The organism is Sphingomonas sp. PP-CE-1A-559 (genome assembly GCF_004340965.1).
Classification (GTDB): Bacteria; Pseudomonadota; Alphaproteobacteria; order Sphingomonadales; family Sphingomonadaceae; genus Sphingomonas.
On sequence record NZ_SLYA01000001.1, the window covers coordinates 400490 to 1192131 of the forward strand.

The 791642-nt window shown below is 65.2% G+C and carries 741 protein-coding genes, 16 tRNA genes, 1 other RNA gene, 8 pseudogenes and 1 riboswitch; of the genes and pseudogenes, 408 read left to right on the forward strand and 358 right to left on the reverse strand.

Annotated elements, in window-relative coordinates:
* Window positions 1-196 precede the first annotated feature (196 nt).
* The 7 genes from coaD to C8J42_RS01715 form a co-directional block, all read right to left on the reverse strand.
* On the reverse strand, window positions 197-703 hold the full coding sequence (gene coaD / locus C8J42_RS01685; RefSeq protein ID WP_056060588.1) for a pantetheine-phosphate adenylyltransferase: 507 nt from the start codon (window positions 701-703) through the stop codon (window positions 197-199).
* Window positions 704-725: 22 nt separating this feature from the next.
* Window positions 726-1616: a farnesyl diphosphate synthase gene (locus C8J42_RS01690; protein ID WP_133018698.1), complete on the reverse strand. Its 891-nt coding sequence runs from the start codon at window positions 1614-1616 to the stop codon at window positions 726-728.
* A 13-nt stretch (window positions 1617-1629) separates the two neighbouring features.
* Window positions 1630-1869, reverse strand: coding sequence for an exodeoxyribonuclease VII small subunit (locus C8J42_RS01695; protein WP_056060585.1), 240 nt, complete (start codon window positions 1867-1869; stop codon window positions 1630-1632).
* A 73-nt stretch (window positions 1870-1942) separates the two neighbouring features.
* The gene (locus C8J42_RS01700; RefSeq protein ID WP_133018699.1) at window positions 1943-2140 is read right to left on the reverse strand and encodes a hypothetical protein; all 198 of its coding nucleotides are present in this window, start codon (window positions 2138-2140) and stop codon (window positions 1943-1945) included.
* Between the two features lie 61 nt (window positions 2141-2201).
* The gene (locus C8J42_RS01705) at window positions 2202-3887 is read right to left on the reverse strand and encodes a diguanylate cyclase (RefSeq protein WP_243644003.1); all 1686 of its coding nucleotides are present in this window, start codon (window positions 3885-3887) and stop codon (window positions 2202-2204) included.
* A 285-nt stretch (window positions 3888-4172) separates the two neighbouring features.
* Complete coding sequence (gene clpA / locus C8J42_RS01710) at window positions 4173-6491, reverse strand: ATP-dependent Clp protease ATP-binding subunit ClpA (RefSeq protein ID WP_133018700.1); 2319 nt, start codon at window positions 6489-6491, stop codon at window positions 4173-4175.
* Between the two features lie 143 nt (window positions 6492-6634).
* A complete protein-coding gene (locus C8J42_RS01715) occupies window positions 6635-6829 on the reverse strand; it encodes a DUF1192 domain-containing protein (protein WP_056060574.1) in 195 nt (64 codons plus the stop codon).
* Window positions 6830-6901: 72 nt separating this feature from the next.
* On the opposite strand from C8J42_RS01715, the gene C8J42_RS01720 reads away from it, so the two are divergent.
* From C8J42_RS01720 to C8J42_RS01750, 7 genes are all read left to right on the forward strand, one after another.
* The gene (locus tag C8J42_RS01720) at window positions 6902-7933 is read left to right on the forward strand and encodes an NAD(P)H-quinone oxidoreductase (protein ID WP_243644004.1); all 1032 of its coding nucleotides are present in this window, start codon (window positions 6902-6904) and stop codon (window positions 7931-7933) included.
* A gap of 292 nt (window positions 7934-8225) precedes the next feature.
* Entirely contained in the window at window positions 8226-9110 is an 885-nt protein-coding gene (locus C8J42_RS01725) for a UDP-2,3-diacylglucosamine diphosphatase (RefSeq protein WP_133018701.1), read from the forward strand.
* Between the two features lie 159 nt (window positions 9111-9269).
* Entirely contained in the window at window positions 9270-10292 is a 1023-nt protein-coding gene (locus C8J42_RS01730) for a glycosyltransferase family 1 protein (RefSeq protein ID WP_133018702.1), read from the forward strand.
* A gap of 99 nt (window positions 10293-10391) precedes the next feature.
* Entirely contained in the window at window positions 10392-11069 is a 678-nt protein-coding gene (locus C8J42_RS01735) for a DUF1013 domain-containing protein (protein WP_056484483.1), read from the forward strand.
* Between the two features lie 475 nt (window positions 11070-11544).
* Complete coding sequence (locus C8J42_RS01740) at window positions 11545-12609, forward strand: MBL fold metallo-hydrolase (RefSeq protein ID WP_133018703.1); 1065 nt, start codon at window positions 11545-11547, stop codon at window positions 12607-12609.
* 34 nt (window positions 12610-12643) lie between these two features.
* Window positions 12644-13513, forward strand: coding sequence for a dienelactone hydrolase family protein (locus tag C8J42_RS01745; RefSeq protein WP_133018704.1), 870 nt, complete (start codon window positions 12644-12646; stop codon window positions 13511-13513).
* Between the two features lie 163 nt (window positions 13514-13676).
* Window positions 13677-14291 (forward strand): glutathione S-transferase family protein, encoded by a 615-nt coding sequence (locus C8J42_RS01750; RefSeq protein ID WP_133018705.1) that lies wholly within the window; start codon window positions 13677-13679, stop codon window positions 14289-14291.
* A gap of 646 nt (window positions 14292-14937) precedes the next feature.
* Here C8J42_RS01750 and C8J42_RS01760 read toward each other — a convergent pair.
* The 3 genes from C8J42_RS01760 to C8J42_RS01770 all read right to left on the reverse strand — a co-directional run bounded on the left by C8J42_RS01760 (window position 14938) and on the right by C8J42_RS01770 (window position 17922).
* Window positions 14938-15456, reverse strand: coding sequence for a thioredoxin family protein (locus tag C8J42_RS01760; protein ID WP_056050243.1), 519 nt, complete (start codon window positions 15454-15456; stop codon window positions 14938-14940).
* A gap of 5 nt (window positions 15457-15461) precedes the next feature.
* Complete coding sequence (locus C8J42_RS01765; protein WP_133018707.1) at window positions 15462-17171, reverse strand: DEAD/DEAH box helicase; 1710 nt, start codon at window positions 17169-17171, stop codon at window positions 15462-15464.
* Between the two features lie 271 nt (window positions 17172-17442).
* Window positions 17443-17922, reverse strand: a complete 480-nt coding sequence (locus C8J42_RS01770; protein ID WP_133018708.1) for a hypothetical protein — start codon at window positions 17920-17922, stop codon at window positions 17443-17445.
* A 76-nt stretch (window positions 17923-17998) separates the two neighbouring features.
* Between C8J42_RS01770 and C8J42_RS01775 the strand changes: the two genes are divergently transcribed.
* From C8J42_RS01775 to zwf (C8J42_RS01790), 4 genes are all read left to right on the forward strand, one after another.
* Window positions 17999-19471 (forward strand): FAD-binding oxidoreductase, encoded by a 1473-nt coding sequence (locus C8J42_RS01775; RefSeq protein WP_243644007.1) that lies wholly within the window; start codon window positions 17999-18001, stop codon window positions 19469-19471.
* A 62-nt stretch (window positions 19472-19533) separates the two neighbouring features.
* Window positions 19534-20319, forward strand: a complete 786-nt coding sequence (locus tag C8J42_RS01780) for a SapC family protein (RefSeq protein ID WP_133018709.1) — start codon at window positions 19534-19536, stop codon at window positions 20317-20319.
* A gap of 238 nt (window positions 20320-20557) precedes the next feature.
* Entirely contained in the window at window positions 20558-22111 is a 1554-nt protein-coding gene (locus C8J42_RS01785) for a sodium:proton antiporter (RefSeq protein ID WP_207897044.1), read from the forward strand.
* Window positions 22112-22194: 83 nt separating this feature from the next.
* Window positions 22195-23691, forward strand: a complete 1497-nt coding sequence (gene zwf / locus C8J42_RS01790) for a glucose-6-phosphate dehydrogenase (protein ID WP_243644009.1) — start codon at window positions 22195-22197, stop codon at window positions 23689-23691.
* A 151-nt stretch (window positions 23692-23842) separates the two neighbouring features.
* Here the strand turns inward: zwf (C8J42_RS01790) and C8J42_RS01795 are convergent, their stop codons facing one another.
* The 3 genes from C8J42_RS01795 to C8J42_RS01805 form a co-directional block, all read right to left on the reverse strand.
* A complete protein-coding gene (locus tag C8J42_RS01795; RefSeq protein ID WP_056047554.1) occupies window positions 23843-24130 on the reverse strand; it encodes a hypothetical protein in 288 nt (95 codons plus the stop codon).
* A gap of 52 nt (window positions 24131-24182) precedes the next feature.
* Window positions 24183-24413 (reverse strand): hypothetical protein, encoded by a 231-nt coding sequence (locus C8J42_RS01800; protein WP_056047557.1) that lies wholly within the window; start codon window positions 24411-24413, stop codon window positions 24183-24185.
* Window positions 24414-24501: 88 nt separating this feature from the next.
* Window positions 24502-26883 (reverse strand): hypothetical protein, encoded by a 2382-nt coding sequence (locus C8J42_RS01805; protein WP_243644011.1) that lies wholly within the window; start codon window positions 26881-26883, stop codon window positions 24502-24504.
* A 132-nt stretch (window positions 26884-27015) separates the two neighbouring features.
* Here C8J42_RS01805 and C8J42_RS01810 point away from each other — a divergent pair, with 132 nt between their 5' ends.
* Both C8J42_RS01810 and C8J42_RS01815 read left to right on the forward strand, forming a co-directional pair.
* Window positions 27016-28287: an amidohydrolase family protein gene (locus tag C8J42_RS01810; RefSeq protein ID WP_133018713.1), complete on the forward strand. Its 1272-nt coding sequence runs from the start codon at window positions 27016-27018 to the stop codon at window positions 28285-28287.
* Between the two features lie 286 nt (window positions 28288-28573).
* Window positions 28574-29989 carry a hypothetical protein gene (locus tag C8J42_RS01815; protein ID WP_133018714.1) on the forward strand — a complete coding sequence of 472 codons (1416 nt, stop codon included), beginning with the start codon at window positions 28574-28576 and terminating at the stop codon, window positions 29987-29989.
* Between the two features lie 461 nt (window positions 29990-30450).
* On the opposite strand, the gene rplL is transcribed toward C8J42_RS01815, so the two are convergent.
* The 7 genes from rplL to C8J42_RS01850 all read right to left on the reverse strand — a co-directional run bounded on the left by rplL (window position 30451) and on the right by C8J42_RS01850 (window position 35184).
* On the reverse strand, window positions 30451-30825 hold the full coding sequence (gene rplL, locus C8J42_RS01820; RefSeq protein WP_056047577.1) for a 50S ribosomal protein L7/L12: 375 nt from the start codon (window positions 30823-30825) through the stop codon (window positions 30451-30453).
* 64 nt (window positions 30826-30889) lie between these two features.
* A complete protein-coding gene (rplJ, locus tag C8J42_RS01825) occupies window positions 30890-31405 on the reverse strand; it encodes a 50S ribosomal protein L10 (RefSeq protein ID WP_055879768.1) in 516 nt (171 codons plus the stop codon).
* 277 nt (window positions 31406-31682) lie between these two features.
* Window positions 31683-31820 (reverse strand): hypothetical protein, encoded by a 138-nt coding sequence (locus C8J42_RS20295; RefSeq protein WP_207897045.1) that lies wholly within the window; start codon window positions 31818-31820, stop codon window positions 31683-31685.
* Window positions 31821-32368: 548 nt separating this feature from the next.
* Complete coding sequence (gene rplA / locus C8J42_RS01835) at window positions 32369-33061, reverse strand: 50S ribosomal protein L1 (protein ID WP_056047582.1); 693 nt, start codon at window positions 33059-33061, stop codon at window positions 32369-32371.
* Window positions 33062-33065: 4 nt separating this feature from the next.
* The gene (rplK, locus tag C8J42_RS01840) at window positions 33066-33497 is read right to left on the reverse strand and encodes a 50S ribosomal protein L11 (protein ID WP_056047586.1); all 432 of its coding nucleotides are present in this window, start codon (window positions 33495-33497) and stop codon (window positions 33066-33068) included.
* 171 nt (window positions 33498-33668) lie between these two features.
* Complete coding sequence (locus C8J42_RS01845; RefSeq protein ID WP_133018716.1) at window positions 33669-33953, reverse strand: hypothetical protein; 285 nt, start codon at window positions 33951-33953, stop codon at window positions 33669-33671.
* A complete protein-coding gene (locus tag C8J42_RS01850; RefSeq protein WP_133018717.1) occupies window positions 33943-35184 on the reverse strand; it encodes an EAL domain-containing protein in 1242 nt (413 codons plus the stop codon). Before C8J42_RS01850 ends, C8J42_RS01845 begins: the two co-directional genes overlap by 11 nt.
* A gap of 574 nt (window positions 35185-35758) precedes the next feature.
* Between C8J42_RS01850 and C8J42_RS01855 the strand changes: the two genes are divergently transcribed.
* From C8J42_RS01855 to C8J42_RS01865, 3 genes are read left to right on the forward strand one after another with little or no spacing between them, the layout of a single operon-like run.
* Window positions 35759-36538, forward strand: coding sequence for a hypothetical protein (locus C8J42_RS01855; protein WP_243644014.1), 780 nt, complete (start codon window positions 35759-35761; stop codon window positions 36536-36538).
* 1 nt (window position 36539) lies between these two features.
* The gene (locus C8J42_RS01860) at window positions 36540-37697 is read left to right on the forward strand and encodes a M48 family metallopeptidase (protein ID WP_133018718.1); all 1158 of its coding nucleotides are present in this window, start codon (window positions 36540-36542) and stop codon (window positions 37695-37697) included.
* Between the two features lie 11 nt (window positions 37698-37708).
* Window positions 37709-38302 carry a hypothetical protein gene (locus C8J42_RS01865; RefSeq protein ID WP_133018719.1) on the forward strand — a complete coding sequence of 198 codons (594 nt, stop codon included), beginning with the start codon at window positions 37709-37711 and terminating at the stop codon, window positions 38300-38302.
* A gap of 305 nt (window positions 38303-38607) precedes the next feature.
* Here the strand turns inward: C8J42_RS01865 and nusG are convergent, their stop codons facing one another.
* From nusG to C8J42_RS01880, 3 genes are all read right to left on the reverse strand, one after another.
* The gene (gene nusG, locus C8J42_RS01870; RefSeq protein WP_055872668.1) at window positions 38608-39144 is read right to left on the reverse strand and encodes a transcription termination/antitermination protein NusG; all 537 of its coding nucleotides are present in this window, start codon (window positions 39142-39144) and stop codon (window positions 38608-38610) included.
* Between the two features lie 13 nt (window positions 39145-39157).
* Window positions 39158-39355, reverse strand: coding sequence for a preprotein translocase subunit SecE (gene secE / locus C8J42_RS01875; protein WP_056486886.1), 198 nt, complete (start codon window positions 39353-39355; stop codon window positions 39158-39160).
* A 539-nt stretch (window positions 39356-39894) separates the two neighbouring features.
* Window positions 39895-39971, reverse strand: a tRNA-Trp gene (locus C8J42_RS01880).
* A 156-nt stretch (window positions 39972-40127) separates the two neighbouring features.
* On the opposite strand from C8J42_RS01880, the gene C8J42_RS01885 reads away from it, so the two are divergent.
* The 6 genes from C8J42_RS01885 (at window position 40128) to C8J42_RS01910 (ending at window position 46701) form a co-directional block, all read left to right on the forward strand.
* Window positions 40128-41141 (forward strand): alpha/beta hydrolase, encoded by a 1014-nt coding sequence (locus tag C8J42_RS01885; RefSeq protein ID WP_133018720.1) that lies wholly within the window; start codon window positions 40128-40130, stop codon window positions 41139-41141.
* A gap of 413 nt (window positions 41142-41554) precedes the next feature.
* The gene (gene rpsL / locus C8J42_RS01890) at window positions 41555-41926 is read left to right on the forward strand and encodes a 30S ribosomal protein S12 (RefSeq protein WP_010164594.1); all 372 of its coding nucleotides are present in this window, start codon (window positions 41555-41557) and stop codon (window positions 41924-41926) included.
* Window positions 41927-41975: 49 nt separating this feature from the next.
* On the forward strand, window positions 41976-42446 hold the full coding sequence (gene rpsG, locus C8J42_RS01895) for a 30S ribosomal protein S7 (RefSeq protein ID WP_031393769.1): 471 nt from the start codon (window positions 41976-41978) through the stop codon (window positions 42444-42446).
* A 147-nt stretch (window positions 42447-42593) separates the two neighbouring features.
* Window positions 42594-44690 (forward strand): elongation factor G, encoded by a 2097-nt coding sequence (gene fusA, locus C8J42_RS01900; protein ID WP_133018721.1) that lies wholly within the window; start codon window positions 42594-42596, stop codon window positions 44688-44690.
* A 213-nt stretch (window positions 44691-44903) separates the two neighbouring features.
* Complete coding sequence (gene tuf, locus C8J42_RS01905) at window positions 44904-46097, forward strand: elongation factor Tu (RefSeq protein WP_031393767.1); 1194 nt, start codon at window positions 44904-44906, stop codon at window positions 46095-46097.
* A gap of 199 nt (window positions 46098-46296) precedes the next feature.
* On the forward strand, window positions 46297-46701 hold the full coding sequence (locus C8J42_RS01910) for a diacylglycerol kinase family protein (protein ID WP_243644016.1): 405 nt from the start codon (window positions 46297-46299) through the stop codon (window positions 46699-46701).
* A gap of 120 nt (window positions 46702-46821) precedes the next feature.
* On the opposite strand, the gene C8J42_RS01915 is transcribed toward C8J42_RS01910, so the two are convergent.
* Window positions 46822-47178 carry an endonuclease domain-containing protein gene (locus C8J42_RS01915; protein ID WP_133018722.1) on the reverse strand — a complete coding sequence of 119 codons (357 nt, stop codon included), beginning with the start codon at window positions 47176-47178 and terminating at the stop codon, window positions 46822-46824.
* Between the two features lie 300 nt (window positions 47179-47478).
* Here C8J42_RS01915 and rpsJ point away from each other — a divergent pair, with 300 nt between their 5' ends.
* The 26 genes from rpsJ (at window position 47479) to C8J42_RS02045 (ending at window position 64025) form a co-directional block, all read left to right on the forward strand.
* Complete coding sequence (rpsJ, locus tag C8J42_RS01920; RefSeq protein WP_007406109.1) at window positions 47479-47787, forward strand: 30S ribosomal protein S10; 309 nt, start codon at window positions 47479-47481, stop codon at window positions 47785-47787.
* A 288-nt stretch (window positions 47788-48075) separates the two neighbouring features.
* Window positions 48076-48822 (forward strand): 50S ribosomal protein L3, encoded by a 747-nt coding sequence (gene rplC / locus C8J42_RS01925; protein WP_056060507.1) that lies wholly within the window; start codon window positions 48076-48078, stop codon window positions 48820-48822.
* Between the two features lie 2 nt (window positions 48823-48824).
* On the forward strand, window positions 48825-49451 hold the full coding sequence (gene rplD, locus C8J42_RS01930) for a 50S ribosomal protein L4 (RefSeq protein WP_056047616.1): 627 nt from the start codon (window positions 48825-48827) through the stop codon (window positions 49449-49451).
* Complete coding sequence (locus C8J42_RS01935; RefSeq protein WP_056047618.1) at window positions 49444-49758, forward strand: 50S ribosomal protein L23; 315 nt, start codon at window positions 49444-49446, stop codon at window positions 49756-49758. The genes rplD and C8J42_RS01935 overlap by 8 nt, the downstream gene beginning before the upstream one ends.
* 4 nt (window positions 49759-49762) lie before the next feature.
* A complete protein-coding gene (rplB, locus tag C8J42_RS01940; RefSeq protein WP_055872649.1) occupies window positions 49763-50602 on the forward strand; it encodes a 50S ribosomal protein L2 in 840 nt (279 codons plus the stop codon).
* Between the two features lies 1 nt (window position 50603).
* Complete coding sequence (gene rpsS, locus C8J42_RS01945) at window positions 50604-50879, forward strand: 30S ribosomal protein S19 (RefSeq protein ID WP_031393761.1); 276 nt, start codon at window positions 50604-50606, stop codon at window positions 50877-50879.
* Window positions 50879-51256, forward strand: coding sequence for a 50S ribosomal protein L22 (gene rplV, locus C8J42_RS01950; RefSeq protein ID WP_056047621.1), 378 nt, complete (start codon window positions 50879-50881; stop codon window positions 51254-51256). Before rpsS ends, rplV begins: the two co-directional genes overlap by 1 nt.
* Entirely contained in the window at window positions 51256-51963 is a 708-nt protein-coding gene (gene rpsC, locus C8J42_RS01955; protein WP_055872646.1) for a 30S ribosomal protein S3, read from the forward strand. Before rplV ends, rpsC begins: the two co-directional genes overlap by 1 nt.
* Before the next feature lie 15 nt (window positions 51964-51978).
* On the forward strand, window positions 51979-52413 hold the full coding sequence (rplP, locus tag C8J42_RS01960) for a 50S ribosomal protein L16 (RefSeq protein WP_031393758.1): 435 nt from the start codon (window positions 51979-51981) through the stop codon (window positions 52411-52413).
* Window positions 52414-52417: 4 nt separating this feature from the next.
* On the forward strand, window positions 52418-52624 hold the full coding sequence (rpmC, locus tag C8J42_RS01965; RefSeq protein ID WP_055872644.1) for a 50S ribosomal protein L29: 207 nt from the start codon (window positions 52418-52420) through the stop codon (window positions 52622-52624).
* A 10-nt stretch (window positions 52625-52634) separates the two neighbouring features.
* A complete protein-coding gene (gene rpsQ / locus C8J42_RS01970; RefSeq protein WP_031393756.1) occupies window positions 52635-52907 on the forward strand; it encodes a 30S ribosomal protein S17 in 273 nt (90 codons plus the stop codon).
* A 163-nt stretch (window positions 52908-53070) separates the two neighbouring features.
* Window positions 53071-53439, forward strand: a complete 369-nt coding sequence (rplN, locus tag C8J42_RS01975; protein ID WP_031393755.1) for a 50S ribosomal protein L14 — start codon at window positions 53071-53073, stop codon at window positions 53437-53439.
* A complete protein-coding gene (gene rplX / locus C8J42_RS01980; RefSeq protein WP_056047623.1) occupies window positions 53439-53756 on the forward strand; it encodes a 50S ribosomal protein L24 in 318 nt (105 codons plus the stop codon). Before rplN ends, rplX begins: the two co-directional genes overlap by 1 nt.
* Window positions 53757-53808: 52 nt before the next feature.
* Window positions 53809-54372: a 50S ribosomal protein L5 gene (rplE, locus tag C8J42_RS01985; protein ID WP_082441396.1), complete on the forward strand. Its 564-nt coding sequence runs from the start codon at window positions 53809-53811 to the stop codon at window positions 54370-54372.
* Window positions 54373-54500: 128 nt separating this feature from the next.
* Window positions 54501-54806 (forward strand): 30S ribosomal protein S14, encoded by a 306-nt coding sequence (rpsN, locus tag C8J42_RS01990; RefSeq protein ID WP_056015537.1) that lies wholly within the window; start codon window positions 54501-54503, stop codon window positions 54804-54806.
* Window positions 54807-54816: 10 nt separating this feature from the next.
* Window positions 54817-55212 carry a 30S ribosomal protein S8 gene (gene rpsH / locus C8J42_RS01995; RefSeq protein ID WP_031393751.1) on the forward strand — a complete coding sequence of 132 codons (396 nt, stop codon included), beginning with the start codon at window positions 54817-54819 and terminating at the stop codon, window positions 55210-55212.
* Window positions 55212-55745 (forward strand): 50S ribosomal protein L6, encoded by a 534-nt coding sequence (gene rplF, locus C8J42_RS02000; protein WP_056047628.1) that lies wholly within the window; start codon window positions 55212-55214, stop codon window positions 55743-55745. The genes rpsH and rplF overlap by 1 nt, the downstream gene beginning before the upstream one ends.
* Window positions 55745-56101, forward strand: coding sequence for a 50S ribosomal protein L18 (gene rplR, locus C8J42_RS02005; RefSeq protein WP_133018723.1), 357 nt, complete (start codon window positions 55745-55747; stop codon window positions 56099-56101). The genes rplF and rplR overlap by 1 nt, the downstream gene beginning before the upstream one ends.
* A 3-nt stretch (window positions 56102-56104) precedes the next feature.
* Window positions 56105-56905, forward strand: a complete 801-nt coding sequence (rpsE, locus tag C8J42_RS02010) for a 30S ribosomal protein S5 (RefSeq protein ID WP_121903509.1) — start codon at window positions 56105-56107, stop codon at window positions 56903-56905.
* Window positions 56906-56911: 6 nt separating this feature from the next.
* The gene (gene rpmD, locus C8J42_RS02015; RefSeq protein WP_055872633.1) at window positions 56912-57088 is read left to right on the forward strand and encodes a 50S ribosomal protein L30; all 177 of its coding nucleotides are present in this window, start codon (window positions 56912-56914) and stop codon (window positions 57086-57088) included.
* Window positions 57089-57204: 116 nt separating this feature from the next.
* Entirely contained in the window at window positions 57205-57747 is a 543-nt protein-coding gene (rplO, locus tag C8J42_RS02020) for a 50S ribosomal protein L15 (RefSeq protein WP_056047631.1), read from the forward strand.
* A gap of 301 nt (window positions 57748-58048) precedes the next feature.
* Window positions 58049-59413 (forward strand): preprotein translocase subunit SecY, encoded by a 1365-nt coding sequence (secY, locus tag C8J42_RS02025; RefSeq protein ID WP_055872627.1) that lies wholly within the window; start codon window positions 58049-58051, stop codon window positions 59411-59413.
* 52 nt (window positions 59414-59465) lie between these two features.
* Complete coding sequence (locus C8J42_RS02030; protein WP_133018724.1) at window positions 59466-60116, forward strand: adenylate kinase; 651 nt, start codon at window positions 59466-59468, stop codon at window positions 60114-60116.
* A 441-nt stretch (window positions 60117-60557) separates the two neighbouring features.
* Window positions 60558-61250: a response regulator transcription factor gene (locus C8J42_RS02035; protein WP_056050249.1), complete on the forward strand. Its 693-nt coding sequence runs from the start codon at window positions 60558-60560 to the stop codon at window positions 61248-61250.
* Window positions 61247-62593, forward strand: coding sequence for a HAMP domain-containing sensor histidine kinase (locus tag C8J42_RS02040; RefSeq protein ID WP_056486867.1), 1347 nt, complete (start codon window positions 61247-61249; stop codon window positions 62591-62593). The genes C8J42_RS02035 and C8J42_RS02040 overlap by 4 nt, the downstream gene beginning before the upstream one ends.
* A gap of 172 nt (window positions 62594-62765) precedes the next feature.
* Complete coding sequence (locus C8J42_RS02045; protein WP_133018725.1) at window positions 62766-64025, forward strand: MFS transporter; 1260 nt, start codon at window positions 62766-62768, stop codon at window positions 64023-64025.
* Between the two features lie 33 nt (window positions 64026-64058).
* Here C8J42_RS02045 and rsmD read toward each other — a convergent pair whose 3' ends face one another.
* Both rsmD and C8J42_RS02055 read right to left on the reverse strand, forming a co-directional pair.
* Window positions 64059-64601, reverse strand: coding sequence for a 16S rRNA (guanine(966)-N(2))-methyltransferase RsmD (gene rsmD, locus C8J42_RS02050; RefSeq protein ID WP_133018726.1), 543 nt, complete (start codon window positions 64599-64601; stop codon window positions 64059-64061).
* Window positions 64601-66181, reverse strand: coding sequence for a pseudouridine synthase (locus C8J42_RS02055; RefSeq protein ID WP_133018727.1), 1581 nt, complete (start codon window positions 66179-66181; stop codon window positions 64601-64603). The genes rsmD and C8J42_RS02055 overlap by 1 nt, the downstream gene beginning before the upstream one ends.
* A 120-nt stretch (window positions 66182-66301) precedes the next feature.
* Here C8J42_RS02055 and C8J42_RS02060 point away from each other — a divergent pair, with 120 nt between their 5' ends.
* Window positions 66302-66733: a response regulator gene (locus tag C8J42_RS02060; RefSeq protein ID WP_056060487.1), complete on the forward strand. Its 432-nt coding sequence runs from the start codon at window positions 66302-66304 to the stop codon at window positions 66731-66733.
* A gap of 87 nt (window positions 66734-66820) precedes the next feature.
* Window positions 66821-68152: an MFS transporter gene (locus tag C8J42_RS02065; RefSeq protein ID WP_133018728.1), complete on the forward strand. Its 1332-nt coding sequence runs from the start codon at window positions 66821-66823 to the stop codon at window positions 68150-68152.
* On the opposite strand, the gene C8J42_RS02070 is transcribed toward C8J42_RS02065, so the two are convergent.
* The 10 genes from C8J42_RS02070 to C8J42_RS02115 form a co-directional block, all read right to left on the reverse strand.
* Window positions 68149-68625, reverse strand: coding sequence for a DUF6628 family protein (locus tag C8J42_RS02070; protein WP_056060481.1), 477 nt, complete (start codon window positions 68623-68625; stop codon window positions 68149-68151). The two genes, C8J42_RS02065 and C8J42_RS02070, sit on opposite strands and share 4 nt — an antisense overlap.
* Before the next feature lie 68 nt (window positions 68626-68693).
* The gene (locus C8J42_RS02075; RefSeq protein ID WP_133018729.1) at window positions 68694-70013 is read right to left on the reverse strand and encodes a folylpolyglutamate synthase/dihydrofolate synthase family protein; all 1320 of its coding nucleotides are present in this window, start codon (window positions 70011-70013) and stop codon (window positions 68694-68696) included.
* A 121-nt stretch (window positions 70014-70134) separates the two neighbouring features.
* Window positions 70135-70986 (reverse strand): acetyl-CoA carboxylase, carboxyltransferase subunit beta, encoded by an 852-nt coding sequence (gene accD / locus C8J42_RS02080; RefSeq protein ID WP_056060473.1) that lies wholly within the window; start codon window positions 70984-70986, stop codon window positions 70135-70137.
* A complete protein-coding gene (gene trpA / locus C8J42_RS02085) occupies window positions 70983-71795 on the reverse strand; it encodes a tryptophan synthase subunit alpha (RefSeq protein ID WP_207897046.1) in 813 nt (270 codons plus the stop codon). The genes accD and trpA overlap by 4 nt, the downstream gene beginning before the upstream one ends.
* Before the next feature lie 124 nt (window positions 71796-71919).
* Window positions 71920-73161 carry a tryptophan synthase subunit beta gene (gene trpB / locus C8J42_RS02090; RefSeq protein ID WP_056486842.1) on the reverse strand — a complete coding sequence of 414 codons (1242 nt, stop codon included), beginning with the start codon at window positions 73159-73161 and terminating at the stop codon, window positions 71920-71922.
* A gap of 161 nt (window positions 73162-73322) precedes the next feature.
* Window positions 73323-73958: a phosphoribosylanthranilate isomerase gene (locus tag C8J42_RS02095; RefSeq protein ID WP_133018731.1), complete on the reverse strand. Its 636-nt coding sequence runs from the start codon at window positions 73956-73958 to the stop codon at window positions 73323-73325.
* A gap of 64 nt (window positions 73959-74022) precedes the next feature.
* Window positions 74023-74697, reverse strand: a complete 675-nt coding sequence (pyrF, locus tag C8J42_RS02100) for an orotidine-5'-phosphate decarboxylase (protein ID WP_133018732.1) — start codon at window positions 74695-74697, stop codon at window positions 74023-74025.
* Window positions 74694-75041 (reverse strand): lipopolysaccharide assembly protein LapA domain-containing protein, encoded by a 348-nt coding sequence (locus C8J42_RS02105; protein ID WP_133018733.1) that lies wholly within the window; start codon window positions 75039-75041, stop codon window positions 74694-74696. Before C8J42_RS02105 ends, pyrF begins: the two co-directional genes overlap by 4 nt.
* Before the next feature lie 84 nt (window positions 75042-75125).
* Window positions 75126-77414, reverse strand: a complete 2289-nt coding sequence (locus tag C8J42_RS02110) for a patatin-like protein (protein WP_133018734.1) — start codon at window positions 77412-77414, stop codon at window positions 75126-75128.
* 35 nt (window positions 77415-77449) lie between these two features.
* Window positions 77450-78175 carry an endonuclease/exonuclease/phosphatase family protein gene (locus C8J42_RS02115; RefSeq protein ID WP_133018735.1) on the reverse strand — a complete coding sequence of 242 codons (726 nt, stop codon included), beginning with the start codon at window positions 78173-78175 and terminating at the stop codon, window positions 77450-77452.
* A 151-nt stretch (window positions 78176-78326) separates the two neighbouring features.
* On the opposite strand from C8J42_RS02115, the gene C8J42_RS02120 reads away from it, so the two are divergent.
* Entirely contained in the window at window positions 78327-79781 is a 1455-nt protein-coding gene (locus C8J42_RS02120; protein ID WP_133018736.1) for a L,D-transpeptidase family protein, read from the forward strand.
* Window positions 79782-80041: 260 nt separating this feature from the next.
* Here the strand turns inward: C8J42_RS02120 and C8J42_RS02125 are convergent, their stop codons facing one another.
* From C8J42_RS02125 to C8J42_RS02145, 5 genes are all read right to left on the reverse strand, one after another.
* The gene (locus tag C8J42_RS02125) at window positions 80042-80467 is read right to left on the reverse strand and encodes a DUF4112 domain-containing protein (protein ID WP_133018737.1); all 426 of its coding nucleotides are present in this window, start codon (window positions 80465-80467) and stop codon (window positions 80042-80044) included.
* A gap of 5 nt (window positions 80468-80472) precedes the next feature.
* The gene (locus C8J42_RS02130) at window positions 80473-81957 is read right to left on the reverse strand and encodes an ABC transporter substrate-binding protein (protein WP_133018738.1); all 1485 of its coding nucleotides are present in this window, start codon (window positions 81955-81957) and stop codon (window positions 80473-80475) included.
* A 171-nt stretch (window positions 81958-82128) separates the two neighbouring features.
* On the reverse strand, window positions 82129-82500 hold the full coding sequence (locus tag C8J42_RS02135; protein WP_133018739.1) for a hypothetical protein: 372 nt from the start codon (window positions 82498-82500) through the stop codon (window positions 82129-82131).
* A gap of 13 nt (window positions 82501-82513) precedes the next feature.
* The gene (locus C8J42_RS02140) at window positions 82514-82804 is read right to left on the reverse strand and encodes an I78 family peptidase inhibitor (protein WP_133018740.1); all 291 of its coding nucleotides are present in this window, start codon (window positions 82802-82804) and stop codon (window positions 82514-82516) included.
* A 168-nt stretch (window positions 82805-82972) separates the two neighbouring features.
* Complete coding sequence (locus C8J42_RS02145; RefSeq protein ID WP_133019191.1) at window positions 82973-84409, reverse strand: NAD-dependent succinate-semialdehyde dehydrogenase; 1437 nt, start codon at window positions 84407-84409, stop codon at window positions 82973-82975.
* 349 nt (window positions 84410-84758) lie between these two features.
* Here C8J42_RS02145 and C8J42_RS02150 point away from each other — a divergent pair, with 349 nt between their 5' ends.
* Window positions 84759-86858: a phospholipase C, phosphocholine-specific gene (locus C8J42_RS02150; RefSeq protein ID WP_133018741.1), complete on the forward strand. Its 2100-nt coding sequence runs from the start codon at window positions 84759-84761 to the stop codon at window positions 86856-86858.
* Window positions 86859-86906: 48 nt separating this feature from the next.
* Here the strand turns inward: C8J42_RS02150 and C8J42_RS02155 are convergent, their stop codons facing one another.
* The 4 genes from C8J42_RS02155 to C8J42_RS02170 all read right to left on the reverse strand — a co-directional run bounded on the left by C8J42_RS02155 (window position 86907) and on the right by C8J42_RS02170 (window position 89531).
* The gene (locus C8J42_RS02155; protein WP_133018742.1) at window positions 86907-87158 is read right to left on the reverse strand and encodes a hypothetical protein; all 252 of its coding nucleotides are present in this window, start codon (window positions 87156-87158) and stop codon (window positions 86907-86909) included.
* Window positions 87159-87232: 74 nt separating this feature from the next.
* On the reverse strand, window positions 87233-87736 hold the full coding sequence (locus C8J42_RS02160) for a ferritin-like domain-containing protein (RefSeq protein ID WP_060525249.1): 504 nt from the start codon (window positions 87734-87736) through the stop codon (window positions 87233-87235).
* A gap of 83 nt (window positions 87737-87819) precedes the next feature.
* Entirely contained in the window at window positions 87820-88278 is a 459-nt protein-coding gene (locus C8J42_RS20300) for a hypothetical protein (protein ID WP_207897047.1), read from the reverse strand.
* An 80-nt stretch (window positions 88279-88358) separates the two neighbouring features.
* Window positions 88359-89531 carry a zinc-dependent alcohol dehydrogenase gene (locus C8J42_RS02170; protein ID WP_056060429.1) on the reverse strand — a complete coding sequence of 391 codons (1173 nt, stop codon included), beginning with the start codon at window positions 89529-89531 and terminating at the stop codon, window positions 88359-88361.
* A 531-nt stretch (window positions 89532-90062) separates the two neighbouring features.
* Here C8J42_RS02170 and C8J42_RS02175 point away from each other — a divergent pair.
* Genes C8J42_RS02175 through C8J42_RS02185 form a run of 3 tightly spaced genes read left to right on the forward strand, consistent with a single transcriptional unit; the run spans window position 90063 to window position 92796 of the window.
* Entirely contained in the window at window positions 90063-90728 is a 666-nt protein-coding gene (locus C8J42_RS02175; protein ID WP_165895403.1) for an HAD family hydrolase, read from the forward strand.
* A 5-nt stretch (window positions 90729-90733) separates the two neighbouring features.
* Window positions 90734-91747, forward strand: a complete 1014-nt coding sequence (locus C8J42_RS02180) for an SDR family oxidoreductase (RefSeq protein ID WP_207897048.1) — start codon at window positions 90734-90736, stop codon at window positions 91745-91747.
* A complete protein-coding gene (locus C8J42_RS02185) occupies window positions 91744-92796 on the forward strand; it encodes a patatin-like phospholipase family protein (RefSeq protein ID WP_133018744.1) in 1053 nt (350 codons plus the stop codon). Before C8J42_RS02180 ends, C8J42_RS02185 begins: the two co-directional genes overlap by 4 nt.
* Window positions 92797-92829: 33 nt before the next feature.
* On the opposite strand, the gene C8J42_RS02190 is transcribed toward C8J42_RS02185, so the two are convergent.
* The 3 genes from C8J42_RS02190 to rpsA all read right to left on the reverse strand — a co-directional run bounded on the left by C8J42_RS02190 (window position 92830) and on the right by rpsA (window position 95186).
* Window positions 92830-92913: transfer RNA gene (locus tag C8J42_RS02190), tRNA-Leu, on the reverse strand.
* Between the two features lie 100 nt (window positions 92914-93013).
* Window positions 93014-93292: an integration host factor subunit beta gene (locus C8J42_RS02195; RefSeq protein ID WP_056060417.1), complete on the reverse strand. Its 279-nt coding sequence runs from the start codon at window positions 93290-93292 to the stop codon at window positions 93014-93016.
* Window positions 93293-93467: 175 nt separating this feature from the next.
* Window positions 93468-95186, reverse strand: coding sequence for a 30S ribosomal protein S1 (gene rpsA, locus C8J42_RS02200; RefSeq protein WP_056060414.1), 1719 nt, complete (start codon window positions 95184-95186; stop codon window positions 93468-93470).
* Between the two features lie 276 nt (window positions 95187-95462).
* Between rpsA and C8J42_RS02205 the strand changes: the two genes are divergently transcribed.
* The gene (locus tag C8J42_RS02205) at window positions 95463-95720 is read left to right on the forward strand and encodes a SemiSWEET family transporter (protein ID WP_133018745.1); all 258 of its coding nucleotides are present in this window, start codon (window positions 95463-95465) and stop codon (window positions 95718-95720) included.
* Window positions 95721-96033: 313 nt separating this feature from the next.
* On the opposite strand, the gene cmk is transcribed toward C8J42_RS02205, so the two are convergent.
* Window positions 96034-96672 (reverse strand): (d)CMP kinase, encoded by a 639-nt coding sequence (gene cmk, locus C8J42_RS02210; protein ID WP_056051420.1) that lies wholly within the window; start codon window positions 96670-96672, stop codon window positions 96034-96036.
* A 1-nt stretch (window position 96673) separates the two neighbouring features.
* Window positions 96674-98008: a 3-phosphoshikimate 1-carboxyvinyltransferase gene (aroA, locus tag C8J42_RS02215; protein ID WP_133018746.1), complete on the reverse strand. Its 1335-nt coding sequence runs from the start codon at window positions 98006-98008 to the stop codon at window positions 96674-96676.
* Between the two features lie 99 nt (window positions 98009-98107).
* On the opposite strand from aroA, the gene C8J42_RS02220 reads away from it, so the two are divergent.
* Both C8J42_RS02220 and C8J42_RS02225 read left to right on the forward strand, forming a co-directional pair.
* The gene (locus C8J42_RS02220; protein ID WP_031395784.1) at window positions 98108-98434 is read left to right on the forward strand and encodes a TIGR02300 family protein; all 327 of its coding nucleotides are present in this window, start codon (window positions 98108-98110) and stop codon (window positions 98432-98434) included.
* An 82-nt stretch (window positions 98435-98516) separates the two neighbouring features.
* A tRNA-Ala gene (locus C8J42_RS02225) sits at window positions 98517-98592 on the forward strand.
* Window positions 98593-98636: 44 nt separating this feature from the next.
* Here the strand turns inward: C8J42_RS02225 and C8J42_RS02230 are convergent.
* On the reverse strand, window positions 98637-99530 hold the full coding sequence (locus C8J42_RS02230; RefSeq protein ID WP_133018747.1) for a LysR family transcriptional regulator: 894 nt from the start codon (window positions 99528-99530) through the stop codon (window positions 98637-98639).
* Between the two features lie 123 nt (window positions 99531-99653).
* Here C8J42_RS02230 and C8J42_RS02235 point away from each other — a divergent pair, with 123 nt between their 5' ends.
* The 5 genes from C8J42_RS02235 to C8J42_RS02260 all read left to right on the forward strand — a co-directional run bounded on the left by C8J42_RS02235 (window position 99654) and on the right by C8J42_RS02260 (window position 105483).
* A complete protein-coding gene (locus tag C8J42_RS02235; RefSeq protein ID WP_107961668.1) occupies window positions 99654-100820 on the forward strand; it encodes an isovaleryl-CoA dehydrogenase in 1167 nt (388 codons plus the stop codon).
* Window positions 100821-100935: 115 nt separating this feature from the next.
* On the forward strand, window positions 100936-102537 hold the full coding sequence (locus C8J42_RS02245) for a carboxyl transferase domain-containing protein (RefSeq protein ID WP_133018749.1): 1602 nt from the start codon (window positions 100936-100938) through the stop codon (window positions 102535-102537).
* Window positions 102538-102541: 4 nt separating this feature from the next.
* Window positions 102542-103024 carry a nuclear transport factor 2 family protein gene (locus tag C8J42_RS02250; RefSeq protein ID WP_133018750.1) on the forward strand — a complete coding sequence of 161 codons (483 nt, stop codon included), beginning with the start codon at window positions 102542-102544 and terminating at the stop codon, window positions 103022-103024.
* A 159-nt stretch (window positions 103025-103183) separates the two neighbouring features.
* On the forward strand, window positions 103184-105022 hold the full coding sequence (locus C8J42_RS02255) for an acetyl/propionyl/methylcrotonyl-CoA carboxylase subunit alpha (RefSeq protein ID WP_133018751.1): 1839 nt from the start codon (window positions 103184-103186) through the stop codon (window positions 105020-105022).
* Window positions 105022-105483: a MaoC family dehydratase gene (locus C8J42_RS02260; protein ID WP_133018752.1), complete on the forward strand. Its 462-nt coding sequence runs from the start codon at window positions 105022-105024 to the stop codon at window positions 105481-105483. Before C8J42_RS02255 ends, C8J42_RS02260 begins: the two co-directional genes overlap by 1 nt.
* Here the strand turns inward: C8J42_RS02260 and C8J42_RS02265 are convergent.
* Window positions 105477-107267: an IlvD/Edd family dehydratase gene (locus tag C8J42_RS02265; protein ID WP_133018753.1), complete on the reverse strand. Its 1791-nt coding sequence runs from the start codon at window positions 107265-107267 to the stop codon at window positions 105477-105479. The genes C8J42_RS02260 and C8J42_RS02265 overlap by 7 nt on opposite strands.
* A gap of 24 nt (window positions 107268-107291) precedes the next feature.
* On the reverse strand, window positions 107292-108437 hold the full coding sequence (locus C8J42_RS02270; RefSeq protein ID WP_133018754.1) for an aldose epimerase family protein: 1146 nt from the start codon (window positions 108435-108437) through the stop codon (window positions 107292-107294).
* 142 nt (window positions 108438-108579) lie between these two features.
* Between C8J42_RS02270 and C8J42_RS02275 the strand changes: the two genes are divergently transcribed.
* Both C8J42_RS02275 and araD1 read left to right on the forward strand, forming a co-directional pair.
* Window positions 108580-109896 carry a sugar MFS transporter gene (locus C8J42_RS02275; RefSeq protein ID WP_133019193.1) on the forward strand — a complete coding sequence of 439 codons (1317 nt, stop codon included), beginning with the start codon at window positions 108580-108582 and terminating at the stop codon, window positions 109894-109896.
* Window positions 109897-110057: 161 nt separating this feature from the next.
* Complete coding sequence (gene araD1, locus C8J42_RS02280; protein WP_133018755.1) at window positions 110058-111053, forward strand: AraD1 family protein; 996 nt, start codon at window positions 110058-110060, stop codon at window positions 111051-111053.
* A gap of 2 nt (window positions 111054-111055) precedes the next feature.
* On the opposite strand, the gene C8J42_RS02285 is transcribed toward araD1, so the two are convergent.
* Window positions 111056-112456: a HAMP domain-containing sensor histidine kinase gene (locus tag C8J42_RS02285; protein ID WP_133018756.1), complete on the reverse strand. Its 1401-nt coding sequence runs from the start codon at window positions 112454-112456 to the stop codon at window positions 111056-111058.
* 166 nt (window positions 112457-112622) lie between these two features.
* Window positions 112623-113291: a response regulator transcription factor gene (locus C8J42_RS02290; RefSeq protein ID WP_133018757.1), complete on the reverse strand. Its 669-nt coding sequence runs from the start codon at window positions 113289-113291 to the stop codon at window positions 112623-112625.
* 111 nt (window positions 113292-113402) lie between these two features.
* On the opposite strand from C8J42_RS02290, the gene C8J42_RS20305 reads away from it, so the two are divergent.
* The gene (locus tag C8J42_RS20305) at window positions 113403-114077 is read left to right on the forward strand and encodes a hypothetical protein (RefSeq protein WP_207897049.1); all 675 of its coding nucleotides are present in this window, start codon (window positions 113403-113405) and stop codon (window positions 114075-114077) included.
* 58 nt (window positions 114078-114135) lie between these two features.
* Here the strand turns inward: C8J42_RS20305 and C8J42_RS02300 are convergent, their stop codons facing one another.
* From C8J42_RS02300 to C8J42_RS02320, 5 genes are all read right to left on the reverse strand, one after another.
* The gene (locus C8J42_RS02300; RefSeq protein WP_056060340.1) at window positions 114136-114357 is read right to left on the reverse strand and encodes a hypothetical protein; all 222 of its coding nucleotides are present in this window, start codon (window positions 114355-114357) and stop codon (window positions 114136-114138) included.
* The gene (locus C8J42_RS02305) at window positions 114354-115487 is read right to left on the reverse strand and encodes a PepSY-associated TM helix domain-containing protein (protein WP_056060338.1); all 1134 of its coding nucleotides are present in this window, start codon (window positions 115485-115487) and stop codon (window positions 114354-114356) included. The genes C8J42_RS02300 and C8J42_RS02305 overlap by 4 nt, the downstream gene beginning before the upstream one ends.
* Window positions 115488-115731: 244 nt before the next feature.
* Window positions 115732-116625 carry an SDR family oxidoreductase gene (locus tag C8J42_RS02310; RefSeq protein WP_133018758.1) on the reverse strand — a complete coding sequence of 298 codons (894 nt, stop codon included), beginning with the start codon at window positions 116623-116625 and terminating at the stop codon, window positions 115732-115734.
* A 59-nt stretch (window positions 116626-116684) separates the two neighbouring features.
* A complete protein-coding gene (locus tag C8J42_RS02315) occupies window positions 116685-118304 on the reverse strand; it encodes an OFA family MFS transporter (RefSeq protein WP_133018759.1) in 1620 nt (539 codons plus the stop codon).
* A 44-nt stretch (window positions 118305-118348) separates the two neighbouring features.
* The gene (locus C8J42_RS02320) at window positions 118349-119023 is read right to left on the reverse strand and encodes a fumarylacetoacetate hydrolase family protein (RefSeq protein WP_133018760.1); all 675 of its coding nucleotides are present in this window, start codon (window positions 119021-119023) and stop codon (window positions 118349-118351) included.
* Between the two features lie 124 nt (window positions 119024-119147).
* Here C8J42_RS02320 and C8J42_RS02325 point away from each other — a divergent pair, with 124 nt between their 5' ends.
* The gene (locus C8J42_RS02325; RefSeq protein WP_132833297.1) at window positions 119148-120242 is read left to right on the forward strand and encodes a catalase family protein; all 1095 of its coding nucleotides are present in this window, start codon (window positions 119148-119150) and stop codon (window positions 120240-120242) included.
* The gene (locus tag C8J42_RS02330; RefSeq protein WP_235524603.1) at window positions 120235-121014 is read left to right on the forward strand and encodes a metallophosphoesterase; all 780 of its coding nucleotides are present in this window, start codon (window positions 120235-120237) and stop codon (window positions 121012-121014) included. Before C8J42_RS02325 ends, C8J42_RS02330 begins: the two co-directional genes overlap by 8 nt.
* A 144-nt stretch (window positions 121015-121158) precedes the next feature.
* On the opposite strand, the gene C8J42_RS02335 is transcribed toward C8J42_RS02330, so the two are convergent.
* From C8J42_RS02335 to rpoB, 6 genes are all read right to left on the reverse strand, one after another.
* A complete protein-coding gene (locus C8J42_RS02335) occupies window positions 121159-121947 on the reverse strand; it encodes a hypothetical protein (protein ID WP_133018762.1) in 789 nt (262 codons plus the stop codon).
* Window positions 121948-122039: 92 nt separating this feature from the next.
* Window positions 122040-122342, reverse strand: a complete 303-nt coding sequence (locus C8J42_RS02340; RefSeq protein WP_133018763.1) for a hypothetical protein — start codon at window positions 122340-122342, stop codon at window positions 122040-122042.
* Between the two features lie 82 nt (window positions 122343-122424).
* Complete coding sequence (locus tag C8J42_RS02345) at window positions 122425-123318, reverse strand: glycosyltransferase (RefSeq protein ID WP_165895404.1); 894 nt, start codon at window positions 123316-123318, stop codon at window positions 122425-122427.
* 560 nt (window positions 123319-123878) lie between these two features.
* Complete coding sequence (gene rpoC / locus C8J42_RS02350; RefSeq protein WP_056060318.1) at window positions 123879-128165, reverse strand: DNA-directed RNA polymerase subunit beta'; 4287 nt, start codon at window positions 128163-128165, stop codon at window positions 123879-123881.
* A gap of 45 nt (window positions 128166-128210) precedes the next feature.
* A tRNA-OTHER gene (locus C8J42_RS19980) sits at window positions 128211-128281 on the reverse strand.
* 7 nt (window positions 128282-128288) lie between these two features.
* Complete coding sequence (gene rpoB, locus C8J42_RS02355; RefSeq protein ID WP_056051380.1) at window positions 128289-132443, reverse strand: DNA-directed RNA polymerase subunit beta; 4155 nt, start codon at window positions 132441-132443, stop codon at window positions 128289-128291.
* A gap of 363 nt (window positions 132444-132806) precedes the next feature.
* Between rpoB and C8J42_RS02360 the strand changes: the two genes are divergently transcribed.
* The gene (locus C8J42_RS02360) at window positions 132807-133289 is read left to right on the forward strand and encodes a hemerythrin domain-containing protein (RefSeq protein WP_056486723.1); all 483 of its coding nucleotides are present in this window, start codon (window positions 132807-132809) and stop codon (window positions 133287-133289) included.
* Window positions 133290-133494: 205 nt separating this feature from the next.
* Here C8J42_RS02360 and C8J42_RS02365 read toward each other — a convergent pair whose 3' ends face one another.
* Entirely contained in the window at window positions 133495-134241 is a 747-nt protein-coding gene (locus tag C8J42_RS02365; RefSeq protein WP_243644018.1) for a M15 family metallopeptidase, read from the reverse strand.
* 48 nt (window positions 134242-134289) lie between these two features.
* Here C8J42_RS02365 and C8J42_RS02370 point away from each other — a divergent pair, with 48 nt between their 5' ends.
* From C8J42_RS02370 to C8J42_RS02385, 4 genes are all read left to right on the forward strand, one after another.
* On the forward strand, window positions 134290-135006 hold the full coding sequence (locus tag C8J42_RS02370; protein WP_133018766.1) for an RNA pseudouridine synthase: 717 nt from the start codon (window positions 134290-134292) through the stop codon (window positions 135004-135006).
* A gap of 21 nt (window positions 135007-135027) precedes the next feature.
* Complete coding sequence (arfB, locus tag C8J42_RS02375; RefSeq protein WP_093399511.1) at window positions 135028-135453, forward strand: alternative ribosome rescue aminoacyl-tRNA hydrolase ArfB; 426 nt, start codon at window positions 135028-135030, stop codon at window positions 135451-135453.
* Window positions 135454-135723: 270 nt separating this feature from the next.
* Window positions 135724-136218, forward strand: coding sequence for a GAF domain-containing protein (locus C8J42_RS02380; protein ID WP_133018767.1), 495 nt, complete (start codon window positions 135724-135726; stop codon window positions 136216-136218).
* 125 nt (window positions 136219-136343) lie between these two features.
* Window positions 136344-137411 (forward strand): RcnB family protein, encoded by a 1068-nt coding sequence (locus C8J42_RS02385; RefSeq protein WP_133018768.1) that lies wholly within the window; start codon window positions 136344-136346, stop codon window positions 137409-137411.
* Window position 137412: 1 nt separating this feature from the next.
* On the opposite strand, the gene C8J42_RS02390 is transcribed toward C8J42_RS02385, so the two are convergent.
* The 5 genes from C8J42_RS02390 to C8J42_RS02410 all read right to left on the reverse strand — a co-directional run bounded on the left by C8J42_RS02390 (window position 137413) and on the right by C8J42_RS02410 (window position 142655).
* The gene (locus C8J42_RS02390) at window positions 137413-138837 is read right to left on the reverse strand and encodes a hypothetical protein (protein ID WP_133018769.1); all 1425 of its coding nucleotides are present in this window, start codon (window positions 138835-138837) and stop codon (window positions 137413-137415) included.
* Between the two features lie 428 nt (window positions 138838-139265).
* A complete protein-coding gene (lpdA, locus tag C8J42_RS02395) occupies window positions 139266-140660 on the reverse strand; it encodes a dihydrolipoyl dehydrogenase (RefSeq protein ID WP_133018770.1) in 1395 nt (464 codons plus the stop codon).
* A 15-nt stretch (window positions 140661-140675) separates the two neighbouring features.
* Window positions 140676-141017 carry an acyl-CoA thioesterase gene (locus C8J42_RS02400; RefSeq protein WP_107952653.1) on the reverse strand — a complete coding sequence of 114 codons (342 nt, stop codon included), beginning with the start codon at window positions 141015-141017 and terminating at the stop codon, window positions 140676-140678.
* A gap of 44 nt (window positions 141018-141061) precedes the next feature.
* On the reverse strand, window positions 141062-141292 hold the full coding sequence (locus C8J42_RS02405; protein WP_243644020.1) for a hypothetical protein: 231 nt from the start codon (window positions 141290-141292) through the stop codon (window positions 141062-141064).
* Between the two features lie 10 nt (window positions 141293-141302).
* A complete protein-coding gene (locus tag C8J42_RS02410; RefSeq protein ID WP_133018771.1) occupies window positions 141303-142655 on the reverse strand; it encodes a pyruvate dehydrogenase complex dihydrolipoamide acetyltransferase in 1353 nt (450 codons plus the stop codon).
* A gap of 135 nt (window positions 142656-142790) precedes the next feature.
* On the opposite strand from C8J42_RS02410, the gene C8J42_RS02415 reads away from it, so the two are divergent.
* Window positions 142791-143246: a universal stress protein gene (locus C8J42_RS02415; RefSeq protein ID WP_133018772.1), complete on the forward strand. Its 456-nt coding sequence runs from the start codon at window positions 142791-142793 to the stop codon at window positions 143244-143246.
* A 12-nt stretch (window positions 143247-143258) separates the two neighbouring features.
* Here C8J42_RS02415 and C8J42_RS02420 read toward each other — a convergent pair whose 3' ends face one another.
* Window positions 143259-143930: a PAS domain-containing protein gene (locus tag C8J42_RS02420; protein ID WP_133018773.1), complete on the reverse strand. Its 672-nt coding sequence runs from the start codon at window positions 143928-143930 to the stop codon at window positions 143259-143261.
* Between the two features lie 168 nt (window positions 143931-144098).
* Between C8J42_RS02420 and C8J42_RS02425 the strand changes: the two genes are divergently transcribed.
* Entirely contained in the window at window positions 144099-145388 is a 1290-nt protein-coding gene (locus C8J42_RS02425) for a M28 family metallopeptidase (protein ID WP_133018774.1), read from the forward strand.
* A gap of 15 nt (window positions 145389-145403) precedes the next feature.
* Here the strand turns inward: C8J42_RS02425 and C8J42_RS02430 are convergent, their stop codons facing one another.
* Window positions 145404-147776 (reverse strand): GGDEF and EAL domain-containing protein, encoded by a 2373-nt coding sequence (locus tag C8J42_RS02430; protein ID WP_133018775.1) that lies wholly within the window; start codon window positions 147774-147776, stop codon window positions 145404-145406.
* A 158-nt stretch (window positions 147777-147934) separates the two neighbouring features.
* Window positions 147935-149698: a fatty acyl-AMP ligase gene (locus C8J42_RS02435; RefSeq protein ID WP_133018776.1), complete on the reverse strand. Its 1764-nt coding sequence runs from the start codon at window positions 149696-149698 to the stop codon at window positions 147935-147937.
* A gap of 98 nt (window positions 149699-149796) precedes the next feature.
* On the opposite strand from C8J42_RS02435, the gene C8J42_RS02440 reads away from it, so the two are divergent.
* The 5 genes and pseudogenes from C8J42_RS02440 to C8J42_RS20415 form a co-directional block, all read left to right on the forward strand.
* Window positions 149797-150480: a RecX family transcriptional regulator gene (locus C8J42_RS02440; RefSeq protein ID WP_347812398.1), complete on the forward strand. Its 684-nt coding sequence runs from the start codon at window positions 149797-149799 to the stop codon at window positions 150478-150480.
* Window positions 150481-150573: 93 nt separating this feature from the next.
* Window positions 150574-151149 carry a cold shock domain-containing protein gene (locus tag C8J42_RS02445; RefSeq protein WP_133018777.1) on the forward strand — a complete coding sequence of 192 codons (576 nt, stop codon included), beginning with the start codon at window positions 150574-150576 and terminating at the stop codon, window positions 151147-151149.
* 68 nt (window positions 151150-151217) lie between these two features.
* A complete protein-coding gene (locus C8J42_RS02450; protein WP_243644110.1) occupies window positions 151218-151646 on the forward strand; it encodes a DUF192 domain-containing protein in 429 nt (142 codons plus the stop codon).
* A 362-nt stretch (window positions 151647-152008) separates the two neighbouring features.
* Window positions 152009-152401: an NADH:ubiquinone oxidoreductase subunit NDUFA12 gene (locus C8J42_RS02455; protein ID WP_133018778.1), complete on the forward strand. Its 393-nt coding sequence runs from the start codon at window positions 152009-152011 to the stop codon at window positions 152399-152401.
* A gap of 197 nt (window positions 152402-152598) precedes the next feature.
* Window positions 152599-152925: pseudogene (locus C8J42_RS20415) on the forward strand (DUF2155 domain-containing protein); the annotation flags it as partial.
* Here C8J42_RS20415 and aat read toward each other — a convergent pair.
* From aat to C8J42_RS02480, 4 genes are all read right to left on the reverse strand, one after another.
* Window positions 152868-153599, reverse strand: a complete 732-nt coding sequence (gene aat / locus C8J42_RS02465; RefSeq protein WP_133018779.1) for a leucyl/phenylalanyl-tRNA--protein transferase — start codon at window positions 153597-153599, stop codon at window positions 152868-152870. The pseudogene C8J42_RS20415 and the gene aat sit on opposite strands and share 58 nt — an antisense overlap.
* Complete coding sequence (locus C8J42_RS02470; RefSeq protein ID WP_133018780.1) at window positions 153596-154306, reverse strand: ParA family protein; 711 nt, start codon at window positions 154304-154306, stop codon at window positions 153596-153598. The genes aat and C8J42_RS02470 overlap by 4 nt, the downstream gene beginning before the upstream one ends.
* Window positions 154307-154413: 107 nt before the next feature.
* Complete coding sequence (locus C8J42_RS02475) at window positions 154414-154797, reverse strand: hypothetical protein (RefSeq protein WP_056486670.1); 384 nt, start codon at window positions 154795-154797, stop codon at window positions 154414-154416.
* Window positions 154798-154907: 110 nt separating this feature from the next.
* On the reverse strand, window positions 154908-155078 hold the full coding sequence (locus C8J42_RS02480) for a hypothetical protein (RefSeq protein WP_165895405.1): 171 nt from the start codon (window positions 155076-155078) through the stop codon (window positions 154908-154910).
* Window positions 155079-155246: 168 nt separating this feature from the next.
* On the opposite strand from C8J42_RS02480, the gene C8J42_RS02485 reads away from it, so the two are divergent.
* The 20 genes from C8J42_RS02485 to C8J42_RS02580 all read left to right on the forward strand — a co-directional run bounded on the left by C8J42_RS02485 (window position 155247) and on the right by C8J42_RS02580 (window position 179658).
* Window positions 155247-156215, forward strand: a complete 969-nt coding sequence (locus tag C8J42_RS02485) for a cysteine synthase A (RefSeq protein ID WP_133018782.1) — start codon at window positions 155247-155249, stop codon at window positions 156213-156215.
* Between the two features lie 59 nt (window positions 156216-156274).
* Window positions 156275-156544 (forward strand): hypothetical protein, encoded by a 270-nt coding sequence (locus C8J42_RS02490; RefSeq protein WP_243644023.1) that lies wholly within the window; start codon window positions 156275-156277, stop codon window positions 156542-156544.
* 493 nt (window positions 156545-157037) lie between these two features.
* The gene (locus tag C8J42_RS02495; RefSeq protein WP_243644025.1) at window positions 157038-157565 is read left to right on the forward strand and encodes a division/cell wall cluster transcriptional repressor MraZ; all 528 of its coding nucleotides are present in this window, start codon (window positions 157038-157040) and stop codon (window positions 157563-157565) included.
* Complete coding sequence (rsmH, locus tag C8J42_RS02500; protein ID WP_133018784.1) at window positions 157562-158512, forward strand: 16S rRNA (cytosine(1402)-N(4))-methyltransferase RsmH; 951 nt, start codon at window positions 157562-157564, stop codon at window positions 158510-158512. The genes C8J42_RS02495 and rsmH overlap by 4 nt, the downstream gene beginning before the upstream one ends.
* Window positions 158509-159198, forward strand: coding sequence for a hypothetical protein (locus C8J42_RS02505; protein WP_133018785.1), 690 nt, complete (start codon window positions 158509-158511; stop codon window positions 159196-159198). The genes rsmH and C8J42_RS02505 overlap by 4 nt, the downstream gene beginning before the upstream one ends.
* Complete coding sequence (locus C8J42_RS02510) at window positions 159195-160913, forward strand: penicillin-binding protein 2 (protein WP_056486659.1); 1719 nt, start codon at window positions 159195-159197, stop codon at window positions 160911-160913. The genes C8J42_RS02505 and C8J42_RS02510 overlap by 4 nt, the downstream gene beginning before the upstream one ends.
* A gap of 10 nt (window positions 160914-160923) precedes the next feature.
* A complete protein-coding gene (locus C8J42_RS02515; protein WP_133018786.1) occupies window positions 160924-162339 on the forward strand; it encodes a UDP-N-acetylmuramoyl-L-alanyl-D-glutamate--2,6-diaminopimelate ligase in 1416 nt (471 codons plus the stop codon).
* A 127-nt stretch (window positions 162340-162466) separates the two neighbouring features.
* Window positions 162467-163858: a UDP-N-acetylmuramoyl-tripeptide--D-alanyl-D-alanine ligase gene (gene murF, locus C8J42_RS02520; protein ID WP_133018787.1), complete on the forward strand. Its 1392-nt coding sequence runs from the start codon at window positions 162467-162469 to the stop codon at window positions 163856-163858.
* A complete protein-coding gene (mraY, locus tag C8J42_RS02525; protein WP_056051331.1) occupies window positions 163859-164929 on the forward strand; it encodes a phospho-N-acetylmuramoyl-pentapeptide-transferase in 1071 nt (356 codons plus the stop codon). It begins immediately after the preceding gene.
* Window positions 164926-166326, forward strand: a complete 1401-nt coding sequence (murD, locus tag C8J42_RS02530; RefSeq protein ID WP_133018788.1) for a UDP-N-acetylmuramoyl-L-alanine--D-glutamate ligase — start codon at window positions 164926-164928, stop codon at window positions 166324-166326. Before mraY ends, murD begins: the two co-directional genes overlap by 4 nt.
* A gap of 59 nt (window positions 166327-166385) precedes the next feature.
* Window positions 166386-167567 carry a putative peptidoglycan glycosyltransferase FtsW gene (locus C8J42_RS02535; RefSeq protein WP_060526809.1) on the forward strand — a complete coding sequence of 394 codons (1182 nt, stop codon included), beginning with the start codon at window positions 166386-166388 and terminating at the stop codon, window positions 167565-167567.
* The gene (murG, locus tag C8J42_RS02540; protein ID WP_056486645.1) at window positions 167564-168706 is read left to right on the forward strand and encodes an undecaprenyldiphospho-muramoylpentapeptide beta-N-acetylglucosaminyltransferase; all 1143 of its coding nucleotides are present in this window, start codon (window positions 167564-167566) and stop codon (window positions 168704-168706) included. Before C8J42_RS02535 ends, murG begins: the two co-directional genes overlap by 4 nt.
* Window positions 168703-170121, forward strand: a complete 1419-nt coding sequence (gene murC / locus C8J42_RS02545; protein ID WP_133018789.1) for a UDP-N-acetylmuramate--L-alanine ligase — start codon at window positions 168703-168705, stop codon at window positions 170119-170121. The genes murG and murC overlap by 4 nt, the downstream gene beginning before the upstream one ends.
* A gap of 83 nt (window positions 170122-170204) precedes the next feature.
* Window positions 170205-171209: a UDP-N-acetylmuramate dehydrogenase gene (murB, locus tag C8J42_RS02550; RefSeq protein WP_133018790.1), complete on the forward strand. Its 1005-nt coding sequence runs from the start codon at window positions 170205-170207 to the stop codon at window positions 171207-171209.
* A complete protein-coding gene (locus tag C8J42_RS02555) occupies window positions 171206-172144 on the forward strand; it encodes a D-alanine--D-alanine ligase (RefSeq protein WP_133018791.1) in 939 nt (312 codons plus the stop codon). Before murB ends, C8J42_RS02555 begins: the two co-directional genes overlap by 4 nt.
* Window positions 172141-173115 (forward strand): cell division protein FtsQ/DivIB, encoded by a 975-nt coding sequence (locus C8J42_RS02560; protein WP_133018792.1) that lies wholly within the window; start codon window positions 172141-172143, stop codon window positions 173113-173115. Before C8J42_RS02555 ends, C8J42_RS02560 begins: the two co-directional genes overlap by 4 nt.
* Window position 173116: 1 nt before the next feature.
* Window positions 173117-174379 (forward strand): cell division protein FtsA, encoded by a 1263-nt coding sequence (ftsA, locus tag C8J42_RS02565; protein WP_056051322.1) that lies wholly within the window; start codon window positions 173117-173119, stop codon window positions 174377-174379.
* Window positions 174380-174492: 113 nt separating this feature from the next.
* Window positions 174493-176070, forward strand: coding sequence for a cell division protein FtsZ (gene ftsZ, locus C8J42_RS02570; protein WP_121884438.1), 1578 nt, complete (start codon window positions 174493-174495; stop codon window positions 176068-176070).
* Window positions 176071-176326: 256 nt separating this feature from the next.
* Window positions 176327-178495 carry an SPOR domain-containing protein gene (locus C8J42_RS02575; RefSeq protein ID WP_133018793.1) on the forward strand — a complete coding sequence of 723 codons (2169 nt, stop codon included), beginning with the start codon at window positions 176327-176329 and terminating at the stop codon, window positions 178493-178495.
* Entirely contained in the window at window positions 178492-179658 is a 1167-nt protein-coding gene (locus tag C8J42_RS02580) for a deoxyguanosinetriphosphate triphosphohydrolase (protein ID WP_133018794.1), read from the forward strand. Before C8J42_RS02575 ends, C8J42_RS02580 begins: the two co-directional genes overlap by 4 nt.
* 200 nt (window positions 179659-179858) lie before the next feature.
* On the opposite strand, the gene C8J42_RS02585 is transcribed toward C8J42_RS02580, so the two are convergent.
* Window positions 179859-180152: a hypothetical protein gene (locus C8J42_RS02585; RefSeq protein ID WP_133018795.1), complete on the reverse strand. Its 294-nt coding sequence runs from the start codon at window positions 180150-180152 to the stop codon at window positions 179859-179861.
* A gap of 216 nt (window positions 180153-180368) precedes the next feature.
* Here C8J42_RS02585 and C8J42_RS02590 point away from each other — a divergent pair, with 216 nt between their 5' ends.
* The 4 genes from C8J42_RS02590 to C8J42_RS02605 all read left to right on the forward strand — a co-directional run bounded on the left by C8J42_RS02590 (window position 180369) and on the right by C8J42_RS02605 (window position 185761).
* Window positions 180369-181910, forward strand: a complete 1542-nt coding sequence (locus tag C8J42_RS02590; protein WP_133018796.1) for a DUF1800 domain-containing protein — start codon at window positions 180369-180371, stop codon at window positions 181908-181910.
* 2 nt (window positions 181911-181912) lie between these two features.
* A complete protein-coding gene (locus C8J42_RS02595) occupies window positions 181913-183067 on the forward strand; it encodes a DUF1501 domain-containing protein (RefSeq protein WP_133018797.1) in 1155 nt (384 codons plus the stop codon).
* Window positions 183068-183317: 250 nt separating this feature from the next.
* Window positions 183318-185042, forward strand: a complete 1725-nt coding sequence (gene argS / locus C8J42_RS02600; protein ID WP_133018798.1) for an arginine--tRNA ligase — start codon at window positions 183318-183320, stop codon at window positions 185040-185042.
* Window positions 185042-185761: an SPOR domain-containing protein gene (locus C8J42_RS02605; RefSeq protein ID WP_133018799.1), complete on the forward strand. Its 720-nt coding sequence runs from the start codon at window positions 185042-185044 to the stop codon at window positions 185759-185761. The genes argS and C8J42_RS02605 overlap by 1 nt, the downstream gene beginning before the upstream one ends.
* A gap of 617 nt (window positions 185762-186378) precedes the next feature.
* Here the strand turns inward: C8J42_RS02605 and C8J42_RS02610 are convergent.
* Together C8J42_RS02610 and glpD are read right to left on the reverse strand one after the other, a co-directional pair.
* The gene (locus tag C8J42_RS02610; protein WP_133018800.1) at window positions 186379-186648 is read right to left on the reverse strand and encodes a hypothetical protein; all 270 of its coding nucleotides are present in this window, start codon (window positions 186646-186648) and stop codon (window positions 186379-186381) included.
* 69 nt (window positions 186649-186717) lie between these two features.
* Entirely contained in the window at window positions 186718-188190 is a 1473-nt protein-coding gene (glpD, locus tag C8J42_RS02615) for a glycerol-3-phosphate dehydrogenase (RefSeq protein ID WP_133018801.1), read from the reverse strand.
* Window positions 188191-188242: 52 nt separating this feature from the next.
* On the opposite strand from glpD, the gene C8J42_RS02620 reads away from it, so the two are divergent.
* From C8J42_RS02620 to C8J42_RS02630, 3 genes are read left to right on the forward strand one after another with little or no spacing between them, the layout of a single operon-like run.
* Entirely contained in the window at window positions 188243-190555 is a 2313-nt protein-coding gene (locus C8J42_RS02620; protein WP_133018802.1) for an RNB domain-containing ribonuclease, read from the forward strand.
* A gap of 50 nt (window positions 190556-190605) precedes the next feature.
* Window positions 190606-190902 (forward strand): hypothetical protein, encoded by a 297-nt coding sequence (locus C8J42_RS02625; RefSeq protein ID WP_056486607.1) that lies wholly within the window; start codon window positions 190606-190608, stop codon window positions 190900-190902.
* The gene (locus tag C8J42_RS02630) at window positions 190892-191233 is read left to right on the forward strand and encodes a hypothetical protein (RefSeq protein WP_133018803.1); all 342 of its coding nucleotides are present in this window, start codon (window positions 190892-190894) and stop codon (window positions 191231-191233) included. The genes C8J42_RS02625 and C8J42_RS02630 overlap by 11 nt, the downstream gene beginning before the upstream one ends.
* Here the strand turns inward: C8J42_RS02630 and C8J42_RS02635 are convergent, their stop codons facing one another.
* A complete protein-coding gene (locus C8J42_RS02635) occupies window positions 191234-192391 on the reverse strand; it encodes a saccharopine dehydrogenase NADP-binding domain-containing protein (protein ID WP_133018804.1) in 1158 nt (385 codons plus the stop codon).
* Between the two features lie 108 nt (window positions 192392-192499).
* Here C8J42_RS02635 and C8J42_RS02640 point away from each other — a divergent pair, with 108 nt between their 5' ends.
* Window positions 192500-192826 (forward strand): TfoX/Sxy family protein, encoded by a 327-nt coding sequence (locus C8J42_RS02640; protein ID WP_133018805.1) that lies wholly within the window; start codon window positions 192500-192502, stop codon window positions 192824-192826.
* Window positions 192827-192828: 2 nt separating this feature from the next.
* On the opposite strand, the gene C8J42_RS02645 is transcribed toward C8J42_RS02640, so the two are convergent.
* Window positions 192829-194604 (reverse strand): ABC transporter transmembrane domain-containing protein, encoded by a 1776-nt coding sequence (locus C8J42_RS02645; RefSeq protein ID WP_133018806.1) that lies wholly within the window; start codon window positions 194602-194604, stop codon window positions 192829-192831.
* A 162-nt stretch (window positions 194605-194766) separates the two neighbouring features.
* On the opposite strand from C8J42_RS02645, the gene phaZ reads away from it, so the two are divergent.
* The gene (phaZ, locus tag C8J42_RS02650) at window positions 194767-195999 is read left to right on the forward strand and encodes a polyhydroxyalkanoate depolymerase (RefSeq protein WP_133018807.1); all 1233 of its coding nucleotides are present in this window, start codon (window positions 194767-194769) and stop codon (window positions 195997-195999) included.
* A 39-nt stretch (window positions 196000-196038) separates the two neighbouring features.
* On the opposite strand, the gene C8J42_RS02655 is transcribed toward phaZ, so the two are convergent.
* Window positions 196039-196521, reverse strand: a complete 483-nt coding sequence (locus tag C8J42_RS02655; RefSeq protein ID WP_133018808.1) for a pyridoxamine 5'-phosphate oxidase family protein — start codon at window positions 196519-196521, stop codon at window positions 196039-196041.
* Window positions 196522-196751: 230 nt separating this feature from the next.
* Between C8J42_RS02655 and C8J42_RS02660 the strand changes: the two genes are divergently transcribed.
* Complete coding sequence (locus C8J42_RS02660; RefSeq protein WP_133018809.1) at window positions 196752-197792, forward strand: cupin-like domain-containing protein; 1041 nt, start codon at window positions 196752-196754, stop codon at window positions 197790-197792.
* 194 nt (window positions 197793-197986) lie between these two features.
* Here the strand turns inward: C8J42_RS02660 and C8J42_RS02665 are convergent, their stop codons facing one another.
* The 4 genes from C8J42_RS02665 to C8J42_RS02680 are packed head-to-tail and all read right to left on the reverse strand — an operon-like array spanning window position 197987 to window position 203884.
* Window positions 197987-199474, reverse strand: coding sequence for a tryptophan halogenase family protein (locus tag C8J42_RS02665; RefSeq protein ID WP_133018810.1), 1488 nt, complete (start codon window positions 199472-199474; stop codon window positions 197987-197989).
* The gene (locus C8J42_RS02670; protein ID WP_056060162.1) at window positions 199471-200988 is read right to left on the reverse strand and encodes a tryptophan halogenase family protein; all 1518 of its coding nucleotides are present in this window, start codon (window positions 200986-200988) and stop codon (window positions 199471-199473) included. The genes C8J42_RS02665 and C8J42_RS02670 overlap by 4 nt, the downstream gene beginning before the upstream one ends.
* The gene (locus C8J42_RS02675) at window positions 200985-202385 is read right to left on the reverse strand and encodes a tryptophan 7-halogenase (RefSeq protein WP_133018811.1); all 1401 of its coding nucleotides are present in this window, start codon (window positions 202383-202385) and stop codon (window positions 200985-200987) included. Before C8J42_RS02675 ends, C8J42_RS02670 begins: the two co-directional genes overlap by 4 nt.
* Window positions 202382-203884: a tryptophan halogenase family protein gene (locus C8J42_RS02680; RefSeq protein ID WP_133018812.1), complete on the reverse strand. Its 1503-nt coding sequence runs from the start codon at window positions 203882-203884 to the stop codon at window positions 202382-202384. Before C8J42_RS02680 ends, C8J42_RS02675 begins: the two co-directional genes overlap by 4 nt.
* A gap of 165 nt (window positions 203885-204049) precedes the next feature.
* On the opposite strand from C8J42_RS02680, the gene C8J42_RS02685 reads away from it, so the two are divergent.
* Together C8J42_RS02685 and yghU are read left to right on the forward strand one after the other, a co-directional pair.
* Window positions 204050-207418, forward strand: coding sequence for a TonB-dependent receptor (locus C8J42_RS02685; RefSeq protein WP_165895406.1), 3369 nt, complete (start codon window positions 204050-204052; stop codon window positions 207416-207418).
* Between the two features lie 230 nt (window positions 207419-207648).
* Entirely contained in the window at window positions 207649-208542 is an 894-nt protein-coding gene (gene yghU / locus C8J42_RS02690) for a glutathione-dependent disulfide-bond oxidoreductase (protein WP_133018814.1), read from the forward strand.
* 382 nt (window positions 208543-208924) lie between these two features.
* Here the strand turns inward: yghU and C8J42_RS02695 are convergent.
* Window positions 208925-208999 (reverse strand) — tRNA-Glu (locus C8J42_RS02695).
* 84 nt (window positions 209000-209083) lie between these two features.
* Window positions 209084-210457, reverse strand: coding sequence for a 3-deoxy-7-phosphoheptulonate synthase class II (locus tag C8J42_RS02700; protein ID WP_056486578.1), 1374 nt, complete (start codon window positions 210455-210457; stop codon window positions 209084-209086).
* Window positions 210458-210660: 203 nt separating this feature from the next.
* On the opposite strand from C8J42_RS02700, the gene C8J42_RS02705 reads away from it, so the two are divergent.
* Entirely contained in the window at window positions 210661-210825 is a 165-nt protein-coding gene (locus C8J42_RS02705; protein WP_162236723.1) for a hypothetical protein, read from the forward strand.
* Here the strand turns inward: C8J42_RS02705 and C8J42_RS02710 are convergent.
* Together C8J42_RS02710 and cysS are read right to left on the reverse strand one after the other, a co-directional pair.
* Window positions 210819-211757, reverse strand: a complete 939-nt coding sequence (locus C8J42_RS02710; protein ID WP_133018816.1) for a D-2-hydroxyacid dehydrogenase — start codon at window positions 211755-211757, stop codon at window positions 210819-210821. The two genes, C8J42_RS02705 and C8J42_RS02710, sit on opposite strands and share 7 nt — an antisense overlap.
* A 243-nt stretch (window positions 211758-212000) precedes the next feature.
* Window positions 212001-213434 carry a cysteine--tRNA ligase gene (gene cysS, locus C8J42_RS02715; protein ID WP_133018817.1) on the reverse strand — a complete coding sequence of 478 codons (1434 nt, stop codon included), beginning with the start codon at window positions 213432-213434 and terminating at the stop codon, window positions 212001-212003.
* Between the two features lie 177 nt (window positions 213435-213611).
* On the opposite strand from cysS, the gene rpsU reads away from it, so the two are divergent.
* Both rpsU and C8J42_RS02725 read left to right on the forward strand, forming a co-directional pair.
* A complete protein-coding gene (gene rpsU / locus C8J42_RS02720; protein WP_055878578.1) occupies window positions 213612-213818 on the forward strand; it encodes a 30S ribosomal protein S21 in 207 nt (68 codons plus the stop codon).
* 126 nt (window positions 213819-213944) lie between these two features.
* Entirely contained in the window at window positions 213945-214541 is a 597-nt protein-coding gene (locus tag C8J42_RS02725; protein WP_133018818.1) for an FKBP-type peptidyl-prolyl cis-trans isomerase, read from the forward strand.
* A gap of 605 nt (window positions 214542-215146) precedes the next feature.
* On the opposite strand, the gene C8J42_RS02730 is transcribed toward C8J42_RS02725, so the two are convergent.
* A complete protein-coding gene (locus tag C8J42_RS02730; protein WP_176501462.1) occupies window positions 215147-215380 on the reverse strand; it encodes a hypothetical protein in 234 nt (77 codons plus the stop codon).
* 199 nt (window positions 215381-215579) lie between these two features.
* The gene (locus tag C8J42_RS02735) at window positions 215580-216374 is read right to left on the reverse strand and encodes a metallophosphoesterase family protein (RefSeq protein WP_133018819.1); all 795 of its coding nucleotides are present in this window, start codon (window positions 216372-216374) and stop codon (window positions 215580-215582) included.
* A gap of 205 nt (window positions 216375-216579) precedes the next feature.
* Between C8J42_RS02735 and C8J42_RS02740 the strand changes: the two genes are divergently transcribed.
* Entirely contained in the window at window positions 216580-217599 is a 1020-nt protein-coding gene (locus C8J42_RS02740; RefSeq protein ID WP_243644027.1) for a M48 family metallopeptidase, read from the forward strand.
* Here the strand turns inward: C8J42_RS02740 and wecC are convergent.
* Both wecC and wecB read right to left on the reverse strand, forming a co-directional pair.
* Complete coding sequence (gene wecC, locus C8J42_RS02745; protein WP_133018820.1) at window positions 217556-218875, reverse strand: UDP-N-acetyl-D-mannosamine dehydrogenase; 1320 nt, start codon at window positions 218873-218875, stop codon at window positions 217556-217558. The two genes, C8J42_RS02740 and wecC, sit on opposite strands and share 44 nt — an antisense overlap.
* Window positions 218859-219983, reverse strand: coding sequence for a UDP-N-acetylglucosamine 2-epimerase (non-hydrolyzing) (wecB, locus tag C8J42_RS02750; RefSeq protein ID WP_133018821.1), 1125 nt, complete (start codon window positions 219981-219983; stop codon window positions 218859-218861). The genes wecC and wecB overlap by 17 nt, the downstream gene beginning before the upstream one ends.
* Window positions 219984-220092: 109 nt before the next feature.
* Between wecB and galU the strand changes: the two genes are divergently transcribed.
* Window positions 220093-220965, forward strand: coding sequence for a UTP--glucose-1-phosphate uridylyltransferase GalU (gene galU / locus C8J42_RS02755; RefSeq protein ID WP_133018822.1), 873 nt, complete (start codon window positions 220093-220095; stop codon window positions 220963-220965).
* A gap of 24 nt (window positions 220966-220989) precedes the next feature.
* Here galU and C8J42_RS02760 read toward each other — a convergent pair whose 3' ends face one another.
* From C8J42_RS02760 to C8J42_RS02795, 8 genes are all read right to left on the reverse strand, one after another.
* Window positions 220990-222282, reverse strand: coding sequence for an exopolysaccharide biosynthesis polyprenyl glycosylphosphotransferase (locus C8J42_RS02760; protein WP_207897050.1), 1293 nt, complete (start codon window positions 222280-222282; stop codon window positions 220990-220992).
* A gap of 257 nt (window positions 222283-222539) precedes the next feature.
* Window positions 222540-223313 (reverse strand): molybdopterin-synthase adenylyltransferase MoeB, encoded by a 774-nt coding sequence (gene moeB, locus C8J42_RS02765; protein WP_133018823.1) that lies wholly within the window; start codon window positions 223311-223313, stop codon window positions 222540-222542.
* Complete coding sequence (locus C8J42_RS02770; protein ID WP_133018824.1) at window positions 223310-223735, reverse strand: hypothetical protein; 426 nt, start codon at window positions 223733-223735, stop codon at window positions 223310-223312. The genes moeB and C8J42_RS02770 overlap by 4 nt, the downstream gene beginning before the upstream one ends.
* Window positions 223732-224169, reverse strand: a complete 438-nt coding sequence (gene dut / locus C8J42_RS02775; protein ID WP_133018825.1) for a dUTP diphosphatase — start codon at window positions 224167-224169, stop codon at window positions 223732-223734. Before dut ends, C8J42_RS02770 begins: the two co-directional genes overlap by 4 nt.
* Entirely contained in the window at window positions 224166-225353 is a 1188-nt protein-coding gene (gene coaBC / locus C8J42_RS02780) for a bifunctional phosphopantothenoylcysteine decarboxylase/phosphopantothenate--cysteine ligase CoaBC (RefSeq protein WP_133018826.1), read from the reverse strand. Before coaBC ends, dut begins: the two co-directional genes overlap by 4 nt.
* Before the next feature lie 10 nt (window positions 225354-225363).
* Complete coding sequence (locus tag C8J42_RS02785; RefSeq protein ID WP_133018827.1) at window positions 225364-226506, reverse strand: hypothetical protein; 1143 nt, start codon at window positions 226504-226506, stop codon at window positions 225364-225366.
* A 4-nt stretch (window positions 226507-226510) separates the two neighbouring features.
* Window positions 226511-228043 carry a 2-polyprenylphenol 6-hydroxylase gene (ubiB, locus tag C8J42_RS02790; RefSeq protein WP_133018828.1) on the reverse strand — a complete coding sequence of 511 codons (1533 nt, stop codon included), beginning with the start codon at window positions 228041-228043 and terminating at the stop codon, window positions 226511-226513.
* Between the two features lie 7 nt (window positions 228044-228050).
* Window positions 228051-228815, reverse strand: coding sequence for a class I SAM-dependent methyltransferase (locus C8J42_RS02795; protein ID WP_056051226.1), 765 nt, complete (start codon window positions 228813-228815; stop codon window positions 228051-228053).
* 56 nt (window positions 228816-228871) lie between these two features.
* Between C8J42_RS02795 and mutM the strand changes: the two genes are divergently transcribed.
* From mutM to dnaA, 3 genes are all read left to right on the forward strand, one after another.
* Window positions 228872-229687 (forward strand): bifunctional DNA-formamidopyrimidine glycosylase/DNA-(apurinic or apyrimidinic site) lyase, encoded by an 816-nt coding sequence (gene mutM, locus C8J42_RS02800; protein WP_133018829.1) that lies wholly within the window; start codon window positions 228872-228874, stop codon window positions 229685-229687.
* A gap of 94 nt (window positions 229688-229781) precedes the next feature.
* Window positions 229782-230045, forward strand: a complete 264-nt coding sequence (gene rpsT / locus C8J42_RS02805; RefSeq protein ID WP_031394736.1) for a 30S ribosomal protein S20 — start codon at window positions 229782-229784, stop codon at window positions 230043-230045.
* Between the two features lie 427 nt (window positions 230046-230472).
* The gene (gene dnaA / locus C8J42_RS02810; protein WP_133018830.1) at window positions 230473-231987 is read left to right on the forward strand and encodes a chromosomal replication initiator protein DnaA; all 1515 of its coding nucleotides are present in this window, start codon (window positions 230473-230475) and stop codon (window positions 231985-231987) included.
* 206 nt (window positions 231988-232193) lie between these two features.
* On the opposite strand, the gene trpS is transcribed toward dnaA, so the two are convergent.
* From trpS to secB, 3 genes are read right to left on the reverse strand one after another with little or no spacing between them, the layout of a single operon-like run.
* Entirely contained in the window at window positions 232194-233201 is a 1008-nt protein-coding gene (gene trpS / locus C8J42_RS02815; RefSeq protein WP_133018831.1) for a tryptophan--tRNA ligase, read from the reverse strand.
* 9 nt (window positions 233202-233210) lie between these two features.
* Window positions 233211-234776: a murein biosynthesis integral membrane protein MurJ gene (murJ, locus tag C8J42_RS02820; protein WP_133018832.1), complete on the reverse strand. Its 1566-nt coding sequence runs from the start codon at window positions 234774-234776 to the stop codon at window positions 233211-233213.
* Window positions 234777-234802: 26 nt separating this feature from the next.
* Entirely contained in the window at window positions 234803-235315 is a 513-nt protein-coding gene (gene secB, locus C8J42_RS02825) for a protein-export chaperone SecB (protein ID WP_056062172.1), read from the reverse strand.
* A gap of 168 nt (window positions 235316-235483) precedes the next feature.
* Between secB and C8J42_RS02830 the strand changes: the two genes are divergently transcribed.
* From C8J42_RS02830 to C8J42_RS02840, 3 genes are read left to right on the forward strand one after another with little or no spacing between them, the layout of a single operon-like run.
* Window positions 235484-236128, forward strand: a complete 645-nt coding sequence (locus C8J42_RS02830; RefSeq protein ID WP_133018833.1) for a Tim44/TimA family putative adaptor protein — start codon at window positions 235484-235486, stop codon at window positions 236126-236128.
* 11 nt (window positions 236129-236139) lie between these two features.
* Window positions 236140-237489 (forward strand): murein transglycosylase A, encoded by a 1350-nt coding sequence (locus C8J42_RS02835; protein WP_243644029.1) that lies wholly within the window; start codon window positions 236140-236142, stop codon window positions 237487-237489.
* Window positions 237464-238090: a Smr/MutS family protein gene (locus C8J42_RS02840; protein WP_133018834.1), complete on the forward strand. Its 627-nt coding sequence runs from the start codon at window positions 237464-237466 to the stop codon at window positions 238088-238090. Before C8J42_RS02835 ends, C8J42_RS02840 begins: the two co-directional genes overlap by 26 nt.
* Window positions 238091-238308: 218 nt before the next feature.
* Here the strand turns inward: C8J42_RS02840 and dapE are convergent, their stop codons facing one another.
* From dapE to C8J42_RS02890, 10 genes are all read right to left on the reverse strand, one after another.
* A complete protein-coding gene (gene dapE, locus C8J42_RS02845) occupies window positions 238309-239424 on the reverse strand; it encodes a succinyl-diaminopimelate desuccinylase (protein WP_133018835.1) in 1116 nt (371 codons plus the stop codon).
* Complete coding sequence (locus C8J42_RS02850) at window positions 239421-240092, reverse strand: glutathione S-transferase (RefSeq protein ID WP_120299208.1); 672 nt, start codon at window positions 240090-240092, stop codon at window positions 239421-239423. Before C8J42_RS02850 ends, dapE begins: the two co-directional genes overlap by 4 nt.
* 10 nt (window positions 240093-240102) lie before the next feature.
* Window positions 240103-241008 carry a phosphatase PAP2 family protein gene (locus C8J42_RS02855; RefSeq protein ID WP_235524650.1) on the reverse strand — a complete coding sequence of 302 codons (906 nt, stop codon included), beginning with the start codon at window positions 241006-241008 and terminating at the stop codon, window positions 240103-240105.
* Window positions 241009-241271: 263 nt separating this feature from the next.
* Entirely contained in the window at window positions 241272-242723 is a 1452-nt protein-coding gene (locus C8J42_RS02860; protein ID WP_243644031.1) for a S41 family peptidase, read from the reverse strand.
* 181 nt (window positions 242724-242904) lie between these two features.
* Window positions 242905-243522: a ribosome biogenesis GTP-binding protein YihA/YsxC gene (yihA, locus tag C8J42_RS02865; RefSeq protein WP_056052878.1), complete on the reverse strand. Its 618-nt coding sequence runs from the start codon at window positions 243520-243522 to the stop codon at window positions 242905-242907.
* Between the two features lie 59 nt (window positions 243523-243581).
* Window positions 243582-245291 carry a membrane protein insertase YidC gene (gene yidC, locus C8J42_RS02870; protein ID WP_133018836.1) on the reverse strand — a complete coding sequence of 570 codons (1710 nt, stop codon included), beginning with the start codon at window positions 245289-245291 and terminating at the stop codon, window positions 243582-243584.
* The gene (gene yidD, locus C8J42_RS02875) at window positions 245288-245533 is read right to left on the reverse strand and encodes a membrane protein insertion efficiency factor YidD (RefSeq protein WP_133018837.1); all 246 of its coding nucleotides are present in this window, start codon (window positions 245531-245533) and stop codon (window positions 245288-245290) included. Before yidD ends, yidC begins: the two co-directional genes overlap by 4 nt.
* A 178-nt stretch (window positions 245534-245711) precedes the next feature.
* On the reverse strand, window positions 245712-246104 hold the full coding sequence (rnpA, locus tag C8J42_RS02880; RefSeq protein WP_133019201.1) for a ribonuclease P protein component: 393 nt from the start codon (window positions 246102-246104) through the stop codon (window positions 245712-245714).
* 2 nt (window positions 246105-246106) lie between these two features.
* On the reverse strand, window positions 246107-246241 hold the full coding sequence (rpmH, locus tag C8J42_RS02885; RefSeq protein ID WP_031393806.1) for a 50S ribosomal protein L34: 135 nt from the start codon (window positions 246239-246241) through the stop codon (window positions 246107-246109).
* An 87-nt stretch (window positions 246242-246328) separates the two neighbouring features.
* Window positions 246329-246631, reverse strand: coding sequence for a hypothetical protein (locus tag C8J42_RS02890; RefSeq protein ID WP_243644035.1), 303 nt, complete (start codon window positions 246629-246631; stop codon window positions 246329-246331).
* A gap of 145 nt (window positions 246632-246776) precedes the next feature.
* On the opposite strand from C8J42_RS02890, the pseudogene C8J42_RS02895 reads away from it, so the two are divergent.
* Window positions 246777-247649: pseudogene (locus C8J42_RS02895) on the forward strand (ATP-binding protein); the annotation flags it as partial.
* Window positions 247650-247774: 125 nt separating this feature from the next.
* Window positions 247775-248917 carry a TniQ family protein gene (locus C8J42_RS02900; protein WP_133018840.1) on the forward strand — a complete coding sequence of 381 codons (1143 nt, stop codon included), beginning with the start codon at window positions 247775-247777 and terminating at the stop codon, window positions 248915-248917.
* 640 nt (window positions 248918-249557) lie between these two features.
* On the opposite strand, the pseudogene C8J42_RS02905 reads toward C8J42_RS02900, so the two are convergent.
* Window positions 249558-250435 (reverse strand): annotated as a pseudogene (locus tag C8J42_RS02905) (LysR substrate-binding domain-containing protein).
* Window positions 250436-250545: 110 nt separating this feature from the next.
* On the opposite strand from C8J42_RS02905, the gene C8J42_RS02910 reads away from it, so the two are divergent.
* From C8J42_RS02910 to C8J42_RS20600, 4 genes are read left to right on the forward strand one after another with little or no spacing between them, the layout of a single operon-like run.
* Entirely contained in the window at window positions 250546-251637 is a 1092-nt protein-coding gene (locus tag C8J42_RS02910; RefSeq protein WP_181321202.1) for a putative sulfate exporter family transporter, read from the forward strand.
* A 59-nt stretch (window positions 251638-251696) separates the two neighbouring features.
* Window positions 251697-252767, forward strand: coding sequence for a sulfite oxidase (locus tag C8J42_RS02915; RefSeq protein WP_031440360.1), 1071 nt, complete (start codon window positions 251697-251699; stop codon window positions 252765-252767).
* The gene (locus C8J42_RS02920; protein WP_107963382.1) at window positions 252764-253276 is read left to right on the forward strand and encodes an MgtC/SapB family protein; all 513 of its coding nucleotides are present in this window, start codon (window positions 252764-252766) and stop codon (window positions 253274-253276) included. The genes C8J42_RS02915 and C8J42_RS02920 overlap by 4 nt, the downstream gene beginning before the upstream one ends.
* Before the next feature lie 52 nt (window positions 253277-253328).
* Window positions 253329-253454, forward strand: coding sequence for a hypothetical protein (locus C8J42_RS20600; RefSeq protein WP_258191424.1), 126 nt, complete (start codon window positions 253329-253331; stop codon window positions 253452-253454).
* 125 nt (window positions 253455-253579) lie between these two features.
* Here C8J42_RS20600 and C8J42_RS02925 read toward each other — a convergent pair whose 3' ends face one another.
* The 3 genes and pseudogenes from C8J42_RS02925 to C8J42_RS02935 form a co-directional block, all read right to left on the reverse strand.
* Window positions 253580-253852: a CrcB family protein gene (locus C8J42_RS02925; RefSeq protein ID WP_201780755.1), complete on the reverse strand. Its 273-nt coding sequence runs from the start codon at window positions 253850-253852 to the stop codon at window positions 253580-253582.
* A 3-nt stretch (window positions 253853-253855) separates the two neighbouring features.
* Window positions 253856-254218 (reverse strand): DUF190 domain-containing protein, encoded by a 363-nt coding sequence (locus tag C8J42_RS02930; RefSeq protein WP_082471096.1) that lies wholly within the window; start codon window positions 254216-254218, stop codon window positions 253856-253858.
* A pseudogene (locus C8J42_RS02935) lies at window positions 254215-254655 on the reverse strand (chloride channel protein); the annotation flags it as partial. The gene C8J42_RS02930 and the pseudogene C8J42_RS02935, both read right to left, overlap by 4 nt.
* Before the next feature lie 161 nt (window positions 254656-254816).
* Window positions 254817-254894, forward strand: a riboswitch (Fluoride riboswitch).
* Between the two features lie 23 nt (window positions 254895-254917).
* Here C8J42_RS02935 and C8J42_RS02940 point away from each other — a divergent pair.
* The 3 genes from C8J42_RS02940 (at window position 254918) to C8J42_RS19990 (ending at window position 256799) form a co-directional block, all read left to right on the forward strand.
* On the forward strand, window positions 254918-256318 hold the full coding sequence (locus tag C8J42_RS02940) for a voltage-gated chloride channel family protein (protein WP_056056360.1): 1401 nt from the start codon (window positions 254918-254920) through the stop codon (window positions 256316-256318).
* 100 nt (window positions 256319-256418) lie between these two features.
* Window positions 256419-256577 (forward strand): hypothetical protein, encoded by a 159-nt coding sequence (locus tag C8J42_RS19985; protein ID WP_165895407.1) that lies wholly within the window; start codon window positions 256419-256421, stop codon window positions 256575-256577.
* A gap of 69 nt (window positions 256578-256646) precedes the next feature.
* Window positions 256647-256799 carry a hypothetical protein gene (locus C8J42_RS19990; protein WP_156364448.1) on the forward strand — a complete coding sequence of 51 codons (153 nt, stop codon included), beginning with the start codon at window positions 256647-256649 and terminating at the stop codon, window positions 256797-256799.
* Between the two features lie 100 nt (window positions 256800-256899).
* Here the strand turns inward: C8J42_RS19990 and arsH (C8J42_RS02945) are convergent, their stop codons facing one another.
* The 11 genes from arsH (C8J42_RS02945) to C8J42_RS02995 form a co-directional block, all read right to left on the reverse strand.
* The gene (gene arsH, locus C8J42_RS02945) at window positions 256900-257655 is read right to left on the reverse strand and encodes an arsenical resistance protein ArsH (protein WP_056056376.1); all 756 of its coding nucleotides are present in this window, start codon (window positions 257653-257655) and stop codon (window positions 256900-256902) included.
* Entirely contained in the window at window positions 257655-257978 is a 324-nt protein-coding gene (locus tag C8J42_RS02950; RefSeq protein ID WP_056056378.1) for a YnfA family protein, read from the reverse strand. The genes arsH (C8J42_RS02945) and C8J42_RS02950 overlap by 1 nt, the downstream gene beginning before the upstream one ends.
* A complete protein-coding gene (locus tag C8J42_RS02955; protein ID WP_056056380.1) occupies window positions 257975-259261 on the reverse strand; it encodes an arsenic transporter in 1287 nt (428 codons plus the stop codon). The genes C8J42_RS02950 and C8J42_RS02955 overlap by 4 nt, the downstream gene beginning before the upstream one ends.
* Entirely contained in the window at window positions 259261-259689 is a 429-nt protein-coding gene (arsC, locus tag C8J42_RS02960; RefSeq protein WP_056056381.1) for an arsenate reductase (glutaredoxin), read from the reverse strand. The genes C8J42_RS02955 and arsC (C8J42_RS02960) overlap by 1 nt, the downstream gene beginning before the upstream one ends.
* Before the next feature lie 10 nt (window positions 259690-259699).
* Window positions 259700-260032 (reverse strand): metalloregulator ArsR/SmtB family transcription factor, encoded by a 333-nt coding sequence (locus C8J42_RS02965; RefSeq protein ID WP_056056382.1) that lies wholly within the window; start codon window positions 260030-260032, stop codon window positions 259700-259702.
* A gap of 331 nt (window positions 260033-260363) precedes the next feature.
* Entirely contained in the window at window positions 260364-260840 is a 477-nt protein-coding gene (locus tag C8J42_RS02970; protein ID WP_031439129.1) for a hypothetical protein, read from the reverse strand.
* A 13-nt stretch (window positions 260841-260853) separates the two neighbouring features.
* Window positions 260854-262098 (reverse strand): molybdopterin-dependent oxidoreductase, encoded by a 1245-nt coding sequence (locus tag C8J42_RS02975; protein ID WP_197983136.1) that lies wholly within the window; start codon window positions 262096-262098, stop codon window positions 260854-260856.
* 106 nt (window positions 262099-262204) lie between these two features.
* A complete protein-coding gene (locus C8J42_RS02980; protein WP_056056383.1) occupies window positions 262205-263356 on the reverse strand; it encodes a TDT family transporter in 1152 nt (383 codons plus the stop codon).
* Window positions 263353-264225 carry a LysR family transcriptional regulator gene (locus C8J42_RS02985; RefSeq protein WP_056056384.1) on the reverse strand — a complete coding sequence of 291 codons (873 nt, stop codon included), beginning with the start codon at window positions 264223-264225 and terminating at the stop codon, window positions 263353-263355. Before C8J42_RS02985 ends, C8J42_RS02980 begins: the two co-directional genes overlap by 4 nt.
* Before the next feature lie 88 nt (window positions 264226-264313).
* Window positions 264314-265297: a malate dehydrogenase gene (locus C8J42_RS02990; protein WP_037535050.1), complete on the reverse strand. Its 984-nt coding sequence runs from the start codon at window positions 265295-265297 to the stop codon at window positions 264314-264316.
* A 46-nt stretch (window positions 265298-265343) separates the two neighbouring features.
* On the reverse strand, window positions 265344-266513 hold the full coding sequence (locus tag C8J42_RS02995; RefSeq protein ID WP_056056388.1) for a hypothetical protein: 1170 nt from the start codon (window positions 266511-266513) through the stop codon (window positions 265344-265346).
* Window positions 266514-266578: 65 nt separating this feature from the next.
* Here C8J42_RS02995 and C8J42_RS03000 point away from each other — a divergent pair, with 65 nt between their 5' ends.
* The 3 genes from C8J42_RS03000 to C8J42_RS03010 all read left to right on the forward strand — a co-directional run bounded on the left by C8J42_RS03000 (window position 266579) and on the right by C8J42_RS03010 (window position 269090).
* Window positions 266579-267154, forward strand: a complete 576-nt coding sequence (locus C8J42_RS03000) for a DUF305 domain-containing protein (RefSeq protein ID WP_236698803.1) — start codon at window positions 266579-266581, stop codon at window positions 267152-267154.
* Window positions 267151-268569 (forward strand): YncE family protein, encoded by a 1419-nt coding sequence (locus tag C8J42_RS03005; RefSeq protein ID WP_056056390.1) that lies wholly within the window; start codon window positions 267151-267153, stop codon window positions 268567-268569. Before C8J42_RS03000 ends, C8J42_RS03005 begins: the two co-directional genes overlap by 4 nt.
* A 350-nt stretch (window positions 268570-268919) precedes the next feature.
* Window positions 268920-269090 (forward strand): hypothetical protein, encoded by a 171-nt coding sequence (locus tag C8J42_RS03010; protein WP_165911509.1) that lies wholly within the window; start codon window positions 268920-268922, stop codon window positions 269088-269090.
* Between the two features lie 28 nt (window positions 269091-269118).
* On the opposite strand, the gene C8J42_RS03015 is transcribed toward C8J42_RS03010, so the two are convergent.
* The 4 genes from C8J42_RS03015 to C8J42_RS03030 are packed head-to-tail and all read right to left on the reverse strand — an operon-like array spanning window position 269119 to window position 273456.
* The gene (locus C8J42_RS03015) at window positions 269119-270897 is read right to left on the reverse strand and encodes a chloride channel protein (protein ID WP_082445489.1); all 1779 of its coding nucleotides are present in this window, start codon (window positions 270895-270897) and stop codon (window positions 269119-269121) included.
* Window position 270898: 1 nt separating this feature from the next.
* Complete coding sequence (locus tag C8J42_RS03020) at window positions 270899-271180, reverse strand: hypothetical protein (protein WP_132833781.1); 282 nt, start codon at window positions 271178-271180, stop codon at window positions 270899-270901.
* Window positions 271181-271205: 25 nt separating this feature from the next.
* Window positions 271206-272981: an SLC13 family permease gene (locus tag C8J42_RS03025; protein ID WP_056019265.1), complete on the reverse strand. Its 1776-nt coding sequence runs from the start codon at window positions 272979-272981 to the stop codon at window positions 271206-271208.
* A gap of 37 nt (window positions 272982-273018) precedes the next feature.
* Complete coding sequence (locus tag C8J42_RS03030) at window positions 273019-273456, reverse strand: DUF202 domain-containing protein (protein WP_056019268.1); 438 nt, start codon at window positions 273454-273456, stop codon at window positions 273019-273021.
* Window positions 273457-274755: 1299 nt separating this feature from the next.
* Here C8J42_RS03030 and C8J42_RS03035 point away from each other — a divergent pair.
* Window positions 274756-275325: a recombinase family protein gene (locus C8J42_RS03035; RefSeq protein WP_055879840.1), complete on the forward strand. Its 570-nt coding sequence runs from the start codon at window positions 274756-274758 to the stop codon at window positions 275323-275325.
* A gap of 783 nt (window positions 275326-276108) precedes the next feature.
* Here C8J42_RS03035 and C8J42_RS03040 read toward each other — a convergent pair.
* Window positions 276109-278292: a hypothetical protein gene (locus C8J42_RS03040; RefSeq protein WP_055879844.1), complete on the reverse strand. Its 2184-nt coding sequence runs from the start codon at window positions 278290-278292 to the stop codon at window positions 276109-276111.
* Entirely contained in the window at window positions 278289-279449 is a 1161-nt protein-coding gene (locus C8J42_RS03045) for an ATP-binding protein (RefSeq protein ID WP_055879849.1), read from the reverse strand. Before C8J42_RS03045 ends, C8J42_RS03040 begins: the two co-directional genes overlap by 4 nt.
* A 218-nt stretch (window positions 279450-279667) precedes the next feature.
* On the opposite strand from C8J42_RS03045, the gene C8J42_RS03050 reads away from it, so the two are divergent.
* Together C8J42_RS03050 and C8J42_RS03055 are read left to right on the forward strand one after the other, a co-directional pair.
* Window positions 279668-283849 carry a hypothetical protein gene (locus C8J42_RS03050; protein WP_055879852.1) on the forward strand — a complete coding sequence of 1394 codons (4182 nt, stop codon included), beginning with the start codon at window positions 279668-279670 and terminating at the stop codon, window positions 283847-283849.
* A 27-nt stretch (window positions 283850-283876) separates the two neighbouring features.
* Window positions 283877-284251 carry a hypothetical protein gene (locus C8J42_RS03055; RefSeq protein ID WP_055879855.1) on the forward strand — a complete coding sequence of 125 codons (375 nt, stop codon included), beginning with the start codon at window positions 283877-283879 and terminating at the stop codon, window positions 284249-284251.
* A 33-nt stretch (window positions 284252-284284) separates the two neighbouring features.
* Here the strand turns inward: C8J42_RS03055 and C8J42_RS03060 are convergent, their stop codons facing one another.
* Window positions 284285-285094: a transglutaminase-like domain-containing protein gene (locus C8J42_RS03060; protein ID WP_055879859.1), complete on the reverse strand. Its 810-nt coding sequence runs from the start codon at window positions 285092-285094 to the stop codon at window positions 284285-284287.
* 357 nt (window positions 285095-285451) lie between these two features.
* On the opposite strand from C8J42_RS03060, the gene C8J42_RS03070 reads away from it, so the two are divergent.
* Complete coding sequence (locus C8J42_RS03070) at window positions 285452-285943, forward strand: nucleoside deaminase (protein ID WP_055879861.1); 492 nt, start codon at window positions 285452-285454, stop codon at window positions 285941-285943.
* Window positions 285944-287342: 1399 nt separating this feature from the next.
* On the opposite strand, the gene C8J42_RS03080 is transcribed toward C8J42_RS03070, so the two are convergent.
* Complete coding sequence (locus tag C8J42_RS03080; protein ID WP_082463426.1) at window positions 287343-288254, reverse strand: TniB family NTP-binding protein; 912 nt, start codon at window positions 288252-288254, stop codon at window positions 287343-287345.
* Window positions 288251-290011, reverse strand: coding sequence for a Mu transposase C-terminal domain-containing protein (locus C8J42_RS03085; RefSeq protein ID WP_082463427.1), 1761 nt, complete (start codon window positions 290009-290011; stop codon window positions 288251-288253). The genes C8J42_RS03080 and C8J42_RS03085 overlap by 4 nt, the downstream gene beginning before the upstream one ends.
* A 126-nt stretch (window positions 290012-290137) precedes the next feature.
* On the opposite strand from C8J42_RS03085, the pseudogene C8J42_RS03090 reads away from it, so the two are divergent.
* From C8J42_RS03090 to C8J42_RS20320, 7 genes and pseudogenes are all read left to right on the forward strand, one after another.
* Window positions 290138-290809, forward strand: a pseudogene (locus C8J42_RS03090) (ATP-binding protein); the annotation flags it as partial.
* A 57-nt stretch (window positions 290810-290866) separates the two neighbouring features.
* Window positions 290867-290951: transfer RNA gene (locus tag C8J42_RS03095), tRNA-Leu, on the forward strand.
* A gap of 160 nt (window positions 290952-291111) precedes the next feature.
* Window positions 291112-292377 carry an integrase arm-type DNA-binding domain-containing protein gene (locus tag C8J42_RS03100; RefSeq protein WP_055879864.1) on the forward strand — a complete coding sequence of 422 codons (1266 nt, stop codon included), beginning with the start codon at window positions 291112-291114 and terminating at the stop codon, window positions 292375-292377.
* Window positions 292378-292396: 19 nt separating this feature from the next.
* Window positions 292397-293110 (forward strand): hypothetical protein, encoded by a 714-nt coding sequence (locus tag C8J42_RS03105; protein ID WP_055879866.1) that lies wholly within the window; start codon window positions 292397-292399, stop codon window positions 293108-293110.
* 1157 nt (window positions 293111-294267) lie between these two features.
* Complete coding sequence (locus C8J42_RS20310) at window positions 294268-294789, forward strand: helix-turn-helix transcriptional regulator (protein ID WP_207897051.1); 522 nt, start codon at window positions 294268-294270, stop codon at window positions 294787-294789.
* A complete protein-coding gene (locus C8J42_RS20315) occupies window positions 294789-298556 on the forward strand; it encodes a hypothetical protein (RefSeq protein WP_207897052.1) in 3768 nt (1255 codons plus the stop codon). The genes C8J42_RS20310 and C8J42_RS20315 overlap by 1 nt, the downstream gene beginning before the upstream one ends.
* Window positions 298553-299725: a hypothetical protein gene (locus tag C8J42_RS20320; protein ID WP_207897053.1), complete on the forward strand. Its 1173-nt coding sequence runs from the start codon at window positions 298553-298555 to the stop codon at window positions 299723-299725. The genes C8J42_RS20315 and C8J42_RS20320 overlap by 4 nt, the downstream gene beginning before the upstream one ends.
* A gap of 429 nt (window positions 299726-300154) precedes the next feature.
* Here the strand turns inward: C8J42_RS20320 and C8J42_RS03120 are convergent, their stop codons facing one another.
* Together C8J42_RS03120 and C8J42_RS03125 are read right to left on the reverse strand one after the other, a co-directional pair.
* The gene (locus C8J42_RS03120) at window positions 300155-301738 is read right to left on the reverse strand and encodes an MFS transporter (protein ID WP_207897054.1); all 1584 of its coding nucleotides are present in this window, start codon (window positions 301736-301738) and stop codon (window positions 300155-300157) included.
* 137 nt (window positions 301739-301875) lie between these two features.
* Window positions 301876-302286, reverse strand: coding sequence for a MarR family winged helix-turn-helix transcriptional regulator (locus tag C8J42_RS03125; RefSeq protein ID WP_133018843.1), 411 nt, complete (start codon window positions 302284-302286; stop codon window positions 301876-301878).
* Between the two features lie 79 nt (window positions 302287-302365).
* Here C8J42_RS03125 and C8J42_RS03130 point away from each other — a divergent pair, with 79 nt between their 5' ends.
* Window positions 302366-304120, forward strand: coding sequence for a chloride channel protein (locus C8J42_RS03130; RefSeq protein WP_243644039.1), 1755 nt, complete (start codon window positions 302366-302368; stop codon window positions 304118-304120).
* Here the strand turns inward: C8J42_RS03130 and cobA (C8J42_RS03135) are convergent.
* The 7 genes from cobA (C8J42_RS03135) to C8J42_RS03165 form a co-directional block, all read right to left on the reverse strand.
* Complete coding sequence (gene cobA, locus C8J42_RS03135) at window positions 304065-304907, reverse strand: uroporphyrinogen-III C-methyltransferase (RefSeq protein WP_133018844.1); 843 nt, start codon at window positions 304905-304907, stop codon at window positions 304065-304067. The two genes, C8J42_RS03130 and cobA (C8J42_RS03135), sit on opposite strands and share 56 nt — an antisense overlap.
* Entirely contained in the window at window positions 304897-307539 is a 2643-nt protein-coding gene (locus C8J42_RS03140; protein ID WP_243644041.1) for a nitrate reductase, read from the reverse strand. Before C8J42_RS03140 ends, cobA (C8J42_RS03135) begins: the two co-directional genes overlap by 11 nt.
* 101 nt (window positions 307540-307640) lie before the next feature.
* Window positions 307641-307979 (reverse strand): nitrite reductase small subunit NirD, encoded by a 339-nt coding sequence (gene nirD, locus C8J42_RS03145; RefSeq protein ID WP_175518279.1) that lies wholly within the window; start codon window positions 307977-307979, stop codon window positions 307641-307643.
* The gene (gene nirB, locus C8J42_RS03150) at window positions 307976-310462 is read right to left on the reverse strand and encodes a nitrite reductase large subunit NirB (RefSeq protein WP_207897055.1); all 2487 of its coding nucleotides are present in this window, start codon (window positions 310460-310462) and stop codon (window positions 307976-307978) included. Before nirB ends, nirD begins: the two co-directional genes overlap by 4 nt.
* Before the next feature lie 38 nt (window positions 310463-310500).
* Window positions 310501-311883, reverse strand: coding sequence for an MFS transporter (locus C8J42_RS03155; RefSeq protein ID WP_133018846.1), 1383 nt, complete (start codon window positions 311881-311883; stop codon window positions 310501-310503).
* A gap of 379 nt (window positions 311884-312262) precedes the next feature.
* Window positions 312263-313477: a CmpA/NrtA family ABC transporter substrate-binding protein gene (locus C8J42_RS03160; protein WP_133018847.1), complete on the reverse strand. Its 1215-nt coding sequence runs from the start codon at window positions 313475-313477 to the stop codon at window positions 312263-312265.
* Window positions 313477-314055 (reverse strand): ANTAR domain-containing protein, encoded by a 579-nt coding sequence (locus C8J42_RS03165; protein WP_055876699.1) that lies wholly within the window; start codon window positions 314053-314055, stop codon window positions 313477-313479. The genes C8J42_RS03160 and C8J42_RS03165 overlap by 1 nt, the downstream gene beginning before the upstream one ends.
* An 810-nt stretch (window positions 314056-314865) precedes the next feature.
* Between C8J42_RS03165 and C8J42_RS03170 the strand changes: the two genes are divergently transcribed.
* The 5 genes from C8J42_RS03170 to arsH (C8J42_RS03190) are packed head-to-tail and all read left to right on the forward strand — an operon-like array spanning window position 314866 to window position 318002.
* On the forward strand, window positions 314866-315198 hold the full coding sequence (locus C8J42_RS03170; protein ID WP_082463432.1) for a metalloregulator ArsR/SmtB family transcription factor: 333 nt from the start codon (window positions 314866-314868) through the stop codon (window positions 315196-315198).
* Window positions 315199-315209: 11 nt separating this feature from the next.
* Complete coding sequence (arsC, locus tag C8J42_RS03175) at window positions 315210-315638, forward strand: arsenate reductase (glutaredoxin) (protein WP_235525809.1); 429 nt, start codon at window positions 315210-315212, stop codon at window positions 315636-315638.
* Complete coding sequence (locus C8J42_RS03180; protein ID WP_055879895.1) at window positions 315638-316924, forward strand: arsenic transporter; 1287 nt, start codon at window positions 315638-315640, stop codon at window positions 316922-316924. The genes arsC (C8J42_RS03175) and C8J42_RS03180 overlap by 1 nt, the downstream gene beginning before the upstream one ends.
* Entirely contained in the window at window positions 316921-317244 is a 324-nt protein-coding gene (locus tag C8J42_RS03185; RefSeq protein WP_055879898.1) for a YnfA family protein, read from the forward strand. Before C8J42_RS03180 ends, C8J42_RS03185 begins: the two co-directional genes overlap by 4 nt.
* Window positions 317244-318002: an arsenical resistance protein ArsH gene (gene arsH, locus C8J42_RS03190; protein ID WP_055879901.1), complete on the forward strand. Its 759-nt coding sequence runs from the start codon at window positions 317244-317246 to the stop codon at window positions 318000-318002. Before C8J42_RS03185 ends, arsH (C8J42_RS03190) begins: the two co-directional genes overlap by 1 nt.
* 56 nt (window positions 318003-318058) lie before the next feature.
* Here arsH (C8J42_RS03190) and C8J42_RS03195 read toward each other — a convergent pair whose 3' ends face one another.
* The gene (locus C8J42_RS03195; protein ID WP_055879905.1) at window positions 318059-318274 is read right to left on the reverse strand and encodes a hypothetical protein; all 216 of its coding nucleotides are present in this window, start codon (window positions 318272-318274) and stop codon (window positions 318059-318061) included.
* A 179-nt stretch (window positions 318275-318453) separates the two neighbouring features.
* Between C8J42_RS03195 and C8J42_RS03200 the strand changes: the two genes are divergently transcribed.
* On the forward strand, window positions 318454-318642 hold the full coding sequence (locus tag C8J42_RS03200; protein ID WP_041394287.1) for a hypothetical protein: 189 nt from the start codon (window positions 318454-318456) through the stop codon (window positions 318640-318642).
* A gap of 243 nt (window positions 318643-318885) precedes the next feature.
* Here the strand turns inward: C8J42_RS03200 and C8J42_RS03205 are convergent, their stop codons facing one another.
* The 6 genes from C8J42_RS03205 to C8J42_RS03225 all read right to left on the reverse strand — a co-directional run bounded on the left by C8J42_RS03205 (window position 318886) and on the right by C8J42_RS03225 (window position 326231).
* On the reverse strand, window positions 318886-319572 hold the full coding sequence (locus C8J42_RS03205; protein ID WP_055879907.1) for a hypothetical protein: 687 nt from the start codon (window positions 319570-319572) through the stop codon (window positions 318886-318888).
* 3 nt (window positions 319573-319575) lie between these two features.
* Window positions 319576-322809 carry a CusA/CzcA family heavy metal efflux RND transporter gene (locus C8J42_RS03210; protein WP_107952240.1) on the reverse strand — a complete coding sequence of 1078 codons (3234 nt, stop codon included), beginning with the start codon at window positions 322807-322809 and terminating at the stop codon, window positions 319576-319578.
* Between the two features lie 3 nt (window positions 322810-322812).
* The gene (locus C8J42_RS03215) at window positions 322813-323982 is read right to left on the reverse strand and encodes an efflux RND transporter periplasmic adaptor subunit (protein ID WP_055879912.1); all 1170 of its coding nucleotides are present in this window, start codon (window positions 323980-323982) and stop codon (window positions 322813-322815) included.
* Complete coding sequence (locus C8J42_RS03220) at window positions 323979-325244, reverse strand: TolC family protein (RefSeq protein ID WP_055879915.1); 1266 nt, start codon at window positions 325242-325244, stop codon at window positions 323979-323981. Before C8J42_RS03220 ends, C8J42_RS03215 begins: the two co-directional genes overlap by 4 nt.
* A 65-nt stretch (window positions 325245-325309) precedes the next feature.
* Window positions 325310-325645: a hypothetical protein gene (locus C8J42_RS20325; RefSeq protein WP_146173277.1), complete on the reverse strand. Its 336-nt coding sequence runs from the start codon at window positions 325643-325645 to the stop codon at window positions 325310-325312.
* Window positions 325646-325664: 19 nt separating this feature from the next.
* On the reverse strand, window positions 325665-326231 hold the full coding sequence (locus C8J42_RS03225) for a cation transporter (RefSeq protein ID WP_243644042.1): 567 nt from the start codon (window positions 326229-326231) through the stop codon (window positions 325665-325667).
* Here C8J42_RS03225 and C8J42_RS20605 point away from each other — a divergent pair.
* The 8 genes from C8J42_RS20605 (at window position 326230) to C8J42_RS03265 (ending at window position 331456) form a co-directional block, all read left to right on the forward strand.
* On the forward strand, window positions 326230-326355 hold the full coding sequence (locus tag C8J42_RS20605) for a hypothetical protein (RefSeq protein WP_279388701.1): 126 nt from the start codon (window positions 326230-326232) through the stop codon (window positions 326353-326355). The genes C8J42_RS03225 and C8J42_RS20605 overlap by 2 nt on opposite strands.
* Window positions 326356-326396: 41 nt before the next feature.
* Window positions 326397-326801, forward strand: coding sequence for a helix-turn-helix domain-containing protein (locus C8J42_RS03230; protein ID WP_243644045.1), 405 nt, complete (start codon window positions 326397-326399; stop codon window positions 326799-326801).
* Window positions 326802-327982: 1181 nt separating this feature from the next.
* Complete coding sequence (locus tag C8J42_RS03235) at window positions 327983-328336, forward strand: hypothetical protein (RefSeq protein WP_133018849.1); 354 nt, start codon at window positions 327983-327985, stop codon at window positions 328334-328336.
* A 50-nt stretch (window positions 328337-328386) separates the two neighbouring features.
* On the forward strand, window positions 328387-328599 hold the full coding sequence (locus C8J42_RS03240) for a hypothetical protein (protein ID WP_133018850.1): 213 nt from the start codon (window positions 328387-328389) through the stop codon (window positions 328597-328599).
* Window positions 328600-328683: 84 nt separating this feature from the next.
* Window positions 328684-329484 carry a hypothetical protein gene (locus tag C8J42_RS03245; protein WP_055879931.1) on the forward strand — a complete coding sequence of 267 codons (801 nt, stop codon included), beginning with the start codon at window positions 328684-328686 and terminating at the stop codon, window positions 329482-329484.
* The gene (locus C8J42_RS03250) at window positions 329481-329666 is read left to right on the forward strand and encodes a hypothetical protein (RefSeq protein WP_055879933.1); all 186 of its coding nucleotides are present in this window, start codon (window positions 329481-329483) and stop codon (window positions 329664-329666) included. The genes C8J42_RS03245 and C8J42_RS03250 overlap by 4 nt, the downstream gene beginning before the upstream one ends.
* A 685-nt stretch (window positions 329667-330351) precedes the next feature.
* Window positions 330352-330594: an AlpA family transcriptional regulator gene (locus tag C8J42_RS03260; protein ID WP_107952245.1), complete on the forward strand. Its 243-nt coding sequence runs from the start codon at window positions 330352-330354 to the stop codon at window positions 330592-330594.
* Window positions 330595-330784: 190 nt separating this feature from the next.
* Entirely contained in the window at window positions 330785-331456 is a 672-nt protein-coding gene (locus tag C8J42_RS03265) for a cell wall hydrolase (RefSeq protein WP_133018851.1), read from the forward strand.
* Between the two features lie 9 nt (window positions 331457-331465).
* On the opposite strand, the gene C8J42_RS03270 is transcribed toward C8J42_RS03265, so the two are convergent.
* Both C8J42_RS03270 and gntA read right to left on the reverse strand, forming a co-directional pair.
* Entirely contained in the window at window positions 331466-332053 is a 588-nt protein-coding gene (locus C8J42_RS03270; protein ID WP_056051138.1) for an urea carboxylase-associated family protein, read from the reverse strand.
* Window positions 332046-332732 carry a guanitoxin biosynthesis heme-dependent pre-guanitoxin N-hydroxylase GntA gene (gene gntA, locus C8J42_RS03275; protein WP_056051135.1) on the reverse strand — a complete coding sequence of 229 codons (687 nt, stop codon included), beginning with the start codon at window positions 332730-332732 and terminating at the stop codon, window positions 332046-332048. Before gntA ends, C8J42_RS03270 begins: the two co-directional genes overlap by 8 nt.
* A gap of 131 nt (window positions 332733-332863) precedes the next feature.
* Between gntA and C8J42_RS03280 the strand changes: the two genes are divergently transcribed.
* From C8J42_RS03280 to C8J42_RS03295, 4 genes are all read left to right on the forward strand, one after another.
* On the forward strand, window positions 332864-333580 hold the full coding sequence (locus tag C8J42_RS03280) for a Crp/Fnr family transcriptional regulator (RefSeq protein ID WP_056487031.1): 717 nt from the start codon (window positions 332864-332866) through the stop codon (window positions 333578-333580).
* Between the two features lie 53 nt (window positions 333581-333633).
* Window positions 333634-333816: a hypothetical protein gene (locus tag C8J42_RS03285; RefSeq protein ID WP_310793798.1), complete on the forward strand. Its 183-nt coding sequence runs from the start codon at window positions 333634-333636 to the stop codon at window positions 333814-333816.
* Window positions 333817-333919: 103 nt separating this feature from the next.
* Entirely contained in the window at window positions 333920-336052 is a 2133-nt protein-coding gene (locus C8J42_RS03290) for a M3 family metallopeptidase (protein WP_133018852.1), read from the forward strand.
* Complete coding sequence (locus C8J42_RS03295) at window positions 336052-337341, forward strand: MFS transporter (RefSeq protein ID WP_133018853.1); 1290 nt, start codon at window positions 336052-336054, stop codon at window positions 337339-337341. The genes C8J42_RS03290 and C8J42_RS03295 overlap by 1 nt, the downstream gene beginning before the upstream one ends.
* A gap of 120 nt (window positions 337342-337461) precedes the next feature.
* Here the strand turns inward: C8J42_RS03295 and C8J42_RS03300 are convergent, their stop codons facing one another.
* The 5 genes from C8J42_RS03300 to C8J42_RS03320 form a co-directional block, all read right to left on the reverse strand.
* A complete protein-coding gene (locus C8J42_RS03300) occupies window positions 337462-338808 on the reverse strand; it encodes a HAMP domain-containing sensor histidine kinase (protein WP_133018854.1) in 1347 nt (448 codons plus the stop codon).
* Between the two features lie 10 nt (window positions 338809-338818).
* Window positions 338819-339538: a response regulator gene (locus tag C8J42_RS03305; protein ID WP_133019204.1), complete on the reverse strand. Its 720-nt coding sequence runs from the start codon at window positions 339536-339538 to the stop codon at window positions 338819-338821.
* A 68-nt stretch (window positions 339539-339606) separates the two neighbouring features.
* A complete protein-coding gene (locus tag C8J42_RS03310; protein WP_165895410.1) occupies window positions 339607-340113 on the reverse strand; it encodes an EF-hand domain-containing protein in 507 nt (168 codons plus the stop codon).
* A 113-nt stretch (window positions 340114-340226) separates the two neighbouring features.
* The gene (locus C8J42_RS03315; protein ID WP_133019205.1) at window positions 340227-341003 is read right to left on the reverse strand and encodes a thioesterase family protein; all 777 of its coding nucleotides are present in this window, start codon (window positions 341001-341003) and stop codon (window positions 340227-340229) included.
* A 90-nt stretch (window positions 341004-341093) separates the two neighbouring features.
* Window positions 341094-342677, reverse strand: coding sequence for a class I adenylate-forming enzyme family protein (locus C8J42_RS03320; RefSeq protein ID WP_133018856.1), 1584 nt, complete (start codon window positions 342675-342677; stop codon window positions 341094-341096).
* A 74-nt stretch (window positions 342678-342751) separates the two neighbouring features.
* Between C8J42_RS03320 and C8J42_RS03325 the strand changes: the two genes are divergently transcribed.
* From C8J42_RS03325 to C8J42_RS03335, 3 genes are all read left to right on the forward strand, one after another.
* Window positions 342752-343366, forward strand: a complete 615-nt coding sequence (locus C8J42_RS03325) for a glutathione S-transferase family protein (RefSeq protein WP_133018857.1) — start codon at window positions 342752-342754, stop codon at window positions 343364-343366.
* A gap of 93 nt (window positions 343367-343459) precedes the next feature.
* Window positions 343460-344191 (forward strand): hypothetical protein, encoded by a 732-nt coding sequence (locus C8J42_RS20000; RefSeq protein ID WP_165895411.1) that lies wholly within the window; start codon window positions 343460-343462, stop codon window positions 344189-344191.
* 661 nt (window positions 344192-344852) lie between these two features.
* Complete coding sequence (locus C8J42_RS03335; RefSeq protein ID WP_133018858.1) at window positions 344853-346154, forward strand: MFS transporter; 1302 nt, start codon at window positions 344853-344855, stop codon at window positions 346152-346154.
* 111 nt (window positions 346155-346265) lie between these two features.
* Here the strand turns inward: C8J42_RS03335 and C8J42_RS03340 are convergent, their stop codons facing one another.
* Both C8J42_RS03340 and C8J42_RS03345 read right to left on the reverse strand, forming a co-directional pair.
* The gene (locus tag C8J42_RS03340; RefSeq protein ID WP_056062242.1) at window positions 346266-346658 is read right to left on the reverse strand and encodes a hypothetical protein; all 393 of its coding nucleotides are present in this window, start codon (window positions 346656-346658) and stop codon (window positions 346266-346268) included.
* An 87-nt stretch (window positions 346659-346745) separates the two neighbouring features.
* Complete coding sequence (locus C8J42_RS03345) at window positions 346746-347990, reverse strand: TetR/AcrR family transcriptional regulator (protein ID WP_133018859.1); 1245 nt, start codon at window positions 347988-347990, stop codon at window positions 346746-346748.
* 156 nt (window positions 347991-348146) lie between these two features.
* Here C8J42_RS03345 and C8J42_RS03350 point away from each other — a divergent pair, with 156 nt between their 5' ends.
* The 6 genes from C8J42_RS03350 (at window position 348147) to C8J42_RS03375 (ending at window position 354194) form a co-directional block, all read left to right on the forward strand.
* Window positions 348147-349430 carry an acyl-CoA dehydrogenase family protein gene (locus C8J42_RS03350; protein WP_056062247.1) on the forward strand — a complete coding sequence of 428 codons (1284 nt, stop codon included), beginning with the start codon at window positions 348147-348149 and terminating at the stop codon, window positions 349428-349430.
* Between the two features lie 190 nt (window positions 349431-349620).
* Entirely contained in the window at window positions 349621-350703 is a 1083-nt protein-coding gene (locus tag C8J42_RS03355) for a Zn-dependent alcohol dehydrogenase (protein ID WP_133018860.1), read from the forward strand.
* A 17-nt stretch (window positions 350704-350720) separates the two neighbouring features.
* A complete protein-coding gene (locus C8J42_RS03360) occupies window positions 350721-351764 on the forward strand; it encodes a phosphotransferase family protein (RefSeq protein WP_133019206.1) in 1044 nt (347 codons plus the stop codon).
* Window positions 351765-351883: 119 nt separating this feature from the next.
* A complete protein-coding gene (locus tag C8J42_RS03365) occupies window positions 351884-352648 on the forward strand; it encodes an SDR family oxidoreductase (protein WP_133018861.1) in 765 nt (254 codons plus the stop codon).
* Between the two features lie 15 nt (window positions 352649-352663).
* Entirely contained in the window at window positions 352664-353461 is a 798-nt protein-coding gene (locus C8J42_RS03370) for an SDR family oxidoreductase (protein WP_133018862.1), read from the forward strand.
* Between the two features lie 118 nt (window positions 353462-353579).
* The gene (locus tag C8J42_RS03375; protein WP_107952266.1) at window positions 353580-354194 is read left to right on the forward strand and encodes a superoxide dismutase; all 615 of its coding nucleotides are present in this window, start codon (window positions 353580-353582) and stop codon (window positions 354192-354194) included.
* Window positions 354195-354315: 121 nt separating this feature from the next.
* Here C8J42_RS03375 and C8J42_RS03380 read toward each other — a convergent pair whose 3' ends face one another.
* The 4 genes from C8J42_RS03380 to C8J42_RS03395 all read right to left on the reverse strand — a co-directional run bounded on the left by C8J42_RS03380 (window position 354316) and on the right by C8J42_RS03395 (window position 359245).
* Window positions 354316-354933 carry a septation protein A gene (locus tag C8J42_RS03380; protein WP_279388702.1) on the reverse strand — a complete coding sequence of 206 codons (618 nt, stop codon included), beginning with the start codon at window positions 354931-354933 and terminating at the stop codon, window positions 354316-354318.
* Between the two features lie 180 nt (window positions 354934-355113).
* The gene (gene ftsY, locus C8J42_RS03385; protein ID WP_056051078.1) at window positions 355114-356049 is read right to left on the reverse strand and encodes a signal recognition particle-docking protein FtsY; all 936 of its coding nucleotides are present in this window, start codon (window positions 356047-356049) and stop codon (window positions 355114-355116) included.
* Window positions 356046-357293 carry a tRNA (N(6)-L-threonylcarbamoyladenosine(37)-C(2))-methylthiotransferase MtaB gene (gene mtaB / locus C8J42_RS03390; protein WP_133018863.1) on the reverse strand — a complete coding sequence of 416 codons (1248 nt, stop codon included), beginning with the start codon at window positions 357291-357293 and terminating at the stop codon, window positions 356046-356048. Before mtaB ends, ftsY begins: the two co-directional genes overlap by 4 nt.
* 326 nt (window positions 357294-357619) lie before the next feature.
* Complete coding sequence (locus tag C8J42_RS03395) at window positions 357620-359245, reverse strand: EAL domain-containing protein (RefSeq protein WP_133018864.1); 1626 nt, start codon at window positions 359243-359245, stop codon at window positions 357620-357622.
* A gap of 389 nt (window positions 359246-359634) precedes the next feature.
* Between C8J42_RS03395 and ffh the strand changes: the two genes are divergently transcribed.
* The 4 genes from ffh (at window position 359635) to rimM (ending at window position 362533) form a co-directional block, all read left to right on the forward strand.
* Window positions 359635-361176, forward strand: coding sequence for a signal recognition particle protein (gene ffh / locus C8J42_RS03400; protein WP_133018865.1), 1542 nt, complete (start codon window positions 359635-359637; stop codon window positions 361174-361176).
* Window positions 361177-361244: 68 nt separating this feature from the next.
* Window positions 361245-361673, forward strand: coding sequence for a 30S ribosomal protein S16 (gene rpsP, locus C8J42_RS03405; RefSeq protein ID WP_056062272.1), 429 nt, complete (start codon window positions 361245-361247; stop codon window positions 361671-361673).
* Window positions 361674-361914: 241 nt separating this feature from the next.
* Window positions 361915-362055, forward strand: a complete 141-nt coding sequence (locus tag C8J42_RS20005) for a hypothetical protein (RefSeq protein WP_165895412.1) — start codon at window positions 361915-361917, stop codon at window positions 362053-362055.
* Entirely contained in the window at window positions 362033-362533 is a 501-nt protein-coding gene (gene rimM, locus C8J42_RS03410) for a ribosome maturation factor RimM (RefSeq protein ID WP_121904105.1), read from the forward strand. The genes C8J42_RS20005 and rimM overlap by 23 nt, the downstream gene beginning before the upstream one ends.
* A 96-nt stretch (window positions 362534-362629) precedes the next feature.
* Here the strand turns inward: rimM and C8J42_RS03415 are convergent, their stop codons facing one another.
* On the reverse strand, window positions 362630-363535 hold the full coding sequence (locus tag C8J42_RS03415; RefSeq protein WP_133018866.1) for an NAD(P)/FAD-dependent oxidoreductase: 906 nt from the start codon (window positions 363533-363535) through the stop codon (window positions 362630-362632).
* A gap of 108 nt (window positions 363536-363643) precedes the next feature.
* Here C8J42_RS03415 and trmD point away from each other — a divergent pair, with 108 nt between their 5' ends.
* Both trmD and rplS read left to right on the forward strand, forming a co-directional pair.
* Window positions 363644-364375: a tRNA (guanosine(37)-N1)-methyltransferase TrmD gene (trmD, locus tag C8J42_RS03420; protein WP_133018867.1), complete on the forward strand. Its 732-nt coding sequence runs from the start codon at window positions 363644-363646 to the stop codon at window positions 364373-364375.
* Window positions 364372-364764: a 50S ribosomal protein L19 gene (rplS, locus tag C8J42_RS03425; protein WP_031395442.1), complete on the forward strand. Its 393-nt coding sequence runs from the start codon at window positions 364372-364374 to the stop codon at window positions 364762-364764. Before trmD ends, rplS begins: the two co-directional genes overlap by 4 nt.
* Before the next feature lie 993 nt (window positions 364765-365757).
* Here rplS and C8J42_RS03430 read toward each other — a convergent pair.
* The gene (locus C8J42_RS03430) at window positions 365758-366297 is read right to left on the reverse strand and encodes a pseudouridine synthase (RefSeq protein ID WP_133018868.1); all 540 of its coding nucleotides are present in this window, start codon (window positions 366295-366297) and stop codon (window positions 365758-365760) included.
* Between the two features lie 393 nt (window positions 366298-366690).
* On the opposite strand from C8J42_RS03430, the gene C8J42_RS03435 reads away from it, so the two are divergent.
* Window positions 366691-367524, forward strand: a complete 834-nt coding sequence (locus C8J42_RS03435) for a hypothetical protein (protein ID WP_133018869.1) — start codon at window positions 366691-366693, stop codon at window positions 367522-367524.
* Window positions 367525-367689: 165 nt separating this feature from the next.
* Here C8J42_RS03435 and rpoD read toward each other — a convergent pair whose 3' ends face one another.
* The 4 genes from rpoD to C8J42_RS03455 form a co-directional block, all read right to left on the reverse strand.
* Window positions 367690-369717, reverse strand: a complete 2028-nt coding sequence (gene rpoD, locus C8J42_RS03440; RefSeq protein WP_056051057.1) for an RNA polymerase sigma factor RpoD — start codon at window positions 369715-369717, stop codon at window positions 367690-367692.
* The gene (gene dnaG / locus C8J42_RS03445) at window positions 369717-371579 is read right to left on the reverse strand and encodes a DNA primase (RefSeq protein WP_133018870.1); all 1863 of its coding nucleotides are present in this window, start codon (window positions 371577-371579) and stop codon (window positions 369717-369719) included. Before dnaG ends, rpoD begins: the two co-directional genes overlap by 1 nt.
* Complete coding sequence (locus tag C8J42_RS03450) at window positions 371570-372055, reverse strand: endonuclease domain-containing protein (protein WP_133018871.1); 486 nt, start codon at window positions 372053-372055, stop codon at window positions 371570-371572. Before C8J42_RS03450 ends, dnaG begins: the two co-directional genes overlap by 10 nt.
* 65 nt (window positions 372056-372120) lie before the next feature.
* Window positions 372121-372573: a GatB/YqeY domain-containing protein gene (locus tag C8J42_RS03455; RefSeq protein ID WP_107952276.1), complete on the reverse strand. Its 453-nt coding sequence runs from the start codon at window positions 372571-372573 to the stop codon at window positions 372121-372123.
* A 141-nt stretch (window positions 372574-372714) separates the two neighbouring features.
* Here C8J42_RS03455 and carA point away from each other — a divergent pair, with 141 nt between their 5' ends.
* The 5 genes from carA (at window position 372715) to C8J42_RS03480 (ending at window position 378879) form a co-directional block, all read left to right on the forward strand.
* Window positions 372715-374025, forward strand: a complete 1311-nt coding sequence (gene carA / locus C8J42_RS03460) for a glutamine-hydrolyzing carbamoyl-phosphate synthase small subunit (RefSeq protein WP_133018872.1) — start codon at window positions 372715-372717, stop codon at window positions 374023-374025.
* On the forward strand, window positions 374022-374339 hold the full coding sequence (locus C8J42_RS03465; protein WP_133018873.1) for a hypothetical protein: 318 nt from the start codon (window positions 374022-374024) through the stop codon (window positions 374337-374339). Before carA ends, C8J42_RS03465 begins: the two co-directional genes overlap by 4 nt.
* Complete coding sequence (carB, locus tag C8J42_RS03470; protein ID WP_133018874.1) at window positions 374339-377671, forward strand: carbamoyl-phosphate synthase large subunit; 3333 nt, start codon at window positions 374339-374341, stop codon at window positions 377669-377671. The genes C8J42_RS03465 and carB overlap by 1 nt, the downstream gene beginning before the upstream one ends.
* 75 nt (window positions 377672-377746) lie before the next feature.
* Window positions 377747-378223 carry a transcription elongation factor GreA gene (gene greA / locus C8J42_RS03475; RefSeq protein ID WP_056052861.1) on the forward strand — a complete coding sequence of 159 codons (477 nt, stop codon included), beginning with the start codon at window positions 377747-377749 and terminating at the stop codon, window positions 378221-378223.
* Between the two features lie 5 nt (window positions 378224-378228).
* A complete protein-coding gene (locus C8J42_RS03480) occupies window positions 378229-378879 on the forward strand; it encodes a rhomboid family intramembrane serine protease (RefSeq protein ID WP_133018875.1) in 651 nt (216 codons plus the stop codon).
* Window positions 378880-379362: 483 nt separating this feature from the next.
* Here C8J42_RS03480 and C8J42_RS03485 read toward each other — a convergent pair whose 3' ends face one another.
* The 5 genes from C8J42_RS03485 to C8J42_RS03505 all read right to left on the reverse strand — a co-directional run bounded on the left by C8J42_RS03485 (window position 379363) and on the right by C8J42_RS03505 (window position 381337).
* On the reverse strand, window positions 379363-379590 hold the full coding sequence (locus C8J42_RS03485) for a DUF4170 domain-containing protein (protein WP_056051043.1): 228 nt from the start codon (window positions 379588-379590) through the stop codon (window positions 379363-379365).
* A gap of 64 nt (window positions 379591-379654) precedes the next feature.
* Window positions 379655-380134, reverse strand: a complete 480-nt coding sequence (locus C8J42_RS03490) for a hypothetical protein (RefSeq protein ID WP_133018876.1) — start codon at window positions 380132-380134, stop codon at window positions 379655-379657.
* Window positions 380135-380221: 87 nt separating this feature from the next.
* Window positions 380222-380494, reverse strand: a complete 273-nt coding sequence (locus C8J42_RS03495) for a hypothetical protein (RefSeq protein ID WP_056486297.1) — start codon at window positions 380492-380494, stop codon at window positions 380222-380224.
* A complete protein-coding gene (locus tag C8J42_RS03500; RefSeq protein WP_243644047.1) occupies window positions 380491-380844 on the reverse strand; it encodes a phage holin family protein in 354 nt (117 codons plus the stop codon). Before C8J42_RS03500 ends, C8J42_RS03495 begins: the two co-directional genes overlap by 4 nt.
* A 4-nt stretch (window positions 380845-380848) precedes the next feature.
* A complete protein-coding gene (locus C8J42_RS03505) occupies window positions 380849-381337 on the reverse strand; it encodes a hypothetical protein (protein ID WP_056062308.1) in 489 nt (162 codons plus the stop codon).
* A gap of 142 nt (window positions 381338-381479) precedes the next feature.
* Between C8J42_RS03505 and eno the strand changes: the two genes are divergently transcribed.
* Entirely contained in the window at window positions 381480-382760 is a 1281-nt protein-coding gene (gene eno / locus C8J42_RS03510) for a phosphopyruvate hydratase (RefSeq protein WP_133018877.1), read from the forward strand.
* Window positions 382761-382916: 156 nt separating this feature from the next.
* Entirely contained in the window at window positions 382917-383243 is a 327-nt protein-coding gene (locus C8J42_RS03515) for a septum formation initiator family protein (protein ID WP_055878455.1), read from the forward strand.
* Between the two features lie 139 nt (window positions 383244-383382).
* Here C8J42_RS03515 and C8J42_RS03520 read toward each other — a convergent pair whose 3' ends face one another.
* Complete coding sequence (locus C8J42_RS03520; RefSeq protein ID WP_107952284.1) at window positions 383383-384207, reverse strand: alpha/beta hydrolase; 825 nt, start codon at window positions 384205-384207, stop codon at window positions 383383-383385.
* A 125-nt stretch (window positions 384208-384332) separates the two neighbouring features.
* Between C8J42_RS03520 and C8J42_RS03525 the strand changes: the two genes are divergently transcribed.
* The gene (locus C8J42_RS03525; protein WP_133018878.1) at window positions 384333-386072 is read left to right on the forward strand and encodes a DUF885 domain-containing protein; all 1740 of its coding nucleotides are present in this window, start codon (window positions 384333-384335) and stop codon (window positions 386070-386072) included.
* Window positions 386073-386429: 357 nt separating this feature from the next.
* On the opposite strand, the gene C8J42_RS03530 is transcribed toward C8J42_RS03525, so the two are convergent.
* A complete protein-coding gene (locus tag C8J42_RS03530) occupies window positions 386430-387824 on the reverse strand; it encodes an MFS transporter (RefSeq protein ID WP_133018879.1) in 1395 nt (464 codons plus the stop codon).
* Between the two features lie 149 nt (window positions 387825-387973).
* On the opposite strand from C8J42_RS03530, the gene C8J42_RS03535 reads away from it, so the two are divergent.
* Window positions 387974-390085: a prolyl oligopeptidase family serine peptidase gene (locus tag C8J42_RS03535; protein ID WP_165895413.1), complete on the forward strand. Its 2112-nt coding sequence runs from the start codon at window positions 387974-387976 to the stop codon at window positions 390083-390085.
* A gap of 139 nt (window positions 390086-390224) precedes the next feature.
* Here the strand turns inward: C8J42_RS03535 and C8J42_RS03540 are convergent, their stop codons facing one another.
* The 9 genes from C8J42_RS03540 to C8J42_RS03580 form a co-directional block, all read right to left on the reverse strand.
* Window positions 390225-390773, reverse strand: a complete 549-nt coding sequence (locus tag C8J42_RS03540) for a glycine zipper 2TM domain-containing protein (protein WP_133018881.1) — start codon at window positions 390771-390773, stop codon at window positions 390225-390227.
* 77 nt (window positions 390774-390850) lie between these two features.
* Entirely contained in the window at window positions 390851-391147 is a 297-nt protein-coding gene (locus C8J42_RS03545) for a hypothetical protein (protein ID WP_133018882.1), read from the reverse strand.
* 129 nt (window positions 391148-391276) lie between these two features.
* On the reverse strand, window positions 391277-391570 hold the full coding sequence (locus C8J42_RS03550) for a DUF1330 domain-containing protein (protein ID WP_133018883.1): 294 nt from the start codon (window positions 391568-391570) through the stop codon (window positions 391277-391279).
* Between the two features lie 51 nt (window positions 391571-391621).
* A complete protein-coding gene (locus tag C8J42_RS03555; RefSeq protein ID WP_133018884.1) occupies window positions 391622-393544 on the reverse strand; it encodes an alpha-L-fucosidase in 1923 nt (640 codons plus the stop codon).
* Window positions 393545-393562: 18 nt separating this feature from the next.
* The gene (locus tag C8J42_RS03560) at window positions 393563-395860 is read right to left on the reverse strand and encodes a GH92 family glycosyl hydrolase (RefSeq protein ID WP_133018885.1); all 2298 of its coding nucleotides are present in this window, start codon (window positions 395858-395860) and stop codon (window positions 393563-393565) included.
* Window positions 395857-397287, reverse strand: a complete 1431-nt coding sequence (locus C8J42_RS03565; protein WP_133019208.1) for a glycoside hydrolase family 125 protein — start codon at window positions 397285-397287, stop codon at window positions 395857-395859. Before C8J42_RS03565 ends, C8J42_RS03560 begins: the two co-directional genes overlap by 4 nt.
* An 11-nt stretch (window positions 397288-397298) precedes the next feature.
* The gene (locus C8J42_RS03570) at window positions 397299-399833 is read right to left on the reverse strand and encodes a glycoside hydrolase family 3 C-terminal domain-containing protein (protein WP_133018886.1); all 2535 of its coding nucleotides are present in this window, start codon (window positions 399831-399833) and stop codon (window positions 397299-397301) included.
* On the reverse strand, window positions 399830-402415 hold the full coding sequence (locus C8J42_RS03575) for a glycoside hydrolase family 2 protein (protein ID WP_133018887.1): 2586 nt from the start codon (window positions 402413-402415) through the stop codon (window positions 399830-399832). The genes C8J42_RS03570 and C8J42_RS03575 overlap by 4 nt, the downstream gene beginning before the upstream one ends.
* Window positions 402415-404736 (reverse strand): family 20 glycosylhydrolase, encoded by a 2322-nt coding sequence (locus C8J42_RS03580; protein WP_133018888.1) that lies wholly within the window; start codon window positions 404734-404736, stop codon window positions 402415-402417. The genes C8J42_RS03575 and C8J42_RS03580 overlap by 1 nt, the downstream gene beginning before the upstream one ends.
* A 251-nt stretch (window positions 404737-404987) precedes the next feature.
* On the opposite strand from C8J42_RS03580, the gene C8J42_RS03585 reads away from it, so the two are divergent.
* Entirely contained in the window at window positions 404988-405725 is a 738-nt protein-coding gene (locus C8J42_RS03585; protein WP_056062350.1) for a GntR family transcriptional regulator, read from the forward strand.
* 21 nt (window positions 405726-405746) lie between these two features.
* A complete protein-coding gene (gene galA, locus C8J42_RS03590; RefSeq protein WP_133018889.1) occupies window positions 405747-408659 on the forward strand; it encodes a beta-galactosidase GalA in 2913 nt (970 codons plus the stop codon).
* 146 nt (window positions 408660-408805) lie between these two features.
* Here galA and nagE read toward each other — a convergent pair whose 3' ends face one another.
* The 6 genes from nagE to C8J42_RS03620 form a co-directional block, all read right to left on the reverse strand.
* Window positions 408806-410509: an N-acetylglucosamine-specific PTS transporter subunit IIBC gene (gene nagE / locus C8J42_RS03595; RefSeq protein WP_133018890.1), complete on the reverse strand. Its 1704-nt coding sequence runs from the start codon at window positions 410507-410509 to the stop codon at window positions 408806-408808.
* Window positions 410506-412998, reverse strand: coding sequence for a phosphoenolpyruvate--protein phosphotransferase (ptsP, locus tag C8J42_RS03600; RefSeq protein WP_165895414.1), 2493 nt, complete (start codon window positions 412996-412998; stop codon window positions 410506-410508). Before ptsP ends, nagE begins: the two co-directional genes overlap by 4 nt.
* Before the next feature lie 74 nt (window positions 412999-413072).
* The gene (nagA, locus tag C8J42_RS03605; RefSeq protein WP_133018891.1) at window positions 413073-414215 is read right to left on the reverse strand and encodes an N-acetylglucosamine-6-phosphate deacetylase; all 1143 of its coding nucleotides are present in this window, start codon (window positions 414213-414215) and stop codon (window positions 413073-413075) included.
* Window positions 414212-415288, reverse strand: a complete 1077-nt coding sequence (locus C8J42_RS03610) for an SIS domain-containing protein (RefSeq protein ID WP_133018892.1) — start codon at window positions 415286-415288, stop codon at window positions 414212-414214. Before C8J42_RS03610 ends, nagA begins: the two co-directional genes overlap by 4 nt.
* A gap of 81 nt (window positions 415289-415369) precedes the next feature.
* Window positions 415370-416170, reverse strand: a complete 801-nt coding sequence (locus C8J42_RS03615) for a copper homeostasis protein CutC (RefSeq protein ID WP_243644049.1) — start codon at window positions 416168-416170, stop codon at window positions 415370-415372.
* A complete protein-coding gene (locus C8J42_RS03620; RefSeq protein ID WP_207897056.1) occupies window positions 416167-417141 on the reverse strand; it encodes a N(4)-(beta-N-acetylglucosaminyl)-L-asparaginase in 975 nt (324 codons plus the stop codon). Before C8J42_RS03620 ends, C8J42_RS03615 begins: the two co-directional genes overlap by 4 nt.
* Window positions 417142-417387: 246 nt before the next feature.
* Between C8J42_RS03620 and C8J42_RS03625 the strand changes: the two genes are divergently transcribed.
* Entirely contained in the window at window positions 417388-420459 is a 3072-nt protein-coding gene (locus C8J42_RS03625) for a TonB-dependent receptor (RefSeq protein ID WP_133018895.1), read from the forward strand.
* A 172-nt stretch (window positions 420460-420631) separates the two neighbouring features.
* Here the strand turns inward: C8J42_RS03625 and C8J42_RS03630 are convergent.
* The 4 genes from C8J42_RS03630 to C8J42_RS03645 form a co-directional block, all read right to left on the reverse strand.
* Window positions 420632-420707 (reverse strand) — tRNA-Thr (locus C8J42_RS03630).
* Between the two features lie 41 nt (window positions 420708-420748).
* Window positions 420749-421624 carry a hypothetical protein gene (locus C8J42_RS03635; protein WP_207897057.1) on the reverse strand — a complete coding sequence of 292 codons (876 nt, stop codon included), beginning with the start codon at window positions 421622-421624 and terminating at the stop codon, window positions 420749-420751.
* A complete protein-coding gene (locus C8J42_RS03640; RefSeq protein WP_133018896.1) occupies window positions 421608-421949 on the reverse strand; it encodes an MmcQ/YjbR family DNA-binding protein in 342 nt (113 codons plus the stop codon). The genes C8J42_RS03635 and C8J42_RS03640 overlap by 17 nt, the downstream gene beginning before the upstream one ends.
* Window positions 421946-423265, reverse strand: a complete 1320-nt coding sequence (locus C8J42_RS03645) for a replication-associated recombination protein A (protein WP_133018897.1) — start codon at window positions 423263-423265, stop codon at window positions 421946-421948. Before C8J42_RS03645 ends, C8J42_RS03640 begins: the two co-directional genes overlap by 4 nt.
* A gap of 304 nt (window positions 423266-423569) precedes the next feature.
* Here C8J42_RS03645 and C8J42_RS03650 point away from each other — a divergent pair, with 304 nt between their 5' ends.
* The gene (locus C8J42_RS03650; protein ID WP_133018898.1) at window positions 423570-424157 is read left to right on the forward strand and encodes a PadR family transcriptional regulator; all 588 of its coding nucleotides are present in this window, start codon (window positions 423570-423572) and stop codon (window positions 424155-424157) included.
* Window positions 424154-424447: a DUF2218 domain-containing protein gene (locus C8J42_RS03655; RefSeq protein ID WP_133018899.1), complete on the forward strand. Its 294-nt coding sequence runs from the start codon at window positions 424154-424156 to the stop codon at window positions 424445-424447. Before C8J42_RS03650 ends, C8J42_RS03655 begins: the two co-directional genes overlap by 4 nt.
* A gap of 138 nt (window positions 424448-424585) precedes the next feature.
* Here the strand turns inward: C8J42_RS03655 and C8J42_RS03660 are convergent, their stop codons facing one another.
* Window positions 424586-425737, reverse strand: a complete 1152-nt coding sequence (locus C8J42_RS03660; protein ID WP_133019211.1) for a glycosyltransferase family 1 protein — start codon at window positions 425735-425737, stop codon at window positions 424586-424588.
* 102 nt (window positions 425738-425839) lie between these two features.
* On the opposite strand from C8J42_RS03660, the gene radA reads away from it, so the two are divergent.
* The 7 genes from radA (at window position 425840) to C8J42_RS03695 (ending at window position 431657) form a co-directional block, all read left to right on the forward strand.
* On the forward strand, window positions 425840-427210 hold the full coding sequence (radA, locus tag C8J42_RS03665; protein WP_093399340.1) for a DNA repair protein RadA: 1371 nt from the start codon (window positions 425840-425842) through the stop codon (window positions 427208-427210).
* Between the two features lie 374 nt (window positions 427211-427584).
* A complete protein-coding gene (locus tag C8J42_RS03670; protein WP_200924160.1) occupies window positions 427585-427905 on the forward strand; it encodes a hypothetical protein in 321 nt (106 codons plus the stop codon).
* Window positions 427906-427953: 48 nt separating this feature from the next.
* On the forward strand, window positions 427954-428514 hold the full coding sequence (locus C8J42_RS03675) for a YkgJ family cysteine cluster protein (protein WP_133019212.1): 561 nt from the start codon (window positions 427954-427956) through the stop codon (window positions 428512-428514).
* A gap of 59 nt (window positions 428515-428573) precedes the next feature.
* Window positions 428574-429140: a CvpA family protein gene (locus C8J42_RS03680; protein ID WP_133018901.1), complete on the forward strand. Its 567-nt coding sequence runs from the start codon at window positions 428574-428576 to the stop codon at window positions 429138-429140.
* Window positions 429137-429568, forward strand: a complete 432-nt coding sequence (locus tag C8J42_RS03685; RefSeq protein WP_056486213.1) for an iron-sulfur cluster assembly scaffold protein — start codon at window positions 429137-429139, stop codon at window positions 429566-429568. The genes C8J42_RS03680 and C8J42_RS03685 overlap by 4 nt, the downstream gene beginning before the upstream one ends.
* Entirely contained in the window at window positions 429568-431331 is a 1764-nt protein-coding gene (locus C8J42_RS03690) for a cation:proton antiporter (RefSeq protein ID WP_133018902.1), read from the forward strand. Before C8J42_RS03685 ends, C8J42_RS03690 begins: the two co-directional genes overlap by 1 nt.
* A complete protein-coding gene (locus C8J42_RS03695; RefSeq protein WP_133018903.1) occupies window positions 431328-431657 on the forward strand; it encodes a DUF423 domain-containing protein in 330 nt (109 codons plus the stop codon). Before C8J42_RS03690 ends, C8J42_RS03695 begins: the two co-directional genes overlap by 4 nt.
* An 84-nt stretch (window positions 431658-431741) precedes the next feature.
* On the opposite strand, the gene C8J42_RS03700 is transcribed toward C8J42_RS03695, so the two are convergent.
* The 3 genes from C8J42_RS03700 to C8J42_RS03710 are packed head-to-tail and all read right to left on the reverse strand — an operon-like array spanning window position 431742 to window position 433542.
* Complete coding sequence (locus tag C8J42_RS03700) at window positions 431742-431882, reverse strand: DUF2256 domain-containing protein (protein WP_082444318.1); 141 nt, start codon at window positions 431880-431882, stop codon at window positions 431742-431744.
* Window positions 431882-432982 carry a 3-dehydroquinate synthase gene (gene aroB, locus C8J42_RS03705; protein ID WP_133018904.1) on the reverse strand — a complete coding sequence of 367 codons (1101 nt, stop codon included), beginning with the start codon at window positions 432980-432982 and terminating at the stop codon, window positions 431882-431884. The genes C8J42_RS03700 and aroB overlap by 1 nt, the downstream gene beginning before the upstream one ends.
* Window positions 432979-433542: a shikimate kinase gene (locus C8J42_RS03710; protein WP_133018905.1), complete on the reverse strand. Its 564-nt coding sequence runs from the start codon at window positions 433540-433542 to the stop codon at window positions 432979-432981. Before C8J42_RS03710 ends, aroB begins: the two co-directional genes overlap by 4 nt.
* Before the next feature lie 101 nt (window positions 433543-433643).
* On the opposite strand from C8J42_RS03710, the gene C8J42_RS20610 reads away from it, so the two are divergent.
* From C8J42_RS20610 to C8J42_RS03725, 4 genes are read left to right on the forward strand one after another with little or no spacing between them, the layout of a single operon-like run.
* Window positions 433644-433778, forward strand: a complete 135-nt coding sequence (locus tag C8J42_RS20610) for a hypothetical protein (protein WP_258191373.1) — start codon at window positions 433644-433646, stop codon at window positions 433776-433778.
* A gap of 34 nt (window positions 433779-433812) precedes the next feature.
* A complete protein-coding gene (locus C8J42_RS03715; RefSeq protein WP_279388703.1) occupies window positions 433813-435597 on the forward strand; it encodes a hypothetical protein in 1785 nt (594 codons plus the stop codon).
* Complete coding sequence (locus C8J42_RS03720) at window positions 435594-436493, forward strand: tyrosine-type recombinase/integrase (RefSeq protein WP_279388704.1); 900 nt, start codon at window positions 435594-435596, stop codon at window positions 436491-436493. Before C8J42_RS03715 ends, C8J42_RS03720 begins: the two co-directional genes overlap by 4 nt.
* A 31-nt stretch (window positions 436494-436524) precedes the next feature.
* Complete coding sequence (locus C8J42_RS03725; protein WP_056062425.1) at window positions 436525-437472, forward strand: acetyl-CoA carboxylase carboxyltransferase subunit alpha; 948 nt, start codon at window positions 436525-436527, stop codon at window positions 437470-437472.
* A 100-nt stretch (window positions 437473-437572) separates the two neighbouring features.
* Here C8J42_RS03725 and C8J42_RS03730 read toward each other — a convergent pair whose 3' ends face one another.
* Both C8J42_RS03730 and C8J42_RS03735 read right to left on the reverse strand, forming a co-directional pair.
* On the reverse strand, window positions 437573-437746 hold the full coding sequence (locus C8J42_RS03730) for a Flp family type IVb pilin (RefSeq protein WP_056063336.1): 174 nt from the start codon (window positions 437744-437746) through the stop codon (window positions 437573-437575).
* Between the two features lie 126 nt (window positions 437747-437872).
* Window positions 437873-438076 carry a Flp family type IVb pilin gene (locus tag C8J42_RS03735; protein ID WP_056062427.1) on the reverse strand — a complete coding sequence of 68 codons (204 nt, stop codon included), beginning with the start codon at window positions 438074-438076 and terminating at the stop codon, window positions 437873-437875.
* Between the two features lie 31 nt (window positions 438077-438107).
* Between C8J42_RS03735 and C8J42_RS03740 the strand changes: the two genes are divergently transcribed.
* Entirely contained in the window at window positions 438108-438548 is a 441-nt protein-coding gene (locus C8J42_RS03740) for a (deoxy)nucleoside triphosphate pyrophosphohydrolase (protein ID WP_243644051.1), read from the forward strand.
* A 373-nt stretch (window positions 438549-438921) separates the two neighbouring features.
* On the opposite strand, the gene C8J42_RS03745 is transcribed toward C8J42_RS03740, so the two are convergent.
* A complete protein-coding gene (locus tag C8J42_RS03745) occupies window positions 438922-439245 on the reverse strand; it encodes a hypothetical protein (protein WP_133019215.1) in 324 nt (107 codons plus the stop codon).
* Window positions 439246-439505: 260 nt separating this feature from the next.
* Between C8J42_RS03745 and C8J42_RS03750 the strand changes: the two genes are divergently transcribed.
* The 4 genes from C8J42_RS03750 (at window position 439506) to C8J42_RS03765 (ending at window position 440904) form a co-directional block, all read left to right on the forward strand.
* Window positions 439506-439910, forward strand: a complete 405-nt coding sequence (locus C8J42_RS03750) for a BLUF domain-containing protein (protein ID WP_133018907.1) — start codon at window positions 439506-439508, stop codon at window positions 439908-439910.
* A 139-nt stretch (window positions 439911-440049) separates the two neighbouring features.
* Entirely contained in the window at window positions 440050-440241 is a 192-nt protein-coding gene (locus C8J42_RS03755; protein WP_133018908.1) for a hypothetical protein, read from the forward strand.
* The gene (locus C8J42_RS03760) at window positions 440238-440468 is read left to right on the forward strand and encodes a hypothetical protein (protein WP_133018909.1); all 231 of its coding nucleotides are present in this window, start codon (window positions 440238-440240) and stop codon (window positions 440466-440468) included. The genes C8J42_RS03755 and C8J42_RS03760 overlap by 4 nt, the downstream gene beginning before the upstream one ends.
* A gap of 199 nt (window positions 440469-440667) precedes the next feature.
* Window positions 440668-440904 carry a hypothetical protein gene (locus C8J42_RS03765; RefSeq protein WP_133018910.1) on the forward strand — a complete coding sequence of 79 codons (237 nt, stop codon included), beginning with the start codon at window positions 440668-440670 and terminating at the stop codon, window positions 440902-440904.
* A 206-nt stretch (window positions 440905-441110) separates the two neighbouring features.
* Here the strand turns inward: C8J42_RS03765 and C8J42_RS03770 are convergent, their stop codons facing one another.
* Together C8J42_RS03770 and C8J42_RS03775 are read right to left on the reverse strand one after the other, a co-directional pair.
* The gene (locus C8J42_RS03770) at window positions 441111-441629 is read right to left on the reverse strand and encodes a general stress protein (RefSeq protein ID WP_133018911.1); all 519 of its coding nucleotides are present in this window, start codon (window positions 441627-441629) and stop codon (window positions 441111-441113) included.
* Between the two features lie 618 nt (window positions 441630-442247).
* Window positions 442248-442321, reverse strand: a tRNA-Cys gene (locus tag C8J42_RS03775).
* 232 nt (window positions 442322-442553) lie between these two features.
* Between C8J42_RS03775 and C8J42_RS03780 the strand changes: the two genes are divergently transcribed.
* The 6 genes from C8J42_RS03780 (at window position 442554) to C8J42_RS03805 (ending at window position 451549) form a co-directional block, all read left to right on the forward strand.
* The gene (locus C8J42_RS03780) at window positions 442554-443576 is read left to right on the forward strand and encodes an AraC family transcriptional regulator (RefSeq protein ID WP_133018912.1); all 1023 of its coding nucleotides are present in this window, start codon (window positions 442554-442556) and stop codon (window positions 443574-443576) included.
* A gap of 329 nt (window positions 443577-443905) precedes the next feature.
* Window positions 443906-444559, forward strand: a complete 654-nt coding sequence (locus C8J42_RS03785) for a protein-L-isoaspartate O-methyltransferase (RefSeq protein WP_133019216.1) — start codon at window positions 443906-443908, stop codon at window positions 444557-444559.
* A gap of 10 nt (window positions 444560-444569) precedes the next feature.
* Window positions 444570-446099, forward strand: a complete 1530-nt coding sequence (locus C8J42_RS03790; protein WP_133018913.1) for a TolC family outer membrane protein — start codon at window positions 444570-444572, stop codon at window positions 446097-446099.
* Between the two features lie 35 nt (window positions 446100-446134).
* The gene (locus tag C8J42_RS03795; protein ID WP_207897058.1) at window positions 446135-446698 is read left to right on the forward strand and encodes a DUF2497 domain-containing protein; all 564 of its coding nucleotides are present in this window, start codon (window positions 446135-446137) and stop codon (window positions 446696-446698) included.
* Between the two features lie 66 nt (window positions 446699-446764).
* Window positions 446765-449572: a valine--tRNA ligase gene (locus tag C8J42_RS03800; RefSeq protein WP_133018914.1), complete on the forward strand. Its 2808-nt coding sequence runs from the start codon at window positions 446765-446767 to the stop codon at window positions 449570-449572.
* 591 nt (window positions 449573-450163) lie between these two features.
* A complete protein-coding gene (locus C8J42_RS03805) occupies window positions 450164-451549 on the forward strand; it encodes an MATE family efflux transporter (protein WP_133019218.1) in 1386 nt (461 codons plus the stop codon).
* 147 nt (window positions 451550-451696) lie between these two features.
* On the opposite strand, the gene C8J42_RS03810 is transcribed toward C8J42_RS03805, so the two are convergent.
* From C8J42_RS03810 to C8J42_RS03825, 4 genes are all read right to left on the reverse strand, one after another.
* Entirely contained in the window at window positions 451697-452461 is a 765-nt protein-coding gene (locus C8J42_RS03810) for an NYN domain-containing protein (RefSeq protein ID WP_107962915.1), read from the reverse strand.
* A gap of 10 nt (window positions 452462-452471) precedes the next feature.
* Window positions 452472-452852 (reverse strand): DoxX family protein, encoded by a 381-nt coding sequence (locus tag C8J42_RS03815; protein WP_133018915.1) that lies wholly within the window; start codon window positions 452850-452852, stop codon window positions 452472-452474.
* A 231-nt stretch (window positions 452853-453083) separates the two neighbouring features.
* Complete coding sequence (gene greB / locus C8J42_RS03820; protein ID WP_133019219.1) at window positions 453084-453560, reverse strand: transcription elongation factor GreB; 477 nt, start codon at window positions 453558-453560, stop codon at window positions 453084-453086.
* 222 nt (window positions 453561-453782) lie between these two features.
* Window positions 453783-455780, reverse strand: coding sequence for a lytic transglycosylase domain-containing protein (locus tag C8J42_RS03825; RefSeq protein WP_133018916.1), 1998 nt, complete (start codon window positions 455778-455780; stop codon window positions 453783-453785).
* A gap of 90 nt (window positions 455781-455870) precedes the next feature.
* Here C8J42_RS03825 and dapA point away from each other — a divergent pair, with 90 nt between their 5' ends.
* The 11 genes from dapA to C8J42_RS03880 all read left to right on the forward strand — a co-directional run bounded on the left by dapA (window position 455871) and on the right by C8J42_RS03880 (window position 470851).
* The gene (gene dapA / locus C8J42_RS03830; RefSeq protein WP_133018917.1) at window positions 455871-456755 is read left to right on the forward strand and encodes a 4-hydroxy-tetrahydrodipicolinate synthase; all 885 of its coding nucleotides are present in this window, start codon (window positions 455871-455873) and stop codon (window positions 456753-456755) included.
* A 383-nt stretch (window positions 456756-457138) separates the two neighbouring features.
* Window positions 457139-457621 carry an SsrA-binding protein SmpB gene (gene smpB / locus C8J42_RS03835; protein ID WP_055879372.1) on the forward strand — a complete coding sequence of 161 codons (483 nt, stop codon included), beginning with the start codon at window positions 457139-457141 and terminating at the stop codon, window positions 457619-457621.
* Between the two features lie 78 nt (window positions 457622-457699).
* Window positions 457700-458194 (forward strand): DUF2062 domain-containing protein, encoded by a 495-nt coding sequence (locus C8J42_RS03840; RefSeq protein ID WP_056052830.1) that lies wholly within the window; start codon window positions 457700-457702, stop codon window positions 458192-458194.
* 83 nt (window positions 458195-458277) lie between these two features.
* Window positions 458278-460356, forward strand: coding sequence for a M13-type metalloendopeptidase (locus C8J42_RS03845; protein WP_133018918.1), 2079 nt, complete (start codon window positions 458278-458280; stop codon window positions 460354-460356).
* 120 nt (window positions 460357-460476) lie between these two features.
* Window positions 460477-462522: a M13 family metallopeptidase gene (locus C8J42_RS03850; RefSeq protein ID WP_120299128.1), complete on the forward strand. Its 2046-nt coding sequence runs from the start codon at window positions 460477-460479 to the stop codon at window positions 462520-462522.
* 414 nt (window positions 462523-462936) lie between these two features.
* The gene (locus tag C8J42_RS03855) at window positions 462937-465312 is read left to right on the forward strand and encodes a response regulator (RefSeq protein ID WP_133018919.1); all 2376 of its coding nucleotides are present in this window, start codon (window positions 462937-462939) and stop codon (window positions 465310-465312) included.
* Between the two features lie 49 nt (window positions 465313-465361).
* Window positions 465362-465712, forward strand: coding sequence for a response regulator (locus C8J42_RS03860; RefSeq protein WP_056062573.1), 351 nt, complete (start codon window positions 465362-465364; stop codon window positions 465710-465712).
* A 337-nt stretch (window positions 465713-466049) separates the two neighbouring features.
* On the forward strand, window positions 466050-467771 hold the full coding sequence (gene ilvD / locus C8J42_RS03865) for a dihydroxy-acid dehydratase (RefSeq protein WP_133018920.1): 1722 nt from the start codon (window positions 466050-466052) through the stop codon (window positions 467769-467771).
* Complete coding sequence (locus C8J42_RS03870) at window positions 467752-468159, forward strand: hypothetical protein (RefSeq protein ID WP_133018921.1); 408 nt, start codon at window positions 467752-467754, stop codon at window positions 468157-468159. Before ilvD ends, C8J42_RS03870 begins: the two co-directional genes overlap by 20 nt.
* Window positions 468156-469646, forward strand: coding sequence for an NAD(P)H-hydrate dehydratase (locus C8J42_RS03875; protein ID WP_133018922.1), 1491 nt, complete (start codon window positions 468156-468158; stop codon window positions 469644-469646). The genes C8J42_RS03870 and C8J42_RS03875 overlap by 4 nt, the downstream gene beginning before the upstream one ends.
* The gene (locus tag C8J42_RS03880; protein WP_133018923.1) at window positions 469643-470851 is read left to right on the forward strand and encodes a class I SAM-dependent RNA methyltransferase; all 1209 of its coding nucleotides are present in this window, start codon (window positions 469643-469645) and stop codon (window positions 470849-470851) included. The genes C8J42_RS03875 and C8J42_RS03880 overlap by 4 nt, the downstream gene beginning before the upstream one ends.
* Before the next feature lie 69 nt (window positions 470852-470920).
* Here C8J42_RS03880 and truA read toward each other — a convergent pair whose 3' ends face one another.
* Together truA and fmt are read right to left on the reverse strand one after the other, a co-directional pair.
* Entirely contained in the window at window positions 470921-471661 is a 741-nt protein-coding gene (truA, locus tag C8J42_RS03885; protein ID WP_133018924.1) for a tRNA pseudouridine(38-40) synthase TruA, read from the reverse strand.
* Window positions 471658-472584 (reverse strand): methionyl-tRNA formyltransferase, encoded by a 927-nt coding sequence (fmt, locus tag C8J42_RS03890; protein WP_133018925.1) that lies wholly within the window; start codon window positions 472582-472584, stop codon window positions 471658-471660. Before fmt ends, truA begins: the two co-directional genes overlap by 4 nt.
* Window positions 472585-472637: 53 nt before the next feature.
* Here fmt and recR point away from each other — a divergent pair, with 53 nt between their 5' ends.
* From recR to rmuC, 3 genes are all read left to right on the forward strand, one after another.
* Window positions 472638-473234, forward strand: coding sequence for a recombination mediator RecR (gene recR, locus C8J42_RS03895; protein WP_056052820.1), 597 nt, complete (start codon window positions 472638-472640; stop codon window positions 473232-473234).
* 48 nt (window positions 473235-473282) lie between these two features.
* On the forward strand, window positions 473283-473807 hold the full coding sequence (gene def, locus C8J42_RS03900; RefSeq protein WP_056062589.1) for a peptide deformylase: 525 nt from the start codon (window positions 473283-473285) through the stop codon (window positions 473805-473807).
* 456 nt (window positions 473808-474263) lie between these two features.
* Window positions 474264-475703 (forward strand): DNA recombination protein RmuC, encoded by a 1440-nt coding sequence (gene rmuC, locus C8J42_RS03905; protein ID WP_133018926.1) that lies wholly within the window; start codon window positions 474264-474266, stop codon window positions 475701-475703.
* Between the two features lie 400 nt (window positions 475704-476103).
* On the opposite strand, the gene rplI is transcribed toward rmuC, so the two are convergent.
* The 4 genes from rplI to C8J42_RS03925 all read right to left on the reverse strand — a co-directional run bounded on the left by rplI (window position 476104) and on the right by C8J42_RS03925 (window position 477893).
* Window positions 476104-476700, reverse strand: coding sequence for a 50S ribosomal protein L9 (gene rplI / locus C8J42_RS03910; protein WP_056050886.1), 597 nt, complete (start codon window positions 476698-476700; stop codon window positions 476104-476106).
* An 11-nt stretch (window positions 476701-476711) separates the two neighbouring features.
* Window positions 476712-476936 carry a 30S ribosomal protein S18 gene (gene rpsR, locus C8J42_RS03915; RefSeq protein ID WP_031393978.1) on the reverse strand — a complete coding sequence of 75 codons (225 nt, stop codon included), beginning with the start codon at window positions 476934-476936 and terminating at the stop codon, window positions 476712-476714.
* A 2-nt stretch (window positions 476937-476938) separates the two neighbouring features.
* On the reverse strand, window positions 476939-477373 hold the full coding sequence (gene rpsF / locus C8J42_RS03920) for a 30S ribosomal protein S6 (protein WP_056050884.1): 435 nt from the start codon (window positions 477371-477373) through the stop codon (window positions 476939-476941).
* Between the two features lie 160 nt (window positions 477374-477533).
* The gene (locus C8J42_RS03925; RefSeq protein ID WP_133018927.1) at window positions 477534-477893 is read right to left on the reverse strand and encodes an RcnB family protein; all 360 of its coding nucleotides are present in this window, start codon (window positions 477891-477893) and stop codon (window positions 477534-477536) included.
* Window positions 477894-478092: 199 nt separating this feature from the next.
* Here C8J42_RS03925 and fabD point away from each other — a divergent pair, with 199 nt between their 5' ends.
* From fabD to mltG, 6 genes are all read left to right on the forward strand, one after another.
* Window positions 478093-479052 (forward strand): ACP S-malonyltransferase, encoded by a 960-nt coding sequence (gene fabD, locus C8J42_RS03930; protein WP_133018928.1) that lies wholly within the window; start codon window positions 478093-478095, stop codon window positions 479050-479052.
* 33 nt (window positions 479053-479085) lie between these two features.
* On the forward strand, window positions 479086-479514 hold the full coding sequence (locus C8J42_RS03935; protein WP_133018929.1) for a GxxExxY protein: 429 nt from the start codon (window positions 479086-479088) through the stop codon (window positions 479512-479514).
* A gap of 3 nt (window positions 479515-479517) precedes the next feature.
* A complete protein-coding gene (gene fabG, locus C8J42_RS03940; RefSeq protein ID WP_133018930.1) occupies window positions 479518-480255 on the forward strand; it encodes a 3-oxoacyl-[acyl-carrier-protein] reductase in 738 nt (245 codons plus the stop codon).
* Between the two features lie 77 nt (window positions 480256-480332).
* Window positions 480333-480569, forward strand: a complete 237-nt coding sequence (locus tag C8J42_RS03945; RefSeq protein WP_031393971.1) for an acyl carrier protein — start codon at window positions 480333-480335, stop codon at window positions 480567-480569.
* Between the two features lie 121 nt (window positions 480570-480690).
* Complete coding sequence (gene fabF / locus C8J42_RS03950; protein WP_133018931.1) at window positions 480691-481953, forward strand: beta-ketoacyl-ACP synthase II; 1263 nt, start codon at window positions 480691-480693, stop codon at window positions 481951-481953.
* Window positions 481954-482025: 72 nt separating this feature from the next.
* Window positions 482026-482994: an endolytic transglycosylase MltG gene (mltG, locus tag C8J42_RS03955; RefSeq protein WP_133018932.1), complete on the forward strand. Its 969-nt coding sequence runs from the start codon at window positions 482026-482028 to the stop codon at window positions 482992-482994.
* Between the two features lie 183 nt (window positions 482995-483177).
* Here the strand turns inward: mltG and eda are convergent, their stop codons facing one another.
* The 8 genes from eda to C8J42_RS03995 all read right to left on the reverse strand — a co-directional run bounded on the left by eda (window position 483178) and on the right by C8J42_RS03995 (window position 490683).
* Window positions 483178-483798 carry a bifunctional 4-hydroxy-2-oxoglutarate aldolase/2-dehydro-3-deoxy-phosphogluconate aldolase gene (gene eda, locus C8J42_RS03960; RefSeq protein WP_133018933.1) on the reverse strand — a complete coding sequence of 207 codons (621 nt, stop codon included), beginning with the start codon at window positions 483796-483798 and terminating at the stop codon, window positions 483178-483180.
* Entirely contained in the window at window positions 483795-484763 is a 969-nt protein-coding gene (gene glk, locus C8J42_RS03965; protein WP_133018934.1) for a glucokinase, read from the reverse strand. Before glk ends, eda begins: the two co-directional genes overlap by 4 nt.
* Before the next feature lie 115 nt (window positions 484764-484878).
* Window positions 484879-486693 (reverse strand): phosphogluconate dehydratase, encoded by a 1815-nt coding sequence (gene edd, locus C8J42_RS03970; RefSeq protein ID WP_133018935.1) that lies wholly within the window; start codon window positions 486691-486693, stop codon window positions 484879-484881.
* Between the two features lie 2 nt (window positions 486694-486695).
* Window positions 486696-487400 (reverse strand): 6-phosphogluconolactonase, encoded by a 705-nt coding sequence (pgl, locus tag C8J42_RS03975; protein ID WP_056062623.1) that lies wholly within the window; start codon window positions 487398-487400, stop codon window positions 486696-486698.
* Between the two features lie 166 nt (window positions 487401-487566).
* A complete protein-coding gene (gene zwf / locus C8J42_RS03980; RefSeq protein WP_133018936.1) occupies window positions 487567-489030 on the reverse strand; it encodes a glucose-6-phosphate dehydrogenase in 1464 nt (487 codons plus the stop codon).
* 45 nt (window positions 489031-489075) lie between these two features.
* The gene (gene argC / locus C8J42_RS03985) at window positions 489076-489999 is read right to left on the reverse strand and encodes an N-acetyl-gamma-glutamyl-phosphate reductase (protein ID WP_133018937.1); all 924 of its coding nucleotides are present in this window, start codon (window positions 489997-489999) and stop codon (window positions 489076-489078) included.
* Window positions 489996-490199: a hypothetical protein gene (locus C8J42_RS03990; RefSeq protein WP_243644054.1), complete on the reverse strand. Its 204-nt coding sequence runs from the start codon at window positions 490197-490199 to the stop codon at window positions 489996-489998. The genes argC and C8J42_RS03990 overlap by 4 nt, the downstream gene beginning before the upstream one ends.
* Window positions 490200-490341: 142 nt before the next feature.
* Window positions 490342-490683 (reverse strand): MarR family transcriptional regulator, encoded by a 342-nt coding sequence (locus tag C8J42_RS03995; RefSeq protein ID WP_133019221.1) that lies wholly within the window; start codon window positions 490681-490683, stop codon window positions 490342-490344.
* Between the two features lie 246 nt (window positions 490684-490929).
* Between C8J42_RS03995 and secG the strand changes: the two genes are divergently transcribed.
* The 10 genes from secG to C8J42_RS04045 all read left to right on the forward strand — a co-directional run bounded on the left by secG (window position 490930) and on the right by C8J42_RS04045 (window position 501614).
* Window positions 490930-491325 carry a preprotein translocase subunit SecG gene (gene secG, locus C8J42_RS04000; RefSeq protein WP_133018938.1) on the forward strand — a complete coding sequence of 132 codons (396 nt, stop codon included), beginning with the start codon at window positions 490930-490932 and terminating at the stop codon, window positions 491323-491325.
* Between the two features lie 85 nt (window positions 491326-491410).
* Window positions 491411-493045: a CTP synthase gene (locus C8J42_RS04005; protein ID WP_060526950.1), complete on the forward strand. Its 1635-nt coding sequence runs from the start codon at window positions 491411-491413 to the stop codon at window positions 493043-493045.
* A gap of 123 nt (window positions 493046-493168) precedes the next feature.
* A complete protein-coding gene (locus C8J42_RS04010) occupies window positions 493169-495610 on the forward strand; it encodes a TonB-dependent receptor (protein ID WP_133018939.1) in 2442 nt (813 codons plus the stop codon).
* 199 nt (window positions 495611-495809) lie between these two features.
* Window positions 495810-496244 carry a hypothetical protein gene (locus C8J42_RS04015; RefSeq protein WP_243644056.1) on the forward strand — a complete coding sequence of 145 codons (435 nt, stop codon included), beginning with the start codon at window positions 495810-495812 and terminating at the stop codon, window positions 496242-496244.
* 48 nt (window positions 496245-496292) lie between these two features.
* A complete protein-coding gene (gene panB / locus C8J42_RS04020) occupies window positions 496293-497153 on the forward strand; it encodes a 3-methyl-2-oxobutanoate hydroxymethyltransferase (protein ID WP_133018940.1) in 861 nt (286 codons plus the stop codon).
* A 72-nt stretch (window positions 497154-497225) separates the two neighbouring features.
* Entirely contained in the window at window positions 497226-497966 is a 741-nt protein-coding gene (locus tag C8J42_RS04025) for a tetratricopeptide repeat protein (RefSeq protein ID WP_133018941.1), read from the forward strand.
* Entirely contained in the window at window positions 497963-499285 is a 1323-nt protein-coding gene (locus tag C8J42_RS04030) for a PQQ-binding-like beta-propeller repeat protein (RefSeq protein ID WP_133018942.1), read from the forward strand. The genes C8J42_RS04025 and C8J42_RS04030 overlap by 4 nt, the downstream gene beginning before the upstream one ends.
* A 194-nt stretch (window positions 499286-499479) precedes the next feature.
* A complete protein-coding gene (gene der / locus C8J42_RS04035) occupies window positions 499480-500865 on the forward strand; it encodes a ribosome biogenesis GTPase Der (protein ID WP_056062647.1) in 1386 nt (461 codons plus the stop codon).
* Between the two features lie 2 nt (window positions 500866-500867).
* Entirely contained in the window at window positions 500868-501089 is a 222-nt protein-coding gene (locus tag C8J42_RS04040; protein ID WP_120299105.1) for a sulfurtransferase TusA family protein, read from the forward strand.
* Window positions 501090-501173: 84 nt separating this feature from the next.
* Window positions 501174-501614 carry an Hpt domain-containing protein gene (locus C8J42_RS04045; protein ID WP_120299104.1) on the forward strand — a complete coding sequence of 147 codons (441 nt, stop codon included), beginning with the start codon at window positions 501174-501176 and terminating at the stop codon, window positions 501612-501614.
* A 70-nt stretch (window positions 501615-501684) separates the two neighbouring features.
* On the opposite strand, the gene bfr is transcribed toward C8J42_RS04045, so the two are convergent.
* The 5 genes from bfr to purL form a co-directional block, all read right to left on the reverse strand.
* Entirely contained in the window at window positions 501685-502200 is a 516-nt protein-coding gene (bfr, locus tag C8J42_RS04050) for a bacterioferritin (RefSeq protein ID WP_133018943.1), read from the reverse strand.
* A gap of 103 nt (window positions 502201-502303) precedes the next feature.
* Entirely contained in the window at window positions 502304-502474 is a 171-nt protein-coding gene (locus tag C8J42_RS20430; protein ID WP_082441433.1) for a (2Fe-2S)-binding protein, read from the reverse strand.
* A gap of 81 nt (window positions 502475-502555) precedes the next feature.
* Complete coding sequence (locus C8J42_RS04060; RefSeq protein WP_133018944.1) at window positions 502556-503806, reverse strand: DUF418 domain-containing protein; 1251 nt, start codon at window positions 503804-503806, stop codon at window positions 502556-502558.
* Between the two features lie 154 nt (window positions 503807-503960).
* On the reverse strand, window positions 503961-504122 hold the full coding sequence (locus C8J42_RS20010) for a hypothetical protein (protein ID WP_165895415.1): 162 nt from the start codon (window positions 504120-504122) through the stop codon (window positions 503961-503963).
* A gap of 757 nt (window positions 504123-504879) precedes the next feature.
* On the reverse strand, window positions 504880-507108 hold the full coding sequence (gene purL, locus C8J42_RS04065) for a phosphoribosylformylglycinamidine synthase subunit PurL (RefSeq protein ID WP_133018945.1): 2229 nt from the start codon (window positions 507106-507108) through the stop codon (window positions 504880-504882).
* Between the two features lie 200 nt (window positions 507109-507308).
* Between purL and C8J42_RS04070 the strand changes: the two genes are divergently transcribed.
* The gene (locus C8J42_RS04070) at window positions 507309-507707 is read left to right on the forward strand and encodes a DUF1842 domain-containing protein (RefSeq protein WP_133018946.1); all 399 of its coding nucleotides are present in this window, start codon (window positions 507309-507311) and stop codon (window positions 507705-507707) included.
* Window positions 507708-507709: 2 nt separating this feature from the next.
* Here the strand turns inward: C8J42_RS04070 and map are convergent, their stop codons facing one another.
* Window positions 507710-508537, reverse strand: a complete 828-nt coding sequence (gene map / locus C8J42_RS04075) for a type I methionyl aminopeptidase (protein ID WP_133018947.1) — start codon at window positions 508535-508537, stop codon at window positions 507710-507712.
* Between the two features lie 51 nt (window positions 508538-508588).
* Between map and C8J42_RS04080 the strand changes: the two genes are divergently transcribed.
* Window positions 508589-509347, forward strand: coding sequence for a molybdopterin-binding protein (locus tag C8J42_RS04080; RefSeq protein ID WP_133018948.1), 759 nt, complete (start codon window positions 508589-508591; stop codon window positions 509345-509347).
* A 21-nt stretch (window positions 509348-509368) separates the two neighbouring features.
* On the opposite strand, the gene C8J42_RS04085 is transcribed toward C8J42_RS04080, so the two are convergent.
* Entirely contained in the window at window positions 509369-509815 is a 447-nt protein-coding gene (locus C8J42_RS04085) for an HIRAN domain-containing protein (RefSeq protein WP_243644058.1), read from the reverse strand.
* Between the two features lie 74 nt (window positions 509816-509889).
* Window positions 509890-509965 (reverse strand) — tRNA-Ala (locus tag C8J42_RS04090).
* A 236-nt stretch (window positions 509966-510201) separates the two neighbouring features.
* Here C8J42_RS04090 and C8J42_RS04095 point away from each other — a divergent pair.
* Both C8J42_RS04095 and C8J42_RS04100 read left to right on the forward strand, forming a co-directional pair.
* The gene (locus C8J42_RS04095) at window positions 510202-511524 is read left to right on the forward strand and encodes a DUF2171 domain-containing protein (RefSeq protein WP_133018950.1); all 1323 of its coding nucleotides are present in this window, start codon (window positions 510202-510204) and stop codon (window positions 511522-511524) included.
* Window positions 511525-511665: 141 nt separating this feature from the next.
* The gene (locus tag C8J42_RS04100; protein ID WP_133018951.1) at window positions 511666-512655 is read left to right on the forward strand and encodes an NADP-dependent oxidoreductase; all 990 of its coding nucleotides are present in this window, start codon (window positions 511666-511668) and stop codon (window positions 512653-512655) included.
* 277 nt (window positions 512656-512932) lie between these two features.
* On the opposite strand, the gene C8J42_RS04105 is transcribed toward C8J42_RS04100, so the two are convergent.
* The 6 genes from C8J42_RS04105 to C8J42_RS04130 are packed head-to-tail and all read right to left on the reverse strand — an operon-like array spanning window position 512933 to window position 518069.
* Window positions 512933-513901, reverse strand: coding sequence for a magnesium and cobalt transport protein CorA (locus C8J42_RS04105; RefSeq protein WP_121885960.1), 969 nt, complete (start codon window positions 513899-513901; stop codon window positions 512933-512935).
* Between the two features lie 39 nt (window positions 513902-513940).
* Window positions 513941-514735, reverse strand: coding sequence for a MetQ/NlpA family ABC transporter substrate-binding protein (locus tag C8J42_RS04110; RefSeq protein WP_133018952.1), 795 nt, complete (start codon window positions 514733-514735; stop codon window positions 513941-513943).
* Between the two features lie 22 nt (window positions 514736-514757).
* Window positions 514758-515420, reverse strand: a complete 663-nt coding sequence (locus C8J42_RS04115; RefSeq protein ID WP_133018953.1) for a methionine ABC transporter permease — start codon at window positions 515418-515420, stop codon at window positions 514758-514760.
* Entirely contained in the window at window positions 515417-516151 is a 735-nt protein-coding gene (locus tag C8J42_RS04120) for an ATP-binding cassette domain-containing protein (RefSeq protein WP_133018954.1), read from the reverse strand. Before C8J42_RS04120 ends, C8J42_RS04115 begins: the two co-directional genes overlap by 4 nt.
* Window positions 516148-517164: an LLM class flavin-dependent oxidoreductase gene (locus C8J42_RS04125; protein ID WP_133018955.1), complete on the reverse strand. Its 1017-nt coding sequence runs from the start codon at window positions 517162-517164 to the stop codon at window positions 516148-516150. Before C8J42_RS04125 ends, C8J42_RS04120 begins: the two co-directional genes overlap by 4 nt.
* Window positions 517164-518069, reverse strand: coding sequence for an alpha-L-glutamate ligase (locus C8J42_RS04130; protein ID WP_133018956.1), 906 nt, complete (start codon window positions 518067-518069; stop codon window positions 517164-517166). The genes C8J42_RS04125 and C8J42_RS04130 overlap by 1 nt, the downstream gene beginning before the upstream one ends.
* A gap of 114 nt (window positions 518070-518183) precedes the next feature.
* On the opposite strand from C8J42_RS04130, the gene C8J42_RS04135 reads away from it, so the two are divergent.
* The gene (locus tag C8J42_RS04135) at window positions 518184-518804 is read left to right on the forward strand and encodes a peptidylprolyl isomerase (protein WP_133018957.1); all 621 of its coding nucleotides are present in this window, start codon (window positions 518184-518186) and stop codon (window positions 518802-518804) included.
* 250 nt (window positions 518805-519054) lie between these two features.
* Here the strand turns inward: C8J42_RS04135 and C8J42_RS04140 are convergent, their stop codons facing one another.
* Complete coding sequence (locus tag C8J42_RS04140) at window positions 519055-519939, reverse strand: diacylglycerol kinase family protein (protein WP_133018958.1); 885 nt, start codon at window positions 519937-519939, stop codon at window positions 519055-519057.
* Window positions 519940-520031: 92 nt separating this feature from the next.
* Between C8J42_RS04140 and hemB the strand changes: the two genes are divergently transcribed.
* The 3 genes from hemB to C8J42_RS04155 are packed head-to-tail and all read left to right on the forward strand — an operon-like array spanning window position 520032 to window position 523793.
* The gene (gene hemB, locus C8J42_RS04145; protein WP_133018959.1) at window positions 520032-521024 is read left to right on the forward strand and encodes a porphobilinogen synthase; all 993 of its coding nucleotides are present in this window, start codon (window positions 520032-520034) and stop codon (window positions 521022-521024) included.
* A complete protein-coding gene (locus C8J42_RS04150; RefSeq protein WP_133018960.1) occupies window positions 521021-521560 on the forward strand; it encodes a GNAT family N-acetyltransferase in 540 nt (179 codons plus the stop codon). Before hemB ends, C8J42_RS04150 begins: the two co-directional genes overlap by 4 nt.
* Complete coding sequence (locus C8J42_RS04155) at window positions 521553-523793, forward strand: fused MFS/spermidine synthase (RefSeq protein WP_243644060.1); 2241 nt, start codon at window positions 521553-521555, stop codon at window positions 523791-523793. Before C8J42_RS04150 ends, C8J42_RS04155 begins: the two co-directional genes overlap by 8 nt.
* Before the next feature lie 139 nt (window positions 523794-523932).
* On the opposite strand, the gene C8J42_RS04160 is transcribed toward C8J42_RS04155, so the two are convergent.
* A complete protein-coding gene (locus C8J42_RS04160) occupies window positions 523933-524442 on the reverse strand; it encodes a hypothetical protein (protein WP_133018961.1) in 510 nt (169 codons plus the stop codon).
* Between the two features lie 94 nt (window positions 524443-524536).
* Between C8J42_RS04160 and C8J42_RS04165 the strand changes: the two genes are divergently transcribed.
* Window positions 524537-524613, forward strand: a tRNA-Arg gene (locus C8J42_RS04165).
* A 50-nt stretch (window positions 524614-524663) separates the two neighbouring features.
* A tRNA-Arg gene (locus tag C8J42_RS04170) sits at window positions 524664-524740 on the forward strand.
* A gap of 9 nt (window positions 524741-524749) precedes the next feature.
* Here the strand turns inward: C8J42_RS04170 and C8J42_RS04175 are convergent.
* Window positions 524750-525679: an alpha/beta hydrolase gene (locus C8J42_RS04175; RefSeq protein ID WP_165895416.1), complete on the reverse strand. Its 930-nt coding sequence runs from the start codon at window positions 525677-525679 to the stop codon at window positions 524750-524752.
* 118 nt (window positions 525680-525797) lie between these two features.
* Here C8J42_RS04175 and C8J42_RS04180 point away from each other — a divergent pair, with 118 nt between their 5' ends.
* Window positions 525798-526745: an alpha/beta hydrolase gene (locus tag C8J42_RS04180; RefSeq protein ID WP_207897059.1), complete on the forward strand. Its 948-nt coding sequence runs from the start codon at window positions 525798-525800 to the stop codon at window positions 526743-526745.
* A gap of 251 nt (window positions 526746-526996) precedes the next feature.
* Here C8J42_RS04180 and C8J42_RS04185 read toward each other — a convergent pair whose 3' ends face one another.
* From C8J42_RS04185 to yaaA, 5 genes are all read right to left on the reverse strand, one after another.
* Window positions 526997-527347, reverse strand: coding sequence for a DUF952 domain-containing protein (locus tag C8J42_RS04185; protein ID WP_133018964.1), 351 nt, complete (start codon window positions 527345-527347; stop codon window positions 526997-526999).
* A complete protein-coding gene (gyrA, locus tag C8J42_RS04190) occupies window positions 527344-530109 on the reverse strand; it encodes a DNA gyrase subunit A (RefSeq protein ID WP_056062720.1) in 2766 nt (921 codons plus the stop codon). The genes C8J42_RS04185 and gyrA overlap by 4 nt, the downstream gene beginning before the upstream one ends.
* 121 nt (window positions 530110-530230) lie before the next feature.
* Window positions 530231-530512: a hypothetical protein gene (locus C8J42_RS04195; RefSeq protein ID WP_133018965.1), complete on the reverse strand. Its 282-nt coding sequence runs from the start codon at window positions 530510-530512 to the stop codon at window positions 530231-530233.
* Window positions 530513-530743: 231 nt separating this feature from the next.
* Complete coding sequence (locus C8J42_RS04200) at window positions 530744-531430, reverse strand: SDR family NAD(P)-dependent oxidoreductase (protein WP_133018966.1); 687 nt, start codon at window positions 531428-531430, stop codon at window positions 530744-530746.
* A complete protein-coding gene (gene yaaA / locus C8J42_RS04205; RefSeq protein ID WP_133018967.1) occupies window positions 531427-532176 on the reverse strand; it encodes a peroxide stress protein YaaA in 750 nt (249 codons plus the stop codon). Before yaaA ends, C8J42_RS04200 begins: the two co-directional genes overlap by 4 nt.
* Window positions 532177-532339: 163 nt before the next feature.
* Between yaaA and C8J42_RS04210 the strand changes: the two genes are divergently transcribed.
* Window positions 532340-533632 (forward strand): hypothetical protein, encoded by a 1293-nt coding sequence (locus C8J42_RS04210; RefSeq protein WP_133018968.1) that lies wholly within the window; start codon window positions 532340-532342, stop codon window positions 533630-533632.
* A 221-nt stretch (window positions 533633-533853) separates the two neighbouring features.
* On the opposite strand, the gene C8J42_RS04215 is transcribed toward C8J42_RS04210, so the two are convergent.
* Window positions 533854-534321 carry an Lrp/AsnC family transcriptional regulator gene (locus C8J42_RS04215; protein ID WP_055880606.1) on the reverse strand — a complete coding sequence of 156 codons (468 nt, stop codon included), beginning with the start codon at window positions 534319-534321 and terminating at the stop codon, window positions 533854-533856.
* Window positions 534322-534488: 167 nt separating this feature from the next.
* Between C8J42_RS04215 and C8J42_RS04220 the strand changes: the two genes are divergently transcribed.
* Both C8J42_RS04220 and C8J42_RS04225 read left to right on the forward strand, forming a co-directional pair.
* The gene (locus C8J42_RS04220) at window positions 534489-536393 is read left to right on the forward strand and encodes a HAMP domain-containing sensor histidine kinase (protein WP_243644062.1); all 1905 of its coding nucleotides are present in this window, start codon (window positions 534489-534491) and stop codon (window positions 536391-536393) included.
* On the forward strand, window positions 536390-537373 hold the full coding sequence (locus tag C8J42_RS04225) for a polysaccharide deacetylase family protein (protein ID WP_133018969.1): 984 nt from the start codon (window positions 536390-536392) through the stop codon (window positions 537371-537373). Before C8J42_RS04220 ends, C8J42_RS04225 begins: the two co-directional genes overlap by 4 nt.
* A 412-nt stretch (window positions 537374-537785) precedes the next feature.
* Here C8J42_RS04225 and rpsI read toward each other — a convergent pair whose 3' ends face one another.
* The 3 genes from rpsI to C8J42_RS04240 all read right to left on the reverse strand — a co-directional run bounded on the left by rpsI (window position 537786) and on the right by C8J42_RS04240 (window position 539999).
* Window positions 537786-538343 carry a 30S ribosomal protein S9 gene (rpsI, locus tag C8J42_RS04230; RefSeq protein WP_082441435.1) on the reverse strand — a complete coding sequence of 186 codons (558 nt, stop codon included), beginning with the start codon at window positions 538341-538343 and terminating at the stop codon, window positions 537786-537788.
* Window positions 538343-538822: a 50S ribosomal protein L13 gene (rplM, locus tag C8J42_RS04235; protein WP_082441436.1), complete on the reverse strand. Its 480-nt coding sequence runs from the start codon at window positions 538820-538822 to the stop codon at window positions 538343-538345. Before rplM ends, rpsI begins: the two co-directional genes overlap by 1 nt.
* A gap of 124 nt (window positions 538823-538946) precedes the next feature.
* Window positions 538947-539999, reverse strand: coding sequence for a COX15/CtaA family protein (locus C8J42_RS04240; protein WP_133018970.1), 1053 nt, complete (start codon window positions 539997-539999; stop codon window positions 538947-538949).
* Window positions 540000-540291: 292 nt separating this feature from the next.
* Between C8J42_RS04240 and C8J42_RS04245 the strand changes: the two genes are divergently transcribed.
* The gene (locus C8J42_RS04245; protein WP_133018971.1) at window positions 540292-540675 is read left to right on the forward strand and encodes a MerC domain-containing protein; all 384 of its coding nucleotides are present in this window, start codon (window positions 540292-540294) and stop codon (window positions 540673-540675) included.
* Window positions 540676-540716: 41 nt separating this feature from the next.
* Complete coding sequence (locus tag C8J42_RS04250) at window positions 540717-541184, forward strand: transcriptional repressor (protein ID WP_107961831.1); 468 nt, start codon at window positions 540717-540719, stop codon at window positions 541182-541184.
* A gap of 162 nt (window positions 541185-541346) precedes the next feature.
* On the opposite strand, the gene C8J42_RS04255 is transcribed toward C8J42_RS04250, so the two are convergent.
* Complete coding sequence (locus tag C8J42_RS04255; protein ID WP_133018972.1) at window positions 541347-541877, reverse strand: GNAT family N-acetyltransferase; 531 nt, start codon at window positions 541875-541877, stop codon at window positions 541347-541349.
* Window positions 541878-541969: 92 nt separating this feature from the next.
* On the opposite strand from C8J42_RS04255, the gene dxs reads away from it, so the two are divergent.
* Both dxs and C8J42_RS20015 read left to right on the forward strand, forming a co-directional pair.
* Window positions 541970-543892, forward strand: coding sequence for a 1-deoxy-D-xylulose-5-phosphate synthase (dxs, locus tag C8J42_RS04260; RefSeq protein ID WP_133018973.1), 1923 nt, complete (start codon window positions 541970-541972; stop codon window positions 543890-543892).
* Window positions 543889-544056 carry a hypothetical protein gene (locus tag C8J42_RS20015; protein WP_165895417.1) on the forward strand — a complete coding sequence of 56 codons (168 nt, stop codon included), beginning with the start codon at window positions 543889-543891 and terminating at the stop codon, window positions 544054-544056. The genes dxs and C8J42_RS20015 overlap by 4 nt, the downstream gene beginning before the upstream one ends.
* Window positions 544057-544202: 146 nt before the next feature.
* Here the strand turns inward: C8J42_RS20015 and C8J42_RS04265 are convergent, their stop codons facing one another.
* Window positions 544203-544874 carry an alpha/beta hydrolase gene (locus C8J42_RS04265; RefSeq protein WP_056047792.1) on the reverse strand — a complete coding sequence of 224 codons (672 nt, stop codon included), beginning with the start codon at window positions 544872-544874 and terminating at the stop codon, window positions 544203-544205.
* Between the two features lie 185 nt (window positions 544875-545059).
* On the opposite strand from C8J42_RS04265, the gene C8J42_RS04270 reads away from it, so the two are divergent.
* From C8J42_RS04270 to proC, 5 genes are all read left to right on the forward strand, one after another.
* Window positions 545060-545860: a TlyA family RNA methyltransferase gene (locus C8J42_RS04270; RefSeq protein WP_133018974.1), complete on the forward strand. Its 801-nt coding sequence runs from the start codon at window positions 545060-545062 to the stop codon at window positions 545858-545860.
* Window positions 545861-546047: 187 nt separating this feature from the next.
* Window positions 546048-546599: a TspO/MBR family protein gene (locus tag C8J42_RS04275; RefSeq protein WP_243644064.1), complete on the forward strand. Its 552-nt coding sequence runs from the start codon at window positions 546048-546050 to the stop codon at window positions 546597-546599.
* Window positions 546600-546650: 51 nt separating this feature from the next.
* Window positions 546651-546938: an accessory factor UbiK family protein gene (locus C8J42_RS04280; RefSeq protein WP_133018975.1), complete on the forward strand. Its 288-nt coding sequence runs from the start codon at window positions 546651-546653 to the stop codon at window positions 546936-546938.
* A gap of 100 nt (window positions 546939-547038) precedes the next feature.
* Entirely contained in the window at window positions 547039-547542 is a 504-nt protein-coding gene (locus C8J42_RS04285; RefSeq protein WP_120299664.1) for a YbjN domain-containing protein, read from the forward strand.
* Window positions 547539-548342, forward strand: a complete 804-nt coding sequence (proC, locus tag C8J42_RS04290; protein WP_133018976.1) for a pyrroline-5-carboxylate reductase — start codon at window positions 547539-547541, stop codon at window positions 548340-548342. The genes C8J42_RS04285 and proC overlap by 4 nt, the downstream gene beginning before the upstream one ends.
* Window positions 548343-548369: 27 nt before the next feature.
* Here the strand turns inward: proC and C8J42_RS04295 are convergent, their stop codons facing one another.
* Entirely contained in the window at window positions 548370-549533 is a 1164-nt protein-coding gene (locus tag C8J42_RS04295; protein ID WP_243644066.1) for an endo-1,4-beta-xylanase, read from the reverse strand.
* 169 nt (window positions 549534-549702) lie between these two features.
* On the opposite strand from C8J42_RS04295, the gene C8J42_RS04300 reads away from it, so the two are divergent.
* Window positions 549703-551037, forward strand: a complete 1335-nt coding sequence (locus tag C8J42_RS04300; protein ID WP_133018977.1) for a chloride channel protein — start codon at window positions 549703-549705, stop codon at window positions 551035-551037.
* Here C8J42_RS04300 and C8J42_RS04305 read toward each other — a convergent pair.
* From C8J42_RS04305 to C8J42_RS04320, 4 genes are all read right to left on the reverse strand, one after another.
* Window positions 551034-552566, reverse strand: a complete 1533-nt coding sequence (locus tag C8J42_RS04305; RefSeq protein WP_133018978.1) for a L,D-transpeptidase family protein — start codon at window positions 552564-552566, stop codon at window positions 551034-551036. The genes C8J42_RS04300 and C8J42_RS04305 overlap by 4 nt on opposite strands.
* Window positions 552567-552686: 120 nt before the next feature.
* Window positions 552687-553667, reverse strand: coding sequence for an MBL fold metallo-hydrolase (locus tag C8J42_RS04310; protein ID WP_133018979.1), 981 nt, complete (start codon window positions 553665-553667; stop codon window positions 552687-552689).
* A 38-nt stretch (window positions 553668-553705) separates the two neighbouring features.
* Window positions 553706-555616: a S9 family peptidase gene (locus C8J42_RS04315; RefSeq protein ID WP_133018980.1), complete on the reverse strand. Its 1911-nt coding sequence runs from the start codon at window positions 555614-555616 to the stop codon at window positions 553706-553708.
* A gap of 207 nt (window positions 555617-555823) precedes the next feature.
* Window positions 555824-556255 (reverse strand): hypothetical protein, encoded by a 432-nt coding sequence (locus tag C8J42_RS04320; RefSeq protein WP_133018981.1) that lies wholly within the window; start codon window positions 556253-556255, stop codon window positions 555824-555826.
* Between the two features lie 329 nt (window positions 556256-556584).
* Between C8J42_RS04320 and C8J42_RS04325 the strand changes: the two genes are divergently transcribed.
* Window positions 556585-559683 (forward strand): TonB-dependent receptor, encoded by a 3099-nt coding sequence (locus C8J42_RS04325; RefSeq protein WP_133018982.1) that lies wholly within the window; start codon window positions 556585-556587, stop codon window positions 559681-559683.
* Between the two features lie 142 nt (window positions 559684-559825).
* Here the strand turns inward: C8J42_RS04325 and C8J42_RS04330 are convergent, their stop codons facing one another.
* Window positions 559826-560887, reverse strand: coding sequence for a hypothetical protein (locus tag C8J42_RS04330; RefSeq protein WP_243644068.1), 1062 nt, complete (start codon window positions 560885-560887; stop codon window positions 559826-559828).
* Window positions 560888-561020: 133 nt separating this feature from the next.
* On the opposite strand from C8J42_RS04330, the gene C8J42_RS04335 reads away from it, so the two are divergent.
* A complete protein-coding gene (locus tag C8J42_RS04335; protein ID WP_056062779.1) occupies window positions 561021-561284 on the forward strand; it encodes a hypothetical protein in 264 nt (87 codons plus the stop codon).
* A 19-nt stretch (window positions 561285-561303) separates the two neighbouring features.
* Window positions 561304-562593: an aspartyl/asparaginyl beta-hydroxylase domain-containing protein gene (locus C8J42_RS04340; RefSeq protein WP_133018983.1), complete on the forward strand. Its 1290-nt coding sequence runs from the start codon at window positions 561304-561306 to the stop codon at window positions 562591-562593.
* Between the two features lie 34 nt (window positions 562594-562627).
* Here the strand turns inward: C8J42_RS04340 and C8J42_RS04345 are convergent, their stop codons facing one another.
* From C8J42_RS04345 to C8J42_RS04355, 3 genes are all read right to left on the reverse strand, one after another.
* Window positions 562628-563761 carry an aspartyl/asparaginyl beta-hydroxylase domain-containing protein gene (locus tag C8J42_RS04345; protein ID WP_133018984.1) on the reverse strand — a complete coding sequence of 378 codons (1134 nt, stop codon included), beginning with the start codon at window positions 563759-563761 and terminating at the stop codon, window positions 562628-562630.
* A 310-nt stretch (window positions 563762-564071) separates the two neighbouring features.
* Window positions 564072-564146 (reverse strand) — tRNA-Gln (locus C8J42_RS04350).
* 52 nt (window positions 564147-564198) lie between these two features.
* The gene (locus tag C8J42_RS04355) at window positions 564199-565308 is read right to left on the reverse strand and encodes a branched-chain amino acid aminotransferase (protein ID WP_133018985.1); all 1110 of its coding nucleotides are present in this window, start codon (window positions 565306-565308) and stop codon (window positions 564199-564201) included.
* A gap of 59 nt (window positions 565309-565367) precedes the next feature.
* Here C8J42_RS04355 and C8J42_RS04360 point away from each other — a divergent pair, with 59 nt between their 5' ends.
* Together C8J42_RS04360 and C8J42_RS04365 are read left to right on the forward strand one after the other, a co-directional pair.
* Window positions 565368-565856, forward strand: coding sequence for a helix-turn-helix domain-containing protein (locus tag C8J42_RS04360; protein WP_120299039.1), 489 nt, complete (start codon window positions 565368-565370; stop codon window positions 565854-565856).
* A 130-nt stretch (window positions 565857-565986) separates the two neighbouring features.
* Window positions 565987-566060, forward strand: a tRNA-Gly gene (locus tag C8J42_RS04365).
* A gap of 45 nt (window positions 566061-566105) precedes the next feature.
* On the opposite strand, the gene C8J42_RS04370 is transcribed toward C8J42_RS04365, so the two are convergent.
* The 3 genes from C8J42_RS04370 to C8J42_RS04380 form a co-directional block, all read right to left on the reverse strand.
* Window positions 566106-567095 (reverse strand): sensor domain-containing diguanylate cyclase, encoded by a 990-nt coding sequence (locus C8J42_RS04370; protein ID WP_133018987.1) that lies wholly within the window; start codon window positions 567093-567095, stop codon window positions 566106-566108.
* On the reverse strand, window positions 567088-567327 hold the full coding sequence (locus C8J42_RS04375) for a hypothetical protein (protein WP_133018988.1): 240 nt from the start codon (window positions 567325-567327) through the stop codon (window positions 567088-567090). The genes C8J42_RS04370 and C8J42_RS04375 overlap by 8 nt, the downstream gene beginning before the upstream one ends.
* 178 nt (window positions 567328-567505) lie before the next feature.
* Window positions 567506-568321 carry an IclR family transcriptional regulator gene (locus C8J42_RS04380; RefSeq protein WP_133018990.1) on the reverse strand — a complete coding sequence of 272 codons (816 nt, stop codon included), beginning with the start codon at window positions 568319-568321 and terminating at the stop codon, window positions 567506-567508.
* A gap of 164 nt (window positions 568322-568485) precedes the next feature.
* On the opposite strand from C8J42_RS04380, the gene lldD reads away from it, so the two are divergent.
* The gene (gene lldD / locus C8J42_RS04385) at window positions 568486-569619 is read left to right on the forward strand and encodes an FMN-dependent L-lactate dehydrogenase LldD (protein WP_133018991.1); all 1134 of its coding nucleotides are present in this window, start codon (window positions 568486-568488) and stop codon (window positions 569617-569619) included.
* A gap of 102 nt (window positions 569620-569721) precedes the next feature.
* On the opposite strand, the gene fucP is transcribed toward lldD, so the two are convergent.
* The 5 genes from fucP to C8J42_RS04410 are packed head-to-tail and all read right to left on the reverse strand — an operon-like array spanning window position 569722 to window position 574647.
* Window positions 569722-570999, reverse strand: a complete 1278-nt coding sequence (gene fucP, locus C8J42_RS04390; protein WP_133018992.1) for an L-fucose:H+ symporter permease — start codon at window positions 570997-570999, stop codon at window positions 569722-569724.
* 28 nt (window positions 571000-571027) lie between these two features.
* Window positions 571028-571780, reverse strand: coding sequence for an SDR family oxidoreductase (locus tag C8J42_RS04395; RefSeq protein ID WP_133018994.1), 753 nt, complete (start codon window positions 571778-571780; stop codon window positions 571028-571030).
* On the reverse strand, window positions 571777-573054 hold the full coding sequence (locus C8J42_RS04400; RefSeq protein WP_133018995.1) for an L-fuconate dehydratase: 1278 nt from the start codon (window positions 573052-573054) through the stop codon (window positions 571777-571779). The genes C8J42_RS04395 and C8J42_RS04400 overlap by 4 nt, the downstream gene beginning before the upstream one ends.
* The gene (locus C8J42_RS04405; RefSeq protein ID WP_133018996.1) at window positions 573051-573896 is read right to left on the reverse strand and encodes a fumarylacetoacetate hydrolase family protein; all 846 of its coding nucleotides are present in this window, start codon (window positions 573894-573896) and stop codon (window positions 573051-573053) included. The genes C8J42_RS04400 and C8J42_RS04405 overlap by 4 nt, the downstream gene beginning before the upstream one ends.
* A gap of 10 nt (window positions 573897-573906) precedes the next feature.
* A complete protein-coding gene (locus C8J42_RS04410; RefSeq protein WP_133018998.1) occupies window positions 573907-574647 on the reverse strand; it encodes an SDR family oxidoreductase in 741 nt (246 codons plus the stop codon).
* A gap of 112 nt (window positions 574648-574759) precedes the next feature.
* Between C8J42_RS04410 and C8J42_RS04415 the strand changes: the two genes are divergently transcribed.
* Window positions 574760-575101 (forward strand): L-rhamnose mutarotase, encoded by a 342-nt coding sequence (locus C8J42_RS04415; RefSeq protein WP_133018999.1) that lies wholly within the window; start codon window positions 574760-574762, stop codon window positions 575099-575101.
* A 21-nt stretch (window positions 575102-575122) separates the two neighbouring features.
* On the opposite strand, the gene C8J42_RS04420 is transcribed toward C8J42_RS04415, so the two are convergent.
* On the reverse strand, window positions 575123-577405 hold the full coding sequence (locus C8J42_RS04420; protein WP_133019228.1) for a UvrD-helicase domain-containing protein: 2283 nt from the start codon (window positions 577403-577405) through the stop codon (window positions 575123-575125).
* A 109-nt stretch (window positions 577406-577514) separates the two neighbouring features.
* Between C8J42_RS04420 and C8J42_RS04425 the strand changes: the two genes are divergently transcribed.
* The 4 genes from C8J42_RS04425 (at window position 577515) to C8J42_RS04440 (ending at window position 581485) form a co-directional block, all read left to right on the forward strand.
* Window positions 577515-577910: a GFA family protein gene (locus C8J42_RS04425; protein ID WP_133019000.1), complete on the forward strand. Its 396-nt coding sequence runs from the start codon at window positions 577515-577517 to the stop codon at window positions 577908-577910.
* Window positions 577911-578111: 201 nt separating this feature from the next.
* Window positions 578112-578441 (forward strand): UrcA family protein, encoded by a 330-nt coding sequence (locus C8J42_RS04430; protein ID WP_165895418.1) that lies wholly within the window; start codon window positions 578112-578114, stop codon window positions 578439-578441.
* Between the two features lie 251 nt (window positions 578442-578692).
* Window positions 578693-580360: an inorganic phosphate transporter gene (locus tag C8J42_RS04435; RefSeq protein WP_133019002.1), complete on the forward strand. Its 1668-nt coding sequence runs from the start codon at window positions 578693-578695 to the stop codon at window positions 580358-580360.
* Between the two features lie 177 nt (window positions 580361-580537).
* Window positions 580538-581485: a glycosyltransferase family 2 protein gene (locus C8J42_RS04440; protein WP_133019003.1), complete on the forward strand. Its 948-nt coding sequence runs from the start codon at window positions 580538-580540 to the stop codon at window positions 581483-581485.
* Here C8J42_RS04440 and C8J42_RS04445 read toward each other — a convergent pair.
* The gene (locus C8J42_RS04445) at window positions 581401-582645 is read right to left on the reverse strand and encodes a glycosyltransferase family 4 protein (protein WP_133019004.1); all 1245 of its coding nucleotides are present in this window, start codon (window positions 582643-582645) and stop codon (window positions 581401-581403) included. The genes C8J42_RS04440 and C8J42_RS04445 overlap by 85 nt on opposite strands.
* A gap of 141 nt (window positions 582646-582786) precedes the next feature.
* Between C8J42_RS04445 and C8J42_RS04450 the strand changes: the two genes are divergently transcribed.
* Window positions 582787-584880: an HAD-IIB family hydrolase gene (locus C8J42_RS04450; protein ID WP_133019005.1), complete on the forward strand. Its 2094-nt coding sequence runs from the start codon at window positions 582787-582789 to the stop codon at window positions 584878-584880.
* Window positions 584877-585743: a galactosyltransferase-related protein gene (locus C8J42_RS04455; RefSeq protein ID WP_133019006.1), complete on the forward strand. Its 867-nt coding sequence runs from the start codon at window positions 584877-584879 to the stop codon at window positions 585741-585743. The genes C8J42_RS04450 and C8J42_RS04455 overlap by 4 nt, the downstream gene beginning before the upstream one ends.
* Before the next feature lie 195 nt (window positions 585744-585938).
* Here the strand turns inward: C8J42_RS04455 and C8J42_RS04460 are convergent, their stop codons facing one another.
* Window positions 585939-587039 (reverse strand): glycosyltransferase, encoded by a 1101-nt coding sequence (locus C8J42_RS04460; RefSeq protein ID WP_133019007.1) that lies wholly within the window; start codon window positions 587037-587039, stop codon window positions 585939-585941.
* Window positions 587036-587896, reverse strand: coding sequence for a hypothetical protein (locus C8J42_RS04465; protein WP_165895419.1), 861 nt, complete (start codon window positions 587894-587896; stop codon window positions 587036-587038). Before C8J42_RS04465 ends, C8J42_RS04460 begins: the two co-directional genes overlap by 4 nt.
* Window positions 587897-587993: 97 nt before the next feature.
* Between C8J42_RS04465 and C8J42_RS04470 the strand changes: the two genes are divergently transcribed.
* Entirely contained in the window at window positions 587994-588821 is an 828-nt protein-coding gene (locus C8J42_RS04470) for a response regulator (RefSeq protein WP_133019009.1), read from the forward strand.
* Between the two features lie 102 nt (window positions 588822-588923).
* Window positions 588924-589766 (forward strand): amidohydrolase family protein, encoded by an 843-nt coding sequence (locus C8J42_RS04475; protein ID WP_133019010.1) that lies wholly within the window; start codon window positions 588924-588926, stop codon window positions 589764-589766.
* Here the strand turns inward: C8J42_RS04475 and C8J42_RS04480 are convergent.
* From C8J42_RS04480 to C8J42_RS04530, 10 genes are all read right to left on the reverse strand, one after another.
* Window positions 589763-591199, reverse strand: coding sequence for a mannitol dehydrogenase family protein (locus tag C8J42_RS04480; protein WP_243644070.1), 1437 nt, complete (start codon window positions 591197-591199; stop codon window positions 589763-589765). The two genes, C8J42_RS04475 and C8J42_RS04480, sit on opposite strands and share 4 nt — an antisense overlap.
* The gene (locus tag C8J42_RS04485) at window positions 591196-592674 is read right to left on the reverse strand and encodes an altronate dehydratase family protein (protein WP_133019011.1); all 1479 of its coding nucleotides are present in this window, start codon (window positions 592672-592674) and stop codon (window positions 591196-591198) included. Before C8J42_RS04485 ends, C8J42_RS04480 begins: the two co-directional genes overlap by 4 nt.
* Before the next feature lie 236 nt (window positions 592675-592910).
* Window positions 592911-593162, reverse strand: a complete 252-nt coding sequence (locus tag C8J42_RS04490; protein ID WP_133019012.1) for a hypothetical protein — start codon at window positions 593160-593162, stop codon at window positions 592911-592913.
* A 433-nt stretch (window positions 593163-593595) separates the two neighbouring features.
* Window positions 593596-593808, reverse strand: a complete 213-nt coding sequence (locus tag C8J42_RS04495; RefSeq protein WP_133019013.1) for an AlpA family transcriptional regulator — start codon at window positions 593806-593808, stop codon at window positions 593596-593598.
* A gap of 277 nt (window positions 593809-594085) precedes the next feature.
* On the reverse strand, window positions 594086-594340 hold the full coding sequence (locus tag C8J42_RS04505; protein WP_133019015.1) for a hypothetical protein: 255 nt from the start codon (window positions 594338-594340) through the stop codon (window positions 594086-594088).
* Window positions 594297-594518, reverse strand: coding sequence for a hypothetical protein (locus C8J42_RS04510; protein WP_133019016.1), 222 nt, complete (start codon window positions 594516-594518; stop codon window positions 594297-594299). Before C8J42_RS04510 ends, C8J42_RS04505 begins: the two co-directional genes overlap by 44 nt.
* Complete coding sequence (locus C8J42_RS04515; protein ID WP_133019017.1) at window positions 594515-594928, reverse strand: XRE family transcriptional regulator; 414 nt, start codon at window positions 594926-594928, stop codon at window positions 594515-594517. The genes C8J42_RS04510 and C8J42_RS04515 overlap by 4 nt, the downstream gene beginning before the upstream one ends.
* A complete protein-coding gene (locus C8J42_RS04520) occupies window positions 594925-595110 on the reverse strand; it encodes a hypothetical protein (protein WP_133019018.1) in 186 nt (61 codons plus the stop codon). Before C8J42_RS04520 ends, C8J42_RS04515 begins: the two co-directional genes overlap by 4 nt.
* A gap of 91 nt (window positions 595111-595201) precedes the next feature.
* On the reverse strand, window positions 595202-595693 hold the full coding sequence (locus tag C8J42_RS04525) for a hypothetical protein (protein WP_133019019.1): 492 nt from the start codon (window positions 595691-595693) through the stop codon (window positions 595202-595204).
* Between the two features lie 247 nt (window positions 595694-595940).
* Entirely contained in the window at window positions 595941-596231 is a 291-nt protein-coding gene (locus C8J42_RS04530) for a hypothetical protein (RefSeq protein WP_133019020.1), read from the reverse strand.
* A gap of 66 nt (window positions 596232-596297) precedes the next feature.
* On the opposite strand from C8J42_RS04530, the gene C8J42_RS04535 reads away from it, so the two are divergent.
* From C8J42_RS04535 to C8J42_RS04545, 3 genes are all read left to right on the forward strand, one after another.
* The gene (locus tag C8J42_RS04535; protein ID WP_133019021.1) at window positions 596298-596882 is read left to right on the forward strand and encodes a helix-turn-helix transcriptional regulator; all 585 of its coding nucleotides are present in this window, start codon (window positions 596298-596300) and stop codon (window positions 596880-596882) included.
* Between the two features lie 330 nt (window positions 596883-597212).
* Entirely contained in the window at window positions 597213-597962 is a 750-nt protein-coding gene (locus C8J42_RS04540; RefSeq protein WP_133019022.1) for a hypothetical protein, read from the forward strand.
* The gene (locus C8J42_RS04545) at window positions 597959-598882 is read left to right on the forward strand and encodes a hypothetical protein (RefSeq protein WP_133019023.1); all 924 of its coding nucleotides are present in this window, start codon (window positions 597959-597961) and stop codon (window positions 598880-598882) included. Before C8J42_RS04540 ends, C8J42_RS04545 begins: the two co-directional genes overlap by 4 nt.
* A gap of 416 nt (window positions 598883-599298) precedes the next feature.
* Here C8J42_RS04545 and C8J42_RS04550 read toward each other — a convergent pair whose 3' ends face one another.
* Window positions 599299-600276 (reverse strand): hypothetical protein, encoded by a 978-nt coding sequence (locus tag C8J42_RS04550; RefSeq protein ID WP_133019024.1) that lies wholly within the window; start codon window positions 600274-600276, stop codon window positions 599299-599301.
* Between the two features lie 255 nt (window positions 600277-600531).
* Here C8J42_RS04550 and C8J42_RS04555 point away from each other — a divergent pair, with 255 nt between their 5' ends.
* The 32 genes from C8J42_RS04555 (at window position 600532) to C8J42_RS04700 (ending at window position 632028) form a co-directional block, all read left to right on the forward strand.
* Entirely contained in the window at window positions 600532-601188 is a 657-nt protein-coding gene (locus tag C8J42_RS04555) for a hypothetical protein (protein ID WP_165895420.1), read from the forward strand.
* Between the two features lie 1359 nt (window positions 601189-602547).
* Entirely contained in the window at window positions 602548-603006 is a 459-nt protein-coding gene (locus C8J42_RS04560; RefSeq protein ID WP_133019026.1) for a hypothetical protein, read from the forward strand.
* An 849-nt stretch (window positions 603007-603855) separates the two neighbouring features.
* Window positions 603856-604920, forward strand: coding sequence for a hypothetical protein (locus C8J42_RS04565; protein ID WP_133019027.1), 1065 nt, complete (start codon window positions 603856-603858; stop codon window positions 604918-604920).
* Between the two features lie 387 nt (window positions 604921-605307).
* On the forward strand, window positions 605308-605583 hold the full coding sequence (locus C8J42_RS04570; protein WP_165895422.1) for a hypothetical protein: 276 nt from the start codon (window positions 605308-605310) through the stop codon (window positions 605581-605583).
* On the forward strand, window positions 605564-606184 hold the full coding sequence (locus C8J42_RS04575; RefSeq protein WP_133019029.1) for a hypothetical protein: 621 nt from the start codon (window positions 605564-605566) through the stop codon (window positions 606182-606184). The genes C8J42_RS04570 and C8J42_RS04575 overlap by 20 nt, the downstream gene beginning before the upstream one ends.
* Before the next feature lie 140 nt (window positions 606185-606324).
* Window positions 606325-606591 (forward strand): hypothetical protein, encoded by a 267-nt coding sequence (locus tag C8J42_RS04580; protein WP_133019030.1) that lies wholly within the window; start codon window positions 606325-606327, stop codon window positions 606589-606591.
* A complete protein-coding gene (locus tag C8J42_RS20020) occupies window positions 606591-606758 on the forward strand; it encodes a hypothetical protein (protein WP_165895423.1) in 168 nt (55 codons plus the stop codon). The genes C8J42_RS04580 and C8J42_RS20020 overlap by 1 nt, the downstream gene beginning before the upstream one ends.
* Entirely contained in the window at window positions 606755-607393 is a 639-nt protein-coding gene (locus tag C8J42_RS04585; protein WP_133019031.1) for a DUF3164 family protein, read from the forward strand. Before C8J42_RS20020 ends, C8J42_RS04585 begins: the two co-directional genes overlap by 4 nt.
* Before the next feature lie 5 nt (window positions 607394-607398).
* A complete protein-coding gene (locus C8J42_RS04590) occupies window positions 607399-607758 on the forward strand; it encodes an HNH endonuclease (protein ID WP_243644072.1) in 360 nt (119 codons plus the stop codon).
* A 559-nt stretch (window positions 607759-608317) separates the two neighbouring features.
* A complete protein-coding gene (locus tag C8J42_RS04595) occupies window positions 608318-608725 on the forward strand; it encodes a hypothetical protein (RefSeq protein WP_243644074.1) in 408 nt (135 codons plus the stop codon).
* A complete protein-coding gene (locus tag C8J42_RS04600; RefSeq protein ID WP_243644076.1) occupies window positions 608722-610428 on the forward strand; it encodes a terminase large subunit in 1707 nt (568 codons plus the stop codon). Before C8J42_RS04595 ends, C8J42_RS04600 begins: the two co-directional genes overlap by 4 nt.
* 2 nt (window positions 610429-610430) lie before the next feature.
* The gene (locus C8J42_RS04605) at window positions 610431-611744 is read left to right on the forward strand and encodes a phage portal protein (RefSeq protein ID WP_133019033.1); all 1314 of its coding nucleotides are present in this window, start codon (window positions 610431-610433) and stop codon (window positions 611742-611744) included.
* Window positions 611741-612667, forward strand: a complete 927-nt coding sequence (locus C8J42_RS04610; RefSeq protein ID WP_133019034.1) for a S49 family peptidase — start codon at window positions 611741-611743, stop codon at window positions 612665-612667. Before C8J42_RS04605 ends, C8J42_RS04610 begins: the two co-directional genes overlap by 4 nt.
* 19 nt (window positions 612668-612686) lie before the next feature.
* Window positions 612687-614000: a phage major capsid protein gene (locus tag C8J42_RS04615; protein ID WP_133019035.1), complete on the forward strand. Its 1314-nt coding sequence runs from the start codon at window positions 612687-612689 to the stop codon at window positions 613998-614000.
* 104 nt (window positions 614001-614104) lie between these two features.
* Window positions 614105-614239, forward strand: a complete 135-nt coding sequence (locus C8J42_RS20615; RefSeq protein ID WP_279388715.1) for a hypothetical protein — start codon at window positions 614105-614107, stop codon at window positions 614237-614239.
* A 1-nt stretch (window position 614240) separates the two neighbouring features.
* Window positions 614241-614555, forward strand: a complete 315-nt coding sequence (locus tag C8J42_RS04620) for a head-tail connector protein (RefSeq protein WP_165895424.1) — start codon at window positions 614241-614243, stop codon at window positions 614553-614555.
* Complete coding sequence (locus tag C8J42_RS04625) at window positions 614552-614899, forward strand: head-tail adaptor protein (protein WP_133019037.1); 348 nt, start codon at window positions 614552-614554, stop codon at window positions 614897-614899. Before C8J42_RS04620 ends, C8J42_RS04625 begins: the two co-directional genes overlap by 4 nt.
* Window positions 614899-615429, forward strand: a complete 531-nt coding sequence (locus C8J42_RS04630) for an HK97 gp10 family phage protein (protein WP_133019038.1) — start codon at window positions 614899-614901, stop codon at window positions 615427-615429. The genes C8J42_RS04625 and C8J42_RS04630 overlap by 1 nt, the downstream gene beginning before the upstream one ends.
* Window positions 615426-615827 carry a hypothetical protein gene (locus C8J42_RS04635; protein WP_133019039.1) on the forward strand — a complete coding sequence of 134 codons (402 nt, stop codon included), beginning with the start codon at window positions 615426-615428 and terminating at the stop codon, window positions 615825-615827. Before C8J42_RS04630 ends, C8J42_RS04635 begins: the two co-directional genes overlap by 4 nt.
* Window positions 615828-615838: 11 nt before the next feature.
* Complete coding sequence (locus C8J42_RS04640; protein ID WP_133019040.1) at window positions 615839-616051, forward strand: hypothetical protein; 213 nt, start codon at window positions 615839-615841, stop codon at window positions 616049-616051.
* A 68-nt stretch (window positions 616052-616119) separates the two neighbouring features.
* On the forward strand, window positions 616120-616569 hold the full coding sequence (locus C8J42_RS04645) for a hypothetical protein (protein WP_107955249.1): 450 nt from the start codon (window positions 616120-616122) through the stop codon (window positions 616567-616569).
* 108 nt (window positions 616570-616677) lie between these two features.
* A complete protein-coding gene (locus C8J42_RS04650; protein ID WP_133019041.1) occupies window positions 616678-617118 on the forward strand; it encodes a hypothetical protein in 441 nt (146 codons plus the stop codon).
* Between the two features lie 137 nt (window positions 617119-617255).
* Window positions 617256-617549 carry a hypothetical protein gene (locus C8J42_RS04655; RefSeq protein WP_133019042.1) on the forward strand — a complete coding sequence of 98 codons (294 nt, stop codon included), beginning with the start codon at window positions 617256-617258 and terminating at the stop codon, window positions 617547-617549.
* A gap of 18 nt (window positions 617550-617567) precedes the next feature.
* Window positions 617568-622556: a phage tail length tape measure family protein gene (locus C8J42_RS04660; RefSeq protein WP_133019043.1), complete on the forward strand. Its 4989-nt coding sequence runs from the start codon at window positions 617568-617570 to the stop codon at window positions 622554-622556.
* Window positions 622553-625768 (forward strand): hypothetical protein, encoded by a 3216-nt coding sequence (locus C8J42_RS04665; protein ID WP_133019044.1) that lies wholly within the window; start codon window positions 622553-622555, stop codon window positions 625766-625768. Before C8J42_RS04660 ends, C8J42_RS04665 begins: the two co-directional genes overlap by 4 nt.
* Before the next feature lie 5 nt (window positions 625769-625773).
* On the forward strand, window positions 625774-628977 hold the full coding sequence (locus tag C8J42_RS04670) for a hypothetical protein (RefSeq protein WP_133019045.1): 3204 nt from the start codon (window positions 625774-625776) through the stop codon (window positions 628975-628977).
* An 11-nt stretch (window positions 628978-628988) separates the two neighbouring features.
* Entirely contained in the window at window positions 628989-629306 is a 318-nt protein-coding gene (locus tag C8J42_RS04675; RefSeq protein ID WP_133019046.1) for a hypothetical protein, read from the forward strand.
* On the forward strand, window positions 629299-629598 hold the full coding sequence (locus C8J42_RS04680) for a hypothetical protein (protein ID WP_133019047.1): 300 nt from the start codon (window positions 629299-629301) through the stop codon (window positions 629596-629598). The genes C8J42_RS04675 and C8J42_RS04680 overlap by 8 nt, the downstream gene beginning before the upstream one ends.
* Before the next feature lie 71 nt (window positions 629599-629669).
* Window positions 629670-630083 (forward strand): hypothetical protein, encoded by a 414-nt coding sequence (locus C8J42_RS04685; RefSeq protein WP_133019048.1) that lies wholly within the window; start codon window positions 629670-629672, stop codon window positions 630081-630083.
* A gap of 39 nt (window positions 630084-630122) precedes the next feature.
* Window positions 630123-630371: a hypothetical protein gene (locus C8J42_RS04690; protein WP_133019049.1), complete on the forward strand. Its 249-nt coding sequence runs from the start codon at window positions 630123-630125 to the stop codon at window positions 630369-630371.
* Window positions 630361-630906, forward strand: coding sequence for a lysozyme (locus tag C8J42_RS04695; protein ID WP_133019050.1), 546 nt, complete (start codon window positions 630361-630363; stop codon window positions 630904-630906). The genes C8J42_RS04690 and C8J42_RS04695 overlap by 11 nt, the downstream gene beginning before the upstream one ends.
* Before the next feature lie 309 nt (window positions 630907-631215).
* Window positions 631216-632028: a DNA adenine methylase gene (locus C8J42_RS04700; RefSeq protein ID WP_243644078.1), complete on the forward strand. Its 813-nt coding sequence runs from the start codon at window positions 631216-631218 to the stop codon at window positions 632026-632028.
* A gap of 288 nt (window positions 632029-632316) precedes the next feature.
* Here the strand turns inward: C8J42_RS04700 and C8J42_RS04705 are convergent, their stop codons facing one another.
* A complete protein-coding gene (locus tag C8J42_RS04705) occupies window positions 632317-632562 on the reverse strand; it encodes a hypothetical protein (RefSeq protein WP_133019051.1) in 246 nt (81 codons plus the stop codon).
* Window positions 632563-632584: 22 nt separating this feature from the next.
* Here C8J42_RS04705 and C8J42_RS04710 point away from each other — a divergent pair, with 22 nt between their 5' ends.
* Window positions 632585-633814, forward strand: coding sequence for an integrase arm-type DNA-binding domain-containing protein (locus tag C8J42_RS04710; protein ID WP_133019052.1), 1230 nt, complete (start codon window positions 632585-632587; stop codon window positions 633812-633814).
* Between the two features lie 226 nt (window positions 633815-634040).
* Here the strand turns inward: C8J42_RS04710 and C8J42_RS04715 are convergent, their stop codons facing one another.
* The 5 genes from C8J42_RS04715 to moaA all read right to left on the reverse strand — a co-directional run bounded on the left by C8J42_RS04715 (window position 634041) and on the right by moaA (window position 638291).
* Window positions 634041-634904, reverse strand: a complete 864-nt coding sequence (locus tag C8J42_RS04715; protein ID WP_133019053.1) for a helix-turn-helix domain-containing protein — start codon at window positions 634902-634904, stop codon at window positions 634041-634043.
* A gap of 10 nt (window positions 634905-634914) precedes the next feature.
* Window positions 634915-636180, reverse strand: a complete 1266-nt coding sequence (locus C8J42_RS04720; RefSeq protein ID WP_133019054.1) for an integrase arm-type DNA-binding domain-containing protein — start codon at window positions 636178-636180, stop codon at window positions 634915-634917.
* Window positions 636181-636338: 158 nt separating this feature from the next.
* Window positions 636339-636413: transfer RNA gene (locus C8J42_RS04725), tRNA-Asn, on the reverse strand.
* Between the two features lie 88 nt (window positions 636414-636501).
* Window positions 636502-637281 (reverse strand): NAD kinase, encoded by a 780-nt coding sequence (locus tag C8J42_RS04730; protein ID WP_056490697.1) that lies wholly within the window; start codon window positions 637279-637281, stop codon window positions 636502-636504.
* Window positions 637278-638291 carry a GTP 3',8-cyclase MoaA gene (gene moaA, locus C8J42_RS04735; protein WP_133019055.1) on the reverse strand — a complete coding sequence of 338 codons (1014 nt, stop codon included), beginning with the start codon at window positions 638289-638291 and terminating at the stop codon, window positions 637278-637280. Before moaA ends, C8J42_RS04730 begins: the two co-directional genes overlap by 4 nt.
* 124 nt (window positions 638292-638415) lie before the next feature.
* Here moaA and C8J42_RS04740 point away from each other — a divergent pair, with 124 nt between their 5' ends.
* The 6 genes from C8J42_RS04740 to C8J42_RS04765 all read left to right on the forward strand — a co-directional run bounded on the left by C8J42_RS04740 (window position 638416) and on the right by C8J42_RS04765 (window position 646823).
* Window positions 638416-640089 (forward strand): EAL domain-containing response regulator, encoded by a 1674-nt coding sequence (locus C8J42_RS04740; protein WP_243644080.1) that lies wholly within the window; start codon window positions 638416-638418, stop codon window positions 640087-640089.
* A gap of 11 nt (window positions 640090-640100) precedes the next feature.
* A complete protein-coding gene (locus C8J42_RS04745; RefSeq protein ID WP_243644117.1) occupies window positions 640101-640511 on the forward strand; it encodes an SgcJ/EcaC family oxidoreductase in 411 nt (136 codons plus the stop codon).
* Between the two features lie 29 nt (window positions 640512-640540).
* Complete coding sequence (locus tag C8J42_RS04750; protein ID WP_133019057.1) at window positions 640541-641527, forward strand: DUF2891 domain-containing protein; 987 nt, start codon at window positions 640541-640543, stop codon at window positions 641525-641527.
* A gap of 72 nt (window positions 641528-641599) precedes the next feature.
* Entirely contained in the window at window positions 641600-643717 is a 2118-nt protein-coding gene (locus C8J42_RS04755; RefSeq protein WP_133019233.1) for a prolyl oligopeptidase family serine peptidase, read from the forward strand.
* 16 nt (window positions 643718-643733) lie between these two features.
* Window positions 643734-645512, forward strand: coding sequence for a DUF885 domain-containing protein (locus C8J42_RS04760; RefSeq protein ID WP_133019058.1), 1779 nt, complete (start codon window positions 643734-643736; stop codon window positions 645510-645512).
* A 267-nt stretch (window positions 645513-645779) separates the two neighbouring features.
* Window positions 645780-646823: a rod shape-determining protein gene (locus C8J42_RS04765; RefSeq protein WP_133019059.1), complete on the forward strand. Its 1044-nt coding sequence runs from the start codon at window positions 645780-645782 to the stop codon at window positions 646821-646823.
* A 116-nt stretch (window positions 646824-646939) separates the two neighbouring features.
* Here C8J42_RS04765 and C8J42_RS04770 read toward each other — a convergent pair.
* The 3 genes from C8J42_RS04770 to C8J42_RS04780 form a co-directional block, all read right to left on the reverse strand.
* Window positions 646940-647015, reverse strand: a tRNA-Ile gene (locus C8J42_RS04770).
* Between the two features lie 136 nt (window positions 647016-647151).
* Window positions 647152-647418, reverse strand: coding sequence for a hypothetical protein (locus tag C8J42_RS04775; protein ID WP_031393308.1), 267 nt, complete (start codon window positions 647416-647418; stop codon window positions 647152-647154).
* Window positions 647419-647572: 154 nt separating this feature from the next.
* Window positions 647573-648976 carry a M20/M25/M40 family metallo-hydrolase gene (locus C8J42_RS04780; RefSeq protein ID WP_133019060.1) on the reverse strand — a complete coding sequence of 468 codons (1404 nt, stop codon included), beginning with the start codon at window positions 648974-648976 and terminating at the stop codon, window positions 647573-647575.
* A 123-nt stretch (window positions 648977-649099) separates the two neighbouring features.
* Between C8J42_RS04780 and ettA the strand changes: the two genes are divergently transcribed.
* Genes ettA through C8J42_RS04795 form a run of 3 tightly spaced genes read left to right on the forward strand, consistent with a single transcriptional unit; the run spans window position 649100 to window position 652528 of the window.
* Complete coding sequence (gene ettA / locus C8J42_RS04785; protein WP_056062887.1) at window positions 649100-650779, forward strand: energy-dependent translational throttle protein EttA; 1680 nt, start codon at window positions 649100-649102, stop codon at window positions 650777-650779.
* Between the two features lie 4 nt (window positions 650780-650783).
* Entirely contained in the window at window positions 650784-651326 is a 543-nt protein-coding gene (locus C8J42_RS04790) for a hypothetical protein (RefSeq protein ID WP_133019061.1), read from the forward strand.
* 2 nt (window positions 651327-651328) lie between these two features.
* Window positions 651329-652528 (forward strand): histidine kinase dimerization/phosphoacceptor domain -containing protein, encoded by a 1200-nt coding sequence (locus C8J42_RS04795; protein ID WP_133019062.1) that lies wholly within the window; start codon window positions 651329-651331, stop codon window positions 652526-652528.
* 164 nt (window positions 652529-652692) lie between these two features.
* Here C8J42_RS04795 and C8J42_RS04800 read toward each other — a convergent pair whose 3' ends face one another.
* From C8J42_RS04800 to C8J42_RS20435, 6 genes are read right to left on the reverse strand one after another with little or no spacing between them, the layout of a single operon-like run.
* Window positions 652693-653424 carry an NTP transferase domain-containing protein gene (locus C8J42_RS04800; protein ID WP_133019063.1) on the reverse strand — a complete coding sequence of 244 codons (732 nt, stop codon included), beginning with the start codon at window positions 653422-653424 and terminating at the stop codon, window positions 652693-652695.
* A gap of 1 nt (window position 653425) precedes the next feature.
* The gene (locus C8J42_RS04805) at window positions 653426-654517 is read right to left on the reverse strand and encodes an inositol-3-phosphate synthase (protein WP_056050788.1); all 1092 of its coding nucleotides are present in this window, start codon (window positions 654515-654517) and stop codon (window positions 653426-653428) included.
* A gap of 15 nt (window positions 654518-654532) precedes the next feature.
* Window positions 654533-655393, reverse strand: coding sequence for a CDP-alcohol phosphatidyltransferase family protein (locus C8J42_RS04810; RefSeq protein WP_133019064.1), 861 nt, complete (start codon window positions 655391-655393; stop codon window positions 654533-654535).
* A 54-nt stretch (window positions 655394-655447) separates the two neighbouring features.
* Entirely contained in the window at window positions 655448-657493 is a 2046-nt protein-coding gene (locus tag C8J42_RS04815) for an NAD(+) synthase (RefSeq protein ID WP_133019065.1), read from the reverse strand.
* 49 nt (window positions 657494-657542) lie between these two features.
* Window positions 657543-657788, reverse strand: a complete 246-nt coding sequence (locus tag C8J42_RS20330) for a DUF1203 domain-containing protein (protein ID WP_347812399.1) — start codon at window positions 657786-657788, stop codon at window positions 657543-657545.
* Window positions 657688-658008: a DUF1203 domain-containing protein gene (locus tag C8J42_RS20435; protein WP_243644082.1), complete on the reverse strand. Its 321-nt coding sequence runs from the start codon at window positions 658006-658008 to the stop codon at window positions 657688-657690. The genes C8J42_RS20330 and C8J42_RS20435 overlap by 101 nt, the downstream gene beginning before the upstream one ends.
* Before the next feature lie 118 nt (window positions 658009-658126).
* Between C8J42_RS20435 and C8J42_RS04825 the strand changes: the two genes are divergently transcribed.
* Both C8J42_RS04825 and C8J42_RS04830 read left to right on the forward strand, forming a co-directional pair.
* Window positions 658127-658483 (forward strand): ArsC family reductase, encoded by a 357-nt coding sequence (locus C8J42_RS04825; RefSeq protein ID WP_133019066.1) that lies wholly within the window; start codon window positions 658127-658129, stop codon window positions 658481-658483.
* A gap of 11 nt (window positions 658484-658494) precedes the next feature.
* Window positions 658495-658776 (forward strand): DUF427 domain-containing protein, encoded by a 282-nt coding sequence (locus C8J42_RS04830; RefSeq protein WP_133019067.1) that lies wholly within the window; start codon window positions 658495-658497, stop codon window positions 658774-658776.
* Between the two features lie 158 nt (window positions 658777-658934).
* Here the strand turns inward: C8J42_RS04830 and C8J42_RS04835 are convergent, their stop codons facing one another.
* Window positions 658935-659849, reverse strand: a complete 915-nt coding sequence (locus C8J42_RS04835) for a neutral zinc metallopeptidase (protein ID WP_133019068.1) — start codon at window positions 659847-659849, stop codon at window positions 658935-658937.
* A gap of 100 nt (window positions 659850-659949) precedes the next feature.
* On the opposite strand from C8J42_RS04835, the gene C8J42_RS04840 reads away from it, so the two are divergent.
* Together C8J42_RS04840 and C8J42_RS04845 are read left to right on the forward strand one after the other, a co-directional pair.
* Window positions 659950-660735: a 3-hydroxybutyrate dehydrogenase gene (locus C8J42_RS04840; protein ID WP_133019069.1), complete on the forward strand. Its 786-nt coding sequence runs from the start codon at window positions 659950-659952 to the stop codon at window positions 660733-660735.
* An 88-nt stretch (window positions 660736-660823) separates the two neighbouring features.
* Window positions 660824-661489, forward strand: a complete 666-nt coding sequence (locus C8J42_RS04845; protein WP_243644084.1) for a DUF4893 domain-containing protein — start codon at window positions 660824-660826, stop codon at window positions 661487-661489.
* Here the strand turns inward: C8J42_RS04845 and C8J42_RS04850 are convergent.
* From C8J42_RS04850 to C8J42_RS20025, 3 genes are all read right to left on the reverse strand, one after another.
* A complete protein-coding gene (locus C8J42_RS04850; protein ID WP_133019070.1) occupies window positions 661486-662154 on the reverse strand; it encodes a hypothetical protein in 669 nt (222 codons plus the stop codon). The two genes, C8J42_RS04845 and C8J42_RS04850, sit on opposite strands and share 4 nt — an antisense overlap.
* Window positions 662155-662210: 56 nt before the next feature.
* Window positions 662211-663197 carry a cation diffusion facilitator family transporter gene (locus C8J42_RS04855; protein ID WP_133019071.1) on the reverse strand — a complete coding sequence of 329 codons (987 nt, stop codon included), beginning with the start codon at window positions 663195-663197 and terminating at the stop codon, window positions 662211-662213.
* Between the two features lie 256 nt (window positions 663198-663453).
* The gene (locus C8J42_RS20025; RefSeq protein WP_164913371.1) at window positions 663454-663618 is read right to left on the reverse strand and encodes a hypothetical protein; all 165 of its coding nucleotides are present in this window, start codon (window positions 663616-663618) and stop codon (window positions 663454-663456) included.
* Between the two features lie 191 nt (window positions 663619-663809).
* Between C8J42_RS20025 and C8J42_RS04860 the strand changes: the two genes are divergently transcribed.
* Window positions 663810-665192, forward strand: coding sequence for a short-chain fatty acyl-CoA regulator family protein (locus C8J42_RS04860; protein WP_107963643.1), 1383 nt, complete (start codon window positions 663810-663812; stop codon window positions 665190-665192).
* 148 nt (window positions 665193-665340) lie between these two features.
* On the opposite strand, the gene C8J42_RS04865 is transcribed toward C8J42_RS04860, so the two are convergent.
* The 3 genes from C8J42_RS04865 to C8J42_RS04875 all read right to left on the reverse strand — a co-directional run bounded on the left by C8J42_RS04865 (window position 665341) and on the right by C8J42_RS04875 (window position 666972).
* Window positions 665341-666288: an aldo/keto reductase gene (locus C8J42_RS04865; protein WP_133019072.1), complete on the reverse strand. Its 948-nt coding sequence runs from the start codon at window positions 666286-666288 to the stop codon at window positions 665341-665343.
* Window positions 666285-666536, reverse strand: a complete 252-nt coding sequence (locus C8J42_RS04870; protein ID WP_243644087.1) for a hypothetical protein — start codon at window positions 666534-666536, stop codon at window positions 666285-666287. Before C8J42_RS04870 ends, C8J42_RS04865 begins: the two co-directional genes overlap by 4 nt.
* Before the next feature lie 64 nt (window positions 666537-666600).
* Window positions 666601-666972, reverse strand: a complete 372-nt coding sequence (locus C8J42_RS04875) for a hypothetical protein (RefSeq protein ID WP_133019073.1) — start codon at window positions 666970-666972, stop codon at window positions 666601-666603.
* 193 nt (window positions 666973-667165) lie between these two features.
* Between C8J42_RS04875 and C8J42_RS04880 the strand changes: the two genes are divergently transcribed.
* The 4 genes from C8J42_RS04880 to metH all read left to right on the forward strand — a co-directional run bounded on the left by C8J42_RS04880 (window position 667166) and on the right by metH (window position 673058).
* Complete coding sequence (locus C8J42_RS04880) at window positions 667166-668119, forward strand: metalloregulator ArsR/SmtB family transcription factor (protein WP_133019074.1); 954 nt, start codon at window positions 667166-667168, stop codon at window positions 668117-668119.
* On the forward strand, window positions 668116-669060 hold the full coding sequence (metF, locus tag C8J42_RS04885) for a methylenetetrahydrofolate reductase (RefSeq protein WP_133019075.1): 945 nt from the start codon (window positions 668116-668118) through the stop codon (window positions 669058-669060). Before C8J42_RS04880 ends, metF begins: the two co-directional genes overlap by 4 nt.
* 115 nt (window positions 669061-669175) lie before the next feature.
* Window positions 669176-670234: a homocysteine S-methyltransferase family protein gene (locus C8J42_RS04890; RefSeq protein ID WP_133019076.1), complete on the forward strand. Its 1059-nt coding sequence runs from the start codon at window positions 669176-669178 to the stop codon at window positions 670232-670234.
* A gap of 37 nt (window positions 670235-670271) precedes the next feature.
* Window positions 670272-673058, forward strand: coding sequence for a methionine synthase (metH, locus tag C8J42_RS04895; RefSeq protein ID WP_279388716.1), 2787 nt, complete (start codon window positions 670272-670274; stop codon window positions 673056-673058).
* A gap of 33 nt (window positions 673059-673091) precedes the next feature.
* On the opposite strand, the gene C8J42_RS04900 is transcribed toward metH, so the two are convergent.
* Window positions 673092-674552: an aldehyde dehydrogenase family protein gene (locus tag C8J42_RS04900; protein ID WP_133019078.1), complete on the reverse strand. Its 1461-nt coding sequence runs from the start codon at window positions 674550-674552 to the stop codon at window positions 673092-673094.
* 106 nt (window positions 674553-674658) lie between these two features.
* On the opposite strand from C8J42_RS04900, the gene C8J42_RS04905 reads away from it, so the two are divergent.
* The 3 genes from C8J42_RS04905 (at window position 674659) to C8J42_RS04915 (ending at window position 677969) form a co-directional block, all read left to right on the forward strand.
* Complete coding sequence (locus C8J42_RS04905) at window positions 674659-675633, forward strand: quinone oxidoreductase (RefSeq protein ID WP_133019079.1); 975 nt, start codon at window positions 674659-674661, stop codon at window positions 675631-675633.
* 318 nt (window positions 675634-675951) lie between these two features.
* Entirely contained in the window at window positions 675952-676632 is a 681-nt protein-coding gene (locus tag C8J42_RS04910; RefSeq protein ID WP_207897061.1) for a response regulator transcription factor, read from the forward strand.
* Entirely contained in the window at window positions 676629-677969 is a 1341-nt protein-coding gene (locus C8J42_RS04915; RefSeq protein ID WP_133019080.1) for an ATP-binding protein, read from the forward strand. The genes C8J42_RS04910 and C8J42_RS04915 overlap by 4 nt, the downstream gene beginning before the upstream one ends.
* A gap of 63 nt (window positions 677970-678032) precedes the next feature.
* On the opposite strand, the gene C8J42_RS04920 is transcribed toward C8J42_RS04915, so the two are convergent.
* Complete coding sequence (locus tag C8J42_RS04920) at window positions 678033-680552, reverse strand: TonB-dependent receptor (protein ID WP_133019081.1); 2520 nt, start codon at window positions 680550-680552, stop codon at window positions 678033-678035.
* A 264-nt stretch (window positions 680553-680816) separates the two neighbouring features.
* On the opposite strand from C8J42_RS04920, the gene C8J42_RS04925 reads away from it, so the two are divergent.
* The gene (locus C8J42_RS04925; RefSeq protein ID WP_165895427.1) at window positions 680817-683879 is read left to right on the forward strand and encodes a TonB-dependent receptor; all 3063 of its coding nucleotides are present in this window, start codon (window positions 680817-680819) and stop codon (window positions 683877-683879) included.
* Window positions 683879-684913, forward strand: coding sequence for a phytase (locus C8J42_RS04930; RefSeq protein WP_133019083.1), 1035 nt, complete (start codon window positions 683879-683881; stop codon window positions 684911-684913). The genes C8J42_RS04925 and C8J42_RS04930 overlap by 1 nt, the downstream gene beginning before the upstream one ends.
* A gap of 3 nt (window positions 684914-684916) precedes the next feature.
* Here the strand turns inward: C8J42_RS04930 and C8J42_RS04935 are convergent, their stop codons facing one another.
* From C8J42_RS04935 to aroQ, 7 genes are all read right to left on the reverse strand, one after another.
* On the reverse strand, window positions 684917-686254 hold the full coding sequence (locus C8J42_RS04935) for an AarF/ABC1/UbiB kinase family protein (RefSeq protein ID WP_133019084.1): 1338 nt from the start codon (window positions 686252-686254) through the stop codon (window positions 684917-684919).
* 366 nt (window positions 686255-686620) lie between these two features.
* Window positions 686621-688033: a type I glutamate--ammonia ligase gene (gene glnA / locus C8J42_RS04940; protein WP_056490605.1), complete on the reverse strand. Its 1413-nt coding sequence runs from the start codon at window positions 688031-688033 to the stop codon at window positions 686621-686623.
* A 143-nt stretch (window positions 688034-688176) separates the two neighbouring features.
* A complete protein-coding gene (locus C8J42_RS04945; RefSeq protein WP_055875939.1) occupies window positions 688177-688515 on the reverse strand; it encodes a P-II family nitrogen regulator in 339 nt (112 codons plus the stop codon).
* A 184-nt stretch (window positions 688516-688699) separates the two neighbouring features.
* On the reverse strand, window positions 688700-689035 hold the full coding sequence (locus tag C8J42_RS04950) for an arsenate reductase family protein (protein WP_133019085.1): 336 nt from the start codon (window positions 689033-689035) through the stop codon (window positions 688700-688702).
* A 131-nt stretch (window positions 689036-689166) separates the two neighbouring features.
* Window positions 689167-690519 (reverse strand): acetyl-CoA carboxylase biotin carboxylase subunit, encoded by a 1353-nt coding sequence (accC, locus tag C8J42_RS04955; RefSeq protein ID WP_056050740.1) that lies wholly within the window; start codon window positions 690517-690519, stop codon window positions 689167-689169.
* Window positions 690519-691004 carry an acetyl-CoA carboxylase biotin carboxyl carrier protein gene (accB, locus tag C8J42_RS04960; RefSeq protein ID WP_056490595.1) on the reverse strand — a complete coding sequence of 162 codons (486 nt, stop codon included), beginning with the start codon at window positions 691002-691004 and terminating at the stop codon, window positions 690519-690521. The genes accC and accB overlap by 1 nt, the downstream gene beginning before the upstream one ends.
* 14 nt (window positions 691005-691018) lie before the next feature.
* Window positions 691019-691453, reverse strand: a complete 435-nt coding sequence (gene aroQ, locus C8J42_RS04965; RefSeq protein ID WP_093399197.1) for a type II 3-dehydroquinate dehydratase — start codon at window positions 691451-691453, stop codon at window positions 691019-691021.
* 120 nt (window positions 691454-691573) lie between these two features.
* On the opposite strand from aroQ, the gene thiS reads away from it, so the two are divergent.
* The 3 genes from thiS to C8J42_RS04980 all read left to right on the forward strand — a co-directional run bounded on the left by thiS (window position 691574) and on the right by C8J42_RS04980 (window position 693818).
* The gene (thiS, locus tag C8J42_RS04970; RefSeq protein WP_133019086.1) at window positions 691574-692581 is read left to right on the forward strand and encodes a sulfur carrier protein ThiS; all 1008 of its coding nucleotides are present in this window, start codon (window positions 691574-691576) and stop codon (window positions 692579-692581) included.
* A 111-nt stretch (window positions 692582-692692) separates the two neighbouring features.
* On the forward strand, window positions 692693-692875 hold the full coding sequence (locus tag C8J42_RS04975) for a CsbD family protein (RefSeq protein ID WP_056050734.1): 183 nt from the start codon (window positions 692693-692695) through the stop codon (window positions 692873-692875).
* A 280-nt stretch (window positions 692876-693155) separates the two neighbouring features.
* Complete coding sequence (locus tag C8J42_RS04980) at window positions 693156-693818, forward strand: HAD-IA family hydrolase (RefSeq protein ID WP_133019087.1); 663 nt, start codon at window positions 693156-693158, stop codon at window positions 693816-693818.
* 18 nt (window positions 693819-693836) lie between these two features.
* On the opposite strand, the gene C8J42_RS04985 is transcribed toward C8J42_RS04980, so the two are convergent.
* The 5 genes from C8J42_RS04985 to C8J42_RS05005 form a co-directional block, all read right to left on the reverse strand.
* The gene (locus C8J42_RS04985) at window positions 693837-694022 is read right to left on the reverse strand and encodes a hypothetical protein (protein ID WP_107955187.1); all 186 of its coding nucleotides are present in this window, start codon (window positions 694020-694022) and stop codon (window positions 693837-693839) included.
* A gap of 70 nt (window positions 694023-694092) precedes the next feature.
* Window positions 694093-695097, reverse strand: coding sequence for an alpha/beta hydrolase (locus tag C8J42_RS04990; RefSeq protein ID WP_133019088.1), 1005 nt, complete (start codon window positions 695095-695097; stop codon window positions 694093-694095).
* Between the two features lie 74 nt (window positions 695098-695171).
* Window positions 695172-695597, reverse strand: a complete 426-nt coding sequence (locus C8J42_RS04995; RefSeq protein ID WP_133019089.1) for an MAPEG family protein — start codon at window positions 695595-695597, stop codon at window positions 695172-695174.
* 206 nt (window positions 695598-695803) lie between these two features.
* Window positions 695804-696859, reverse strand: coding sequence for a deoxyhypusine synthase (locus C8J42_RS05000; protein ID WP_133019090.1), 1056 nt, complete (start codon window positions 696857-696859; stop codon window positions 695804-695806).
* A gap of 148 nt (window positions 696860-697007) precedes the next feature.
* Entirely contained in the window at window positions 697008-698243 is a 1236-nt protein-coding gene (locus C8J42_RS05005; RefSeq protein WP_133019091.1) for a type III PLP-dependent enzyme, read from the reverse strand.
* Between the two features lie 137 nt (window positions 698244-698380).
* Between C8J42_RS05005 and C8J42_RS05010 the strand changes: the two genes are divergently transcribed.
* On the forward strand, window positions 698381-699343 hold the full coding sequence (locus C8J42_RS05010; protein WP_133019092.1) for a threonine/serine dehydratase: 963 nt from the start codon (window positions 698381-698383) through the stop codon (window positions 699341-699343).
* Window positions 699340-699519, forward strand: coding sequence for a hypothetical protein (locus tag C8J42_RS05015; protein ID WP_133019093.1), 180 nt, complete (start codon window positions 699340-699342; stop codon window positions 699517-699519). The genes C8J42_RS05010 and C8J42_RS05015 overlap by 4 nt, the downstream gene beginning before the upstream one ends.
* Before the next feature lie 146 nt (window positions 699520-699665).
* Here the strand turns inward: C8J42_RS05015 and C8J42_RS05020 are convergent.
* Window positions 699666-700553, reverse strand: a pseudogene (locus C8J42_RS05020) (alpha/beta hydrolase); the annotation flags it as partial.
* Here C8J42_RS05020 and C8J42_RS05025 point away from each other — a divergent pair.
* From C8J42_RS05025 to C8J42_RS05065, 9 genes are all read left to right on the forward strand, one after another.
* Window positions 700437-701447: an aminotransferase class V-fold PLP-dependent enzyme gene (locus tag C8J42_RS05025; RefSeq protein WP_279388718.1), complete on the forward strand. Its 1011-nt coding sequence runs from the start codon at window positions 700437-700439 to the stop codon at window positions 701445-701447. The pseudogene C8J42_RS05020 and the gene C8J42_RS05025 sit on opposite strands and share 117 nt — an antisense overlap.
* Window positions 701444-702529 (forward strand): cysteine desulfurase family protein, encoded by a 1086-nt coding sequence (locus C8J42_RS05030; RefSeq protein ID WP_133019094.1) that lies wholly within the window; start codon window positions 701444-701446, stop codon window positions 702527-702529. The genes C8J42_RS05025 and C8J42_RS05030 overlap by 4 nt, the downstream gene beginning before the upstream one ends.
* Entirely contained in the window at window positions 702526-702831 is a 306-nt protein-coding gene (locus tag C8J42_RS05035; protein WP_133019095.1) for a 2Fe-2S iron-sulfur cluster-binding protein, read from the forward strand. The genes C8J42_RS05030 and C8J42_RS05035 overlap by 4 nt, the downstream gene beginning before the upstream one ends.
* Before the next feature lie 112 nt (window positions 702832-702943).
* Window positions 702944-703285: a hypothetical protein gene (locus tag C8J42_RS05040; protein ID WP_207897062.1), complete on the forward strand. Its 342-nt coding sequence runs from the start codon at window positions 702944-702946 to the stop codon at window positions 703283-703285.
* An 81-nt stretch (window positions 703286-703366) separates the two neighbouring features.
* A complete protein-coding gene (locus tag C8J42_RS05045) occupies window positions 703367-703606 on the forward strand; it encodes a hypothetical protein (protein WP_107955172.1) in 240 nt (79 codons plus the stop codon).
* A gap of 68 nt (window positions 703607-703674) precedes the next feature.
* Window positions 703675-703770, forward strand: an RNA gene (ffs, locus tag C8J42_RS05050) — signal recognition particle sRNA small type.
* A 340-nt stretch (window positions 703771-704110) separates the two neighbouring features.
* Window positions 704111-705802: a DNA polymerase III subunit gamma/tau gene (locus C8J42_RS05055; protein WP_133019096.1), complete on the forward strand. Its 1692-nt coding sequence runs from the start codon at window positions 704111-704113 to the stop codon at window positions 705800-705802.
* Window positions 705799-706122: a YbaB/EbfC family nucleoid-associated protein gene (locus tag C8J42_RS05060; protein ID WP_133019097.1), complete on the forward strand. Its 324-nt coding sequence runs from the start codon at window positions 705799-705801 to the stop codon at window positions 706120-706122. The genes C8J42_RS05055 and C8J42_RS05060 overlap by 4 nt, the downstream gene beginning before the upstream one ends.
* Window positions 706123-706202: 80 nt before the next feature.
* Window positions 706203-706445: a hypothetical protein gene (locus tag C8J42_RS05065; protein ID WP_056063016.1), complete on the forward strand. Its 243-nt coding sequence runs from the start codon at window positions 706203-706205 to the stop codon at window positions 706443-706445.
* Window positions 706446-706576: 131 nt separating this feature from the next.
* Here C8J42_RS05065 and mtgA read toward each other — a convergent pair whose 3' ends face one another.
* The 4 genes from mtgA to C8J42_RS05085 are packed head-to-tail and all read right to left on the reverse strand — an operon-like array spanning window position 706577 to window position 710441.
* A complete protein-coding gene (gene mtgA, locus C8J42_RS05070; protein ID WP_056063018.1) occupies window positions 706577-707251 on the reverse strand; it encodes a monofunctional biosynthetic peptidoglycan transglycosylase in 675 nt (224 codons plus the stop codon).
* Between the two features lie 9 nt (window positions 707252-707260).
* Window positions 707261-708532 carry an NAD(P)/FAD-dependent oxidoreductase gene (locus tag C8J42_RS05075; protein ID WP_133019098.1) on the reverse strand — a complete coding sequence of 424 codons (1272 nt, stop codon included), beginning with the start codon at window positions 708530-708532 and terminating at the stop codon, window positions 707261-707263.
* A 1-nt stretch (window position 708533) separates the two neighbouring features.
* On the reverse strand, window positions 708534-709436 hold the full coding sequence (gene rpoH / locus C8J42_RS05080) for an RNA polymerase sigma factor RpoH (protein WP_056048373.1): 903 nt from the start codon (window positions 709434-709436) through the stop codon (window positions 708534-708536).
* Between the two features lie 57 nt (window positions 709437-709493).
* Window positions 709494-710441, reverse strand: coding sequence for an RluA family pseudouridine synthase (locus C8J42_RS05085; RefSeq protein WP_133019099.1), 948 nt, complete (start codon window positions 710439-710441; stop codon window positions 709494-709496).
* A gap of 17 nt (window positions 710442-710458) precedes the next feature.
* On the opposite strand from C8J42_RS05085, the gene C8J42_RS05090 reads away from it, so the two are divergent.
* The 8 genes from C8J42_RS05090 to C8J42_RS05125 all read left to right on the forward strand — a co-directional run bounded on the left by C8J42_RS05090 (window position 710459) and on the right by C8J42_RS05125 (window position 717656).
* A complete protein-coding gene (locus C8J42_RS05090; protein ID WP_120299648.1) occupies window positions 710459-710872 on the forward strand; it encodes a M67 family metallopeptidase in 414 nt (137 codons plus the stop codon).
* 111 nt (window positions 710873-710983) lie between these two features.
* Window positions 710984-711628, forward strand: a complete 645-nt coding sequence (locus C8J42_RS05095) for a histidine phosphotransferase family protein (protein WP_133019100.1) — start codon at window positions 710984-710986, stop codon at window positions 711626-711628.
* Between the two features lie 119 nt (window positions 711629-711747).
* Window positions 711748-714036, forward strand: coding sequence for a chemotaxis protein CheW (locus C8J42_RS05100; RefSeq protein ID WP_133019101.1), 2289 nt, complete (start codon window positions 711748-711750; stop codon window positions 714034-714036).
* The gene (locus C8J42_RS05105; protein WP_133019102.1) at window positions 714033-714461 is read left to right on the forward strand and encodes a chemotaxis protein CheW; all 429 of its coding nucleotides are present in this window, start codon (window positions 714033-714035) and stop codon (window positions 714459-714461) included. Before C8J42_RS05100 ends, C8J42_RS05105 begins: the two co-directional genes overlap by 4 nt.
* Window positions 714462-714536: 75 nt before the next feature.
* A complete protein-coding gene (locus tag C8J42_RS05110) occupies window positions 714537-714902 on the forward strand; it encodes a response regulator (protein ID WP_055878033.1) in 366 nt (121 codons plus the stop codon).
* Between the two features lie 13 nt (window positions 714903-714915).
* On the forward strand, window positions 714916-716034 hold the full coding sequence (locus tag C8J42_RS05115; RefSeq protein ID WP_243644089.1) for a chemotaxis protein CheB: 1119 nt from the start codon (window positions 714916-714918) through the stop codon (window positions 716032-716034).
* Window positions 716031-716867 (forward strand): protein-glutamate O-methyltransferase CheR, encoded by an 837-nt coding sequence (locus C8J42_RS05120; RefSeq protein ID WP_133019103.1) that lies wholly within the window; start codon window positions 716031-716033, stop codon window positions 716865-716867. The genes C8J42_RS05115 and C8J42_RS05120 overlap by 4 nt, the downstream gene beginning before the upstream one ends.
* Window positions 716868-716951: 84 nt before the next feature.
* Window positions 716952-717656 (forward strand): HPP family protein, encoded by a 705-nt coding sequence (locus C8J42_RS05125; protein WP_133019104.1) that lies wholly within the window; start codon window positions 716952-716954, stop codon window positions 717654-717656.
* On the opposite strand, the gene C8J42_RS05130 is transcribed toward C8J42_RS05125, so the two are convergent.
* The 3 genes from C8J42_RS05130 to C8J42_RS05140 are packed head-to-tail and all read right to left on the reverse strand — an operon-like array spanning window position 717653 to window position 719266.
* Window positions 717653-718102 (reverse strand): cytidine deaminase, encoded by a 450-nt coding sequence (locus C8J42_RS05130; protein WP_133019105.1) that lies wholly within the window; start codon window positions 718100-718102, stop codon window positions 717653-717655. The genes C8J42_RS05125 and C8J42_RS05130 overlap by 4 nt on opposite strands.
* Complete coding sequence (locus C8J42_RS05135) at window positions 718099-718776, reverse strand: GH25 family lysozyme (RefSeq protein ID WP_133019106.1); 678 nt, start codon at window positions 718774-718776, stop codon at window positions 718099-718101. Before C8J42_RS05135 ends, C8J42_RS05130 begins: the two co-directional genes overlap by 4 nt.
* Before the next feature lie 7 nt (window positions 718777-718783).
* Window positions 718784-719266 (reverse strand): UPF0262 family protein, encoded by a 483-nt coding sequence (locus C8J42_RS05140; RefSeq protein ID WP_133019107.1) that lies wholly within the window; start codon window positions 719264-719266, stop codon window positions 718784-718786.
* Between the two features lie 98 nt (window positions 719267-719364).
* Between C8J42_RS05140 and C8J42_RS05145 the strand changes: the two genes are divergently transcribed.
* Entirely contained in the window at window positions 719365-720855 is a 1491-nt protein-coding gene (locus tag C8J42_RS05145) for a replicative DNA helicase (RefSeq protein ID WP_056063049.1), read from the forward strand.
* Window positions 720856-721018: 163 nt separating this feature from the next.
* Here the strand turns inward: C8J42_RS05145 and C8J42_RS05150 are convergent, their stop codons facing one another.
* The 7 genes from C8J42_RS05150 to C8J42_RS05180 form a co-directional block, all read right to left on the reverse strand.
* The gene (locus C8J42_RS05150) at window positions 721019-721771 is read right to left on the reverse strand and encodes a phosphoadenylyl-sulfate reductase (protein ID WP_133019108.1); all 753 of its coding nucleotides are present in this window, start codon (window positions 721769-721771) and stop codon (window positions 721019-721021) included.
* Complete coding sequence (locus C8J42_RS05155; protein WP_056050673.1) at window positions 721764-722204, reverse strand: DUF934 domain-containing protein; 441 nt, start codon at window positions 722202-722204, stop codon at window positions 721764-721766. Before C8J42_RS05155 ends, C8J42_RS05150 begins: the two co-directional genes overlap by 8 nt.
* Window positions 722197-723828, reverse strand: a complete 1632-nt coding sequence (locus C8J42_RS05160; protein WP_133019109.1) for a nitrite/sulfite reductase — start codon at window positions 723826-723828, stop codon at window positions 722197-722199. The genes C8J42_RS05155 and C8J42_RS05160 overlap by 8 nt, the downstream gene beginning before the upstream one ends.
* 1 nt (window position 723829) lies before the next feature.
* Complete coding sequence (locus C8J42_RS05165; protein ID WP_133019110.1) at window positions 723830-724126, reverse strand: DUF2849 domain-containing protein; 297 nt, start codon at window positions 724124-724126, stop codon at window positions 723830-723832.
* Window positions 724123-724914, reverse strand: coding sequence for a uroporphyrinogen-III C-methyltransferase (gene cobA / locus C8J42_RS05170; protein WP_133019111.1), 792 nt, complete (start codon window positions 724912-724914; stop codon window positions 724123-724125). The genes C8J42_RS05165 and cobA (C8J42_RS05170) overlap by 4 nt, the downstream gene beginning before the upstream one ends.
* 240 nt (window positions 724915-725154) lie before the next feature.
* Entirely contained in the window at window positions 725155-726567 is a 1413-nt protein-coding gene (astD, locus tag C8J42_RS05175; RefSeq protein WP_133019112.1) for a succinylglutamate-semialdehyde dehydrogenase, read from the reverse strand.
* A 165-nt stretch (window positions 726568-726732) separates the two neighbouring features.
* Complete coding sequence (locus C8J42_RS05180; RefSeq protein WP_133019113.1) at window positions 726733-728094, reverse strand: protein adenylyltransferase SelO; 1362 nt, start codon at window positions 728092-728094, stop codon at window positions 726733-726735.
* Between the two features lie 37 nt (window positions 728095-728131).
* Between C8J42_RS05180 and C8J42_RS05185 the strand changes: the two genes are divergently transcribed.
* The 3 genes from C8J42_RS05185 to C8J42_RS05195 all read left to right on the forward strand — a co-directional run bounded on the left by C8J42_RS05185 (window position 728132) and on the right by C8J42_RS05195 (window position 731057).
* A complete protein-coding gene (locus C8J42_RS05185) occupies window positions 728132-729013 on the forward strand; it encodes an alpha/beta hydrolase (RefSeq protein WP_133019114.1) in 882 nt (293 codons plus the stop codon).
* Window positions 729014-729072: 59 nt separating this feature from the next.
* Window positions 729073-729831 (forward strand): SDR family oxidoreductase, encoded by a 759-nt coding sequence (locus C8J42_RS05190; RefSeq protein ID WP_133019115.1) that lies wholly within the window; start codon window positions 729073-729075, stop codon window positions 729829-729831.
* A gap of 116 nt (window positions 729832-729947) precedes the next feature.
* The gene (locus C8J42_RS05195; RefSeq protein WP_133019116.1) at window positions 729948-731057 is read left to right on the forward strand and encodes a glycosidase; all 1110 of its coding nucleotides are present in this window, start codon (window positions 729948-729950) and stop codon (window positions 731055-731057) included.
* Window positions 731058-731110: 53 nt separating this feature from the next.
* Here C8J42_RS05195 and C8J42_RS05200 read toward each other — a convergent pair whose 3' ends face one another.
* Entirely contained in the window at window positions 731111-731467 is a 357-nt protein-coding gene (locus tag C8J42_RS05200) for a hypothetical protein (RefSeq protein ID WP_133019117.1), read from the reverse strand.
* A gap of 96 nt (window positions 731468-731563) precedes the next feature.
* On the reverse strand, window positions 731564-731701 hold the full coding sequence (locus C8J42_RS20030; RefSeq protein WP_165895428.1) for a hypothetical protein: 138 nt from the start codon (window positions 731699-731701) through the stop codon (window positions 731564-731566).
* On the opposite strand from C8J42_RS20030, the gene C8J42_RS05205 reads away from it, so the two are divergent.
* The 4 genes from C8J42_RS05205 (at window position 731700) to C8J42_RS05220 (ending at window position 735676) form a co-directional block, all read left to right on the forward strand.
* Window positions 731700-732836 (forward strand): glycosyltransferase, encoded by a 1137-nt coding sequence (locus C8J42_RS05205; RefSeq protein WP_133019118.1) that lies wholly within the window; start codon window positions 731700-731702, stop codon window positions 732834-732836. The genes C8J42_RS20030 and C8J42_RS05205 overlap by 2 nt on opposite strands.
* 69 nt (window positions 732837-732905) lie before the next feature.
* Window positions 732906-734309, forward strand: a complete 1404-nt coding sequence (locus tag C8J42_RS05210; RefSeq protein WP_133019119.1) for a nitronate monooxygenase — start codon at window positions 732906-732908, stop codon at window positions 734307-734309.
* Window positions 734310-734625: 316 nt separating this feature from the next.
* Entirely contained in the window at window positions 734626-735264 is a 639-nt protein-coding gene (locus C8J42_RS05215) for a LysE family translocator (protein ID WP_133019120.1), read from the forward strand.
* A 166-nt stretch (window positions 735265-735430) separates the two neighbouring features.
* A complete protein-coding gene (locus C8J42_RS05220; protein ID WP_133019121.1) occupies window positions 735431-735676 on the forward strand; it encodes a hypothetical protein in 246 nt (81 codons plus the stop codon).
* A 144-nt stretch (window positions 735677-735820) separates the two neighbouring features.
* Here C8J42_RS05220 and C8J42_RS05225 read toward each other — a convergent pair whose 3' ends face one another.
* The gene (locus C8J42_RS05225; RefSeq protein WP_093399163.1) at window positions 735821-736012 is read right to left on the reverse strand and encodes a hypothetical protein; all 192 of its coding nucleotides are present in this window, start codon (window positions 736010-736012) and stop codon (window positions 735821-735823) included.
* A gap of 92 nt (window positions 736013-736104) precedes the next feature.
* Entirely contained in the window at window positions 736105-737103 is a 999-nt protein-coding gene (locus C8J42_RS05230; protein WP_133019122.1) for a D-glycerate dehydrogenase, read from the reverse strand.
* A 115-nt stretch (window positions 737104-737218) separates the two neighbouring features.
* Between C8J42_RS05230 and C8J42_RS05235 the strand changes: the two genes are divergently transcribed.
* Window positions 737219-737719 carry an SH3 domain-containing protein gene (locus C8J42_RS05235; RefSeq protein ID WP_133019123.1) on the forward strand — a complete coding sequence of 167 codons (501 nt, stop codon included), beginning with the start codon at window positions 737219-737221 and terminating at the stop codon, window positions 737717-737719.
* 94 nt (window positions 737720-737813) lie between these two features.
* On the opposite strand, the gene C8J42_RS05240 is transcribed toward C8J42_RS05235, so the two are convergent.
* Complete coding sequence (locus C8J42_RS05240; RefSeq protein WP_133019124.1) at window positions 737814-739019, reverse strand: acetyl-CoA C-acyltransferase; 1206 nt, start codon at window positions 739017-739019, stop codon at window positions 737814-737816.
* 76 nt (window positions 739020-739095) lie between these two features.
* On the opposite strand from C8J42_RS05240, the gene C8J42_RS05245 reads away from it, so the two are divergent.
* The 9 genes from C8J42_RS05245 (at window position 739096) to C8J42_RS05285 (ending at window position 753346) form a co-directional block, all read left to right on the forward strand.
* Window positions 739096-739347 (forward strand): hypothetical protein, encoded by a 252-nt coding sequence (locus C8J42_RS05245; RefSeq protein WP_165895429.1) that lies wholly within the window; start codon window positions 739096-739098, stop codon window positions 739345-739347.
* On the forward strand, window positions 739340-740095 hold the full coding sequence (locus tag C8J42_RS05250) for an A24 family peptidase (protein ID WP_133019125.1): 756 nt from the start codon (window positions 739340-739342) through the stop codon (window positions 740093-740095). The genes C8J42_RS05245 and C8J42_RS05250 overlap by 8 nt, the downstream gene beginning before the upstream one ends.
* Window positions 740092-740526, forward strand: coding sequence for a hypothetical protein (locus C8J42_RS05255; RefSeq protein WP_133019126.1), 435 nt, complete (start codon window positions 740092-740094; stop codon window positions 740524-740526). The genes C8J42_RS05250 and C8J42_RS05255 overlap by 4 nt, the downstream gene beginning before the upstream one ends.
* A gap of 94 nt (window positions 740527-740620) precedes the next feature.
* A complete protein-coding gene (locus C8J42_RS05260) occupies window positions 740621-742819 on the forward strand; it encodes a BamA/TamA family outer membrane protein (protein ID WP_243644091.1) in 2199 nt (732 codons plus the stop codon).
* Window positions 742819-747060, forward strand: coding sequence for a translocation/assembly module TamB domain-containing protein (locus C8J42_RS05265; protein ID WP_133019127.1), 4242 nt, complete (start codon window positions 742819-742821; stop codon window positions 747058-747060). The genes C8J42_RS05260 and C8J42_RS05265 overlap by 1 nt, the downstream gene beginning before the upstream one ends.
* 69 nt (window positions 747061-747129) lie before the next feature.
* Window positions 747130-748611, forward strand: a complete 1482-nt coding sequence (locus tag C8J42_RS05270) for an NAD(P)/FAD-dependent oxidoreductase (protein ID WP_133019128.1) — start codon at window positions 747130-747132, stop codon at window positions 748609-748611.
* A 505-nt stretch (window positions 748612-749116) separates the two neighbouring features.
* Window positions 749117-750409 (forward strand): EAL domain-containing protein, encoded by a 1293-nt coding sequence (locus tag C8J42_RS05275; RefSeq protein ID WP_268795424.1) that lies wholly within the window; start codon window positions 749117-749119, stop codon window positions 750407-750409.
* 5 nt (window positions 750410-750414) lie between these two features.
* A complete protein-coding gene (locus tag C8J42_RS05280) occupies window positions 750415-752889 on the forward strand; it encodes an ATP-binding protein (RefSeq protein ID WP_243644094.1) in 2475 nt (824 codons plus the stop codon).
* Window positions 752890-752953: 64 nt separating this feature from the next.
* The gene (locus C8J42_RS05285) at window positions 752954-753346 is read left to right on the forward strand and encodes a response regulator (RefSeq protein WP_133019130.1); all 393 of its coding nucleotides are present in this window, start codon (window positions 752954-752956) and stop codon (window positions 753344-753346) included.
* Here the strand turns inward: C8J42_RS05285 and C8J42_RS05290 are convergent.
* The gene (locus C8J42_RS05290; RefSeq protein ID WP_133019241.1) at window positions 753343-754203 is read right to left on the reverse strand and encodes a class I SAM-dependent methyltransferase; all 861 of its coding nucleotides are present in this window, start codon (window positions 754201-754203) and stop codon (window positions 753343-753345) included. The genes C8J42_RS05285 and C8J42_RS05290 overlap by 4 nt on opposite strands.
* A gap of 69 nt (window positions 754204-754272) precedes the next feature.
* Here C8J42_RS05290 and C8J42_RS05295 point away from each other — a divergent pair, with 69 nt between their 5' ends.
* Genes C8J42_RS05295 through C8J42_RS05310 form a run of 4 tightly spaced genes read left to right on the forward strand, consistent with a single transcriptional unit; the run spans window position 754273 to window position 756536 of the window.
* A complete protein-coding gene (locus C8J42_RS05295; protein WP_133019131.1) occupies window positions 754273-754995 on the forward strand; it encodes a ComF family protein in 723 nt (240 codons plus the stop codon).
* 31 nt (window positions 754996-755026) lie between these two features.
* Window positions 755027-755281: a glutaredoxin 3 gene (grxC, locus tag C8J42_RS05300; protein WP_056063132.1), complete on the forward strand. Its 255-nt coding sequence runs from the start codon at window positions 755027-755029 to the stop codon at window positions 755279-755281.
* Window positions 755281-756108, forward strand: coding sequence for a carbon-nitrogen hydrolase family protein (locus C8J42_RS05305; RefSeq protein ID WP_133019132.1), 828 nt, complete (start codon window positions 755281-755283; stop codon window positions 756106-756108). Before grxC ends, C8J42_RS05305 begins: the two co-directional genes overlap by 1 nt.
* Window positions 756105-756536 (forward strand): DUF1178 family protein, encoded by a 432-nt coding sequence (locus C8J42_RS05310; RefSeq protein ID WP_133019133.1) that lies wholly within the window; start codon window positions 756105-756107, stop codon window positions 756534-756536. The genes C8J42_RS05305 and C8J42_RS05310 overlap by 4 nt, the downstream gene beginning before the upstream one ends.
* A gap of 31 nt (window positions 756537-756567) precedes the next feature.
* Here the strand turns inward: C8J42_RS05310 and C8J42_RS05315 are convergent.
* Window positions 756568-756657: transfer RNA gene (locus C8J42_RS05315), tRNA-Ser, on the reverse strand.
* 142 nt (window positions 756658-756799) lie between these two features.
* Here C8J42_RS05315 and C8J42_RS05320 point away from each other — a divergent pair.
* Complete coding sequence (locus tag C8J42_RS05320; protein WP_133019134.1) at window positions 756800-757066, forward strand: hypothetical protein; 267 nt, start codon at window positions 756800-756802, stop codon at window positions 757064-757066.
* An 8-nt stretch (window positions 757067-757074) separates the two neighbouring features.
* Here the strand turns inward: C8J42_RS05320 and C8J42_RS20035 are convergent, their stop codons facing one another.
* Window positions 757075-757227, reverse strand: a complete 153-nt coding sequence (locus C8J42_RS20035; RefSeq protein WP_165895430.1) for a hypothetical protein — start codon at window positions 757225-757227, stop codon at window positions 757075-757077.
* A gap of 83 nt (window positions 757228-757310) precedes the next feature.
* Here C8J42_RS20035 and C8J42_RS05325 point away from each other — a divergent pair, with 83 nt between their 5' ends.
* Genes C8J42_RS05325 through C8J42_RS05335 form a run of 3 tightly spaced genes read left to right on the forward strand, consistent with a single transcriptional unit; the run spans window position 757311 to window position 759839 of the window.
* Window positions 757311-758516, forward strand: coding sequence for an acyl-CoA dehydrogenase family protein (locus C8J42_RS05325; RefSeq protein WP_133019135.1), 1206 nt, complete (start codon window positions 757311-757313; stop codon window positions 758514-758516).
* Window positions 758507-759259, forward strand: coding sequence for a PIG-L family deacetylase (locus C8J42_RS05330; protein WP_133019136.1), 753 nt, complete (start codon window positions 758507-758509; stop codon window positions 759257-759259). Before C8J42_RS05325 ends, C8J42_RS05330 begins: the two co-directional genes overlap by 10 nt.
* The gene (locus C8J42_RS05335) at window positions 759249-759839 is read left to right on the forward strand and encodes an SAM-dependent methyltransferase (RefSeq protein ID WP_133019137.1); all 591 of its coding nucleotides are present in this window, start codon (window positions 759249-759251) and stop codon (window positions 759837-759839) included. The genes C8J42_RS05330 and C8J42_RS05335 overlap by 11 nt, the downstream gene beginning before the upstream one ends.
* A 510-nt stretch (window positions 759840-760349) precedes the next feature.
* Here the strand turns inward: C8J42_RS05335 and C8J42_RS20445 are convergent.
* A pseudogene (locus C8J42_RS20445) lies at window positions 760350-760715 on the reverse strand (glycosyltransferase); the annotation flags it as partial.
* A gap of 47 nt (window positions 760716-760762) precedes the next feature.
* A complete protein-coding gene (locus C8J42_RS05345) occupies window positions 760763-762907 on the reverse strand; it encodes a catalase (protein ID WP_133019139.1) in 2145 nt (714 codons plus the stop codon).
* Between the two features lie 161 nt (window positions 762908-763068).
* Here C8J42_RS05345 and C8J42_RS05350 point away from each other — a divergent pair, with 161 nt between their 5' ends.
* From C8J42_RS05350 to C8J42_RS05360, 3 genes are read left to right on the forward strand one after another with little or no spacing between them, the layout of a single operon-like run.
* Window positions 763069-763860: a glucose 1-dehydrogenase gene (locus C8J42_RS05350; protein WP_056063232.1), complete on the forward strand. Its 792-nt coding sequence runs from the start codon at window positions 763069-763071 to the stop codon at window positions 763858-763860.
* Entirely contained in the window at window positions 763853-765679 is a 1827-nt protein-coding gene (locus C8J42_RS05355) for a glycoside hydrolase family 15 protein (protein ID WP_133019140.1), read from the forward strand. Before C8J42_RS05350 ends, C8J42_RS05355 begins: the two co-directional genes overlap by 8 nt.
* A gap of 55 nt (window positions 765680-765734) precedes the next feature.
* Window positions 765735-766538 carry an SDR family oxidoreductase gene (locus C8J42_RS05360; RefSeq protein WP_133019141.1) on the forward strand — a complete coding sequence of 268 codons (804 nt, stop codon included), beginning with the start codon at window positions 765735-765737 and terminating at the stop codon, window positions 766536-766538.
* Window positions 766539-766683: 145 nt separating this feature from the next.
* On the opposite strand, the gene C8J42_RS05365 is transcribed toward C8J42_RS05360, so the two are convergent.
* Complete coding sequence (locus C8J42_RS05365) at window positions 766684-767787, reverse strand: NADH:flavin oxidoreductase/NADH oxidase (RefSeq protein WP_133019142.1); 1104 nt, start codon at window positions 767785-767787, stop codon at window positions 766684-766686.
* 186 nt (window positions 767788-767973) lie between these two features.
* On the opposite strand from C8J42_RS05365, the gene glgX reads away from it, so the two are divergent.
* Genes glgX through C8J42_RS05390 form a run of 5 tightly spaced genes read left to right on the forward strand, consistent with a single transcriptional unit; the run spans window position 767974 to window position 776445 of the window.
* Entirely contained in the window at window positions 767974-770076 is a 2103-nt protein-coding gene (gene glgX / locus C8J42_RS05370) for a glycogen debranching protein GlgX (RefSeq protein WP_133019143.1), read from the forward strand.
* Window positions 770073-771779, forward strand: a complete 1707-nt coding sequence (treZ, locus tag C8J42_RS05375) for a malto-oligosyltrehalose trehalohydrolase (protein ID WP_133019144.1) — start codon at window positions 770073-770075, stop codon at window positions 771777-771779. Before glgX ends, treZ begins: the two co-directional genes overlap by 4 nt.
* On the forward strand, window positions 771776-773749 hold the full coding sequence (malQ, locus tag C8J42_RS05380; RefSeq protein WP_133019145.1) for a 4-alpha-glucanotransferase: 1974 nt from the start codon (window positions 771776-771778) through the stop codon (window positions 773747-773749). Before treZ ends, malQ begins: the two co-directional genes overlap by 4 nt.
* Window positions 773746-776196: a malto-oligosyltrehalose synthase gene (gene treY / locus C8J42_RS05385; protein WP_133019146.1), complete on the forward strand. Its 2451-nt coding sequence runs from the start codon at window positions 773746-773748 to the stop codon at window positions 776194-776196. The genes malQ and treY overlap by 4 nt, the downstream gene beginning before the upstream one ends.
* A 42-nt stretch (window positions 776197-776238) precedes the next feature.
* On the forward strand, window positions 776239-776445 hold the full coding sequence (locus C8J42_RS05390) for a TOBE domain-containing protein (protein WP_056063255.1): 207 nt from the start codon (window positions 776239-776241) through the stop codon (window positions 776443-776445).
* Window positions 776446-776492: 47 nt separating this feature from the next.
* Here the strand turns inward: C8J42_RS05390 and C8J42_RS05395 are convergent, their stop codons facing one another.
* The 4 genes and pseudogenes from C8J42_RS05395 to C8J42_RS05405 all read right to left on the reverse strand — a co-directional run bounded on the left by C8J42_RS05395 (window position 776493) and on the right by C8J42_RS05405 (window position 782688).
* Window positions 776493-778655, reverse strand: a complete 2163-nt coding sequence (locus C8J42_RS05395) for a TonB-dependent receptor (protein WP_133019147.1) — start codon at window positions 778653-778655, stop codon at window positions 776493-776495.
* A gap of 269 nt (window positions 778656-778924) precedes the next feature.
* On the reverse strand, window positions 778925-781519 hold the full coding sequence (locus C8J42_RS05400) for a PAS domain-containing protein (protein ID WP_259457505.1): 2595 nt from the start codon (window positions 781517-781519) through the stop codon (window positions 778925-778927).
* A 75-nt stretch (window positions 781520-781594) separates the two neighbouring features.
* Window positions 781595-781819: pseudogene (locus C8J42_RS20620) on the reverse strand (PAS domain-containing protein); the annotation flags it as partial.
* An 86-nt stretch (window positions 781820-781905) separates the two neighbouring features.
* The gene (locus C8J42_RS05405; protein ID WP_056063261.1) at window positions 781906-782688 is read right to left on the reverse strand and encodes an N-formylglutamate amidohydrolase; all 783 of its coding nucleotides are present in this window, start codon (window positions 782686-782688) and stop codon (window positions 781906-781908) included.
* Window positions 782689-782704: 16 nt separating this feature from the next.
* Here C8J42_RS05405 and C8J42_RS05410 point away from each other — a divergent pair, with 16 nt between their 5' ends.
* From C8J42_RS05410 to C8J42_RS05420, 3 genes are all read left to right on the forward strand, one after another.
* Entirely contained in the window at window positions 782705-783622 is a 918-nt protein-coding gene (locus tag C8J42_RS05410) for a transglutaminase family protein (RefSeq protein ID WP_056063264.1), read from the forward strand.
* A gap of 14 nt (window positions 783623-783636) precedes the next feature.
* Window positions 783637-784497 (forward strand): transglutaminase family protein, encoded by an 861-nt coding sequence (locus tag C8J42_RS05415; protein ID WP_133019148.1) that lies wholly within the window; start codon window positions 783637-783639, stop codon window positions 784495-784497.
* Between the two features lie 67 nt (window positions 784498-784564).
* Complete coding sequence (locus C8J42_RS05420; RefSeq protein ID WP_056063484.1) at window positions 784565-784900, forward strand: hypothetical protein; 336 nt, start codon at window positions 784565-784567, stop codon at window positions 784898-784900.
* A 43-nt stretch (window positions 784901-784943) separates the two neighbouring features.
* Here the strand turns inward: C8J42_RS05420 and C8J42_RS05425 are convergent, their stop codons facing one another.
* Window positions 784944-785672: a Crp/Fnr family transcriptional regulator gene (locus tag C8J42_RS05425; RefSeq protein WP_162236896.1), complete on the reverse strand. Its 729-nt coding sequence runs from the start codon at window positions 785670-785672 to the stop codon at window positions 784944-784946.
* Between the two features lie 118 nt (window positions 785673-785790).
* Window positions 785791-786504, reverse strand: coding sequence for an arylesterase (locus tag C8J42_RS05430; RefSeq protein ID WP_133019149.1), 714 nt, complete (start codon window positions 786502-786504; stop codon window positions 785791-785793).
* A 25-nt stretch (window positions 786505-786529) separates the two neighbouring features.
* Here C8J42_RS05430 and C8J42_RS05435 point away from each other — a divergent pair, with 25 nt between their 5' ends.
* From C8J42_RS05435 to C8J42_RS05450, 4 genes are read left to right on the forward strand one after another with little or no spacing between them, the layout of a single operon-like run.
* Entirely contained in the window at window positions 786530-787228 is a 699-nt protein-coding gene (locus tag C8J42_RS05435) for an ATP-binding cassette domain-containing protein (RefSeq protein WP_243644096.1), read from the forward strand.
* Window positions 787225-789723: an FtsX-like permease family protein gene (locus tag C8J42_RS05440; RefSeq protein WP_133019150.1), complete on the forward strand. Its 2499-nt coding sequence runs from the start codon at window positions 787225-787227 to the stop codon at window positions 789721-789723. Before C8J42_RS05435 ends, C8J42_RS05440 begins: the two co-directional genes overlap by 4 nt.
* 8 nt (window positions 789724-789731) lie before the next feature.
* A complete protein-coding gene (locus tag C8J42_RS05445; RefSeq protein WP_165895431.1) occupies window positions 789732-790976 on the forward strand; it encodes a YihY/virulence factor BrkB family protein in 1245 nt (414 codons plus the stop codon).
* A complete protein-coding gene (locus tag C8J42_RS05450) occupies window positions 790976-791365 on the forward strand; it encodes a reverse transcriptase-like protein (RefSeq protein ID WP_133019152.1) in 390 nt (129 codons plus the stop codon). Before C8J42_RS05445 ends, C8J42_RS05450 begins: the two co-directional genes overlap by 1 nt.
* Window positions 791366-791642 lie beyond the last annotated feature (277 nt).

Below are 791642 nucleotides of genomic sequence, written 5' to 3' on the forward strand. Positions count from 1 at the left end.
AGAGGCCCGGCGCAACCAGGCTGCCGCCACTTAGAGCAAATCCCCGCTTGCGCCAATCTGAACGTGAGGGGGATCGCTGCTCCCCTCCCTGGAAGGGAGGGGCCGGGGGTGGGTAGGCCCGCTTGAGCCTCAAACGTTCGACCAAGCGGAACCTGACCCACCCCAACCCCTCCCTTCCAGGGAGGGGCGAAGAAGGTCAGCTCCCCTTGCGGCCGATCTTCTCGACGCGAGCGACCACTTCTTCGCGCACCGATTCCGGCACGAACTTGGCGATATTCCCGCCGTACAGTGCGATCTCCTTCACCAGTCGGCTCGCGATCGGCTGCAACGCGACGTCGGCCATCAGGAACACCGTCTCGACGCGCGGATTGATCTGCTGGTTCATCCCCGCCATCTGATATTCGTACTCGAAATCGGCGACGGCGCGCAGGCCGCGGACGATCACCTTCGCCCCCTGCCGCTCGGCAAAGTCCATCAGCAGCGAATCGAACGCGACCACTTCGATATCGCCATCGACGTCCGCGACCTCGCGGCGCACCGTCGCCATTCGTTCCTCGATCGTGAACATCGGCGACTTCGACGGATTGGTCGTGACGCCGATCACCAGCCGGTCGACCAGCTTCGCGCCGCGCCGGATGATGTCCATATGACCCAACGTGACCGGATCGAAGGTCCCGGGGTAAACGCCAATCCGTGCGGTCATGTTGAACTCCCCGGTGATAGACTTAGCGGTCGCGTTCGAGCACGAAACGGGCGATATCTCGCAACAGGTCGGCTTCCTTGCCGTAGCTATGGAGATGCGCGACCGCCTGATCGACGAGCATCCGCGCCTGTTCGCGCGCACGCTCGGGTCCGAGCAGCGACAGGAACGTCTCCTTGCCGGCGACCTCGTCCTTGCGCAGCGACTTGCCGACGACCGCCTCGTCGCCCTCGGCATCGAGCAGGTCGTCGGCGATCTGGAACGCCAGCCCAAGGTCGTGCGCGTAGCCACGCAGGCCCACGCGACCTTCCGGTGGCAGCCGTCCGAGGATCGCGCCAGCCTCGACCGACGCCGAGATCAGCGCGCCCGTCTTCATCTGCTGCAACCTGGTCACGGTGTTGAGGTCGAAGCGCGTGTTCTCCGCCTCGATGTCCATCTTCTGGCCGCCGGCCATGCCGTTCGGCCCGGAAGCCCGCGCGAGATCCATGACCAGTTCGATCCGCACGAACGGATCGGCATGCGTCGCCGGATCGGCCAGGATCTCGAACGCCATCGCGTGCAGGCAATCGCCCGCCAGGATCGCGGTCGCCTCGTCGAACAGCTTGTGCACGGTCGGCTTGCCGCGGCGCATGTCGTCGTCGTCCATCGACGGCAGATCGTCGTGGATCAGCGAATAGACGTGGATCGCCTCGATCGCCGTCGCCGCCCGTGCCGAACATCCGCGTGCCACGTCGAACAGATTGGCGGTCGCGAACACGAGCAAGGGACGCAGTCGCTTACCGCCGCCGATCGCGGCATGCCGCATCGCGCGGTACAGGTCGCCGCGCGGATCGTCCGGAATGGTCAGCAGCTGGTCGAATTGCCGGTCGATCTCCGCGGAGACTTCGGCAAGCGCGGCATCAAGCGTGACGGGCATCCCGCTCACCGCGTCAGCCCGCCGCGAACGGGCGGACGCCGGCAGGCTTGCCGTCGCCGTCGAGCCGGATCGCCTCGATCCGTGCCTGCGCCGCATCGAGCCGGTCGGCACAACGCTGACGCAGCTTATTGCCGCGCTCGTACAGCTCGATCGCCTGCTGAAGCGGCGTGTCGCCACTTTCCAGCTTCCCGACGATAAGCTCGAGTTCCTTCAGTGCATCCTCGAACGCGAGGTCTTCGATCGGCGTGTCCATGTCCGTCGCTATGGCGCAGGCACGCGACGAGGGTCAAGGACGCGCGAGAGGGCGCCGGATATGCGGCACGCGCTTACCGCAGGCGGTTGACGGTCCAGGTGTACAAGACCGAGACACCGACCAGTCCGAAATCGACGACGGCCTGCATCCGGTGTGGCGAGGGGTCGCTCTTGTCGTGCGTGATCAGCCGGAAGTCTGCGGTCGGATGGCGCACGGCGAGCGTCACGAGCGCAAGCCCCGCCACCGCCAACACAAGTTTCCGGTTCCGCATCGTCGATCTCCCAGACGTGCGATCATGGCTCACGCGTTGCCGTTTCGCAAGCGAACCGGCTTCAAGCGGCAATCGGCAGTATGCCTGCGTCGCGCGACCGATCGCGCCCGGCGCCCTTGGCCGCGAACAGCGCGCGATCGGCGCTGCGATACAGCGCCTTCCAGTCGGATTCGCGCTGCAACGGCCCCGTACAGCAGCCGATGCTGGCGGTTATTGCCATGTCGAACGGCATGCGCTGGCTGCGTAATCGCTCGAGGATCGTGTCGGGCAGGACCGGCGTCGTCGCATCGATGAGAATGGCGAACTCCTCACCGCCGATCCTCGCGACCAGAGCGTCGGGCGGCACCGCGTTGCGCAACACTCGCGCCACGACCCGCAGGACTTCGTCGCCGCCATCATGGCCGATCGTCTCGTTAACGTGCTTGAAGTGATCGACATCCGCGATCAGCAGCATCTGATCGCCCGACCGTCCGATCGCGCGATCCAGGAATGCACGGCGATTGAGCAACCCTGTCAGCGGCTCGGTATCCGCCAGCAACCGCGCCGCGATCTCCTGTTCGCGCGCGTCGTCGCGTTCGACGCTGAGCAGGCGAATCCGGTACGCGATCGCCAGGCTGGACAGCAGCGCCTCCAGCATCATGGAGATCATCGTCGAATTATCGATCCAGAAACTCCACGACATCAGCCCCAGCGCACCGGCGATCCGCAGGCTGGCAAAGACGATGGGCGCACCCCAGGCGAGCGTGAACATCCAGAGGTAGCTGCTGCGGACCCGCCAGGCTCGGTACAGCACAGGCGGCACCAACGCGATCAGCGGAATGTAACTGAGCGTCAGCAACCGATCGAGCCAGTAGATCTGCCACGGCGCCAGGATCGCGAACGCAATTCCGGACGTGGCGAGCGTCGCGAGCGCCACGTTGCTGGCGGGGCGCGGCCAACCATCGAACACCGCACGCTCGAAAAAAGCGCGTGCGAAGACCAGGACCATGCCCGCACAGATCGCCAGCAAACATACGTTGAGTTTCAAGCGGACGTTGTTGTCGAGCGACGGCACAAGCTGGCCCAGCGCGGCTGACGACGAAAAGGCGTACCCGAGCAAGCACAGTACCAGAAGGCAGTAGACCGGCTGGAACGACTGTCGAAGCGCACCCCACAACGCCAGATTGTAGACGATCAACGCGATCGCCATCCCGCCGAAGCTTGCATACAGCGCCGACAGGATGATCTCGCTCTCTGCGGCTTCTGCGGCCGTTGCGAGTGTCGGCCCGAGTACGACGCCCCGCAAATTCGCCGAACCCTCGACGTGCCAAAGCAGGCGGACGGGGGGCGCAACGTGCGGCGGCAGCGTCAGAGATAGGGTTGCGCCGATCATGAGATGGCGGCCGGACGTGCGACTGGTGAACCCGGTACGGCGGATTGCGCCGTCTGCATAAAGAACGAAGAGCGTGACGCGATCCTGCCAGACGCTCGCGGTCAGGGCACGCAGATCAGGGATGTGCGTCAGGTTCGTCGGCAAAACCTGCGACAGAACCCAGAAATCGCCGGACCCATAGGCCGACTGGGGCGTGGTGCAGTCGAACCGTGAAGGCGTTCGAAACAAGGCAGGGACGGAAATTGCTGGAGTAGCCCGCATAATACAGACATCGAGCAGTTGCCCGGTCCGGGCCTCGGCCGGTGCAGCACCGAGCATCGCCAACGCCGTCGCAACGATGCCGATGAGCCAAGTGATACGAAACCCGAACGTCATGCAGACACCGTCTAAGCCGCCTTCGCCAATTAATGGTAAAGAGGCGCCCGTACGATGGCGTAATCAATCGGATTTCGACCATACTGGATCGATTTATGCCGATTTGGCTCGCAATTCGAACCGCGCTATTGGCTTCGTGACGTCGCTTCGTCCTCACCGCCGATCCAGTCCTAGCGACAGAACAGGGCGCGAACCGAAAGAGGATTGGTAGAACTGAGAGTGCTGTTCATCCAGCCACCTCAAATCAAACCTGGTCCAGCTCTCGCTGAACCAGGTTGATAATCGTTAGCTGGCGTCGACCGTCTCGGTCTTGCCCTTCTTCTTGGGCTTCTTGGGCGCGGCAGGCTCGATCGCGAACGACAGCGCGCCGTCCTTCATCTTCACCGTCACCTCGCCGCCATGGACCAGCTTGCCGAACAGCAGTTCCTCGGCGAGCGGCTGCTTGATCTTCTCCTGGATCAGGCGACCCATCGGCCGTGCACCGTACAGCTTGTCGTAGCCCTTGGTCGTGAGCCACGCCTTCGACTCGTCGTCGAGGACGATGTGCACGCCGCGATCCGCCAGCTGGAGCTCGAGCTGGAGGATGAACTTGTCCACTACCCGCGCCACCACTTCGGTCGGCAGGTACCCGAACGGCACCACCGCATCGAGACGATTGCGGAATTCCGGCGTGAACATCTTCGTCACGGCCACCTCGTCCTCGCCCTCACGCGACAGGTTGCCGAAGCCGACCGTCTCGCGTGCCATGTCGCTGGCACCCGCATTGGTCGTCATGATCAGGATGACGTTGCGGAAATCGACCGACTTGCCATGCTGGTCGGTTAGCCGCCCGTTATCCATCACCTGCAACAAGATGTTGAACAGGTCCGGATGCGCCTTCTCGATCTCGTCAAGCAACAGGACGCAGTGCGGGTTCTGATCGATCGCATCGGTCAGCAGACCACCCTGGTCGAACCCGACATAGCCCGGAGGCGCACCGATCAGACGGCTGACCGAATGCCGCTCCATATATTCGGACATGTCGAACCGCTGGAGCGGAATGCCGAGGATCGTCGACAGCTGCTTGGCGACTTCGGTCTTGCCGACACCGGTAGGCCCGGTGAACAGATAATTGCCGATCGGCTTCTCCGGCTCGCGCAGACCCGCCCGCGCCAGCTTGATCGCCGACGACAGCTTCTCGATCGCCGCATTCTGCCCGAACACTACGCGCTTCAGATCCGTCTCAAGCGTGGCCAATGCCAGCTTGTCATCGGTCGAGACCGACTTCGGCGGGATCCGTGCCATCGTCGCGATGACCTGTTCGATCTCCTTGGGGGTGATCGTCTTCTTCCGCTTGTTCGGCGGCACCAGCATCTGCATCGCGCCGACCTCGTCGATCACGTCGATCGCCTTGTCCGGCAGCTTGCGGTCGTTGATGTACCGCGCCGACAGCTCGACCGCCGACTTGATCGCATCGGGGGTGTACTTGACGTTGTGGTGATCCTCGAACGCCGAGCGCAGGCCCGCGAGGATCTTGATGGTGTCCTCGATCGTCGGCTCGTTGACATCGATCTTCTGGAAGCGCCGCAGCAACGCGCGATCCTTCTCGAAGTGATTGCGGAACTCCTTGTACGTCGTCGAGCCGATGCACCGGATCGTACCGCCCGACAAAGCCGGCTTGAGCAGGTTCGACGCATCCATAGCGCCGCCACTCGTCGCACCCGCACCGATCACGGTGTGGATCTCGTCGATGAACAGCACCGCGTCAGGCAGCTTCTCGAGTTCGTTGACGACCGCCTTCAGTCGCTCCTCGAAGTCGCCACGATACCGCGTACCGGCCAGCAATGCGCCCATATCGAGAGAATAGATCACCGCTGGCAACAGCACGTCGGGCACGTCGCCCTCGACGATCTTCCGCGCCAGGCCTTCCGCGATCGCGGTCTTGCCAACGCCGGGATCACCGACATAGAGCGGGTTGTTCTTCGACCGGCGGCACAGGATCTGGATCGTGCGATCCACTTCCGGCCCGCGCCCGATCAGGGGATCGACCTTGCCGTTCTTGGCCTTCTCGTTGAGGTCGACCGTGAATTGCTTGAGCGCGCTTTCCGTCTTGCCCTTCTCCTGTCCCTTGGCCGGCTTCTCGTCGTCCGCACCCTTTGGCGTGGATGCTTCGGTCGCATGCTGTCCGCCCTTGCCGACACCGTGGCTGATGAAGCTGACCGCATCGAGGCGGCTCATGTCCTGCTGTTGCAAGAAATAGACGGCATAGCTCTCGCGCTCGCTGAACAAGGCGACGAGCACGTTGGCGCCGGTCACTTCGTCGCGGCCCGAGGACTGGACGTGCAGGATCGCGCGCTGGACGACGCGCTGGAACCCGCTGGTGGGGGAGGGATCGGTCGCCGCATCGACCTTCAGCGCATCGAGTTCGCTGTCGAGGTAGTGCGAGACGGTGTTCTTCAGATCGCCGATCTCGACGTTGCACGCGGTCATGACCTTCGACGCATGTTCGTCGTCGATCAGCGCGAGCAGCAGATGCTCCAGCGTCGCATATTCGTGGCGCCGGGACGATGCCGCCTCGAGCGCCTTGTGCAGCGTGGTCTCGAGGGCGGGTGCAAATGATGGCATTTACAATACTCCTGTCGGGCCGCGAGAACGCGAGCCCTTTGCCACTATGTCGGAACTGATATCGGTCGCATCAAGCACTTGAACCCGGCCCCGTCCGTTCCTGCGCTGCCTAAATGCGACGCTTGTGGAGGCGGGCAGCGCGATCACCGCCTGAAGAGGTCGTCGGCGCTGGCGCGGTGACTGACCGCGCGGTCCTTCTTCAGCTGGCAGCGCGCGATCTCGCCCTGCAGCACGGTGATCCGCGCATCGAGCTCGGCGACCGACAACGGATCGAGGTCCTGTCGCACGAGCGCGTCGAGCAGATCGTCGGGACGGGAGGGGGTGTCGTCCGGTTCCATAGTTTCTGTAACGTTGACCCGCACCCGAGTGATGTCAATAAGGCGCGGAAATCTAAAGGGACGTGACGAGCAATGACCGCGATACCCGAAAACCAATCCAGTAACTTACGTGTACCCGAGGTGATGAAGGCGATCGATCCGGAACAGCCCGGCGGTCCCGAAGTGCTGGTCCTCGTCGACCGTCCCGTGCCCAAGCCGGGGCAGGGCGAGGTGCTGGTCAAGGTGGCAGCCGCCGGGGTCAACCGACCGGAGGTGATGCAGCGCCAGGGCAAGTATCCGCCGCCGCCGGGTGCCCCCTCGATTCTCGGCATGGAAATCTCCGGCACGATCGTCGCAGTCGGCGAAGGCGTCGGCGACGAACAGATCGGCCAGCTCGTCTGCGCGCTGATCTCGGGCGGCGCGTATGCGGAATATGCGGTCGCGCCGTTCGGCCAGTGCCTCCCCGTCCCCGAGGCGCTGACGATGGTCGAGGCGGCGGCGATGCCCGAGACGCTCTTCACCGTCTGGACCAACCTGTTCGAGCGCGCCTACGCGATGGAGGGCGATACGGTCCTTGTCCACGGCGGCACTTCGGGCATTGGCACGATGGCGATCGGGCTGTGCAACGTCTTCGGCATCGACATCATCGTGACGGCCGGCTCGAAGGCCAAGTGCGAAGCTGCGCTGAGCCTCGGCGCGACGCACGCGATCGACTACAAGTCCGAGGATTTCGTCGAGCGCGTGAAGGAGATCACCGGCGGCAAGGGCGTCGCGGCGGTGCTCGACATGGTCGGTGGCGACTACGTCCCGCGCAACCTGCAATGCCTCGCGGAAGACGGCCGGCATGTGTCGATCGCGGTCATGGGTGGCGCGACGGCGACCGTCCCCCTGTTCGAGATCATGCGCCGCCGCCTGACGCTGACCGGCTCGACGCTCCGCCCGCGCGACACGGCGTTCAAGTCGCTGGTGGCGGACGAATTGTCGCGGACGGTTTGGCCACATGTCGAGGCCGGGAAGCTGAAGCCCGTGATCGACCGCACCTTCGCGTTTGCGGACGCACCGGCGGCACACACGCGGATGGAAGCGGGCGACCACGTCGGGAAGATCGTGCTGACGATGGAGTGAGGGGTACGCCACTAATGCCGCCACCCCGGCGAAGGCCGGGGCCCAAGTGGGAAGGTCGTTGTGATGAAGCACACCGGGTCCTTACTCAGCATCCCCATTTGGGCCCCGGCCTTCGCCGGGGTGGAATTGTATCTCGTTCTCCCGCGAAGGCGGGAGCCCAGTCTGGATTCCCGCCTTCGCGGGAAAACAATCTATCCTCGCCCATGACTTGGAACAGTCACCGGACTGCGACCACCCTGTAACAATACTCGCCTAATACTCGCGACAAGGATAGTTTTGCGGGGGCAGGCTCATGAACGCCATCACGACGTTTTCGCCATCTAGCTTCGTTGGCGCCGACATCACCGATATCGCCGACTTCATCCACTCCCGGCCCGCCGTACCCGAGCCGGTCGTCGAGCGGCGCCAGTATCGCACGATCTGGATCTCCGACGTCCATCTCGGCACCCGCGGCTGCAATGCCGGGATGCTCAACGACTTCCTCGATCACGTCGACAGCGAGACGATGTACCTGGTCGGCGACATGATCGACGGCTGGCGGCTCAAGAAGAAATTTTACTGGCCCGCCGCGCACAACGACGTGATCTGGCGCCTGCTCAAGCGCGCCAAGCGCGGCACCCGCGTCGTCTACATCCCCGGCAACCACGACGAAGTGTTCCGGCAATATTCCGGCCTCGACCTGGGGGGCATCTCGATCCGCCACAACGCGATCCACGAGACGGCTGACGGTCGCCGCCTGCTGGTCCTCCACGGCGACGAGTTCGATGCGATCACGCTCGCACACCGATGGGTCGCGCATATCGGCGACGCCGCCTACACGATGCTGATGGGCCTCAACCGCTGGGTCAACGGCGCCCGCCGCCGCATGGGCATGCCTTATTGGTCGCTGTCGAAGCACGCCAAGGCCAAGGTCAAGAACGCGGTCGCCTTCATCTCGCACTTCGAGGAAGTCGTCGCGCACGCCGCCGGCGTCCGCGGTGTCGAAGGCGTGGTCTGCGGCCACATCCACACCGCCGAAATGCGCGAGATCGCGGGCATCGCTTACTACAACGACGGCGACTGGGTCGAAGGCTGCACGGCCTTGGTCGAGCATTTCGATGGCCGCATGGAGCTCCTCCACTGGGGCGACGAAATCGCCGCCCGCGAACGCGACAAGGTCATAGCCCTGGCCGCCTGACTTAACCCCCTCCCCGTCGGGGAGAGGGCAAGCCGCGTCAGCGGCGCGGGTGAGGGCAAGTCCGCAACGCCAGTTGAAGCGTGCCCTCACCCTCCCACCCGGCTGCGCCGGCCGGGCCCCTCCCTCTCCCGACGGGAGAGGGTAAGAAAGGATAAGCGGATGCGTATCGCAATCGTCACGGACGCCTGGAGCCCGCAAGTCAACGGCGTTGTCCGCACTCTCCAGTCGGTGCAGCGCGAACTCGAATCGATCGGCCACGAGGTCCTGGTAGTCTCTCCCGAACGTTTCGCCTCGATGCCATGCCCGACCTACCCCGAGATCCGCCTCGCCTTCGCGCGCTCGGGCGCCGTCGGCCGCATGCTCGCCGCGTTCGGCGCCGACGCGATCCACCTCGCCACCGAAGGACCGGTGTGCCTCGCCGCCCGCAACTGGTGTCTCGCCCGCGCGCTCCCGTTCACCAGCGCGTATCACACGCAGTTCCCCGACTATATCGCCGCCCGCACCGGCGCGAACCCGGACTGGATCTGGCGCTACATCCGCTGGTTCCACCGCCCCGCCCAGTCGATCCTGGTCTCCACGCCCTCGGTCGCGGCAACGCTCGCAGCCCAAGGCCTGCATCAGGTCCGCGAATGGGGCCGGGGCGTCGACTTCGCGCAGTTCGGATTAGACGGCGCCCGCGATCCCGAGATGGCGGCGCTGCCCGGCCCAATCCTCCTCTATGTCGGGCGCGTCGCGGTGGAGAAGAACATCGAGGCGTTCCTGTCCTCCGCGCATCCAGGCACCAAGGTCGTCGTCGGCGACGGCCCCGCCCGCGCCACGCTCGCCCGCCGCTTCCCCGACGCCGTCTTCCTCGGCCAGCGCTCCGGCCTCGACCTCGCTGCCGCGTACCGCACCGCCGACGTCCTCGTCTTCCCGAGCCGCACCGACACATTCGGCCTCGTCATGATCGAAGCGCTCGCGTGCGGCACCCCAGTCGCGGCGTACCCTGTAACTGGCCCGATAGACGTCCTCGACGACCGCGTCGGCGCAATGCACGAAGACCTCGACACCGCGATCGCCACCGCGCTGACCCGCGACAGCGTCACCTGCGCCGCCTATGCCGCGCGCTACAGCTGGCCCGCCAGCGCGCGCCAGTTCCTTCACGCGCTCGTCCCCCTCGAAGGAAAGCTCATGGCCGCCTGAGCTTGTTCGCTTGCCTGTTGCCCCCGCGCGCACTAAGTCTCTCTCATGTCAGGCCGCTCCGAAAGGGGCGGCCCTTTCTATTTTTACGGAGTTTCCGCCGTGGCCCAGCCGCTCATGCCCCACGCGACCGCCGCCTGGATGGTCGACAATACCGCGCTCAGCTTCGAGCAGATCGCGGACTTCTGCGGCCTGCACATCCTCGAGATCCAGGCGATCGCCGACGACACGACCTCGACCAAGCTCACCGGTCGCGATCCGGTCCGCGCGCACGAAGTGACGCAGGAAGAGATCGACAAGGGTGCTGCCGATCCCGATTACCAGCTCAAGATGATCAAGGGCCCCGAGCAGGTCCGCCGCACCAAGGGGCCGCGCTACACGCCGGTCTCGAAGCGCCAGGACAAGCCCGACGGCATCTCGTGGATCATCCGCAACCACCCCGAGATCACGGACGGCGCGATCTCGCTGCTGATCGGCACCACCCGCACGACGATCGCCGCGATCCGCGATCGCAGCCACTGGAACATCGCCAACATCACGCCCAAGGACCCGGTCACGCTCGGCCTGACCTCGCAGCGCGAACTCGACGCCGCGGTGGCGAAGGCGGCAAAGGCAGCCGGCATGGAAGCCCCGACCGACACGCGCCTCGAAGGCGACCGCGAAGTGCTCCTCCAGCAGCTCCGCGCCGAGCGCACCCAGGCGGCTGCGGACGCACAGTTCGTGGCAGACGGCGGCGTGTTGCCCGTCAAGCCGCTCTTCGACGACCCCTTCAAGCGTTGACCGCACTTCCCCTCCCGCAAGCGGGAGGGGGGCAGGGGGGCGGCCCCGCGTTCTCCGCATACGATACGGCTAGCGAGATTAGCCGACGCACAAGGCGGCGGCAGTGATGTCGAACAGTCCGCGCCTCCATGTTCTCCCGTGAAGGCGGGAGCCCAGTCTGGGTCCCCGCCTTCGCGGGGAAACAAGCTTCCTTCGTCTAAACTGAAACGTGCCGATCCAGTCCGGGTAATGGGGCGCACGCGAATTCTCGCGAGCCCAACTAATTTCCTGTCAAGCGGGGCGGCTGGCCCTCGCCCGACGGAAGGGGGAGGCAAGCGCAAACCCTTCGTCCGTCATCCTGACGAAAGTCAGGATCCAGGGTAAGTCGGGCCGACGTTCTTGGCTCTGGATCCTGACTTTCGTCAGGATGACGGAGTGAAGTTCGTCACATTCGCCAACACTATCCCCCCGAACACTCCGTTGCTAACTGCAACGGATGGTAACCGCACCCGACACAGATTTCGTGCCCGCCAGCCACAAGGGCCTGACCTACCCCTTCGGCGGCGCGGAGCCCGCATCGGGCGAAACGATGCAGGTCGCCCCCGGCATAGACTGGGTCCGCCTCCACATCCCTGGCCCCTTACGCCACGTAAACTGCTGGCTCCTCACCGACACCGACGGCGAAGCGCTGGTCGACACCGGCATGAACACCGCGGCCGCACGCGACGCCTGGAAAGCCATCTTCAAAGGCCCCAAAGCCAACACCCGCATCACTAAAATAATCGGCACCCACTTCCACCCGGACCATGTCGGTCTCGCCGGCTGGATGTGCGACTACCACGCCGCCCCCCTGATCATGACCCGCGCCGAGTGGCTCACCGCGCGCATGCTCGCCGCCGACGCGCGCGACTCGGTCCCGCACGAAATGCTCGCCTTCTGGCGCAGCGCAGGCTGGGACCCAGAACAGATCGACCACGCTACCGCCAAGGGCTGGGCCGGCTTCCGCAAAATCATCACGCCGCTCCCGCTCAGCTACACCCGCATCGAAGACGGCGACACGCTCACCATCGGTACGCGCGACTGGCGGATCGTTACCGGCTCCGGCCACTCCCCCGAACACGCGTGCCTGTACGACGAAGCCGGCGGCATCCTCATCGCCGGCGACCAGGTCCTCCCCCGCATCAGCCCCAACGTCTCGCTAGGTGTGACCGAACCGAACGCCGATCCCTTGGGCGAATGGTTCGCCTCGATCGCCAAGCTCAAGACGCTGCCCGCCGACCTGCTCGTCCTCCCCGGCCACGGCGACCCGTTCACCGGCCTCCACACCCGCCTCGACGCCATGGACCGCGAACACCGCGAACGACTCGACGAACTCGCCGTCTTCCTCGCCGAGCCCCGCCGAGCGGTCGATTGCTTCGGCCGCCTGTTCCGCCGCGCGATCGGGCCCGACGTGCTCGGCATGGCGACCGGCGAAGCGCTCGCGCATCTCCGCCGCCTCGAAGTCGAAGGCCGGGCGACCCTCGACACGCACGATGGCGTATGGTGGTGGCGCGTGGCCTGAGTTAGCATGCGGCCGAATTCAAGAGGATAGGCCCATGTGCGACGAGCATACCGCAGACGATAACGAAGCCTATCTGGCCGGCGTCTCGCGCCGCCAGTTCGGCATGATGACCGGCGCGATGGGGCTGACGATGCTGCTGCCAGCGCCCGCGAACGCCGCCGTCATCAAGGGCCGCGACGTGTCGATCGCAACGCCCGACGGCAAGGCCGACGCCTATTTCGTCGCGCCCGCCACCGGCAAGCATCCCGGCGTGCTGATCTGGCCCGACATCATGGGCCTCCGCCCCGCTTTCCGCCAGATGGCCGACCGCCTCGCGCAATCGGGCTATGCGGTGCTCGTCGTCAACCAGTTCTACCGCTCGACCAAGGCGCCGTTCCTGAAGCCCGGCGAGTCCTACGACCAACCCGAAGTCAAGAGCCGCATCGCCCCATTCCGGGAAGCCCTCACGTCCGAAGGGACGGTTCGCGACGCGAAAGCCTTCACCGCCTTCCTCGACGCGCAACCTCAGGTCGACCGCAAGCGTGGGCTGGCCACCACCGGCTATTGCATGGGCGGCCCGATGGTCATGCGCACCGCTGCTGCCGTGGCGAACCGCATCCGCGCAGGCGCGACCTTCCACGGCGGCGGCTTCGTCACCGACAAGCCCGACAGCCCGCACCTCCTGATCCCGCAGATGAAAGCGCAATACCTCATCGCGATCGCCGCCAACGACGATGCCCGCGCGCCGACGGAGAATGATACGCTCCGCACCGCGTTTGCCACCGCGAAACTCCCAGCCGAGATCGAGGTCTACGCAGGCACCATGCACGGCTGGTGCCCGCCCGACTCGAAGGTGTACAATCCGGTCCAGGCGGACAAGGCTTGGGCACGGATGTTGGCGTTGTTCGACAAGGCGTTGGTATAAGGGCGCGGGGGCTTAATTGTAGGCCCCGCCTTCCCCTTGTACTCCCGCGAAGGCGGGAGCCCAGTCTGGATCCCCGCCTTCGCGGGGAAACATTCTGCACGCCCTTGACCGTACCCGTGCTCCATGAGACCATCGTTCACGATCCGTTCTCAAGGAGAGTCGCATGGCCCTGACCTTATACACCAACCCGATGTCGCGCGGTCGCATCGCGCGTTGGATGCTCGAAGAGGTCGGTGCCGAGTACGAGACGGTCGTGCTCGGCTATGACACGACGATGAAGGCCGACGCGTATCGCGCGATCAACCCGATGGCCAAGGTCCCCGCGCTGGTCCACAACGGCAAGACCATCACTGAATGCGCTGCGATCTGCGCCTATCTCGCCGAAGCATTCCCCGAAGCCGGCCTCGCGCCACGCGATGACGAACGCGCCGACTATTATCGCTGGCTGTTGTACGCAGCCGGCCCCGTCGAAGCGGCCGTCGGTAATCGCGCACTCGGTGTAGTGCCGGACGCCGCGCAACAGCGGATGATCGGCTATGGCAGCCTCGACCGCGTCATCGACGTGCTCGAACAGGCGGTTGCCGCGCACTCGTACATCGCCGGCGACCGTGTCACTGCCGCCGACGTCTATGTCGGATCGCAAGTGATCTGGGGGATGCAGTTCGGCTGGCTGCCCAAGCGCCCGACCTTCACCGACTATGCCGCCCGTTTGATTGAGCGTCCGGCGTACAAGCGGGCTGGAGATCTGGACGACGCCCTGATCGCTGCTGCAGCCTAGGGTCGGCCGACGGTGCGCAACCAGCCACTCAACCCGTCATCCTGACGAAAGTCAGGATCCAGAGCCACAGGCGCTAACTTTTGGTATCCTGGGTCCTGACTTTCGCCAGGATGACGTTGGTATTGGCCCGCACGGGGCGTGTTGCAATTGGATTTCTGGGAGAACCGATTGCGTATTGCGTATTGCGTATTGCGTATTGCGTATTGCGTATTGCGTATTGCGTATTGCGTATTGCGTATTGCGAGTTCGAAGGTTGCAAACTCGTTCCACCACCCGGGATTGGCCCGGCCATGATCCGACAGGCTCCGTACCTGCGGACCAACAGCATCGCTACCGCCCCGTTGTTCTCCCGCGAAGGCGGGAGCCCAGACTGGGTCCCCGCCTTCGCGGGGAAACACGCTTGCGACCCGGACCGCGTGACCGCCGCCGTGGCCAGAAGGCTACCGGCCAGCTAATACCGTCTATCGACCCCGGTTCTGGCAGGCAGGAACCACTCCCCCACGACGTGGCACCGATCGTCGATCGTCGATCGAAACCCAATCGAGCCGGCCTCGGCGAGGCAACGCCCACCACGACCCAGATCAGCCAAGGATCTCGGCGTCAGTCGCCAGGCGTCAATCAGCGCACGCCGACTCTCAAATTCCGATCAGGCCGCCCACTTCGCCAGCCAGTCGGCCAAGGCCTGCGGACCCATCGACCGGGCATCCGCCAGTTCGGTCTCATGCCCGGCGTTCAGCAACTTGTTGCTGCGCGGATCGACGATCAGAACCGCTGGCACGCCCTTCAGGCGGCCCTTGATCCCGTAACCCGCTGCAATCTGGCCGTTCTTGTCGAAGCGGCCGACGTCAACCGTCACCACCACGAACTTGCTGTCCACGAACCGCTTCATCTCCGGCAGGTCGATCGTCCCCGCGAGCAGACGGCAGTCGAGGCACCAGTTGCCGCCGAGATCGATCAGCAACCGCTTATGCGTCTTCAACGCCCGCGCACGGGCGGCTGCAACCTGCGCATTGGCGTTCGCCGATTCATTATACGGCAGCGGCAAGGGCTGCGGCAGCTTGTCGAAGCTCGTCGTGTTGACGTGCGGCGCCACGACTTTCGCGCGTGGAGCGGCGGGGGCGGCCACGGCAGTTGCGAGCAAGGCAAGCGCGGCGAGACGGCGCATCGACATCATTCATATCCTCCGATCACGGCATTCAGGAAGCTCGGGAATGGTCCGTTCCAGCCATCCACCGGCGTTTCGGCGATCGGTTGGCGGCGACCACCGGTTGGATCCGCAGGGATGCGCTCCGTCCGTGGCGGCTCGACCTTCGCGGCTTCCGAACGAACAGCTTGCGTGCGAACTGGTTCCGACCTCGCAGGCTCCGACCGCGCAGGCTCCGACCGAACGGGCTCCGACCGAACGGGCGCCGCGCGAACCGGTTCGACATACGCCGGTTCGACATACGCCGGTTCGACCCGTGCCGGCTCCGCAACGCGCGGCTTTACCGCAGGCACGGGCTCGTCGATCGGCGTCCGCTCCCAGCGCGGACGCTTGGCCACCGCAACCGGCTCGGCCGCAGCCAGCACCTCGGCGACGATCGCCGGGGCCACCGTATCCGCCCGTGGAACCCGCCGCGTACGTGGCCGATCCGACTCCTCGGCAGCCGCCGCCGCAACCGGCACTGGCGTAAACGTCTCGGACCGCGCGCCGCGACGCGGCCGTGCGCGCCGCGTTGTGCCATCGTCTTCGGCCGCAGCAGTAACTGCCGCCGTCTTCGGCTCGGCAACCTTCAGCCGCTCGATCGTCTGCCCGGTAAGCTTCTCGATGTTGACGATGTTCTCGGCATCGTCCGGCGCGACGAACGTGTACGCCGTTCCCGTTGCCCCGGCGCGACCCGTCCGACCGATCCGGTGAACATAGTCGTCCGGATGCCACGGCGCGTCATAGTTGAACACCGTCGACACGCCCTTGATGTCGAGCCCGCGCGCCGCGACGTCCGACGCGACCAGGATAGTCACCGCGCCCGTCTTGAAGAGCTCGAGCTCGGCCAGCCGCTGCGGCTGTTCCATATCGCCGTGGATCTCGCCCGACTTGTAGCCCGCCTGCTTCAGCACCTTGTTCAGGTCGCGCACCGTCGTCTTGCGGTTGCAGAAGATGATCGCGTTGGTCACCTCTTCCTGCGCGAGGATGCGGCGCAGCGTGTCGCGCTTGGCGGTCTGGCTTGGCACCGGCACCAGATACTGCTTGATGTTGAGGTTGGTCGACGCCGGGCGCGATACCTCGATCGTCTTGGGATTGGTCAGGAACTTGTCCGCTAGCTTCTTGATCGGCGGCGGCATCGTCGCCGAGAACAGCAGCGTCTGGCGCTGCTTCGGCAGCTTGGTGCAGATTTCCTCGATGTCCGGAATGAAGCCCATGTCGAGCATCCGATCCGCCTCGTCGATCACCAGCATTGAACAGCCGTTGAGCATGATCTTGCCGCGCCCGAACAGGTCCATGAGCCGGCCCGGCGTCGCGATCAGCACGTCGACGCCCTTTTCCAGCGCGGCGAGCTGGTCACCCATCGACACGCCACCGATCAGCAGCGCCATCGAGAGGTTCGAATTGACGCCGTATTTCTCGAAATTCTCCGCCACCTGCGCGGCGAGTTCGCGCGTCGGTTCGAGGATCAGCGAGCGCGGCATCCGCGCGCGGCTTCGGCCATGCGCCAGGATGTCGATCATCGGCAGCACGAACGACGCGGTCTTGCCGGTGCCCGTCTGGGCGATGCCGATGATGTCGCGCATCATAAGCACGGACGGGATCGCACCGGCCTGGATCGGGGTCGGCTCGGTATAGCCGGAGTCGGTGACTGCCTTGAGCAGTTCGTCGGAGAGGCCGAGATCGGCAAAACTCATGCAAATGTCCGGTAAATGGAGGGTGAAATGCACTGCCCTCAAGCGTTCCGGCGCTCGCCGATTTGGCGACAAATGTCAAGGAAACGCGGTGAATGGAGGGCGGGGAGGGGGCTGCGAGCGGGTATTTCCGCAAAAACTCCCGTCATCCTGACGAAAGTCAGGATCCAGAGCCGAGCAGCATACCGTCAGTTACTCTGGATCCTGACTTTCGTCAGGATGACGGAGCGAGGTGAGACTGCGTTCGCCACGCGAGTGACTGGTCGGCCCCCCGCTACTTCTTCGCCCGCAAGCTCTTGAACCCCTCGATCTCGCAGCGTGCACCGGATCGCATGCGGATCGCATCGCGGTCCTTGCAGATCATCCCGTCCGCGCCCGGCCTCAGATAGAATCCCGAATAATAATCGAGCGGCTTGCAGTCGCCGTCCAGCCGGGCGCGCAGCCGCGTCGTGTCGTCCATCACCAGGTCGACCGCGCCATCCTTGTTGAGCATGGCGCCAGCGATCTCGTCGACAGCGATGCATTTGGGGCCCTTATGCTCCTTCCAATAGGTCGGCGGCGCGTAGGTACGAACGGGGGGCCGGCTCATCCGGGGGACGCGGATGATGATGCGTTCGTGGATCGAGACCTGCGCGATCTGCATGCCATCAAGCTCGAATCCCGAAGACTGCCCGGACGACGGTACGTCGCGCAATGCCACAGCAAAGGGACCCGCGAGCGCGAGCAGGGTGGCGGGTATCGCGGGGTGAATCATGGTGTCTGGATCATGCTGACGTAATCGTTAGCGCCTATCGTTGAACGCGCGATGAATTTTGTCTAGCGCCGCGTACATGGCCGAAATTCAGTCAGCAATCCTGACGCCTTCGCAGGCGGCAATGCTCGAATCGCTCTCCTCGCATCTCGACGCGAAGGCGATCGTCACCGACCCCGCCGATATCGATCCCTGGCTGCACGATTGGCGCGGCCGCTTCCACGGCGCCGCGCCCGCAATGCTCGCGCCGACCTCGACCGCCGAGGTCGCGCTGATCGTCGCGGCGGCCGCCAAGCACCGCGTGCCGCTGGTCGCGCAAGGCGGCAACACCTCAATGGTCGGCGGCGCGACCGCCCCCGCCGACGGCAGTGCGCTGATTCTGTCGCTGCGTCGCCTGAACCGCATCCGCAGCCTTGATGCCGACGCCGGGCTCGCCATCGCTGAGGCCGGCGTAATCCTCGCCGACCTAGACGGCGCTGCGCAAGGGGAGGGCTGGCGCTTCCCGCTGACGCTCGGCGCGCGTGGCACGGCGACGATCGGCGGCCTCGTCTCGACCAACGCCGGTGGCACGCAGGTCCTCAAGTTCGGTACGATGCGCGGCCTCGTCGCAGGCGTCGAGGCGGTGCTCGCCGATGGCAGCATCTACGACGGCCTGTCCGCACTCAAGAAGGACAACCGCGGTTACGATCTCGACCAGCTTTTCATCGGCGCGGAAGGCACGTTGGCGATCGTCACCGCCGCCACCCTTCGCCTCGCCCCCGCAATCGCAGCGCGTGGCACGGCCTGGGTTGGTATCGGCTCGCCTCAGGCCGCGCTGAAACTCCTGCGGACGATGCAGGCGAAGACCGACGCGATCGAAAGCTTCGAGATTCTCCCCGCCGAGTCGCTCGACGCCGCCATCGCGCACCTCCCGAACGCCCGCGCACCGCTCGCCGGCCGCCACCCCTGGCACCTCCTGATCGAGGCGACCTCGGCCACCACCGAAGGCGAATCCCCAACCGCGCTGCTCGAACGCCTGCTCGGCAAAGCCCTCGAAGACGGCGCGATCGAAGACGCGACGATCGCCACCAGCGAAGCCCAGTCGCAGGCGTTCTGGCTGCTCCGCGACTCGCTCTCCGCCGCCGAACGCGCGCTCGGCCCCGCAACGCAGCACGACATCTCGATCCCCGTCGAGACGATGCCGCGCTTCATGATCGAGGCGGCGGGGGCGTGCGACGCGCGCTTCCCCGGCACGCATGCGAGCGGCTTCGGCCATCTCGGCGACGGCAACGTCCATTTCCACGTCCGCGCCGCCCCCGGCACCGACCCCGCGCACTGGTATGCCGAGGACGCGCCGGTGGTGACCCGTTTCGTCGGCGATCTCGTGACCGCGGCCGGGGGCTCGATCTCGGCGGAGCACGGCATCGGCCAGATGAAGCGCGACGAACTCGAACGACTCTCGTCGCCCGCACGCATGATGGCGCTCAGGGCGATCAAATCCGCGCTCGATCCGCTCGGCATCCTCAACCCCGGTAAGCTCGTCACACTTGCACGCCCGCCCGGCGCACCATAGAGCCTCGCCCCAATCGGTGGCATGAGCCACCGGCATTTCGACCGACCGATCCGGAGAGTAACATGGCCAGCACCGCCCAGCTTCCGCTTTTCTATAATGGCCTCGAGCCGCTTTCGAGCGACACGCACGCGAACTACAAGGTCCGCCCGCAGGACAGCGCGCCGTTCCTGGTCGGCCAGCACGCGATCCCGATCACCGTCGACGAGTTTCCGCTGGTCCAGCGCCACATGCCGATCGTCTTCTCGGTCGGCGACGACGCGATCCCGCTCGCGCTGATGGGCCTGAACGAGGGCGTCAACGTGTTCGTCGGCGAAGACGGCAAGCTGACCGAGAACACGTTCTACGTACCCGCCTATGTCCGCCGTTACCCATACATGCTCGCGCGCCTGCACCCGGAAGCACAGGAACTGTCGCTCTGCTTCGACCCGACTTCGCAGGCGATCGGTGATTTCGAGGACGGCGATGCGCTGTTCGAGAACGGCCAGCCGACCGAGCTGACCAAGAACATCCTCGGCTTCAACGAGTCGTTCGAACAGGCTGGCGCCCGCACGCAGAACTTCATGAACGAGCTGCGCGAACTCGAACTGCTGATGGACGGCGAAGTCACGATCCAGCCCGATGGCGCCGAGCAGCCGTTCGTCTATCGCGGCTTCCAGATGATCAACGAAGAGAAGCTGATCGACCTGCGCGGCGACGCGCTGCGCAAGATGAGCAAGTCGGGCATGCTCCCGCTGCTGTACGCACACCTGTTCTCGCTGTCGTTGATGCGCGACATCTTCGCGCGCCAGGCGCAGCTCGGCATGACCCCGCAGCAGCAGATGCCGGCACCGGCGCAGTTCAACGTCTGATAGCGAAGCCGGGAGGTCGCGAAAATTATTTGGGGTGCGGTGCAGCAGGGGTTGAACCAAAACGGCGCTCACCCATTTAGATCCTGTACGGCATCGTGTCCCCCCCTTTCGCGGCGCCGTACGGGACGCTTCTAGCGTCCCTCCTCCCTGAACCTAGGCCACTCCGTGCGACATGCACGGGGTGGTTTTTTTTGGCCTCCGCGATGCGCCGGGCCCGTCCGCTCCTCCCACCCGTTGCGTGCCCGTGGAATTATTCGAAAGCCTCGACGTCATCCTGCTCGCCGCGCTGGTCCTGCTGGTCCTCGCGCGCAAGTTGAACGTGCCGTATCCCACCTTGCTGGCGGTGGCCGGGATCGCCTTTGCCGCATTGCCGTTCGCCCCGAAGATCACGGTCGAGCCGCATCTGGCGCTGGCCTTGTTCATCGCACCCGCGCTGCTCCACGCTGCGTATCACACGAGCCCGCGCGCCTTGCGGCGACACTGGTTTCCACTGCTGAGCCTCGCCGTGTTCGCGGTACTCGTCACCGCCGCGGCGGTTGCACTGGTCGGCGTGACGCTAGGTGGTTTACCGCTCGCCGCCGCGTTCGCCTTGGGTGCGATCGTCGCACCGCCCGATGCAGCTGCATCGGAAGCGGTGCTCGGTAAAGTCGGCATCCCGCGCCGCGGCCTGTTGCTCCTCCAGGGCGAGAGCCTTCTCAACGACGCCACGGCGCTGTTGTTGTTCGGGCTCGCGGTGGCCTTCGCGACGCATTCCGACACGCCGGTGACGCCGCTCGCGCTCGCCGCGGCGGTGCCCGGCGGGATCGTCCTTGGCGTTATCGCCTCGTGGCTGTATCTCCGCGTGACGCCGCTGTTTGCGCGGACGCTCGGCGCGAGCCTCGCCGATTTCGCGGTGACGTTCGGGATATGGCTGCTCGCCGAGCGGCTGCATATCTCGCCGGTGCTCGCGGTCGTCACGTTCGGGATGATCGTGTCGCAGCGCCGCCCGATCGGCCAGCCCGCGCGCGATCGGTTGCAGGGCGCGGCGGTATGGTCGGCGGCGGTCCTCGTCCTCAACATCATCGCGTTCGCGCTGATGGGGCTGCAATCGCGCGACGTGCTGGTCGGCCTGCCCGCCGCCGAGCGCTGGCCCGCGATCGGGTTCGCCGCCGCGGTGCTGGCAACCGTGCTCGTCACGCGCATCGCGTGGGTGTTCTTCGTACGGTTCGTTGAGGGCGTGATCGCCAACCGATATGCGCCGTCCTGGTTGCCCAAGCCACCGCCGTGGAATGCGTCGATCATCCTGTCCTGGTCGGGTATGCGTGGCCTCCTGACACTGGCGACCGCATTCGCGTTGCCGCGGTCGGTGCCGGGTCGAGACCTGATCGTGCTGGCGGCGTTCGGCGTCGTGATCGGCACGCTGGTGCTACAAGGGCTCACGCTCGGCCCGCTGATCCGGCGTCTAGAACTGGGCGCGGATACCGGCCTCGCCGACGAGATCGCCCCCGCGCGCAAGCGACTGATCGATGCCGGCCTCGCAGTACTGCCGGCGCGCGAAGGCAAGGCGGCGGACGCGCTGCGCTTTCGCTACGGCGCGGCAGGCAAGGTCACCGCTGAGGCCGAAGATCCGCAGGCAACCTCGGAATTTGACGAACTCCACCTCGAGATGATCGCCTGCCAGCGCGTCGTGCTGCACGAGATGCGCGACAAGGGCGAAGTGGCTGAGGACGTCTATCGCCGCTTGCAGGAGGAACTCGACTGGGCCGAGGTCGACGCGCGCGCGTTCGGGGACAACATCCTCACGGCGACCTGAGGGCGCGCGCGGAACATCGGCATGCGCTACGCTGTTTGAGAGAACCACCGCAGAAAGGGTCGATGCATGTCCGAGGCGAATTCGTGAGCAAGTCCGTGAAGCCCGCCCCGCCGAAGACGCTCGTGATCTTCGGCGCCTTTGGTGACCTGACCCGCCGCTTGCTGATGCCGGCACTGATCAACATGACCCGGCTCGGGCTGGTCGGTAATGATTTCCATGTGCTCGGCGTCGGCATCGACGAAGGAAACGACCAGTCGTTGCGCGAGGCGCTTGGCAGCTTCGATGCGAAGGGCGAGGGCGATGGCGAGAAGGGCGACGCCTGGGCGCGGCTCAAGGACCGGGTTGGCTATCTCCAGGGCGATTTCACCAAGGACGACGTCTTCGAGCAACTCAAGGCCCGGGTGAACGGCAACGTCGCGTTTTACTTCGCGGTGCCCGCCAAGTTCTTCGGCACGATCGTCGACAAGCTCGCCGACCACGGCCTGATGGCAGAGACGCCGCATGGCTTCCGCCGGATCGCGATCGAAAAGCCGTTCGGCCACGACCTCGCCTCCGCCCGCGATCTCAACGCACGCATCCTCGCCCGCGTGTCCGAGGCACAAATCTACCGGATCGATCATTTCCTCGGCAAGGAAACCGTCCAGAACATCATGACCGCGCGGTTCGCGAACATGATGATCGAGCGCGTCTGGAACTCGGACTGCATCGCACACGTCCAGATCACCGCCGCCGAGACGGTCGACGTCGGCACGCGCGGCAAATTCTACGACGGCACCGGCGCGCTGCGCGACATGGTCCCCAACCACCTGTTCCAGCTGCTCGCGATGGTCGCGATGGAGCCGCCCGCGAGCTTCGATGCCGAGGCGATCCGCAACGAAAAGGGCAAGGTCCTCAAGGCCGTCCGCGTCTATTCGCCCGGCAAGGCGAAGCGCAACGGCGTCCGCGGCCAGTATACCGCTGGCAAGGTGAAGGGGGTGGATGTCCCCGCCTACACCGCCTCGCCCGACGTCGCGCCGGACAGCCGGACCGAAACCTATGTCGCGCTGAAGCTGATGGTCGACACGTGGCGCTGGGCAGGCGTGCCGTTCTACCTACGCACCGGCAAGGCGATGACGTGTCGCGATACCGAGATCGCGATCACCTTCAAGCCGGTCCCGTTCGCGTCGTTCCCCGGTGCCGCCGCCGACATGCTGCCGCCCAACCGCCTGATCATCCAGATCCAGCCCGACGAGGGGCTGAGCATGGACATCAACATCAAGCGACCCGGCCTCGAAGTCGCAACCGCGCCGATCGCGCTCGATTTCCGGTATGCCGATGAATTCGATATCGGTCACCTGACCGGGTACGAGTCGCTGATCTACGACCTGTTCGTCGGCGACCAGACGCTGTTCCAGCGGGCGGACGCGATCGAGGCGGGCTGGGCCGCGGTGCAGCCGTTCCTCGACCTCTGGGCGCATGACGCCGCCATGCCGGAACCGTACGAGGCGGGCACGCTCGGACCTGCCGCGGCGGATGCACTGCTCGCACACGACGACCACACCTGGCACGAACTCGCCCCCGCGGGCCAGACCGTCCCGTAACACCTAACCGCTAGTTAGGCGCCACCCCGGCGAAGGCCGGGGCCCAATTGGGGAACGTCGCTAACGAGGGGCTGCGCTCCGTTATGCCGACTTTGCCAATTGGGCCCCGGCCTTCGCCGGGGTGGTATTTTTATTCATATGCGATTCGTGCTCAAACCCGCTCGGTCAGCTCGATCTCGCCCTCGACTTCCATCTCGTCCTCGTCGCCCATTTCGTCCATGTCGGGCATCGTGAAGTCGGCCTTCCAGTCATAGACCTTCTCGACCCCGCCCTGCACCCAGACGCGCACCGCGCCAGACGTGATCTCGCCGCCCATTGCGCCGACGAAATCCGCGACCAGCGAATCCGCCGCATCCTCGTGATCGGTCGCGCCGGGGATCGTCGCGGCGGTCATTTCTTCATCGAGTTCGATGATCTGCGCCCAATATTGCTTCGCCATGTGATGCTCCTGCGTAGATGAAAGGCCGTCAGCCGGGGTATATGAGACGCCGTCAGCCGGCGGTGATGATAGGGTGATCCTCGCGCAGCCGGTCCGCCAGCCGCTCGACCGCGTCGACCTCGCTCGCGCTGCCCGACGGGGTCACCGCCCAGTTGCAATGCGCGTGCGTCGCGAGGCTGTAGACCTTCACGTCGCCGACGATCAGCCGCCACCGCCGCCGGTCGCCGCTATTGTACCGGACGAGGTTGGTGACGAACAGGCTCTGGAGATCCGATGCGGTCATCCGCGCCCCATAGCGACAATCGCCCGCCCGCCGCCACCGCAAACGGGCCAGCGATGGTGACTACTGATCGCGTACCAAGCGGGAAACGCTAAGAACCGACCGCGATCGACGCCGTCACGCCCGGATCGTCCCGCAGCCGCAGGAACAGCGTTCCGCCGACCGGCTTCGGCACCGCGAGCGAAGCCCCGGTGAACCCGTTCGGCACGCGAACCGCGTCGGCAAACCCAGCATTCGCCGCGATCGACTCGATCAGGAACAGGTCGCTCCCGGTCAGCGTACAGGTCTCCTTGCACGCGACCCCCGCCAATGCCGGCGTCCGCACCAGCGTCGTGAGCGGCACCCAATCCCCCGCAACGCCGCCTTGCACCAGTCGCCATTTGAGCGGCCCATGCGCGGAAACTCCGAGCGCCTTGCCTGGCTCCACCGACACTACTGCGATCCGGTCGTCCTGCACCGTCAGCCCGCGCCCCGACGTGACACTGGTCGTCATCGCGCCATCCGCCGTCGCGATCTCGACACTGTCGCCGGCAGAAAATCGTGTTCCCTCCGCACGCAGCGAGAAGGTCAGGCGGGCATCCTGCGCGATAGCCGTATCACCGGCCAGCACGACCGGCAGGCCAGGGGAGGGGGGCGCCACCACGCTCTTGGCGATCAGCGTAGCCTTGGGCCGCGCCGCGGCGACGGTGAACTTCACCGACCGCTTCCGTCCATCGGTCAGCGTCACGAGCGCCGTCTTCGTCTGGCCAGCAGCGAACGTCGGCACCGTACCCGCCGCCAGCGCCAGTCGATCCGCCTTGTCCGCCCGCACAACGTCGCCCGGCTTGAACGCGACCCCGTCGATCGTCATCGACGCCACCAGATCGAGCCGCGTCCCACTCAACGTCCCAGACGCATCGCCGGCATACAGCGTCAGACCATCGATCCGCCCTGCCTCGGCGAGTGCGGTCAACGCGATCTTGTCCGGCGCCTCGACCCCGTATTGCTTCACAAGGAGCGACAATTTCCCCGGCGCAGCCTTAGCCAACGGCAAGGTCAACCCGATACGCTCGCCGGTCGACGTCCACGCGAGCGGCACGTCGCCCGCAGCACTGACCAATGTCACCGACTCCACGCAACTCGGCGTCGGCCCCGCCAGCGAGACCGGATTGTCGCGCCCGACCACGAGACTCTCGGGGTCGGTATCGACCATCTGCCACCCACCGGCGCGCGGCACCTGCAACCGAAACCGTGGCCCGTCGAACGGCGTGAAGCCCCAGCGGCCGTGCAACGTCGCATCGGTCACGCTGCTCAACCCCGCGGTCTGCATTCCGACCTGGTCGAGCACATATCCGCCGCGCTCCGCATCCGCCTGCACCGGTAGTTCGACCACGCCCCCCTGCGGCGTCGTCACCCGCAAGCTCATGTCATGCGCGAACTTGGTCGCATAGATCAGCGGCGCGCCCTCGACCGGCAACACCAGATCGGGCTTGGCCGCACACGCAAGCCGGTCGGCCTCCGCCCGCCGCATCGTCGGCGTCTGCGGTGCGCCCGTCTCGATCACCGGCATCGCCACGACCATCACCGACTTGGGGCTGGCGAACGACGGCGCCGCGTTCAGCAACAGCGCCAGCCGATCGTCGTGCGCCCGCGCCAGTGCCGGAATATACCGGAACTGCGTCGTCTGGAACGCGCCGAAGATCTTCGCCAGATCGCGGACCACGCCGATATACGGGCTGTAATAGCCAAGCCCGCCCTCCGGCGTCGCGCTCAGTTGTAGCGCCAGATCGGTCGGCGCCCCCACCAAGGTATCCGCCAGCGTCGAACTCTGACCATCCGCCAGCACCAGCGAATCACGGCTCTGCGTCAGGCAGGAGGCTTGCAGGTCCGCCGCGAGATCGAGGCATTCCGCCTTCAGCTTGATCGCCAGGCTCCGCGACAACAATGGCGAGACCGCCTCGATCCGCTCCGGCCGCGTCCGCTCCAGCGCATGGATCCCATCGAGGAACGCATCGAGCCGCGCGCGATCCAGCGACGCCTGGTCGAGATCCTGCACCGCGCGCACGAACGCCCCCGGCTGCTTGCGTACCGCCGACACGACGGCATCGAACCCGCCGCTTTCGGGCACCAGGAACACCACCAGTTGCCGCGCGCCCTCCGGTACCGCCAACGCCAGCGCGTTCTTCTTCGCCTTCCACGTCTCGGCCTTGAAGAACCACGATTTCGGCGGCGGCTCGGTCGCGCCGCGCAGGAACGCCGCGACCAGCAGATAGCGCGCGCCGTCGTCCTTCTTGCCGACGGCAAGGTCCGCCGCGATCGACACGCGGTCGCCGGTCGCGAGCCTCGGCACCTGCGCGATCGGCAACGTCGTCGTCCCATGCGTCACGCCGACGCGCAGGCTGGGCCCGGTCAGGTCGAACGGTGCCGGATCGGCGCGCGCAGCCAAGGGCACCAGCGCAGCAGCCAGCGCGCAGAACGGAAGAAATCGAAGCATCATCACGGGCGATCTCGTCGTCGGAAGCATCACAGATGGCCTGTACCGGTGTCGATAATAGGGCAAGATGCGGCACTTGCCCGATCGGCCGCGGTACCGCACACAGCGCGTAACACGGGGAAGGGGACCTACATGATCGCGCGCATTCTCATCGCGACGCTACTCGCGACGACCACCGCCAATGCCGATGCGAAGACCGTCGTCGTTACCGCAGCGCACATGATCGACGTCCTTGCCGGCAAGCGCGTCGACAACCCGCAGGTGACGATCGTCGACGGCCGTATCACCGCGGTCGGGCGCAAAGGCGATGCCGTGCCCGCCGGTGCCGAACGCGTCGATCTGGGCGAGCGGACGCTGCTCCCCGGCCTGATCGACATGCACGTCCACCTGACCAGCGATCCGACGCTCAGCGGTTACCGCCAGCTCGAATTCACCGACAATTTCTGGACCGTCGTCGGCGTCGCCAATGCGCGCAAGACGCTCGACGCAGGCTTCACCACCGTGCGCAACGTCGGCTCGGCCAATTATGACGACGTCGCGCTGAAACAGGGGATCGAGCGCGACTATGTTCCCGGCCCACGCATCGTCCCCGCCACCTACGCGCTCGGCGCGACCGGCGGGCACTGCGACGCGACCGAGTTCCCGCCCTCGGTCCAGGTGCCGCACCCGCAGATCGCCAACACGCCCGACGAGTTTCGCGGTGCCGTGCGGACGATCCGCAAATACGGCGCCGAGGTGGTGAAGGTCTGCATGACCGGCGGCGTCCTCTCGAAGACCGACGCCGTCGGCGCGCAACAGATCAGCCTCGCCGAGATCAAGGCGATCGTCGAGGAAGCGCATATGCTCGGCATGAAGGTCGCGGTCCATGCGCACGGCGCGGAGGGCATCAACGACGCACTGCGCGCGGGCGTCGACACGATCGAACACGCCAGCCTCGCCGACGCCGAATCGTTCCGGTTGGCCAAGGCGAGCGGGGCGTGGTTCGACATGGATATCTACGACGACGACTATATCCTCGCCGAAGGTGCAAAGAATGGCGTCTTCCCCGAAAGCCTGGAGAAGGAGCGTCAGGTCGGTCTGAAGCAGCGCCAGACTTTCCGCGCCGCGCATGCCGCTGGGGTCAAGATGCTGTTCGGCACCGACGGCGGGGTCTACCCCAACGGCAACAACGCGCTCCAGTTCGCCAAGATGGTCGAATGGGGCATGACGCCGATGGAGGCGATCCAGGCCGCCACCTCCAGTGCCGCGATCGCGTTGGCCAGAACGACGGACGTCGGCGCGATCCAGCCGGGCAGGTTCGGCGATCTCGTCGCGATCGACGGCGATCCGCTCGCCGATGTCCGCCAGTTGGAACACCCCGTCTTCGTGATGAAGGGCGGCGCAGTGGTCGTATTGCCGAAGTAAAAGAGGCCTCCTAATCCTCCCCCGCAAGGGGGAGGTGGCTGGCACTTGCCAGACGGAGGGGGAGGTAAGGGACGCGCCCTGCTCCGTGTCCTGTCCCCTCCGACACCCGCGGCGACACCGACCGCTGGCAAGGTAGGGTGCAGTCAACCGACGCCCGGCCGCTCACACGCCACCAACGTTTCACCGCTACCCAGAAGCAGCTCGTCGCATCACGGGTTGCCGTCGGGTCACGTTCAGCCTCCCCCGACCACAACGCCGCGACGACCGCGCGCAGGGGATTTCGACGATGACGACCGACCGCGGGGCGCTGGCCGCCCTGCTCGCCACCATGACCGTCCTGGCCACAGCGACCCCGGCGGCCGCGCAAACCGAGTCGGCCGCACCCGTGCGCGGCCTGGAGCGCCTCCAAACCCCCGGCACGCAGGCGAACCCCGACGCCACCGCGATTCCAGTGCCCGCCGCGCCGACGATCGTCCTGCCGAACACCACGCCCGCTCCACGTCGCACCCCGCGATCGAGTGCTGTGGCAAAGCCAGCCACGGATCGTGCGACTACGAAACGCGAAGGGGTGGATCGCCCGACGACCGAAGCGTCGGCGCGCGAACGAGTAACCACCCGGACGACGCCGGAACAAACGACCCGACCGCGCGCCCCGGACGACGAGTCGACGCGTCCGCCGACATCGGCCGAACCGGCGCCCGTCGCCACGCCCACGTCCGACCCCGCTCTCCAATCGTCGCCATTGCAGACCCCGACCACCGAGGTGGCGCCGCAATCCTCCGCACCGCAACCCACCGCGTCGGTGCCAGCAACGACGCCGGCCTCAACCCCGGAATCCACCCTCTCGACGCCGGAAAAGGGCAGCGCGATGCCGTTGTGGCTTTCGCTGACGGCGATTGTCGTGGTTCTCGGCGCGCTGTGGGCGCTCCGCCGCAAGCCGCGCAGCCACCGGTACGACAGCGTCGAACCCAAAGCCTATGTCGAGCCGACTCCGCCGCCCGTTGCCGCGAAGCCGGTCGTTGCCCAGCCTATTGCTCCCCAGCCAGTCGCCCCCAGGCCGGTCGTCTCCGAACCGGCCGAAACCCCGGCGGCCGTCACCCCTGCCACAGCATCTGCGGTCGCACCCGTGGCTGCCGTGCCAATGGCCGCGCCCAAATTTCTCGAGCCCAAGGGCAAGGTGCCGCCCACGCCGCCAGTCGCCGCGCGTGCCCGACTGACCTGCGAACTGCGTCCGTTGCGCGCGGGTCTCAACCTGCTGAGCGCGACCGTCGAGTGCGAGCTTGTCGTGACCAACACGGGCACCGCATCGGCCGAAGCGATCCGTACCGGCGTCGCGTTGCTCACCGCGCACGCCGATCAGGATCAGGACCTTGCGCAGTTCAACGCGGCGCCCGTCATGCGGCCCGTCGCCCCGCCGTTCACGCTGGCGCCGGGCGAAACGCGGACGATCCGTACCGTGACGGCGATCGCGCGCGAGGTGATCCGCACGATGACCGCGGCCAACCGCCCGATGTTCGTGCCCGTCGTCGCGACCAACATCCTGTACGTGACGGCTGGCGACGAGGCGCAGGCGGCGCGCGCGTGGGTGGTTGGCATCGAGCGCGTGGACTCCGCCAAGCTGGCGCCGTTCTGGCTCGATGCGCCTGCACGGATGTACACGACGGTTGCCGCGCGGCCGCATGCGGTAACGTTCGATCGGTAGGTGAGGGGCTCGCGCGGCGTGCTGACCTTCGACACCCGGTCATGTCCTTGCTTCGAGCGGTAACACCGGGCGTACACGTAAAACTTGTTTCCCCGCGAAGGCGGGGACCCAGACTGGGCTCCCGCCTTCGCGGGAGAGCAATGCCGCGGTTGCGGCGGAGGCTGGACAGTGCAGCTATGCCGCAAAAGGCTGACTGCTTTGGTCCGACGCCCATCACTACGCGCGCGACTGGTTGCGGAACCTTGGATGCGCATCGGAACCGGCGTGAAGCGAGCCCTGCTGGAATGAGCAACGCGATATTCCCGCACAACAAAAAAGGGCGACCCCATCGCTGGGGCCGCCCTTTTTTAGCTGCGGCCAGCAGGGGCAAAGCCCCTGCTTCGTCGGCCGGCATGAATGCCGCCGGCCGGCCTTGCGGAGAGACGATTTAGCCTGCGCTAAATCGTCTCTCCAGCTGCGGCTTACTTGACCTCGACGGTCGCGCCAGCTGCTTCGAGCTGAGCCTTGATCTTGGCTGCCTCGTCCTTCGACACGCCTTCCTTGACGGCCTTGGGAGCCGACTCGACCAGCGTCTTGGCTTCGGTCAGGCCGAGCGCGGTGATCGCACGGACTTCCTTGATGACGTTGATCTTCTTGCCACCGTCGCCGGTCAGGATGACGTCGAATTCGGTCTGCTCTTCTGCTGCAGGAGCAGCGGCGCCGCCGCCTGCTGCCGGTGCTGCGACCGCTGCTGCGGCCGAAACGCCCCACTTCTCTTCGAGCAGCTTCGAAAGCTCAGCTGCTTCGAGAACGGTCAGTTCGCTCAGGCTCTCAACGAGCGCGTTCAGGTCTGCCATGATAAATCTCCATCTCGGGGCTCGTGCCCCATCAGTTCAAAAAGGTAACGAAAGGCCTGCAAGATCAGGCGGCTTCCTTCTCCGCGTAGGCGGAAAGCACGCGCGCGAGCTGCGCTGCCGGAGCCTGCGTGATCGTTGCCAGCTTCGTGGCGGGTGCCACGATGAGGCCAACGATCTTGGCACGCAGTTCATCCAGCGAGGGCAGCGTTGCGAGCGCCTTCACACCGTCGACGTCGAGGGTCGTCGCGCCCATCGCCCCACCCACGATTTCGAACTTGTCGTTCGTCTTCGCGAATTCCACGACCACCTTGGCGGCCGCGACGGGATCGATGGAGCTGGCCAGACCGACCGGACCCGTGAGCATGTCGCCCAGCGAGCTGTAGTCGGTGCCGTCCATTGCGATCTTGGCAAGCTTGTTCTTCGAGACCTTGTAGGTCGCGCCGGCGTCGCGCATCTTGTTCCGCAGCACAGTGGACTGTGCGACGGTCAGGCCGAGGTTGCGCGTGACAACGACGACGCCGACCTCGGAAAAGGTACGGTTCAGCTCGGCTACGGCCGCGGTCTTTTGATCACGATCCATGCCATTCTCCACGTTTTATCGGGCTGTCCGCCGAAACGAACGACCCGGTTACTACCGGAGGCGCAGACAAGCCCGCGCTTCCGGGTGTCTCGTCGATGGGGCATGGGAGAGGGCAGGCGCACGAGGCGCTCCGCAAAATCTCATTCCCCGTCTAGGTGGGAGATTAAGCACCGGCAAACCCGCTGCACCCACTGTCTCGGACGGAGTTCGACGAGCAAGCCCGCCGAACGAAGCCGCGCCTTAGCGGAATTGGCGGGGGAGTCAATTGCCGAGAGGGTCAGGCGTCGAGGTATAGCCCGGTATCCGCGCCATCGAGCCGGCGCATGCGGGCCGCCGCCAGGATGTCGGGCGGCATCAGGCGGGCGTTGATGCCGATCCGGTCGATCGCGGGGTCGACCTTGGTCCAATGCGTCACGCATCCGCATTCGCTGCAGCGATGGAAGCGTAATGTCTTGGCACCCCAACTATAGATGTCGATCGGAACGGATGCTGCGACGCGTACTTCGCTGGCCCGGTAATAAGCCCACAGGACTCCATAACGCCGACAGATCGAGCAGTTGCAGTCGGCTACCCATTCAGGCGGTAGGTCGGCGGACAGCGTTACCGCGCCACAGTGGCAGGAAGCTTCGATCATGAATTGATCTGTGGCTCAGAATTGCGGGGCATTCACGCGTTTTTGCAAATCCCGTCATCCTGACGAAAGTCAGGATCCAGAGCCATTAGGAGTAACGTCTGTAACCCTGGATCCTGACTTTCGTCAGGATGACGGAAGCGGGGGGTAGGGGCGGCGATCTTCATCGAACGGCCGATATGGCGCGCGCGCAAAAAGGGCCGGGATCGCTCCCAGCCCTTCTTAACTTTTAGCGGCGAGACGGGAGTAAATCCCGTCCTCGTCGGTCGCGGTTGCCCGCGCCGGCCGGGCGCTCGCCGTCTCGTGGCCAGCTTTCGCTAGCCACGTGCGGCTTACGCGCCAGCAACCTCGGTCGTGTCGACCTTGATGCCTGCACCCATGGTCGACGAGATCGCGACCTTCTGGACGTACTTGCCCTTGGCGCCGGTCGGCTTGGCCTTGACCACTGCGTCGACCAGTGCGTCGAAGTTCGCGCGCAGGTCTTCCGCCGGGAACGACGCCTTGCCGATGCCCGAGTGGATGATGCCGGCCTTCTCGACGCGGTATTCGATCTGGCCGCCCTTGGCTGCCTGGACGGCGGCCGCGACGTTCATCGTCACCGTGCCGAGCTTCGGGTTCGGCATCAGGCCCTTCGGACCCAGCACCTTACCGAGGCGACCGACGATGCCCATCATGTCCGGGGTCGCGATGCAGCGATCGAAATCGATCGTGCCACCCTGGATGATTTCCATCAGGTCTTCGGCGCCGACGACGTCTGCGCCTGCTGCGAGGGCCTCTTCAGCCTTCGCGCCGCGGGCGAACACGCCGACGCGGACGGTCTTGCCGGTGCCCTTGGGCAGCGTGACGACGCCGCGGACCATCTGGTCTGCGTGACGCGGATCGACGCCCAGGTTCAGCGCGACTTCGATCGTCTCGTCGAACTTCGACGTGGCGCCCGACCGTGCGAGACCGATGGCCTCGTCGATGCCGTGCAGCTTGACGAGGTCGACCGTGACGGCCTTCTGCTTCTTGCTCAGCTTAGCCATGATCTCAGCCCTCCACCACTTCGAGGCCCATTGCGCGGGCGCTGCCTTCGATGATCTTCGTCGCAGCGTCGATATCGTTGGCGTTGAGGTCCTTCATCTTCGTCGTGGCGATCTCGCTCAGCTGGCTGCGCTTGATCGTGCCGGCGACGACCTTGCCCGGCTCCTTCGAACCCGACTTGAGACCAGCGGCCTCCTTGATCAGGTACGATGCTGGCGGGGTCTTGGTCTCGAACGAGAACGAGCGATCCGCATAGACCGTGATGACGGTCGGGATCGGCATGCCCTTCTTCAGTTCGCTCGTGCCGGCGTTGAACGCCTTGCAGAACTCCATGATGTTCACGCCGCGCTGACCCAGCGCAGGCCCGATCGGCGGCGCGGGCTTTGCCTCGCCTGCAGGCACCTGCAGCTTGATGTATCCGGTAATCTTTTTAGCCATGTCACTCTCTTTATGTGAGCCTAGCGGTGATGGCGGCCGTCTCGCAACAGCCTCCCGCAAATTCCATCAATGAAGGTGGAAGCCGGCGCGCATAGCCGAAAACGCGGGGCGCGGCAACCGGCGTTCGCGTCGTCGCGCGGAGGCCGAGGAGGCTGCGCGATCGACCGCGGTTTATTCGAAGACGTCGACTGGCCAGGCGATCTGCTTGGCTGCGGCGTAACAGGCCGACCGCGTGGCGTATCCATCGGAATAGCTGATCAGCCCGCCAGCCTCGTGAAACAACAACCAGGCCCAGGCACCTGCGAGCACGAGGGGTGGCGAAAGGTCGAGCCCCTCGACCTCACGGAGTTCGAGCCGCATCGAGGGCCGCTCACCTTCGACCGGGTTCGTGGGGACGGACTCAGCCTCGTCGAGTGTCCGGCCTATAAAGCGGCCGAACCTGTTGTCAGGCACCATGATGGGGTACGATCGATTCAATCGGCACGGGTTTTCCCCAGTAAAAGCCTTGCCCACAATCGGCACCGAGCGATTTCGCCAGGACGAGGTCGTCGGCGGTCTCGATGCCCTCGATGACCGTTCCGATCGACCGGCTTCGGCAATAATCGATGATTTCCTTCAGCAGCGACGGCGGGAACTCGCCCTTGCGGCACTTCTGGAAGATCTTCCGGTCGATCTTGACCTCGGACACCGGCAGGTCGGAAATGCGATCAAAGTTGGTCGCGCCCTTGCCGAAATCGTCGAGCGAGATGGGTATGCCCATCGTGCCAAGCTCGCGCATGTTTTCCAGCAGGCGACCGTCGAGTCCTGAATAACTGATCTCGGTGAGTTCGATCCCGAGCATGCCGGGGGCGACATGATGGCGTCGCAGCAGGATCGGCATCGCGGCGAGGAAATCCGGATGCGCGAGCACTGCGGCGCTGCAGTTCACCGCGATAGGCACAGGCCTGCCCTCGGCCTCCAGCGCCGCGAGCAGGCGGGCCGCCGCTTCTATCGCAAGCGACGTCGCCGCGACCTCCAGCGAGAGGATCGTCGACGGTGCGAAGATATGCTCCGGGTTGAGCGACGGTCGATTGCGCAACCGCGTGAGTGTTTCGTAGCCGGCGATGCCGTCGTCGTGCAGGTTGCGTTTCTCATGGAATTCATGCGTGAGATTGGGCAGCAACCGGCCTTGCTGGATCAGCCACGAGAGGAAATGACGGTCGCCGGTGTCGCCGTCATGCGGTTGCCGGACGATATGGGCCAGGCGGTCGACGATGTCCTGCGCGGAATAGGGCGTGTCGAGCCAGTCGACATGACCGATGCCGGACTGTTCTGCGAGGGCGATAGCGTCGGGGAAATGCACGCTTGGCCGTAACAGCGTCAGCGTCCCGGAAAACTGTTCTTTATCCAATAAGGCGATGAACGCGTGACGATTGCCGATCGAGGCATCCGGGTTCATCACGATCAGATCCGGTTGAAACGCCAGCCCGGCACGTTCTTCGCTGGCCATGCCGATCCACGCGGTTTTGTGGCCCATCTCTTCGAGTTCACGATGAACGCCATTGTGCGCCGCATTTTCAAGATCGAGAAACAAGACGCGATGACCGGCCCCGGGTAAATCCGGGGAAAGACGACTCCCCGCACTGGCCGAGCGTAAGTGATCGCCACGCAAGGACGATGTTTTCAGGGCCGTGTTCGTCAAGGGCATCAGTCATTTCCTGTAGGCGGATCGCTGAATACGGTTGCATGCGAGTCAAGCTGGTCATGGGGTACATAGAGTTTGCCGAATACGCCGGTCATCATATACGAAAGCGTACTGGCAACTATGCAACGTCTTATACGTGGACTGTCCTACAAGTGTTAGCGCTATATGATTGATGATGGTTAATCGAGCCTTAATGCGAATCATGCGGTTTGGGTCGACAACGAGGACGTAAGACAACTCAATGATAATGAACAAATCTATGACAGTTGGAGTGACCCGCCCGGCATATTACGATTGAAATATATTTTCGTTGTCGACTGATATTGCGGCGCAAGTAAAACGATCGAAGCAACGCGGGTCATGTTCGGGGCATCGCTTTCTATCCAGCGATCATATCGGCCAAGACCTTATCGAATGGCCGGGATGGGTGTGACGTGCAGATCATGCGTATGGATGAGCGCGACGGAGCGGGGACTTGAAAGCACTCATTTTGAACCGAATAATTCTCGGCCGATTGACGCTTCCAACTCTAGTATCACCGGGAATCGGATGGGGGCATCCGATAACAGGGGTGGATATGATCACTTTGTGCCGTGCGACGCTGGTCGCGCTGATGCTGGCGGTTTCGGCGATCGCGCCTGCGTATGCGCAGGAGAAGACGGGACTAAAACCTGGTTTTGTCCTTGCGCCCGGCACCGCGCGGATCGTCCTCATGCGGCCGTCGATCCGGGTCGGCGCGCAGTCGACGGGCGGGATGTACGAGCCGAACGCCGACTGGACGGATCAGGCGAAGGAGAACATCGCCACCGCGCTTGCGAAGGCGCAGACCGGGCTCGGCAACAGTGTCGTCGGGTATGTCGATCCGGTCGGTGCGGGTTCGGCCAAGGTCGCGGAGTATCAGGAATTGTTCGGCGCGGTTGCGTCGTCGGTGATCGAGTATCAGTTCTTCAAGGGCAACCGCTTGCCGACCAAGAAGCGCAAGGACCAGTTCGAATGGGGGCTTGGCCCCGACGTCCGCACGCTGCCTGGGCTCGATAAAGCGGACTATGCGCTGTTCATCACCACCGAGGATCATTTCGGCTCGACCGGGCGAAAGATGCTGCAAGTCTTTGCGGCGATGGCACGCGTTCCGATCACTGCGGGCGTCCACAAGGGCTTTGCCGGACTCGTCGATCTTCGCACCGGAGAACTGGTCTGGCTGAACGCCGACATGCAGATGGGCGGCGATGTCCGCGACGCGGAGGGCGCCGGCAAGCGCGTGAGGCAGTTGCTCGAGGGCTTCCCCGGGAAGCCGGTCGAGGCTCCGGCGACGGTGGCTGCCGTTGCAGCCGCTCCCGCCATCGCCTCGGCGCACTGACATGCGGATTCCGATGGTGGGGCTTTTGCTCGCGACCGCGATCGGTACGTCCGCGCTCGCCGCCGACAAACGCCCGCCGCTACCGACTTACACCCAGGCCTATACCCCAACGACGGTCGACGAGCGCGGGATATGGATGGAGGCGGACGAACGCGAGCGGGTGCAGCGCGACTCCCGGTCGCTGGTCAAGGATCCGGCGCTCAATGCCTATGTCCGCGGCGTGCTGTGCCGGACCGTCGGCGAGGACCGGTGCCGATCTGTCCGGCTCTATATCGACGAGGTGCCGGCGTTCAACGCATACATGACACCAAACGGCGCGATGGTAGTGTGGACCGGACTGTTGCTTCGTGTCCGGAGCGAAGCCGAGTTGGGGGCGATCCTTGGCCACGAGTTCGGCCATTTCGAGCTCCGGCATTCGCTCAAGGACTTCAAGAGCCACCGCACCGGCACCGACGTCATGGCGTGGGCGTCGATTCTCATCCGCAACAGTGCGAACATCCAATACTCCGTGGTGGGCCAGATGTACGCCTTCAGCCGCGACCAGGAACGCGAGGCCGACATGACCGGCTTCCAGTATCTCGCGCGCTCGCAATATCCGTCTTCGGCCGCCGCGGACGTCTGGGAGCACGTCATGGGCGAGGCCGATGCGACCGCGATCGGTCGCAGGGGCAGCGCGCAACACAAATACGTCGCCGGCGTTTTCGCCACCCATCCGACCGACCTCGCACGCGCCACCTATCTCCGCGCCGCGTCGATCGAAGCGCATGGCGTCAAGCCTCCTGTCGTCGACACGCATCAGGCGGCGATGGCGAAATGGCTGCCGGTCTTCCTCAACGACCAGATCAAGCTCAACGATTTCGGCGGTAGCGAGTATCTGCTTGCCAATCTGGCGGACGGTACCGGCTGGACGACGCCGCTGCTGTGCGCCCGCGGCGACCTGTACCGCGAGCGCGGCAATCCGCGCGATCTCGTCAGTGCCGCGCAATTCTACCAGGAGGCGATCGGCAAGGGTGACGCGCCGCCCGAAGCGTATCGCGGCCTGGGCCTGGCGTTGCTCCGCAGCCAGCAAGTCGCCGAAGGCCAGGCCGCGCTCGCGACGTATCTCCGCCTCAAGCCGGCCGCGACCGACGCCGCGCTCATCGCCACGCTGATCTCGTAAGGAGGACGACCATGTCCAGGAAACTCGCCCTGCTTGCCGCAGTCGCAATTCTCGCGTGCGCAGCCCCCGTCGCGGCCGGCAACAAGCTCATCCCCGCCGGCCAGCGCATCGCCGTCGCCAAGTCGGCGATGACGGTGCAGTCGGGCACGGAATGGAACAAGCTGTCCGAGCGCCCCGGTCGCAACGCCGAAACCTGGACGCAGGACGGCGACGAACTGAACGATCTCAGCTTCTATGGCGGCATCGAGTCCGGCAGGCCGCTGTTTCGCGAAGTCGACAAGAAGAACAGGCCGTTGCCGAAGGTCTCGGCGACGATGCTGATCACCGACATCCCGGTGCTGCTCGAAAACAGCTACCGCATCGCGCGCGACGCATCGTCGATGGCGATCGACACGATCGCGCCTATCGAGTTCGCCGGGAGCAAGGGCGTGCGCTTCACCTACACCTTCGCGAAACAGAACGAGACGTTGCAGCGGCGTGGCGAAGCACGCGGCGCGGTGATTGGGGGAAAGCTGTATCTGGTGACGTACGAGGCGCCGAGCTTGTATTACTACGACCGTAGCGCGGCGGCGGCTCGGATGGTGGCGGATAGCGTTCGGTTTTGAGGCGCTTGGATTTGGCTGGGCATCGCCTTGCCGAAGTGCGCTCCTCGGAGCGGGGCGGTCGCCTTACTCCGTCATCCTGACGAAAGTCAGAACCCAGAGCCAAGCAGCGCAGCGTTCCTTAACTCTGGATCCTGACTTTCGTCAGGATGCGGAGCGGGATGTGAGGAGTGGTTTGCGTTCTCAAAGGCGCGACGCGGGAGTAAATCCCGCGTCGTCGGCCGGGCCGGTGGCCCGCCGGCCGGTCGAGACCGTCTCGTGATTAGCCGTTAGCTAATCACGTGCGGCCGTAAGCGCCGCTCTGCGGCTTACTTACTACGCTCGACCTGCTCGAATTCCAACTCGACCGGCGTCGCACGCCCGAAGATCGACACCGAAACCTTGACGCGGCTGCGGTCGAAGTCGAGTTCTTCCACAAGCCCGTTGAAGGTCGCGAACGGGCCGTCGAGGACCTTGACCTGGTCGCCGATCTCGTAGTCGACCTTGACCTTCTGCTTGGGCGCAGCGGCGGCTTCTTCCTTGCTGTTCAGCATCCGCGTGGCTTCCGCCTCGCTGATCGCCTGCGGCTTGCCCATGCTGCCGAGGAAGCCGGTGACCTTCGGCGTGTTCTTCACGAGGTGATACACGTCGTCGTTCATGTTCAGCTTGGCGAGCACGTAGCCCGGCATGAACTTGCGTTCGACCGCGATCTTCTTGCCGCGACGGGCCTCGGTGGTGGTTTCGGTCGGGACTTCGATCTGCTCGACGAGCTGTTCGAGACCCATCCGGGTCGCCTCGGCCATGATCGAGTCGCGGACCTTGCCCTCGAAGCCCGAATAGGCGTGAATGATGTACCAGCGCGCCATGACGGAACCTTGCTTACTGAGCGAGTTTGAGGAGCAGGGAAACGATCGCTTGCAGGATCGAGTCGACGCCGAAGAAGAAGACCGCGAGGATCGTCGTCATGATCACCACCATCACGCCGGTCATGACCGTCTCGCGACGCGTCGGCCACGTGACCTTCGCGGTCTCGTTGCGGACCTGCTGGATGAATTCGAGGGGGGACGTCTTCGCCACGATGTTCTTCGAACCCGCTGATTGAGAAACTGAGATGCGAGACATAGACCCACTAGCCGCTCCCTGTGAAGGGCCGCGGCGACAGGTCCGTTCTCGCTGTCGGAAGCGCGGCAGATAGCTTCCACTCGTCGTGAAAGCAAGTGCGCGGCAGGAGAGGGGTGGGCGTCGTATCGAAAGCGACACAGCGGTGGCCGGGAGAAGTGGCGGGGGAGAGCGCTTGGGTCGCTCTTATCCCCCGCACGATCGTCTTGCCGGTGCCGGTTTGACCGGCGGCTCCGCTCCCACGGTTTCTATTTATCGTTCGGCTTGACGACGGCACCCGAGGTGTACGCCGAACGCAGGCGAAAAAAAAGGCCGGTACGAGACCGGCCATAAAAGTTTTTAGGAGAGGATGCCTGAAAGGCCTGATCGTTGTGCATCGCAGCACATCATAGATCAATTGCGAAAATTGCATTATGGAATGCAGTTTCTGCAATCGCGATGGGCACGCGAAAGCGGCGGGGCAACCGCCGCGATTTTTGCAGGGAATTTGAAGGGGGTGGCAGGAGTGCTCGGATTCGAACCGAGGGCCTTCGGTTTTGGAGACCGACGCTCTAACCAACTGAGCTACACTCCTACACGGACGCGCCCCTTACCCAGCGTTTTCGCGAAGGGCAAGCGTCTCGCGTGCAATTCGTTCGGGAACCATGATCGCGACGATCACGCGTTGGACGATCCGTTATTTGCTCGTTAACCGTAAAGCCGTCTCGTTGGATGTGGGAAGCGTATTACTATGAAGGCGGGATTGATGATGCTGGCGCTGCCGGTCGCGCTGTTGCTCATGGGGGCGGGGCCAGTTCCGCAGGTGTCGGACCTCGGGCCACAGCTCGAACGCTTCACCTATCCGTGGCCGGTCCAGACGATGGAAGTCGATATCGTCGGCAGTCCTGCGCAGATGGCGTTCATGGATATCGCACCACGGCGTCCCAATGGTCGCACGGTCGTGCTGCTCCACGGCAAGAACTTCTGCGGCGCGACCTGGGGCAGTACGGCACGCGCGCTGAGCGAGGTCGGCTACCGGGTGATCGTTCCCGACCAGATCGGCTTCTGCAAGTCGTCCAAGCCCCGCGCGGCACAGTATAGCTTCGAGATGCTGGCGACGTTCACCAAGCGGCTGCTCGAGTCGCGTGGCATCACGCGGGCGACGATCGTCGGGCATTCGATGGGCGGCATGCTCGCGATGCGCTACGCCATTCTCTACCCGGCGTCGGTCGAGAAGCTGGTGCTCGTCAATCCGCTCGGCCTGAAGGATCGCGGCGAGGAGGGCGTGCCCTATACCGACGTCGACACGCTCTGGGCGAACGAGAAGAAGACGAGCTACGCGTCGATCAAGGCGTATCAGCTCGAGAACTATTACCACGGTGTATGGAAGCCGTCCTATGATCGCTGGGTCTGGATGCAGGCGGGCATGTACCAGGGGGCAGGGCGCGACACCGTGGCGCTCGCGCAGGCCAAGACCAGCGAGATGATCAAGACGCAGTCGGTCGCACACGAGCTGTACCGGATCACGCCGTCGACCACCCTAATCGTCGGGACGTTGGACAAGACCGCGTTTGGCCGCGCGCAGGCGCCGGCGAATCTGCGGAAGTTTCTCGAGCCGGTGCCGATGGTTGCGCCGCGGGCGGTGAAGCAGATGCCGAATGCGAACCTGGTGATGCTTGAAGGGCTGGGTCACTCGCCGCAGGTCGAAGACCCTGCGCGATTCGAGAAGACTTTGCTCGCGGTGCTTGGAACACGATCGCGGTAGGAAGAGGGGCGATCCTCCCCCGCCAGGGGGAGGTGGCTGGCTCTTGCCAGACGGAGGGGGAGGAAGGGGTAACGATCGTTACGTGTTCCTCCCCCTCCGTCACCTGCGGTGCCACCTCCCCCTGGCGGGGGAGGATGAGAGAGGTGTCGTCGGCGGACTCGCGTCAGCCATTGTCTCCGCCCACGAAACCAATCACCTACCGCACCCAAACCGATTCCGCCCCGTTGACCCCACCCCCGTCCTGACCTATAGGCGCGGCCTGTTCTTCGGGAGTGTTTCCCGCCGGGCATGCTTGAACATTGCTGGATGCATTCCAGGACCTGAGGGGCGCTCCCGCGTTCCTATGGTCCTTTTTGTATTCTCAGGCGCCTCATGGCTCCAGCAAAGTAACCACTTGAAAGGTGAAGGCTTCAATGCCGACGATCAACCAGCTGGTCCGCAAGGGCCGCGATCCGCAGAAGGCCAAGTCGAAGGTCCCTGCGATGGAAGCAAATCCGCAGAAGCGTGGCGTTTGCACGCGCGTCTACACGACGACCCCGAAGAAGCCGAACTCGGCTCTGCGCAAGGTGGCCAAGGTTCGCCTGACCAACCAGCGCGAAGTCATCAGCTACATCCCGGGCGAGGGCCACAATCTTCAGGAGCATTCGGTTGTCCTGATCCGTGGCGGTCGTGTCCGCGATCTTCCCGGTGTTCGCTACCACGTCCTGCGCGGCGTGCTCGATACACAGGGTGTGAAGGACCGGCGTCAGTCGCGTTCCAAGTACGGCGCCAAGCGTCCGAAGTAAGCCGGTCAGGTATCTGATCATCAAGGCTGAAGTTTAGAAGGAATACAAAATGGCACGTCGTCGTCGTCCCGAAAAGCGGGTCATCCTGCCTGATCCCAAGTTCGGGGATGAGGTTCTGTCGAAGTTCATGAACAGCGTCATGCTGGACGGCAAGAAGTCCGTCGCAGAGCTGATCGTGTACGGTGCATTCGAAACCGTCGAGAGCCGCGCCAAGCGCGATCCGATCGGCGTTTTCCACGATGCGCTGAACAACGTGAAGCCGGGCATCGAAGTCCGTTCGCGCCGCGTCGGTGGTGCAACGTACCAGGTGCCGGTCGAGGTTCGTCCCGAGCGCGCACAGGCGCTGGCTATTCGCTGGCTGATCGGTGCGGCGCGTTCGCGCAGCGAGAACACGATGGCCGCACGGCTGTCGGGTGAGCTGATGGATGCCGCCAACAACCGTGGCAACGCGGTCAAGAAGCGTGAAGATACGCACCGGATGGCGGAAGCCAACCGTGCATTCTCGCACTACCGCTGGTAACAGCGGGCTTCCTGCCGCTGGTAACAGCGGGCTTTGAGGCCTAGCATTGCTATCCGTGTGACGGGCGGTCTTTCGCCTGTCACGCAAACACCTATATATTGGGGAGCCGGCACGTTCGGCTCCCCATATCCTTAAGGAAGCACGATCATGGCCCGCAGCCATCCGCTCGACCGTTACCGCAACATCGGCATCATGGCGCACATCGACGCCGGTAAGACGACGACGACCGAGCGCATCCTCTATTACACCGGCAAGTCCTACAAGATCGGCGAAGTGCACGAAGGCACCGCGACGATGGATTGGATGGAGCAGGAGCAGGAGCGCGGGATCACGATCACGTCGGCTGCGACCACCTGCAAGTGGCGCGCCGAAGAAGGTAAGGGCGAAGAGCACCTTATCAACATCATCGATACCCCGGGCCACGTCGACTTCACGATCGAAGTCGAGCGTTCGCTCCGCGTGCTCGATGGCGCGGTTGCCTGCTTCGACGGCGTTGCCGGCGTCGAGCCGCAGTCCGAGACGGTGTGGCGTCAGGCCGACAAGTACGGCGTGCCGCGCATGTGCTTCGTCAACAAGCTCGATCGCACCGGCGCTGATTTCTACTTCTGCGTCAACTCGATCATCGATCGTCTCGGCGCGCGTCCGGCGGTGCTGTATCTCCCGATCGGCATGGAAGGCGGCTTCAAGGGCCTCGTCGATCTCGTCGAGAACCGCGCGATCATCTGGCTCGAAGAGAGCCTGGGCGCGAAGTTCGAATATGCCGAGATCCCTGAGGATCTGGTCGAGAAGGCCGCGAAGTATCGCAGCGAGCTGATCGAGATGGCCGTCGAGCAGGACGACGCCCTCATGGAGGCGTATCTCGAGGGTAACGAGCCGAGCGTCGCCGACCTCAAGAAGCTGATCCGCAAGGGTACGCTGAGCATGGCGTTCGTCCCCGTCGTTTGCGGTTCGGCGTTCAAGAACAAGGGCGTTCAGCCCCTGCTCGACGCCGTCGTCGATTATCTGCCTTCGCCGCTCGACGTTCCCGCGATCCAGGGTCTGAAGCTCGACGGCGTGACGCCGGACGAGCGTCCTTCGTCGGACGAGGTTCCGTTCTCGGCGCTGGCGTTCAAGATCATGAACGATCCGTTCGTCGGCACGCTGACCTTTGCTCGCATCTACTCGGGCAAGCTGGAGACCGCATCGCAGGTCACCAACTCGGTCAAGGACAAGAAGGAAAAGGTCGGTCGCATGCTGCTGATGCATGCGAACAGCCGTGAGGACATCCAGGAGGCTTTCGCTGGCGACATCGTCGCTCTCGCGGGTCTCAAGGATACCACGACCGGTGACACGCTCTGCGCGATGAACGCACCGATCATTCTCGAGCGGATGGAATTCCCCGAGCCCGTGATCGAGCTGTCGGTGGAGCCGAAGACCAAGGCCGACCAGGAGAAGATGGGCGTCGCCCTCAATCGTCTCGCACGTGAAGATCCTTCGTTCCGCGTTTCTTCCGACCCTGAGTCGGGCCAGACCATCATCAAGGGCATGGGCGAGCTCCATCTCGAGATCCTGGTCGATCGCATGAAGCGTGAGTTCAAGGTCGAGGCGAACGTCGGCGCTCCTCAGGTCGCATACCGCGAGTATCTGAAGAAGCCGGTCGACGTCGACTACACGCACAAGAAGCAGTCGGGTGGTACCGGCCAGTTCGGTCGCGTGAAGGTCAAGGTCACGCCGGGCGAGCGCGGTTCGGGCATCACGTTCAAGGACGAGATCAAGGGCGGCAACATTCCGAAGGAATATCTGCCGGCGATCGAGAAGGGCTTCCGCGAGACCGCTGCTTCGGGTTCGCTGGTCGGCTTCCCGATCATCGATTTCGAGATCGTGCTGTATGACGGCGCGTATCACGACGTCGACTCGTCGGCACTGGCGTTCGAAATCTGTGCACGTGGCGCAATGCGCGAAGTCGCACAGAAGTCGGGCATCACGCTGCTCGAGCCGGTCATGAAGGTCGAAGTCGTTACCCCGGAGGATTACCTGGGCGACGTCATCGGCGACATGAACAGCCGTCGTGGCCAGATCCAGGGCACCGACAGCCGCGGCAACGCGCAGACGGTCGAGGCGATGGTCCCGCTGGCCAACATGTTCGGCTACGTGAACTCGCTCCGTTCGTTCACGCAGGGCCGCGCGCAGTACTCGATGCAGTTCTCGCACTATGACGAAGTGCCGCAGAACGTTGCTGACGAGGTGAAGGCTAAGCTGGCGTAAGCCCGAGGCGCACCGAGCCGGGTTTTCCTGGCTCGGAGACGCCGAAAGGCCGGCCGGCTTCGGTCAGCGACCGAAGTTCGACGACGCGGAATTTACTTCCGCGTCGGCCTCTCCCCAAGCAGGGGCTGGCGCAACGCTTTAACAGCCGCTATTGGGCCGCGTTCGCGCGGTTCCCGGGGTGGCACCGGAATACGAATCAGAAGGTAGGAAACAATGGCCAAGGCAAAATTTGAGCGGAACAAGCCGCATCTCAACATCGGCACCATCGGTCACGTCGATCATGGCAAGACGTCGCTCACCGCTGCGATCACGAAGGTTCTGGCAGAGACGACCGGCGGTACCGCTGTCGACTTCGCCAACATCGACAAGGCTCCCGAGGAGCGCGAGCGCGGCATCACGATCTCGACCGCACACGTCGAGTACGAGACGGCCAACCGTCACTACGCGCACGTCGATTGCCCGGGCCACGCCGATTATGTGAAGAACATGATCACCGGCGCAGCCCAGATGGACGGCGCGATCCTCGTCGTTTCGGCGACCGATGGCCCGATGCCACAGACCCGTGAGCACATCCTGCTCGCACGCCAGGTCGGCGTGCCCGCAATGGTTGTGTTCATGAACAAGGTCGATCTGGTCGACGACGAGGAAATCCTCGAGCTGGTCGAGATGGAAATCCGCGAGCTGCTCAGCTCGTACGACTTCCCGGGCGACGACATCCCCGTCATCAAGGGTTCGGCTACCTGCGCACTGTCGGGTTCGAACCAGAAGCTGGGTGCCGACGCCGTCACCGAGCTGATGCAGGCTGTCGACGACTACATTCCGCAGCCCGAGCGTCCGCTCGACAAGCCGTTCATGATGCCGATCGAGGACGTGTTCTCGATCTCGGGTCGTGGTACGGTCGTCACCGGTCGCGTCGAGACCGGCATCGTCAAGGTTGGCGAGGAAGTCGAGATCGTCGGCATCCACCCGACCGTCCGCAAGACCACGGTCACGGGCGTCGAGATGTTCCGCAAGCTGCTCGACCAGGGCCAGGCTGGCGATAACGTCGGCGCACTGATCCGCGGCGTTGCACGTGACGAAGTCGAGCGTGGCCAGGTGCTCTGCAAGCCAGGCACGATCAAGCCGCACACCGACTTCAACTCGGAAGTGTACGTGCTGTCGAAGGAAGAGGGTGGCCGTCACACGCCGTTCTTCGCCAACTACCGCCCGCAGTTCTACTTCCGTACGACGGACGTGACCGGCACCGTCGAGCTGCCTGAGGGCACCGAGATGGTCATGCCAGGTGACAACGTGTCGCTCGGCATCAAGCTGATCGCACCAATCGCCATGGACGTGGGCCAGCGCTTCACGATCCGCGAAGGCGGCCGTACCGTCGGTGCAGGCGTCGTGAGCCAGATCGACAAGTAAGCATCCTCTCCTTCGGGAGGTGATCGAAGAGCCCGGCTTCTCGCGAGAGAGGCCGGGCTTTTTCGTGTTTGTTTGGCGCGCACAAAAGGCGTGGCGGCAAGATCGATTAACGTAGTCCGTTATCGCGCATTTTTGGACATTCGGGCACCCGCCTTTGATCCCGATTGTTATCGGTCGAAGTCAGTGCGACATCGTGTCCATGCCAGATAGTCACAACCTGCCGTCCGCAAAACCGCGCTTCAGTATACGTGCTCGTTTGAAAAGCTTCGTGTATGCAGGCCGCGGAATGCGTTGGTTGGCGCAAGATGAGCATAATGCTTGGCTCCATCTGGCGGCGTCGGCGACGGTCATTGTCGCCGGGTTTGCGCTAGATATATCGCTGGATGATTGGCGGTGGCTTGTGTCAGCGATCGCGTTCGTCTGGGTAACCGAAGCAATGAACACCGCTGTCGAGGAGCTTTGCGATCGGCTCAGCCCACAATTTGACGAAGCCATTGGGCGGGTGAAGGATTTAGCCGCAGGCGCGGTGCTCGCCGCCTCGCTGGCCGCAGCCGTGATCGGCCTGCTAACGCTTGGCCCGCCATTCTTGAGGTCAATCGGTTAGCGTCAGCAAGCAGCCAGATCATAAGAGCGTTGTCCGCCAACCTCTCCATTCTCCCCCGCTAGGGGGAGGTGGCGCCGTAGGCGTCGGAGGGGGAGGGGGCGATTAGCTCTCGATGGTGGTTCAGCGTTGGAGTGTGATGGACGTGATCTGGCGGACGACGTCGTCGAGGTTCGCCAGCATTTCTCGGGCTGGGTAGCGGAGGACTTGGATGTTCTGGCTGACTAGCCACGCGTCTCGCGCTACGTCTCGTTCGGGGCGGTTGCCGTGGTTGTGGGCTTCGCCGTCGACTTCGATCGCGAGTCGGGCTGGGGCGCAGTAGAAGTCCAGGACGTAGGGGCCTGCTGCGTATTGCTTTCGGAAGCGGAGGCCTTCTTCATTGCCTCGGAGCGCCAGCCAGAGAGCGATCTCTGGCGGAGTCATCTGTTTCCGCAGGCGCTTGGCGTTGTTGCGGCCTTGCAGGGACTCTTCGAGCCGCATCGCTTTCCTCCCCCTCCGTCACGCTTCGCGTGCCACCTCCCCCTGGCGGGGGAGGATCGAGTAGCGTGGCGATCTTAGCTGCGGAGCGTCAACATCTTCAATCCTCCCCCGCAAGGGGGAGGTGGCGCCGAAGGTGACGGAGGGGGAGGGCGGGGCGCGCTTCGATGTCGCCCGCTTCCCGGAAAATCCGCTCCCACCAGTTGCGTTTTCGGCGACTCTCCAGTAATGGCCCGCCTTCGGTTTAAACATCAACCAGCAAGAGCCCGGAAACGGGCCCGCTCTTTCGCATCGGTAGGGACTATGGACAGCAATATCCGCATTCGTCTGAAGGCGTTCGATCACCGTGTGCTCGATCAGGCCACTGGCGACATCGCCGACACCGCACGCCGCACCGGCGCGCTCATCCGCGGTCCGATTCCCCTTCCGACGCGCATCGAAAAGTTCACCGTGAACCGTGGCCCGCACATCGACAAGAAGTCGCGCGAGCAGTTCGAGGTGCGTACGTACAAGCGTATGCTGGATATCGTCCAGCCGACGCCGCAGACGGTCGATGCGCTGATGAAGCTGGACCTCGCCGCTGGCGTTGACGTCGAGATCAAGCTCGCCTAAGGGCTGGCGCGGCGCGGTCGACCGGTAACGGTCCCGCGCCGTTCGACATTGGGATACCGCCGTCGGTGAAAACCGACGGGGCAGCGTCCCCCGTCACGCTTCCGCACTTGCAGGAGCACCAGCCCGGGACGGGGGCACGTTTCGTATTTACCGGGTTGAACCGACTCCATTCAGGGCATTTGCCGGGGATGGGGTCAGGTGGACGCATCATGGAGTTCGCTCCGGACATGGTCCGCAAGCCCCCGAGGAATAGTCCGACGGGGCCTCTGTCTAGGAAGGGACAAGATCATGCGTACTGGCGTGATCGCGAAGAAGATGGGGATGACCCGCCTGTTCCAGGAAGATGGTCGGCACGTGCCGGTCACCGTTCTGGCACTCGAAGGCAATCAGGTCGTTTCCGTTCGCGAAATGGATCGTGACGGCTACACTGCCGTCCAGCTTGGTGCAGGTGTCGCCAAGTCGAAGAATGTCGCAAAGCCGCAGCGCGGCCATTTCGGCAAGGCCGAAGTGGAGCCCAAGGCTGTCGTCCATGAGTTCCGCGTGAACGCAGACGGCTTGCTCGACGTCGGCGCCGAGATCTCGGCCGACCACTACGTCGCAGGCCAGATCGTCGATATCCAGGGCAAGACCCAGGGTAAGGGCTTCCAGGGCGGCATGAAGCGTTGGGGCTTCGGCGGTCTGCGGGCAACCCACGGCGTGTCGGTCTCGCACCGTTCGCTCGGTTCGACCGGTCAGCGCCAGGATCCGGGCAAGGTCTTCAAGAACAAGAAGATGGCCGGCCACATGGGCGACAAGTATCGCACCCAGCAGAACCTCGAGATCGTATCGACGGACGTCGAGCGTGGTCTCCTGTTCGTCAAGGGTTCGGTTCCTGGCTCCAAGGGCGGCTGGCTCTTCGTCAAGGACTCGGTGAAGGTCGCGCGCCACGCCGACGCACCGTTCCCCGCCGGTCTCAAGACCGCAAACAGCAACACCGCAGCAGACACGCCGGCCGAAACGACCGACGCACCTGCAGCCGACGGCCAGGAGGGCTGAGCGTGAAGATCAAGGTTTCATCTTTCGCCGGCACTGACGCAGCGGACATCGAGCTCAACGACGAGGTCTTCGGCCTCGATCCGCGTGCCGACATCCTGCACCGCGTCGTCACCTGGCAGCTCGAGAAGCGTCGCGAGACGGCTCGTGGCACCCGTGAGCGCGCAGACGTCGCACGCACCGGCAAGAAGTTCGGTCGCCAGAAGGGCGGCGGTACGGCTCGTCACGGCGATCGTCGCGCACCTGTGTTCATCGGTGGTGGTAAGGCTCACGGCGCACGCGTCCGTGACTTCAACCCGTCGCTGAACAAGAAGGTTCGCTCGCTCGGCCTGCGGATGGCTCTCAGCAGCCACGCCAAGGCGGGTTCGCTGGTCATCATGGACAGCCTGGCTGTCGAGGGTGGCAAGACCAAGACGCTGCAGGGCGATCTCGCAAAGCTCGGCTTCGGCAAGCGTGCGCTCGTCATCGACGGCGACATGGTCGACACCAGCTTCGCATTCGCTGCGGGCAACCTGTACGAAGTGAACGTGATGCCGGCTGCCGGCGCGAACGTTTACGACATCCTGAAGCATGACACGCTGGTGCTGACGCGCGCCGCTGTCGAAAAGCTGGAGGCGCGCTTCCATGGCTAAGAAGCAGAAGGCGGGCATCGATAATCGTCATTACGACGTTATCCTGGCACCGCACATCACCGAGAAGACGACGACCCTGTCGGAGTTCAACGCGGTTGTGTTCAAGGTATCGAACGATGCCACGAAGCCCGAGATCAAGGCGGCCGTAGAGGCGCTGTTCGACGTGAACGTCGTCGGCGTGAACACGCTCGTCCAGAAGGGCAAGACCAAGAAGTGGAAGGGCACGAACTACTCGCGCTCCGACATGAAAAAGGCAATCGTGACGTTGAAGGACGGTCAGTCCATCGACGTGACGACGGGGATCTGAGGCCATGGCACTCAAGCATTATAATCCGACATCGCCGGCACGCCGCGGTCTCATCCTGGTCGACAAGTCGTCGCTCTGGAAGGGTCGCCCCGTCAAGGCGCTGACCGAAGGTAAGCACAAGACCGGCGGTCGTAACAACAAGGGCCATGTGACATCGCGCGGCATCGCCGGCGGTCACAAGCAGAAGTACCGCTACATCGACTTCAAGCGTCGCAAGTGGGACGTCGAGGGCACCGTCGAGCGGATCGAGTATGATCCCAACCGCACCGCGTTCATCGCCCTGGTCAAGTACCCGGACGAGGAACTCGCCTACATCCTGGCGCCACAGCGTCTGGCCGTCGGCGACAAGGTCCTCGCGGCCAAGAAGACCGACGTGAAGCCAGGCAATGCCATGGAACTCGGTCAGATGCCGGTCGGCACCATCGTCCACAACGTGGAGATGAAGCCGATGAAGGGTGGCCAGATCGCCCGTTCGGCCGGCACGTACGTGCAGGTCGTCGGTCGCGACAAGGGCATGGTGATGGTCCGCCTGAACTCGGGCGAGCAGCGCTACATCCGCAGCGATTGCATGGCGACGGTTGGCGCGGTCTCGAACCCCGACAACCAGAACCAGAACCTGGGCAAGGCAGGCCGTTCGCGCTGGATGGGTATCCGTCCTCTGACGCGCGGCGTCGCCAAGAACCCGGTCGACCATCCGCACGGCGGTGGTGAAGGCCGTACCTCGGGTGGCCGTCATCCGGTTACGCCTTGGGGCAAGCCGACGAAGGGTGCGCGCACGCGTCATAACAAGTCGACCGACAAGATGATCATCCGGTCGCGTCATTCGACGAAGAGGAAGGGCTAACATGGCTCGTTCAGTCTGGAAGGGCCCCTTCGTGGACCTTCATCTGCTCAAGAAGGCAGAAACCGCCCAGGACACCAACGCGCGTTCGCCGATCAAGACCTGGTCGCGTCGCTCGACGATCCTGCCGTCGTTCGTGGGTCTCACGTTCAACGTCTATAACGGCCGCAAGTTCGTGCCCGTCTCGGTCAACGAAGACATGGTCGGCATGAAGCTCGGTGAGTTCGCGCCCACGCGCTACTTCCCCGGCCACTCCGCCGACAAGAAGGGCAAGCGCTGATGTCTAAGCAAGTCAGCCCGCGCAAGGTCGCGGACAACGAGGCGCTTTCGGTCGGTACGCAGATCCGTGGTTCCGCGCAGAAGCTCGGCCTCGTGGCTGCGCTGATCCGTGGCAAGAAGGTCGGCGATGCCATGAACATCCTCGCCTTCTCGACCAAGGGCATGGCGATCGAAGCGCGCAAGGTGCTGGCCTCGGCCATCGCCAACGCCGAGAACAACCATAACCTCGACGTCGACGCCCTCGTCGTCGCCGAGGCTTCGGTCGGCAAGTCGATCACGATGAAGCGCTTCGCTACCCGCGGCCGCGGCAAGTCGACCCGCATTCTCAAGCCATTCAGCCGTCTGCGCATCGTCGTGCGCGAGCAGGAAGAAGCATAATGGGTCAGAAGAGCAACCCCATCGGTCTGCGTCTGCAGATCAACCGTACCTGGGATAGCCGCTGGTACGCCGAAGGCGCCGACTATGGTCGGCTCCTGCTCGAGGATCTCAAGATCCGTGCATTCATCATGAAGACGCTGCCGCAGGCCGCGATCTCCAAGGTGGTCATCGAGCGTCCGGCAAAGCTGGCCCGCATCTCCATCTTCGCTGCACGCCCCGGCGTGATCATCGGCAAGAAGGGTGCGGACATCGAGAAGCTGCGTTCGACGATCGGCAAGATGACGTCGTCGACCGTGTCGCTGAACATCGTCGAGATCCGCAAGCCGGAAGTCGATGCGCGTCTCGTCGCGCAGGGCATCGCCGATCAGCTCGAGCGTCGTATCGCCTTCCGTCGCGCCATGAAGCGTGCGGTCCAGTCGGCGATGCGTCTCGGTGCCGAGGGCATCCGGGTGAACTGCGGTGGCCGTCTTGGCGGCGCCGAGATCGCACGGTCGGAGAGCTATCGTGAGGGTCGGGTTCCGTTGCACACGCTGCGCGCGAACATCGATTATGCCGAGGCTACGGCGCACACGTCCTACGGCGTTTGCGGCGTGAAGGTCTGGGTCTTCAAGGGCGAGATTCTCGGCAACGATCCGACGTCGTACGACCGCATCATGATGGAGGCTCAGACCTCCGGCGTGCGGCCGCAGCGCGACGATCGTCGCTAAGGGGCAGGAACAGACATGCTGCAACCAAAAAAGACCAAGTTCCGGAAGGCCTTCAAGGGCAAGATTTCGGGCGACGCCAAGAGTGGCTTCTCGCTCAATTTCGGCTCCTACGGCCTCAAGGCGATGGAACCCGACCGGATCACCGCACGCCAGATCGAGGCGGCTCGCCGCGCGATCACGCGTCACATGAAGCGCCAGGGGCGTTTGTGGATCCGCATTTTCCCGGATCTTCCGGTCTCGGGAAAGCCAGCCGAAGTCCGCATGGGTAAAGGCAAGGGCGCGCCGGAATACTGGGCCGCTCGCGTCAAGCCGGGTCGGATCCTGTTCGAGCTCGATGGCGTCGACGGCAAGATCGCCGCCGAGGCGTTCGAGCGGGCGGCCATGAAGCTGCCGATCAAGGTAAAGGTCGTTGCCCGCCTGGGCGACACCTCGCATCTGGGAGGCGAGTAAGATCATGGCTCGTATCGACGACATGAAGACCAAGAGCGACGACCAGCTGTCGGAGTCGCTCGGCGAACTGAAGCGCGAGCAGTTCAACCTGCGCTTCCAGGCCGCCACGAACCAGCTCGAAAAGCCGAGCCGCGTTCGTGAGGTCCGCCGCGACATCGCTCGCATCAAGACCCTGCAGGCTCAGCGCACCAGCGCTGAAGCCGCGAAGTAAGGAACGTATCATGCCGAAGCGCGTGCTGACCGGTCTGGTCGTGTCCGACAAGGGCGACAAGACGGTGGTCGTGAACGTCGAGCGTAAGGTGAAGCACCCGCTCTACGGGAAGATCATCCGTCGCTCGAAGAAGTATCATGCTCATGACGAGAGCAACGAGTTCAAGCAGGGCGAGACCGTGCGGATCGAAGAGACCGCACCCATCTCCAAGCTGAAGACCTGGAAGGTGATCGAGCGGGTCAACACCCACGCGACGCCAGAGCGGGCTTCGGCCGAGGGCTGAAGCAAACACGAGGGCAGGGGGGCAACTCCCTGCGCTCTTGTTTTCGTAAACGGGAACGGCTAAGCGGCCGCTCCTCCCCGCTGCGGTTCGTCCGTGGCGGGGTGATTTTTTAGGCGGGGTTCGGTCGGTATCGACCCCAGAGACAGAGAAGGGATACGGATCCATGATCCAGATGCAGTCCAATCTCGACGTCGCTGACAACAGCGGCGCGAAGCGGGTGCAGTGCATCAAGGTGCTTGGGGGTTCCAAGCGTCGTGTTGCAGGCGTTGGCGACATCATCGTCGTCAGCATCAAGGAAGCGCAGCCACGTGGCCGTGTGAAGAAGGGCGATGTTCACCGCGCGGTGATCGTGCGTACCGCCAAGGATATCCGCCGTGCAGACGGTACGGTCATCCGCTTCGACGGCAACGCCGCGGTGCTGGTTAACAAGAACGAGGAGCCGATCGGCACCCGTATCTTCGGCCCAGTCGTTCGCGAGCTGCGCGGCAAGAAGCACATGAAGATCATCAGCCTTGCGCCGGAGGTGCTGTAATGGCGTCGCAGCGTATCAAGAAGGGTGACAAGGTCATCGTCCTGTCCGGCAAGGACAAGGGCAAGACGGGTGAAGTCACCGTCTCCATGCCGAAGACCGACAAGGTCGTCGTATCGGGCGTCAACATCGCCGTGCGCCACACCAAGCCGACTCAGGGTGACCCGCAGGGTGGCCTGATCCGCAAGGAAGCACCGATGCATGTTTCGAAGGTCGCGCACGTGACCGCCGACGGCAAGCCGACCCGCGTCCGCTTCGAGGAGCAGGACGGCAAGAAGGTCCGCGTTGCCGTCAAGACCGGGGAGAAGATCAATGGTTGATCAGAACACTGGCGCTGAGAACACCGGCACCGAGGCCGTCTACGTCGCGCGCATGCGCAAGCTGTACGACGAGACGATCATCAAGGCGATGACCGAGAAGTTCGGTTACAAGAACGTCATGGAGATCCCCCGGCTCGACAAGATCGTGCTGAACATGGGCGTCGGCGAAGCCACGCAGGACAAGAAGAAGGTCGACCAGGCTGCTTCCGAAATGGAGCTGATCGCCGGCCAGAAGCCTGTCGTGACGAAGGCCAAGAAGTCGATCGCGCAGTTCAAGCTGCGTGAAGGCATGCCGATCGGCGTGAAGGTTACCCTTCGCCGCGAGCGCATGTACGAGTTCCTCGACCGCTTCATCACGATCGCTCTTCCCCGCGTCCGCGATTTCCGTGGGCTTAACCCGAAGAGCTTCGATGGCCGTGGCAACTATGCCTGCGGTATCAAGGAGCAGATCGTGTTCCCAGAAATCAGCTATGACCGGGTCGACAAGGTCCGCGGCATGGATGTGATCGTGACGACGACCGCAAAGACCGACGACGAGGCTCGCGAGCTTCTCCGTCTGTTCGGTTTCCCGTTCCCGATCGAAGACGACGCTGCCGACGAGAAGAAGGCAGCTTAATCTAAGTCCCCCTCCCGCTTGCGGGAGGGGTCAGGGGAGGGGCCTCGCGCCTAACAGGCGTTGGTCCTTCCCTCCCCCAACCCCTCCCGCAAGCGGGAAGGGGGCTAGCAAAGAAAGAACTTAAGTCGATGGCGAAACTGAGTTCAGTCAACAAGAACGAGCGCCGCAAGCGCATGGTCAAGCAGTATGCCCCGAAGTACGCGGCACTGAAGGCAATCGCAGCGGACAAGACGCTCGACGACGGTGAGCGTCTGATCGCTCGCCTCAAGATGGCGGCACTGCCGCGCAATGCGAACCCGACCCGCATCCGTAACCGGTGCGAGCTGACCGGTCGCCCGCGCGCCTATTACCGCAAGTTCCGGCTCTGCCGTATTCAGCTGCGCGATCTGGCTAACAAGGGCCTCATCCCCGGCGTCACGAAGTCGAGCTGGTAAGGACTAAATCATGGCAGTGACCGATCCCCTGGGTGATTTGCTCACCCGTATCCGTAATGGCCAGCGCGCGAAGAAGGACTCCGTCCTCACGCCGGCGTCGAAGCTGCGCGTCCGCGTGCTCGACGTTCTGCAGCGCGAAGGCTATATCCGTGGCTATAGCGAAGAGCAGATGGGCCCCGCGGCCGGCCTTCGCATCGAGCTGAAGTATTTCGAGGGCCAGCCTGCGATCAAGCATGTCGCACGCGTCTCGAAGCCCGGCCGTCGCGTCTATTCCGGCTCGCAGGAACTCCCGCGCGTCCGTAACGGCCTCGGCATCACCATCGTCTCGACGCCCCGGGGCGTGCTGTCGGATTCCGAAGCACGCGAGCAGAACGTCGGCGGCGAAGTCCTCGCGGAGGTGTTCTGATGAGCCGCATTGGTAAGAAGCCGGTCACCGTACCGGCAGGCATCACGCCGACCATCGAGAACAAGCAGCTGACCATGAAGGGCCCCAAGGGTACCCTCAAGATGCCGCTTCGCGACGAGATCAGCTACACGATCGAAGACGGCGGCATTTCGGTGCAGCCGGCCAACGACACCAAGCGCGCTCGCGCGTTCTGGGGCATGCAGCGGACCATGGTGCAGAACCTGGTCACCGGCGTGTCGGAAGGCTTCACCAAGAAGCTGCTGATCACCGGCGTCGGCTATCGTGCCGCAGCGCAGGGTCGCAACCTCAAGCTGCAGCTTGGCTACAGCCACGACGTCAACATCGACGTGCCGGAGGGGATCGAAGTCAAGACCCCCGACAACACGACGATCGAGATCTCGGGTTCGGACAAGCAGATGGTCGGTCAGCTGGCCGCGGAAATTCGTCAGTGGCGCAAGCCTGAGCCTTACAAGGGCAAGGGTATCAAGTACGACGGCGAGTTCATCTTCCGCAAGGAAGGGAAGAAGAAGTAATGACCAAGGGACTTTCTCTTTTCGCCAAGCGGCGTCGCCGCAACCGTACCGCGCTCCGCGCACGTGCAGGTACCCGTCCGCGGTTGTCGGTGCATCGCTCGGGCAAGCACATCTATGCCCAGGTGATCGACGATGCCGCCGGCACGACGGTCGCATCGGCCTCGACGGTGGAGAAGGACGTGCGCGGCACGTCCGGCGCCAACATCGACGCGGCGACTTCGGTCGGCAAGCGCGTCGCCGAGGCTGCCAAGGCAGCGGGCGTGACCCAGGTCGTGTTCGATCGCGGCGGCTTCCTCTACCACGGTCGCGTGAAGGCTCTTGCCGATGCCGCGCGCGAAGCCGGATTGGAGTTCTAAGACATGGCTGACGAAAACAACACGCCGGCAGTAATCGCTCCCGAGACGACCGCACAGGACGTCACGGCCCAGAATGTCCCGCAGAGCACTGGCTACCAGGGCAACAACGGTGGCGGTCGCGGTCGCGGCGGTCCCGGTGGCGGCGGCGGCGGCGGCGGTGGTCGTGGTGGCCCCGGCGGCAACCGCAGCGGTGGCCCAGGCGGCAACCGCGGTGGTCGCGACGGCGGTCGCGGTCGCGACAATCGTGGCGGTCGTCCCGGTGCGGACGATGGCGGCGAAGAGCTGATCGAGAAGCTGGTGCACATCAACCGCGTCTCGAAGACGGTCAAGGGCGGTAAGCGCTTCGGCTTCGCGGCTCTCGTCGTCGTCGGCGACGGCAAGGGTCGTGCAGGCTTCGGTCATGGCAAGGCACGCGAAGTGCCGGAAGCCATCTCGAAGGCGACGGCTGCTGCCAAGAAGAAGATGGTTCGCGTTCCGTTGAAGGACGGTCGCACGCTGCATCATGACGGCAACGGTCACTTCGGTGCCGGCAAGGTCACGCTGCGGTCTGCGCCTCAGGGTACGGGCATCATCGCCGGTGGCCCGATGCGCGCAGTCTTCGAATCGCTGGGCGTTGCGGACGTTGTGACCAAGTCGGTCGGCACGTCGAACCCCTACAACATGATCCGCGCCACGTTCGAGGCCCTTGGCGAGCAGACCTCGCCCAAGGCCGTCGCACAGCGTCGCGGCAAGAAGATCGCCGACCTGCTCGGCCATGGTGGGTCTAAGACCGCCGAGGCCGATGCAGCTGCGATCACGGAGTAAGCGATCATGGCAACCATCAAGATCACGCAGACCGGTTCGCCGATCCGCCGCGAGAAGGACCAGCGCGCAACGCTGATCGGTCTCGGTCTCAACAAGATGCACAAGACCCGCGAGCTGGAAGACAGCCCAGAGGTCCGCGGCATGATCCGCAAGGTGCAGCACATGGTGTCGGTCGAAGGCTGAGTCTTCACGCTACCTAGTGACAAATACGGGGAAGGGGGCTAACGGCCCCCTTTCTTATTCCAGTTTTCAACCCGGTTTTTAACCAGCGCGTAACAAGCGAAAGCGAGTGCATTACCATGAAGCTCAACGAACTCCGCGATAACGAAGGTGCCCGTAAGTCCAAGATGCGCGTCGGACGCGGCATCGGCTCGGGCAAGGGCAAGACCGCAGGCCGCGGCCAGAAGGGCCAGAAGAGCCGCGAGGGCGTGTCCATCGCCGGCTTCGAAGGCGGCCAGATGCCACTGCACATGCGTCTGCCTAAGCGCGGCTTCAACAACATCTTCCGCAAGGACTTCGCAGAGGTCAACCTCGGCGCGATCCAGCTCGCGGTCGATGCCGGCAAGATCGAGGCGAACGCCACGCTCGACCACGACGCGCTGAAGGCCGCTGGCCTGGCACGTGGCGGCAAGGACGGCGTCCGCCTCCTCGCCAAGGGCGAGCTGACCACGGTCCTCTCGTTCACCGTCGACGGCGCGTCGAAGGGCGCGATCGAAGCGGTCGAGAAGATCGGCGGCAAGGTCGAGGTGATCCACTTCGTCCCCGCAGCCGAGAAGGCTGCCGCCAAGAAGGGCGTGAAGTACAAGGAGCGTGCGGCGCACAAGGCGTCGTTCAAGGCTTAAGCCGAACAAAGGGGGCGGGTGCGAAAGCGCCGGCCCCCTTTTTATTTGCCTGACTTGGCGTCTGCCGTCGCCTACTTCCGATCTGTTCCCGTTCAGGGACTTCCCTTCCTCCGTTCGCCCTGAGCGAAGTCGAAGGGTACGTCACTTGGGGCAATGTCCTTCGACTTCGCTCAGGACGAACGGGGCATGGGGCGACCGGAAGTAGCCTTAGCCATTAGACAAGCGCGCTCGTGCGCCTATATGAGCGGCGGGGGCGGTCACAACGCATCCCGCCTTCTTTGTTTCCAGGACGATCACACGCATGGCATCCGCAGCCGACCAGATGGCGCAAAGCATCAGCCTTTCGAAATTCGCGAAGGCGACCGACCTCAAGAAGCGGTTGTGGTTCACGATCGGTGCGCTGATCATTTTCCGCCTGCTCAGCTATGTCCCGCTGCCGGGTGTCGACCCGACCGCGCTCGGCCTGCTCTCGCAGCAGACCCAGGGTGGCGTGCTCGACTTTTTCAACACCTTCTCGGGTGGCTCGCTCAGCCGCATGTCGCTGATCGCGCTCGGCGTGATGCCCTACATCACCGCCTCGATCGTGGTGCAGCTCGCGACCTCGCTGTCGCCAACGCTCGCCGCCATCAAGAAGGACGGCGAATCGGGTCGCAAGCGGCTCAACCAATACACGCGCTACGGCACCGTCGGCCTGACCGCGGTGCAGGGCTATTTCATCGCCGTCGGCCTTGAGACGCTCGGCGCCGCTCAGGGCATCCAGGCGGTCATCGAGCCCGGCATGATGTTCCGCGTCGCCGCGGTGATCTCGCTGATCGGCGGTACGATGTTCCTGATGTGGCTCGGCGAGCAGATCACCAGCCGCGGCATCGGCAACGGCGTCTCGCTGATCATCATGGCCGGCATCGTCGCCCATCTCCCTGTCACGCTGGTCAACCTGCTCGAAGGTGGTCGCTCGGGCTCGCTCGACCCGATCAAGCTGATCGGCATCGTCGTCGCGGTGGTCGTGCTGATCCTCTTCATCTGCTTCATGGAGCGCGCGCAGCGCCGCATCCTGATCCAGTATCCCAAGCGTCAGACGCAGCGCGGCATGCAGGCCGATCGCAGCCATCTGCCGCTCAAGATCAACACTGCCGGCGTCATCCCGCCGATCTTCGCCTCGTCGCTGCTGCTGATGCCGCTGACGATCTCGCAGTTCGCCGGCCAGCGCGTTGCCGGTGAGTCGAAGTGGGGTGACTTCATCATCACGCTCAACCAGTATCTGCAGCACGGCAGCCCTGTGTACATGCTGCTGTACGGCGCCGGCATCATCTTCTTCTCGTTCTTCTACACCGCGGTCGTCTTCAACCCCGAGGAAACCGCCGACAATCTGAAGCGCAATGGCGGGTTCATTCCCGGCATCCGCCCGGGCAAGAATACCGAGAATTACTTCGATTACGTGCTGACGCGCATCACTGTGATCGGTGCGGCGTATCTGACGATCATCTGCCTTTTGCCGGAATATCTGGTGACCGCGTTGCAGATCCCGTTCTACCTTGGTGGCACCAGCTTGCTGATCGTCGTCAACGTGACGATGGACACGGTGACACAGATCCAGTCGCACCTGTTGGCGCACCAGTATGGCGACCTGATCAAGAAGGCGAAGCTCAAGGGCAATCGACTTCGTTAAGTTGCGGGGCTAACCCGGTTTAATTCCTGCACGAACGAGGGGAGTGCGTTTCGTGAATATCATCCTTCTTGGACCGCCCGGCGCGGGCAAGGGCACGCAAGCCGCCACGCTCGTCAGCGAGCGCGGCATGGTGCAGCTTTCGACCGGCGACATGCTGCGCGCAGCGGTCGCCGCCGGAACGCCGGTTGGCCTCCAGGCGAAGTCCGTGATGGAATCCGGTGGTCTCGTCTCGGACGAGATCGTGTCGGGCATCATCGGTGAGCGCCTCGACCAGCCGGACACGGCGAACGGCGTCATCTTCGACGGCTATCCGCGAACTGCGGCGCAGGCGGAAGCGCTGGACGGTCTGCTGGCCGATCGTGGTCGCACGCTCGACTACGTCATCGAACTCGGCGTCGACGAGGCCGCGTTGATCGACCGCGTCGTCGGCCGCTACACCTGCGCCAAGTGCGGCACGGGCTATCACGATCGCTACAAGAAGCCGGTCGTGGCAGGCGTCTGCGACGTCTGTGGCTCGACGGAGTTCAAGCGCCGTCCCGATGACAACGCGGAAACGGTTCACAACCGCATGGCCGAATACCGCGCGAAGACGGCACCGATCCTGCCGATCTACGACGCACGAGGCCTGGTCCACCGCGTCGACGGCATGGCCGACATTGCGCACGTGGGCTCGGCGATCGCTGCGATTCTAGGCCAGAAGTAAAGGTACCCCCCGGGGGGACATGACACCGGGTGTGGCGGATCGCGCATGGATTAGTCGCACCCCCCCCCCGTCATCCCGGCGAACGCCGGGACCCACGGATACGGCGGACCATGCGATGGCGTGTGACCACCACCCAATCCGCAACCATGGGTCCCGGCGTTCGCCGGGATGACGGGGGGGCATAGTGTCCGCGTCTTGAAGTGCTTTATCGAACAACCATCAACATGACGAAATTGTCACCCCTCGGTCATCGCCCTGACCCCCGCCCGATCCTAGAACGAACACGTGGCCAGCAACGGTCGCATGAGTTTCCAGAGATCGGTGCCCGTCACTCCCGGGGGTACCGTGGGGGCCGGCGGGAAGGGTTCTTTCCGCCGGCCTTTCCGTTTATAAGGGCAGGAGATGGTGACCGAAATCGGTGGCAGGGAAGGTGATACCGCGTTGAGCCGCAAGATCCTGATCGTCGAGGACGACGCCTCGACATCCGCCTATCTTGCCAAGGGCCTGGCTGAGGCCGGCCATGCAATCGAAGCCTGCGCAGACGGCCGCGACGGCCTGTTCCTGGCAAGCGAGGGCATCTTCGATCTCATCATCGCGGATCGCATGCTGCCGGGTCTCGACGGGCTGTCGATGGTCAGCGCGATTCGCGCCGCGGGTATCGCCACGCCGGTCCTGATCCTGTCGGCACTCGCCGCCGTCGACGACCGCGTCGATGGGCTAAAGGCCGGCGCCGACGACTATCTGTGCAAGCCCTTCTCGTTCGCCGAACTGTCCGCACGGATCGAGGCCATGCTGCGCCGCTCCGACCGTGCCGCGACGGAGCCGCAGAAGACCAAGCTCTCCGTCGGTGACCTTGAAATCGACCTGCTTGCCCGCGCCGTCTCCCGCGCCGGTCGTTCGATCCCGCTCGGCGCCCGCGAGTTCAACCTGCTCGAGTTCCTCGCCCGGCATGCCGGACAGGTCGTGACGCGTACGATGATGCTCGAGAAGATCTGGAACTATCACTTCGACCCGGGCTCGAACGTGGTCGACGTCCATATCGGTCGTCTCCGCCGCAAGCTTGAGGAAGGCTTCCCGACGCCGATCCTCCACACGGTCCGCGGCGCAGGCTATCGGCTCGCCGTAGAAGGGTGATTCGCCTTTCGGTAACAGCCCGAATTGCGCTGCTCTCAATCGCGCTGGCGCTGATCTCCAATCTCGCGCTGGTCGGCTTCGTCTGGAAGACCACCAGCGCGGACGCGATCGACGCAATCCGGCGCGAGACCACCGAACAATCCGAAGCCCTGCGCGCGGTCTGGCGTAACGGTGGCCTCCCCGCGATCCGCCAAGCGATCGACAGTGCAGTCGTCCCTGGCGACGTTTCGCTCGTGCTTGCGGTGGTCGACCCGAAGGGCAGGGCAGTCGTTGGCATCGCGCCCGAACGGCTCGCGGTCCCGCTTCGCATCACGCAGTTCCGGATCGCGCGACTCGGCGCCGACGAACTCTGGTCGGCGCGCGAGACCGGGTACGCGCTCCACCCGCTCGGCAGCTACTGGCTCCTGACCGGCCGCAATCTCGACCTGATCGCCGCGGAGGAACGCGCGATCGAACGCGCACTCGCGGTTGCCGTGTTCCTGTCGCTGGCGCTCGGTGTGGTCGGAGGGTTAGTCCTCACGCGCTACGTCAGCCGCCGGCTCGACGGCATCGCCAAGGCGATCGAGGCGGCCGGCGAGGGCGATCTGTCGCGCCGGGTCGACATGATCGCGGGCGGCGGCGATGCGTTCGACCGCCTTGCCGCACGGCTCAACGTCATGCTGGGCAAGCTCGAAGGCGTGATGGCCGAACTGCGGATCGTCACCGACAGCCTCGCACACGACCTCCGCTCGCCGCTTGCGCGCTTGCGCACCAAGACCGAGCAGGCGGTCCTGATCGCCGATCCCGACGCTCGGGAAGCGGCGCTGGGCGGTCTCCTGGTCGAAACCGACCTGGTGATGCGGATGCTGACGATGGTGATCGAGATCAGCCGCTCCGGCTCGGTCTCGCGCGATCGCTTCATCGAGGTCTCGCCTGCGAACCTACTGGAGGAGATCGGCGAACTCTACGCGCCGGTGGCGGAGGACGCCGGGCTCGTCTTCACGATCGCGATCGACGACCGCCCGCCGCCGATGAAACTCCACCGCGAGTTGATAAGCCAAGCGATCACCAACCTGATTGACAACGCGCTCCGCCACGGCGCCGGGGGAGGCGAAGTGACGCTGCGGATCGTCCACCGCACCGACGGCGTCGCGATCCAGGTCGAGGACCGCGGCCCCGGCATCGCCGCCTCCGACCGTGCACAGGCGTTGAAGCGCTTCGGCCGCCTCGACAGTGCGCGGTCCACCCCCGGTGCGGGCCTCGGCATGGCGCTGATCGAGGCGGTGGCGCGGCTCCACGATGGCCACTTCGAACTCGCCGACAACGCCCCCGGCCTTGTCGCGCGGATCGTCCTCCCAGTCTGATCCTCCCCCGCAAGGGGGAGGTGGCTGGCGCTTGCCAGACGGAGGGGGAGGAAAGGCTAACCTCGGTTGCGTGTCCTCCCCCTCCGTCGCTACGGGCCACCTCCCCCTGGCGGGGGAGGATTAGCAGTGGCAATCGGTTGACCCCGAGGACGACCGCGGCGAGACCGTGTCCATGACGACGCTAGCCTCCCACCGCCGCATCCTCGCCGCCAGCCTGGTCGGCACCGCGGTCGAGTTCTACGATTTCTACATCTACGCGACCGCCGCGGCGCTGGTGTTCGGGCCGCTGTTCTTTTCGGGCCAGTCCGCGTCTGCGCAGTTGCTCCTAAGCTATGCGACGTTCGGCCTGGCCTTCGTTGCACGCCCGGTCGGCGCGATCGTGTTCGGGCATTTCGGCGACCGGATCGGGCGCAAGTCCACCCTCGTCGCATCGCTGTTGTTGATGGGCGGATCGACCGTCGGCATCGCGTTCCTCCCCACTTATGCGCAGGTCGGCTGGATCGCTCCGGCGCTGCTGTGCCTCATGCGTCTCGGGCAGGGGCTCGGGCTTGGCGGCGAATGGGGCGGGGCGGCGTTGCTGGCGGTCGAGAACGCGCCGCCGCACCGCAAGAACACCTGGGGCATGTTTCCGCCGCTTGGTGCCCCGGTCGGCTTCCTCGCCGCCAACGGACTGTTCCTGGTCATTGGGCTCGTGCTCGACGAAGCGCAGTTCATCGCCTGGGGCTGGCGCATCCCGTTCCTGCTCAGCGCGATCCTGGTCGGGCTTGGCCTTTGGGTGCGGCTCAAGCTGACCGAGACGCCCGCCTTCCTGGAAGCGGAGGCTACCGAGGCGCTTCCTAAGGTGCCGATCGCGACGCTTCTCACACAGCATCTTCGTGCGACGCTGGCGGGCACGTTCGGCGTCATCGCGTGCTTCGCGCTGTTCTACCTCGCGACCGCCTTCGCACTTGGCTACGGCACGAAGACGCTCGGCTATTCGCGCGAGGCATTCCTTTCGGTCGAACTGGTCGCGATCTGGTTCTTGGCAGGCGGCGTGATCGTCGCGAGCGTGCTGGCGGACCGGCATTCAGCAGCACGGATGCTCGCAATCGGGTTTGCCGGCTGCATCGGCGTCGGCGCACTGATGGGGCCGATGCTGGGCTCGGGATCGCTGTTCACGGTGTGGCTGTGGTTGTCGGGCGCGCTGTTCGTGATGGGGTTCGCGTACGGGCCGCTGGGCGGTTGGCTGCCGAGCCTGTTTCCGGCGGGGGTGCGCTACACCGGCGTGTCGATGACGTTCAACCTTGGCGGCGTGCTCGGTGGTGCGCTGGCGCCGATCGTCGCGGAGGCACTGGCGCCGCATGGGTTGTGGCTGGTCGGCGGGTATCTGATGGCGGCCGGGGTGCTGAGCCTTGGCGGGCTGCTGATCCTCGGCCGCACGACCGACAGGTAGAATGCTCTCCCGCCTCGGCGGGAGAGCACGCTATTATGCGGGCACTGGCCGCAGGAGCGTCAGCCGCGCCTTGCCGTGCACGCGCGTGGCATCGACCTCGAAGCCGGCGAGTTCGACGACCTCGGCCTTTGCCGTCTCCAGGCTGATCCACGTCGCCGGCCCGACCCAACCCAGTCGCGACAGCTTGTCGAGCGCGACCAGTCCGGCGCCGGTGTTGTAGGGCGGATCCATCAGGATCACGTCGAGCGGCGCCGGAGCGGGCCCGAGCGCCATCACCGACGTTGCGCGGACATCACCGCGGATCTCCAGCTTGGCAAGGTTGGCCTTCAGCGCGTCGACCGCCAGCTTGTCCGATTCGACGAACATGCACGTCGCGGCACCCCGCGAGAGCGCCTCGATGCCGAGCGCGCCCGAGCCTGCGAACAGATCGGCAACCGCCAACCCCTCGAAGCTTCCGACGCGACTGGTCAGCATCGAGAACAACGTCTCGCGCATCCGGTCGGCGGTGGGACGGGTGGTGTCACCCTTCGGTGCGGCGATCTGACGGCCGCGGTACAGTCCTGCGATGATCCGCATCAGCGCTTCCCTCCACGTGGTGCACGGGGCGGATGACCGCGCCCTCCCGACGGACCCTTGCCCGGTGCCGCAGGACGACTGCCTCGTTCAGGCCGCGCCGGACCCTCCGATCGCACGGGCCGCGGCTCGGCACCCGGACGTCCGCTGGCACTCCGCGCCGCGCGCTTGTCGAGCGAACTGCGCCCCCGCGAATCGTCCGCCTGCGGACGGAAGCCCCGCGGTTGCTCCTGACGCTGCACCGTAGCGCCCGCGCCGACGCGCGATGGCGCAGCGCGCTCCCGCGGTGGCTTGGCGGCGCGGAAATGCTTGATCTTGGGGCTCGTGCTCAACTCCTCGCCGCGATCCGCACGCTCCTGCCGCACATACGGCTTGGACGTCTCGCCACTCGTCGGCCGGGCGTGATGCGTTCCCGTCGGCCGAGCGGCGTTCCGCACATCAGGCCGCGCCCAGGGATCGTTGACGTCGCCGCGCTGCATCGCCGCGGTCGGACGGATCCGCTCCGGACGTGCCGGTCGCGAAGGCCGGTCGGTCGGTATCGCGCCGCTCGAAAAGCCCGAGCTTGCAGGCGCCGCATACGGACTGCGAACCGGCGCACGCACGCCAGCAGCCGGCCGCGCGCCCGAAACTGGACGCGCACCCGGCGCTGGCCGTGCCGTCGGAGCAGGCCGCGGCGCATTGCTACCCCGTTGGCTAGACCGCGCGCCGATCCCGGCACCCGCACCGGCACTCGCGCTGATCCCGATGTTCGCACGCGCGCCCGGACCCTCGGGGCGCCCCTTCGCGAGTTCCTTCTGGAACGCAACGACGTCGTGTTGGAGCACCTCGCCGATCTGCCCCGGCGGCAGGTCGCCGAGTACGAACGGGCCATAACGCGTCCGGATCAAACGGGAGACCTGCAACCCGAGATGCTCCAGCACGCGGCGGACTTCGCGGTTCTTGCCCTCGGTCAGGATCATCTCGATCCACACGTTGGCACCCGTCCGACGCTCGATGTTCGCGTTGATCGATCCATAGCGGACGCCTTCGATCTCGATCCCCTCGATCAGTTCCTCGAGCTGCGGCTGCGTGATGTTGCCGTAGGCGCGCGCACGATAGGCACGCTCGACACCCGTCGCGGGCAGTTCGAGTTGGCGCTTGAGGCCGCCATCGGTGGTCATCAGCAACAGCCCCTCGGTGTTGAGATCGAGGCGGCCGACCGGCACCAGCCGCGGCAGTTCGCGCGGCAGGCGGTCGTAGATCGTCGTGCGCCCGGCCGGATCGCGCTCGGTGACGAGCAGCCCGGTCGGCTTGTGATACAGGAACAGCCGAGCCGAACTCGGAGCCTCGACCGGGTCGCCATCGACCGTCACGCCGTTGAGGTTGCGCAGGATCGTCGCTGGCGTGTCGAGAATGCTGCCGTTGAGCGCGACGCGGCCCTCGGCGATCATCCGCTCGATATCGCGGCGCGAGGCGATCCCGGCGCGGGCGAGCAGCTTTGCGATACGGTCGCCCTTGATCGGTGCCGCCGGCGTTTCGGGGGAGGCTGCGGGCGCGTCGATCGACGGGCTGGCAGTCGGGTTATCGTCTTTTGAAGTCGTCATGGCGCGGCTGATACTATGGATCGGCGCTCAGCGCGAAAATATTTGCGACCGTTCGTGCGGCGGTGCGTTAGAACTCGCGAGCGTAACGACCTTTCGTTCGCGTCCGGGGGCCTGTCGGCAATGTTGTTCGGGAAGAAGAAGCGGCAGATCGTCCGGCTTTTGGTGGTCGAAGACGAACCGCTGGTCGCGTTCGATACCGAATATTTCCTGACCGACGCTAAGTTCACGATTGTCGCAACGATCGACCGGGTCGCTGAGGCCTTGCCGATTCTGGCTAGCGACACGGTGATCGACCTGGTGCTCGTCGACGTGAACCTGGCGGACGGTTCAGGCATCGACGTAGCGCGCGCGGCACAGGCCCGCGGCGTGCCGGTGATGTTCGTGACGGGGAGCTGCCCAGTGGAGGCGACCACGCTCGCCGCCGGCTGTATGGCCAAGCCGTACATGCCGCGCGACCTGATCGCCGCGATCGAGGCGATCGAGGCGATGCTCGGTGGCGGCAAGCCGACGCGCGTGCCGTCTGGCTTCACGTTGTTTCCGCGGACGGCGTGACGTTTCCCCACGTTCCATCGCCTGACGGGTAGCGCGTTCGCGATTTCCCGTTAGGGTTCGCGCGAGCGAGTGGGGAGCGTAAGTGCGATGAACGGAACCGTAGGCAAGCGCTGGAGCGACGGCTTCCGGCCGTATGCGGAGAAGGCGCCGCTGGGAGCATTGGCGCTCGGCATATCCTCAGGCTTTCCGTATGCGATGATCGGCGCGACGCTGACGACGCGGCTGGCAGCCAGCGGTATCGACAAGAAGACGGTGACGGCGTTCAGTCTCGCATTCCTCGTCTACAACCTGAAGTTCCTGTGGGCGTGGGTGGTCGATGGCGTCCGGCTTCCGATCATCGGGAGACTGGGCCAACGCGTTTCGTGGCTGATCGTGACCGCCGCGCTTGTCGTCGCGGCGGTGATCAATCTTGCCTTGGTCGATCCTGCCGCGAGCATTGCAGCGACAGCGACCGCAGCGATCCTCGTCGGCGCGGCTGGCGCAACTTTCGACGTCGTGATCGACGCATTCCGGATCGAGACGCTCGAACCGCGCCAGTTGGGCGTCGGGTCGGGAATGAGCCAATATGGCTGGCGGATCGGCTCGGCGGGTTCGGGTGCGTTGGCGCTGGTGGTCGCCGAACGCGCCGGCTGGAACGCGGCCTATCTGGCGTGCGTTGTCTTTGCATTGCCCGCGGTCCTGGCCGGCCTGGCGCTGGGCGAGCCCGAACGCCGCCGTCCGCCGATCGAACGTCGCGGTCTCGCGGAAGGCTTTCGCGCAATCTGGGGGCCGTTCATCCAGTTCTTTTCGCGCGAAGGGGCGTTCATCGTCCTCGCCTTCATCCTGATCTTCAAAGTCGGCGACACGCTCGCCAATCTGACGCTGCGGTTGCTGTTCGACGACCTCGGCTTCACCGGCGACGAGATCGCGTTCTACGATGTCGGGATCGGCTTCATCGCCTATCTGGTGGGCATCTTCATCGGTGGCATCCTGTACGCGCGGATGGGGATGAAGCGATCGGTTCTGCTGTCGCTGGTGCTGATGGGCGTCTCGAACCTGTCGTTCGCGGCGCTGGCGGCGGCCGGGCACTCGAACCTCGGCATGGCGGCGGCGATCGGCTTCGAGAATGCCTCCAGCGGCTTTGGCGGTGTCGTCGTGATCGCGTATTTCTCCGCGCTGTGCGATCTGCGCTTCACCGCGGCGCAGTTCGCGCTGATCTCGGCAGCAGCAAGCATCGTCGGACGGATCGTCACCGGCACCACCGCCGGCGCGCTGATCGAGGCGTTCGGCTATGTCGATTTCTATCTACTGACGACCGCCCTCGCGCTGCCGGGCATCGTCCTGTTCTGGTGGATGAGCCGGTCGGGGATGATCGACCGTTCGATCGGCAGCGCGGGCGTCGAGGGTGAAGGCGACGCGCGCGCCGGCGATCCGGTCTAAAGCGTGATCGGGCGACCCTCGTCGGCGAAGGCTGCTGCGACCGCGGCGGCGCTGGCGAGGACGCCGTCGATGCGACGGACGCCGAGCAGGTCGGCCATCAGATAGCGCGCGGTCTCGGGCGCGGTCTCGACGCGCGCGAGGACCGACAGCATCGCCGACTCCGCCGGCGTCATCCGTGCGCAGCAGCAGGGAGCGATCGCGATCGTACCGGCCGACGTGCCGGCAAGGTCCGCCATCAGCGCCCTGAGCAGCACCAGCGGGCGACGGAAGCCTTGCCCGAACGCAGTGAACATCGTGTGCGACGCACGGGCGTCGGCAAGGCCGTGCGCGCCCATGCGCCGCATCGCGAACAAGGCGATTCGCGCGTTTTCACAAGGCGGTAACGCATGGGGCAGCAGCGAGGTCGCGCTGGCGATGGTCTGTGTCGAGGCGGCCGTCGAGTTGGTCGTCGAATTGGGGCGGGTATCGGTCATTCACGCGACTCCGTGGTGGTGCCCACAACGTCGCCTGTTGGTTATTGATAGTCAATAGCAATAAGAACTCAGTCCGGCGGTTGGTCGTTTGCGGCGAGCACTTCACCGGCAAGGTAGAGCGAACCGGCGATCAGCACGAGTTGCGGCTGGTCGGTTTGTGCGGCGATCGAGGCGAGCGCTTCACTGGGTTTGGCGGCTGTTCCGGCGGTCTTTCCGAACGATCGGGCGAGCGTCGCAAGTGCCTCGGGCGCGTGATGGGCGTGGCCGGGGACGGGGATGGCGATGACGTGGCCGACCGATGGCGACAGGATGCGAATCACGGCGTCCGCATCCTTATTCGCGAGCATGCCGAGGATCAGTGTCACCGGCCGTCCCTTCGCAATCGTCCGTAGCGCGCGCGCGACCGGTTGCGCGGCGTTGGGATTATGGGCGCCGTCGAGCCACAATTCGCTGCCCTCGGGCAATCGCGCGAGCAGCGGGCCATCCGACAATCGCTGCATCCGCGCGGGCCAGTGCGCCCAGTCGGCGGCGGCGCGCATCGCGGCTTCGGGAATGTGGAGCACGCCCTGGTGACGGAGCATGGCGATCGCGAGCGCGAGGTTGCGTGACTGGTGCGCACCGACGAGGCGCGGGCGGTTGGTGACGACCGAAAAGCCGGTGTCCTCGTAGCGGACGGTCGATCGCGCGGTTTCGCTGCTCCAGGCAGTGCCGCGGGCGAACACCGGTGCGCCGGCGGCATCGGCGACCGCGGCGATCTTTGCACGGAGGGCCTTGGGATAGTCCATCGTAACGAGCGGCACGCCAGGCTTGGCGATGCCAGCCTTCTCGCCGGCGATCTCCGAAAGCGTGTCGCCGAGGAACGACTGGTGGTCGATGCCGAGCGCGGCGATGCCGGTAACGACCGGGTTGGGAATGACGTTGGTCGCATCGAGCCTGCCGCCGAGGCCGACTTCGACGATCGTCGCGGCGGCGGGCGTGCGGGCGAAGGCGAGGAATGCGGCGGCGGTGGTGACTTCGAAGAAGCTCGCCTGGAGATCGGCGGCTTGGTCGAGCACTTCCGACAGCAAGGCGGCGAGCAGGTCGTCTTCGATCAGCGATCCGGCGAGGCGGATGCGTTCGTTGAAGCGGACGAGGTGCGGCGAGGAATAGACGTGGACGCTGTGCCCGGCAGCCTCGATCGCGGCGCGCAGGAACGCGCAGGTCGAGCCCTTGCCGTTGGTGCCGGCGACGTGGAACACCGGGGGGAGGTTGAGGTGGGGGTCGCCGAGGCGGTTCAGGAGCGCGGTGATGCGCTCCAGTCCGAGAATATCCGCACCGGGTGACAGCGCGGTCAGCCGGTCGAGCTGCGCCTGAACTGCGGGCGAGGAAGAAACGGCGTGGTCGGGCATTCTTCTGGGCTCCCTCTCCCCTCCGGGGAGAGGGCTGGGGTGAGGGGCAATTCCGGGCGCAGCGTTGCTTGGCCGCCCCTCACCCCGACCCTCTCCCCGAAGGGGAGAGGGAGTAGGTTCGTTACGCGGCCTCGCGCGCGCTGAGATACCCGATCACCGTACCGAGCTGCTCGCGCAGGTCCTTGCGGTGGACGACCATGTCGATCAGCCCATGCTCAAGATAATATTCCGACGTCTGGAAATCCTCGGGCAGCTTCTCGCGGATGGTGCTCTCGATCACGCGGCGACCGGTAAACGCCAGCGTCGCCTTCGGCTCCGCAATCTGGACGTCGCCGAGCATAGCATAGGCCGCCATCACGCCGCCCGACGTTGGGTCGGTGAGCACGACGATATATGGCAGTCCGGCATCATGCAGCATCTGGATCGCAACCGTGCTGCGCGGCATCTGCATCAGGCTGAGGATGCCCTCCTGCATCCGCGCGCCGCCGCTCGCGGTGAAGATCACGTAGGGCACGCGGTCCTCGATCGCCGCCTCGACGCCGCGCACGAACGCCTCGCCGACCGCCAGGCCCATCGAGCCGCCCATGAAGCCGAAATCCTGCACGCCGACGACGACACGGTGGCCGTCGATAGCGCCGCGTGCGTTGATCAGCGCGTCCTGCTCGCTGTTGTCGGTCCGTGCCGCCTTGAGGCGATCGGTGTAGCGCTTCTGGTCGCGGAACTTGAGCGGATCCTCGGGGACCTTCGGCGCCGGCAGTTCCGAACAGCTACCCTCGTCGAAGAGCTGCGCAAAGCGGATCTTCGGCCCGATGCGGTCGTGGTGGTCGCATTTCGGGCAGACGTAGAGGTTGTCCTCGAGCTCCTTGGTGAAGACCATCTGCCCGCAGCCCTTGCACTTGTGCCAGAGATTCTCGGGCGTCTCGCGCTTCGCGACGAAGGGCAGGACGTTGCGGACGCTGTTGAGCCAGCTCATGCGGTTACTTTCCTTGCGCTCGCGACGGCATCGGCGAGAGACTTGATATAGGCGCGGACCGGCTCGGCCGCAGCGGCACCGTGCTGCGCGACCAGTTCGACGATCGCCGAACCGACGACGACGCCGTCCGCGACGCGCGCGACGTTCGCCGCCTGCTCGGGCGTGCGGATCCCAAAGCCGACCGCGATCGGGATGTCGGTCTGTGCCTTCAGGCGGGCGACGGCATCCTCGATCGAGGATTGCTGCGCCTGCTGGAGCCCGGTGATGCCGGCGACCGAGACGTAATACAGAAACCCGCTCGCACCATCGAGCACGGTCGGCAGGCGGGCGGCGTCGGTGGTGGGCGTGGCGAGGCGGATCAGGTCGATCCCCGCGGCGCGCAACTGCGGGCCGAGCGTATCGTCCTCTTCGGGCGGCACGTCGACGCAGATCACGCCGTCGACGCCAGCGTTGGCAGCCGCCTCGGCGAACCAGTCCGCGCCGCGCCGGAGCATCGGGTTGCCGTAACCCATCAGTACCAGCGGCACGTCCGGATGCCGCGCGCGGAACGCGGTGGCGGTGGCGAGGATGTCCGCAGTGCGGGTCCCCTGCGCGAGGCTGCGGATGTTCGCGGCCTGGATCGCGGGGCCGTCGGCCATGGGATCGGTGAACGGCATGCCGAGTTCGATCGCATCCGCGCCGCCCGCGACGAGCGCGTCGAGGATCGGGCCGGTCGCCTCGGTGGTCGGATCGCCCGCAGTAACGAACGCGACGAGCGCGGCGCGGCCGGCGGCGGCGGTGCGCGCGAAGGTGGCGGCGAGGCGGCTCACAGCTCCCCTCCCGCTTGCGGGAGGGGTTGGGGGAGGGGCTGACATAGCCGCACATCCAAAGTCGGGGGAGCGAACAGGCCCTCCCCCGACCCCTCCCGCAGGCGGGAGGGGAGCAGAAGTGCGATCATATCGCCACCCCGAGCGCTTCGGCCACCGTGAAGATATCCTTGTCGCCGCGGCCGCAGAGGTTGGCGAGGATGATCTGGTCCTGCCGCATCTCGCGCGCCTTCTTCGTCACAGTCGCAATCGCGTGGCTTGGTTCGAGTGCGGGGATGATGCCCTCGGTCCGGCACAGCAACTGGAACGCGTCGAGCGCTTCGGTGTCGGTCGCGCTGTCATACTGGACGCGGCCGATATCGCGCAGCCAGGCATGCTCCGGCCCGATGCCGGGATAATCGAGACCCGCCGAGATCGAATGCGCCTCGGTGATCTGGCCGTCCTCGTCCTGCAACAGGTACGTCTTGTTGCCGTGGAGCACGCCCGGGAAACCGCCCGCAAGGCTCGCCGCGTGCTGCTTGTCGAGCCCGTGGCCTGCTGCCTCGACGCCGAGCATCTGCACGTCGGCATCGTCGAGGAACGGATGGAACAGCCCGATCGCGTTCGAGCCGCCACCGATCGCCGCGACCAGCATGTCGGGGAGGCGACCGACCCGCTCCAGCATCTGCGCGCGTGCCTCGGTGCCGATCACGCTCTGGAAATCGCGGACCATCTCCGGATACGGATGCGGGCCAGCGGCGGTGCCGATGATGTAGAAGGTGTCGTGGACGTTCGCGACCCAGTCGCGCATGCCCTCGTTCATCGCATCCTTCAGCGTGTGCGCGCCGCTCGTCACGGGGCGGACTTCGGCGCCGAGCAGCTTCATGCGGAACACGTTGGGCGCCTGCCGCTCGACGTCCTTCGCGCCCATGTAGATCACGCACGGCAGGCCAAAGCGCGCGCAGACCGTGGCGGTGGCGACGCCGTGCTGGCCCGCGCCGGTCTCGGCGATGATCCGCGTCTTGCCCATCCGCATCGCGAGCAGGATCTGGCCGATGCAGTTGTTGATCTTGTGCGCGCCGGTGTGGTTGAGTTCGTCGCGCTTGAACCAGACTTGCGCGCCCATGCCTTCCGGAGCGGACTCGCGCAGCGCTTCGGTCAGCCGTTCGGCGTAATAAAGCGGGCTCGGGCGGCCGACATAATGTTCGAGTAAATCGTCGAACTGCGCCTTGAACGCAGGGTCGGCCTTGGCGGCGCGATAGGCCTCGTCGAGTTCGAGGACGAGCGGCATCAGCGTCTCGGCGACATAGCGGCCGCCGAAGTCGCCGAAATGGCCGCGCTCGTCGGGCTGGGCGCGGTAGGAGTTGGGGGCGAGGGTTGGAGCGTTCATGACTGGGCGTTTAGCACTTCGTAAATCGCTGTCACCCCTTCCGTTCTATCGGGCACCACCCCGGCGGAGGCGGGGGCCCAATTGGAAAGGTCGCGGTAACGGAGCACGGCGCTTGCCAAATGGCCGTTCCCACTTGGACCGCGGCCTTCGCCGGGGTGGTGCTAGCGCGCGTCGACCGCCCTCAAGAACGCCGCTATCTTGGCCTCGTCCTTGGTGCCGGGTTCGTTTTCCACGCCCGACGACACGTCGACCAGTTCCGCACAAGTCCGCTGGATCGCCTCTGCCACATTGGCCGGATCGAGCCCGCCCGAGAGTGCCCAGGGCAGTGGATGCCTGAAGCCGTCGAGCAGATCCCAGTCGAACCGCAGGCCCATCCCGCCGGGCAGCGCGGCCGAGTCCGGCGTCTTCGCGTCGTAGAGGATGCGGTCGGCGACTCCGACGAACCCGTGCGCCGCGTCGAGATCGCCGCGCGTGCGAACCGCGACCGCGACCCAGATCTCGATCCCGAACTTCGCGCGGATCGCGGCGACGCGTGGCGGAGACACCTTGTGGAGTTGCAGCACGTCGAGCGCGGCCGAGCCGACCGCCTGTTCGAGCATGTCGTCCTCAGGATCGACGAACACGCCGACCTTCGCCACATGCCGCGGTACGCGGGCGGCAAGCTCGGCGGCTTTCGCGAACGTCACGTGGCGCGGCGAAGCGGGGAAGAACACGAATCCCACATGGCTCGCCCCGTGCTTGATCGCGGTGTCGAGCGTGGCGGGAGTGGACAGGCCGCAGATCTTGGCGGTGGTCATTCGGGTTCCTTGGGGGAGCAACACGTCCCGTCATCCTGATGAAAATCAGGGTGACGGAGCAGGCTTATAGCGTCGCGCCGATCGCGCGGGCCGCGATGTCTGGGTCTTCGGCCTGCGTGATTGGGCGACCGACCACCAGGATCGAGGCGCCGGCGTCCATTGCCTGGCGCGGCGTGACGACGCGCTTCTGGTCGCCGATCTGGCCGTCGGGAAGGCGTACGCCCGGCACCACGAAGAACCCCTTTGGCCAGATCGCCTTCGCCACGGCAACTTCCGCGCCCGAACACACGATCCCGTCGACCCCCGCCTCGCAGGCGAGTTCGGTGAGCCGCGAAACCTGGTCGTGCGCGTTGCCGATGACGCCGGTCGCGGCGAGATCGGTCGCGTCGAGGCTGGTCAGCATCGTCACCGCAATCACCTTTGTGCCGAGCGGGGCCGCGGCCTTCGCGTCCTCCAGCATCGCCCGCCCGCCACTAGCATGCACGGTCAGGATCGCCGGCTTCAGGGCGCCCAATGCCTGCACCGCCTTGGCAACCGTGTTCGGAATGTCGTGAAGCTTCAGGTCGAGGAAGATCGGCAGGCCGAGCTCCGCCATCGCATGCACGCCGGACTGACCGTGCGCGCAGAAGAATTCGAGCCCCAGCTTGATCCCGCCGACATGGTGCCGAACGCGCGTCGCCATCGCCTTCGCGCGAGCGAGGTCGGGCGTGTCGAGTGCGACGTAGATACGGTTGCTCACAGGAGCGACCCCGGCGGCGTAGCGGTCGGCGCGCCAATCGGTGCGATCGTTGCCGACGGCTCGGCGGGTACGAACGCCACCGGCTCCGGCCGCGGCGTGCGCAGGTCCAGCAGCTCGCGCTCGCACGTCGACAGCCGCTGGCGCAGCCGCCATCGGATCGCATGATTGTAGAGCATCGTCGGCACGAACCCGATCAGGAACGTCACGAACAGCAGCAGCGGCAGGTTCACGTCCGCGATCAGCCCGCCCCAGAGCTGGATCTGGACGGCGTTCCAGTTGCTGATGGTGAAGACCGCGGCGATGAACGCCAGCAGGCACCAGAACAGGATTTTCAGGAACTGCATGCGGCGACCCTTTATCATACCCCCATCGCGCCGAAACGCGGTTGGAAACGCAGAGCTACCGCCACATCCGCCTTTTGGCCAGCTTTAGCCGATTTCCATCCGCAGCTGCGCGATCAGCGGCAGGATCGCGGTGAGCCGTGGTTCCTCCTCGTCGAGGATCGCGAGGAACGCAGCGCGCTTGATCGCCGCGACGCGACCCGGCTTCATCCGGACCGTCGACGGCAGCGTCGAGACGGTGATGTCGATCATCCGCTCCGACCCGTGCAGCCGCCCCCACAGATAGTCGTTCTCACGGTAGGCGCGGCTGAAGAACGCGCCGAACGTGCCGAACTGGATCCCCTTCAACGTCGCCTCCGCACCCCCGGAGCGGATCGAGGTGGCATCGTCGGGTGCGATCCGGTCGACCTTGATCGGATCGAACTCGTCGAGGCCCTCGCCCTGCAACAGCGGCAGCGTCGCGGTGTCGAAATACGGAAAGCCGAGATACGCCAGCAACAGCGTCCGCCGCGTCGGCTTGGCGAGCGCGGCGAACGCCTCCGCCAACCGCTGATCGGTCTCCGCGTCGAGGCGCTCTAGGTCGAACGTCCGACCGAGCGTCTCCAGCACTGCGGTCGCATCGCCGCGCATCGCCCGCACCGCATCGTGCAACCCGGCATGCATTTCGGCGCGCAACCGATCGAGATACGGCGACAGCGATTCGTAGATCGCATCACGCATCGGCCCCAGCTCGGGCTCGTCGGCGGCGGTCTCCACCTCCGACAAACGCCGCGCCATCAACCGCAGCCGACGGATACGGAAGCCGATGTCGAAGGTCCGCAGGAACGCAATCGACGCCGCACTGGCCCCGCCCGCATGCCCCGACCCAAGTAAGTCCGCACCCGAGGCGGCGACATGCGCGACGATCGCCGCCCGGATCTGCGCCAGTCGCCGCGGCCGGTGGTGCTCCCCGGCGTCGAACAACAGCAACGCCAGCGTCTCGATCACCGCGCTGCGCTTCAGATGGCCGTACGCGACGAAGCCATAGCCCGAGCTCGCCGCCGCCGCCTTTTGCGCACGCCGCCGCCACGCGATCAGCCGCGGCGCGGTCGGCCGGTCGAGAAACAGCGTGTGGCCGAACAGCGATTCGACGTCGGCCTCCACCTCCGGACGGATCGCGGTGAGGATACCGCGCATCCGGTCGATCCTTGCCGAGCGTTCGGCGATCGCTTCCAGATTGTCGCGGATCGGCTGCTGTCGCGGAATATCGCTGATCGCGCCGATGATCGTCTGGAAGAAGCCGGGCGTCCCGCCACCGCGATTGAGCCGCAGCTTAATGTCGGGCGAGGGGTCGATATAGATGAAGCGCCGGTCGATCTGACGCCGCGCCGGCCGCTCCTTGAGCGCATCGAGCGCAGGCCGGAATGGCGCATTGGCGAGCACCGAGCCGTCGATCAGCACCGCACTCTCCGCGGCGTTGGCGGCCGTATGCCGTGGCAGCACGCGCGCGAGGAACGCAGGACGCTCCGGCCAGACGATCGCGCGATCCTTCAGCACGCCGTCCAATTCGGCCACGGTAAACGGCGGGAACGCACCCGGAAAGCTCGACGTCGCGCGCGCCGCGAACGCCAGTTCCGCCGGTGGCGCGAGCGTATCGCACGCGCCGCCATTGTCGGTGAAGTCGACCACCAGGCGATGCTCGGTCTCGACCACTTCCGCCGGTGAATTGAGCTGCAACCGCTCCGGATGCCCCGAAAAGTCGGTGACCGTCACGAACAGGTCGAGCGGCTGACCCGGCGGCAACAGGCGGGCCCCGCGCTCGCTTGCCGCCATCGCGTCGAACGCATCGAGCAGCAGGTTGGTGAAGGTCTTCCCCCCGAACGGCGGCTCGAACCAGCGCGAGCGGATGAAATGCGACAGCTTGGTCCGCACCTCCTCCCGCGTGGGATCGTCGAGCGCGTCGACCTTGTCGGTGCTGCGCCCCGCCGCCATCCACGCGAGTGGCATCGCCCACGCCTTGGAGAACCGCGATTTCGGCGCTGCCTCGGTATCGATCAGCGCCTCGACATCCGCCGACGTCATCCACAGGTCGGTGAGCGGGTCGAGGCTCTGCCCGGTGGCGATCGCCTGCGCGAGGAAGATGCCGTTGATCCCGCCCGCGCTGGCGCCCGCGATGATATCGGCGAGGACGCGGACGCGGATCGCGCCATGCGCCTCAATCTCCTGGAGCAGCGCGTGATACACACCTTCGCTGCCGCCCTTCGGCGTGTCGCCGTCGTGGAACGCGCGGCTGGCGCAAACGAGGCGCCAGATCTCCTTGGTGATGCCGTGCATGTAGACCGCAAGGCTGATCCCGCCATAGCAGACGAGCGCCAGTCGCAGTTCCTTCTCGCGCATTCTACATCCTCATGCCGACGGTATCGCTCGGGGTTTTATCCGGTGGCCCCGGTTCGGTTCGTCGGTGTCCTTGGCTCCAGAATAGCCCAGATCGGCAAGTGATCCGAGGCTTTCCGTGCCGCCGGGCTGGCATGGACGCCACACTCGACCACGTTCAAGTCCGACGACACCATGATCCGGTCGAGCCGAGCGACCGCGCGCCGCGAATGGAAGCTCGCCCCGGTCTCCGCAAATGCATAATCGCGGCCGAAATCGCGCAGGCAGCCGGCGCCAGCGCTCCATTCGTTGAGATCGCCCATCATCACCGTCGGATGCGCCTGCGCGCAGGTATCGACATGGTTCATGATCGCGGCGGCCTGCTTGCGCCGCCACAGGCCGGACAAATCGAGATGCATGCCGAGCACGCGCAACATGCCGCCCGCGAACTGGACGTCGGCCATCACCGCCCCGCGCGGCTCGAGCGAGGGGAGGTGGAGCGGCTCGCTGTCGACCACCCGCGCCGACTTGCGCACCAGGATGACATTGCCGTGCCAGCCCATGCTGAGCGCGCGCAAGCCGAAGTCGACCGGCTTCCAGTCGCTATGCTCCTCCAACAGGTGATGCGGCAGCACGCAGGCCTTCGCCCCGAAGCGTCGGTCTGCCTCCTGGAGCGCGATCACGTCCGCATTGATCTCGCGCAGCACCTCGACCACGCGTTCGGGGTTGCGCCGACGGTCGAGCCCGATGCCCTTGTGGATATTGTAGCTGGCGACCTTGATCATGCGTGGGCCCTATAACGCGACGGGCGCGATCCGGGTTGCAGAATGAAAACGCGCGCAGTCGATTGCCTGGAAGAATTGCGTTGCCGGTGCGCAGTCGTGGAGCGGAGACCCGCGTCCGAGCGTTGTGCGTCCAGATTGTGGGGGAATGCTGATGCGTCTTGGTTTGATCGGTGCATCGCTGATGGCGATGACGTGTGCGCTCTCGGCGTGCGAGGTGAAGACGACGACCGCCTCGAATACGCAGCAGCCCGCGGCGGCGGCGGCTCCGGCGGCTGAGTCGACCGGGTGGACCACCACCACCGCCGGGCAGTTGCGCAAGGCGATCGCGGCGCGCGGCGCCCACGGTCTCGACCGGATGAGCTTCGATGCGAGCGCGCAGCCCGGTGCCGGCGACGACGCGTTGACCAAGGCTGCGTTGGCATATGGCAAGGCGCTGTCGCAGGGCGCGACCGATCCGACCAAGTTGTTCGACGTCTATACCGTGCCGCGCCCGCAGGTCGATCTCGGCCGTGGCCTTGCCGCGGCGCTTCAGGCCGGCGACGTCGGCAAGTGGCTCGCCGGGCTGGCGCCGCAGGACGAGAATTACGCGCGCCTATCGAAGGCCTATCTCGCGACGCCGAAATGGGAGCAGACTCCGGCGTCCGCGATTCCAGACACCGGCAAGCCGATCAAGCCGGGCGAAGCCGATCCGCGCGTCCCTGCGATCGCGCACCAGTTGGTCGTGTTCGATTATCTCGACAAGGCGGCGGCGCAGGGCGATCGCCTGACCCCCGCGATGATTCTCGCGATCAAGAAGATGCAGGCGGATTACGGCATCAAGCCGGACGGCATGATCGGCAGCGCAGCGCTCGGCATTCTCAACCTATCCGACGCGGACCGCGCACGCGCGATCGCGGTCAACATGGAGCGGCTACGCTGGCTCGATCGCAATGCGCCGACCACGCGGATCGACGTCAATCTCGCCGCGGCCCGGCTGAGCTATTGGCGAGACGGCAAGCTGGTCGACAGCCGCAAGGTCGTGGTCGGCGAGCCCGACAAGGAAACGCCACAGCTCGGATCCCCGATCTTCCGCCTTGTCGCCAATCCGACCTGGACGGTGCCGCGCTCGGTCGAGAAGAAGGAGATGGCGGGTAAGGGCGCCGGATATCTGCGCGCCAATAACCTGGCGTGGAAGAATGGCTGGCTGGTTCAGCAATCGGGGCCGAAGAACTCGCTGGGCCTCGTCAAGTTCGACATGTCCAACGATCACGCGATCTATCTGCACGACACACCCGCGAAACAGCTGTTCGCCGAGATCCAGCGCCAGCGCAGTCATGGCTGCGTCCGCGTCGAGGATGCGCTTGGGTTCGCCGAGCTGCTCGCAAAGGACGAGGGCGTGACCGATCAGTGGCACGCCGCCCGCGCGACCGGCAAGGAGACGTTCGTCAAGTTGCCGAAGGAAATACCGGTGCGGCTGTTGTACCAGACCGTGCTGTTCGACGACGCCGGCGAGCCCGTCATCCGCGCCGATCCCTATGGCTGGAACGACCGCGTCGCGGTCGCGCTGGGGCTTGGAACTAGTGCGAGCTACAAGCCGGCGGCACGGGACGCGGATGTCGGGCCGTAACGGGCTGATCTAGGCCTATCGACATTCAGTTTGGTGGGGGCGCAGCATTGCCAAAATTGCCCTGTCACCCCGGACTGGTTCCGGGGTTCACCGTTCCGCAAGCCAAATTCTATCGATTTTGCGGCGCCGTGGATGCCAGAACCAGTCCGGCATGACGGAGAAAAGAGTGGATTTGGCGGGCCAAACTCACTGCCGATCGGTCCAGCCAATATTCTGTTCGGCTATCCCCGCGCAGGCGGGAATGACGGTTGGATGGTGACTTACCCCTGAAGCGTCGTCGTCGACGGATAATGCTTGTCGAGATGGCGCTTGATGATCCGCAAATTGCGCGTGTTCGAGCGGAAGAAAAAGTCGGGGATCGCGCCGACGAACGGGATCATCCCGAATGCCCAGTCCAGCCCGACATTGCCGAACATCCGCGCCATCTGGATCTTCGACATGCCGATGTTGCGCGCTTCCCATGCCATCCACGCGCCGACCGCCGCTGCTATCGTGCTGCCGGCGAACGGGATGAGGTCCAGTACGACGTCCATACCGACCTTGCGGTTGGTGCCGGGGATGACGAACAACCCCTCCATCACGCGCTCCATCGCCTCGACGCGGCGGCGCACCGACAGCGCGTCCTTGCCGAGCGGCAGCGTCTGGAAGATTTCGCCGGGGGCGATGCGGGTGGTGCGCGGGTTCATGAACCCTAGTTGGTATCGGCGCGCAACCGGTTCAACGGGTGCCACGCGCGGGTGTTCGCCTGCCACTGGCTGAGGCGAGTAGAGACCAGCGACCAGCGCAAGGGCCGCGCCAGCGGGATGAACGCCACGTCCTCGTTCATCGCAGCATCGGCGGCGGCGATCCTGGCGCCGCGTTCGGCCAGCGTCGGCGCCTCGCGTGCCGCCTCCAGCGCCGTCCGCGCCGCATCCCCGCATGCGACGCAGGCCGCCGCCAGATACCAGCGCGCGCTGTCATAGGGCGCGACCGCATCGACCAGCTTCAGCTCGGCGGCGTCGTCGATCCCGACTCGCCGGGGGACGATACCGATCGCCATCAGCGACGCCGCGACCTGCGCATACAGCAACGTCGCCCCCGGCCCGGTGGGCAGCGCGATCCGCAATTCGATCGGTCCCGGACTCTGCTGCTTCCAGCTCGCGACCCGCTGGCGCGCGGCGGCGCGACGTTCGTCCTGCGTCAACAGCGTCCATGCCGGCACCTGCGGCAGCGAGGCGGAGTCGAGGATATCGGGCAGGATGCGATCCGCCGGGTCCCAGTTCGGCGCGACCGCCCCGGTCACGGCCGACCGATCGATCGCCTGCGACACGGCGGCGCGGTTGACGGCATCGGCCAGGAACCCGTCGCGCCGGACGATCGCCAGGCCGAACAGTCCGACCGCCGGATCGACGCGGATGTTCGCCGGCGCGATACTGGTCACCGCCAGTAACGGCCAGTCGACGAAGCTGCCGCCGCTCACCAGATCGGAGTCGCGATTGGCGAACCGCGCGATCGCCCGCGCCGCACGCTCGCCGATCAGCCGGACATCCTCCTGTGGCTTCGCCTCGCGCTGGTCGTCGGGATCGGCCTGGCCGGGATCGAACGCCGGGCGCAGCAACGATGCACGACCGCGATGTGCCACGCGGAACGGTCCCGTCCCACCCGTCGGACGCAGCCGCAGCAACGCGAGTTCGGGTTGCGCGAACAGCTTCAGCAGGTCGGGTCTTGGCCGTGAGAGCCGCACCTCGATCACCTGCGGCGTCATCACGACGATCTCGTCGATCGCGGTGAGGAACGGCGCGAGCGGATTGCGTGCGCCCACCGCCGCCCGTGCGGTATCGGGGCCGCCGATCTGTCGCCTTAGCATCGCCACCACCTGTTCGGCGGTGACGGGCGTACCGTCGCCCCAGTCGCCCTCGCGCAGGCGGAAGATGTAGCTCATCCCGCCGTCGATCACGATCCAGCGCTCGGCGATTCCGGGCTCGATCTGCCCCGCGGCATCGAACCGCACCAGCCCCTGCGCGGTCGAGTCCATCAGCAGGCGGGCAGGGGTATCGAGCGCGACGCGGCTCGCATCGGCGACATGCGGGACCCCGCCGATCGCACTGACGACCACCGCGCCGGTATCTGGCCGCCGATCGCACGCGGCCAGCACCGCGCACCCGGCGAATAGCGCGACGCTCGCCGCAAGCCGCATGCGTCGTCTGCGTTCAGCGCCCGGTCGCAAACCGGGTCGACCGCCTGAATTCGATCGCAGCACAAGAATCTGGTGGATCGTCGACGTCAGCATCGTCGACGGTGTAGGCCCGGACGTCCCGCGGGGCAACGCAGAGGGCACCGCGTACCACCCGATAAACGCCTCGCAACGTTACCGGCCGCCTCGAAATTCGAAGGTGAAGCGATAGGCGCTGTCCTTTGCGGGACGAGCATCCACTCGCCGCACCGGGCTGGCCGTAACCAAGGTCAGCGCGCCGTCCGCGACGTTGACGGGCATGCCGAGCGTCAGATCGATCTGCCTGGACCAGCCGCCGCCCATGACGGTCGCGCGCACCACGAGCCGCCCCGCCCAGACGCACTGCACATCGACGGGGCAGCGACTATCTTCGATGACCCGGTCCGCGCGCACTTTCGGTCCGTTGACGAACGCGGTCTGGCCAAGCGCTATCGGACCTTCGACCGGGAGATGCGCCGTACAACCCGTGATGAACGTCCCGGCCAATGCGCAGATAGCCGCCCGCATCAAGACTGCGCGCTCAACCACAGGACGCGGAGACCACCCGGCCGTCCGCGACGATGACGGTCACGCGCTCCTGCCGGTAATCGCGCGTCATCGGATCGCCGGGTGCGAGCCGACGGACCATGGCGCTCCCCGTCCGTCGAAGAATATCCGTGTCGTCAGGCGCGGTCTGCCCGGCGAGCGCCGCGGCGGCATCGGGGCGGCATAGTCCCGTCCTCGCCCGGTCGTTCGTGCCGGTCGAGGCGCAGGCTCCGAGGCACGCAAGCCCAAGCATCGACACCAGCATGCTTCCCTTGATCGTCGTCATCGTCACCTCCCCGTCACCGTAAGCCGCGCCCTGACTAGCGCGCCGAACATGAACGGTAGACGGTGCCGACAACGGATAGCCTTGATCGTACGGACGGGCAGCGTGCCCCGATATCCAGTGCGACGGCGTGCAAGGCCGACCGTCTGCGGAAGGCCTTGCACTGCCCGGTCAGCTGATATGCACGGCCTTCGTGACGAGATGCGCGGCAATGCCCTCGGGGCCGTCCTCGGAACCATGCCCGCTCTCCTTCACGCCGCCGAACGGGCTGTCGGGATAACTGAGCCGGACATTGTTGATCGCGATCATCCCCGCCTCGATCGCGTCGCCGAGCATGTTCTGGCGACGGCCATTCTCGGTGAAGCAATACGCCGCCAGCCCGAACGGCAGGCGGTTGGCTTCGGTCACCGCGTCCTCGTCCGTCGCGAACCGGCTCAGCAGGGCGACCGGGCCGAACGGCTCCTCGTTCATCGCGCGCGCCGACAGCGGCACGTCGGCCAGCACGGTCGGCTGGAAAAAGAACCCGCCCTGGCCGCCATAGTCGCCACCCGCGAGCAGCTTGGCGCCGTGCCCCGTCGCGTCGCCGACCAGCTCGGCGATCGCATCGGGACGGCGGGCGTTGGCCATCGGGCCCATCTGGCTCGCCGCATCCATGCCGTCGCCGATCTTCAGCGCGCGCGTCCGCTCGGCAAAACCGGCGGCAAACCGGTCATAGATGCCGTCCTGCACGTGGAAGCGCGTCGGCGCGACGCAGACCTGGCCGGCGTTGCGAAACTTGTGCGCGACCAGCGTATCGAGCGTCTTCTCCAGGTCGCAATCGTCGAACACCAGCACCGGGCCGTGCCCGCCCAGTTCCATCGTTGTCCGCATCATCGTATCGGCGGCCAGCTTCATCAGCGCCTTGCCGACCGGCACCGACCCCGTGAAGCTCAGTTTTCGCGTGATCGGCGAGGCGAGCAGATGGCGCGACACCATGTCCGGCACGCCGAACACGCACTGCGCGACGTCACCGGGCAACCCCGCGTCCTGGAAGCAGCGCATGACCTCGACCGCGCTACCCGCAGTTTCCTCGGATGGCTTGATGATGATCGAGCAGCCGGCCGCAACCGCCGGCGCGATCTTCCGCACGACGTTCATGATCGGGAAGTTCCACGCGCAGAACGCCGCCACCGGGCCGACCGGCTGGTGCAGGACCAGGCTGCGCGTACCCGATGGGCGGGGCAGGACGCGGCCATAGACGCGCAGGCCCTCGGCGGCGTGGAAATCGAGCAACGCGGCGGCAAACGCGACCTCGCCCTTCGCCTCGGCCTGGATCTTGCCCTGCTCGAGCGTTGCGATACGCGCGATGTGATCGCCGCGCTCGCGCAGCAGTTGCGCGGTCCGGACCAGGATCGCGGCGCGCTTTTCCGGCGGGGTCGCACGCCATGCGATAAAGCCGCGCTGCGTCGCCTCCAGCGCACGATCGAGGTCCGCAGCGTTGGCGAGCGGCAACGCCGCCTGTCCGGCACCGGTCGCCGGGTTCAGCACGTCGCGCGTGTCGCGACCGTCGCCGCTCAGCCATTCGCCGGCGATGTAGAGCCCGAGCTTGGTGTCATAGGCGGTGGTCATAATCGTCTCCGTTGTTGGCGTCGCGTTCGGCTGAACCGTCATGTCGTCGTCGATCGTCGCCGCGGTAAGACCCAAGGCGTAATCGAGGGATCGTACGTGGCAATCGCCGGATCGATCGAGCGAAATGCCGGGATCGCCCGGCACGGCGACCGCAGCATATGGCAGCGGGTCCACAGGCTCAACCGGAGCGATGCGATCGTCGCGCCTATCATCGGTGCGGAGGCCCGGCCCCGCGCGACGCCTCGTGTCACGTACATGACACGCATCGGGAATACGGAGCAGGCGCACAGTATCTTGTGCGATCCCACGCGTTTGCGGATCGTGCGCGTTCATCATTCGGATCGTAGCCATGACAGAAGTTTCTCGTCGCACACTGCTCGCCGCCGGCCTGTCCGGTGCGACGCTGTCCGCGTTTCCCGCGGCGATTGCGCGCGCGGCGGCGATCGCACCCGACGTGAAGACGGGCTCGATCATGGATGTCGAGCACGTCGTCATCCTGATGCAGGAAAATCGCGGCTTCGATCATTATTTCGGGTCGCTGCGCGGCGTCCGCGGGTTTGCGGACCGGTTGCCGATCCCCGTCCCGTCCGAGGCCGACGCGACGAAACCGGCGCCGGTCTGGTACCAGAGCGATCGAACCGCCCCCGGCGGCGCGCGGACGGTCCTGCCGTTCCACCTCGCGACGCGCAGGAATTTCGACCTGATGCGGATGGAGGGCACGCCGCATAGCTGGCCCGATGCGCAGCGCGGATGGGACGAGGGGCGGATGGCGCACTGGCCCGAAGCCAAGAGCCAGCGCGCGATGGGGCATTATCGTCGCGAGGACATCCCGTTCCAGTTCGCGCTCGCAGAGGCGTTCACGGTATGCGACGCCTATCATTGCTCGGTCCAGACCGGCACGAACACCAACCGCCTGTTCCTGTGGAGCGGCACCAACGATCCCGGCGGCACGCTGGGCGGTCCGGCGATCGGCAATTCGCACGACAGTTTTCCCGCGGACGGCGGCGCTGCCGATCCGTATCGCTGGACGACGGTGGTCGAGCGGTTGCAGGCGAAGCGTGTCGACTGGCGCATCTACCAGGACATGGCCGACAATTTCACCGACAACCCGCTGGTCGGCTTCGCCGCGTTCCGGGACGCGCACCGGGGTGATGGGGATCCTGCCTTACGAGAGCGCGCGCTGACGACCCGCGGGCTCGACGTCTTGCGCGCGGACGTGCTCGGCGGGCGGCTGCCACAAGTGTCGTACGTCATCGCCACCGCGAAAGGCTCCGAGCATCCCGGCCCTTCGAGCCCCGCGCAAGGCGCCGCCTATACCGCCGACGTACTCGACGCGCTGACCGCGGACCCCAAGGTCTGGGCGCGAACCGTGCTGCTCGTGATGTTCGACGAGAATGACGGCTTCTTCGATCACGTCCCGCCGCCGGCGCCACCCTCGCACGCCGCCGACGGCACGCTGCTCGGCGGATCGACGGTCGATCTCGATGGCAGCTATCACCGCCACCCAAGCAAAAGCGATGCGGCGCTCGATCTGCCCGCCTATCGCGGCCGGGCGTATGGGCTGGGCCCGCGCGTGCCGATGTACGTCGTCTCGCCGTGGAGCCGGGGCGGGTGGGTCAACTCGCAGGTATTCGATCACACTTCGGTAATCCGCTTCCTCGAACGCCGGTTCGACTTCCACGAGCCCAACATCGCGCCGTGGCGCCGCGCGGTCTGCGGCGACCTGACGTCCGCGTTCGACTTCACCGCGGCCGACCCTGCGCCGTTCGCCGCGATGCCCGATCCACGGCCCGATGCCGTCCGGGCCGCGGCGATCCCCAAGCAGATAAGCCCCCAGGCACCAGCCGGGTCGCTGCACCCATGGCAGGAACCCGGCATCCGCCGCGCTCGTCCGCTGCCCTATGCCTTGGCCGTCAGCGAGAGGATCGCCGATCGCGCGCTCCATCTACGCTTCGGAACGGAAGGGACACAGGCGGCGGTGTTCCACGTCTACGACCGCACCGCCCTGGCCCAAGCGCCGCGCCGCTTCACCGTCGAGCCCGGACACGCGTTGGACGGGCGGTGGCCGTTCGACGACGCGAGCCTTTACGATCTGTGGGTGCTCGGCCCGAACGGCTTCCACCGCCATTTCGCCGGCAGCGGAAACGATCCGGCACACCTGTACCGGATGCAGTGGATCACTACCGCGGACGATCTTGTTCTGCGACTGCTTGGCAGCCAGCGCAATCATGGTCTGGTGGCGAGCGTTGCGGCGATCGGCATGCCGCCCAAGGTGATACCATTGGCCGAAACACGCTATCGCTGGCCTCTCCGCGACAATTTCGGCTGGTACGACGTCACGGTATCCACCGCGACGGCTCCCCGATTTCGGCGTCGCGTGTCCGGCCGCGTCGATGCGCCAGGCCGGATCACGTGTAGCGATCCATTTTCGCCTGGCGCCAACGCGTAGACCTGGTCGGTCCACCGAGGCCGATACGACCGCACAACCGCAAACGCGTCATCCGGCGGGAGACTTCCGATCGGCGTCTTCCTCGCGCAGGAACTGAAGAAGCTCCTCAATCTCGTCCGATCCATAGCGCAGTGCCATGTCGTCCACCTCGATCTCGACCATAGCGCGATCCTCCGGCGACCAGCCGGCCAGGATGTCGGCACAGTCGGCCAAAGACCCGCGCGCAACGCTCCTCCGCTCCCCACCCGATGTGTCGGTGCGGTAGATCGTGGCTGGCTCACTCAGCGGATAGGTCGTCATGGATCTCGTCTCTTCCGTCCGGCACTGTATGGGATGCGGATGCCCGCCGACTGCATGCCGGCGGGCATTCGACGTCATTCGTCTTCTGCGTCGATATTGACGGTCGTCTCGGCAAGCTTCGTCATATATTCGTCGCCGCCATAGATGTCCTTGGTGGCCGCACTCAGCTTCTTGTGATCGTCCTTGAGACCCAGCGCCTTGGCGTACGCCGTCGCCGTGCCGAACCCGGCGATCCCGTAATGCGTCATCCGTTGGTACTGCGCGATGATCATCACATCGAGCAGCGGACCCTTCTCTGGCCCTTCCTCGAGGACATGCTTGGTGGCTTCGGCGACGAGGCCTTCCATGCCCTTGCAATGCTCCTTCGAGACTTTCTCGTCGTTCGACGCGATCAGGTCCTTGAGCAGGTCGGTATGCGTCTCGATATCCGCCTGCGACTTGGTCAGCATATCCTTCAGCGATGCGTCGCTCGCCTTCGACGTGATCTTCTTCAGGACCTTCTTCATCTGGTCGTTCGCGGACCAGAGGTCCTTCAGCTCGTCGGTGTAGATTTCCTGGAGATCTTCGGGTGCGGACATGGGATCATCCTTATGGGCTCACCGGCGGAATGCGCGGCGACTGGTTTTGAAACTTGGGAAATGCGGATCGAAGCGCGGCGACCTCAACCGGCGCCGGGCTGCTTCTGCTCGTCCTCATAGTCGGCATCGGTACCGATCTTGCCGTTGGCCTCGGCCTCGGCGATGCCCGATGTCTCGACCACTTCGATCGTCCTACCTTCGGCAGCGATCGCATGGGGTTCGCGGTCGGCATCCGGGTCGGCGGCGATCGTCGTACGGTCACCGCCGTCCGAGCCTGCGACACCGTTTCCGGCAGTGCCGCCGTCTTCGCCGGCCTGGCCGCTGCCGTGATAGGCGATGTCGGTCTGGCCGCCATGCGCCATGAAACCGGTGTTGGTCTCGGTCTTGCCGGCATGCGGGTTGGGATAGGACCCGCCGCCACTTTCGCCGCCCTCGCTGCGGCCGTGAACATCATCGTTGCCGCGGTGCGAGTCCGACACGCCGTCCGGTGCGCCCTTGCTGGCGGGATTGCCGGAAACGGGGGCATGAACCTTGTCACTCATCGGTACGTCCTTCTGAATGTAGCGGGTCAAAACAAATCGACCCGATCCGCTCGTCAGGAGCGGACCGGGCCGGGGAGGGGTTACGGCCGCAGCACGACCTTGATGACGCCGTCCTGCTTGTCGCGGAACTTCTGGTACATTTCAGGCGCATCCTCGAGGCTGGCCGGGTGCGTCACGACGAAGCTCGGATCGATGTCGCCCGCCTCGATCCGAGCGAGCAGCGGCTTGGTATAGGCCTGGACGTGGGTCTGGCCGGTCTTGATTGTCAGCCCCTTGTTCATCATCGCGCCGATCGGGATCTTGTCGCCCATCCCGACATAGACGCCGGGGATCGACACCGTGCCGCCCATCCGGCAGCTCATGATCGCCTCGCGCAGCACATGGACGCGGTCGGTGGCGAGGAACGTCGCCGCCTTTACCTTGTCGATCACCGCATCCATCGCGCCATGACCCGAAGCCTCGGCACCGACCGCGTCGATGCAGCTGTCGGGACCGCGGCCCTTGGTGCGGAACTGCAGCTCGTCATAGACGCTGTCGACCTCGGCGAAGTTGATCGTCTCCGCGCCGCCGGCCTCGGCCATCGCCAGACGCTCGGGCACCTCGTCGATTGCGATCACGCGGCCCGCGCCCAGCATCAGCGCCGATCGGATCGCGAACTGGCCGACCGGACCGCAACCCCAGATCGCCACGGTATCGCCCGGCTCGATCTGCGCATTCTCCGCGGCCATGTAGCCGGTCGGGAAGATGTCGGAGAGGAACAGCGCCTGCTCGTCGGTAACGCTGTCGGGAACCTTGATCGGACCGATATCGGCCATCGGCACGCGCAGATACTCGGCTTGGCCACCGCAATAACCACCCAGCATGTGGCTGAACCCGAACAGGCCGGCGGGCGAATGGCCCATCGCCTTGATCGCCATCTCCGCATTCGGATTGGTCCGCTCGCAAGCCGAGAACAGTCCCTTGCGGCAGAAGAAGCAATCGCCGCAGCTGATCGTGAACGGCACGACGACGCGGTCGCCGATCTTCAGGTTGGTGACTTCGGAACCGAGCGCGACGACGACGCCCATGTTCTCATGACCGAGGATGTCGCCCGCCTGCATCGTCGGCTGGTATCCGTCGAGCAGATGAAGATCGGACCCGCAGATCGCGCAGGCCGACACCTTGATGATCGCATCGCGCGGATGCTTGATCTCGGGATCTGCAACAGTATCGACCCGAACATCGCCTTTTCCATGCCAAACAAGTGCGCGCATCAGAAGATCTCCGTCATAGAATTGCAGACTAGTGCTCACGCACGACACAACATCGCATCAGATATGACTCGGCGATGGCGCAAACGCCGCCTGACCATCATCAACACTATGCACTGTCGCCACGAAGTCCCGGCCGCGACGTTTCCGCGTCGTCGCCGTCAGCGTGAACGTATCCCGGGGAGTATAGCGATCAAAGTAGCGTCATCGTTCCTGCGTCACGCCAATATCCGCAGTTAAAATTTCATGTTGATTGTGATCAATATCGATGAACTTAAACTAAATCGAGATACCACAATGAAAGTCCATAGATCGTAAGGACTTGTCGAGCTTGATCGCTCTGCGACATTGATGCTGCGGCTTCCTCTGCGCAACGGCGATTGCCCTACCAAGTTTGCAGACGCCGGGGCCAATTCGGAGTGTGGACCGTTAGGACGCTATCGCAGTCTGCCGACGCCGTTCGCCCGCCACGCCTTGCACGGCGCTGCGGCGTTCCGACGGGCGGGTGCACGATTTCAGATCCGGGATAGCCTCATGCAGATCAAAGCCATTCTCTTCGATATCGACGGTACGCTGGTCGACACCAACGACATGCACGTCCTCGCCTGGGAGGAGGCGTTCGCGACCGTCGGCGCATCGTTCGACCGCCAGGTGATCCACGACCAGATCGGCAAGGGGACTGACATGCTCGTGCCGACGCTGCTGCCGGACGCGGACGAAGATCAGCAGGAAAAGCTCGGCGACACGCACGGCGCGATCTTCAAGGCGAAATACCTGGAGACCGCCAAGCCGTTCGCGCAGGCGCACGACCTGTTGGCCCACGCGCATGGTCTCGGGCAGCAGGTCGTACTGGCATCGTCCGCCTCCGAGGCAGAACTCGACCATTACATAGACCTGCTCGACGCACGCGACCTGATCGCCGCGACGACGAGCAGCGACGACGTCGAGAAGACCAAGCCCGCGCCCGACATCTTCGCGACCGCGCTCAAGAAACTGCCGGGGATCGACCCCACCGAGGTGATCGTCGTCGGCGACACGCCCTACGACATCGAGGCCGCCGCCAAATGTGGAATCGCCGCGGTCGCCGTCCGATCGGGCAAGTTCGAGGACAGGCAACTCCAGTCGGCAGGCGCGATCGCGATCTACGACGACGTCGCGGCCTTGCTTGCCGACTACGCAACCTCGCCGCTGGGACGCTGATCGACATGGCCATCACCCTGAAACCCCTCCGCGATCAGGTCATCGTCGTCACCGGCGCAACCAGCGGCAACGGTCTCGCCATAGTCGAGGAAGCCGCGCGCCGCGGTGCGGCCGTCGTCGCGACCGCGCGGAACGAAGTGGCGCTCGAGGCACTCCGCGATCGCCTGTCGGCCGACGGCGGACGCATCGCGATCTGCGCCGCGGACGTCAGCGACATGGCCGCGGTCGAGCGTGTCGCCGCCGTCGCGGTCGAGGCGTTCGGCGGGTTCGACAGCTGGGTCAACAACGCCGGCACCGGCACCTACGGCACGCTCGAGCAGGTCCCGGTCGCCGATCATCGCCGCGTGTTCGACGTCAATTATTTCGGCGTGCTGCACGGCTCGCTCGTCGCCGCGCGACATCTGCGCGGGCGTGGTGGGGCCATCATCAACGTCGGGTCGATCCTCAGCGACCGCGCGATCGTCGAGCAGGGGCCGTATTGCGCGACCAAGCATGCTGTGCAGGCGCTGACCGACACGCTGCGGATGGAGTTGGAGCAGGAGGGGGCCAACATTTCCGTCACCCTCATCAAGCCGGGCGCGATCGACACGCCGTTTCCCGAGCATGCGCGCAACTTCATGGACCAGCCGCCCCGCCTGCCGCCGCCGCTCTACGCACCGTCGGTCGTCGCCGACGCGGTGCTGTTCGCCTGCGGAACACCGCGGCGCACGCTGTATGCCGGGGGCGGGGGGCTGCTGTCCTCGCTCCTTTCGCGCGCCGCGCCGCGGTTGAGCGACAAGATCATGGAACTGGTCGGCACCGTCGCGCAGCAGAAGCCGGAAGATCCCGGCGACCCGGCGCGCCGCGACAACCTTTATGAGCCGCGCGTCGATGCGCTGCGCGGCAGCCAGGACGTCCACGCGCGGAAATCGAGCACCGTGTTGCAGGCGCAGAAACTCCATCCCGCCATCTTGGTGCTCGGTGTCGTCGGAGCCGGGATCGCGGTTGCCCTCAGCCGGCCGAAGGATACCAGCCGGTGACACCGGACGCCGAACGGGCAGGGGCCTTGCGCGACTTCGACGTCGTGCTCGTCCTCAGCGGCGGCAACGCGCTCGGCGCATTTGAGGCCGGCGTCTACGAAGCGCTGCACACGCACGGCCTCCAACCCGACTGGGTCATCGGCGCATCGATCGGCGCGATCAACGGGGCGTTGATTGCCGGTTCCGCTCCCGATCGCCGCATCGAGACGTTGCGAACGTTCTGGCGACCCGCACCGTCCGGCGCCCCGGCGCTTCCGTGGCTAGGTGGCCTCGAAACCATCCGCCGCACGAATGCAGTCGGCTGGTCCGCAACGCTGGGTCGTCCCGGCATCTTCGGCCCCATGCTATCCGCCCTGACGCCATGGACCGACAACCAGCCGTCGATCTTCGAAACCAACCAGCTCGCCACGACGCTGGAAACGCTGGTCGACTTCGATCGCCTCAACACAGGCGCATGCCGCTACACCGCGACTGCGGTCGATCTCGAAACCGGCGACGATGTCGTATTCGACAGCGCCGCGATGCAGATCGGACCCGATCACATACGCGCCAGCGCGGCGCTGCCGGTTGCCTTCCCGCCGGTCGAGATCGACGGCCGCTGGCTGGTCGACGGCGGCCTGTCCGCAAATCTGCCGCTCGACCCGATCCTCAGCGAACCGCCACCGCGACCGACACTCTGCATCGCGGTCGACCTCTTGCCGCTCCACGGTCCACGTCCGACGACACTGGGCGAGGCGACGAGCCGCATGCAGGACCTGATCTTCGCCGCGCAATCCCGCCGCGCGATCGAACGGTGGCAAGCCGCGCACGCCGGCCGCCAGGACTTCGTGCTGTCGCTGGTCCGCCTCGCCTATACCGAGCAGGCCGATGAAGTCGCCGGCAAGGCGCTGGATTTCTCAGGCCCCACGATCGAACAGCGCTGGTCGGCAGGCCGTCGCGCCGCGATGCTGGCCGTCGAGGGCGTAAAGGCCGGAACGCTGGCGATCGGCGTTCCTGGCTTCAACATCGCCACGCTGGACTGCCGGCGACCCAGCGGCGTCGACCGTTGAGTGGTCAGGCAGGTCCGGTGAGATAGACAGGATTGGTGCGGACGGCGGGACTCGAACCCGCACTCCTAGGGAGGGAGATTTTAAGTCTCCTGCGTCTACCGGTTTCGCCACGTCCGCACACGCGCCCAACAAGACGAGGTCGCGCGCAGCGTCAACCCACCTTGCCAGGCCGGCAGCATATTCTTCGACTGTCTACGGTCCCGCGCAGTGGTACCGCTCACACGTTCAGGCGTGAGCGCATTTCCTTGCCCGGCTTGAAATACGGCACGCGCTTGGCCTCGACCTCGACGACTTCGCCGGTACGCGGGTTGCGGCCGGTCCGCGCATCGCGCGCACGCGTGGAGAATGCACCGAAACCGCGCAGTTCGACTCGACCGTCGGCGGCCAGTCGCTTGGATATCTCGTCGAAGAAGGTGCTGACGATCAGCTCCACTTCGTTAGGCTGTAGGTCCGGATGCGCCTCGGCGATCTTAAGGACCAGTTCAGATCGGATCATTCGAGCCCCCGCCCATCTAAAAAAACGCGTACAGATTGATACAGGTCAACCTGCGAGGCATTAGCACTTATTACCGAACAGTCAAAAACCAAAGTGGATATGACAATAAAAAGCCCGACATGTTCGAGACATGCCGGGCGTTTTCATCGATAAGCCGTTAGGCTTTTCTTAACACTTACTTCTTCTCGGCGTCCGTACGAGCCTTGAGAGCCTCGCCCAGGATGTTGCCGAGGGTCGCGCCCGAGTCCGACGAACCGTACTGAGCGACAGCCTGCTTCTCTTCCGAGATCTGCATGGCCTTGATCGAGAAGGTCGGCTTCTTCGAACGATCGAAGCCGGTGACCATCGCGTCGAACTTCTGGCCGACCTGGAAACGCTCCGGACGCTGCTCGTCGCGATCGCGACCCAGATCCGTGCGCTTGATGAAGCCGGTCGCGCCATCGTCGCCCTGCTGCACTTCGAGGCCCGCGTCGCGGACTTCGAGAACGGTCACGGTGACGATCGCGTTCTTGTTCAGCTTGTCGCCTGCTGCTGCGATGCCGCCGGCCGATGGCCCGCCGCGCTCGAGCTGCTTCATGCCGAGCGAGATACGCTCCTTCTCGGCGTCGATGTCGAGCACGACGGCCTCGACGGTCTCACCCTTGCGATGCAGGTTGAGCGCGTCCTCACCCGAAACACCCCATGCGATGTCGGACATGTGGACCATGCCGTCGACGTCGTTGTCGAGGCCGATGAACAGACCGAACTCGGTCGCGTTCTTGACTTCGCCTTCGACGGTCGAACCGATCGGATGAGCGGCAGCGAAGGCCTCCCAAGGATTGGCCTGAGCCTGCTTGAGGCCGAGCGAGATGCGACGCTTCTCGGAATCGACTTCGAGGACCATGACGTCGACTTCCTGCGAGGTCGACACGATCTTGCCCGGATGGACGTTCTTCTTGGTCCAGGACATTTCCGACACGTGGACGAGGCCTTCGATGCCCGCTTCCAGCTCGACGAACGCACCATATTCGGTGATGTTCGTGACGCGACCGGTGAGCTTCGCGCCGACCGGATACTTGACCATCGCGCCATCCCAGGGATCGCTCTCCAGCTGCTTCATGCCGAGGCTGATGCGCTGGGTGTCCTTGTTGATGCGGATGATCTGCACCTTGACGGTGTCGCCGATGTTCAGGACTTCGCTCGGGTGACCGACGCGCTTGTAGCTGAGATCGGTGACGTGCAGCAGGCCATCGATGCCGCCGAGATCAACGAACGCACCGTAATCGGTGATGTTCTTGACGACGCCGTCGATGATCTGACCCTCGGCCAGGCTGAGGATCAGGCCCGAACGCTGCTCTGCGCGCGTCTCTTCGAGAACGGCGCGACGCGACACGACGATGTTGCCGCGCTTGCGGTCCATCTTCAGGATCTGGAACGGCTGGGGGATGTCCATCAGCGGGGTGACATCGCGCACGGGGCGGATATCGACCTGCGAGCCGGGCAGGAACGCGACGGCGCCGTTCAGGTCGACGGTGAAGCCACCCTTCACGCGGCCGAAGATGACGCCTTCGACGCGGGTCGTCTTGGAGAATTCGGTTTCCAGCTTGTCCCATGCGGCTTCGCGACGGGCGCGATCGCGGCTGAGCATTGCTTCGCCGTGGACGTTCTCGACGCGGTCGACATAGACTTCGACTTCGTCGCCGACCTTGAGGTCAGCCTTCTGGCCCGGCGCTGCGAATTCGCGAAGCGGCACGCGGCCTTCCGACTTCAGACCGACGTCGATGACGGCCATGTCGTTCTCGATGCCGGTCACGGTGCCATGCACCACGCGGCCCTCGAAGCTGTCGGCGTCGCCGAGCGTTTCGTTCAGCATCGCCGCGAAATCGTCGCGGGTCGGCATTACCTGGGTTGCCATAGAATTCAGTAATCCTAGTCTGTTTCCGGCCAAGCGGTTGGGTCCGCTGGTCTTGGCCTTCGTTGCCGCGACGACCGAACGTCGAACGCGGCATCCGGACGGCACGAGGCGCGGAGGACGTAGACGCTGAATGCGAAAACGGCGCGTGAGACTCGAGGGTCTCCGCGCCTTCCTCCACGAGCATCGCTCGCCGGACGGTTCCGTATAGCCGAAACCCCGTCTCGGAGCAAGTTCGCCGCTGCTTCGTTAGGGGCCGCTCACAACAGGAGCGAAGATTTGAACGAACGCGGCATTCTCGTGCTGGGCTGGGTCGCCACCGTGACGGCGATCGTGATGTACCTGTCGTACATCGACCAGATCATGCTGAACCTTTCGGGTCAGAAGGGATCGGTGGTCCAGCCGTTCGCGACGATGGTGAATTGCGCGCTGTGGGTGGGATATGGGTTTTTGAAGGACAAGCGGGATTGGCCGATCGTCGTGGCTAATTTCCCGGGGGTGGTGTTTGGGGCGGTGGCGTTGGTTACTGCGCTTTAGGTCCACTGATCCCCCTTGGAGGAGAGTGCCGCCAATCCCCCCTCCCTGGAAGGGAGGGGCAGGGGGTGGGTCGGCTTCCGCATAGACGATTTGGGGTGGCGCAAGCTGGCCGACCCACCCCCAACCCCTCCCTTCCAGGGAGGGGAGCGAGAAGAAGATGCGCTTCCGTTACCCAACAGAGCAACCACCCCGGCGAAGGCCGGGGCCCAATTGGGGGACGGTACTAACTGAGGACGGTGCTTCGTTACCGCGGACGTTCCAATTGGACCTCGGCCTTCGCCGGGGTGGTCGCCGCTGCCAAGAGGGGAGTGGCCTAAACCGAAGCCGCCTTCTTCGCCCGCTGCGCCTCCACCAGCGCAACAGCCCGCTGCACCGAAGCCTCGATCGACAAAAAGCTCGTATCCAGCAAAGCAGCATCCGCCGCCATCACCAGCGGCGCAGTAGAACGCCCGCTATCCCGAGCATCCCGAGCCCGAATATCCGCCAGCACCCGATCCTTGCTCGCAGTCCCGCCCCGAGCCTGCAACTCAGCATGCCGCCGCTGCGCCCGGATATTCGGCGTAGCCTTCACGAACAGCTTCGCATCCGCATCCGGCGCGATCACCGTCCCGATATCGCGCCCGTCGAGGATCGCGCCACCCTCCTGCGCCGCGAACCGCTTCTGCCGGTGCAGCAGTGCCGCGCGCACCAGCGGATGCGCCGACACCACCGACGCCAGCGCGCCGATATCGTCATCACGCAACGCCGGATCGCTCAGCAGCGCATCGCTGAAATCGCACGCGGCAACCGCGTCGGCCTCGGTCTCCGGATCGAGCCCCATCCGCGCCACGCTCAGCGCCACGGCCCGGTACAGCAGCCCGGTATCGAGATATGGCAGCTTGTAATGCTTGGCCAAGGCACGCGCGATGGTGCCCTTGCCCGATGCCGCCGGACCGTCGACTGCGATGATCATCTTAATTCCCCCGGCCGGTAAGCGCATCGAGCGACCGGAAGAACACGGGATAGCTCGTCGCCACCGGCGATACATCATCGATCGTGACGGGCTCGCGGCTCCCAAGTCCAGCCACGACCATGCTCATTGCGATGCGGTGGTCGAGTTTCGAGGCGATCCGAGCGCCACCGCGAATCGCCGCGCCGCCCGACCCGGTGATCGCCATGCCGTCCTCATACTCCTCGCAAGCCACGCCGCATGCTTCGAGCGCGATCCGCATCGTCGTGATCCGGTCCGATTCCTTGACGCGCAACTCGTGTGCGCCGCGAGCCACGGTCGTGCCGGTCGCGAAAGCCGCGGCGACGAACAGCACGGGATATTCATCGATCATGCTCGGCGCGAGATCGGCCGGCACCTCGATCGCGGTCAGCGGGGCATGCCGGACGCGCAGGTCGGCGACCGGCTCGCCACCGACGATGCGCGGGTCGAGCTCGGTAATATCCGCGCCCATCATCCGCAAAGCCGTGACGATCCCGATCCGCGTCGGGTTCAGCCCGACATTGCGCACGACGATATCCGACCCCGGCACGATCGACGCCGCGACGAGCCAGAACGCCGACGACGAAGGATCGCCCGGCACGACGATATCCTGCGGCTTCAGGTCCGCTTCGCCCGTGATCGATATGATGCGACCCTGGTTCGTCTCCTCGACGGTCAGCTTCGCGCCGAACCCGGTGAGCATCCGCTCGCTATGATCGCGCGTCGCGACCGGCTCGATGACCCGCGTGATCCCCGGCGTGTTGAGCCCCGCGAGCAGGATCGCCGACTTCACCTGCGCCGACGCGACCGGCAGCGTGTATTCGATCGGCACCGCCGGGCACATGCCGCGCACCATGAGCGGCAAGCGGCCACCGGGCGAGGACGTGATGTCCGCCCCCATCTGCGACAGCGGCTCGATCACGCGCCCCATCGGTCGCCCCGACAGCGACGCGTCGCCGGTAAAGGTGCAGGTGATCGGATGGCTCGAGACCAGCCCCATAAGCAACCGCGTTGACGTGCCCGAATTGCCCATCTCCAGCGCGGTCTCGGGCTGGAGCAATCCGCCCACGCCGACGCCGTCTACGGTCCAGATGCCGTCCTCCCCACGCTCGATCGTCGCGCCCATCGCGCGCATCGCCGCCGCCGTGGCGAGCACGTCCTCGCCCTCCAGCAGACCCTCGATCCGGCTGGTGCCAACCGCAAGGCTTGCGAACATCAAGGCGCGGTGGCTGATCGACTTGTCGCCGGGGACCGCGATCGAACCGGTCAAAGGACCGCGCGCGACGACGTCCATCGAAGTGGGGAAGGGGTGTGCCATGGGGCCGGGCTTTTGACAGTGGCCTTGCGCTATGGCAAGGCGCGCCCACTTTGCGAGGGTATCCCCCCGCAATCCATTCATCCGAAAGGTTCTATCGGCATGATCAAGCCGGAATGGGGCACGAAGCGTTCGTGCCCGAAATGCGCGACGCGTTTCTACGACCTCGAAAAAGCCGACCCCGTGACCTGCATCGAATGCGGGTATGCGTGGGAGCCCGAGCCCATCCTGAAGTCGAAGCAGCCGCTGCCGTTCGAGGTCGCCAAGCCCGACACCAAGAAGCCCGACGCGGATCTCGAGGGTGACGAGGAAGAGGACATCGCCTCGATCACCGGCGAGGACGAAGAGCCTTCGGCGGACGACGAAGTCGATCTCGGCGGCGACGACGACCTCGGCGTCGAGACGCCGCAGGACGAGCACGAGCGTTAAGTGCAATAAATTTGGCAGGCGGCATATACGCCGCTTGCCAACCCGGGCGGGTCCGGTTAGTGACCCGCCTCCCAACGGGAATGGGGCCGTAGCTCAGCTGGGAGAGCGTTCGCATGGCATGCGAAAGGTCAGGGGTTCGATCCCCCTCGGCTCCACCATTTCCGTTGATGACCGGTCCGCCGGGACAGCTTTTCACATAGCGTCAGACGAGATCGTCGGCACCGGCTCCCGCCGCGTGCAGATCCCTGAACGTCTCCTCGATCGCTGCGACCATGACGCTTCCCTCGATCCGCGAGGCGGAATCGTTCGCTACCAGCACGCCTACGCGCCGCGTCGGATCGAAGCCCGTCAACCGAATCATCGCAATGCCCTCGCTGGCAAAGCTCAGCGGCATGACCGTCATCCCGAGCCCCGCACGGACATAGGTCAGCGCGCGGTCGTCGCTGACGGTGCGGGCGGCCATGAACGGGCGCACGCCGCGCGCGGTGAAGAAGCGGCTCGTCTCGGCCAGTGCTTCGCAGTGGCGGCGGACGATCATCGTTTCCTCCGCCACGTCGGCGACCGCGAGCGTGGCGCGTCCGGCCAGTCGGTGGTCGCCCGCCACCGCGACCGCGAATCCTTCCTCGAACAGCACGCGGCCGCGCGGATCGTCGCCGATCGCGCCGAGCATCACGTCGATCCGCCCGCGATCGAGCAGCGCGACGAGTTCGCTGCTCCGTCCCTCGACGACTTCGAGGCGTTCTGTGGAGGACGCGCGTCGCGCCTGGCCTAGGGCGGCGGCGATCCAGGACGGTGGTAGCGTCGTTGCGATCCCGAGGCGGACGAGCTTGGTCGGAGCCGTGTCCTGTAAATCCCGTTCGGCAGCCGCGAACTCGGCTTCGATCCGGCGTGCATGCACCGCGAACCGCGTGCCGGAGGGGGTAAGTTCGATCCGCCGGTTGGTCCGCAGGAACAGCGTCTGTCCGAGCGACGCCTCGAGCTTGGCGATCCCGACCGACAACGTCGGCTGCGAGATCCGGCACTGCGCGGCGGCGCGCGTGAAATTGCCCTGATCGACGACCGCCAGGAAATAGCGCAACACATAGCGTTCGATCATGCGCGTCTGACCATAGCGGGGCGAGCCATAGACGGCGTCTATCGCATGTGTTCGGTCGTATCAATTTCTCTTGGCGACCACGACCGAGTATCAAGGCCACAACACAAGGTCTGGAGAGGCTGCATGATACCCGATTTCGATTTCGCGCTCGGCGAATCCGCGGACATGATCCGCGAGAGCACGCACCGCTTTGCCACCGACAAGATCGCGCCGCTGGCCGCGAAGATCGACGCCGACGACTGGTTCCCGCGCGAACTGTGGCCGGCAATGGGCGAACTCGGGCTGCACGGCATCACCGTCGAGGAAGAGTTTGGCGGCCTCGGCCTCGGCTATCTCGAACACGTCGTCGCAGTCGAGGAAGTCTCGCGCGCGTCCGCGTCCATCGGGCTCAGCTACGGCGCGCACTCGAACCTGTGCGTCAACCAGATCCGCCGCTGGGGCAATCCCGAGCAGAAGGCCAAGTACCTGCCCAAGCTCGTGTCCGGCGAGCATGTCGGCAGCCTCGCCATGTCCGAAGCCGGCGCCGGCTCCGACGTCGTCTCGATGAAGCTGAAAGCGGTGAAGACCGACACCGGCTACGTCCTCAACGGCACCAAGTTCTGGATCACCAACGCGGCCTATGCCGACACGCTGGTCGTCTATGCGAAGACCGGCGAGGGCTCTCGCGGGATCACCGCATTCCTGATCGAGAAGGACATGCCCGGCTTCGCGATCGGCCAGAAGATCGACAAGATGGGTATGCGTGGGTCACCCACGGCGGAACTCGTCTTCACCGATTGCGAGGTCCCGTTCGAGAACGTCATGGGCCCCGAGAATGGCGGCGTCGGCGTGTTGATGTCGGGCCTCGATTATGAGCGCGCAGTGCTGGCCGGGATCCAGCTCGGCATCATGCAGGCGTGCCTCGACGTCGTGATCCCCTATGTGCGCGAGCGGAAGCAGTTCGGGACGGCGATCGGCCAGTTCCAGTTGATCCAGGCGAAGGTCGCCGACATGTACGTCGCGCTCAGTTCGGCGCGCGCGTACGTCTATGCGGTGGCGAAATCGTGCGATGCGGGCAAGACCACGCGGTTCGATGCGGCGGGCGCGATCCTGCTGGCGAGCGAGAGTGCGGTAAAGGTGTCGCTCGAATCGATCCAGGCGCTCGGTGGGGCCGGGTATACCAAGGACTGGCCCGTCGAGCGGTTCATGCGGGATGCGAAGTTGCTCGACATCGGCGCGGGCACGAACGAGATTCGTCGGATGCTGATCGGGCGTGAGTTGATAGGTGCCGCCCCGAAGGTGGCACAGTGAGGCGCCTACTGCTCCCCTCCCGCTTGCGGGAGGGGTCGGGGGAGGGCCTGCCACAAGCGTCCTTCCTGGCCGCATTCCCTCCCCTAACCCCTCCCGCAAGCGGGAGGGGAATCAAGTGACCGCGCCCGTCCTTACCTCCGCACTATCCCCCGACAGCGAAACCTTTCGCGCCAACGCGACCCACAACCGCGCACTCGCCGAAACCCTCCGCGAAGACGTCGCCCGCACAGCGCTCGGCGGCAACGCCAAGTCCCGCGAGCGCCACACGTCGCGCGGCAAGCTCCTCCCGCGCGACCGCGTCGAACGCCTGCTCGACCCCGGCTCGCCCTTCCTCGAAATCGGCCAGCTCGTCGCCAACGGCCTCTACGAAGACGAGGTCCCCGGCGCCGGCCTGATCATCGGCATCGGCCGCGTCTCCGGTCGCCAGTGCATGATCGTCTGCAACGACGCGACGGTGAAGGGCGGCACCTACTACCCGCTCACCGTCAAGAAACACCTCCGCGCGCAGGAGATCGCGCAGGAAAACCGGCTTCCCTGCATCTACCTCGTCGACAGCGGTGGCGCGAACCTGCCGCACCAGGCGGAGGTCTTCCCGGACCGCGATCACTTCGGCCGCATCTTCTTCAACCAGGCGCAGATGTCCGCGCTCGGCATCCCGCAGATCGCTTGCGTCATGGGCAGCTGCACCGCCGGCGGCGCGTACGTTCCCGCGATGTCCGACGAGACGATCATCGTCCGCGGGCAGGGGACGATCTTCCTCGCCGGCCCACCGCTGGTGAAGGCCGCGACCGGGGAGGTCATCTCGGCGGAGGAACTGGGCGGTGCCGACACGCATGGCCGCCGCTCGGGCGTAGTCGATCACGTTGCCGAGAACGACGAGCACGCGCTGACGATCGTCCGCGATATCGTCTCGACGCTGCAACCACAGGCGCAGACCGCGGTGAACCTCCAGCAGCCCAGGCCGCCCAAGTTCGCCCCCGAAGAACTGTACGGCATCGTCCCGAGCGACGTCCGCGCGCCCTACGACGTCCACGAAGTGATCGCGCGGCTGGTCGACGGCAGCGAGTTCCACGAGTTCAAGGCGCTCTACGGCACCTCGCTCGTCTGCGGGTTCGCGCACATCTGGGGCATCCCCGTCGCGATCCTAGCCAACAACGGGGTACTGTTCAGCGAAAGCGCACAGAAGGGCGCGCATTTCATCGAACTCGCTTGCCAGCGCAGGATCCCGCTGCTGTTCCTCCAGAACATTTCCGGCTTCATGGTCGGCGGCAAGTACGAGGCGGAAGGCATTGCGAAACATGGCGCAAAGCTCGTCACGGCCGTCGCCACCGCGACCGTCCCGAAGATCACGGTATTGATCGGCGGCAGCTTCGGCGCTGGCAATTACGGGATGTGCGGCCGCGCCTATTCGCCGCGCTTCCTGTTCACCTGGCCCAACAGCCGGATCAGCGTGATGGGCGGCGAGCAGGCAGCGTCGGTCCTCGCCACCGTCCACCGCGACGCGGACAGCTGGACCCCCGAACAGGCCGAAGCCTTCAAGGCACCGGTCCGCCAGAAATACGAGGACGAAGGCAACCCCTGGTACGCGACCGCGCGTCTCTGGGACGACGGCATCATCGATCCCGCCCAAACGCGCGACGTGCTCGGCCTGGCCTTCGCCGCGACGCTCAACGCTCCCATCCCCGAACGCCCCGCGTTCGGCGTGTTCAGGATGTAACCCGATGATCCTGCTGTCACTTCTCCTCGCCGCTGGTCAGATCACCCCGGTCCAGCCGATCGTCAGAGGCACCGGCCTGCCGCCCGCGGCCATGACCGAAGAGGCCGGCGTCATGGTCCCGATCGATGCGCTATTTGCCGCGCTCGCCGCGCGCGACGGGCAGGCTATCCTCGCCCAGGTCCGATCCGACGGCGGCGCCACCGCGGTCGAGGAAAAGCCCGACGGCACGCGCTTGGTCCGCCGCACCAGCTGGCCCGAGTTCGCCGCATCGATCAAGCCCGGCCCGGAGCGCTATGCCGAGCGCCTCACCGATCCCGCGGTCGACATCGACGGCGACATCGCGATGGTCTGGTCGCCCTACGTCTTCACGATCGACGGCAAGGTCGCCCACTGCGGCACCGATCATTTCGACATGGTCCGCGAAGCCGGCCGCTGGAAGATCGCCAACCTCACTTGGTCGAAGCGCACCACCGGTTGCGCGAACTGACATGGCCTGTCCTACACCGCCCGCATCGGCTTATGCCGGGATCACCATGACGAAACAGTCGATCCTCTCCGCCGATCTTCCTGCCATTGCGGGGCTTTCGAGCCCGATGTGCACATCGCTGGAGCGTCTGCACTTTGTGCACTTCCGCGGAGCGAATCGATGATCGAGTCCCTCCTGATTGCCAATCGCGGCGAGATCGCCTGCCGCATCATCCGCACCGCAAGGGCGCTCGGCATCCGCACGATCGCGGTCTATTCGGACGCCGACGCGAACGCGCTCCACGTCCGCCAGGCCGACGAAGCTGTGCATATCGGTGCATCGTCGGCGCGCGAAAGCTATCTCGTCGGCGACCGCATCATCGCCGCCGCGAAGCAGACCGGCGCCGAAGCGATCCACCCCGGCTACGGCTTCCTGTCCGAGAACGCCGACTTCGCCCAGGCCGTGCTCGACGCCGGACTGATCTGGGTCGGCCCCAACCCCGACAGCATCCGCGCGATGGGCCTCAAGGATGCCGCCAAACAGCGCATGATCGCCGCCGGCGTGCCCGTCACCCCCGGCTATCTCGGCGATGACCAGTCCCCCGAACGTCTGAAGGCGGAGGCCGACGTGATCGGCTACCCCGTCCTGATCAAGGCGGTCGCCGGCGGCGGCGGCAAGGGAATGCGCCGCGTCGATACGGCCGCAGAGTTCGCCGACTCCCTAGTCTCGTGCCAGCGCGAAGCAGCATCCTCGTTCGGCAACACCGACGTGCTGATCGAGAAATACATTCTCTCGCCGCGCCATATCGAGGTGCAGGTCTTCGGCGACAGACAAGGCAACGTCGTCCATCTGTTCGAACGCGACTGCTCGCTCCAGCGCCGCCACCAGAAAGTGATCGAGGAAGCGCCCGCACCCGGCATGGACGCCGCCACCCGCGAAGCGATCTGCGCCGCCGCGGTAAAGGCCGCCAAGGCGGTCGATTACGTCGGCGCCGGCACGATCGAGTTCATCGCCGACGCCAGCGAAGGCCTCCGCGCCGACCGCATCTGGTTCATGGAAATGAACACCCGGTTGCAGGTCGAGCATCCGGTCACCGAAGAGATAACCGGCCAGGACCTCGTCGAATGGCAACTCCGCGTTGCGTCCGGCGAGCCTTTGCCCAAGCGGCAGGACGAACTGGCGATCGACGGCTGGGCGATGGAAGCGCGGCTCTATGCGGAAGATCCCGCCAAGGGTTTCTTGCCGTCGATCGGAACGCTCGAACGCTTCGACCTCGGCACCACCGCCCGCGTCGATACCGGGGTAGAGCAGGGCTCTGAAATCTCGCCCTTCTACGACCCGATGATCGCCAAGGTCATCGCCTGGGGCGAAGACAGAGAGACTGCGCGCGAGGCCTTGGCATATGCGCTAGACGGTGCGGTCGTCTGGCCGGTACGCTCCAACGCGGGGTTCCTCGTCGAGGCGCTCGACCATCCCGACTTCGTGGCGGGCACGCTCGACACCGGTCTGATCGCGCGCGAAGGCGACGCGCTCATGCCGCCGACGCACCCGACCGAAGAGGCGTTGGCCGATGCCGCAGGCGCGCTCGTATCCGCCGATCCGATCGCCGGCTTCCGTCTCAACGCCGCGCCGCGTCGTAGCGCGACGTTCCTGCTCGACGGCGAACCGGTCGAGGTCGATCTCGACGGACAGGCCGGAACTACGTCGGCGTTCGAAGACGTCCTGATCTCCGAAGCCGGCCAGACCTGGCAGCTCAAGCCTTGGCGTGCGTCGGGTGTCGCTGCGGGCGGAGCGGCGGACGGCGCGATCCTGTCGCCGATGCCCGGCCGGATCATCGCGGTCGACGTTTCGGCCGGCGACACCGTCACCAAGGGCCAGAAGCTCGTCACGCTCGAGGCGATGAAGATGGAGCACTCCCTGACCGCGCCGTTCGACGGCATCGTCGCGGACCTCAACGCAATCGAGGGCGGGCAGGTGACCGAGGGTACCATGCTCGTCCGCATCGAGAAGGATAACTGATGGCCGGCCGCTATTTCGACGATTGGAGTATCGGCGACCGGATCGAGCACGAGATCCGCCGCACGGTGACCGAGACGGACAACCTGCTGTTCTCGACGATGACGCACAACCCGCAGCCGCTCCATCTCGATATTGAGGCGGCGAAGGCGAGCGAGTTCGGCCGGATCCTCGTCAACGGCACCTTCACCTTCGCGCTGATGGTCGGGCTGTCGGTCGGCGAGACGACGCTCGGCACGCTCGTCGCGAACCTCGGCTACGACAAGCTGGTGCACCCGAAGCCCGTCTTCATCGGCGACACGATGCGCTGCGAAACCGAAGTGACCGACCTCAAGCCCAGTAAGTCGCGCCCCAACGCAGGCATCGTCACCTTCACGCACCGCCTGATCAACCAGCGCGACGAGATCGTCTGCCAATGCCTGCGCACCGCCCTGATCGAGCGGCGCGCAAGTCCGCCTCAGTGATTGTCGCGCGGTAGGCCCATCGTCTGCGCGATCCGCTGGTACTTCTCGGCACCTTCGAGGATCGCACCGGTTTCCATCTGGCCGACGGTGGCGCGCTGAATTTCCTGCCACGGCGTCTGCGAACGCGGATAGGCATAGCCGCCCGCCTCGGTCAGCGCACGGCGGCGCTCGGCGAGGTCCTCGTCGGAGATCAGCACGTTGGCGCTGCCCTTGGCGAGATCGATGCGAACCCGGTCGCCGGTCCGGATCAGCGCAAGCCCACCCATCGCCGCCGCCTCAGGCGAGGCGTTGAGGATCGAGGGCGACCCCGAGGTCCCCGACTGGCGCCCGTCACCAATGCAGGGAAGGGCATGGACGCCCTCACGGATCAGATACGCCGGCGGCCGCATGTTCACGACCTCGGCCGCACCCGGATAACCGATCGGCCCCGCGCCACGCATGAACAGCAACGTATCGGTGGTGATCCCAAGCGAGGGATCGTCGATCCGGTGGTGATAATCCTCCGGCCCGTCGAACACGACCGCGGGCCCCTCGAACGCCTCGAGATCGTCCGGGTTGGACAGATAGCGCTCACGGAACTCTGGCGAAATCACGCTGGTCTTCATGATCGCCGAGTCGAACAGATTGCCGCGCAACACGATGAACCCGGCATCCTCAAGCAACGGCGTCGCGAACGGGCGGATGACGCGCTCGTCCTCGATCGTCGCGGTCCGGCAATTGTCGCCGATCGACTTGCCGTTCGCGGTCATCGCGTCTTCGTGGATCAGGCCCTGCTTCATCAGCTCGGCGACCACCGCGGGGACGCCGCCGGCATGGTAATAATCCTCGCCGAGATATTCGCCCGCTGGCTGGAGGTTGACCATCAATGGCACCTTGTGTCCGTGCGTCTGCCAGTCGTCGATCGGCAGGTCGACACCGATATGGCGCGCGATCGCGGCCAAGTGGATCGGTGCGTTGGTCGAGCCACCGATCGCCGAATTGACGACGATCGCGTTGTGGAACGCCTCCTTGGTCAGGATGTCGGAGGGCTTCAGATCCTCGGCGACCATGTCGACGATCCGCTTGCCGGTGCGATACGCGACTTCCTGACGATCACGGTACGGCGCGGGGATCGCGGCAGAGCCGGGGAGCTGCATGCCGAGCGCTTCGGCAAGCGAGTTCATCGTCGTCGCGGTGCCCATCGTATTGCAGTACCCAGTCGACGGCGCCGACGACGCGACGAGCTTGATGAAGCCCTCGTCGTCGATCGCGCCGGTTGCGAGCAGTTCGCGCGCCTTCCAGACGATCGTCCCCGAACCGGTCCGCTCGCCCTTGTGCCAGCCGTTGAGCATCGGCCCCACCGACAGCGCGATCGCGGGGATGTTGACGGTCGCCGCCGCCATCAGGCAGGCTGGCGTGGTCTTGTCGCAACCGATCGTCAGCACGACCCCGTCGAGCGGATAGCCGTAGAGCACCTCTACCAGCGCCAGGTAAGCGAGGTTGCGGTCGAGGCCGGCGGTAGGGCGCTTGCCGGTTTCCTGGATCGGATGGACCGGGAATTCGAGCGCGATGCCACCGGCTTCACGGATGCCCTCGCGCAGGCGTTCGGCGAGCACGAGATGGTGGCGGTTGCAGGGGGAAAGGTCGCTGCCGGTCTGCGCGATGCCGATGATCGGCTTGCCCGAGCGCAGTTCCTCCAGGCTCAGCCCGAAGTTCAGATAGCGCTCGAGGTAGAGCGCGGTCATGTCGATATTCTCGGGGTTGTCGAACCACGCGCGCGAGCGGAGCTTAGGCATGTCGGTCATGAGGAGCTTTCTGGAGATCGAATATCAGCGGGCGACGGAAAGGCGGTAGATCATCGCGTGGTGATACGGCTTACCCGGATCGACGCGTGCGGAGACGAAATTCGACTTGTTCGGCGCATCGGGGAATTTCTGCGGCTCCAGCGCGATGCCGTCGCCCATCCGGTACAGATGACCCTTCTTGCCGATGAACGTGCCGTCGAGGAAATTGCCGGTATAGAACTGCACGCCAGGCTCGGTCGTCAGCACTTCGAGCACGCGGCCCGAGACAGGATCCTCCAGCCGCGCGGCCAGTTCGGGCTTGGCGGTCAGACCCTTGTCGAGCGCGAAATTATGGTCGTAGCCATGGCCGTAGCGGATCTGCTGGTCGTGACCATCGCGGATGCCCTCGCCGACGATGCGGCCGTTTCGGAAATCGAACACCGTGCCGGCGACGGGCTGCAGCGTACCGGTCGGGATCAGCTTGTCGTCGACCGGCGTGATCGCTTTGGCGGGGATCGTCAGCCGGTGGCCGTACGCGCCCATCGCCGAGCCTTCGCCGCCGAGATCGAAGATGCCGTGATTGGTCATGTTCACGATCGTCGGCTTGTCGGTCTTCGCATCATACGCGATGCCGAGGTTGCCGGCTTCATCGAGCGTATAGGTAACGGTGACGTCCAGGTTGCCGGGATAGCCGGAATCGCCGTCCGGGCTGCGGTAGCCCAGCACGAGCGTCGCGGTCGGGCCGTTCGTCGCCGAGACGATCTTCCAGGCGACCTTGTCGAAGCCCTTCCCGCCGCCGTGCAGCGAATTGACCTTGTCGTTGAGCGGCAACTGGTACGCCTTGCCGTCCAGCGTGAAGCGGCCACCGGCGATGCGATTGGCGAAACGGCCGACCGTCACGCCGAAGAAATTGGGATGATCGACGTAGGAGGCGAGATCGTCATAGCCGAGCATCACGTCGGCGATCTTGCCGTTGCGGTCCGGGCCCATCAGCGATTGCAGCGTGGCGCCGTACGACAGGATGCGCGCGGAGACGCCATGCGCGTTGCTGAGCGTCACGGCCTCGATCGCGGTACCGTCCTTGAGCGTACCGGCAGGCGTGCGCTTCGCCTCTGCCGCGTCGGCTGCGTGCGCGGAAAGCGCTGCCAGCAAGGTTGCCACGATGATCCCCGACTTTGTGATTGCGCGCATTCCGGTTCCCGTCCTTATTCGTCCGACGCCGTTGACGCGCCTTGTATGGCTATATAGTCGGACAATATATTTCTGGGCAAGCCTTGCGGGAAAAGACTGTTGCAGTCACCGACAGGGCACGGAGGATGAAACGACTATGGCGATGCCGATACAGACGCAAAAGCCCGTTGACGCTGGAGCGGTGCATGCCGCGGGAGGCGCGCCGAGCTATCGATCCGCGCTCACGTTGCTCGCCAGCCTGTTCTTCATGTGGGGCTTCATCACGGTCATCAACAACACGCTGCTGCCGCACCTGCGCAGCGTGTTCGACCTCAGCTATACGCAGACGACACTGATCGAGAGCGTCTGGTTTATCGCTTATTTCTTCGCCTCGATCCCGTCGGCCAAGCTGATCGAGCGGGTCGGCTATCAACGCGCGATGGTATTGGGGCTCGGTCTGATGGCGGTCGGCGCATTGATGATGGTGCCCGCCGCGCGGCTGCCCTCTTACGGCGTCACGCTGGTCGCGCTGTTCGTGATCGCGAGTGGCATCACGCTGCTGCAGGTTGCGGCGAATCCCTACGTCGCCGTCGTCGGTCCGCCCGAGACAGCGTCGTCGCGCCTGAACCTAGTGCAGGCGTTCAATTCCGCCGGTGCGACGCTCGCGCCGCTGTTCGGTGGGTATCTGATCCTGGGTCGTTCGACCTCCGGCACGGCCGCCGCCGGTTCAACCGCGGTGCTGACGCAGGCCGAGCGGATTGCCGACGCGCAGTCAGTGGTGCTGCCTTATCTGATTGTCGCGGCCGTGCTGGTCGTGCTGGCGATCGTGATCGCGCGCTTCCCGCTCCCGGCGATGGGGTCCTCGACGCAGCGTTCTGCCAAGGCCGACCGCAAGGGCCAGTCGCTCTGGTCGCACCGCAACCTCGTGTTCGGTATCCCGGCGATCTTCATTTATCTGATAGCCGAAATTGGTGTCGCCAACCTTTTCATCAACTTCGTCAGCCAGCCGAATATCGGCAACCTGACGCACGAACAGGCATCGCATTACCTGTTCATCCTGTGGGGCGGGATGATGGTCGGCCGGCTGATCGGCAGCGTCGTGATGCGCACGATCCCTGCCGAGCGCGTGCTGGCATTTGCGAGCATCGGCGCCTGCGTCGTGATGCTCATCGCCACCTTCACCACAGGGCATGTCGCGATGTGGGCGCTGATCTCCGTCGGTCTGTTCCACTCGATCATGTTCCCGACGATCTTCACGCTCGGGATCAAGGGGCTTGGACCGCTGACTGAGGAAGGGTCGGGCCTGCTGATCATGGCGATCGCAGGCGGCGCGCTAGTCATCGTCCAGGGCTGGCTCGCAGATACCTACGGTCTCCAGAACTCGTTCCTGCTGACCGCCGCGTGCGAACTTTACGTGTTGTTCTACGCGGTGTGGGGATCGCGGACGACCAACGCGTTGCCGGAACAAGCGGCGCGCTAAAGGGCCAAACTCTCAGATTTTCGTGGTCTGACAATTAGCCGACCGGTTAGCGCCTCTTGCGTAGTTGAGCGAGGTTGAAAGTAGCACGATCGGCATCGCTAGTGGCTGTAATCAGTCCGAGTAATCAGGTATGTCTTGGCTCGTTAGCAGGAGAAGTAGAAGTGAGCAGTTTGCGCCTATTGCAGCATCGCGCAGCGGACGGCACGCGGTCGGTGATCGCCGCTTCCGACAAGGGGGCGAGCCTTGTCCTGGGCGTGGACAGCGTCCGTGAACTTGCGACGCGCGCGATCGCAGCGGGCACCGATCTTGGGACGGCGGTTCGGGCGTGCGGGACCGGCGCGACGGTTGACATCGCCGCCGAACTTGCCGCCGGCCGCCTGCTCTCGCCGATCGATCATGGCGATCCCGCACATCTCATCATGACCGGCACCGGACTGACGCATCTCGGCTCTGCGGAAGGGCGCGACAAGATGCACCGCGCTGCCGCGGCGGCCGAAACGCTGACGGATTCTATGCGCATGTTTCTCGACGGAGTCGCGGGCGGCAAGCCGGCGGTGGGCGAGACGGGCCAGCAGCCCGAATGGTTCTACAAGGGTGATGGATCGGGTTTGGTCGGGCCCGGCGGCGCACTCATTAGCCCGGCCTTCGCGCAGGACGGCGGCGAGGAGCCCGAACTCGCCGGCATCTACCTGATCGGCCCGGACGGTACGCCGTTCCGCCTTGGCCTCTGTCTTGCCAACGAGTTCAGCGATCACGTGACCGAGCGACACAATTACCTCTGGCTCGCGCATTCCAAGCTGCGTCAGGCGGCGCTAGGTCCGGAATTGCTGACCGGCCCAATTCCCGACCATGTCGAGGGCATGAGCCGCATCCACCGCAACGGTGCGTTGCTTTGGGAAAAGCCGTTCCTCTCGGGGGAGGCGAACATGTCGCACACGATCGCCAACCTCGAGGCGCATCACTTCAAATACGACCTGTTTCGCCAGCCCGGCGACGTCCACGTCCATTTCTTCGGGACGGCGACGTTGTCGTTCAGCGAAGGCGTGACGACCCGGGAGGGCGACGTTTTCGAAATCGAGGCGGCGCCGTTCACGCTGCCGTTGCGCAACACGCTGGCCAAGGCGTCGCCGTCGCCGGTCGTCGTCCGCGCACTGTGAAATCAGCCGCGCTGAGGTAGCGTCAGGCGGACTAACAAGCCGCCGAGGACGGTGGAACGGTCGAGCGTCACCGTGCCCCCATTTAGTTCGGCGAGCTCGTGGGTGATCGACAGGCCGAAGCCGTGACCGTCGCCGCGTTCGTCGACACGACGGCCGGGCAGGACGGCTTGCGCCATCGCCGTGTCGTCGAGACCTTGGCCGTCATCGGCAATCTCCAGCCTGACCGTGCCGTCGATCGGGTTCGCAGTGATCGAAAGCGCGCCGCGCGCGTGACGCCACGCGTTGTCGAGGAGGTTGCCGATCATCTCGTCGAGATCCTGCGGGTCGATTGCGACGGCAAGGTTGCCGGGAATCGCGATGTCGACCGTCATCGGGCGATCGGCGTGGATCCGACGCAACACCCCGACGAGATCGGCGACGGCTGGGGCTATCGACGTTCGAGTGCGTGCGCCGCCGGTCGCATCGGCGCGGGCTCGGCCAAGGTGATGGCGGACCCGGCGGTCGATCTGGTCGACCATGTCGCGGATGTCTGCGTCGGCGTTCGCTTCGGCGAGCTTGAGCGAGAGCGCGGCGAGGGGGGTCTTCAGCCCGTGCGCCAGGTTGGCGACGTGTTGGCGGGCGTGCGCGAGCCCAGCCGCGTTCTGGTCGATCAGTGCATTGAGTTCCGCGACGAGCGGTTGCAATTCCCCGGGCTGGTCATCGGGGACGTGGCGCTCGGTTCCAGCGCGAACGGCGGCGAGCGAGGTGCGGAGATCGCGCAGGGGGCGCAGGCCGAAGCGCAGTTGCACGAGCGTCGCCAGCGCGAGTCCGGCGCCAAGCAAGGCGAGCGAGCCGAGCAGCGGGATCATCGCCTCGCGCAACGGCTCCTCGACGATCCGGCGTGGGCCGATCGCTGTGATCGTCACCGTGCCGCGCGGCGTGGCGACGTCCATGGTTCGCGAGTGGAGCCGCTCGCCGCGCCGGTCGCGCGCTTCGCCAGGGTGGATCTGTTGGTCTTGCTGCCCGCCGAGGCCGAGTGGAAGCGGGCGCTCGCCATTGCGAGGTCGACCGGGCGGCGGCGGTGGAATGGTTAAGGCTGCCTTTGAAATGCTTGGGGGCGGGGTAGTGCCGCTATCGAAGCGCCCGGCGGGACCTTCGACCTGCCATGACCAGTCGGACTCGGGTTCGCCGAACTCGGGTAGGTCGATCGCGCGCATCCGGTCGAGCGAACCATCCGGGCGGACAGCCCGCGCCAACACCGCGACCTGCGCATCGAGCCGCTCATCGAGCCCGCGCGTGACGAAGCGTTCGAGGATGTGGCCGATCGTGACGCCGGCAAACAGGAGCGCGATCCCGGTCGACAGCGCGGCGATCGCTAGCATGCGGCCGAAGAGGGAGCGTGGGACGATGCGGAATCGGATCATCGCAGACTTGCCTGGGGCCAGAGCGATCCTGCCACCAAACCCCACCCCGGCGAAGGCCGGGGCCCAATTGGAAAGGTTTTTATAATGACGGTCATCGCTCCGTTAGCGACGTCCCCCAATTGGGCCCCGGCCTTCGCCAGTGTGGTGGATGTGGTTTGCAGAACCATCATCTTGACCCATCCGCCGTCAGCCGATACCCGCGGCCGCGCACCGTTTCGATCATCTCCGCACCGATCTTCCGCCGCAGCCGGCCGATGATGACCTCGATCGAGTTCGAATCCACGTCCACGTCACCTTCGTAGACGCGCTCGATCAGGTCGGCGCGTTCGATGACGACTTCACGACGGAGTATCAGGGCGGAGAGGACGCGCCATTCGAACGCGGTGAGTTTCAGCGGCAAGCCGTTCAACTCGAACGTACCGAGTTGCGCGTCGAACGTCAGCGGCCCGCATGTGACGCGCGATGCGGCATGGCCGGCGGCGCGACGGACCAGCGCGCGGAGGCGCATGACCACTTCCTCGACGCGGAACGGCTTCACGACATAATCGTCGGCGCCGGCCTTGAAGCCCTCGACCTTCTCCGACCAGCCGTCCCGCGCGGTAAGGATCAGGACGGGCAGGTCGCGTCCCGCCGCGCGCCAGTCGCGCAAGACCGACAGTCCGTCGCGCTTGGGCAGGCCAAGGTCGAGCACCGCCGCGTCGTACAGTTCGGTGGCGCCTAGATGGCCGCCGTCCTCGCCGTTACTCGCGACGTCGACCGCGAAATGCTCCGCGCGCAACGCCCGCGCCAACCCGTCGGCGATCGCCGCATCGTCCTCGACCAATAATACCCGCATGCGACTGTCCCTATGCCCGATGCCACAACGGAATCTGAACGGCTTGGTTCAGCGGGCGTCGGCAGCGTGCGCCTAGACGGTGATTCGTCAACCAATGAGAGGAACGACGAAATGACCGAACATTCCCACGCCGCGCCCAGCAAGAGCTTCAATCTCCGCCGCAACCGCCTGGCACTCGCCGCGGCTAGTCTGCTGATCGTCGGTGGTGCCGCCGGTGCCGTCACCATCGCCGCGACCCGCCCGAGCGTGACGATGGTGCCCGCCACGCCAACCGCGATCCGTTCGCTCCAGTCCGACGGCATCGTCACGATCCGCGGCACCGTCGCGGAGACCTACGGCAACAAGTTCGTGATGGCCGACCGCACCGGCCGTGCGCTGGTGGATCTGGGCCGTGAAGGCGAGGGCAGCAATCTAGTCGCGACCGGTCAGCCCGTGACGATCCAGGGCCGGTTCGAAGACGGCTTCGTCCACGCCTCGTTCCTGGTGGCACCCGGTGGCAAGGTGACGGCGCTGGGCCCGGTCGGCGGCCCGCCGCGTGGCCCGCATGGTCCTGGTGGCCCGGGACGCGACGGTCCGGGGCGTGATGGCCCTGGTGGTCCGGGTGGTCCGGGTGGGCCGCAAGGTCCTGGGGCTCCCGGCGGTCCGGGTGCTCCTCCGCCGCCGCCGGCGGGTATGGCACCGCCGCCGCCGCCAATGGCTAACGGTGCAGTCGCGCCCGCACCTGTTGCTCCTCCGATCGGGGCGCCGACTACCGCACCGACCCGGCAGGCGACCCCGGCGACCTGATGCCGTCCGCCTGACGGTCGCGAAATTAGCGCGGAGCCGGTATCATGCCGGCTCCGCGTTATCGGCGTATCGGTGCCGTTTGCAGGTGTTGGCGGCGCAGCACTGGTTCGGGCGGGCGCACCCAGTAGCGGCCGGTCACGACCAGCGGCAGCGCGAGCAGCAGGCCTGCGCCGACATCCCAGACGCCGTCACCGATCAGGCCTGCCGCGAGCCCCGCGACGGTCGACACGCCGAGCAGGATCGGCAGTGCGAAGATCTGGCCGTTGGTCTTGTGGGTCATGCGATTTCTCCCGCCATCACGACTTCGCGGACGCGCTGGTCGCTCGGACCGCCGCGACGACGCAGCCAAAGATACAGCCCGCTGCCGAGCACGATGATCGTCACTATGTCGAAGAGCGCCCAGACGATTTTCATCGCGAGGCCGCCGTAATTTCCGAAATGCAGCGGCTGTGCGAGCAGCATCGCCTGCATGTACCACGGCATCGGCACGACCGCGTCGAGCCTTCCGGTCGCGGCATCGACGAAGCCGGGCAGCAACATCTTCGACCTGAGCGGCGTCGCGCCCTTCAGGAAGACGGCGTAGTGATGCTTGCTGCTGAAGACGACGCCGGGGAAGGCGATGAACTGCGGCTTCATCTCGGGCGCCTTGCGCTGCACCGCGTCGAGCGCGGCCTGAACCGAGGCGCGCTGGGGCCCGAGCGGCGTGCGCGTCTCGCTAGCGCTGATCTCGGCGAGGCCGTTCGACTTCCAGATAGCAGTGATCGGCACGACGAAAGTGTTGATCGTCCCCGTCACGCCGACGACGCTCGCCCAGGCGAGCGTGACGATCCCGAGCAGATTGTGGCGATCGAGCCAGCCGAGCCGCTTGCTGCGGCCGCGCCGTAACGTGCCGAAGTCGAGTTTGGCCATGAACGGGGCGTAGAGCACGACGCCGGACACGATCGCTGCAAAGAAGAGCAGGCCCATCACGCCGAGGAAGATCTCCGCCCAGAAGCCGAGGAACATGTCGGTGTGGAGCTTCAGGATGAACGCCATCACGCCGGGGACGTAAGGCGGCATCTTCGTCCCGGTGCGCGCGTCGAACGCGAGGAAATGCATCGCTGCGGGGGCTGCGTCGGGAGTCGGGCCGGTCGTGACGTAGACGATCGGGCGCTCTTCGTCGAAGCTGATGTAGAGAGGGATCTCGCCGGGGGCAGTTTTCGCCGCGCGCGCCAGAATGGTATCGAGCGATAGTGACGGCGTATCCGCGGGCAGCGTCACCATGGGCGCGGGCGGGTCGAGCCAGCCGTCGATCTCCTCGTCGAATATCAGCGGCAGGCCGGTCACGCACAGCATCAGCAGGAACGCGGTGCAGATCAAACTCGTCCATTTGTGGACGAGATACCAGGTCTTGATCGTGCCGCGGGTCATGCGCGGAGGGCGGTTTCGATGAGGGGTATGATCTGTCGGGCGCTCACCGCCACACAGGTACAGATTTGATAACGATGTGCAATAGCGACGTTAGCGCGGATGGCTTACCAACTGATCCTCCCCCGCCAGGGGGAGGTGGCTGGCGCTTGCCAGACGGAGGGGGAGGAAAGGGTAACCGCTGTTGCGTGTTCCTCCCCCTCCGTCACCTCCGGTGCCACCTCCCCCTTGCGAGGAGGATTAAGGGCTAGGCCACCCCCGCACCGCCGGTCACGCCGTAAACCTCACCCGTAATGTAGCTCCCCTCCTGCGAGGCCAGCAGCACATACACCGGCGCGATCTCCACCGGCTGGCCCGGACGGCCGAAATGGCTCTTAGACCCGAACGTCTCGACCATCTCCTGCGGCTGGCCACCGCTTGGCTGCAACACCGTCCAGAACGGCCCCGGAGCGACGACGTTGGCGCGGATGCCCTTCTCGATCAGCTGCTTGGCGAGACCCTTGGTATACGCGACGATCGCCGCCTTGGTGGTCGCATAGTCGAGCAGATTGTCCGACGGATCATAGCCCTGCACGGAAGCGGTCGTGACCACCGCCGCGCCGACCGGCAGATGCGGGACGGCTGCCTGCACAAACCAGTGCAGCGCATAGACGTTGGTCTTCATCGTCTGATCGAAATCGTCGGTCGAGATATCGGCCACCGTCGGCCGCGTCTGCTGGCGCCCGGCGTTGACCACCAGCACGTCGAGGCCGCCAAACGCATCGACCGTCTGCTGCACCGCGTTACGACAGAACAACTCGTCCTTCACGTCGCCCGGCAGCGCGAGGACCTTGCGGCCCTCAGCTTCGATCAGCGCGACGACTTCCTTCGCATCCGCTTCTTCGGCAGGGAGGTAGACGATCGCGACATCGGCCCCTTCACGCGCATAGGCGATCGCGGCGGCGCGGCCGATGCCGCTATCGCCGCCGGTGATAAGCGCCTTGCGCCCCGCGAGCTTGCCCGAGCCCTTGTAGCTCGTCTCGCCGTGATCGGGCTTCGGGTCCATCTTCGACGCAATCCCCGGGGCTTCCTGCGGCTGTTGCGGGAAGGGGGGCTGCGGATATTGCGTGCGCGGATCCTGCATCGTGAGCCGGTCGGCCATGGGGTGCTCCTGTGAAGTTTGAGCAGGAGCAACCCATGTCGGCGCGGATAGGTTGCGTCCTATTTGAGCAGGATCAACGCCTTCGACAGCGTCATGTAGATCCCCCAGAGGATCGGCAGCCCGACTGCCAGCCATGCGAACACGACGATCGGCGACGTCCCGGTTGCCGCAGCAGCCGTACCGCCGGCCACCGTTTCGACCGCGATCGGCCGGTCATCCGACGCCATGTGGAACTTGGCAGCTACCGGCCGGACGAACAGGTTCGCGACGAACCCGGCGACCAGCATCGCCGCCAGCACCAGGAAGATCGGCGGGTAGATGTCGCTGCGAGGGACACCCGCCGCAATCGCGCGGTCACGCATGTTGGCGACGAGCAACGGCCCGACCACGCCCGCAGTCGACCAGGCGGTCAGCAACCGCCCATGGATCGCGCCGACGTATTTCGTCCCGAACAGGTCGGCGAGATACGCTGGCGCGGTCGCGAACCCGCCGCCGTACATCGAGGCGAGGATGCAGAATACCAGGATGAACAGGCCGAGCGTCGTGCCCGCCAGCGCCGGCGCGGCGAAACCGTAGAGCACGGCACCCGCCGCGAGGATCGTCGCGAACAAGGGTTTGCGGCCGATCCGATCCGACAGCCATGCCCAGAAGAATCGCCCGCCGATGTTGAACAGGCTGATCGCGCCGACAAAGCCCGCGCCGACCGCCGCCGCCGCCTTCTTCTGGTCATCGTCGAACGCGGTGAACAACACCGAGGGGGCGTCGATCAGGCGGCCGCCGAACAGCTCCTGCAGCATCGGCGAGGCGATACCGATGATCCCGATCGAGGCGGAGACGTTGAAGAACAAAACCAGCCACACCAGCCAGAACTGCGGCGTGCGATGCGCGTCCGACAGTGCGACGTTGAAGCGACTGATCGATGCCCTGGCACTCGTCGGTGCAGTCCAGCCGGCGGGCGCCCAGCCCTCGGCGGGGACGCGGTAGCCGATCGCGCCGGCCATCATGAACACGAAATAGACGCAGGCCAGGACGAGGAACGTCTGCCAGACGCCGACGCCTGCGGGGCTCGCGAAGTGCTTCATCAACAGGTCGGCGAGCGGTCCGCCGATCATCGCGCCGCCGCCAAAGCCCATGATCGCCATCCCGGTCGCCATCCCGCGGCGATCGGGAAACCATTTGATCAACGTCGAAACGGGCGAGATGTAGCCAAGGCCAAGCCCGATCCCGCCGATCACGCCCGACCCGAGCCAGATCAACCAGAGCTGATGCGTCGAGATGCCGATCGCCGCGATGCCCATGCCGCCGCACCAGCAGAATGCTGCGACGACGCCAGCTTTCCGCGGGCCAGCGCGTTCGAGCCAGCCGCCCCAGATCGCGGCGGCGGCACCCAGCACGACGAAGAACAGCGTGTACGTCCAGACGAGGTCGCTCACACGCCAGTCGCAGGTCGTGGTGGTCAGCGCGCCGAGCAGCGAGAGGTTGGGGCAGGCGACCGGATCGGTGATCCCGATCGCGCGCGACAGCGGCAGCCAGAACACGCTGAACCCGTACGCCATGCCGATGCACAGGTGGATCGCGAGCGCACAGGGCGGCACGAGCCAGCGGTTGAAGCCGGGTGCGGCGACGGTGCGTGCCCTGCTGAGAAAGCCGTCCGCGCCCAGGTCTCTCGTGTCCGGCATGCAACCCCCTGTTTAGTTTTGTTTATGTGCCGGACGATGGGCGATCATGCGGCGAATGTCACCTCCAGTGTTTCGAAACCGTCGATAGTCGCGCGCAGGGTCTGTCCGCGCTGGATCGGGCCGACTCCAGCGGGCGTGCCGGTGAAGATCAGGTCGCCCGGTGCCAGCTCGACGAAGGTCGACAGCGTCGCGATGATCTCGGGCACGCTCCAGATCATCATCGACAGGTCGCCGGATTGGCGTGTCTCGCCGTCGATCGCGAGCGCGATGCTGCCCTTGGTCGCGGGCACACCTAACGTGAGCGCGCCGACGGGGGCGGAGCGATCGAAGCCCTTCGCCATGTCCCATGGCCGCCCGGCCTTCTTTGCCGTCGCCTGAAGATCGCGGCGGGTCAGGTCGATGCCGACGCCTGCGCCGAAGATCGTCGCAGCGGCATCCTCGACTGCGATATTTTTGCCGCCCTTACTGAGCGCGATCACCAACTCGACTTCGTGGTGCAAGTCTTCGGTCTGCGGCGGGAAGGGGATCGCGCTGCCGCTGGCGACGACCGCATCGGCGGGCTTCGAGAAGAAGAACGGCTCTTGGCGATCTGGATCGGAGCCCATTTCGCGCGCGTGATCGGCATAGTTCTGGCCGACGCAGAAGATACGGCGGACGGGGAAGCGGTCGGACGTGCCAGCGATGGCGACAGTCGGCGCGGTGACGTGTGGGATGTGCATGATGGCTCCTTCGCCGTTCTCCTTCGGCCGCGCGCGTTTGGTTTGCAACGCACTGGGTTTGCAACGGGAGCGGAACGTCTTTCTGCTCAAGCGGTTACGGCTAGGTACCAAAGGAGATACCCCCATGCCCAGCAAACAACCCGTCCGTTTCGATCCCTCGGTCGAAACGATCGCGCCCGACGAGCAGGAGACGTTGAAGACGCTGGAGGGATCCTTCCAGGAAATTCTGGAGACGACGTCGCAGGATTATGGTCATGCGGTACGCTCGGTCCATGCCAAGGCTCACGGGATCGCGCGCGGGACGTTCACGGTAGCCGACAACCTCCCTGCCGAACTCGCCCAGGGCATTTTCGCCCGGCCGGGTACGCATGAAGCGGTGATCCGCATCTCTACCAACGCCGGCGACATCCTCGACGACAGCATCAGCCTGCCACGTGGCCTAGCGCTCAAGATCCTCGACGTTGAAGGCGCACGCCTGCCGGGCTCGGAAGGCGACACGACGCAGGACTTCATCATGGTCAACGGCCCGGCCTTCTCGGCGCCCGACGCCAAGGCGTTCTCGAAGAACCTCAAGTTGCTGGCCAAGACGACCGACCGGTTCGAGGGCGTGAAGAAGGCGATGTCCGCTACGTTCCGCGTCGTCGAATCCGCGCTGGAAGCAGTCGGTGGCCAGTCCGCCACGTTGCAGACGCTGGGCGGTGCCAAGCCCGTCCATCCGCTCGGCGAGACCTATTATTCGCAAACGCCCTTTCGTCACGGCGACTATATCGCGAAGGTCGCACTGTTCCCGGTCTCGCCGGGCCTTACCCGGCTCACCGGCGATACCGTCGATATCACCGCGCGCCCGGATGCGTTGCGCGAGGTCGTACGCGACGAGATGATCGAGCATGGCGGCACCTGGGAATTCCGCGTGCAGCTAAACACCGATCTCGAAAAAATGCCGATCGAAGATGCCTCGGCGGTGTGGGACGAGAAAGAGAGTCCGTTTGTGACCGTAGCAACGCTTGAAATTCCACCTCAGCTTTCTTGGGAGCAGGGCGTCACCGATCATACCGACGATGCGCTGTCGTACAGCATCTGGCACGGTATCACTGCCCACCAGCCGCTCGGCGGCGTCAATCGCGCCCGCAACGAAACGTACAAGCAGTCGGCGAACTTCCGTGGAAAGTTCAATGGGTGCCCGATGCACGAGCCGACGAAGCTGTCCGAAATTGCCTGAGGCCCGCACGCTGAAACTGTTCCACGTCAGCGACGTGCATTTCGGCGCGGAGGACCCGGCGGCAATCGCCTGGTTCTCCGAACGCGTTGCCGAGGAGAAGCCGGACGCAGTCATCATGACCGGCGACCTGACGATGCGCGCCACCAAGGACGAGTTCCAGCAGGGCGGCGACTGGCTGCGTTCGCTCGGCGTGCCGGTGACGCTGGAAGTCGGCAATCATGACATCCCCTATTATTGGGACCCGTTCCGCCGGCTGCTCGCGCCGTACCAGCGCTACGCGGCCGTCGAGCAGATGATTGAGAAGCCGTTGGAGCTTCCCGGCGTCACCGTCGTCCCGCTGAAGACGACGGCGCGAGCGCAGTGGAGGTGGAACTGGTCGAAGGGGCGTGTGAGCCCCGGTTCGCTCAAGCGCGCGCTGGCAATGATCGCGGACGTGCCGAAGGGCAATCTGATCTTCATCGGCGCGCATCACCCGCTGATCGAAGGCGGCACCACCGGGACCGCCAAGACGCGCAACGGCGACAAGGCGTTGACGGCACTGGCCGAGGCTGGGGCACATGCGGTGTTGTCGGGGCACGTCCACGATCCGTTCGATGTGCCGGTCGAGCGGGCAGGGCGGATCATCCGCATGATCGGTGCCGGCACGCTGTCGAAGCGTACGAGGGGTAGCCCGCCTGCGTTCAACGAGATCCGTGTCGAAGGTGGGAAGTTTGAGACGTTGGCCAGAACGCTGTCTGACGAAGCGAAGCACTCGATTACGAGTGAAGTCTGACGAGAGTTTCGTTCCTCCCCTGCAAGGGGAGGGTGGCGCGAAGCGATGGAGGGGGAGAAACATGCAACTAACGTTGTCCCTGACCTCCCCCTCCGTCTGGCAAGCGCCAGCCACCTCCTTGGCGGGGGAGAATAAGAAGCTTGCCTAGTCCGGCGTTCTGCCGGAATTGAACTCAATATCGATCTCGACCCAGCCGCCGAGGATCTGCTTCCCGCCGACACGCGGGGGACGGACGCGGAACTGCCACGCAGCTTGGCGCATCGCGCGCGCTAGACCCGATCCTACCGGCGACTCGCTGAGCGCTCGGCAATTCTCGACCTGGTAATTCGCGATCATGCGGCAGGCGATCTTCGCCCAGCTGTTCGGCGGCGGCGGGCTTTTCAGATAGCCGTTGAGTTCGGCATCGGTCGGTCGGCGATACCATTCGACCTTGTACAGCCGCTCGCCACCCGGGCCTTCGCCGGGACCGTAGGCCGAACCGCTGTCCTTGCCCTTGCCCGACCCGCTGCCACCGTCACCGCCGGCAAGCTGGTCGTCGGGATGCGACGGCATCTTCGAGATATCCGCGGCTTCGAACATCTCCATCCCGCCGAGCATCTTGATCGGCAGCGGTGGCGGCGATGTCGGCGGGGCAGGGGGCGCCTGTGCGGACGGGACCCTGGGGGCGGCCCGCTGCGGCGAACCGCCGCTCGCACGCTTTGCCTTGGTCGGTGACGGCGTGCGCTTTTGAGGCGTGGGGGCAGTCTGATCGGGGGCGATCTGGAACGTGACCGGCTCGCGACGCTCCTCGGGCTTCGAGGTAACCGAGGGCGCCAGTCGCAACAGCAGCAGGAGAATAAGGACATGCGCGATGACGGTCAGCACGAACGCGCCGCTGCGCCGTCGGGTCGAACCGCGCGTCTCGATCGACGAAGGATGGTACGCCGACCGCATCGGCAGTCCGCCTAGACCTGCGAGCGCGCGACGGCAACGCCCGGCGTCGATGATCTTTTTGTCACCATGATCCCTGAAAACTGTCGACCAAGTCAGCCGCGCACAACGACGAGCGCCGCGATCGCGTCCGCGGCGGCCTCCGCGCCGTTCGCCCGCGCAACCTGCGCGCCGACCTGCGCGGCCTTCTCGCGCATCCGGTCGGTCAGGATGGCGGTGATCGCAGCGCCGGCGTGCGCGGTCGTGAAGTGTTTCGACGACAGCGTCTTGCCGACGCCGATCGATTGAATGCGGTGCCCGTTGTCGTATCGCCCATGTGCGGGACGACGAGTTGCGGTTTGCCGGCGCGTAGCGCTTGCCCGGTCGAGCCCGCGCCGCCGTGATGGACGATCGCGCAAGCTAGCGGGAACAGCAGCGAGTGCGGCGCATAGCGGCAGACATGGACGTGTTCGCTCGCTGCTGCCAGATCGTCGCTACCGGTCAGCAGTACCGCGCGCAGCCCGAGCGTTCGCGCGGTCGAGGCTGCAGCGTCGTAGAAGTCGCCAGGCGCAAACGTCGCAAAGGATCCCAGTGTGAAGACCAGCGGCGGTGGACCGGCGGGAGGAACGCCTCAAGCGCGGGATCGAGTGTTTCGGGGGCGCCGGTATCGCTGTCGAAGATCGCAAAGCCAGTGACGCGCGCATTGTCGGGGAGGTCAGGCTGGCGCGGCGCGATGGCCGGCGAATAGCAGCATAAGGTCAGGTCGGCGCTCTCGGGCGTCTCGAGCAGCAACGCCTGGCGTGACGGCGGCAGGCCGCGTATCTTGCGAACCGCATCGACGGGGCGTCCATACCGATGTCGCAGCACGCCGCGCATGACCCGGTACACAGACCGGTTCCAGGCGCGGCCGATCGGTCCGGTCGGTGCGTGGGCCATCATCGCGAAGTCGGGCGTGCGGGGTGGTGCATAGGCGGAGAAGGTCGCCATCGGCTGGAGCCGGACGTTGACCAGCGGCACGCCGCGCGCTTCCGCGACGATCGGCGCGGCGAACACGAACAGTGAGGCGACCAGCGCGACTGCGCCCTCCATCGCGTCGTCGAGCGCCGTCGTGCTGTCGGCTAGCCACGGCATCAGGATCCGGTTCATCAGATAGGTCTGATTCGACATGATCCGCTTTGCGACTTGGTCGGGCGGCATGCCCAAGGTCTCCGTCAGCGCGTCGAACCCGCCGACGATGGCCACGCCGGTGAGGCCTGCGGCTTCGACCTTGGCGACGTGGTCAGCCGGTACCGCCAGCACAACCGCGAACCGTCTCGCCTTGAGCGCAAGGCCGATCGCGATGAAGGGATGCAGGTCGCCAAGCGAGCCGACCGTGGCGAGGACGATCTTTCGCATCGGCTCCATGTGGTCCTTCCGGGCCGCTAGTTTCGGCGGCACCCGCTGCAGCCGTACAGCGGGAATGCGACTCATTTATTGCGGCGCAATTGCCGGCGCCGTGGTGAGCGGCATGAAGCCACATGCGCTGGGGGTAGGGCTGATCAACGGTCAGTTACAGCCGCCAGATCGGCATCTTCCCCGTCATGCCGGACAAGCTGCGGCATCCACGGTGGCGCAAATCGAAAGACTTGTCTTGTAGAACGGGGGACGCCGGATCGCGTCGATATCCCTCTTGAGTAGGGAGCGACTTGCAATTTGACGGCGGCACACTCTTGTTCTCCCGCGAAGGCGGGAGCCCAGTCTGGATCCCCGCCTTCGCGGGGAAACAGCTTGCCTGACAGCTGTACCCTTCGAACCCATCAAACCGACCGGAAAACTTTGGACTGAAGCCCTTCCAAAGCTTTGAAGGTCGATCAGTCCTCCTCTGCATCTGCGCCAGCCAACAAAAAAGGCCGCCGCCCGGTGTCCCGGACGGCGGCCTTTTCCTTAGTCAGCGCCGAGGCGTCTGACGAAACCGATTACTCGGTCTCGTTCAGATACTCGCCGGCATCCGCGTCGGTGCCGGTGCCCGAGGTGACGACCGCTGCGAGCGGATCCTCACCCGTGCCGCCTGCATCACGCGGCGAGCGCGCGAGTTCGGCGGCGTGCTCGTCGGCAGCCGACATCGGTGCCACGATCGACACCTCCGCCATCTTGCGCTGCTGGACGCGCATCGCGGCGTCGCGGCTGTTGGCCACGACACGCAGGCGGTTGAGGCCTGCACCGGTGCCTGCCGGGATGAGCCGGCCGACGATCACGTTCTCCTTCAGGCCCATCAGCATGTCCTGCTTACCCTGGACCGCTGCCTCGGTGAGGACGCGGGTGGTCTCCTGGAACGACGCCGCCGAGATGAAGCTGCGGGTCTGCAGCGACGCCTTGGTGATGCCGAGCAGGATGGGCTTGCCCTGTGCGCGGGTCTGCTTCTTCTCCAGCTTCTCGTTGGTCGCGTCCATTTCCTCGCGATCGACCTGTTCGCCCTTCAGCAGCGTCGTGTCGCCGCCGTCGGTGATCTCGACCTTCTGCAGCATCTGACGAACGATCGTCTCGATGTGCTTGTCGTTGATCTTCACGCCCTGGAGACGGTAAACCTCCTGGATTTCCGACACGAGATATTCGGCGAGGGGTTCGATGCCCATCGTCTCGAGAATGTCGTGCGGATCAGGCGAGCCGCCGATCAGGTTATCGCCGCGCTTGACGTAATCGCCTTCCTGGACGTCGATGACCTTCGACTTCGGCACCAGATACTCGACGACGTCGCCGCCATCCTCAGGCTGGATGCCGATCTTGCGCTTCGCCTTATAGTCCTTGCCGAACACGACGCGGCCCGAGATCTTGGCGATGATCGCCGAGTCCTTGGGGATGCGCGCCTCGAACAGCTCGGCAACACGCGGCAGACCACCGGTGATGTCGCGCGTCTTGGCGCTCTCGCGGCTGACGCGGGCCACGACGTCGCCGCCGAACACCTGTGCGCCATCCTCGACCGACAGCGTAGCGCCGATCGCCAGCATGTAACGACCGGTCTCGCCCGACGTCTCGTCGAGCAGGGTCATGCGCGGACGCAGATCCTCCTTCGACTTGGTCGCCGCACGATATTCGATCACGACGCGCTGGGCGATGCCCGTGGCTTCGTCGGTCTGCTCGGTGAGCGTCTTGCCCTCGATCAGGTCGACATACTTGATCGTGCCAGGGTTCTCCGTGATCACCGGCATGGTGAACGGATCCCACTCGGCCATCCGATCGCCGCGCGACACGATGTGACCATCGTCGAACAGCACGTACGCACCGTAGGGGATGCGATCGACCGAGAGCTCGCGGCCGTCCATGTCGACGATCGCGATTTCGCCCGAGCGGCTGAGCACCACGCGACGGCCACGCTGGTCGACGATGATACGCAGATCGCGGAACTGCACCGTACCGTCAGCGTGAGCTTCGAGGTTCGACGTTTCGTTGAGCTGCGCCGCGCCACCGATATGGAACGTACGCATCGTCAGCTGCGTGCCCGGCTCACCGATCGACTGCGCGGCGATGACGCCGACAGCTTCACCGATGTTCACCGGCGTACCGCGGGCGAGATCGCGCCCGTAGCACTTGCCGCAGACGCCGATCTTCGACTCGCAGACCAGCGGGCTGCGGATCTTGCACGACTGCGTACCCAGGCCTTCGATCGTCGTGATCATCGGCTCGTCGAGCAGCGTGCCCGACGGGATGACGACCTTGCCGGTCTTCGGATCGACGATGTCCTCCGCGGTCGTACGACCGAGGATGCGCTCGCCGAGGCTTGCGATCGTCGAACCACCCTGGAGAATGGCCTTCATCTCCAGCGCGCGGGTCGTGCCGCAATCCGGTTCGATGATGACGCAATCCTGCGACACGTCGACCAGACGACGCGTCAGGTAGCCCGAGTTCGCCGTCTTCAACGCCGTATCCGCGAGGCCCTTGCGAGCGCCGTGGGTCGAGTTGAAGTATTCGAGGACGGTCAGGCCCTCCTTGAAGTTCGAGATGATCGGCGTTTCGATGATCTCGCCCGACGGCTTGGCCATCAGGCCACGCATACCGGCAAGCTGCTTGATCTGCGCCTGCGAACCACGAGCACCCGAGTGAGCCATCATGTAGATCGAGTTGATCGGCTTTTCACGGCCGGTCTCCTCATCGACCTTCACCGCACGGATCTCGTCCATCATGGCGTTCGCGACCTGGTCGCCGCAACGGCTCCAGGCGTCGATCACCTTGTTGTACTTCTCCTGCTGCGTGATCAGACCGTCCTGATACTGCTGCTCGAAGTCCTTCACGAGCGCCTTGGTATCGTCGACCAGACCAACCTTGGCGTCCGGAATGATCATGTCGTCCTTGCCGAACGAGATGCCGGCGCGGAACGCGTGGCGGAAGCCGAGCGACATGATCGCGTCGGCGAACAGCACGGTCTCCTTCTGGCCGGTGTGACGATAGACCTCGTCGATCACGTCGCCCACGTCCTTCTTGGTGAGGAGGCGGTTGACGGTGTCGAACGGCACCTTGTGGCTGTGCGGCAGGCACTCGCCCAGCAGCATGCGGCCCGGGGTCGTCTCGTACCGCTTGAGGTACTGCTTGCCCTTCTCGTCGGTCTGCGGAACGCGGCTGATGACCTTGGTGTGCAGCGTGACCGCCTGAGCGTTCAGCGCCTGGTGCACTTCGGCCATGTCACCGAGCAGCATCCCCTGGCCCGGCTCGTTCTCCTTCATCATCGACAGATAATAGAGACCGAGGACCATGTCCTGCGACGGAACGATGATCGGCTTGCCGTTGGCGGGCGACAGGATGTTGTTCGTCGACATCATCAGGACGCGTGCTTCGAGCTGGGCCTCGAGGCTCAGCGGGACGTGCACGGCCATCTGATCGCCGTCGAAATCGGCGTTGAACGCGGAGCAGACCAGCGGGTGAAGCTGGATCGCCTTGCCCTCGATCAGAACCGGCTCGAATGCTTGGATGCCGAGACGGTGAAGCGTCGGCGCACGGTTCAGCATGACCGGATGCTCGCGGATCACCTCGTCCAGGATATCCCAGACCTCCTTGCGCTCCTTCTCGACCCACTTTTTAGCCTGCTTCAGGGTCATCGACAGACCCTTGGCATCGAGACGTGCGTAGATGAACGGCTTGAACAGCTCGAGCGCCATCTTCTTCGGCAGGCCGCACTGGTGCAGCTTCAGCTCAGGCCCCGTCACGATGACCGAACGACCCGAATAGTCGACGCGCTTGCCGAGCAGATTCTGACGGAAGCGGCCCTGCTTGCCCTTGAGCATGTCGGACAGCGACTTCAGCGGACGCTTGTTGGCGCCCGTGATCGTGCGACCGCGGCGACCGTTGTCGAACAATGCGTCGACGGCCTCCTGGAGCATGCGCTTCTCGTTGCGGACGATGATGTCCGGCGCACGAAGCTCCATCAGGCGCTTGAGACGGTTGTTGCGGTTGATCACGCGGCGATACAGATCGTTCAGATCCGACGTCGCGAAACGACCACCGTCCAGTGGCACCAGCGGGCGCAGCTCGGGCGGGATGACCGGAACGACCTCGAGGATCATCCACTCGGGGCGGTTGCCCGAATCGATGAAGCTCTCGACGACCTTCAGGCGCTTGATGATCTTCTTGGGCTTCAGCTCGGACTTGGTGACCGCGAGCTCTTCGAGCAGCGCGGTACGCTCACCGACGAGATCGAGCGATTCGAGCATGATGCGAACCGCTTCGGCACCGATACCGGCCGAGAACGCGTCCTCGCCATACTGGTCCTGCGCGTCGAGGAGCTCGTCCTCGGTCATCAGCTGGTACTTCTCGAGCGGCGTCAGGCCCGGCTCGATCACGATGTACGCCTCGAAGTACAGCACGCGCTCGAGCTGCTTCAGCTGCATGTCGAGCAGCAGGCCGATGCGCGACGGCAGCGACTTCAGGAACCAGATGTGCGCGACCGGGGCGGCGAGCTCGATATGGCCCATCCGCTCGCGGCGAACCTTCGAGACGGTAACCTCGACGCCGCACTTCTCGCAGACGATGCCCTTGTACTTCATGCGCTTGTACTTGCCGCACAGGCACTCGTAGTCCTTGATCGGACCGAAGATGCGCGCGCAGAACAGGCCGTCACGCTCGGGCTTGAACGTGCGGTAGTTGATGGTCTCGGGCTTCTTGATCTCGCCGAACGACCACGAACGGATCTTGTCCGGGGACGCGATGCCGATCTGGATCTGGTCGAACGTCTCGGTCTTGGCGACCGGATTGGCGAAGGGGGTCATCTCGTTCATATTTTAGTTCCCGTTTGGGAGAAAATTTCCAGCGAAATTTACGTTGGCTAGCGGCAGGTTTCGAACCTGCATCCTCGACCACTCCGTCGTGCGTCTACCATTTCCGCCACGCTAGCCGTAAATTCACTCCGCCGCGATCTGGATGCCGTCGCTGTCGAAGCCGGGCTCCGACTGCTTCAGGTCCACATTCAGGCCGAGCGAGCGCATTTCCTTGACGAGCACGTTGAAGCTCTCCGGGATGCCGGCCTCGAACGTGTCGTCGCCCTTGACGATCGCCTCGTAGACCTTGGTGCGGCCGACCACGTCGTCCGACTTCACCGTCAGCATTTCCTGCAAGGTATACGCCGCGCCGTAGGCCTGGAGAGCCCAGACCTCCATCTCGCCGAAGCGCTGCCCACCGAACTGCGCCTTACCACCCAGCGGCTGCTGCGTGACGAGGCTGTACGGCCCGATCGACCGTGCGTGGATCTTGTCGTCGACCAGATGGTGGAGCTTCAGCATGTAGATGTAGCCCACCGTCACCTTGCGATCGAACTGATCGCCGGTGCGGCCGTCGAACAGATCCGACTGACCCGACGTGTCGAGGCCCGCCAGCGCCAGCATCGCCGAGACGTCGGCTTCGCGGGCACCATCGAACACCGGCGTCGCCATCGGCACGCCGCCCTTCAGGTTCTTGGCCAGCTCGACGATCTCGTCACCCGTGCGGGCGTCGATCTCGGCATGATACTGCTCGCCGTACACCGTCTTGAGGCGATCGCGGACCGCCTCGGGCATCGCACCCGGCTTGGCGTCCGGGTTCTCTTCGCGCCACGTCTCGAGAGCCGCGGTGATCGACTGACCCAGGCCACGTGCCGCCCAGCCCAGATGCGTCTCGAAGATCTGCCCGACGTTCATGCGCGACGGCACGCCCAGCGGGTTGAGGACGATATCGACCGGCGTACCGTCGGCGAGGAACGGCATGTCCTCCGCCGGCAGGATGCGGCTGATGACGCCCTTGTTGCCGTGACGGCCGGCCATCTTGTCGCCCGGCTGCAGCTTGCGCTTCACCGCGACGAACACCTTGACCATCTTCAGCACGCCCGGCGACAGCTCGTCACCACGCTCCAGCTTCTCGCGACGATCGTGGAACTTGTCCGTGATCAGCTTGGCGGCATCGTCATACTGGATCTTGACCGCTTCCAGATCGCTCTGGACCTTGTCGTCGGCGACCGCGAACTTCCACCACTCGTGGCGGTCGACGCTGTCGAGCAGATCCATGTCGATCACGACGCCCTTCTTGACGCCCTTCGGCGCCGAGGTGGCGGTCTGATCGAGCAGCATCTCGCGAAGACGCGACCAGGTCGCACGGTTCAGGATCGAACGCTCGTCGTCCGAATCCTTCTTCAGGCGCTCGATCTCCTCGCGCTCGATCGCCATCGCGCGCTCGTCCTTGTCGATGCCGTGACGGTTGAAGACGCGAACGTCGACGACCGTACCCGACACGCCCGGGGGCAGGCGAAGCGACGTGTCGCGCACGTCGCTGGCCTTCTCGCCGAAGATCGCGCGGAGAAGCTTCTCCTCCGGCGTCATCGGCGATTCACCCTTCGGCGTGATCTTGCCGGCGAGAATATCGCCCGGCTCCACCTCTGCACCGATGTAGACGATGCCCGCTTCGTCGAGGTTGCGAAGCGCTTCCTCGCCGACGTTCGGGATGTCGCGCGTGATGTCCTCAGGCCCAAGCTTGGTATCGCGAGCCATCACCTCGAACTCGTCGATATGGATCGACGTGAACACGTCGTCCTTCACGATCCGCTCGGAGATCAGGATCGAATCCTCGTAGTTGTAGCCGTTCCACGGCATGAACGCGACGAGGCTGTTGCGACCCAGCGCCAGCTCGCCGAACTCGGTCGACGGGCCGTCGGCGAGCACGTCGCCGGCACGAACCGCATCGCCCACCTTCACCAGCGGACGCTGGTTGATGCAGGTCGACTGGTTCGAGCGCTGGAACTTCATCAGCGTGTAGATGTCGACGCCCGACTTGCCGGCATCGATCTCGCCGGTCGCCCGGATCACGATACGCGCCGCGTCGACCTGGTCGACGATGCCCGCACGCTTTGCCGAAATTGCTGCACCAGAGTCACGCGCAACCGTCTCTTCCATGCCGGTGCCGACGAACGGCGCCTCGGCCTGGACGAGCGGCACGGCCTGACGCTGCATGTTCGAGCCCATCAGTGCGCGGTTGGCGTCATCGTTTTCCAGGAACGGAATGAGCGATGCGGCGACCGAGACGAGCTGCTTGGGGCTGACGTCCATCAACGTGATGTTGTCCGGCAGCGCCATCAGGAATTCGCCAGCCTGACGCGACGACACCAACTCCTCGACGAAGCCGTTCGACGAGTCGAGCTCGGCGTTGGCCTGCGCGATCGTGTGCTTGGCCTCTTCCATCGCCGACAGGTACACGACGTCGTCGGTAACCTTGTGGTCGACGACCTTGCGGTACGGAGTCTCGATGAAGCCGTACTTGTTGACGCGCGAGAACGACGCGAGGCTGTTGATCAGACCGATGTTCGGGCCTTCCGGCGTCTCGATCGGGCAGATGCGGCCATAGTGCGTCGGATGAACGTCGCGGACTTCGAAGCCGGCGCGCTCACGCGTCAGACCACCTGGTCCTAGTGCCGACACGCGACGCTTGTGGGTGACTTCCGACAGCGGGTTGGTCTGATCCATGAACTGCGACAGCTGCGACGAGCCGAAGAATTCGCGGACCGCGGCAACCGCAGGCTTCGCGTTGATCAGATCGTTCGGCATGACCGTCGAGACATCGACCGACGACATGCGCTCCTTCACGGCGCGCTCCATGCGGAGCAGGCCGACGCGGTACTGATTCTCGAGCAGCTCGCCGACCGAGCGGACACGACGGTTACCGAGGTTGTCGATATCGTCGATTTCGCCCTTGCCGTCCTTGAGGTTCACGAGCGTCTTGATGACCTCGAGAATGTCCTCGGTACGCAGCGTCGTCACGGTGTCCTCGACGTCGAGGTCGAGACGCATGTTGAGCTTCACGCGACCGACGGCCGACAGGTCGTAGCGGTCCGGATCGAAGAACAGACCCGAGAACAACGCCTCGGCCGTCTCCAGCGTCGGCGGCTCGCCGGGACGCATCACACGGTAGATGTCGCTGAGAGCCTGCTCGCGCTCTTCGGCCTTGTCGACCTTGAGCGTGTTGCGGATCCACGGACCGGTCGCGACGTGATCGATGTCGAGCAGGTCGAGACGCTCGATGCCTGCCTGGTCGAGCAGTTCGAGGTTCTCGGCGGTCACTTCGTCACCGGCTTCGATGTAGATGCGGCCGGTCGACTCGTCGATCAGATCGTAGGCCGAATAACGCCCGAAGATTTCCTCGGTCGGGATCAGCAGGTCGGTGAGACCGTCCTTGAACGCCTTGTTCGCAGCGCGGGGGCTGATCTTCTGGCCGTTCGGGAACACGACTTCGCCGGTCTTCGCATCGACGATGTCGAACATCGGCTTCTGGCCACGCCAGTTCTCGACCTGGAACGGAACGATCCAGCCACCCTGGCCGCGGACGAACGTCACGCGGTTGTAGAAATAGTTGAGGATCTCTTCCGACGTCATGCCGAGCGCGTAGAGCAGCGCCGTGACGGGCAGCTTGCGCTTGCGATCGATGCGGACGTTGACGATGTCCTTCGCGTCGAACTCGAAATCGAGCCACGAACCGCGATACGGGATCACGCGTGCCGCGAACAGGTACTTGCCCGATGCGTGCGTCTTGCCGCGATCGTGATCGAACAGCACGCCCGGCGAACGGTGCATCTGGCTGACGATGACGCGCTCGGTACCGTTGATGAAGAACGTGCCGTTCTCGGTCATGAGCGGCATGTCGCCCATGTACACGTCCTGCTCCTTGATATCGATGACCGACTTGGCCTCGGTATCGGGGTCGACCTCGAACGCGGTCAGACGCAGCGTGACGCGCATCGGCGCGGCGTAGGTGATCCCGCGCTGGCGGCATTCCTCGACGTCGAACTTCGGCGGCTCAAGGACGTAGTCGTCGAAATCGAGATAGGCGGTGCCGGCGAAGTCCTGGATCGGGAACACGCTGCGCAGCGTCTTCTCGAGACCCGAGACGTGGCCGATCGACTTGTCGGAGCGCAGGAACTGCTCGTAGCTCTCGCGCTGGACTTCGATCAGGTTCGGCATCTGCACGACTTCGTGGATGTTGCCGAAAACCTTGCGGATACGGCGCTTTGCAGTGCCGTGTTCGATCGCCTTGGATGCCATAGGTTTATTTTGCCTCGTCAGCCGAAAATTCGTGCTCGGGAACCCCCGAGCGGGACGCACGTTCACGCAAAAAGGCCGCGCGCATCAGGTGCGGCGGCTCTCAGCGTATGAAACCTCGGTATCCAATACGATCGACACGCTGCGCGACGGCATGTCATTTCCCGGATGCTGTGGTGAGATGCGGATATAGGCGTGGCACGGCGTGATGTCAAAGGGCCGGCGTCAAACGGTCGTTTCGACACGGTCCGGCTGCCGGAAATACTATAGCTACTAGGCGCTGGCCGACGCTATCTGCATCCCTGACACGATGTAACGCGTATTTCCAGTATCACCGGGTGGCCCTCGCAAGGAGTAGGCGGCGTCATGAACGACAGGATCGCAGTGCGGACAGTATCCGACCAGGATCGCGCGAACTGGACACGGCTGATCGATGATCACGAGAAGATCGCGGGGCAGTGCGCCGACCTCGTCCTGCTCGCGCGGCAGCCGAGTACCCAGAGCGCGCTCGCCTCGCGCAAGCTGATCGAATTGGCCGTGACCGTCGCCGATCATCTCGGCGTCGAGGACGAGGTGATCGATCGCACCGTCGTGGCGATGGAAGCGCACTGCTCGGCTGATACCATCGCGATGATGGAAGAGGACCTCGACATCCTCCGCTCGGATTGGAAGGCGTTCATCGGTCGCTGGCTGCCGACGATTTCGCCGAAGGACTGGGCCGCGTTCGGCGTGCAGGCGGAGTCGATGCTCGATCGCTTGTCGCATCAGGTGAAGCTGGAGACGGAACTGCTGTACGACCACGCGTTGCGCGACGGCGTCGTGCGCCCTGGTGGGCTCGTGCTGCATTGAGTGGTGGCGGGGCAGCCAGTCGGATCGTTGCTCCAACCGCACCCCCGAAAAAGCTACCACCCCGGCGAAGGCCGGGGCCCAATTGGTAAGGTGGTAGTAACGAAGCACCGCGCTACGTCATTGCCGTCCCCCAATTGGGCCCCGGCCTTCGCCGGGGTGGTGCCGTCGCGGGCAATGTGCGTCGCTAGCGAAACGTTGACATCGCCTACCGCCGCTTCTTCTTCGAAGGCACAACCACCACCGGCGCCACCGGCACCGGCGGTTGCGCCGTTACCTTCACCACCAGCGGCAACACCCCCGGATCCGCCGGATACTCCCGCCGAGCCCGCGCAAACACGAACCGGGCCTTCGCCGCCCCGGGCGCACTCTCGCTCGCCCCGACCCAGCGCCAGTGCCACGGCTCCCACTTCACATGCTGCTTGTTCCCACCGGGAAAGCTCTGCTCGAACCCGAACCGCGGGGCGTTCAGTCGCAGCCAGCGCGCGGCAGGGGTAGCGGCCATGCAAGCCTCCGCATCGGGACACCCGTTCGCCGGACGCACCGCGAAATCCAGCGCATAGCCGGTGGAGTGCTCGCTATACCCCGGCGGCGCGACCGAGATCGCTCGGTCGGCCGGGCTGCTCGTCTCGCCGCGGCAGAACACGCTGCGCTGGCGGGCGATCGACCGCTGGCACGACAGCGCGCGGAGCTGGCCCATCACCGAAGGATCACCCTGCGCCGCCGCGAACAGCCGCAGGAGGTCGGGCAATATGTCGGCGCGTACCACGCAAGGATTGCCCACCGAATACTCCGACGGCAGCGTCACCAGTTCGCTCTCGGGCGCGTCGCCGTACGGCAAATGCCCGAACGCGCGACCGTCTGGCGCGATCGCCGCGCTCTGTCCCTCGCACAATTGTGCTTCCGCGATTGTGGGGGCGAACAGGAGCGCGAGGGCCAGCGTGCGGTGCAACATCGACGCGGGCTCTGGCACGCAGGCGCTAATGATGGCAAGGGCGGCGCCATGCATGGTGAACGCGTACTTTTCCTCGACGGCGAGGCCCTGGTGATCGACAAGCCCGCAGGGCTGCCGGTCGATCCGCCCCGCGATGGCTCGCTTAGCCTCGAAAATCATCTCGAAAGCCTGAAGTTCGGCTTCCAGCGCTGGCCGAAGGCGGTGCACCGGCTCGACCGCGACACGAGCGGTTGCCTGCTCCTGTCGCGCAACCCCAAGGCGCATGCCCGGTTGCAGCAGGCGTTCGAGCAGGGCCTCGTCTCGAAACGCTACGTCGCGCTGCTCGATGGCGTGGTCGAGGGCACGTCCGGCCTGATCGAGATGGCGCTCGGCAAGGTCAGCACCGCCGAGACCGGCTGGCGGATGGTCGAGGACCCCGAGGGCAAGAAGTCGCGCACCAAATGGCGCGTGCTCGAGATCAGGGACGGCCGCTCGCTAGTCGAGTTCCTGCCCGAGACCGGCCGCACGCACCAGATCCGCGTCCACGCCGCGAGCGGCCTTGGTGCGCCGGTGGTCGGCGACGGCGTTTATGGCAAGGCGGACGGGCTCGGCATGATGCTCCACGCGCAACGCCTGATCGTGCCGCGCCCGGGCAAGCCCGACGTGCTCGCCGAAGCGCCGCTGCCCGAGCGGTTCGCCAAGGCCGGTTTCGCTGACGAGGCGACTCCGGTTGCCAATGCCGCACCGGTTGCCGAAGTTACGACGCCCGACTCTACCGACGACTGAGTGGGCTGAGGGCAGGGGCTGATGGTCGCGATCCCGATCACCCGATCGATCTCGATCGACGACAGCGAGCTGATCGAGAGCACCACGCGGTCAGGCGGTCCTGGCGGTCAGCACGTCAACACCACCGACAGCGCGGTCATCCTACGCTTCGACGTCGGCCTCTCGCCCGGCCTGCCGCTGGCCGTGAAGAACCGCATCGCCGTGCTGGCCGGGTCTCGCCTCACGCGTGACGGCGTGCTGGTGCTGCGCAGCGAAGGGTCACGCTCGCAACTGCTCAACCGCCAAGAAGTCCGCGAACGCCTCGTCGCGCTGATCAAGGAAGCGACGATCGTCCCCAAGGCACGCCGTGCGACCAAGCCGTCCAAGGCGGCGAAGGCACGGCGGGTCGATACGAAGAAGGTGCGCAGCGGGGTCAAGGCGGGGCGGGGCAAGGTCCGCGACGACTGAGGGCGCCACCTATGGCCGTCTCGCTAACGTCCGTCGGCCAGCCTAGCGCACGACCTCGCAATCCTCCCCCGCCAGGGGGAGGTGGCTGGCGCTAGCCAGACGGAGGGGGAGGCACGCGATGCCGGATGTTCCGTGTCCTCCCCCTCCGACGCCTTCGGCGCCACCTCCCCCTGGCGGGGGAGGATCGCCACATTGCCGCTGCGTCACCCCAGCTTTCGCTGGGTGACGGATTTGGGGGAGCGTTAGCTGCCTCTCAATCAAGGAAGACAGATGTACCAGTTTGATATCTCCGCCGGCACCAAGGCCGATCTCTACCGCGACCTGCTCGCCGCACTCGACGCGCTGACAGCGGACGAGACCGATCCGATCGCCAACATGGCGAATGCGGCGGCGCTGGTGTGGGAATATCTCCCCGACCTGAACTGGGCGGGGTTCTACCGCCTCCTACCCGATGCGCAGGGGGGCGAACTCGTGCTCGGCCCGTTCCAGGGCAAGGTCGCCTGCATCCGCATCCCGGTGGGCAAGGGCGTCTGCGGGGCCGCCGCCGCGACGCTGAAGACGCAGTTGGTCGAGGACGTCCATGCTTTCCCGGGGCACATAGCCTGCGACGCGGCAAGCCGGTCGGAACTGGTGGTACCAGTGACCCGCAACGGCACACTGATCGCAGTGCTCGACCTCGACAGCCCCGAACCCGCGCGATTCGATGTCGAGGATGCGGCGGGGTGCGAGGCGCTGGCGGCATTGCTGGCCGAGCGGCTTGCCTAGCACGTACTGACGCGCCCCGTTTCGGGACAGCACGCCTTCTGGCGACTCCCCCTCACACTTGGTAAGCAACGCGTTAAGATATCCGGCGTTTGCGCTGGATCGGGTGGCAAACCAGGGAGACGGACATGCGGAGGCTTTTGATCGCGAGCGCGGGGCTGGTGTTGGCAGGCGGTGTCGCGGACGCGCAACGTCCCGGCGCAAGCTATCCCGCGCCTGGGACCGCCCCCGGCGCTGGGATGCAGGCGCCGATGGCCCGTCCCGGCCGTCCCGGGCCGATTGCCGCGCAGACGCCTGTCGTGCAGGCGCCGATCCGACCGGTCGTTGCGCCGCGGTCTGCACGCTGGGGCAGCAAGATCGGCGGGCGCTGGTGGGCAGGTGCCAACGCCCCCGGTGGCTGGGCCGGCTATCGCCGTCCGCATCGCGGCTGGGCCGTACCCGCCTATTGGAACGCACCGCGCTTCTACGTCGGCGACTGGTCGAATTACGGTCTCGCGCAGCCGCCGCAGGGCTATAATTGGACGCGCTACTACGACGACGCCGTGCTGATCGACGCGCGCGGGTCGGTCTACGATACGACAAGCGACATAGACTGGGATCGTGCCGGCGGCAGCGGCTATGTCGCAGCCGACCCGCGCGCCTATGCACGGAACGACGAGGTCTATTCGGCCCCGAGCGATCGCGGGTACGTCACGCCCTACGCGGATCGCCCAGCACCCCGCCGCGACACCGGTCTGGGTGGCGCCGCGATTGGCGCGGTCGCAGGCGGCGTCGCCGGCAACGTCATCGGCGGTCGTGGCAATCGACTCGGCGGGACATTGATCGGGACGGGGCTCGGAGCCGCGGCCGGCTATGCGATCGACAAGGCCGAGGATCGCGGTCGTCCGGCACCGCCGCCGCCGGTTCCAGGATATGGCGCCGGCTATGCAGCTCCGTCCTACGTGAACGACTACTCGCCGCCGCCGCCCTCCTATGACGCTGGGTACCCGCAACCCCGTAGCCATGTTGTGGCACCAGGGGGCAGCTGGACATCGCCGGATGGTCTCACCACGGTGACGACGACCAGCGGCCAAGCGTACCCGACCGGCTCGACGACGGTGGTCGTGCAGTCCGTGCCGGTGACGACGACCACCACCACGACCGAATATTACGACACGGTGCTCTATCCGCGGAAAAAGCTGCGCCGCCGCCGGTAACTCAGCCGAGCATGCCCGCATAAGTCTGCGGCGGTTGGGGCAGCAGGACGCGTGCGGCGATCCCGCAGCCGACGACCAGAATGAGGACGCCTGCGCCGACCGCGAGTATTCTTCGCGGCGGCGCGCGATCGGCGAGCAGCACGGTCGCCACCGCGGTCGCCATCATCGGCCACAGGTGATAGCGCAGGTCGGACGCGATGCTCAGCACCGCAAAGCTCGCCTCGAGCGCCAGCGCGGACACGAGCAGCGCAGTGGCAAGATCGCGGGCCGGATCGCGCGCTCGTGACACGCTCGCGGCAATCGCGGTGATCGCGACGACGATCCACGCGATCGGCCAGCCGAGCGGCGTCTCGACCACCACGGCGGTCAGCGCCTCCCAAGCATGGGCTGCGGCACCCGGATTGGCGAGCCCGAGCGTGTTCGGCTCGGACGCGGCAGGCGGTGCTGCGCTCGGCCAATGGAATGGGACCAACCAGCGGTCGGTCGAGTTCAGGTGCGCGAGGCGGTGTCCGGCATAGGCGATCGGATGATGCAGCGCCGCCGACGCCAACGTGACGTACAGCGCCCCGGTCGGCAGCGCGCGCAGCCGTGCCATCGTCGTCCCGCAATGCGCCTCGTCGCCTAGCGGATCCCAGAAGAACGGTTTCGCACAACCCCGGGCGATCACGGTCGCAGCCTCCGACTGCGTAAGGCCGGTGGTGTCGCTGGTCGGGACGCGCGCGGCTATGCCGGCGAGGTCGTAGAGCGCCTGTGTCGACTCGACCCCGCTGGGTTGCGCGCCGAGCAGCCGGTGGTTCACGACGGGCGCAACGCCGAGCACGAGCACCACCGCGATAAGGCCGGTTGCAAGCTTTGCTACAGGGTGGGTCGGGCGCGGGGCGAGCGTGACGAGCAGGGGGACGACGATGAAGACGGCGTTGGCGCGGATCAGCACGGCGTAGGCCAGCAGCACCGCGATCGGAACCAACATCACGCCGGGCAGCGGACGGCGCGCAAGCCGCCACCAGCCGACAATTCCGACTGCAGCGAGCAGCGCACCGGCGAGTTGCGCGTCCTTGAGAACGACGCCCTGCCAGCCGAGGAAAGGCGGGAGCAGGCCGATCGCGAAGATGACCACAGCGCTCCGCGAGCGCCCGAACCGGGCTAGCGCGGCTGCGATCAGCCCTAGGCCCAGCCAATAGGTGACGAGTTGCAGGACCAGCATCGGCGTCGCACCGGGGCCGAACGCCGCGAGCAGCGCCCAGACGCGCGCCATCGCCGGCGGATGCCAGTCGTCGTACACGCCCGACAGGACTTGCCGGTATTGCGCAACGGTGTCGTACATCGCCGTGCCCGGCCAGAACAGCGCGAGCGATGCGATGCACAGCCCGGTTGCGGCTATGGCGATGTAGCGCTGTTGGGGGCGAGCGGCAGGTTCGATCGACATTCGTGGGTCCTGCACGTTGAAGTCTTAGCCGCGAGATCCTTCCAGCCGGACCTGATGGCTGGCGCGACCTTTCGGTGCGTCACACGCAACAGTCAAGAAAGATAGGGCCGAAACGGCATAGTTTGCCCGGATCGGTCGGTCGGCCGGATATCGCTGGTACAGGGCCGCTAGCATGCCTGCCATTACACGTCGTCATTCTGACGAAAGTCAGGATCCAGAGTTACAACGGGCTGCGGGCGGTATCTTGGATCCTGCCTTTAGTCAGGATGACGGAAAAGCGCGGCGTACCAACGTCAAATCCTCCCCGCCAGGGGGAGGTGACTGGCGCTTGCCAGACGGAGGGGGAGGTAAGCGACCACGCCTGCTTCGTAACCTCCCCCTCCGACGCCTTCGGCGCCACCTCCCCCTGGCGGGGGAGGATCGCAAGGTCAGTAGTGGATCGCCCGGCCGTACGCGGCCAGCACGCTCTCGTGCATCATCTCGGATAGCGTCGGATGCGCGAACACCGTTTCCATCAGCTCGGCCTCGGTCGTCTCGAGCTGGCGCGCGACGACATAGCCCTGGATCAGCTCGGTCACTTCCGCGCCGACCATGTGTGCGCCGAGCAACTCGCCGGTCTTCGCGTCGAACACCGTCTTCACGAAGCCCTCGGCCTCGCCCAGCGCGATCGCCTTGCCGTTGCCGATGAAGGGGAATTTGCCGACTTTCAGCTCGTAACCGGCTTCCTTCGCCTTCGCCTCGGTCATGCCGACGCTGGCGACCTGTGGGCGCGAATAGGTGCAGCCGGGGATGTTGGCCTTGTCCATCTGGTGCGGCGAACCGCCCGCGATCTTCTCGACCGCGATGATGCCCTCATGGCTGGCCTTGTGTGCGAGCCACGGCGCGCCGGTGACGTCGCCGATCGCCCAGATGCCGTCGACATTGGTGCGGCCATAGCCGTCGGTCTTGATGTGGCCGCGGTCGGTTTCGACGCCGAGCGCTTCCAGCCCGATGTTCTCGGTGTTGGGGACGATGCCGATCGCGATGATCGCGTGGCTGAACGTCTCTTCGGAAACCTTGCCGTCCTTAGCCTTGATCTTGGCGGTGACGCCGTTCGCGGACGGTGCAAGACCCTCGAGCCCGGTCTGGGTCAGCAGCTTGATGCCCTGCTTGGTCAGGGCCTTGTCCATGAACGCGGAGACTTCCTCGTCCTCGACGGGAAGGATCCGCGGGAGCATCTCGACGATCGTCACGTCGGCGCCCATGTCATTGTAGAAGCTGGCGAACTCGACGCCGATCGCGCCCGATCCGATGACCAGCAGCTTGGTCGGCATCTCGGTCGGCACCATCGCATGACGATAGGTCCAGATCCGCTCGCCGTCAGCCTTGGCGAACGGCAGGTCGCGGGCGCGGGCGCCGGTCGCGACGATGATGTTCTTGGCTTCGAGCTCGACGGTCCTGTCGCCCTGCTTGACGCTCAACTTGCCCTTGGCCGTGACGGTGCCGACGCCCTCGACGACGGTCACCTTGTTCTTCTTCATCAGGCCCTTGACGCCTGCGTTCAGCTGACCCGCAACTTTCCGCGAACGATCGACGATCTTGGCGAGGTCGAAGCCGACATTGTCCGCCTTGAGGCCGTAGCTCTCGGCGTTCTGCATGTAGTGATAGATTTCCGACGTGCGGAGCAGTGCCTTGGTCGGGATGCAGCCCCAGTTGAGGCAGATGCCGCCCAGGCGCTCGCGCTCGACGATCGCGACCTTCAGGCCGAGTTGCGACGCGCGGATCGCGGCGACGTAGCCGCCGGGGCCCGAGCCGAGGATGACGAGATCATAGGTATCAGCCACGGAAAATCCTTTGGATCAGTTGGTTTCGGGCGGCACGGGCCGCGGTTTGCGATCGTCGCCGACCGCCACGAAGATGAAGCGAGCCTGGGTTACCTTGCAGCTGTCGTTGCTATGGCGCGCACGACGCCAGGCCTCGACTTCGATCGTCATCGAGGTCCGGCCGACCGCGATCAGGTGCGCGTAGACCGAGACTTCGTCGCCGACGACGACCGGCATGTGGAACTTCATCGCATCCGCCGCAATCGTGACGGCACGGCCGCCGCTACGCCGCGAGGCGACAGAGCCGGCGGCCAAATCCATCTGGCCCATCAGCCAGCCGCCGAAAATGTCGCCATACGGATTCGCGTCGGCGGGCATCGCAGTGACGCGGATCGTCGGTGCGGTGTTGGGGGGCAGGTCGGTCACGCTTCACTCCTGCGGGTCGTTCGGTCGAGACGCCGGGCACGGCGCAACGGTCCCACGCCCATCAGCACGGTCGCGACCATCGCTGCGGCCCCGCAAGACCAGATCACGTCTTGCCCAAGCGGGTAGGACCATGCCGCCGCCCAGGTCATCGCCACCGCCGCCACGAGCCCGCCGAGGATGTGCAGGATCTCGATGGTGGTGCCCGAAAGCGACCTGAACGACGACACCAGGCCCATCTCAGGCGAGCATGCCCAGCGGGTTCTCGACGAGGTGCTTGAACGCCTTCATGAACTGCGCGCCGTCGGCCCCATCGATTGCGCGGTGATCGAAGCTGCCGGTGGCCGACATGACCGTCGCCACCGCCAGCTCGTCACCGATCACGACCGGGCGCTTCTCGCCCGCACCGACCGCGAGGATCATCGCCTGCGGCGGATTGATGACCGCATCGAACTGCGTGATGCCGAACATGCCCATGTTGCTGATCGAGGCGGTGCCGCCCTGATATTCCTCGGGCTTTAGCTTGCCGTCGCGTGCACGGCCCGCAAGATCCTTCATCTGCGTCGAGATCGACGACAGCGAGGCGGTGTCCGCACCGACGATGATCGGCGTGATCAGACCCGAAGGCGTGCTCACCGCAACCGAGATGTCGGCACGCTGGAAGGTGATGAGCTGGTCGGGCGTGAACATCACGTTGCAGGTCGGAACCTGCATGAGCGCGACGGCCTGAGCCTTGATCAGCAGGTCGTTGACCGACAGCTTTACGCCGCGCGATTCGAGGCTCTTGTTCAGCTCGCCACGCAGCTTGAGCAGCGCGTCGAGGCGGACGTTCACGGTCAGGTAGATGTGCGGAACGGTCTGCTTCGACTCGGTCAGGCGACGTGCGATCGTCTTCCGCACGTTGCTGAGTTTGGTCGCCTCGTGCGGAATGTCCGGCACGGTCGTAGGCTTTGCGGCAGGGGCCGGAGTAGCGGCAGCCGTCGGCGCAGCAGTGTCGGTCTTCGCAGCAGCGGGTGCGGCACCCGGCTTCGCGCTCTCGACGTCGGCCTTGACGATGCGACCCTTCGGCCCCGAACCCGACACGGCGCCGAGATCGATGCCCTTGTCGGCGGCAAGACGGCGCGCGAGGGGGCTCGCCTTCACGCGGTCACCGCTGGCGGCGGGCTTGGCCGCACCGGCATCGTCGGGACGACCATGATCCTCGGCCGAAGCCTCGGTCCGCTCGACCGGCTTGGCCTCGCTGCCGGTGTCGTTCGGATCCTTGGGGTCCGGCTCGGCTTCCGATTCCTTCGCGGCGGGCTCGGGCGTCTCACTCTTGGTGGGCGTAGACGAGACCGACGCGGCGTCCTCGCCCTCTTCGGCGATGATCGCGATGACCGTGCCGACCTTCACGTTGTCGGTACCCTCGGCGACGAGGATCTTGACCACGGTGCCCTCATCGACGGCTTCGAATTCCATCGTCGCCTTGTCGGTCTCGATCTCGGCCATCAGGTCGCCGGATTTCACGACGTCGCCCTCCTTGATCAACCATTTGGCGAGGGTACCCTCCTCCATGGTCGGGGACAGCGCAGGCATCTTGATCTCGATCGACATGGATTTCCCCAGGGCGTGACGTAACGGCATGCCTACTCGCGCCCTCGTCCGCTCGGGTCAACCCCGTCGACACAGGTGCGTGGTCTTGCGTCGTGCGCGGCTTCGGGCCACCTACGGCACATAACGGGGGCGAAAATGCGCATTTATCTGGTGGTTATCGACGACAGTCCGGAAGCAGGCATCGCCCTGCGCTTTGCCGCACGACGCGCGGTCAAGACCGGCGGCGGCGTCGAAATCCTGACGGTGATCCCACCACAGGAGTTCATCGCGTTCGGCGGCGTCCAGGCGACGATCGAGGAAGAGGCGCGCTTGCATGCCGAGGGGCTGGTCGCGGGCGCGGCAGGTACGTTGCTGGAGGAGTCCGGCTTGCGTCCGTCGATCACGGTGCGCGAGGGGGAAAGCGCCAAGATCATCCGCGAGATGATCGCGGCAAATCCCGATATCGCGGCGCTTGTCCTCGGCGCCGCGGCGACTGGTGCTCCAGGCAAACTGATCGCGCATTTCGCGGGGACCGACGCGGGTTCGCTGCCGGTGCCGGTCATGATCATTCCCGGATCGCTCACGCGAGAGGCGATCGACCGGCTCAGTTGAGTGGGGCGTACGTCAACTGACAGCCATTGCCGAATGCGTGGCCAGCAGGCGCTCCACGCTGTTGATGCCAGTCTGCGTGAGTTGCAACGCATCGAGATTGCTGTCTGGCGGTTCAATTAGGGACTTCGCCTGGAGCACGCGAACCCAGCGACCGAGCGTCGACCGTGACAGGCGTAGCTGGTCGGCAACCATGTCGACGCTTGCGATTCGGCTCTCGGCTTCTGCGACGTATACGATCAGCAGCGTCGTCCACGCATGATCGGCGAAAAGATCGGACCCGAGTACCGCGTCGCGCGCACGGATAATTCCCAGCAAGTCCTTGGCCCGGCGCCAAAGATGATGCGGCATGGCATCGCCACTGATTGTGTCGGCGAGCGTAGGAGCGGTGCACAGGGTGCCGATTAGTCTGCCCGGCTTGCCGTTGCCCAGTCGCGAAACCTGGACTTCCATCGTGATGATATCGCCTTCGCCGCCGATGTAACGTTTCCGGATTCTGGCTGAATTGCCATTGGGTTGCAATGCCGCAACGTGGCTCAGGTTACGCGCGACGTCGTCGGGGTGCGTTATCGATAGGTAGGAAAGGCCCACAAGCTGTTTCTGCGTGCGTTGCAACACCGCCGCGACCGGTTCGTCTATCGCGAGGATAACGCCGTCGCCGTCTGAAACAGAATGGCCAATGATCATCTTAGGTCCTCGCACTCTTGACCATATAATAGCAGTCGGCTTAAAAAGTCTCAAACATTTGATCGGTCCATTTTGCATAACATCTTGTCGGCACACAAAATTGCCCGCCGCGAACGATTGTGACGCTACCCTCTTGAGCGTGGCGCGAGATCAGGCCACGATCCGCTCATGCCTATTTTTGCCGTCCCGCTGCTACTTGCCGCCGCCGCCCCTTACCCTGCTCCGTCTTCGGTTCGCCTGAAGGCGGACGTCACCGCGATGGTTGGCTTCGGTACGCGTCACACTGCGTCGATCACCACCGACCCGAAACGCGGTATCGGTGCCGCCCGGAACTGGGCCGCCAGCCGTTTCCAGGAAATCGCCGCGACGTGTGGCGGCTGCATCACCGTTGATCGCGTCTCGCGCCGCTTTACCGGACCACGCGCACCGACCGGCGTCATCGTGGAGGACGTACTCGGCATCCAGAAAGGGCGTGATCCCAATCGCGTCGTGATCGTAGGCGCGCATATCGACAGCCGCGTCACCGACGTGATGAACGTCACCTCCGACGCGCCCGGCGCCAACGACAATGCGTCGGGCGTCGCGCTAGTGCTGGAGGCTGCACGGTTGCTGTCGCAGCGCCAGTTCGACGCGACGATCGTTTACGCGGTGTTCTCCGGGGAGGAGCAGGGCCTGTGGGGCGCCGAATTACTCGCCGATACCGCGAAGGCGCGCGGCTGGCAGGTGTCGGCGATGCTCAACAACGATATCGTCGGCAACACGGTCGGGCAGGGCGGGGTACGTGTCGCCGATAAGGTCCGGGTGTTCTCCGAAGGCATTCGCGCGTCGGAGGATCTGGTGGCGCAGCAGGGCCGCCGGGCCGAGGGCGGCGAGGATGACGGGCCCAGCCGCGCGCTCGCCAAGGCGATCGACGGTATTGCGCGGGACATTCCCGGCGGCCTCGACGTGATGATCGACCGTCGGCCGGATCGATTCGGCCGTGGCGGCGATCACGAACCGTTCCTGAAGCTCGGCTATCCCGCGGTACGGTTCTCGGTCGCGGCGGAGAATTGGGACCGCCAGCACCAGGACCTGCGCACCGAGAAGGGCGTGGTCTACGGCGACACGATCGAGGGCATGGACTTTCCGTATCTGGCGAAGGTGACCGCGATAAACGTCGCCACGCTGTCGCGGATCGCCAGCGCCCCCGCGGCACCCGAAGACGTGTCGATCGCCGGGGCATTGTCCCGCGACACGACGGTGAAGTGGACTGCGGTACCGGGCGCTGCCGGCTACCGCGTGCGGTGGCGGCGCAACGATGCGCAGAACTGGGCGGAGACCCGCGACGTTACCGGGACCGGGACGGTCCTGACGCAGGTGCCGGTGGACGACAATTTCGTCGGCGTGTCCGCACTTTCGGCAACCGGCGCGGAAAGCCTCGTCAGTTTCGCCGGACGCGACCGCCGACCGACCCGGTAACCGCCCATCGGTCGCCTAGGCGGCGGCCGATGCTTTCCAGCGACCATGTGCCAACGCACGCGCCTGTTCGACGGGCATCGGGCGACCGAAATAGAAGCCCTGGACGTTGGTGCAACCGAACGCCTGCGCCATGCGATGCTCGGCTTCGGTTTCGACGCCCTCCGCCGTCGTGTCGATGTCGAGGCTCCGGGCGAGCGCGATCACCGCATGGACAATCGCAACCGCTTCGCGCGTCCCGGCGGCGGCGTCGCGGACGAAGCTTCGGTCGATCTTGATCGACGAAAACCGCGTACGGCTGAGATAGCCGAGCGAGGAATGGCCGACGCCGAAATCATCGAGACTAAGCCGCACGCCCATGTCGAGCAGCCGCTCCAGGACCTTGGTCGCGCCAAGCGCCTCGGTCAGGAACACGCTCTCGGTAACCTCGAGTTCGAGGCGATCCGCGGAAAGGCCTGTGTTCGCCAGCGCGGAGGTGACTGTCGTCACGAAATTGGGGTTCTGGAGCTGGTCGGCAGAGACGTTGACTGCGACACGGATGTCGGACGGCCATTTCGCGGCCTCCTCGCACGCCGTGCGAAGCGCCCACGCCCCGATCGGCGCGATCAGGCGCGCGTCCTCGGCGAGCGGAATGAACTTTTCGGGGGCGATGACGCCGAACCGCGGACTGGTCCAGCGCAACAGCGCCTCGAACGCGACCAGCCTTTCGCCGCGTGCATCGACGACCGGCTGATACTCGAGGTGCATCTCGCCATTCTCAAGCGCCGTGCGCAGCGCCATTTCAAGAATACGTCGCTCCTCGGCCTTCACATGCAGTTCGGGCTCGTAGCTGCGATACACTCCCCGGCCTGCGTCTTTGGCACGGTAAAGCGCGAGATCGGCTGAGCGGACGAGCATTTCCGCCGTGCGTCCGTCGCGCGGGCCGATCGCGATGCCGACGCTGGCACCGATGTACAGCGTATGTGCGTCGATGTCGTAGGGCTGCGAGAGGGTCTCGATGATGCGCCGCGCCAAGTCGTCTATCGCACCGGCGTCGGTCGCATCGCGCACGATCACGGCGAATTCGTCGCCTCCGAGGCGTCCGCACAAATTACCGTCCGCCATCAAGCCCTCGAGTCGCTCGGACACGCGTCCCAGCAGGCGATCACCGATCGGGTGGCCGAGCGTATCGTTGACGGCCTTGAACCGATCGAGGTCGAGCATCATGAATGCATACCGGCCGCCCCATCGGTCGGCCTCACCCATCGTCCTGACGAGCGTCTCGTTGATCATCAATCGGTTGGGCAATCCGGTGAGCACGTCGAACCGGGCCATCCGGTTGATCCGGTCTTCCGATGCGCGAAGCTCGGTAATGTCGGAAATGACACCGCGGAATCCGTAGAACTCGCCATCGTCGCCAAATCGCGGCGAGGCGGCAATGTCCCACCAACGACCCTGGCCGCCGATCGTCACCGGCAGGCTGACGTCGCGGAAACTCTCGCGTCGCCGCAGCTTTTCCGCCAGCGTTCGCAACTCGGGTGCGAATTCGCCGCTGTCCCAGCTCGGCCCCGCCAACAACTGGAGTAACGGCATGCCGTCGATGGCGCCGGGTTCTAGACCGCACGCGACCGCGAACCGCGGCGACGCGCGGACGATGCGACGCATGGCATCGGTCTCCCACAGCCAGTCCGCCCCGGTATCCTCGAACTCGCGCAGGAGCAGGCTGACGGTCTCGTCGCGCTCGTTCAGCGTGATCTCGTTGGCGCGGATCAGCACGAGCGCGCGGGCGCGACTGATACATCCCGCCATCAGCAAAAGGGTAAAGCCCAGGATCCCGAATGCCGCCGAGGTCGTGCCGGCGATCAGCAGCTGGATGACCATCGCCGCGCCGAGATACCCCAGGAATACCAGCGTCGCGAGCGCCAGCGGCGCCATCGCAAACGCCGCGGCAGTCATCAAGACGGTCAGCGTGATCCCGAGCCCCGCGGTCGTCCCCGATGGCGCGTGCGTACAGAACAGGATCGGCACGCACGACCAGCCGAGGCCAAGCGCCAGCCCTTCCCACCCGGTCTTGCGCAGATCGCGAACGCTTGCCTGGCTTTCACCATTGTGGTGGACGGCTAGACGACGGAAGCCAACCGCAGCAGCGACTGCGACGACCAGCGCGGACCATGTAGCGATCTGCCATGCGGGGACGGTGTCGCGGACGAGGAACCCGGTCGCCAGCACCGCCGCGATATTCGCAGCCAGCAGGACCAGCGCCATCTTGCGCCCCGCGAACAGCTGTGCGGCGCGGATTCGGCTCCACTCGACATGATCCGCCCCGCCGCCGCGAACCCCCAGCAACGTGGGAATGTCGACGGTCACGCGGCGTGACGGAGAAGGCGGTGCGAGACTCACGGCGTCAGTCATAGATCAGCTTGGTTAGCAGATGGTTCGCATTGCCCGCGGTGAGTGTAATTAAGTTCGGTTTGGGGCCAATGCGCATGATCGCGCAGGCTCCTGCCACAGCTCGATCCATATGTCAGCCGTGGCCGGGCTTTCGCCGCCTGCTCATAGGCAGGACGGTCTCAGGCTGCGATGTCGTACGGCTTGATGTCGCCACTCAGGTACAGGTTGCGCGCCTTCGCACGGCTGAGCTTGCCCGACGAGGTGCGGGGCAGGGTACGCGGCGGGATCAGTTCGATCAGGCAGTTCATGCCCGTCACCGACCGCACGCGCTCGCGGATCTCATCACGCAGGCGCAGGCGTTCGGCCTCGTCCGAGCTGCGGCACTGGACCAGCACGGCGGGGGTTTCCTCGCCGCCAGGCGTGGTGATCGCGAACGCGGCGATGTCGCCGGCCTTGAAGCCCGGAAGCTGTTCCACCGCCCACTCGATATCCTGCGGCCAGTGGTTCTTGCCGTTGACGATGATCATGTCCTTGGCGCGGCCGACGATGTAGATGTAGCCGTCCGACATATAGCCCATGTCGCCGGTATCGAGCCAACCGTCGGCCATGCACGCCTCGGTCGCGACGTCGTCACGGAAATAGCCGACCATCACCGACTTGCCGCTGCACCAGACCTTGCCGATCGCGCGATCGGGGAGCGGCGTGCCGTCCTCTTCGCGGATCTCGATTCGCATGTCGCGGACCGGCTTGCCGCAGTTGACGATCGCCCGGTAGCGCTGCGGACGGTCCCCGCCGCGCGAGCCACCCGAAAGCTGCGTTTCCTCGACCAGTTCGACCCGGATGCCTTCGCCCGGCGGCATCAGCGACACGGCGAGAGTCGCCTCGGCAAGGCCATAGCTCGGCAGGAACGCGCTCGCCTTGAAGCCCGCATCGGCGAACGCGTCGACGAACGACTGCATCACGTCGGGACGGATCATGTCCGCGCCGTTGCCGGCGACCCGCCAGCGCGACAGGTCGAACCGATCGCTCGCCTTGGTCTGCGACGACATGCGGCGCGCGCAGATATCGTAGCCGAAGGTCGGCGAATAGCTGAGCGTCGTGCCTTCGTTGCGGCTGATGAGATCGAGCCACGCAAGCGGACGGCGCGCGAAATCCTCGGTCTTGAGGTAATCGGTCGAGACTTGGTTGGCGATCGGCGACAGGAAGCAGCCGACCAGACCCATGTCGTGATACCAGGGCAGCCACGAGACGCAGCGATCGGTGCCGCAGATCTCCATGCCGTGGCTGTGCGCGGCGAGGTTGTTGAGCAGCGCGGCGTGCGTGATGACGACGCCGTGCGGGAAGCGCGTCGAGCCGCTTGAATATTGCAGATACGCGATGTCGTCTGGCTTGGCCTCGGGCAGCGTTGCGGCCGGTGCCTCGCGCACGGCGAACTCGGACCAGTCGATCCCGACGGTGCCCGACAGGCGCGCGGCCTCGCCGGCCATCTGTGCGAGTTCGGGCGGGAAGATCAGCATCTTCGGGTCGCAGCTCGACAGCTGGACGCGGAGCTGTTCGATGTACGAATCGCGGCCGCCGAACGAAGTCGGCAGGGGCAGCGGCACGGGCCACGCGCCGGCATAGACGACACCGAAGAACAGCGCGGCGAACTCGGGACCGGTCTCGGCGACCAGCGCGATGCGGTCGGCAGGGGCGACACCGGCGGCGATCATGCGATCCGCCATCGCACGCGCGTCGTCCCGGAGCTGCGAATAAGGGTAAGGCTGCGACAAACTGCCGCGAGCGTCGTGGAAATTAAGCCCGCGGTTACCGCTAGCGGCATAATCGAGCGCTTCGCCCAGCGTGCCGAAATCGGCGAAACGGCGTGGCAGGGCGTCTTGGGTCGGCGTCGCAACGATTGCCGCTACGGTCATGCCGTCCTTGTTAGCCGTGTCGGTCGTCATCGCAGTTCCTGCCTTGGTTCGTCGCGGTGTTTGAACACACCACGCCTATCTTCAGTCTAGCCGTTCAACTTCGGGTGCCAGTGTGGCACAATGATGGCGTGACCGATGATAGCCACAGCGAAAGCAACGCGTTTCCCTCGTCGCTGGATGCCGGCGACCAAGAAAACGGCGCGTTCGACGATAGCAGCGGTACGAAGCGGCGCGGCGGCAAGAGCTGGGGCAAAGGCGGCGGCAAGGACCGGGCGCGCGAGCGTCCTGCGCTAAAACCGCTCGACGCGGCGGCGCTCGAACAGATGGCGCTGCGCTACGTCGAGCGGTTCGCGACCACGCGGGGCCGCCTGACCGATTATTTGATGCGGAAGATCCGCGAACGGGGCTGGGACGGGGGCACCGGCGCGGCGCTGGCCGAGCCCGGCGAACTGGCGCAGCGGATGGCCGATCTCGGTTATGTCGACGACCGCGCCTTTGCCGAGCAACGCGCTGCTGCGATGCAGCGACGCGGCCTCGGGGCGCGGCGTGTCGCAGGGGCGTTCCGAGAGGCTGGCATCGACGAAGGCGACGCGCAGTCGGTCGCGCCCGCTATCGCCGATCGCGCAGTCGAATCGGCACTCGCCTTCGCACGACGCAAGCGAATCGGCCCCTACGGCACCGGGGACGGCGACCGAAAACTCCACGAAAAACAGCTCGCGGCGATGCTGCGGGCGGGGCACCGGTTCGATCTCGCACGCAAAATTGTTGCTGCACCGCCGTCCGACAGCCCCGAATCGATGGATTTCGACTGAGGGTCGCAACGGATTCATTGCGACTGCGACGAACCGTGCTAGCAAGGCGTCCAGGGGTGTAACAATGCGTAACGACACGCAGCAGGTGCTGACATGCCGGTAGAGGTGGGGCCAGTGGAAGCGGGAACGACGACGCTTGAGGGTGTTGGCGCGGCCGAAACGCGTGCGATCGGCGGCGTCATCAAATGGTTCGACGTTACGCGCGGGTTCGGCTTCGCGGTCGCGGACGACGAGACCGTCGGCGATATCCTCGTGCACTTTTCCGTCCTGCAGGCGCACGGCCGCCGCAGCCTTCCCGAAGGTGCGCGCGTCGAGACGCTGTCGGTCCAGCGCGGCCGCGGGTTCCAAGCGCGCGAGATTCTCTCGATCGATCTGACTAACGCGGTCGAGGAGCAGGTTCGGGCACCGATATCGCCCGATCGGATCGACCCGATCGCGATGATCGACGCGGCGGGACCGTTCGAGGCAGCGTCGGTGAAATGGTTCAACCGGTTGAAGGGCTATGGCTTTCTGGTACGGGGGGCCGATGGCAGCGACATCTTCGTCCACATGGAAACGCTGCGCCGCGCCGGGATCGAGACGGTCGAACCCGACCAGCCGCTCCGCGCGCGCGTCGTCGAAGGACGTAAGGGGCCGCTTGCCGTCGCGGTCGAAGAGGATCTCGGATGATGTTCGTTACGAAGGCCGTGTTGGCCGGAGTGCTGGCGCTGGGCGTCGGCGCCGGGGGTGTCGCGTACATGAATAGCCGCGCCGACTCGGACGTGGCCTCAGTCGTTACGCTGCCGCTGACGATCAAGAGCGCGAACGGGACGCATGCGTTCAAGGTCGAGAGCGCGAAGACGGAGGCGGAACAGGCGCGCGGATTGATGTTTCGTACCGACCTGACGCCCGATGGCGGCATGCTGTTCTGGCCGTATCCCGCCAAGGGTGGCGAGCCGGTGGTGGCGAACTTCTGGATGAAGAACACGCCGAGCCCGCTCGACATCCTCTATATACGCGCCGACGGCACGATCGCGCGGATCGCCGAGAATACCGTGCCGTTTTCGGAACAGCCGATCCCGTCGGGCGAGCCGGTCGGCGCGGTGCTGGAATTGGTGGGCGGCCGCGCTTCGGAACTGGGAATTGCCGAGGGCGATCTGGTGACGTGGGACAAGGGCGCGAAGTAGGCGCGCGAACCGTTCGATCAATGGCACCACCCCGGCGAAGGCCGGGGCCCAATTGGGAAGGTCGCTGTAACGGCGAACAGCGCTTCGTTAGCGACGTTACCCAATTGGGCCCCGGCCTTCGCCGGGGTGGGATATGTGACTAGCCGACGTCTCCAGCCAAGTGTTTCCCCGCGAAGGCGGGGACCCAGTCTGGGCTCCCGCCTTCGCGGGAGAACAAGGAAGCGGAACCGTTGCAGGCAGAAGCGTTAAACGGCGAACTCCACGATCGTCCCCCGCCAGGGGAAGGATCGTTTAGAGGGTCGCTCAACACCTTCCCCATCATCGAGGTTGAAGCCCGCCCCCACTCGCGGTAAGCGCCAACCATGGGCTTTCTCGCATCGACTTTCACGTGGTGGAATGGCGCCACCCTCGGCACCAAATTCGGCTTGCGCAGCATGGCGAAGAAGGGCGAGGACGCGCTTGGCAACGTCTATTACGAAGGTGGCAAGGACACCGCGGGCAACCCGCGCCGCTGGGTGATCTATCAAGGCGCGACCGACGCGAGCCGCGTGCCGCCGGCGTGGTTCAGCTGGCTCCATCATCAGGTCGACGACGTGCCCGATCGCGCATTGCCGCCGATCCGTGCGTGGCAGAAGCCTGCGGTGCCGAACCTGACGGGTACCGCGCTGGCCTATCGCCCCGCCGGTGCGCTCGAAAAAGGTGGCCACCGTGCCGCCGCGACGGGCGATTACGAAGCCTGGACGCCCGAAGGGTGATCATGCGCTGGCTCGCCGCGGCCGTGTTGGTCGTGGCGTTGGCGGTCGGCGGCTGGTTCGGATACCGCGCGCTCACCACGCACGCGACGAAAGTGGCCGCGGTCCAGCAGGACCTGCCGGGCGCTGACGAGCAGGGCAATTCCTCGATAGAGACGATCGATACCGGTGCCGTAGCGATCGCTAATGGCGGCACGCCCATGGCGCAGCGCGTCGCGGTGCTCGGGCTGCTTAACAAGCGTAACGGCGAAACCCGCGAAGTAACGCTCAAGCCCGGTCAGGCGACGCGCATGGGCGACGTCGTGCTGCGGTTGCGGGCGTGCGAACAGACCGCTCCGTGGGAGCAGGAGCAGCTGACCGGCGCGTTCGTACAGGTGCTGGTGCGCGGCGTAGACACGCATTGGCGGCGGACGTTCTCGGGCTGGCTGTACAAGGAGCGCCCCGCGCTGAACGCGGTCCAGCATCCGGTCTACGACGTCTGGACCAAGAGCTGCGCGATGACCTTCCCGGAGACCGGCCCCGATACTGCGCCGCCCGCCGAAGCCTTGCCGGCCAAGCGATCGAGCGCACGAAAGTCGCCGGCTGCCGAGGATACCCCGGCGCCGGAGGATGGCTTGAGCGCTCCCTCGAGTGCCGCACCCAGCAACGCGACATAGTCCGCGCGCTCGATCTCGATCGCGCCGAGCGAGGCGAGGTGCGAGGTCTGGAACTGGCAATCGAGCAGCGTGAACCCGCCCACCCTCAGCCGCGCGACGAGGTGCGCGAGCGCGACCTTCGACGCGTCGGTCGCGCGGCTGACCATGCTCTCGCCGAAGAACGCGCGGCCGAGCGAAAGCCCGTAGAGGCCACCCACCAGCTTGCCGCCGTCCCAGCACTCGACCGAATGCGCGAACCCCATTGCATGCAGCGTCTGGAAGACGCGCTCGATGCCGTCGTTGATCCACGTCTCGGGGCGGCCCTCGACGCTTTCGGCACAAAGCTGGACGATGCGTTCGAACGCGGTGTCGACGGTGACCTGGAACCGGTCCGCGGCGATCGTCTTCCTCAGCGAGCGCGAGAGCTGGAACCCGTCGAGCGGCAGGACAGCGCGGCGGCGTGGCTCGACCCAGTACACGCTTGCGGCGTCGCGGCTGTCCGCCATCGGGAACACGCCGACCGAATAGGCGCCGAGCACAAGTTGAGGGTCTAACACGTCGCTCATGCGGTGAGCCGGTGTTCGATCCGGCGCCAGAGGTCCGCAAACGCCTGCGCGGCAGCGGACTTCGGCGCGAATACTCCGACCGGTGCACGCTTGACCGCCATCAATTCGATGTTGCTCGCCATTGGGATCACCGGCCAGTCGGGGTGGCGGGCCAGCGCCTCGGCATGCAGCGCGCGACGCTTGTCGACCATCACATGGACCGGGAGCAACGGCGTCCGGCCACCCAGATGTTGGACCACCGCGTCGTATGCGCGGGTCGACAGCGGCGAGGGGATGACCGGGATCACAATAAGATCGGCCGCGCGCATCACTTGGTCCGCGGTCTCGGTCAGCCCCGGCGGACAGTCGAGGATCACGCGGTCATAGGCGGCAAGTTCGGACAGGAGCTTGGCGAGCCGCTTCTTCTTGTCCATCTCGTGGAATAGCTGGTCGAGACCCCGCAGCGACGCGTCGGCCGCGATCAGGTCGAGATGCGGGTAGGCGGTCGGCCGCGCCTGCTTGGCGACCGCGACATCCTTCGAGAACATCGCCTGCGCCTGATCCACTTTACCCGGTCCGCCGAGCACCCAGGTCGACGCCGCCTGCGGGTCGAGATCCCAGAGCAGCGTGCGGCGCGCCGACAATGTCGCGGCGCACCACGCCAGGTTCACCGAAAGCGTCGTCTTCCCAACGCCACCCTTGAGGCTGTAGATCGCAACGGTTGCCATCAGACTAGCGTGCCGGTCCAAGGCGGTGAGGGCAAGGGTGTGCAGCGCAAAGAAAAACGGCCGGCGGATGATCCGCCGGCCGTTTCGTCATTCGTAAACGTAGAAACTTACGCGTGGCAGGTCTGCGCCGACTTGCCGGGCGCGGTCAGCGTGACGCTCGATTCGTCGCCGGTCATCGACCAGCCGCCCTCGGCGGTCTTCGGCGAACCGGCAACGTCCGACTTCAGCGTCGTCGCGGGGCCGTCCTTCTTGGTCTTGACGACCGCCTGCTTGTCGCCCTGGAAGAACGTCACGTAGAGCAGGCTGTTGTCCTTGCAGCGCAGCGTCTTCTCGGACTTGATCGCAGGCGGCAGCTCGACCGGCGCGGCGTTGGCGAGCGTGTTCGCCATCGGATCGGGATTGCTGTCCAGCACCTCTGGCGAGGCGGGCTTGGAGTTGCAGGCTGCCAGCACGAGCAGCGCGGCGACGGCGGTCATGGGGAGGATTTTCATAGCGGGACCTCGCTTCGCGCATGCAGCATGGAGCGTCAAGGGCTATGGTTTGCGGTACCATCGCATAGCGGCGAATAGGGCAGTATGTATGACGGGTAAGATGTCCGCGCTCACTCGTGCAGCGGACGGTCCTGCTTGGCTACGTCATCCTGCGACTGAAGTCGTTCTTCGACCATCGCCAGCGGAGTCGCGATATGCGCGGCGATCAGGGTGTCGCCGAGCCCTTCCATCAGGTCTGACGCTTCCGACAACAAGGCCAGAGCCTGCCGATACTGTTCCATCATCCCGCTCCCGCCAGTTTCGAACTTCCTAACATAGATCATATATTGGTTGTAATGAACACGACATGAAAAGCATGTCATCCGCTTGGGATGTTCGCGTTGGCGGCGTTTAATCGTGCAAACTTTCGCTCGCTTGCTCTGGGCGGGGCACCACGCCACATAGCGCGCATGCATACGACACCCGACACGCTCGCTCTGATTGGCAACACGCCGCTTGTTCGTCTGAGAGGTCCCAGCGAGGCCACCGGCTGCGATATCTTCGGCAAGTGCGAATACACGAACCCCGGCGCGTCGGTGAAGGATCGCGCAGCGCTGTTCATCGTCGAGGATGCCGAGCAGCGCGGAATGCTGCAGCCCGGCGGCACGATCGTCGAGGGCACGGCGGGCAATACCGGGATCGGTCTCGCGTTGGTCGCCAATGCGAAGGGCTACAAGACGATCATCGTCATGCCCGAGACGCAGAGCCGGGAAAAGATGGACACGTTGCGGGCTCTAGGTGCCGAACTGGTATTGGTCCCCGCTGCGGCATTTTCGTCGCCATGCCATTTCGTCCATACCTCGCGCCGGATCGCCGACGAGACGCCGGGCGCGATCTGGGCGAACCAGTTCGACAACACAGCCAATCGCCGCGCGCATATTGTCGGGACCGCAGAGGAGATCTGGGCACAAATGGACGGGCGGATCGACGGTTTCACCTGCGCTGCGGGCACCGGTGGGACGATCGCCGGAGTTGGGCTGGGACTGAAGGCGAAGGACGAGGCGGTCTGCATCGCGCTCAGCGATCCGCATGGCGCGGCGCTATATAACTATTACGCACACGGCGAACTGAAAGCGGAGGGCTCTTCGGCCGCCGAGGGGATCGGGCAGGGGCGCATTACTGCCAATCTGGAAGGGGCGCCGATCGATACGCAGTTCCGGATTTCGGATCAGGAGGGTTATGCGTGGGTCCGACGGTTACTCGACGAGGAAGGGCTCTGCCTCGGGTTGTCGTCCGGGATCAACGTCGCAGGTGCGGTGGCGCTGGCGAAGCACCTGGGACCCGGCAAGCGGATCGCGACGATCCTGTGCGACACCGGATTCCGCTATCTCTCGACGTTGTACGATCCCGAATGGCGTCAGGCGAAGGGCTTGGCTTGAGCGGTATGGTTCCCGAGAATCGACAGAAGCGCGGTAGTCGGGTATCGAGGTAGGGCAAGATGAAGTTACCCCACGAACCTTCCCAGACCATGCAGCGCATCAAGGTCGGCATGATCGGCCTCGCCGCGGTCGTGCTGCTGATCGGTCTCGCGAGCGCGATCATCGGCTCGACGAATCGCGAGCGGCCGGTCGCGACGGCGGGTGCTGCGCAGGCGGACGTAGTGGCGAACATGGGCGTCTCGAACGTTACCGAAGCCGCCGGAGCGGGCGAGCCGCTCGCGGAGATGGGCGTGGCGCCAAGCGCCAATGTACAGGCACCTGCGCAGTAATCTGCGACATTGTGCTCTGGGCAGGCGCTGGCTTCCGTCAATACACACCACCCCGGCGAAGGCCGATGCCCAGTTGGAACGGTCGCAGTAACGGCGCGGCGCCCCAAATTATCAATGTCCCCAACTGGGCTCCGGCCTTCGCCGGTGTGGTGACGACCGTTGGCGTGGCTTTTTAGCGCATTACCCCGTCCAAAATGACCCCCGGCAGGGCGATGATTCAGACCGTCTGTCTTTGATTTTCAAGGTCGTAGCGCTCCATAAGATCCCCGAATTTCCCCAGCCCTGACCGCCGCTCGCCGCTGGTCACATCCAATACACACGCGAAATCCGCCAAGCTGAGCGTTGAGACCAGCATAGAATCCGTCCAATCCCCAAAAATCCCGTTGCGTCCCCGAAGCGCTATGGTAGATGGAGGTTAATACAGGGGCATTTTCATCGTTCGCTGAAAACGCGGTCGAAACGTAGCGATGGCTGCTTTTCGAAGCGGTGAAGCGTGCGCGCCAGTTCGAAGGGTTTTGGCGTGTCGGTACGGGGTCGCTATCAAGGAGACGGTATCGGCCTTGTCGACGACAAGGGCCGGGTAGCCATCCCTTCGGCACTCCGCACCACGCTTTCGGTGAATGCTCCCAAGGCGAACGGCAAGGACGGCGGCACCATCATCATCGGCGCGCATCAGAAGAATCGCTGCCTGGTCGCGTATGATCCCGGTTACGTCGACATTCTCGCCGAGCGCCTCGACCGCCGCGAATCCGAGAACACGTCCGAGAACGGCGAGTATGACTACAACATCAAGCGCGCCGCCGCGTCCGGCGAAGCGGTGCCGTTCGACGGCTCCGGTCGCTTCATCATGCCCGCGTTCCCGCGCTTCTATGCCGGCATCAAGGGTCATGCGTTCTTCTACGGCGTGCTCGATTATATCGAGATCTGGGACCCCGCGACGCTGATCGCCACCGACGGCATGCCCCCCGTCGTCAAGGAGATGGCGCGCTTCTACATGGCCGAGAAGGGGGTTCAGCTGTGAGCAACCCGGACGCTCCGCATATCCCCGTCCTGCTCGACGAAGTCCTGGCCGCGCTTTCTCCTGAGCCCGGCGAGACGATGGTCGACGGCACGTTCGGCGCTGGTGGCTACACGCTGGCGCTGCTCAAGTCGGGTGCGCGGATCGTGGCGTTCGACCGCGATCCCGACGCGATCGCCAATGGTCGCGCGATGGAAGAAGCCGAAGAAGGCCTGACGCTGATCGCCGCGGACTTCTCGGCGATGGCGTCCGAACTTGAAGCGCGCGGCCTTGCGCCGGTCGACGGCGTGACGCTCGATATCGGCGTGTCGTCGATGCAGCTCGACCAGGCCGAGCGCGGCTTCTCGTTCCAGTCCGATGGCCCGCTCGACATGCGGATGGCGCAGGCCGGCATGTCGGCGGCGGATTTCGTCAACGAGGCGGACGAGAACGAGATCGCCGACGTGCTCTATCAATATGGCGACGAGCCCAAGTCGCGGCGTGTCGCGCGCGCGATCGTCGCCGCGCGCCCGCTGACGCGCACCGGCGAGCTGGCGCACATCGTCCGCCGCGCGCTCGGCTACAAGGCGCACGACAAGAAGGACCCGGCGACCCGCGCGTTCCAGGCGATCCGGATCCACGTGAACCGCGAACTCGGCGAACTCGCCGACGGGTTGCTGGCGGCCGAGCGCGTGCTGAAGCCCGGTGGCCGGCTCGCGATCGTGACGTTCCACAGCCTCGAGGACCGGATGGTGAAGCGCTTCCTGCGCACGCGGTCCGGTGGGTCGCCTTCAGGTTCGCGTCATCTTCCGCAGGTGAAAGCCGTTGCGGAACCTAGTTTTTCTCATGTCGGCCGCGGTGTTCGCGCCGGCGAGGCCGAGATCGCGCGCAACCCGCGCGCGCGCTCGGCGACATTACGGACGGCGCGGCGGACAGCCGCTTTACCCTGGACGGAAGAGGTGACGACATGACGGCGGCGTATCGGATGAAGGGTGTGGGCTGGTTCGGGGGCTGCGTGGCCGTCGTGCTCGGTTTCTACCTCGTGTCGCTGCAGGTCGCCGCCGAGCGCAAGAAGCTGGAGGCGGTCAATGGTCAGATCCGCTCGGCGCAGCGCGACATCCGTGCGCTGGAAACCGAGTTCGACACGCGGGGCAACTTGGCCCAGCTTGAGCGCTGGAATGGCGACACGCTGGCGCTGTCGGCACCGACCGCGGGCCAGTTCGTTGTGAGCGAGGCCGCGCTCGCGGCGCTCGACGTCAACAGCCTGCGCGCGGACGGGGTCCAGACCGCCGCGCTGCTGGTGCCGTCGGGTGCCGGCTCGGCCGTCACGGTGCCGATCTTCCCGGCCACCGCCGCGCCCGCAGTCGTGAAGCTTGCCCCGGTCCAGATGGCGCAGGTTACCGCACCCCGCGCGATGAACGTCGCGATCCAGGCGGCGTCGAAGACCGCGCTCAAGCCGGTCGTGATCCGCGCGTCGGTCTCCACGCCACGCTCCGCCGAGGCCGCGCTCGTCCGTGCCGCCAAGACCGAGCGCCTCGCCGCCGTCGCTAAGGTCCGTCCGCAGGCGGTCGCGATGCTCGACCGGAAGCTGCTGTCCGACACGACGCTGGGTGACATCATGAGCGGCGCCCGCTCCGAGAGCCGTAAGCGGCGGTGACCGCCTTGGTCGCCCGGCCCGTCTCGCAGCAACGTAGCGCCAACCAGCGTCATGCACTGGTGGCGACGGCGCACACGCGCCTGATGATGCTGATGTTCCTGTTCGGAGCAGCGGTGCTGGTGGTGGTCGGTCGACTCGGGATGCTGGCGGTGCAGGCGTCGCTCGCCGATCCACAGGCGCGCTCGGCGGCGATTGCGGCACGCGGCGACATCGTCGATCGTAACGGCGCGCCGCTCGCGCGGACGATCGATGCGTGGACGATCGCGGTCCACCCGAAGAAGCTGATCGGCGATCCGACCGAGATCGCCAGCAAGCTCGCCGCGCTGATGCCCGAGGCGGGCGACCAGGCGCATTATTATGCGCTGCTGACGTCCGGCAAGAGCTTCATCTATCTCCAGCGGCGCGCGTCGCCGGCGCTGGTCGAGCAGGTCAACGCGATCGGCGAGCCCGCGATCGTGTTCGACCGCGACACGCAGCGGCTGTACCCGCAGTCGACGATGGCAGCGCACGCGCTCGGCTTCCTGTCGACCGCGGGCCACGGCATGAGCGGTATGGAGCGCGTGCTCGACGAGCGGCTGACCAACCCTGCGCTCAACGGCACGCCGGTCGCGCTATCGCTCGACAACCGCGTCCAGGCGGCGATGGAGAGCGAACTCGGCCGCGCGATGACGACGTTTTCCGCGCGGGGGGCGGGCGGCATTGTCCTCGACGTGGCGACCGGCGAAGTGATCGCGATGGTCTCGCTGCCGACCTTCAACCCCAATCGCGTCGGCATGTCGGGCAGCGAACAGCTCCGCAACATCACGACGCAGAGCGTGTTCGAGCTTGGTTCGACGTTCAAGCCGATCACGATGGCGACCGCGATGGATACGGGTGTCGTCACATCGTTCGCGCGGCGTTTCGATGCGACCCATCCGCTGCAGGTCGGGCGCTTCACGATCCACGACGAGCGCGGCGATCCGAAGCGCTGGCTGAACATGGCCGAGACGCTGATCTACTCGTCCAACATCGCCACCGCACGTGTGGCCGACGAGGTCGGGCCTGCGAAGATGCAGGCGATGTTCAAGAAATTGGGCTTCGATACCAAGCCCGATATCGAACTGCGCGAGAAGGGCCGTCCGTTGTGGCCGAAATACTGGGCGCGCACGACGACGATGACCACCGCCTACGGCCACGGCATCGCGGTGACCCCGCTGCATCTGGCGAGCGCGTATGCGGCGCTGGTCAATGGCGGTATCTGGCGGCCGGCGACGTTGTTGAAGGTCGCACCGGGTCATGCGGTTGCCGGTCGTCGCGTCATCAGCGAGCAGACGAGCGCGCGGATGCGGCAGATGCTGCGACTGATCGTGCAGCGCGGTACGGGGCGCAAGGGCGATGCGCCGGGCTACCGCGTCGGTGGCAAAACCGGGACGGCCGAGGCCGCGGTGTCCGGCGGCTACGATCACTCGCGCAACGTGGCGACGTTTGCCGCGGCATTCCCGATGGATGCGCCGCGCTATGTCGTGCTGGCGATGCTCGATTCGCCGCTCGGCACGAAGGAAACCGCCGGGTGGAAGACCGCGGCGTGGAATACCGCGCCGGTGGTCGGCCGGACGATCTCGCGCGTCGGTGCGATCCTGGGCGTGGTGCCCGACGCGCACCGCGACATCGACGTGTCTGACATCCTGCCGACTTTGTGGCAGGACCCGTCGCGTACACAGCCGACCGGGCAATGAGGACTATTGCATGAAACTCGCAGCGCTGACCGACGGGACGGAAGAGGCGCAGGTGACGGGGTTCGCGATCGATCACCGCAAGGTCGCGCCGGGCACGGTGTTCGGCGCGTTCGAAGGTGCGCGCGTGAATGGCGAGGATTATATCGAGGACGCGATCCGGTCCGGCGCGATCGCGGTGGTCGCGCGGCCGGGCCTGACGGTCGAGGGCGCCACCTACATTGCCGATGACAATCCCCGCGAGCGGTTCGCGCAACTGGCCGCGAAGTTCTTCGCGCCGTTTCCCGAGGTTTCTGTGGCGATTACCGGGACGAACGGGAAGACGTCGTGTGTCGAGATGACTCGGCAACTCTGGCGGATGGCGGGGTTTCATGCGGCTTCGATCGGGACGCTGGGGGTTACGACGGCGGACGAGCGAGTGACGACCGGGCTGACGACGCCGGACGTGGTGACGTTCCTGTCGAACGTGGCGGGGCTCGCGCGTGAGGGCGTCACGCATCTCGCGTTCGAGGCGTCGAGCCACGGCCTGACGCAGTACCGGACCGAGGGTCTAAAGGTGGCTGCCGCGGCGTTCACGAACCTCAGTCGCGATCATCTCGACTATCACGGCGACATGGCGGCGTATTTTACCGCCAAGATCCGGCTGTTTTCTGAGGTGTTGTCGACCGACGGCGCCGCGGTTGTCTGGGCGGATGATCCGCAGTCGGCGCGGGTGATCGATCTGGCGCGCGAGCGTGGCAATCGCTTGGTGACGGTCGGCACGCAGGGAGAGACGCTGCGGCTGGTGGGGCGCGATCCGACGTTGCTCGGGCAGGGGTTGACGATCGAGGCCGAGGGCCAGACGTATAAGGTCACCTTGCCGCTGATCGGTGCCTACCAGGCGGCGAATGCGCTGGTATCTGCTGGGCTGGTGATCGCGACCGGGGGCGATGTGGCGGCAACGATCGCCAATCTTGCGCGATTGCAGCCGGTGCGTGGGCGGCTGGAGCGCGCGGTGATCGCGAAGTCGGGTGCCCCGGTGTACGTGGATTACGCCCACACTCCCGATGCTCTCGAAGCAGCAATCGCTGCGCTTAAGCCACATGCCGGCGGCAAGCTGATCGTGGTGTTTGGCGCCGGCGGTGATCGCGATACCGGCAAGCGCGAAACGATGGGGCAGGTCGCGGTGCAACACGCCGACCGCGTGATCGTCACCGACGACAACCCCCGGACCGAGGACGCGCGCGCGATCCGCTGCGACGTCCTGAAGGGCGCGCGGGGGGCTGAGGAAATCGGCGACCGGCGTGCGGCGATCGGGGCTGCTGTGCGCGAGGCTGGGCCCGAGGATATCGTGCTGATCGCCGGCAAGGGGCATGAGCAGGGACAGATTGTTGGCGACATGGTCTTGCCGTTCGACGACGTGACGGTGGCGCGGGAGTGCGCGGCGTGAGGACGGCGATGTCTTCTTTCCCCTCCCGCCTGCGGGAGGGGCTAGGGGAGGGCGCGACGTACGTACTGGCGTCCGGCCCGTTTCGTCAGCCCCTCCCCCGACCCCTCCCGCAGGCGGGAGGGGAGCAGTGAGTCTGTGGACTTCAGCCGAGATCGCTGCCGCTACCGGTGGTGTGGCGTCTGGCAACTTCGCAGTCAGCGGCGTTGCGTTCGATTCGCGCGAGGTTGGCCCGGGCGACTTGTTCGTGGCGATGAAGGGGGAAACCAGCGACGGGCACCTGTTCCTCGATCAAGCCTTCGCCCAAGGCGCGGCGGGGGCGATCGTGTCGGAGCCTTGCGACCACCCGCACGTGCTCGTGGCGGACAGCTTCGTGGCGCTCCAGGCCCTCGGCCGCGCCAGCCGCGCGCGCTCCACCGCCACGATCATCGGTGTCACCGGTTCCGTCGGCAAGACCAGCGCGAAGGAGGCGCTGTTCGCCTGCCTCGACCGCGCGGCGCCCGGCGAGGTGCATCGCTCGGTCAAGAGCTACAATAACCACACCGGCGTCCCGCTCAGCCTCGCCCGCATGCCGCGCGATGCGAAGTTCGGCGTGTTTGAGATGGGGATGAACCATGCTGGCGAACTTGCCGACCTGACCCAGCTGGTCCGCCCGCACATCGCGATGATTACCGCGATTGCGCCTGCGCATACCGCGTTCTTTCCCGACGAGCGCGCGATCGCCGATGCCAAGGGGGAAATCTTTGCCGGGCTCGAACCGGACGGGACCGCGATCGTCCCCTATGACAGCCCGCACCGCGACCGGCTGCTCGGACACGCCGCGCCCCATGCTGCGCACATCGTGACGTTCGGCAGCGAGAAGGGCGCCGATGTCCGCGCGATCGAGGCGATGCGGCTGCCGACCGGCGGGACGTTCGTCACCGCGCGGATGGGGCAGGGGGCGGAGCACGAGCTGAGCTTCACGATCGCGCAGCCAGGCGCGCACTGGGTGTCTAATGCGCTTGGCGTTCTTGCGTGCGTGCAAGCGGCCGGGGGTGATCTCGGGCTGGCTGGACTCGCGCTGGCTGAGCTTGGTGGGCTGCAAGGCCGTGGTGCGCGGTCGCTGGTGACCGTCGGCGAAGGCCAGGCGCTGGTGATCGACGAGAGCTACAACGCCAACCCCGCCTCGATGCGCGCGACGTTAAGCGTCCTCAGCCACGAGCCGGGCCGCCACATCGCGGTGCTTGGCGAGATGCGCGAACTGGGCGAGGGCTCGGACGACTATCACGCCGCCCTGGCCGAGCCCATCCTCGCCGCGCGCGTCGAAATGGCGCTGCTCGTCGGTGAAGCGATGGCGCCGTTAGCGCAGGTGCTTGAGGGACAGATCGAAACCGTCCATGTGGGCGACGCTGCGGCCGCGCTCGCGTCGTTACGGACGATCCTGGCGCCGGGCGATGTCGTGCTCGTCAAGGGATCGAACGGGGTAGGCCTCGCGCGCGTCGTAGCGGGTCTCCAGGCTGGCCTCAAAGGCGGGATTAACTGAATGTTGTACTGGCTCGCCGAGCATCTGGGGTTTCCCGGCCTGCTGAACCTCATCCGCTATCAGACGGTGCGGACCGGTGGCGCGGTCGCGACCGCGCTGATCATCGGCCTGATCATCGGGCCGAAGTTCATCGGCTGGTTGCGCGTGCGGCAGGGCAAGGGCCAGCCGATCCGCGCCGACGGCCCGCAGTCGCATCTGTCGAAGCGCGGCACGCCGACGATGGGCGGGCTGATGATCCTCACCTCGATGTGCCTCGCGATCTTCCTGTGGATGGACCTGAGCAACCCGTATGTCTGGGCGTGCCTGTTCGTGACGCTCGGCTTCGGGACGATCGGGTTCCTCGACGACTATGACAAGGTGCGCAAGGCGAGCACCGCGGGGATCAGCGGGCGCACGCGGTTGTTGCTCGAGTTCATCATCGCCGGTGTCGCCGCGACGATCATCATGTCGCAGAACGGGCCGCATCTGTATTTGCCGTTCACCTCGCGCATGTACCTCGATCTCGGCTGGTTCTTCCCGGTGTTCGCCGCGTTCACGATCGTGTCGTTCGGCAATGCGGTGAACCTGACCGATGGGCTCGACGGGCTGGCGACGATGCCGGTGATCATCGCCAGTGTGGCGTTCATGGTGATCGTGTATCTGGTCGGAAACGTTAAGTTCGCCGATTACCTCGGCATTCCGCATGTCCCTCGCGCGGGTGAACTGGCGATCTTCTGCGGGGCGATCGTCGGCGCGGGGCTTGCGTTCCTGTGGTTCAATGCGCCGCCCGCCGCGGTGTTCATGGGCGATACCGGGAGCCTAGCGCTCGGTGGTGCGCTGGGGACGATCGCGGTCGTTGCGCATCACGAGATCGTGCTGGGGATCATCGGCGGGCTGTTCGTGATCGAGGCGCTGTCGGTGATCATCCAGGTGTTCTTCTACAAGCGCACCGGCAAGCGCGTGTTCCGGATGGCGCCGATCCACCATCATTTTGAACAGCTCGGCTGGGCCGAGGCGACGGTGGTGATCCGGTTCTGGATCATTGCGTTGGTGCTGGCGCTGGTCGGTCTGTCGACGTTGAAGCTGCGGTGATTGTCGCGCAGGCTTGGCGCGGGAAACGCTATGCGGTGCTGGGGCTGGCGCGGTCGGGCGCTGCGACTGTGCGGGCGTTGGTGGCTGGCGGTGCGCAGGTCGTCGCTTGGGACTCGGACGAGGCTCGGCGTGACGCAATCCTCCCCGGTACGGGGAGGGGGACCAGCTCTGCTGGTGGAGGGGGGGCTGTTCCAGGCGTTTCGCTTGCGGATGCCCCCCTCCACCACCAGCCTACGGCTGGCGGTCCCCCTCCCCGTGCCGGGGAGGATTTGATCGTCGCGCCGTTGGAGGACCTTTCGAGGTTCGACGCTTGGGTCGTGTCGCCGGGGGTGCCCCTCAACACGCATCCTCTCGCCGCCGCCGCGCGTGCGGCAGGCGTCCCCGTCATCGGCGACATCGAACTCTTCGCCCAAGCCCGAGCCGACCTCCCTCCGCACAGAGTCGTCGGCATCACCGGCACCAACGGCAAGTCGACCACCACCGCGCTCGTCCACCACATCCTCAAGACCGCCGGCATCCCCACGCTGATGGGCGGCAATATCGGCCTGCCGATCCTCGAGCAGGAAGCGCTCCCCGAGGGCGGCGTCTATGTGCTCGAACTGTCGAGCTATCAGATCGACCTGACGCAGACGCTCGATTGCGACGTCGCGGTGCTGCTCAACATCACGCCGGATCATCTCGACCGGTATGACGGGTTCGAAGGCTATGCGGCCTCCAAGGCGCGGCTGTTCGCGATGCAGTCGGCCGAGCATGACGCCGTGATCGGCATCGGCGATACGCCGTCCGCCGAGATCGCGCGCGGACTGTCGGCGAAGGGCGAGCACCTCACCAAGATCGCGCCCGGCGTGTGCATGGATCAGAGCAGCTGGCCGACGCTCCAGGGCCCGCACAACGCCCAGAACGCACTCGCTGCGATCGCCGTGGTCAAGGCGCTGGGCGTAAGCGAGGTCGACATCGACCGCGGCCTCACGAGTTTCACGGGCCTGCCGCACCGGATGGAGCAGATCGCCGCGTATGGCGGAGTTGCCTATGTCGACGACAGCAAGGCGACCAATCCCGAGAGCACCGCGCCCGCGCTTGCCGCGTTCGACCGGGTCCACTGGATCGTCGGCGGCCGCGCGAAGGGTGATGACCTCGACGCCTGCAAGCCCGCCTTTGGCCACGTTGTCCACGCCTACACGATCGGTGAGGCTGGCCCGAAATTCGCTGAAATTCTGAAGGACTCGATGCCCGTCGATAACGTCGGCACGCTCGATGCAGCGGTCCGAGCCGCCGCCGCAAACGCCAAACCCGGCGACACTGTTTTGTTATCCCCCGCCTGTGCTAGCTTCGACCAGTTTCGCGATTACGAAGCGCGCGGGGCTGCGTTCCGCGCCGCGGTGGACTCGCTGGCATGACCGATATCCGCGCTGGAACCATTGACATGGGCACACCGAAGACCAGCATCGTCGCCAAGATGAAGCGACGCGGCGGGCGTGGCGATCAGTCGCCGCTCGGCACGTGGTTCTGGGATATCGACCGGATGTTGCTGCTGCTGACGCTGTTCCTGATCGCGATCGGGCTGATCGCGGTCGCAGCGGCGTCGCCGGCCAGCGCGGTTCGCTATTCGGGCGAGCATCACAAGATCGCGCCGCTCTATTATTTCTGGCGACAGTTGATGTGGGTCGGCGTGTCGCTACCCGTGCTGTTCGGCGTGTCGATGATGCCCGTGTCGATGGCGCGGCGGATGGCGATCGGCGGCTGCGCGCTGTTCGTGCTGATGCTGATGGTGACGCCGTTCATCGGGGTCGAGGCGAATGGCGCACGGCGCTGGCTCGGCGTCGGGTTCGCGCAGTTCCAGCCGTCGGAGTTCCTGAAACCGCTGTTCATCGTCACGGTCGCGTGGCTGTTGTCGCTGCGTGCGAAGGATGCCGAGCTGCCGACCGTGCTGATCACCGGCGCGATGACCGCGGGCGTGGCGGTGCTGCTGATGCTGCAACCCGATTTCGGCCAGACGATCATCTTCTGCTCGGTCTGGATGGCGTTGCTGATGATCGCGGGGACGCCGGCCAAGGTGATGCTCGGCCTCGTCGCGATGGCGCCGGCGGGGCTGATCGCCGCGTATGTGTTCTATGGCGTGGCGCGGTCGCGGATCGATGCGTTCCTGTTTCCGGGTGTCGAGGGCGAGGGCGCAGGCGACCATTTCCAGACGAATGCGGCGCATAACACGCTGACCGCGGGTGGCTGGACCGGAACAGGCCCCGGCGCTGGTGCGGCGAAATTCGGGCTGCCCGAGGCGCATACCGACTATATCTTCTCGGTGATCGGCGAGGAGTTCGGGCTGATCGCATGTTCGGTGATCGCGGTGATCTTCTTGGCGATCGTGGTGCGCGTGTTCGTCAAGCTGCTGGACGAGCAGGATGAATTCAAGCTGCTGGCCTCCGCGGGCCTTGCGACACAGTTCGGCGCGCAGGCGCTGGTGAGCATGGCGGTCAACACCGGCCTCGCGCCGTCGAAGGGTATGACGCTGCCGTTCATCAGCTATGGCGGGTCGTCGATGATCGCGTTGTCGGTCGGCATGGGGTTGCTGCTGGCGTTTACCCGGCGCAATCCGTTTCTCACGCGGAGCCCCTATGTCGTCCGCTGGAGTGGTGAATGAGTAAGCATTACGTCCTCGCAGCCGGTGGAACGGGCGGACACATGGTCCCGGCGGCGGCGCTCGCGGCCGAACTGACGAAGCGTGGCCACCGCGTTGCGCTGGTCAGCGATGCGCGTGGCGTGCGGTTTCCGGGGCTGTTCGAGGACATTCAGACGCATGTCCTGCCGGCTGGACGCTTTACCGGCGGGCCGCTCGGCTGGGCTCGGGCCACGCGGGAGATGTGGCGCGGGCGGGCGATGGCGCGCGAACTGTACCGGACGTTCAAGCCCGCCGCGGTGATCGGCTTCGGCGGCTATCCTGCGTTGCCGGCATTGCTGGCGGCGTTCGCGGACAAGATCCCGACTGCGGTGCATGAGCAGAACGCGGTGCTGGGGCGCGTGAACCGTTTCGTCGCGGGCCGCGTGGACGCGATCGCGACCTCGTCCGAGCCGACCGAGCGCCTCGCGCCGAAGCTGCTGGGCAAGGCGCATCTGGTCGGCAACCCGGTGCGCGAGGCGGTGCTGGCGCTACGCTCGCGGCCGTATCCGTTGCTGGAGGAGGATGGGATTTTTCGCGTGCTCGTGACTGGTGGCAGCCAGGGGGCGAGCATCCTGTCGCAGGTCGTGCCCGACGGCCTGGCGATGCTGCCGGTGACCTTCCGTCGGCGGTTGCAGGTAACGCATCAGGCGCGGATCGAGGATATCGATGCGGTCCGCGCAAAGTACGCCGAGCATCATATTCCGGCCGAGCTGGCGACGTATCTGCCCGACATGCCCGAGCAGCTGGCCTGGGCGCATCTGGTGATCGCACGCGCGGGCGCTTCGACGATTTCGGAACTGACCGCGGCGGGGCGTCCGGCGATCCTGGTGCCGCTGCCGGGTGCGACCGACGATCACCAGACCGTGAACGCGCGCGAGATCACGCGGGCGGGCGGCGCGCGGACGATCGCGCAGGGAGACTTTACCGCAGTGGAACTGGCCAAGCAGATGCAGAAACTCGGGCTCGATCCGGCGGCGTTGCAGAACGCGGCGGGGCGTGCGCGGAGTTGCGGGCGGCCGAACGCCGCAAGCGATCTGGCCGATCTGGTCGAGAGCCTTGACGCGCCATTGTCGCGGATTCCGGTCGGCGCGCCCTCCAAGCCCAAGGCGCAGTTCGCATGAAGGGTGTCGCAACGGATATCGGCACGATCCATTTCGTCGGGATCGGCGGGATCGGCATGTCGGGCATCGCCGAGGTGATGAAGAATCTTGGCTACCGCGTGCAGGGCTCGGACGTCGCCGAGGGCTATGTCGTGCAGGGATTGCGCGACAAGGGCATTCCGGTCGCGATCGGTCATGCCGCGTCGAACATCGGCGACGCCGCGGTGGTGGTCGTGTCGACCGCGATCGTCCGCTCGAACCCGGAGGTCGAGGCGGCGCTCAATGCGCGCGTACCGGTGGTGCGGCGGGCGGAAATGCTGGCGGAACTTATGCGGTTGAAGTCGACCGTCGCGGTGGCGGGCACGCACGGGAAGACAACGACGACGTCGATGGTCGCGGCGTTGCTCGATGCGGGCGGGGTCGATCCGACGGTCATCAATGGCGGGATCATCAACTCCTACGGCTCGAACGCGCGGCTGGGTGCGAGCGACTGGATGGTCGTCGAGGCGGACGAGAGCGACGGCAGTTTCCTGCGGCTCGATGGTACGATCGCGGTGGTGACTAACATCGATCCCGAGCATCTCGACCATTACGGATCGTTCGACGCGGTGAAGGATGCGTTCGTCGAGTTCGTCGAGAACGTGCCGTTCTATGGTGCGGCGCTGCTGTGTCTCGATCATCCGGAAGTGCAGGGGATCCTGCCGCGGGTGCGCGATCGTCGGGTGGTGACGTACGGTTTCTCGGCGCAGGCGGATGTGCGCGGCGTCGAGGTTACGCCGATCCCGGGCGGCAACCGCTTCGATTGCGTGGTGCGCGAGCGTGATGGCGCGACGCGGACGATCGCGGGAATCGAGATGCCGATGCCGGGTCGGCACAACGTGCAGAACGCGCTGGCGGCGATCGGCGTGGCGCTGGAACTCGGCATCGCGGACGCGACGATCCAGCAGGGGTTCGCCAAGTTCGGTGGCGTGAAGCGGCGGTTCACCAAGGTCGGCGAAGTGGCCGGTGTCACGATCATCGACGACTATGGCCATCACCCGGTCGAAATCCGCGCCGTCTTGGCGGCGGCACGTGAGGGCGTGAAGGGTCGCGTAATCGCGGTCGTCCAGCCGCATCGGTATTCGCGTCTGGGCAATCTGATGGAGGATTTCCAGACTGCGTTCAACGACGCGGATCGCGTGCTGGTGACGCCGGTTTATGCGGCGGGCGAGGCGCCTGTGGAGGGCGTCGACGCGGCTGCTCTGGTCGAGGGGTTGAAGCGGCGCGGGCACCGGTTCGCGGGTGTGGTCGCGGACGCTGATGCGCTGGCGGTGGAACTGGCGGCGACGATCGAGGCTGACGACATGGTTGTTTGTCTGGGGGCTGGCGACATCACGAAATGGGCGGCCGGGTTGGCCGATGCGATCGCGGCCGAGCGCGCGAAGGTGCTGGCGTGAACGCTCGCGCTTCTGCTCCCCTCCCGCTTGCGGGAGGGGTCGGGGGAGGGGCTTCGGCCTCCTCCGACGGCACGGGCGCGGCTATGTCACTCCCTCCCCTAACCCCTCCTGCAAGCGGGAGGGGAATCAAGGTCGAGGCAGGGGCTTCGCTGGCGGCTTTCATATGGTTTCGGACTGGTGGGCCGGCGGAGACCCTAGTGCGACCCGATACGGCGAACGCTCTGGCCGCATATTTGCGTGACCTCGACCCTTCCACGCCAGTGCTGCCGGTTGGTGTAGGCTCGAACCTGATCGTGCGCGATGGCGGCGTGCCGGGGGTCGTCGTGCGGCTTCCCAAAGCTATGGCTAAGGTTTCGGTTGAGGACGGTCGCGTTCGTGCGGGCGCGGGGGCGATGGGGATCACCGTTGCCAGTGCCGCGCGGGATGCTGGGATTGCCGGGCTCGAGTTTCTGCGTGGAATCCCGGGCACCGTCGGCGGTGCGGTTCGGATGAACGCGGGTGCTTACGGTCGCGATGTCAGCGATATTCTGGTCGAGGCTACCGTGGTCACGCGTGAGGGTTTGGTCGAGACCTGGTCCGCCGAGAAGCTCGGCTTCACCTATCGCCATTCGGATCTACCCGCTGGTGCGGTTGTAGTCGAGGCAGTGTTCTCCGGCACGCCCGGCGAACCAGCCGTGATCGGTGCCGAGATGGACCGGATCGCGGCCGAGCGCGAGGCATCGCAGCCTTTGCGGTCGCGCACCGGGGGCTCTACATTCAAGAACCCCGAGGGGCACAAGGCGTGGGCGTTGATCGACGCGGCCGGGTGTCGGGGGCTGACTCGCGGTGATGCGCAGGTCAGCGAGAAGCATTGCAATTTCCTGCTGAACCTCGGGTCCGCGTCGAGCGCGGAGATCGAGGCGCTGGGTGAAGAGGTACGCGACAAGGTGAAGGCGCATTCGGGGGTGACGTTGGAATGGGAAATCCAGCGGGTTGGTGAGTACCTCCCCTCCCGCTCGCGGGAGAGGTCGGGGGAGGGCGGTCTGGATACCGGCATCTCGCATCAACCCCTCCCCCGACCCCTCTCGCATGCGGGAGGGGAGCAGTGAGTGCGGCTCTTCACATCGCGGTGCTCATGGGCGGCTGGTCGGCGGAGCGTGAGGTTTCGCTGATGTCCGGCAATGGCTGTGCGGACGCACTTGAGTCGCTTGGGCACCGGGTTACGCGGATCGATATGGGGCGGGATGTTGCCGCTAAACTCGCCGAGGCGCAGCCCGACCTCGTGTTCAACGCACTACACGGCACCCCCGGCGAGGACGGTTCGGTACAGGGGCTGCTCGACCTGATGGGGCTGCGATACACGCACTCCGGCCTCGCTACGTCGGTGATTGCGATCGACAAGGTGCTGACCAAGCTGCTGCTCGTGCCCGCGGGCGTGCCGATGCCGGGTGGGCGGATCGTCAAGTCGGCGGATTTGTTCGAGAGCGATCCGATGGCGCGGCCCTACGTGCTGAAGCCGGTCAACGAGGGCTCCTCGGTTGGCGTGGCGATCGTCACCGACAGCGGCAATTACGGCAATCCGATTTCGCGCGACAGCGTCGGGCCGTGGGGAGAGTTCGAGGAATTGCTCGCCGAGCCGTATATTCGTGGGCGTGAGCTGACGACCGCGGTGCTCGGCGGCAAGGCACTGGGCGTGACCGAGTTGAAGCCCAAGAGCGGCTGGTACGATTACGACGCGAAATACACCGACGGAATGACCGTTCACGTCTGCCCGGCGGAGATTCCCGACGAGATCACCGACGCGTGCAAGAGCCTCGCGCTCGAAGCGCACCGGTTGCTCGGCTGCAAGGGCGCGTCGCGGTCGGACTTCCGTTGGGATGACGAGCGCGGCGTCGACGGGCTGTTCCTGCTCGAGGTGAACACGCAGCCGGGGATGACGCCGCTGAGCCTCGTGCCCGAACAGGCGCGGCATATCGGCATGAGCTATGCCGAGCTGGTCCAGGCGATCGTCGATGAGGCGCTTCAGGATCATCCTTCCCCATGAGCCGCACGATCAAGCGCGGTCCGCCGCCCAAGCGGCCCGCCCCGCGACGGAAAGTCGTGGTCAAGAAGGTGTCGGTGATGGACCGGCTGGTCGGGATGCTTCCGGTCAGCGAGGACACGCTGCGGAAAATCGCGACGTGGTCGATTCTCGGCGCGGGCGGGGCTGTGGCGATCGCGGCGGCGACGTGGGTCGGCATCCCGGGGATGATCGGCGCGGCGGTCGCCGAGGGTGCCGGGCGCGCGGGCTTCAAGGTCGAGCAGATCGAGGTGACCGGCCTCAAGCGGATGGACCGGATGTCGGTCTATGCGGTCGCGCTGGAGGACAAGCAGAACCAGACGTCGATGCTGTCGGTCGACCTGGAAGCGGTGCGCCAAAAACTGCTGCGCTATGGCTGGATCGCGGACGCGCATGTCTCGCGGCGGCTGCCCAACACGATGCTGGTCGATATCGTCGAGCGCACGCCCGCCGCGGTGTGGCAGGACAATGGGCAACTTACGCTGATCGATTCGTCGGGCGTTTTGCTGGAGCCGGTCCAGCCCGATGCCATCCCGAACCTGCCGCTGGTGATCGGGCCGGGCGCGGATCGGCAGGAAGCGTCGTACCAGACGTTGCTCGCCGCCGCGCCCGCGCTGAAGCCGCGCGTGAAGGCCGCGACCTGGGTCGGCAATCGACGCTGGGACCTGACGTTCGAGAGCGGCGAGACGTTGGCGCTGCCGGAAGACGGTGCGCCGCGTGCGCTGGTGAAGTTCGCCGAACTGGATGGGGCGAGGCCGCTGCTGGGGCGCGGTTGGATCCGGTTCGACATGCGCGATCCGACCAAGCTGGTCGCGCGCAAGCCGGGCGCGAGCCTGGCGCACAGCGTCGACGTGCCGGCACCTGCCAGCGCGGGGGCAAGCGTGCCGGCAACGGGCGAGACTACCAATACTCCGTCGCAAACGGCGGGCGCGAACGTAACGGGCGGGGAGGGATGACATGGCGAAGGTGGCACCGGAAGGGCTGATCACGGCGCTCGATATCGGGTCGTCGAAGGTTTCGGCGATGATCGCGCAGAAGGGGGACGGCGGCGAGTTGATCGTGCTCGGCACCGGCCAGCGCGAGAGCCGGGGCGTCAAGCGCGGCTATATCGCCGACATGGCGACGACCGAAGCGGCAGTGCGCGAGGCGGTCGAGCAGGCCGAGCGGATCGCCGGGATCAACATCGAGAATGTCTGGGTCGGGTTCTCGGCCGGCGGGCTCGTGTCCGACGTCGCCGAGGTCGAGTTCGAGCTTGGCGGCCACCGCGTCGAACAGCAGGATATCGATGCGTTGCTCGCCGCGGGGCGCAACTCGATCGATCCGCAGGGCCGCATGGTGCTGCACGCGCAACCGGCGCTTTATACGCTCGATGGGCTGACGGGCGTGAAGACGCCGCTTGGTCTGCATGCCGATCGGCTTGGCGTGCATATCCATGTCGTCGCCGCTGATGGTTCGCCGGTACGCAACCTCGATCTGTGCGTGCGGTCGGCGCATCTCGAAGTAAAGTCGATCATCGCTTCGCCGGTCGCGACGGGGCTCGCCTGCCTCAGCGACGAGGAGCGCGAGCTTGGCGTCGCGCTGGTCGAGATGGGGGCGGGGATCACCAACGTGTCGCTGTTCGCCGGGGGCATGCTGGTCGGGCTGACCTCGATCCCGATCGGCGCGCAGGACATTACCGACGACATCGCCAGCGCATTCGGCACGCGGCGGCAGAATGCCGAGCGGATGAAGTGCTTCCACGGATCGGCCAACGCCAGCCCCCGCGACAATCACGACATGATCCCGGTCATGCCGATCTCCGCGGAGGACGGCGCGGGCGAGGGCGCGCAGATCACCAAGGCGCAGCTGATCGGCGTGATCCGCCAGCGGCTCGAGCATCAGATGGGCGAAGTGCGCAACGCGCTCACCAAGCTGAAGTTCGAGGGGCCGGTCGGGCGTCAGGTCGTGCTGACCGGCGGTGGTGCCGAGCTGAAGGGCATCGCCGACTATGCGCAACAGGCGCTCGGGCGGTCGGTGCGGATCGGTCGACCGCGTGGTCTGACCGCGCTGCCGGAAGCGCATGGCGGACCGGCGTTCGCGACGCTAGCGGGGTTGGCCTTCTATGCGGCGACCAACCCGATCGACCTTCGCGGGCTCGCGCCGCAGCGGACGACGGTGCATCGGCCAAAGGGTATGGGCATGATGCGCAAGTTGATTCAGGCGGCACGCGCGAATTATTAAGAGTTTCGAGGGCGCTGGCGTTATTTCGGCTGGAACAGGCCGTGACGTTGGTGCACACAGATTAATCAGGGGCCCGGCCGTAGCGTATCTACCGGGTTGTGCGGAGAACGGCGATGAGCATCGAATTCCTTAGTCCCGAAGTGGACGATCTGGCCCCCCGCATCGCGGTGATCGGCGTCGGCGGCGCGGGTGGCAACGCGATCGCCAACATGATGCGGGCCGACGTCCAGGGCGTCGACTTCCTCGTGGCGAACACCGACGCGCAGGCGTTGAAGCAGTCCACCGCACCGCAGCGGATCCAGCTGGGTACCAAGATCACGCAAGGTCTCGGCGCCGGTTCGCGTCCCGAGATCGGCCGCGCGGCGGCGGAAGAGACGATCGACCAGCTCGCCAAGATGCTCGAAGGCGCGCACATGTGCTTCATCACCGCCGGCATGGGCGGCGGTACGGGCACGGGCGCAGCGCCGGTCATCGCCAAGGCGGCGCGCGACATGGGCATCCTCACCGTCGGCGTCGTGACCAAGCCGTTCGCGTTCGAGGGCAACCGTCGCGCCAAGTCGGCCGAAGGCGGCATCGACGAGCTGCAGAAGTACGTCGACACGCTGATCGTCATCCCGAACCAGAATCTGTTCCTCATCGCCAACGCGAACACGACCTTCAAGGAAGCGTTCACGATGGCGGACGAGGTGCTCCAGCAGGGCGTCCGCAGCATCACCGACCTGATGGTGATGCCGGGCCTCATCAACCTCGATTTCGCCGACGTCCGCTCGGTGATGCAGGAGATGGGCAAGGCGATGATGGGCACCGGCGAGGCCAGCGGCGACAACCGTGCGCTCGAAGCCGCACAGAAGGCGATCTCGAACCCGCTGCTCGAAGGCGTCAGCATGCGCGGCGCGAAGGGCGTCATCATCTCGATCACCGGCGGCGACGACATGCGCCTGCTCGAAGTCGACGAAGCCGCGAATCACATCCGCGACCTGGTCGATCCCGATGCGAACATCATCTGGGGTTCGGCGTTCAACCAAGAGCTCGAAGGCAAGATCCGCGTCTCGGTCGTCGCGACCGGGATCGACGCCGATGCGCGTCCTCCGGAAGTTGCACCCGAGCCGACCCGCTCGTTCAGCTTCGGATCGCGCAAGACCGACGAGAATACGTCGTTCCGTCCGAGCGAGCCCGCCGCTTCGTCGGCCGCGCCTGCTGCGTCGTCCGCTGACGAAGAGCCGCTCGACCTGAACGCGTCGTCGGAAGTCGAGCCGTCGGCGTCGAAGTCGGATGACGAGCTGGTGCTCGGTGCCGAGACGATGGTACCGCAGGCCGCGCCTGCGCCGGTTGCTCCTGCTCCTCAGCCTGCTCCCGCACCGCGTACGTATGGCGACGAGCCTTACGGTCGTGGTCCGATCGCGCGTCCGGCGTCGGCATCGTCGGTGCCGCCCGCTCGCGCACCGATCGCGCCGGCTGTTCCGGTGCCGACGCCGGCTGCGGACGAGGGTGGTGCACGTCGCCGCTGGCTCGCTCCGGGTGCCGAGGCTGCCCCCGAGGCGGTTCCCGCCGCGCCGCGCGTGAAGCTCGGCGGTACGCTGTTCGAGCGCATGTCCAACGCGGCACGCGGCGCAGCGAAGGAAGACGGCGAGGCGGCTCCCCAGGACCCGCTCGACATCCCCCGCTTCCTGCATCGCCAGAACAACCAGTAAGCCGGGAATAGCTGAAGCTTCTCAATACTTTGCTGGAAGTTCGTCCTCACGGCCATACGGTCGCGACTCAAATCCCTCTCCCACCGGGAGAGGGAGAGACGCCAAAGGCGGCGAAGGGTGAGGGCACGCCAAGCAGGGCTACAGCGCTTGCGTACCCAAAACCCTGCATTCGTCGCCGCCCCAGCCCAGTTCGCCGCGCGCATGCGTGCGAGACATTGCCGGTTCGGTCGGGCTGGCGTCTAGACAGATGATCCTCATGACCCGGTCCTCCCATCATCTCCTGACCGCCGCGCTGGCTCTCGTGCTCGCGGCCGTGCCAGCCGCCGCGTCTGCGCAAGCCGTCGTCCAGGCGATCCCCGGCACCACCGACGCGGACAAGCTCGGCGACGTGATGCGCCAACTCGCGAGCAACCCGCGCAACATCGACGCGCTGATCAAGGCGGGCGACCTGTCGATGGGTCTCGGCGATCTCAGCGGTGCGGCCGCACTGTTCGCGCGCGCTGAAAAGGTGAACCCGCGCGACGGTCGCGCAAAGGCGGGGATGGCATCGATCCTCGTACGGTCCGAGCGTCCCGGCGAAGCGCTCCGCTATTATGCGCAGGCGGAGGGTCTCGGCCTCGATCCGCGTAACTTCGCTGCCGATCGCGGGCTCGCCTACGACCTGATCGGCCAGCAGGACCGGGCGCAACGCGATTACCGCGTGGCACTCCGCGATGCGCCCGACGACGAGACGACGCGGCGCTATGCGTTGTCGCTCGGCATCTCGGGCAAGCCCGATCTCGCGATCCAGCAGCTCAATCCGCTCCTGCTCAAGAGCGATCGCGGCGCATGGCGCTCCCGCGCGTTCATCCTCGCGATGAACGGGGACGTCGCCGGCGCCGAGAAGATCGCCACGACGATGATGCCCGCAGGTACCGCGCAAGGCCTGCAACCCTTCTTTCAGCGCCTGCCGAACCTGCCCGCAAGCGACCGCGCTTTCGCAGTACATTTCGGCGAGGTCCACGCGACGCCCGCCCGCCTCGCGGATGCTCGGATGGCGCCACCCTTGGGTATTCTCGCCGCAGATCCGACCGCGCCGGTAATGCTGGCAGCCGTAACACCGCAACCCGCAGTCGCTGCGACAACCGGCAAGAAGGACAAACGCGATCGCCGCTCGAGCCGCGACCGTGTCCAGATGGCAGCGGCAACGCGACCGTCGTCAACACCAGTGCCCGTGACGACGTCGGTACCGGTCCCGACGACCACCACCGCGCCACGTACGCTGACGACGGTTCCGGCTCGGACCCCGTACGCCGCCCCCGTCCAACTCGCAGCGGCGCCGATGCAGACGGTCCAGCCGCTTCCGGCGCGTACCGTTCAGTCTTCGCAACCAAGCTATTCAGCACCTAACGTTGCCGCTCAGGGCACTCGTATCAACCCAGCCGCGGAAACGAACTCCGTCGTCTCTGCCACCATCCAGCCGAGCCCGTCGCCGGTTGCCCGCACAGTCCCAGCGCCATCGACGCTGGGAACGCTTCCGCAGAGCGTAGCCACGCAGATGGCGGCGATCCCGCTGGGACAGGCAAAACCCGATCCGACCCGCGCGGCGAATGCGCTCGCAGCGTCGGCGACGGCGGCGCCCTCGGTTTCGCCGCTACAGACTCCGATACAGCAGGCGCCCGTTCAGCAGGTCGCCCCAACGCAGAGTGCCAGCGCCGAGACGCCGACGCCCGGCTTCACTAGTTCGTCCACGCCCGCGCCGGTAACCGCAACATCCTCACCACGCACCCACGCGGTCGCCGCGAGCGAGGACTCGATCCTCGCGCGGATCGTCGCGGGCCTGTCGATCCCCGCGTCGGAGCTCGACGTCGCGCCGATGCATCCCGCGCCGGTCGTGACCGCCGCCGCCATCCCCGTCCCGGATGATTCCGAGCGCGTGCTGGCCGAGGCGAAGGCCAAGACCGAGCGCGACGCTGCGGCGAAGGCGATCGCCGCCAAGACGCTGGCTGCGGACAAGCTCGCCGCCGACAAGAAGGCCGCGCTCGACAAGAAGGCCGCGGCGAAAAAGGCGATCGCCGACAAGAAGGCGCTTGCCGAGAAGAAGGCCGCCGCCGCCGAGAAGCTCGCCGCCGACAAGGCTGCGGCCGAGGAAAAGCGGATTGCGCGTGCCAATCCTGCGCGGACCTGGGTTCAGGTGTCGACCGGCGCGACCGAGGGCGACCTGCCCAAGGCGTGGAAGAAGGCGAAGGCCAAGGCACCGACCGTGTTCGGCGCTCGCGGCGGCTGGACTGCGCCGTGGAAGGCGACCAACCGCGTGCTCGCCGGCCCGTTCAAGACCGATGCCGAGGCACGCACGTTCGTCAATCAGCTCGCCAAGGAAGGCGTCCCGACGTTCACCTTCACCAGCGATCCCGGCGAGATCATCACCAAGTTGCCGGCCAAGTGAGTTACCGCGCGCCGTGGGCATCGGACCCGGCGCGCAGCAAAGGACGGCTTCACGAGGAACAGAACGGGTCCACGCGTGGTCCGCGCGACGCCTTCCAACGCGACCGCGACCGGATCATCCACTCGATCAGCTTCCGTCGCCTGCGTCACAAGACGCAGGTGTTCATGGCGCCCGACGGCGATCATTTCCGCGTTCGCCTGACACACAGCCTCGAGGTCGCGCAGATCGGCCGGACGATCGCTCGGACCTTGGCGCTTAACGAGGACCTGACCGAGGCGCTCTGTCTAGCGCACGACATCGGTCATCCGCCGTTCGGTCACGCCGGCGAAGATGCGCTGAAGGCGGCGCTCAAGGGGCAGGGCGGGTTCGATCACAACGGCCACACGCTCCGCACGCTGATGACGATCGAGCGGCCGTATCCGTTGTGGAACGGGCTGAACCTGACATGGGAAACGCTCGAAGGGCTGGCCAAGCATAATGGACCGGTGCGGCATCCGGGCTGGGCGCTGGCGACGGCGGACGCGAAATACCCACTCGCTCTGACCAGTTTCTCAAGCCTCGAAGCGCAGGTCGCGGCGATCGCCGACGATATCGCCTACGACAATCACGACATCGACGACGGCCTGCGCGCGGGGTTGCTGACGCTCGACCAGATGCTGGCCGTACCTCTGGTCGCGGGCGGCTGGGACGACGTGCGGCGGCGCTTCCCCGATATTGACCCGAAGCGCCTGGTCGGCGAGCTCGTCCGCACGCAGATCGGGACGATGGTCAACGACCTGATCGCCGAGACGCGCCAGCGGATCGCGGCGAGCGGCGTCACCAGCGTCGACGACGTCCGCGATGCGGGGCAATGCCTAGTCGGCTTCTCGCCCGAGATGCGCGAGGCGGAGCGCGACTTGAAGCGCTTCATGTACGCCAATCTCTATCACCACCCGCGGCAACTCGCGGCGGCAGATGCTGCGCACGGGATCGTCTCGGGCCTGTTCGCGGTCTACCGTGACGACCCGCTGACGATCCCCGAGGAATGGCGCGAGCGGCTGCCGACCGAAGACCCCCATCGCAGCCGCCACATCGCGGATTTCATCGCCGGGATGACGGACCGGTACGCTGTATCGCGCTATCGCGACCTGGTCGGCCCGATCGATCTGCCCGAAGGATTCTGAGCGACTGATCCTCCCCCGCCAGGGGGAGGTGGCTGGCATTTGCCAGACGGAGGGGGAGGACGCGAAACCGCCGTTGTGCTTCCTCCCCCTCCGTCACCTTCGGCGCCACCTCCCCCTTGCGGGGGAGGATTACCTCACAACGCAAAACGGCGGCCGGACCGAGGTCCGACCGCCGCTGCAATTTTCAAAAGCTAACTAGCTCAACGCGTAACCGAAGCAATGCCGCCAGCCGCGCCATTGGCTTCGTTGGTCTTGAACGCGACCGGGACGCCGCCCGATACGCCCGACACGTGGTCGCCGCGGACGATCAGGTGGAACTTCTGGCCCGACGGATAGCGACGGCCGTCGATGACCTGGCGGCCATGGTCCTGCGTCGAGGTATAGACGTACGTGCTGCCCTCATGGACGAAGCTCTGCTTGCCGTCGGCGGCCATGCCGATCGTCGAGGTGAGTGCGGCCGCTGCTGCTGCGATGATCTTGATGGTCGTGCGCATGATCGTGTCTCCCGAAGTGCGTCGAGCCGGATCAGGTGTTCACCCAACTCTCGAACCAGAGAAATATTGCGGCGCAGCATGAGTTGCAATTGCAAACCGATCCGTCGCGATTGCATCAACTGCAACGATGAACGGCCCCCTGCATGCGATCAGCGCGGCCGGTGACATACTTCCACGACATTTGCCGCGTACATTCGCACGCGAAGGAGAAGTGTCGTGTCTGCTTCCAGTATTGCGCTCAATCGGTTCGGCCTTGGCGCAAGGCCGGGTGATGCTATCGTCGGCGATCCGGTCAAGTGGGTGCTGGCGCAGTGCGACCGGTTCGAGCCGCGGCCACCGGTCATCGCGAGCGCGCCCGCGACGGCGGGCATTTCGGCAGGTCTCGTCGCCTATTATGTTCAGGAAAAGGCGATCAGGGCGCAATTCGGTCCGCGCACGCCGAAAGCCGCGCTCGGCATGGACGGGAAACCCGCGGTCGCCGCTCCAACGATGTCCGGCGCGATGAGCCCACCACCCGTGTCTTCGGGCGTTGCACCTTCCGGCATGGCTCAGGCCCCCATGGCGCCGGGGCCGATCGATCCAGGCGCGGCCGCACGACAGGAAGCGCGACAAGTCATCGGCAAGCAGAGCCGCAATGATTACGGCGCGGCGGTCGCGGCACGGACGATGGCCGCGCTCACCGGCGATGCGCCGTTCGTCGAGCGTCTCGTGCATTTCTGGGCGAACCATTTCGCGGTCTCGACCGAGAAGTTCGAGGTAATGGCGCTCGCCGGACCGATGGAGTTCGAGGCGATCCGCCCGCATGTGCTCGGCACTTTCGCCGACATGCTGAACGCGGTCGAGCGGCATCCGGCGATGCTGCTGTATCTCGACCAGGCCGTGTCGATCGGCCCCGACAGCCCGTTCGCCGTGCGGAAAACCCGCCGTCGCACCGGCCTGAACGAAAATCTCGCGCGCGAAATCATGGAGTTGCACACGCTCGGCGTCCGCAGCGGCTACAGCCAGGCCGACGTCACCGAGTTCGCGCGCGCGATGACCGGCTGGACGGTCGCGGGTATCGGGCGCGGCCCCGGTGCGCGCATCCAGGACGATTCGCGCGCGGGCGCGTTCCTGTTCCTCGACGACGTTCATCAGCCCGGTGATCGCACCGTGATGGGCAAGCTGTATCCCGCGGCGGGGGAGGCGCAGGCACAGGCGGTGCTCTCCGACCTGGCCGTCCACCCTGCGACCGCGACGCACATCGCGACCAAGCTCGCGCGACACTTCGCCGGCGATACGCCACCGCCGGCGATGGTTGCACGGCTGAAGACGGCGTTCCTGAAATCGGGCGGCGACCTGCCGACGGTCTATCGCGCGCTGGTCGCCTCGCCCGAGGCATGGGTGGCGAAACCCGTGAAGTTCAAGTCGCCATGGGAATGGTATGTCTCGACCCAGCGCGCGCTCGGCACGACGACGGTCCAGCCCGGCGTCACGGTGGGGATGATGAACCAGCTCGGCCAGCCGATATGGCAACCGGGGCAGCCGATCGGCTACGACGACGTCGCCGCAGCCTGGGCCGGACCCGACGCGATCATGCGGCGGGTCGAGGCGGCGGAGCGGTTCGCGGCACGCGCCGGGCCGGTCGATGCACGGGCGTTGGCGCCGACACTGTTCCCCGCCTCGCTCAGCCCCACCACCGCGCAGGGCCTGTCGCGCGCGGAAAGCCCTGCACAGGCACTCGCGTTGTTGCTCGTCGCCCCCGAATCGCTGCGGAGATAGTCATGCTCGACCGCCGTTCCTTCCTCTCGACCGGTACGCTCGGCGTGCTGGCCTCCGCCTTCGCCCCCCGCATCGCCTTCGCGCGCGCGGCGACCGACAAAAGGTTCGTGTTCATCATCCAGCGCGGGGCCGCCGATGGTCTCGGCACGATCGGCGCGGTCGGCGATCCGGCCTTTGCAGGCGTACGCGGCGATCTCGCGGCGGATTTCGCGACGGGCGCCAAGCTCGACGGCATGTTCACGCTCCACCCCGCGATGACCGCGAGTGCCGGGCTCTACAAGCAAGGCCAAGCCCTGTTCGCACACGCGATCGCCTCGCCCTACCGCGATCGCTCGCATTTCGACGGCCAGAACGTGCTCGAGACGGGGGGCGTCAGCGCGTACCAGGTCCGCGACGGCTGGCTCAACCGGCTGCTCGGCGTGCTGCCCGCGGACGAGGCGCGCGCGATCGCGGTAGCGGCGACCGTGCCGATGGCGCTGCGGGGGCGGCGCGAGGTGGCATCCTATGCACCGTCGAGCCTCCCCGACGCGTCCGACGATCTGCTGCAACGCGTCGCGATGCTGTACGACGGCGACCAGCAACTCCACGGCCTGTGGAGCGAAGCGATGGCCACGCGGCAACTCACCCGCGATCTCGCGCAGGACGGCGGGCGCAATGCCGCCGCCACGGGTGCGCTCGCTGCGCGGTTGCTCAAGCCCGACACCGGCGCGCGGATCGCGATGATCGAGATGGGCGGTTGGGATACGCATACCGGCCAACGCGGCCGACTTACCGCGCAGTTGAAGGGTCTCGACGCGATGGTCGCATCGCTACAGGCGGGGCTGGGGCCGTTATGGTCCGACACGATGGTGCTGGTCGCGACCGAGTTCGGGCGGACCGTCGCGGTCAACGGCACCGGGGGGACGGATCATGGCACGGGCACGTCTGCGATGCTGTTCGGCGGCGGCGTGAAGGGGGGCAGGGTGGTATCGGACTGGCCAGGCCTCGCGCCTGCCGCTCTGTACGAGGCCCGCGATCTGAAACCGACGATGCAGCTCGACGCGTTCATCGGCGGCGCGGTGTCCTCGCATTTTGGCGTCGAGCCGGATCGGGCGATGGCCGCGCTGTTTCCTGCGAGCGCGAAGACTGCGGCGATCGAGGGGCTGGTGCGGGTTTGACGCTGATCTTCGCTTTGCACGCGTACGGCCCAGATACACTTCTGTTCCCTCGCGAACGCGGGGGGCCAGGATCTCGGGCGGTGCATGTGGTTTAGCTGGGCCCCCGCGTCCGCGGGGGAACGGGGATGGCTTTCCGATGTGGCGGATCTAGCCGGGCGGTGCTGGCGGCCGCCCCCTCCGACGGGATTAAAATTGAGCGCCGCGCCGCGATGGTCTAGAGCGCGCGTTTCCTTGACGTACCGGGACTGCCATGACGCTCTACACCCGTTTCGCCGCGCATATCGATGCGGCGCTCGACACGCTGACCGCGGCGGGCACGCTGCCGGCCGGTCTCGACCGCAAGAACGTCACGGTCGAGCCGCCGCGCGACACCAGCCACGGCGATCTCGCGACCAACGCCGCGATGGTCCTCGCCAAGCCCGCCAAGACCAATCCGCGCGTCCTCGCCGATGCGCTGGTCGCCGAACTGTCGATGCTCGAGGACGTCGCCTCTGCGAGCGTAGCAGGCCCCGGCTTCATCAACCTGAAGCTGACCGACGACGCTTGGCGCGCCGAACTCGCCGCAATTCCCGAGGCCGGTGCCGACTATGGCCGCTCGAAGCAGGGCGACGGGATCACGGTCAACATCGAGTATGTCTCGGCCAACCCGACCGGCCCGATGCACATGGGGCATTGCCGCGGCGCGGTCGTCGGCGATGCGCTCGCCAGCCTGCTCGAATTCGCCGGCCACAAGGTGATCCGCGAATATTACGTCAACGATGCCGGCGGGCAGGTCGACGTGCTCGCGCGCTCGGTCCACCTTCGCTACCGCGAGGCGCTCGGCGAGACCATCGAGATCCCCGAGGGCCTGTATCCTGGCGACTATCTCGTCCCCGTCGGCCAGTCGCTCGCAAAGGAATTCGGCGACCGCTATGTCGGCGCACCCGAGAGCGAATGGCTGGTCATCTTCCGCACGCAGGCGGTGGCCGCGATGATGGTGATGATCCGCGCCGATCTCGCGCTGCTCGGGATCGAGCACGAGGTGTTCGCGTCCGAAGCCGAACTCCAGGCCGCGAAGAAGCCGGAAGCGGCAGAGGCGGAACTGCGCTCGCGCGATCTCGTCTATGACGGCGTGCTCGAAGCACCGAAGGGCGAGACGCCCGACGATTGGGAGCCGGTTGAGCTGCCGCTGTTCCGCTCGTCGCAGTTCGGCGACGACCAGGATCGCCCGATCAAGAAGTCGAACGGGTCGTGGACCTATTTCGGCGCCGATCTCGCCTATCATTTCCAGAAGAGCCAGGGCGCCGATCAGCTGATCGACATCTGGGGTGCGGATCATGGCGGCACGGTCAAGCGGATCGTGGCAGGCGTAGCGGCGCTGACCGGCGGCAAGACGCGGTTCGACGTCAAGCTCGTCCAGATGGTCCGGCTGCTGCGCAACGGCGAGCCGGTCAAGATGTCGAAGCGCTCGGGCAATTTCGTCACGCTCGCCGATGTCGTGCGCGAAGTGGGCAAGGATGTCGTGCGTTTCACGATGTTGACGCGACGGTCGGATGCACAGATGGATTTCGACTTTGCGAAGGTCGTAGAGGCATCGAAGGACAATCCGGTGTTCTACGTCCAGTATGCGCATGCCCGGATCGCATCGCTGCATCGGCGTGCGGAGGAGGCGGGGATTACGCCGATTTCTGCCGACCTGTCCCGGCTTGATACGGACGAACTGGCGCTGGTACAGCTTGCAGCGCAGTTTCCGCGGCTCGTCGAGATCGCCTCGACCGCGCGCGAACCACATAGAATTGCGTTCTATCTCTATGACTTGGCGGCAGCGTTCCACGCGCTATGGAATGTCGGAAACGACCGGCCCGACCGTCGTTTCCTGGTGATAGAGGATCCCCAGGCGACCGCGGCAAGGCTTTTCCTGGCGTCCGCTATAGGGCAGATTATTCATAACGGCCTCGCCATCATGGGTGTCGAAGCGGTTTCGGAGATGAAGTGATGGCCGAAGATATGGATCTGCGCGAGGAAGACCGGCTCCCCTGGCTCGAAACCGTCGAGCCGGACGAGCAGCAAACCGTCGGTATCGGCCGCGTGATCGCGCTCGTCGTACTCGGCCTGGCCATCCTCGCGGCGATCATCTTCGGCATCTACAAGCTGCAACAGCGCGCGCCTACAGGCGACGGCCAGATGATCGCCGCGCAGGAGGGCGACTACAAGGTCAAGCCAGACGACGCTGGCGGCCTGAAGGTCAAGGGCGAGGGCGACTCGGCGATCGCGACCAGCGCGGGCAAGTCGGGCAACGGCGCGATCGACCTGCGCGGCGTGCCGGAAGCACCGGTCGCGGGCAAGCGTGCGGTTGCGGCCAAGCCCGATGACGCCGCGGGTCGCAATGCGGTCGCGCAGGTTCCGGCCTCGGGTGGTCGACTGGTTGCTGCGGCACCCCTGGCGCCATCGAAGCCCAATGGTGCTGGCACGGCTACCGGTGGATCGCTGGTCCAGCTTGGTGCGTATCCGAGCGAGGCGGTCGCCAACGCGGCGTGGGCGAACTTTTCGAAGCGGTTTGCGTATGTCGGCGCACTTGGCAAGTCGGTCCAGCCGGTCGCCGCCGGTGGCCGCACCCTGTATCGCCTGCGCGTGAACGCAGGCAGCGCGAATCAGGCGGCGGACATCTGCGGCCGGTTGCGCGTCGCCGGCGAGACGTGCTTCGTCGCGAGCTGATCGCGTGAAATGGTAGAGCGAAGCCGAGGCGCGCAGCATTAGCGCTCGCGCTTGCCCAGCTGCTTTGCTCATCGTTGAGGCTTGGGTTGCCGACGAGCCGGTCGGCTACTTACACGCTTCGCGACCTTGTATATCGGGGGAGCAACCCGAGAGATCAGTGCTCACGAGAGCACGTCCAAGACTAAGTCAGCCATTTGGTACGACACATGGTGAATTCTTGAAGACCACGCTTCGGCGGTTCGCTATCGCGCAGATAACACCACGTTGGTGACCGGCGCTCGGGTGGAAACCGAGGATGGTGAGTGTATCAACTGCATTTCGAAATATGTGCGCACAACGGTAAAAGACGACGTCTAGCGGCTATTTAGTAGCCGATGCATTAGTGCGGGCCTGCTGACACTATGATCGAGGACGGCGAGCATGGCGTCCATAAACTTCCCGCATCGCTCTACACGACCAGCCAAAACCCCAGGTCACAGAAGCGTCCACCACGATATTTGCTCGACCTCGCGGGTATCACGTCCGGACCTGCTCGAAGCAGGCGCGCACTTGATCCAGCGCAAGCCGCCTAAGACGACTATCCTTCAATGCGCCAACGCGTGCTCGCACGCGTACGCTCAGATCGAGCGGCGGTGCTTTCCACCGTATTTGCGGCCGATGTAATCGCCAATCTGCGCGACTTCGGTGGCGGCTGCACGCGCGCCGTTCATCTGGCAGGGGAGCGGATCGCTCGCATGGTCGCTAGCGCGGCGCTTCACAGTGTCGCACAGCTCTTCGATATCGGCGCGCGACAGTATGTTCTTTTCGCGCAACAGGCAGATCAGGCTCTGCAGGATCACGAGATTCTTGTCCTCGGGATCGACTTGGAGTTCCGGGTATGTGGCCATTGGAGGTCTCCTCGATAGATATGCGTCGAGGATATGCTCAATCGTAAAACATGCAAGCCCCAACACTTACTAGGGGAATGCCGCGCTCCACCACGTACCGAACGCGTCCGTCTCCGCCTTATCCAAGGTCAGCCCGATCTTGCTGCGGCGCATTAATGCATCTTCGGGTATCCTCGCCCATTCGCGATCGTGCATCCAGCGCGCTTCGATTTCGGTCAGGCCGCCGCCAAGGTCGGCGCCGAGCCCGGCTGCGTCGGTGACGTTCGCGAGCATGCCGTCGAGCAAGGCACCGTAAGCGTGCGCCATCCGTTCGCTACGGGTATCCCCCAGAAACGGCCATCGCCCGCGAACCTGCGCGAGATAGGTCGCAAAAGGTGGGATGGCGCCCCCGGGGAAAGCGCGGTCGCGAGTCATCTGGCGGACGGCCGTACCCAGCGCGGGGGCGATCTTCGCGAGCGCTTCCTCGGCGAGATGGCGTGCAGTCGTGATCTTCCCCCCGAACACGGACAGCAGAGGCGCCGCGCCCGTATCGCCGAGCGTGTCGAGTTCGAGGACATAGTCGCGCGTGACCGCCTTCGCCTCGCTGGCGCCGTCGTCGTAGAGCGGGCGCACGCCGGACCACGTCGAGGTGACGTCGGCTGGCGCGATCTGACGCGTGAAATGCTGGTTCGCGGCATCGCAGAGATACGCGATCTCGCCCGCGTCGATCACCGCGTCTTCGGGCCGGTCGACGGGAATGTCGGTCGTGCCGATCTCGGTCTGGCCCTGATACGGGATCGCGAAGACGATGCGGCGGTCGGCAAGTTGCAGGATATAGGCGTGGTCGCCTTCGTACAGTCGGGGCACGACGATATGGCTGCCCTTGACCAGCCGGACGCCGGCGCTGGCGTTGATGCCGAGCCGCCCGAGCAATTCGGCGACCCACGGGCCGGCGGCGTTGACGAGCGCGCGCGCAGTGACGTCGCGGCCGTCCGACAGCGTCGCGCACCATACTCCGCCGTCACGGCGAGCAGTGACGAGTTGGGTGCGGACCGCGATCTCTGCGCCGTTGGCGTGCGCGTCCATCGCGTTCAGCACGGTAAGGCGGGAGTCATCGACGAAAGCATCGGAATAGACAAAGCCGCGCGCGCCGTTCTTCAGTGGCGCGGTGTACGCGGTGTCGCTCCTGCGCAGGCCACGCGATCGTTTCAGCGTCATGCGGCCGCCGAGCCAGTCGTACAGGTACAGCCCGAGCCGGACCATCCACCAGGGCCGCACCGCATTCTCGTGCGGCAGGACGAAGCGCATCGGGCGGATGATGTGCGGCGCGGCCTTCACCAGGCGTTCGCGTTCGCGCAGCGCCTCGGCGACCAGCTTGAAGTCGTAATATTCGAGATAGCGTAAGCCGCCATGGATCAGCTTGGTCGAGGCGGACGAGGTCGCGCCGGCGAGGTCGCCCTTTTCGACGAGCAGGACCGACAGGCCGTTCAGTGCCGCCTCGCGGGCGATCGCGGCGCCGTTGATGCCGCCGCCGACGATGAGGATGTCGTAACTTTGCGTCATGCCCGTAGCTTAGCCGTTTGGTAATGGCGGGCCTACCGACTATCTCTGTACCATGTACAAACCAAAAGCCGGTCTTCCGACGCGCGAGCAGATCCTCGACTTCATCACCACTTCCGACGTGCCCGCGGGCAAACGCGAGATCGCCAAGGGCTTCGGGCTCAGCGCGCAAGACAAGATCGGGCTGAAAGCGCTCCTGAAAGACATGGCCGACGAGGGGCTGATCGACAGCGCTCCAGGCCGCGCGTTCCACAAGATGGGCGGCATTCCGAAGGTGACGGTGCTGCGGATCGCGGACGTCGACGACGGCGGCAACGTCTGGGCGGTTCCCGAGCGCTGGGAGGCGGAAGGTGCGCCACCGCCGCGGTTGCGCGTGCGCGAGCGGAAGCGTGGTGCGCTCGGCGTCGGCGAGCGAATCCTCGCGCGGACCGACGAGGCCGGGAACGGCTGGATCGCGCATCCGATGAAGGTGCTCGCGCCGGCGTCTGAGCAGGTGCTGGGCGTGTTGCGCGAGGAGGCCGGACGCCTCTGGCTGACGGGTGTCGACAAGCGCGAGCGGCGTGAGTTCGCGGTTGCGGACGCAGGTGGCGCGGCGCCGGGCGATCTGGTGTTGGCGGAATTGGCGGGGAAGCCGCCCAAGATCGCCGCCCGTGTCGTGCAGAAGCTGGGTGATCCGTTCGCGGCGCGTAGTTTCTCGCTGATCGCCATCCACAAGCTCGGCATTCCGGATGTGTTCTCGCAGGAGGCGCTCGACGAAGCGGAGCGCGTGTCCAAGTTACCGCTTGGTGAGGGCCGTGAGGATCTGCGCGACCTGCCGATCGTCGCGATCGATCCCGAGGATGCGCGCGATCATGACGACGCGGTGTGGTCTGAGGCGGACGATGATCCGTCGAATGCCGGCGGATGGAAGGCGATCGTCGCGATCGCGGACGTCAGCTTCTATGTCCGACCGAAGTCCGAGGTCGATCGCGAGGCTCGGCGGCGCGGGAACTCGGTGTATTTCCCCGACCGCGTGGTGCCGATGCTGCCGGAGATTCTCTCCGCGGAGGTGTGCTCGCTGAAGGAAGGCGCGGACCGTGCAGCGCTCGCGTGCCATCTGCGGATCGGCAAGGACGGCTCGCTCAAGTCGTGGCGATTCACGCGCGCGGTGGTGCGGATCGTGGCGAACCTGGCGTATGAGGAGGCGCAGGCGATCATCGACGCCTCCTCCCCTCCCGTCTTGCGGGAGGGGTCGGGGGAGGGCGGTGCCTCATTCGATCCGGTCGTAAGTCAGGAAGTCCTTCCCCCGACCCATCCCGAAGACGAGAGGGGAGACATGCTGAGCGTGCTACAGCCGCTCTGGGCCTGCTGGCACACGCTGGCGAAGGCGCGTGACGCACGTGCACCGCTCGATCTGGACCTCCCCGAACGGCGTGTGGTGCTCGACGAGCAGGGGCGGATCATGTCGGTGTCGCCGCGTGAACGCCTCGACGCGCACCGGCTGATCGAAGATTACATGATCGCCGCCAACGTCGCCGCCGCCAAGGCGCTGGAAGCGAAGAAGGCGCCGGTCATGTACCGCATCCACGAGCCGCCGAGCCGCGAGAAGCTCGCGGCGCTGAAGGAATATCTCAAGACGTTCGACGTGCCGTTCGCGCTCGGGCAGGTCGTGCGGCCAGCAACGTTCAACCATATCATCGAGCGGATCGGCGATGCGGACTTCCGCCCTCAGGTCATGGAGCAGATCCTCCGTACGCAGACGCAAGCCTATTATGCGCCCGGCAACCACGGGCATTTCGGCCTCAGTCTGGGCAGCTACGCGCATTTCACCTCGCCGATCCGGCGCTATGCCGATCTGCTCGTCCATCGCTCGCTGGTGTCCGCCTACGGCCTTGGCGAAGGCGGGTTGCCGGCGGACGATGCGGCCAACATGGAGTCAGTCGGCGAGATCATCAGCCGGCTCGAACGCCGCGCGATGGAGGCCGAGCGCGACACCACCGATCGCTATGTCGCGGCGTTCCTGTCGGAGCGCGTCGGCCAGGTGATGGACGTGCGGATCACCGGCGTGACCAATTTCGGCTTCTTCGCGACGGTCGAGGGGATCGGCGGCGACGGCCTGATGCCGGTGCGTGATCTCGGCGGCGAATATTTCCGCTTCGACGAGGGTGCGCGCACGCTGACCGGCGAGCATAGCGGCGATGTCTTCGCGCAGGGTCAGACGCTGGAGCTGCGGCTGGCGGAAGCGAACCCGGTGTCGGGCGCGCTACGCTTCGAGATGCCCGAGGGGAAGGGCGCGGCCCAGCCTCCCCGTGGCGGACGCAAGCCGGTGCGCGAGATCAAGCGACGCGGTCGCCCAACGAACATCCGCCATCAGGGCAAGCGGCGTTAGGAATTGCACAAACCCCCCGCGTTATGCGAGATCGGCGCGGGGGGAAGAGTATGCGGGGACTTATTCTAGGCCGATCGCGCCGACGGATCGTCAAGGATTTCGTCGCGGCACGGGCCACGTCGGCTGATCGTGCGATCGCTTATGTAGCGAAGGACGCGCGGATATTCCGCCAACTTCGAGTCTATGGCGCGATCGTCGACGACGGAGCCGGGCGCTATCATCTCGATGCGCGAAAGCTCGGCGCATTTCGCGCTTCGGTGCGACTTCGAGCCGCAGCGATCGTCGGGGTATCGGGCGTCGCTGCAAGCGTTGCGGCTGCGGCGACGGTCTTTACGCTTGCCGAATAAGCTCTCGCCGGAAAGGCCAAGCCCAGCCGGCATGCCGATGGCGTTGCGGCCGCATCGGATTCGCGGGGTCATCCCGGCGCTGTTCCTGGCGCGACACGCGATCGCACCCGACGATGCGATCGCCTTCCTACCTCGCGACGCTCGGGAGCAGGCGACGTTCGATCGGCTGCGCGCCAACGGCATCGTCCGCGAAACCGCACCAAGCCACTTCTATTTCGATCTCGACGCGCATTATGCTGCCGGCGAGCGACGCCGACGTCTCGCCGTGCCGATCGCGATCATCGTGTCGGTGCTGATTGCTTGGATCGCCACGCGGTTCTTTCGCGGTTGATCAGCCGACCGTGAAGGTCAGCCCGGCCTTCGCCACCAGCCGATCGCGCAGTTTCGTCCCCATCAGCGCACCCGGCGTCCAGATCCCGCCATCGCCTTCCACGTCCTGGACGAGGCACAATGCCGCCTCGGCGATCATCTTGCTGGTCGAGCCATAGCCCGGATCGCGGTCGCCAATGACGACCGCGTCGATCCGCTCGCCATCGGGCATGATGCCCGCGAACAGTAGGTCGTAATGCCCCGCATCGCGCTCCTCCTTCGACGGGCCTTCGCCGGGTTTCGGCCCCTTGTCGCCCGAGAACGGATTGAACTTGGCGATCGCCTCGGCCGCCACCTTGCCGAGATCGCCCAGCCCTGCGACCATCATCTCGTCATAGACGAAGTCTGCGCCATACGCCTCGCCGAGCAGGAAATTGGTGCGGTGGACGTTCTTGGTGTTGATCGGCGCCATCACGAACGGCGCGACCCAGGCCGAGATGGTCGTATCGTATTCGGGGAGCAACCCGGTCGGCTGGTGCGGTCCGTGGAAGCCGGGGGTCAGCGCGAACGGGCTGGACAGCAGCTTGACGATGCCGGGATCGCGTGCGGCGGCGGCGAGCGTCGCCTTTAGGCTCGCCGCGGTGCCGCCCGAGAACGTCCCCTGCATTTTGCGCACGCGGCCTTTCACGCGCGGTGCCGGGACTCCGTATTTGGCCTTTGCCGCCTCTTGCAACGTCAGCACGCCGAGATCGAACGGGATCGAGTCGAAGCCGCAGGAGAACACGATGCGCGCGCCGGTCCGCGTCGCTTCGCCTTCATGCGCATCGATCATGTGGCGCATCCAGGCTGGCTCGCCGCACAGGTCGACATAACCGGTGCCGGTTGCGGCGCAGGCGGCGACGAGTGCGGTGCCGTAGAGCTGATACGGTCCGACGGTCGAGATGACGACGGTGGCGCGTTCGGCCATCGCGCGGAGGCTGGCGGGATCGTCGGAGTCGGCAGCGATCAGCGCCGTCTCGGCAGGCGCGCCGATCAGGTCGCGGACCTCTTGTAGCTTCGACAGCGAGCGCCCGGCCATCGCCCACCGAACGCCAGTGGGATAGGTCTGGACGAGATACTCCGCCACCAGCCGTCCGGTGAACCCAGTCGCGCCGTAGATGACGATGTCGAAGTCGCGCATACCCATCTCCTCTTTCGCCGAGTTTGCGCGCGCGGGCATGGCATCGCAAGTGGAACGCCATCGTCGGCATGCCTCGCCAAGGCCGCGCCGATCTGCGAGGATCACCCGATGGCATCCGACCGCAAGACCGTCGCGTTCATCGTCGATCAGCTCACTGCGGCGGGGGAGGTCTCCGCAAAGCCGATGTTCGGCGAATACGGCGTCTATTGCGACGGCAGGATGGTCGCGCTGATCTGTGGCGAGCAGCTCTTCGTCAAACCGACACCGGGCGGCCGCGCGTTCGCTGGGGCGCTCGACGAGGCGCCGCCTTATCCGGGCGCGAAACCGTGCCTGTTGGTCGATGCCGACCGCTGGGACGATGCCGAGTGGCTGGCCGAACTCGTCCGCATCTCGACCGCCGAACTGCCGATGCCGAAACAGCCCAAGCCCAAGTAGATTCAGGCGGCCTCGTTGAACTGCAGGCTAGCGAGCCGCGCGTAGAGCCCGCTGTTGGTCATCAATGACCCGTGCGAGCCTTCTTCGACGATCTGACCGTCGCTCATCACGATGATCCGCTCGGCCGCGCGCACGGTAGCGAGGCGGTGCGCGATAACCAGCGTGGTGCGGTTCGCCATGAGCCGCTCAAGCGCTTCCTGCACGAGCCGCTCGCTCTCGGCATCGAGCGCACTGGTGGCCTCGTCGAGCAGCAGGATCGGCGCATCGCGGAGCAGCGCGCGAGCGATCGTAACGCGCTGGCGCTGGCCGCCCGACAGCCGCGCGCCGCCTTCACCTAGGAACGTGTCGAGGCCTTCAGGGAGTTTGCGCAGGAACTCGGCGGCATTGGCGGCTTCCGCGGCGGCCCAGAGCTGATCATCGGTCGCCGACCAGTCGCCGTAGCGGAGGTTGTCGCGGGCCGAGGCGCCGAAGATGATCGTCTCCTGCGGCACCATCGCGATGCGGGCGCGAACCTCGGCCGGATCGGCGTCGCGGAGGTCGATGCCGTCGAGCGTCACGCGGCCGGCGTCGGGGTCGTAGAAGCGCTGGACCAGCTGGAAGAGCGTCGTCTTGCCCGCGCCTGAGGGGCCGACGACGGCGACCGTCTCGCCCGGCTTCACGTCGAGCGAGAAGCCGTTGAGCGCGGCGACGTCGCGCCGCGTCGGGTAGTGGAATTGCACGCCCTCGAACGCGAGCGCACCTCGTGGCGGCTGGGGCAGGGCGACCGGGTTGGCAGGCGCGGCGATCTCGGGCTTCTCGCGCAACAGTTCCGACAAGCGCCCGGCCGCGCCGGCGCCGCGCAACAGGTCGCCATAGACTTCGGTGAGCGCGCCGAACGCGCCTGCGACGATGCCTCCGGTCAGCACGAACGCGGCGATCGCGCCGCCGCTGATGCGGCCCGCCGCGACGTCGATTGCGCCTTCCCACAGGACCAATGTGATCGATCCGAAGACGAGGCCGATGACGATCGCGGTCATCACGGCGCGGAGCATGATCCGCGCGCGAGCCGCAGCGAAGGTCGCGCTGACCGCGTCAGAGAAGCGGATCGCCTCGCGGTCTTCCTGGCCGAACGCCTGCACGACCTTCATCGCGCCGAGCGTTTCGGTGGCGATCGAACCGACGTCGGCGACGCGGTCCTGCGAGGTGCGTGAGTAATTACGGACGCGTTTGCCGAGCAGGGCGATCGGCAGGATGATCAACGGGATGCCGATCATCAGCATGCCCGCAAGCTTCGGCGAGATCGCGAACAGGTAGATCAGCCCGCCGATTCCGGTGAACGTGTTGCGCAGCGCGATCGACACGGTGCTGCCGACGACCTGTTCGATCAGCGCCGTATCCGACGTGAGACGCGAGGCGATTTCGGACGGGCGGTTCTCCTCAAAGAAGCGCGGCGTCAGGCGGAGGAGGTGGCGCTGCACGTTGGTGCGGATGTCCGCGACAACGCGCTCGCCTAGCCACGACACGTAATAGAAGCGCACAGCGGTCGCGAGCGCGAGTACGACGACGATCATCAGCAGATAGTGGAACGAGTTGGCGACCGACCCGCCCGCGCCGGGGCCAAAGCCGCGGTCGATAACGCGCTTGAACCCGTAAGGAATGCCGATCGTCGCGGCCGAGGTCATCATCAGCGCGAGCCCCGCGAACGCGATCTGGCGAGGATATTGGGAGGCGTGACGCCACACCATCGCGAGATCGCCGATCCGGCGGGACGTCTTCTCTTCGGGTATCGGCTTGGCCATGCGCGGTGCCTAGCAGTGGCGGGGGTGGCGCTCAACGAGAACCGGGCGTCGCAGAGGGCGGTGATCCGGTCGCGCGGGACGGAGCGGCCGTCGATCGCGCGTTGCACTGCGGCAAAATTGCGTTACCACCGTGCAAAGCCCGATGAGGCGAGAGGATACCGCATGCTCTACGATGCCTATGAATTCCAGCGTTCGATGATGGCCGGCGCCAGCAAGATGGCCAGCTTCGGTGCGGATATGCTCAACAATCCGGCAAACCCGTTCGCCTATTTGGGCGGCGGCACGGTGGTCGCGTCGGCGCTCGAAGTGTTCGCACACGCGAATGCGACGCGGGGAAAGCCTGCCTTTGGTCTCGACACGACGACGATCGACGGCCGCGAGGTCGCGGTCCGCGAGGAGATCGTGCTGCGGAAGGATTTCGGTCAATTGAAGCGCTTTGTTCGTGACGGCATCGACGGTGGTCCGAAGCTGCTGATCGTCGCGCCGATGTCGGGCCATTACGCGACGCTGTTGCGCGGTACGGTCGAGCGCATGCTGCCGTTCGCGGACGTCTACATCACCGACTGGCGCGATGCGCGCAGCGTGCCGCTGTCGGCAGGGCGGTTCGATCTCGACGATTACATCGACTATCTGATCGAATATCTGGAGACGATCGGCGCGAACGAAGGGCAGGGGGGCACGCACATGCTCGCCGTCTGCCAGCCCTCGGTGCCGTGTTATGCGGCCGTCGCGTTGATGAGTGCGGACAAGAACCCGTGCCGGCCGAAGACGCTAACGATGATGGGCGGCCCTGTCGACACGCGCGAGGCGCCGACCGCGGTGAACACGCTGGCGACCGAGCGGCCGCATGCGTGGTTCGAGCAGAACGTGATCGCGACGGTGCCAAGCAACTATTCGGGCGCGGGGCGCAAGGTTTACCCGGGCTTTCTGCAACTCGCCGGGTTCATGTCGATGAATCTAGGCAACCACATGGTCTCGCATTGGGAGATGTATAAGCATCTCGTCCAGGGCGACGGCGAGAGCGCCTCGCAAAGCCAGGATTTCTACGAGGAATACCGGTCGGTCTGCGACATGACCGCGGAATTCTATCTCCAGACGATCGACGTCGTGTTCCAGAACCATGCGCTGCCGCGGGGGATCATGACGCATCGCGGTCGGCTGGTCGATCCAGCGGCAATCACCGATATCGGGTTGCTCGCCGTCGAGGGAGAGCGCGACGACATTTCGGGCTTGGGGCAGACCAAGGCGGCGCTGACGCTGGCGACTGCGCTACCCGACGAGAAGAAGCGCTATCTGATTGCGGACGGGGCCGGTCATTACGGCATTTTCAACGGGTCGCGCTGGCGCGACAAGATCGCGCCCGTTGTGGAAGAGTTCATCACCGCGAACGGGTAAGAGAAATGGGCGGCCTTTTACGGGCCGCCCATAATTGGTTCAGGCGATCGAGTTTACCACCGCGTGGCTGCTCGACTCGTCCGAGCGGATCGTGCCGCCGAACAGCATCTTGAGGCGGCCACCGACCGAGATATCGGTTTCCCACAGCTCGGCGCTGTCGATGTCGAAGCGCAGCAGCGTCAGGTTGGGGTCTTCCTTGCCGCCCGGAAACCATGCCTCGACCTGGTTGTTCCAGAGCTTGTCGATCTGCGTACGGTCGTTCGACGTCGACACGTCGCCGGCCATGCACGCGAAGAAATCATGGCCCTTGCCGACGAACTGCGCCATCGCCGCGCCGCCCTTGGCTATACGGTTGTCGCGGCCGGCGAAGAAGAACAACGTGTTGGGCTGATCGTCGTCGATCTGCGCGGTCATCGGCTCGGAATGCTGGACGTCGTTGAGGCCGATCATCACGAACGGGCTGGCCTTCAGCTTGTCGATGAACTTCGCTGCGACTTCCTGCGGGGTATCCTTGTCGGCCATCGTCATTCTCCTATTGGCTTGGATTGCCACTGAGAACGGGTGGGGCGGGGGTTGGTTGCGCGGGATCTCTGGTCGGCACACGCGCTGCTGCTGGATAAAACCGCGACCAATGGGCCATGTCGACGATCGCCGTGGTTCTGCAGCACCACGGAAAATACGGTGAATTCGATTTGCCGATCTATGCGTCAAACAGGATTTGGTGAGGCGCATCTTACTGCTATTGCAGGACTATGGAGAGTATTCATTCCGCCGTAACGGACGTTCGCGTCGAAGAGCGTGCCGTCGTCGACGCTCAGACCTTTGCTACCGAAGTAGCGGGACGCTCTACCCCGGTGGTGTTGCGAGGGCAGGTTGCCCACTGGGCCAGCGTGCGGGCGGCGGAAGGTGGCGACGACGCGACCGCAACGTATCTGGCCGGCCTCGGTGATGGCGGCAAGCCGATGGACGTGCTGATCGGCGGTCCCGAATTCGGTGGCCGATTCTTCTATCGCGGCGATAATCTGGAAGGTTTCAACTTTCACCGCGAGAAGGCCCCATTAGCGGTCTTGCTCAGCGAATTGTTGCGGTTGTCCAGCATGCCCGAGGAAAAGCGGCATTTCCTGTATGCCAACGCGGCAACCGCGCCTGAGCATTTGCCGGGGTGGTTGGCAGCCAATCCGATCAACCTGCCGCTGGGCGGAGCGACGCCAAGGCTGTGGATCGGCAACGGATCGCAGACCGCGACACATTATGACGGCTCGACGAACCTTGCCTGCGTAGTCGCCGGCCGACGCCGCTTCACGCTGTTCCCGCCGAACCAGGTCGGCAATCTGTATATCGGACCACTCGACCGGACGCTGGCAGGGCCGCCGTCCAGCATGGTCGATCCGTTGGCGCCGGACCTGCACCAGTTTCCGCGATATGCCGAGGCGCTGCGTCATGCACTGGTCGCCGATTTAGGGCCGGGTGATGCGTTGTTCATCCCGGCGATCTGGTGGCATCATGTCCAGGCGTTCGGGACGCTCAATGTGTTGTGCAATTACTGGTGGGCGTTCGATCCGACGGTTTCGGCGTTTCACGCGATGGTCCATGCCATGATGGCGGTGCGCGATCGCCCGCCGGCGGAGAAGGCGGGGTGGCGAGCCTGGTTCGAGCATTACGTGTTCGACGACGATGCGGCGGCGGCTGGCGATCATCTGCCCACGGCAGCGCGTGGCGTGCTCGGCCCAGCCTCGCCAGATCGTACCGAGCGGATCCGCGGCTATCTGTTGAAAGCGCTACAGCGACGCTGACCGGGTGCCGTCGATGAAGCCGGCTTAGGCAGGCGGCGGGTTGCATTTGGTCGCCTTGCCGCCATCATCGACGATGCCCGGGACGACCGGACGTCTTGCGTACACGTTTGCGACCATCGAAACGTAAGCCGTGTCGGTCGAGTTTAGTCGCAGCCGCAACGACGGTGAGCGGCTCGAGCATCAGCCGATACGGTTCACGCCAACCTTGCGAGCGCATGGGCATGGGATGGCATATGCGTCAGTGAAGTAGCGACTACGCGTTCGATCTGCGCCAACCGATTGGCGGCGGTCTCGATCGGTATGCCGTCGCAGATCGGATCGTAGCCTGAGACGGGGGCGTTCTGTCCGGTCAACACAGCGAGCCAGCTGGTTTCGTTGAACAGTTCGTCGGCCTCTCGAAAGATGCGGCCGCCGGCGCAAAACAATGCAAGCTTTTCGGCCAAGCCTTCCGGGATCGCTGCTGCTGCGCGGTCGCGCCAGAAGGGTTCGGCGCGCGCATTCAAATGGTAATGTGCGACGAGGAAGTCTCGGATGCGACTGAATTCCGCGGTCATGATGCGGTTGTAGCGCTCGACCACGGCCGGGGCGGGACGCGCGCCCGTCGGCAACATCCTGAGCAGATGCTGCAATCCGCTTTGCACCAGATGAATGCTGGTGGATTCAAGCGGCTCCATGAACCCGGCCGCCAGACCCAGGGCGATGCAGTTGCCGCTCCAGAAGTAATTGCGATGGCCAGTTGCAAAACGGATCACACGAGGGTCGGCAAGCGTCTCGCCTTCCACCCCGGCCAGCAACGTAGCGGTCGCCTCGTCCTCGCTAATATGGCGGCTGGAGAAGACATGGCCGTTGCCGGTGCGGTGCTGCAACGGGATACGCCAGCGCCAGCCGGCACGCTCGGCAATCGCCCGGGTGAGCGGCAGCGGTGCGGCGTCGGCAACCGAAGGCACTGCGACGGCACGGTCGCAGGGCAGCCATTCGGCCCAGTCGGTCCATCCTGCCTCCATCCCGCCTTCGATCAAGAGGGCGCGAAAGCCGGAGCAGTCGAGGAACATGTCGCCGGCGATGCGGCTGCCGTCGGCGAGATGGACGGCCGCGATACCCGCCGGGCCGCGTTCGACGCGTTCGACCAGCCCTTCGTGGCGGACGACGCCGTATGCCTCGGCCTGCGTGCGCAAGAACGCGGCGTAGCGCCCGGCGTCGAAATGATAGGCATAGCCGATCCGCGAGAGGGGTGAGTCGCCATTGGCAATCGGGCGTGAGAAACGGCCGGTCTCCGCCGCGCGCGCCTCGAGTGAATAGGCACCCAGCGGGGCTGCGAGGCCCGCATGCCGTGCGCGCAACCATTGCGCCGCGAACGATACGCCAGCGATGTCGGTCCCGATCTGGCCAAACGGATGGACATAGGACTCGCCCGGACGCGTCCAGCCTTCGAACCGGATGCCGAGCTTGTAGCTGCCGCCGGTCGCGCGGAGGAAGGCGTCCTCGTCGATCCCGAGCATCGCGTGGAAAGTACGGATCGGCGGGATCGTTGCTTCGCCCACGCCGACCGTGGGGATATCGTCCGATTCGATCAACGTCACGCGTGTGCCGGCAGGGCCAAGCAGTCGCCCGAACGCGACCGCGGCCATCCAGCCCGCGGTGCCGCCACCGACGATCGTTACAGATCGTAGCGCGTCGGTCATGCGCGCACACGCGTCGGGCTGGTACGGGCGAGATAGTCTTCGTGGCGCGGCATCCGGGCTGCGGCGTCTGCGAACATCGCGCGCAACCGATCAAACCGGGGGTCTACGTCGCGGGCGTCGACCGTATCGGCAAGACGGTCCCAGCCCTCGGGAACGATGCCTTGCCCCAGCAACACTGCGACCCAGCTTGCTTCGGCGAACAGATCGTCCTCCCATCGGAACAGTCGTCCGCGACGTCGCCACAGGGCAATCTTCTCGGCCAGACTATCGGGGATCGCCCGCGCCCCGGCCTCGCGCCAGAACGGGGAATCGGTCCGGCGGGTCGCGTGATAGTGAAGCGCCAGGAAGTCGCGAACCTGGTCGAACTGCGTTTCGGCAAGACGATTATAGGTATCGATCTCGACCGGCGAGAAACCTTGGTCGGGGAACAACGCCAGCAGCTTCGAGATACCGGTCTGCACCATGTGGATACTGGTGGATTCGAGCGGCTCGGTGAAGCCGGAGGCTAGGCCGAGCGCGACGACGTTGCCTATCCACTGTTTTCGGCGTCGCCCTGCCGTGAAACGCAGGATGCGAGGGTCGGCAAGCGGCGGCCCATCTACACCGTCGAGCAAGGTCGTGGCGGCCTCGTCGTCCGAGCAATGCGCGCTGCTGTAGACATAGCCGTTGCCGGTGCGGTGTTGCAGCGGAATGCGCCATTGCCATCCGGCTTCGCGCGCGGTCGACCGGGTGTATGGCGTGATCGCGGTGCCGGTATTGGCGGTCGGCATCGCGACGGCGCGGTCGCAGGGCAACCAGCGCGTCCAGTCCTCGTAACCGGCACCGAGCGCCTGCTCGATCAGCAACCCGCGGAAGCCGGAGCAGTCGAGGAACAGGTCGCCTTCGATCCGGCGGTCGCCGGCGAGCGTGACATGACGGACGTGTCCGGTATGGCCGTCAAGCGCGACATCGCCGATCTCGCCCTCGATCCTAGTGACGCCGTCGCGTTCCGCACGACCTCGTAGGAACCGAGCGTAAAGGCCGGCGTCGAAATGATAGGCATGCGCCATCTGTGACAATATCGATGCCGGGTCGGGCGAGGGGGGGGCGAACCGCCCGGCCCGCGCGGCTACCGCGCACAGCGAGTAGGCGTCGATGTTCTCGACCACGCCTGCGGCTCGGCGACGTCGCCAATGTTGGTGGAAGCGGACGCCCTCGATATCGAAGCCGAACCCGCCAAACGGGTGGAGATAGCGTTCGCCGATCGCACCCCAGTCGACGAACTCGATGCCGAGCTTGAAGCTGCCTGCGGTCGCCGCCAGAAACGCCGCTTCGTCGATGCCGAGCATCGCGTTGAAGGCCCGGATCGGCGGGATCGTTGCTTCGCCGACACCGACGGTGCCGATCGTATCGGACTCGATCAGGGTGACGCTGGCGCCCGTCGGGATCAGTCGTGCCAGCGCGGCGGCCGCCATCCAGCCCGCGGTGCCGCCGCCGACGATGACGATGCGGCGGACAGGCGAACCCAGCGTCATGCGGCAGCCAGTTCGGCCATGGCGTGCGCGTAAGGCGGAAGCGCACGGACCTGCGCAATGATCCGCGCGCGATGATCGGCGAAATGCTGCTGGATCGTCGCCAGGGGCAGCGCATCGGCGCGCGCGTCGTACCGCCGTGGCACAAGACCCATCGCGTCGAACATCGCGGCCCAGTCCTCCTCTTCGAACGGTTCGTCGTCGAACATCGGCAGACGTCCGCGGGCAGCAAATAGAGTGCGTTTCGCCTCGACGGCATCGGGAAGCACCGGTTCGCTGCGCTCGTCCCCGATCGCGTTTGAACCGCGGGCTGCGGCCTTCTGTGCGATGACGAAGTTGCGGGCGCCCGTCATGGCGTTTGCCGTAAATCTATTGAACGCCGTGGCTTCGACGGGTGCGCGGCATTCTGCGGGCCAAAGCTGGATGAGCTGCGCCAGCGACCGCAGCAGCACCGTCAGCGCGGTTGGGTGCAGTGGCTCGATAAGACCTGCAGCGGCGCCGAGTGCGATACAGTTGCCGTGCCAGGCCTCGACGCGGCGGCCGGCACGGAACGGCGTGCCCTCGCCACCCGCGGTACAGGTCAAACGCACGTCGGCGCCACCGAGGGGCCAGGTTGCGGTCCAGCCCGAACCCTGCACATCGATTTGCGTGTAGGGTGGCGGTGCGCCTGCTGCCGACAGCGTTTGCGTATGCGTCCGGTCACACGGCAGCCAAGCCGACCAATCGTCGAATGCCGGCGCCGTCCGGCTCGCGATGCGCGCGCTGCTGCCGGAACAGTCCAGCACGAGCAACGGTGCGATATCGGTGCCGTCCGCCAATTTCAACATCTCGACGATGCCGTTCGCGTCGATCCGTGGGTCGGCCAACGGTGCGTTCGCGCACGACGCACCGAAGTTCATCGCGGCCGCGCGTAGCACCGCGGTGTAGCGTTCGACCGGCAGATGCAACGCATGCGCGATCGGGGCTTCGAGAGCGAACCGGCCGGCCTGTGCGGCAACCGCAGACAAGGCATAGTCGGCCAGACGCACATGGGCCCCGTCCTTGCGCAGCCGCCCGGCAAGCTGGTGAAACGCAATCCCCTGAAGCGGCATGCCCGTTTCGCCGTAGGACAGGAACGCCGCGGTGCCGTCCTTGCGCCAGCCACCGAACGCGACGCCGAGCGCATGGCCTCCGCCGGTTGCGCGGACAAGCGCCGTCGGTTCGATACCAAGATCGGCGTGAAACCCGCCAAGCGCTGGCGGCACCGCTATCACCGGCGCAAAATCGCCTAGCCCGTCGCCAGTCGTGCCATCGTCGATCACGACGACATGATAGGCGTCACGAGGCAGGCGACGGGCAAGCGCGGCGGCGGTCATCCAGCCGCACAGGTTCGCGCCTAGGATTGCAACGGTCTGGCTCATGCCGCGGCCTTGATCCGTCCTATATAGTCTTCGTGCAAGGGCATCGCTTTGGCTGCACTCGCACAGGCGGCGGCGACCCTGGTGACATGGGCCCGCGATGTTGCCATCGTGATATCCGCTATCAACGGGTTCACGCGATCCGGCATGATGCGTTGGCCGTAATAGACGGCAAGCCAACTCGCCGGCAGGAACATGCCCTCTCGATAGGATGCGACGATGCCCCGCTCGCGGAATTCGGCGATCTTCTCGGTCAGCGACGAGGGCAGGGTCATGGTTCGCATGTAGCGCCAGAATGGCGTGTCGTCGCGTTCCGTGGCGCAGTAGTGCAGCACCAGGAAGTCACGGACCCGGTCATATTCCAATGCCATCGCGCGGTTGAACTCCGCCGCATCCGCTGGGTCGAACACGCCACCGGATGGAAACAGTTCGATGAGCTTGCCAATCGCGAGCTGGATCAGGTGGATGCTGGTCGATTCGAGTGGTTCGAGAAACCCCGCGGACAAGCCGATCGCGACGCAGTTCCCAACCCATTGCCGATCTCGCCGGCCCGTCCGAAAGCGCAGCATGCGCGGTTCGGCAAGCGCCTCGCCCTCCAGGTTATCCATCAACACCGCACGTGCGGTTTCCGGATCGGTGAACCGTGTCGAGAAGACGTGACCGTTCCCCGTGCGATGCTGGAGTGGAATGCGCCATTGCCATCCAGCTTCGCGCGCAGTCGCCCGCGTGTACGGCGTCAACGCACCGGCATTGGCGGTCGGGACCGCCCAAGCAGCATTGCACGGCAGCCAGTGCGACCAATCCTCATGTCCGACTTTTAGTGCGCCATCGATTAGGAGTGCGCGAAAGCCCGAACAGTCGATGAACAGGTCACCCGCGATCCGTCGACCATCGGCAAGGCGAACCGCGTCTATACCGCCCGCGCTTTGCTCGACCGCATCGACGCGTCCTTCGATCCGGACGACGCCGCGCGCTTCGGAATAGTCGCGCAGATAGGCAGCGTAGAGCGTCGCATCGAACTGATAGGCGTAGGAATAGGTCGACCCGATCGAGCGCGGATCCTCAAGCGGCGGCGTAAAACGATTGTCGCGCGCGGCGACGATCGGCAGCGAGCAGTCTTCCAGCTTCGGTAAGCCGTCAGCGCCACCGCGCGTCGCGTGCGCCCAATACTGGTGGAAAGGCAGGCCATCGATGTCGTGCCCGAAATCGCCAAAGGGATGGATGTAGCTGTCGCCGATACGGCCCCAATCGCGAAATTCGATGCCAAGCTTGAACGTCGCATTTGTACGACGAATAAAGTCGGCTTCGTCGATACCCAATTTTTGATTGAAGAATCGGATGTGCGGAACCGTCGCTTCGCCGACGCCGACCGTTCCGATGTCTTCCGACTCGACCAGGGTCACGTCGGCAAGTCGCCCGGCGAAACTCATCGCCAGTGTTGCGGCAGTCATCCAACCGGCGGTACCGCCACCAATGATCACGACTTGTATGCGGGCGCTCATGGCCAATCGTCATCCTCTCTGTGTTGTATCTTAGCAACTGCGCGCTCATTTCCGAACGTTCTTAACCTTTTATGTAGCTGTTACATTCGTGTGACGCTACCTCGCCCGGCAGATAAAGCGCGCCAACAAATGATAGCGCTATCTGTAAAGGGGATGCCAAACGTCATGACCACTGCGAATATCCTAGTTGCGTCTCGTCGTGTTGGTGCGTTGAAAGGCGGGGCATCGTTGATCGCGCTCTGCTTGGCCGCCGCACCGCAAGCGTTGCAGGCCCAGCAAGCTGAGCCGGTTCCCACGCAGAGCACGCCGACGGCGGCGGCGCTTGACCGTACCGCACCTTCAGATCGGGCGGCGGCGGCCAGTGCGGATACGTCCGTTTCGGGGCAGGCGCAGCCTTCCGCAAACGCGCAGGTTCCCTCGGGCGGTGCTAGGCCGACTCAGGCCGAGCAATCGACTGCGACACCGCAGAGTGAGGCCGCCAACCAGGACATCGTGGTCACCGGCATTCGTCGCAGTCTGCAGAGCGCGCAGGCGATCAAGAAGAATTCCGAAGTCGTCGTAGACTCGATTTCGGCTGAGGATATCGGTGCATTGCCGGACCGTTCGGTCACCGAAGCATTGCAGCGCGTTCCGGGCGTGTCGATTAGCCACTTCTCCGCTGGCGTCGATCCGGACCACTTCTCGACGGAAGGGTCGGGTGTCGTCGTTCGCGGTCTCACCTACACGCGCTCCGAGATCAACGGCCGCGATTCGTTCAGTGCGAACAACGGTCGTGGCCTGTCGTTCGCCGATGTTCCTTCGGAATTGCTGGGCGGCGTCGACGTGTTCAAGAGCCCGTCGGCCGACATGATCGAAGGGGGCATTGCCGGTACGGTCAATTTGCGGACTCGCCTGCCGTTCGATTCCACCGGGCTTTCGCTGGGCGGCACGCTGGAGAACAACTACGGAGATTTCGTCAAGAAGTCTTCGCCGACCGTTTCTGTCCTCGCCAGCGATCGCTGGCACACCGGCATCGGCCAGTTCGGCCTGCTTGGCAGCTTCGTGCGATCGCAGGTTCGCTCACGCGCGGACAGCGTCCAGATCTCGAACTGGGGCGAACGCGTACTCACGAGCGGGGGCGACCTGCTACAGCCGCTCGGCGCCAACAACCTTCCGAACGTCGGGACGACGGTGTACGTGCCGCGCGGTGCGGCGATCCGCAGCCAGGAATTCAACCGTACGCGCTACGGGTATTCGGCGGCTGGCCAGTGGCGCAGCAACGACGAGAAGATGACCGCGACCGCGCAGTTCCTGCGCGCGGATTCGCGCGAGGCCTGGACCGAGAACTCGATCGAAGTCGCTACCGACAACGTTTTGACCGCGGGGGACTCCCAGCCATTCCCCGGCACGAGCTTCGCGTATGACGACGACAATGCGTTCACCAGCGGTCTCATCACCGGTCCGAACGGCTATCGCGCCGATCAGGGTAGCGACATGCGTACGCCGACCAATGGCTTGCAGAGCAACAACATCGCGCGCGGCAACACGGCACGTTACATCACCAACGACGCCAGCTTCAACTTCAAGTGGCAGCCGACGACGCGTCTGGGCGTGACCGTCGACTACCAGCACGTCTGGTCGAAGGTAAACGTTAGCGATCTCACCGTCTGGGGGACGACCTACCAGAATGCCGACATTCGATTGAACGGCAGCGACCCGGCCTATGTGAACTTCATTCCCGTTACCAACGGCGCCAACAACTACCAGAATGCGGCGCATCCGAGCTACGCGGACCCGTATAACAGCTTCTACCGGTCGGCGATGGACCATATCGAGGACAGCAAGGGCAACGAAGACGCCGCGCGCATCGATCTGGACTATTCGTTCCCGGAGGAAAGCTGGCTGACGTCGATCCGCGCCGGCTATCGCTTCTCCGATCGTCAGAACGAAGCGCGGTCGACCGCGTATAACTGGGGCGTGTTGAGCGAGATCTGGGGCGGCGGCGATGGCAGCATGACCGCACCGGGGTCGACCGGCGGACCGGTATGGTTCGACCGCCCGATCGATGGCAATCCGACGACCCGCGACGCGGGCGCGCCGGGGCCGCAACAGGCCTTCACCTACGATAATTTCTTCCGTGGGCAGGCCAATGATGCGTCCAACGGTGGCCGTGTATTCTATCCGGGTAGCCAGCTTCAGGATTACGGCGCCGCGGTCCAGCAGATCAGCCAGATCGCGCACGAATGGCGTAATTTTACGTCGACCAATTCGGGCGCGGATGGCTGGGTGCCGCTGGCGCAGCGTTCGGGCGTGATTGCTGGAACGCCGTTCCGTCCGGGCGAGGTAAATCCGGTCAGCGAGCGTAACAACGCCGCCTATCTCGCAGTCCGCTTCGGCAACGATTTGTCGAACGGGTGGAATCTGAGCGGCAATGTCGGCGTGCGCTACACCAAGACACGGCGTATCTCGTCGGGCTTCTTCTCGTTCCCGAACCAATCGTTCAGTTGCGTTCCACCCGCCAACGGCACTGCAATCTCGCGGTTCTGTGCGCTGCCGGACGCGACCCGCGCAGCTGCATTGGCGTTCCAAAACGGCAATCTCGTGCCGAACAATACCAAGCTGACCTATGACTACTTCCTGCCGAGCTTCAACGTGAAGCTGGCGGTAGGGGGTGGCCTGCAGTTCCGCGCCGCGTTCAACAAAAGCGTCGCACCGCCCGATTTCGGGCAGACCCGGTCGTTCTACAATATCGGGCTGACGACCAGCGACCAGACGATCCTGTTCAACGGCGGACCGGTGGCGATCTTCGACGTCGGCAACCCGAACCTCAAGCCGGTCCGTGCCGACAATTACGATCTGACTGCGGAATGGTATTTCTCGAGCGTCGGTCAGCTGACCTTCTCGGCGTTCGCGAAGAACCTGTACGGCGTACAGTCCGTCGGGACGCAGCGCTTGTCGTTCACCAACAATGGCTCGACGTTCGATGCCATCGTCACGACGCCGCTGAACTCGGGGGATACGGGCAAGGTGCGCGGGTTCGAGGTCGGGTACCAGCAGACCTATGGCTTCCTGCCGTCGGTGCTAGGCGGTCTCGGGCTCTCGGCGAACTTCACCTATGTGCATTCGACGGGTGTGTCGCAGCAACAGCTGGACCCGAACGATCCGAACGTAACGGCGGGGATCATCTCCTCCGTCGATACCGGGAAGCTGCCGTTGCAGGGGTTGTCGAAGTACCAGTTCAATATCGGGCCGTTCTATCAGCGCAATGGCCTGGAACTGCGCGCCGCGTATAACTGGCGGTCACGGAACCTGTTGACGATCCGCGATGTGATCACGCCGTTCGCGCCGGTCTATGCAGAGTCGTACGGGCAGCTCGATGCGTCGGTCTTCTATGCGATCACGCCGGCGGTGCGGATGGGCTTCCAGGGCGTGAACCTGACGAACTCGGTGACGCGGACGTCGTACGTCATCAACGATGACCTGCTGACCCGGCCACGCAACTGGTTCATCAACGATCGCCGCTTCACCTTCTCGATCCGCGTCGCGATCAAGTAAGGCGATAGCTGGCCGGCTGGTCTGGTCGGCTTGATATAATCGTTTGGGGCGTCCCGATCGTACGGGGCGCCCCTTGTTGCGTCCGCGGCGCGGCATGGCGGTGTGGTGGCGGCACTGCGGCGCACGTCTGATCACGTGCAAACCAGTTCACCAGATGTACTCCGCGCTTGCGTCATATTCCGCAACGGCTCACGGCGCCGACAAGGAATAACCCCACGCGGAGAATCCTAATGACCAAGACCGCCGATTACACGCCGCCGAAGATCTGGACTTGGAACAAGGAGAGCGGAGGCCGGTTCGCCAGCATCAACCGCCCGATCGCCGGCGCTACGCACGACAAGGAACTGCCGGTGGGCAAACATCCGCTGCAGCTCTATTCGCTGGCGACGCCCAACGGGGTGAAGGTGACGGTGATGCTCGAGGAGCTTCTCGCTGCTGGTCACACGGGTGCCGAATATGACGCCTGGCTCATCAAGATCATGGACGGCGACCAGTTCGGCAGCGGCTTCGTCGAGGCCAACCCGAACTCGAAAATTCCGGCACTGGTCGATCGCAGTGGTGAAAGCCCGATCCGGGTCTTCGAGTCTGGCTCGATCCTGGTCTATCTCGCCGAGAAGTTCGGTGCGTTCCTGCCCACCGAAGTCGCCAAGCGCGCCGAGGTGCTCTCGTGGCTGTTCTGGCAGATGGGGGCGGGGCCGATGCTCGGCGGTGGGTTCGGGCATTTCTACGCGTACGCGCCGGTAAAGATCGAATATGCGATCGACCGATTCGCGATGGAGGTGAAGCGGCAGCTCGACGTTCTCGACCGGCGCTTGGGCGAGAGCGAGTATCTTGGCAGCGACGAGTATTCGATCGCCGACATGGCGGTGTGGCCTTGGTACGGTGCTCTGGTGAAGGGGCTGGTCTATGAGGCCGCAGAGTTCCTTCAGGTCAACGACTACAAGAACGTCTTGCGCTGGACCGATCTGATCGCCGCGCGGCCCGCAGTGGCGCGTGGGCGGATGGTCAACCGCGTGATGGGTGATCCTTCCAGTCAGCTCCCTGAGCGCCACGACGCCGGCGATTTCGATACGCGGACGCAGGATAAGCTCGACGCCGCAGCGGCTGACGGCGCAACAAGGTGACGCTTCGCTCAAGGCACTGAGCGGTCGTTACCTGGTCACCGCTTTCGCGACGCAATCAGAGCGACCCAGATCGATGCCTGCTGCGGCATCGATCTGGGTCGGCTTTGCTTAGCCGTTTGCCATGCCCTGAATGACACACCGCGCGGGTCCGACGTCGCCTTCGATCACCGCAGCGGTGAAGCGTTCAATGATGGCGAGCAGGCGGCCGGTCTAGACTGTTGCAGCGGTGAGACGCGAGCCATCGATCGATCGGTTTCCCCACTCGACACGAAAACGTTTCGTTTGGAAATGCGCGTCGACAAGTATCAACGGGAAAGGGGCAAACCCTGATGCTCGCGCGGAAAATGAATGTCGCTGATCGCTTCCGTCACGAAGCGGAAGCTGGTGACCCCTACGAGAATCGAACTCGTGCTTACGCCGTGAGAGGGCGTCGTCCTAACCGCTAGACGAAGGGGCCGTTAGCAGAAGCGGGCGTCTACGGAATGGGGTGGCAGGCGTCAAGACAGTTGCCGAACATTCTTGAACGCCCGCAGCATTTTCTTCAGGCGGCGACCTTCTTCCGCTCGGCCATTTCCTCATTGAGCATCTCGGCCAGCAGGAAGGCGAGCTCGAGGCTCTGGCTGGCGTTGAGGCGCGGGTCGCAGTGCGTGTGGTAGCGATCGGCGAGGCTCTGCTCGGTCACGTCGACCGCGCCGCCGGTGCACTCGGTCACGTTCTGGCCGGTCATCTCGGCGTGGATGCCGCCAGCGTGCGTGCCTTCCGCGCGGTGGACCGCGAAGAAGCCGCGGACTTCGGCGAGGATGCGGTCGAACGGACGCGTCTTGTAGCCATTGGCGGCCTTGACGACGTTGCCGTGCATCGGGTCGCAGCTCCAGACAACCGGATGGCCCTCGCGCGTGACGGCACGGACTAGGCGGGGCAGGTTCGCCTCGATCTTGTCGTAGCCATAGCGCGTGATCAGCGTCATCCGACCGGGTACGCGGCCGGGGTTGAGCGTGTCGAGCATCCGCAGCAGCGCGTCGGGCTCGAGGCTCGGGCCGCACTTGATACCGATCGGGTTGCCGATGCCGCGCAGGTATTCGACGTGGCTCGAGCCCTCGAACCGCGTGCGATCGCCGATCCACAGGAAATGCGCGCTGGTGTCGTACCAGTCGCCGGTCAGCGAATCCTGCCGGGTCAGCGCCTGCTCGTACTGGAGCAGCAGCGCCTCGTGGCTGGTGTAGAAATGGGTCTGCGCGAGCTGCGGCACGGTCTCGGGGTCGATTCCGCAGGCCGCCATGAACTCGAGCGCTTCGCCGATCCGGTCCGCGGTCTCGGCATATTTTTTCGACCACGGGCTGCGGCCCATGAAGTCGTGCGTCCAGCGGTGGACCTGGTGCAGGTTCGCGTATCCTCCCTGTGCGAACGCGCGCAGCAGGTTGAGCGTGGCGGCCGACTGCGAATAGGCGCGGATCATCCGCTGGGGATCGGGCGCGCGCGATTCCGCGGTGAAGGCAATGTCGTTGACGTTGTCGCCGCGGTACGAGGGCAGCTCTACGCCGCCGATCGTCTCGGTATCGGTCGAGCGCGGCTTGGCGAACTGGCCCGCCATGCGACCGAGCTTCACCACTGGGAGCTTCGACGCGAACGTCAGGACGACCGCCATCTGCAGAATGACGCGAAACGTGTCGCGGATGTTGTTCGCGCTATGCTCGGCAAAGGACTCGGCGCAGTCGCCGCCCTGCAGCAGGAACGCCTTGCCGGCCGCGACTTCGGCGAGCGATGCGGTCAGGTTGCGCGCCTCACCGGCGAAGACGAGCGGCGGGAAGGTCGCCAGCTGATCGGTCGCGGCGGTCAGCGCTGCGGCGTCGGGATAAGTGGGAAGCTGCCGTGCCTCGTGACGCGTCCAGCTGTCGGGGGCCCAGTTCGCGGCCATATCATGTCGTCCGATTGATGAATTGTGACGGTGGCAATGCGCGAAAACGCCATTTTGCGCAACGAAGTAAAGCTTGGCCGACAGCGGCGAAATGCTGCGCAGGTCGTTCGACCGGATGTGAGTGCTAAATCCATTCATCCTGGATTAAAAAATATATGGCGTCTTCGCTGTCCAATTGGCATGGTCGCCACATGGACATGCCAATGCGTATCATCATCGCACTTTCGATCATCGGCGGGGGTATTTTGGTCGGCGTACCGATCCTGATCATGTACTCGCGCCGCCGCCGCGCCGACAAACTTCGTCGCCGCGGAATCAAGAGCTACAATCGCAGCCCCCGCCCGGCCACGACCCAGACCGGTCAGTAACCCGCGTCGAGATCGGCGACGTTCTTCATCGGCCGACCGGCGAGGAACGCCGCGAGGTTGTCGAGGAACAGTGTCGCCCCGCGAGCGAACATCGTCGTCTGGCTACGGCCAGACAGGTGCATCGTGACGATCGCGTTAGGCGTCGACCAAAGCGGATGATCCGCGGGCAGGGGCTCCGGGCTGGTCGGATCGAGCACGGCCCCGGCAATCGTCCCATCGGTTAGTGCCGCGATCAGCGCATCGTCGTCGATCATGTCGCCGCGCGCGATGTTGATCAGCCAGGCGGACGGCTTCATCCGGTGTAACTCTTCGCGACCGATCATCGCGTGCGTCGCGTCGGTCGAGGGCGCGGCGAGGATTACCCAGTCGAACGCGTCGAGCCGATCGCGCCAAGCGTCGGGCGTGACCGTGCCATCGCGGCCGGTGCGCGTTACGCCGGTGACCTCGACCCCGAACGCGCTCAATCGGTCGCCGATCATCTTGCCGATCGTGCCATAGCCAATGACAAGTGCCTTGGTTCCGGCGAGTTCGATCTTGCCGGGCGCGTCCTTCAACCACTCATGACGGTCCTGCGCGCGGACGACGGTATCGAAGCGCTTGGCGGCGACGAGCACCGCCATCACCGCATATTCAGCGACCGCGACGGCGTTGATGCCGGCACCATTGGTCAAAGTAACGGCGTTCTCCCGCAGAGTGTCGAGCGGGAACGCGTCAAGCCCGGAATAGATCGTCGAGACCCATTTGAGGTTCGGCCCGGCATGGCGGATCGCGTCGGCGACGAGTTCGGTCGGCTGCATATCCACCCAGGCGATCTCCGCGTCTGCGATCATCGCGTTGGCTTCGTCCGGCTTGGCGAACCAAGCGACGTCTAGGTCCCCCGGCAGGTGCGGTTCGAGGAGCGGGCGGGCGGCGGCTGGGAGGACGGCTTTCATCCGGGGAACATCGGCGTGCGGCGGGGCATGTCAAGTTATGCCGCGCTCTGCGACGGATCGGTCCCGCGTTCCCCTGCAGTAACACGCTGCCATAATGGTCTCGTCATCCCCGCGCAGGCGGGGATGACGATGCTCAAGGGCTCGCGATTTAACCGTGAGGCTTGCCAGTATGGGTTCCCGCCTGCGCGGGAATGACGATCAGATTTTCCCTGTGGCCTTAGTTCCTGGACCTACCCGACGTGCTCACACCACCACGATCTTCCAGTCCCAACCTAGCGAATCGCCATCCATCACCTCGACACCTGCGGCGGCGAGTTCGTCGCGGATCGCGTCCGATCGCCCGAAGTCTTTCGCAGCGCGCGCATCGCGGCGATCCGCCAGCCGTGCGGCGATCGCATCCTCGTCGATCGTCGCCGTGATTGGCCGGATCCGCAGGTCCTCGCGGCGGATCGTCGCCAGGTCCAGCCCCAGTACCGCGTCGAAATCGTCCAGCGCAGCGACACGGTCCGCAGGCGCGACCCGCTTGTCCGCAAGCAGTTCGTCGAGAATCGGCAGCGCGCGCGGCGTGGCGAGATCGTCCGAGACGGCCTCCTCCAGTCGGTCGGCATAGGCATGCGCGCTACCCGACGGGCCGCCGGGCTCGCGAGCGCGCAACGTCTCGACCGCTTGCACCATGCGCTTCAGGCGGATCGCCGCCGCGGCCAGATTCTCCCAGGAGAATTCCAGCTCGCTTCGATAATGCGCCTGGAGGCACATCAGTCGGTAGGCGAGGGGGTGGAAGCCGCGGTCGACGATCGTCTGCATGGTCGTGAACTGGCCGGTCGACTTCGACATCTTGCCCGCGCGCTCGACGAGGAAGTTGTTGTGCATCCAGACGCTCGCGCCGGTATCCGCGCAATCACAATGCGCCTGGTTCTGCGCGATCTCGTTGGGGTGGTGGATCTCGCGGTGGTCGATCCCGCCGGTGTGGATGTCGAAATGCGCGCCGAGGTAATGTTTGCTCATCACCGAGCATTCGAGATGCCAGCCGGGCGCCCCGCGACCCCAAGGCGAATCCCATTCCATCTGGCGGTTCTCGCCGGGCGTGGACGTACGCCAGATCGCGAAGTCCTGCGGGTTGCGCTTGCCGGCGACCGGCTCGATCCGACTTTCGACATCATCGGTCGCAGCCCGTGCGAGGCGACCATAGTCCGGGACAGTCGTCACGTCGAAATACAGCCCGCTGTCGAGCGTGTAGCAATGCTTCGGCGCGATCTGCTCGGCGAACGCGATCATCTCGGCGATGTGATCCGTCGCGACCGCCCAGCGGGCCGGCGGCACGACGTTGAGGCGCGCGACGTCGCGTTTGAACACGTCGGTATAATAGGCCGCGATCTCCCAGATCGAGCGTCCTTGTGCGGCGGCGGCCTTCTCCATCTTGTCGTCGCCGACATCGGCGTCGGAGGTCAGGTGGCCGACATCGGTGATGTTGATGATGTGGGTCGTCGGCCACCCCTTCCACCGCAGCACGCGACCCAGCGTATCCGCGAACAGGAACGCGCGCATGTTGCCGATATGCTGGTAATTATAGACGGTCGGCCCGCAGGTGTAGAGCCCGACATTGGTTGGATCGATCGGCTGGAAGGTCTCGAGCTGGCGCGAGAGGCTGTTGTACAGTGTCAGGGGGATGCGGGTCATGGCCTGCTCTTAGCGCTGCATGCGCCCTCCCGCAAAGGCGCTGACATGCCGGGCAGACCCGCCAAAATAAGTGGTTTGGCTTGAAACGACGGTGCTCCGCTGATAGGGGGCCCAGTTCATGCGGCGCGGACCTGTTCGCGACGGCAAAAATCTATTCGTCCGGAGCTTATCGGGTTTATGCAGATCATCGTACGCGACAACAACGTCGACCAGGCCCTTCGCGCGCTTAAGAAGAAGCTGCAGCGCGAGGGCGTGTATCGCGAGATGAAGCTGCGCCGGCATTACGAAAAGCCGTCCGAGAAGCGCGCACGTGAGCGTGCAGCAGCGATCCGTCGCTCGCGCAAGCTCGACCGCAAGCGCGCAGAGCGCGACGGCGCACGCTAAGATTTTGTCGGCCGTACCCGGCGAGCGGGTGGGTCGATAGTTCGGGGTGTCGTGATCGGCACCCCAATTGCTTTCCAACGGCACGCGCGGCGCTCCGGCGTGACCAGATGACCGGGGCCTGATCCGATGTCGACCGTCACCGCAGTGCCGCTGCAGCCAACCAAGCGCAGCTACCTCGTCTATCTCTGGGTTGGTATCGCGCTTGCGCTGATCGCCGCGGTTGCGCTGGCGCGTCAGGGTGACGATCCCCTGGCCCGCAATGCGCGCGCGCGGGGCGTGGTCGTTACCGCATCCGGCCTGCAGTACAAGGTCATCGCGCCCGGCAAGCCCGGTGCGGCCAAGCCTACCGACGCCGACGTCGCGCTGGTGAATTACGAGGGTAAGCTGCTCAACGGCACCACCTTCGACAAGTCGCAGCAGCCGGCGCCGATGCCCGTCACCGGCGTGGTCCCCGGTTTCTCCGAGGCGCTGAAGCTGATGCCGAAGGGGGCGAAGTACCGCTTCTGGATGAAGCCGGTGCTTGGCTATGGCGACAAGGCTAACGGTCCGATTCCGGCGAATTCGACGCTCGTGTTCGACGTCGAGTTGCTCGACTTCCTGCCACAGAGCGTGGTCCAGCAGATGCAGGCGCAGGCGCAGATGGGTCGCGGCGCTCCTGGTGGTATGCCAGGCGGTGCGCCGGGCGGCATGCCCGGTGGCGCGCAGACGCCGCCGTCTCAGTAAGTGATGGTGGGGGTATGGGTCTGAACCCGTACCGCGATAGAATATCGGATTTGCAACGCGTCTCGCTTCATTGCGGGGCGCGTTCTGCGTTCAGGCCAGGCGTCGTGCCGTTATGCGCGAGCCTGTGATGAGCTTGCTCGTTCGGTCGGCGGACAAGTGGGCTACCCGGTAGAAGGTTGACCTGATCCGGTAGAGGATCGGCGTGCAATCCATTCGCAGCGGAGGATGGCGTAGAGGGCATTAGGCTGACCTGTATGGCAGTCGGGTGCTGCGAGGTCAGTAAGTTCAGACGTCGTTCGGATGAGCAACGCGGCGATACGTCGTCGCAGGTATTGTTTCGGCTTCCGGCGCTAAGGCTGATGCCACCTCATGCTCAGCCATCCTGAGCAAGTGCGGGTTCTAGTCCGCTCTGCACGGAATAGCGCAGCCGGAGCCTACCGGATGCCTTTGGCCATCGACGGTATGGAGCAGATCGGGGGCTGAGTTCTAAGCGTGACACGGCAGCACATTGTGCTTCGGCATGCACTGGACGGCCTGTCCAAAGAACGGCAGGCAAAAAAATAGCGGCCCGAAGACCGCTATTTCTCGAACTAAAGTCGTAAGACTTAGTTGCTGTCCGAATCGTCGTCGTTGTCTGCAACGATAACGATACCGGCGATAACTGCAGCTGCTGCGAGAACCGCAACGATGATGCCGCCGCCAGCGAGCTCGTTCTTGTCAGCCGAAACCGAACCCGAACGGACCGAATGTGCAACCGACAGATTTGCCGGTGCTGCCATGGCCGGAGCAACTGCCATCGTGGCTGCTGCTGCGGTCAGGAGATACTTCCCAAGACGCATGATGAACTCCCTTTGTGCTCGTCGCGGCAGGCAATGGCATAAAACCTTACCCAACGCAACTAAGGCCCTTTGTAACAACGCGAAGAGGATCGCACTGTTGCGGCAGTGCAACACACACTTCCGCTGTTTCTCTATAGCCGAGGTGCGCCACGAAGAAAGCGTTCGCGTGCAAACCGCATGATATTCGCGGTGAGACGCTTCAGTTCGTCTTTGGCGCTATGGCGGTGCCGGTCTGGAGCGCCCAGGTTTCCGCGCCTTCCATCCCCAGCGCGGTCAGGCGGCCCGACGCGTAGGCGCCGGTGTCGATGCCGATTCGGTGCCCGCGTCGTTCGATCTCGTCGGTCATGGTGTGGCCGTGAACGATCGTCTTTTCCAACGCCGAGCGATGATCGAGGAAGGGATCGCGAATCCACCGCAGGTCCGACGTGCGCTGGAGATCGAGCGGCGTGTCAGGGCGTACGCCGGCGTGGACGAACGCGTAGTCGCCGATCACGATCATGTCCTCGAACTTGCGCAAGAACTCGCGGTGTTCGTCCGGCACGAGCGTTTCGAGCCGTTGCACCAGCTCTTCATAGTCGAGTCGCTCATATTCCGCAGCTTCCATGCCGTAGCTCAGCACCGTCTCGCGCCCGCCGATGCGGCAGAACAACCGGAGCGCCTTGGGTTCGCCGTCGAGCGCACCGAGGAAGATCTCTTCGTGATTACCGAGCAGGAAGCGGACGTCGGGGCGGTCGGGGCGGGCATGCGCCAGCGCGCGCAACCGATCGATCACTGCCGCCGAAGCAGGCCCCCGGTCGACGATGTCGCCGAGGAATATCAAGGTCGTTTCCGCTGCACTGCGGTCGCGTTCGTCCGCCTCGATCAACCCGATCAGTTCGTCGAGCAGATCGGCGCGGCCGTGAATGTCGCCCACGGCATAGACGCGGCGACCGGGAGGAACCTGCGGTTGAGTCGGCTTGGCAACGCTACGGGACTTGAAAAGCTTTGAAATCATGCTGCAATCGATGTGGGGAGGAAGATGTACGGGACCTGATCGAACGCGTCACTCGAACGCGCGGGCGCAGGCGATCGCATAGGATGTTCCGGCGGGCGTCGCAACGCATCGCCGCGACGGGGTGTGACGCATTGCCGCGACAGGGCGCGCGGGGCTTGCGGTCGTGCAGCATGACGCAGGGGCGCAGGACGGCTATGGGAACGCCATGTCGATGATCTCCCGCCTCGCGCCGTTCCTGATGCTCACGGCCGCGGCGCCAACAGCTTTGCCTGCCGAACCGATGCCCGTGGCCGATACGGCGCCCTCGGCTGCGTTCTTCGACACGTTGCGCGCTGCCGATCTCCGGCTGGCGACGATCGCGTATCGGTTGACCACCGCGAACGCCGCATTGTGCGACCGCCTCCAGCCGCAGATCGGCATGCCGATCCATGCGCTGACGCAATATGGCCCCGGTGCGCGCAAGGCCGCTGCGGCCACCTTCGGGTTCGAATCCACGATCGGTGTCGAGGCGGTCGTCGCCGGCGGTCCAGCCGACCGCGCGGGGGTTCGTCCCAACGACTCGATAATAGCGATCGACGATCGACCACAACCCGACCTGCCGTCCGCCGATGCGCCCGAAAGCGCGGCGGCACGCGATGCCGCGGAAGCGGTCATCACCGAGGCGCCGGTCGGAAAGCCGTTGCGAGTGACGGTGCTGCGCGACGGCAAACGCTTGCCGATCTCGATCACTCCGGTCACCGGATGCCGGTCGCGGTTCGAGATTCTGCTGGGCAGTGGCCTGGATGCGAGCGCGGACGGGGCGATCGTGCAACTCGGTGAGCGGTTCTTCGAAGGCTATACCGACGAGGAGATCGCCGTCGTCGTCGCGCATGAACTCTCGCACAACATCCTGCGTCACCGCGCCCGGCTGGATGCGGCGAAGATCAATCGGGGCCTGCTGGCGGAACTCGGTCGCAACGGCCGCCTGATCCGCGAGACCGAGGATCAGGCGGATCTGCTCGGCATCTACCTGCTTGCGAACACCGGTTACGACCCGATGTCGGCCCCGAAATTCTGGCGGAGCAAGGGCGGCGCGATCGACGGCGGGCTGTTCCGCAGCCGCACGCACGCCTCGTCGAAGGTGCGCGCCGAGGCGCTGGAGGCCGCCGCGCGCGACATCGCGGCGACCTCGACGCGGCCGATCATCCCGCCAGTCGTTGCGACTCGAAACGTGCCGTTGCGCTGACTGCGGGCAGCGCCGCACGCGGCTGATCCGGCCAGATACCGCGCGTGTCGAGCACCGCCTTGTCGGCGCGCTCCTCGAGCGGGATCGACTTGAACACGTCGTGGTCGACCAGCACGATCATGATCGAACACGTCTCGATCGCGGTATCGACGTCGATCAGCGTCGCGCCGGTATCCGCCAGCACGGCCGGCAGCGTCTGCGCGTAGGGCTCGACGATCCGCACCCGGTCGCCGAACTGACGCGCCACGGCTTCGGCAACCTTGAGGGCAGGGCTCTCGCGGAAGTCGTCAATGTTCGCTTTGAACGCGAGGCCAAGGCACGCGACCGTCGCGCCCGGTGATGCCTCGACGAGAGCGGCGACCCGCGCGATGACGTGGTCGGTCTTGCCGTCGTTGACCTCGCGCGCGGTCCGGATCAGCGGAGTCTGATCCGGGGCTGCGTGCACCAGGAACCACGGATCGACCGCGATGCAATGCCCGCCGACGCCGGGGCCGGGCTGCAGGATGTTGACGCGCGGATGGCGGTTGGCGAGGCGGATCACCTCCCACACGTCGACGCCCATCGTGTCGGCGATCAGCGACAGTTCGTTGGCGAACGCGATGTTGACGTCGCGAAACGCATTCTCGGTAAGCTTCGTCATTTCCGCCGCGCGCGCGGTCGTGGTCACGCAGGCGCCGCGGACGAAGCGACGGTAGAAGGTCAGCGCCTTACGCGCACACCGCGGCGTGATGCCGCCGATGACCCGGTCGTTGTCGATCAGCTCGACCAGGATGCGGCCGGGCAATACGCGCTCCGGGCAATAGGCGATCGCGATATCCGCTTGGTCGCCGGTCTTGCCCGGTACGCGCAGATCGGGGCGCAGGCCTGCCAGCAGGTCGCGAACCTTCTCCGTCGTACCGACCGGCGAGGTCGATTCGAGGATGATCGTATCACCTGCCTTCAGCACGCTCGCGATCGTCGTCGCGGCGTCGAGGACGTAGCGGATGTTGGGTGCGTGATCGGCGTCGAACGGAGTCGGTACCGCGATCACGAACACGTCGGCAGGCTCGATCGCGGTCGAGGCGCGCAACGTGCCGCGCGCGACGACGCCCGAGACGAGGCCGTCCAGATCGACCTCCTCGATGTGCACGCGGCCGGAATTGACCGTCTCCACGACCGATTCGGTCACGTCGACACCAAGCACCTGCGCCCCCGTCCGCGCGATGATCGCTGCCGTCGGAAGGCCGATATAGCCGAGCCCGAGGACGACGACGGTGAGGTTAGAGTCCGACAGCATGCGCAACGACCTTTGCGATTTTGGCGGCGGCATGGCCATCCCCGAACGGGTTATGGGCGCGAGCCATCGCGGAGTAGCGCGACGTGTCGTCGAGCAGGGTGAAGATTTCGGAAACGATGCGGTCCTCGTCGGTGCCGATCAGCCTCGCGGTGCCGGCCGCGACGCCCTCCGGACGCTCGGTCGTCTCGCGCATCACGAGGACCGGCTTGCCGAGCGCAGGTGCCTCCTCCTGCACGCCGCCCGAATCGGTCAGGACGATGTCCGCCATGCCTAGCGCGCGGACGAAGTGCGGGTAATCGAGCGGTTCGATCCGCGCGACGTTGGCGCGGGTGCCGAGGATGTCGTTCATCACCGATACGACGTTCGGGTTCGGATGCACCGGGAACAGCACCGCGACGTCATCGCGCTCCGCAATACGTCCGATCGCGCGCGCGATCGCGGCCATGCCGTCGCCGAAATTCTCGCGGCGATGCGTCGTGACGAGGATAATCCGCTTGCCGGCAAAGCGTGCGGCGATCGCGTCGAGCCCGGCAGCGAGCGACGGGTCAGCCGCGACGCGGTCCGCGGTCCAGTACAAAGCGTCGATCACCGTGTTGCCGGTGACGTGGATCGTGTCCTCGGCGATCGTCTCGCGTCGCAACGCCTCCGCGGCGGTGTCGGTCGGTGCGAAATGCAGCGTGGCGATCGGCGCGACGATGCGACGGTTCACCTCCTCGGGCCAGGGATGGTAGATATCGCCTGACCGCAGCCCCGCCTCGACATGCGCCACCGGCACCTTGCGGTAATAAGCGGCAAGCGCACCCGTCATCGCGGTGGCGGTATCGCCCTGCACGATGACGAGGTCGGGCTGCTCCGCATCCATCACGTCGCCGAGCCCGACCAGCAGCCTTGCAGTGAGGCGATCGAGCGTTTGTCCCGGCTCCATCAGGTCGAGATCGATATCCGGCGCGAGATCGGCGATTGCGAGGACCTGATCGAGCAACCCGCGGTGCTGCGCGGTGACGCAGGTGCGGACGGTCAGGCCGGGGACCACCGCCAACGCCCGGATCACCGGGAAGAGTTTGATCGCTTCGGGCCGCGTGCCGAAGATGACGAGAACTTTGGGCATGATGCAGTCCCTAGATCAACGTCTTTAACGACGCGCTAATTCAATGCGACAATTTGCGCGCAGGCGTAACGATCGGTAGACGGTCCCGCGAGATCAAAGGGAGCATCGAATGACCATAAAGCCGCTGCGCAAGGCCGTGTTTCCGGTCGCAGGACTGGGTACGCGCTTCCTTCCGGCCACCAAGGCCATGCCGAAGGAAATGCTCACCGTCGTCGACAAGCCGCTGATTCAATATGCGGTCGAGGAAGCACTCGAGGCTGGGATCGAGCAGATCATCTTCGTGACCGGGCGCGGCAAGGGCGCGCTCGAGGATCATTTCGATATCTCGTACGAGCTTGAGGATACGATGCGGTCGCGGGGCAAGTCGCTGGACGCGATCAGCAATATCCGGATGAAGCCCGGCTCGCCGGTTTATGTTCGCCAGCAGGAGCCGCTCGGGCTGGGCCATGCGGTCTGGTGCGCGCGAGAGATCGTCGGCGACGAACCGTTCGCGGTCCTGCTCCCCGATGAACTGATGGTCGGCCAGCCCGGCTTCATGAAGCAGATGGTCGAGGCATATAACCAGGTCGGCGGCAATGTGATCGGCGCGCTTGAAGTGCCCGATTCGGAAACCGACAAATACGGCATCATCTCGCCAGGTGCGATCGACGGTCGGCTGACCGAAGTGACCGCGCTCGTCGAAAAACCCAAGCGGGGCACCGCACCGTCGAACCTGATGATCCCGGGGCGCTACATCCTCCAGCCAGAGGTGATGCGGATCCTGGAGACGCAGGAAAAGGGCGCGGGCGACGAGATCCAGCTGACGGACGCAATGGCGCAGTTGATCGGCAACCAGCCGTTCCACGGCTTTACCTTCGACGGCCAGCGCTATGATTGCGGCGACAAGGCTGGTTACATTCAGGCCAATCTGGCGATCGCATTGGCGCGCGACGACATCGGGCCAGCGGTTCGCGAGTTCGCGAAGGGCTTGCTGGCGGACTAAACGATCAGCCCGCTCACCGGAACGTCAGAAGGCGTTCCGGTGTAGCAGGACGCGGAAGGTCAGGAGGATGATCTTGATATCGCGCCAGATCGACCAATGCTCGAGATACTCCAGATCCGCCTGGAGCCGGTTACGCAGATCGTCCTCGTACAGCGTCGCGCCACGATAGCCGCGAACCTGCGCCAGACCGGTCAGGCCGGGCTTGGCCGCATGGCGATGCCAGTATCGCTGGTCGACTTCCCAGAATAATTTGTCCGCGGCGCGCGAGCCGAGTGCGTGCGGACGTGGGCCGACGATGCTCATGTCGCCCTTCAGGACGTTCAGCAGCTGCGGCAGTTCGTCGATGCTGGTGCTGCGGATGAACTTGCCCACGCGCGTGATCCGGTCGTCGTCGCGTGACGTCGAGCGTGCGCCTGCGCCATCGCTGTGATCGACTCGCATGCTCCGGAACTTCATCAGGCGGAACATCTGGTTACTGCGACCGATCCGAATCTGGCTGAAGAAGATCGGTCCGCGTGAATCGATCTTCACCGATAGTGCGATCAGGATCCAGATCGGCATCAGCGTCACCAGCGCACAGCTTGCCAGCATCACGTCGAAGCTGCGTTTTACGAAACGGTCGAACAGGACCAACGGACCGTTGGCGATAATGACCGTCGGGGTATCGCCGTGCGCGCTGATGCCGAGCGGCGCGAGCGCGTTCAGCTCCGGCATGAAGATCTCGCTCTGGATATTCGCGCCCTTCAACGCCTGTGCCCAAGCGAGCCGCCGCTCCGGGCTGCACGCGACGATGACCCGGTCCGCACCCGACAGCGACTGCGCGAGGCGGTCGTACATCACGGGATCATGGTGATCGGGGTCGAAATACGAGTCCGCGGCGATGACGACGGAGAAGTCCCCGCGCGGGATGGGCTGGCCGGAATCGTACAAAAGGACGATACTGAAGGGGTTTCCACCAATGATCGCAGGCATGTGCCGGACGAATAGGAACCGTCCTAATGCCAAGGAAGCAATGGCAAATGCCGAACCAATTGCAACGACAAGACGCGGGAACGTATCGCTCGCCTTTAGGCAGAAAGCGATGAACACGACTGCGCAGATGGCGAGCGCATAGGCCTGTAATCCACGCGCTACTGATCGAAAAGGATCACGCAAATTTGCGGCTGCATAGCTGTCGTTATTCAGCGTCGTAATAATGAAGACCGGGATCAGCATCGCGAGGATTACGATCCAGGCGGTGTCGTTCGCGAATACGCCGCGCAAACCGGCCGCTGCGAGGTAACTGGCAATAATGCACGTGGTATCTACCGTCAGCATGCCGAGGATCAGCCGAACGCGCAGCGAGGACGCGCTTGGGCGCCAAGTCCGCGCAGGTTTTTTCCCGCGCGACGGCGCCATAGCGCGGCTCAAAACGCCGCTCTCTACATTCATGAACTTGTCGGACGCACGCGCAGTCCCCCCTGCGCAAAGCGATACCGCGAAATGCCGCAATGCAAAAGAACTACTGTTCGTCGATCGCGAAAGTTTAGTTGTTATTTTTCCAATTTTGCGGGCGAGGAAATAAAAGCTTGCGGTTAACTCACCGCGAAGTCCCGCTTTTTGGCGCAAGTCGTACACCCTGGATCCTTGGATAGGCGGATTGCGCGAAAACGCAGTGCAAGCAGGTCGATCAGCAGCAATTTGCCGGCCGGATCGTCGCCGAACGGCGCGATCGTCCGTAGTACCTCAAGCGCAGCCAGGCTGCCGATCACCCCGGTGACGGGGCCAAGAACGCCGTCCTCCGCGCAACTGGTCTCTGCGCGCTCAGGGTCTTCGCCGACGAAGCAACGGTAGCACGGCTTATCCGCTTCCCAGCCGCGATAGGTGGCGAGCTGCCCCTCGAACTGGCCTACTGCGGCCGAGACGAGCGGAATCCTCATGGCATGCGCGGCATCGGCGACACAGAAGCGCGTCGCGAAATTGTCGCAGCCGTCGAGCACGACATCGGCATCCACGAGCAGGTCCGCCACGTTCGAAACGTCGATGCGCATACGGTGGGTCTCGACGGCGACATGCGGGTTGATCCGCTTCACGGCGGCCGCTGCGGCGTCGACCTTGGCGATACCGGTATCCGCGGTCGTGAAGATCGTCTGGCGCTGAAGATTGGAGGGTTCGACGCTGTCGTCGTCGATCAGGATCAGCCGGCCGACGCCGGCTGCACCCAGATACTGGATCGCGGGCGAGCCGATCCCGCCTGCGCCGACGATCGCGACGGTCGCCGCCTTCAACCGCGCCTGTCCCGTGCCGCCGAATTCCTTGAGGACGATATGACGTGCATACCGGGCGAGTTCGTCGTCTGAGAGAGTCATACGCCCCAGGTAAACGTGAGGCTGGTGCGGTACCAGGTGTCCGCGTCCTCACCCGCAACGTCGATCGAGTCGCGCGCGCCCAGGATCACGCCGGCGGCATATTGCTCGACCGTCGGACAGTCGATCGCGCGCGGCGTCACACGGCGGACCCTGCCGTCGGGGGCAACGAGCACGGCAAGGTCGACGGTTAGGGCCCAACCCTGAGACGTGCGCACGACACGCGCGCAGCGACCGGCGACGACTTCGCCGTGCACATAGGCGGAAGTGTTGGCGAGCGTCGTCGCCTGCCCCCGGATGCGTAGGATCGGAAGCGTGCTCCAATCCTGAGGCGGCATCGCGCTGGCCATTGGGGTGGCCGGTGCGGCAGGAGCCAGGACCGGCGCTGCCGCGGTCTGAAGCAGTAGAAGGAGGGCGGCGATCATCGGCCGGTCGATCCGAAGCCGCCTGCGCCGCGGGAGGTGTCGTCGAGCACCGCGACTTCGTCGAGCGACGCGCGCAGGACGACTGCGGGGACGAGTTGCGCGATCCGGTCGCCGCGCGCGATCGCGAACGGTTCCTGGCCTAGGTTGGCGAGGATCACCTTCACTTCGCCCCGATAGTCGCTGTCGATCGTGCCCGGCGTGTTGAGGCAGGTGACGCCGTGCTTGAGCGCGAGGCCGGAGCGCGGTCGGACCTGGACCTCATGGCCGGCGGGAATGGCGATCGCAAAGCCGGTCGCGACGGCGGCGCGCGCGCCGGGGGCGAGCGTCAAGGTTTCGGCGGCGACGACGTCCATCCCGGCGGCACCTTCGGTAGCATAGGCAGGCAACGGCAGGCCCTCGCCGTGCGGCAGGCGCTTCAGTTCGATACGGATCATGATGCGGCTTCTAGCGCATCGGCGATGCGGTCCGCCAGTCGTGCGGCGACCGCGTCCTTGGGCAGGCGCTCCCAGGTCTCGACGCCGGCTTCGGTGACGAGGTGAACGCTGTTGTCGGCGCCGCCCATCACGTCGCCCGATACGTCGTTGGCGACGATCCAGTCCGCGGTCTTGCGAATACGCTTGGCGACGGCGTGCTCGATCATCCGCTCGGTCTCGGCCGCGAAGCCGACCAGTAGGCGAGGGCGGTCCGGGCTGCGCGCCAACGTCGCGAGAATATCCGGATTTTCCGCAAGCGTCAGCGTCGGCGTTGCGTCGCCTTTCTTGATCTTCTGCGGCGCCGACTCGACGTGCCAGTCCGCCACCGCGGCCACCATGACGGCGGCGTCGGCGGGCAGCGCACGATCGACCGCGTCCGCCATTTCGCGCGCCGTCTCGACATCGATCCGGTCGACGCCATGCGGAGTCGGCAGCGTCACGGGGCCGGCGACGAGCGTTACGCGTGCGCCGAGCCGTGCCAGTGCTGCAGCGATCGCGAAGCCTTGTTTGCCCGACGAACGGTTGGCGATGTAGCGCACTGGATCAATGGGTTCGTGCGTCGGCCCGGCGGTAACGAGGACGTGGCGATCCGCGAGGCGCTTCGGCGGTGCAGGGGCGAGCATCGCCTCGATCGCGGCGACGATCGCGGGCGGCTCTGGTAGGCGGCCGGGGCCGTATTCGCCGCAGGCCATGATGCCCTCGTCCGGCGTCATTACCGTGACGCCATCGGCGCGAAGCTGTACGACGTTTCGGACGGTTGCAGCGTGACCCCACATGCGGACGTTCATCGCCGGTGCAACCAGCACCGGTGTGTTAGTCGCGAGCAGCAGCGTGGTTGCGAGGTCGTTCGCGAGCCCCGCCGTCATCCGCGCCATCAGGTCGGCGGTGGCGGGCGCGACGACGATCAGGTCGGCTTCGCGGCTGAGCTGGATATGGCCCATCTCGGCCTCGTCCTTGAGATCCCAGAGCGTCGTATAGACCTTGTCTTCGCTGAGCGCGGCGAGCGTCATCGGCGTGACGAAATGATGCGCCGCCTCGGTCATCACGCACCGCACCGCGTACCCGCGCGTCTTCAGCAGGCGGATCAGTTCGGCGGCCTTGTAGGCGGCGATCCCGCCACCGACGATCAGGAGGATGCGTTTCATCCGCGCAGCTCTAGCGGATAACGCGCGTGACCGTAATGCGCCGCGTATCGCTGGCGGCGGCGATCATGTCGCGCAGGCCGTCGACCGCGAACACCAGCCCGACCAGCAACACCGGCGTGGTCATCAGCGCCCAGTAGAAATTGTCGCTCCGCGCGAATAGCGAGATCAGCGCGGCATAGGCAGCGAACACGACCAGCGCGCGCGTCGCGATCGCATCGCGCCACGCGAGCCAGCCGAACAGCGCTGTGCCAAGAACAAGCGAGGCGAGCCATTGCGGTAGGATGTCGAGCCCCGACGAGATCGTCGCAAGCTTGACGTAGAAGCCGAACCCCTCGAGACCGCTCCACCCTTGCGACACGCGGTCGAGCGGACCGCTGACCAGCGACACCGCGTGCGCATGGGCGGCAAGCACCACGGCGAAGACCCCTATCGCCCCGAGCCACCCCAGCGTCTCGCGCCGCTCGCCCTCGACCCACGCGAACACCGCCATGATCGCGACGTACAGCAGCGCGGTCTCACGGATCAGCATCGCCGACAGCCCGAACGCGACCGCTGGCAGCCAATGGCCGGGGCGGCGCAACGCCAGCGATAGCGCGATCAACGGCCCCGCCCAGACCTCGTGGAACACCACAAAGCTGGGATCGAGGTTCACGGAAAGCCCGGCGACGGCCAGCAAGCCAGCCACACCGAGCGGCACCAGGCCGGTCATTTCCGGACGAAGCCGCGCGACCCAGGCAAGGATCGTTCCGACGCACAACGCCAACAGCAGCAGGTTCACCAGTATCGAGGGCAACGCTGCTTGAACGACCGCTAAGGTCGGCAGCCGAACCGCAAAGAACGGCTTCAGCGGATAATGCCCCATACGCTGCGTCTCGGCGGCGACGGCGTAATAGGGCGAACCGCCGCGCACGCCGGCGACGATCGTATCGTACAGCAGCAGGTCCGTCCGTCCAGGTGGCGGGGCATCGTATGCAATGGAGGTTGAGGCGCCCACGTCGACGCTAGGCCGCGGGCCGGGCGAGACCATCGCGCTGAGGCAGGCCGCCAGGAATACCAGGAACAGCACGAGCCCGATCCGCGCCTGCGCCGACGGCATGCCCGCGAACCGGGTCGCGCGGGTCGTCCATAACGGAGCGCCGCGACGCGTCTTCATGCCCTCAACCAAACAGCAGCGTCGTCACGACCCCGGCGGCGGCCGCGAGCACCGCGACCAGACCGTACCGCCAGCCCCCACCGATCCGGATCACTTCGATCTCGCGCAACGGCATCGTTGGTGGAGCCCCACCGGGGGCGGGGTAATGCGCCTCGATCCGGCGGACCAGTTCGGGAAGCCGGGTCAGCGTGCGGAAATCCTCGATCAGGCGGTCGGCGATCATCGCCTCTGGTCCGAGCTCGCCGCGGATCCAGTCGCGGACGAACGGCTCGGCGGCTTCCCACAGGTTGATGTCGGGGTTGAGACTGGTCGCGACGCCCTCGACCATCACCATCGTCTTCTGGAGCAGCAGCAGGTGCGGCTGCGTCACCATGTCGAAATCGCGCGTGATCGAGAACAGGCTGTCGAGCATCATGCCGATCGACATGTCCTTGACCGGCAACCCGCGCATCGGCTCGCCGACGGCCCTGAGTGCGGTGGCGAATTCGGCGACGTCGTGGTGCGCGGGGACGTAGCCCGCCTCGAAATGGATCTCGGCGACGCGTTTGTAGTTGCCGGTGATCAGCCCATAGAGAATTTCCGCGAGCCAGACGCGCGCGCGGCGGTCGATTCGGCCCATGATGCCGAAGTCGATCGCGGCGATGCGGTTGCCGGGGAGCGCGAACAGGTTTCCCTGGTGCATGTCGGCGTGGAAGAACCCGTCGGCGATCGCCTGACGCAGGAACGCGCGGACCAATGTCTGCGCGAGCGCGGGGAGGTCGTAGCCGGCGACGACCAGCGCCGCGCGGTCGGACAGCTTGATGCCGTCGATCCACTCGATCGTCATGACCTTGGCTGTCGAGCGCGCCCAGTCGATCGCGGGGATGACGAAATCGGGCTCGGCGGTCATGCCTTCCGCGAGTTCCGAGGCGGACGCGGCTTCGCGGCGGAAGTTGAGTTCGCGCAGGGTCCAGCGCTTGAACGTCTCGATCGTGAGGCGGGGGCGGAGGCGCATGGCTTCGGGGCTGAGCGCCTCGAGTTGCGCAGCGGCCCAGCTGTACGTGTCGATCGCGCGCGCGAAATCGTCCTCGACGCCGGGGCGTAGGACTTTCACCGCGACCTGGCGGCCATCGGTGGTGACCGCGCGGTGGACCTGCGCGATCGACGCGGCGCCGACCGGGATCGGTTCGATCCGCGAGAACAACGTCTCCAGCGGCTTGCCGAAGCTCGCCAGCATCGCCGCCTCGATCGTCTCGTAGGGGACGGGGGAGAGCTGGTCCTGCAACCTCAGCAAGTCATGCGCAGCGTCTTCGCCGACGAGATCCGGCCGCGTGGCGAGCGTCTGCCCGAGTTTGATCGCCGCAGGCCCGATCGCCTGGAATGCATCGGCGTAGCGCGGCACGGCGGGGACGCGCGCACCGAACCGCGCGATCCGTGCGAGGCGACGGACCGGGGCTGGGGTGTTCGGGTCGCGTTCGATCCCGCGCAGCGCGCCGTGGCGTGCGAGAATGCGACCCCATTTGAGGAGGCGCCAGACGTGCGTGGTTGAAGCCGTCACAGTTGGATCAAATCTTCCAGCCGCTGTGGATCGCAACGAGCCCGCCCAGCAACGGCTCGACCTTGGTCTGCACGAAGCCGGCATCCGCGATCATGCCCTTGAACTTGGGCATGTCCGGGAAGCGGCGGATCGATTCGATCAGGTAGCGATAGCTGTCCGCATCCTGCGCCAGAAGCTGACCAAGCTTCGGGACCATCTTGTGCGAATAGGCGTCGTACACCTCGGCGAACCCGGGCCACACGGTAGTCGAGAATTCCAGGCAGTAGAACCGCCCGCCACGGCGCAGGACGCGGTGCGCCTCGCGGAGAGCTTTCGGGATATCCGTCACGTTACGGATGCCGAACGCGATCGTGTAGGCGTCGAAGAACTTGTCGGGGAAGGTCAGCGTTTCGGCATTGGCTTCGGTCCACACGAGTCCGTCGATGCCGCGTTTCTGGGCGCGCTGCATGCCGACTTCGAGCATCTGCGGGTTGATGTCGGCGACCGTGATCGACGCGCCCGACGGCTCCATGCGGAATGCGATGTCGCCCGTGCCGCCGGCCATGTCGAGGATCTGCTCGCCTTCGCGCGGTTTCACGCGGCGGACGAAGCGGTCCTTCCACAGCCGGTGCATGCCGCCCGACATCGCATCGTTCATCAGGTCGTATTTGCCTGCGACGTTCGAGAAGACGCCGCCGACGCGGGCGGTCTTCTCGGTGGCGGGGATGTCTTCGTAGCCGAAGGAGACGGTATCGGGCGTGAGTGCGGGCGCGGGCGCGATCAAGTCGTTCATATCCTGCGCTCTAGCCGCGCCTTGTGGCGCGAGCAAACGCAACCTAGCTGCAAACCGTGCCAGAATTACCAGAAGTCGAAACCACCGTGCGCGGGCTGGAGCCCGTGCTGAAGGGCCAGCGCCTGACCTCGGTCGAGCCGCGCCGCGCCGACCTGCGCAAAGCGATCCCGGTCGATCTGCGCCAGCGGATGACGGGCGCGACCGTGACGCACTTGGGCCGCCGCGCCAAATACGGGCTGATCGATACCGATCGCGGCGACACACTCGTCTTCCATCTTGGCATGTCGGGGCGATGGCGAGTCGATCCGAGTGAACTCCTCGCGCACGACCATCTGCTGATCGGCACCGCGGCGGGGCGGACGGTGGCGCTCAACGATCCGCGACGATTCGGCTTTCTCGATCTGTGGGCGACGGACGACATCGCGAACTACCCGCCGTTCCTCAGCATGGGGCCGGAGCCGCTCGGGCTCGATCTAACCGCCGCGTATCTGCTGGAAGCGCTCGAAGGGCGAGGGGCGTCGATCAAGGCGATGCTGCTCGACCAGCGAATCGTCGCGGGTCTCGGCAACATCTATGTGTGCGAGGCGCTGCACATGGCGAAGATCGCGCCGTCACGCGCGGCGGGGCGGATCTCGCTGTTTCGACTCGAGCGACTCGTCCAGGCAATTCGGACGGTGCTGACCGCCGCGATCCTGGCTGGCGGTTCGTCGCTCCGGGATTACGTCCGGCCGGACGGCGAGCTCGGCTATTTCTCCAAGCAATGGCGCGTCTATGGGCGCGAGGGCGAGGCGTGCGAATGCGGTGCTACCGTGCAGCGCCGCACCGAAGGCGGGCGCTCGACGTTCTGGTGTGCGAAGTGCCAACGCGGTTGACGATCTAGGACAAAGTGGGTAGGGCCGCGGCTTCGAGAGGGCGTAGGAGCAATCCGGCGCCCCTTTTTATTCATTCGAACATCCAGAGGGCTTCATGGCGAACACGCCGCAGGCGAAAAAGCGTATCCGTCGCAACGACCGTCGCGCGGAAGTGAACGGCAACCGCGTCGGCCGTATCCGTACCTTCATCAAGAAGGTCGAGGCTGCATTGGCTTCGGGCGACAAGGGCGCAGCGACCACCGCACTCGCAGCGGCACAGCCTGAGCTTCAGCGTGGCGTCGCCAAGGGCGTGCTGCACAAGAACACCGCGAGCCGCAAGTTCGCGCGTCTGACCAAGGCCGTGACCGGGCTCGCCTAAGCGACCGATCATTGTCGAAGCTGATCACCCGTCGGGACATTCCCGGCGGGTTTTTTGCGTATGCGAAGGGAACCGCCGGGGAGTCCGCATAACCCTAGGATTCGCCACGATTCGTGTGATCGAGAATCACGTCACGCAATCGCGGAAATTGCAAAAAATGCGTAAAGACAGCGACTTATAAAAATATCGACGCATTTCCGCGGCTTGATCAAGTCAACCCGCTTTATTTCGAAAATGTGACGCCTCGGGGCCTTGCTAGGATCGTCGATCGCTTCATAACGGGGCTCACAGCGACGGTGGTTTCCACCGCTGCATCAACAAACAGGGCGAAGATGCCGGATGACCCTTGGGGTCGTCAGGGGGACCATTTTCTGTCGGGACTATATCACCCGCGCGAGCAATCTCGCGGGGTCGGAGAAGTGTGCGCGTGACGAAGTGGCAAGGATCTGTGACGCATGCGAGCGAGGCCGAAAGGGCCTGGGCTCGCGTTCGTACGTCCTTGCGCGAGTCGGCGGGGGCGCGGTTGTTCGAACAGTGGTTGAAGCCGATCGAGCTGATCCCGGGCGAGGACCGCGACACGATCCGGCTCGCGCTGCCGTCGGCGTTCATGACCAACTGGGTCCGCAATCACTATGCCGACCGGCTGGTGCTCGAATTCAAGCAGATCCTGCCCAACGTCCGCACCGTCCAGATCGAGACCAGGGCGCCGGGTCGCGCACCCGTCGTGCTGGCGATCGAGCCGGTGGCCGACGCCATTCCCGCGAAGCCCGTTGCCGATCCGCTACCGGTCGAAGCCAAGCCGGCTCCTAAGCCGGTCGCTGACCCTGTGCAGGCAACGATGAAGTTCGGCGTCGATCCGTCGCTGAAGCCAGCGCCGGCGCCCGTCGTGACGTTGGCCCCGGTCGGCGTGCCCGCTGAACGTCCGCCGCTCGATCCGCGCTATACATTTGCGCGATTCGTCGTCGATCCGTCCAACAAGGTCGCGTTCAACGCCGCCAAGGTGCTCGCCGAGCCCGGTCCGGTGCGGTTCAGCCCGTTGTTCCTCCACAGCGGTACGGGGCAGGGCAAGACCCACCTCATGCACGCGATCGGCCACGCATTCCTCGAGCACAATCCGCACGCGATCGTGCTGTGCATGTCCGCAGAGCGGTTCATGTACGATTTCGTCGCGTCGATGCGCGCGCGCGACACGCATGCCTTCAAGCAGCGCCTGCGCGGTGCCGACCTGTTGCTGATCGACGACCTCCAGTTCATCGCCGGCAAGGATGCGACGCAGGAAGAATTCTTCCACACGGTCAACGAGATCATGGCGGCGGGCAAGCGGCTGGTCATCTCCGCCGATCGCTGCCCGCAGGCATTGGAAGGCGTCGAGGCGCGGATCGTCAGCCGGATGTCGGTCGGGCTGGTCGCAGACATCAAGGCGCCCGATCTGGTGCTGCGCCGGACGATCCTCGACCGGAAGCTGGTCGACCTGCCCGACATGCGCGTGCCAACCGACGTGCTCGACCTGCTCGCCAGCCGCATCCATGCCAACATCCGCGAGCTGGAGGGCGCACTCAACCGCGTCGTCGCGTATGCGCAGCTGACCGGCGACACGATCGATCTCGACTTCGCGGTCGCGACGTTGGGGGAGGTTCTGCGAGGCGCACAGAAGCGCGTGACGATCGACGAGATCCAGAAGCTGGTGTCCGCGCATTTCGAACTGAAGCCGCTCGATCTGATTTCGGCGCGGCGCGCACGCGCGGTGGCGCGGCCGCGGCAGATCGCGATGTATCTGGCGAAGCGCCTGACAACTCGTTCGCTCCCCGAGATCGGCCGGAAATTCGGCGGGCGCGATCACTCGACGGTGATCCATGCGGTGCGGAAGATCGAGGAACTGCGCGATTCGGACCGGGACATCGACGCGGCGGTCCGTGTGCTGATGCGCGAGCTCGAAGGCTAGCCTTCCCCTCCGTGTGCTCCCGCGAAGGCGGGAGCCCAGACTGGACCCCCGCCTTCGCGGGGGAACAAGCTGCATGGGGTATTCCGACACGTAGCCGTATCGCCCGTATTTCCCCCGTCATCCTGACGAAAGTCAGGATCCAGAGTTATGGACGCCGCGCTTTATCGCTCTGGATCCTGACTTTCGTCAGGATGACGGAACAGGGGTTAAACCTGCAACCCCATCGCGTCCTGCGTCTGCTTGAGCACCGGTGCCGCCAGCGCCCGTGCCTTCTCCGCGCCTGCCTGCAACACCGCCGTCACCGCGCTGCGATCATCGAGCAGCCGCACCATCTCGTCACGGATCGGCCCGAGCTTCGCCACCGCGAGATCCGCCAGCGCAGGCTTGAACGCGCCGAAGCCCCTGCCGCCGAACTCGCCGAGCACCGTCGCCACGTCGCTATCCGCCAATGCCGCGTAGATCGTCAGCAGGTTGCGTGCTTCCGCCCGGTCGCCCAGCTCCTCGACCGTCGCCGGCAGCACGTCGGGATCGGTCTTCGCCTTGCGGAACTTGTCGGCGATGGTGTCGTCGCTGTCGATCAGCTTGACCACCGATTGCTCGGACGGGTTCGACTTCGACATCTTCGCCGACGCGTCGCGCAAGCTCATGATCCGCGGCGCGGCTTTGCTGATCAGCGGGGCGGGGAGCGTGAACAGGTCGACGCCGTAGTCGCCGTTGAACTTGGTGGCGATGTCGCGCGCGAGCTCCAGATGCTGCTTCTGGTCCTCGCCGACCGGCACGTGTGTCGCGTTGTAGAGCAGCACGTCGGCCGCCATCAGCACCGGATAGTCGTACAGCCCGACGCTCGCGCCCTCGCGGTTCTTGCCCGCCTTGTCCTTGAACTGCGTCATCCGGTTCAGCCAGCCGACGCGCGCGACGGTGTTGAGCAGCCACGCCATCTCGCTATGCGCCGGAACCCGCGCCTGGTTGAACAGGATCGACTTCGCCGGATCGATCCCCGCCGCAATCATCGTCGCGGCGACCTCGATCGTGTGCGACGAGAGCTCGGCGGGCGCGATCCATTCGGTCGGCGCGTGCAGATCGGCGATGAAGAACATCGACTCGCCGCCCTGTGCGGCGACGTCGTCCTGCAGCGTCACCCACTGCTTCACCGCCCCCAGGTAATTGCCGAGATGGAGATTACCGGTGGGCTTGATGCCGGAGACGACGCGCATGGAAAAACCTTACTTGGAACGACGCAGAAGCGTGGAGATGTCGCCCAGTCGGAACGCGCCGGTGAGCAATGTCGCGATCGCATAGACGACGCCGCCGGTCGCGACCAGCACGAGCATCGCCCCCCAGCGCTCGACGCTGGCACCCGTCACGAACGGCTGGAACAGGTCGTTGAGGAAATACATAACGACGCCCATGATCAGCGCGGCGACCAGCAGCCGCCATGTCCGCCGTCGCAGCCGCGCATCGGGGGTGAAGTGTCCGCGACGGACCAGCGTCCGGTACAGCATCGCGACGTTGACGGTGCTGGCGATCGCGGTCGCTAGCGGCGGGCCCATATGGCCGAGCGGCTTGATGAAGGCGAGGTTGAGGACGAGGTTCACGACCATCGACATCGTCGCATACCGCACCGGCGTACGCGTGTCGGAGCGCGCGTAATAGCCGGGCGTGAGGACCTTCACGAGGATGTACGACGGCAACCCGATCGAGAACGCGGCCAAGGCCTGCGCGGTCAGTACGCTGTCCTCGAGCGCGAACTTGCCGTGCTGGAACAGCGCCCCGACGATCGGCACGCCGCAGACGATCAACGCGACCGTCGCGGGCAGCGTGAGAAACAGCGCAAGTTCCATGCCCCGGTTCTGCGTCGCCATCGCCTCGGCATCTTCACCGCGACCGAGCTGGCGCGAGATGGTGGGAAGCAGGACGGTACCAAGGCCGATCCCGATCAACCCGAGTGGGAGCTGGTTCAGCCGGTCCGCGAAATAGATGTACGAGACCGAACCCGCCGGCAGCAACGCAGCGGCGAGTGCGGTCGAGACGACGAGGTTGATCTGCACCGCGCCCGCGCCGGCGGCGGCGGGCCAGATCAGCGACATGAGCTTCTTTACGTCGGGATTGAGCTGAGGACGCTTCAGCCGAAGCCTCACGCCCGACGCCCGGCATGCCCAGATCAGCCATCCGAGCTGCAACGCCCCCGACACCGTTACCGCGATCGCCTGGTTGCGCGCGGTCAGTAGTGGCTGGTGCTCGTGGAACAGCAGCAGCGCGGCGATCAACGTCGCGTTCAGCAGGATCGGCGCTGCCGCGTTGATCCAGAATTTGTGCAGTGAATTGAGGATGCCGCCGAGCAGCGACACGAGGCTGATCAGCAGCAGATAGGGCAGGGTGATCCGCGAGAGGTGAACGACATAGTCGAACCGCTCCGCGCTCGCGCCGTTGAACCCGAAGGTCAGCAGCCACGTCATCGGCCACGCCGCGAGTTCGAAGATCGCAGTCATCAGGATCAGCGTCGGCAGCAGCACCGACAGCGCGTCCTCGGCGAACGCGATCCCGTCCGGCAGGCCGCGGCCATCCTTATCGCCGACCTTCCGGTTGAACATCGGGATGAACGCGGCGGAGAACGCGCCCTCCGCGAAGAGCGCGCGGAACATGTTGGGGAGGCGGAACGCAATCAGGAACGCGTCCGACGCGAACCCCGCGCCGACGAACCGCGCGAACAGCGAGTCGCGCACCAGCCCCAGGACCCGGCTGGCAAGCGTCAGCCCGCCGACCGATCCCAGCGCCTTGGTGAGATTCATCTAAGCGCGCTCCGCCCCCGTGTCGTTCAGGCCTGGCCGAAATCGCCGACGTTGGGCTGGATGCCCTGCTGCTCGGACTGCTGGAGGTACAGCTGCGAGAAATCGATCGGCTCGAGCAGCAGCGGCGGGAAACCACCGTCACGGACCGCATCCGACAGCACCCGGCGTGCGAACGGGAACAGCAGGCGTGGGGCCTCGCCCAGCAGGAACGGCTGGACATGCTCGGCCGGGATGTTGCGCAGCCCGAACAGGCCCGCGTACGAAAGGTCGACGATGAACGCGACTTGGCCCTCGCTCTCGGCGCGGACGTCGATCTTCAACACGACCTCATGCACTTCGTCGCCGACCTGCGCCGCGCCGATGTTGAACTGCACGTCGATCGCCGGCGGGGTCTGGTTCTGGTAGACGGCCGGTGCGTTCGGGTTCTCGAACGACAGGTCCTTGACGTATTGCGAGATCAGCCCGGCAGCGGGGACCGTGTCTTCACCGTTCGCGAGAGCCTGGTCGGGCATGGTGAAGCCGTTGTCCTGATCATCCATTCGTCGTGTCCTTAGAGAATAAGCGGAAAATTGGGACCGAAGCGGACCGCTTGCGCGTTCTGTTCGATCGAGGTGGTGCGAGTAGCAGTGCCGAAGGGGCGTTTCAACGGGCGCGGGTTTGAATAGCTGCGGGTTTGCCCTATGTTGAAGCGAAGATCGGAGGCACGGTTGTTTTACGTAGTTCTTCTCGCGATGGTTGCAGGCTTCTTGGCGATGCGACTCTATAGCGTGCTCGGCAAGCGGACAGGGCATGAGCAGCCCTTGCCACGTGCGGCCGAGGACCGTCCTGCGCTCGCCGCCGTGCCGCGAACCGTCGAGGCGGTTCCCGATGCGCGCGAGGTCGCCAATCGCAACCTGGAGCCCAAGGCGGAGTCTGGTCTGCGGGCGATCGTCGCGGGCGAGCCCGGTTTCGATGTCGCGCGCTTTCTCGAAGGTGCGCAGGCCGCGTACCGCATGGTGCTCGAAGCCTTCTGGAAGGGCGACGAGGATGCGCTTGCCGATCTCGCGGTCGACGATGTCCGTGCGGCGTTCGTCGAGGCGATCGAAGCGCGGCGCGAGGCCGGCGAAGTGCTCGACAACCGTCTCGTGTCGATAGAGCGTGCGCTGATCGCCGATGCAACTCTCACGGGTCGCGAGGCGCGTATCACGGTCCGTTTCGACGCGGACATCGCGGCCGTCACGCGCGACGCGGAGGGCAATGTCCTCGCTGGGTCGTTGACCGACGCGGTCGAGACGCATGACGTCTGGACGTTCGCCCGGACGCTGAAGAGCAGCGATCCGAACTGGAAGCTTGCGGACACCGACGAAGCCTGATGGGTCGGGGCATGGGGGGAAGGCTCGGCGGTCTGGGACTGCCGATGCTGATGGCGACGCTGTTGAGCGCGTGCGTCGGTGGGGTGGAACCACCACGGTCTGGTCCGCCACCGGTGGACCGGACAGATGATCGATCAAGCGAACCCGTTCGCGTGCATCCGTCGCGCGATACCGGCGCATCCCCGAACATTCGCGGTATCCAATCGCCGGCGCGGATCGTCAGCGCTGTGCCGATGCTAGCATCACCGGTCGTCCCAGCGGTCGAACCTGTGAATGCCGCCGCTGCGGGCGTAATCCCCGGTCCACCGATCGCCAGCCTTCCGATCGACGATGTGCAGGCGCAAGCGGCGTTTGCGGCGTTCGTCACAAGCTGTCCGTCGCTGGTACGTCGCAACGACACGTCCGGGCTGACGCGCGGCGCGGATTGGCAGCCGGCCTGTACCGCAGCAGCATCGACCGATCGCCGTAATGCTCGGACGTTCTTCACGCAGTGGTTCGAGGCGGCGCAGATCGGTGACGGCAAGGCGTTCGCGACGGGATATTACGAGCCCGAGATCGCTGGGTCGCTGGAGCGACGGGATGGCTATGCGCCGATCTATGCGCGTCCGAACGACCTTATCGACGTCGATCTCGGCGCATTCTCGACCAGTCTCAAGGGCAAGAAGGTGCGCGGTCGCGTCGATCGCAGCAACTTGGTGCCCTACTACGATCGCACTGCGATCGAGCAGGGCGCGCTATCGGGAAAGGCGCCGATCCTCGCCTGGGCGCGCGATCCGGTCGAGCTGTTCTTCCTACAGATCCAGGGTTCGGGGCGGCTGCGGTTGCCCGACGGCGAGATCCTGCGGATCGGGTATGCGACGCAGAACGGCCGCGACTATACCGGTATCGGCGCGCTGATGAAGTCGCGCGGGTTGCTCCAGCCGGGCCAGACCTCGATGCAGGGCATCGTTGCATGGCTCCACGCACACCCGGCCGAGGGGCAGGCGATCATGCGCGAGAACAAGAGCTTCGTGTTCTTCCGCGAACTCGAGGGCGCCCCCCTGGGGGCACTCGGCCTGCCGGTCACCGGTCAGGTGAGCGCGGCCGCCGACGTCAAGTTCGTGCCACTCGGCGCGCCGGTGTTCCTGTCGCTCGACCGGCAGGACGCGAGCGGCTTGTGGATCGCGCAGGATACGGGCGGCGCGATCAAGGGCAGCAATCGTTTCGATACGTTCTGGGGTGCTGGCGCGGCCGCCGAAGCGACCGCCGGCGGCATGGCCGGACGCGGCACCGCGTACCTGCTGCTGCCAATCGGCACCGTGGCGCGCCTGAACGGCCAAGCGAATGGGGCGCGATATGGCGGGCCGTCCGCTCAACCCTGATGAGGCGCAGCTCTGGGCGCGCGTGATGGCGAGCGTGCGTCCGATGCGTGCGGTCGCCGTGCGCATCCCGGAGCGCGCGCCGCCGCTGCCGCCTCCACCCAAGCCGATCATCGGTCCCAACGGCAAGATCGTGCCCGCACCACCCGCGCCGATGGGGCGGGTGAAGCCGCTAGTCCGTACCGTGGTCACGCCATACGCGGCGCGGGCGGGGGCAAAGCCCGTGGTTGCCCGGCCTGTCGCCAAACCGATCACGGCCAACACGCTCGATGGCGGCTGGGACAAGAGGCTCACGCGGGGGGTGGTGAGTCCCGACAGCTCGATCGACCTGCATGGCCACACGCTGGCGTCCGCCCATGCACTGCTCGACGTCGGCCTGGGACGGGCTATCGCTCGCGGCGACCGAGTGTTGCTGCTGGTCACGGGCAAGCCGCCCCGTCCCGAAAGCGAACGCCCGCACGCGAGAGGCGCCATCCGGTCTGCGGTCACCGACTGGCTGGCCGGTTCGCGGCATGCCGACTCGATCGCTGCGGTACGCGGCGCGCATCCACGGCACGGCGGGCAGGGCGCGCTGTATATCGTCTTGCGGCGCGGACGGGACTAGCTCTGCGATCGGATTCGCGCGGTCCGGGCCTAACGATCGTTACCCCAGACAGGTAATTGTATGCTGATCGCAAGCCGATGAGTTTGAGCACTTCGCAGCACATCTACTTCCCCCCTCCCTGAAAGGGAGGGGCAGGGGGTGGGTAGGCTTCCACGATTGCGTACCGTGCGGCTCAAGCGGGCCCACCCGCCCCAACTACTCCCTTCCAGTGAGGGGCACTAGTCGAGCGCCCGCGAGATCACATTCGCATAGATATCCGTCAGCGTCCGCAAGTCCTCGACCGCGACGGCCTCATCGACCTTGTGCATCGTCGCATTGATCAACCCGAATTCCACCACCGGGCAAAGCTTCGACAGGAAGCGCGCGTCAGACGTGCCCCCGGTGGTCGACAGTTCCGGGGTGACCCCGGTCGCGCCCACGATGGCGTCCGACAACAGCGTCGAGAACGCACCCGGCTCGGTAAGAAACGCTTCGCCCGACACCTTGCCCGTCACCACCACGCCGGGCGCATGACGCTCGGCGATCGCGCGGATATGCTCGATCAGGTCCGCCCCGCGGTGGCGATCGTTGAACCGGATGCTCAACCGCGCGGAAGCCTTGGCGGGAATGACGTTGTGCGCCGGGTTGCCGACGGTGATGTCGGTAACCTCTATGTTGGACGGCTGGAACCAGTCGGTGCCCTCGTCCAACACCACGCCTTCGATCTCCGCAAGGATGGCGATCAACCGGGGGATCGGATTGTCGGCGAGATGGGGGTAGGCGACATGTCCCTGACGCCCCGGCACCTCGATCCAGATATTGACCGAACCGCGCCGCCCGATCTTCACCATGTCGCCCAGCCGCGCGGTCGAGGTCGGTTCACCCACCAGACACAGGTCGGGCACGACGCCCCGCGACGCCATCCGCTCCATCAGCGCGACGGTGCCGTACGTCGCGGGTCCCTCTTCATCACCAGTGATGATGAGCGAGAGCGTTCCGGCATCGCTCCGGCTCGCGGCGGCCACGAAGGCTGCGACTGCACCCTTCATGTCGACCGCGCCGCGTCCGTAGAGCAGTCCGTCGCGAATCTCGCCGGACCAGGGCGACCCGGTCCAACCTCCGCCAGGGGGGACGACGTCCACGTGGCCGGCAAACGCCAGATGCTGCGGTCCATCGCCGCGCACGGCCAGCATATTCTCGACCGGGCCGTCGGGCGCTTCGCCGACCGTGAACCGATCGACCGCAAATCCCTGCGGGACGAGCGCCGTCTCCAGCACATCGAACACCGCCCCCCGCGCAGGCGTGACGCTATCCGCGCGGAGCAGCGCTTGTGCGAACGCGACGGGGTCGATCATGCGGTCGCGGGCACCGGCTGTTCGAATTGCTCGAGGACCCATTCTTCTTCCTGTGCCGCCGCGATCCAGTCCTGCATGAACGGATGCTCGAACATCGCCTGCATATACCCGGCCGCAAACCGCGCGATCGGCAGCTGGTACGTGACGATCCTCGTCACCAACGGCGCAAACATGATGTCCGCCGCACCGAACTGGCCGAACAGAAAATCGCCGCCGCCACCGAATCGTGCGCGAGCCTGTGCCCAGATCTCCATGACCCGCTGCAGCTCGAGAAGCACGTCGTCGTCCGGCGTGCTTGCCGGAAACACTTGGCGCACGTTCATGCTGTGCTTGCGACGCAGCGCGGCAAAGCTCGAATGCATCTCGGCTGCCATCGACCGCGCCATCGCGCGTGCGGCATTATCCTTGGGCCAGAAGCGTTCGCGCCCGACCTTGTCGGCGAGATAGTCGACGATCGCCAGACTGTCCCATACCACCGCGTCGCCGTCCCACAGGATCGGCACCTTGCCCGACGACGGCGCGAACTCGTCACCCGAACGGCGCTTTTCCCAGTCCGAGTCGTACATCGGCACGACCACCTCCTCGAACGGAAGCCCGGATTGTTTGCAGGCGAGCCAGCCGCGAAGCGACCAGGACGAATAGGCCTTGTTGCCGATGATCAGTTTCATGAGCGTTGGACTAGCGGGGCAGGCGGGCCGCGGCAACGTGGTTGGCAACGGGCTGGCGCGCGATGCTACGCGGCATGAGACGGTGCAGCGTCGCGATCGCAGCCAACGCGACGATCGTGCCGAGCAGGATGTCGATCAGGTAATGCGTGCCCTCGACGGGTGTCGCCAACAGCATTGCCGCATTAAGGGCGAGCACCGGCCAGCGCAGCCGCGGCATGCGCCACGCCGCATTGATGTAGAGCGTTGCGGCGGCGGCATGGAAGCTCGGTGCCGATACGATGCCGCGCAGATGGCCGAGGTCGACCACCCGCACGCTGTGATCGCGGAGTGCAGGTATCAGCCCATGCTGCCATTGCTCGCTCTCGGGCATATAAGCGATTGGTTGATGCCACAGATACGAGAACGGACCGATCGCCGGCATGAAGGCGTAGAGAATCAACGTGCCGACTGCAGTAAGCCAGAATGTCGCGAGGAAACGGTGCGCCGCCACCCGGTCGCCGGTCAACGCGAAGGTAGCGAACAGGATCGCGGGCGTCAGGTAGATGCTGCGATACGCAGCCAGACCAAGCGTTTGCAGGATCGGCGTTGCGGCGACAAGTCGATACCAGGCGAGCCAGTCGAAATGCAGCAGGGCGTCGATCCGTTGGAGTGCTGCATCGTGAAACCCATGCGTCAGCGCCGCGACCGGATAGCTCGCCACCGCGCCCATCAGTGCCAGCATGGTGAAGACGCCGTAATATTCTGCGCAGTCAGCGACCGCGCGCGCATGACGCCAGGGGCGGTCGCGAAGGCCGAAGCGCAACGCCAGCAGGACGACGCCGCTTACGTAGAATGGCATGTTGTCGGCGTCGTACGGATCGATCGATAGGCCGGCGACGTGCATCATCACGGTCAACATCGCTAGGCTGAGGATCATCCCACCTCCGATCCACCATCCATAATCGGGCACGCTATCGTGTGCGGGCAGCGCCCCGCGGTGGATGTCAGCGGGCAGCCGCGGGGTAGTTGCAATCGAAACGTCATTCATGGTCGGCGAACGCGTATCACATACGGGGGAACAAGTGACCCTCGTCGGCTGGATCGGCTTTCGCTTGGCTGAACGGTAACGAACGACGAGTGTCGCCCTGCCGTAGGACGACGCCCGCTATAGCTGCGGTTTCACGGTCTCGGTCGCCGGCTTTAGAACGAGCCAGGAACCATCCGTTGCGCAGTGGTCGGCGCTGCGGGAATCAGCAAGTCCTGGCGGGTGCTCGCCGTAGTCCGTGCCGACTGCGCGCTGACATCGCTGGTGATCGCCGAGCAGCTGCGGCCCGCCAGGAAGTCGAGCGCGCGACGGGTGGACGCCTCGCGTGCGTCGCCGAGCGGGAAGCTGATATCATCCGTCGCGCGACAGGTCGCCTCGACGGTCGACGCCAAACCATCGAAGTAATTGCCGTTGCGCGCCGCATTCTGCGTCGCGAACGCGATGACACGCAGACGATCGTCGCAGGCGGGCTTGTCGAGGGCGATCTGGCCGACGGGCTTGCCGTAGGTGTTCGTCCCGATCAGCGCGGAATTGCCGTGCAGATACGGCGTGAACGCATTGATCAAAAGTTCGCTCGCCGATGCGGTACCGCCGCTGCCGATGAATGCGATCCGCGTCGGCGCGATAGACTCGGGTTGTGGCGCGAAGAAGCGCGTCTCGTTGTTCGAGGCCTTCTCCGTTCGGAACGTCGTATAGTCGAACACCTCGGACGTTGATCGTCCTCCACCAAGGAGGTCGCCGAGATACTCTGACGTCGCGACGAGGCCACCGCCATTGTAGCGCAGGTCGATGATGACCTTCGTCACGCCCTGCGCACGGAAATTCGCGAACGCTGTTTTCAGCGCTGGTTCGGCCGTGGAGATGAACGTGCGCAAGTTAATGTAACCAACGCGCTGACCGCTATCGTCGATGATCTTCGCACCGTACCGCGACGAGACCGGCAGCAGCGAGAAGTCGGCCTTGGCGACGGTCACGTCCCGCGTACCGGCAGCATCCGAGACACGAAAAACGCGCGCCGTACCGGTCGTGTCGGGACCGAATGCGGTGGTCAGCCCGGCCGTGCCCTCCGCAGTGATGATGGCGCTGACGGTCCGCAGGTTGCTCGATGTGGTACCGATCGCGAGGATCTCGGCGCCGCGGTCGATCCCGGCGGCGAGAGCGGGCGCGCCTTCGAACGACTCGGCGGCGAACAGGCGCTGGCCGGTCTGGTCGAGCGCGAAACGGATGCCGAAACCGGCACTCGATCCAGAGGTGTAATACGCCGTCTCTTCCTTGATCGACGTCAGGTACGTGAAATACCGATCCTTGCGCTGGGATCGCGCGGTCGCGGTCAGCGCGTCGATATAGCTGTCGACCGTCGTGTACCCCGCAGGGCTCAAGGTCGCAGGCAGCGTATCGGGGAACAGATACCATTCGCGAAGCTGTGCGGCAGCCCAGTCCTGGCGTTCGCGCAACGAACAGCCCGCGGTTGCGGTCGGCGTGGGTGTCGGCGTAACACCAATAGCACCACTGGTACCGCCACCGGTCGAGTTCGTGTTGCCGTCGCTACCCCCGCAGCCCGACAGCATCGCCGCCATCGCCAGCATCGCCCCAAACCGTACCCGCATTACGTAGTCTCCACCCTTCCAACGGAGGCTACGGAATTCGCCGTACGATGCCAGCAGGAAATCGTAGATTGATCCGATCTCGGTGAATTTTGGCAGGGCGGCCGGCAGTATACCTGCCAGCGTCACCTGCCATCGTCAGAATGACGGGGTAGGAGGGGTGCGAGCCCGCAGGCCAAGTCCGCTAGCTGACCGCTTCGACCACTGCCGCGCGGAGCTCGGGGATGCCCATGCCGTACTCGCTGGACGTGACGAGGATGTCGGGATGCGCGGCAGGCCGCTTGCGCGCCTCGATCGCGGTGCGCTCGGTGACTTCGACCAGTTCGGACGCCTTGATCTTGTCCGCCTTGGTCAGGACCATGCGGTAGCTGACCGCGGCCTTGTCGAGCATCTCGAGGATCTCGCGGTCGACGTCCTTGATGCCGTGGCGCGAGTCGATCAGCACGAGCGCGCGCTTCAACACGTCACGTCCGCGCAAAAAATCGTTGATCAGGAAACGCCACTTCTTGACGACGTCCTTGGGCGCCTTGGCGAACCCGTAGCCCGGCATATCGACGAGCCGGAATGCGAGCGGCGCGCCGACGTCGAAGAAGTTCAACTCCTGCGTACGGCCCGGCGTGTTCGACGTGCGCGCCATCGAGTTGCGCCCGGTGAGCGCGTTCAACAGCGAGGACTTGCCGACGTTCGAGCGACCGGCGAACGCCACTTCCGGCACCGACGCATCGGGCAGGAATTCGAGCGTCGGCGCCGACTTCAGGAAGCCGACATGCCCCGCGAACAGTTTCCGCGCATGCTCGAGCATCTCGGGGGTGAACGGGGCGTCGGTCGCCTCCAGATCGGGACCTAGGTTAGGAACGTCGTTCACTTGGTCACCGGCACTTTCAGGCCCGGATGGCGGGCGTAGAGCAGCTTCTGCTGGATGATGGTCAGGCAGTTCGACGTGATCCAGTACACCTGGAGGCCGACCGCGAACGGCGCCATTACGAACATTAGCACCCATGGCAGCAGCTTGAAGACCTGCTTCTGCGTGTCGTCCATCGGCGTCGGGTTCAGCTTGAACTGGAAGTACATGCTGATGCCCAGGATGATCGGCACGATACCGATCGCGATCATGTGCGGCGGCGTGAACGGCAGCAGACCGAACAGGTTGAGCGGCGTCAGCGGATCGGGCGCAGACAGATCCTTGATCCACGCGACGAATGGCTGGTGACGCATCTCGATCGTCAGCATTAGCACCTTGTACAGCGCGTACATGATCGGGATCTGCAGCAGCGTCGGGGCGCAACCGGCGAGCGGGTTGACGCCCTCGGTTTTGTAGAGCGCCATGACCTCCTGCTGCATGCGGACCTTGTCGTCCTTATGCTTTTCCTGGATCGCCTTCATCTTCGGCTGGACGGCACGCATCGCGGCCATCGACTTGAACTGCCGCTGGGCGATCGGGAACAGCAGGCCGCGGATCGTCACGGTCAGCAGGATGATCGCAACGCCGAAATTACCGACCATGCGAAACAGCCAGTCGAGATAATAGAAGATCGGCTTCTCGACGATCCGGAACCAGCCCCAGTCGATCGCGTAATCGAGCTTGGCAACGCCGCCGGCCTGGTCGGTGTAGCGATCGAGCAGGCGGACTTCCTTGGCGCCGGCGAAGAAGCGCGACGTCTGGGTGATGGCCTGGCCGGGTGCGACCTGCCTGGGCTGGAGCGCGTAATCGGCCTGGTACGCCTTGTTGGCCCCGGCGCGGAACTGGCCGTCGAACGCCTGGCCCTGGTCGGGGACGAGCGCGGTCAGCCAGTATTTGTCGGTGAAGCCGAGCCAGCCGCCGGTCGTCGTGAACTTCTGCGCGGCTTCGTCGATGTCCTTGTAGTTCGGACGGTAATGCGCGCCGCCATTGTCGACCGACATCGGCCCGACATGGATCGTCATCGACGACGGATCCTTCGAGATGCCGACGCGGTTGACGAGGCCGTAGGTGGCAACGGGCACGGGCGCGGTGCCGGCGTTGAGGACGGTCTGGCGAACCGTGAACATGTAATCCTGGTCGACGGCGATCTGGATCCGGAAGCGCTGGCCGGTGGCGTTGGTCGCATCGAGCGTGACCGGCGTGGTCGGCGTCAGCGTGGTCGCGCCCGAGGGCGTCCAGACGGCGTCGGCGGCGGGCGGGGTCAGGCCCTGTGCACGCCAGCCGAAGCTTGCGAAATACGCGTCGGGCGCACCGGCTGGCGACAGCAGGCGGATCGGCGGCGAGTTCTTCGCGACCGTCTCGTCATAGCCCTTGAGCACGAGATCATCGATCCGCGCGCCCTTCAGGTTGATCGAGCCGGACACGCGGGGCGTCTCGATGCGGATGCGCGGGGTGCTGGCGATCACTGCGTTGCGATCGCCGATCGCAGCGGCGCCGTCAGCGGCCGGATCGGCCGCGGGGTTGGCGATGGCTTTCGTCTTGCCGCCTTCGATCTTCGTGACCGGCGGATTCGCGGTCGGGAAGAACTTGCCCTGGATCAGCGGCCATCCGAACAGGATCAGGGCCGCGATCACCGCGAACAGCACGAAATTCTGCTTGTCGTCTTTCACAGGGCGGCGTCTTTCAGTTTCTTGTCGATATCTGGGACCGGATCGGGGCCGTACCCGCCCCACGGATGGCAACGCGCGATACGCTTCGCCGCCAACCAGCCCCCCTTGAGCGCGCCATAGCGCCCAACGGCCTCGATTGCATAGGCGGAACACGAAGGATCGTAGCGGCAGCTCGACGGCAGAATGAGCGAGGGCCCGAGTTGCCAGCCGCGGGCGATGAGGATGAGGAGGCGGGCTAGCATGGGTTTGCCGTTGTCCGCGCACCCTCACAGTGTTTCCCCGCGAAGGCGGGGACCCAGACTGGGCTCCCGCCTTCGCGGGAGAACAAAGGCCAAGAGAGCCGTTTCGAGTGAGACATTTCCACCCCGGCGAAGGCCGGGGCCCAGTTGGGGAACATCGCTAACGAATGGCGGTGTTGAATCACGGCCGCTTTCCCACCTGGGCCCCGGCCTTCGCCGGGGTGGTGGCTTGCGCCGATGCGGTATCAGTGGCCTGCGGCGTAACCTTGCGGAACGCCTTGCCTAGCTCGGTCCGCAACAACGCGTAATCCCGCTCGACTCCGCCGTTGCGCCCGATCAGCACATGATCAGCCCCAGCAACGCCGCGCTCCGCCAACAGTTCACGCGCCAACGCCCGCAACCGCCGTTTCATGCGGTTCCGGACGACGGCGTTGCCGATCTTCTTGGTGACGGTGAAGCCGATTCGCATCGTCTCGTCACCGTCATCGCGGGGGCGCATGAGCAGGACGAATCCCGGCATCGGTGCGCGCTTCCCCGCATTCGCCGCGAGAAAGTCGCGGCGTTTGTCTAGAATGGTTAGGCCGACAGCTTCTTGCGACCGCGGGCGCGGCGTGCGTGGATCACTGCCCGGCCGCCGACCGTCGCCATCCGTGCGCGGAAGCCGTGACGGCGTGCGCGTACCAAGTTGCTCGGCTGAAAGGTCCGCTTCATTGGTCATTCCCTAGGTCATCAAATAGAAAACGGCCGCCACGGGGACGGCCTTGATGGCTGGGCGCTTACGGAAAGGGCGGCGGTAAGTCAATTCGCACCCGTCGTGATGGGCGCGTTTTTGGCAGCCTTGGCCCGCTCATGTCGTCGCATCGCGCTCTGCCGCCGCATCATCCGATCGACGAAATGCCCGGTGCGGGGCCAACGCCGCTTCAGCCGCGCCCATTTAAGCCGCGCCCAGCGCGAATTGCGCAGGACGAGAACCATCCCGCCCGCGAACAGGAAGATACCCGCAGGCCCAGGCAGCGGCGCGAGCAGCGGCGCACTCAGGATCAACATCACCCCAAGCGCCAACTGGCCGAAGCGGAGAACGGGGGAGCGGACTGCTTTCACGGAAGGCATGTGGGTCCGGTGTATTAGGTTCGCAAGACGGCGTGATCGGGGAGTTTCGGACTGCGCGTCCTTGCAGACCCCATACTTGCAGACATCGCAAATCGGGTATGAATAAGGCGTGACGTCGTGTCGCGGGGGAGCGGGCATGGCGGCGATCGTAGCGACGGTGGCGTATCTCGGGCTGGAAGCGCGCGCGGTCGAGGTGCAAGTCCAACTGATTCCAGGACTTCCCGCATTCAACGTCGTCGGCCTCGCGGATAAGGCGGTCGGCGAAAGCCGTGAGCGGGTGCGCGGCGCGATCGCCGGGATGGGGCTGTCGCTGCCGCCGAAACGCATCGCCGTGAACCTGTCGCCGGCCGATCTGCCGAAAGAAGGATCGCATTTCGATCTTCCTATCGCGCTGGCGTTGCTGGCGGCGATGGGGGTGGTCGATGCCGAGGCGCTGGCGGACTATGTCATCGTCGGCGAACTCGGGCTCGATGCACGGATCACCGCATCGCCGGGCGTGTTGCTGGCGGCATTGCACGCGTCGGAGGTGGGGAAGGGGCTCGTCTGCCCCGCCGCGCAAGGTTCGGAAGCGGCTTGGGCGGGCGAGGTCGAGGTCATCGCCGCGCCGGATCTGCTTTCGTTGCTCAATCACTTCAAAGGCCACGGCCTGCTCAGCCCACCCAAGCCCGGCATAGCCGAGCACGCTGATCATGGTCCTGACCTGCGTCAGGTGAAAGGGCAGGAGACCGCCAAGCGCGCGCTGGAGATCGCCGCTGCCGGATCGCATAATTTGCTGATGGTAGGGCCGCCGGGTTCCGGCAAGTCGCTGATGGCCTCGTGTCTCCCTGGGATCCTGCCACCGCTCGACCCAGCCGAAGCGCTCGAAGTGTCGATGGTGCAATCGGTAGCGGGCACGCTTTCCGGCGGCCGCCTGACCCGCACGAGACCTTTTCGGGCCCCGCACCATTCCGCATCGATGGCGGCACTCACCGGGGGCGGTGTGAACGTCTTGGGTCTCGTTGCACTAGCTTGAGTGCTGCTGCACAGGGCGGGGCTTCCTTGCACTAGCAGCGAGAGAAAGACATTATGCCCGGGTGCTCATATCACGTCCCTTGAACTCGCTGAGAAGGTTGCCCGGGCAGATCAGTCACTTCTTTGCCCCATTCGTCTAGGCCATGGCCCATACGGGTTGAGCCAGCGTCGGGTGAGGCGCTTTCATCGTGGCTTACTCGCATCGGGAACTTGCACGATGTTAGTTTCGAGCAGCTGGTTCAAGAATACTTCGGATACAGCGGGAGTTGGTCCGAAATTAATTTTACGAGCGATCTAAATCTTTTGCAGAATATCTGCAGATTAAGTCGCGTAGAGTTTAATAAAGTTCGTTCGATGACGTTTGATGGCGTTGTTCCATATGCATTTGGCGATAATGCAGGAGGTTTTGAGGATTACGTTCTAAGTCAGAAAGTTTTATTGAAAAGCTGGAACGATCGGCCAAGACTGACACGAAATTCCCTTAAGTGGCGGCCTTGGGGTTTTGGAGATCGAGTTCGGGCCTGTCCTCGATGCGTAGGCGAGGATTGCACTATCGCCCTGCGTTTGGACTGGCTGGTTCCAGTTTCACTATCATGTGCCACGCATCAGTGCTTCCTTCAGGAATGCGTATTTTTACCTGGTCAGTATGTATTGTGGAATCAAACCTTTACAGGCAAGCCGACGCTCGAAATGGTTGAGTTAGATCGTATTTCGGGCAACGCTTTTCGCGAGGGGATAATACCCGATCAATTCATTACACCTACACGATGGTTCAGGACGCTCAGAACGTTAGTCGAAGAGCTAATCGCGCCGGGTTATGTCCATAAAGAAAAACGAAAGTTAATTGCTGAGCTTTGGCACGAATATGGAGACAGAATACTGCGTTTAACGGGAGGATCGTTTGAGCTATTACAGTGGATAGATCAGAGAGAAGTGTTGAAGGTGGCTTCTGTTGGAATAGCTCACCTAATTAATACATCATACCAAGAGGTTTTAGGGGTAGAATGGCCAATTAGATCCGCGGAAGTCAAAAAAGCAGCCCACTACCTAAAAGATGCCTTGGCAACACGAGTATGGAAAAATACTTTAGCAGATGGTGGCTATGACAGGGCGAAACGAGATTCCTCTTACGCTTCGCTACTAGGGAACATTTTATACTGGCATCGCGACTCGCAAATGGAGCGCGCATGGATGATCGAAATCTATTTGCAATCGAAAGGGGTTTCAAGTTTCTCAGCTAACGATATTAGAATGTATAAAGGATAGATTAAATGTGCCCGTTTAGGGGTCATTTGAAGCCTCCGTTTGGTATTCTTAAAGCATTTTAAAAGAATGTGTCTCATGACAATGGGCTCAAAGCCTTCGCTTTAAGAAGCGTGTGGACCGCAAGTGCTGACGTCTGAAACGCCGGACAGGGTATACCCTAAATGACGCTTCGCTTTTGCGCTGTGCAACCAGGGTCCTTCTCCTGAAAGTACATGTTCATTGGCCCACCCTGGACGTACAAGCACCAAAGGTACGCTGGTAAGCTTCGCCGGCCTGCGGCTTCGTAGGGCAGTGGCTGCGGTAGCCCAAGCGTTTCAAGTGTCCTCGAAAGCACGAACTGAGTTGCGATAGGGAGGGGAGGCGCCGGCGGGGTTGTCTTAGGCGACGTAAAACACCCGTTTGTCGTGCATCCAGGATGGCGACAGGGTTTTCCGCCGTAATCGATGCCTTCAGGGACAAAGGCGTCGTCCCGGCACGGTCTGCTGAACAACAGCTACTGCCAGATCCGGCCGCTCGTGGGCGATGTCCCGTCCTACTATGGCGCAAATCTGGTGGAGTGCGGTCAGACAGGTTTCAGCAAGGAGATGGCGATCGCGGGCGGTCCCACAAAGGATGGCGTTTTGAGAATGCCGATGCGTACCTACCGCCGCTGCAACCCGATCACGTCCAACAGCGCATCCGCGGCTTTCGTGCGATAGCGTTCCTTATGCCGCAGCCCGAAGAAGGGGCGAGGAGCGAATGTGATCGGTGCGACGTGCAACAGACCTGCCTTGATGGCCGGGTCGACCACCAGCGCCGACAGGACAGCAACGTCCACCCCAGCCTCCACGGCCGTTCGGACGCTTTCATTAGACGGCATCGTCAGCGCCACGTCGAGGGCAGCCGGATCGACCCCCAAGCCGCGCAACTCGCTATTCAACGTCGATCGCGTGCCTGATCCAGGCTCCCGTTGCACCCAGCGCGCTCGTCGCAGCCATGTCGCGTCGATGTCGATGTCGGCGAAAGGTTGTGCTCCGACGAGCAACAGCTGGTCTTCGCCGATCGGCCAATGCGCCAACGCTGGATCTTCGATCTCGCCCTCGACAATACCCAGATCGGCCTTGCCGTCATTGACGTGTACCGCGGCCTGCCCGGTGTTGCCGATCGACAGTTCGATACTGATCGCCGGATAGCGCTCATGGAAAGTTGAAAGGATGGGCGGCAACCAGCAGACGGCGATGGTCTGGCTGGCGACGAGGCGCAGCGTGCCCCGCTTCAGTCCGCCAAGCTCCTCCAGCACCGTCTCGGCCGCGTCGGCCCGCGCAAGAACTCCGCGAGCCTCGGTCAGGAACAGCCGTCCGGCCTCTGTCAGAGCGATGCCGCGCCCGACGCGGTGGAAGAGCTTGGTTGCGTGTCGCTCCTCAAGCGAGGCGATGGCTGCGGAAGCCTCTGACTGCGTGACGTTTAAGGCCGCGCCGCGACGGTCATATGCTTGCGCTCGGCCACGCCGACGAAGATGCGCAGTTGCTCCAGTGTCACACCGCACCTGATATAGAAACCGATCACGATTGACGATCGGAATGACAACAAGGCTAAGTTGGAGCGATCGGTAGGCAGGGTTTAGATCGTGCGACGGAAGGAACACCGCCGTGGCCAGTTTTGCCTATCCCGATCGTATATTCCCGACCGTCCAGACTAGCAGATTGCCCGCGCTGCTGCCCGGCGTCGGCCTCTGCCTCGCCGTCACCGGCTCGGCCTACGCGCTGGAGGTGGGCGAGCGCGCACTGGCCGGCAAGGCGTGGCTGGAGGCGCTGGTGCTCGCCATCCTGATCGGCACCGCCGTGCGCAGCCTGTGGACCCCGGATGAAAGGTGGCACGAAGGCATCGCATTCAGCGCCAAATACTTACTGGAGGTGGCGGTCGTCCTGCTCGGTGCTTCGGTCAGTGCCGCGACCATCTTGGCGGCCGGGCTGCCGCTCCTCGCCGGTATCGCCGGCGTGGTCGTGAGCGCAATCCTGCTCAGCTTTGGGATCGGCCGATTGCTCGGCTTGCCAACGCGGATGGCGCTGCTGGTGGCTTGCGGCAATTCAATCTGCGGCAACTCCGCCATCGCGGCCGTGGCACCGGTAATCGGCGCCGACAGCGACGACGTAGCTGCCTCGATCGCGTTCACGGCGGTACTGGGTGTGGTGGTAGTGCTTGGCCTGCCACTGCTCGCGATTGCGCTCGGCATGGGCGGGCTCGCCTTCGGGGCGCTCGCCGGGCTCACTGTCTATGCCGTGCCGCAGGTGATCGCAGCCGCCTCGCCGTTGGGCGCCACCGCCGTGCAGATGGGTACGCTCGTCAAGCTGGTGCGCGTGCTGATGCTCGGGCCGGTGTGCCTTGTTCTGTCGCTGGTGGCGCCTCGTCTCGCGCCGCAGTCGGTTCCCGAAGGCGAGTTCGTCGCCGGTGCGCCTACGGCCAAGCGGATGGACCTCGCCCACCTCGTGCCCTGGTTCATCATCGGCTTCCTCGCACTGGTCGCCTGCCGCTCGCTAGGTCTGGTGCCGACCGTCGCCATCGCGCCGATCGGCCGGAGCGCCACGCTGCTGACCGTCGTTTCCATGGCGGCGCTCGGGCTCGGCGTGGACGTCCGCACCGTCGCCAAGGCCGGGGGCCGCGTGACCATGGCCGTCGTGTTGTCGTTGCTCGGCTTGGCCGCGATCAGCCTGACGCTGCTGGCCGCGCTGCACATCGCATGATCGGGCAAGATAGTGAGGATGAGGCCGAGGCCAAACCGATTGTCAGGCGTTACAATAGCATGAGCGAGCTGATGATAGAGCGGAACCCCGAGCCCTACAACGCCGAGCCGGTGCCCGGCGCCTTGATCGAGCGGTTTTTGACGCCACAGAACCTGTTCTATGTGCGCAGCCATGGGCCCGTGCCGGACCTGCCGGCCGATCACCGGATTGAGGTGGGCGGGATCAGTGTGGGCGAGTGCTCCATCTCGATTGCGGAGTTGAAGGCGCGCTTTCCGGTCCGGACTGTCACGGCTGTGCTTCAATGCGCCGGCAACCGCCGGACCGATCTCCAACAGGTGGGCAAGACTTCAGGCGATCCATGGGACATAGGCGCGATCGGCAATGCCGAGTGGACGGGCGTGCGGCTCGCAGACCTGTTGGATGCAGTTGGAGCATCGGACGCGTCCAACCTGTTCGTCTGCTTCACCGGCGCTGACGAGGTGGATGTGGAAGGCGAGGTGGCACCGTTCGGCGTCTCGATCGCTATGACCAAGGCGCGGGCGCCCGACGTGCTGCTCGCCTGGGCGATGAACGGCGAACCGCTGGCACCCGAGCACGGTGCGCCGTTGCGTCTGGTCGTGCCAGGCTATGCTGGCGTGCGTAGCGCCAAGTGGCTGACCCGGATCGAGGTCAAGGACACGCCCTCCGAGGCGCCGATCCAGGCGCACGATTACAAGCTTTTTCCGGCCGACGTGACCAGCGAGACGGCGGACTGGACGCAAGGGCTGACGATCAACGCCATGCCGCTCAACGCCGCGATCTGCTCGCCTGGTTCGGGCGAGAGCCTGCCCGCGGGCAAGGTCCGGATCGAGGGCTATGCCGTCGCCTATGAGCGCGGCGTGTCGCGGGTAGAGGTGTCGCTGAACGGCGGTCGAGACTGGCGGCAGGTCGATTTCTCCGACGATCCGGACGGGCAGTGGAGCTGGCAGCGCTGGTCGCTAGATGCGGAACTGCCCAAGGGGCGCCAGCACCTTGTGGTGCGCGCGTTCGACGATGCGGGCCAGGGTCAGCCCGAACTACCCGATACGATGTGGAACTTCGCCGGATACCTCTGCACGGCCTGGCACCACGTCCACGTGCTGGTCGAGTGAATCCGCCGCCTTTGTCGGTCGATCTCGCCTTCTGGGTCGACGCGATCGGCAGGATGATCGTGGCGACGGCGGCCGGCATGACGCTCGGCTGGGAACGGTCACGCGAGAACCGACAGATCATGGGTCTGCGGACGCTAGGGCTGGTCGGGCTCGCGAGTTGCATCGCCGTCCAGGCGATCGTCCACAGCGGCTTGCCGAACGTGAACGCCGATGCAGCAGGTCGGGTGATGCAGGGCATCCTATCCGGCGTCGGCTTCATCGGCGCGGGCGCGGTCCTGCGCGTCGGCAGCGGGCAGGAGGTGCATGGGCTGGCAACGGCGGCGTGCATCTGGGTGTCAGCGACGCTCGGAGCGGCAGCGGGATTGGCGGTGTGGCCACTGCTTGTGGGCGGTCTGCTGCTGGCGATGCTCGTGCTGTTCGTCGGCGCACCGCTCGAACGCCGTATCCGCGAACGCGCCCGGCAGACCCCGGCCGAAGCGGACCGGCGGGACGCCGAGCAGAAACCCTGAATAATCCTTGGCGCGAAACGGTGTACCAGTAGTTTTGCAGACGGAGGACTTCATGAGCGATATCGACAAGAAGAAGCCCACCACGCAAGAATCGGCCGAGATTCTGGAGCTGGAGGAGTCGGTCCGCGCCAAACACAAGGCGAAGGTTGACAACGTCAAGGAAGATGATCGCTTCTGAGCCGGTTGGCGCCGCTAAGCCGGGCTGAAGGAGCGAACGAGAGCGAGGCCGCCGAACAGCGCGAGCACGCCCAGCCCAACCGATCCGACAACATAAAGGGCAGCTTGCCCGACTTCGGCTCTCTCCTAATGCAAGGCCGCTTCCAGCGAGAAGGTCGAGAAGGTCGTGACGCCGTCCAGCCCGCCGGTGGTGAGGAACAATCGCCATCCCGGGCTCGATCCGCTTCGCAACAAGAACCAGCCCCCCAGCAGACTCATAAGGAATGAGCCGAGCACGTTGATGATGGGCGTTCCGATCGACAGGTCGGGGCCGAACAGGCGCAGGCTGAGGCCGTTCAGCCCATACCGCAGCATGCCGTCGGAACCAGCCCCGGCGAACACAATCAGGTATGGCCCCATGCCTCAGCCAACCAGCTCGGCCGTATCCGCATCTTCCTGGCGCAAGCCCGCCGGGCTGACCGTCCAATGCTCCAGGTGCTTGTAGACGATGACCTTGTTCGCAAGCAGGTCGCCATGCGCCCGGCAGAAGCCTTCGAGCTGCTCGCGCTGGCCGATCAGTTCGACACACATGGTGAGGTGTGGATCGGCGATCTCGGCGCCGTTCTCATGCACCGGGCCGTGGTTGCTGTAGCCGTAGTGGGTATAGTGGGCGACAGCGTTCATGATTCCGTCCGCCTTGGCCTGCGCGACGAGCGTTCGGTCGAGCGGCTTGGCAGCCCAGCGTGAGCGCGTGCCCGGCTTTACCGCCTTATCGGCTAGCTTCATGTAGATGCGGACCAGCCGATCTCGGTCTGCGACACGTGGTGGGCGTCGGACATGGATAAGCCTTCCGTGAGGTAAGGAGCGAACAGGTCTGAAAGGTCGGACACGGGACGGAGCGCGCGCGCATCGCGCAGCGTCAGGTCCGGCGGCAGGGTGCTGCCCGCCCGCTTCGGCACCGCCACCCGTTGCGACAGGTAGATGCCGTTATGCCCGGAGCAGGCGTAAGCGACGAAACAGGCGACCGCGACCGGCACTGCGGTCTCGGCGCCGAACAGCTCGACGCCCATGATCGTGCAGGCGAGCGGCGTATTGGCCGCGCCCGCGAACACCGCCACGAAACCGAGCGCGGCAAGGAGGTCGACGGGGACACCGATCGGGCCGGCGAGCGCATGACCCAGCACCGCGCCGATGAAGAACAGCGGCGTGACCTCGCCGCCCTTGGGCGGCGGCTCTTCGCCTGCTCCGCCGGCCACAGCAATCGGATGGCTGCGAGCAACAGTATCGGTCCGTCAGTTATCCTGCCGTTTCGGGCCTGTCATCCGGCAACCATACAGTTTCATTTCTACATCGGATTGACGTTGCCGCACCGCGGCGACATATAGCGGCCGAAGGCGATGGATTTCCGCCTGGCTATGTTGGCCGAACCGCCCTCGCAAGGGCCGATGATTCCTACCGGGCGCCGCAAGGCAGCAAGGAGGAATTGTGCGCGCGACGTTTCGCAATCTCTATAACGAATTAAATTTGGCCGCTTTTTTTCGCGATCGCCATGACCATGCCCTGTCGGTGTTGCGCTGGACGCTGATCCTCGTGCCGATGGCGGCGCTGGTGGGAACACTCTGCGCGGCTTTCCTCTGGAGCCTCGACGCCGCGACACAGGCGCGGTTCGACTATCCCTGGCTGCTTTACCTCCTGCCCTTAGGCGGAGCGGCGGTCGCGTTGCTCTATCACCTGACCGGCCGTTCGGTCGAAGCGGGCAATAATCTCATCGTCGAGCAGATACACGAGCCCGGAGGCGGCGTTCCGCTGCGCATGGCACCGTTGGTCTTCATCGGCACGATCGCCACTCATCTCTTTGGCGGTTCCGCAGGGCGTGAGGGCACTGCGGTCCAGCTCGGCGGCAGTCTCGCCAGCGCCGTTGCCGGCCTCTTCCGGCTCGATCCTGCCAGCGTCCGCATTCTGCTTATGGCAGGTGTCGCAGCCGGCTTCGGTGCGGTCTTCGGGACCCCGCTCGCCGGGGCGGTGTTCGCACTCGAGGTGCTGGCCGTCGGACGTATCGAATACGGCGGCATCATCCCCTGTCTGCTAGCCGCGCTGGTCGGCGACTGGGCATGTCACGCCTGGGGCATCCATCATACGCCTTACCACATCACCTATGTGGCCTCCGCGAGCGGTGCCTTGTTCGTCGAGCCGGTGTTGCTCTTCAAGGCGGCAATAGCCGGCGTAGCGTTTGGTCTCGCCGGACTTGTGTTTGCAGAAGCCAACCACGCCTTCGGCGGAGTTTTGAAGCGCCATATCCCTTACGGCCCTGCGCGTGCGGCGCTGGGCGGGGTGCTGGTCATCGCGCTGGTCTGGATCGTTGGTACACGCGCTTATCTCGGCCTAGGCGTATGGTCGGCCATTCCCGGTGATCCCACGATCGCCGGCTTTTTCACCGGCCCTGCCGATCGGTGGAGCTGGGCGCTCAAGATGCTGTTCACGGTCGTGACGCTTAGCGCCGGCTTCAAGGGCGGCGAGGTGACCCCACTATTTTTCATCGGCGCAGCGCTCGGTAATGCGCTCGGTTGGCTGCTTGGCGCACCGCTCGATCTGTTCGCGGGACTAGGCTTCATTGCGGTGTTCGCTGGCGCGGCCAATACGCCGCTCGCCTGCACGATCATGGGGATCGAGCTGTTCGGAGCGGCCCACGCCGTCCCAATCGCAGTCGCTTGTTTCATCGCCTACATCTGCTCGGGCCATAACGGCATCTACCTGTCGCAGCGGATCGCGGTGCCAAAGCGCGCGTCTCGCGCGCATACCGGGGCTGCGACCCTGCGCGATGCTCGTGCGTCACGGCGCGGCCCCCGTCCATCCCCGACCCCCGTCATCACCAAGGAGCATGACTGATGTCTCAACAGCATAAGGTGACGCCGAGCGAGATCGGTATGATCCGCATCTATCTAAAGCCATCCGACAAGATCGCGACCGGATCGCGCAGCTTACCGCCTTGAAGCGGATCGGCTGCACTGCGCCACGCTCGATCGAGCGCGACGATGGTGGCTTCGAGGTCGACGACGCACGCTGCCGTGGCGGCCGCTATGACATCAAGCTAAACCGCAACTTCAAGGTCGTTTCCCGCGAAAAGCAGGACCGCGACGACGACTGATCCGACGCCTGCGCGTCTCCTCGCATCTAATAGCGAGCCTTTGGCGTTGATGCTTTAAAGGAGACGCATATGGCCGAGACGGACAAGGATGAGCCGACCACGCAGGAAACCGCGGAGATGGTCGAAGTTGGCGAAATGGTCGCCTCGGAGAAGCGTAAAGACGACCGATCGTCTCCAGAAGCGCCGGGGCTAGGGGACAACATCGAACGTCGCGAAGACTGATCACGTAGTCGGTTTCGACGGTCGACGACTAACAGCCCAGCAGGCCATTGGCTGGTATTGCACAGTAGCCGCTCTGATCTTCCATCGCGTCGGGGCGAGGTCAAACACCTCGAGGGGGTGCCGTGGTCGCGATAGTCGACAAGTCTGTCGTCAGGTCGATCCCTACGCGAACTTCCTTGCGCTCGGAATAGCGGTCGACGAGTTGTGCCGCGTGCGGGCGCAGCAGCACCGTGAACCGCACCAGTTCCTCCATTACGTCTACGATGCGGTCATAATAGCTCGACGGCTTCATGCGATCGTCCTCGCCGAATTCGGCGAACGCCTTGGCGACGCTCGACTGGTTCGGTATCGTCACCATTCGCATCCAGCGGCCGAGCACGCGCAGCGTGTTGACGCTGTTGAACGACTGCGAACCCGCCGATACCTGCATGACTGCCAGCGTGCGTCCCTGCGTCGGTCGCATCCCGCCCATCGAGAGCGGCAGATGATCGATTTGGAGCTTCATGATGCCGGTGATCTGGCCGTGCCGTTCAGGGCTGCACCACACCTGACCTTCCGACCACAACGACAGTTCACGCAGCTCGTGGACGGCCGGATGGTCGTCGCCGACGACCTGATCGGGCAACGGCAGCGCCGAGGGATCGTAAATGCGCGTTTCGCATCCGAAGAATTGCAGTAGTCGCGCCGCTTCCTCGACACACAGCCGCGAGAATGACCGCTCGCGCAAGGAACCGTAGAGCAGAAGGATTCGTGGCGGCGGAGCACCCGCGCCGAGGCCATGAGCAGGTCGTTCGATCGCATAGCTTCGATCGAGCGCGGGCAGATGGTCGGGGTCGGAGAGCGTTCGAACAGGCATCAGGCGGTTCGTGGTCCCAAGAGGATGATACAGGTGCCGATCAGACAGAGCGCCGCGCCGCTCACATCCCAGCGATCGGGCCGCACGCCTTCGACGGTCCAGAGCCAAGCAAGCGATGCACAGATGTAAATGCCGCCGTAAGCGGCATACGCTCGTCCCGCGGCATCGCTGTCCACGCGGGTGAGGAGCCATGCGAACAGGATCAATGAGACGACGCCCGGAGCAAGCCACAAGGGTGACTTCGCCATGCGAAGCCAGGCCCAGAAGGCAAAGCATCCGCCAATTTCAGCAAGCGCCGCGCCGATGTAGATCAGGGCTGTCATCCGATCGTGATCCTCAATGCCAAGGCGGCAAGCGTGACCAGCAATACCGGCACAGTCAGCGTGATACCGACACGGAAATAATAGCCCCATCCGATCCGAACACCTTTCTGGCCGAGGACGTGGAGCCATAACAGCGTTGCGAGCGAGCCGATCGGCGTCAGCTTGGGGCCAAGATCGCAGCCGATGACATTGGCGTAGATCATTGCTTCTTGCACGGCGCCAGTGGCATGGGTCGCGTCGATCGACAGCGCGCCCACCAGTACGGTCGGCATGTTGTTCATCACGGACGACAGGATGGCCGCGATCACGCCTGTCCCGAACGCCGCCCCCCACACGCCGCCCTGAGCGGTGCGATCGAGCAGCGCGGCGAGATGGTCGGTCAGGCCCGCGTTTCGCAGCCCGTAGACGACCAGGTACATGCCGAGAGAGAAGATCACGACCTGCCACGGTGCGCCGCGCAGCACCTTGCCGGTCTGGATCACATGGCCCCGTCCCGCAATTACCAGCAGCAGGATCGCGCCGGCAGCGGCAACGGCGCTGACCGGCACGCCGATCGGTTCGAGCAGGAAGAAGCCAGCGAGCAGCAGCGCGAGGACGATCCAGCCGGCACGGAAGGTCGCGGGGTCTCGGATGACATCGCGCGGCGCGCGGAGCGCCCCCACGTCATAGTCTTCTGGGAGGTCGCGCCGGAAGAACAGCAGCAGCACGCCCAGCGTGGCGGCGATCGACACCAGATCGACCGGGACCATCACGGACGCATATGTGCCGAACCCGATCTTGAAGAAGTCGGCTGACACGATGTTGACGAGGTTCGAGACCACCAGCGGCAGGCTGGCCGTGTCGGCGATGAACCCGGCCGCCATGACGAACGCCAGCGTCGCCTTGTCCTTGAACCCCAGCGCGCGCAGCATGGCGATGACGATCGGCGTGAGGATCAGCGCCGCACCATCATTGGCGAACAACGCCGACACCGCCGCGCCGAGCAGCACGATCAGGACGAAGAGTCGGCGCCCATGTCCCCTGCCCCAGCGCGCAACGTGGAGCGCCGCCCATTCGAAGGATCCAGCTTCATCGAGCAACAGGCTTATGACAATGATCGCGACGAATGCAGCCGTCGCGTTCCAGACGATGCCCCAAACGACCGGGACGTCGGACAGCGTGACGACGCCCGCGAGCAGCGCCAAGACGGCCCCGGCGATCGCGCTCCACCCGATTCCGAGCCCCTTGGGTTGCCAGATGACGAGCACGATCGTGACGACGAAGATCAGGACGGCAAGAAGCATCAGGCGATGCGCTGGCCCGAGGCGTTTACCACCTGTTGTCCGTCTTCCTTCGCGAACGCGCCGCGCTGATCGCCCGGCAGCAGATCAAGCACGGCTTCGGACGGCCGGCAGAGCTTCACGCCGAGCGGTGAGACGACTATCGGCCGGTTGATGAGGATCGGGTGCGTCATCATCGTATCCACCAGCGCGTCGTCGGACAGCGATGTGTCGCCCAGGCCGAGCTCCGCATAGGGCGTACCCTTTTCGCGTAGCAGCTCGCGGGGCGTTATGCCGGCGCGGTCGATCAGCTCGACCAGCAGCGCGCGCGAGGGCGGGGTTTTCAGATATTCGACCACGTGCGGTTCGATGCCGGCATTGCGGATCAGGCCTAGCGTGTTGCGCGACGTGCCGCACACGGGGTTGTGATAGATCACGATATCGACGGCCACGGGCGTCCTTTCAGCAGCATGGGGTGAGTTCGGCGATCAGCGGGGCGCACAGCTCCGCGTTGCCGGCGCAGCAATCCTTGACGAGAAAGAGCGTTAGCGCGCGCAGGCCGTCGAGATCGGCACGATAGATGATCGAGCGGCTATGACGTTCGGATCGCACCAGCCCGCCACGGGCGAGGATGCCGAGGTGTGCGGACATCGTGTTTTGCGGTACGTCGAGCTGACGGGCGATTTCGCCGGCAGCCAAGCCATGCGGTTCGTGCCGCACCAACAGGCGGAACACGTCGAGGCGTGTTCCTTGTGCGAGCGCGCCGAGCGCTGAAATTGCCGTGTTGTTTTCCATATATCCAGGATAGCAGCTATATGGTTTCGGTCCAGACGTTGATAGCACCAAGTAGGCAGGCAGCCGGCACCCTACGCTCTTTTCCGAAGTCCCCAACGAGTGGGGCGGGACCCCGCGGGCACGGCTCTATCGGCCCGCTGGGCGTGCCGACCGAGCCATCGTGCCGGCGTCTCGGCCCTGCCGGTGACGATTCTCGCGTAAGGTGTGCCACATGGCACACCTGCGAACGCGCAGGGCGCGAGCAGTGTTTCGATTGGCGTCGACGCCCTCCCCCGGAGGCCACGCCGCACAGCACTTCGCGCGCAGAACCGCGTGTCGTGAGTTGATGGGCTTAGCCTGATCCCCCCGATACGTCGGGCGCAGCCTTCGGATCGGGGTCTTGCGCCTTGCCCTTCGCGGCACCCGGCTGCTTTGCGCTCATGGCGGTCAGATAAGCGACGATCGCCGGCACGTCAGCCTGTGCAACGGGAGCCTTGTAGACCTCGCGCATCTTGGTGACCTCCGCGGTCCACTGGTCGGAAGAGAGTGGCGGCTGGTTCAGCGCCATGCTCGCCGAATGACACGAGGTGCAGTTGGCGTTGATGACGTCCGCATGCGGACCAGCCGGATATTGCCCTTCGTCGGTCGGGAGATCGACCGAGGTGGACGCCAGCGAGAAGCCGCGCGCCGAAACGCTTGGCGGCGGTGGTGCGGCCGGGGCGGCAGGCGGCGGGGCTATGCGGCTGTTCGGGGCACCGATCGCAAGTAGCAGAACGACGGTCGCGCCGACGAACCCAAACGACAGCGTGCCGATGGAAGGCGTTTTCATGGGGGAGCGCTCCTCAGCCGACGACGATGTTGGTGGTTTCAATGTTGCCGCGCATGAACCCGCCCGGGTTCCAGATCGGCGTCATCGGCTGCGCGATGCCGGCGGTGTTCCAGCAGCGCGACATCAGCCTGGTCGGGCCCGCATGCGTGAGCGGCACCTGCGCGTCCCAGCGGCGGAAACTGTATTTGCCGTGATCGGGGCCGAGCGTCGTCTTGTACCAGGTCTTGCCGTTGTCGGTCGACACATCGACCTTGGCGACGCCGCAATCGCCCCCCATCGCAATGCCGCCCAGCGGGATCGACCGGTCGAACGCGATCGCCTGCCCTTCGTCGAGGCTCGTGACCCAACTGCGCGGGATCATCTTGTTGATCGGAACGGCCGGGAAATCCTTCTGGCCCGGCCGCACGTTCGCGCCTGGAGTGTCAGGGATTTTGTACGCCTTGGCCATCCAGTAACCGTCGTCGGGCGCGGCGAGCACCTCGATGTCGTTCAGCATCTTGACCCAATAGGTCGAATACCAGCCGGGTACGATCAGCCGGACCGGGAAGCCGTTGAGGAGCGGCATCTGTTCGCCGTTCATCCCGAAGGCGAGCATCACTTCGCCGTCGCGTGCGTGGTCGATCGACAGCGACTTGGCGAAATCCGGTCCACCCGCGACCACCGGCTGGTCGAGCGCACCGAACCGCACTGCAACCGCGCCCGGCTTCACGCCGGCGATGTCGAGCACGTCGCGCAGGCGCACGCCGAGCCATTTGGCGTTGCCCATGGCCCCGTGACGCCACTGCGCACCGGCAACGGGCGGCTGGAACAGCGCACGCGAATTGCCCGAGCATTGGTTGATCGCCGCCAGCTCGACGCGTGGCAACTTCAGCAGTTGCGCGAGCGAGATTGACAGCGGCCGCGTGACCGCGCCGTGCACCTTGATCCGGAACGCCTCGACATCGATCGCGGTGGGGATGTCAGCCCAGTGCCAGCGGACGAAGAACTGGTCGTTTGGCGTGAAGACGTCACCATTGAACACGCTCATCGGCGTTTCCAGCAAAGGCGGGTGGATACGCTGGAGGATCATGTTGCCCTTGCCAGGGAACGCACTGGTCATCGGTCGTTCCGACGGACCGCCAGGCAGGTGCAGATCGACAATGCTCTGCGCCAGCGCGGGTGCGGCGATCAACGCGCCGCTGCCGATCGCAGCCTCTGCGAGAAAGCGACGGCGGTTCGTCGCCTGCGCCAGTTTCATATCCAGGCTGTCCACCAGCATTCTCCCTTCGATGTCATGCTCTTATGCGCGATCCGTCCGACGGTCTGCCCGGTACGGGTCGATCGGATGCGCCGGTTCGATCCGGCAGGACGATCAGTTCGGCCCATCAATTGGCTTGGGCGATGCAGGGCGACACGAACAGGTTTCCGCGCCAGCCGCCTGTGACCGTCTTGGCGCCGACCAGCAGCCACATCGCTGCGAGCGCGATGGTAAGGACGGTGCCGACGATCCCGAAAAAGCCGAGCTGGAGCGTCGTGCCGAGCTTGAAGGTGGCGACCGTGTAGACGCCGAGCGGGAAGGTGTAGCCCCACCACCCGAGGTTGAACGGAATGCCCGCGCGCCAGTAGCGGATCGTGATCAGCGTCGCGAGCGCCAGCCACCACAGGCCGAAGCCCCAGAGCAGCAGCCCGGCGATCGTGCCGATCCCCTGCGCTACCGCGCCGATCTGGCCGAGGCCGTTGGCGGCGAGGATCGCGGGCGCGTCGCTGCCGAGCACCAGCATCCCGAGCGCACCGGTGCCGATCGGGCCTAGTGCGAGCCAACTCGATGCGGCCATGCTCTCGTGCGGCAGCTTGTGCAGCGCCATCCGCAGGATGAGGATCGCGAGGATGCCGAACGCGACCGGCACCGAATAGGCCCACAGGACAAAGGAGGTCGCCAGCACCACGAACTGGTGGTGCGCGTCCGCCAGATGCGGTGCGAGCAGGCCGCCGCTCGCGCCTGCGACCTCGGCCGCGACCACTGGCAGGAGCCACACCGCGGTCATGCCGTCGAGCGAATGTTCGTGCCGGGTAAACATGAGGTAGGGGATCGCTACACCGCAGGCGAGCGACATCGCGACGTCGATCCACCACAATGTCTCGGCGATCGGGATAACGCCGGCGCCGAACCGCGGCAGGCCGAACGCCAGGAACCCGTTGATGATCGTCGCGAGGCCCATCGGGATCGTGCCGATGAACATCGACACGGTATTGTGCCCGAAGATCCGACGCGCCTCGTGCCCGAACATCGTCCAGCGCGCGGTGTAGAGCCCGGCGAACAGCGTGAAGAGCGCGATGTTGAAATACCACAACGCCTCGCCGACCGGGTGCAGCGATGCGCCGACGCCCGGCACCTGCGGCAAGGCCAGCGCGAGGATGCCCGTGCCCATCGTAGCGGCGAACCAGTTGGGGGTGAACTGGCGGATCATCTCGCGCGGAGAATCAAGCCGGCTGAGCGGCTTCAGACCATCGAGAACGGGTTTCAGATCGGCAGTCACTTCCCAGTCTCCTTGATGAGATCGGTCAGCGCGTCGGCCGCCCGGGTACGATAGCGCTCCTTGTGCCGCAGCGCGTAGAATGGACGCCGCGGCAGACCGAGCGGCAGATCGTGCAACGTGCCGGCCGCGATTGCAGGTGCGACGACATGCTGCGACAGCACCGCGACGCCCGCGCCGGCCTCGACCGCGCTGCGGACCGCCTCGTTCGATGGCAGGGTCAGCGCTATGGTAAGGTCCGACGGATCGACGCCGCGCTGGCGCAACACCTCCTCGAACGACGAGCGCGTGCCCGATCCCTGCTCGCGGACGATCCAGCGCGCGGTCCGGATCCAGTCCTCGTCGATCGTGTCGGCAGCGCGGTCACTCACCAGCACCATGCGGTCGTTCGCGACGGTCCAATGCGCGAGCGCGGGCTCGTCGATCACACCCTCGACGAAGCCAAGCTCGACTGCACCGTCGAGCACGCGCGCCGCGGCCCCTTCCGTGTTGTCGATCGCCAGTTCTATCGTGATGGACGGGTAGCGCGCATGAAACGCCGCCAGCTGGCGGGGTAGCCAATAGCCCGCGATCGTCTGGCTCGCGACCAGCCGCAGTGTGCCGCGCTCCAGTCCGGCATATTCGGCCAATGCAAGTTCTGCACTGGCAGCACGGCCAAGCACTGCGCGTGCGTCGACCAGAAACATACGGCCCGCTTCGGACAGTTCGATCCCACGGCCGACCCGGTGGAACAGCGGCACGCCGTGCCGCGCTTCTAGCGCGGCGATGGCAGCGCTTGCGGCCGACTGCGTCACATTGAGCGCTTCGGCAGCGCGCGTCATGTGCTCGCGCTCAGCGACACCGACGAAAATCCTGAGTTGTTCCAGGGTCATGCCCGATCTCCTTGCCCCAATGATAGGGAACGGAGATCAATCGCACCAACCAAAGATTACGGTCATTCCAATCAGATATACCGATCGGTCATTTCAGAATGTCGATAACCGCCTCACGTTCATCGACCAGTTCGGCAATCGTGCGATCGAGCATCGTTCGCTGGAATGGATCGAGGATCAGTCCTTCGATACGCGCATACCCACCGCTTTTGCAGTGCACCGGCACGCCGCACACCAGCCCTTGCGGGATACCGTAGGAGCCATCTGACACCACGCCCATCGACACCCAATTGTCGCCTGCGCCGTGCACCCAATCGCGCAGATGGTCGATCGCCGCATTTGCTGCCGACGCGGCCGAGGACGCACCCCGTGCTTCGATGATCGCGGTTCCGCGCTGCGCAACGGTGGGGATCAGGGTCTCGCGGTACCAGGCCTCGTTTCCGATACGGTCGGCAAGCTTTTGGCCATCGAGTTCGGCATTCCCCCAGTCGGCAAACATCGTCGGCGAATGGTTTCCCCAGACGACGAGCTTTGTAATCGCATCGACACCGACACCCGCCTTGGCCGCAAGCTGTCCCTGCGCGCGGTTGTGATCGAGGCGGATCATCGACGTGATGTTTTCGGCAGGGAAACCCGGTGCGCTTTGCGCAATGATCCAGGCATTTGTGTTGGCGGGATTACCGACGACCAGGATCTTGGCGTCGCGTTTGGCCACTGCGTCCAGCGCTGCGCCCTGCGTCTTGAAGATCGCTGCGTTGGCAGCGAGCAAATCACGGCGCTCCATGCCCTTCGAGCGGGGACGAGACCCGACCAGCATGGCCGCATCGATGTCCTTGAAAGCCACCATCGGATCATCAGTAATGATCACATCTGCCAGCAGCGGAAACGCGCAATCCTCCAGTTCCATGACCACGCCGCGTACTGCGTCCAGCGCCTGCGGCACGTCGAGCAGTTGAAGGATAACGGGCTGGTCCGGTCCGAACACGTCACCCTGCGCGACCCGGAAGAGCAGCGAATAGCAAATTTGTCCTGCGGCACCGCTGATCGCGATCCTGACGGGGGGCTTGGTCATTTTGGAAAGGGCTTTCGTTGGAAGATTACAGACGGTGTGAGACCGATTAACGCGCCGCCAGGGCAAGCGCCGCATCGCGCCCGGATGGCACCAGATTGGCGAGACCTTTTCCTGATCTTACGGCACCAGGAACGTAGATCAGGCTTTGCGCATCCGTACTGATCGGGATCGTCGACACGGTGGTGTACGTCAGCGTGTCGATCCCAGCGACCTTGTTGGTTCCGGCCAGGCTGGCATAGATCCTCGTACCATCGCCCGACGGCCAAACCGCACTCGGAGCCGCTTGTAGCGGGACGGTTGCCACAGCCTCCAGGCTGTCGGTTCTATAGACCTTGATTGCAGGTTGATCGCCGCCAACGCTGACATAGGCAAAGGAATCGTCTGCGCGCTGGGCGAAGTTGACCGCGCCCGTCGCTGGACCAGTGTTTATCACTTCGTGTACCGCAAACGGCGGTTTGGCAGCAAAGACCGTGGTCGTGCCGCTCTCGCGGCGTGTTGCCCAGATCTGTTTGCCATCTGGCGAGACCGCGATTGCTCCCGCACCTGCACCGTTGCTGGCAACGTGTCCGACGACGCGCCGATCCTCGACGTCGACAACCAGGATGGACGGCCTTTCAGTAAGCGATACAAAGGCATAGCGTCCGTTTGGCGACAGGATGGTCGCGCCCGCTCCGCCACTTGCTGGTACGCGGGTGATCTCCCGCGCGGTCTTAGGATCCACGACCGCGATGGCATGTTCATCGCCGAGCGAAACCCAGAGTTCGTGCCCATTGGGCGTAAACGCGACGGCGGTAGGCGACGTCTGGAACACGGTCCGGCCTCGTTCCGTGTTCGTGGCCAGATCTACGAGCGTCACACTGTGCTGCGCTGATGCCGATACCGCCAGGGTCCGCCCGTCACGCGTTGCAGCCAGGTGCTGGACTCTGGGGCTGGAAAAGCTGGGCTCAGCTATCGCGCTTTTGGCGAGGTCGATGCGTCCCAGTTCGTTGCCCGCTGCAGGATCGATGACAACGATCTTCGTCGATGTAGGGTCAGACACATAGATCCGGTCATGATGGCTGAGGTCGATATCAGCCTTCGACCACGGTGCCTGAACCGCCTTGATATCGTAGGGAAAGTCGTCCGCCGCAGGTGCAGCCCAATAGGCCTGAGCGATCACCGGGACTGGCGCTACGGAGGCCAACATCGCGGCAACCAAAACGATCGCAGCTTTCATCGTTTGATCCTTATCGCGGATCCGGCGGGTGATCGTGCCAGTCCGATGCCGTTAGATCGACCGATATGTCCCCTGCGTCCAACGCATGGTCGCGATGGTTTCAATACGAAAACGCGATCATAGATCGCCTACCGTTCTTGTTAGATGATCAGAACAACCATGCTTATGCGTTGGATCGACGGCTGCGCCGCGATCATTACGCTGTCACGCTCGGCGTTGATCGCTCGCGTGTCATAAATGGGAACACTAAAGGCATGACGATGAAATTTCGCACGGCTTTGCTAACGGCGATAGCCGTGTCCGTATCGACGGGTGCTTTAGCGCAAACGGACGGTTTCGCGTCCGCAATGGATGCGGCGATGGCGCGGATGCACGGCGCGATGATGACCGGTTATTCGAGCGATCCCGATCGCGACTTCGCCAAAATGATGATCCCGCATCATCAGGGCGCGATCGACATGGCCGAAGTCGAACTGCGGTTCGGCAAGGATGAACGCCTGCGCCGGCTCGCCCAGGGAATCATCGTCGAACAGCGTCAGGAAATCGCGGTGATGCAGGGCATCCTATCCGAAGGCGGCGCGTTGCTGCCTCACACCGAACCGACCGCGACCGGTCACCCCCATCACGGAGACCGTCCATGAAGCGTTTTACCTTAACCGCCTGTGCTGCCCTGTCTTTTTCGGCCCCGGCATTTGCGCAGCAGGTACCGAACGCGACCCCCGACATCCCTGTTAGCGCGCACGACCGGTTCTACACTTCGGACCAGTTCTCCAACACCGTGTCGGTGATCGATCCGTCGACCAACACGCTGCTCGGCGTCATCAAGCTCGGCGACCAGACCCCGGCCAATCTCAGCCCGCTCTACAAGGGGCAGCTGCTCGTGCACGGCATGGGCTTCTCGCCCGATCGCAAGACGCTGGCGGTAATATCGATCGGCTCGAACTCGGTGACGTTCATCGACACTGCGACCAATGCCGTGAAGCACACGACCTATGTGGGCCGATCGCCGCACGAAGCGTTCTTCCGCCCCGACGGTCGCGAAGTCTGGGTCGCGGTGCGCGGCGAGGATTATATCCAGGTGCTCGACGGTAAGACCTTCGCGCCGACCACGCGCATCCCCGTTCCTAATGGCCCCGGCATGACGATCTTTTCGCCAAACGGGAAATACGGTTACGTCTGTTCGAGCTTCTCGCCCGAGACAGTTGTGATCGACACCGCCTCGAAGAAGATCGTCGGTCGCGTCAAGCAGGCGAGCCCGTTCTGCCCTGACATCGCCGCGACGCCCGACGGTAAGCAGGTCTGGTTGACGCTCAAGGACGTCGGCAAGGTCATGGTGTTCGACGCCAAGCCACCCTTCGCAGTGCTCAAGACGTTCGATACCGGCGCGATCACCAACCACGTCAATATCGCCCGCAATAAGAATGGCCAGTTCGCCTTTGTGACGGTCGGCACCGAGAATGTCGTGAAGGTGTTCCGCACCACTGACTTCGTGCAGGTGGCGAGCATCCCGGTCGGCGCGCTCCCGCACGGCCTATGGCCGTCGGGCGACGGCACGCGGATGTATGTCGGGCTGGAGAACGCCGATGCGGTCGCGGCGATCGACACAGCAAGCAACACCGTCATCGCGACGATTCCAATCGGTCAGGGGCCGCAAGGCGTGGCATATGTTCCCGGCGCGGTGCCGGTAGGCGATGGCCGTGCAAACCTGGTGCCGCTCGCGCAGGCCGGCATGAAGATCCAGCTGACTCTATCCGGGACTGGGCGCAGCCAGGTCACGCTGTTCGATCAAGGCCAGGTCCAGATTTTGCAGGCGGCGGTTGCGGGCCTCAGCCCAAAGATGCCCTATGTCCTTGGATTATCCTCCCACGCTGACGGCAGCGGCGTGATCCAGCCTCTGGCGAAGTTCATGACCAATCCGGCGGGCGGCGCGATAGTAAACACGCTCGGACCGCTCCGCCAGATCGTCAGCGACGCGAAAGGCGACATGCGCCGTTACCTCGTCATTGCTCCGGGCGACCCGATGATGCCGGGCGCTGTCGTTCAGGTGCAAAAATGAGGATTCCGGTGAAACCTGCGCCCCGCTGTCCGTGTCCGGTATATTCGGCATGACGCTGGGCTAGGTCGACACGACGTCTCGAGAGTGTCGGAAAGCACTTGTTTGTCGCACAATGGTGATTACGACTGGGTTTTCTACATATCGGGCCGCTGAATGCCGACAATGGGAAGGAAAGCGGACTGGCTGCTTTAGAGAGGGCAGGTGCGCTCCACTACCTGGTGCACTTCCATTTCGTCGCAGCAGGATGCCTTTACGCCTAGCTCATTACAGGCCCCGATCCGGCGCCGCATCGGCCTTCCGTGCCTGCCCGCCTGATAGTGCTGGGGGTCGCCGTCGTGATCCACTCGATCATGTCGCAGCTGCTCTACGCCGGGCTGTTCGTCGCCATATCCGTGCCGGTTGAACAGTTTCGCCGCGGTGCGGAGCTGATGTCAGTACATGGCGCCCAACTCGCCGGAATGGGTCTGCGATGCGGCATGTTCTGGGTCAAAATCGAAGCCCGGCTTAAGCGAGACCGGTAGGACGAAGCGTTTGCTGCGTGCCGGCTGGTCAGCTTTCTCCAAACAACTCACGTTGCGCCTTGTCCAATTCCTCTGCGTAGCGGCGTCGCGCATAGCTCTCGGAGAGGATGCCGAGAACTGCCCCGTCGCTTCCAACTACCGCCAGTTCGTCCGCACCTTCGGTATCGAACGTAGTCATGACGCTTCTGATGTCTGAATCCGGCGTAAGGGCGAGACCCGTGTGGATCGCCAGCGACCCGATCGGTGCCTTCTGATCGACCTCTTCGGCAAATGCACTGGCAGTCTGTACGATACCGCCATAATTTTCGTGGTCATCGACTAGTAGGACCCGACTTGTGGAACCAAGCGGAAACGCCCGACGAAACTCGGCGATCGTCGTGTTGCACGGCGTAGCCCTTTCGACACGTCGCATCATCTTGCCCGCTGTAAGCGTTCTGACCCAGCCGACATCGCGGGCGCTTTTGATGGTTTCGCCCCGGAGATGCAGGCGCCACGTAGAAAAGGAATAGCCGAACAGCTCGCGGACGATGGTGGACGAGACCAGCGATGCTGCAATGGCCGCGCCGGCAAGGGAGAAGTCGTGGGTCGCCTCAAGGACTAGCATCGCCATCGTCATCGGCCCGCCAACTACGGCGACCGCTAATGCGGCCATCCCCACCAGGGCCGCATTGTGCGGGTCGATCACAGGCGATCCGACAATCCATTCGAGTGAACCAGCAAACAGGTGACCCAGCAGGCTGCCCAAGAACAAGGATGCGAAGAACAGGCCACCGCGGAAGCCAAAGCCAAGTGAGATGATGGAGGCCGCGCACTTGACGACGAAGATGGCGGCGAGGAAGCGCAGCGATACCTCGGCTTCAAGATTGAGGTGGAGGGCGCCGTGACCAGCAGAGAGAATTTGCGGCGTGAGCATCGCCAGAGGGATGAGCAGAAGACCGCCCAATATCGGCCGGCAAATCGAGGGTATCGGCAGTTTGCGTGTAGCTGCTTCCATCTCCGCAACAGCCCGCATCAGCAGTATACCAGCGCCAGCGGCACAGGCCCCAAGACCGGCGTAGAGAAGGTAGTGGAACGTCTCGATCTGTTCGCCTGCATTAGCCGCAACCAGATACGGTTGAGCACCAAACGCCTGCGCCACAAGGACACTCGCCAGGCACGCCGCAGCGACAGGTGCCAGCGCTGATATCGTATAGGCCCCGATTACGATCTCAAAGGCATAGAAGGCCCCAGCTAATGGAGCCCCGAATGCACCTGCGATGGCGGCGCCCGTTCCGGCGCCGACCAAGATGCGCAGATCGGACCTGCGTAACGCAAACCAGTTGCCGCTGAGCGAGGCGACGAGCCCTCCCAACTGCGCATACGCCGCCTCAAGCCCCACAGACGCACCGAAGCCGTTGGAAAGGATCGTTTGCCCGGAGATAACGAGGCTGTCGGACCATGACATGCGACCACCATGAAGGGCGTTCGCCTCTACAGCGTCGACCATCCGGCGCCGGCGAGCATGAGTAACCCAAGAGAAGAGTGCGAGGACGGCTCCACCAGCCGGCAGGGCAAGTAGAGCAAGGTAAGGGATCGTCGTGGCCGCACTCAGCCTTTCATCCGGCGACAAGGCATAAAGCAGATGCTGCATCGCCTGTGCGAGCGTACCCTGGACGACACTGAGCAATCCGGCTGCACTGCCGATCATGATGGCCAGCACGATGAGTGCAGCTTCGCTGGATCGAAAAGCTTTACGGAGCCACGATGGCGCCACCCGACCAGATCCAGGTGGACTAGCTGCGCTATCGATCAGTGGCGCTGAAGCCATGTCAGTCGGCGTCCTGCATCAAGGTTGCAAACAGGGCTGCGGCGAGAACGGCGCTCGAAAGCCACATCACAATCGACAGCGTCCAAGACGTCGCCAGTCCAGCTGCCGTGATTGTTGCAAGCAGTAGGACGATGAGAACGGGCATGGCTGCCCGCGAGTGGAAAAAACGCATGAAGCCGCCTACGCCTGCTACATCTGCGGTGCCACAACCTTCCGAGCCGCCCGGTACGCTTCCTCGCCACGGACGCCATTCAGTATCTTCGAACGCCTGCGGCTTGGCCATGCTGCCCATCAACAGTACCCGGCGATCAGTGCAGTGGCCAAGTCCACATCACTAGAGGCGTACCAACCAAGACCACCAGAACCGATAGTGGTGCGCCCAGCCGGGCGTAATCGCTGAAGCGGTAGCCCCCAGGACCAAAAACCAAGGTGTTACACTGATGCCCAATCGGCGTCAGGAAATCGCATCCTGCCCCGATAGCGGTCCCGATGAGGAAGGCTTCGGGGCGATATCCGAGGTCATGCGCGAACACCGCCGCGATTGGCGCCATCACCAAGACCGTCGCGGCATTGTTGAGAAACGGCGTCACAGCCATCGCCGCTACGAGGATCAGGGCGACCGCGCCCCATGGCGGCAAGGAGGCCGCCAGATGGGCAAGCGAGGTCGCGAGTACATCCGACGCGCCGGTGGTGCGCAGGGTTTCACTGACCGGAATGAGCGCGCCCAGCATGATGAGAATTGGCCATTCGACGCCATCATAGGCATCTCGCAGCGGTAGCGCTCCGGTCGCCATCATTAGACCGGCAGCGGCGAAGAAGGCGACGGCCACAGGCACATAGCCGGTCGCGGTTACGGTCATCGCCACCGCGAGGATGATAAGTGGTAGGAAGCGACGCTTCGAACTTCCCAGACGCAGGGCACGCTCTGCCAGCGGCAGCGTACCGAGGTCACGCATGCGTTCCGGCAAGAGTGTGAGGGGTCCTTGAAGAACAATGACATCGCCGGCGCGCAAGACGGTCTCGCTGAGCTGCTTGGTCAGCCGTTTGCCGGCGCGCGATACCGCGATGAGATTGACGCCATAGCGTTGCTGAAGCCGCAGTCGTCCAGCGGACTGGCGGACCAACACGGAGCCGGTGGTGATGACCGCCTCAATGACGCCAACCTCATCATCTTCGCTGCCTTCCGGTAGGTCACGATGCTGTCCGGCAAGTGCTAGGTGGTCACCCGCAATGACACGCTCAAGCGTATCCGGGTCACCGCCCAAGATCAGCGTGTCGCCGGCAGCCAGAAGGAACTCGGCCGTAATGCTCGTGCGCACATCGTCACGGACAACATTGGCGATCGTCACCTCATTATCATGACGGTCGATGAAGGACTCAACCGTTTCGCCGACAGCGGGCGATCCGTCTTGGATGGTCGCCTCAGTGACATAGTCCGTGATGTTTAGAGCTTCGCCCATGGTCGGCGCTGCGCGGCGTTCCCTGGGCAGGAGGCGGTAGCCGAAACGCAGGAAAATGAGGCCGACCACAAGCAGGCCCAGCCCCGTTGGCAGATAATCGAACATGCCGAACGGCTCACCGGTCATCTGCTCTCGTACTCTGCTGACAATAATATTCGGCGACGTACCAACGAGGGTCATCAACCCGCCAAGGAGCGAAGCGAACGACATCGGCATCAGGAACACCGAGGGGCTAGTGTCCGATTTCTTCGCCGTCTGCACGGCTGCCGGCATCAGCATAGCCAAGGCACCGACGTTCTTTACGAGCCCGGACGATACCCCGACTGCCGTAGTCAGCACCACGAGTTGCGACCGGACGCGTGTCACGCGCCGCGCCAGTATCCCGAGCGCGCTCTCGATTAGGCCGGAACGCTGCATTGCCGATGAGATCACCAGCGCCGATCCAACGATGATAACGATGTCATCGGAAAAGCCAGTAAATGCCGCTTTGGGCTTCACCAATCCCAGCGACAGCCCGGCAAGCAGGGCGATGATGGCCGTGACATCATAGCGAAATCGGCCCCAAAGAAAGAGGCCCATCATGCCAATCAGCAGGCCAATCGACATAAGTTGCGGCGTGGTCATGCAAGCAGAATCCGTAAAATGGCGATAGTCACGCCGGTTATTGCAGCCAAATCCCGACGAGTGCCGCCAAGACGGCAATCGCTAGGAAGCCGTTCACAGAGATCAGCAACCAAGCCGGCAGTCGCTGAGTGTCGGGCCGCGGTGGGGCGATAGGAATCATTTCACGCCAGACCGCTGCAACGAAGCAGAAGCCGCTGAACAGGATCAGGACGGTTGCGGTCGCACCGGCAAGCCAGCCGGGCACGATGTTCTCAAGCAATGCGCGGGCGCCAATTCCTGCGGCTAGAGCGGCAAGCCCGGTACGGACCCAGGCTGCGTAGGTGCGCTCCGCTGCCATGACTGTTCGATCGGCAGCAAGCTCCGTGCGCCGATCGGCGCTATCTGCTTGCTGCTTGGCGCTATGCTCCAACCGGTCCGCACCGTGAACGAATGGGCCGTTGAAATCACGGGTCAATGACAGTCGTTCGTTGGCCATGGATGATCAACGATACCCACACGCTTTCAGCACATCGAATGTTAAAAAGGATCATGCCGAATAAGTTATCGAGGTTAGCAGATCCCCCGCCTTCACAGGTGTCAAAACCGGCTGGTTGCGGCACGAAACCTTTCTCGAAAACGATCCAGACCGTGCGAAAACTCCAACCCCGAATGTAGCGTACTAATATAGCTGCGTGTCGGTTGCCAGGTGATTGGCTATCTTGCGTCGCAGCCATATCTGGCGACGTTATGTTTCGAGCATCACGTCTGTATCGGGGGCGGCGGTGAGTTTTCGCACGGTCTGGATCGAATTTCGGGAATGTCCGGGTTGGGCAGGAAAGCGGAACGGCGGCTTTCGGGAAGGTGCTGGCGATGGCCGACATTCTGTGGCACTGCCTCCTTTTACAGGAGTATCTATCGTTACATTCACACGCTCGGCGGTCTGCTACGATCGAACTCCATTTTGAAGATTCCGTCAGACCTCAAAACATAGGTGCAATGATGCCAATCTTCCTGACTCTCTTTAAGCATGTCACGCCTTAGGGCGGATAGAGCATCATTGACGGATCGGTTCATGGTTCTCTCACCTTCCACCCCCTCAACAAGCTTACCGTTGCACACGACATCGTAGCGCCTCTGTATCCAGTCGTCATGAACTTCTGCCACGATCCATACTTCGGATACAGAAGCCGCTAGCATTGGAGCAATTGCGAGGGCGATGCTCTCCAGCTGACGGCTACTTTCCATTTCTGCATTTACCTCCGATGCCAGATTATATCAGCGTAATCGCTTTTGCGATCCATTTTACCGCGCTTGCCCATTGGCCGTAACTAGACAGCTTTACCAATCCCGAGCGCCCCGATTGCAACTCATGTCTGGAAAGTTCCCCATAATCCCACTGAACGAATGACTACTACCGGGACTCCGAATTACTAACCCGAGCGTCCGGGTGTGGGCGTGAACGGCCCTGCCGTTTTTAAGCGCCGACTAGCCCCGCCAGTGTCGGAAAACACATGATTGTCGTCAGGCCGCAAGTTAGGCGATCGGGGCTACCCCATTCTGCACGTGGTACATGCGACAAACCCTGTCGCTTTGTCCGGTTGTGCGGAAACCAGAATCCGGGGGTTTTCCGTCACTGATCAAAAAAGGGCGGGAAGTCACGCTCAGCGTCAATCGGGGTATACCGTGAGTGAACACACCGTGATGAACACTGTTCCTGTTCAATCAGGGTCATATTCATAGAGATTGAACACTCCGTGCAAGCGGTCTAGAACCTGACTGAACAGATGGGGGTCCAATGACATTTTTTGGTTACGCGCGCGTATCGACCTCCGAGCAGGATCTTGGGATACAGGAAACGGCGCTGCGGGCCGCTGGCTGCCAGACCATCCGATCGGAGAAGAAATCGGGCAGCGAGCGCGGCGCACGGACGGAATTGCAAGTCTTGCTCGACTTCCTTCGCAAAGGCGACACTCTGGTGGTGACCCGCATTGACCGGCTCGCTCGGTCGATGAAAGATCTGCAGGATATTGTGTATGAGCTGAAGGGCAGGGGGATCGCTCTTAAGGCGACCGAGCAACCGATCGATACAAGCACGGCAGCGGGAAAAGCGTTTCTTGATATGCTCGGCGTATTTGCAGAGTTCGAGACGAACCTCCGACGCGAACGGCAACTCGAAGGTATCGAGGCAGCGAAGGCACGGGGCGTCTACAAAGGCGGCAAGCCGCGTATTGATCCCGACGCGGTGCGTAAGTTGATCGCCGACGGTATGAAGCCCGCACACGTCGCTCGCCAACTCGGCATCTCTCGAGGCACCGTCTACAAGTTCGTCCCCAGGGTGGATACGGTAGCAGCTTCCGAGACGTAGGACCGCATATCCGCCTTTGGTGGAAACCGGACTGGCCGGTTTCGGTCGGTGACTCGCGGTAAGCGGCAGTTCGTTCAGGCGTCGATGCTCGCTCAAAGATCTCGACTTCGCGCTCGTCGCACCCCACCGTCCGAATTGTTCGCCGAGGCTTGGGGAGCCTGAAATGCCGTTTTTGACGATCCTAGGAACAGCCATAGTCACGGCCGCCGCCGCTCAAGGCGCTTTATGGTGGAAGGAGCGTTGGAGCGCCGGCACGGATTGTCCAGCTAATCGATCAAAGCCTTGCTGCGCTGTCGTTTGCTGACAGGATCCGCAAATCCAGTCGCCTGAAGCCGGCACCCAACCCGGAACCCGAATACACGGTTGAGCGCCATCTGACCGAAAGAAAGGCCGATCGTGCGGAAAAGCAAAAGCGCTACCTAGCGTCCCAGCAGTCATCGCACGAGGCGCTCATAGTATCCGGCTCAGCCGCCAATGGCGAAGTGCGGGTGCTCGATTGACACGTCTCGGCCCGTTTCCATGCCTAGTCTGCCTGCAATCTCTCGCCGTGGGGATGCGGCTCTGGGCCCGTGTCGGTCCGCGAGTGGTGTATGATATGGACCTGTCGAGGATTTAGCGGCCGATGCGTCTTTACAAATATATGAGTCTCGCCAGCCTGAGGGCGGTACTCGAGCACAACACGATCGGCTTTTCCCTGCCGGAGGACCTTAACGATCCGTTTGACTTTCCAACTGCGCCCGACGTGCTGGAAAATGGATTTTTCGCGCAACTCCATCCGATGGGTCAGGGTGGAAGCAGCCGCGATCGACAGAGAGCGACGAGTTCATCTACCAGCGGTGTCTGCGGCGGCAGGCCGTCGAGCACGGTCGCGAGGTCGTCCTTCGCCACCCTCAGTCGCCCCGTCGCGAGGGCGACCAGGAACTCGGCAGCAGCCTCGCCGCGGGGCGTGGTGGCGCTCTCCAGGATGCGGCGGAGCACCCGTGCCGCTTCCGCGCTCGTCTGCGCATTGTCCGTGTAATCGAGTTCGGACGGACGGGCGGCGCGCAGCAGGCTCGCCTGAATCACCGCGTCGTTGAACCGTCCGAAGTTCTCGGGGCTGAGTAGCGTGCGGTAGAACCATTCAGTCCTCAGCGTCTGCCTGTCGTTCCGGCCCTCGCCAGTCCTGAGACCCTGCAGGATGGAGGCGATCGTGAAGAACACGTCCGCCTGCGTGTTCGCCTTGTCGGGCAGGCCTTCCGGCCAGAACGCGAAGCCGCGCTGGATCTTGAGTGGATCGCCCGGCGCGTTGGTCAGGAACAACTCCTGCTCCAATCCGACCGAGGTTTGCCGAAGGCGCTCTCGGCGCTGCTCGATCTCCGCTGAGATCGGCACACTCCGGTTCGCCGTTTCGTCGAAGACGGCAAGTTCCCGGTCCCACGGGTTCGGTGCAGCCAAGCCGGGCAGGTTGATCTGATCGACGATGATCAGCGGGTGCTCGGCGGCGTTATGGGTCAGCGCGAGATTGCGCGTGAGGGTCTGGGTGCGCTCGGTGCTCTCGGTCACGACGAGCCCAGCGAAGTAGAGGAGCGGCGCCTCGGGGCACGACCTCAGCATCCGGCTGAGGTCCAGCAACTGACGGCCGCTTCCGACGACTGCGGACACGACGAGTATCGGATCGGTGAATGCGTCCTCGACCGCTGCACGGGCTTGCTCGAATTCCTCGCGCGTGAGGATGGGAGCGGCGCTGTCCGCGGCATCGAGCACCCGCTTAGCGAAAGGCGCTGACTCGGCGTTCGCCACGATGCAGTGCCCGAGCTTGGCCGGGATGCTTGCGGCCGCGAGGTACGCGAGCCTCTTCTCCGCGCTTTCAGACGTGGCGACCTTCTCCGCGTCGATCGCGAATTGACGGGTCGGTCGTCCGGCGTTGATCTGGAACGTGCCGGTGCCGGCGTGCCGGGCCATCGTGGCCGAGAGCGCCGCATGCTCTTTCGTCCGCTTGATGACGAGCGGCTCGGGTTGCGGGCCGGCGATGTCGAACTGATCCCCCTGGATCGGGATGGCGATCGATCCGTTGGCACACATCGAGCAGGGTGCACCGCTGTCGGCTTCCACCGTTCGGATGAAGCCGCCTGGGTTATTCTGCCGATCGAATGCTAGGTCAACCGCCGCGACCAGAGTCTCCGGCTTTTCGCCGAGAAAGAGCACGTGCACGATCCTGCGGCTGTCGAAGCCTCTCTGGACCAACCGCTTCGCGAGCTTGCCGCTCGAGGATGCGGATACGAGCGCGACCGCGCCGCCGGTGCGGAAGTGCGCGTAGGTGTCGACGCCGTCGTAGGACCTAAAGCTGTCGACCAGCACGGGCGGCAGTGCATCCTCAGACGCGCGCAGATCGTTGATCGCGGCGACGAGCGCGAAGAGCGATGGCGTGTCGACGTACACGACCGACGTGTCCTCGGGTATGTGTCGCAACGCGCACAGCGCGACGAACGTGATCTCCGACTGCCGCACGAGAATGTTGGACAGGCGGATGAAGCGGCCGGTGTGCCGACCCGACGGGTTGCGGAAGTGGTACGCGCTCGTGGACTCCACGAAGCCCTTGTGGTCCCGGAAGATCGATGTCGCACCGCGCCTGAGCAGGTCGGTCAGGGCCACGTCCGACACGTGCTCGCCGTCGTCGAGCGGCATGCGCCGGAATTCAAAGCCGTTGCCACCGAACGAGATGAGGGTGACCGGCGTTCGCTTCAGCAGCCTTTCCTGGAGCCGGCGGAAGGGGCCGGGCGCGGAGAAGGAGCGCACGATCTCGCCCGCCACGCTTTCCCGGCAGAGGATGACGAGTTCGTCCGGGACGAGGCGCGCGTCAATTTCCTTCTCGAGTTCGCCGACCATCGCGCCGACGTCGAGCTCGCGCGGACCGACGAACGCGACCAGCGTGTCGCGCGCCGCCGTTCCTACCATGCGGTCGAACCTATGGACGAAGAGGTACTTCACGGCTCGACGACGAGCGGAAGCAGGATCGTGAGGAGGGTGCCGGACGCGCGTGGGAAGGTCTCGCGTTCGGACGGCCAGGTGACGAACTCGGGAAGCGTACCGTAGGGCGTCCGGCGTTCGAGGCTCAGGTCGGCGTAGAGCGACTGGCGGCCTGTGCGCAGGCGCATGAAACCGCCGTGCTCCCGGAGGATGTCGACGACGTTCGGCAGCCCGAGACCCGAGCGCGAGGTCGTCTTGCCGGTGGCGTGCTTCTGGAAGCAGCGGCGGACCGCGTCGGCTTCCTCCACCGGCGTCAACTCCGCCAAGGGCCGCTTGGTGATCGCGGCGGCGAAGCCGGGGCCGCTGTCGATTACCGAGATCTCGATCAGCTGGAGGTCCTTGTTGGTCGCCCGCGGCGGCCGAAGTCTCGCGCAGTATGCCGCAAGCGGGGGCGACGTGCCGACGAACTCAGCGAGCTTGGCCTGAGGGATTGCGTGCCGCCTGGCCTGTACGCCGCGGATCGAACGACCAAGCCGGTCCCCCCGCTCGTCGACACGGGCATGGTCCTCGGTGTTGCGGAACAGCTCGTAGAGAGCCCCGCCGACCGCGTCGGTGAATGATGGTGGGATGGAGGACGATAGCTCCCTTGGAACTATGGTCCGGTCTATCTGACGCGCGACCTCGATGAAGGCGCTCGTTCCCTTCAGCGACGGCTGTCCCTCGAGGTCGAGGTCGTAGAGCAGACGGGGCGCCGCGCGGTCGAGGTGATCGACGCACAGCACCTCATATTGGGGCCCGCGCGATGCCTCGCGCGGCCGTTCGCTCTGAATCACGTCGAGGCGCGCCAGCGCTTGCGCGCGCAGTGCCTCCGAGATGACTGCGCCGTCGACCGCGCTCGCCCGGTCGCACAACAGCGCCGCGGCGATGCCGAAGAACTGCCGGGTAAGGGTCGTCATCTGCCCATCCGGGTCTTCGGCATTCGGCACGTATGTCTGGAGCGCGGGGTGGCGGATCGACTGCGCCCATGTGATCAGCGCTTGGACCACTGCGGCCTCACCCCCAGCATGGTGGTGGTGCCCCTTCGTGGGGAGCCTGATGGGTCCGCTGGAGGCGTCGCGCGCCAGCCCGGAAAGCATCGCTTCCGCCGCCGAGACGGTCATGGCCTTTGTCACAAGCATTCTTCTCACGATAACGACAGCTCTTCCCGCTGTCGAAGGTCCATTGCTGCTTCTTTACACCACGCGCGCATCGTCGGGTGGCTCCGGTACGCCGGACGGCACGGACTAGAGCCGCCCCCCTGCTTACAGCTCTGGCCACGGGGCGCGGTAGGTAGCAGGTCGCGCATGGTTTCCCGTAAGAAATGGCGCCTGGGCGCCGAGCCGGCTATTCCCCTTTCATGACCGATATCGAAGCGGAAACAAAAAGCGAGCTGGTTGAGGATCTCAATCTGAATGGCCCGGACCAAGCCGGGCCCCGTCCGATCGCGCGCAAGCTGCAGCGGATCGACCCGCCGAAAGATGTCGAGGTCGTGCTTCACCAAAGCGAAGTGATGGCGCTCGAGGGCCCTCTCGTAATCGTCGGCGATCCCGGGGCCGGCAAGTCGATTCTGATGGAGTCTTTCGAGGGTATCGACGGCGCGATCTTCATTCGAGCGACGCAGCTGGTGCGAATGGCCAACCCCGCAAAGAAGCTCGGCATGGTAACGCGGATCGTCATCGATGGCGTTGACGAAGTCGCGTCAAATGCAGAGGGCGGAGGCATCGAGGCGGTGCTGGCCAAATTGTCGGAACTCGACAATCCCGACTTCATACTGTCCTGCCGCGCGGCCGACTGGCGGGGCGCCGCCGATCGGATCCGGATCAAGGATGATTATGGACGCGACGCCACGATGCTGGAGCTCCAACCATTCGACAGAGACGACGCAGCGCGGTTTCTGGAGACACGCTTTCCCGAACTCGACGCCGAGCAGGTGCTCACCCATCTGATCGATCGGGGATTGCATGACATTTATGGCAATCCGCTGACGCTGCAATTGCTTGGCGAGGTGGCGCTCGATGGTGGCGCACTGCCAGCAACCCGCGGCGGGCTTCTCGCCCAGGCTTGCCCCAAACTTGTTCTGGAAGCCAATGATCGCCACAAGGACAGGCCGCATGCCGGCTGCGACCCGGAAGAGCTGATGCTCTCGACCGGCGCCGCAGCCGCAGCCTTCCTGCTGTGCGACAAGCTCGGCGTGTTCAGCGGTGCGGTGGGAGACCTCCCATCCGCGTATTTTTCACGCCCAAGCATGCGTTCGCTGCCCTTTGCGACCGAGTTCGATGAGGCCATCAAGACAAGGCTGTTCAAGGGCGAAGGTGAAAACCTCCTGGTCCCGGTCCACCGCGTCGTGGCCGAGTATCTTGCCGCCAAGTGGCTCGCGCGGTGCGTGTCCTCGGGACAGTCCGCCAGGCGGGTCGTTGCCTTGCTGCGTCAGGGTGGATCGGTGCCGACGTCGCTGCGCGCGGTGAACGCCTGGCTCGCCGGTTTCTCGCCCGAGCTCGGCATGACCTGCGTGAGCGATGATCCGTACGGTGTCCTTCGCTATGGCGATGTCGACGGCCTGCCGCTGCCGACGGCTCGCGCGCTGCTGCGCGCACTCGCCGCGCTGTCGCATGAGGACCCCTTTTTCCGGGCAGAAGATTGGTCGCGCCAGTCAGCGCGGGGCCTCGCCCGGGTCGAATTGAAGGACGAATTGCTCGCGCTCCTGAACGCGCCTGGCGAACACCATATGCTTGGTGCCCTGCTGATCGAGGCGATGCAGGGTACCGAACTCGGCACGCTTCTCCAGAGCGAATTGCGCGCGATGCTTCTCGATCCGAAGCGATCGTACCATCAGCGCGGGACGACCCTTGCGATCCTGAACGAACGCGGCGCCGTGACCGACTGGCCGGTCCTCCTAAAGGCCCTCGCCGAACTCGGTGACAGCGGTTCTCTGCGGAATGCGGCAAATGCCGCTGTCAGCATGGCCGTCCGGGATATCACGCCGGAATTGGCGGTGCCGATCCTGTTGTGCAACCTGGGCCTGACACTGAGTCCGGCCAGCAAGGCGACGCGAAAATCTCATCAGTCGCTGTATCCCAGCAAACACCTTCTCGAACTGCCCTCAGCGCAGTTGGAGAAATGGCTCGATGTCATCGCAGAGTACGGCACGATGGTGCGTCGCCATGACCACCAGCGCATGGCGCTGGTCGATTTCGCACTCTCCATTCTTGCCAGACGCCTCGAATATGCGCCGGCGCCTTCGGCAGAGCAGCTCGGGCGTTGGACGAGCTGGTTGCGCGGGCAACGCGGTTATGACGACAAGGCCCCGAAGAAAATCAGGGATTTCTTCGCCGGCGAATCAACACTGCGACAGGCCGTTCAGGCCGAGATCCTGCTTGCTGTCAGCGCTAAGGAGCTGCGGAAGCTTTCATTTCGGGTTGGTGACGTTCCCCTCGGTCTCTACCCCGATGAAGAGGATTGCGCAGTCCTTTTGCGGGCCTGGCGCCACCGGGAAAATATTGCCACTCCGGACACCGAAATCTGGGACACACTCCTCTGGATGGGGCGGCGACGCGGAGGGCTGTCACCGTCTCTCCGCGCGGCAGCGGAAGAGACCGCAGGCGACGATCCGCTGCGTCTCGATGTCATCGAGCGCTATTCCAGGCCGATCGAAGATACGCGAGATCCGAAGGATGCGGCGTGGGAGGCCGAGCGGGATGCCGAGCGCGAGGCAGCGTTTGCTGACCACCGCGCATGGATCACCGACAATCTTCAACATGTCGACGCGGGATCCGCCGTACTCGCAGAGGCCGCCGACGCCTACCGCGGCCTCGACTACTATGTGAATGATCTACCAGGTGGTGCCGAAGAGAAGATGGCAGGATTCCTGACCCCGGCGCTTGCCGAGCGCGTGCTGTCGGGCTTTGCCGCAAGCCTGAGGCGCGCGGACCTCCCGACGGCGCGCCAGATCGCCGAAGCCCACGCAAAGGGCAAAAGCTACCCAATCGAAACGGTGCTGATCGCCGGGGTGTCCGAGATGCTGAGAACCGGTCAGCCGCTTTCGGACCTTCCCCGCCAGAATATCGACAGCGTCTTCATGGCTTGGCGGCGCGATCCAGCGTCTAACACCGAAGACTCGCTCGGCATTGAGGACGCTTTGGTCAATCTGTGTCTGGGCACGCCAGAGGATCAGGAGCAATTCTACCGCACAAGCATCGAACCGGACCTCGAGGCCAATGCTCGCCACGTCTACGACCTTTACTATCTGACTCACCTGCTGCCGATGGTACCGCTCGCCGCGCAGCTATGTCGCGAATGGCTATCCCGCTTTCCCATGATGCCTGCGACCATCATGAGCGGACTTGTTCCATCAGTGCTCGCCGGTGATCTCGCTGATATCCGCCAGACGGTTGTCCAATGTCGCGCCCAAACCTGCGCCGATATCGATGCCCTATTCCTGTGGCTGGCGTTGGATTTCATGGCCGACTTTGCTGACCGCGAGACCGACCTACGCGCTGCGGCCGCCGACCGCCCCGAGTTTCTGTGGAACCTGCGTTCAGTGATCCAGACGCCAACAGGTTCTCGATTGTCGACGCTTTCAGCCGAACAGCTCGGATACATCGTGAGCGCCTTCGCGCCCACCTGGCGCTACCTCGAGCGGCCCGAGGGCGTGTCGCATGGGGACACTAACCCCTGGCAAGCCACCGATTTCCTCAAAGAATGCATCGCCGCCCTATCGGCGTTGCCCACAGCGGCCGCAGGTAAAATGCTAGCATCGCTGATGGAGGCGAGCGATTACGGCTACCTGGACGACCTTAAGCATGCTGCCGCCCAGCAGCGTCGTGTCCAAGCCGATCACGACTACACCGCCGCCACGCTCGACCAGCTCAAGGCGGCTGCAACGGGAACCCCTCCTAAGTCGCTCGACGACCTGCGCGCGTTTTTCGCGGACCGGCTGGGCGAACTGAACGCAAAGCTCGCCGGCGACAATCTCGACAGCTGGGTGGTCTATTGGGACCGCGACCGTCCGCACGAGGAAAATTACTGTCGAAACCGGCTGATCGGCCAACTCTCGAACGAATTGCCGGATGCGATCAGCTTTGCGCCGGAGGAGCAGATGCCGGGCACGACCCGAGCGGACATCGCCTTGCGCCTCGATAAGATGGCCCTGCCGGTCGAGATCAAGGGGCAGTGGCATACGCAGGTATGGGCCGCGGCCTCCGAGCAACTCGACGCTCAATATACGATCGACTGGCGAGCAGAAGGTCGTGGCGTCTACATCGTGCTGTGGTTCGGCGACGTGCCCGGTTACAATCTGCCGGCGCATCCCGAGGACGGCACTGCGCCGCTCACGCCCGAGCAGCTGCGCGAGATGCTGGTAGCGCGTGTGCCGATGGAGCGGCGCCCCTTCATCGACGTCTATGTCATCGACGTTGCAGGGACGCCGCAAGGGCGCGAGCGACTCGCCGTAGGTCGCCAACGTAAGCGAAAAGCCGCGGCGACTGGCAAAGCGAAAAAAGCTCGCGGCAAGTCCGCAACCCGCCCATCGGATGCTAGCTAAGGCACGCGGATCGTCAGCGTCGAGCGCATGTCGCGGGCTTTTACCAAATACCATCTGGATGACGGACGCGCACTGCACCGGTTCAAGATGGAAGAACCGCACGCGACGCCGCATGACCACCCCTGGAGTTTCGACACCGAGATTCTCGATGGCGGATATGTTGAAGAGGTGTTCCACCTGGATCCAAACGGCGGTTGGCACAGCGAACTGGTTCACCGTCTCCCTGGCGAAACCTACCATGTCGACGCTGCGCACATTCACCGCGTCGTGGAGCTGCCGACGGGTGAGTGCTGGACGCTCGTCCGCGCAGGTCCCCACACACGCGAGACCCGGTTCTGGCGTTTCGGAGACGCGGTTCAGTCCCGGGCCTGGCATGAGCGCCAATGGACGCGCTTAGGATAAGGCATCACGGCTAGAGTCGATCCACCGCAATATTCATGACGGCGTCGGCCGGGGAAGGGCATCGAGCGCTGCCGATACCTGCAGGCGCAGATCGTCGTCCCGGGTGATCTCCAGCATCGCACTGAGGCTGCTGCGGGCGCCGGCCACATCACCTGCGACCAGCTGAAGTCTGGCGCGCTCCCACCAACCATGGGCATGCGTAGGTGCCACGATCGTCATACGCTCGTACAGGACCAGCGCGCGTGCGGGATCCCCGGCCTGCTCGGCACGGGTCGCCTGGTTGAGCAGCAGGCGGACGAGCGCCGACCGGTTCGACAGGGGAAGCATCCCGTCGGAAAACCGGGCCTGGCCCGTCATCTGCTCCAACAAGGCTTCCACCTGTTCAGGGGCGACGATGTGACCATCGTTGAAGGGATCGATGATCAGCGCATCCGACGCGTCGCCAAGGCGGACCAGGACGTGGCCGGGGGTATTGAGCGGCATCGCCGACCATCCGAGGCGTCGTGCCATCGCCACATAGATAATCGAAAGACTGATCGGCAGGCCGAGCCGTCGATCGACGACGGCGATCAAATCCGCATTCTGCGGATCGTCGTAGTGCACCCGGTCGCCAGAGAACCCAAACTCTTCGCCCATCACGCTGCTCAGGGCTTGAGCCTGAGCAGCGCTGCTCACTGCGTCGCCGTCAGCAGCGCGCAGGGCTATTTCTATGTCGGTCAGCTCGTCGATATATTCATCGAGATCGACACCGGGGTGATCGAGCGCTGCGAGTTCCAGGGCGGCCAGATCAAGCTCGATCTCTGTGTCTTCCATCAGCCCGAGATGAAGAATGCTATTGGTCATGAGCCGTTAGATGGGAGGCTGCTTCGACGGTTTCTATGGCGACGCCAGGATACGGCGCGCCTGATCCATGACCAGTTTATGATACGTGAGCAGCGACTGTGCGGCACAGCCGGTTCCGTCCCTGATCACGATCCTGGACCCTGCCGACATCGATACCTGGCTGCGTGGAACCTACGACGATATCGTTGGCCTGCAGAAACCCTACGACCCTGCCAAAATGACCGTCCGGGGGCCTGTCTTCCCAACACGCAGCAAGGAACGGTAGCATTCGGCTATCCTTGGCATTCGAAAATGACCGCGCCGAACGATCCATTGTGTCCGCTGCGTGTTGTAAGACGGTGACAGGGAGCCAAGACGATGACGCAAGAGGACGAACGCTGGATGCACGAAGCGATCGCAATCGCCCGATCGAAGGGTTCCGACCCCTCGACCTCACCGCTGGGGTGCGTGATCGTACTCGATGGCAAGGTTATCGCGGGCGAGCGCAATCAGACCAAGGAATTGCCGGACGCAACCGCGCATGCCGAGATGATGGCGATCAGACGGGCGTGTGAAAGCACCGGGGAATTGGAGCTGCGCGGTGCGACGCTCTACTCCACGCTGCAGCCCTGCGGCATGTGCACGATGGCGTCGATCTGGTCGAAGGTCGGGCGCGTTGTTTACGGGGCGGGCCGCGATGATGTCCACGAGATGTATTTCGAAGCACAGCACGTCGACACGCTGACGTTCATCGGCGACGCCTACCGCGACGATATCGTCATTGAGGGAGGCTGCCTTCGCGACGACTGCGCCAAGCTCTATTATGGTCCGGACGCAGAGCTGCCAGTCGACGAGCAGGCAAATCTATAGCGTGCTGCGGCTGCGCGTCCGTTCGGCGCTGAACGAATGACGGTATGTCGCCAGGTCTTTCCAACGCGGCGCGAAGAACGATAAACCGATGGCAGCTTTCGGTCCCGCCTGTTCGGCCGCCCCCCCCGAAGGATGAGCACCATGAATGACGCACAATGGGTTCTCGCTCGCACACGGTCAGACGAGCAACATGCGTGGCTTGCTGGTTTTGATGGAAATAGTCCGGTATGGGTGGCGAGTGTCGATAACGCCGTAATCTACCAACGCGAGGGTGCAGAAGCGGCAAGGCTGCGATGCACTGACCAGCCCGATCACGACGACGTTCTCTATGCCGTCTGCCATCTGAAGGCTGACGACACGACTCCTCCTTCTGCTGGCGACTGCCCTCTAAAAGACTGTCGATAAGTACAGAACGATGGCTGAATCAGGTTCCGTGTAGATACCTGTCCACCACCGTTGTATACTCAAACGGGATTGAACTCCGATCTCCTCGAAGGGCCCAGGAACGCCACATGCCTGCTTCCGCGCAGAGTGCGACGAACTTGTACGGCCAACCATCCAGTAACTGCGCAACAATTGCCATCATCCTATGCCTTTCGCTACTCGACAAAAACTCCGGAGCCGAGATAATACCTTCAAAAGTTGGCTCACTGGGATCCCCGCCATTGTGTCTGCATACGGTTTCTCTCAACCGCTGAGCTCGAGGGTTGGCAGTCACAATCGAGAGGATCTGTCGAACTAGGTTGAAGAAGGCAAGTGGGTAGATATTACTGAATGCTTCGGGCGGGTGGGCGCGACCGGCAAGAATTTCACGAAAGTTATGTTCGAGTTGAAGCGCTTTTGAGTCCGCGATCACGTGAGGGTAAGAGCGTCGATCACTTCCGCAAACGTGGCAACACGGATCAAGTCCTTGGTGAGGCACTGCAGGAGAACCGCAGTCGATGCAGCGGTCGGCAAGCACAATTCCATGTTTTGAACACGTGCTTACTATGGCGAGGCGCCAATTTTTCCGGTAATACGCCTGTCTATCAGTGCTGAGGCAAATTGCGCACCATTGCTGACCTCCTCGGCGCCGAGTTCGGTGATAAATTCCGAGAGGCAAAATCCAACGAGAAGCATTAGTTATTCGAATGCGTTCATATAAGATGCCCTCTAGTGAATAGAGGGTCGTAGCCCAGGCTTCATTTTCGCCTGTTCCAGTTAGTCTGGCTAAGTCATTTACGACATCGCGCGGTGCCATTGCATCGAGATCTCGGTTCCAAAGCTGTCTTCCTGGCCAAATCAAGTGAGAAAAAGTCTGCAATTTTGGAGAGTTACCGTGGGCAACACGTAACAGCCATGACGATAATAATTCGTCGACTTGTGGTTTGGGCCGCCATGGCAAAAGCGGTTTCAATAGTTAATCTCGATACCCCAACGAAAGCTCGGCCGCCCGTCGGCGATCCCCTGGCGGAATCCAGCGCAATCCGTCGATAACGGAGGCATCGATCCGCTCGGCTCCGTTCTGTATCGCTTCTGCAGCCGCTGCATTAACCAGGCGGACAATCTCCCCTATCGTTCCTCCAGACAAGGCAAGCACCCGGCTCATAATATCGGGTTGTGACAGTTCAGACGCGTGTTGTAGCGGTAAAGTCGACTCTAAAGTGTTCAGCAGAGCTCGAGTTCCGTTCTCTGAGGTCCATTTAGGAAGCGGCCAATGCTCAAAACGGTTTGCAAGCTGCTCGTCTGATTGCAGTGCGCGAACCGCAGTTATGAGGCCGCAGCCAACGAGGTGTATTTGCTTTTCATTCGAGACGTAACGAAGTACATTTAAGAATGCGCGTTGCTGTTCAACTCGACCGGAATGGATATTATGTAATTCATCAATAACTAGGACCTTTAAACCTACCGATTCAACTAAACGTAGTGCTTGGCTCTGTAGTTGGCTCAAAATAGCCGTTCTACGGACTGGTGCGTTTAGACGATCTAGGATAGAGGTGTAGAACTGTCGAGGATCAGGTGTCGGCGGCATTTGAACATATAATACTTTTGCGGTGATGGCCTCGGCAGAGGGGTCGTCGTCGGGGGGATGTAGCCCGATAAAACGATTAACGAGCATTGTCTTGCCGTTGTTAGTGGGTCCCGAGATAAGAATACTCGCGGGACGGTGCGACCTTTTGCTTATTAATAATTCTTCTAACCGATCTGAAATGCGTTTGGCGGTGCCATAGGCGACGAAGGGTTGAGCCTTCAGCGCTTCCAGCCTGACCTCCGGAGATGCCCCAATTATAGCGTGAATTTTTGGTGTGAGGCGGCGCAGAGGAGCGTTCACTCGAGTATCTCGAAAACGTCATCTTCGTCTGGCGCTGCAGCTTCCGTATATCTCCAAGGAGCCTGTGGAAGAGGCGACTGGGGGAGCATCGTGTCACTGGGAGCGTTCGAGTTGCCCGCATCGTTCCGCGCTCTCCGTTCTACGGCAAGTCGAGAACGTCGCGCTTGTGATTTATTGCCTGCCGCTGTGTTCGCGATCTGGCGCTGGGCTTCTACTGCTGCGAACAATGCCGTTTCGTCATAGTCCGCTCGTCCCTCCGCCCGTATTGCTCTGCGGCCGGCCTCAAGTTCCCACAATGACAATGAAGGCCGCGAGATCTCTTTCGTTCCGATGCGGTAATAACGGTTCTCGTCTGGGGCTAACAACCAGATCGCTGAAACGTCGCGCGGGTCACGCCTGACCAAAAAATCCCGGTGTTTTCCATCCATTAGGTAGCGGCGCAAAATATCGTCCATATAATGGACGCCGCCCCACCGAATACCTCTTTGCGTAAGCCTTCGGCGTTCCATTGGCAAAAAATCGATGAGTAATCGTTGGGGGTCCTGAATTTCTGTCGGGACACCCCGTCCGCGCTCACTCTTGTCACCGAATATACCCTGCATCCACTTGGTATTCGGAGTCAGGCCATGGTGCTTGTGAGGCGTGCAATGATATTGGCCCGCAAAAAAGGTAGCGAACATTAACTCCAGCTCGGGGAGCGTCATCGCTGCATCTCGATCTGGATCCCTGTCTCCTCGCTCGATGATCGATGAACCGGTTGCCCCAGGCAATGTCTTAACTGACGACATCGCTGTCCTCATCATTCTCTCAATAATACCCCCAAAGTGTGGCATGCCTCCAGGCCTGAAATTGATTTGCATGCCCCAGGCGTCGCATCCGCGCTGAACAGCTTCTGAGTGAAAGTCGGAACCGTTATCGACATAAATTTCGTCTGGCCTACCGTACATTGGCCATGGAAACTGCAAACCAATCTTACCTGACCAATCGTCCTTGGGTAGGATGGAATGGACTAGACACAATCCGACGGACGTTGCCGAAGGGGCTTCAAGCGATAGGTGGAATCCTAGGACGGATCTAGAAAACTCGTCGAGGGCGATCGTGATGAACGGTCTTTGAAGAGGGAGTCTGTTCTTTTCGTCGACGACAATGAGATCAACCTTCGTGTGATCAATTTGAACCCGTTGAAGCGGAGCGTTTGTGACAGGTGTTGCGCCCGACACCGGACGGAACCGCTCGCCAGCCTTCTTTCTGCCCTCTCGTGCTGCGACTATTTCAATTTCTGGAATGCGGGCAAGCCGTCGGCGAATTGAGTCGGTGCTTGGAAGCTTTAAACCTTCCAACGTACAAATACGTCGAATTTCGCGCACAGTTTGAACAATGGTCGGCCGCATACGGCTGAGATGATGTGTCTCAAACACCCGAACGATGATCGCTTCGACCTTCGGATCGAGAAAACTTCGTCCGCGGGTGCCTCGTCTCTTTGGAGGCAAAAGGTCGCGAAGCCGTCGGGTGCTGCGATACCGCTTTATGATGGTCCAGACAGTCCTTGTAGAGCAACCGATCTGCTTAGCCGCGTCGCTGACGTCCGCGACCGAGCATCGGTCACGTGCTACAAGCGGCTCGATGATGCCCCTGCGAATCACCGCAGTTGCGATCTCGGTATCGGTTAACTCTGCGCCGTCCACCCCAGAGTTTGAGGCTAAGATAGCACCTAGATCTTCGGAATCGGCGGCATGGATTGGCATGTTGCGGAACATCTAACGTAAGCCGCCGGAGCGCAAGGCTGACGCAGTGCAACGAAACGTGCGGTATAGTGCAGCGGAATGTGCGTCATTGATCAGCCGTGACTGTCGCTTGGTGCAACGAAAGGGAAGCTTTCCACAGGCGGGTTAAAGGTAAAGCCGGGGGAGGTAAGCCTCGCGCATCTCGGCGTGCTCTTTCTCGACGAACTCCCGGAGTTCCAGCGCGCCGTTCTCGATTCGCTGCGCCAACCGCTTGAGACGGGCACGGTCAGCGTCGCCCGTGCCAACGCGCACGTCACCTTTCCTGCGCGCGTACAGTTGATCGCCGCGATGAACCCGTGTCGGTGCGGCCACCTCGGCGATGCGAGTCTGGCCTGCGCGAGAGCCCCGAAATGCGCCGCAGATTATCAGGCGAAGGTTTCCGGTCCGCTACTCGACCGAATCGACCTTCACATCGACGTACAGGCTGTCAGCGCCGCCGACCTGATTCTCCCGCCGCCGACCGAAGGCTCGGCTGAGGTTTCCGCTCGCGTTTCCGCCGCCCGGGCGATCCAGACCGAGCGATACCGCGACCACCCGGTACGCACGAACGCAGAGGCGGATGGCGCGCTGCTCGACTGCGTTGCCACGCCAGACGAAGCCGGTCGCAAACTTCTCGCTCAGGCCGCCGAAGCGATGCGTTTGACCGCGCGCGGCTACACCCGCATCCTCCGGGTGGCCCGCACCATCGCCGATCTCGCGGGCAGCGAGACGGTCGGCCGTATTCATGTCGCCGAAGCGCTAAGTTACCGCCGCCAACCGCCCCGCAACTAAAGGCGCAACTAAACCCGCTTGCGGCGGACGAAAGCTTCGTCTAGCCAACCCGCCGCTGCCCCTGTGGCGAAATTGGTAGACGCGACCGACTCAAAATCGGTTGCCGCAAGGCATGCTGGTTCGATTCCGGCCAGGGGCACCAACCACTAATTCCAACGCATCCCGACCCGTCCCAAAAGGGGCGGGTTTCGTTGGTTTTGCGGGGTTGTGCGCGGTCCCGTCGCGTCCCATTGTTACCCAATGCAGCGACGATTGTTTGGGGGCACTTCGGGGGCACTGGTTTCCGTGCTTGGGGGCACCGGATGCTGACGGATACGGCTATCAAGAAGGCGAAGCCGAAGGAGAAGGCTTACAAGCTGGGCGACTCCGGCGGGCTATATTTATTTATTATGCCGAGCGGCTACCGCAGCTGGCGCATGAAATTCCGTTTTGGCGGCAAGGAGAAGCGTCTGGTGTTCGGTTCGTATCCGGACACGACGTTGATCCAGGCGCGCGCCATGCGGGAGAACGCGGCGAAGCTATTGCGCGAGGGCATCGACCCTTCCGTCCACAAGGTGCAGCAGGCTGCGGCGCAGGTTGCGCGCGTCGGTGCCACGTTCAAGACGATCGCCGAGGATTGGTTAGCCAGCCAGGACGCGACCTGGTCGAAGCGATATGCGCAGAACGTGAAGAACAGCTTCGTGCAGGACGTCTACCCGAAGCTCGGGCATCTGCCGATCGACGCGATCACTACGCCGCTGGTGCTGAAGGTTCTCCGTCCGGTCGAGGAACGCGGGGCGGTCGAGACGGCACATCGTATCCGACAGCGGATCTCGGAGGTGTTTGCCCGCGCGATCGGGAGCGGCATCGTCGCGGCGGATCCCGCTGCGGTCGCGCAACGCGCGTTGTCACCGATCAAGCGTGGCAAGCAGCCAGCCGTACGGACCGTCGAAGCCGCGCGTATCGTGCTGCGCAAGGTCGAGCAGCAGCCAGCCCATCCGCTAACCAAGCTCGCGTCGCGTTTCCTGTCGCTTACAGCGGTACGGTCGGGCGTGCTGCGGATGGCCGAGCCGAAGGAATTCGAGGGCTTGGACGGGCCGGAGCCGCAGTGGCGTATTCCTGCCGCCAAGATGAAACTGGTGGTGGATCAGAAGGAGGATGCAGCCTTCGAGTTCATCGTTCCTCTGTCGCGCCAGGCGGTCGAGACGATAAAGGTCGCGATGGAATTTGCGGGGAAGGGGCCGCTGATCTTTCGCAGCGTGCGCCATCCCAGAAGGCCGCTCAGCGACAGCACGCTGAGCAAGGCGTATCGCGAGGCTGGATTTACGGGGATCCACGTTCCGCACGGCTGGCGGTCGACGTTCTCCACGGTGATGAACGAGCTGGCGGGCGTGGAGAGCAGAGTCGGGGATCGCGCGATCATCGATCTGATGCTGGCACATGTGCCGGGCAACACCGTCGAGGCCGCGTACAATCGTGCGGCATACATGCCGCGCAGGCGCGAGCTGGCGCAGGAATGGGCGGATATGCTGGTCCAGGACCTCGCGCCGCTGGAATCGTTGCTTGCGGGGCTCAGGCAACACGCCTGATCCTGGAGGGGGCAGTGGCATGACCGCGCGCTCCCTTTTCAAGATCGTCGGCGGTAAAGCCGCGAAGGGGCATCGCACAGGGCAACCCGTACGCCGCAGCAGCTATCGCGCCGGCGAGCGCGAGCAGCGGTACTGGAGGCCATTCAACAAGGCAGAACGCAACGCGCGCATGCGCGCTGCCGAAACCTACGACCGAAAGCACAAGATCGCGGGCAAGCGTAACGGTCCGCTGGGCGCGATCGGCGTCGACGTGCTGCGCGAGCTGATGCGAATGATCGACTTCAAGACGGGTAGGCTCGAACCCGCCATCGCAACGCTGGCCGATCGGTTGCGCCGTTCGCGCGGCGCGATCGTCAGCGCGCTCGCGCGTCTCAAGGATCACGGTTTCATCAACTGGATCCGGCGGTTCGAACCGATCGAAGACCCCGACGCCTTCGGTCCCCAGGTGAAGCAGGTGACCAACGCGTATTGGTTTGGCCTACCGAAGGAAGCGGCCGACATGGTCCGCCGGATGATGGGCAAGGGGCCGATGCCGGACGACGAGGTAACCCGTAGGAAGGCCAACGAGGAGGAAACCGCGGCGATGCTGGCGACGATCTCGGCCGAGGACCTGGCGGCATTCCGTGCCGGCAACGAGTCCCCTCTCGCGAAAGCTCTCGCTTCGCTAGGCCGTCGCGTCGACCTCTGTAACGCGAATTCACTGGGTGGTCAGAACCCGACCCTACAAGGTTAAATATAATAGGAACGCCGTTGGCGTGCGCAGATTTCCTGCTCCACCAAGCCCCGAGGCCCCGAACCCAACAGGTTCAACATCCAGCGACCGCGGGTGAGCGTGCCGGCTTGCGCCGTCCCGTGCATCCTGGGGAGGATGCGCAAAATCGGTGCCAGATCGGCAACGCACGTCGGGCTTGCTGAAACGCTCGAGGTGCATCAAAACGCAACAGGCCGGACGACCCAGACCAGCCGTGGAAGCCACGGTTTCACGCCGTGCTGCATCAATCCCGCCGACTGCATCGAAAGCCACACAAAAAGCTCGCGGGCGAGGCGGGGGTTCTTGCGCGGTATTTGGGGTAATGAGACGAGAGAGCCACGAGGCGGCCTAGGAGGGGGGGGCGAGGTGAGGGGATTGATTCGACACGCGGGGCCGGGGTGCCAGTGTCGCTGGGGTGCCGGGGCCTTGCCCAAACGCCTCGCGACTCCCACTCCCCACAAGCTGTACCCCGGCCACAACCAAAGTGCACCAAACTGCACCCACGCCGCGCCGGTTCTAAACGCCGCGCGCCCCAGGACCTGGGCCGGCTTCCGGCCGGTCTGGGATTGCACCTTTTGCGACACAGAAAGTACGCGGGCGAGGCGGGGGGATAAGCGTGTTAAATGGGGGTTGCGGGTGCATCGGTTCGCATCACCGCAGGATGAATCATGGCGCCGTGGGGGCCAAGTGTTTATTCCGCCGCGCATCAGATACCCCGACTGCATCAAAAGGCACATGGCAAGCTAACGGGCGAGGCGGGGGGCTTGCGCCGTATGAGGGTGTGCAACTTGGAACCGACGAAATTGTTGGAAAGCGGAAGGGCCGCTTTCGGCGCTGAGGTGGTGTAAGCGGTCGTTCGTTCACCCGCGGTGGTACAGCAGCTTGTCCTAGAAGTGGACGTTCGACGCGGGCTGCCTTGATGCTGAAAGCCGTCGTTAGCCTGCTCAGCTCACCGGCGTTCGCTGCTGGGTAGCCTGCCGGATCCTCGGGTCTATAGAGACGGAGAGCTCGACTATGCCGGTCTCGAAACGATTTGTTCGCAGAATGGCTGGATAGAGAGGGCGCGCCGACGCGGCTAAAAATTTCGCACGTCCCTAAAGATCTTGAAGATGCGTAAGATGCCATACATTATGTATGACATGATTGACGAAGCAAGCACCATTTCAGCGGCCCAATGTCGGGCGGCACGCGCACTTTTGGAATGGAGCCAAGAGCAATTGGCGGTCAATGCCCGCGTCGCACGGCCAACCATCGCCGACTTCGAGCGCAGCACGCGCTTTCCCATGCGCAACAATCTTCTTTCGATGATCAGCGCTTTCGAGGCAGCCGGCATCGGTTTCATCGCGGAGACGGACAGCGATGGGGCGGGAGTCCGGTTTCGTCACGTCGAACTCGAGTATAGCAAGTCGCTCAAGGTGCGGGGCGACGATTTGGTCGTCGCGGCCAAATATCGCGGCGTCCGGATCGATATTGTCGTACCCGCAGAACTGCTCGACGACATCGATCGCACGCCAGTCGGGACGATCGAAACCCGGCGCCATTCGGCACAGGAGCATCTGCATCAATTGCTCGTCGCAGCCGAACGTCACTTGCAGCGGACCGGGGCGGGGGGCGCAGAGATTGTTCTGACGGTCGGCGATTTTCCGGACGGTACATTCTGATGGCGAGCGTCGCGGGTACCCCGGTGGTCCGGGCTCCGATGCGCGCCGGCGGTCGGGCGACCGAGGCGGGCATGGCGTTCCAAGCCGAGGTCGCCACCTGGATAGCTGCACATATCCTTGCCCGATTGCCGATCGGTGGACGTTTCGGGATTAACAATGTTGCGCTCCCGACCGCGATCCGGCTCGAAACCGGCGAGGGCCTCGATGATATCGAAGTGACCCAGTCCGATGGAGGCGCCATCCAGCTTCAGTGCAAAACGACTGCGACGCTTGCGACCGGCGAGAAAGCGCCGCTGACAAAGACCGTAGGCCAACTTGCGCGGAGCGTCGCGGACGCCAAACAGGGCGCTGGGTTGCCCAACCTTACGAGCAATGTCGCGGTCCTCGCGGTCCATGCGCGGGCTGCTGCGACGCTCGACAAGCTTGAGAGCGGCCTGCGCGCCTTCGATCTCGGCGGCGCCTGGGACATTACGCTCGCCCAGCGTAATCTTGCGGAACTGACCGCTCTTGACGCATTCGCGACGATCGCTCGGCCGGCATGGCAGACGCACCGCGGTATTACGGCGTCCAGTGACGACCTTGTCGACATGGCACGCATCTTCGGCGTGCGTCGCTTCAACATGGACGAGGGCGAGGCCGACTGGCGCGAAGCGTCGCGCATTCTCGGGCGTAACGTGTTTGGCGACGAGGCCGCTGGCGACGCCCCGCTCCGCGACCTCAAGGGTATCGTCCGCGCGTTGATCGGAAATGGCGCCCCGGCCGATCGGTCCGGCTTGCTGCGCGCCTTGCGGACATTGGGATATGCCGACATCGCACCGGCGGATTTCGCAGCTGATATCGCGCGTCTTGGGGCGGCGACGGATCAGGAACTGGAACGTCTCGCACGCCATACGCGCCTGCCGATCGCAGGCGGTCTCGCGCTGGCACGCGGAAGCGACGGCCCTCTGGACGCGGCCATTCAGGCCGGGTCGATGCTAGTGATCGGTGAGCCCGGTGCCGGCAAGACCGGAGCGCTCGTCGGCAGCGCAAGACGCCAGCGTGATGCGGGCGACGCACTCGTTTTCCTGTCGGTTGATCGCTTTCCCGGCGTCGCCATTGCCGCGGACCTGCAATCCGAACTCGGTCTAGGGCACCCGCTTCTCGACATTCTCGCCGCCTTTCCGGGCGCGGGGCGCAAAATCCTGATGATCGATGCGCTCGACGCCGCGCGCGGCGGCCCGGCCGAAGCAGTGTTCGCGACCCTCATCGAAGCGGTGAGCAGCCGGCTCGACGATTGGATCGTCATCGCGTCGATCCGGACCTTCGACCTTCGCAACGGCCGCCGCTATCGGTCGGCGATGGCGGGCGCCCCGCCGGACCCTCATCATGCCGATCCGATGCTCGCGAGTGTTCGGCACTTTCTCGTGCCGCGCCTCGCGGAAACCGATCTGAGAAACCTTAGCGGCGCGTCGTCCACGCTCGCCGACCTGTTCGCGGCTGCCCCGCCTCCACTGCTGGTTTTGCTCCACAATATCTTCAACCTGTCGCTTGCCGCACAGTTGCTGTCCGATGGCGCGAGTCCGGCGAGCTTTGGGGCGATACGCAGTCAATCGGGGCTCATTGACGCTTATGAGGACGAGCGGCTCAGTTCGACACTGATGCAGCAAGCGGCGGCGAGAACTGTCGGGGAGATGGCAGCGCGAGGCGCGCTTGCGATCCGCAAAGTGCTCGTGGCACATGCATCGCTGGATGCCGTCATCCAGTCGGGCGTGCTGGCCGAGGCCGGCGACCTCGTCAGCTTTACGCACCATGTTCTCTTCGACCATGTCGCCGGCCGCTTCTTCCTCGAATGGGATATTCCCACCCGGCTGATCGTGCAGGTCAGCGGCGACAGTTCGCGCGCCCTGATGCTCGCGCCGGCACTACGCTTTTCGGTCGAGCGGCTGTGGCGCGGCGATGCGCCGGGCCGGCCCGCGAGCTGGGCTCTTATCTGTACCATCTTCGCTGCCCCGAACATCGATCCGGTCGTCGCCAATGTCGCGTTGCGGACCGCCGTCGAAAATGTCGAGACTTCGGCCGATATCGATGGCCTCGTCGCCCGCATCGCATCCGATCCCGCCGCCGCGGGGCTGGCGACCATGCTGGCGCGCCTCTCGCGCTTCGTCGGTATCGAGATCGATACGGCCGGGTCGGTAGGGCCGGATCATGCGCTCGCCTGGGCGACCTTGGCAGCGGCCTCCATAGCCCAAGCCGATAGGGCGCTGAGCGATCCAGCGCGTTTCCTACTCCATGCCCTGTTCGACAAGGCGGACTTCTCGGATCCTGCTTTGCTTGCGGTGTTCGGAACGGCGGCGCGCGCCTTGCTGACCTTCGCTTGGGCGAGCGATCCGCCAATGCCCTCGACGGTCACCAACGCGATCCGGTTTACCGGGCTTAGCTTCGCATCGGACCCTGCGGCGTCGCAAACCCTGCTTGACCGCATCCTGCGTGAGCCGCACTTTTCGGCGCATGCCGATCAGGAGGCGACTTGGCTCGCAGAGCAGATTTTGCCGATCGCGCGATCGAAGCCGGACTTTGCCGGCGAGATATACCGCACCTTGTTCACTCAGCAGATTACCGACGACGGCACATCCTGGCTTGGCGGCGCGCCGAGCCGGATCATGCCGCTTTCGTCGAACCGCCGACAGGATTACCAGCATTGCCGCTGGCATCTCGGCGGCGCGTTGCGCGACTTTCTATCGATCTCGGTCACACATGCCACCCGCGCACTAATTGACGCGACACTGGGAAAGAGGTTGAGCGATGGCTTCGCCGAGGGTGACAGTATCGTCGTGGCGTTCCCCAACGGGACGAGCTTCGCACTCGCCGACCGCGATTACGGGATGGAAGCTTGGGACGAGCCCGACGAGGATCGGCCGGTCCAGGACGACGATATGGTCGCGCATTTCGTGAGCTTTCTGCGCGCCGCAGATCTGGATGACTATCGCGCGGCTGTGCTCGCGGCAGCCTCGGAACGAAGTTCGGGGACCGTGTGGTCCCGCATCCTCGGGGTGGGTGCCGAGCGCGAGACCGATATCCGCGTCATGCTTTGGCCCTATGCGACCCACCCCGAGTTGCTGCGCCATTCCGACACGCTTCGCGATGCTGTCCGCCTGATCGCCGCCGCTTATCCCGATCGCGATCTGTCGTCGCGGCAGGCATTCGAAGAGCAGGCACTGGCGTTCGACACATTCGAAGACGAATATGAGCGCGCGCACTGGCGGCGGACACTCGGTCGTGTGCTCGGTCTCGTGCCCGACGTGCTGATCGCGACCGACGGAATGCGCAACCTGCGCACCGAGCTCGAGGCCGGCGAGGGGCTCGAGGACAATACGCCGCTTAGCAGCTTCAAAGTCAGTTGGGGCGAACATACGGGCTATTATCGCGAGATGCTGACGCGCGAGGGCGCTGATCTCGAGAACGGTCCCGAGGGCGCCGTCCTCGCTGCGTCGGACGCATTGCATGCGCTGGTCGGCGGCACCCCATCGGCGAGCGATGTGCCGGCGCTGGCCCAACTGTGGGCCGATACGATCGCGCTGGTCGGTCAGCTTGATACGCATGGCGATGACCTGCATGACCGCATCATTCGCTCTGCCTGGGGGCATGTCTCAAACGCGGTCGAGCGGCTTGCGGAGAGCCCGGCTTATCAGCCAGGCGATGACGGCCTGCCATCGCTCGACGTCCTGATGGCATTGCTCGACCGATTGTCGGCCAGCGTGTTTCCGGAAGTGAAGGAAACACAGGCGTGAATCTCAGCTGGGGGAATTGGGACGTGCGTGTCTATGCCGCCGAAGCCTGGTTATCGCTCGCACCACGCTTTGCCGCGGAACACCCGCATATCGTCGACATGCTTGAGTCGATGGTGGCCGACCCGGTGCCCCAGGTGCGGCTGCAGGTCGCCCGCAGTCTGCAGGTGATCAGCGATGCGGCTCCGGAGCGAATGTGGGCGATCGCCTACCGTGTCGCCGCCGAGGAGCAGCATGACGGCGTGCTCGCGTCGTTCCTCGTCAGCTTCCTGCGAAAATTTACTTGGCAGGATCCGGACCATTGCGAAGCGATCGTCGAGATCGTGCGCGCGCGGCTACCGATCGTGCCGGTCGATCCCTCCAGCAGCCGCGACGGCGTGCAAAGCGCCCTCGGCGGCTTCGTCGCGCAGCTCTGGGCCGGGCAGGGGCGTCCCGCCGCCCGCGTCTGGCTAGAGGCCTGGTCCGCCGATCCGATCACCTATGGCAATCTCCTCGACAGTTACTCCTCGCAGCTGCGCGGGGCCTTCTTCCACCGCTACGACGGATCGAAGGAGGATGACGCCAGTGCCATGACCGACCGGGCGCAGGAAGGGCTCGACATGATCCTGAGCGCCGCGACGCGCGTGTCTGCCGAGCATTATGCGATAGCGATGGACGAATCCGCCGGAGCGGACGACCGGAAGGCAGCCGGCCAGGCGTATCAGATGGCAGAACGGGTCACCCACCATGCGATGAACCAACTCTATTTCGGGTCCGGCGCGCATGCCAATGAGCAGAACCCCGCCCTAGGGTTGCCGACCCACGCAGCGATGGCGCGGTTCCTTACGGACTATGCCGCGATCCTCGAACTGCTCGCGGTGTCGGGCTATCCCGCCACGGTTCATCATCTGATCGAGCTTTACGAATATCTAATCCCGGGCGCCCCGTCCGCCGTGTTCGATGCGATCCACAGTGTGTTACTTGGCTCTGCTGCGCGAGAAGGCTATCATCATGAAAGCCTTGGCAATAGCGCGGTTGTCCGGCTGATCCGCCGCTACATCGCCGACTATCGTTCGATCTTCGAGGACCAGGCCCGCCGCACACATCTCGTCGAGATCCTTCAGCTCTTCTCCGATGTGGGTTGGGCAGAAGCACTCAAGCTCCTCTACGATCTGCCTGATCTGCTGCGTTAGTTTTGGCTCGCCGCCACTCTCCCATCTCAAGACAACCCTCGCGGGCCGCAAGTATTGATGACCGATCGATCTTCCAAGGAATACTAACGATGAGTCGCCGATATTGAGAGCGAATTAGCTAGGCAGATAATTCACATCTGGATTCTGTGGCGCCTCAATTGACGAACCATTGTCTGCTTTGCACATCAGCCGGCCAAACCCTGCCTGTCGATAGTCGACCAGTTTCGGCCGTCGAGTAGCCCCTGAACCAATGACCGGATTTGGAGAAGGCTTAAGCCGCCGTGAACGTCGGCTTCTGGGTCTCCGAAGCCGGATTGGCGGTAGGGCTGGCAGTTCGTAGATGCTGTTGACGAGATCAGGGCCGCATAAGAAGTTGAGCTTCTAACGCCTGCCAAGTGCGAATAACCCGTCGGTCAAACGTGGGGATCATCAGTCACTATCGTTGTCTTTGCGCAACGGTTCGTACGCCCCGATCGTCTGCTGAACGACGTCGACGTCCCGTCCTTTCGTTTCGCGACCCAGCCAAGCCACGAGCACGAAAGAGGCGGCCGTCGGTACCAGGATCAACCCCGCTACTGTCGCCAGCGGCGGGACCGCGCCCGCAATTGCCAACCCTTGCGCACCCAGGCCACCAGCTTTGGAACACGCCGCGACCCATCCCGTGGCGCGCCCCCGTATGCGCGCCGGGAAACTCTCGGCGACGTAGGGCAACAAGATGGCGATGATGGCGTTCACGCCGACGATCAGTGCGGCGACCGGCAGTACGGGGCTAACGATGCCGGACTGGCGCTCGACCCATAATACCCCGACGAGTCCCAAGACGAGCATCGAGAGGGCTGCGAGAAGCGCACCCTTGCTGCTCCAGCGGCTGTAGAGCAGCGCCGCGACAAAGATTGTGGGCACCGCGATCAGCGATGCCTTGGCGAGCAGGCCGCTGGCCACGCCGACGCTATACCCGCGAGCGACCAGGTCGGCGGGCAGCCAGAGCAATAGGCCGAAATTCGCGCAGCCCCAGGCTAGCGCGGCAATGCTGAACGCGACGAGGGCCCCGGCGTTGCGCAAGGTCGGCGGTGGCGCAATGCTAACAGCATCCTCGAAAACTGCGTCCTGCCTCGTCACCCGCCCACCACCAAAGCGCGCGAGTACCATCTCCGCCTCGTGCGTGCGTCCTTGGACGACCAAAAAACGTGGCGATTCCGGTATTAGCCGGCCGAGAAGGATCAGCAGCAGTCCGGTCGGCAGATTGGCCAGCCACAGGATCCTCCAGCCGAAGATCGGCTGGAGCAGCGCCGAAAGGCCGCTGGCCGCGAAATAGCCGCCCGCCGCGCCTAGGCCGCCGATGAGCACGAGGCTCCAGCCGCGGTGTCGGTTCGGCATCATCTCGGCGAGTAGCGCATAGGTGACCGGCAGCATTCCGCCCGCCGCCGCGCCCATCATGAAACACATTCCGATGTTCCAGGCGAGGCTCGGCATCGCGCCGCAGATCGACGTGCCAACGAACATCACCGCCGAGAGCAGGATGGATGCCTTGCGCCCGTATATGTCCGCGACGAAGCCCCACAATATCGATCCCGCGACGGTTCCCGACAGCGCTGCGAACGGCACCAGCGAGGCGGTCGCACGCGACACGCCGTATTCGCTGGTCATCCCCGAAAGAGTGAAGCCAAGCGCGGCGGGCTTCATGACATCGATCACCAGAGCGACGATCAAGGCGCCCATCATGACCCAGTGCGACGCGCGCAGTGGCGCATCCTGCAGCCCGGTGACCGTCATATGCGTCAGTCGTCGCCGCAATCGCATCGCATCGCCCGGCAGCAATCCGTAGGCGGCGAGCACGGTCCCACCGACGATCAGCGCCATGCCGGCCAGCATCCCGACGTCCATCGGCATCCCAGCCATTCGGTAGCCCATGCTTCGGGCCATCAGGAACATCGGCAGATGCAGGGCGACCCCGATCGTCACCGCGATACAGCCGAGCACGAAGGCCCACAGGCCCGGCCTACCGGTCGACATCGTTTGCATCCCCCTGATTTTCCCGCCGAGTTCATCGCTGCGGTCTTTGGCGCAACGACTACCGATACGCGTATGCATGCCTTGCCATTTTAGATCGTATCGCGACAGATGTTTCCAGTCTGGTCCGGACGCATGCCTTACCCGAACTGATCCAGCATCTCCGTGAGCATCGGCCGGAGACGGGCGATCTCGTCGCGATGGACCGACGACAGGCCCGCGAGCATCGTCTCGCCCTTGGGCGTCAACCGCAGCAGCGAGCGGCGCTTATCGCCGTCGGAATGATAGCGAACGACGAGATTCGACGCCTCCAGACGATCGATGAGCCCCGAGGCGCTGTGGGGCTTGAGGACGAGCCGCGTCGCGACATAGCCGATCGTGACGTCGTCGACCGGTGCCGCCCGGATCGCAAGCAGCGCCTGATGCTGTTGCGGCGCCAGCCCGGCCGCGGCCGCCGCGGTCTCGCTGAACGTCGTGAACAGCCGCAGCGCATGACGAAAATCCGCCAGCGCCAGATAATCGGAATCTTTCAGTGTGTCCGTATCGCTCATCGCAAGTCAGCCCGTGGTTGAACTATATCGTAATACGATATAAATAGTGTACCTTCCCTGGAGGCAAAAGACTCTCATCATGATCGCAGCGACACGGGCAACCGAAAACCACCGGCTCGCGGACCATAGCGCCGACCGGCGGATGCTGATGCTGGCAGCGATGGCGATCGTCGTCGGGACCGGCGGTGCGCTTGCGGCATGGGTGCTCATCAAACTGATCGCGCTCGCGACCAATCTCTTCTGGTTCGGTCGCGTGTCTGCACAGTCGGTGGCGATCGTCGACACGCTCGTCGGGCCCTGGATGGTCGCCATTCCCGTTATCGGCGGTCTCATCATCGGCGTGATGGCGCGCTATGGTTCCGACAAGATCCGCGGGCATGGCATACCCGAGGCGATCGAGACAATCCTGTTCGGCGAAAGCCGGATGTCGCCGAAGGTCGCGCTGTTGAAACCGCTGTCGGCGGCGGTCTCGATCGGCAGCGGCGGGCCGTTCGGCGCGGAAGGGCCGATCATCATGACCGGCGGGGCGATCGGATCGCTGTTCGCGCAACGCTTTTCCATGAGTGCGGCCGAGCGCAAGACGCTGCTCGTCGCGGGCGCGGCTGCGGGCATGACCGCGATCTTCGGGACGCCGCTCGCCGCGATCCTGCTGGCGGTCGAGGTGCTGCTGTTCGAATGGAAGCCGCGCAGTTTCGTGCCCGTCGTGGTCGCCGTGCTGATCGCGTTCGCGTGGCGGCCGTTGCTGCTCGACAGCGGCGCGATGTTCCCGTTCGCCGGCGTGACCCCGTCCGGCGGCTGGCCGATCGCGATGGCCGCGGCAGTCGGCGTCGCCACCGGCGTGCTGGCGGCAGCGCTGTCGGTCGCGTTGTATGCGGTGGAGGACGCGTTCCACCGCCTGCCGGTGCACTGGATGTGGTGGCCCGCGATCGGCGGGGTCGTAGTCGGGCTGGGCGGACTGGTCGACGCGCATGTCCTGGGGGCGGGCTATCCGAATATCCAGGCGTTGCTCGACGGATCTCTCGCGGTGCGCGTCATCCTCGCGCTTCTGGTCGTGAAGGCGATCGTGTGGCTGGTCGCCCTCGGATCGGGCACGTCGGGCGGCATCCTCGCGCCGTTGCTGATCCTGGGTGGTGCCGCGGGGGCGCTGATCGGCCAGGTCCTGCCCGGCGGTCCCGGGTTCTGGGCGATGATCGGCATGGCCGGGATCATGAGCGGGGCGATGCGCGCGCCGATCACCGGGGCGCTGTTCGCAGCCGAACTGACGCGGCATTTCGATGCCTTGCCGCTCACCATCGCCGCGGCGGCGGCGGCCTATGCGGTCAGCGTCTTGCTGATGCGGCGGTCGATCCTGACCGAGAAGATCGCGCGTCGCGGCCGGCATATCCTCCAGGAATATAGCGTCGATCCGCTCGACCTGATGCAGGCGGACCAGTTGATGTCACGCGCGCCCGCGACGCTGCCGGGTTCGATGACGACCGCAGACGCGGCGACCTTCTTCGCGGATCGCGCCGAGCATCGGAGCTATCCGGTGATCGACGATGCGGGCAAGGTGCTTGGGCTGGTGTCGCGGACGGACGCGCTACGTTGGCAGACGATCCACCCGGGTACCGACGTTTCGCTGACCGAAACTTTGTCGGATGCATCGCTGCTCGTCGCATATCCCGATACGCCGATCGGAGTCGTGGCCGACATGATGGTTGAATCCGGCATTGGACGCGTGCCGATCGTCGCGCGCGATACGCGCCAGGTCGTCGGCATCCTCTCGCGTCAGGATCTGCTCAAGGCTCGCCGCACGCAGCGTCAATCGGAAACCGGACGGGCCGGTTCGCGCTAACGGTCTTAACCCCAAGTTGCGCGTCTGCGCCGTCGTTTGCACCGCATGCTACCGATGATACCGCGATCGCTTCGCCGATCAGCAACAGGGACGGATCGTTGTCGCTGATCGTCTCGACGAGGAACGCGAGCGCAGTTAACCGCCCGCGGAGAATGCGTTCGTTGGGGAGCGAAACGTTGACCGCGACCATCACCGGCGTGTCGGGCGCACGGCCGGCGGCGATCAGCTTGCGCGAGACTTCGCCGGCGGCGGCGCGGCCCATATAGACGGCGAGCGTCGCATCGGGCGCGGCGAGCGCGGTCCAGTCGAGATCCAGCGCTTCGCCGGCGCGGGCGTGCGCAGTGAGGAAGGTGAGCTTCCGCGCGAGACCGCGTAACGTCAGCGACGCGCCACCCGAGGCTGCGGCGGCGCTCGCGGCTGTGATGCCGGGACAGATGCGTACAGTGACGCCGTTGGCCTCGAGGTGGTCGAGTTCTTCGGTCAAGCGGCCGAAGATCGACGGGTCGCCGCCCTTGAGCCTGACGACGCGCTTGCCCGCGAGTGCTGCCCTGGCGAGCAGGACGTTGATCGAGACCTGGTCCTTCGAATGCCGGCCCGATCTTTTGCCGACGCTGACCATCTCGGTCCCGTCTGGAATGAGCGCGAGCACGCCCGGCCCGACCAGTGCGTCGTGGAAGACGATGTCGGCCGCCGCGAGCAAGCGCTCGGCTTTGCGCGTGAGAAGGTCGGGATCGCCGGGGCCCGCACCGACCAGCCAGACCGAACCGGCGGGGAAATCATGCGACATTGGTTGATCCTTGCGTGACGAGGAGTTTGGCGAGGGCAGGGCGGCACGATCCGCAATTGGTGCCGGCTTTCAGTGCGGCCCCGATCGCAGGGACGTCGGCGAGATGCTGGTCGGCGATCGCGGCGAGGATGGTCTTGAGCCTGACGTCGAAGCACGCGCAGACGATCGGGCCACGGTCGACCTGAGGGCCCGGCGCGCGGCCGGCGAGCAGGGTGGGCGCGGCGACGCCCTCGCTCAGTTGCGCGACGAGCCAGTCGCGGGGCGGGAGCGTGCCGTCTCGGGTGACAAACAGGACGCCGGCCAGCCTGCCGCTGTCGAGGATCGCGATCCGGCGTGAGCCCCGCGCGGCATCGACCGCTTCGATCCGCTGGCCCTTCGGCAAAAGCGCGTCGAGCGCAGCGGCGTCGCCGTTGCCCGCCATGTCCCATGCCGTTCCGCACGGCACCGCAACGCGCGTCGCCCACAGGCAGTCGGGGCGGCTCTCCAGTTCACCGCGGACGACGACAAAGCCGCGCCACTTGGTCGCGACGGATTCGATCCGGACAGGGGTCGATTTGAACCCCGGCTGGCCCGATATCGGATCGGCAAGCGGGCGAGGCAGCAGCCCGGCGCGGCCGCCGGTCGCGGTGTGGTCGGTCCAGTGGATCGGGACGAACAGCTCGCCGACCCGCTGCGTCGCGACGACGCTTGCGCGGAACAGCGTGTCGCCCTGCGGCGTCGTCACGCGTGCCAGCCCACCATCGACGATCCCGAGACGCGCCGCATCGTCGGGGTGGATCTCGACCAGCGGCTCCTCGCGGTGGCGCGCGAGCTTGGGCGACAGACCGGTGCGCGTCATGGTGTGCCACTGGTCGCGGTATCGCCCGGTGTTGAGCGTCATCGGCCATTTTACGAGCGGCGCGGCGACCGGCTTCTGCACGACCGGAACAAGGCGCGCGCGCCCGTCCGGCGTCGAGAAACGGCCATCGGCGAACGGCGTGCCGCCCCAGCGGAACGGGGCCATCGCGTCATAGTCCGCATTGCCCTTGGCCGCATGGCCGGGCAGCGCGAACAGCCGTGTGCCGTCGTTCTCATACCCGGACAGCCGGCAATGCTCGCGCCAGATCTCGGCAGGACGATCGTAGGAGAATGCGGTCTTCCAGCCCATCCGCCGGCCGACTTCGGAGACGATCCACCAGTCGGGCTTGGCCTCGCCGGGCGCCGCCATGAACGCGCGTTGGCGGCTGATCGTGCGGTCCGAATTGGTGACGGTGCCGTCCTTCTCGCCCCACGCCGCGGCGGGCAGGCGGACATGCGCGTGGACCGAAGTGTCGGTCGTCTCGATCACGTCGGACACGACGACGAACGGGCAACCGGCCAGCGCCTCGCGCACGCGACCGGCGTCGGGCATCGACACTGCGGGGTTGGTCGCCATCACCCACAACGCCTTGATCCGGCCGTTGCCGAGTTCGCGGAACAGGTCGACCGCCTTTAGCCCCGGCTTGGTTGCCATGTTTGGCGCGGCCCAGAACCGGCCGACACGCGCGACGTTCTCGGGCGCGAAATCCATGTGCGCGGCGAGTGAAGACGCGAGCCCACCGACCTCGCGCCCGCCCATCGCGTTGGGCTGGCCGGTGATCGAGAAGGGGGCGGCACCCGGCTTGCCGATGCGGCCGGTGGCGAGATGGAGGTTGGTGATCGCGTTGACCTGATCGGTGCCCGACAGCGACTGGTTCACGCCCTGGCTGAACATCGTCACGGTCTTCGGCGTCGCGGCGAACAGTTCATAGAAGCGCCGGAGGTCCCGCGGCGGAACGTCGCAGATGCGCGCCACCGACCACAAATCGCTGCCTTCGTCGAACTGGTCCCAGAACGCATCAGGCGTCGCGACGTGTGCGGCGAGATAGTCGTAGTCGACCACGCCCACGTCACGGCACCATGCGAGCAAGCCATTCATCAGCGCGACGTCGGTGCCGGGCCGGATCGCGAGATGGAGGTCGGCCTCGTCCACGGTCTCGGTCCGGCGCGGGTCGATCACCACCAGTTTCGCGCCGGCGTCGCAGCGCGCGCGGATGCGTTGATAGACGATCGGATGGCACCAGGCGGTGTTCGATCCGACCAGCACGATCAGGTCGGCGGCGTCGAGATCGTCGTAGCTCGCGGGGACGATGTCCTCGCCGAACGCGCGCATGTGGCCCGCGACGGCGCTCGCCATGCAGAGCCGCGAATTGGTGTCGATGTTCGCCGAACCGATGAAGCCCTTCATCAGCTTGTTGGCGACGTAATAGTCTTCAGTGAGGAGCTGGCCGGAGACGTAGAAGGCGACGCTGTTCGGGCCGTGCTGTGCGATCGTGTCGCGGAAGCGTTTCGCGACGAGGTCGAGCGCCTTGTCCCACGAGGCGCGGCGCTGGCCGATCATCGGGGTGAGGAGGCGACCTTCGAGTCCGATCGTCTCGCCGAGATGCGTGCCCTTAGAGCAGAGCTTGCCAGCGTTGGCGGGGTGGTCGGGGTCGCCCTTGATCGTGACGCTGCGTTCGCCGGTCGGCGTCGCGAGGATACCGCAACCGACACCGCAATACGCGCACGTCGTGCGGATATCCTCCCCGGCACGGGGAGGGGGACCATCCGAAGGATGGTGGAGGGGGGCTTCCACAGGCGTCCCCCTTCGTGGAGGCCCCTCTCCCGCAGGCGTCTCCCTTCGTGGAGGGCCCCCTCCACCGCCTGCGGCGGTCCCCCTCCCCGTGCCGGGGAGGATCACGCGGCGGCTTTCATGGTCGAGGTGCGGCAGAGGAGCACACGGCCACCGCTCACCTTCACCGGAATAACCGGCGTACATCCCTTATCCTCGCCCAGCGCCTCGCCCGTATCCAGCGCAATCCGCCAGTTATGCAGCGGGCACGCCACCGCGCCGCCGTGGACGATGCCCTGCGACAGTCGCCCACCCTTGTGCGGGCACCGATCCGCCAGCGCGAAGACCTTGCCGTCGCCGGTACGGAAGACCGCGATGTCGTCGCCGCCGGTGACCTGCACCGTGCGGCTGCCGCGGACCGGGATCTCGTCGACCCAGCCGATATCGAGCCATTCGCCGATCATGCCATTTCCCTCGTGCTGTCGATGGGGGTGAAGCGCGCCATCGGCGCATGCTGTTCGCGATGCTCCCCCGCCGCGCGCGCCGCCCAAGGATCGTCCTGCGTGAACTGCTGCGAGAACAGGAACCGTGCCGCCAGCGCATCGCGGCCCTCCGGATCGTCGGCGATCCGTTCGCGAATGTATTCCACGCCGATCCGCTCGATCCACGGCGCGGTCCGCTCCAGATAGCGCGCTTCCTCGCGGTACAACTGGATGAACGCGGCGCAGTACTGCATCGCCTCTTCCTCGGTCGCGACCTTGCACAGGAAATCGGTCGCGCGGACCTTGATCCCGCCATTGCCACCGACCGAAAGCTCGTAGCCGCTCTCGACGCAGACCACGCCGAAATCCTTGATCGTCGCCTCGGCGCAGTTGCGCGGGCAGCCGCTGACCGCGATCTTGAACTTGTGCGGCATCCAACTGCCCCACGTCATCCGCTCGACCTTGACGCCGAGCCCGGTCGAATCCTGCGTTCCGAACCGGCACCAGTCCGACCCGACGCACGTCTTCACGGTCCGCAGCGACTTGCCGTACGCATGCCCGCTGACCATCCCCGCGGCGTTGAGATCGGCCCAGACCGCGGGCAGATCCTCCTTCTTGATCCCGAAGATGTCGAGCCGCTGGCCGCCCGTCACCTTGACCATCGGCGCATCGTATTTCTCGACGACATCGGCGATCGCGCGCAGCTCGCGCGGGTTGGTGAGCCCACCCCACATCCGCGGCACGACCGAATAGGTGCCGTCCTTCTGGATGTTGGCGTGCACGCGCTCGTTGACGTAGCGGCTCTGCTGGTCGTCCTTGTAGTCGCCCGGCAACGCGCAGAGCAGGTAGTAATTGAGCGCAGGCCGGCACGACGAACACCCGTCGGGGGTCGACCAGCTCATCTTCTGCATGACTTCGGGGATCGAGCGCATGCCCTGCGCGACGATCTCGCGGCGGACGTCGTCGTGGCCGAAGCTGGTGCATTTGCACATCGTCTTGACCGAACGTTCGCCCGAATACTCGTCGCCCAAGGTGACCGCGAGCAGCGTCTCGACGAGGCCGGTGCAAGATCCGCACGATGCCGACGCCTTGCAGGTCGCGCGGACCGCGTCGAGCGTCGCGTTGCCGGCGCCGATGCACGCCACGACCTTGCCCTTGGTGACGCCGTTGCAGCCGCAGATCTCCGCATCGTCGGAGAGCGCCGCAACGGCCGCCTTAGGGTCCGAAGTGCCTCCTCCCGAGGCGAACGACTGGCCGAAGATCAGCATGTCGCGGATCGGCGCGATGTCTTCCGCTCGCTTGAGCAGGTCGAAATACCAGCCGCCATCGGTCGTGTCGCCGTACAGCACCGCGCCGACGATCCGGTCGTCCTTGACCACGACGCGCTTGTAGATGCCGCGCGACGCATCGCGCAGGACGATGTCCTCCGCGCCTGCACCGCCCGAGAAATCGCCTGCCGAGAACACGTCGAGCCCGGCGACCTTCAGCTTGGTCGAGGTCACCGATCCGCGATAGCCGCTGTGACTGTCGGTCAATCCGTCGGCCAGTGCACGGCACATGTCCCACAGCGGCGCGACGAGGCCGTAGACGTTGCCGTCATGCTCGACGCATTCGCCGACCGCCAGGATCGACGGGTCGCTGGTGATCATGTGGTCGTCGACCTTGATCCCGCGGCCGATCTCCAGACCGGCGTCACGCGCGAGCGCCACCGAGGGTCGGATGCCGACCGCCATGACGACGAGGCTCGCGGGGATCAGCGTGCCGTCTTTCAGCAGCACGCCCTCGACATGGGTATCGCCGACGATCTCGGCGGTGTTCGCTTCGGTGAGGATGACCTGGCCGCGCGATTCCAGCGCCGACTTGAGCAACCACCCCGCCGCCTCGTCGAGCTGCCGCTCCATCAGCGTCGGCATCAGGTGGATCACCGTCACCTTCATCCCGCGCAACGTGAGGCCGTGTGCGGCCTCCAAGCCGAGCAGCCCGCCGCCGATGACGACCGCGGCGCCACCCTTGCCCGCAGCCTCCAGCATGTGGTCGACGTCCGCCATGTCGCGGAACGAGATCACGCCGGGCAGGTCCTTGCCGGGGACGGGGATGATGAACGGATCGGAGCCGGTCGCGATCAGCAGCCGGTCGTACGATACCGTCAGCCCGGAGCGCGCGGTGACGGTCTTGGCCACGCGATCGATCGCCTGTACCGGGTCGCTGGTCACGAGTTCGATCGTGTTGGTCGCGTACCAGGCGTGATCGTTGATGACGATCTGCTCGAACGTCTTCTCGCCCGCCAGCACCGGCGACAGCATGATGCGGTTGTAGTTCACGTGCGGCTCGGCACCGAAGATCGTCACGCGGTACCGGGTCGGATCGCGCGCGATCAGTTCCTCGACCGCGCGACAGCCGGCCATGCCGTTGCCGATCACGACCAAGTGTTCGCGGGTGTCGGGGGAGGGGGTTTGGTGGTCCATCAGATCGTCCAGTCGGGTTGGAGCCGGGGAAGGGAGGGTCATGCGGGGAGCGCGCGGTTGACCGAGCGGTCGCTGGTGCGGCGTGCGTCGAGCGCGGCGTCGAGCAGCGCGCGCTCGTTCGATTTGTGCGTGGCGGAGAAGCGGACGGCTAGCGCGCAGACCGCGGTGCCTGCGACAATATAGCCGAGCACGATGAGGCATTGCTGCGGGGTGGCCGACGCCTTGTTGAGGAACCCCGCCGCGACCGCGCCGATGTTGCCGCCCGCGCCGATCAGCCCGGCGACACCGCCCAGCGCCTTGCGGTCGATGAACGGCACCAGCGCATAGGTCGCGCCGCACGCCATGTGCGTGAACAGCCCGAACATCGTCATCGCCAGGATCGCGGGCGTGACGCTGCCGGCATGACCGAACAGCACGAGGCCGACGCCTTCGCCGAGCATCAGCGCGAACAACAGCAGCGCGCGGCCATCGAGGCCCTTCACGAGCGCGATCCGGTCGCTCGCGATTCCCCCGAGCGCACGGGCAAAGAGCGCAAGCCCGCCGAAGATCCCTGCTGCCAGCCCCGCATTGGTCAGCGAAAGCCCGAACCGATCGACATAATAACTTGCGGCAATATTATGAATGAAGATCTCGACCCCGAAGCACGCGCCGTACGTCGCGGCGAGCATCCAGGTGCGGTAATTGGCGGCGGCGCGGCGGAAGATCGCCATGCCGGTCGCCTTGCCGCCGTCGAGCTCGATGCCCGCGGCGCGGAGGTCGACGATGTCGCCTTGCGGCGTGTCCTGCGTGTAGCGCGCATAGACGAACGCCATCGCGAGCATCGCGACGCCCGGCACGAACATCGCCGCGCGCCAGCCGAACGCGTGCTCGACGCCTAGGCCGACCAGCGCCGCGACGACCAGCGGCATCAGGCTCTGCGCCGCACCGCCGCCCGCATTGCCCCAGCCGCCGACGGTCGCGTTGGCGGTGCCGACGACGTTGGGCGCGAACATCACGCTGGTGTGATATTGTGTGATCACGAACGACGCGCCGATCGCGCCGATCGCGAGGCGGAAGAACAGGAATGTCTCGTACGTTTGCGCGAACGCCAGCCCGAACACCGGAAACGCACCGATCAGCAGCAGCCACGTATAGGTGCGCCGCGGGCCGAACCGGTCGCAGAGCGGCCCGACCACCAGCCGCACCATGATCGTCACCGCGACCGCGGCGATGTTGATGTTGGCGATCTGGTTTTTGCTCAGCCCGAACTCGGCCTTGATCAGCGGCATCAACGGCGCCGCGGCGAACCACGCGAAGAAGCACACGAAGAACGCGAGCCACGTGACGTGGAACGCGCGCATCTGCGGCGTGGCGGCGCTGAACAGGTCGATCCTGGTGGCTTTCGGCGCGGCGGTGTCGATACCTGGTGATGCGAACAACATGGTCGGTTCCCCATCTGCGATGGACAAAGAAAAAGCCGCCCCGACGGCGACCTTGCGGACGCATCGGAGCGGCTTCGTTGCCTATGGACGACCGTGGATCGCCCTACGCGGTCAGGTCCCGTCGTTGGAACCGGTCTCGCGATGATTTCGTGTCCGACTCCCTTGCCAGACGCTGTGAAGATGACCGAAGTGGCCGTATCGCGCAAGCGTCATTTCGCACGTGCAGCAGATTTGCAGTTCAGAGGCGACCGACCGCTAAAACTCCCCTCACTGAAAGGGAGGACAGGGGATGGGTCGGTTCCCGCATGTCCGAACCGACGGGGCTCAAGCCAGTCGACCCACCCCCAACCCCTCCCTTCCAGGGAGGGGAGAAGAAAGTTCAGGGCAAGCCGGCCAGATACCCCTCGATATCATCCGGATCGAACGCCCGCCGATCGAAGAACGCATCGCGCCCGAGGATCAACCGCCCTTGCGTCGATCCCGCGCCGATGCCGTCCGCGCCGATCGCCCCCTCCAGCTTCGAACTCGCATTGGGCAGCGGCGCGCCCGAGCCCGCCAACGCCGCGCGATACACGTCAGGACGAAACACCCCTTGCGCGACGTCCGCCTCCTCGGCCGAGAACGGCGTGCCGTCCCAGCGTACCATCTGCGAATACAGCCACGCTGCTTGGCTGCGCCACGGGAAGTTCGCCGCCTCGCGGTACTGGAACATGAAGTCGGGCACGTGGATCGGCACCGCACCCTTCACCAGCCGCACCCGGTCGCCGATCGCCCGCGCCACTGCATCGACCGGGGCATCGAGATACTCAGGGCGAGCGAGAATCGCCGCGCTGGCCTCACGCGTGTCGGGATCGACGAACTGCGCGGCGGCGGTATGCAGCGCCCGGATCAGCCGGTGGACGACGTCGCCGCGCTCGACCAGCGTCTCCGCACGCATCGCCAGCACCTTCTCGACGCCGCGCTGCCAGACCTGCGCCGTTACCAGCGCGATCCGCCCGACCCCGCGATCGACCGCGACGCCATTCCACGGCTCGCCGACGCAGATGCCATCGACTTCGCCCGCCGCCAGCGCATCGGCGGCGAAGGTCGGGCTGGTCGTGACGATCTCGACGTCGGTATCCGGCCGGATGCCTACTGCCGCGAGCCAGTAGCGCAGCATGTAATTATGGCTGGAGTAGCGATGCACCACGCCGAACCGCAGCCGCCGCCCCGCCGCAGCACGCTCGGTCGCGACCGCCTTCAGTCGCGCGCCGAGCACGACCGGATCGCCGAGCGCATCGCCGTCCATCACTTGCGCCGCGAGCGGCAGCGACAGCGTGATCGCATTGCCGTTGAGCCCCAGCACAAATGGCACCGCCATAGGTACCGCTGGCCGCCCACGCCCCAGCGCCGTCGCGATTGCCAGCGGCGCGACCATGTGCGCGGCGTCGGTATGACCGTACAGCAGCCGATCGCGCACCGTCGCCCAGGTCATGTCGCGAACGAGTTCGATCTCCAGCCCCTCGGCCTCGGCGAACCCACGTGCGCGCGCGAGGATCGGTAGCGCCGCATCGACGAGAGGGAGGAAACCGATGCGGACCCGGTCGAGCGCCATCACAAATCTCCCATGAGCGCGTCGCTGGTGATGATCGCGTCGGCGATCTCAGCGATCCGCCGGTTGGATCGCATTGCCTGCGCGCGGAGCAGGCCGTACGCGGTCGGCTCGTCGATGCCGCGACGTTTCATCAGGATCGCCTTGGCGCGGTCGACGGTGGTGCGATCAGCGAGTGCACTGCGAGCTTCGTGCAACTCCGCCTGCAATCGCGCGAACGCTTGGAACCGGCGGATCGCGAGGTCGATGACCGGCTTGATCCGCTGCTTGGCGAGCCCGTCGACGATATAGGCTGAGACGCCTGCATCAACCGCCGCGTTCGTCGACTCTGCGTCGCTTTGATCGACGAACATCGCGATCGGTCGGGCGAGGGCGCGCGATACGGCGAAGAACTCCTCGAGCACGTCGCGGCTTGGATTTTCGAGGTTGATCAGCACTACTTCGGGCGCTGCCTTCTCCAGCGCCGCAACCATCCCGAGCATGCCGTCGATAACGACGATATCGTCGAGTCCGGCCTCACGCAGGCCTTCCGAAATGATCGCAGCACGCGTCGTGCTCGTGTCGATGATCGCGATCCGCATCACGCAGTCTTATGCTGCACCAATCCTCATGGCGAGGGCACATCGAACGCAACCCCATGTCGTCGAGCATGCCCTGACGCTGCGGGGTAACGGACTGTTCGGTGGCTGAAGCGCGATGTCCCGCGATTGCGGCGGCGTAGCCGCCTTCCGACAATCCAATCTTTATGGAAAAGGCGGCGGCGACCTAATGTCAGCTATCGCTGTTGCCTTGGCGGACGCGAACTGTCCGCTTTCCTGTCTAAATCGTACTAAAATAGCTACCCGCACAGAGATGAATGAGTGTCTGAAGTTGGGGAGCGGCGAACGGAGCGCGAATGTCCGGGTATGGGTCCGCGCCGCCACGCCGCTGACGGCAGCTCTCGACCAACTCAAGCCGTTCGTGACGCGAATTGCGAATGGCAGCTTCGGACGGAACCCGTTATTCGACGAGGCCAAAGCGATCGGCGGTCGCCTATCCTTGCAACCGAGCGTGTCTGGTAACCCGTCTTGAACACCGTCGTTCCTGAGGTCACTGGGCAGCAGCAGCGAGACGATTGGCGATGGGCCATTGCCAACGGGCAGATATCTAGCACCTCGGTACGGATAGCTGACGTACGTAGGCCTTTCCTGCACATTGTTTTCCGAACCGGTTGATGAACATCGGCCCGCGGCAAAAGCCGGCTCTGGCCGGCCCGTATGCGGTGTTCGGAAAACGGCCGTTTTCTGCACACCGCTGCCATCAGCCGATTCTCAAACGGGATCGTAAATTTAGAAGGTTGGCCTCGGAAATCTCAAACTAGCCAACTCTGACATATCCTTTATGCTGGATATATGGAAAACGATACGGCCATTGCTGCACTTAGCGCTCTCGCACAAGGCACACGCCTCGACGTGTTTCGCCTACTGGTCCGGCACGAACCAGATGGAATGGCGGCCGGCGAAATCGCCCGTCAGCTCGACGTGCCGCAAAACACTATGTCAGCGCACCTTGGCATTCTCGCGCGTGCCGGCATCGTCCGTTCCGAACGACATAGCCGCTCGATCGTCTACCGCGCCGATCTGGACGGGCTGCGCGCACTGACCCTGTTCCTCGTCAAAGACTGCTGCGCCGGCTCACCCGAACTATGTGCGCCACTCCTAGCCGAACTCACCCCATGCTGCTGAAAGGACGTCCCGTGGCCGTCGATATCGTGATCTATCACAACCCCGAATGCGGCACGTCGCGCAACACGCTGGCGATGATCCGCAATGCCGGCATCGAGCCGCATGTGGTCGAATATCTGAAGACACCGCCTGCGCGCGCGCTGCTGGTCGAACTGATCGATCGCGCTGGGATCACGCCCCGCGATCTGCTGCGTGAGAAGGGGACTCCTTATGCGGAGTTGGGCCTGGGCGACACGTCGTTGTCCGACGAAGCGCTGGTGGACGCGATGATGGCGCATCCGGTCCTGATCAACCGGCCGCTGGTCGTCTCGCCGCTTGGCGTGAAACTGTGTCGTCCGTCCGAAGCGGTCCTCGATCTACTGCCTGAGCCGCAACAGGGTGCGTTTGCCAAGGAGGACGGCGAACAGGTCGTGGACGCCTCGGGCCAGCGCGTCGCCTGATGTTGCTCGCGCTCGCTATCTTCGTCGCCACGATCGCGCTCGTCATCTGGCAACCGAAGGGCCTTGGCATCGGGTGGAGCGCGACGGGCGGCGCGGCGATCGCGCTGCTCGTCGGGGTCGTCTCGCTCGCCGACGTGCCGGTGGTGTGGGGTATCGTCTGGAACGCGACCGCGACATTCGTCGCGATCATCATCGTCAGCCTGTTGCTCGATGAAGCCGGGTTCTTCGAATGGGCGGCGCTCCACGTCGCGCGCTGGGGCCGGGGGCATGGTCGCAGGCTGATCGTGCTGATCGTGCTGCTCGGCGCGGCTGTGTCGGCGCTGTTCGCCAATGACGGCGCAGCGCTGATCCTAACGCCGATCGTCATCGCGATGCTGCGTGCGCTGGGATACAAGGACAAGGCGACGCTGGCGTTCGTCATGGCGGCGGGGTTCATAGCCGATACCGCCAGTCTGCCGTTGATCGTCTCCAACCTCGTCAACATCGTGTCGGCCGACTTCTTCCGGATCGGCTTTGCCAATTATGCTTCGGTGATGGTGCCCGTCGATCTGGCGTCGATCGCCGCGACATTGGTTGCGCTGCTGCTGTTCTTCCGGCGCGACATACCGGCAAGCTATGACGTGGCGCAGCTTCGTACGCCTGCTGACGCAATCCGCGATCCTGCAACGTTCAAGGCAGGCTGGGTCGTTCTGGCCCTGCTACTCGCCGGCTTCTTCCTGCTCGAACCTATCGGCGTGCCGGTCAGCGCCGTTGCCGCTGCCGGCGCGGTCCTCCTGCTCGTCATCGCCGCGCGCGGCCATGTCATCCAGACGCGCAAGGTGCTGGCCGGTGCGCCCTGGCAGGTCGTGATCTTCTCGCTCGGCATGTACCTGGTCGTTTACGGTCTTCGGAATGCTGGCCTGACCAACCACCTTGCCAGCTTGCTCGATCGCACCGCGCAAGGCGGCGTGTGGGGTGCGGCGTTCGGCACCGGCATCATCGCCGCGCTGCTGTCATCGGTGATGAACAACATGCCGACCGTGCTGGTTGGCGCGCTGTCGATCGACGCGACGCACGCCACGGGCCCGATCAAGGAAGTGATGATCTACGCCAACGTGATCGGGTGCGACCTTGGCCCGAAGATCACGCCGATCGGTTCGCTCGCGACGCTGCTCTGGCTGCACGTCCTCGGACAAAAGGGCATTCGGATTGGCTGGGGCTATTACTTCAAGGTTGGTGCGACACTAACGATCCCGGTGCTGCTGGTGACACTCACGGCACTCGCGATCAGGATCAGCATGGTATGACGGCACTCGTATATCTGGCCGCGTCGCTCGCGGAAATCGCGGGCTGCTTCGCCTTTTGGGCATGGTTGCGGCTGAGCAAATCTCCCCTGTGGCTGGCTCCAGGCGTGGTCTCGCTTATGCTGTTCGCCTGGCTGCTGACACGGGTGGATAGCGATGCAGCGGGGCGGGCCTATGCGGCCTATGGCGGCGTCTACATCTGCGCATCATTGATCTGGCTGTGGGCTGTCGAAGGGGTGCGGCCCGATCGCTGGGATGCTGGTGGAGCGGCACTCTGCCTGATCGGCACCTGTATCATTCTGCTTGGCCCAAGGACTGCCTGATGCCGCTCCGCACTATCTCCGATCCTGATAATCTACCCGCGCTCGATCGGCGCTATTCGCTCAATCGTCCTGCCCTTGGGCTGGGCGCTGGTGATCCGCCTCCGCGCATCCTGTTGCTCTACGGCTCCCTGCGGGAGCGGTCGTTCTCGCGACTGTGTGTGGAAGAAGCTGCTCGCCTGCTGCAATTCTTCGGCTGTGAAACGCGGATCTTCGATCCTTCGACCCTGCCGGTACCCGACCAAGTGACGGGCGACGATCACCCGGCCGTCCACGAACTGCGCGAACTGTCGATGTGGTCGGAAGGGCATGTGTGGTGCAGCCCCGAGCGGCACGGCCAGATTACCGGGATCATGAAGCTGCAAGTCGATCACCTGCCGCTGTCGATGGGGGGGATGCGCCCGACGCAGGGCCGCACGCTCGCCGTCATGCAGGTATCGGCCGGGTCGCAGTCGTTCAACAGCGTGAACACCCTGCGCGTCCTCGGCCGTTGGATGCGAATGGTGACGATCCCCAACCAATCCAGCGTCGCGAAGGCGTTTGCCGAGTTCGAAGAAAACGATCGAATGAAGCCTTCGGCCTACTATGATCGGATCGTGGACGTGATGGAAGAATTGGTACGCTTCACGGTCCTGCTACGCCCGCACACCGCCCAACTGGTCGATCGCTATTCCGAGCGAAAGGAGGCAGGCGTGCCGATCGATAGCGCCACGGACCTTTCGAGCATCGCAACCTCGCCAACGTACCGGAAAGGCGAGTAAAGTCCGCTTAGTGTGGCAAACCGCTCCTGCGGCATTGTACATGACTGAGGGTGCTTCTAGATGCATCCGATGAAACGCCGGGCTCGCCCACTATCCAAGATATTGCATTCCATGGCGTTTTTCGTCCTGGCGGTGATGTTGCTGGTCCGGCTTGGCCCGATCTGCGAGACGATGGCGATGGCCGCGCCTCCGGCTGCTTCCGCGATGATGGACTGCGCCAGCAAATCAGCAGGCGCTCCCATCAAAAAGGCCCCTGCGTCGGCCTGCGCCATACCGTGCGTTGCTGTTGCCGGCGAAACCGTCGAGCATATCGGGCTGGTTCCGTCCTCCCGTCTATCGCCTTGGCCGGCTCCACAGACCGGCCTTTTGGGCATGGCATACGCTCCGGCCACACCCCCTCCGCAAACCGTGTGACGTCGAACACCATCACACGTAAATTTCGGAGAATATCATGACCAAGTTCAAGCTCATCAGCGCTGCCTTCGCCCTCACCCTGTCGACTGGCGCATTCGCCGCTGTCGCCAATTGCTGCGCCGACATGGCGTGCTGCAAGGACGGTGCGGACTGCTGCAAGGATGGCGCAAAAGCCAAGGCTGCTGACTGCTGCGATCATGCCAAGGGCGGCATGAAGCACGGCTAAAGGATGGATAGGGGCGGGCAACCGCCCCTATTTTCTAGTCTACGTCTACTCGGCGCGGCACGCCGTCCCGCCACGGTCGCTGCGACGAGCGAAGAGTTACCCGCAAGGTTGAGGCTCTCCCCCGAACCGCATCCATCGTTCGTCCCATCTCGCGCGCGATTACCGCCAGCGTCTGCCTGGCCTCGATACGCCGACGAAGCTCGGCATTATCATCATCGGTCCAGGACGTTCCACGTCGAGCGGTCAGCCCAATACCTCCTCAATCAGGAGCAATCCCAGAAACCCGATGAAGAACATCGCGCTGATAAGCGGGGTGTCAGGCTTCTCGTGCGCCTCGACCAATAGCTCCTCCGTCACGAGGTAGAGCAGCGCCATCAGACCGAAACTGAGAAACCCGGCGATGACGACGGGCGGAAACGTCGCAACAGGCGTCGCTATCGCCGCGCCGATCGGCAGCAACAACGCGATCCCCATCGTAATCCCGATGATACGTGCCTTGGACTTGATCGTCTCACCCAACTCGGTCGTTACGGTCAGTCCGAGAAACAGCACCTCCAGCGTCAACGCGATCGTCAGCAACACGCCGGCCTTCCCGCCAGCGACGAACGCTAATCCGAGAACAAGCCCGTCGATCAGGATATCGACTGCAACTGCCCCGAGCATAGCGATCGGTCCACTGGCGCGACCCTCAAGAGCTTTGAGCGACAGCATCACGAGAATGCCAAGCGCGCCGCCAGTGAATGTCGCGATCGGTGAACCTTCGTGCATCACCTGGGGCAGGATCTCGGCTGCCGCTGCGGCGAACACAACGCCTGCCGCCAAGTGCTGCATGGCGCTTACGAAGGCATCACTTGGCCGTCTCGATACCGCGAATAGCGAACCGATCAGTACGGCAACGACGGGAATGAGAGTGAAGGCAACGGCCTGCATAGCTTAGGCCCTCGCGCTGTCATGAGCCAAAGGCGGCAGTTCGATGTGTCCCCCTGATGGGACTGGCAACTCGCGCCGTCCGAAACGAGCGTAGAGCGTCGGCAGCACGAACAAGGTGAGCAGAGTTGCGGATATCAGACCACCAATGACGACGGTCGCCAGCGGCTTTTGCACCTCTGCTCCAGCACCATGACCAAGCGCCATCGGCACGAAGCCAAGCGACGCAACGAGAGCCGTCATCGCAACCGGCCGGAGCCGCGCCAGAGCGCCTTGATGCGCCGCTACCGCACGATCCATGCCTTGCCGCATCAGATCATGGATGGACGACACCATGACCAGCCCGTTGAGAACCGCGACACCTGATAACGCGATGAAGCCGACTGCCGCTGAAATGGAGAACGGCATGCCTCTTAGCACCAGCGCAAGGATGCCTCCGACCAACGCCAGCGGAACGCCGGTAAACACGATCAACGCATCCCTGACGGAGCCTAGCGCGCCGTAGAGCAGGAACATGATGACCACGAAACAGATCGGCACCACAACGCTGAGCCGATCGCGGGCGGATGCCAGGTTCTCGAACTGACCGCCCCATTCGAGGTACGTGCCGGCCGGCAATTTCACCTGAGCGTCGATGGCTGACCGGGCATCAGCCACAACGCCGGCCACGTCTCGATCGCGCACGTTGGCCTGCACCACGACACGCCGCTTGCCGTTCTCGCGACTGATCTGGTTGGGACCATCGACCACGGCGATATCCGCCACAGTCGATAACGGTACGAAGCCGCCACTGCCGGTCGGTACCGGGACCTGAGCAACCGCCGTCAGATCGGATCGTGAGCTTTCCGCCATCCGGATCACGACCGGGAAACGACGATCGCCTTCAAAGATCACGCCCGCCTGTCGGCCGCCAATGGCTGCGGCAACCGTGTCCTGCACGTCACCGGCCGTTACCCCGACGCGGGACATGGCAGTGCGGTTCGGTCGGATATCGAGCATCGGCAAGCCTTCGGTTTGCTCAACCCGCACGTCCGCTGCACCCCGCGTCTTTCGCAGGATGCCGGCGATCCGATCTGCGGTCGCGTTCATCTCGCCAAAATCGTCGCCGAATACCTTGATCGCGATATCGCCGCGTACGCCTGCAATCAGCTCGTTGAACCGCATCTGGATCGGCTGGGTGATCTCATAGGCGTTGCCCGGCAGGGTAGAGAGACGCTTTTCAAGCCGCTCCACCAGCTCTTCCTTGGACAGGCCGGGGTCGGGCCACTCCTTCTTCGGCTTCAGGATGACGAAGGTGTCGGTCGCGTTAGGCGGCATTGGGTCCGATGCAATTTCAGACGTGCCAGTGCGGGAGAAGGCAAACCGTACCTCCGGTGCCTTGGCGAGCGCCTTTTCCACCTGAAACTGCATCGCCTGGCTCTGATCGACCGACGTGCCGGGGATGCGGACTGCCTGCACGAGGATGTTGCCCTCATCGAGCTGCGGCAAGAACTCCTGCCCCAATGTCGTGAAAGCGGCACCGGCAAGCGCCAGCGCGCCGATCGCGACGCCGATGGTGAGGGTGGGCCGGCGCATTGCCGCATCGAGTCCCGGCTCGTAGCGCTGCCGGAGGAATGTGACGACGCGGCTTTCCTTCTCTTCGACCCGCTTGCTGAGCCAGATCGCAATCGCTGCCGGTATGAAGGTCAGTGACAGGATGAAGGCGAACACCAGCGCGATGATGACCGTCAGCGCCATCGGCTCGAACATCTTGCCTTCGACGCCCGTGAAGGTGAGCAACGGCGCATAGACAAGGATGATGATAGCCTGCCCGTACACCGATGGCCGGATCATCTCGCGCGCCGATGCCGCGACAATCCCGAGACGTTGCTCGATCGTCAGCACGTCACCCCGACCATGCTGCGCCTCGCCCAAACGCCGTAATGCGTTCTCCACGATAATGACCGCGCCATCCACGATCAGACCAAAGTCGAGCGCGCCAAGGCTCATCAGATTGGCCGAAACACCCGCCTTCAACATGCCGATGCTGGTCAACAGCATCGTGATCGGAATGACGCAGGCCGCGATCAGCGCCGCGCGGAAATTGCCAAGCAGCGCAAACAGAACGACGATCACTAGCACCGCACCCTCGGCAAGGTTGCGGGCAACCGTGGCGATCGTGGAGTTCACCAGCTCGGTCCGGTTCATAACCGGCTTCACGACAACATCGACCGGCAACGAGCGGCCGATCTGCGTCAGCCGTTCGGCAACGCCCGTCGACACCGTGCGGCTATTCTCCCCGATCCGCATGACCGCGGTGCCGACGACAACCTCATGTCCGTTTTCCGACGCCGATCCCATGCGTAGCGCCTGCCCGGTGCGAACGGTCGCGATCTGGTTGAGCAGAATCGGAACGCTCTCGCGCGTGGCAACGACGGTACGGGCCAGCTCGTCGGCGTTGCGGACACGCCCATCTGATCGAACCGCTAACCCTTCGCCGTTGCGGTTGACCACGCCAGCGCCCGCGCTGGTATTGCTGCGCTGAAGGGCGGTGGTGAGATCCTGAAGCGTCAGCCGCATTGCCGCCATGCGCTGTATGTCCGGAATAACGAGATATTCTTTGGTGTAGCCACCAAGGGAGTCGACGCCAGCAAGCCCGGCCGTGCTTTTGAGCTGCGGCGTGACGATCCAATCCTGCACGGTGCGCAGGTAGGTCGCCTTGTCGGCGTCGCTGACAAGGTGATCCCCCTCGGGGGTGATATAGCTGGCATCGCGCTGCAAGCCGGGTTCGCCGTTGCGGTGGTGAACTTGGTCCAGCTCGCGATATTCGACCGTCCACATGAAGATATCGCCGAGGCCCGTGGCGATCGGCCCCATCTCGGGGTTCACACCTTCGGGAAGGTCCTCCTCAGCGGTTCGCAGACGTTCCGCGACCTGCGCTCGCGCAAAGTAGATATCGGTCTTTTCACCGAAAACCGCTGTGATCTGGGCAAAGCCATTGCGACTTAGCGAGCGGGTATATTCAAGGCCGGGAATGCCCGCGAGCGCGGTTTCGACCGTGAACGCAACCTGCTTCTCGATCTGATCGGGGGAGAGGGCAGGAGCAACGACGTTAATCTGCACCTGGTTGTTGGTGATGTCGGGTACGGCGTCGATCGGAAGCTGACGCAGCGCGCCAATCCCGAGCAATGCAGCCGCGATGGTGAGAAGCAGGACGAGCCAGCGCTTCTCGACGGAGAGGGTGACGATGCGACCGATCATGGCTCAGTCCTCATCCCCGCCCGCACCCTTGCCGAGTTCGGCTTTGAGCGTGAAGCTGTTGGTGGAAGCGATGCGCTCCGAGCCGGTAAGGCCTGCCGTTACGGTGACCTGCCCGCCATTGGTGCGGCCAAGCGTCACCGGAATTGCCCGGAAACCTGTCGCGGTCCGGACGAACACGAACGACTTGTCCTCGATCATCTGCACTGCGGCCGATGGCACGGCGACGGTGCGGTCCCCGGTCGCAGGAACAAGGATCGATACGTTGACCGTCTCACCAACACGCCATGTGCTGCCGGCGTTGTCGAGGGTAGCGATCACCGGCACCAATCGCGTCGTCTCGTCCAGAATGGGGGACACGAACGTGACGCGCCCCTCCTGACGCCGCCCCGGTGCCGTCACTTCGACACGCACGCCAGGTTTTACCCGACCGGCATCGGTGGGGACGAGTGATGTGGTGACAGTCACCTTCGACAGGTTGGCGACACGGAACAGCTCTGCATCGGCCGCGACGGCCTGCCCGAGGGTCGCCGATCGCGCGATGACCTGGCCGGCGATCGGCGAGCGGACCGCGATGCGGTTGAGCGCGCCGCCTCCGCTGCCCGTCGCTGACAACTGCTGCTGCGCCAGGCGAAGGGCAATACTGGCCTCCGTTGCGGCCGTTCGCGCTGCGACCAGATCCTGCTCTGGCGAAACCCGTTCAGCGAACAAACGCTGTTCGCGGCGAAGGTTCGATTGGGCGAGTGCGGAACGCGCGCGCGCGGCTTCTACCTCCGCTTTCAGTGATGCCGCTTCCCGGCTTTCGATGATAGCCAGCGGGTCCCCCCGGCTGACTGACTGCCCAAGATTGCGGGTGAGGGAAACGAGCCGACCGCCTACGGAGGTGGACACAACCTGCACACCCTGAGGATCGCCCTCGATCGTTGCCGATAGCTCGATCGCTCCGGCCACGCCGCCTACTGTAGGTCGCGTAACCTCTATCCCGGCATCCGCGATCTGCTGCGCGGACAGGGTGACGATATCCTTTGGACCCTCCTTGGCTTCGCCGGCCTCGGCACCTTCGGTCTTCTCGGCTCCGGCCTTCTCACCGGCCTCGCTGTTGCCACCCCCGCCGCACCCGGCAAGGAGGATAGCCAGGGTCACAGGCGCGAGCGCCCGTATGATAATCTTCGTCATTGATTGGTTTCCTCGGGCGAGGGCGCTGCGGCAACGAGCCGTTCGAGGCGTGCCTTGGCGTCGTGATAGGTGGCGAGCGCATCGATCGCGGCGGTTCGTGTTTCGGACAGGGTACGTTCGGCATCGAGCAAATCGAGCTGCCCGAACTTGCCCTCCCGGTAGCCGATCCTGGCAATACGAGCGGCTTCGCTTGCCGATGCCAATGCCGGCCCGCTGGCGTTACGAGCGGTCGTCGCAGCATTCGCGACGTTCGCCTGTGCGCTTGCGATATCCTGCGCGGTATCCAGCTCGGCGACGCGACGTAGCGCCTGCGCCTGATCGGTCTGCGCCCGCGCCTGCGCCACTGCCGCCTTACCGTTGTTGAACAGCGGAAACGGGATCGACAGCCCGAACACTGCTGCCACGTCGTTCGTAGCCTCAAGCCGGCGTGCGCTTGCGCTCAGTGTCACGTCGGGAATGCGCTGCGACCTGGCAAGCCGCACCTGTGCCTCTGCCGTTGTCACGTCCGCGCGCGTCGCCGCCAATGCCAACGTCCCTGCGGTCTCGATCGGCCGCGCTGGACCAAAGCCCTCGACACGGCCGAACCACGCCAAATCCAAGGGTCCTGTGAGAGGTTGGCCGATCCGTCGAGCAAGATTGCTCCGCGCAACCTCGGCAAGCCGTTCTGAGCGCTCCACAGCTGTTTCGGCGTTGATCCGCAATACATCGGCGCGCTGCTGTTCGAGCGGCGATGCTCGCCCCGCCTGAACACGGACACCGGCTGCGCGCGATGCCTCACGGGCGATGCCGGCCTGCTCGCGCGCTGTCACAAGTCGGCGTTCCGCTGCTGTCGCTTCGATGTAGAGCTGAGTGACGGCAAGCCGTAAATCAGCCTCGGCCAATGCCGTGCCTATCCGCGCTCGATTACCAATCGCATCGGCGACGGCGATCCGTGCCGATCGTTTGCCACCCAGCTCGATCGGTAGTGCCAGACCGGCCGTTGTCTCCGCGCTGCGAAGACCGCGATATTGACCGCTGCCGGCAATGTTCTCGGTCTCGGCGACGATCGACGGGTTCGGCCGATAGCCGGCAACCGTGCGGCCTGCTTCTGCTGCCCGGACGCCAGCCGTGGCGGCCTCAAGGCTGGGGGCGCTGGCTCCGGCAAGTGAAAGCGCCTGCTCAAGAGTGAGCGGGGGACTGGTCGATGTTGGATCGGCTGACTGCGCCTGTGCGATCGACGCGCACGACGCCACGGCCAATAAGGCCGCAATAAAACGGTGCATGGGTAACGGACTCCTGACGAACCTTGGGCGTCCGCACGGGCTTTCCCGGCGGAATTAGGCGTTGGTCAGGCTTGGGGAGGACGTAGGGCTGGGTCCGACGCTACCGGGGCCTTGGGCGCATTGCGCCACAGCGATGCAGTCATACGAACGCTGCTAGCTGGTCCGGTTGAATCGGACGCGATCGGCACGCCGACATGATGGCCGTGGCAACCGCCATGATGGTGAGGATACGCCTTGTCGGCGTCTGCCGGCACTTGGTCGGCATCACCGTCGCAATGATCGAGGGAGCTGACCGCTGTGGTATCAACGCACATCACGCCTTCGGTCGCATGCGCAACTGATCCAAGCCCGAGCATAAGCACGAGCATGAAACTGAGGAACAGGGCGGAAAGGCGGTGCATCGGCCCGCGCCTTAGCAGCTTACCGACTGCCATGTAACGACTGCTGGTAAGTAGCGGGGGCGGGTGAGGGCTCGCTACGCATTTCGGCGCGCGCCTGCCGCATGATCTGAAAACCGCCCGATATTCCCAACACCGCCATCAAGGCGGCGACGGCAAGATCAGGCCACGCACTGTTGAGGCCGAACACGCCGCCTGCGGCCAGTACGACGGCGATGTTGCCGATCGCGTCATTGCGCGAGCAAATCCACACGGACCGCATGTTCGCGTCACCGCTTCGGAAGCGGTACAGCATGACCGCGACGACAAGGTTCGCGATCAGCGCCGCGATGCCGACCACGCCCATAATCTCGGCATGGGGCGTTGCGTCGTGGAGCGCTCCCCATCCCGCCGCGAACAGGACATAGACGCCTAGCAAAGCGAGCGTCGCCCCCTTCAACATGGCCGCGCGCGCGCGCCAGGCTATCGCCATCCCGGCAACGCCAAGGCTGATCGCGTAGTTCGCCGTATCCCCGAAAAAGTCGAGCGCGTCGGCTTGTAGCGCCTTTGATCCGCCCGTGATGCCGGCAACGATTTCGATAACAAACATGGTGGCATTGATGGCGAGCGCGATCCATAGCGCCCGCCGCCACTTGGGGTCGTTGAAAGTGCCCGCCTTGTCGGACGCGCAGCTTGTGCAGGCCATGTTCGCCACCTCGATGGAATCGATCTGACAGCCTATATGCACCCTCTAGTCGCTAGAGGGTCAAGCGCTGTGTCTGAGAAACTGACGATCGGAAAACTGGCCGGTGCGACCAGTACGAAGGTCGAAACGATCCGCTACTATGAGCAGATTGGCTTGCTGCCGGCACCTGCGCGATCGGCGAGTAACTATCGGACCTATGAGGGCACGCATCTGCGCCGCCTGTCCTTCATTCGGCGTGCGCGGGATCTTGGCTTTTCAATCGACCAGGTGCGCGAGTTGATGGGGCTTGCCGATCACCGCGATCAGTCGTGCATCGCTGTCGATGTCGTTGCCAACCAACACCGCGACGCGATCAGGCGCAAAATCGCAGACCTCACCGCACTTGCTGGTGAACTCGACGCGCTGATAGATTCCTGTAGCCGCAACACCGTCGCCGACTGCCGGATAATCGAAGCACTTGCCCCTTCCGCATAACGCCTTGCGACTGACCAACTCTCAAAAGGGAACGTCGACCGGGAAACCTGACCCGTCGATCCGACTGACAGCCGCAGACGGGTGCGCTTTCTCAAAATCTTTTCCCAATTTGAAATTCTCGAAATTGCGAATTTTCACGGCAAACTGGGAAAGCTGCCGATCGCTCTTGGGCGGATATGGGGTGACGTCTATACCCAAACCTGAAGCCCGGTGCTGATGTACACAACACCCTCAGCAGCATCGTCCGCGTATGTTCAACAAACGGGTGGGCGCCTGTGAACAGTTCAACGAGAGTGGTTGCTAACGACGGGCAACGCGGAAAACCGGTCCGATCGCACCTACCCTAAAGGCGCTGCCGAGGCGGCCACATCCGAGCGTTTGCCGTCTGGAGACCCCCTGCTGCGAGCGTCTGCTTCTATCCGATCCCGCCGTTCGCGCCCGACGACTTCAAAGACCGCTTTGTCCCACTTCTCGCCGTTTCCAGCTTCGTCGGCTGTCCCTCCGACTTCTATGAACCGACGTGAACGAACGTCCGCGGTTGGGCAGCGGGGCGTGGGGGGGGCTGAATGGCGACTTATGGGTCTCGCCGGCCCCAACCGGCCGGGCCATCAAGGACCGATTGTCGACGTTCGCGGCTGGCTGATCCAGAGAAAATTACGGTAGCAGGCAGGCGTAAGCTACGAAGAACGAGATCGTCATAGTGACAAGCACGATGCCTATCTCGAGCCAACCATTGAGAGGTGGCTTCTTCGAGGTGCTGGCTTCGCGAGATGCCTTTGTCATGCGGCGGCTACAGGCTCGAGCGGCTTCCGACGAAACCTAAGCCGGGGTTAAGGGCTGTTCCATCCTGTGCGGATGATGCAAAATTCAAATCTGCGTCAGTCGGCTGTGGCGAGCTGTGCCATCATGAGTTGGCGAGCTGTGCCATCATGAGTTGGCGCACTGCCTCGGGACGAGAAAGTAGGCTCGGCTGGCGGTCGATCCATGCATCCAGCGCGGCGAGTTGATCAGGAGCCAAGCGCAAGTTGATGGGTGTCGAACCCACTTGCGGCCTTCCGCGACCTCTTTTGTTGGTGCCAACAATTGACAGGTTAATAGTTGATGCCAGATATGACGAGCTGACGCAAGGCTTAGGACCCTCGCGCCAGCTCTGACCACAACCGATCGAGTGGAGATCGAATATGGCTGCTGAAGCCCCTTATAGGGGTGTGCGAACCCGTGCACCCGAAATTGATGTCGCCGACGTCCCTTTGATCGAAATGGCCGACCGCGACATAGTCATGAGCGGTTCCAGCGACGTCCAAGAGGGCGGAGACTCGATCAACGCGCTGATACTTGGCGTCGAGGTTTTGATCGAGCGGCAGCGTGGAATTATGCGTCATCAGCACGCCGACGCCTTCCTGATCGATAACGAGCTTTGGGGTGCAATTGCGTCGTTGCTTACGATGGTCCGGACCAAGGCAACCGAGATCGTCGACGTCGGTGGGGAAATGGAGAAGGCCGGCCAGCGTTTGCCAAAGGGCATGGCAGCGTGAGGGCCGCGTTGCAACGGAAGGCCGCAGATAGCTTGGTAAGGGAGGGCGAAGTGTTCGCCGTCGCTAAGTCGGTTGCGCCGGCTGCGCTCGAATGCGTCGACGGCATCCGGATTGGCAATCTGATCGAAGCGTTGTTTGGATTGCTTAACCAAGCCGCAGGCGATCCGGACTTGAAAGACGGAGACCTAGACCGCGGCACGGCGGGCGAAGACGGCCCAATAGCAGAAGCGCGGCTCGATCCCCTTTGGCAGAATGCAGCGTGACAGGCACCGGCTTTCCGAATCGTCGCTTGCGGAGTGATCTTTAGTCACTTAGGAATGAGAGCCAGTCGAAAACAAGGATGGCCGATGCCAACCAAAAAGCCGATTCTACGCGGCGATATCATGGCCAAGGCTGAAATCCCTAGGGACGTCATGACGTTCTGGGTTAGGGGCGGCGTGCTGCGCCCGATCGACGCTCCGAAAACGGGCACCGGCTTTAAGTTGCGGTTCGAATGGTACGAGGCGAACATCGCCGCGATCATGAACCAACTCCGCATCCTTGGCGTCAGCATCAAAGGGATGCTGTCGGTCTGCAAGGTCTATCGCGACGCTATTGCGTTCTTCGATGGTCGCGGCGCGACTCGCGACGAAGTTCACGCCATGTGGACGCTCGACATGATCGAGCGCAACGTGATCGCCCGCAGGGTGAAGCGCTGGGGGTATCGCGACATAGTTGAAGCCCCCGGCTTCGACCCAGAAACGAACCCACGGATTGCCGCAGAAGCGGCCGATAATATTTCCATGGAAGACGAGCTTTGGGCCGAGATCGTGCCGTGGACCGCTGAAATCCACGGCGCGCAGAAGGTAACGGTGCGCGTCATGGAGTTGTGGGAAGGGATGCCGCGCGAGGAATTTCGCCGCCACCTCGATCCCTATGTGAACATCACCGAGCAGGCCGAGGTGAGCTATGCGCCCGACGGCGTTGCATCCCCCGAGGAATTGACCTTTTTCTGGCGGGTTGGAGAGACTGACGACTACCGCTTCAGATGGGGTCCCGACGCAGGCAAACTGGCGCGCGCGGATGGCGCAAAGTCCATGATCGCGATCGACGTCTCCGCGGTTCTGCGATCGGTCTGGCACACACCAGAAGGCGGAGCTTCCGCATGATCGCGATGCCTCGCGAACCGGCCGACCTCTACGCTCCGCTGGAGACGGTGCCGAAGCCCCGTCCGATCGGCGAGGTTTTCCAGGTCTTATTGGTCCGCTGGTGGCTGACGCTACTGGTCGAGGCGTACCGCGTGACCAGTAAGCCGCGCCTGCGACCGCCCAAGGCCAAGCGCACCCGCTAATTTCGACACATCCGCCCTACCCCATCGCTCGGAACGCGCTTCCGAGAACGCCACCGCCTTGCCGGAACGCATCTGATGATAAACGCCAAGCCTGTAGCCGCTCCCGCAGCGGCTTCCATTGCAGCCAACGACAACCGGCAGGCTCCGCGTATCGGACCGCCGCGCATGATCGCGCAGCCAATCCCTCACGACGTCGGGATCGCTCTGTTCATGAGGGGGGGGCGGCGTGTCGATGGGTGTGATCGCCGCGACGATCGCTCCGCAATGGCAGCCGAATCTCCACCAGTGGGATATTCATGATGAGCACTGCAGCGACTGTTGAAACTCACGTGAATGAACCATCGAAGCAGCTAGCTGCCTGTTCCCCAATTCGGGAACAGGGCCGCACTTCAGCTGGGAGTGCCTTAAGGCGGGAACAGGTAGCATTCCCTATCGAGGTCGTGCGGATGATGGGCCTGGATACCGCAGTGGGGTTGATGGGTAAGGGCCGCCGTGCAGACGAACTCTGCACCACCGTTCGCGCCCTTAATTACAAAATCAGCGGCGAGCGTGGCGCGTCCGATGCCGACATCAGGTCTGCAGCGGCCGCCCGCGAGGGAAGGGGCGAACGGCTCCTCCCCCATGCACGCAGGCTTCGCGCCGTACTCGCCCGCCTATTTGAACACGATTGCCTCAAGGAAGCCGCATGACCGCTATGACCCTCGCTACCGCCAGACAACGCGGCGCGGCCAGCTCCGGCGGTCGCTTCCTGCGCGTACCTGACGTGATGAAGACCACAGGCCTTGGTCGATCGACGATCTACCGCATGGTCGCGGCCGGTACGTTCCCTCAGCAAGTGAAGCTGACCGTGCAAGCCAGCGGCTGGTGGCAGGCCGACATCGATGATTGGATGCGTGAACGGCTAGCAGCGTGCCCCCTACGCCCCTGAGGATGGGGGCACTTAAGGGGGCACTTCGTAAATCTACCAGCTATGAAAACGCAGGAAAAACAATATCATGATCGGCGAAAATCGGCGGAGGCCAGGGGCACCATCTCTTTCCAGCGATCACGCGTCGACCCTTGGGGCGAGCAGCACAGTGATCGTTTCCTTGCTAAAATTTCGCCGGTAAGGACGCGGGATGGCGAAGCGACCGGCCCGATATGTCTCATCGCGGCGGCGCAATCGATCGGGGCTGAGGCCATCGTCCGAGCATTGGCTTCTCCTACTCGGCGCAGTGGTCGCGTTCGCGGCGATCTTTGGGTCGCTGACCGATCTGCCCTGGCCGACCGAAACCACCACGGATCACCGCAAGCCCCGGCTGACAATGGCGCAGGCGCGCGCGTCCAATGCGCTGGTCCCGATCGTTGCCGACAAACGCAAGCGCGCGGAGCCGTTCCGGTTTCGCGGTGGTCCTGCGGCGCGCCTCCAGGCGACCGAATGCCTCGCCACCGTCGCGCTCTATGAGGCTGGCGCCGACCGTGACGGACAACGTGCAGTCATCCAGGTCGTGCTCAACCGGGTCGGCGCGCGTGGCTTCCCCAAGACGGTCTGCGGGGTCGTCTATCAAGGCGCGAACCGGAAGACCGGGTGCCAGTTCTCCTTCACCTGCGACGGCTCGCAGACACGACGCCCCGAGCACGAGGGCTGGGAGGAGGCACGACACGCGGCACGGCGGGCGATGAACGGCTACGTCTATACGCCGGTCGGCCGCGCGACGCATTACCATACCGACTGGCTCGTACCGTACTGGCGCAGTTCGCTCGTCAAGGTAGCGACCGTCGAGTCGCACATCTTCTATCAGCGTCGCTAGCCAGTCCGTTCAGTCGATCCGGTACTGGATCGGCTTGAAGCTGCCGCCGTTGGATTGCAGCGCCGAACAGGCAGTCATGCCGATGACGAGGTCCATGGCAGCGCGGAAGACGATCGTGTCGCCAGCCTTGCTCAGCGGCGGTTCGACTGTGAACGTGCCCGTCTCGCCATTGATCGGCACGTTCATGAAGCAGTTGAACGCGACCGGAATCTGGTCCGGCTCGATGTCCCACGGCGCGAGCGCCTCGGCGAGGTTGCCGAAGCAGCCGCGATGCGGATCGGTGTCGCCATAGATAATCGCGAAGGTTTCCTTCGAACATGGCGTCAGCAGGAAATCATGCCGTCCCACATCGTCCGAAACGATCTCAAGCATCACGTTGCTGCGGTTCGAATAGAGCAGATCGCCCGTCGTCAGGTACAACCGGCTCGCATAATCGAGCGTCCGCCCCGACGAGATCGCCTCGCGTACGTCGGCGCGGTTGTAGGCGAGCAAGTCCGATACCTGGCGGCCTTCCGGATCGATCACGGTCAGCGTCTGCCCCTTGTCGAGCGTGAACCCGGCCCCCGAACGCGGCGGGATCGTCTTGATGTCAGCCACGTGCTTCGCCTCGTTTGAAAGGACATTTCCAGGACTCGTCGACGACGCGTCCGCTATATTGTCGCGCTTCGCTCGACTCGCCGTGGCGCGCCAGCATCGGGTTCATCGAGCCGGCATATTCGAGATCGCGCGCGAGGATCGACGAGCGCAACTTGTCGTAGCGTTGCTGGTCGCGCAGCACCTCAAACTGGTCGTGCAGGTTGAACACCATCGCCGGCGATTCGAACTTGCGCGCCGGACGGCTCGCATTCGGGTGCAGTCCGACAACGAAAAACGCCTCGCCGGCAAAGCTCAGCGAGAAATGGGGATCATCGGGATCGCTGCTTACCGACGGGTCGGGGCGGTAACCGAGCCACTCGTCCTTGTCGCTGAGCGACTGCGCGCGCGCCCAAAGATGCGCCTCGAACTCTTCTTCAGACAGCAAAGCAGGCGCTTCGAACAGGATGATGAGCGTCCGAAAGATCGCGCGATCCTCGCGGTATTTGCGGACGGTCTCGCCAAGCGCCGGAGAAATTCTCATGTCATCCCAAGCGGATCGCACGTCGCGGGCGACGAGAATGTCCATCTGCCCCTTGGCGAGCGCCGATTTTGCACCGACGCAGGGAAATTGCGGCGCCTGCACGGTCTCGATGAACTTGCGCGCGAGCGGGTGGTCGTTCTGGAAGATTGGCTGATACATGGTCGGGGAGGAACCCGCGAACCGCGGCAATGTTTCGCGTCCGACATAACCTTTGATATTGATCAGTACGAATCCCGATCTGTTCTTCTATCGCGGAGGGCGGTACGAGGCCGGGTGATGAAGGGGTGTCGATGATCTCGGAAAAATTCCTCATGGGCCGTGGTCGCCATGAGTTGAGCAACGAAGAAAAGCAGGTGCTGGAGGACGGCATCGAATCCGTGCGGCAGGTGCCCGGGCGCAAGCAGATCGTCCGTGCGGGCGACCTGATCGAGACGAGCACGCTGTTGATCGAGGGCTTCGTGTGCCGCTACATGGACGACCGCGAGGGTCAGCGTCAGCTGGTCGCCGTGCACGTACCAGGCGATTTCGTCGATCTCCACGCCTTCCCGATGAAGCGGCTAGATCACGATATCGCGACGCTCGGGCCCGTGAAGATCGCCTGCTTCGAACACCGTACGTTGCAGTCGATCACCGAGCGGTATCCGCACCTGACGCAGAAACTGTGGTTCAGCACGCTGCTCGATGCGGCGATGCACCGCGAGTGGATCTTTCGACTGGGACGGCTCGGCGCGGAAGGGCGGATCGCGCATCTGTTCTGCGAACTGAACGCACGGCTGGAGATGATCGGGATGGCGGCGGAGGGACGCTATATGCTGCCGATGACGCAGCCAGATCTGGCAGAGGCGACCGGGTTGACCGGCGTTCATGTGAACCGCGTGTTGAGAGCGCTTCGCGAGAAAAACCTGCTGACGTTCAAGGCAGGCGAGGTAAATATCGTGGATCGTAAGGCACTTGCAGCCGTTGCTGAATTTGAACCACAATATCTCTACGGTTCCAGGGGTGAGTGACGGGTAGCCGGCGCGTAACCCCTGGCAGGATCAACGGTCGGGGGAGTGAGACTATGATGACGCCGGAAACTATTGCAGGCATCGCCGCCGCCGAGAATGGGCTGGTGACGCTGGACGGCCTCGATGGCTTGGCGATCACCTTCACACCGCAGGCCGCCGCTGAGACGGGGCGCAGGCTTATTGCGGCCGCGGAAGTCGCTGCGAGCCAGCCTCGCGATGAGCGATCCGGCGACTGATCTTACGGCGCATAAGACCGGCGCTACGCGCTGATCAATGCGTACGCCTTCCGCTACGTAACTTTATCACTATGCTACCCGGTACATTGACCGGGAGATCCATGTGCAGTTTCTATACCTCGCCGCCAGCGCCGTTGCGTTGATGGCGTCTACGTCGATCGTCGCGCAGACGGGTGCGACGTCCACGACACCCGCCGCGAACCCCTTGCTAGCCGACTGGACCGGTCCGCTGGGCGGAGTGCCGCCGTGGGACAAGGTTCGCCCCGAGCTTTTCCCGCAGGCGTTCGAGACGACGCTGGCCGAGCGCGCCGCGGACTACCGCACGATCGCCGACAATCCTGCCAAGCCGACTTTCGCCAACACGATCGTGCCGATGCAGTTGGCCGGCAAGCGCTATGGTCAGGTGATGACGCTGTTCGGCGTAATGACCGGCAACATGAACACGCCGGCGTATCAGAAGCTCGACCGCGAATGGTCGCCGAAATTCTCTGCGGCGTCGGATGCGATCACGTTCGACAAGCCGCTGTTCGCGCGCATCCAGGCGATCTACGCAGGCCGCAATTCGAGCGGGTTGAACGCGCAGCAGATCCGGCTCGTGACGCGGATCTACGACAGCTATGTGCGGCAGGGCGCGAAGCTGACCGACGCGCAGAAGACGCAGCTTTCGCAGTATAATCAGCAACTCGCGACCGCGTTCTCGACGTTCGGCGAGAAGCTGCTCGCGGATGAGAGCAAGGCGATCTCGGTTACCGACGAGGCGCAACTCGCCGGCTTGCCCGATAGCGTGAAGGCGGTGGCCAAGGCCGCGGCGACCGAGCGGAAGCTGCCGGGCTTCGCGATCGTCAACACGCGGTCGGCGGTCGATCCCGTGCTGACCTACGCCACCGACCGAGCGCTGCGCGAAAAGGTGTGGCGCGCGTTCGTCAACCGCGGCGACAACGGCGATGCGAACGACACGAACGCGACCATCGCGCAGATCGTCAAGCTCCGCGCCGACCGCGCGCATCTGCTCGGGTTCGCGACGCATGCCGACTGGCGGATGCAGGACACGATGGCGAAGACTCCCGCCGCGGCGATGGACCTGATGATGCGCGTCTGGCCCGCTGCCAAGGCACGCGTGGCCGAGGAAGTCGCGGACATGCAGAAGGTCCCCGGCACTTCGCTGACGATCGAGCCGTGGGATTACCGCTTCTACCAGGAGAAGGTGCGGAAAGCGCGGTACGACCTCGATCAGGCGCAGCTGAAGCCGTATTTCGAGCTCGGCAACATCATCCAGGGTTCGCTCTACGCCGCGAACCGGCTGTACGGGCTGAACTTCAAGGAGATCACCGGCACCGTTCCCGTGTTCGAGTCGAACATGCGCGTGTGGAGCGTGACGGACAAGAACGGCAAGGACGTCGGGCTGTTCTACCGCGACGATTTCGCGCGGACGGGCAAGCGATCGGGTGCGTGGGCGAACACCTATCGTGGGCAACGAGGTCTAGCGCCGGCGCAGCTCGTGCTGTCGTCGAACAACAACAATTTCGCACGAGGCGCGCCCGGCGAACCGATCCTCATCAGCCTTGACGATGCGCAGACACTGTTTCACGAGTTCGGCCACGCGATCCACGCGATGCTCCAGAACGTCCAGTATCCGGGGCTTGCCGGCACGCCGCGCGACTTCGTTGAATATCCGAGCCAGGTGAACGAGCATTGGCTGCTGACCCGCGACGTGCTCGACAAATACGCGCGGCACTACCAGACTAAGGCGGCGATGCCGCAGGCGTTGCTCGACAAGATCGAGCAGTCGAGCAAGTTCAACGAAGGCTTCAAGACCGCGGAATATCTGTCGTCGGCGATCGTCGACATGAAGATCCACACGGTGCCGGACGGCGTGATCGACCCCGATAAGTTCGAGGCCGCGACACTCGCCGAGATCGGCATGCCGAAGCAGCTGGTGATGCGTCACCGCGTGCCGCAGTTCCAGCACCTGTTCGCGTCGGACAGCTATTCGGCGGGTTATTACAGCTACCTCTGGTCCGAGACGATGGACGCCGACACCTTCGCGGCATTCGAGGAGGCCGGAAGTCCGTGGGACAAGCCGACTGCGGACAGGTTCGCGAAGATCCTGCTGTCGACCGGCAACGAGACCGACCGCGCCGAGGCGTATCGCGCGTTCCGGGGGCGTGATCCCGACGTGAACGCGCTGCTCAAGAAGCGTGGCTTTCCGACGCAAGCGCCGCAGGGGACGAAGTAATGGCACCCGATCAGAAAACGCGCCTCAAGGCGATCATCGGTGGTTCGACCGGCAACCTGGTCGAGTGGTTCGACTGGTACGTTTATTCCGCCTTCACGCTGTATTTCGCGCCGCATTTCTTCCCGTCGACGGATCGCACCGCGCAGTTGCTCAGCACGGCGGCGGTCTTCGCGGTCGGCTTCCTGATGCGGCCGATCGGCGCGTGGATCATGGGCATCTATGCCGATCGCCACGGCCGCAAAGCCGGGCTGACGGTGTCGGTCACGCTGATGTGTGCCGGCTCTCTGATCATCGCCTGCACGCCGGGATACGAGACGATCGGCGTCTTCGCACCGACGATGCTAGTGATCGCGCGGCTGATGCAGGGTCTGTCGGTCGGCGGCGAATACGGCGCGTCGGCGACGTATCTGACCGAGATGGCGGGCAAGAATCGCCGCGGCTTCTTCTCGTCGTTCCAGTACGTCACGTTGATCTCGGGCCAGCTGCTCGCGATCTGCGTGCTGCTGATCCTGCAATCGACGATGAGCGAGGCGGCGCTCGATTCCTGGGGCTGGCGCATTCCGTTCGCGATCGGCGCGGTGCTCGCCGTGGTCGTGTTCTACATCCGTCGTGGCCTCGCCGAGACGCAGAGCTTCGAGAATGCCAAGGCCGATGCAGGCGATGGCAAGCCGAAGTCGGGCTTCATCCAGTTGATCACCAAGCATCCGCGTGAGACGATCACGGTGATGCTACTGACCGCGGGCGGTACGCTCGCCTTCTACGCCTACTCGATCTACATGCAGAAGTTCCTGGTCAACACCAGTGGGTTCAGCCGCGAGGTGGCGAGCCAGATCAACGCCGCGACGCTGTTCGTGTTCATGCTGTTGCAGCCGATCGCGGGCGGGCTTTCGGACAAGATCGGGCGCAAGCCGCTGATGGTCGGGTTCGGTATTGCCGGCGTGCTGTTCACCTACCCGATCTTCGCCGCGCTGGAGACCGCGACCAACCCGATCTATGCCGGCCTGCTGGTGATGGCGGCGCTGGTGATCGTGACGGGCTACACGTCGATCAACGCGGTTGTGAAGGCGGAACTGTTCCCGGCGCACATCCGCGCGCTGGGTGTCGCCTTGCCCTACGCGCTGGCGAATACGCTGTTCGGTGGGACCGCCGAGTTCGTCGCGTTGAAGTTCAAGGGCGCGGGCTTCGAGCGCGGATTCTACTGGTACGTGACGGCGATGATCGGGGTGTCGCTGGTCGTGTACCTCCGCATGAAGGACACGCGGGCGAACAGTCAGATCGTCGAGGATTGAACTTACTGCTCCCTCTCCCCTGCGGGGAGAGGGCTGGGGTGAGGGGCTGTTCCAGGTGGTGTCCTGCTTGGCTGCCCCTCACCCCGACCCTCTCCCCGCGGGGGAGAGGGAGCAGTTCAGCTAGCGCGGGAGCTCGATGATTGCGTCGAGTCCGCCGCCGGCGCGGTTAACTAAGCGGATCTCGCCACCAGTTTCCCGCACGATCGCGCGTGCCAAGGCCAGACCCAAGCCGATCCCCCCCGTCTCCCGGTTCCGCGAACTCTCCAGCCGCGTGAAGGCGTCGAACACGTCGCCCATTCGATCCTCCGGGATACCGGGCCCCTGGTCCGCCACGATGATCGCGACGCAGCGCGGGTCCGCCTCGACACGCACTTTCGCTGACACGCCGTATTTGATCGCATTCTCGATCAGATTGCGGACCGCTCGGCGGATCAGCGACGGGCGCAGATGCATCCGCAGCCGCTCCGTCTCGACGAAGCTCACATCGCTGCCGATATCGCGGAAATCCTCGACCACCGCATCGACCAGCGCGGCAAGGTCGACGTCGGTCAGCGGTTCGCTTGGTCGCCCGAGCCGTGCCAGCGAGAGAATGTCGTCGAGCGTGCGGTTCATCTCCGCCACCGTATCGATCATCCGCGCCCGATCGACATCATCCTCCACCGACTCGATGCGGACGCGCAGAGCCGCCAGCGGCGTACGCAGGTCATGGCCGATCGCCCCGAGCATGCGGTCCTTCTCGTCGAGCATTCCCGTGACGCGGAGCCTCAGCGCGTTGAACGCCGCGATCAGCGCCACGACGTCGTCGGGCCCATGCGGCGGCATCGGCGCGCCCGGATCGCCCGGCCGAAAACTTTCCGCCGCGCGCCGCAGATCCTGGAGCGGGCGCGAGATCCGTCGGACGATCCAGAGCACCGGCAGCAACACGATGATGTACAAGATCGCGGTCTGCGTCAGCACTGCGAGCAACAACCGCCAGCCGGGTTGCGGCCAGGGCGCGGTGATCGCCAGCCATCCGCGTCCGGGCTGCTCGATCGCGATCAGTAGCGTCGCGCCTTGCCGATCGCCGCGTCGCAGCCCGTCGCGGCGATGCGCGTCGCTCGTCTCGTCGGTGGCGGGGCGAAGGCCGGTATCGATCCGCCCGACCGTCAGCCCTAGATCGGCGAACTGCCGACGCAGTTCGGTGGCGACTTCGGGATGACGCTCAAACATCGTGGGTGGGATCGGATTGGCCGGCAAGCGGCGCACGCGGCCGCGGTCGGGGCTCAGCGGGCGGCCGCCATGCGCCTCGCGGTCCAGCGCGTCGGCGATCCGCGTCGCGACCGGCCGCGTCGCCTGGGCAAGGCGGAACTCGGACCGATCGTGGAGGATCATGCCGAAGTTGATGACCTGCGCCACCAACAGGGCGAGCGCGATCAGCAGTGCCATCTGGCCGGCGAGGCTGCGCGGCCAGGGCTTGAAGCGCGTCATACGGACCGGATCACAGGCGGGTGACTTCGGCCGCCAGCGTATAGCCGCCGCCCCAGACCGTCTTGATAAGCTCCGGCGTCTTGGCATCCGTCTCGATCTTGCGGCGCAACCGGCTGATCTGGTTGTCGATCGCACGGTCGAACGCCGCCGCCTCGCGACCCTGGGTTAAGTCGAGCAACTGGTCACGCGTGAGCACCTGGCGCGGGCGCGTCACCAGCGCGAGCAGCAGGTTATACTCCCCGGTCGACAGCGGCACCGACACGCCCTCGCGGTCGATCAGCGCACGCTCGCCCGATTTCAGCACCCACCCAGCGAACCCGTAAGAGCTGCTCTCCGGCGCAAGCTGGCGCGATCCGCCCGCCGTCGCGCGGCGCAAAATCACTTTCACGCGCGTCGCGAGTTCGCGCGGCGAGAACGGCTTCACGACGTAATCGTCCGCGCCCATCTCAAGCCCGACGATCCGGTCGGTCTCCTCCGCGCGAGCGGTCAGCAGGATCACCGGCACGTCGCTGGTCGCGGCGATATGCCGGCACAGCGACAAGCCGTCCTCACCCGGCATCATGATGTCGAGGATGACGAGATCGATCGCATACGCCGTCAGCCTAGTCCGCGCCGCCTCCGCATCGCCCGCCTGAGTGACGCGAAACCCCTGTTTGGTGAGGTACACGGCCAGCGGCTCGCGGATCGAGCGCTCGTCGTCGACGAGCAGCAGGTGCGGCATATCTCCCATCGGGGCAGTGTCTAGCATGGCGGCTGTTCAGGGGAAGCATCGACGCCCGATGCTTCCCCTCCTCCAAATTATTGAGCAGGCGCGGGCGGGGTCACGCCGTCGCGGCGTTCGCGCCGGTCGACGTGGCGCATCTCGGCGGCATTGGCGCGCTCGGTCGCGTCGATCGTGCCGTCGTGATTGGCGTCCATCCGGTCGAACCGCCTGAGCGCGCGCGCCTCGAACTCCTCGCGCGTGACGCCGCCATCGCCGTTCGGATCCATCCGCCGACCCATCCCGTCATGCTTGCGACCACCCGGCGGGGGCACGGGCACGTCGCGGCCGCTCGCCACCATCCGGTCGTGCAGCGCCGCGCGATAGGCGCGCATCTCGCCGGCGCTCACCCGGCCGTCATGGTCGGTGTCCATCTGCGCGAACCGCGCATCGGCCTGCGCGATTGCTTCCGCCCGCGTGGCGCCGCCGTCGTGGTTCGCATCCTGACGCATCGGCGGACGTGGTGTGGCGGGGGCGGTTTGCGCGCCGGCGGCGGACGTGATCGCGCTGGCGGCGAGCATCAGGGTGAGGACGGTCTTGCGCATGTCGGTCTCCAGCGGAGTGGGACGAATTCCCATCGAATGACCGTCGTTCTAAACCCCGGTTGTCGCAGGGTTTTGCCGCCCCTCCACCAATGTGTCGCAAGATATGTCAGTGGTCAGGCGAAGATCGCGACGCTCTGCATCTGTTCGGCGACCGGTGTGCCGTCCGCGTTCCAGATCGCCATTTGCTGGCTGGAACTGCCCTCGCGCACGTAATCGGTAGTCGCGCGGAGCAGCCACCAGCCATCGCGCGTCACCGGCTGCGGACCGAGAATGTTGAGCAGCCACGTCATCGAACTGAGCGGGGCGGGGCCGCCGAGCAGTTTCAGCGCGGATGGCGGCAGGCAGTCCGCGACCGCGACGAGCTCGACCATCGGATCGAGCCCGTCACGCTCGGCCAGCCGCACCCAGCGCAGCCATTCCGCCGGTCCGACACTCTCGTCGCGACGATCGAGCAGGTCGAAGTTGCGCGAGAACGCGACCGCGCTGTGGCCACGGAACGTCTGCGTCTCCGGCCCGGGCATCGGAAAGCCGGGCGCGCTGCCGGTCTGGTGATCGACGCGCGACGCGACCGCGCCCATGAACACGAACGTCGCGCGCAGCCCGAGCCCGGCCTCGCTCTCGACGTCCGCCTGCACGAACGCGGCGTTGCGCCCGCGCCGCAACCGGCTCGCACGGATGACGATGTCGCCGGAGAGCGGCCCGATGAACGACACCTGCGCGGAGCGCAGCGGCGGCAGGTCGACATCCGACTGCTGCGCGGCGTGCAGTGCGAGCGCGGCGGAGAAGCCGCCATAGGCGGTGCGGCCCTGGAGCCAGTTCTCGGGCACGGTGCCTCGCCAGCAATCTTCGGTCCGCACCAGCGCGTCGATCGCCTGTTTGAGGGTTGTCATCATGGTTCTTTCATTCTCCGTCATCCTGGGCTCGACCCAGGATCCAGAGCCAAGCATCGGAGCGTTCGTGGCTCTGGATCCTGACGTTCGTCAGGATGACGGGAGGGAGGCGGCCAACTGATCGCGGAGGTCGCGTTTCAGAATCTTGCCGATCGCGCTGCGGGGGAGTTCGTCCGCGACATAGAGCGCGGATAGTCGCTGTGTCTTGCCGAGCTGTCCGTTGACCCAGGCCAGGATCGCCGTTCCATCCTCGGCCACGCCATCGCGCGGGACGTAGAACCCTACCGGTGTCTCGCCCCATGCCTCGGACGGGACGCCGATCACCGCGCAATCCGCGACCGCCGGGTGCCGTGCCAGGACCGCCTCCAGGTCCGACGGATAGATGTTGAAGCCGCCCGAGATGATCAGGTCCTTCTTCCGGTCCATCAGCGTCAGGAAACCGTCCGCGTCGAACCGGCCGACGTCGCCGTGGCGGATGTAGCGGTTGCCGTCCTCGTCATGCCATTCGGCGTCGCGCGTCGCCTCCGATCGGCCGTGATAGCCGTTCATCATCGCCGGGCTGCGGCCAACGACTTCGCCCATCTCGCCGGGCGCGACCTCGACGCCATCATCGTCGATCAGGCGGATCTCGTGGCCCGGCATGGGCTGGCCGACGGTGTGCAGCTTGGTCGGGTTGGCGGTGGCGTTCAGCGCGCAACTCGCGCCGCCTTCGGTCATGCCGTAGAACTCGACGAGCACGCCGGGCCAGCGCGCGACGACGTCGGCCTTCAACGCCGCAGAGAACGGCGCGCTGGTGCTGGTCTTGAAGCGGAACGCCGACAGGTCGAAATCGTCGAAGTCGGGTAGCGCCATGATCCGCTGATACTGGACGGGCACCAGCATCGTGTGCGTCGCGCGGTATCGCTGCGCGAGTTCGAGATAGGCGCGGGCGTCGAACTTCCCCATCAGCACGACGGTGCCGCCCCAGCCGAGCGTCGGCAGGAAGCTGACGAGCGTCGTGTTCGAATAGAGCGGCGTGGCGATCATCGTGACCGCGGTGTCGAACCCCGCCGCCGTGTTGCGGGAGACGTGCGCCCAGCGCATCGCGTGGCTCTGGACGATGCCCTTGGGGGTACCGGTCGTGCCGGACGAGTAGATGATGTTGAACGGGTCTTCGGGAGCGATTGGGACGGGGGTAGGCTTGGTCTCTGGAGGAGTGAGCCACGCCTCAAAAGATTGTTCTTCCGCGAAGGCGGGAGCGCAGCCTGGGCCCCCGGCTTCGCGGGAGAACAACACTACGCGAGGCGTCAGTTTTTGACCTTCCAAAGCTCGCGCATTCTCCGCATCGAGGAACACCAACGGTGCGCCGCTATCCGCAATCATCGCCGTGATCGCCGCCGGCGTGGCCGATGGCGCGATCGGCGTCGCGACGCACCCTGCGCGTACCGCACCAAGGAATACCGCAGCATAGTCGGTCGTCGGCGCGGCGACGATCGCCACCGCGCTGCCCGGCGCAACCCCGTCGCGCTGCAACGCCGCCGCCACCCGGTCCATCATCGCGTCGAGCGTTCGATAGTCGATGCTGCCCTGCGCGTCGGCAACGGCAGTCCGATCGCCACGTTCCAGCGCGTGCGCACGGATCAAATCGGGGAGGGTGGCAAAGCCCGTGGCGAGCATGTCTGCAGCGGTCGTCATGCGACGCATCGCTAGGCGAACGCGTCCGGCAATGCCATACGGTATATTCGAAAACAGATGTCGAGGAGACGCTCTTGCTGTTCTACGATAGCGCACTGCCAGCGCCCAACCCGCGCCGCGTCCGCATCTTCCTGGCGGAAAAGCACATCCGCGTGCCGATGGCGCAGATCTCGATTCCAAAGGCGGAACACCGGTCGGACGCATTCCTATCGGTCAATTCGCTCGGCCAGACGCCGGCCCTGGCGTTCGACGATGGCCGCGTGCTGACCGAGAGCGTCGCGATCTGCCGGTATTTCGAAGTCCTCCACCCTGACCCCCCGTTGTTTGGGCACGGTGCACACAACATCGCCGAAATCGACATGTGGACGCGACGCATCGAACTCCGGCTGATGACGCCGTTGTCGATGGTGTGGCTACACACGCATCCCTGGACCGCGCGGATCGTCCAGCCGCAATATACCGAGTTCGGCGAAAGCCAGCGGCCGCGCGTTCTCGCCGCAATGGCGGAGTTCGACCGCGCGCTCGCCGGTCGCGACTGGCTCGATGGCGAGCGCTACACGATTGCCGATATCGTCCTGCTCACGACGATCGACTTCGCCACGTTCGTCGGAGTCGCGATGCCCGACGATCTCGAACATCTGAGGGCATGGCATGCCCGTGCTTCCGCCCGACCGAGTGCCCAAGCGTAACCGGCACAGTTAACCAACTCGTTTCACACGATAGAAGTCCTTCCTCGGCTATCTCCGGCACGGGACAGGCCGTGCCCGCAGGGGAGAAATCGAGTGCACAAGCTGATCGTCGTTGCGGCATTGTGCACGCTACCCACCGCCATAGCCGCGCAGGACGCGCCGACGGATGCGGCGATCGTCGTGCCAGCGCATACCGAGATGGTATTGCGCCTGGACGAGGAGATCGCGTCGGATCGCGCACGCGTCGGGCAAACCGTCGCAGTATCGGTCGCGCGGGACGTGATCGTCGATGGCGCGGTGTTGATCCCGCGTGGGGCTCCCGGCGTCGGCGCGGTCACCTTCAGGACCGGCAAGGGCGCGTTCGGCAAATCCGGCAAGCTCGATATCGAACTGCGCTCGGTCGAAGTCGGCGGTCGCAGCGTGCCCGTCGTTGGTCGCTATCACGCCGCCGGTGATGGTCGGACCGGCGAGACGATCGGCACCATCATCGTCGGCGGCGTCGTCGCGGGAGCGTTCGTCACCGGGCACAACGCCGTGTTCGAGGAAGGGCGCCAGTTCACCGCGTTCACCGGCGAGGCGACCCGGATCGCGCGCCCAGCGATACGGATGGCCCGGTACGCACCGCCGATGCCGCCCGCTGCCGTGTCGTTCGCGCGAGGTCCGGCCCTAGTGTCGCCATCCTACGCGACCGTGGTCTATAGTCCACCGGCCGCGATGGCCATTCCACCAGCCTACGTAGCCGATGGCAGTTTCGCCCAAAAATTGGCTGCCGCCCAACCCGTTCGCGGTGGCGATCCGCGGCTGGGGTGGACGATCAGCGACTAACGTCCGGCCTTCACCGCCGTCTGCCCGAGCAGCGGATCCTTCGCTTCGTCGGTGATAGGCTCGATGCTGTCGTCGATCGCCTGCCCTCTCGTACGCGGCGATCGTCGCCACTCGAGCCGCAATCGCCTTGATCGTGATGTCGGGCCCGGCTTCTTCTGGAAGCAGCGAGATCTTGTGGCGTTTTGACGAGGGCCGGTTAAAAAATTTAATCTTAGGAATGCTCCGCGATTGGGTTGCGTCGGAGGTGGGGCAGGGGCCGTGGTCGGCAAGCGAGACGTTACCGGGGATTCCATCTCTGGCTCAGCGGTAAGGAAAATACGCTTTGCAACGTCGCGAATCTATGCGAGGGGAGCCGCATACCCGGTATTCAGATTGCCCGGACGCCCCGCTCCATTGGTGAAGCGGAGACGAGCCCGGCCACGACGTTGGAGAGGGGATAAGGCGGAAGAGCGACCCGAACGAGGACGCATCTTCCGCCGTCCTTCTCGCGAAACACCGATAACGCCGTCAAACCCGTAAGACATTGCTTCGCAGCGGTAATGTCGATCGTCATCCATACGCCGTCGGCTCGTCGCAGGTCGGTCAGGAATGAAGCTTTAGCTTGTCTGGTATGCCTGGTTTGCCGTAGCGTAAGGCCTGTTTCGACTTCGAGGTATTGCCGATGGCCGCAGCGTATCAGTCCCATCCCGAGATCGCTGACGCGTTGGCGATGAAGCGACGGGGCCTGACGCTCGCGCTGCTCACCTTCACCTATTTCTTCAGCTACATGGACCGCCAGATCCTCGCCATCTTGCTCGAGCGGATCAAGGCGGACCTGCTGCTGACCGATACGCAACTCGGGTTGCTGTCCGGACTCGTGTTCGCGATTTTCTATGCGACGCTCGGCATTCCGGTTGCGCGACTCGCGGATCGGACCAGTCGGCGCAACATCATCGCGGCCAGCCTGACGATCTGGAGCGCGATGACCGCGCTGTGCGGGCTCGCGCAGAATTTCACGCAGTTGATGCTGTTCCGGATCGGCGTCGGGATCGGCGAGGCGGGGTCGAGCCCGCCCAGCCATTCGATCATCGCCGATCTCTACCCGCCCGAGAAGCGCGCCAGTGCGATGGCGGTGTATTCGCTCGGTGTAGTGCTCGGCGCAGGCTTCGGCACGCTGATCGGCGGCGTCGTCGCGCATAGCTATGGCTGGCGGGTCGCGATGATGACCGTTGGCCTGCCGGGGATCGTGCTTGCCGTCCTCGTCCGCCTGTTCATGGTCGAGCCCCGCCGCGGCCTGTCCGACGCCGCCCGCGCGGTGGCGACGCCGATGCCGAGCGTCGTGCAAGGGTTTGCGTCGATGTGGGCGAGTGCACCCGCGCGGCATCTGGTGGTCGGCGTTACGCTCACCTCGATGATCGGCTACGCGCTGACCGGTTGGGGCCCGAGCTACATCCAGCGCTCGCTTGGCATCTCCATGCTCGACATCTCGCGCTACATCGCGTTGCCCGGCGCGCTGTTCGGCGCCATATCCGCGCTCGCAGGCGGCAAGATAGCCGACGTGCTCGCCAAGCGTCACGGCCTCCACGTCCAGGCCTGGGTCGTCCTCGTGATGAAGGGCCTGTCGCTCCCGTTCGCGCTCGCCTTCTACCTGATCGACGCGCCGGCCATCGCGGTCGGCAGCTATTTTGTCTCGTTGATCTTCGCCAACTCGTATCTTGGGCCAAGCTTTGCGCTGATCCAGCACCTCGCCCCTTTGCAGATCCGTGCGATGTGGGCGGCGATCACGCTGCTGGTGATCAATCTCGTCGGGTTGGGGCTTGGACCGACATTGGTCGGTTGGCTCAGCGATCTGCTGAAGCCGGGGTTCGGTGAGGATTCATTACGCTATGCGCTGATCATCATCGTGTTGATGACGCCGTGGGCGCTGTTCCACTATTGGCGCGCCGGGGTCCTGCTCAAGCGTGCCGAGGATGCTGCGAGGTAACTGTCCCTTCCCTCGTCATCCTGACGAAAGTCAGGATCCAGGATCACGAGGGACGGCGTTCGTAGTTATAGGTCCTGACTTCCGTCAGGGTGACCGGGCGTGGGCGGCAAGTCACGGATGCATTGAGCGTGGGTGGGCTGACGAATCCGCCAGCATCCACGCCAGCGCCGTTTCGCGGTCGTCGAACACCGCCATGTCGTCGCGCACCGACGCGATCCGCTTGACCTGCAGCCGCGCGAGCTTGCCCTCGGTATAAAGCGCTACCCTGCGCGACTTCAGCGGCATCGACACCGCCACGCGTTGCAGCATCGTAATTACCTCCTGCGGCTGGATCGCGGACTTCGAGAAATTGCAGAGCAACATGTGGCGCTTGCCCGTCGCCAGCACGCGACGCGCCTCCCGCTCGAGATCGCGCAGGAAGTCCTCGACATGCGCGATAGTCCAGAACCCCGAGGCCTCGACTTCAATGATCCCCGACCCGAGATCCGTGGTAATACTGTGCATGACGCCTCCGTTGGGAGGTCGCATCGGGCCACGCGGTTTAACACAAGGTAAGGAAACCGTAACGGATGCGAACGCACCCGAATGCGGTCAGCCTGTCGCCATCCGATCGTCGAACAGGCCGAACATCAACGTCGAGGCGTACATCGCGATCGCCCGCTCGCGCGGCATCGTCGACGCCCATTTGCGCATGTCGAACGCCGCGTTCTGGAGCGCCATCAACGCCTGTGCGGCGATCAGCGCATCGACCGCGCGGATCGAGCCTTCGCCGATGCCGTCCATCATCATCCCCGCATAGCGCCGCGCGATGCCGTTCGATCGATCGACCATCGCGTTGCGCACGCCGACCGGAAGGCCGCTCAGCGCCGTTGTGCGGAGCAACGGACCCCGTTCGGCGAACTGGACGTCGAGCAAGGTCGCGACGGTGCTCGACAATTTGTGCCAATAGCTCCCGCCCTCGGCCTCGCCGCGGCTCTGGGCATCGGCGATCGTGTCGAAGCTGCGGCGATAACACGCGATGACGAGATCGTCCTTCGCATCGAGATGGTGGTAGAAGCTGCCCTTGGTGACGTTCAGCTCGGACGCAATCTTCTGCACCGAGGCGCCGCGATAGCCGAGTTCGTTGATCAGGCGCGTCGCGGCGAGCAGGAACGCCTCGCGGCCCGGCTCCGCCTCGTCATGGCTGAGGTCGAGCAGGGTAGGCGACCATTCGGCGTTCTTGCCGGCGATGCCGTGCGCGAACACGTCCATCAGCCGTTCCTCGACACGGCCGTACTGGTCGGGCTCGTAGCGCGTCAGCCAGATCGGCAACCAGAACGTGTTCTCGAGCAGGACATGCGCGCGGGCGCCGTTGAGATCGGTCTGCGCGCGCGACGAGGTCGGGCCCCACAACAGGCGTGTACGGCGGAACACCTCGCGCCAGCCCGCCATCAGCCGGCCGCGCATCGGCTCCTCGGTCGCGCGCAGATCGGAGAGGACCGCGAACGCCTTTTCCTCGCCGCGCTGGATCCGCCCGAGCCGGTCCATATTGAGCGCAAGATAGCGCCGAACGCGTTCCTCCGGCGTCGCTTCTTCCGCCGCGACGTCGAGCATCGCGATCAGCGATTCGAGCGTGTTCTCGAACGCCGCCGCCGCCAAGTCTTCCTTGCGCTTGAAATAATAGGTAACGCTGGTCGTATTGAGGCCGACGCGCCGCGCCACGTCCGCGAACGTCATGCCCTTGGCACTCTGTTCGTTGATCGCTTCTGCCGCCGCGGCGAGGATCGCGTCACGCTTCGCACGGAAGCGCTTGGTGCCCTGTTCGCTCTCGTCGCTGGCCTCTGCCGGAACCTTCATCGAAACACCCTAACAGCTTCGATTTGAAGATACAGTGCTTTTTAGGCGCTTTCAGGGCGGACTTGAAAACATGCTTTCCGGGCCCCTCCACACGCTTTACCGAATACGCGGTATGGTCTAACTCGCCTCCAAAGCGATTACGAACGGAGAGCCCGCATGGATTTTACGCTGAGCGAACGAGAGACGTATTTCCGGGATCGGGTCCGGGATTTCATCGATCAGAATATCCGCCCGCGACAGGCCGATTACGATCAGCAGGCGCATGAGGGCGAGCGCTGGAAGGTGATTCCGGTGATCGAGGAGATGAAGGAGAAGGCCAAGGCTGCGGGCTTGTGGAATTTCTTCATGCCGCCGCATTCGGGCCAGACTCACGTCGACGACTCGTTCGAGTTCGAAGGCACGCAGCTGACCAATCTCGAATATGCGTTATGCGCGGAGGAGATGGGCAAGGTCAGCTGGGCGAGCGAGTGCTTCAACTGCTCGGCGCCCGATACCGGCAACATGGAGGTGTTTCACCGCTATGGCACGCGCGAGCAAAAGGACCGGTGGCTCGGGCCGTTGATGCGCGGCGAGATCCGCTCGGCGTTCCTGATGACCGAGCCTGCGGTGGCATCGTCGGACGCAACCAACATCGAGACGTCGATGGTGCGCGATGGCGATCACTACGTCATCAACGGCACGAAATGGTGGTCGAGCGGCGTCGGTGATCCGCGCTGCAAGATCGCGATCGTGATGGGCAAGACGTCGTTCGAGGGTTCGCGGCACCAGCAGCAGAGCCAGATCCTCGTGCCGATGGACACGCCCGGCGTGACGATCAAGCGGATGCTGTCGGTGTATGGCTATGATCATGCGCCGCATGGGCATGGCGAAGTCGTGCTGGAGAACGTCCGCGTGCCGGTCGAGAACGTGCTGCTCGGCGAGGGGCGCGGGTTCGAGATCGCGCAGGGGCGGCTTGGGCCGGGCCGCATTCATCACTGCATGCGCACCATCGGCGTGGCCGAGACCGCGATCGAGGCCATGGCACGCCGCCTGCTCGACCGGGTCGCGTTCGGCAAGCGGATCGCCGACTTCTCGGTCTGGGAAGAGCGGATCGCGACGGCGCGGATCGATATCGAGATGACTCGTTTGCTGTGCCTCAAGGCGGCGGACATGATGGACAAGGCGGGCAACAAGTCGGCGCAGATCGAAATCTCGATGATCAAGGTCGCCGCGCCGAACATGGCGCTCAGGATCCTCGACGACGCGATTCAGGCGCATGGCGGCGGGGGGGTCTCGGGCGATTTCCGGTTGGCGCACGACTGGGCGGCGATGCGGACTCTCCGGTTCGCGGATGGCCCGGACGAGGTCCACAACCGCTCGATCGCGCGCAACGAGTTCGGGAAATACGGCGACTTCCGTAAGGGCGGCGTTTCCAGCGGGGATGTCGGGGTGAGCCGGTAGGTTTTCTCCGTCCGTTCGTCCGCTATCCCCCGTCATCCCAGCGAAAGCTGGGATCTCCCCATTCGGGTCGCGGCGCCTGCCAACCGGGATACCCCAGCTTTCGCTGGGGTGACGGATTTGGTGGAGGGGCGGACTTCGGAATGACGGGCTGGGTGGAGTGCCCCGACCACAAGAAATGCGAAAGGCAGACATGAAAGCCGCAGTCCTTTTCGAAGCCAACACCCCGCTCACCATCGAGGACGTGACCGTCTCGAAGCCGACGGCGCATGAGGTACTGATCCGCACCGTCGCGGTCGGCGTGTGCCGGTCCGACCTACATTTTGTTGACGGCGCCTATCCGCACGCGATGCCGACGATTCCGGGGCATGAGGCTTGCGGTGTGGTCGAGGCGATCGGCGACGAGGTGCGCGGCGTTAAGGTCGGCGACCATGTCGTCACCTGTCTCTCGGCGTTCTGCGGCCAATGCGAGTTCTGCGTCACCGGCCGGATGTCGCTGTGCATCGACGCCAGCGTGCGCCGTCCCAAGGGCGCCGCACCGCGCCTCATGCTCGGCGACCGGCCGATCGCGCAGATGCTGAACCTCAGCGCCTATGCCGAGATGATGCTGGTCCACGAACATGCCTGCGTGGCGATCGACCGCGACATGCCGATGGACCGCGCGGCGCTGCTGGGCTGCGCGATCACGACGGGGGCGGGGGCGGTGTTCAACACCACTGACGTGACGCCGGGCGAGACGGTGTGCGTGGTCGGCTGCGGTGGCATAGGCCTCGCCGTCGTGAACGCGGCGAAGATCGCCGGCGCGGGGAAGATCATCGCGCTCGATCCCGTTCCCGAGAAGCGCGCGATGGCGGAGAAGCTCGGCGCGACACACAGCATCGACGCGCTGTCCGACACCGCCGCGGACGAGGTCGTCGCGATCACCAAGGGCGGCGTGCACCATGCGATCGAGGCGGTCGGCCGTGCGCAATCGGCGGCCACCGCGGTGAAGGTCCTGCGTCGCGGCGGCACCGCGACGATCCTCGGCATGATGCCGCTCGGCGAGAAGGTCGGGCTGTCGGCGATGGACCTGCTGTCAGGCAAGCGGCTGCAGGGCGGGTTCATGGGCTCGAACCGCTTCCCGGTCGACATCCCGCGGCTGGTCGATTTCTACATGCGCGGGTTGCTCGATCTCGACACGATCATCGCCGACCGGATGCCGCTGGAGCGGATCAACGACGCGTTCGACGAGCTTCGTCGCGGTGACACCACCCGCAGCGTGATCACATTTTCGTGAGCGACGCATCGACCAGCATGGTCGGCACGATAGAGGTCGGCGAGCGCGACAAGCTCGACCTCGACGCGCTCGGGGCGTGGATGACCGCTAACGTCCCCGGGTACGCTGGCCCGCTCACCTACGCGAAGTTCGCCGGCGGCCAGTCGAACCCGACCTACCGCCTCGACACGCCGGAGTGCGCCTACGTCCTGCGTCGGAAACCGTTTGGCCCGATCCTGCCGAGCGCACACGCCGTCGATCGCGAATACCGTGTGATCGCCGGGCTACATCCGACCGGCTTCCCGGTCCCACGGCCCTATGGCCTCTGCGAAGACGCGGCCGTGATCGGCTCGGCCTTCTACGTCATGGAGATGGTCGAGGGCCGGACGATCTGGGACGGCGCGATGCCCGGCGCGACTCCGCCCGAGCGCACCGCGCATTACGAGGCGATGGTCGACACGCTCGCCGCGCTCCACAACACCGATTACGCGGCGGCAGGGCTCGGGGAGTTCGGCAAGCCCGGCAATTATTTCGAGCGCCAGGTCGGCCGCTGGACCAAGCAATACCGCGCCGCCGAAACCGAGCATATGGACTCGGTCGAGCGCCTGATCGAGTGGCTCCCGCGCACGCTCCCCGAGCAGACACGTACCGCGATCGTCCACGGCGACTACCGCATCGACAACATGATCTTCCCGCCGTCGGAGCCGAAGGTCATCGCGGTGCTCGACTGGGAATTGTCGACGCTGGGCGATCCGCTCGCGGACTTCTCGTATTTGCTGATGAGTTGGGTGACCGAACCCGAGGGGCGTTCGGGCGTGCTTGGCATGACCGGGCCGGAGACGGGCATTCCGACGATCGAGCAGGTCGTAGACCGCTATTGCGCCGCCACCGGCCGTGACGGCGTGCCTGATCTGAACTGGTATTTCGCCTACAACCTCTTCCGCCTGACAGGCATCGTTCAGGGCATCAAGAAGCGCATCATCGACGGCACTGCGTCGAGTGCGCAGGCGGAGAAGACGGTGGCGAAGATCCACGGGCTCGCGGACGCGGCTTGGGGCTTCGCGGTGAAGGCAGGGGCCTGATTCCTCTCCCGCTTGCGGGAGGGGTTAGGGGAGGGGCTGACCTTCCCCGGCATGAAACGATGCGGAAAGATCGGGCCCTCCCCCGACCCCTCCCGCAAGCGCAAGGGGAGCAGAAGAAGATGTCGCAGTTCGACCTTACCGGCATGGTCGCCATCGTCACGGGATCGTCGCGAGGTATCGGCTTGGCCTCCGCACGCGAACTGGCGGAACACGGCGCGAAAGTCGTGATCTCCAGCCGCAAGCAGGACGCCTGCGACACCGTCGCCGCGGAACTTAACGCCAGGTTCGGCGAAGGCACAGCGATCGCCATCGCCGCCAACATCTCCGACAAGGCCGGTCTCCAGCACCTCGTCGACCAGACCCGCGCCCAGCTCGGTCGCATCGACATCCTCGTCTGCAACGCCGCCTCGAACCCCTATTACGGCCCACAAGCCGGTATAGCCGACGACCAGTTCCGGAAAATCCTCGACAACAACATCGTCTCCAACCACTGGCTGATCCAGATGGTCGCGCCCGAGATGCTGGAGCGCCGCAGCGGCAGCATCATCATCATATCGTCGATCGGCGGCTTGCGCGGCTCGTCGGTGATCGGCGCGTATTGCATCAGCAAGGCCGCCGACATGCAGCTTGCGCGCAACCTCGCCGTCGAGTTCGGCCCGTCCAACGTCCGCGTGAATTGCATCGCGCCCGGCCTGATCAAGACCGACTTCGCTCGCGCCTTGTGGGAAGACCCGCAGCGGATCGAGGCGGCGAACACGAGCGTGCCGCTCCGCCGGATCGGCGAGCCGGAAGAGATCGCGGGCGCGGTCGTCTTCCTAGCGTCGTCGGCAAGCAACTTCATGACCGGCCAGACGATGGTCATCGACGGCGGCGTCACGATCTAACCGAAGGACCAAGCGATGCGCTTTACCGACAAATCGATCATCGTTACCGGCGCAGGTTCCGGCATAGGCCGCGCCGCTGCGCTCCTGTTCGCGAGCGAAGGGGGCAAGATCATCGTTGCCGACAAGACCGAGGGCGCCGACGAAACCGCGCACCTCATCACGCAGGCCGGCGGCACGGCGAAGGCGATCCGCATCGACGCTGGACTCGAAGAGGACGTGATCCGCACCGTGGCGCTCGCCTGCGACAGCTTCGGCGGACTCGACGTAATGTTCGCCAATGCGGGGATCTCGGGCGGCATGGCCAACCTGTTCGACACCGACGTCGCACTGATCACCGAAGTGTTGCGCGTCAACCTGATCGGCCCGTTCCTCGCGATCAAGCACGCCGCGCCGCGGATCGCCGAGCGAGGGAAGGGCGCGATCGTCCTCACCGCCAGCGTCGCCGGCATCCGCTCCGGCGCCGGCTCGCCCGCCTATTCCGCGTCGAAGGCCGGCGTCATCAACCTCGCCGCCGTCTCTGCCCAACAACTCACCGGCTCGAACGTCCGTGTCAACGCGATCTGCCCCGGCCTCACCGAGACCGGCATGACCAAGCCCGTCTTCGACTACGCACGCGAGGCGAACAAGATGGACCGCGTCGGTCGCCTCAACCCGCTCCACCGCGGCGCGCAGCCCGAGGAACTCGCCAAGGTCGCGCTGTTCCTGGCCTCCGACGACGCCAGCTACGTCAACGGCCAGGCGATCGCGGTCGACGGCGGCCTCTCGTCGAGCCATCCCGTCACGCGGCAGGAATACGGCAAGACCGCCGCCTGACCGATGATGCTGTCGGGTCGCGGCGTTTCGGCCGCTGGATACGCTTGCGCAACGACTTTTGCGGGACCATTTGCGACGTGCGGACGTTGAGCGTCCGACCCCATAAAGGAGAACCCCCATGGCTTTCGAACTCCCACCGCTGCCGTATGCCTATGACGCGCTCGAGCCGGTGATCGACCAGGAAACGATGAAGTTTCATCACGACAAGCATCACGCGGCGTACACTGCGAAGCTGAACGAAGGTGTCGAGAAGGACTCCGCGCTGGCGGGCAAGTCGATCGAGGACATCCTCGGCATGATCTCGTCGCAGCCGCCGCTGGTCCGCAACAATGGCGGTGGTTTCTGGAACCACGACTTCTTCTGGAAGACGATGGCAGCCAAGAACGGCCAGGCACCGTCGGGCAAGCTCGCCGAGGCGATCGATCGCGACTTCGGCAGCCTCGACAAGCTGAAGGAAGAGTTCAACACCAAGGGTGCGGGGCAGTTCGGCTCGGGCTGGGCATGGCTGATCGCGGATGCGAGCGGCAAGCTGAAGGTGACGAGCACGCCGAACCAGGACAATCCGCTGATGGACGACGCCAAGGAGCCCGGCACGCCGTTGCTCGGTAACGACGTCTGGGAGCACGCGTATTACCTGACGTACAAGAACGACCGTCCGGGCTATCTAAAGGCTTGGTGGGACATCGTGAACTGGGACGTCGTCGGCGAGCGCTACGCGAAGGTTGCTGGCTGACCCTGAATTCCCCTCCCACTTGCGGGAGGGGCTAGGGGAGGGCGCGACGTACGTACTGGCGTCCGGTCTGTTGGTCAGGCCCTCCCCCGACCCCTTCCGCAGGTGGGAGGGAAGTAGTAGATTACCCTTCGGGCGGCAGGTCGGTCACGGCTTTGTCGCCCGTTTGCAATCCGTGCTTCAGCAGCATCGGAATGTTGGCGAACGCGAAGAGCAGCGTCAGCGGGATGGCACCCCAGAGCTTGAAGCCGACCCAGAAATCCCAGGTGGTATTGCGCCACACGGCCTCGTTCAGCACCGCCATGAGCACGAAGAACACCGCCCAGTTGCGCGTCAGCTTGCGCCAACCATCGGCGGACAGACCGGGGTAAGCGGTGGCGAGCAGCGACTGGAGCAGCGGGCGCCCGGTGACGAGCCCGAACGTCAGGATCGCCGCGAACATCGCGTAGATGATCGTCGGCTTCATCTGGATGAAGCGCTGGTCGTGGAAATAGATCGTCAGCCCGCCGAACACGACGATCAGCGCACCCGACAGCCACAGCATCGGCGAGATGTGGCCGGTCTTGACCTTCGACACGATCATCGCGGCGATCGTGGCGATGATGAACGCGGTGGTCGCGGCGACGACGCGGACGATCGGCAGGCCGGGCGTGAGGAAGTTCACCGCGAAGAAGACCGCGAGCGGGCCGTAGTCGACCGCCATGCGGAGGCCGGGGGAGAGGGGGGGCTTGGTTGGGGTCACTGGGTTTTCGCTTCCTGGGGGCGGGTGCGTGCGGGCATGTACCTCGATACAGGCCCTCGACAAGCTCGATCCTTACTCGGCACGAACGGGGGCAGTTCGGGAGGGCGTCTGTCAGCCCGCCGTTCGTCCCGAGTAGCCGTCGAGCTTGTCGAGATGGCGTATCGAAGGACGTTCCGAGCGTTACTTCCGGACGCTCTCAACCCCGGCGATAATGCGGCTCACCTCGTTCGCATCGAATGGGCGGAGGTCCGTCATACCTTCGCCGATGCCGATTGCGTGGATCGGAAGGCCGTATTTCTCTGCCGCCGCGACCAGAACGCCGCCGCGCGCGGTACCGTCGAGCTTGGTCATCACGAGGCCGGTGACGCCCGCGACCTCCTTGAAGACCTCGATCTGCTGGAGCGCGTTCTGGCCGGTCGTCGCGTCGAGCACCAGGACGATGTCGTGCGGGCTTTCCGGGTTGATTCGGCCGAGGACGCGGCGGATTTTTGCCAGCTCGTCCATCAACTCGCGCTTGTTCTGGAGGCGGCCGGCGGTGTCGACGATTAGCACGTCGATGCCGGTCTCGGTCGCCTTCTTGACCGCGTCCCATACCACGCCCGCCGCGTCGCCGCCCTCGGGACCGGTGACGATCGGTACGCCGACACGCTCGGCCCAGGTGCGGAGCTGGCCGATCGCGGCGGCGCGGAAGGTGTCGCCCGCGGCCAGCATCACGCCGTAATCCTGCTCCATCAACAGGTGCGCGAGCTTGGCGATGGTGGTGGTCTTACCCGAGCCGTTGACGCCGATGACGAGGATGACCTGCGGGCGCGGAAAGGCGTCGATCTCGATCGGTTTCGCGACCGTCGCGAGCACCTTCTCGACCTCCTCCGCGACGATCACGCGGATGCCGAGTTCCTCCATGTTGCGTTCGAAGCTGCCTTCGGACAGGCGGCGGCGGATGCGGCCGGCGGTCTCGGGACCGAGGTCGGAGGCGATCAGCGCTTCCTCGATGTCGTCGAGCGTCGAATCGTCGAGCCGCGCGCCGCCGAGGCCGGCGAGGTTGCCGACAAGCCGGTCGGAGGTACGCTTGAAGCCGCCGATCAGCTTGTCGTGCCAGGTGGGGGTGGTGCTCATGATGGTTCTCGTGTTGCGCTAAGGCGGTCGGATGTAGCGCCGGTGATCGTGATGCGGACGATGTCGCCGGGTATGGCCGGTTCGTCCAGCAGGGCTTCTGCGAAATTGCCGATATGCCCGCGGTCGCCGGGGCGTTCGACGAGCAGATCCTGCGATGTGCCGACCAGCGTTCGCAGCCAGTTCGCTCGCGCGGTTTCGCCGGCGTCGCGGAGGAGGGCGGCGCGGTGGCGGCGGACTTCAGGCTCGACCTGCGGCATGCGCGCGGCGGGGGTGCCGGCGCGGGGCGAATAGGGGAAGATGTGCGGGTGGACGATCTGGCAGTCGTCGATCAGCGCGCGCGTGTTGGCGAACATCGCCGCATCCTCGGTCGGGAAGCCAGCGATCAGGTCCGCGCCGATCGCGATGTCGGGGCGGGCGGTCTTGAGGCGCTCCACGAGGGCGACGCTTTCGGCGCGCGAATGGCGGCGCTTCATGCGCTTGAGGATCATGTCGTCGCCGGCCTGGAGTGAGAGGTGGATGTGCGGCATGATCCTGCGCTCGGTCGTCAGCAACGCGAAGAGGCGGTCGTCGATCTCGATGCCGTCTAGCGAGGAGAGACGCAGGCGTTCAAGTGCGGGCACGTGGTGCAGTATGCGTTCGACGAGGTGGCCGAGCGTCGGCGCGCCGGGGAGGTCGGGACCGTAGCTGGTGAGGTCTACGCCGGTCAGGACGATCTCGCGGTGGCCTGCGTCGACGAGCCCGGCGATCCGGTCGACGACCGCGCCAGCGGGCACCGAGCGGCTAGGGCCGCGGCCGAACGGGATCGCGCAGAAGGTGCAGCGGTGGTCGCAGCCGTTCTGGACTTCTACGAACGCGCGGGCGTGCGCTGAGAAGCTGGCGGCGAGGTGGGGTGCGGTCTCGCGGACTTGCATGATGTCGGAAACGACGACCGGGGCGTCAGTCCCCCAGGCTTGCGACGTCAGCTTGTCTGCATTGCCGATGACGCGGTCGACTTCGGGCATTGCCGAGAAGCTCGCGGGGTCGATCTGAGCGGCGCAGCCGGTGACGACGATCTGCGCGTCCGGCCGATCGCGTTTGGCGCGGCGGATCGCGACCCGCGTTGCCTTCACCGCGGCGTTGGTAACCGCGCAGCTGTTGACCACGACCATGTCGCGCCCGGCGACGAGCGCGCGGATGGTCTCGCTTTCGGCGATGTTGAGGCGACAGCCGAGGCTGATGACCTCTGGCTGCGGGGCAGATGGCATGCGGCGCGATTTAGGAGGGGCGGGGGGGGAAGTCCACGGTTGGTGTTGCGGGGGGCGTCCTACACTTTAGTCTCCTGCGAACGCAGGAGCCCAGGGCATCAGCCGGAGCGCTGCTTGGGCCTGGGCTTCCGCGTCCGCGGGAGAACGGATTGGGGAGCCGCCTCCATATAATACCACCCCGGCGGAGGTCGGGGTCCAATTGGGGGGGCGTCGCTAACGACGGACGGCGCGCCGTTACTTCGACCTTCCCAATTGGGCCCCGGCCTTCGCCGGGGTGGTCTTTGGGTTAGGAAGCGAAGGACCGGCAACTAATACCGGCGCTCGCGTTACCCCGCCAACCGCGGTGCAATGCCGCGCGGCGGTGGCACGCTCCGGTCGGGGCGTTGCGCCAACAAGCGTTTCTCCGCCAGCAACCGCCGGACCTGTGCCGCACCCAGCGGGCGCCCGTAGAGATACCCCTGGCCCTTCGCGCATCCCATCCCGCGCAGGCGTTCCTCGATCGCTGCGTCTTCGATCCCTTCTGCGGTCGTCGGCAGGTTGAGGCTGTCCCCCAGCCGCACGATCGTGTTCACGATCGCCATGCTCTCCGGATTGTCCAGGATCGACGAGACGAAGCTCTTGTCAATCTTGATCCGGTCGAACGGCAGCGCGCGAAGATGCGCCAAGCTCGAATAACCGGTACCGAAATCGTCGAGCGCGAGGCGGATGCCCTGATTCTTCAGGCTGCCAACGATCGACTGTGCGAGCGGCAGGTTGTCGAACAGTGCGCTCTCGGTGATCTCGATCTCGAGCCGGCTGGCGGGGAAGCCCGTTTCGACCAGCGTCTTGATGATCTTCTGCGCGAGCCACGCATCGCGCAACTGTAACGGCGAGACGTTGACCGACAGCGTGAGCCCGGCGTCCCAGTCGCGCGCGGCGGCGAACGCTTGGCGCATGATCGACAGCGACAGGTCGCCGATCAGTCCGGTTTCCTCCGCGATCGGGATGAACACGTCGGGCGCAATCATGCCGCGCGTCGGATGCTCCCAGCGCGCCAGCACCTCGAAACCGGTGATGAGGCCGGTGGTCAGGTCGACCTGCTGCTCGAAATACGGGACGACTTCCTGCGCCGGGATAGCGCTGCGGAGCCCGGCTTCGAGTTCACCGCGCAGTTGCAGCGATCGCTCCATCGAGGTGTCGAACCACGCATGACGACTGCGCCCGGCGGTCTTGGCCGCGTGAAGCGCGATGTCGGCGTTGCGCAACAAGGCGTCGACCGAGGCGCAGTCGCGATCGGAGCGGGCGATGCCGATTGAGACGCTGGTGTGGATATCGACGCCGTTAGTGCGGAACGGTACTGCAAGCCCGGCGACCATGCGCTTGGCAATCCGGTCGGCGACGTTCTTGTGCGCGGAGTCGAAGACGAATGCGCAGGCGAACTCATCTGCGCCCAGCCGAGCGAGCAGGCTGGTACCGGGCGCGATCGCTGCGATCGTCTCCGCGACATGAGCGAGCAACAGGTCGCCTACCGCATAGCCGTGCAGATCGTTGACGCTCTTGAAGTGATCGATGTCGATCGTCAGCATGGCCATCGCCTTGCCGCGGCGGCGCGTACTGGCGAACAGTGCCGCGCCGTCTTCGGACAGGCTGCGGCGATTGAGCAAGCCGGTGAGCGGATCGCGTTGCGCAAGCGCGTGAGCGTGGCGGCCGGCGTCGGACAGAATACTCAACTCTTCCGACAGGGCCCGGTATCGGAACCAGCCGAGCATGATCAGCGCCGCGTTCAGCAACAGCGCTGCGACCAGGCCGTGATCGATTACCGCATCGCTGCCGTGCCAATGTGCCAGTGCCTTGACGACCGCGGTGCCGGCGGTGCCGACGAACAGAAGCAGTGCGGCGCCCGTTACGGCGCCGGTCATGAATTCCCGACTGATGTTGCGGAGCGAAAATCTCGCCGCCGACTTTACGGTCATGGGGTTGGCCTGTTCGGTCTCTTGCTTGGGTGGCGGTGTGGCATGCGACACGTGTAAGATATGTTAAGAAGCCGTATAGGCGGGGCGAGGCGAGGCGCGGGCGCGATTGGTTGCGCGAGATAAGAGTGAATTGAACCGAGGTACGAATGTCTCCCCGCGAAGGCGGGGACCCAGTCTGGACTCCCGCCTTCGCGGGAGAACAAGGAGAGGTGTCGATCAACGTCCCTCCGCTCGGGAACCCATCTTGCATCCCGAACCGCATTCCAGTAGGTGGCAGCCCACGTTCCGTTACGGGGCGCATTGGACGAGCATCCAAGGATGCACGCTGGCCGGCGAGGTTTCGCCCGCCGGCGCTTTTGCGTTTGGTAACGGTGTATGGGAGTATTTCGATGTTCGAAAGCCTGAGCGATCGACTTGGCGGCGTCTTCGACCGCCTTCGCGGCCGGGGTGCGCTGACCGAGGCGGACGTGCGCGCGGCGATGCGCGAGGTGCGCGTCGCGCTGCTCGAAGCCGACGTCGCGCTGCCCGTCGCCCGCGAGTTCGTCGAGAAGGCGACCGAGAAGGCGATCGGCCAGAACGTCCTGCGCTCGGTCACGCCGGGGCAGCAGGTCGTCAAGATCGTCAGCGATGCGCTGGTCGAGATGCTCGGCTCGGATGCCGTCGAGCTGGAGCTGGGCGTCACGCCGCCGGCCGTGATCATGATGGTCGGCCTTCAGGGCTCGGGCAAGACGACCACGACCGCCAAGATCGCCAAGCGGCTGGCGGCAGGGCAGGCCAATTTCGGACAGGCCGGTCGCGAGCGCAAGAAGGTGCTGATGGCGTCGCTCGACGTCAATCGCCCGAACGCGCAGGAGCAGCTGGCGACGCTCGGCACGCAGATCGACGTCGCGACGCTGCCGATCGTGGCTGGCCAGCAGCCGGTCGATATCGCCCGCCGCGCGATGCAGGCGGCCAAGCTCCAGGGCTATGATGTCCTGATGCTCGACACCGCGGGTCGACTCCATGTCGACCAGGCGTTGATGGACGAGATGAAGGCGGTCGCCGACGTTGCGAACCCCGCCGAGATTCTGCTCGTCGTCGACTCGCTGACCGGCCAGGACGCGGTCAACGTCGCGCAGAACTTCAGCGACCAGGTGCCGCTGACGGGTATCGTGCTGACCCGCATGGACGGCGATGCCCGCGGCGGCGCGGCGCTGTCGATGCGCGCGGTCACCGGCAAGCCGATCAAGTTCGCGGGCACCGGCGAGAAGCTCGATGCGCTCGAGGCGTTCCATCCGGAGCGCGTCGCTGGTCGCATCCTCGGCATGGGCGACGTCGTCAGCCTGGTCGAGCGCGCCGCGGAGTCGATCCAGGCCGAAGACGCCGAGCGGATGGCCGCCAAGATGGCCAAGGGTCAGTTCGACATGAACGACCTGCGTGCCCAGCTGGCGCAGATGCAGCGGATGGGCGGGCTCGGCGCGCTGGCGGGGATGATCCCCGGCATGAAGAAGGCGCAAGGCGCGGTCGCGTCGGTCGGTGGCGAAAAGGTGCTGGTGCACATGGACGCGATGATCGGTTCGATGACGATCAAGGAGCGCAACAAGCCCGAATTGATCAACGCCAAGCGCAAGATCCGCATCGCCAAGGGCTCCGGGACGACCGTCCAGGAGGTCAACAAGCTGTTGAAAATGCACCTCGAAATGTCGACCGCCATGAAGAAGATCAAGAAGATGGGCGGCATGAAGGGCATGATGGCTATGCTCGGCAAGGGCGGCCTTGGCGGCGGTCTTGGCGGCATCGGCAATGCGATCGGTGGGCCGCAGATGGGCGACATGCTCAACAAGGCCGGTGCTGGTGGCCTGCCGGGCGGCGGCGGTGGTCTGCCGGGGCTTGGTGGCCCCAAGATGCCGCAGATGCCGGCCGGTTTCGACGATTTTCTGAAGAAGAAATAACCTCCTTATCCAACCACGACACCTCGGCTCGCGCCGAGGAATCTATCTAGAAAACGAAGGAAAATATCATGGCAATCAACATTCGCCTCGCGCGCGGTGGCTCCAAGAAGCGTCCTTACTACAAGATCGTCGTTGCCGATGCGCGCTCGCCGCGTGATGGCCGCTTCATCGAGAAGATCGGCAACTACAACCCGCTCCTCGCCAAGGACAACGAGCAGCGCGTGCAGCTCGACGCCGACCGCGCGAAGCATTGGCTGAGCGTCGGCGCGCAGCCGACCGACCGCGTCGCGCGCTTCCTCGACCAGGCTGGCGTGCTCGAGCGTTCGGCGCGCAACAACCCGAACAAGGGCAAGCCCGGCGAGAAGGCCACCGAGCGCGCCGAAGAGCGTGCGACCAAGGCGGCGGAAGCTGCCGAGGCCGAGGCCGCTGCGAAGGCGGCACCTGCTGCCGAGGCAGAGGCTCCTGCTGCTGCCGAGACCGAAGAAGCCGCTTCGTAAGACAGCGCTTCTGGAGTGGGGCAGGGCGTGATCGTCCTACCCCTCTCCGTCATGCCGGGCTTGTTCCGGCAACCACCCGTCCGCGGATTCGAGAGAATTGGGTACGCGGAGCGGTGGACCCCGGAACAAGTCCGGGGTGACGACGGGCGGGAGACAACCCCCGCTCCGACTACGGGTCGCCAACCGCACCCGATCCGGACTTCATGCGTTCTTCCTCGGTAACCCCGAACAGGAGCGCATGATGGTCCCCGAAACCGACCCCCGCACAGCCCCCGCACCCGAGGACATCGAAGATGCCACCAACCAAGGCGTCTCCGCCGACGACCCCGCCGAAGGCTCCGACGACACCCCCGGTCGCGATGAAGGCTCCGCGCAAGGCTGACGTGACGCTCGCCGTCGTCATCGGTGCGCACGGCATCGGTGGCGAAGTGCGGCTGAAGGTCTTCGCTGAGAATTTCGGAAGCTATAAGAGCTTCAACAACGGCGCGCTGTCGCTGAAGTCCGCCCGCAACGGTAACAACGGCATGATCGCGCGCTTCGCCGAGGTTGCCGATCGTAACGCCGCCGAGGCGATGCGCGGAACCGAACTTACGGTGCCGCGGTCTTCGCTGCCGCCGCTGGAAGACGGTGAATATTATCACACTGATGTGATCGGGCTGGATGTCGTCTCGACCGATGGCGAGGCTATCGGACGGGTCGTTGCGATCGATAATTTTGGTGCTGGCGACGTGATCGAGATCGAACGGCCGTCCGTGGACGACAAGCCCGGCAAGCGCTTCATGATACCGATGCGCCCTGAAGCCGTTCCCGAATGGGATGCCGACCGGCTCATTGTCGAGGCTTCGTTCGCCGCCGAGTAACGCGGGCTTACCTTAAGTCACTTGGTCTCCCGCAAAGGCGGGAGCCCAGTCTGGGTCCCCGCCTTCGCGGGGAAACAATCTCCTTCGAGCGTGCGCTTACCGCCATAGCGGCTTTTGCTCGGCGAGCATGTTGCGGATCGTCGTTGCGGCGACGCCTGCCTCGCCCATCGCGTGGCTGATCTGGTCGAGGCCCTTCACCACGTCGCCCGCCGCGAACAGGCCGGGGATCGAGGTGCGCTGGTGCGAGTCGACTTCCAGACACCCGTCCTCGGATGCGCGCGCGCCTGCTGCGACGGCCAGTTCCGAACGGATGATTGACCCGAGCGCGGGATAGATGCTGTCGAACGATAAGCGTCCGTCGACCGTGTCGAGTGCGAGCTTGTCGCCCTCAATTGCATAGTTGCCGCAGGGACCACCGACGCGGATGATGCCGGCTTCGTCTAGCGCCGCTTCGCATTCCGGATTGAGATCGTGGCCGCCCTCGGGTGCTATCAGCGTTACGTCCTTTGTGTATCCGCGCAGGAACAGTGCCTCGCGCATGCCGTGGTCGCCGGTGCCGATGATGCCTACGCGCTTGTCGGTGACCTCGTAGCCGTCGCAGATCGGGCAGTAGCGGAGCAACCCGGCTTCGAGCGCTTCGTCGTGGATGGCGTCGGGCATGTTGGGGCGGTTGTTCACGACTCCGGTGGCGAGCAGCACGCTCCGCGCTCGCGCTCGGCGATCGCCGAGCCGTACGATGAAGCCGTCGTCCTCCACCTCGATCGCATCTACCCGCACGCCCTCGCGGACTGCGCCATAGGTTTCCGCCTGCGCCAGCATCCGGGCGAGCAGGTCCGTGCCGCGGATGCCTTCGGGATAGCCGGCATGGTTGTGCGTGCACGGGATCAGCGCGGCGCGGCTGCTGCCGCAATCGAACAGGCGGATCGAGAGGTGGAACCGCGCGAGATAGATCGCCGCGGTGAGGCCCGCCGGGCCGGCGCCGATGATGATGCAATCGTCCATCCGCCGCGAGCGTTTCGGCAGCGTAATTGTTCCGTCGCGCCGATCCGTATAGGTGCTGGGCGCATTCGGCGCCGCACGCTGGCGCAAACGCTTAGAGAATTGGACGCTGTGACTTTCGCTGCCACGATATTGACGCTGTATCCGGAGATGTTTCCGGGGCCGCTGGGGACCTCGCTCGCGGGGCGGGCGCTGGGGGAGGGGCGGTGGTCTTGTTCGCCGGTGCAGATCCGGGACTTTGCTACCGACAAGCACAAGTCGGTGGACGATACGCCGGCGGGGGGCGGGGCCGGGATGGTGCTGCGGGCCGACGTGGTCGCCTCGGCGATCGACAGCGTTGCGGATGGGCGGCCGGTGCTGGCGATGACTCCTCGGGGGAAGCCGCTTACCCAGGAGCGTGTGCGCGAGTTCGCGCAGGGCCCCGGCGTCACCATTCTGTGCGGCCGTTTCGAGGGGTTCGACGAACGGCTGTTCGAGGCGCGGGAGATCGAAGAGGTCTCGATCGGCGACTACATCCTGTCGGGTGGCGAGATGGGCGCGCTGGTGCTGCTCGATGCTTGCATTCGGCTGCTGCCCGGCGTAATGGGCGCGGCTTCTAGTGGGGATGACGAGAGCTTCGAAACGGGGCTGCTCGAATATCCGCATTATACCCGACCTCAATCATGGGAAGGGCGCACGATCCCGCAGGTGCTGCGATCGGGGGATCATGCGAAGATCGCTGCATGGCGCAAACGCCGGGCGGAGATCGATACACGGTCACGGCGACCGGACCTTTGGGAGCGCCATGAGGGCGTTCGGGTCCAGTCGCCCTCTGGCGCGCAGCGACACGAGGACGAGACATGAACCTGTTGCAGACGATCGAAGCCGAGAACATCGCGAAGTTCCTGGCCAACAAGACGATCCCCGATTTCCGCCCTGGCGACACGCTGAAGGTCGGCGTGAAGGTCGTCGAAGGCGAGCGCACGCGTATTCAGAACTACGAGGGCGTGTGCATCGCGCGCTCGAACAAGGGTATGGGCTCGAACTTCACCGTGCGTAAGATGAGCTTCGGCGAGGGCGTCGAGCGCGTCTTCCCGCTCTACTCGCCGAACGTCGATTCGATCGAAGTCGTCCGCAAGGGCGCCGTGCGTCGCGCCAAGCTGTATTACCTGCGTGGCCGCACCGGCAAGGCAGCGCGTATCGCCGAGCGTCGCGACATGCGCCCTGCCAAGGGCACCGCAGCCGCCGAGTAATCGGAGACTGTTCGAGTTGGAGAAGGGCGCGGGGGCGATGGTCCCCGCGCCCTTTTTCGTTGTGCGCCTGAAATCAATGTCTTGCAGCGATGCTGCGGTGCGGAAGTGCACGAAGTTCACAGTCTCACAGCGTTCTGCACATCGCCCGATATGAGGTCCGATAGGAGCGTGGGCCGAGGGTGATGCATGCGGGATAGGGGCGGGGTTGGGCATCCGCTGAGGGTGCGCTCCGAGGCGCGTGTAGGACAGCGGATTAGCGTGTCGGCCAGCGGCGGCCGTGGTGTCTGCGCGATTTCTCCGTCCTTCGGGGCGTCGGAGGTGGTTGTCGGGTCGGATAGGGACGCGCGTTGTTGCACGGACCGGCTGCCGCTTCCTTGTTCTCGCGCCCGCTTCCTTGTTCTCCCGCGAAGGCGGGAGCCCAGTCTGGGTCCCCGCCTTCGCGGGGAAACACGTCTTGCTGGCGGATTGGGATGGCCTCTGTCTGGACCGCACGAGGCCTTGCCACATGGAGCGCGCTCGCGTGGGCATGCCCCACCCCGACCCTCCCCTGAAGGGGAGGGAGTTTTCGTCGTGCCACCATGCAATTTCGGCGCGTCACGCAACGCACTGACATCCTCGTGCGGGCGGAGAACCCTATCCTCGGGACTTATGATCACATTGCGCCACCGAGCGCAGCTCAAGGAATGGATTCACGCGAAGGCGCTAAGGCGCGAAGAGAAGACCGGGCAAGTGCGCTAAATAAGCTGCTTCTCTTCGCGCCTTAGCGCCTTCGCGTGAACATGCCCTTCTCCGTCATCCTGACGAAAGTCAGGACCCAGGATCACGAACGCCGCGCTGCTTGGCTCTGGGTCCTGACTTTCGTCAGGATGACGGCGTGGGTGGGGAGGCCCTCAGCCTGTAATAATGAACGCTGCCCGTCTGATGGGCGTACCTCAGGAGCGTACGCGTCTCGGGTGGCCTGCAGAACCGCCGCCAGCCCGCCTCAAGCATCCGTCAGGCGTCGCGCCACGTGCCGGGCTCCAGACCCGCCACGGTCCAGTCGCCGATGCTCCACCGGACCAGCCGCAGCGTGGGGTGGTCGATCGCGGCGGTCATGCGGCGGACTTGGCGGTTGCGGCCTTCGCGGATCGTTATCTTCAGCCAGCAATCGGGGATGCTCGCGCGGACCCGGATCGGCGGTACGCGCGGCCAGAGGTCGGGTGCGGCGATCCGCTCGACGTCGGCGCGGGCGGGGCCGTCCTTCAGCAGGACGCCGCCGCGCAACCGATCGAGTGCGTCCTCGCCCGCATCGCCCTCGACCTGCACGAGATAGGTCTTGGCTAGCTTGAACTTCGGGTCCGCGATCCGCGCCTGGAGGCGGCCGTCGTCGGTCAGCAGCAACAGCCCTTCGCTATCGCGGTCGAGCCGCCCCGCCGGATAGGCGCCCGGCACATCGATGAACTGCGACAGCGTCGCGCGCGGGGTCGGACTGTTCACGTCGGTGAACTGGCTGAGCACGTCGTACGGTTTGTTGAACAGGATTATCCGGGGCATGGTGGGGGTTTAGAGGCATTGTCGACCCGGTTCGACCGTAATTCCTCCCCTGCAAGGGGAGGTGGCAGCGCACGGCGCTGACGGAGGGGTGACCCACTCACGATGGTCGACACCCCTCCGTCGCTTCGCGCCACCTCCCCTTACAGGGGAGGATAGGGGGGCGATTTTTCGGCTTGGTTTCGACCGCAGTCATCGTTCTGAGAGACTGCATTGGTGGAGCCGACGGGGGGGCGAAGTAATCGGATTTAACCGTTGGAAAAAAGTCGTTTTATTTTGAGATGCTGCTGCGGTTGGTACATTCGGATGCAACAGCTTGCAGGGCAGTTAGCTAGGTTCGATCTGTCATGTTTGATTGGCGTTGAGAACTAAAGGCGAACGGGTCATACCCGCGATATGAAAGCAGCCAAGCGTCCTACAGCCGTACTTCTGGCCCTAGCTTACGCGGGGTGGGAGCTAGTCCTAAAGCCGATCTGGACGCTAAACGTTGAAAGGGTTGCAACGGTCCGCGGGCTAGATGTTACCGGGTGGAAATTACAAAGCATAAGCAACTGGTGGAGCCACCTAATTTCCTACTTGCCAAGCTCATTTGGCTTAGGATTTGTGGTCGGTGCATTGCTATTTGCTTATTGGGATGCCATCGTACGCGTATTTAGGAAGAATGTTCTGAGGGTGCCCCAACTCAGCGGTGTACGCGTATGGGTTGGGAGTATGTCTCCATTTTTTGATCCGAATGACCGCTCCAATTTAACTCTTGTTGTATCTATTGTGAATCTTGGAGTGCCGGTACGTATAACTGGAATATCGGGAAACATAATTCTGAGGTGCCAGAGCTATGGAAGCAACCGCCGTCAAGAGATGGAACTTACAACGCCGTCTATTGATAACCCAAGTGCACATAGTGAAGAATTGAATTTCGGCTACACCGCAATTTTATCTATCAAACAGCCCATACCTTCTCCTTTGCAGAAGGAGGTGTTCGATATGTTCGGGAGGCAGCCTTTTCCTAGTATGCGTTTCTCTAAGCTAGACATTCAGCTAGCGGCGGACACCGAAACGAAACCACAAAGACTCAAGCTATGGGACAGTATGCGTATGAGCGCCGGGGAGTGGCAGGTCCGATCAGTAGAAACGATGAGGATCTATAAGACCGATGAGGAACATGATGCGGCTCGCAAAACCCTAACGTCCGCACTGGCTAAGTTGGCTGCCATAGGCCGCGATTGGTAATCCCCGTGAGGTGAACGAGGTTCAGGCGAATGCCGGCGGGGCGCTGTTGCTCTTTCGGCGTGAACCTCAGTGCGGATGCCAGCCCACGTTGGACGCGGCTACAAATTAGAAAAGGCCGCGGTGTTTCCACCGCGGCCCGTCCTTTCGATCAGCAATTGCAAACCCTTACTGGTCGAGGAAGCTCCGCATCTTCCGTGACCGCGACGGATGCTTCAGCTTCCGCAGCGCCTTCGCCTCGATCTGGCGAATGCGCTCACGCGTAACCGAGAACTGCTGGCCGACTTCCTCGAGCGTGTGATCGGTGTTCATGCCGATGCCGAAACGCATGCGCAGCACGCGCTCTTCGCGCGGGGTGAGCGACGCCAGCACCCGCGTGACCGTCTCCTTGAGGTTCGCCTGGATCGCGGCGTCCACCGGGATGATCGCGTTCTTGTCCTCGATGAAGTCGCCGAGATGCGAATCCTCCTCGTCGCCGATCGGCGTTTCGAGGCTGATCGGCTCCTTGGCGATCTTCATCACCTTGCGCACCTTCTCGAGCGGCATGGAGAGGCGCTCGGCCATCTCCTCCGGGGTCGGCTCGCGGCCCTGCTCGTGGAGGAACTGGCGGCTGGTGCGGACCAGCTTGTTGATCGTCTCGATCATGTGGACCGGGATACGGATGGTCCGCGCCTGGTCCGCGATCGAGCGGGTGATCGCCTGGCGGATCCACCACGTCGCATAGGTGCTGAACTTGTAGCCGCGACGATACTCGAACTTGTCGACCGCCTTCATCAGGCCGATATTGCCCTCCTGGATGAGATCCAGGAACTGAAGGCCGCGGTTCGTGTATTTCTTGGCGATCGAGATCACCAGCCGCAGGTTCGCCTCGACCATCTCCTTCTTGGCGATGCGCGCCTCGCGCTCGCCCTTCTGGACCATGTTGACGATCCGGCGGAACTCGGTGAGCGCCATGCCGGTCTGCTGCGTGATGTCGGCGATCTCGGCGCGGATGCGCTCGACCGCCTCGCCCTCGTTGGCGACGAACGCGGTCCACTTCTTGTCGACCTTGTTGACCGTCGTCAGCCAGTTCTCGTCGATCTCGTGACCGATATAGCGATCGAGGAAGTCCTTGCGCGGCACCTTGTGGCGCTCGGCGAGGCGCAGCATCTGGCCGCCCAGCGCGGTCAGGCGACGGTTATAGGCATAGAGCTGATCGACCAGATATTCGATCTTGGCGTTATGGAACTGGACGCTCTCGACTTCCGCCGTGAGTTCCTCGCGCAGCTTCTGATACTTGCGCTCGTCGGCCGCGGAGAAATCGCCGCCGATGCCCATTGCGTCGACGCGGCTCTGCTGGATCTTGCTGAACTTCTTGTAGAGCGCGGTGATGCTGGCGAACCGCTCGAGCGCGATCGGCTTGAGCTGCTCCTCCATCTGCGCGAGGCTGAGGGTGTTGTCCTCCTCCTCGTCGTCCGATGCGCGGGGAGCACGACGCTCGCCGTCCTCGTCTTCGTCGGCGGACGGCTCTTCGGGCTCGGCCTCTTCCTTGAACGAGGGACCGGCGTTCTTCTCGCTGATCTCGCCATCGTCGGCTTCGCCGTCCTCGGCCATCGCTTCGGGGGCAGGGTCCTTCGACAGCATCGCGTCGAGATCCATGATCTCGCGCAGCTGCATCGTGCCCTCGTTCAGCGCGGTCGACCAGTCGATGATCGCGTTGAAAGTGATCGGCGATTCGCACAGACCCAGGATCATCGTGTCGCGACCCGCCTCGATGCGCTTGGCGATCGCGATCTCGCCCTCGCGGCTGAGCAGCTCGACCGCGCCCATCTCGCGCAGGTACATGCGGACCGGATCGTCGGTGCGATCGATGGTCTCTTTCTTCTTCTCGATCGCGGGGCCTGTGTCGGCATCCGCGTCGGCGGCCTCCGGCTCGTCCTCGTCGTCCTTGGCGGGCTCGGTCTCGCCGTCTTCACCAGCTTCGTCGTTCTCGACGATGTTGATGCCCATCTCGCTCAGCGCGGCGCTGATGTCCTCGATCTGGTCGGACGACATCTCGCCCTGCGGCAGCGCTTCGTTGAGCTGCTCATAGGTGATGTAGCCGCGCTTCTTGGCGCGCGCGATGACCTTCTTGATCGACGCATCGTTCATGTCGATCAGCGGCGCATCGCCGGTTTCGTTCGTCTCGGCGGGTTCCGCCATGTTCGCCTTAGCCATCAATCGCCCTCGGTACCCAACGCTCGGGCGTCTTCGTTCGACTGTACAAGATTTGCAAGTCGGACTTCCAACGCCTGTTTCTCTCTTACCATAGCCACTTGTCGTTCGAACGCATCTTCGGTGAAGTGCGTCTGCATCGCCGCGGTCGCCTGCTTGAGTGCCGCGTCTACCTCAGGGCGGGCGACCATGATCGCGATCGCCTCGTCGAGGTCGGCACGGACGCGGGCTGGATCGGCCGTGGTCTGCGTGAACGAATAGGGCATCGTATCGGCTCTCAACAGGTCACTCGCGACTGAATTGAAACCGGACCTCGCCAATATGGTGAGCAAGCGCCCGCTATCAAGCTTCTGGTCCTCAAGTGCAACATCTACGACCGCTTCGAACAATCGCCCGAGCGCGCCGTCGATCATTTGCAGCGAGCCGAGCACCTCCATGTGGCGCGCGATCTCGACCGGGTGGCGGATCAGGCCGGCGAGGACGGCCTTCGCCAATACGCGGTCGATGCCGGTGGCGAGGAAGGCCTTCGCATCTTCGGTGACCGGTGCGGCGGGGGGCTTCCAGCCGCCTTTGGGGCGCTCGCCTCTGGGCACGAATGGCGCGCGCACCGGTTTGAAATGCTCGTAGAAGCGGTTCTTGAACTCGGCGTGATATTGCTGCTTCACCGATGGGTCGGCGATGCCTTCCGCAACTTCGTGGAGGCGGCGCTTTAGGCCGGCGCGCTGTTCGGGGGTGTCGAGCGCCTCGGCGGCGACTTCGGACGCCCAGAGCCGGTCGACGAGCTGTTCGGGGGTCTTGAGCAACGCCTCGAACGCGCCGGGGCCGCCGGCACGGACGAGGTCGTCAGGGTCCTGGCCTTGGGGGAGCGTGACGAAGGCGAGGCTGCGGCCGGGCGCCAGTAGCGGGAGCGCGCGGTGGGCGGCCCTGAGCGACGCCTTCTGGCCGGCGCCGTCGCCGTCGAAGCAGAGCAGGGGGACGTCGACCATCCGCCACAGCCGTTCGAGCTGCGCTTCGGTGAGGGCGGTGCCGAGGGGGGCGACCGCTTCGCCGAAGCCGGCCTGGGCGAGTGCGATGACGTCCATATAGCCCTCGACCACCAGCACGCGGCCCGACTTGCGCGAGGCGGGGGCTGCTCGATCGAGATTGTAGAGCGTGCGGCCCTTGTCGAAGAGTGGCGTGTCGGGGGAGTTGAGGTATTTCGGCTCGCCGCCGTCGAGCACGCGACCGCCGAACGCGATCGTCCGGCCGCGGGGGTCGCGGATCGGGATCATCAGGCGGCCGCGGAACCGGTCGTACGGGTCCTTGCCCTCGACATTGATGAGCATGCCGGATTCGACCAGCATCGGGTCGCCGTACTCCTTCAGCGCGGTCTTGAGCTTGCCGCGGCTGTCGGGGGCGAACCCCATGCCGAATGCGCGCGCCGTCTCGGGTTTGATCCCGCGGCGGTTGAGAAGGGCGCGGGCTTCGGTGCCGGGGAGGCCGTTTAGTTGTTCCGTGAACCAGTCGGCGGCGTCGGACATGACCTCGTGCAGGCCCTTGGCGCGTTCGGCCTTGGCGGCGGACTGGCGGTCCATCGCGGGCATGTCCATGCCCGCCGCCTGGGCAAGCTCCTTTACCGCATCCATGAAGGGCAGGCCGCGCTGGTCGGTCATCCACTTGATCGCGTCGCCGTGCGCGGAGCAACCGAAGCAGTGGTAGAAGCCCTTGTCGTCGTTGACGTAGAAGGAGGGCGTCTTCTCGTTGTGGAACGGGCAGCAGCCCTTATGCTCGCGGCCGGCCTTGGTGAGCTTGGTGGTCTTGCCGACGAGGGCGCTGAGCGAGGTGCGGGCGCGGAGTTCGTCGAGGAATTGCGGGGTTAGGGCCATGGGGTGACTTTGGTGGGGGTGGTTTGTGCGGCCAGGCCCTCCCCCGACCCCTCCCGCAGGCGGGAGGGGAGTAGAAGGGAAGTTGCGTTCGCGGCGGGCGGAACCGAATCCCCCTTCCGCTTGCGGGAGGGGTTAGGGGAGGGGCGTTCCGCGAGCACGCGCCCGATCTCGGCCACCACGCCTTCGATCCGCTCCAAAACGTCGTTGTTCCAGAACCGGATCACACGGTAGCCTTGTTGTTCGATGAAGTGCGTCCGCCGGGCGTCATCGTCGGACTGCCAGCCATGCTGTCCGCCGTCGACCTCGACCACGAGCTTCGTAGCACGGGACACGAAGTCGCAGATGAACGGACCTATCGGGACTTGGCGATTGAACCGCACGCCGGAGGTTCGGCGTGCGGCGAGGTGCTGCCACAGCGCGCTCTCTGCACGCGTCGGGTTGGTGCGGAGTGCTCGGATTCGGGTGCGTTGTTCCAATGCTCCGTCTCCTGTGTGGCAAAGCCCTCCCCCGACCCCTCCCGCAGGCGGGAGGGGAGCAGAATTTACGACAGCGCTGCCTTTACCAGGCCGCTCGCCTTGCTCATGTCCAGTTCGCTTGCGTGGCGCGCCTTCAGTTCCGCCATCACGCGGCCCATGTCCTTCATCCCGGTCGCGCCGAGTTCGGCCTTGATCGCCTCGATCGCCGCCGACGTCTCCGCCTCGCTCATCTGCTGTGGCAGGAAGCGCTCGATCACCGCGACCTCCGCGGTCTCTGCATCGGCGAGCTCCTGGCGGCCGCCCTTCGAGAACATCTCGATCGACTCGCGGCGCTGCTTGACCATCTTCTGCAGCACTTCGACCACCAGCGCGTCGTCGCTCTCGGGGGCCTTTCCGGTGCGCGCCTCGATGTCGCGGTTCTTGATTGCGGCCTGGATCAACGAGATAGCGTTGCGGCTCTGCTTGTCGCCGGCCTTCATGGCGGTCAGCTGCGCAGCCTTGATGTCGTCGCGAATCATGTACTGGTCTTTCAGGTGGTTCGTGCGTAGCCCGACGGGATAGCGCGTCCGCCGCCCGTTTAACAGATTGACGCTGCGGCACGCCGGCCTTAGCGGACACCACTTAGCGACATCGTCAACGTAAAGAGAGTGCCCAGCCTGATGGCCGACGCCCAGCCTATAGCCATGCCTGCCGGTGCAACAGGCGTCCTGGTCCTCGCCAATGGCGACGTGATCTGGGGTCGCGGGTTCGGCGCAGAGGGCAGTGCGGTCGGCGAAGTGTGCTTCCACACCGCGATGACCGGCTATCAGGAGGTGCTGACCGACCCGTCTTTCGCCGGGCAGATGATCTGCTTCACGTTTCCGCACATCGGCAATGTCGGCGCAAATCCCGACGACGTCGAGGCGGACGACCCGCACGCGCTCGGCATCATCGTCCGCGAGGACGTGACGCAGCCGTCGAGCTTCCGCGCGGTCGAGGGGCTGGATGGCTGGATGAAGCGGCATGCGCGGATCGGCCTCTCGGGGGTCGACACGCGCGCGCTGACGCGGCGGATCCGGGTGGCGGGCGCGCCTAACGGCGTGATCGCGCATTCGGCTAGCGGCGAGTTCGACGTGGCCGCGTTGCTGGCGATGGCGCGCGCCTGGCCGGGGCTGGAGGGCATGGACCTCGCCAAGGATGTCTCGACCGAGATGCATTATGGCTGGGGTGAGGATGCTCCCGGCGGGGTTTGGAAGCTAGGCTTCGGCTACGGGGACAGCTCGCCAGCAGGAGAGGGTGCTTCTGCTCCCCTCCCGCTTGCGGGAGGGGTCGGGGGAGGGGCTGACCAATCAGCGCCGATGCCGCCTGAGGCCATGCCCTCCCCCAACCCCTCCCGCTCCGCGGAAGGGGAGCAGAAGGCCCGCCCCCACGTCGTCGCGATCGATTACGGCAGCAAGCGCAACATCTTCCGCAACCTCGTCGAGGCAGGCGCCAAGGTCTCCGTCGTCTCCGCCACCGCCAGCTTCGACGACGTGATGGCGCTCGCCCCCGACGGCATCTTCCTGTCGAACGGCCCCGGCGATCCCGCTGCGACCGCCGAATACGCGGTGCCGGTGATCCGCCAGCTGCTGGAGACGGGCAAGCCGCTGTTCGGCATCTGCCTCGGCCATCAGTTGCTCGGCCTCGCGGTCGGCGCGACCACGACCAAGATGTTCCAGGGCCACCGCGGCGCCAACCACCCGGTCAAGCGCCTGTCCGACGGCGCGGTCGAAATCACCAGCATGAACCACGGCTTCGCGGTCGAGCGCGAAAGCCTGCCGGCCAATGTCCGCGAGACGCATGTGTCGCTGTTCGATGGATCGAACGCGGGGCTGGAGCTGACCGATCGGAACGCGTTCTCGGTGCAGTATCATCCGGAAGCGAGTCCAGGGCCGCAGGACAGCCTGTATCTGTTCGAGAAGTTCGTTGGATCGCTGGTTAGCGCGGCATGATGCAAGCGATGCCACCGCCGGCAGCGTACCATTGCGTCAAACCGGACGCTCCCGAAGCTACCGGAGCGAAAATGGTGGTCACCGTAAGCGGTGAAGTTGCGACGATGGCAGCATTTCTTACTGAAGCAAAGAAATGGTCCAACTTCAAACTTCAGGCCGATGCCCAATCGAACGGCATTCGCTTCGTCCGCATGACTGCATCAGGTTCGACGCCGTACCGAGATATCGGTGGTCTGATCTACACCGCTCAAGTTCGGCAACTGACAGTCACGATGAATTCTGAGCCGCCAATCTGCGGGATGGAAGAAAACTAATGCCAAAACGCACCGACATCTCCTCGATCCTCGTCATCGGCGCAGGACCTATCGTCATCGGCCAGGCGTGCGAGTTCGATTATTCGGGCACGCAGGCGATCAAGGCGTTGAAGGAGGAGGGCTATCGTATCGTCCTCGTCAATTCGAACCCCGCCACGATCATGACCGATCCCGAGCTGGCCGACGCGACCTATGTCGAGCCGATCACGCCCGCGATCGTCGCCAAGATCATCGAGAAGGAGCGGCCTGACGCGATCCTGCCGACGATGGGCGGGCAGACCGCGCTAAATACCGCGCTCGCGCTGTTCCATGACGGGACGCTCGAGAAGTTCGGCGTGACGATGATCGGGGCGGATGCCGATGCGATCGACATGGCGGAGGACCGGCTGAAGTTCCGCGACGCGATGGACCGGATCGGGCTGGAAAGCGCGCGCTCGGCGATCGCCCATACTGTCGAGGAAGCGCTCGAAGGGCTTGAGAAGACCGGGCTTCCGTCGATCATCAGGCCGAGCTTCACGATGGGCGGCTCGGGCGGCGGCATTGCGTATAACCGCGAGGAGTTCATCGCGATCGTACGCAACGGGCTCGACCTGTCGCCGACCACCGAGGTGCTGATCGAGGAATCGCTGCTCGGCTGGAAAGAATACGAGATGGAGGTGGTGCGCGATCGCAACGACAACGCGATCATCATCTGCTCGATCGAGAACGTCGATCCGATGGGCGTCCACACCGGCGACTCGATCACGGTCGCGCCGGCGCTGACGCTGACCGACAAGGAATACCAGATCATGCGCAACGCATCGATCGCGGTGTTGCGCGAAATCGGTGTCGAGACAGGCGGTTCGAACGTCCAGTTCGCGGTGAATCCGAAGGACGGCCGGCTGGTCGTCATCGAGATGAACCCGCGCGTTTCGCGCTCGTCCGCGCTGGCGTCGAAGGCGACCGGCTTCCCGATCGCGAAGGTCGCGGCGAAGCTGGCGGTCGGCTACACGCTCGACGAGATCGAGAACGACATTACGGGGGCAACGCCTGCCGCGTTCGAGCCGACGATCGATTACGTCGTGACCAAGATTCCGCGGTTCGCGTTCGAGAAGTTCAAGGGCGCGTCGAACACGCTCGGCACCGCGATGAAGTCGGTCGGCGAGGTGATGGCGATCGGTCGCAACATCCACGAGTCGATGCAGAAGGCGTTGCGCGGGCTCGAGACGGGCCTGTCGGGGTTCAACCAGGTCGATCATCTGGTTGGGGCACCTCGTGCGGAGATCGAGGCGGCGCTGGCCGTCGCGACGCCGGACCGGTTGCTGGTCGCGGCTCAAGCGTTGCGCGAGGGCTTCACGGTCGCCGAGGTGCATGCGATCGCCAAATACGATCCGTGGTTCCTGGAGCGGATCGCCGAGATCATCGCGGCCGAGGCCGAGGTGATGAAGGACGGCCTGCCGATCGACGCGCCGGGTATGCGCCGCCTGAAGAGCATGGGGTTCAGCGACAAGCGGCTCGCATGGCTGGCGCTGCAATCGGCCAACCTGCGCGGGATGAACCGCGGGATCGCGCGCGGCTCGGGGCTGATCCACGAGGTCGTCAAGGCGATGACCGGCGGCGTGACCGAGGAGGAGGTGCGCCAGCATCGCCTGAAGCTCGGCGTGCGGCCGGTGTTCAAGCGGATCGATACGTGCGCGGCCGAATTCGATGCGAAGACGCCGTATATGTATTCGACCTACGAGGCGCCGAGCTTCGGCGAACCCGAGAACGAGTCCGAGCCGACCGATCGCAAGAAGATCGTGATCTTGGGCGGCGGGCCCAACCGGATCGGGCAGGGGATCGAGTTCGATTATTGCTGCTGCCATGCGTGCTTTGCGCTGGCGGATGCGGGCTATGAGACGATCATGGTCAACTGCAACCCGGAGACGGTGTCGACCGATTACGACACTAGCGACCGGCTGTATTTCGAGCCGCTGACTGCCGAGGACGTGCTGGAGATCCTGCATGTCGAGCAGCAGAACGGCACTTTGGTGGGCGTGATCGTGCAGTTCGGTGGGCAGACGCCGCTGAACCTTGCGCGCGCGCTCGAGGCGGCGGGCATCCCGATCCTGGGGACGACGCCGGACGCGATCGATCTGGCGGAGGACCGCGAGCGGTTCGCGGCGCTGATCACCAAGCTCGGGCTGTTGCAGCCGGCCAACGGCCTGGCGCGGAGCCGGGACGAGGCGGTCGCGGCGGCGGAGCGGATCGGCTATCCGGTGCTGATGCGGCCGTCTTATGTGCTCGGTGGTCGGGCGATGGAGATCGTCGATACGATCGGGCAGCTCGAGCATTACATCGCCACCGCGGTGCAGGTGTCGGGCGACTCGCCGGTGCTGATCGACCAGTATCTGCGCGATGCGATCGAGGTCGATGTCGACGCGATCTGCGACGGGACCGACGTGGTGGTCGCGGGCGTGTTGCAGCATATCGAGGAGGCGGGCGTCCATTCGGGCGACTCGGCGTGCTCGATCCCGCCATATTCGCTGTCGGCGGAGATCATCGCGGAGATCGAGCGGCAGACGGTTGCGCTCGCGCATGCCTTGTCGGTGGTCGGGCTGATGAACATCCAGTTCGCGGTGAAGGACGGCCTGGTCTACCTCATCGAGGTGAACCCGCGTGCGTCGCGGACCGTGCCGTTCGTCGCCAAGGCGATCGGCGCGCCCATCGCCAAGATCGCCGCGCGCGTCATGGCGGGCGAGAAGCTGGTCAACCTCCCGAAGATCGACCGGCATATCGACTATTATGCGGTGAAGGAGGCGGTGTTCCCCTTCAACAAGTTCCCCGGCGTCGATCCGGTGCTGTCACCGGAAATGAAGTCGACCGGCGAAGTCATGGGAATCGATCCCGATTTCACGATCGCGTTCGCGAAGGCTCAGCTTGGCGCGGGGACGATCCTGCCGACCAAGGGCAGCGTCTTCGTCAGCGTGAAGGACGGCGACAAGGCGATGATCGTCGAGGCGGTGAAGGCGCTGGTCGATACCGGCTTCTCGATCGTCGCGACCGGTGGGACGGCGGATCATCTCGCGCTTGCCGGCTTGCCGGTCGAGAAGGTCAACAAGGTGGCGCAGGGTCGGCCGCATATCGTCGACCGGATCAAGGATGGCGATATCGCGCTGATCTTCAATACCACCGAGGGGTGGCAGAGCCTGAAGGACTCGCAGCCGATCCGCGCTTCCGCGCTGGGACAACGCATTCCGTACTTCACGACCGCGCCGGCTTCGCTCGAAGCGGCGAAGGCGATCGCCAAGCTTTCGACGCACAGCCTTGAAGTACGGCCGCTGCAATCCTATTATTCGCAGTCGCACGACTGATCCCGACATGAGAATGATGTGTGGGCGGGGCTGGTACAGGGCCTCGCGCGGGGAAATGGATTTGGGGACGAGATGATGGCGACCGTCGAAAAGATGCCGATGCTGCAGGAAGGCTATGAGACGCTGAGCGCGGATCTGAAGCGCCTGAAAGCCGAACGTCCGACGATCGTCGACGCGATCGAAGAGGCGCGCGCACACGGCGACCTGAGCGAGAACGCGGAATATCATGCCGCGAAGGAGCGGCAGGGCCAGGTCGAGGCATCGATCTCCGACATCGAGGACAAGCTGAGCCGCGCGCAGATCATCGACCCGAAGGACTTGTCGGGCGACAAGGTCGTGTTCGGCGCGACGGTGACATTGCTCGACGAGAACGACAAGCCGGTAAAGTATCAGATCGTCGGTCAGACCGAGGCGAACGCAAAGACGGGCCGCATCTCGTACAATTCGCCGCTGGGGCGTGGGTTGATCGGGCGGAAACTCGACGAAGAGGTCGAGGTTACGGTGCCGGCCGGCGAGCGTTATTACGTCGTCTCCAAGATCGAGTTCATCTGAGCCTTATGCAATTCTTCGAGACGCGGGCGACGGCGATCATCACGATCGTGACGGTCATCGTCTCGGGATTTTTGGTGCTGAGCGGCTCGCTTGGCTACTGGGCGGTGAACGCCGGGTTCATCCCGTTGCGGATGACCGATCTCGGTATTCCGAGCGAGCATATGTTCGTGGTGCCGGCCTGGGTGACGCCGCTAACCGCGACGTTGATCCATGGCGGCTGGGCGCACGTTGCGCTCAACCTCGTGATGCTGGTGTATTGCGGGCAGTTCGTCGAGAAGGCGCTGGGGACGGTCGGGTTGGTCGTTCTGTACGTGCTGGGCGCGTATGCCGCGGCGGCGGGACATTGGGCGTTTGGGCCTGAGTCTACCGCGCCGATGATTGGCGCGAGCGGTGCGATTTCGGCGGTCGTTGGGGCTTATGCGCTGTTGTATGGCGAGCGGCGCGCGCAGGCGATCGGGCCGGTGCCGGCTGGGGTCGTGCATGTGGTTTGGCTGGCCGCGGCGTGGATCGGGATCCAGTTGCTGATGGGGCTGGCCGGGTTTGGGGCTTCGGTTGGGGCTAGCGGGCCTATTGCTATTGGCGCGCATATCGGCGGGTTCTTGGCGGGGCTGGTGCTGGCTCGGCCTTTGTTGCTCTGGCATTATCGCGCGGCTTGAGCGGACTGTCCCTCACAGGCGTTCGCTCCGTCCACGCTAACCCAAACCCACATCTACACCGTTCGTCCTGAGTAGCTGCTGAGCTTGTCGAAGCGGCGTATCGAAGGATGGGTCGGTGCGAGGGGCGTGTGCTTCGATACGAGCCCTCGATACGCTCCTTGCGGAGCTACTCGGTCTCTACTCAGCACGAACGGGGTGGGGAGACGACTGCTGCCTACGCCGCGATCTGGCGAGGCCGCCGAAGCTCGTAGCCGTAGTTCTGCCTGGAGTGCCCTCACCCATCGCCGCCTTTGGCGTCTCTCCCTCTCCACGATGGGAGAGGGGCGACGGGTGCCGCTTCACGCGAACTTGATCGTCAGGCAGGTTTTCCTAAATCAGTCATCCCCGCGAAGGCGTGGATCCATAGCCTATGTCGTTGCGATCAGATCGCTACGTCAGCCAGTATGGAGCCCGTCTTCGCGGGAATGACGGCTCAGGAGTAGTTCAGGCTACGGTCGCGCCTAGATTCGGTTCGAGCATCCGGTGCAGATGAACCACCACGAACTTCATCTCCGCGTCATCGACGGTACGCTGCGCCGCAGCACGCCAGGCCTTTTCGGCGCTGGCGTAGTCGGGGAATACGCCGACGAACTCGATCTTGCTCAGATCGTTGAAATCCAGGGTGCGCGGGTCGCTGACGCGGCCGCCGAATACGAGGTGGAGCTTGCTCATGCGCTTGCTTTCCTAGGGAGGTGGTTGCCGCCTCCCTAGCGTGTTCGACCCGCGGTTTGAACCCTTAGACAGTAGGCTTTTGCGAAACCGCCTTCGCACCTGCGGTACCGGCCGTCGTGACCGCCTTGACGATACCTTCGAGCAAGCCCTTGGCCTGATCGCGCGCGTTGTCCTTGGTCAGGCCGAGTTCGCCGAGTTCCGAGCGGCCTGCATCCTTGGCTGCTGCGGTCGCCGCCACGAGCGTCTCGCTGAGGCGCTTGCCGACGGGGGCGAGCAGTTCCTTTTCACGCGCCGAACGCGGGAGCAGCGCGCCGGCGAGGGCGCCGACAGCGAGGCCGCCGACGAGGATGCCCAGCGGATTGGATTCGAGGTTGTTGACGACGCGCTTGGTCTTCTCGCGCGAGACTTCGAGAACCTCGGAGGCCTTGTCGCCAGCATCGTGATAGACCTTCGATGCGGTCTCGCGGACGGTGTCGAGGCCTTCGCGCAGACGGCTCTCGGTCTCGTGGGCGGCTTCGTTGGCAGTGGTCTTTGAGTCGGTCATGGAAATGTCCTTCTGGTGGCAAGCTGCTCGTCGTTTAACGCGAGCCGGGACTTCTAGGTTTCAATGCGGTGACCGTGGTCAGGGCGGTCACCGCCCGCGGCGGAACAGTCCGACGATCCGGTGACGCGCGAGGAACAGCCCGGCGACTGCGGCGAACCCCGCGGTCGGTCCCGGATTGCGCTTCACGGTTTCGACGCTGGCGCTGAGCGCGGCGGTGCCGGCATCGGCGACGTCGCGGCTGGCGTTCAGCGCGAGCTTCCGCGGATTGAGCCGGTCCTGCAACTGTCCGAGCGTCATCATGACGCGCTGGCGGGCGAGGGCCGATTCGATCTCTGCGGCGGCGACTTTGGCGGATGTCATGATACGGGCTCGCTCTTCGTCTGAAGCTTCGACTTGCCGATCATCGCCAGGATCGCCGCCACTGCGAGGACGGCCACCACGACGATGGCGGTCGCCCATCCTGGCCCCACCAGCGTCGCCACCGTCAAGATCGCACCGACCAGCAGTGCGATCAGCGCGGCGAGAGCCAGCACGCCGGCGACCGCGAAGAACATTGCGGCCGACTTGTACGCGCTCGCCGTCTCGCCGAACTTCGCCTTGTAGACGGCGACCTCCGCGGTCGCGAGACTCTTAGTCTCGGTCGCCAGGCGACCGACGATCGACACGAGGCTCTCGTCCTCGCCGGTCGCGAACGTCAGTGGGTCGGACAAGACGTCAGACCTTCGAGTTGGCATCGACGCCCGACTGCACCAGTCGCGCGACGACGAAGCCGATGGCCGCTGCTGCACCCACGGCGATCGCGGGCGACTTGCGCACGAGTTCGCGCGCGTCGTCGAACAACTCGTCGATGTCCTTCGCCTTCACCTGGTCGGCGAAGCCCGAGACGCTGTCGGCGGCGCTGCGGGCATAGCCGCCATATTGCGAGCCGAGCTTTTCATCGACTTGGCCAGCGGCGTCGGTCAGCAACTGTGCGACCTGCTCCAGGGCGCCACTTGCACGTGCCTTGCCGTCCTCGGCGAACGTGCGGACCTTGTCGGTCGCCTGCGCGGTGTACTTGTTGGCGCCGTCCTTGATCGCCTGCTTCGCGTCGCCGGCCTTGGCCGAGACATCGCCGTTATCGATCGTCTTGCTGAGCTCGGTCCCGACCTCGTTCGCGGTCGTTTTCAGGTCGTTGACGGTGTCGTTTACGCTGGAGTCGGCCATGACGGTCCCTTTCAGAATTGTTACGCTCTCAACACCGTCGTTGGAGCGCGGTTCCCGAAGCGCGCGCGATTGCCGGATATGGCGTGAGACGGTAGAGGCGGCGCGAACGACCCGGCACCGGGATTTGTAGGAGCATCGTTACGTGACCGCAATCATCGACCTTCATGCACGCCAGATCCTCGATAGCCGCGGCAATCCGACCGTCGAGGTCGACGTGCTGCTCGAAGACGGCAGCTTCGGCCGCGCCGCCGTGCCCTCGGGCGCATCGACCGGCGCGCACGAGGCAGTCGAGCGGCGCGATGGCGACAAGACCCGCTGGGGCGGCAAGGGCGTCGATGGCGCGGTCGACGCGGTCAACGACGAGATCACCGACACCGTGCTCGGCATGGACGCGGAGGACCAGTCGGACCTCGACCGCGCGATGATCGAACTCGACGGCACCGAGAACAAGGGCCGGCTGGGCGCGAACGCGATCCTCGGCGTCAGCCTCGCCGTCGCCAAGGCTGCGGCCGAAGCGCGTGGCCTGCCGCTGTACCGCTATGTCGGCGGCGTGCAGGCGCATCTGCTGCCGGTACCGATGATGAACATCATCAACGGCGGCGAGCATGCCGACAACCCGATCGACTTCCAGGAGTTCATGGTGGTCCCGGTCGGCGCGTCGAATATCCTCGAAGCGGTCCGCTGCGGCTCGGAGATCTTCCACACGCTGAAGAAGGGCCTGAGCGAGAAGGGCCTGTCGACCAGCGTCGGCGACGAGGGCGGCTTCGCACCGAACATCGGCAGCACCACCGAGGCACTCGACTTCATCATGTCGAGCATCGAGAAGGCAGGGTACAAGCCCGGCGAGGACGTGATGCTCGCGCTCGATTGCGCGGCGACCGAGTTCTACAAGAACGGCAAGTACGACATCTCGGGCGAGGGCCGGATCCTCGAAAGCGCCGAAATGGCAGAGTATCTCGCGGACCTGACGCGCCGCTATCCGATCTTCTCGATCGAGGACGGCATGGGCGAGGACGATTGGGAGGGCTGGAAGACGCTCACCGACCTGATCGGCGACAAGGTCCAGCTGGTCGGCGACGATCTGTTCGTGACCAACCCGAAGCGCCTGAAGCGTGGGATCGACCAGGGTATCGCGAATTCGCTGCTGGTGAAGGTCAACCAGATCGGCACGCTGACCGAGACGCTCGAGGCGGTGTCGATGGCGCAGCGGGCGAAGTACACCGCGGTGATGTCGCATCGTTCGGGCGAGACCGAGGATTCGACGATCGCCGATCTGGCGGTCGCGACCAACTGCGGTCAGATCAAGACGGGCAGCCTCGCGCGCTCGGACCGGTTGGCGAAGTACAACCAGCTGATCCGGATCGAGGAAGAGCTGGGTGACGCGGCGCGCTATGCTGGGCGCGACATCCTGATTGGGAGCTGATTGCCCCATCCGTCATGCCGGGCCCTTCGACTAGCTCAGGAGGGCCTTGTTCCGGCATCCACCGTCCCGCATGATCGACAGACTTGATTGTGCGGGACGGTGGACCCCGGAACTAGTCCGGGGTGACGGAGTGGGTTTGGAGTACCGGAGGACGACATGGCACGCGTGACGACGAAGACCAGCAAGTTGCGGAAGACGATGCGCAAGGCCGCATGGCCGGCGCTGGGGCTGACGCTGATGGCGTTCTTCGGCGCGTATGCCGTGCTCGGGCCGAACGGGATGTTCGCGTATGGCGATTACAAGCGCCAGCTTGCGAAGCGCGAGCAGGACTATGCCGCGCTAGATCGCAAGCGTGAGGTCTTGAAGAACCGGGTGGCTCTGCTGAACCCGGATCATGCGAACCCGGATATGGTCGACGAGATGGTCCGGAAAGAGCTGAACGTCGCGCATCCGGACGAGGTTATCGTTCCGCTGGGGAATTGAGCCTCTGCTCCCCTCCCTGAAAGGGAGGGGCTGGGGGTGGGTTGGCGGGCTTGAGCCGCCACCGATGGGACGTGCGGAAGCCGACCCACCCCCGACCCCTCCCTTCCAGGGAGGGGCAAGAAGTGTGGTCGTCCGGAGGTTATCGTCCCAGGAAGGTCAGCAGGTCGTTGGTGAAACGATCGCTCTCAGTGATCGTCAGGCCGTGCGGGGCGCCGTCATATTCGACCAACTGCGAGTCCGCGATGCCCTTGGCGGCGGCGCGGCCGGTGGCGTCGATCGGCACCGTCTTGTCGCTCGTTCCGTGGACGACCAGCGTCGGTACGCGGAAGGCGGCCAGGTCCTGACGGAAGTCGGTGTGGCCGAACGCCTTGGCGCACTCCAGCGTCGGGTGAAGGCCCGCCTGCATCGCCAGACTCCAGACCCAGTCGACGACTTCGTCGCTGACCGGCGAGGTGATGAACCCGACGCCGAGGAATTGCTGGAGGAACGTCTTGAAGAACGCCGGGCGGTCGTCTTCGATACCGGCGCCGATGCTGGCGAGCGTCTCTTCGGGAACGCCGTCCGGGTTGTCGTCGGTCTTGAGCATGTACGGCACGACAGAAGAGATCAGCCCGGCGGCGACCACGCCTTTGCCCTCGTAGCGGCTCATGTAGCGCGCGATCTCGCCGCCACCCATCGAGAAGCCGACGATCGTCGCGTCGGTGTTCGCGCCGGTGGCTTCCATCACGTCGGCCAGATCGTCGGTCAGCGTGTCGTAGTTGTAGCCGGTCCAGGGCTGGCCCGAGCGACCGAACCCGCGGCGATCATAGGCGATCGCGCGGAAGCCTGCGTGCGCGAGCGCCATCGCCTGCGCGTCCCAGCTGTCGGCGTTGAGCGGCCAGCCATGCGTCAGGATCACCGGGCGTCCCGTGCCCCAATCCTTGACGTAAATATCGGTACCGTCACGGGTTTTTACGTAGGGCATCAAGCTATCCAGTCTCTCTAGGGAGGTGTGCGTTCAACGGCTCATCGCGCACGCCGTTCCGCACGCTGGCGTACCGAGGCTTCGACTGGCAGCATGGCACCAGACGAATCGGAATCGGAGACAGGATGCGGATCGGACTTTTGACGACGGCGCTCGGCGCGGTCCTTGCCTTGAGCGCGTGCGGCCCTGCGCAGACGACCGCGAACACGCAGGCTCCTGCTGCGCCGACGACTGCTGCGAAGGGCGACTGGGCGGGGTTCCGCGATGGCTTCATCGACGGCTGGTTCAAGATCGATCCGGCCAACGCGGTCTATCAGGGCAAGCACGAATATGACGGCGGCTTGGGCGACTGGAGCGCGGCGGGACTGAAGCGGCAAGCCGATTTCCTGCACGCGGCTATCGACAAGGCCGGGGCGTTCAAGGATCTGAAACCCGCCGAGGCATTCGAGCGCGACTATCTGGTGCAGGTCGCCAAGGGGAAGCTGTTCTGGTTGGAGGATGCCGACCAGCCGCACCATAATCCGGCCTGGTATGTGAGCGCGGGGCTCGATCCGAACACGTATATCGCGCGCAACTATGCCGATGCGCCGACGCGGATGAAGGCGCTGACCGCGTTCCTGCAGAAAATTCCGGTGGCGGCGGGCAACATCAAGGCGAACCTCAAGACGCCGATGCCGCTGAGCTACGTCAATTACGGGACGGCGGCGTTCAACGGGTTTGCCGACTATTATGCGGGCGACGCGGTGAAGGCGTTTGCGGGCGTGAAGGATGCGGCGGCGCAGAAGCAACTCACCGATGCGGCGCAGGCGGCGTCGAAGGCGATGCATAATCTGGGGACGTGGACCGAGGGCCAGCGCGCGACTGCGACGCAGGATTTCGCGCTCGGGGCGGACAAGTTCGCGCGGATGGTGGCGATGACCGAAGGTGTCGATACGCCGCTCGACCAGCTCGAGGCGGCGGGTGTCGCCGACCTGAAGCGCAACCAGGCGGCGTTGGCGCAGGTGTGCGGGGTGTTCGCCAAGGGGCAGACGATCCTCGCGTGCATGGACAAGATGAACGCGAACAAGCCGGTCGGCGGGCCGGTTGCGGAGGCAAGGCGCCAGATCCCGACGTTGCGGAAATTCGTCGTGGATCATGATTTGCTGACGATCCCGGGGACCGAGCAGGCGCTGGTCGAGGAATCGCCGCCGTATAACCGGCAGAACTCGGCGTATATCGATCCGCCGGGGCCGTTCGATAAGGGCGTGCCGTCGATCTACTATATCTCGCCGCCCGATCCGAGCTGGACCAAGGCGGTGCAGGACGCGTTCGTGCCGGGCAAGAACGACCTGCTGTTCACCTCGGTGCACGAGGTGATGCCGGGGCATTTCGTCCAGTTCCTGCATGCGAACCGCTCGCCGTCGCTCTTCGGGCGGCTGTTCGTGGGGTATGCGTTTGCCGAGGGGTGGGCGCATTATGCCGAGGAAATGATGTGGGAGGCCGGGCTCAACAACGGCGATCCTGAGACGCATGTCGGGCAGATCTCGAACGCTCTGCTGCGGGATTGCCGGTATCTTTCGGCGATCCGCATGCATGCGAAGGGGATGACGCAGGAGCAGTCGTTCCGGATGTTCGTCGACGAGTGTTACCAGGACGAGGGGAACGCCAAGCAGCAGGCGGCGCGGGGGACGTATGATCCGGCGTATCTGAACTATACGATGGGTAAGTTGATGATCCGGAAGCTGCGGGCGGACTGGACTGCGACGCGGGGCGGGCGGGAGGCTTGGAAGGCGTTTCATGACCAGTTCTTGAGTTATGGGGGGCCGCCGATTCCTTTGGTGCGGGCTGCGATGATGGGGGAGGCTAAGGCTTCGGCTGCGTTTTGATCTGAGAGGAGTTGCATCACCTTCCGTCCACCCCGGCGAAGGCCGGGGCCCAATTGGGGAGCGTCGCTAACGAAGCGCAGTCCTCCGTTACGCCGACCTTTCCAATTGGGCCCCGGCCTCCGCCGGGGTGGTAGCTCTCGGTGTTAGGGTGTCCCAAACCAAAGCATGTGTCCCCGCGAAGGCCGGGACCCAGACTGGGCACCCGCCTTCGCGGGTGAACATTCTTCTTCTTCGGCTTCTTCTTCTGCTCCCTCTCCCCCTTCCGGGGAGAGGGCTGGGGTGAGGGGGAGCCAAGCAGTGCGGCGTTTGGGGCTGCCCCTCACCCCGACCCTCTCCCCGGAGGGGAGAGGGAGTAAGTCACCTCGCTTGGGAGGCCGGCTGGACGTCCTGCGTTTCTTCGGTCGGTGGGTTGCGGATCGAGGGGCGGAGGCGGCTTAGGCTGCATAGGCCTGCGACTAGCGCTAGGCCTGCGGCGACGAGGGGCGGGGTCATGCCGGCGCCTACGCCCATGGCCAGGAGGGCGGCGACCAAGGTAGCGCCGGTGGTCTGGCCTACCAGGCGGACCGTCGAGACGAGGCCGCCTGCTGCAGCTGCACGTTCGCGGGGGGCGGAGCCGATGATGAGGCGTGCGTTCGGGGCCATGAACATCCCGAACCCCGAGCCGCACAATGCCATCCGCCATGCGATGTCGAAATAGCCGGGGTCTGCGGGCATGTACGCGATCAGCAGCAGCGCGCAGATCGAGACGCCCATCCCGATCCCACCGAGCAGCCCGGCCGGGTAGCGATCCGACAACCAGCCGGAGAGCGGCGCGACGAACATGTTGGCTAGCGGCCACGGCGCGATTGCCGCGCCGACCTCCGCCGCGCTGAACCCGTAGGCGTGCGTCAGGCGGAACGGGGTCGAGAGTAGCAGCGTCATCTGTGCGATGAACGCGGTGTAGGCACCGATCGCCGACAGCGCGAGCACTGGCCGGGCGAGCAGGTCGATCGGCAGGATCGGCTTGGTCTCGCCTTGCTCGCGCTTCACGAAGAACCAGCCGATGACGATGCCGGTCGCGACGATCGCGGCGGAGACGATCGGGCTGTCGCCGTGGACCGCGCTTTCCGCGCCGCCGATGACGAGGCCGATCATCGCCGCGCACATCACTGCGCCGAGCACGTCGAAGGGTTCGTCGTGTTTGCGTGGTTCGGGTAGCGCGCGGCCGAGCAGCAGCGACGCGATCGCGAACGGTACGGCGCTGGCGAACACCCAGGGCCAGGGGGCGATGGCGAGGACGAGGCCGCCGATCGTCGGGGCGAGTGCCGCGGAACTGGAGACGACGACCGAGTTGATGCCGAGCCCGCGTCCAAGTTGCTTGGTCGGGTAGATCGAGCGGATCAGTGCCGACGAGACGCTGAGCGCCGCCGCGGCACCCAGGGCTTGCGCGGCGCGGACAACGAGCAGGAACGGCAGGCTCTTCGCGAAGAAGCAGAGCAACGTCGCGACGGTGAAGATCAGCTGGCCGTATTGGTACATGCGCTTCAGGCCGATGCGGTCGCCGAGCCCGGAGAAGGGGAGCAGCGCCATCGCCAGGATCAGCTGGTAGACGGTGACGACGGTCACCACCGCGCTGCTGCCGACGTTCAGATCGCGCGCGATCGTCGGGAGTGCGACGGTGGCGATGCCGCCGTCGATGATCGTGAGCGCCGTGCCCGCCGAGATCGCGGCGATGGCGACGAAGCGGCGGGGCTTGGGCAGGCCGTCCTGCATTTTCTTGAACTCGCTTCGTTACCCCGGATCCTTCAACTTTCCTCAGGAGAGCCTTGTTCCGGGGACCACCGTGCCGCACAATCGACAGGATTTGTTATGCGGATCGGTGGACCCCGGAACAAGCCCGGGGTGACGGTAGGGAGTTGTATATGCGTGGTATCTTGTTTGCGACGGCGGCGACACTGCTTGCGGGGACTGCAGCCATTGCCCAAGTCGCACCGATGACCAAAACGAACACCGCCGCCGACCCCTATATCTGGCTCGAGGACAAGGACGGTGCGAAGCCGCTGGCCTGGGTCGAGGCGGAGAATGCGAAGACGTTGCCGCGGCTGCAGAACGATCCGCGCTACAAGACCTTCTATGCCGAGGCGCTCGCGATCGCGTCGGCCAAGGATCGCATCCCGATGCCGAACCAGATGTTTGGACGGATCTACAATTTCTGGCGCGATGCCGAGCATCCGCATGGGCTGTGGCGTTGGACGAGTGCTGCCGATTACGCGAGCGCGACGCCGAAATGGACGACCGCGCTCGATCTCGATGCGTTGGGCAAGGCCGAGGGCAAGCAGTGGGTGTGGAAGGGGTCGACCTGTCTCCAGCCCGAGGAGCGGCTGTGTTTGGTCGCGCTGTCGGAGGGCGGCGAGGACGCGGTGACGTATCGTGAGTTCGACCTGTCGACCGGCGCGTTCGTCGAGGGCGGCTTCATGCTGCCGAAGTCGAAGCAGGATGCGAGCTGGGTCGACAAGGATACGCTGCTGGTCGCGCGCGACTGGGGGGCGGGGACGACGACGCAGTCGGGCTATGCGTTCGTGCTGAAGCAGGTGAAGCGCGGCCAGCCGCTGACCGCCGCGACCGAGGTGTATCGCGGCGCGGCGACCGACCAGGGGGCGACCGGGGCGGACGTGCTGACCGACGAGAAGGGCAACCGGCTGGTCGTGATCCAGCGCCGCAAGACGTTCTTCGGCGCGGATAAGCTGGTGTGGACGCCGGCGGGGACGCGGCCTCTTGCCTTGCCCGACCGGACGTTTCCGGCGGGGATGATCGACGGGCAGGTGATCTTCTCGACCAGCGATCCGTGGGGCAAGATTCCCGAGGGGGCGGTTGCTTCGGCGCCGCTATCCGAGGTCGAGAAGGGGATGATCAACCCGACGATCGTGTTCGCACCGGGGCCGCGCCAGTCGGTCGACGGGATGGCGCTGACCAAGTCAAAGCTGTTGCTGGTAGTGTCGGACAATGTCCGTGGGCGCGCGTCGGTTTATACGCATGGGGCGGCGGGCTGGACCGCCAAGCCGATCGCGCTGCCCGACAATGCTTCGATCGATGTCGCGAGCACGACCGATCGTAGCGACGATGCGTATCTGACGGTCACCGGGTTCCTGACACCGACCTCGCTCTATTCGCTGGATGCGGCGACGGGTGCTGCGCCGAAGCCGATCAAGACTTTGCCGCCCAAGTTCGATGCGTCGAACGATGTGGTCGAGCAGTTCGAGGCGACGTCCACCGACGGGACGAAGGTGCCGTATTTCGTGGTCCACAAGAAGGGCATTGCGCTCGACGGGACGACGCCGACGATCATGACGGCGTATGGCGGTTTCCAGGTGTCGATGACGCCGAGTTATTCCGGGAGCACCGGCAAGCTCTGGCTGGAGCGGGGCGGGTCGTACGTGCTCGCGAACATCCGCGGCGGCGGCGAGTTCGGGCCAAAGTGGCATGACGCCGGGCGCAAGACCAAGCGGCAGGTGATTTACGACGACTTCGCGGCGGTCGCGAAGGACCTGTTTGCGCGGAAGCTGACGAGCCCGGCCAAGCTGGGGATCTATGGCGGGTCGAATGGCGGGTTGCTGATGGGGGTCGAGTTCAACCAGCATCCGGACTTGTGGAAGGCGGTGACGATCCAGGTGCCGTTGCTCGACATGATCCGGTACGAGGGGATCGCGGCTGGGGCGTCTTGGGTCGACGAATATGGCTCGGTGACGGTGCCGGCGGAGAAGGCGTTTCTCGAGACGATCTCGCCGTATCAGAACATCAGGAAGGGCGTTGCGTATCCGGAGCCGTATATCTGGACGACGACCAAGGACGACCGGGTCGGGCCGCAGCATGCGCGAAAGTTCGCGGCGCGGTTGAAGGAATATGGGCTGCCGTATCTGTATTACGAGGACACGGCGGGCGGGCATTCGGGCGATGCGGATATAGAGCAGGGGGCTCGGTTGCAGGCTTTGCAGATGACGTATTTCACGCAGAAGCTGGTCGGGCCGGCGAAGTAGAGCTTGTGATCCTCCCCCGCCAGGGGGAAGGTGCAGGCATCGTATGACGAGGGGGAGGAAGGGGAAACCTCGGTTCCGTGTCCTCCCCCTCCGTCACCTTCGGCGCCACCTCCCCTGGTGGGGGAGGATCGACCGTCGATCAGCGGCAGCGGACCTGGCTGTTGCTCTGCTCGACTGCACGCCCGGCGAGGCCACCCGCCGCTGCGCCCAGCAGCGAGCCGACGATCCGCGAACGGCCGCCGTCGATCACGTTGCCGAGGATGCCGCCACCGGCCGCGCCGATGATCAGCCCGGTCGTGCCGTCGTTGCGCTTGCAGTAATATTTGCCGTCCTGCCCGGCATAGACGCGGTCGTTGGTCGCCAGCGTGCGCTCCTGGTAGTTCGGGCCGGCGCGATAGTAGCGCGAGGGGTCGTAGTTACCCTCGTCGCGCTCGTCCGGATAGGCTTCCTGATAGCCGCCGCTGCGGTCTGGCGCGGTGCGATAGCCGCCCTGCGGCACATACCCGCCACGATTGCGGACCGACTGATAGCGATCGAATTCCTGGCGGAAGATCTGCAATTCGCTGTCGAGACGCGATTGGGCGGCGGCGAAGCGCGCGTCGTCGGCCTGCGACTGCGCGAGCGCGGGGGTGGCGGCGGAGAGGCAGGTAGCGGCGATCAGTGCAGCCGTACCGAGAAAACGCTTCATGATCCGGGTCCTTCAAAAAGGTCACAACGAGAGTGGGCGGCAGCATCGCGCCACCGCCCACTCGATTTCAAGAATTATCAGCGGCAGATCTGCACGCGGCGGTTGTGGCGCCATTCGGTGCGGCAGCGACGGTTGTTGTTCCAGTTGCGACGATCATGATCGCGACCACGATAACGACGGTCGTCGTGACGATCGCCGCGATGGTCGTTGTGGCGATAGTCGCGGCGGTCGCCACGATGGTCGCGGTGGTCGCCGCGATGATCGTTGTCGCGATACTGCTGGCTGTACCCGCGCTGTGCCTCTGCGGGAGCGGCGGCGCCGAGGCCGAGTGTCGCGAAGGCCAACCCGGCAGCGATGAGATGCGTAAACTTCATGAGATGTCCTCTCGAACCCGACAATCGGGATGCGCCGTTGATACGGCTATCGAGAGACATCGTTCCTGAACGGGGTTGTTGGCTGACGTACAGGTTGGGCGCGCCAGCCGGGGATCAGCCGGCCCTATGTTAGCCGGGGAGCCCTTCTATCACGAACACGCGGTAGTCGGCGCCCTTCAGGCGGTGCTGCAACGCGTCCTGATAGGCCGGGCTGTCATACCAGGCATGCGCCTCGGCCACGTCCGGGAATTCGAGGATCACGGCGCCCTCGACAGCCTGACCTTCGAGCGTCTCGACCGCGCCGTAGAACGCCAGTGGCTTCAGCGTGCGGCCTTCGCGGGCCAGGGGTGCCTTTGCCTGGTATTTCTTCATCTCTTCGGCATCGGTGACTTCGTTGCGCACGAATACGACATAGGCGGTCATCAACATTCTCCTTCTGCGGCGGCAGGGTGGCAGCGAATACACCTATGCCCGTCAAGATGCGCCTGGTTTCGGCCTAAACGCGCCGAGGCCGGCGATTGCCAGCCGTTGTGCGGGAATCGCGGTTTCGGCGAACGAGAAGCGCAGGTAGCGCGCGGTGGTCGGTCGGGCGAAGGCGATGCGCTGGGCGGCGAGCGCGTAGGCGATGTTGGGGAGTTCGCCCTTGGCGATGTCCTGCCACGTCTTGCCGTCGGTGCTCGCCTCGACCCGGTAGCCTTTCGGCGGGGCGGTGTTCGCCATCACCGCGCGCGACGGGATCAGGACGAAGCCGGCGAGCGTCTCGGTCGCGGCCAGGTCGATCGTGACCGAGGCGGGTGTGCCGGGCGCAGGCGCGGGCATGGTCCAGGCAGTCGCGCTGTCGTCGTCGAGTAGCGCCTTGGCACCCGGCGCAGTGGCGGTGACGATCGACCAGCGGCTGGTGACGACCGTGGTCGTATCGGTGTTTCGGACCGGAGCGACGGGCGCGGGTGCGACCTGGCGGAACAGCGCGACTTCGCTGATCGCGGGGCAGGCTGTGCCTTCGAGGATGCGAAGGCGGAGGCGTCGTGGAGCGATCGGCGTGTCCAGGCGGACGATGCGTTGCGGTCCGATTCCCGAATGCTCGGCGAGCTTGCGCCATTGTCCGCCGATCTCGGCGTCGATCGCGAACCGGGTCACGCGGATGCCGAGCGGGAGATACTCGCGGAGGCGGATGAGGTCGAACGATCGGCCCGGCGGGAGGTCGAGCGTCAGCGTCGGCGTGGTGACGGCGTCGGGCGTCGACCAATAGGTGTCGCGATTGCCGTCGAGCACCGTGCTGGCCGCATAGGTCTTCCCGCGGACGTGGCTGGCGGATGCGACCGCACCCTTGGCGAGATCGGTGGCGAAGGTCGCGGTTTGAGCAGCGCCGAACGACTTCAGCGTCTCGACGTCGATGTCGGCGAGGCGGCCGCGGCGGTCCGGCGGCAGGTTGAGGTTGAGGTTGGTGCCGCGACCGACCGACTCGTCGTGGAGCTTGATCAGGCGGGCGGGCGTCTTGACCTTCGAATCCTCGTCGGCGTGGTAGAACCAGCCGGGGCGGATCGAGACGTCGGTCTCCGCTGGCCACCAGAGCGGTGCGCCGCGCACGCCAGAATTGCCCTCGGACTGGACATAGGGATGGTTCGGCATGGTCGGCCAACACGGATCGCCGGCGACGCCATCCTCGTTCCCGACCCAGCGCAGGTCCGCGCCGAGCGGGTCGAAAGTGCAGGCCATCGGCTGGTGCTCGTGGACCAGCGCGACGATCGACGGCCAGTTATAGTATTTGGGCGCGTCGATCTTCCGCGTGTCGCGCGCGCCGCCGTAATAGCCGTCGCCGCCGTTCGCGCCGTCGAACCAGAATTCGAACAGCGTGCCGTAACGCGTGCAGAGTTCGACCACCTGCTTGCGGAAATACTCGACATAGGCGGGGCGGCCATATTCGGCGTGATTGCGGTCCCAGGGCGAGAGGTAGAGGCCGAAATCGAGACCAGCACGGCGCGTGGCGCGCTCCATTTCGCCGACGATGTCGCCCTTGCCGTCCTTGTAGGGACTGTTGCGGATGCAGTGTTCGGTCAGCATTGTCGGCCAGAGGCAGAAGCCGTCATGATGCTTGGCGGTCAGGATGATGCCGCGCATGCCGCCCGCTTTTGCAGCTGCAACGATCTGGTCGGGCGAGAAGTCGGTCGGGTCGAAGAGCTTCGGATCCTCGTCGCCATAGCCCCATTCGCGATCGGTGAAGGTGTTGATCGAGAAATGGACGAACGCGTATTGCTCGCGCGCGTGCCAGGCGAGTTGGCGCTTCGAGGGCGTCGCACCCCAGGGTTTCGGCGCGGTGTCGCGGCCGGCACCGATCGCGGGCGTGGCGGTGGCGGCTAGACTCGAGGCGAGCAGCAGGCGGCGGGAAACTTCGGTCATCATCGTCTCCGGGAGGTATCAGGCAGCGGGCTGGCCGAACGAGGGCGGTCGGTCGGCGAGCCTGGCGCCGAATGCAGGGTTCGGCGTGGCGGACATGGTGAAGCGCAGCGTGCCGCCAGCCGCGAGATCGGCGTGCGATATCCAGCTTTTCGTCCACGGCTTGCCGTTCCACTGGACAGCCGCGACATAGGGCGTGTCGGCGCGGTTGCCCGGAGCTTCGACGACCAGCTTGCGACCCTTGCCGACGCGGACCTCGGCGTGGGTGAACAGCGGCGAGCCGAACACGTAGACCGCCGCGACCGGATCGACCGGATAGAAGCCGAGTGCGGACATCACGAACCAAGCGCTCATCTGGCCGCAATCGTCGTTGCCGATGATCCCGTCGGGTGCGTTGCGGTACATCGTGTCGAGCAGCTTGCGGACCAACGCCTGCGTCTTCCACGGCTGGCCGACATAGGCGTAGAGATACGGCACGTGCTGATCGGGTTCGTTGCCGTGCGCATATTGGCCGAGCAGCCCGGAGATGTCGGGCGGCGCATCCTTGGGCAGCGTCGACGGCGCGGCGAACAACGCGTCGAGCCTTGCGGCAAACTTCGCGTCGCCGCCGAAATGCGCGATCTGGCCGTAGAGGTCGTGCTGGTTGAGGAACGTCGTCTGCCAGCCATTCGCCTCGGTATAGTCGCGGTAGCGCTTGGTGTGGCCGAGCTGGATCGGGTCGTAGGGCGTCAGCCAGCTGCCGTCGGCGAGCTTTGGTCGGGCGAGGCCGATCGCGGGATCGAGCACGTTGCGGTAGTTGCGGCTGCGGAGACGCAGGCGATCGGCGTCTTCTTTCGCGCCGGCCTTGCGCGCGAGCGTCGCCATCGCCCAGTCGTCATAGGCGTATTCCTGAGTCCGGCTGACCGACTCGTCGACGACGTCCGCTGGGAGATACCCGCGCTCGATATACGTGCCGCGCGCGCGACTGTTGACCAGGTCGGGGGCGGCGGCGTCGAAGGCGCGCGTGCGGATCGCGGCCCATGCTGCGGCATAGTCGGCGTCGATCCCCTTTGCCGCGGCCTCGGCCATGATCGCGACCGAGTGCCAGCCGATCATCGTGCCGGTCTCGACCCCCTGGAGTGGCCAGCAGGGTGGGCCGTACGCGCTTTGCTGCGTCTGGCGGATCAGGTCGCGGACCAGCGACTTCGCGCGATCGGGGGCGACCAAGGTCAGCAGCGGGTGGAGCGTGCGATACGTGTCCCAGGTCGAATAGGTGCTGTACGCCTGCTCGCCGGCGGGGACGCTGTGGACCTCGCGATCGAGCCCGACATAGCGGCCGTCGACGTCGGAGAAGAGCGTCGGCGCGATCATCGCGTGGTAGAGCGCGGTGGTCATGATGACGCGGGCGTCGTCGGTGCCGCCCTCGACCTTCACAACCTTGAGCGTGTCGGCCCAGTTCCGGATCGCCTGGCGTCGCGCGACGTCGAACTCGCGGAAATAGGACGCGGCGAGGTTGGTCCGCGCGCCGGCCATGTCGACTGCGGAGACGGCGGTGCGGACGACGATCGGTGCGGCGCCCGCGTTGTCGTAATGCAACACCGCGCGGACGCGGTCGGCGGTGACGATCGCGCCGTTGACGCTCTGCGTGTCGGCGTAGAGCGTGATCCGGTCGGGCTTAGGGGACACGTGCATCGCGAAGTGGATGCGGCGGCCCTTCGCCCAGCGGAACGTCCGGCGGCTGCCGGTGAGCGTGCCGTCGGTGTCGAGCTCGATCCGGCTCTCGTCGATCAGCGGACCTTCGCCGGGGCGGCTGTCGCGGTAGTTGCCGAGATCGACCAAGAGATGGCCGGGGCCGGCGGGGAAGTGATGACGCTGCCACCCGACGCGCGTCTCCGCGGTCAGTTCGGAGCGGACGCCGTTGCCGAGCGTGACGGCGTAATAGCCGGGCTCGGTGACTTCCTGCGTGTAAGTCTGGCGATAGCCTTCGCCGGGCTTGTCGGGTGCGCCGGGCAGCAGCTTGACCACGCCGCGGCCGGGGACGACGAGCACGTCCATCAGGTCGGCGATGCCGGTCCCCGACAGATGCGTATGCGAGAAGCCCATCATGGTCGGGTCGCCGTGATGATACCCTGAGCAGTTCGCCCAATTCTCGGTGTCGGTGTCGGGGCTGACCTGGACCATCCCGAACGGCATCGTCGCACCGGGATAGGTATGGCCGTCGCCGCCGGTGCCGATCCAGAGATTGGGCGCGGCCTTTGCGGATCGTGCGGCGGCGGGGATCGCGCCGGCGATCGCCAGCGCACCGCTGGAGCCGAGCAGGGCGCGTCGGGTGATCTTCATAGGGCGCTCACCAATAATGCGGGGCGGGTGTTCGCAAGCTGAACGATCAGTTCCCCGAACAGCCCGTTGGCCCAGGCGAACCAGGACCGCGTGAACTTGGCGGGATCATCCTTGTCGAACGCCTCATGGATGAAGCCGGTGTCGGCATCGGTGTCGCGCAGCATCCGCAGGCACGCGCGGACGGTCGCGTCGTCTGCGCCCGCCAACGCGCGGACGATCAGCGACATCGGCCAGATCTGGCCGAGCCCGACATGCGGTCCGCCGATGCCCTCGGCCTTGGTGCCCTTGAAGAAATAGGGGTTGGCGTCGCTCCAGGCGGCATTGGCCGTGCGGCGCCAGAGGGGATCAGTGGCGGGGACGCAGCCCATATAGGCGAGGGCGGAGAGTGACGGCACGTTGGCGTCGTCCATGAAGACCGCGTTGCCGAAGCCGTCGACTTCGAAAGCCCAGACCTCGCTGCCGTCCCGCAGGCGCATCCGGCCGTGCGCGACGAGCGCCGCCTCGACTTCGTTCGCCAGCGCGGTCGCATCGGCGGCGAGCGCGGGGTCGTGGCGCGCTTCGTTGGCGACGACCGCGAGTTCGCGCAGGGTGGTGACCGCGAACAGGTTGGACGGGATCAGATACGGGTAGACGCAGGCATCGTCCGAGGGGCGGAAGCCGCACTGGATCAGGCCGTTGGGCTTGGCGGGATTGCCCCAGCCTTCGAGCGCCATCGTCTCGGTGTTACGGTTCGAGGATCGGAGGAAGCTGTAAGGGCCGCGGCCGTCCTTGCGCTGTTGTTCGCGGTAGGTGCGGATGCTCGCGCGAGCGGCTTCGGCCCAGGTCGCGTCGAACGGCGTGGCATCACGCGTCGCCTGCCAATAGCCGTAGGCGAGACGCATCGGATAGCAGAGCGAGTCGATCTCCCATTTGCGCTCCGCGACGCCGGGTTTCATTTCGGTCTGATCCTTCAGCGCCCAGCTGAGGTTGGTCTTCGCCGTCGGGCTTTCCATGAACGCGTTGGCGTAGGGGTCGATCAGGATCGAGCGCGACTGGCGAGCGATCAGGCCGCGGAAGAGCGTGCGCAGGGCAGGGTCTTCACGGACGAGATGGAGATAGGGGCGAAGCTGCGCGGAGCTATCGCGGAGCCACAGGCAGGGGATGTCGCCGGTGATGACGAACGCGTCGGGCGCGCCGCCGATCGTCGACATGCGAACCGTGGTGTCGAGCGTGTTCGGGTAGCAGTTGCCGAACATCCAGCGGAGCTTCGGGTCGCCGATCCGGGCCGAGACACGCGCGATCTCGCGTTCGACCGAGCGGCTGGTGAAGTTGCGATCGCCGAGTGCGGGGCGCTTGCTGGGGAGCGAGGGGCGGGCGGCGAAGGCGGGTGTGCCGACGAGCGCGAGGCCCCCGGCGACGCCGCCCGCCATGACGGTGCGGCGGTCCATGGTCGACGCGCTCACTTGGGCAACTCCACCGTCGTGCCGGTGATCATCAGGTCGCTCCATTGGCCCGCGCCGTCGCCGGGCTGGCCGCCGCCGATATAGAGGCGGTAGGCGCCGGGGACGATCGTCCGCGTGCCGTCGCGTGCGACGCTGCTCATCGATCGCGGATCGATCGTGAGCGGTACGGTGCGCGACTGGCCGGGCTTCAGCGCGACGCGGCCGAAGCCGACGAGCTGGCGCTGGAGGACGGGTGTGGTCGGGCCGCCGGCCTTCGCTGCGGGTGCGACTAGGTACGCCTGGACGACTTCTTCGCCTGCACGGTTGCCGGCGTTCGACAGCTTCGCGGTGACGGTGAGCGGTTGGCCGGCAGCGACGCTGAGCGCTGGCTTCGTCGCGGCGTAGGCGAAGTTGGTGTAGCTCATGCCGTGGCCGAAGCCCCAGAGCGGCGTGCCGGTGAAGTAGCGGTAGGTGCGCTCCTTCATCGTGTAGTCGGTGAACGCGGGGAGGTCGCTGGTGGTCTTGTAGAAGGTGACGGGGAGGCGGCCCGACGGGTTGTTGAGCCCTGCCAGCGTCTCGGCGATCGCGGTGCCGCCGGCCTGGCCGGGATACCAGGCAGCGAGGATCGCGTCGGCCGATGCCGGATCGACCGCGACCGCGCTGCCGCTGGTGAGGACGAGGACTACGGGCTTGCCGGTGGATTTCAGTGCTTCGAGCAGGCGGACCTGCGCTGGAGGAAGTCCGATGTCGGTGCGGTCGCCGCCGACGAAGCCGGGGACGCTGACCGAGAGTGCTTCGCCTTCGAGATCGGGCGACAGGCCCATCACCGCGACTACGACGTCGGCATCGCGGGCGGTGGCGACGGCCTGGTCTATCAACGGCTGTGCGGACGGGCTCCAGAGCAAGCGGACGCCTTCGTCGTCGCTGCGGTGATCGAGTTCGAGGCGGAACGGGACGGGCTTGCCGTCGCTGGTGAGCGTGACCTCGACGCGGCCCTTCTTGACCTCGCCGGCCGAGAGCTGGCGGTCGCCGATCCAGAGCCGGACCGCGTCGTGCGTCGAGCAATCCTTCCAGCAGGCGGGGACATCGACGACCAGCGGATAGGTGCCGGCGGCGGGGGGCGTGAAGGTCCCGGTCCAGCGGACGCCGAACGTCTTGGCGATACCGGGCGCGGGGCTCGCGCGGTTGTGGTCGATGTCGATGTGGCGGTCAGTGCGCGTCAGGGTCGGTGCGCCGACGCCGGCCTGCGCGGCGAAATACTCGGTCTTCAGGCCGCCGACGAAGACGGTTTCGGGGACGGGCACGGCTGCACCGTCGGCGAGCGACGAGCCTTGCGCGTAGCGGACGTTGGCGGCGCCGAACTGCTTGCGGATGCCCTCCAGCGGGGTGACGGGCGCGACCGCGGTGCCGTGGTAATTGCCTTGCAGCACGCCGAGATCGTCGGCGTCCGCGCCAATCACCGCGATCCGGCTGCCGGGCTTCAACGGCAGGCGGTTCGCGTCGTTCTTGAGCAGGACGATCGATTTCCGCGCGGCGTCGAGCGCCAGGGCGCGGTGGGCGGGGGTGTCGACCTGATCGGTGCCAATGCTGCGCCACGGATTGGCCGCGCCGAATACCGTGCCGAGCGCGCGGCGGGCTTCGAGCGAACGGATCAGCGCGGTGTCGACCTCGGCTTCGGTGACGAGACCCTGGCGGACCGCAGCGGGGAGAGCGGCGTAGGCGCTGCCGCAATTGAGATCGGTGCCGCCCTTTATTGCGGCGGCGGCTGCGCCTGCGGCGTCGAGGCGGTAGTGGTGGTATAGGCTGATGTTCGACACCGCGTCGCAGTCCGACACGGTGAAGCCCTTGAACCCCCAGTCGCGCCGTAGCCGGTCGTTCATCAACGCGGACGACGCGCAGGCGGGGACGCCGTGGATCGAGTTGTACGCGCACATCAATGACTGCGCCTTGCCCTCGGTGACGGCGAGCCGGAACGCGGGGAAGTAGGTCGCCTCCAGGTCGTAGGGGCTGGGATCGACGTCGAAGCTGTCGCGTCCGGCTTCGGGGCCGCTGTGGACCGCGAAATGCTTGGGGGTGGCGATGACTTTCGGGTGCAGCGGGTCGGGGCCCTGCAACCCGTGGATGAACGCGACGCCAAGGCGGCCGGTCAGATACGGGTCCTCGCCATAGGTCTCCTGGCCGCGGCCCCAGCGTGGGTCGCGGAAGATGTTGATGTTGGGCGACCAGATCGTCAGCCCTTCGTAGATCTTGCGGTTAGCGCCGACGTCCTGCGCATTGAAGCGCGCGCGCGCCTCGGTCGCGACGACGTCGCCGATCTTTGCGACCAGCGCGGTGTCCCAGGTCGCGGCCATGCCGATCGCCTGCGGGAAGACGGTCGCGTGGCCGTTGCGTGCGAGGCCGTGGAGTCCCTCGTTCCACCAGTCATAGGCGGGCAGGCCGGCCTTCGGATCGGCGGGCACGGTGCTCTGCAACTGCGCCGCTTTTTGTTCGAGCGACATTTGCGCGACGGCGGTTGCCACCGGGTCGGCGGACGCGAGCAGGAGCCAGATCATCGGGCGAGGGTCCTCAGGATAAGCGCTTTTCGCAAGGTGGTGGCGGAGGCGTCGGAGACGACATGGATGGTGACGCTCTCGCCCGGCAACAGATCGAAGCCGTCGTCGGACGGCTGGGCCGCGACTGCGCCGAAATCGAGCATGACGGCGCGGGCCAGGTTGGTCGCGGTGATCTTGACGTCGGTGCCAGTCCAGCGAACGCTGAGGCCGGGGTCGGGGTACGCCATGTCCTTCGGGAGCGCGCGTTCGATGATCGCACGGCTCGTGCCGCCGTTGTCGAGTTGCAGATCGGCGACCGCGTAGCTGGCGGTCGGCGCGGCGGTCCCGAACAGCGCGTCGTCGGAGAGCGTTGCGACCAGTCTCGACGAGAGCGGCTCGAGCATCAGCGCGGCGGTGGTGTCCTTCAACACCTTGCCGTCCATCGTCATCGTCCGCACCCGCCAGCGAGAGTCGACCAGCGTCGTCGCGTCGGAGATCAGCGAGATACGCGTCGCGCCGTCTTTCCGCTCGGCGACGATCGCTTGCGGCGCAAAAAACCGGCGGGCGGCGTAGTTGAGCAGCTTCCACCGGCCGGCATGATCGATGCTCGCCCAGCTGATCGAAGGCCAGACGTCGTTGAGCTGCCAGTAGAGCGAGCCCATCGTCACCGGGCGACAGGCGCGGTGGTGCGAGGCGGCGATGCGGATCGCCTCAGCCTGGTTGACCTGCGTCAGGTAGACGAGATCGGCGAAATCGCGCGCGGGGCGCAACCGATCGCGCAGGTACATCATCAGCCGCTCATTGCCTTCGCCGGCGAGGAACTTCTGGTGCGCCTTCATCACCGGGCTGTCCGCCGTGAGCGCGCCCTTGCCGGCGAATTCGCGGATCGTCGACAGGTCGGGCATCGACTGGAAGCCGTATTCGGACATGAAGCGCGGGCAGCTGTCGAGATAGTTCTCGACCGGCTTGGAGCCCGACCAGACGTCCCAGAAATGGCGGTCGCCGTCCTTGTCGGTGTCGACCGGCCCCTCGTAATTGGTCGAGGGCGAGCCCGGCCAATAGGGTGTGCCGGGGGCGTTGCGCGTCACGGCTTCGCGCAGCACGCGGTCGAACAGCACGGCCATGCCGGCGCCGATGCGCTCCTGCTCGTCGGCACCGACGGCCTTCTTGAACGCTTTCCGGTCGGACCAGTTTTCCCAGCCCGACAGGACCTCGTTGCCGCCGGCCCACAGCACGACGGAAGGGTGCGATCCGATCCGCGCGACCTGTTCCTCGGCCTCGATCCGGACGTTCTCGCGGAAGGCGGCGTCGGGCGGGGTGACGCTGCCGCCGAACATGAAGTCCTGCCACACCATCAGGCCCATGCGGTCGGCGATGTCGTAGAACGCGTCGTCGAGGTAGGTCCCGCCGCCCCAGATGCGGACCATGTTCATGTTGGCGTCGCGCGCGCCCTTCAGGATGGTCTCCATGTATGCGGGCGTGACGCGCGCCGGGAAACTGTCGAACGGGATGATGTTCGCGCCCTTGGCGAAGATCGGCGTGCCGTTGACCTTGAACCCGAAGCTGCCGTCCTTGCGGATCAGCTCGACCGTGCGCAGGCCGATCCGCTTCGTCACGCTGTCTTCGGGCGTCGGCTCCGCGCCGCCCAGCGATGCGGTGACGGTATAGAGCGGCTGCGCGCCGTAACCGACCGGCTGCCAACGTTTCGGATCCGCGATCGCCAGCGGGATCGAGACCGCGTTGTTGCCCTTGACGAGCGTCACCGTCCGGTCGACCGAGACCGTCTTGCCATCCGGCCCGGCGACCGCGGCGCGGATCGTCGCGACGCCGGGCGTCTCGACGGCGATGTCGAGCTTGGCGGACAGCCGCGCCTCGGTCGGCGTTAGCGCCTCCTGATCGACGCGGAGCGTGTCGATCCGCGCGTCGTCCCAGATCTCCAGCCGAACCGGCCGCCAGATGCCGGTGTTGACGATACGGGGACCCCAGTCCCAGCCGTAATTGTATTTCGGTTTGCGGATGTAGGGCGAGGTCTGCTTGCCCTTCGGCTCGTCGCCGAACGCGCTGTCATATTCGCCGGGCAACGGGTTCTTCTCGGCGAGCACCATCGGCTGGAGCGTGCGGATCGGCGATGCGATCGTCACCAGCACCTCGTTGCGCCCGATCTTCAGCACCGGCTGCGCATCCACGCGCCAGCGCCGATGCGCGTTGTCGGTGGTCAGCAGGACCGTGCCGTTGACGCTGACCGTCGCGAACGTGTCGAGACCGTCGAATACGAGGTCGAGGTGATTGCGCTGCATCATCGCCGGGGTGACGTCGAACACGCGGCGGAACTGCCACTTGGTCAGCCCGGCCCACTGGATCGCCGCCTCGTTGGTGCCCTTGAACGGATCGGGCACGCGGTGCGCCGCGATCAGGTCCTGCTGCACCGATCCGGGGACGGCCGCGGGCAGCCACTTGGCCTCGCGCTTGTGCGCGGCGATCGCGGCGGTGTCAGTGGGGTCGATCCGCACCTGCCATGCACCGTCGAGCGGCACGACGGTCTTGGGCGAGGCGAGCGCAGGCGCGGCGAGCGCGATCAGGGGGAGGACGAACCAGCGACGCATCAGCGTGTCTCCGACAGGGTCATGCGCTCGACCGCGTAGAAGGGGTCGGACGTGGGGGCGGTGAATTGGAGGCAGACGTCGCGGTCTCCGGTGATCGTCGGCAACGTCCCCTTCACGCTGAAGCGGGTCGGCGCGGTCTTCGGATCGGGCAGCGGGAAGGTACCGGCGATCACCGGTTTCGAGCCCTTCACGGTGCAGCCGACCAGCACCATCAGCTCGCCATGCGGCGTCACGTTGTAATGCTGGCGGACCTTGGTGACGTCATGCGCGAGGCCCCAGTTGCGCGGCAGGCGGGCGATATCGATCGTGAACCCCTTGGCGACATCCATCGGCGCGGCGGGGTAGGCGGTGCAGGTGTCGAAGATGTCGGCGTTGAACACCGGCGCATTGCCCTGTGCTTCCGAGGTTAGCGGCAGGCGCAGGCCGAGAGATCCCTTGGGGCAAGCGATCATGTCGGACGCGGTGCGCGTGAGTAGCGCCTGGCGCCCGGTCTCGAACAGGCGGGGTTCGGCGACCGGCTGGCCACTCGCATCGAACGCGGCGGCGCGGATCGCCACGCCGGGCTTTACCGAAAGTGGCGCGGTGTAGGCGGGCGAGCGTGCGGTCGGGATCTTCCCGTCGAGCGTGTAGCGGATCGTGCCGTACGGCGCCTGCGTGGCGAGGACGACTTTCGCGCGGTTGGTGCGGAGCGCATCGCCGCGCGTGCCGTCGAGCGTGTAGCCGACCGCGAACGCACTGTCCGCGACCTCCAACCCCGACTTGCGCCAGCGCCGGATCTGCGGCTGGACCCGGTCGAGGAAACTGGCGAAGTCGCGCTTGTCCTTGCCCGACCAGGTGATCTCCGCGAGCGCGGCGGCGCGCGGGAAGATCAGGTGCTGCATCTGGTACGGCGTGACGATGTATTCGCTCCACAGATTGGCCTGCGCGCCGAGCACGTGCTGCGCCTTGTCCGCCGAGATGCCCGTCGGCGTCGGCTCGTAATTGTAGACCGTTGCGAGCGACTGGATTGCGAGGCGGCCGGGTGGTTCGTCGCGGCGATCGCTTTGCAGATTGTCGAAATACAGCGTCGGGGCGGGCGACAGCACGACGTCGTGGTTCTGATTGGCGGCATCGACCGCGCCCTTTTCACCACGCCACGACATCACTGAGGCCGACGGGGGCAGGCCGCCTTCGAGTATCTCGTCCCAGCCGATCAGGCGACGCTTCTTGCTCGCCAGATAGGTGCCGAACTGGTCGATCATCCAGCTTTGCAGACCGTTCTCGTCCTTGATGCCAAGCTTCGCCATCTGCGCCTGCACCTCGGGGCTGCGTTCCCACTGGTCCTTGACCGCCTCGTCGCCGCCGAGATGGATATAGGTGCCGGGGAACACCGCCATGAGTTCTTCGAGCACCGTCTTAACGAACGCGATGCCCTTGGGGCCGGGGTTGAAGAGGTAGGGGTTGACGCCCCATGCGTTGCTGACTTCAGGCGTGTCGCCGATCACGCCGAGGTCTGGATAGGCCGCGACGAGCGCCTGCGCATGGCCGGGCAGGTCAATCTCGGGAACAATCACGATGCCGCGTTCGGCGGCATAGGCGACCAGTTTGCGCAGTTCGTCCTGCGTGTAGAAACCGCCGACGCGCGTGCCGGGTGCTTCGCCGGTCGAGGGGCTGGTGCGGATGCTGCCGATCTCGGTGAGCTTGGGATAGGCCTTCACCTCGAACCGCCAGCCCTGGTCGTCCGACAGATGGAGGTGAAGCGTGTTGAGCTTCACCGATGCCATCTGGTCGACGATCGCGTAGATCGACGGCAGCGACTGGAAATGCCGTGCGGTGTCGACCATCAGCCCGCGCCAGCCGAAGCGGGGGGCGTCGTCGATCGTCACCGCGGGGATGCGGATCGGCTGGCCGAACGCGCGATCGGGGCTGATGAGCTGGGCGAGCGTCATCGCGCCGTAGAGAAGCCCGGCGTCGCCCGATGCGGTGATCGTGGCACCGGACGTGTCGACGGTCAGCCGGTAAGCTTCGGCGCCCTTGATCGCGGCATCGCGGACGAAGCGGATATTGCCGTTAGGCGACGTCTGGAGAGCGAGCCCGCGCTCGGTCTTAACATGCGCGATGAGCAGGCGCGCGGCTGCGGAGGCACCCGCGTCGGATGGATCAGCCGCGATCGTCGTACCGTTCGCGATCGTGAAGCTGCCGGCGGTGCGCGTGATCGCCGAAGGTTGCGGTACCAGTGGCAGGCGGTCCTGCGCCTGGGCAGGGATCGCGCAGAGAGCGGCAGGAAGCAGTGCCGTCGCCGTCAGCCAGCGCCCGGCATTTCGGTTCGCGGTTGCACGCATGTCGACTGCTCCCTGTATCGGCTCCTGACGGCCGCTGGTCGAGGAATGTAACCAATATAAGTCCAGACACAACCCCGTCATTTGACAGCAAGCTTGTCCTGCTATGACAGGAGATCGGACGTGGGGCGGTCAGGGGACATACCAATATGGCCCATGGATTTAGTCTGGTTGCCCACCACGCGGTCCTTGGCTACGCTACCATAAGGGACGCGGCAAGGCTCGCTTTGAGCTGCCGGTCGGAGGGGGAATACATGGCGTTTTCCGATGACATCGGACGCTTTCGCAAGGGAAATCCATCGCCGCTCTACCTCCAGTTGCAGGAACTGATCCGCAACGCGATCGGCGAGAAGCTGTTGGTACAAGGCAATGCGATCCCGGCCGAGCGCGATCTCGCGATCGAGTACGACGTATCGCGGATCACTGTGCGCAAAGCGATCGGCGGACTGGTCGAGGAGGGGCTTCTTACGCGCAGGCGCGGCGCGGGGACGTTCGTTGCCGGGCGCGTCGAGAAGAGCTTCTCGAAGCTGTCGTCGTTCAGCGAGGACATGGCGGCGCGGGGCCGCACGTCGAGCAGCAGCTGGATCTCGCGCTCGGCGGGGCAGGTGAACCCGGAGGAAGCGATGGCGCTGGGGTTGTCGCCGGGGGCGGCGGTGTTCCGCTTCAACCGCATACGCTATGCCGACGAAGAGGCGATGGCGCTCGAATTCTCGACGATCGCGGGATATTGCCTGCCGTCGGTCGAGGTGGTCGATGACTCGCTCTACACCGCGCTCGAGAACGCCGGGAGCCGGCCGGTACGCGCGCTGCAACGCCTGCGTGCGGTGCCGTTCGGGGGCGAGCATGCGCGGATGCTGGGCGTCGACGCGGGCCATGCCGGGCTGTTGATCGAACGCCGCGGCTTCCTGCGCGATGGCCGGGCCGCGGAGTTCACGCGCTCCTATTACCGCGGCGATGCGTACGACTTCGTCGCCGAACTCGCCGATATCTGACCTTTAATACCGAGAGTACCGATGAACCGACGTGAGCTTCTTGTTGGCACGGCGGGCGCCGGTGCTTCTCTGGTCGTGGGGCCGATCGAGGCTGGGTTTGCGGCCAGCGTCAAGGCGCAGGGCAGTGCCGGCGCGCTGCCCATGCCGCAGCCGTCGCGAACCCTGCCGTCGCGCGCGCTGGTGCAGGACCCGTCGCGAACGCTGATCGAGCGCGGGTGGCTGTTCCACGAGGGCGACGTGATCGCACCGCCGCCCGAAGGTCACAATGCGACGTATCTGAGCGTGAAGGCCGGCAACGCACTCGGCGCCGCGGCGATGGCGTATGACGATTCCGACTGGCAGTCGGTTCGGTTGCCGCATGACTGGGCCTCCGCGCAGCCGTTCGTGAAGACCGCAAGCGTGTCGCAGGGCTTTCGCGCGCGGGGGATCGGTTGGTACCGACGGACGCTGCGGCTCGATCCGGCGGACCGCGGCAAGACGATCGGGCTGCAGTTCGACGGGATCGCGACTAATGCGACGGTCTGGGTCAATGGCAGCGTCGTCGCACACAACTGGTCGGCGTATAACAGCGTCGAGATCGACCTGACGCCGTTCGCGCGGTTCGGCGACGACCTCAACGTCATCGCGGTGCGCGTCGATGCGCAGGCGATGGAGGGCTGGTGGTACGAAGGCGCGGGGATCTATCGCCATGCGTGGCTGATCCGCCGTGCGCCGGTGGCGATCGTGACGGACGGCGTGCACTGCGATCCGAGGCGCGCCGTGAATGGCGCGTGGAGCGTGCCGGTCGAAGTGAAGCTCGGCAGCATCGATCGCGCGTCGGTCGGCGTGACGGTGGATGTCGCGCTGGTGGATCCCGACGGCAAGCGCGTGGCGGGCGCGCAGGCGACCGCGACGGTCCTGCCGCTCGAGCGCGCGACCGCGATGGTCACGCTGACCGTGCCTGCGCCGCGCATTTGGTCGATCGAGACGCCGACGCTCTATACCGTCGTGACGCACGTCCTGCGCGACGGCGCGATCGTCGACGAGCGGCGTATCCCGGTCGGCTTCCGCACGATCCGGTTCGATGCGGACCGCGGCTTCCTGCTCAACGACAAATCGGTAAAGCTGAAGGGCGTATGCCTGCATCAGGATCACGCCGGCGTCGGCACTGCGATCCCCGATGCGCTGCTGCGCTGGCGGCTGGAGCGGCTGAAGGCGATGGGCTGCAACGCCATCCGCTGTTCGCACAACGCGCCGGCCGCCGAACTGCTCGACCTGTGCGACGCGATGGGCTTCGTCGTGATGGACGAGAACCGCCAGTTCAATCCCGCGCCCGATTACATGGCGCAGCTCGAATGGATGGTCCGCCGCGATCGCAACCACCCGAGCGTGATCCTGTGGTCGGTGTTCAACGAGGAACCGATGCAGGGTACCGAGGCGGGTGTCGAGATGCTGCGGCGGATGGCGCACGCGGCGCATGCGCTCGACGACAGCCGGCCGGTGACGGGCGCGATGAACGGCGCGTTCTTCGATCCGATCAACGTGTCGAGCATTTTCGACGTCGTCGGCTTCAATTATTACCAGGGCGACTACGACCGGTTCCACCAGCTCAACCCGACCAAGCCGATGACGAGTTCGGAGGATACCAGCGCCTATGAAACGCGCGGTGCCTTCGCGAGTGATCCGGCCGCGCATGTCCAGTCGTCCTACGACGTCGAGGCGGCGAGCTGGGGCGATACGCACCGCGCGACGTGGAAGAAGATCGCCGATCGCCCGTTCGTCGCGGGTGGGTTCGTGTGGACCGGGTTCGATTATCACGGCGAACCGACGCCGCACGAATGGCCGACGATCTCCAGTTTCTTCGGCATCCTCGACCTGTGCGGGTTCCCGAAGACTGCGTTCGATATCCACCGCGCGCATTGGGTCGACGACACGCCGGTCGTCAGTTTGACGCCGCACTGGACTTGGCCGGGACGCGAGGGGCAGCCGGTCGTGGTGCTGGTGATGAGCAATGCCGCGCGCGTCGAGTTGCGGCTGAACGGTCGGAAGGTTGGCGAGCAGGCGGTCGACCGGATCATGGGCAACGAGTTCAGCGTGCCCTACGCGCCGGGGCGGATCGAGGTCATCGCGATGCGCGGCGGCAAGATCGTTGCTACCGCCGCGCACGAGACCGTGGGCAAGCCGGTCGCGTTGCGGCTGACGCCGGCGCGGACCGTGATGGCGGGCGACGACGAGGATACGCAGCCGGTGACGATCGACGCGATCGATGCCGCCGGGCGCCACGTACCGACCGCGAACCTGCCGACGCGGTTCTCGGTCGATGGCGCGGCGATCATCGGTGTCGGCAATGGCGATCCGAACAGCCATGAGCCCGAGAAGGGCAATGCGCGGTCGTTGTTCAACGGGCTGGCGCAGGTCATCGTGCAGGCGGGGACGGGGCGAGGGCGGATCGTGATGACCGCGACTGCGCAGGGATTGAAGCCGGCGCGGCTGGTGATCGACCGGGCAGCGATCGCACCGCGGGCGCAAATGGCCGCGACCTATGGCGGGCAGGCGATCCGGGAGTGGCGTCGTTCGCCGGCGTTCGCTGCACGGCCGGATCCTGCGCTGGCGCCAATCGATGGCGACAATAACAGCTGGGCGTTCGTGCGGAGCGGTACGCCGGTCCAGGCTGTGGCGGAGGGGCGTTGGCGACTCTACCGCGCGAGCGTTACGCCGTGGCGGCGGATCGGCGTGGAGGGCGGCATGATCCGTTTCGCCGCGATCGCGGGCAAGGCCGAGCTGTGGGTCGATGGCCGGCGGCTCGCGTCGAAGGCGGGTGCCGAGGTTGGGCCGCTGGAGGCGGCGTTGCCGGCTGGCGGCCGCGTGCGTCAGATCGTGCTTGTGGTGGAAGCGGCTGCGGAGGGGGTTTCGGGTATCGTCGGGCCGGTGTCACTGGAACCGCTAGCGCGCTGACGCCGCAATTTACTGAATCCTCCCCCGCCAGGGGGAGGTGTCGCCGAAGGTGACGGAGGGGGAGGACACGGAACCTCTGCTCCGTGTCCTCCCCCTCCGTCTGGCAAGTGCCAGCCACCTCCCCCTGGCGGGGGAGGATCAGTGGTCTAGCGGGCCAGCGTCGTCAGGACTGCGTCGGTCGCGAGCACGTGAAGCTGGCCTGGCGCGGGGCGGGCGATTGCGCGGATACCGAGCTTTGCCAGCGCCCTATCGTCCGCTAGCGCTATATCACCGAGCTGGACGCGTAGTCGGCCGGTATGGCGGCTGGCGCCAAGGACATTCGCCGCTCCGCCGAGTGCACTTTCCGTTATGGATGAAAGGGCGATCGTATCCTCCGCTACAGTCGCGGCAGGCTTGATCGCCACATCACCACCCAGCGCCAACGCATCGCGGATTTCCATCGAGACGACATCAGCGATCGGCCCGAGCACGACCTGGAGCGCGGAGTTTGACGGGCGCAGGATGCCGCGCGCGCCGAGTGCCTTCAGCGCGGCATCGTCGACCGCGGACTGGTCCACGACGATCAGCCGCAACCGCGTCGTGCACGCGCTCACCGTGGTCAGGTTCGCCCCGCCGCCGAGCGCCTGCGCGAACGCCGCACCGCGCCCGCCTGAAACCGGGGGCGCTACGGCCGCGACGGTTTCGGCTTCACGTCCGGGAGTCGCGAGGTCGAACTTGCGGATGAAGAAGCGGAACAGCCCGTAATACAGCACGAAATACACCGCACCGACCGGCAGCAGGACGAGCGGTCGCGTCGCCTTGGCGAAGTTCAGCACGTAATCGAGCAAACCCGCCGAGAAGCCGAAGCCCATCTTGACGCCGAGCAGGTCCATCAGCGCCATCGACAGGCCGGTCAGCACCGCGTGCACCGCGTAGAGCACGGGCGCGAGGAACATGAAGCTGAACTCGATCGGCTCGGTGACGCCGGTCAGCGCCGAGGTGAGCGCGAGGCTGAGCAGCATGCCGCCGACCGCTTTCCGACGCTCGGGCTTGGCGGAATGGTACATGGCGAGGCACGCGGCGGGCAGGCCGAACATCATCACCGGGAAGAAGCCGGCCATGAAGATTCCCGCCGACGGATCGCCTGCGAAGAAGCGGCGCAGATCGCCCGAGGTGCCGTGGTAATCGCCGGCGACGAACCAGACGATGTTGTTGAGCAGGTGATGCAGCCCGGTGACGAGCAGCAGGCGGTTGAGCAACCCGAACACGAACACGCCGATCGCACCGCTGCCGGTGATCGCGACGCTCAACTGGTCGACGCCCTGGCTTAGCAGCGAGAAGCCGAAGCCGAACACCGCCGCGAGCACGAGGCCGGCCACGCCGCTGACGATCGGCACGAACCGCCGTCCGCCAAAGAAGGCGAGATATTCGGGCAACTTGATCGTCGAATAGCGATTGTAGAGCGTCCCGCCCGCGAGCCCCGACAGGATGCCGATCGGCACGTCGAGCCGCGCCATCGCCTTGGCCTTCCACGCTGCTATCGCGAGGTCGGCGGAGACGCCGGTCAGCCCTGCGGATACTTCGGGCGCGACGGTGATCAGGACCTTGCCCGCCTCCGTCGCGACCAGGAAGCAGACGACGCCGGCAAGGCACGCGGCACCGTTGCCGTCGCGCGCGAACCCGGTGGCGACGCCGATCGCGAACAGCAGCCCGAGGTGCGAGAAGATCGCGTCGCCCGCCGCGCTGATGAAGGCGATGTCGAGCAGGTCGGGTTGGCCGAGGCGGAGCAGCAGGCCGGCGATCGGCAGCACCGCGATCGGCAGCATCAGCGCGCGGCCGAGCGGCTGGAGGGCTTCGAGGATCGATTTCATGCGGTGAACTCCCGGGCGAGCGAGCGGACGTCGGCGGCGGACCCGCATTGCAGCGCGGCGGCGGCATGCGCGCGGCACGCCTCCATCGTCAGCGTCGCGACCAGTGCCTTGATCTCGGGCACCAGCGCCGGTGCGGACGAGAGTTCGGTGACGCCGAGCCCGATCAGGATCGGGACGGCGAGCGGGTCGGAGGCGAGCCCGCCGCACACGCCGGTCCAGCGGCCATGCACCGCGCCTCCCTTGCAGGTCTGCGCGATCAGCCGGAGGACGGCGGGGTGCAGCCCGTCGATCCCGCTCGCGACGGCGGCGTTACCGCGGTCCATCGCCAGCGTGTACTGCGTGAGGTCGTTGGTCCCGACCGACAGGAAATCGGCCTCCGCGGCAATCAGGTCGGCGGTAACGGCGGCGGCCGGCGTCTCGATCATCACGCCGACGGGCACGCGGTCGACGATGCCGATATCTGCGGCGACGCGGTCGACCACCGCGCGAACGGCGCGCAGTTCGTCGAGGCTCGCGATCATCGGCACCATGATCCTGCATTGCCCCGCGGGCTTTACCGACAGGATCGCGCGGACCTGGTCCTCCAGGATCTGCGGGTGCGCGAGGCCGACGCGGATGCCGCGCAAGCCTAGTGCGGGGTTCTCTTCCGGCGCCATCGGCAGATACGGCGCGGGCTTGTCGCCACCGATGTCGAGCAGGCGGACGATCAGCGGACGGCCGTCGAGTGCGTCGGCGATCGCCTGGTAGTCGGCGGTCTGTTCGGCGACCGTCGGTGCGGAATCGCGTTCGAGGAACAGGAATTCGGTGCGCAACAGGCCCGAGCCTTCCGCGCCGTTCTCGACCGCGAGATGCGCATCGCCGAGCGCGCCGAGATTGGCGAACGCCTCGATCCTGGTGCCGTCGGCCATGCGGCAGGGTTCGCCGGCCCGCGCGAGGGCTTCGGTGCGGCGGACCTGTGCCTGGACGATCCGCACCTGCGTGGCGACGAGCGTGTCGGCGTCTGGATCGATCCGCAACAGGCCTTCACTGGCGTCGAGGATCACCGGCGTATCGTCGGTGACGGCGTTCAACAGCGCGCCAATCGCGACCAGCGCGGGGAGGCCCATCGTCGCGGCGAGGATCGCGACGTGCGAGGTCGGGCCGCCGCGCTCGACGCAGAAGCCGACGATGTTCGCGCGATCGAGCGACAGGACGTGCGACGGCAGCAGATCGTCCGCGAGCAGGATCGTGTCGGGCGGGAACGACAGTGGCGTGGTCTCGACGCCGGCGATCAGCGCGAGCAACTGGCGTTCGAGATCGAGCATGTCGTCGGCGCGCTCGGCAAGCCGCGGGTCGGTGCTGGTGCGCAACGCGTCGGCCTGCGGACGTATCGCGGCGCGCCAGGCATGACCGGCGCTCTCGCCGCGGGCAATGCCGCTGCGCGTCGTCTCGTGGAGCATCGGGTCGTCGAGCATCGCCGCATGCGCCTCGACGATCGCGCGTTCGGGACCGGTTGCGGTGCGGGCGCGCTCCGAGAAACGGGTCGAGAGCGTGGTGACGGCTGCATCGAAGCGTGCCTCTTCGACAGCGATGCCTTCGCCGTGTTCGGGGACGACGATGTCGGCGGGACGGAACCAGCGTGCCCGACCAATTGCCAGGCCGGGTGCCGCGGTAACGCCGGTCAGCGCGCCGTCGACTGCGGGGCGGGCTGGCACGGGCGCGGCGACGGGCGCGCGGGGGGCTTCGGCGGGCTCGTCCATGCCGCTCTCGATCAGGTCGCAGATCGCGGCGAGTGCGGTGGCGGCATCGGCGCCGGCTGCGGTCACGACGATCGTATCGTCGCGGCGGATCGCGAGTGCGAGCAGGGCGATCGGGCTGCGGATATTGGCGGTCTTGTCGCCGCACGCGAGCGTCATGTCGGCGTCGAAGCGCTTGGCGGTCGCGGCAAGGCGCGCGGCGGGGCGGGCGTGGATGCCGTGCGGGAGGGGAACGACGACCGTGCGTGCGTGCGTCGCGCCGTCCTTGCTCGTCTCGCGGCGTGCGACCGCGTCGCTGGGTTCGAGCGTCATCAGCGGATCGCCGACCGCGACCAGTTCGCTGGAGACGGCGTGGACGATGCTGAACCGGTCGGGGTTCACGACGACGATCGGCGTGACGACCGCGCGGGCCTCTTGCACCAGCAGATCGAGGTCGAAGCGGATCAGCGGCGCACCGCGCTCGACCGTGTCGCCGACCGCGACGCAAGGGCTGAACCCGCGTCCGCCGAGCGCGACCGTGTCGAGCCCGATGTGGATGAGGATCTCCGCACCCTCGGGCGTGGCGAGCGTGATCGCGTGGCCGCTCGGCAACAGCGTCAGCACGGTGCCGGCGCAGGGAGCGTAGAGGCAGTCGCCGGTTGGATCGATCGCGACGCCGTCCCCCAGCATCCGCTCCGAGAACACCGCGTCGGGCACTTCGTCGATCGGCGTTGCCCAGCCCTGCATCGGCGCGGTCAGGAGGATGGAGGCCATGGGTGCGTTCTCGATGCCAGAAGGGGAGGGCTCGATGCCGGAAAGGGAGGGGGGCAAAAGCGGGGTAGAGGCGGTCAGGCCGCGCTTGCCCCGCCGATCCACGTGCCGACCGGATGCAGGTCGCGGGTGAGCATGACCCAGTCGGCGGTGCGACCGACCTGCAACGTGCCGCGCTCCTGCGACAGCCGCAGGAACGCCGCCGGATAGGTTGCCGCCATCGCCGCGGCGATCTCGGGGGCGACGCCGAGCCGGTCGACGGTGTTGCGGACCGCGCCCGCCATGTCGAGATCGGAGCCCGCCAGCGTGCCGTCGGCACCGACGCAGCGGCCATTCTCGACATGGATCTCGCGGCCCTGCAGCACGAACGACTTCTCCGCCGCGCCGACGCAGGGCATCGCGTCGGATACCAGCATGAACCGGTCGTGCGGCCGTGCGCGCAACGCGATCCGCAGCACTGCGTCGTCGACATGGAAGCCGTCGACGATGATCCCGCAATACACCGCCTGATCGTCGAGCACCGCGCCGACCACGCCTGGGGCACGATGGACCAGCGGCGACATCGCGTTGAACAGATGCGTCACGCCGGTTATCCCGGCGGCCATCCCGGCGGTCGCGGTGGCGTGATCCGCATCGCTATGGCCGACGCTGATAAGCACGCCCGCCGCGGTCAGCGTCGCGATCTGCGCCGCGGTCACGCGCTCGGGGGCGAGAGTCACCATGACCCGGCCGAGGCGGGGGCGGGTCAGCAGCGCGAGCAGGGCGTCGTCGAGATCCTGGAAGCGCGTCGGGTCGTGGATGCCCTTGCGCGCCGGGCTGATCACGGGCCCCTCGATATGGATGCCGAGTACGCCGGGGACACCCGCGAGGATCGCCGCGTCGACTGCATCGAGCGCGAGCGCGATCACGTCGGGCGTGTCACTGATCAGCGTCGGCAGGAACGCGGTGGTGCCGAACGGGCGATGCGCCGCGCCGATCGCGGCGATACCCTCGACCGTGGGCGTATCGTTGAACAGCACGCCGCCGCCGCCGTTGACCTGCGTATCGACGAAGCCCGGCATCAGCCAGCCACCGTCGAGATCGATCGCGTGATCCGCAGCCTGACCGGAGGCCGCGTCGCCAATCTGCGCAATGCGACCGTCCTCGACGACGATCGTCGCGTCGTTCAGCACGCCCGCGGGGGTGACCACATGGCCATTCGAAAACCGGAAGATCGTCATAACGTGCGCGTCACCTTGCTGAGATGCGACGGTGCGTCGGGGTTGAACCCGCGAGCAAGCGAGAGGGCGTTGACCATGCGATAGAAGCTCTGGATCATCAGGAGAGGCTCGATCGCCGGATGCGCTTTCAACGCGGGCAGGACGCCGTCGTCGCTGCTGCCGTCGAGCCCCGCATCGGCGAGCAACACGCCTGCGCCACGCTCGGCGAACTCGCGTGCCGCATCGCGTACGCCGTCGCCGGCTGCGTCGGAGGTCGCGAGCGCTAGCAACGGGAAGCCGTCCTCGACCAGTTGCATCGGGCCGTGGCGGACCTCGGCCGAGCTGAACGATTCGGCATGCAGCGCGCAGGTTTCCTTCATCTTCAACGCCGCCTCGTTGGCGATGCCGAAGCCCATGCCGCGCGCGATCACGAACAGATTGGTCGCGGTGCGCAGCGGTGCGACGGCCGCCGACCAGTCGAGCGCCCAGGCGCGTGCGAGGTCGGCGGGAAGCGCTGCGACCGCGCTACGCAATGCGTCGTCGTCGGCCCATTCCGCGGTCAAGGCGGCGAAGGCGGCAAGCGAGCAGATATAGGACTTGGTAGCCGCGACCGACTTTTCCGGTCCGGCGCATAGCGGGATCAGCGTGTCGGCGGTTTCGGCTAGCGGCGAAGTCTCGTCGTTGACGAACGCGACGACATGCGCGCCGGCGGCCTTCTGCGCGGCGACCGCGGCGAGCAGGTCGGGGCTGCGTCCGCTCTGCGACACTGCGATGCACAGCGTGTTCCGCGCGCCGAGCGGAGCGTCGTAGATCGACACGACCGAGGGCGCCGCGGCGGCGACCGGGATGCCGGTCTTCGTCCAGATTAGATACTTGCCGTAGACCGCCGAGTGATCCGACGAGCCGCGCGCGCAGGTCACGACGACCGCGGGCGGGGCGCTACGAAGACGTGCACCGAGCGCCGCGAATGCCGCGGCGTTGGTCGCGAGCATCCGCGCGACGGCCTCGGACGATTCCGCCGCCTCGCGGAACATCAGCGTCGCGGTTTCCGCAATCGGCGGGGGTGTTAGCGGAGGCGGAGTGGCGTCGTGCATGGCAGCTCGCTTCGATTGGCGTTCGGCGAGGAGCGAGAGGCCCCCCGACCCAGACCGGTTTGAGTAAGTTATGGATTGGTATTATTCAAGCACCGGATGTCCGGTCACCATGTTCGCCAGTCGCTCTACCGCGTCCCGGTTCGTGGCTGCGCGTCCCGGCGAGGCAAAGCCGAAGCGTAGTTCGGCTGGATCGGCGGCGGCCGTCATGGGCGCGCGACACGAGGCGTGGACTTCGCGGACACCGGTCGCGAGGATCGCGGGCAACGTCTCCGGCGAGACCCCGCTTCCCGCGAGGACGATGATCCGACCGGCGGCTTGTCGGTGCAATGCCGTCAGCATTTCTACCCCGTCGATCGCCTTCGGGGCGCCGCCGGAGGTCAGGATCCGGTCGAAGCCGAGCGTGACGGCGGACTCGAGCGCGTCGGGCATGTCGCGGCACAGATCGAAGGCGCGGTGCAGCGTCAGCGAGAGTGGGCGTCCGCGAGCATCGCCCAGCGATCGGGCATGGGCGACCCAAGCGGCGAGGGCGGGCACGTCGAGCCGGTGGTCGGCATCGAGCGCGCCGATGACGATTCCCGCCAATCCGGCTTCGGCTGCCGTGCGAATGTCGTCCGCGATCAGCGCCTGCTCACGCGGCGTATAGACGAAGCCGCCTTCGCGTGGCCGGGCCAGGAGGTGGACGGGTACGCCGGAGGCCTCCGACGCCGCCGCCGCTGCCCGGATCAGCGACGCGGGCGGGGTGAGCCCACCGACGCCAAGCGCCGCGCACAGTTCGATGCGATCCGCACCGCCAGCGATCGCCACGTCGATACCGTGCAGATCCTCGATGCAGACTTCGAGCATCGTTCGGGTACGACGTACCATGTCTTCCGGTACGCTCACGCCTGGAACAGCGACCGCGCCTTCAGCACCGTCGTCTTGCCGCGCGCGTCGGTGACCGCATAGGTGAAGCCCGGCAACAGGCAGAACGCGCCGACATTGCCCTTCGTGTCGAGCGCGAGGAAGCCGACCTGGACGCCGCGGATCGCATCGCCGCGCAGCTTGGCGATATGCCGGACGACCTCTTCGCACGCCTGCTGCGGCGACGACCCGCCGCGCATCGACGCGACGACGCGCGCCGAGCCAGCGACGCGAGTCACTTCCTCGCCAAGCCCGGTCGAAGTGGCACCACCGACGCCTGCCTCGACGTACAGGCCCGACCCGACCTGCGGCGAATCGCCGACCCGGCCGCGCATCTTGAACGCCATGCCGGAGGTCGTGCAGGCGCCCGCCATGCGTCCATCGGCCGTGCGCGCGAGCAGGCCGATCGTGTCATGATCCAGCGCGCCGCCCGGCGTGCGGGTAATGCGATTCTCGCTATTGGCTTCGGGCTGGTATTTCGCGGTCTTCAGCCAGTCGCGCCATGCCTTTTCCGATTCCGGGGTGAGCAGCGACTGTTGCGGAAACCCCTGGTTGCGCGCGAACCGCGTCGCGCCCTCGCCGACGAGAAAGGTGTGCGGCGTCCGCTCCATCACACGACGCGCGACGGAGATCGCATGCACCGTGTTCTCCAGCGCGGCGACGGCCCCGACGCCGCCGACATCGTCCATGATGACCGCGTCGAGCGTGACGTGGCCATCGCGGTCGGGATAGCCGGAATAGCCGACGCTGTGGTTGGTCGGATCCGCCTCGGGCACCATCGCGCCGGCCTCGACCGCGTCGATCAGGGAGCCGCCCTTGGCGAGTTCCGCGAAGGCCACCGCGTTGGCGGCGGCGCCGAAGTCCCATGTCGACAGGACCATCGCGCCGGTCGCCGAAGCGTCCGCCGCGGCACCCGATCGGGCAGCCGCCCGAGTCGCTACGAATGGTATCATGCCCAGGCCGCCCAAGCCGGCGAGCAACGACCGTCGCGTGTTCTCCATCAGATCCCCCTTGCGTTCTTGTGTGCACGCTATCGCAAGGAGATGGCGACCGCCAGTAGTGACGCCGATTTGCAACATTCCAACGCAAATGTTCTAGACCGGTATTGCTTCGGCATTGACTGGCGACGTGTTTTGACCAAACCAGTACGGGCAACCGGTATAGCGCTATCACGCAATCGGGCTTTTTTAGGGGTAGGTATGAACTTCGGCCATTCTGTTTCGCGGATCGCGCTCGTCGGATCTCTCGTGTTTTCCGCTACCACGGCATTCGCACAGGACGTGCCCGCGCAGGCCGTGACGCCCGCCCAGGCTGCCGCGAGCACGCCGGCCGAAGCCAAGGTCGAGGCGGATGCCACCACCGCAACCACTGCCGTCGATCGCGACACGCCGAAGGACGACACGATCGTCGTTACGGGATCGCGCATCCAGCGTCCGAACATGACGTCGGCGGCCCCGATCACGTCGGTCACCGCGCAGGACATCCGCGCGCAGGCTGCGGTCAACGTCGAGGACGTGCTGAACCGCCTGCCGCAGATCGCGCCGGACAGCCAGCAGACGTATAACGACTCCGACGGTCGCCAGCGCATCAAGCTGCGCAGCCTCGGATTCGAGCGCACGCTGGTCCTGATCGACGGCAAGCGCCTCGGCACGCAGAACGGCCAGGACGTCGGCATCATCCCGCCGTCGCTGCTCGAGCGGGTCGACGTGCTGACCGGCGGCGCCTCGTCGGTGTACGGGTCGGACGCGGTCGCGGGCGTCGTCAACTTCGTGCTGAAGAAGGATTTCGAAGGCATCCAGCTCGACGGCAATTATAATTTCTACAACCACAACAACAAGGACACGGTCGTGTCGTCGCTGGCGCGTTCGTCGGGCTTCAGCAGCCCACGCGGCCTGACCAACGACGGTGGTCGTGCCGACGTCACGCTGACCGCGGGCAAGAAGCTGTTCGACGGCGCGCTGCGGATCAACGGCTTCGTCAACTACAAGCATACCGACGAAGTGTTGTTGTCGGCGCGCTCGAACTCGGGCTGCTATCTGACGCAGACCAGCCTGAACGCGCCGCTGTCGTGCGGCCTGACCCCGAGCAGCTCGACGAGCGGACTCATCACGCCGCTCAGCGGTGCGAACGCCAACGCGCAGCTCGTCAACAACCCGAACGGCACGCGTACTTTCGTGCCGTTCGGTCCAGGTGCCGGCAACGCCTCGAACTATTTCAGCAACTATGCGTATCAGCGCCCGTCCGAGCGCGTGAACGCCGGCGGCTTCGTCAGCCTCGACATCGCACCCGACGCCGAGCTGTATGCGTCGGGCATCTGGTTCCGCGACAAGTCGTACAACAACTACCCGGCGATCGCCGGTGGCTCCGTCCAGGTGAACTGCAACAACCCGTTCCTATCGACGTCGCAGGCAACCGCGATCTGCGGTGCTGCGGCTGGCACGGTGGCGACGGCACCGATCGATCTTCGCTATCGTCTCGGTGAGGGCAACGATCAGCCCGACGCGTATCTGAACACCGGCGTTCGCCTGACCGGCGGCGTCCGCGGCAAGGTCGGCAGCGCGTGGACCTATGACGTCGGCGGCGTCTATGCCCGCAACCATCAGGACTACACGCCGAGCTTCGTCAACGCGACCAACCTGCGGAACTCGATCAACGTCGGTGGCACGCGCGCCGCACCGACCTGCGCAACGACCACGGATCCCGCCTGCGTTCCCTTCGATGCGTTCAGCGCGGGTAATACCAACCCGGCGCTGATCGACTATCTGTATGACCAGGGGACGTCGGCAACCACCGGTACGTTGTACGACGTGCAGGCCAACGTCACCGGCGACCTTGGCAAATACGGGATTACCTCGCCGTTCGCGGAGCAGGGCGTCGCGATCGCGCTGGGTACGGAATATCGCAAAGATACGCTCAAATCGACCGCCGACAGCGTCTATCGCGTAGGTCTGGGCGGCACCGACAGCTATCTGAAGCAGGACGTCTGGGAGGCCAATATCGAGGTCCAGGCGCCGCTGGTCGAGCACAAGCGCTTCGCCGACCTGTTGCAGGTGAACGGCGGCTACCGCGTGTCGAAGTACAGCAGCAACCCGAGCACGTTCAATACCTGGAAGATCGAGGGCATCTACGCCCCCGTTAGCGACCTCACGTTCCGGGCCTCGTTCAACAAGGCGCAGCGCGCACCGACGGTGACCGAAATCCGCCAGGCGACCAACGTCGATTTCGCGTCGGGCGGCGCAGGCACGTTCAACGATTTCTGCGCCCCGACGGTCGTCAACGGCGCGAATGGCGTGACCTACGGCGCGCCGATCGCGTCGCGCGAAGTGTGCCGTGCAACCGGCCTGTCGGATGCGCTCTACGGCAGCCAGACCCTGCTGTGCAGCAACGGCACCACCCCGAACGGCTCGGCGGCGTGCACCGTGCGCTCGGGCGGCTACACCGCCGATCCGGAAACCGCCTACACGCAGACCTACGGCCTGATCGTGAAGCCGCGGTTCGTGAAGGGCTTGGTGTTCTCGGTCGATCGCTACCAGATCAAGATCAACGATTCGCTCGGCTATAACGACTTCAGCTATTACACCGATGGCTGCCAGCGTTCGAACGGCGACGCGTTCTTCTGCCAGGGCATCGTCCGCAATCCCGGCACCGGCACGCTGTATTCGACGGCCGGAAGCAACCCGACCACGGGCTTCATCCGGCAGGGCACGACGAACTACTACACGTCGATCGCGCGCGGCTATGATTTCCAGGCGCAGTACACGCTCGACCTTGCCGGCGCCGGCAAGATCGATTGGAATTTCAACGGGTCGCTGGCGACCTTCGCAGGGGGCCAGGACTCGCCGGTCCAGCCGGAGCGTAACTGCGCCGGATACTATGGTAATGGCTGCGGACAGCTGCTCCCGAAATGGTCGCACGGCCTGCGCGCGACCTACACCACGCTCGACCGCGGCTTCAGCGCCTCGTTCAACTGGCGCTATGTCGGGTCGCTGACCAACGCGGACAATTCGGGCGACGAGGCGATCGGCGGCACGGATGCCCGCGCACGGACCAGCTACTACCGGGTTTCGCCGAAGAGCTACTTCGACCTCGCGCTCAACTTCGCGATCGACAAGCAGTTCTCGCTGCGCCTGATCGCGAACAACCTGCTCGACAAGAGCGCGCCGATCGTTCCGGACTCGTACAACGTCGCCCTCGCGCGCACGAACACGATCCCGCAGCGCTACGACTCGCTCGGCCGCAACCTAGCCGTGGGTGCGACCGTCCGGTTCTGATCCAACTCTGGCTCGCGTCAGTCGACGCGAGCCAATGGGGCCGAATGAAGATCCTCCGTGCCCTGGGGCGCGGAGGATTTTTCATGTCGGGGATGCGGGGGGTGGAGCTCGAGCGCTACCGAACGATGCCATGCAGGTGGCGGCGGCGACATCGTTTATCGAAAGTCGGAAATGGTGCCGGTTGCAGGAATCGAACCCGCGACATCCAGTTTACAAAACTGGCGCTCTACCAACTGAGCTAAACCGGCCCTTGCGTCGGGCGCTGCCCGGTGCGTCGCGACCCCATGCTTCAAGATACGCCGAAGGTCCAGCCCTCGGTTTGCGCGATATGCGATGTCATCGCCGCCGGGTGCCAGAGTTCGGGGCGATCGGCGTTGGCGCGGAGCCACGCGGCAGTGAGGATAGCGTCGGTGGCGTGGTCGTCGTAGCGGGCGAGGGATGCATGCGGGTCGCTGCCGATCGCGGCCAGTGCCACGTCGAGTGCGGCGGCGTCGCGGATCTTGCTGAGCCCCTTGCGGATGCCCGCGGCGCGTGCGGCGATCGTGGTGTAGATCTCGACGATCAGCGGACCTTGCGACGGCACCGGATCGAACGGCCAGACCGGCACGTGGCCAGCCAGCCTGTGCAGCACGCGCATGCCGGTGAGGCTCGACTTGCCGACCTGCGCCGCGCCGACGAGATTGAGGTTGCTGGTCGGGCTCAATCCTTGCCGCCGCTGTGCCTCCTCGGTCACGCGGAGGCGGCCGGACCCTTCGAAGAACTCGCCCTTGCGCCCGCCGTGGCGACGCAGATGCCGCGCGACCTCGTCATGATCGACGAACCTGCTGGCCCCCAGATGCGGATCGTCCGCGCAAATCCGTTCGACCAGCGCCCACAGCGCGCGCGCATCTGACGGACTCTCTGCCCAGCCGGGAAAGAACGCGTCCCGGTCGATGAACGGCAGCGATGGCCCGAGATCGAGTCCGACCAGCGTATCCGGCGGCATCGCGTTGGCGAGCCAATCGAGCGCGGCGGTACGCGACCAGCCGCCTTCAGCTGCGACGAGCGTCGGTGCAGCGGCCCTTCGCGCGCATATCGCCACGGCGATCCCCGATTGCCGGGGACCGACTGCGCCCGACCAGTCGATCGCGGCGAAATGGCCGAAGCGGTCAGGGGCGATCGCCATACGCCTTTCGCTGCTTGGCCGATGCCTGATCCCACCATGCGCGGGCGATCACGCGAGCGACGCGCTCGGCATCATGCGCGCCGTAGCGGACCAGCAGGCCGGGCCAGGTCTCGTAATGCGGGGTCTGCCAGAAACTGTCGGGATCGGTCGCGATCAGGACCGCCTTCTCGTCATGCGGGCTGCGGACGTGGAAGCTGCCATCGACATGGCCGGCGCTGACGAAAATCTTGCCGCGCGTCTTGATCGCGGGCTGGCCGTACGACGTCGATGCCTCGGTCTCGGGCAACGACAGCGCATACTGCGCGACCGCAGCCCAATCCTTCACGAGCGCTTTTCCGCGCGCAGGCCGTCCCAATAGGCGAGCCGTTCCGACAGGCGTTTCTCGAACCCGCGTTCGGTCGGCGTATAGAAGGTCTGTGCGCCCATCTCGTCGGGCCAGTAATCCGAGCCGGAGAACGCATCCTCCGCGTCGTGATCGTACGCGTATCCCTTGCCGTAGCCGATATCGCGCATGAGCTTGGTCGGCGCGTTGCGGATCGATGCGGGCGGCATTAGCGACCCGGTCTCGCGCGCCGATTTCCATGCCGCCTTCTGCGCCTTGTAGACCGCGTTCGATTTGGGTGCGGTGGCGAGGTAGACACACGCCTGCGCGATCGCGAGTTCGCCTTCGGGGCTGCCGAGGAAATCGTAGGTGTCCTTGGCGGCGATGCACTGGACCAGCGCCTGCGGGTCGGCGAGGCCGATATCCTCGACCGCGGCACGCGTCAGCCGGCGGAGCAGGAACAGCGGTTCCTCGCCCGCGGTCAGCATCCGCGCGAGATAATAGAGCGCGGCCTGCGGGTCCGATCCGCGGATCGATTTGTGGAGCGCGGAGATGAGGTTGTAATGCCCCTCGCGATCTTTGTCGTACACCGCGACGCGGCGTTGCAGGAAGTTGGACAGCCCCGCGGGATCTAGCAGTTCGGGCAGGTTCACCGAGAACAGCGTCTCCGCCTGGTTGAGCAGGAAGCGACCGTCGCCGTCTGCGCTGGCGATCAGCGCATCCTTGGCGGGCGGGGTGAGGGGCAGGGGGCGCTCCATCTCCGTCTCGGCGCGGTCGAGCAGTTGTTCGAGCGCACCGCGGCCGAGCCGTTCGAGGATCAGCACCTGCGCGCGGCTGAGCAACGCGGCGTTGAGTTCGAACGACGGATTCTCGGTGGTCGCGCCGACCAGGGTCACTGTGCCGTCCTCGACGTACGGCAAGAAACCGTCCTGCTGTGCGCGGTTGAAGCGGTGGATCTCGTCCACGAACAGCAAGGTCCGCTTGCCGATCTTGGCGTGCTCGCGTGCTTCCGCGAACGACTTCTTGAGGTCCGCTACTCCTGAGAAAACCGCGGAGATCGCGACGAACCGCAGGTCGACCGCATCGGCGAGCAACCGCGCGATCGTCGTCTTGCCGGTGCCGGGCGGGCCCCACAGGATGATCGAGGACAGCCGCCCCGCCGACACCATCCGCCCGATCGCGCCTTCGGGGCCGGTGATGTGATCCTGCCCGACCACCTCGTCCAGCGTGCGCGGGCGCAGGCGATCGGCAAGCGGTGCGTTTTCGGGATGCGTTTCAGTAGGGGCGGCGGGTTCGAAGCCCGCGAAGAGATCGGCCATGGGGGGAAGATAGGGGCGGGGGGGCGGTTTGCCCATCCGTCGGCCATCCCAGTGCGCTCGTCACTCATAGACGTACCGTTCTCCTCACAAGCATCGTCGTCGTCACAAGCATCGTCATACCCGCGAAGGCGGGGATCCATACTGGCTGACGGCATGCATGCTCGCTCGGTCCGAGGGTCTGGTTCCCCGCCCGCGCGGGGATGACGGACTGGAGAAAGGCGAATCTTTTCACCCACCTCTTGAACTCGAAATAGTCTGCGATATATCTCAGCTCATGCTTGAAGATATATCGGAGAACACTCAAATGCGTTTTGGTATGGGATATGGAGCCTGGACCGGTGGCCCGCGGGCTGACGGCGAAGGCCGGGGTCGGCCGGGTCACGAAGGTCATGGTCGACATGGACACGGACGCGGCGGCCCCGGTGGTCGGCGGCGGCTGTTCGATGGCGGCGAGCTGAAGCTCGTGATGCTGAAGCTGATCGCGGACGCACCGCGCCACGGCTACGAACTGATCCGCGAGATCGAGGGGCTGACCGGGGGTGGCTATGCGCCGAGCCCGGGCGTCGTCTACCCGACGCTCAGCATGCTCGACGAGATGGGGCTGATCGAGGAGCAACAGTCGGAAGGCGCGAAGAAGCGCTTTGCGGCGAGCGACGAGGGTCGCGCGCATCTGGCCGAGAATGCGGCCGTGGTGGACGGCCTGTTCGCGCGGTTGGCTGCGGTTGGGGCGGAATCCGAGCGGACCGATGGTGCGCCGATCCGGCGTGCGATGGGTAATCTGCGGCAGGTGCTCCAGCACCGGTTGATGCGCGAGGACGTCAACGAGGATACGCTGCACGAAGTCGCGGCGTTGCTCGACGAGGCGGCGCAGAAAATCGAGCGCCTCAAGTGAGCGTCTCGGTCGCACGCGTGCCGACGCATTCGGCGAGCAAGTATCTCCAGCAGCTTGCCAAGCACTGGAGCCACAAGATGGAGGTCACCTTCTCGGAGGAAGAGGGCCGCATCGCCTTCCCGAACGGTGCCGTGCTCGAGATGCGTGCGGACAGCGAAACGTTAGACGTCGCGCTGACGGTGCCGGAGGGGGAGGACGTGGACCGGATGCGCGAGGTGGTATCGAGCCACCTCGACCGTTTCGCCTTCCGCGAGGCGCCGCTGACGTTCGACTGGGTCACGACGCCCTGAGCGAAGCGCAACCTGCCCCCCTCCCTGAAAGGGAGGGGCCGGGGGTGGGTAGGCCGGTTCGAGCCATCTACGCCTGAACATGCGGAAGCCGACCCACCCCCAACCCCTCCCTTCCAGGGAGGGGGGCAGGTCAGGGCATCACTTACCCCGCCGCGCCATCACCTCGAGATACGTATCCAGCACGGTCTGGTTGATCGTATCCCACAGATACCCGGCGGCCTTGTCGTGTCCGGCCCAGCCCATCGTCTCGCGCAGGCCCGGTTCCGACACGATCCGCCCGATCGCATCCGCATACCCGGCAATATCCGTCGGCGGCACCAAGAACCCCGTCACACCGTCATCGACCAGTCCGACCGCACCTGATGCGCGAGCGGCAACGACGGGAACGCCTGCCGCCATCGCCTCGAGAGTCACGTTGCCGAACGTCTCGGTCACGCTCGGATTGAAGAACACGTCCATCGACGCGACCGCGCGGCCGAGATCGTCGCCCGACTGGAACCCCGCGAACACCGCGCCCGGGACGCGGCTCGCAAACCACTCGCGCGCGGGGCCCTCGCCGATCACCAGCACCTTGTGCGGCACGCCGCGCTGTTCCAGCTCGCGGATCACGTCGGCAAAGACGTCGAGACCCTTCTCCTTCACCAGCCGCCCGAGAAACCCGACCGCGACCTCGCCGTCGGCGATCCCGCGCGCCCGCCGCCATTCGAGATCCCGGCGTGTCGGCGTGAAGCGATCGTGGTTCACGCCGCGCGACCAGATCGCGGTCGGCGTCGTCACGCCCCAGTCGCGCACGATTTCCGCCATGCCGCGCCCCGGCACCAGCACTTCGTCGACCCGGTTGTAGAAGCGCTTGAGGATCTTCACCATCACAGGCTCGAAGAACGCCATCTTGTAATAGCGGAAATACGTCTCGAACCGCGTGTGCAGCGAGGCGACCGTCGCGATGCCATTGCGGCGGCCATAGCTGATCGCGCGATGCCCCAGGAAATCGGGCGCCGACACGTGGACGATGTTCGGTGCGAACGCATCGAGGTCGCGGCGGATTGCGGCAGGCAACCCACGCGCCATCTTGTATTCGCCACGCCCGGCCGGCAGCGGCAGCGACGGCACCGCGACCAGATCGCCGGTCGGCGGGAAGGCTGGCCTGGCGTTCGTCGGCGAATAGACACGTACCGTCACGCCCTTCGACAACAGATGGCCGACAAGCAGATTGAGCGCCTGGTTTGCGCCATCGCGTACGTAATTATAGTTGCCGCTGAACAGGGCGATGCGCAGGTCGGTGGCGTGCATCGTCGCGCGGATAACGCCGTGTGCCGTCAAGCGCCACTAAATCCGCAACACAGGACGGCCGCCAGCCATTGATGTTCCCGTATCGTTCTCGTACATCGGGGTATGGCGAAACCTCAGAAGCGTTACGTGTGTCAGGCCTGCGGATCGGTATCGCACCGCTGGGCGGGGCAATGCGCCGATTGCAGCGAATGGAACACGCTGGTCGAGGAGGCGAACACCGCCGCCACCCCGTTCCATTCGAAGCACAATCTCCAGACCGGCGGCCGTGCGATCCAGCTCGTCGGGCTCGATGCGGAGATCAAGCTGCCCGACCGGATGGCGACCGGGATCGCCGAACTCGATCGCGCGCTGGGCGGCGGGTTCGTCGAGGGCTCTGCAACGCTGATCGGCGGTGACCCGGGGATTGGTAAATCGACGCTCTTGCTTCAGGCGGCGGCGAAGATGGCGCTCGCCGGCCAGTCGGTCGCGTACGTTTCTGGCGAGGAAGCGGCGGACCAGGTCCGGCTGCGCGCGCGGCGGCTCGGCCTTGGCAATGCGCCGGTGCAGCTCGCGGCGGCGACCTCGACACGCGACATCCTGACGACGTTGCAGACGCGGCCTCCCGCGATGTTGGTGATCGATTCGATCCAGACGATGCATTCCGACCTGATCGAGGGCGCGCCCGGCACCGTCAGCCAGGTCCGTGCGTCGGCGCAGGAGCTGATCCGCTTCGCCAAGGAACGCGGTACGGCCGTCGTTCTGGTCGGGCACGTGACGAAGGACGGCTCGATCGCTGGCCCCCGCGTGCTCGAGCATATGGTCGACACGGTGCTGTCGTTCGAGGGCGAACGCAGCCACCAGTACCGCATTCTCCGCGCGATCAAGAACCGCTTCGGCGGGACCGACGAGATCGGCGTGTTCTCGATGCAGACGGAGGGGCTGGCGGAGGTCGGCAACCCGTCCTCGCTGTTCCTGACGCACCGCGATGATGCGATGACAGGAGCGACGGTGTTTCCGGCTCTGGAAGGGACAAGGCCGGTGCTGGTCGAAATTCAGGCGCTTACCGTCCGGCTGGCGTCGGGCGCTACGCCACGGCGTGCGGTCGTCGGCTGGGATTCGGGACGTCTCGCGATGATTCTGGCGGTGCTGGAGGCGCGGTGTGGGCTGAGCTTCTCCAATGCCGAAGTCTATCTCAACATCGCCGGCGGCTACCGCGTGCAGGATCCGGCGGCGGATCTGGCGGTGGCAGCGGCGCTGATCTCTGCGATGTCGGAGCGGCCAGTGCCGGTCGATGCGGTGGCGTTCGGCGAGGTCGCCCTGTCGGGTGAAATCCGCCCGGTCGCGCATGGGCCGCTTCGATTGAAGGAGGCGAGCAAGCTCGGCTTCGAGCGTGCGCTGGTGCCGGCGTCGATGACGGGGGAGAAGAGCGGGATGAAGCTCTCGGGGTTCAAGACGCTGGCCTCTTTCGTCGATCACATGATGGGGCGGGGTTAGACACCCGAAACCTTGTTTCCCCGCGAAGGCGGGGACCCAGACTGGACTCCCGCCTTCGCGGGAGAACAGAGCAGCGTTAGTGACGGTGTTGGGCCAGGCGTACCTGCAGGACGGGAATAGCTCCGGTTCGTTGTTAACGTCCCGGCTCGTCACCTCCCCGGCGGAGGCCGGGGCCCAGTTGGGGGACGTGGCTGGCATCCGTTGAGCGTAGTTATTGCGACCTTTCCAACTGGACCCCGGCCTCCGCCGGGGTGGTGCACGAGCTGCGATCGTCAGGCACCGATTGATCGAACCATGTAAAAGCACCGCGCGTGCCAAATCTGCAACACCCCGAACGCATGGCCTCTCGCGACAGCCATGCTATGGCCACCCGCATGGCGAACACGAAAAGCAATACCGGTACCGTCGAGGTCGACGGCACCCGATACGACTGGCACCTCCAGCGCGAACCGCAACACACGGATGCCGAAGGCTGGAAGGGCATGACGATCTCGCTGTTGCAGGACGACGCCAAACGCGAAGCCCTGCTCGAGTTCCCCGCGCCGAAACGCCTGTTGAAGGGATTGCCGCGCGGGCGGCTCCAGATCGACGACGCGACGATCGCTCGCGGCGTGCGGGCGGCGTTGGCCGCGGGATGGGAGCCGATGTCGCGGGGCAAACCGATGGTCTTCACGGTGGATTCCGAAGGGAATTGAACCGTGGATCGGCGTGAAACCCCGACCCCGACGGACGCACGCACGCGGATGCAGCCCCAAACCGACGTGGAAACAACGTTGCTGGGGCCGATCCTGCCCAATCGAGAGTGCGGCGATTGCACCGCTTGCTGCACCGAATTGACAGTAAATACGCCGGAGTTCGCCAAGCCAGCGGGAACGCCGTGCGTCCATCTCTCCAATAAGGGGTGCGGCATTCATGCGGTTCGCCCGCGCATCTGCCGCACCTGGTTCTGCGCGTGGCGACGGGTTGCGAGCTTGCCCGACGAAGCACGGCCCGACCGGTCCGGGCTCCTCGTCTCGCTCAATTTCGTCAAGGAACCGCAGAACTGCCTCGAAGGCGTCTCGATCAACGTCCGCGTCCTCGGAGGCAGCGACGCGATCGCGAGCGGCATGGCCGCCACCGTGTTGGACAGCGTGTGCGACCAGCTCGTCCCGGTCTGGTTCAGCGACGGGTCGAAGAAAATGCTGATGCATCCCGACACCGACGTCGCCCGCTTCGTGCTCTCAGGCGAGGCCGCACCCGCGCATTTGCAGGACGAAGTCGCCGCGTGGCGCGAGCGCTACGGAGTGTTCGGTTTGAATCACTAGAGCGCGCCGGTCGCAACCCGCACTAGCAGTTCGCGCCGCGCGTCCCTATTCCAGAGACCATGAACCTCACCGCCCTAGACATCGTCGTCCTGATCGCCGTCGCCGGGTCCGCGGTGCTGGGGCTGATCCGCGGGTTCGTCACCGAAGTGCTGTCGATGTTCGCCTGGGTGGCGATGGTGGCGATGTTGAAGCTGTTCCACATCCCGCTCGCCGCCGCGCTGTCGCCGATGGTCGGGACCGTGGGGGGCGCCGCGGTGCTCGCGTTCGCGATCATCACCGGCGTCACCTATATCGGCGGGCGGCTCGTCGCCAACGCGATCGGCGCGCGAACGCGGACCTCGATCCTCGGGCCGGTCGATCGTGCGCTCGGCTTCGGGTTCGGCGCGTTGAAAGGGCTTATCCTCGCCAGCCTCGTCTTCCTGCTCGCGACGCTCGTGATCGACACGATGAGTGGTGGACCGTCGCGCCGGCCTGGCTGGATGACGACGTCGCGGACCTATCCGCTGCTCAACGCGACCAGCGCGGGGATCGCCGATTTCGTCGACCGCCGCCGCCGCGGCAAACCCGTCTTCGGCGCCACAACGCCGCCTTCCAGATCCGATAACGCAAGCGAGCCGAAATCATGAGCGCGCCCCTCTACAATGCCGAGATCCTGCGCCTCGCCGCGACGATCCCGCACCATGAACGCCTGCCCGAGCCGATGGCGACCGCGGAGAAACGCTCGCCGATCTGCGGCAGCCGCGTGACGATCGACGTCGCGGTCGACGACGAGGGCAAGGTTAGCGAGGTCGGCCTGCTGGTCCGCGCCTGCGCGCTAGGCCAGGCTTCGTCGTCGCTGCTGGCGTCGAACATCCTTGGCCGCACCCCCGCCGAACTCGCCGCCACGCGCGACGCGCTGACGGCGTGGCTTGCGCGTGAGGGCGATGCGCCCGATTGGCCGGGGATGGATATCTTCACCCCCGCGCTCGACTACACCGCGCGCCACCCCTCGATCCGGCTCGCGTTCGAAGCCGCGGCCGAGGCTGCCGATACCGCTGCAAAGGCGAAGGTCTGATGGCGGAGGGCACGTCGCCGTCGCTGCTCCGCGACGGCGTCGTACTGCTCGGGTTCGGGCTGATGTTCGTGCTGCTGTTCCGCCGGCTCGGGCTCGGCGCGACGCTGGGGTATCTGGTTGCGGGTGCGGTTGTCGGGCCGCATGTGCTGGGTCTGGTCGGCGATGCGGAGTCGAAGCTCGGGTTCGCCGAACTCGGCATCACGCTGCTGCTGTTCATCGTCGGGCTCGAACTGAACCCGTCACGGCTGTGGAAGATGAAGGAGGAGATCTTCGGATTGGGGCTCCTTCAGGTCGCGATCTGCGGGCTCGCGATCACCGCGATCGTCTGGGTTGGGGCGAAGTTCTCGCTCCCCGCCGCGCTCGCGCTAGGCCTGCCGCTTGCCCTGTCGTCGACGGCGCAGGTTCTGCCGATGCTCCGCTCGTCGGGGCGGATGCGCACACCGTTCGGTGAGCGGGCCTTCTCGATCCTGCTGTTTCAGGATCTCTCGATCGTACCCTTGATCACGATCGTCGCGGCGATGAGCCGCAATCCCGCCGATGCCAACGCGCCTCCCGGCTGGTTGCTCGCGATCTACACGGTGCTCGCGGTCGTCGGCCTTGTCGTCGCAGGGCGCTTCCTTCTACGCCCGTTCTTCCGCCTCATCGGCAATCTCGGCGAGCGCGAGATGTTCGTGTTCGCCGGCCTGTTCACCGTCATCGCGAGCGCCGCGATCATGGAATGGCTCGGGCTGTCGACCGCGCTCGGCGCGTTCATCGCCGGCGTGATGCTCGCGGACAGCCCGTATCGGCATGAACTCGAAGCAGACGTCGAGCCGTTCCGATCGATCCTGCTCGGGTTGTTTTTTCTCGCGGTCGGTATGGTGCTGGACCTCAACGCGATCGCCGAGCGACCGGTCTTCGTGATGGCGATGGCCGCCGCGCTGATCGCCACCAAGACCAGCGTGATCATGCTGATCGGCATGGCGTTCAAGATGACGTGGCGGCAGGCATTCGCGCTCGGGCTGCTGCTCAGCCAGGGCGGCGAGTTCGGCTTCGTGCTGTTCGCGCAGGCGCAGGCCGGGCTGCTGATCGAACCGCAGGCGGCTAGCCTGTTCGGCGCGATCATCACGCTGTCGATGGCGACCACGCCGTTCCTGATGGGCATCACGCGGCGCTTCCGGACCGAGCCGATCGCCGAGGGGCAGGAGCGCGACGGCCCCAAGGTCGATGGCGCGAATGCGATCATCGTCGGCTATGGGCGGTTCGGCCAGACGGTCGGCCAGATGCTGCTCGCGCAGGATATCCCGGTGACGTTGATCGACACCGATATCGAGATGATCGACATCGCCGGTGAGTTCGGCGCGAAGGTCTATTACGGCGACGGCACGCGGCTCGACCTGCTGCGGCAGGCGGGCGCGTCCGAGGCGGAGATCATCTGCTTCTGCATGGACGGGGACCAGCTCGATCCGGACACGATCGAGGGCGTGCACGAGGCTTTCCCGGATGCTGCCATCTACGTGCGCGCGTTCGATCGCCGCGCTCTGGTCAAGTTGAAGAACACGTCGGCGACCGCGGTGGTGCGCGAAGTGATGGAGTCCGCGGTGAAGATGGCGCGCCTGGTCATGCGCGGGCTGGAGATCGCGCCGGCCGATATCGATCGCGCGGAGGAGCAATACCGCGCGCGGGACAAGGAGCGGTTGCAGTTGCAGATCGATTCCGGCGACATGCGCGCGGCGCGTGCCGAGACCGCCAAACGCTTTCCTTGGGGGAATGATACGCAATGATTATCGCTATCCTGGCAGCGCTGTCCGGCGCGATCGCGGTCGCGGCGGGGGCGTTCGGTGCGCATGGCGCGAGCGGATTGGCGGCGGAGTGGCTGAAGACCGGCGCGCAGTATCAACTCGTCCACGTCGTCGCGGCGCTGGTTGCGGTGCGGATGGAGGCGCGGGGGCCGGCTTGGCTATTCGTGGTCGGCGCGGCGATCTTTGCGTTCACGTTGTACGCGATGGCGCTGGGCGCGCCGCGCTGGTTCGGCGCGATTACGCCGATCGGTGGTGCGCTGCTGATCGGCGGCTGGTTGTGGCTGGCTTGGAGCGCGGCGCGGACCTGACCTCCTTGTTCACCCGCGAAGGCGGGTGCCCAGACTGGGCACCCGCTTTCGCGGGTGAACAAGCTTCTTGTGGGTCTTAAAACGCTACCGCTTCTTCCGGCACGCGTCCGAACAATAGATCACGCTGTCCCAATCTCGCGCCCATTTCTTGCGCCAGGTGAACGGCCGTTCGCACGCCGGACACACCTTTGTCGGCAAATTCTGCTTGGCGACACCATTGGGCATCAGCGCGGCTGCGCGTCGAGGAAGGTCTCGACGTCGGAGAGGTCGACCGTCTTGTCGAGATACGTCTGGCCGATCCCGCGCGCGAGCAGGAAGGGTAGAGTGCCCGCCGCCATCTTCTTGTCGTGGCGCATGTGATCGACCAGCCGCGCACCGCTCGCGCCGATCTTCGCAGCAGCCAGACTGTCCGGCAGCCCGACGTCGCGCCAATGCGCTGCTACTCGCTCGGCATCCTGTCCCGAGCAAATCCCTTGCGAGGCCGAGAATCCGAACGCCAGCGAACAACCCGCCGCGACACCCTCGCCGTGGATCAGCGCCTGCGAGAACCCGGTCTCCGCCTCCAGCGCATGCCCGAAGGTGTGGCCGAGATTGAGCAGGGCGCGCGTCCCGTTGGTCTCATGCTCGTCCGCCGCGACGATCCGCGCCTTGGCCGAAACGCTGTGTGCGATCGCGTATTCGCGCAGGCCAATATCGCCGTCCAGCAACGCGGCGCCATTCGCCTCGCACCATTCGAAGAACGCGAAGTCATCTATAAGCCCGTATTTGACGACCTCGGCATAGCCAGCGCGCAACTCGCGGATGGGCAGCGTGTCGAGCACCTGCGGATCGATCAGCACCATCACGGGCTGGTGAAACGCACCGATCAAATTCTTGCCGGCCTTCGTGTTGATCGCGGTCTTGCCGCCGACCGAGCTGTCGACCTGCGCGAGCAGGCTCGTAGGGATCTGCACGAAGTTGCACCCGCGCTTCAGGATCGAGCAGGCGAACCCGACCAGGTCCCCCATCACGCCGCCGCCCAGCGCGACGACGTGATCGCCGCGCTCGACACCGAGTTCGAGCAGTCGGTCGCACAGCATCTCCAGCGTCGCCCAGCTCTTGCTGCCCTCGCCGGGTGCCAGCACGATCGCCTCCGACGCGATCCCCGCCGCAGTCAGGGAAGCCTGCAACGTCGCGAGATGCACCGACAAATTCTCGTCGGTGACGATCGCAACCCGCCGGCCCTTCGCGAGCGGCGCAAGGAACTCGCCAGCCCGCGCGAACAACCCGGCTTCGATGTGGATCGGGTACGTCCGCGCACCCAGTTCAACGATAACGGTCTTCATCGGCCAAGCGCTCTCAGGATAGCGGCGACGGTCGCTTCGTGCGGCGTCTTGTTGCTGACAATATGGATGTGCGCCTGCGCGTAGATCGGGTTGCGCACGCGCGCCAGTTCGGCGAGCACTTTGCCCGGATCGCGGTTGCGGAGCAGCGGCCGCGTATCGCGCCGGCCCACGCGCTCGACCAGGATGTCGGGATGCGCGCTGAGCCACACCGACGTCGCATCGCGCAGAATGAGCGCCCGCGTGTCGTCGTTGATGAACGCGCCGCCGCCGGTCGCGATGATCTTGGGCGTGCCGTCGATCAGCCGCGCGATCACGCGGCGCTCGCCATCGCGGAAATACTCCTCGCCGTATTTGGCGAAGATCTCGGCGACCGTCATCCCCGACGCGGCCTCGATCTCATGGTCGGCATCGACGAACGGCAGGTTCATGCGCAGCGCGAGGCGGCGGCCGACGGTGGTCTTGCCGACGCCCATCAACCCGACGAGCACGATCGGGCGATCGATCGGGGCAGGGCGGCGACCGCCCGAGGGTCCGCCGGAAGGGTTGTGGCTTTGCAACATCGTAGCCCGCGCTATACAGCGGCACCGCGCGAGGGCAAAAGCTCTTGGCGCGCGATTTTCTGCCCCGTTCATTACCCCCGTCCACTACAAGGTTACGTCGTATGTCCCGTTTCATCGTCTCGGTCGTCGTCGTTCTCGTGGTCGTGGTCGGCGGCCTGTTCCTGTTGGCAGGGCGCGCGACCGAGCGTCCGCAGAGCCACGTCGAAAAGGCCGTGACGCTTGCGAACCTCTCCTAAGGCATCCTTAGCGGCGGCGGTTGCCGTCGGAGCCTTGGTCGCGCTGGCACCCGCAACCGGACAGGATCGCCCCGAATCGATCCTGCCGCCGGGGTTCGGCGAACCGACGCCCGCGCCTGCACCACGACCGACGCCGCCTGCCGGTACGCAGCCGGCACGTCCGACCGATCCCGCGCAACCGACCGCTCCGGCTCCGGCACCCGCGCAACCGGGTGCGATGATCCAGCCTTTGCCGCCCACTACGCCGGGCGACGCGGCGCTGGTGCCACCTGTCGCGACGGCTGCGCCGGTCGATCCGGCCGTGCTCGCGCAGTACGAGATGCCTGCGTCCGCGCGTCGCTCGCTCGCGACGGTTGGCCCGGTCACGGCGAGCGAAGGCGGTCTCGATACCGATGCCTTCGGTGAGGCGGACGGCCAATATGTCGAAACGCTGATGCGCCGCCTGAGTGCGCCGCTGCCGTCGCGCTGGATGTCGATCCTGTTGCGGCGCGCGCTGGTGTCGCATGTCGATACGCCCAGCCGCACGAACGGCGCGGACTTCGCTGCCGAGCGCGCGTGGCTGTTGCTGCGGATGGGCGAATCGGTCGCGGCGCGTGCGGTCGCACAGAACGTCGACACCAATAATTACACGCCGAAACTCTATCAGGTCGCGATGAACACCGCGCTGGCGACCGGCGATCCGGCTGGCCTGTGTCCGCTGGTGACGGGGGCGATGCGCTACGCCCCGGCGCGCGGCTGGACGATGGCGCAGGCGATGTGTGCCGGGCTGTCGGGCAATCCCGCGCAGGCGAGCCCGCTGATCGCGACCGCCAAGCGGCGCAATGTCGCCAGCGGTGTCGATCTGCTGCTAGCGCAGAAGGTCGTAGGCGCCGGCGCGCAGGGGCGTCAGGCCGTGACGATCGAATGGGACGGCGTTGACCGGCTGACCGCGTGGCGGTTCGGGCTCGCGATGGCGACCGGCGTCACCGTGCCGGACGAGTTGTACGGTACCGCGGGTCCTCAGGTGAAATACTGGCAGGCTCTGTCGCCCTCGGTCGTGCTCGGTGATCGACTGGCCCCGGCCGAGGCTGCGGCAGGGCAGGGGGTGCTGTCCAGCGCGGCGCTCGTCGATCTCTACGCTGCGGCTGCGACCGACGACGATACGCAGAGTGGCGCGACCGCGACCGCTAACGATCTCCAGACCGCCTATGCCGATCGCAACCCGGATTCGCGGCTCACCGCGCTGCGTCAGTTGTGGGGCGGGGCGAACGCGCGTCCGAGCTATGCGCGGCTCGTGCTGACCGCGCGGGCGGCTTCGCGGTTGAACCCCAATCTTGCGAAGGCTGACGCGGATCTGCTGGTCGCATCAATGCTGTCCGCCGGACTCGATCGCACCGCGGCGCGCTGGCTGGGCTCGGTCCCCGCCGGCAGCGACGCCTGGGCGATGATAATGCTCAGCGATCCCGACGCCTATCGCCGCCTCAGCTATTCCGACCTTGCATCCTATACCGGTGGCGAAGGCGATTCGGCGTTGAAGCAGCGCATGTTGTTCGCAGGGTTGGCAGGCCTCGGTCGCCTCAACCAGGGCGATATCGAGCGCGCAGCACAGTCGCTCGGCGTTCGCATCGGCGCGGACAATGCCTGGACTCGTGCGCTCGATCGCGCGGCGCGGGACGGCCAGGCCGGCACGGTCGTCCTGCTCGCGGCGGTCGGCATGCAGGCGGGGAGCTGGAAGGACATCCCCCCGGAGGCGCTGTACCGCATCGTCGGCGCACTGCGCGGCGTCGGTCTCGACGGCGAGGCGCGGATGATCGCGGCCGAGGCGATCGCGCGCGCGTGAGCCACGCCAGCGATCGCGCGCTGATCGATCGGTTCTTGGAAATGATGACCGCGGAGGTGGGTGCTGCGGCCAACACGGTGGCGGCGTATCGCAGTGACCTGACGCTCGCCTCGCAGGTGCTGGAAGGCGGATTGGCCGACGCGGATGCGGACGCGCTGGCAAAGCTCGCGAGCGGCTGGTCGACCTTGTCCCGCTCCACCGTAGGCCGAAAGTCAGCGTCACTCCGTCGCTTCTTTGCGTTCCTTGCCGATGAAGGCCACCGTGCCGACGATCCCGGCAAGGCGCTGCCCCGACCCGGCACAGCACGCACCTTGCCGAAGATCCTGAGCCACGTCGACGTCGACCGCCTGTTCTCGGCGATCGCCGAACGCGCCGCCCGCGATCCGCTGGACCCGAACGACCTGCGCCTCTCCGCGCTGTTCGAGCTTCTCTACGGCTCGGGCCTGCGCGCGACCGAACTCGTCAGCCTGCCGCGCAACGCTATACATCCCGATCGTCCATTCCTGATCCTGCGCGGCAAGGGCGGGCGCGAGCGGCTCGTCCCCATCTCCGACCGAGCGCGCGCCGCCGTCGCGATCTGGCGCACCCACGTCGCGACCGATCGTCTCTGGCTGTTTCCCTCGGGCAAGGGCCATCTCTCGCGCATCCGCCTGTATCAACTCGTGAAGGCGCTGGCGGCCGAGGCGGGCATTCCCCCCGACCGCGTGAGCCCGCACGTCCTGCGCCACGCCTTCGCCACGCATCTGCTCGCCGGTGGTGCGGACCTGCGCGCGCTGCAATCGATGCTCGGCCATGCCGACATCGCCACCACGGAAATCTACACGCACGTCGATTCGAGCCGCCTCGTCGAACTCGTCAACACGCGTCACCCGCTCGCGGATATGCCGCCGCGTTGACGCGAGCGATCCCGCGCCGTAACCGCCGCTGATGCCAAGCTTCCTCGACTTCGAGAAACCGATCGCCGAACTCCAGGGCCGGATCGACGAACTCCGCGACACCGCCGCCGAAGGCAGCGTCGACCTTGCCGCCGACATCGCCCGCTTGCAGGCGAAGTCCGACAAGCTGCTGAAGGACACGTTCGCGCGCCTGACCCCGTGGCAGAAGACGCAGGTCGCCCGCCATCCCGAGCGTCCGCACTTCAAGGATTACGTCGCCGCGCTGTTCGACGAGTTCGTGCCGCTCGCCGGCGACCGCGCCTTCGGCGACGACCAGGCGATCATCGGCGGCTTCGCGACGTTCCGCGGGCGTAAGATCATGGTGCTCGGCCACGAAAAGGGCGACGACACCGCCAGCCGCCTCCGCCACAATTTCGGCATGGGCAAGCCGGAAGGGTACCGGAAAGCGATCCGCCTGGTCGAACTCGCCAACCGATTCGGCCTGCCGATCATCACGTTGGTCGACACCTCCGGCGCGTTCCCCGGCATCCAGGCCGAAGAGCGCGGCCAGGCCGAGGCGATCGCACGGTCGACCGAAGCGTGTCTGAACGCCGGCGTCCCGATCGTCTCGGCGATCGTCGGCGAAGGCGGCTCGGGCGGCGCGGTCGCGCTCGCCGCGGGCAACCGTGTGCTGATGTTCGAACACGCGATCTATTCGGTGATCAGTCCCGAAGGCTGCGCCTCGATCCTGTGGCGCACCGCCGACAAGGCCCCCGAGGCCGCCGAAGCGATGCGTATCACTGCGCAAGACCTGAAGTCGTTCGGCGTGATCGACGACATCGTCCCCGAGCCGCTGGGTGGCGCGCACCGCGACCGTGCAGCCGCGATCGAGTCGCTCGCCGACGCTCTGTCGTCTGCGCTCAGGGACCTAGCGCCGCTTACGCCGAGCGAACTTCGCAAGGACCGCCAGGCCAAGTTCCTCAAGATGGGCCGTCTCTGAGCCACGCAGAAAGGGCGGCAGAACCGAGGTTCCGCCGCCCTTTGAACTCGCAAGTCGTGCCGGAGAGCGGTCGCGATTGCGCCACTCTCCAGCGCGATGATTACGTGGTCGAGGTGTTCAGCTTGGTCGAGACGTTGTTGAACGTCTTGGTCAGGCTGGTGCCCAGGCCCTGCATCGCGGCGATCGCGGCAACTGCGATCAGCGCGGCGATCAGGCCGTATTCGATTGCGGTCGCACCCTTGGAATTCTTGAAAAACTTGCGGATCGTCTTCATTCCGGTCTCCATCGTTTCGATTGCGTCTGTGTCACCCGGCTGCACCGGACGGACCGGATCAGCGATTTGAGGGATACAAGTGGTTGGTTGAGAAAGGTTTAAGGTGGGCGCCGTTTCTTTTGCGGATCAGCGCGCGTTGGCGACCTTCGAGTTGACGTTGCCCCACATGCCCGTCGTCGTATCGGCAAGCGCGGTGAGGCCGGCGATCATCGCGATCACGACCAGCGCGATGATGAGCCCGTATTCGATCGCGGTCGCCCCCCGTCTTTCGCGCATCACGCGCGCGATCGTTCGGATGACGGCATGCGTCGCGACGGATATAGGGCTCATGGATGCGGTCTAGTCGCGGGGAAATTAAGGAATGACCAACGATCCGTCCGTATCGGGACCGATGCCCGCTGCGCCGTTGCTGCTGCCCGTCGTAGCGGCCGCATTGGTCGACCTCGAAGGCCGCGTGCTTTTGCAGCAACGTCCGGAAGGCAAGTCGCTTGCCGGTCTCTGGGAGTTTCCCGGCGGCAAGATCGAGCCTGGCGAAACTCCCGAGGCGGCCCTGATCCGCGAACTCGAGGAGGAGCTGGCGATCGTCGTGCCGCACGCCTGCCTCGCGCCTGCGACGTTCGCCAGCGCGCCGCTCGGCGATCGCCATTTGCTGTTGTTGCTCTACATCACGCGCAAATGGACCGGCGTGCCGCGTGCGCTCGAAGCGACCGCTTTGCGCTGGGTGAGGCCGAACGAGATGCACGCGCTGCCGATGCCGCCCGCCGATCGTCCGTTGATCGGCCTCTTGGATGCGCTGATCTGATTGTGTCGCGCCTTCGATAAGGGGCTCGGCCGCAACGCGTTCAGATGTCTCGAACAATGCGCCCGACATGCCCGTCCGTTGGTTGATGCGCGGGTATGTCGGCTCGTCCTAATCTTTGGCTCGTCACCAAGGCGGGTCGGCATACTCCGAGTTCAAAAAAGCGCTTGATCCCGGACGCTTGCAGGCGCATGAAATCCGAGCTGGCTACGTCCCAAGACCGTATCCGGCCATCCGGACTGCGGCTCGCGCGCGTTATTCCCTTTTCTCGAGCGAGCCGTTTCCGTCGAAGACGGAACACCGATCTCGAACGATCCGGCTCTATCTACTTCGGTCCAACCACCACGGTGCACCGTCGGATTCGACACCCGCGTTCTTACCGAACGGTCTGATCTCGTCGGACCATGGGACGCAATCTTACGCCCAGGCTGATGATCAGGGGCCAGAATATGGTGTTGCCGATATCCGAAAGCGTGTCAGCCCAGCGCATGCCGTAGTTGAGATAGTCGAGCGTTTCGTTGCCAAGTTCCGCCAGGACGACGACCAGTAAGGGGATGAGCGTCCCCAGCGACCGGCCGCTGATGAGCCGCACGAGCATGAGGATGATAAGCCCGGCATGGATATGGAGGATCGCGTCGGGCAGGCCGGTGCCGTCTCCGATCCAGAGAATAACCGAATGATACAGCGCGGGAATATTCATCGCTGGGCAACAGCCGAGATCGGCATCAAAAGCAAGGATGAGGCCGTGCGACGTATTACCTCGAGACTGGCGTGATACCGAAAAACAGCCATTCGCGCCGTGGTCGATACTCGATTTCTGTCGGCAGCGACCATGTCCGGTGGGTCGGATGACGGTGCGGGGGGCGGTGCTTCTACGGGCAAATGCGCTGATCTGTCCCGAACACACCGCCGCAATTCCCGTTTAATTTGACGTTTACGTCGGACTCGAAGGAGTTCGCGTTGATACGTCTCATCTACATCAGTACCGCCCGCTCCGAGCTGTCGAAGGCCGAGCTTGAGGGTGTGCTGCGCGCGTCGCGGCGTAACAATGCGGCTGTTGGGGTGACGGGCTTGTTGGTTGTCGGCGGACGTCGGTTCCTGCAGGCTCTCGAAGGACCGGCGGATGCTGTCGTGCAGACGTACGACCGCATCAAGGCCGACGGACGCCACTTCGCCGCCGTGACACTCGACAACCGCCCGATTGCCGAGCGCAGCTTTCCCGACTGGGCAATGGGCCATCAGCCTGGCAGACCCTTGCGCGGTGACGGTGCGGTTGCAGACGACGTGGCGAGATTGATCGCGCCGATCGCCGATCCCACCATGCACGCGTATTTTGCGGAGTTCGCCAAGAAGCACGCCGCCTGAAGTGCTCGATGCCGGCGGTTTAGCGTTGCATTCGCCGCGCCAAGCGATCGATCTCTCGGTCTGTGTTATCTACGATCTACGGTCATGACGTGGCTCCGTACCGCTGGTTGTGCGTTTGAACGCAACGGAGGAGACTGACATGGTAGCGAGAGAGAAGATTACGGACGGTGCGAACGAGCGCGCCATCGACGAACCGATTGCCGGCACGGCTCCGGGCATTCCCGATGACGCACTCTTGCCGGGCGAAGACCTGCCGGAGGAGCCGAAAGACGAAGAAGTAGCGCGAGTCGCGCAGAAACTAGGCGCGCCAACGCCAACGGAGGCGTCATGATGTCCGACGACGCGACACAGACCCGCCAGCGCGAGATCGCCACGGAGCATCTGCTGTTCAAACTCATGGAATATGTCGAAGCGCGGCACGCCGGGCTCCTCGATTTCATGGAACAGAGCCTCGACCACCTCGGCGATCCGGCGACCGACGGTACCAAGGACGACGAAGCCGTGCGCAAGATCGCGAAGGGCATGATTGTCCGCGCGCGCAAACAGGGCGTGAACTGAGCACACGCTGAGGTGACTTGGGAGATGTCGGTCGCCTGTGCCCGGGGGACCGCATCTCCGACCGCAGCTTTCCTTCGGGCTTGTCGGGTTGCCGGTCGTCGCGTGTCCCTAGTCAAATCTGATACAGTTGGACTCGTAAGAACATTGCAGGAACATCAATCCGATGCGATGAGCGTTCCAACGATTCGAGGACACGATCATGGCCGATTACGACGACGACCAGCAGGAGCCGAAGCCCGCGTTTGGCAAGTGGCTGCTGACGCAGCGGGACCGCGGCGATTGGGTCGACGGTATCGCCGACGCGGCGCGTGCGGATCGGACCTTTCCAAAGAACGGCGATCCGGAGGCGGTGCGCGCACATTTGCGCAAGCAACAGGCCGACGGTGACGCCTTCGCCGCGATCGACGATGCCGAGAGCGATTGGATGGCCGTCTAAACCGTGCTGGTCGTCATGCGGCGGTTCGGTGGGGCCGTATCGGCGGCAGTATCGGATAGGGTCGTCGATACGTCAGGAGTTGGCCCGAGGGCGCAAGAATGCGTCTGGGGCAGGGTAGGATGACCGATCTATTAAGTTCGAACTGAAAGGGGCGTCCCGTTACCGGAACGCCCCTTTAGCTATGTCGGCGTTGAAGACGTTGGCGATTACGCCATCGAAACCTTCGTCCGCGTCGACGTGTGCCCACCCGAGCGATAGAGGACGTCGGCAGCATCTTCAGCATTGATCCCGGCAGCGCTGGTATCGACGGAAACGAACACGCCGCCTTCATTGATGCGGCCTTCATAGTAGCTCGCGTCGACGCGGCTGACACCGTGATCGGTCATAACCTTCTCCAGCCCGCCAACGGCACCGCCGAGCGCCGCACCCGTGATCGCAGCGCTTGGGATGGCCGCGGACGCAATCGCGCCCGCGGCAACGAGGGGGCCGACCCCCGGAATGGCGAGGGCGGTGATGCCGAGCAGCGTGCCGATCCCGGCGCCGGCCGCGACTTTGCCGACGAACTCCTGCGTATCGCCGTTGCCGTCCGTGGTGGTGTTCTTGCCGTCATGCTGGGCAACGATGGAGATCGCGCTGTCGTTGATACCAGCCGCGCGAAGCTCGGCCACGGCGCGCTCGGCGTCTGCATGATTATCGAAAACCGCGGATACCAGGTTCGTGCTCATCATCAGTTCCAGTCGGGGACAGGTTGTAGATGAGCGTAGAAGCCGCATCGAAGGCCTAACGTTCCGGAAATTGAGAGTTAGCGGCGCGTTAACTTCGAATGGTGCGGGAAAGGTGGCCGACTAGGATCGCGGCTGTGAGTCGCACGGATAGGTCAGAGGCAATCGCCGCCCATTGGGGTAAGGCGATTGCCGGCAGGGTGTCGAAGCCTATTGGTACCCGCCGTTTTCCTCACGCTCCTTGGCGGCGTCCTCCTGTACCTTTTCCATCTCCTCTGCCTCTTCGGCGGGGGTTGAGTCGTCGGTTTTCGGATCGTCGATCATGGTCATCTCCTTGCCAATTCAACGCGCGGCCAAGCTTTTGGGCTCAGCCATAATGTCTGAAAGTCGCTCAGGCTGCGGCACGAACAACAGGACAAACTTTGTGGTTCATCCAGATCGAGACGCCGCTGCGGACGACGCTCCGCTGGGGCTGCCGGTCCTGGGTGCCGGAGTCCGGGCATTTTCAAACAACAAGGGTCATGACGTCGCTGTCTGGACGATCACCCCTGCCACCAGGGTGGGGGCCGGCATTTCTCATTACGAAATCTTGGGCAGCCCGAGATCAAAACCGGCATTCACTGGAGGCCCGACCGGGAATCGAACCCGGGTGCGAGGATTTGCAGTCCTCTACGTCACCACTCCGCCATCGGGCCCCGATTGCGTGAAGGCGGCGCAAATGCTTCGTTTTTCCGCTGCGGTCAACCTGCAGTTGCGGTCGACAACGGAATAATCTGGTTATGCTCGACTCGCACGCCGCCGCAGGCGGTGAGTGTCGCGCGCTACCGCCCCCGGCCTCGTCCCTGGCCTCGTATCGTGACTCGCACACGTCAGCGTCTTTGCTTAGGGTTAAGTGCAAGGACGTTAATGGCTTTTAGGGGCGGGCGCTTGAAGACGGACAGGATTGCGGGCGGCACGAATACGACGGGTGTCGATGACGAGGTGTTCGCGATGCCGTCCGGCATGGCAATCCGGTATGACCGGCCCGCTGCCGCGCTCGCCGACTATATCACCGGCTATCACGTCTATCGAACAGACACGGGTATCGAGGCAGGACAGGTCGACTGGTTCCTGCCGGCGACCGCCAACGTGCGGATCGCGATCGATGCCGGGCCGATCGCGGTTTCGATCGGTCGGCGGACCTATGATCCGCTGCCCGTGGCGAGCCTGTTCGGGCCGACCAACCAGGCGTTGAAGGCGGTGACGCATGGTGGCGTGATGATCGGCTTCGGGATCAGCGCGCTGGGATGGGCGCGATTGTTTAGGCGATCGGCCGGCGACTTCCGCAACCGCATCGTGCCGCTGGAAGACGTGCTCGGGAAGGCCTTCACGCGCGATCTGGTAGCGGGCTTGCAGGGCGCGCCGGATGATGCCGCCGTCGCGCCGATCCTCGATGCGATGTTGCTCGCGCGGCTGGGGCCGCCGCATGCCGATGCGCCGCAGATCCGGCAGTTGATGGAGATACTCGCGACCGATGGCCCGACCGACATCGCGTCCGCCGCTGCACAACTCGACATACCGACGCACGCGCTGCGGCGATTGTCGGTGCGCCATTTCGGGTTTCCGCCCAAGATGCTCCTCTTGCGCGCGCGGTTCCTGCGGTCGTTCGTCCGGCTGATGATGGCCGGCGGCGAGGCGGATTATACGACGATCGACCGCTCCTATTTCGATGCGTCGCATTTCCTGCGTGATTCGGCGACGTTCCTGGGAATGACCCCGCGGCGGTTCATGGCGCTGACCAAGCCGTTCCTGAAGGCGAGCCTGCGGGCGCGGAACGCAGTGCTGGGATCGCCGACGCAGGTGCTGCACGACATAGCGAAGGCGCCGGCCCGCGATGCGCAGTCGCGCGACTCGAGCCGTACGACGCAACAGCGGGTCATTTCGCGGGACGGTTCCGCGATCGGGTGCTAAGGACAGGCGCAGAGGTGTTGCCGGGATTTCTCGTGCGCCCTCGACGCCCCGTTCGCGGCATCTCGGTGTCACACGGGCGGGCGGGGCGTCTTTCAACGCCAGCACGCGACCGTCAAACGGCGCGAAATCCGACCAACCGATGCTTGGCGTCGCCGCGCCCACGCGATAACAGACGGGCCATATCCGGCCGCGCGATATCGGAGCGATCCGAAACAAGTGTATTGCGTGGCTAAAACAGTTGTGCGACAGGATGCGCCATGACGACGACGACTCTCGATACTCCTTCGCTCGCAGCCGATACCCATGAGATCGGCGGGACAACCGTGTCCATGGCTCCCGCAACGTTCGACACGATGCGTCACGCGATGGTGGCGAGCCAGTTGCGCACCAACGCGGTCAACGACCAACGCGTCGTCGCGGCGATGGCGCGCGTGCCGCGCGAGGCGTTCATGCCTGCCGACGTCCGTGCGCTCGCCTACCGCGACGCGACGATCCCGCTGGGACGCGGACGCTACGCCAACCTGCCGATGGCGACCGGCCGTCTGCTCACCGAAGCATATCTGACCGCGACCGACCGCGTCCTGCTGATCGGTGCCGCGACCGGCTATACCGCGGCGGTGCTGGCCGAGATCGTCGGATCGGTCGTCGCGGTCGAGAGCGATTCTGCCTTGCTGGCGATCGCCCGCGAGGCACTCGCCGGGACCGGTAATGTCGAACTCGTCGAGGCACCGATGCAGGACGGCCACGCCGCCGGCGCGCCTTATGACGTGCTGATCGTCGACGGGGCGATCGAGACCGTGCCCGACGCGTTGATCGCCCAAGTCAAGTCCGGCGGTCGTGTCACGGCAGGGATCGCCGAGCGCGGGCTGACCCGGCTCGCATCGGGGCGCAAGACCGATGGCGGGTTTGCGCTCTCGGCGTTCGTCGATGTCGAATGCGTGAGCCTGCCTGGCTTCGACGCCCCCAAACCCTTCCGGTTCTGAGCAGAAAACCATGGCCCGCGCCGCACTTCTCCGCAGTCTGCTCCTGAGTGTTGCGCTGACGTATAGCGCTGCACCACTCTACGCGGAGACGCTGCGAGAGGCGCTGGTCAAGGCGTACAACACCAACCCGACGATCACGGCGCAGCGCGCTACCCTGCGTGCCACTGACGAGAACGTGCCGATCGCCCGCGCGGCGGGGCTGCCGTCGGCGAACGCGACCGGCGATCTCACCGAATTCCTCGTCACTGGCCAGAACAACTTCCTTGCGCCGCCGCGTCAGGGCGTTGCGCGGGCGAACGTGTCGGTGCCGCTGTACCAGGGCGGGCAGGTCCGCAATTCGGTTGCCGCAGCGAAGACCCGCGTCGAGGGTGGCCGAGCGACACTGCGGAGTACCGAAGCCGATTTGTTCACCAACGTCGTCGCGGCGTACATGGACGTGATCCGCGACGAGGCGATCGTCGGCTTGAACACGCAGAACGTCCGCGTCCTCGACGTCAACCTCCAGGCCAGCCGCGACCGTTTCCAGGTCGGCGACCTGACCCGCACCGACGTGGCCCAGTCCGAAGCGCGCCTCGCGCTCGCCCGCGCACAGCTCCAGTCCGCCCAAGCCAATCTGATATCCAGCCGCGAAAGCTATATCCAGTTCGTCGGGACGCCGCCCGGCACGCTCGACACGCCACCGACGTTGCCGCATCTGCCCGACAGCCCGGCCTCGGCCGTGACCGTCGCGATCGACAACAACCCGGTGCTGATCGCCGCCGCCAAGGAGCGGGACGCGAGCCGCTACGATGTCGGCGTCGCCCGCGCGAGCCGGCTTCCGCAGATCAGTGCGGTCGGGGGCGCGAGCTACACCAACTATCTCGGTTCGATCGCGTCGGTGCCCGGCGGCGTCAACGGCATCCCCAACGCCAATAAGGCGGTGCAGGCCGGACTGTCGTTGACGCTGCCGCTGTTCCAGGGCGGGCGCCCCGCCGCGCAGGTTCGTCAGGCCGAGGCGTTCCAGTCGCGCGCGATCGAGAACGTCACCGCGACCGAGCGCAACGTCATCGCGCAGGCGCGCTCCGCCTTTGCCATCTGGCGCTCGTCGGAGCAGGTGATCCAGTCGTCGGAAACCGCGGTGAATGCGAACAAGCTCAGCCTCGAAGGCGTCCGCGCCGAGAACAGCGTCGGCACGCGCACGATCCTCGACATCCTCAACGCCGAGCAGGAATTGCTCAACAGCCAGGTCACGCTCGTGACCGCGCGGCGCGATGCGTATGTCGCAGGCTTCGCGCTGCTGGCCGCGATGGGCCAGGCCGAGGCGCGCGACCTGGGGCTCGACGGCGGCGTGCTGTACGATCCGGTCGCGAACTACAACCGCGTCCGCCACAAGATCTGGGATTTCGGCGGCGACGGCGAGCCCGTGCCGGTTGCCACCCGCACCGCGCAGTCGCCCGCACAGAACGCCACGGTTCAGGCGCAGTACGACCCGTTGCTCGATACGCCGGTTGACAGGAACCCCGCCTTGACGACAGGTAAGGACGCGCCGAGCCGCCAATAGGGGCGCGCGGGGCTACGGGGTTTGGGATGGTCCGGATGGGGGATGTCAACGGCGAGCCGTCGATGGAGGAAATCCTCTCGTCGATCAAACGCATCATCGCGGAAGAGGGCGATACGCCCGGCCGGTCGCGTCGCCCTGCGCGCGCGACGTCCGCACCGGTCGATCTCGATCCCGCCTATTTCGACGACGACCACGACGACGACGAGATCCTCGAACTGAGCGACCCCATGCCCGATCGTACGCCGCGCCCGCCCAAGTCCCCGGTGCTCAATACCGTCGAGACCCCGCCGGAGCCACGCCACGCCGCGCCGCAAATGATGCCGCCAAAGCCCGCGCCGAGTGCCAAGCCGCAGCCGGCCACCGATGCCGCAGCCGAGCCGATCGTCTCGCGCCACACCGCCGCTGCAACGCGCGCGCCGCTCGAGGCGTTGACGCGGATGATGGTAAAACCCGAGACAGGCAATGACGGCACGCTTGAGGGCCTGGTGCGCGAAATGCTTCGCCCCATGCTGCGCGAGTGGATCGACGCCAACCTTCCTAACATGGTCGAGGACATGGTCTCGCGCGAAATCGCCAAGATCATGAACCAGCAGCCCTAGGCTCTCCAGTCAAGGGCGCGGACGCAAGGCTGGTTTCCTCGCGTCGCGCTCGCTAAGGCTCGGCGCATGAGCGAGCTTCCCAAAACCTTCGACCCAGCCTCCATCGAATCGCGCTGGTATGCGCATTGGGAGGCGAGCGGCCAGTTCCGCCCCGACCGTCCGAACGCCGAGCCGTGGACGATCGTCAATCCGCCGCCCAACGTCACCGGCTCGCTGCACATCGGCCACGCGCTCGACAACACGCTGCAGGACATCCTCACGCGCCACGCGCGCCTGAAGGGCAAGGATGCTTTGTGGGTGGTAGGCACCGATCACGCCGGCATCGCCACGCAGATGGTGGTCGAGCGCCAGATGGGCGCGCTGACCCCGCCGCAGAAGCGCACCGACCTGACTCGCGAGGAGTTCGTCGCGAAGGTCTGGGCGTGGAAGGAAGAGAGCGGCGGCGAGATCACGCAGCAGCTCCGCCGGCTCGGCTGCTCGATGGACTGGGCGAACGAGCGCTTCACGATGGACGAGGGCTTCTCGAAGGCTGTCCTCAAGGTGTTCGTCGACCTTCACAAGCAGGGGCTGCTGTACCGCGACAAGCGTCTCGTGAACTGGGATCCCGGCCTCGGCACCGCGATCAGCGACCTCGAGGTCGAGACGCGCGAGATTAAGGGCAGCTTCTGGCACCTGCGCTATCCGCTCGAAGATGGCGCCCTTGGACAAGAGGGGGGCTTCATCGAGGTCGCGACCACGCGGCCCGAGACGATGCTCGCCGACATGGCGGTGGCGGTGAACGCCTCGGACGAACGCTACACCGCGCTGATCGGCAAGCAGGTGAAGCTGCCGATCACCGGACGCCTGATCCCGATCATCGCCGACGACCATGCCGATCCGGAACTCGGCTCGGGCGCTGTCAAAATCACGCCGGGACACGACTTCAACGATTTCGAGGTCGGCAAGCGGGCAGGGATGGCCGCGGGGTCGATGCTCAACATGCTCGATGCGAAGGCGCGCGTCGTGCAGGTGTCCGACGGGCTGATCCCCGCCGACCTGCTCGGGCTGACGACTGCCGAGGCACGCAAAGCCGTGGTCGCGCGGCTGAAGGACGAAGGCTTCCTGATCGCGCATGTCGACAAGGACGGCGAAGAGCACGACGCCGAGCCGCGTACGATCCAGACGCCGTATGGCGACCGCTCGGGCGTGGTGATCGAGCCGTGGCTGACCGACCAATGGTATGTCGACGCGAAGACGCTCGCGCAGCCGGCGATCGAGGCGGTTCAGACCGGCGCGATCGATATCGTCCCGAAGACGTGGGAGAAGACGTTCTTCAACTGGATGGACAATATCCAGCCATGGTGCGTGTCGCGCCAGCTGTGGTGGGGGCACCAGATCCCGGCGTGGTTCGGACCCGACGGTACGCCGTATGTGGCCGAGACCGAGGCCGAAGCGCAGGCTCTGGCAGGCGAGGGCGTGAGCCTTACGCGCGACCCCGATGTGCTCGATACCTGGTTCTCCTCCGCCCTCTGGCCCTTCGCCACGCTGGGCTGGGATGGTTCTTCCCCCCTCCCGCAAGCGGGAGGGGCCGGGGGTGGGCACGCGCTCACTTCGAACGCTACGCCTGAAGGCGAGCGCGAGCCCACCCCTCAATCCCCTCCCGCAAGCGGGCGGGGAGGCCAATTAGGCGGCCGCTACCCCAACGACGTGCTCATTTCCGGCTTCGACATCCTGTTCTTCTGGAACGCGCGGATGATGATGCAGGGGCTGCACTTCATGAAGGACGTGCCGTTCCGCACGCTCTACCTCCACGGTCTCGTGCGCGCGGCGGACGGCGCGAAGATGTCGAAGTCGAAGGGCAACGTCGTCAACCCGCTCGGGCTGATCGACACCTACGGCGCCGACGCGCTGCGCTTCTTTATGGCGGCGATGGAGAGCCAGGGCCGCGACATCAAGATGGATGAAAAGCGCGTCGAGGGCTATCGCAACTTCGCCACCAAGCTGTGGAACGCGGCGCGGTTCGCCCAGGCCAACGGTATCGTCGCCAGCACCAATCTGGAGGCACCGCGCGCGGAACTGGCGGTCAACAAATGGATCATCGCCGAGACGATCGCGACGGTCCAGACGGTCGACCTCGCGCTCGCCGATTATCGCTTCGACGGCGCCGCCAACGCGATCTACCAATTCGCGTGGAGCCGCTTCTGCGACTGGTATCTCGAACTCATCAAGCCGCAGATGGTCGGCGACGAGCGCGGTGTCATCGATGACGAATCGAAGGCGGTCGCAGGCTGGGTGCTCGACCAGATCCTGGTCCTGCTCCACCCGTTCATGCCGTTCATCACCGAGGAACTCTGGCACGCGATGGGCCCGCGCGATCACGACCTGATCGTCGCGAAATGGCCAATGGCTGACGCGCGCGCGCTCGATCCCGAGGCGAGCAAGGAAGTCGACTGGCTGATCCGCCTGGTTCAGGAAATCCGCACCGCGCGCAACGAACTGAACGTCCCGCCGGGCGCGCGCCTGCCGCTCCACGTCCGTGATGCGAACGCGGCGACGTTGGCGCGGCTCGAACGCCAGGCACCTGCGCTCGCACGTCTCGCCCGCGTCACGCATGCCGACGGCGAAGCCACCGGCGGCGCGGCGCAGGTCGTGGTCGACGAAGCAACCTTCGTCCTGCCCCTCGAAGGCGTCATCGACCTCGACTCCGAACGCGCCCGCCTGACCAAGGCGATCGCAGCGGCAGAGAAGGAGCGCGACGCGCTGTCAGGCCGCTTGGGCAACGCCAGCTTCGTCGAACGCGCCAAGCCCGAAGCGGTGGAAAAGGCCAAGGCCGACCACGCCGACAAGGCCGCCGAGGCTGCGCGATTGCAAGCGGCACTGGGACGCTTGGGCTGACCTGCTCCCCTCCCGCCTGCGGGAGGGGTTGGGGCGTGCCTCAAAAGCCGGACGCCAGTACGTACGTCCCGCCCTCCCCTGACCCCTCCCGCGAGCGGGAGGGGAATGTGTGCCGTACCGCCGTCTCACTCAAACCCAACCCGTCACCCCAGCGAAAGCTGGGGTATCCCAGTGAGTAACTACACCGGCCGGCCGATAACGGGATACCCCAGCTTTCGCTCGGGTGACGGTTCGGGAGGGGCGGCTCTACTGCGTAGGGTATGTCCCTGCCATCTTGTTCTCCCGCGAAGGCGGGAGCCCAGTCTGGGTCCCCGCCTTCGCGGGGAAACATAGCGCACTAGGTTCGGAGCGGGGGACCTACCAGCTTGTCCCGACGTTCACTCCGCGGCTAGGCGTACGACAGATAGGGGCGCGTGTGTTCATCCGGTTGATGCCGGACCGGGTCCGGCATGACGGAGTGACTGTGTGAGCGATCTGCAATCCGATCGGCAGCGTGGTGGCGCCCCCGACTTTTCCAATACCAGTCCCCCCGATCGCCCCCGCGGCAAGCCGGGCCAGCGCGACCTCACTGCCGGTCACATCGGCCGCACGCTGCTTGCGTTCGCGCTACCGACGCTCGGCTCGAACATCCTGCAATCGCTCAACGGCTCGATCAACGCGATCTGGGTCGGACGGTATCTCGGCGAGGGCGCGCTCGCCGCGACCTCGAACGCCAACATCATCATGTTCCTAACCTTCGGCGCGGTATTCGGGTTCGGCATGGCAGCGACGATCCTGGTCGGCCAGAGCTTCGGCCGCCACGATCTGGAAGGCGCACGCCGCGCGTTCGGCTCCGCGGTCGGTCTGGTCCTCGGTGGGGCGATCGTCGTCGCCGCGCTCGGCTGGGTGTTCGCGCCGGAGATCCTCCACCTGCTCGCCACCCCCGGCGACGCGATGCCGCTCGCGCTCGCGTACCTCCGCGTGATCTTCCTCGGGTTGCCCGCGTCGATGATGATGGTGCTGCTGATGATGGGGCTGCGCGGGACCGGCGATTCAATGACGCCGCTCTGGTTCATGCTGCTCAGCGCGATCCTCGACAGCGCGCTCAACCCGCTGCTGATCGCGGGCATCGGCCCGTTCCCACAGATGGGCATCGCCGGCTCGGCAACCGCGACGCTGGTTGCCAGCCACGTCTCGCTGCTCGGGCTGATCGCCTATATCTACGCGCGAGACCTGCCCTTGCGGCTACGCGGCAACGAACTCCGCTACCTCATTCCCCAGCGCGCGCTGACCGGTACGATCGTCCGCAAAGGTTTGCCGATGGGCGCGCAGATGCTGGTGATGTCGACCGCCGGGCTCGCGATGGTCGGGCTGGTCAACCGGCTCGGCGTCGATACCGCGGCGGCCTATGCCGTCTCGCAGCAGCTATGGACCTATATCCAGATGCCCGCGCTGGCGATTGGGGCGGCGGTCAGTTCGATGGCGGCGCAGAATATCGGCGCGGGCCGCTGGGACCGGGTTGGCGACATCACGAAATACGGCCTGCTCTTCAACATCGCGCTGACCGGTGCGATGGTCGGCGTGGTGATCCTGTTTGACCGCCCGGTGATGACGTTGTTCATCGGTGCAGCCAGCCCCGCGCTGCCGATCGCGCGGCATATCCAGTTGATCGCGAGCTGGAACTTTATTCTGTTCGGCATGACGATGGTGCTGTTCTCGACCGTTCGCGCTAACGGTGCTGTAATCGCGCCGCTGATCGCGCTGATCGTCGCGCTGTATCCGGTGCGGATCGGCTTCGCGTTGTTGGCAAAACCGTGGCTCGGCGCGGACGCACTGTGGTGGAGCTTTCCGCTGGGATCGCTCGCGACGCTGGCGATCGCGGCGTGGTATTATCGCTACGGCAACTGGCGAAAGGGTGCGCTAGTGGTGCCCGACGACAGCGAGGAACAGGCGCACGGCATGAGCGAGCCGGGTGGGCGGTTGCAGCCTACGGGGTAGGCGCTCGACCTAAACTACCACCCCGGCGAAGGCCGGGGTCCAGTTGGAAAGGTCGCAGTAACGACGCACTACACCCGGTTAGCAACGTCTCCCAACTGGGCCCCGGCCTTCGCCGGGGTGGCACACCTTTTCGTGAAGTATGAGTGTCTACCGCAGGCGCTTGACGAACGACCGGCCACCTTCGCGGCGCTCATGCTGGAAGTTCGGGATCGTCTCGATCAGGTCCGACAACCGGTTGAACCCATAATTCCGCGCATCGAAGCTCGACCGGTTGCCCGCCAACTGGCCAAGTTCGGCGACGCTGGCATAGCCCTTCTCGTCGCGCTTTACCGCGTTGTACGCATCGATCAGCAGCTTGATCACCTGCTCGTCGATCGGCTGCGCGGTCTTCGGCCGAGCGACCGGCGCAGGCGCGGCCGGCTTCTCGCCAGCCACCGGGGCAGGCGTCGGCACCTGCATCGGCTGCGACGTCTCGTTCAGCGCGCCAACGTCGATGAACCGCGTGCACGCCTGCCGAAATCCCTCAGGCGTGCGGCTCGTCCCAAAGCCATAGACCGGGATCCCGTCCTGGCGGATACGCGTCGCGAGCGGCATGAAATCGCTGTCCGACGACATGATCCCGAAGCCGTCGATGCGCCCGCGGAACAGCAAGTCCATCGCGTCGATCGTCATCTTCATGTCGGTGGCGTTCTTGCCCTTGGTCAGGTCGAACTGCTGCTGCGGCTCGATGCCGTGCTTGATCGACATGTCGCTCCACGCCTTCAGCGCGGGCTTCGACCAGTTGCCATAGACCCGCCGGACGTTGACCGTGCCGAGCTCGGCAAGGACGGTCAGCACCGGGTCGAGGGTCGCCGCGGACGCATTGTCCGCGTCGATCAGGAGGGCGACGTTGCGCGTTGTGGTATCGATCATGCGCGCAAGGTTAGCCGCGCCCGCGCTGCGCGTCCACGCTCCAGACACCGCCACCGGCTGCGGCGAGGTACAGGAACACGAAGCAGTAGAGCACCGCCGCCTCGCCGCCATTAACGATCGGGAAGGGACCCTGCGGCATGTGCGCCATGAAATATGCGACCGCGGACATGCCCGACAGCACGAATGCCACCGGTCGCGTGAACAGGCCGACGATCAGCAGGCCGCCGCCGACGACTTCGAGCACGCCGGCAACGTAGATCAAGGGGGTCATCGGCATCGGGAAGGGCGGCAGGCCGAAGAGTTTCGAGATACCGTGGCTGAAGAACACGAGCGCGACGACGATGCGCATGACGCTGAGCAGTCGGCTGGACCAAGTGACGGGTATCGGCATGGGGATTCCTCGAGTGTCGTTGCGTGGGCGAAACGTCACACGGGGGCGGCGCGAGGTCAATTCGTGTAGATCGAAACGCATCGTTGACGGGCAACTCACGATCCTCCCCCGCCAGGGGGAGGTGGCACCGCAGGTGACGGAGGGGGAGGACACGGAACAGCGGTTTTCCTTACTTCCCCCTCCGTCTGGCAAGCGCCAGCCACCTCCCCCTTGCGGGGGAGGATCGCAACTTCAGGGATAAGTGATCGCCATCACCTCATATTCGCGCTCGCCAGCGGGTAAATCCACCCGTTGCACATCGCCGATCGCAGCGCCGCGCAAAGCGCGTGCGAACGGCGAGTTCCAGCCGATCCGCCCGTTGCTCGCGTCAGTCTCGTCGTCGCCTACCAGCGTTAGGACCCGCTCGACGTCGTCCTCGTCGGCAACCTTCACGCACGCCCCGAACCAGACGCGCGAGCGGTCTTCCTGCGCCGCCGGGTCGACGACCTTCGCCGCCTTCATCCGCTTCGACAGCCAGCCGAGCCGCCGGTCGATCTCGCGCAGCCGCTTGCGGCCGTAGATGTAGTCGCCGTTCTCGGACCGGTCGCCATTGCCTGCCGCCCAGGAGATGACTTCGACCAAGGCGGGGCGCTCGGTCGACAGGAGTTGCTCGTATTCGGTGCGGAGTACGGCGTAGCCGACGGGAGTGATGTAGTTCGGGCGATCCATCTCAAATTCCGTCATGCCGGGCTCGTTCCGGCATCCACCGTTCCGCACGCTTCAGGGGGTCTGAGTATGCGGCGGGGTGGACCCCGGAACAAGTCCGGGGTGGCGGGGAGCGTAGGGATAGGGGTGAACCCTGCGCTTCCTCGCCATGTTCCCCCGCGAAGGCGGGAGCCCAGTCTGGGCTCCCGCCTTCGCGGGGGAACAATCTTATGAGGCAGCGAGATCTCAACCCGGCCGGTTCTTCCCCAGATACCACGACAGCCGAGCCGCCCCCCGGCTCTTCGCCCGCGCGGGGTTCAGCAAGTCGTACACCACCGCATTCTCCAGCACCCGCTGCACATAGTTGCGCGTCTCCTGGTACGGGATCGCCTCGACCCAATCGACCATGTCCACCGCCCCGGTCCGCGGATCTCCGTTCGCGCGGAGCCACTTGTTCACGTTGCCGCCGCCCGCATTATACGCCGCCACCGCCAGCGGATAACTGCCGTAATTGGCATACACCCGCTGGAAATAGCTCGAGCCCAGCATGATCGACATGTTCGGATCGGTCGTCAGCGCCGCCTGGTTGTACGCGAGGCCGATCTTCCCCGATTGCTCGCGCGCGGTCGCCGGCATCAGCTGCATCAGCCCGCGCGCGCCGGCGTGGCTCACCGCGGCGCGATCGAACTGGCTCTCCTGCCGCGAGATCGCGTGGATGATCGTCCAGTTGTCCTCATACCCCGCCGGCACCGCCACCATCGGGAAGCCCACCGCGGAATAATCGCTCAGCCCGTTCGCCAGCGCACTCCGCCCGACCATCACGCCGAGATCGGGGCGGTTGATCGTCTTCGACAGTTCGGCGGCGAGCAGGTGATCGGTATCGGTCGTCGCATCCGCCGCGATCTGGCGGACGAACGCGGTCTGGTCCTGCCAGTCGCCGATCTGCCCGAGGAATTTCACCGCACGCACCGTCTCGCGCCGATCGAACGCCGCGCGTGTCGCCGGATCGATCACCACCGAAGCAACCGACGGCGGCGCGACCAGCGCCCGCCCGGTGCGCTCGTTCGCCAACTGTCCGTAATATTGATCGCGATACCCAGCCGCCTGGCCGTAGAACGCCGCCGCCTGAGGCGCCAACCCGGCCGCCTCCGCCGCACGCCCCGCCCAATAATACCCCTTCGACCGCACCTGCGGCGACCGCGAGCCCTTCGCGTACCGGTCGAACAGCGTCATCGCGTCCGCCGGTCGCCCGAGCTGCTTCATCGCTACGCGTCCGCCGAGCCAGGCGAGGTTGGTATATTCGTCGCGCTCGGCATAGGATTTCGCCGCGATGTCCGCGCCAAACGGATACGCATCGTCGATCTGCCGCGCGATGTCGTAGGCAACCTGATATTGCCCGTCGTTCGCCGCACCGTTCGCATTGGTGACGAGGACCTCGTACCACTCGGCGGCATTGCCCGGCCGCGTCACCAGCGACCGAGGCCGCGCCAGCCACGCGCGCGCCGACGGGCTTGCCCCCGAATTGCGCAACCACTGCGCCCGGTCCGCGACATACCCCGCGTCGTTCGCATACAAGGTCTGCGTCGAAGCCGAGATATCCGACGCGTTCGGCGCATTCGTCCGGAACGCCAGCCGCGCCTCGAAGATCGGCCGCCGTGCCGCACTCGTCCATACCAATTGCCGCTGCGCCGCGCCGGTCTGGCCCGCCCACAACAGCGCATCCATCCGCGCATCCTGGTCGTCCGGCGTCAGCGCGCCCGGAAAGCCCGATACCACCATCGCCTCGTCGGTCGGCGTCAGTCCGCTGCTCCGCCAAGCCGTCCGCACCGCCGCATAAGCTTGATCCCGCGCGCCCGTCGCCTGCAAAGCCCGCGCATACGCGACGCCGCCCGACGCGGACTGCGGCGGGTAACGACGGAAAAACGCGACGACGCTGGTCGGCGAGCCCATGGAAGCCTTGCGCTCCGCCGCACGGCGGTTGGCCGTCTCGTTAGGCCAGCCCGGATGCGCCATCAGGAAGCCCGCATAGCTGTCGAACGGCAGCGCATCGGTCTGCTGCAAAGCCCGCCACTGCGCGATGGTCGAGGCGATCGCGCCGTCCGTCGCCATCGGCTGCGCATTGGGGCCCATGTTGGCCAATTGCGTGCTGTAGCGATCCAGCGTCTGCTGCCCACCTCCCGACGCGGCGACCGTCCCCGCCACGACTGCAAGGAGAAGGCTCGTTTTAAACATCGATGCTACCATGTGGACAGCATACGCCCCGAACCCGTATCTGTCCTGAACGAAATCCGGATTTTGCAAGACATCCGGCGCAACAGGACCGCAGGCCACCGCATGTTTTCAGGATCTATTCCGGCGCTCGTCACGCCGTTCGCCGCCGACGGCAGCTTCGACGAACCCGCCTATCGCGACTTCATCGAATGGCAGATCGTCGAGGGCTCTTCGGGGCTGGTGGCGTGCGGGACGACCGGCGAGGCGGCGACCCTGTCGTACGACGAGCATTTCCACGTGGTCCGGGTTTGCGTCGACCAGGCGAAGGGCCGCGTGCCCGTCATCGCTGGCGCGGGCTCGAACGACACGCGCGTTGCCTCGGCAAACCTGCGCGCCGCGAAGGACGCCGGCGCCGACGCCGCGCTGATGGTGCCGCCTTATTACAACCGGCCAGGGCAGGAGGGTATCTTCCGCCATTTCGAGGCGCTCGCGGCGTCGACCCCGCTGCCGATCATCCTCTACAACGTCCCCGCGCGAACGGTAACTGACATCCAGCCAGCGACCTTGGCGCGGATCGTCGCAGCGTTCCCGGACGTGTTCGTCGGCGTGAAGGATGCCAGCGGCGTCCTCGCCCGCGTCTCACAGCATCGCGCGTCGTGCGGTCCGGATTTTTGCCAGTTGTCGGGCAATGACGACATGGCCTTAGCGTTCAACGTCATGGGCGGCACCGGCTGCATCTCGGTAACCGCCAACGTTGCGCCGAAGCTCTGCGCGGAGTTCCAGGCGGCGTGCCAAGCGGGCGATTTCGTCAAGGCGCTGGCCTATCAGGATCAGCTCTACCCGTTGCACGAGGCGCTGTTCACCGACGCGTCGCCCGGCCCGGTCAAGTACGCGATGACCAAGGTCCGGGCTGGCTTCCCGGAGACGCTTCGCCTGCCGATGACCCCCGCCGGCGAGGCCTCGCGCGAAGCGGTCGACGCAGCGCTCGAACACGCAAGCCTCGTCTGAACAGACCACAACGGTCCCCCCTCCCTGAAAGGGAGGGGCAGGGGGTGGGTAGGCCAGCTTGAGCCCCGACGGTTCGAACATGAGGAACCCGACCCACCCCCAACACCTCCCTTCCAGGGAGGGGCGAAGAAGGGGAGGTCAGGAGTAATGAGAAGTCACCATCGCCTCCTCAAGCATCACGAGCTGCCGTCGACGCAGCCTTGGCGCACGCCGGCCTCGCCTAAACCCCCTGCCTGTTCTCCTGCGAAAGCAGGAGCCCAGGATCGAGAGGACCGCCGCGTGTAACCCTGGGCTCCTGCGTTCGCAGGAGAACGGCGTTTGTTTGGTCGAATAGCACCCCACCGCTTCCCCTAAGCCTCGCGACCTCCTACATCGCGCGTCCCATGGCACGTCCCAAACCCCCGACCTTCGAGAAGACCAAGATCGTCGCCGAGAACCGGCGCGCGCGGTATGATTATTACATCGAGCAGGTGTTCGAGGCGGGCATCGCGCTCACCGGCACCGAAGTGAAGGCGCTGCGCGGCGGCGAGGGATCGATCGCCGAGGCCTATGCCGAGGTGAAGGGCAAGAACGTCGTCCTGGTCAATTCGAACATCCCCGAATTCAGCCACGGCAACCGCTTCAACCACGAGCCCAAGCGCCCGCGCAAATTGCTGCTCCACGAGCGCGAGATCAACAAGATGTTCGGGGCGGTCGCACGCCAGGGCATGACGCTCGTCCCGCTGATGATCTACTTCAACTCGAAGGGCCGCGCAAAGATCGAACTGGCGCTCGCCAAGGGCAAGCAGAACCACGACAAGCGCGATTCCGTGAAGGAACAGGACTGGAAGCGCGAGCAGGGCCGGATCATGCGGGATCGCGGATAGCCTGTGTCGAAGGCGCCGGGCAGTATCTTCGGGCGCCTCGCGGCGTGGTCGCATCGTAACTTGCCGACCCGCGAATCGATGGAGCGGAACCGTCTTCTCCGCCCCGTCGCGCACCGCGTGCTCGCACCCGAACTCTGGCGTTTCACACGCCGCTCGGTCCCGCGCGGCGTCGCGCTGGGGATGGTCGCGGGCATCCTGATCCCAGTCGCGCAGACGCCCGTCGCAGCGATCTTCGCGCTGCCGTTCCGCGCCAACGTGCCGACCGCGGCGCTGACCACCTTCATAACCAACCCGCTGACCACCCCGCCGCTCTGGATCGCGGCCTATTGGATCGGCTCGTCGCTGCTCCGCCTCGACGCGCACGTCCCCGGCCAGCCCGTCGCGGATGCCGCGGCGCGCACCGAATGGATCCCGTGGCTGATGCAGGCGGGGCCCGCTACCGCGCTCGGCCTGCTGGTCATCACGGTCGTGTGTTCGGTCGGCGGTTACGCGCTCAGCGCGCTCGGCTGGCGGTTGTGGATCGCGCGCAAGTGGCGGCACCGCCACGACAATCGCCACGGTCATGTTTCGTAACATTTGACACCGGTTGGAATTGACGGACCGTCCTATCGGCGTAGAACACACCGCATCCTGAAGATCTTTCTCCGAGGTTCTTGATGCGTAAGTCGATTGTTACCGTGATCCTGCTCGCGTCCGCCGCATCGGCTTTCGCGCAGACGCAAACGGGGCCGAACACCCCGTCGCCGACCCTCGCCAAGGCTGCGAAGGGCCCTGTTGCCGCCAAGGATGCCAACAAGCCGCAGATCGGCGACTTCGGCTTCGACATGGCCGGCCGCGATACCAGTGTGACGCCGGGCACCGACTTTTTCGATTACGCGAACGGCGGCTGGGTGAAGACCACGCCGATCCCCGCCGATCGCTCGTCCTACGGCATGTTCCACGTCCTGCAGGACCTGTCGCTCGAACGCACCCGCACGATCCTCGACGTCTCCGCCAAGACGCCCGGCGACAAGGTCGGCGATTTCTACTCCAGCTTCATGGACGAGGCTGCGGTCAACGCGAAGGGCGCTACCCCCGTCAAGCCAATGCTCGCCGCGCTCAAGGCGACCAAGGACAAGACCGCACTCGTCACCGAGATCGCCAAGCTCCAGCGCCAGGGCGTCGGCGGCCTCGTCGGCGTCGGCGTGCAGCAGGACGACAAGGATCCGACCACCTATGTCGTGAGCCTCGGCCAGAGCGGCATCGGTCTCCCCGACCGCGACTATTACCTCAAGGAAGACGCGAAGCTCGCGACGATCCGCACCGCGTACCAGGCGTATCTCACGCGCATGCTGACGCTCGCCGCCGAGCCGAACGCCGCCGCTCGCGCTGCTGCCGTCTTCAACATGGAGAAGGGCCTCGCGACCGCGCACTGGACGCGGATCGAAAGCCGCGACGCCGACAAGACCTACAACAAATGGACCGCCGCCGACTTCGCCGCGAAGGCGCCGGGCTTCCCCTGGGCGCAGTACATGACCGCGATGGGCGTCACCGGCCGTCCGTTCTACCTCGTCGCGCAGCCGAGCGCGTTGACCGGCGAGGCGAAGGTCTTCGCCGACACGCCGATCAACGTGTTGCAGGACTATGCGATGCTTAAGGTGCTGCGTTCGTATGCGCCGTATCTGTCGAGCGATTTCGACAAGACCAACTTCGCGTTCTACGGCACCACGCTGTCCGGCACGCCCGAGCAGCAGGTCCGCTGGAAGCGCGGTGTCACGACCGTGTCGGGCGCGATGGGCGAGGCGATCGGCCAGCAATATGTCGCCAAGTATTTCCCGCCCGCGTCGAAGGCGGCCGCCGACGACCTCGTCAAGAACGTCATCGCGGCGATGGGCGAGCGCCTCCGGAACCTCGAATGGATGGCGCCCGAGACCAAGACCAAGGCGCTCGCCAAGCTTGCCGCCTTCACCCCGAAGATCGGTTATCCGGACAAGTGGCGCGATTATTCGGCGCTCCAGATCCAGCGCGGCGATCTCGTCGGTAACGTGTCGCGCGCCAACGCGTTCGAATATGATCGCGACCTGAAGAAGCTGGGCCAGCCGATCGATCGGGCTGAGTGGTTCATGACGCCGATGACGATCAACGCCTACGCCAACCCGACGATGAACGAGGTCGTCTTCCCGGCCGCGATCCTGCAACCGCCGTTCTTCGATCCGAAGGCGGACCCGGCGGTCAATTACGGCGGCATCGGCGCGGTGATCGGTCACGAGATCAGCCATCACTTCGACGACCAGGGCCGCAAATACGACCTGAACGGCAAGCTCACCGACTGGTGGACGCCGCAGGACGTCGCGCGCTTCAAGGCGTTCACCGACGCGCTCGTGAAGCAGTACGACGCGTATGAACCGCTCCCCGGCCAGCACATCCAGGGCGGCCTGACGCTCGGCGAGAACATCGCCGACTTGGCGGGCCTCACGGTCGCGTACGACGCGTATCACAAATCGCTCGGCGGCAAGCAGGCGCCGATCATCGACGGCACGACCGGCGACCAGCGTTTCTATTACGGCTGGGCCGGCGTCTGGCGCACCAAGTTCCGCGACGCCGCGCTACAGCAGACGCTCTTGTCCGACCCGCATTCGCCGGGCCACCAGCGCGTCCTGACGGTCCGCAACCTCGACCCCTGGTACGCCGCGTTCGGCGCCAAGCCGGGCGAGGCCAGCTACCTCGCCCCCGCCAACCGCGTCCGCATCTGGTAATCAACACCGCCCAACAGAGCCCCGTCATCCTGGGCTCGACCCAGGATCCAGAGCCACGCAGGTAACGCTGTGGGCTCTGGATCCTGACTTTCGTCAGGATGACGAAGTCTGGAGAGAAACATGAAGTCCTTCATCGTCGCCGGCCTACTCGCCGCCACCGCCATCACCGGCGTCACCGCCGCCATCTCGCAAACCTCTGAACCCAAGCCCGCTCCCGCAGCCCCGACCGGCGCGCAATACGGGACGTTCGGCTTCGACGAGAAGGGCATGGACAAGACCGTTCAGCCCGGCGACGACTTCTACACCTTCGCCAACGGTAACTGGGCGAAGACCAACCCGATCCCCGCGGACAAGTCGAACTACGGCTCGTTCAATCTCCTCTCCGACCTGTCCGAGACGCGCACCCGCGGTATCCTCGACACCGCCGCGAAGGACCCGAACTCGAAGATCGGCCGCGCCTACGCCACCTTCCTTGACACCGGAACGATCGAAGGCAAGGGCCTCGCGCCGATCAAGCCGTGGCTCTCCAAGATCGCCGCGCTGAACGACCGCGCCGGCTATCCCGCCCTCCTCGCCGAAGCAGACCGCGCCGGGATCGGCGGCCCGTTCGGCGCCGGCGTCGGTCAGGACGACAAGCTCCCCGAACAATACGCGCTCTCGCTCGGCCAGTCCGGCCTCGGCCTGCCCGACCGCGATTATTACCTCAGCACCGACGCCAAGCTGGTCGAAGCGCGCAACGCCTACCGGGCTCACATCGTCAAGATGCTGACCCTCGCCGGCGAACCCAATGCCGAGGCGCGCGCCACCGCACTGCTCGCGTTCGAGACCGAGATCGCCAAGGTCAGCTGGACCCGCGTCGACAGCCGCGACGCCACCAAGACCTATAACAAGATGACCGTCGCCGACCTCGCCAAGCGCGCGCCCGGCTTCGATTTCGTCGCGTATTTCAAGGGTATCGGCACGCCCGTCCCGACCGTCATCGTCGCGCAGCCCTCCGCGATCACCGGCATCGCCAAGCTCGTCTCGACCGCGCCGATCGGCGTGCTGAAAGACCAGCTGATCCTGCGCTCGCTCGACGGCTATGCCGACGTCCTCCCCAAGGCCTTCGACGCCGAACAGTTCGCGTTCTACGGCACCGTCCTCGGCGGCACGCCCGAGCAGGAGGCCCGCTGGAAGCGCGGCGTCCAGTTCACCTCCGGCGCGCTCGATGACGAGGTCAGCAAGCTCTACGTCGCGCAGTATTTCCCGCCCGAGACCAAGGCCGCGGCGGACAAGCTCGTCAAGAACGTCCTCGCCGCGATGGGCCGCCGGATCGACAAGCTCGAATGGATGGCGCCCGAGACCAAGGTGAAGGCGCACGCCAAGCTCGCCGCCTTCACCCCCAAGATCGGCTATCCGAGCCAGTGGAAGGATTTCTCCGGTCTGACGATCACCTCGGGCGATGCGTTCGGCAACGAATGGCGCGCGAACGAATGGCAGCACCAGGATAATATTTCCAAGCTCGGCAAGCCGTTGCAGCGTTGGGAATGGGGCATGACGCCGATGACGGTGAACGCCTACGCCAATTTCGGCATGGTTGAGATCGTCTTCCCCGCCGCGATTTTGCAACCGCCGTTCTTCGATCCGAAGGCCGACGACGCGGTCAACTACGGCGGCATCGGCGCGGTGATCGGCCATGAGTTGAGCCATCATTTCGACGACCAGGGCTCGAAATACGATGCGAAGGGCCAGCTTACCGACTGGTGGACGGCCAAGGACATCGCCGGCTTCAAGGCGCTCACCGGCAAGCTCGGTGCGCAGTATGACGCCTACGAACCGCTCCCCGGCATGCACGTGAAGGGCCAGCTGACGATGGGCGAGAACATCGCCGATCTCGCCGGCCTCACGGTCGCGTACGACGCCTACCACACCGCGCTCGGCGGCAAGACTGCGCCCGTCCTCGACGGCTACACCGGCGATCAGCGCTTCTATCTCGGTTGGGCGCAGGTCTGGCGTCGCAACTACCGCGAAGCCAACCTTCGCAACCGGTTGCTGACCGATCCTCACTCGCCGTCGCAGCAGCGCGCGTGGGTCGTGCGCAACCTCGACCCCTGGTACGCGGCGTACAAGCCGACCGCCGGACAGAAGCTGTACCTCACGCCGGAGCAGCGCGTTCGGATCTGGTAAGAGTTTCCCTTGGGATAGCGGGCGGAGCGGAAACTGGGCGCGCCTTTCTGAGGAAAGCGCTCAAGTCAGCCCAACCCCCAACGGTCTCCCCTCCCTGAAAGGGAGGGGCAGGGGGTGGGTAGGCCGCTTGGAGAGCACGCCGTCCACGAACGGGCCGACCCACCCCCAACCCCTCCCTTCCAGGGAGGGGAGCAACTTTACCCTAGGCACAACAACCACCCCGGCGAAGGCCGGTGCCCAATTGGGGGACGGTTCTGACGATGGACGGCGCTTCGTTACTACCACCTTTCCCATTGGGCCCCGGCCTTCGCCGGGGTGGTGCCGTTTCTAGAAGCGGCGGGATCAGAGTTAGCGCCACCCCCATCACACGCATCACTTGACGCCCAACCCCGCAACAGCGGATGACTCCCCCCAATGGCATCGCTCGCTTTACCCACCCCCGCCCGCAACGCAGCATTCGTCGCCATAGCCTCGGGCGTCGCCGCCGCGGCGATCGTGCTGCTGCTCGTCGGCAGCTGGACCGCCGCCGCCGGTTTCTTTGCCGCGGCCGTCATCGTCATCGGCGCGCTGATCGCCTGGCGCCTGCTCAACCCCGTCGCCAGGGACGCGCCACGCCCGGTCGACTGGGACCTCACCCGCACCGTCGCCGAAGCCGGCACCGACGCACTCGCGATCACCGACCGCGCCGGGCGTCTGGTTTGCGCCAACGACGCCTACGAAGCGCTGTTCGAAGGCTTCCCGACACCCCCCGGCCTGCCGCTCGACGAAGCCGGCAACGCAGCCCTCGCCGACGCCGGCCGTTCCGCGTGGCGCGACGGCACCGCGCAGGTCGAGCGCCTCAACGCCCGCAACGTCTGCCTCTCCGCGCAGATCGCGCGCGCCGGTGACGACGCCGACATGCTCGTCTGGCGCTTCGTCACCGCGCAGGAACACGATCTTGCCGAGACGCTCGCCGCGCTGCTGACCGGCCCGACCGGAGACCGGCTCGGCGGCAGCGGCATCATGGCCGCGTTGCTCTCGCCCGATGGTCGCGTCCGCACCGCCAACCGTGTGCTGCGCGCGAGGGCGTGCGGCGACGAGTACGATACGATCGAAGGTCGCGACTTTGCCCGCTTCCTCATCACCGACAGCCGCGGCCTCGTCCGCTTCGAGCGCGAAGGCCTCGAAGGCACGCCGCTCCGCGTCCTCCAGATCCCGTTCCTCGACGGCGACGACGCCCCCGTGCTGGTCGCCTTGCTCGACGAGGAGGAGGACGCGCCCGCGCTCGGCGCCAGCGCCTCCGCGCACGTCCGCAGCCTCGTTAGCATGATGCCGTTCGGCATGGCGCTGGTCGACCGCGACGGTCGATTCCTGCAGATGAACGATTCGTTCCTGCGCGCGGCCGGCGTCAACTCCGTCGCCCCGCCGCTCTATCCGGGCGATCTCGTCGTCCGCGAGGACAAGGCCGCGGTCGCGGACGCAATCCGCAAGTTCGCGAACGGCGCGACGCATTCCGCCGACATGGCGGTCCGCCTCAAGGATCACCCCGACGAGCCGGTCGCGCTGACCATTGCCGGCGCGCGCGGTCTCGGCGACGCCGCCGTGCTGCTCAGCCTCAAGGACAATAGCGAGGAGAGCCGCCTCAAGCGCGAGGTCGCGCAGGCCACCAAGATGCAGGCGGTCGGCCAGCTCGCCGGCGGCGTGGCGCATGATTTCAACAACATCCTGACCGCGATCATCGGCCATTGCGACCTGATGCTGATGCGCCATTCGCCCGGCGACAGCGATTACGACGACATCCAGCAGGTCCGCACCAATTCGAACCGCGCCGCCAGCCTGACCCGCCAGCTGCTCGCCTTCTCGCGCCAGCAGACTCTCCGCCCGCAAATCCTCCAGCTCCCCGACGTAGTCTCGGAGGTGTCCAACCTGCTCAAGCGGTTGATGGGCGAGAACGTCCGCCTCGACATGACGCACGGCCGCAATTTGGGGCCCGTCCGCGCCGATCCAGGCCAACTCGAGCAAGTGGTGGTCAATCTCGCGGTCAACGCGCGCGACGCGATCGTCTCGGCGAACGCGCGCGGCGGCGGCGTGCTGACGATCACGACGCGCGCCGTCCCCGCGTCCGAAGTGCGCGAGATGGCGTCCGACATTCTGCCCGTCGCCGACTACACCGCGCTGATCGTCCAGGACACCGGCACCGGTATTCCGCCCGACGTGCTCCCCAAGATCTTCGAGCCGTTCTTCACCACCAAGGAGTTCGGCAAGGGTACCGGGCTCGGCCTCTCGACCGTCTACGGCATCGTCAAGCAATCCGGCGGCTACATCTTCGCCGACAGCAAGCCGGGGCAGGGCGCGACCTTCTCGATGTATTTGCCGGTCCATTCGGCCCCCGCCGCGACCCGCCCCGTGGTCATCAAGCCGACGCCCAAGCCAGTCGACCTGTGGGGCACGGGCACGATCCTGCTGGTCGAGGACGAGGACATGGTCCGCGCCGTCGCCGAGCGCGCGCTCACGCGGCAGGGATACACAGTGTTGACCGCGGAAAACGGCGAGATCGCGCTGGAAGTGCTGGGGAAACACGGCCGGCCCGACCTGCTCATCAGCGACGTCGTCATGCCGCAGATGGACGGCCCGACGATGGTCCGCCATGCGCGCGAGAAATTCCCCGACCTGCCGATCCTGTTCATGTCGGGCTATGCCGAGGAGCAGCTGCGCAAGTCGATCGATCTGGACAACGTCGCGTTCCTGCCCAAGCCGTTCTCGGTGCAGGAATTAGCTGAAGCGGCACGAGACGTGCTTGCCGCACGCTGACTCGAACAAGATGTTGGCAAGTCGTAACAATCCCGACTATGCGAGAAATATGACCGCTACCCAACAGATCCTCATCGTCGAGGACGAACCGTTGATCGCCATGATGCTGGAGGATTTCCTCGAGGTATTGGACAAGGGAGTCGCAGGCTCGGTCGACACCGTCGCCGATGCCTTGAAGCGGATCGAAGAAGGTGGCGTAGATGGCGCGATCCTCGACGTGAACCTGCGTGGCGGCGAGAAGAGCACCGCAGTCGCCGAGGCATTGGCGGCAAGAGGCGTCCCGTTCGTCTTCGCCACCGGCGGCGGCGACGATGGTGTCGCCCCGGAATTTCGCGACCGCCCACGGTTGCAAAAGCCCTTCACGATGGACGGCGTCGCGAAGGCCCTCGAAGGCCTCTGATACTAATCGATAGAGCGCGAGGCGCCCCCCTTCTGCCCCCCTCCCTGAAAGGGAGGGGCCGGGGGTGGGTCGGCCGATTGGGCAGGGCGACGTCAGCCAACAGGCCGACCCACCCCCAACCCCTCCCTTCCAGGGAGGGGAGTAGTGCCGCGAAGCCTCGTCATTCCGGCGAAGGCGGGAACCCATATTGGCAGACCTTGGTGTGACAATCGCCGACCGTTGCCTATTTGGATCCCAGCCTTCGCGGAGATGGCGCAGACGGAAGCGGACCCCCGCACGCAAAATTCGACGCAACTCTCTTGCGCAAATACCCTCTCCCGCGACATAGGCGTTCGCCATGACCCGCACATTCGATAAATCGCGCCTGCCGAGCCGCCACGTCTCCGTCGGCCCAGAACGCGCCCCGCACCGCAGCTACTACTACGCGATGGGCCTCGACGAGGAGCAGATCGCGCGCCCGTTCGTCGCGCTCGCCTCCGCCGGCAACAACTCAGCGCCCTGCAACACCACGCTCGACGCGCAGGCCGATGCCGCGCAGGCTGGCGTCATCCAGGGCGGCGGCATGCCGCGCCGGTTCAACACGATCACCGTCACCGACGGCATCGCGATGGGCCATCAGGGCATGAAGGCCTCGCTGGTGAGCCGCGAAGTCATCGCCGACTCGGTCGAACTCTCGGTCCGCGGCCATTGCTACGACGCGCTCGTCGGGTTCGCCGGCTGCGACAAGTCGCTCCCCGGCATGATGATGGCGATGCTTCGCCTCAACATCCCGAGCGTGTTCGTCTATGGCGGCTCGATCCTGCCCGGCCGCTATCAGGACCGCGACGTCACCGTCGTCGACGTGTTCGAGGTGGTCGGCAAATACGCCGCCGGCGCGTGCCCTCTGTCCGAAGTCCACGCGCTCGAGAAGGTCGCGTGCCCCGGCCACGGCGCATGCGGCGGTCAATACACCGCGAACACGATGGCCTGCGTTGCCGAGGCGATCGGTTTGTCGATCCCGAACAGCAACATGGTGCCAGCTCCTTACACCACGCGCGAACAGATCGCGGTCGCCGCCGGTGCGCAGGTTATGGAGTGCCTCGCCGACAACATCCGCCCCCGCGACATCTGCACGCGCGAGGCGTTTATCAACGCCGCGCGCGTCGTCGCCGCGACCGGCGGCTCGACCAACGCGGCGCTGCATCTCCCCGCAATGGCATCCGAAGCAGGCATCGAATTCGACCTGTTCGACGTCGCGGAGATCTTCAAGACAACGCCTTACATCGCGGACCTCAAACCCGGTGGGAAGTACGTCGCCAAGGACATGTACGAGGCCGGCGGCGTCTACATGCTGATGAAGACGATGCTCGCCGGTGGTTTCTTGAACGGCGACTGCCTGACCGTGACGGGCAAGTCGCTCGGCGAGAACATCGACCAGGTGACGTGGAACCCCGACCAGAAGGTCATCTACGACATCAAGACCCCGCTGACCCCGACCGGCGGCGTCGTGGGCCTGCGCGGCAGTCTCGCCCCCGATGGCGCGATCGTGAAGGTCGCGGGCATGCACCGCCTCCAGTTCTCGGGCCCGGCGCGCGTGTTCGATTGCGAGGAGGACACCTTCGCCGCGGTCGAGAACCGCCAGATCAACGAGGGCGAAGTCATCGTCATCCGCTACGAAGGCCCCAAGGGCGGCCCCGGCATGCGCGAGATGCTGTCGACCACCGCCGCGCTCTACGGCCTCGGCATGGGCGAGAGCGTCGCGCTGATCACCGACGGCCGGTTCTCGGGCGGCACGCGCGGCTTCTGCATCGGCCATGTCGGGCCCGAAGCCGCGGACGGTGGCCCGATCGCGCTGGTCGAGAATGGCGACATCATCCACATCGACGCCGAGGCCGGCACGATCGACCTCGACGTTCCCGAGGCCGTGATGGCGGAGCGCCGCGCCGCGTGGGTGCCGCGCTCCAACGATTACGGCTCGGGCGCACTCTGGCGCTATGCGAAGACCGTCGGCCCCGCGTACAAGGGCGCCGTCACGCACCCTGGAGCGGCAGCCGAAACCCATGTCTACGCGGATATTTAAGCGAATACTGGCAGTTGCCGCGCTTCTCTCGCTCCCGCTCTCAGCGTGCGGGCGAGGGCAGCCGAGCAGCGAACAGGTCGCGGCAAAGCAGCGCACCGAAACCGCCGACGACAGCCGTATCGCGTGCGCGCGAGGTGACGCCGCGTTCGCGTCGACCTGCACGATCGAGCAGGCACAGAGCGAGAATGGCCTGATCCTGACGATCCGCCATCCCGACGGAGCCTTCCGCCGGTTGCTGGTGACGCAGGACGGCCGCGGCGTGATAGCCGCGGACGGCGCCGAGGTGGCGAAGGTCACCGTCATAGGCGCGGACGGCATCGAGGTCGCGCTCGGCGGCAACCGCTACCGCCTCCCGGCCACCGTCAAGGGCGCGACCAAGCCGTCATGATCGGCATCGAAGGCCAGCCGGTCCTCACCGCCGCCGAAATGCGCGCGGCGGAGGATGCGGTGATCGCCACCGGCGTCTCGGTCGAAACACTGATGGAGCGCGCCGGCACGGCCATCGCCGAGGCAGTCCGCCGGCTTGCGGGCGCGAACGAAGTCCTGATCCTCTGCGGCCCCGGCAACAACGGCGGCGACGGCTATGTCGCGGCCCGTGTGCTGGCGGAACTGGGCATTACGGTTAGGGTCGCGGCGCTGTCGGAACCCAAGACGAATGCGGCGAAGTCGGCGAGGGCAGGGTGGCTAGGCCCGGTCGAAACGCTGGCGGAGGCAAAGCCCGCCCCGATCCTGGTCGACGCGCTGTTCGGCACCGGACTCATGCGGCCGCTTGATCTTCGCACAGGACCTACCCCGAATACCCCCCCGGCGGAGGCCGGGGCCCATCTGGGCAACGCTATCGATAAGGTGACCGGTTCACCCAATTGGACCCCGGCCTCTGCCGGGGGGGTGTCGATAGGCGAGTGTTTTCACTCCCTTGCGAATGCTGCGCAACTCAGCATCGCTGTCGACCTGCCCAGTGGCCTCGCCACCGATTCAGGAAAGGCGCTCAGCACGCCGCCCGTCTTCGACCTCACCCTTGCGCTCGGCGCAGTAAAACCTGCGCACCTCCTCCAACCCGCCGCGCGCTATTGCGGGCAGATCCGTCTCCTCGACATCGGCGTCCCTACGCTCAGCCAAGCCGAAGTCCTCAAAGCTCCGAACCTCCCAACCCCCGGCCCAGACTCGCACAAATATACCCGAGGCATGGTCGCGATCGTCGCCGGCACCATGTCCGGCGCCTCCGACCTCGCAGCATTCGCCGCAATGCGCGCCGGCGCCGGCTACGTAACCCTGCTCGGGGTCAGCCAAGGCCCCCCGCACGCGCTCGTCCGCACGCCATTCTCCGATCACGCGCTGGCCAACGACCGGATCGGCGCACTCGTCATCGGCCCAGGCCTCGGCCGCGACGATACCGCCAAGGCCCGCCTCGAAGCGGCGCTAAACGCAGGCCATCCCATGATCATCGACGGCGACGCCCTCCGCCTGCTCGACCCCGACCGGATCAAAGACCTGAACGTCCCCGTCATCCTCACCCCGCACGCCGGCGAGTTCGATGCGCTCTTCGGCAAATCAGATGCCGACAAGATTACCCGAGCCCGAGACGCCGCCACCCACACCAACGCCATCATCGTCTTCAAGGGCGCGGACACCGTCATCGCCGCCCCCGACGGCCGCGTCCGCATCGCGCAAGGGGCCAGCGACTGGCTGTCCACCGCCGGCACCGGCGACGTCCTCGCCGGCGCGATCGGTGCGATGCTGGCGGCAAAGCTCGATCTGCTCGACGCAGCCTGCGCCGGAGTGTGGCTCCACGGTGACGCTGCCCGCCGATTGGGCGCGGCTTTCATCGCCGACGACTTGGCGGAAGCGCTCCGGTCGGCCAGAGCGGCCCCATGACCACTGACTCGACCTCTGAATCGAATATCGACACGATCATCCGCGTCGCAGCCCGCGGCGACGGCATGACCGCCGACGGACGCCACGCCGCCTTCTCGGCACCCGGCGACACGCTCGCCGCCGACGGCACGGTAATCCCCGGCCCGCACCACCAGACGCCTCCCTGCGTGCATTTCCCGACCTGCGGCGGCTGCCAGCTCCAGCATCTCGACGATCAGGCCTATGCCGAGTTCGTCACCGACCGCATCGCCTCCGCGCTCGACGGCCAGCACCTGTCGGCCCCGATCCGCACCCCGCACATATCCCCTGAACGCAGCCGCCGCCGCGCGACTCTCCACGCCGAGGCCAAGGGCGGCAAGATCACGCTCGGCTTCACCGCGGAGAAAGCACACACGATCGTCGATATCAAGGAATGCTGGATCCTCGATCCACGCCTGTTCGCGCTCGTCCAGCCACTCCGACAGCTGCTCAAGCGCCTCAACTTCCGCCGCCGCGCGGATATCCACCTGACGCTCGCCGACCAGGGCGCGGACATCCTGATCACGGGGTTCGCCCCCGAAGGCCTGCCCGCCGCCGAAGCGCTCACCAAATTCTGCGAAGATCACAAGATCGCCCGCGTAGCCTTCGATGACGGCCTCGGCCCCGAGACGCGCTGGGAGCCCGACGCGGTCACGATCACGCTCGGCGGCGTCCCCGTACCGCTCCCGCCCGCGTCGTTCCTCCAGGCCACCCCCGATGGCGAAGCCGCGCTCACCGCTGCCGTCCTCGAAGCGATCGGCAAGCCCGCGACGGTCGCGGACCTTTTCGCCGGCCTCGGCACCTTCACGCTCGCGATCCCCGCCAAGGTCTACGCGGCCGAAGGCGCGCGCGACGCGCTAGGCTCGCTGAAGGCCGCCGCGCACCGCACGCAACGTCCGGTCTACCCGGAGCACCGCGATCTCTATCGCCGGCCGCTGACGGTGGCCGAACTCGACCGGTTCGACGCGGTAGTGATCGATCCGCCCCGCTCCGGCGCGCGCGAGCAGGCGACTGCGCTGGCGGAGTGCAAGACGCCGGTGATCGCCTATGTCTCGTGCAATCCGGCCAGCTTCGCGCGCGATGCCAAGGAGCTGTGCGACGCAGGTTGGCGGATCGACTGGGTCCAGCCGGTCGGCCAGTTTCGCTGGTCGACGCATGTCGAGCTAGCCGCGAAGTTCGTCCGCTAGTCTAGGAAGCTTGTTCCCCCGCGAAGGCGGGGGCCCAGACCGGACCCCCGCCTTCGCGGGGGAACACGCTTAAGGGTAAACGGCACTCACGAAGAACAACCCATCGGGCGGCGCATTCAGCCCCAGCATCGCCCGATCCTTCGCCTCGAGCGCGGCAGCAACATCGCCAACCGCCCAACGCCCCATACCCACCAGCGCCAGACACCCGACCATAGACCGCACCTGATGGTGCAGAAACGACCGCGCCGCCGCATAGACGAACAGCCGCTCGCCCTCGCGCACCACCTCAAGCCGATCCAAAGTCCGCACCGGACTATCCGCCTGACAATGCGCCGACCGAAACGTCGTGAAGTCATGCCGCCCGACCAGCGCCCCCGCAGCCTCCGCCATCGCGTCTGCATCCAGCGCCTGCGGCACCTGCCAAGCCAGCCCCGCCTCGAACGTCAGCGGCGAGCGCCGGTTGACGATCCGGTACTCATACGACCGCCCGATGCACGAAAACCGCGCATGCCAATCGTCGTCGACCACCTCGCACGCCAGCACCGAAACCGGCGCCGGCTTCACCAGCGCATTCAGCCCCTCCATCAATCGAAACGCCGCGAGCGGCTTCGCGATGTCGACATGCGCGCGCATCGCCATCCCGTGCACGCCCGCATCGGTCCGCCCGGCCGCCTGCACCGACGCGGTCTCGCCGGTCATCTTCAGCACCGCCGCCTCCAGCGCCGCCTGAACGCTCGGCCCGTGCTTTTGCCGCTGCCAGCCCATGAACGGCCGCCCGTCGAACTCCACCGTCAACGCGAACCGCGTCAAAGCTGCGTCCCCGACCGGATCGGAAACCCGCGCAGCATCTCCTCCGCCGAGGTGACGCCGCGCCCCGCCCGCTGCACCAAGGTCGGCCGAATCGCACCGTCGCCGCACCCGATCGTCAGCTCGGCGTTGACCGTCAGCCCCTCGCACCCAAGAAACGAGAACGGCAGCACGTCGGCCGCTAGAACCTTCACCCGCTCGCCCGCATGCTCGAACCACGCCCCCGGCGCCGGGTTCATCGCCCGCACCAGCCGGTCGACCTCGACCGCCGACCGCTCGAAATCGATCCGCGCCTCCGCCTTGTCGATCTTGGCGGCATAGGTAACGCCGTCCTCGGGCTGCGGCCGGGCAGGGTAGGCGTCGAGATCCCTCAGCACCTCGACCATCAACCGAGCCCCCATCGCCGAAAGCTCGGACGTCAGGTCCCCCGCAGTCTTGCCAACGATCGGCGTCCGCCCCTCGAGCCGCACCGGCCCGGTATCCAGCCCCGCCTCCATTTGCATGATCCCGACGCCCGTCTCGGCATCGCCCGCGAGGATAGCCCGCTGCACCGGCGCCGCCCCGCGCCACCGCGGCAACAGCGACCCATGCACGTTCAGGCACCCGAACCGAGGCGCCTCCAGCACCGCGCGCGGTAGAATAAGACCATAGGCCGCAACGACCGCCACATCCGCGTTCAAAGCCGCAAACGCCTCGCGAGCCTCCAGCCCCTCCGGCAGAGACGCCTTGAACGACACCGGCGTCCGCACTTCGATCCCGAGCGCCTCCGCCCGAACCTGCACCGGCGACGGCACCAGCTCGCGCCCGCGCCGCCCCCCTGGCCGGGCAGGCTGGCAATACGCCGCCACCACGTCATGCCCCGCCGCGACGAGGGCCTCCAGCACCGGCACTGCGAAGTCCGGCGTTCCCATGAAGATGATCCGCATGGCCCCTCTCGAACACGCTGGCGGGGAGCCGCGCAACCCCCTATCTGTTCCATATGGCATCCCCCGAGATCGAGGCGCTGACGCAGGCGCTGGCCCGGCTCCCCGGCCTCGGCCCCCGGTCCGCACGTCGCGCCGTGCTCCATCTGCTCAAGAAGCGCGATGCGGCTCTGGGGCCCTTGCGCGAGGCGTTGACCGCGGTCGACGAGCGGCTGGAGAATTGCTCGACCTGCGGCAACGTCGACACCACCAACCCCTGCGCGATCTGCGCCGACCCGCGCCGCGACCAGCGTTCGCTCTGCGTCGTCGAGGAGGTCGCCGATCTCTGGGCGCTCGACCGATCGCGGCTGTTCCCCGGCCGCTTCCACGTCCTCGGCGGGCGCCTGTCCGCGCTCGAAGGTATCCGCCCCGAGGATCTCAGCATCGACAGCCTCGTCCGCCGCATCGAAGCCGGCGGCATCGACGAAGTCGTCCTCGCGATGAACGCCACGCTCGAGGGCCAGACCACCGCGCACTATATCGCCGAGCGCATCGAACGCTTCCCGGTCCGCGTCACCCAACTCGCGCACGGCCTGCCGGTCGGCGGCGAACTCGACTATCTGGACGAGGGGACGCTGGCACAGGCATTAAGGGCCAGAAGGCCAATGGCTTGACGCCCATCGGCTTGACGTGATGCCCACGCGTACCTTAGCGGACGCGCTATGACCGTCATGACCGTTCTCGAAGTCCCCGATCCCCGCCTGCGCCTCGTCGCCGAGCCGGTGGAGACGGTCGACGACTCCACCCGCACGCTCGTCGCCGACATGATCGAGACGATGTACGACTTCAACGGCATCGGCCTCGCCGCGACCCAGGTCGGCGTGCAGAAGCGCGTCCTCGTCATCGATCTCCAGGAGGAGAAGGACGAGGACGACAAGCCGATCAAGAACCCCAAGGCGTACATCAACGCCGAGATCCTGTCGGTCAGCGACGAGGTCTCCACCTACAACGAGGGCTGCCTCTCGATCCCGGAGCAATATGCCGAGGTGGCGCGCCCGGCGCGGTGCCGCGTGAAGTGGCTCGATGAGACCGGCGCGGCGCATGAGGAGGATTTCGATGGGCTGCTGTCGACCTGCATGCAGCACGAGATCGACCATCTCGACGGCGTGCTGTTCATCGACCACATCAGCCGCCTCAAGCGCGACATGGTGCTGAAGAAGCTGGCGAAGCAGCGCAAGCTGGGCTGAGGGGCGGGGGTGTCGCTGCTGTCCGCACTGCGAGTGCGGGCCTGAGAGCGCGCGGCTCATTCACCCAGCACGCTACCACCCCGGCTAAGGCCGGGGCCCAGTTGGAAAGGTCGCAGTAACGACGCGCTGCCCTAAGTTGGCAACGTCCCCCAACTGGGCCCCGGCCTCCGCCGGGGTGGTGCTATTCGGCGAGGGTGTCGAAGCGCCCTCTTTCTAGTTCCCCGCGGAGGCGGGGGCCCAGGATCACAAACGCCGCCGCCCATGACCCTGGACTCCCGCCTCCGCGGGAGAACAACATATTCCGACTGTCCTACATCAACCGTTCGACGTATGTTCCACCCATGACGTCTCCATCTCCTTCTCAAACCCGCTCGCCGATGCGCACATTCTTCCCTGAGAGAATGCTGCGCCAGCGTCTGCACTTTGTGCACTTCCAGCTAAATTCGCGGGTGAAAAATGGCTGAGTTCGCCATCATCGCCGTCCTGGCGCTAGCCGCCGGCATACTCCTCGGCTGGCTCCTAGCCTCCCGCCGAGCCGCCACTCTTGCCAGCGAACTCGCCGTCGCGCAGACCAAGGTCGCCGACGCCGATCTCATCCGCGCCGCCCGCGACGCCGTCGAGCGCGAACGCAACGCCGCGATGCAGGACCTCGCCACCCTCCGCGCGCAGAACGCCGAGCGCGCCACCGACACCGATCGCCTCCGCCTCGACCTCGCGACGATCCGCACCGACCGCGACGCCGCCCGCACCGAGAACGCCACTCTCAAGGCACAAGGCGAGGCGTTTGAAGCGCGTCTCCGCGAAGTTAAGGACGTCATGGCCGCACAATTTGGCGACGTCGCCAACAAGCTGCTCATGGACGCGCAGAAGACCTTCCTCGACCGTGCTGATGCCCGCTTTCGCCAGTCCGAAGAAACATCCGGCATCAAATTGGAGTCGATGCTCCAGCCCGTAAGCGACCGTCTCAAACGCTACGAAGAAGGCGTCGCCAAGGTCGAAGCTGACCGCCGCGACGCATTCGGCGACCTGAAGGGCCAGATCGAACAGATGCGCCTGGGCCAGGAAAAGGTCTCGACCGAAGCTGCCAAGCTCGTCAATTCGCTCCGCAACGCCCCCAAATCCCGCGGACGCTGGGGCGAGCAACAACTGAAGAACGTCCTCGAAACCTGTGGCCTGAGCGAACACACAGACTTCCAGACCGAAGTCAGCGTAACGCAGGAAGACGGCAGCCGCCTGCGTCCTGACGCCATCGTAAAGGTTCCTGGGGGGCGGAGTCTCGTTATCGATGCCAAGGTTTCATTGAACGCATATCAGGATGCATTTGGAGCCGTTGACGAAAGTGAGCGCGAACTTGGTCTACGATCACACGCCGCGTCTATGAGAGCTCACGTTAATAGTCTCGGACAAAAGGCTTATTGGAACCAGTTTGCTGATACTCCAGACTACGTCGTCATGTTCGTTCCCGGCGAGCATTTCCTATCAGCGGCACTCGAATATGACCCATCACTGTGGGATTACGCGTTTGACCAGCGTGTTCTGCTAGCGACGCCGACTAACCTGATTGCAATAGCGCGGACGGTGGAAGCAGTTTGGCGTCAGGAAAAGATGGCTAAACAGGCGCAGCAGATTGGTGCGCTTGGCAAGGAGATGTACGATCGTCTCGCTAAAGTAGCAGAGGACCTACGCAGAGTGGGAACTGGCCTCAACACTGCGGTGAAAAACTTCAACGGCTTCACCAACTCGTTCAACGGCCGCCTGATGGTAACCGGCCGCAAGTTCCGCGACCTGAATATCGAGACGGGCGCGCGTGACTTGGAGGACGTGTCCTCGGTCGATGCGCTAGCGCTAGGCGAGGGACCTGCACTGATCGAGAAGCCGGAAAACGTCGAAAGCTGACACTAGCAGTTGTGAACCACCCCGGCGAAGGCCGGGGCCCATTTGGGGGACGCGAATGATGAGCGCTGCGATCCGTTACTCTAGCTTTCCCAATTGGGCCCCGGCCTTCGCCGGGGTGGTAAGCAAGTAAAGTTCTTGCACCGAAAACCGATCGGTACAAAATTCGTTCACCTCTCGGCAACCTTTCCTGACCCTGCGCATTAACCGGATAACACCCCCAAGAGTCATCCGGTCATGAAACACCTAGTCCCCCTCTTCTGCGCTTTGATCCCCTTCGCAGCAATGATCGGCGCCTGCGTAACCTGCCCCTGAGCGGCACCGCAAAAGCACAAAAGAAAAGGCCCGCCCAGATCACTCCGGGCGGGCCTTTTCTGTATCGGCTAGAAGGGAAGCGAAGGGATCAACCCTGCGCTTCTTCCTCCTGGTCACGAGGAGCTTCGGCGGTCGCGCCGGGCTCTGCGTTCGGATCGTAATCCTCGACGAAGCCAGCCTCGTCGCGCTCGAACATCGACGACATCACGTCGACGCCCGAAGCCTGCATCTCGGCCTCTTCAGGCGAGCGGGCGACGTTGACCTTGACGGCCACTGACACCTCGGGGTGCAGCGATACCTTGACGGTGTAGACACCGATCGCCTTGATCGGCTTGTCGAGCACGATCGCCGACTTGCCGACCTTGTGACCATCGGCCACCAGCGCATCGACCAGATCGCGAACCGCGACCGAACCGTAGAGCTGACCGGTATTCGACGCCTGACGGATCAGGGTCACGGTCGCGTCGTTGAAGGTCTTCGCTTCGGTCTCGGCATCGCTGCGACGCGATGCGTTGTCCGATTCGATCTTCGCACGGTTCGACTCGAACACCTTGCGGTTGGCTTCGTTCGAACGAAGCGCCTTCTTGTTGGGAAGCAGGAAGTTACGCGCGTAACCGTCCTTGACCTTCACCACGTCGCCGATAGCACCAAGCTTTTCGACGCGCTCAAGCAGAATGACGTCCATGTGGGCGCTCCTTACTTAACGATGTAGGGCAGCAAGCCCAGATGACGCGCACGCTTGATGGCTTGAGCCAGTTCGCGCTGCTTCTTTGCGGCCACCGAAGTGATACGCGACGGGACGATCTTGCCACGCTCGGACACGAAGCCCTGCAGCAACCGGACGTCCTTATAGTCGATCCGGGGAGCGTCTTTGGCGGAGAACGGGCAGCTCTTGCGGCGGCGGAAGAATGGACGTGCCATGTTTATTCAGCTCCCTCTTCGCGGTCACGACGGGGACCACGGTCCGGACGATCGCCACGATCGGGACGGCCCTCACGGCCACCTTCACGGTCGCCACGACGCTCGCGGTCACGATCCTGCTTGCGCATCATCACGGTCGGGCCCTCTTCGAGGGTGTCGACCTTGACCGTCATGTAACGGATGATGTCTTCGTTGATCTGGGTCTGGCGCTCCAGCTCTGCGATCACGCTGCCCGGGGCATCGATCTCGAGCATGACATAGTGCGCCTTGCGGTTCTTGGCGATCTTGTACGCCAGCGAACGCAGGCCCCAGTTCTCGGTCTTTACGACCCGACCTTCGTTGTCGTTCACGATCTTGGTGGCGATTTCCGCCAGTGCGTCCACCTGCGCTTGTGCCAGATCCTGGCGCGCAAGGAACACGTGCTCGTAAAGAGCCATGTCTTGTCCTTCGTCTTGGCCGATCGCTGATACACGCCCCATGCGTGCACCCCTCCGGCTGTCGTCTAGAATGCAAACAGGGGCGAGAGACGCGAATCTCTCACCCCGGTTGCAGAGGGCCTTACCCGTTTATCGGGGAAAGGCAAGGTAATGGTAGATGTTACCGGAACGCGCCGCCACGAACCTGGACCACGTTGCCGCGACCGTCGATCAGGATCGCGTCACGACCCGAGCGAACCCACTGGTGTGCGCGGGGCGGGGGTGCAAGGCGATAGTTGCGGTACGTCGTGATCACCCGGTAGTCCTGCGCCTGGCGACGATCGAAGCGCTGGCCGGCGCGCCAGTTGCGATACTGCGGCGTTCGGACGACGGTGCGCTTGGTGACGACGGTGCGGCCGTTGTTATCGTTGTGGCGCACGGTGGTGACTTCGCGACGCTGCTGCGCTTCGGCAGGCGCTGCGGCGAGCAGTGGGCTGGCGACGAGGGTAGCGGCAAGTGCGCCGAGGATGAACTTCTTCATGATAATCTCCCGTTGAAAACACGGCGCCGTTGCTGCGGCGTCCTCCATAATCTGGGAGCCGATTGTCGCAGGCGATTGTCGCAAGGTCGGCGAAATGGTCGCATATTGTCGCAAGGCCGCGAGGTTCGTTCAGGTTGCAACTCGACGCGCACCTTTATAGGCCCCGCGCTCAAACGAAACTCAACACAGAGGAGAGGCCATGCGCGCGTTCATCTTCCCCGGCCAGGGGAGCCAGTCTGTCGGCATGGGCAAGGCGCTCGCCGACGCCAGTGCCACCGCCCGCGAGGTGTTCGCCGAAGTCGACGAGGCGCTCGGCCAGCACCTGTTCCGGCTGATGAGCGAAGGGCCCGCCGACGACCTGCTCCTCACCGAGAACGCCCAGCCAGCGATCATGGCGAACGCGATCGCCACCTTGCGCGTCGCCGAGAAGGAAGGCGGCATCCGCCTCGCCGACAAGGCGGATTATGTCGCTGGCCACAGTCTCGGCGAATACACCGCCTTATGCGCCGCCGGTGCGCTCGACCTGTCGACCACCGCTCGCCTCCTGAAACTCCGCGGCCGTGCGATGCAAGCGGCGGTCCCGGTAGGCGAGGGCGCGATGGCCGCGCTGCTCGGCACCGACCTCGAAAAGGCGCAGCTGATCGCCGGCGCCGCGGTCGACGCGATCCTCGCGGAGGGCGGCCCCGAACTGATCTGCACCGTCGCCAACGACAACGATCCGTCGCAGGTCGTCATCTCCGGCCACCGCCTCGCCATCGAAAAGGCGATCGCGCTGGCCAAGGACCTCGGCGCCAAGCGCGCGGTGTTGCTCCCCGTCTCCGCACCGTTCCACTGTCCGCTAATGCAGCCCGCCGCCGAAGCGATGGAGGCCGCGCTTCTAGACGCCGACCTCCGCGCGCCTCTGGTCCCGGTCTTCGCCAACGTAGACGCGACCGCCGTCGCCGACCCTAGCGCGGTCCGTCACCTTCTGGTGCAACAGGTCACCGGCATGGTCCGCTGGCGCGAATCGGTCTTAGCGATGCACGCGGCGGGCGTTGACCACTTCGTCGAATTCGGAGGCAAGGTCCTCGGCCCCATGGTCAAGCGCATCACCCCCGACGTCGAAACGACGAGCGTCATCACCATGGACGACATCGAGGAACTCGTGAAGAAGATGTGATCATGCGGAGACGCGGAGCCGCGGAGAGAAGATTTGAGAGATATCGATCAGATCAGTGGTGATGTGCTCGATCTCTCACTTCGCATCCACCGCGAGCTGGGTCCGGGTCTTCTCGAAAGCGTCTACGAGCTGGTCTTGGCGGGTAAGCTCGCCGGTCTGGGTTACCACGTGGCGCGGCAGCGACCGGTAGACATCGAGTTTGACGGCATGCGCTTCGAAGCGGCCTTCAGAATCGATCTGCTGGTTGATGAACGCCTTCTCGTTGAAATCAAATCGGTAGAGCAGCTGACCGCAGTCCACGGCAAACAATTGCTGACTTATCTACGCCTCACCAAGCAGCCCGTCGGGTTGCTTATCAATTTCGGTGGCGCGACGCTCAAGGAAGGAGTGCGACGGATCGTAAACGACCATCGCCCCTCCGCGGCTCCGCGTCTCCGCGTGAACAACCTTCTTGGAGACTGACCAATGTTCGACCTCACAGGCATGACCGCACTCGTCACCGGGGCATCCGGCGGGATCGGGTCCGAGATCGCCAAGGCCCTGGCCGCGCAAGGCGCTCGCCTGGCCGTATCCGGCTCCAACGCCGACAAGCTCGAAGCATTCCGCGCCACGCTGAACGGCGACCACGTCGCGCTCCCCTGCAACCTTTCCGACGCCGCTGCCGTCGACGCGCTCGTCCCACAGGCAGTGGAGAAGCTCGGCAAGCTCGACATCCTCGTCAACAACGCCGGTGTCACGCGCGACAATCTCGCGATGCGGATGAAGGACGACGAGTGGGACAGCGTCATCCGCGTCAATCTCGAGGCCGCGTTCCGCCTCATGCGCGCCGCCGCCAAGCCGATGATGAAGGCAAGGTTCGGGCGGATGATCTCGGTGACCTCGATCGTCGGCGTCACCGGCAATCCCGGCCAGGCGAACTACGCCGCATCGAAGGCGGGCCTGATCGGCATGTCGAAATCGATGGCGCAGGAACTCGCCAGCCGCGGTGTCACCGTCAACTGTGTCGCGCCCGGTTTCATCACCTCGCCGATGACCGACGCGCTGCCCGAGGCGCAGAAGACCGCGCTCACCGCGAAGATTCCGGCCGGCCGCCTCGGCGAAGGCGCAGACATCGGCGCGGCGATCGTGTACCTTGCCAGCCGTGAAGCCGGCTACGTCACGGGACAAACCGTGCACGTGAACGGCGGGATGGCGATGATCTGAACTTGCGCGCTGAACTGCCGCGTTCTAGGTGCGTTCAGGAAATACCGAAAACCCCCAGATTTGAAGAGGGAACTACCATGAGCGAGACCGCTGACCGCGTGAAGAAAATCGTCGTCGAGCATCTCGGCGTCGAAGCCGACAAAGTGACCGAGGACGCGAGCTTCATCGACGACCTGGGCGCAGACAGCCTCGACATCGTCGAACTCGTCATGGCGTTCGAGGAAGAGTTCGGTGTCGAGATCCCCGATGATGCCGCCGAGAAGATTGCGACCGTCAAGGACGCGATCACTTACATCGACGAGCACAAGGCCTGATCAGGGTCTAGGGTTCAAACTTTTGGACCTGCCCTGAAGGGTGTGATTTGAGCGGCTCCCCGTCCTTGGGCAAAGAGGGCGGGGAGCCGTTTCGTTTTGAGAGCAGACGGAGTTTGAAGCCATGCGGCGTGTCGTCGTAACCGGGCTAGGCCTGGTCACCCCCCTGGGGGCGGATGTTGAAACGGCCTGGGCGAATATCCTCGCCGGAAAGTCGGGCGCGGGCCCGATCACGCGCTTCGACGCGTCGGATCAGGTGTGCCGCATCGCCTGCGAGGTGAAGCCGGCCGACCACGAATATGGCTTCGATCCGGGCAAGCGCGTCGACCACAAGGTCCAGCGCCAGGTCGATCCGTTCATCATCTACGGCATCGACGCCGCTGGTCAGGCGCTTGAAGACGCTGGGCTGACCGAGATGACGCTCGAAGAGAGCTGGCGTGCCGGCGTCTCGATCGGCTCGGGCATCGGCGGCCTGCCGGGTATCGAGAGCGAATCGATCGTGCTCCACACCAAGGGGCCGCGTCGCGTGTCGCCGCACTTCGTCCATGGCCGCCTGATCAACCTGATCTCGGGCCAGGTCTCGATCAAATACGGCCTGCGCGGTCCGAATCACGCGGTCGTCACCGCCTGCTCGACCGGCGCGCACGCGATCGGCGACGCCGCGCGGATGATCGCGATGGATGATGCCGACGTAATGCTCGCGGGCGGCGCGGAGGGCACGGTCTGCCCGCTCGGCATCGCCGGGTTCGCACAGGCCCGCGCGCTGTCGACCAACTTCAACGATTCGCCCGAAAAGGCGTCGCGTCCTTACGACAAGGACCGCGACGGCTTCGTGATGGGCGAGGGGGCTGGCGTCTTGGTGCTCGAGGAATACGAGCACGCCAAGGTACGTGGCGCGAAGATGTATGCCGAGGTGATCGGCTACGGTCTGTCGGGCGATGCGTATCACGTGACGGCACCGCATCCGGAAGGTGACGGCGCGTTCCGCTCGATGCAGATGGCGATCAAGAAGTCGGGCCTCGCGCTCGAGGACATCGACTACATCAACGCGCACGGTACCTCGACGCCGCTGGGCGACGAGCTCGAATTGGGCGCGGTTCGTCGCCTGTTCGGCGATGCGATTTCGGGTCTGTCGATGTCGTCGACCAAGTCGGCGATCGGCCATCTGCTCGGCGGCGCCGGCGCGGTCGAGAGCATCTTCTGCATCCTCGCGCTGCGCGACCAGATCGTCCCGCCGACGCTGAACCTCGACAATCCGAGCGACAGCTGCGTCGGGGTCGACCTCGTCCCGCACGTAGCCAAGAAGCGTGAAGTCCGCGCGGTGCTGAACAACTCGTTCGGCTTCGGCGGCACCAACGCCTCGCTGGTGATGACGAAGGTCCGCTAAAAAACCTTGTTCCCCCGCGAAGGCGGGGGCCCAGACTGGGTCCCCGCCTTCGCGGGGATCCAAGGAGTATCAATGCGCAAGGTCGGCTGTTTCGGACTCGTCTTAGGCCTGGCGGCAGTCGTAGCGCTGTTCCTGGTCGTACAAGGCTGGGGCGGGGCAGGCCCGGCCCCGCGCACGCTGACCGTGCAGATCGGCGAAGGCAGCACGCTAGCCGGCGCTGCCACCGAACTCGAAAAGGCCGGTGCGATCCCCTCGGCCCGCCGCTTCCGCTTGTATGCGCGGGTCTTCGGCTCGGGCGATCCGATCAAGGCGGGCGAATACCGCATTGCGCCGCACGCCAGCCAGTCCGACATCCTCAAGCTGATGCAGGGCGGCAAGGTCGTCCAGCGCCTCGTCGTCGTCCCCGAAGGCTATCCCTCGGTCTTGGTCCACGACGCGCTGGCGAAGGCGGACGGCCTGACCGGCACCGTGCCCGTTCCGGCGGAAGGCTCGATTCTCCCCGACAGCTACGCCTTCCAGGCGGGCGACACCCGCGCATCGGTCGTCTCGCGGATGCAGGCGGCGATGAAGACGTATCTCGCTCAGGCCTGGGCCGCGCGCCGGCCGGGCATCGCAGTGACTACCCCCGAACAGGCGATCATCCTCGCCTCGATCGTCGAGAAGGAAACCGGCAAGCCCTCCGAACGCCGCACCGTCGCCGCGGTCTACGGCAATCGCCTGCGCAACGGCATGCCGCTCCAGGCGGACCCGACGGTGATTTACCCGATCACCAAGGGCCGTCCGCTAGGCCGCCGCATCCTGCGGTCGGAACTGCACGCGAAGAACGGCTACAACACCTATGCCGAGGCGGGCCTGCCGGTCGGCCCGATCGCCAATCCCGGCCGCGCCTCGATCGACGCGGTGCTCGATCCGGCGCAGACCCAGGCGCTCTACTTCGTAGCGGACGGCACCGGAGGCCACGTGTTCGCGAACACGCTGGCCGAACACAACGCCAACGTGAAGAAATGGTACGCGATCCGCAAAGCCCGCGGCGAAATGTAGCCACCGTCCGGCCCCCTCCCTGAAAGGGAGGGGTAGGGGGTGGGTTGGTCTGCAACTGCCGGAGCGTCCGCCAAGCGGCCGACCCACCCCCGGCCCCTCCCTTCCAGGGAGGGGTGAAGAAGATCAGCCCCTCCTTCCAGGAGGAAGGAAGAAGATCAGCCCTTCCTTCCGGGAGGGGAAAGCCTACCCCCGCAAAGCGTTAGCCGCACGTGCCTTGATCTCGATCTCCGCCATCGTCCCGCCGGTCACCCAGCTCCCGCCCACGCAGAGCACCGGCTTGAACGCCAGCCACTCGGGCGCGCTTGCCTCGGTGATGCCGCCGGTCGGGCAGAAGCTGCACTGGTAGAACGGCGCGGCCAAGGCCTTCAGCGCTTTCAATCCGCCATTCGCCTCGGCCGGGAAGAACTTGAAGTGCGTCAGCCCAAGGTCGAGCCCGGTCATGATGTCCGCCGCGTTGGCGATCCCCGGCAGGAACGGAATACCGCTCTCGATGATCGGCGTGGCGAGGCGTTCGGTCAGGCCCGGCGAGACGATGAACTCCGCGCCAGCATCGCGGACCTGCGTGAACTGCTGCGTATTGACGACGGTGCCCGCGCCGACGATCGCGCCCGGCACCTTCTTCATCTCGGCAATGGCTTCGAGCGCGGCGCCAGTGCGCAACGTCACCTCGAGTACGCGCAACCCGCCCGCGACGAGCGCCTCAGCGAGCGGACGGGCAAGTGCGGCGTCCTCGATTACCAGCACCGGAATGACGGCGCTGGTCTGCATGATGTCTGCGATAGTGACGGTCGAGTTGGCGGTCATTGGGTATGTTCCTGTGCGAAGGCGGCCGCGGCGCCGAACAGGCCGGGCTGGGGATGGGTGATGAGCTTGACGGGCATCGCTGCCATCATGCCCTGGAAGCGGCCCTTGGCGACAAAGCGCTGGTCGAAGCCCGAGCGAATCAGGCGATCCTTGATCCGGAAGCCGAGCCCGCCCGCGATCACGACCGCCTTGGCACCCTGTGCGAGCGCCAGATCGCCCGCTACCGCGCCGAGCGCGAGGCAGAAGCGGTCGAGCGCGGCGAGCGCGATCGAATCGGTGCCGTCGATCGCCTCGGTCCAGATCGTCTTGTCGTCCTGGCTGGGAACCGCGCGGCCCTCTAGTGCGGCAAGCGTCTCGTAGATCGCAACTATGCCGGGCCCCGCGACGACCCGCTCGGCGGAAACGCGCGTGAAGGTTTTCCGCAGGCGGCTCAGCAACGCATCTTCGATTCCGTCGAGTGGGGCGAAGTCCATGTGGCCACCCTCGGTCTCGAGGACTTGGTAGCCGTTTTTCCGGCGCAGCAACTGCGCGACGCCGAGCCCGGTGCCGGGGCCGCAGATCGTAGTGATGCCCTCGGAGGGCAGCGGCGTATCGGGCCCGCAGAGATGGATGAAGTCGCTGCTCGGCACCTGCGCGACGGCATGACCGACCGCGCCGAAATCGTTGACGACCACCCACTGGTCCGCCTTCAGCCGCTCGGTGATCAGCGACTTGCGGATGATCCACGGGTTGTTGGTGAGGCGAATGACATCGTTCGCGACCGGCGACGCGACCGCGATCGCGAGCGCGCGGGGGAGGGGGCGGCCGAGCCCCGCCTCGAACGCCTGATACGCGGTCTGAAGCGACGCGTGGTCCGCGGTCTTCAGCGTCGCCGGCTCGCCGAGCGACACGACGCGGCCGTTCTCGACCTCGGCGATCGCGAAGCGGGCATGCGTTCCGCCGATATCTGCCGCTACGATTTCCATTCGTCTCTCCCGATCCTCGATATCTTTATACCCGTTCGTCCTGAGCGAAGTCGAAGGACCGCTTGCTTGGGGCATGTCCTTCGACTTCGCTCAGGACGAACGGCAGGTAGGAATGCTAAAGCCCCGCGCCCGCCAGCATCGCTGACGCACCCTTTTCGGCCTCGTCGGCAAGCCCGCGGAACATCCCGAACAGCTCGCGTCCCATGCCGCTTACCGGTGGCGGAACCGCGACCATCTTGCGCGTCGCCCACACGTCCGCGTCGACCAGAGCCTCCAGCGTCCCGTTGACCGCATCGACCCGGATCATGTCGCCATCACGGATCAACCCGATCGCGCCGTCGAGTAGAGCCTCGGGCGAGCAATGGATCGCGCAAGGCACTTTCCCGCTCGCCCCCGACATCCGCCCATCAGTGACCAGCGCCACCTTGAACCCGCGATTCTGCAACACCCCCAGCGGCGGCGTGAGCTTGTGCAATTCGGGCATCCCGTTCGCGCGCGGCCCCTGGAACCGGACGACGACGACGACGTCCTTTTCCAACTCGCCCCGCTTGAACGCCTCGATCACGTCCAACTGGTCGTTGAACACCACCGCAGGCGCCTCCACGATCCACCGCTCCCGCTCGACCGCCGACACCTTGATGCACGCGCGGCCTATATTGCCCGCGAGAATCCGCATGCCACCATCCGGAGAGAACGGCGCGGTCGCAGGACGAAGGATCGTCTCGTCGCCGCTGTCGGGCGTATCGCGCCAGCCGAGCGTGTCGTTCTCGACGAACGCGGTCTTGGCATAGGCCGACAGGTCTTCCCCACCGATCGTCATGATATCGCCGTGCAACAACCCTTCGCCGAGCAGCTCGCGGATCACATAGGGCATGCCGCCAGCAGCCTCGAACGCGTTCACGTCCGCCGAACCGTTGGGATAGACGCGCGCGATCAGCGGGACCGCGCAGGAGAGGCGGTCGAAATCCTCCCAGTCGATGATGATCCCCGCCGCACGCGCGATAGCAGGCACGTGGAGCAAGTGATTGGTGGAACCACCCGTCGCGAGCAGGCCAACCGCGGCGTTCACGATCGCCTTCTCGTCGACGCAATGCCCGAGCGGTCGATACGAATCGCCACGCGCACCGATCTTCGCCAGCCGGTGCACCGCCGCCCGCGTCAGTTCCTGCCGCAGCTTGGTGCCCGGATTGACGAACGCCGCGCCCGGCATGTGGAGGCCCATAACCTCCATCATCATCTGGTTGGTGTTCGCCGTGCCGTAGAAGGTGCACGTGCCCTTCGAATGATACGCGCCGATCTCGGCTTCGAGCAGCTCGTCGCGCCCGACCAGCCCCTCGGCGAATTTTTCGCGGACGGCAGCCTTCGCCTTGTTGGGAAGCCCGGTCGGCATCGGCCCGCCGGGGATCAGCACCATCGGCAGATGCCCGAAGCGCAGCGCACCCATCAGCAGGCCCGGCACGATCTTGTCGCAGATCCCCAGCAGCGCCGCGCCCTCGAACGTGCCGTGCGACAAGGCAATCGCGGTGCTCAGCGCAATCGTGTCGCGGCTGAACAGCGACAGCTCCATCCCCGGATAGCCCTGCGTAACGCCGTCGCACATCGCCGGCACGCCGCCCGCGACCTGCGCGGTAGCGCCGGCCTCGCGTGCCCAGATCTTCATCAGCTCGGGGTAGCGATAATAGACAGCGTGTGCGGACAGCATGTCGTTATACGCGGTGACGATGCCGATGTTCATGCCGGCATCGGCCTTCATCGCGTCGCGGTCTTCCTCGGTCCCGGCATAGGCGTGCGCTAGGTTCGCGCAGCCCAGACCCGGACGACGGACCTGCGCCGCCGCCTCGCGCTCGATCAGCGCGAGATAGGCGGCGCGGCTGTCGCGCGAGCGTTCGATGATCCGGTCGGTGACCGCGGAGACGACGGCGTTCAGCATCGTCACGGCGCCCAGTGCACGTCGACCGGCAGCTCGACCTCAGCGAGCACGCGGCCGATCGGATAGGACGACGACGGCCCCTGTTCGATCGCCTGCTCGAGCACCTTCTTCTTCGCGTCGCCGGTGATCATGATCATCAGCGCCTTCGACGAAGCGATCGCCGCGGCCGACAACGTCACACGTGCGAGGGGCGCTTCGGGCGGGAGCGGATCGGGCATCACGCCGAGCGCACGACGCTCTTTCGGACCGCTCAATGCCTCGTCGTAATCGGGACCGGGGAAGATCGACGCGGTATGCCCGTCGCCGCCCATGCCGAGCAGACAGAAGTCGAGCGGCCAGTGCAGGTCCTGCATCAGCGCATCCGCCGAACGACCCGCAGCCTTGTAGTCCGACATCGCCTCGGGAACGATCGGCTTCACGCGCGCACCCTTGGGGAGGAAGATCTTCGCCAACGCGGTCACGTTCGACAGCGGATCGCCAAGCTTCACGATCCGCTCGTCGCCGGGGATGATCGTGACCTTCTTCCAGTCGAGCTTCGCCTGGGCGAGCTTCTCATACGCAGCGAACGGCGTTTTGCCGCCCGCCAGCGCGATCACCGCCGAGCCGCGCGCGTCGAGCGCACTCTCGATGACGAACTGGATATCACCCGCAACCGCGTTGGCGAGTTCGCCCGCGTCGTCATATTCCCACCATTCGATTTCGGTCATAAACTTGAACTCACTCAGAAAATTGCTGCTAAAAATGCCGTTCGTGCCGAGTTGGGATCAAGCGAAGCCGAGAGCCCATATCGAGGTACAATGCCACAATCGGGCCGATCCCTCGATACGCCTTCTCGACTTCGCTCGAAGGCTACTCGGGACGAACGGGGAAAACTCAGTCGTCCTGCCAGGTCACGCCGTCACGCTCGGTCAGCGCGATCGCCGCCGACGGACCCCAGCTGCCCGACGCATAGCTCTTGGGCTTCATCGCGTTTGCCTTCCAGCCCTCGCGGATCGCGTCGATCCAGGTCCATTGCGCCTCGACCTCGTCACGCCGCACGAACAGCGTCTGGTCGCCCTCGATCAGGTCGAGCAGCAGCCGCTCATACGCGATCCGCCGACGCGAGCCGGCGAATTCGGCGTCCATGCTGAGGTTCAACGGTACTTCGCGCAGGCGGACGCCGTCGCGGTCGAGGCCGGGCTCCTTCGCCATCACCAGCAGCTGGATATATTCCTCCGGCTGCAGGCGGATGATGAGCATGTTGGGCTGGAGCAAGCCGCCACGCCCGGCGAACATCGAATGCGGCACCGCCTTGAACTGGATCGCGATCTCGCTGCGGCGCGTCGCCATGCGCTTGCCGGTGCGCAGGTAGAACGGCACGCCCTGCCAGCGCCAATTGTCGACATGCGCCTTGATCGCGACGAATGTCTCCGTGGTCGACGGCTTCCCCAGTTCGTCGGAGTAGCTCTTGACGATCTTCCCCTTCACCGCGCCGTCGGCATATTGCCCCGTCACTGTAACGTGGGGCACTTCCTCGGGCTTGATCAGCCGCAACGAACGGAAAACCTTCGACTTTTCGTCGCGGACATCGGTGCCCTCAAACCGTGCAGGCGGCTCCATCGCGATCAGCGCGAGCAGCTGCAACATGTGGTTGGCGACCATGTCGCGCAGTGCACCCGCCGTCTCGTAATAGCCCGCGCGATCTTCCAGCCCGACCGTTTCGGAGATCGTGATCTGGACGTTGTCGATGCCTTGCGCATTCCACACCGGCTCGAAGAACGAATTGCCAAAGCGCAACGCGAGGATGTTCTGGACGGTTTCCTTGCCGAGATAATGATCGATTCGATAGGTCCGGTCTTCCGGAAAAGCCTTCGCCACGGAATCGTTGATCTCGCGGCTGGTCTCCAGGTCGTAGCCGAGCGGCTTCTCAAGGCCGACACGGACCGTCTCGCCAGCAAGCCCGACCTTGTGCAACCCTTCGATGGCCGATTCGAACAGCGAGGGCGCGGTCGACAGATAGATCGCCAGCCCGCCCGAGATATCGCCGATCTTGTCCGCCAGCGGCTGGAAGCTCGCCGGATCGGACAGGTCGGTTGGCTGATAGAAGATTCGGTCGAGGAACGTCCCGATCGCGCCTTCGTCCTTGCGATCCTCGGGCAGGAACTCGTCGAGCGCCTTCTTGGCGAACGTGCGGTAATCCTTGTCGTCATGTTCGTGACGCGCGGCGCCGGTGATCGTCAGTTCCTCGGGCAGCAACCCGTCGGCGTGCAGACCATAGAGCGACGGCAGCAGCATGCGCTGCGCGAGATCGCCGGTCGCGCCGAACAGGAGCAGCTTGGCTACGGGATTACGGTGCATGAAAGCTCCTGGATGTGGCGATGGACCGGGCGGAAGACGCCGGTCCTAGAAAACAAGGCCGGCTACGGGATCGACCCCGGCCATGATGTTGAGGTTCTGGACCGCGGCACCGCCGGCGCCCTTGCCCAGATTGTCGAGCGTCGCGATCAGCCGCGCATGACCGACCGCGTCGTTGCCGCAGACGCGCAGCGTTAGCCGATCGGTCCCAGCGTTCTCCTCGATATCGACCGAGCCGATATCGCCGGGGGCAACCGAGACGAGCTTCGAGCCATCGAATGCGGCGCGCAGCACGTCTTCGATTGCAGCAAGCGTGGAGCGGCGGGATAGGGCGTGGAGGTGCAACGGCACTTCGACGACCATCCCGCGGTAGGTGTTTGCCACCGCAGGCGCGAAGATCGGCGCATGGGTAAGGCCCGCATGCTGCGTCATCTCTGCGATATGCTTGTGCGCGAGGCCTAACGCGTAGGCGCGGAAGGCCGTCGCAGGCTCGCCATTCTCGAACGCGGCGATCATGGCCTTGCCGCCACCCGAATACCCCGAGGTCGCGTTGACGCTGAGCGGGAGATCGGCGGGGATGAGTCCGGCGCTGACCAAAGGCGCGACGAGCGCTAGGAAACCGGTGGGGTAGCAGCCGGGGTTCGACACGCGCATCGCGGTCGCGACCTTCTCCGCCTGGCCCGGCAATTCAGGGAAGCCGTAGGTCCAGCCAGCGGCGACGCGGTGTGCGCTCGATGCGTCGATGACCCGCGTGCGGGTATTGTCGATCAGCGTGACCGCTTCGCGCGACGCTTCGTCCGGCAAGCAGAGGATCACGAAATCGGCGTCGTTCAGCGCCTCGCGCCGAGCCGCCGGATCCTTGCGACGATCCTCAGGCAGCAGCGCCAGCGTGATGTCGGTCCGCCCGGCAAGCCGTTCGCGGATCTCGAGGCCGGTGGTGCCGACCGCGCCATCAATGAAGACCGTGGTCATGCCGCGTCCGTCGTCGAAAGGTCGAGTGCAGCGGCTTCGACATAGCCGACCAGTCCGCTGGGGCGCGCGACGCCCCATGCGGAAACGCCGGCAATTTCCAGCACTTCGAAACTGTCGCCAGGGTTGAGGTCGACCATCGTATCGCTCGCTTCGTCTCGTCCGCTGCGCAACAAAGCTGTGCGCGCGACGGCCCGTATCATCGGCACGGCATAGTGTGGAGCGAATACGTATTCGGCGAGGCGAATGTCGGCGATATCGCGGCGAACCGCGTGGGTGCGCGGGTCAAGGTCGACCGAGCGGCCCGTTAGCGAAAAGCTCGTACGGGCTTGGTCGTCGAATGGCTCAAGCGTGAGCGGCTGCGCGACCGCCAGATCCGTTGGAACCAGCTGGGGCGGGGCCGTCGCCGATGAATTGCCCGAACTCTTCAAGAAAATCTGCCCCTTCGGTCGTGCGCGCGACGAAGATGTTGCGCTTGTCGCTATCGTCGCGTTGCCGGCGCAGATAGCCGAGCGCACCCAATCTGTTCAAGGCGCGCGTGACGACCGGCTTCGATACGTTGAGCGCACGGGCAAGGCCACGCACCGTGTGCGGCCCCGGTTTGAGATAAACGAGCAGAAGAAGCGCCATCTGACGATTGGTCAGATCGGGTTCACCCGAACGGACATAATCCACCAGAGCGGTCATCCAGGTCGATAAGGTATTGGCTGCCATTGATGCCACAGCGTTGATCCGCCATCTGAATTTATGTGCACGATACCCACTCATGAGCGTCATTACGGGGTCTCAACGCCGCCCGGACGTCATGTTTCCGTAGTTTTGCGATTGCCTTGCGATATGCGGAGGCAGCGCCGGGGTTGATCGCCCGGTTGATCGAAACCGCGACGTCGCCTATGTGCGCGCCTTCGCAAAAGTTCCGGGGTTTTCCGCGCAATGTTCGCCTTTCTGCTCGTCATCCACGCGATCATCGCGGCCGCCCTCGTCACGGTGATCCTCATGCAGCGCTCGGAAGGCGGCGGTCTGGGCATGGGCGGCAGTCCGTCGGGCCTGATGTCGGCCCGCGGCGCGGCCGATTTCCTGACCCGCGCGACCGGCGTCCTCGCGACGATGTTCGTGCTGTTCTCGATACTGCTCGCGGTTCTCGCGGCGAATCACCGGACGACCACGATCGACACGTCGCTCGCCCGCACCCCGGCGGCGGCGACGACCGTTCCGACCGCGCAGCCCAAGGGTGATGCGGCTCCGTTCGCCGGTGGTGCCGAGAATGCCGGCGTCCCGGCCGGCACGACCAAGCCCGCCGACAACGGCGCGGTCCCGCTAGCCAACTAAACACTCCATTCGCCGATAAAAGGCCCCTGCGTGATCCGCGGGGCTCTTGTCGTTCGTCCCCAACACACGCTACGAGACTCTTCCCATGGCTCGGTACATTTTCATCACCGGGGGCGTGGTTTCGTCGCTCGGTAAAGGTCTCATGGCGGCATCGCTTGCCGCTCTCCTCCAGGCGCGCGGGTATACCGTCAGGATTCGGAAGTTCGATCCGTATCTGAACGTCGATCCCGGCACGATGTCGCCGTATCAGCACGGCGAGGTCTACGTCACCGACGACGGTGCCGAGACCGATCTCGACCTCGGCCATTACGAGCGCTTCACCGGCGTTCCCTCGCGCCAGTCGGACAACGTGACGAGCGGCCGCATCTATCAGCAGATCATCACCCGCGAGCGTCGCGGCGATTATCTCGGCGCCACCGTCCAGGTCATCCCGCACGTCACCGACGCGATCAAGGCGTTCGCCCGCGCTGAGACCGACGGCATTGACTTCATCCTCTGCGAGATCGGCGGCACCGTCGGCGATATCGAGTCGCTCCCGTTCATCGAAGCGATTCGCCAGCTCAAGAACGAGGAAGGTCGCGGCAACGCGATAAGCATCCACGTGACTCTGGTGCCGTACATCGCCGCCGCCGGCGAGCTGAAGACCAAGCCGACCCAGCATTCGGTCCGCGAGCTCGCCGCACTCGGTGTGCAGCCCGATGTGCTCGTCTGCCGCTGCGAACATCCGCTGCCGCCGTCTGAGCGTGCCAAGATCGCTTTGTTCTGCAACGTGCCCGCCAGCGCGGTCATCCCGGCGCTCGACGCGAAGAGCATCTATGCGGTGCCGCTCCAGTATCACGGCGAAGGCCTCGACATCGAAGTGCTGCGCGCGTTCGGGATCGAGCCTGCCGAGGCGCCGGACCTGTCGCGCTGGACCGAGATCATGGACCGCCTGACCAACCCGCAAGGCGAAGTCACGATCGGCGTGGTCGGCAAATATGTTGGGCTCCAGGACGCGTACAAGTCGCTCAACGAAGCGCTGGTCCATGGCGGCATCGCGAACCGCGTGAAGGTCAACGTCCGCTGGATCGACGCTGAACTATTCGAGAACGCCGAGAGCGACATCGCCGGCCAATTGGAACCCTGCGACGCAATCCTGGTCCCTGGCGCGTTCGGCGAGCGCGGTGCGGAGGGCAAGATCGCGTCCGTGAAGTTCGCCCGCGAGCGGAAGATCCCGTATTTCGGGATCTGCTTCGGGATGCAGATGGCGTGCGTCGAGGGCGCGCGCGATCTCGCCGGCATCCCCAATGCATCGTCGACCGAGTTCGGCCCGACCGACGAACCGGTGGTCGGCATGATCACCGAATGGATGGGCCGCGAAGGCCTCGAGACGCGTGCGGCCGAGGGCGACATGGGCGGCACGATGCGGCTCGGCGCGTATGACGCCAAGCTCGACGGCAACAGCGTGGTAGCCTCGATCTACGGCGGCACCGAGATCTCGGAGCGCCATCGTCACCGTTATGAGGTCAACACCGGCTACAAGGAAGCGCTGGAGCAGGGCGGCCTCGTCTTCTCCGGCATGTCCCCGGACGGCACGCTCCCCGAGATCGTCGAACGTCCCGACCACCCCTGGTTCGTCGGCGTCCAGTTCCACCCGGAACTGAAGTCCAAGCCGTTCGACCCGCATCCCCTGTTCGCGAGCTTCATCGAAGCCGCGGTCAAGCAGAGCCGCTTGGTGTGAAAAACCCTCCCTCCCCGGCGGGAGAGGGAGACAAGTCGCGCTTTCCGCCACCCAAGACATGCTCGCATTGAATATCCCCTGAATTACTAGACTTTGCGCGGCAAGGTTCAGGGGAAAACATTCATGTCGCTTACGCTTGCGCTGTTGCTTGCCGGTCAGGCCGCTACCGTATCAACGCCTGCCGTTCCGCCGCAGACGGCCGCTGGCGAGCAGGCTGACGCACAGGCCAATGGTCGTCTCGGCAACCAGCAGCAGGGCGGGGGCGGGGACGTCGTCGTCACCGCGCGTCGTCGCGCCGAGACGATCCAGACCGTCCCGATCGCGATGTCCGTCATCGGCGGCACCGCGCTCGCCGAAACCGGCGCGTACAACGTCAGTCGCCTGACGCAGCTTCAACCGACCCTGCAATTCTACTCGACCAACCCACGCAATTCCGCTGCCAACATCCGCGGCCTGGGCGCGCCGTTCGGCCTGACCAACGACGGGATCGAGCAGGGCGTCGGCATCTATGTCGACCAAGTCTATTACAGCCGGATCGCCTCGGCGACGTTCGACTTCACCGATACCGAGCGGATCGAGGTCCTCCGCGGGCCCCAGGGCACGCTCTACGGCAAGAACACCACCGCCGGCGCGATCAACATCACGACTCGCAAGCCCAGCTTCACGCCCGAGGCACGGATCGAGCTTACGACCGGCAACTATCAGTTCATCCAGGCCAAGGCGTCGGTGTCGGGCCCGCTGATCCCCGACAAGCTCGCGATCCGGTTGTCTGCCTCGGTGACCGAGCGTGACGGTACGATCCACAACGTCGTGACCGGCAAGAACCTCAACGCACAGGACAATAAGAGCGTCCGCGGACAGCTCTACTGGAAGCCGACCGAGACGCTCGATTTCGCCTTATCGGGCGATTACGGCCAGCAGAACCCCGATTGCTGCGTCCAATATTACGTCCGCACCGGCGCGACTCAACGGCCGTTGATCCGGCAATATGCCGCTCTCGCTGCCGCGCAGGGCTATGTCGTACCATCGACCAACGCGTTCGACCGGGTGACCGATGTCGATACGCCCTTGCGTGCGAAGCAGGAACTGGGCGGCGTCTCGCTGCTCGGCAATCTGGATCTCGGCGCGGCCACGATCACCTCGGTCAGCGCGTGGCGGTTCTGGCACTGGGATCCGTCGAACGATCGCGACTTCATCGGCCTGCCGATCACCACCGTGTCCGCCAATCCGTCGCAACAGACGCAATACAGCCAGGAGCTGCGGATCGCCTCGAACGGCAAGCACACGCTCGATTACGTGCTCGGCGCATTCTACTTCTACCAGACGATCGATACGCAGGGCCTGCAGGTCCAGGGGCCCGCGGCCAGCGCGTTCCTGCTCAACCCGACCAGCACGGGCGGAAAGAATCCGGCCACACTGAACGGCCTGACCGCGCGCAACACCATCGGCTTCAAGAACACCAGCGCGGCGCTGTTCGGCAAGCTGACCTGGAACGTTAGCGACCGGTTCCAGATCACGCCGGGCCTGCGGCTCAACTACGACAAGAAGAAGGGTGACTATGTCTCGGTCGTGACGACGGGAGCCGGCGAACTCGTAACCGGTGAGGCGAGGTTCAACGATCAGCGCGGCGTACTCGCGCCGCAGAGCTACCGGCCCGATTTCGACAATTGGAACCTGTCGGGCGACATCACGGCGGCCTACACCGTGACCTCCGACATCCACGCCTATGCGACTTACGCGCGGAGCTACAAGTCCGGCGGGATCAACCTGTCCGGCCTGCCGCTCGACGGCAGCAACAATCCGATCCTATCGGCGGCCACGGTGAAACCCGAGAAGGTCAATCACTACGAGCTGGGCCTGAAGACGCAGTTCCTGGATCGTCGATTGACGCTCAACCTGGCCGGCTTTTGGACCGAGATCAGCGATTACCAGGCGACCGTCACCAACGGCCAGCTCGGCGTGTTGCGCGGCTATCTCGCCAATGCCGGCAAGGTGCGGACTCGCGGCCTGGAGTTCGATTCGGCCTTCCGCCCCACCGACCGGTTCAGCGTCTACGCCAACGGAGCCTATACCGACGCGAAATACGTGAAGTTCGTCGATGCGCCGTGCCCCCCTGAGCTGTCGGGCGGATCCGCACCGACCGCGACCAGCCTGCCAGGTCCGGCCGGGACGGGGACGGTCAGCCCGGCCAATTGCGACATCTCCGGCCAGCGGCTGCCCGGCGTGTCGAAATGGGCGTTTTCGTACGGCGCCGAATATGATTTGCCGGCCACGATCGGCGGCGTCGATGGTCAGGTGTATCTCGGCTATGACGGCAGCTACCGCTCGACCTTCTCGTCCAACCCGTCGCGCTCGCTCTACACCGACATCAAGGGCTATGCGCTCAGCAACTTCCGCTTGGGATTCAAGGCGAAGGACAGCTGGAACGTGTTTGGCTGGCTGCGTAACGCGTTCGACCACAACTACTATGAAGTGCTCGCGCTTCAGTCCGGCAGCACCGGCTTGGTCGTCGGACAGCCCGGCGATCCGCGTACCTATGGCCTGACCGTGTCGCGATCGTTCTGATCGCGACACGCGTTGCGTCACGACGCGTTCAGGTTGGGCGCGATAGGTGTTGAATACGGTCCGGAGGGACGTCGCAGTCGGAAGCTCCCGATGTCCCTCCGGTTCCGGATCCGAGACATCTTGCCGCATGGCCGCATCCTCTTGCGTGTAGCCTCCACTGCGCGCAGTCTGTTGCCAAGAAACTGGCAGGGGCGGCGACATGTTCTTCGTACGACAGGGGCCCTTGTGGTTTCGCATGACGACAGGCGTGCTCGTTCTCTGGGGGCTCGTCGGCTGTTTCATGTGCCTGCAACAGCTTAGGCTCGGCGCCGATGCGATGGGGCAGTCCAGCGCCTATGACCGCGCGCTCTATGCGACGTTGCCCAACTGGTATGACCCGTTGTTCGCCGTCGCGGTCTTGACCGGACTCGTCGGTGCGGTGCTGCTGTTCATGCGGCGCGCCAGTGCGCGTCCGTTTCTGATCGCATCGCTGGTCGCGACGATCGCGCAGTTCGGCTGGCTGTTCGCCTCGACCGACATCGTCGCGCACAAGGGCGCGACCGAGACGCTGGGCTTGCCCTTCGTCATCATCGCGGTCGCGGCCTTCACGCTCTGGCTCGTCGGCCATGCGCGGCTGAAGGGTTGGGCAGTATGACGCGCACGACACTGGGCGAGCGTGACGCCGCACGCTATTAGCGCCGCCATGTCCACGACCTACACCCTCGACACCGCGACGAGTCGCGCCAACCCGACGCCCGCGCCGCTCAAGCGCCTGACCGTCCCCGCGATCCGCCGCCAGAAGGGCAAGACGCCGCTCGTCATGCTCACCGCCTACACCGTGCGGACAGCGCAGTTGCTCGACCCGCACTGCGACATGCTGCTGGTCGGCGACAGCCTGGGGCAGGTGATCTACGGTTTGCCATCAACGGTGCCCGTCACGCTGGAGATGATGGCGGCGCACGGCGCGGCTGTGGTCCGCGGCAGCTATCATGCGGTGGTCGTCATCGACATGCCGTTCGGCAGTTACGAAGCGTCGCCCGAAAAGGCGTTCGAAAGCGCGGCGTTCCTGCTCAAGCAGACCGGCGCAGCGGCGGTGAAGCTCGAAGGTGGCACCGCGATGGCGCCGACCGTCAAGTTCCTGACCGAGCGTGGTATTCCGGTGATGGGCCATGTCGGCCTTACCCCGCAGGCGGTCAACGTGCTCGGGGGCTACGGCGCCCGCGGTCGTACGCCCGAGGAAGCCGCCAAGATCGTCGCCGACGCGCAGGGCATCGCCGAAGCGGGGGCGTTCGCTTTGGTGATCGAAGGCGTGGTCGAGCCGATCGCGATCGAGATCACCAATACCATCGCCTGCCCGACGATCGGTATCGGTGCATCCGCGCAGTGCGACGGGCAGGTCTTGGTGACCGAGGACATGCTGGGGATGTTCGAGCGGACCGCGAAGTTCGTGAAGCGGTTCGCGGACATCGCCGACACGATTTCCTCCGCGACGCAGACCTATGCGGACGACGTCCGATCGCGCGCGTTTCCGGGCGCTGAGCAGGTCTACGCGCCCAAGGATTGATCCGCTTCCGTTTCGGTCCCGGCGCGGCTAAGGTCCGCGCCGCCCACCCCCTCACTATTTCCGGAGCATTCCTTGGCCCTCCCGCCGAAAACCGATCAAGCATTCCTGCGTGAGGTCGACGAAGAACTGCGACGCGACCAGCTCGCCGGGTTCTGGACGAACTGGGGCAAATGGGTCGTGGTCGGCGTCGTCGCCGCGCTCGCGGCTCTCGCCGGCTTTCTCTACTGGCAGCATCACAATGGCGAAGCCGCTGGTGTCGAAGGCGAGCAGCTTCAGGCCGCTTACGATTCGCTCGGCGCGAACAACGCCGCGGCCGCGTCGAAGCCGCTCGCCGAACTCGCCAAGTCGAACCGCGACGGCTACCGCGCGCTCGCGCTGTTCACGCAGGCCGACGTGCTCCTCCAGAAGGACGACCTGAAGGGGGCGGCTGCCAAGCTCGGTTCGATCGCTGCGGATACGTCGCTGGCAAAGCCGTTCCGCGATCTCGCGCTGGTCCGCCAGACCTCGGCCGAGTTCGACACGCTGAAGCCACAGGTCGTCGTCGAGCGGCTTCGTCCGCTGGCCGTGCCCGGTGGCCCGTGGCTCGGCAGCGCGGGCGAGATGGTCGCGATCTCCTATCTCCGCATGAACCAGCGCCAGCAGGCGGGGACCATGTTCGGCCAAGTCGCGCGTGACACCGGCGTGCCCGAGACGATCCGTCAACGCGCGGTTCAGATGGCGGGCGTACTGGGTGTGGACGCTGTTGCCAGCACGGGCGCTACTGCCAGGGTGATCACTCCGGCTGCATCAAACGAGGATACCAAGGCGCAATGATGAAGACATATCGGGTGACGGTCGCCGTCGCCGCGCTGGTGGCGCTCAGCGGTTGCGGGATTTTCAAGGGCAGCGTGAAGAAGACGCCGACGCTCGGCGACCGCGTGTCGATCCTGGTGTCGGAGAACGAGGTCGAGACCGACAAGACGATCGCCGACGTCCAGGTCCTGTTGCCGGCGCCTGCGGTCAACGACGCCTGGGCCCAGCCCGGCGGCAACCCCGCCAAGTCGATGGGCCAGCTCGCGCTCGCGGATCAGCCCAAGCGTCTCTGGCAGGCCGGGATCGACGGCGGCTCGAACCGCGAGCGTCTCGGCGCAGCCCCGGTCGTTGCCGACGGCAAGTTGTTCGTCACCGACGTCACCGCGACGATCCATGCCTTCACCGCCGACACCGGCGCCGCGCTGTGGAGCGCGGGGATCACCGAGGGCAAGCTCAACAAGGCGGCGCGCTTCGGCGGCGGCGTCAGCTATGACGATGGCAAGCTCTACGCCACCGACGGTGTCGGCGACGTCGTCGCGATGAATGCAGCGGATGGCAAGATCCTCTGGCGCGCCAAGCCCGGCGCGCCGCTCCGTGGTTCGCCAACGGTCGCCAATGGCGCGGTCTATGTCCTCACGCAAGACAACCAGGTCTTCTCGCTCAACCAGACCGACGGCAAGGTCCAGTGGGTCCAGTCCGGCACGCTCGAAACACAGGGCGTGTTCGGCGTCGCGGCACCCGCCGTGAGCCAGGGCACGGTGGTCGCCGGCTTCTCCAGCGGCGAACTCAGCGCGTATCGCTACGAGAACGGCCGTATACTGTGGCAGGACGCGCTGTCGCGCACTTCGATCACGACGTCAGTGTCGAGTTTGTCTGACATCGATGCCGCACCGGTGATTGACGGCGGGCGCGTCTATGCAGTGGGGCAGGGTGGCCGCATGGTCGCGCTCGAACTGTCGACCGGACAGCGTCTGTGGGAGCAGAACTTCGCCGGCATCTCGACGCCTTGGATCGCGGGCGAATGGCTGTTCGTGGTGACCGACGATGCCAAGCTCGTTTGCCTTTCGCGCTCGAACGGCAAGGCACGCTGGATCGCGCAACTGAAGCGGTTCCAGAACGAGAAGAAGCGCAACAACGCGGTCACCTGGTTCGGGCCGATCCTGGCCGGCAACCACCTCGTCCTGACCAACTCGCGCGGCGAGATCAATTTCGTTTCGCCGACCGATGGCACGGTAAGCTCGACGATCGAGACGAAGACGCCGTTCTCGCTTCCCCCGATCGTGGCGAACTCGACGCTTTATACGCTAGACCAGAAGGGTAAGGTCACCGCGTACAGGTGACGTAGACTCCCTCGCCCCTCCGGGGAGAGGGAAGGGGCCCGCAGCGCTGGCGGTGGGAAGGGAGAGGGGAGTGAGGCTCGAAACGCCCGCCCCAACTACCCTTCACCCTTCCGTCGCCTAAGGCTCCTCCCCCCTCTCCCCGGAGGGACGAGGGACTAGGTGACCTTTGGCGCGACACGCGCTAAGGGCACGCCATGTCCAAACTCCCCGTGGTCGCGATCGTCGGCCGCCCAAATGTCGGCAAGTCGACTCTTTTCAACCGCCTCGTCGGCAAGAAGCTTGCGCTGGTCGACGATCGCCCCGGCGTCACGCGTGACCGCCGCGAAGGCGACGCGTCGCTGATCGGCCTCGAATTCCGCATCATCGACACCGCCGGCTATGAAGACCACGACGCGCAGACTCTGCCCGGCCGCATGCGCCAGCAGACCGAAGCCGCCGTCGAACAGGCCGACGTCGCGCTGTTCCTGTTCGATGCCCGCGCCGGCATCGTGCCCTTGGACGAAGAAATCGCGCGCTGGCTCCGCACAGCCGATGTTCCCGTCCTCTTGGTTGCCAACAAGGCCGAAGGCCGTGCAGGCGAAGACGGTATCCTCGAATCGCTCGCGCTAGGCTTCGGCGACCCGGTCCAGCTGTCGGCCGAGCACGGCGAAGGCATGGGCGACCTGTTCGAAGGCCTGCTCCCGCTACTCGAAGGCAAGGAAGAGCCGCCCGAGGAACAGCCCGACAATGAATATGAGGGCCCTCTGAAGCTCGCGATCGTCGGCCGCCCGAACGCGGGCAAGTCGACGCTCGTCAACCGCATTCTCGGTGAAGATCGCATGATCACCGGCCCCGAAGCCGGCATCACGCGTGATTCGATCAGCGTCGACTACGACTGGCATCCGACCGGTGGCGAGGCGCGGAAAGTGCGCCTGATCGACACCGCGGGCATGCGCAAGCGCGCCAAGGTTCAGGACAAGCTCGAGAAGATGTCGGTCGAGGACGCGCTCCATGCGGTCGATTTCGCCGAAGTCGTCGTGTTGCTGCTCGACGCGACGCTGGGACTCGAGGCGCAGGATCTCCGCATCGCCGACAAGGTGTTGCAGGAGGGCCGCGCGCTCGTCATCGCGCTCAACAAATGGGATATCGCCGAGAGCGCATCCTCGCTGTTCAACGGCGTCAAGCGCGCACTCGAAGACGGCTTGTCGCAGGTAAAGGGCGTCACGGTGATGACCGTGTCCGGCGCGACCGGCAAAGGCATCGACCAATTGCTGCAAGCCTGCTTCGACACGCGTGATGCATGGTCCAAGCGTGTCGGCACCGGTGAACTCAACCGCTGGTTCGAGCGCGCGATCGAGGCGACACCGCCGCCGGCGCCGGGCGGCAAGCGGATCAAGATGCGCTACGTCACGCAGGTCAAGACGCGTCCGCCGAGCTTCGTCATCTTCGGCACGCGCGTCGATCAGTTGCCGGCTAGCTACGAGCGGTATCTGGTCAATTCGATGCGCAAGGATCTGGGCTTCGGGGCGGTCCCTGTCCGGCTGATGTTCCGCGCGCCGAAGAATCCGTACGACGACGGCAAGGGCGGCGGCGGCCACTAGGCATGGTGTCGGGCGTGGTCCGTATCGACGCCAGGGGCATGCGTTGCCCTTGGCCCGCGGTACGGCTCGCCCGCGCGTTGCGGGCCGGTGCCACCCGCGTCGAGGTGATAGCGGACGACCCTCAAGCCCCGACCGAACTCGCGGCGGTCGCGGCGTCCGCCAATGCAACAATAGAAATCGTTTTGAATGTATCTATTTCAGTCTTTGTCGTAACTTGTCGTTAGTTTTTCAACACTGTGTTTACCTAGGTTATGTATGATACGGCTCTGACCTTCATGGCGCTATTTGCTTAACGGGAGAAGGCGACAGTGGCGTTCGAGGGAAGCACCCTGATCAATTGGCCCGCGTTCGTGCAGGCGCGCAACGAACTTGGCGCGGGATTTGGCCGCATCCTCGGATATTTTCGTGAGGACGGCGTGAAGTCGGTTGCTGCCATCGAGGCGGCGATGCGTGCGCTCAATGCGGCGGCGATGGTGATTCCCGCGCATACGCTCAAGGGTGAAGCGCGGCAGTTCGGGGCGGAGCCGCTTGCCGATCTCGCGGAGGCGATCGAGACGATTGCGCGCGATTGCCTGGAAATGCAGGACACGCCCGACGAGGCGTTGGAGCATATCGTTCGGTTGCGGCCGCTGTTCGTCGAGACTCTGACGCTGCTGGAGCGCGAGGCCAATCCGATCGTGGCCCGTAAGCCCGTTGCGGGCGGTGGGTTTGGGCGTCGCGCCGTACCGACTGGGTTCGGCGGGGAATAAATTCGTCGCCAGACTGGCGGACAATGCAGCCCTGTCATCTCACCTTTCCGCGAGATGACAGGGGGGTGGATCAGGCCTTCAAATACGGCGCCGCGCCGGCCTTCGGCGAATCATGTTCCGAGATCGAGTTGAGCTGGATGTAGTTGTGGATACCCATCCGCGCGATCATCTCGAACTGGCGCTCGAGCGTGTCGACATGCTCTTCCTCGCTGGCGAGGATGCGGGCGAACAGGTCGCGGCTGATATAGTCCTTGACGTCTTCGCAGTAGGAGATCGCGCCCTTGAGCTGGACGGTGGCCTCGACTTCGAGCGCCAGATCCGACTTCAGGACCTCCTCGACGGTCTCGCCGATGCGGAGACGGCCGAGCAGCTGGAAGTTCGGCAGGCCATCGAGGAACAGGATGCGCTCCGACAGCCAGTCGGCATGCTTCATCTCGTCGATCGATTCCATCCGCTCATACTGGGCGAGCTTGTAGACGCCCCAATGCTCGAGCATCCGGTAATGGAGCCAATATTGGTTGACCGCGGTCAGCTCGTTCTTGAGCGCCTCGTTCAGAAATTCGATTACTTGTGGGTCGCCGCGCATGGCCATATCTCCGTCACCTCTGACAGACATGTAGCGGGCTGACACAGATTAGCACAACCCCAAAAAACGGCAGATTTCCGGGCTTTCTTAGCTGTTGCGACGCTTATGCAGCGGCGCGTTCCTCGTCGATAATCGCTCGCGCTATCGACGTGCACTGGCCGCATTTCGGTTTCCGGCCCATCGAACGGAAGGCCTGGCACGGTGTCGTGCAACCGCCGCGCGCGCAGTTGCGAACGTCGGATTCTCGTATGGCATTGCAAACGCAGACGACCATGGGAACTCCCTAGCTGTAAGCGCGGGATACGGATAATGCGAACCACTCGCAAGCACTTTTGCGTCTTATTCGCAAATAGCGTCATCGGCTGGTCGTGAATGCCGAACCGCGCATCGGTTGCCATCCGAACCGCGAGAGGCTGCGCCATAGCCATTCGAGCGGACCGTAGCGGAACCGATCGAGCCACGGCTTCGACCAGAGGAGCATCAGCAGCCAGATCGGCACGACGATAAGGTATAGCTGGGCGCGGGAGAGGTTGCCGTACAGTCCGAAGCCGTAGCCGTAGAAGATGGTCGTGCAGATCAGCGTCGTGCCTAGATAGTTGGAGAACGCGATCCGACCCGCCCCGGAGACGCGAGTCGTCAGCCAACCGCCGGGCCGTGCGAGCAGGATGATCGCGGCCGCGTAGCCGATGATCGTGAGCGGCCTCAGCGGGGTTGCCAGCGTCAGCCACGACAGGGCGACGTACCGTGCGTCGAACCCGTGGGCGATGTCGAAGGTCGCGATGGCGGCGTAGGCGGCCCAGCCGATCGTGACGCCGGTGACGGCGACGATGGCATAGCGCTTTCGTGACCATTCGCCGGTCAGGAAGCCGGATCGCAACCCGGCCATGCCGAGCAGCATGAAGCCGAGCGTTTCCGGGCCGGTGGCGGTCAGCGACGTGATCGGCCCGACCGCGTGTTGCCAGCGCCATGTGACCAGATCGCTCCATCCGCCGCGCCCGATGGCCAGTTCGCGCTCGGCGCCGGCGGGGGAGGGCTGGCCGAATTGATCCGCCAGCGACTGCCAGTTGGCGATGATCCGCGCAGTCGCGCCGGGCCGGTGCGCGGCGGCATGAAGGTCGAACGTGTAGGCGACGAGCGTCGTCAGCTCGACCGTCTGGAGCGCGATGCACGCGAGCCCGACGCCGATCAGCCAGCGGACCGGCAACCGCGCGAACATGTACGCGATCGCGCCGACCAGTGCGTAGTGGGCGAGGATGTCGCCCCACCAAAGAAGGTACAGATGCGCTAGGCCGAACACGAACAACCACGCCATGCGGCGCAGGTGGACGGTCGCCGGGTCTTCGCCATTCGCCTCGGCCCGTTCGATGACCAGCAGCATCGACGCGCCGAACAGGAACGAGAACAACCCGCGCATCTTGCCGTCGATGACGATGAAGGTGGTGGTCCAGGCGATCAGGTCTGGCGTGCTCGGCGCGCCCATCGAGGCGGGGGTCATGTAGGCGAATTCGGGGAAGCCGAATGCGGCGATGTTTGATGCGAGAATGCCCATGACGGCGACGCCTCGGATGAGGTCGAGCGTGGCGATTCTGGTGGGGGCGGGGGTCATGCGGAACGCCGGAAGTGCACGAAGTGCAGACGCTGGTGCAGTATTCCGCGGGAGCGTTGTGCTGGTTGGACTGCGGGGCTTTTGATGCCGGTAATCGTCGTTGCGTCTGCGCCGTTGAGGACGTCGATCGTGGCCATTTCAGAGGGGGCGGGGGTCATGCGCAATGCCGGAAGTGCACGAAGTGCAGACGCTGGCGCAGCATTTCGCGGGAGCGTTGCGCTGGTTGGAATGCGGGGCTTTCGACGCCGGTAATCGTCGTGGCATCGGCGTGGTGGAGGACGTCGAGCGTGGCCATTTCGGAGGGGACACGGGTCATGCGAAATGCCAGAAGTGCACAAAGTGCAGACGCTGGCGCAGTATCTCGCGGGGCAATTGTAAGGGTTGGGCCATGACAGGGTCGCGTTCGGCCGCACTTTAGGAGCGGACGGTGTTGGGTGAGCCGGACGGACCTGGGCAGTGCTCGATCGACGCTTGGGTTCGGGCGCGGCGTCTTGGTAGCGCGGTAGGAGAGTAATGCGGTCATGGTTCGACGCTGGCATATCGCGGTGGTGTAGGACAGGCTGCTTTGACGGGTATCTTAGGGTAGCGTGGCCTCCCGTTTTGTTGGATCCGCTATCCGGTCGGTGATGTGACCGACCTGTCGTTTCTGCGCGATGCACTGCCGCACCTCGCCTCTTGTCCTCAAAGCTACTCCGCCTCTCCTGTCACCCTGCGGAAGCTGGGGTGTTGCTGTTGACGAGCGCTTTGGCCCGATGCGGGAGATTCCGGCTTTCGCTGGGGATCCCGGGTTGTGGGCGGCGGCGACTAGTCAGACGACATCTCTTGCAACCTTGTTCTCCCGCGAAGGCGGGAACCCAGACTGGGTCCCCGCCTTCGCGGGAAACATTCTGTGTCGGAGGTTGGTGCCTTACCGCGAAGGACAACCACCCCGGCGGAGGCCGGGGCCCAATTGGGGGACGGTTATGGCGAAGGGCAGCGCTTCGTTACTGCGGCTTTCCCAGTTGGGCCCCGGCCTTCGCCGGGGTGGATCCTACTTGTTGGGCGCGCGCGCTCAATCGCCGCCGCCCAGCACCTTAAGCCAGCGCGGCGTCGACGCCCATCAGCTTCGGGAAGAACCCCTCGTGCGCAGTCCGCAGCGCATCCAACGCGATGACGTCGTCGCGGTCGGGGCGTTCGAAGATCAGGCGCTTGCCGCCGGTGCGGCCTAGCGGCTCCGCCTCGACGTCCGCTGCATGCGCCGCTCCGAGGAAGTCCAGCAGCGAATGATCGTCGACGGTGACGATGTAGACGCCCTGGTCCTCCGCAAAGAACGAGCGCGCGCAGTCGAAGGGCTGCTTGCGGTCGATCATCGCGCCGATCCCGCCGGCGAGTGCCATCTCGGCGAGCGTCACGGCGATGCCGCCGTCGGACACGTCGTGGACCGCGGTCAGCTGACCCAACGCGATCGCCTCGCGGATCAGGTCGCCGACGCGGCGTTCGGCGGCGAGATCGACCGGCGGCGGCGGGCCGGCGTCGAGCTGTTCGCGGCCGTGGCATTCGCGCAGCCACAGCGACTGGCCGAGATGGCCGCCGCGCGTGCCGACCGCGAGGATGATGTCGCCCGAGCCCTTGAACGCGATCGTCGCATTCTTCTGCCAGTCCGCCAGCAACCCGATCGCGCCGATCGCCGGCGTCGGCAGGATCGCCGAGCCACCGCCGGTTGCCTTCGATTCATTATAGAGCGACACGTTGCCCGACACGATCGGGAAGTCGAGCGCGATGCAGGCATCGCTCATACCTTCGAGGCAACCGACGATCTGGCCCATGATCTCGGGACGCTGCGGGTTGGCGAAGTTGAGGCAGTTGGTGACAGCCAAAGGCAGCGCGCCGACCGCGGTCAGGTTGCGCCAGGCTTCGGCGACCGCCTGCTTGCCGCCCTCGACCGGGTCGGCGAAGCAATAGCGCGGCGTGCAGTCGGTGGTCATCGCCAGCGCCTTCTGCGTGCCGTGGACGCGGACGACCGCGGCGTCGCCACCGGGGCGCTGCACCGTGTCGGCGCCGACCATGTGGTCGTATTGCTCCCAGATCCAGCGGCGCGAGGCGACGTCCGGCGAGCCCATCAGCGTGAGCAGATCAGCGGCGATGTCGCTGCTGTGCGGCGCGTTGGCGAGCGGCGCGGGCTTCGGCGTCGGGACGTGCGGGCGATCGTAGAGCGGCGCTTCGTCGGCGAGCGGGCCGAGCGGGATGTCGCAGACGGTCTCGCCCTTGAACGTCAGCACCATGCGGCCGGTGTCGGTAACGCGGCCGATCACCGCGAAATCGAGTTCCCACTTCTTGAAGATTGCCTCGGCCTCGGCTTCGCGGCCGGGCTTGAGTACCATCAGCATGCGCTCCTGCGATTCCGAGAGCATCATCTCGTACGGCGTCATGCCGGTCTCGCGCTGCGGCACGTCGTCCATCGTCAGCTCGATGCCGACGCCGCCCTTCGACGCCATTTCCACGGCTGAAGACGTGAGGCCCGCCGCGCCCATGTCCTGGATCGCGACGATGACGTCGGTCGCCATGAGTTCGAGGCAGGCTTCGATCAGCAGCTTCTCGGTGAATGGATCGCCGACCTGGACGGTCGGGCGCTTGGCGTCCGAATCCTCGCCGAAATCGGCCGAGGCCATCGTCGCGCCGTGGATGCCGTCGCGGCCGGTCTTGCTGCCGACATAGACGATCGGATTGCCGATGCCCGAGGCTGCCGAATAGAAGATCTTGTCCTGATCGGCGATCCCGACGGTCATCGCGTTGACCAGGATGTTGCCGTCATACGCGCTGTGGAAGTTCACCTCGCCGCCGACGGTCGGCACGCCGACGCAATTGCCGTAGCCGCCGATGCCGTGGACCACGCCCGAGATCAGGTGGCGCATCTTGGGGTGATCGGGGCGGCCGAAGCGCAGCGCGTTGAGGTTGGCGATCGGCCGCGCGCCCATCGTGAAGACGTCGCGCAGGATGCCGCCGACGCCGGTCGCAGCACCTTGGTACGGCTCGATGTACGACGGGTGGTTATGGCTCTCCATCTTGAAGATCGCCGCCTGGTTGTCGCCGATATCGACGACGCCGGCGTTCTCGCCCGGGCCGCAGATGACGCGGGGGCCCTTGGTGGGGAGCCTCATCAGGTGGATCTTGCTGGATTTGTAGCTGCAATGCTCGGACCACATGACCGAGAAGATGCCAAGCTCGACCATGTTCGGCTCGCGGCCGATGGCGCGCAGGACGCGCTCATATTCTTCGGGGGACAGGCCGTGGTCGGCGACGATCTGCGGTGTGATCTCGGTCATGGGGCGGCAGATAGCGGTGCCGGCGGTCCGCGTCACCCTTTGTACGTCAGATTCCTGTGGCTGAGCCGCGTAAAAGGTTTCGGGGTCAGTCCATACACGTCTCGACCGGTTCGTTTCGGACCCAATCCCGCTGGACTCGACAGTCGTCCCGTGAGGAACTCCAGTAACGGATCAGGATGGATCCGGAGGAGGGAATACTCATGACCGAGCCGGTTGGATATTACCAAGTAAAGCTGGACGTCAAGCATGGCGGATTTGCAGGTGCGCCGACGCTTCATCTCGATCTCGGCGTGAATGCCCCGACCGGACAAATCTCCGGATCGGCGCAAATCACGCAAGCATTGCCGCCACCTTACGGCACGACCGTCATTCCCCATGTCTCGGGTGCGATCCTGCATACAGGGTTCGGGCACGACACCTTGCTCGTGCACGTCACCGGCCAATATGTCGTTTCGGTGCCACCACCCGGAATCGGATCGTATCTCGCCCACTTCAGTGCCGCGCTTGCCGTGGCGAAGGATTGGAACGGCAAGGGTTCGTTCGAATATAGCGGCCACGTCATCACCGACTGTACGGTGAAGAACGTGTCCGCAGGCTGACGTTATACGTAAGGCGGCTGCGTGTAGCCCTTGGGGCTGAGCGTGAAGATCTCGCAGCCGTCTTCCGTAATACCGATCGAATGTTCGAACTGCGCGGATAGCGAGCGATCGCGCGTGACTGCCGTCCAGCCGTCATCGAGCAGCTTCACGTCGGGGCGGCCGATGTTGATCATGGGCTCGATCGTGAAGATCATGCCGGGGCGAAGCTCGGGGCCGGTGCCGGGCTTGCCGACATGGACGACCTCGGGGGCGTCGTGGAACAGGCGGCCGACGCCGTGGCCACAGAAATCACGGACCACGCCGTAGCGGTGCTTTTCGGCATGGCGCTGGATCGCGTTGGCGACGTCGCCCATGCGGTTGCCGGGCTTGGCCTGCTCGATGCCGAGCATGAGGCATTCGTAGGTGACCTCGACCAGGCGGCGCGCCTTGATGGGCACGTCGCCGATCAGGTACATCCGGCTCGTATCACCGTGCCAGCCGTCCAACAAAGGCGTGACGTCGACGTTGACGATATCGCCCGATTTCAGCGTCTTCTCGCTTGGGATGCCGTGGCAGACGACATGGTTGATCGAGATGCAGACGCTGTGCGTGTAGCCGCGATAGCCGAGCGTCGCGGGGACGCCGCCGCCGGCGACGATGAAGTCGTAGATCAGCCGGTCGATCTCGGCGGTGGTCACGCCCGGCACCATGTGCGGGACGATCATATCGAGTGTCTCGGCAGCGAGGCGACCCGCCTTCATCATGCCTTCGAAGGCGGCGGGGCCGTGCAGCTTGATGGCGCCGGTGCGCGCGTCGGGCTGGTCCGAGGTGACGGTTACATATTCGGTCATGACGCGCGATATAGCGTGGCGGGCACGGTTTTGCGAGGCTATGCGAGGGGCATGGTAGAGGAACGCATCTGGACGGCCGCGCTGACGATCATCGGCGACGAGATCCTGTCGGGCCGCACGCAGGACAAGAACGTCGCGCAGATCGCGGCCTGGCTCAACGTGCAGGGCATCCGCCTCGCCGAAGTGCGCGTGGTCGCCGACAAGACCGAGGCGATCGTCGAGGCGGTCAACATCCTGCGCGCGCGCAACGATTACCTGTTCACGACGGGCGGGATCGGGCCGACTCACGACGACATCACGGTGGACGCGATTGCCGAGGCGCTGGGCGTCGCGGTCGAGCATCATCCGCGCGCGATGGCGGTGCTAGAGGAATATTACGCGACGCGGGGCGGGCTTACCGAGGCGCGGGCGCGGATGGCGCGGGTGCCGGTCGGGGCGGACCTGATCGACAACAAGGTGTCGGGTGCGCCGGGCATCCGGATCGGCAACATCTTCATCATGGCGGGCGTGCCGCACATTACCGCGGGGATGCTGGACGCGCTGACGGGGACGCTGGAGGGTGGGCTGCCGGTGGTCTCGAAGACGATCGGATGTTGGGTGGCCGAGAGCGAGGTCGTGGACATCCTGCGCGACGCGGAGAAGACGCATGAGGGCGTCGCGATCGGGAGTTACCCGTTCTTTCGCGATGGCAAGACGGGCGCGAACTTCGTCGTGCGGAGTTCGGACGAGGCGCTGGTCGATCGCTGCCTCGCGGACCTGACGCGCGATCTGGAAGCGACGGGTCGCGTCGTCACTGCGCAGGGTATCTAGTTCATCCCATTCGGGGGGGCGTCACGCGCCCCATTCGGGACCCTCGGGGTCGGGAAAGAAGGCGTCCGGGTCGAACGACGCTGGGCTAGACCGTGATGGCGTGGATGCCTCGGGGTCCGGCAGTGTCGGTGCGCCGCCGCCGAAGCGGATGCGGACATAGCCGTAGCTGCCGACCAGAGCCTGGAATATGGCGACATGCTCCTCCTCCTGCATCCGCCGTCCGATCAGCGGCGCACGTTCGGCGGACAGATAGCCCATCTGCACGCCGCGCTGGCTGAACACCGCCACCGCGTTCGTATCATACGGGTTCTTCGGTTCGCGGCGTAGGTCGACAGGTTCGCCGGGAGTGCAGAGCATCAATTCCATGCGGCGGTTGCTCTTGCTCTTGTCCGCGTTGGGGAAGTCGATGCCGACCACGTTGCACGTCAATTCGTCCATGCCCCACGATAGCGTGGTAACTGCGCGCATGAAAGGCGCACGCAGCGTGCAGCTTACGCACGCGACGTGTTGGATGCTCGTCGACGTGCTGTTGCTATGCCGCGTGGTGGAGCCACGGGGAATCGAACCCCGGACCTCCGCAGTGCGATTGCGGCGCTCTCCCATCTGAGCTACGGCCCCGCGCGGTTGGCCACAGGCCAGGATCGGTGGCTTAGCGGCTCGATTTCGCCGTTGCAACTGGGTTGGTGCGACTGCGCCAACTAGCCTCCGGCATGTCGTCGCAACGTAGCGTCGGGTCACCGTCGAGCCCCGCAATTCCAGGAACATTCCGCCAGTTTGGCGTTTGTAGTCCTCGGAATGTACGACCCCGCGACCGACGGGGCCGGCAACCGCAGGACAGCAATTAGGAGGTTCCTATGGTCTACGAACGCAACACCCGAGATCGCCAGTCGGGCGACTATTACGGTCGGCCGAACTCGAACGACTATGGTCGCGATTTCCGCGCAGACGGTGGCGGCTACGGTCGTTCCAGCGCGCGCGAATATGAAGCCGCCGGCGAATATGATCGCGACGACAACCGCGGCGGCCGCGGCCAGGGATATCAGGGGCGTGACGACCAGGGACGCGGCGACCAATATGGTCGCGAGCAGGGCGGTGGTGACTATTATGGCGGCCATAATGACCGCTCGCAGCCATCGGGCGGCGACCGGTACGGCCAGTCGCGTTACGGCCAGGGGTCGAGCCAGGGTTATGGCCAGCAGGGTTACGGGCAGCAGCGCTCCGGACAGGGCTATGGTCAGCAGGGCTATGGCCAGCAGTCCTACGGCCAGCGCAGCCAGGGTTCGGGCGATGCCGAATATCACGGCAGCTATGCATCGGACGGTCGCCGCTTCGAGGACGTAGGTCGCAACCGCGATGCCGATGACGACAACCGCAGCTCTTCGCGCGGCGGCCGCCGAAACGAGGGGCGTGACTATGGTCGTCAGCCACAGGGCTATGACTATGACGATCGCGGGTTCATCGCGCGTGCAGGCGACGAAGTTCGCTCGTGGTTCGGTGACGACGAGGCCGAGCGCCGCCGCGAAGCCGATGCACGCTATGACGAGCGGTCCTATGGCAACTCGGACAACCGTGCGTTCGGCAATCGCGCGTCGAACACGCACGACGACCATTACCATAGCTGGCGCAGCACGCAGATCGCGGCGCTCGACCGTGACTATGACGAGTATCGCAACGAGAACCGCTCGAAGTTCGAGAACGAGTTCTCGTCGTGGCGCAATGAGCGCCAGGGCCAGCGCAGTTCGCTGTCGCAGGTCACCGAGCATATGGAAGTCGTCGGTTCGGATGGCAGCCATGTCGGCACGGTCGACAAGGTGAAGGGCGACAGGATCCTGCTGACCAAGAACGACCGCGATGCGGGCGGCGTGCACCACTCGATCCCATCGCGCTGGATCAAGACCGTCGATGACAAGGTCACGCTGTCGAAGTCGGCCGACGAAGCCAAGTCGGCGTGGAAGGAAGAAGAGCGCAACTCGGCGATGTTCGACTACGGCGATCGCACGGGCGGCGACAAGAAGGATGCCGGCACCAGCGGTTATGCTTCGAACTCGCAGACGGGCAGCACGCAGACGGGCAGCACCGGGACCGGCACGGCATCGGGCACCGGCACGACGACCGGCGGCACCACCACTGGCACGACGTTGGACACGCTCGGCAAGTCGGGTTCGACCACGTACTAACTGGTTGAAAGCGTTGGCTGGCGTCGCAGGGTGTCAGCCGGAGAGGGGCCCGGGCGGAAACGTCCGGGCCTTTTTGCAGGTTGCGTTGAGTGTGCGTTTCGCCATACCCGCAACACGAATAATCAAGACAGGAGCAAGTTTATGGCCCGTGCATGGAGCCTGAAGGCACGTCCGCAAGGCATGCCGAAGCATACCGACTTCGCCATGATCGATCTCGACCAGTCGACGCTCGGCGCCGGCGAGGTGCGGATCGCCAATCGCTGGCTGTCGGTCGACCCGTACATGCGCGGGCGGATGAACGACGTGAAGAGCTATGTCCCGCCGTTCGCGCTGGGTGAGGCGATGCAGGGCGGCGCGGTCGGCGAAGTTGTCGACAGCAACGACGACGGCATCAAGGTCGGCGACATGGTGCTGCACATGGCCGGCTGGCGCGACGAAGCGGTGGTGCCGGCGGCGCAGGTGCAGAAGCTGCCCGCGCTCGACGTGCCTCCGCAGGCGTTTCTGGGTCAGCTCGGCATGCCGGGGATGACGGGGTATTTCGGCTTGCTTCAGGTTGCCGAGGCGAAGGCGGGCGACACGGTGTTCGTATCGGCGGCGGCGGGTGCGGTCGGCTCGACCGTGGTGCAGGTCGCCAAGGCCAAGGGCATGACGGTGATCGGCTCGGCCGGCGGCGCGGAGAAGTGCGCGTGGGTGAAGTCGCTCGGCGCGGATGCGGTGATCGACTATAAGAGCGACGTGCCGGTGGTGAAGGCGCTCGGCGAGGCCGCTCCGAAAGGTATCGACGTGTATTTCGATAACGTCGGCGGCGAGCATCTCGACGCGGCGCTGGCGCATGCGCGGATGCACGCCAGGTTCGCGGTGTGCGGGATGATCGACGTGTACAACAGCGGTGCGGCGACGCAGTTGAAGTACCTCGCGCGGCTGATCGGTAACCGCGTGCAGATCCGCGGGTTCATCGTCAGCGATTACATGAATCGCGCCGAGGAGTTCTACAAGGACATGGGCGGGATGCTGGCGGCGGGGACGCTGAAGCGGCAGGAGACTGTTCACGAGGGGCTCGAGACGATGCCGGATGCGTTTCTGGGGCTGTTCTCGGGTGGGAATACGGGGAAGATGCTCGTCAAGGTTTGAGCTGCTCTTCGATCCTCCCCCGCCAGGGGGAGGTGGCACCGAAGGTGACGGAGGGGGAGGAACGCGCAACCACAGTTATCCCTTACCTCCCCCTCCGTCTGGCAAGGGCCAGCCACCTCCCCCTGGCGGGGGAGGATGCAGTAGAGGGACGGCTGCATTCCCGCGTCACCCCGGACTAGTTCCGGGGGCCACCGTGCCGCGTATCGACGGCTGGCGAGTATGCGGATCGGTGGATGCCGGAACGAGCCCGGCATGACGGAGTGGGTGATCGGTTCCGCTACAACCACTTGGCCTGCTTGAACTTCACGTACAGCGCGGCGCAGACGACCCCGATCACGCCCAGCACGACGAAATACCCGTATTCCGTCTTCAGCTCGGGCATGTTTTCGAAGTTCATACCGTATATCCCGGCGATCGCGGTTGGCACGGCGAGGATCGCGGCCCAGGCGGCGAGTTGGCGAGTGATCGCACCGGTGCGTTGCTGTTCGAGCAGGTTGCTGAATTCGAACACGGAGGTCAGCACTTCGCGTAACCCCTCGACCATCGTCTGCACGCGGCGGACGTGATCGAGCACGTCGCTGAAATACGGTTTCGCCTCGGTATCGATGCACGGCAGGTCGAGGCGGACGATCTTGCCCGCGACCTCGCCCATTGGTCCGAGGATGCGCTGGAAGCGGATCATCTCGCGTCGGAGCCCGAAGATGCGCACGATCTCGTCGCGGCCCAGGAACGCGTCGATCGTGCGTTGTTCCATCGCCAGCACCTCGTCCTCGATGCTCTCGACGATCGGGAGGTAGCCGTCGACGACATAGTCCAGAATTGCGTGGAGGACGTAATCGACGCCGTTGATCAGCAAAGTCGGCGCGGCTTCGAGCTGTTCGCGTAGTGCCTTGTGCGAGCGCGCCGAGCCGTGGCGGACGCTGATGATGTGGCTGTGGCCGACGAAGATCGCGGTTTCGCCGTACGCGATCTTGTCCTGCTCCAGCTGTGCGGTGCGGGCGACGACGAACAACTGGTCGCCATAGACGTCGACCTTGGGCAACTGGTCCGCCTTGATCGCGTCCTCCACCGCCAGTGGGTGGAGGTTATACTGGTCCTTCAGCGTCCGCATCTCGGCGTCGGTCGGGTCGCAGATGCCGATCCAGACGAACTCGGAGCGATCCGCCGGGCAATCGACCTTTTCGTCGATCGAGACCGCGCGGACGCGCTTGCCATGACGATAGAGATACGCGGCGACGACCGTCATGGAGCCTCGATGATTACGCGGACAGGGCTCGCGCCGGTATCAGAACGCCGGCAGCACCGCACCTCGATAATGCTGCTCGATGAAGGTCTTGGTGGCCGGGCTGCGCAGTGCCGCGATCAGCTTCACGACGCGCGGGTCCTTCTCGCCACCGGGCAGGCCGACGACGAAATTGACGTAGGGGCTGTTCTTGTCCTCGATCGCGAGCGCGTCGCGGACCGGGTTGAGCTTCGCGTCGAGCGCGTAATTGGTGTTGATCAGCGCGAGATCGACCTCGCCGAGCGTGCGGGGCAGGGTCGCGCCCTCCAGTTCCTTGAACTGCAGGTTGCGCGGGTTGGTGGCGATGTCGTTCAGGCTCGACAGCGGGTTGGTCGGGTTCTTGAGCGTGATGAGCCCGGCCTTCTGCAGCAGCAGCAGCGCGCGGCCGCCGTTGCTCGGCTCGTTCGGGATCGCGACGGTCGCACCGTTCGGGATCTGCGCGATCGACTTCCACTTGCGCGAATAGGCGCCGAGCGGTTCGACATGGACGCCGGCATAGGTCACCAGATGCGTGCCGCGCGAGGCGTTGAACTCGTCGAGATAGGGCTTGGTCTCGAAATAGCTGACGTCGATCTGCTTCTGCTCGACCTGGAGGTTGGGTTGGACGTAGTCGTTGAAGACGCGGATCTGAAGGTCGACGCCTTCCTTGGCGAGTGTCGGCTTGATCGACTCGAGAATCTCGGCATGCGGCACTGCGGTCGCGGCGACGGTCAGCGTCTTGCCGTCGTTGGTCTTGGTGCCACCGCAGGCGGCGAGCGCGAGCAGCGAGAACGAGGCGAGCAAAGTGCGGCGGTTCATGCGAATTCCTAGCGGCGTTAAATCAGCGGCGGGTGAAGTGGCGGGCGAGCGCGTCGCCGGCATATTGGATGATCTGCACGAGCACGACCAGCAGCACGACGGTGACGACCATGACGTCGGTCTGGAAGCGTTGATAGCCGAACCGGATCGCGAGATCGCCGAGCCCGCCCGCGCCGACCACGCCCGCCATCGCGGTGAACGAGACTAGCGCGACCGCGGTGACGGTGGCGCCGGCGATCAGTCCGGGAAGCGCCTCGTGGATCAGCGCGCCGGTGACGATCTGGCGTGTGGTGGCGCCCATCGCCTGCACCGCCTCGATCGTGGTGCGGTCGACTTCCTTGAGCGACCCCTCGACGAGGCGCGCGTAGAACGGCGCGGCGCCGACGACGAGCGGCGGGATCGCGCCGGCGACGCCTAGCGAGGTGCCGACGAGCATGACGGTGAGCGGAATCATCACGATCAGCAGGATGATGAACGGCACGGAGCGGAGGATGTTGACGATGATCCCGAGCACGGCGTTGGCGACGCGGTTCTGCGACAGGCGGCCCCGGTCGGTGAGGTAGAGCAGGACGCCGAGCGGGAGGCCGAACGCGATCGTCAGGATCAGCGATCCGCCGAGCATGATCAGCGTGTCGAGGCAGGCCTGGCCGATGTCCGACCAGTCGATATTGGCGAAGAAGCTCATGCCACCAGCGCCGCCAGCATGCGCTGCGTTGCCGGGTGGGCGGCGTTGGCGAAGATGTCGGTAACGTCTCCGGTTTCGACGATGCGGCCGCGTTCGAGGACGGCGATGCGGTCGCAGACGTAGCGGACGACGTCCATTTCGTGGGTGATGAGGACGATCGTCAGGCCGAGGTCTCGGTTCAGCTCTCTGAGGAGGGTCAGCACCGAGCGCGTCGTTTCGGGGTCGAGCGCGCTGGTGGCTTCGTCACACAGGAGGATGTCGGGGTCGGTGGCGAGCGCGCGGGCGATGCCGACGCGCTGTTTCTGGCCGCCGGAGAGCTGGGCAGGGTATTTGGCGGCGTGATCGGCGAGGCCTACGCGGTCGAGCAGCGCGGCGACTTTCGTCTCGCGCTCAGCTTTGGATACACCCGCGAGCACGAGCGGGAACGCGACGTTTGCCGCGACCGTGCGCGACGACAGCAGGCCGAAGTTCTGGAAGATCATGCCGATGCGGCGGCGCAGCGCGCGCAGGTCCGCCGCCGACAACGCGGCTACGTCGACGCCATCGACCTCTACCCGGCCCGAAGTCGGGCATTCGAGTGCGTTGATCAGGCGGATCAGCGTCGACTTGCCCGCGCCGGACTGGCCGATGACCCCGAACACGCCGCGTGCGGGAATTTCGAGCGACACGGCGTCGAGGGCCGCCGCCTCGCTTGCCGGGTAGGTTTTGATGACGTCGGTGAGGCGGATCATGCGGTGCCCATGACCTGCGCGGCGAACCGCTCCATTTCCTCGGCCTGCGGGCTCATCTGGAGCAGCAGCAGGTCGAGACCGGACGCCTCGTATTCCGCGACACGCTCCTTCAACTGTTCGGGCGTGCCGACCAGATTGGGGCGCAGGCCGCGGTTGGAGACGGAGTATTCCTGGATCTTCAGCTCGCGTTCGAGCTGCGTGCCCGACAGCCACTGGTCGAAGTTCGCGTAGCCTGCGGGGAGCTCGGTGACGCTGGTGATGCGGTCGAGCTCGCGCTTGGCCTCCGCCTCGCTGTCGCGCACGATCGCGTAGGCGGCCATGCCGTACTGCATCGGCGCGCCGCCGGCGGCCTCGCGTCGCGCTGCCATGTCGGCGATCTTCGGGGCGATCGCGTCGGCCGGGTCGCCGTGCATGACGTAGGCATCGCACTGCGCGGCGATCATCGCCTTGGCCTTCTCGCTCTCGCCGCCGGCATAGACGGTGGGACGCTTGGCGGGCTTGGGCGAGCAGATCGCCTGTTCGGTGGTGTAGAACTGGCCCACGAAGTCGAAGCGCTCCTGCGTCCAGAGCCCGTCGACGACGGTCAGCCACTCGGCAGTGCGCGCGTAGCGATCGTCGTGCTGGTCGAACTGGAGGCCGTATTGTTTGGCTTCGTCCGCCCACCAGGACGACACGACGTTCAGCGCAAGGCGGCCGCCCGAAATCCGGTCGATGTTGGCCGCCGCCTTGGCGAACAGCGCGGGGTGATGGAAGTTGGGTCGGACGGCGACCATCAGTTCGATGCTGTCGGTCACCGCCGCAAGCGCCGCCGCGGTCGACCATGCATCGAGCGCGGGCTGTTCGATGCCCTTGATATCGTTGAGGTTCAGCTCGGCGATCAGCGTCAGGTCATAGCCCCAGCGCTCGGCGTTCTGCGTCAGCGCCTTGGTGTAGGCCCAACTCGCCTCCATCCCTTCGTCGGGGACGTTGCGAAGCCAGCCGCCGAAGACGGGAGTCCAGTAACCATAGCGCATCAGCGGGCCTTCTCGATCTGTTCGACGAGGTAATCGACGAGGCGGTCGTGCGGATCCCAGCCGAGCACATCCAATGGCTTGGCGACGAAGTTCGACAGTGCGTTGACGTCGTAGAAGCGCGCGACGCCGTCGCGGTCGTCGATCATGACTTCCACGCCGCCGACGTCAAGATCGACCGCGCGGGCGATCGCTTCGGCGGCGTCCTTCAAGGTTTGCGAGGGCTCGACCGCGGCCATCCTGATGCCCGAGCCGGGGACGACGCACGCATCCGCGGGGCAAAGATCGAACGCGCCGCCGCCGGCGACCTCGATCGCGTAGAGGAACTTGCGGTCGAGCGTCTCGATCCGGGTGATCGCGCCGTCGCGGACGGGGACGTATTCCTGGACCAGCAGCACGCCGTCGACGCTGCTCGGGAGGCCGGCGTCGGCGACGGCGGTGCGGAGTTCGTCGAGGCTGTCGAAGCGGATTATGCCGGCGCCGGATCCGCCGATATTGGCTTTCACGACCAACGGGAAGCGGAGCGTCTGTGCGGCGGGGACGACGTCGGCGGCGCGGTGGACGACACGCGTCTCGGGGATCGCGAGGCCGAGCGAGGCGATCAGCGACAATTGGCGTGCCTTGGAGGCGTCGATCGCGAGGACGTCGGTGCCGTTTACCACGCGCGCACCAGTGCGGCGCCAGTGATCGAGCATCGCCATCGTGTTGAAGATCGGATGCTCGTCGTTGCGCAGGAAGCTCGACATCGCGATGCGGTTGAAGACGACGGGGGCGGGGGCGCTCTGGTCGGCGGGGTTCCAGAAGCCGTCCGGCGTGGTGCGGGTGAACGCGACGCCGCGACGGTCGAGGGCGGCGAACAGTGGTTCGAACCAGAGCGGGTGCTCGTAGAGAATGGCGAGATCGGTCATCGCTCACCGGATACGCATTGCGCGCGGGCGTGCAAACCCAAGCAAAACTTTGCCGCGCGCAATATCGTGTCGCGGGGCCGCTGACAGCGAGCGGTGGAGGCGGTAGCGTGGCGGATGATCTCCAGATTCGTCACGCTCGCTCTTGCCGTTCTCGGCGCCGTTTCCGTCTCGGCGCAGGAGGCTCCGCTTGCACCAGCGCCCGCTGTTCCGGCAACCGTCTCGATCGTGATGACGACGAGCGAGGGGCCGATCACGCTGGCGCTGGAGAAGGAGCGCGCACCGCTGACGACCGCGAACTTCCTGCGCTATGTCGACCAGAAGCGGCTCGATGGGGTGACGTTCTATCGCGCGATGAAGCTCGGGGCGGACGCCGGATTGATCCAGGGCGGGCCGCAGGGTGAGGTGAAGCGCCTCTTGCCGCCGGTGAAGCATGAGCCGACCAGCCAGACCGGGCTGTCGCATGTCGACGCGACGATCTCGATGGCTAGGTTTGCGCCGGGGAGCGCGACGGCGGACTTCTTCATTACGGTCGGGCCGGTGTTGTCGCTGGACGCTAATCCGGCGGGGAGTGGGGACACGGCTGGGTTTGCGGCGTTCGGGCATGTGGTAGAGGGGATGGATGTGGTGAAGCGGATTCTTGCTGCGCCGACTTCGCCTACTGCTGGGGTTGGGGTGATGAAGGGGCAGATGATTGCTGCGCCGGTTAAGATTTTGACGGTGCGTAGGGTGAAGTAACGGGCGTCGGTTAGAGAGCGATTACGCTTCACAGCTACCACCCCGGCGGAGGCCGGGGCCCAATTGGGGGACGTCGCCAACTGAGCGCTGCGCGTCGTTACTTCGACCTTTCCAATTGGGCCCCGGCCTTCGCCGGGGTGGTGTGAGGATAGGTCACCCCTCCACTAAATTGTTTCCCCGCGAAGGCGGGGACCCAGACTGGGCTCCCGCCTTCGTGGGAGAACAAGGAGGTGGGGGCTGGCCTTCGCTCTTAGGCCGGCGCCATCACCCGGATGATCCCGGCCGCGACCTTGGCCGTCACCGGGGTCTTCGCCAGGACCTCGCCGTCGATCGAGATCGGCAGCGGGGGGATCGTGTTGATCTTCAGGCTCTTGCCCCGAAAGTCCCGCACCTTCTCGTGGCGCGACTCGAGCCGGAACACGCTGGCATACCAGTTCTGCACCAGCCGGCGCTTCACATGACCCATCACTGCCTGCACCACGATCTCGCCCGAATCTACTGCCGCCGCATCCACCAGTTCGGTGCCACCGTGATAGGGCCCGTTCGAGATCCGCACCTCGACGACGCGAATCTTTACCGCGGTCGGGCCCTCGCCAACGATCAGCGTGAATGGGCGGAAGCGCGTGTATTGATACGTCGCCCAGGCCAGGTACCCCACCTTGCCGAAGACCTTCTTCAACCCGTGCGGGACCGTCTCGGCGATCTTCGGGCTGATGCCCATCGCCGCGCAGTTCGCGAAATAATCGCCGTCGATCATGCCGAGATCGATCCGGCGCGGCTTGCCGGTGCGGATCACCTCGACCGCGCCTTCGATATTCAGCGGAATGCCAAGCGTGCGCGCGAAACTGTTGGCGGTGCCGAGCGGTAGGACGCCCAGGATCACGTCGTGGCCGACCATCAGGTCGACCAAGCCGCTGACCGTGCCGTCACCGCCGCCGAGGATCAGCAGGTCCGGCTTCTTCGCGAGCGCCCGCAGCACCGTCGCCTCCAGATCCTTCGGGTCCTCGACCGCATGCGCGTCGACCTCATAAGGCAGCCCCGACATCGCCGCACACGCGCGCTTGAACAGCTTCTGGCCCTTGCGCGACTTGGCGTTGACGACGAGCGCGGCGGACGTGATCGTATCGTTCGACATAAGGCCCCCAACGCACGGCATGCGGTTTCGCACCCGTAACGCTTCTCCCGTAAAACTTGATCCGTCGCCGCGCATCCCGCAAAGCCCGGCGCATGACCGCAAGCTATCCCGCGCTTCGCCTCCGTCGCACCCGCGCCTCCGCCTGGAGCCGCCGCCTCCATGCCGAGACCGTGCTGACGCCCGCCGACCTGATCTGGCCGCTGTTCGTCACCGAAGGAACCGGCGTCGAGCAACCGATCGCCAGCTTGCCGGGCGTGTCGCGCTGGTCGGTCGACGGGATCGTCGCGCGCGGCCGCGAGGCGCGCGACCTCGGCATCCCGTGCCTCGCGCTGTTCCCGTATACGCAGGTCGAGCGGCGGACGGAGGATGGCCGCGAGGCGCTGAACCCCGACAACCTCATGTGCCAGGCGATCCGCGCATTGAAGGACGCCGTGCCCGAGGTCGGCGTGCTGACCGACGTCGCGCTCGATCCGTATACGAGCCACGGCCATGACGGGCTGGTCGACGCGGCGGGCTATGTCGTCAACGATACGACCGCCGAGATGCTGGTCGCGCAGGCGCTGAACCAGGCGAAGGCGGGCGCCGACATCATCGCGCCGTCGGATATGATGGACGGCCGGATCGGTATGATCCGCAGCGCGCTCGAGGCGGAGTCGCACCACAACGTCCAGATCATGTCCTACGCCGCCAAGTACGCCAGCGCGTTCTACGGTCCGTTCCGTGACGCGGTCGGCTCGCGCGGGCTGCTGAAGGGCGACAAGAAGACGTACCAGATGGACAACGCCAACGCCGAGGAAGCGCTGCGCGAGGTCGCGATGGACCTGGCGGAGGGCGCCGACACGGTGATGGTCAAGCCCGGTCTGCCGTATCTCGACATCATCGTCCGCGTCCGCCAGGCGTTCGAGGTGCCGGTGTTCGCGTACCAGGTGTCGGGCGAATACGCGATGATCGAGCACGCGGTCGCGGCTGGCGCTGCCGAGCGCGACGTGATGGTGCTGGAAACGCTGATGTCGTTCAAGCGCGCGGGCTGTTCGGGCGTGCTGACCTATCACGCGGCGCATGCGGCGAAATTGCTCGGCGGATGATCGAGACCGAACGGCTGATCTTGCGTGGCTGGCGTGATGACGATGCCGCCTTGCATCATGCGATGTGCGCTGACCCGGCGGTGATGGCGTATCTCGGGCCCGCGCCGTCGCTGACCGAGTCCGCCGCGGTGGTGGCACGCCAGAAGGCGATGTTCGCCGACTATGGCGCGTGCTTCTGGGCGCTCGAACGACGGGATACCGGCGCGTTTATCGGCTGGTGCGGGATCAAGCCCGGCCCGGTCGGTACGCCGATCGAGGGGAAACCCGAGATCGGCTGGAGTCTCGTGCAGACCGAGTGGGGGCAGGGCTATGCACGGGAGGCAGCGGAGGCTTCCCTCGCCTGGGGTTGGCGTGAGATGGAGTTGCCGACGGTCTGGGCGATCACCGTCCCTGCAAACACGGCCAGCCGTGCGCTCATGGAGCGGCTCGGGATGACCCGCGTGGTCGATGGCGATTTTGACCACCCGAAGCTCGCCGAAGATGACCGCCTTCGCCGCCACATCCTCTACCGGATCGACCGTCCCGCCTATGTCTGACACCGATGCGATGGAAGTGCGGCCCCTGATGGCGCGCTGGTGCCGGACGATGTTCGTCGCGACGATCCTGACGGGGTCGTTCCTGCTGTTCCTCGTCCAGCCGATGGTGGCGCGGATGGCGTTGCCGCGGTTGGGTGGCGCGCCGGCGGTGTGGAACTCGGCCATGCTCGTGTATCAGGCGTTGCTGCTCGCGGGCTATGCGTATGCGCATTGGCTCGGGCGAGTGAGGCCGCGCGCGCAGGCAGCGATCCATCTGGGCGTGCTGATCGTTGCGGCGTTGTGGTTGCCGATCGGGTTGATCGCGATGGACCTGCCGGCGGACGCGTTGCCGGCCTTGTGGGTGCCGTGGCTGCTCGGATTGTCGATCGGGCCGTTGTTCTTTGCGGTCTCCGCGCAGGCGCCGCTGATCCAGCGCTGGTTCAGTGCGGCGAGTGGCGGCGGCGATCCCTATGCCCTGTATGCCGCGTCCAATCTCGGCAGTTTCGCGGGGCTGATCGCGTACCCGCTGCTGGTCGAGCCGCTGATGGCGGTGCACGGCCAGAGCCTGTTGTGGAGCGGTGGGTATCTGCTGCTGATCATGCTGGTGCTCGCCTGCGCCACGCGCCTGCCCAAGACCGCGGCAGTCGATCATGTCGCCGCAACCAGCGCGCCGCCGGGCGCGCGCCGGATCGCGCATTGGATCGCGCTGGCGCTCGTGCCGTCGGGGATGATGCTGGCGACCTCGACCTACATTACCACCGATATCGTCGCGATGCCGCTGCTGTGGGTGATCCCGCTCGGACTGTACCTGCTGAGTTTCAGCGTGGCGTTTGCGAACGATCGTTGGCTCGCCGACCTGCTGACGCGGATCGCGCCGATCACGATTCTGCTGTTTGGCGGGATCATCATGGGCGGGGTCAACGAGCGGCCGTTCTTCAGCGCGGGAATCGCGCTGGTGCTGCTGTTCATGATCTCGGTTGCGTTGCACACCACGCTATACCGCAAGCGGCCGGCGCCCGATCGTCTGACCGGCTTCTATCTCGCGATGTCGGCGGGGGGGGCACTTGGTGGCGTGTTCGCTGCGCTGGTGGCGCCGGTGGTGTTCGACTGGACGTATGAGTATCCGCTGCTGATTCTCGCGGCGGGGGCGCTGGTGCCGCAAATCTATCTGTTCGGACGGTTCCGCGCGCTGTGGACGGGCAGGGGGCCGGCGAAACACGTCGCGTTGCTCGCGATCGTCGTGGCGTTGGTCATCCTTACCGCATTGCGGATCGGCAATCCCGATGGCGTGTTCGGCGAGGGGCGGCAGGGCCTCGTCTTCTTGGTGATAGCCGCGATAGGGTTCGTCGCGATCGGCGCGCGGCGGCCGTACATGGTCGTGCTGGCGGGGGCGCTGGTACTGTTCGGTGGGTATCGGTCGCTCGAGTTCTCGCTCGATCCGGGCGCGCGCGTGCGAAGTTATTTCGGCGTCTATACCGTGCGAGACGAGCCGGGGCCGAACGGCGGTACGCGCGAACTCGATCACGGGACGACGGTGCACGGCATCCAGCTGCGCGGCTCGCCCGAGCGCGAGCAGACGCCGACCACCTATTATGCGGCCGGATCGGGCGTCGGGCAGGCGATGCAAGCCGCGCCCGCCTTGTACGGCCCGCAGGCGCGGATCGGCGTGGTCGGGCTCGGGACGGGGACGCTCTCCTGCTATGCGAGACCGGGGCAGCGCTGGCGGTTCTACGAGATCGATCCGGCCGTGGTACGGATTGCGCGCGATACCGGGCAGTTCACCTATCTGTCGCGGTGCCTGCCCAAGTCGGAGATCCGGATGGGCGATGCGCGGATCGCGTTGGCGCATGATACGCCCAACAGTCTCGACCTGCTCGCGCTCGATGCGTTCTCGTCGGATTCGGTGCCGATGCACCTGATGACGCGCGAAGCGTTCGCGACCTATGGCCGGGTGCTGTCGCGAAACGGCCTGTTGCTGGTGCACATCTCCAACCGGTTCATCGATCTGGAGCCGGTGATCGCGGCGGCGGCGCGCGAGGGTGGGTGGACTGCGGTCGAGCTGAAATACCGCCCGTCGAGCGTGCTGGTCGATCGCGCGTCGGCGTCGGACTGGGTGGCGTTGTCGCGTGACCCGCGCGCGATCGACGCGTTGCGGTCGGGTGATCCGGCGTGGGTGCCGCTGGTGCCGCGCAAGGGCTTCACCGCGTGGACCGACGATTATTCGACGATCCTGCCGTTGCTGAAGGGGTTCTAGCCTTCTGGTCCTCCCCCGCCAGAAGGAGGTGGCGCCGAAGGCGACGGAGGGGGGGCACGCGACCGCCGTTTCGCCTTCCTCCCCCTCCGTCTGGCAAGCGCCAGCCACCTCCCCCTGGCGGGGGAGGATCAGCAGTGGATCAAGCGGCGGGGAGGCTTGCCTGGATGCGGGTGATCGTGGCGCCCTGGCGATCGTTTTCCGCCTGTGCCTTGTCGCGGATCGCGGCCAGCGCCGGATAGTCCGCTTGCAGCTTGGCAGCGCGATCGGTGGCGCGTTGCTCGATATCGGTCACCAGCGCGGACGATTGCGCGCGCCAGTCGTCGAGTCCGGCAAGTGCGGTCTGCGCGGCGAGCCACGCGTCGCTGCCGACCGCGCCGCCGCGTGCGGTCCGGGCGAGGGCCTCCGCCTTGGCCGCGTCGCGCGTGAAGCCGGTGGCGATCGTATCGAGCTTGCCCGATATCGTCCGGATATCCGCATCGAGCGCCGGATCGGGCGCGGCCACCGCGGTCTTCACCTCGGGCTCGGCGAATCCGAGCTTCTCGACCGGGCGCAGGCCGAGCGACGGATAGGCGGTGGTATCCTTGCTGCACGCGGACGCCGCGAGCAGGGCGAAGAGCGACAGCGAACGGAGCGGAGCGGCGAGTTTCATGCCTGCCGCTCTATGCGTCCGCGTCGCGCGACACAACTTTATCGCGGCAAACCCTTGCGCCCCCGAAAATGCCTGCTATCAGCGCCCCTCCAGTGCACCCATAGCTCAGCTGGATAGAGCATCAGACTACGAATCTGAGGGTCGGGCGTTCGAATCGCTCTGGGTGCACCAGGATTTTCCGCTTCACGGCGGGCTTGTCGAACCGGTCACGGTACGGCGATGCACCCATAGCTCAGCTGGATAGAGCATCAGACTACGAATCTGAGGGTCGGGCGTTCGAATCGCTCTGGGTGCACCATTTTTCCTATCATCGGGCGTCGAGCCAGCGGGCGATGCGATCGAGCAGCCGGTCGGTCGCGTCCAGCCTTCCGCCCATTTGCAGGAAGGCGTGGATCATGCCGTCGAACCGGCCGTGGTCGACGATGACGCCTGCGTCGCGCAGGTGCTGGCCATAGGCTTCGCCCTCGTCGCGTAGCGGGTCGTTCTCGCAGGTTATCAGCAGCGTCGGGGGCAGGGTGGCGAGGTCATCTGCCAGGATGGGCGACGCGTGGGGGTTGGTGCGGTCTGCATCGGAGCCCAGGTACAGGTCGATCTGCCGCTCCAGCGACTTCGCATCGATGATATTGCCGTCCTCGCTGGCTCGCGACGGGTAGGCGGTGTCGTGGCGCAGGTCGGTGTTCGGGTAGAGCAGGATCTGGCCTTTTAGGGCTGGTCCGCCTTCGGACGCTGCGCGGGAGGCGAGGGCGGTCGCGAGCGTACCGCCTATACTGTCCCCGGAGACGACGATGCGCGACAGGTCGATGTCCAGCGCGTCGGCTTGTGCGACGAGGCCTTGCAACGCCGTCCAGCTATCGTCGAGTTGCGCGGGGAAGCGGTGTTCGGGCGCCAGGCGATAGGCGGGGGCGGCGACCAGCCAGCCGGTCCGGTTCGCCAGCGCGCGCAACGCTGGATCGTGTCCGTCGATCGACCCGGCGATCGCGCCGCCGCCGTGGATGTGCAGCAGGAGCGGCAACGGGCCGGGTTTCGGGCGATAGAGCCGGACGGTCAGCGAGCCGGACTCGGACGGCAGCATGAGGTGCGTGATCGCGTGAACCGGTTCCGGATCGCCGGAGAAGGTCTTCAACAACGCGGTCTGGTAGCGGAAGTCGGCGAGCCACCGCGCATCGTCGGCGTGCGGATCGGCGTCCGGGGCGAGTGTCTGTATCGTGTCGAGTATCGTTCGAGCCTGTGGATCCACCGGCGCATCTCCTTCGCGGGTCGGACGTTTGGTGACCACGACGGGTTCCATGCGCGGGCGGCTGCGACTTTGGACAAGGCCGGGCGTTCAGCGCACTAAGGATTTGAAGGAGATGGCTATGAAGCGGACGGGCAAGCGATTGATCGGCGGGGCGCTGCTGGCGGCGGTATCGGGGATCGGGCTGTCGCTCTATTCGAGCCGCGTCGCGCGGCTTGCCGAGGACCTGGTGCCGGCGGAGGGGCGTTTTCTCGACGTCGCGGGCGCTCGACTGCATTATATCGATGTCGGCAGCGGGCCGACGATCGTCATGGTCCACGGGCTCGCCGGGCAGTTGCGCAATTTCAGCTATGCGCTCGTCGACTTGCTCAAGGACGACTACCGCGTGATCGTCGTCGATCGGCCGGGCTCGGGCTATTCGACCGCGACCGGGGCGATGCCGGGGATCATCGGGCAGGGCGCGATCATCGCCGACTTCATCCAGAAGCTCGGGCTCGATCGGCCGTTGCTGGTGGGGCATTCGCTGGGCGGTGCGCTGAGCCTCGCGGTCGGGCTCGACCATCCGCATCTGGTGCGTGCGCTCGCGTTGATCGCGCCGTTGACGCAGCCGCTGGAGCAGGTGCCGGAGAGTTTTCGCGGGTTGGCGCGGATTCCGTCGGGTGCGCGTCTGGCGTTTGCGCAGGTGTTGGGTACGCCGCTCAGTCGGTTGACCGCGAAGAAGACGCTGGAGGGCGTGTTTGCGCCCGAGGCTGTGCCGGAGGATTTCATCACGCGGGGCGGCGGCGCGCTGTCGGCGCGACCGATCGCGATCGCGGCGGCAGCGGCGGATCTTGCCGGGGCGAACGACGATGTGACGGCGATGGTCGGGCGGTATGCGGAGATCGGCTTGCCGGTGCGGATGTTGTTCGGGCGGCAGGATGCTATTCTCGACCCGGCGTGGAATGGGCACCGGACTGCGGCGGTGATTCCGGGGGCCAAGATCGACACGATCGAGGGCGGGCACATGATCCCGATTACTGCGCCGGAGGCTTGTGCGCGGTTTGTGAGGGCTGCGTTTGCGGCTGGGTGAGGGGCGGCGTCCCGTAGACTTTTCACCCCGGCGAAGGCCGGGGCCCATTTGGAAAGGTCGGCGTAACGGAGGGGTGCGCTTCGTTAGCTAGCTTCCCCAATTGGGCCCCGGCCTTCGCCGGGGTGGTGTTGGCATAGTCGGCACCGACACACAGCCAATTGAGCGCCATCCCCCGCTGCCTTGTTCTCCCGCGAAGGCGGGAGTCCAGACTGGGCTCCCGCCTTCGCGGGAGAACACGTTTTAGGTGAGATTCAGCCCGCGACGGGGAGTTTCACCTTGCCGGCTTCGTCGCGTTCCAGGGGGCCGTAGGACAGTACGACCTCGAGCAGCAGTGGCCCGCCATAGATGTGTGGGAACTGCTGCCCGCCACGCGACTCTTCCCATTTCACGTCGTCGCCGAGCGCTTCGAGATCGATCGCGGCCACGTGCAGGTCCGACTGACCGGCGAAGTGCTTATCGACCGTCTCCGTCAGCTGCTCGGCGGTCGAAAGGTGGATATAGCCGTCGGCCACATCCACCGGCGCACCCACAAAGCTCCCGCTTTCCAAGGCCGCCAGCTGCTCCCCCGTCAGCACCTTGTAGGCGATCGGATCGCGGATCATTCGCCGTCCTCCGGACCTGCTGCGTCGTCCTCGCCGATCGTCGCGCCGGTATCCGGTGCGACCTCTGGCACGGCATCCGCCAGGTTGATCTCGGCGTCTTCCTCGGTTTCCTCGATCCGTGCGGCGGAGACGACGTGCTCGCCCTTCGCCACGTCGAACAGCTTCACGCCGGCCGAGTTACGGCTGATGACGCGGAGCGACGCGAGCGTCGTGCGGATCAGTTTCGCCTGGTTGGTCACCAACATCAGCTGATGGCCCTTCGCCGCGGCGAAGCTCGCCACGACGGGGCCGTTACGCGCGATGTTGTCGATGTTGGTGATGCCCTGGCCGCCGCGACCCGTGCGGCGATAGTCATAGGCGCTCGACAGCTTGCCATAGCCGTTCTCGCAGACCGTCAGGATGAACTGCTCGCGGTCCTTGAGATCGTTGTAGCGGTCGGCGCCCATGCCGTGATCGCCCTCGCGCTCGCCCTTCCACGGTGCGAACTTGAGGTACGTTTCGCGCTCCTCGGGCGTTGCGCCGACACGGTGCAGGACCGACAACGAGATGACCTCGTCGTCGCCCTTCAGCGTGACGCCGCGGACGCCGGTCGACGTCCGGCTCTGGAACTCGCGGACGTCGTCGCCGGCAAAGCGGATCGCCTTGCCGAGCTTGGTGGCGAGCAGCACGTCGTCATGCTCGCTGAGCAGCGCGACGCCGATCAGCTTGTCCTCCGAACCCTCTTCGAAGCGCATCGCGATCTTGCCGTTCGACGGCACGTTGGTGAACGCATCCATCGCGTTGCGGCGGACGAGCCCGCGCTGCGTCGCGAACATCACGTGCAGGCGGCTCCACTCGCTGAGATCCTCCGGCAGCGGGAGCACGGTCGAGATCGTCTCGCCCGGTGCCAGCGGCAGCAGGTTGATCATCGGCCGACCACGCGTGGCGGGGCCACCCTCGGGCAAGCGCCAGACCTTGTAGCGATAGACCTTGCCGAGGTTCGAGAAGAACAGCACCGGGGTGTGCGTCGAGGTGACGAACAGCTCGGTGACGACGTCCTCGTCCTTCGTCGACATGCCCGCGCGGCCCTTGCCGCCACGCGCCTGTGCGCGGAACGTGTCGAGGCTGGTGCGCTTGATATAGCCCTGCATCGTCACGGTGACGACCATGTCCTCGCGCTCGATCAGGTCCTCGTCGTCGATGCCGTTGGCGGCGGCGGCGATCTCGGAGCGGCGCGGGGTGGCGAATTCGTCCCGGATCGCGATCAGCTCGCCGCGCATCACTTCGTACAGTTTCGCGCGGTCGCCAAGGATGTGCAGCAGCTCGCCAATCGTCGCGGCCAGCGCCTTCAGCTCGTCGCCGATCTCGTCGCGGCCGAGCAATGTCAGGCGGTGCAGGCGGAGATCGAGGATCGCGCGGACCTGCGGCTCGGATAGCTTGTATATGCCGTCGGCCTGCTTGTCCTCGACCGCCTCGACCAGCGCGATGTACGGCGCGATCTCCTCGACCGGCCATTCGCGCGCGAGCAGCTTGCCGCGCGCTTCGGCGGGGCTCGACGAGCCGCGGATGATCTTGACGACTTCGTCGAGGTTGGTGACCGCGATGACGAGGCCGAGCAACAGGTGCGCGCGCTCGCGGGCCTTGGCGAGTTCGAACTTCGAGCGGCGGGTGATGACCTGCTCGCGGAAGGTGATGAACGCGCCGATAATGTCGCGCAGGTTGAGCAGTTCGGGACGGCCGCCGCGGATCGCCAGCATGTTGGCGGGGAAGCTCGACTGCGCGGGCGTGTGCCGCCAGAGCTGGTTGAGCACCACGTCGACGGTCGCGTCGCGCTTCAGGTCGATGACGATGCGGACGCCCATCCGGCTCGATTCGTCGCGGATGTCGCTGACGCCTTCGATCCGCTTGTCCTTGGCGGCTTCGGCGATCTTCTCGACCAGGCCGTTCTTGCCGGTCTGGAACGGAATCTCAGTGAGGACGATCGAGCGACGGTCGCCCTTGCCCTCCTCGACGATATGCCGCGAGCGGACGATGATCGAGCCGCGGCCGGTCTCGTACGCCGACTTGGCGCCCGCGCGGCCAAGGATGATTGCACCGGTCGGGAAGTCGGGACCGGGGACGATCTCGAAAAGTTCCTCGGTCGTGATCGCGCCATTGTCCATGTACGCGAGGCACGCGGCGATGACTTCGCCCAGATTATGCGGCGGGATGTTGGTTGCCATGCCGACGGCGATGCCGCCCGCGCCGTTGACCAGCAGGTTCGGGAAGCGTGCCGGGAGCACCGAAGGCTCGCGCTCAGAACCGTCGTAATTGGGTGTGAAGTCGACCGTATCCTTGTCGAGATCGCCGAGCAGCGCGTTCGCCACCTTGCCGAGGCGCGCCTCGGTGTAGCGCATCGCCGCGGGTGGATCGGGATCCATCGAGCCGAAGTTGCCCTGGCCGTCGATCAGCGGCACGCGCATCGACCAGTCCTGGGTCATGCGGGCCAACGCGTCGTAGATCGAGCTGTCGCCGTGCGGATGGTATTTACCCATCACGTCACCGACGATGCGCGCGGACTTGCGGTACGGCTTGCCGGCGACGAAGCCGCTTTCGTGCGCGCCGTACAGGATGCGGCGGTGGACGGGCTTCAGGCCGTCGCGGACGTCGGGCAGTGCGCGCGCGACGATGACGCTCATCGCATAGTCGAGATAGCTCGACTTCATCTCGTCGACGATCGAGATCGTGGCGATGCCGGCGGGCTCGCCGCCCTGGGGTTCGGCGAGTATGGTCTCGTCGGTCAAATCTGAACGCTTTCGGCTTGTTGCGGTGTTGTGACACACCTTAGCCGAGGGGGGGGCACCTTACTACCCCCGCGCACGCGTACGCACGCGAGGGAGAAGGGTTTCATCGTTAATTTCGGGCTTATTTGCAGGCGGTCTTGGTCTTGTTGCCGGCGAGCGAGCAATTGTAGGTGACGGACTTGCCGTTCGCGAGCTTGGCGGTGACCATGCGGCCTTTGGTGGCGGTCGTGGTGCGCTTGGCGAGCTTGGTGTTGCCGGCGGGCGTGGTCGTCTTGGTCGTGGTGGTGTGCGTCGCGACGGTCTTCGGCTTGACGCTGGTCTGCGCCTGCGTCGCGGCGACGGCTGCGGTGCCGGACAGCAGCGTAGCGCCGGCGAGGATCGCGAGGGGGAGGGACTTCTTCATGCGGGTATCCTCTCGTTTCGGCCTTGGTGGACGATGTGGAGAGACTGCGCCGCAGGACCTGAACGGAGTGTGGCAGAAGGGTGAAATCCGCGTCATGCGCGGGACTTACTTCTTACCCCTCCCTGGAAGGGAGGGGCAGGGGGTGGGTCGGTTTCCGCGATGGCTAGCGGTCGTGGTCTGCAACCGGCCGACCCACCCCCAACCCCTCCCTTTCAGGGAGGGGAGCAGAAGTCAGGGCGTTACCTCGACGCCGTCCCACGCGAAGAGTTTCCCGCTGTCCGGCGCTCGGAGCCCGTCGATCACGTCGAGCAACTGCACCGCCGCGCGGTCAGGCTTGAACAGGTTGCCGGGGGTGACATTGCCCTGGAATGGCTTCGACAGGCCGGTATCGACGGTGCCCGGATGCAGGCCGACGACGATCCCGCTGGAGTTCCGCCGCTTGTCCTCGATCGAGATCGTCTTCACCAGTTGGTTGAGCGCCGCCTTCGACGCTCGATAGCCGTACCAGCCGCCGAGCTTGTTATCGCCGATGCTGCCTACGCGAGCAGACAGCACCGCGAACACGATCCGCCCCGCCTTGGGCATCGTGGGCAGGAAGTGCTTCGCGACCAGTGCCGGCCCAATCGAATTGATCGCGAAGTTGCGCGCCATCCACGCCGGATCGAGCTCGCGCATCGCCTTCTCGGGGCCCTTGTCGCCGTCGTGCAGCAAACCCGTCGCGACGATCACCAGCGTCGGCGAGCCGACCCGCAAAGCCGCCGCCGCAATGCTAGCCTCGTCTTCCAGATCGAGATGCCGATCGCCACTCTCCGACCGCGCGAACCCGTAGACGTTATCGAACGCACCCTCGTCGATCAGCGCCTCTTCCAGCGCCTTGCCGATCCCACCCGACACACCGATGACGACCGCGCTGCTCACTTGCGTACGAACCGGAACTGCGCGTCGCTGCTGCCCGCCGCATCATACGCATAGCCGTCGCTGTCGAACCCCTTGATCCCGTCGATGTCGTCGACGCGGTGCTCGACCAGCCACCGCGCCACCATGCCGCGGGCTTTCTTAGCGTGGAAGCTGACGAACTTCTGCGCCTCGCCCTCGCGGAAATCGATCGCGACGACGCGGATCGACTTGGGCAGTTTCCCGTCCGCCGCGGCCCAATATTCCTGGCTCGCGAGGTTGAGGATCGTGCCAGATCCCTCCGCCTCGACGTCGTCCGCGAGCAGCTTGGCGATCCGATCGCCCCACCAGTCGGTCAGCTTCGTCTTCCGCGGCGCCCAGCGCGTGCCCATCTCCAACCGGTAAGGGCGCATCAGGTCGAGCGGCCGCAACAACCCGTACAAACCCGACAACATCCGCACGTGATCCTGCGCGTAATCCACCGCGGCCTCGTCGAGCGTCTTTGCCTCGAGCCCGGTATAGACGTCGCCGGCGAAAGCGAACATCGCCGGTCGCTCGGGCAGGGTGTCGAAATCGCGGAACCGGTCGGCGTTGAGCTTCGCCAGCGCGGGCGAGATGTGCATCAGTTCCGACAGCTTCTTCTGCGTCAGATGCGCGGCGGCATGCGCCAGCGTCTTCGCCTCGTCGGCGAAGCGCGGCGTGGTCGGGTCGAGCTTGGGCAGCGCGCTCTCGTAATCGAGCGTCTTGGCGGGCGATAGGACAGCGATCATCGTCGCGATCTAGCGGCGGCGGGGAGCACGTTCAATCGACGTTCACCCGCTAATTTGCAGGCAGGGGATCCGGACCGCTTGCTTGAACGTATGCACCACGGACCATATAGCGTCGCGGCGCGCCACTTACGTAAGCGGGCCGACGCAGAGGGAGAGTTTCCGCATGAAGACCATTTCCAAGCTTGCACTGATTGCGGCGTTTGCCACCGGCACGAGCGACCTCGCGCTGTCGGCGCCTGCGTTCGCCAAGGACAAGAAGGCCGAAGAGGCACCGGCCATGAAGCTGAGCCCCGAAGTCCAGAAGCCCGGCATTGCCGCGCAGACTGCGCTGACCGCCAAGGATTATGCCGGCGCGCAGACCGCGATCGACCAGGTCGATGCCGCCGCGAAGACCGATTACGAAAAGTATATCGGCGCGGCGCTGCGTTATCAGCTCGAGAACGAGAAGCTGGTTGCCGCTCAGACCGCCAACCCGAACGCGCCGATGAACGAGACGACGCTGGCAAAGCCGCTCGACGCGCTGATCGCCAACCCGGCGACGCCAGCTGCCGATCGTGGTCGCTACGCCTATCGCCGCGGCGCACTCGCGTTCAACGGCAAGCAGTACCCGATCGCGCTCCAGTATTTCGCCAAGGCGAAGGAGCTCGGCTACACCGATCCGAACCTGCCGCTGCAGGTCATCAAGGCGAAGATGGACAGCGGCGACGTCGCCGGGGCGACCGCCGACCTGGACTCGAGCATCGCGCAGATGACGGCGTCGGGCCAGAAGGCGCCGGAGGAATATTACCGGTACGCGATCGCCAAGTCCTACGCCGCCAAGCGCAACGCCGATACGATGGCGTGGCTGAAGAAGTGGATCACGGCATACCCGTCGGCAAAGAACTGGCGTGACGTGCTGATCCTGTCGGGCATCCAGGCCAATGCGCTGATCCCGCTCGACGAAGCGCAGAAGGTCGACGTGTTCCGCCTGATGCGTGCGACCAATTCGCTCGCCGATCAGACCGACTATCTCCAGTATGCCGACAGCGTGAACCGTCGCGGCTTGCCGAGCGAAGCGCAGGCGTTGATCAAGGAAGGTCTTGCGTCGGGCAAGATCCCGGCGTCGAACACGATGGCCAAGGGCTTGCTGGCGGACGCGAGCAAGAACATCGCCAACGACGGCCCGTTGTCGGGTCTCGAGAAGCGCGCTGCGGCCGCTCCAAACGGCAAGCTCGCCGCGGGTACGGCCGATGCCTATCTTGGCCAGAACAACTACGCCAAGTCGATCGAGCTGTATCGCCTGGCGCTGACCAAGGGCGGCGTCGATGCCGACGACGTCAACCTGCATATGGGCATCGCGCTCGCGCGGTCGGGCGACAAGGCTGGCGCTACGACGGCGTTCTCGGCGGTCAAGGCTTCGCCCAAGGCGGATGTTGCTGGCCTGTGGACGACCTGGCTCGGCGCGCCGGCTGCCTAAGCTGCGGCGTCTTGAACGAGGAAGCGGGGTGGCAGCAATGCCACCCCGTTTTCGTTTGAGGGTATGGCTAGCCAATCACGGCGTCCGAACTCCCCTCCCTGGAAGGGAGGGGCAGGGGGTGGGTTGGCCGGCTGGTATCTCAAAGGTCTGAACCCAGCGGAACCCGACCCACCCCCAACCCCTCCCTTCCAGGGAGGGGGGAAGTCGAGAAAGTCAGAAGATCAGTCCACCACCACCGGGATGCCCGACAGCGCCTTTGCCGTCCGGATCGTCAGCGACGTCTTGACGCTTGCCACGTTCGGCGCGGGCGTCAGGTGCGTCGTCAGGATTTCCTGGAAACTCTTCAGGTCGGCGGCGACGATCTTCAGAATGAAGTCGATCTCGCCGTTGAGCATGTGGCATTCGCGAATTTCGGGAATGTCGGCGATGTGATGCTCGAACGCGGCGAGGTCGTGCTCGGCCTGGCTGCGCAGCGACACCATCGCGAACACGGTGATCGGGAAGCCCAGACGGCTGGCGTCGAGATCAGCGTGATAGCCACGAATGGCACCCGCTTCCTCGAGTGCGCGGACGCGGCGGAGGCACGGCGGCGCAGTGAGCCCCACCTGGTCGGCCAGGTCGACATTGGTCATCCGACCGTCGGCCTGCAACAGCGACAGGATCTGCCGATCGATCCGGTCAAAACTCATTACACGCAACTCCTGATGGGCATCGCAAACCAAGCGATTCATTCTTCATAGCGATAAGATTGTTGCGGCGAAACGCAATTGTCCCACAATGCGACGAAGGCCTTTGCCTACCAAAATGGGTTGTTCCTTCGCATCGCCGCGCGCGTTAAGGAATCGGTACGGAGAGCGTGCTAAGCCCGCTGAAGCCGGGGAACGATGTGCGGTTCGACGATAGCCTGAAGACGATCCTTGCCGCCGACATGGCCACCGGTTTCGGTGCGCAATCGGCGTGGCGGCAGCTGGTCGACCTGATGGGACGCGGTCGTGCAGTGGTCGACGAGCCGGCGATCGCACGGTTGCGGCTGTTGCGGCAGGCGGTACCGGTCGAGGTCCGTGCTGCGAGTGCGCGGGCGCTGGCGTTTGCCAAGCCCGATGCGCGGCTCGTAGGGTTTTTCGCGGAGGACGTCCTGGCGATCGCCGCACCGGTATTGCGGACTGCCACGCTGGAGCCAAACGACTGGCTCGCGCTTCTCCCGCGACTGACACCGCCGAGCCGATCCGTGCTGCGTCACCGTCGTGATCTGCCCGCCGAGGTCCAGCGTGGGTTGCAGAGCTTCGGTCCGACCGACTTCGTGCTGCCTCAACCCGAAGCGCCAGTCGAGATCGAGATAGCCGAGGCTGAACCGGTCGCGCCCGAGCCCATCGCGCCCGAACCGATCACTCTCGAACCGGCGCCGATCGAAAAGGCGCCAGTCCGCGACGAACCGGTCGCGAAGCTTCCGGAACCGGCTCTCGCCGACATTCCCGAGCTGTCCGTATACGCCGCGCCGCTCAGCGAAACCCCGTTCATGGCGCTCGGCGCGGTCGCACGCGGGCTGCCGTTCGTCGCCGAGGCGTTTCGCCACGCCAAGCTAGCTGAGACCGAGCCGACTGTCGTCGAGACGGCTGATCCAGCACCGGCGGACCGGTTCGAGATTTCCGACCTCGTCGCGCGGATCGAGGCGTTCAATCGCGACCGCACGGTCGATGCCGCGACGCCAGAGCCGGCGGCTGCCGAAATCGAGGGGTTCCGCTTCGAGACCGATGCGCAAGGGATCATCCGCATGGTCGACGGCGTCGCGCGCTCTGCACTGGTCGGCGTGTCGCTCGCCTATGCCGCACAACAGGGCGAGGCGCATCTCGACGGAGTCGCAGCAGGTGCGTTCCGTCGACGCTCCCGGTTCAGCGATGCGCGGCTCGAAGTAGGCGGCCTGTCCGATGCGTTCGGATCGTGGCGGCTGTCGGGTACGCCTGCGTTCGAACATGCGTCGGGTCGCTTCATCGGTTTCCGCGGAACGGGGCGTCGCCCTCGTCGCGACGAGACGGCCGAGCCGATTCTCGTCTCGTCGCCGGTGTCCGATTCGCTCCGCCAACTCGTTCACGAACTGCGCACGCCCACCAATGCGATCGCCGGGTTCGCCGAACTGATCGAGACGCAGTTGCTCGGCCCGGTCTCGCCGACCTACCGCGAACGTGCGACCACGATCCGCACGCAGGCGGGCGACCTGCTTGCGGCGATCGACGATCTCGATACTGCCGCCCGGATCGAAGGGCGTGCGCTCGACCTGCGCCCGACGACGGTGCCGGTTCGTGCGTTGCTCGACCGGGTCGTGCGGGATCTCCAGCCGCTCGCGACGCTGCGGGGGACGAGTCTGGGCGTGGCGATGCCGGCGGGCGATTGCAACATTCGCGGCGACGACCGTGCGGTCGAACGGTTGATCGGCCGGTTGCTCGCCGCGCTCGTTTCGGCGGGGCGGAAGGGCGAGCAGCTCGGCGTGGTCGTCCGGCCGGTCGCCGATACCGTGACGATCGAGTTCGACCGACCCGCTGCGCTCGCCGCGCATGCCACCGATGTCCTGCTGAGCATCGATGCCGAACACGAGAGCGACGGCGATGGTGCGCCCTTGCTCGGGACCGGGTTCGCGTTGCGACTGGCACAGAACCTTGCGGTCGAACTGGGCGGCGTGCTGACGATCGGCGCCGACCGCCTGACCCTTCAGCTTCCGGCTGCCGATACTGTCGATGCGGAGCGGACCGCCGACGAACAGCGGTGACATACCGTCCCCCGCGCCCGACCGCCGCACAACGCGTGGTATGGCCCGAGGAATTCGGCATGCGCTTCACCGTCTTCGCGGACGTCGAAGAGGAATTCGACTGGAACGCCCCGCTGGATCGCCGCAACCGTTCGACGACCGCGATGGCGGCCTTTCCTGACGCGCATCGCCGGTTTGCTGAACGGGGCGTCGCGCTGGCCTGCATGGTCGATTACCCGGTCGCTACCGATCCGGCGGCCGTCGCGATCTTGTCGCGTGTCGTCGAGGACGGACGGTCGGAGATCGGCACGCAGCTCCATGCCTGGGTCAATCCGCCGTTCCCGGACAGCGCGCCACCGGGATCGAGTTACGCCGGTATCCTGCCGCGCGCATCGGAAGCCGCCAAGCTCGCAACGTTGACGAAGGCGATCACGGCCGCGTTCGGTAAGGCCCCCCGCGCTTACCGGGCTGGCCGCTACGGTATCGGTCCGAACAGTTTCGCGCTGCTCGCCGGGCTCGGTTACCGGATCGATAGCTCGGTTCGTCCCGGCTATGATTACAGTGCTGACGGAGGTCCCGACTTCTCGATGGCCGAAGCCGGCGCCTATCGCGCAGAGGGGATCGTCGAGTTGCCGCTGACCACGGTCTTCACGGGCGGCATACGGCGGGGTGGCGCGCAGTTGTACCGGGCACTCGGACGCATTCCAAAGGGCAGGGGCCTCTTCGCACGCGCGCACCTGCTGTCCCGGATCGCGCTGACGCCCGAGGACATGCCGATCGCCGATGCGCTGGAGGCCGTCGCGGTGGCGGCTGGCGAAGGGCTGCGGTTGCTCAACCTGTCCTTCCACTCGCCGTCTCTGGTCCCGGGTCACACGCCTTATGTTCGCGACGCGGCGGATTTGAAGCGTTTCCACGACTGGTGGACCGCGATGCTCGACGAGTTCGAGCGGCGTGAGATTCGCAACGCCTCGCTCGATCAGATCATCGCGGCTTTGGGGTAAGGCGTCGATTGTTTTCCCGCGAAGGCGGGGACCCAGACTGGGCTCCCGCCTTCGCGGGAGAACAAGAAACGGCCGCGCCGCTGCGGCCTCTACGCGCTTTGGTATCTGGTAGGAACATCACGTTCGACAAGTTCGACCGCCGTGGCCTCTGCAATAGCCACGCTGCGCGCCAACTCCAACAGGCTCCCCTCCCTGAAAGGGAGGGAGGGGGTAGGTCGGTTTCCGCATTTTCAGCTGTTGGGGCTCAAGCTGGCCGACCCACCCCCGACCCCTCCCTTTCAGGGAGGGGAGATCGTTGGGGTTTGGGGTTGGTTGCAGCTCTCACCCTGGCGTCATCACGCTGTACCCCAAAACTAGAAAGGGCGGCCCGTTGCCGGACCGCCCTTCTGATACGCAGATACTGAAAGCGAGATTAGCGCTTCGAGAACTGGAAGCTGCGACGAGCCTTCGCCTTGCCGTACTTCTTGCGCTCGACGACGCGGCTGTCGCGGGTCAGGAAGCCTGCTGCCTTGACCGATGCGCGCAGCACCGGCTCGAAGCGGGTCAGCGCCTGGCTGATGCCGTGCTTGACCGCGCCGGCCTGACCCGAAAGGCCACCGCCCTTGACGGTGCAGACGACGTCGTACTGACCTTCGCGCTCGGTGATCCCGAAAACCTGGTTGATGACGAGACGCAGCGTCGGACGTGCGAAATACACTTCTTGGTCACGACCGTTGATCGTGATCTTGCCGGTGCCGGGCTTGACCCAGACGCGAGCGACGGCGTCCTTACGACGGCCGGTCGCATAGGCGCGGCCCTGCTTGTCGAGGATCTGCTCGCGCAGTGGCATCGGCTCGCGGACGGGCTCGTTCGAGACCGGCGCTGCGATATCGCCTTCGCTGGTCGGCAGAGCCTGCTCGGCGGGGGCAGCCGGCGCGGGCTGGTTGGTCAGGCTCGCGAGATCGGCGAGCGACTGGCGGTTGTCGGACATTATGCGCCCACCTTGTTCTTGCGGTTCATGCTGCCGATGTCGAGCACGGCAGGGTTCTGTGCCTCGTGCGGATGCTCGGTGCCCTTGAAGATACGCAGGTTGCGCATCTGCTCACGACCCAGCGGGCCGCGCGGGATCATGCGCTCGACAGCCTTTTCAAGAACGCGCTCCGGGAAGCGGCCGTCGAGGACCTTGGCGGCAGTGATGCCCTTGATGCCGCCGGCGTAACCGGTGTGCTTGTAATAGATCTTCTTCGCGGCCTTGTTGCCGGTGAAGCGGATCTTGTCGGCGTTGATCACGACGACGTTGTCACCGCAATCGACATGCGGGGTGAACGACACCTTGTGCTTGCCACGCAGGACGTTGGCGATGATCGATGCGGCACGGCCGACGACGAGACCTTCCGCGTCGACGATATGCCACTGCTTGTCCACCTCAGCCGGCTTTGCCGACTTGGTGGTCTTCATGAGCGCCTTCATGGGCGTTAGACCTTCCAGATTGAATGCAAGCGCACCAAGGGGAGGCCCCACAGCGCGAATGCCGGCCTAATGCTGAAAGGGGGGCTTCAAGTCAAGCTTTCCGCCGGTTTCCTGACGGGTATTATTATACCCGCTGCTTGAGGCGGGGTGCGGTGCCGACTGCGTGGGCTGCGAACATCGCGGCGATCAGGAGGAGCGCGGCGTTGCCCTGGTGTGCGACCGCGACGTCGATCTGCACGCCGGTCATCAGCGTGGCGATGCCGAGCATGATCTGGAGCGTGACGAGCCCGACAACGAAGAAGCCTGCGCTGCTGCCCGTCTTGGTGGCCTTGATCGCCAGCCAGATGAGCCCGGCGGCCGCCGCAAAGGCGAACCAGCGGTGGATGAACTGGACGACGATCGGGTTGTCGACTGCGTTGCTCCAGGCGGGGTTCACCATCGGCACGTCCGCGGGGAATAGTCCGTCGCCCATCAGCGGCCAGCTTGCAAACGCATAGCCGGCGTCGAGCCCGGCGGTGAACGCGCCGTAGACGAGTTGCACGAACAGCAGCGCGAGCGCGACGATCGCTACTGGCGCGAGGCGGGCAGGGGCGGCGAGCGGATTGCGGTGCAGCGCCATCAGGTCGAGCGCGGTCCACACGATCCCGGCGAGGATCGTCAGTGCGGTCAGCAGGTGGACGGCGAGTCGGATGTGGCTGACGTCGGTCCGCACCGACAGGCCCGAGGCGACCATCCACCAGCCGATCGCGCCCTGGAACGCACCGAGCGCCAGCAACGCCGAAAGCCGCCAGCCATAGCCGACCGGGATACGCTTGCGCACCGCGAACCAGATCAGCGGCACCGCGAAGACGAGTCCGATCACGCGGCCCCATAGCCGGTGGAGATATTCCCAGAAGAAGATCGCCTTGAACCCGCCGACCGTCATGTCGGCGTTGAACGCGGCGTATTCGGGGATGCGCTTGTAGGCGTCGAACTCGGCCTGCCACTGCGCGTCGTTAAGCGGCGGGATGATTCCGCTGATCGGCTTCCACTGCGTGATCGACAGCCCCGATTCGGTCAGCCGCGTGATCCCGCCAATGACGACCATCGCGACGATCAGGCCTGCGACCGTGAACAGCCACAGGGCGACGGAACGAGGACGGGCTTTGCTGAGGAAGGCGGCGCTGGGTTGAAGCATGGTGAGGAGATAGTGGTTTGCGGGGCGGGGCGCCATCAGTTCGTGGTGTGCCGTTGCTTCATGTTGCTGGGGGTGCCGCAGGTAGGAGGGCATGGTGTTCTACACCTCCTCCGTCATCCTGACGAAAGTCAGGACCCAGGGTACCAAGCGCTGCCGGTTACGGCTCTGGGTCCTGACTTTCGTCAGGATGACGGCAGAGGCGGGGATGATCAGCAAAGGCGGACGAAATTCCCAACAAAATCTGCAATGTAATGTTGTATCCTTTCAACCGCCCATCTATATCCGACGAACGATGACGCCCTCGGCCACGCATACCCACCGCTTCGCCGGTCTCGATCGCTATGCGATCGGGCTGTCGGGCCTGTGCATGGTGCATTGCCTGGCGACTTCCGTACTGGTCGCGCTGATGTCGACCGCGGGCGGTTTCCTGCTCGACCCGATCTTCCACGAAGTCGGCCTGATGATCGCGATCGGCCTCGGCGCGCTCGCGCTCGGTCGCGGCGTGCTCAACCACGGCTATATGATGCCCGCCGCGATGGGCGCGCTCGGGCTCGGCATCATGGCGGGCGCGATGACGTTGCCGCACGACAGTGGCGGCGGCGAGACGTTGTGGACGATCGTCGGCGTTGGGCTGCTCGCATTCGGCCACGATCTCAACCGTCGCGCGGAAAGCTGAGCGGGTTGCTGGAACCTCTTCGGCATCCTACTTCACCCATCATGGCGCACGCTCACAACCACACCGAACCGCAGGGCGCCGATCTTACCGTCGCAGCACAGACGACGCTCGAAAAGGCTGGCGAGCAATGGACGACGATGCGTGCCAGCGTGTTTGCAGCCCTCGCCAGCTTCGAGAAGCCGGCCTCGGCCTACGACATCGCCGAGGCGGTCTCGAAAGCCGAAGGTCGCCGGGTCGCCGCGAACAGCGTGTACCGCATCCTCGACCTGTTCGTCGGCGCGAATCTCGCGCGGCGAGTCGAGAGCGCGAACGCCTATGTCGCCAACGCGCATCCGGATTGCCTGCACGACTGCATCTTCCTGGTCTGCGACTCGTGTGGCCAGACCACGCATCTCGATAACGACACGATCACCAAGGGTGTGCGGAACGCGGCGGAGGCGGCGGGCTTCTCCCCGGTAAGGCCGGTGATCGAAGTCCGCGGGCGGTGCGCTGATTGCGAGGCGAAGTAGAAGCTTACCCGGCACGCTTATTTCATGATTGAGCCTTCCCTCCCTGGAAGGGAGGGGTAGGGGTGGGTCGGCTGGTTTTGGCCAGTACCGCCTGATCCGGAAGCCGACCCACCCCCGGCCCCTCCCTTCCAGGGAGGGGGGCCGTTGTGTTCTTGGCAAGCGTCAGTTCAAATTCTTCCCCATCCGGATCATCGGCACCGGGACCTCGCCCGGAGTCTCGATCCGCTCGCTCGGCAGATACCCGCAGGCGCGGTACAGCGGCTCTCCGGCCAGCGTCGCCATCATTTCCGCGCGCGCAAATCCAGCCTCTCGCGCTGCGGCCTCGCAAATTGCCAACACCAGCCGCCCGACACCCCGCCGCGTAAAGTCCGGGTCGGTATACATCGCCCGGATGCGCGCCGCGTCATGCACCGGATCGAGCAACGCCGCATCGCGCAACGCCGTGCTGTGATCGCCGCCATAGAGCGTCGCGCGCCGACTCCACCCGCCACATCCGGCCAGCCGATTGTCCGCCTCGACCAGCAGATACGTCCCGTCCGCGATCAACTGCGTATCGAGCCCCATCACCGCGCGGCTCGCCTCGACCTGGGCCGGCGTGAGGAAGTCCCCCTGCAACGCGCCGATCGAACGAGCCATCAGCGCCGAGATCGCCGGAATATCCGCGGCGACGGCAACACGGTGCGTAAAGTTCATAATTGTGCACTTTCCGAGCGATTCCAGTGCGAATGCTACGTCAAGACACGGTAACAATCGACACGATACGCGCGCTGCATTAAGCCCGTCCGATGGCCGACCTTCCCTCGACACCGCTGCTCGACACCGTTTCGACGCCCGACGACCTCCGCAAGTTGCGCCCGGACCAGCTCCGCCAACTCGCCGACGAACTGCGTACCGAGACGATTTCCGCGGTCGGCACCACCGGCGGGCATCTCGGCTCGGGCCTCGGCGTTGTCGAACTGACCACCGCCATCCACTATGTCTTCGATACCCCGCGCGACCGGCTGGTGTGGGACGTCGGCCACCAATGCTATCCACACAAGATCCTGACGGGACGCCGCGACCGAATCCGTACGCTGCGCCAGGGCGGGGGGCTCAGCGGCTTCACCAAGCGTAGCGAAAGCGAATACGATCCGTTCGGCGCGGCGCATTCGTCGACCTCGATCTCGGCAGCGCTGGGCTTTGCGATCGCCAACAAGATCGCTGGGACGCCGGGCAAGGGCATCGCGGTGATCGGCGACGGCGCGATGTCCGCGGGCATGGCGTACGAGGCGATGAACAACGCCGCGCAGGCGGGCAATCGGCTGGTCGTGATCCTAAACGACAACGACATGTCGATCGCGCCACCGGTCGGTGGTCTGTCGGCGTATCTGAGCCGCATCGTATCGAGCCGCGAGTTCCTCGGCTTCCGCGATCTCGCGCGCAAACTCGCCAAGCGGCTGCCGAAGCCGATCGCCAGCGGCATGCGCAAGACCGACGAATTCGCGCGTGGCATGACGATGGGCGGCACGCTGTTCGAGGAACTCGGCTTCTATTATGTCGGCCCGATCGACGGCCACAACCTCGAACACCTTATCCCGGTGCTCGAGAATGTCCGCGATGCCGAGGAAGGCCCGATCCTTGTCCACGTCGTCACGAAGAAGGGCAAGGGCTACGGCCCCGCCGAAGCCGCTGCGGACAAGTATCACGGCGTGCAGAAGTTCGACGTGATCTCGGGCGTCCAGACCAAGGCGCCCCCAGGCCCGCCGCAATACCAGAACGTGTTCGGCGCGCAGCTCGTCGCCGAGGCCGCCAAGGACCCGCGGATCTGCGCGATCACCGCGGCGATGCCGTCGGGCACCGGGCTCGACGCGTTCGCCAAGGCGTATCCCGACCGGTTCTTCGACGTCGGTATTGCGGAACAGCACGGCGTCACCTTTGCGGCCGGCCTTGCCGCGCAGGGGATGCGCCCGTTCTGCGCGATCTACTCGACGTTCCTCCAGCGTGCGTACGATCAGGTCGTGCATGACGTCGCGATCCAGAACCTGCCGGTCCGTTTCGCGATCGACCGCGCGGGGCTGGTCGGCGCGGACGGTGCGACTCACGCCGGATCGTTCGACGTCACGTATCTGGCGACGCTGCCGAACTTCGTCGTGATGGCGGCGGCGGACGAGGCGGAACTCGTCCACATGACGCACACGGCGGCGCAGTACGACACCGGCCCGATCGCGGTCCGCTATCCGCGCGGCAACGGCACCGGCGTTGCGCTCCCCGAGACCCCGCAACTTCTGGAGATCGGCAAGGGTCGCGTCGTGCGCGAGGGCAAGACGGTCGCGATCCTGTCGCTTGGCACGCGTCTTGAGGAAGCGCTCAAGGCCGCCGAGGTTCTCGAAGCCAAGGGTCTGAGCACGACGGTAGCGGATCTCCGCTTCGCCAAGCCGCTCGACGTCGATCTGATTCGGAAATTGCTTACCACGCACGAAGTCGCGGTGACGATCGAGGAGAACTCGGTCGGTGGCTTCGGCGCGCACGTGCTGACGATGGCTTCGGACGAGGGCTTGATCGACGGCGGGCTCAAGCTGCGTACGCTGCGTCTGCCCGACGTGTACCAGGACCAGGACAAGCCCGAAGTCCAATATGCCGAAGCCGGGCTCGACGCGACTGCGCTGGTGGATACCGTGCTCAAGGCGCTTCGCCACAATTCAGGCGGGGTTGCCGAAGCGCGCGCATGACCGGGCCGACCAAGGGCCTTGTGATCATTGCGCTGGCGGTGATCGTGATGGTGTCGTTGAATATTGCGATGTGGCGTCGGATGCGGGGTGGGCTCGCAGCGGCGAAGGCCGAGCAGGCGGCTCATCCCGAACTGTTCGATGAGGATGGTACGCGGATTTCGTAAGCGGACTTTGGTAGCAGCCACCACCCCGACGAAGGCCGGGGCCCAATTGGGAGACGTTGGTAACGGAGCGCGGTGCTTCGTTACTGTGACCTCACCAATTGGGCCCCGGCCTTCGCCGGGGTGGTGTCCTCGTCAGGTATGTGAGGTTAGCCGCCCAAGTAGTGCGTTTGCGCAGCATCCGTTGCGCTTACCGCCAGGATCGACCGCGCTTTGCTCGGCGGCAGAGCCTGCCCTCGACCATCACCACTTGCCGCGATGACGCGCTCGAGCAGATCCTGCCCTTCGCGCCACCAGCCGATCCCACTCGCGGCATTCAAATGCCCCTGCGGCCCCGCATCGACGAAGTGGCTGCCCCAGTCCGCCGCCATGCTGTGCGCGCGCTCGGGCGTGACCCAGGGATCGTCGCTGCTCGCCACCACGATCGACGGGAACGGCAAGGGCGTTCGCGGCGTCGGCGAGAAGCCCTTCAGTTCCGCCTGCGCGCCGCCGCGATCGACGTCCGCCGGCGCCACCAGCAACGCGCCGGCCACGGGCCAGCCATAGGGCTGCGGGCTGAGTTCGGCCCACCACGCCACCGCGAGGCACCCGAGGCTGTGCGCGGCGAGGATCACCGGTGCCTGTGCCTGCCGGATCGCTTCGTCGAGACGCGTCACCCAGGCGTTGCGGTGCGGCGTGTTCCACATGCCGAGTTCGACGCGAACCGTGTCGGGCCGCGCCTCTTCCCATAACGTCTGCCAGTGCGAAGGACCCGATCCACCAAGGCCGGGCACGGTCAGGATCGTCGGCTGGACGGAATCATACGGTGCGAAAGAACCCACAGCGCTTCTCCTTCTCCAAAACCTCGTTCTTCGAGGTCGGGAGCGTGGCCGAAGGACGCTCTAGGGCACGCCATCCGGTCACGATCCCATGCCCTCAACGTAATCCTACTCGATCGATAGGCAATGGCATTGCGGCGAAAGGAAGGCAGCTTGCGGCAATCGGATCGGACGGCGATAGCGGGCGGATGGTGAAGGTACGTGCAGACCAAATGCTGGTCGACAGGGGGCTGGTCGAGTCGCGGACGCGCGCGCAGGCGCTGATCATGGCGGGCCTCGTGTTCGCGGGGACGAAGAAGGTCGACAAGCCGGGACAGACGCTGGCGGACGACGTGCAACTCGACGTGCGTGGTCGCGATCATCCCTGGGTCTCGCGCGGCGGGATCAAGCTGGCGCACGGCCTTGCGCATTTCGGCTGGGATGTGACCGGCGCGGTGGCGATCGACGTGGGCTCGTCGACCGGCGGCTTTACCGACGTCATGCTGAAGAACGGCGCGGCGAAGGTCTACGCGGTCGATAGCGGGACCAACCAGCTTGCCTGGTCGCTCCGGCAGGATGAGCGCGTCATCGTCCACGAGCAGACGAGTGCGCGGATTCTCACGCCTGCGCATATCCCGGAGCCGATCGACCTGATCGTATGCGATGCGAGCTTCATCGGCTTGGCCAAGGTGCTGGAGCGGCCGATTTCGTTTGCCAAACCCGATGCGCGGCTGATGGCGCTGGTGAAGCCGCAGTTCGAGGCGGGACGCGGCGAAGTGGGGAGGGGTGGTGTGGTCCGCGATACCGCGATCCACCAGCGCGTCTGCGACGAGGTCGCGACGTGGCTGACGGGGCAGGGGTGGAGCGTGGTAGGCGTGGTCGAAAGCCCGATCACGGGGCCCGAGGGTAATGTCGAGTTCCTGATTGCGGCTTTGCATGGCGAGAGTGCGACGGCGGAACAGCCGGCCTCGGACGTGCTCAACGATCGCGAAACGCCTTCGTCATCCTAACGAAAGTCAGGCCCCAGAGCCACGCGGGGCGCGCGCGGTACCCTGGATCCTGACCTTCGTCAGGATGACGGCGTGGGTAGGTAGCGTGCCGGAATGAACCACTAGCGGAACGATTCTCCACCAAACTCGGTTTACCGATCGCAAAATGCGCGCCAGGACGAGCGCGCGTAGAGGCGGAAGGATTTGTGTGGGCGGTATCGCTTCGAAGGGCCAGTTGAGGATGTCATTCCTCCGCTGGGCGGTCGTGACCGTGCCCCTGATCCTGTTGCTGGGCTTCCTGTCCGGCCGATCGGTCAGCGTCGGCAGCGAGAATGGCTGGTACATGGCGCTCGCCAAGCCTGCGCTGAACCCGCCCGGCTGGGTGTTCCCGGTCGTTTGGACCACGCTCTACATCCTGATTGGCCTCGCGCTCGCGATGATCCTCAACGCGCGTGGCGCTCGGTTGCGCGGACTGGCCGTCGCGCTGTTCGTCGGCCAGTTCCTGCTCAACCTCGCCTGGACGCCGATGTTCTTCGGCGCGCACAAGATCGGGCTGTCGGTGCTGGTGATCGTCGCGATGCTGGCATTGTCGATCGCCGCGACCTTCGTATTCGCGCGCATCCGCCCCGCCGCGGCGTGGCTGATGGTGCCGTACATGGTGTGGATCAGCTTTGCCGGCGTGCTAGCGTTCAGCATTGGGCAGTTGAACCCCGATGCCGAAACCCTTGCACCCGCGCCGCATACGTCCCAAATGCTGTGACGCAGCAGTCACTGTAACAGTCACTGCGACAGTCTTTGGGATTTTGAAGCAATGCAGTCCGAAAACCGCGTGTTCGACGATATCGTCAAGGTCTTGAACGGTGCTGCCGGTACGCTTGCGGGCGTCGGTCGCGAAGCTGGTTCGGGGGCGCGGGAACGCGCGCGCGAATGGCTCGGCGGGCTCGACTTCGTCAGCCGCGAAGAGTTCGATGCGGTCAAGGCGATGGCATCGGCCGCACGCGACGAAAACGACGCGTTGAAGGCTCGGCTTGACGCGCTTGAAGTCAAGTTCGCAGCACAATCGACGGTAAATGTACCGCTCGGGGCGTCGGTCGACTGACTTTTCCACAGTTTTCCGCAGAATTGGGGCCGATGGGGTTGTCGGGGCGTTTTTGCCTCGGCACCCTTTGTCGTGCGATAAGGACCGCCAGGACCCTATGATGCTTGAACACGCCGACCACGACCACGAAGACGCCGCCCCGATCGACATGCTCGAGAGCTATTACGCTGCGCATGGCTGGGAGCATGAGCGTCACGACGACGAGATCGTCGCGACCGTCAAGGGAAGCTGGGCGACCTATGAACTGCGCGCGCTGTGGCGCGAAGACGATAGCGTCCTGCAATTCCTCGCTTTTCCCGACATCAAGGTGCCCGACGAGCGGCGCCAGGCGGTCTATGAGACGATCGGGCTGGTCAATGAACAGCTCTGGATCGGGCATTTCGAGCTGTGGTCGTCGAGCGGCATATTGCTGTTCCGGCACGCGGCGATGGTCGACGGGGGTGACGACGGCACGATGTCGCTCGACGCGGCGGAACTGCTGGTCGAATCGGCAATCGAGGAGTGCGAGCGCTTCTATCCCGTGTTCCAGTTCGTGCTGTGGGGTGGGAAGAGCCCCAAGGAAGCGATCGCCGCGGCACTGATCGAAACGCACGGCGAGGCATGAGCTTTCCGGCAGGTCCGCTATGGCTGATCGGCTGCGGCAACATGGGCGGCGCGATGCTGCGGCGGTGGATCGCCGCCGGGCTTGATCCGGCGACCGTTACGGTGATCACGCGGAGCGGGCAGGGGGCACCCGAAGGTGTCCGTTCGCTGACCGCGCTTCCCGACGGGGAGGCGCCCGCGACGGTGATGCTCGCGCTGAAGCCGCAGCAGATCGATGCCGCGCAGGCTTTGCTGGCACCCATGCGAGGCAAGCCGCAACTGCTCCTGTCGATCCTCGCCGGTGTCGACCACGCGGCACTCTCCCAGCGGTTCGCGGCTGACACGATCGTCCGCGCGATGCCCAACCTTCCGGTGGCGATCGGCAAGGGCGTGACGTCGCTCTTCACTGTTAGCGCGTCTGAAGAGGCGATAGCAGCGGCGGAGGCATTCGCAGCCCCGCTCGGCCATTACGAATGGATCGCCGACGAAGCGCATTTCGATGCGGTGACCGCGCTTGCCGGATCCGGCCCCGGGTTCGTGTTCCGATTCGCCGATGCGCTCGCCAAGGCGGGTGCAGCGCTCGGGCTGCCGGCGGACCAGGCGGCGCGTCTCGCTATCGCAACTCTGGAGGGTTCTGCAATCATGGCGGCCGAGGCAGACGTATCGCCCGGCATACTCGCCGACCGCGTCGCCAGCCCCGGCGGATCGACCCGCGAGGGCCTGAACGTCCTCGACCGCGACGACGCCTTGGTCACGCTGCTTACCGCGACGCTTGCCGCCTCCGAACGCCGCAACGCCGAAATGGCGGCTGCGGCGCGTTAGAGGCGGCGTGGAATGTCGTGGGAATCGCTAGCCGCGCGGTGCTGCCGCGGTGAAGGCAGCGGCGATTGCGGCGTGCATCGGCTTGGCGACGAACGCGGCGTCGTACGGGCAGGGGCGGCGGCGAGCCTTGTCCTTGCGCGGCTCGAAACCCTCGATCCAGCTGTAGCGATCGGTCATGCCCCACAACAACACGTCCTTCAGCGCCGGGTAGGCGAACATCAGGTCTAGATAGCCGCGCGTGAAGTCGGCCACTCCCTGGTCGCGTGCGGCGACGTCGGCGGGGAGATTATTGTCGCGGACGTCGAGTTCGGTGATGACGATGGCATAGCCCATCGCGGTGACGGCATCGATGAAACGACGCCATTCGCCTTCCAGCGCCGCGATCGCGGCGCGGGTGTCGGTGCCTTGCGTGACGAGGTGCGACTGGACGCCGAGCGCGTCGACCGGAACGCCGCGCGCCTTGAACCCTTCCAGCAGCTTGAGGACGCCGGCGCGGTGCTGTGCGTTGCCCGGCTCCCAGCTCATATAGTCGTTATAGACGAGTTGCGCGTGTGGGGCTGCGGTGCGCGCCGTGTGGAAGGCTAGGTCGAGCGTCGCCTCGGGGCTGCCGAGGGCGCGGGACAGGGCGGTCGTATACAGCGTGCCGTCGGCGGGGGTGACCGCCTCGTTGACGACGTCGTAGCTGCGGATGCGCGTGCCATAGCGCTGGCATACCGTGGTGATGTGCCGGACGAGCAACTGTTCCGCCGCACGCGTGGGCGTCGCGCCGAAATCGTGGCTTTCCTCCCATTTCGGCATCCATTTCGGCTGGTGCCACAGGAGGTTGTGGCCGCGGACGGGCAGTGCGTTGGCATCGGCCCACGCCATCATCGCGTCGAACCGCGCGAAGTCGAAGGTCGTGGCGCTGGGGCGGAGCGCCTGCCACTTCATCTCGTTCTCGGGCACCAGCAGCCCGCAGTCGCGCTTCAGCAGTCTCGCATAGGCAGGGTTGGCGAACGAGCCGCGGTCCGCGCCGGGTTCGCTCCACGCGAAACAGGAGCCGAGGCGCATGCCCTTGGCTGCTGCCAGCGATTGCAGGCTCCCGTCGGCGCCCGTCGGGCGCAGGATCGATCGCGCCTGGGCATTCGCCGTAGCACCGGCAGCCGCGAGCCCCGCCAGCATGCCCAGTCCGTCCCGTCGTGTAATGTCCACGAAGCATCCTCATTATATTTTTATGATAGCGCTATCGTTGTTAGATATCGGGACGATGTCAATCGCTTACCGGGCCGCCAAGGCCTGCGCGCCGCCAGGTTGCAGGCGGGTGACCCTGGCGGGTGACGGGGCGGGTGACGTGGCGGGCGGCATGAACTAGATCGACATCATGCCTGGGCTCTTCGATCATCTTATGCCGGCGAAACGCTGGACGCCGTCGCGGTACCGTGCGTTGCTGCGTGCACGGGGGCCGCGGTCCGTTCAGTTTCGCACTCGTGCGGCGATCCTGACGGGGGCGATCCTGATCGGCGTCGTAGCGACGCTGTTCGCCGAAGCGGCGGACTGGGCGGCTGGGGTGTTCGCCGGGTACGCGCAGAGCTGGCACTGGCTGCCGCTGTTGACGACGCCGCTGACGTTCATGGCGCTGGTCTGGCTGACGCGGCGGTACGCGCCGTTCGCGCGAGGATCGGGTATTCCGCAGGTGATCGCGGCACAGGCCGATCCGAACGAGGCGACGCGGACGCTGATCTCGCCGCGTACCGTCGCCGCCAAGGCCGTGCTGACGATCGGCGCGGTGCTGGGCGGTGCGTCGGTCGGGCGCGAGGGGCCGACCGTCCAGCTTGCCGCGGCGGTGATGGGCGCGACGCACCGGCTGGTCCGCGTGCCGTTGCGGGGCGGCGTGCTGATCGCCGGTGGCGCGGCGGGTGTCGCAGCCGCGTTCAACACACCGCTCGCCGGGCTGTTGTTCGCGATCGAGGAACTGGCGTCGGCGTATGAGCAGCGCGTGACGCTGCTGGTCCTCGCCGCGATCGTCATCGCCGGGATGGTCGCGCAGTCGGTGCAGGGCGACTACATCTATTTCGGTGCGATCGGCGCGCATATGCCGTTGCTGTCGGCGCTGCTGGTAGCGCCGGTTGCGGGAATCGCCGGCGGGATGGCGGGCGGTCTGTTTTCCCGCACGCTGCTGGCGATGGCGCAGAGCCGCAACCGCATGACGACCTGGATCCGCGCCAACCCGGTCAAGTTCGCGGGAGCGTGCGGTGCGGTCGTCGCGGTGCTGGGCGTGTTCACCGGCCTGACCTGGGGAACGGGCTATTCCGCGGCGCGCGCGATGATCGTCGGTGTCGATGCACCCTTGTGGTTCGGACCCGCCAAGTTCGTGGCGACCGCCGCGACCGCGATCGCGGGGTTGCCCGGCGGGATCTTCGCGCCGTCGCTCGCGGTCGGGGCTGGCGTCGGCAATTTGCTCCGCGAAGTGTTTCCCGGCGAACCCGCAAGCGCGATCGTGATCCTGGGGATGGTCGCATATTTCGCGGGTGTCGTCCGCGCGCCGCTGACCGCGGTCATCATCCTGTCGGAGACGACCGCCAGTCGCGGGCTGATGCTGCCGATGTTCGCGACCGCGTTCATCGCCGATGCGGCCAGCCAATGGGTCTGCCGCGAGAAGCTGTACCACGGGTTGTCGAAGACGTTCGCGATGCCCGCAACGCCGAAAGTCCCTTAGGGCCCGATATCGATCGCCTGCGCCTCGGCCCGTTTTGCGGATGCCTTGGCGAAGCCGAGTTGCTCCGCGATCGGATCGTTCCAGCCGTAAGGATCGGTCCGAAATGCGACCTTGCCGGCGTCGTCGACATAGACGTTGTGGTACAGCAGCCGGACCGGAATGCGGCGGGGCAGGGGGACGAAGCTGGTCTCGCCCGAATCCTGCGCCGTCTGCCACGCCTCGCCGACGCCTTCGTCCTCCGCGAGGATACGCGCGAACCCCAACGCATCCTCGACGCGGACGCAACCATGGCTCAGGTGACGCTGGCTGCGATCGAACAAGCCCGGCGCGGACGTGTCGTGAAGATAGATCGCCTGATCGTTGGCCATGTCGAACTTGACCATGCCGAGTGCGTTGCTCGGCCCCGGCTGCTGGACGATCCAGCCATCGCGGACGACCATGTTGTGCGCGGTCAGATACTCCTCGCCGACATTGGCCATCTCGCCGTTCTGGATCGATTTGGGCACGGTCCAGGTGGGATTGGCAACCAGACGATAGATCGGCGACGATAGCGCCGGCGTCTCTCGGCCGGGTTCGCCGACGATCACCTTGCGCTGATCGATCATCGTGCCGTCGCGGTAATAGCGAAGCTGTGCGGCGGCGGTGTTGACGTCGATCCGCGTGGGCGGCGGCGTTCGTGCCAGCCACCGCCGCCGTTCGAGCCCGACCGCGAGCGCGCGCGCACGGTCGCCCGCGCCAAGGTTCAGTACCTTCAACGTCTCGGGTCCGACCACGCCGTCTGCGGCGATGCCGTAGTCGGTCTGGAGCCCTTTCAGCGCCTCGGCCATTGCCTGCGTGTAGATCATTGGTGCCGCGGTCGTCGGCGTGGTCGCTGTCGGCGCGGTTGGCGCTGCGGCTACGGCGAGCGGGCCGGTCGACGAGGGAAGATATCCGCTCTCAGCTAGCTGCTCGACGATCGTGGCGACACGCGCGTCGCGGTTGCCGACGCGGATGACGCCGGAGGGTATCGCCTGGACCGGCGTTGCGGTCGACGCCTTGGCGCTGAAGGCAAGATACGCGTCGGAGAGTTGTTTATACTCGGCATCCTGCGGTGGGAGACCGTCGAACCATGCGACGAGATCGCCCTTGGCCAGCGCGCGGGAGAGGCCAATGGCGAGATCGACCTTGGGGCGGGGCAGCGTGTAGACCTCATGCAGTGAGGCGGGGTCGGTGCGGCCCTGTGCGAGTGCGCCGGCATAGTCGAGCGCGGCCTTGGTTCGCGCGGCATCGTCGACGGGCGGGGCGCCGTCGGCGGGCGCGGGTAGGAACTCGACCCGATCGAGGCCGTGGCGCGCACGGTCGGCAAGGATTTGATCGAAGGCTGCGATGTTTGCCGCAGTCCAAGCGGCCTTGGTCGGAGTGGCCTTGCCAACTGCCTTTGGTGCCGACTTCGATGCGGTGCGGGGCTGGCCTTCCGCGATGGCCTTTGTTGAGACGATGGGCTTCGGCGCGGGAGCAAATCCACCGAGCGCCAGAGCCAGGACCGGCATGCAACCCGAAGCGAGTTGCATCCGTAAAGTTCGTACTGTCATCGGTGGATAACGTTTGGACCGTTCGATGGGCTCACATGAGCGGCGAATTTCTCGGTTCCTGGGTTCGGCTCCCGTTGATCAGCCGAAATCAAAGACGCCGCCGGGTGGTGCTGCGGCAAACTTCTCGCGAGGTATCGCCGCTGCGTCCAGCGCTTCGGCCAACGCAATTTGCGGCGCGTCGCGTGCTTCGTCGGTCAACTGGAACGTGCCCCAGTGAATGCCGAGCGCCCGTTTCGCGTTGACCTCGCCGAAGATGCGCACCGCCTCGGCGGGATCAACATGCTGCCCGGCCATGAACCAGCGCGGGGCGTAGGCGCCGATCGGGATCAGCGCGACGTCGGGCGCGCCGAGACGCTCGCGGATCTGGCCGAAGATCGCGCCATTGCCGTACGCGGTATCGCCCGCGAACCAGATCGCACCGGCGGGCGTGTCGAGCCAGTGTCCGGCCCATAAAGCCATCCGGACGTCGCTCGGCCAGCGGTTGGCCCAGTGATAGGCGGGCGTGATCGTGGTGGAGATGCCGTTGACGATCGGCAGGCGGTCCCACCAGTCGCCGACGACGCACCGAGCGTCGGGCACCGCGGCGCGCAGGATCGTATCGTTGCCGAGTGGGAGGACGAACAGGGGCGTATGCGCCACCTGGAGCCTGCGCAAAGTGGCGACGTCGAAATGGTCGTAATGGCAATGGCTGATGAGGACGACGTCGATCGGCGGCAGGTCGTCGAAGGCGATACCGGGTGCCGCGACTCGCTTTGGCCCGGCGAACGAGACGGGGCTCGCGCGCTCCGACCAGATCGGGTCGGTCAGGATGTTGAGCCCCGCCACCTGGATCAGCATCGATGCGTGCCCGATCATCGTGACACGGATCCCGTCGACGCGCGCGTCGGGCTTGGCCGGCATGACCGGCACCGAGCGCGGCCATTTCGCGACACCGGGCGCCAGCTTCCACCGCAGCACGTCTTTCAGGCCGCGGTCGGTCGGCGCCTGCCCCGGATTGAAAAACCGGAGACCATCGAAATGGTCGGACGGGGGACCCTGATAATATCGGTTCTGCGGCATGCGCCTGCCTAGCCCGAAGCCCCCCGGCCGCCCAGACGCTACTTCGCGTTCTTCACGTATTTGTCGAACCACGCGATCGACCGCTGCCGGACGTCCGCGGACTGTTCGGGGCCCGTCACGCAGTGGCCGGCGTCGGGATAGATCACCAAGCTGACGGGGACGTTCTGATCCTTCAGCGCGTGCCACCATTCGATCGATTGGGTCGGCGGCACCTCGATATCGCGCTCGCCGACATAGATGAACGTCGGCGTCCGCGCGGTCTTCGCGTGATAGATCGCGGAGACGTCCTCATACGCCTTCATGTCGTCGTACATCGACTTGCCGAAGAACGGCAGCAGCCACTGGTCGATGCCGTTGGTACCGTAATAGCTGACCCAGTTCGACAGGCCGGCGCCGGCGACGATGCCCTTGAAACGGTTGGTCTGCGTGTTGGCCCACATCGCCATGAACCCGCCATAGCTGCATCCGCCAAGGCCGAGGCGCTTGTCGTCGACCGGGGCGACGCGCTCGACCGCATCGACGCCGGCCAGCACGTCGCGCAGGTCGCCACCCCCGAAGTCGCGCTTGTTCGCGGCGGTGAATGCCTCGCCTTGGCCGTAGCTGCCGCGCGGATTGGGCAGGAACACGTAATAGCCCGCCTTGACCAGCGCAGCGTTGAGCGAGGTCGGATAGAGATAGCCGGGCGTCGAGGCCGCCGATGGGCCGCCGTGGACGATCGTGATCATCGGTGCCTTGCCAGCCGGCGCGGTACGGGGGGCGAGGAGCCAGCCCTGGACGTCGTAGCCTTCGTTCTTCCAGCTGATGCTCCGTGCGGCGGCGAGCGCGGGCATCGCGTCGTTGTCGTGCGTGATCTGCTTCACGCCCGCGTCCCGAGAGCCGAGCGGGCCTGCGTAGATCGCCGGTGCGTGCTCGTAATCTTGTACCACCGCGGCAGCGATCCGCCCGTCCGCGGAGAACACCGCGCGGCCATCGCCGGCGCTGGAGCTTGCCGGCTTGGCAAAGCCCGGCACCACCGGTTGGCCGGGGGTGAGGGTGCCGAACTGCATCTGGTCGCCGGCGAGCGTCACGGTGCGCAGGCCGCCGCGGGTCCAGGCGATCGTCGTCACCGTCGACTTGGCGCCGGCGGTGACATTGCGCGGGGTGCCGCCCTCCAGCCCGACCGTGAAGACGTCGCCGCCGATCGAGCCCAAATCGCTCATCAGGCCGCCGACATAGGCGACGGTGCGGCCATCGGGGGACACGCGCGGCTGGTTGATCTGCGTCGTCGGCCTGGCGATCGATCGGACCGCGCCGGTCTGCGCATCTATCGCGTCGAGCGTCGCCACCCACCAGTTGTTGTCGCCATTGCCGAGCGCGGTCGTCGCGACGAACCCGCGGCCATCGGGCGTCCAGTCATATTCATAGACATAGCGCCCCGCAGGCGAGAGCGGCGTCACGGTCGTCGTCGCCTTGGCGATGTCGAACACCGCGAGGCGTTGTTCGTCGCTCTTCTCGCCGATCTCGCCGATCATCCGGACGCCGGCCTGCGTCGCGCCGGACTCCTTGGCGGCGCCGAGCGTCACCAGCAGCGCGATCCGCTTGCCGTCGGGCGACACGCGCGGAGTCTGCGCGATACCGGCGATGGTCGCGACGGTGCGTGTCGCCTTGGCGTCGGCATAGGTCAGCCGGACATTGCCCGCCGCGCTGTCGCGGACCAGGAACACCAGGTCGCCATTCGGCGCGAAGGTCAGCCCCGCATAGCTGCACGTCGCGCACGGATCGATGGTCCGCAGAACGCGCCCGTCGGCGGCGTTGCGCAGCGTTATGACACCGTGCGCGCCGCTGTTTTCAATGGTCGCGGTGCGATCACCCGCTGGAGACAGCGCGAGCCCGCCATATTGGTGGAGCGTCTGCGCGGACGCAGGCGCGGCGGTCGCGAGGAGAAGGGCGGCGGTGACGGTAAGGCGCATCGGGGGCTCCGGCAGAACAGGTTGTCTCTGCTTAGCGCTTGGCCGATCCGCGGCAAGCCGGTGTCGTGACTACGCCGTTCAAAGACCTCGCGCCGCGACCGCCAGGCATCCGTAGCGGGCCGAAATCGTCCGTGATCGCCGGTTCGTACCTGCTAGCTCGGGCAGTGAAATCCAAGAGACGCACTCTGACTTATTTTGCCCCAGTCACTAGCGCTGACGCTTCACCAAAACCGGTCGTTCGCCGTCGATCAATGCTTTGAACCCGCCGAAACCAGACTGCTTGATGATGACCGCGGTGCCGGGGCGCGGTGCGAGCGTCAGAGGCTCGATCGTCTCCCACGCCGTATTGTTGGCCAGCTGGATTAAGTAACGCGCGTAACTTGACGACCTTACACCAGTGATCGTCGTCTTCACCTCGGTAACCCTTGTGAGCCGGTCGGCCTCGCCGCCGCCAAGGGGGTTTTTTGCCGCATCTGCGAGCCCAAATCGCTGCTGTTTACGCTCGACGACAGCCGCGCGGTCCAGCGCCAGCAAACTGCCGGACTTGCGCGCGCTCGCTATCTCGCGAGCGGCTGCGTCGAAGCATGACAGCCGAGCAGCATCGGTCGCAACCTGCTGGCATTCGGCAAGCGCGTCCAATGTTCGCGACGAGGTCCGATCGGGGGCGGCGGTCGCCGGTGCACCGCAGGAGACGCCCGCCAGAACGAGGAGTGCAAACGGAACGCAATAGGCACGCAAATCACGCATTGGACTACCTCGAGACGAATAAAGGAAAGAATCTATCGGCCGACACCGGCGGGGGACACTATGTTGCGCTTATGTCACTCTACTGTCGCAAACGGAACCCAAAAGGGCCGAATCGACGATATTCGTTGCAGTGCGCCAATAGCGATCGATACACCTCTCCCAGAGCCGGTTCTTTTCCGGGGGCAAATGCACGGCGATACGCCGGCAAATAAGGGGCTAATATGACATCTGCTGCTCGTGCACACCTGCTTGCGACCACGCTGCTCATGGGAGCGGCGACGCTTGCCACGCCAGTGTTCGCGCAAGTCCAGGGTGACAATTCGGGAATCCGCGCTGGCGGCGCGACCGCAACCCAGGCGACCACGCCGGGCGCGAACGCCCAGGGCGAAGTCGGCATGACGACGTCGGAAGCAGCGCCTGTCAATGATAACAGCCAAGGCGACATCGTCGTCACGGGCTCGCTGATCAAGAACCCTGCGTTGATCGCGTCGGCACCTGTTCAGGTCGTTGGCCAGGAAGAAATCAGGCTCCGCCAGTCGAACACGGCCGAAGACGTTCTTCGCACGCTGCCGGGCGCAACGCCGAGCATCGGTTCGGCCGTCAACAACGGCAATGGCGGCGCATCGTATGTCGATCTTCGCGGTCTTGGGTCGTTCCGTAACGTCGTCCTGATCGACGGCAATCGTATCGCTCCGTCGGGCCTGTTGGGTCGCGTCGATTTGAACAACATTCCGCTCGCATTGGTTGAGCGCGTCGACATGCTGACCGGCGGCGCGGCGACGACTTACGGCGCCGATGCAGTGTCCGGCGTCGTCAACTTCATTACCCGCTCGGATTTCTCCGGGATCGACGCATCGGTGTCCAACCAGATCACCGAGCGTGGCGATGGCGCGTATTTCCGCGGCGATATCACGATCGGCGCGAATTTCGACGATGGTCGTGGCAACGCGGTCTTCTCGGTCGGCTATCAGCAATCGGATCCAGTCTATCAGGGTGACCGGCCTTACTCGATCCAGAACTACGATTCGTTCTCGGGCGCATCGAGCGGCTCGGGCACGACCACCCCATCCGTGTTCACGCTCGGCGGTCGCCGTCAGATCAACCCGACCACGGGCGCACTGTCGACGGCGGTAACGCCGTTCAACTTTAACCCGTACAACATCTTCCAGACGCCGTTCGAGCGTTTCAACATGTATGGCGCAGGCCATTACGCCGTGTCGGACACGGTCGAAGTCTATACCCGTGGCCTGTTCTCGAAGAACACCGTCGACACGATCATCGCGCCGTCGGGCGTCTTCAACTCGTCGGTAGTTGTCCCGCTGTCGAACCCCTATCTCCCAGCAGCAGCGCGTTCGCAGTTCTGCACGGCCGCGGGAATCACGGCAGCGCAGTGCACGGCTGCTGCCGCAGCGACCAGCCCGACCGATCCGAACTTCCGCACGATCACGACCAACCTGTCGCGGCGTACGACCGAGGTCGGTCCGCGCATCTCGAACTACCAGACGACGATTTTCGATTATCGCGCTGGTGTGAAGGTCGGCCTGACGGAAGGCATCAAGCTTGATGTCTCGGGCGGTTATGGCGAATCCGAGAATACTCAGACGCTTCAGGGCTATGTCCTGACGTCGCGAGTCCGCTCGGCAGTATATGCAACCAATACCACGTCCTGCCTGGGCAATGCGCCACAGGGTGCGGCGATCACCGCCGGTAGCGGCTGCGTTCCGCTCAACATTTTCGGCGCAGACGGTTCGATTACCCCGGCGATGACCAACTACATCACGGGCGAAAGCACGACGACCGTCCGGACGTCGCTGGCGCAGGCCCGTGCGGTTCTGAACGGCGATTTCGGCTTTGCCTCGCCATTCGCAAGCGATGCAATTGGCTTTGCGGCTGGCGGCGAATACCGCAAATATCGTGCGTCGCAGCGCTCGGACACGCTGGCGCAGACCGCCGGCGAACTAGGTGGTGCCGGTGGCGCCGCGCCGAACATCGACGGTGGCTATGAGGTAAGCGAAGGCTTCGGCGAGTTGATTGCTCCCCTGGTCCAGGACAAGCCCTTCTTCCAGAGCCTCACTCTCGAAGCAGGCGTCCGCTATTCGCACTACAAGATCCTTGCCGACTCGTCGCCGACGTTCAACACCACCACCTACAAGGGCGGTGGTAGCTGGGAGCCGGCAACCGGTCTGAAACTGCGCGGGACGTATCAGCGGGCCGTGCGGGCTCCGAACATCAGCGAACTTTTCTCGCCGGTGAATACGGGCCTCACCAATCTGTCGACCGATCGTTGCGCGGGTGCTGCGCCGGTCAACAATGCCAACCTCCGTGCGGTCTGCCTTGCGCAGGGCGCGCCGGCGTCGACGATCGGGCTGATCACCAACCCGACGGCAGGGCAGGCGAACATCACCTCCGGTGGCAACATCGCGCTTCGTCCTGAGAAGTCGGACAGCTACACACTTGGTGTCGTGATCCAGCCAACCAGCTTCATTCGCGGGCTGTCGATCACGGTCGATTACTTCAACATCAAGATCAAGGGTGCGATCTCCCAGTATGCTCCTGGCGATCTCATCTCGGCGTGCTTCGACAATCTGGGTGCTGCAAGCGCAACGAGCCCGGCTTGCCTCGCGATCTCGCGCAACCCGGTAACGGGCGGTCTGGATGGCGATCCGGCGACCACCCGTGGTCTGGTCGCGGCAATCTCGAATCTCGGGACGGTCAAGACCGACGGTATCGATCTCAACGTGACCTATCGTACGCCGCTGATCGAGCGCGTTAAGATGGCGTTGGCGTTCCAGGGTAGCTGGGCGAACTCCTCCACCTTCCAGGCAGCGCCTGGGCTCATCAATCGTGAGTGCATCGGCTATTACTCGATCAACTGCGGTGGCGCTGCCAGCGCAGTTGCAGGGGGCTCTGGTTCGATCCAGCCGGAATTCACCTGGAACACGCGTGCGACCTTCACGGTCGACAACAACATCGACCTGTCGGTTCTGTGGCGCCATATCGACGGTGTTCGTCAGGAGCCGGACGATATCGCCAACGGCAACGGGCAGGCCTTCGCTGGCAATCTGTCGGGTGGCGCGCTTGCTGGTCAGGCCGTCGATTTCACGCGTATTCCAGCGTACGATTACATCGATCTGGCAACGCGGATCGGTGTTGCCGAGAATTTCGACCTGACCGTGACGGTGGCCAACCTGTTCGACAAGCAGCCGCCGCTCGTCGGTTCGACGGTTGGTTCCACCAGCTTCAACAGCGGTAACACCTATCCGTCGACGTACGACGCGCTGGGCCGTCGCTTCTCGGTCGCTGCCCGCCTGCACTTCTAGGATCGGTTGCGATCCGACTTCTGGGGTGGCTCTTCGGAGCCACCCTTTTTTTGTCTGCTTTCGAGCGACCCGGTAACGGCACAGTGCTCGCCAGTCCGTCTGATATGGGTTTGACCAGGGGCTCGAGTTGGCTTCGAGGCTTTTAGCCGAGCAGTGGCGCCGGCGGATCGAGCGCCACCCCGGCACCGCGCGCGACGGCTTCAGCCCATATCAGGACCTTATCGATCTCGTCGGCGTACAAGGTTGCGCCGTCCATCTGCTCGCGAGTGCGGTCGGCCGCGCGATAGGTCGTGCCGTCCTTGGCATTGCGCGCAAAGGCTTCGCTATGTTCCAGCGCATCCAGTGTGGCGGTGTTTATCGGCAAGGCATATAAATCGCAGATTGCGTGCAACGCCGCGCGCGGCGCCGCGACCAACGTCTCGCTTTGAAGCGACCGGACCCGGTCTGGGAAGCGGTGGGCAAGCGCCGCAAACAGATCCGCCTGTGCGATCCAGCCGACCGCAGCCGCCTGTAGATCGGTCAGCCGGAAGTAATCCTCAGGCGTAAACCCTAGATCGACCATGCCGTCGGCGAGTTGCTTGGCCAGCAGTTCGCGGACCCATAACCGCCCCCACATCCCCTTTCGCGCGATCGACGTCAGGAACACGCGAAGTGGTGCATACAGGAGCACCGCGCGGGCGTCGGGACGAAGGTTCAACATCGTCGGCGCCAACGCGTTGACGACGTTAGACGGCTTGATGATCATTGCCTCGCCCGGAACGAACGCACGCGCCGATAGTGTAAGCGCGTCGTTGAGCACCTTGGCGATCTTGGCGGGATCGCCGCCGCGATGCCGCCAGCCGACCAGATCGTTGAGGATCACAGGCTCCTTCAACGTCGACGCGAACCCGACGCGATCAAGCGCTCGCGCGAGCAGGGTCGAGCAGCAATAGGCCGAATGAAAGATGAAATGGACCGGATCGACACGCTGTACGGCGGCGGTGGCCTCACGTCGCGCGACGACGACGGGGTTCGCCGCGGTGGGTAGATGTTCGTCGGTCAGGAAGGTCGCTGTGCCACGCATCGCCCGATCCGCCGCGACAAGATGCACGGCGTCGTGTTCCGGATCGTAGCGGTGCGCTAGCCAGCAGGGATCGGCGATCCGTGTGGCATTGCCGGTCGTGTCTCGATTCTTGGGGGGCGTGCTTCGAGCGTGGCTGGTCATCGCTATTGGATGGCATATCGCATTCGCGTTCGCCATCGGCGAAGTACATTGCGAAACCGTCGGATTTGGATTGTGCGCCGACACGAATAAGGCATGATGGCGGTCTTATCGAAAATGTCGAAAAGGGTGGGCAATGATAAAGCAGGTTACGTTCGGTTTGGCGTTCGTCCTCGCGACGGCCCCAGCTATCGCGCAGCAGCCGGCGACCACGGACAAGGTGGCTGACAAGACGGCCAGCAAGCCGCACCCGAAGATCTGCAAGAGATCGGCCCCGGCGGGGTCGATGATCGAAACGCGTCGTGATTGCCACACGCGAGAGGAATGGAACGAGATGGCGCAATCCGCTCGCGCGACGGGCCAGGATATGGTCGATCGGTCCGCGGCGGGCGGCCACTAAGTAGAGCCTCACGGTCATTATGAACGCCGATGTTACTTCGCGGTTAGACGGCCTGCTGCGCGACGCCGATCGCGCGCAGCGCGCGGGCGACAAGGCTAGGGCTACTGCGGCGTTTCGCGATATTCTGGCGATCGCGCCTGACCATCCGGTTGCGCTCAACGCCCTCGGGATGGCGGCGTTGGGTCGTGACGACCGCGCCGCGGCGGAATATTTCGCGCGGGCAGCGGCCGCCGATCCCGCCGCCGCACCGCTGTGGATGAACCTGGCGAGCGCGCATCGCGGGTTGGGCGATGCCGTGGCGGAACGGACCGCACTGGAGCGCGCGCTGGCGCTCGACCAGCGCAACCTGATGGCGAACGTGCGTCTTGCCGAACTGCACGACCGGACCGGCGATGCGGCCCAGGCGGCGTTCCGCTGGGGCGGGGTGGCGACGATCGTCCAGTCGATGGCGGACCGATCGCCACCGCTCGATCAATTGCTGGCGCGCGCGTCGAACCGTATCGCGTTCCATGCGCGTGCGCTGTCGGACGATGTCGATGCCGCGATGCAGCCACTGCGGGCAGTCGCGGACCCTGCGCAGCGTCGCCGGTTCGATGCGTGCGTCGATGCGATGTTGGGGCGTCGGACGATCTACGCACCCGCGCCGCACGGGATGCATTTCCCGTTCCTCCCGGCCGACGAGTTCTTCGCACGCGACCATTTCGCCTGGCTGGCCGAGTTCGAGGCGGCGACGCCCGTCATCCTCGCCGAACTGAAGGCGTTGCTCGCCGAACCGTCGGCGGGCTTCACGCCTTATGTGGCGATGCCGCTCGGCACGCCGGCCAATCTGTGGAGCCCGCTCGATCGCTCGGACCAGTGGAGTGCACGCTATCTGTGGCGCTACGGTGTCCGCGACGATGCGGTCTGCGCGCGGTGTCCGCAGACCGCGGCGATCCTCGATGCGTTGCCGCTGGCGGATATTCCTGGCCGCGCACCGACCGCATTCTTCTCGGTCCTCAAACCGGGCACGCATTTGCCGCCGCATACGGGGGTCAGCAACATCCGCTCGGTCGTGCACCTGCCGCTGATCGTGCCCGACAAATGCGGCTTCCGCGTCGGCGGTGAGACCCGCGAATGGCGCGTCGGCGAGGCGTTCGTGTTCGACGATACGATCGAGCACGAGGCCTGGAACGACAGCGACACGATCCGGGCCGTCCTGATAGTCGATGTCTGGAACCCCCATCTGACGCGCGACGAGACGACGATGCTGCGCCACCTGTTCGGGTCGCTCGGCAGCAAGCTCGGCAATAGCGGAGACGTTGCCGACTGAAGCCGGTGCCCACGGGCCAACCGCGGCGATGGACTCAGCCCGTGTCGATCGCTGCGCCCTGATAGGTGTCGATGGCTTCGAAGATGTCTGTCAACGCGCCGCGTTCGTCGGCGGCCAGTTCGGGCCGCCAAACCTCGAACAGCAGGACGATCCGGGTTTCCGTGCCGCGGTTCCATGCCTCGTGCTCGAACGAATCGTCGAAGATCAGCATCTCGCCGGCTCGCCACGCGCGCGTTTCGGCCCCCACCCGCAGCGCGCATCCCTCGGGAGCGATCAGCGGTAAATGACAGATCAGTCGTGTGTTGAGCATCCCGTGATGCGGCCGAATGTGCGTGCCCGGCTTCAGCAGCGAAAAGATCGCCATCGGCGAGCGGCCCGCGATGATCGGGATCGGTGCTTGCTCGAGTGCGGCCATCGTATGCGGACAGGAGGATGCGTTGGGTTCCACGCGCTCGCCACCGCGCCATAAATGGAACGCGCTCCAGCTTGGATCGTCGAGCAACGGGTTGGCCGGCGCGGGGCGGTCTGGCGTCGATTGGACATAGGGCGCAAAGCCCTTCTCGGCCGCGACGACGCTTTCCACCTCGGCACGCATGTCTGCGGTCGCGGCCTCCATGGCGGCAACCCACGCGAACTCGTCGCGCTCGAAGAACGCACGCTGCGCAAGCCCGGGAAAATAGAACATCGACGGCTGTTGCAGATACAGTTCACGCCGTCCGAGCAGCAGGTCGAGCGCGTACCGCGTACGCCCTCCCGATACGCCAGCGGCAAGACCCGTCCCCGCCAGCGCATCGCCGAGATGTGCGGCAAACCGTTTCGCGCAATCCGCCAGGAATGCCTCCCCCGCCTTCAGCATCGGCACCAGCACGGGCGCGATCGGGGCATCCGGCAGGGTGGCGACGTTCAGTGCAGTGCGATAGAATGATTGCGCCGCACGCTCGTCGCCGCGTCGGACCTTCAGCGCGGCCATCGTCAACAGCGCAGCCAGGTGGCGTGGTTCTGCTGCCAGGAAATGCACCAGCGCGGTTTCCGCCTCGTCGTCGCGGCCGAGCGACTGTGCGGCTTGTGCGATCAGGAACCAAGGCGCGGGCATGCCCGGTGCCCCGTCGCGTAGAAGGGACAGCGCTTCATAGGCGCGTGCCGCATTACCGTTGCGGAGCGCAGCCATCCCCTCGCGCGCGAGAGTTTCTGCTTGAGGCCGGGTCAGTTGCATTCCTCCAGCGTAACGATGTGGAGGCGGATGCCAAGTGTACGGGGTCTCACCTGGCTTGAGGTGAGGCATGCTCCGGCCCGGGAATGCCACGCGACCACGATGGGCGCATTTCGAGGTGCCATAATCGATCAGGCAACGCGGCGATTAGCGACCTGGAGCGAAGCCAAGGCGGTGACCAGTCCGCGGCCACGCCGTTGGCACAGTCGGCCGTGCTACTGGCGGCGGCTTGCCGATAAATACGGCAGATCCGGAATATGGAAAGACTTGGCTGGGGCGGCAGGGTTCGAACCTGCGCATGGCGGCATCAAAAGCCGCTGCCTTACCACTTGGCGACGCCCCAACAGAGGCGGCCTTATAGCGGGGCAGCGGCGCGTGAAAAGCCCTTGTGGACGTCAATCCGCGAGATGGTGCAGCCAGTTGTTCTCGTCCGGCGCCGTGCCGCGCTGGATAGATACGAGCGCGTCGCGCATCCGCATCGTCAGCGCACCCGGAGCGCCGTCACCGATCGTGAAGTGGCCCTCGGGACTGGCGACGGTGCCGATCGGCGTGACGACCGCCGCAGTACCGCAGGCGAATGCTTCGACCAGACGGCCGCTCGCCGCGTCGGCGCGCCACTGGTCGATCGTGTAGCCTTCCTCGCGGACCGTAATGCCGTTCGCGCGGGCGAGCGTCAGGATCGAGTCGCGGGTGATGCCGGGCAGGATCGTGCCGGTCAGGGCAGGGGTCGCCATGCTGCCGTCGTCGAACACGAAGAAGATGTTCATGCCGCCGAGTTCCTCGACCCAGCGCCGCTCGGCGGCATCGAGGAAGACCACCTGGTCGCAACCGTTGCGGATCGCCTCGGACTGCGCGAGCAGGCTGGCGGCGTAGTTGCCGCCGCACTTGGCAGCACCAGTGCCGCCCTGAGCAGCGCGCGTGTATTGCTGGCTCACCCAGATCGACACGGTGGGGGCGCCGCCCTTGAAATAGGCGCCGACCGACGAGGCGAGCACCATGTAGAGATATTCGGCCGACGGCTTCACGCCAAGGAACACTTCGGAGGCGAACATGAATGGGCGCAGATACAGCGCGCCGCCATCGCTCTCCGGGATCCAGTTCGCGTCGGTCTTTACGAGGCGCTCGACCGATTCGAGGAACAGCTCGGTCGGCAGCTCGGGCATCGCCAGGCGTCGTGCCGAATCCTGGAAACGGCGTGCATTCGCCTCGGGGCGGAACAGCGCGGTGCCGCCATCCGCGAGTCGATACGCCTTCATCCCCTCGAAGATCTCCTGCGCGTAATGCAGCACCGACGACGCCGGATCGATCGTCAGCGGCGCGCGCGCGGTGATGCGCGCGTCATGCCAGCCCTCGGTCTCGCTGTAGCGGATCATCGCCATGTGATCGGTGAAGACCCGTCCAAATCCGGGATCGATAAGCCGCTTCGCCCGCTCGTTCGCCTCGACCGGAGTCGCGTTCGGCTCATGGCGGAAGGCGGAAGACGGCGTAAAAGCTGGAACGGACATCGAAAATCTCTCTCGTTGCGGGTTGCCGACGACTACGGGCGATGTCTAAACCGGTCAACATGTCTGCCACAGCTTCGTCCGCCTCACCCCTGTTCCTTCGCGAACCCGAACTCCGCCGCGGCATGGAGCTGCTGTACTTCGGCTATAGCCACCTGACCCGGTCGATCGACCAGGGTCTTGCCGAAGAGGGGCTGGGCCGCGCGCACCACCGAGCGTTGTATTTCATCGCGCGCAAGCCCGACATGACGGTGAGCGAACTGCTGTCGCTGCTGGCGATCACCAAGCAGTCGCTGGGACGCGTGCTGAACGAACTCGCCGACCGCAAGCTGGTCGAGACGCGGCCGGGCGAACGTGACCGACGGCAGCGGTTGCTGCGGCTTACGGTCGAGGGCTCGAAGATGGAGCGCGAATTGTTCGAGGCCGCGCGGATTCGGATGGCCGAGGCGTATGCGAGCGCCGGGCAGAGCGCGGTATCGGGGTTCTGGGCGGTGCTCGAGGGACTGGTGCCCGAGGCGGACCGTTCGCAGGTGTTCGGCCTGCGCGGCTAGTCGGTTCGCCGGAGGGCAGGCGGACTCACGCGGGACGATTTGGCGTTGACGTCGCTGCAAGGACTGTGGCACTCGGCCGGTCATCGAGAGCCGGTGCAGGATCCGGACCGACAGGCGTAGACCGCCGTTAGCGGGTGTAGCTCAATGGTAGAGCTTTTGCTTCCCAAGCAAGTGACGAGGGTTCGATTCCCTTCACCCGCTCCACGTTTTCGCTGAAATCATGAACGTCGCCGTTCCGCGTCCGCCGTTCTACGACGGATCGGCGAGTTGCGTACGGTTCCTGCCGCCGGATTTCGCCGCGTAGAGCATCATGTCGGCCCGTTCGAGCCAGGCGGTTAGCGTGCTGAAAGATGCGGACAGTTCAGCCACGCCGAAGCTCGCGGTTACGTGGATCGTACCGCCGCCATGGAGCGTCATCGGATGTTCGGCGATGGTATTCCGAAGTCGCTCCGCGACGACGAGGGCTGCCGCGCCGCTGGTTTCCGGCATCAGGAGGGCGAATTCCTCGCCGCCGAGACGACCGAACAGATCGCAAGGGCGTAGCGTGGTTTCGGCAAGGCTGGCGATCTGCTTCAGGACCTGATCGCCGATCGAGTGGCCGTAAGTATCGTTCACCCGCTTGAAATGGTCGACGTCGATCATGATCAGCGAACTTGCCCGCCCGTAGCGAAGCGTACGCTCCATTTCCCGTTGCGCCTGATCCACGAAGCCACGTCGGGTCAACGCGCCGGTAAGGTGATCGACTTGTGCGATCAGCCGCAGTTCGAGTTCGTCGCAAACGATGTTGGCGAAATTGCTCAGGATGGCGATGTCCGCGGGGCTGAACCGTCTGGGCCGGGTATCCATGGCGCACAGCGCCCCGACATTATATCCTTCGGGCGTGCGCAGGGGGATGCCTGCATAGCTCCGCACATAGGGCGGGCCCACGACCAGCGGACTTTCGGCGAACCTCGGGTCGCCCAGCGCGTTTTCGATGATCAACGGGTCGCGTTGCTGGATCGTATGCGTGCAGAAAGATACCGCGCGGGGCGTTTCGCTCTGCTCCATGCCGCGGCGTGCCTTGAACCATTGCCGATCGCGATCGACAAGCGTCACGGTCGCTACGGGTACCGCGAGCACCGTGCGGACGAGCGTGACGATCTTTTCGAACGGCTCTTCGACCGCGGTGTCGAGCACGTCGAGGCGTCGCAAGGCTGCGACCCGGCCATCGTCGTCGTCGAGCAGCAGGGCGTTATCCATGATCCGGTGCCTTCATCATCGCGCGGATTGCTACGGTGAGATCGTCGGCATAGCTGTCGACCAGAGTGCGGATGCTCGCATCGACGACGTCCTCGCCGAGTCCCGCCGCCCGCAGGCTGACGATCAGTTCGGCAAGATGCGCCTGGTGACGCTGTACGCTGGCCAACAACTCCGCGGGGATCTCAAGCGGTTCCGCCACGCTGGGGGTAGGCTGAAGTTGATCGATGCGCACTTTCGGCCCCTCATGGTGGTCCCGAGTCTTTACAACCGAACGGTTAACAGAGCTCAAACGAAGGAGTGCGACACTATGGCAGAACGAAGAGGCTGAGCGGTACCGCATCGATGCGAACGATGACGCGTGCCTTGTGCCACTCGCCAGTACTGGCTCGCGTAAACGACGTGGCGGACCGTCAGGCGGACGTTACGGTCGGCGCATACCAGCCGAGCGCTTGCGAGATCTGCGTTGCGGTGCGCTTCAGCGCGACCAGTGCTTCGTCCGCGGAGATATGCGGAGTCTCGTCGATGACCTCGAGGAACGGGATGGTCAGCGCCGCAACGACGTGGCCGTCAAAGCCGAAAATCGGGCAACTGATGTCGGAAACGCCGCTCATCCGTGCGCTGCGGATCGATTCATAGCCGCGTTCGCGAATGGCGGCGAAGGCGGCGTCGAGCGCGTCGCGGGCCGCCGGGTCCATCGTTTGGTCGAGTATCGTGGATCGGGCATCGTCGGTCATGAAGGCGAGCAGGACGTGACCCGAGCAGTTCGTCGCCAAGGCTATGCTGGTGCCGAGACGGACGGCGAAACCGGTCGGGCCGGGGCTTTCCTGCCGAAGGATGATCAGGCCCGACGTGCCGTTGACGACGACGAGATGGCAGGATTGCATCGCGGTCGCCGCCAAGGTCAGCATCAGCGGCGCGGCGACGTGCGTCAGTTCCTGCGCGGGGGTCGCGCGGTGCGCGGTTTCGAGGAGCTTGTAGGTCACGCGGTAGCGATCGCTGCCGGGATCCTTGTGCAGCCAACCGCGCCGGTCGAGCACGACGATCACGCGGAAGAGTTCGCTGATCGACCGCGCGAGGCGAGCGGCGATTTCGCTGACCGTAAGGCCGTTCGGTTCGCGCGCGAGCAGTTCGATGATGTCGATCGCCTTTTCCAGCGCGGGCGCCGAATAGACGCGCGGACTGGCGCTATTGGTGTCTGGCGGGGGCGGCGGCGAGGGAAGCGGCATGGTCGAAGCTATCGTGATTGCGGGCGCGATCCTTATGCCGCAAGCGCGCGGCGTCGAAACAACAATCTTTCATATCTGAAAGTTGCTGGCGGGGGCGTTGGCTTGCTAGGGGACGTTGCACGCCGCGATTTCGGGATCGATGTGCACAATATGGGAGACTCTGCATGACGATCGCCTCGACGCTCGATTTCCGCGAGGCCGCACGCAAGCGGCTGCCGCGGTTCCTCTTCGAGTATGCCGATGGCGGCTCCTACGCGGAGGCGACGCTCGCGCGCAACGTCAGCGACCTCTCTGGGATCGCGCTACGCCAGCGGGTGTTGCGCGATGTTTCGGATCTCGATCTGTCGACGACGCTGTTCGGCCAGCATCAGGCGTTGCCGGTCGGGCTTGGGCCGGTCGGGATCGCGGGCATGTACCATCGGCGCGGCGAGACGCAGGCGGCGCGGGCTGCGCATGCCGCGGGCGTGCCGTTCTGCCTGTCGACGGTGTCGCTCTGTTCGCTCGGCGAAGTGGTGAAGGCGGCGCCGACCGGGCCGACCTGGTTTCAGCTCTACGTCATTCGCGACCGCGCGTTCATGCGCGATCTGCTTGCCACGGCGAAAGCGGAAGGCGCGAAGGCACTGGTGTTCACGGTCGACATGCCGGTGCCGGGCGCGCGCTACCGCGATCAGCATTCGGGAATGTCGGGGCCGCGCGCGCCGCTGCGCCGGATGTTGCAGGCGATGGGGCGTCCCGGCTGGGCATGGGACGTGGGCTTGCGCGGGCGGCCGCACCAGCTCGGCAATCTGGAGCCGGTGCTGGGCAAGGCGAGCGGGCTGAACGATTACATGGGCTGGCTTGGCAGCAATTTCGATCCGTCGATCGCGTGGAAGGATCTCGAATGGATCCGCGAAGGTTGGGACGGGCCGCTGATCATCAAGGGCATCCTCGACCCCGACGACGCGCGGGAGGCGGCGGCGATCGGTGCGGACGGGATCGTGGTGTCGAACCATGGCGGGCGGCAGCTCGACGGCGTGCTGTCGAGCGCGGCGGCGCTGCCGGCGATCGCGGAGGCGGTGAAGGGACAGCTTACGGTGCTGGCGGATTCGGGCGTGCGGTCGGGGCTCGACGTGGTGCGGATGCTGGCGTTGGGAGCGGATGGCGTGTTGTTGGGGCGGGCATGGCTGTATGCGCTGGCGGCGCGGGGGGAAGCTGGCGTGACGCAATTGCTGACGCTGATCGAGCGGGAGATGCGCGTGGCGATGGCGCTGACGGGGGTGCGGTCGATTGCGGAGATCGACCGGAGTATTCTGGTCTAGTCTTCAACCTCGTGACAAGCATGTTTCCCCGCGAAGGCGGGGACCCAGACTGGGCCCCCGCCTTCGCGGGAGAACAAGGAGGTGGGTGGCGCGCTAGGTTACTCAGTGGATCGTCGGCTGAAGCGCCTCACCCGACAGCGTCCGCCCGGCCTTTACCGCAAACGCCAGTACCACCAGGAAGCACACTGCCGGCACCAGCATCGCGGTATCGATCCCGGCAAGGTCGGAGATATGCCCCATCAGCCCGGTCAGCACCGCGCCACCGATGATCGCCATGATGATCAGCGACGCGCCCGCGCGACGGAGCGGGCCCAGCCCGTCCATGCCGAGCGCGAAGATCGTCGGGAACTGGATCGACATGAACAGGCTGGCGAGCACCAGGGCGTACAACCCGACCTGCCCACCGACGAGACCCGCGACGGCGGCAAGCACGGCGCTGACCACCGCGAAGATCGCGAGCAGGCGAGGGGGTGCGATCTTGCCCATCAGTGCGGTACCGGCGAAGCGGCCGATTCCGAACAGCACGAGGCTGGCGAACAGGTAATCCGCGGCATCGTGCTCGGCCATGCCGGGGACGTTCGCCTGCGCATAGCGGATCGTATAGCTCCAGATGCCGACCTGCGCGCCGACGTAGAAGAACTGTGTTACCGTGGCGAAGATCAGCCGCGGGTGGCGGAACACGTCGACGAACCGCGAGGGTGCGCCGACGGTCTCTTCGGCACGGTGCTCGGGAAAGCGGATCACCGCGGCGGCGACCGCGAACAGCAGCACGACGAGGCCGATCACCAGATACGGCGTCTGCACCGCGACGACTTCGCCGCGATAGAATGCTTCGCGCGCCACTGGGCTCATCGCCGCGACCGCGCTCTCGTCGTGGACGATCGCCGACAGGATGAAATACTTGCCGATCAGCACACCCGCGACGGTACCGACCGGGTTCGCCGCCTGTGCCCAGTTCAGGCGCTTGGCTGCGGTCGTCGGGTCGCCGAGTTCGGTCATCAGCGGGTTCGCCGACGTTTCGAGAAACGCCAGCCCGCACGCGATCACGAACAGCGCGGCGAGGAAATACAGATACTCCCCGTAATGCGCCGCGGGATAGAAGAGCAGCGCCCCCGCCGCATACAGCACCAGCCCGGTGACGATCGCGGTCTTGTAGCCCTTCGCGCGCGTCACTAGCGCGGCCGGCACCGCGAGCAGGAAATAGCCCATGTAGAAGGCCTGCTGGACGAAGCTCGTTTGGAAATCGGTGAGGGTGAACGCCTTCTTGAACTGCGCGATCAGGATGTCGTTGAGGTTGTTCGCCATCCCCCAGAGGAAGAACAGCGCGACCGTCAGCACGATCGCCGGCACATATTTCCTGTCGGCGGTCGTTCCGCTCATGATCCACTCCTGATTATGTTTATGTTTGTCAGTCTATCGCGCGGTCGAGATGGGTGTAGCCACCATCGACGTAGAGCCACTGCCCAGTGGTGTGGCTTGCCCGGTCGGACAGCAGGAAGACCACCGTGTCGGCGATCTCGCGATCCTCGGTCATGCGGTGGCCGAGCGGTATCCGCGACACGATGCCGTCGAGCTTGGCCTGCGGATCGTCGAACGTATCGATCCAGCGCCTGTAGAGCGGCGTCATCACTTCGGCCGGGATCACCGCATTGACGCGGATCCCGTCGCCCCGCAGCGCGACCGCCCATTCGCGGGTCAGCGCAAGCTGCGCGCCCTTCGCGGCGGCGTACGCGCTGGTGTCGCCCTGACCTGTGACTGCCGTCTTCGACGAGATGTTGACGATCGCGCCGCCGGTCTTGCGCAGATGCGGCACCGCGTGATGCGCCATCGCGAAATAATGCACGAGGTTCTGGTCGAGCGAGGCGCGGAATTCAGCCGGCGTTCGGTCCAGCCCGATATTGTCGTTGGCACCGGCATTGTTCACCAGCCCGTCGATCCGGCCATAGCGTGCGACCGCCGCTTCGACCGCCGCCGCGCACGCGGCGTCGTTAGACAATTCGGTCGCGACGAACAGATGCTCGGCCGCGAAGTCCTCGGGTGCGCTGCGCGACACGATCACCGGGATCGCGCCTTCCTCGGCCAGCCCGCGGGCGATGGCGAGGCCGATACCGGCCCCGCCACCCGTGACGATCACGACCTTGCCGTCCAGCCCCAGCTTCATCCCGCGAACCGATAGTCGATCAGCGACTGCGGCTTCATCTCGATCGAATAGCCCGGCAGCGTCGGCGGCATGTACGCGGCATCGCGGATCACGCAGGGGTCGACGAAATGCTCGTGGAGATGGTCGACATACTCGATCACGCGCCCCTCCTTGGTCCCGGAGAAGCAGAGATAGTCGATCATCGAGAGATGCTGGACATATTCGCACAGCCCGACGCCGCCCGCATGCGGACACACCGGCAGGTCGTACCGGGCCGCCAGCAACAGCACCGCGAGCACTTCATTGACGCCGCCCAGACGGCAGCTGTCGATCTGCACGACGTCGATCGCGCCCGCCGCCATGAACTGTTTGAACATGATGCGGTTCTGGCACATCTCGCCGGTCGCGACCTTCACCTCGCCGATCGCGTTGCGGATCGCCTGGTGGCCGAGGATATCGTCGGGGCTGGTCGGTTCCTCGATGAACCACGGCTTGGCGAAGGCGAGTGCGTTAACCCACTCGATCGCCTGCGGGACGTCCCACACCTGGTTCGCATCGATCATCAGCTTCCGGTCGGGCCCGAGCACTTCGCGCGCGATCGTCAGGCGACGGATGTCGTCCGCGAGATCGCGACCGACCTTCAGCTTGATATAATCGAAGCCGGCATCGACCGCCTCCTGCGCGAGCCGACGCAACTTGTCGTCGGGATAACCGAGCCAGCCCGCGGACGTGGTGTAGCAGGGGAAGCCGGTCGCCTCGAGATCGGCGATCCGCGCTGCCTTGCCCTCCGCGCGCTTCGTCAGCAGCGTGAGCGCGTCTTCCGGCGTGATCGCGTCGGTCAGGTATCGGAAGTCGATCGTCCGGACCAATTCCTCGGGGGTCATGTCCGCGACGAGCCGCCAGACGGGCTTGCCGACCGCCTTCGCCCACAAATCCCAGATCGCATTGACGACCGCGCCGGTCGCGAGGTGGATCGCGCCCTTGTCGGGGCCGATCCAACGCAACTGGCTGTCGCCGGTCAGATGCCGCCACATCCGCCCCGGATTCTCGATGATCCAGTCGAGGTCGAGCCCGATGACGAGATGCCGCATCGCCTCGATCGCCGCGACGCAGATGTCGTTGCCGCGACCGATCGTGAAGGTCAGGCCGTGACCTTCGAGCCCATCCGTATCCGTGTCCAGCACGACATAGGCGGCCGAGTAGTCCGGATCGGGGTTCATCGCGTCGGACCCGTCGAGCCCCGCGCTGGTCGGGAAACGAAGGTCGATCGTCCGCAGGCCGGTGATGGTCGTCACGCGGCGGCGACCATCGTCTGAGTCTGCTCGCCGAGGCCGTCGATGCCCAGGCGGACGGTCTGGCCTGCACGCAAATACACCGGCGGCTTCTGGCCTAGGCCGACGCCCTTGGGCGTACCCGTCGAGATGATGTCGCCGGCTTCGAGCGTGCAGAAGTCGCTAAGGTAGGAGACGATCGTCGCGACGTCGAAGATCATGTTGGCGGTGGTGCCGTCCTGATACCGATGGCCGTCGACTTCGAGCCACAGACCCAGCTTTTGGGGATCGCCGACCTCGTCCGCGGTGACGAGCCAGGGACCGATCGGCCCGAACGTATCGCAGCCCTTGCCCTTGTCCCACGTACCGCCGCGCTCGAGCTGGAACGCGCGCTCGGACACGTCGTGGACGACGCAATAGCCGGCGACGTGCGACAGCGCGTCTTTCTTGGCGATGTGGCGGCCGGGCGTACCGATGACGACGCCGAGTTCGACCTCCCAGTCGGTCTTCTCCGAGCCGCGCGGGATCTCGACGTCGTCGTTCGGGCCCTGGATGGCGCTGGTCCATTTGCCGAACACGACCGGCTCGGCGGGGAGGTCCATGTTGCTCTCGGCGGCGTGGTCCGAATAGTTCAGGCCGATGCAGATGAACTTGCCGGTGCGCGTGACGCATGGTCCGATCCGAGGCGCGCCGTCGACCTTGGGCAAGGTCGTCACGTCGAGCGCGGCGATTTTCGCGAGCCCCTCGGGCGACAGCAGTTCACCGGCGATATCGCCGAGGTCCGCGGGCAGCGCGCGGATCGCGCCGTCCTGATCGAGGATGCCGGGCTTTTCCTGGCCGCGCGGGCCGTAACGCAATAATTTCATCGGATGATCCTTAGTTGACCCAGCCGCCGTCGATCACGTGGACCGCGCCGGTGGTGAAGCTCGATTCGTCGCTGGCGAGATACAGGAACAGCGCGGCGATCTCTTCGGCGCGGCCCAGCCGGCCCATCGGCTGGCGCGCGACGAACGCGGCGTCGGCCTCGCTCACGGAAATGCCCTGCGTCCCTGCCTGCGAGACGATGCGTTCGCGCAAGGACGGTGTCTCGATCGTCCCCGGGCACACACAGTTGCAGCGGATCCCGCGACCGACGAAATCGGCCGCAACGGCCTTGGTCAGCCCAACCACCGCCGCCTTCGACGCGCCATAGGCGTAGCGGTTGGGGATGCCCTTCACGCTCGACGCGATGCTGCTCATGTTGACGATCGCGCCGCCGCCGCGCGCGAGCATGCCGGGCAGGAACGCGCGGGTCATGCGGTGCATAGCGTGGACGTTGAGGTCGAACGACAGCATCCAGTCGTCGTCGCTACCTTGCAGGATGTCGCCCGCCGCGACGAAGCCGGCGACGTTGGCGAGAATGTCGATGTCGCCGATCGTGGCGGGCAGTGCGGCGATCGCGTCGGCGTCGAGCAGGTCAACGACGAGACGTTCGACGCCGTCGATCGCCTGCAGCGCATCGCCGTCGCGGTCGAGCGCGAAGACCCGTGCGCCCTCGTCACGGAAGCGTTCTGCGGTGGCGCGGCCGATGCCTTGTGCCGCCGCGGTCACTACCGCGGTCTTGCCGGACAGTCTCATTCCATCTCCTGCGCGTCATTGTGCGTTTCGGTGGTTTTATTAGTCAAAGTGACTTTTGAAAAGGGGCGGCGGCGCTATTGTTGCGGGAGTACGCCGTATCGAAGGAGTTTCCGTGACGTATCGCATCGTGACCGCACTGGACCTCGTCGACGACGCAGCCCTGATCGCCGCTTATCGCGAACGACACTCACCGGGTGCCGTGTGGCCCGAGGTCGTGCGCGACATCGTCCAGCGGGGGTACCAAGAGATGGAGATCTGGCAGGTTGCCGACCGGCTCGTGATGATTGCCGAGGTCGAGGACGATTTTCCACGCGCGGCCGACCCGGCGTTGCAGCCGGTCGTCGCGTCTTGGGAGACCGCGATGGACGTGTATCAGAAGCCGATCGAGGCGACCGGGCCGAAATGGGCGGTGATGGAGCGGATATTCTCGCTCGCGGATCAGACCGCCGGCTGATCCTTTTCCCGGTTGATGCCGTTAGGGCGTGAGCGTCACGAAGCTGTCCATCACGCGCTTGCGGCCCGACTGTTCGAAGTCGATCTCCAGCTTGTTGCCTTCGATCTCTGCAATCAGCCCGTAGCCGAACTTCTGATGGAACACGCGCATGCCGAGCGAGAGGTCGTCGCGGCCCTTGTTGCCGAGGCTGATCGCGCTGGAGCGGCTTTCGACGACGCGCGCGGGCTTGGTGGAGAAGGTGCTGCCGGTACCCGACGCGCGCTGCCAGCCGGGACCGCGACCGGTGCCGCGCGCGACGTCGGCGAACGGATCGGCCCGGTCGGACCAGTTGGCCTGCCAGAGGCTCGCGCCGCCGGACATCGTGGTTTCTGTGTTGATGTGCTCGGCGGGAAGTTCGGCGACGAAGCGCGAGGGGATCGACGAGTTCCACTGGCCGTAGATGCGACGGTTGGCGGCGTGGATGATGACCGCAAGCCGGCGGGCACGCGTGATCGCGACATAGGCCAGGCGGCGTTCCTCTTCGAGGCTCTTCACGCCGCCTTCGTCCAAGGAGCGCTGCGACGGGAACAGGCCTTCCTCCCAGCCAACCAGGAAGACGGTGTCGTATTCCAGGCCCTTGGCTGCATGGATGGTCATGATCGTGACCTGCGGATCCTGCGCGCCGCCCTCGTTGTCCATCACCAGCGACACGTGTTCGAGGAACGCGCCGAGCGAGTCGTATTCCTCCATCGCGCGGACGAGTTCGCTGAGGTTCTCCAGGCGGCCGGTCGCCTCGACCGATTTCTCGGCCTGGTACATCGCCGTGTAGCCGCTTTCGTCGAGCAACTGACGCGCGAGTTCGGCGTGCGGCAGGCTGGTCGCCATGTCGCGCCAGCGGGCGATGTCGCCGACCAGGCGGCCGAGCGACTTCTTGGCCGCGCCGGTCAGTTCGTCGGTGTCGAGGATGCGCGCGGCGGCGGTGGTCAGCGGCGTGCCGGTGGCGCGCGCGAGCTGGTGGATGCGCGCGACCGCCTTGTCGCCGAGCCCGCGCTTGGGGACATTGACGATGCGTTCGAAGGCGAGATCGTCCGCGGGCTGATTGACGACGCGCAGATACGCCAGCGCGTCGCGGATTTCGGCGCGTTCGTAGAAGCGGAAGCCACCGACGATCTTGTACGGCATGCCGACCGCGATGAAGCGGTCCTCGAACTCGCGCGTCTGGTGCTGCGCGCGGACCAGGATCGCGACCTCGTCGAGGCTCTTTCCCGAGCGGCGGACGATGTCGATCTCCTCGCCGACCCGGCGCGCTTCCTCGGGGCCGTCCCAGACGCCTATGACCTTCACCTTCTCGCCGACGTCGCGCTCGGTCCAGAGCTGCTTGCCGAGCCGTCCGCCGTTGTTGGCGATCACGCCCGATGCCGCGCCGAGGATATGCGGCGTGCTGCGGTAGTTCTGTTCGAGGCGGATGACCTTCGCGCCCGGAAAATCGCGCTCGAACTTCAGGATGTTCTCGACCTGCGCACCGCGCCACGAATAGATCGACTGATCGTCGTCGCCGACGCAGGCGATGTTCTTACGCTCCTGCGCGAGCAGCCGCAGCCAGAGATATTGCGACGAGTTGGTGTCCTGATACTCGTCGACCATGATGTATTTGAAGCGCTGCTGATACTGCGCGAGCACGTCGCGGTGCGTCTTAAGGATGACCAGCATATGGAGCAGCAGGTCGCCGAAATCGCAGGCGTTGAGCGCGATCAGGCGCGCCTGATATTGCTGGTACAGTTCGCCGCCGCGGCCATTGGCGTAACGCTCGGACTCTCCCGCATCGATGTCGGCGGGGACGAGGCCCTTGTTCTTCCACTGGTCGATCAGCCCCGCGAGGCTGCGCGTCGGAAAGCGCTTCTCGTCGATGTCCGCGGCGAGGATCAGCTGCTTGAGCAGCCGCAACTGATCGTCGGTATCGAGGATCGTGAAGTTCGATTGCAGCCCGACCAGCTCGGCGTGGCGGCGCAGCATCTTCGCGGCGATCGCGTGGAACGTGCCGAGCCACGGCATGCCCTCGACCGCATCGCCGACCAGCCGCCCGACCCGCTCGCGCATCTCGCGCGCGGCCTTGTTGGTGAAGGTGACGCTGAGGATCTCCGACGGCCACGCCTTCTTGGTGAAAATCAAGTGCGCGAGCCGTGCGGTCAGCGCCGCGGTCTTGCCCGTGCCGGCGCCGGCGATGATCAGGACGGGCCCGTCGGTGGTCAGCACCGCCTCGCGCTGCGGCGGGTTGAGACCGCGCAGATAGGGAGGCTCTGCTTGCGGCGCGGACGTTTGGGCGATCTGGTTCACCGGTGAACAGGTAGGGAACGGGGGGCGAAGGGGCAAGCGGGTATGGCTTGCGCGGTTCGACGATACGTGGAACAAGTTGAGAACATAGAGGGAGGCGGGCATGCTGGCGGGACGATGTCATTGCGGAGCGATCAGCTATGTCGCGGAGGGCGAGCCCGAGCATCACGCGCTGTGCCATTGCGGCGATTGCCGGCGAAGCGCGGGTGCGCCGATGGTAGGCTGGATCGCATACAGGTCCGAGCAGGTGACCATCTCGGGCGATCCGGTGACGTATGAATCGTCGGCGAGCGGTCGGCGTCAATTCTGCGGACGGTGCGGGACGGGACTATTCTATACCAATGCCGAGTATCTGCCGGGGATCATCGACGTCCAATCCTGTACGCTGGACGATCCCGAGGCGGTCGCGCCGGGTGCGCATATCCAGGTAGCCGACCGATTGGCGTGGATGGCGGATGTGGCCGCTTTGCCTGCGTTCGAGCGATATCCGGGGATGTGACCTAGCGCCTCATCTAGAGTTTCGGTGCGTCGTCGGACCGTCGCCAAACCGTCGCGCGAGCGTAACGAACCACGGGTAGGAGATGCGCAGCGACGTGGTTCGTGGTCGGAGATGCCGCACTCAGAAAGGCGTCCCGACGCGCTGGCGCCGTCGCCCGCGGGCATAGCTTGCGGACCGCAGGACCATTTGAGGAACATCATCATGAAGCTTTTCATCAGCGTCGCTTCGGCGGCGATCGTCGGCGCTTGCCTGTTTTCTACGGTCGCTTCGGCGAGTTCCGGGCGCGAGCCGGTATCGGTCCGCGTGTCGCGCGCCGGGCTCGACCTGACCAGCGACGTCGGGCGCACCGCGTTCCAGCGCCGGCTACATTCGGCGATCACAAGCGCTTGCCAGTCGCACGGTGCCGGCCTCGCGGCGCTCGCCGACGCGCAGCAGTGCCGCAAGGAAATGACCGCGGATGCGGACGTGAAGATGGCCACATTGTTCGGGCGCAATGGCATGCAGCTCGCCAGCATCGGTGAAGCTCGGTGAATTAACTTACTCACGTCCGACGTAGTCGGTTCCGAACTTCCTCCCCCGCAAGGGGGAGGTAGCGCGAAGCGACGGAGGGGGAGGACACGGAACGCACGTTGTCCTCTGCCTCCCCCTCCGTCTGGCGAGGGCCAGCCACCTCCCCCTGGCGGGGGAGGATTGTAGAGAGCGACGTCCCAAATAGGGTCGAACGATCGCTTGATTTACATCTGTCATAAGATTGTCATCGTAAGGGCCGACTGCACATTCCTATGGCAACCTCCACATTTGCACCCGATGCGGTGACGGCTGATTCGAGCGCTACCGCTGCGCCGCATACCGGTCCCAAGCTCGATCATTCGCTGCATCCGTCCGGGCGCTGGATCTTCCTCGCCGTGCTGATCGGCGGGCTTGCCTATGCCGGGTTCAGCATCGCGTTCGACACCGCGCAGGTCGGCGAAAGCCTGGCGGGCGGAGCGTTCGCGTTCCTTGCGCTGGCGCTGCTGATCGCGCTCGGGTTCGAGTTCGTGAACGGATTCCACGACACCGCCAATGCGGTCGCCACCGTCATCTACACGCACTCGATGCCCGCACCGCTCGCGGTCGTGTGGTCGGGGTTCTTCAACTTCCTTGGCGTGATGTTGTCGTCGGGCGCGGTGGCGTATTCGATCGTCACGTTGCTGCCGGTCGACCTGATCCTCAACGTCGGCAGCGTCGGCGGGTTCGCGATGATCTTCGCGCTGCTGCTCGCGGCGATCCTGTGGAACCTCGCGACATGGGCGGTCGGGCTGCCCAATTCGTCGAGCCACGCCCTGATCGGCTCGATCCTAGGCGTCGGGCTCGCCAACCAACTGATCAACGGCGGCGGTGCGGATGGCACGTCGGGCGTCGACATGGTGCAGGTCTGGAAAGTTCTCTCTGCGCTGGCATTCAGCCCGATCGTCGGCTTCGTCGGCGCGCTGTTGCTGTTGCTCGTGATGAAGCGCTTCCTGCGCGATAAGAAGCTGTACGAGGCGCCCGAGGGCCAGACGCCGCCGCCGCGCGGCATCCGTGCGCTGCTGATCGGCACCTGCACCGCGGTCAGCTTTGCGCATGGCAGCAATGACGGGCAGAAGGGCATGGGGCTGATCATGCTCATCCTGATCGGCTGCGCGCCGACCGCCTACGCGCTGAACCGGACGATGCCTGAGAGCGCGATGCCGGCGTTCGTGCAAAGCGCGCAGGCGGCATCGGCCGCTTACCGCGCGCATGCCGACGGCGCGCCGGCCGACGTCGCTACGTCGCGTGCGCAGGTCACCAAGGCGCTGAAGAGCAAGCATGTCGCCGACCCGGTCATCTATGGCGCGCTGGCGACGTTGTCGGACGACGTGTCGAGCCGGATCGAAAGCTATGGGTCGCTGGGGAAAGTGCCCGCCGCGGCGACGCCGAACCTGCGCAACGACATGTACCTCGTGCTCGATACGACCAAGCTGATCGCCGAGGACAAGTCCGCGCAGAGCCGCTTCACCGCGCAGGAGATCACGACGCTCAAGAGCTATAATAGCGGGCTCGAGCAGGGCACGCGCTATATCCCGACCTGGGTGAAGGTCACCGTCGCGCTGGCGCTGGGGCTGGGGACGATGGTCGGATGGAAGCGGATCGTCGTCACCGTCGGCGAGCGGATCGGCAAGACGCATTTGACCTATGGCATGGGCGCGTCGGCCGAACTGGTCGCGGCGGCGACGATCCTGCTGGCGGTGAAATACGGCATGCCGGTGTCGACCACGCACATCCTGTCCTCGGGTGTGGCCGGTGCGAGCGTTGCGAACGGCGCCGGGTTGCAGCGTCGGACCGTGATGAACATGGCGCTGGCATGGGTGATGACGCTGCCGGTGGCGATGCTGCTGTCGGGCGGGCTGTACTGGCTGCTGCTGACGCTGGCGCATTCGTTCGGGTATTGAGCTTCTTATATCCTCCCCTGTGAGGGGAGGTGGCTGGCGCTTGCCAGACGGAGGGGTGGGGTCCTCAACTTAGGGCGGATACCCCTCCGTCAGTCCCTATGGGCCTGCCACCTCCCCCGATGGGGGAGGATTTGGATCAGGCGGAACCGGTCCCTCACGCCGCGGGTTGCCGGAGCCATGCGATTACGATGCTCGATCTGTGGGAACTGGGACTGGCTCGTGCGCGAGGACTGGTTCGAGTGTAGCCACTGCCGCCTGCTTGTTCGCGACGTGAGCGAGGTCGGTGCGGTTGCCGACGAGATCTTCGCGCGGTTGGGAAGTGGGCTTGTCTACCTACAGCGCGATCCAGCCGAGCGATGGATGCTGGACCCGGCGGGCTTGCGGAACGCGGCGTGGCGGTTTGGGTTCGAGGTGGAACCGGTCGCCGTTGCGCGGGGCGATGTCCGCTTTCTCCCTGATTATCGCCTAGCCCAGGCGCATTCGGCTCCCGCGACGACTGTGCCGCACGCGATAGGGCTCGGCATCATGGCGCGGCCCGCCGACGCGAACGACATCGTCGAGATCGCCACACACTATCGTACTGCGTTTGCCCGTATCGTCGTCCTGCTCGACGGCACGGCAGACGAAGCAGGGGAAATCGCAGCGCGGGTCCCGTGGATCGAGGTCGCCCATCATCCCCTCTCCGGCGACTTCGCCGCGCAACGCAACCGCCTCCAGGACATGATGCAAACCCGCTGGGTGTTGCAGATCGATACCGACGAGCGCCCCGACGACGCGTTGCTCGACGCGCTCGGCTGGCTGGTCGCGGCGGCAGATCGCGACGGGTTGCGCTCGCTCGGCCTGCCGCGCCGCAACCTCGTCGACGGGGTGCAGTCCGCGTCCTATCCCGATATCCAGTACCGCCTCAACCGTAGCGATATCCGTTTTTCCGGCCGCGTCCACGAGCGTCCGGTCGTACCGTTCGTCGAGAGTTCGCTGGCACTGGCCGGTGCGCTCGAACATCGGCTCGACGGCGAGCGCGTGCGCGAGCGGACGCGGATCTACGAGGCGATGTCGACCGGCGCGGGCAGGCCGGAGGACGAGGCGTTGCTGCTCGCCCCCTTCGATCCTATCGCGGTGCGATAGACCGCGGTGGTCTGCGCGGACAGGGTATCGCGCGTGAACATCCCCGACGCACGCCGGCTCGCCGCGGCGTAATGCGCACGCAAGGCCGGGTCCTCGATCAGCCGCTGGACCTGCGTGGCCAGGTCGTCGCCGGTGCAGGTCTTGGCCAGCAATCCGGCGCCGCTCTCGCCAATGAACAGCCGTGCGCTTGGGTCCTCAGCGCAGGCGACGACCGGTCGGCCGAACATCATTGCTTCCTGGTACACCAGCCCGAAGCTCTCGTAGCGTGAGGGTGCGACGATGACGTGAGCCGCGCTCATCAGGTCGTGCAACGTCGGTTCGTCGACCCGGTGATGGCAACGCAGTCGCGCTCGCGCGGTGGACGGAAGCGCCTTCAAATCGTCCGCATGCACGCCAACGATCGTGAGGCGGAAATCGCGCATCCCGGCATCCGCACGCCGGGCGAGGATCCTCAGCGCCATGATCAATGCATCGAACCCTTTGCGATGCTCGTCCCGCCCGACGAACAGCAGTTCGATGGGCTGGTCCTCGGGAACATCGTCGGGATACACCGCGGCCGTTCCTCGCGCCACGATCTCCGGCGGCAGGCTGAGGCCGATGACCGCGTGATGCCCCGCTGGTCCTGGAGCTTCGACGCCGTACAATGCTGCGATCTTCTCGCCGTGAAGCTGCGTGTTGGAGATCAGCGCCTTGCTGAAGCGCGCTGCGATCCGCTCCGCGAGCATGCCCGCACGCCGATCGAACCGGTCGCGGAGGCTCGTTACCGTCTCCGCCGACGTCGCTGCCGGGGTCGAGTTTCGCGTAACCAACGGCGCAGGACCGGTGAGTGCGATCGCCAGTCCTGGCGCATACCAGTTGGTCGCCTCGACCACGTCGAACGGCTCGCGACGGTGCTCGCGTGCGACTGCCCGCCGGAACGCGAACGGCGCAACCAGATGCCCGATCCCCGCAATCTTGCGCAGGCGCGCGGCGAACGATCCCTCGCGCAGACCGCAACCGCTGACCGTAACCCGGCCGTCGTGGCTGTCTTCGCGACGGTCCATAGTGAAGACACAGACGTCATTGCCAGATTGTGCCAACGACTGCGCGATCTCGCGCGCGGCGCGAGTAAGTCCGCTCTTTTCAGGAGGATAGGCCCAAGTGAGTAGAGCAATCCTCACAGCGATCGCTCACCGAGCGAACAAGGCGCCGCAGGGAACGTGATAACCTGCGTCAATACCGGCATGTAAAGTATCATCGGCCCGGAACTCGGCAACCCCGTGAGCGGTTCCTTACGTGAATTGCAGATGAACGGGGGAAGGGTGTTCGTACTACATATCGCGTTGCAGGGGTGTTTACGCGCAACCGACGTCGAATACGGAATCACCGCGGATACCGGGGGCCATATCCGGTACCTTCTCGATCTCGTCGCTGCCAGCGGCCGCAATCCGGCAATCGACCGGATGGAAATCGTTACCCGCGCATTCCATCATGCGGCGTATGCCGAATGCTATGCCGAGCCGATCGAGACGATAGACGGGACAACGCGTATCGTCCGATTGCTGACCGCGTCCAATACGTATCTCGTCAAGGAAGACCTGTGGACCGAGCATGATAGCCTGGTCGAAGCTCTGGTGGCACACATCGCGACGCTCGATCGCGCGCCCGACGTCATGCACGCGCACTACGCCGATGCCGGACTGATCGCGGCGCGCGTTTCTGCACGGACCGGCATCCCCTATGTCTTCACCGCGCATTCGCTGGGCCGGGTGAAGTTGGCCGCGTTCGACCGTGATTGCGCGGAAACCGCGGGTCTCGATCGCCGGATCGCGATCGAAGAGGAAGCCATTGCCGGTGCTGCCGCGATCATAGCGTCATCGCGCGACGAGGCCGAAGTCCAGTATGCCGATTATGATGCGTATGATCCCGGCCGCATCCGCGTGTTCGCGCCGGGTAGCGACCTGAAGCAGTTCGCGAATTGCGGCACCGATGCCCGTGTCGATGCGCTGATCAATCGTTTCCTGGACGATCCCGCCAAGCCGGTAATCCTCGCGATTGCTCGCCCGGTGACCAAGAAGAACCTCGCGGCGCTCGTTCACGCTTATGGCCGATCACCCGCGCTGCAGGCCGCGGCGAACCTCGTGATCCTGGCAGGCACGCGCGACGACAGTGCGACGCTGGAGCCCGAGATCCGCGACAACATCGCCGAGCTGTTGCAGTTGATCGACCGCTACGACCTGTACGGCAAGGTCGCCTATCCGAAACAGCACCGGCCGGACGATATCGCCGCGGTCTATGCCCATGCCCGTACCCGGCGCGGCGTCTTCGTCAATCCGGCGCTCAACGAACCGTTCGGGCTGACATTGCTCGAAGCGGCGGCGAGCGGGTTGCCCGTGGTTGCGACCGACAGCGGTGGTCCGAACGATATCGTCGAGACCTGCGGCAACGGCATTCTCGTCGATCCGCGTTCGCCTAGCGCCATCACAGATGCGATCCTGAAGATACTAGACGATCCGGCACTGTGGTCGCGCTACTCAGCGGCAGGATCGGTAGCGATCCGCGCCTATGACTGGGACCGGCACGTACAGCTTTATACCGGGTTGCTCGCAGAGGTCGTGAACGCCGCGCCTGCGGTCACGGACCGGAAGCCGGAATTGTTGCTGGTGTCGGATATCGACGGAACGCTGCTCGGCTGTGCAAAAGGCGTCGACGATTTCACTGCGTGGCACGATGCGCAGACGGACGTCGCCTTCGCGATCGCTACCGGGCGCAGCTTCCACAGCGCGATGGCGGTGCTCGGGCAGCATGATGCACCGCGCCCCGAAATCCTGATCACCTCGGTCGGCTCGGAGATCTATTACCGGACGGTGCGCGGGGCCGTGTACGACCGCGATACTGAATGGGACGGGATCATCGCCGCCGGCTGGGACCGGGAGGCGGTTGCTGCACTGATCGGGCAACATGCCGGACTGACGCCGCAGAGCCCGCTCGAACAACGCCGGTTCAAGCTCAGCTATTTCGCCGATGGCGACATGGCGGCGGCCGAGCGGGTGCGCGCGTTGTTGGCGGAACATGGCCATAGCTGTTCGATCATCCAGAGCCACGGCCGCTATCTCGACATCCTGCCGCATGCCGCATCGAAGGGTACTGCGGTCGAGCATGTCCGTCGTCGCCTCGGTCTCGAACCGCGACAGGTGATCGTCGCGGGCGACAGCGGCAACGATGTCGAGATGCTGCGATCGTCGCGTCACGCGATCATCGTCGGCAATTATTCGGATGGCCTGGGATCGCGGGCAGACTTGGCGCACGGCTATGTCGCGATCGGCCATCATGCGCGCGGCGTGATCGAAGGCGTGGCGTTCTTCCGCGATGCCGCCGCCGGGATCGACGTCGAGGGAATCAGGAAAGCATCGTGACGTCCTCGACGGTCAGCGTGCTGACGCTGGTACGCGGACGCCGCGCGCATCTGGTGAACCTGATCGCCGGCCTCAACGCAGCGACGCGCAAGCCGGACGAACTCGTGATCGCGTACATGCAGGACGCGCCGCACGCCGATCTCCCGCCGACCGACTTTCCGGTGCACGCAGTGTTCGTCGAGGGTGGCGCGATGCCGTTGGCGGCGGCGCGCAACCGTGCGGCGGCGGCTGCGAGTGGGGATCAGTTGATCTTCCTGGATGTCGATTGCCTCCCTGCGCCGACGTTGGTCGAGCGCTACGCGGCTACGGCGATCGAGCCGGGCGGTATTCGGTTGGGCGAGGTGCTGTATCTCCCTGCCGGCGCGCTGGATGCCGGGTTGGACTGGGACAGGCTCGACCGGGTCGGCGTGCGTCATCCCGCCAAGCCGCCGATCGCATCTGATGAAATACGGCCGACACCTAGCCATGGTGAGCTTTGGGGCCTGTCGTTCGCGATCTCTGCGGCGGACTGGGCGCGGGCAGGGGGGATGGACGAGCGCTATGTCGGCTATGGCGGCGAGGAAACCGACTTTGCCGCACGGCTCGAGCGCGCCGGCGTGCCGATGTGGTGGGTCGGCGGTGCGCGGGCGTATCACCAGCATCATGTCGTCCACACGCCGGCCTACCAGCATTTCGACGCGATCGTCCGCAATGCGCGGTTGTTTCGCGGCACTTGGGGGCGGTGGTGCATGGACTATTGGCTGGGGCATTTCGCCGAGCGCGGGCTGATCGCCTGGGATGCGGATGCGATTACGGTGTTGCGGGGGCCTACCGCGGACGAGGTGGCCGCGTCGAGGATGCCGCCGGAGGTTTTGTTTAGCTGAGATGCTGCGGAAGCGCTCGTAAGCCAAGCCCTGCGAGATGACCTTCCAACATTTCCATCCTCCCCCGCCAGGGGGAGGTGGCACCGAAGGTGACGGTGGGGGAGGGCACGAAACGGTGGTTGGCTTACCTCCCCCTCCGTCTGGCAAGTGCCAGCCACCCCCCCCCTGGCGGGGGAGGATCGACAGGGCGCGATTCTAACCTGCGGCCCAAAGCGAAACCGCCAGTCCTTCCAGATAGTCCGCGGCGACTTTGGCTGCATCCGCGTCGTACAGGTCGGCGAGCGCGACAGGATCGAGCGCCTTCGCGGCGTCGAGTATCCCCCGCCACGGTGCCAGCGCCCCCGGCCATGACGGCAGCGCGACCGCAGCGCCAAGCTCCGCCAGCCGCTCCGCCTTGCGGGTCTGTTCGCCGAAATACCGCCATTCGGGCGCGCAGACATAAGGCCGACTGACGCGTGCGATCTCATGCACGGTGTTGTCGCCGGCCGAGGCTATGACGACGTCGGCGGCGGCGATGTGGTCGGTGACGCCGGGGACCCAGCCAAGCTCGACGAGATTGCCGAAGTCGGTCTCATGTCCCTCGCGGTGGACCGGCCCGAGCACAAGCCACAGCGCATCCGGCACCGCGCGCGCCGCCATCGTCAGCGGCGCGTAGGGCGTGCCTGCGCCGCCGCCACCGGTAAGGACGACGATGATCTCCTTGGCCGGATCGAGGCCGAGTTTCGCGCGCGCCTCGGTCTTGGTCAGGACGGGGTCGACCGTCGTGCACAGGCCGCCGGCGTAGCACGTGTTGGCGCGCACCCAGTCCGGCGTATCCGCCTGTTCGAGCGCCTCCCCGAAGGGTGCGAGCAGGCCGACGCTTGCCTGGTAGGCGCCCAAGTGACCCGGATCGAGCCGGTCGCCGTGCATCCGGATGCTGATCGCGGGCACGCTCGCGATCCGGGCGAGCAATGCGATCTCGGCGGAGACGTCGACCACGAACAGCGCCGGATCGACGTCGTCGAGATGGTCGATGATCGTCCGCATCGTCGCCCGCGTCTTCGCAACGCCGAGCGGAACGCAGTGCATCACCTCGGGCGTCGCCTGAGCGAACAGGCCGGGCGTCGGCACCGGTGCGCCGATCATGTCGGGCAGCGCGGCGATCGTGATCGGCCGCTCGAAGCCGTCGAACAGCGAAGGCTTGGCGGTCAGGATCGTCACCGCGCGCTCGGCCGGCAGCTCGCGGATGATCGCCATCGCACGGTTGGCGTGGCCGCGACCCTGGTGATGGATGAAGAACGTGATCGGCTTGGTCATGCCGAACGTTGTACCGATCCGGCCTCCGAAGGCGATTGATATCGATCAGCATAGTTCGCGCTCAGTCCGAACGCAGCCTCGACCTCGGGATCGAGCCACGCGGCGATATGGGCGGCGTCGGCGGCCGCGAGTTCGGGATAGACCGTTGGAACATAGGGGGCATAGCCTTGCCCCTTGTAGCTGGTGATCGGCGTGTAAGCCGCGTGCCGCGGGATCCCGGTCGCCTCGGACAACGCCTCGACGAACGCCGACGGAGCGCGCGCGAACGCATCATAGCCGAGCAACGCGACGTTGTGCGTCCGGTTGGTCAACGATGCCCAGTGGCGCAGTTTCGCGGTGCGCTTGGCGATGCAATTGGCGAAGCGTTCGCCGGTTTCCGGATCGCGCTCGTGCAGCATCTCGTCGCCCTGCATTGGATGCCCCGGCTCGATGGGGCCGAAATGATCGTCCCAATAGCTGTGCCACTGGCTGCGGATGAACACGTCAAACGGCTCCGCCTTCAGGTCCGGATGCGCGTGCCATGGCTGGCGGTGAAGGCTACGGGTCCAGTCGAACGCATCACGCGCGACGACCAGCACCAGCGTATCCTTCACGAACAACGTCTGCGGGGGCACGAACCAGTGCTTGAAGCCGAATTCCTCGGTGATCGTCACGCTCGGCATATTCGCCTCGATCGCGCGCGTGACGAGGTTGGTGCCGCTGCATCGCTGGCCGTAAACCTGAACTCGCGTGATCGGCACGTCGCCCCGCTTCAGTATCCGCAGGCCCTCCAAAGGCTGGAGCCAGTTCAAGGGTTTAACGTGCGGTTTGGCGGCGATCGACATGGGGAATGCCGCTAGCGCCGACTCGCCTTTCATACAACCATCCCACCTCGCAGCGTGACGGGGAACCGCTTCGACGATCGCGGTGGCATTCGGAAACATACCGGACAAACGCCGGGTCCATGTGGCCGCCATGATCGCGAACCATCACGGCTTGCCCGGCCCTGCTTCGTACGTTCCTGACGGGAACACTTTTAACACCAGCGAGACCCTGCAAACGGCGGCCGCCCGGATCGTCATCGTCGACGACGATCCGGGCTTGCGCAATCTGCTCACCGAGTTCCTGGTCGATCATGGACTTCAGGCGGAGGCTGTCGAGAGCGGGGCGGCACTGCGGACGCGTTTGGGGCGATCGCCGTGCGACCTGATCGTGCTGGACATGATGATGCCGGGCGAGGACGGGCTGTCGATCCTGCGGACGCTCCCGCAAGGCACCGGCGCACCCGGGGTGATCATGTTCTCCGCGCTCGGCGGCGAGATCGACCGGGTGGTCGCGCTCGAACTGGGGGCCGACGATTACGTGACGAAGCCGTCCAGCCCGCGCGAGATCCTGGCGCGGATCCGCTCGGTGTTGCGGCGTCGGGGGATGGGTGGAGCGGTGCCGGACAGTCCCCCAGTCGTGGCGGGCGCGCACTTGGGCGCGATCGATATTTTCGCGTTCGCCGGGTGGACGCTCGACTGTCGGATGCGCGTGCTCCACGCACCGGACAGGACGCCTATCCGACTGACCGACGGCGAGTATCAGCTGCTCGTCGCATTCATATCGGAGCCGCAGGTGGTACATTCGCGCGACGCGATGATCGCCCGCTCGGGACGGACCGAAAGCATGGCGCGTGGGCGCACGATCGACGTCAATATCAGCCGGTTGCGGCGGAAACTGCTGGCGTTCGATCCGACGGAGATCATCCGGACGGTCCGCGGCAACGGCTATATCTTCATGCCGGCGGTCGTCGCGAAATAGCGTTCGGTCACGGCGACACGTCGATCCGATTGCTGCGCTGGCGTGCACGCGGTACGTTCTTCGGATGCAGAGACAACCGACCGGCCAAGCGCGGATCGCCGCATGACTCGTATCGACGCGCACCAGCATTTCTGGACCTATTCGCCGTCTACGTTCGACTGGATCGATCCCGACAGCGTGCTCGCCCGGGACTTTTCGCCTGCCGATCTGATGCCATTGCTGGACGGCGCTGCGATCGATGGTTGTATCGCGGTACAGGCGCGGCAGAGCGAGGCCGAGACCAACTGGCTGCTGGGGCTCGCGGCTGCGCATCCACGGATCATGGGCGTGGTAGGCTGGATCGATCTGCGGGCCGGCGACATTGCCAAGCGGCTGGAGACTTGGTCGGGATCGCCCAAACTGGCTGGGTTTCGGCATATCGTCCAGGACGAGCCGGACGACGATTTCCTGCTGACACCCGACTTCGTTCGCGGGGTGCGGGCGAGCGTGGAGCGCGGTTTCAGCTACGACATTCTCGTCAAACCCCGCCAGGCAATCCATGTCCGTCGCTTCTGCGATCTGGTCGCGGCGGGGCGTTCGACGGCGCCGCGGCTGATCCTCGATCATGGTGCGAAGCCCGACATCGCGCACGGTGGTTGGCAGCCTTGGGCGGACGCGATCGCCGACATGGCGCAGGTGCCGTCGCTTTATTGCAAGATATCCGGGCTCGTCACGGAGGCGGATCACGCGACCTGGACCGCGGATCAGATCGCCCGGTATCTCGATCACCTGCTTGCGTGCTTCGGCCCTGACCGCCTGATCTTCGGCTCCGACTGGCCGGTCTGTCGCCTTGCCGCCGAGTATCGCCAGGTCGTCGACCTGATCGACGGATTCGTTACGCGCGCTTGCCCGGAAGCGCGGGACGCGATCTTCGGCGGCAATGCTCGGGCGGCGTACGGGGTCTAGAGGTTCACGCCCGACCAGTCACCGCGGCTGATCCGTTCGGCTGCTTCGGCGATCGCGGACCGGGCGGCTGCGTCGTCGCGGAGTTCGGGGGGGAAGCCCAGTCCGGCATCGATCAGACGCGCGACGACCTCGGCGGGCGTTCCGTCGCGTGCCGCAGAGGCGAGGCGATCGCCGGCTGGATCGACGATCGGGGTATTGTCGCGGGCACGTTGCATCAGGAACGCTACCCACGCGCCGAGCGCAGTGACGACGCCCGCGGGCATGCGACCCGCGCGGCGGTTGGCGACGAGTGTATCGCCCAAACGGTAAGGAAGCTTCTGCGAACCGTCCTGCGCGATCTGGTCGAGCCGGTGGACGATGACCGGGTTGCGAAATCGTTGGAGCACGGCGGCGCGGTAGGCATCCAGGTCGAGGCCGGGGGTGTGGGCTAGCATCGGGATGATGTCGTCGCGGATCATCGCATCGACGAACCTGGCGAGCGCCGCGTCGTTCATCGCGTCCGCCACGCTCGCTGCGCCGCGTAGCAGGCCGACATAGGCAAGCGTCGAATGCGCCCCGTTGAGAATCCGCAGCTTCGCTTTCTCGTAGCTGGCGACATCGGTTGTGATCGTGGCGCCGACCGACGCGAGATCGGGACCGAGCGGCGTGCCGATGTCCTCGATCACCCACTGTGCAAAGGATTCGCGTTGGACCGCGGCGAGGTCTTCGAGCCCGATCGCTTCGGCTACGTCGTCGTAGAGAGCAGGATCGGACGCGGGCGTGATCGAATCGACCATCGTCGACGGGACGCGCACTTCGCCGGCGATCCAGTCCGCCAGATCCGTATCGCCCACGCGCGCGAAGGCGACCAGGGCGGCGTGGAGCTTGGCGCCGTTGCTGGCGAGATTGTCGCATGGCATCGGCACGAACGGCGCGATCCCCGCATTCCGGCGCGCGGCGAGGCCTGCGACTAGCCATCCGACCAGGCTGCGCGGCGTTGTCGTCCCGGCGAGGTCATGGACGATGTCGGCATGCGACAGGTCGAGCGTGCCGTCGGCGGCGAGGCAATAGCCCTTCTCGGTCACGGTCGACGTCACCAGTCGGACCGCGGGATCGGCGAGCAGTGCGTGCGTTTCGGCTGCGTCGTCGGGCCCGAGGAACCGGCGATGCGCGCCGATCACGCGGTTCGACGATTCGGCGTCGCGGATCGCGAGCGTGTAGAGCCCGTCCTGCTCGGCGAGTGCTGCGACCGTCCGCTTGCTGCGCATCGAGACTGCGGCGATGCCCCAGCGCGGGTCATTACTCAACAGCGCGTCGATATACGCCGCCTGATGCGCGCGGTGGAATGCGCCAGGCCCGAAATGGACGATGCCGATAGAGGGCATCGCGCGGCCTCGCGGGCTCTCGATCGTCGCCGGCAGTTTGTCGAGCGTCGCATGGGTCAGTCGTGTCAAAGCGTTACTCCACGTTTCCAGATTGCGATTTCGCGTTCGCCATTGCGCTCGGCGGCGGTCTCTCGACCCGATGCGATCGCGGCGATGCAGTCGAGCAACGCCGTTTCGGCCGAGGCGAACCCCTGGTCGAGGACCTGTCCGGCGTCGAAATCGATCCAGCCCGGCTTGCGCTGGGCAAGGTCAGTGTTCGACGCGATCTTGATCGTCGGTACGGGAAAGCCGAGCGGGGTGCCGCGACCGGTCGTGAACAGGATCACGGTCGCGCCGGCGGCGGCGAGGGCGGTCGAGGATACCGCGTCGTTGCCGGGCGCCTCCAGCATCGTCAGCCCGTCGGTCCGTGCCTGCGCGCCATAGCCGATGACGTCGGCGATCGGCGATCGGCCGGCTTTCTGCACGGCGCCCAGCGACTTTTCCTCCAGCGTCGTGATCCCGCCAACGACGTTGCCGGGGGAGGGGTTCTCCGACACTGGCTCGCCGTGGTCGATGAAATATTGCTTGAAGCCGTTCACGACGCCGACGATCGCGTCGAACACCGAAACGTCGGCAGCGCGGTTCATCAGCGCCTGTTCCGCACCGAACATCTCGGGGATTTCCGTGAACACCACGCGGCCGCCGGCGCCGACGACCTCGTCGCTCATCCGGCCCACCAGCGGGTTGGCGGTCAGCCCCGACAAGCCGTCGGACCCGCCGCACTTCACGCCGAGCACGAGCCGATCGAGCCCGACCTCCTGCCGTTCGCAGGCCGCCAACGCCGCCAGTTCCTCGACCAGCGCGATGCCTTCCTCGACCTCGTCGACGCTCAGCTGTGCCGTCAGCGTGCGGATCGCCGGGCGTCGCCATGCGGGGATCGCCTCGATCAGCGCGGTGATCTGGTTCTCCTCGCAGCCGAGTCCGACGATCAGCACGCCGCCGGCATTGGGATGGCAGGCGAGGCTCGCGAGGATCTGGCGCGTGCCGTCGAGATCGTGGCCGAGTTGCGAACAGCCGTGCGGGTGGCTGAACGCGTGGACGCCGTCGATCTTGCCGGCCAAGGTCGCCCCGGCCTTGGCGGCGATCCGCTCGGCGGTCCGCGCTACGCAGCCGACGGTGGGGAGTATCCAGATCTCGTTGCGCGTGCCGACCCGACCGTCGGGCCGAACGAAACCGCGAAAGGTCGCATGGCGGGGGGATGTCGCGACCGGCTCGTCCGTCGGGGCAAAGCCGTAATCGAGCGTGCCGGCCAATCCGGTCGACAGGTTCTGGCTGTGGACATGATCGCCCGGTGCGATGGTGTCCGTCGCCCGCCCGATCGAATAGCCGTATTTCGTCACGTCCGCCCCGGGTGCGATCGCGTCGAGTGCGATCTTGTGGCCGCGCGGAACGGCCTGCGTCAGGGTGAGCAGGGCGTCGCCGGTATCGATCCGGTCGCCGATTTCGCCGTCGCGCAGCAGCGTCGCGACGCTGTCGCCTGCGCGGACTATCACTGCATCGACCATTCCGAACCCTCCGCCCCGTTTTCCGCGTGCAGGACCGCATAGTATCAAATCGGCGCGCGACGCACGAATAAAGCTATCTGGGAGCATCATCGGATCGAGCAGGGCGCGCGTGTCTCCGCTACGATTATTGGTAGTTCAGCGCTTTTTGAGAGCCAACGGCAATGAAGTCCGTGTTTCGACGTGGCTTCAGCCGAGCCCAGGTCGATTGGACCGGTGCATGACACCGGTCCAACAGATTAGTTGCTGTCGGAATCGTCGCCATCGTCGATCGCGAGATACAGACCGCCACCGACCGCAACGGCGGCAAGAGCGATGATGATGAAACCACCGTCGGCGACCTTGGACTTCTTGACGGTCGGCGTGCCGGCGCGTGCCGACTGGATCGTCGAGAGGCTGGATGCCGGGTTGGCCGGAGCCGCGTTCGCTGCAACTGGTGCGGCGAGCAGCATGAGGCCAGCCGATGCCGTGGTAAGTGACTTAAGAAACATGAAATCTCCACTGTTTGAGTAAGACTTCATCCTAAACCACAAAGTATCTTAACATGAAATAAGTTTCATGATCTAAAGAATGTTCGTCAGACCTAAGTGTCGAAAGAAGCTACGAATTCGCGCGAATACCCGCCAAATCCCGCCCATCGCGAACGCATCCCGCCCGGGATCTGTTTTGAGCTTGGACCTTTAGGCACCTGGGGGGAGCGGCAGGTCAGACGCCGTCGCAAGAACGACTGCAACTGGCCGAACATATTTTCAAAGGGGGGTCCGGCCTACCGGCATCTCGCGAAGAAGCCAGGACTTGTCCGGCTTAAAAATGGCTCCCTGAGTACGTCGCAAACTGCATGGCTAAACCCTTTGAAATCACTGTAGCTTTTGAGATACGGGGGCGTCAGTGCCCCCGACGATGCCCCCACATTGGAAAATGCCGCTATTCCGGCTGGGCTTGCCGATCGGCCTTCCAGGCTTCGATCGCGCCCTCGCGCCAGGCCACCGCGCGACTCGATATCTTCACGGGCTTTGGGAACGTGCCCTCGCCGATCAGATGGTAGATCGTCGTCTTGCCGAGGCCGGTTTCGCTCAGCACGTCGGGCAGGCGCAGGTATCGACCCGTCGCCAAGGATCCCTTGCGATCGTCGTTCATCCTGTCTTCCCTTTGGCCTGCGCCTCGAGGCGGCGAGCCGGAGTGCAGGCCGCATCAGAACATTGGGGGCGGTCGGCGCGGTATCGGATGGAGGGTCGCGGTGAGGCAAAGGATACGCTCACCGTCATCGAAGTGAACGCCAGCGAACTCGCGACGGGGTGACAGCGCATCCCCGTGCTGCCCGCGGCGTTGGCCCTGACCGAGAAAGACGACGCGATCGCCGTGGCTGAATACGCATTGTGCGACTGAGGCGGCTCGGGCGGGAGTGCGAGCCACGTCACAGGCCGATGCCGACTGTAGCGAGCAGCGCAGCGCTGGCGCCAGCCGGATCGATCACGAACATGATCGCGGATCCGACGAGTACGCCGAGGCAGGCGAGCTTGCCCATATGGACGGCGGTCAGCCGATCGGGATCGCTGGGAACGTACGGCGCGCATTTCGCGCAATCGCAATCATGGTCATGAATCTCGGCGTAGCGCAGGCGCTGATCACTTGAGCGGAACGTCGGTTCGAACTTTAGCTTCTGCATCATGACCTGTTTTCCGGACGGATTGGACGGCGACGCGGAGCACTTCGAGGCTCCACGCCAGCAGGATGGTGACGATCGCCAGCACAGCGATCCCGCGGCGTACCGATCCGAACAGGACCAGGCCGAGCGCTGCGCCGCTCAGAATGACGGCGATCGCGTGGACGGTGCGCAGGCCGCTCATACCGCGGCATCGCGTGCAGTTGCTGCAGATCGGATGATGGCGATGCGATCGGCTGGCTCGTGCGCGAAGCACGCGCTGCAGAGGTCGACGTCGACCCAACCGCATGGCCCGGAATGACCAACGCAAGGATCGTCGTTGCTGCAGGCGCAAACGACGCAAAGGCGAGGTGCTTCGCAACCCTCAGCCGTAAGCGCGACCAATACGCCGAGGTCGAACTGCATGACCTGGTGAAGGACGACGATCGTCCTGAACGTTGCCGGCATCTGGTCGCTCTCGATCTGCTCGAGCCAACCGCGGCGGAGGTGCTGGGCCCAGCGCGGCGTCGTCGCGATGCGCTCTGCGACGTCGTCGATCGAAAGCCCCGCCGCCTCACGGCGTTTCTTCAGATACTGGCCTGGGGTCAGCGTCATGACGCGGCCCCCCGATCGAGGTCGTCGGTCGCTTCGACATCAACCCGATCGATCGCATCGAGCAGATGGCGCATGGCGAACGGCAGATGTTCGTCGCCTGGTTGAGTGAGAGCCTGCAGCGCGGGCACGACCTGCTGCAGGGAACTGGAAATGTTCGTGAGGGCTTCGCGTCGTTTGGGCATGGCAAAGTGTCCAGGCAGCAGTTTCCCGCCCCGATGATCACGATGATCAGCGGGCGGGCGGGTGGGCGACGATGTCAGAAGTTCGGCGGCGTCAGCCGTCCGGCGGGTGGTGCACAGGACCGTCGCGGGCGCGCTTGATACGAGCCTGAAGGTTGGCGATCGTCGGCGCCGACGCGATATCAGCGTGCTCGAGTTCGCGGAGCGCGGCTTCAAGGATCTGAACGGACGCACCTGGCAGCATAGCCGCGACCAGGGCAGCAGAGGCCTCGCCGCTTTCCTTGACGTAGTCGCAAGCGAGCTGACCGAAGGCGTGCTCCTCGGCGAACCGGTTGTTCTCTTCCGCCTCGATCATGCGAATCTGCGTATCGAGAAGCGGGTAGCCGACGTTCCCCTGGGCGCGATACTCGAGATCGAGCGTGCGCGAATCCTCGATCGTCAGACGCTCGCGCTTGGCCGGATCGGTTAGCGACCGGAGGTAGCTGAGGCTGCGGCCAGTTATTTCTGCTGCGCGCTCGATCGTGATCTCACCCAGCACTCGGTATAGGGTGTTCTCGATCGTGACGGCGTCGCGGGGCTTGGTCATGACCGGGCTGCCGCAAAAAGGGGCGACGATCGTTGCATACGACCGCCGCCAGTTCGCGCATTCTCGGTTAGCAGACAGGGTGGGACTTGCACACCGAGGTCGGGAGACCCGACGAGCAGGATTCGGCCGGTCTGCCAGCGGCCGAAAGGGTGGAATGGTGACGTCGACGACAGCCAGGGAGACAATAGCTGCCGTCGACGCTCGCCGTCAGGGTGACGGCCGAGAGAAACTGGTGGCGAAAACTGCGTCATCGAACAGGCTCGAGCTTCGCTGGAACTGCCTCCGGGCTCGAATCCGGGCCGTCCTTCAGTCCCAGCTTCACGGCAATGCGATGACCGACGCCAGACGAAGCGGCTCGATTGCCACTAATGACCTTGTACACGTTGGAAGCGTCTTCGCCGATCTCTCGAGCGAGCGCCTTAACTGTCTGCCCGCGGGCCGCCATGCGGTTGCGTAGCGCTTCGATCCGCTCCGGATCTGGACGCGGCGAGACCGGGCGGCCCCGACGTTCCTCATCCTTGGAGACTTGCGAATTCATGCTATGCCTGCATTGTTGGTCAATGGCGTCCACTGTTGGACGAGATACCGTACAAGGTCAAGCAACGTGATCGATATTTCGTCCATTCTTGTGGAGGTTGGCGTTCGCCTACGCGAGCAGCGCGAGCTGTTAGGTATGAGCCAAGCTGATTTCGGAGCATTGGCCGACGTCACGAGGGGATCTCAGGCGGAATACGAGCTAGGAAAGCGTCCATTTTCGGCCAGTTACATTATCGCCGTCCAAGCCCGCGGCGTCGATATGAACTACGTGCTGACCGGGAAGCGTTCGATTGAGAGCCTATCCGAGGAGCAAGCACGTCTCCTGCATGCGTTGAATACGATGCCTCCGGAGGATCGCGAAACCGTCCTCCGTGTGGCTTTGTCCTTCACCAATCGAGCGCCACCGGAGGTCAAACTCGCGCTGCCTAGTACCGCTGCGCTTGAGGAAGCGCTTGGCGTATTTCTAGATCAGTCGGCCGACCTAACGGGGGACGAACTCGTTCGTGAGCTTGCCATGAGCATGCCCACAATTCTTCACGGCGCCGCAGATGCAGTCGTCGCGTTTCGGTCGGGTCGAGTCGATACGCCTCCCTCGCCAATTGAAGAACTCGGTGACGATCGTCGCGCAGTCCAGCCAAAACAGCGCACTTGATGCTGCAGCTACTGCAATTTTCGCGGCATCCTGGCGTACTTCGAAGAAGTGGTTCGGTCATTGTTTTCTGGCTCCCGTGCCGGCTACGGCACAGCAGTTATTCGTACACCTCCCACCAAAACGTGGTCAGTATCGCGAGTTTAACAGGAAGATTGATCCATTTTGGAAGTCGATCTTTGTCGGCTGCCAAGTCTTCGCTGAGCCTGCGTGCCTAGAGGTAAAGTCGGGGTCCATCCCGCAAATATAGGCCAGATACCCGCGTTATTCCGCGGTTTGAAGGCACCCGCGGCGGCGGGGCTATCCACCGAAGCTGCACCGAAAAGGAAAGCAATGCGCTATTCGGCAGCTTCGCTGGTCTCCGTAGCGCTCGCGATCGGTCTGATCAGTCAGTCACTGCGCGCGCAGACGCAGGAGCAGCAGGATCGGATCGATCGAGTCTCCCGCCTAGTCGTTACCGCGCCACTATGCCGCAGCATGGGGATTACGGTCGATCCGGACCTGCCGGCGAAAGTTGCGGCTGGATTGAAGGCTGAGACGGCCGCGTGGGGGATGCCTTCCGGCCGGATCGATCAGCTTGCTGCCGCTTCCGCGGATCGCCAAGGCAAGCTGTTCGCTCAAGACCTGGACACCGAGGCGGCGAATGCAAAGAGCGCTGCTCAGTTGCAGAAGCTCAGCACGATATTGCTGAGCTATGGACGCACGTGTGTCGAAGCAACGAGCGATCCGCTGTTCTCGACGGTGATGCAGAAGCCGGCCGGTTTCGACGTGAAGGCCGCCGCAACTAAGTTCGCGGACAGCATGTTGGAAGACGGCGGTCTCGCCAGCTGGCAAACACCAGCAATCCGGGCACGTGGCGACATGATGATGTCGGCCGGCATTTGCCGAAAGCGCATCGGGAAGGAGCGTTCCGATGCGCTGGTGGCAGAGTTCGGCCGATCTGAAGACATACGAACTCGCGACTATTACCTGAAGTCTTTCGATATTGGGCTCAATGATACGGAGCTTAATTTTACCTCCGCGCAATGCAGTCGGTTGATCGCGCGCAACCGTGCCGAGATCGCAAAGGTGGGAACGAAATGATCGACGACGACGGCGAAATTGTCCTGCAGCTCGGGCTCAAGGATGGTCGGAACGCTGACGCTGCGGTTGCTGCCGAAAGCCTGCTCGCTTGGATTGATCTAGCTCGTGACGCAGCGCGGGCGATCGACCCTTATGCTGATATTCGGGTCGAGCTGATCGCGCGCGAGGAGGGGTCGCTCAAACAGATCCTAAAGTTGATCGACGATCATGCAGCGGTCATCAGCGCAGGCGCCGATCACTTTCCGTATCTGAAGAAGGCGGCAATTGGCCTCGCAATTGCTGTTGCGACGGCGGGCTTATCGACATTCGTGGAGCAGGCTCTCGACACTGACGTGCAGGATGTCGCGTTGAGCCAGACGGATCGTGACCTGCTACGTGGAATGACGGATGCGATCCGCGAAAGCGCCGACGCGTCTCGTTCGGCGATGCGCTTCTATCGTGCGCTCGACCGCGATCCAGCTATTACTAATGTCGTCGTCAAACAGGCCGGCGATCATGGCGCCGCGATCGTAAAGATCGACCGCTCGCAATTCGCCATGCGAGGCGGGCTATATACATCTGAGGCCGCGCCGCCGGCCGAACAGACACGAAGCGAAATTTGGAGTGTCGTGCTGATGCAGGCGCCATTCTACGTCAGCCCGCGACATTGGGGATTTTCTCGCGATGGCGTGCGATTCTCCGCACAAATGGCCGACTTAGAGTTCCTGCAGGCAATCACCGACAAGACCATTCCGATCGGCCTTCAGGAGGGCGTTCGGATGGAGATCAGGGTCGAGTGGAAGGAGCGGGAGCTGGGCAAGGCATGGGAATATGTGCCGGACAGCCGGAAGGTAGTTCAGGTGCTATCGCCGAGGCCCACGGGTCGCATTGCGACCGACGAACCAGAAGAAGATAGCCAAGGCGACGAGGATGCCAGCTGATATGCCCAGCGTCCATTCACGCGAGAGTCGGGCAAAGCCAAAAAATCCAACTATGGTCGCTGCGATCACGACCAGGCCGGTTACCCATTGGCGGGTGCCCTCCGTACGATGATCAATCCGTCCCATACCGTTCCATGCCGTATCCAAGGAGCGCGATCAACGGCGGTGCGACGAGAGGTGCGATGATCCAGAGCGGCGTGCAGTTGGGGTATCGCTGGGGTATATTGCGTCTACTGAACGGTGAAACCGTCGTATTTCAGCAGTGTTTGGGAGGCTGCGGCGGAGGGTCTCTCCGCCGCGATCGTTTTGAGGTACATCGTCCAATAAGCTGCCAACCGATTATCGCTTAAGCGTTTGATCAGCAGCCGCGGAGGGTGTCTTCAGCGCCAAACGAGCACTTCATTAAAACCCAATGCCTAGCTAGCGCGTTGGTCATGGATGGGATTGCTTGGAAGTTCGCGAAAATGACTATAAGCTTCGAGTGGGGCGTTGGGTCCGTAGCAAAATGGATTGGCCTCGAAGCGGAAGCTCGTCTCTACCTTTTCTTTGCCCACGGTATAGCAGGCAATTTCGACTATTAGGTTGATTGGCTGGAGCGGGCTGTCAGATCCCTGTCGGTCCCGATACTGAAGTCCACGGACAAACAACGTGGTTAACAAGCCTTGTGGAAATTCAATTAGGCGTGTTTGTCGCGGACCGCAGAAAGGTCGGTATTCAACCATGCGCCGGTAAAGCGGAAGACCTACACCGCCGGCAAGCGGTGCTCCAAAAATGGCCATCTCAACAGGCTGTTCACTCGCTAGCGAGGGAGACGGGACGATTCGGACTCCTAGATCATTAAAGGATTTACTAAGCTCGAAGCTACCGTTGTTATCTTCCAGCCGAAACTGTACCGAAACGTCGAATGCCGAGGCGTCGCTTTGGTTTGTCAGTTCGAATTCTGGGGCAGAATAAATAGATGGATCATACTGTGTTCGAGACCGATAAAGTGGACCGTTATTCAATCCACCGGGACAAACAAATTTCAAATCGAGAAACTTTCGTTCAATCGTCAATCTTGGTCGTTGCTCGTCCTTTCGCGCCTCTCTCATTTCGCTGACAGTTTCTTGCGTTGCTTTGGCACTAGAAAGACCGGCTGACGCACTTATGCGAGTTGCCTCAGCGCCATCGCGCGTAAACTTCGCGCTATAGGCGGCTGCCACGGCCGCAGCAGTGCTTGCCATTGCCGCTATCGCGCCAATGATGTCCGTAATGCTAAAATTTCCAAGAAAATCGGGGCTTGCACAAAATGCTCCCAAACCGAATGTCGTTACTGTCAAGCCGAGCAGACCTGCGGCAATGTATCCGCCTTTGGCGTTCGCGACCCGGTCGTTAGTAAAGTTATTGCTTCCCATACGTGCTGCTCTAACACCCGGTTCGAAGGTCGTGAACGTTCAGATTGAGCGGTGGCAGTTGGCCACGCGGCGATCCCATTCCGACCATATGGGCAGATCTGACTTGGGTCCGGGGTATCGTCGGGGTACGACGTGGCATGCGCTATCTCAAAACCCGCGTATTATTTCGGGTAACGATCGAGTTCGGCGGAGGGTATCTCCGCCGTGTAGAACGAGCCTAATAGATAATCGTTAAATATGACTGGGGGAACTAGCGTGGTCAACATGACCTTGATTATCGGGGAGGCGAGCAAACCTGCGAATGGCTTAGTGGGGCAGCCTATCTTAATCGCAGCCATAATAACATTCGCGGGCGTTCTTTTGACGGTCGTGGTCGGCACATTCGCTAACTTTCGCCTCGCTAACAAGCGAAACGAATTCGACAAAGACTTAGCTAAACAGCGATTCGAAAACGACAAAAATCTGGCTGAGCAAAATCTTCTCGATGAAAAGACTGCGCGGCAGGAAGCGCGCAGCCGGGAATTAAGCCTTCGTCGTATCGATTTCCAGCGTCAGAACTTGCTGACCCTGCAACAATCCGTACACTCACTTATCAATAAAACTCACCAAATGTGTAGATTGGCCAGTGATGTAGTCGAAAAGAAGCCTAATATCAGCTGGAAAAGCGCAGTTGCCGAGGGCGAGTTAAAAAACGAGATACCGGAGATATTCACTACTGTCGCCCTTTGTGAGGTTAGGTCAGTCAATGAAGAAATCCGTTGTAGAACTGATGGCGTAAGAAAGCTCGTTGATAGCGTTTTGAGCGCCGAAAGCCGAGAGGACGCGTTGAAAAAAGTCGACGATCTGAAGAAATCTTTCGAGCCTTTTCTAATATTTACTGGCGAGGTAATTAGAGAGCTCGATCGAAACTAGTTGGTGTTAAAGATGTACCGCATTGGCGAAGTGATACAGGTGTTCGGCGCTAGTGTGTGCTATTCCTAAGCGTCATCTCAGGCTGGTGCCTTCTACTGTAATCAGTAAGGGGACTGTGTGGAAATTTAAGTTGCGGACGTCGCCCAAATCACATCGAACCGCAGGTTCCGGCAATGGCGCCCGCGCCGGCACCATGGACCGCATCTACGGTGTCAACGCCGACGGGGGCTCGGCTTGAACACCCTGCGAGTACGAAACAGAAAAAGTAGCTGGGGTATCGCCGGGGTACATTACTGGATTGGCAAGCCAAAACGGGAGTATTTCGGATGGTTCGGGAAAACCGTGGCGGAGGGTGTCTCCGCCGCAATCGGTCCTAGGAATGTCCGGAATGGGGAGGAAAGCGGACCGTCCGCTTTAATTGCCTAGTTACGCAAAACTGCGATACGTCGACGTGGGCGAGCGTAAAGGCAACTTTGGATAGACGATATATGAGGGAATTTCTTTTTCGAACGGCCGCTCTCATATTAATAATATTGCTTTACATAGTCATTATTGTTGATGGGGATTGGCACAGTAACGATCTTGGCTGGCTAGGGATTTTTCCACTTCTAATGACGCCAGCTATTATTTTGACGTCAATTACTCTTTTTCCAGTAGAGAGGTTTTTGAGAAAGCGCTCGTTATTGGCATCAATTCTCGCGATACCGCTCATTAGCTCCTTTATCGCCGTATCTGCATTTGCTTTAATAGCCGGTGATGTTCGTCATCTTATAGAGGGTGCGAAGATCTACTCACTGATAGGACTTGGCTGGGGCGGATTATGGGCGGTGACTGGAGCGATGTACTTAGGGGGTTTAAAGCTATTCAATAGACTATCGACGAGTAATTCATCTAATTGATCGCTTTTCGATGAGCGGCACCCGCTCAAGGTGACTGAAGGTCCGATTAGCGGCAACCTTCTACGCCACCCAAATGACCGGCATTGGGCGTTTTTGTCCGATCCCGCTTTCTCGCGAGGGATCGGATTCGGGAATGTCCGGGTTGGGAAGGGAAGCGGACGGGCTGCTTTTGGCAAGAATCGAGGGAAGCAGCCATTGGTTGGCAACCTCCTATCACCTACGGTGCGCTTATGACGCTCTACCGCAAAGCATGGCTGTTCACGGGGTGGACGATGCTCGTGTTCGTTACTTCGCCGCTTTGGCTATTCTGGCCGTTCATCCGCTTGGGTCTCATTGGAGCCCTGCCCGGAATGGCGTTGTGGCTAGCCCACGGCGGAGCCTTCCTATGGCTTTTTCGCTGTCCTGAGTGCGGCACATCTCCGTTCACAACGCGGCTTGGCTTCGTCGGAATTAGCCATCCATGGCCGCGCCGGTGCTGTTCGAAATGCGGCAAAGACCTCACGGCGAATTAGGGCTGTTTTGGGAAGGAAAGCGGACTGGCGGCTTTTGGGGGAGGTCGGTAAAAAGCGGACACCATACCAAGTATCGTAGCTCACGCGGAGGCTCGATGTTCACCGTCCATTACAATGCAACGATCTCACCAGATCACGTTCGGCTTACCAACATCGCCACAGGTCAGACCGTCGCCCGCGCAGCTCCCCGACCGTTCTCATCTCAATACCGCATGATCGCTGACCCAGAGGCTGCCGCTTTGTTTCTTGGCAATTTGATACGTGAAGTTGAGGGGCGGAAGCGCTGGCTTCGGTTCTTTCCGACCATCACCGTCACAATTTCCGGCGAGCCTCGAACAAAGCTGGACCAGGAAGAGGTCAAGCACCTTTTCGTGAACCAAGGGTTCGTCCGAGTTCGGGTAGACTGATTCGCCGAACGAGCGGGTTGGGCAGGAAAGCGGTCTGACTGGTTTGGGCACCCAAGTGCGATTAGCCGCCGTTCGAGCGAAGCCAACTCGGTGTCATTGGCCGCACATGATCTATCTTCTTTAGTTGAACACTCGCCCTGCCAAACGTAACGCCAGCCACTTTGCCAATCACATCCGCCTGAAAGAACCGTCGTTCTGGCGGCTCCTCGAAAGGCGGTCCTACGGACGCGGGCAAGGTGAAGCCCTGCGGTAGATCAGCTACAACGCCACCGTCGCACGACATTGGAAACATGCTTGGCCGGGTGTCATAGCCCCCTACAATTAGTACCGTTCCACGGAACGTCGAGCCCTGCTTCAAATCGCTTACTCGCCAACACGATGGCAGGCGCAACTGAGTCGAGCCACATGCTCCGACCATCGCTGCCGCGATGACGGCCAAGCCGATGCGGCAGCAGGTAAAGGATCGTGACGAAACGCTCATTCCGATGATGTGCGCCCCTGAACGAACGTCCGCAATCAGGATGCAGAATTATGGTCAGGAGCGGCGACGTTCGGGCGTGACCGGACCTGAGGCGACGTGGTTCAGTTCCGATCTAATTCGGCCGATCGCTTAGCTTGTTTGGGGTATCGCCGGGGTACATGTCCACATACGAAGGTGGGAAACCTCGCATTTCTGCGGGGCGGGGGCCGTTGCGGCGGAGGGAGTATCCGCCGCATTTGGTGTTATAGTCGACGGCAAGGGAGAGCTGCAAAGTGTCCGGGAACCGAAGAAGACGAGCTGACGCCTTTGAATCTCTCGCGTCGATCTATGGCGGGCGGGTGAGGGAAGCTGATGTTGGGGGAGAGCCCATGGCATCAAGGATCGCAAATTACGGCATCCTTGGCTCGGCGATCTGCCAGGAAGCGAAAGCAGCTGGGCGGCAGATGGTTCTTGAAGTTGGAATGCTCGGTGATTTCGAATTCAACGCGGTTGCCCATAAAATCGATGGCGTCGATCTTATCGGGATGAACGCGGGTGTTTTTCTGCGCCTGGCTTCAATCTTCGAGGCATTACTAGCAACACGTCATGCGTTCCCAGAATTGGGCACAGTTGAGAGCAGATCGAGTGTTCCATGGAGCAAAGAGGCAGCGATATTGGGCCCACCGGGGCCGTCTGGAGCCAAGCTCGACCGCGAGAGCCCCGAAAATTACGCAATTCAGATTTTCGTTATGCTCGGCGAGAGGTTCATCTTCGAGCATGAGGCAACTCATGTAAGGCATGGGCATGTGGACTGGGCACAGTCGCGCTTTGGCGCACAGCCCTTCGATGAATTACGAATGGCTTCCGTCAACCAACTTAGCGGTCTTGATCTGCAGACATTAGAATTCGATGCAGATTGTGGTGGAATTCAAGGGGTGATGGAGTTCATTTACACCATTCCTGGAAAGATGGGTAAAGACGCGCCGCCAGGATGGGCGCATTTCGGAGATATGCGGAATCTGATTAAGGCCACCAGTTTCGCCATCTACACCTGTTGCCAGATATTTGCAGACGCAACCGACGACGATCCTCTGGATGTCATATTGACCCGGTCTCACCCGCCTGCGACCTTCCGCATGCATTGCGTCTCCGGACAGTTATTCACGGTTATTGGCACCCACTTTTACAGCCACATGCATGCGGATTTGTTCAGCGCGGTTCTTGAAGGCATCAGCGAAGCGCACATGGCGTGGCAGGAGGTATTTGGAGGGTCGGAGACCTGGCATGAGCTTCGGACACGCCATGAAGATCGCAACAGGGAGTTGCTCCAAATGCTTCAGGATAATTGGGCGACGCTTTATCCCTCGCTGAACACTCTAAAGCGCTATGGTAATTTGTCTCCACCCGATGGTTTGAACGCATGGCCCAATGTGACTTATCAAGCCCCGCAATAGGGCACTGGTACACAGGAAAAAGTGGACCGGATCGCCAGGTGATCGGACTGTCCGATGATAGCGTGATGTACATCATCAGAGGCTTGCTGACGTTCGCGCCCCTGAAGATGACGGTCGAGGAGTTTAGTACCTGGGCAAACGATCTATAACGTTAGCTATTCGTACGAGATCGCCTCGACAGTGGTGCGGGACGCTCCAGCGCTGCTAGCGCTGAGACGTCATTCTCCCTATCTTCTCCCTGGGGAACGCGGGGGATCAATGGGCGCATATTCAGAGGTGCTACCGGCCAAGACTAGCCGCAAACAGCAAGCGCTAGACTACATTTCCGAATACATCCTTGAGCACGGCCGTAGTCCAGCAATGGGCGAAATCGCGCTTGCTCTCGGCGTGAGTGACACCAGGGCGAAGGCGTTGGTGAAGAAGCTGGCGTTCGAAAAGATGATCGAGCGCGCGGCCGGCGCGCAGCGCGCGATCACCGTGCCCGGGTTGCTCGAGCGCCAGCTGCTCGAACGGATGCGCAGCATGGGCGTCGTCGTGAACGACGATTTCAAGCGCGGCGATCGCGTGCTGCCGTTACCACAAGGTCATCTCCCGCTTGTGGCAATCCTCGAGCATATCCCTGAAGTCGACGCCGGGGATCTCCATGCCACATCAAGCTACTGACGCAGCGTTCTCGCTCGCTCATTCCCTCGAGCGGGAAGGGCAGCGCGTTGCGCACCTGGTCCTCGGTGAGCCACGCCCGAAACCGAAGGGCTCGAACCGGCTAAGGAAGGGCAAGACGCCGACGATCGTCGTTCTCGAGAACGGCATCGAGGAGCGTGTGCAGCTGCGCGAGCGCTGGTCCCACAAGACGAACGGCACCGCCGAGACGCACGAACACGCCGCTGCGCAAGCCAGGCGCGAGGGTTCGCTCGCTCGCTTGGTCGGGACCGGCGCGATCGATGCGCACCAGCTCGCGGCAGCGGATCAGATCGCGGAAGCGTACCATTCCATCACGGCCGAAGTTGCGGTTCGCACTGCGAACTTAGAGCCGCGCAGCTCTGGTGGCGGTCCGCACAGCGCCTCACACGCTCCAATCGCTGCCGTGATCCGAGAGCGCGCATACGCTCGATGGCGTGAGGCGGTCGCTCCACACGGGGCGATGCTGCTGGCAATCATCGTCGACGACATGGCGTTGACGACGGCCGCGCGGGACTGGCGGCTATCCAACCGCCGTGCGCGCTCGATCTTGGTATCGGCGCTGGACAGCTGGAAGCGCTGCTAGGGGTTACCTTTGGGGAACTTCCCACAAGGTCACCTGCCAAAACGGTCACGTAACTCGCAAATTGACCCCGCCACAGTTGTATCCGCATGGCGCCGCTCGCCCCCCCTTGAGCGTGCGTCAGTTGTGAAGGGAGATCTGGCATGCGTCACGATGGTCCCCGATCCGGTGCACGGCCTGCCCAGCCGAACTCGAAACTGGCCGATCAGCTCGAACGCATTACACCGCGGTTCGATGAGCTGACCCAACGAGCGCGGCTGGGCATTGATTCAGCCGACCAATACAACGAGCTCGAGGAGCTGGCGCAGGGCATCGCCCGCGACATCCTCGAGCCGTTCCGGGGCAACGCCGGTCGCGCTGCCCATCCGCCCCTCTATCTCAGTGCCGACGGCACGAAGGCAGGCTGGTAATGGCTATCCCGCGTGAGGCTATTCGGCGTGCTGTCGATGCCGGCCATCCGGACACCGCGCTGATCGGCGTGCCGGTCAGCCTGATGCGCGAGATCCTGAAGTTCCTGCCGGTCGAGACGATCGTCGCCAGCACCGCGCCCGCCGCGGCTGAGGGTACGCCGGCATGACCACCAAGCCGCACCCCGCCGCGATCGACGTCGCCGGCAACCCGTACCTCCGGGACGCCAAAGGCAGCCTGGTCCCGCTCGCCGCAGTGAAGCCGGTCGACCTACTCATGGACGAGACGGTGCGGGAGATCCTTACCGATGCGCGCGAACTGTCCGCCCTCATTGCGGCGTTCAAGGTCCGGACGTTCGAGCGCGTCGGTGCCTTCCAGGCGCTGCTGGCGCAGGAGTACGGTACGACCGTCGGCGGGAAGAAGGGCAACATCACGTTGCTCACCTTCGACGGGCGCGAGCGGGCTCAGGTACAGGTCGCCGACCTTCTCGAGTTCGGGCCCGAGCTTCAGGCCGCCAAGGTCCTGATCGACGAGTGCCTCATGGGTTGGGCAGGCGGCTCGCCGGTCGAGCTGCAAGCGATCGTCAACGGCGTCTTCCAGGTCGATAAGGAAGGCCAGATCAACCGGGCCGAACTGTTCCGCCTGCTCCGCCTCGACTTCGACGACGCGCGCTGGCTGCGAGCGATGGAGGCGATCAAGGACTCGATCCGGGTCATCGGCTCGCGCACGTATGTCCGCTTCTATGACCGGCCAGCGCACGACGCGCCCTGGCACCCGGTCACTATCGATCTGGCCTCCGCGTAAGCATCGTGGGGAAGCTAAAGGCGATCGGTAGCACGCTGACCAGGCTCAAGCCGACTATGGGTTCCCTTGCGCCGGTAGAACGCAACGCCGACGCCGATCGCCGCTTCTTTAAGCCCTGGCGCAAGTGGTACAAGTCGGCTCGCTGGCAGGCCCTGCGGATCACCGTATTCATCCGTGATCTGTACACCTGCCAATGGCCTGGCTGCGGCTTCACGTCGGCCGACACGTCGCGCCTGGTCGCCGACCACTGCGAGCCCCATCGCGGCGACGAACGCCTCTTCTGGTTGCTCGCTAACCTGCAGACGCTTTGCAAGCCTTGCCACGATAGCCGCAAGCAGCGCGCCGAGCGTTCCGCTTTGCGCTAGACGCCTACTAGTTCAACCCGGCCCCCCAGAGCTTTGTAGACCTTGATCAAGGCATCGCTGGTAAGGCTCTGGCAGTTTACAAACCGTGGTGTTCCTCCGGTTGCTATGATCGCTCTACCGATCTTGATTACCCCGTCGCTTGTCTTGCCCGTTGCATCGACTGATTCGAACACGACGCCGGCGTGCAGGGCTTTGATCACCCCATCGCTTGTTGTGGGCATATGTGGCTCCTGATCCTGCTCCTGATCGGCCAGGACGGACGATCTCCTCGATCTTTGCATGGGCAGGGGGGTGGGTCGATCCCTGACGGGATCCGACCCCCTGGACCCCTATGGCTCCCATGCGGAGATTATTTCCTCCTGGACGTTTCCGGGTGCGTACTTTGGGTTGGGGGTGCTGTTCGATGGCAACCCGGAAAACCCATGAAGAGTGGTCGCGTATTCAGAGCGAATACTTGGAAGGCGAAGACTCGATCAGGGAAATAGCTGATCGGCATGAGATTTCCGAAGCGGCTATTCGTAAGCACGCGAAGGCAAAAGGCTGGGAACGGCCGGTGCGCATGCGCAAACCGGTGCGCACTTTGCTTCCGGCGCCGCGGCTGGCGATCGCCGAGCCGCTCGAGGTCCGCGAGCCGGTCGACGCCGGCACGATCGCCGAGAACGCCCGCCAGTTGGCTGCGCGAATGCTCGACGAGCTGGACGCGGTAACGAGCTTCCAGGGCGAACTCGAGGAGTCGATCGAGATTCTCACCGCCAACGACGAGAACGACCAACGGCGTGACGCGATGATGAAGGCGGTCTCGCTGCCGGCGCGGTCGCAGATCCTGAAGAACCTCGCCGCGTCGCTGAAGGTCATAAACGAGACGGCTGCACCTACGAAGGGCAAGAAGGCTCAGGCGCAGGATCGCGCGACGGCCGTCGGTCGCAAATTCGGTGCGATCGGTGCGCCGACCAGGACGATCAATTGATTGATCCGACCTGGTCGACCGCGTGCCTCGACTGGAAGCGACGGATCCGCGATCGGCGTACGCTGATCCCGTTCACGCCCCTGTTTCCCGCCTCGGCCGAGGCGAAGATGGCGGTCTTTACGGCGCTCAAGATCGCCGACCTCGGTATCAATCCCGATACCGACGAGACGTGGACGATCGGCGAGAGCGCAGACGAATGGCTGCTCGATTTCGCAGCCGCGATCTTCGGGGCGTACAACGCCGAGACGGGCGAGCAGCTGATCCGCGAGGGCCTGCTGCTGGTGTCGAAGAAGAACACCAAGTCGACGATCGCGGCCGGCATCATGCTGACCGAATTGATTTGCGGCTGGCGCCCGTCGGACGAGAACCTGATCCTGGCGCCGACGATCGAGGTGGCGGGCAACAGTTTCAAGCCGGCGTGCGACATGATCCGGGCGGACGAGGAGCTGGCGGATCTGCTCCACATCCAGGAGCATGTCCGGCTCATCACCAACCGCGACACCAAGGCGACGCTCAAGGTCGTCGCGGCCGACGCAGCGACGGTGTCGGGCAAGAAGGCCAGCCGGGTGCTCGTCGACGAGCTCTGGCTCTTCGGCAAGAAGGCCAACGCGGACTCGATGCTGCGCGAGGCGGCCGGCGGTCAGGTGTCGCGTCCGGAGGGCTATACGCTCTACCTCACGACGCAATCCGACGAGCCCCCCGCGGGCGTCTTCAAGGAAAAGCTGGCCTACGCTCGCGACGTCCGCGACGGGAAGGTCGTCGACAAAGAGTTTCTGCCGGTCCTGTACGAATTTCCGGAAGAGATGCTTGCCAATGACGAGCATCTCAACCCGGCAAACTTCTACATCACCAACCCGAACCTCGGTCGATCGGTCAGCCAGTCGTGGCTCGAGGCGCAGTTCCGCAAGATCGAGAACGCCGAGGACGGCACGAAGCAGGTCTTCTACGCCAAGCACCTGAACGTCGAGATCGGCGTCGGGCTGCGGCACGATGCCTGGATTGGCGCGGTCTATTGGGCCCAGGCGAAAGCCGCGGTCGAATTGTGGGACGGTTCGCTCGAGCAGTTCCTCGCGCTGGTGGAGGTTGCCGTCGCCGGCATCGATGGCGGCGGTCTCGACGATCTGTTCGGCCTGGCGCTGCTCGGCCGGCTGAAGTCGGATCCGCGCACCTGGCTGATGTGGAACCGGGCTTGGGCACATCTCGACGTGTTCAATCGGCGCAAGGATATCGTCAGCAAGCTCACCGACTTCATGGCGGAGGGCACGCTGATCCGCTGCGAGAATCCGACGCAGGACCTGGTCGAAGTCGCGGATCTCCTCGAGCTGGTGAAAGACGCCGGGCTGTTTCCTGACGAGGCGGCGATCGGGCTAGATCCGCAAGGTGTCGCCGCCCTGGTCGACGAGCTATCCGGCCGTGGTTTTACGGCGGACCAGCTGGTCGCGGTACCGCAGGGCTTTCGCCTTACCGGCGCGATTAAGGGCACCGAGCGCAAGCTCAAGGACGGCACGATGAAGCATGCCGGCCAGCTGCTCATGAACTGGTGCGTCGGTAACGCGAAGGTCGAACCGCGCGGCAGCGCGATCCTGATCACGAAGCAGATGTCGGGCGTGGCGAAGATCGATCCGCTGCTGGCGGGCTTCAATGCCGTGCAGCTGATGACGCGGAACCCGCGCACCAACACCTTCGAATATACGGGGATCTGAGCATGTCGATCAGCGGATATCAGCTGTCGCCACGTGCGGCAGAAGCCGAGGCTCGTCGCCGCGGTACCACGTCAGACGATTCAGCCGCGGTAACCGTACAGGCCAGCGCTGACGGCCTGAACGATACGAGCGGCTTTACGTTCTTCAATCTGCTCGGCGGGTCGCGTGGCGGCTCAATCGGCGAGCAGGCGGCGTTGTCGTCGCCGGCGGTATTGCGCGCGCTCGAGGTCCTCACCGGGCTCTTCGCCATGGCGCCGCTAATTTATTACCGCGAAGAGGACGGCGGCAAGGTTCGGGTCGAAGACGCCCCGCCGGCGATGATGCTCCGGACGCGCACGAACGACGTTCAGAACGCCTTCCTGTTCAAGGAGCTGATGCTCGGCGACCTGATCATGACCGGTAAGTTTGCCGGCTATATCCACCGTGACGGTCTCTATCGCGCCAGCAAGTTGACACGCGTTAATCCGCACGGCGTCTCGCCGGTATCTAGCTGGGACAAGGCCGATGGGCTCGAGGTGTTCTACGATACGCACTTGCCCGACGGCACGTTCGAGCGGCTGACTCGAAACGACCTTTGGTTTATCCCCGGGTTCTCGCGCGACGGCCTGGTCGGCATCGATCGGCTGAAGCTGCTGCAGGACACCCTACAGGCAGCCGCGGCGACGTCAGCGTTTGCCGCGCGCTTCTGGGAGAACAACGCCCAGCCGTCGACGATCCTGACCTCCAAGGCGAAGATGGAGCCGGGTGACAAGACCAAGCTGAAAACGGACTGGCAGAGCCGCTTCTCTGGACCGAAGAACGCCGGCGCGGTCGCGGTGCTCGATCAGGAGATGGACGCCAAGTTCCTCGCGCATGACAACGCGAAGAGCCAGTATGTCGAGGTCCGCGGCTTTTACGTCGTCGAGATCGCGCGCGCCTTCGGTGTGCCCCCGCATATCGTCTTCGAGCTGAGCCGTGCGACCTTCTCCAACATCGAACAGCAAAGCCTTGAGCTGATCCTGTATTCGATGATGGGTCACTTTGAGCGCGTTGCAGCTGCAGCGACGCACCAGTTCGCCGAGCCCGGGCACTTCTTCGAATTCCTGCCTGACGCTCTCCTGAAGGGCGACATCAAGAGCCGGTACGAGGCCTATTCGATCGCGATCGACAAGGGCGTGCTCAATCCGGACGAGGTTCGCAGCCTCGAGAACCGCAACAAGCGACCAGGCGGCGAGAAATACCGCGTCGGGTCGGGCTCGCAGATCGAAGGCGAGCAGCAGCTGGCGCCGGCGCCGGCGCCGTCGCCCGCACCCGAAAAAGACGAGGATCCAGCATGAGCGATCGTATTCTGGCGGCCATCCGGTCCGTGCCCTGGGCGATCATGCCTGGCTATCTCGAGGCGATCGAAGCGATGGCGATGCGCGCCCTCGATCATCCGGCCGTCGCGGCGGTGAAGGACGATGGCCATATCGAGCGCCACCTCGAGGCGGTCGCTCAGATGGGCGAGCGCGTTGCCGGCACACGCTCGGCCGCGATTCGCGACGGCGTCGGTGCACTGCCGATCTTCGGTCCGATCCTGCCGCGCGCCGCGATGATCAGCCCCTCGGGCGGCGGTGCCGTCGCGCTCGATCTGCTCGCGGCTGACTTCCGGGTGCTGCAGGCCGACCCCGCGGTGCGCAAGATCCTGCTCGCCGTCGACAGCCCGGGCGGCGTGACGACCGATATCTCGCAATTCGCGCGCCTGGTCGCGCAGTCGACGAAGCCTGTCGTCGCGCACGTCAGCGGCATGGGCTGCTCTGCTGCCTACTGGATCATTAGCCAGGTGAGCGAGATCTCGATCGACGCGACCGCGATGGTCGGCTCGATCGGCGTGATGATGGGCGGCAGCGTCCAGGAGAACCCTGACCAGGCCGGACGTCGCGACGTCGCGATCGTCAGCAAAAGCGCGCCGAACAAGCGTCCGGATCTGACGACCGAGGACGGCCGCGCGGTCATCCAGGCCATGATCGATTCGATCGAGGACGTGTTCATCGGCGCAGTTGCGCGCGGCCGCGGTGTCACCGAGGCGGTCGTGCGCAGCGATTTCGGTCAGGGCGGCACGCTCGCCGGTGCCTCGGCCGTCAAAGCCCGCATGGCCGACCGCGTCGAAGCGGACGGCCTGGACGGCGCGATCCGACGCCTTGCGACCCGCAACCCCTCCACCCGGCGCACGTCCGCGGAGAACACCCTGAAGCTCGCGCACGCCCGCGCCGGCCTCTAAAACCCTAGGAGACCTACCTATGCGCATCACCGCGCTCAAGACGAGCCTTGCCGGCGTCCTCGCGGCAGCCGAGCTGATCATGACCACCGCGGCCACCGATGGCGATCGCGACCTTTCGGCTGAGGAACAGCTGGAATTCGACGCCAAGATGACCGAGGCGACCGGCCTGCAGACGAAGATCGGCCGTGAAGAGCAGGTCCTGAAGCTGAAGGCATCGACGGCAGCTCCGATCGTCGTCGGCGCACCCGGTGGCACGCCTGCTGGTACCGTGCCGGCAACGCCTGCAGCGCAGCTTCCGGCCGGCACGATGTTCACCCGCATCACCATGTCGCTGGCGGCCTGCAACATGGACCAGCGCGCAGCGGCCGACCACGCCGAGCAGCTTTGGGGGACCGAGACCGGCCAGATCGTCGCCAACCAGGAGCAGTCGACCAACGTCAAGGGCGGCTTCCTGGTCAACCCGGTCTACAGCGCCGACTTCATCGACCTGCTGCGGCCCCGCGTCGTCGTGCGCGCACTCGGCGCGCGCTCGATCCCGATGCCGGACGGCAACCTGACCATGCGCAACAAAACGCAGGGCACGACCGCCGGCTATGTCGGCGAACGCACGCCGGCGCCTGTGACCGACGTGAAGGTCGGCCAGATGTCGATGTCCGCCAAAACGCTGCGCGCTTTGGTACCGATCACGAACCAGCTGATCCGCCGCGCCTCGATCGGTGTGGTCCAGATGGTGCGCGACGATCTCCTCGAGGGCGTTGCTGTCAAGGAAGACGCCGTGTTCATCCGCAGCGCCGGCGACGACGTCACGCCGAAGGGCCTTGCGGCTCTGATGCCTGTCGGCAACAAGATCGCGGTCAGCGCCGAGACCACGCTGAAGACGGTCACGGCGGATCTCGCGAAGCTTCGCCTGAAGGTCATCAATTCGAACGTGCCGATGATCAGCTGTGGCTGGATCATGACGCCGCGCTCGAAGATGTTCCTCGAGACGCTGCGCGACGGCAACGGCAACATCGCCTTCCCGGAAGTGGCATCGGGCAAGCTCTATGGCTACCCGATCGGCATGACGACGTCGGTGCCGGACAACCTCGGCGTAGGCGGCGACGAGTCGGAGATCTACTTCGGCGACTTCTCGCAGCTGCTGATCGGCGACACCGAGGCGGTGACGATCGCCAGCTCGGACACCGCGGCATACGACGACAACGGCGTGATCCGCTCGGCGTTCTCGAACGATGAGACGGTGGTCCGCCTCATCGCCGAGCACGACACCGGTACGCGCTACGCCGTTGCGTTCGCCATGCTCACCGGCGTCACCTGGGCACCCGGCGACGACTGAGCCGGTCCGCGGCCAGCCGGCCGCTGATCAATCGACACCTGCAAACGGGCGGCTTCGGTCGCCCGTTTGCGCATCCGGAGACTATCATGGCCGTTAAGTTGCTCATGACCCACACGCACGGGTCGCTGTTCGTGAAGGGCGATATCGCCAAGTTCGACGCCGAGACCGAAAAGGACCTGGTCGAGCGCAAGATCGCCGAGACCTACAAGGCGCCCGCCAAGTCGGCACCGGCCGCCTGATATGGTCGACGTGGCGGCGATCGATGGCGGCGTGCTGACGATCGCCGCTGCGCGCGATTTCCTGAAGGTCGGCGCCAGCGCTGACGCTCAGGTGTCGCCCCTCATTCCCGCGGCGATCGGCCGCATCGAGAGCTACCTCGGCCGCGATCTGGTCGGCGACACTGGCTGGCCATCGGCCGACAAGGTGCCGGCGATCGTCGTGCACGCCGTCAAGCTCGCGCTGTCCGACTTCTACATCAACCGCGAAGCGCCGGAGTTGACCGACGCGCAGCTGATGCCAATGATCGGCCGGTACATGGCGACCTCGATCGCATGATCGTCGTACGCCCTGGCGAACTCGAGCACCTGGTGCGGCTCGAGCGCAAAGTGGAGAGCACCGAGTTCGCCAGCGCCGGCGAAGACGAGTGGGCGCTGGTCGACGAAATATGGGTTGGGATCCAGGACAAGCTCCCGAGCCGCGGCGAGCGCGACCAGGGCGGCTTCACGACGACCACCAGGCCGGCGCGGATCCGCATGTATCACCGTGAGGACGTCGACGCCGGCATGCGCCTGGTGCTCGGCGACCGGGTTATGCAGATCGTCTCCGCACCTGCCGAACTCGGCCGGAAGGGCGGGCTCGAGCTGATGGTCGAAGACTACGACCCGCGGGCCGCTACCTGATGCCAACGAGCCGGGGCGGTTCGGAGGTGCGCCGCTTCATTTCGCAATTGCCCTCGAAGCTGGAAAAGCAGGTCCTTCGCGGCGCCGCGCGCGCCGGCGGCAAGATCATCGAGGCGGAAGCGAAGGAGCGCTCGATCTCGAGCGACGTCGACGAGGCGATCGTCATGCGGACGAAGCTCGAAGCCGGTCGCATCACGGTCAAGATCACGGTGCGTAAGGGCTGGGGCCGCGCGATCGCCAACTGGCTCGAGTACGGCACCGACGCCCATTTCATCACGATTGCGAAGGACGAGAGCGGCGGAAAGAGCGTCGCCCGATTCAACGCAACCACCAAGCGCTCGATGGTCATCGGCGGCAAGTTCGTCGGCGAGACGATCTTTCACCCGGGCGCGAAGCCGCATCCGTTCCTCCGGCCATCGCTGGACATCAAGGGCGCCGAAGCGATCGCGGCCGCGCAGAGCTACATCAACGCGCACGTCACCCGGTCAGGGATCGTCGCCAGCGCCGAACCGGAAGGCGATGACGAATGACCGGTGTCGATATCATTGGCGCGCTGCTCGTCGACGACGAGGCTGTCCTCGAGATGCACACGGCCGAACGGATCAAGGCGGGTGCATTGGCAGACGGTGTCGTGTTGCCGGCGTTGTTGGTCCGCCTGGTCAGCAGCGTCGAGCGCCAGCCGCTGAAACGTGGCGGATCCGTCCGGACCGTCGACCGGATCGCCGTCACCGTTCGTAGCAAAACCTATGCCGAGCAGACCAAGGCCATCGGCCTCGTGCGCAAAGCATGCGCCGGCCGAACTGGCGACGTCGGCGAAGCGAAGAGTGTGTCCGTCCTGACCGCCGGCGCCGGCCCCGATGCGCGCGGCCCCGGCAACAGCTTCGAACAGACCCAAGACTTCCGCGTCAGTTTCGACGCTCCCGCCTGAAGGAGACCACCATGTCCGACACCAAGACCAAGCGCGCCAAGATCGTCCGCAACTTCAAGGACGCCGGCACCGAGACCCAGTTCAACGCCGGCGAAACCGTCGACGTGAGCGAGGGCGCGTTCGCGAATTATCACGCGGCCGGCCTGGTCGAAGAGGCTGACGCCGAGGCCGCGCCAGCACCGACCGAGGGCGACCCCGCCAAGGTCGGCCGCACCCGCAGCTGACCCGCACTTCCGCCGATCGGCGGAGGATCCACGCCGGCCGAGCCGGCTCGCCTTCTGAAAGGTAAAATATGAAGACCATGACCGCGGCGGGCTCGACGCTCGCCATCGCTGCCGCTTCCCCCGCCACCAATGACGCGGCCGGCTTTGCCGCGCTGACGCTGATCGAGGTCGGGAACGTCGAGAAGCTCGGCACCCTCGGCGCAACCTTCGCCAAGGTGGAGTTTCAGCCGCTGAAGGGTGGCAAGCAGAAGTATAAGGGCTCGCCCGATTACGGTGCCCTGCAGCCGAGCATGGCTCTCGACACGGACGATGCCGGCCAGACCCTCATGCAGGTGTCGGCCGACGACGAGACGCAGAAGCTCTACTCGTTCAAAGTCACCTACCAGGATGGCTCGAAGCGCTACTTCCAGGGTCGTGTGTTCGGCATGCCCGAGACGGCCGACGGCGCGGACTCGATGCTGATGGCAGCGCCGACGATCGAGATCTGCACCAAGCCGGTGAAGGTCGCAGCCGCCTAACTTTTCCCCTTCCGGCGCCCGCGACGCCGGCTCCCTATGCATCAACTCGCCTCGCTATCGCGGGTGCGGGACGAGTTGGTGCACCATCCTCCCGCGAAGGATCAAACCATGAAGTTCAACATCGCACTGCTCGCTTGCACCGCCACGGCCGCCTGCCACATCAAGAACCCGGCCGGCGAGCTGCTGTTCGTCGACGAAGAGCGTACCCTGCCTGTTCGCATCCATCTGCACGGCCCGGGCAGCAAGGCGTACGGCGTCGTCGAATCGCGTCAGTCCGCGCGCGCGCTGAAGCGCATGCAGGACAATGACGGCAAGATCACCGCCGCGACCCCCGAGGAGCGTATCGCCGAGACCGCCGAGGATCTCGCTGCGATCACGTCGCACTTCGAAAATTTCGAATACCAGCCCGCCGGCGCGGCCGAGCCGATCGAGGGTGAGGATCTGTTCCGCACCGTCTATGCCAACCAGGGCCTCGGCTTCATCACCCGCCAGGTGACGAAGTTCGTCGGCGACTGGGGAAACTTCAGCGCCGTCTCGAAGGCGGCCTAACCCTCTACGTCCGGCAAATGGCGTGGCTCCATGCCACGCCAAAGCCGGACGCCCGCAGCCGGCGCGGGAGAGAAGAGCCGGCCCAGACCAGGCTCAGCCGGATCGATGATCTGAAGCGGAAGAAGATCCTTCCGTCGATGCCCCCGAATCCCGCGCCGCACATTACCGACTGGCTCATTGAGATGGGCCTGACGGAAGCGGCCGGGATGGGGACGGCAGCGATCAGCTCGCGCGAACTGGCCGCCTGGCAGGACAATACCGGCATAAGGCTCGAGCCTTGGGTCGGTCGGCTGATCCGTCAGCTTTCGAAAACGTACATCGCCGAGGGCCGGCTCGCCGAAAGCGAGAATTGTCCAGCGCCATGGCGCGCGCCTGTGTCTCAGCGCGAAGTCGACATCGAGGACGCTCAGCTGCGCAAGCTGCTGGGCTGACCGGGGAGGAATATACCCATGGACGATTCCTCCCCAGCACTCGAGGTCGGCTTTGTCATCGACACCGGTGGTTCGTTTGGCGAGCTGCTGCAGCTGCAGACCGCAATGGACTCGACCGAAGCCAAGGTGCTCGCCGATGCCACCCGCATTGAGCGTGCTACCAAGGGCATGGTCGACGTCTCGGCCGCCACGTCGAACATTGTTGCCTTCGGGAATGCCACCACGCGCGAGATGGCGGCGAGCCGTCAGGCGATGGCGCAGGTCGAGAAGGCCGGCGAAGCCTTGGTGCGTTCGCTCGATCGCGAGGCCGCTGCGTATGGCAAGACGCGCGAGCAGCTGCGCGAGGCCCGCGTCGCCGAGCTGGCGCTGGCAGCCACCAAGCAGGGCAACACGGACTTGTCCGCCCGTTTGGTCGCCGCAGAGGCCGCGCTGTACGATAAACGATTCGCGGCGACGCGTAAGGCTCGTGCCGAAACCGAGGCGCTTGCCCAGGCGCAGGACCTGGCCGCCAGTCAGGCGGTAGCGACTGCCGAACGACAGGCGCAGGCGTTGCGCTCGGCCGCGTTCGCGCACGACCTTTTCGAATCGGCAGCGCGGCGTGGCATCGCTGCCATGCGCGAAATGGAGGCAGCGGAGAAGGTCGCGGCCGCGACGGCAGAAGCGACGCGGATCCGCGAAGCTGCCCACGCGTACGATCTGTTCGAGACGGCTGCACGCAAGGGCGCAGCAGCCCAACGAGAATTCGATGCCGCTCAGGCGGCTGGTGCCCGCGATGATGAGGCGCAGCGCCTCCGCTCGGCCGCGTTTGCCCATGATCAATTCGAAGCCGCAGCGCGGCGCGGTGCCGAGGCTCTACGCGCGGAAGAGACCGCGGCCGCAAGCGACGCTGCGGCCTTGGCTCGCCTTCGCGCGCTGATCGACCCGGCCGCGGCCTCACAGAACCGATTGAACGCCGAACTGGCGGAAGCTCGACGGGTGATGACCGCGGCTGGCGCATCGGCCGCTGAGTTGGGCCGCGCCGAGGCCGCGCTGACCGAACGTAGCAATAGCGCCGCGCAGCAGCACGACCAGCTGGCCGGATCCGCACGCCGGAGCGGCGGTGCCTTGAAGAACATCGCGGTTCAGCTGCCGGATATCACGCAGGGCCTGCTTACCGGCCAGAAGCCGTTCCAGGTGTTCATTCAGCAGGGCGCGCAGATCTTCCAGGTCGCACAGATGAGCGAAGGCGGCCTGCGTGGTTTCGGCAAGGAGGTCGGCGTTCTCGCTCTCCGCTTCGCTCCCCTCCTGGTCGGCTTTGCCGCCGTCGGCGCGGGGTTCGCGCTGTTCAATCGGTGGGTCAATGAAGGCGTGAAGTCTGACCAACTGACGCGCGACCTCGGCAAGATCACCGGTGGCGCCAACGCAACGAAGCAGGAACTCTTCAAGCTGAAAGACGAGACGGTCACCTGGGCCGACACGTCAAAGGCGCTGTTCAGCGTCGTCGGCAAGGATATCTCGGACTATTTCGTCGGTGACATGAAGGGCATGTCGCGTGGAGTGAAGGGCGTTCTCGACGACCTCACCGGCTATATGCGCCAAGCCATGGCGGGCATCTATGCCGGCGTCGCTGGTACCAAAGCCTATCTCGGCGAGATCGAGAAGGGCGGCGTCGTCGGCCTCGGTAAGATGCTGATCGGCCAGGGCGATCCAAAGCTTCTCGAGAAGACTTATGGTGCTGCCTACACCGCGGCCGACCAATATCTGACGAAGCTTGGTAAGCGGGTGAAGCTTGCCGCGATCGACAACGCGCGCGAGCGCATCGCCAAGTCGATCGGCTATAATAATATCCCGAAGCCGAAGGTCGATAAGCACGCCGAGCAGCTCGTGCGCGACGCCGAGGCGACCGAGGCGCAGATCCGCAACCTCTACAAGTTAGCGGCAGCTTACGGCGTGTCCGGCGCCGCGGCGCTGATCGCCGAGGCGCGCGTGAAAGCCGAGAGCAAGGCGATCAAGCAGCAGGCCGATATCGAGGCGGCGGTGAACCGCCAGATCCGGCTCGAAATCGCGCAGCGGGTTTCGGACTCGGCGAAGTCGGCCGCCTCGATGCGAGACCAGGCGCGCGTCCAGACCGAGGTCAATACGTTGATCGCTGCCGGCAACGTGCCGGCCGAGCGCGCCGCTGAATTGGTTCAGGACCGTATCGCCGATCTGCCGCTTCTGGCGGCGATCGAGGTCGCGCAGCAACGCGGATTGAAGGAAGAGGCCGACAAGGCAACCGCCGCGCTGAAGGCGCAGCAAGACGCTCGCGGTGCCGTCAAGGCGGCGGAGATCGGCACATTCTACGCCGGCGCCGATCAGCAGGCCGATCGCCAGCTGACGATGCAGCGCGAAGAGCTTCGGCTCGTTGGCGCAACGGATACGGCCCGCGCACAGGCCATGGCTAAGCTGCAGGCGGAGCAAACCCTACAGGCGAAGGGCTACGAGCTCGGCACGGCCTATGCGAACACGTACATCGGCAAGCAGGTCGAGATCGCGGTCGGCGCAGAGACGAACCGGCAAGCGCAGGACGCCTGGAACGCCTCGCTGAGTGCGACGGCCGATCTGTTCGATACGATCGATCAGACCGCGCAACGGGCCGCGCAGGGTATGGCAGATGCGTTCGGCGACGTCGGTTCGGCGATCGGCGACGCACTGACCGTCATGACCGGCTATTACGCCGATCAGGCGAAGCTTCAGCAAGAGCATGACGCAGCCATTCGCCAGGCGAACGGCGACCAGACACGGATCAATCGCGAGAACCGCCTCTTCGCTCTCCGGTCGTCGTCGCAGCAGATCGGCGCGTTCGGCGATATGGCGACGGCCGCGAAGGGCTTCTTCAAGGAAGGCTCGCAGGGCTACAAAACCCTCGAGACGGCCGAGAAGGCGTTCCGCCTAGTGCAGTTCGCGCTGTCGGTCCGTGCGATCGCGCAGGATGCGATCGAGACGGGTACCAAGATCGCCAACAGCGTGGCCCGTATCGCGGTCGGCGCGACCGAGGCGGTCGTCAATGCGATCAAGAGCCTGCCGTTCCCGCTCAACCTGGCGGCCGGCGCCGCAACCGTCGCCGCGCTGGCGTCGATCGGCGTCTCGATCGCCGGTTCGTTCGGTGGCGGCGGCAAGAACACGCTGGCGCCGACCAACTCGGGTACCGGCACCGTTCTCGGCGACACGTCGGCCAAGAGCGACAGCATCAAGAACGCGATCGATGCGCTGAAGGAGGTCGACACCGTGACCAATACCTTCGCGCGCGAGATGGCCGCTTCCTTGAAGTCGATCGACAGCCAGATCGGTGGCGTCGCGTCCCTGGTCGTGCGCTCGGGCAACATCGATGCCTCGAGCGGCGTGACCGAGGGCTTCAAAGCGAACGCCATCGGATCCGTGCTGAGCAAGATCCCCGTCATCGGCGGGATCCTCGGCGGGCTGTTCGGCTCGAAGACCAGCGTCATCGGCAGCGGCCTGTATGGCGGTGCGCAGTCGGTCGGCAGCATCCTCGGCGGTGGCTTCGATGCTTCGTACTATTCGGATATCGAAAAGAAGAAGAAGCTCTTCGGACTTACGACCAGCACGAAATACTCGACGCAATACAGTGGCGCCGACGCTGGACTTGAGAATCAGTTCACGCTCATCTTGAAGTCGTTCAACGACGCGATCGCCGCGGCGGCCGGACCGCTTGGCGTTGCGACCGGCGACGTCCAGGCGCGGCTCAACGGCTTCATCGTCGACATCGGCAAGATCGATCTGAAGGGCCTTACCGGCGCGGAGATCGAGGAGAAGCTGTCGGCCGTGTTCGGCGCCGCAGCCGACGGCATGGCCGCGGCAGCGTTCCCGGGGCTCGAGCAGTTCCAGAAGGTCGGCGAGGGTGTGTTCGAGACGCTGGTGCGCGTGGCGTCGACGATCGAGGCGGTCGGCACGTCGCTGACCCTCCTCGGTACGAACACGCAGACCATGGGGATCGGCGTAAAGCTCGCGCTCGCGGATCAGTTCGATAGCGTCTCGGCGCTGACCGACGCGGCCGGTGCGTACTTCGAGACGTTCTACTCAAAGGAAGAGCAGGCGGCAGCCAAGACCGCGCAGATGAACGGCGTCTTCGCCAGCCTCGGCTTGGCGATGCCGGGGACGCTCGCGGCATTCCGCCAGCTGGTCGAGGCGCAGGATCTGACGACCGCTGCGGGTCAATCGACCTATGCCACGCTGCTGAAGCTCGCGCCGGCGTTTGCCGATCTGCAAGCATCGATGGAGGGTGCGAAGAGCGCGGCCGATATCGCCAGCGAGCGGCAGGATCTCCAACGCCAGCTGCTCGAGCTGCAGGGCGATACCGCGGCGATCCGCGCGCTTGATCTCGCGAAGCTCGATAGCAGCAACCGCGCGCTTCAGGAGCAGATCTATGCGATCCAGGACGCGCAGGCTGCCGCCACGGCCGCCAAGGCGCTCGCCGACGCGTGGACGTCGGTGGGCGATAGCATCATGGACGAGGTGAAGCGGATCCGCGGCTTGACCGACGCGGCCGGCGGCAACAGCTTTGCCAGCCTGCAGGGCCAGTTCAACGCGGCGACGTCGGCCGCCCGCGGCGGTGATCAGGATGCGGCGAAGAGCCTGCCGGCGCTTAGCCAGGCGCTGCTCACCGCGGCGGCCGAGCAGGCAACCAGCCGGCAGGAGCTGGCGCGCGTCCAGGCACAGACGGCCGCAAGCCTTGAGGCAACCTACGGCGTCGTGACCGCGCTGACGAAGGGCAGCAGCACGCCGTCGACCGCATCCGATCGTGGCATCGACATCGTAACGGCATCGCAGCCGGCGACTGTGCCGGCGCCCGCGAACGACGACCTGGCGAGCGAGATTAAATCGCTCCGCGAGGAAGTGACCCTGCTCCGGACCGAGAATAATTCGGGCCATGCGGCAACCGCCGGCAACACCAAGCGCATCGATGGCCGCCTCGAGGCGGTGACGGCGCCGAACGGTGGCGAAGCGATCAGCGTGGCCAGCGCCGCGTGAGGGTCGTCACAGACGCCGGGGTCGTGATCGACCTCGGCACCGTCGAAACCGCGCCGACGATCGGCATCGTCGACTATAGCCGGCGCGTGACCGACGACTACGGCGTGACGACCGTTGTCGAGCGCGGGTTCGCCCGTCGCATGTCGGTGCGCCTGGCGGTGCCGTTCGACGACGTCGACGAGCTGCAGCGCCGTCTAACCGATCTCCGAGCGACGCCGGCGAAATGGATCGCCGACGATCAGTTCGCCGCACTGTCGTTTCGCGGTTTCTACAAAGAGTTCGAGATCGATCACGCGGTTCCGCCGCTCAGCTATTGCACGCTGACGGTCGAGGGCTTGGCGGCAACCGAGCAGCTGGTCGACGGCGGTACGGATCCGGCGCCGATCGGTCAGGCGTCGACGCTGCAGCTGATTCAACCGGCCGCGATCACGGACGTCACGATCGCTGCCAGCACCATCGCTGAAACCGATCGCGCAGAATGGTCGGCCGGTGTCAGCTATGCGCTCGGCGCCCAGGTCATCAAAGCCGCCACGCACCGGATCTACGAAAGCGCGGTAGCAGCGAACACCGGCGACGATCCCGCGGCCGCGTCCGGCAAGTGGATCGATATCGGTCCGACGAACCGATGGGCGATGTTCGACCAGGCGCTCGGCACGACGTCCAGCGCGGCCGACTCGATCACGGTCACCCTGAACGCGGCCGCGCGCGCGATCGCGCTGCTCGACGTCGTCGCGGCAACGGTGCGCGTGCGGGCGACGGGCTACGATCGCACGATCGCCGCCAGCGCTGGCACCATCACGTTCCTCGATCTGCCGGCTGGTACCAACCAGGTGACGGTGACGATCGCCGGTGCCGGCACGGTATCGGTCGGCACGCTGCTGCTCGGCCGCCTGGTCGCGCTCGGCATCACCGAGGCGTCGCCGACGTCGGGCATCACCGACTATAGCCGCAAAGAGGTCGACGACTTCGGCGAAGTGACGATCGTCGAGCGTGCGTCTGCAAAACGAATGACCGCGAAAGCGTTGATCCGGACGGACGCTCTCGACTTGGTCGCGAACCGCCTCGCGGCTGTGCGTGCGCGGCCGTCGCTCTGGATCGGGCAGGCGGGCATCGACAGCCTAACGATCTACGGCTTCTTCAAAGATTTCTCGATCGAGGCGGGCGAGGGCGTCAGCAAGTTGTCGCTCTCGATCGAGGGCTTCAGCACCGCGGCGAAGGTCGAGCCGCTCGGCGTCGATTGGCAGAACGTCAAGGACACGAACCCGGCGAAGCCGAAGCCGGCCGACGGGGCGACCAACAGCGCGGATCCGGCGTCGCCGCTCGGGCCCGACGATACTGTCGCCGACGTGCTCGAATTTCTCGCGGAAGCACGGCGCAACGCGACCGAGGGCCTCGAGCAGATCGCCGCGACCAAGAAGGAGCTCGATGCCGCTCGGCTGGATCTCGATCGCGCGCTGGCGCAGGCGCGGCAAACTGTTCAGGCCGCCTTTTCCGGTCAGCTGCTCGAGCAACGTCGCAAGGCGCGCGTGGACTTTCTCACGCACCTCGATGGCGTCCGGGTCGGCGTGGTCGTGCAGCAGGAGACCGAGCAGCGCATCGAGGGCGAGCTGGCAACCGCGACCACCTTTGCCCTCCTCGGTGCAAAGAACTCGACCGGTACCGCCTTCATTCTCGATAGCTCGACCGTCCTGGTGACGCCGGAACTGTCGCTGTCCGAGAAATTCGAAACGATCGAGGCGCAGTTCGAAGGTGTGAACGGTGACGCCGAGGCTGCCATAACCCGCCTGGATAAGGCGATCGCGAACGAGAAAGAGGCGCGGGTCGAGGCCATCGAAGGCATCGAGACGACGTACGACGGTTTGCTTGCCCATACGAACGCGACGATCCGCGACCTCGATATCGCTGTTTCAGACGGTGACCGGGCGCTGGCGGAAAGCATCGAGGATCTCGGCACCAAGTTCGAAGGCGACCTTGCCGATGCAACCGCGGATATCACGGACGTCAAAAAGGCGGTCAGCGACGAAACCGAAGCCCGCGCGACCGCAATTCGAGACCTTTCGACGGATTTTACAACGGCGATCGGCGACAAGGTCGGCGCCGCGGTAACGACGCTTGAGGAGGCAATCTCCGACGAGACTGAAGCTCGCGCGAAAGCGATCACGGATCTCGGCGCAGACTTTACCGATGCGCTCGGCGACACGGTCGGGGCGGCTGTGACCGACTTCAAGGAAGCGATCGCCGACGAGACCGAGGCGCGCGGGGTTCAATACGGCCTCGTCACCGCGCGCCTGGACAAGGTCGGCGGTGGTACGGCGTCGGTCGAGCAGCTGTTCTCGGCGCAGGCGGACGCCCTCGGCAACCTGTCGGCGCGCGCCAGCCTGGCAGTGACGGCCGGTGGTGTGTGGAGCGGGATTACCGTGACCGCGGCGGATGGCTCGCAGGGGGCAATCAGCGACATCACCATGTCGGCGATGACGATCAACGTCAGCACCGCGAAGCTGATCTTCAACAATGGATCCGTGATGAAGGTCCTTGGCACTGGGTTCGGCGTCGGCAACGAGTTCATCGACTGGTTCGGACCATCGATGCCGATCGCACTCTGCTCACGCGCCAACGGCAAGGTTTGGCAGACCGTGTCGGGCGACGCCTATTTCGGCGGCGCGCTTTCGGCGGGCACGCTTACGAACGGCGGCCAAAGCAGCAGCGTCGCCCCCGACGTCATCGCCGACACCGGCGGCTTCGGATCGGACGGCGGCAAGATCACCGTCGTCATTAGCTGGGCATACGTCTGGGAATGGCGTGTCAATTACGGCGGCTCGACGGCTGGCGCGCAGCAATTTGACAATGCGGTCGCGGCTTATGGCGCGACGTCCAGTGACGGTGGCTACACCTGGTCCGGGACACGGGTCGAGACGGGTTCACCAACGCTCACCTTGGCGCGCGAGATCGGCGGCGCTGCCCGCATCGATGTAGCAATGGCAGCGATCAGTCCCGGCGCCGGCACGGTCTATGGCGAGCGCCCGATCCCCGCCGGTCAGGAGGGCGGGTATCTCGTCTTCAGCGCGACCTGGTCAACCAGCCTTACCTACACCGATCCCGATCGGATCGTCGCCGATCGCCGCTTCATTGCAACCCTCGCGCGCGGTTTCACGACGGGCAACGGCACCGGCAGCGTCTCGCAGCGCGTCACCATCATCACCACCGAGGAATAGCGGCTATGGCTATCGACGATCAGCTGGCCACGCTGCTGGCCCAGAATGCTGACCTTTTCGCAGCGTATGAGGAATGGGCAAATGGGCAGGTCATGCTTCTTGCCGGTTCGATCGATGATCCCGCGAGCTTCAACTCGACCGGCGGCAAGACGGGGGACCTTGGTTACTACCCGGTCATCAACGTCAGCGGCCAAACGATCTACGTTCCGTGCCTGGCTCGTTTGAAAGCGATCGCGTCGAGTGGCGCGAACGAGGAGGCTCTCGAAGCCCTGGAGAACCAGCTCGGTGGCTTAACGCAGCTGACGGATTATGCGCTGGGTCGCCGGATCCGCACCGATGCCGCGATGATGTTGTCGGCGTCGGAGATGGCCCTCGCTCGCGCCAACATGGGCGCGGTCGATCAAACGCAGATCCCCGTGTATCCGACGCGAGCAGCTGCAGCCGCTCTTCCTATCCCCGCCAGTGTCACGACGTTCCAGGTGGCAGGCTATGCCAGTCCTGGGGACGGCGGCGAGGCAACGTTCCTCCGCCTCGACCCTCAGCCGGCTGCGGGGCAGCAAGGCCCAGTGCAACCATCACGCCTGCAGGACAAGTCAGGCGCTTGGTTTGAGCAACAGGGGCCGGAGTGGCGCCCCCAGCACTTCGGCGGGTTCCCCGGCTCGGCTAACGCGACGGCCGCGTTCGTGGCAGCTGACGCTTGCGCGAAGGCCAGCGGTGGGTGGGTTTCGTTGATCGGTGATGGCATCTGGGCAATCGCTGACTTCGTCCAGACGTGCCGCTGGATCTACGGACGAGACCGATTGCTAACGCGGGTTCGGCGTGCATTCGAAACGACCATTGCAGTTTGGTCGCTCGCTGCCGGTGCAGCTGGCATGACGGTGCAGGATCTTACGATCGATGGCGCATCAGGCGCCGAGGCGCGCGCAATCCTCGCGCTCGGTGACTTCCGCTCCGACATCTTGATCCAGCGCGTTGGCTTGGAGAATGGCATGGGGCGGTGGGCGCTTCGTGCGGATCCACTGTTACCATTCTACAATCTCCAGATCCTCGACTGCCACGTTGAGAACTGCCCGAGTGGCGGGTTTGCAGTTCTTGCCAAGGCCAAGGGTAACCGGCGGCTACGCATCAACCGGAACACCTTGAACCGGGTCGGCACCAATCTGTGCATCGTCCGAGGTCCCGGCGACGTTGACCGCGACATGTGGAACACGACGTTTGACGTCGAAGGAAACGACAACACCGTCACGAACTGCCTGAATACCGGCGAATACGGTCCGATCCCGTTCGAGTTCTGGGGCTGCACCAATGGCCAGATACTACGAAACCAGGTCGATACCGGCACGCGCGGTATCGGCCTTGGCTCCGGCATGCAGAACTTCGAGGTCGCGTTTAATCTCATCTCTAACCAGACGTTCTACGCCTTCGAAGGCGGGCTGAGCCGCAACCTGCGGGTCCACCACAACACCGCGCTCAACTGCCGGATATTTACGCCTTTCCCTGGCACCGAGACGGAAAACCTCTTCCTCGAAGACAATACGCTCATCGGTACGGGGCTCTCGGCCTACACCCCAGTCAACCCGGCTGACAGCGTGTTCGTCGGCGGTGTGGCGACCGGCTTGCGCATCCGTCGCATGGTGATCCGCAATCCCGAATATGCGCGCTGGGCGATCAACCTCAGCGGCCTCTCGAGGCCGGTGCCGACAATCTCGATTGCCGGTGGCGGTACGGGAGCAACGGCCTCTGCAACGCTGAAGGGGGTGCGGGTTCGTCTCAAGTCGGGCAACGCGGGGTCGGGCTATACGAACCCAACCGTCACCGTTGAGGGTGGAGGCGGTAGCGGCCTGGTCATCACGCCGACATTCGCAGGCGGCGCGCTGACGGGCGGTGTGATCACCAACCCCGGCACTGGCTTTACCGCCATGCCGAAGCTCAACGTCAGTGATCCAACGGGCGTAGGTGGTGAGCTCGAGGTGTTCATGGGCATCGAGGCGGTGACCGGCTCGGCCGGCGCTGGCTACGCAAACAGCACCTGGACCGCTTCGGACAATGGCGCGACGACGGCCGCAGCGGGAACGTTCACCGCTACCAACGGCATACCGGGGGCCTTCGTCGTCACCAATCCTGGCGAGGGCTTTGGTCGGGCATCGGACTTCATCATCGACGCGCCTGAAATCTACCAGGACACCTATGCCTCAAGTCCGGCCGGTATCAGCACCACCGGCAACGGGCAGATCCTGAACCCGATCATCAAACGCTCTGCCAACTATGATGCGGCGCATTACTACCATCAGGCGCTGGGGGGGGCCACGCAGATCGCTCATTCGATCAATGCAACGGCAGCGGGCAATCCGAGCTTTGTGTTGCACAACCCGGTCTGCGAAATGACCGGCACCGTCTCGGGTGGCGCGACCTATGCCGCGATCGGCCGCTTGGTTGCCGCGCAGCCGATGTACGGTGTCGAGCTTCGTGGTGGTGGCAAGGTCTCCGGTAACTTCACGTCGAACCCGAACCCGATCAACCTGCCAGATACGAGCGGGACGGCGAAGGTCGGCCTTGTCGACACAACGGGTTTCGTCGGCAACGCGTACAGCTTGGGCGCTTCGATTGTTCGGCGTCGCACCAAGAACGTCATCGAGGCGAGCGCTGCGCCGACCACTGGCACACATGGAACCGGCGACCGGTGCGTCAATAATGCCCCGACGTCAGGATCGGCGTTCGAATGGCAATGTACTGCGGGCGGTTCTCCCGGCATTTGGGTGGGCCGCTTCGCTGCTGGTAGCGATCCAGTTCTCCCGACGGCTTACGTAAGCATGTCCACGCTGGCGAACGGTCAGCTGCTGACTGCTGCGGCGAACATCTTCTCGACTGTCAAAATCCGCTACGATGTTGCGACGGCCGGCGCTTCCCAACTCCACGCCTCATTTAAAATCGAATGGAGCAGCCGTTACAATAACATTCCCCGGCGCGGCGAAGTTCTTCTGGCTTTCGGATCGAGCAACATTCCTGCGCAAGCGCCTCTCATAAAGTCGACGTCGATTGACGACGTGGCCGCTAACGCGGCCACGGTGACGACCGCTGTTGACGGCTCCGGTCGCATGGAAGTGACGATCACTTTCCCCACCACGCCAGGGGCTGCGATCCCGGTTCGTCTAGCCGGCCTCGCCAGTAACGCGAGCGTCTACGGCTCGTATTCCGTTCAAATCACGTAAGGAGCCAGCTCATGGCAATCATCAAAACGCTGGAGCTTCGGAACGGTCTTGTGGCGAAGAACGCGTACGTTCGGGTCGACGCCTTCTATGGATCGAAGGCGTCGATCAGCTTCTCCGCGAACACGTATTTGTCGCGCGAGGCATTTACCGGGACGGACACCTTGCCGGCGCAGCCGTTCCTCGAACAAGACATGCTGGAATTCACGCCCGACCCCGGTCCCGACGCTCTGCCTATTTGGGTACAGTGCTACGCGCATCTGAAGGCGCAGGATCGCTTCGCTGATGCAGCCGACGACATCGCGATCGTTCAGGATGGCGAAAATGAATGAGATGATCTCTGGGAAACCGGCCATGCCGCTTCCCGAACGGATAACGATAAACGAGACACTTCTGGCGGAGCGCGTTTTTCTCGCGGGAATGGAGCAAAACTACCCCGGACTTGATCCCCGCTTAGGACTGTTCGGGACTGGTCCCGACGGAGCTTACATCAACGCGAGGTACGGGAACGAATTGGTTCGAGTTCGGTCCCGACGGCAAGTCGCGATGGAAGGCTTTGCGCATGCCACCATGGTCATGTGGCTCTTCCACATCGCAAAACTCGTAATCGATCAATTCGCCTGATCTGAACGGAGCATCATCATGAAGAATAAGCGACGCGCGGCCCTGGTGGTCGCGAGATCGTTGGTGCGCGCGTGAGCCGTAGCCGCGATCGAGACGGCCTCGACCTCAACGATATCGCTTCACTGATTGCTGCGACCCGACCGCCCGCCGTTGCGAGCGAGGAGCGCGGACTGGCGAAGCACGCCGCGACGATCATCGTCGCGATCATCCTGGCATTGTGCCTCTGGGTCGGCGCCAGCGTTAGCTCGCTCGGCACTACCGTCACCCGCATGTCGGCAAACGTCGACGCGTTGCAAAAGGGCATCGCCGATCTGCAGACCAGCCAGGGATCCGCATCGATTCAGCTATCGGATACCAAAGCGACGAACGCGAAGCAGGACGCTCGAGCAGACGCGATGGAGGCCGACGTCCTCCGCGTGAAAGAACGCGTCCGGATGCTCGAAGGGCAGCGGCCCGTACATATTCCGGCGCCCACCGCCGAATAGTCCGCCGGCGGCCGGCTGCCGCCAATCTCGGAGAACATCATGAAACTGATCCCGAACTGGCGCCATGCGTGGCGCCTGGCGTCGGTGCGCGTCGCGACGATCGGCGCCGTCGCCACCACCGCGGCTGCGGCCGCGCCCGATACCGCGCTGCAGGTCTGGCAGTCGTTGCCGGACGCTATCCGCGACATCGTGCCTAGCCCGGTCAGCCGGTGGGTCACGCCGGCACTGTTCGTCGCGACGCTCGTCGCGCGGATCCTCAAGAAGCGGGAGGCTACCGATGGCGAATAAGAAAACGCTCGCCGGCGTTATCGGCTCGGTCATGGCGGCCGCGGCATTGTTCGTCTCGATCCCGGCCGACGAGAGCGGCCGCAAGGTCGAGGCGACCGTCCAGCAGGACGGCTCGATCGCGGTCCGTCACGTTGCCGGCCGCCAGTACCTGAAGGCGTATCTCGACATCGTGAAGGTGCCGACGGCGTGCGATGGCGTCACCAAGAACATCCGGATGGGGATGACCTTCACCGAGGCGCAGTGCAACGCGAAGCTCGAGGAGGAGCTGATCGCGCACGCCGAGCCCATCATCAAGTGCGTTCCTAAGCTCTATGGCCGCCCGAACCAGACGATCGCGGCCGTCGGCCTCGCGTACAACATCGGTTCGGCCGGCGTGTGCAAGTCGAGTATCGCGAAGCTCTGGAATGCGGGCGACTGGAAGGCTGGCTGCAACCGCTTTCCCCTCTTCGTTAAGGCAGGCGGCAAGATCGTCAGCGGCCTGGTCAAGCGTCGCGAACGCGAGCGGGCAATCTGTCTGAAGGGATTGCCCGCCTGATCGTCGCCGTGGCATAGCTCGAGCGCTGCTCTGAGCTTAGCCGTTAGGACAGCCCGCGCGCGCGGTTCGACCATGGGCTCCGGTTCGCCGGGTGGCCCGTGAAATAGAAGACCCCTCCGGGGGGAATACTCGGGGCGCAGTTCCCGTGGTCCTGCGCGGCTAACCACCCGGTCCGGGTCGGCTAGCCGCGCAGAGATCCTCCACCAGTTTCGCGGCGATCGCCGCTTCATCCATCCCGCGGCCGTCCGGCCGGGGCTCCGCCGATCGTCGATCGGCGGCCATCATGGCGCGCGTAGCCCGTGCCTCGTCATGAAGGTCTACCTCCACATGAGTCCTGTTATCGCTGCTCGCCCGCCTGCTGCCTACATGGGCGGCAAGCGCAACCTGGCCACGCGTCTGTGCGCCATGATCGATGCCACGCCCCACAAGGCATACATCGAGCCCTTCGTCGGCATGGGCGGCGTATTTCTGCGCCGATCGCGCCGGCCGACCGTCGAGATCATCAACGACCTATCCGGCGACGTTGCTAACCTGTTCCGCGTCGTGCGCCGGCACTACGAGCCTTTCGTCGAAGAGCTGCGCTGGCTGATCGCCAGTCGTTCCGAGTTCGACCGGCAGAAGGCGATGGATCCGAATACGCTGACTGACATCGAGCGCGCAGTCCGCTTCCTCTATCTTCAGCGCCAGGCGTTCGGGGGCCGTGTCGTCGGCCGGACCTACGGCGTGACAGCGCGAAACCCTTCGCGCTTCAATCTCGCAAAGCTACGTGGCGAGCTGAAGCTCCTCAGTCGGCGCCTCGAACCGGTTCAGATCGAGCAGCTGCCTTACGCAGACCTGATCCGCCGGTACGATCACGCCGGGGCGCTGTTCTACCTAGATCCGCCTTATGACGAGACGGCAGGCTACGGCGTCGAGTTCGGCCGCGCTGACTACCTAGCGATGGCGGAGCAGTTGGGGGCGATCGCCGGCGACTTCATCATGTCGATCAACGACACGGCGTTCATTCGCGAAGCGTTCGCGGCGTTCGAGATCCAGGAAGTCGACACGGCCTGGTCGGTCGGGATGAAGTCGACCGGCGCGCCATCAAAGGTGACAGAGCTGATTATACGCAACCGGCGGTGACATTCGCCTTCGTGCTATGACTCGGAAAACCCAACGGCACGTGCTTTCGGGCACGCGCTGCTGGGGTATCGGCTACCCTAAAACGGGGTACATGCTCCGCTGTAAGCCGCGGAAAACCGTCGATGCGGCGGAGGGCTTATCCGCCGCGTTCGGGTGGGAGCCGGCCCGAAGGCCGGCTCCGCCGTTCCGATTAGCGCTTCATGGCTAGCTCCGGGTTGGCTTGAAAAAGGGCCTAAGCCCGAACGCCAATTATGCATGAATATGCATACAAATGCATAACGCCTCGGATTACGCAGGCTGCTCTTCGCTGAGCGCCGCGTCGATCATCGATTTCCACAATAGATCGACAGGAGCGCCGGGTGTGTGCCCGTCGATCATTTCCTCGCCGGCTCGACTAACATGGTCGGTTGGCTCCCGCATGGCAGCGATCGCGATTCGGGCGTCGTCTGCATAGAGGCGCCACGTCGTCGGAGCACCGTTGTCCGCGCTCGCCATCGCGCGCGCGACCCGCTCGATCATCGATTTTCCAGCCATTCTCACCTCCGAGGAGCATTCTATGCTGACCAACGCCGCGGTGAAAGCCGCGCGGCCGCGCACGTCCGGCCCCTACAAGCTGTTCGACCAGGCCGGTCTGCATCTCTACGTCGCTCCGACCGGTCGAAAGTCCTTCCGGATCAAGTACCGCTTTGGCGGCAAGGAGCAGCTGCTGACGATCGGCGCCGTTCCCGAAGTGTCGCTAGATGCTGCCCGGGCCCGATGTGACCAGGTGCGCGAGTTGCTCGGCCGCGGCGAGGATCCGCGAACCTCGACTGTTGCGCCGGTCGGCAAGGCACGTGCTTTCGAGAACGTTGCGCGCCAGTGGCATACGCACATGAGCCCGCGCTGGACGGAAGGGCACACCGGCGACGTCCTGGCGAGCCTCGAGCGCGACGTGTTCCCGGCGATCGGCGCGATGCCGATCGGCGCGGTCACCGTGCCCGTGATCCTGCACGCGCTGCGCGTCATCGAGGAGCGCGGCAGCCTGGTCACCGCGAGCCGCGTCCGTCAGCGGATCTCGGCCGTATTTGCCTACGCGATGGCGGAGGACCTGGTTGACCAGGATCCCGCGGCGATCGTCAGCCGCGCGCTCACGCCGCCCGCGCCGGCACAGCATCACGCCGCATTGCTCGAGATCGAGGACGCGCGCGAGCTGCTCGCCGCGGCCGAGCTGGTCGACGTCGCGCCGCCGGTGAAACGCGCGTCGCGATTCCTGGCGCTGACCGCCGTCCGTTTCGCCGCGGTACGCGGCGCGCGCTGGAATGAGATCGAGGATCTCGATGGCGCGGCGCCGTTGTGGCGCGTGCCGGCCGCGCGGATGAAGCTGAAGGCGGCGAAGAAGCTCGATGCAAAGAACGACCATCTGGTTCCGCTGTCGCGCCAGGCCGTCGCGCTGCTGCGCGAGATCCGCGCGGATATGCATCGTGGTGGCGAGAATATGCATCGGGACGATGCAAATTTGCATGGTTTGATCTTCGAGCGGTCTGCCGGCGCCGGCAAACCGATCGGGGAGAAGTCGATCGGCGCGCTATACGATCGCGCCGGTTTCGAGGGGCGGCATGTCCCGCACGGCTGGCGCGCATCGTTCTCGACGGTGATGAACGAGCGCGGCGCGGACGGCGCCGACGTCGAGCGGGCGTTGGCGCATACGCCGAAGGACAAGGTCAAGGCGGCGTACGATCGAAGCGAGCGCCTTCAGCGTCAGCGCGACCTGTTCCAGGAGTGGGCGGATCTGTTGGTCGATCTCTGATCCAGCGCCGCATACGCGACGCAAGAAAAGAACAACGACTTTCGCACACTTCCCCCATCGATAGCCCGGGGCGGCGCAAGCCGCCTCGCTCCGACAGCCGGGTCTCGGCGGTCGGGTCCTTGAGGCATGCCGTTTCGGCGTTGGGGGAATATCAAACTAGCGCCGGCTCCGCGTTCAGCGGAGACGTTCCTTATTCCTCATACCTGAATGCAGGATAGAGCACATTTCATGTACTCGCGTTGTCGAACGAAGAAGCCGCGCTAGCGAGTGCAGCGCGCAGCGCGGGATCTTGGACCTCGCGGGGCGCGGCCGGGGCGCCAATGGCTACGGCGGCAGGAACGGCCCCCAGGCGCCGAAGCTTGGCGACGAGGATCTGCATGTACCGCTGCCACGTTCGGGGCGCCATGCTGCGTCTGTGGTCGAAATAGTAGGCGTTCGATGTCTGCTCTCGCTGGGGAGCGAACTCGCCGTCGTTGTTCGTCCGGATGCTACGCCGCACCCAATCCACGAAGCCGCGGCTCTTCAGCCGCTTGATCGCTTCGATCGCCGCGTTGCGGCTACAGACCGCCCACTCGGCGATGGTATCGTAAGACGGGAAGAGCGCCCCGGTTGCGAAGTCGATCTTCGCAAGCAGCGCCTCGAGGACGGTAACGTCGATGCGGGTCAGCCGGCCGTCGGCGCGGGCGATCGTCGCGTCCAGGCGCTCGATCTCGTGGCGGAGCGTCGCCGGCCGACCGATCGGGGCCTGCCCCTGAGCGACAAGCGCCGCCAGCTCAGCCGCGAGCGCGTCGCGCAACTCGCGGACCTCGCGCAGCCGGCGATTGGGCAGCTCCTTCCAATCCTGCCGGCGTTGCTCCTTCGCGCTCTGAACCAATGCCTCGCGATGGATTACGCCCTGGGCGTGTGATCCGTCGCCGACCTTCTTCCATGGCTGAGCGCGCAGATCGTCGACGTCATAGCTATGGCGCCGCGGTACGCGGCGGCCTTCTCCATGATCGGCCCCGCGTGCCTTCTCGGCGAATCGCGCGCTGGTGCCGCGGATAAGGTTCCGGACAGCCTGACCGCTTGGGGCTCCGCCGCCGCGCATCATGCTGCACCTGCTACGGCGCGGCGCGCTCCGCCAGCTGCTGAGCTGGTTGAAGGTCGACAACGAGTAAGTCGGCCCACGTCTGTGCAATGACGCGTCGACGTGGCATGTACATCGCTCGATTGTACGCAGCTTCCGAGGCGGACATTCCGGCCGGAAGATGCGCCAGCATCAGATCGATCACGGCGCGATCGCCGGTTCGGTCCTCGGCCGCTGCCAGCTCGTTCATCACGGTCGAGAACGTCGCGCGCCAGCCGTGTGGAACGTGCCGGCCGCGCTGACCGGCATCCCGGTATAGCTTCGACAGCGTATTGTCGCTGAGAGGGTTCTTCGGACTGCTGACGCTCGGGAAGAGCAGGGGCCCGTTCCCGAAGCGCTGCAGTGCCACGCGGACGATCTGAACCGCCTGCGACGACAGAGGTATCACGAACTCGAAGTCGGCATCGTTCTTCCGCTCGACCGTCAATTTCATCTTCTCCGCGGGTACCCGCCAGATCGGTGACGTCGAATCGAGCCCCTCGAATTCTTGCGGCGCCGCCATTCGTATGACGCCAGGGCGAGCCGCCGTCAGCGCCAGCAGCCGCGAAGCCAGCTTCGTCGCTGGGAAGGCGTCCATTGCCTCGACCTTGGCCAGCACCGCCGTTGCCTCGCTCGCCAATCTCACAGCTGGTCGACGTCCCTTGACCATAGGCAGCAGCGCCGGCTTCACGACGTGCGCGGGGTCGGTCTCCGTCAAACCGGCGCCGATCGCGTACAGGAAGATCTCCGACATGTGCTGGCGCAGCCGGTGCGCGGTCTCGATCGCCGCGCGCTCCTCGACCGCGCGCAGGGCCTTCAGCACCATCGGTACGGTTATTGAGCCGATCGGCACCTTGCCGAGCGCTGGGAAGATGTCCTTCTCCATACTCGCCAGCGCCTTTGCCGCGTAGCGCGGGGACCAGGTCGGCGTCTGCGCCGTGTGCCAGGCGCGCGCTATCGGTTCGAACAACCGAAGCGATTCGGCGGTAACCGTCGCCTCCCGCTGTTTCCGCTCGATCGCCGGATCGATCCCGGCCCGAAGCAGCAACCGCGCCGCGTTGCGCATTTCCCGCGCATCCTCGAGCGATACGTCCGGATAGCCGCCGAACGTCAGCCGCTTCTCCTTGTTGCCGAATCGATACTTCATCCGCCACGATCGGAAGCCGGTGGTCGTGACGAAGAGATATAAGCCGTGCGCGTCGGCCAGCTTCTGCGGCTTCTTGGCTTTCCGTGCATTCCGACACTTCGCATCGGTCAGCATACGGTGCCCCTAGCGCTGAAAACTGGTGTCCCCAAAGTGCCCCCACTTGAGGCCGGATGCCCCCGAACGGCTTCGAACCGTACCGAACTTCGAATGTGAGGATTTCCGCGGGCTTGCAAGCCTTCGCGGGCTTCTCGGCACCCCCGCGAACGAGGAAATGGCTCCCTGAGTAGGATTCGAACCTACGGCCACTCGATTAACAGTCGAGAGCTCTACCGCTGAGCTATCAGGGAACGTTGCCGGAGGCGGCTCTATAAACGGCCGGTCGGACGATGCAAGCGGGTTTCGCCGCAAAAATGCAAAGTCCGCGATAAACCGCGTTCAGGCGACGAACTGTTCCATCGTGATCCGGTCGTCGAGCGCGTGCTCGGGATCGAACAGCAGCGTGAGCTCGCGGGCGCGGTCCATGCAGATGTCGACCTGCGCGACGTCGCGGATCTCACGCTGGTCGGCGACCGCGGAGACGGGGCGCTTGCCGGGGTCGAGTACGCGGATACGGATGCGTGCCTTGTCGGGCAGGATGGCGCCGCGCCAGCGCCGGGGGCGGAACGGGCTGATCGGGGTCAGCGCGACCATGCCGGAGCCGAGCGGCAGGATCGGGCCATGCGCGGAGAGGTTGTACGCGGTCGAGCCGGCCGGGGTCGCGACGAGGATGCCGTCGCAGGCGAGTTCGGCGAGGACGACGCGGTCGTTCACCGTCACTTCGAGATTGGCGGTCTGGCGGGTCTCTCGCAGGAACGAGACTTCGTTGATCGCGGGCAGCGTGTGCGTCCGGCCGTCGACGCCGATCGCGGTCATGCTGAGAGGTATGACCTTGAACGGTTTCGCGCGCTCGAGCCGGTCGGTGAGGCCGTGGTGGCGCCATTCGTTCATCAGGAAGCCGACGGTGCCGAGGTTCATCCCGAACACGGGGACCGGCGGCTTGCGGCGTTCCAGCATCGTGTGCAGCGTCTGGAGCATGAACCCGTCGCCGCCGAGTGCGATGATCACGTCCGCCTCTTCGACCGGCACCCACTCGCCCATGTCGGCGAGCTCCGCTTCGGCGGCACGAGCAGGCGGGGTATTGGACGCGACCAGCGCCCGCCGCTCGTACAGGCTCATCCGCCGGTGACGCTCATGTGGCGCGCGACCGCAGGGCCTTCGCCTTGGCCGATGCGGAAGTCATGCGCCTTGGGCTTTGCAAATAGGCCAGCGTCGATCGCTTCGTCGAGGCCGGCGGTGCCACCTTGGCGCAGAGCCGCCTTTAGGTCGACCTGGTCGTCATGGCCCAGGCACATGTAGAGCTTGCCTTCGGTGGTCAGGCGGACCCGGTTGCAGCCTTCGCAGAAATTGGCGGTCAGCGGCGAGATCAGGCCAAGACGCGTGCGCGTGCCGTCGACGTTCCAATAGCGTGCGGGGCCGCCGGTCTTGTGCGGGTCGCGGGCGAGCGTGAACTGCTGTCCGAGGTCGTCGAACACCTTGGTGAGGGGCAGGAAGCGATCGGTACGATCCTCGTCGATCGCGCCGAGCGGCATCGTCTCGATCAGCGACAGGTCGAAACCCTCGTCGCGGCACCAGGCGAGCATCGGTGCGATCTCGTCCTCGTTGAAGCCTTTCAGCGCGACCATGTTGATCTTGATCGCAAGCCCCGCGTCGCGTGCGGCGTAGATCCCGCCGATCACCTGCGACACGTCGCCGTGGCGGGTGATGTAGCGGAAGCGCTCGGGATCGCGGCTGTCCATGCTCACGTTGACGCGGCGAATGCCGGCATCGACCATCGCCTCGGCATGCTGCGCGAGGCGCGTGCCGTTGGTGGTCATCGTCAGCTCTTCCAAGCCCGAACCGATGTTGTGACCCAGGCGCTGGACCAATTCGGCGACGTCGCGACGCACGAGTGGCTCGCCACCCGATAGGCGGATCTTCGTAACGCCGCGTGCGATGAAACGCTCGGCAATGATCGCGATCTCTTCGAGGCTGAGCAGCTTGCTGCGCGGCAGGAACGTCATCTTTTCGGACATGCAGTAGCGGCAGCGCAGGTCGCAGCGATCGGTCACCGAAATCCGCAGATACTTGATCGTGCGACCATGCGTATCGCGCAGCGGCTTTTGCTCGAGGGTGGGCGCGATCGTCATCTCCTCCGAGCTAAGACGTGACTGTCCCACTAACAAGGCCGGATCGGCTGGTATTGGATTGGCGCGCGGCGATACGGCGGCTAGGCTCGCACCGATCGAGCGAGGTGCGACGGATATGGAAGACATGCAGATCGCAACGACGCTGTTCGCGGTATCGTTCCGTCAACGTGATGAGATCACGGAGATTTTAGCGAGCGCAGGGGCCGGTGCGGGGTGGCAGGCGGCGGTCGTGGGCGATGCCGAAGGGTTGGAGAGCCGGTTCCTGGGGAGTGGTGCGGCGGTCGCGTTGATCGATGCGCGCGGTGCGCTCGACGACGGACTTTCGGCGACGCGCAGGCTGGGCGGGTTGGTCGCCACCAACGGTGCGGCGTTGCTGGTGCTGGTATCGCGCGGCGATGTCGAGGCGATCGGCGAGTTCTTCGATGCGGGCGCGACGCAATTCCTCGCGAGTCCGGCCAGCGAAGGCGAACTCGTCCAGGCGTTGCGGTTCGCAGGGCGCCATGCCGCCCGCGCATCCGGCGGCGCGATCGATCGACGCGGCATACCCGGCGCATCGCACTATGACAGGGAGACCGGCGAAGCGCGGCGCTGGATCGTCAGCCGTATCGCAGAGGAGCGGCCGGTGGCGGTGGTGCTGGTGGCGCTGTCGCGCCTCGACATCGTCAATGCGGCGCATGGCCGTCCCGCGGTGGATGGTCTGATCGAAGCCGCGGTGTTGCGCGCGGAGACGGTCGCGCGCCAGGCAATCGGCGTGGATGCGATGGTCGCTCGGCTTGGCGGGTCGGAGTTCGTGCTGGTGATCGAGGCGGCCGGGGCCGCGGTGACGGCGGCGATCACCGCGCTGGACGCGGCGCTCGCGCGGCCGTTCGCGGTGGCCGATACGCGTGCCGTGCTCGGATGCCGCTTCGGCGTGGCGCAGCGTCAGCCGGGCGACGATGCGGCGGCGTTGCTGCGCCGCGCGAGCGAGGCGCTGGCGGAGGCGAAGGCGAGCGACGGATCGGTGCTCCACGTCGCGCTGCCCGACGGGGTCGCGCCGATCGACGCGCTGGCGATCGACCTGCACCATGCGATCGAGCGCGACGAGATCGACTTGCGTTGGCAGCCGCAGGTCGAGATCGCGAGCGGCAAGATCACGGGGGTCGAGGCCTTGGCGCGCTGGAACCACCGGGCGCTCGGGCCGCTTGGGGCGGATACGTTGTTCGACGCCGCCGACCGGGCCGATCTGGGCATCGCGCTGTCGGACCATATCCAGCGGCTGGTGCTGGCGCGTGCGGTCGCATGGCCGGAGGTGTTGGGAACGTTGCGCGTGTCGCTGAACCTGACGGCGGCGGACATCACGCGGCCGGGTTTTGCCGCGCTGTTCCTCGCGCGAATCGACGAGAGCGGCTTCCCGCGCGGGCGGCTGACGGTCGAGATTACCGAGACGGGGTTGATCGAAGACCTCGCGGCGGCGTCGGCGTTGCTGGCGGAACTGCGCGGGGCAGGGTGCCGGGTTGCGATCGACGATTTCGGGACGGGCTATTCGAGTCTCGCCTATCTGAAGTCGCTGCCGCTCGATTACGTCAAGATCGACAAGTCGCTGGTCCGGGACATCGACGGCAGCGCGCGTGACCGCGTGGTGGTCGCCGGTGCGATCACGATGGCGCGTTCGCTGGGGCTCGCGGTGATCGCCGAGGGGGTCGAGCGGCCGTCGCAACTCGAACTGCTCGCCGCGGGAGGATGCAGCCTGTACCAGGGCTTCCTGCTGTCCGAACCGGTGGGCGAGGCGGCGTTGCTCGAACTGATGGCGAGAGAATGATGCGGACGTTGATGCTACCCCTAGCGATCGTCGCGATCGCAGCGCCCGCGATCGCGCAGACGCCCGCCGAAGTCGCGATCCGCAAGGGGATGGATGCGAGCGCGGCGGGTTGGAACGCGGGCGATCTCGCACGGTTCATGGACATTTATAGCGAGGACGCAGTGTTCGTGACGCCGAAGGGACTGCTTCGCGGCAAGCTGGCGATTGCGGACAAATACCGGTCCAGCTTCAACGGCACGGGCAATGCGCGCGGCAAGCTGTCGTTCGCGTTCCTGGAAATGCGCGGTCTGGATCCGGCGCATGCGATGCTGTTCGCACGGTGGACGCTGACCGGGGCGTCGACCAGCGAATCGGGCATGACGACTTTGGTATTCGAGCGGCGTGGCGGCGCGTGGAAGATCATTTCGGATCACAGCAGCTGAATGTCCGGCGAACGATGTGGGATGACACGATGACACAGCGGCTCGACCGCGCGACTGCGGCGCGATTTGCCGGGCTGACGCTGGGGCATCTGACGCGCGAATGGCCGTACAAGCTCGACCAAGTGCTCGACGGGCCCGGCGACCTGGCGCTGCCGAAGACGCTGCATCCGGTGTTTCATGGCAGTTTCGACTGGCATAGCTGCGTGCATGGCTGGTGGCAGGTGATGCGCCTCGCGCGCCTGTATCCAGGCATGGTGGAGGCCGCCGCGGTCGAGGCGTTGGCGGACCGGATGCTGGTGCCCGCGCTGATCGCGGGCGAGGTGGCGTATCTCGATCGGCCGGGCACGGGCGGTTTCGAGCGGCCTTATGGCTGGGGCTGGTTGCTCGCGCTGCACGCCGAGTTGGCGCTCCGGCCCGATCGACCCTGGGCGGCGGCGGTCGAGCCGTTGGCACGCGCATTCGCGGCCCGGTTCGCAGCGTATCTGCCAAAACTGATCTACCCCGTGCGGAGCGGGAAGCATGACTGCACCGCGTTCGCTCTCGTCCACGCGCTGCGCTGGGCGCGGACGCACGACGCGTCGCTCGCCGCGTTGATCGAGGCGCGCGCGCTGGACTGGTACGGGGACGATCGCGACTGCCGCCCGTTCGAGCCGAGCGGGGAGGATTTCCTGTCGGCGACGCTGTGCGAGGCGGCGTTGATGAAGGACGTGCTCGGGGCGGACTTCGCGCCGTGGTTGGCGGCGTTCCTGCCCGATCCGTTCGGTCCGGCAACCGCGTGCCTGCGCTCCCCCGCGATCGTCAGCGACCGGTCCGACGGCCGCCTCGCGCATCTCGATGGCGTGAACCTGTCGCGCGCGTGGTGCTGGCGGACGATCGCCGACGCGCTGCCAGATCCTGCCGCCGCCCGCGCGATCGCCGACGCACACCTGGCAGAGGCACTGCCGCATCTCGCGGACGATTACATGGGCGAGCATTGGCTGGCGACGTTCGCGCTGCTCGCGCTGGAGGCGGAATGATCTGAAGAGAAGGGGCTGGCGTAGCGGACCGCGCTGCCTACAGTCGCATCACTCAACGATAAGAGAGTGATGATGCAAAGACGCCTGCCGTTCCTGGCCTTGCTGGCCCTTTCCACGACCGCGCTGGCGCAGACTCCGGCCCCCGCTACCGATCCGAATGCGTATCTCGAGGACATCCACGGCACGCGTGCGCTCGATACCGTCAAGCGGTGGAACACGCAGTCGCTCGCCGCGCTCGAAGCCAAGCCCGGCTATGCGCGCTACCGCCAGCGTGCGCTCGACCTGTTGCAGGCGGACCGCCAGATCGCGACACCCGACCAGATCCTCGGCGATCAGGTGCTGAACCTGTGGCAGGACAAGACGAACGTGCGCGGCCTCTGGCGGGTGGCCTCGCTCGCGTCGTTCACCAGCGGCAAGCCGGTATGGCGGACGCTGATCGACGTCGATGCGCTGGGCAAGGCGGAGGGCAAGAGCTGGGTGTGGAAGGGCGCGACGTGTCGCTCGCCGTCCTACGATCGCTGCATGGTGGCGCTGTCGAACGGCGGCGGCGATGCGGTCGAGGAGCGTGAGTTCGACATCCCCACGGGCAAGTTCGTCGCGGACGGCTTCGTCGTACCGAGCTTCAAGACCGGGCTGAACTGGGCCGGGCCGGACGCGCTGTACGTGGCGACCGATTTCGGCGGCGGCAGCCTCACCAAGTCGGGCTATCCGCGGACCGTGAAGCGGTGGCAGCGCGGCACGCCGCTCTCGGCCGCGGCCACCGTGACGAGCGCGACGGCGGATGATGTCGGGATCGAGACCAACGTCTTCACGGATGGCGACCGGCGCTATCCGCTAGTGTCACGCAACGTCGATTTCTTCCATTCGAAGCGCAGTCACATCGCCGAGAATGGCCGGCTGGTGCCGTCGCCGTTGCCCGACGATGCCGAGATCAACGCCGTCCTCGATGGCCGGTTGATCGCGACACTGGCGTCCGACTGGAAGGGGATTCCGAGCGGGTCGGTCGTGGCGTATTCGATTGCCGACGTGCTAGCAGGCCGCACGCCGACGATCGAGCGCGTGCTGGTACCGACCGCGACGCAGGCGGTGGAGCAGGTCGATTCGAGCAAGTCGGTGCTATGGGTGAAGATGCTCGACGACGTCTCGGGCCGGCTCGTATCGCTGACGCGCGGCGCGGACGGCGTCTGGACGCAAGGCGTCGCGGCGTTGCCGACCGCATCGACGATCCATCTCGAAGCGACCGCGGGCAAGGACGATGTCGCCTTCGCGGTGGTCGAGAGCTTCCTCAGCCCGCCCGCGCTCTATGCCGTCCGCCCCAACGCGAAGCCGGTGGCGGTCGATACGCTGCCCGCGCGGTTCGACGCCTCGATGATGCAAGTCGAACAGCGGTTCGCGACCTCGAAGGACGGGACGAAGATCCCGTATTTCCTCGTGCGCAAGAAGGGCGCGCCAGGATCCGGGGGCGGCCCGGTGCCCGCGCTGGTCCACGCCTATGGCGGGTTCCGCAACGCGCAGACGCCGACCTACCTCGTCGACCAGCCCTATCGCTCGGGTCCGGCGGGGCTGTTCTGGGTCGAGGAGGGCAACGCGTTCGTGCTCGCCAACATCCGTGGCGGTGGCGAATACGGGCCGCGCTGGCACCAGATGCCGCTGCGCGAGAACCGGCAAAAGGCGTATGACGATCTTCACGCGGTCGGCGACGATCTGGTCCGCACCGGTGTCAGTGCGAAGCGGAAGATCGCGGTCTCGGGCCGCTCGAACGGTGGCCTGCTGGTCGGCGTCGCGATGGAGCAGCGGCCCGACCTGTATGGCGCGATCGTCATGGGATCGCCGTTGCTCGACATGCAGCGCTATTCGCATCTGTCGGCAGGCGCATCGTGGATCGGCGAATATGGCGACCCGGACAAGCCCGCGGACTGGGCGTTCATCTCGCAATACTCGCCCTATCAGAACCTGAAGCGCGGCGTGCAATACCCGACGCCGTTCATCTACACCTCGACCGAGGACGACCGAGTCCACCCCGGCCACGCGCGCAAATTCGCCGCGCGGCTGGAGGCGTACGGCGACCCGTTCTTCTATTACGAGAACCCCGAAGGCGGCCACGCGGCGGGCGCCGACAAGATCGAGGACGCCAAGCGCGCCGCGCTCGTCACCGTCTATCTGAACGCACAACTCGCCCCACAGCGCTGATCGTCAGGAATCCATGATGCGTAATTTCCGTCTGTTGCTCGGCGCCGCGATGCTCGCGCTGCCCGTCTCGTCGATCCCTGCGCCCGTGCTTGCCGCGCAAGCCGAAACGAGCGCGTTCGCGTTGCTGTCGAAGCGCTATGTCGACGGCCTTGCCCGCCTCAATCCGTCGTCGGCGACATCGCTCGGCGATCACCGCTTCGACACGCAGGTCACCGACATGTCCGCCGCAGGGCGTGCCAGGCGTGAGGCGTTCTCGAAGGCGATGCTCGCCGATCTCCAGCGGATCGACCGCAAGGCCCTGTCGCGCGAGGAGCAGGTCGACGCGGCGCTGCTCGACAATGCGCTTCGCTATGACATCTGGGATACCGAGACGCTCGGCGGATGGGCGTGGGATCCGCAGGTCTATAACGACATCGCCGGCAGCTCGCTCTATTCGCTCGCGGCCCGCGATTTCGCGCCGTGGCCGCAGCGCCTGAACGCGGCGACCGCGCGGATGGAGGCGCTCCCCGCCTTGCTGGCACAGGCGCGCGCGAACATCGTCCCCGCCCGCGTGCCGTCGATCTACGCGACGACCGTGGCGAAGCAGAACAGCGGCATCGTCGACATCGCCGAGACCATGCTCGCCCCGCACAAGAGCGAATTGTCCGCAGCGGACGCCAAGCGTTTCGATGCCGCGCTCGCAAAACTGAAGGCGGCGGTCGCCGAGCACCAGGTCTGGCTCGACAAGACGCTCGTCCCCGGCGCGAAGGGCGACTTCCGCCTCGGCGCGGCGCTCTACGACAAGAAGCTTGGCTTCGCGCTGCAATCCGACCTCACCCGGGCCGAGATCAAGCGACGCGCGCAGGCCGCGATCGTCGACACGCGCGCGCAGATGTACGCGATCGCGCGCCAGATATTCGGCGCCAAGAAGGGCGCGCTGCTGCTTCCCGACAAGCCGTCCGAAGCGCAGCAACAGGCCGCGATCCAGCTCGCGCTCGAACTCACCTATGCCAAGCGCCCCGCCCGCGACGGCATGATCGACGCCTCGACCAAGGCACTGGCGCAGGCGACCGCCTTCGTCCGCGAGAAGGGGCTGGTCGGCATGCCCGACAGCCCGGTGAAGATCATCACCATGCCCAAGTTCCAGCAGGGCGTCGCAGTTGCGTACTGCGATTCACCCGGCCCGCTGGAAAAGAATCTCGGCACGTTCTTCGCCGTCTCGCCGATCCCCGACGACTGGACCGAGGCGCAGGCAACCTCGTTCCTTAGTGAATATAACGACTACATGATCCACGATCTCGCCGTGCACGAAGCGATGCCGGGGCATTATCTCCAGCTCGCGCACGCCAATGCGACTCAGTCGACGCTGCGTGCGGTGCTTGGCTCGGGGCCGTTCGTCGAGGGCTGGGCGGTGTATGCCGAGGGCATGATGGCGGACGAGGGCTATCTGAACGGCGATCCGCTGTTCAAGCTCACCGTGCTCAAGATGCGGCTTCGGTCGATCTCGAACTCGCTGCTCGACATCGGCATCCACACCGAAGGCATGACGCGCGACCAGGCGATGCAGCTGATGACGCACACCGCGTTCCAGCAGGAGCGCGAGGCGGCGGGCAAATGGGTCCGCGCTTCGCTCGGCTCGACGCAGTTGCTGAGCTATTTTACGGGCTATTCGGAGCACATGGCGTTGCGGGAAGAGGCGAAGAAGCGGCAGGGCGCGGCGTTCGATCTCAAGCGCTACAACGACGCGCTGCTCGCGCATGGTTCGCCCCCGGTGCGCTACGTCCGCGAACTGCTGTTCGACCTGCCGATCGGATGACGGCAGGAGGGTGCGCGTAACGCATATCCCGTGGTCGATCCGTTCATCGGCACGGGCGGCGAGGGGCATGTCTTGCCCGGTGCAGTACGCCGTTCTGATCCCACCGCGACCCTATCGATGATGCCGTATCGAGAATGCCGTCGTGATCGTCGTTGGGTTCGCCCGTCCGGACGCAGAGCGATTGACGCGGATCGCACGACGCCGACAGCATATGGTTTCATACAGTGGCCACGGTAACGGGCGCACGCTTTCAGATTGTCATAGCCCATGCGTCTTCCTCGCCTGTTCAGCCGCCCGTCGAACGACATGGCGATCGATCTCGGAACGGTGAACACCGTCGTCTATCTGCGCGGTCAGGGCATCGTCCTGAACGAACCGTCGGTGGTGGCGATCGAAACGCGCAATGGCGTCCAGCAGGTGCGCGCGGTGGGCGCCGAAGCGAAATTGATGATGGGCAAGACGCCCGACGGGATCGAGACCATCCGGCCGATGCGTGACGGCGTGATCGCCGATCTCGACGTCGCCGAGCAGATGATCAAGTTCTTCATCGAAAAGGCGCATGGCGGGCCCAGCCGACTGCCACGCCATCCCGAGATCGCGATCTGCATCCCGTCCGGCGCGACCCTGGTCGAGCGTCGCGCGATACGCCAGGCGGCGTCCAACGCCGGGGCGCGCAACGTGTATCTGATCGAAGAGCCGATGGCGGCGGCGATCGGTGCCGGACTGCCGGTGACCGAGCCGGTCGGGGCGATGGTCGTCGATATCGGCGGTGGCACGACCGAAGTGGCGGTGCTGTCGCTGCGAGGGCTTGCCTACAGCACGTCGGCGCGGGTCGGCGGCGACAAGATGGACGAAGCGATCAGTTCGATGATTCGTCGCAAGCACAATCTCATGATCGGCGAAGCCACTGCCGAGCGTGTGAAGCTGGCGGTCGGCATGGCGCGGATGCCGGAGGATGGAATCGGCGAGGTCATGCGCGTCAAGGGACGCGACCTGCGCGCAGGGGTACCACGCGAGATCGAGGTGACGCAGGCGGATATCGCGGCGTCGTTGGCGGATCTGATCGGCCAGATCGTCGAAACCGTGCTGACTGCACTGGAGAAGACCGAACCCGAATTAGCCGCCGACATCTGCGATCAGGGGATCGTCATGACGGGCGGCGGATCGCTGCTCGCGCGGATCGACGAAGTATTGTCGGACGCGACGGGACTGCCCGTCACGGTCGCCGAGAACGCGCTGACCTGCGTTGCGATCGGTGCGGGCCGCGCGATGGAAGAGCCTGTCTATCAAGGCGTGATGACCGAAATCTGATTTACCGGAACACCGGCGCTTTGCGGTTTCAGTAACGTCCACTGCACTGCACGTCGTGAAGGTCTCGAACCCGACATCGGTATTCAAGCGCTTGGCTCGATGACGGACAAAGGGGTTGGTGGGCCCGGCAGGAATCGAACCCGCAACCTAGCCGTTATGAGCGGCCAGCTCTAACCGTTGAGCTACAGGCCCCACCGGCGCCTGCGTTAGCGCAAGCGATCCGCCCGCAAAAGGGCGCACAAGCAAAACGGCAAAGAAAAAGGGCGCTCCCGAAGGAACGCCCTTTCCGACACTAATACTCTATCGAGCGCGAACGCCCGACAGGGTCTTAGTTCATGTTGTCGGTCTTCTCGTCGGCAGCGTCACGGACGTTGTCGGCAGCTGCGTTCATGTTGTCAGCAGCGTTCTCGAGCACGTCGGTAGCGACTGCGTTCGAGGTGTTATCCGCCATGGCGTCCATGTTGTCAGCCTGCATTTCCATGTTGTCAGCCAGCATGTCCGCGTTGTTCTCAACTGCGGCGGCTTCTGGCGACTTGCTGCAGGCTGCGACGGACATCAGGCCGGCGGCAGCAGCGATCAGAACGATCTTCTTCATTCGAATGCTCCCAAGCATAGTTTCACTCGCGGCCGACCCGATTGCCGTCGCGAAGTCACGTCAAATAGCGGCCCCCGGCGGGCGGTCAATCCGCTAAATTCATCTGTCCGCAAGGTTTGCGGCAGAACGATGACAGATTGGTTCATGCAATTCGTCACTTCTGGGGCACAATTGACCCGATTTCCTCGGGCGCATTGGCCACTGTCGCGATCACCGTGGTCCAGGCCGCGACGTTCTGACGGAGCTGTTCGGGGTCAATCAGATCCAGCGTGTCCTCGGGCGTATGGTGGTAGTCGAAGTAGCGCAGGCCCGACTGGTTGAGGTCGATTCCAGCGACCCCCGTGGCGATCACCGGGCCGACATCGGTGCCGCCATGGGGGGCGTCGGCACCGCGGACGATCCCGAGCGGGGCGAGCGCGACCGCCAGGCGATCCTCGATCGGCTTGGCGGCGTCGGGCAGGCTGCTCTCGAACCGCCAGACGCGATCGGCACCGAAATCCGATTCGGCGGCGGTCGCGTGGCGTTCGCCCGCATGTGCCTTGGCGTAGGCGGCTCCGCCGAAGCCGCCGCTCTCCTCGTCGCCGAACCAGACGACGCGGATCGTGCGGCGTGGGCGCTGGTCGCCGTCCATGACGATCTTGGCAGCCGCCGCGGTGATCGCGATGCCCGCGCCGTCATCGATTGCGCCGGTGCCGAGATCCCAGCTGTCGAGATGGCCACCGACCAGCACGATCCCGGCCTTGGGATCGCTGCCAGGGACTTCGGCGACGACGTTGCCCGATTCGCGCATACCGACCTGCTTGTCTTCCAGGACCAACTTCAGCGTCACGGGCTTGCCGAGCTTGACCAGCCGTTCGACATGCTCCGCGTCCGCGACGGACAGCGCCGCCGCAGGGATCGGCGTCACGCCCGTGTCGAAATTGGTGTTGCCCGCGTGCGGTCCGCGGCCGTGATCGGTGCCGATCGACCGGATCACGATCGCCGCCGCACCCTTCTTGGCGGCGACGTTCGGTCCGACGAAGCGCGCGGTGCCCTGCGATCCATAGCTCGATCCGTCCTGGGTCGGCTGCATCGCGTTCGACACGAAGGCGATCTTGCCCTTCAGGCTGCCGTCGGCGGCGAGCGCCAGATCGTTGTATGTCGCGAAATACACGATCGGCAGGGTCAGCCCGCCCGGCGGCGTCGCGCCCGAATTGCCGAGGCCGACCAGATGCAGCTTCTGCGCATAGGGGGCGACCAGCTCACCACTCTCCGTGCCGCGCGACCAGACCGGCAGCTGGTATGGCTCGATCCGCACGTTCTTGAACCCCAGCGCCTTCAGCTTTGCGACCGACCAGGCGCGCGCCCGCGGTGCCGCCTCGGTGCCGGTCATGCGCGGGCCGACCTCGGTCGTGATCCCCTCGACGATCTTGTACGCCGTATCGTCGGTCAGCGCCTTGTCGCGCAGTGCAGCAACCTTCGCGTCGACCGCGGTTGCCGGGGCAGCGGTGCGCTGCGCGGCAAGAGGAACGGCGGTGATTGCGGCACAGGCCGCCAGAAATGGTGCGATACGCGTCATCAGCAATTCCCCTTGGTGTCGGCCTCCTTCGTTAGGTCCCAGCTCGCGCGTTGCCAACCTTCGCGGCTGCCCTTACATGCGCAGATCAATCCCTCCCTCACGAACACCCGAACGGAGACCCCCGTGGCCGGCCAATACGCCTATGTCATGAAGGACATGACGAAGACCTTCCCCGGCGCGCCCAAGCCGGTGCTGTCGAACATCAATCTGCAATTCTATCATGGCGCCAAGATCGGCATCGTAGGCCCCAACGGCGCGGGCAAGTCGACGCTGATCAAGATCATGGCCGGCATCGACAAGGACTATACCGGCGAGGCCTGGCCGGGCGAGAACGTTACCGTCGGCTATCTGGAGCAGGAGCCGCAGCTCGACGCCACCAAGACCGTGCTGGAGAACGTCAAGGACGGCGCGCGCGGTGTCGCGGACATGGTCGATCGCTTCAACGCGATCTCCGCCGAGATGGGCGATCCCCAGGACGACACCGACTTCGACGCGCTGCTGGAGGAGATGGGGACGCTTCAGGAGCAGATCGACGCGATCGACGGCTGGACGCTCGACAACCAGCTCGAGGTTGCAATGGAGGCGCTGCGTTGCCCGCCGGGCGACTGGCCGGTCGACAAGCTGTCGGGTGGTGAGAAGCGCCGCGTCGCGCTGACCCGCCTGCTGATCCAGAAGCCGGGTATCCTGCTGCTGGACGAGCCCACCAACCATCTCGACGCGGAAAGCGTCCAGTGGCTGGAGAACCATCTGAAGGATTATGCGGGCGCGGTGCTGATGATCACCCATGACCGTTATTTCCTCGACAACGTCGTTGGCTGGGTGCTCGAACTCGATCGCGGCAAGTATTTCCCGTATGAGGGGAATTACTCGACGTATCTCGAGAAGAAGGCCAAGCGCCTCGAGCAGGAGGATCGTGAGGAGTCCGGTCGTCAGACCGCGATCAAGAACGAGCTCGAATGGATTCGTCAGGGTGCCAAGGCGCGCCAGACCAAGTCCAAGGCGCGTATCGCCAACTTCGAACGCCTCGTCTCCGCACAGGAGAACCGCTCGCCGGGCAAGGCGCAGATCGTCATCCAGGTGCCCGAGCGTCTCGGCGGCAAGGTCATCGAGCTCGAGAACGTCTCCAAGGCTTACGGCGACAAGCTGCTGTTCGAGAACCTTTCGTTCACGCTGCCCGCGGGCGGTATCGTTGGCGTCATCGGTCCCAACGGCGCCGGCAAGTCGACGCTGTTCAAGCTGATCACTGGGCAGGAGACGCCGGACAGCGGCACGATCGACAAGGGTTCGACCGTGCGGCTTGGCTATGTCGACCAGAGCCGCGATCATCTCGACGACAAGAAGAACGTCTGGGAAGAAATTTCCGACGGCCTCGACTCGATGAAGGTCAACGGGTTCGACCAGTCGACGCGCGCCTATGTCGGCGCGTTCAACTTCAAGGGCCAGGACCAGCAGAAGAACGTCGGCAAGCTGTCGGGCGGCGAGCGCAACCGCGTCAACATCGCCAAGATGTTGAAGCGCGGCGGCAACGTGCTGCTGCTCGACGAGCCCACCAACGATCTCGATGTCGAGACCTTGGGCGCGCTCGAGGAAGCGATCGAGAATTTCGCAGGGTGCGCGGTGGTGATCAGCCACGATCGCTTCTTCCTGGATCGTCTCGCCACGCACATCCTGGCGTTCGAGGGCAACAGCCATGTCGAATGGTTCGAGGGCAATTTCGAATCCTACGAAGAGGACAAGCGCCGCCGTCTGGGCGATGCGGCGGATCGTCCTACCGCGCTGTCTTATAAGAAGCTGACGCGCTGACCCGATGTTGCGGGGGCTCGACGAGGAACTGGTCGCTCACAAATACGCGCACGTCGAGCGCGAGCGCCGGTTTCTCGTCGACTCTGCGCGTCGGCCCGATCTGGCCGATGCGCCGTATATCCTGATCGAGGACCGGTACATCGAAGGCACGCGGCTGAGGCTGCGCGCCATGACCGATAGCGTGTCGGGACGCGTGGTCCTGAAGATCGGCAAGAAATACGACGTTGCCGATGTGCTGAGCAGGCCGACGGTCACGACGTATCTCGATCGGGACGAGTATGACCTGCTGGCGAAATTGCCGGCACGATCATTGAGGAAACGCCGGTATCCGGTGGGGGCGGACTTCGGCATCGATTTGTTCGAAGGAGCGCTCGCCGGGCTCGAACTCGCAGAGGTCGAGCAGGACGACTCGGCCGCCTTGACGTCGATCGTCAGCCCCGAATTGGCAATCGCGGAGGTCACGCATGATCCGCGATTTCAGGGTGGGCGATTGAGCCTGCTGGATGCGGCAGGCGTGACGAGACTTATTGCCAGTAACATCGAGTGAGTATGACGGTTATCGAACAATCTCCCGGTGGCGATCGGCCACCCGGCGCTGGCGAACTGGAATATCGTCTTCGCCAGCAGTCGATCCTTGCCGATTTCGGGATCGAGGCGCTGCGGGCGCGGGATCTGCAGCCGATGTTGCAGCGCGCGACCGAGTTGTGCGGCGAGGGGATGCGGTCGCAATACTGCAAGTTCCTCGAATACCGTCCCGAACAGAACACCTTGTTGGTCCGCGCCGGGATCGGCTGGGCGCCGGGGGTGGTCGGGTCGACCGAGATGCGGACCGATCTTGGCTCGCCGGCGGGGTTCGCGCTGGAGACCGGGCTGCCGGTAATCTCGAACCACCTTGAGAACGAGCAGCGCTTCCGGACGCCGGAGTTCATGGCGCAGCACAATATCCGCCGCGCGATCAATGTGCTGGTCGAGACCTCGGGCAAGCGCTTCGGCGTGCTCGAAGTCGACAGCCCCGACGAAGGCAAGTTCGAGCCCGCCGATTTCGCGTTCATGCAGGGGTTTGCGAACCTCATCGGCGTGGCGATCGAGCGGCAGCAGGCGGAGCAGCGGCTGAGCGAGGCGATGGAGCACCAGGAGTTGCTCACGCGCGAAGCTAGCCACCGGGTGAAGAACAGTCTTGCCTTGGTGTCGGCCATGCTCAACCTCCAGATGCAGGAGGATGACGATCCGCGGATCCGGCGGCTGCTGGGCGATGCGCAGGCGCGGATCACCGCGATCGCACAGACGCACGACCAGCTCTGGCGTGGCGATCAGGTCGGCATCGTCGCGCTCAACGATCTGGTCTGCGGGATCGCTACGGGGCTGGGCGAGCAGTCGCTCACTCACCGGATCGACTGCGATATCGAGGCGATCCTGATCAGCGCGGACGTGGCGATCCCGATGGGGCTGCTGGTTACCGAACTGGTCACCAACGCGATCAAATATGCGTATGGCGACGACGGCGGCGTGATTTGGGTCACGGTGCGGAGTGCTGACGGGCGGATCGTGCTGACCGTGTCCGACGAGGGCGGCGGGTTGCCGGCCGACTTCGACTTGAAGACGGCATCGCGGAAAAGCCTCGGCATGCGGATGATCGGCAGCCTCGCGCGTCAGTTGCGCGGGACTGTGACGATCGAGAATGCTGCGGTCGGGACGTGTGCGACGCTCGACGTGCCCGATCCGCGGGTCGAGGAAGCCTCGCCATCCTGACGAAAGTCAGGACCCAGAGCTCAAAGGGCGTCACTCGTAACTCTGGATCCTGACTATCGTCAGAATGACGGGGTTTTATCGTTCTCCTGCGAACGCAGGAGTCCAGGGTAATGAAGCGTGACGATCGTGACCCTGGGCTCCTGCGTTCGCAGGAGAACGATGGTTTATGCTGCTACGGCATCCGCTCTGGTCGCCATCCACGCTTCGGCCTTTGCCAGCGCGGGGGCGTCGTCGACGTCGATCCAGTCGATGTCGCTGCAATCCACGATCCGGGCGAGACCTTGTGCGGCCAGCAGACGGACGCCTTCGGTCAAAGACGGGCTCGTCAGCGTAGCCAGCGCATCCGACAGCGCAGGGCCGATCGCGAAGACGCCGGTGTCGTAGCAGTCGTGCGGTTCGAGGCCCTTGCCGATCGCGACGATGCGGTCGCCTTCGGTGGCGACGCAGGTGACGTCCTCGGGATCAACCCAGTCATGGCCGAGACGTCGGTCGATGCCGAGCCGGAGGCCGCCGCCAGCGCCGGCCTTCGCCATGCGCGCGTAAAGTTCGGGACTGACGAGGTGGTCGCACATCGCGAGTATCGCTTCGCTGCCGCCGAGCGCATCGCGCGCCGCCAGTACCGAAACGCCGTTGGGTTCGCGGTGATCCGCGAGAACCGTCTCTACCTTCAACGGCCAACGCCGGCTCGCGAGATACGCTTCGATCGCCTCGCGCCCGTAGCTCACCGTCACGATCGCCCGCGCGAATCCAGCCTCGGCCAGCCCTTCAAGCGCGTGGGCGATCAAAGGCCGCCCCGCAACCGAGCAGAGCGGCTTGTACGGGGCGGACGAACGAAGGCGGCTGCCTTCCCCGGCGGCGAGGATGATCGCCGTTTGAATCCGGGGCGTGTCGATCATCTCAGGCGGCCTTGATGAACCGCTCGACTTCGATCTGCGCGAGATCGTCGGTCATCTGCGTGCGCGGATGCTTGCAGAAATAGGCCGAGGCAGGGTCGATCACGCCGGCGATGCCGCGATCCTTGGCGATCTTGGCGCAGCGGATCATGTCGATCGCGACACCCGCCGAGTTGGGGCTGTCCTCGACCGAGAGGCGCAGCTCGATGTTCATCGGCACGCCGCCGAACAGCTGGCCTTCCATACGCAGGAAGCAGACCTTGTTGTCGTTCTGCCAGGGCACGTAATCCGACGGACCGATATGGACGTTGTCGTCGTCCATGCGCTCGGCGGCGACCGACTGCACGGCTTCGGTCTTCGAGATCTTCTTCGACTCGAGCCGGCGATGGTTCGACATGTTGAGGAAGTCGGTGTTGCCGCCGGTGTTGAGCTGATACGTACGATCCAGCTTCACGCCGCGCTTGGCGAACAGGTCGGTCAGCACGCGGTGGACGATCGTCGCGCCAAGCTGCGCCTTGATGTCGTCGCCGATGATCGCAACGCCGGCGTCTTCGAACTTCTTCGCCCAAACGGGGTTCGAGGCGATGAACACGGGGATGTTGTTGACGAACGCCACGCCTGCTTCGATCGCGCACTCGGCGTAGAATTCGGTGGCTTCCTGCGAACCGACCGGCAGGTAGTTCATGAGAACATCGGCGCCCGACGCCTTCAGCTCGGCGATAACCTCTTCACGGGTCGGCTCGGCGGCGTCGGAGACCAGGAACGTGCGGTCGTCCTTGAAGTCGGCCATGTGGTCGGCGACGCCGTCCAGCTTCTTGCCCATCTTCACGATCGTGCCGGTGTTGCCGACATTGGGTGCGAACACCGCGGTGCAGTTTGGCTTGGCGAAGATCGCCTCGGCGACGTCCTTGCCGACCTTGCGACGATCGACGTCCCAGGCCGCGACGACCTTGATGTCGCTCGGCTTGTAGCCGCCCATGTCGAAATGCATCAGGCCAACCTGGTCGTTTGCCCCCTCGCGATAATGCTCGAGGCCCTGGACGAGCGAACTCGCGCAGTTGCCGATGCCGACCACGGCGATCCGAATGCTATTCATTACTGACCCTGTTCCTTACGAAAGATGCATGCGCGACGCGGTCTTTGGTCGCGTTGCGGAGGTATTACGAACGAAAGCCCGCTCGACACGACGGTGCCAGACGAGCCCGACGATGGCCACGAGCGTCAAAGGGACGATCTCGAACCACCAGAAGATGCGTGGGTTGCCCGCGAAGCAGGCGACGAAGATCGCCCATACCCGGACATTCGCGGTAAGCAAGGCCATGAAGCGCAACGGCGCGACGGCGCGGGCACCGTACAGGGCGCCAAGCGCGATCGGATCCGCCGACTGACCGAGCGTGCGCTCGAACGGCATGGCGATCCGGTCGATGCTGCTCGCGACGCCATCATAGAAGCGGACCAGCGCGTTGCCGGTCGGAACGGGAAGCGCTTCGAGCGCCACGCCCTTGATGCGACGATGGAAGCGCGAGCGCTCGCCCTCGTACATGTTCGACTGGACGGCGTGTGCGCCACCAGCGGCAAAAGCGAGGACCCAGGCCTCGGGCGTGTCGATCGTCAGCGCGAGCGAGATGTAGATCAGCGCGAAGACGCCGTGATCGCATAATCCGTCGAGCATCCTGCCGAGCGGGCTCGCGGTCTTGGTCGCGCGGGCAACCATGCCGTCGAGTCCGTCGGCGATCAGCCAGCCCATTGACAGCACCAGGCCGACCAGCGCGAGCGCCCAGTTTCCCCACTGCGTGTACGCCAGCGCGGCTGCTCCACCGAGGCAAAGCCCCGCCACCGACACCGAATTGGCCGAAATTCCACGCGCCAACGCGAGCGGCAAAAGCGCACGGCCTGCCGGGTGAATCAGCCAAAGGTTAGATGGGATCTCGATCCGGCGATCGCGCGATCCATCCGGTGGAGCCACTGTCATAGGATTTTCATAATGCGCCGGATGGGCGATTTATGCAAGGTGGCGCGGCTGACCTTACGGAACGCTTGACCGCAATTCATCGAGCCAGATCTTGGCAGTTCCATCCGACGGCGCACGCCAGTCGCCACGCGGCGATAGCGCACCGCCTGCCGAGACCTTCGGCCCGTTGGGCATCGCCGACCGCTTGAACTGGCTTGTCGTAAAGAACCGGAACAGGAATTTCTCCAGCCAATGGCGGATCGTAGGCAGGTCGTAGGCGACGCGCGCGTCCGCGGGCAGGTCTTCCGGCCATGCGCCGACGCTCGCATCGCGCCATGCGTGCCAGGCGAGAAAGGCGATCTTCGATGGCGCGAGACCATAACGGATCACGTAATGCGCGAAGAAATCGTTCAGCGCATAGGGCCCGATCATCGACTCGGTGCTCTGCAATGCGCCATCGGTCCCCGCGGGGACGAGCTCGGGCGAAATCTCCTGCGCGAGGATCGTCGACAGGATCGCGTCGGTCGCTGCATCATACTGGTCGGTGCGGATACACCAGCGGATCAGGAACTGGATCAGCGTCTTGGGAACCCCGCTGTTTACCGCGTAATGGCTCATCTGGTCGCCGACGCCATAGGTGCACCAGCCAAGTGCCATCTCGCTGAGATCGCCGGTGCCAAGCACGATCCCGCGCCGCTGGTTGGCGAGGCGGAAGAGGTAGTCGGTGCGCAGACCCGCCTGCACGTTCTCGAAGGTGATGTCGTAGACGGGCTCGCCTTCGCTGAACGGGTGGCCGATGTCCTCCAGCATGCGCGTGGCGGCGGGGCGGATGTCGATCTCTTCGGCGGTGATGCCGAGCGCGCGCATGAGCGCCCACGCGTTCGCCTTGGTGCCTTCGCCAGTCGCGAAGCCGGGCATCGTGAAGCCGAGGATCGCGCTGCGGGGGCGGCCGAGGCGGTCCATCACCTTGGCCGCGACGATCAGCGCATGCGTCGAGTCGAGGCCGCCGGATACCCCAATCACGATCGTCTCGGCGTGCGCGGAGACGAGGCGCTTCGACAGCGCCTCCACCTGGATGTTGAACGCCTCGTAACAGTCGTCGTCGCGCCGCGTCGGGTCGTTGGGGACGAACGGGAATCGGCGAATGGCGCGTTCGAGGCCACTGTCCTCATGCACCGGCGCGTGATCGAACGCGATCCGCCGGAAGCGCGTTTCCGGATTACCCGCGAACACGGCCGCATCGTTGAACGTGCCGGTCCGTAGGCGCTCCGCCGTAATCCGTTCGCAGTCGACGTCGGCGACGACCAGTTCGGGCTCGGTCGAGAACCGCGCCGACTCCGCGATCTGTTCGCCGAGTTCGTGGACCAGTCCCTGGCCGTCCCACGCGACCTCTGTAGTGCTCTCGCCCGGCCCCGCAGCGGAATAGACATAGGCGCAGACCGCGCGGGCCGATTGCGCCGCCGCCAGCATCGCCCGATCGCGCGCCTTGCCGATCACGATGTTCGACGCCGACAGGTTGCAGCAGATCAGCGCACCCGCGAGTGCGCCCGCGGTCGAGGGCGGGGTAGGGGCCCAGTAATCCTCGCAGATTTCGGCATGGAACACGAAGCCGGGCAGGTCGCGCGCGGCGAAGATCAGGTCGGTCCCGAACGGAACGTCGCCGCCGCCGAGGTCGATCGTCAGTCCGATCATACCGGCGCCACTCGCGAACCACCGCTTCTCGTAGAACTCGCGGTAATTCGGCAGGAACGTCTTCGGGACCACGCCGAGCACGCGCCCGCGCGCGATCGCCAGCGCGCAGTTATACAGCCGCCCGTTCCGCACCAGCGCTGCGCCGACCAGCAGCACCGGCCGCAAGGTCGCGCTCGTCTCGACTACCGTCGCGATCGCGGCCAGCGTCGCGCGTTGCTGCGCGGTCTGAAGATGGAGGTCGTCTATCGCGTAGGAGGTGAGGTTCAGCTCCGGGAACACGACGAGGTCGACGCCCTTCGCATCCGCCTCGCGCGCCAAGGCGATCGTAGCCTCGGCATTGGCCCCGGTATCCCCCACCGAAGCCCGCGGCGTCGCGGCGGCAACCCGGATCAGCCCGTGACTATGGATCGCGTAGAATGGATGCGTCATGGAGCACCGATAAACGCCCCGAGCCGGTCACGCCACCGGCTTGCGCAGGTCAGGCACGAACGATGCGCGCGGCGTAACATCCGCGTCTGGCGTAATGGGCCTGCAGATACGCCACGTCCGGCACCGCGAGGAACCGCTCGATCAGCGGGATCAGGTCCGTGCCGGCAACCAGGTCCGCGTCGATCATCTCGTCGTCAGGTCCAAAGGCACGGAGGGATATCGGCCGGCTGCGGATCGCCTCGGGGATCGCGTCGAGCAGGTCCAGCGGTTCCGTCTCCGCCTCGGATACGAAGATCGCGTGGCGAACGGTAGGGCGTGTCGGCCGGCTGATGTTCGTAGTTGATCAGGATCGCCGTCTCACCGATCTCCAGATCGCGTACTGCGATGCGATCGGGGAAGCCGGGCTTGGCGTCGACGACGTATCGTCGGGCGCCCGCTTGCGCGAGGCTGGCATCGGAGGCGCCGAACAGGTGTCGAAACTGGTCGGGGTCGAGCCCCTGAACGCGGAAGGACATGATCGCTCCTCTTGAGTATGAGCGAGTTTCATGTCCCGGATCGGGTGCATGTGCGTCCCGTAGCTTGCTATCAAACGGCTGCGCTTGGACCGATTCCAGTTTTGCTTCGGAGGCTATTTTGACGATCACGATGTTCGGCATCAAGAATTGCGACACGATCAAGAAGGCCCGGACGTGGCTGGATGCGCACGACGTGGACTATGCGTTCCACGACTATAAGACTGCCGGAATCGACGCTGCGCATCTGGACGACTGGATCGGCCGGGTTGGCTGGGAGGTGTTGCTCAATCGTGCGGGGACGACATTCCGCAAACTTCCGGATACGGACCGAGCGGATCTCGATACCGGGAAGGCCACCGCGCTGATGCTGGCGCAGCCGTCGATGATCAAGCGGCCGGTGATCGAGACCGGCAAGACGCTGCTGGTCGGGTTCAAGCCCGAGGCGTATGAGGCGGCGGGGCTGGGGCGCGCCTGAAGGAGATCAGCATGCCGGTTGCAAGTTGGAATGGCCACGAGATCGCTCGATCGGACGACACCGTCGTCGTCGAGGGCAATCATTACTTTCCCGCGGACAGCATCGATGCTGCCTTGCTGGAAGATAGCGCGACGCACTCGAACTGCCCGTGGAAGGGTGTGGCGAGTTACAAGACGTTGGTCGTCGACGGGAAGCGCAATGTCGATGCGGTCTGGTATTATCCAGAGCCGAAGTCGGCAGCTGCCGAGATCAAGGATCGCTATGCGTTCTGGAAGGGTGTCGTCGTCGCGTAAGGACGCGCGCGCCATTTTTTGGATCCTCCCCCGCCAAGGGGAGGTGTCGCCGAAGGTGACGGACGGGAGAATGCGGAACAGGCGTTTCGCTTACCTCCCCCTCCGTCTGGCAAGCGCCAGCAACCTCCCCCTGGCGGGGGAGGATCGGGAAGCTCAGCTTAGATCGCGCCCGAGAACGTGTCGCACTGCTGCGGATCGCCACTGTCCAGCCCGCGCTTCAGCCACGACTGGCGCTGAGCCGACGTCCCATGCGTGAAGCTGTCCGGCACCACGCGACCCTGCGACTGCTTCTGCAACGTGTCGTCGCCGATCGCCTGCGCCGCGGTCATGCCCTCCTGGATATCCCCGGCCTCAAGCCGCGTCTTGTTCGCCGCAGCCCACACGCCGGCGTAGCAATCCGCCTGCAATTCGAGCCGTACCGACAGAGCATTGCCCTCGGTTTCGCTCGCCTGGCGCTGCGCCTGCTGAACCTGCGCGTTGGTACCGAGCAGCTTCTGGATGTGATGGCCGAACTCGTGCGCTATCACGTAATCCTGCGCGAAGTCGCCGTTCGCCTTGAAGCGAGTCGATAGCTCGTTGAAGAAGCTTGTGTCGAGATAGATGCTTTGGTCGGTCGGGCAATAAAACGGCCCCATCGCCGACTGCGCGGCGCCGCAACCCGAGCGACCATTGCCGTCGAAGAACACGAGCTTGGGTGCCTCGAACCGCTGGCCGTTCTTCTGGAAGATCGCCTCCCAGGTATTGTCGGCCGAGCTGAAGGCGTTGCAGGCAGCCTTGCTTTCGGCGTTCAGCGAACAACTCGACTTGGTATCGGAGCCCGAGCGCGGTCCGCTCTGCGTCGTCGGCGCCGACGTCTGTCCGCCACCGAGCAGCCCGCCAAGGCCACCCATGCCGCCGAACACTGCCATCAGGATCAGCACAACGACGATCCCGCCGCACCCGAAGCGGCTGCCGATCATCGGCAAAAGGCCCATCAGCAGGCCGCCACCGCCGCCGCCAAAGCCGCCGCCTCCGCCGCCCGACCCGCGCTGGTCCTCGACGTTGATGTTCGGATCGTAATCGTCGAGCCGCATGGATATGCCCCTTTTCGTTTCTTCTCGGGAACGAAATGCGCAAGGTGGCGCTAGGGTTGCACGGCGGCAGAATACGCTGCGCCAAGATGGGGGAGTATGCATGTTCCTGAAGGGCAAGACCGCGGTCATCACCGGATCCACGTCGGGGATCGGGCTCGCCTACGCCAAGGCGTTTGCAGCCGAAGGCGCAGCAGTGGTGCTCAACGGGTTCGGCGATGCCGATGTGATCGAACGGGAACGGGCGGCGTTGGCGCAGCTTAGCGGAGCGATCGCGCTGTACGACGCCGCGGACATGACCAAGCCCGTCCAGATCGCCGCAATGGTTGCCCGTGCCGCAGCCGAGACCGGCAGCGTCGACATCGTCGTCAACAACGCCGGCATCCAGCATGTCGCCGGGATCGCCGACTTCCCGATCGACAAGTTCGACGCGATCATCGCGATCAACCTCTCCTCGGCCTGGCACATGATGCGGGCCGCCGTGCCGCACATGCGCGCCAAGGGCTGGGGCCGGATCATCTCGACCGCGTCCGCGCACTCGCTGGTCGCGAGCCCGAACAAGTCCGCCTACGTCATGGCGAAGCACGCGATCGCCGGCCTCACCAAGACGATCGCGCTGGAGACCGCGACCGACGGCATCACCGTCAACTGCATCTCGCCCGGCTATGTCTGGACGCCGCTGGTCGAGAACCAGATCCCGGACACGATGGCGGCGCGGGGGCTGACGCGCGACCAGGTCATGAACGACGTGCTGCTCGCCGCGCAACCGACCAAGGAATTCGTCACCCCCGAACAGGTCGCGGCGTTCGCGCTGTTCCTGTGTCGCGACGAGGCCAAGGCGATCACCGGCGCCAATTTGTCGATGGACGGCGGCTGGACGGCGGCGTGATCGAGCGCTGCGTTCGCGTTGGGCGATAGCCATTGCCGTCGCTGGCCCGGCAGGCTTAGCATGCGAAAAGTTTGAGGGATTCAAGATGATGCGGACTTGGCATAAGACGGCCGCATGCATGACGCTGGCGACGTGCGTATCGGCGATCGCCGGGATCGTGCCAGCGGGCGCCGCCCCGGTGCTGGATCGACAGGACCGCGATACGGATTGGCGGCGGGTCGCGACCGTCGCGGATCGCGGTCGGCTGAGAGGTTGGCGGGGCGCCTGGGTCGATGCGCTTGCGCAAGTCGATCCGCGCGAGATCAGGCAGGAGCCGGTCCTGTTCAACCCCGATCGCTCGCTCGTCGACCCGCTGCCCCCGACCGGCAACTATCGATGTCGCACGTTCAAGCTCGGTTCGCGCGCTGGGATCGGCCCGACCTTCATGGCGTCCGGATGGTTCGCGTGCAGGATCGGCGGCGGCGGCGATGGCGGCGACGTCGATGGGGGTGGAAATTCCGTGGTCAGCCTCACCAAGCTGGATGGATCGCAGCGTCCCGTCGGGACCATCTTCGCCGACACCAACGCGCGTGCGATCTTCCTCGGCACGATGGAGCTAGGTGATGAAAAGCGGCCGATGCGCTACGGTCGCGATGCGACTCGTGACATGGCCGGGCTGATCGAGCGGATCGGCACCAAGCGCTGGCGCGTGGTGCTGCCATATCCCAAATTCGAGTCGGTACTCGACGTCGTCGAACTGGTACCGGCCGACTAGCGTGGCAATGCCGCCGATTGGGTAGGCGGCACGGTCGAGCGCGGGTAGCTCGGTATCGGCGAAGACGAGGTGGCGATTACGGCACTGGTCGCGGCCAAGGGCACGATCGGCGAAAGTCCCGCGAGATACTCCTTGCCGTGCAGCCCGACCGGAATAACGCGACCGACGTTCGCGGCGCTGACGGCCTTCAGGTACGAACGCGGCTTCTTCATAAGCTTTGGCTGGTCGAGCCCCGACAGTCCGACGATCCGCGCGGCTTCCTTCACGAAATGCACGCAATTGTGATCGCCGAGACGGTACACGCTGTCCGGCTTGCCCTCGCTCCACGCATCGACCAACTTCAGCACCTGCGTGTATTGCGCGTCGGTCATCACCACCGAGAACTGCGCGTCGCTGCCGTTGATGTAGGTCGGTTTCGCGATATCGAGCATCCCCGATACCGGCCCCATCAACAGCGCCGGCGAAACCGATTTCGCGGTGAAGCCGTAATTTGCGTCGACCGGCGCGCCGCCGGCGTCGGGCACGCCCCGCAACGTGAAGAACGCGTGCGGGAAGCTGTTGCCAAGCTCGTGGCTCCAGAAGGTGATGGTGACGGCCGCCTGTGCGGGGAGCGCGTATCCCAGGCACAGGCAGAGCAGGGCGATCAGCCGAAGTAGCGGTCTCATCCCCCAATATTATTTTGGAATGTCGAGCCTTACCAGTGTGATGAGTCTGATTTAGATCAGATTTGCGTGGTATTTTGTGCGGTCGCCGGGGCAGGGGAAGCGGATGCGGCAAGCGTCGCGTTCTCGCGCTTCTCTGGACGGATATAGATCGAGGAGAGCATCGGGATGGCGGCACGCAATTCGCTCTCCATCGCCTCGATCATCGTCTCGCCGTCGCCCATCGTCACCGAATCGTCGAAGTCCGCGCTGATCGCGGCGAAGATGCTCTCGGGCGCGGTGTGGATCGTGCGGACGTGGTTGACCGAGACGATCGCGGGATGGGCGGACACGATCTTGCGGATCGTCGCGATCACCGCCGGGTCGGCGCGCTCGCCGATCAGCAGTCCCTTCGATTCCCGCGCGAGCAGTACTGCGACCAGCGCGAGGATCAGGCCGATCGCGATCGATGCAGCGCCATCGATCCGCGGATCGTTGAACGCATGGCTCGCCCAGATGCCGATCCCGGCGATGACGAGGCCAGCCAGCGCCGCGGAGTCCTCGAACAGCACGATGAAGCCGGCCGGGTCCTTCGACCGGTGGATCGCCTGCCACCAGCCCATGTCGCCCTTCGACTTCGAGAACTCCCGCACCGCGATCGTCCAGCTGCTGCCCTCGAGCGCGAACGAGATTGCGAGGACGACGTAGTTGATGGTCGGGCTGGTGAGCGGTTCGGGCTGCTGGATATGCCGCCAGCCCTCGAAGATCGACACGCCCGCGCCGATCGCGAAGATCAGGATCGCGACGACGAACGCCCAGAAATACAATTCGCGACCATAGCCGAACGGGTGCGCTTCGTCGGCGGGGCGCTTGGCCTTTTTCTGACCGTAGAGCAGCAACACCTGGTTGCCGCTGTCGACCACCGAGTGGAAACCCTCGGTCAGCATCGACGACGATCCGGTCATCCCGGCGGCGACGAATTTCGCCACGCCGATCCCGAGATTGGCGGCGAGGGCGCCGTAGAGGACGATGTCGTCCTTGATGCGAGCGGTCAGTGTCTTGGCCATGGCGCCGTCCTACACGAGGGGGCGGGGTTGGAAAGGTCCGGAATCTAACGCAGATCTCTCTTCCCCCCTCCCTGAAAGGGAGGGGCTGGGGGTGGGTGGGTTTCCGCATTTCTCGACCCGGTGCGACACGAGCGGGCCGACCCACCTCCAACCCCTCCCTTTCAGGGAGAGGCGAAGTCGGCAGAAACAGGAATACCCGCCGATGGACGAGCCACCGGCGGGATCCTTTCCTCCCCAGGAAACTGGGTAAAGCGGTTTAGCCGAGCCGGCCGAGACGGTGGTACAGCGCACTCATCCGCGTCAGCCGTTCGTCGTCGATAGAGGTCTTGCTGATCATCTCTCCGAGCACTTCCTTCATCAACGCGAAATCGTTGGTCGAGAAGACGGCGCGGGCGCGGGGTTGTTCGGTAGTCGTCTGCATGGCTTGCCTCCTTCGATGATCGTCTTGTCTCTCTCTTTACACCGATCGGGGGCCGAGAGAGGCGATGCACCGGCAATAGCGTTCGAGGTCGGTACGTTGGAAGTCCGTCCAGAGCCGCAGCAACGTCGTGGTGTCCGCCAAGCTTGTGGAACGTGTGTCGTTCTGTAAACATCGTGACAGGAGGGTTTGCGATGGCGGAACGGAAATTGCTGGCGGGGCATGCGATCCGTCGGTTGCGGCGCGGGGCAGGGCTGACGCAGGCGGCGATGGCCGACATGCTCGCGATCAGCCCGAGCTATCTCAACCTCGTCGAGCGCAACCAGCGGCCGATCTCCGCGACGTTGCTGATCAAGCTCGCCGAGAGCTTCGACTTCGATCCGCGGTCGCTTGCGGCGGGTGAACCGGGCGGCGGTGCGGATGCGATCCGGCGGCGGCTGGCCGATCCGATGTTCGCCGATCTCGAGATCGACCGCAACGAAGTCGAGGAATGGCTTGCCAGTGCCCCCGGCGGCGCGGCGGCGTTCGCCCGCGTGTTCGATCGGATCGGCGGCGGCGCGGTGGTCGAAGCGGGCGACGATCCGGTCACGCTGGTTCGTCGCGAGATCGAGCGTTGGCGCAATCACTTCGCCGACCTCGACGCCGCGGCCGAAGCGTTGGCCGACGAATTGCGGCTCGGCGCCGGCGATCTCTACGGCGCGATCGCCGAGCGGTTGCGCGCGAAGCACGGCCTGACGATCCGCGTACTGCCCGCCGACGTGCTCCCCGACACGTTGCGCCGCCTCGACCTGCACGCGCGCCAGTTGCAGTTAAGCGAGATGCTCGACCCGGCCTCGCGCACGTTCGCGGTCGCGTTCCAGCTCGGCCAGATCGAGGCGAAGGCGGAGATCGACGCGCTGGCGAAAGGCGCCGGGTTCACCGATCGCGCGGCGGAAAGGCTCTATCGCCGTCACCTCCTCGGCTATTTCGCCGCCGCGCTGATGATGCCCTACGCGCGGTTCCTCCGTGGATGCGAGACGACGGGGTACGACATCGAGCTGCTGCAACGCCGGTTCGGCGCGGGCTTCGAACAGGTCGCGCACCGGCTGACGACGTTGCAACGGGTCGGCGCGCGCGGCTTGCCCTTCTTCATGATCCGCATCGATCGCGCAGGGCAGGCGTCGAAGCGCTATCCCGGCGCCAGCGGTGCGGCGCTGGTCGAGGCGGACGGGCGCTGTCCGCTGTGGCGGCTGCATCATGCGTTCGACCGCCCGGGCAGCCTGATGGTGCAGCTAGTCGAACTCGAGGACGGCGCGCGCTGGCTGACGATGGCGCGCACCGTGACGCCGCAGGGCAGCCGCTTTGGCGCAGTGCATGCCGAGTTCGCCATCGGTCTCGGCGTCGCGGCGGCGCAGGCGGGTGTGCTGGCGGCGGCGAGCGGCTTCGATCTGGCGGGGAGGGCGATGCCGATCGGGCTCGGCTGCCGCGCCTGTTTCCGCAACGATTGCCCGCAACGGTCTGTCGCGCCGGCCGGGCGGGCGCTGCTGATCAACGAGCGCGAACGAAGGACGTCCGCGCTGACGTTTGCGGGCGACTGAGGGGGGGGCACCCTCTCGATCCCCACCCGCAAGGGGGAGGTGGCAGGCGCTTGCCTGACGGACGGGGAGGGAGGCGAAACCGCTGTTCCCTTGTCCTCCCCCTCCGTCACCTTCGGCGACACCTCCCCCTGACGGGGGAGGATTAAGATCAGGCGCCCGCGACCATCAGCGCGTCCAACTGGTCTTTCGACAGTTCCAGCGTCATCGCAGGCAGCAGGTCTTCGATCTGCTTCACGCTCGTGGCGCTCGCAATCGGCGCGGTGACGCCCGGCTGCGCGATCAGCCATGCCAGCGCTACCTGCGCATGCGTCGCGCCGGTGGCTTCGACGACCGAGTCCATCGCATCGAGTACGGCCTTGCCGGTACCTTCGAGCAATTCGCCCATCCGACCGCCGCGAACGCTCTGGCCCAGATCGTCCTTCGTCCGGTACTTGCCGGTGAGGAAGCCCGAGGCGAGCCCGTAATAGGGCAGCACACCGATGTTCTCGGTGACGCAGTAATCCTGCAATTCACCCTCGAACTTGGTGCGGCTGACGAGGTTATATTCGGGCTGGAGCACGTGATAGCGCGGCAGGTCCGACGTCTTCGCGGCTTCGACCGCGGACTTCAGGCGGGCGGCGTGGAAGTTCGAGGCGCCGATCACGCGGACTTTCCCCGCATCGACCAGCTTGCCGAATGCTTCGAGGACAGCCTCCTGCGTTTGGGAGTCGTCATCCTGGTGCGCGTAGTACAGGTCGATGCGATCGGTACCGAGGCGCTTGAGCGAGGCTTCGGCGGCGGCGGCGATGCGCGCGGGGGCAAGCTTCTCGCCGCCTTCTCCGGGGAGCATGCCGACCTTGGTCGCGATCAGGACATCGTCGCGCTTGCCGCTCGCCTTCAGCCATTCGCCGATCATGCTCTCGGACTCGCCGCCCGTGTGGCCGTCGACCCAAGCCGAATAGACGTCGGCGGTGTCGATCATCGTGCCACCGCCCGCGACAAATGCATCGAGCACGGCGAAGCTGGCGGCGCGGTCGGCGGTCCAGCCGAACACGTTGCCGCCGAGAACGAGCGGGGCAATCTTCAGATCGGTCGAGCCGAGGCGGCGGAGGGTCATCGGGTCTGATCGCTTTGATTCGAGGGGGCTTCAGTGTCTTCAGGAGCGGCGACCGCGTTCAGGTCGACGCTGTTCGCATCGAGCATCGCGGCGGCTTCGTTCAACTGGTGCGCTTCGTCGGCGGTGACTGCGCCGGGTTCGCTCGCAGGCGAGCAGGCCGCGAGCAAAGCAGGGAACAAGACCGCCGCCAAACCCAGCCCGTCATGCCAGCGAACGCTGGCATCTTTCCGCTCAGGTCGCTGGGACACGAACCGAGAGATCCCAGCGTTTGCTGGGATGACGAGGGGAGGCGGGCGGCGGTCCATTCAGACGTTAGTCCTTGATCGCGTTGCCGGCGCGGGTCAGCGCGTTGCCGGTGGCGTCGGCCGCACGGTCTGCACCGTTGCTGATCGATGCGCCTGCACGGTCTGCACCGGCTTCGATCCGGTCACCGGCGCGGTCGGCCTTGGCGTCGAGGTGATCGGTCGAGTTGTCGATCTTGGCACCGGCATTGTCGAGCGAACGCTCGGCCGAACCCAGCGCGCGGTCGCTGGCGGCGCTGACGTCGTCGACGGCATTGGCGGTGGTCGCGCTCGCATCGGCGGCGATCGCGTTGGCGGCCTGAGCGGTCTGGTCCTGCGCGTTGTTGCTGCAGGCTGCGAGGCCGGCGGTGAGCGCCAGGGCTGGGATCAGGAACTTCTTCATAGGTATCTACTCCCGTGGATGTCGTCTTGTGGACCGGGGAATGCCCAGCCCATAGCGCAATCGAACGCGGACGAAGCGTTTCCGATCCGTCACGATCGGCCGCGATGCGATAAGTCGCGGGTGCCGATCGGTAATGTTCGAGACGCACACGCCCGCGTTGACCTCATATAAAGAATTCTTTATATCTCGTCGCATGACGATGGCGCTCGAAATCTTCCGTGCTCTGGCGGACGCGACCCGGTTGCGGATCCTTGCGCTGCTGCGGCGGATGGAGCTGTCGGTCGGCGAGCTTGCGCAGGTGCTCGGTCAGAGTCAGCCGCGTGTCTCGCGCCATGTGAAAATCCTGTGCGATGCCGGGCTTGCCGAGCGGCGCAAGGAAGGCAGCTGGGTGTTCGTTGCGCTAGGATCTCCGGACGTGGTCGAGCCGGTTGCAGGCGCACTCGATGTCTGGGCGAAGGCCGAGCCGGATCACTGGGCGGTCGCGGATGCGGCACGGCTTGCGGCGGTGCGCGCGGACCGGGCGGCGAGTGCCGCGGCGTGGTTCGAGGGGCATGCCGACGAATGGGACGCGATCCGGTCGCTGCATGTCGCCGACAGCGAGGTCGAGGCGGCGATGGCGGCCGTGCTCGGCGATGCGTCGGTCGGCACGCTGATCGATATCGGTACGGGCACGGGGCGGATGCTCGAACTGTTCGGCGGGCGGGCTACGGTCGCGCTAGGGATCGATCGCAGTTCCGAGATGCTGCGGCTCGCGCGTGCCAAGCTGCATGATATGACGCACGCCGAACTGCGGCAGGCCGATCTGTACGCGTTGCCGATGGCGGATGCCGCAGCGGATGTCGCGATCCTGCATCACGTGCTCCATTTTGCGCAGCAGCCGGGGGCTGCGGTGAGCGAAGCGGCGCGCGTGCTCGCTCCCGGCGGGCGGTTGCTGATCGCCGACTTCGCCAGCCACGACCGCGAGGAACTGCGGTTGCGCGATGCGCATACGCGTCTCGGGTTCGCGGACGAGCAGATGGCGGCGTGGTTCGAGGCTGCTGGCTTGCAGACGGCGCGCATCGAGACGCTCGAGGGCGGCGAGTTGACGGTGAAATTATGGCTCGGCCGGAAGATTGGCACGAGCTTGCGTGAGGTGAAGGCGGCATGACGAACATTTCGATCCCCCAACTGGCCGAAGCGCGCCGCGCGCTTGAAGAACCGCTGTTCGCGGATCTCGCGGGCGATGTCGGCATCAGCTTCGAGTTCTTCCCGCCGAAGAGCGAGAAGATGGACGCGCAGCTCTGGGAGGCGATCCGCACGCTGGAGCCGCTAGCGCCTGATTTCGTGTCGGTGACGTACGGCGCCGGCGGCTCCACGCGCGAGCGGACTCATGCAACGGTGGCGCGGATCCAGCGCGAGACGTCGATGAACGCCGCCGCGCACCTGACTTGCGTCGAGGCGACCAAGGCCGAGATCGACCAGGTCGCCGAGGAATATTGGGCAGCGGGCGTGCGCCACATCGTCGCGTTGCGTGGTGACATGCCGACGCTGGGCCAGCCGTATCAGGCGCATCCGGGCGGGTATGAGAACGCGGCGGCTCTGGTCGCTGGCTTGCGGAAACTTCACCCGTTCGAGATCTCGGTCGCGGCGTATCCCGAGTGCCATCCGGAATCGGGTGGGCATGACGCGGATATCGACAATCTGAAGCGCAAGATCGATGCCGGTGCGACCCGTGCGATCACGCAGTTCTTCTTCTCGCCCGAGGCGTATTTCCGGTTTCGCGACCGGGTTGCGGCGGCGGGGATCACCGCGCAGATCTTGCCAGGGATCCTGCCGGTATCGAACGTCGCGCAGACGCGGAAATTCGCGGGGCTCTGCGGCGCGGAGATCCCGGCGTGGATGGACCGGCTGTTCGAGGGGCTCGACGATCATCCCTCGGCGCGGCAACTCGTCGCGGCAACGATCGCAGCCGAGATGTGCCGGCGGCTGTACGCGGGCGGCGTGAAGGACTTCCACTTCTACACGCTCAACCGCGCCGAACTGGCCTACGCGATCTGCCACATGCTCGGTGTTCGCGCGAAGCCGAGCGAAAAGGTCGCCGCGGCGTAATTCCCCTCCCGCCTGCGGGAGGGGGTAGGGGAGGGGCTGGCCCAACCCGACCGTCTCGTTTGCGGCACTTCCCTCCCCCGACCCCTCCCGCCAGCGGGAGGGGAGGAGATCGACGATGACACCACGTGAACGTTTCAACGCGGAAGCCGCCAAGCGCATCCTGATCACCGACGGCGCGTTCGGCACCGAGATCCAGAACTGGAAGCTCGACGAGGCGGCTTACGCGGGGTCGCTCGGCTTGTCGCACGACCAGAAGGGCAACAACGACATCCTGGCGATCACCAAGCCGGACGTGCCCGAGACGATCACGCGCGAATATCTCGAGGCGGGGTCGGACATCGTCTCGACCAACACGTTCAGCGCGAACGTGATTAGCCAAGCCGATTATGGCGCCGAGCATCTGGTGCGCGAGATCAACGTCGAGTCCGCCCGCATCGCCCGCGCGCTCGCCACCGAGTACGAGGCGAGGGACGGTCGTCCGCGCTTTGTCGCCGGCGCAATCGGGCCGACCAACAAGACGCTGTCGCTGTCGCCCGACGTCAACGATCCCGGCTATCGCGAGATCGACTTCGATTATCTGAAAGGCGTCTACCGCGAGCAGATCGATGCGCTACTCGAAGGCGGCGAGGGGGTCGGCGTCGACTTCATCCTGATCGAGACGGTGTTCGACACGCTCAACGCCAAGGCCGGCATAATGGCGGCGATCGAGGCGGGCGACGCGCTTGGCCGCGACGTGCCGATCATGATGTCGATGACGTTGACCGATCTCTCGGGGCGCAATCTGTCGGGGCATACGGTCGAGGCGTTCTGGCATGCGGTGCGGCATGCCAAGCCGATTACGATTGGGCTGAACTGTTCGTTCGGGGCGGAGCAGCTGCGGCCGCACGTGAAGACGCTGTCGGCGATCGCGGACACCCTGATCATGGTCTACCCGAACGCGGGGCTCCCTAACGAACTCGGCGAGTATGACGAGCAGCCCGAGACGACGGCGGGGCTGGTCGGCGAGTGGGCGGTGGCCAAGCAGGTCAACGTGCTCGGCGGGTGCTGCGGGTCGACGCCGGCGCATATCAAGGCGATGGCCGACGGTGTCCGCGGACTCGAGCCGCGGGCTGTGGTTCGGCCTGAAGTGCGGACCAAGCTCGCCGGCCTCGAACCGTTCACGATGGCCGCTTAGGCCACCGCTCCCTCTCCCCGTCGGGGAGGGGGCCGGGGTGAGGGGCGCCACGAGCGCTACCGCCCGGAACTACCCCTCACCCCAACCCTCTCCCCGGAGGGGAGAGGGGGCTAGAAGAAGCGAACCGATGACCACGACCACCTCCACCTCCACCTCTTTCGTCAACATCGGCGAGCGCACCAACGTCACCGGTTCGGCGCGTTTCAAGAAGCTGATCATGGCGGGCGACTACCCTGCCGCGGTCGAGGTTGCGCGCCAGCAGGTCGAGAGCGGCGCGCAGGTGCTTGACGTCAACATGGACGAGGGGCTGCTCGACGCGCACCACGCGATGACGACGTTCCTGAAACTGATCGCCGCGGAACCCGATATCGCGCGCATCCCGTTCATGGTCGACAGCTCGAAATGGAGCGTGATCGAGGCCGGGCTGAAGTGCGTCAGCGGCAAGCCGATCGTCAATTCGATCAGCATGAAGGAGGGCGAAGAGCAGTTCCTGGCGCAGGCTCGCAAGTGCATGGCGTACGGTGCGGCCGTCGTCGTGATGGCGTTCGACGAGGTCGGGCAGGCGGACACCAAGGAGCGCAAGGTCGAGATCTGCGAGCACGCGTACAAGCTGCTCGTCGGCATCGGCTTCCCGCCCGAGGACATCATCTTCGATCCCAACGTCTTCGCGGTCGCGACGGGAATCGAGGAGCACAACAACTACGGCGTCGACTTCATCGAGGCGTGCAAGGAGATCAAGGCGCGCTGTCCGCATGTCCATATCTCGGGCGGGCTGTCGAACTTCAGCTTCTCGTTCCGCGGCAACGAGCCCGTGCGCCGGGCGATGCACAGCGTGTTCCTGTACTACGCGATCCCCGCGGGCATGGACATGGCGATCGTCAACGCCGGCCAGCTCGACATCTACGACGACATCGATCCCGAACTGCGCCAGGCGGTCGAGGACGTCGTGCTCAACACCGATCCCGAGGCTGGCGACAGGCTGGTCGCGCTGGCCGAACGCTATCGCGGCACCGACGTGGTCGCGGAGAAGGCGGCGGCGGAATGGCGCTCGCTGGGCGTCAACAAGCGGCTCGAATATGCGCTGGTCAAGGGCATCGACCTGCACGTCGTCGAGGATACCGAGGAAGCGCGGCTGATCATCGCGGGCAATGGCGGGCGTCCGATCGAGGTGATCGAAGGCCCGCTGATGGACGGCATGAACGTCGTCGGCGACCTGTTCGGATCGGGCAAGATGTTCCTGCCGCAGGTCGTGAAGTCGGCGCGCGTGATGAAGAAGGCGGTCGCGCATTTGCTGCCGTATATCGAGGCGGCCAAGGAGCCCGGCGCGCGCGGCAAGGGCAAGATCATCATGGCGACCGTCAAGGGCGACGTGCACGATATCGGCAAGAACATCGTCGGCGTGGTACTCCAGTGCAACGGCTTCGATGTGGTCGATCTCGGTGTCATGGTGCCCTGGTCGAAGATCCTGGAGTCTGCGAACGAGAACGATGCGGACATGATCGGGCTTTCGGGGCTGATCACGCCGAGCCTCGACGAAATGGTGACGGTGGCCGAGGAGATGAAGCGGGCAGGCATGACGATGCCGCTGCTGATCGGCGGCGCGACGACGTCCAAGGTGCATACGGCCCTCAGGATTGCGCCCGCGTATGACGGCCCAGTGGTGCATGTGCTCGATGCGAGCCGTGCGGTGGGTGTCGCGTCGACCTTGGTGTCGGACACGATCCGCGACGAGTTCGTGACGAAGACCGCGGACGAATACGAGGCGGTGCGGATCTCGCGCGCGAACAAGGGGCAGAGCGAGTTGCTCCCGCTGGAGACGGCGCGCGCGCGCGGGTTCGTGGCGGACTTCGCGATGAAGCCGCCTGCGCCTGTAAAGCCTGGCGTGCATGTGTTTTCGGATTGGGACCTGTCGGATCTGCGCGACTATATCGACTGGACGCCGTTCTTCCGCGCGTGGGAGTTGGCGGGGAACTTCCCGGCGATCCTGACCGACAAGGTCGTCGGGGAGAGTGCGAGTTCGCTGTATGCGGATGCGCAGGCGATGCTCGACACGATCGTCGCGGAGAAATGGCTGACCCCGCGTGGGGTGGCTGGGTTGTGGCCGGCGCGCCGCGAGGGCGATGACGTGGTTCTTTTCCCCTCCCGCTTGCGGGAGGGGTCAGGGGAGGGGCGTGCCGCACAAGAAGGCCCTTCCCCGACCCTTCCCGCAAGCGGAAAGGGGGCAGAAGACGAGGTCCGTCTCCCCATGCTGCGCCAGCAGATCGCCAAGCGCGAGGGCCGCGCGAACATGTGTCTTGCCGATTTCGTCGACACGCAGGACGACTGGTTCGGCGGCTTCGCGATCGGCATCCACGGGATCGACCCGCACATCGCCCGCTTCAAGGCGGACAACGACGACTACAACGACATCCTGCTGAAGGCGCTCGCCGACCGCTTCGCCGAAGCCTTCGCCGAACGTCTCCACAAGCACGTCCGCACCGATCTGTGGGGGTATGCGCCCGACGAGCAGCTTACCAACGAGGCGATGATCAAGGAGCAATATCGCGGGATCCGCCCGGCGCCGGGTTACCCCGCGTGCCCGGACCACAGCCTCAAGCCGATCCTGTTCGACCTGCTCGACGCGCCGACCGCGACCGGGCTGGAGCTGACCGAGAGCTTCGCGATGTTCCCAACCGCGGCGGTCTCAGGGTTCTATTTCGGCCACCCGCAGGCAGAGTATTTCGGCGTGGCCCGTGTTGGCCGAGACCAGCTCGAGGATTATGCGGCACGACGTGGCGCCGACCTGAAGACCGCCGAACGCTGGCTTCGGCCTAACCTGGATTGAAGGCCCTTCCCCGACGGGAAAGGGCCTTGGAGGTTACGCCCCCGCTTCGGCCGGCTTTCCCTGGCGCACGTCACCCGGCAGGCCGGTGATCGTCTTCACCTCCATGAAGTCGGTCAGGCCATAGCGCCCGTTCTCGCGACCATTGCCCGACTGCTTGTAGCCGCCGAACGGCGCGCCGATGTCCGGGCTCCACGAGTTGATCGTCACCAGCCCCGCGCGCAACTTCGGTGCGACCTTGGCAGCCGCTGCCGGATCACCCGAGATCGTCGCCGACAGCCCGTATTCGGTCGCGTTGGCAATACGGATCCCCTCGTCCTGATCGGTATACGACGTGATCGTCGCAACCGGTCCGAATGTCTCTTCCTGCGCGATCCGCATGTCCGGACGCACGTCGGTGAACAGCGTCGGCTGGATGTAATACCCCGCATTACGCCCGTCCGGACGCCCGACGCCGCCGGTCACCAGCGTGGCGCCTTCGTCGATCGCCGACTGGATCAGCCCCTGGATCTTGTCGAACTGCGCCTTGTTGACGACCGGGCCGATGTGCTGGCCCATCTCGGCGGGATCGCCGACCTTGGTCTGTTCCATCATCGATTTCACGATCTCGGTAGCCTCGGTGACCTGGCTCGCGTGGACTAGCAGGCGGGTAGGTGCGATGCAGCTCTGCCCCGAATTGGCCAGCACGCCGGCCACCGTCGGCGGCAGCACGGCGGCTAGATCGGAGCCTTCGAGCACAAGGTTCGCTGCCTTGCCGCCAAGCTCCTGATGCACCCGCTTCACGGTCGGTGCTGCCGCCAAAGCCACCGCAATTCCGGCCCGTGTCGAGCCAGTGAAGCTCACCATGTCGACGTGGCGATGCGCGCACAATGCTGCGCCCACGCCTGGACCGTCACCGTTGATCAGGTTGAACACCCCCGCCGGCACGCCTGCCGCATCCATGATCTCCGCCAGGATCACCGCGCACGAGGGCGCTTCCTCGGACGGCTTCAGGATCATCGTGTCGCCGGCAGCAAGTGCAGGGGCGACCTTCGCGCAGATCTGATTCAGCGGCCAGTTCCACGGCGTGATCATCGCCACGACGCCGAGCGGCTCGTGCACCACGGTCGCCTTGCCGATCGTTTCGGAGAACTCGAACGCCGCCAGCGCCTTCGCGGTCGCGGAGAAATGCGCGAGTCCGGTGGGCGCCTGCGCCATCGAGGCGAGCGCCATCGGCGCGCCCATCTCCTGCGACATCGCCTTTGCCAGATCGGGCATCCGCGCCTTGTACTCGGTCATGATGCGGCCGAGCACGTCGAGGCGCTCCTGGACGCTGGTCTGGCTCCAGCTTTCGAACGCGGCGCGGGCCGCAGCCACGGCCTTGTCGACATCGGCGGCGGTGCCCAGCGTGATCTCGGTGCACGGCTGCTCGGTCGACGGGTCGATCACCTGATAGACGGTGCCGCCCTCACTATCGACCCAAGCGCCGTCAATATACTGCTGCAAATAGCTTTTCATCGTGCCTCTCCGCATCTTGTCTTGCGCAGGAATGGGCTCGCCGGAGATCGGTTGCAACCCGAAACGCATGCCGTAGGTTGACCGGGAAATTCATCAGGAGGCCGGCATGGCGAGAGTGGCATTCATCGAGAAGACCGGCGGCCCCGAGGTCATCCAGTGGCGCGACGTCGAACTGCCGCCGCCGGGCAAGGGCGAGGTCTGGATGTGGAACACCGCGGTCGGGCTGAACTATATCGACACCTACCACCGCAGCGGCGTGTATCCGATCGACATGCCCTCGGGGCTCGGCAGCGAGGCGGCGGGCGTGGTGATGGCGGTCGGGGAAGGTGTGACCGAGTTTGCGCCCGGCGACCGGGTCGGCACCTTCGGCCCTTCGCGCGGGGCCTATGCAACCGAGCGCAACGTGTCCGCGAGCCAGTTGTTCAAGCTCCCCGACACGCTCGACGACCAGACCGCCGCGGCGATCCTGCTCAAGGGCGCCACCGCCGAATTCCTGGTCGAGCGCTGCGCCAAGGTGCAGGCGGGCCAGACCGTGCTCGTCCACGCGGCGGCGGGTGGGGTAGGCCACATCCTCGTCGGCTGGCTGAAAGCGATCGGCGCGACCGTCATCGCCAGCGTCGGCAGCGAGGACAAGGCGGCACGGACGCGGAAAGCCGGTGCCGATCACGTCATCCTCCACAAGTCCGAGGACATCGCCGCGCGAGTTCGCGAGATCACGGATGGGAAGGGGGTGCCTGTGGTCCTCGACGGTGTTGGTCGTGCGACGTGGGACGCGTCGCTGGATAGCGCGGCCAGGCGGGGGCTGATCGTCAGCTACGGCAATGCGGGCGGCGTGGTCGACGGCGTCAACATCGGCGTCCTTGCGCGGAAGGGCTCGCTGTTCGTGACGCGGCCGACGCTGTTCGATTACTACGTCACGCCGGAGGAAAGGCAGGCCGGCATCGCCCGCCTGTTCGCAATGCTCGACAACGGCGCGGTCACGCCGGAGATCGGCCGGACCTTTCCGCTCGAAGAGGCTGCCGCCGCCCATCGCGCGATCGAGGCGGGTGAGACTTCGGGGAGCACGATCCTGCTGCCGTAACTGGTGGGCGCGTACGCGAAGGCGCAAAGAAGATTTGTTCGCGCGGAGACGCGGAGACGCGGAGGTGTTGCGGGCGGTACGGGCGTCTCGTTCATCATCTTGCGGCGATGATGAAGGGGACCGTTGGTCCCGGAGAACTCTCCGCGTCTCCGCGTCTCCGCGTGAACCCATTCTTCTCGTCTCTTCGCGCCTTCGCGTGAATCAATACAACGCTTCCGCTAGGCGACGGACGGCGTTGTAGCCTCAGGCCGACGCCGCAAGACGCTTGTACGCGCGACGATCCACGATAGGACAGATGCTTGCCCGAGTGAGACCGTGATGAGCCTGAACATTCTGCTGGTCGAGGACGATGCCGTGTTCGCGCAGGCGATGGCCGAGGAGCTGCGCGGGTTCGATCACGCGGTGACCGTGGCGCCGGATGGCCGAGACGCACTCGCCGCGGTGGATAGCCAGGCGTTCGACGCGGTGATCCTCGATCGGATGCTCCCGAAGATCGACGGCATCTCCGTGCTGGAGCGGCTGCGGAGCGCGAACATCACGATGCCGGTCATCATGCTCAGCGCGCTCGGCCGCTCGGTCGAGAAGGTCGAGGGGCTGGAGGCGGGCGCGGACGACTATGTGGTCAAGCCGATCGCCGCGGTCGAACTGAACGCACGCCTGCTTGCCTTGATGCGCGGGCGCGGCTGGACCGGTAGTGCGGGCGACACGATCCACGCCGGCGATATCGTCGTCAGCCCGACCAAGTTCCGCGCGTGGCGCGACGGCATCGCGCTCGATCTCGGCAAGCTGGAGTTCAAGCTGCTCGCCGAGTTCGTCGCCAATGCCGATGCGGTACTGACGCGCGCGATGCTGGTCGAGCGGGTCTGGGGGTACGACTTCGCACCGACCACCAACATCGTCGACGTCTATGTCCGCCACCTGCGCGTGAAACTGACCGCGGCGGGCGGCGACGATCCCATCCGCACGGTGCGCGGCGTCGGATACATGCTGCGCGGATGACGCGCCTCCGATCGCTGCGCGCGTTGACGCTGGCGTTCCTGATCGCGTTCCTCGTCGCGACGCTCGGCACCGGGTTCGCGATCTACACCGCGACGCAAGGCACGATCGAGCGACTGGTCGATCGCCGTATCCTGGTCGTGAGCGATGCCGCCGCCGGCATTTCCGGCGACCGCAGCCCCGAAGAACTCGTCCGGCGGATCAACGCCGCGACCCGCGAGCGTGATACCGGCGATATCGGCTTCCTCCTGCTCGACGCGACCGGTCGCAGGCTCGGCGGCAACATCGCCTTGCCGCGCCGCCTGCCGATGGGCTTCTCGACGGTCGCGCTGAAGGACCAGATCGCGGGACTGTCCGCCGGGCGTGCGCTGGTCCGCGATGTCGGGCACGGCATGACGCTGGTGACGATCGCCGAGACCGAACCGTTCGACGACTATAATGCGGCACGTGTCCGGATCTACCTCATCGGCTTCGGATCGATCCTGCTGGTCGTCATCGGTGGCCTGCTGTTCTTCGTCATCACGATCGGGCGGCGTATCGGCGAGACCCGGCGGACGGTCGACGCGATCATCGACGGTGACATGTCGCGACGCGTACCGGTCGATCGATCGGGCGGCGAGTTCGCGCATCAGGCGATGGCCTTCAACCGCATGCTCGACCGTATTGCGGAGTTGATGGTCGGTATCAGCAACGTCTCCAACGATATCGCGCACGATCTTCGCACGCCCTTGGCACGCTTGCGCAGCCAGTTGGCACTGGCGTTGCGTCGGGCCCAGACGGACAGCCAGCGCGATGATCTGGAAACCGCGATCGCGATGAGCGACGAACTGCTCGAGATGTTCGCGGCGATGCTGCGGATCGCCGAGATCGAAGGCGGCGATCGGCGCGCGGCGTTCGCGGCGCTTGATCTGGCGGCGCTGGCCGAAGAGATCGCGACGATGATGCAGCCGGTAGTCGCCGATGGCGACCGGACGCTGACGCTGAAAACATCGCCCGTGGCCGAGATCGTCGGCGATCGCCAACTGCTCGGCCAGATGCTCGTGAACCTCATCGAGAACGCGCTCCGCCACACCCCACCCGGCACCCTCATCGAGATCGGCGTCACGACTACCGGCAAGACTGCCACGCTCACGGTGACCGATACCGGCCCCGGCATTCCGGAGAATCAGCGCAAGCTGGCGTTGCGGCGGTTCGGGCGGCTCGACGCCAGCCGCCACGACGAAGGGCATGGTCTCGGCCTGCCCCTGATCCAGGCGATAGTCCGGCTTCACCGCGGCACTATCCTGCTCGAAGACGCCGCCCCCGGACTGCGCGTCGTCATTGCCCTACCTGGGGGCTGAAACGACGAAACCCGGACAGGCTCGACGCCGGTCCGGGTTCGTCTTTCTACACGGTCACCGCGATCAGAACTTGACCGAAGCTTCCATGCCGTAGGTGCGAGGCGCGTTGAAATTGCCGTAGTCGCCCAGCACGTTGTTGACGCTGCCAGATGTGAGGTTGGTCGTCGGAGCGCCCGGCAGGCTGTTCGACGGGTCGCGGCGGAACACGTATTGCTTGTCGAACAGGTTGCGGACCCAGGCCGAGATCGTCACCGCGTTGCTGCCGCCGACGTGAATGTTCGCCAAGGCGAGACGCGCGTTGGCGATGAACGCGGGGTCGTTCTTGGTCGCGAACTGATCGAAGGTTTGTGTGGCCTGCGAGTAGTTGCCGTCGAGGTGGAACTTCAGGTCCATATCGCCGACCGGCATCGTGTAGTCGACCGATCCGTTGGCGGCATTGCGCGGCGTGAACACGATGTAGAAGTTCTGGTACACGCCGGTCGACGCGATCAGCACCGGCGGGATCTTCGTGTAGGTATAGGCATAGCCCGCGGTCAGCGTCAGGCCGTCGACCGGCTGCACGGTCAGGTCGGCCTCGATCCCGCGGATCTTGGTAATGCCGGGCGCATTGATCGTCACGAGGTTGTTGAAGCTGCCCGACGCGGTCGTCTGGATCGAGCTGATGTCGACCTGGCTGTTCTTGCGGTCCATGATGTAGCCGGCAAGGTTCAGGCGGGCACGGTGGTTCCAGAAATCGGTCTTCGCACCGATCTCGTACGACTTCACGTCCTCGGGGTTGAACGTCTGGTAGTTGGACGTCCGCGAGCTGGCACCGCCGGCACGGTAGCCGGTCGCGTACTTGGCATAGACGTGGACCGAGTCACTGGCGTCATAGGCGAGCGTCGCCATCGGATTGAAGCGGTTCCAGGTGGCGTCGAGCGGCGCATAGCCGGCCGCGGTCAGCTGGGCCTGGGTCGCCGTGTCGTAGTTCAGGTTACGCGAGAAATGCAGCACGCCCTGCTTCTCGTCGCGCGTGTAGCGGCCACCGGCGGTCAGGTGAACGCGGTCGGTCGCGTTCCAGGTGACCTGGCCGTAGCCCGCATAGCTCTTCGAATGCACTTCCGAAGCACGATCGATCGAGCGGCATCCCACGAGCGAGCCGAACCCGCCCGACCCGGTGCAGGGATCGAGCACCGAGATAGTCGTCAGCGCCGAATTGAACGCCAGCGAGTTCGGCGTCGCCGCGTCGTCGCTGATGTGCTCGTTGAAGTAATACAGCCCGGCGACGTAATCGAACTGGCCGACCGTACCTACCGCCTGGAATTCCTGGCTGAACTGGTTCTGATGCAGGTCGGCGAGGCTGTAGCGGCTGAAGTTGCACGCACTGCCGACGCAGCCAGCGGCAACGACGGGGACGCGGTGATAGCCGCCGCTGTTGTCATACTGGGTCGCGTTCACGCCGCGCCACGCGGTGATCGAGCGGAGTTCGATCTCGGGCGCGACATCCCAGCGGATGTTCGAGGTGAAGCCGTGCGTCTTGTCGATGCTTGGTTGCTGCGGCACGCCGATGTCGGCGACCTTCATCCGGCTGTCGCCATTGACGACGACCTGGCTCGGGAGCGGCTTCACGCTGCCGGTCAGCGTCGTGTAGTTGGTTCCGGGCAGCGAGCAGGCGGGCGAGGCGGATTGCGCACCGGCCTTGCACCCGTTCGGGTTCACGTTGAGCAACTGGCTGTAGAACGGGCTGTTCGAGTCGTAGCCGTTATCGTAGCTGAAATCGGCGGTCATGCCCGAGATCGGGCGGACACGTGCGGTCGCCTTGAAGCCGCGGCGATGATAATAATTGAAGCCGGTTTGGTCTGCGAGCGGGTTCTTGGTGGTCGCGTCCTGATGCTGGATGACGCCGTCGAGCTTCAGCGATACGCCGTACGTTTCGGGCAGGTCGACATGCAGCGTACCGTTATAGCTGCCATAGTTGGCGATCCCCCCGGTCGCGCTGCCGCCCCATTTGCCGCTCGGGCCCTTGGTGACGATGCTGAGCGCGCCGCCTTCGGTGTTGCGACCGAATAGCGTGCCCTGCGGGCCCTTGAGCACTTCGATCCGGTCGACGTCGAACAGCGCGGCGTTCAGGCCGTGCTGGCGACCGAGATAGACACCGTCGATGTAGACGCCGACGCCCTGCTCACGTGCGGGCTGGTTGGCGTCGAGCGGAACGATGCCGCGGATACCGATCGTCAGCGCGGACTGGCGCGCCTCGAACGTCGCGACGCGCAACGACGGCACTGCGCCGTCGGCGAGATCGTACAGGCTCTGGACGTGGCGGTCGGTCAGCGCCTGGCTGCTCAGGACGTTGATCGCGATCGGCGTTTTCTGAAGGTTCGTCTCTCGCTTGGTCGCGGTGACGACGATCTCGCCAAGACCGGTCTGGTCGGCGGGTTCCGCAGTGGCGGGGGCCGGATCGATCACGGGGTCTGCGGCAGCGGCAGCGGGCGCCGTATCCTTGGCGGCGGTCGGCGCGGGGGCTGCGAACACTGGCGACGCGATCGCGACCGTCAGGGCGGCGCCGGCCAGCAGCCGCAAGCGCAGGCTTGCTGAATTCAACATCGAGAGTTTCCCTTTTTCGGCAGTCTTTGCCTTGAAGGGCGCGATAGGCGGCGGTCGTGGCACGTCCGTTACGAATATAAGAATCACGTGTCCGGCGATTTTAACGTTGGTTTAATGTGGGTTTATCCTCGCGCGTACGTGAGGCGATCCCGGATGACGTCGCTGTCATGTGAATGTCATGCAAAAGTAACGTCGGTGCCATGCACGGCCGCTACCGCGCCTCCCAAGCCGGCTGAAGAAGTCGGGACCACCCGGGGGAATACCATGAAATCGAACCTGTCGACCCGCGTCCGCGGTCGCGTCCTCGCGCATGCGCTGCTCACTGGCTGCGCGCTGACCTCGCTGACCGCCACCAGCGCCTATGCGCGTCCCGATGCCGCGACCCCGGTCGGCGCGCCGCGTGCGCTTGGGAGCATCACCGGTACCGTGTCGCAGGCAGGCAGCGGCGACTATCTCGACGGTGCATCGGTCTCGATCCCGACGCTCGAACTGTCGACCGTGGTCGATCGCACCGGGCGGTTCTCGCTGGTCGGTGTCCCCGCCGGCACGTACGAACTCGTCATCCGCTATGTCGGCTTCCCCGACGCCCGCCGGACGGTGACGGTCGCCGATGCTGCGGTAACGCTCGACGTGGCGATGACCACCGAAGTCGGCGCAAACGCAGGCGAGGGCGACGAGATCGTCGTCTCGGGCTCGCGCCCGATCGCGGAATCCGAAGCTGCGGCGCTTCAGATCCAGCGGACCAGCCCCTCGCTCGTCTCGGTCATCGCCTCCGATTCGATCGGACGCCTGCCGGATCAGAACATCGCACAGGCGGTCAGCCGGCTCCCCGGCGTCGGCGTGCAGCGTGACCAGGGTCAGGCGCGCTACATCACGCTGCGCGGCGCACCGATTAACTGGACCACGCTGTCGATCGACGGCATCAACGTCGTCAGTCCCGAAGGCCGCGACGCACGCTTCGATTCCATCCCTTCGGCGATCGCGTCGCAGATCATTGTGCGCAAGGCCGTCACGCCCGACATGACCGGCGAGACGATCGCGGGCAACGTCGACATCATCACGCGCTCGGCGTTCGATTATCCGGGCATGAAGGTGCAGGCCAAGGGCGGCGTCGGCCATGTCGAACTCGGCAAGAAGACCGAATATGAAGGTTCGCTCGTCATCTCCGACCGGATCGACACCGGTATCGGCGAGTTCGGCATCGTCTCCTCCGCCAGCCTGTATCGCCGCGGCATGGTCACCGACAATTTTGAGACCGACTTCGAAGCGGTCGACCGCGATCGCCGCCCCGGTTTCGAGACGCGCAACTGGGCGCGCGAGACCGAGAACAAGCTGTATCGCCTGACGCGTAAAAACTACTCGCTGTCGACCCGGCTCGACTGGCGCCCGGCGCCCGGCCACAAGCTGTTCGCGGAATCGATCTACTCGGCGTTCCAGGACGACGAACAGCGCAACAACTACATTTTCGATCTCGACGACCAGCAGTCGCGCACGCCCAACGGCACCGCCGCCTGCACCGTCAACGCGCGCCCCGCGACCGGCACGACCGGCTATGCCGACGTCTGCACCGGCAACACGCCGCTGCTGGGCACGGTCTACGGCATCGATCTCAACTCGAACTTCACCGTGCGCAAGTACAAGCAGTCGGTGTTCACCAACACGGTCGGCGGCGATCACGAACTCGGCGCCTGGAACGTGAAATGGCGTGGTAATTTCACCCGCTCGATCGACGACCGCTCGCAGCCTGCACAGCTGAACTACGACAGCCCGTCGTTCGGCACCAACGGCGCGAACGCCGCCAACCGCCTGACCGTCGGCTACGACCTGACCGACCCACAGCTCGCCAAGGTCCAGCTGTTCCGCACGATCCGCAACGCCGACGGCACCTTCTCGCGCGGCGCTCAGGTCACGTCGATCGAGGACTTTCCGCGCACCCTGGCCCGCTTGCGGTCGCTGAAGGCGCAGGACGTGACCGAAGCCTATACCGCAAAGCTCGACATCAGCCGCGAGGCCTCGGTGTTCGGCGCGCAGACGGTGTTCGCGGCTGGCCTTCGCTATGACGATCGTACCAAGACCGCGAACGAGTATCTGCTCGAGCTGAGCACGCCGGCCCAGTTCGCCGCGGCGGGCATTCCGACGGGGTACGCCGCCATCGCCAAGCCGGGCGGGTTCCAGGGCGAGATCCCGCTCGGCTACACCTTCCAGTATTTCGATCGGGACAAGATCCTGGCGCTGGTCGAGCAAGCCAAGGCGGTCAGCCCGTTCGTGTCCACCGACGCCAATTTCTACGATGTCGGCGAGAAGGTCTATTCCGCCTACGCGATGGCGACGACGACCACCAACTGGGGCAGCGTCATCGGTGGCGCGCGCGTCGAGCACATCCGCAACGACGCCCGCGCGTTCTCGTCGCTCGGCCTGATCGACGTGAAATCGAGCCAGACGCTCGTCTATCCAAGCCTCCACGTGAACTGGGACGTCAATGATCGGATGAAGGCGCGGCTGTCGTTCAACACCGGCGCCGCACGTCCCGACTACGATCAGTTGCGCCCCAATCTGAGCATCAACGACGCGAATGCGACGATCTCCGGCGGCAACCCCGACGCGAAGCCCGAAAAGGCCAAGGGCGTCGATCTCTACGTCGAATATTACACCATGCCGCGCGGTTTCCTCTCGATCGGCGCGTACTACAAGGACGTCACCGATGTCCTGTTCGACTCGACCCGGACCTACGGCCAGACGAACCTGAACGCCGCCGGCGTCGATCGGTCGGGCTATGTCTACTCGACCATCATCAACGGCGGCAAAGGCTATATCATGGGGATCGAGGGGGCGATCCAGCAGCAGCTCGACCCCTTTACCGCCGATCTCGGCCTGCCCGACTGGATGGGTGGCTTCGGCGTGCAGCTCAATGCAACGATTAACAAGAGCCGTGCCGATACGCCGGCAACAGGCGCGATCCCGTCGCGGAAAGTTCGCCTGCCCGGCGCATCGGATGCGATCTACAATCTGATCGCCTATTACGAAAAATACGGCTTCTCGGCCCGCGTTTCGTACCAGAACCGGTCGGCGTGGCTCGATGCGATCGGCGCGGTCGACACGATCGGTGGCGTCGTCCGCGGCGTCGATGGCGGCGATTTCTACTGGGCCAAGGATAACGAACTCGACGCGTCCGTCCGCTATGCGATCAACGGCAATGTCGAGATCTACGGGGATTTCGCCAACCTGCTGAACGGTCCAGGCCGTCGCTATGTCGGATCGTCGGCCTACACGATCGAGCATGAGACGTTCGGCCGCCGCTACACCGGCGGCGTTCGGGTGACGTTCTGATGCGGGTGTTGCCCCTCCTCGCGGTGTTGCTGGCGGGATGTGCGACGACCTCGGCCCCGGTGGCGGTCGAGGCGCCGACAGTCGCGGCGACCGCCGAGACCGACCCGGTCGACACCGCCGCCGATGCCGCGGACGATCCCGCGATCTGGCGCAACGCGAGCGATCCGGCGAAGAGCCTCGTCATCGGCACCGACAAGAAGGCGGGCATCCACGTCTACAGCCTGGCGGGCAAGCGCCTCAGCTTCACCCCGGCCGCGCGGCTCAACAACGTCGACCTGCGCGATCTTGGCGCCAAATCTGGCGGGCGCGTGATCGCCGCTGCCAGCGACCGGGCCGACATCGCCACCGCACACGTTTCGCTCTTCACGCTCGACACGGCGGCGGCGAAGCTCGTCTCGCTAGGTCGCTTCCCGGTCGGACCGGGCGAGGCCTACGGCATGTGCCTCTGGACCCGAGCGCGAGACCACGCGCTGTTCGGCTTCGTCGTCCTGAAGGACGGCCGCATCGACCAGGTCGCGATCGACCTCTCCGGCGCAGCGCCCAAGGTCACGACGGTCCGCTCGATGAAGCTCGGCACCCAGTCCGAAGGCTGCGTCGTCGACGATCGCACCGGGCAGCTCTACGTCGCCGAGGAAGATGTCGGCCTCTGGCGCTTCGACGCCGAGCCGTCAGCATCGGTCACAGCAACCCCGATCGCCAAGGTCGACGGCAAGACGCTGGTCGCCGACGCCGAGGGCCTAGCGCTCGCCCCGTCAGGCAGGAACGGCGGCTATCTCGTCGTGTCTAGCCAAGGCGACAACGCCTACACGCTCTACCGCCTGCCGGGCGTCACCTATGCCGGTCGCTTCCGCATCGGCGGGGGCGCGATCGACGGGACCAGCGATACCGACGGAATCGAACTGATGCTCGGAAACTTCGGCTCCGCCTACCCCCAGGGCCTGTTCGTCGCTCAAGACGGCGACAACGCACCGGCCACGCAGAACTTCAAATACGTCAGCTGGGCCGGCGTGAAGCGCGCGCTGAAACTGCGCTGATCCTCACGATGGCGCGCCGTCGCAATAGGCGACGACCATCGTGCGGATGTCGACCCGCGCCTTGAGGCGGGCGGCGAGCAAGGCTGTGCCGCTGATCTTGCGCTGCACGAACAGCGTGTCGATCGGGGGCAAGTGCCAAGTGTCGCGGTCGCGCGCGATCTCGGTACCCTGTTCGCGCAGGACCCCGACGAACGCGCGGTCGCCGAAGTCGAATGGGCCGGGCTTGGCGAGCTCGGCGAGGATGACGTCGATCATCCGATCAACGAGTGCGCGGTGCTGGAGAACGGCCGCTTCGCCGAGGAAACCGGCGGCAATGGCCGCTTCGCGCACCGCGTCACGGTCGCCGGCGAGGGCTGCGGTAAGCAGGCGACGATAGCCTTCTCCGGTCTCGGCGGGGAGGGGGCGGGCAGCGCCGAAATCGAGCAGGACGAGCTTTTCCGTCTCGGGCTGCCAGCGGTAGTTGGCGAAGTTGGGGTCCGTCTGCATCAGCCGCCAGTCGAACAGTTCGCGCAGGACGAGCGAGATCAGGTCGTGCATCACCCGGTCGCGGACCTCCTGCGGCGCGGTCTCCAGCGTCTCGACGGGCACGCCAGTGACGAAGCTCATCGCAAGGACGCGTGGCGTGGTCAGCTCCGAATAGAGCGCGGGCACGACGAACTGCGACTGATCGGCGAGCAGGTCGCCGTACCGCGCGAGCATCTGCGCCTCGCGGAGGTAATCGGCCTCCTCATGAAGCTGCTTCTTCGCCTCGTCGAGCAACGGCGCGATGTCGAGCGACTTGGGGAGCATGCCCGACACGCGCAGCAGCGTCGCGACGTTGTCGACGTCGGCGTCGATGCTCTCCTTCACGCCGGGATACTGGACCTTGATTGCCAGTTCGGTGCCGTTGGGCAGGCGCGCGCGGTGGACCTGTCCGATCGAGGCGGCGGCAACGGGGTGCGCCTGGAAATGTGCGAATTTGCGGCGCCAGTCCTTGCCCCATTCTGCGGCGAGCACGCGGTCGAGTTGCTGCGGCGGCATGTGGTTCGCATTGTTGCGCAGGCGGGCGAGGATGGTGGCGAGCTCGGGCGGGAGCATGTCGCCCGCGTCCATCGAGATCATCTGCCCCAGCTTCATCGCGGCGCCGCGGAGGTGCGAGAGTTGATCGGCAACGCGCGTGGCGTTGGCGGGGGTGAGGAGGAGGTCGCCGATCTTGGGGCGTTCGCCATTGGCGAGGCGGCGGGCGCCTTCTGCGACGACTCCGCCGGCGACACCGCCCGCGAGTTTGCCGAAGACTCCGAGACGGGCGAGACGGCCGCTCGGGATCGCGCGTCCGGCGCTGTTGCCGCTGTCTTCGGTCACGGGTGTTCCTTGGGTTTCTTCGGGAGAGCTCTCGGGAAAGATATGGGTGGCGGTCACGGTCGATCAATCCGAGCCCACCCGCGAAGTTAACCAAGGCTACCCTTGTTCTCCCGCAAAGCTTGTTCTCCCGCGAAGGCGGGAGCCCAGACTGGATCCCCGCCTTCGCGGGGAAACAAACTTGGCGCGGATGCACGAAACTTGATCCTCCCCTGCAAGGGGAGAATTTACGAAAAAGGGCGCCCGGATTGCTCCGCGCGCCCTCTTCCAATTCAGCGACGTGGCGAAGCCACGCCGTCGGTCGTCGCTACTCGCGACGCCGGCCGACAGCGGCTGTGCGCTCTCGCGCACCGCTGCCGGCTCGGCAGCTCAGCCGCTGTAGTACATGTCATATTCGACCGGGCTAGGCGTCATCTCCCAGCGCGCAACCTCGGCGTACTTGATCTCGACATAGCTCTCGATCTGGTCCTTCGAGAACACGTCGCCCTTCAGCAGGAAGTCGTGATCGGCGAGCAGGCATTCGAGTGCCTCGCGGAGCGAACCCGCGACGGTTGGAACCTGCGCGAGCTCTGCCGGCGGCAGGTCGTACAGGTTCTTGTCCATCGCCTCGCCCGGATGGATCTTGTTGAGGATGCCGTCCATGCCCGCCATCATCAGCGCCGCATAAGCGAGATACGGGTTGGCCAGCGCGTCCGGGAAGCGCACTTCGACGCGCTTCGCCTTGGGGCCGGTGCCGTACGGGATGCGGCACGATGCCGAGCGGTTGCGTGCCGAATAGGCGAGCAGCACGGGTGCTTCGTAACCGGGGACGAGGCGCTTGTAGCTGTTGGTCGACGGGTTGGTGAACGCGTTGACCGCCTTGGCGTGCTTGATGATGCCGCCGATGAAATACAGGCACATGTCGCTCAGGCCCGCATAGCCGTTGCCGGCGAACAGCGGGGTCTTGCCTTCCCAGATCGAGAAATGCGTGTGCATCCCCGAGCCGTTGTCCTCCTTGATCGGCTTCGGCATGAACGTCGCCGTCTTGCCGTACGCATGCGCGACCTGGTGGACGACATACTTGTAGATCTGCATGCGATCCGCGGTCTGCGTCAGCGTGCCGAAGGTCAGGCCCAGCTCATGCTGTGCGGCCGCGACTTCGTGGTGATGCTTGTCGCAGGGCAGGCCCATCTCGATCATCGTCGAGACCATCTCGCCGCGGATATCGACGGCGCTGTCGACCGGTGCGACCGGGAAGTAGCCGCCCTTGGCGCGCGGACGGTGGCCGAGGTTGCCGCCCTCGTACTCGCGACCCGAATTGCCCGGCAGCTCGATGTCGTCGATCTTGTAGTAGCTGGTCGAATAGCTGTTCTCGAAGCGGACATCGTCGAACATGAAGAATTCGGCTTCGGGGCCGACATACACGGTGTCGCCGACGCCGGTGGTCAGCAGATACGCCTCGGCGCGCTTGGCGGTCGAGCGCGGATCGCGCGAATACAGTTCCCCGGTCGACGGATCGGCGATGTCGCAGATCAGGATCATCATCGGCGTCGCCGAGAACGGATCGACATAGACCGCGTCGAGATCGGGCTTGAGCGTCATGTCGCTCTCGTTGATCGCCTTCCAGCCCTCGATCGACGAACCGTCGAACATCAGGCCGTCGGTCAGCTCGTCTTCGCCGATCAGGCTCGCGACCATCGTCAGATGCTGCCACTTGCCCTTGGGATCGGTGAACCGCAGATCGACCCACTCGATCTCCTGGTCCTTGATCATATTGAGAACGTCGGAGGCCGAATTCGCCATGATGCTTGCCCTTCGTTTTGAGATTTCCACCGCGTCATGCGGGGAATCTAATTGCGGTATGGAATAGAATTTCCACACAATGTTGCGTCGCGTCAAATGACGATGTCGTCAATCGTCGTCAACGCCTCATGCGTGGGTAAGAACTAGATTGCGTCGTCGTCGCGCTCGCCGGTGCGGATGCGGAGCGCGCTCTCGACCGGGATGACGAAGATCTTGCCGTCGCCGATCCGGCCGGTCTGCGCGGCTGCGGCGATCGCCTCGACGACGCGCTGTGCGAGACCGTCCTCGACGACGACCTCGAGCTTCACCTTCGGCAGGAAGTCGACGACATATTCCGCGCCGCGGTACAACTCGGTGTGGCCCTTCTGCCGGCCGAAGCCCTTGGCCTCGGTCACGGTGATGCCGCTCACGCCGATCTCGTGCAGCGCTTCCTTCACCTCATCCAGCTTGAACGGCTTGATGATGGCTTCGATCTTTTTCACAGGTACGCCCCCGATTGTCGTTGAAACCCTCGCCCTTTCGGACGAGCCGTCCGCCCTGAAGGGCGCCTTGCACCAAGCGTGCCAGCCGCGGCGCCCTCGGGCAACCGCGGAATATCGTTGATTTCACTGCCCGAAATTGCGGCACACAGGCGGTGCGTGCGCAATCCAAGGGCAGGGGAGCCGATCACAGGATCTCGTGCAACCGTGCGATCGGGCGGCCAAGCCGGACGCCCTTGTCGGTCTCGACCAGTGGGCGCTCGATCAGCAGCGGATCGATCATCATCGCATCGAGGATCGCCTCGGCGTCGCCATGCTTGACCGCCTTGGCGCCATCCTCGGCCATGCGGAGGCCCTGCCGCGGCGTCATGCCGGCGCGGTCGTAGAGGCGGATAAGCTCCGCGCGGGATGGAGGGTTCTTCAGATATTCGACGATCGTGACGTCCGCCCCGGCCTCTTGCAGCAGCGCAAGCGCCTCGCGGGACTTCGAGCAGCGCGGGTTGTGGTAGATCGTCGCCTTCACGAATGCTCCGTCAAAACTCCCCTCCCTGGAAGGGAGGGGTAGGGGGTGGGTCGGTTTCGAGGGAACGTCCGGCCAGCCCCCGGCCGACCCACCCCCGGCCCCTCCCTTTCAGGGAGGGGGGAAGTCAGGCGTTACGCCCCCTGCTTGGCCAACCACTCTTCCAGCCACTTGATCGTGTACGCGCCTTCCTGGAACTCGGGATCGTCGAGTAGCGCACGGTGCAGCGGGATCGTCGTCGTGACGCCCTCTATCACCATCTCCTCGAGCGCACGCCGCAACCGGCGCAGCGCACCCTGCCGAGTCGTCCCGTAGACGATCAGCTTGGCGATCATCGAGTCGTAGTAGGGCGGCACGCGGTACCCCGCATACAGCCCGCTATCGACGCGCACATGCATCCCGCCCGGCGCGTGATACACCTTCACCAGCCCCGGTGACGGCGCGAACGTGCGCGGGTCTTCGGCGTTGATGCGGCATTCGATCGCATGCCCGCGGAACTGGACGTCTTCCTGCCGCAGCGTCAGCGGATGCCCCTCGGCGACGCGGATCTGCTCGCGCACCAGGTCCAGCCCGGTGATCATCTCGGTCACCGGATGCTCGACCTGAAGCCGGGTGTTCATCTCGATGAAGTAGAATTCGCCCGCTTCCCACAGGAACTCGATCGTCCCCGCGCCGCGATAGCCCATGTCGGCCATCGCCTTGGCGACGATCCCGCCCATCCGCTCGCGCTCTTCGGCGGTGATGATCGGCGAGGGCGCTTCCTCGAGCACCTTCTGATGGCGGCGCTGCAGCGAACAGTCGCGCTCGCCCAGGTGGATCGCGTTACCCTCACCGTCGCCGAAGATCTGGAATTCGATATGCCGCGGATTGCCGAGGTATTTTTCCATGTAAACGGTGGCGTCGCCGAACGCGGCCTTCGCCTCGCTGCCGGCCTGCTGCATCTGCGTTTCGAGATCGTCGGGATCGTTGACGACCTTCATCCCGCGACCACCGCCGCCCGACGCCGCCTTGATGATCACCGGATAGCCGATGTCCTCGGCGATGCGCTTGGCCTCGGCGATGTCGCTGATCGCGCCGTCCGAACCGGGAACGAGCGGCAGCCCCAAGGCGCCCGCGGTGCGCTTTGCCTGGACCTTGTCGCCCATCGTCCGGATGTGCTCGGGCTTCGGGCCGACGAACAAGATGTTGTGCAGCTCGACGATCTCGGCGAACTGCGCGTTCTCGCTGAGGAAGCCGTAGCCCGGATGGATCGCGTCGGCACCGGAGATTTCGGCGGCCGAGATGATGTTCGGGATGTTCAGATAGCTGTCCGCGGCGGACGGCGGTCCGATGCAGATCGCCTCGTCGGCGAGCCGCACGTGCATCGCGTCGGCGTCGGCGGTCGAGTGCACGGCCACCGTCTTAATGCCCATCTCGTGGCAGGCACGGTGGATCCGCAGCGCGATCTCGCCGCGATTCGCAATGAGCAGCTTCTTGATTTGCGGCATTATTCCACCACGACCAGCGGCTGGTCGAACTCAACTGGCTGGCCGTTCTCGACCAGGATCGCGGTCACCGTGCCGGCCGACGGCGCAACGATCGTGTTCATGACCTTCATCGCCTCGATGATCAGCAACGTGTCGCCGGCATTGACCTTCTGGCCGACCGTCGAGAACGGCTTCGCCTCGGGGTTGGCGGCGAGATAGACGGTGCCGACCATCGGCGACTTGACCGCACTCGCACTGATCGCGGGGGCGGACGCACCGACCTCGGCCTGCGGGATCGACAGCGGTGCCGAGACAGGGGCCGGGGCGGGCGGCGCGTAATGCGCGACGGGTGCGGCCTGCGCGGCCTTGCGCGCGACGCGGATCCGGCGTGAGCCGTCCTCGACCTCGATTTCGGTCAGCTGCGTGGTGTCGAGCAGTTCGGCGAGCTGGCGCACCAGGGTCACGTCGACCTGCATTGCGCCCGTGTTTTCAGTTGTATCGTTCATGGCGGGGCCTCCTGTCAGAACCGTGCGACGGCTTCAAGCGCGAGCAGATACGAAAGCGCGCCGAAACCCGCGATCGTGCCCTTCGCCGCCTGACCGACCAGGCTCACATGCCTGAACGATTCACGCGTATGGGGATTGGAAAGATGCACTTCGATCACCGGCGTCTTCACGCCCTTGATCGCGTCGTGCACCGCGACCGAGGTATGCGTGAACGCGCCCGCGTTGAGGATCACGGCCTTGGCACCGCGCGCCTGCGCCTCCTGGATCCAGTCGACGAGGTGCCCCTCGTGATTCGACTGGCGCATGTCGATCTCCAGGTCGAGCTCGCGGGCGCGATCCTCCAGCATCCCGGCGATGTCGTCGAGCGTCTCGTCGCCATAGATTTCCGGCTCGCGCGTTCCCAGCAGATTGAGGTTGGGGCCGTTCAGGACGAATATCGTATCGGGCAAGGGCGGCCTTTCGGTTGCGGGTGCTGCGGAGCGGTCTCTATATGCGCGTCACGCCATTCCTTACAGGCCCGTCTCGCGACAAGTCGAGCCGCGCCGTCGCTATATAGTGGATCACGCACCATGCCCCATTCCGATGGCACCGTCTCGATCACCGTCAACGGCGAGCACAAGCGCGTCTCCGCCGGGCTCTCGCTGGCCGGACTCGCGACCGAACTCGGCCTCGTACCCGAGAAGATCGCGGTCGAGCGGAATATGGAAGTCGTGCCGCGCTCGACCTTGGCCAACGTGATGGTCGAGGACGGCGACGATCTCGAGATCGTGCATTTCGTCGGCGGCGGCGATCACGACAATAGCGGGCATGAGGACAGCTGGACGGTCGCGGGCCAGACCTTCAAGTCACGGCTGATCGTCGGCACCGGCAAGTACAAGGATTTCGCGCAGAACGCCGCCGCGGTCGAGGCATCCGGCGCGGAGATCGTCACCGTCGCCGTCCGCCGCGTCAACGTGTCGGACCGCAACGCGCCGATGCTGACCGACTTCATCGATCCGAAGAAGATCACCTACCTCCCCAACACCGCCGGCTGCTTCGATGCCGAATCGGCGATTCGCACGCTGCGACTGGCGCGCGAAGCGGGCGGCTGGGATCTCGTGAAGCTCGAAGTGCTCGGCGAGGCGAAGACGCTCTATCCCGACATGGTCGAGACGCTTCGCGCAACCGAGATCCTCGCCAACGAGGGCTTCAAGCCAATGGTCTATTGCGTCGACGATCCGATCGCCACCAAGCGGCTGGAGAACGCCGGCGCGGTCGCGATCATGCCGCTGGGCGCACCGATCGGCTCGGGCCTTGGCATCCAGAACCGCGTGACGATCCGCCTGATCGTCGAGGGGGCAGGGGTGCCCGTGCTAGTCGACGCCGGCGTAGGCACCGCGTCCGATGCGGCGGTGGCGATGGAGCTAGGCTGCGACGGCGTGCTGATGAACACCGCCATCGCCGAGGCGAAGGACCCGCTGATGATGGCGGCGGCGATGAAGGCCGCGGTCGAATCGGGGCGGCTCGCCTACCGCGCCGGGCGGATGGGACAGCGTCGCTATGCCGATCCGTCTAGCCCATTGGCGGGGTTGATTTGAAACATAGGTCATGACGCAAACGTCACGGAACCCTCGGTAAAGACGGCCGTTATAGCTCTGCAAGTTCAAGCGGCCCGGTTGGCGGGCCCGCAAAAGCAAGTGGAGGCTCTGATGGGCGAGTTCACCGACAAGGTCGCAGCAGCAGGCAACAAGGTTGCAGGCAACGTCAAGGAAGCCGTCGGCAAGGCAACCGATAACGAGAAGCTGGTAGCTGAAGGCGAGGCGCAGCAGGCCAAGGGCACTGCGCAGAACGTCAAGGGCAGCGTCAAAGGCGCACTCGGCGACGACATCTAAGCTTTAGCTTGATGCAGGAATACAAGCCGCTTCGGGAAACCGGGGCGGCCTTTTCTTTGTGTGATAGGTTTTTGCTGCCGCCATTATCAGAACTGCCGCCACCCCGGCGAAGGCCGGGGCCCAATTGGAACGTCCTGAGTAACGAAGCGAACCGCTCCGTTAGCAGTGTCCCCCAATTGGGCCCCGGCCTTCGCCGGGGTGGTTCAGGGCGCCGAGGTGGTGCCAAGCGTCAAACCAATTCGTCTTGCCCAACCCGCCAACCTCCCTCACGAGCACCTGTATGACCCTTCCGACCCGCAGCTACGCCGCATTCCTGTTCGACATGGACGGCACGATCCTCACCTCGATCGCGTCGGCCGAGCGAACCTGGACCAAATGGGCGATCGCACATGGCCTCGACGCAGCAACGTTCGTGCCGACAATCCACGGCGTGCAATCGGTCGAGACGGTCCGGCGCCTCAACCTCCCCGGCGTCGACCCAGTCGCCGAGGCCGCCGCGATCACCGCCGCCGAAATGCTTGACGTCGGCGACGTCGAGCCGATCGCCGGTGCCGCCGCATTCCTCGCCAGCTTGCCCCCGGAGCGCTGGACGATCGTTACGTCTGCCCCTCGGGCGCTAGCCGAAGTCCGCCTCAAGGCTGCCGGCCTGCCGATCCCCGCGACGATGATTGCCGCGGACGACATCCCCAACGGCAAGCCTGCACCCGACTGTTTCCTGGTCGCGGCGGAACGACTCGGCGTTATGGCAAGCGATTGCCTAGTATTCGAGGATGCTCTCGCCGGGATCACGGCAGGCGAGGCGGCAGGCGCGGATGTTCTGGTAATCACTGCGACCCATGGAACCAGCCATGCGCTCAACGCTCGTCATCTGCGCATCCGCGACTATTTGGACGTGACGGCGAAGGCCTCGTCCGATGGTCAACTGATGATAGCGCTCCGCTGAGAGGGGCGAGAGGTATAATCAATCCGCATCACCAGATCGCTGCGCCCGCGCGATCAGTTCGTCGAGCGCTGCCTCATCCAGCCGACCCGCCGTGCGCAACGCCGCTTCGGGGGTCATCGCGATAACCGCTCCGTCCGGCCCGTCGATCACGACCTCGCCATTTTCATGGAAAACGTCGCGGGGTTCGGCATGCGGACTAGTCATCGCGCTCTCCTGATCTTTCAGGACAAACGTCGGTGAGGACGGATAGGTCCGTTATGCTGACCCACCGTCGTCAGCCAGCGACCAGTTCGCCCATCCACCGATCGAACAATTGCGGCCACAACGACCCAGGCGACCGAGGCGACAGGCGCGTGCCGAAACCGTGTCCGCCATGCTGGAGGAAATGCGCCTCGGCGGGGATGCCGGCGCGGCGGGCGGCGGCGAGCGTATCGACGCTGTTGGCAACCGGGACCGTGTTGTCGTCCTCGGCATGCACGAGGAACAGGGGCGGGTCGCCAGCCTTCAACTGTCGGTCGATCGCATAGCGCGCCTGGACCGCAGGCAGCGGATCGGGACCGAGCAGGTTCGCGCGCGATCCGCCGTGACTACGACCAGGATCCATGTTCGAGACCGCGTACATGAGCCCCGCCCAGGCAGGACGCGCAGAGTGCCGGTCGGCGGCATCAACCGGACGATACGCCTTAAACTCGTGCAGAACCGCCACAGACCCCGCAAGGTGCCCGCCTGCCGAGAAACCGAGAACACCGAGCTTCTCCGCCCTGATCCCGTAGGCGCGAGCGTTCGCCCGGATCAGCCGCATCGCACGCTGCGCATCCGATAGCGGTACATCGGCGCGATCGGCCCAGCCCTCTCCAGGCAACCGGTAGCTCAGCACGAATGCGGTGATCCCGAAACCGTTCAGGACGTGCGCGACGTCGATGCCCTCGTTGCGCAGCGAGGTAATCGAATAGCCCCCGCCGGGCACGATCAGCACGGCGCGACCGTCTGGACGCGCAGGCCGGAACACGCCGACCTCGGGTCGCACAACGCCGCGCATCTGAAAATCGCGATAACCATCGGGGTACCGCGGCATGCGCGGCTGCGGCACCGGTAGCGGGTTCGGCGCGCCTGGCGGAATGCCGGGCCATAGCGCAAATCGTTCTGCGGGCGGCCACATCGGCACGTCCGTAGCGCGCGGCTGAGCGGCGGTGAACTGCGCACCGCCTCGCGCGAATGCAGGAAGCGCCAGCCCGGCGGCGAGGGGGAGGGTGAGCAGCGAACGGCGATCGAAGGTCATGCCGAAATCCTAGACGATCGGATTGCGTTCGGGGAGGGGCCGGCGCCGCGAGCGGCGATTATTCACGAGCTTTCTCAAAATACGGCGAGCGCGGCATGCAGCGTGAGCGCGACAAGCATCAGGCTCGACAGCATAAAGAAGAGAAAGCGGGCCCTGACGCGGTTGCTGGTTGCCTGGACAAGGCTGTGGGCGATCCGTAGCCCGACATAGGCCCAGGCGATCCAGGCATTGACGCCATTGCCCGTGCCGCTGAGCGCAAGCACGGCGCAAACAGCGTAGAACAGCGTCGGCTGTTCCATCAGGTGATTGTAGTTGTGCGCTTTCCACTGCACCTGCGGAGGCAGCGATCGATCCGCGTCGGACGCCTTGGTGCCGACGAGCTTGCCCATGTCGACGCCGGCCGCCTTCATCGCCGGCAACCGCGTCGCGAGCGTCCAACCCAGCATCACGAGCGTCCACGCGATCAGCACGACCATCGGTCGCAGGATCTCGCTATGCATGAAAAAGCCTCCCCCGGTTATCCGGCGAAGGCTGCCTCAATTGCGGGATAGGGGCAACGGTATCCCTAATCCTCCCCCGCTAGGGGGAGGTGTCTCGAAGCGACGGAGGGGGCGGCGGCGATAACGTTGGCGCCGCGTCCTCCCCCTCCGTCAGGCAAGCGCCTGCCACCTCACCCCTTGCGGGGGAGGATCGAAAAGTTCAGGCCTTAGTCAAAGCTCGCGCCCCACTTGCGGATCGGACGGTCCTTCCAGAGCCCACGATGATACGCATCCGACGCCAGCAGAGGCATCACCGAGCCAGCTTCCGCGAACACCATCTGCTCGATCCCCGTGTTCACCTTGCCCCACGAGGCCGCTTCCTGCAGCGTCGAGGACGAGCACGCACCGTCGCGCACGTCGGCAACCGTGATCTGCACCGCGTACTTGTGAACCTGGACGTCGTCGTGGCCGAGAATCTCGGCGCAGACGACGGTGTCCTGGATGAAGTTCTTCGGCACGCCGCCACCGATCATCAGCAGCCCCGTAGTGCCCGCCTTGATCTTGATCTCGGTAAGCTCGCGGAAGTCGGCGATCGCATCGAGGACCATGTACGGCTTGCCCGCCTTCACCGCGTCGACCTGGTGCTTGACCAGACCGAAGCCCGCCGACGAGTCGACGAACGCCGGGCAGAAGATCGGCACGTCATGCTCGTAGGCGAGCTTGACGAGGCTGTTCGCCTTCTTGCCGTGCTCGACGAGATACTTGCCCATTTCGCGGATGAATTCGCGGCTCGAATAGGCGCGCGGCTCGAGCGTCTCGGCGATCTCGAAGATCGTGTGGTCGACGTGCTGGAGCTCTTCCTCGTCGATATAGGTGTCGTAGATCCGGTCGATCATCAGCGAGCGCAGCACGTCGTCGTGCGGCACTTCGAGCGCCTGGTAATGCTTGTGGCCGAGGCCCTCGAAGAAATCCATGTCGACGATCGTCGCGCCGGTCGCGACGATGCCGTCGATCATGTTGTTGCGCAGCAGCTCGGCATACAGGTCCATGCAACCGCCGGCGCTCGTCGAGCCTGCGATCACGAGGAAGATCGTGCAGTCCTTGTCGGCCAGCATCTGGTTGTAGATGTCGGTCGCACGGCCAAGGTCGCGGCTGGTGAACGACATCTTCTTCATCGCGTCGACGATCGGCCGCGCGTCGAAGCTGGTGATGTCGATATGCTCGACGGTCGTGGAAAGGAGTTCCGCCTTGCGCTGCGCGTCGATGCGGGTGTCTTCGGTCATAACATGCTCCATAAATCCCCCTTCCGCTTGCGGGAGGGGTTAGGGGAGGGACTGAAATATCCGCGAACGCCACGCTCGCGGACAAGCCCTCCCCCGACCCCTCCCGTAAACGGGAGGGGAGGAAGAAGGGCGCGGTACTAGAAGTTGGTTACAGCTTGACGACGTTCGACGCGAGGTCCTGGAAGCGTTCGTCATACAGCGAGACCATCGGCTCGTCGGTGACGATCACCGTCTCGTCCGATCCGAACCCGTTGAACGCGGTCCGCATCGCCGAGCCATACGCGCCGAGCATGCCGATCTCGATATAATCGCCGGCCTGCGTGTCCGCGGGCAGCATGAACGGGCCGACCATATAGTCCATGTCGTCGCACGTCGGACCATAGAAGCTGAACTCCATGTCCTTCGCACGGCTGTCCGGCTCGCGGAGCAGCTCGGTCGGGAAACGCCAACCGATATGCGCCGCGTCGAACAGCGCGCCATACGCACCGTCGTTGATATACAGCTCGGTCCCGCGACGCTTCTCGACGCGCACGATGATCGACGAATATTCCGCGCACAATGCCCGGCCGGGCTCGCACCACAGCTCGGACGAATAGCTGACGGGCAGCGATTCGAACGCACGATGGATCGTCTCGAAGAAATGCTCGAGCGGTGGGGGCTCCATGCCAGGGTACGACGACGGGAAGCCGCCACCGACGTCGATGACGTCGACCGTGACTGCCGCCTCGACGATCGCCGCACGGACGCGCTCCATCGCGTTCGAATACGCCTCGGGGGTCATCGCCTGCGAGCCAACGTGGAAGCAGATGCCGAGTGCGTCAGCAGCCTGGCGCGCCGCGAACAGCAACTCCTTGGCTTCATGCGGTGCGGCACCGAATTTCGACGCCAGCGACAGCTTCGAATGCTCGGAAGACACGCGCAACCGAACGCAGAGCGTCAGGTCGGTGGCTTCGCGGGTGGCGCGAACGACCTTGTCGAGCTCTTCCAGGCTGTCGAGGCTGAAGGTGCGGACGCCGTGCGTGAAATACGCCTCGGCGATCGCTTCCTCGGCCTTGACCGGGTGCATGAAGCACAGCGTAGCCCCGGGAAGCGTCCGCGCGACCAGTCGCACTTCTGCGATCGACGCCACGTCGTAATGCGTGATGCCATTGTCCCACAGGATCTGCAGGAGTTCGGGAGACGGGTTCGCCTTCACCGCGTACATCGAGCGACCCGGGAACTTCTCGACGAAGAACCGAGCGGCGCGCGCAGCAGCGTGCGGACGAACGAGCGTGACCGGATTGACCGGACGCCCTTTAGCGATGTCGATGCCGCTCCCGATGTGGGAGGTGTCGGCGGTCGAATGGGCTTTCGCTAACCCCAGCGCGATATGATGCTTGACCAATTCAAGGGACCTCCAATGTCCTGAGACAAATTACAAAAACACTGCCTTGCGGTTGGAAGTCCCATGGGGCAGCGGAAGCGCGATCTAGGGTTACGCGCCCCCCATGTAAATAGCGTTTGGCGGATAGGAGACGGTGTGTGACGATTTTGCGACAACCGACGCGGGCAGGGGTTCGGGACGCCGCGGAAAAGATCGCCCGCATCCTCCCGCCGACGCCGTTGTTCATCAGTGAAATCAAGGGCGTACCGGTCGCTTTCAAGGCTGAGTCGTTGCAACCAATCGGCGCGTTCAAGATTCGTGGCGCGTGGCATCGGCTCACCGCATTGGACGAGGCGACGCGACAAAAAGGGGTCGTCGCATTCTCCTCGGGCAATCACGCGCAGGGTGTGGCGTGGGCGGCGAAACGCCTCGGCATCGCGGCGACGATCGTGATGCCGTCGGACGCACCGCGCCTGAAGCGCGAATCGACGTTAGCGTTGGGCGCGGAGGTGGTGACCTACGACCGCGCGACCGAAAGCCGCGAGACGATTGCCGCAGGGCTGGCGGAGGCTCGCGGCGCAACGCTGGTGCCGAGCTTCGACGACCCGTGGATCATCGAGGGGCAGGGGAGCACAGGCATCGAGGCAGCCGCACAGATGGCGGCATTGGGGATGGGCGTGCCAAGCCGCGTCGTCATCCCCTGCGGTGGCGGCGGCTTGTCGGCAGGCATCGCGCTGGCCTTGAAGGACAGCGCGATCACCGTCGTCGAGCCTGAGGGCTGGGACGACATGCGCCGCTCCCTTGAGGCGTCCTGGATCGAACCGGTCGGCCCCAACCCGCCGCCGACCGCCTGCGATTCGCTCCAGACCTTGCGCGTATCCCCACTGACCTTTGACGTCCTCTCCCGCCGCGACGCGACCGGCGTAGCGGTCAGCGAGTCGGAGATCGCAGCGGCACAGCGCTGGGCGGCGGAAAAACTGCGGCTGGTGATCGAACCCGGCGGCGCGGTCGGGTTGGCGGCGGTGCTCGCCGGCAAGGTAAAACCCGAACCCGGCCTGCTCGTCATCCTGTCCGGCGGCAACGTCGACATCGCCGCTTATGCCAAGGCGATGGCAGCATGAACGCCGCACTGACCTCAATCGCCTCGGCCGCGCCTGCAATAGCAATGCTGGGCATGTTCGCGTGCCTGATCGGCGGCATCGCGCTGATCGTGAAGAAGCGCGATACGAAAAAGGGCGTGCTGATGCTGGTAATGGCCGCAGTCCTGCTAGCCAACGTAGCGATCTGGACGCTGTAACTCCCTCGCCCCTGCGGGGAGAGGGAAGGGGCCCGCCGCACTTGCGGTGGGAAGGGAGAGGGGAGTTGGGGAGAGCGTATCGATCCCCAACTCCCCCTCATCCGACGCTGGCGCGCCACCTTCTCCCCGAGGGGAGAAGGACAGAATCACCTAATCGGCGAGTTCGGGTCCAACCGCATGTCGAGATACTTGTCCACGCTCCCCATCAACTCCGGCATCTCATGCTCGAAGAAGTGGTTAGCCTTCGGGATCGTATCGTGATGGATCGTGATATGCTTCTGCGTCCGCAGCTTATCCACCAGCTTCTGCGTGGCGCCCGGCGTCGCGACCTCGTCGGCCTCGCCCTGAATGATGATCCCGCTCGACGGGCAGGGCGCGAGGAAGGTGAAGTCGTACAAATTCGCCGGCGGTGCGACCGAGATGAACCCGCGGATCTCCGGCCGGCGCATCAGCAGCTGCATACCGATCCACGCGCCGAAGCTGACGCCCGCGATCCAGGTCGTCTGCGCCTCGGGGTGGAAGCTCTGCACCCAATCGAGCGCGCTCGCCGCATCGCTCAGCTCGCCGACGCCGTTGTCGAACACGCCCTGGCTCTTGCCAACGCCGCGGAAGTTGAACCGCAAAGTCGCGAAGCCACGCCGCTGGAAGGTCTTGTAGAGCTGCTGCACGATCGCGTTGTTCATCGTGCCGCCGGCCGACGGATGCGGGTGCAGGATCATCGCGACGGGTGCACGCGGACGTGGGCCCGGCGCAAAACGACCTTCGAGACGGCCTTCGGGACCGGGAAAAATGACTTCTGGCATAGGCACTCGCGAGCTGGGATACGCACTCGGGTGGAGTGCCGGATTATCGACGCTATATAAGGTCCGCGCCCCTTTTCGCAATTGGAACCGACCCTGCCTGCTCACGCACCCCGCATCTATCTCGATCACGCCGCCACCACGCCGATGCGCCCCGAGGCGATCGCGGCGGTGATGGAGGGCATGGCGCGCTGGGCAAACCCGTCCTCGCCTCATGCCGAGGGCCGCGCGGTACGGGCTGCGCTGGAGGGCGCGCGGAAGCGGATCGCGCAGGCGCTGGACTGGTCGCATCACGTGATCCTGACCAGCGGCGCGAGCGAGTCCGCGGCGTTGGCGCTACGTGGGCGCCCCGGCGTCGCGGTGGCGGCGGTCGAGCATGATGCGGTCCTCCGCGCGGCCGAACAGCCGGTGATGCTGGAGGTCGACGCAGGCGGTATCATCATGAACGGGGAGGGCGCGCCGACGATCGCGCTGCAGTCCTCGAACAGCGAAACCGGCGTCCTCCAGTATCGCCCCACCGGCGTCTGGATAGCCGACTGCTCCCAGACCGCCGGCAAGCTCCCGCTGCCCAAAGCGGACATGATCATCGTCTCCGCGCACAAGCTCGGCGGCCCCCCCGGCATCGGCGCGCTGCTGGTCCGCGATCTCGGCCTGCTCGACCCGACCGGCGGGCAAGAGCGCGGGTATCGCGGCGGCACCGAGAACCTGCCCGGCGCACTGGGCTTCGCCGCCGCGCTCGAAGCGCCCCGCGACTGGTTCGCTGACATGCCAGCCCTCCGTGCCACGCTGGACGAGGCAATTCTCGCAGGCGGCGGCGAGATCGTTGCGCAAAACTCCCCCCGCATCCCCACGATCGCCTCCTACCGCATGCCCGGCGTCAGTTCCGCCGCCCAACTGATCCGCCTCGATATGGCCGGGTTCGCCGTATCGGCCGGCAGTGCGTGCTCGTCGGGCAGCATGCGCCCCAGCCACGTCCTTGCCGCTATGGGATATTCACCCGAAGTCGCTGCCGAAGTCGTCCGCGTCAGCTTCGGCTGGACCACGACACCCGAAGACGTCGCGAAGTTCGCCGAAGCCTGGACGCGGATCGCCCAGGACATAAAGCGCCCTGGGAGACTGGGGGCATGACGTACCTCGACTACCAGGCGACCACCCCGCTCGCGCCCGAAGCGCTCGCCGCGATGCTCCCGTGGCTCGAATCACAGCACGCCAACCCGCATTCCCCCCACCGCGAAGGTCGCCGCGCCAAAGCCGCCGTCGAAGTCGCCCGCGACCAGGTCGCCGCGCTGCTCCCCCCCGGTGGGCGCGTCGCGTTCACCAGCGGCGCGACCGAAGCACTAAATTGGGCGATCAAGGGCACGACCAGCCCGATCGTCACGCTCGCCACCGAACACGCCGCCGTCCTCGACACGGTCGCAGCCGAAGCGGCGAGGGGGCGCCAAGTCACGATCCTCCCGGTCAACCCAGACGGCGTGGTCGACCTTGACCAAGCCCGCGCCGTAATCCAGCCCGGCACCAGGCTCGTCGTGTCGATGCTCGTGAACAACGAGATCGGCGTCATCCAGCCGATCGCCGCGCTCGCCGAGATCGCCCACACAGCCGGCGCGCTGATGCTCCGCGACGCAGTGCAAGGCTATGGCCGCGTTGCGATCCCCGAGACCGTCGACCTCATCGCCATCTCCGCGCACAAGATCCACGGCCCCAAGGGTATCGGCGCACTCTGGATCCGCGACGGCATCGACCTAGCGCCACTGATGCACGGCGGCGGGCAGGAAGCCCCCGGCCGCTCGGGCACGCTGTCACCCGCACTCTGCGCGGGCTTCGGCGTCGCCGCACAACTCATGGCGGATCGCAAGGACCAGGACGCCGCGCACATCGACCGCCTCTGGTCGCTCGCGCTCGACCGCCTTGGCCCCGGCTGGACAATCAACGGCTCGACCGAACACCGCTACCACGGCAACCTCAACGTCCGCCGCGCAAACCTCGACGTGAACCGGCTTATGTCCGACCTTCGCGACATCGCCTTCTCCGCCGGGTCCGCCTGCGCGAGCGGATCTGGCCGCTCCAGCCACGTCCTCCGCGCGATCGGCCTCACCGAAGCACAGGCGCGGTCCAGCATCCGCCTCGGCTTCGGCCGCTACACCACCGAAACCGAACTCCGCGACGCGGTCGATGCGATCGTCGTCGCAGCCGAGGCGCAATGGCCATGATCGTCCGCTTCATCGCCCGCGACGGCACCGCAACGACGACCGCCGCAACCCCCGGCGACCGCCTGCTGGACGCCGCACAGGCGCATAACCAGCCGCTCGAAGGCACCTGCGAAGGCCAGCTCGCCTGCGCGACCTGCCACGTGATCATTGACCCCACCGACTTCGCCCGCCTGCCGCCAGCGAGCGAGGACGAGGAGGACATGCTCGATCTCGCGCACAACGCAACGCGCACCAGTCGTCTCGCCTGCCAGATCCGCCTGACCGAAGCGCTCGACGGCTTGACCGTCCGCATCCCGGAATAAACGACAGCAAAGCTTACAGGAAGACAACGGCCGGTTCATGGAACGTGCACGGCCGGGAGCGGATTATCCCCTCATCGCCTCAATGTACGAGGTCTTGAGAGGAGTACCGGACATGAAGATCATCGCAATGTTCGCCGCCGGCGCGCTGGCCGCCGGGACGCTGTTCGCCTCGGGCCCCGCCGATGCGCAACGCCACGGCTGGGACGGCCCCCGCCACGGTGGTGGCTGGCACGGCGACCGCGGCTGGCATGGCAATCGCGGCTGGCATGGTGACCGCGGCTGGCGCGGCAGGCATCGTGGCTATCGTGGCTATGGCGGCGGGTATCGTGGCGACTACGGCTATCGTGGCGGCGGCTACGGCTATCGCGGACCTCGCGGATACGGCCGCTCGCGCGTCGTCTGCCGGATAGAGCGTGGCTATTACGGCCCGGTTCGTCGCTGCTTCCGCCGCTAGTACGGAACCGTAACGAACCCCTTTAGTTTGATAACATAGGTTGCCGGGGTCGGGAGGCCCCGCACCTAAAAGGAGAGTATCATGAAGTTGTTCACCATCGCCGCCGCCGGTCTCGTCGCACTCACCGGCCTCGCCCCCGTCGGCATCGCGGCTGAAGCCTCGGCGCAGCGTACCGTTGTCCATGAGCGCACCGTCGTTCGCCACGACGATCGCCGTCCCGGTTATCGCCGCCACGTCGTCCGCACGCGCCAGGTCTGCCGCAACGTCTATCGCAACCATCATCGCCAGCGCGTCTGCCGCACGGTCCGCTACAACCGCTGAGCCCGGGCGGTAAACCCGCTCCAAGCTAAAGCGGCTTGATCATCCCGCCCGACCCCGCCATATGCGCCGCGGGAGTCGGGCGGACGTGGTCGTCGCCAACTTGGTCAGATCCGGAAGGAAGCAGCCACAACGACTCAGCTACGGGTCGTCCCGGCTCCCACCGCGAACATGTCGTTCCGACATGTTCGCGCGGCCAGCGGCGTAAAGCGCCGACTGACGATGCGGCTAAGCCGCAGCGCACTTCTAAACTTCTCAGCTAACCAGTCACCCAAGCGCAACCGGGTCAAAACCACGCCCGATGTTCCCGCAACGTTCCAAACCATTATCCTACGCCGCGGCGTTGTGGCATAAGCCGCCCATGACCGGCACTGCCCACATCACAGGTTCCGACAAGCCACTCGCCAGCCTCCGGGTACGTCGAAGTGCAGACCCTTCCCAGCGTGTGAACTTTGTGAACTTCCGACCCCTTCGACAGCACGCGCAGCACCCGCTATGACGACCGCAATGTCAGATTCCTTCGACCTGGGCGAACCCCCGCAGCCGGCTAAAACGGATGCCCCCGCCTACCGTGTGCTCGCGCGCAAATACCGGCCGCAGACCTTTTCCGAGCTGATCGGGCAGGACGCGATGGTCCAGACGCTCGGCAACGCGATCAAGCGCGACCGGCTCGCGCACGCCTTCCTGATGACCGGTGTCCGCGGTGTCGGGAAAACGTCGACCGCGCGGTTAATCGCGAAGGCGCTCAACTGCATCGGCCCCGACGGCGACGGTGGCCCGACGATCGACCCCTGCGGCGTCTGCGAACCCTGCCGCGCGATCGCCGAGGGCCGCCATATCGACGTGATCGAGATGGACGCCGCCAGCCACACCGGCGTCGACGACGTCCGCGAGATCATCGACGCGTCGCGCTATTCGGCGGTCACCGCGCGCTTCAAGATCTACATCATCGACGAAGTCCACATGCTGTCGAAGAACGCGTTCAACGCGCTGCTGAAGACGCTGGAGGAGCCACCTCCCCATGTGAAATTCCTGTTCGCGACCACTGAAGTGAACAAGGTCCCAGTGACGGTTCTCTCGCGTTGCCAACGATTCGACCTCCGCCGCATCTCCGCCGAACAGCTTTCGAAGCATTTCGCGTGGGTTTCCGAGCAAGAGGGCGTGGTGGCGGACTCCGAAGCGCTGATGCTGATCGCACGCGCCGCGGAAGGCTCGGCGCGCGACGGCCTGTCGATCCTCGACCAGGCGATCGCGCATGCTGGGCTGGAAGGCGGCGGCGTGACGGCGGATGCGGTCCGCCAAATGCTAGGCCTGTCCGACCGCGGCGCGGTGCGCGATCTGCTCACGCTGATCCTCGCCGGCGACGGGGCAGCGGCGCTCGCCTCGATGCGCCGCCAATATGATTACGGCGTCGACCCGCTGTCGGTGCTCCGCTCGCTGCTCGAAACCGTCCACGGCATCACGCTGACCAAGGTCGGCACGCCCGCCGACGCTGCGCAGCCGATGGAAGAGCGTGCGGCACGCGAGGAATGGGCGGCATCGCTCGGCTTCCCCGCGCTGCACCGCCTGTGGCAGCTGTTCCTCAAGGGCCATGACGAGGTCGCCAAGGCCGCGCTCCCGATCGAGGCCGCGGAAATGGCGCTGCTGCGGGCGATCTACGCCTCGACGCTGCCCGACCCCGGCGAGCTTGCCCGCCAGATCGCCAGCGGTGCGACACCTGCGGCTGCACCAACGGCGCCGCCGCCACCTACACCTCCGTCCGGCGAAGCGCCGCCCTGGAATGCTGGATCCGCTGCGAAGGCGCCCGAACCCGTCGCAACCGGCCCGATCCTGCCGCCGACGTTCGAAGCGCTGGTCGATCTGCTCGATGAATCAGGTGGCCTCGCGATCGCCGCACGCCTTCGTCACGGTGCGCGCATCGTAAGCTATGCACCGCCCGAATTCGTCCTCAGCGGCAGCCGCCCGGTGTCGGCCGACACGCTCGCCGAACTCAACACGCTGTTGAAGACAGTGACGCGAACCGCCTGGAAGGTCTCGATCGTCGACGCGCCCGGCCAGCCGACGCTGCGCGAGGCGCAGGACGCCGCCGACGCCGCGGTGCGCCAGGCTATTCTCGAATCCCCCATCATGAAGGCCGCGGTGGCAGCGTTTCCCGACGCCCAGCTAGAATCGTGGCCCGGCCAAAGGAGCAACGCATGAAGAATATCGATGAAATCCTCGCGATGGCGCAGAACGTCCAGAGCGAGATGGAAAAGGCGCAGGCCAATCTCGACACGATCGAGGTCGAGGGCGCGTCGGGCGGCGGTCTCGTCAAGGTAAAGGCGTCCGCCAAGGGCCGCATCATTAACATCGCGATCGACGATTCGCTGATGCAGGTCAGCGAGAAGCAGATGCTCGAAGATCTGCTGACGGCGGCGTTCAACGACGCACGCGCCAAGGCGGATGCGGTCTCGGGTAGCGAGATGTCGAAGATGACGAGTGGTCTGCAGCTTCCGCCGGGCTTCAAGCTTCCGTTCTGAACCAAATCGGGTTCGTTTCGGCGCGGGAACAATCGTTCTTCGGCCGGCGTTGCGCTCTCCAGTAATCAGGGAGAGTCGCAATGGCCGAAGAACGTATCGTCGAAACCCCGACCACCCACACCACCGTTATCGAGCGCCGCAGCGGCGGTGGCGGCACGCTGATCGCCGTCGTGCTGCTAATCGCGGTACTGATCGGTGGGTTCTACCTGTTCAGCCGCCAAGGCGCGCAGAACAGCAAGGATGCCGCGATCACGTCAGCGGCGAAGAGCGTCGGCAGTGCAGCCGACAAGGCCGGCGGCGCAGTCGAGAAGTCGACGCAGTAAACCGGAATGTTTCCCCGCGAAGGCGGGGACCGAGACTGGGCTTCCGCCTTCGCGGGAGAACAAGGGAGTGGGAAGGGCAGTTGCAACACCCGATCTGTCAGGCCAGAACAAGTCCGGGGTGACGGAATGGGTCAGGATCGCAGGCAACTGTCCAACCCATCGTTCCGAACTACAGAAACCCGCCGCGACAGCGTATTCCCATGCTTCCGCACGAAACCATGAGGATCGATCGCAGCCCGCTTCTTGGGCAATGGCAAGACGGCGGCAATCCGCCCCGCCTCGGTCGGCGAAAGCCGCGAAGCGTCGTGATTGAAATACCGGATCGCCCCGGCGTTCGCGCCGTACGTCCCGATCCCGGTCTCGGCGATGTTGAGATACACCTCCATGATCCGCCGCTTCCCCCACAGCGTCTCGATCAGCACGGTGAAATACGCCTCGAACGCCTTCCGCACATACCCGCCCCCCTGGAACAGGAACGCGTTCTTCGCGGTCTGCTGGCTGATTGTCGAGCCGCCGCGGATCCGCCCGCCCTGCGCATTGCGCGCCGCAGCCCCCGCCATGGCCTTGAAATCGAAGCCGTGATGCGAACAGAACCGCGAGTCCTCGCCAGCGATCGCCGCGCGCGCCATGTCCGGGTCCATCTCCGATAGCGGCATCCAGTCCTTGGTCACACCGTGCCCGTTGATGACATCGCCCATCATCGTCCAGGTGAACGGCACCGGCACGAAGCGATAGATGCCGACCCACGCGACCGTGATCAGGACGAAGGCGAAGACGATCTTGGCGGCGATGCGGATAAGGCCCATCGCCGCTCCTTATGCGATCGGCGCGGCCTCGCCAATGACCGCTCGGGCGGCGCTCACGCCGGTTTCGTACGCGCCGTGGGCTGTGGAGAAGTCGAACGCGTGGCACGCTTCGCCCGCGAAGTGGATGCGGCCATCAACCGATGCGGCGAGGACGGCGCGTTGTCCGGCCCGACCGATCCGCGCGTGACTATAGCTTCCGCCGATATAAGGCTCGTGGCGCCAGCGGGTTGCGGCCAGCGGCGTGAAGCGCTTGCGCCAATCGCTGCCGAGCAACCCGACCAGTTCGTCGATCGCGAACTGCGCAGCGTCGCCGTCCTCCAGCATTTCCGCACAGTCGCCGCCGAAGAAGCTTTCGACGATCGGCCAGCCGAACGGCGACAGGCGGTGGCTCGCCGTGCAGGCGCTGTACGGATTGCCTACCAAGTGCGCGTTGGTCGGCCATTCGGGGCGGTCGACGTGGAGGAACACCTTGTCCGCAAGGCCGAGCGGAAGGTCCGCGGCGGCGGCGTGCTTGTCGGGGAGCGGTGGGTCGAAGACGATCTGCGACTTGGCGAGGACGGTAGTGGGGACGCAGACGATCACGTGGTCCGCCTCGATCGTTCCAGCCGGGGTGTCGAGTTGAAGACGACGACCGCTGCGGTCGATGCGCGTTACCGGGGTCGAGAGGCGGATGTTCAGGCCAGCGGCACGGCTGGCGACGAGTGTTCCGTAGCCTTCCTTCACCGTCCAGTTGTCGTCGGTAGCAGCCTCTTCGTATGCGGCCCAGTCGTGGAGCGACACTTGGGTAAGGTTTGCACCGTTTGCGTAGCCGGAGATAGCGTCGATCTTCGGGCGCCATTTGTCGTTGGGGGCGATGAAGTCGGACAGCGGGCGGTCGGGGCCTTCAAGGGCGGCTAGGGCGCGCTCGTTCCAATCTTGGTAAGCTGTGGCAGAGGCTGACTGGTCTTCGGGTGGGAAGCCGAGGTCCCGCCACTGGGTGCGCCAATTTGCGTCGGAGCGGTCGACGGTGAATCCTGTCGTCTCGGCAATTTCGGTCCACGGGTTGCGCTGGGCAGAGTGTAACCAGCCGCAACCGGCGTCTACATGTTCCCCCGGGAAGGCGGGGGTCCAAGCTGGGCCCCCGCCTTCGCGGGGGAACAAGGAGGCGAGGGGCAAGCTGTGGGCTCGGCCACCTAGGCGGTCGCTGGCTTCGACCAGCAGGACCTCTTGCCCCGCATCATGCAGCGTCCGCGCCGCAGCGATACCGGCCACACCGCCGCCGATGACGACGGCGCGCGCCATGTTACGCAGCCAGCAGGCGCTTTTCGCCGGCAATCCGCATCATCGCCTTTTGCAGCTTCTCGAACGCGCGCACCTCGATCTGCCGCACGCGCTCGCGCGACACGCCGTAGACCTGCGACAATTCCTCAAGCGTCTTGGGATCATCCGTCAGGCGACGCTCGGTCAGGATATGCTGCTCGCGCTCGTTGAGGTCGTCCATCGCCGACACCAGCATCGAGTGGCGAACGTCAGCCTCCTGCGCATCGGCAACGATCTTGTCCTGCAGCGGCGCGTCGTCCTGCAGCCAATCCTGCCACTGGCCTTCGCCGTCTTCGCGCATCGGCACGTTGAGCGACGTGTCGCCACCCATCGCCATGCGGCGGTTCATGCTGACGACGTCGGTCTCGGCGACACCCAGGTCGGTGGCGATCTTGGTGACGTGCTCAGGACGCAGATCGCCATCCTCGAACGCATCGAGACGGCTCTTCATCCGGCGCAGGTTGAAGAACAGCTTCTTCTGCGCGGCGGTGGTGCCCATCTTCACGAGGCTCCACGAGCGCAGGATGTATTCCTGGATCGAGGCACGGATCCACCACATCGCATAGGTCGCGAGACGGAAGCCGCGCTCGGGCTCGAACTTCTTCACGCCTTGCATCAAGCCGATATTGCCCTCGGAGATCAGCTCCGACGTCGGCAGGCCATAGCCACGATAGCCCATCGCGATCTTCGCCACGAGGCGGAGATGCGAGGTCACCAGCTGCGCCGCAGCTTCGGTATCGCCATGTTCCTGGAAACGCTTGGCGAGCATGTATTCCTGCTCGGGTTTCAGGAGCGGAAATTTTTTGATCTCGGCAAGATAACGATTGAGACCCGCCTCGCTGCCGAGCGCAGGTATCGTCGCTGGAACGTTGGAGCGGGCTGCCATGGTCGTAATCCCTTTCTGATGACCCCGATTGCCGCAATGCGGCATGGGCTCGATTATCTATACGTGAAGCTGGGTGAACAGTTCCTGCATGTCTGCGGGCATTTCGCTTTCGAACGCCAAAGCGATGCTTTTCACCGGATGGATGAACCCCAGATGCGCCGCGTGCAAGGCCTGCCGGCGGAAACCAAGCGTTTCGAGCAGCGACTTCTGAGCTTGCTTTGTTCTACCATAGACCGGGTCGCCGAGCAATGCATGGCCGATCGAGGCCATATGCACACGCACCTGATGCGTACGCCCAGTGTCCAGCCGGCACTCGATCAGCGCCGCATCGCGCAGCGTCTCGATCGTCGAGAAATGCGTCACCGCGCGTTTGCCGCCCTCGACGATTGCGATCTTCTTCCGGTTCCGCGGACTCCGAGCGAGCGGTGCGTTGACCGTGCCGCTCGGGGGTCGGGGAATACCGCCGACGATTGCCTTGTAGCGGCGGTCGATACTGTGGTCGTGGAACTGCTTGGCAAGCCCTTCGTGCGCGCGATCGGTTTTCGCGGCGATCATTAGCCCCGACGTGTCCTTGTCGATGCGGTGGACGATGCCCGGTCGCGCGACGCCGCCAATGCCCGACAGATTGCCGGCGCAGTGATGGAGCAGCGCATTAACGAGCGTGCCGTCAAAGTTCCCCGCGGCAGGATGGACGACGAGACCGGCGGGCTTGTCAATCACGATCAGGTCGTCGTCCTCGTACGCGACGACGAGCGGGATATCCTGCGCTTCGTTGTGCAGCGGGGTGGGCGGCGGAATCGTGACGGCGAACACTTGCCCCGTAGCGGCCTTCTTCGCCGAATCACGCCATTCGCGACCATTGAGGGTAACCTGACCGGCCGCGATCAGCGCCTTCAGCCGTTCACGCGACATGTCGGGCAGCACTTCGGCGAGCGCACGATCAAGCCTCCAGCCATCCGTGGCCGGCGTGATCGATGCTTCGACGATGGAAACCCCCCGGTCCATGTCCTACCGATGTGGCGATGAGCGTGACGATTTCAAGCGAATTGCTGCGGCGACTGGTCGCAGAGGCGGCTGCGTCGCCGGATGCGGAGGTCTGCGGGCTGCTGTTCGGGGCGGAGGGGCGGATCGAGATGGCGGAGGCGTGCGCTAACGTGGCATTAAACCCCGCGCGAGCGTTCGAGATCGATCCGACTGCTTTGTTTGCCGCGCATCGGCACGCGCGATCGGGCGGGATGGCCGTTATTGGGCATTATCACTCGCATCCAACTGGCTCGCCCGTTCCGTCTCCGCGCGATGCGGCTCAGGCCATGGGGGATGGAGCGGTCTGGGTCATCCTTGGCACTGGCGGCGCTCGGGCGTGGCGATCGGTCGAGGTTGGTGCGTTCGTCGAGGAGGTGATCGAGCAGATCGACGATATCGCCACCCCGGCATAGGCCAGAGAGGATCATCTTTACCGCGCGCCGCACTGTATGGATCTGCTTCGAACCACACTTGCGCGCCGTTCGCGCCACCGCCAGAAGACGCACTGTAATTAGGGGATTTTCATGACGGTCAGCCCGGTCGATTTCGCGAGCCTGCTCTGTTCGCGCCTGTGTCACGACCTGCTGTCGCCGGTGGGTGCGCTCAACAACGGGCTCGAACTGCTTGCCGATGAGACCGATCCGGCGATGCGCGAGCGCGTCATGGAACTGCTCGCGGACAGCGCGCGCGCATCCGCCAGCAAGCTGAAGTTCTTCCGTTTGGCGTTCGGTGCGGCGGGCGGGTTCGGCGAGCTGGTCGACACGCACGAGGCGCGCACTGCGATCGGAGGTCTGGTTGCCGAAAACAAGCGGATCACTTTCGTCTGGGCGGTCGAGACGCCGGCGATGCCGAAGTCCGCGGTGAAGGTGCTGCTCAACCTCGCCCTGATCGCGACCGAATCGCTCGTGCGCGGCGGCACGATGGAGGTCGGCGGCGAGGAGAATGACGGCCAGCTCGAGATCGTCGTCAAGATCGAGGGCGGTCGGATCGTTCTCGATCCCGAGATTCGCCGTACCCTGGTCGAGGGCGAAGGCGTGCACGACGTCACCCCGCGCGCGGCGGCGGCGTACATGATCAACACGCTGGTCAAGGATGCCGGCGGTACGGTGATCGTCTCCGAACCGGCAGACGGGATCATGATTTTCGGCGCGGTGTTCAATGCGCGATAGGGCGCGGTCTTTTACGATCCTTCCCCGCAAGGGGAGGATCGTAAAGGGGGACGTACCCTCAGAACTAACGCACCCTTAACCTCCACCATGCATGACAGGCCCTCGAACGCGGGGCCGGCATGGACGATCTGTTACAGGAATTCATTGCCGAGACGCGCGAAACGCTGGAGGCGATCTCCGGCGAGATCGTTGCATGGGAACTCGCCCCTGCCGATGGCGCCCGTCTCGATGCGATCTTCCGCTTCGTCCACACCGTCAAGGGAAGCTGCGGATTCCTCGATCTACCTCGGCTTGCGCGGCTGAGCCACGCGGCCGAGGACGTCTTGGCCGCCGTTCGCGACGGCAATCGGACGCCCGACACCGCGCTCGTGAACGCGGTACTCGGCATCGTCGACCGGATCGCGCAGATCGTCGATGCGATCGATGCGGGCGCGACGCTGGACGATTCGGACGAACATGCGTTGATCGCTGCGCTTGCCCCTAACGCGCAGCCCACCGCGCCCGCTGCCGCCGCGCCGGTCGGTCGTAGCGCAAGTCGCAGCGTCCGTTTGAACGTCGACCTGCTCGATCACATGATGAGCGGCATGTCCGACATGGTACTCGCGCGCAACGAGCTTGCCCGACAGCTGCGCGACGGCGACGTTGATCCGAAGGTAGAGGCCGCGCTGGAACGCCTGTCGCTGACGGTTGCCGATATGCGCGACACCGTCACCCGGACTCGCATGCAGAAGGTCGACGCGCTGTTCTCCGCGCTGCCGCGGATGGTGCGCGATACCAGCGCGGAGCTGTGCAAGGCGGTCAACCTCGTCATCGAGGGCGCGGACGTCGAGCTCGACCGCGAGATGATCGAGCTGATGCGCGATCCGCTCGTCCACATCATCCGCAATTGTATCGATCACGGGATCGAGACGCCGATGGCCCGCCGCGCGGCGGGCAAGCCGGAGACGGGTCGACTGGTCGTCTCGGCGCGCCAGTCGGGCAACCAGATCCTGATCGAGGTAAGCGACGACGGGCAGGGCATCGACGTCGCGCGGATCGTCGCGAAGGCTGCCGAGAAGAAATTGCATACGCCGACCGAACTGGCGGCGATGAGCGAAACGTCGCGGCTTCAATTGATCTTCGCGCCGGGTCTGTCGAGCCGCGACACGGTGACTGCAACCTCGGGCCGCGGCGTTGGCATGGACGTCGTACGCGCCAATATCGAGCAGATCGGCGGCCGGGTCGTGCTGGTCAATACGCCCGGGCGTGGCCTCCGGATCATCATCAACGTGCCGCTGACACTGTCGATCCTGTCGACCATTATCGTCGGCGTCGGCACGCAACGATTCGCGCTTCCGCGACAGGCGATCGAAGAGATCGTCATGGTACGCGGCGATCAGGTGCGGCTCGACATGATCGGCGACGCGGCAACCGCGACAGTGCGCGGCAAGCGAATGCCGCTTGTCTCGCTCGGGGACCTATTCAAACTTACTAAGGACGCGCCGCCAACGCTGGTCATCGTGTCGACGCGGGAGGGCGATTACGCGCTCGGCGTCGATACCGTGCTCGATACCGAGGAACTGGTCGTGAAACCCGCGTCGCCTGCGGTGATGGCGACCGGCGTCTATGCGGGCATGACGCTGCCCGACAACGGATTGCCGATGCTGCTGCTCGACGCGTCGGGCATCGCGGCGGTTGCAGGACTTCGATTCGCGCCAGTCGCAGCCGCGGACGCAGTGACCCTCGAAGAGGTCGTGCCAGGTGTTCCGGCACTGCTGTTCGACGATCTCGATGGCCAGCGTCGCGCAATCGCCCTCGCCGTTATCGATCGTGTCGAGCCGGTGTCGACCGAAGCGATCCGTTGGTCTGCGGGCGCGATGCGGTTGTCGGTCGGCGACGCGATCATTCCTCTGTACGCGGTCGGCGATTTCGCCTCGCGGCGCGAAGTTGCGGTACTGCGCCTGACCGACGGCGAAAGCGAAATGGCGTATGCGATCGCGGAGGCAATCGAGATCGTCGAATTGCCCGTGGAGATCGCACCTACGCGTGGGTCAGGACCGATCGCGGGCGTCGTGCTGATCGCCGGCGAGCAGGTCGAGCTGATCGATCCGCATGCGCTCTTCTCCGGCCAGCCGGTCATGATCGCGTCGCCGCCGGTATGCCTGTTGCAGGTCGACGGTTCCGGCTGGATGGAGACGTTTCTCAAACCCGCGCTGGAGGCGTCCGGCTATCGCTGCGTCACGTCGCTCGCCAGGGGGGAGACCGCGGCTGTGGCGCTGGCGATGGAGGATGCGCCACCGTGTGAAGCGCTAGCGCCGGTGGTGACCTTGCGGCGATCCAAAAGCGCGGACGGGGACGATGATGCGAGCATCTATCGATACGACCGGCCCGCGTTGATCGCAGCGCTGGCGGCGCGGAGGACAATATGACCGATCTGTTTCTCGTGGCGCATATCGCCGGTCGCGGTGTCGCGATCGCCGCCGTGCAGGTCGATTCGGTCGTCGACATCGGGGAGATCGTCGCCGTCCCTCGTGCGGATGCGGTCGTCCGCGGGCTGGCGGCACTGCGCAGCCGGGTGGTGACAGTGATCGATACCGGCATTGCCCTCGGCCTGTCCCGCACGCCCGATACCATGCGGCGCGCTGTGATCACCGTGGCCGAGGGGCATCATTACGCGATCCTAGTCGATTCGGTTGAGGATGTCGCACCGTTCACACGACTGCCGCTGTCGCCGGGACTTGCCCTGCACGGTGGCTGGGCGGCTGTCGGCTGCGGCCTCGTCGAGCGCGACGGTGAGCCTCTCCTGATTCTGGATATCGCCGCGGTCGTACCGGCGCCCGGTTTGGCAGCCTGATATTTCTTTAGCTTAACCCGGTGCTTACGCTTTGTCGGCTAGACCGGCTCCACGATTTCCCCTGGAAGGCTTTCCATGAAGACCTGTCTCGTCGTCGATGATTCAAAGGTGATCCGCAAAGTCGCGCGTCACATTCTCGAGACACTCGACTTTACCGTCACCGAAGCGTGCGATGGTCGCGAGGCGTTGGCCTCCTGCATGGCGTCGATCCCCGACGTGATCCTGCTCGACTGGAACATGCCCGTGATGAGCGGGATGGATTTCCTCCGCGCGCTGCGCGAGGCAGACGTGCCGCGCCGCCCCAAGGTCGTGTTCTGCACCACGGAGAACGGCATGGCGTATATTCGTGCGGCGATCGAGGCGGGCGCTGACGAATATGTGATGAAGCCGTTCGACCGCGATACGCTGGAATCGAAGCTCCAGATCGTCGGCATGGCCTGATCCAGGCCTGGCCGTGACGACCCGGACCCACTCTGCCGAGCGGCATGCGGACCGCGACGGGCTCGACTCAGCCCGGGTCTTGATCGTCGATGATTCGGTGGTCGTCCGTGCGGTGATCGCCAGGCTGATCGATGCGAGCGACCGGTTCTCGGTCGTCGGCGCGGTCGGCAACGTCGCTGCGGCCTTGGCATTCCTGGATCGCGCGACGGTCGACTTCATCCTGCTCGATATCGAGATGCCGGGGATCGACGGGCTCAGCGCGTTGCCCGACCTGATCGCGGCAGGGCAGGGCGCGAAGGTCCTGATCGTCTCTTCCAGCGCGGACGAGGGCGGCGCGACCGCGGTCCGCGCGATGGCGCTTGGCGCAGCTGAGACGCTGACCAAGCCGTCGACGAGTGCCCTGTCGACGCGGTTCGGTTTGGCTCTGGTTAACAAGCTTGAGATGCTGTGCGAGTATCCGGCGCAAATGCCGCCTGCGCTGGTCGTGCGCTCGCCCGTCTTACCGACGCTGCCCGCGGACAAGCCGTTGCCGATCCGCCCGGTCTCGACCAGTGACGACTATGACGTCGTTGCGATCGGTGCCTCGACCGGCGGCATCCATGCGTTGAGCCAGATGTTCGGTGAGATGCCCGCGGGGTTCCGCCTGCCGATCGTCATCACTCAGCATCTGCCCGCGTCGTTCATGCCGTATTTCGCCGCACAGATCGCAGTGCTTGCCGGGCGCCCATGCGAGGTCGCGGTCGATCGAATGCGGATCCGGCCGGGCCGGATCATCATCGCACCCGGCGACGCGCATCTCAAGGCCGTGAGACTGTCCGAAGGCGGCGCGGCTTTTCGCTTGACGCGCGAGGCCGTGCTTAGCGGGTGCATGCCGTCGGTCGACCCGATGCTGGCCTCGCTCGCCGACGTCTATGGCCCGCGTCTGCTCGCGGTCGTGCTCAGCGGCATGGGGCGTGACGGTGCGGACGGGGCACGCCGGGTCCACGACAGCGGCGGGTGCGTCGTCGTGCAGGATCAGCAAAGCTCGGTGGTGTGGGGCATGCCGGGCGCGATCGCCGCCTCGGGTATCGCCGACGCCGTGCTGGCCCCTGACGCGATCGGCCGCCTTGCAGCGACGCGACGCCGACCATGACGTCGCGCGCCGCTCCCGCACCCGCCGCGTCGCAGGCCACGATCAACGTCCTCACCGCGTTGCTTGAGGCACGTACCGGTCAACAGATCGCCGCGTATCGCTCATGGCGGCTCGACACCGCGCTGAAACCCCTGCTGCGCGCGCGCAAGCTCGATACGCTCGATCAGTTGGTGACCCAGTTGCTGCAGGGAAGCGACCGTTCGATCGGCGACTCCATCGTCGATGCCCTCGTCAACCAGGAGACCTCGTTCTTTCGCGACGCGCCGGTGTTCGAGATGCTCTCCGAGGCGGTTGCCGACGCCGAGCGTGACGGCCGGCGCGCGCGGATCTGGTGCGCAGGCTGTTCGACCGGTCAGGAGCCGCTTTCGCTCGCGATGCAGTTCGCCGAACGGCGCGAGACGGGTGGCGTCCCCATGCCCGAGATCGTCGCCACCGACGTATCCGATGCCGCCGTCGCCCGCGCGCGATCCGGTCGCTTCTCGCAGTTCGAGATCCAGCGCGGGCTGCCGGTGCGTCGGATGATTCGCTGGTTCGACACGACCGGCAGCGACTGGGTGGCGAAGCCCGACCTGCTCGGCATGGTCGCGTTCCGCCGGATGAACCTGGTATCCGACCCAGCGCCGCCCGGACGGTTCGACGTCGTCCTGTGCCGCAACGTGCTGCTGTACCTGTCCACCGACACCAAGGCCGAGGTGTTCCCGAAGATCGCCAAGGCGATGAAGCCGGGCGGCGTGCTGGTGATGGGGGCGGGCGAAACCGTGATCGGCCAGACAAGCGCCTTCGCGCCGAGCAAGCGGTTCCGCGGCTTCTACGAAATGCCCGCGCAGCGGTGATCGTCCACCTCCCGAGCGGCTGGCCGTCGTGACTTGCCGGCGATCCCGCCATATGGACCGTGCATCGTCCACCGGGTGTCTCGCATGCGCAAACTCTTCGATCCCATCCTCGCAGGCGGAAACCTCAAGGATCGGCTCTGGGCTTGCCTGGGCGCGCTGCTCGGCATCGGCCTGACCAGCGTAATCAGCGCGACGTTCGTTCACCCGCACGGAACGTTCCTGCTGATCGCCGCGCCGATGGGAGCCGCCGCGGTGCTCGTATTCGCGGTCCCGGCGAGCCCCCTGGCGCAGCCCTGGTCGGTGATCGGCGGGAACACCATCGCCGCGCTGGTCGGGGTCGCCGTCAGGATACTCGTACCGGCGCCCGAACTCGCCGCCCCGATCGCGGTCGGCGCGGCGATCCTGATGATGTCGCTGACCCGGTCGCTGCATCCGCCCGCCGGTGCGGTCGCGTTGACCGCGGTCGTCGGCGGCCCGGCGGTCGTCGATGCGGGCTTCGCGTTCGTGCTCGTCCCGATCGCGCTGAACGCTATCATACTGACCGCGTGCGGAATCCTGTTCCACCGGTTTTCAGGCCACAGCTATCCGCACCGTGTTCCCACCGTCGTGCCCGCGCCGATCGAAGCCGCGCTTCGGGCCGAGGATCTCGACAAGGCGCTCGCCGATCTCGGCGAAACGCTCGACGTCAGCCGTGAGGACCTCGACCTGTTGTTTGGTCGTGTCGAATACCACGCAGCCCAACGGCGTACGCGAATGGCTGGCGGCGGCCCCGTGGGACGCGCGGCTTAGCTGACCCCCAGGTCCGCCGGGCCGAACGCGTCAGGCAGCAATTCCGATACGACATAGGTGCGGATCGCGTCGCCTTCCGCCGCGCCGCAATGCACCGGCAGGTCGCGGCCGCCCATCTGCGCCGCTTCGTTGATGACCTGGCGACAGCGCCCACAGGGACTGACGGGGGACGCGCCGGTCGCGCGGCCGTCTGCGTCCATCGCGCCGCCGATTACGCCGATCGCGACGATATCGCGGAGCCGCCCTGCGGCGCTGGCGGTGGCGATCGCGACTGTCTCGGCACACAGCGACAGGCCGTAGCTGGCGTTCTCGAAGTTCGCGCCCGTGATGACCGTACCGTCGTCGAGCAACACCGCAGCACCGACCGCAAACCGCGAATAGGGCGCGTGGGCGTTGCGCGCGGCGTCGCGTGCTGCGGCTACGAGTTGGATTGCTTGATCAGTCATGATGCCACCACGTCCCAGTTTACCGGTCCCTCGATCCCGTCGATGCGGCGGAAGTCGCTCGCGCGCCACATCCGCCACGGCCGCGCGGTGTAGTCGGGCTTGAGGATATTCTCCACCGCCCAGAGCGGCCGAGGGATGGCATCGGACAGCGTGTATTTCGAGTCCACCGCCTTGCTGATCCGCAGCATTACCGGCTGCCGCGTGTGCGTCTCGACCATCGTCACGAACTGCGCGATGTCGGCGATCAGCGTCGCGCGGTCCGGCCGCGCGGTGCAGTCGTCGTGGAAGGCGATGTCAACCGCGGTCGGCAACGCATCGGACGTCCGGGGCACGAAGGTGTTGAACGCGTTCGCCTGCTCGTCCGCGCGCTGGCACAAGGAATAGACGTGAACCGCGCCGCGTCGCAGGCCGGCGTCGGGCAACGCCGCCCAGTTCGCCTCGAACGCCGGATCGCGGCGGTCGGTCCCCGACGTCGCGACGATATAGGCGAAGTCGGCGCCGCTCGCGCGCACCGTACCCCATTCGACCGGACCGGGGTTTTCGGCGAGGTCGATGCCCTGCAGCGGGTAGTGTTTGACGTCGGGATGCCAGCCGGTCGCCGCGGTCCAGCCGCAGATGCCGACAAAGCCGGTCGCGGCCAGCGCTGCCGCGAATTTCAAAAGTGCGTGAGCCATGGGTCTTCTAGTTGCGGATGTGGAGAACGCAGATCAGCGTGAACAGCCGTCGCGCGGTGTCGAAATCGACCTCGATCTTGCCGTCGAGACGCTCTTTCAGCAGCTCGGCAGCTTCGTTGTGGACGCCCCGGCGGGCCATGTCGACCGTCTCGATCTGCGCCGGGGAGGATTGCCGGATCGCCTGGTAATAGCTGTCGCAGATCGCGAAGTAATCCTTGATCGGTCGGCGAAATCGACCGAGCGCGAGCACCAGCGTCTCCAGATGCGTGTCGTCCTCGCGGTGGATATGGATGCCGAGGCGTCCTTCCTCCGACTGGAGCTTGATCTTGTACGGCCCCGCATAGCCGTCGGCATAGGCGCGCTGCGGGGCGAAGTGATTGCCCTCGATCAGGTCGAAGATCGCGATCCGGCGTTCCTGCTCGACGTCGGGCGAGCGCCAGCCGAGACTGGTCTCGTCGAGTTGCACGTCGATGATCCGCGGGTCGGCCATCCGCGTTCGATAGCGGGGGACATTCGCCCTGTCACTTATCCCCAGCATTCCGGCGCGATAGCTTGGACGAGGACCCATGCATCGCGTAGGTGCAGGGGATGGCAACTCTCGCATTCCCCGTTCCCGCCGTGGCCGAGCCGCAGCAGCTTCCCCGCAACGTCGAGGCCGAGGCCGCGATGCTCGGCGCGATGATGATCGACAACCGGCTCGCCGACGATCTGGTCGACAAGCTCGAACCGGGGCATTTCTTCGAGCCCGTCCACGGGCGCATCTTTGCGGCGATCAAGACGCTGCGTGGCAATGACATGCTCGTGACGCCGGTGACGCTGCGGCCGATGTTCGATGCGGACGAGGGCATGCGCGAGCTCGGCGGGCCGGCGTATCTGGCCGGGCTGACCGGCAGCGGTGCAGGCCTGATCGGCGCGCGCCAGTTCGCGCAGCAGATCTATGACCTTGCGATGCTCCGTGCGCTCGTGTCGGTCGGGCGGACGCTGGTCGATCGCGCGATGGACACCTCCGAGGAGGTTAATCCGCGTGCGCAGATCGAACTCGCCGAGGAGGAGCTGTTCAAGGTCGCGGCGGATGGGGGCTCCGAAAACACGGTGAAGTCGTTCGCGCAGGCGACGACCGCGGCGGTCAAGATGGCCGAGCGTGCGCTGAACTCGGGCGGCAATTTGTCGGGCGTTACCACCGGCATCGATTCGATCAACGCCAAGATCGGCGGCATGCATCACAGCGATCTCATGATCCTCGCCGGCCGTCCGGGCATGGGGAAGACGTCGCTCGCCACCAACATCGCGTTCAATGCCGCGCGGCGCTGGATGCGCGACATGGCCGACGGGATCGCGCCGAAGGACTCGGTCGGCGCGAAGGTCGCGTTCTTCTCGCTGGAGATGTCCGCGGATCAGCTCGCGACGCGTATTCTCGCCGAGCAATCCCAGATCTCGTCCGAATCGCTCCGCATGGGTAAGATCAGTCGGACCGAGTTCGCGCAGTTGGCGGCCGCCGCTGCCGAGTTGGAGAATTTGCCGCTGTTCATCGACGATACCGGCGGCCTTTCGATCGGTGCGCTGCATACGCGCGTGCGCCGGTTGCAGCGTCGGCATAACAACGAGATCGGGCTGGTGGTGGTCGATTACCTCCAACTGCTGTCGGGCTCTGGCAAGAGCAAGGACGGCAACCGCGTCCAGGAAATCTCCGAGATTTCGCGCGGCCTGAAGACCTTGGCGAAGGACCTCAATGTGCCGGTGCTGGCGTTGTCGCAGCTGTCGCGTGCGGTGGAATCGCGCGAGGACAAGACGCCGATGCTGTCGGATCTTCGCGAGTCGGGATCGATCGAGCAGGACGCCGACATGGTCTGGTTCGTGTACCGCGAGGATTATTACGTCGCGTCGAAGGAGCCCAAGCGCCCGGCGGAGGGCGACAGCTCGAAGATCTTCGAGGATCACGCGTCGTGGGCGGCGGAGATGGAGCGGGTGTATGGTCTGGCCGAGCTGATCATCGCGAAACAGCGCCACGGTGCGACGGGCAAGGTGCGGATGAAGTTCGATCCGACGATCACCAAGTTCTCGGATCTGGCGGAGTATTGATCCGCTTCTCCCTCGCCCCTTCGAGGAGAGGGAAGGGGCCCACGGCCCTTGCCGTGGGAAGGGAGAGGGGAGTGAGGCTAGGGACCTGAATCCCAACGCCCCTCTCCCTTCCGTCGCCAAGTGGCTCCTCCCTCCCTCTCCCCGAAGGGGCGAGGGAAAGTGGTCAGATCATCGGGTCGTAGTCGGTAGGGGCGTGGATGCCGCATTCGACCTTGTCGAAACTGCGCCAGCGGCCTGCGCGCGGGTCTTCGCCCGGGGCTACCTTGGTCGTGCACGGCGCGCAGCCGATCGAGAGATACCCCTGAGCCTCCAGCGGATGCCGCGGCAACTCATGCTCCGCGAAATAGGCGTCGAGCTTGGCCTTGTCCCAATCCGCCAGCGGGTTGATCTTCAACCGGCCCTCATCCTCTTCGAACCGCGGGAGAGCAGTACGCGTCCCCGACTGGAACCCCTTCCGCCCCGAAATCCACGCATCGAACGGCGCAAGAGCCCGCCGCAACGGCTCGACCTTGCGCAGATCGCAACACCCGTCGGGGTCGTACGACCACCGCAAGCCCGTCTTGTCCTTGATCGCCAGCAACCGCGGATCCGGCCGGAACACGCGCAGGTCCGTGAACCCCAGTCTCTCCGCCAGTTCGTCACGATACGCCAAGGTCTCCCCGAACATCTTCTGCGTATTCGTGAACACCACCGGCACGTCGACATCGACCTGCGCGACCATGTGCAGCAGCACCGCCGATTCCGCGCCAAACGACGACACCGCCGCGATCCGCCCGCGCAACTCGCCGACGAGCAGCTCGAACAGCATCTCCTGCGCGGAGACGCCTTCGAACCGCTCCTGCATCGCCATCGCGTCGGCGCGCGTGAACGCCGGCGTGACGTCGATCATGTCGAGCTGGCGCGCGGGCTCACCCATGGCGCAGCTTCCACACCGGCACGGCACCGTCCGCCGCCTTCTGGTATGGCGTATCGTAGCGCTCCAGGCTCGCGCGCAGCACGTCGATATCGATCGGCGCCTGGGGTGCGAAGCTGTCGAACCCGCAACGCCGCATCAGCGGAATCTGGTCGACCAGCACGTCGCCCTGCGCGCGCAGTTCGCCGGTATAACCCGCCTCGCGCAAAATCCGCGCCGACGAATAGCCACGCCCGTCGCGGTAGCCGGGGAAGCTCACCTCGATCAGCGCGAGCTGGTCGATCTGCGGCAACAGCGCGCGGGCATCGTCGCCCGCTTCCAGGCGCACGGCCGCCGCGTTGCTCTGGCCGATGAACGAATCGAGCGTCACCGCGGGCTCGTCATGCGGCTCGTCGTCGCGGAAGCGGAGCAGCGTCTGGTCCGGATACTCAACCATAGATCGCCTCCTTGAACGTCTCGAAGCCGACGCGGCGGTAGGTGTCGAGAAAGCGCTCGCCGGGGTCGCGGACCTGCAGATACCGGTCGGTGACGCGCTCGATCGCGTCGACCACGCCGTCCTCCGAGAAGCCGGGCCCGGTGATTTTCGCGAGGCTCACATCCTCCGCGCCCGAGCCGCCGAGCGAGAGCTGGTAATTCTCGGTGCCCTTCTTGTCGACGCCGAGGATGCCGATGTGGCCCGCGTGATGATGCCCGCAGGCGTTGATGCAACCGCTGATCTTGAGCTTCAGTTCGCCGAGGTCTCGCTGGCGATCGAGACTGCCGAACCGCGTTGCGATCTTCTGTGCGAGCGGAATCGAGCGCGCATTGGCGAGGCTGCAATAATCGAGACCGGGACAGGCGATGATATCGCTGATCAGATCGAGATTGGCCTCCGCGAGCCCGGCCTCGTTCAGCGCCGACCACACCGCGTGCAGATCGGCGATGCGGACGTGCGGCAGGACGATGTTCTGCGCGTGCGTGACGCGCAGTTCGTCGAAGCTGTAGCGCGTGCCGAGGTCGGCCATCACGTCGATCTGGTCCGCGGACGCGTCGCCGGGAATGCCGCCGATCGGCTTGAGGCTGATGTTGACGATCGCATAGCCCGGCTGCTTGTGCGCCTTCACGTTCTGGTCGAGCCAGACCGCGAAGTCGGGGTCGCTGCGGTCGAGTTCGGTCGAGGCGTTCGGGTCGAAATCGGGCGCGCCGAAGTGGCTCGTGATGCGCTCCAGTTCCGCGCGCGGTGGATCGAGTCCGAGCCCCTTAACCGCGGCGAACTCTTCCTCGACCTGGCGGCGATATTCGTCGGGGCCGATCTCGTGGAGCAGGATCTTGATCCTTGCCTTGTAGATGTTGTCGCGCCGGCCGTAGCGATTGTAGACGCGCAGGCACGCCTCGAGATAGCTCATCAGGTCGTCGGCGGGGACGAAGTCGCGGATTTCGTGGCTGATCATCGGCGTGCGGCCCATGCCGCCGCCGACGAAGATCTTCGCGCCGAGCTCACCGTCGCGGACGTGAAGACCGATGCCGATGTCGTGCAGCCGCATCGCCGCGCGATCCTCGTCCGCCGCGATCACGCAGATCTTGAATTTCCGCGGCAGGTACGTGAATTCCGGGTGGAACGTGCTCCACTGCCGGATCAGTTCGGCCCAGGGGCGCGGGTCGGCGACCTCGTCGGCGGCGGCGCCGGCGAACTGGTCGGAACTGATGTTGCGGATGCAGTTGCCGCTGGTCTGGATGGCGTGCATCTCGACCGTAGCCAGCTCCTGGAGGATGTCCGGAGTCTGATCGAGCTGGATCCAGTTGAACTGGATATTCTGGCGGGTGGTGAAGTGCCCGTAGCCTCGATCGTACTTCCGCGCGATATGTCCGAGCATCCGCATCTGCCGGCCGTCGAGCGTCCCGTACGGCACCGCGACGCGCAGCATGTACGCGTGCAGCTGAAGGTACAGGCCGTTCATCAGCCGGAGCGGCTTGAACTGGTCTTCTGTCAGCTCGCCCGAAAGGCGGCGGCGGACCTGGTCGCGGAACTCATCGACGCGCTGGTCGACGATCGCCTGGTCGTATTCGTCATATTTATACATATCAGATTACCCAGCTGCCGGCATTGGGGTCGGCGGGTTTGAGGGTCAGGTCGGGCCGCATCGTCGGGCCCAAGGCGCGGATCCGGTCCTTGATGTGGGCGGGGCGGGGGCCTTCGTCGGTCAGTGTCGCCTCGATCAGATAGGGCACATTGACGCGGCGCGCGCCTTCCTCCGCCTGGAGAATGGCTTCACCCGCGACGCCGACGTCCGCCGCGTCCTCGATGTGGCGCGACCAGCCAGTGCCGGTCCACCAGACGACGTCGCCGGTGGGAAGGTCGTTTCCGGTCAACAGCTTCATGCGGCGGCGTCCTCTGCTACGCGGGCCCAGCGGGCGAGTTTGTCTTCGGCGTCCGACAGTTCGACGACTTCGCCGACGACGATGATCGCCGGGCTTTTCACCGCCTCGCGCGTGACCATCGCGCCGAGATCGGCAAGCAGCGTTCGGATCGCACGGCTGCCCTTGAGCGTGCCGCGTTCAAGCACGGCGACGGGCATGTCGGGCGCGACGCCGTCGGCCATGAGCTTGTCGGCGATCTCGGTCGCGGTGGCGATGCCCATGTAGATCACGAGCGTGCGGCCCTGGCCGGCGAGCCCGGACCAGTCCTGTTCGGTCAGGCCTTTGCACTGGCCCGCGACAAAGCTGACTGCGCTCGAATGATCGCGGTGGGTGAGGGGGAGCATTGCTTCGGCGGCACAGCCTAGTGCGGCCGAGACGCCGGGGATCACCTCGACGGGCAGGCCGGCAGCGCGGACCGCTTCGACCTCCTCGCCGCCGCGGCCGAACACGAACGGATCGCCACCCTTGAGCCGGATGACGATCGCGCCGGTCTTAACGTGCGCGATGATCAGCGCGTTGATCGCCTCCTGCGGCAGCGTGTGGCGCGCGCGCTGCTTGGCGACCGAGATGCGCTGTGCGCCCGGCGGTGCGATGTCTAGTACGCGCGGATCGATCAGCCCGTCATGCACGACGACGTCGGCGGTCTTCAGCGCCTCGACCGCGCGGACGGTGAGGAGACCGGGATCGCCCGGCCCCGCCCCGACGAGGATGACGCGCCCGCGGGCGGTGGGGTCTAGGAGGCTTGCCATGCGACCGGAGATGGGCGGATGGGCGCTGCGCTGCAACCGAATGATGCTTTGGCGGGAGGTAGGATTGCTTTTGCGCTGGTAGATCAAGGTGACTGTCGGCGAACCGGACGATCCTCCCCCGCCAGGGGAGGTGGCGCGTAGCGACGGAGGGGGAGGACACGGAACCAAGGTCGTCTCTTACCTCCCCCTCCGTCTGGCAAGAGCCAGCCACCTCCCCCTGGCGGGGGAGGATCGAAGGTATCAGCCGTCGGCGAGACCGATCCCGATTGACGCACGCGCGCTTTCGGACTCGCTGCTGACCACCGGATACGCGCAGTAGTCGGCTGCATAATAGGCGCTTGGGCGGTGGTTGCCCGACCAGCCGATTCCGCCGAACGGCGCGCCCGACGAGGCGCCATTGGTCGGCTTGTTCCAGTTGACGATGCCGGCGCGGATGTTCGCCCAGAACCGGTCGTACAGCGCGGGGGTCTGGCTGATGAGCGAGGCGGACAGGCCGTAGCGCGTGTTGTTCGCCTCGGCGATCGCGGCGTCGAAATCGTCGACGCGGACGACCTGCAGGATCGGGCCGAACAGCTCGATATCGGGGCGGTCGGCGATGTCGGTGACGTCGATCAGCGCGGGCTTCAGGAACGGCAAATCCTCGACCGGGCGTTCGAGATGGCGGATCGGGCGACCGCCACGCATGAGCAGTTCGAGGAAGCTCTCGCTGAGTTGGTCTGCCGCTTCGTTGTCGATTACCGGGCCCATGAACGGCGCCGGGTTCGCATGCGGTTCGCCGACGATGATCCGGCCGACCATCTTGTCGAGCGTGGCGACCAGCGGGTCGTACAGCTTCGTGTCGACGATCAACCGGCGCGCGGCGGTGCAGCGCTGGCCGGCGGTGGTGAAGGCCGACTGGATGATCAGCACGGCGGCGGTGTGCAGATCGGGCGCGTCCCAGACGACGATCGGATTGTTGCCGCCCATCTCGAGCGCGAGGATCTTCTCGGGCTTGTCGGCGAACGCGCGGTTGAGCGCGAGGCCGGTGCGCGCCGAGCCGGTGAACAGCAGCCCGTCGATATCGGGGTGCGCGGCGAGTGCCTTACCCTCGTTGGGGCCACCGATGACCAAACGAATGCACTCGGCCGGTACGCCCGCGGCGCGGAAGCATTCGACGAGGAACGCGCCGACGGCGGGGGTCTTTTCGGATGGCTTGAAGACCACCGCATTGCCGGCGATCAGCGCGGGGACGATGTGGCCGTTGGGCAGATGCGCGGGGAAGTTGTACGGCCCGAGCACCGCGAGAACGCCGTGCGGCTTGTGGCGGACGGCGATCCGCGATCCCATCGTCGCTTCGAGGCGGCGCTGCGCGGTGCGATCGGCATAGGCGCTGACCGAGATGTCGACCTTGGCAATGACCGTCTCGACTTCGCCGCGCGCTTCCCAGATCGGCTTGCCGGTCTCGCGCGCGATCAGGTCAGTAAAGGCGTCGTTGCGCTGGCGGACGATGTTGGCGAAGCGCCGCATCGTCTCGATCCGGAAGGCGAGTGGTTTCGACGCCCAGCTCGACCAGCCGGCGCGCGCGCAGGCCACTTCGGCATCGACGTCGCCGATCGGGTGGCGCCAGAGGACCGCGCCGGTGGCCGGTTCGTGGGAGATGATCTCGTCGGACATGCGCTGCTCTTGCCTTGATTCGCAGCGAGTTTCCACTGGCGCGCGCCGTTTTGCTCCCCTCCCTGAAAGGGAGGGGCTGGGGGTGGGTCGGGTTCCATGGGTTCAGACGCTCGCGGCTCAGGCCGACCGACCCACCCCCGACCCCTCCCTTCCAGGGAGGGGAAATTACTGGGCTAGCGCTTCGCCCATTTTGCGGATCGCGGCGACCTTGGCGTTTAGCAAACTCCAGTCATCATGCGCGTCGATCGGGGCCCAAATCGCTTCGACCTCGTCGATGAGCATGCTGCATGGCTCGCCCGACCAATAGGGGTGCGAGCGGTCTTTCCGAGGTTCGTATGACGCGAGTGCGGCGCGGACTTCGGTCCAGGGTTCGTCGTAGGCGCTGGGCAAATCCCCACCGAACGCATCGAAGAAGAAGCGCTCGATCCCGACGGCGGAGGTGCGGAGCGCGCGTTCGGTGGCCTGGACGAGGTCGCGGTCGGTATCGGGATCGCGCGGGCGGACGCCGAGGCGCCAGAGGATCGCCTGCGTGACTTCGGGTTGGTAGCGCGGGCCAAACTGGTCGAGCGCCGCCACCAGTGGGTCGCTGTCGGCGATCTGGCGAAGCGCGACGGCGAGTTGCATCACGTCCCAGTGGATCGCCTCGGGCTGGCGACCGAACGCGTAGAGCCCCTGGTGGTCGAAATAGGCGGCGGTGAAGGCCGGGTCCCAGGTCGGGGCGAACCGCCACGGGCCGTAGTCGAAGCTCTCCCCGGTGACGTTGATATTGTCCGAATTGAGCACGCCGTGGACGAAGCCCGCTGCCATGTAGCGCGCTGCAAGCCGTGCAGTGCGACCGACGACGAGGTCGAGCAGGCGGACCGGATCGTCGCTGTCCTCGTCGTAGAGGTTGCGGAGTGTGTAGCCGACGAGTTTGCGCAAGCCTGCTTCGTCGCGGTGGTAGCCGAGGCGCTGGAAGCTGCCGATGCGGACGTGGCTGTGATTGAGGCGGACCAGCACCGCCGAGCGCGTCGGGCTAGGCTCATCGCCACGTTGGAGTTCCTCGCCAGTCTCGATCAGCGACAGCGTGCGCGAGGTGGGGACGTTGAGCGCTTCGAGCATCTCGGTCGCGAGGATCTCGCGGACACCGCCCTTGAGCGTGAGGCGGCCGTCACCGGCACGGCTCCACGGCGTCTGGCCCGACCCCTTGGTCCCGAGGTCCATCAGGCGACCTCGATCGTCGCGCATCTGCGCGAAGGTGAAGCCGCGGCCGTCGCCGAGATCGGGGTTGTAGTTGCGGAACTGGTGGCCGTGGTAGCGGAGCGCGAACGGCTGGGGGAGCGTGCCAGGGAGCGGCTCGAACCGGCCGAAATGGCGTGTCCATTCGTCGTCGGTGAGCCGGTCGACTCCGATCTGCGCGGCGGCGCGATCGTTGCGGAAGCGCAGCCTTGTCTCGGGGAAGTCGGCGGGCGCGACGGGATCGAAGAAGCCGTCGCCGAGCTCGAGGAGCTTTGCTTCGGGGCGATAGGCTTGCGGGGAGATGGGCATGCGGCGATATGGTGGCCGCTACCTGAAGGACGCAACCATGGCCGCTTACGAAAACCTCTATTGGTGGTCCAACGATGGGCTGAGACTCCACGCGAGGGATTATCCGGGCGGTGAGGAAGGGCAGCCGCCGATCATTTGCATGGCGGGGCTTACGCGGAATGCGCGCGATTTCGATGCGTTGGCGGCCAGGCTGGCGGGGCGCTGGCGCCTGATCGCGGTGGACTTTCGTGGGCGGGGCGAGAGCGCCTACGCGAAGGACCCAATGTCGTACGTCCCGCTGACCTACGTGCAGGACGTCGAGGCCTTGCTGACCGACCAGGGTATCGATCGGTATATCGCGTTCGGCACGTCGCTCGGCGGGATCGTCACGATGCTGATGGCTGGGCCATCGCGCGGCCGGATGATGGCGGCGTTGCTCAACGACGTTGGCCCGGAGATCGACGCGCAGGGGCTGTCGCGAATCCGCGGCTATGTCGGCAAGGCGAGCGTGTTCCCAACCTGGATGCATGCAGCCCGCTGCGTTTCGGAGAACAACGCCGACGTCTATCCCGACTGGCAGATCGAGGACTGGCTGGCGATGGCCAAGCGGCTGTACCGGCTCAACAGTTCTGGGCGGATCGTGCTCGACTACGACCTAAAGATCGCCGAGCCGTTCCGCGTGCCGGGGAACGAGGCGGGGCCGGACATGTGGCAGGCGCTGGGCTCGCTCCGCGATGTGCCGACGTTGATCGTGCGTGGCGGGCGATCGGACCTGTTGTCGGCGGCGACGGCGGAGCGGATGGCGGCATCGCTCGATCAGGCGGAACTGGTGACGGTGCCGGGTGTCGGCCACGCGCCGACGCTAAGCGAGACGATGCTGCAGGAGCCGATCGACCGGTTGCTGGCGCGCGCGCTTGAGGGGGCGGCGATCCGCGCTTAGGGACATCCGGCTGGGACTGCGCGTTTGGCGTCGACCTTACTGACAAGCCGGGAAACTCGATGACCGAACGCGCCGACCTCCACACGACCACCCGCCCGCTGAAGGGCCGCCGCGCGATCATTACCGGAGGCACGACCGGGATCGGCCGGGCGATCGCGGTCATGCTCGCCGCGAACGGAGCCAAGGTTTACGTCTGTGGGCGCGACGAGCGTTATCTGCAGGACGCGCTCGCGCACATCCGCCAAGTCGGCGAAGGTGACGGGATGATCACCGAACTGGCCGATCCAGACAAGGTCCGCGCGTTCTTCGATGCGGGCGAGGCGTATCTCGGCGGGTTCGACATCACCGTCGTCAACGCGGCGGTAGCGGCCGGTGGCCTGACTCAGATGAGCGAGGACGAACTACGCTACGCGATCGCGGTCGATTTTACCGCCTATCTGCTCAGCGCGCATCATGCCGCAAACCGGATGACGCCGATCGGCGATATGGTCATAATCGGCTCGCTCAGCGCGCATATCCTTGGGCCAAGCTCGACTGTGTATGCCGGGATCAAGTCGGGTATCGCGGGTTTTTCCGAAGCGTTGCGGCGCGAACTGGGGCCGAAGGGTATTCGCGTATCGCTGGTCGAGCCGGGCAAGGTCGGGTCGGACATGCAATATCCCGACGTGCCCGACGACAAGCAGCGCCAGATGATCGAGGCGGAGCAGATGCTGCGCGGCGAGGACATCGCGGCGGGGGTCGAGTTCCTGCTCACCCAGCCGACGCGATCGGTGATCCAGCAGATCGTGATCGTCCCGCGCGCGCTTGAGGGGGAATGATCTTCCCTTCTAGTTCTCGCGCGGAGGCGGGAGCCCAGGATACCATAGGGCGGCATTCATAACCCTGGGCCCCTGCTTTCGCGAGGGAACACGGCATACTCATCAAGGAGAATAGCATGTTCGACCAGCTCGTCTTCACCCCCGCCGACATCGATCTGTCTCGCTCGCCACTGGCGGGGAAGGTCGGCGCGGAGACCTATGTGCTCGGCGCGTTCAATCCCGGGATGACGCGGCTGGCGAACGGCAATCTACTGTTAATGGTGCGCGTGGCGGAGGCGCTGAAGAAGCCGATCAGGGATGGCAACGTCCATGCGATCCGCTGGGAAGACGGTGCGTATGTGCTCGACGCTTGGCCGCTGACGATGGTGGATACCAAGGATCCACGCAAATTCCTGATCCCCGGCGGCGGGTGGAAGGTGATGGCGCTGACCTCGCTGTCGTGGCTGCTCCCGGTCGAGCTCGAGCCTGAGGGCCGCTCGGTGGTCGCGGTGCATTACGACAAGGCGATCGCGCCGCGTACGTCATACCAATGCTATGGCGTCGAGGATGCGCGGATCTCGAAGGTCGGCGACCGCTATCTGATGACCACCTGCTCGGTCAGCCCGGAACGGCATTCGACGACGTTGTATTCGTCCGCCGACGCGCTCGACTGGCAGCTCGAGGGCATCGTCCTCGATCACCAGAACAAGGACATGCTGATCTTCGAGGGCCTGATCGGTGGGCAGTATTGGGCGCAGACCCGGCCGCTCGGCGACCTGTATTTCGCCTATCCCCCGGGCAGCGAATGGCGCAGCGGGCCGTCGATCAACCTGTCGCGCTCGCCCGATGCGCTGCATTGGAAGCCGCACGACAAGCCCGGCATCCGGCCACATGCGGCCACCGTCTCGACCGCGCGGATGGGTGGCGGCGCGCCGCCGATCCTGACCGATCGGGGTTGGCTGACCTTATGGCATGGCGTCGAGCCGTCCGGCGTGGTCGGGATTTACCGGACGTACTGGTCGATCCTGGACAAGGACGATCCCTCGATCACGGTGGCGACCGAGCATGCCGCACTGCTGGAGCCGAACCCGGCGCTGACCGAGCCGTTGAAGGACAGCATGTACCTCGACAACGTCGTCTTCACGACGGGCATCGCCGACGCGGGCGACTTCTACGTGGTGGCTAGTGGTGAGGCGGATCTGGCATGCCGGATCACGCACATCGCCAAGGAAGTGTTCGCAGGCTGAGCGCTAGCCAGGAGGGAGGACGCAGCGCGCGGCCTCCCTCCTGGAAAGTCGGATCAGCAGCGGCCGAACGACTTCGAAACGACGACATGGCCGGCGACCGAGATCGTGACCTTCACGCCGGTAGGGATGCCCCATGTCGTGCAGATGTCGAGGCAAGCCTGCGCTGCGGTTCCGCTGGGGAAGATCGACGGAATGGGCAGGCAGATCGAGCCGAACCCTAGCGGCAGATTGACGCAGACCTGTCCGTTGTTGACCGTGACGCTGATACACCCGCCGGCCAGTACCAATGCACCGCCATTGGAAACGTCGGTCTCCGCACTAACCGAAGCAATATTGGCCGACTTTGCATGTTGCGAAGCGGCATCGAGAGCACTCTGGATCTGTTTTGGATCGAAATCATAGGCAGCCATAACGGTCATCCTTCTATTGCCGGTATTCCGGTCCAGCTGTTTTACGGGCGAGGTCGCATAAGGCTCAACGCGAACATTGTCCGTTTCGCTTGGCTATCAATGCAAAGACTTGGATGAATGGTCCGATTCGACGGCAATACTGTACCGAAGGTAGTCGTGTTGGCGGCGCTTGCGCATGGCAAGTCCGCACGCGCCCTTGAAAGCGCTCGCGAAAATCGGCATCGCGTCGGCCATGGCCGCTCCCGTGAACATCCTCCACCTTCACTCCTCGTTCGACCTAGGCGGGAAGGAGGCGCGCGCGGTTCGGCTGATGAATGCGTTCGGTGATCGCGCGAAGCATACCATCGTCTCGGGCGTGCCCGATGCGCTGAGCGCGCGAGACTCGATCGCGAAGGGGGTGCGCTACGAGATCGCGCAGAACCCGCCGCCGCTGACGGGCAAGCCTTCGGTCGCGCGCTACGAGGCAATCGCGCAGTATATGCGGCGGTTCGACCTGGTGCTGAGCTATAATTGGGGTGCGATCGACGGGGCGATGGCGCGACGGGCGTTCGCCAAGGGATCGCCGCCGCTGGTGCATCACGAGGATGGCTTCAACGCGGACGAGGCTAGCGGGCTCAAGCTCGAGCGCAACATCTATCGGCGGCTGGCGCTGGGCGCTGCGCATGCGTTGGCGGTACCCTCCGAGGTGCTGGAGGGGATCGCACTGAAGACCTGGAAGCAGCCTCGAGAGCGCGTGCACCGGATCGTCAACGGGATCGGCACGGCCTATTATGCGCAGAAGCCCGAGCCGAAGGCGATCCCGGGGTTCACGCCCAACGCCAAGGAAGTCGTGATCGGCGCGCTTGCGGGTCTGCGCGAGGTGAAGGACCTTACCGCGCTCGTTCGCGCGGTCGGCGGCGTGTCGGGTCGTATACGCCTCGTGATCGTCGGCGAAGGGCCGGAGCGCGCGAACATTATCCAGGCCGCCGCGGCGATGGGGATGGCGGACAAGTTGGTCCTGCCAGGATTCTTGGATCGCCCCTACCGCTACATCGGCCATTTCGACATGCTCGCGGTGTCGTCGCGGAGCGAGCAGTTTCCGATCTCGGTGGTCGAGGCGATGGCGGCCGGCTTGCCGATCGCAAGCTATCCGGTCGGTGACATTACGCGGATGGTCTCGCCCGAGAATTTGCCGTTCGTTACCGAGATCGCCAACGAGGTTCGGTTGCGCGATGCGTTGCAGGCGCTGGTCGCCGATCCCGCCTTGCGCGCCTCGGTCGGTGCCGCGAACCAGGCCAAGGCGCGCGCAGAATTCGACGAAGAGGTTATGATCGCTCGCTATCGCGCGCTGTACGAAGATGCCCTGAACCGTCCGGGTGCGCTAACCTAGGTCGTAATATTGCTCGCACGCTGCGTCCTTGCGATATAGGGGGCCGTATTTTCCGGGAGAGGTGACGTCGTGTTCAAGGGCCTGAAGCCTATCGTCTATAACGGTCGGGAAGTCTGGCCTCTGGTTGAGGGCGGCAAAGGCGTCGCCGCGACCAACCACGCGTCGGCCGGCGCCTGGGCTGCGGCCGGGGGCATCGGCACCGTGTCGGCGGTCAACGCCGACAGCTACGATCCCGAGGGCAAGATCATCCCGCAGGTCTATGCGGCGCTGACGCGGCGCGACCGGCACGAGGAACTCGTCGAATACGCCATCGAAGGCGCGGTCCAGCAGGTCGAACGCGCGTACGAGATCGCCGACGGCAAGGGCGCGATCAACATCAACGTCCTGTGGGAAATGGGCGGCGCGCAGCGGATCCTGCACGGCGTTCTCGAACGTACGCGCGGCAAGGTTGCCGGCGTCACCTGCGGCGCGGGCATGCCGTACAAGCTGTCCGAGATCACCGCGTCCTACGGCGTCAGCTACCTGCCGATCGTCAGCTCCGGCCGCGCCTTCCGCGCGCTGTGGAAGCGGGCGTATTCGAAGGCAGCCGAGTGGCTTGCCGCGGTGGTGTACGAGGATCCGTGGCTCGCGGGCGGGCATAACGGCCTGTCGAATGCCGAGGACCCGTTGAAGCCGCAGGACCCGTATCCGCGCGTGAAGGAACTCCGCGACGTGATGCGCGAAGGCGGCATCTCGGACGACGTGCCGATCGTGATGGCCGGCGGCGTTTGGTATCTGCGCGACTGGAACGACTGGATCGACAATCCCGAGCTCGGCACGATCGCGTTCCAGTTCGGCACGCGGCCCTTGCTGACGCGCGAGAGCCCTATCCCGCAGGGGTGGAAGGACGCGTTGACGCAGATCGAGGAAGGCGATGTGCTGCTGCACAAATTCTCGCCGACCGGCTTCTACTCGTCTGCAGTGCGCAATCCGTTCCTGCGCTCGTTGGAGGCTCGGTCCGAGCGCCAGATCGCATTCTCGACGCAGGAGGCTGGCGACCACGTCTTCCAGCTCGACGTCGGCGTGAAGGGCAAGAACTTCTGGGTCACGCGCAACGACCTGCTGCGTGCGCGGCAGTGGTTCGGCGAGGGCTATACCGATGCGCTCAAGACGCCTGACAACACGCTGGTGTTCGTCAGCCCGACTGAGAAGGGCATGATCCGCAAGGATCAGGCCGACTGCATGGGCTGCCTGTCGCAATGCTCGTTCTCGAGCTGGGCGGATACCGAGACGAACTCGACCGGACGCCTCGCCGACCCGCGCAGCTTCTGCATCCAGAAGACGTTGCAGGACATCGCGCATGGCGGGGACATCGACCAGAACCTGATGTTCGCGGGCCATGCCGCGTATAATTTCAAGAAGGATCCGTTCTATTCGAACGGGTTCGTGCCCAGCGTTGGGCAGTTGGTCGATCGGATTTTGACGGGCGATTGAGGCGAGGGTGGCCGCGCGTCGATGCTGTCGAACCTTCGATAGTATCGGTTGTGCGACACCTCGTGCCCTGTAACGGATCGGCTCTTATCGGCTGGACGAAAAGGCAGGTTGTTTCCCCGCGGAGGCGGGGACCCAGACTGGGCTCCCGCCTTCGCGGGAGAACAAGGGAGGGTCGAACGGCGTTCGAGTTCGGCCGCAATCTTACCTAGACGCGCGCCAAGCAGGTTTCAGGCAATGGATTGGGGTTGGCGAATCTTGGCTTGAATCCACGGCGGTTGTTTCTCGTTCGCGAGGCCAACAGGAATAGGACGCACTCATGACGTTACACGCCTGGTGGCTGTTCGTGGTCGCGGTGTTCCTCCTGTGCGGAACGCCCGGCCCCAACATGCTGCACGTCATGACGCGCAGCATCACCTTCGGCGCGCGGCGCAGCGTCGCGGCGATGGCGGGGTGCCTGACCGCGCTGGTGCTCGTGCTGGCGGCGTCGGCGGCGGGTGTGTCCGCGCTGCTCGCGGCATGGCCGCGGGTGTTCGACGCGCTGCGCTATGCCGGCGTCGCGTACCTCATATTCCTCGGGATCAAGGCGTGGCGCGGGGCGGGGTCTCCGATCGATGTCGGCGACGATACGTCGCCGGTGGCGCTCCCTCCTTCCGTATCGGCGTGGCGCCTGTTTCGCGGCGGGTTCGTGATCGGGATCAGCAATCCGAAACTGCTGCTGTTCGCCGCAGCCTTCCTGCCGCAGTTTGTCGACCGCGCGTCACCGCAGGCTCCGCAGTTCGCGATCCTCGTGGTGACTTTCGCGGTGGTCGAGAGCTTCTGGTACGGCATGTATGCAGCCGGTGGGCGGACGCTCGCGCGCTATCTGACGCGCCCGGCGTTGCGGCGCGCGTTCGACCGCGTGACGGGGGCGATTTTCATCGGGTTTGGGCTCGCGCTGCTGCGGGTGCGAGCATAGCGGGGCACGCAGTGCCATTGCCGTTCGGGGCGATAGCGCGCATAGCCGAGGCATCGCGGCGCTTCGTACGGGCAGGCTGCGACTGAGAGATGCTTTGCGCTCCCGCTCCGCGCCGGGAATGCCGCATGACGATCTATTCTTTCTTTGTGATCTCAGGGGCCGCATCGTGACGACGGGCACCGAAACGGTCGTGCCGATCTCGCGCGCCGTCAACGTCAGCGTCGAACAGCCTCAGGTGGTGGCGATGTGCAAGAAGCATGACGCGATCATCAGTGCGATCGAGACGCTGCCATCAGGTGGCACGCGCGTCGTGCTGATGAACAGTGCCGATGCCGCCAAGATCATCAAGGCGTTCGGGTCGAAGGTTCTGACCGGGAACGTCGCGCGGACGCACTGGATGCGTGCGGTTTAAGATCGCTGCGATCCTCCCCCGCCAAGGGGAGGTGGCCGGCGCTTGCAAGTCGGAGGGGGAGGCGAGCGAACCTGCTGTTCCGCGTCCTCCTCCTCCGTCACCTTCGGTGCCACCTCCCCTTGGCGGGGGAGGATCGTCTATTGATCAGTCGGCGACGGTGCCGACGACGGCACCACCAGCACCACCAACGGCCGCACCCTTCTCGACGCTGCCACCGGTCGCGGCGGCAACGCCTGCGCCACCCGCAGCACCGATGCCCGCGCCCTTGAGCGTGGAGCATGCGCTCATCGAGACGGCGGATGCGACCAGCAGGGCGGAAACGGCAAACTTCTTCATCTTGGATACTCCTGTCTCTCCGGGGGTATCCAACAAATGCTGCACCGCGGCATCGGTTCCAAAAAATCTTGATGTAGATTGTATCGGCGGGGTCAGATCCAGCCGTCGAGCACTTGGTCCGGCGGGCGATGGCCATCGGCCCACATCCGGATATTCTGGATGACGCGCTCGCCCGACGCCATTCGCCCCTCGAGCGTTGCGGAGCCCATGTGCGGCAGCATCACGACGTTGGGCAGAGCAAGCAAACGCGGATCGATCACCGGCTCGTGCGCCCAGACATCGAGCCCCGCGCCCGCGAGTTTGCCCGCCTCCAGCGCATCGACCAGCGCACTCTCGTCGACGATCCCGCCACGCGCGGCGTTGATGAGGTACACATGCGGCTGCAGCAGCGCGATCCGGCGGGCGTCGATCAGGTCGCGGCTGTCGGCGTTCAGGGGCGTGTGGATCGTGACGATGTCGACCGCCCCGAGCATGTCGTCGAGCGATGCATGGAAGGTGGCGGCCAGCTGCGCCTCGCGGACCGCGGGCAGGCGGGTGCGGTTATGATAATGGATCGTTAGCCCGAACGCGCGTGCCCTCAGCGCGACCGCCTGGCCGATCCGACCCATCCCGACGATCCCGAGCGCCTTGCCGCCGATCCGGTGGCCGAGCATCCCGCCGGGGCTCCAGCCCTTCCACTGGCCCGACCGAACCAGCTTCTCGCCTTCGGCCAGCCGCCGCGGCACCGACAGGATCAGCGCCATCGTCATGTCGGCGGTGTCCTCGGTGAGGACCCCCGGCGTGTTGGTGACGATGATCCCGCGCGCGCGCGCCGCCTTGAGGTCGATATGGTTCACGCCCGCGCCGTAGTTGGCGATCAGCTTCAGGCGGTCGCCCGCGCCCGCGATCAGCGCCGCGTCGATGTCGTCGGTCACGGTCGGCACGAACACGTCGCAGTCGGCCATTGCCGCAGCAAGCTGATCGCGGTCGAGCTTGGTGTCGGCACGGTTGTTCTGCGTGTCGAACAGCGCCTCCATCCGATCCATGAGTGTGTCGGCCAGCTCGCGGGTGACGACGACCTTGGGGTTCGGACAGCGGCGTGTGTCGGTCATGCGTCTGGCTTGGCGAAGGTGCTCGTGCCCGTCAACGTTCCGTCAACGTCGTGGCCGCAACTTCGGTTGAGGAAAGCGGTTCGTCGCGATAGGATATCGGCTCGCCAGTTAGGACATGACCATGCGCATTCTCGCCGCCGCGCTTTCCGTTTTCGTTGCCACTGCGCTGGTGCCCGACCCGGCAACCGCAGCCGACGCGACCAAGAAGAGCGTGCCCTATTACGCCTCGATCTCGGCGTCGCGCGCGCGGATGCGGACCGGGCCGGCGCGGACCTATCCGGCGAGCTGGCTGTATCAGCGCCAGGATCTGCCGATCAAGGTGGTCGCGATCTTCAAGGAATGGCGCAAGGTCGCTGATCCCGATGGCACGGAAGGCTGGATGCAGGCGAACCTGCTCAGCGGCACGCGCACCGCGATCGTCCACGGCGCGGGGCCGGTGGAGATGCGCGAGAAGCCCGTCTCGTCCGCCAAATTGCTGTGGCGTGCAGCGCCGGGCGTGGTCGGGAGGCTGAGCCAATGCGGCAATGGCTGGTGCAGGATGGACGTGAAGGGGCAGGCGGGGTTTGTTGCGGTTGGGGGGCTTTGGGGTGTCGAGGCCGGTGACGTCTTGCCTTGAGGTTTGAGGGGGCTGTTTTGTTGGCGGCGTCGCGTGATGCGGAAACCGACCCACCCCCGGCCCCTTCCTTTCAGGGAGGGGGGAAGTCAGCGGATCAGTTCATTAGTTCCACTGCCATCGCAGTCGCCTCGCCGCCGCCGATGCAGAGCGAGGCGAGGCCGCGCTTCTGCCCGGTGGTCTCTAGCGCCGACAGCAACGTCGCGAGGATCCGCGCACCGCTAGCGCCAATAGGATGACCGAGCGCACACGCGCCGCCGTGGATATTCACCTTGTCATGCGGCAGGCCAAGGTCGCGCATCGCGATCATCGCGACGACGGCGAACGCTTCGTTGACCTCGAACAGGTCGATGTCCGACGCCGACCAGCCGGCCTTTTCCATCGCCTTCCGCATCGCGAACACCGGCGCGGTCGTGAACAGCGACGGTGCGTGAGCATGTGCGGCATGCGCCACGACCCGCGCGATCGGCGTGATCCCGAGCCGTTCGGCAACGCTCGCCCGCGTCATCACCAAGGCCGCAGCGCCGTCGGAGATCGACGAGGCGTTGGCGGCGGTGATCGTGCCGTCCTTCGAAAAGGCAGGCTTCAGCGTCGGGATCTTGGCGACGTCGCCCTTGGCCGGCTGCTCGTCGAGCGAGACCGTGGTCGTGCCCTTGCGCCCTGCGATATCGACGGAGACGATCTCGCGGTCGAACGCGCCGGACTTCTGCGCGGCTTGCGCCCGGTGCAGCGACTCGATCGCGTAGTCGTCCATCTGTGTGCGCGTGAACTGGTATTCGTGTGCGGTGTCCTCCGCGAAATTGCCCATCAGCTTGCCGGGTTCGTACGCATCCTCGAGCCCGTCGAGATACATGTGGTCGTACATCCGGTCATGCCCGATCCGCGCCCCGCCACGGTGGCTCTTCGAGAGATACGGCGCGTTGGTCATGCTCTCCATGCCGCCCGCGACGAGCAGGTCGACCGAGCCGGCCGCGAGCGCATCCGCGGCTAGGATCGCGGCCTGCATCCCCGAACCGCACATCTTGTTGACCGTCGTCGCCTCGACGTGATCGCCAAGCCCGGCGTTGATCGCAGCCTGCCGCGCCGGCGCCTGGCCTAGCCCGGCGGGGAGCACGCAGCCCATGTAGATCCGCTCGATCTCCGCCGCCGACACGCCCGAGCGCGCGACTGCACCGCGCACCGCGTCGGCGCCAAGCTGCGTCGCGGTGGCGCCGGCAAGCGCGCCCTGGAACGATCCCATCGGCGTACGCGCGTAGGACAGGATGACGATGGGATCTCGATCGGCGGCCACTTCACTCTCCATATATTCTTCTGCCCCCGTATCTGGGGTTGATGTGCGGCAATACAAAGCACCGCAGGATGCGCCTAGACCTCCCTTCATGGAAACACTCATCACGACGCTCAAATGGTGTGCAGCAGGGTCGGGGGTGATCGCCGCCTTCATGGTGTCGCTCGACTTCGGGCGGCGCGTGACGGGGTGGGGTTTCGTGCTGTTCGTCGGGTCGTCGATCGCATGGCTGAGCGGTGCGGCCTTGACCGGGGACTGGGCGCTGGGCACGCAGAACATCGTGTTGTTCGGGATCAACCTCCTCGGCGTGTATCGCTACCTGGTGCGGAAAACGGGTGTCTGAGGCTGCGTTCTGGGCGGTGTTGCTGGGGGTGCTCGGGGCGATCATCGGCAGCTTCGTCGCGGCACTGGTGACACGCTGGCCCGACGGGCGATCGGTGATGCAGGGGCGGTCCGCGTGCGACGGGTGCGGACGGACTCTCCGCGCGGTCGAGCTGGTGCCGCTGCTGAGTGCGCTCGTCCTGCGCGGCCGGTGCAAAGGGTGCGGGGTCGCGATCAGTCCGGTGCACTGGCGGATCGAGCTGGCCGGGTTGGCGATCGGCTTGGCTGCGGGGCTCGTTGCGCCGGGGGGAGTCGGCATCGTCGGCGCGGTGTTCGGATGGCTGTTGCTGGCGCTGGCAAGCCTGGACCTCGTCGCGTTCTGGCTGCCCGATCGGCTGACGATGCTTCTCGCCGCGACCGGGCTCGTTGGCGCCGCGCTCGGCATCGACCCACCGCTACAGGAACGGCTGATCGGCGGGCTCGCCGGGTTCGGCACGCTCTGGCTGGTCGCGTTCGGCTATAGACGCATACGTGGCCGCGACGGCATGGGCGGCGGCGATCCCAAGCTGTTCGGTGCGATCGGACTGTGGCTTGGGTGGCAGATGTTGCCCGCCGTCCTGCTGATCGCGAGCATGATCGGGCTCGGCGTCGTCCTTGCCGCACACCTCAAGGGGCGCAGCATGGCAGCGGACACCGCGCTTCCATTCGGCGCGTTGCTGGCGATCGCGGCTTATCCCGCGTGGCTGTTCATGATAGGCGTGACGCCATGATATCGCTCGCTCTTATGCTCGCGCTGCAAGCCGCGACGCCTGCGCCAGCTGCCAATTCAGGTCCGGGTCCCCTCGGCGAGATCGGCCAGCAGAAGCTCCCCGCCAAGGGGTGCGCCGCGTATCTCTGGAGCATGGATGCCGGCCGCCAACTCGTCGCGATGGCGACCGCCGACCCCGCGCAGATCCGTCTCGCGATCGATGGCAAGACGACCGACTTCGCGATGACGACCCAGTCGCCCGCGATCGGCTTCGGCTTTGGCGGCGTGACCCAGTATCGCGGCGGCGACGTGACCGCGACGCTGGACATGGCGGTCGCGGTGCGCGCCGACATCTCCGCTGGCGCGACCGTGACGTCCGCGACGCTACGGATCGACCGCCCCGGGCGCGATACCGTGGTCATGCCGGTCGGTGGCCTAATCGGCTGTGTCTGAGGTTAATTTTTGTGAAACCAAGCCGTCCTATGTGCGTTACGTGGACGAAGATGGGGGTGAATCGAGCACGATCGCTGCCTGTAAAGGGGATCGTGTGACAGCTTTTAACAGCCGGCATCATTGGCTCGCTTTGGCGTTGGTAGCGTCGACAACGGGATTCGCGGGCGTCGGTTCCGCGCAGTTGGTGAAGCCGGGCACCGCCCCGGCCAAGGGCCCCGACGCGCCCAAGCCCAGCGACCAGCCGCAGTCGAACGATCCGCGTTCCGACGCGCCGATCGTGCCGGACGCCGAGTTCGACAACGCCCTGCCGCCGTTGAGCGGCGACTTGAACGCGCCGTTGGAAGCAATGGCGCCGTTGCCCGTTCCGTCGACCCAGACACTTGCGACACCAGCCACGGCAACGACCCCCGCCACGACGCTTGCGGGCGACGTTCTGCCGCCGACCGGCCCGAGCGACCCGCAACTCGCGCAGCCGCTGACGCCGCTGTCGAGCTTCGACACGACCCCGCTCCAGACCGCGGCGGACATCAAGGACAAGGACGCGCCCGAGATCCGCTACGAGACCGCGACCAAGGGTCTCGACAAGGCGGGCGACGGGCTCGAAGGCGAATACAAGGCGCTGTCCGCACTCGCCGAGGGCAAGGGCAAGGCCGCGAACGCCACGCAGGTCGCGGCGCGCGCCCGCGAGGACGAGGCGCTGGCGGTACGGCTGTTGAAGTCGCTCGGCTATTACGATGCGACCGCGATCTCGACGATCGAGACGATCCCCGATGCCGACAAGACCAAGCCCGCGCGGCTGAAGGCAACCGTCAGCGCGCAACCCGGCCGGCTCTATTCGCTGTCGTCGATCACCGTGAAGGCGGACGCGACGACGCCCCCCGACCTCGTCCGCACGCAATTGCCGCTCAAGGTCGGTGACCCGATCGAGGCAGCACGCATCCAGGGCGCGGAGGCGAACGTCAGCCTGACGCTGCCGCAGCAGGGCTATCCGTTCGTCAAGGTCGGCGAGCGCGACATCCTGCTCGACGATCAGACCCCGACCGGCGCGTACACGCTGCCCGTCGATACCGGGCCGCGCTCGTCGTTCGGGCAGCTTCGCACCGAGGGCGATCCGGTCTTCAATCTCGAGCATCTGAACCTCTTCCCGCGGTTCAAGTCGGGCGAACTCTACGACAACCGGATGACCGACGATCTGCGCGATGCGCTGGTCGCCACGTCGCTGTTCTCGACGGTATCGGTCGAACCGGTCCGGACGGGTACAATCAACCCCGACGGCACCGAGCAGGTCGACCTGCTGGTCCGCCAGAGCGAGGGCAAGCCGCGCTCGCTCGGCGGCAATGTCGGGTTTTCGACCGGGCAGGGCTTCCGCGCGGAAGGCACATGGCAGCACCGCAACCTGTTCCCGTACGAGGGCGCGCTGATCGGATCGGTGATCGCCGGTACGCAGGAGCAGGGTGTGTCGGGCACGTTCCGCCGCGCCAACGCAGGCCGCCGCGATCGCACGTTCAGCCTGACCGCGGGCGCGAACCATTCGAATTACGACGCCTATGACGCGTTCACGACCAGCGTTGGCGTTCGCTGGAGCTACGACTCGACACCGATCTGGCAGAAGCCGCTGACCTATTATTACGGCGGCGAACTCGTCGGCACGAACGAAAGCGTCTATGATTTCGGTCGCGGCGAGAACGTCCGCCGCACCTACGGCATCGTCGCGTTGCCGGGCCAGGTGAAGTTCGATCGTTCGGACAGCCTGCTCAACCCGACCAAGGGCTATCGCCTGACGCTGAACCTCAGCCCCGAGACGTCGGTCCAGGGTTCGGTCAAGCCGTACATCCGGACGATGATCGAGGGGACGTTCTACTATCCCGTCTCCAGCAGCATCGTCATCGCCGGGCGCGCCAAGGCGGGCTCGATCCAGGGCGTCTCCCGCGACGATCTTGCACCATCGCGGCGCTATTACGGCGGCGGCGGCGGATCGGTCCGCGGCTATGGCTATCAGCGGCTCGGGCCGTTCGATCCCAACGGCGATCCGGTCGGCGGGCGCTCGCTCAACGAATTCGCACTCGAGGCCCGCTACCGGTTCGGCGATTTCGGCATCGTGCCGTTCATCGATGCCGGCAACAGCTATGAGAGCAGCACGCCGAACCTGTCGTCCCTGCGCTACGGCGCGGGCATCGGCGGGCGCTTCTATACCAGCTTCGGCCCGATGCGTTTCGATGTCGCGACGCCGCTGAACCCACGCGAGGGCGACGGCAAGATCGCCCTCTACATCTCGATCGGGCAGGCATTCTGATGGCCGAAAACGGCACTCCGCACGTCGAGACGACGCACGAAACTATCATCGTCGAACGCCGCCCCTTGTGGCAGCGCATCCTGAAATGGCTGGCGATCCTGGTCGTCGGCCTCGTCGCGCTCGTCCTGATCGTGCTGTTCGGGATCAACACCGATCCGGGCCGGCGCCTCGTTGCGGACCAGATCGGCGGCTACACCACCGCATCGGGGCTGAACATCAAGGTCGGTCGGATCGACGGCTCGATCTACGGCGCGATGACGCTCAGCGACGTGCGCGTGTCCGATCCAAAGGGCGTGTTCCTTACGAGCCCGAAGCTCGCCGTCGACTGGCGTCCGTTCGCGTTCGCCAAGAACCATGTCGACGTCCGCTCGCTGACCACGCCGCTTGTCACGCTGCAGCGCCGTCCGGTGCTCAACGCGACGCCGACCGATCCCAACGCGCCGCTGCTGCCCGATCTCGACATCGACGTGAACCGTCTGGTGATCGATCGCTTCCTGATCGCCAAGCCGGTCACCGGCCAGACGCATATCGTCAAGATCGATGGTGCGGTCCACATCGCCGACAAGCGCGCGCAGCTAACCACCAACGCGACCGCGCTGACAGGGCCGGGCATCGCCGGTGGCGATCGTCTCGTGCTCAAGCTCGACGCGGTGCCCGAGCAGAACAAGCTCGACGTCAATTTGAAGCTGACCGCACCGGTCGGCGGCGTCGTGTCGACGATGGGCGCGTTCAAGGCGCCGTTGACCGCGACCGTCGACGGCCGCGGTAGCTGGGCCTCGTGGCAGGGTCGCGCTGTCGCGACGCTCGGCGGCGGACAGCTCGCCAACCTCGGCCTGACCGCGAAGAACGGTCACATCGAAGTGCGCGGCTCGACGCGTCCCGGCCTGTATCTCGAAGGTCCGGTCGAGCGCCTGACGTCGCCACAGCTCGACGTGGCGATCGATACCACGCTCAACGACCGCAAGGCCGACACGCGGATGACGCTGAAGTCGGACGCGCTCGCGGTCGACGCCGGTGGCCTGATCGATCTTGCCAACAGCCGGTTCGGCAATTTCGCGGTCAACGCGAAGCTGCTGACGCCGGGCGCGATCCTGCCGAACCTGCGTGGTCGTGATGTCACGGCGCGCGTCGTGATCGACGGTGCGTTCGCTACGCCGACGGTCGACTACAAGGTCCGCGCGGCAACGATCGCATTCGGCGACATGGGCGTCGAGAACCTCTACGCCGAGGGGCTCGCACGCGTGAACTCCGACCGCATCCTGGTGCCGGTGAAGGCGCGCGCGCGTCGCGTGACGGGGCTCAATGCCGCCGTCGGCGGGCTCGCGACCAACGTCGCGATCGACGGCGACTTCGCGATCTCGGGCGTCAACGTCCTCTCCGACAACCTCAAGATCCGTTCGGACAAGATCGACGCGACCGCGGTGGTCGTCGCGAACATGGCGACCGGGCGCTACACCGGCGCGCTCAAGGGGCGGATCAACAACTACCGCGTCGACGGGATCGGCATCGTCAACCTGACGACCGACGCCAAGCTGGTGCCGGGACCAAACGGCGGCTTCGGGATCACCGGCCGCGTCGTCGCGCAGACCTCGCAGATCTTCAACGAAGGCGCGCGTAGCTTCCTCGGCGGGAACGCGATCGTCCGCTCGGACATCGGCTACAGCCCCGAAGGCATCGTCACCTTCCGCAATCTCCGGATGAACGCGCCACAGTTCCGCGTGACGCGTGGCGAAGGCCGGTTCGATCCGGCCACTGGCGCGGTGCTAGTGAACGCCGATGCGTATTCGACCGCCTATGGCCCGCTGTCCGCTCGCGTCACGGGCAGCGCGACGGCGCCGGTCGTCGTCCTGCGCGCACCGCGGCCGGGCGTCGGCGTCGGCCTCGTCAATCTCAACGCGCGGATCGTCGGTCGCGGCGGCGCGTATGCCGTCACCGCGAGCGGCGGCACCAACTATGGCCCATTCACTGCCGACGTGTTGGTCAAGCCGGGCGCGCAACTCGCGGTCGACGTACGCCGCGTGGTGTTCGCCGGGATCGTCGGCAGCGGCCGGATCGTCCAGACCACGGCAGGCCCGTTCGCGGGTGCGCTCCAGTTCGGGGGGCAGGGCCTGTCGGGCAACGTCCGCCTCGCCAACCAGGGCGGCTACCAGCGCGCCGACGTCGCGGCGCGCGCAAACGGCGCCAAGATCCCCGGCATGGTCGACTTTACCATCGGCCGCGCGATCGTCAGCGCCACCGCGGTCATGACGCCGACCCCGCAGATCGTCGCCGACGCGCAGATCGCCGACATGCGCTACGGCGCGATCGTCCTTTCCGCGGCCCGCGCCAAGGTCAATTACGTCGGCGGCAACGGCACCGCGCAGGCGTTGCTGACCGGCTCGAACGGCGTACCGTTCCGCCTTGCGGTCAACGCCAAGCTCAGCCCGAACAACTACCTCGTCGCGGCACAGGGCCAGGCGAACGGCATCGACTTCCGCACCGTCAACCCGGCGCGCATCCAGGCGGTGAAGGGCGAGTATCGCCTGTCGCCGACCCGGATCGACTTCGGTGGCGCAGGCGGCGGCTCGGCGCGCTTGGCCGGCAGCTATGGCCGCGGCACGAACGCGCAGGTCCGGCTCGATCGCCTCGACCTGTCGACGCTCTCCGCTCTCGTCCCGAACCTCGGCATCGGCGGCAAGGCGACCGGCAGCCTCGACTTCGCGCAGTCGAACTCGGCTGCACTGCCGACCGCAGACGCACGCGTGACCGTCACCAACTTCACGCGCTCGGGTCTCGCTGCCGTCTCCGACCCCGTCGACATCGTGTTCGCCGGGACGCTCGGCGGCGACGGTGCGACCGGCCGTGCGCTGGTCCGTCGCGGGACGTCGGTCATCGGCCGGATGGTCGCGAACCTGCGACCGCTACCGGCGGGCAGTGGCTCCTGGAGCACGCGCCTGATGGCCGCGCCGCTGTCGGGTGGGATCCGCTACAACGGCCCGTCCGCGGTGCTGTTCAGCTTTGCCGCGATCCCGAACCAGCAGCTGTCGGGGCCGATTGCGGTCGCCGCCGACTTCTCCGGGCGCCTATCCGCACCACAGTTGAACGGTGTCGTCCGCGCCGACAACCTGACCTACGACAACGAGACCTATGGCACGCGTCTGTCGCAGATGCGGATCGCCGGGCGGTTCTCGAACACCGACCTCCAACTGACGCAGCTGACTGCGAAGGCCGGCGACGGCACCGTGCAGGCGCAAGGCTCGATCGGGTTTGCGGCGGACAGTGGCTTCCCAATCGATCTGCGCGCGACGCTGAATAATGCGCAGCTTGCCAAGAGCGACGCGATCAGCGCCACGACGACGGGTACGGTGCACCTGACCAACGGACGCAACGGCGGCCTGATCCAAGGCGATCTGCAGATTCCCGAGGCGCGCTACCAGATCATCCGCCAGGGCCAGGCTGAGGTGCCCGAACTGACCGGTGTCCGCCGGAAGAGCGACATCCGGACGCCAGTCTCGACCGATCGCTCGGACGTCCCTGCGATCGGCAAGTTCAAGCTCGACCTTCGCGTTCGTGCGCCGAACCAGCTGTTCGTTTCGGGCATGGGCCTCGAGTCCGAATGGGAGATGGACATGCACATCGGCGGCACGTCTGCCGCACCGATCGTGACCGGCGGCATGGATGTGGTCCGCGGCACCTATTCGTTCTCGGGCAAGCGGTTCGAGGTGAACAAGGGCCAGATCCGCTTCCGCGGCGGCGCGCTGACCGATCCGGATATCAATATCCAGGCGACCACCACGACCAGCGACATCACCGTCGTCATCAACGTCACCGGGACCGGCCAGAAGCCGCAGATCGCGTTCACGTCGACCCCGGTTCTGCCGCAGGACGAAGTACTCAGCCGCCTGTTGTTCGGGTCGAGCCCGGCCAATCTGTCGGCGACCGAGGCGATCCAGCTGGCGTCCGCGCTGAACTCGCTGCGTGGGTCGGGCGGCGGCGGTCTGAACCCGCTTGGCAAGCTCCGTTCGGCGACCGGGTTCGACCGGTTGCGCGTGCTCGGCGCCGATCAGGCGACCGGCCGCGGGACGAGCCTTGCTGCGGGCAAGTACATCACGAAGAACATTTATGTTGAGATCGTGACCGACGCGAAGGGCTTCACCTCGACCCAGCTCGAGATCGCGCTGACCAAGGCGCTCAGCCTGTTGTCGGCCGCGGGATCGAGCGGCGGGCAGAGCGCGAGCGTGAAATATACGAAGGACTATTGAGTAAAGATCACAACAGGATAGGTTCGGTTATGAAACCTACGGCGTAACGCCGGGGCGCGAGGATGCAGCATGACCGAACATGTCGACGTGATCGTAGTGGGCGCCGGCATTTCCGGGATCGGCACCGGCTACCACCTGCAGACGCGTTGCCCCGACCGCAGTTACATGATCCTTGAGGGCCGGCAGTCGATGGGCGGGACGTGGGACCTGTTCCGCTATCCCGGCATCCGCTCCGACTCGGACATGCACACGCTGGGGTTCGTTTTCCACCCCTGGACGGCGGCCAAGTCGATCGCCGACGGCCCTTCGATCCGCGCGTATGTCGAGGAAACGGCGCAAGCGTACGGCATCGACCGAAAGATCCGCTACGGCCACCACGTAAAGTCCGCTGCGTGGTCGACCGAGGACGCGCGCTGGACCGTCGAAGCAACCGGCCCCGACGGTCCGGTAACGTTGACCTGCAACTTCCTCTCGATGTGCGCGGGCTATTACAATTACGCCAAGGCCTATTCCCCCGAGTTCAAGGGCACGGACAGCTTTGCCGGGCAGATCGTCCATCCGCAATTTTGGCCTGAGGACCTCGACTATAGCGGCAAGCGAGTCGTCGTGATCGGCAGCGGCGCGACCGCCGTGACGCTGGTTCCGTCGATGGCGAAGACCGCGGCGCACGTGACGATGCTCCAGCGCTCGCCTACCTATATCGTCGCACGGCCGGGTGAGGACGGCGTGGCGAACTGGCTGCGGGGCAAGTTGCCGGCAAAGGCGGCCTACGGCATCACGCGGTGGAAGAACGTGCTAATGGGTATGTTCTTCTACCGGATGGCACGGAAGAAGCCCGCGGTCGTGAAGGAGCGGATGATCGGCATGGTCCGCGACCATCTCGGCCCGGACTACGACGTCGCGACACACTTCACCCCGCGCTACAATCCGTGGGACCAGCGCGTCTGCCTGGTGCCGGACGGCGACCTGTTCACGGCGATCAACGCTGGCACCGCCTCGATCGTCACCGACACGATCGCGAGCATCACGCCCGAGGGCATCCACCTCGATTCGGGCAAGGACCTGCCCGCCGACGTGATCGTCACCGCGACGGGCCTTGAGCTTCAGTTGATGAGCGGGGTCGTGTTCAGCCTCGACGACAAGCCGATCGAACTCGCCGGCCGGCTACAGTACAAGGGCATGATGTTCGACGGCGTGCCGAACCTGTCCTCGACCTTCGGTTACACCAACGCGTCGTGGACTTTGAAGGCGGATCTGACGGCGATCTACATGTGTCGCCTGTTGAACACGATGAAGAAGCGCGGCCTGCGTCAGGCGACGCCGTTCAATGACGATCCGACGATGAAGAGCGAGTCGTTCCTCGATTTCACATCGGGGTACGTGCAGCGCGCCGCTGCGGCTTTACCGACGCAGGGGGAGCGCAAGCCGTGGAAGTTGAACCAGAATTACGCGCTGGACGTGCTCGCGCTAAAGTTCGGCTCGATCGATGATGCGATGCGGTTCTCGAACCCGGTGCAGGCTCCGGTGCGGCGGGAGGACGTTACCGCCTAAGGGTATCGTCTTGAGTCCCGACTAGCAGTCGGGGCATCCAGGATCGGCGCGGGGTTTGCCTAAGCAGGTTCACGCTTCGCCGATGGGAAGACTATAAAGCAAAATCAGCGCGTAGCGGGCGGGCAGTTGCGCCGAAGTGCCTCGGTCCAGACAGCAGCCACTTTAAAGTGTCGGCCCGAACACCGAGGCGCGCCCTTATTCGACGCCTCCGCAATGTTCGAGCCGACCGGCATTCACCAGGGGCGAATGCCTTCGCCGTAAACGAGCGCGATAATGAGCTTCAGCATGTTTTGCTCCCTAATTGGCACCGAGAAGGTGCCGGTCCCGAATATCGGTTAATGAAGCGTTAAACAATAACATTTGTAATTTGTTAACCATCTTCTTGGCGTCCGGGCGTGCTAAGTGCTTAAGGGTATATTTATGCGTCCGAGCTATTCGGGTTGGGATGAGCCACATTCCGCACGGTCAGGTCGTAGGCAGCCCGCATTTAGGGGGCATTCGGCTGTTGGACGCCGACCTGTCGATAAAGCGCACGCGGGATGCGATATGCCAGGCTTCACAAGGTTCTTGGCGGTTTCTCGTGCTTGCCGAGGTTGCGAATTTCGCGGTGTTGCGGCGTCATCTCGGACGATCGAGGGCGGACACCGTGATAGTCGATGTCGCGGCGCGGATCGCCGATACGCTGCCCGACGCCAGGGTCATGGTCGCGGGACGCGACACGGCGGAAATCGTCTTCGAGAGCGAGGCACGGCTAGCCTTGGACGTTGCGATCGCCGCGCTGGAAATCGCGTTCGAGGACCCGTTCGACATCGACGGTGAGTCGTATGTGATCCATATCCAGTTGGGGGCTGCCGCCGCCTCGGCGCATCGCGACGAGGTCCTGCTCATAGAAGAGGCCGAGCACGCGTTGCGCGAAGCCCGGGCCGAACGAATCACGATCGCGCGAGACGTAACCGGCAACCCGGCGGCAATGGATCGTGCCGAGCTATCGCTGGACCTGACGCGTGCGATCGAAAAGGAGGAACTGTTCCTCCAATACCAGCCAAAGGTTCATCTCCGTCGCCAGGAGGTCACGAGCGTCGAGGCGCTGGTCCGCTGGAACCACCCGACACGCGGGCTCGTGCTGCCCAACGACTTCATTCCTCTGGCCGAGGAGTCGCGGGATATCGTCGCACTCACGTTGTGGACGATTCGCCGTTCGATTGCCGATCAGAAGGCACTGGCTGCCAGTGGTCACGACCTCCGGATTTTCATCAACATCGCGGGGGCATTGCTCGCCGACAAGCGTTTCGTTCGTCGCGCCTGCGAGTTGGTTCAGGCTAGCGGGGCGCAACTCGGGTTTGAGATCACGGAGACGTCGGTCATCCGTGACCCGGAAAGCGCGATCGCGAACCTCAAGATATTCGCGGATATCGGGATCGTAATCGCGATCGACGATTACGGCGCCGGCTTGTCGTCGCTGGCGTATCTGAAGCAGTTGCCGGCACGCGAACTGAAGATCGACAAGCTTTTCGTGACGCAACTCACGAGTTCGAATCGCGACCCGCTGATCGTCCGCTCGACGATCGACCTCGCGCACGCGCTCGAGATGGAGGTGGTCGCAGAGGGTGTCGAGACCCAGGCGGCGATGGCACTGTTGTCGGTGATGGGCTGCGACATGATCCAGGGCTTCCTCATTAGCCGACCGATCAACCTCGATGCGCTGATCCACTTTCTCGATGACGGAAAGTATCAGGCTTTGGCAGCCGATATGCGCGCGCCGTTCAATCGGCTCGCGACCGTCTGGAAGCGCGCCTGATCGCAATGGCCCAGCGCTGGATCGTAGCGGCCGCCGCCGTAGCCCTGACGTTCATCGGCCCAGCCGTGTCCGCGCAACCGGCTATCGTCCAGGCAGAGGACGTTGCTGCCGACCGATACGAGACGACGGTTGCGGATGCCAATGCGACGATGCTGGTCGATCCGGCCAAGGCGTTGCCCAAAGCGATCGTCGCCGAACGCCTTGGTGCACAAATCGCCGACGAGAAAGCTCGCGGCATCGCGATCGCCACCGCGCAATGGCTGCAAGGCGAGGCGTATCTCCGGATCAATACTCCCGACAAGGCGGATGTGCTTATCCGGGGGGCACTTGCGGCGGTGAAACGGTATCAGCCAAAGTCGAAGCTTCATGCCGACCTGCTCATATCGATGGGGTGGCTCGACAGCTATCAGGGCCATGTCGGCAATGCTCTGATCGACTATCAACTGGCATTCGGTATCTACCGAAAGCTAGGCGATGCCCGGGGACAGTCGCGGGCGCTGGTCTTTATAGCGTTGCTCTACACGCAGGCTAAGGACCCTGAGACGTCCGATCGCTATTATCAGCAGGCGCTCGATATCTATCGGGGGGACGTCAATATCGCCGTCTCGGTTTACAACAACCGTGCCTTGGTGTTCGCCGAGGACAAACAATACAAGAAGGCCGCGGAGCAGTTCAAGAACGCGCTCGATCTCGCGAAGCAGCTTAACAGCAGGAACCTGCTCGAGCTGATCTATATGAACATCGCGCGCGTGCAGCTCGAACTTGGCAACCTGACGCTTGCGGACCGGGCGATCGCGAACGGGCGGGCGATGGCCGATCCCAGTGACCCGAGTCTCGCAGGGCGCCTGACTGCAACGGCAGCGCAGGCGGCGTTGCAACATGGTGACCTGCCACGCGCTAATCGATTGATCGAAAGCGCGTTGGTCGGGATTGATCCAAAAACCACGGGCATTTCGTACCGCGATTTTCATCAGACCGCGTACAATGTCTTCACGGCAACGGGCGACACCACTTCGGCGCTGGTGCATCTGCAAGCTCTCAAGCGCCTTGACGACGCTGGCACCAAGCTCGCCACCGACACGAAGACTGCGCTGATGGCGGCGCGGTTCGACTTCGCCAATCAGGAGTTGAGGATCAGCCAGCTCAAGGCCAGCGAATTGCAGCGCAGCATCGCGTTCGAGCGCACGCAGGCGCGGACTCAGCGGAATATCTTCATCGCGACGGGCGCGGCGGTCGCGGTCGTCATCGTTCTGCTGGCGATCGGGCTGGTTACGATCCGTCGCAGCCGGGATCAGGTACGTGCTGCCAACGACGACCTTGCGACGACGAACAGCGCATTGGGTAAGGCGCTGGCCGCCAAGACCGAGTTCCTGGCCACGACCAGTCACGAGATCCGGACGCCGCTGAACGGTATTCTGGGCATGACTCAGGTGATGCTGGCGGACCCGACGCTTCCGGCGGACATGCGCGACCGGCTTGGCGTGGTGCATGGCGCCGGGATCACGATGCGGGCGCTCGTCAACGACATCCTGGACGTCGCCAAGATGGAAACCGGCAACCTGACGATCGAGGCGGCTCCGTTCGACGTCTGCGCAACGGTGACGGACGCTGCGCGGATGTGGGAAGAGCAGGCGCGCGCGAAAGGCCTTTCCTTTGCCGTCGATGTCGGCGGTTGCCCTGCGATGATCATGGGCGACGCCGCACGGGTTCGACAGATCGTCTTCAATCTCCTGTCGAACGCGCTGAAGTTCACCAAGACGGGCCATGTCGCACTGAGCATCGAGGTCGGCGACGACGACCGGTTGCGCGTTGGCGTCACCGATTCCGGCATCGGTATTCCCGCCGACAAGATCGAGGAGATCTTCGAATCGTTCCGTCAAGCCGATGCCGGGACGACACGACAATTCGGTGGCACTGGCTTGGGACTGTCGATCTGTCGCAATCTGGCGCGGGCCATGGGCGGTGACGTGTCCGTCAACAGCATCGTGGGGCAGGGGGCGACCTTCACGCTCGTCCTGCCGCTTGTCCGGGCCGACACGAAGGCGGTCGAGATCGTCGAAACGGATACGCGACCGGGCACGCTGATCGTCGATCGCAATCCGATCACGCGCAGCATGTTCAAGACTTTGCTCGCGCCTTACGGCGGCCCGATCGCCTTCGCGGCGTCGGTCGACGAAGCGGTCATGCGTCTTGCCAATGGGGACGTCGCGCGCGTGCTGATCGACGATGCGACGGTGCGCGCGAGCGACAACGCGCTGGGCGGACTGTCGCGGATTGCCGAGGCGGCGTATATCTCGGGCGCCGAGACGACGTTGCTATGGCCTGTCGCCGCAGAGAAGGAGCGCGAGGAACTGCTGCGTACGGGGATCACGCGGGTCGTTGCGAAGCCGGTGAGCGGGGGTGCGCTGATTGCGATCATGTTCGATGGATCGGTATCTGCCAACGGCGTGAATCCGGACCTTGTATCGCATGCTGCATGAGGCGTAGAGGCCTGCATATGGCCACGACATATCCTCCTTTGATCTATGTTAAGTGGGGATTGCGGTGAACGTTTTGTTCATCGAGGACGACCGGATGAACCGTCGTGTCGTCAAGGATATGCTCGACGTTGCCGGCGTATCGATGGTCGAGGCGGAGAGTGCGGAACGCGGTCTCGAAATCCTCGATGAACAGGAGTTCGCGATGATCCTCGTCGATCTGCGGATGCCGGGCATGGATGGTATCACCGCGATCGAACATATTCGTGCCCGGCAGGACGCCAAAGCCAAGGTGCCGATCATTGTCGTTACCGCGGATATCGCGCCCGATCTGCGGGAGCGCTGTATAACGGCGGGTGCGGACGACGTTATTTTCAAGCCGGTCGCGATGGATTCGCTGTTCGACGCGATGGGTATGATCTTGGCACGGGGCGCCGACGGCGACGGCCTGATCGTCTAGGCGTCGCTCTGGTCGTGGCGCCCTAGCGCCGCGCCGAGCGATGCAGTCGCGCTGCCGCGTCTCGCTGGCTTGGGCTGAGACGGGTCTGGCGACCAGCCGGTCAGGAACACGATCTGGAATGTCTCGTGCGTCCGGCCACGATCGTCGGATGCGCTAGCGAAGGCAGCGGCGGTCCGTCCCACCGTCGCCGACACGAGAGGCTGGCGCTCGGCCAGGATATTACCCGCCCCCATTCCGCGCAGATCACCGAACAGCCGGCCGAGATCGCGGTACCCGACGTCGAGCGTCTCCACATCGGCCACGGGTAGAGCAAACCCCGCGCGCATCAGCAGGTCGCCGGCAGATCGTACGTCGATCTGTGGGTGGAGACGCGCGGCGGGCCGCTCGCTTTCCGCGGACCTCAGTGCGCTGCGCAGTGCCGGCAAACTTCCCGCACCGACGAACGCGCCGAGAAACAGGCCGTCAGGACGCAGCACGCGGCGGATCAGCGTCAACGCGCCGGGCAAGTCGTTGACCTGATCGAGTACGCCAGCGCTCACCACGAGATCGAACGAGGCGTCGGCGAAGGGGAGGCGATCCTCGTCTGCCTGCACGCCGCCCGGCTTGGCGGCAAACGCGAACCCCGCATCGCAGCGTGCCACGCGAGCACCCGGCGGGGGGGTGAAGGCGCCGTCGAAACAGCCGAGATCGAGGATGTCGGTAAAGTCTCGCGTCACCGCATCCAGCCGCTCGGCGATCCCGTCGAGCATTGTTGCCCGCAGGAAGTCGTGCTCGGCATAGCCCGGCGCGGCGCGGTTCCGGCGAACACGGCGCGCGGCGCGGTCGAAGATCTCGGGGGCGGAGTTTTCTGAAACGATATCGGACACGTCTTCGCTTGTGCCGTGGTCGCTCGCCTCCGACAAGGGCTGGCACTCATGGGGGGCTGGATGACAATACTCGCCCCGTTCCGCTTCATCGCCGGGATCGCCTTGCCGCCGCGGTTCGCCGGTTGCGGCACCCCGGTTGCCGAGGATCACCGGTTCTGCTCGATCTGCTGGACCGGATTGCGGTTCCTGGGGCCGCCCTGGTGCGCCGGCTGCAACCTGCCCTTCGCATTCGACCGCGGCCACGATGCACGGTGTGCGGCATGCCTCGCGGATCTGCCGCGTCATGCCGGCGTCCGTGCTGCCGTCGCGTACGGTCCGATCGCGCGGACGCTGGCGCTGCGCCTGAAATATGGCGGTCGTATCGCCTTTGCGGAAACCATGGCCCGACAGATGCGGCGCTTGCTACCGGACGAGGTCGACTTGCTGGTGCCGGTCCCGCTGCACCGCTGGCGAATATGGTCGCGCGGCTTCAACCAGGCGGCGTTGATCGCCGACGCCATCGCGAAGCTGTCGGGGGTAGGGCACGATCGCACCGTCCTGACGCGGCCCCGGCGGACAACCCTGTTGCGCGGGCTCGGCGGACGACAGCGAGAAAAGGCGGTGTCGGGCGCGTTCGCGGTCCCCGCGCGCGATCGCGTGCGGGGCAAAGCGATCGTGCTGGTCGACGACGTCTACACCAGTGGCGCTACCGCCGAGGCATGTACGCGAGCGTTGCTCAAGGCGGGCGCGCGATCGGTCGTGATCCTGTGCTGGGCGCGGGTCTTGCCGGCGTCGGACGATTGACAACGGCAAACCGAGACCACATTTCCGCTGCATGGCTAAAGTCGAAATCTACACCAAGGCGTTCTGTCCGTATTGCACGCGCGCGCTGAAGCTCCTCGCATCGAAGGGGGTCGAGCCCGAGCAGTTCGACGTCACGATGGGGGGCCCGAAAAAGGCCGAGATGGTCGAGCGGTCGGGCGGTCGCATGACCATGCCGCAGGTCTTCATCGACGGTAAGCATATCGGCGGATCGGACGATCTGGCCGCGCTCGATGCGAAGGGCGGCCTCGACGCACTTCTCGCCTGATGGCGAAGATCGGCGTCCTCCAGATGACGAGCGGGATCGATCCCGCCGTCAACGCCGCGACGCTGGTCGAAGCGATCCGTGACGCGGGAAAGGCCGGCGCGGCGGTCTTGTTTACGCCTGAAATGTCCGGGCTGATCGATCGCGATCGGTCTCGTGGCGCGTCTTCCATTGTCGCCGAGGATACGGATCCGGTGCTCGCTGCCGTGCGTGCTGCGGCCGCCGATGCCGGTGTCTGGGTTCATCTGGGATCGCTTGCCGTGCGGCGGCCCGACGGCAAGTTCGCCAATCGCGGGTTCGTCATCGACGCGGCCGGGACGATCCGGGTGCGCTACGATAAGATCCACCTGTTCGACGTCGACCTCCCGACCGGCGAGAGCTGGCGTGAGTCCGCCGCCTACGCCGGTGGCGACGCGGCGATCGTCGTCGATACGCCGGCAGGACGCCTTGGCCCGTCGATCTGCTACGATGTGCGGTTCGCGGATCTCTATCGTGCGCTCAGCGATGCAGGCGCGACGATCCTCTCGGTTCCGGCTGCCTTCACGCGCCCGACCGGCGCCGCGCACTGGCATATCCTGCTGCGCGCGCGGGCGATCGAGGCGGGCGCATTCGTCGTCGCAGCCGCGCAGACGGGCGTTCATGCGGACGGACGCGAGACCTATGGTCACTCGCTGGTCGTCGATCCATGGGGTGACGTGATCCTCGACATGGGCGGGACGGCAGGGCTTGCCTTCGCCGAGATCGATCCCGCTCGCGTAGAGCAGGTCCGGTCGCGCATTCCGGTGATCGCCCATCGTCGCGCGATTCCCGCCGTTACCAGCCTGTCGTGATCGTCTTCGACCTCAGATGCGGCGGCGGGCACGTTTTCGAGGCATGGTTCGGATCGAGCGACGCGTATGAGAGCCAGCGCAAGGCGGGGCAGGTGCAATGCCCGGTCTGCAACGATGGCGATGTCACCAAGGCGGTCATGGCGCCCGCGATTCCGTCGAAGAGCAACTCCAAGCCCTCTCCGCCGAGCCCGGAGGCGTTGAAGGCCGCGATGAAGATGCTTGCCGCGCGACAGGCCAAAGCGCTCGAATCGTCGGAATGGGTCGGCACCGCCTTCGCCGACCGCGCCCGGGCGATGCATTTCGGCGAAGAGAAGCAGGCGACGATCCACGGTCAGGCTAGTCTCGCCGAAGCGAAGGCACTGGTCAAAGAGGGCGTGCCGGTCGCGCCGCTGCCGCTACCCGTCGTGCCGCCCGAAAAGACCAACTGAGCCGCGTTCAGGCCCGAGTTCAGGCAGCGCGTGGCGGAAGAGGTGGGATTCGAACCCACGGATGAGTTACCCCATCGCTGGTTTTCAAGACCAGTTCCTTAAACCACTCGGACACTCTTCCACGCCGTGACCCGGCGAGCCGGGACGACGGCGTCTAAGCGGAGAGCGTCGCGATCGCAACCACCGCGATGTGCCGATTTGGTATGTGGGCGCAGGCGCGCGTGCGATTGCGCAGGAGGCAGAGCGTCGGCTAGGCCCGATCCATGGACCTCGACGCGATCTCGCAGCATTTCTTCGGCACGACCGACATCGATACGCTCAGCCCCGAAGCGCTGGAGGCGGGACGCGAGCGCGTGTCGATCGCGTTCGGGACCGAGCGGGAGGCGGGGCGGCGGTTTGCGCTCTGGGCGGTCCTGCGTGCGACCGGAGTGGCGCCCGCGCCGCACGTCGCGTTCAAGGATGCGCGCGAGATCCGCGCCGCCGAAACCTATGCCGCGGCGATCGGGTTCGCCGAACGATCCGACGACTGAAGCGATGATCAGGCGGCGCGGCGATCCAACAGCGCGCGGTCGATCCGGCGGATGAGGTCGGCGATCTGCGGCCGATCATAGCTCGCGGTCAGATCGTGACGGCTCGGCGACGCGCACATCCGCTTGCCGACCAGCGCGAAGATATCCTGTTTATGTGCCATCGATCTGCTTCCCTTCCGATTCCGCCGTTATGCCGGGCAAGCGTTAACCAAAGGTTCGGGACGGATTCGGATGCGGTTAACCATTGTCGGCGGCGATTCACGCAACGCTCGCGGCGGTCCGGCGTTCTAGTCGCACAGCGGCCGTATCGCACGGTTCGCAGCGCGCGGGGATCGATCCACTGACCAGACTATCGCCGGCACAATCGCCCGTTCATCCAAAGGGTTGGACCGTCCTGGAAAGCGTTCGCGCGCTTGCGGCGGACTGGGATCGCAGCAACGGCGAGGAGTCGTTTCCGGCCGACCGCGTCGCCGCGCTGCACGAAGCGGGGGCGCTAGCCGAATTCATCGACGTATCGACACCGGCACGGACCGATGCGCTGGTCGACGTGTTGCGGGCGATCGGCGGCGCGGACTTGAGTCTTGGCCGCGTATTCGAGGGGCATGTGAACGCGGCCCAACTCGTTTCCGCCTACGGCGACGATGCGCAGCGGGCAGCCTTGGCGGACGATCTCGCAGCTGGCCGCGTGTTTGGTGTCTGGAATACCGAGCCGACGCCTGGCCTCTCGATCCGGCAGTCCGCGCCCGGCGGCTGGGTGCTCGACGGCCGCAAGAGTTTTGCGACAGGGGCGGGGCATCTCGACCGCATCCTGGTGACCGCGCGCGACGCGACCGGCGGCAAGCAACTCGTACTCGTGCCGATCGCTGGCGAAACCGCACGCGCCGACAATAGCGGGTGGCAGGTCCGCGGGATGCGCGGGACGTGCAGCGGGCTCTTCGATTTCTCCGGCATGCCGATTGGTCCCGAGGGAATGATCGGTGCGCCCGACGTGTACGAGACCGAACCGCGGTTCAGTGCCGGCGCGTGGCGGTTCACCGCGGTGCAGCTCGGCGCGATCGAGGCGCTGGTTAGGCATCTGCGCGATCATCTTGTCGCGACCGGCAAGGGCGACGACGCGATCCAGCGCGCACGGTTCGCGACGTGTCTGACCGAAACGCGCAGCGCAGGGGTCTGGGTTCGGCGCGCTGCACACCTTGCGGAGACGCAGGCGGCGGAGGCGATCCCGTTCGTGCTGATGACGCGGGGTATCGTCGAGGAAGCGGGCTTGAAGACGATGGAGGCGGCGGCGCGCTCGGTCGGCACTGCGTCGTTCTTCGCGGCCAGCCGGATCGACCGGATCACGCGCGATCTCGGGCTGTACTTGCGCCAGCCGGTCCCGGATCAGGCGCGCGACCGGGCGGCGGCGGCGTGGCTAGAGGATGATTGCTGGGGCGACGATCGGTGGTGGTAGCGCCGGGCGGCAATGCCTGGAGCAACCTCACGCGGCGTGCACGGCGGATGACGGCCCAGACGGCTGCGGGGCAGGGGCCTTGGCTCGTACTGGCGCCGCATCCCGATGACGAGACGCTTGGCTGCGGCGCGTTCATCGCCTCGGTAACGGCGGCTGGCGGCCGGGTTCATACGGCGTTCCTGACCGATGGCGCTGGATCGCATCCCGATGCGCCGGGCTGGAGTAGAAAACGGATCGCGGGGCTGAGGCGCGGCGAGGCTCAAGCGGCGTTGAAGGCCCTGGGTGGTGAGCAGGACGCGCTCTATCTCGATTGGCCCGACGCGTCGCCGGCTTCGAAGGGCGATCCGCTGTTCGTGCGCAGCGTCGATCGACTGGCCACGTGGTGCAAAGCTCGCGGCGTCCGCCAGATCGCCGTGACATGGTCCGGCGAACCGCATTGCGACCACGAGGCCGCCGCCGCACTCGCCGGGGCGGTGGCGAGCCGTGCGCATTGCCGTCTCTTCCAGTATGTCGTCTGGGGCTGGACCGTCTCCGACCTGACCAAGCGCCTGCGCGGCGCCCGCGTGCTGTCGATCGCCACGGCATCCGGACGGCCCAGACAGCGTCGCGCGATGGCGTGCCATCGCAGCCAGCGCGGCGGGCGGATCGTCGGCGCGCGCGAGAACTTCCGTCTGCCGAACGCGATGATGCGGCTGATGGACCGGCCGAATACCCTGCTGCTGGAGACTCGCGATGCGCCGTGAACACTCGATCGAACCCGAATATTTCGAGGCGCTCTACAAGGACAAGGGCGACCCCTGGGAGTTCGAGACCAGCCCGTACGAGGCGGCGAAGTACGACGAGACCTTGGCCGCGTTGCCGAAGGAGCGGTTCAAGAGCGCGCTGGAAGTCGGCTGCGCAAACGGCGTCCTGACCGCACGGCTCGGTTCCCGCTGCGACGCGTTGCTCGCGCTCGACGTGTCGGAAACCGCTGTCGCGGCGGCGCGCGCACGGTGCGCGGACCAATCGCATATCCGCATCGAGCAGCGCCGACTTCCCGAAGACGCTCCCGCAGGGACGTTCGACCTGATCCTGCTGTCGGAAGTGGTCTATTACTGGGACAGCGCCGACATCGTCCGGCTGGCAGCGTACGTCCGCTCGGCGGCGGCGTCAGGCGGGTATGTGATGCTGGTCCACTGGATCGGCGAGACCGACTATCCCAAAAGCGGGGACGATGCCGTCGCCGAACTGCACGCCGCGCTCGGTGATCGCGTCACGGTCGTTCGCGGCGATCGGCACGAAGCGTATCGTCTCGACCTCTGGCGACTGGAAGGCGCGCGTTAGGCGGATCAGCGTCTGCGCCTCGCGGATCGCATCGGGCAATGTCGCGAAGCTGAGCTGATCGCCCGGGTTCGCGTAGGCGGGATTTAGCGCCGCCGTCACCGCATACGTCTCGTGCAGCGGCGCATCGACCGGTTGGTCGATCCACCGCGCGACCGCGTCCGCCATGCCACCGGGCGCGCGTCCTGAAATTCTGCACGACGTGAAGACGCGGACGTCGAGCGGGTGCCGAACCTGCCCGCCATGCGCACGAATCCGATCGAACAGCGCGCGGTCCTCGGCAACGGGCGGGGTGGGGGCGCCACCGATCCGGCGGTACATCGCGTGGGTGACCGCGATACTCGCGCCGCCTTCGTAGAAATGACGGGGCCAGGGATCATGGTCTTCGGTCTCGGCGCGCGCGCGGAGATAATCCAGCGCGGTATAATAGCGCCCGAGCTGATCGAGCCGCCGCCGTGCCGCCACGCCGAGGCTCGCACGGTCGGACCGAAGCGTCAGCGCACGGCCGGCCACGGCGTCGTTACCCGCGTCGATATGTGCGACGATCCGCACGATCCAGTCCGCGGAGACGTTCGTGTCCGCGTCGGTCGACAGCAGAAGATCGGTATGACGCGTGAGCAGCGCGGCCCCCGCGTCGAGCGCTAGCCGCCGGGCCCAACCGGCGTGCCGCGCACCCGGCAAAAGCGAAACGGCCGACCATGCGAGCGTCGCATGCGTCGGCCGCCAGTTAGTCAGGATATCGATCGTGCCATCGGTACAGTCGTTCGCCATCGCGACGATGATTACGTTGCCGCCGAAGCGCCCAGCCGCACGATCCAGCGCGTCGAGGCAGCCACGCAAATACTGGTCTTCGTTCTTGACCGGAATGGCGATCGCCACCGCACGCTGAGCGTGTGGTGGCGACGACCTGGGTTTGATCGAAGCGATCAAGCCGCCTCGGGGTTTTCGAACGCTGGCGCGTCCAGATCGACGTTCAGTTCGCGGTCCCAGATACGAAGCTTGCCGAGCGCCTTGAGGAACGCATCGACATCGCCCTTGCCGCCGAGCGCGATCACGCCGTCGTCCATGTCCTCGTCCTCGATGCCGGCCTTCTCCAGAAACGGCTTCGCGTCGGCGTTGAAGCCGATGAACTTGGCATGCCCGAACGCGTCGCTGACAAAGTCCTTCGCCGGCTTGTCCTTGCCGAGCTTCTTCGCACCGTCCGCCGATACGACGATCGCGACGGCATCGTAGAGCACCGACGGCGCGCCATCGATCTTCTGCTTGCCCTCGGCGAGCGTCCCGTCGTCGAGCGTCGCTCCTGCCACCTTCGGCGCGATGATCTCGTACGTGGCCTTCGCCGCGACGATCCCGTCGACCAGTGCCTGCACGATCGCCGCTGGTGCCCCGTCGGTGACGAGGATGCCGAGCTTGCGACCCTCGAAGCTGCCGCTGGTGTTCTTCAAAATGCTGAGTGCATCCGAAGCCGGCAGGTCGGTGCGCGTCTCGACCGCAGCCTTCGCCTTTGGCGGCATCTTCTTGAGGCCGAGGCCGGTCGCAACCGTCTTCGCCAGCTTCTCGTCGATGTTGAGCAGATGCCCGACCATCAGCTCGCGGATATCGACACGCTCGACCTTCGACAGCTCGAACGTCAGCGCATCGCCGATATGCTTCTTCTCGATCTCTGTCTGGCTGATGAAGAACTGCCGCGCTTGGCTGTAGTGATCGGCGAACGTAGCCGAACGCACCTGTGCCTTGCGCCCGGTCTCCTGCGACGGGAAGTGCTTGTAGCCCTTGGATGGGCTCTCGCGCGGACCGTCCCAGCTGTTCGGCTCATAGTTCACGCGACCCTTGGGGTTGCGCATCGCCATGTGACCGTCCTGCTGGTAGTTCTTCACCGGGATCTTCGGCGCATTGATCGGGATATGCGTGAAGTTCGGGCTACCGAGCCGCTTCAGCTGCGTGTCGAGATACGAGAAGTTGCGGCCCTGTAGCAGCGGATCGTTGGTGAAGCCGATCCCCGGCACGATGTTCTGCGTGCAGAACGCGACCTGCTCGGTCTCGGCGAAGAAATTGTCGACCAGACGATCGAGCTTGAAGCTGCCGATGATGCGGACCGGGATCTGTTCCTCAGGAATGATCTTGGTCGAATCAAGCACGTCGAACTCGAAATTGTCGGCGAACTCGTCGTCGAACAACTGCACGCCCAGATCCCACTCGGGGAAGTTGCCCTGGCTGATCGAGTCCCACAGGTCGCGACGATGGAAGTCGGGATCGGCACCGTTGATCTTGACCGCCTCGTTCCAGGCGACCGACTGCAGGCCTAGCTTCGGCTTGAAGTGGAACTTGACGTAAGTGCCCTTGCCCTCGGCATTGATCAGCCGGAACGTGTGAACACCAAAACCCTCGACGAAGCGGAAGCCGCGCGGGATGGTACGATCGGACATGATCCACATGACCATGTGCATCGATTCCGGGGTCAGGCTAATGAAGTCCCAGAAATTGTCATGCGCGGTCTGTGCCTGCGGGAAGCCACGGTCGGGCTCCTGCTTGGCAGCATGGATCAGGTCGGGGAACTTGATCGCATCCTGGATGAAGAACACCGGGATGTTGTTCCCGACAATGTCCCAGTTGCCTTCCTTGGTGTAGAACTTTGCCGAGAAGCCGCGCACGTCGCGGGCGAGATCGGCCGAGCCCTTGTTGCCGGCGACCGTCGAGAAGCGGACGAACATCGGCGTCTGCTCGCCAACTTCCGTCAGCACGCCCGCGCTGGTGAACTCTTCCAGGCTTTCATTCAGTGTGAACGTGCCGTGTGCGCCATAGCCGCGGGCGTGGACGACGCGCTCGGGGATCCGCTCGTGATCGAAGTGGAAGATCTTCTCGCGGAAGTGGAAATCCTCAAGCAGCGTCGGCCCGCGATCGCCGACCTTGAGCGAATTCTGGTCATCGAACACCGGGATGCCCTGCTGCGTCGTCAGCACGTCGCCGTCGCCGCTGGCGATCTGGTGGAGTTCGCCGCCTTCGCCGATCTGCGTCTCGAACTTGGCGCCCTGCGGGGGCGTGCCGGTATCCTTGGCGATGGTCTTGGTCATGTGCCGTCCTCGTAGCTTCTCAGGACCCACAGCGCGCGGGGCGGGCTAAGAGTTGCACCGAAAACGGCCACTTAACGCAGATCAGCAAGATTGCCGGGCGAGGGATAGAAGGCGGGCCGGAGCGCGTTGGGGGCGGGATATTCCCAACCGAAAGACTAGCCATGCATATCGACCTGACGGGCCAGGCCGCGATCGTCACCGGTGCCAGTTCGGGGCTGGGGCGCGCCACTGCGATCGCTTTTGCCGCCGCCGGTGCGCGCGTCGCGGTCAACTACAACAGCAGCGAGGACAAGGCGCGCGAGGTCGTCGAGCGGATCGAGCAGGCCGGTGGCGAGGCGTTCGCCTTCCAGGCCGATACCTCCGACGAAGCCGCGGTCATCCGCCTGTTCGACGAGACGGTCGCGCGGTTCGGCGGGGTCGACGTGGTGTTCGCCAACGCCGGGATGCAGAAGGATGCGGCCTATGCCGACCTGACGCTGGAGGACTGGAAGCGTGTCATCGACGTCAATCTGACCGGCCAGTTCCTAGTCTCGCGCGAAGCCGTAAGGCGCTTTCGCAAACAGGGCGACCGCGGCGTCAGCCGGGCGATCGGCAAGATCCTCTTCATGAGTTCGGTACACGAGGTCATCCCTTGGGCCGGGCACGCCAATTATGCGGCCTCGAAGGGCGGCAGCGGGATGCTGATGCGGACGCTCGCACAGGAGGTGGCGGGCGACCGTATCCGCGTGAACGGCATCGCCCCCGGCGCGATCGCCACCGCGATCAACGCGGATGCGACGGCGGATCAGGGCAAGCTGCTCGAACTGATCCCCTACGGCCGCGTCGGCGATCCCGACGACGTGGCCCGCGCCGCGCTGTTCCTGGCGTCGGATGCGGCGGATTACATCGTCGGGTCCACCCTGACGATCGACGGCGGCATGTCGCTCTACCCCGGCTTCCGCGACAATGGTTGAGTCGGCCACGACGCCGATTGCCGATCACGGCGCGATCGGCAATCTGGAGACGATCGCGCTCGTCGATACGACCGGCTGCATCGATTATCTTTGCTGGCCGTGCCTCGACAGCGCGACGGTGTTCGCGCGCCTGCTCGATATCGACAAGGGCGGGCACTTCGCGATCGAACCGGATCTGCCTGACGCGCGCGTCGTGCAGATGTATCTGCCCGAGACCAACATCCTGATGACCCGCTGGATGGGCGAGCAGGCGAGCATCGACCTCGTCGACCTGATGCCGGTGGGGAACGCGGACGAGGACGTGCCGTCGCGGCTGGTCCGCCGGATCTCGTGCACGCGCGGCGAGGCGACGATCCGCATCCGCTGTGCGCCACGGTTCGATTACGGGACCGAAGGACGAACCGCCTCGGTCACGGGTCGTGAGGCGGAGGTATCGCGTGGCAAGTTCGACCACGAATGCGGGCTCGCGCTGGCGTTGCATGCCAAGGCATCGCTGGTCGCCGATGGCTGCGACCTGACCGCGGAGATCGTGCTGGCAGAGGGCGACACCGTTTCGCTGGTGCTCAGCAACCCGGACGACGTGTCGCTCGATGCCAAGGCACTCGACGCGGTCGTCGAGAAGGACATCGCCTATTGGCGCAAGTGGAGCCGCCAGTCGCTGTACCGCGGACGCTGGCGCGAGACCGTCGAGCGTTCGGCGATGCTGCTCAAGCTCCTGACCTCGCGCAAGCATGGCTCGATCGCGGCAGCGGCGACGTTCGGCCTGCCCGAGGCGCCCGGCGGCGTTCGCAACTGGGATTACCGAGCGACCTGGATCCGCGATTCGTCGTTCACCGTCTACGCGCTGCTGCGGCTCGGCTTCCAGGACGAGGCGGTCGGCTTCATGCACTGGGCGATGGACCGCGCGCAGTCTTGTTCGAAGGGGCATCTCGGCGTGATGTACGCGCTCGACGGCGGTGAGGTCGCGTCCGAACGCAAGCTCGATCTCGCCGGGTTCGAAGGCGCATCGCCGATCGTCGTCGGCAACGACGCCAATGGGCAGACGCAACACGACATCTACGGTGCGCTGCTCGATGCGACCTATCTCGGCAGCAAATACGGCGAGCCGCTCGCGCACGATTCCTGGCAGGCGATCATTCGCGTCGTGGATCACGTCTGCGATACATGGCGCGATCCGGACTCGGGCATCTGGGAAGTGCGCGGGCCGGACAAGGAATACCTCCACTCGCGATTGATGAATTGGGTCGCGGTCGATCGCGCCGTTCGCCTGGCGCAGAAACGCTCGCTCCCCGCGCCGCTGGTCCGCTGGTCGGAAACGCGCACCGAGATCAGCGACGATATCTGGGCGAATTTCTGGAACGACGATCTTGGCCGCTTCGTCCGCGCGAAAGGGGATACGCCTGAGGACAAGGCGGTCGACGGCGCGTTGCTGATGATGCCGCTGGTCCGCTTCATCGGCCCGACCGATCCAAAATGGCTGGCGACATTGAAAGCGATCGGCGACGATCTGTCCGACGACGGGCAGGTCTATCGCTACAAGATCGACGACGGCCTGCCGGGGCAGGAGGGGACGTTCGTCGCCTGTTCGTTCTGGTACGTCGAATGTCTGGCAAGGGCAGGTCGGCTCGACGAGGCACGGTTCAACTTCGAGAAACTGCTCGCGCATGGCAATCATCTCGGCCTGTTCGCGGAAGAGATCGCGCAGGACGGGACGTTCCTCGGCAACTTCCCGCAAGCGTTCAGCCACCTCGCGCTGATCAGCGCCGCCTTCTACCTCGACCGCGCACTGAACGATGGCGGGCCGAGGGCATGGGCCTGAGGAAACTCCAGGCGTCTGAACGGGTTACGCTATCCGACACTTTGAGGAATACGCCATGAATCTCGATATCGCAGGCAAGATCGCACTCGTCACCGGCGCCGACAGCGGAATGGGCAAGGAGACCGCCCGGATGCTGTTGCAGGAGGGCGTCCGCGTCGCGATCACCGACCAGCCCGGCGGCGATCTCGCCAAGAGCATCGAGGATCTGAAGTCGCTTGGCGAGGTGATCGCGGTCGAAGCGGACTTGACCAGGCTCGACGACGTCAAGACGCTCTTTGCCAAGGTCCGCGAGCAGCTCGGCGATCCGGACATTCTCGTCAACTGCGCGGGCGTGACTGGCGCGACCGGCGACTTCCTTGAGGTTGACGATGAAGGCTGGCACTCGACGCTGAACATCAACCTGATGGGCGCGGTGCGTGTCTGCCGCGAGGCGATCCCGGCGATGCGCGCCGCGAAATGGGGTCGCATCGTGCTGATGAGCTCGGAGGATGCGGTGCAGCCCTATGTCGACGAGCTCGCGTATTGCGCGTCGAAGGCGGGCATCTCCAGCCTGTCGAAGGGGCTGTCCAAGGCGTATGGCTGCGATAACGTGCTGGTGAACACCGTGTCGCCCGCGTTCATCGCGACGCCGATGACCGACAAGATGATGCAGAAGCGCGCCGACGAGAAGGGCATGAGCTTCGACGAGGCGATCGAGACATTCCTGGAGCAAGAACGCCCCGGCATGACGCTCAAGCGTCGCGGCAAGGCGGACGAGGTGGCGTCGGCGATCCTGTTCCTGTGCTCGGAGCGCGCGAGCTTCATCAACGGCGCGGACATCCGCGTGGACTCCGGCTCGGTAATGACCGTCGCCGGCTGACAAACTGCCAAAAATAGCATTGTTCCCCCGCAAAGGCGGGGGCCCAGGATCTCAGGCGGTACCGTTCGTAACCCTGGACCCCCGCCTCCGCGGGGGAACGGGAAAGTGGCGGGGCGGGCCGCTCTCAATCTTACCCCTTGGAAGCTTACCCCTCGAACAAATCCTTAAACTGCCGCGGTTGCGACCGCAGATACTGCTTCGGCGCCTTCACCTTGCCCCCGAGATGCGCCGCCGCATGCCAAGGCCAGCGCGGATCATACAGGATCGTCCGAGCCAGCGCGATCATGTCCGCATCGCCCGTTCCGATAATCGCCTCGGCCTGCTCGAAATCGGTGATCAGCCCGACCGCGACGACCGGGATCGACACCGCCTGCTTCACCGCCCGCGCCAGCGGCACCTGATAGCTCGGCCCGACCGGAATCTGCTGCGCCGGCGAATTCCCGCCGCTCGATACGTGGATCGCGCTGCACCCCCGTGCCTCCAGGGCCTTGGCGAACGCCACGGTCTGCTCCGAATCCCAGCCGCCCTCGACCCAGTCCGTGCCCGACACGCGCATCGTCACCGCCCGATCGGCCGGAAACGCAGCGCGGACCGCATCGAACACTTCGAGCGGGAAGCGCATCCGGTTCTCGAGGCTGCCGCCATAGTCGTCCTCACGCCGGTTCGACAGCGGCGACAGGAACTCGTGCAGCAGGTACCCGTGCGCACCGTGCAACTGGATCACGTCGATCCCGAGCCGTGCCGCGCGCACCGTCGCGGCGACGAACGCATCGCGCACCTTCGCCAGCCCCTCACGGTCGAGCGCGACCGGGTCGTTCTCCTCGGGCAGGAACGACACGGCAGACGGCGCCTCGGTCTGCCACCCGTTCGGCGCGCCCGGCGCGATCTGGAGCCCGCCCTTCCAAGGCACCTCGCACGACGCTTTCCGCCCGGCATGTGCAAGCTGGATCGCGATCGGCATGTCGGACCAGCGCCGCATGCTCTCGATCACGCCCGCCATCGCCGCCTCGGTCGGGTCGTCGTACAGTCCGACGTCGCCGTAGGTGATCCGCCCTTCCGGCAGCACCGCACTCGCCTCGATCGTCAACAATGCCGCGCCGGACAGTGCCAGCTGTCCCAGATGGATCTGGTGCCAGTCGTTCATGCAGCCATTGACCGCCGAATACTGGCACATCGGCGCGATCACGATGCGGTTCGCGAGCGTCAGATTGCCGACCGTAAGCGGCTCGAACAGCTTCGGGCCGCTCATGCGAGGATCAGCCGGAGAGTGGAAGGAATGCGCATGATGGCCCCTTGATACCTGGAAGGATGCGGCGAAAACTCGCCACGTTGTGCGGAACATAGGAAGCCGCGAGCGGGTTTCACGCCAAGGAATGCTGCACCGCGATAAACTCGCGCCTGTAGCGAGACGATACGCACGAAAAGGGTCTTCGCATTGCATCTACTGCCCGACACGCTCGACGCCGGCTCGGCCTATCCCCTCGGCGCGTCGTTCGACGGCCTTGGCGTCAACTTCGCGGTCTATTCCGCCAATGCCGAGAAGATCGAGCTGTGCGTCTATGACGAGACCGGCCGCCGCGAGCTGAAGCGCTATCCGCTGCCTGAATGGACCGACGAAGTCTGGCACGGCTACCTCCCCGACGCACAGCCGGGGCTCGTCTACGGCTACCGCGCGCACGGTCGGTACGCGCCGGAGGAGGGCCACCGCTTCAACCCGAACAAGCTGCTGCTCGATCCGTACGCCAAGCAGATGATCGGCGAACTCCGCTGGACCGACGCGATGTACGGCTATCAGGTCAAGTCGCCGCGCGCCGACCTGAGCTTCGATCGCCGCGACAATTCCCTGACGATGCCGAAGGGCGTCGTGACCGACAGCCATTTCGACTGGTCGCGCGACGTGCGCCCGAACACGCCCTGGTCCGAGACGGTCATCTACGAGGCGCATACCAAGGGCCTGACCAAGCTGTTCGAGGAGGTCCAGCCCTCCGAACGCGGCACCTTCGCGGCGCTGGGCAACCCCAAGGTCATCGATCACCTCAAGCGCCTCGGCGTCACCGCGATCGAGCTGCTGCCGATCCACACCTACATCCAGGACCGTTTCCTCCAGGAAAAGGGCCTGCGCAACTACTGGGGCTACAACACCCTCAACTTCTTCACGCCGGAGCGCTCGTTCTTCGCGACCGACAGCCACGACGAACTCCGCCGCTCGATCCGCCGCCTCCACGCGGCCGGGATCGAGGTGATCCTCGACGTCGTCTACAACCACACCTGCGAAGGCTCCGAACAAGGCCCGACGCTGTCGTGGCGCGGGCTCGACAACGCCAGCTACTACCGCCTCGTCAAGGACGACCCACGTTACTCGATTAACGACACCGGCACCGGCAACACGCTGAACCTCACAAAGGCGCGCGTAATCCAGATGGTCGCGGATTCGCTCCGTTACTGGGCGACCAGCTTCGGCATCGACGGCTTCCGCTTCGATCTCGGGCTGACGCTGGGCCGGACGGACACCGGCTTCGACCCCGGTGCAGGCTTTTTCGACGTGCTCCGCCAGGACCCCGTGCTCGGCAAGCTGAAGCTCATCACCGAGCCTTGGGACATCGGCCCCGGCGGTTACCAGCTCGGCAACTTCCCCCCCGGTTTCGCCGAGTGGAACGACAAATACCGCGACACCGTGCGGAAGTTCTGGCGCGGCGACCACGCGCAGCGCGCCGATCTCGCCGCCCGCCTGACTGGTTCCGCCGACCTGTTCGACCGTCGTGCACGCCGCCCCTGGGCGAGCGTCAACCTGCTCGGCGCGCATGACGGCTACACGCTCGCCGACACGGTCGCCTTCGAGGAGCGCCACAACGAGGCGAACGGTGAAGACAACAACGACGGTCATTCGAACAATTGCTCGCGCAACTGGGGCGTCGAAGGTCCCACCGAAGACCCGGCGATCCTCGAGACCCGGTCGCGCGTGATGCGCTCGATGCTGACCACGCTGTTCGCCTCGCTGGGCACGCCGATGCTGGTCGCCGGCGACGAGTTCGGCCGCACGCAGAACGGCAACAACAACGCGTACTGCCAAGACAACGAGATCAGCTGGCTCGACTGGAACAAGGCCAAGTCCCCCGAAGGCGACGCGCTGATCGACTTCACCGCGCGCCTGATCGCCCTCCGCCGCGACTACCCGATGCTCCGCGCCGGCAACTTTCTATACGGCGAGGACACGCCCGCAGAGGGCCTCAAGGACATCGAATGGTGGGACGAGCGTGGCCAGCAACTTACGTCGGAAGATTGGGAAAACACCAACGGCCGCGCGCTGGTAATGCGCCGCGCCTGCGAGCGTGACTCGGGCGAGGTGCAGGTGATCTCGCTGTTGCTCAACGCGTCGGAAGGCCCGTTGACCTTCCACATGCCGCCGCCCGAGGAGGTCGAGCGCACCGTCCTGATCGACAGCAGCAAGCCCGAGCAAGGCGCAACGCCGATCAAGAACAGCTACGAGCTTCCCCCGCAGGGCGCGGCGTTGCTCTCCTGGACGATCGAAGCAGCATGACTTGGGGGCCGACGCTTGCCGCCGACGGAACGAACTTCCGCCTCTGGGCGCCGGATCGCGACGCGGTAACGCTTGAGTTGGCCGATGGCGACGCGGTCCCCATGACCCGCGAACCGGAAGGCTGGTTCAGCGCGACAGCGTCGGCGGGGGCAGGGACGCGGTACAGGTTCCGCCTGACCGACGACCTCGCGGTCCCCGACCCCGCCTCGCGCGGGCAGTCCGGCGGCGTGCACGGCTGGAGCGTCGTCGTCGATCCGGAAGTCTATACGTGGCGGACCCCCGCCTGGCGCGGCCGACCGTGGGAAGAGATGGTCATCCAGGAGGTCCATGTCGGCACGCTGGGCGGCTTCGCAGGCGTCGCGGACCACCTTCCGGCGATCGCCGAACTCGGCATAACCGCGATCGAACTCATGCCCGTCAACGCATTCGGCGGCACCCGCAACTGGGGCTATGACGGCGTGTTGCCCTATGCCCCCGCCGAAAGCTACGGCACGCCCGGCGAACTGAAGGCCTTGGTCGACCGCGCCCACGAACTCGGCCTCGCCGTGTTCCTCGACGTCGTCTACAATCACTTCGGACCCGACGGGAGCTACCTCGGCGCCTATGCGAAGGGCTTCTTCCACCCCGAAGTCGACACCCCCTGGGGCGGCGCGGTCGCTGTCGACCAGGCGCCGGTCCACCGCTATTTCGTCGACAACGCGCTGATGTGGCTGAACGAGTACAAGTTCGACGGCCTCCGGTTCGATGCGGTCCACGCGATCGAGAACGACGCCTTCCTCGACGCGATGGCCGCCGAACTGCGCGAGAAGACCGCCGGCCGTCACGTCCACCTCGTCCTCGAGAACGAGGGCAACGACGCAGATCGCCTCTACCCCGCGGCGTTCGACGCGCAGTGGAACGACGATTTTCACAACGTCCTGCACGTCCTGCTGACCGGCGAGACCAGCGCCTATTACGCCGACTTCGCCGACCGTCCCGCCGAACGTTTGGCGCGCTGCCTCGGCGAAGGCTTCATCTACCAGGGCGAAGGCTCACCCAACCACGACGGTAAACCGCGCGGCAAGCCGAGCGCGCACCTCGCGCCGACAGCATTCGTCGCGTTCCTCCAGAACCATGACCAGATCGGCAACCGCGCGATGGGCGAGCGGCTGACGCTGCTGGCCCACCGTCAGAAGCTCCGCGCCGCCACCGCTCTGCTCCTGCTCGGCCCGCAGATCCCGTTACTGTTCATGGGCGACGCGCACGGCAGCGAGAGCCCGTTCCTGTTCTTCACCGACTTCCACGACGAACTGGCCGACGCGGTGCGCGAAGGCCGCCGCAAGGAATTCGCCAAGTTCGCCGCCTTCGCCGATCCCGAAGCCCGCGAGGCGATCCCCGATCCGAACGCGCATGAGACGTTCCACCGATCGCGCGCGCTACCCTGCCCCGATGCGGCGGCGTGGCAGGACCTGTACCGCACCCTGCTGAAGATCCGCCACGAAGCGATCATCCCTCGCCTGCACGGCGCGATGTCGATCGGCGCCGAAGCGATCGGCGAGGGCGCCGTCGTCGCACGCTGGCGGATGGGCGACGGCGCAGTCTTGACGATCGCGCTGAACCTCGGGGACAGTGCCGCGGCCTTCCCGGAAATCGACGTCGAGCCGATATTTGCCGATGGCGAACCCGGCCACCCCGGCAGCGTCGCGGTCTGGCTGGAACGATGAGCAACATCCAGGCACTCGCCATCGCCGCCGGCCTGCAACACGAATGGCAGGACGCAGGGGGTCGCCGCCAGACGGTATCCGACGACGCGTTGCGGACGATCCTCGATCGGCTCGGCCATCCGTCCGAAAACGAGAAGCAGATCGCCGACAGCCTGGCCGCGATCGCAGCACGGAACGCGCGCGGCGGGCGCTTCCTCTCGGTGGACGTCGGTCGCCCGATCCGGCTCTCGACCGAGGTTTCGGGCGAGGCCGAGCTGATCTTGGAAGACGGCACGTCCGCCTCAGTCACGATCGATCACGGTACGCTGACGCCGATCGCGCAGACTGGCTATCACCGGCTCGAATTCGCTGGAAACGTGATCGACCTGCTGGTCGCGCCACGCCGCTGCTTCACGATCGCCGATGCCGTAGGCGCACGCAGGATATGGGCGCCCGCCGTCCAGATCCCCAGCCTGCGCGACGAGACCCCAACCGCGTTCGGCGATTTTGGCACGCTCGCCGATGCCGCCCGCGCGTTCGGCGGGCGCGGCGCCGATGCCCTCGCGATCAGCCCCACGCACGCATTGTTCCCGGCCGACGCCAGCCGCTACAGCCCCTACGCACCGTCGAGCCGGCAATTCCTTAACGGCCTCTACGGCAACCCGTCCGCGTTCGGCGTCCCATCGAACGACCCGGTGCCAGACCTGATCGACTGGCAGCACGCGATCCCGGTCAAGCTCGAACGACTTCGCAAAGCCTTCGCACAAGGCACTGCACAACTTAGCGAAATTATGGCAGCATTCCGACGTGAAGGCGGCGAAAATCTCGAACGCCATGCCGAGTTCGACGCGCTCCACGCGCATTTCTTCGCCACCACCGGTGCGAAGGGTTGGCAGCAATGGCCAGCCCAATATCACGATCCCGCGAGCCCGACCGTCCGACGTTTCGTGGCCGATCATGCCGAAGACGTGACGTTCTATGCGTTCCTCCAATGGCTGGCCTGCCGCGACCTCGACGCCGCGCAGACGGCGGCTAAGGAGTCCGGCATGGCGATCGGCCTCATCGCCGATCTCGCCGTCGGCATGGATCCCGGCGGCAGCCACGGCTGGAGCCGGCGCGGCGACCTGCTCACCGGCCTCTCGATCGGCGCGCCCCCCGATCCGCTCGGCCCCGACGGCCAGAGTTGGGGCATCACCGGCTTCGACCCGCAGGCATTGCGCGACACCGCCTTCGCGCCCTTCATCGCAACGATCCGCGCAGCGCTCGCGCACGCCGGCGGCATTCGCATCGACCACGCGTTCGGCCTCCGCCGCCTCTGGGTCGTTCCCGAGGGCGCATCCGCCGCGGAGGGCGCGTATCTCGATATGTCGTTTGACGACCTGATGCGGATCGTCGCGACGGAGTCACAGCGGGCGAGGGCGATCGTCATCGGCGAAGACCTCGGCACCGTCCCCGTCGGTTTTCGCGAGGCGATGGACACGCGCGCCATGCTCGGCATGCGCGTCCTCTGGTTCGAGCGTGACGCGGATGGCTTCGTTCCCCCGGCGCAGTGGTCGCCCGACGCGGTCGCGATGACCGGCACCCACGACCTAGCCACCGTCGCCGGCTGGTGGAGCGGTCGCGATATCGACTGGACCTGGGACCTCGGACGCAAGTCTGAAGCTGCCGACAAATCTTCAGACCTCGCCGCTCGCGCCGAAGACCGCGTCGCGCTCTGGTCCGCATTCGACACTGGCACCGAACAGCCCACCCCCGAAGACACCGACCCGGTCGTCGACGCAGCGATCGTGCACGTCGCCGGCACGCCTTGCGCGCTTGCCATCATCCCGATCGAAGACCTCGCCGGACTGGTCGAGCAACCCAACCTCCCCGGCACGATCGACGAACACCCCAACTGGCGCCGCCGCATGCCCGACACGACCGAGGCGCTGCTCGCCCGCCCCGAAGTCGCCACCCGCATCGTCACGCTCAACGTCACGAGATCCGCATGACCGCCCCCACCACGCCCCGCGCGACCTACCGCTTCCAGTTCCACAAGGACTTCACCTTCGCCGACGCCGAAGCGCTGGTCCCGTATCTCGACGAGCTCGGGATCAGCCACCTCTACGCCTCGCCGATCACGACCGCCCGCAGCGGGTCCACCCACGGCTACGACGTCGTCGATCCGACTCGGATCAATCCCGAACTTGGCGGCGAGGACGCCTTTCGAAGCCTTGTTGCCGCTCTTCGCGCGCGAGACATGGGCGTCATCATCGACATCGTTCCGAACCACATGGGCGTTGCCGGAGGTGAGAACACGTGGTGGAACGACGTTCTAACACATGGTGAAGACAGCGAATTCGCACGCTACTTCGACATCGACTGGCGCGAGAAGCTCGTTCTTCCGATCCTCGGCGATCCGCTCGCCGAGACGCTGGCCAGCGGCGCGCTGAAGGTCGAGCAGGCCGACGGCCGCTACGTCCTCGAAGCATATGGCGAACACCGCCTGCCGATCCGCGACGAGGACCAAACGACCGCAGCGACGGACGACATAGCCGCGCTGATCGACCGCCAGCATTACCGCCTTGCCTCGTGGCGCGTAGCGAACGACGAACTCAACTGGCGACGGTTCTTTACGATCAACGACCTTGCCGGCCTTCGTGCCGAAGATCCGGTCGTGTTCGAGGCTACGCACGCGCTCTATTTTCGCCTCTACGCCGAGGGCCTTATCGACGGCGTCCGCGTCGATCATGTCGATGGCCTGACCGACCCCGTCGGCTATTGCCGCACCTTGCGCGCAAGGCTCGACGCGATCGAGCGCCCCGCCGACGCGCCCGCTGGGCACGCCTACATCGTCATCGAGAAGATCCTCGCCGACGGCGAACCGCTCAGCACCGACTGGGGCGTCGACGGCACCAGCGGGTACGACTTCATGGAGCAGGTTACCGCCTTGCTTCACGCGCCCGCCGGGGCAGAACCACTCGCCGAACTCTGGGCCGACATAAGCGGCCGCTCCGCCGACTTCGCGCCCGAGGAACTGCGCGCGCGGCAGGATTTGCTCGCGTGGCAGTTCGATGCGCAGCACCGCCGCTGCGTCGAGGCGTTCGTGGCGCTGGCCCGCTCGACATCCGACTGCGATGGGCTGACGACAGGCATGCTCCACCGCGCGATCGAGCGGCTGCTCTGGGTCTTTCCGGTGTATCGGACCTACGGAACAGGCGAGGCAGCGCCGCTCGCAGACGCCAGGATCCGCGATATCGTCCGCCAGCGGGTTGCCAAGTTCACCCCCCCCGGTGAAGGCAGCGTCGTCGACCAAATGCTGTCCTGGCTGGCAGGCGAGGGTTCTGGCGACCCGACACTAGCCGCGGACGCTGTACGGCGCTTCCAGCAACTTTCCGCACCGATCGCCGCCAAGGCGGTCGAGGATACCGCCTTTTACCGCTATGGCCGCCTGCTTTCGCGCAACGACGTCGGGTTCGACGCGGCGCGTATGTCGCTCGATATCGACGCATTCCACGCCGCGATGATCGAACGTGCCGGCGACTGGCCGTCCGCGATGCTCGCCACCGCGACGCACGACCACAAACGTGGTGAGGACGTTCGCGCGCGGCTAGCGGTGCTCAGCGAGATACCCGATCTCTGGCGTTCCCTTGCGGAGCATTGGTTCGAACAGGCTGCCCCGTATGCGGAAGGCGTCGATCCCGCCGACGCCTATATGCTGCTCCAGACGCTGTTCGGCGCTTGGCCGACGAACCTTCGCGCGCCGGACGCCGATGCTCTGTCGGAGTATGCAGAGCGGATCGTCGCGTGGCAGGAAAAGGCGCTGCGCGAGGCCAAACTGCGCTCGTCCTGGGAAGCGCCAGATGAGGCGTACGAGACCCGCTGTCACGATCGGGCGCGGGCGTTGCTCGATCCCGAACGGTCGACGGACTTTATTGAGGACATGACGGCATTCGTCGATCGGATCGCGCCCGCCGCAGAGCAGAACAGCCTCGCGCAGGTTGTGTTGCGCTATACCGTGCCGGGCGTGCCGGATCTGTATCAGGGTACCGAGATCGCCGATCTGAGCCTGGTCGATCCGGATAACCGGCGGCCGGTCGATTATGCCGTCCTGCGCGATATGCTGCGGGCCGGCGATGCGCCCAAGATGCGGTCGATCAAGCATCTGCTGGACATGCGGCGGACGCATCCCGCGTTGTTTTCGAAGGGTAGTTACGCGCCAATCGCCGTCACCGGGCCGCGCCGCGACCATGTCATGGCGTTCCAGCGGGAGCATGAGGGGGTGACGCTTCGCTGCACCGTCGCATTGCGGTGTGCCGAGCGCTATCTTGACGGGATGGCGGCGGCCGACTGGTGGGGCGATACTGTGTTGTCGTCTGGCGAGCGGATCCTCGAACTGCTCGGCGAGGATGGCGTGCGGGTCGATCTCATGGCATCGGATCCAGCGCTGGCAGCGTGACCGAAATGCTGCCGGGGAACGGTTTCAGAAGGAACAGAAGCGATGAAGATCAGCGCACGTAACCAGATTTCCGGCACTATCGTCTCGATCACGCCGGGCGCGGTCAACGGTTCGATCAAGGTCGATATCGGCGGTGGCAACGTCGTCACCGCCAACATCACTGAAGAAGCGATCGCCGACCTCGCACTCGCGACCGGCGATACGGTCACCGTCCTGATCAAGGCGAGCGACGTCCTGATCGGCAAATGATCGCGTGCCGGCCGTTCCCGCTTCGATGCTGGAACGGCCGGTAGAGGTTACAGACCGAAGCGCAACGTCGCGCGGAAATCGCGACCCGCAAGTGGGGCGAAGTCCTTCAGGAAGCTCGTCGCGCGGCGTGCGTTCACGTCGAACAGGTTGTTCGCGCTCAGCAGCAACGTCGTCTTCGAATCCTTGCCGAACGGGCTGAGGCCGATCGAGGCGTTAACCATCGTGTACTCGTTGGTCTTCGTCTCGAACGCGGCGATGCGGTTCTGGTCGAACACATGCTCGACCTCGACGCGGCCGTTGATCCGGTCGCCCTGCGCCTCGATCCCGCCCAGCACGCGCATCGGCGGGATGCGCGGCACGGGACCCTGGTCGACGATGTTCGCATGGACGTAGTCGCCCAGCACGTCGGCGTTGACCGCATAGCCGCCGATCTGCGCGACCTTCACCGACGCATCCGCCTCGAACCCGTAATAACGCGCATCGGCCTGCTGGTACTGGAAGCAGGGCAGGTCGACGGTCCGGCCCGAAGGATCGGCGGCAGCCTGGCAGACCGTCGAGGCGACCTGGTTCTCCGAGATGTAGTTCGAGAACCAGTTGTAATAGGCCGACGCGTCGAAGCTGAAGCCGTCGCCATGCGCGTGGAGCGTGCCTTCGAGGCCCCAGGACTTTTCCAGCCGGAAGTTCGGATTTCCGAGTTCGTACGCCTGCGTCCCGGCATGCGCGCCGTTGGCGAACAGTTCCTCGGCCGATGGCGCACGCTCGGTGCGCGAGCCGTTCAGGCCGACGCGGATGCTGTCGGTCAAAGCATAGGACGCGCCGAGCGAGCCCGAGACCGAATGATAGCTCTGGCTGCCGCGGAAGAAGCGAAAGTCGTCCTCGGGGGTGCGCGCGGCGAGATCGGTGATCTCGTAGCGGACGCCACCCTCGGCGTGGAACTTGCCGGACTCGTACTGCTGGAGCGTGAAGAGGCCGGTCTGGTTGGTCTCGTTCTTCGGCAGGAAGGCTTCGTCGCCGACCACGTTGAAGATGCGGTTGTAGAACTGCACGCCCGACGCGCCCTGCCATCCGCCTCGGTTCGCCTGTACCACCTCAAGGCGTCCTTCGAGGCCTTTGTTATAGAAGGCGGTACCGACGGAGTTGTCCTCCTCCAGTTCGAAATGGCGATAGCTCGCCTGGCCGGCGCGAACGCGGATCTTGCTGATGAAATCGCCGCCGGTGTCGATCTCGCCCCGCAGGTCGACGCGGTTCTGGACGACGTCGAGGCGGGGCGCTTCCTGCTCTTGGTCGGGCTGCGTGGCGTAGCGGATCGGTACGCCGTAGAGGCTGTCGTAGTGGCTGTACGAGATGCCGAGATTGCCGGTGTCGGTAATGATCGACGCGCCGGCACCCGCCGTCCAGGTTTCGGCCTGCGTGTTGGGGAGCTTGCCCTTCAACTGCGCCGAGGCGGCATAGTCGATCGGGTCGGCTTCGTTGGGATCGACGGGGAGGGCGGCCGTGGCCTGCGCCTGAGCGCGGGCGTCGCGCGAGAGGATGTAGCCGCCTGTGCGCAGGTCGCCGGACTTCAAGTACGAACCATCGGCGTGCAGCACGAGGTGCTGGCCGACCGCGACGTCGCCGGCCATGCCGCCGGAGCGCTCGTTGGCGGCCGAGCCGTAATTGGCGATACCGTTCACGCGGTACCCGTTCTCGGGCACCGACCGCGGGATGCGGGTATCGATAACGTTGACGACGCCGCCGACTGCCGACGTGCCGTAGAGCAGCGCGCTGGGGCCGCGGAGGATCTCGATACGCTCGGCGAGCAGCGGGTCGATGATGACGGCATGGTCGACCGAGGTGTTCGAGACGTCGATCGATCCGATCCCGTCGGTCAGCACGCGGATACGGTCGCCCTGAAAGCCGCGGAGGATCGGCCGCGAGGCGCTCGGGCCGAACGACGATGCCGATACGCCGGGCTGGCGGGCGAGAGTCTCGCCGATCGACGGCCGCAACTGGCGCGTGAGTTCCTGGCCGGTCAGGACGGTCGTGCCTTGCAGGACGTCGCGCTCGCTGGTCTGGATCGGCGCGGTGACGATGATGTCGCGCTGGTTGGTCGAACCGACCGACGTCGGTACGGGGGCAGGGGTCGGAGCATCCGTGGCGGCGGTTTGCGCATGCGCCTGCGGGGAGAGGAGCGCGGCCAGGGCGGTGGCGCCGAACAGCATCGTCTTCATGAAATTCCCTTGTGTCGTCCCTGTACGACACATCGGGTAGATTTGATGATACATCATATCAAGTGACAATGTTGCCATGAATGCGAATGGCGTCGCGACTGTTACCGCGATGCAACATGGTTTGACGTTCTCGGGGGGATCAAAACATTCGCCGTCATCCTGACGAAAGTCGGGATCCAGAGCCACGATTGGCGGCTTCCGTTGCTCTGGATCCTGACTTTCGTCAGGATGACGGAGTGGGGGAGGATCCGACTCCACACGCCGCCCCATCATCCCGCAACGATCAGATCCTTGATGCGCGTGGCCAAGGCTTCCATCGCGAACGGCTTTGTCATGACATGCATGCCGGGATCGAGATGACCGTTGCCGACGACCGCATTCTCCGCATAGCCGGTGATGAAGAGGATCTTGAGGTCCGGCCGCCCGATCCGCGCCGCGTCGGCCATCTGTCGCCCGTTCATGCCGCCGGGAAGGCCGACGTCGGTGACCAGCAGGTCGATGCGAATGTCGGACTGCAGCAGTTTGAGCCCTGATGCCCCGTCTGCCGCTTCGATCGCCGCGTAGCCAAGCTCCTCGAGCACCTCCATCACCAGCATTCGGACGGTCGGTTCGTCGTCGACCACGAGCACCGTTTCGCCGGCGTTCGCACGCGGGGCTTCGGCGTGTCCGGCGACGGTCTCGGTATCCTCGGCCTCACCGAAATGCCGCGGGAGGTAGATGCAAACGTTGGTGCCTTCGCCGACCTCGGAGTAAATGCGGACATGTCCACCGGATTGCCGGGCAAAGCCGTAGATCATCGACAAGCCGAGCCCGGTGCCGAGCCCGAGCGGCTTGGTCGTGAAGAACGGATCGAACGCCTTGGCGATCACCTCCGGGGTCATGCCCGTGCCGGTATCGGACACGCACAGCGACACATATTGTCCGGCATCGAGTTCGCGCTCGCGCGCCGTGCGGGCGTCGATCCAGCGATTGGCGGTTTCGATCGTGAGGCGCCCGCCACCCGGCATCGCATCGCGCGCATTGATGCACAGGTTGAGCAGCGCGTTTTCCAGCTGGTGGGGATCGACCAGGGTCGCCCACAACCCGACCGAGGCGACGACCTCGACCTCGACTTCCGGGCCAACCGTGCGCCGGACCATATCCTCGATTCCCCCGACCAGCCGGTTGACGTCGGTCGGCTTGGGATCGAGCGTCTGTCGCCGCGAGAAAGCAAGCAACCGGTGGGTCAGCGCCGCCGCACGCTTGGCAGCACCCTGCGCAGCCAGCGAATAGCGCTCGACGTCGTTCAGCCGCCCCTGGGCTATCCGTATGCCGAGCAGTTCCAAGCTGCCGGTAATGCCGGTCAGCAAATTGTTGAAATCATGCGCGATCCCGCCGGTAAGCTGGCCGACCGCCTCCATCTTCTGGCTCTGCCGCAGCGCCTCTTCGGCCTGCATCAGTTCGCGGGTGCGTTCGGCGACCTGTTCCTCTAGCGTCTCGTTCCACTGGGCGAGTTGCGCTGTCTGGCGGCGGCTATCGTCGATATCGGTATTGGTGCCGACCCAGCGCAGGATCGTGCCGTCATCGCCGCGCACCGGTTCGGCGCGGACCAGGAACCAGCGATATTCGCCATCCGCGGCTCGTACCCGGAACTCCACCGAATAGGGGGCGCCGGTCGCCAACGAAGTGCTCCATCGCTCGGCTGCCAAGGTGACATCGTCGGGATGCAACAGCCCGCCCCATACCTCGACGCCGTCGAGTTCGCCGGGGGCGAGCCCGTTATACGCATAGACCTGCTGGTTGAACCAATAGAGGTAGCCATCGGGTCGCGCCGCCCAGATCTGGTTGGGCACGGCCTCGGCGAACACCCGGAACTGTTCCTCGCTCGCGCGTCGTGCACCCTCGGCGCGCAGGCGCTCGGTGGCGGCGCGGACGCGTTCAGCGACTTCGCGCATCAGCAACTGGTCGTCGTCGCTCCACACGCGCGGCGCGGCGTGGTTGGCATAGATCAGCGCGACGAAATTATCCTGCTCCACCAGCGGCATGTTGACGAACGATGCCGCGCTGATCCCCCGCAACGCGTCGGCAAGATCGGCGGTTCGGGGATCGTGGGCGACGTCGGCGATGGCGACGGTGCGGCCCGCCTTCAGATCCTCGATATAGGAGCCATAGTCGCGAAACTTGAGCGTGCCCGCGAGCGTGACGATGCCCGGTGCGTTCCAGTCGCGCTCGACCCGGATCGTCTCGCGCGTCTTGTCAATCACGCCGTAGCCGACCCGGCTGACCTGTAGCGCGGCACCCAGGATCGCCGATGCCGCGTAGGCGATCTCGTCGGGATCGGTGAGGTCGCGGATCGCGTCGCTCAATTGCAGCAGGGCGCTCTGTCGGAGATCTGCCTGTTTGCGTTCGGTGATGTCGAAGCTGACGCCGGGGAAGCGCAGCGGCGTGCCATCCGAGGCAAGCCGGCAGCGGCCCTGCGCGGCGACCCAGCGGATCGCGCCGCCGGGTTGGACGAGGCGGTATTCTGCACTGAAGTCGCCACCGGTTTCGAGCGCATCGGCGATGGCCGCGCGGGTAGCTGGAAGATCGTCGGGATGAATGCCACCAAAGAACCGTTCGAGCGGCGCGCCTTTGCGACCGAGTTCCTCCGGAACGCCGTATAGTCGCGAGAAGCGTTCGTCGGCCTTCACCCGGTCGTTCGGAATGTCCCAGTCCCATGTGCCGATGCCGTTGCCGGCCGCGAGCGCCTGATTGAGCCGTTCCTCGCTTTCCTGCGTCGCGATAGCTGCGCGACGGTACGCGGATACGTCGGTGAACAGAACGGCGACGAGGCGCGGCGTCCCGGAACCGACCGGAAAGGCGTGGACGTCGAACCACCGGTCCATCGCGTCCGAACCATGATCGAACCGCGCTGGCTCGCCGGTCAGCGCGACCTTGCCATAGGCGTCGAACCAGAAGCGCTCGAGATCAGGGACGAGTTCGCCCGCCGTCCGGCCGACCACATCGAGCAGCCCGGTCTGGCTTTCGAACTGGGAATTGACCTCCACGAAGCGGTAATCGACCGCATGGTCGCCATCAAACATCACCTCGATGATGCAGAACCCCGCGTCGATCGCTTCGAACAGCGCATCGTAACGCTCCTGCGCCGGGTTGCCGCTATCAGGCTGGGTCGTCGGTCGCTGCATCGTATCTCGAACGTCTGAGGGCGCGCCTTACGCAACCAAGGCCGGCGAGCAAACGCACCAACGGTAAAACCGATCCGCGGTTCGGCTCAGATCGTGGCGGTCCGTTCGAGCGCTGCCGGCAACACCCGTGCAAGGCGATCGGCCCAGGCCGCACAGTCCTCCGTCGAGCCCAACAGATCCTGCCGGATCTCGATCTCGGCATAGGGGCGGGCGGGGTAGGCGTGGCGCGGAATGGTGTAGTCGATCTGGTCCATGCGGTAGGGTTCGTTGTCCCCCACGGTCAGGTCGGGCTCGTCGCGCAGGACGCCGAGCAGGGCGTGCGCGAACCCGGTATCGCCGCCGTCATGCAGGATACCGATCTGCCACGGCCGTTCGACGCCGCGCATCGACGGCGTGAAGCTGTGCAGCGCGACGAGTGTCGTCGTGATCCCCAGCGCATCGCGGCGCGCGAGTTCGGCGGCGATCGCTGCCTGATAAGGCTCATGGATCTCGGCGAACCGCGCCGCGACGTCGGCGTCCGACAGCGCCTGGTTGCCGGGCACCATGGTCCCGTCGCTGACGGCCGCGATCGCATCGGGCTGCTGTGCGCTCCGGTTGCAGTCGATCACCAGCCTCGAATAGGTCTGGCGGAGGAAGACCGCGTCGAGCCGCTCGGCCAACATCTGGCCAAGCTCGGCGATGCCGATGTCCCAGCCGATGTGCCGCGACAGTTCGGCATCGCTCAACCCCAGGGAGCCGAGCGCGGCCGGCACGGCTTTCCCCGCGTGATCGCCGATCAGCAGGAACGATGACGCACCTTCGGGGTTGACCAATGTGACCGGTGCGGCATCTTCGGTCCCAAGCAGCGATTGGCTGATAGCGGTCTTCATGCGACACGGATCCTCGATGCCATCTCTAACTCTCTCTCATGTAACCCGATACTCCTACCGCCATCCGGTAGCGTTTGGCGAGCATCGGATCATGGTTCGCCCGCGCGAGAGTTTTGACCAGCATTTGATCAATGCGCAGCTGACGATCAGTCCAGAGCCTTCGGATGTCCGATGGCTGCAGGACGTGTTCGGCAATTCGGTCGCGATCGCGACGTTCGACAAGCGCGCGAAGGAGCTCGTCTTCGACAGCCGTGTGCAGTTGCTGCACACGCCAGCCGAACTGCAGAACGTCGATATCGAGCGGTATGCGCGGCTGTATCCGTTCACCTATTCGTCGGAGGAGATGCCCGACCTGCTTCGTTCGATCGAGCGCCAGCATCACGATCCGCTGCGCCAGATCGACAGCTGGGCCCGGCGCTTCGTGCGGACCGACGGGCCGACCGATACGCTGGCGATGCTGTCGGACATGACCGCGACGATCCGGCGCGAATTCACCTATGTTCCGCGGCCGGAGAAGGGCACGCAGTCGCCGATCGAGACGCTCGCGACGCGCAAGGGGACGTGTCGCGATTATGCCGTGCTGATGATCGAGGCGGTCCGCGCGCTCGGCTTCGCGGCGCGATTCATCTCGGGCTATGTCTACAACCCCAGCGCGCGCGAGCAGCGGACCGGCGGCGGCAACACGCATGCCTGGGTCCGCGTGTACCTGCCGGGATCGGGCTGGGTCGAGTTCGATCCGACCAACGGGATCGTCGGCAACCGCGGGCTCGTCCGCGTCGCGGTCGCGCGCGACATCTACCAGGCCGTGCCGATCTCCGGCACCTGGAGCGGCTTTCCCGGCAGCTTTCTCGACATGACCGTGTCGGTGGACATCACGCTCGATGATGCCGACGCTGCGGGGCAACACTCGGCACAAACTTTAAAACAGGCGTGAAAAGGGGCTCTTCCATGCTGATCCGGACTGGCTATGACATAGTTTTCGAGACCGAGGTCGCGACGCCGATGATGGCGATGCTGAGCCTGCACCCGTCCCGCAACAAGGATCTCGTGACGCCGCACCGGATCGTCGCGACCCCCGACGTGCCGACCTACGACTATCTCGATGCGTTCGGCAACGTCTGCACGCGCATCACCGTGCCCAAGGGCGGCCTGACGCTGTCGTGCGACTTCACGATCGAGGACAGCGGCAAGCCCGATCCGATCACGCCGGACGCCGTCCAGCACGCGGTCGAGGATCTGCCCGACGATGTCCTGATCTACCTGCTCGGCAGCCGCTATTGCGAGACCGACCGGCTGACCGAGACCGCCTGGTCGCTGTTCGGGCATGTCCCGGCCGGCTGGCAGCGGGTTCAGGCGATCGTCGACTTCGTCCATGATCATGTCGAGTTCGGCTATCACTATGCCCGCCCGACGAAGACCGCTTGGGACGTTCATCAGGAGCGCCAGGGCGTGTGTCGCGACTTCGCCCACCTGGCGATCACGCTGTGCCGGTGCATGAACATCCCGGCGCGCTATTGCACCGGGTATCTCGGCGATATCGGCATCCCGCCGGTCGACGCACCGATGGATTTTTCGGCTTGGTTCGACGTGTATCTGGGCGGCACGTGGCACACGTTCGACGCTCGCCACAATCGCCCGCGGATCGGCCGCATCCTGATGGCGCGGGGCCGCGATGCAACCGACACTGCGCTGACGACGACGTTCGGTCGGGCGCAGTTGGTCCGGTTCGACGTGCATACCGACGAAGTCTTTGCCGACGACCAGCCGAGCGGTAAAAGCGCAGCCGAAGCGGCGGCCGCGAAAACTTAACCCTTGTGGGTAAGGTCGCGTTCGGCCTAACGGCACCGATCCTCAAACTTATGCTGCGATGCACAACATGACTTCGACCCCAGACACCTCCGCGCCGAACAACGCGAACGCGCTGCTTCTCCAGGCGATCGCGTTGCGCAAGTGCATCACCGCGACCTACAACCGGATGGTCTGCACGCTTGCGCCGCACATCCTGTACACCAAGCATGACGATGTGTTCGTCGATGCGGTGACGCTCGAGCGCGATGGCCAGCCGCCCAAGGAGATCAAGCTCGGGACGTTCAAGCTCGCCGGGCTGAAGGACATCGAAGTGACCGATCGTCCGTTCGTACCCGACGCGATCTTCAACCCCGGCGATATCAAGTACGACCGCGTTACGCTGTTTGTCGTGGATCGTAGCTGACTTAGAACTGGTCCTCCCCTGGCGGGGGAGGATCAGATAGCCCTCAAACCGCCGGCGGCAACCACGCAGTCTCGATCTCGCCGTAGCGATCGGTAAATCCGGTCGCCGCGACCAGCGCCGCTTCGTCTACGATCCGGACCCGCCGCCCGTTCCGCTCGATCACGCCCGCCTTCTCCAACGCCCGGATCGTCCGGTTCACGTGAACCTTGGTCAGCCCGAGCGCATCGCCGATATCGGTCTGTGTCAGCGGCAGGTCGAAGGAATCGACGATCCCCCCCGCCGTCACGCGCAGCCGCGCCATGATGTCGAGCAGCAGCGTGGAAAGCCTTTCGCTCGCCCCCATCCGTCCGATCGTCGTCAGCCGGTCGCTCATCGCGACGTTCTCGGCCGCGGCGATCGCATAGAGCAGCCCGGCGATCCGCGGTTGCGCGCGGAACAGCAGCCCGAGTTCGGTCTTCGGCAAATCGATCACGATGCAGTCCGAGATCGCGGTCAGTGTCGCCGCCGCTTGAGACCACGCCATGCTCGACGTGCCGATCAGGTCGCCCGCATAGTGGAAGCGCAGGATCTGGCGCCCGCCGGTTACCAGCTTGGTCGAGGAGTGCAGCCACCCCTGGCGCACGACGTACAGCGCGTGGCTTTCGCCACCTTCCGCGACCAGTACGTCACCCGCGCGCAACCGCCGCTCGCCGCGTTCGGCGTGCAGGATCGCCTCGCGTTCGGCGTCGGTGAGATCGAGATGCCGCCCCAGTCGTGCGATCAAACCGCTCAATTGCATGCTTTACCCTTTTCCTTGCGCGCGGCTATTGCCGTCCCGCCGCCAAATTATCGTACCGCGCGTCGTGGATCGCGCGATCCTTTGTAAGTCTATCGACGACGATGCAACGCCGTCATTGCGATCGTCCTAACGCGCTTTCCACCAGCGGCGCAACGCGGGCGGTGATCCGGTCGACGCCCGTCCGGTTGGGATGGACGTGATCCGCCTGCATCAGCGCGGCGTCACCGATGACGCCATCCAGGATGAACGGGTAGAGCGTCGCGTGATAGGACTTGGCCAAGTCGGTCCATATCCTGTTGAACTGGGCAGAATACTCCGGACCCAGATTGGACGGCGCCATCATGCCCGTCAGCATAACCGGGATGCCGCGACGCTTCGCCTCGTCCATCATCGCCGTCATGTTGGCGCGCGTCTCGGCCGGGGAAATCTGGCGCAGAACATCGTTGCCGCCGAGCCCCAGCAGGATGAGGTCGGGTTTGCGCTTCATGTTGTCGAGCGCGAACGCGAACCGCTGCCGTCCCGCCGCGCTGGTATCGCCCGAGACGCCGGCATTGACGATCGTCGCGTTGATCCCGTCCTTGCGCAACCGGTTCTGCAAGGCGTCGGGCAGGCTCTGGCCGCGGTCGAGGCCGTAGCCGGCGTACAGGCTGTCCCCGAAGGCCAGGATCAGGCGCTCCGGACCCTGCGGTGCTGGTGTCGCGGCAACCGGCGAGACCGTGTTCGTCGCGAGCGGCGGCGCAGGGACTTCGGGTGTCCGATCGCAGCCGGCCAGCAACCCCGCTTGGAGAAGCGCCAGTCCGCCCCCATAAAGAGGCCAGAATCGCATCTGTTTCTCCAAGATATTGGTCTCCATGTCCGAACCTGCTTCCGCCGATATGGTGATCTCGGCGCGCGATGTCACGCTGACACTCGGCGCTTCGACCGCTGCGACGACGATCCTCAAGGGCATCGATCTCGACATCGCGCAGGGCACCAGCGTCGCGCTGCTCGGGCCATCCGGGTCGGGCAAGTCTTCGCTGATGGCGGTCCTCTCCGGACTGGAGCGGGCGACTAGCGGTCGGGTCCAGGTGGCGGGCCTCGATTTCGGCAAGCTCGACGAGGATGCCCTCGCGCGTGCGCGTCGTGGACGCATCGGGATCGTCCTCCAGGCCTTCCACCTGCTGCCGACGATGACCGCGCTTGAGAACGTCGCCGTGCCGATGGAACTGGCCGGGATGGCCGATGCATTCGAGCGCGCGGAAGTCGAACTTGCCGCAGTCGGCCTCTCGCACCGGATCGGCCATTACCCCACGCAATTGTCCGGTGGCGAGCAGCAGCGCGTGGCGATCGCCCGCGCGCTCGGTCCGCGCCCTGCGCTGGTCTTCGGCGACGAACCGACCGGCAACCTCGACGCCGCCACCGGCGCGTCGGTCATGGACCTGTTGTTCGACCGCCGCGCCGCGACCGGTGCCACGTTGATCATCATTACCCATGACCCCGTACTCGCCGCGCGCTGTGATCGCATTGTCGAACTCGCCGACGGCCGGATCGCCGCGGATCGCTTGCGGTGAGCGAATGGCGGCTGGCGTGGCGGCTTGCCCGTCGCGAACTCGATCTTCGGTTTCGCGGGCTGCGGCTTCTGCTCGCCTGCTTGTTCCTTGGCGTCGGCGCGCTGGCGGCGATCGGCAGTCTGACGCAGTCGATCGACGGCGAACTCGCGGCCCGCGGCAGCGCGATCCTTGGCGGCGATGTCGAGTTTGGCACGTCGCAGCGTGCCGCTACGCCTGACGAACGGGCGGCGATGGCGCGGCTCGGCACGGTGTCCGAGACCGTACGGATGCAGGCTACCGCGATCCGGGGCACCAACAGCGTGCCGGTCCAGCTCAAGGGCGTCGATGCGGTCTATCCGCTCTACGGGACGCTGGCCGTACAGGGTGGATCGGTCGCGAAGGTCGATGATCCCAGGGCGATCTGGATAGTCCCGGCCTTGGCGCAAAGGCTCGGGGTCGGCCGCGGCGCGCACGTACGGCTCGGGATTGCCGACTTCACCGTCGCTGGCGTGATCGCGAACGAACCGGACCGGCTCGGCGAGGGCTTTACTCTCGGCCCCGTCGCGATCGTCTCGATGGCAGGCATCGTTCGCACCGGTCTCGTTCAGCCCGGCAGCCTGTACGAGACCAAATATCGGGTGCGCCTTTCGCCCAACGCTTCGCCGACGACCGCGGTCGATCGGTTCAGTGCGGCATTCCCGACCGGCGGCTGGGAAACCAAGACGCGTGACCGCGCTGCGCCCGGTGCCGAACGCTTCGTCGATCGCATGGGGCAGTTTCTACTGTTGGTGGGGCTGTCCGCGCTGGTCATCGCCGGGATCGGCGTCGGCAACGGTGTGTCCTCCTATCTCGCCGCCCGCCGGAGCAGCATCGCGGCCTTGAAGGTGCTCGGAGCGACGTCTGCCCTCATCGCCAAGATCTACCTTCTCGAAGTCGCGGTCGTGGCTGCGATGGGGATCGTTGCCGGTCTGGTCGCAGGCGCTGCAACGGTACCGCTGATCGTCTGGCTCGCCGGCGACGTCCTGCCGGTCGCGCCGCAATTCTCGCTCCAGTCCGCGCCGCTCGCGCTCGCCGCTGCCTACGGCATGCTGATCGCGCTCGCCTTCACCGCGCCTCCCTTGATCGAGGCGGGCAGCATTCCCGCGGCCGGCCTGTTGCGCGGCGTGTTCGGCAATCGTGCCGTGCCGCTGCGCCGAACCTTGCCCTGGGTTCTCGGTGCTGGAGTCGCGATCGTCGCGCTCGCGCTGTCGACTGCGGACCAGCCTGGGCTCAGCGCAGGCTTCCTCGCGGCGGTGGCCGGCGTGTTGCTGGTGCTGGCAGGGTTCGGCTGGGCCGTGCGCCGGATCGCCGCAGCGCTTCCCCGCTCGCGCAAGCCGTTGCTCCGCCTCGCCATTGCCGGACTCCACCGCCCCGGCGCGCGGACCGGCACTTTGGTCGTCGCACTCGGTCTAGGCCTAACGCTGTTCGTCCTCCTGGCGGGCATTCGCACCAGTATCGATGCGAACATCGCGCTCACCGTCCCCAAGCGCGCGCCGGCGCTGTTCGCGCTAGACGTGCCGCCTGACCGCGAGGCGGAGTTCCGCCAGACCATCGAACGCGTCGCGATCCACCCGGTCATCCGCACCGTGCCGGCGATGCGCGGTACGATCACCGGCTACGGCACGACGCGCGTCGCCGATCTAAAGACGCTGCCCGACGGTGCATGGGCGTTGCGCGGCGAACGCGGGCTGACCTACGCCGCGACTTTGCCAGATGGAAGCGAACTCACCGCCGGTCGGTGGTGGCCGCGTGACTATAAGGGACCGCCGCTGGTCTCGATCGACAAGCGACTGGCCAAGGTGCTGGCGCTCAAGATCGGCGATCCGCTCACGTACACCTTGCTCGGCGTAGAGCGGACCGCGCATATCGCCTCGTTCCGCCGGATTAGCTGGGATACGCTCGGCTTCAATTTCGTGATGGTGTTCTCGCCAAATGCGATCGAGGACGCGCCGCATAATCTTGCCGCGACGATCGAGCTCGCACCGGGGCAGGAGGCGCCCGTCATGCGCGCGCTGCTGCCGCGCTTTCCGTCGGTCTCGGTGATCGAGGTTCGCGGCGTGCTGGGTCAGGTCCGCGACATCGTCTCGCAGATGGCGACGGCGATCACCGCCGCGGCGTCGGTGGCGATCCTCGCCGGGATCGCGGTGCTGATCGGCGCGATTGCCGCAGCGCGAGAGGCGCGCACCTATGACGGCGTGATCCTGCGGACGCTCGGCGCGACCCGGCGACAGGTGCTCGCGGTACAGGCGCTCGAATACGCATTCCTCAGTATCGTGCTGTCGGTACTTGCGTTGCTGCTCGGGCTCGGTGGTGCCTGGTATGTCGTGACGCAACTCTTCAGTTTCGAATGGCGCCCGGATTACGCGACCGTCTTGGCGACGTTGCTGGGCGGGGCGGGGCTGACGATGGTAATCGGGTTGATCGGTGCGTGGCCCATTCTGGGCGCGCGGCCCGCACAGGCGTTGCGGCAACTCTGAGGGTCCGTTTGCGTCCGTGCAGCGTTGGGCCGCAATACACCGAAGGAGGCAAGACGCTGAGCACGCACGAAACACCATCCGAGCATCAGGCCACCAGCCCCTGGTCGACGTCGGCACGCGAATGGTGGAAGGTCCTGAAGCGCACCTGGGCCGAGGGGAACGACGACAATATCGGTCTGATCGCGGCGGGTACCGCATTCTACGGGTTCGCTGCGATCGTTCCGCTGCTGGCATCGGTGGTACTGATCTACGGTCTGGTCGCCGACACCGCGACGGTGGTCGCGAACATCCGCGCGCTGTTCAACGTCCTCCCCGAAGATGCGGCAAGGGTAATCGGCGACCAGCTTGCGACCGTCGTCAATACGTCGGAAGGCAAGAAGGGTTTCGGCCTCGTCATCGCGCTGGGCATCGCCTTGTACGGCGGCACTAAGGGGGCATCGTCGATCGTCACCGCGCTCAACATCGCCTATGAAGAGAAAGAAACGCGTGGGTTCATAACACTGAACCTCCTCGCTTTTGCGATCACCGGTGGTGCCGTGATGCTCGCCTTGGTCGCCGCCCTCTCGACGGCAGCGTTCGCGCTGCTCGACAGCCTGATACCCGGCGCGCCAGAAATCCTGCTCCTGGCGATCCGCCTCTTAAGTTACGGCGTGCTCGCTTCGCTGGGCGTCACGGCGGCGGCATGCTTGTATCGGTTTGGCCCTAATCGTCACAAGGCGAAGTGGACATGGCTGACCCCTGGATCGCTGGCCGCGACCGTCATCTGGCTTGGTGCAACAATAGGGTTCGGCGTCTATGTCTCGCGCTTCGGAAATTACGGCGCGACCTATGGCTCGCTCAGCGCGGTCATCGTGCTGCTGACGTGGCTATGGCTGTCGGCCTACGTCTTCCTGCTCGGCGCAGAGCTGAATTCGGAACTCGAACACCAGACGACGAGCGATACGACGATCGGCGGGGCCACCCCGATGGGAACGCGAGGCGCGACCGTCGCTGACACGGTTGCAACAGACATGGCCTCGAAGCCAGTCGTTCAGCCTGAGGAGCCGGACAGGGCAGGGGTCCTGGCCGTAGTCCATTTGAGTGGCGTGCATGCAGGCTTGCCCGCGTCGCTTCTGGCGCTGGGCGGTCTGCGGTCGATCCGTCGTGGTTCGCCAGTTGCTGGCCTTGGCATGATCGCGATCGGCGCCGCGCTGGCACATAGGAAGCGTAATCCATCGAGTAAAGCAACGACGAAGGTGCGAGCGAAGGCCTGATGACATACGGGCAGTCGACCAAGCTGTTCTTCGATGGCGGATGCCGGCCAAACCCTGGCCCGATCGAATGTGCTGTCGTCCGCAAGGGCGTTACCCACTACCGGCACGATCTGGGTGAGGGCACAAACAGCGACGCCGAATGGCTAGCCGCGATCCATGCGTTGGAGATCGCTCAACTAGAAGGCGATCGCGACATCACGCTGCTAGGCGATTCTACCCTGGTCGTGACGCAAGCCAGCGGTAAGGCCCGGTGCCGTTCGGCAGACTTGGAAGTGCACCGTAGTAGGTTCGCGGCACTGGCCGAACGTTTCGACCGCGTCCGTATCCGGCATATCGGTCGAGCCCAGAACCTTGCCGGCATTGCGCTCGCCCGGCTGCATCCTCGCTAAGGCCGACGGAGGGTTGACTCAGGCGCGCGACACTAGTTTTCCGAAAACTGACCTCAAACTGTAAAAAAGCGTTTGACGGGTCGGGGAGGTGGCCCTAGAGGGGTGTCACCGCAGCGAACGGCCACACGGTCTGGACGCAGCGGTCGCAAGAAAACCAGATGCTCCAAATCTTCCGCAAGGGAGGTTATGCGAGTGTCGGTATTTTTGTCGGCTCTTTGACATTGTAGGTTAAGATGAAGGGACATGTGGGCGGCGGCTTGCGGTTTCCGGGCTCCTC

Excerpts from the sequence above, each read along its gene's own strand:
- C8J42_RS04890 (WP_133019076.1), top strand. The coding sequence starts at position 669,176 with ATGACACCACGTGAACGTTTCAACGCGGAAGCCGCCAAGCGCATCCTG.
- C8J42_RS03725 (WP_056062425.1), top strand. The coding sequence starts at position 436,525 with ATGCCAAGCTTCCTCGACTTCGAGAAACCGATCGCCGAACTCCAGGGC.
- C8J42_RS04160 (WP_133018961.1), bottom strand. The coding sequence starts at position 524,442 with ATGAAACTCGCCGCTCCGCTCCGTTCGCTGTCGCTCTTCGCCCTGCTC.
- C8J42_RS05165 (WP_133019110.1), bottom strand. The coding sequence starts at position 724,126 with ATGAAGCTGTTGACCGGAAACGACCTTCCCACCGGCGACGTCGTCTGG.
- C8J42_RS02660 (WP_133018809.1), top strand. The coding sequence starts at position 196,752 with ATGGAGAGTATTCATTCCGCCGTAACGGACGTTCGCGTCGAAGAGCGT.
- C8J42_RS05390 (WP_056063255.1), top strand. The coding sequence starts at position 776,239 with ATGAAGATCAGCGCACGTAACCAGATTTCCGGCACTATCGTCTCGATC.
- C8J42_RS04330 (WP_243644068.1), bottom strand. The coding sequence starts at position 560,887 with ATGACCAGCCACGCTCGAAGCACGCCCCCCAAGAATCGAGACACGACC.
- moeB (WP_133018823.1), bottom strand. The coding sequence starts at position 223,313 with ATGACTCTCTCAGACGACGAACTCGCCCGGTATGCACGTCATATCGTC.
- rpsF (WP_056050884.1), bottom strand. The coding sequence starts at position 477,373 with ATGGCTCTTTACGAGCACGTGTTCCTTGCGCGCCAGGATCTGGCACAA.
- C8J42_RS04060 (WP_133018944.1), bottom strand. The coding sequence starts at position 503,806 with ATGACCCCCGCCCCCACCAGAATCGCCACGCTCGACCTCATCCGAGGC.
- rpsC (WP_055872646.1), top strand. The coding sequence starts at position 51,256 with ATGGGTCAGAAGAGCAACCCCATCGGTCTGCGTCTGCAGATCAACCGT.
- C8J42_RS05305 (WP_133019132.1), top strand. The coding sequence starts at position 755,281 with ATGGCGAAGATCGGCGTCCTCCAGATGACGAGCGGGATCGATCCCGCC.
- murG (WP_056486645.1), top strand. The coding sequence starts at position 167,564 with ATGAGTAAGCATTACGTCCTCGCAGCCGGTGGAACGGGCGGACACATG.
- C8J42_RS04625 (WP_133019037.1), top strand. The coding sequence starts at position 614,552 with ATGATCGTCGTACGCCCTGGCGAACTCGAGCACCTGGTGCGGCTCGAG.
- C8J42_RS04250 (WP_107961831.1), top strand. The coding sequence starts at position 540,717 with ATGGCGCACGCTCACAACCACACCGAACCGCAGGGCGCCGATCTTACC.
- C8J42_RS03755 (WP_133018908.1), top strand. The coding sequence starts at position 440,050 with ATGGTAGCGAGAGAGAAGATTACGGACGGTGCGAACGAGCGCGCCATC.
- rpsP (WP_056062272.1), top strand. The coding sequence starts at position 361,245 with ATGGCAATCAACATTCGCCTCGCGCGCGGTGGCTCCAAGAAGCGTCCT.
- C8J42_RS02400 (WP_107952653.1), bottom strand. The coding sequence starts at position 141,017 with ATGCCCGCCGACGCGAATCCGTATGGCGACATTTTCGGCGGCTGGCTG.
- C8J42_RS02410 (WP_133018771.1), bottom strand. The coding sequence starts at position 142,655 with ATGTCGATCGAGATCAAGATGCCTGCGCTGTCCCCGACCATGGAGGAG.
- C8J42_RS20020 (WP_165895423.1), top strand. The coding sequence starts at position 606,591 with ATGGCTATCCCGCGTGAGGCTATTCGGCGTGCTGTCGATGCCGGCCAT.
- C8J42_RS05350 (WP_056063232.1), top strand. The coding sequence starts at position 763,069 with ATGCATATCGACCTGACGGGCCAGGCCGCGATCGTCACCGGTGCCAGT.
- C8J42_RS02990 (WP_037535050.1), bottom strand. The coding sequence starts at position 265,297 with ATGACCAAGCCCCCCGTCAGGATCGCGATCAGCGGTGCCGCAGGACAA.
- C8J42_RS02700 (WP_056486578.1), bottom strand. The coding sequence starts at position 210,457 with ATGGCCGCGAACTGGGCCCCCGACAGCTGGACGCGTCACGAGGCACGG.
- proC (WP_133018976.1), top strand. The coding sequence starts at position 547,539 with ATGAGCTTTCCGGCAGGTCCGCTATGGCTGATCGGCTGCGGCAACATG.
- tuf (WP_031393767.1), top strand. The coding sequence starts at position 44,904 with ATGGCCAAGGCAAAATTTGAGCGGAACAAGCCGCATCTCAACATCGGC.
- C8J42_RS01845 (WP_133018716.1), bottom strand. The coding sequence starts at position 33,953 with ATGGTGCCTGACAACAGGTTCGGCCGCTTTATAGGCCGGACACTCGAC.
- yidD (WP_133018837.1), bottom strand. The coding sequence starts at position 245,533 with ATGCTAGCCCGCCTCCTCATCCTCATCGCCCGCGGCTGGCAACTCGGG.
- C8J42_RS03340 (WP_056062242.1), bottom strand. The coding sequence starts at position 346,658 with ATGCACAGTATTACCACGGATCTCGGGTCGGGGATCATTGAAGTCGAG.
- C8J42_RS02365 (WP_243644018.1), bottom strand. The coding sequence starts at position 134,241 with ATGTTGCACCGCACGCTGGCCCTCGCGCTCCTGTTCGCCCCCACAATC.
- C8J42_RS03060 (WP_055879859.1), bottom strand. The coding sequence starts at position 285,094 with ATGACCAATAGCATTCTTCATCTCGGGCTGATGGAAGACACAGAGATC.
- C8J42_RS20315 (WP_207897052.1), top strand. The coding sequence starts at position 294,789 with ATGGCGAGCGTCGCGGGTACCCCGGTGGTCCGGGCTCCGATGCGCGCC.
- C8J42_RS03335 (WP_133018858.1), top strand. The coding sequence starts at position 344,853 with ATGGCCGCAGCGTATCAGTCCCATCCCGAGATCGCTGACGCGTTGGCG.
- C8J42_RS04240 (WP_133018970.1), bottom strand. The coding sequence starts at position 539,999 with ATGCTTCAACCCAGCGCCGCCTTCCTCAGCAAAGCCCGTCCTCGTTCC.
- C8J42_RS05185 (WP_133019114.1), top strand. The coding sequence starts at position 728,132 with ATGGCCGCTTACGAAAACCTCTATTGGTGGTCCAACGATGGGCTGAGA.
- C8J42_RS03840 (WP_056052830.1), top strand. The coding sequence starts at position 457,700 with ATGGAGCGGAACCGTCTTCTCCGCCCCGTCGCGCACCGCGTGCTCGCA.
- dapA (WP_133018917.1), top strand. The coding sequence starts at position 455,871 with ATGTTTTCAGGATCTATTCCGGCGCTCGTCACGCCGTTCGCCGCCGAC.
- rpsU (WP_055878578.1), top strand. The coding sequence starts at position 213,612 with ATGCAGATCATCGTACGCGACAACAACGTCGACCAGGCCCTTCGCGCG.
- C8J42_RS04835 (WP_133019068.1), bottom strand. The coding sequence starts at position 659,849 with ATGCGGCTCGACGATTACGATCCGAACATCAACGTCGAGGACCAGCGC.
- C8J42_RS20430 (WP_082441433.1), bottom strand. The coding sequence starts at position 502,474 with ATGGTCGTCTGCGTTTGCAATGCCATACGAGAATCCGACGTTCGCAAC.
- C8J42_RS03285 (WP_310793798.1), top strand. The coding sequence starts at position 333,634 with ATGATGACGCCGGAAACTATTGCAGGCATCGCCGCCGCCGAGAATGGG.
- C8J42_RS03310 (WP_165895410.1), bottom strand. The coding sequence starts at position 340,113 with ATGCGCAAGACCGTCCTCACCCTGATGCTCGCCGCCAGCGCGATCACG.
- glk (WP_133018934.1), bottom strand. The coding sequence starts at position 484,763 with ATGGAAATCGTAGCGGCAGATATCGGCGGAACGCATGCCCGCTTCGCG.
- C8J42_RS02620 (WP_133018802.1), top strand. The coding sequence starts at position 188,243 with ATGTACAAACCAAAAGCCGGTCTTCCGACGCGCGAGCAGATCCTCGAC.
- nirB (WP_207897055.1), bottom strand. The coding sequence starts at position 310,462 with ATGGACCACCAAACCCCCTCCCCCGACACCCGCGAACACTTGGTCGTG.
- C8J42_RS02915 (WP_031440360.1), top strand. The coding sequence starts at position 251,697 with ATGAGCGAGCTGATGATAGAGCGGAACCCCGAGCCCTACAACGCCGAG.
- C8J42_RS02585 (WP_133018795.1), bottom strand. The coding sequence starts at position 180,152 with ATGCGCACGACCATCAAGATCATCGCAGCAGCAGCGGCCGCACTCACC.
- C8J42_RS03685 (WP_056486213.1), top strand. The coding sequence starts at position 429,137 with ATGAGCGCGCCCCTCTACAATGCCGAGATCCTGCGCCTCGCCGCGACG.
- C8J42_RS05035 (WP_133019095.1), top strand. The coding sequence starts at position 702,526 with ATGATCGTCCGCTTCATCGCCCGCGACGGCACCGCAACGACGACCGCC.
- rplP (WP_031393758.1), top strand. The coding sequence starts at position 51,979 with ATGCTGCAACCAAAAAAGACCAAGTTCCGGAAGGCCTTCAAGGGCAAG.
- C8J42_RS05095 (WP_133019100.1), top strand. The coding sequence starts at position 710,984 with ATGACGGTCAGCCCGGTCGATTTCGCGAGCCTGCTCTGTTCGCGCCTG.
- nusG (WP_055872668.1), bottom strand. The coding sequence starts at position 39,144 with ATGGCGCGCTGGTACATCATTCACGCCTATTCGGGCTTCGAGGGCAAG.
- C8J42_RS04985 (WP_107955187.1), bottom strand. The coding sequence starts at position 694,022 with ATGACTAGTCCGCATGCCGAACCCCGCGACGTTTTCCATGAAAATGGC.
- yihA (WP_056052878.1), bottom strand. The coding sequence starts at position 243,522 with ATGCTCGAGCATGCGCGGAAACTGTTCGCGGGGCATGTCGGCTTCCTG.
- C8J42_RS02065 (WP_133018728.1), top strand. The coding sequence starts at position 66,821 with ATGAACGGAACCGTAGGCAAGCGCTGGAGCGACGGCTTCCGGCCGTAT.
- C8J42_RS04745 (WP_243644117.1), top strand. The coding sequence starts at position 640,101 with ATGCTACCCCTAGCGATCGTCGCGATCGCAGCGCCCGCGATCGCGCAG.
- C8J42_RS03480 (WP_133018875.1), top strand. The coding sequence starts at position 378,229 with ATGCAATTCTTCGAGACGCGGGCGACGGCGATCATCACGATCGTGACG.
- C8J42_RS04465 (WP_165895419.1), bottom strand. The coding sequence starts at position 587,896 with ATGAAAGGCGAGTCGGCGCTAGCGGCATTCCCCATGTCGATCGCCGCC.
- C8J42_RS03455 (WP_107952276.1), bottom strand. The coding sequence starts at position 372,573 with ATGATTCGCGACGACATCAAGGCTGCGCAGCTGACCGCCATGAAGGCC.
- aroA (WP_133018746.1), bottom strand. The coding sequence starts at position 98,008 with ATGGCACACCCCTTCCCCACTTCGATGGACGTCGTCGCGCGCGGTCCT.
- C8J42_RS04605 (WP_133019033.1), top strand. The coding sequence starts at position 610,431 with ATGTCGATCAGCGGATATCAGCTGTCGCCACGTGCGGCAGAAGCCGAG.
- C8J42_RS02195 (WP_056060417.1), bottom strand. The coding sequence starts at position 93,292 with ATGATCCGATCTGAACTGGTCCTTAAGATCGCCGAGGCGCATCCGGAC.
- C8J42_RS02070 (WP_056060481.1), bottom strand. The coding sequence starts at position 68,625 with ATGACCGATACCCGCCCCAATTCGACGACCAACTCGACGGCCGCCTCG.
- wecB (WP_133018821.1), bottom strand. The coding sequence starts at position 219,983 with ATGCCCAAAGTTCTCGTCATCTTCGGCACGCGGCCCGAAGCGATCAAA.
- C8J42_RS04140 (WP_133018958.1), bottom strand. The coding sequence starts at position 519,939 with ATGTCGAACGATACGATCACGTCCGCCGCGCTCGTCGTCAACGCCAAG.
- C8J42_RS20310 (WP_207897051.1), top strand. The coding sequence starts at position 294,268 with ATGATTGACGAAGCAAGCACCATTTCAGCGGCCCAATGTCGGGCGGCA.
- C8J42_RS02575 (WP_133018793.1), top strand. The coding sequence starts at position 176,327 with ATGACCCGGTCCTCCCATCATCTCCTGACCGCCGCGCTGGCTCTCGTG.
- ftsA (WP_056051322.1), top strand. The coding sequence starts at position 173,117 with ATGGCGAAGGTGGCACCGGAAGGGCTGATCACGGCGCTCGATATCGGG.
- C8J42_RS03555 (WP_133018884.1), bottom strand. The coding sequence starts at position 393,544 with ATGACCGAAGTTTCCCGCCGCCTGCTGCTCGCCTCGAGTCTAGCCGCC.
- moaA (WP_133019055.1), bottom strand. The coding sequence starts at position 638,291 with ATGACGATCGCGCCCACCCTCGAGCAAAAGCCGCTGCGCGATACGCAT.
- C8J42_RS04585 (WP_133019031.1), top strand. The coding sequence starts at position 606,755 with ATGACCACCAAGCCGCACCCCGCCGCGATCGACGTCGCCGGCAACCCG.
- C8J42_RS02055 (WP_133018727.1), bottom strand. The coding sequence starts at position 66,181 with ATGACGACTTCAAAAGACGATAACCCGACTGCCAGCCCGTCGATCGAC.
- C8J42_RS01715 (WP_056060574.1), bottom strand. The coding sequence starts at position 6,829 with ATGGAACCGGACGACACCCCCTCCCGTCCCGACGATCTGCTCGACGCG.
- purL (WP_133018945.1), bottom strand. The coding sequence starts at position 507,108 with ATGACCGAGATCACACCGCAGATCGTCGCCGACCACGGCCTGTCCCCC.
- C8J42_RS02450 (WP_243644110.1), top strand. The coding sequence starts at position 151,218 with ATGAATAGCCGCGCCGACTCGGACGTGGCCTCAGTCGTTACGCTGCCG.
- C8J42_RS03995 (WP_133019221.1), bottom strand. The coding sequence starts at position 490,683 with ATGACCGCTCTGGTGGATTATGTCCGTTCGGGTGAACCCGATCTGACC.
- C8J42_RS03415 (WP_133018866.1), bottom strand. The coding sequence starts at position 363,535 with ATGGACGATTGCATCATCATCGGCGCCGGCCCGGCGGGCCTCACCGCG.
- C8J42_RS03610 (WP_133018892.1), bottom strand. The coding sequence starts at position 415,288 with ATGCACGACGCCACTCCGCCTCCGCTAACACCCCCGCCGATTGCGGAA.
- C8J42_RS04710 (WP_133019052.1), top strand. The coding sequence starts at position 632,585 with ATGCTGACCAACGCCGCGGTGAAAGCCGCGCGGCCGCGCACGTCCGGC.
- C8J42_RS03085 (WP_082463427.1), bottom strand. The coding sequence starts at position 290,011 with ATGTTCCGCAACATGCCAATCCATGCCGCCGATTCCGAAGATCTAGGT.
- C8J42_RS04345 (WP_133018984.1), bottom strand. The coding sequence starts at position 563,761 with ATGGCTGCGCTCCGCAACGGTAATGCGGCACGCGCCTATGAAGCGCTG.
- rsmD (WP_133018726.1), bottom strand. The coding sequence starts at position 64,601 with ATGCGGATCATCGCAGGACTGTACCGCGGCCGTCAGATCGCCGCACCG.
- rpoH (WP_056048373.1), bottom strand. The coding sequence starts at position 709,436 with ATGGCAGCCCGCTCCAACGTTCCAGCGACGATACCTGCGCTCGGCAGC.
- C8J42_RS02130 (WP_133018738.1), bottom strand. The coding sequence starts at position 81,957 with ATGCGGCTTGCGGCGAGCGTCGCGCTATTCGCCGGGTGCGCGGTGCTG.
- C8J42_RS03045 (WP_055879849.1), bottom strand. The coding sequence starts at position 279,449 with ATGCTTGTGACAAAGGCCATGACCGTCTCGGCGGCGGAAGCGATGCTT.
- C8J42_RS01760 (WP_056050243.1), bottom strand. The coding sequence starts at position 15,456 with ATGCGCCGTCTCGCCGCGCTTGCCTTGCTCGCAACTGCCGTGGCCGCC.
- panB (WP_133018940.1), top strand. The coding sequence starts at position 496,293 with ATGTCCACGACCTACACCCTCGACACCGCGACGAGTCGCGCCAACCCG.
- C8J42_RS03765 (WP_133018910.1), top strand. The coding sequence starts at position 440,668 with ATGGCCGATTACGACGACGACCAGCAGGAGCCGAAGCCCGCGTTTGGC.
- C8J42_RS03245 (WP_055879931.1), top strand. The coding sequence starts at position 328,684 with ATGCCAACCAAAAAGCCGATTCTACGCGGCGATATCATGGCCAAGGCT.
- C8J42_RS03035 (WP_055879840.1), top strand. The coding sequence starts at position 274,756 with ATGACATTTTTTGGTTACGCGCGCGTATCGACCTCCGAGCAGGATCTT.
- C8J42_RS20325 (WP_146173277.1), bottom strand. The coding sequence starts at position 325,645 with ATGCACCGCCTTTCCGCCCTGTTCCTCAGTTTCATGCTCGTGCTTATG.
- astD (WP_133019112.1), bottom strand. The coding sequence starts at position 726,567 with ATGTCCGACGAGATCATCTCCCACGAACCGGCCACCGGCGCGGTCCTC.
- C8J42_RS01720 (WP_243644004.1), top strand. The coding sequence starts at position 6,902 with ATGACCGCGATACCCGAAAACCAATCCAGTAACTTACGTGTACCCGAG.
- C8J42_RS04695 (WP_133019050.1), top strand. The coding sequence starts at position 630,361 with ATGGCGAATAAGAAAACGCTCGCCGGCGTTATCGGCTCGGTCATGGCG.
- coaD (WP_056060588.1), bottom strand. The coding sequence starts at position 703 with ATGACCGCACGGATTGGCGTTTACCCCGGGACCTTCGATCCGGTCACG.
- C8J42_RS03490 (WP_133018876.1), bottom strand. The coding sequence starts at position 380,134 with ATGACCGACTCAAAGACCACTGCCAACGAAGCCGCCCACGAGACCGAG.
- C8J42_RS03620 (WP_207897056.1), bottom strand. The coding sequence starts at position 417,141 with ATGATACCATTCGTAGCGACTCGGGCGGCTGCCCGATCGGGTGCCGCG.
- C8J42_RS04370 (WP_133018987.1), bottom strand. The coding sequence starts at position 567,095 with ATGGATAACGCCCTGCTGCTCGACGACGACGATGGCCGGGTCGCAGCC.
- C8J42_RS20035 (WP_165895430.1), bottom strand. The coding sequence starts at position 757,227 with ATGGCACATAAACAGGATATCTTCGCGCTGGTCGGCAAGCGGATGTGC.
- C8J42_RS05015 (WP_133019093.1), top strand. The coding sequence starts at position 699,340 with ATGAACGCCGCACTGACCTCAATCGCCTCGGCCGCGCCTGCAATAGCA.
- C8J42_RS04805 (WP_056050788.1), bottom strand. The coding sequence starts at position 654,517 with ATGAATAGCATTCGGATCGCCGTGGTCGGCATCGGCAACTGCGCGAGT.
- C8J42_RS04880 (WP_133019074.1), top strand. The coding sequence starts at position 667,166 with ATGACGATGGCGCTCGAAATCTTCCGTGCTCTGGCGGACGCGACCCGG.
- C8J42_RS04975 (WP_056050734.1), top strand. The coding sequence starts at position 692,693 with ATGGGCGAGTTCACCGACAAGGTCGCAGCAGCAGGCAACAAGGTTGCA.
- C8J42_RS02305 (WP_056060338.1), bottom strand. The coding sequence starts at position 115,487 with ATGACCCGCGGCACGATCAAGACCTGGTATCTCGTCCACAAATGGACG.
- C8J42_RS03155 (WP_133018846.1), bottom strand. The coding sequence starts at position 311,883 with ATGTTGTTCGCATCACCAGGTATCGACACCGCCGCGCCGAAAGCCACC.
- C8J42_RS03355 (WP_133018860.1), top strand. The coding sequence starts at position 349,621 with ATGAAAGCCGCAGTCCTTTTCGAAGCCAACACCCCGCTCACCATCGAG.
- C8J42_RS03695 (WP_133018903.1), top strand. The coding sequence starts at position 431,328 with ATGATTATCGCTATCCTGGCAGCGCTGTCCGGCGCGATCGCGGTCGCG.
- cobA (WP_133018844.1), bottom strand. The coding sequence starts at position 304,907 with ATGTCGCATGATTTCCCCGCCGGTTCGGTCTGGCTGGTCGGTGCGGGC.
- cmk (WP_056051420.1), bottom strand. The coding sequence starts at position 96,672 with ATGATCATCGCAGTCGACGGTCCGGCGGCATCGGGCAAGGGCACCATC.
- C8J42_RS04690 (WP_133019049.1), top strand. The coding sequence starts at position 630,123 with ATGAAACTGATCCCGAACTGGCGCCATGCGTGGCGCCTGGCGTCGGTG.
- C8J42_RS02595 (WP_133018797.1), top strand. The coding sequence starts at position 181,913 with ATGCTCGACCGCCGTTCCTTCCTCTCGACCGGTACGCTCGGCGTGCTG.
- C8J42_RS04920 (WP_133019081.1), bottom strand. The coding sequence starts at position 680,552 with ATGTTGAATTCAGCAAGCCTGCGCTTGCGGCTGCTGGCCGGCGCCGCC.
- fabD (WP_133018928.1), top strand. The coding sequence starts at position 478,093 with ATGCGCGCGTTCATCTTCCCCGGCCAGGGGAGCCAGTCTGTCGGCATG.
- C8J42_RS02420 (WP_133018773.1), bottom strand. The coding sequence starts at position 143,930 with ATGATCATTGGCCATTCTGTTTCAGACGGCGACGGCGTTATCCTCGCG.
- C8J42_RS01690 (WP_133018698.1), bottom strand. The coding sequence starts at position 1,616 with ATGCCCGTCACGCTTGATGCCGCGCTTGCCGAAGTCTCCGCGGAGATC.
- C8J42_RS05215 (WP_133019120.1), top strand. The coding sequence starts at position 734,626 with ATGACGTTACACGCCTGGTGGCTGTTCGTGGTCGCGGTGTTCCTCCTG.
- C8J42_RS04395 (WP_133018994.1), bottom strand. The coding sequence starts at position 571,780 with ATGAAGCTGGGGCTGGACGGCAAGGTCGTGATCGTCACGGGTGGCGGG.
- C8J42_RS02230 (WP_133018747.1), bottom strand. The coding sequence starts at position 99,530 with ATGATCGAACGCTATGTGTTGCGCTATTTCCTGGCGGTCGTCGATCAG.
- C8J42_RS02930 (WP_082471096.1), bottom strand. The coding sequence starts at position 254,218 with ATGAAGCTAGCCGATAAGGCGGTAAAGCCGGGCACGCGCTCACGCTGG.
- C8J42_RS19990 (WP_156364448.1), top strand. The coding sequence starts at position 256,647 with ATGGCCGAGACGGACAAGGATGAGCCGACCACGCAGGAAACCGCGGAG.
- C8J42_RS02390 (WP_133018769.1), bottom strand. The coding sequence starts at position 138,837 with ATGTCGATCGAACCTGCCGCTCGCCCCCAACAGCGCTACATCGCCATA.
- C8J42_RS04700 (WP_243644078.1), top strand. The coding sequence starts at position 631,216 with ATGAAGGTCTACCTCCACATGAGTCCTGTTATCGCTGCTCGCCCGCCT.
- C8J42_RS20605 (WP_279388701.1), top strand. The coding sequence starts at position 326,230 with ATGGTGGCATTGATGGCGAGCGCGATCCATAGCGCCCGCCGCCACTTG.
- C8J42_RS01765 (WP_133018707.1), bottom strand. The coding sequence starts at position 17,171 with ATGAGTTTTGCCGATCTCGGCCTCTCCGACGAACTGCTCAAGGCAGTC.
- C8J42_RS20600 (WP_258191424.1), top strand. The coding sequence starts at position 253,329 with ATGAGCGATATCGACAAGAAGAAGCCCACCACGCAAGAATCGGCCGAG.
- cobA (WP_133019111.1), bottom strand. The coding sequence starts at position 724,914 with ATGGCAAGCCTCCTAGACCCCACCGCCCGCGGGCGCGTCATCCTCGTC.
- C8J42_RS03505 (WP_056062308.1), bottom strand. The coding sequence starts at position 381,337 with ATGGCCGACTCCAGCGTAAACGACACCGTCAACGACCTGAAAACGACC.
- C8J42_RS04495 (WP_133019013.1), bottom strand. The coding sequence starts at position 593,808 with ATGAACGACGATCGCAAGGGATCCTTGGCGACGGGTCGATACCTGCGC.
- C8J42_RS02140 (WP_133018740.1), bottom strand. The coding sequence starts at position 82,804 with ATGACGACGATCAAGGGAAGCATGCTGGTGTCGATGCTTGGGCTTGCG.
- def (WP_056062589.1), top strand. The coding sequence starts at position 473,283 with ATGACCGTCATGACCGTTCTCGAAGTCCCCGATCCCCGCCTGCGCCTC.
- aroB (WP_133018904.1), bottom strand. The coding sequence starts at position 432,982 with ATGAAGACCGTTATCGTTGAACTGGGTGCGCGGACGTACCCGATCCAC.
- C8J42_RS04780 (WP_133019060.1), bottom strand. The coding sequence starts at position 648,976 with ATGACGCGTATCGCACCATTTCTGGCGGCCTGTGCCGCAATCACCGCC.
- C8J42_RS03185 (WP_055879898.1), top strand. The coding sequence starts at position 316,921 with ATGACGGCACTCGTATATCTGGCCGCGTCGCTCGCGGAAATCGCGGGC.
- C8J42_RS02725 (WP_133018818.1), top strand. The coding sequence starts at position 213,945 with ATGTCGACCGTCACCGCAGTGCCGCTGCAGCCAACCAAGCGCAGCTAC.
- C8J42_RS05320 (WP_133019134.1), top strand. The coding sequence starts at position 756,800 with ATGGACCTCGACGCGATCTCGCAGCATTTCTTCGGCACGACCGACATC.
- C8J42_RS03370 (WP_133018862.1), top strand. The coding sequence starts at position 352,664 with ATGCGCTTTACCGACAAATCGATCATCGTTACCGGCGCAGGTTCCGGC.
- C8J42_RS03570 (WP_133018886.1), bottom strand. The coding sequence starts at position 399,833 with ATGATCTGGCTCCTGCTCGCGTCCGCCGACCCGGTGGCAACCGCCGTC.
- C8J42_RS04490 (WP_133019012.1), bottom strand. The coding sequence starts at position 593,162 with ATGTTTCTTAAGTCACTTACCACGGCATCGGCTGGCCTCATGCTGCTC.
- C8J42_RS03530 (WP_133018879.1), bottom strand. The coding sequence starts at position 387,824 with ATGCAGGACGGCCTGCCCAAGCCCCGCCGCTTCGTCGCCATCGCCGCG.
- C8J42_RS04040 (WP_120299105.1), top strand. The coding sequence starts at position 500,868 with ATGGTGTCGGGCGTGGTCCGTATCGACGCCAGGGGCATGCGTTGCCCT.
- C8J42_RS05255 (WP_133019126.1), top strand. The coding sequence starts at position 740,092 with ATGATATCGCTCGCTCTTATGCTCGCGCTGCAAGCCGCGACGCCTGCG.
- C8J42_RS02995 (WP_056056388.1), bottom strand. The coding sequence starts at position 266,513 with ATGAAAGCTGCGATCGTTTTGGTTGCCGCGATGTTGGCCTCCGTAGCG.
- C8J42_RS04070 (WP_133018946.1), top strand. The coding sequence starts at position 507,309 with ATGACCGAGCCGGTTGGATATTACCAAGTAAAGCTGGACGTCAAGCAT.
- C8J42_RS04460 (WP_133019007.1), bottom strand. The coding sequence starts at position 587,039 with ATGACCAAGCCGATCACGTTCTTCATCCATCACCAGGGTCGCGGCCAC.
- C8J42_RS04155 (WP_243644060.1), top strand. The coding sequence starts at position 521,553 with ATGTCTGACACCGATGCGATGGAAGTGCGGCCCCTGATGGCGCGCTGG.
- rpsN (WP_056015537.1), top strand. The coding sequence starts at position 54,501 with ATGGCGAAACTGAGTTCAGTCAACAAGAACGAGCGCCGCAAGCGCATG.
- C8J42_RS04845 (WP_243644084.1), top strand. The coding sequence starts at position 660,824 with ATGCGGACTTGGCATAAGACGGCCGCATGCATGACGCTGGCGACGTGC.
- arsH (WP_055879901.1), top strand. The coding sequence starts at position 317,244 with ATGCCGCTCCGCACTATCTCCGATCCTGATAATCTACCCGCGCTCGAT.
- C8J42_RS02260 (WP_133018752.1), top strand. The coding sequence starts at position 105,022 with ATGGCCGGCCGCTATTTCGACGATTGGAGTATCGGCGACCGGATCGAG.
- C8J42_RS02710 (WP_133018816.1), bottom strand. The coding sequence starts at position 211,757 with ATGAAAGCCGTCCTCCCAGCCGCCGCCCGCCCGCTCCTCGAACCGCAC.
- C8J42_RS04010 (WP_133018939.1), top strand. The coding sequence starts at position 493,169 with ATGTCGCTTACGCTTGCGCTGTTGCTTGCCGGTCAGGCCGCTACCGTA.
- C8J42_RS01725 (WP_133018701.1), top strand. The coding sequence starts at position 8,226 with ATGAACGCCATCACGACGTTTTCGCCATCTAGCTTCGTTGGCGCCGAC.
- C8J42_RS05045 (WP_107955172.1), top strand. The coding sequence starts at position 703,367 with ATGAAGTTGTTCACCATCGCCGCCGCCGGTCTCGTCGCACTCACCGGC.
- C8J42_RS03740 (WP_243644051.1), top strand. The coding sequence starts at position 438,108 with ATGACCAACGATCCGTCCGTATCGGGACCGATGCCCGCTGCGCCGTTG.
- C8J42_RS05195 (WP_133019116.1), top strand. The coding sequence starts at position 729,948 with ATGTTCGACCAGCTCGTCTTCACCCCCGCCGACATCGATCTGTCTCGC.
- rpsG (WP_031393769.1), top strand. The coding sequence starts at position 41,976 with ATGGCACGTCGTCGTCGTCCCGAAAAGCGGGTCATCCTGCCTGATCCC.
- C8J42_RS03495 (WP_056486297.1), bottom strand. The coding sequence starts at position 380,494 with ATGACATCCGCCAAAGTCGCCGCCGCAGAGATCGAATCGGCCCTCGCC.
- wecC (WP_133018820.1), bottom strand. The coding sequence starts at position 218,875 with ATGCTGTCGGACTCTAACCTCACCGTCGTCGTCCTCGGGCTCGGCTAT.
- ffh (WP_133018865.1), top strand. The coding sequence starts at position 359,635 with ATGTTCGAAAGCCTGAGCGATCGACTTGGCGGCGTCTTCGACCGCCTT.
- C8J42_RS02515 (WP_133018786.1), top strand. The coding sequence starts at position 160,924 with ATGAAACTCGCAGCGCTGACCGACGGGACGGAAGAGGCGCAGGTGACG.
- C8J42_RS04425 (WP_133019000.1), top strand. The coding sequence starts at position 577,515 with ATGCTGGCGGGACGATGTCATTGCGGAGCGATCAGCTATGTCGCGGAG.
- C8J42_RS02925 (WP_201780755.1), bottom strand. The coding sequence starts at position 253,852 with ATGGGGCCATACCTGATTGTGTTCGCCGGGGCTGGTTCCGACGGCATG.
- C8J42_RS03560 (WP_133018885.1), bottom strand. The coding sequence starts at position 395,860 with ATGAAGATCACCCGACGCGCCCTGCTCGGCTCCAGCGGTGCGCTGGCG.
- C8J42_RS02310 (WP_133018758.1), bottom strand. The coding sequence starts at position 116,625 with ATGGCCGACCGGCTCACGATGCAGGATCCGCGCACGCAATATCCGCAG.
- C8J42_RS02285 (WP_133018756.1), bottom strand. The coding sequence starts at position 112,456 with ATGATCCGATTCCGCATCGTCCCACGCTCCCTCTTCGGCCGCATGCTA.
- C8J42_RS02120 (WP_133018736.1), top strand. The coding sequence starts at position 78,327 with ATGCGTCTTGGTTTGATCGGTGCATCGCTGATGGCGATGACGTGTGCG.
- C8J42_RS03660 (WP_133019211.1), bottom strand. The coding sequence starts at position 425,737 with ATGCACGCCACCGACCTGCGCATCGCCCTGTTCAGCGGCAACTATAAT.
- C8J42_RS03990 (WP_243644054.1), bottom strand. The coding sequence starts at position 490,199 with ATGATACGGGCCGTCGCGCGCACAGCTTTGTTGCGCAGCGGACGAGAC.
- C8J42_RS03735 (WP_056062427.1), bottom strand. The coding sequence starts at position 438,076 with ATGAGCCCTATATCCGTCGCGACGCATGCCGTCATCCGAACGATCGCG.
- C8J42_RS02235 (WP_107961668.1), top strand. The coding sequence starts at position 99,654 with ATGATACCCGATTTCGATTTCGCGCTCGGCGAATCCGCGGACATGATC.
- C8J42_RS05420 (WP_056063484.1), top strand. The coding sequence starts at position 784,565 with ATGACTTCGACCCCAGACACCTCCGCGCCGAACAACGCGAACGCGCTG.
- C8J42_RS04245 (WP_133018971.1), top strand. The coding sequence starts at position 540,292 with ATGACGCCCTCGGCCACGCATACCCACCGCTTCGCCGGTCTCGATCGC.
- C8J42_RS05235 (WP_133019123.1), top strand. The coding sequence starts at position 737,219 with ATGACCATGCGCATTCTCGCCGCCGCGCTTTCCGTTTTCGTTGCCACT.
- glnA (WP_056490605.1), bottom strand. The coding sequence starts at position 688,033 with ATGGCGAATTCGGCCTCCGACGTTCTCAATATGATCAAGGACCAGGAG.
- rpmD (WP_055872633.1), top strand. The coding sequence starts at position 56,912 with ATGGCAACCATCAAGATCACGCAGACCGGTTCGCCGATCCGCCGCGAG.
- C8J42_RS02680 (WP_133018812.1), bottom strand. The coding sequence starts at position 203,884 with ATGAGCGCCCGCATACAAGTCGTGATCATTGGTGGCGGTACCGCCGGT.
- C8J42_RS04285 (WP_120299664.1), top strand. The coding sequence starts at position 547,039 with ATGCTTGAACACGCCGACCACGACCACGAAGACGCCGCCCCGATCGAC.
- glpD (WP_133018801.1), bottom strand. The coding sequence starts at position 188,190 with ATGACGCAAAGTTACGACATCCTCATCGTCGGCGGCGGCATCAACGGC.
- C8J42_RS05230 (WP_133019122.1), bottom strand. The coding sequence starts at position 737,103 with ATGACCGACACACGCCGCTGTCCGAACCCCAAGGTCGTCGTCACCCGC.
- C8J42_RS03690 (WP_133018902.1), top strand. The coding sequence starts at position 429,568 with ATGGCGGAGGGCACGTCGCCGTCGCTGCTCCGCGACGGCGTCGTACTG.
- C8J42_RS03625 (WP_133018895.1), top strand. The coding sequence starts at position 417,388 with ATGAACTTCGGCCATTCTGTTTCGCGGATCGCGCTCGTCGGATCTCTC.
- rplI (WP_056050886.1), bottom strand. The coding sequence starts at position 476,700 with ATGGACGTCATTCTGCTTGAGCGCGTCGAAAAGCTTGGTGCTATCGGC.
- C8J42_RS03365 (WP_133018861.1), top strand. The coding sequence starts at position 351,884 with ATGTCGCAGTTCGACCTTACCGGCATGGTCGCCATCGTCACGGGATCG.
- C8J42_RS03050 (WP_055879852.1), top strand. The coding sequence starts at position 279,668 with ATGACCGATATCGAAGCGGAAACAAAAAGCGAGCTGGTTGAGGATCTC.
- C8J42_RS04800 (WP_133019063.1), bottom strand. The coding sequence starts at position 653,424 with ATGATCGACACGCCCCGGATTCAAACGGCGATCATCCTCGCCGCCGGG.
- rplN (WP_031393755.1), top strand. The coding sequence starts at position 53,071 with ATGATCCAGATGCAGTCCAATCTCGACGTCGCTGACAACAGCGGCGCG.
- C8J42_RS02955 (WP_056056380.1), bottom strand. The coding sequence starts at position 259,261 with ATGCTTCTTGCCGTCCTGATCTTCGTCGTCACGATCGTGCTCGTCATC.
- C8J42_RS01695 (WP_056060585.1), bottom strand. The coding sequence starts at position 1,869 with ATGGACACGCCGATCGAAGACCTCGCGTTCGAGGATGCACTGAAGGAA.
- C8J42_RS01885 (WP_133018720.1), top strand. The coding sequence starts at position 40,128 with ATGAAGGCGGGATTGATGATGCTGGCGCTGCCGGTCGCGCTGTTGCTC.
- arfB (WP_093399511.1), top strand. The coding sequence starts at position 135,028 with ATGGTCGCGATCCCGATCACCCGATCGATCTCGATCGACGACAGCGAG.
- rmuC (WP_133018926.1), top strand. The coding sequence starts at position 474,264 with ATGGCTGAGTTCGCCATCATCGCCGTCCTGGCGCTAGCCGCCGGCATA.
- C8J42_RS01775 (WP_243644007.1), top strand. The coding sequence starts at position 17,999 with ATGGCCGAAATTCAGTCAGCAATCCTGACGCCTTCGCAGGCGGCAATG.
- C8J42_RS03675 (WP_133019212.1), top strand. The coding sequence starts at position 427,954 with ATGCAGCCCCAAACCGACGTGGAAACAACGTTGCTGGGGCCGATCCTG.
- C8J42_RS03870 (WP_133018921.1), top strand. The coding sequence starts at position 467,752 with ATGTCTACGCGGATATTTAAGCGAATACTGGCAGTTGCCGCGCTTCTC.
- galA (WP_133018889.1), top strand. The coding sequence starts at position 405,747 with ATGAACCGACGTGAGCTTCTTGTTGGCACGGCGGGCGCCGGTGCTTCT.
- dut (WP_133018825.1), bottom strand. The coding sequence starts at position 224,169 with ATGATCCGTATCGAACTGAAGCGCCTGCCGCACGGCGAGGGCCTGCCG.
- C8J42_RS03810 (WP_107962915.1), bottom strand. The coding sequence starts at position 452,461 with ATGATCGATACCACAACGCGCAACGTCGCCCTCCTGATCGACGCGGAC.
- C8J42_RS04675 (WP_133019046.1), top strand. The coding sequence starts at position 628,989 with ATGGCAATCATCAAAACGCTGGAGCTTCGGAACGGTCTTGTGGCGAAG.
- rplO (WP_056047631.1), top strand. The coding sequence starts at position 57,205 with ATGAAGCTCAACGAACTCCGCGATAACGAAGGTGCCCGTAAGTCCAAG.
- C8J42_RS04030 (WP_133018942.1), top strand. The coding sequence starts at position 497,963 with ATGATGAAGACATATCGGGTGACGGTCGCCGTCGCCGCGCTGGTGGCG.
- map (WP_133018947.1), bottom strand. The coding sequence starts at position 508,537 with ATGACCGAATATGTAACCGTCACCTCGGACCAGCCCGACGCGCGCACC.
- C8J42_RS02455 (WP_133018778.1), top strand. The coding sequence starts at position 152,009 with ATGGGCTTTCTCGCATCGACTTTCACGTGGTGGAATGGCGCCACCCTC.
- C8J42_RS04840 (WP_133019069.1), top strand. The coding sequence starts at position 659,950 with ATGTTCCTGAAGGGCAAGACCGCGGTCATCACCGGATCCACGTCGGGG.
- C8J42_RS03125 (WP_133018843.1), bottom strand. The coding sequence starts at position 302,286 with ATGAGCGATACGGACACACTGAAAGATTCCGATTATCTGGCGCTGGCG.
- C8J42_RS03700 (WP_082444318.1), bottom strand. The coding sequence starts at position 431,882 with ATGCCCAATGGTGTCGCCAAGCAGAATTTGCCGACAAAGGTGTGTCCG.
- rplV (WP_056047621.1), top strand. The coding sequence starts at position 50,879 with ATGTCTAAGCAAGTCAGCCCGCGCAAGGTCGCGGACAACGAGGCGCTT.
- C8J42_RS03645 (WP_133018897.1), bottom strand. The coding sequence starts at position 423,265 with ATGGCCGATCTCTTCGCGGGCTTCGAACCCGCCGCCCCTACTGAAACG.
- C8J42_RS04510 (WP_133019016.1), bottom strand. The coding sequence starts at position 594,518 with ATGAGCGGCCTGCGCACCGTCCACGCGATCGCCGTCATTCTGAGCGGC.
- C8J42_RS01730 (WP_133018702.1), top strand. The coding sequence starts at position 9,270 with ATGCGTATCGCAATCGTCACGGACGCCTGGAGCCCGCAAGTCAACGGC.
- murJ (WP_133018832.1), bottom strand. The coding sequence starts at position 234,776 with ATGAATCTCACCAAGGCGCTGGGATCGGTCGGCGGGCTGACGCTTGCC.
- C8J42_RS05135 (WP_133019106.1), bottom strand. The coding sequence starts at position 718,776 with ATGGCTCACGCACTTTTGAAATTCGCGGCAGCGCTGGCCGCGACCGGC.
- C8J42_RS03200 (WP_041394287.1), top strand. The coding sequence starts at position 318,454 with ATGACCAAGTTCAAGCTCATCAGCGCTGCCTTCGCCCTCACCCTGTCG.
- C8J42_RS04755 (WP_133019233.1), top strand. The coding sequence starts at position 641,600 with ATGCAAAGACGCCTGCCGTTCCTGGCCTTGCTGGCCCTTTCCACGACC.
- C8J42_RS04545 (WP_133019023.1), top strand. The coding sequence starts at position 597,959 with ATGATCGACGACGACGGCGAAATTGTCCTGCAGCTCGGGCTCAAGGAT.
- C8J42_RS04525 (WP_133019019.1), bottom strand. The coding sequence starts at position 595,693 with ATGACCAAGCCCCGCGACGCCGTCACGATCGAGAACACCCTATACCGA.
- C8J42_RS05225 (WP_093399163.1), bottom strand. The coding sequence starts at position 736,012 with ATGAAGAAGTTTGCCGTTTCCGCCCTGCTGGTCGCATCCGCCGTCTCG.
- C8J42_RS04680 (WP_133019047.1), top strand. The coding sequence starts at position 629,299 with ATGAATGAGATGATCTCTGGGAAACCGGCCATGCCGCTTCCCGAACGG.
- C8J42_RS02115 (WP_133018735.1), bottom strand. The coding sequence starts at position 78,175 with ATGATCAAGGTCGCCAGCTACAATATCCACAAGGGCATCGGGCTCGAC.
- bfr (WP_133018943.1), bottom strand. The coding sequence starts at position 502,200 with ATGCGCGGCGACCCACAAGTAATCGAATTTCTGAACGAGGCGCTCAAG.
- C8J42_RS03825 (WP_133018916.1), bottom strand. The coding sequence starts at position 455,780 with ATGGTAGCATCGATGTTTAAAACGAGCCTTCTCCTTGCAGTCGTGGCG.
- C8J42_RS03565 (WP_133019208.1), bottom strand. The coding sequence starts at position 397,287 with ATGGACCGCCGCACCGTCATGGCGGGCGGCGTCGCCGGGGGCCTCGCG.
- C8J42_RS05280 (WP_243644094.1), top strand. The coding sequence starts at position 750,415 with ATGGCCCAGCGCTGGATCGTAGCGGCCGCCGCCGTAGCCCTGACGTTC.
- argC (WP_133018937.1), bottom strand. The coding sequence starts at position 489,999 with ATGACCACGGTCTTCATTGATGGCGCGGTCGGCACCACCGGCCTCGAG.
- C8J42_RS02970 (WP_031439129.1), bottom strand. The coding sequence starts at position 260,840 with ATGAAAACGCCTTCCATCGGCACGCTGTCGTTTGGGTTCGTCGGCGCG.
- trpB (WP_056486842.1), bottom strand. The coding sequence starts at position 73,161 with ATGAACGCTCCAACCCTCGCCCCCAACTCCTACCGCGCCCAGCCCGAC.
- C8J42_RS05400 (WP_259457505.1), bottom strand. The coding sequence starts at position 781,519 with ATGGACCGGTGGTTCGACGTCCACGCCTTTCCGGTCGGTTCCGGGACG.
- C8J42_RS03395 (WP_133018864.1), bottom strand. The coding sequence starts at position 359,245 with ATGACCGTAAAGTCGGCGGCGAGATTTTCGCTCCGCAACATCAGTCGG.
- rplC (WP_056060507.1), top strand. The coding sequence starts at position 48,076 with ATGCGTACTGGCGTGATCGCGAAGAAGATGGGGATGACCCGCCTGTTC.
- C8J42_RS04095 (WP_133018950.1), top strand. The coding sequence starts at position 510,202 with ATGGTCTACGAACGCAACACCCGAGATCGCCAGTCGGGCGACTATTAC.
- C8J42_RS03485 (WP_056051043.1), bottom strand. The coding sequence starts at position 379,590 with ATGAGCAAGCTCCACCTCGTATTCGGCGGCCGCGTCAGCGACCCGCGC.
- C8J42_RS04340 (WP_133018983.1), top strand. The coding sequence starts at position 561,304 with ATGAACGCCGATGTTACTTCGCGGTTAGACGGCCTGCTGCGCGACGCC.
- C8J42_RS02835 (WP_243644029.1), top strand. The coding sequence starts at position 236,140 with ATGGGGGGAAGGCTCGGCGGTCTGGGACTGCCGATGCTGATGGCGACG.
- C8J42_RS01865 (WP_133018719.1), top strand. The coding sequence starts at position 37,709 with ATGTCCAGGAAACTCGCCCTGCTTGCCGCAGTCGCAATTCTCGCGTGC.
- nirD (WP_175518279.1), bottom strand. The coding sequence starts at position 307,979 with ATGATCGGCGAATGGCTCGATATCGGCTGGGTCGACGAGATCCCGGTC.
- C8J42_RS02300 (WP_056060340.1), bottom strand. The coding sequence starts at position 114,357 with ATGACCCACAAGACCAACGGCCAGATCTTCGCACTGCCGATCCTGCTC.
- C8J42_RS01910 (WP_243644016.1), top strand. The coding sequence starts at position 46,297 with ATGCCAGATAGTCACAACCTGCCGTCCGCAAAACCGCGCTTCAGTATA.
- C8J42_RS04120 (WP_133018954.1), bottom strand. The coding sequence starts at position 516,151 with ATGATCCGCCTCACCGACGTCATCAAAACCTACCCGGCAAGCGAGGCG.
- C8J42_RS03710 (WP_133018905.1), bottom strand. The coding sequence starts at position 433,542 with ATGTTGCAAAGCCACAACCCTTCCGGCGGACCCTCGGGCGGTCGCCGC.
- C8J42_RS01805 (WP_243644011.1), bottom strand. The coding sequence starts at position 26,883 with ATGCTTCGATTTCTTCCGTTCTGCGCGCTGGCTGCTGCGCTGGTGCCC.
- rplR (WP_133018723.1), top strand. The coding sequence starts at position 55,745 with ATGACCAAGGGACTTTCTCTTTTCGCCAAGCGGCGTCGCCGCAACCGT.
- rplE (WP_082441396.1), top strand. The coding sequence starts at position 53,809 with ATGCGCAAGCTGTACGACGAGACGATCATCAAGGCGATGACCGAGAAG.
- C8J42_RS04855 (WP_133019071.1), bottom strand. The coding sequence starts at position 663,197 with ATGGCCAAGACACTGACCGCTCGCATCAAGGACGACATCGTCCTCTAC.
- C8J42_RS20435 (WP_243644082.1), bottom strand. The coding sequence starts at position 658,008 with ATGTCCTTCCGCGTTCAGGGGCTCGACCCCGACCAGTTTCGACACCTG.
- C8J42_RS05200 (WP_133019117.1), bottom strand. The coding sequence starts at position 731,467 with ATGGCTGCCTATGATTTCGATCCAAAACAGATCCAGAGTGCTCTCGAT.
- C8J42_RS03295 (WP_133018853.1), top strand. The coding sequence starts at position 336,052 with ATGGCACCCGATCAGAAAACGCGCCTCAAGGCGATCATCGGTGGTTCG.
- C8J42_RS04850 (WP_133019070.1), bottom strand. The coding sequence starts at position 662,154 with ATGAGACCGCTACTTCGGCTGATCGCCCTGCTCTGCCTGTGCCTGGGA.
- C8J42_RS04210 (WP_133018968.1), top strand. The coding sequence starts at position 532,340 with ATGAAGACCATTTCCAAGCTTGCACTGATTGCGGCGTTTGCCACCGGC.
- C8J42_RS03635 (WP_207897057.1), bottom strand. The coding sequence starts at position 421,624 with ATGGCGATCGCCCCTGACCGCTTCGGCCATTTCGCCGCGATCGACTGG.
- C8J42_RS03345 (WP_133018859.1), bottom strand. The coding sequence starts at position 347,990 with ATGAAGGTTCCGGCAGAGGCCAGCGACGAGAGCGAACAGGGCACCAAG.
- C8J42_RS20610 (WP_258191373.1), top strand. The coding sequence starts at position 433,644 with ATGTCCCGTTTCATCGTCTCGGTCGTCGTCGTTCTCGTGGTCGTGGTC.
- C8J42_RS05365 (WP_133019142.1), bottom strand. The coding sequence starts at position 767,787 with ATGAGCGGCCCGAAGCTGTTCGAGCCGCTTACGGTCGGCAATCTGACG.
- rplM (WP_082441436.1), bottom strand. The coding sequence starts at position 538,822 with ATGAAGGCGCTCATGAAGACCACCAAGTCGGCAAAGCCGGCTGAGGTG.
- C8J42_RS04485 (WP_133019011.1), bottom strand. The coding sequence starts at position 592,674 with ATGGTCGATGCAGTGATAGTCCGCGCAGGCGACAGCGTCGCGACGCTG.
- C8J42_RS03180 (WP_055879895.1), top strand. The coding sequence starts at position 315,638 with ATGTTGCTCGCGCTCGCTATCTTCGTCGCCACGATCGCGCTCGTCATC.
- C8J42_RS05180 (WP_133019113.1), bottom strand. The coding sequence starts at position 728,094 with ATGCCCATCTCCCCGCAAGCCTATCGCCCCGAAGCAAAGCTCCTCGAG.
- C8J42_RS02095 (WP_133018731.1), bottom strand. The coding sequence starts at position 73,958 with ATGACCACCGCCAAGATCTGCGGCCTGTCCACTCCCGCCACGCTCGAC.
- accD (WP_056060473.1), bottom strand. The coding sequence starts at position 70,986 with ATGAGCTGGCTCAACAGCGTCCGCAACGTCCTGCCCTTCGTCGCGAAG.
- rpsE (WP_121903509.1), top strand. The coding sequence starts at position 56,105 with ATGGCTGACGAAAACAACACGCCGGCAGTAATCGCTCCCGAGACGACC.
- C8J42_RS02290 (WP_133018757.1), bottom strand. The coding sequence starts at position 113,291 with ATGCGGGTATTATTGGTCGAGGACGATGCGGCGATCGCCGACGGGTTG.
- C8J42_RS02135 (WP_133018739.1), bottom strand. The coding sequence starts at position 82,500 with ATGCGGGCGGCTATCTGCGCATTGGCCGGGACGTTCATCACGGGTTGT.
- C8J42_RS03945 (WP_031393971.1), top strand. The coding sequence starts at position 480,333 with ATGAGCGAGACCGCTGACCGCGTGAAGAAAATCGTCGTCGAGCATCTC.
- C8J42_RS03525 (WP_133018878.1), top strand. The coding sequence starts at position 384,333 with ATGCGGATCGGACTTTTGACGACGGCGCTCGGCGCGGTCCTTGCCTTG.
- C8J42_RS04630 (WP_133019038.1), top strand. The coding sequence starts at position 614,899 with ATGCCAACGAGCCGGGGCGGTTCGGAGGTGCGCCGCTTCATTTCGCAA.
- C8J42_RS04380 (WP_133018990.1), bottom strand. The coding sequence starts at position 568,321 with ATGCCGCTTCCCTCGCCGCCGCCCCCGCCAGACACCAATAGCGCCAGT.
- C8J42_RS03300 (WP_133018854.1), bottom strand. The coding sequence starts at position 338,808 with ATGACGCGCTTCAAGCCCTGGCCGCGCAGCCTCGCCGGCCAGATGGCA.
- C8J42_RS03020 (WP_132833781.1), bottom strand. The coding sequence starts at position 271,180 with ATGGCCAAGCCGCAGGCGTTCGAAGATACTGAATGGCGTCCGTGGCGA.
- C8J42_RS05100 (WP_133019101.1), top strand. The coding sequence starts at position 711,748 with ATGGACGATCTGTTACAGGAATTCATTGCCGAGACGCGCGAAACGCTG.
- C8J42_RS02485 (WP_133018782.1), top strand. The coding sequence starts at position 155,247 with ATGCATACGACACCCGACACGCTCGCTCTGATTGGCAACACGCCGCTT.
- C8J42_RS04900 (WP_133019078.1), bottom strand. The coding sequence starts at position 674,552 with ATGAAAAGCTATTTGCAGCAGTATATTGACGGCGCTTGGGTCGATAGT.
- C8J42_RS05270 (WP_133019128.1), top strand. The coding sequence starts at position 747,130 with ATGACCGAACATGTCGACGTGATCGTAGTGGGCGCCGGCATTTCCGGG.
- C8J42_RS05335 (WP_133019137.1), top strand. The coding sequence starts at position 759,249 with ATGCGCCGTGAACACTCGATCGAACCCGAATATTTCGAGGCGCTCTAC.
- C8J42_RS05040 (WP_207897062.1), top strand. The coding sequence starts at position 702,944 with ATGAAGATCATCGCAATGTTCGCCGCCGGCGCGCTGGCCGCCGGGACG.
- C8J42_RS04915 (WP_133019080.1), top strand. The coding sequence starts at position 676,629 with ATGACGCGCCTCCGATCGCTGCGCGCGTTGACGCTGGCGTTCCTGATC.
- C8J42_RS02735 (WP_133018819.1), bottom strand. The coding sequence starts at position 216,374 with ATGATTTCAAAGCTTTTCAAGTCCCGTAGCGTTGCCAAGCCGACTCAA.
- C8J42_RS02270 (WP_133018754.1), bottom strand. The coding sequence starts at position 108,437 with ATGCGCGCAATCACAAAGTCGGGGATCATCGTGGCAACCTTGCTGGCA.
- argS (WP_133018798.1), top strand. The coding sequence starts at position 183,318 with ATGACGCTCTACACCCGTTTCGCCGCGCATATCGATGCGGCGCTCGAC.
- C8J42_RS03280 (WP_056487031.1), top strand. The coding sequence starts at position 332,864 with ATGATCTCGGAAAAATTCCTCATGGGCCGTGGTCGCCATGAGTTGAGC.
- fucP (WP_133018992.1), bottom strand. The coding sequence starts at position 570,999 with ATGAGCGGAACGACCGCCGACAGGAAATATGTGCCGGCGATCGTGCTG.
- C8J42_RS03550 (WP_133018883.1), bottom strand. The coding sequence starts at position 391,570 with ATGACCGCCTATGTCGTATTCGTGCGCAACGAAGTCACCGATGCCGAA.
- C8J42_RS01745 (WP_133018704.1), top strand. The coding sequence starts at position 12,644 with ATGTGCGACGAGCATACCGCAGACGATAACGAAGCCTATCTGGCCGGC.
- C8J42_RS04410 (WP_133018998.1), bottom strand. The coding sequence starts at position 574,647 with ATGAGACTGTCCGGCAAGACCGCGGTAGTGACCGCGGCGGCACAAGGC.
- C8J42_RS02360 (WP_056486723.1), top strand. The coding sequence starts at position 132,807 with ATGAACGACAGGATCGCAGTGCGGACAGTATCCGACCAGGATCGCGCG.
- C8J42_RS02645 (WP_133018806.1), bottom strand. The coding sequence starts at position 194,604 with ATGGCCAAGCCGATACCCGAAGAGAAGACGTCCCGCCGGATCGGCGAT.
- C8J42_RS02760 (WP_207897050.1), bottom strand. The coding sequence starts at position 222,282 with ATGCTGACGGTAGATACCACGTGCATTATTGCCAGTTACCTCGCAGCG.
- C8J42_RS03215 (WP_055879912.1), bottom strand. The coding sequence starts at position 323,982 with ATGACGAAGATTATCATACGGGCGCTCGCGCCTGTGACCCTGGCTATC.
- C8J42_RS03880 (WP_133018923.1), top strand. The coding sequence starts at position 469,643 with ATGACCACTGACTCGACCTCTGAATCGAATATCGACACGATCATCCGC.
- C8J42_RS03305 (WP_133019204.1), bottom strand. The coding sequence starts at position 339,538 with ATGGGAGATATGCCGCACCTGCTGCTCGTCGACGACGAGCGCTCGATC.
- C8J42_RS04270 (WP_133018974.1), top strand. The coding sequence starts at position 545,060 with ATGGTGAAGGTACGTGCAGACCAAATGCTGGTCGACAGGGGGCTGGTC.
- C8J42_RS04315 (WP_133018980.1), bottom strand. The coding sequence starts at position 555,616 with ATGCGCCTTACCGTCACCGCCGCCCTTCTCCTCGCGACCGCCGCGCCT.
- C8J42_RS03850 (WP_120299128.1), top strand. The coding sequence starts at position 460,477 with ATGAAGTCCTTCATCGTCGCCGGCCTACTCGCCGCCACCGCCATCACC.
- zwf (WP_133018936.1), bottom strand. The coding sequence starts at position 489,030 with ATGCACCGTAATCCCGTAGCCAAGCTGCTCCTGTTCGGCGCGACCGGC.
- C8J42_RS02560 (WP_133018792.1), top strand. The coding sequence starts at position 172,141 with ATGAGCCGCACGATCAAGCGCGGTCCGCCGCCCAAGCGGCCCGCCCCG.
- C8J42_RS02685 (WP_165895406.1), top strand. The coding sequence starts at position 204,050 with ATGACCACTGCGAATATCCTAGTTGCGTCTCGTCGTGTTGGTGCGTTG.
- C8J42_RS03785 (WP_133019216.1), top strand. The coding sequence starts at position 443,906 with ATGGCTCCCGCAACGTTCGACACGATGCGTCACGCGATGGTGGCGAGC.
- C8J42_RS04765 (WP_133019059.1), top strand. The coding sequence starts at position 645,780 with ATGCGTCTTCCTCGCCTGTTCAGCCGCCCGTCGAACGACATGGCGATC.
- C8J42_RS04085 (WP_243644058.1), bottom strand. The coding sequence starts at position 509,815 with ATGCGCGCAGTTACCACGCTATCGTGGGGCATGGACGAATTGACGTGC.
- C8J42_RS02370 (WP_133018766.1), top strand. The coding sequence starts at position 134,290 with ATGCATGGTGAACGCGTACTTTTCCTCGACGGCGAGGCCCTGGTGATC.
- C8J42_RS04830 (WP_133019067.1), top strand. The coding sequence starts at position 658,495 with ATGCCGGTTGCAAGTTGGAATGGCCACGAGATCGCTCGATCGGACGAC.
- C8J42_RS04720 (WP_133019054.1), bottom strand. The coding sequence starts at position 636,180 with ATGCTGACCGATGCGAAGTGTCGGAATGCACGGAAAGCCAAGAAGCCG.
- C8J42_RS02170 (WP_056060429.1), bottom strand. The coding sequence starts at position 89,531 with ATGCGCGCACTTGTTTGGCATGGAAAAGGCGATGTTCGGGTCGATACT.
- C8J42_RS04670 (WP_133019045.1), top strand. The coding sequence starts at position 625,774 with ATGGCTATCGACGATCAGCTGGCCACGCTGCTGGCCCAGAATGCTGAC.
- trpS (WP_133018831.1), bottom strand. The coding sequence starts at position 233,201 with ATGCGCGTCGTCTCCGGCATCAAGCCCACCGGTAATCTCCATCTCGGC.
- C8J42_RS02950 (WP_056056378.1), bottom strand. The coding sequence starts at position 257,978 with ATGACAGCCCTGATCTACATCGGCGCGGCGCTTGCTGAAATTGGCGGA.
- C8J42_RS04405 (WP_133018996.1), bottom strand. The coding sequence starts at position 573,896 with ATGAAATTATTGCGTTACGGCCCGCGCGGCCAGGAAAAGCCCGGCATC.
- radA (WP_093399340.1), top strand. The coding sequence starts at position 425,840 with ATGGCGAAACCTCAGAAGCGTTACGTGTGTCAGGCCTGCGGATCGGTA.
- C8J42_RS05145 (WP_056063049.1), top strand. The coding sequence starts at position 719,365 with ATGGCAACTCTCGCATTCCCCGTTCCCGCCGTGGCCGAGCCGCAGCAG.
- rplL (WP_056047577.1), bottom strand. The coding sequence starts at position 30,825 with ATGGCAGACCTGAACGCGCTCGTTGAGAGCCTGAGCGAACTGACCGTT.
- ilvD (WP_133018920.1), top strand. The coding sequence starts at position 466,050 with ATGACCCGCACATTCGATAAATCGCGCCTGCCGAGCCGCCACGTCTCC.
- fusA (WP_133018721.1), top strand. The coding sequence starts at position 42,594 with ATGGCCCGCAGCCATCCGCTCGACCGTTACCGCAACATCGGCATCATG.
- C8J42_RS04930 (WP_133019083.1), top strand. The coding sequence starts at position 683,879 with ATGCGGGTGTTGCCCCTCCTCGCGGTGTTGCTGGCGGGATGTGCGACG.
- lldD (WP_133018991.1), top strand. The coding sequence starts at position 568,486 with ATGACGATCGCCTCGACGCTCGATTTCCGCGAGGCCGCACGCAAGCGG.
- rplJ (WP_055879768.1), bottom strand. The coding sequence starts at position 31,405 with ATGGATCGTGATCAAAAGACCGCGGCCGTAGCCGAGCTGAACCGTACC.
- rpsI (WP_082441435.1), bottom strand. The coding sequence starts at position 538,343 with ATGTCCGACAACCGCCAGTCGCTCGCCGATCTCGCGAGCCTGACCAAC.
- C8J42_RS04815 (WP_133019065.1), bottom strand. The coding sequence starts at position 657,493 with ATGACGCATCCATTCTACGCGATCCATAGTCACGGGCTGATCCGGGTT.
- C8J42_RS04750 (WP_133019057.1), top strand. The coding sequence starts at position 640,541 with ATGACACAGCGGCTCGACCGCGCGACTGCGGCGCGATTTGCCGGGCTG.
- C8J42_RS03760 (WP_133018909.1), top strand. The coding sequence starts at position 440,238 with ATGATGTCCGACGACGCGACACAGACCCGCCAGCGCGAGATCGCCACG.
- C8J42_RS03855 (WP_133018919.1), top strand. The coding sequence starts at position 462,937 with ATGGCATCGCTCGCTTTACCCACCCCCGCCCGCAACGCAGCATTCGTC.
- C8J42_RS05085 (WP_133019099.1), bottom strand. The coding sequence starts at position 710,441 with ATGGACCGGGGGGTTTCCATCGTCGAAGCATCGATCACGCCGGCCACG.
- C8J42_RS04005 (WP_060526950.1), top strand. The coding sequence starts at position 491,411 with ATGGCTCGGTACATTTTCATCACCGGGGGCGTGGTTTCGTCGCTCGGT.
- C8J42_RS03435 (WP_133018869.1), top strand. The coding sequence starts at position 366,691 with ATGAAAGCAGCCAAGCGTCCTACAGCCGTACTTCTGGCCCTAGCTTAC.
- C8J42_RS04540 (WP_133019022.1), top strand. The coding sequence starts at position 597,213 with ATGCGCTATTCGGCAGCTTCGCTGGTCTCCGTAGCGCTCGCGATCGGT.
- aat (WP_133018779.1), bottom strand. The coding sequence starts at position 153,599 with ATGAGCGACGTGTTAGACCCTCAACTTGTGCTCGGCGCCTATTCGGTC.
- C8J42_RS04980 (WP_133019087.1), top strand. The coding sequence starts at position 693,156 with ATGACCCTTCCGACCCGCAGCTACGCCGCATTCCTGTTCGACATGGAC.
- ftsY (WP_056051078.1), bottom strand. The coding sequence starts at position 356,049 with ATGAGCACCACCCCCACCTGGCACGACAAGCTGATCGGCGGCTTCAAG.
- recR (WP_056052820.1), top strand. The coding sequence starts at position 472,638 with ATGGCATCCCCCGAGATCGAGGCGCTGACGCAGGCGCTGGCCCGGCTC.
- C8J42_RS04150 (WP_133018960.1), top strand. The coding sequence starts at position 521,021 with ATGATCGAGACCGAACGGCTGATCTTGCGTGGCTGGCGTGATGACGAT.
- C8J42_RS01860 (WP_133018718.1), top strand. The coding sequence starts at position 36,540 with ATGCGGATTCCGATGGTGGGGCTTTTGCTCGCGACCGCGATCGGTACG.
- accB (WP_056490595.1), bottom strand. The coding sequence starts at position 691,004 with ATGAACGATACAACTGAAAACACGGGCGCAATGCAGGTCGACGTGACC.
- rplS (WP_031395442.1), top strand. The coding sequence starts at position 364,372 with ATGAACCTGTTGCAGACGATCGAAGCCGAGAACATCGCGAAGTTCCTG.
- C8J42_RS02145 (WP_133019191.1), bottom strand. The coding sequence starts at position 84,409 with ATGACCACCGCCTATGACACCAAGCTCGGGCTCTACATCGCCGGCGAA.
- C8J42_RS02265 (WP_133018753.1), bottom strand. The coding sequence starts at position 107,267 with ATGACCGACATGCCTAAGCTCCGCTCGCGCGCGTGGTTCGACAACCCC.
- C8J42_RS02785 (WP_133018827.1), bottom strand. The coding sequence starts at position 226,506 with ATGAAGACGCGTCGCGGCGCTCCGTTATGGACGACCCGCGCGACCCGG.
- C8J42_RS03795 (WP_207897058.1), top strand. The coding sequence starts at position 446,135 with ATGGGGGATGTCAACGGCGAGCCGTCGATGGAGGAAATCCTCTCGTCG.
- C8J42_RS03315 (WP_133019205.1), bottom strand. The coding sequence starts at position 341,003 with ATGACAACCCTCAAACAGGCGATCGACGCGCTGGTGCGGACCGAAGAT.
- C8J42_RS02795 (WP_056051226.1), bottom strand. The coding sequence starts at position 228,815 with ATGAACGACTTGATCGCGCCCGCGCCCGCACTCACGCCCGATACCGTC.
- C8J42_RS03360 (WP_133019206.1), top strand. The coding sequence starts at position 350,721 with ATGGTCGGCACGATAGAGGTCGGCGAGCGCGACAAGCTCGACCTCGAC.
- C8J42_RS05065 (WP_056063016.1), top strand. The coding sequence starts at position 706,203 with ATGGCCGAAGAACGTATCGTCGAAACCCCGACCACCCACACCACCGTT.
- C8J42_RS05140 (WP_133019107.1), bottom strand. The coding sequence starts at position 719,266 with ATGGCCGACCCGCGGATCATCGACGTGCAACTCGACGAGACCAGTCTC.
- C8J42_RS04440 (WP_133019003.1), top strand. The coding sequence starts at position 580,538 with ATGCGATTACGATGCTCGATCTGTGGGAACTGGGACTGGCTCGTGCGC.
- murB (WP_133018790.1), top strand. The coding sequence starts at position 170,205 with ATGTCACTCCCTCCCCTAACCCCTCCTGCAAGCGGGAGGGGAATCAAG.
- rplX (WP_056047623.1), top strand. The coding sequence starts at position 53,439 with ATGGCGTCGCAGCGTATCAAGAAGGGTGACAAGGTCATCGTCCTGTCC.
- C8J42_RS02315 (WP_133018759.1), bottom strand. The coding sequence starts at position 118,304 with ATGCCGGACACGAGAGACCTGGGCGCGGACGGCTTTCTCAGCAGGGCA.
- C8J42_RS02255 (WP_133018751.1), top strand. The coding sequence starts at position 103,184 with ATGATCGAGTCCCTCCTGATTGCCAATCGCGGCGAGATCGCCTGCCGC.
- C8J42_RS03160 (WP_133018847.1), bottom strand. The coding sequence starts at position 313,477 with ATGGCGCTCGACCGGGTCCGCATCGGTTTCCTCCCTCTCGTCGATGCG.
- C8J42_RS03375 (WP_107952266.1), top strand. The coding sequence starts at position 353,580 with ATGGCTTTCGAACTCCCACCGCTGCCGTATGCCTATGACGCGCTCGAG.
- C8J42_RS02670 (WP_056060162.1), bottom strand. The coding sequence starts at position 200,988 with ATGACGCTGGGTTCGCCTGTCCGCCGCATCGTCATCGTCGGCGGCGGC.
- C8J42_RS04615 (WP_133019035.1), top strand. The coding sequence starts at position 612,687 with ATGCGCATCACCGCGCTCAAGACGAGCCTTGCCGGCGTCCTCGCGGCA.
- C8J42_RS03350 (WP_056062247.1), top strand. The coding sequence starts at position 348,147 with ATGGATTTTACGCTGAGCGAACGAGAGACGTATTTCCGGGATCGGGTC.
- C8J42_RS02480 (WP_165895405.1), bottom strand. The coding sequence starts at position 155,078 with ATGGAACAGTATCGGCAGGCTCTGGCCTTGTTGTCGGAAGCGTCAGAC.
- C8J42_RS02855 (WP_235524650.1), bottom strand. The coding sequence starts at position 241,008 with ATGATCCTCAGCCTAGCGATGTTGACCGTGATGATGCACGTCGCCGGC.
- C8J42_RS02605 (WP_133018799.1), top strand. The coding sequence starts at position 185,042 with ATGGCCGAAGATATGGATCTGCGCGAGGAAGACCGGCTCCCCTGGCTC.
- C8J42_RS02675 (WP_133018811.1), bottom strand. The coding sequence starts at position 202,385 with ATGAGCCAGACCGTTGCAATCCTAGGCGCGAACCTGTGCGGCTGGATG.
- C8J42_RS04360 (WP_120299039.1), top strand. The coding sequence starts at position 565,368 with ATGTCTGCCACAGCTTCGTCCGCCTCACCCCTGTTCCTTCGCGAACCC.
- C8J42_RS05125 (WP_133019104.1), top strand. The coding sequence starts at position 716,952 with ATGCGCAAACTCTTCGATCCCATCCTCGCAGGCGGAAACCTCAAGGAT.
- greA (WP_056052861.1), top strand. The coding sequence starts at position 377,747 with ATGGCGACCGTCGAAAAGATGCCGATGCTGCAGGAAGGCTATGAGACG.
- C8J42_RS04640 (WP_133019040.1), top strand. The coding sequence starts at position 615,839 with ATGTCCGACACCAAGACCAAGCGCGCCAAGATCGTCCGCAACTTCAAG.
- C8J42_RS02380 (WP_133018767.1), top strand. The coding sequence starts at position 135,724 with ATGTACCAGTTTGATATCTCCGCCGGCACCAAGGCCGATCTCTACCGC.
- C8J42_RS05130 (WP_133019105.1), bottom strand. The coding sequence starts at position 718,102 with ATGACTGATCAAGCAATCCAACTCGTAGCCGCAGCACGCGACGCCGCG.
- carA (WP_133018872.1), top strand. The coding sequence starts at position 372,715 with ATGGCCGACGCCCAGCCTATAGCCATGCCTGCCGGTGCAACAGGCGTC.
- C8J42_RS03100 (WP_055879864.1), top strand. The coding sequence starts at position 291,112 with ATGCTGACGGATACGGCTATCAAGAAGGCGAAGCCGAAGGAGAAGGCT.
- C8J42_RS04660 (WP_133019043.1), top strand. The coding sequence starts at position 617,568 with ATGGACGATTCCTCCCCAGCACTCGAGGTCGGCTTTGTCATCGACACC.
- rpmC (WP_055872644.1), top strand. The coding sequence starts at position 52,418 with ATGGCTCGTATCGACGACATGAAGACCAAGAGCGACGACCAGCTGTCG.
- C8J42_RS04355 (WP_133018985.1), bottom strand. The coding sequence starts at position 565,308 with ATGTCCGTTCCAGCTTTTACGCCGTCTTCCGCCTTCCGCCATGAGCCG.
- C8J42_RS20025 (WP_164913371.1), bottom strand. The coding sequence starts at position 663,618 with ATGCAGACGACTACCGAACAACCCCGCGCCCGCGCCGTCTTCTCGACC.
- malQ (WP_133019145.1), top strand. The coding sequence starts at position 771,776 with ATGAGCAACATCCAGGCACTCGCCATCGCCGCCGGCCTGCAACACGAA.
- C8J42_RS01800 (WP_056047557.1), bottom strand. The coding sequence starts at position 24,413 with ATGACCGCATCGGATCTCCAGAGCCTGTTCGTCACCAACCTCGTCCGG.
- C8J42_RS02220 (WP_031395784.1), top strand. The coding sequence starts at position 98,108 with ATGATCAAGCCGGAATGGGGCACGAAGCGTTCGTGCCCGAAATGCGCG.
- C8J42_RS04775 (WP_031393308.1), bottom strand. The coding sequence starts at position 647,418 with ATGAAGAAGATCGTTCTGATCGCTGCTGCCGCCGGCCTGATGTCCGTC.
- C8J42_RS05415 (WP_133019148.1), top strand. The coding sequence starts at position 783,637 with ATGCTGATCCGGACTGGCTATGACATAGTTTTCGAGACCGAGGTCGCG.
- C8J42_RS04185 (WP_133018964.1), bottom strand. The coding sequence starts at position 527,347 with ATGATCCGCGATCCGATCGCCTACAAGGTGCTGACGGGGGAGCAGCTG.
- C8J42_RS04580 (WP_133019030.1), top strand. The coding sequence starts at position 606,325 with ATGCGTCACGATGGTCCCCGATCCGGTGCACGGCCTGCCCAGCCGAAC.
- C8J42_RS02160 (WP_060525249.1), bottom strand. The coding sequence starts at position 87,736 with ATGTCCGCACCCGAAGATCTCCAGGAAATCTACACCGACGAGCTGAAG.
- C8J42_RS03520 (WP_107952284.1), bottom strand. The coding sequence starts at position 384,207 with ATGCCCTACGTAAAAACCCGTGACGGTACCGATATTTACGTCAAGGAT.
- C8J42_RS03030 (WP_056019268.1), bottom strand. The coding sequence starts at position 273,456 with ATGGCCAACGAACGACTGTCATTGACCCGTGATTTCAACGGCCCATTC.
- C8J42_RS03875 (WP_133018922.1), top strand. The coding sequence starts at position 468,156 with ATGATCGGCATCGAAGGCCAGCCGGTCCTCACCGCCGCCGAAATGCGC.
- C8J42_RS03540 (WP_133018881.1), bottom strand. The coding sequence starts at position 390,773 with ATGAAGCGTTTTCTCGGTACGGCTGCACTGATCGCCGCTACCTGCCTC.
- dapE (WP_133018835.1), bottom strand. The coding sequence starts at position 239,424 with ATGATCGACCCCGTCGCGTTCGCACAAGCGCTGCTCCGCGCGGATAGC.
- C8J42_RS04550 (WP_133019024.1), bottom strand. The coding sequence starts at position 600,276 with ATGGGAAGCAATAACTTTACTAACGACCGGGTCGCGAACGCCAAAGGC.
- C8J42_RS04430 (WP_165895418.1), top strand. The coding sequence starts at position 578,112 with ATGAAGCTTTTCATCAGCGTCGCTTCGGCGGCGATCGTCGGCGCTTGC.
- C8J42_RS03800 (WP_133018914.1), top strand. The coding sequence starts at position 446,765 with ATGAGCGAGCTTCCCAAAACCTTCGACCCAGCCTCCATCGAATCGCGC.
- C8J42_RS02250 (WP_133018750.1), top strand. The coding sequence starts at position 102,542 with ATGATCCTGCTGTCACTTCTCCTCGCCGCTGGTCAGATCACCCCGGTC.
- rpsA (WP_056060414.1), bottom strand. The coding sequence starts at position 95,186 with ATGGCAACCCAGGTAATGCCGACCCGCGACGATTTCGCGGCGATGCTG.
- C8J42_RS04015 (WP_243644056.1), top strand. The coding sequence starts at position 495,810 with ATGTTCTTCGTACGACAGGGGCCCTTGTGGTTTCGCATGACGACAGGC.
- C8J42_RS04180 (WP_207897059.1), top strand. The coding sequence starts at position 525,798 with ATGAAGCGGACGGGCAAGCGATTGATCGGCGGGGCGCTGCTGGCGGCG.
- C8J42_RS02155 (WP_133018742.1), bottom strand. The coding sequence starts at position 87,158 with ATGACGACCTATCCGCTGAGTGAGCCAGCCACGATCTACCGCACCGAC.
- C8J42_RS04335 (WP_056062779.1), top strand. The coding sequence starts at position 561,021 with ATGATAAAGCAGGTTACGTTCGGTTTGGCGTTCGTCCTCGCGACGGCC.
- C8J42_RS01770 (WP_133018708.1), bottom strand. The coding sequence starts at position 17,922 with ATGATTCACCCCGCGATACCCGCCACCCTGCTCGCGCTCGCGGGTCCC.
- C8J42_RS03580 (WP_133018888.1), bottom strand. The coding sequence starts at position 404,736 with ATGCGTGCAACCGCGAACCGAAATGCCGGGCGCTGGCTGACGGCGACG.
- C8J42_RS01705 (WP_243644003.1), bottom strand. The coding sequence starts at position 3,887 with ATGACGTTCGGGTTTCGTATCACTTGGCTCATCGGCATCGTTGCGACG.
- C8J42_RS03730 (WP_056063336.1), bottom strand. The coding sequence starts at position 437,746 with ATGAAGACGATCCGCAAGTTTTTCAAGAATTCCAAGGGTGCGACCGCA.
- C8J42_RS02425 (WP_133018774.1), top strand. The coding sequence starts at position 144,099 with ATGCCTATTTTTGCCGTCCCGCTGCTACTTGCCGCCGCCGCCCCTTAC.
- C8J42_RS04565 (WP_133019027.1), top strand. The coding sequence starts at position 603,856 with ATGGCATCAAGGATCGCAAATTACGGCATCCTTGGCTCGGCGATCTGC.
- rpsR (WP_031393978.1), bottom strand. The coding sequence starts at position 476,936 with ATGGCACGTCCATTCTTCCGCCGCCGCAAGAGCTGCCCGTTCTCCGCC.
- C8J42_RS03105 (WP_055879866.1), top strand. The coding sequence starts at position 292,397 with ATGACCGCGCGCTCCCTTTTCAAGATCGTCGGCGGTAAAGCCGCGAAG.
- rpoD (WP_056051057.1), bottom strand. The coding sequence starts at position 369,717 with ATGGCTAAGGCGAACATGGCGGAACCCGCCGAGACGAACGAAACCGGC.
- C8J42_RS04115 (WP_133018953.1), bottom strand. The coding sequence starts at position 515,420 with ATGAGCTTCTTCGCCAATATCGACTGGTCGGACATCGGCCAGGCCTGC.
- C8J42_RS05410 (WP_056063264.1), top strand. The coding sequence starts at position 782,705 with ATGCCATCTCTAACTCTCTCTCATGTAACCCGATACTCCTACCGCCAT.
- C8J42_RS03250 (WP_055879933.1), top strand. The coding sequence starts at position 329,481 with ATGATCGCGATGCCTCGCGAACCGGCCGACCTCTACGCTCCGCTGGAG.
- C8J42_RS02985 (WP_056056384.1), bottom strand. The coding sequence starts at position 264,225 with ATGACCCTGGAACAACTCAGGATTTTCGTCGGTGTCGCTGAGCGCGAG.
- C8J42_RS04635 (WP_133019039.1), top strand. The coding sequence starts at position 615,426 with ATGACCGGTGTCGATATCATTGGCGCGCTGCTCGTCGACGACGAGGCT.
- C8J42_RS04125 (WP_133018955.1), bottom strand. The coding sequence starts at position 517,164 with ATGCGCTATGGTTACTGGACTCCCGTCTTCGGCGGCTGGCTTCGCAAC.
- C8J42_RS03205 (WP_055879907.1), bottom strand. The coding sequence starts at position 319,572 with ATGCAGGCCGTTGCCTTCACTCTCATTCCCGTCGTTGCCGTACTGATC.
- C8J42_RS05450 (WP_133019152.1), top strand. The coding sequence starts at position 790,976 with ATGACATACGGGCAGTCGACCAAGCTGTTCTTCGATGGCGGATGCCGG.
- C8J42_RS20005 (WP_165895412.1), top strand. The coding sequence starts at position 361,915 with ATGGTCCCCGAAACCGACCCCCGCACAGCCCCCGCACCCGAGGACATC.
- C8J42_RS04595 (WP_243644074.1), top strand. The coding sequence starts at position 608,318 with ATGCGCAAACCGGTGCGCACTTTGCTTCCGGCGCCGCGGCTGGCGATC.
- C8J42_RS03745 (WP_133019215.1), bottom strand. The coding sequence starts at position 439,245 with ATGAATATTCCCGCGCTGTATCATTCGGTTATTCTCTGGATCGGAGAC.
- C8J42_RS01700 (WP_133018699.1), bottom strand. The coding sequence starts at position 2,140 with ATGCGGAACCGGAAACTTGTGTTGGCGGTGGCGGGGCTTGCGCTCGTG.
- C8J42_RS02975 (WP_197983136.1), bottom strand. The coding sequence starts at position 262,098 with ATGCTGGTGGACAGCCTGGATATGAAACTGGCGCAGGCGACGAACCGC.
- C8J42_RS02505 (WP_133018785.1), top strand. The coding sequence starts at position 158,509 with ATGACGGCGGCGTATCGGATGAAGGGTGTGGGCTGGTTCGGGGGCTGC.
- C8J42_RS02965 (WP_056056382.1), bottom strand. The coding sequence starts at position 260,032 with ATGGAAAACAACACGGCAATTTCAGCGCTCGGCGCGCTCGCACAAGGA.
- C8J42_RS02180 (WP_207897048.1), top strand. The coding sequence starts at position 90,734 with ATGGCCATCACCCTGAAACCCCTCCGCGATCAGGTCATCGTCGTCACC.
- C8J42_RS02175 (WP_165895403.1), top strand. The coding sequence starts at position 90,063 with ATGCAGATCAAAGCCATTCTCTTCGATATCGACGGTACGCTGGTCGAC.
- edd (WP_133018935.1), bottom strand. The coding sequence starts at position 486,693 with ATGCTGAACGCCGTCGTCTCCGCGGTCACCGACCGGATCATCGAACGC.
- C8J42_RS04990 (WP_133019088.1), bottom strand. The coding sequence starts at position 695,097 with ATGACCTTCGATCGCCGTTCGCTGCTCACCCTCCCCCTCGCCGCCGGG.
- C8J42_RS04910 (WP_207897061.1), top strand. The coding sequence starts at position 675,952 with ATGAGCCTGAACATTCTGCTGGTCGAGGACGATGCCGTGTTCGCGCAG.
- C8J42_RS03120 (WP_207897054.1), bottom strand. The coding sequence starts at position 301,738 with ATGTCGACCGGTAGGCCGGGCCTGTGGGCCTTCGTGCTCGGCTGTATC.
- C8J42_RS02730 (WP_176501462.1), bottom strand. The coding sequence starts at position 215,380 with ATGCGTCTTGGGAAGTATCTCCTGACCGCAGCAGCAGCCACGATGGCA.
- C8J42_RS03130 (WP_243644039.1), top strand. The coding sequence starts at position 302,366 with ATGATCGCAGCGACACGGGCAACCGAAAACCACCGGCTCGCGGACCAT.
- clpA (WP_133018700.1), bottom strand. The coding sequence starts at position 6,491 with ATGCCATCATTTGCACCCGCCCTCGAGACCACGCTGCACAAGGCGCTC.
- C8J42_RS03845 (WP_133018918.1), top strand. The coding sequence starts at position 458,278 with ATGCGTAAGTCGATTGTTACCGTGATCCTGCTCGCGTCCGCCGCATCG.
- grxC (WP_056063132.1), top strand. The coding sequence starts at position 755,027 with ATGGCTAAAGTCGAAATCTACACCAAGGCGTTCTGTCCGTATTGCACG.
- C8J42_RS02415 (WP_133018772.1), top strand. The coding sequence starts at position 142,791 with ATGCGCATTTATCTGGTGGTTATCGACGACAGTCCGGAAGCAGGCATC.
- secG (WP_133018938.1), top strand. The coding sequence starts at position 490,930 with ATGTTCGCCTTTCTGCTCGTCATCCACGCGATCATCGCGGCCGCCCTC.
- C8J42_RS20300 (WP_207897047.1), bottom strand. The coding sequence starts at position 88,278 with ATGAGTGACAAGGTTCATGCCCCCGTTTCCGGCAATCCCGCCAGCAAG.
- rpsJ (WP_007406109.1), top strand. The coding sequence starts at position 47,479 with ATGGACAGCAATATCCGCATTCGTCTGAAGGCGTTCGATCACCGTGTG.
- C8J42_RS03165 (WP_055876699.1), bottom strand. The coding sequence starts at position 314,055 with ATGCGGATCGCGATCATCGACACGAGCACGACGCGTGCTGCGATCATT.
- C8J42_RS02705 (WP_162236723.1), top strand. The coding sequence starts at position 210,661 with ATGCGTATCATCATCGCACTTTCGATCATCGGCGGGGGTATTTTGGTC.
- C8J42_RS04705 (WP_133019051.1), bottom strand. The coding sequence starts at position 632,562 with ATGGCTGGAAAATCGATGATCGAGCGGGTCGCGCGCGCGATGGCGAGC.
- C8J42_RS04530 (WP_133019020.1), bottom strand. The coding sequence starts at position 596,231 with ATGAATTCGCAAGTCTCCAAGGATGAGGAACGTCGGGGCCGCCCGGTC.
- rpsQ (WP_031393756.1), top strand. The coding sequence starts at position 52,635 with ATGCCGAAGCGCGTGCTGACCGGTCTGGTCGTGTCCGACAAGGGCGAC.
- C8J42_RS05160 (WP_133019109.1), bottom strand. The coding sequence starts at position 723,828 with ATGTATAAATATGACGAATACGACCAGGCGATCGTCGACCAGCGCGTC.
- C8J42_RS20015 (WP_165895417.1), top strand. The coding sequence starts at position 543,889 with ATGACCGGGCCGACCAAGGGCCTTGTGATCATTGCGCTGGCGGTGATC.
- C8J42_RS02640 (WP_133018805.1), top strand. The coding sequence starts at position 192,500 with ATGGCATCCGACCGCAAGACCGTCGCGTTCATCGTCGATCAGCTCACT.
- C8J42_RS05105 (WP_133019102.1), top strand. The coding sequence starts at position 714,033 with ATGACCGATCTGTTTCTCGTGGCGCATATCGCCGGTCGCGGTGTCGCG.
- C8J42_RS02125 (WP_133018737.1), bottom strand. The coding sequence starts at position 80,467 with ATGAACCCGCGCACCACCCGCATCGCCCCCGGCGAAATCTTCCAGACG.
- C8J42_RS02535 (WP_060526809.1), top strand. The coding sequence starts at position 166,386 with ATGAAGCGACGCGGCGGGCGTGGCGATCAGTCGCCGCTCGGCACGTGG.
- C8J42_RS02320 (WP_133018760.1), bottom strand. The coding sequence starts at position 119,023 with ATGCACATCCCACACGTCACCGCGCCGACTGTCGCCATCGCTGGCACG.
- C8J42_RS04280 (WP_133018975.1), top strand. The coding sequence starts at position 546,651 with ATGCAGTCCGAAAACCGCGTGTTCGACGATATCGTCAAGGTCTTGAAC.
- mtgA (WP_056063018.1), bottom strand. The coding sequence starts at position 707,251 with ATGGGCCTTATCCGCATCGCCGCCAAGATCGTCTTCGCCTTCGTCCTG.
- der (WP_056062647.1), top strand. The coding sequence starts at position 499,480 with ATGTCCAAACTCCCCGTGGTCGCGATCGTCGGCCGCCCAAATGTCGGC.
- dxs (WP_133018973.1), top strand. The coding sequence starts at position 541,970 with ATGGCCGACCTTCCCTCGACACCGCTGCTCGACACCGTTTCGACGCCC.
- C8J42_RS03005 (WP_056056390.1), top strand. The coding sequence starts at position 267,151 with ATGAAGCGTTTTACCTTAACCGCCTGTGCTGCCCTGTCTTTTTCGGCC.
- metF (WP_133019075.1), top strand. The coding sequence starts at position 668,116 with ATGACGAACATTTCGATCCCCCAACTGGCCGAAGCGCGCCGCGCGCTT.
- C8J42_RS01935 (WP_056047618.1), top strand. The coding sequence starts at position 49,444 with ATGGCTAAGAAGCAGAAGGCGGGCATCGATAATCGTCATTACGACGTT.
- C8J42_RS04520 (WP_133019018.1), bottom strand. The coding sequence starts at position 595,110 with ATGCCCAAACGACGCGAAGCCCTCACGAACATTTCCAGTTCCCTGCAG.
- C8J42_RS05055 (WP_133019096.1), top strand. The coding sequence starts at position 704,111 with ATGTCAGATTCCTTCGACCTGGGCGAACCCCCGCAGCCGGCTAAAACG.
- C8J42_RS03515 (WP_055878455.1), top strand. The coding sequence starts at position 382,917 with ATGGCACGCGTGACGACGAAGACCAGCAAGTTGCGGAAGACGATGCGC.
- C8J42_RS05355 (WP_133019140.1), top strand. The coding sequence starts at position 763,853 with ATGGTTGAGTCGGCCACGACGCCGATTGCCGATCACGGCGCGATCGGC.
- C8J42_RS03770 (WP_133018911.1), bottom strand. The coding sequence starts at position 441,629 with ATGAGCACGAACCTGGTATCCGCGGTTTTCGATAATCATGCAGACGCC.
- C8J42_RS02045 (WP_133018725.1), top strand. The coding sequence starts at position 62,766 with ATGACGACGCTAGCCTCCCACCGCCGCATCCTCGCCGCCAGCCTGGTC.
- dnaG (WP_133018870.1), bottom strand. The coding sequence starts at position 371,579 with ATGGCCCTAACCCCGCAATTCCTCGACGAACTCCGCGCCCGCACCTCG.
- C8J42_RS02105 (WP_133018733.1), bottom strand. The coding sequence starts at position 75,041 with ATGCAGTTCCTGAAAATCCTGTTCTGGTGCCTGCTGGCGTTCATCGCC.
- C8J42_RS03320 (WP_133018856.1), bottom strand. The coding sequence starts at position 342,677 with ATGACGACCGCTGCAGACATGCTCGCCACGGGCTTTGCCACCCTCCCC.
- C8J42_RS04860 (WP_107963643.1), top strand. The coding sequence starts at position 663,810 with ATGGCGGAACGGAAATTGCTGGCGGGGCATGCGATCCGTCGGTTGCGG.
- carB (WP_133018874.1), top strand. The coding sequence starts at position 374,339 with ATGCCAAAACGCACCGACATCTCCTCGATCCTCGTCATCGGCGCAGGA.
- C8J42_RS04795 (WP_133019062.1), top strand. The coding sequence starts at position 651,329 with ATGACGGTTATCGAACAATCTCCCGGTGGCGATCGGCCACCCGGCGCT.
- C8J42_RS04130 (WP_133018956.1), bottom strand. The coding sequence starts at position 518,069 with ATGACCGATCTCGCCATTCTCTACGAGCACCCGCTCTGGTTCGAACCA.
- C8J42_RS04620 (WP_165895424.1), top strand. The coding sequence starts at position 614,241 with ATGGTCGACGTGGCGGCGATCGATGGCGGCGTGCTGACGATCGCCGCT.
- C8J42_RS03925 (WP_133018927.1), bottom strand. The coding sequence starts at position 477,893 with ATGAAGAAGTTCATCCTCGGCGCACTTGCCGCTACCCTCGTCGCCAGC.
- C8J42_RS05060 (WP_133019097.1), top strand. The coding sequence starts at position 705,799 with ATGAAGAATATCGATGAAATCCTCGCGATGGCGCAGAACGTCCAGAGC.
- C8J42_RS03025 (WP_056019265.1), bottom strand. The coding sequence starts at position 272,981 with ATGACCACGCCGCAACTTATGTCGATTGGCCTGCTGATTGGCATGATG.
- C8J42_RS04255 (WP_133018972.1), bottom strand. The coding sequence starts at position 541,877 with ATGAACTTTACGCACCGTGTTGCCGTCGCCGCGGATATTCCGGCGATC.
- C8J42_RS04435 (WP_133019002.1), top strand. The coding sequence starts at position 578,693 with ATGGCAACCTCCACATTTGCACCCGATGCGGTGACGGCTGATTCGAGC.
- C8J42_RS02860 (WP_243644031.1), bottom strand. The coding sequence starts at position 242,723 with ATGCGGGTACGGTTTGGGGCGATGCTGGCGATGGCGGCGATGCTGTCG.
- C8J42_RS03015 (WP_082445489.1), bottom strand. The coding sequence starts at position 270,897 with ATGGCTTCAGCGCCACTGATCGATAGCGCAGCTAGTCCACCTGGATCT.
- C8J42_RS05075 (WP_133019098.1), bottom strand. The coding sequence starts at position 708,532 with ATGGCGCGCGCCGTCGTCATCGGCGGCGGTGTGGCCGGTATCGCTGCG.
- C8J42_RS02075 (WP_133018729.1), bottom strand. The coding sequence starts at position 70,013 with ATGCCCGACCACGCCGTTTCTTCCTCGCCCGCAGTTCAGGCGCAGCTC.
- C8J42_RS04080 (WP_133018948.1), top strand. The coding sequence starts at position 508,589 with ATGGTAGAGGAACGCATCTGGACGGCCGCGCTGACGATCATCGGCGAC.
- C8J42_RS04810 (WP_133019064.1), bottom strand. The coding sequence starts at position 655,393 with ATGACAGTGGCTCCACCGGATGGATCGCGCGATCGCCGGATCGAGATC.
- C8J42_RS01815 (WP_133018714.1), top strand. The coding sequence starts at position 28,574 with ATGACGACCGACCGCGGGGCGCTGGCCGCCCTGCTCGCCACCATGACC.
- C8J42_RS01795 (WP_056047554.1), bottom strand. The coding sequence starts at position 24,130 with ATGGCGAAGCAATATTGGGCGCAGATCATCGAACTCGATGAAGAAATG.
- yghU (WP_133018814.1), top strand. The coding sequence starts at position 207,649 with ATGACCAAGACCGCCGATTACACGCCGCCGAAGATCTGGACTTGGAAC.
- C8J42_RS04515 (WP_133019017.1), bottom strand. The coding sequence starts at position 594,928 with ATGACGCTGACCCCAGGCCAGTATCTGAAGAAACGCCGTGAGGCGGCG.
- C8J42_RS04135 (WP_133018957.1), top strand. The coding sequence starts at position 518,184 with ATGATCTCCAGATTCGTCACGCTCGCTCTTGCCGTTCTCGGCGCCGTT.
- C8J42_RS05245 (WP_165895429.1), top strand. The coding sequence starts at position 739,096 with ATGGAAACACTCATCACGACGCTCAAATGGTGTGCAGCAGGGTCGGGG.
- rplB (WP_055872649.1), top strand. The coding sequence starts at position 49,763 with ATGGCACTCAAGCATTATAATCCGACATCGCCGGCACGCCGCGGTCTC.
- C8J42_RS02325 (WP_132833297.1), top strand. The coding sequence starts at position 119,148 with ATGCCCAGCAAACAACCCGTCCGTTTCGATCCCTCGGTCGAAACGATC.
- smpB (WP_055879372.1), top strand. The coding sequence starts at position 457,139 with ATGGCACGTCCCAAACCCCCGACCTTCGAGAAGACCAAGATCGTCGCC.
- C8J42_RS03650 (WP_133018898.1), top strand. The coding sequence starts at position 423,570 with ATGCGTTTTGGTATGGGATATGGAGCCTGGACCGGTGGCCCGCGGGCT.
- C8J42_RS02445 (WP_133018777.1), top strand. The coding sequence starts at position 150,574 with ATGCCGGTAGAGGTGGGGCCAGTGGAAGCGGGAACGACGACGCTTGAG.
- C8J42_RS04650 (WP_133019041.1), top strand. The coding sequence starts at position 616,678 with ATGAAGTTCAACATCGCACTGCTCGCTTGCACCGCCACGGCCGCCTGC.
- C8J42_RS05110 (WP_055878033.1), top strand. The coding sequence starts at position 714,537 with ATGAAGACCTGTCTCGTCGTCGATGATTCAAAGGTGATCCGCAAAGTC.
- nagA (WP_133018891.1), bottom strand. The coding sequence starts at position 414,215 with ATGACGATCTTCCGGTTTTCGAATGGCCATGTGGTCACCCCCGCGGGC.
- C8J42_RS04905 (WP_133019079.1), top strand. The coding sequence starts at position 674,659 with ATGGCGAGAGTGGCATTCATCGAGAAGACCGGCGGCCCCGAGGTCATC.
- C8J42_RS05120 (WP_133019103.1), top strand. The coding sequence starts at position 716,031 with ATGACGTCGCGCGCCGCTCCCGCACCCGCCGCGTCGCAGGCCACGATC.
- rpsH (WP_031393751.1), top strand. The coding sequence starts at position 54,817 with ATGGCAGTGACCGATCCCCTGGGTGATTTGCTCACCCGTATCCGTAAT.
- C8J42_RS02610 (WP_133018800.1), bottom strand. The coding sequence starts at position 186,648 with ATGGCCACATACCCGGAACTCCAAGTCGATCCCGAGGACAAGAATCTC.
- ptsP (WP_165895414.1), bottom strand. The coding sequence starts at position 412,998 with ATGGCCTCCATCCTCCTGACCGCGCCGATGCAGGGCTGGGCAACGCCG.
- C8J42_RS02110 (WP_133018734.1), bottom strand. The coding sequence starts at position 77,414 with ATGCGCGAGAAGGAACTGCGACTGGCGCTCGTCTGCTATGGCGGGATC.
- C8J42_RS03170 (WP_082463432.1), top strand. The coding sequence starts at position 314,866 with ATGGAAAACGATACGGCCATTGCTGCACTTAGCGCTCTCGCACAAGGC.
- cysS (WP_133018817.1), bottom strand. The coding sequence starts at position 213,434 with ATGACCCGCATCCCCCTGACACTGTACAACAGCCTCTCGCGCCAGCTC.
- C8J42_RS04875 (WP_133019073.1), bottom strand. The coding sequence starts at position 666,972 with ATGAAGAAGTTCCTGATCCCAGCCCTGGCGCTCACCGCCGGCCTCGCA.
- C8J42_RS05190 (WP_133019115.1), top strand. The coding sequence starts at position 729,073 with ATGACCGAACGCGCCGACCTCCACACGACCACCCGCCCGCTGAAGGGC.
- C8J42_RS04925 (WP_165895427.1), top strand. The coding sequence starts at position 680,817 with ATGAAATCGAACCTGTCGACCCGCGTCCGCGGTCGCGTCCTCGCGCAT.
- C8J42_RS20305 (WP_207897049.1), top strand. The coding sequence starts at position 113,403 with ATGACCGAACATTCCCACGCCGCGCCCAGCAAGAGCTTCAATCTCCGC.
- C8J42_RS03535 (WP_165895413.1), top strand. The coding sequence starts at position 387,974 with ATGCGTGGTATCTTGTTTGCGACGGCGGCGACACTGCTTGCGGGGACT.
- C8J42_RS02740 (WP_243644027.1), top strand. The coding sequence starts at position 216,580 with ATGTCGATGATCTCCCGCCTCGCGCCGTTCCTGATGCTCACGGCCGCG.
- C8J42_RS04715 (WP_133019053.1), bottom strand. The coding sequence starts at position 634,904 with ATGATGCGCGGCGGCGGAGCCCCAAGCGGTCAGGCTGTCCGGAACCTT.
- treZ (WP_133019144.1), top strand. The coding sequence starts at position 770,073 with ATGACTTGGGGGCCGACGCTTGCCGCCGACGGAACGAACTTCCGCCTC.
- C8J42_RS02430 (WP_133018775.1), bottom strand. The coding sequence starts at position 147,776 with ATGACTGACGCCGTGAGTCTCGCACCGCCTTCTCCGTCACGCCGCGTG.
- pgl (WP_056062623.1), bottom strand. The coding sequence starts at position 487,400 with ATGACCGAAATCGAATGGTGGGAATATGACGACGCGGGCGAACTCGCC.
- galU (WP_133018822.1), top strand. The coding sequence starts at position 220,093 with ATGACCATAAAGCCGCTGCGCAAGGCCGTGTTTCCGGTCGCAGGACTG.
- C8J42_RS03265 (WP_133018851.1), top strand. The coding sequence starts at position 330,785 with ATGGCGAAGCGACCGGCCCGATATGTCTCATCGCGGCGGCGCAATCGA.
- C8J42_RS05395 (WP_133019147.1), bottom strand. The coding sequence starts at position 778,655 with ATGAAGACGATGCTGTTCGGCGCCACCGCCCTGGCCGCGCTCCTCTCC.
- C8J42_RS04995 (WP_133019089.1), bottom strand. The coding sequence starts at position 695,597 with ATGCATAGCGAGATCCTGCGACCGATGGTCGTGCTGATCGCGTGGACG.
- C8J42_RS04100 (WP_133018951.1), top strand. The coding sequence starts at position 511,666 with ATGGCCCGTGCATGGAGCCTGAAGGCACGTCCGCAAGGCATGCCGAAG.
- C8J42_RS20030 (WP_165895428.1), bottom strand. The coding sequence starts at position 731,701 with ATGGCCGACGCGATGCCGATTTTCGCGAGCGCTTTCAAGGGCGCGTGC.
- ftsZ (WP_121884438.1), top strand. The coding sequence starts at position 174,493 with ATGAGCATCGAATTCCTTAGTCCCGAAGTGGACGATCTGGCCCCCCGC.
- C8J42_RS04300 (WP_133018977.1), top strand. The coding sequence starts at position 549,703 with ATGCCTGGGCTCTTCGATCATCTTATGCCGGCGAAACGCTGGACGCCG.
- C8J42_RS01855 (WP_243644014.1), top strand. The coding sequence starts at position 35,759 with ATGATCACTTTGTGCCGTGCGACGCTGGTCGCGCTGATGCTGGCGGTT.
- C8J42_RS04655 (WP_133019042.1), top strand. The coding sequence starts at position 617,256 with ATGCCCCCGAATCCCGCGCCGCACATTACCGACTGGCTCATTGAGATG.
- C8J42_RS03235 (WP_133018849.1), top strand. The coding sequence starts at position 327,983 with ATGGCTGCTGAAGCCCCTTATAGGGGTGTGCGAACCCGTGCACCCGAA.
- rplA (WP_056047582.1), bottom strand. The coding sequence starts at position 33,061 with ATGGCTAAGCTGAGCAAGAAGCAGAAGGCCGTCACGGTCGACCTCGTC.
- C8J42_RS01915 (WP_133018722.1), bottom strand. The coding sequence starts at position 47,178 with ATGCGGCTCGAAGAGTCCCTGCAAGGCCGCAACAACGCCAAGCGCCTG.
- C8J42_RS04645 (WP_107955249.1), top strand. The coding sequence starts at position 616,120 with ATGAAGACCATGACCGCGGCGGGCTCGACGCTCGCCATCGCTGCCGCT.
- phaZ (WP_133018807.1), top strand. The coding sequence starts at position 194,767 with ATGCTCTACGATGCCTATGAATTCCAGCGTTCGATGATGGCCGGCGCC.
- C8J42_RS05090 (WP_120299648.1), top strand. The coding sequence starts at position 710,459 with ATGAGCGTGACGATTTCAAGCGAATTGCTGCGGCGACTGGTCGCAGAG.
- C8J42_RS01850 (WP_133018717.1), bottom strand. The coding sequence starts at position 35,184 with ATGCCCTTGACGAACACGGCCCTGAAAACATCGTCCTTGCGTGGCGAT.
- fabF (WP_133018931.1), top strand. The coding sequence starts at position 480,691 with ATGCGGCGTGTCGTCGTAACCGGGCTAGGCCTGGTCACCCCCCTGGGG.
- C8J42_RS05405 (WP_056063261.1), bottom strand. The coding sequence starts at position 782,688 with ATGAAGACCGCTATCAGCCAATCGCTGCTTGGGACCGAAGATGCCGCA.
- C8J42_RS03210 (WP_107952240.1), bottom strand. The coding sequence starts at position 322,809 with ATGATCGGTCGCATCGTCACCCTCTCCGTCGAGAAGCGCTGGCTCGTC.
- nagE (WP_133018890.1), bottom strand. The coding sequence starts at position 410,509 with ATGAAATCGATCCTCGAAGCCCTCCAGCCGCTCGGCCGCGCGCTGATG.
- C8J42_RS04310 (WP_133018979.1), bottom strand. The coding sequence starts at position 553,667 with ATGCCGCAGAACCGATATTATCAGGGTCCCCCGTCCGACCATTTCGAT.
- C8J42_RS02335 (WP_133018762.1), bottom strand. The coding sequence starts at position 121,947 with ATGCGGTCGGCGTACCATCCTTCGTCGATCGAGACGCGCGGTTCGACC.
- rpsL (WP_010164594.1), top strand. The coding sequence starts at position 41,555 with ATGCCGACGATCAACCAGCTGGTCCGCAAGGGCCGCGATCCGCAGAAG.
- C8J42_RS02635 (WP_133018804.1), bottom strand. The coding sequence starts at position 192,391 with ATGCGCGACTTCGACATCGTCATCTACGGCGCGACTGGGTTCACCGGA.
- C8J42_RS02840 (WP_133018834.1), top strand. The coding sequence starts at position 237,464 with ATGGCGGGCCGTCCGCTCAACCCTGATGAGGCGCAGCTCTGGGCGCGC.
- C8J42_RS04740 (WP_243644080.1), top strand. The coding sequence starts at position 638,416 with ATGCAGATCGCAACGACGCTGTTCGCGGTATCGTTCCGTCAACGTGAT.
- C8J42_RS20010 (WP_165895415.1), bottom strand. The coding sequence starts at position 504,122 with ATGACCCGTGTCCCCTCCGAAATGGCCACGCTCGACGTCCTCCACCAC.
- C8J42_RS04195 (WP_133018965.1), bottom strand. The coding sequence starts at position 530,512 with ATGAAGAAGTCCCTCCCCCTCGCGATCCTCGCCGGCGCTACGCTGCTG.
- C8J42_RS03195 (WP_055879905.1), bottom strand. The coding sequence starts at position 318,274 with ATGGCGCAGGCCGACGCAGGGGCCTTTTTGATGGGAGCGCCTGCTGAT.
- C8J42_RS04560 (WP_133019026.1), top strand. The coding sequence starts at position 602,548 with ATGGCCGCGCCGGTGCTGTTCGAAATGCGGCAAAGACCTCACGGCGAA.
- C8J42_RS04325 (WP_133018982.1), top strand. The coding sequence starts at position 556,585 with ATGACATCTGCTGCTCGTGCACACCTGCTTGCGACCACGCTGCTCATG.
- C8J42_RS05345 (WP_133019139.1), bottom strand. The coding sequence starts at position 762,907 with ATGACCAAGACCATCGCCAAGGATACCGGCACGCCCCCGCAGGGCGCC.
- murC (WP_133018789.1), top strand. The coding sequence starts at position 168,703 with ATGAAGGGTGTCGCAACGGATATCGGCACGATCCATTTCGTCGGGATC.
- accC (WP_056050740.1), bottom strand. The coding sequence starts at position 690,519 with ATGCCGCAAATCAAGAAGCTGCTCATTGCGAATCGCGGCGAGATCGCG.
- C8J42_RS05205 (WP_133019118.1), top strand. The coding sequence starts at position 731,700 with ATGGCCGCTCCCGTGAACATCCTCCACCTTCACTCCTCGTTCGACCTA.
- C8J42_RS05360 (WP_133019141.1), top strand. The coding sequence starts at position 765,735 with ATGAATCTCGATATCGCAGGCAAGATCGCACTCGTCACCGGCGCCGAC.
- C8J42_RS04610 (WP_133019034.1), top strand. The coding sequence starts at position 611,741 with ATGAGCGATCGTATTCTGGCGGCCATCCGGTCCGTGCCCTGGGCGATC.
- C8J42_RS03010 (WP_165911509.1), top strand. The coding sequence starts at position 268,920 with ATGTCGCAGCTGCTCTACGCCGGGCTGTTCGTCGCCATATCCGTGCCG.
- C8J42_RS05155 (WP_056050673.1), bottom strand. The coding sequence starts at position 722,204 with ATGGTTGAGTATCCGGACCAGACGCTGCTCCGCTTCCGCGACGACGAG.
- C8J42_RS03585 (WP_056062350.1), top strand. The coding sequence starts at position 404,988 with ATGGCGTTTTCCGATGACATCGGACGCTTTCGCAAGGGAAATCCATCG.
- C8J42_RS04505 (WP_133019015.1), bottom strand. The coding sequence starts at position 594,340 with ATGATGCAGAAGCTAAAGTTCGAACCGACGTTCCGCTCAAGTGATCAG.
- rpmH (WP_031393806.1), bottom strand. The coding sequence starts at position 246,241 with ATGAAGCGGACCTTTCAGCCGAGCAACTTGGTACGCGCACGCCGTCAC.
- mltG (WP_133018932.1), top strand. The coding sequence starts at position 482,026 with ATGCGCAAGGTCGGCTGTTTCGGACTCGTCTTAGGCCTGGCGGCAGTC.
- C8J42_RS02385 (WP_133018768.1), top strand. The coding sequence starts at position 136,344 with ATGCGGAGGCTTTTGATCGCGAGCGCGGGGCTGGTGTTGGCAGGCGGT.
- mraY (WP_056051331.1), top strand. The coding sequence starts at position 163,859 with ATGTTGTACTGGCTCGCCGAGCATCTGGGGTTTCCCGGCCTGCTGAAC.
- yaaA (WP_133018967.1), bottom strand. The coding sequence starts at position 532,176 with ATGATCGCTGTCCTATCGCCCGCCAAGACGCTCGATTACGAGAGCGCG.
- fmt (WP_133018925.1), bottom strand. The coding sequence starts at position 472,584 with ATGCGGATCATCTTCATGGGAACGCCGGACTTCGCAGTGCCGGTGCTG.
- C8J42_RS04105 (WP_121885960.1), bottom strand. The coding sequence starts at position 513,901 with ATGACGGTCGTCGCCGCGTATCTCTATCGTCATGGCAAGCGCGTCCGC.
- C8J42_RS04470 (WP_133019009.1), top strand. The coding sequence starts at position 587,994 with ATGATCGCGAACCATCACGGCTTGCCCGGCCCTGCTTCGTACGTTCCT.
- C8J42_RS03000 (WP_236698803.1), top strand. The coding sequence starts at position 266,579 with ATGTCCCCTGCGTCCAACGCATGGTCGCGATGGTTTCAATACGAAAAC.
- C8J42_RS02345 (WP_165895404.1), bottom strand. The coding sequence starts at position 123,318 with ATGCGAAAGATCGTCCTCGCCACGGTCGGCTCGCTTGGCGACCTGCAT.
- eda (WP_133018933.1), bottom strand. The coding sequence starts at position 483,798 with ATGACCGCCAACTCGACCGTCACTATCGCAGACATCATGCAGACCAGC.
- C8J42_RS04760 (WP_133019058.1), top strand. The coding sequence starts at position 643,734 with ATGCGTAATTTCCGTCTGTTGCTCGGCGCCGCGATGCTCGCGCTGCCC.
- C8J42_RS05430 (WP_133019149.1), bottom strand. The coding sequence starts at position 786,504 with ATGCGATTCTGGCCTCTTTATGGGGGCGGACTGGCGCTTCTCCAAGCG.
- C8J42_RS03225 (WP_243644042.1), bottom strand. The coding sequence starts at position 326,231 with ATGTTTGTTATCGAAATCGTTGCCGGCATCACGGGCGGATCAAAGGCG.
- C8J42_RS02665 (WP_133018810.1), bottom strand. The coding sequence starts at position 199,474 with ATGACCGACGCGCTACGATCTGTAACGATCGTCGGTGGCGGCACCGCG.
- C8J42_RS03055 (WP_055879855.1), top strand. The coding sequence starts at position 283,877 with ATGTCGCGGGCTTTTACCAAATACCATCTGGATGACGGACGCGCACTG.
- C8J42_RS03790 (WP_133018913.1), top strand. The coding sequence starts at position 444,570 with ATGGCCCGCGCCGCACTTCTCCGCAGTCTGCTCCTGAGTGTTGCGCTG.
- C8J42_RS05295 (WP_133019131.1), top strand. The coding sequence starts at position 754,273 with ATGACAATACTCGCCCCGTTCCGCTTCATCGCCGGGATCGCCTTGCCG.
- C8J42_RS04475 (WP_133019010.1), top strand. The coding sequence starts at position 588,924 with ATGACTCGTATCGACGCGCACCAGCATTTCTGGACCTATTCGCCGTCT.
- C8J42_RS03465 (WP_133018873.1), top strand. The coding sequence starts at position 374,022 with ATGATGCAAGCGATGCCACCGCCGGCAGCGTACCATTGCGTCAAACCG.
- C8J42_RS02435 (WP_133018776.1), bottom strand. The coding sequence starts at position 149,698 with ATGACGACCGACACGGCTAACAAGGACGGCATGACCGTAGCGGCAATC.
- C8J42_RS03545 (WP_133018882.1), bottom strand. The coding sequence starts at position 391,147 with ATGAAGTTTACGCATCTCATCGCTGCCGGGTTGGCCTTCGCGACACTC.
- rplK (WP_056047586.1), bottom strand. The coding sequence starts at position 33,497 with ATGGCTAAAAAGATTACCGGATACATCAAGCTGCAGGTGCCTGCAGGC.
- rplF (WP_056047628.1), top strand. The coding sequence starts at position 55,212 with ATGAGCCGCATTGGTAAGAAGCCGGTCACCGTACCGGCAGGCATCACG.
- C8J42_RS03670 (WP_200924160.1), top strand. The coding sequence starts at position 427,585 with ATGGCGAACACGAAAAGCAATACCGGTACCGTCGAGGTCGACGGCACC.
- C8J42_RS01780 (WP_133018709.1), top strand. The coding sequence starts at position 19,534 with ATGGCCAGCACCGCCCAGCTTCCGCTTTTCTATAATGGCCTCGAGCCG.
- C8J42_RS03860 (WP_056062573.1), top strand. The coding sequence starts at position 465,362 with ATGACCGCTACCCAACAGATCCTCATCGTCGAGGACGAACCGTTGATC.
- C8J42_RS05000 (WP_133019090.1), bottom strand. The coding sequence starts at position 696,859 with ATGACCGAAGACACCCGCATCGACGCGCAGCGCAAGGCGGAACTCCTT.
- C8J42_RS03070 (WP_055879861.1), top strand. The coding sequence starts at position 285,452 with ATGACGCAAGAGGACGAACGCTGGATGCACGAAGCGATCGCAATCGCC.
- C8J42_RS02470 (WP_133018780.1), bottom strand. The coding sequence starts at position 154,306 with ATGGCAACCGTTGCGATCTACAGCCTCAAGGGTGGCGTTGGGAAGACG.
- C8J42_RS04215 (WP_055880606.1), bottom strand. The coding sequence starts at position 534,321 with ATGAGTTTTGACCGGATCGATCGGCAGATCCTGTCGCTGTTGCAGGCC.
- rpoC (WP_056060318.1), bottom strand. The coding sequence starts at position 128,165 with ATGAACGAGATGACCCCCTTCGCCAATCCGGTCGCCAAGACCGAGACG.
- C8J42_RS03680 (WP_133018901.1), top strand. The coding sequence starts at position 428,574 with ATGAACCTCACCGCCCTAGACATCGTCGTCCTGATCGCCGTCGCCGGG.
- C8J42_RS02850 (WP_120299208.1), bottom strand. The coding sequence starts at position 240,092 with ATGAAACTGATCATCGGCAACAAGGCCTATTCGTCCTGGTCGCTTCGC.
- C8J42_RS01740 (WP_133018703.1), top strand. The coding sequence starts at position 11,545 with ATGGTAACCGCACCCGACACAGATTTCGTGCCCGCCAGCCACAAGGGC.
- C8J42_RS04730 (WP_056490697.1), bottom strand. The coding sequence starts at position 637,281 with ATGAGCCTGTACGAGCGGCGGGCGCTGGTCGCGTCCAATACCCCGCCT.
- C8J42_RS03220 (WP_055879915.1), bottom strand. The coding sequence starts at position 325,244 with ATGCACCGTTTTATTGCGGCCTTATTGGCCGTGGCGTCGTGCGCGTCG.
- C8J42_RS04790 (WP_133019061.1), top strand. The coding sequence starts at position 650,784 with ATGTTGCGGGGGCTCGACGAGGAACTGGTCGCTCACAAATACGCGCAC.
- gntA (WP_056051135.1), bottom strand. The coding sequence starts at position 332,732 with ATGTATCAGCCAATCTTCCAGAACGACCACCCGCTCGCGCGCAAGTTC.
- C8J42_RS05150 (WP_133019108.1), bottom strand. The coding sequence starts at position 721,771 with ATGGGTGAGCCCGCGCGCCAGCTCGACATGATCGACGTCACGCCGGCG.
- C8J42_RS02770 (WP_133018824.1), bottom strand. The coding sequence starts at position 223,735 with ATGATCGCCGCCCTCCTTCTACTGCTTCAGACCGCGGCAGCGCCGGTC.
- C8J42_RS02490 (WP_243644023.1), top strand. The coding sequence starts at position 156,275 with ATGAAGTTACCCCACGAACCTTCCCAGACCATGCAGCGCATCAAGGTC.
- C8J42_RS02655 (WP_133018808.1), bottom strand. The coding sequence starts at position 196,521 with ATGGCCGACAAGGATACCCCGCAGGAAGTCGCAGCGAAGTTCATCGAC.
- greB (WP_133019219.1), bottom strand. The coding sequence starts at position 453,560 with ATGGATCGCCCGAACTACATCACTCCCGTCGGCTACGCCGTACTCCGC.
- C8J42_RS02275 (WP_133019193.1), top strand. The coding sequence starts at position 108,580 with ATGCCGATACAGACGCAAAAGCCCGTTGACGCTGGAGCGGTGCATGCC.
- C8J42_RS04575 (WP_133019029.1), top strand. The coding sequence starts at position 605,564 with ATGCCACATCAAGCTACTGACGCAGCGTTCTCGCTCGCTCATTCCCTC.
- C8J42_RS02150 (WP_133018741.1), top strand. The coding sequence starts at position 84,759 with ATGACAGAAGTTTCTCGTCGCACACTGCTCGCCGCCGGCCTGTCCGGT.
- treY (WP_133019146.1), top strand. The coding sequence starts at position 773,746 with ATGACCGCCCCCACCACGCCCCGCGCGACCTACCGCTTCCAGTTCCAC.
- fabG (WP_133018930.1), top strand. The coding sequence starts at position 479,518 with ATGTTCGACCTCACAGGCATGACCGCACTCGTCACCGGGGCATCCGGC.
- C8J42_RS02475 (WP_056486670.1), bottom strand. The coding sequence starts at position 154,797 with ATGAAAATCCTCCCCATGACCGCCGTCGCCGCGCTGCTCGTGCTGGCA.
- C8J42_RS04110 (WP_133018952.1), bottom strand. The coding sequence starts at position 514,735 with ATGAACCGCCGCACTTTGCTCGCCTCGTTCTCGCTGCTCGCGCTCGCC.
- mtaB (WP_133018863.1), bottom strand. The coding sequence starts at position 357,293 with ATGCCATCTGCCCCGCAGCCAGAGGTCATCAGCCTCGGCTGTCGCCTC.
- C8J42_RS02625 (WP_056486607.1), top strand. The coding sequence starts at position 190,606 with ATGCGGGGACTTATTCTAGGCCGATCGCGCCGACGGATCGTCAAGGAT.
- arsH (WP_056056376.1), bottom strand. The coding sequence starts at position 257,655 with ATGCCTGTTCGAACGCTCTCCGACCCCGACCATCTGCCCGCGCTCGAT.
- C8J42_RS05240 (WP_133019124.1), bottom strand. The coding sequence starts at position 739,019 with ATGGAGAGTGAAGTGGCCGCCGATCGAGATCCCATCGTCATCCTGTCC.
- rpsS (WP_031393761.1), top strand. The coding sequence starts at position 50,604 with ATGGCTCGTTCAGTCTGGAAGGGCCCCTTCGTGGACCTTCATCTGCTC.
- C8J42_RS01810 (WP_133018713.1), top strand. The coding sequence starts at position 27,016 with ATGATCGCGCGCATTCTCATCGCGACGCTACTCGCGACGACCACCGCC.
- C8J42_RS20615 (WP_279388715.1), top strand. The coding sequence starts at position 614,105 with ATGACCCACACGCACGGGTCGCTGTTCGTGAAGGGCGATATCGCCAAG.
- secB (WP_056062172.1), bottom strand. The coding sequence starts at position 235,315 with ATGGATGATCAGGACAACGGCTTCACCATGCCCGACCAGGCTCTCGCG.
- C8J42_RS04865 (WP_133019072.1), bottom strand. The coding sequence starts at position 666,288 with ATGACCCTCCGCCGCCTCGGCTCGACCGATCTGAAGATTGCCCCGCTC.
- C8J42_RS05265 (WP_133019127.1), top strand. The coding sequence starts at position 742,819 with ATGGCCGAAAACGGCACTCCGCACGTCGAGACGACGCACGAAACTATC.
- thiS (WP_133019086.1), top strand. The coding sequence starts at position 691,574 with ATGCCCCATTCCGATGGCACCGTCTCGATCACCGTCAACGGCGAGCAC.
- C8J42_RS03575 (WP_133018887.1), bottom strand. The coding sequence starts at position 402,415 with ATGCGTCGCTGGTTCGTCCTCCCCCTGATCGCGCTCGCCGCGCCTGCG.
- C8J42_RS01750 (WP_133018705.1), top strand. The coding sequence starts at position 13,677 with ATGGCCCTGACCTTATACACCAACCCGATGTCGCGCGGTCGCATCGCG.
- C8J42_RS03430 (WP_133018868.1), bottom strand. The coding sequence starts at position 366,297 with ATGCCCCGGATAATCCTGTTCAACAAACCGTACGACGTGCTCAGCCAG.
- secY (WP_055872627.1), top strand. The coding sequence starts at position 58,049 with ATGGCATCCGCAGCCGACCAGATGGCGCAAAGCATCAGCCTTTCGAAA.
- C8J42_RS05030 (WP_133019094.1), top strand. The coding sequence starts at position 701,444 with ATGACGTACCTCGACTACCAGGCGACCACCCCGCTCGCGCCCGAAGCG.
- coaBC (WP_133018826.1), bottom strand. The coding sequence starts at position 225,353 with ATGAAACGCATCCTCCTGATCGTCGGTGGCGGGATCGCCGCCTACAAG.
- C8J42_RS05435 (WP_243644096.1), top strand. The coding sequence starts at position 786,530 with ATGTCCGAACCTGCTTCCGCCGATATGGTGATCTCGGCGCGCGATGTC.
- C8J42_RS03260 (WP_107952245.1), top strand. The coding sequence starts at position 330,352 with ATGACCGCTATGACCCTCGCTACCGCCAGACAACGCGGCGCGGCCAGC.
- hemB (WP_133018959.1), top strand. The coding sequence starts at position 520,032 with ATGACCGCAAGCTATCCCGCGCTTCGCCTCCGTCGCACCCGCGCCTCC.
- rpoB (WP_056051380.1), bottom strand. The coding sequence starts at position 132,443 with ATGGCATCCAAGGCGATCGAACACGGCACTGCAAAGCGCCGTATCCGC.
- rpsT (WP_031394736.1), top strand. The coding sequence starts at position 229,782 with ATGGCGAACACGCCGCAGGCGAAAAAGCGTATCCGTCGCAACGACCGT.
- C8J42_RS02060 (WP_056060487.1), top strand. The coding sequence starts at position 66,302 with ATGTTGTTCGGGAAGAAGAAGCGGCAGATCGTCCGGCTTTTGGTGGTC.
- C8J42_RS04305 (WP_133018978.1), bottom strand. The coding sequence starts at position 552,566 with ATGCCGGTCCTGGCTCTGGCGCTCGGTGGATTTGCTCCCGCGCCGAAG.
- C8J42_RS03815 (WP_133018915.1), bottom strand. The coding sequence starts at position 452,852 with ATGCCGATACCCGTCACTTGGTCCAGCCGACTGCTCAGCGTCATGCGC.
- rimM (WP_121904105.1), top strand. The coding sequence starts at position 362,033 with ATGAAGGCTCCGCGCAAGGCTGACGTGACGCTCGCCGTCGTCATCGGT.